This is a genomic window from Paraburkholderia sp. BL17N1 (genome assembly GCF_003634175.1).
GTDB lineage: Bacteria > Pseudomonadota > Gammaproteobacteria > Burkholderiales > Burkholderiaceae > Paraburkholderia.
In genome coordinates this window covers 573,576-1,496,321 of the sequence record NZ_RBIW01000001.1, presented here as the reverse complement: position 1 = coordinate 1,496,321, position 922,746 = coordinate 573,576, and the positions used below count along the sequence as shown (strand labels likewise).

The 922,746-nt window shown below is 62.0% G+C and carries 787 protein-coding genes, 6 tRNA genes, 9 pseudogenes and 4 riboswitches (2 of these 806 running past the window's edge); of the genes and pseudogenes, 389 read left to right on the top strand and 413 right to left on the bottom strand.

Annotated features, from left to right (window positions below; all coding sequences use genetic code 11):
• Positions 1–189, bottom strand: the 5' portion of a protein-coding gene (locus B0G82_RS06480; RefSeq protein WP_241974497.1) for a hypothetical protein. Its footprint begins 444 nt before the window's first position; the window shows 189 of its 633 coding nt (coding positions 1–189); it begins with the start codon at positions 187–189; the stop codon falls past the left edge of the window.
• A gap of 1,111 nt (positions 190–1,300) precedes the next feature.
• On the opposite strand from B0G82_RS06480, the gene B0G82_RS06475 reads away from it, so the two are divergent.
• On the top strand, positions 1,301–2,569 hold the full coding sequence (locus B0G82_RS06475; RefSeq protein WP_121306985.1) for an IS256 family transposase: 1,269 nt from the start codon (positions 1,301–1,303) through the stop codon (positions 2,567–2,569).
• A gap of 176 nt (positions 2,570–2,745) precedes the next feature.
• On the opposite strand, the gene B0G82_RS06470 is transcribed toward B0G82_RS06475, so the two are convergent.
• Positions 2,746–3,774: a site-specific integrase gene (locus B0G82_RS06470; protein ID WP_121306984.1), complete on the bottom strand. Its 1,029-nt coding sequence runs from the start codon at positions 3,772–3,774 to the stop codon at positions 2,746–2,748.
• A gap of 140 nt (positions 3,775–3,914) precedes the next feature.
• Positions 3,915–3,990 (bottom strand) — tRNA-Arg (locus B0G82_RS06465).
• A gap of 274 nt (positions 3,991–4,264) precedes the next feature.
• On the opposite strand from B0G82_RS06465, the gene B0G82_RS06460 reads away from it, so the two are divergent.
• Positions 4,265–5,164 carry a c-type cytochrome gene (locus B0G82_RS06460; RefSeq protein WP_121306983.1) on the top strand — a complete coding sequence of 300 codons (900 nt, stop codon included), beginning with the start codon at positions 4,265–4,267 and terminating at the stop codon, positions 5,162–5,164.
• A 121-nt stretch (positions 5,165–5,285) separates the two neighbouring features.
• Here B0G82_RS06460 and B0G82_RS06455 read toward each other — a convergent pair whose 3' ends face one another.
• On the bottom strand, positions 5,286–7,376 hold the full coding sequence (locus tag B0G82_RS06455) for a UvrD-helicase domain-containing protein (protein ID WP_121306982.1): 2,091 nt from the start codon (positions 7,374–7,376) through the stop codon (positions 5,286–5,288).
• Between the two features lie 309 nt (positions 7,377–7,685).
• Here B0G82_RS06455 and B0G82_RS06450 point away from each other — a divergent pair, with 309 nt between their 5' ends.
• The 8 genes from B0G82_RS06450 to B0G82_RS06415 all read left to right on the top strand — a co-directional run bounded on the left by B0G82_RS06450 (position 7,686) and on the right by B0G82_RS06415 (position 19,100).
• Positions 7,686–8,735 carry an oxidoreductase gene (locus B0G82_RS06450; protein ID WP_121306981.1) on the top strand — a complete coding sequence of 350 codons (1,050 nt, stop codon included), beginning with the start codon at positions 7,686–7,688 and terminating at the stop codon, positions 8,733–8,735.
• Between the two features lie 198 nt (positions 8,736–8,933).
• Positions 8,934–9,284, top strand: a complete 351-nt coding sequence (locus B0G82_RS06445) for a hypothetical protein (RefSeq protein WP_106284746.1) — start codon at positions 8,934–8,936, stop codon at positions 9,282–9,284.
• Between the two features lie 154 nt (positions 9,285–9,438).
• A riboswitch (glycine riboswitch) is annotated at positions 9,439–9,540 on the top strand.
• Between the two features lie 32 nt (positions 9,541–9,572).
• A riboswitch (glycine riboswitch) is annotated at positions 9,573–9,732 on the top strand.
• A 79-nt stretch (positions 9,733–9,811) separates the two neighbouring features.
• On the top strand, positions 9,812–10,930 hold the full coding sequence (gcvT, locus tag B0G82_RS06440; protein WP_121306980.1) for a glycine cleavage system aminomethyltransferase GcvT: 1,119 nt from the start codon (positions 9,812–9,814) through the stop codon (positions 10,928–10,930).
• Between the two features lie 63 nt (positions 10,931–10,993).
• Entirely contained in the window at positions 10,994–11,374 is a 381-nt protein-coding gene (gene gcvH / locus B0G82_RS06435) for a glycine cleavage system protein GcvH (protein WP_116143596.1), read from the top strand.
• A gap of 79 nt (positions 11,375–11,453) precedes the next feature.
• On the top strand, positions 11,454–14,390 hold the full coding sequence (gene gcvP, locus B0G82_RS06430; protein ID WP_121306979.1) for an aminomethyl-transferring glycine dehydrogenase: 2,937 nt from the start codon (positions 11,454–11,456) through the stop codon (positions 14,388–14,390).
• A gap of 141 nt (positions 14,391–14,531) precedes the next feature.
• Positions 14,532–15,662 (top strand): alginate lyase family protein, encoded by a 1,131-nt coding sequence (locus B0G82_RS06425; RefSeq protein ID WP_116118551.1) that lies wholly within the window; start codon positions 14,532–14,534, stop codon positions 15,660–15,662.
• Between the two features lie 30 nt (positions 15,663–15,692).
• Complete coding sequence (locus tag B0G82_RS06420) at positions 15,693–17,081, top strand: L-serine ammonia-lyase (RefSeq protein ID WP_121306978.1); 1,389 nt, start codon at positions 15,693–15,695, stop codon at positions 17,079–17,081.
• A gap of 300 nt (positions 17,082–17,381) precedes the next feature.
• Positions 17,382–19,100, top strand: coding sequence for a thiamine pyrophosphate-binding protein (locus B0G82_RS06415; RefSeq protein WP_121306977.1), 1,719 nt, complete (start codon positions 17,382–17,384; stop codon positions 19,098–19,100).
• Positions 19,101–19,242: 142 nt separating this feature from the next.
• Here B0G82_RS06415 and B0G82_RS06410 read toward each other — a convergent pair whose 3' ends face one another.
• Positions 19,243–20,391, bottom strand: a complete 1,149-nt coding sequence (locus tag B0G82_RS06410) for a branched-chain amino acid ABC transporter substrate-binding protein (RefSeq protein ID WP_106284862.1) — start codon at positions 20,389–20,391, stop codon at positions 19,243–19,245.
• Positions 20,392–20,478: 87 nt separating this feature from the next.
• On the bottom strand, positions 20,479–24,408 hold the full coding sequence (gene putA, locus B0G82_RS06405; RefSeq protein ID WP_121306976.1) for a trifunctional transcriptional regulator/proline dehydrogenase/L-glutamate gamma-semialdehyde dehydrogenase: 3,930 nt from the start codon (positions 24,406–24,408) through the stop codon (positions 20,479–20,481).
• A 322-nt stretch (positions 24,409–24,730) separates the two neighbouring features.
• On the opposite strand from putA, the gene B0G82_RS39995 reads away from it, so the two are divergent.
• Complete coding sequence (locus tag B0G82_RS39995) at positions 24,731–24,901, top strand: hypothetical protein (RefSeq protein WP_181916799.1); 171 nt, start codon at positions 24,731–24,733, stop codon at positions 24,899–24,901.
• 124 nt (positions 24,902–25,025) lie between these two features.
• On the opposite strand, the gene B0G82_RS06400 is transcribed toward B0G82_RS39995, so the two are convergent.
• The 4 genes from B0G82_RS06400 to hemE form a co-directional block, all read right to left on the bottom strand.
• The gene (locus B0G82_RS06400) at positions 25,026–25,271 is read right to left on the bottom strand and encodes a hypothetical protein (RefSeq protein ID WP_121306975.1); all 246 of its coding nucleotides are present in this window, start codon (positions 25,269–25,271) and stop codon (positions 25,026–25,028) included.
• On the bottom strand, positions 25,271–26,692 hold the full coding sequence (locus tag B0G82_RS06395) for a putative sulfate exporter family transporter (protein WP_121308629.1): 1,422 nt from the start codon (positions 26,690–26,692) through the stop codon (positions 25,271–25,273). The genes B0G82_RS06400 and B0G82_RS06395 overlap by 1 nt, the downstream gene beginning before the upstream one ends.
• Before the next feature lie 170 nt (positions 26,693–26,862).
• On the bottom strand, positions 26,863–29,109 hold the full coding sequence (locus tag B0G82_RS06390) for a primosomal protein N' (RefSeq protein WP_199730065.1): 2,247 nt from the start codon (positions 29,107–29,109) through the stop codon (positions 26,863–26,865).
• Positions 29,110–29,574: 465 nt separating this feature from the next.
• A complete protein-coding gene (gene hemE, locus B0G82_RS06385) occupies positions 29,575–30,675 on the bottom strand; it encodes a uroporphyrinogen decarboxylase (protein WP_121306974.1) in 1,101 nt (366 codons plus the stop codon).
• Positions 30,676–30,893: 218 nt separating this feature from the next.
• Here hemE and B0G82_RS06380 point away from each other — a divergent pair, with 218 nt between their 5' ends.
• A complete protein-coding gene (locus B0G82_RS06380; RefSeq protein ID WP_116143584.1) occupies positions 30,894–31,691 on the top strand; it encodes a transporter substrate-binding domain-containing protein in 798 nt (265 codons plus the stop codon).
• A gap of 882 nt (positions 31,692–32,573) precedes the next feature.
• On the opposite strand, the gene B0G82_RS06375 is transcribed toward B0G82_RS06380, so the two are convergent.
• The 26 genes from B0G82_RS06375 to B0G82_RS06250 all read right to left on the bottom strand — a co-directional run bounded on the left by B0G82_RS06375 (position 32,574) and on the right by B0G82_RS06250 (position 63,223).
• Positions 32,574–34,304: an AMP-binding protein gene (locus tag B0G82_RS06375; protein WP_121306973.1), complete on the bottom strand. Its 1,731-nt coding sequence runs from the start codon at positions 34,302–34,304 to the stop codon at positions 32,574–32,576.
• A gap of 235 nt (positions 34,305–34,539) precedes the next feature.
• Positions 34,540–34,965, bottom strand: coding sequence for a F0F1 ATP synthase subunit epsilon (locus B0G82_RS06370; protein ID WP_012434800.1), 426 nt, complete (start codon positions 34,963–34,965; stop codon positions 34,540–34,542).
• 70 nt (positions 34,966–35,035) lie between these two features.
• Positions 35,036–36,430 (bottom strand): F0F1 ATP synthase subunit beta, encoded by a 1,395-nt coding sequence (gene atpD, locus B0G82_RS06365; protein ID WP_121306972.1) that lies wholly within the window; start codon positions 36,428–36,430, stop codon positions 35,036–35,038.
• A gap of 116 nt (positions 36,431–36,546) precedes the next feature.
• Positions 36,547–37,431 carry a F0F1 ATP synthase subunit gamma gene (gene atpG, locus B0G82_RS06360; RefSeq protein ID WP_106284868.1) on the bottom strand — a complete coding sequence of 295 codons (885 nt, stop codon included), beginning with the start codon at positions 37,429–37,431 and terminating at the stop codon, positions 36,547–36,549.
• Between the two features lie 139 nt (positions 37,432–37,570).
• Entirely contained in the window at positions 37,571–39,112 is a 1,542-nt protein-coding gene (gene atpA, locus B0G82_RS06355; protein WP_116118562.1) for a F0F1 ATP synthase subunit alpha, read from the bottom strand.
• Between the two features lie 58 nt (positions 39,113–39,170).
• On the bottom strand, positions 39,171–39,710 hold the full coding sequence (locus tag B0G82_RS06350) for a F0F1 ATP synthase subunit delta (protein ID WP_006050846.1): 540 nt from the start codon (positions 39,708–39,710) through the stop codon (positions 39,171–39,173).
• 2 nt (positions 39,711–39,712) lie between these two features.
• On the bottom strand, positions 39,713–40,183 hold the full coding sequence (locus B0G82_RS06345) for a F0F1 ATP synthase subunit B (RefSeq protein ID WP_106284870.1): 471 nt from the start codon (positions 40,181–40,183) through the stop codon (positions 39,713–39,715).
• Between the two features lie 136 nt (positions 40,184–40,319).
• Complete coding sequence (gene atpE / locus B0G82_RS06340; protein WP_007180033.1) at positions 40,320–40,589, bottom strand: F0F1 ATP synthase subunit C; 270 nt, start codon at positions 40,587–40,589, stop codon at positions 40,320–40,322.
• Positions 40,590–40,677: 88 nt separating this feature from the next.
• Positions 40,678–41,529, bottom strand: a complete 852-nt coding sequence (gene atpB, locus B0G82_RS06335; protein WP_106284871.1) for a F0F1 ATP synthase subunit A — start codon at positions 41,527–41,529, stop codon at positions 40,678–40,680.
• Between the two features lie 163 nt (positions 41,530–41,692).
• Positions 41,693–42,238: an ATP synthase subunit I gene (locus B0G82_RS06330; protein ID WP_121306971.1), complete on the bottom strand. Its 546-nt coding sequence runs from the start codon at positions 42,236–42,238 to the stop codon at positions 41,693–41,695.
• 831 nt (positions 42,239–43,069) lie between these two features.
• A complete protein-coding gene (locus tag B0G82_RS06325) occupies positions 43,070–43,957 on the bottom strand; it encodes a ParB/RepB/Spo0J family partition protein (protein WP_121306970.1) in 888 nt (295 codons plus the stop codon).
• 18 nt (positions 43,958–43,975) lie between these two features.
• Positions 43,976–44,767: a ParA family protein gene (locus tag B0G82_RS06320; protein WP_121306969.1), complete on the bottom strand. Its 792-nt coding sequence runs from the start codon at positions 44,765–44,767 to the stop codon at positions 43,976–43,978.
• A gap of 93 nt (positions 44,768–44,860) precedes the next feature.
• Positions 44,861–45,544: a 16S rRNA (guanine(527)-N(7))-methyltransferase RsmG gene (gene rsmG / locus B0G82_RS06315; protein ID WP_116143572.1), complete on the bottom strand. Its 684-nt coding sequence runs from the start codon at positions 45,542–45,544 to the stop codon at positions 44,861–44,863.
• Entirely contained in the window at positions 45,541–47,499 is a 1,959-nt protein-coding gene (mnmG, locus tag B0G82_RS06310; RefSeq protein ID WP_121306968.1) for a tRNA uridine-5-carboxymethylaminomethyl(34) synthesis enzyme MnmG, read from the bottom strand. The genes rsmG and mnmG overlap by 4 nt, the downstream gene beginning before the upstream one ends.
• Positions 47,500–47,674: 175 nt before the next feature.
• Positions 47,675–48,427 carry an ABC transporter ATP-binding protein gene (locus B0G82_RS06305; RefSeq protein WP_199730064.1) on the bottom strand — a complete coding sequence of 251 codons (753 nt, stop codon included), beginning with the start codon at positions 48,425–48,427 and terminating at the stop codon, positions 47,675–47,677.
• Between the two features lie 11 nt (positions 48,428–48,438).
• Positions 48,439–50,223, bottom strand: coding sequence for a branched-chain amino acid ABC transporter ATP-binding protein/permease (locus tag B0G82_RS06300; RefSeq protein WP_121306966.1), 1,785 nt, complete (start codon positions 50,221–50,223; stop codon positions 48,439–48,441).
• A 4-nt stretch (positions 50,224–50,227) separates the two neighbouring features.
• Positions 50,228–51,283: a branched-chain amino acid ABC transporter permease gene (locus B0G82_RS06295; RefSeq protein WP_121306965.1), complete on the bottom strand. Its 1,056-nt coding sequence runs from the start codon at positions 51,281–51,283 to the stop codon at positions 50,228–50,230.
• A gap of 205 nt (positions 51,284–51,488) precedes the next feature.
• Entirely contained in the window at positions 51,489–52,649 is a 1,161-nt protein-coding gene (locus tag B0G82_RS06290) for an ABC transporter substrate-binding protein (protein WP_116143562.1), read from the bottom strand.
• Between the two features lie 369 nt (positions 52,650–53,018).
• Positions 53,019–54,185, bottom strand: a complete 1,167-nt coding sequence (locus tag B0G82_RS06285) for an ABC transporter substrate-binding protein (RefSeq protein ID WP_121306964.1) — start codon at positions 54,183–54,185, stop codon at positions 53,019–53,021.
• 518 nt (positions 54,186–54,703) lie between these two features.
• The gene (locus B0G82_RS06280; RefSeq protein WP_166679150.1) at positions 54,704–55,675 is read right to left on the bottom strand and encodes a branched-chain amino acid ABC transporter permease; all 972 of its coding nucleotides are present in this window, start codon (positions 55,673–55,675) and stop codon (positions 54,704–54,706) included.
• Positions 55,675–56,559: a branched-chain amino acid ABC transporter permease gene (locus tag B0G82_RS06275; protein ID WP_106284883.1), complete on the bottom strand. Its 885-nt coding sequence runs from the start codon at positions 56,557–56,559 to the stop codon at positions 55,675–55,677. Before B0G82_RS06275 ends, B0G82_RS06280 begins: the two co-directional genes overlap by 1 nt.
• Before the next feature lie 187 nt (positions 56,560–56,746).
• Entirely contained in the window at positions 56,747–57,961 is a 1,215-nt protein-coding gene (locus tag B0G82_RS06270; protein WP_116143556.1) for an ABC transporter substrate-binding protein, read from the bottom strand.
• 51 nt (positions 57,962–58,012) lie between these two features.
• Positions 58,013–58,771, bottom strand: coding sequence for an ABC transporter ATP-binding protein (locus B0G82_RS06265; RefSeq protein WP_116143554.1), 759 nt, complete (start codon positions 58,769–58,771; stop codon positions 58,013–58,015).
• Entirely contained in the window at positions 58,768–59,547 is a 780-nt protein-coding gene (locus B0G82_RS06260) for an ABC transporter ATP-binding protein (protein WP_116148725.1), read from the bottom strand. The genes B0G82_RS06265 and B0G82_RS06260 overlap by 4 nt, the downstream gene beginning before the upstream one ends.
• Positions 59,548–59,840: 293 nt before the next feature.
• Complete coding sequence (locus B0G82_RS06255; RefSeq protein WP_121306963.1) at positions 59,841–61,553, bottom strand: GMC family oxidoreductase N-terminal domain-containing protein; 1,713 nt, start codon at positions 61,551–61,553, stop codon at positions 59,841–59,843.
• 131 nt (positions 61,554–61,684) lie between these two features.
• Complete coding sequence (locus B0G82_RS06250) at positions 61,685–63,223, bottom strand: CoA-acylating methylmalonate-semialdehyde dehydrogenase (protein ID WP_121306962.1); 1,539 nt, start codon at positions 63,221–63,223, stop codon at positions 61,685–61,687.
• 144 nt (positions 63,224–63,367) lie between these two features.
• On the opposite strand from B0G82_RS06250, the gene B0G82_RS06245 reads away from it, so the two are divergent.
• Together B0G82_RS06245 and B0G82_RS06240 are read left to right on the top strand one after the other, a co-directional pair.
• Complete coding sequence (locus B0G82_RS06245; RefSeq protein WP_116118577.1) at positions 63,368–64,267, top strand: LysR family transcriptional regulator; 900 nt, start codon at positions 63,368–63,370, stop codon at positions 64,265–64,267.
• Between the two features lie 349 nt (positions 64,268–64,616).
• The gene (locus B0G82_RS06240) at positions 64,617–65,153 is read left to right on the top strand and encodes a class IV adenylate cyclase (protein WP_106284889.1); all 537 of its coding nucleotides are present in this window, start codon (positions 64,617–64,619) and stop codon (positions 65,151–65,153) included.
• A 50-nt stretch (positions 65,154–65,203) separates the two neighbouring features.
• Here the strand turns inward: B0G82_RS06240 and B0G82_RS06235 are convergent, their stop codons facing one another.
• On the bottom strand, positions 65,204–65,695 hold the full coding sequence (locus tag B0G82_RS06235; RefSeq protein WP_116143548.1) for an Lrp/AsnC family transcriptional regulator: 492 nt from the start codon (positions 65,693–65,695) through the stop codon (positions 65,204–65,206).
• A gap of 145 nt (positions 65,696–65,840) precedes the next feature.
• Between B0G82_RS06235 and phhA the strand changes: the two genes are divergently transcribed.
• Both phhA and B0G82_RS06225 read left to right on the top strand, forming a co-directional pair.
• On the top strand, positions 65,841–66,731 hold the full coding sequence (phhA, locus tag B0G82_RS06230) for a phenylalanine 4-monooxygenase (RefSeq protein ID WP_121306961.1): 891 nt from the start codon (positions 65,841–65,843) through the stop codon (positions 66,729–66,731).
• 93 nt (positions 66,732–66,824) lie between these two features.
• Positions 66,825–67,115, top strand: coding sequence for a 4a-hydroxytetrahydrobiopterin dehydratase (locus B0G82_RS06225; RefSeq protein WP_121306960.1), 291 nt, complete (start codon positions 66,825–66,827; stop codon positions 67,113–67,115).
• 105 nt (positions 67,116–67,220) lie between these two features.
• Here the strand turns inward: B0G82_RS06225 and B0G82_RS06220 are convergent, their stop codons facing one another.
• Positions 67,221–67,445 carry a DUF3717 domain-containing protein gene (locus B0G82_RS06220; RefSeq protein WP_106284892.1) on the bottom strand — a complete coding sequence of 75 codons (225 nt, stop codon included), beginning with the start codon at positions 67,443–67,445 and terminating at the stop codon, positions 67,221–67,223.
• Between the two features lie 239 nt (positions 67,446–67,684).
• Between B0G82_RS06220 and B0G82_RS06215 the strand changes: the two genes are divergently transcribed.
• Positions 67,685–68,371 carry a response regulator transcription factor gene (locus tag B0G82_RS06215; RefSeq protein ID WP_013590077.1) on the top strand — a complete coding sequence of 229 codons (687 nt, stop codon included), beginning with the start codon at positions 67,685–67,687 and terminating at the stop codon, positions 68,369–68,371.
• 134 nt (positions 68,372–68,505) lie between these two features.
• Positions 68,506–70,011 (top strand): sensor histidine kinase, encoded by a 1,506-nt coding sequence (locus B0G82_RS06210; RefSeq protein ID WP_121308627.1) that lies wholly within the window; start codon positions 68,506–68,508, stop codon positions 70,009–70,011.
• A 64-nt stretch (positions 70,012–70,075) separates the two neighbouring features.
• On the opposite strand, the gene B0G82_RS06205 is transcribed toward B0G82_RS06210, so the two are convergent.
• The 7 genes from B0G82_RS06205 to mnmC form a co-directional block, all read right to left on the bottom strand.
• Positions 70,076–70,594: an SET domain-containing protein-lysine N-methyltransferase gene (locus B0G82_RS06205; RefSeq protein ID WP_121306959.1), complete on the bottom strand. Its 519-nt coding sequence runs from the start codon at positions 70,592–70,594 to the stop codon at positions 70,076–70,078.
• Between the two features lie 218 nt (positions 70,595–70,812).
• Positions 70,813–71,925: an NADH:flavin oxidoreductase/NADH oxidase gene (locus B0G82_RS06200; RefSeq protein ID WP_116118581.1), complete on the bottom strand. Its 1,113-nt coding sequence runs from the start codon at positions 71,923–71,925 to the stop codon at positions 70,813–70,815.
• Between the two features lie 74 nt (positions 71,926–71,999).
• Entirely contained in the window at positions 72,000–72,713 is a 714-nt protein-coding gene (locus B0G82_RS06195; protein ID WP_106284895.1) for a glutamine amidotransferase, read from the bottom strand.
• Positions 72,714–72,840: 127 nt separating this feature from the next.
• Entirely contained in the window at positions 72,841–73,479 is a 639-nt protein-coding gene (locus B0G82_RS06190; RefSeq protein WP_106284896.1) for a MarR family winged helix-turn-helix transcriptional regulator, read from the bottom strand.
• A gap of 538 nt (positions 73,480–74,017) precedes the next feature.
• On the bottom strand, positions 74,018–75,133 hold the full coding sequence (locus tag B0G82_RS06185) for a YbdK family carboxylate-amine ligase (protein WP_106284897.1): 1,116 nt from the start codon (positions 75,131–75,133) through the stop codon (positions 74,018–74,020).
• A gap of 130 nt (positions 75,134–75,263) precedes the next feature.
• Positions 75,264–76,466, bottom strand: a complete 1,203-nt coding sequence (locus tag B0G82_RS06180) for a cation:proton antiporter (protein WP_106284898.1) — start codon at positions 76,464–76,466, stop codon at positions 75,264–75,266.
• An 845-nt stretch (positions 76,467–77,311) separates the two neighbouring features.
• Positions 77,312–79,282 (bottom strand): bifunctional tRNA (5-methylaminomethyl-2-thiouridine)(34)-methyltransferase MnmD/FAD-dependent 5-carboxymethylaminomethyl-2-thiouridine(34) oxidoreductase MnmC, encoded by a 1,971-nt coding sequence (mnmC, locus tag B0G82_RS06175; protein WP_121306958.1) that lies wholly within the window; start codon positions 79,280–79,282, stop codon positions 77,312–77,314.
• A gap of 494 nt (positions 79,283–79,776) precedes the next feature.
• Here mnmC and B0G82_RS06170 point away from each other — a divergent pair, with 494 nt between their 5' ends.
• On the top strand, positions 79,777–80,055 hold the full coding sequence (locus B0G82_RS06170) for an HU family DNA-binding protein (RefSeq protein ID WP_006050811.1): 279 nt from the start codon (positions 79,777–79,779) through the stop codon (positions 80,053–80,055).
• Between the two features lie 129 nt (positions 80,056–80,184).
• On the opposite strand, the gene B0G82_RS06165 is transcribed toward B0G82_RS06170, so the two are convergent.
• The gene (locus B0G82_RS06165) at positions 80,185–81,528 is read right to left on the bottom strand and encodes a GTP-binding protein (protein WP_121306957.1); all 1,344 of its coding nucleotides are present in this window, start codon (positions 81,526–81,528) and stop codon (positions 80,185–80,187) included.
• A 143-nt stretch (positions 81,529–81,671) separates the two neighbouring features.
• Entirely contained in the window at positions 81,672–82,118 is a 447-nt protein-coding gene (locus tag B0G82_RS06160; protein ID WP_116143534.1) for a lytic transglycosylase domain-containing protein, read from the bottom strand.
• Positions 82,119–82,634: 516 nt separating this feature from the next.
• Here B0G82_RS06160 and gspD point away from each other — a divergent pair.
• Genes gspD through gspF form a run of 3 tightly spaced genes read left to right on the top strand, consistent with a single transcriptional unit; the run spans position 82,635 to position 87,767 of the window.
• Complete coding sequence (gspD, locus tag B0G82_RS06155; RefSeq protein WP_116143532.1) at positions 82,635–84,992, top strand: type II secretion system secretin GspD; 2,358 nt, start codon at positions 82,635–82,637, stop codon at positions 84,990–84,992.
• Entirely contained in the window at positions 84,989–86,545 is a 1,557-nt protein-coding gene (gene gspE, locus B0G82_RS06150) for a type II secretion system ATPase GspE (RefSeq protein WP_116143530.1), read from the top strand. The genes gspD and gspE overlap by 4 nt, the downstream gene beginning before the upstream one ends.
• A 4-nt stretch (positions 86,546–86,549) precedes the next feature.
• Positions 86,550–87,767, top strand: coding sequence for a type II secretion system inner membrane protein GspF (gspF, locus tag B0G82_RS06145; protein WP_116143528.1), 1,218 nt, complete (start codon positions 86,550–86,552; stop codon positions 87,765–87,767).
• A gap of 75 nt (positions 87,768–87,842) precedes the next feature.
• Here gspF and B0G82_RS06140 read toward each other — a convergent pair whose 3' ends face one another.
• Positions 87,843–88,256, bottom strand: coding sequence for a general secretion pathway protein GspC (locus tag B0G82_RS06140; RefSeq protein ID WP_106284950.1), 414 nt, complete (start codon positions 88,254–88,256; stop codon positions 87,843–87,845).
• 173 nt (positions 88,257–88,429) lie between these two features.
• Between B0G82_RS06140 and gspG the strand changes: the two genes are divergently transcribed.
• The 8 genes from gspG (at position 88,430) to B0G82_RS06100 (ending at position 95,202) form a co-directional block, all read left to right on the top strand.
• Entirely contained in the window at positions 88,430–88,894 is a 465-nt protein-coding gene (gene gspG / locus B0G82_RS06135; RefSeq protein WP_106284905.1) for a type II secretion system major pseudopilin GspG, read from the top strand.
• Positions 88,895–89,000: 106 nt separating this feature from the next.
• Entirely contained in the window at positions 89,001–89,582 is a 582-nt protein-coding gene (locus tag B0G82_RS06130; RefSeq protein ID WP_121306956.1) for a GspH/FimT family pseudopilin, read from the top strand.
• A gap of 1 nt (position 89,583) precedes the next feature.
• On the top strand, positions 89,584–90,000 hold the full coding sequence (gene gspI, locus B0G82_RS06125) for a type II secretion system minor pseudopilin GspI (protein WP_106284906.1): 417 nt from the start codon (positions 89,584–89,586) through the stop codon (positions 89,998–90,000).
• Entirely contained in the window at positions 89,978–90,664 is a 687-nt protein-coding gene (locus tag B0G82_RS06120; protein WP_121306955.1) for a prepilin-type N-terminal cleavage/methylation domain-containing protein, read from the top strand. The genes gspI and B0G82_RS06120 overlap by 23 nt, the downstream gene beginning before the upstream one ends.
• A 490-nt stretch (positions 90,665–91,154) precedes the next feature.
• Entirely contained in the window at positions 91,155–92,432 is a 1,278-nt protein-coding gene (gspK, locus tag B0G82_RS06115; RefSeq protein ID WP_199730063.1) for a type II secretion system minor pseudopilin GspK, read from the top strand.
• Positions 92,433–92,460: 28 nt separating this feature from the next.
• Positions 92,461–93,888, top strand: a complete 1,428-nt coding sequence (gene gspL / locus B0G82_RS06110) for a type II secretion system protein GspL (protein WP_121306954.1) — start codon at positions 92,461–92,463, stop codon at positions 93,886–93,888.
• Complete coding sequence (locus tag B0G82_RS06105; RefSeq protein ID WP_116143520.1) at positions 93,885–94,388, top strand: type II secretion system protein M; 504 nt, start codon at positions 93,885–93,887, stop codon at positions 94,386–94,388. Before gspL ends, B0G82_RS06105 begins: the two co-directional genes overlap by 4 nt.
• 34 nt (positions 94,389–94,422) lie before the next feature.
• Complete coding sequence (locus B0G82_RS06100; RefSeq protein ID WP_121306953.1) at positions 94,423–95,202, top strand: type II secretion system protein N; 780 nt, start codon at positions 94,423–94,425, stop codon at positions 95,200–95,202.
• A 210-nt stretch (positions 95,203–95,412) separates the two neighbouring features.
• Here B0G82_RS06100 and B0G82_RS06095 read toward each other — a convergent pair whose 3' ends face one another.
• A complete protein-coding gene (locus tag B0G82_RS06095; protein ID WP_121306952.1) occupies positions 95,413–96,984 on the bottom strand; it encodes an efflux transporter outer membrane subunit in 1,572 nt (523 codons plus the stop codon).
• A 187-nt stretch (positions 96,985–97,171) separates the two neighbouring features.
• Positions 97,172–97,543, bottom strand: coding sequence for a hypothetical protein (locus B0G82_RS06090; RefSeq protein ID WP_121306951.1), 372 nt, complete (start codon positions 97,541–97,543; stop codon positions 97,172–97,174).
• A 250-nt stretch (positions 97,544–97,793) separates the two neighbouring features.
• Here B0G82_RS06090 and B0G82_RS06085 point away from each other — a divergent pair, with 250 nt between their 5' ends.
• Positions 97,794–98,336 (top strand): MarR family transcriptional regulator, encoded by a 543-nt coding sequence (locus tag B0G82_RS06085; RefSeq protein WP_116143512.1) that lies wholly within the window; start codon positions 97,794–97,796, stop codon positions 98,334–98,336.
• 133 nt (positions 98,337–98,469) lie between these two features.
• Complete coding sequence (locus tag B0G82_RS06080) at positions 98,470–100,032, top strand: DHA2 family efflux MFS transporter permease subunit (protein ID WP_121306950.1); 1,563 nt, start codon at positions 98,470–98,472, stop codon at positions 100,030–100,032.
• Positions 100,033–100,111: 79 nt separating this feature from the next.
• On the opposite strand, the gene B0G82_RS06075 is transcribed toward B0G82_RS06080, so the two are convergent.
• From B0G82_RS06075 to ada, 4 genes are all read right to left on the bottom strand, one after another.
• Entirely contained in the window at positions 100,112–100,612 is a 501-nt protein-coding gene (locus tag B0G82_RS06075; protein ID WP_199730127.1) for a hypothetical protein, read from the bottom strand.
• Positions 100,613–100,824: 212 nt separating this feature from the next.
• Positions 100,825–102,441, bottom strand: coding sequence for a glutamate--cysteine ligase (gene gshA, locus B0G82_RS06070; protein WP_121308625.1), 1,617 nt, complete (start codon positions 102,439–102,441; stop codon positions 100,825–100,827).
• Positions 102,442–102,763: 322 nt separating this feature from the next.
• Complete coding sequence (locus B0G82_RS06065; protein ID WP_121306949.1) at positions 102,764–103,681, bottom strand: AlkA N-terminal domain-containing protein; 918 nt, start codon at positions 103,679–103,681, stop codon at positions 102,764–102,766.
• The gene (gene ada / locus B0G82_RS06060) at positions 103,678–104,856 is read right to left on the bottom strand and encodes a bifunctional DNA-binding transcriptional regulator/O6-methylguanine-DNA methyltransferase Ada (RefSeq protein WP_121306948.1); all 1,179 of its coding nucleotides are present in this window, start codon (positions 104,854–104,856) and stop codon (positions 103,678–103,680) included. Before ada ends, B0G82_RS06065 begins: the two co-directional genes overlap by 4 nt.
• A gap of 394 nt (positions 104,857–105,250) precedes the next feature.
• Between ada and B0G82_RS06055 the strand changes: the two genes are divergently transcribed.
• A complete protein-coding gene (locus tag B0G82_RS06055; RefSeq protein ID WP_121306947.1) occupies positions 105,251–105,676 on the top strand; it encodes a VOC family protein in 426 nt (141 codons plus the stop codon).
• A 32-nt stretch (positions 105,677–105,708) separates the two neighbouring features.
• Here B0G82_RS06055 and B0G82_RS06050 read toward each other — a convergent pair whose 3' ends face one another.
• Together B0G82_RS06050 and B0G82_RS06045 are read right to left on the bottom strand one after the other, a co-directional pair.
• On the bottom strand, positions 105,709–106,263 hold the full coding sequence (locus tag B0G82_RS06050) for a YaeQ family protein (protein WP_106284955.1): 555 nt from the start codon (positions 106,261–106,263) through the stop codon (positions 105,709–105,711).
• Between the two features lie 142 nt (positions 106,264–106,405).
• The gene (locus tag B0G82_RS06045; RefSeq protein WP_121306946.1) at positions 106,406–107,383 is read right to left on the bottom strand and encodes a LysR family transcriptional regulator; all 978 of its coding nucleotides are present in this window, start codon (positions 107,381–107,383) and stop codon (positions 106,406–106,408) included.
• 188 nt (positions 107,384–107,571) lie between these two features.
• On the opposite strand from B0G82_RS06045, the gene B0G82_RS06040 reads away from it, so the two are divergent.
• From B0G82_RS06040 to B0G82_RS06020, 5 genes are all read left to right on the top strand, one after another.
• Positions 107,572–109,020: an aldehyde dehydrogenase family protein gene (locus B0G82_RS06040; protein WP_121306945.1), complete on the top strand. Its 1,449-nt coding sequence runs from the start codon at positions 107,572–107,574 to the stop codon at positions 109,018–109,020.
• Between the two features lie 127 nt (positions 109,021–109,147).
• Positions 109,148–110,152 (top strand): arabinose ABC transporter substrate-binding protein, encoded by a 1,005-nt coding sequence (locus B0G82_RS06035; RefSeq protein ID WP_116118602.1) that lies wholly within the window; start codon positions 109,148–109,150, stop codon positions 110,150–110,152.
• A gap of 85 nt (positions 110,153–110,237) precedes the next feature.
• Positions 110,238–111,785 carry an L-arabinose ABC transporter ATP-binding protein AraG gene (gene araG / locus B0G82_RS06030; RefSeq protein ID WP_121306944.1) on the top strand — a complete coding sequence of 516 codons (1,548 nt, stop codon included), beginning with the start codon at positions 110,238–110,240 and terminating at the stop codon, positions 111,783–111,785.
• A gap of 71 nt (positions 111,786–111,856) precedes the next feature.
• Entirely contained in the window at positions 111,857–112,861 is a 1,005-nt protein-coding gene (gene araH, locus B0G82_RS06025) for an L-arabinose ABC transporter permease AraH (protein ID WP_106284922.1), read from the top strand.
• Positions 112,862–112,900: 39 nt separating this feature from the next.
• On the top strand, positions 112,901–114,634 hold the full coding sequence (locus B0G82_RS06020; protein ID WP_116118604.1) for an IlvD/Edd family dehydratase: 1,734 nt from the start codon (positions 112,901–112,903) through the stop codon (positions 114,632–114,634).
• Positions 114,635–114,889: 255 nt separating this feature from the next.
• Here the strand turns inward: B0G82_RS06020 and B0G82_RS06015 are convergent, their stop codons facing one another.
• Entirely contained in the window at positions 114,890–115,228 is a 339-nt protein-coding gene (locus tag B0G82_RS06015) for a hypothetical protein (protein WP_121306943.1), read from the bottom strand.
• Between the two features lie 442 nt (positions 115,229–115,670).
• On the bottom strand, positions 115,671–116,213 hold the full coding sequence (gene speG, locus B0G82_RS06010) for a spermidine N1-acetyltransferase (protein WP_121306942.1): 543 nt from the start codon (positions 116,211–116,213) through the stop codon (positions 115,671–115,673).
• Between the two features lie 156 nt (positions 116,214–116,369).
• On the opposite strand from speG, the gene B0G82_RS06005 reads away from it, so the two are divergent.
• A complete protein-coding gene (locus tag B0G82_RS06005) occupies positions 116,370–116,645 on the top strand; it encodes a hypothetical protein (RefSeq protein ID WP_241974496.1) in 276 nt (91 codons plus the stop codon).
• A gap of 72 nt (positions 116,646–116,717) precedes the next feature.
• Here B0G82_RS06005 and B0G82_RS06000 read toward each other — a convergent pair whose 3' ends face one another.
• Positions 116,718–117,143 (bottom strand): HIT family protein, encoded by a 426-nt coding sequence (locus tag B0G82_RS06000; protein WP_116148713.1) that lies wholly within the window; start codon positions 117,141–117,143, stop codon positions 116,718–116,720.
• Between the two features lie 68 nt (positions 117,144–117,211).
• Positions 117,212–118,153, bottom strand: coding sequence for a GlxA family transcriptional regulator (locus tag B0G82_RS05995; protein ID WP_121306941.1), 942 nt, complete (start codon positions 118,151–118,153; stop codon positions 117,212–117,214).
• A 180-nt stretch (positions 118,154–118,333) separates the two neighbouring features.
• Between B0G82_RS05995 and B0G82_RS05990 the strand changes: the two genes are divergently transcribed.
• The gene (locus B0G82_RS05990; RefSeq protein ID WP_121306940.1) at positions 118,334–119,158 is read left to right on the top strand and encodes an SDR family oxidoreductase; all 825 of its coding nucleotides are present in this window, start codon (positions 118,334–118,336) and stop codon (positions 119,156–119,158) included.
• 23 nt (positions 119,159–119,181) lie between these two features.
• Here the strand turns inward: B0G82_RS05990 and B0G82_RS05985 are convergent, their stop codons facing one another.
• Positions 119,182–119,709 carry an Lrp/AsnC family transcriptional regulator gene (locus B0G82_RS05985; RefSeq protein WP_012434873.1) on the bottom strand — a complete coding sequence of 176 codons (528 nt, stop codon included), beginning with the start codon at positions 119,707–119,709 and terminating at the stop codon, positions 119,182–119,184.
• A gap of 152 nt (positions 119,710–119,861) precedes the next feature.
• On the opposite strand from B0G82_RS05985, the gene mdeB reads away from it, so the two are divergent.
• Positions 119,862–122,609, top strand: coding sequence for an alpha-ketoglutarate dehydrogenase (gene mdeB / locus B0G82_RS05980; RefSeq protein ID WP_121306939.1), 2,748 nt, complete (start codon positions 119,862–119,864; stop codon positions 122,607–122,609).
• Positions 122,610–122,731: 122 nt separating this feature from the next.
• Here the strand turns inward: mdeB and B0G82_RS05975 are convergent, their stop codons facing one another.
• From B0G82_RS05975 to dinD, 8 genes are all read right to left on the bottom strand, one after another.
• Entirely contained in the window at positions 122,732–123,820 is a 1,089-nt protein-coding gene (locus tag B0G82_RS05975; RefSeq protein WP_116143485.1) for a diguanylate cyclase, read from the bottom strand.
• Positions 123,821–123,880: 60 nt separating this feature from the next.
• Positions 123,881–124,897, bottom strand: coding sequence for a chemotaxis response regulator protein-glutamate methylesterase (locus tag B0G82_RS05970; protein ID WP_121306938.1), 1,017 nt, complete (start codon positions 124,895–124,897; stop codon positions 123,881–123,883).
• A gap of 16 nt (positions 124,898–124,913) precedes the next feature.
• On the bottom strand, positions 124,914–127,412 hold the full coding sequence (locus tag B0G82_RS05965; protein WP_121306937.1) for a hybrid sensor histidine kinase/response regulator: 2,499 nt from the start codon (positions 127,410–127,412) through the stop codon (positions 124,914–124,916).
• Positions 127,409–128,089, bottom strand: coding sequence for a chemotaxis protein CheW (locus B0G82_RS05960; RefSeq protein ID WP_121306936.1), 681 nt, complete (start codon positions 128,087–128,089; stop codon positions 127,409–127,411). The genes B0G82_RS05965 and B0G82_RS05960 overlap by 4 nt, the downstream gene beginning before the upstream one ends.
• Positions 128,082–129,506 carry a CheR family methyltransferase gene (locus B0G82_RS05955; RefSeq protein ID WP_116143477.1) on the bottom strand — a complete coding sequence of 475 codons (1,425 nt, stop codon included), beginning with the start codon at positions 129,504–129,506 and terminating at the stop codon, positions 128,082–128,084. The genes B0G82_RS05960 and B0G82_RS05955 overlap by 8 nt, the downstream gene beginning before the upstream one ends.
• Positions 129,503–129,967, bottom strand: coding sequence for a chemotaxis protein CheW (locus tag B0G82_RS05950; protein ID WP_121306935.1), 465 nt, complete (start codon positions 129,965–129,967; stop codon positions 129,503–129,505). The genes B0G82_RS05955 and B0G82_RS05950 overlap by 4 nt, the downstream gene beginning before the upstream one ends.
• Before the next feature lie 64 nt (positions 129,968–130,031).
• Positions 130,032–131,657 carry a methyl-accepting chemotaxis protein gene (locus B0G82_RS05945; protein WP_121308624.1) on the bottom strand — a complete coding sequence of 542 codons (1,626 nt, stop codon included), beginning with the start codon at positions 131,655–131,657 and terminating at the stop codon, positions 130,032–130,034.
• Positions 131,658–131,856: 199 nt separating this feature from the next.
• A complete protein-coding gene (dinD, locus tag B0G82_RS05940) occupies positions 131,857–132,672 on the bottom strand; it encodes a DNA damage-inducible protein D (RefSeq protein WP_121306934.1) in 816 nt (271 codons plus the stop codon).
• Between the two features lie 297 nt (positions 132,673–132,969).
• On the opposite strand from dinD, the gene B0G82_RS05935 reads away from it, so the two are divergent.
• Positions 132,970–133,293, top strand: coding sequence for an ecotin precursor (locus tag B0G82_RS05935; RefSeq protein ID WP_121306933.1), 324 nt, complete (start codon positions 132,970–132,972; stop codon positions 133,291–133,293).
• An 88-nt stretch (positions 133,294–133,381) separates the two neighbouring features.
• Here B0G82_RS05935 and B0G82_RS39990 read toward each other — a convergent pair whose 3' ends face one another.
• The 3 genes from B0G82_RS39990 to mnmE all read right to left on the bottom strand — a co-directional run bounded on the left by B0G82_RS39990 (position 133,382) and on the right by mnmE (position 136,557).
• Positions 133,382–133,543, bottom strand: coding sequence for a hypothetical protein (locus B0G82_RS39990; RefSeq protein ID WP_012434883.1), 162 nt, complete (start codon positions 133,541–133,543; stop codon positions 133,382–133,384).
• A 234-nt stretch (positions 133,544–133,777) separates the two neighbouring features.
• Complete coding sequence (locus tag B0G82_RS05930) at positions 133,778–134,986, bottom strand: integrase arm-type DNA-binding domain-containing protein (protein ID WP_116143473.1); 1,209 nt, start codon at positions 134,984–134,986, stop codon at positions 133,778–133,780.
• Positions 134,987–135,162: 176 nt separating this feature from the next.
• Entirely contained in the window at positions 135,163–136,557 is a 1,395-nt protein-coding gene (gene mnmE / locus B0G82_RS05925; RefSeq protein WP_121306932.1) for a tRNA uridine-5-carboxymethylaminomethyl(34) synthesis GTPase MnmE, read from the bottom strand.
• Positions 136,558–136,926: 369 nt separating this feature from the next.
• Between mnmE and B0G82_RS05920 the strand changes: the two genes are divergently transcribed.
• The gene (locus B0G82_RS05920) at positions 136,927–137,340 is read left to right on the top strand and encodes an XRE family transcriptional regulator (RefSeq protein ID WP_116118620.1); all 414 of its coding nucleotides are present in this window, start codon (positions 136,927–136,929) and stop codon (positions 137,338–137,340) included.
• A gap of 133 nt (positions 137,341–137,473) precedes the next feature.
• Here the strand turns inward: B0G82_RS05920 and yidC are convergent, their stop codons facing one another.
• From yidC to rpmH, 4 genes are all read right to left on the bottom strand, one after another.
• The gene (gene yidC, locus B0G82_RS05915) at positions 137,474–139,132 is read right to left on the bottom strand and encodes a membrane protein insertase YidC (protein ID WP_116143469.1); all 1,659 of its coding nucleotides are present in this window, start codon (positions 139,130–139,132) and stop codon (positions 137,474–137,476) included.
• A 30-nt stretch (positions 139,133–139,162) separates the two neighbouring features.
• Positions 139,163–139,393: a membrane protein insertion efficiency factor YidD gene (yidD, locus tag B0G82_RS05910; RefSeq protein WP_007180115.1), complete on the bottom strand. Its 231-nt coding sequence runs from the start codon at positions 139,391–139,393 to the stop codon at positions 139,163–139,165.
• A 106-nt stretch (positions 139,394–139,499) separates the two neighbouring features.
• A complete protein-coding gene (locus B0G82_RS05905; RefSeq protein WP_106284939.1) occupies positions 139,500–139,985 on the bottom strand; it encodes a ribonuclease P protein component in 486 nt (161 codons plus the stop codon).
• 23 nt (positions 139,986–140,008) lie between these two features.
• Positions 140,009–140,143 (bottom strand): 50S ribosomal protein L34, encoded by a 135-nt coding sequence (rpmH, locus tag B0G82_RS05900; RefSeq protein WP_004198824.1) that lies wholly within the window; start codon positions 140,141–140,143, stop codon positions 140,009–140,011.
• A 392-nt stretch (positions 140,144–140,535) separates the two neighbouring features.
• On the opposite strand from rpmH, the gene dnaA reads away from it, so the two are divergent.
• The 3 genes from dnaA (at position 140,536) to gyrB (ending at position 146,085) form a co-directional block, all read left to right on the top strand.
• Positions 140,536–142,176 (top strand): chromosomal replication initiator protein DnaA, encoded by a 1,641-nt coding sequence (gene dnaA / locus B0G82_RS05895; RefSeq protein WP_241974495.1) that lies wholly within the window; start codon positions 140,536–140,538, stop codon positions 142,174–142,176.
• Positions 142,177–142,396: 220 nt separating this feature from the next.
• Complete coding sequence (gene dnaN, locus B0G82_RS05890) at positions 142,397–143,500, top strand: DNA polymerase III subunit beta (protein ID WP_007180118.1); 1,104 nt, start codon at positions 142,397–142,399, stop codon at positions 143,498–143,500.
• Between the two features lie 113 nt (positions 143,501–143,613).
• Positions 143,614–146,085, top strand: coding sequence for a DNA topoisomerase (ATP-hydrolyzing) subunit B (gene gyrB / locus B0G82_RS05885; RefSeq protein WP_121306930.1), 2,472 nt, complete (start codon positions 143,614–143,616; stop codon positions 146,083–146,085).
• Between the two features lie 356 nt (positions 146,086–146,441).
• Here the strand turns inward: gyrB and B0G82_RS05880 are convergent, their stop codons facing one another.
• The 10 genes from B0G82_RS05880 to B0G82_RS05835 all read right to left on the bottom strand — a co-directional run bounded on the left by B0G82_RS05880 (position 146,442) and on the right by B0G82_RS05835 (position 157,748).
• A complete protein-coding gene (locus tag B0G82_RS05880) occupies positions 146,442–146,918 on the bottom strand; it encodes a hypothetical protein (protein ID WP_199730062.1) in 477 nt (158 codons plus the stop codon).
• 211 nt (positions 146,919–147,129) lie between these two features.
• Entirely contained in the window at positions 147,130–148,092 is a 963-nt protein-coding gene (locus B0G82_RS39355; RefSeq protein ID WP_147439452.1) for a hypothetical protein, read from the bottom strand.
• Positions 148,092–149,282 carry a DUF3696 domain-containing protein gene (locus B0G82_RS05870; protein ID WP_241974494.1) on the bottom strand — a complete coding sequence of 397 codons (1,191 nt, stop codon included), beginning with the start codon at positions 149,280–149,282 and terminating at the stop codon, positions 148,092–148,094. The genes B0G82_RS39355 and B0G82_RS05870 overlap by 1 nt, the downstream gene beginning before the upstream one ends.
• Positions 149,279–150,391, bottom strand: coding sequence for a DUF262 domain-containing protein (locus tag B0G82_RS05865; RefSeq protein WP_121306927.1), 1,113 nt, complete (start codon positions 150,389–150,391; stop codon positions 149,279–149,281). Before B0G82_RS05865 ends, B0G82_RS05870 begins: the two co-directional genes overlap by 4 nt.
• Before the next feature lie 256 nt (positions 150,392–150,647).
• Positions 150,648–151,184: a hypothetical protein gene (locus B0G82_RS05860; RefSeq protein ID WP_121306926.1), complete on the bottom strand. Its 537-nt coding sequence runs from the start codon at positions 151,182–151,184 to the stop codon at positions 150,648–150,650.
• Positions 151,181–152,905, bottom strand: a complete 1,725-nt coding sequence (locus B0G82_RS05855) for a DEAD/DEAH box helicase family protein (protein ID WP_241974493.1) — start codon at positions 152,903–152,905, stop codon at positions 151,181–151,183. Before B0G82_RS05855 ends, B0G82_RS05860 begins: the two co-directional genes overlap by 4 nt.
• Entirely contained in the window at positions 152,859–155,198 is a 2,340-nt protein-coding gene (locus tag B0G82_RS05850) for an ATP-binding protein (protein WP_121306924.1), read from the bottom strand. Before B0G82_RS05850 ends, B0G82_RS05855 begins: the two co-directional genes overlap by 47 nt.
• 19 nt (positions 155,199–155,217) lie before the next feature.
• Positions 155,218–156,417: a DNA cytosine methyltransferase gene (locus B0G82_RS05845; protein WP_121306923.1), complete on the bottom strand. Its 1,200-nt coding sequence runs from the start codon at positions 156,415–156,417 to the stop codon at positions 155,218–155,220.
• Entirely contained in the window at positions 156,410–156,817 is a 408-nt protein-coding gene (locus tag B0G82_RS05840; protein WP_121306922.1) for a very short patch repair endonuclease, read from the bottom strand. Before B0G82_RS05840 ends, B0G82_RS05845 begins: the two co-directional genes overlap by 8 nt.
• A gap of 688 nt (positions 156,818–157,505) precedes the next feature.
• Positions 157,506–157,748: a SymE family type I addiction module toxin gene (locus B0G82_RS05835; RefSeq protein WP_121306921.1), complete on the bottom strand. Its 243-nt coding sequence runs from the start codon at positions 157,746–157,748 to the stop codon at positions 157,506–157,508.
• A gap of 423 nt (positions 157,749–158,171) precedes the next feature.
• Here B0G82_RS05835 and B0G82_RS40400 point away from each other — a divergent pair, with 423 nt between their 5' ends.
• A complete protein-coding gene (locus tag B0G82_RS40400) occupies positions 158,172–158,363 on the top strand; it encodes a contractile injection system protein, VgrG/Pvc8 family (protein ID WP_241974492.1) in 192 nt (63 codons plus the stop codon).
• Here B0G82_RS40400 and B0G82_RS05825 read toward each other — a convergent pair.
• The 13 genes from B0G82_RS05825 to B0G82_RS05765 form a co-directional block, all read right to left on the bottom strand.
• A complete protein-coding gene (locus B0G82_RS05825) occupies positions 158,356–158,574 on the bottom strand; it encodes a PAAR domain-containing protein (protein WP_241974658.1) in 219 nt (72 codons plus the stop codon). The genes B0G82_RS40400 and B0G82_RS05825 overlap by 8 nt on opposite strands.
• A gap of 110 nt (positions 158,575–158,684) precedes the next feature.
• Complete coding sequence (locus B0G82_RS05820) at positions 158,685–159,293, bottom strand: hypothetical protein (protein ID WP_121306920.1); 609 nt, start codon at positions 159,291–159,293, stop codon at positions 158,685–158,687.
• 12 nt (positions 159,294–159,305) lie between these two features.
• Positions 159,306–159,695 (bottom strand): hypothetical protein, encoded by a 390-nt coding sequence (locus tag B0G82_RS05815; protein ID WP_121306919.1) that lies wholly within the window; start codon positions 159,693–159,695, stop codon positions 159,306–159,308.
• Positions 159,696–159,711: 16 nt separating this feature from the next.
• Positions 159,712–160,431 carry an immunity 52 family protein gene (locus B0G82_RS05810; protein ID WP_121306918.1) on the bottom strand — a complete coding sequence of 240 codons (720 nt, stop codon included), beginning with the start codon at positions 160,429–160,431 and terminating at the stop codon, positions 159,712–159,714.
• 183 nt (positions 160,432–160,614) lie between these two features.
• Positions 160,615–161,331: an Imm52 family immunity protein gene (locus tag B0G82_RS05805; RefSeq protein WP_241974491.1), complete on the bottom strand. Its 717-nt coding sequence runs from the start codon at positions 161,329–161,331 to the stop codon at positions 160,615–160,617.
• A gap of 18 nt (positions 161,332–161,349) precedes the next feature.
• Positions 161,350–161,937 carry a restriction endonuclease fold toxin 5 domain-containing protein gene (locus B0G82_RS05800; RefSeq protein WP_121306917.1) on the bottom strand — a complete coding sequence of 196 codons (588 nt, stop codon included), beginning with the start codon at positions 161,935–161,937 and terminating at the stop codon, positions 161,350–161,352.
• Positions 161,937–162,287, bottom strand: a complete 351-nt coding sequence (locus tag B0G82_RS05795; protein ID WP_121306916.1) for a hypothetical protein — start codon at positions 162,285–162,287, stop codon at positions 161,937–161,939. The genes B0G82_RS05800 and B0G82_RS05795 overlap by 1 nt, the downstream gene beginning before the upstream one ends.
• Positions 162,280–162,780 carry a DUF4123 domain-containing protein gene (locus B0G82_RS05790; protein WP_158608132.1) on the bottom strand — a complete coding sequence of 167 codons (501 nt, stop codon included), beginning with the start codon at positions 162,778–162,780 and terminating at the stop codon, positions 162,280–162,282. Before B0G82_RS05790 ends, B0G82_RS05795 begins: the two co-directional genes overlap by 8 nt.
• Positions 162,777–163,166: a PAAR domain-containing protein gene (locus tag B0G82_RS05785; protein ID WP_121306915.1), complete on the bottom strand. Its 390-nt coding sequence runs from the start codon at positions 163,164–163,166 to the stop codon at positions 162,777–162,779. Before B0G82_RS05785 ends, B0G82_RS05790 begins: the two co-directional genes overlap by 4 nt.
• Before the next feature lie 42 nt (positions 163,167–163,208).
• Positions 163,209–164,141 carry a DUF3592 domain-containing protein gene (locus B0G82_RS05780; RefSeq protein ID WP_121306914.1) on the bottom strand — a complete coding sequence of 311 codons (933 nt, stop codon included), beginning with the start codon at positions 164,139–164,141 and terminating at the stop codon, positions 163,209–163,211.
• A gap of 50 nt (positions 164,142–164,191) precedes the next feature.
• Positions 164,192–165,271, bottom strand: coding sequence for an SUMF1/EgtB/PvdO family nonheme iron enzyme (locus B0G82_RS05775; protein ID WP_121306913.1), 1,080 nt, complete (start codon positions 165,269–165,271; stop codon positions 164,192–164,194).
• Between the two features lie 44 nt (positions 165,272–165,315).
• Positions 165,316–167,406, bottom strand: coding sequence for a hypothetical protein (locus tag B0G82_RS05770; protein ID WP_121306912.1), 2,091 nt, complete (start codon positions 167,404–167,406; stop codon positions 165,316–165,318).
• A gap of 32 nt (positions 167,407–167,438) precedes the next feature.
• Positions 167,439–170,147: a type VI secretion system Vgr family protein gene (locus tag B0G82_RS05765; protein ID WP_121306911.1), complete on the bottom strand. Its 2,709-nt coding sequence runs from the start codon at positions 170,145–170,147 to the stop codon at positions 167,439–167,441.
• Between the two features lie 852 nt (positions 170,148–170,999).
• Here B0G82_RS05765 and B0G82_RS05760 point away from each other — a divergent pair.
• The gene (locus B0G82_RS05760; RefSeq protein ID WP_121306910.1) at positions 171,000–172,073 is read left to right on the top strand and encodes a DUF6708 domain-containing protein; all 1,074 of its coding nucleotides are present in this window, start codon (positions 171,000–171,002) and stop codon (positions 172,071–172,073) included.
• A 711-nt stretch (positions 172,074–172,784) separates the two neighbouring features.
• Here the strand turns inward: B0G82_RS05760 and B0G82_RS05750 are convergent.
• From B0G82_RS05750 to B0G82_RS05715, 7 genes are all read right to left on the bottom strand, one after another.
• Positions 172,785–173,042, bottom strand: coding sequence for a PAAR domain-containing protein (locus B0G82_RS05750; protein ID WP_121306908.1), 258 nt, complete (start codon positions 173,040–173,042; stop codon positions 172,785–172,787).
• A 73-nt stretch (positions 173,043–173,115) separates the two neighbouring features.
• The gene (locus B0G82_RS05745; RefSeq protein WP_121306907.1) at positions 173,116–173,721 is read right to left on the bottom strand and encodes a hypothetical protein; all 606 of its coding nucleotides are present in this window, start codon (positions 173,719–173,721) and stop codon (positions 173,116–173,118) included.
• 12 nt (positions 173,722–173,733) lie between these two features.
• Positions 173,734–175,521, bottom strand: a complete 1,788-nt coding sequence (locus B0G82_RS05740; protein ID WP_121306906.1) for a LysM peptidoglycan-binding domain-containing protein — start codon at positions 175,519–175,521, stop codon at positions 173,734–173,736.
• Positions 175,522–175,530: 9 nt separating this feature from the next.
• On the bottom strand, positions 175,531–176,067 hold the full coding sequence (locus tag B0G82_RS05735; protein ID WP_121306905.1) for a hypothetical protein: 537 nt from the start codon (positions 176,065–176,067) through the stop codon (positions 175,531–175,533).
• 3 nt (positions 176,068–176,070) lie between these two features.
• The gene (locus B0G82_RS05730) at positions 176,071–179,094 is read right to left on the bottom strand and encodes a type VI secretion system Vgr family protein (protein ID WP_121306904.1); all 3,024 of its coding nucleotides are present in this window, start codon (positions 179,092–179,094) and stop codon (positions 176,071–176,073) included.
• 904 nt (positions 179,095–179,998) lie between these two features.
• A complete protein-coding gene (locus B0G82_RS05720) occupies positions 179,999–181,129 on the bottom strand; it encodes a reverse transcriptase family protein (RefSeq protein WP_347237479.1) in 1,131 nt (376 codons plus the stop codon).
• Positions 181,130–182,005: 876 nt separating this feature from the next.
• Entirely contained in the window at positions 182,006–182,872 is an 867-nt protein-coding gene (locus tag B0G82_RS05715; protein ID WP_121306902.1) for an AraC family transcriptional regulator, read from the bottom strand.
• Positions 182,873–183,152: 280 nt separating this feature from the next.
• On the opposite strand from B0G82_RS05715, the gene eat reads away from it, so the two are divergent.
• Genes eat through eutC form a run of 3 tightly spaced genes read left to right on the top strand, consistent with a single transcriptional unit; the run spans position 183,153 to position 186,788 of the window.
• The gene (gene eat / locus B0G82_RS05710) at positions 183,153–184,556 is read left to right on the top strand and encodes an ethanolamine permease (RefSeq protein WP_106283980.1); all 1,404 of its coding nucleotides are present in this window, start codon (positions 183,153–183,155) and stop codon (positions 184,554–184,556) included.
• Positions 184,557–184,599: 43 nt separating this feature from the next.
• On the top strand, positions 184,600–185,994 hold the full coding sequence (locus B0G82_RS05705) for an ethanolamine ammonia-lyase subunit EutB (protein ID WP_121306901.1): 1,395 nt from the start codon (positions 184,600–184,602) through the stop codon (positions 185,992–185,994).
• Positions 185,991–186,788 (top strand): ethanolamine ammonia-lyase subunit EutC, encoded by a 798-nt coding sequence (eutC, locus tag B0G82_RS05700; RefSeq protein ID WP_121306900.1) that lies wholly within the window; start codon positions 185,991–185,993, stop codon positions 186,786–186,788. The genes B0G82_RS05705 and eutC overlap by 4 nt, the downstream gene beginning before the upstream one ends.
• A 5-nt stretch (positions 186,789–186,793) precedes the next feature.
• On the opposite strand, the gene B0G82_RS05695 is transcribed toward eutC, so the two are convergent.
• Both B0G82_RS05695 and adh read right to left on the bottom strand, forming a co-directional pair.
• Positions 186,794–187,189: a DUF779 domain-containing protein gene (locus tag B0G82_RS05695; RefSeq protein WP_121306899.1), complete on the bottom strand. Its 396-nt coding sequence runs from the start codon at positions 187,187–187,189 to the stop codon at positions 186,794–186,796.
• A gap of 64 nt (positions 187,190–187,253) precedes the next feature.
• Positions 187,254–188,774, bottom strand: a complete 1,521-nt coding sequence (gene adh, locus B0G82_RS05690; RefSeq protein ID WP_121306898.1) for an aldehyde dehydrogenase — start codon at positions 188,772–188,774, stop codon at positions 187,254–187,256.
• A 334-nt stretch (positions 188,775–189,108) separates the two neighbouring features.
• Between adh and B0G82_RS05685 the strand changes: the two genes are divergently transcribed.
• Complete coding sequence (locus B0G82_RS05685; protein WP_121306897.1) at positions 189,109–190,158, top strand: helix-turn-helix domain-containing protein; 1,050 nt, start codon at positions 189,109–189,111, stop codon at positions 190,156–190,158.
• 43 nt (positions 190,159–190,201) lie between these two features.
• On the opposite strand, the gene B0G82_RS05680 is transcribed toward B0G82_RS05685, so the two are convergent.
• Positions 190,202–192,301 carry a heavy metal translocating P-type ATPase gene (locus B0G82_RS05680; RefSeq protein ID WP_121306896.1) on the bottom strand — a complete coding sequence of 700 codons (2,100 nt, stop codon included), beginning with the start codon at positions 192,299–192,301 and terminating at the stop codon, positions 190,202–190,204.
• A 331-nt stretch (positions 192,302–192,632) separates the two neighbouring features.
• Between B0G82_RS05680 and cadR the strand changes: the two genes are divergently transcribed.
• From cadR to B0G82_RS05650, 5 genes are all read left to right on the top strand, one after another.
• Positions 192,633–193,064, top strand: coding sequence for a Cd(II)/Pb(II)-responsive transcriptional regulator (cadR, locus tag B0G82_RS05670; RefSeq protein WP_012431139.1), 432 nt, complete (start codon positions 192,633–192,635; stop codon positions 193,062–193,064).
• 116 nt (positions 193,065–193,180) lie between these two features.
• Entirely contained in the window at positions 193,181–193,381 is a 201-nt protein-coding gene (locus B0G82_RS05665; protein ID WP_012431140.1) for a hypothetical protein, read from the top strand.
• Between the two features lie 43 nt (positions 193,382–193,424).
• Complete coding sequence (dbpA, locus tag B0G82_RS05660; protein WP_106283970.1) at positions 193,425–194,828, top strand: ATP-dependent RNA helicase DbpA; 1,404 nt, start codon at positions 193,425–193,427, stop codon at positions 194,826–194,828.
• 302 nt (positions 194,829–195,130) lie between these two features.
• The gene (locus B0G82_RS05655) at positions 195,131–196,285 is read left to right on the top strand and encodes a pyridoxal phosphate-dependent aminotransferase (protein ID WP_121306894.1); all 1,155 of its coding nucleotides are present in this window, start codon (positions 195,131–195,133) and stop codon (positions 196,283–196,285) included.
• Between the two features lie 124 nt (positions 196,286–196,409).
• A complete protein-coding gene (locus tag B0G82_RS05650; RefSeq protein ID WP_116148707.1) occupies positions 196,410–197,198 on the top strand; it encodes an ABC transporter substrate-binding protein in 789 nt (262 codons plus the stop codon).
• Positions 197,199–197,322: 124 nt separating this feature from the next.
• On the opposite strand, the gene B0G82_RS05645 is transcribed toward B0G82_RS05650, so the two are convergent.
• A tRNA-Lys gene (locus tag B0G82_RS05645) sits at positions 197,323–197,398 on the bottom strand.
• 203 nt (positions 197,399–197,601) lie between these two features.
• Between B0G82_RS05645 and B0G82_RS05640 the strand changes: the two genes are divergently transcribed.
• Together B0G82_RS05640 and B0G82_RS05635 are read left to right on the top strand one after the other, a co-directional pair.
• Positions 197,602–198,006 carry a PaaI family thioesterase gene (locus B0G82_RS05640; RefSeq protein ID WP_121306893.1) on the top strand — a complete coding sequence of 135 codons (405 nt, stop codon included), beginning with the start codon at positions 197,602–197,604 and terminating at the stop codon, positions 198,004–198,006.
• A 36-nt stretch (positions 198,007–198,042) separates the two neighbouring features.
• Positions 198,043–198,921 (top strand): patatin-like phospholipase family protein, encoded by an 879-nt coding sequence (locus B0G82_RS05635; RefSeq protein ID WP_116118652.1) that lies wholly within the window; start codon positions 198,043–198,045, stop codon positions 198,919–198,921.
• A 95-nt stretch (positions 198,922–199,016) separates the two neighbouring features.
• Here B0G82_RS05635 and B0G82_RS05630 read toward each other — a convergent pair whose 3' ends face one another.
• Positions 199,017–200,030: a D-2-hydroxyacid dehydrogenase family protein gene (locus B0G82_RS05630; protein WP_106283965.1), complete on the bottom strand. Its 1,014-nt coding sequence runs from the start codon at positions 200,028–200,030 to the stop codon at positions 199,017–199,019.
• A 376-nt stretch (positions 200,031–200,406) separates the two neighbouring features.
• On the opposite strand from B0G82_RS05630, the gene B0G82_RS05625 reads away from it, so the two are divergent.
• A complete protein-coding gene (locus tag B0G82_RS05625; protein WP_121306892.1) occupies positions 200,407–202,263 on the top strand; it encodes a phosphoenolpyruvate carboxykinase (GTP) in 1,857 nt (618 codons plus the stop codon).
• Positions 202,264–202,309: 46 nt separating this feature from the next.
• On the opposite strand, the gene B0G82_RS39350 is transcribed toward B0G82_RS05625, so the two are convergent.
• Positions 202,310–202,540: a hypothetical protein gene (locus B0G82_RS39350; RefSeq protein WP_147439449.1), complete on the bottom strand. Its 231-nt coding sequence runs from the start codon at positions 202,538–202,540 to the stop codon at positions 202,310–202,312.
• Positions 202,541–202,599: 59 nt separating this feature from the next.
• Between B0G82_RS39350 and B0G82_RS05620 the strand changes: the two genes are divergently transcribed.
• Positions 202,600–203,703, top strand: coding sequence for a LysR family transcriptional regulator (locus B0G82_RS05620; protein ID WP_121306891.1), 1,104 nt, complete (start codon positions 202,600–202,602; stop codon positions 203,701–203,703).
• Between the two features lie 161 nt (positions 203,704–203,864).
• Here B0G82_RS05620 and B0G82_RS05615 read toward each other — a convergent pair whose 3' ends face one another.
• The 3 genes from B0G82_RS05615 to dprA all read right to left on the bottom strand — a co-directional run bounded on the left by B0G82_RS05615 (position 203,865) and on the right by dprA (position 208,526).
• On the bottom strand, positions 203,865–206,534 hold the full coding sequence (locus B0G82_RS05615; protein ID WP_116143388.1) for a DNA topoisomerase III: 2,670 nt from the start codon (positions 206,532–206,534) through the stop codon (positions 203,865–203,867).
• 250 nt (positions 206,535–206,784) lie between these two features.
• Complete coding sequence (locus B0G82_RS05610) at positions 206,785–207,162, bottom strand: thioredoxin family protein (protein WP_106283961.1); 378 nt, start codon at positions 207,160–207,162, stop codon at positions 206,785–206,787.
• 68 nt (positions 207,163–207,230) lie between these two features.
• The gene (gene dprA / locus B0G82_RS05605) at positions 207,231–208,526 is read right to left on the bottom strand and encodes a DNA-processing protein DprA (RefSeq protein WP_121308620.1); all 1,296 of its coding nucleotides are present in this window, start codon (positions 208,524–208,526) and stop codon (positions 207,231–207,233) included.
• A 241-nt stretch (positions 208,527–208,767) separates the two neighbouring features.
• Here dprA and def point away from each other — a divergent pair, with 241 nt between their 5' ends.
• The 14 genes from def to B0G82_RS05535 all read left to right on the top strand — a co-directional run bounded on the left by def (position 208,768) and on the right by B0G82_RS05535 (position 221,724).
• A complete protein-coding gene (gene def / locus B0G82_RS05600) occupies positions 208,768–209,271 on the top strand; it encodes a peptide deformylase (protein ID WP_106283999.1) in 504 nt (167 codons plus the stop codon).
• Positions 209,272–209,302: 31 nt separating this feature from the next.
• Complete coding sequence (gene fmt / locus B0G82_RS05595; RefSeq protein ID WP_121306890.1) at positions 209,303–210,292, top strand: methionyl-tRNA formyltransferase; 990 nt, start codon at positions 209,303–209,305, stop codon at positions 210,290–210,292.
• A gap of 114 nt (positions 210,293–210,406) precedes the next feature.
• Positions 210,407–211,051, top strand: coding sequence for a LysE family translocator (locus B0G82_RS05590; protein WP_121306889.1), 645 nt, complete (start codon positions 210,407–210,409; stop codon positions 211,049–211,051).
• A gap of 103 nt (positions 211,052–211,154) precedes the next feature.
• Positions 211,155–212,012 (top strand): zinc metalloprotease HtpX, encoded by an 858-nt coding sequence (gene htpX, locus B0G82_RS05585; protein ID WP_012431382.1) that lies wholly within the window; start codon positions 211,155–211,157, stop codon positions 212,010–212,012.
• Between the two features lie 416 nt (positions 212,013–212,428).
• Positions 212,429–213,868 carry a 16S rRNA (cytosine(967)-C(5))-methyltransferase RsmB gene (gene rsmB, locus B0G82_RS05580; RefSeq protein WP_121306888.1) on the top strand — a complete coding sequence of 480 codons (1,440 nt, stop codon included), beginning with the start codon at positions 212,429–212,431 and terminating at the stop codon, positions 213,866–213,868.
• Entirely contained in the window at positions 213,865–214,464 is a 600-nt protein-coding gene (locus B0G82_RS05575; RefSeq protein WP_012431384.1) for a DUF4390 domain-containing protein, read from the top strand. Before rsmB ends, B0G82_RS05575 begins: the two co-directional genes overlap by 4 nt.
• On the top strand, positions 214,454–216,868 hold the full coding sequence (locus B0G82_RS05570; RefSeq protein WP_121306887.1) for a PAS domain-containing sensor histidine kinase: 2,415 nt from the start codon (positions 214,454–214,456) through the stop codon (positions 216,866–216,868). The genes B0G82_RS05575 and B0G82_RS05570 overlap by 11 nt, the downstream gene beginning before the upstream one ends.
• The gene (gene esaR, locus B0G82_RS05565; protein ID WP_116143370.1) at positions 216,869–217,558 is read left to right on the top strand and encodes a response regulator transcription factor EsaR; all 690 of its coding nucleotides are present in this window, start codon (positions 216,869–216,871) and stop codon (positions 217,556–217,558) included.
• 108 nt (positions 217,559–217,666) lie between these two features.
• A tRNA-Phe gene (locus B0G82_RS05560) sits at positions 217,667–217,742 on the top strand.
• A 389-nt stretch (positions 217,743–218,131) separates the two neighbouring features.
• Positions 218,132–218,866: a 7-cyano-7-deazaguanine synthase QueC gene (gene queC / locus B0G82_RS05555; protein WP_121306886.1), complete on the top strand. Its 735-nt coding sequence runs from the start codon at positions 218,132–218,134 to the stop codon at positions 218,864–218,866.
• A 63-nt stretch (positions 218,867–218,929) separates the two neighbouring features.
• Positions 218,930–219,562: a 7-carboxy-7-deazaguanine synthase gene (queE, locus tag B0G82_RS05550; protein WP_121306885.1), complete on the top strand. Its 633-nt coding sequence runs from the start codon at positions 218,930–218,932 to the stop codon at positions 219,560–219,562.
• A gap of 9 nt (positions 219,563–219,571) precedes the next feature.
• Positions 219,572–220,015 (top strand): 6-carboxytetrahydropterin synthase QueD, encoded by a 444-nt coding sequence (gene queD / locus B0G82_RS05545; protein WP_090518804.1) that lies wholly within the window; start codon positions 219,572–219,574, stop codon positions 220,013–220,015.
• Between the two features lie 225 nt (positions 220,016–220,240).
• Positions 220,241–221,023, top strand: a complete 783-nt coding sequence (locus B0G82_RS05540) for an aldolase/citrate lyase family protein (protein ID WP_121306884.1) — start codon at positions 220,241–220,243, stop codon at positions 221,021–221,023.
• A 50-nt stretch (positions 221,024–221,073) separates the two neighbouring features.
• Positions 221,074–221,724 (top strand): tetratricopeptide repeat protein, encoded by a 651-nt coding sequence (locus B0G82_RS05535; protein WP_241974657.1) that lies wholly within the window; start codon positions 221,074–221,076, stop codon positions 221,722–221,724.
• Positions 221,725–221,829: 105 nt separating this feature from the next.
• Here B0G82_RS05535 and rodA read toward each other — a convergent pair whose 3' ends face one another.
• From rodA to B0G82_RS05510, 5 genes are all read right to left on the bottom strand, one after another.
• Positions 221,830–222,978, bottom strand: coding sequence for a rod shape-determining protein RodA (gene rodA / locus B0G82_RS05530; protein ID WP_116143360.1), 1,149 nt, complete (start codon positions 222,976–222,978; stop codon positions 221,830–221,832).
• 9 nt (positions 222,979–222,987) lie between these two features.
• Positions 222,988–225,303, bottom strand: a complete 2,316-nt coding sequence (gene mrdA / locus B0G82_RS05525) for a penicillin-binding protein 2 (RefSeq protein WP_121306882.1) — start codon at positions 225,301–225,303, stop codon at positions 222,988–222,990.
• A 140-nt stretch (positions 225,304–225,443) separates the two neighbouring features.
• The gene (gene mreD, locus B0G82_RS05520) at positions 225,444–225,956 is read right to left on the bottom strand and encodes a rod shape-determining protein MreD (RefSeq protein ID WP_095417751.1); all 513 of its coding nucleotides are present in this window, start codon (positions 225,954–225,956) and stop codon (positions 225,444–225,446) included.
• Positions 225,953–227,062 carry a rod shape-determining protein MreC gene (gene mreC / locus B0G82_RS05515; RefSeq protein ID WP_121306881.1) on the bottom strand — a complete coding sequence of 370 codons (1,110 nt, stop codon included), beginning with the start codon at positions 227,060–227,062 and terminating at the stop codon, positions 225,953–225,955. Before mreC ends, mreD begins: the two co-directional genes overlap by 4 nt.
• A 153-nt stretch (positions 227,063–227,215) precedes the next feature.
• Positions 227,216–228,259 carry a rod shape-determining protein gene (locus tag B0G82_RS05510; protein WP_004189550.1) on the bottom strand — a complete coding sequence of 348 codons (1,044 nt, stop codon included), beginning with the start codon at positions 228,257–228,259 and terminating at the stop codon, positions 227,216–227,218.
• Between the two features lie 382 nt (positions 228,260–228,641).
• On the opposite strand from B0G82_RS05510, the gene gatC reads away from it, so the two are divergent.
• The 5 genes from gatC (at position 228,642) to B0G82_RS05485 (ending at position 233,909) form a co-directional block, all read left to right on the top strand.
• Positions 228,642–228,941 carry an Asp-tRNA(Asn)/Glu-tRNA(Gln) amidotransferase subunit GatC gene (gene gatC, locus B0G82_RS05505; RefSeq protein WP_105511670.1) on the top strand — a complete coding sequence of 100 codons (300 nt, stop codon included), beginning with the start codon at positions 228,642–228,644 and terminating at the stop codon, positions 228,939–228,941.
• A 193-nt stretch (positions 228,942–229,134) separates the two neighbouring features.
• Entirely contained in the window at positions 229,135–230,622 is a 1,488-nt protein-coding gene (gatA, locus tag B0G82_RS05500) for an Asp-tRNA(Asn)/Glu-tRNA(Gln) amidotransferase subunit GatA (RefSeq protein ID WP_121306880.1), read from the top strand.
• 5 nt (positions 230,623–230,627) lie between these two features.
• Positions 230,628–232,103: an Asp-tRNA(Asn)/Glu-tRNA(Gln) amidotransferase subunit GatB gene (gene gatB / locus B0G82_RS05495; protein WP_121306879.1), complete on the top strand. Its 1,476-nt coding sequence runs from the start codon at positions 230,628–230,630 to the stop codon at positions 232,101–232,103.
• A gap of 140 nt (positions 232,104–232,243) precedes the next feature.
• The gene (locus B0G82_RS05490; protein WP_121306878.1) at positions 232,244–233,083 is read left to right on the top strand and encodes a PPK2 family polyphosphate kinase; all 840 of its coding nucleotides are present in this window, start codon (positions 232,244–232,246) and stop codon (positions 233,081–233,083) included.
• A 46-nt stretch (positions 233,084–233,129) separates the two neighbouring features.
• Positions 233,130–233,909, top strand: a complete 780-nt coding sequence (locus tag B0G82_RS05485) for an exodeoxyribonuclease III (RefSeq protein ID WP_116118668.1) — start codon at positions 233,130–233,132, stop codon at positions 233,907–233,909.
• Between the two features lie 141 nt (positions 233,910–234,050).
• Here B0G82_RS05485 and B0G82_RS05480 read toward each other — a convergent pair whose 3' ends face one another.
• From B0G82_RS05480 to argB, 7 genes are all read right to left on the bottom strand, one after another.
• Positions 234,051–235,307, bottom strand: coding sequence for a M48 family metallopeptidase (locus B0G82_RS05480; protein WP_199730123.1), 1,257 nt, complete (start codon positions 235,305–235,307; stop codon positions 234,051–234,053).
• Between the two features lie 32 nt (positions 235,308–235,339).
• Positions 235,340–236,734, bottom strand: coding sequence for an AmpG family muropeptide MFS transporter (locus tag B0G82_RS05475; RefSeq protein ID WP_121306876.1), 1,395 nt, complete (start codon positions 236,732–236,734; stop codon positions 235,340–235,342).
• Between the two features lie 14 nt (positions 236,735–236,748).
• Complete coding sequence (gene metW, locus B0G82_RS05470; RefSeq protein WP_012431403.1) at positions 236,749–237,357, bottom strand: methionine biosynthesis protein MetW; 609 nt, start codon at positions 237,355–237,357, stop codon at positions 236,749–236,751.
• Positions 237,354–238,499: a homoserine O-acetyltransferase gene (locus B0G82_RS05465; protein WP_121306875.1), complete on the bottom strand. Its 1,146-nt coding sequence runs from the start codon at positions 238,497–238,499 to the stop codon at positions 237,354–237,356. Before B0G82_RS05465 ends, metW begins: the two co-directional genes overlap by 4 nt.
• A 310-nt stretch (positions 238,500–238,809) precedes the next feature.
• Positions 238,810–239,493 (bottom strand): nucleoid occlusion factor SlmA, encoded by a 684-nt coding sequence (gene slmA, locus B0G82_RS05460; protein WP_116118669.1) that lies wholly within the window; start codon positions 239,491–239,493, stop codon positions 238,810–238,812.
• On the bottom strand, positions 239,460–240,263 hold the full coding sequence (locus B0G82_RS05455; RefSeq protein WP_121306874.1) for a pyrimidine 5'-nucleotidase: 804 nt from the start codon (positions 240,261–240,263) through the stop codon (positions 239,460–239,462). Before B0G82_RS05455 ends, slmA begins: the two co-directional genes overlap by 34 nt.
• Positions 240,264–240,487: 224 nt before the next feature.
• Positions 240,488–241,387, bottom strand: coding sequence for an acetylglutamate kinase (argB, locus tag B0G82_RS05450; protein ID WP_007179687.1), 900 nt, complete (start codon positions 241,385–241,387; stop codon positions 240,488–240,490).
• 263 nt (positions 241,388–241,650) lie between these two features.
• On the opposite strand from argB, the gene B0G82_RS05445 reads away from it, so the two are divergent.
• Positions 241,651–241,869: a cysteine-rich CWC family protein gene (locus B0G82_RS05445; protein ID WP_121306873.1), complete on the top strand. Its 219-nt coding sequence runs from the start codon at positions 241,651–241,653 to the stop codon at positions 241,867–241,869.
• 168 nt (positions 241,870–242,037) lie between these two features.
• On the opposite strand, the gene B0G82_RS05440 is transcribed toward B0G82_RS05445, so the two are convergent.
• Positions 242,038–243,675, bottom strand: a complete 1,638-nt coding sequence (locus B0G82_RS05440; protein WP_121306872.1) for a tetratricopeptide repeat protein — start codon at positions 243,673–243,675, stop codon at positions 242,038–242,040.
• A gap of 133 nt (positions 243,676–243,808) precedes the next feature.
• On the opposite strand from B0G82_RS05440, the gene B0G82_RS05435 reads away from it, so the two are divergent.
• Together B0G82_RS05435 and B0G82_RS05430 are read left to right on the top strand one after the other, a co-directional pair.
• Positions 243,809–245,119, top strand: coding sequence for an ATP-binding protein (locus B0G82_RS05435; protein WP_106283936.1), 1,311 nt, complete (start codon positions 243,809–243,811; stop codon positions 245,117–245,119).
• Entirely contained in the window at positions 245,116–245,658 is a 543-nt protein-coding gene (locus tag B0G82_RS05430) for a response regulator transcription factor (RefSeq protein ID WP_012431409.1), read from the top strand. The genes B0G82_RS05435 and B0G82_RS05430 overlap by 4 nt, the downstream gene beginning before the upstream one ends.
• Before the next feature lie 141 nt (positions 245,659–245,799).
• Here the strand turns inward: B0G82_RS05430 and hslU are convergent, their stop codons facing one another.
• From hslU to B0G82_RS05385, 9 genes are all read right to left on the bottom strand, one after another.
• Entirely contained in the window at positions 245,800–247,146 is a 1,347-nt protein-coding gene (gene hslU / locus B0G82_RS05425) for an ATP-dependent protease ATPase subunit HslU (protein ID WP_106283935.1), read from the bottom strand.
• Between the two features lie 9 nt (positions 247,147–247,155).
• Entirely contained in the window at positions 247,156–247,692 is a 537-nt protein-coding gene (hslV, locus tag B0G82_RS05420; protein ID WP_106283934.1) for an ATP-dependent protease subunit HslV, read from the bottom strand.
• A gap of 477 nt (positions 247,693–248,169) precedes the next feature.
• A complete protein-coding gene (gene dksA / locus B0G82_RS05415; protein WP_012431412.1) occupies positions 248,170–248,589 on the bottom strand; it encodes an RNA polymerase-binding protein DksA in 420 nt (139 codons plus the stop codon).
• A 671-nt stretch (positions 248,590–249,260) separates the two neighbouring features.
• Complete coding sequence (locus B0G82_RS05410) at positions 249,261–250,349, bottom strand: GTP-binding protein (RefSeq protein ID WP_121306871.1); 1,089 nt, start codon at positions 250,347–250,349, stop codon at positions 249,261–249,263.
• 202 nt (positions 250,350–250,551) lie between these two features.
• Entirely contained in the window at positions 250,552–251,754 is a 1,203-nt protein-coding gene (locus B0G82_RS05405; protein ID WP_121306870.1) for a class I SAM-dependent rRNA methyltransferase, read from the bottom strand.
• Positions 251,755–251,848: 94 nt separating this feature from the next.
• Positions 251,849–252,772, bottom strand: a complete 924-nt coding sequence (xerC, locus tag B0G82_RS05400; RefSeq protein WP_121306869.1) for a tyrosine recombinase XerC — start codon at positions 252,770–252,772, stop codon at positions 251,849–251,851.
• A 39-nt stretch (positions 252,773–252,811) separates the two neighbouring features.
• Positions 252,812–253,534 (bottom strand): DUF484 family protein, encoded by a 723-nt coding sequence (locus tag B0G82_RS05395; RefSeq protein WP_121306868.1) that lies wholly within the window; start codon positions 253,532–253,534, stop codon positions 252,812–252,814.
• A gap of 57 nt (positions 253,535–253,591) precedes the next feature.
• Positions 253,592–254,491, bottom strand: coding sequence for a diaminopimelate epimerase (gene dapF / locus B0G82_RS05390; RefSeq protein ID WP_121306867.1), 900 nt, complete (start codon positions 254,489–254,491; stop codon positions 253,592–253,594).
• A gap of 94 nt (positions 254,492–254,585) precedes the next feature.
• The gene (locus B0G82_RS05385; protein ID WP_121306866.1) at positions 254,586–255,470 is read right to left on the bottom strand and encodes a lipid A biosynthesis lauroyl acyltransferase; all 885 of its coding nucleotides are present in this window, start codon (positions 255,468–255,470) and stop codon (positions 254,586–254,588) included.
• A 277-nt stretch (positions 255,471–255,747) separates the two neighbouring features.
• On the opposite strand from B0G82_RS05385, the gene metK reads away from it, so the two are divergent.
• A complete protein-coding gene (metK, locus tag B0G82_RS05380) occupies positions 255,748–256,938 on the top strand; it encodes a methionine adenosyltransferase (RefSeq protein WP_012431419.1) in 1,191 nt (396 codons plus the stop codon).
• Between the two features lie 182 nt (positions 256,939–257,120).
• Here the strand turns inward: metK and B0G82_RS05375 are convergent, their stop codons facing one another.
• Positions 257,121–257,486 carry a hypothetical protein gene (locus B0G82_RS05375; protein ID WP_116143324.1) on the bottom strand — a complete coding sequence of 122 codons (366 nt, stop codon included), beginning with the start codon at positions 257,484–257,486 and terminating at the stop codon, positions 257,121–257,123.
• On the opposite strand from B0G82_RS05375, the gene B0G82_RS05370 reads away from it, so the two are divergent.
• Together B0G82_RS05370 and B0G82_RS05365 are read left to right on the top strand one after the other, a co-directional pair.
• Positions 257,485–257,700: a hypothetical protein gene (locus tag B0G82_RS05370; protein WP_121306865.1), complete on the top strand. Its 216-nt coding sequence runs from the start codon at positions 257,485–257,487 to the stop codon at positions 257,698–257,700. The two genes, B0G82_RS05375 and B0G82_RS05370, sit on opposite strands and share 2 nt — an antisense overlap.
• 245 nt (positions 257,701–257,945) lie before the next feature.
• Positions 257,946–258,707: a phytanoyl-CoA dioxygenase family protein gene (locus B0G82_RS05365; RefSeq protein WP_121306864.1), complete on the top strand. Its 762-nt coding sequence runs from the start codon at positions 257,946–257,948 to the stop codon at positions 258,705–258,707.
• A gap of 80 nt (positions 258,708–258,787) precedes the next feature.
• On the opposite strand, the gene B0G82_RS05360 is transcribed toward B0G82_RS05365, so the two are convergent.
• Complete coding sequence (locus B0G82_RS05360) at positions 258,788–258,994, bottom strand: DUF3185 family protein (protein WP_116118683.1); 207 nt, start codon at positions 258,992–258,994, stop codon at positions 258,788–258,790.
• Between the two features lie 217 nt (positions 258,995–259,211).
• Here B0G82_RS05360 and mgrA point away from each other — a divergent pair, with 217 nt between their 5' ends.
• A complete protein-coding gene (gene mgrA / locus B0G82_RS05355) occupies positions 259,212–260,255 on the top strand; it encodes an L-glyceraldehyde 3-phosphate reductase (protein ID WP_121306863.1) in 1,044 nt (347 codons plus the stop codon).
• A 61-nt stretch (positions 260,256–260,316) separates the two neighbouring features.
• On the opposite strand, the gene B0G82_RS05350 is transcribed toward mgrA, so the two are convergent.
• From B0G82_RS05350 to B0G82_RS05330, 5 genes are all read right to left on the bottom strand, one after another.
• On the bottom strand, positions 260,317–260,502 hold the full coding sequence (locus tag B0G82_RS05350; protein ID WP_012431424.1) for a hypothetical protein: 186 nt from the start codon (positions 260,500–260,502) through the stop codon (positions 260,317–260,319).
• A gap of 272 nt (positions 260,503–260,774) precedes the next feature.
• On the bottom strand, positions 260,775–262,013 hold the full coding sequence (locus B0G82_RS05345; RefSeq protein ID WP_199730122.1) for an MFS transporter: 1,239 nt from the start codon (positions 262,011–262,013) through the stop codon (positions 260,775–260,777).
• 204 nt (positions 262,014–262,217) lie between these two features.
• A complete protein-coding gene (locus B0G82_RS05340; RefSeq protein ID WP_121306861.1) occupies positions 262,218–263,747 on the bottom strand; it encodes an efflux transporter outer membrane subunit in 1,530 nt (509 codons plus the stop codon).
• Positions 263,744–264,949 (bottom strand): efflux RND transporter periplasmic adaptor subunit, encoded by a 1,206-nt coding sequence (locus B0G82_RS05335; protein WP_121306860.1) that lies wholly within the window; start codon positions 264,947–264,949, stop codon positions 263,744–263,746. The genes B0G82_RS05340 and B0G82_RS05335 overlap by 4 nt, the downstream gene beginning before the upstream one ends.
• Before the next feature lie 88 nt (positions 264,950–265,037).
• On the bottom strand, positions 265,038–268,220 hold the full coding sequence (locus B0G82_RS05330) for an efflux RND transporter permease subunit (RefSeq protein WP_121306859.1): 3,183 nt from the start codon (positions 268,218–268,220) through the stop codon (positions 265,038–265,040).
• 427 nt (positions 268,221–268,647) lie between these two features.
• On the opposite strand from B0G82_RS05330, the gene B0G82_RS05325 reads away from it, so the two are divergent.
• Both B0G82_RS05325 and B0G82_RS05320 read left to right on the top strand, forming a co-directional pair.
• The gene (locus B0G82_RS05325; protein WP_042327325.1) at positions 268,648–268,860 is read left to right on the top strand and encodes a hypothetical protein; all 213 of its coding nucleotides are present in this window, start codon (positions 268,648–268,650) and stop codon (positions 268,858–268,860) included.
• A 115-nt stretch (positions 268,861–268,975) separates the two neighbouring features.
• On the top strand, positions 268,976–270,004 hold the full coding sequence (locus B0G82_RS05320) for a serine/threonine protein kinase (RefSeq protein ID WP_121306858.1): 1,029 nt from the start codon (positions 268,976–268,978) through the stop codon (positions 270,002–270,004).
• 24 nt (positions 270,005–270,028) lie between these two features.
• On the opposite strand, the gene B0G82_RS05315 is transcribed toward B0G82_RS05320, so the two are convergent.
• The 14 genes from B0G82_RS05315 to B0G82_RS05250 form a co-directional block, all read right to left on the bottom strand.
• Positions 270,029–271,930, bottom strand: a complete 1,902-nt coding sequence (locus B0G82_RS05315) for a DUF3857 domain-containing protein (RefSeq protein WP_121306857.1) — start codon at positions 271,928–271,930, stop codon at positions 270,029–270,031.
• A 104-nt stretch (positions 271,931–272,034) separates the two neighbouring features.
• Positions 272,035–273,057: an XdhC family protein gene (locus B0G82_RS05310; RefSeq protein ID WP_121306856.1), complete on the bottom strand. Its 1,023-nt coding sequence runs from the start codon at positions 273,055–273,057 to the stop codon at positions 272,035–272,037.
• Entirely contained in the window at positions 273,030–273,626 is a 597-nt protein-coding gene (locus tag B0G82_RS05305) for a carbon monoxide dehydrogenase subunit G (protein WP_121306855.1), read from the bottom strand. The genes B0G82_RS05310 and B0G82_RS05305 overlap by 28 nt, the downstream gene beginning before the upstream one ends.
• Positions 273,617–274,852, bottom strand: coding sequence for a VWA domain-containing protein (locus tag B0G82_RS05300; RefSeq protein ID WP_121306854.1), 1,236 nt, complete (start codon positions 274,850–274,852; stop codon positions 273,617–273,619). The genes B0G82_RS05305 and B0G82_RS05300 overlap by 10 nt, the downstream gene beginning before the upstream one ends.
• A 5-nt stretch (positions 274,853–274,857) precedes the next feature.
• Positions 274,858–275,745 carry a MoxR family ATPase gene (locus tag B0G82_RS05295; protein ID WP_116118692.1) on the bottom strand — a complete coding sequence of 296 codons (888 nt, stop codon included), beginning with the start codon at positions 275,743–275,745 and terminating at the stop codon, positions 274,858–274,860.
• A gap of 127 nt (positions 275,746–275,872) precedes the next feature.
• Positions 275,873–276,670: a xanthine dehydrogenase family protein subunit M gene (locus tag B0G82_RS05290; protein ID WP_121306853.1), complete on the bottom strand. Its 798-nt coding sequence runs from the start codon at positions 276,668–276,670 to the stop codon at positions 275,873–275,875.
• 22 nt (positions 276,671–276,692) lie between these two features.
• On the bottom strand, positions 276,693–279,074 hold the full coding sequence (locus tag B0G82_RS05285; RefSeq protein WP_121306852.1) for a xanthine dehydrogenase family protein molybdopterin-binding subunit: 2,382 nt from the start codon (positions 279,072–279,074) through the stop codon (positions 276,693–276,695).
• A 10-nt stretch (positions 279,075–279,084) separates the two neighbouring features.
• Positions 279,085–279,639 carry a (2Fe-2S)-binding protein gene (locus B0G82_RS05280; protein WP_116143296.1) on the bottom strand — a complete coding sequence of 185 codons (555 nt, stop codon included), beginning with the start codon at positions 279,637–279,639 and terminating at the stop codon, positions 279,085–279,087.
• Between the two features lie 186 nt (positions 279,640–279,825).
• Positions 279,826–280,170, bottom strand: coding sequence for a hypothetical protein (locus B0G82_RS05275; RefSeq protein WP_121306851.1), 345 nt, complete (start codon positions 280,168–280,170; stop codon positions 279,826–279,828).
• Positions 280,167–280,514 (bottom strand): tlde1 domain-containing protein, encoded by a 348-nt coding sequence (locus tag B0G82_RS05270; protein ID WP_121306850.1) that lies wholly within the window; start codon positions 280,512–280,514, stop codon positions 280,167–280,169. Before B0G82_RS05270 ends, B0G82_RS05275 begins: the two co-directional genes overlap by 4 nt.
• 394 nt (positions 280,515–280,908) lie before the next feature.
• Entirely contained in the window at positions 280,909–282,300 is a 1,392-nt protein-coding gene (locus tag B0G82_RS05265) for an amino acid permease (protein ID WP_121306849.1), read from the bottom strand.
• A 304-nt stretch (positions 282,301–282,604) separates the two neighbouring features.
• Positions 282,605–283,261: a response regulator transcription factor RqpR gene (gene rqpR / locus B0G82_RS05260; RefSeq protein ID WP_012431442.1), complete on the bottom strand. Its 657-nt coding sequence runs from the start codon at positions 283,259–283,261 to the stop codon at positions 282,605–282,607.
• Between the two features lie 10 nt (positions 283,262–283,271).
• Positions 283,272–284,150, bottom strand: coding sequence for an ATP-binding protein (locus B0G82_RS05255; RefSeq protein ID WP_121306848.1), 879 nt, complete (start codon positions 284,148–284,150; stop codon positions 283,272–283,274).
• Between the two features lie 433 nt (positions 284,151–284,583).
• Positions 284,584–285,354 (bottom strand): ferredoxin--NADP reductase, encoded by a 771-nt coding sequence (locus B0G82_RS05250; RefSeq protein ID WP_106283905.1) that lies wholly within the window; start codon positions 285,352–285,354, stop codon positions 284,584–284,586.
• A 376-nt stretch (positions 285,355–285,730) separates the two neighbouring features.
• Between B0G82_RS05250 and B0G82_RS39670 the strand changes: the two genes are divergently transcribed.
• Complete coding sequence (locus tag B0G82_RS39670) at positions 285,731–285,901, top strand: hypothetical protein (RefSeq protein WP_158608130.1); 171 nt, start codon at positions 285,731–285,733, stop codon at positions 285,899–285,901.
• A 115-nt stretch (positions 285,902–286,016) separates the two neighbouring features.
• Here the strand turns inward: B0G82_RS39670 and B0G82_RS05240 are convergent, their stop codons facing one another.
• From B0G82_RS05240 to B0G82_RS05220, 5 genes are all read right to left on the bottom strand, one after another.
• A complete protein-coding gene (locus B0G82_RS05240) occupies positions 286,017–286,976 on the bottom strand; it encodes an ABC transporter permease (RefSeq protein WP_121306847.1) in 960 nt (319 codons plus the stop codon).
• Between the two features lie 46 nt (positions 286,977–287,022).
• Positions 287,023–288,060, bottom strand: coding sequence for an ABC transporter permease (locus tag B0G82_RS05235; protein ID WP_199730061.1), 1,038 nt, complete (start codon positions 288,058–288,060; stop codon positions 287,023–287,025).
• On the bottom strand, positions 288,050–289,624 hold the full coding sequence (locus tag B0G82_RS05230) for a sugar ABC transporter ATP-binding protein (protein ID WP_241974656.1): 1,575 nt from the start codon (positions 289,622–289,624) through the stop codon (positions 288,050–288,052). The genes B0G82_RS05235 and B0G82_RS05230 overlap by 11 nt, the downstream gene beginning before the upstream one ends.
• Positions 289,625–290,055: 431 nt before the next feature.
• Positions 290,056–291,075, bottom strand: coding sequence for an ABC transporter substrate-binding protein (locus tag B0G82_RS05225; protein ID WP_121306845.1), 1,020 nt, complete (start codon positions 291,073–291,075; stop codon positions 290,056–290,058).
• A gap of 114 nt (positions 291,076–291,189) precedes the next feature.
• Positions 291,190–292,242: a LacI family DNA-binding transcriptional regulator gene (locus B0G82_RS05220; RefSeq protein ID WP_121306844.1), complete on the bottom strand. Its 1,053-nt coding sequence runs from the start codon at positions 292,240–292,242 to the stop codon at positions 291,190–291,192.
• 340 nt (positions 292,243–292,582) lie between these two features.
• Here B0G82_RS05220 and B0G82_RS05215 point away from each other — a divergent pair, with 340 nt between their 5' ends.
• Entirely contained in the window at positions 292,583–293,563 is a 981-nt protein-coding gene (locus B0G82_RS05215; protein ID WP_121306843.1) for an aldose 1-epimerase, read from the top strand.
• A gap of 28 nt (positions 293,564–293,591) precedes the next feature.
• Here the strand turns inward: B0G82_RS05215 and B0G82_RS05210 are convergent, their stop codons facing one another.
• Positions 293,592–294,389 (bottom strand): endonuclease/exonuclease/phosphatase family protein, encoded by a 798-nt coding sequence (locus tag B0G82_RS05210; protein WP_012431452.1) that lies wholly within the window; start codon positions 294,387–294,389, stop codon positions 293,592–293,594.
• A gap of 88 nt (positions 294,390–294,477) precedes the next feature.
• Positions 294,478–295,017 (bottom strand): hypothetical protein, encoded by a 540-nt coding sequence (locus B0G82_RS05205; RefSeq protein WP_121306842.1) that lies wholly within the window; start codon positions 295,015–295,017, stop codon positions 294,478–294,480.
• 269 nt (positions 295,018–295,286) lie between these two features.
• Here B0G82_RS05205 and B0G82_RS05200 point away from each other — a divergent pair, with 269 nt between their 5' ends.
• The 4 genes from B0G82_RS05200 to B0G82_RS05185 all read left to right on the top strand — a co-directional run bounded on the left by B0G82_RS05200 (position 295,287) and on the right by B0G82_RS05185 (position 299,846).
• Complete coding sequence (locus tag B0G82_RS05200) at positions 295,287–296,264, top strand: AAA family ATPase (protein ID WP_106283897.1); 978 nt, start codon at positions 295,287–295,289, stop codon at positions 296,262–296,264.
• Between the two features lie 419 nt (positions 296,265–296,683).
• Positions 296,684–297,790 carry an NAD(P)/FAD-dependent oxidoreductase gene (locus B0G82_RS05195; RefSeq protein WP_106283896.1) on the top strand — a complete coding sequence of 369 codons (1,107 nt, stop codon included), beginning with the start codon at positions 296,684–296,686 and terminating at the stop codon, positions 297,788–297,790.
• Between the two features lie 197 nt (positions 297,791–297,987).
• A complete protein-coding gene (locus tag B0G82_RS05190; RefSeq protein ID WP_121306841.1) occupies positions 297,988–298,299 on the top strand; it encodes a high-potential iron-sulfur protein in 312 nt (103 codons plus the stop codon).
• A 254-nt stretch (positions 298,300–298,553) separates the two neighbouring features.
• A complete protein-coding gene (locus tag B0G82_RS05185; RefSeq protein ID WP_121306840.1) occupies positions 298,554–299,846 on the top strand; it encodes an MFS transporter in 1,293 nt (430 codons plus the stop codon).
• Between the two features lie 96 nt (positions 299,847–299,942).
• On the opposite strand, the gene B0G82_RS05180 is transcribed toward B0G82_RS05185, so the two are convergent.
• Positions 299,943–301,463 carry an amidase gene (locus B0G82_RS05180; RefSeq protein WP_116143272.1) on the bottom strand — a complete coding sequence of 507 codons (1,521 nt, stop codon included), beginning with the start codon at positions 301,461–301,463 and terminating at the stop codon, positions 299,943–299,945.
• 264 nt (positions 301,464–301,727) lie between these two features.
• On the bottom strand, positions 301,728–302,426 hold the full coding sequence (locus B0G82_RS05175; RefSeq protein ID WP_121306839.1) for a dienelactone hydrolase family protein: 699 nt from the start codon (positions 302,424–302,426) through the stop codon (positions 301,728–301,730).
• 253 nt (positions 302,427–302,679) lie between these two features.
• Between B0G82_RS05175 and B0G82_RS05170 the strand changes: the two genes are divergently transcribed.
• The 3 genes from B0G82_RS05170 to B0G82_RS05160 all read left to right on the top strand — a co-directional run bounded on the left by B0G82_RS05170 (position 302,680) and on the right by B0G82_RS05160 (position 306,489).
• Positions 302,680–303,783, top strand: coding sequence for a nitronate monooxygenase (locus B0G82_RS05170; protein ID WP_121306838.1), 1,104 nt, complete (start codon positions 302,680–302,682; stop codon positions 303,781–303,783).
• Between the two features lie 423 nt (positions 303,784–304,206).
• On the top strand, positions 304,207–305,352 hold the full coding sequence (locus B0G82_RS05165) for a branched-chain amino acid ABC transporter substrate-binding protein (RefSeq protein ID WP_116143266.1): 1,146 nt from the start codon (positions 304,207–304,209) through the stop codon (positions 305,350–305,352).
• Between the two features lie 120 nt (positions 305,353–305,472).
• Entirely contained in the window at positions 305,473–306,489 is a 1,017-nt protein-coding gene (locus tag B0G82_RS05160; protein ID WP_199730060.1) for a cupin-like domain-containing protein, read from the top strand.
• A 155-nt stretch (positions 306,490–306,644) separates the two neighbouring features.
• Here the strand turns inward: B0G82_RS05160 and B0G82_RS05155 are convergent, their stop codons facing one another.
• Positions 306,645–307,928, bottom strand: a complete 1,284-nt coding sequence (locus B0G82_RS05155; protein WP_121306837.1) for a collagen-like triple helix repeat-containing protein — start codon at positions 307,926–307,928, stop codon at positions 306,645–306,647.
• 259 nt (positions 307,929–308,187) lie between these two features.
• Complete coding sequence (locus B0G82_RS05150; protein WP_121306836.1) at positions 308,188–309,399, bottom strand: MFS transporter; 1,212 nt, start codon at positions 309,397–309,399, stop codon at positions 308,188–308,190.
• A gap of 191 nt (positions 309,400–309,590) precedes the next feature.
• On the opposite strand from B0G82_RS05150, the gene B0G82_RS05145 reads away from it, so the two are divergent.
• The 3 genes from B0G82_RS05145 (at position 309,591) to B0G82_RS05135 (ending at position 312,523) form a co-directional block, all read left to right on the top strand.
• On the top strand, positions 309,591–310,253 hold the full coding sequence (locus B0G82_RS05145) for a pyridoxamine 5'-phosphate oxidase family protein (protein WP_121306835.1): 663 nt from the start codon (positions 309,591–309,593) through the stop codon (positions 310,251–310,253).
• Between the two features lie 395 nt (positions 310,254–310,648).
• Positions 310,649–310,951, top strand: coding sequence for an H-NS histone family protein (locus B0G82_RS05140; RefSeq protein WP_106283886.1), 303 nt, complete (start codon positions 310,649–310,651; stop codon positions 310,949–310,951).
• Between the two features lie 318 nt (positions 310,952–311,269).
• Entirely contained in the window at positions 311,270–312,523 is a 1,254-nt protein-coding gene (locus tag B0G82_RS05135; protein ID WP_121306834.1) for a cation diffusion facilitator family transporter, read from the top strand.
• A 61-nt stretch (positions 312,524–312,584) separates the two neighbouring features.
• Here B0G82_RS05135 and B0G82_RS05130 read toward each other — a convergent pair whose 3' ends face one another.
• From B0G82_RS05130 to B0G82_RS05120, 3 genes are all read right to left on the bottom strand, one after another.
• Positions 312,585–313,043 (bottom strand): Lrp/AsnC family transcriptional regulator, encoded by a 459-nt coding sequence (locus tag B0G82_RS05130; protein ID WP_012431468.1) that lies wholly within the window; start codon positions 313,041–313,043, stop codon positions 312,585–312,587.
• A 90-nt stretch (positions 313,044–313,133) separates the two neighbouring features.
• Positions 313,134–313,763 (bottom strand): exonuclease, encoded by a 630-nt coding sequence (locus tag B0G82_RS05125; protein WP_121306833.1) that lies wholly within the window; start codon positions 313,761–313,763, stop codon positions 313,134–313,136.
• Positions 313,760–314,404 (bottom strand): MBL fold metallo-hydrolase, encoded by a 645-nt coding sequence (locus B0G82_RS05120; RefSeq protein ID WP_121306832.1) that lies wholly within the window; start codon positions 314,402–314,404, stop codon positions 313,760–313,762. The genes B0G82_RS05125 and B0G82_RS05120 overlap by 4 nt, the downstream gene beginning before the upstream one ends.
• A gap of 608 nt (positions 314,405–315,012) precedes the next feature.
• Between B0G82_RS05120 and B0G82_RS05110 the strand changes: the two genes are divergently transcribed.
• Positions 315,013–315,645, top strand: coding sequence for a septal ring lytic transglycosylase RlpA family protein (locus B0G82_RS05110; RefSeq protein ID WP_121308618.1), 633 nt, complete (start codon positions 315,013–315,015; stop codon positions 315,643–315,645).
• A 124-nt stretch (positions 315,646–315,769) separates the two neighbouring features.
• On the opposite strand, the gene rsmI is transcribed toward B0G82_RS05110, so the two are convergent.
• A complete protein-coding gene (gene rsmI, locus B0G82_RS05105; RefSeq protein WP_121306831.1) occupies positions 315,770–316,651 on the bottom strand; it encodes a 16S rRNA (cytidine(1402)-2'-O)-methyltransferase in 882 nt (293 codons plus the stop codon).
• On the opposite strand from rsmI, the gene B0G82_RS05100 reads away from it, so the two are divergent.
• The 6 genes from B0G82_RS05100 to B0G82_RS05075 all read left to right on the top strand — a co-directional run bounded on the left by B0G82_RS05100 (position 316,650) and on the right by B0G82_RS05075 (position 320,685).
• Complete coding sequence (locus B0G82_RS05100) at positions 316,650–317,153, top strand: YraN family protein (protein WP_116143248.1); 504 nt, start codon at positions 316,650–316,652, stop codon at positions 317,151–317,153. The genes rsmI and B0G82_RS05100 overlap by 2 nt on opposite strands.
• A gap of 216 nt (positions 317,154–317,369) precedes the next feature.
• On the top strand, positions 317,370–317,957 hold the full coding sequence (locus B0G82_RS05095) for a phosphoheptose isomerase (protein ID WP_106283879.1): 588 nt from the start codon (positions 317,370–317,372) through the stop codon (positions 317,955–317,957).
• Positions 317,958–317,983: 26 nt separating this feature from the next.
• On the top strand, positions 317,984–318,781 hold the full coding sequence (locus tag B0G82_RS05090; protein WP_116143246.1) for a BON domain-containing protein: 798 nt from the start codon (positions 317,984–317,986) through the stop codon (positions 318,779–318,781).
• Positions 318,781–319,128 (top strand): c-type cytochrome, encoded by a 348-nt coding sequence (locus B0G82_RS05085; protein ID WP_121306830.1) that lies wholly within the window; start codon positions 318,781–318,783, stop codon positions 319,126–319,128. The genes B0G82_RS05090 and B0G82_RS05085 overlap by 1 nt, the downstream gene beginning before the upstream one ends.
• A 75-nt stretch (positions 319,129–319,203) precedes the next feature.
• Positions 319,204–319,279, top strand: a tRNA-Ala gene (locus B0G82_RS05080).
• A gap of 191 nt (positions 319,280–319,470) precedes the next feature.
• Entirely contained in the window at positions 319,471–320,685 is a 1,215-nt protein-coding gene (locus B0G82_RS05075) for an integrase arm-type DNA-binding domain-containing protein (protein WP_121306829.1), read from the top strand.
• A 218-nt stretch (positions 320,686–320,903) separates the two neighbouring features.
• Here B0G82_RS05075 and B0G82_RS05070 read toward each other — a convergent pair whose 3' ends face one another.
• Positions 320,904–321,362 carry a hypothetical protein gene (locus tag B0G82_RS05070; RefSeq protein ID WP_121306828.1) on the bottom strand — a complete coding sequence of 153 codons (459 nt, stop codon included), beginning with the start codon at positions 321,360–321,362 and terminating at the stop codon, positions 320,904–320,906.
• A gap of 1,052 nt (positions 321,363–322,414) precedes the next feature.
• Here B0G82_RS05070 and B0G82_RS41055 point away from each other — a divergent pair.
• Together B0G82_RS41055 and B0G82_RS41050 are read left to right on the top strand one after the other, a co-directional pair.
• Positions 322,415–322,813: a DUF445 family protein gene (locus B0G82_RS41055; protein WP_121306827.1), complete on the top strand. Its 399-nt coding sequence runs from the start codon at positions 322,415–322,417 to the stop codon at positions 322,811–322,813.
• Between the two features lie 20 nt (positions 322,814–322,833).
• Positions 322,834–323,133 (top strand): DUF445 family protein, encoded by a 300-nt coding sequence (locus B0G82_RS41050; protein WP_158608129.1) that lies wholly within the window; start codon positions 322,834–322,836, stop codon positions 323,131–323,133.
• A 646-nt stretch (positions 323,134–323,779) separates the two neighbouring features.
• On the opposite strand, the gene B0G82_RS05055 is transcribed toward B0G82_RS41050, so the two are convergent.
• The 3 genes from B0G82_RS05055 to B0G82_RS05045 all read right to left on the bottom strand — a co-directional run bounded on the left by B0G82_RS05055 (position 323,780) and on the right by B0G82_RS05045 (position 326,817).
• The gene (locus tag B0G82_RS05055; protein WP_121306825.1) at positions 323,780–325,225 is read right to left on the bottom strand and encodes an HNH endonuclease family protein; all 1,446 of its coding nucleotides are present in this window, start codon (positions 325,223–325,225) and stop codon (positions 323,780–323,782) included.
• 488 nt (positions 325,226–325,713) lie between these two features.
• Entirely contained in the window at positions 325,714–326,127 is a 414-nt protein-coding gene (locus tag B0G82_RS05050; protein ID WP_147439447.1) for a hypothetical protein, read from the bottom strand.
• Positions 326,128–326,307: 180 nt separating this feature from the next.
• The gene (locus B0G82_RS05045) at positions 326,308–326,817 is read right to left on the bottom strand and encodes an ADP-ribosylglycohydrolase family protein (protein ID WP_241974655.1); all 510 of its coding nucleotides are present in this window, start codon (positions 326,815–326,817) and stop codon (positions 326,308–326,310) included.
• Between the two features lie 304 nt (positions 326,818–327,121).
• Here B0G82_RS05045 and B0G82_RS05040 point away from each other — a divergent pair, with 304 nt between their 5' ends.
• Positions 327,122–328,390 (top strand): IS256 family transposase, encoded by a 1,269-nt coding sequence (locus B0G82_RS05040; protein WP_206751610.1) that lies wholly within the window; start codon positions 327,122–327,124, stop codon positions 328,388–328,390.
• Between the two features lie 15 nt (positions 328,391–328,405).
• Here the strand turns inward: B0G82_RS05040 and B0G82_RS05035 are convergent, their stop codons facing one another.
• From B0G82_RS05035 to B0G82_RS05020, 4 genes are all read right to left on the bottom strand, one after another.
• Positions 328,406–328,711, bottom strand: a complete 306-nt coding sequence (locus B0G82_RS05035; RefSeq protein ID WP_121306822.1) for a hypothetical protein — start codon at positions 328,709–328,711, stop codon at positions 328,406–328,408.
• Positions 328,708–329,061: a hypothetical protein gene (locus tag B0G82_RS05030; protein ID WP_121306821.1), complete on the bottom strand. Its 354-nt coding sequence runs from the start codon at positions 329,059–329,061 to the stop codon at positions 328,708–328,710. Before B0G82_RS05030 ends, B0G82_RS05035 begins: the two co-directional genes overlap by 4 nt.
• A 224-nt stretch (positions 329,062–329,285) precedes the next feature.
• Positions 329,286–329,714, bottom strand: a complete 429-nt coding sequence (locus B0G82_RS05025) for a DUF3293 domain-containing protein (protein ID WP_121306820.1) — start codon at positions 329,712–329,714, stop codon at positions 329,286–329,288.
• Between the two features lie 28 nt (positions 329,715–329,742).
• Positions 329,743–329,848: riboswitch (SAM-I-IV-variant riboswitch) on the bottom strand.
• Positions 329,849–330,130: 282 nt separating this feature from the next.
• On the bottom strand, positions 330,131–330,424 hold the full coding sequence (locus tag B0G82_RS05020; RefSeq protein WP_121306819.1) for a cyclic-phosphate processing receiver domain-containing protein: 294 nt from the start codon (positions 330,422–330,424) through the stop codon (positions 330,131–330,133).
• Between the two features lie 47 nt (positions 330,425–330,471).
• Here B0G82_RS05020 and B0G82_RS05015 point away from each other — a divergent pair, with 47 nt between their 5' ends.
• The 14 genes from B0G82_RS05015 to B0G82_RS04950 all read left to right on the top strand — a co-directional run bounded on the left by B0G82_RS05015 (position 330,472) and on the right by B0G82_RS04950 (position 351,535).
• On the top strand, positions 330,472–331,107 hold the full coding sequence (locus B0G82_RS05015) for an NYN domain-containing protein (RefSeq protein ID WP_241974484.1): 636 nt from the start codon (positions 330,472–330,474) through the stop codon (positions 331,105–331,107).
• Positions 331,091–331,309, top strand: a complete 219-nt coding sequence (locus tag B0G82_RS40385) for an OST-HTH/LOTUS domain-containing protein (protein WP_241974482.1) — start codon at positions 331,091–331,093, stop codon at positions 331,307–331,309. Before B0G82_RS05015 ends, B0G82_RS40385 begins: the two co-directional genes overlap by 17 nt.
• Before the next feature lie 594 nt (positions 331,310–331,903).
• A complete protein-coding gene (locus tag B0G82_RS05005; RefSeq protein ID WP_199730059.1) occupies positions 331,904–332,866 on the top strand; it encodes a hypothetical protein in 963 nt (320 codons plus the stop codon).
• A gap of 736 nt (positions 332,867–333,602) precedes the next feature.
• Positions 333,603–334,925 carry a group II intron reverse transcriptase/maturase gene (gene ltrA, locus B0G82_RS05000; RefSeq protein ID WP_241974480.1) on the top strand — a complete coding sequence of 441 codons (1,323 nt, stop codon included), beginning with the start codon at positions 333,603–333,605 and terminating at the stop codon, positions 334,923–334,925.
• A gap of 505 nt (positions 334,926–335,430) precedes the next feature.
• Positions 335,431–337,173 (top strand): dynamin family protein, encoded by a 1,743-nt coding sequence (locus B0G82_RS04995; protein WP_158608128.1) that lies wholly within the window; start codon positions 335,431–335,433, stop codon positions 337,171–337,173.
• Complete coding sequence (locus B0G82_RS04990; protein ID WP_158608127.1) at positions 337,170–339,080, top strand: dynamin family protein; 1,911 nt, start codon at positions 337,170–337,172, stop codon at positions 339,078–339,080. Before B0G82_RS04995 ends, B0G82_RS04990 begins: the two co-directional genes overlap by 4 nt.
• The gene (locus tag B0G82_RS04985) at positions 339,077–339,778 is read left to right on the top strand and encodes a glycosyltransferase family 2 protein (RefSeq protein ID WP_206751609.1); all 702 of its coding nucleotides are present in this window, start codon (positions 339,077–339,079) and stop codon (positions 339,776–339,778) included. The genes B0G82_RS04990 and B0G82_RS04985 overlap by 4 nt, the downstream gene beginning before the upstream one ends.
• Positions 339,779–340,231: 453 nt before the next feature.
• Complete coding sequence (locus B0G82_RS04980) at positions 340,232–341,185, top strand: IS5 family transposase (RefSeq protein ID WP_116149560.1); 954 nt, start codon at positions 340,232–340,234, stop codon at positions 341,183–341,185.
• Positions 341,186–342,004: 819 nt separating this feature from the next.
• Positions 342,005–343,177 (top strand): hypothetical protein, encoded by a 1,173-nt coding sequence (locus tag B0G82_RS04975; protein ID WP_121306813.1) that lies wholly within the window; start codon positions 342,005–342,007, stop codon positions 343,175–343,177.
• The gene (locus B0G82_RS04970; protein WP_121306812.1) at positions 343,174–345,186 is read left to right on the top strand and encodes a hypothetical protein; all 2,013 of its coding nucleotides are present in this window, start codon (positions 343,174–343,176) and stop codon (positions 345,184–345,186) included. Before B0G82_RS04975 ends, B0G82_RS04970 begins: the two co-directional genes overlap by 4 nt.
• A gap of 2 nt (positions 345,187–345,188) precedes the next feature.
• On the top strand, positions 345,189–348,677 hold the full coding sequence (locus tag B0G82_RS40380; RefSeq protein WP_241974478.1) for a helicase-related protein: 3,489 nt from the start codon (positions 345,189–345,191) through the stop codon (positions 348,675–348,677).
• Between the two features lie 525 nt (positions 348,678–349,202).
• Positions 349,203–349,562, top strand: a complete 360-nt coding sequence (locus tag B0G82_RS04960) for a hypothetical protein (RefSeq protein ID WP_147439446.1) — start codon at positions 349,203–349,205, stop codon at positions 349,560–349,562.
• The gene (gene tnpB, locus B0G82_RS04955) at positions 349,562–349,930 is read left to right on the top strand and encodes an IS66 family insertion sequence element accessory protein TnpB (RefSeq protein WP_121306810.1); all 369 of its coding nucleotides are present in this window, start codon (positions 349,562–349,564) and stop codon (positions 349,928–349,930) included. The genes B0G82_RS04960 and tnpB overlap by 1 nt, the downstream gene beginning before the upstream one ends.
• An 18-nt stretch (positions 349,931–349,948) precedes the next feature.
• On the top strand, positions 349,949–351,535 hold the full coding sequence (locus B0G82_RS04950; RefSeq protein WP_121308615.1) for an IS66 family transposase: 1,587 nt from the start codon (positions 349,949–349,951) through the stop codon (positions 351,533–351,535).
• A gap of 529 nt (positions 351,536–352,064) precedes the next feature.
• Here the strand turns inward: B0G82_RS04950 and istB are convergent.
• Positions 352,065–352,841 carry an IS21-like element helper ATPase IstB gene (gene istB, locus B0G82_RS04940; RefSeq protein WP_121306549.1) on the bottom strand — a complete coding sequence of 259 codons (777 nt, stop codon included), beginning with the start codon at positions 352,839–352,841 and terminating at the stop codon, positions 352,065–352,067.
• The gene (gene istA / locus B0G82_RS04935) at positions 352,831–354,357 is read right to left on the bottom strand and encodes an IS21 family transposase (RefSeq protein ID WP_121306548.1); all 1,527 of its coding nucleotides are present in this window, start codon (positions 354,355–354,357) and stop codon (positions 352,831–352,833) included. The genes istB and istA overlap by 11 nt, the downstream gene beginning before the upstream one ends.
• Before the next feature lie 121 nt (positions 354,358–354,478).
• Here istA and B0G82_RS04930 point away from each other — a divergent pair, with 121 nt between their 5' ends.
• The 3 genes from B0G82_RS04930 (at position 354,479) to B0G82_RS04920 (ending at position 359,886) form a co-directional block, all read left to right on the top strand.
• A complete protein-coding gene (locus tag B0G82_RS04930; RefSeq protein ID WP_121306808.1) occupies positions 354,479–355,423 on the top strand; it encodes a hypothetical protein in 945 nt (314 codons plus the stop codon).
• Between the two features lie 5 nt (positions 355,424–355,428).
• Complete coding sequence (locus B0G82_RS04925) at positions 355,429–358,152, top strand: phospholipase D-like domain-containing anti-phage protein (RefSeq protein WP_121306807.1); 2,724 nt, start codon at positions 355,429–355,431, stop codon at positions 358,150–358,152.
• Between the two features lie 468 nt (positions 358,153–358,620).
• On the top strand, positions 358,621–359,886 hold the full coding sequence (locus B0G82_RS04920; RefSeq protein WP_116148735.1) for an IS256 family transposase: 1,266 nt from the start codon (positions 358,621–358,623) through the stop codon (positions 359,884–359,886).
• Positions 359,887–360,099: 213 nt separating this feature from the next.
• Here B0G82_RS04920 and B0G82_RS04915 read toward each other — a convergent pair whose 3' ends face one another.
• The gene (locus B0G82_RS04915; RefSeq protein WP_241974476.1) at positions 360,100–361,878 is read right to left on the bottom strand and encodes a methyl-accepting chemotaxis protein; all 1,779 of its coding nucleotides are present in this window, start codon (positions 361,876–361,878) and stop codon (positions 360,100–360,102) included.
• Between the two features lie 327 nt (positions 361,879–362,205).
• On the opposite strand from B0G82_RS04915, the gene B0G82_RS40375 reads away from it, so the two are divergent.
• From B0G82_RS40375 to B0G82_RS04890, 5 genes are all read left to right on the top strand, one after another.
• Positions 362,206–362,502: a hypothetical protein gene (locus B0G82_RS40375; RefSeq protein WP_241974474.1), complete on the top strand. Its 297-nt coding sequence runs from the start codon at positions 362,206–362,208 to the stop codon at positions 362,500–362,502.
• A gap of 28 nt (positions 362,503–362,530) precedes the next feature.
• Entirely contained in the window at positions 362,531–364,063 is a 1,533-nt protein-coding gene (locus B0G82_RS04905) for a sensor domain-containing diguanylate cyclase (RefSeq protein WP_121306806.1), read from the top strand.
• A gap of 88 nt (positions 364,064–364,151) precedes the next feature.
• A complete protein-coding gene (locus B0G82_RS04900) occupies positions 364,152–364,766 on the top strand; it encodes a DUF2239 family protein (RefSeq protein ID WP_121306805.1) in 615 nt (204 codons plus the stop codon).
• 422 nt (positions 364,767–365,188) lie between these two features.
• A complete protein-coding gene (locus tag B0G82_RS04895) occupies positions 365,189–366,754 on the top strand; it encodes a methyl-accepting chemotaxis protein (protein ID WP_121306804.1) in 1,566 nt (521 codons plus the stop codon).
• 195 nt (positions 366,755–366,949) lie between these two features.
• Positions 366,950–368,257 carry a solute carrier family 23 protein gene (locus tag B0G82_RS04890; protein ID WP_121306803.1) on the top strand — a complete coding sequence of 436 codons (1,308 nt, stop codon included), beginning with the start codon at positions 366,950–366,952 and terminating at the stop codon, positions 368,255–368,257.
• A gap of 131 nt (positions 368,258–368,388) precedes the next feature.
• On the opposite strand, the gene B0G82_RS04885 is transcribed toward B0G82_RS04890, so the two are convergent.
• On the bottom strand, positions 368,389–370,044 hold the full coding sequence (locus B0G82_RS04885) for a Na+/H+ antiporter (protein WP_121306802.1): 1,656 nt from the start codon (positions 370,042–370,044) through the stop codon (positions 368,389–368,391).
• Positions 370,045–370,428: 384 nt separating this feature from the next.
• On the opposite strand from B0G82_RS04885, the gene B0G82_RS04880 reads away from it, so the two are divergent.
• Complete coding sequence (locus B0G82_RS04880) at positions 370,429–371,706, top strand: EAL domain-containing protein (protein ID WP_121306801.1); 1,278 nt, start codon at positions 370,429–370,431, stop codon at positions 371,704–371,706.
• Between the two features lie 45 nt (positions 371,707–371,751).
• The gene (locus tag B0G82_RS04875; RefSeq protein ID WP_121306800.1) at positions 371,752–372,447 is read left to right on the top strand and encodes a copper homeostasis protein CutC; all 696 of its coding nucleotides are present in this window, start codon (positions 371,752–371,754) and stop codon (positions 372,445–372,447) included.
• A gap of 94 nt (positions 372,448–372,541) precedes the next feature.
• On the opposite strand, the gene B0G82_RS04870 is transcribed toward B0G82_RS04875, so the two are convergent.
• The 9 genes from B0G82_RS04870 to B0G82_RS04830 form a co-directional block, all read right to left on the bottom strand.
• Positions 372,542–376,129 (bottom strand): indolepyruvate ferredoxin oxidoreductase family protein, encoded by a 3,588-nt coding sequence (locus B0G82_RS04870; protein ID WP_121306799.1) that lies wholly within the window; start codon positions 376,127–376,129, stop codon positions 372,542–372,544.
• Positions 376,130–376,406: 277 nt separating this feature from the next.
• Positions 376,407–377,378 carry an ion channel gene (locus B0G82_RS04865; protein WP_121306798.1) on the bottom strand — a complete coding sequence of 324 codons (972 nt, stop codon included), beginning with the start codon at positions 377,376–377,378 and terminating at the stop codon, positions 376,407–376,409.
• Between the two features lie 239 nt (positions 377,379–377,617).
• Positions 377,618–377,863, bottom strand: coding sequence for a hypothetical protein (locus tag B0G82_RS04860; RefSeq protein ID WP_106283867.1), 246 nt, complete (start codon positions 377,861–377,863; stop codon positions 377,618–377,620).
• Positions 377,864–377,943: 80 nt separating this feature from the next.
• The gene (locus tag B0G82_RS04855) at positions 377,944–378,174 is read right to left on the bottom strand and encodes a hypothetical protein (protein ID WP_012431490.1); all 231 of its coding nucleotides are present in this window, start codon (positions 378,172–378,174) and stop codon (positions 377,944–377,946) included.
• A gap of 121 nt (positions 378,175–378,295) precedes the next feature.
• Positions 378,296–379,213 carry a carbohydrate kinase gene (locus B0G82_RS04850; protein WP_121306797.1) on the bottom strand — a complete coding sequence of 306 codons (918 nt, stop codon included), beginning with the start codon at positions 379,211–379,213 and terminating at the stop codon, positions 378,296–378,298.
• Positions 379,210–380,493: an AGE family epimerase/isomerase gene (locus tag B0G82_RS04845; RefSeq protein WP_106283865.1), complete on the bottom strand. Its 1,284-nt coding sequence runs from the start codon at positions 380,491–380,493 to the stop codon at positions 379,210–379,212. The genes B0G82_RS04850 and B0G82_RS04845 overlap by 4 nt, the downstream gene beginning before the upstream one ends.
• Positions 380,490–381,476: a LacI family DNA-binding transcriptional regulator gene (locus B0G82_RS04840; protein WP_106283864.1), complete on the bottom strand. Its 987-nt coding sequence runs from the start codon at positions 381,474–381,476 to the stop codon at positions 380,490–380,492. The genes B0G82_RS04845 and B0G82_RS04840 overlap by 4 nt, the downstream gene beginning before the upstream one ends.
• Positions 381,477–381,670: 194 nt before the next feature.
• The gene (locus B0G82_RS04835) at positions 381,671–383,521 is read right to left on the bottom strand and encodes a phosphodiesterase (protein ID WP_121306796.1); all 1,851 of its coding nucleotides are present in this window, start codon (positions 383,519–383,521) and stop codon (positions 381,671–381,673) included.
• A gap of 290 nt (positions 383,522–383,811) precedes the next feature.
• The gene (locus B0G82_RS04830) at positions 383,812–384,840 is read right to left on the bottom strand and encodes a bile acid:sodium symporter family protein (RefSeq protein ID WP_116143222.1); all 1,029 of its coding nucleotides are present in this window, start codon (positions 384,838–384,840) and stop codon (positions 383,812–383,814) included.
• A 527-nt stretch (positions 384,841–385,367) separates the two neighbouring features.
• On the opposite strand from B0G82_RS04830, the gene B0G82_RS04825 reads away from it, so the two are divergent.
• The gene (locus B0G82_RS04825; protein WP_121306795.1) at positions 385,368–385,949 is read left to right on the top strand and encodes a hypothetical protein; all 582 of its coding nucleotides are present in this window, start codon (positions 385,368–385,370) and stop codon (positions 385,947–385,949) included.
• Positions 385,950–386,061: 112 nt separating this feature from the next.
• Here B0G82_RS04825 and B0G82_RS04820 read toward each other — a convergent pair whose 3' ends face one another.
• Positions 386,062–387,330 carry an IS256 family transposase gene (locus tag B0G82_RS04820; RefSeq protein WP_241974436.1) on the bottom strand — a complete coding sequence of 423 codons (1,269 nt, stop codon included), beginning with the start codon at positions 387,328–387,330 and terminating at the stop codon, positions 386,062–386,064.
• A gap of 362 nt (positions 387,331–387,692) precedes the next feature.
• On the bottom strand, positions 387,693–387,905 hold the full coding sequence (locus tag B0G82_RS39340) for a hypothetical protein (RefSeq protein WP_147439444.1): 213 nt from the start codon (positions 387,903–387,905) through the stop codon (positions 387,693–387,695).
• 124 nt (positions 387,906–388,029) lie between these two features.
• Between B0G82_RS39340 and B0G82_RS04815 the strand changes: the two genes are divergently transcribed.
• The 3 genes from B0G82_RS04815 to B0G82_RS04805 all read left to right on the top strand — a co-directional run bounded on the left by B0G82_RS04815 (position 388,030) and on the right by B0G82_RS04805 (position 393,988).
• On the top strand, positions 388,030–389,115 hold the full coding sequence (locus tag B0G82_RS04815) for a porin (protein WP_106283861.1): 1,086 nt from the start codon (positions 388,030–388,032) through the stop codon (positions 389,113–389,115).
• 204 nt (positions 389,116–389,319) lie between these two features.
• Positions 389,320–390,258 (top strand): LysR family transcriptional regulator, encoded by a 939-nt coding sequence (locus B0G82_RS04810; RefSeq protein ID WP_116143216.1) that lies wholly within the window; start codon positions 389,320–389,322, stop codon positions 390,256–390,258.
• Positions 390,259–390,340: 82 nt separating this feature from the next.
• The gene (locus tag B0G82_RS04805; protein ID WP_121306794.1) at positions 390,341–393,988 is read left to right on the top strand and encodes a methylmalonyl-CoA mutase family protein; all 3,648 of its coding nucleotides are present in this window, start codon (positions 390,341–390,343) and stop codon (positions 393,986–393,988) included.
• 147 nt (positions 393,989–394,135) lie between these two features.
• Here B0G82_RS04805 and B0G82_RS04800 read toward each other — a convergent pair whose 3' ends face one another.
• Positions 394,136–395,095: a nitronate monooxygenase family protein gene (locus tag B0G82_RS04800; protein WP_121306793.1), complete on the bottom strand. Its 960-nt coding sequence runs from the start codon at positions 395,093–395,095 to the stop codon at positions 394,136–394,138.
• 285 nt (positions 395,096–395,380) lie between these two features.
• On the opposite strand from B0G82_RS04800, the gene B0G82_RS04795 reads away from it, so the two are divergent.
• Positions 395,381–396,271, top strand: a complete 891-nt coding sequence (locus tag B0G82_RS04795) for an alpha/beta hydrolase (protein WP_121306792.1) — start codon at positions 395,381–395,383, stop codon at positions 396,269–396,271.
• A 51-nt stretch (positions 396,272–396,322) separates the two neighbouring features.
• Here B0G82_RS04795 and B0G82_RS04790 read toward each other — a convergent pair whose 3' ends face one another.
• A complete protein-coding gene (locus tag B0G82_RS04790) occupies positions 396,323–396,793 on the bottom strand; it encodes an Lrp/AsnC family transcriptional regulator (RefSeq protein WP_121306791.1) in 471 nt (156 codons plus the stop codon).
• Positions 396,794–396,907: 114 nt separating this feature from the next.
• Between B0G82_RS04790 and B0G82_RS04785 the strand changes: the two genes are divergently transcribed.
• Positions 396,908–397,807 carry a DMT family transporter gene (locus tag B0G82_RS04785; protein WP_121306790.1) on the top strand — a complete coding sequence of 300 codons (900 nt, stop codon included), beginning with the start codon at positions 396,908–396,910 and terminating at the stop codon, positions 397,805–397,807.
• A gap of 321 nt (positions 397,808–398,128) precedes the next feature.
• Here the strand turns inward: B0G82_RS04785 and B0G82_RS04780 are convergent, their stop codons facing one another.
• The 6 genes from B0G82_RS04780 to B0G82_RS04755 are packed head-to-tail and all read right to left on the bottom strand — an operon-like array spanning position 398,129 to position 402,270.
• Positions 398,129–399,049, bottom strand: coding sequence for an MBL fold metallo-hydrolase (locus B0G82_RS04780; RefSeq protein WP_116143204.1), 921 nt, complete (start codon positions 399,047–399,049; stop codon positions 398,129–398,131).
• Positions 399,046–399,531 (bottom strand): MaoC family dehydratase, encoded by a 486-nt coding sequence (locus B0G82_RS04775; RefSeq protein ID WP_121306789.1) that lies wholly within the window; start codon positions 399,529–399,531, stop codon positions 399,046–399,048. Before B0G82_RS04775 ends, B0G82_RS04780 begins: the two co-directional genes overlap by 4 nt.
• Positions 399,528–399,752, bottom strand: a complete 225-nt coding sequence (locus B0G82_RS04770) for a DUF1289 domain-containing protein (protein WP_106283990.1) — start codon at positions 399,750–399,752, stop codon at positions 399,528–399,530. The genes B0G82_RS04775 and B0G82_RS04770 overlap by 4 nt, the downstream gene beginning before the upstream one ends.
• Positions 399,753–399,765: 13 nt before the next feature.
• Positions 399,766–400,287, bottom strand: a complete 522-nt coding sequence (locus B0G82_RS04765) for a YbaK/EbsC family protein (RefSeq protein ID WP_121306788.1) — start codon at positions 400,285–400,287, stop codon at positions 399,766–399,768.
• Positions 400,288–400,341: 54 nt separating this feature from the next.
• Positions 400,342–401,268: a hydroxymethylglutaryl-CoA lyase gene (locus B0G82_RS04760; RefSeq protein ID WP_121306787.1), complete on the bottom strand. Its 927-nt coding sequence runs from the start codon at positions 401,266–401,268 to the stop codon at positions 400,342–400,344.
• Between the two features lie 60 nt (positions 401,269–401,328).
• Entirely contained in the window at positions 401,329–402,270 is a 942-nt protein-coding gene (locus B0G82_RS04755; RefSeq protein WP_121306786.1) for a glyoxylate/hydroxypyruvate reductase A, read from the bottom strand.
• A 385-nt stretch (positions 402,271–402,655) separates the two neighbouring features.
• Here B0G82_RS04755 and B0G82_RS04750 point away from each other — a divergent pair, with 385 nt between their 5' ends.
• Together B0G82_RS04750 and B0G82_RS04745 are read left to right on the top strand one after the other, a co-directional pair.
• A complete protein-coding gene (locus B0G82_RS04750) occupies positions 402,656–403,258 on the top strand; it encodes an alpha/beta hydrolase (protein ID WP_121306785.1) in 603 nt (200 codons plus the stop codon).
• Positions 403,259–403,393: 135 nt separating this feature from the next.
• On the top strand, positions 403,394–404,419 hold the full coding sequence (locus B0G82_RS04745; protein WP_121306784.1) for a sulfate ABC transporter substrate-binding protein: 1,026 nt from the start codon (positions 403,394–403,396) through the stop codon (positions 404,417–404,419).
• 92 nt (positions 404,420–404,511) lie between these two features.
• On the opposite strand, the gene bioB is transcribed toward B0G82_RS04745, so the two are convergent.
• From bioB to B0G82_RS04670, 12 genes are all read right to left on the bottom strand, one after another.
• Positions 404,512–405,597, bottom strand: coding sequence for a biotin synthase BioB (gene bioB / locus B0G82_RS04740; protein ID WP_116143189.1), 1,086 nt, complete (start codon positions 405,595–405,597; stop codon positions 404,512–404,514).
• Positions 405,598–405,630: 33 nt separating this feature from the next.
• A complete protein-coding gene (bioD, locus tag B0G82_RS04735) occupies positions 405,631–406,374 on the bottom strand; it encodes a dethiobiotin synthase (RefSeq protein ID WP_121306783.1) in 744 nt (247 codons plus the stop codon).
• Positions 406,371–407,555 carry an 8-amino-7-oxononanoate synthase gene (gene bioF / locus B0G82_RS04730; RefSeq protein WP_116143185.1) on the bottom strand — a complete coding sequence of 395 codons (1,185 nt, stop codon included), beginning with the start codon at positions 407,553–407,555 and terminating at the stop codon, positions 406,371–406,373. The genes bioD and bioF overlap by 4 nt, the downstream gene beginning before the upstream one ends.
• Positions 407,555–408,916: an adenosylmethionine--8-amino-7-oxononanoate transaminase gene (bioA, locus tag B0G82_RS04725; protein WP_121306782.1), complete on the bottom strand. Its 1,362-nt coding sequence runs from the start codon at positions 408,914–408,916 to the stop codon at positions 407,555–407,557. Before bioA ends, bioF begins: the two co-directional genes overlap by 1 nt.
• Positions 408,917–409,949: 1,033 nt before the next feature.
• Entirely contained in the window at positions 409,950–411,227 is a 1,278-nt protein-coding gene (locus tag B0G82_RS04710; protein WP_116143181.1) for a CocE/NonD family hydrolase, read from the bottom strand.
• A 572-nt stretch (positions 411,228–411,799) separates the two neighbouring features.
• The gene (locus B0G82_RS04700) at positions 411,800–412,249 is read right to left on the bottom strand and encodes a YchJ family protein (protein WP_121306781.1); all 450 of its coding nucleotides are present in this window, start codon (positions 412,247–412,249) and stop codon (positions 411,800–411,802) included.
• 7 nt (positions 412,250–412,256) lie between these two features.
• On the bottom strand, positions 412,257–413,387 hold the full coding sequence (locus tag B0G82_RS04695; protein ID WP_121306780.1) for an acyl-CoA dehydrogenase family protein: 1,131 nt from the start codon (positions 413,385–413,387) through the stop codon (positions 412,257–412,259).
• Between the two features lie 28 nt (positions 413,388–413,415).
• Positions 413,416–414,093: an SDR family oxidoreductase gene (locus B0G82_RS04690; RefSeq protein WP_106282298.1), complete on the bottom strand. Its 678-nt coding sequence runs from the start codon at positions 414,091–414,093 to the stop codon at positions 413,416–413,418.
• A 46-nt stretch (positions 414,094–414,139) separates the two neighbouring features.
• The gene (locus B0G82_RS04685) at positions 414,140–415,333 is read right to left on the bottom strand and encodes an acetyl-CoA C-acetyltransferase (RefSeq protein WP_116143173.1); all 1,194 of its coding nucleotides are present in this window, start codon (positions 415,331–415,333) and stop codon (positions 414,140–414,142) included.
• Positions 415,326–416,102, bottom strand: a complete 777-nt coding sequence (gene can, locus B0G82_RS04680; protein WP_106282296.1) for a carbonate dehydratase — start codon at positions 416,100–416,102, stop codon at positions 415,326–415,328. The genes B0G82_RS04685 and can overlap by 8 nt, the downstream gene beginning before the upstream one ends.
• A 94-nt stretch (positions 416,103–416,196) precedes the next feature.
• Positions 416,197–418,035 carry a bifunctional isocitrate dehydrogenase kinase/phosphatase gene (aceK, locus tag B0G82_RS04675; RefSeq protein ID WP_121306779.1) on the bottom strand — a complete coding sequence of 613 codons (1,839 nt, stop codon included), beginning with the start codon at positions 418,033–418,035 and terminating at the stop codon, positions 416,197–416,199.
• 84 nt (positions 418,036–418,119) lie between these two features.
• Positions 418,120–418,524, bottom strand: a complete 405-nt coding sequence (locus tag B0G82_RS04670; RefSeq protein WP_116118753.1) for a MerR family DNA-binding transcriptional regulator — start codon at positions 418,522–418,524, stop codon at positions 418,120–418,122.
• Between the two features lie 187 nt (positions 418,525–418,711).
• Between B0G82_RS04670 and B0G82_RS04665 the strand changes: the two genes are divergently transcribed.
• On the top strand, positions 418,712–419,785 hold the full coding sequence (locus B0G82_RS04665) for an MBL fold metallo-hydrolase (RefSeq protein ID WP_199730058.1): 1,074 nt from the start codon (positions 418,712–418,714) through the stop codon (positions 419,783–419,785).
• Between the two features lie 75 nt (positions 419,786–419,860).
• On the opposite strand, the gene B0G82_RS04660 is transcribed toward B0G82_RS04665, so the two are convergent.
• The 8 genes from B0G82_RS04660 to argS all read right to left on the bottom strand — a co-directional run bounded on the left by B0G82_RS04660 (position 419,861) and on the right by argS (position 427,896).
• Complete coding sequence (locus B0G82_RS04660; protein ID WP_116143167.1) at positions 419,861–420,322, bottom strand: DUF3828 domain-containing protein; 462 nt, start codon at positions 420,320–420,322, stop codon at positions 419,861–419,863.
• 8 nt (positions 420,323–420,330) lie between these two features.
• On the bottom strand, positions 420,331–420,699 hold the full coding sequence (locus tag B0G82_RS04655) for a CHAP domain-containing protein (protein WP_121306777.1): 369 nt from the start codon (positions 420,697–420,699) through the stop codon (positions 420,331–420,333).
• Between the two features lie 247 nt (positions 420,700–420,946).
• A complete protein-coding gene (locus tag B0G82_RS04650) occupies positions 420,947–422,533 on the bottom strand; it encodes an ABC transporter substrate-binding protein (protein WP_116143163.1) in 1,587 nt (528 codons plus the stop codon).
• A gap of 264 nt (positions 422,534–422,797) precedes the next feature.
• Positions 422,798–423,616 (bottom strand): cobalamin-binding protein, encoded by an 819-nt coding sequence (locus B0G82_RS04645; RefSeq protein ID WP_121306776.1) that lies wholly within the window; start codon positions 423,614–423,616, stop codon positions 422,798–422,800.
• Positions 423,617–423,619: 3 nt separating this feature from the next.
• On the bottom strand, positions 423,620–424,399 hold the full coding sequence (locus tag B0G82_RS04640; RefSeq protein ID WP_121306775.1) for an SDR family oxidoreductase: 780 nt from the start codon (positions 424,397–424,399) through the stop codon (positions 423,620–423,622).
• A 15-nt stretch (positions 424,400–424,414) separates the two neighbouring features.
• The gene (locus B0G82_RS04635; RefSeq protein WP_121306774.1) at positions 424,415–425,053 is read right to left on the bottom strand and encodes a thiol:disulfide interchange protein DsbA/DsbL; all 639 of its coding nucleotides are present in this window, start codon (positions 425,051–425,053) and stop codon (positions 424,415–424,417) included.
• Between the two features lie 169 nt (positions 425,054–425,222).
• Entirely contained in the window at positions 425,223–426,044 is an 822-nt protein-coding gene (locus tag B0G82_RS04630; protein WP_121306773.1) for an SPOR domain-containing protein, read from the bottom strand.
• 61 nt (positions 426,045–426,105) lie between these two features.
• Positions 426,106–427,896, bottom strand: coding sequence for an arginine--tRNA ligase (argS, locus tag B0G82_RS04625; RefSeq protein WP_121306772.1), 1,791 nt, complete (start codon positions 427,894–427,896; stop codon positions 426,106–426,108).
• Positions 427,897–428,338: 442 nt separating this feature from the next.
• On the opposite strand from argS, the gene B0G82_RS04620 reads away from it, so the two are divergent.
• Positions 428,339–428,665: a DUF1840 domain-containing protein gene (locus B0G82_RS04620; RefSeq protein ID WP_121306771.1), complete on the top strand. Its 327-nt coding sequence runs from the start codon at positions 428,339–428,341 to the stop codon at positions 428,663–428,665.
• Between the two features lie 143 nt (positions 428,666–428,808).
• Here B0G82_RS04620 and B0G82_RS04615 read toward each other — a convergent pair whose 3' ends face one another.
• The 7 genes from B0G82_RS04615 to B0G82_RS04585 all read right to left on the bottom strand — a co-directional run bounded on the left by B0G82_RS04615 (position 428,809) and on the right by B0G82_RS04585 (position 437,190).
• Positions 428,809–429,018: an acid-shock protein gene (locus B0G82_RS04615; RefSeq protein ID WP_121306770.1), complete on the bottom strand. Its 210-nt coding sequence runs from the start codon at positions 429,016–429,018 to the stop codon at positions 428,809–428,811.
• A 159-nt stretch (positions 429,019–429,177) separates the two neighbouring features.
• The gene (metH, locus tag B0G82_RS04610; RefSeq protein WP_199730057.1) at positions 429,178–431,895 is read right to left on the bottom strand and encodes a methionine synthase; all 2,718 of its coding nucleotides are present in this window, start codon (positions 431,893–431,895) and stop codon (positions 429,178–429,180) included.
• Between the two features lie 84 nt (positions 431,896–431,979).
• Positions 431,980–433,050, bottom strand: coding sequence for a homocysteine S-methyltransferase family protein (locus tag B0G82_RS04605; RefSeq protein ID WP_121306769.1), 1,071 nt, complete (start codon positions 433,048–433,050; stop codon positions 431,980–431,982).
• 304 nt (positions 433,051–433,354) lie between these two features.
• Entirely contained in the window at positions 433,355–433,612 is a 258-nt protein-coding gene (locus tag B0G82_RS04600; protein ID WP_007179533.1) for a DUF3567 domain-containing protein, read from the bottom strand.
• A gap of 117 nt (positions 433,613–433,729) precedes the next feature.
• Positions 433,730–434,518, bottom strand: a complete 789-nt coding sequence (locus tag B0G82_RS04595; RefSeq protein WP_121306768.1) for an alpha/beta fold hydrolase — start codon at positions 434,516–434,518, stop codon at positions 433,730–433,732.
• 185 nt (positions 434,519–434,703) lie between these two features.
• Complete coding sequence (locus B0G82_RS04590) at positions 434,704–436,008, bottom strand: DUF3108 domain-containing protein (protein ID WP_121306767.1); 1,305 nt, start codon at positions 436,006–436,008, stop codon at positions 434,704–434,706.
• A 279-nt stretch (positions 436,009–436,287) separates the two neighbouring features.
• Positions 436,288–437,190, bottom strand: coding sequence for an IclR family transcriptional regulator (locus B0G82_RS04585; RefSeq protein WP_121306766.1), 903 nt, complete (start codon positions 437,188–437,190; stop codon positions 436,288–436,290).
• Between the two features lie 128 nt (positions 437,191–437,318).
• On the opposite strand from B0G82_RS04585, the gene B0G82_RS04575 reads away from it, so the two are divergent.
• The 6 genes from B0G82_RS04575 (at position 437,319) to rfaE2 (ending at position 443,717) form a co-directional block, all read left to right on the top strand.
• Positions 437,319–438,302, top strand: coding sequence for a fumarylacetoacetate hydrolase family protein (locus B0G82_RS04575; RefSeq protein WP_121306765.1), 984 nt, complete (start codon positions 437,319–437,321; stop codon positions 438,300–438,302).
• Between the two features lie 256 nt (positions 438,303–438,558).
• Positions 438,559–439,794, top strand: coding sequence for an ABC transporter substrate-binding protein (locus B0G82_RS04570; RefSeq protein ID WP_121306764.1), 1,236 nt, complete (start codon positions 438,559–438,561; stop codon positions 439,792–439,794).
• Positions 439,795–439,843: 49 nt separating this feature from the next.
• Entirely contained in the window at positions 439,844–440,731 is an 888-nt protein-coding gene (locus tag B0G82_RS04565; protein WP_121306763.1) for an enoyl-CoA hydratase/isomerase family protein, read from the top strand.
• 97 nt (positions 440,732–440,828) lie between these two features.
• Positions 440,829–441,647 carry a PhaM family polyhydroxyalkanoate granule multifunctional regulatory protein gene (locus tag B0G82_RS04560; RefSeq protein ID WP_116143139.1) on the top strand — a complete coding sequence of 273 codons (819 nt, stop codon included), beginning with the start codon at positions 440,829–440,831 and terminating at the stop codon, positions 441,645–441,647.
• Between the two features lie 561 nt (positions 441,648–442,208).
• The gene (locus B0G82_RS04555) at positions 442,209–443,081 is read left to right on the top strand and encodes a ferritin (RefSeq protein ID WP_106282278.1); all 873 of its coding nucleotides are present in this window, start codon (positions 442,209–442,211) and stop codon (positions 443,079–443,081) included.
• Positions 443,082–443,234: 153 nt separating this feature from the next.
• Positions 443,235–443,717 carry a D-glycero-beta-D-manno-heptose 1-phosphate adenylyltransferase gene (gene rfaE2, locus B0G82_RS04550; RefSeq protein WP_106282277.1) on the top strand — a complete coding sequence of 161 codons (483 nt, stop codon included), beginning with the start codon at positions 443,235–443,237 and terminating at the stop codon, positions 443,715–443,717.
• A gap of 91 nt (positions 443,718–443,808) precedes the next feature.
• On the opposite strand, the gene B0G82_RS04545 is transcribed toward rfaE2, so the two are convergent.
• From B0G82_RS04545 to B0G82_RS04535, 3 genes are read right to left on the bottom strand one after another with little or no spacing between them, the layout of a single operon-like run.
• Positions 443,809–444,048, bottom strand: a complete 240-nt coding sequence (locus B0G82_RS04545; protein ID WP_106282276.1) for a hypothetical protein — start codon at positions 444,046–444,048, stop codon at positions 443,809–443,811.
• A 53-nt stretch (positions 444,049–444,101) separates the two neighbouring features.
• The gene (locus B0G82_RS04540; protein WP_121306762.1) at positions 444,102–444,914 is read right to left on the bottom strand and encodes a type III pantothenate kinase; all 813 of its coding nucleotides are present in this window, start codon (positions 444,912–444,914) and stop codon (positions 444,102–444,104) included.
• Complete coding sequence (locus B0G82_RS04535) at positions 444,911–445,804, bottom strand: biotin--[acetyl-CoA-carboxylase] ligase (RefSeq protein ID WP_121306761.1); 894 nt, start codon at positions 445,802–445,804, stop codon at positions 444,911–444,913. Before B0G82_RS04535 ends, B0G82_RS04540 begins: the two co-directional genes overlap by 4 nt.
• A gap of 105 nt (positions 445,805–445,909) precedes the next feature.
• Between B0G82_RS04535 and B0G82_RS04530 the strand changes: the two genes are divergently transcribed.
• The 10 genes from B0G82_RS04530 (at position 445,910) to B0G82_RS04485 (ending at position 454,652) form a co-directional block, all read left to right on the top strand.
• Complete coding sequence (locus B0G82_RS04530; protein ID WP_121306760.1) at positions 445,910–447,043, top strand: ABC transporter permease; 1,134 nt, start codon at positions 445,910–445,912, stop codon at positions 447,041–447,043.
• A complete protein-coding gene (locus B0G82_RS04525) occupies positions 447,040–447,918 on the top strand; it encodes an ATP-binding cassette domain-containing protein (RefSeq protein ID WP_106282272.1) in 879 nt (292 codons plus the stop codon). The genes B0G82_RS04530 and B0G82_RS04525 overlap by 4 nt, the downstream gene beginning before the upstream one ends.
• 16 nt (positions 447,919–447,934) lie before the next feature.
• Entirely contained in the window at positions 447,935–448,897 is a 963-nt protein-coding gene (locus B0G82_RS04520) for an MlaD family protein (RefSeq protein ID WP_106282271.1), read from the top strand.
• A 58-nt stretch (positions 448,898–448,955) separates the two neighbouring features.
• Positions 448,956–449,582 carry an ABC-type transport auxiliary lipoprotein family protein gene (locus B0G82_RS04515; RefSeq protein ID WP_116143131.1) on the top strand — a complete coding sequence of 209 codons (627 nt, stop codon included), beginning with the start codon at positions 448,956–448,958 and terminating at the stop codon, positions 449,580–449,582.
• Positions 449,583–449,613: 31 nt separating this feature from the next.
• Positions 449,614–450,771, top strand: coding sequence for a VanZ family protein (locus B0G82_RS04510; protein ID WP_121306759.1), 1,158 nt, complete (start codon positions 449,614–449,616; stop codon positions 450,769–450,771).
• 135 nt (positions 450,772–450,906) lie between these two features.
• Complete coding sequence (locus B0G82_RS04505; RefSeq protein WP_106282268.1) at positions 450,907–451,230, top strand: ferredoxin; 324 nt, start codon at positions 450,907–450,909, stop codon at positions 451,228–451,230.
• An 8-nt stretch (positions 451,231–451,238) separates the two neighbouring features.
• A complete protein-coding gene (locus tag B0G82_RS04500) occupies positions 451,239–451,883 on the top strand; it encodes an alpha/beta hydrolase (RefSeq protein WP_116143127.1) in 645 nt (214 codons plus the stop codon).
• A gap of 319 nt (positions 451,884–452,202) precedes the next feature.
• Positions 452,203–453,432 (top strand): D-alanyl-D-alanine carboxypeptidase family protein, encoded by a 1,230-nt coding sequence (locus B0G82_RS04495; RefSeq protein ID WP_121306758.1) that lies wholly within the window; start codon positions 452,203–452,205, stop codon positions 453,430–453,432.
• Between the two features lie 13 nt (positions 453,433–453,445).
• Entirely contained in the window at positions 453,446–454,411 is a 966-nt protein-coding gene (locus tag B0G82_RS04490; RefSeq protein WP_121306757.1) for a D-amino acid aminotransferase, read from the top strand.
• On the top strand, positions 454,383–454,652 hold the full coding sequence (locus tag B0G82_RS04485) for a DUF493 family protein (RefSeq protein WP_106282264.1): 270 nt from the start codon (positions 454,383–454,385) through the stop codon (positions 454,650–454,652). The genes B0G82_RS04490 and B0G82_RS04485 overlap by 29 nt, the downstream gene beginning before the upstream one ends.
• A gap of 21 nt (positions 454,653–454,673) precedes the next feature.
• On the opposite strand, the gene B0G82_RS04480 is transcribed toward B0G82_RS04485, so the two are convergent.
• The gene (locus B0G82_RS04480; protein ID WP_121306756.1) at positions 454,674–455,642 is read right to left on the bottom strand and encodes a transcriptional regulator GcvA; all 969 of its coding nucleotides are present in this window, start codon (positions 455,640–455,642) and stop codon (positions 454,674–454,676) included.
• Between the two features lie 98 nt (positions 455,643–455,740).
• Here B0G82_RS04480 and B0G82_RS04475 point away from each other — a divergent pair, with 98 nt between their 5' ends.
• The 3 genes from B0G82_RS04475 (at position 455,741) to lipA (ending at position 458,019) form a co-directional block, all read left to right on the top strand.
• Entirely contained in the window at positions 455,741–456,067 is a 327-nt protein-coding gene (locus B0G82_RS04475) for a DUF2917 domain-containing protein (RefSeq protein WP_121306755.1), read from the top strand.
• Positions 456,068–456,272: 205 nt separating this feature from the next.
• Positions 456,273–456,998 (top strand): lipoyl(octanoyl) transferase LipB, encoded by a 726-nt coding sequence (gene lipB / locus B0G82_RS04470; RefSeq protein WP_121306754.1) that lies wholly within the window; start codon positions 456,273–456,275, stop codon positions 456,996–456,998.
• Positions 456,999–457,011: 13 nt separating this feature from the next.
• Positions 457,012–458,019: a lipoyl synthase gene (gene lipA / locus B0G82_RS04465; RefSeq protein ID WP_106282260.1), complete on the top strand. Its 1,008-nt coding sequence runs from the start codon at positions 457,012–457,014 to the stop codon at positions 458,017–458,019.
• Positions 458,020–458,138: 119 nt separating this feature from the next.
• Here the strand turns inward: lipA and B0G82_RS41045 are convergent, their stop codons facing one another.
• Both B0G82_RS41045 and B0G82_RS04460 read right to left on the bottom strand, forming a co-directional pair.
• Positions 458,139–458,273 (bottom strand): hypothetical protein, encoded by a 135-nt coding sequence (locus B0G82_RS41045; RefSeq protein WP_258193327.1) that lies wholly within the window; start codon positions 458,271–458,273, stop codon positions 458,139–458,141.
• A gap of 56 nt (positions 458,274–458,329) precedes the next feature.
• On the bottom strand, positions 458,330–458,776 hold the full coding sequence (locus B0G82_RS04460) for a hypothetical protein (RefSeq protein WP_106282259.1): 447 nt from the start codon (positions 458,774–458,776) through the stop codon (positions 458,330–458,332).
• A 186-nt stretch (positions 458,777–458,962) separates the two neighbouring features.
• Between B0G82_RS04460 and B0G82_RS41195 the strand changes: the two are divergent.
• Together B0G82_RS41195 and B0G82_RS41190 are read left to right on the top strand one after the other, a co-directional pair.
• Positions 458,963–459,352 (top strand): annotated as a pseudogene (locus B0G82_RS41195) (glycine betaine ABC transporter substrate-binding protein); the annotation flags it as partial.
• Positions 459,350–459,998: pseudogene (locus B0G82_RS41190) on the top strand (ABC transporter permease subunit); the annotation flags it as partial. The pseudogenes B0G82_RS41195 and B0G82_RS41190, both read left to right, overlap by 3 nt.
• A 31-nt stretch (positions 459,999–460,029) precedes the next feature.
• Here B0G82_RS41190 and B0G82_RS04450 read toward each other — a convergent pair.
• Positions 460,030–460,719 (bottom strand): HAD family hydrolase, encoded by a 690-nt coding sequence (locus B0G82_RS04450; RefSeq protein ID WP_116143116.1) that lies wholly within the window; start codon positions 460,717–460,719, stop codon positions 460,030–460,032.
• A 218-nt stretch (positions 460,720–460,937) separates the two neighbouring features.
• Here B0G82_RS04450 and B0G82_RS04445 point away from each other — a divergent pair, with 218 nt between their 5' ends.
• Entirely contained in the window at positions 460,938–462,605 is a 1,668-nt protein-coding gene (locus B0G82_RS04445; protein WP_121306753.1) for a Na/Pi cotransporter family protein, read from the top strand.
• Between the two features lie 24 nt (positions 462,606–462,629).
• Here the strand turns inward: B0G82_RS04445 and B0G82_RS04440 are convergent, their stop codons facing one another.
• Complete coding sequence (locus tag B0G82_RS04440) at positions 462,630–463,400, bottom strand: DeoR/GlpR family DNA-binding transcription regulator (RefSeq protein ID WP_106302239.1); 771 nt, start codon at positions 463,398–463,400, stop codon at positions 462,630–462,632.
• Positions 463,401–463,711: 311 nt separating this feature from the next.
• Between B0G82_RS04440 and ugpQ the strand changes: the two genes are divergently transcribed.
• The 8 genes from ugpQ to B0G82_RS04400 all read left to right on the top strand — a co-directional run bounded on the left by ugpQ (position 463,712) and on the right by B0G82_RS04400 (position 473,816).
• Positions 463,712–464,500, top strand: coding sequence for a glycerophosphodiester phosphodiesterase (gene ugpQ, locus B0G82_RS04435; protein WP_121306752.1), 789 nt, complete (start codon positions 463,712–463,714; stop codon positions 464,498–464,500).
• A gap of 106 nt (positions 464,501–464,606) precedes the next feature.
• The gene (locus B0G82_RS04430) at positions 464,607–465,722 is read left to right on the top strand and encodes an ABC transporter substrate-binding protein (RefSeq protein WP_121306751.1); all 1,116 of its coding nucleotides are present in this window, start codon (positions 464,607–464,609) and stop codon (positions 465,720–465,722) included.
• A gap of 137 nt (positions 465,723–465,859) precedes the next feature.
• Positions 465,860–466,798 carry an ABC transporter permease subunit gene (locus B0G82_RS04425; protein WP_116143109.1) on the top strand — a complete coding sequence of 313 codons (939 nt, stop codon included), beginning with the start codon at positions 465,860–465,862 and terminating at the stop codon, positions 466,796–466,798.
• Positions 466,795–467,586: an ABC transporter permease gene (locus tag B0G82_RS04420; protein WP_121306750.1), complete on the top strand. Its 792-nt coding sequence runs from the start codon at positions 466,795–466,797 to the stop codon at positions 467,584–467,586. The genes B0G82_RS04425 and B0G82_RS04420 overlap by 4 nt, the downstream gene beginning before the upstream one ends.
• Positions 467,587–467,632: 46 nt before the next feature.
• On the top strand, positions 467,633–468,703 hold the full coding sequence (locus tag B0G82_RS04415) for an ABC transporter ATP-binding protein (protein WP_121306749.1): 1,071 nt from the start codon (positions 467,633–467,635) through the stop codon (positions 468,701–468,703).
• A 404-nt stretch (positions 468,704–469,107) separates the two neighbouring features.
• Positions 469,108–470,388, top strand: a complete 1,281-nt coding sequence (locus B0G82_RS04410; protein WP_121308613.1) for a dicarboxylate/amino acid:cation symporter — start codon at positions 469,108–469,110, stop codon at positions 470,386–470,388.
• 57 nt (positions 470,389–470,445) lie between these two features.
• The gene (locus tag B0G82_RS04405) at positions 470,446–472,446 is read left to right on the top strand and encodes an ATP-binding protein (protein ID WP_121306748.1); all 2,001 of its coding nucleotides are present in this window, start codon (positions 470,446–470,448) and stop codon (positions 472,444–472,446) included.
• 17 nt (positions 472,447–472,463) lie between these two features.
• On the top strand, positions 472,464–473,816 hold the full coding sequence (locus tag B0G82_RS04400; RefSeq protein ID WP_199730056.1) for a sigma-54 dependent transcriptional regulator: 1,353 nt from the start codon (positions 472,464–472,466) through the stop codon (positions 473,814–473,816).
• A gap of 79 nt (positions 473,817–473,895) precedes the next feature.
• Here B0G82_RS04400 and B0G82_RS04395 read toward each other — a convergent pair whose 3' ends face one another.
• Positions 473,896–474,426, bottom strand: a complete 531-nt coding sequence (locus tag B0G82_RS04395) for a TlpA disulfide reductase family protein (protein ID WP_121306747.1) — start codon at positions 474,424–474,426, stop codon at positions 473,896–473,898.
• Positions 474,427–474,727: 301 nt separating this feature from the next.
• Between B0G82_RS04395 and B0G82_RS04390 the strand changes: the two genes are divergently transcribed.
• Positions 474,728–475,294, top strand: a complete 567-nt coding sequence (locus B0G82_RS04390; RefSeq protein ID WP_241974473.1) for a hypothetical protein — start codon at positions 474,728–474,730, stop codon at positions 475,292–475,294.
• A 342-nt stretch (positions 475,295–475,636) separates the two neighbouring features.
• Here the strand turns inward: B0G82_RS04390 and B0G82_RS04385 are convergent, their stop codons facing one another.
• Both B0G82_RS04385 and B0G82_RS04380 read right to left on the bottom strand, forming a co-directional pair.
• A complete protein-coding gene (locus B0G82_RS04385; protein ID WP_116143099.1) occupies positions 475,637–477,238 on the bottom strand; it encodes a YifB family Mg chelatase-like AAA ATPase in 1,602 nt (533 codons plus the stop codon).
• Positions 477,239–477,360: 122 nt separating this feature from the next.
• On the bottom strand, positions 477,361–477,615 hold the full coding sequence (locus B0G82_RS04380; RefSeq protein WP_012431591.1) for an accessory factor UbiK family protein: 255 nt from the start codon (positions 477,613–477,615) through the stop codon (positions 477,361–477,363).
• Between the two features lie 413 nt (positions 477,616–478,028).
• On the opposite strand from B0G82_RS04380, the gene B0G82_RS04375 reads away from it, so the two are divergent.
• From B0G82_RS04375 to ptsP (B0G82_RS04345), 7 genes are all read left to right on the top strand, one after another.
• Positions 478,029–478,367 carry a P-II family nitrogen regulator gene (locus B0G82_RS04375; protein WP_006048089.1) on the top strand — a complete coding sequence of 113 codons (339 nt, stop codon included), beginning with the start codon at positions 478,029–478,031 and terminating at the stop codon, positions 478,365–478,367.
• Between the two features lie 44 nt (positions 478,368–478,411).
• Positions 478,412–479,920: an ammonium transporter gene (locus B0G82_RS04370; protein ID WP_106282216.1), complete on the top strand. Its 1,509-nt coding sequence runs from the start codon at positions 478,412–478,414 to the stop codon at positions 479,918–479,920.
• Between the two features lie 237 nt (positions 479,921–480,157).
• Positions 480,158–481,447, top strand: a complete 1,290-nt coding sequence (gene gshA, locus B0G82_RS04365; RefSeq protein ID WP_012431593.1) for a glutamate--cysteine ligase — start codon at positions 480,158–480,160, stop codon at positions 481,445–481,447.
• A 102-nt stretch (positions 481,448–481,549) separates the two neighbouring features.
• Entirely contained in the window at positions 481,550–482,506 is a 957-nt protein-coding gene (gshB, locus tag B0G82_RS04360; RefSeq protein ID WP_121306746.1) for a glutathione synthase, read from the top strand.
• A gap of 344 nt (positions 482,507–482,850) precedes the next feature.
• Positions 482,851–483,378 (top strand): PTS mannose transporter subunit IIA, encoded by a 528-nt coding sequence (locus B0G82_RS04355; RefSeq protein WP_116118877.1) that lies wholly within the window; start codon positions 482,851–482,853, stop codon positions 483,376–483,378.
• A 96-nt stretch (positions 483,379–483,474) separates the two neighbouring features.
• Entirely contained in the window at positions 483,475–483,744 is a 270-nt protein-coding gene (locus tag B0G82_RS04350) for an HPr family phosphocarrier protein (protein WP_012431596.1), read from the top strand.
• Between the two features lie 311 nt (positions 483,745–484,055).
• A complete protein-coding gene (gene ptsP, locus B0G82_RS04345; protein WP_106282210.1) occupies positions 484,056–485,804 on the top strand; it encodes a phosphoenolpyruvate--protein phosphotransferase in 1,749 nt (582 codons plus the stop codon).
• A gap of 85 nt (positions 485,805–485,889) precedes the next feature.
• Here the strand turns inward: ptsP (B0G82_RS04345) and moeB are convergent, their stop codons facing one another.
• From moeB to gpmA, 3 genes are all read right to left on the bottom strand, one after another.
• A complete protein-coding gene (gene moeB / locus B0G82_RS04340) occupies positions 485,890–486,648 on the bottom strand; it encodes a molybdopterin-synthase adenylyltransferase MoeB (protein ID WP_121306745.1) in 759 nt (252 codons plus the stop codon).
• Between the two features lie 167 nt (positions 486,649–486,815).
• Complete coding sequence (locus B0G82_RS04335; RefSeq protein ID WP_121306744.1) at positions 486,816–488,390, bottom strand: S41 family peptidase; 1,575 nt, start codon at positions 488,388–488,390, stop codon at positions 486,816–486,818.
• 303 nt (positions 488,391–488,693) lie between these two features.
• Positions 488,694–489,440, bottom strand: coding sequence for a 2,3-diphosphoglycerate-dependent phosphoglycerate mutase (gene gpmA, locus B0G82_RS04330; RefSeq protein WP_121306743.1), 747 nt, complete (start codon positions 489,438–489,440; stop codon positions 488,694–488,696).
• A 138-nt stretch (positions 489,441–489,578) separates the two neighbouring features.
• Between gpmA and B0G82_RS04325 the strand changes: the two genes are divergently transcribed.
• The 5 genes from B0G82_RS04325 to B0G82_RS04305 all read left to right on the top strand — a co-directional run bounded on the left by B0G82_RS04325 (position 489,579) and on the right by B0G82_RS04305 (position 492,552).
• Positions 489,579–490,004 (top strand): rhodanese-like domain-containing protein, encoded by a 426-nt coding sequence (locus tag B0G82_RS04325; protein ID WP_012431601.1) that lies wholly within the window; start codon positions 489,579–489,581, stop codon positions 490,002–490,004.
• On the top strand, positions 490,001–490,264 hold the full coding sequence (grxC, locus tag B0G82_RS04320) for a glutaredoxin 3 (RefSeq protein WP_007179466.1): 264 nt from the start codon (positions 490,001–490,003) through the stop codon (positions 490,262–490,264). The genes B0G82_RS04325 and grxC overlap by 4 nt, the downstream gene beginning before the upstream one ends.
• A 151-nt stretch (positions 490,265–490,415) precedes the next feature.
• A complete protein-coding gene (secB, locus tag B0G82_RS04315) occupies positions 490,416–490,886 on the top strand; it encodes a protein-export chaperone SecB (RefSeq protein ID WP_106282308.1) in 471 nt (156 codons plus the stop codon).
• Positions 490,887–490,908: 22 nt separating this feature from the next.
• Positions 490,909–491,907 carry an NAD(P)H-dependent glycerol-3-phosphate dehydrogenase gene (locus B0G82_RS04310; RefSeq protein WP_121306742.1) on the top strand — a complete coding sequence of 333 codons (999 nt, stop codon included), beginning with the start codon at positions 490,909–490,911 and terminating at the stop codon, positions 491,905–491,907.
• Positions 491,908–492,003: 96 nt separating this feature from the next.
• Positions 492,004–492,552 (top strand): O-acetyl-ADP-ribose deacetylase, encoded by a 549-nt coding sequence (locus B0G82_RS04305; protein ID WP_121306741.1) that lies wholly within the window; start codon positions 492,004–492,006, stop codon positions 492,550–492,552.
• Here B0G82_RS04305 and trmL read toward each other — a convergent pair.
• A complete protein-coding gene (gene trmL / locus B0G82_RS04300; RefSeq protein ID WP_121306740.1) occupies positions 492,525–492,995 on the bottom strand; it encodes a tRNA (uridine(34)/cytosine(34)/5-carboxymethylaminomethyluridine(34)-2'-O)-methyltransferase TrmL in 471 nt (156 codons plus the stop codon). The genes B0G82_RS04305 and trmL overlap by 28 nt on opposite strands.
• Positions 492,996–493,013: 18 nt before the next feature.
• Positions 493,014–493,715: a ComF family protein gene (locus B0G82_RS04295; protein ID WP_116143085.1), complete on the bottom strand. Its 702-nt coding sequence runs from the start codon at positions 493,713–493,715 to the stop codon at positions 493,014–493,016.
• Between the two features lie 168 nt (positions 493,716–493,883).
• On the opposite strand from B0G82_RS04295, the gene B0G82_RS04290 reads away from it, so the two are divergent.
• The 8 genes from B0G82_RS04290 to B0G82_RS04260 all read left to right on the top strand — a co-directional run bounded on the left by B0G82_RS04290 (position 493,884) and on the right by B0G82_RS04260 (position 501,157).
• Positions 493,884–494,849 (top strand): methyltransferase domain-containing protein, encoded by a 966-nt coding sequence (locus tag B0G82_RS04290; protein WP_121306739.1) that lies wholly within the window; start codon positions 493,884–493,886, stop codon positions 494,847–494,849.
• Positions 494,850–495,161: 312 nt separating this feature from the next.
• The gene (locus B0G82_RS04285; RefSeq protein WP_116143081.1) at positions 495,162–495,635 is read left to right on the top strand and encodes a DUF2244 domain-containing protein; all 474 of its coding nucleotides are present in this window, start codon (positions 495,162–495,164) and stop codon (positions 495,633–495,635) included.
• A gap of 65 nt (positions 495,636–495,700) precedes the next feature.
• Positions 495,701–497,335: a cytochrome c oxidase subunit II gene (gene coxB, locus B0G82_RS04280; RefSeq protein WP_116143079.1), complete on the top strand. Its 1,635-nt coding sequence runs from the start codon at positions 495,701–495,703 to the stop codon at positions 497,333–497,335.
• A 44-nt stretch (positions 497,336–497,379) separates the two neighbouring features.
• Positions 497,380–498,993, top strand: coding sequence for a cytochrome c oxidase subunit I (ctaD, locus tag B0G82_RS04275; protein ID WP_116118885.1), 1,614 nt, complete (start codon positions 497,380–497,382; stop codon positions 498,991–498,993).
• A gap of 114 nt (positions 498,994–499,107) precedes the next feature.
• Positions 499,108–499,242 carry a cytochrome oxidase small assembly protein gene (locus tag B0G82_RS40365; protein ID WP_097391202.1) on the top strand — a complete coding sequence of 45 codons (135 nt, stop codon included), beginning with the start codon at positions 499,108–499,110 and terminating at the stop codon, positions 499,240–499,242.
• A 42-nt stretch (positions 499,243–499,284) separates the two neighbouring features.
• Positions 499,285–499,923 (top strand): cytochrome c oxidase assembly protein, encoded by a 639-nt coding sequence (locus B0G82_RS04270; RefSeq protein ID WP_106282187.1) that lies wholly within the window; start codon positions 499,285–499,287, stop codon positions 499,921–499,923.
• Between the two features lie 35 nt (positions 499,924–499,958).
• The gene (locus B0G82_RS04265; RefSeq protein ID WP_091796857.1) at positions 499,959–500,168 is read left to right on the top strand and encodes a DUF2970 domain-containing protein; all 210 of its coding nucleotides are present in this window, start codon (positions 499,959–499,961) and stop codon (positions 500,166–500,168) included.
• A gap of 131 nt (positions 500,169–500,299) precedes the next feature.
• On the top strand, positions 500,300–501,157 hold the full coding sequence (locus B0G82_RS04260; RefSeq protein WP_106282185.1) for a cytochrome c oxidase subunit 3: 858 nt from the start codon (positions 500,300–500,302) through the stop codon (positions 501,155–501,157).
• Between the two features lie 182 nt (positions 501,158–501,339).
• Here the strand turns inward: B0G82_RS04260 and B0G82_RS04255 are convergent, their stop codons facing one another.
• Positions 501,340–501,549 (bottom strand): twin transmembrane helix small protein, encoded by a 210-nt coding sequence (locus B0G82_RS04255; RefSeq protein WP_007179452.1) that lies wholly within the window; start codon positions 501,547–501,549, stop codon positions 501,340–501,342.
• A gap of 111 nt (positions 501,550–501,660) precedes the next feature.
• On the opposite strand from B0G82_RS04255, the gene B0G82_RS04250 reads away from it, so the two are divergent.
• The 5 genes from B0G82_RS04250 (at position 501,661) to B0G82_RS04230 (ending at position 505,773) form a co-directional block, all read left to right on the top strand.
• Positions 501,661–502,377 (top strand): SURF1 family protein, encoded by a 717-nt coding sequence (locus B0G82_RS04250; RefSeq protein WP_116118887.1) that lies wholly within the window; start codon positions 501,661–501,663, stop codon positions 502,375–502,377.
• 67 nt (positions 502,378–502,444) lie between these two features.
• The gene (locus B0G82_RS04245; RefSeq protein ID WP_121306738.1) at positions 502,445–503,107 is read left to right on the top strand and encodes a cytochrome C oxidase subunit I; all 663 of its coding nucleotides are present in this window, start codon (positions 502,445–502,447) and stop codon (positions 503,105–503,107) included.
• Between the two features lie 22 nt (positions 503,108–503,129).
• Complete coding sequence (locus B0G82_RS04240; protein WP_121306737.1) at positions 503,130–504,239, top strand: COX15/CtaA family protein; 1,110 nt, start codon at positions 503,130–503,132, stop codon at positions 504,237–504,239.
• Between the two features lie 6 nt (positions 504,240–504,245).
• Positions 504,246–505,151 (top strand): heme o synthase, encoded by a 906-nt coding sequence (gene cyoE / locus B0G82_RS04235; RefSeq protein ID WP_007179448.1) that lies wholly within the window; start codon positions 504,246–504,248, stop codon positions 505,149–505,151.
• Between the two features lie 4 nt (positions 505,152–505,155).
• Entirely contained in the window at positions 505,156–505,773 is a 618-nt protein-coding gene (locus tag B0G82_RS04230) for an SCO family protein (protein WP_116143069.1), read from the top strand.
• Positions 505,774–505,840: 67 nt separating this feature from the next.
• On the opposite strand, the gene B0G82_RS04225 is transcribed toward B0G82_RS04230, so the two are convergent.
• Entirely contained in the window at positions 505,841–506,131 is a 291-nt protein-coding gene (locus B0G82_RS04225) for a YciI family protein (RefSeq protein ID WP_121306736.1), read from the bottom strand.
• Between the two features lie 258 nt (positions 506,132–506,389).
• Here B0G82_RS04225 and B0G82_RS04220 point away from each other — a divergent pair, with 258 nt between their 5' ends.
• Positions 506,390–508,267 carry a methyl-accepting chemotaxis protein gene (locus B0G82_RS04220; protein ID WP_121306735.1) on the top strand — a complete coding sequence of 626 codons (1,878 nt, stop codon included), beginning with the start codon at positions 506,390–506,392 and terminating at the stop codon, positions 508,265–508,267.
• 249 nt (positions 508,268–508,516) lie between these two features.
• Positions 508,517–509,329, top strand: coding sequence for a MetQ/NlpA family ABC transporter substrate-binding protein (locus tag B0G82_RS04215; protein ID WP_116143063.1), 813 nt, complete (start codon positions 508,517–508,519; stop codon positions 509,327–509,329).
• Between the two features lie 13 nt (positions 509,330–509,342).
• Here B0G82_RS04215 and B0G82_RS04210 read toward each other — a convergent pair whose 3' ends face one another.
• A complete protein-coding gene (locus B0G82_RS04210) occupies positions 509,343–510,269 on the bottom strand; it encodes a helix-turn-helix domain-containing GNAT family N-acetyltransferase (protein WP_121306734.1) in 927 nt (308 codons plus the stop codon).
• 372 nt (positions 510,270–510,641) lie between these two features.
• Between B0G82_RS04210 and B0G82_RS04205 the strand changes: the two genes are divergently transcribed.
• The 5 genes from B0G82_RS04205 to nagE all read left to right on the top strand — a co-directional run bounded on the left by B0G82_RS04205 (position 510,642) and on the right by nagE (position 518,069).
• Positions 510,642–511,376, top strand: a complete 735-nt coding sequence (locus B0G82_RS04205) for a GntR family transcriptional regulator (protein ID WP_106282168.1) — start codon at positions 510,642–510,644, stop codon at positions 511,374–511,376.
• Positions 511,377–511,477: 101 nt separating this feature from the next.
• Positions 511,478–512,581: an N-acetylglucosamine-6-phosphate deacetylase gene (gene nagA / locus B0G82_RS04200; RefSeq protein WP_121306733.1), complete on the top strand. Its 1,104-nt coding sequence runs from the start codon at positions 511,478–511,480 to the stop codon at positions 512,579–512,581.
• Entirely contained in the window at positions 512,574–513,581 is a 1,008-nt protein-coding gene (locus B0G82_RS04195; protein WP_116143059.1) for an SIS domain-containing protein, read from the top strand. The genes nagA and B0G82_RS04195 overlap by 8 nt, the downstream gene beginning before the upstream one ends.
• A gap of 38 nt (positions 513,582–513,619) precedes the next feature.
• Positions 513,620–516,184 carry a phosphoenolpyruvate--protein phosphotransferase gene (gene ptsP / locus B0G82_RS04190; RefSeq protein WP_199730055.1) on the top strand — a complete coding sequence of 855 codons (2,565 nt, stop codon included), beginning with the start codon at positions 513,620–513,622 and terminating at the stop codon, positions 516,182–516,184.
• Positions 516,185–516,293: 109 nt separating this feature from the next.
• Positions 516,294–518,069: an N-acetylglucosamine-specific PTS transporter subunit IIBC gene (nagE, locus tag B0G82_RS04185; protein ID WP_121306731.1), complete on the top strand. Its 1,776-nt coding sequence runs from the start codon at positions 516,294–516,296 to the stop codon at positions 518,067–518,069.
• Positions 518,070–518,200: 131 nt separating this feature from the next.
• On the opposite strand, the gene cydX is transcribed toward nagE, so the two are convergent.
• The 5 genes from cydX to rpoH all read right to left on the bottom strand — a co-directional run bounded on the left by cydX (position 518,201) and on the right by rpoH (position 522,635).
• Positions 518,201–518,317, bottom strand: a complete 117-nt coding sequence (cydX, locus tag B0G82_RS04180; protein WP_116143053.1) for a cytochrome bd-I oxidase subunit CydX — start codon at positions 518,315–518,317, stop codon at positions 518,201–518,203.
• 28 nt (positions 518,318–518,345) lie between these two features.
• Complete coding sequence (gene cydB, locus B0G82_RS04175; protein WP_116143051.1) at positions 518,346–519,482, bottom strand: cytochrome d ubiquinol oxidase subunit II; 1,137 nt, start codon at positions 519,480–519,482, stop codon at positions 518,346–518,348.
• 35 nt (positions 519,483–519,517) lie between these two features.
• Entirely contained in the window at positions 519,518–521,110 is a 1,593-nt protein-coding gene (locus tag B0G82_RS04170; protein WP_121306730.1) for a cytochrome ubiquinol oxidase subunit I, read from the bottom strand.
• Positions 521,100–521,360, bottom strand: a complete 261-nt coding sequence (cydP, locus tag B0G82_RS04165; protein WP_106282151.1) for a cytochrome oxidase putative small subunit CydP — start codon at positions 521,358–521,360, stop codon at positions 521,100–521,102. The genes B0G82_RS04170 and cydP overlap by 11 nt, the downstream gene beginning before the upstream one ends.
• A gap of 339 nt (positions 521,361–521,699) precedes the next feature.
• On the bottom strand, positions 521,700–522,635 hold the full coding sequence (gene rpoH, locus B0G82_RS04160) for an RNA polymerase sigma factor RpoH (protein WP_106282149.1): 936 nt from the start codon (positions 522,633–522,635) through the stop codon (positions 521,700–521,702).
• 363 nt (positions 522,636–522,998) lie between these two features.
• Here rpoH and B0G82_RS04155 point away from each other — a divergent pair, with 363 nt between their 5' ends.
• Positions 522,999–523,562 (top strand): acyloxyacyl hydrolase, encoded by a 564-nt coding sequence (locus B0G82_RS04155; protein ID WP_116118900.1) that lies wholly within the window; start codon positions 522,999–523,001, stop codon positions 523,560–523,562.
• A gap of 42 nt (positions 523,563–523,604) precedes the next feature.
• Positions 523,605–523,988 (top strand): nuclear transport factor 2 family protein, encoded by a 384-nt coding sequence (locus tag B0G82_RS04150; protein ID WP_116143050.1) that lies wholly within the window; start codon positions 523,605–523,607, stop codon positions 523,986–523,988.
• Positions 523,989–524,179: 191 nt separating this feature from the next.
• Here B0G82_RS04150 and B0G82_RS04145 read toward each other — a convergent pair.
• Together B0G82_RS04145 and ybiB are read right to left on the bottom strand one after the other, a co-directional pair.
• Positions 524,180–525,211: pseudogene (locus B0G82_RS04145) on the bottom strand (2-isopropylmalate synthase); the annotation flags it as partial.
• 500 nt (positions 525,212–525,711) lie between these two features.
• Positions 525,712–526,683 (bottom strand): DNA-binding protein YbiB, encoded by a 972-nt coding sequence (gene ybiB, locus B0G82_RS04140; RefSeq protein ID WP_121308611.1) that lies wholly within the window; start codon positions 526,681–526,683, stop codon positions 525,712–525,714.
• A gap of 228 nt (positions 526,684–526,911) precedes the next feature.
• Between ybiB and B0G82_RS04135 the strand changes: the two genes are divergently transcribed.
• Together B0G82_RS04135 and maiA are read left to right on the top strand one after the other, a co-directional pair.
• Complete coding sequence (locus tag B0G82_RS04135) at positions 526,912–527,610, top strand: fumarylacetoacetate hydrolase family protein (RefSeq protein WP_106282139.1); 699 nt, start codon at positions 526,912–526,914, stop codon at positions 527,608–527,610.
• A gap of 25 nt (positions 527,611–527,635) precedes the next feature.
• Positions 527,636–528,280, top strand: a complete 645-nt coding sequence (maiA, locus tag B0G82_RS04130; protein ID WP_116143044.1) for a maleylacetoacetate isomerase — start codon at positions 527,636–527,638, stop codon at positions 528,278–528,280.
• 92 nt (positions 528,281–528,372) lie between these two features.
• Here the strand turns inward: maiA and ftsY are convergent, their stop codons facing one another.
• Positions 528,373–529,536: a signal recognition particle-docking protein FtsY gene (gene ftsY, locus B0G82_RS04125; RefSeq protein WP_116143040.1), complete on the bottom strand. Its 1,164-nt coding sequence runs from the start codon at positions 529,534–529,536 to the stop codon at positions 528,373–528,375.
• Positions 529,537–529,777: 241 nt separating this feature from the next.
• Between ftsY and rsmD the strand changes: the two genes are divergently transcribed.
• The 3 genes from rsmD to B0G82_RS04110 all read left to right on the top strand — a co-directional run bounded on the left by rsmD (position 529,778) and on the right by B0G82_RS04110 (position 531,341).
• Positions 529,778–530,392, top strand: a complete 615-nt coding sequence (rsmD, locus tag B0G82_RS04120) for a 16S rRNA (guanine(966)-N(2))-methyltransferase RsmD (protein ID WP_116143038.1) — start codon at positions 529,778–529,780, stop codon at positions 530,390–530,392.
• A 112-nt stretch (positions 530,393–530,504) separates the two neighbouring features.
• The gene (gene coaD / locus B0G82_RS04115) at positions 530,505–531,020 is read left to right on the top strand and encodes a pantetheine-phosphate adenylyltransferase (RefSeq protein ID WP_012431643.1); all 516 of its coding nucleotides are present in this window, start codon (positions 530,505–530,507) and stop codon (positions 531,018–531,020) included.
• Positions 531,021–531,083: 63 nt separating this feature from the next.
• Entirely contained in the window at positions 531,084–531,341 is a 258-nt protein-coding gene (locus tag B0G82_RS04110) for a YfhL family 4Fe-4S dicluster ferredoxin (RefSeq protein ID WP_121306728.1), read from the top strand.
• A gap of 76 nt (positions 531,342–531,417) precedes the next feature.
• Here the strand turns inward: B0G82_RS04110 and hisC are convergent, their stop codons facing one another.
• The 8 genes from hisC to B0G82_RS04070 form a co-directional block, all read right to left on the bottom strand.
• Complete coding sequence (hisC, locus tag B0G82_RS04105) at positions 531,418–532,497, bottom strand: histidinol-phosphate transaminase (RefSeq protein WP_121306727.1); 1,080 nt, start codon at positions 532,495–532,497, stop codon at positions 531,418–531,420.
• 70 nt (positions 532,498–532,567) lie between these two features.
• Positions 532,568–533,170 (bottom strand): aminoacyl-tRNA hydrolase, encoded by a 603-nt coding sequence (pth, locus tag B0G82_RS04100; RefSeq protein WP_106282127.1) that lies wholly within the window; start codon positions 533,168–533,170, stop codon positions 532,568–532,570.
• Between the two features lie 150 nt (positions 533,171–533,320).
• On the bottom strand, positions 533,321–533,944 hold the full coding sequence (locus tag B0G82_RS04095) for a 50S ribosomal protein L25/general stress protein Ctc (protein WP_106282125.1): 624 nt from the start codon (positions 533,942–533,944) through the stop codon (positions 533,321–533,323).
• Between the two features lie 163 nt (positions 533,945–534,107).
• Positions 534,108–535,064 carry a ribose-phosphate pyrophosphokinase gene (locus B0G82_RS04090; protein ID WP_006048037.1) on the bottom strand — a complete coding sequence of 319 codons (957 nt, stop codon included), beginning with the start codon at positions 535,062–535,064 and terminating at the stop codon, positions 534,108–534,110.
• Positions 535,065–535,108: 44 nt separating this feature from the next.
• Positions 535,109–535,185, bottom strand: a tRNA-Gln gene (locus B0G82_RS04085).
• A gap of 49 nt (positions 535,186–535,234) precedes the next feature.
• Positions 535,235–536,116, bottom strand: a complete 882-nt coding sequence (gene ispE, locus B0G82_RS04080) for a 4-(cytidine 5'-diphospho)-2-C-methyl-D-erythritol kinase (protein ID WP_121306726.1) — start codon at positions 536,114–536,116, stop codon at positions 535,235–535,237.
• 65 nt (positions 536,117–536,181) lie between these two features.
• Positions 536,182–536,814 carry a lipoprotein insertase outer membrane protein LolB gene (gene lolB, locus B0G82_RS04075; protein WP_121306725.1) on the bottom strand — a complete coding sequence of 211 codons (633 nt, stop codon included), beginning with the start codon at positions 536,812–536,814 and terminating at the stop codon, positions 536,182–536,184.
• On the bottom strand, positions 536,814–538,655 hold the full coding sequence (locus B0G82_RS04070) for a tetratricopeptide repeat protein (protein ID WP_121306724.1): 1,842 nt from the start codon (positions 538,653–538,655) through the stop codon (positions 536,814–536,816). The genes lolB and B0G82_RS04070 overlap by 1 nt, the downstream gene beginning before the upstream one ends.
• Positions 538,656–538,742: 87 nt before the next feature.
• On the opposite strand from B0G82_RS04070, the gene mutM reads away from it, so the two are divergent.
• Complete coding sequence (mutM, locus tag B0G82_RS04065; protein WP_121306723.1) at positions 538,743–539,573, top strand: bifunctional DNA-formamidopyrimidine glycosylase/DNA-(apurinic or apyrimidinic site) lyase; 831 nt, start codon at positions 538,743–538,745, stop codon at positions 539,571–539,573.
• A gap of 7 nt (positions 539,574–539,580) precedes the next feature.
• Entirely contained in the window at positions 539,581–540,708 is a 1,128-nt protein-coding gene (gene mutY, locus B0G82_RS04060; RefSeq protein WP_199730054.1) for an A/G-specific adenine glycosylase, read from the top strand.
• A 29-nt stretch (positions 540,709–540,737) separates the two neighbouring features.
• On the opposite strand, the gene B0G82_RS04055 is transcribed toward mutY, so the two are convergent.
• The 11 genes from B0G82_RS04055 to kdsD all read right to left on the bottom strand — a co-directional run bounded on the left by B0G82_RS04055 (position 540,738) and on the right by kdsD (position 550,240).
• On the bottom strand, positions 540,738–541,373 hold the full coding sequence (locus B0G82_RS04055; protein ID WP_012431654.1) for an LON peptidase substrate-binding domain-containing protein: 636 nt from the start codon (positions 541,371–541,373) through the stop codon (positions 540,738–540,740).
• 39 nt (positions 541,374–541,412) lie between these two features.
• A complete protein-coding gene (rapZ, locus tag B0G82_RS04050) occupies positions 541,413–542,306 on the bottom strand; it encodes an RNase adapter RapZ (RefSeq protein ID WP_116148688.1) in 894 nt (297 codons plus the stop codon).
• A gap of 97 nt (positions 542,307–542,403) precedes the next feature.
• A complete protein-coding gene (gene hprK, locus B0G82_RS04045) occupies positions 542,404–543,372 on the bottom strand; it encodes an HPr(Ser) kinase/phosphatase (protein WP_012431656.1) in 969 nt (322 codons plus the stop codon).
• Positions 543,373–543,499: 127 nt separating this feature from the next.
• Positions 543,500–544,015, bottom strand: coding sequence for a PTS sugar transporter subunit IIA (locus B0G82_RS04040; protein WP_012431657.1), 516 nt, complete (start codon positions 544,013–544,015; stop codon positions 543,500–543,502).
• 298 nt (positions 544,016–544,313) lie between these two features.
• On the bottom strand, positions 544,314–544,670 hold the full coding sequence (gene raiA, locus B0G82_RS04035) for a ribosome-associated translation inhibitor RaiA (RefSeq protein WP_106282113.1): 357 nt from the start codon (positions 544,668–544,670) through the stop codon (positions 544,314–544,316).
• A 248-nt stretch (positions 544,671–544,918) separates the two neighbouring features.
• Positions 544,919–546,430, bottom strand: coding sequence for an RNA polymerase factor sigma-54 (locus B0G82_RS04030; protein WP_116143022.1), 1,512 nt, complete (start codon positions 546,428–546,430; stop codon positions 544,919–544,921).
• A 187-nt stretch (positions 546,431–546,617) separates the two neighbouring features.
• Positions 546,618–547,403, bottom strand: coding sequence for an LPS export ABC transporter ATP-binding protein (gene lptB, locus B0G82_RS04025; protein WP_121306721.1), 786 nt, complete (start codon positions 547,401–547,403; stop codon positions 546,618–546,620).
• Positions 547,400–548,071 (bottom strand): lipopolysaccharide transport periplasmic protein LptA, encoded by a 672-nt coding sequence (gene lptA / locus B0G82_RS04020; protein WP_106282107.1) that lies wholly within the window; start codon positions 548,069–548,071, stop codon positions 547,400–547,402. The genes lptB and lptA overlap by 4 nt, the downstream gene beginning before the upstream one ends.
• Positions 548,072–548,091: 20 nt before the next feature.
• Positions 548,092–548,700 carry an LPS export ABC transporter periplasmic protein LptC gene (lptC, locus tag B0G82_RS04015; protein ID WP_012431662.1) on the bottom strand — a complete coding sequence of 203 codons (609 nt, stop codon included), beginning with the start codon at positions 548,698–548,700 and terminating at the stop codon, positions 548,092–548,094.
• Positions 548,697–549,257, bottom strand: coding sequence for an HAD family hydrolase (locus tag B0G82_RS04010; RefSeq protein ID WP_106282105.1), 561 nt, complete (start codon positions 549,255–549,257; stop codon positions 548,697–548,699). The genes lptC and B0G82_RS04010 overlap by 4 nt, the downstream gene beginning before the upstream one ends.
• A complete protein-coding gene (kdsD, locus tag B0G82_RS04005) occupies positions 549,257–550,240 on the bottom strand; it encodes an arabinose 5-phosphate isomerase KdsD (RefSeq protein WP_121306720.1) in 984 nt (327 codons plus the stop codon). The genes B0G82_RS04010 and kdsD overlap by 1 nt, the downstream gene beginning before the upstream one ends.
• Positions 550,241–550,401: 161 nt before the next feature.
• Between kdsD and B0G82_RS04000 the strand changes: the two genes are divergently transcribed.
• From B0G82_RS04000 to purU, 5 genes are all read left to right on the top strand, one after another.
• A complete protein-coding gene (locus B0G82_RS04000; RefSeq protein WP_121308610.1) occupies positions 550,402–552,405 on the top strand; it encodes a cation:proton antiporter in 2,004 nt (667 codons plus the stop codon).
• 90 nt (positions 552,406–552,495) lie between these two features.
• On the top strand, positions 552,496–553,062 hold the full coding sequence (locus tag B0G82_RS03995; protein WP_106282100.1) for an adenine phosphoribosyltransferase: 567 nt from the start codon (positions 552,496–552,498) through the stop codon (positions 553,060–553,062).
• Between the two features lie 57 nt (positions 553,063–553,119).
• Entirely contained in the window at positions 553,120–553,734 is a 615-nt protein-coding gene (locus B0G82_RS03990) for a LysE family translocator (RefSeq protein ID WP_116118918.1), read from the top strand.
• Positions 553,735–553,767: 33 nt separating this feature from the next.
• Positions 553,768–554,631, top strand: a complete 864-nt coding sequence (locus tag B0G82_RS03985) for a DUF4743 domain-containing protein (protein WP_121306719.1) — start codon at positions 553,768–553,770, stop codon at positions 554,629–554,631.
• A 100-nt stretch (positions 554,632–554,731) separates the two neighbouring features.
• On the top strand, positions 554,732–555,601 hold the full coding sequence (purU, locus tag B0G82_RS03980; protein WP_121308609.1) for a formyltetrahydrofolate deformylase: 870 nt from the start codon (positions 554,732–554,734) through the stop codon (positions 555,599–555,601).
• Between the two features lie 80 nt (positions 555,602–555,681).
• Here purU and B0G82_RS03975 read toward each other — a convergent pair whose 3' ends face one another.
• From B0G82_RS03975 to uvrA, 3 genes are all read right to left on the bottom strand, one after another.
• Complete coding sequence (locus B0G82_RS03975) at positions 555,682–556,908, bottom strand: PepSY-associated TM helix domain-containing protein (protein ID WP_121306718.1); 1,227 nt, start codon at positions 556,906–556,908, stop codon at positions 555,682–555,684.
• A gap of 185 nt (positions 556,909–557,093) precedes the next feature.
• Positions 557,094–558,179 (bottom strand): AI-2E family transporter, encoded by a 1,086-nt coding sequence (locus B0G82_RS03970; RefSeq protein WP_116143012.1) that lies wholly within the window; start codon positions 558,177–558,179, stop codon positions 557,094–557,096.
• Positions 558,180–558,212: 33 nt separating this feature from the next.
• The gene (gene uvrA / locus B0G82_RS03965; RefSeq protein WP_106282088.1) at positions 558,213–561,089 is read right to left on the bottom strand and encodes an excinuclease ABC subunit UvrA; all 2,877 of its coding nucleotides are present in this window, start codon (positions 561,087–561,089) and stop codon (positions 558,213–558,215) included.
• Positions 561,090–561,433: 344 nt separating this feature from the next.
• Here uvrA and B0G82_RS03960 point away from each other — a divergent pair, with 344 nt between their 5' ends.
• The 6 genes from B0G82_RS03960 to B0G82_RS03935 all read left to right on the top strand — a co-directional run bounded on the left by B0G82_RS03960 (position 561,434) and on the right by B0G82_RS03935 (position 568,785).
• Positions 561,434–562,621 carry an MFS transporter gene (locus tag B0G82_RS03960; RefSeq protein ID WP_012431673.1) on the top strand — a complete coding sequence of 396 codons (1,188 nt, stop codon included), beginning with the start codon at positions 561,434–561,436 and terminating at the stop codon, positions 562,619–562,621.
• A gap of 137 nt (positions 562,622–562,758) precedes the next feature.
• Positions 562,759–563,298, top strand: a complete 540-nt coding sequence (locus tag B0G82_RS03955; RefSeq protein WP_012431674.1) for a single-stranded DNA-binding protein — start codon at positions 562,759–562,761, stop codon at positions 563,296–563,298.
• A gap of 254 nt (positions 563,299–563,552) precedes the next feature.
• On the top strand, positions 563,553–564,752 hold the full coding sequence (locus tag B0G82_RS03950; RefSeq protein WP_121306717.1) for a site-specific integrase: 1,200 nt from the start codon (positions 563,553–563,555) through the stop codon (positions 564,750–564,752).
• A gap of 95 nt (positions 564,753–564,847) precedes the next feature.
• Complete coding sequence (locus B0G82_RS03945) at positions 564,848–566,389, top strand: site-specific integrase (RefSeq protein ID WP_158608125.1); 1,542 nt, start codon at positions 564,848–564,850, stop codon at positions 566,387–566,389.
• A gap of 4 nt (positions 566,390–566,393) precedes the next feature.
• Positions 566,394–568,424 carry an integrase gene (locus tag B0G82_RS03940; protein WP_121308608.1) on the top strand — a complete coding sequence of 677 codons (2,031 nt, stop codon included), beginning with the start codon at positions 566,394–566,396 and terminating at the stop codon, positions 568,422–568,424.
• Complete coding sequence (locus tag B0G82_RS03935) at positions 568,360–568,785, top strand: hypothetical protein (protein ID WP_121306715.1); 426 nt, start codon at positions 568,360–568,362, stop codon at positions 568,783–568,785. The genes B0G82_RS03940 and B0G82_RS03935 overlap by 65 nt, the downstream gene beginning before the upstream one ends.
• A 99-nt stretch (positions 568,786–568,884) precedes the next feature.
• Here B0G82_RS03935 and B0G82_RS39335 read toward each other — a convergent pair whose 3' ends face one another.
• On the bottom strand, positions 568,885–569,187 hold the full coding sequence (locus tag B0G82_RS39335; protein ID WP_147439443.1) for a hypothetical protein: 303 nt from the start codon (positions 569,185–569,187) through the stop codon (positions 568,885–568,887).
• Between the two features lie 74 nt (positions 569,188–569,261).
• Between B0G82_RS39335 and B0G82_RS03930 the strand changes: the two genes are divergently transcribed.
• From B0G82_RS03930 to ltrA (B0G82_RS03870), 11 genes and pseudogenes are all read left to right on the top strand, one after another.
• On the top strand, positions 569,262–569,507 hold the full coding sequence (locus B0G82_RS03930; protein ID WP_347236690.1) for a helix-turn-helix transcriptional regulator: 246 nt from the start codon (positions 569,262–569,264) through the stop codon (positions 569,505–569,507).
• A gap of 397 nt (positions 569,508–569,904) precedes the next feature.
• Positions 569,905–574,701: an AAA family ATPase gene (locus tag B0G82_RS03925; RefSeq protein ID WP_121306714.1), complete on the top strand. Its 4,797-nt coding sequence runs from the start codon at positions 569,905–569,907 to the stop codon at positions 574,699–574,701.
• A gap of 25 nt (positions 574,702–574,726) precedes the next feature.
• Positions 574,727–575,551: a hypothetical protein gene (locus B0G82_RS39330; protein WP_147439441.1), complete on the top strand. Its 825-nt coding sequence runs from the start codon at positions 574,727–574,729 to the stop codon at positions 575,549–575,551.
• A 2,592-nt stretch (positions 575,552–578,143) separates the two neighbouring features.
• Positions 578,144–579,265 carry a sulfotransferase family protein gene (locus B0G82_RS03920; RefSeq protein ID WP_147439440.1) on the top strand — a complete coding sequence of 374 codons (1,122 nt, stop codon included), beginning with the start codon at positions 578,144–578,146 and terminating at the stop codon, positions 579,263–579,265.
• An 83-nt stretch (positions 579,266–579,348) separates the two neighbouring features.
• Positions 579,349–581,148, top strand: coding sequence for a non-ribosomal peptide synthetase (locus B0G82_RS03915; protein ID WP_121306712.1), 1,800 nt, complete (start codon positions 579,349–579,351; stop codon positions 581,146–581,148).
• Positions 581,149–581,791: 643 nt separating this feature from the next.
• Positions 581,792–582,679: a DMT family transporter gene (locus B0G82_RS03905; RefSeq protein ID WP_121306710.1), complete on the top strand. Its 888-nt coding sequence runs from the start codon at positions 581,792–581,794 to the stop codon at positions 582,677–582,679.
• Between the two features lie 73 nt (positions 582,680–582,752).
• On the top strand, positions 582,753–584,051 hold the full coding sequence (locus B0G82_RS03900) for a SidA/IucD/PvdA family monooxygenase (protein ID WP_121306709.1): 1,299 nt from the start codon (positions 582,753–582,755) through the stop codon (positions 584,049–584,051).
• A complete protein-coding gene (locus tag B0G82_RS03895) occupies positions 584,051–585,091 on the top strand; it encodes an FAD-binding oxidoreductase (RefSeq protein WP_121306708.1) in 1,041 nt (346 codons plus the stop codon). Before B0G82_RS03900 ends, B0G82_RS03895 begins: the two co-directional genes overlap by 1 nt.
• Positions 585,092–585,113: 22 nt before the next feature.
• A complete protein-coding gene (locus B0G82_RS03890) occupies positions 585,114–587,144 on the top strand; it encodes a class I tRNA ligase family protein (protein ID WP_121306707.1) in 2,031 nt (676 codons plus the stop codon).
• A 95-nt stretch (positions 587,145–587,239) separates the two neighbouring features.
• Positions 587,240–587,833, top strand: a pseudogene (gene cysC, locus B0G82_RS03885) (adenylyl-sulfate kinase); the annotation flags it as partial.
• A 2,267-nt stretch (positions 587,834–590,100) separates the two neighbouring features.
• Positions 590,101–591,489, top strand: coding sequence for a group II intron reverse transcriptase/maturase (ltrA, locus tag B0G82_RS03870; RefSeq protein WP_121306705.1), 1,389 nt, complete (start codon positions 590,101–590,103; stop codon positions 591,487–591,489).
• A 491-nt stretch (positions 591,490–591,980) separates the two neighbouring features.
• Here ltrA (B0G82_RS03870) and B0G82_RS03860 read toward each other — a convergent pair whose 3' ends face one another.
• From B0G82_RS03860 to B0G82_RS03840, 5 genes are all read right to left on the bottom strand, one after another.
• Positions 591,981–592,376, bottom strand: coding sequence for a hypothetical protein (locus B0G82_RS03860; protein WP_121306704.1), 396 nt, complete (start codon positions 592,374–592,376; stop codon positions 591,981–591,983).
• Between the two features lie 282 nt (positions 592,377–592,658).
• Complete coding sequence (locus B0G82_RS03855; RefSeq protein WP_106307971.1) at positions 592,659–592,931, bottom strand: hypothetical protein; 273 nt, start codon at positions 592,929–592,931, stop codon at positions 592,659–592,661.
• 259 nt (positions 592,932–593,190) lie between these two features.
• A complete protein-coding gene (locus tag B0G82_RS03850) occupies positions 593,191–593,595 on the bottom strand; it encodes a hypothetical protein (protein ID WP_206751608.1) in 405 nt (134 codons plus the stop codon).
• Positions 593,596–593,774: 179 nt separating this feature from the next.
• Positions 593,775–594,086, bottom strand: a complete 312-nt coding sequence (locus B0G82_RS39325; protein ID WP_147439438.1) for a hypothetical protein — start codon at positions 594,084–594,086, stop codon at positions 593,775–593,777.
• Between the two features lie 5 nt (positions 594,087–594,091).
• Positions 594,092–595,678, bottom strand: coding sequence for a recombinase family protein (locus tag B0G82_RS03840; protein WP_277872751.1), 1,587 nt, complete (start codon positions 595,676–595,678; stop codon positions 594,092–594,094).
• A 128-nt stretch (positions 595,679–595,806) separates the two neighbouring features.
• Here B0G82_RS03840 and B0G82_RS39320 point away from each other — a divergent pair, with 128 nt between their 5' ends.
• From B0G82_RS39320 to B0G82_RS40360, 15 genes are all read left to right on the top strand, one after another.
• The gene (locus B0G82_RS39320; RefSeq protein WP_147439437.1) at positions 595,807–596,070 is read left to right on the top strand and encodes a hypothetical protein; all 264 of its coding nucleotides are present in this window, start codon (positions 595,807–595,809) and stop codon (positions 596,068–596,070) included.
• Between the two features lie 75 nt (positions 596,071–596,145).
• Complete coding sequence (locus B0G82_RS03835) at positions 596,146–596,433, top strand: hypothetical protein (RefSeq protein WP_121306701.1); 288 nt, start codon at positions 596,146–596,148, stop codon at positions 596,431–596,433.
• A 722-nt stretch (positions 596,434–597,155) separates the two neighbouring features.
• Positions 597,156–597,896 carry a substrate-binding domain-containing protein gene (locus B0G82_RS03830; protein WP_241974470.1) on the top strand — a complete coding sequence of 247 codons (741 nt, stop codon included), beginning with the start codon at positions 597,156–597,158 and terminating at the stop codon, positions 597,894–597,896.
• 172 nt (positions 597,897–598,068) lie between these two features.
• On the top strand, positions 598,069–598,233 hold the full coding sequence (locus B0G82_RS03825) for a zinc ribbon domain-containing protein (protein ID WP_121306700.1): 165 nt from the start codon (positions 598,069–598,071) through the stop codon (positions 598,231–598,233).
• A gap of 419 nt (positions 598,234–598,652) precedes the next feature.
• Positions 598,653–598,967, top strand: coding sequence for a hypothetical protein (locus B0G82_RS39315; RefSeq protein ID WP_147439435.1), 315 nt, complete (start codon positions 598,653–598,655; stop codon positions 598,965–598,967).
• Between the two features lie 29 nt (positions 598,968–598,996).
• Positions 598,997–599,614 (top strand): 2OG-Fe(II) oxygenase, encoded by a 618-nt coding sequence (locus B0G82_RS03820; protein ID WP_121306699.1) that lies wholly within the window; start codon positions 598,997–598,999, stop codon positions 599,612–599,614.
• Between the two features lie 61 nt (positions 599,615–599,675).
• Positions 599,676–601,070 carry a ferritin-like domain-containing protein gene (locus tag B0G82_RS03815; protein ID WP_121306698.1) on the top strand — a complete coding sequence of 465 codons (1,395 nt, stop codon included), beginning with the start codon at positions 599,676–599,678 and terminating at the stop codon, positions 601,068–601,070.
• 15 nt (positions 601,071–601,085) lie between these two features.
• Positions 601,086–602,591, top strand: coding sequence for a LodA/GoxA family CTQ-dependent oxidase (locus tag B0G82_RS39310; RefSeq protein WP_147439433.1), 1,506 nt, complete (start codon positions 601,086–601,088; stop codon positions 602,589–602,591).
• A gap of 11 nt (positions 602,592–602,602) precedes the next feature.
• Complete coding sequence (locus tag B0G82_RS03805; RefSeq protein ID WP_121306696.1) at positions 602,603–603,715, top strand: NAD(P)/FAD-dependent oxidoreductase; 1,113 nt, start codon at positions 602,603–602,605, stop codon at positions 603,713–603,715.
• A 1,158-nt stretch (positions 603,716–604,873) separates the two neighbouring features.
• Positions 604,874–607,339, top strand: coding sequence for a hypothetical protein (locus B0G82_RS03800; protein WP_199730051.1), 2,466 nt, complete (start codon positions 604,874–604,876; stop codon positions 607,337–607,339).
• A complete protein-coding gene (locus B0G82_RS03795) occupies positions 607,323–608,351 on the top strand; it encodes a tryptophan 7-halogenase (RefSeq protein ID WP_121306695.1) in 1,029 nt (342 codons plus the stop codon). Before B0G82_RS03800 ends, B0G82_RS03795 begins: the two co-directional genes overlap by 17 nt.
• A gap of 10 nt (positions 608,352–608,361) precedes the next feature.
• The gene (locus B0G82_RS03790) at positions 608,362–609,507 is read left to right on the top strand and encodes a hypothetical protein (RefSeq protein ID WP_147439431.1); all 1,146 of its coding nucleotides are present in this window, start codon (positions 608,362–608,364) and stop codon (positions 609,505–609,507) included.
• Between the two features lie 153 nt (positions 609,508–609,660).
• Positions 609,661–610,863: a heme-binding protein gene (locus tag B0G82_RS39305; RefSeq protein ID WP_147439429.1), complete on the top strand. Its 1,203-nt coding sequence runs from the start codon at positions 609,661–609,663 to the stop codon at positions 610,861–610,863.
• A gap of 463 nt (positions 610,864–611,326) precedes the next feature.
• A complete protein-coding gene (locus B0G82_RS03785) occupies positions 611,327–612,304 on the top strand; it encodes a ferritin-like protein (protein WP_158608121.1) in 978 nt (325 codons plus the stop codon).
• 201 nt (positions 612,305–612,505) lie between these two features.
• The gene (locus B0G82_RS40360; RefSeq protein WP_241974469.1) at positions 612,506–613,003 is read left to right on the top strand and encodes a hypothetical protein; all 498 of its coding nucleotides are present in this window, start codon (positions 612,506–612,508) and stop codon (positions 613,001–613,003) included.
• 1,663 nt (positions 613,004–614,666) lie between these two features.
• On the opposite strand, the gene B0G82_RS03775 is transcribed toward B0G82_RS40360, so the two are convergent.
• Positions 614,667–615,725, bottom strand: a complete 1,059-nt coding sequence (locus tag B0G82_RS03775) for a restriction endonuclease (protein ID WP_121306691.1) — start codon at positions 615,723–615,725, stop codon at positions 614,667–614,669.
• A 358-nt stretch (positions 615,726–616,083) separates the two neighbouring features.
• On the opposite strand from B0G82_RS03775, the gene B0G82_RS03770 reads away from it, so the two are divergent.
• Together B0G82_RS03770 and B0G82_RS39300 are read left to right on the top strand one after the other, a co-directional pair.
• Positions 616,084–617,127: a hypothetical protein gene (locus B0G82_RS03770; protein ID WP_147439427.1), complete on the top strand. Its 1,044-nt coding sequence runs from the start codon at positions 616,084–616,086 to the stop codon at positions 617,125–617,127.
• Between the two features lie 178 nt (positions 617,128–617,305).
• Positions 617,306–617,701 carry a hypothetical protein gene (locus tag B0G82_RS39300; protein ID WP_147439425.1) on the top strand — a complete coding sequence of 132 codons (396 nt, stop codon included), beginning with the start codon at positions 617,306–617,308 and terminating at the stop codon, positions 617,699–617,701.
• A gap of 367 nt (positions 617,702–618,068) precedes the next feature.
• On the opposite strand, the pseudogene B0G82_RS03765 reads toward B0G82_RS39300, so the two are convergent.
• From B0G82_RS03765 to B0G82_RS03750, 4 genes and pseudogenes are all read right to left on the bottom strand, one after another.
• A pseudogene (locus B0G82_RS03765) lies at positions 618,069–619,485 on the bottom strand (IS1182 family transposase).
• Between the two features lie 121 nt (positions 619,486–619,606).
• On the bottom strand, positions 619,607–620,596 hold the full coding sequence (locus B0G82_RS03760) for a hypothetical protein (protein ID WP_147439423.1): 990 nt from the start codon (positions 620,594–620,596) through the stop codon (positions 619,607–619,609).
• 869 nt (positions 620,597–621,465) lie between these two features.
• Entirely contained in the window at positions 621,466–622,635 is a 1,170-nt protein-coding gene (locus tag B0G82_RS03755) for an IS91 family transposase (RefSeq protein ID WP_121306688.1), read from the bottom strand.
• A gap of 15 nt (positions 622,636–622,650) precedes the next feature.
• The gene (locus tag B0G82_RS03750; protein WP_116147360.1) at positions 622,651–623,529 is read right to left on the bottom strand and encodes a site-specific integrase; all 879 of its coding nucleotides are present in this window, start codon (positions 623,527–623,529) and stop codon (positions 622,651–622,653) included.
• A gap of 567 nt (positions 623,530–624,096) precedes the next feature.
• Here B0G82_RS03750 and ltrA (B0G82_RS03745) point away from each other — a divergent pair.
• The 8 genes from ltrA (B0G82_RS03745) (at position 624,097) to B0G82_RS03710 (ending at position 633,986) form a co-directional block, all read left to right on the top strand.
• Positions 624,097–625,434, top strand: a complete 1,338-nt coding sequence (gene ltrA, locus B0G82_RS03745; protein ID WP_121306687.1) for a group II intron reverse transcriptase/maturase — start codon at positions 624,097–624,099, stop codon at positions 625,432–625,434.
• Positions 625,435–626,485: 1,051 nt separating this feature from the next.
• Positions 626,486–626,986: a MaoC family dehydratase gene (locus tag B0G82_RS03740; RefSeq protein ID WP_121306686.1), complete on the top strand. Its 501-nt coding sequence runs from the start codon at positions 626,486–626,488 to the stop codon at positions 626,984–626,986.
• 189 nt (positions 626,987–627,175) lie between these two features.
• Positions 627,176–628,561: an MFS transporter gene (locus B0G82_RS03735; protein WP_121306685.1), complete on the top strand. Its 1,386-nt coding sequence runs from the start codon at positions 627,176–627,178 to the stop codon at positions 628,559–628,561.
• 5 nt (positions 628,562–628,566) lie between these two features.
• Positions 628,567–629,979: an MmgE/PrpD family protein gene (locus tag B0G82_RS03730; RefSeq protein WP_121306684.1), complete on the top strand. Its 1,413-nt coding sequence runs from the start codon at positions 628,567–628,569 to the stop codon at positions 629,977–629,979.
• Positions 629,980–629,989: 10 nt separating this feature from the next.
• A complete protein-coding gene (locus B0G82_RS03725) occupies positions 629,990–631,153 on the top strand; it encodes an acyl-CoA dehydrogenase family protein (RefSeq protein WP_116143002.1) in 1,164 nt (387 codons plus the stop codon).
• Complete coding sequence (locus B0G82_RS03720; RefSeq protein WP_121306683.1) at positions 631,150–632,340, top strand: CoA transferase; 1,191 nt, start codon at positions 631,150–631,152, stop codon at positions 632,338–632,340. Before B0G82_RS03725 ends, B0G82_RS03720 begins: the two co-directional genes overlap by 4 nt.
• A gap of 46 nt (positions 632,341–632,386) precedes the next feature.
• The gene (locus tag B0G82_RS03715) at positions 632,387–633,139 is read left to right on the top strand and encodes a GntR family transcriptional regulator (protein WP_106302037.1); all 753 of its coding nucleotides are present in this window, start codon (positions 632,387–632,389) and stop codon (positions 633,137–633,139) included.
• A gap of 34 nt (positions 633,140–633,173) precedes the next feature.
• Positions 633,174–633,986 carry a CoA ester lyase gene (locus tag B0G82_RS03710; protein WP_121306682.1) on the top strand — a complete coding sequence of 271 codons (813 nt, stop codon included), beginning with the start codon at positions 633,174–633,176 and terminating at the stop codon, positions 633,984–633,986.
• Between the two features lie 14 nt (positions 633,987–634,000).
• Here B0G82_RS03710 and B0G82_RS03705 read toward each other — a convergent pair whose 3' ends face one another.
• Complete coding sequence (locus B0G82_RS03705; RefSeq protein ID WP_121308602.1) at positions 634,001–634,801, bottom strand: hypothetical protein; 801 nt, start codon at positions 634,799–634,801, stop codon at positions 634,001–634,003.
• A 299-nt stretch (positions 634,802–635,100) separates the two neighbouring features.
• On the opposite strand from B0G82_RS03705, the gene B0G82_RS03700 reads away from it, so the two are divergent.
• Positions 635,101–636,750 (top strand): methyl-accepting chemotaxis protein, encoded by a 1,650-nt coding sequence (locus B0G82_RS03700; protein ID WP_121306681.1) that lies wholly within the window; start codon positions 635,101–635,103, stop codon positions 636,748–636,750.
• Positions 636,751–636,892: 142 nt separating this feature from the next.
• On the opposite strand, the gene B0G82_RS03695 is transcribed toward B0G82_RS03700, so the two are convergent.
• The 7 genes from B0G82_RS03695 to B0G82_RS03670 form a co-directional block, all read right to left on the bottom strand.
• Positions 636,893–637,702: a c-type cytochrome gene (locus B0G82_RS03695; protein WP_121306680.1), complete on the bottom strand. Its 810-nt coding sequence runs from the start codon at positions 637,700–637,702 to the stop codon at positions 636,893–636,895.
• Positions 637,699–639,324 (bottom strand): b(o/a)3-type cytochrome-c oxidase subunit 1, encoded by a 1,626-nt coding sequence (locus tag B0G82_RS03690; RefSeq protein ID WP_121306679.1) that lies wholly within the window; start codon positions 639,322–639,324, stop codon positions 637,699–637,701. Before B0G82_RS03690 ends, B0G82_RS03695 begins: the two co-directional genes overlap by 4 nt.
• Positions 639,311–639,883 carry a cytochrome C oxidase subunit II gene (locus B0G82_RS03685; RefSeq protein WP_106282064.1) on the bottom strand — a complete coding sequence of 191 codons (573 nt, stop codon included), beginning with the start codon at positions 639,881–639,883 and terminating at the stop codon, positions 639,311–639,313. Before B0G82_RS03685 ends, B0G82_RS03690 begins: the two co-directional genes overlap by 14 nt.
• A gap of 2 nt (positions 639,884–639,885) precedes the next feature.
• Complete coding sequence (locus B0G82_RS39980) at positions 639,886–640,059, bottom strand: hypothetical protein (RefSeq protein ID WP_181916783.1); 174 nt, start codon at positions 640,057–640,059, stop codon at positions 639,886–639,888.
• Positions 640,060–640,083: 24 nt separating this feature from the next.
• Positions 640,084–641,460, bottom strand: a complete 1,377-nt coding sequence (locus B0G82_RS03680; protein WP_121306678.1) for a cytochrome c — start codon at positions 641,458–641,460, stop codon at positions 640,084–640,086.
• Positions 641,457–642,170, bottom strand: a complete 714-nt coding sequence (locus B0G82_RS03675) for a c-type cytochrome (RefSeq protein WP_106282060.1) — start codon at positions 642,168–642,170, stop codon at positions 641,457–641,459. The genes B0G82_RS03680 and B0G82_RS03675 overlap by 4 nt, the downstream gene beginning before the upstream one ends.
• A 487-nt stretch (positions 642,171–642,657) precedes the next feature.
• The gene (locus B0G82_RS03670; protein WP_121306677.1) at positions 642,658–643,545 is read right to left on the bottom strand and encodes a LysR family transcriptional regulator; all 888 of its coding nucleotides are present in this window, start codon (positions 643,543–643,545) and stop codon (positions 642,658–642,660) included.
• 95 nt (positions 643,546–643,640) lie between these two features.
• Between B0G82_RS03670 and B0G82_RS03665 the strand changes: the two genes are divergently transcribed.
• The 8 genes from B0G82_RS03665 to B0G82_RS03630 all read left to right on the top strand — a co-directional run bounded on the left by B0G82_RS03665 (position 643,641) and on the right by B0G82_RS03630 (position 655,100).
• Entirely contained in the window at positions 643,641–644,957 is a 1,317-nt protein-coding gene (locus B0G82_RS03665; protein ID WP_121306676.1) for an MFS transporter, read from the top strand.
• Between the two features lie 334 nt (positions 644,958–645,291).
• Complete coding sequence (locus B0G82_RS03660) at positions 645,292–645,984, top strand: response regulator transcription factor (protein WP_199730050.1); 693 nt, start codon at positions 645,292–645,294, stop codon at positions 645,982–645,984.
• 152 nt (positions 645,985–646,136) lie between these two features.
• A complete protein-coding gene (locus B0G82_RS03655) occupies positions 646,137–646,826 on the top strand; it encodes a response regulator transcription factor (protein WP_121306675.1) in 690 nt (229 codons plus the stop codon).
• A gap of 118 nt (positions 646,827–646,944) precedes the next feature.
• A complete protein-coding gene (locus tag B0G82_RS03650; protein WP_116142980.1) occupies positions 646,945–647,589 on the top strand; it encodes a response regulator transcription factor in 645 nt (214 codons plus the stop codon).
• A 256-nt stretch (positions 647,590–647,845) separates the two neighbouring features.
• Positions 647,846–648,592 (top strand): aquaporin Z, encoded by a 747-nt coding sequence (aqpZ, locus tag B0G82_RS03645; RefSeq protein WP_121306674.1) that lies wholly within the window; start codon positions 647,846–647,848, stop codon positions 648,590–648,592.
• Positions 648,593–648,612: 20 nt separating this feature from the next.
• A complete protein-coding gene (locus B0G82_RS03640) occupies positions 648,613–653,088 on the top strand; it encodes a transporter substrate-binding domain-containing protein (RefSeq protein WP_121306673.1) in 4,476 nt (1,491 codons plus the stop codon).
• A gap of 503 nt (positions 653,089–653,591) precedes the next feature.
• The gene (locus B0G82_RS03635) at positions 653,592–654,026 is read left to right on the top strand and encodes a CHRD domain-containing protein (protein ID WP_106282045.1); all 435 of its coding nucleotides are present in this window, start codon (positions 653,592–653,594) and stop codon (positions 654,024–654,026) included.
• A 117-nt stretch (positions 654,027–654,143) separates the two neighbouring features.
• Complete coding sequence (locus B0G82_RS03630; protein WP_121306672.1) at positions 654,144–655,100, top strand: alpha/beta hydrolase; 957 nt, start codon at positions 654,144–654,146, stop codon at positions 655,098–655,100.
• On the opposite strand, the gene B0G82_RS03625 is transcribed toward B0G82_RS03630, so the two are convergent.
• The gene (locus B0G82_RS03625; protein ID WP_121306671.1) at positions 655,070–655,912 is read right to left on the bottom strand and encodes an EcsC family protein; all 843 of its coding nucleotides are present in this window, start codon (positions 655,910–655,912) and stop codon (positions 655,070–655,072) included. The genes B0G82_RS03630 and B0G82_RS03625 overlap by 31 nt on opposite strands.
• Positions 655,913–656,051: 139 nt before the next feature.
• Between B0G82_RS03625 and B0G82_RS03620 the strand changes: the two genes are divergently transcribed.
• The gene (locus B0G82_RS03620; protein ID WP_121306670.1) at positions 656,052–657,647 is read left to right on the top strand and encodes an MDR family MFS transporter; all 1,596 of its coding nucleotides are present in this window, start codon (positions 656,052–656,054) and stop codon (positions 657,645–657,647) included.
• 31 nt (positions 657,648–657,678) lie between these two features.
• Positions 657,679–658,179, top strand: a complete 501-nt coding sequence (locus tag B0G82_RS03615) for a MarR family winged helix-turn-helix transcriptional regulator (protein ID WP_121306669.1) — start codon at positions 657,679–657,681, stop codon at positions 658,177–658,179.
• Between the two features lie 118 nt (positions 658,180–658,297).
• On the opposite strand, the gene B0G82_RS03610 is transcribed toward B0G82_RS03615, so the two are convergent.
• Positions 658,298–659,575: an amino acid deaminase gene (locus B0G82_RS03610; protein ID WP_121306668.1), complete on the bottom strand. Its 1,278-nt coding sequence runs from the start codon at positions 659,573–659,575 to the stop codon at positions 658,298–658,300.
• A gap of 146 nt (positions 659,576–659,721) precedes the next feature.
• On the opposite strand from B0G82_RS03610, the gene B0G82_RS03605 reads away from it, so the two are divergent.
• The 3 genes from B0G82_RS03605 to B0G82_RS03595 all read left to right on the top strand — a co-directional run bounded on the left by B0G82_RS03605 (position 659,722) and on the right by B0G82_RS03595 (position 662,558).
• Entirely contained in the window at positions 659,722–660,612 is an 891-nt protein-coding gene (locus B0G82_RS03605; protein WP_106282034.1) for a MurR/RpiR family transcriptional regulator, read from the top strand.
• 3 nt (positions 660,613–660,615) lie between these two features.
• Positions 660,616–662,097, top strand: a complete 1,482-nt coding sequence (locus tag B0G82_RS03600) for a D-aminoacylase (RefSeq protein WP_116142963.1) — start codon at positions 660,616–660,618, stop codon at positions 662,095–662,097.
• Between the two features lie 74 nt (positions 662,098–662,171).
• Positions 662,172–662,558: a RidA family protein gene (locus B0G82_RS03595; protein ID WP_035562439.1), complete on the top strand. Its 387-nt coding sequence runs from the start codon at positions 662,172–662,174 to the stop codon at positions 662,556–662,558.
• A 50-nt stretch (positions 662,559–662,608) separates the two neighbouring features.
• On the opposite strand, the gene queF is transcribed toward B0G82_RS03595, so the two are convergent.
• Genes queF through ilvA form a run of 3 tightly spaced genes read right to left on the bottom strand, consistent with a single transcriptional unit; the run spans position 662,609 to position 665,921 of the window.
• The gene (gene queF, locus B0G82_RS03590) at positions 662,609–663,433 is read right to left on the bottom strand and encodes an NADPH-dependent 7-cyano-7-deazaguanine reductase QueF (protein WP_121306667.1); all 825 of its coding nucleotides are present in this window, start codon (positions 663,431–663,433) and stop codon (positions 662,609–662,611) included.
• A complete protein-coding gene (locus B0G82_RS03585; RefSeq protein WP_116118956.1) occupies positions 663,430–664,332 on the bottom strand; it encodes a 5'-nucleotidase in 903 nt (300 codons plus the stop codon). Before B0G82_RS03585 ends, queF begins: the two co-directional genes overlap by 4 nt.
• Before the next feature lie 23 nt (positions 664,333–664,355).
• Positions 664,356–665,921, bottom strand: a complete 1,566-nt coding sequence (gene ilvA / locus B0G82_RS03580; RefSeq protein WP_277872789.1) for a threonine ammonia-lyase, biosynthetic — start codon at positions 665,919–665,921, stop codon at positions 664,356–664,358.
• Positions 665,922–666,383: 462 nt separating this feature from the next.
• Between ilvA and B0G82_RS03570 the strand changes: the two genes are divergently transcribed.
• The 19 genes and pseudogenes from B0G82_RS03570 (at position 666,384) to B0G82_RS03480 (ending at position 689,630) form a co-directional block, all read left to right on the top strand.
• Positions 666,384–670,478 carry an FAD/FMN-binding oxidoreductase gene (locus B0G82_RS03570; protein ID WP_121306665.1) on the top strand — a complete coding sequence of 1,365 codons (4,095 nt, stop codon included), beginning with the start codon at positions 666,384–666,386 and terminating at the stop codon, positions 670,476–670,478.
• Positions 670,479–670,512: 34 nt separating this feature from the next.
• Positions 670,513–670,941 carry an HIT family protein gene (locus B0G82_RS03565; protein WP_116142953.1) on the top strand — a complete coding sequence of 143 codons (429 nt, stop codon included), beginning with the start codon at positions 670,513–670,515 and terminating at the stop codon, positions 670,939–670,941.
• A gap of 85 nt (positions 670,942–671,026) precedes the next feature.
• Entirely contained in the window at positions 671,027–671,440 is a 414-nt protein-coding gene (locus B0G82_RS03560) for a DUF971 domain-containing protein (protein WP_106282019.1), read from the top strand.
• A 67-nt stretch (positions 671,441–671,507) separates the two neighbouring features.
• Complete coding sequence (gene ubiE, locus B0G82_RS03555; protein WP_012431711.1) at positions 671,508–672,239, top strand: bifunctional demethylmenaquinone methyltransferase/2-methoxy-6-polyprenyl-1,4-benzoquinol methylase UbiE; 732 nt, start codon at positions 671,508–671,510, stop codon at positions 672,237–672,239.
• Between the two features lie 38 nt (positions 672,240–672,277).
• On the top strand, positions 672,278–673,270 hold the full coding sequence (locus B0G82_RS03550; protein WP_121306664.1) for a TIM44-like domain-containing protein: 993 nt from the start codon (positions 672,278–672,280) through the stop codon (positions 673,268–673,270).
• 156 nt (positions 673,271–673,426) lie between these two features.
• On the top strand, positions 673,427–674,071 hold the full coding sequence (locus tag B0G82_RS03545; RefSeq protein WP_121306663.1) for an SCP2 sterol-binding domain-containing protein: 645 nt from the start codon (positions 673,427–673,429) through the stop codon (positions 674,069–674,071).
• A gap of 15 nt (positions 674,072–674,086) precedes the next feature.
• Positions 674,087–675,664 (top strand): ubiquinone biosynthesis regulatory protein kinase UbiB, encoded by a 1,578-nt coding sequence (gene ubiB / locus B0G82_RS03540; RefSeq protein ID WP_116118960.1) that lies wholly within the window; start codon positions 674,087–674,089, stop codon positions 675,662–675,664.
• A gap of 24 nt (positions 675,665–675,688) precedes the next feature.
• Positions 675,689–676,312, top strand: a complete 624-nt coding sequence (locus tag B0G82_RS03535) for a thiopurine S-methyltransferase (RefSeq protein WP_121306662.1) — start codon at positions 675,689–675,691, stop codon at positions 676,310–676,312.
• Between the two features lie 182 nt (positions 676,313–676,494).
• Positions 676,495–676,872, top strand: a complete 378-nt coding sequence (locus tag B0G82_RS03530; protein ID WP_121306661.1) for a zinc ribbon domain-containing protein — start codon at positions 676,495–676,497, stop codon at positions 676,870–676,872.
• Between the two features lie 75 nt (positions 676,873–676,947).
• Positions 676,948–677,601 carry a DUF502 domain-containing protein gene (locus B0G82_RS03525; protein WP_116148682.1) on the top strand — a complete coding sequence of 218 codons (654 nt, stop codon included), beginning with the start codon at positions 676,948–676,950 and terminating at the stop codon, positions 677,599–677,601.
• A 63-nt stretch (positions 677,602–677,664) separates the two neighbouring features.
• Positions 677,665–679,464, top strand: coding sequence for an aspartate--tRNA ligase (gene aspS, locus B0G82_RS03520; RefSeq protein WP_116142941.1), 1,800 nt, complete (start codon positions 677,665–677,667; stop codon positions 679,462–679,464).
• 182 nt (positions 679,465–679,646) lie between these two features.
• Positions 679,647–680,162 (top strand): dihydroneopterin triphosphate diphosphatase, encoded by a 516-nt coding sequence (nudB, locus tag B0G82_RS03515; RefSeq protein WP_121308600.1) that lies wholly within the window; start codon positions 679,647–679,649, stop codon positions 680,160–680,162.
• On the top strand, positions 680,159–681,418 hold the full coding sequence (gene clsB, locus B0G82_RS03510) for a cardiolipin synthase ClsB (RefSeq protein WP_121306660.1): 1,260 nt from the start codon (positions 680,159–680,161) through the stop codon (positions 681,416–681,418). The genes nudB and clsB overlap by 4 nt, the downstream gene beginning before the upstream one ends.
• A gap of 98 nt (positions 681,419–681,516) precedes the next feature.
• Positions 681,517–681,819: pseudogene (locus tag B0G82_RS03505) on the top strand (hypothetical protein); the annotation flags it as partial.
• 433 nt (positions 681,820–682,252) lie between these two features.
• Positions 682,253–682,852: a TetR/AcrR family transcriptional regulator gene (locus tag B0G82_RS03500; RefSeq protein ID WP_106282004.1), complete on the top strand. Its 600-nt coding sequence runs from the start codon at positions 682,253–682,255 to the stop codon at positions 682,850–682,852.
• 97 nt (positions 682,853–682,949) lie between these two features.
• Positions 682,950–684,737 (top strand): acyl-CoA dehydrogenase C-terminal domain-containing protein, encoded by a 1,788-nt coding sequence (locus B0G82_RS03495; RefSeq protein WP_106282002.1) that lies wholly within the window; start codon positions 682,950–682,952, stop codon positions 684,735–684,737.
• A gap of 127 nt (positions 684,738–684,864) precedes the next feature.
• A complete protein-coding gene (locus B0G82_RS03490) occupies positions 684,865–687,300 on the top strand; it encodes a 3-hydroxyacyl-CoA dehydrogenase/enoyl-CoA hydratase family protein (protein WP_121306659.1) in 2,436 nt (811 codons plus the stop codon).
• Positions 687,301–687,541: 241 nt separating this feature from the next.
• On the top strand, positions 687,542–688,741 hold the full coding sequence (locus B0G82_RS03485) for an acetyl-CoA C-acyltransferase (protein WP_106281998.1): 1,200 nt from the start codon (positions 687,542–687,544) through the stop codon (positions 688,739–688,741).
• Positions 688,742–688,859: 118 nt separating this feature from the next.
• Positions 688,860–689,630 carry an enoyl-CoA hydratase gene (locus B0G82_RS03480; protein ID WP_121306658.1) on the top strand — a complete coding sequence of 257 codons (771 nt, stop codon included), beginning with the start codon at positions 688,860–688,862 and terminating at the stop codon, positions 689,628–689,630.
• A 130-nt stretch (positions 689,631–689,760) separates the two neighbouring features.
• Here B0G82_RS03480 and fdhD read toward each other — a convergent pair whose 3' ends face one another.
• The gene (fdhD, locus tag B0G82_RS03475; RefSeq protein WP_121306657.1) at positions 689,761–690,600 is read right to left on the bottom strand and encodes a formate dehydrogenase accessory sulfurtransferase FdhD; all 840 of its coding nucleotides are present in this window, start codon (positions 690,598–690,600) and stop codon (positions 689,761–689,763) included.
• A gap of 146 nt (positions 690,601–690,746) precedes the next feature.
• Between fdhD and B0G82_RS03470 the strand changes: the two genes are divergently transcribed.
• Both B0G82_RS03470 and B0G82_RS03465 read left to right on the top strand, forming a co-directional pair.
• On the top strand, positions 690,747–691,223 hold the full coding sequence (locus B0G82_RS03470) for a nitrate reductase associated protein (RefSeq protein WP_116142931.1): 477 nt from the start codon (positions 690,747–690,749) through the stop codon (positions 691,221–691,223).
• A gap of 159 nt (positions 691,224–691,382) precedes the next feature.
• A complete protein-coding gene (locus tag B0G82_RS03465; RefSeq protein ID WP_121306656.1) occupies positions 691,383–694,502 on the top strand; it encodes an EAL domain-containing protein in 3,120 nt (1,039 codons plus the stop codon).
• Positions 694,503–694,521: 19 nt separating this feature from the next.
• Here the strand turns inward: B0G82_RS03465 and B0G82_RS03460 are convergent, their stop codons facing one another.
• Complete coding sequence (locus B0G82_RS03460) at positions 694,522–695,136, bottom strand: glutathione S-transferase N-terminal domain-containing protein (protein WP_121306655.1); 615 nt, start codon at positions 695,134–695,136, stop codon at positions 694,522–694,524.
• Positions 695,137–695,296: 160 nt separating this feature from the next.
• Between B0G82_RS03460 and B0G82_RS03455 the strand changes: the two genes are divergently transcribed.
• Entirely contained in the window at positions 695,297–696,229 is a 933-nt protein-coding gene (locus B0G82_RS03455; RefSeq protein ID WP_121306654.1) for a LysR substrate-binding domain-containing protein, read from the top strand.
• 193 nt (positions 696,230–696,422) lie between these two features.
• On the top strand, positions 696,423–696,761 hold the full coding sequence (locus B0G82_RS03450) for a DUF4148 domain-containing protein (protein ID WP_121306653.1): 339 nt from the start codon (positions 696,423–696,425) through the stop codon (positions 696,759–696,761).
• Positions 696,762–696,831: 70 nt separating this feature from the next.
• Here B0G82_RS03450 and B0G82_RS03445 read toward each other — a convergent pair whose 3' ends face one another.
• A complete protein-coding gene (locus tag B0G82_RS03445; protein WP_106281983.1) occupies positions 696,832–697,227 on the bottom strand; it encodes an acyl-CoA thioesterase in 396 nt (131 codons plus the stop codon).
• Positions 697,228–697,512: 285 nt separating this feature from the next.
• On the opposite strand from B0G82_RS03445, the gene B0G82_RS03440 reads away from it, so the two are divergent.
• The gene (locus tag B0G82_RS03440) at positions 697,513–699,402 is read left to right on the top strand and encodes an ABC transporter ATP-binding protein/permease (protein ID WP_121306652.1); all 1,890 of its coding nucleotides are present in this window, start codon (positions 697,513–697,515) and stop codon (positions 699,400–699,402) included.
• A 119-nt stretch (positions 699,403–699,521) separates the two neighbouring features.
• Here B0G82_RS03440 and murU read toward each other — a convergent pair whose 3' ends face one another.
• A complete protein-coding gene (gene murU, locus B0G82_RS03435; protein ID WP_121306651.1) occupies positions 699,522–700,250 on the bottom strand; it encodes an N-acetylmuramate alpha-1-phosphate uridylyltransferase MurU in 729 nt (242 codons plus the stop codon).
• 3 nt (positions 700,251–700,253) lie between these two features.
• Positions 700,254–701,345 carry a phosphotransferase gene (locus tag B0G82_RS03430; protein ID WP_121306650.1) on the bottom strand — a complete coding sequence of 364 codons (1,092 nt, stop codon included), beginning with the start codon at positions 701,343–701,345 and terminating at the stop codon, positions 700,254–700,256.
• Between the two features lie 223 nt (positions 701,346–701,568).
• Here B0G82_RS03430 and B0G82_RS03425 point away from each other — a divergent pair, with 223 nt between their 5' ends.
• The 4 genes from B0G82_RS03425 to rsmA all read left to right on the top strand — a co-directional run bounded on the left by B0G82_RS03425 (position 701,569) and on the right by rsmA (position 707,360).
• Positions 701,569–703,935 carry an LPS-assembly protein LptD gene (locus tag B0G82_RS03425; RefSeq protein WP_106281975.1) on the top strand — a complete coding sequence of 789 codons (2,367 nt, stop codon included), beginning with the start codon at positions 701,569–701,571 and terminating at the stop codon, positions 703,933–703,935.
• A 67-nt stretch (positions 703,936–704,002) separates the two neighbouring features.
• Positions 704,003–705,364: a peptidylprolyl isomerase gene (locus B0G82_RS03420; protein ID WP_121306649.1), complete on the top strand. Its 1,362-nt coding sequence runs from the start codon at positions 704,003–704,005 to the stop codon at positions 705,362–705,364.
• A 5-nt stretch (positions 705,365–705,369) separates the two neighbouring features.
• Positions 705,370–706,380 (top strand): 4-hydroxythreonine-4-phosphate dehydrogenase PdxA, encoded by a 1,011-nt coding sequence (gene pdxA, locus B0G82_RS03415; protein WP_121306648.1) that lies wholly within the window; start codon positions 705,370–705,372, stop codon positions 706,378–706,380.
• Between the two features lie 149 nt (positions 706,381–706,529).
• Complete coding sequence (gene rsmA, locus B0G82_RS03410; RefSeq protein ID WP_012431739.1) at positions 706,530–707,360, top strand: 16S rRNA (adenine(1518)-N(6)/adenine(1519)-N(6))-dimethyltransferase RsmA; 831 nt, start codon at positions 706,530–706,532, stop codon at positions 707,358–707,360.
• Between the two features lie 45 nt (positions 707,361–707,405).
• On the opposite strand, the gene B0G82_RS03405 is transcribed toward rsmA, so the two are convergent.
• Positions 707,406–708,341 carry a DMT family transporter gene (locus B0G82_RS03405; RefSeq protein ID WP_116142911.1) on the bottom strand — a complete coding sequence of 312 codons (936 nt, stop codon included), beginning with the start codon at positions 708,339–708,341 and terminating at the stop codon, positions 707,406–707,408.
• A 259-nt stretch (positions 708,342–708,600) separates the two neighbouring features.
• Here B0G82_RS03405 and B0G82_RS03400 point away from each other — a divergent pair, with 259 nt between their 5' ends.
• The 3 genes from B0G82_RS03400 to B0G82_RS03390 all read left to right on the top strand — a co-directional run bounded on the left by B0G82_RS03400 (position 708,601) and on the right by B0G82_RS03390 (position 710,620).
• A complete protein-coding gene (locus B0G82_RS03400; RefSeq protein ID WP_121306647.1) occupies positions 708,601–709,722 on the top strand; it encodes a porin in 1,122 nt (373 codons plus the stop codon).
• Positions 709,723–709,808: 86 nt separating this feature from the next.
• On the top strand, positions 709,809–710,195 hold the full coding sequence (gene gloA / locus B0G82_RS03395) for a lactoylglutathione lyase (RefSeq protein ID WP_116118980.1): 387 nt from the start codon (positions 709,809–709,811) through the stop codon (positions 710,193–710,195).
• A gap of 26 nt (positions 710,196–710,221) precedes the next feature.
• Positions 710,222–710,620 carry a hypothetical protein gene (locus B0G82_RS03390; RefSeq protein ID WP_121306646.1) on the top strand — a complete coding sequence of 133 codons (399 nt, stop codon included), beginning with the start codon at positions 710,222–710,224 and terminating at the stop codon, positions 710,618–710,620.
• A gap of 70 nt (positions 710,621–710,690) precedes the next feature.
• On the opposite strand, the gene B0G82_RS03385 is transcribed toward B0G82_RS03390, so the two are convergent.
• The 8 genes from B0G82_RS03385 to B0G82_RS03350 all read right to left on the bottom strand — a co-directional run bounded on the left by B0G82_RS03385 (position 710,691) and on the right by B0G82_RS03350 (position 719,858).
• The gene (locus tag B0G82_RS03385) at positions 710,691–711,593 is read right to left on the bottom strand and encodes a SprT family zinc-dependent metalloprotease (protein ID WP_121306645.1); all 903 of its coding nucleotides are present in this window, start codon (positions 711,591–711,593) and stop codon (positions 710,691–710,693) included.
• A 44-nt stretch (positions 711,594–711,637) separates the two neighbouring features.
• Entirely contained in the window at positions 711,638–712,396 is a 759-nt protein-coding gene (locus tag B0G82_RS03380; RefSeq protein WP_116118983.1) for a lysophospholipid acyltransferase family protein, read from the bottom strand.
• A gap of 40 nt (positions 712,397–712,436) precedes the next feature.
• Complete coding sequence (gmhB, locus tag B0G82_RS03375; RefSeq protein WP_106282304.1) at positions 712,437–712,991, bottom strand: D-glycero-beta-D-manno-heptose 1,7-bisphosphate 7-phosphatase; 555 nt, start codon at positions 712,989–712,991, stop codon at positions 712,437–712,439.
• A 10-nt stretch (positions 712,992–713,001) separates the two neighbouring features.
• Positions 713,002–715,101, bottom strand: a complete 2,100-nt coding sequence (glyS, locus tag B0G82_RS03370) for a glycine--tRNA ligase subunit beta (RefSeq protein ID WP_121306644.1) — start codon at positions 715,099–715,101, stop codon at positions 713,002–713,004.
• 15 nt (positions 715,102–715,116) lie between these two features.
• A complete protein-coding gene (glyQ, locus tag B0G82_RS03365) occupies positions 715,117–716,124 on the bottom strand; it encodes a glycine--tRNA ligase subunit alpha (protein ID WP_106282303.1) in 1,008 nt (335 codons plus the stop codon).
• Between the two features lie 216 nt (positions 716,125–716,340).
• On the bottom strand, positions 716,341–717,951 hold the full coding sequence (locus B0G82_RS03360; protein ID WP_121306643.1) for an FMN-binding glutamate synthase family protein: 1,611 nt from the start codon (positions 717,949–717,951) through the stop codon (positions 716,341–716,343).
• A 217-nt stretch (positions 717,952–718,168) separates the two neighbouring features.
• Entirely contained in the window at positions 718,169–719,320 is a 1,152-nt protein-coding gene (gene mnmA, locus B0G82_RS03355) for a tRNA 2-thiouridine(34) synthase MnmA (protein WP_121306642.1), read from the bottom strand.
• Positions 719,321–719,378: 58 nt separating this feature from the next.
• Positions 719,379–719,858 (bottom strand): NUDIX hydrolase, encoded by a 480-nt coding sequence (locus B0G82_RS03350; protein ID WP_121306641.1) that lies wholly within the window; start codon positions 719,856–719,858, stop codon positions 719,379–719,381.
• A gap of 211 nt (positions 719,859–720,069) precedes the next feature.
• Here B0G82_RS03350 and B0G82_RS03345 point away from each other — a divergent pair, with 211 nt between their 5' ends.
• Genes B0G82_RS03345 through B0G82_RS03335 form a run of 3 tightly spaced genes read left to right on the top strand, consistent with a single transcriptional unit; the run spans position 720,070 to position 723,014 of the window.
• Positions 720,070–721,212, top strand: a complete 1,143-nt coding sequence (locus B0G82_RS03345; protein WP_121306640.1) for a Re/Si-specific NAD(P)(+) transhydrogenase subunit alpha — start codon at positions 720,070–720,072, stop codon at positions 721,210–721,212.
• Positions 721,213–721,227: 15 nt separating this feature from the next.
• Positions 721,228–721,560, top strand: coding sequence for an NAD(P) transhydrogenase subunit alpha (locus B0G82_RS03340; protein WP_106281949.1), 333 nt, complete (start codon positions 721,228–721,230; stop codon positions 721,558–721,560).
• Positions 721,560–723,014: an NAD(P)(+) transhydrogenase (Re/Si-specific) subunit beta gene (locus B0G82_RS03335; RefSeq protein WP_121306639.1), complete on the top strand. Its 1,455-nt coding sequence runs from the start codon at positions 721,560–721,562 to the stop codon at positions 723,012–723,014. Before B0G82_RS03340 ends, B0G82_RS03335 begins: the two co-directional genes overlap by 1 nt.
• A gap of 114 nt (positions 723,015–723,128) precedes the next feature.
• Here the strand turns inward: B0G82_RS03335 and B0G82_RS03330 are convergent, their stop codons facing one another.
• On the bottom strand, positions 723,129–723,869 hold the full coding sequence (locus B0G82_RS03330) for a YafY family protein (RefSeq protein WP_121306638.1): 741 nt from the start codon (positions 723,867–723,869) through the stop codon (positions 723,129–723,131).
• 56 nt (positions 723,870–723,925) lie between these two features.
• Positions 723,926–724,171 (bottom strand): annotated as a pseudogene (locus B0G82_RS03325) (VOC family protein); the annotation flags it as partial.
• A gap of 395 nt (positions 724,172–724,566) precedes the next feature.
• Between B0G82_RS03325 and B0G82_RS03320 the strand changes: the two are divergent.
• From B0G82_RS03320 to B0G82_RS03310, 3 genes are all read left to right on the top strand, one after another.
• Positions 724,567–725,985: a M23 family metallopeptidase gene (locus tag B0G82_RS03320; RefSeq protein ID WP_121306637.1), complete on the top strand. Its 1,419-nt coding sequence runs from the start codon at positions 724,567–724,569 to the stop codon at positions 725,983–725,985.
• A gap of 247 nt (positions 725,986–726,232) precedes the next feature.
• On the top strand, positions 726,233–727,003 hold the full coding sequence (locus tag B0G82_RS03315) for a hypothetical protein (protein ID WP_147439419.1): 771 nt from the start codon (positions 726,233–726,235) through the stop codon (positions 727,001–727,003).
• Positions 727,004–727,103: 100 nt separating this feature from the next.
• Positions 727,104–727,376, top strand: a complete 273-nt coding sequence (locus B0G82_RS03310) for a ClpX C4-type zinc finger protein (RefSeq protein WP_116142889.1) — start codon at positions 727,104–727,106, stop codon at positions 727,374–727,376.
• A 92-nt stretch (positions 727,377–727,468) separates the two neighbouring features.
• Here the strand turns inward: B0G82_RS03310 and B0G82_RS03305 are convergent, their stop codons facing one another.
• The 7 genes from B0G82_RS03305 to B0G82_RS03280 all read right to left on the bottom strand — a co-directional run bounded on the left by B0G82_RS03305 (position 727,469) and on the right by B0G82_RS03280 (position 734,429).
• Complete coding sequence (locus tag B0G82_RS03305; RefSeq protein WP_106281938.1) at positions 727,469–728,761, bottom strand: class I SAM-dependent RNA methyltransferase; 1,293 nt, start codon at positions 728,759–728,761, stop codon at positions 727,469–727,471.
• Positions 728,762–728,910: 149 nt separating this feature from the next.
• On the bottom strand, positions 728,911–729,054 hold the full coding sequence (locus B0G82_RS39660) for a hypothetical protein (RefSeq protein ID WP_158608118.1): 144 nt from the start codon (positions 729,052–729,054) through the stop codon (positions 728,911–728,913).
• A gap of 115 nt (positions 729,055–729,169) precedes the next feature.
• Positions 729,170–729,871: a hypothetical protein gene (locus B0G82_RS03300; RefSeq protein WP_147439417.1), complete on the bottom strand. Its 702-nt coding sequence runs from the start codon at positions 729,869–729,871 to the stop codon at positions 729,170–729,172.
• 723 nt (positions 729,872–730,594) lie between these two features.
• Positions 730,595–731,326, bottom strand: coding sequence for a PqiC family protein (locus tag B0G82_RS03295; protein WP_121306634.1), 732 nt, complete (start codon positions 731,324–731,326; stop codon positions 730,595–730,597).
• On the bottom strand, positions 731,323–732,981 hold the full coding sequence (locus B0G82_RS03290; protein WP_116142881.1) for an MlaD family protein: 1,659 nt from the start codon (positions 732,979–732,981) through the stop codon (positions 731,323–731,325). Before B0G82_RS03290 ends, B0G82_RS03295 begins: the two co-directional genes overlap by 4 nt.
• A complete protein-coding gene (locus B0G82_RS03285; RefSeq protein WP_116142879.1) occupies positions 732,974–733,648 on the bottom strand; it encodes a paraquat-inducible protein A in 675 nt (224 codons plus the stop codon). The genes B0G82_RS03290 and B0G82_RS03285 overlap by 8 nt, the downstream gene beginning before the upstream one ends.
• 7 nt (positions 733,649–733,655) lie before the next feature.
• Entirely contained in the window at positions 733,656–734,429 is a 774-nt protein-coding gene (locus B0G82_RS03280; RefSeq protein WP_121306633.1) for a paraquat-inducible protein A, read from the bottom strand.
• Positions 734,430–734,848: 419 nt separating this feature from the next.
• Between B0G82_RS03280 and B0G82_RS03275 the strand changes: the two genes are divergently transcribed.
• From B0G82_RS03275 to B0G82_RS03260, 4 genes are all read left to right on the top strand, one after another.
• Complete coding sequence (locus B0G82_RS03275) at positions 734,849–735,409, top strand: cytochrome b (protein WP_121306632.1); 561 nt, start codon at positions 734,849–734,851, stop codon at positions 735,407–735,409.
• Positions 735,410–735,417: 8 nt separating this feature from the next.
• Entirely contained in the window at positions 735,418–735,981 is a 564-nt protein-coding gene (locus tag B0G82_RS03270) for a YceI family protein (protein WP_116119000.1), read from the top strand.
• Between the two features lie 67 nt (positions 735,982–736,048).
• Complete coding sequence (locus tag B0G82_RS03265) at positions 736,049–736,618, top strand: YceI family protein (protein ID WP_106281925.1); 570 nt, start codon at positions 736,049–736,051, stop codon at positions 736,616–736,618.
• Between the two features lie 278 nt (positions 736,619–736,896).
• A complete protein-coding gene (locus B0G82_RS03260) occupies positions 736,897–738,174 on the top strand; it encodes an MFS transporter (RefSeq protein WP_121308599.1) in 1,278 nt (425 codons plus the stop codon).
• 128 nt (positions 738,175–738,302) lie between these two features.
• Here the strand turns inward: B0G82_RS03260 and secF are convergent, their stop codons facing one another.
• The 5 genes from secF to queA form a co-directional block, all read right to left on the bottom strand.
• A complete protein-coding gene (gene secF, locus B0G82_RS03255) occupies positions 738,303–739,253 on the bottom strand; it encodes a protein translocase subunit SecF (RefSeq protein ID WP_121306631.1) in 951 nt (316 codons plus the stop codon).
• Positions 739,254–739,271: 18 nt separating this feature from the next.
• Positions 739,272–741,338: a protein translocase subunit SecD gene (secD, locus tag B0G82_RS03250; RefSeq protein WP_116142871.1), complete on the bottom strand. Its 2,067-nt coding sequence runs from the start codon at positions 741,336–741,338 to the stop codon at positions 739,272–739,274.
• Positions 741,339–741,455: 117 nt separating this feature from the next.
• A complete protein-coding gene (yajC, locus tag B0G82_RS03245; RefSeq protein ID WP_007179286.1) occupies positions 741,456–741,785 on the bottom strand; it encodes a preprotein translocase subunit YajC in 330 nt (109 codons plus the stop codon).
• A 209-nt stretch (positions 741,786–741,994) separates the two neighbouring features.
• Positions 741,995–743,209, bottom strand: a complete 1,215-nt coding sequence (gene tgt, locus B0G82_RS03240) for a tRNA guanosine(34) transglycosylase Tgt (RefSeq protein ID WP_121306630.1) — start codon at positions 743,207–743,209, stop codon at positions 741,995–741,997.
• A gap of 103 nt (positions 743,210–743,312) precedes the next feature.
• Entirely contained in the window at positions 743,313–744,371 is a 1,059-nt protein-coding gene (gene queA, locus B0G82_RS03235) for a tRNA preQ1(34) S-adenosylmethionine ribosyltransferase-isomerase QueA (RefSeq protein ID WP_116142869.1), read from the bottom strand.
• A 147-nt stretch (positions 744,372–744,518) separates the two neighbouring features.
• On the opposite strand from queA, the gene recG reads away from it, so the two are divergent.
• Positions 744,519–746,966, top strand: a complete 2,448-nt coding sequence (gene recG, locus B0G82_RS03230) for an ATP-dependent DNA helicase RecG (RefSeq protein WP_241974468.1) — start codon at positions 744,519–744,521, stop codon at positions 746,964–746,966.
• Positions 746,967–747,098: 132 nt separating this feature from the next.
• Here the strand turns inward: recG and B0G82_RS03225 are convergent.
• Positions 747,099–747,350 (bottom strand): annotated as a pseudogene (locus B0G82_RS03225) (transposase); the annotation flags it as partial.
• Positions 747,351–747,412: 62 nt separating this feature from the next.
• Here B0G82_RS03225 and B0G82_RS03220 point away from each other — a divergent pair.
• Positions 747,413–748,678, top strand: coding sequence for an IS256 family transposase (locus B0G82_RS03220; protein WP_116148735.1), 1,266 nt, complete (start codon positions 747,413–747,415; stop codon positions 748,676–748,678).
• Between the two features lie 39 nt (positions 748,679–748,717).
• Here the strand turns inward: B0G82_RS03220 and B0G82_RS03215 are convergent.
• Positions 748,718–749,743 (bottom strand): annotated as a pseudogene (locus B0G82_RS03215) (IS256 family transposase); the annotation flags it as partial.
• A gap of 235 nt (positions 749,744–749,978) precedes the next feature.
• Between B0G82_RS03215 and B0G82_RS03210 the strand changes: the two are divergent.
• The 5 genes from B0G82_RS03210 (at position 749,979) to ubiA (ending at position 754,754) form a co-directional block, all read left to right on the top strand.
• Complete coding sequence (locus tag B0G82_RS03210; protein ID WP_106284513.1) at positions 749,979–750,938, top strand: LysR substrate-binding domain-containing protein; 960 nt, start codon at positions 749,979–749,981, stop codon at positions 750,936–750,938.
• A gap of 395 nt (positions 750,939–751,333) precedes the next feature.
• Positions 751,334–752,788, top strand: coding sequence for a catalase (locus B0G82_RS03205; protein WP_121306629.1), 1,455 nt, complete (start codon positions 751,334–751,336; stop codon positions 752,786–752,788).
• An 85-nt stretch (positions 752,789–752,873) separates the two neighbouring features.
• The gene (locus B0G82_RS39975) at positions 752,874–753,032 is read left to right on the top strand and encodes a hypothetical protein (protein ID WP_199730049.1); all 159 of its coding nucleotides are present in this window, start codon (positions 752,874–752,876) and stop codon (positions 753,030–753,032) included.
• Positions 753,033–753,185: 153 nt separating this feature from the next.
• Positions 753,186–753,683, top strand: a complete 498-nt coding sequence (locus B0G82_RS03200; protein ID WP_106284510.1) for a Dps family protein — start codon at positions 753,186–753,188, stop codon at positions 753,681–753,683.
• 207 nt (positions 753,684–753,890) lie between these two features.
• Positions 753,891–754,754: a 4-hydroxybenzoate octaprenyltransferase gene (ubiA, locus tag B0G82_RS03195; protein ID WP_106284509.1), complete on the top strand. Its 864-nt coding sequence runs from the start codon at positions 753,891–753,893 to the stop codon at positions 754,752–754,754.
• 87 nt (positions 754,755–754,841) lie between these two features.
• On the opposite strand, the gene proC is transcribed toward ubiA, so the two are convergent.
• From proC to B0G82_RS03165, 6 genes are all read right to left on the bottom strand, one after another.
• Positions 754,842–755,657, bottom strand: a complete 816-nt coding sequence (gene proC / locus B0G82_RS03190) for a pyrroline-5-carboxylate reductase (protein ID WP_121306628.1) — start codon at positions 755,655–755,657, stop codon at positions 754,842–754,844.
• A 63-nt stretch (positions 755,658–755,720) separates the two neighbouring features.
• Complete coding sequence (locus B0G82_RS03185) at positions 755,721–756,419, bottom strand: YggS family pyridoxal phosphate-dependent enzyme (protein WP_121306627.1); 699 nt, start codon at positions 756,417–756,419, stop codon at positions 755,721–755,723.
• Between the two features lie 37 nt (positions 756,420–756,456).
• Positions 756,457–757,683 carry a glycolate oxidase subunit GlcF gene (gene glcF / locus B0G82_RS03180; RefSeq protein WP_121306626.1) on the bottom strand — a complete coding sequence of 409 codons (1,227 nt, stop codon included), beginning with the start codon at positions 757,681–757,683 and terminating at the stop codon, positions 756,457–756,459.
• A gap of 8 nt (positions 757,684–757,691) precedes the next feature.
• Entirely contained in the window at positions 757,692–758,780 is a 1,089-nt protein-coding gene (gene glcE / locus B0G82_RS03175; RefSeq protein ID WP_121306625.1) for a glycolate oxidase subunit GlcE, read from the bottom strand.
• Positions 758,781–758,930: 150 nt separating this feature from the next.
• Positions 758,931–760,424, bottom strand: a complete 1,494-nt coding sequence (locus tag B0G82_RS03170; RefSeq protein WP_121306624.1) for an FAD-linked oxidase C-terminal domain-containing protein — start codon at positions 760,422–760,424, stop codon at positions 758,931–758,933.
• A gap of 71 nt (positions 760,425–760,495) precedes the next feature.
• The gene (locus tag B0G82_RS03165; protein ID WP_121306623.1) at positions 760,496–761,911 is read right to left on the bottom strand and encodes an FAD-linked oxidase C-terminal domain-containing protein; all 1,416 of its coding nucleotides are present in this window, start codon (positions 761,909–761,911) and stop codon (positions 760,496–760,498) included.
• Between the two features lie 213 nt (positions 761,912–762,124).
• Here B0G82_RS03165 and B0G82_RS03160 point away from each other — a divergent pair, with 213 nt between their 5' ends.
• Positions 762,125–762,679: a cob(I)yrinic acid a,c-diamide adenosyltransferase gene (locus B0G82_RS03160; RefSeq protein WP_121306622.1), complete on the top strand. Its 555-nt coding sequence runs from the start codon at positions 762,125–762,127 to the stop codon at positions 762,677–762,679.
• 75 nt (positions 762,680–762,754) lie between these two features.
• On the opposite strand, the gene B0G82_RS03155 is transcribed toward B0G82_RS03160, so the two are convergent.
• The 6 genes from B0G82_RS03155 to B0G82_RS03130 all read right to left on the bottom strand — a co-directional run bounded on the left by B0G82_RS03155 (position 762,755) and on the right by B0G82_RS03130 (position 771,811).
• Positions 762,755–763,087 (bottom strand): XRE family transcriptional regulator, encoded by a 333-nt coding sequence (locus B0G82_RS03155; RefSeq protein ID WP_116142847.1) that lies wholly within the window; start codon positions 763,085–763,087, stop codon positions 762,755–762,757.
• 2 nt (positions 763,088–763,089) lie between these two features.
• Positions 763,090–763,428, bottom strand: coding sequence for a type II toxin-antitoxin system RelE/ParE family toxin (locus tag B0G82_RS03150; protein WP_121306621.1), 339 nt, complete (start codon positions 763,426–763,428; stop codon positions 763,090–763,092).
• A gap of 191 nt (positions 763,429–763,619) precedes the next feature.
• Positions 763,620–764,693, bottom strand: a complete 1,074-nt coding sequence (aroG, locus tag B0G82_RS03145) for a 3-deoxy-7-phosphoheptulonate synthase AroG (protein ID WP_012431785.1) — start codon at positions 764,691–764,693, stop codon at positions 763,620–763,622.
• 377 nt (positions 764,694–765,070) lie between these two features.
• A complete protein-coding gene (tldD, locus tag B0G82_RS03140) occupies positions 765,071–766,537 on the bottom strand; it encodes a metalloprotease TldD (RefSeq protein ID WP_106284500.1) in 1,467 nt (488 codons plus the stop codon).
• Positions 766,538–766,639: 102 nt separating this feature from the next.
• Positions 766,640–767,491, bottom strand: coding sequence for a carbon-nitrogen hydrolase family protein (locus B0G82_RS03135; RefSeq protein ID WP_106284499.1), 852 nt, complete (start codon positions 767,489–767,491; stop codon positions 766,640–766,642).
• 129 nt (positions 767,492–767,620) lie between these two features.
• Positions 767,621–771,811, bottom strand: a complete 4,191-nt coding sequence (locus B0G82_RS03130) for a YhdP family protein (protein WP_121306620.1) — start codon at positions 771,809–771,811, stop codon at positions 767,621–767,623.
• A gap of 195 nt (positions 771,812–772,006) precedes the next feature.
• Between B0G82_RS03130 and glnE the strand changes: the two genes are divergently transcribed.
• Positions 772,007–774,799 (top strand): bifunctional [glutamate--ammonia ligase]-adenylyl-L-tyrosine phosphorylase/[glutamate--ammonia-ligase] adenylyltransferase, encoded by a 2,793-nt coding sequence (gene glnE, locus B0G82_RS03125; protein WP_116142843.1) that lies wholly within the window; start codon positions 772,007–772,009, stop codon positions 774,797–774,799.
• 136 nt (positions 774,800–774,935) lie between these two features.
• On the opposite strand, the gene recN is transcribed toward glnE, so the two are convergent.
• Together recN and B0G82_RS03115 are read right to left on the bottom strand one after the other, a co-directional pair.
• Positions 774,936–776,606, bottom strand: coding sequence for a DNA repair protein RecN (gene recN / locus B0G82_RS03120; protein WP_121306619.1), 1,671 nt, complete (start codon positions 776,604–776,606; stop codon positions 774,936–774,938).
• Between the two features lie 71 nt (positions 776,607–776,677).
• Positions 776,678–777,580: an NAD kinase gene (locus tag B0G82_RS03115; protein ID WP_106284495.1), complete on the bottom strand. Its 903-nt coding sequence runs from the start codon at positions 777,578–777,580 to the stop codon at positions 776,678–776,680.
• Between the two features lie 330 nt (positions 777,581–777,910).
• On the opposite strand from B0G82_RS03115, the gene hrcA reads away from it, so the two are divergent.
• The 3 genes from hrcA to B0G82_RS03100 all read left to right on the top strand — a co-directional run bounded on the left by hrcA (position 777,911) and on the right by B0G82_RS03100 (position 780,602).
• Positions 777,911–778,930 carry a heat-inducible transcriptional repressor HrcA gene (gene hrcA / locus B0G82_RS03110; RefSeq protein WP_106284494.1) on the top strand — a complete coding sequence of 340 codons (1,020 nt, stop codon included), beginning with the start codon at positions 777,911–777,913 and terminating at the stop codon, positions 778,928–778,930.
• Positions 778,931–779,115: 185 nt separating this feature from the next.
• Positions 779,116–780,186, top strand: a complete 1,071-nt coding sequence (gene hemH / locus B0G82_RS03105) for a ferrochelatase (protein ID WP_121306618.1) — start codon at positions 779,116–779,118, stop codon at positions 780,184–780,186.
• 8 nt (positions 780,187–780,194) lie between these two features.
• On the top strand, positions 780,195–780,602 hold the full coding sequence (locus B0G82_RS03100; protein WP_121306617.1) for an RNA-binding S4 domain-containing protein: 408 nt from the start codon (positions 780,195–780,197) through the stop codon (positions 780,600–780,602).
• Here B0G82_RS03100 and B0G82_RS39970 read toward each other — a convergent pair.
• On the bottom strand, positions 780,574–780,735 hold the full coding sequence (locus B0G82_RS39970; RefSeq protein WP_012431795.1) for a hypothetical protein: 162 nt from the start codon (positions 780,733–780,735) through the stop codon (positions 780,574–780,576). The genes B0G82_RS03100 and B0G82_RS39970 overlap by 29 nt on opposite strands.
• Positions 780,736–781,126: 391 nt before the next feature.
• Between B0G82_RS39970 and grpE the strand changes: the two genes are divergently transcribed.
• The 4 genes from grpE to pabB all read left to right on the top strand — a co-directional run bounded on the left by grpE (position 781,127) and on the right by pabB (position 787,509).
• On the top strand, positions 781,127–781,711 hold the full coding sequence (gene grpE / locus B0G82_RS03090) for a nucleotide exchange factor GrpE (RefSeq protein ID WP_106284490.1): 585 nt from the start codon (positions 781,127–781,129) through the stop codon (positions 781,709–781,711).
• Positions 781,712–782,194: 483 nt separating this feature from the next.
• Complete coding sequence (gene dnaK, locus B0G82_RS03085) at positions 782,195–784,147, top strand: molecular chaperone DnaK (protein WP_121306616.1); 1,953 nt, start codon at positions 782,195–782,197, stop codon at positions 784,145–784,147.
• Positions 784,148–784,424: 277 nt separating this feature from the next.
• Entirely contained in the window at positions 784,425–785,567 is a 1,143-nt protein-coding gene (gene dnaJ / locus B0G82_RS03080; protein ID WP_106284488.1) for a molecular chaperone DnaJ, read from the top strand.
• 25 nt (positions 785,568–785,592) lie between these two features.
• Positions 785,593–787,509: an aminodeoxychorismate synthase component I gene (pabB, locus tag B0G82_RS03075; RefSeq protein WP_121306615.1), complete on the top strand. Its 1,917-nt coding sequence runs from the start codon at positions 785,593–785,595 to the stop codon at positions 787,507–787,509.
• 341 nt (positions 787,510–787,850) lie between these two features.
• Here pabB and panB read toward each other — a convergent pair whose 3' ends face one another.
• From panB to B0G82_RS03040, 7 genes are all read right to left on the bottom strand, one after another.
• Complete coding sequence (panB, locus tag B0G82_RS03070; protein WP_106284486.1) at positions 787,851–788,666, bottom strand: 3-methyl-2-oxobutanoate hydroxymethyltransferase; 816 nt, start codon at positions 788,664–788,666, stop codon at positions 787,851–787,853.
• Positions 788,667–788,705: 39 nt separating this feature from the next.
• Positions 788,706–789,386: a deoxynucleoside kinase gene (locus B0G82_RS03065; protein ID WP_116119017.1), complete on the bottom strand. Its 681-nt coding sequence runs from the start codon at positions 789,384–789,386 to the stop codon at positions 788,706–788,708.
• Complete coding sequence (gene folK, locus B0G82_RS03060; RefSeq protein ID WP_121306614.1) at positions 789,383–789,931, bottom strand: 2-amino-4-hydroxy-6-hydroxymethyldihydropteridine diphosphokinase; 549 nt, start codon at positions 789,929–789,931, stop codon at positions 789,383–789,385. Before folK ends, B0G82_RS03065 begins: the two co-directional genes overlap by 4 nt.
• A 48-nt stretch (positions 789,932–789,979) precedes the next feature.
• A complete protein-coding gene (pcnB, locus tag B0G82_RS03055; RefSeq protein ID WP_116119018.1) occupies positions 789,980–791,569 on the bottom strand; it encodes a polynucleotide adenylyltransferase PcnB in 1,590 nt (529 codons plus the stop codon).
• The gene (locus B0G82_RS03050; RefSeq protein ID WP_116142833.1) at positions 791,566–792,252 is read right to left on the bottom strand and encodes an HAD family hydrolase; all 687 of its coding nucleotides are present in this window, start codon (positions 792,250–792,252) and stop codon (positions 791,566–791,568) included. Before B0G82_RS03050 ends, pcnB begins: the two co-directional genes overlap by 4 nt.
• Entirely contained in the window at positions 792,245–793,015 is a 771-nt protein-coding gene (gene hda / locus B0G82_RS03045; RefSeq protein ID WP_121306613.1) for a DnaA regulatory inactivator Hda, read from the bottom strand. Before hda ends, B0G82_RS03050 begins: the two co-directional genes overlap by 8 nt.
• A gap of 72 nt (positions 793,016–793,087) precedes the next feature.
• Positions 793,088–794,164 (bottom strand): AI-2E family transporter, encoded by a 1,077-nt coding sequence (locus B0G82_RS03040; protein WP_121306612.1) that lies wholly within the window; start codon positions 794,162–794,164, stop codon positions 793,088–793,090.
• Positions 794,165–794,325: 161 nt separating this feature from the next.
• On the opposite strand from B0G82_RS03040, the gene purM reads away from it, so the two are divergent.
• Positions 794,326–795,393, top strand: a complete 1,068-nt coding sequence (purM, locus tag B0G82_RS03035) for a phosphoribosylformylglycinamidine cyclo-ligase (protein ID WP_012431808.1) — start codon at positions 794,326–794,328, stop codon at positions 795,391–795,393.
• Positions 795,394–795,464: 71 nt separating this feature from the next.
• Here the strand turns inward: purM and miaA are convergent, their stop codons facing one another.
• Complete coding sequence (gene miaA / locus B0G82_RS03030; RefSeq protein ID WP_121308598.1) at positions 795,465–796,412, bottom strand: tRNA (adenosine(37)-N6)-dimethylallyltransferase MiaA; 948 nt, start codon at positions 796,410–796,412, stop codon at positions 795,465–795,467.
• Positions 796,413–796,457: 45 nt separating this feature from the next.
• The gene (gene mutL, locus B0G82_RS03025; protein ID WP_121306611.1) at positions 796,458–798,506 is read right to left on the bottom strand and encodes a DNA mismatch repair endonuclease MutL; all 2,049 of its coding nucleotides are present in this window, start codon (positions 798,504–798,506) and stop codon (positions 796,458–796,460) included.
• 208 nt (positions 798,507–798,714) lie between these two features.
• On the opposite strand from mutL, the gene B0G82_RS03020 reads away from it, so the two are divergent.
• Entirely contained in the window at positions 798,715–799,386 is a 672-nt protein-coding gene (locus B0G82_RS03020) for a DedA family protein (RefSeq protein ID WP_121306610.1), read from the top strand.
• Between the two features lie 128 nt (positions 799,387–799,514).
• Here B0G82_RS03020 and B0G82_RS03015 read toward each other — a convergent pair whose 3' ends face one another.
• The 11 genes from B0G82_RS03015 to ydfG form a co-directional block, all read right to left on the bottom strand.
• Complete coding sequence (locus tag B0G82_RS03015) at positions 799,515–800,327, bottom strand: mechanosensitive ion channel family protein (protein WP_106284477.1); 813 nt, start codon at positions 800,325–800,327, stop codon at positions 799,515–799,517.
• Positions 800,328–800,559: 232 nt separating this feature from the next.
• The gene (locus B0G82_RS03010) at positions 800,560–801,018 is read right to left on the bottom strand and encodes a hypothetical protein (RefSeq protein WP_309546259.1); all 459 of its coding nucleotides are present in this window, start codon (positions 801,016–801,018) and stop codon (positions 800,560–800,562) included.
• 260 nt (positions 801,019–801,278) lie between these two features.
• A tRNA-Lys gene (locus B0G82_RS03005) sits at positions 801,279–801,354 on the bottom strand.
• 177 nt (positions 801,355–801,531) lie between these two features.
• The gene (gene ybgF / locus B0G82_RS03000) at positions 801,532–802,281 is read right to left on the bottom strand and encodes a tol-pal system protein YbgF (RefSeq protein WP_106284476.1); all 750 of its coding nucleotides are present in this window, start codon (positions 802,279–802,281) and stop codon (positions 801,532–801,534) included.
• Between the two features lie 19 nt (positions 802,282–802,300).
• Positions 802,301–802,810 (bottom strand): peptidoglycan-associated lipoprotein Pal, encoded by a 510-nt coding sequence (pal, locus tag B0G82_RS02995; protein ID WP_012431817.1) that lies wholly within the window; start codon positions 802,808–802,810, stop codon positions 802,301–802,303.
• A 32-nt stretch (positions 802,811–802,842) separates the two neighbouring features.
• Positions 802,843–804,135 (bottom strand): Tol-Pal system beta propeller repeat protein TolB, encoded by a 1,293-nt coding sequence (tolB, locus tag B0G82_RS02990; protein ID WP_106284475.1) that lies wholly within the window; start codon positions 804,133–804,135, stop codon positions 802,843–802,845.
• A gap of 139 nt (positions 804,136–804,274) precedes the next feature.
• Positions 804,275–805,309, bottom strand: coding sequence for a cell envelope integrity protein TolA (tolA, locus tag B0G82_RS02985; protein WP_121306609.1), 1,035 nt, complete (start codon positions 805,307–805,309; stop codon positions 804,275–804,277).
• On the bottom strand, positions 805,306–805,752 hold the full coding sequence (gene tolR, locus B0G82_RS02980; RefSeq protein ID WP_012431820.1) for a protein TolR: 447 nt from the start codon (positions 805,750–805,752) through the stop codon (positions 805,306–805,308). The genes tolA and tolR overlap by 4 nt, the downstream gene beginning before the upstream one ends.
• A 10-nt stretch (positions 805,753–805,762) precedes the next feature.
• Positions 805,763–806,440 (bottom strand): protein TolQ, encoded by a 678-nt coding sequence (gene tolQ, locus B0G82_RS02975; protein ID WP_007179119.1) that lies wholly within the window; start codon positions 806,438–806,440, stop codon positions 805,763–805,765.
• A 155-nt stretch (positions 806,441–806,595) separates the two neighbouring features.
• Entirely contained in the window at positions 806,596–807,075 is a 480-nt protein-coding gene (gene ybgC, locus B0G82_RS02970; protein WP_121306608.1) for a tol-pal system-associated acyl-CoA thioesterase, read from the bottom strand.
• Positions 807,076–807,145: 70 nt separating this feature from the next.
• Positions 807,146–807,892, bottom strand: coding sequence for a bifunctional NADP-dependent 3-hydroxy acid dehydrogenase/3-hydroxypropionate dehydrogenase YdfG (gene ydfG / locus B0G82_RS02965; protein WP_121308597.1), 747 nt, complete (start codon positions 807,890–807,892; stop codon positions 807,146–807,148).
• 241 nt (positions 807,893–808,133) lie between these two features.
• Positions 808,134–808,242: riboswitch (ZMP/ZTP riboswitch) on the top strand.
• A gap of 166 nt (positions 808,243–808,408) precedes the next feature.
• On the opposite strand from ydfG, the gene glyA reads away from it, so the two are divergent.
• The 7 genes from glyA (at position 808,409) to B0G82_RS02930 (ending at position 813,212) form a co-directional block, all read left to right on the top strand.
• Positions 808,409–809,656, top strand: coding sequence for a serine hydroxymethyltransferase (gene glyA, locus B0G82_RS02960; RefSeq protein WP_012431824.1), 1,248 nt, complete (start codon positions 808,409–808,411; stop codon positions 809,654–809,656).
• 6 nt (positions 809,657–809,662) lie between these two features.
• A complete protein-coding gene (gene nrdR / locus B0G82_RS02955) occupies positions 809,663–810,145 on the top strand; it encodes a transcriptional regulator NrdR (RefSeq protein WP_012431825.1) in 483 nt (160 codons plus the stop codon).
• A gap of 198 nt (positions 810,146–810,343) precedes the next feature.
• Positions 810,344–810,910: a GspH/FimT family pseudopilin gene (locus tag B0G82_RS02950; RefSeq protein ID WP_121306607.1), complete on the top strand. Its 567-nt coding sequence runs from the start codon at positions 810,344–810,346 to the stop codon at positions 810,908–810,910.
• Positions 810,907–811,353 carry a hypothetical protein gene (locus B0G82_RS02945; protein WP_121306606.1) on the top strand — a complete coding sequence of 149 codons (447 nt, stop codon included), beginning with the start codon at positions 810,907–810,909 and terminating at the stop codon, positions 811,351–811,353. Before B0G82_RS02950 ends, B0G82_RS02945 begins: the two co-directional genes overlap by 4 nt.
• Entirely contained in the window at positions 811,350–812,162 is an 813-nt protein-coding gene (locus B0G82_RS02940; RefSeq protein WP_121306605.1) for a PilW family protein, read from the top strand. Before B0G82_RS02945 ends, B0G82_RS02940 begins: the two co-directional genes overlap by 4 nt.
• A gap of 161 nt (positions 812,163–812,323) precedes the next feature.
• A complete protein-coding gene (locus B0G82_RS02935) occupies positions 812,324–812,770 on the top strand; it encodes a pilus assembly protein (RefSeq protein WP_199730118.1) in 447 nt (148 codons plus the stop codon).
• Positions 812,771–812,783: 13 nt separating this feature from the next.
• On the top strand, positions 812,784–813,212 hold the full coding sequence (locus B0G82_RS02930; protein WP_121306604.1) for a type IV pilin protein: 429 nt from the start codon (positions 812,784–812,786) through the stop codon (positions 813,210–813,212).
• A 53-nt stretch (positions 813,213–813,265) separates the two neighbouring features.
• Here the strand turns inward: B0G82_RS02930 and B0G82_RS02925 are convergent, their stop codons facing one another.
• The 3 genes from B0G82_RS02925 to B0G82_RS02915 form a co-directional block, all read right to left on the bottom strand.
• Complete coding sequence (locus B0G82_RS02925; protein WP_116119027.1) at positions 813,266–813,745, bottom strand: DUF3318 domain-containing protein; 480 nt, start codon at positions 813,743–813,745, stop codon at positions 813,266–813,268.
• A 120-nt stretch (positions 813,746–813,865) separates the two neighbouring features.
• Positions 813,866–814,252, bottom strand: a complete 387-nt coding sequence (locus B0G82_RS02920; RefSeq protein WP_106284466.1) for a phage holin family protein — start codon at positions 814,250–814,252, stop codon at positions 813,866–813,868.
• Between the two features lie 132 nt (positions 814,253–814,384).
• Positions 814,385–814,687: a DUF883 family protein gene (locus B0G82_RS02915; RefSeq protein ID WP_011486909.1), complete on the bottom strand. Its 303-nt coding sequence runs from the start codon at positions 814,685–814,687 to the stop codon at positions 814,385–814,387.
• 342 nt (positions 814,688–815,029) lie between these two features.
• Between B0G82_RS02915 and B0G82_RS02910 the strand changes: the two genes are divergently transcribed.
• Positions 815,030–815,668, top strand: a complete 639-nt coding sequence (locus B0G82_RS02910) for a peroxiredoxin (RefSeq protein WP_121306603.1) — start codon at positions 815,030–815,032, stop codon at positions 815,666–815,668.
• A gap of 150 nt (positions 815,669–815,818) precedes the next feature.
• Here B0G82_RS02910 and B0G82_RS02905 read toward each other — a convergent pair whose 3' ends face one another.
• The gene (locus B0G82_RS02905; protein WP_121306602.1) at positions 815,819–817,009 is read right to left on the bottom strand and encodes an acyl-CoA dehydrogenase; all 1,191 of its coding nucleotides are present in this window, start codon (positions 817,007–817,009) and stop codon (positions 815,819–815,821) included.
• 104 nt (positions 817,010–817,113) lie between these two features.
• Here B0G82_RS02905 and B0G82_RS02900 point away from each other — a divergent pair, with 104 nt between their 5' ends.
• Positions 817,114–817,899, top strand: coding sequence for an IclR family transcriptional regulator (locus B0G82_RS02900; protein ID WP_121306601.1), 786 nt, complete (start codon positions 817,114–817,116; stop codon positions 817,897–817,899).
• Positions 817,900–817,939: 40 nt separating this feature from the next.
• Here B0G82_RS02900 and B0G82_RS02895 read toward each other — a convergent pair whose 3' ends face one another.
• Positions 817,940–818,773 (bottom strand): EAL domain-containing protein, encoded by an 834-nt coding sequence (locus tag B0G82_RS02895; RefSeq protein ID WP_106284462.1) that lies wholly within the window; start codon positions 818,771–818,773, stop codon positions 817,940–817,942.
• 356 nt (positions 818,774–819,129) lie between these two features.
• Between B0G82_RS02895 and B0G82_RS39655 the strand changes: the two genes are divergently transcribed.
• From B0G82_RS39655 to fahA, 3 genes are read left to right on the top strand one after another with little or no spacing between them, the layout of a single operon-like run.
• Positions 819,130–819,282 (top strand): hypothetical protein, encoded by a 153-nt coding sequence (locus tag B0G82_RS39655; protein ID WP_158608117.1) that lies wholly within the window; start codon positions 819,130–819,132, stop codon positions 819,280–819,282.
• 34 nt (positions 819,283–819,316) lie between these two features.
• Positions 819,317–820,663, top strand: a complete 1,347-nt coding sequence (gene hmgA, locus B0G82_RS02890) for a homogentisate 1,2-dioxygenase (protein WP_121306600.1) — start codon at positions 819,317–819,319, stop codon at positions 820,661–820,663.
• Entirely contained in the window at positions 820,660–821,970 is a 1,311-nt protein-coding gene (gene fahA, locus B0G82_RS02885) for a fumarylacetoacetase (RefSeq protein ID WP_121306599.1), read from the top strand. Before hmgA ends, fahA begins: the two co-directional genes overlap by 4 nt.
• Before the next feature lie 247 nt (positions 821,971–822,217).
• On the opposite strand, the gene B0G82_RS02880 is transcribed toward fahA, so the two are convergent.
• The 3 genes from B0G82_RS02880 to B0G82_RS02870 all read right to left on the bottom strand — a co-directional run bounded on the left by B0G82_RS02880 (position 822,218) and on the right by B0G82_RS02870 (position 825,676).
• A complete protein-coding gene (locus tag B0G82_RS02880; protein WP_121306598.1) occupies positions 822,218–823,378 on the bottom strand; it encodes an MFS transporter in 1,161 nt (386 codons plus the stop codon).
• Between the two features lie 73 nt (positions 823,379–823,451).
• Positions 823,452–824,618, bottom strand: coding sequence for an MFS transporter (locus tag B0G82_RS02875; RefSeq protein ID WP_116119036.1), 1,167 nt, complete (start codon positions 824,616–824,618; stop codon positions 823,452–823,454).
• A 185-nt stretch (positions 824,619–824,803) separates the two neighbouring features.
• Positions 824,804–825,676 (bottom strand): crotonase/enoyl-CoA hydratase family protein, encoded by an 873-nt coding sequence (locus B0G82_RS02870; protein WP_121308595.1) that lies wholly within the window; start codon positions 825,674–825,676, stop codon positions 824,804–824,806.
• A gap of 92 nt (positions 825,677–825,768) precedes the next feature.
• Here B0G82_RS02870 and B0G82_RS02865 point away from each other — a divergent pair, with 92 nt between their 5' ends.
• A complete protein-coding gene (locus B0G82_RS02865; protein WP_116142805.1) occupies positions 825,769–826,383 on the top strand; it encodes a hypothetical protein in 615 nt (204 codons plus the stop codon).
• Here the strand turns inward: B0G82_RS02865 and B0G82_RS02860 are convergent.
• Positions 826,380–827,378: a 2-hydroxyacid dehydrogenase gene (locus tag B0G82_RS02860; protein ID WP_121306597.1), complete on the bottom strand. Its 999-nt coding sequence runs from the start codon at positions 827,376–827,378 to the stop codon at positions 826,380–826,382. The two genes, B0G82_RS02865 and B0G82_RS02860, sit on opposite strands and share 4 nt — an antisense overlap.
• A 527-nt stretch (positions 827,379–827,905) precedes the next feature.
• Here B0G82_RS02860 and aspT (B0G82_RS02855) point away from each other — a divergent pair.
• The 4 genes from aspT (B0G82_RS02855) to B0G82_RS02840 all read left to right on the top strand — a co-directional run bounded on the left by aspT (B0G82_RS02855) (position 827,906) and on the right by B0G82_RS02840 (position 834,552).
• The gene (gene aspT / locus B0G82_RS02855; protein WP_121306596.1) at positions 827,906–829,588 is read left to right on the top strand and encodes an aspartate-alanine antiporter; all 1,683 of its coding nucleotides are present in this window, start codon (positions 827,906–827,908) and stop codon (positions 829,586–829,588) included.
• A gap of 145 nt (positions 829,589–829,733) precedes the next feature.
• Complete coding sequence (gene aspT, locus B0G82_RS02850) at positions 829,734–831,416, top strand: aspartate-alanine antiporter (protein ID WP_106284454.1); 1,683 nt, start codon at positions 829,734–829,736, stop codon at positions 831,414–831,416.
• A gap of 92 nt (positions 831,417–831,508) precedes the next feature.
• Positions 831,509–833,173: a bifunctional aspartate transaminase/aspartate 4-decarboxylase gene (locus B0G82_RS02845; RefSeq protein ID WP_116142801.1), complete on the top strand. Its 1,665-nt coding sequence runs from the start codon at positions 831,509–831,511 to the stop codon at positions 833,171–833,173.
• A gap of 155 nt (positions 833,174–833,328) precedes the next feature.
• Positions 833,329–834,552, top strand: coding sequence for an aminotransferase class V-fold PLP-dependent enzyme (locus tag B0G82_RS02840; RefSeq protein ID WP_121308594.1), 1,224 nt, complete (start codon positions 833,329–833,331; stop codon positions 834,550–834,552).
• A gap of 31 nt (positions 834,553–834,583) precedes the next feature.
• Here the strand turns inward: B0G82_RS02840 and B0G82_RS02835 are convergent, their stop codons facing one another.
• The 3 genes from B0G82_RS02835 to B0G82_RS02825 form a co-directional block, all read right to left on the bottom strand.
• A complete protein-coding gene (locus tag B0G82_RS02835; protein ID WP_121306595.1) occupies positions 834,584–835,669 on the bottom strand; it encodes an acyltransferase in 1,086 nt (361 codons plus the stop codon).
• Between the two features lie 53 nt (positions 835,670–835,722).
• Positions 835,723–837,156, bottom strand: a complete 1,434-nt coding sequence (locus B0G82_RS02830; protein ID WP_241974465.1) for a sialate O-acetylesterase — start codon at positions 837,154–837,156, stop codon at positions 835,723–835,725.
• Positions 837,157–837,840: 684 nt separating this feature from the next.
• Complete coding sequence (locus tag B0G82_RS02825; RefSeq protein ID WP_116142797.1) at positions 837,841–839,052, bottom strand: MFS transporter; 1,212 nt, start codon at positions 839,050–839,052, stop codon at positions 837,841–837,843.
• Between the two features lie 390 nt (positions 839,053–839,442).
• Here B0G82_RS02825 and xdhA point away from each other — a divergent pair, with 390 nt between their 5' ends.
• From xdhA to xdhC, 3 genes are all read left to right on the top strand, one after another.
• Positions 839,443–840,966, top strand: coding sequence for a xanthine dehydrogenase small subunit (gene xdhA, locus B0G82_RS02820; RefSeq protein WP_121306594.1), 1,524 nt, complete (start codon positions 839,443–839,445; stop codon positions 840,964–840,966).
• Positions 840,967–840,999: 33 nt separating this feature from the next.
• The gene (gene xdhB, locus B0G82_RS02815) at positions 841,000–843,366 is read left to right on the top strand and encodes a xanthine dehydrogenase molybdopterin binding subunit (RefSeq protein WP_121306593.1); all 2,367 of its coding nucleotides are present in this window, start codon (positions 841,000–841,002) and stop codon (positions 843,364–843,366) included.
• A gap of 69 nt (positions 843,367–843,435) precedes the next feature.
• Positions 843,436–844,002, top strand: a complete 567-nt coding sequence (xdhC, locus tag B0G82_RS02810) for a xanthine dehydrogenase accessory protein XdhC (RefSeq protein WP_241974650.1) — start codon at positions 843,436–843,438, stop codon at positions 844,000–844,002.
• A 70-nt stretch (positions 844,003–844,072) separates the two neighbouring features.
• Here xdhC and B0G82_RS02805 read toward each other — a convergent pair whose 3' ends face one another.
• The 3 genes from B0G82_RS02805 to B0G82_RS02795 form a co-directional block, all read right to left on the bottom strand.
• A complete protein-coding gene (locus tag B0G82_RS02805; RefSeq protein ID WP_121306591.1) occupies positions 844,073–845,053 on the bottom strand; it encodes a LysR substrate-binding domain-containing protein in 981 nt (326 codons plus the stop codon).
• Between the two features lie 282 nt (positions 845,054–845,335).
• Positions 845,336–845,986 carry a 2-hydroxychromene-2-carboxylate isomerase gene (locus B0G82_RS02800; RefSeq protein WP_116119772.1) on the bottom strand — a complete coding sequence of 217 codons (651 nt, stop codon included), beginning with the start codon at positions 845,984–845,986 and terminating at the stop codon, positions 845,336–845,338.
• A 93-nt stretch (positions 845,987–846,079) separates the two neighbouring features.
• On the bottom strand, positions 846,080–847,573 hold the full coding sequence (locus B0G82_RS02795) for a TAXI family TRAP transporter solute-binding subunit (protein WP_116142785.1): 1,494 nt from the start codon (positions 847,571–847,573) through the stop codon (positions 846,080–846,082).
• Between the two features lie 602 nt (positions 847,574–848,175).
• Here B0G82_RS02795 and B0G82_RS02790 point away from each other — a divergent pair.
• Both B0G82_RS02790 and B0G82_RS02785 read left to right on the top strand, forming a co-directional pair.
• The gene (locus B0G82_RS02790) at positions 848,176–848,529 is read left to right on the top strand and encodes a BON domain-containing protein (protein WP_116142783.1); all 354 of its coding nucleotides are present in this window, start codon (positions 848,176–848,178) and stop codon (positions 848,527–848,529) included.
• A gap of 247 nt (positions 848,530–848,776) precedes the next feature.
• Positions 848,777–849,025, top strand: coding sequence for a hypothetical protein (locus B0G82_RS02785; protein WP_106284444.1), 249 nt, complete (start codon positions 848,777–848,779; stop codon positions 849,023–849,025).
• Between the two features lie 57 nt (positions 849,026–849,082).
• On the opposite strand, the gene B0G82_RS02780 is transcribed toward B0G82_RS02785, so the two are convergent.
• Together B0G82_RS02780 and B0G82_RS02775 are read right to left on the bottom strand one after the other, a co-directional pair.
• Entirely contained in the window at positions 849,083–849,871 is a 789-nt protein-coding gene (locus B0G82_RS02780; RefSeq protein ID WP_116119051.1) for a sulfite exporter TauE/SafE family protein, read from the bottom strand.
• A 250-nt stretch (positions 849,872–850,121) separates the two neighbouring features.
• Complete coding sequence (locus B0G82_RS02775; protein WP_121306590.1) at positions 850,122–850,769, bottom strand: LysE family transporter; 648 nt, start codon at positions 850,767–850,769, stop codon at positions 850,122–850,124.
• Between the two features lie 338 nt (positions 850,770–851,107).
• Between B0G82_RS02775 and B0G82_RS02770 the strand changes: the two genes are divergently transcribed.
• The 4 genes from B0G82_RS02770 to B0G82_RS02755 all read left to right on the top strand — a co-directional run bounded on the left by B0G82_RS02770 (position 851,108) and on the right by B0G82_RS02755 (position 856,010).
• A complete protein-coding gene (locus tag B0G82_RS02770) occupies positions 851,108–852,001 on the top strand; it encodes a LysR family transcriptional regulator (protein WP_116142780.1) in 894 nt (297 codons plus the stop codon).
• Positions 852,002–852,236: 235 nt separating this feature from the next.
• Positions 852,237–853,214 (top strand): hydroxymethylglutaryl-CoA lyase, encoded by a 978-nt coding sequence (locus B0G82_RS02765; RefSeq protein WP_121306589.1) that lies wholly within the window; start codon positions 852,237–852,239, stop codon positions 853,212–853,214.
• Complete coding sequence (locus tag B0G82_RS02760; RefSeq protein ID WP_121306588.1) at positions 853,211–854,452, top strand: CaiB/BaiF CoA-transferase family protein; 1,242 nt, start codon at positions 853,211–853,213, stop codon at positions 854,450–854,452. The genes B0G82_RS02765 and B0G82_RS02760 overlap by 4 nt, the downstream gene beginning before the upstream one ends.
• A 73-nt stretch (positions 854,453–854,525) precedes the next feature.
• Positions 854,526–856,010 (top strand): MFS transporter, encoded by a 1,485-nt coding sequence (locus B0G82_RS02755; RefSeq protein WP_121306587.1) that lies wholly within the window; start codon positions 854,526–854,528, stop codon positions 856,008–856,010.
• A gap of 45 nt (positions 856,011–856,055) precedes the next feature.
• On the opposite strand, the gene B0G82_RS39965 is transcribed toward B0G82_RS02755, so the two are convergent.
• The 3 genes from B0G82_RS39965 to B0G82_RS02745 all read right to left on the bottom strand — a co-directional run bounded on the left by B0G82_RS39965 (position 856,056) and on the right by B0G82_RS02745 (position 858,589).
• Entirely contained in the window at positions 856,056–856,196 is a 141-nt protein-coding gene (locus tag B0G82_RS39965; protein WP_166679071.1) for a hypothetical protein, read from the bottom strand.
• Between the two features lie 126 nt (positions 856,197–856,322).
• Positions 856,323–856,790, bottom strand: a complete 468-nt coding sequence (locus B0G82_RS02750) for a hypothetical protein (protein ID WP_121306586.1) — start codon at positions 856,788–856,790, stop codon at positions 856,323–856,325.
• A gap of 257 nt (positions 856,791–857,047) precedes the next feature.
• The gene (locus B0G82_RS02745; protein ID WP_241974463.1) at positions 857,048–858,589 is read right to left on the bottom strand and encodes a hypothetical protein; all 1,542 of its coding nucleotides are present in this window, start codon (positions 858,587–858,589) and stop codon (positions 857,048–857,050) included.
• On the opposite strand from B0G82_RS02745, the gene B0G82_RS40355 reads away from it, so the two are divergent.
• Entirely contained in the window at positions 858,564–859,010 is a 447-nt protein-coding gene (locus tag B0G82_RS40355; RefSeq protein WP_241974461.1) for a hypothetical protein, read from the top strand. The genes B0G82_RS02745 and B0G82_RS40355 overlap by 26 nt on opposite strands.
• A gap of 834 nt (positions 859,011–859,844) precedes the next feature.
• On the top strand, positions 859,845–860,930 hold the full coding sequence (locus B0G82_RS02740) for a glycosyltransferase family 4 protein (protein ID WP_121306584.1): 1,086 nt from the start codon (positions 859,845–859,847) through the stop codon (positions 860,928–860,930).
• Between the two features lie 30 nt (positions 860,931–860,960).
• Here the strand turns inward: B0G82_RS02740 and B0G82_RS02735 are convergent, their stop codons facing one another.
• The 4 genes from B0G82_RS02735 to B0G82_RS02725 form a co-directional block, all read right to left on the bottom strand.
• Positions 860,961–863,351: a PIG-L family deacetylase gene (locus tag B0G82_RS02735; RefSeq protein WP_121306583.1), complete on the bottom strand. Its 2,391-nt coding sequence runs from the start codon at positions 863,349–863,351 to the stop codon at positions 860,961–860,963.
• 131 nt (positions 863,352–863,482) lie between these two features.
• Complete coding sequence (locus B0G82_RS02730) at positions 863,483–863,935, bottom strand: GDP-mannose mannosyl hydrolase (protein ID WP_121308593.1); 453 nt, start codon at positions 863,933–863,935, stop codon at positions 863,483–863,485.
• 45 nt (positions 863,936–863,980) lie between these two features.
• A complete protein-coding gene (locus B0G82_RS39960) occupies positions 863,981–864,130 on the bottom strand; it encodes a hypothetical protein (protein WP_166679073.1) in 150 nt (49 codons plus the stop codon).
• Positions 864,131–864,243: 113 nt separating this feature from the next.
• On the bottom strand, positions 864,244–866,532 hold the full coding sequence (locus B0G82_RS02725) for a hypothetical protein (protein ID WP_121306582.1): 2,289 nt from the start codon (positions 866,530–866,532) through the stop codon (positions 864,244–864,246).
• Between the two features lie 804 nt (positions 866,533–867,336).
• On the opposite strand from B0G82_RS02725, the gene B0G82_RS02720 reads away from it, so the two are divergent.
• The 9 genes from B0G82_RS02720 (at position 867,337) to B0G82_RS02680 (ending at position 879,704) form a co-directional block, all read left to right on the top strand.
• Positions 867,337–868,326: a helix-turn-helix domain-containing protein gene (locus tag B0G82_RS02720; protein WP_116142770.1), complete on the top strand. Its 990-nt coding sequence runs from the start codon at positions 867,337–867,339 to the stop codon at positions 868,324–868,326.
• 85 nt (positions 868,327–868,411) lie between these two features.
• Complete coding sequence (locus B0G82_RS02715) at positions 868,412–869,959, top strand: mannose-1-phosphate guanylyltransferase/mannose-6-phosphate isomerase (protein WP_121306581.1); 1,548 nt, start codon at positions 868,412–868,414, stop codon at positions 869,957–869,959.
• A 53-nt stretch (positions 869,960–870,012) separates the two neighbouring features.
• Positions 870,013–871,398, top strand: coding sequence for an undecaprenyl-phosphate glucose phosphotransferase (locus tag B0G82_RS02710; RefSeq protein ID WP_121306580.1), 1,386 nt, complete (start codon positions 870,013–870,015; stop codon positions 871,396–871,398).
• A gap of 65 nt (positions 871,399–871,463) precedes the next feature.
• The gene (locus B0G82_RS02705) at positions 871,464–872,603 is read left to right on the top strand and encodes a polysaccharide biosynthesis/export family protein (protein ID WP_121306579.1); all 1,140 of its coding nucleotides are present in this window, start codon (positions 871,464–871,466) and stop codon (positions 872,601–872,603) included.
• Positions 872,604–872,652: 49 nt separating this feature from the next.
• On the top strand, positions 872,653–874,887 hold the full coding sequence (locus tag B0G82_RS02700; RefSeq protein WP_121306578.1) for a polysaccharide biosynthesis tyrosine autokinase: 2,235 nt from the start codon (positions 872,653–872,655) through the stop codon (positions 874,885–874,887).
• A gap of 88 nt (positions 874,888–874,975) precedes the next feature.
• Positions 874,976–876,094 carry a GDP-mannose 4,6-dehydratase gene (gene gmd / locus B0G82_RS02695; RefSeq protein WP_106284425.1) on the top strand — a complete coding sequence of 373 codons (1,119 nt, stop codon included), beginning with the start codon at positions 874,976–874,978 and terminating at the stop codon, positions 876,092–876,094.
• Between the two features lie 5 nt (positions 876,095–876,099).
• Entirely contained in the window at positions 876,100–877,059 is a 960-nt protein-coding gene (locus B0G82_RS02690; protein ID WP_121306577.1) for a GDP-L-fucose synthase, read from the top strand.
• 112 nt (positions 877,060–877,171) lie between these two features.
• Positions 877,172–878,314 (top strand): glycosyltransferase family 4 protein, encoded by a 1,143-nt coding sequence (locus B0G82_RS02685; protein WP_116142764.1) that lies wholly within the window; start codon positions 877,172–877,174, stop codon positions 878,312–878,314.
• 55 nt (positions 878,315–878,369) lie between these two features.
• Positions 878,370–879,704, top strand: a complete 1,335-nt coding sequence (locus B0G82_RS02680) for a glycosyltransferase WbuB (RefSeq protein WP_121306576.1) — start codon at positions 878,370–878,372, stop codon at positions 879,702–879,704.
• 31 nt (positions 879,705–879,735) lie between these two features.
• Here B0G82_RS02680 and B0G82_RS02675 read toward each other — a convergent pair whose 3' ends face one another.
• The gene (locus B0G82_RS02675) at positions 879,736–880,236 is read right to left on the bottom strand and encodes a hypothetical protein (RefSeq protein WP_116142762.1); all 501 of its coding nucleotides are present in this window, start codon (positions 880,234–880,236) and stop codon (positions 879,736–879,738) included.
• A 185-nt stretch (positions 880,237–880,421) separates the two neighbouring features.
• On the opposite strand from B0G82_RS02675, the gene B0G82_RS02670 reads away from it, so the two are divergent.
• Positions 880,422–881,042 carry a DapH/DapD/GlmU-related protein gene (locus tag B0G82_RS02670; RefSeq protein WP_116142761.1) on the top strand — a complete coding sequence of 207 codons (621 nt, stop codon included), beginning with the start codon at positions 880,422–880,424 and terminating at the stop codon, positions 881,040–881,042.
• A 220-nt stretch (positions 881,043–881,262) separates the two neighbouring features.
• The gene (locus B0G82_RS02665) at positions 881,263–883,002 is read left to right on the top strand and encodes a GMC family oxidoreductase (RefSeq protein ID WP_121306575.1); all 1,740 of its coding nucleotides are present in this window, start codon (positions 881,263–881,265) and stop codon (positions 883,000–883,002) included.
• Between the two features lie 102 nt (positions 883,003–883,104).
• Here the strand turns inward: B0G82_RS02665 and B0G82_RS02660 are convergent, their stop codons facing one another.
• Together B0G82_RS02660 and B0G82_RS02655 are read right to left on the bottom strand one after the other, a co-directional pair.
• On the bottom strand, positions 883,105–884,325 hold the full coding sequence (locus tag B0G82_RS02660) for a glycosyltransferase (RefSeq protein ID WP_121306574.1): 1,221 nt from the start codon (positions 884,323–884,325) through the stop codon (positions 883,105–883,107).
• Positions 884,322–885,815: a hypothetical protein gene (locus B0G82_RS02655; protein WP_121306573.1), complete on the bottom strand. Its 1,494-nt coding sequence runs from the start codon at positions 885,813–885,815 to the stop codon at positions 884,322–884,324. The genes B0G82_RS02660 and B0G82_RS02655 overlap by 4 nt, the downstream gene beginning before the upstream one ends.
• Positions 885,816–886,100: 285 nt before the next feature.
• Here B0G82_RS02655 and B0G82_RS02650 point away from each other — a divergent pair, with 285 nt between their 5' ends.
• Positions 886,101–887,255: an acyltransferase gene (locus B0G82_RS02650; protein WP_121306572.1), complete on the top strand. Its 1,155-nt coding sequence runs from the start codon at positions 886,101–886,103 to the stop codon at positions 887,253–887,255.
• Between the two features lie 108 nt (positions 887,256–887,363).
• Here B0G82_RS02650 and B0G82_RS02645 read toward each other — a convergent pair whose 3' ends face one another.
• A complete protein-coding gene (locus B0G82_RS02645) occupies positions 887,364–888,569 on the bottom strand; it encodes a glycosyltransferase (RefSeq protein ID WP_121306571.1) in 1,206 nt (401 codons plus the stop codon).
• Between the two features lie 330 nt (positions 888,570–888,899).
• Here B0G82_RS02645 and B0G82_RS02640 point away from each other — a divergent pair, with 330 nt between their 5' ends.
• Together B0G82_RS02640 and B0G82_RS02635 are read left to right on the top strand one after the other, a co-directional pair.
• Positions 888,900–890,153, top strand: a complete 1,254-nt coding sequence (locus B0G82_RS02640) for an oligosaccharide flippase family protein (protein WP_121308592.1) — start codon at positions 888,900–888,902, stop codon at positions 890,151–890,153.
• Positions 890,153–891,226 (top strand): glycosyltransferase, encoded by a 1,074-nt coding sequence (locus B0G82_RS02635; RefSeq protein WP_121306570.1) that lies wholly within the window; start codon positions 890,153–890,155, stop codon positions 891,224–891,226. Before B0G82_RS02640 ends, B0G82_RS02635 begins: the two co-directional genes overlap by 1 nt.
• 21 nt (positions 891,227–891,247) lie before the next feature.
• Here B0G82_RS02635 and B0G82_RS02630 read toward each other — a convergent pair whose 3' ends face one another.
• The 9 genes from B0G82_RS02630 to B0G82_RS02590 all read right to left on the bottom strand — a co-directional run bounded on the left by B0G82_RS02630 (position 891,248) and on the right by B0G82_RS02590 (position 901,863).
• Positions 891,248–892,315: a hypothetical protein gene (locus B0G82_RS02630; protein ID WP_241974459.1), complete on the bottom strand. Its 1,068-nt coding sequence runs from the start codon at positions 892,313–892,315 to the stop codon at positions 891,248–891,250.
• Between the two features lie 251 nt (positions 892,316–892,566).
• Positions 892,567–893,160 carry a hypothetical protein gene (locus tag B0G82_RS40350; protein ID WP_116142754.1) on the bottom strand — a complete coding sequence of 198 codons (594 nt, stop codon included), beginning with the start codon at positions 893,158–893,160 and terminating at the stop codon, positions 892,567–892,569.
• A gap of 409 nt (positions 893,161–893,569) precedes the next feature.
• Entirely contained in the window at positions 893,570–895,360 is a 1,791-nt protein-coding gene (locus B0G82_RS02620) for a chloride channel protein (protein ID WP_121306568.1), read from the bottom strand.
• A 6-nt stretch (positions 895,361–895,366) separates the two neighbouring features.
• The gene (locus B0G82_RS02615) at positions 895,367–895,780 is read right to left on the bottom strand and encodes a helix-turn-helix domain-containing protein (protein WP_106284409.1); all 414 of its coding nucleotides are present in this window, start codon (positions 895,778–895,780) and stop codon (positions 895,367–895,369) included.
• Between the two features lie 89 nt (positions 895,781–895,869).
• On the bottom strand, positions 895,870–897,036 hold the full coding sequence (locus tag B0G82_RS02610) for an HPP family protein (protein WP_199730047.1): 1,167 nt from the start codon (positions 897,034–897,036) through the stop codon (positions 895,870–895,872).
• Between the two features lie 194 nt (positions 897,037–897,230).
• Entirely contained in the window at positions 897,231–898,691 is a 1,461-nt protein-coding gene (locus tag B0G82_RS02605; protein ID WP_121306566.1) for an efflux transporter outer membrane subunit, read from the bottom strand.
• A 12-nt stretch (positions 898,692–898,703) separates the two neighbouring features.
• On the bottom strand, positions 898,704–899,846 hold the full coding sequence (locus B0G82_RS02600; RefSeq protein WP_121306565.1) for an ABC transporter permease: 1,143 nt from the start codon (positions 899,844–899,846) through the stop codon (positions 898,704–898,706).
• Entirely contained in the window at positions 899,843–900,787 is a 945-nt protein-coding gene (locus B0G82_RS02595; protein WP_121306564.1) for an ABC transporter ATP-binding protein, read from the bottom strand. The genes B0G82_RS02600 and B0G82_RS02595 overlap by 4 nt, the downstream gene beginning before the upstream one ends.
• Positions 900,784–901,863, bottom strand: coding sequence for an HlyD family efflux transporter periplasmic adaptor subunit (locus tag B0G82_RS02590; protein ID WP_241974458.1), 1,080 nt, complete (start codon positions 901,861–901,863; stop codon positions 900,784–900,786). The genes B0G82_RS02595 and B0G82_RS02590 overlap by 4 nt, the downstream gene beginning before the upstream one ends.
• A 168-nt stretch (positions 901,864–902,031) precedes the next feature.
• On the opposite strand from B0G82_RS02590, the gene B0G82_RS02585 reads away from it, so the two are divergent.
• The 5 genes from B0G82_RS02585 to B0G82_RS02565 all read left to right on the top strand — a co-directional run bounded on the left by B0G82_RS02585 (position 902,032) and on the right by B0G82_RS02565 (position 908,151).
• Complete coding sequence (locus tag B0G82_RS02585; protein ID WP_121306562.1) at positions 902,032–902,718, top strand: CerR family C-terminal domain-containing protein; 687 nt, start codon at positions 902,032–902,034, stop codon at positions 902,716–902,718.
• Positions 902,719–903,188: 470 nt separating this feature from the next.
• Positions 903,189–903,473: a YtcA family lipoprotein gene (locus B0G82_RS02580; protein WP_121306561.1), complete on the top strand. Its 285-nt coding sequence runs from the start codon at positions 903,189–903,191 to the stop codon at positions 903,471–903,473.
• A gap of 19 nt (positions 903,474–903,492) precedes the next feature.
• Positions 903,493–904,551 carry a multidrug transporter subunit MdtN gene (mdtN, locus tag B0G82_RS02575; protein WP_121306560.1) on the top strand — a complete coding sequence of 353 codons (1,059 nt, stop codon included), beginning with the start codon at positions 903,493–903,495 and terminating at the stop codon, positions 904,549–904,551.
• Positions 904,552–904,558: 7 nt separating this feature from the next.
• Positions 904,559–906,667: an FUSC family protein gene (locus B0G82_RS02570; RefSeq protein WP_121306559.1), complete on the top strand. Its 2,109-nt coding sequence runs from the start codon at positions 904,559–904,561 to the stop codon at positions 906,665–906,667.
• A complete protein-coding gene (locus B0G82_RS02565; protein ID WP_116142743.1) occupies positions 906,664–908,151 on the top strand; it encodes an MdtP family multidrug efflux transporter outer membrane subunit in 1,488 nt (495 codons plus the stop codon). The genes B0G82_RS02570 and B0G82_RS02565 overlap by 4 nt, the downstream gene beginning before the upstream one ends.
• Before the next feature lie 18 nt (positions 908,152–908,169).
• On the opposite strand, the gene B0G82_RS02560 is transcribed toward B0G82_RS02565, so the two are convergent.
• Positions 908,170–908,640: a hypothetical protein gene (locus B0G82_RS02560; protein ID WP_241974457.1), complete on the bottom strand. Its 471-nt coding sequence runs from the start codon at positions 908,638–908,640 to the stop codon at positions 908,170–908,172.
• A gap of 206 nt (positions 908,641–908,846) precedes the next feature.
• On the opposite strand from B0G82_RS02560, the gene B0G82_RS02555 reads away from it, so the two are divergent.
• Both B0G82_RS02555 and B0G82_RS02550 read left to right on the top strand, forming a co-directional pair.
• Positions 908,847–909,377, top strand: coding sequence for an AraC family transcriptional regulator (locus tag B0G82_RS02555; protein WP_116148653.1), 531 nt, complete (start codon positions 908,847–908,849; stop codon positions 909,375–909,377).
• Complete coding sequence (locus tag B0G82_RS02550; RefSeq protein ID WP_116142741.1) at positions 909,374–909,790, top strand: VOC family protein; 417 nt, start codon at positions 909,374–909,376, stop codon at positions 909,788–909,790. The genes B0G82_RS02555 and B0G82_RS02550 overlap by 4 nt, the downstream gene beginning before the upstream one ends.
• A 24-nt stretch (positions 909,791–909,814) precedes the next feature.
• Here B0G82_RS02550 and B0G82_RS02545 read toward each other — a convergent pair whose 3' ends face one another.
• On the bottom strand, positions 909,815–911,503 hold the full coding sequence (locus tag B0G82_RS02545) for a beta-glucosidase (protein WP_121306558.1): 1,689 nt from the start codon (positions 911,501–911,503) through the stop codon (positions 909,815–909,817).
• 966 nt (positions 911,504–912,469) lie between these two features.
• Between B0G82_RS02545 and B0G82_RS02540 the strand changes: the two genes are divergently transcribed.
• From B0G82_RS02540 to B0G82_RS02530, 3 genes are all read left to right on the top strand, one after another.
• Positions 912,470–913,750, top strand: coding sequence for a glycosyl hydrolase (locus B0G82_RS02540; protein ID WP_241974456.1), 1,281 nt, complete (start codon positions 912,470–912,472; stop codon positions 913,748–913,750).
• A gap of 341 nt (positions 913,751–914,091) precedes the next feature.
• Positions 914,092–916,446: a polysaccharide biosynthesis tyrosine autokinase gene (locus B0G82_RS02535; protein WP_121306557.1), complete on the top strand. Its 2,355-nt coding sequence runs from the start codon at positions 914,092–914,094 to the stop codon at positions 916,444–916,446.
• Between the two features lie 42 nt (positions 916,447–916,488).
• A complete protein-coding gene (locus B0G82_RS02530) occupies positions 916,489–917,652 on the top strand; it encodes a hypothetical protein (RefSeq protein ID WP_116142737.1) in 1,164 nt (387 codons plus the stop codon).
• Between the two features lie 513 nt (positions 917,653–918,165).
• Here the strand turns inward: B0G82_RS02530 and B0G82_RS02525 are convergent.
• The 5 genes from B0G82_RS02525 to B0G82_RS02505 all read right to left on the bottom strand — a co-directional run.
• Positions 918,166–918,570, bottom strand: a complete 405-nt coding sequence (locus tag B0G82_RS02525; protein ID WP_121306556.1) for a DUF2471 domain-containing protein — start codon at positions 918,568–918,570, stop codon at positions 918,166–918,168.
• 38 nt (positions 918,571–918,608) lie between these two features.
• Positions 918,609–918,890: a hypothetical protein gene (locus B0G82_RS02520; RefSeq protein WP_121306555.1), complete on the bottom strand. Its 282-nt coding sequence runs from the start codon at positions 918,888–918,890 to the stop codon at positions 918,609–918,611.
• A 314-nt stretch (positions 918,891–919,204) separates the two neighbouring features.
• Positions 919,205–919,921, bottom strand: coding sequence for a transposase (locus B0G82_RS02515; RefSeq protein ID WP_121306554.1), 717 nt, complete (start codon positions 919,919–919,921; stop codon positions 919,205–919,207).
• 431 nt (positions 919,922–920,352) lie between these two features.
• Positions 920,353–921,585 (bottom strand): ABC transporter substrate-binding protein, encoded by a 1,233-nt coding sequence (locus tag B0G82_RS02510; protein ID WP_199730117.1) that lies wholly within the window; start codon positions 921,583–921,585, stop codon positions 920,353–920,355.
• Positions 921,586–921,673: 88 nt separating this feature from the next.
• On the bottom strand, positions 921,674–922,746 hold the 3' portion of the coding sequence (locus B0G82_RS02505; RefSeq protein WP_121306552.1) for a DUF1479 domain-containing protein. The gene runs 172 nt beyond the window's last position; the window shows 1,073 of its 1,245 coding nt (coding positions 173–1,245); the start codon falls outside the window, past its right edge; its stop codon occupies positions 921,674–921,676.

Genomic DNA, 922,746 nt, shown 5'->3' with positions numbered 1-922,746 from the left:
TTTCCGCGTGAGCCGCTGGGCGGGCGAGCAGCCGATGCCGTACCTGGCGTGAAACTTCTGCGCCAGCGCCTCCGCCTTCGCTACCGGCACTGTGCCGCTGATGTATCGGTGGTATCCGCGCGAAACCAAGTCGAGTACGCGCGTCATGGCGGCGGTCTTGTTCCGGGCGATGGGAGTCGAGGCTGGCATGCTGGTTCGATACGAAAGGTGATGCTTCGTATAGCGCGAACCGCGCCGGTGAAGTGTGATTCGGCGATGCGCGATGAAACATATTGATGTTCCGTGCGACGCACGGGAAAACAGCTATACGCATTTAAGGCAATCGTGTTTGCAGGGCAGGCAGCCAAGCGAAGGCTCGGCGGCTCGCACGCATCGCGGTCTGCCTTTTGCGTACCCCGTAAGGGCGCAAAGGGCAGACCGCCAACTGCAAATCACACACACGTCGAAAGACACGCGAGAGGTCGCCAACCTCTCGAACACCGCCTTAGCTGCATGCCGGATAACTCTGGCTGGTGCGGCTGAAACGGGCGCTAGAAGCAGACATGCTTCTTTCGACCCAATCCGCGTTTTCGGCGCGGTGTTGGGCGACACGGACACGGGAGGCGCGGCAACGCGCACCAACCCTGTTCACTTCGAAGCGGTGGAAATCCGCGCCGGGGGGCGTTCGAAATTCGAACGGCGTTACCCGGACTCGGCAGGTGGGCTGATGAGGTCGCAGAAATGCGGCAGGGGCATGAGGGGAAACCTGGACTGCTCGGCACCACGCGGGAATGCGTGGGTCTCTGGATAGCTTAAGCCTGTAATTGGGGGTGTGAGTCCCCCATCTGAGTAAAGACCCTTGGATATGCGCCTGCGGGGCGTGATGAGTCGATGATAGGTCGGGCTGGTAAGCCGATGCTCTGGAACATCGTAGGCCGAAAGTGGCGCAAGCCATGAAGCGTATGCGATGCCTGGACCTTGAGACTCCATATCTCAAATCGTGGGTTTGACGTTGTGGACTAACGTGGGAATCTCTGACGGCCAATCGACCGGGGTGGCACCCGGGACGGCACAAGAGAGGGAGCGGCGGATAGTAGAGTTCGAGCAAACTCCGAGACCTCATCAGTCAAGGTGCGAGCGAACCGGCAACCGGTACTCGAAAACTGCCAGCGGTGGAAAGTGTGTGTGGCTCCAGTGGGGTGGGCTTGGCGGCCCGTTGCAGTGATGTGCCGACCATTTCGCTTGGCCGCGGAATGGTCGACCGAGCCTGTCAGATTTTTAGTGTGTCGAGGTCATGAGACGATAACGGAAATAACGTCCAATGACCGAAACAACAGTGACCAAGAAGAGCAAGAACCCGAAGGCGCCGAAGCTGTTCCCCGATGAGCTGATCGATCAACTGCTGGCGCAGGTGCAGAACAGGAACGCCGAGTCGGTTCTCGGGGAATCGGGCCTGGCCGGGCAACTGAAGAAGCAACTGGCTGAGCGCATGTTGGCCGCGGAGCTGACGCATCACCTGGAGAGCGAGGCGGAGCAAGGCAGCGCCGGCAACCACCGCAACGGTACGAGCCGCAAGACAGTGCTCACACCCAACGGCGAACTGACGCTGGATATCCCGCGAGACCGGCAGGCGACGTTCGAGCCGCAACTGGTCGGCAAGTACCAGCGCCGGCTGGCGGGATTCGACGACCACGTCATCAGCATGTACGCGCGCGGCATGAGCGTACGCGAGATCCAGGCTCACCTGCTGGAGCTGTATGGCCTGGAAGTGTCGCCCGATCTGATTTCCACGGTCACCGACGAGGTGCTGGCTGAGGTCGAGCAGTGGCAACAACGCCCGCTCGACGCGATGTATCCGATTGTGTATTTCGACGCACTTCGACTGAAGATCCGCGACGAGGGCACGGTCAGGAACAAGGCGGTGTACCTGGCGCTGGGCATTCGGGCTGACGGCCGCAAGGAAGTGCTGGGCTTGTGGATCGAACAAACCGAAGGCGCCAAGTTCTGGCTGAAGGTTTTCAACGAGTTGAAGAATCGCGGTTTGCACGACATCCTGATTGCGGTGGTCGACGGCCTGCGTGGGTTCCCGGAGGCCATCGAGGCGGTGTTTCCGGCCGCGCAGATCCAGACCTGCATCGTGCATCTGATCCGTAATTCGCTGAATCTGGCGAGCTGGAAGGACCGTAAGCCGCTGGCTACCGCGCTCAGGCCGATCTATCAGGCCGCCTCGGCTGAAGCGGCGGCCGCGGCGCTCGAGGCCTTTGCGCAAAGCGAATGGGGCCGCAAATTCCCTACCGTCCCGGCCATGTGGCAACGCCAATGGGAGCAGGTGATTCCCTTCTTTGCCTATCCTCACGAGGTGCGTCGAATCGTTTATACGACCAACGCCATCGAGAGCATGCACATGCAGTTGCGCAAGATCGTCAAGAATCGTGGCCACTTCCCGAGCGACGAAGCCGCCAGCAAACTGCTGTATCTGGCCTTGCGCAACATTGAAAAGGATTGGAAGATGCCGCCTATCACCTGGCGGCAAGCTGTCAATCAGTTCGCCATTCTGTTCGGTGAGCGATTCACCGCCGCCATCAGCTGAGATTTTTAACCGGCCTCAGCACACGAAATTTCTGACACCTCCGGTCGACCTCTGACCTTGGTCGGTCAGATAGCGAGAAGAGGCAGTATCCCTTAGGTACTTTTCAACTCAAGACCGGGCGTCATGCTCGACACCCGGTCTTCTATTCAGGTCTATGTCTACGCTGAGTCGGTGCCTTAACCGCCGACCGCGATGTCCGCGTCACCGCTCACCTTGGCGGAAGGCGCCCGCACCGCACGTACCAGTTCTTCGTCGGTCGGGTTGTAATACCTCATGGCCATCTGCAGGGTTTTCCATCCCAGAACCTTGGCCAGGGTCGCGGTCTCCATGCGCGGCGCCAGTTGTGAGGCGGCTTCGTGCCGCAGGTCATGAGGACGCAGTCCACTGATGCCGGCCCGCTCGCAGGCGAGCTTGAACGCCTTTCGCAAGCCGCGCGCGTCGTGAAAGGTGGTCAGCCGCCCGGACGCTCGCTGGGTAAGCTCGCGGATGGCAGCCTCAGCGCGCTCGGACAGCGGCACGGTCCGCGCATCACCATTTTTCGTTTTATAGAGCCGGATGATGCTCTTACGAAGGTCAATCTGCTCCCAACGCAGCTTCACCATTTCGCCGGAGCGCATTCCCGTTTCTATCGCGAGGATGATGCAGAGCCGCAGCGATGGCGTGCGGCTCTGGCTGGCTGCTTCCAACAGTCGGGCTTCCTCGTCGCCTTCAAGGCGGCGCTCGCGATGCTGGCCCCTGGTCGGCCACCGGACACCGGCAAGCGGACTTTCAAGCGGGATTTCCCACAGTTCCTTCGCGGTCGTGAAAACGGCGGAAATGACAACCAACTCCCGCCGGACAGTTTCGGCGCAGCAGGTCTTCAACCGCTCGTCACGATAGTTGGCGAAGTCAGTCTTGCGCAGTGTGGAGAGGAATCGTGCCGCAAGGGGATGTTTTTTCAGTGCGCGGATACGGACCAGCTCTGTTTCCCAGCCGCGCTTGTGCGGCGTTTCATCCTTTTCGTAGCGCTCGAGCAGGTCACCAAAGGTCGTGCGCTCGAGTTCGGACCGGTCAATGAATGTGCCGTTCGTCATCTGCGCTTCGACACCGGTCGCCCAGTCAAGGGCCTCTTTTTTGGTCTCGAAAGTCTTGTTTTGCGTGGGGTAGCCCTTGCGGCGAACCTGGGCCTGGAATTGATACGGACCGCGTTTGGTGATGGATGCCATCTCTGTTCCTTGAACATTGGGAACAGGGTATAGCTCGCCAGACCGTTGATGTTTGCAGCAGGACTGCAGCAAAAATGCAGCAGGAAATCTGAAAACACTGCAAACCGAGGCTTGAGCTTGAGGTAAGCCCTTGATTTTATTGGTGCGCCCGGCTGGGATCGAACCAGCAACCCCTGCCTTCGGAGGGCAGTACTCTATCCATTGAGCTACGGGCGCTTCAACAAGAATGCGCGGCACCAGAACGGATGCGACGCCAAAGCGAGACCGAAAGGATACCCGGTTTCCGCCATACCGTCCACCGGACGGCCTGAATGGCGGTCTTCGAAGTCTTTCGCACAACCCGCGCGATGCGGGTAAACGCCTGCTGAACACCGCGCCGCGCCCCTCGCCGCCGCCGAAATGTTCCGTCTATAATCGTCCGTGCCTGATTAAAGAACAAGAAGTTGCCGTCACGCTGTACCGCTCACATACCCACGGAGACGAGACAAGCATGAGCGAAGCACCACACGGAGCCCCGATCAAAACCCCCGGGCAGCTCGTCGCCGCAATCATTGCCAGTTTTGCGGTACCGATCGTCATCATCGTTCTGCTAGTGATCTACGTCGACAATTCGACGCGCACCGGCGCCGGCACCGACTCCCTCTCCGAAGCCGAGGTCACCGCCCGCATCAAGCCGTTTGCCCAGGTCGACATTCGCGACGCCAACGCGCCGCGCGTCTACAAGTCCGGCGAGGAAGTCTACAAGGCGGTGTGCTCCGCGTGTCACGCGTCGGGTGCCGCAGGCGCGCCGAAATTCACCAATACCGCCGACTGGGCACCGCGCATCGCCCAGGGCTTCGACACGCTTTTGCACACGGCGCTCTCCGGCAAAGGCGCGATGCCCCCGCGCGGCGGCACCAGTCCGGACGACTACAGCGATTTCGAAATCGCCCGCGCGGTCGCCTACATGGCCAACAATTCCGGCGGCAGTTTCCCTGAACCGGCTCAGCCGGCAGCGGGCACAGCAGCAGCGGCATCCGGTGCTGCGGCCGCGGCGCCGGCCGGCGCTTCCGGCGCGGGTGCGGCTCAGGCCGCCGCAGCGATGGCCGCCATGGCGAGCGTGCCGCAAGCGGCCGCGCCGGCAGCGGGCGGCACGCAAAGCGCCGACGCATCGCAAGCCGGCAAGGCGTTGTATCAGCAGGTTTGCCAGGCCTGCCACGCAGCCGGCGTGTTGAACGCACCGAAGTTCGGCGACAAGGATGCCTGGGCTCCCCGTCTGAAAGAGCCGATGGACACGGTCTATAACTACGCGCTGCACGGCAAGGGCGCGATGCCGCCGAAGGGCGGCTCGACAGCCTCCGACGCGGATGTGAAGGCCGCCGTCGACTACATGGTCAGCGCGGTGAAGTAACACGCTCGCGGCGTTTGCCGCAGCACAAAAAATCCCTGCACCGCGTCGCCGCGTTGCAGGGATTTTTTTGTCTCTCGGTCGGCAAACGGGCCTACGCGATCTCAACAATCTCAGCATCAGCTCAAGGCTTCTGCAACAGCGCCTTCAAACTCGCGAGCCGGTCTTTCGGCGACATCGGCGCTTCTTCGGGCGTCGGCGGCGGGGCGTCGTCGAGCAGCATTTCGGGAATGAAGCGTGACGGCTCGCACACCACCGTCTCCCGCGCGCGCTTGCGCTTCTTGCACCAGTTCAGATGCAGACTGCGCTGCGCACGCGTGATCGCCACGTACATCAGCCGGCGCTCTTCTTCGATGCGCGCGTCGTCGATCGGCTCGTCGTCCGCACCGCCGCGATGCGGCATGATGCCTTCCTCGACGCCCACCAGAAACACGTGCGGATACTCCAGACCCTTCGACGCATGCACCGTCGACAAACGCACCGCGTCGGGATCTTCCTCGCGGCCTTCGAGCATCGACATCAGCGCAACCGTCTGGATCAGCCCGAGCAGGCTCTTGCCGGTGTCGCCGAGACCGTCGGCGGTGTCGTAGCCGGTGGCTTCATCGGCCGCGGCGCCCGTGGGCTCAGCCTTGGTGCCCTTGCGCTTGAGCCATTCCATGAACTCCAGCACGTTTTGCCACTTGGACTGCGCCTGACGTTCGTCGAATGCATCGTACAGATAGGCCTCGTAGTGGATCGCGTCCATCAGTTCGTCGAGCAGCGTGCCGGCGGCGTCCTTCTCGGCTCGGTCAGTGAGACGCTGCATGAAGTCGCAGAACACGCGCATCGGTTCTATCTGCCGCGGCGACAGACGCGCCTCGATGCCGCCCATGTACACCGCCTCGAACAGCGACACTTTGGCTTGGCCCGCGAACGAGCCGAGCGCCTCGAGCGTCGTATTGCCGACGCCGCGTCGCGGCGTCGTGATCGCGCGGATGAACGCGGGGTCGTCGTTGGCGTTGGCGATCAGACGCAGATACGCGCAGATGTCCTTGATCTCGGCCTTGTCGAAGAACGATTGGCCACCGGACAACACGTACGGAATCCGCTCGCGCCGCAACACCTGTTCGAAAATGCGCGCCTGAAAATTGCCGCGATACAGGATCGCGTAGTCGCGGAAATTCGCGCGCCGCTCGAACTTGTGCGCCGACAGGCGGAACACCACGGACTCGGCCTCGTGCTCTTCGTCGTTACACGGCGTGACGGTGATCGTGTCGCCCATGCCGTGTTCGGACCACAGCTTCTTTTCGAACAGCTTCGGATTGTTCGCGATGACGTTGTTCGCGGCGGTCAGAATGCGGACCGTCGAGCGGTAGTTCTGCTCCAGCTTGATCAGATGCAGCTTCGGAAAATCTTTGCTCAGCTGGCCGAGATTTTCGAGCGTCGCGCCGCGCCAGCCGTAGATCGCCTGATCGTCGTCGCCCACCGCCGTGAACGCCGCGCGCTTGCCGGCCAGCAGCTTCACCAATTCGTACTGGCAGGCGTTGGTGTCCTGATACTCGTCGATCAGCAGATAGCGCAGCTTGTTCTGCCAGCGGTCGCGCACCTGCTCGTTCTTTTCGAAGAGTTCGGCGGGCAGACGGATGAGGTCGTCGAAATCGACTGCCTGATACGCATGGAGCGTCGCCACGTAATTGCGGTAGACGATCGCGGCCTGATGTTCATCCTCGTTCGCGGCGATCGCGATCGCCTGCTCCGGCATGATCATGCCGTTCTTCCACAACGAGATGATCGACTGGATCTTGCGGATGAAGCCCTTGTCCGTCGAGCCGACCTGCTCCTGGATCATGCCGAAGCAGTCGTCGGAATCCATGATCGAGAACTGCGGCTTCAGGCCGACGTGTTCCGCTTCCTGCCGCAGAATCTGCACGCCGAGCGAGTGGAAGGTGCAGACCGTCAACTGGTTGACGGGCACTTTGCGGCCTTCCTTGCCGGGCGTGGTGAGCGTCTTGCCTTCGAGCAGCTTGCTCACGCGCTCGCGCATTTCCAACGCGGCCTTGTTCGTGAACGTGACGGCAGCGATGTGGCGCGGCTCGAAGCCCTTGGCCTCGATCAGGTGCGCGATCTTCTGCGTGATCACGCGCGTCTTGCCGCTACCTGCGCCGGCGAGCACGAGACACGGACCGTCGAGATAACGGACCGCTTCATTTTGAGCGGGGTTCAGGCCTGCGGACATCGTCAGTGGATGGGTGTTGCGGTTGAAAGCAGCGGTTGAGGGCGTGGCGGCGTATTCGCCGGCCGGAGGCCCGGGGGCATGCTGCGCGGCCCCGGCGGCTGGAGCGGGCGCACCGCGCGGTGCGCCGGTATTCCGGCCCGCTGCGGTTCGCGCGAGAGGAGCGATGTTAACACGATTGTGCTGACGGATAGCGGCGACACACGCTCACGACGACGCTGACGGTCCACCGCCAGGACATGCCACAATTGCGGTGTTGCGCGCCGTCGCCGCGGTGGCAAAGCGGCGCGCCGTTTTTGCAGGAAGACACGCATGTCCGCATCGCTGAAGATTGGATTGATGGGTTACGGTTTCGCCGGCGCGACCTTTCATGCGCCGGTGATCGAGCACTGCGGCCGCGCGAGCGTCGCGGCCATTGCCACGAGCCAGCCCGAGCGCGCGCTCACCGACTATCCGCACACGAAGGTGGTCGCCGACCTCGACGCGCTGCTGGCGCTGGATGAACTCGACTGCATCGTGATCGCCACGCCGAACGACACGCACTTCGACCTGGCACGCCGCACGCTGGAAGCGGGCAAGCACGTGGTGGTGGATAAACCGGTCACGTTGAACGCCGCCGACGCGCACACGCTGGCCAACATCGCGCTCGCCCGAGGCAAACTCTTCATGCCGTTTCACAACCGTCGCTGGGACGGCGATTTTCTGACCGTGCGCGATCTGCTGGCGAGCGGCGAGTTGGGACGGATCACGCAATACGAATCGCACTTCGACCGTTTCCGGCCGGAGGTGCGGCAGCGCTGGCGCGAGGAAGCGTCGCGAGGCGGCGGCTTGCTGCTGGACCTCGGACCACATCTGATCGACCAGGCGCTGGCGCTGTTCGGCACGCCGCAAACCGTGTCGGCAACGGTGCGCGCTCATCGTGACGACGCCGGCGCGCCCGACTACGTGCACATCCAGCTCGGCTACGGTGAATTCGAAGTGGTGCTGCACGCGAGCGCGCTGACGGCGCTGGTCGCGCCGCGCTTCACCCTCCACGGCACACGCGGCAGCTATATGAAATACGGGCTGGACACGCAGGAAGATCAGTTGAAGGCGGGCCTGCGTCCGGGCGACGATGGCTTCGGCGCCGGCAACGCCCCGGGTGTGGTGCGCGTCGTGGAAGGTGATCAGGAAGTCGAGCGGGAGTGGCCGACGCGCAATGGCGATTACGCCGGGTTTTATGTCGCGGTGGCCGACGCGATCCAGAACGGCGTGAAATTCCCGGTGAGCGCGCAGGACGCCGTCGACGTCATGACGGTTATCGAGCTCGCCGGCCGAAGCTCGGAAGAAGGCGCCCGGCTGCCGTTCGAGCGGATTCGCTGACGGTTTGGTCCGCACGGCGAGACGGCTTGTGTACCTAAAACAGCACTCGCCGTGCACACGGCGCAGGCCAAAAACGCTGACAAGCCCGAAAGGAACATAACGTTACAAATCGGGCCGCGCGGCAGGTCAGCGCGGCCCGGTAGTCATCCGTTGCTACCAGGGTAGCACCACAAAACGACAATGACTTCCGGAGTGTCCATGCCCCGTACTATCCGCGCGCTCGCCGCTTGCGCCTTGCTCAGTTCCCTCGCCGCCTGTGTGGTGGCGCCTCAACCCCAGCCGGCGCCTCGCCCCAACCCGCAACAGATCGCGGATCAGCGCCTGCATCAGGTCGAAGGCCGCATCGACAACCTCAGCCGCCGGATCGACAACCGCGTGAATCAGGGCTATTACCCGCCGCCACAAGGCGCAGCGCTGCACCATCGCCTCGACGTGATCCGTCAGGAAGCGCACGACATGGCCGCGCAACACGGCGGCGGCCTGTCGGGCGACGAACAGCGCGTCTTGAATCAGGAACTGGACAACGCGGCACACGCTATCGGCGAGTAATCGCGCCAGAATCAATTTCGGCTTCAACGCCGAAGCAGCACGAGCGCGGGCATCACGTCCCGCGCTTTTTTTGACAAGCGCGCAGACGCTCCGTCAACCGCCGCGCGGTTCTCGGGCCTTTATTTGACAAGCCCCCGGCCCTCGCGTACATTCGCCGCACGCGTCGGGAGAGCGTGCTGGCCGCAGAAAACCGCAGGCCGCGCCGCCGAAGGGGCACACCCGCAAACTCTCAGGCAAAAGGACCGACCGCGTCGAAGAACCCGCTCTCAGGCAATATCGGGCACCGGTTTTTCGCACTCTGGAGAGCGGCAGTAGCCGTGCGCATCGCGCGTCGTAAGTGCGAGCGGATCTGGCAAGCTGCCCACCGAAGGGGCGCGCGTTTCACCGTGACACGTCAACGTGACCACGGCAACGCAATCTCTCAGGTATCGAGGACAGAGGGGCCATGCAACGCATCGCTCGCAGCTAAAAGGCCGCGAGGCGTAGCGCCCATGGCCTTTTTTGTTTCGCGAGACGCCCGAGGCCCCATGACCGAACTCAAACACACCCCGCTCAACGCCACCCATCGTGCGCTCAATGCCCGCATGGTCGATTTCGGCGGCTGGGACATGCCTGTCAACTACGGCTCGCAGATCGACGAACACCGCGCCGTGCGCACCGACGCCGGCATGTTCGACGTCTCGCACATGTGTGTCGTCGATTTCACCGGCGAGCGCGTGCGCGCATTCTTCGAGTATGCGCTGGCGAACAACGTCGCCAAGCTGCAAACGCCGGGCCGCGCGCTGTACTCCTGCCTGCTGAACCCGAACGGCGGCGTGATCGACGACCTGATCGTCTATTACTTCGGCGAAGATCATTTCCGCGTGGTCGTCAATGCCGGCACCGCCGATAAAGACATCGCCTGGTTCGGCCAACTCAACGCCGAAGGCAGCTTCGGCCTGACCATCACGCCGCGCCGCGATTATGCGATCGTCGCCGTGCAAGGCCCGAATGCGCGCGAAAAAGTATGGCAAACCGTGCCGGCCGCACGCGCCGCCACCGAAGCGCTCAAGCCCTTCAACGCCGCCCGCGTCGAAGACACGCCGTTCGGCGAATTGACCGTGGCCCGCACCGGCTACACCGGCGAAGACGGCTTCGAAATCATTGTCCCCGCGGATCACGTCGAAGCGCTGTGGAACGCATTGCAAGCCCAGGGCGTGCGCCCGGCCGGTCTCGGCGCGCGCGACACGCTGCGGCTCGAAGCCGGCATGAACCTGTACGGCCAGGACATGGACGACAACGTCTCGCCGCTCGACGCCGGCCTCGCCTGGACCGTCGACCTCACCTCGCCGCGCGACTTCGTCGGCAAGGGCAAGCTGGAAGCGGACGGTTCGCAGGCTGCGTTCGTCGGCTTGATTCTGCTGAAGGAAAACGGCAAGGCGGCGGGCGTGCTGCGTGCTCATCAAAAAGTCGTCACGCCGCAGGGCGAAGGCGAAATCACCAGCGGTACGTTTTCCCCGACCATGCAGGAATCCATCGCCTTTGCGCGTGTGCCGAAAGGCGTGCAGCCGGGCGACACCGTTCACGTTCAGATTCGTGACAAGAACGTACCTGCAAGCGTGGTAAAACTGCCGTTCGTGCGCAATGGCAAAGTGCTCGCGGTTTAAGCAAACCTGCGCGCGCGTCTACTTCCCAAGTTACAAGCGAATCACACCGCATAGGAGCATCCGATGAGCATCCCGGCCGATCTGAAATACACCGAATCGCACGAGTGGGTCCGCACCGAGGCGGACGGCACGCTGACGGTCGGCATCACCGACCACGCGCAGGAAGCGCTCGGCGACATCGTCTTCTTCGAAGTCCAGGAACTGGGCAAAACCGTCACCGCCGGCGACACGGTCGCTGTCATCGAATCGGTGAAAGCCGCTTCCGATATCTACGCGCCGGTTTCGGGCGAGATCATCGAAGCGAACACCGCCGTGGCCGACACGCCTGATTCGGTCAATTCCACACCGTACGAAAGCTGGCTCTTCAAGATCAAGCCGGCTGCGGACGCGACGCAAGACCGTCTGATCGACGCCGACGCGTACAGCAAGTCAATCGGCGCCTGATTCACCTTTACGTTTAACCCGACAGGTGCGGCGCGTCCTTTTTCGAATACCGAAGGACACCGCACCGCCAGGAACACCCATGAAGCTCGAACACCCGGATCGTCTGATGAACCGCACTCCTCTCTCGCTCGCCGCGCTCGAAGTGCATGACGCCTTCGCCGAACGGCATATCGGCCCGGACGCGGCCGACCAGCACGCGATGCTCGAAGCCCTCGGCTTCGCGTCGCGCGCCGCGCTGATCGACGCCGTCATTCCGAAGACGATCCGCCGCACCGAAACGCTGCCGCTCGGCCCCTTCGCGCAGCCGAAGAGCGAAGCCGAAGCGCTCGCCGCGCTGCGCGAACTCGCGGACAAGAACCAGGTGTTCCGCTCATACATCGGGCAAGGCTATTACAACGCGCACACGCCGACGGTGATCCTGCGTAACGTGCTGGAAAATCCGGCGTGGTACACCGCGTACACGCCATATCAGCCGGAAATTTCGCAAGGCCGTCTGGAGGCGCTGCTGAACTTCCAGCAGATGATCGTCGACCTGACGGGTCTGGCGATCTCGAATGCATCGCTGCTCGACGAAGCCACGGCTGCGGCTGAAGCGATGACGCTGCTGCAACGCATCGGCAAGCCGAAGTCGAACGTGTTCTACGTGGCCGACGACGTGCTGCCGCAAACCATCGAAGTGGTAAAGACGCGCGCCACGCCGGTCGGCATCGAAGTGAAAGTGGGCCCGGCTGCGGAAGCCGCGGATGCGAATGCGTTCGGCGTGCTGCTGCAATATCCGGGCGTGAACGGCGACGTGCGCGACTACCGCGCCCTCACCGAAGCGATCCACGCAGCGGGCGGCCACGTGGTGGTCGCCGCCGACCTGCTCGCGCTGACCGTCCTCACGCCGCCGGGCGAATGGGGCGCGGACGTGGCCGTCGGCAATACGCAGCGTTTCGGCGTACCGGTCGGCTTCGGTGGCCCGCATGCGGCTTACCTCGCCGTGCGTGACGAATTCAAGCGCCAGATGCCGGGCCGCCTCGTCGGCGTGACCGTCGACGCGCAAGGCAACCCCGCGCTGCGTCTCGCGCTGCAAACGCGCGAACAACATATCCGCCGCGAGAAGGCGACTTCGAACGTGTGTACCGCGCAAGCGCTGCTCGCGATCATGGCCAGCATGTACGCCGTTTATCACGGCCCGCACGGTTTGAAGACGATCGCATTGCGCGTGAACCGCATCGCCGCGTTGCTGGCGGAAGGCGCGAAGCAACTCGGCTACTCGCTCGCTAACGAAACGTTCTTCGACACGCTCACGTTCGAATCCGGCGCACGCACGCAAGCGCTGCACGAGGCCGCGCAAGCGAAACGCATCAACCTGCGCCGCGTGAGCGATACGCAAGTCGGCCTGTCGATCGACGAAACCACTACGCGCCGCGATCTGGCGGATCTGCTCGAAGTATTCGCGCAAGCCGCCGGCGCGAAAGACGTCCCGCAAGTCGACACGCTCGACTCGGCAATGGCTGCGTCGAATACCGCATCGCTGCCGGCCGCGCTTGAGCGCACGAGCGCCTACCTCACGCACCACGTGTTCAACCGTCATCATTCGGAAACGGAAATGCTGCGTTATCTGCGCAGCCTGTCGGACAAGGACCTCGCGCTCGACCGTTCGATGATTCCGCTGGGTTCGTGCACGATGAAGCTGAACGCGACCTCGGAAATGCTGCCGGTTACATGGCCTGAATTCGGCCAGATCCATCCGTTCGCACCGGCTGAGCAAACTGTCGGCTACCGCGAAATGATCGATCAGCTCGAAGAGATGCTGGTCGCGGCCACCGGCTACGCTGCCGTGTCGCTGCAACCGAACGCCGGCTCGCAAGGCGAGTACGCGGGCCTGCTGATCATCCACGCGTATCACGCGTCGCGCGGCGAAGCGCATCGCAACGTCTGCCTGATTCCGGCTTCGGCGCACGGCACGAACCCGGCGTCGGCGCAGATGGCCGGCATGCAGGTCGTCGTGGTGGCCTGCGACGCGCAAGGCAATGTCGATATCGAAGACCTGAAGAAGAAAGCCGATCAGCACGCCGACAAACTCGCGGCGATCATGATCACGTATCCGTCCACGCACGGCGTGTTCGAGCAGAACGTGCGCGAAATCTGCGAGATCGTGCACGCGCACGGCGGTCAGGTGTATGTGGACGGCGCGAACATGAACGCGATGGTCGGACTGACCGCGCCGGGCCAGTTCGGCGGCGACGTGTCGCACCTGAATCTGCACAAGACCTTCTGCATTCCGCATGGCGGCGGCGGACCGGGCGTCGGTCCGGTTGCGGTCGGCGCGCATCTCGCGCAGTTCCTGCCGAACCAGATTTCGTCGGGTTATGAGCGCGCGCCGAACGGCATTGGCGCGGTATCGGGCGCTCCGTACGGCTCGGCGTCGATCTTGCCGATTTCGTGGATGTACATCGCAATGATGGGCGCGAAGAACCTCACCGCCGCGACCGAAATCGCGATCCTCAACGCGAACTACGTGGCGAAGAAACTCGCGCCGCACTATCCGGTACTCTATTCGGGCCCGGGCGGCCTGGTCGCGCACGAGTGCATTCTCGATCTGCGTCCGATCAAGGAAACCAGCGGCATCACCGTCGACGACGTCGCCAAGCGTCTCGCCGACTACGGCTTCCACGCGCCGACCATGAGCTTCCCGGTGCCGGGCACGCTGATGGTCGAGCCGACCGAATCGGAATCGAAGGAAGAACTCGACCGTTTCATCGAAGCGATGATTGCGATTCGCGAGGAAATCCGTGCCGTCGAAGAAGGCCGCTCGGATCGCGAGGACAACCCGCTGAAGCATGCGCCGCACACGGCAGCGGTGGTGATCGCGAATGACTGGAAGCACGCGTATGCGCGCGAAACCGCGGCGTATCCGCTGCCCACGCTGATCGCGAAGAAGTACTGGCCGCCGGTCGGCCGCGCGGACAACGTGTACGGCGATCGCAACCTGTTCTGCTCCTGCGTGCCGATCGCCGACTACGAGTAAGCGGGATTGCCAATGCGCATCGCCCGTCGTCTCGAAAAAGAGGCGGCGAGGCGATGCGTGGTTCCGCTCTGAGGTTCTCTGTCGTTCGTGGCCGCAAACGGCTAACATCACACACCGAATCAGCCTAACGAGGAGTTTCGCATGGCGCGAAAGGTGCGATTGATGCAAAGCCGGACCGAAGCAACGCGAGCGCCGAATTGGCGGCAAGCCTGCACGTTGCTGTTGGCTGGCGCAGCCGTGCTGCTGCCGCTGCGGCAAGCGCAGGCCGCGATGAATTTTTGCGCGGCGCCCGCGCTGCAAACCAGCGAACGCACGAACGCCGATCCCGGTGTGAAAGCGCTGGTGAGCAACGTGCAGGCCCATCTGAACGACCAGCCGCATGCGCTGGCGAAACTGCATACCGAAGGCACGCTGCCGCACGAGGGCATCTACGACCAGAGCGTCGAGGCGGAGAAAGATCTCGATCTGTTGCGCGACGCCGCGCTCGCCTGGCGCGCCACCAGCGACGACCGCTATCTCAAGCTCGTCGACCGCTTGCTGTACGCCTGGGTCACGACCTATCAACCGAGCTTCAATCCGATCGACGAAACCCGTTTCGAAGGACTGATTCTCGCGTACGACATGACGGCGAGCGCGTTGCCGGTGAAAACGCGCAATGCGTCGATGGCGTTCCTGACGAAACTCGCGAACGGCTACATCGGGCAAATCGACGCGCAGCCGCGCCCGCTCAAAGGAACGTTCAGGAACAACTGGCAGAGCCATCGGATCAAACTGATTGCCATGGCCGCGTTCACGCTCGACAACCGCAAGATGATCAATGCGGCCCAGCGTCTGTTCGTCGAGCATATCGGCGACAACATCGAGCCGGATGGTTCGACAGTCGATTTCAACGAACGCGACGCGCTGCATTACGTCACCTACGACTTGCAGCCGCTCGTGACAGCCGCGCTCGCCGCGCGTCGCCATAACCGCAACTGGTTGCCGGAGAAGGGCGCGGACGGCGCGTCGTTGCAAGCCGCGCTCAACTGGCTGGCGCCGTATGCGGCCGGCAGCAAGACGCATGAAGAATTCGTGCATTCGAGCGTTCCGTTCGATGCAAAACGTCGCGAGGCCGGCTTGCCCGGCTATTCGGGTCAGTGGGATCCGAAGAACGCGACGGAACTGTTTCACCTGGCGGCGCGCCTCGACGGGCGCTATACGCCGATCGCGCTACAGCTCGCACCGACGCCGCCCGCGTGGCTCGCCGTGTGTTTGCCGCTGCCGGCGCGGTAAATCAACTTTATCCATAGCAGGGAGCAGTAAATGGCAGTCAGCGTCTTCGACCTCTTCAAAATCGGCATTGGTCCGTCCAGTTCGCATACGGTCGGGCCGATGCGCGCGGCGCTGATGTTCGCTCAAGGGCTCGAACGCGATGGGCTGCTCGCCGCGACCGCCTCGGTGAAAGTGGAGTTGTACGGCTCGCTCGGCGCGACGGGCAAAGGGCACGGTACCGATCGCGGCGTCATGCTCGGCCTGATGGGCGACGCGCCCGATACCGTGGACCCGGACACGATAGCGCAGCGGCTCGAGGCAGTGCGCGTGTCCCGCAAGCTGGCGCTGCTCGGCACGCACGAGGTGCCGTTCGTGCAGAAGGATCACATTGCGTTTTATCGTCAGGCGCTGCCCGAGCATCCGAATGGTCTGAAGCTGCGTGCGCTCGACGCGCAAGGCGAGACATTGCGCGAGTCGACGTATCTCTCGGTGGGCGGCGGTTTCGTGGTGACGGCTGGCGCGCCGAATACGAAAGTCCTGGCCGCGGTCGATCAACTGCCGTACTCGTTTCGCAGCGGCAACGAGTTGCTCGCGCTGTGCGAATCGACCGGTAAGAGCATTGCCCAGTTGATGTGGGAAAACGAGCGCGTCTGGCATACGGAAGAAGAGACGCGCGCGGGCCTGCTGAAGATCTGGGACGTGATGCAATCGTGTGTATCGCGGGGTTGCGGCATCAACAATCCGGATGCCGACGGTAACTTGCCCGGTCCATTCCAGGTGAAACGGCGCGCGCCGCAGCTGTATCGCGCGCTGTCGGGCAATCCGGAGCTGGCGTTACGCGATCCACTGTCGATGATCGACTGGATCAATCTCTACGCGATCGCCGTCAACGAAGAAAATGCCGCCGGCGGACGTGTGGTGACTGCGCCGACCAACGGCGCGGCCGGCATCATTCCGGCCGTGCTGCATTACTACACGCGCTTCATGCCGGGTTCGAATCAGCAAGGCGTGATCGACTTCCTGATGACCGCCGCGGCGATCGGCATTCTGTACAAGCTGAACGCGTCGATTTCGGGCGCCGAAGTGGGCTGTCAGGGCGAAGTGGGCGTCGCCTGCTCGATGGCTGCGGGCGCACTCGCCGCAGTCATGGGCGGCACCCCGAAGCAGGTCGAAAACGCCGCGGAAATCGGCATGGAGCACAACCTCGGGCTGACGTGCGATCCGGTCGGCGGCATGGTGCAGATTCCGTGTATCGAGCGCAACGCGATGGCATCGGTGAAAGCAGTCAACGCCGCCCGCATGGCCTTGCGCGGCGACGGCAGTCACTACGTGTCGCTCGATTCGGTGATCAAGACCATGCGCGAGACCGGCGCGGATATGAAAACCAAATACAAGGAAACGTCGCGGGGCGGGTTGGCGGTGAATATCGTCGAGTGTTGAGGGCGGCGCTTCCTTGCCTCGATGCGGATGACGACGCGGGCTATGGCCCGCGTTTTTATTTGCGCGTCGCTTCTTCGTGTTCGTGCATCACGTGCGCACGCCTGTGCTACGTATTGTCGCCGAAGCGGGAGAAGGCGCGTGCGCTTCTTACCTGCGCGCGGCCGCGAGCGATCCCGTAGCGCGGCACCGTGACAGCGGCGGCACGCTCGGCGTAAGCTGTCGGAGCGCCGATCGGCTGATCTTCAGGTTGATTCGGCAATCTCATACCGCACTTACGCACTGCCTGGAGACTTCATCGCAATGTCGCAGCCGAATACTCCCGTTTCCGGTCCCGCCGCCGCTCAAACCACCGGCGCGCGTCTTGTCGTCGATGCTTTACTCACGCACGGTGTCGAACGTGTTTTCTGTGTGCCCGGCGAGAGTTTTCTCGCTGTGCTGGATTCGCTGCACGACGAAACCGAACGCATCCAGACCATTGTTTGCCGCCACGAAGCGGCCGCGGCGAATATGGCGGAGGCCGTCGGCAAATTGACGGGGCGCCCTGGTGTCGCGCTCGTCACGCGCGGGCCGGGCGCCACGCATGCATCGATCGGCGTGCACACCGCGTTTCAGGATTCCACGCCGATGATTCTGCTGATCGGCCAGTGCGCGCGTGAGCATCTCGACCGCGAGGCGTTTCAGGAAATCGACTATCGGCGCATGTTCGGTCAGATGGCGAAGTGGGTTGCGCAAATCGACGATCCGAAGCGCATTCCCGAGTATCTGAGCCATGCGTTTCACACGGCGACTTCGGGGCGACCCGGGCCGGTGGTCTTGTCGTTGCCCGAAGACGTGTTGAGCGACGCGTGCGATGCCGTGGCCGGCGCGCCGGCTTATCAGCGCGTGGCGGCGTCACCGTCGGCGGCGCAGATCGAGAAGTTGCGCGGATTGCTCGACGGCGCGCAACGGCCGATGGTGATCGCGGGCGGCAGCGGTTGGACGCCGGCTGCGTGCGCGGACTTTCGGCGCTTCGTCGAGAACTGGCAATTGCCGGTCGGCCTCGCGTTCCGCTTTCAGGACACGCTCGACAACGAGCATCCGAACTATGCCGGCGACGTCGGCCTCGGCATCAATCCCGCGCTCGCGCAACGCATTCGCGACGCCGACGTGCTACTCGCGATCGGACCGCGTTTGGGCGAAGCGACGACGAACGGCTATACGTTGCTCGACATTCCGAAAACGAAGCAGACGCTCGTGCACGTGCATCAGGGCGCGGAGGAATTGGGCCGCGTGTATGCGGCCGATCTGCCGATCGTCTCTGGCATGCCGGAGTTGGCGGCAATGCTTGCGGAGTTGGAGCCATCGTCCGAGCAACTCGCGTGGTCGGGCGCAGCGAGCGAGGCGCATCAGGCGTATCTCGACTGGCGCAAACCGCGTCAAATTCCCGGCGATGTACAGATGGGCGAAGTGATCCAGCAGTTGCGCGCGCATCTGCCGGACGACGCGATTCTCACCAACGGCGCGGGCAATTACGCGACGTGGCTGCATCGGCACTTCTCGTATCGGCATTACCGTTCGCAGCTTGCGCCGACGAGTGGCGCGATGGGCTACGGCGTGCCGGCGGCGATCGCGGCGAAATCGATGTATCCGCAACGCGCCGTTGTGGCGCTGGCCGGCGACGGCTGCTTCATGATGGCCGCACAGGAACTTGCGACGGCGATGCAGTACGACCTGCATGTGCTTTTCATCGTGGTGAATAACGGTCACTTCGGTACGATTCGTATGCATCAGGAGCGGCACTATCCTGGGCGGGTACATGGCACCGGGCTCACAAATCCGGATTTCGCGGCGTTCGCGCGATCGTTCGGCGCGCATGGCGAGACGGTGGAGCGGACTGAGGATTTTCTGCCTGCGCTCAAGCGTTCGATGGAGGCGAAGTGTGCGGCGGTGATCGAGATTCGCATGCCGCAGGAAGCGAGCACGCCAGGTGCGACGTTGGAGCAGGTTAGGGAGCAGGGGAGGAAGATGCGCGGGGAGTAATTGCGTTGTCGTGCCATCGGCACAGGGTGTCAGGAAGCACAAAACAAAAAGCCCTGCGGTTCGAAAACCGCAGGGCTTTTTTTGCCTGCCTGGCACGTCAAGCAATCACATGGCAGCCGAGTGCGCTAGCAGGAGAAGCTACTTACTTTCCACCCACGCTCTGCAACGTCGTCCACTTACCATCGACGACCTTGTACAGCGTAATACCACCGTTCTTCAGGTCGCCCTTGCTGTCGTACGCGAGGTTCGCGGACGTCACCGCCGGCATCGAGGTCTTCGCGAGCACCGGCAGGTACTTGGCCGGATCGGTCGAGTTCGCCTTCTTCATGGCGTCGAACATGGCCATTGCGCCGTCGTAAGCGTACGGCGAGTACGTTTGCACGTCTTCGTTGAAACGCTTCTTGTACTTCGCGACGTAGTCCTTGCCGCCCGGCATTTCTTCCAGCGGCAGGCCGGCGAGCGATGCCACCGTGCCGTTCGCCGCGTCACCCGCGATCTGGATGAACGTCGGCGTGTGGACCATTTCGCCGCCCATCAGCGGCGCCTTGATGCCCAATGCCTTCATCTGCTTGACCATCGGTGCCGCTTGCGAATCCGCGCCGCCGTAGTAGATCAGATCCGGTTGAACCGCCTTCAGCTTGGTCAGGATCGACTTGAAGTCGACTGCTTTGTCGTTCGTGTATTCACGATCGACAATCTGGCCACCCGCTGCCTTCGCCGCCTTTTCGAACTGATCAGCCAGACCCTGGCCATAAGCCGTGCGGTCGTCGACGATCACGATCTTCTTCATGCCCAAGGTCTTCACCGCGAACGTGCCGGCGACCGAACCTTGCTGCGTGTCCGACGTCATCATGCGGAACGTGGTCTTGAAACCTTGTTGCGTGTATTCCGGCGCCGTCGCCATCGCGATTTCGGGGATGCCCGCGTTCGCGTAAATGCGCGAAGCCGGAATCGTGGTGCCCGAGTTGAAGTGGCCGAGCATGCCCTTGATGCCGTCATCCACCAGCTTTTGTGCAACCGTCGTACCGGTGCGCGGGTCGGCCTGGTCGTCGGCCGAGTCCAGCACGAAGCGGACTTGCTTGCCGCCGATCACCGGCTTGGTCGCGTTCATGTCTTCCACCGCCAGCGTAATGCCGTTCTGGAAGTCCTTGCCGTAGTGCGCCTGCGCGCCTGTCATCGGGCCGGCAAAGCCGACCTTCACATCTTCCGTCGATTGAGCATTGGCCGTCCCCGCCAGCGACATCGCTGCAACCAGTGCAGCGCCTGCCAGCTGTTTCATCTTGTGTTGCATAGCTTCTCCTTGGTACCAGGTGTGGATGGAGCGGTTTCGGGGTCGCCGTACCGCTTCCTTCTTTTTGAAAAGATCAATGAGGTTCGCTCAACCGATCGTCATCAAATTCGCATTACCGCCGGCTGCTGCCGTATTCACGCTGACCGAGCGTTCCGTCAACAGACGCTCGAGCGCGTAATCCTCGTCGCCGCTTTCCAGCGCGCCTGCCGCAACGCCCTGCACCGACACGATCGGGCCCGGACGCTTCGCGACTTCCTTCACCAGCGCCAGCAACTCGTCGCTATCGCCTTCGAACAGCACGGCGTCGAACGTTGCATCGGCGCTCTTCTTCACGCTCGCATGTGACTTCAACGACGCGGGCAACTGCGCCACCAATTGTTCACCCGCCGCGCCCTCGAACAACGCGCGATTTCCCGTAGCCAGCGCCGCGGCGAACTGCACGCGCGCGCCGCTCGCCGTCGACGCAATGCACAGCACCGTGCCGCGCGCGCCCAGCGTGTACGTGTTGCGCTCGCCAGTCGGTCCCGACAGTACCGCGGTGGCGCCCGCCGGCACATGCGACAGATAGCCGTCGCAGCGCGCGGCCAGCACCGGTTGTTGTTCGGCAATCAGCCAATCGCGATAGGCCGTCAATGCAGCGGACGGATTGTCGCTGTTTTCGGCTGCCTTCGGTACATCCACGACCAATGCCTGCGCGAGCGACTTCGGCAAACCGGCGGGACGCGTCGCCAGCAGACGCTGCAAATACAGCGCGCCGCCCGCCTTCGGACCCGTGCCCGACAAACCCTCACCGCCGAACGGCTGCACACCCACCACCGCGCCGATCACATTGCGGTTCACATAAATGTTGCCGACGTGCGCGCGGCTGATCACGTGAGCGATGGTTTCATCGATCCGCGTGTGGATGCCGAGCGTCAGGCCGTAGCCCGTCGTGCGAATCTGTTCGAGCAGCTTGTCGAGCTGGCTGCGGCGGTAACGCACCACATGCAGCACCGGACCGAATACCTCGCGCTTCAGTTCGTCGATGCTGTCGAGTTCGATCAGCGTGGGCGGAACGAAGGTGCCTTGCGCGCAACCGTCGGGCATCGGCAACTGCTCGACCTTGCGGCCTTTCTCGCGCATCGTCGCGACGTGCGCGTCGATGCCGCGTTTCGCGTCGAGGTCGATCACCGGGCCGACGTCGATCGACAGGCGGTCCGGATTGCCCACTGCCAGTTCACGCATCGCGCCCGTCAGCATCTCCAGTGTGCGGTCGGCGACATCGTCCTGCAGACAAAGAACGCGCAGCGCGGAACAGCGTTGACCGGCGGAGTCGAAAGATGATTGCAGCACGTCCGCGACCACCTGCTCAGCGAGCGCCGACGAGTCGACGATCATCGCATTCTGGCCGCCGGTTTCCGCGATCAGCGGAATCGGCTTGCCGTCCGGATCGAGGCGGCTCGAGAGCGTCTTGTTGATCAGGCGCGCCACTTCAGTCGAGCCGGTAAACATCACCGCGCGAGTGCGCGGATCGGCCACCAACGCAGCGCCGACCGTTTCGCCATTGCCCGGCAGCAGTTGCACTGCGCCCGCCGGGACGCCGGCTTCGCGCAGAATGCGCACGGCTTGCGCGGCGATCAGCGGTGTCTGTTCGGCCGGCTTCGCGAGCACGGTGTTGCCGGCAGCGAGTGCCGCGGCCACCTGGCCCATGAAAATCGCCAGCGGGAAATTCCACGGGCTGATACAGACCACCGGACCGAGCGGGCGATGCGTGTCGTTGGAGAACTCGTCGCGAATCTGCGTGGAGTAGTAGCGCAGGAAGTCGATCGCTTCGCGGATTTCCGCGACCGCATTGGCCAGCGACTTGCCGGCTTCACGCACCACCAGACCCATCAGCGTATGCATCTGCGCTTCGAGCAGATCTGCGGCACGCGCGAGGCAATCGGCGCGCGCTTCGACCGGCGTGGCTTGCCAGATCGGCGCCGCGGCGACGGCATGCGCCAACGCGGCGCTCACATGTTCCGGCGTCGCTTCAACGACCGTGCCGACGAGGTCACGATGATCCGCCGGATTGCGCACGTCGCGCGCCACGCCCACGGCGATCTCGTTGTCCTCGAGCATCGGCGCGGCGCGCCACGGATGATGCGCGCTCGCCAGCAACGCCGACGACAGCGACGCCAGACGATGCTCGTTCGACAGATCGAGACCCATCGAATTGAGACGCTCGGCGCCGTACAGATTGCGCGGCAGCGGAATCTTCGCGTGCGGCGCGCCGAGCGGCACGATCTTCGAGGCTTCGTCGACGGGGTCGGCGATCAGGTCCTTGATCGCGACGCTTTCATCGGCAATGCGATTCACGAACGACGTGTTCGCGCCGTTTTCCAGCAGACGGCGCACGAGGTACGCGAGCAGCGTTTCATGCGTGCCGACCGGCGCGTACACGCGGCACGGACGGTTCAGCTTGTCGCGGCCGGTGACTTCCTCGTACAGCGGCTCGCCCATGCCGTGCAGGCACTGGAACTCGTACTGGCCGGGGTAATAGTTGTTGCCCGCGAGGTGATAGATCGCCGAGAGCGTGTGCGCGTTGTGCGTGGCGAACTGCGGATAGACCGCGTCGGGCGCGCTCAGCAGTTTCTTCGCACAAGCGACGTATGAGACGTCCGTATAGATCTTGCGCGTGTAGACAGGATAGCCTTCGAGGCCGTCCACTTGTGCGCGCTTGATTTCGGTGTCCCAGTACGCGCCCTTCACGAGGCGCACCATGATGCGGTGACGGCTGCGGCGCGCCAGATCGATGATGTAGTCGATCACGAACGGGCAACGCTTCTGATAGGCCTGCACCACGAAGCCGATGCCGTTCCAGCCGGCCAAGTCTGGATCGAAGCATAGCGCTTCGAGCAGATCGAGCGAGATTTCGAGGCGGTCTGCTTCTTCGGCGTCGATGTTCAGGCCGATGTCGTAGCGGCGCGCGAGGATCGCCAGCGAGCGCACACGCGGCAGGAGTTCGCTCATCGTGCGTTCCTGCTGCGAACGCGAGTAGCGTGCGTGCAGCGCGGAGAGCTTGATCGAGATGCCAGGGCCTTCGTAAATGCCGCGGCCGCCGGCAGCCTTGCCGATCGCGTGGATCGCCTGTTCGTACGACGCGTAGTAGCGCTGCGCGTCGGCTTCGGTGGTGGCCGCTTCGCCGAGCATGTCGTACGAGTAGCGGAAGCCGCGCGCTTCGTATTTGCGGCTGTTGGCCAGCGCTTCGGAGATGTTCTCGCCCGTGACGAACTGCTCGCCCATCAGGCGCATCGCCATATCGACGCCCTTGCGGATCAGCGGCTCGCCGCCCTTGCCGATCAAACGCGTCAGCGCCGACGAGAGGCTCGTTTCGCTATTGGTCGTCACCAGCTTGCCGGTGATCATCAAGCCCCAGGTCGCAGCGTTGACGAACATCGACGGTGCCTGGCCCATGTGCGATTTCCAGTCGCCCTTGCTGATCTTGTCGCGGATCAGCGCGTCGCGCGTGGCGCGATCGGGAATGCGCAGCAGCGCTTCGGCGAGGCACATCAGCGCCACGCCTTCCTGGCTCGACAGCGAGAACTCGTGGATCAAACCTTCGACGCCACCGCCCTTGCTCTTGGTGCGCAGCGTTTCGACGAGCTTGCCGGCCATTGTCTGCACATCGCCCGCGAGGTTGGCGGGCAAGCGAGCCTGACCGACCAGGAACGGCAAGCATTCCGGCTCGGGACGACGGTAAGCGGCCGTGATCGCCGCGCGCAGCACCGACTGCGGTTGCACGTTTTGCGCGAACTCGAGGAACGGATGCGACGCGCCGTCTTCTTCCTGCTCGACCGTGGCGCCGTCGGCGAGATCCGCCGAGCCCGTCACGCCCGACAGTTCGGGCGGCAACTGACCGTGCTCGATCTTTTCGAGGTACGCGAAGATGGCCTGCTTGATGAGCCAGTGCGGAGTGCGTTCAAGACGGGTCGCGGCATCTTTCAGCCGTGAACGCAGGAGGTCGTCGACCTTGACGCCAAGGGTGGTGCTAGCCATGTTTCCTTCTTCGGATACCAAACGAATGCGCTGGGAAAGACTAAAAGTTGGCGAATCGTACGCCTCCCAATAAAAAGGTGCAACCATGTTCGGTGCGTGGTTGCACCCTGCTGAGAGCCTTGTGTGGCGAGGGTTTGCGCCAGATCGCGCTGGCCGCTGGCGCAGTGGTTGCGCTTAGTACTTTCCCTGGCGTGATTCTTTTTGCATTTACCCTTATCAGAACGGGTCGGCGCGCCGTTATACGGAACATAGCGGCACGCGGCCTCCGGGCACGCACAAAAAAACGGTACGGGGTTTTAGAAGACAGGCGAGGACAGGTGAAATGGAAAAGTGGCTGGTAATACTGGGCATCTGGGCGATGTGCGCGACTTGCGCGGTGTTGTTCATGCGCGGCGCGACGAGTGGCCCAGGCAGGCGCGAGCCCGACGAGGAACACGTGCCCGCGGCGTCGCGCGCATCGGTAGGCGACGCGCGGACCGCGTTAAACGAGTGAACTGAAGAAGTGAATGGACGCGTCCGGCGTTCCGTGCCGGAAAGAGCGAGGACTATCTTCGGCTGACGCGCTGGCGGAACGCTGACATCGCCGGGCTCGGCGCCGCGGCTGGCTTAGGCGCGCGTCAAAGTTGATGAACCGGTTCGAACCTTGCGCAACTGTCGCCGGGTGAGACGAGTTGGTCGTGCAACCGGCAGAGCCGGCTGTCCGCCACGCTCGCGCCGAATGCGGAACCGAACACGGCGAGACCCGGAATGCCCTGCTCCAACGAGTCCCGATTCTCAGCGCGATGCCGGCAGCCCGCGCAGCACGGCGCGTGCGTTTCATCGCGCGCCTGCGCCGCGCTGTCGAGGCGGACAGTGCGCCTCATCACGAGCCCTGCCCCAAGCTATTCCAGTACGGCGCGAACACGTGCGCGGAAAGCGTGTAACCGATGGCGATATTGACCACCACGCCCACCGTGAATGCGAGGAACGGCTTCAGGCCGGTTGCAGTGAGCGAGCGCAAGCGCGTGGTCAGCCCGATGCTCAGGAAGCAGAAAGTGAACGCCCACGTGCGCAACGCCGTGATCGGCGCGACGAATTCGGGCGTCACGACTTTGCGGTAATCGACCAGCGAATAGTGGCTGGCGATCCACGTCACCAGCGCGGACGCGATCACGAAACCGATCACAAATTTCGGGAAGCGCGCCCAGATCTCGCCGGCGTTGGCCTTGGCTTTGACGCCGCTGTCCTGCGATTCCCAGCGCGTCGTCGCGACGATCGCCAGCACGAACGCCCAGATGCCGATCCAGATATCGCGGCCGACCACTTTCATCAGCGTGAACGCCTGCAACGACGCCTCCGGCGCGCCGGCAATCGCACCGCCCGCGTGTTTCGCAAAGTCGCCGTACGCTTGAGCGGCCGCGATGCCGGCGGCGTCGGCGAATTCAGACGTGCCGATCCACGCGCCGGCGACTGCAGTCGACAGGCCGAGCGAGCGGGATGCGAACGGCAACACGAAGATCATCACGATCGCCCACAGCACCACCAGCGTGATTGCCACCGAGGCCTGCTCGCGCTTGGCGCGCACTGCGCCAGCAATCGCGATGGCCGCCGAGACGCCGCACACCGCGCCGCCGACGCCGAGCACAGCGGCAAAACGCCGGTCGAGGCCGAACGCTTTCGCGGCAAAGAAGATCACGAAGAACGTGACGAGCGAGACGATGGTGGCCTGCCCGACCGCAACCGGTCCCGCCCACACCAGCAACGTGAACGGCAACGTCGCACCGAGCAGCACGATGCCGACCTTGATATAAAACTCGACGCGCAAGCCGGCCGAAAACCATTCAGGCAGCGTGAACACGTTCGAGATCAGCAGGCCCAGCGCCAGCGCGACGAGCGGCGGCTCGAGGTTGTACTTCGACGCGTTGACCCACGCGCCCAGCGTGAAAATCAGCGCCGACGCGATGAACAGAATCAGGAACGACGCCAGGAAGGCGCCGACCCGCTGCTTGAGCGCCGCCAGGCTTACGCCGAAGAGCAGCGCGAACGCTATAAACAGCGCGGCATAGTTCGGCAAATGCTTGCCGACGTCCTGCGCGGCCTGCGCCACGCTCGACCATTTGGCCGGCGCCACCGCCAGCCACTTGATGCTGCTGCCCGACGCGAACAGCGCCCAGGCGACTACGATCACCATCAGGCCGACCCACACGGCCCACCAGTCTTCAGTCGAAAAGAGCCCGCCACCGTGGGTGCCAGGCCGGTTCGTCGACGCCGCGCCGGGTTGTAGTGCTGGGTTCGTATCGCTCATCGCCATGCCCCGAGTAAGTTGAGTTGCCTCGGCGCCAAGGTGTTGGAGTTTTGCCCGAAAGTGCGCCGATTCGGCGAAATATAGGCGAGCGGCGTTGCAAAACGAAACGACCATTCGCTCTAAGAATATGACCGAAAGAAGTAACGGCGGCGTCGCCCCGGCGATGCGCCTTAGATGTCGAGCGGATCGACTTCCAGATTCCAGCGCAGCACACCTTTCAGGCTGCGCAGCAGCGGCTGCCACGCACGCAAGGTCGCCTGCAAGGCGGCCCGCGACGCGCTCTCGATCAGCAATTGCGCGCGGTGCACATGCATCACTTTGACGATGGTGAGCGGCACGGCGTCGTAGACGGTCACACGTTCGGCAGCCGCAATGCCGGTCAACTCGGCCGCCGCCTGTTGCAGGAAGGCGAGCGCGGCTTCGAGCGTGCGGCCTTCGGCGCGCAGCAAAGCCTGATAGACGAACGGCGGCAAATGGGCGTCGCGTCGTTCGGCCAGCGTGGAGTTGGCGAAGCCGACGTAGTCGTGGCGGCCCAGCGCGTGATAAAGCGCGTGGCGCGGATAGCGCGTCTGCACCAGCACTTCGCCCGGCAAACCCGCACGGCCTGCCCGGCCGCTCACTTGCATCAGTTGCGCGAAAAGCCGTTCGCTCGCGCGGAAGTCGTGGGAAAACAACGCGGTATCGGCGTTCAGCACGCCGACCAGCGACACGCGCTGAAAGTCGTGGCCTTTGGCGATCATCTGCGTGCCGACGAGGATGTCGACTTCGCCCGCGTGGACGTCGGAGAACAGCGCCTGCGCGCTGCCTTTACGACGCGTGCTGTCGGCGTCGATGCGCAAGATGCGGGCGCCGGGCACCGCGCTCGCCAGCGTCTCTTCGACGCGCTGCGTGCCACGGCCCATCGGCGCGATATCGACGTTGCCGCACTCCGGGCACGAACGCGGGATACGCGCTTCCCAGCCGCAGTGGTGACAGCGCAGCGCGCGCTCGGGCTTATGCAGCACGACATACGCGCTGCATCGTGGACAACCGGCGACCCAGCCGCAGGCATCGCAGGCAAGCTGCGGCGCATAACCGCGGCGGTTCAGGAACACGAGGCTTTGCTCGCCGCGTTCGAGTCGCACCTTCAGCGCCGCGATCAGCGGCCCCGACAAACCTTCCACCGATGCCCGCCCGCGCCGCCGCTCCTCTTCCAGATCGATCAGTTTGACGGTCGGCAATACGGCCTCGGCGACGGCACGGCGCGACAACGTGAGCCGCTTGTAGCGGCCCTGGTCGGCCTGCCACCAGCTCTCCAGCGACGGCGTGGCCGAACCCAGCACGACCGGCAAGCCGAGTTGCTTGGCGCGGTAGATCGCCAGGTCGCGCGCCGAATAGCGCAGGCCTTCCTGCTGCTTGTAGGCCGGATCGTGCTCCTCGTCGACGACAATGATCGCGAGCTTCGGCAGCGAGGCCAGCACCGCCAGCCGCGTGCCGAGCACGATCCGCGCGCGGCCGGTGTGCGCGGCGAACCAGTTGCGGGCGCGCTCGCCTTCCGCGAGGCCGCTGTGCAGCGTGACGATCGACGTGCCCTCGAGCGCGGCGAAACGCGCGCGGAAGGCCGCTTCGAACTGCGGCGTGAGATTGATTTCGGGGACGAGGACAAGCGCCTGGGCGTCGGGCTTTGCGGCGAGAATCTCCGCGAGCGCGCGCAAATAGACCTCCGTCTTGCCACTGCCCGTAACGCCATGCAGCAGGAACGGCGCAAAACCGTCGGCATCGCGGATGGCTTCGACGGCGGCCGCTTGCTCGTCCGTGAGCGTGGGCAGCGTGGGGGCGGGCGCGTCAGGCGAAGCGACCGCGGCCAACGCCGCCGCGGCCTCGACAATATCTAGCGCGATCCAGCCTTCCGCCTGCCACGCGTCGAGCGTTGTCATTGCTTTGGGGTGCAGCGCGCGAGCATCGGCGGCAAGCATAAACTCGGTCCCGGCCAACGCCTGCGCCAGCTTCCGCAACGCGCTCGCCCGAGCCGGCAGGGCTTCAGGCAACGCAGCGCGGCCTGCGGGCGTGAGGCTGTAGCGCTCTTCCGGCGCGAACAGGCGCGACCAGCGCGACGCATCGCGTAGCGCTTGCGGCAATGCGGGCAACGCGACCTCTCCGAGACCACGCTGGTAGTAGTCGGCGGCGAACGCGGCCAGCTTCAGCCATTCCGACGACACCGGCGGGCAAGCTGTGCACACGCCACTCACCGAGCGAAGACGATCGGCCGGCACGTCGCTGTGAGCGGTCACTTCGCAGACGAGCCCGACGACGTGGCGTTTCCCGAACGGCACGCTGACCAGCCTGCCCGGCGCGACAGGCTCAGGCGTGTCGCAGCGGTAGTCGAACAGAGTCGGCAGCGGATGGTCGAGCGCGACGCGGACGAACACGTCGCTCACGCGCCAGCAACGGCCAGGGGAACGAGCGCGACACGATGCCACATCGCGAGGCCCATCGAGCAGACGGCGAATCCGTAGAAGTTAAAGTAAAACTTCAATTTCGGCGCTAAGTTTTGGATTCGGCTGAACAATTGCAATCGGTCCGCGTGCCTGTGGATAACTTTGTTGAGAACTTTGCCCGGACGGCCCGGGAACCGCGCCGCAGCGGCCTTCTGTGGGATTCCGCACAGTCTGTCCCGAACCCGGGAAACCCTTGCCAGACAAGGCTTAGATCAAATACGCCTGCAAAGTGCAAGGGCCAGGACACGACTAAAGCTTCTACCGCGCCGCAGCGTGATGAATGTGCATAAGTCAAGTCTTGACTTTCGCAAGACCGCCATCTGACGGCCTGTTAGCTGCAAATTTGCCCTTAGACCGAGAGCCCAGTTCGCTGCAATGCAACAAAAAATGGTAACGATTACGGCTTCAGGCCGGTGCATGAGCGCCGCTGCGGATCGCCCGGCTATGACGGTGCACTTCGTCCACCAGTTCAGCGACATTCTCCGGCGGCGTGAACTGCGAAATACCGTGGCCGAGATTGAACACGTGGCCCGGATGATTCCCGAAGCTGTCGAGCACCGCACGAGCTTCCATGCGGATCGAAGCCGGCGGCGCGAACAACACCGAGGGATCGATATTGCCCTGTAGCGCCACCTTCCCGCCTACGCGTTCGCGCGCCTTGCTCAGGTTGACCGTCCAGTCGAGGCCGACCGCATCGACGCCGGTTTCGGCGATCTCGTCGAGCCACAGGCCACCACCCTTCGTGAACGTAATGACCGGGACTTTCTCGCCGTCGTGCTCGCGCTTCAGCTGACTCACCACCTGCTGGATGTAGTGCAGCGAGAAACGCTGATACACACCGTCTGCCAGCGCCCCGCCCCACGTGTCGAAAATCATCACGGCTTGCGCGCCAGCTTCGATCTGCGCGTTCAGATACGCCGCGACCGAGCGCGCGTTGATGTCGAGAATGCGGTGCATCAGATCGGGACGGGCATAAAGCATCGACTTGACCGTACGGAAATCTGCCGACCCGCCGCCTTCGACCATGTAACACGCGAGCGTCCACGGACTGCCCGAAAAGCCGATCAGCGGTACGCGTTGACGACCTTGCGCGTCGGTCAGCGCCGTGCGAATTTCGCGCACGGCTTCGGTCACGTAGCGCAGCGTGGCGTCGATGTCCGGCACAGCGAGCCGTGCGACGTCGTCTTCCGTGCGAACCGGGCGAACAAACTTGGGACCCTCGCCGGTCACGAACTCGAGGCCGAGGCCCATGGCGTCGGGCACAGTGAGGATGTCCGAGAACAAGATCGCGGCGTCGAGCGGATAACGCTCGAGCGGCTGCAACGTGACTTCCGTCGCGAACGACGGGTTCTTCGCCAAACCGAGGAAACTGCCCGCGCGACCACGCGTGGCGTTGTATTCCGGCAGATAGCGGCCAGCTTGCCGCATCAGCCAGATCGGTGTGTAGTCGGTCGGCTGGCGCAGCAGCGCGCGCAGGAAAGTGTCGTTCAGGAGTTTATGGGCCACGTTGCGTACGACTGAGGGCAAAGGGGCATTTTACCGGAGCCGGCTCGCCGCATCGTGCTTGATCCGGCCAATAACTGTCGGACACGTCGCTCGCGGCCGGTTTTCCGCGCGCCGGCCGCGGCGTCATGACCTGGCTGAACGGCCAATGTTCAAGCGCGAATTGCCGGGCTATCATCCAACGGACTTACCAGACAATTACATACAACCAAGGAGACTCGATGAACAAGGCAGCACTCGCACTGCTCGGCGCACTGGCCGGCGTTTTGATGCACGCAGGCGTGGCCGGGGCACAGACCAGCGCCGCCACCGCAACGCCCTCGCGACTCGACGAAATTCTCGCGCGCGGCACGCTGCGCGCCTGCACGACGGGCGACTACAAACCGTACTCGTTTTACAAGGCGGACGGGCAGTTTGAAGGCATCGACATCGACATGACCGAGTCGCTCGCCAAGTCGCTCGGCGTCAAGACGGAGTACGTCAAGACGTCGTGGTCGAATCTGATGAACGACTTTGTCGCCAAGTGCGACGTGGGCGTGGGCGGTGTGTCGCCGACCCTCGAGCGGCAGAAGCGCGCGTTTTTCACCGAGGCCTACATGGTCGACGGCAAGACGCCGATCGTTCGGTGCGACGACGTCAACAAATATCAAACCGTCGCCCAGATCGACCAACCGGCGACACGCGTGATCGTCAATCCTGGCGGCACCAACGAGCGCTTCGCGAAACAGTACTTTCCGCATGCGAACTTGACCGTGTATCCGGATAACGTGACGATCTTCAAGCAGATCCTCGCCGGCAAAGCGGACGTGATGGTGACGGACGCGTCGGAAACCCTGCTGCAGCAGAAGCTAAACCCCGGACTTTGCTCGGTTCACCCGGACAAACCCTTCCAGTATGGTGAAAAGGCTTGGCTGCTGCCGCGTGGCGATGTGTCGTTTCAGCAATACGTCAACCAGTGGTTGCACCTTGCGCGGGCAACAGGCGAGTATCAAGCCATTTCGGACAAGTGGTTGAAGTAGCCTGAAGCGTTTCTTGGCCGCCCCTTTTTTCACTGTAAAACGGCGGCGGTCGAGAAACGCCAAATGATCACGCTCGCGCGCCAATCGTGTAACTTACCGGGCGCTATTAAATAAAACCTAAAAAATAGTGCGTACGCAGCTCGCCGCGAACGCATTCTTTGCGCCCCAATTGCGTGTCCGTACGGATGCTGCAACGCAATACGGCTGCGTACGTTGGATAACAGAAGTTGGTGACTGCTGGCCAGCACCTGCAAAGCGGGGAATCAATTGTCCAAAAGATGAACGTGCAACCATTTCATGCGGCATCGACTTAACGGATTACGCCGCATTATGCTTCGCGAATAGCATCAATCATGCGTATGAAATTGCGACTGAGTCATCGGTAAAAATTGCGTTTAAATCGTCGTGTTTTGGCAATATGTCCTGCAATGCCTTATCTGGCGGGCGTTACAACCTGAAACACTTTGTTACCGCGCTCGTAGATTAATTCGCCCACAATGCCCTCAACGGTTTCAACACGGATGTGGCTGTGTGCGTGGTGTGAGCGGATACGATGCACTTGCCGGTCGGCCTATGCCGAAGCCCTGTGAAGGGGCATCCCTGCTGGGGCCGTAGTCGACGTAGGGTCGTCGTCTCAGTCGGTTCCTTCTTTGGTCTCCTCGCGCTAACCCCGTAGCGTGTGGTTTTTAGCGGGCTCCAGGCCCGCTTTTTTTTCGTCTGGCCAAACGTTTGCGCAGTGCGGTAGCGCGCTGTTTCGGGCACGTTCGCGGGTTTTAGCGACTTGTGCGGCAAACGGTTGGTTCCACCAGGTTCGTCCTTCGTGCCTTGTTGGCTGGTCCGGGTCGCGCAATGATTTTGCCGGCACGGCCCAGCGATTAGCTGTCACGCCGTCTTGTCTTCCCGCAGCTTCAACTCGCTGATCATCAGCTCGCGCATGATGAACTTCTGCACCTTGCCGGTTACCGTCATGGGCAGTTCGTCGACGAAACGGATGTATTTGGGCACCTTATAGTGCGCAATCTGCCCCTGACAGAACTGCTGGATCTCTTCGGCTGTCGCCTGCTCGCCAGCTCGCAATACGACCCACGCGCACACCTCTTCGCCGTACTTTGTGTCGGGTACGCCGAACACCTGCACGCTCTGGATCTTCGGGTGGCGGAACAGAAACTCTTCAATTTCGCGCGGATAGATGTTCTCGCCGCCGCGAATCAGCATGTCCTTCAGACGGCCGACGATGTTGCAGTAGCCTTCTGCGTCGAGCGTCGCCAAATCGCCGGTATGCATCCAGCCATCGACAATGCTTTCGCGCGTCTTCGCCTCGTCGCCCCAATACCCCTGCATCACTGAATATCCACGCGTGCAAAGCTCACCCGTTTCGCCCACCGCCACGATCTCGCCGAGAGGATCGACGATTTTCACTTCGAGATGCGGCTGGATGCGGCCGACCGTTGTCGTACGCTTGTCGAGCGGGTCGGTCGTCGAGCTTTGGAACGAGACCGGACTGGTTTCCGTCATGCCATAGGCAATGGTGATTTCGCTCAGATGCATTCTGGAAACGACCTTCTTCATCGTCTCGATCGGACAAGGCGAGCCCGCCATGATGCCGGTGCGTAGGCGCGAGAAGTCGTAGCTGGCGAAGTTCGGATGATCGAGTTCGGCGATGAACATGGTCGGTACACCATGCAACGCGGTGCACTGCTCTTCCGCGACCGCGGCCAGCGTCGCGGCAGGGTCGAAGCCTTCGCCTGGAAACACCATATTAGCGCCGACCGATACGCAAGCCAGCACTGCCAGCACCATGCCGAAGCAGTGGTACAGCGGCACCGGAATGCATAAGCCGTCCTGCTCGCTCAGCCGCATTGCCATGGCAATGTAGCGCGCGTTGTTCACCACGTTGCTGTGGGTCAGCGTTGCGCCCTTCGGATTGCCCGTCGTGCCGCTGGTGAACTGGATATTGATCGGCTCATGGCACGAGAGCGTCGCGCCGATCGCGTCGAGCCTGGCCACGTCGAGCGACGCGCGTCCCTGCTCGATCACGTCGGAAAAGGTCAGCATGCCGGGCGTTTCCGTGTCGCACATGCGAATCACGTAGCGCAACTCGGGCAACCTTGCCGCGTGCAGTTCACCGGGCGCCTGCGTGGCCAGTTCGGGCGCGAGCTCCTGCAGCATTTCCAGGTACATAGATGCCTTGAAGCGCTCGGCGGCGATGATCGCCTTGCAGCCAACCTTATTCAGCGCGTACTCGAGTTCCGCGAGCCGATAGGCTGGATTGATGTTGACCAGTACGGCGCCGATTCGCGCGGTCGCGAACTGGGTCAGCAGCCACTCGACGCGATTCGGCGACCAGATGCCCACACGGTCACCCTTCGCAATACCGAGTGTGAGCAGCCCTGCCGCCAAAATGTCGACTTCGTCAGCGAACTCCCTCCAGGTCCACCGAATCCGTTGCTCGCGAAACACCACGGCAGGACGATCCGGAAAGCGTGCCGCAGTGTCGCGCAGAAACCGGCCGACCGTCGCTTCGCTCAGCGGAATGTCGGTCGACCCGCGGACATACGACAGCCCGTCTTTGGGTTCGATGAGTGCACCTTCGCCTGACACATGCGTTGCCATGGTGTTGTCTCCGTGAGCTCAGCGGAAGCTCGTCTATTGAAATGAATTTGAAATCGATTGTGCCACCGGCGTATGTCGGTCCGGCATCAAGTGTTACCCGCACCGCATTGCCGGACCGGCCGGGTTTGGGCGCCGATTGCCACAAAAGCACGATTTTGCTTACCTTTCCGTAAACGTCAAGTCGAGGTCAAAAAAAAGCAGCCACGAAGGCTGCTTTCTCTCTGATACGTATTGCCTAGTTCTGACCGCGCAGCTTGCGCAGGCGCTGGATCGCAGCGAGTTGAGCCGTCGCGTACGCCAGTTCCGCTTGCGCGGTCGCGTATTCGAGGTTCGAACCCGTGTTCTGCAGCGCTTCTTCCGCACGCTTGCGTGCATCTTCAGCCTTGGCTTCGTCGAGATCCTTGCCGCGAATAGCCGTGTCGGCGAGAACCGTCACAGCGCCCGGCTGGATTTCGAGAATGCCGCCGGCGACGAAGACAAACTCTTCTTCACCGTTTTCAGCTTCGATGCGCACCGCACCCGGACGAATCCGCGTGATGAGCGGCGTGTGGCCCGGCAGAATACCGAGTTCACCTGCTTCGCCCGGCAGCGCGACGAACTTCGCCTGGCCCGAGAAGATTTGCTCTTCCGCGCTGACGACGTCTACTTTAATGGTTGCCATATCGACTCCTGGTGAGCGTAACTCGAGGGCACCGGCATTGGCCGGCCGCCCGCTTCTATACACCCGACCTTTACTGGATCTTCTTGGCCTTTTCGAAGGCTTCGTCGATCGTGCCGACCATGTAGAACGCTTGTTCCGGCAGGTGGTCGCACTCGCCGTCAACGATCATCTTGAAGCCACGGATCGTTTCCTTCAGCGGCACGTACTTGCCCGGCGAGCCCGTGAACACTTCAGCGACGTGGAACGGCTGCGACAGGAAACGCTGGATCTTACGAGCGCGCGCCACGGCGAGCTTGTCTTCCGGCGCCAGTTCGTCCATGCCCAGAATCGCGATAATGTCGCGCAGTTCCTTGTAGCGCTGCAGCGTTTGCTGCACGCCGCGCGTGATCGAGTAGTGCTCTTCACCGATCACGTTCGGGTCGATCTGACGCGAGGTCGAATCGAGCGGGTCGACTGCCGGGTAGATACCCAGCGAAGCGATGTCACGCGACAACACGACCGTTGCGTCCAGGTGGCCGAAAGTCGTAGCCGGCGACGGGTCGGTCAAGTCATCCGCAGGGACGTACACGGCCTGAACCGACGTGATCGAACCGGTCTTGGTCGACGTAATACGCTCTTGCAGCTTACCCATTTCTTCAGCCAAAGTAGGCTGATAGCCCACTGCCGACGGCATACGGCCGAGCAGAGCCGACACTTCCGTGCCTGCCAGCGTGAAACGGTAGATGTTGTCCACGAAGAACAACACGTCGAGACCTTCGTCACGGAAGTGCTCAGCCATCGTCAGACCGGTCAGCGCAACGCGCAGACGGTTGCCCGGCGGCTCGTTCATCTGGCCGTACACCAGCGCGACCTTGTCGAGAACGTTCGAGTCCTTCATTTCGTGATAGAAGTCGTTCCCTTCGCGGGTACGCTCGCCAACACCGGCGAACACGGAGTAACCACCGTGTTCCTTAGCGATGTTGTTGATCAGTTCCATCATGTTCACGGTCTTGCCGACGCCGGCGCCACCGAACAGGCCCACCTTACCGCCCTTGGCGAACGGGCAGATCAGGTCGATAACCTTGATGCCGGTTTCGAGCAGTTCCGTCGACGGCGACAGTTCGTCGAACGCCGGAGCCTTCTGGTGAATACCGCGAACCACGTCCGAGTTGATCGGGCCGGCTTCGTCGATCGGGCGACCCAGCACGTCCATGATCCGGCCCAGAGTCGGCTTGCCGACCGGCACGCTGATCGGTTTGCCGGTGTTCTTCACCGTCGTACCACGGCGCAGACCGTCCGATGCACCCAGACAGATGGTACGGACGACGCCGTCGCCCAGCTGTTGCTGGACTTCGAGGGTCAATTCCGAACCGTCGAGAATGAGCGCGTCGTAAATCTTCGGCATCTGGTCGCGCGGAAATTCCACGTCGATCACCGCGCCGATGCACTGTACGATCTTGCCTTCTACCAAAGCAGTAGTACTCATCGCTTTTCCTTTAGATACTCAATTCTTCACTCGCGCAAAGGCGCAGTTTGGATGGGGGCGCCTAGCCGGGGTGCGCCGCGAAGGCGCACTCGAAGCAGCGTGCCTGACCGTCAAGGTCAGACTGCCGCCGCGCCACCGACGATTTCCGACAGTTCTTTCGTGATCGCGGCCTGACGGCTCTTGTTGTACACGAGCTGCAGTTCGTTGATGACCGTCTTCGCATTGTCCGAAGCGGCCTTCATCGCGACCATGCGTGCCGACTGTTCCGATGCCATGTTTTCCGCGACGGCCTGATAGACCAGCGCTTCGACATAACGCACCAGCAGTTCGTCCACCACTGCCTGCGCATCCGGCTCGTAGATGTAGTCCCACTGCGTGCTCGGCGTCGTACCGTCTTCTTCCTTGCGCTCGAACTGGTCTGCCGACAGCGGCAGCAGCTGCTCGATCACCGGCTCCTGCTTCATCGTGTTGACGAAGCGCGTGTACGCGAGGTACACCGCCGAAACCTTGCCTTCGGAGTACAGGTCGAGTTGCACCTTCACCGCGCCAATCAGCTTTTCCAGATGCGGCGTGTCGCCCAGATGCACGACATTCGACACTACCTTGGCGCGCAAACGGTTCAGGAAACCCAGACCCTTGGTGCCGATCGCAGTTGCTTCGATCGTCTTGCCCTGGCCTTCCAGTTCCTTGAACTTCTGCAGCGACGCGCGCAGCACGTTGGTGTTCATACCGCCGCACAGACCTTTATCAGTCGTGACGAGGATGATGCCGGCCGCCTTCGCGCCTTCGTTCGACACCATGAACGGGTGACGATACTCCGGGTTCGCACGGCTCATGTGCGCAGCGATATCGCGGACCTTGTCGGCGTACGGGCGAGCAGCGCGCATGCGCTCCTGAGCGCGGCGCATCTTCGATGCGGCCACCATCTCCATCGCTTTCGTGATCTTGCGCGTGTTTTGCACGCTCTTGATCTTGCCGCGAATTTCCTTCATTCCAGCCATTGCTTGCTCCTTGTCGGCCCGAGTTAGCGCTTCAGCGCTTACTCGGGTCCCATGCAAAGCGATCGAAGCAGCGCGGGTTCAGTCGCCTGCGGCCCGCGCCGCTTCAAGGTCCGTTTATGCCTTGCGGGTCACTCGCGGATCAATAAGCGCCGGACTTCTTGAAGTCTTTGAGAGCCGTGTGCAGCAGGGCTTCGTCGTCCTTCGAGAGTTCCTTGGTGTCTTCGACGCGCTTGATCAGGTCTGCGTGCTTCGTCTTCAGGTAGTCGCGCAGACCCTTTTCGAACGGCAGCACTTGCGCAACTTCCAGATCGTCGAGGTAGCCGTTGTTCGCTGCGAACAGCGCGACAGCCAGTTCCCACACTTGCAGCGGCTGATATTGCGGCTGCTTCAGCAGTTCCGTCACGCGGCGGCCGCGCTCCAGTTGCTTGCGGGTGGCTTCGTCGAGGTCCGATGCGAACTGCGCGAACGCAGCCAGTTCACGGTACTGCGCGAGGTCGGTACGGATACCGCCCGACAGCTTCTTCACGACCTTCGTCTGAGCCGCACCACCGACGCGCGACACCGACACGCCGGCGTTAATTGCCGGGCGGATACCTGCGTTGAAGAGGTCGGTTTCCAGGAAGATCTGGCCGTCGGTAATCGAGATCACGTTCGTCGGAACGAATGCGGTCACGTCGCCGGCTTGCGTTTCAATGACCGGCAGTGCCGTCAGCGAACCGCTCTTGCCCTTCACTTCGCCGTTGGTGAACTTCTCGACGTAGTCTTCCGACACGCGAGCAGCACGCTCCAGCAGACGCGAGTGCAGATAGAACACGTCGCCCGGATACGCTTCACGGCCCGGAGGGCGGCGCAGCAGCAGCGAGATCTGACGGTATGCCCAAGCTTGCTTGGTCAAATCGTCATAAACGATCAGCGCGTCTTGACCGCGGTCGCGGAAGTATTCGCCCATCGTGCAGCCGGCGTACGGTGCCAGATATTGCATGGCAGCCGATTCCGAAGCCGAAGCGGCCACGACGATCGTGTATTCCAGCGCGCCGGTTTCTTCCAGCTTGCGCACCACATTCATGATCGACGAAGCTTTCTGGCCGATCGCGACGTAGATACAGAAGAGGTTCTTGCCCTTCTGGTTGATGATCGCGTCGACTGCGACTGCGGTCTTGCCGCACTGGCGGTCGCCGATGATCAGCTCGCGCTGGCCACGGCCAACCGGCACCATCGCGTCGATCGACTTCAGACCGGTTTGGACCGGTTCCGAAACCGATTTACGCCAGATCACGCCCGGAGCAATCTTCTCGATCGCGTCGGTCTTTTTCGCGTTGATCGGGCCCTTGCCGTCGATCGGGTTGCCGAGTGCGTCGACCACGCGGCCGAGCAGTTCCGGACCCACCGGCACTTCCAGAATGCGGCCCGTCGTCTTGACGATGTCGCCTTCCGAAATGTGTTCGTACTCACCCAGAATCACGGCGCCGACCGAGTCGCGCTCGAGGTTCAGTGCGAGACCGAAGGTGTTGCCCGGGAATTCGAGCATTTCGCCCTGCATCACTTCCGACAGGCCGTGAATACGCACGATACCGTCGGTCACGGAGATCACAGTGCCCTGGTTGCGAACGTCTGCGCTCGCTTCAAGGCCCTGGATCCGGCTCTTGATCAGCTCGCTGATCTCAGAGGGATTGAGTTGCATTATTCGCTCCTGATAGTCAATTCTGTTGCGTGCCAGCCGCTTCAGCGCATAAGGCGCTTCAGGCCGTCAGAGCCGTTTGCATGCTGGCAAGCCGCGCGCGGACCGAGGTATCGAGCACTTCATCGCCGACCGTCACGCGCACGCCGCCGATCAACGACGAGTCGATCTCGACCGTCGGCTTCAGCTTGCGTTTGAACTTGCGTTCGAGACTTGCGACGAGGTCGTTCAACTGCGCGCCTTCGAGCGGGAATGCGCTGACGATCAGCACGTCGGCCGCCCCTTCGCGGGCGTTCTTCAACTCTTCGAACTGCACAGCAATTTCCGGCAGCAATTGCAGACGATGGTTGTCCACTAGCATTTGCACCAGATTCTTCGCTTGCGCGTTGTCCTTGAGCGGCGACTTGACCGCAGCCAGCAGCAGTTCGCTGACCTGGGCGCGGCTTACTTTCGGGCTCGAGGCGATCGACAGCACTTCGGGCAGACGCGCAACCTGTGCCAGCTCCTGCACGAGCGTGGACCAGGCGGCGATGTCACCAGCTTCGGCCACGCCAAACAGCGCTTCTGCGTACGGACGGGCGATGGTTGCAAGTTCGGCCATGATCAGAGCTCGGCTTTCAGTTGATTCAGCAGGTCAGCGTGAGCTGCCTGGTCGACTTCGCGCTTCAGGATCTGTTCAGCGCCCTTCACAGCGAGTGCGGCGACTTCACCGCGCAGCGTTTCGCGCGCCTTCACGACTTGCTGATCCGCGTCGGCCTTCGCTTGCGCGATGATGCGAGCGGCTTCAGCCTGTGCTTGAGCCTTGATTTCGTCAGCGACTGCCACAGCGCGCTTTTCTGCGTCAGCAATACGTTGCTGACCGTCGTTGCGTGCCTGAGCGAGTTCCTGGTCGACGCGCTTGTGAGCGGCTTCGAGTTCTGCCTTGCCCTTTTCAGCAGCCGACAAACCGTCAGCAATCTTCTTCGAGCGCTCGTCGAGGGCGTTGATCAGCGGCGGCCACACGAACTTCATCGTGAACCACGCGAGGATCAGGAACACGACCATTTGCGCAAACAGGGTTGCGTTGAGATTCACGGTGTTTCCTTAAACGTTGCTAGTTCGGAAAGTGAAACGGCAAGGCGCTCATCGATTCTGTTCGATCAGCGCCCGAGTGCCCGTTCCGCCCTGCGCCCTCACTAGTTATAGCTCAGGCGCAAACTTCCGAGGAACCTCAGCCTGCCAGCTTCGACAGCAGCGGGTTCGCGAACGCAAACAGCATTGCCACACCAACGCCAATCAGGAACGCCGCATCGATCAGACCAGCCAGCAGGAACATCTTGGTTTGCAGCGGGTTCATCAGTTCCGGCTGACGTGCACATGCTTCGATGTACTTGCCGCCCATCAGGCCGATACCGATACAGGCGCCGATTGCACCCAGGCCGATGATGATGCCGATACCGATGGCGGTCAGACCCTGGATGTTGGCGATGAAAGCTTGCATGATCACTCCTTTGTGAAAAGTCTTTTAGAACTGGTTGGAACTGGGATTTAAATGAAACAAAACTAAAACGTCGTTCGACAAGCCGCGATTAGTGGCTGTCGTGTGCCTGGCCGATGTACACCAGCGTCAGCATCATGAAAATAAATGCTTGCAGCAGAACGATCAGGATGTGGAAGATCGCCCAAACCGTGCCAGCGATGACGTGGCCGATGAAGCCGAGCACTGACGCGTCCGCGCCGAAACCCCACATGCTGCCGAGCAGGGCAATCAGCAGGAACAACAGTTCGCCCGCGTACATGTTGCCGAACAGCCGCATGCCGAGCGAGACCGTCTTTGCGACGAACTCGATGATGTTCAATGCAAGGTTCGGGATCCACAGGAGCGGATGCGCGCCGAACGGAGCGGACAGCAATTCATGTACGAAGCCGCCTGCGCCCTTGATCTTGAAGTTGTAGTAAATCATCAGCGCGAACACGCCGAGTGCGATGCCGAGCGTGCCGTTCAGGTCGGCGGTCGGCACGATGCGGTGATGGGGGATGACTTCCGACAGACCCAGCCAACCGATCACGCGGCCCGGCAGATCGACGGGGATGAAGTCGAGCGAGTTCATGAGGGCAACCCAGACGAACACGGTCAACGCCAGCGGCGCGATGAAGGTGCGCGTGCCGTGGATCATCGACTTCGATTGATCCTCGACCATTTCAACCAGCATTTCGATCGCGCATTGGAAACGGCCCGGCACGCCGGACGTTGCCTTGCGGGCAGCGAGATGCAGAATCAGGATCGTGGCCAGACCGCATACGATCGACCAGAAAAGGGTGTCCAGATTCCAGACGTGAATGTCGAAAATCGACGTCTGGTGCGCGGTGGAAAAGTTCTGCAAGTGGTGCGCGATGTACTCGGACGGATCCAGAGCGCGCGTGCCTTCGCTAGCTGCCATATCGTTAATGCCACCCAAATTGTCGAAAATCGTCTTAGGCCGCTCCCGCAGCAATGCTGTATTGCGGGAACACGCCGGGTGCGGATCGTGTCATATCCGCACTCCTGATGCCGGCGCTGCGCGCCAGCCTGAATTTTTTGCTGCCACTTTCGTTGCTGCTACCTTAGCGCCAGGCCAAGGCGATCCAGTACGTCTTGAGCGCGATGAGGTAGGTCACGAGCAGCGGAACCCAGCGTACGTCGTGATACCAGAAGGCGATGGCTACAAACATCGCGATCGTTGTCCCCATCTTGAGCGCTTCGCCGATCATCCAGCTCATTGCTGTTTTGGCGCCGCTCAGCGTTCTCAGTCGTGCCGCGAACAACGCGCTCGGCACCCAGCAGATCGCTCCTCCCAGGAACGCGGACAACGCAGCAGCGCCCGGCGGCTTGTAGAACAGCCACCACACCAGCGTAGCACCCAGGGACAAAACCATTTGCGCTGCCACGACCTTGAAAGGCGTGACGCGCGATGGACGGCTCACGGTGGGACCAAATAGCTTTTCAGCTTCGGCCCGCGTGAGCGGAACGATATTGTTATCTTGCTGCTCGACATCCCACGCTTCGCCAGGTGCTGCTTGCTGACCGGTGGACGCAACGGAATCCTTGCGTTCAGCGCGGTGTTCGTCGTGCCCATTCTTCGGCGCTTGATTCGACGTTTTGACCGCCATCGCAGTGTTCCGAAAGTCTTGTTCCAGCCCGCGAGCTTACGCTGCGCTTACGGGGTTCCCGTGCAATTAAATCCGGGCGATTGTAAGCGATAGTTGCAGGCAATTCAAGACTTTAGGCCGTTCAATAACCCGCGTGAAAAGGCTCCTCACCATGCGGGAGCCGCTGTTTCGCCGGGCGAAACACGTCAAATGTAAGGCTGTCGGGCAGCGCCAAAACACGCTGCCTAAGACGGAAGAATTTGTCCTCGCTGATGGCTCGTTTAAACGCCGTGGCCGACGTCTCGAAAATGCAACAAACGCCGATTTTTGCCTAAGCATATGGACATTGCGGGCACTGCCGGGTAGGCGCAATGGGAATATCCACGAGAAAGCGTTGTCGAGAAGTATCCCCTCGTTTGCGCCGATTCAATGTGCCGGCGAGGAGGCGGTCAAGTTTCAGCCTTTGCTTCGGACACGCCCTCCTCGCCAAAGTTGTCCCGTGGAGATTGCGGCCTGGCCGCTTCGCGGCTCCTGACACCAGTTGGGCTCAAATGCTCCGTATCGCGACGCCGACGTGGCCGTCACGCGCGCCGACGGCCCCAATCCTCGCGGCGAGCAAGCGCCCGTGAAATGACCGGATATATGAGTCATCCTGATTATCCCACGCCACTTTATTTAGGAATCCGTCGGATGTTGATATGGATCACTGGTAGGTCGCAAAATCCGATCAAAGAAGCCATGCGCTTTTTGCAAACCCGCCGCGTCAAATGATCCACGGTGAATCCAACAGCTTGCGATCGGCAACAGGCCTTATCGCAAGCTATCAGGTGCCCTTCCCGGTCAACTCGTCAATCAGGCGGTGGCGTTACCACGCAACCGGACCAGAATGCCCTCCAACGCATCCAGATCGCCGAAGTCCACCAGCACCTGACCGCGCCCGCGTCGGCCGAGTTTGATCTTGACCGTTGCCGCCAGCAAGTCCGACAGTTCTTCTTCCAACCGGCGAGTATCGCGGCCGCCATCGCCATTCGCACGCGCCTTCACCGCCGGCGCGGCCTTTGTAGTCGCCGTCACAAGCTTTTCGGTTTCGCGCACCGACATGCGCTTGTTAACCACCTGGTTGGCCAACGTGATTTGCGTCGCGGCGTCGACGGCCAGCAGTGCGCGGGCGTGGCCCATGTCGAGGTCGCCGGCCAGCAGCATCGTTTGTACGGGCGACGCCAGGTTAAGCAGACGCAGCAGATTCGATACCGCGCTGCGCGAGCGGCCGACCGACTCCGCTGCCTGTTCGTGCGTGAAATTGAACTCGTCGAGCAAGCGCTGGATCCCCTGCGCTTCTTCCAGCGGATTCAGATCTTCACGCTGAATGTTCTCGATCAGCGCCATCGCGGCGGCAGCCTGGTCCGGCACGTTTTTCACCAGCACCGGCACTTCTTCGAGGCCCGCGAGACGGGCCGCGCGAAACCGCCTTTCGCCGGCGATGATCTCGTACTTGTCCGCCGAGATAGGACGCACGAGAATCGGCTGCATCACCCCTTGCGCACGGATGCTGGCCGCCAGTTCTTGCAATGCGCCCTCGTCCATGCGCGTACGTGGCTGATATTTGCCCGCTTGCATCCTGCTAAGCGGCAGCACATTCGGCGCACCTTCAATCGTTACTGCCTCGGTAATGTCTGCCGTGCCGCCCAGCAATGCTTCCAGACCACGGCCCAATCCCTTCTTTCTCGCTACTGCGTTCATCGTGCTTCCTCGATCCGCTTAGGATGCCTGGGGCGCGTCATTCAACGCGCGCACCCGCTCAATCATTTCCGCGCCGAACTGCACATACGCCTGCGCACCGCGCGATGCCCTGTCGAACACCACGCCCGGCAAACCATAGCTCGGAGCCTCGGCGAGACGCACGTTGCGCGGGATCACCACGTCGAACACCTTGTCGCCGAAATGCTCTTTCAGCTGATCCGAGACTTGCTGCTGCAACGTGATGCGCGGGTCGAACATCACGCGCAACAGACCGATCACCTTCAGGTCGCGGTTGAGGTTCGCGTGCACCTGTTTGATGGTGTTGACCAGATCGGACAAGCCTTCGAGTGCGAAGTACTCGCACTGCATCGGGATCACGACGCCGTGCGCGGCGCACAGGCCGTTGAGGGTCAGCAGCGACAAGGCCGGCGGGCAGTCGATCAGCACGAAATCATATTCGTTTTCGACTGCCGCGAGTGCAATCTTCAATTGCCGCTCACGGTTCTGCACACTGACCAATTCGACTTCGGCGCCGGCGAGTTCGCGGTTCGCGGGCAGCACGTCGTAATCGACTGCCTCCGGCCGCACTCGTGCATCGGACACCGCAACACCGTCCACCAGCACTTCGTAGACAGTGTTTGCGCACGCAGCCTTATCGATGCCGCTGCCCATCGTGGCGTTGCCCTGCGGGTCCAGGTCGATGAGTAGGACTCGCTGTCCCTGCGCTGCCAAGCTCGCGGCCAGATTGACTGTGGTCGTCGTTTTGCCGACGCCGCCCTTCTGGTTCGCAACGCAGAAGATTTTTGCCATCGTTGGAGTGTCCCTTTTGCAGCTTGGATGAAGTAAAAATCGTGGGTGATGCTGGTGCGGCTAAGAGGCCGGTATGTGCCAGCCGCTAGTCTGCTAGCTGGCAACATCCACCAAAACTTTGATCAGATGCCGCTCGGCATCGAGCGACGGCACGTTCAGCCGGATAACCTGTTCCACGTGGGCGCCCGCCGGCAAGCGTTGGATCTCGCCGTCCGGGCGCACCCCTTTCATGGCCCAGATCGCGCCCTGCTCCGCAACCAGATGACGGGCCAGTGTAACGAAATCCGCGAGCTCTGCGAATGCGCGCGAGACAATTACGTCGAACTTTGCCGGTACTTCGGCGCCTGGCTGCAAAGTCTCGACCCGGCCGGTTACCACGGAGAGATTCGCAAGGCCGAGTTCAGCCTTGGCCTGCGCCTGGAACGCCGTCTTTTTGTGAACGATGTCGTTCACGGTCACGGTCCATTCTGGCAGGACAATCGCGAGCACAATGCCCGGCAGACCGCCACCCGAGCCAACGTCGAGCACGGAGGACGCGCCTAGCGGCGCGAGGTGCGGCACGATCGAAAGCGAATCCAGAATATGCTGAACCAGCATCTGGCGCGGATCGCGGATCGCCGTGAGGTTATAGACGGCGTTCCACTTCGACAACAACGCGACATAGTCGAGCAGTTTGCCGAGTTGCGCGTCACTCAACTTGAGCCCGAGTTCGCGAACACCGGCCTCAAGCAACGGCGCCAACGCTTCCCGGCCACTCCCCTTCTGGCTCAACGTCATTGCGTCACCGGCGTGCTGTCTGTGCCAGGTTCGGCGGGTTTCGTCGGACGACGGCCCAGCCCGCGCTTCAGATGGACCATCAACAAGGAAATCGCCGCCGGCGTGATGCCCGAAATACGCGACGCCTGCCCAATGGTCTCAGGGCGAAATTGCGTTAGCTTCTGGCGTGCTTCGAATGACAGCCCGCGAACTTCCGCATAGTCCAGCCCGTCGGGCAAGCGCGTACTCTCGTGCGCCTCGTTTCGCTCGATTTCGCCGGCCTGGCGCTCGATATAGCCCTGATATTTAATGCCGATTTCGATCTGTTCCTTAATCTGGGCGAGCAGAACATCGTCTTCGGCCAAGGTCTCCGGCGCGGCACAGGCGCCGGCGCGCAAGCCGCAAACCCCGTCGTAGGACACGCCCGGTCGACGCAGCAGGTCCGCCAGGCTGTACTCATGGTCGATCGGCTTGCCCAGCAACGTAGTCGCCTCGTCTGCCGGTAAGGTCTTAGGATTAACCCACGTCGTGCGAAGACGCTCTGTTTCACGTGAAACAGCATCGCGCTTGCGGCTGAAAGCGTCCCAGCGGGTGTCGTCAACGACACCGAGTTCACGACCAATCTCAGTAAGGCGCATATCCGCGTTGTCTTCGCGCAAGCTCAAGCGATATTCCGCGCGGCTTGTAAACATGCGGTACGGCTCAGACACGCCGCGCGTCACCAGATCGTCGACGAGCACACCAAGATAAGCTTCATCACGGCGCGGGCACCACGCTTCCTTGCCTTGCACAAACAGACCTGCATTGATGCCCGCCAGCAGACCCTGCGCCGCCGCCTCTTCATAGCCAGTCGTACCGTTGATCTGACCGGCGAAGAACAGCCCATGGATCACCTTGGTTTCCAGCGATGCCTTCAGCCCGCGCGGGTCAAAGTAGTCATACTCAATCGCATAACCCGGCCGCAGGATGTGTGCGTGCTCCAACCCGCGCATTGAGCGAACGAGTTCCAGTTGCACATCGAACGGCAGGCTTGTGGAAATTCCGTTGGGATAGAACTCATTGGTCGTCAGGCCTTCCGGTTCGAGGAAAATCTGATGCGATTCTTTCGACGCGAATCGGTGAATCTTGTCCTCGATCGACGGGCAATAGCGCGGCCCCACCCCCTCGATCACGCCGGTGTACATCGGCGAACGGTCGAGACCGCCGCGAATAATGTCGTGCGTGCGTTCGTTGGTGTGCGTCACCCAGCACGGCACTTGCCGCGGATGCTGCTCAACGCGCCCAAGAAACGAGAAGACCGGCACCGGATCCAGATCGCCCGGCTGCTCCTCAAGTTGGGAAAAATCGATCGTGCGACCGTCAATTCGCGGTGGCGTCCCTGTCTTGAGCCGACCTTGTGGCAGCTTCAGTTCCTTCAGACGCGCGGACAACGACACCGCAGCCGGATCGCCGGCGCGGCCGCCAGTGTAGTTGTTCAGACCGACATGAATCTTGCCGTCAAGGAACGTCCCGGCCGTCAGGATCACCGCGCGCGCCCGAAAACGAATTCCCACCTGCGTAACAGCACCAACGACGCGATCGCCCTCCACCATCAGATCGTCGACAGCCTGCTGGAAAAGCCACAGGTTCGGCTGATTCTCCAGCCGATGCCGGATAGCCTGCTTATACAGCAGACGGTCAGCCTGGGCGCGCGTCGCACGGACGGCCGGACCCTTCGACGAATTCAGGATGCGGAACTGGATGCCGCCCTCATCGGTGGCGGCCGCCATTGCACCGCCGAGCGCATCGACCTCCTTCACGAGATGGCCCTTGCCAATGCCGCCGATCGACGGATTGCAGCTCATCTGGCCGAGGGTTTCGATATTGTGGGTCAACAGGAGCGTCGTATTACCCATGCGCGCCGAGGCTAAAGCGGCTTCGGTGCCGGCATGACCACCGCCGACGACGATTACGTCAAATTCTGTGGGAAAGAGCATCGCGAGATCTCACGCCAGATCATCGCGTGAGCCTTCAAAAGAAAAGTATGGGCGAATTATAGCGGGTTCGGTTTAGGCCCGAATTTCGTCCGAATGGCCAACCTATGAAAAAGCGGCGTGTTTCACGTGAAACACGCCGCTTTGAACAAGCCGGAAACAGAAGCAAACTCAGGCGCTAAGCCACTTTCTTCGCCAGCCCAAGATAGGTTTCGATCACACGCGGATTCTGCGCCAAGTCCGCCGCCGGCCCTTCGAGCGCCAGTTCACCGGTTTCCAGCACATAGCCGTAATCGGAGATTTGCAGCGCGGCGCGCGCATTCTGTTCGATCAGCAATGTCGCAACGCCGGTCTGCCGCAGCGCGCTGATGATGTGGAAGATTTCTTTCACGATCAACGGTGCGAGACCGAGACTCGGCTCGTCCAGCATCAGCAGGTCCGGCTTGCCCATGAGCGCCCGGCCCACTGCGAGCATCTGCCGCTCGCCACCGGACAAAGTTCCGGCAGCCTGCTTGCGCCGCTCTTTCAGCCGCGGAAACAGGGTAAAGACCGGTTCGAGCTGATCCAGGAAGTTGCGCTCCCCTGCCCGTTTGCGCCGATAGGCGCCCAGGACGAGGTTGTCTTCCACTGTCATCGACGCAAACAACTCGCGTTTCTCCGGCACGAGACACATACCGCGCGACACACGCTTCTCGACCGGCACGGCGCTGACGTCTTCGCCTTGGTACAGGACGGTGCCCTTCGCATGGCCCGTGGTTGGCAACGCGCCCATGATCGCGTTCAACAGCGTGGACTTGCCCGCACCGTTCGGGCCGATTACCGAGACAATCTGGCCGGCTCGCACCTTGATCGCCGCGCCGTGCAGCGCCTCCACCTTGCCATAGCGGACCGACAAACCGTCCACATCGAGAATCGGGCCGGCAGCATTCATCGTGTTCTCCATCACTCCACCCCGCCGAGATAAGCTTCCAGCACCGCCGGGTCTTGTTGTACCTCTTGCGGCAGACCTTCGGCGATACGAGTTCCGAACTCCATGACCACCAGCCGATCGGTGAGATTCATAACGAAGTCCATATCGTGTTCCACCAGCAGCACGCTCATGCCTTCAGCCTTCAGGCGACGCAGCAGGTCGCCCAGTTGCAGCTTTTCCTGGTAGCGCAGACCAGCGGCCGGTTCATCCAGCAGCAGCAGCGTCGGATCGCAACACAGCGCGCGAGCGATTTCGAGAATCCGCTGCTGTCCCAGCGCGAGGCTTCCGGCTTCGTCGTACATGTGTTGTTCAAGGCCGACGCGGCGAATCTGACGAGCCGCCTCGGCCATCAAGCGCGCTTCTTCCGTGCTGTTCAGGCGCACGATGCTGCGCCAGACACCGGCTTGCCCGCGCAGATGCGCGCCAATCGCGACGTTCTCAAGCACTGTCATGCCCGGCAGCAGCTTGACGTGCTGGAACGTGCGGCCGATTCCGCGTTTGACGATTTCACGTGAACTCAGCGAATCGATGCGCTCGCCGCGGAACGTGATCTCACCGCTGGTCGCCTGCAACACGCCGGTGACCAGATTGAAGGTCGTCGACTTGCCGGCGCCATTCGGACCGATCAGGCCGATGATCTGCCCCGCCTTCACCTCGAAGCTGACATCGTTCACCGCGACCAGACCGCCGAATTGCTTGCGCGCTTTATTCACCGTCAGCAGGTTTTCGCCAGCGGCCGGCTTGCTGCGCTGCGGCAATGGCTCGGCGTGATCGGCGACGTGAGCGCGCGGGCCCTTCGCGAAAAATCGCGCGACGAACGGCCAAACGCCCTGCCGCGCATATTGCAGCAGCAGCACCATCAAAATGCCGAACACGATCACTTCAAAGTTGCCGTTCTCGCCGAGCAGCTTGGGCAGCAAGGTTTGCAAATAATCTTGCAACACCGTCAGGATCGCCGCGCCGAGCACCGCGCCCCAGACGTGCGAGACGCCGCCCACGACGGCCATGAACAGAAATTCGATGCCGTGATTCAGACCGAAAGGCGTCGGGTTCACCGCGCGCTGCAGATGGGCGTAGAGGAAACCCGAGACCGAGGCCAGCACCGCCGCGTACACGAAGATCACCACGCGCATCCACCCGGTGTTGACGCCCATCGCCTCGGCCATCATGCCGCCGCCACGTAGCGCGCGGATCGCCCGCCCCGGACGACTATTAAGCAGATTCTGAACAGAAATCACCGCGCCGAGCACAACCAGCCAGATCAGGTAATAGATATGGCGGCCGGATTCGAGGTTGATGCCAAACACATTCAGCACCGGAATCCCGTTGATGCCGTCGTACTTGCCCAGCATTTCAAGATTGCCGAAGAGGTAGAACAATGCGAGTCCCCAGGCGATCGTGCCGAGAGGCAGAAAGTGTCCTGACAACCGCATCGTCACCAAACCGAGCATCAGCGCGATCAACGCCGTCACTACCACACCTGCAATCAACGCCAGCCACGGCGAAACGCCATACTGCGTCGTCAGATACGCGGTCGCATAAGCGCCGATGCCGACAAACGCGGCTTGCCCGAAGCTCGTCATCCCGCCGATTCCGGTCAGCAGCACAAGGCCGATCGCGACGATCGAATACAGACCGATGTAGTTGAGCAGCGTCACCCAGTACTCAGGCACGTGAATCGGTTGCGGCAACACCGGCAGCGCGAACAGCACCACGAGGAACAACCAGAAGAACTTGTTTTGCATGATCCGTTTCATCGCGTCACTCCTCTTCCTCTTCGGCGTGCGGACTGGCGAGACTTCGCCAGAGCAACACGGGGATGATCAGCGTGAACACGATCACTTCCTTATAAGCGCTCGCCCAGAACGACGAATACGACTCCAGCAGACCGACCAGGATCGAGCCCGCGGCCGCCAGCGGATAGCTGACGAGCCCGCCGATAATCGCCCCCACAAAGCCCTTCAAACCGATCAGGAAGCCCGAGTCGTAGTAGATGGTGGTCAAGGGTGCGACGAGGATGCCGCACAGCGCGCCGAGGCCCGCCGCCAGCGTGAATGCGAGGCGCCCCGCTTGCGTCGTGCCGATGCCGACGAGCCGCGCACCGAGCCGGTTCACCGACGTCGCGCGCAACGCCTTGCCCGAGATCGAGCGATCGAAGTAAAGATACAGCGCGCCGATCAACACCACCGCCGTGCCGACCACCCACAGGCTTTGCCCGGAAATCGTCAGTGTGCCGATGTTGAAGGTCGCATCGGAAAACGCTGTAGTGCGTGAACCTTCCGCACCGAACATCACGAGACCCAGGCCGACCATCGCGAAGTGCACTGCCACCGCCACGATCAACAGCAGCAGCGTGCTTGCCTCCGCGATCGGCTCATACGCGAGCCGGTACACATAAGGTCCCATCGGAATCACGATCAGCAGCGTCAACGCGATCTGCACGATCATCGGCAGCGTATGCATGAAAACGCTTTGTGTGAGCGCATAGACCGCGATCGGAAACAGCAGATATTTGCCGACCAGCATGACCAGCGTGCGCGCCGCATGCCGGCGCCGTTCGGGATGCCGCACCAGCCCCGCTATCTCGACGACAAAGCAGGCCGCGCCCATCGCCATCAGCAACCAGCAGGTGGCTGGGAATTTCTGCGTCTGCAGTGCGGCGAGCGTCAACGCGCCGTACGAAACAAACTCCCCCTGCGGGATGAAGATCACCCGCGTCACGGAGAACACCAGCACCAGCGCGAGCGCTAGCAGCGCGTAGATCGCGCCCGTGGTGATGCCGTCCTGCGCGAGGATCGCCGCAATTGATAGATCCATACTTCCTCGTCCTGAAGCGTCGAAATCGAAACTGGGAAACCGTCGTGGCGGCAGAACTCGTGGCCGTCCATCGACCCCCTATGCCCTGAAAAGGCGACCGCCGCGCCGGTCACGGCGCGGCGGTCGATGCCATTGTCATCGAACAGAATGGCAATGCGGCGTCACATGCCGCACGTTGCGCGAGAGGCGCGTACCGCTTTTGTTGTTAGTCGTTCTGCAGCTTCCACTTGCCGTCGACGATCTGCACGATCACGCGTGCGCGCTTGTCGAGGCCGTTGTGGTCGGTCGTCGTGGTGTTCATGATGCCGTGCGAGACAGGCAGTTCCTTGATGTTCTCAAGCGCCCCACGCAGTGCCACGCGGAACTGTTCCGTGCCCGGCTGAGCGGTCTTCAGTGCGACAGGAATCGCGGCCTGCAACATCTGGCCGGCGTCCCATGCGTGCCCGCCGAACGTCGCCACCGAGCCCGCGCCATACGCTTTCTCATACGCCGACTTATAAGCCAGCGACGACTTCTTCACCGGGTTCGAGTCAGGCAGTTGATCCGCCACGAGGATCGGTCCGGCCGGCAGGAATTCGCCTTCGCAGTCCTTGCCGCACACGCGCAGGAAGTCGTTGTTGGCGACGCCGTGAGTCTGATAGACCTTGCCCTTGTAGCCGCGCTCCTTGAGCGTCTTGGCCGGCAGCGCCGACGGCGTGCCCGCGCCCGCGATCAGCACCGCGTCCGGGTTCGCAGCCATCGTCTTCAGCACCTGGCCCGTCACCGATGCATCGGTGCGGTTAAAGCGCTCGTTCGAGACGATCTTCAGATTGTGTGCAGCGGCCGCCGCGGTGAAGACGTTGTTCCAGCCGTCGCCATAGGCATCCGCGAAGCCGATGAAGCCCACCGTCTTTACGCCGTGATGCTCCATGTAATCGGCGATGGCGTCGGCCATCAGGCTGTCGTTCTGCGGCGGTTTGAAGGCCCATGCGCGCTTCGCGTCCATCGGCGAAATGATCGCCGCCGATGCCGCCAGCGAGATCACCGGCGTCTTGCCTTCGGCAGCGGCGTCGAGCATGGCGAGCGAATTCGGCGTGACGGTCGAGCCGATGATCGCGTCGACGTGGTCTTCGTCGATCAGCTTGCGCGTGTTCTGCACGGCTTTGCCGGTATCGGACCCGTCGTCGAGAATGATGTACTGCACGGTCTTGCCGCCGATCTCTTTCGGCAGCAGTGCAATCGTGTTCTTTTCAGGAATCCCGAGCGATGCGGCCGGCCCCGTGGTAGAAAGCGTCACGCCGATTTTCACCTGAGCGAACGCCGCGCCCGCACTGCACATCAACGCCATGGCAATGCCGGTGCGTACCCATTGCTTTGTCTTTTTCATTGCAAGTCTCCAAACGCTTTGAAGCGCGTATCTGAAATCCGACTCGTGGGCCGGGTGTCTGAATCTAGTTATAGGGTTCTGGCGTGCCAAGCATGGTTTTCCCTGCTCAGCGCGAATACCGTCGCCGCTTTGCTGCTACTTCACTGCGCATACCACGACTGCAAACTGCTGCGATATCCTGTGAACAAAACACTAACATGTTAGTAGTATTGCGTTCTGCATGATTGACGGTCAATAGACTGCAACCCAAATGCGGGTTTGTCCTGAAGCGGCGGAGCCACACTTTTTCACGCGATGCGGACAATAAAAAAGACGCGTCAACTGCACGCGTCTTTTGTTTATTGAAGGTCCATATCGTTTTGCCTTCGCTCAGTCGCCGGACAACTTCCACTTGCCGCCGACAATCTCCACCATCACGCGTGCCCGCTGGTCGAGACCAGCATGGTCGTTCGCGCTCATATTGAAGATGCCGTGCGACGCGGGCATGTCTTTAGTGCTTTCCAGTGCGGCCCGCAATGCTTCGCGGAATGCAGGCGTACCCGGTTGACCCTTCTTCAACGCCAGCGGAATCGCGCGTTGCAGCAGCAGGCCCGCGTCCCATGCGTGGCCGCCGAAGGTCGACACCGAGCCGGCGCCGTAAGCGGTTTCGTACGCGCGTTTATAGGCAAGCGCACTCTTCTTCACCGGATTCGAATCAGGCAATTGCTCCGCAACGAGCAACGGACCCGCCGGCAGATAGGTGCCTTCGCAATCTTTGCCGCACACACGCAGGAAATCGTTATTGGCGACGCCGTGCGTCTGATAGTACTTGCCTTTATAGCCACGCTCCCTGAGCGTTTTCTGCGGCAGCGCGGCCGGTGTGCCGGCACCCGCAATCAGCACCGCGTCTGGATTCTGCGACATGATCTTCAGCACCTGGCCGGTCACCGATGCGTCGTTGCGTGCGAAGCGTTCGCTCGCGACGACCTTGATCTTCGCGAGATCGGCAGCCTTGCCGAATTCCCTGAACCAGCTCTCGCCGTAGGCGTCGGAGAAACCAATAAAGGCCACCGTCTTCACACCGTGGTTCGACATGTGCTGCGCGATGGCTGTGGCCATGAGAATGTCGTTCTGCGGCGTCTTGAAGACCCACGCGCGCTTCGCCTCCATCGGCTCGACGATGCTCGCCGCGGCCGCCATGGAGATCATGGGCGTGGTGGTTTCGGCGGCGACGTCGATCATGGCCAGCGAGTTCGGCACGACGGTCGAGCCGATCAACGCATCCACGTGATCTTCGCTCGTGAGCTTGCGTGCGTTCTTGACAGCCTGGGTGGAATCCGTGGCGTCGTCGAGGACAATGTAATCAATCTTCTGACCTGCCACCTCTTTAGGCAGCAGTGCGATCGTGTTCTTTTCCGGAATGCCGAGCGATGCGGCCGGGCCGGTTGCCGACACGGTCACGCCGATTTTCACGTCCGCGAATGCATGGCCGCTCCATGCTGCGCTCACTCCGGTGGCGACCAATGCCGCGCTGATCCAACGCAATGCCGACTTCATGCCGCTCCTCTATCAACCCCGTTATTCATTCGAATTTAAATGCACAGATTTAAATCCCGACCACGCGGTCGGTGAATAGCGAGTTTAGCGGACGAAAGCCGCGCGCGGCAAGCGTTTTGCAGGGTTGAGACGTGTGAAATAGAGACATGTTCGGCGAATGAAAAGGGATCACCGAATTAGCGGGGAGTTGGGAATGGCGAATAACCGGAAATACAAATAAAAAGCGCTGTTGGATATCAATCCAACAGCGCTTTCGTCTGGGCACTGAGTGCCTCATTGTCTCCTCGTTCTCCACCTGCAAAATTCGTGGTGCATCAGAACTGCATGAAGATTAAACGAGCACTCCGCGTACTACAACTAGCAATTACCCTAGTGGTGCACTGCGGCACCGAATTGGGGCACGTTGCGGGAGCCATACCGCGTATGCATTTCGACTCGATTGCCGCCCTCTTCAACCTGCCGCATCGAGACGGCTGGATTATATCGGATGCCGAAGCAATTGCCCATTTCACTAAACGTCAGGCCCGCAGCGGCCGCACTCGCGCAATAATTTCGCCGACGATGCCACGCCGGAACGCCAGCACGCAGGCAATGAAAATCACGCCGGTGACGATGGTCACCGATTCGCCCAGCGAGCGGAACCACTCGACGCCCGTGGTCGTCGCCAGTGCCCCGCCGATATCGCCGAGCCGATCCTCGAGCGCGACGATCAGCGCCGCGCCGAGCAGCGGCCCGAACAACGTACCCATGCCGCCGACGAGCGTCATCAGGATCACGAGGCCGGACATGGTCCAATACGCGTCGCTCAAGGTCTCGAAGCCCTGCACCAACACCTTGAGCGAACCTGCGAGACCCGCAATTCCCGCCGACAGAATGAACGCGAGCAGCTTGAAGCGATCCGTATCGTAGCCGAGCGACACCGCGCGCGGCTCGTTCTCCTTGATGGCCACCAGCACCTGCCCGAACGGCGAATGCACGATCCGCACGATCAGCAGGAAGGCCAGCACCATCACGGCGAGCACGACGAAATACAGCGCCATGTCGGACGACAGATCCAGCACGCCGAACAGTTTGCCGCGCGGCACGCCTTGCAGACCATCCTCGCCATGTGTGAACGGCGCCTGCAGGAACACGAAGTAGACCATCTGCGCGAGCGCCAGCGTGACCATCGCGAAGTAGATGCCCTGGCGGCGAATCGCGAAGAGACCCACGATCAGGCCGAGCAAGGTCGCCGCCGCGGTGCCGGCCAGCACACCGAGTTCCGGCGAGAAGCCGAGCGACTGGATCGCATAGCCCGTCACATAGCCAGCCGAGGCGAGAAACATCGCGTGACCGAACGACAGCAGCCCGGTGTAGCCGATCAGCAAATTGAACGCCGCCGCGAACAGCGCGAAGCACAGCACCTTCATTACGAAGAGCGGATAGATGCCGAGCACGGGCACCGCGAGCAGCACGACCAGCAGCAGACCGTAGAGCACTTTTCTCTGCATCATTTTTCCTTGCCGAAGAGACCCGCCGGGCGCACCAGCAACACCAGCGCCATGATCACGAAGACGACGGTCGCCGACGCTTCCGGGTAAAACACGCGCGTCAGCCCTTCGATCACGCCGAGCAGCAAACCGGTGAGAATCGAGCCCATGATCGAACCCATGCCGCCGATCACGACCACCGCGAACACCGTGATGATCATCGGCTGGCCCATCAGCGGCGAGACCTGAATCACCGGTGCCGCGAGCACGCCCGCAAACGCCGCCAGCGCGACGCCGAAGCCGTAGGTGAGCGTAATCATCAGCGGCACGTTGATGCCGAACGCTTCGACCAATTTCGGGTTTTCCGTACCGGCGCGCAGATAGGCGCCGAGACGCGTCTTCTCGATCACAAACCATGTCGCGAAGCACACCGCCAACGAAGCCACCACGACCCACGCGCGATAGTTCGGCAGGAACATGAAGCCGAGATTGGTTGCGCCGGAAAGCGCCGACGGTACGTCGTAGGGCTGACCGGACGAACCGTAGATGGAGCGGAACACGCCTTCCACCACGAGCGTGAGCCCGAATGTCAGCAAGAGCCCGTACAGATGATCGAGCTTGTAGAGCCAGCGCAGCATGGAGCGCTCGATCACGATGCCGAACAACCCGACGATCAGCGGTGCCAGCACCAACATCAGCCAATACGGCAGGCCGAAATACGAAAAGCCCATCCACGCGAGCATGGCGCCCAGCATGAACAACGCGCCGTGAGCGAAATTGATCACGTTGAGCAAGCCGAAGATCACCGCCAGCCCGAGGCTCAATATTGCATAGAACGAGCCGTTCACGAGCCCCAGCAACAGCTGGCTCAGCATCGCCGGTAGCGGAACGCCAAAGATTTCCATTGAAGCCTTAACCCATCGCCAAGGTGAGATCGGTCACGCACGATCCGGCCGGCGCGCAATCGGCGGCAACGACGCCGATCGCGCGCGGCATGTGAAACGCTTCGCCGTCTGCCTGTGTACCATCACGGCTGCACGCATCGCCCGTCAGGACGACCAGGCAGACGGCCATCTGGTTATGAACCAGCGATTACTTCCACAGCGCGCAGCGCGTTTCGGCCTTGGTCGTGAACGCCTGCTCCCCGGGGATCGTCGCCGTGATCTTGTAGTAGTCCCACGGCTCTTTGGATTCGGCCGGCGTCTTGACCTGCATCAGGTACATGTCGTGGATCATGCTGCCGTCCTGACGGATGTAGCCCTTCGCATAGAAATCGTCGATCTTGGTCTTTTTCAGTTGTGCCATCACCTTGTCGGAGTCGGTCGAACCCACCGCCTTCACTGCGTTCAGATAGGTCATGGTCGCCGAGTAGTCGGCTGCCTGCAGGCTCGACGGCATCTTCCTCATCTTGTCGAAGTAGCGTTGCGCCCACTTGCGGGTGGTGGCGTCCTTGTTCCAGTACCAACTGTCCGTCAGTACGAGGCCTTGCGTGGTTTCGAGACCCAGGCTATGCACGTCGTCGATGAACATCAGCAGCGCGGCGAGTTTCATCGTCTTGGTAATGCCGAACTCCTTGGCCGCCTTGATCGCGTTGATCGTGTCGCCGCCCGCGTTGGCGAGGCCGAGGATCTGTGCTTTCGACGCTTGCGCCTGCAACAGGAACGACGAGAAGTCTGACGCCGACAGCGGATGACGCACCGCGCCCAGCACCTGGCCGCCATTCGCTTTCACCACGTCCGACGTGTTCTTCTCCAGCGCCTTGCCGAAGGCATAGTCGGCCGTCAGGAAGTACCACGTCTTGCCGCCCTGCTTCGTCACCGCCGAACCCGTGCCCTTGGCCAGCGCCGTGGTGTCGTACGCATAATGGATCGTGTACGGCGTGCATTGCTCATTGGTCAGCGTGTCCGCGCCCGCGCCAATGCTGATGTACACCTTCTTCTTTTCTCCGGCCACGGTGTTCATCGACAGACCGGTTGCCGAATTCGTGCCGCCGATCAGCAGATCGACGCCGTCACGGTCGAACCATTCACGCGCGCGCGACGCCGCGATGTCCGCCTTGTTCTGGTGGTCCGCATACACCACCGTGATCGGCTTGCCGTTGACCTTGCCGCCGAAATCCGCCACCGCCATGCGAATCGCTTCGAGTCCACCCTGCCCGTCGATGTCCGCATACAGACCGGACATGTCGGTGATGAAACCGATCTTCACCGCGTCGTCAGCCGCTTGCGCGCTGCTCATCGTCAAGGCGGCGCCGGCGGCGACCGCGAAACAGAGTGTGGCAAGCCGCGCGAGTGGGTTCTTTTTCATTCCTGTCTCCTGGTTTCTTCGCTTGTGGTTATCAGAGGCAATCGGGCGCTTTTATACGCCCAGTAGATCGTGCAGGACCGGCATCTTGCTTTCGAGTTCACTTGCCCCGAAGTGCTCGACAATCGCGCCGTGCTCCATCACATAGAAGCGGTCCGCCAGCGGCGCGGCAAAACGAAAGTTCTGTTCGACCATCACGACGGTGTAGCCCCGCGCCTTGAGTGTCATGATCATGCGCGCCAGCGCCTGCACGATGACAGGCGCGAGCCCTTCCGAGATTTCGTCGAGCAGCAGCAGGCTCGCGCCGGTGCGCAGAATACGCGCCACCGCCAGCATCTGCTGTTCGCCGCCGGACAGCCGGGTGCCTTGGCTGGCGCGGCGTTCCTCCAGATTAGGGAACATCGAATAGATTTCTTCGAGCGACATCATGTGCGCCTTGTCGCCGATGGGCGGCGGCAAGAGCAGGTTTTCCTCGCATGAGAGGCTCGAAAAAATACCCCGTTCTTCCGGACAGTAACCCACGCCGCAATGCGCGATCCGATGCGTGGGCAGACTGATGGTTTCGCGTCCGCCGATGCGGATCGAACCGGTGCGCCGTCCGGTCAAGCCCATGATGGCGCGCAGCGTAGTGGTCCGGCCCGCGCCGTTGCGGCCCAGCAGCGTGACGACTTCGCCGCGGTTCACCGTCAGATCGACGCCATGCAGAATATGGGATTCCCCGTACCACGCCTGCAAACCCTTGATGTCCAGCGCAGGAACGGCGTTATCCGTCCCGCTTATGTCGAGGCTTTCTCGCTCGGCAATCGTATTCATGCGTGAGCTCCGGCGAGCGCCGCGTCGGCGCTGCCCATATAGGCTTGCATCACGAGCGGATTTTTCGACACTTCGGCGTAGCTGCCTTCGGCGAGCACCTCGCCTCGTTGCAGCACCGTAATCGTGTCGGAGATGCCGGCGATCACATTCATGTTGTGCTCGACCATCAGGATGGTGCGGCCGCTCGATACTTTTTTGATCAACGCCGTCACGCGATCGACGTCCTCATGGCCCATGCCTTGCGTCGGTTCGTCGAGCAACATGAGTTCGGGCTCCATGGCGAGCGTGGTGGCAATTTCCAGCGCGCGTTTGCGGCCATAGGAAAGTTCGACCGTCAACACTTCGGCGAAATCGGTCAGTCCGACCTGGGTGAGCAGATCCATTGCGCGGTCATCGAGTTGGCGCAGCGTGCGCTCGCTCTTCCAGAAATGAAATGCCGTGCCGAGCTGGCGCTGCAAACCGATACGCACATTCTGCAATGCTGTCAGATGCGGAAACACCGCGGAAATCTGGAACGAACGAATAATGCCGCGCCGCGCAATCTGCGCCGGGCGTTCGCCGGTGATGTCGATGCCGTTGAAAACGATCTGGCCCGCAGTGGGTTCCAGAAACTTGGTGAGCAGATTGAAGCAGGTGGTCTTGCCTGCCCCGTTCGGGCCGATGAGCGCATGGATCGAGCCACGGCGCACGCGCAGGTTCACACCGTTCACGGCGATGAAGCCTTTGAACTCACGGGTGAGGCCGCGCGTTTCGAGAATCGTATCGCCGAGAATCATGTTCCCTTCCATACGGAGTAAGGCGAAGCACTACGATCTTCCGCGCGAACCGCTGCGCGACTTTTTATGACGGCGGCACCCCGTGCCGCTCGTTGGCGTGCTGCACCAATGCGGACGGTAATCCATGGGGCGGCACGCAGCATGGGTGCCATTGTCGCGCCAATGATGCAGCGCATTCATTGGGATTTGCACTTAGTGGAAGTGGATGACACCGGCCCCGACCGGGGTGCATACGTGCGAGATGCCCGCCGAGCAGGTCGGACGGACATCTCATGCGGCTCGTGCGCTAGTTGTCACGCCGCGGACATGGAAGGCGTTGCGCTAGTCTGTGCCGCGAAGCTGCCGCCCACGTGCGCGCGCCGATCTTCGCGGATCATGTCGCTGGCGCGCTCGGCGATCATCAGCGTGGGCGAATTGGTGTTGCCCGAGGTGATGGTCGGCATGACAGATGCATCGACCACGCGCAGTCCGTCAACACCGATAACCCGTAGGCGGTTGTCGACCACGGCGCCGGGGTCGTCGGTGGTCCCCATACGGCAGGTGCCGACTGGATGGAAGATAGTCGTGCCGACCGCGCCGGCGGCCTGCTGCAACTCCTCTTCGGTCTGGTACTGAATGCCAGGCAAAATCTCCTGCGGCCGGTAGCGTGCCAGGGCGGGCGCCGCCGCGATGCGGCGCGTGAGACGCAGCGCGTTGGCGGCAACGTGCCGGTCGTAGTCGGTGGAGAGATAGTTCGGTGCGATCAGGGGTGGCGCTGAAGCATCGGCGGATTCGATGTGAATGCTGCCGCGCGAAGTGGGCCGCAACTGGCATACCGACGCCGTGAAAGCGTTGAACCGATGCAGCGGCTCGCCGAAGCGATCGAGCGAAAGCGGCTGGACGTGATATTCGAGGTCGGGCCGCGTGAGCGTGCCATCGCCTGGATCGGATTTGGCAAATGCACCAAGTTGCGACGGCGACATCGACATTGGGCCGCTTTGAAAAAACGCGTACTGCATGCCGATCAGCAACTTGCCCCACCAATGCGCGGACGCTGTATTGAGCGTACGCACGCCGTCGACCTTATAGGCCATGCGCAATTGCAAATGATCCTGCAGATTCTCGCCCACGCCGCGCAGATCGTTGACAACCTCGATACCCAGATTCTGCAGACGCGCGCCATTGCCGATACCGGAGAGTTCAAGCAACTGCGGTGAATTCACCGCACCTGAACTAAGGATCACTTCGCAGCGAGCCTTGGCCAGATAGTCTGTGTTGTCGCCGCGATATTCGACGCCCGTACAACGGCGTCCTTCGAATACGACGCGTTGCGTGTGCGCGCCGGTGATCACGGTGAGATTCGGCCGCTTGAGTGCGGGACGCAGAAACGCCTTCGATGCATTCCAGCGAATGCCGCGTTTCTGATTCACGTCGAAATAGCCGACACCAGTGTTGTCGCCGCGGTTGAAGTCGTCGGTGGCGGGAATGCCGGCCTCTTGCGCGGCGCGCGAAAACTCTTCGAGAATCTTCCATTTCAACCGCTGTTTTTCGACCCGCCAAGGTCCGCCCGCGCCATGCGATTCGCTTGCGCCGGCATGGTGATCTTCGCTGCGTTTGAAGACCGGCAACACCGAGTTCCATGACCAGGACGCGTCGTTCGTGACGCGCGCCCATTCATCGTAATCTTCGCGCTGGCCACGCATGTAGATCATGCCGTTGATGGAAGAACTGCCGCCCAAAACGCGGCCGCGTGGATACGACAGCGCGCGGCCATTGAGGCCCGCTTCCGCCTGCGTTTTATAGAGCCAGTCCGTGCGCGGATTGCCGATGCAATAGAGGTAGCCGACCGGCACGTGAATCCAGTGATAGTCGTCTTTTCCGCCGGCTTCGAGCAGAAGCACTTGCACGTCGGGATCCTGGGTCAAGCGATTGGCCAGCACACAACCCGCTGTGCCCGCGCCCACGATGATGTAGTCGAATTCGCCTTCGAGACGCCGGGCCGCGGACGTCGGATCGGTATGGCTCATTGTTCAGTCTCCTAAGCTTTTTTGCCGGCTAGTCGCATGGTTATCATGCGACTGCGGCCTGGGCTCTATTTTTGTTTTTTGCCTTCGACATGCCACCAGAAGCGCAGGCTGCCGAAGGCAATCGCCTCACACTACTTAGCCACCGGCATCGTGAACTCAGCACCCTTGGCAATACTGTCGGGCCAGCGCTGCATGATGCTCTTGTAGCGCGTATAAAACCGCACACCTTCTTCACCATACGCATGATGATCGCCGAACAGCGACTTCTTCCAGCCACCAAACGAATGCCACGCCATCGGCACGGGAATCGGCACATTGATGCCCACCATGCCGATCTGGATCTGCCGCGAGAAAGCGCGAGCGACGCCGCCATCGGACGTAAACAACGATACGCCGTTAGCAAACTCGTTGGCGTTGATCAATTCCACCGCGGAAGCAAAATCCGGCACGCGCACTACACAGAGCACGGGTCCGAATATCTCTTCGCGATAGATCTTCATGTCGGTCGAAACATTGTCGAACAGAGTGCCGCCCAGAAAGAAACCCTTCTCATGACCGCTGACCTGATGGCCGCGTCCATCGACCACCAGCTTCGCGCCCGCTTCGATGCCCGAGTCGATATAACCGACCACTTTCTCGCGATGCACCGACGTCACCAACGGTCCCATCTCGGCATCTGATTCCATGCCGTTGAGAATCTTCAAACTCTTCACACGCGGTGTGAGCCGCTCGACCAGTTCATCGGCGATATGTCCCACCGCGACGGCCACCGAAATTGCCATGCAACGCTCACCCGCCGAACCGTATGCCGCCCCGATCAACGCATCGACGGCCTGGTCGAGATCCGCGTCCGGCATCACCACCAGATGGTTCTTCGCTCCGCCCAACGCCTGCACACGCTTGCCGTGCCTCGTGCCTTCCGTGTAGATGTATTCGGCAATCGGCGTCGAACCGACAAACGACAATGCGCTGACTTCCGGATGCACGAGCAACGCATCGACAGCGACCTTATCGCCGTGCACGACGTTGAACACGCCGTCCGGCAAGCCGGCTTCCTTCAGCAATTCCGCGAGACGGCTCGAACAGGACGGATCGCGCTCCGACGGCTTCAACACAAACGTGTTGCCGCACGCAATCGCGACGGGGAACATCCAGCACGGCACCATCATCGGGAAATTGAACGGCGTGATGCCGGCGACCACGCCGAGCGGCTGGCGCAGATTCCAGTTGTCGATGCCACCGCCGATCTGATCGGTGAAGTCGGTCTTCAACAGGTTCGGAATGCCACACGCGAACTCGACGATCTCGATGCCGCGCATCACCTCGCCCTTCGCGTCCGAAAACACTTTGCCATGCTCGCGCGTGATCAGTTCCGCGAGTTCGTCGTGGTGACGGTCGAGCAGTTCCTTGAACTTGAACAGAACACGCGCGCGCTTGATCGGCGCGGTTTCACTCCACGCGGGGAACGCGGCCTTGGCCGCGGCCACGGCGGCGTCCACTTCGGCGACGCTCGCCAGCGGCACGCGCGCGCTCACAGTGCCTTGCGCGGGATTGAAGACGTCGCCGGAACGGCCGCTCGTGCCCTCGAACGTCTTGCCGTTGATGAAGTGGGTCAGCGCACGGGCGGTGGTCGCGCTGCGCTGGGTTTCGTCCAGATATGTCTCGCTCATGATGTCCTCTTTCGTGTGAAGTCTTCCGCCCCGGCGTGCCCGGGGCGTGATAACGCCGTGCAGAAGTGAAGCGTACGGCGCTTCGGGCCGGGAAATCCAATGAGTAATGCTCAACTGCGCTATAAGGCGCGTTAATATCAGGCTATGGATCTGACTCTGCTCCGGGCGTTCGTCACCGTGGCGCGCGAGGGCAACCTCACGCGTGCCGCCGTGCAACTGCACCTGACCCAACCTGCCGTCAGCCTGCAAATCAAGCATTTGCAGGAGACGCTCGGCGTCACGCTGTTCACGCGGACCTCGCACGGGCTCTCGCTCACGCGTGACGGACAGGCGCTGCTGCCGCACGCCGAACGCGCGCTCGGCGCGGCGAACGACGTGCAGCGGGCCGCGCAATCGTTGCGTCACGAAGTGCGCGGACGATTGCGGATCGGCACGATCCTCGACCCGGCGTTTCTGCGCCTGGGCGGCTTTCTCAAGCAGCTCGTGGAAAGCTGGCCGCACATCGAGACGGCCTTGCGCCATGGCATGTCGGGCTGGGTGCTGGAGCAGGTTCGCGCGGGCGAGCTGGATGTCGGCTACTACATCGGCTTGCCGTCCGAAGACGAACCGCGCGACGGCCCCGCTTTTCATGCGGTCACGCTGACTGCCTTCCAATACCGCGTGCTCGCACCGGCCGGCTGGAAAGACCGCGTCAAGGGCGCGCGCGACTGGCGTGCGCTGGCGGCGCTGCCGTGGATCTGGACGCCGCCCGCGTCGGCGCATAACCGGCTGCTGACGCGCTGCTTCGACGAAGCCGGTGTGAAGCCGGTCAAGGTGGCGGAAGTGGACCAGGAGCCGTCGATGCTCGATCTGGTTAAATCAGGCGTCGGTCTCACGCTCGCACGTGACGCCACCGCGATCGCCGAAGCGCATGCGCACGCGTTGACCATCGTCGAAGGTGTTACCGTGCCGACCCAGCTCAGCTTTATTACGCTCGCGCAGCGCAAGGAGGAACCGGCGATTGCCGCGGCGTTGAAGCTGATCGAGCAGCAATGGGCGACTTGAGGATCGCGCGAATGACGCTTGCGTGACGGGCATGAGAGCGCCAGCGAGTATGCGATATGAGCCGCTCTCATGACAGCCGCAAGCCGTACGGTCCTACCGCCATAGGTAACCGGCGCTATCTCCTCACGCAGCAGCCACCTGCGTGTGGGTCCCGCAATCCGCTCGCCCGCCGCGACCACTTGCCCCGCGCCTGAAACCACACCGTCACGCAGTTTTTGTTAGATTGAGGGTCCGCGCACACGCGCCTGCTCGCCATCCTTTTCCATTCCACCTGATTTGTCCTTCCCGGCAGCTTCGCCTCGGCAACACCGGAGCCGCCGACCAATCCATCCTTCAACAGGAACCTGACATGGCACGCAACATTGAAATCAAAGCCCGCGCCCAACATTTCGAGCAACTCCGCGAACGCGCGGCGCAGCTCGCGCCGGACGCACCGCTGATCTTCCGCCAGCAGGACTTTTTCTACGACGTGCCGCGCGGCCGCCTGAAGCTGCGCCAGTTCGACGACGGCACTCCGGCCGAGCTGATCTTCTACCAGCGCGACGACCGCGACGGTCCGAAGGCGTCGTACTACACGCGCAGCCCGGTGACCAATCCGGAAGCCATGCACGCGCTGCTCGCCACCGCGCTGACCACGCGCGGCATCGTCACCAAGGAACGGCACGTGTATCTGACCGGGCGCACGCGGATCCATCTGGACCGCGTCGACGGTCTGGGCGACTTCGTCGAACTGGAAGTGGTGCTCGCCCAGGACGACGATGAAGAAGGCGGCCACGCCGAAGCCCATGCGATGTTCGCCACGCTCGGCGTGCCGGAATCGGATCTGGTGGCGGTGGCCTATGTCGATTTGCTGAGCCCGGACAGCGCGCCGAAGCAAGCGGCATAAGACTGAGGCAACCCAGAGCTGCAGGCGGAGTCAGGGCGGCCGGTGCCGCATCAAGGTGCGGCCGTCCCCGGCGACAGATGGCCCAGCGGCAACGGGCCATTGCGTTTGAACGTGGTGAGCACGATATTCGAGCGCACGCTGTCGACGCCTGGCACACGCATCAGCTTCTTCATCACGAACGTCGACAGATAATTCAGATCGGGCGCGACAATGCGCAGGAGATAGTCGGCGTCGCCCACCACGGCATGACATTCCAGCACTTCAGGCAGCACGTCAATCTGCTGTTGAAACTGCTCGATGATCGAATCGCCGTGGTGCTTCAACTTCAGACTGGTAAATGCGGTGACGCCAAGCCCGAGCTTTTCGGGCCGCAGCACGACGCGATAGCCATCCACCACGCCCAGCTGCTCCAGCCGCTGCAGACGCCGTCCAATCTGCGACGGCGACAGCGGCACCTGCTCCGCCAGTTGCTGATGCGTTGCACGGCCGAAGCGCTGAAGCACGTCCAGCAGCGCAAGATCGAAGTGATCGAGTTCTAACATGTTGGATATCCGCATTGAATGGCTTATTCATGCACGATTATTGCATAATCGGCCCATAAACCGCCATCATTGCGCCCATTCCGCACTGCCGCCGCTCTACACTTGCATCACCTATATATAAGCCGTCACCGTAGAGCGCAGCATCATGTCCACCGCCAACACCGCCAAACTGAAAGAGCAATTCAACGCCGGCCTCCAAACCCGCGCCGATTTCACCATCGACCAACCGACCGGATGCTACGGCGCGGTCGACCATGCGGTATGGCAACAGCTTTACGCGCGCCAGACGGCGCTGCTCAAAGGGCGCGTCTGCGACGAATTCCTGGCCGGCGTCGACACAATCGGCATGCCCGCCGACCGCGTGCCCTCATTCGACGAAATCAACGCGAAGCTCACGCCCGCCACCGGCTGGCAGATCGTCGCCGTGCCCGGCCTCGTACCGGACCAGGTGTTCTTCGAGCATCTGGCGAATCGCCGCTTTCCCGTGACCTGGTGGATGCGCCGGCCGGACCAGCTCGATTATCTGCAGGAGCCGGACTGTTTTCACGATCTGTTCGGCCACGTGCCACTGCTGATCAACCCCGTTTTCGCGGACTACATGCACGCGTACGGCCGCGCCGCGGTCGCCGCCCATGACGCCGGCGCCCTGCCGCTGCTCGCGCGTCTCTATTGGTACACAGTGGAGTTCGGGCTGATCCGCGACGCGGCCAGTCCGAACGGCGTGAAGATCTACGGCGCGGGGATCGTGTCGAGCAAGGGCGAGACGCTCTACAGCCAGCAAAGCGCCGCGCCGAACCGCCTCGGCTTCGATCTGGAACGGGTGATGCGCACGCGCTACCGCATCGACACGTTCCAGAAAACCTACTTTGTGATCGACGACTTCGCGCAGTTGCTCAACATCGCGCAAACCGATTTCGCGCCGCTGCTGGCAAGGCTTGCCGCCGAACCGGCCTTCGCGGCCGGCGACGTCCTCGAGCAGGACCGCGTCATTACGCGCGGGTCGCAGGAAGGCTGGCTGGCCGACGGCGATATCTGACAAGCAGGCCGGCTGCGGGCAGACGTCATCCGTGAAAAAATAGGGATGCGCACGCTCACCGGCGTGCCCGTTCAGATCCAATGAGGTAGCACCATGATTCAGAAACTGACTTCCGAAGAACGCGCCACGCAGCTCCCCGGCTTGCAGGGCTGGCAAGCGGTGACGGACCGCGACGCGATCCAGCGCCAGTTCAAATTCGCCGACTTCAACGAAGCATTCGGCTTCATGACGCGCGTGGCGATCAAAGCGCAGGAAATGGATCACCATCCGGAATGGTTCAACGTCTACAACAAGGTGGATATCACGCTGTCCACGCATGAGGCCGGCGGCTTGACCGAGCGCGACATCAAACTGGCGAGATTTATCGACAGTATTACGGCGTAATACAAAAAAGCTGGTGCGTCTCAGGCGCGTTTATACGCCGACCATCGAGCAATATGGCAGCAATGAAAGGGCATTGCAGGTAATCCCTTGCCCAAACCTTCAGTTCTACAGGCTATTCTTAAGGTGCACGTAAGAATCCCACGCTTGCCTGGCAATCCCGTCTAAACGATCCAGTGATAGCGTGTGCTGACGCTGTACAATCAGCAGCGCATACGGCTTGGAGAGCGCGCTTGCCTCCTTGCACAGAACGAGTTCGTCGCCGCTCGAAGGTGAGCGGGCACGCCAGAAGTTGATTGCGGCTTCCAGTTCGTGAATGCTTATCTCGGACATGACTTCGTGATCGCTTTCAGGAAAACGCCGGGTTGTCCGAAGTTATCCTGGCCCTTCGGGAGACTGGTGCGATGTGACAGGTTGAGAAGCGCCCGGTTGGCGTTTCGAGGCCGCTCGATGCCTGCTTCGTGGCCGCTTCGTGCCAGTTCGGTACGGCCACGCCGCACGCTGTCTGTGCAGCAGGCGCCCCGGCGAACCGCTTGCCCAAACGCCTAACCCATTGTACTTGAGCGAAACTCATGCGACTCCTTCTGATCGAAGATGACCGCCCCATCGCACGCGGCATCCAAAGCAGTCTCGAACAAGCCGGCTTCACCGTCGACATGGTCCACGACGGCATTTTCGCCGAACAGGCCCTCACGCAAAATCGCCATGAGCTGGTGATCCTCGATCTGGGTCTGCCCGGCATCGACGGCATGACGCTGCTCTCGCGCTTCCGTCAGAGCAATCGCCATACACCGGTGATCATCCTCACCGCGCGCGACGAACTGAACGACCGCGTGCAAGGCCTCAATTCCGGCGCCGACGACTACATGCTGAAGCCGTTCGAGCCCACCGAGCTCGAAGCGCGCATCCGCGCGGTCATGCGCCGCAGCGGTCCGCACGGCGATATGCCGCGTCCGGAAGTGTCGCTGGGCGGTGTGCGCCTGTCGGGCGTCGATCGCCGCATTTTCAACGACGACAAGCCGCTCGAACTCTCGCCGCGCGAATTCGCGGTGCTCGAAATGCTGCTGCTGCGTCATGGCCGCGTGGTCAGCAAGGCACAGCTGCAAGACCATCTGACGCATTTCGGCGGCGATCTCGGCGACACCGCAATCGAGGTCTATGTGCACCGGGTTCGTAAAAAGCTCGAAAACTGCCGTGTCGAGATCGTCACGGTACGCGGCTTCGGTTATCTGTTGCAGGAAATCCGTCAGGCCGCATAATCGTCGTGAAGGCCGCACGCTACGTTGCGGCCTGACGACGCCAGACCGGCGCCGCGCACCCGGTGCGCACTTCGCCGGCATCCGGCGACATTTCGCGGTGCTTGCGCCGTTGCTACTTTCCCGCGCGTTCGATCATGCCCCAGCCGGCCGCCAATAGTCTGCGCCGCACGCTGCTGCGGCGCCTCGCTGCACCCCTTTCGCTGCTCGCGCTCATGAGTGGCCTGATCGCCTACTGGCTGGCGTGGCAGTACACGCAGCACGTGGTCGACCGTTCGCTCGCCGATCTCGCCACCGCGATTTCCAAGCAGATCCAGATTGCCGGCCCGGATGCGCGCATCACGGTGCCGCCGCTCGCGCAGGCCATGTTCTCGGATCCAGTCGAGCAGCTCGTCTACCGGATCAGCACGGGCGAAACGGAAATTGCCGGCGATCACAATCTACCGCTGCAAGGCACGAGCGTGCGCCGCATGCATTACGCGTACGTATTCGAAACGCAGCATCAAGGCGTGACGGTGCGGGTGGCGCAGGTCCGGGTCGATCAGCCGACGGGTAATCCGATCGTCGTGGAAGTCGGTCAGCCGGTGCATCACCGGTTTCGCATTGCCGCCGAGTTTCTGGTCGCGATCATGATGCCGCTGCTGTTGCTGCTGCTGGCGGGCTGGGTGATCGTATGGCGCGTGGTCAATCAGCAACTCAATCCGCTTACCGATCTCGCCGATTCGCTGAACCGGCAAACCCACACGTCGCTCGAACCGGTCGATGAAACCTATGTGCCGGTCGAGATTCGCCCGTTGACCGGCGCGCTGAATGCGTTGCTCGGCCGCTTGAAAACGGCGCTCGACGGTCAGCGCAAGTTCATCGCCGACGCCGCGCATCAACTTCGCACGCCGCTCACCGCCGTCAAGCTGCATGCGGAGCAGGCGGCCATCGCGCGCGATCCGCAGCAAACCCTGGCCGCCGTGCGTGAACTGCGCGCCGCGGCTGATCGCGCCGTGCGGCTGTCCAATCAACTGCTCTCGCTCGCGCGTGCCGAGCCAGGCGAACAGGCGGCTCGCTTCGTCAACGTGGACATGGCCGCGCTCGCGTTCGACACGGGCGCCGAGTGGGTGCCGCGTGCATTGACGTTCCACGTCGACCTCGGTTTCCAGCGTCTGGACGACCCCAGCAACGGCCATCCGCTGATGGCGCGCGGCAATCCCGTGCTGCTGCACGAAGTACTCGCCAATCTGCTGGATAACGCGCTCAAATATGTGCCGCCGTCGCGCTTCGATGGCGGCCGCATCACGGTAACGGTGTCGCAAACGGTGATCGATGAATCGCGCATGGCGGAGATCATCGTCGAAGACAACGGACCGGGCGTGCCGCGCAACCAGCAGGCCGATCTATTCAAGCGGTTCTTCCGCGGCGACGGTCAGACCGACGCCGGCGTGGATGGCGGCGCCGGTCTCGGCCTCGCGATCGTCCACGACATCATGGTGCTGCATCACGGCAGCGTGCATTACGAGGATGCCCCGGAAGGCGGCGCACGTTTCATCGTGCGCATTCCGCTAGTGCCGATCACTGTTCAGAGCGATGTGGAGGTGGTTGAACCGAGGCGCCCGGCAAAAAAATCGGCGCACTCGGCGCCGTTGGATATCTGACTGTCTGCAAGCTCGGCGGGCGTCTGAATCGATCGCCAACGTGATCGATCAGACAGCCCAAACATCATTTCTTCTTCGCTTTCTTCGCCGACGTTTTGCCCTTGGCCGCCGACTTCCCGGACTTGCTCTTCTCCTTCTCCGGCGCCGCCAGCATCGTGCCGCGGCACTTGCGCGCGCCGCAACGGCATTCGTATTCCTTCTTGAGCTTCTTGGTCTGACGCGCGTCGATCACGAGGCCGTAATCGTAAAAGACCTCCTCGCCTTCCGCGATATCGCGCAATGCATGCACGTATACGTGACCGTCGATTTCTTCGGCTTCGCAGTTCGGCGCGCAGGAATGGTTGATCCAGCGCGCGCTATTGCCGTTCACTTTGCCGTCGATGACCTTGCCGCTGTCGAGTGCAAAATAGAACGTGTGATTCGGCTCGGCCGGATTATGCGGATGACGGCGCAGCGCTTCTTTCCAGGAGATCCGCTCGCCTTTGTATTCGATCAGGCGCTCGCCGGCCGCAATCGGTTCGAGGGCAAACACGCCTTTGCCGTGCACACCCGAACGGCGCACGGCGATCCTGCGTGAACTCATTGAATGAATCCTTGTGAAGAACTGGGGGTGAAGTTTGGCAGCCGTCGAAGATGCCCGCGTCTCGCGCGCTGCTTTTTTCTGCCGCGGATAGCAAACGCGGCGCCTTGCGAGCGCCGCGTCGACCTGCGACGCACGTGCGCCACAACCGGCATCCTACACGCTGACGACGGCTTCGTTCAACCGTCAAAAAGACGCGCGCCGATGACGGCTGGCCAACTTCACCGTTGTCCGAACGAAATGTCGCCGAACAATGCCTTTTGCTCGCGCGGTTGCGAACGCCAGTACTGCGGCGGCGCTTCGACCGTCGCGCCGAGTTGCGCCGCGGCGTGCCACGGCCAACGCGGGTTGTACAGCAACGCGCGGGCCATCGCGATCAGGTCGGCGTCGCCGTCTTCGATCAGTTGTTCGGCATGCAACGGGTCGGTGATGAGGCCCACGCCGATGGTCGTAAGGCCGGTTGCTTTCTTAACCGCCTTGGCAAAGGGGATCTGATAACCCGGTTCAAGCGGAATCTTCTGCAACGGCGAGACGCCGCCGGACGACACGTCGATCCAGTCGCAGCCGCGCTTTTTCAGCTCCTGTGCGAACGCGATGGTGTCTTCCAGCGTCCAGCCGCCTTCGACCCAGTCCGTCGCGGAGACACGCACGCCGACCGGTTTGTCGGCGGGAAAGGCAGCGCGCACGATATCGAAGATTTCAAGCGGAAAGCGCATGCGGTTTTCCAGCGAGCCGCCGTAGTCGTCATCGCGCTGATTGGCGATGGGCGAGAGGAACTGATGCAGCAGATAGCCGTGCGCCGCGTGCACTTCCAGCCCATCGACACCGAGCCGCGCGGCACGGCGAGCCGAGGCCGCGAATGCTTCGCGGATGCGGTTCAGCGCCGGTGTGTCGAGCGCCAGCGGCGGTTCTTCGCCGGCCTTGTGCGGCAACGCGGACGGCGCGAGCGGCAGCCATCCGCCTTGCGACACCGGAATCAGCTGGCCGCCTTCCCACGGCGCGTGGCTCGACGCCTTGCGCCCGGCGTGCGACAACTGCATCGTGACCTTGATGTGCGAATGCTTGCGGATCGCGGCCAGCACGGGCACAAGCGCGGCTTCGGTGACGTCGTCCCACAGGCCGAGATCGCCTGGTGTGATGCGGCCGTCCGGCTCGACCGAGGTCGCCTCGATGCACAGCATGCCGGCACCGGATAACGCCATGCTGCCGAGATGGATCATGTGCCACGCGGTTGCCTCGCCACGGTCGGCGGAATACTGGCACATGGGGGACACGACGATACGATTGGGAAGCGTCACGCTACGCAGCGTGAGCGGAGAAAAAAGCGCGCTCATGGATTACGCCCAGTAGAAACCCGAGAGCGATCGAGCATAGCACCGCAAGTGATTTAGTGCTGGCCCATAGCCATTCAGGGTTTCGCCTCGACCTGATCGAGCCACTCGCCGAACATCCGGCACGCGGCGGCTTCGAGCGCGGGACCGAACTTCGCGGTCTCGGCCCGCAACTGGCGCGCGTCGATGCCGTGGCCAACCAGTTCACCCGCATTGCCGATCAGCCATGGCTCGAAGCGATCCGTCCGGATCTCCGGATGACACTGCAGACCCAGCACATGATTGCCCCAGGCGAACGCCTGGTTCTCGCAAGCCGGTGTCGACGCAAGCCGCGTTGCCTTGTCAGGCAGATCGAACGTATCGCCGTGCCAATGCAGCATGGAGGTCTGCGCACCGTCCAGATGACGGACTGGCGAAGCGCGGCCGGCGTCGGTCAGCGTAAGCGGCGACCAGCCGAGCTCGGTTCGACCCGCGGGATAGACGCGAGCGCCAAGAGCACGCGCGATCAATTGAGCGCCGAGGCAGATGCCGAGAGTCGGCAAACCCGCCGCGATGCGTTTTTCGATCATGGACAGCAACGGCACGAGGGTCGGATAAAGCGCGTCGTCGGTTGCGCTGATCGGGCCGCCGAGCACCACCATCAGCGATGCGGAAACCGGATTCGGCGCTTCGATGCGGGCAAAGCCCACGTCGAGATAGCGGACCGGGCGCCCGCGCTCGCCGAGCACCAATTCAAGACTGCCCAGATCCTCGAAGTGCACGTGGCGAATGGCCAGAACTTCGCGATTCATCGGCCTGTCCCACCTTCAGGTTGACTAAAGACTCGCCGCCACGCGGCACCAGTCGGCTGACGGGCGGCAAACGCCGCCCGCTGAAGCCGGCTTGGCAGTGTAGCGGATTGTCCCGGAAGAAGCCGCCTTATTGGGCGAAGATCTTCCAGGTCTTCTTCTGGGTGGCGACGTCGGCCATCTCATACACCGAGCAGTCGAGGCGCAGATCCGTATCCGACATGTTCAGATCGAGCAACGCGCAATGATGCGGCGTCTTCTTCGGGTTCTTGCTCGGCTCGAAATGCGTGCAGCTCAGACACATGCGGTGCGGCGGAATCGTGCCTTGCGCTTCCAGCTGATGAACCGTCTTGAGCAGCGTGCGATAGAACACAGCCTGCTCGTCCTCACGCAGCGTGCCGACCGCCTTGGCCAGGAAGTCCGGCCATTGCGCCGCGCGCTTCGCAGCCGTACGGCCACGAGCCGTCAGGCGGACCGCGAGGGCACGGCCGTCGTCCAGGGCACGGCGCTTTTCGACCAGCCCTTTGGTTTCGAGCGTGCTGACTGCATCACTTGTCGTCGCGGCGGTGAGCGCCGTTTCGCGGGCAATTTCGCCGAGACGCATCGGGCCTTTGCGCTGCATCAGCAAGACCAGAATTTCGCCCTGGGTGGGTGTCAGGCCAGCGCCCTCCGCCCATTCCCAAGCCTGGCTCCGCATCGCCGTGCTCAATCGCAATAGGCTGTGGGTCACCCGCCCGGTCGCCTGTTCTCCGTATACGCCTTCGCTCATAATCTTCGATTGGTTTATTTACAGCTTTCGTACGACGCCGGCGAACTGCTTGCCGACCGCGCCCGTAGCCTGTGTGGGGTAGCCTCGCCCAACTGCGGACAAGACGGTTTTCTACTATCTCAAAAATTTACCGCCTTGCAAGGCAAAGCAGCGGAAACGACATTCTATGCGAGAGCGGCGAATCGTACAGCTAAGTTATCCAACCCAAGTTGTGGATAACCACGGGAAAACTCAGGGATGGCTTGTGCGCCGATTCTTGATAAGCACCCAAGCCTGATCCGCGTGTCACAAAGTTGTCCTCGTATACCGGCGCCGATGCACCCTCGATCAGCGCAGTTATGGTTTACGCAGCACGTTGACTTTGCAGGGAATTATTCAGTTGTCCACAGGCAGATGCAATGCTTGTTAACTACTACTACGTTTGTATACATTAACGGTATAAAAACCTAAGGCACGCCGAGCTGGAAAATTAATTTATTGAAAAAAACCCGCTCGAGGCGGGTTTCCTTACGATTTCACGCGGGCCATCAGCCCGCGGTCAGGCCCGCCACTGCAAACACTGCTGCCTGACGGCTTCATGCAGAGACTTTTCCCGTTCGACGACACCGCGTAACCAGGTTGCATCATTCACCTGACCGCGAGCGATCGCGCCGATCTCGGCAAGCGCATTGCCCGAACCCAACGCTTCGGCGTGCGGAGCAATCAGATCCAATGTTTCGAGGATGTCTTCGGAAATCGTCTTGCGCTCGCCCGTTTGCGGATTGATGCAGGTCCCGGCCAGGCCGAAGCGGCATGCTTCGAAACGATTGAACGTGTAGACGAGGTAATCGTCTTCTTGCGGCGTGATCGGTTTGTCGAGCAGCAGATGCCTGGCAAGCGTCTGGATGTAGCAGGCAATCGCCGCCGCGCGATCCACGGACAACGGCGTGTCCATCACACGAACTTCGATCGTGCCGAAACCCGGCTTCGGCCGGATGTCCCAGTAGAAATCTTTCATGCTGTTGACGACGCCGGTGTGGACCATCTTCGAGAAATATTCCTCGAAACTGTCCCACGTCAGGACGAACGGCGCGCGGCCCGACAGCGGGAACGCGAACACGGAATTCAGTCGTGCCGAATGAAAACCGGTATCGACACCCTGCACGAACGGCGACGACGCGGACAACGCAATGAAATGCGGAATGAAGCGCGACATGGAATGCAGCAGATAGAGCGCACTGTTCGGATCCGGGCAGCCGATATGCACGTGCTGGCCGAACACCGTGAATTGCTTGGCAAGATAGCCGTACAACTCGGAGAGATACTGAAAACGCGGCGTATCGACGATCTGCCGCTCGCTCCATTGCTGGAACGCGTGCGTGCCGCCGCCGCACAAACCGACGTTCAGATGATCCGCCGCGGAGACCAGCGTGTCGCGAATCTTGCGCAAGTCGGCGACGGCCTGCTCATGTGTCGTGCAAATGCCGGTCGACAACTCAATCATGCTTTCGGTGATTTCCGGCGTGATGTTGCCGGGGATCTTTTCGTCCTTGATGAGGCGCAGCAGATCCGAGCCGGCTTTGGTCAGATCATAGTCATGCGTATTGACGATCTGCATCTCGAGTTCGACGCCGAAGGTGAACGGTTTCGAATCGATGAAGGGTTCGAGTGACATGGCGTCCCCTGAGTCAGGTCGGCCGGGCATGGGTCACATGCCCGGCCGTTTTGGAATCGAATATAAGTTGCAAAAAGCGTGTGAAACATCGAGCTTCGAGCAGCACAACGCGCTCTTTGCCTCGCGCTTGCTATTCGCGCCGTTCAGCGACCAGCGCCAGGCTGCGATAGACGAGCCACGGCCCGAGAATCTGCAGCACGAAAATGGAACACATCACGATCGCGCGCAGTTGCGGGTCGAAGTTCGGATACAGGTTGTAAGTGTCGTCGACCAGCAGATACGCGAGCGCCGACATCGGCGATAAGGATAGACCGAGCGCCATCCCCTGCTTCCAGTTCAAGCCGCTCGGCTTGGCGAACGCCAGCACGCCCACCAGTTTCGCCACGAGGCGCGCAACAATCAGACCCAGCGCCGCGACGCCGCCGAGCGCGATGTCTTTCCATTCGAACGAAGTCAGCGTCAGCACGAACAGAATCACGGTCAACAACCAGCCGGCCGTGCCGAAGTGCTCGGGCCACAACTGCGGACGCGCTTCATGATTCTTCACGATGATGCCCGCGGCCAGCAACGCAAGAATGGTCGACAGCTTGAACAGATGCGCGACCGCGATGGCCAGCAGCACGAGGCCGAACAGCGCGACGAACGAGTGCTCGTCCTGCATGTTCAACCGTCGATAAAAGAATGTGCAGGTACGCGCGAGCAGATACGCGAGCACGAGCGAGCCGACCAGCAGATAAAGCGGCTGCAGGATGGTCGCGAATACGTTGCCGTACATCTCCTGATGCAGCCAGCTCGATACGAGCTTCTCGATCACCACGGCATACATGCTGTTCAGCGCGGTCAGGGTCAGCAGACGCTGGGTGACCTGGCCTTCCGCGCGCAATTCCGTTTTCAGCTGAATCACCATGGCCGGCGACGTTGCCATGGCAATCGCGGCGAGCACGGTTGCCACCATCAGCGGCACGTTGAGGAACAGCAAAACCGGCAACACGAGCGCGAAAGTCAGCGTGGCTTCGGCGACGCTCGACAGAATCAGCCACGGATTCCGACGGATCCAGCGCAAATCGAGCCGGCTGCCGAGTTCGAACAGCAACAAACCGAGCGCGACATCGAGCAGCGGCCGCGCGGCGCTCGCGGAATCCGCGTCGATCACGCCCGATCCGGCCGCACCGGCGATCAGACCAATCACCGCATAACCGGAAATGCGCGGTAAACGCCACGCGCGATAGCACAGCTCACCGCACAGGCCGGCGGCGAGCAATGCGAGACCAGCCCAAAAAATGGCGTCGGGTGAAAGCGGCCAGGCTGGAAAAAATGAAAACGCCGAATTCATCGTAATGGGTTCTCCTTAGCAGCAACGGCAGGCGACACGAACCGGCACGAAAACCGGCGAGCGGGGTGGGCACATGAAGCGCTCACTGTCGCGATCGCTTCGCGCGGCCAGCGTTGCGAGTTTTTCAACGATCGGATGATCTGAATGCCCGGCAGCAGTAAGGAACCTGGCGCATTCGGGGTGCGGCCGTAGCAACCGGCACGGTGATAGAGCGCCGTCGACTTTGAATCAGATTCTGATTGAGCGGCACCGTTCCGTTTGCTGCGTGTGCCGCTGTAGAGACAGGGCACGACGCGGAAAAGAACGGCGATTGTGCCATAGCTTTTTCAGCCTTGACCGAAAAGGCGCGAACATGCTGGCAAAACGGTAAAAACGTACGTTATCTCGCTGGCGTGAGGAAAAACCGACCGTTTTCAGAGCGAATCAGGCCTGTCAAATGGCTAGTTTGATCGCGACAGATGTGCTTTTCGGGACATCGCGGCGGGAGTTTTGCACGGGTTCAGAAGCGGTCCGAGCTATGCCGATAGCTCTGCAGCCGCCACGGTCTTTCTGTTTACAGGTTTACCGTATGTATACGTAGTAACAGTTAACAAGGTGCCTCGGTTTCTGTGGATAACTCCTGTTTACCGAAACGAATCATCGCTTTGCCGACGGCATAACCGGATGCACAGCATGTGCGGGAGCGGCGCGTATACAAGGGTAACTTTTGGCGATTTTCGGCGACGGCCAAGTTACCCCGTTTACGTCCACAACGGTTCCACACCTGTTGCGCCGGTAAACCAAGCGGTTATCCACAACTTTCAGTGGATAACTCATCTGGCGAACCGGCTGGGCGGGGCCTGCGGTTAACTCACCGTTCCCTGACGCAATGCGCGCAACAGGAAGCGCGCCGGGTCGATGTCTTCAGCCAGATCCCGTTCGAGCGGCCAAGGTTCGCCTTCGAGTTGCGAGGCGATCAGTTCCGCGCCGAGCGCCGCCCATACGAGGCCTCGTGAACCGTACGCAAAGGCGCCGTAGACGCCGTCCGTCCGTGGCAGATCAAGCGGCCACGCGCCGCGCAGACGCGGGGCGTCGAGGGCAGCCTGCGCTTCGTCGGCAAGCTGACCGATCATCGGCATGCGATCGCTGGCGACGCAGCGGAACGCGACGCGTCCCGCGAAGTCCGCCGATTTAGCCCGTTCGACGACATCCCCGAACGCCGGCAGCATCTGCGCGACGCGCTCAAGGTTTTCCTTGTGGCCGTCCGCGCGCAACGATGTGTCGGGGTCGTCGAGTTCATACGTGGCGCCGGTCAACGTGACACCGTCCGCCAGCGGCACAGCGTAGCCTTCGCCGATGACGGGCATCTGAAGCGGCGGCAGCACGGTGCCGGCTGGCAGCAAAGTGAGTTGACCGCGAATGCTGCGAGTCGGAGCATGCTGCAAACCGGCGATGCGCGCGGCATCGTGTGCAGTGGCGACGATAACCACCGGCGCACGCACGATGACATCGCCCGACGTATCGAATACGGTCCATTGACCACCGGACCGCTCGATTCGCGCGACGTCCACACCGAAGCGGCGCTCCAGTAGTGAACCCGCCGCCGCACACTGCGCGGCGCATAGCGACGCCGGGTCGATCCAGCCACCGTGTGGAAAGAACCATCCACCGCGCGCGAGCGGCATGCCGGCGAGCCGCTGCGCTTCATCTAAAGAGACGGGCGTGACGTAGTCGGACGGATAGCCGAATGCAGCGATCGCTTCGCTGATCGAGCGGGCTTCGTCTTCGTCTGCGGCGATCTGCAATAGGCCTTGGCCGCCGCGCAACGGCGCGTGACCGAGCCGCTCAAGCGCGGTCCAACGGCTGAGCGCGTACAGAAAGCCGGCGCGCGTGACGCGCGAGGCGACGCTGTCGTCGCGCGAAATCATGGGATGGAACACGCCGGCCGGATTGCCCGATGCCTCCTGCGCCACCGAAGCGTGCCGCTCCAGCGACGTGACGCGCCAGCCGCGCGCGGCGAGCCGTTCGATCACGGCGCAGCCGGCCAGCCCCGCGCCGATCACCACCGCATGCCTTTCGTCGACCGCGAGCGGCGTCGGCGGCTCGTGACGGCGCACGCGCCAGCGCGGCGCGAAATGGCCGACCAGCATGGCCCGTTTCCAGCCGAAGCCGTCCACCTTGCGGTACTCGAAGCCGCATTGCGTCAACGCGCGCTTGATGTCGCCAGCGCTACTGTAAGTGGCGAACGTGGCGCCCTCGCCTGCCAGCCGCGCGAGCGCCTTGAAGATCATCGGAGTCCAGAGGTCAGGATTCCTGGCGGGCGCGAAGCCGTCGAGATAAAACGCATCGGCGCGCAGCCTCAAGGCCGGCAGGCGCTCCTGCGCATCGCCGAAAACGAGCGTGAGCACCACGCGCCCTTCATCGAATTCGAGCCGATGCGTGCCGGGAACGAGCATCGGCCAGGCGTTCGCGAGCGCTTGCGCGAGGGCGGCAATCTCGGGATCGGAAATCGTCGCTGCAACCGCCTTGCGTAAATCGCCGACGGTAAAGGGATGCTTCTCGGTCGACACGAAATGCAGCCGCTCGCAGCGCGACGGGTCGGCGCGCCACGCGGCCCAGGTCATCAGAAAATTGATGCCCATGCCGAAGCCGGTCTCCAGCACGGTGAAAATACGACGGCCCTGCCACCGATCGGGCAGCGAATTGCCGTGCAGGAATACGTATCGAGCCTGTTCGAGACCGCCTACGGCGCTGTGATAAATGTCGTCGTATAGCGGCGAAAAAGGTGTGCCGTTGTCGCGAAAAGCGAGGCCGGCAGGGATCAGCGGATCGGTCATGCGCGACGGAAAATGACGCTCGGAAAAATGCCCCCGCACCTGTCGCTTCGCGCCAGGCCCCGCGAGGGAGATGAGAAAACTTGGGGCAAGCCGGCGTCTTCGCACACGCGGTCGAAGCTTGCCTTCCGCGCGCGCAGCTCGCCGGACGGCGAAAAAGACCCGCCGAACGTTGGCAAAAACCAACGCCAAGCCCCGTCCATACTAGGTTTCAGGCCTCGGTTGAAGGTTGCCGAGCGCAAAAATTGCGATTTCCTTGCGATATCGACCCCGGAACCGCGTAAATCTTCGAAACCCTTGTCCTGATTGGGTTTGCGCTGCGCTATCATAGCAAGCGCCGCGACGGGAGCGGCAGCACGGCCGACGGGCAGTCATCTGTCCGGCGCTATTGGTCCGGAGGGGATCCGGAGCCGGCGCTGCTCGACGGCGCGGCCCGCGCACGTATAATCGGCGCGTTCGCGCTGTTCGTGTCAACCTAAACTCAGAAAGGAACCTTAATGAACAAACAGGAACTGATCGACGCTGTCGCAGGACAGACGGGCGCCAGCAAGGCTCAAACCGGTGAAACGCTGGACACGTTGCTTGAAGTGATCAAGAAGTCTGTGTCGAAGGGTGATGCGGTCCAGTTGATCGGCTTCGGCAGCTTCGGTTCGGGCAAGCGCGCAGCGCGTACGGGTCGTAACCCCAAGACCGGCGAAACTATCAAGATTCCGGCCGCCAAGACCGTCAAGTTCACGGCTGGTAAGGCGTTCAAGGACGCAGTCAACAAGCGCTAAGCAGATTACTGCCAGGCAGTTGACACCCGCCAACGGCGGGTTTTTTTTCGCCCGCGCATTGGGGATGGGAAAGGCGCGACGGGCGTCGTGGCACGATTGCGCCGCGCGGCGAAGACCGTTCAGTTCAGTTCAGTCGTGACGATGCACGATCTCACCATGGCCATGACCGTCGTGATCGTGATCGTGATCGTGGTCATGATGATCGTGGTCATGATGATCGTGGTCGTCTTCGTCGAAGTCCCAGGCCGGGAACGGATCGGCGAACTGCTCCCACGCTTGCGGTCCCTGCGCGTATTCATCGTCGGTCAGCAGGCACGCGTCGAACTTCGCTTTCCAGATCGCGGCGTCGATGCCGACGCCGATCATCACCAGTTCCTGGCGACGGTCGCCGATATTCAGATCGTCCGGATCGCCGTACCAGTCCGCGGCGATTTCGGCGGCCAACTCGTCGTCGCCCTCGGGCCACTCGCTGCGATCCTGAGCGGCCCACCACATGCCCGCCGGACCGTGCCGGCAAGCACCGCCCGCCTGCGAAAGCGAACCGGCGATATCGTTACGCGTGGCGAGCCAGAAGAAGCCCTTGCTGCGCAATACACCCTTCCACTCCTGATGTAGCAACGCCCACAGGCGTGCCGGATGAAACGGCCGGCGCGCCCGGTAAATGAAATTGCCGATACCAAATTCGTCCGCCTCGCCGTGATGAGCATGACCGTGCTCGTGGTCATGCTCATGCTCATGGTTGAGCGATGTTAGCCAGCCCGGCGCGCTTGCCGCCTCGTCGAAATCGAAGCGGCCGGTGTTTAGCACCTGCTCAAGCGGCACGTCGCCAAAACGTGCGACTACTTGCACTGCGCGCGGGTTGATGCGGCCGAGAATGCGCTGCAGGCGCGTGAGTTCGTCCGCGCTCACCAGATCGGCCTTGTTGACCACCAGCACGTCGCAGAATTCGATCTGCTCGATCAGCAACTCAACCAGCGTGCGGTCGTCTTCCTCGGTCGCGGCGATGCCGCGCTCGGCAAGCGCGTCGGCCGAGCCGTAGTCGCGCAGGAAGTTGAACGCATCGACCACGGTCACCATTGTGTCGAGCCGCGCGACGTCGGCGAGCGACGCGCCTTCATCGTCGACGTAGGCGAAGGTCTCGGCGATCGGCATCGGCTCGGCCACGCCGGTCGATTCGATCAGGATCGCGTCGAAACGCTGCTCGCCGGCCAGCCGCTTGATCTCGACCCGCAGATCGTCGCGCAGCGTGCAGCAGATGCAGCCATTCGACAGCTCGACGAGTTGCTCCTCGACGTGAGAAAGCGCGGCGGCGTCGCGCACGAGGGTCGCGTCGATATTGACGGCGGCCAGATCGTTGACGATCACGGCCACGCGCAAACCCGCGCGATTCGCGAGGATGTGATTCAGGAGCGTGGTCTTGCCGGCGCCCAGAAAACCGGAGAGCACGGTGACGGGCAGTAGCGGCTGGTTCATCGCAGTACGGAGAAGCTAGGGGATTGGAAGGCACGCCGGGCGCGGCGCCGCATGACTGCGGACCGCAACGAGGTCGAGCCTCGGCGGCGGCACGAAGCCGCATTGTGCATCAAAATGGGCGGAGTTCGCGTGATGTGGCCGGATCAGCGCGCAGCCGGCATCAGATTCCATTTGCGCAGGATCGCGGCGATCTGCTGCGCGTACTTGTCGCGCAGCACCGGCGTTTCGGAGTGGTAGGCACCGATGGCCTGCCAGGTGTTGCCGTACTTGTTCATCTGACGGCGCAGATGCCACGCCGCTATATAGACGTTCTTGCACGGTTCCATCAGCGTGCCTTGCGAGATGCCATACTGGGCGAGCACGGGCAGATGGATCGAATTGATCTGCATCACGCCGTAGTCGGTCGAGCCATTTGCATTTTTATGCGTTGCGTCGGGACGATTGTGCGACTCCTGCCACGCAATTGCGCGCAGAATCAAGGGGTTGACCTTCTGATACTTCGCTGCTTCGTCAAAGCAATCGGCGCGTGCGGACCCTGCTGCTATCAGCATGGCAAGTCCCACGGCGACGGTGACGAAGCTTCGTTTCATCAGTCAAGACCACTAAGCAAAGCGCAAGAGTAAGGTTCAGTAAGGCATCGTATCGGCCATACTTCAGCCGCTGACGGTCGCCGGGCCACGCAGGCCGGAGGTTTGTCGGACATCGGGGAAAACCCGCGTCGGCAACCCGCAACCAGGGACTCGAACGGCTCGTATCATACCGGCAGGCAGACCCCCGTCAAGTTGGCTAACCGACATAAGGGAGCAGAAAACGAAGCGTTTTCGCGCCCAATCGTCTGACTTTCCGTTGGCTTTCAATTGTTTGACAGCAGGCGGCGATTTCTAGAGAAATCGCGCAAGACAGTTCGTTTTGTGACAAATCAGACATGAAAAACTGTTACTGTTCATTTTTTTCGGACATCGGACGGCGGCCGACGAGGGCGAAAATCGTCCGCGCGGCTGGCCGGCAGACCGTCAGGGCGGCGGCCTGCTCGCATGTCCGCACTGCATGACCGTCGACAGCTACGGCTGTCGGCATCGAAACCTTATTCCATGAGAAGAAATCGTATGGCTTTGCGTCGCGTCGCAACGGCGCTGCTGGTGGCTGGCTTGATCACCGCGCAGACAGCACAGGCACAGGTGACACTGAACTTCGTCAACGCGGACATCGACCAGGTGGCCAAGGCGATTGGAGCGGCAACCGGCAAAACGATCATCGTCGACCCGCGTGTGAAAGGTCAGTTGAATCTCGTGTCGGAGAACGCGGTGCCTGAAGATCAGGCACTGAAAACCTTGCAGTCCGCCTTGCGCATGCAGGGCTTCGCGCTCGTGCAGGACCACGGCGTACTGAAAGTCGTGCCCGAGGCCGACGCAAAGCTGCAAGGCGTGCCGACCTATGTCGGCAATACGCCTACGGCTCGCGGCGACCAGGTTGTCACGCAGGTATTCGTTCTGAAGAACGAATCGGCCAACAATCTGCTGCCGGTGCTGCGTCCGCTCATCTCGCCGAACAATACCGTCGCGGCCTACCCAGCCAACAACACGATTGTAGTCACTGACTACGCCGACAACGTGCGGCGTATTGCCCAGATCATCCAGGGCGTGGATTCCGCGGCGGGCCAGTCGGTATCGGTGGTGCAACTGAAGAACGCGAATGCGATCGACATCGCCACGCAACTCAACAAGATGCTCGACCCGGGTGCGATCGGCAGTACCGACGCGACGCTGAAGGTATCGGTCACCGCCGACCCGCGCACCAACTCGCTGCTGATCCGCGCGTCGAACGGCGCGCGCCTCGCGGCGGCGAAGACTCTGGCGAAAGAACTCGATACGCCGACCACCATGCCCGGCAACATTCACGTCGTGCCGCTGCGCAACGCGGACGCGACGAAGCTCGCGAAGACCTTGCGCGGCATGTTCGGCAAAGGCGGCGAGACCGGCTCGTCGAGCAACTCGAACGACGCGAATTCGTTCAACCAGAACAACACGGGGGGCATAGGCGGTAACAATTCGACGGGCTCGTCGGGTACGCCGCCGCTGCCGTCGGGCGGACTCGGCAGCAGCTCTCTGGCATCGCCGATGGGCGGCAGCGGCAGCGGCGGATACGGCGCGGGCGGTTCCAATAACGGCGGCTTCGGCAACGAGAAGGACAAGAGCGACGACAATCAGCAAGGCGGCATGATCCAGGCGGATTCCGCGACCAACTCGCTGATCATCACGGCGGCCGAGCCGGTGTACCGAAATCTGCGCGCGGTAATCGACCAGCTCGACGCACGTCGCGCGCAGGTCTATCTCGAGGCGTTGATCGTCGAGTTGAACTCGAACACGAGCGGCAACCTCGGCATTCAGTGGCAGGTGGCGAACAATTCGATCTTCGCCGGAACCAATCTGCAGACCGGCAGCAGCAACAGCATCGTCAATCTGACGGCGGCGGCTGTGGCGGCCGGGTCCACCGGCGGACTCGCCAGCGCGCTCGGAAGCGGGGCGCTCCAGCAAGGCCTGAATATCGGCTGGATTCACAACATCTTCGGTGTGCAAGGACTCGGCGCGCTGCTGCAGGCGCTGTCGCAGACCGCCGACGCGAACGTGCTGTCCACGCCTAATCTCATTACGCTCGACAACGAGGAAGCGAAGATCGTCGTCGGTACGAACGTGCCGATTCAGACGGGTTCATATTCGAATCTGACGAGCGCGACGGCGACTTCGGCGTTCAATACCTACGACCGCGTCGACGTCGGTCTGACGCTGCACGTGAAGCCGCAAATCACGGACGGTGGCATTCTCAAGCTGCAGCTCTACACGGAAGACTCGGCGATCGTCACTGGCACGAACAACGCGGCGACCAACCCGGCCGGCCCGGAATTCACCAAGCGTTCGATCCAGTCGACGGTGCTCGCCGATAACGGCGAGATCATCGTGCTGGGCGGCTTGATGCAGGACAACTACCAGGTCAGCAACAGCAAGGTGCCGCTGCTGGGCGATATTCCGTGGATCGGCCAGCTGTTCCGCTCGGAACAGAAGACCCGCAACAAGACCAACCTGATGGTGTTCCTGCGCCCTGTGATCATCAGCGATCGGGGTACGGCTCAGGCCGTGACGTCGAATCGCTACGACTACATCCAGGGCGTGCAGGGCGCGTACAAGCAGGACAACAACCTGATGAAGGACAACGACGATCCGGTGGTTCCGCCGATGCCGATCGGTCCGAGCCAGGGTGGGTCGCCCGCGATGAATCTGTTCGATCTCGACAAGATGCGCCGTCAACAGTTGGCGCCGCCGCCGGCCAACGGCGGAGCGCCCACGAATGGCGGCGCCGCTACCAACGGTAACGCCGTGCAGAGCAGCCCGGCCACCGTCGGGCCTGCCATACAGAGCAGCCCCGTCACCGTGACGCCGTCCACGGCGTCGCCTGGAGTGCGGCCGTGAGCACGCCGTCCACGCCGCCGTCAGCGTCTGCTACGCCAGCCGCAACGCGAGTTGGTGCCGCAACACTACCGCCCGCCGGCGTGACGGAGCATGCCGGGCGCGAGGCGCCCTCCGCCATCGCCGCGCGGCTCGTGCCGTACGGCTTTGCCCGTGCCGGCCAGATTCTGGTCGCGCATCAGCATGCGGACAGCCTCGAGGTCTGGATCAGCGAACGCACGAGCGACGCCGCGCTGTCCGAAGTAGCGCGTAACTTCGGCGCGGTGTCGATCGTACGGCTGCCCGCCGACGAGCTCACGCAAGCGATCAACCAGGCGTATGCGCGCCAGGACGGCAGCGCTGCGCAGGTGGTCGGCGAAGTGGAAGGCGAAGTCGATCTCTCGCGCCTGATGCAGGACATTCCCGAAGTGGAGGATCTGCTGGAGTCGGAAGACGACGCCCCGATCATCCGCATGATCAATGCGCTGCTCACGCAAGCGGCGCGCGAGCAGGCGTCGGATATTCATATCGAGCCGTTCGAGACTTCTTCCGTGGTGCGCTTTCGCGTCGACGGTACGTTGCGCGACGTCGTGCGGCCGAAGAAAGCGCTGCACGGCGCGCTGATCTCGCGGATCAAGATCATGGCGCAGCTCGATATCGCCGAAAAGCGTTTGCCGCAGGACGGCCGTATCACGCTGCGCGTGGGCGGCCGCCCGGTCGACGTGCGCGTCTCCACGCTGCCGACCGGTCACGGCGAACGCGCGGTGCTGCGTCTGCTGGAAAAAGACGCGTCGCGCCTGAACCTCGAAGCGCTCGGCATGGCGTCAGATACGCTCGGCAAGTTCGACAAGCTGATCGGCAGGCCGCACGGCATCGTGCTGGTGACCGGGCCGACCGGTTCCGGTAAAACGACCACGCTGTATGCGGCCATGTCACGGCTCGAAACCGCGACCACGAACATCATGACGGTCGAGGATCCGATCGAATACGACCTGTCGGGCATCGGCCAGACGCAGGTCAACGAACGGATCGGCATGACCTTCGCGCGGGCGTTGCGCTCGATTTTGCGGCAGGATCCGGACGTCATCATGATCGGTGAAATCCGCGACCTCGAAACCGCGCAGATCGCGGTGCAGGCGTCGTTGACGGGCCACCTTGTGCTGGCCACGCTGCACACGAACGACGCGGCATCCGCCGTGACGCGTCTGACCGACATGGGTGTCGAGCCGTATCTGCTGGCGTCGTCGCTGCTCGGCGTGCTGGCGCAGCGGCTCGTGCGGCGCCTGTGCCCGATATGCCGCGAAGAGCGTGTCGAGGAAGACGGCAGCGTGCGCTACCACCCGGTCGGTTGCGACCGGTGCGGCCATTCCGGTTATGCGGGACGCCGCGGCGTCTACGAATTGCTGCTGATCGACGACGACATCCGCACGCTGGTTCACCGCAACGCAGCCGACGCCGAGATTCTCGCGGCCGGCCGTGCGCAAGGCATGCGCACGCTGCGCGAAGATGCGGACCGCTGGCTCGCCTCCGGGCTGACATCGCTCGAAGAAGTGATCCGCGTCACGGGCGGAGCATAAGCGCATGCCGGCATTTCGTTTCGAAGCGATCGACGCGGCGGGCAAGGCGCAAAAAGGCGTGCTCGACGCGGACAGCGCGCGCGGCGCGCGGACCAATCTGCGCTCGCAAGGACTGACGCCGCTCGTCGTGGAACCGGCGGCCACGCGCACGCGCGGCGAGCGTAATCAGCGGCTGTCGCTCGGGCGGCGTCTGTCGCAACGCGAGCAGGCGATCCTGACGCGCCAGCTCGCCAGCCTGCTGATTGCGGGCCTGCCGCTCGACGAAGCGCTCGCGGTGCTGACCGAGCAATCGGAGCGCGACTATATTCGCGAACTGATGGCGTCGATTCGCGCGGAAGTGCTCGGCGGCCATTCGCTGGCCAATGCACTGACGCAGCATCCGAAAGACTTCCCCGAGATTTATCGCGCGCTGGTCGCGGCGGGCGAACATACCGGCAAGCTCGGTCTCGTGCTGTCGCGGCTCGCCGACTACATCGAGCAACGCAACGCGCTGAAGCAGAAGATCGTGCTCGCGTTCACGTACCCGACCATTGTCACGATCATCGCTTTCGGCATCGTCACGTTTCTGTTGAGCTACGTCGTGCCGCAGGTGGTGAACGTGTTCGCCAGCACCAAGCAGCAACTGCCCTTTCTCACCATCATGATGATGGCGCTCTCCGGATTCGTGCGGCACTGGTGGTGGGCGATGCTGATCGGCGTGGCCGTGCTGGTGTACCTGGTGCGCTCGGTTCTGAGGCAGCCCGGTCCGCGCCTCGCGTTCGACCGTTGGCTGCTCACCGCACCGCTGCTCGGCAAACTCGTACGCGGCTATAACACGGTGCGCTTTGCCAGCACGCTCGGCATTCTCACCGCGGCGGGCGTGCCGATTCTGCGCGCGCTGCAAGCCGCCGCCGAAACGCTCAGCAACAACGCGATGCGCGAGAACATCGACGATGCGATCGTGCGGGTGCGGGAAGGTACGTCGCTGTCGCGCGCGCTCGGCAATACGAAGACTTTTCCGCCCGTGCTGGTTCACCTGATCCGTTCGGGCGAAGCGACCGGTGACGTGACCACGATGCTCGACCGCGCGGCCGACGGTGAAGCGCGCGAACTCGAACGTCGCACGATGTTCCTGACGAGTCTGCTGGAGCCGTTGCTGATTCTGGCGATGGGGGGCGTGGTGCTGGTGATCGTGCTGGCGGTGATGCTGCCGATCATCGAGTTGAACAACCTGGTGCAGTAGGAGTGGATTGCGCGGTCACTGCTAGAGGTCACCGCGCAATCGATTGAAGCGAGGCTGCTGTGCAGCGCCCGGGCTTCAGCGCACGTAGATCGTCGGGCCTGCGGGATTGGCCGGCAGGAACACTTCGGAATGCGCGCCATTGCGGTCGATGATGATCGAGCGGGCGCGGACTTCGGAGAGTTTGGTGCCTTTCATCAGCGCGCTGCCGAGCGACACCGCATGCGGCGGTTCGCCGCCCACGCTGACGATGGCCGCGGCGCCTTCCCGCAAAGCAAGGATGCCGAACAGCCGCACGTCCTGGTTGGCGTTGCGCGTGAGCTGGCCGCCGAATAGCGTGGCAGCCTGCTCGGTCGAGATCTGCGCGTGCGCGGCGGCTGCGGGCAACGGCGCACCGGACAACGTGCTGAGCGTGATGACCCAGTAGGTGAGCGTCGCGCAGAACACGGCGAACAGCGCGAGCGACAGAAGGCGGATTTGGATGGCGTTCATGCGCATCATTGTACGGACTATTGTGAAAATTGCGTTGGGCTGAAAGCGCCTTCTCACGACCCTTCAACTGCATGACATTAAAATGACCGGCCGGGCGTGTTCAATGGCACCCTGATTGCCAAAACGCGAATCCCGCCGAGTCAAAAATTTCACCTGAAAAGAGGTAGCAAGCTATGCAACTGTCGACCACTCGCCGTCATGACATCGCGGGTCCGCGCAGCCGTCGCCAACGCGGGTTCACGCTGATCGAAATCATGGTCGTGATCGCGATTCTGGGCATTCTGGCCGCGTTGATCGTGCCGAAGATCATGAGCCGTCCCGACGAAGCGCGCCGTGTCGCCGCCAAGCAGGACATCGGCACGATGATGCAGGCGCTGAAACTCTATCGTCTGGATAACGGCCGTTATCCGACGCAGGAGCAAGGCTTGCGCGCGCTGATCGAAAAACCGGCCACGGACCCGGTGCCGAGCAACTGGAAAGACGGCGGTTACCTGGAGCGTCTGCCGAACGATCCGTGGGGCAACGCTTACCAGTATCTGAACCCGGGCGTGCACGGCGAGATCGACGTGTTCAGCTACGGCGCTGACGGTAAAGCGGGCGGCGAAGGCAACGACGCCGACGTCGGCTCGTGGCAGTAGGCGTTCGATGAGCTGGTGTTTTCATGCGTGCGGCGGGATTGAACCTCGCACGTTCCCGTCGATGCATCGTCGTTTGATTTTGAGTTGATCGTTCGTGGCCGGCACTATGCGATTGTCCCCTTGCAAGTCCCGTGTGGACACGCCCTGTACGGCTTCGTTGCCGCGCGCGGCGTGGTCTGGCGGGCGCTCGCAAGGCGTGCGTCACCCGCGTGAGGCGGGCCGGCCCGGCGGCGGCAAACGCGCGGCGGGTTTCACACTGCTCGAAATGCTGGTGGTGCTGGTGATTGCGGGCCTGCTGGTGTCCTTGACCGCGTTGACGATGACACGTAATCCGCGCACCGATCTGAACGAGGAAGCGCAGCGTCTCGCGCTGCTGTTCGAATCGGCTGGCGACGAAGCGCAGGTGCGCGCGCGGCCGATCGCCTGGCAACCGCTCGATGGCGGCTTTCGTTTCGACCTGCGCACCGAAGACGGCTGGCGTCCGCTGCGTGACGATCTGCTGGGGCCGCGCCGTTGGGAAGGCGGCGTGACCGGGGTGAGCATCAGCTATCCGGGTTCGGATTCGCAGCCCAGCCGTATCGTATTCGGCACCGAGGCGATCGACGTGCCCGTGCAGATCACGCTGTTTTCGGCAGCCGGGAGCGCGACGATAGTCGGCACCGGCAATGGCCGCTACGAGGTGCACTGAGATGCGTCGTTGCAGGAGCATGACGGCTCGCGAGAAGGTTCACGGCGCGCAGCGCGGTTTCACGATGATCGAAGTGCTGGTGGCGCTGGCGATCATCGCGGTGGCGTTGGCCGCGTCGTTGCGCGCGGTGGGCAGTCTGGCGAGCGGCGAGGCCGACCTGCACCGCCGTTTGCTGGCGGGCTGGAGCGCGGACAATACCTTGGCGCAACTGCATCTGACGCATGCCTGGCCGAACGTCGGCTCGACGAGTTTCGACTGTTCGCAGGGTAATTTGCAGCTGGTCTGTACGGAGCAGGTGACGGCCACGCCGAACCCGGTGTTTCGTCGGGTGGAGGTGATGGTGACGATGCCGGGCGGTTCCGGCAATCTGGCTCAGATGGTGACGGTGGTCGCGAATGAAAACAACCGTTCGCTCTGAGCGCCGCCGCCCGTTGAGGGCAAGGGGCGCGCGTGGTTTCACGCTGATCGAATTGCTGGTGGCGATTGCGATTCTGGCGGTGATAGCCGTGCTGTCGTGGCGCGGGCTCGACCAGATCATTCGCGGCCGGCAGACCATCACGAGCGCGATGGAGGAGGAGCGCGTTTTTGCGCAGCTCTTCGACCAGATGCGGATTGATGCGCGGCAGGCCGCGTCGGATGATGAGGCTGGTCAGGCGGCGGTGTCGGTGTCCGGCAGCGTGTTGCAGATCGTGCGGGAATTCCGGTTGCCGGGCGCGGCGCCACGGTTGCAGGTGGTGCGGTATCGGGTGTCCGATGGACGTGTGATTCGATATGCGTCGCCGCCGTTGGCGAATATGGGGGAGTTGCGGCGGGCTTTGCGCGGCAGTGAAGGTGAAGGATGGAGTGGGGTGCCGTTGATGGGCGGTGTTGGGTCTATTTCTGCTCAGGTTTATGTGCCTAAGGTGGGGTGGACTACGCAGATGGGTGAAGTGCAGAGTGCCATTACCGAGGCGGACAATAATCTTAAGGTGCCCCAGCTGGGGAGTGCGCCGCTGCCGCGGTCGGTGACGGGGTTGCAGGTGAGTGTCGGGGCTAAGTCGTTGGCGCGGCCTGTTACTCGCGTTTTTCTCGTCGGAGAGTGATATGAGGTTCTCGGTTTTGTCTTTCCGACGGGAGTGTTTGGGGGCTTTGGGGTTTTTGCGTGTTGGCCTTTCCTTGAATTCTTTGTGGTCTATTAGCGTTGCCCCTGTGCGGGGCGGCACTTACTTTCTTTGCCGCCGCAAAGAAAGTAAGCAAAGAAAGCGGCTTCACACCGCTAACGTACAAGCGGGTCCTCCGCACAGTCGCGGTAGTGGCGCGATCAACGCACATGCCCTCGCACAGCCAACGGCAGTGACCAGGCAGTCATCCGCTCCGGCGGCGCTGCGCGCGCCGAGCGGCAAGCAATCAAACCAGCAGTCCCTGGCAATGCCGGAGTACGCCTCATGGTATCTCCGGCCTGCTTCGGCGTCCGGGCATGCACCCGCACCTAATTCGGCGCCCCGCCGAGGCGAAGCCGACGGCCCCCGCTTCGCCAAAACGCAGGCACCGAGCTCTACCCTTCCGGCGAGCACATCGTGCGAGGCGGGAGGTATGACGGCTTTGTCACTTGCTTCGAATGTGCGAGGGGACGGATTCCAGATTGTCCACTACCGTTGCTGCGCGGGGGATCCGCTTAGCATTGGCGGTGTGAAGCGGCTTTCTTTGCCTACTTTCTTTGCCGCGGCAAAGAAAGTAGGTGCCGCCCCGCACAGGGGCGACGCTAATAGACCACAAAGAATTCAAGGAAAGGCCAACAAAACCCAAAAAACCCAAACCGGCGTAGCCATAATCAGCGCATTACTAGTAGTCGCACTATCAGCGATCCTGGTGTCGGGCATGCTCTGGCGCCAGCAAGTCCAGATCCGAAGGATAGAAAACCAGCGCCTCCTGTCCCAGGCCCAATGGGTAGCCCGCGGCGCGCTAGACTGGACACGCCTGATCCTCCGCTCAGAAGGCGACACATCAGCCGGCATCACATACCTTGGCGGCCTATGGGGCGTCCCAATAGCCAAAACCCGCCTATCCGATTTCCTGGGCCAAATAGGCGAAGTAAGAGCACAACAAGGCGCAGAAACCTACCTATCGGGATCAATCGAAGACGCCCAGGCAAAATTCAACCTGAGAAACCTGGTCGAAAGCCCAGCCCCAGGCGTGATGCAACTGGACATGGACCAGATCGGCGCCTACCAGCGCCTACTGGCATCACTCGGCGCAAACAGCCAACTGGCAAAAACCACGGCAATCCAGGTCCGCGCGAGCCTCGCACAATCGGCAACCCGTTTCCAGACCATCACCTCGACGAACGGCACCACCGCGACCCCGCCGCCGATCCAGGGCGGCGCCACCGGCGGCAGCTTCACCAACAAACCGGGTATCGAAGACAGCGACGACAGTTCCGCGAACGCGCCGATCCAGATGACCAGCGTCGACTCGTTGCTCGATATCCCCGGCTATACGCCCGAAATGGTCGCGCGCCTGCGCCCCTTCGTCACCGTGCTGCCGACCGTGTCGGCGGTCAACGTGAACACGGCGTCGGCCGAAGTCATCGCGGCGGTCGTGCCGGGAATGAGCGTGTCGACGGCGCAAGCCTTCGTCGCGCGCCGGCAAACGGTGTTTTTCCGCAATGTCGGCGACATACAGCTCGCGTTGCGCGGCGCCGGCGTGCAATCGGTCTCGATCGACCCGAGCGAACTCGACGTCAACTCGAATTACTTCCTCATCCACGGCCGCGTGCAGCACGAACGCGCCGAGGTGGACCGCACGACCCTCGTCTATCGCGATGCATTGACTCACACTACGCGTATCGTGCGAGTAGAAGACCAACTATGAATAACGCTTTTCCCAGAGAGAGTGGCCTTTGAGCACGCTGATCGTTCTATTGCCGCCGCGTGACCCGGCGGTGCCGTCGCAGGAATGGCAACTGCCGGAGTTGCCGTTCGTGCTGCTCGACAAGTCGGGCCGCGCCCAGCGCGCCGGCCGGTCGGCGCTCGCGCTGCTGCCGCGCGCGTCCACCACGGTGCTGATGGTCGCCGCGCGCGATCTGCTGATGATGCCCGCCACACTGCCGCCGCTACGTGGCCCGCGGCTGCGCCAGGCGCTGCCCAATATCGTCGAGGATCAACTGATCCAGGACCCGCAGACCTGTCACATCGCCGTCGACCCGAAACCGCTCGCGGGCGGCCGGCAGTTGCTGGCGATCATCGACCGCGGCTGGTTCCGGTATATCTGCGAATCGTTCGCCAACGCCGGGCATCGCAGTTTGCGCGCGGTGCCGGTCACGCGCTGTCTGCCGCAGGCGGCCGCGCTCGATGCCGATGTGCCCGCCGAAGTCACCGAAACGGTAAATGCCGGTGAGCCGGCCATGGCGGACGCTGCAGGCGGGGCGTCGTCGTCGCCGGGCGTCGCACCGCTGCTGGCGCCCGGCGTCGCGGCTGCGGTGCCGATGGTGGCCGCCGTGCTCGGCGCCGTAGTGCAGACCGCGCCCGCCCTGCTGCTCGAAGGCGTGGCAAACAGCGCAGGCGACCGAGGCGTGCCGCGCGTCGAACTGGCGATTGCGCGCGGCGTGCAGGGCGAAGGGCTGGCAGTGCCCGCCAATGCCGTGAACGCGACGCTCGCCGCGCTCGCCGGGGCGGCGCCGGTCTCACTGCACATGCTCACCGAAGTGCCCGGCAACGAGCCGAGTCTCGCGCCGAATAGCCCGGCGCGGCTGGCTGCGCACATCCACGGCGCGAGTCCGCTGCCGTTCGAGCAACTGGCGCGGCGCGCGCTGGAGTGCCGCTTCGACCTGTGCCAGTTCGAGTTTGCTTCGCAGCCGTGGCGGCTCGACCGCGCGACGCTGCGGCGTCTGCGGCTGCCGGTGCTGCTCGCGGTCGGCGCGCTGCTGATCGCCATCATCGGTGCAAACGTGCAGTGGCTGATGCTCGCGCGCCAACGCGATGCGATCAACACGCAGATGACCGAATTGCTGCTCAATACCTTCCCCAAAACGACCGTCGTGCTCGACGCGCCCGACCAGATGGCGCGTCAGTTGCAGCAGCTGCGCGTGGCGGCGGGCGAGCTGTCGCCGGACGATTTCCTGCCGCTCGCCGACGGCCTCGCGCGTTCGCTGGCGCCGGTGCCGGTCAACGGCATTGCCGCGCTCGACTATCACGACCGCCGGCTCGACGTGAACTTCAAGCCGGAGGTCAAGCTCGATCCCGATTTCGCCAAGCGCCTTGCGCGCAACGGCCTGAGCGGCGCGATCGACAGCAATACCGGCAAGTGGACCATCAGGAACGGACAATGAAAGCTGAACTCGCTCAAACATGGGCCGGATTCTGGGAGCAGCGCACCGAGCGCGAAAAAGCCCTCCTGACGTGGGGCGGCGGCGTTCTCGCCGTGGTGATCGCGTGGTCGGTGCTGTGGGCGCCGGCGCAGGAAGGCCGCTCGCATCTGCGTGAATCGCTGCCCGCCATGCAGCGTCAGTTGGCGCAGATGACCGCGCAGGCGAACGAAGCGCGTCAACTGTCGGCGGCGGCTCAAGGCGTCGCGCCGACCGGCGCCGCGCTGAAGGACGCCCTGACCGCTTCGCTCAACGATCACGGCTTAGCGGCGACGCAGGTTCAGGTGATCGGCAATGCGGTCCAGATCCAGTTGAAGAACGCGTCGTTCCCGGCATGGACCGTCTGGGTCGACGACGTGCGCAAGCAGTTCAAGGTGCAAGTCTCGGAGGCGCACGCCACGGCCCTCAAGGAAGACGGGCAGGTGGACCTGACGGCGTCGTTGCAGCCGTCTACCGCGAAATGACAATAACCGCGACCGCGCCGTCACAGGATCTCGCATGAATTACTGGATGCGGCGCTTGCGCGTCGCGCTGCCTTGGCTCGTGATCGCGGCGCTGTCCGCCGCGGCCGTGATGCTGACGATGTTGCCGGCCGCCTGGATCACCCCGCAGTTCGCCAAGCAGACAGGTGGCCACGTCAATCTCGTCGATCCGGCCGGTTCGCTGTGGCACGGCTCGGCCACGCTGATGCTGGCTGCCGGCTCGGACATGAGCGCGGCGACGCTGCTGCCCGGGCGGATCGAATGGCGCACGGCTTTCTGGCCGCTGTTTACCGGCCGTGTGCGCATGATCATGCGGCACAGCGAAGCAATGCCGGAGCCGATCACCGTCGACGCCACGCCGCGCACCGCGACTGTTACGGCGGGCGCGATCGCCGTGCCGGCTTCGCTGCTGAGCGGTCTTGGCGCGCCCTTTAACACGCTCGATCTGCAGGGCAATGTGCAACTGTCCTGGTCGGACTGGCGCAGCTTCAATCGGGAAGCGTTCGGGCAACTGACCATCACGTTGACCGACGTCAGTTCGCGCGTCTCACTGGTCAAGCCGCTTGGCTCGTACCGGGTGCTGTTCCAGGCGCAGGGCGAATCATCCACGCTCGACCTGACCACCACCAAGGGTCCGTTGATGCTGACCGGCAGTGGCACGGTGTCGGCGGCGTCGACGTCATTTCATGGGACGGCCAGCGCCGCGCCGGAGGCGCGCGACAATCTCGCGGGACTGTTGAACCTGTTGGGGCGGCCGAGCGGGCCAGACACGGTGGCGTTGACGTTCGTGCACTGACGCGCGCGGCCCGGCTTTACGGCGCACATTGTTGCTTGAGGCGGGGCATCGGCTTCGTTGTGTGCGGTGGCCAGCGCTGCGGCGTAGGAGCGCGATAACCGCGTGGGGCTGCCGGATCCGTTGTGGCGCCGGGCGTCGGCGCGATAAAAAAGAGGCATGGCCGTGGAATGCGGGCATGCCTCTTTTGCCTTGCCTCGACGGCCGGCGCGTTTACTCGGTATGCATTCGCGACAGCGGCGTCGCCGCGCTTTGCGCGACAGGCGCGGCCGATGACGCCGGCAGCGGCACCGGCGCCGCCACGTCGCCGGTTTCGCGATTCATCTGCGAGACGTCCCAGCCGCCGCCCAGCGCCTTCACCAGACCGACCGACGACACCATCCGCTGCCCGGCGATGTTCTCCAGCTTCTGCTCGGCCGTGAAGGCCGTGGTCTGCGCTGTCAGCACGTTGACGTAGCCGACCGTGCCGGCCTTGTATTCGTTCGTGACGATGGTGAGCGCCTGGCGCGCCGAATCCACCGCTTGCTGCTGCACGACGATTTCCTGGGCGAGGATGCGCTGCGACGCGAGATTGTCCTCGACGTCCTGGAACGCGGCCAGCACCGTTTGACGGTAGGTCGCGACGTCGCCGTCGTAGGCAGCGCGCGCGGCGTCGGTCTGAGCCTGGCGCAGGCCGGCGTCGAACAGCGTTGCGGCGAGCTGCGGTCCGAGCGTCCAGAAGCGCGACGGCGCGGTCAGCAGCTGCGAGAACACCGAATTTTCGAAGCCCCCTGAAGCCGACAGCGTCAGCGACGGGAAGAACGCGGCGATAGCGACGCCGATCTGTTCGTTCGCCGCTGCGGCCTTGCGCTCCGCCGAGGCGATATCCGGACGCCGCTCGAGCAGCGCGGAGGGCATCTGCGCCGGTACGGTGGGCGGCGCGGCGGTGAGCGGCATCGGCGGAATCGAGAAGGTCGAGGCCGGCTCGCCCACCAGAACGGCGATTGCGTGCTCGTCCTGGGCGCGCTGAACGCCGTTGTCGATTGCGGACGCCTGCGCCGATTGCAATTGTGTCTGCGCCTGAATCACGTCGGAGCGCGCGGCAACGCCGGCTGCGTACTGGTTTTGCGTGAGCTGCAGTGAGCGTTGATAGGCCGCGACGGTGTCGTCGAGCAGCTTTTGGGTCGAATCGAGCGCACGCAGCGAGAAGTAGGTCTGGGCGAGCGTGGCCTGGGCCGACAGCCGCGCGTTGGCTAGGTCCGCCGCGGCGCTTTGCTGGCCGGCTTTTTGCGCGTTCACCGAGCGGGTGACCGAACCCCACAGATCCGGCTCCCAGCTTGCGTCGAGTTGCACGTTGAAACTGTTGCCGACGCCGGAGCGGCTCGTCGCGGTGGTCGAATTGCCGCCGGAGGACGTCCCGTTGCCGGAACGCGTGGCACCCGCCGACGCGCCGATAGTCGGGAAATATGCCGCACGCGCCTCGCCGACGAGCGCGCGCGCCTGCCGATAGGCGGCAGCAAACTGGGCGACGGTCTGGTTGGCGGTGTTCAGGCGCTCCTCGAGCGCATTGAGCTGAGGATCTTCGTAAATGCTCCACCAGTCGCCGCGATCCTGCTGATCGGCCGGTTGCGCGACTTTCCAGCCGGGCGCGGCTTCCTTGTACGACGCCGGGATCTCGGCGGCAGGCCGCTTGTAGTCGGGGCCGACCGCGCAAGCCGCCAGCAGGCTGGCGAAGACCGCGGCCACCGCAATAGTCAGGGCGCGAGGCGCAAGTATCCGCGCGCGCGAGATTCGATCAGACTGCATGCAATGAATTCCTTCTGGACGCCGCGGCACGGCCAATGGCGGCACCGCCGGCCGGGCGAGATCTTGGTCGCCGGAATGTTAGCGTATGAGCCCGCTGGGCGCGGGAAACTGAAAGGGTAATGCGAGGAAGGAGGCAGGTGTGTTACTGACGATGCCGCGAAGGTTACGCGCTGTTACCGGCCAGGCATTAAACCCGCGATTCCGTCGATTTGGTCCGGCGGGCCAGCTTACCCGCGGCGGCCCGGCACGGCGCATCGCCGCGCGTCTGGCAGACGCCGGCGGGACCGACGTGCTTTTCCGCGCTGCCAGGAACGACAGCGGCGTTCGCCGTAGGCACGGCCGCCGCCACCAACTGGATTTTCCCTGCCTTGCCACCCTTCTGTCCCCGGCGGTGCTCGAACCACGCCAGCACCGCGACGCCGACCGATCCGCCTGGCAAGACGAACAGGACGGCGAACAGCGCGAGTTTCCACCAGCGGTGCGGCCCTTGAAAGGTGCTGAGCGCGGAATCGGTCAGGGAGCGGCTCAGGCCGCCAAGCGTGTTTTTGAGGTACAGCATCGGGGAAATCCTTTTTCGCGCGTCGCGGTCGCGGCGGCAGACAATCGGTCAGAACATGTTTCGGGTGGCGCGGGTCGCGCGTAACTCGTTGCCTATAATAATATTGACTATGCAATTAAATTTCAAGATACTTCCCTCCGCGAACGTCGGCCGTGTTGTTTTCCTGTCGTTCGCTCTACGCGAAATCAAGTTTGACTTGTCTGCTTAGGCAGCTAAACTCCGTTCTGCCCGAGACGTTCCCGGATACACGATGACTGATGGCCCCTACAAGGCGGACGAGATTCATCTCGAATCGAGTCTTGGCTACTACCTGACGAAAGCTCGAAACGTGCTGGTCGAGCGGACGGATCGTGCGGTCAAGCCGTTGGGACTGACCACGCAGCAGATCGGCGTGATCCTGATGCTGTCATCGCGGCGGGCGAGCACACCGTTCGAGCTGTCGCGCGCCATGTCGTACGACAGCGGATCGATGACGCGTCTGCTCGATCGCCTTGAAAAGAAAGGCTTTATCGCGCGTTCGCGCAGCGAGACCGATCGGCGCATGGTGAAGCTGGAGTTGACGCCGCAAGGTCACGACGCCGCGCGGCAATTGCCCGCTCTCGGCGCGGCGGTGCTGAACGAGCAACTGCGCGGATTTTCGGCCGCCGACCATGCCACGTTGATCGACCTGCTCGGCCGTTTCATCGCAAACGGCATCGACGCGGGCGCGAGCGCGGGATGTGGATTGGGGCCGCAGCAGGAATCGCTGGACGAACCACCCGAAGCGTCGCCGCGGGAACACGGCGAACACTAACTTGGACGCGCTTTTGAGAGCGTCGTCGTCGGAAAATGTCTGTCTGGGCAGAGAGTGATCCGGCATGTAAACACGTTACCGGGTATGGTCGATAAGGCTGCCGCGACAAGCTTTCCGGTTGAGGAGAAGAATGATGAATGCCACGGCTTCCGCCGCCGCGCTACCCGCCGCTGAACCCGCTCCGCTCAAGGGCGGCGCTTTGGCGCTGCTAACGGTCGGGCTCGCACTCGGCACGTTTATGGAAGTGCTCGACACGTCGATTGCGAACGTCGCGGTGCCGACCATTTCCGGCAGCCTCGGCGTAGCGACCAGTCAGGGCACCTGGGTGATCTCGTCGTATTCGGTCGCCTCGGCGATCGCTGTGCCGCTGACAGGCTGGCTCGCCCGGCGCGTCGGCGAAGTGAAGCTGTTTACGCTGTCCGTGTTGCTTTTCACGATTGCTTCAGCGCTGTGCGGTTTCGCGCAGAACTTTGAATCGCTGATCGCGTTCCGGCTGGTGCAGGGGCTCGTTTCCGGGCCGATGGTGCCGCTCTCGCAGACCATTCTGATGCGCTCGTATCCACCGGAAAAGCGCGGACTTGCGCTGGGTCTATGGGCGATGACGGTGATCTGCGCGCCCATCTTCGGGCCCGTGATGGGCGGCTACATTACCGACAACTACACGTGGCCGTGGATCTTCTATATCAACGTGCCGATCGGTCTGTTCTCGGCAGTTTGCGCGTTCCTGCTGCTGCGCGGCCGTGAGACGAAGACCACGAAACAGCGCATCGACGCGGTCGGCCTCGCGCTGCTCGTGATCGGGGTGTCGTGCCTGCAGATGGTGCTCGACCTGGGCAAGGATCGCGACTGGTTCAACTCGACGTTTATCGTGACGCTGGCGGTGATCGCGGTGGTGTCGCTCGCCTTCATGCTGGTGTGGGAGATGACCGAGAAAGAGCCGGTGGTCGATCTCTCGCTATTCAAGGATCGCAACTTCGCGCTTGGCGTGATAATCGTATCGTTCGGCTTTATGGCCTTCTTCGGCTCGGTAGTGATTTTCCCGCTCTGGCTGCAAACGGTGATGGGTTACACCGCCGGCTTGGCCGGTCTGGCGACCGCGCCGGTTGGTTTGCTCGCGCTGTTTTTGTCGCCGATGATCGGCAAGAACATGCACCGGCTGAATCTGCGCGTGGTGGCGAGTTTTGCGTTCATCGTGTTCGCGTTCGTCTCGTTCTGGAACTCCACGTTCACGCTCGACGTGCCGTTCGATCATGTGATCTGGCCACGGCTCGTGCAAGGCATCGGCGTTGCCTGCTTCTTCGTGCCGATGACCACCATCACGCTCTCCAGCGTGCCGGATGAGCGCCTGGCGAGTGCTTCCGGGCTGTCCAATTTTTTCCGGACCTTGTCGGGTGCGATCGGCACGGCGATTAGCACGACGTACTGGGAGAACGACACGATCCGCCATCACGCGATGCTGACCGATTCGGTCAGCGTCTACGCCGCGAACACCAATGCTTATACCAATGCGCTGGCCGGTATCGGGCTCTCCGGCGACGGCATCACCGCGCAGTTGAATCAGGTGGTGACGGCGCAGGCTTATATGATGGCCACTAACGACTTCTTCCGCATTTCCTGCGCGGCGTTTCTCGTGCTCGCGGTGTTGGTGTGGATTACCAAGCCACGCAAGGGCGTAGGCCCGTCAATGGGGCATTAAGGTCTGACGCTGCCTCGAGCGGACGCGCGCCGAAAGAAACGACATTGTTCCTGCAACTTCTCGCGCGCGTCTTCAGCGTTTATTGCGTGACGGCTTCGCCATTCGTCGCCGGGACCGATTGACCCTGCATGCCATCCGGATGCGGCGCCGTCGGCGCGGCTTGCGGGGGTTTAGCGCCACTCTGCGGCGCGCCGGCCGCAGTGCCTCGCACGTATTGCTTGAAGTCGGCGCCGGCTTCCCACGGGTTCGGCTTGCAGCCCATGGAGCCGTCGCAATGCGCGGCGAAGCCGATCGTTGCCGTGCCGTCCGGATTCGCGGCGCGCGTGATCTGATACGCCAGCGCGCGTTTGCCGCCATCCGGTCCGGCGGTCTGAATCAACGTATCGGTCGAGGCATCGATCTTGTACGTCGAATGGCTCGCCACCCACGCTTGCGCGCGTTGCCACCAGACATCGCATTCCGTCTTGTTCGAACACGTTAGCGGCGTGGTCGCGATCTGCATGACGTCCGGATCGACCTGCCCTTGCGTTGAACATCCCGCCGCCGCTACGCACAGCATGGCCAACAGACTTTTCTTCATCACGTTGAATCCTCCCTCTGTGGTGCGCGTCATGTCAGTTTGGACTACGGCGCGGGGACGGTGTTTCATCTGGATCAGAGAATCGTTAGAACGCGCGGAGTATTTGCCGATGACGTTTGAAACGCACTGCACTTTGCGTAGACGTTACCGGCGCGAAATAAAAAAAGCGGCCGTGTTGGCCGCTCTTTCGTCATGTCGCCTGCAAGCGTGATTCAGACGCTGAACCGGTTCAGCGTATACGCCCGATATGCAGCGACGAACGCGTCGAACGAACCGACTTCTTCCCGTTCGAGTTTGGCTTGCTCGGCAAGCGATTGCGCGGCGAGATCGGCGAAGGCCTGGGTCTGCTCCGCATCCAGCGGACGTGAGCGGAAATACGCGGCGTGCGCTTCGCTTTGTTCGAGACCGAATGCGAGGAAGCTCTGCTGCTTCTCGCGCATGGTCTGCAGCACGCGCGCCGACGGCGTCAGCGACGCGTCCGCCAGCTTCGCGCGTTGAACCGCGACGGCGCGAGCATGCGCATCGCCGCCATGCAAAGTGTCGAGCGCGGCGGCGGCCGCGTCGATCTTGATGAGCAGCTCGTTCGCCCAGTCCGTCATCGCAACCGGTTGGCCGTCGCGTGCCAGGTCAAGGCCCGGCTTGCGCCCTTCCATCGTTACGCGGCCGAAATTCTGATTGGCTTCGGCATAAGCATCTGGCGGTAACAGCGCGCTGTCGTCGAGCGCGCAGACCAGCAGGTAAGCGTCGAGAAAGCGCGACGTTTCGAGTGAAATGCCGGTGGGCTCGAATGGGTCGATGTCCATGCAACGCACTTCCACGTATTGCACGCCGCGTGCCGCAAGTGCGTGCAGCGGACGCTCGCCCGGATGCGTGATGCGCTTCGGACGGATCGTCGAGTAAAACTCGTTTTCGATCTGCAGCACGTTCGTGTTGATCTGCACCCACTCGCCGTCGCGTTGCGTGCCGATTGCCTCGTACGCGGGGTACGGCTGGCTGACGGCTTTCGCGAGCGCGTCGAGGTAGCCCGGCAGCGTGTCGTAATCGGCGCGCAATTCGGCTTGCGCCGCAGTGTTCGAATAGCCGAGGTCGCTCATGCGCAAACTGGTCGCGTACGGACGATAGAGCGTGTCGGCGTCGAACGTGTCGAGCGTGTGTTTGCGATCGCGGAGGAAACGCCGATCCAGCGCCGGCGATGCGCCGAACAGATACATCAGCAGCCAGTTGGTGCGGCGGAAATTGCGGATCAACGCGAGATAGCGATCGGACTGGAAATCGACGGCGCTCGCGGTGGATTGCTGGTCCGCATGCAGTCGCCGCCACACTTCTTCGTTCAGCGAATAGTTGTAGTGAATGCCCGCAATGCACTGCATCGTGCGGCCGTAGCGGAGTGCGAGGCCGATGCGGTACACGTACTTCAGCTTGCCGATGTTCGAACTGCCATAGTTCGCGATCGGAATGCCGTCGTCGGTGTCGGGCAAGAGGCCCGGCATGGAGTTGTTCCACAGGATCTCGTCGCCGAGTTGCGCGTAGACAAAACGGTGGAGCGTATCGAGCTTTTCGAGCGTGAGCGCGACGTCATGCTCAGCCGGCGTGATCAGTTCGAGCAGCGCTTCGGAATAATCCGTGGTGAGCGACGGATGCGTGAGCGCCGAACCGAGCGCGCGCGGATGCGGCGTCAAGGCGAGCTTGCCCTCGTGCGTCACGCGCAGGCTTTCCTTTTCGATGCCGCGCAGGCCGCGTATCAGCGCGTCGCGCTGCGGGCCTGAGGTCAGCACGGACAGGCGGTGCGAGAGCGCGTCGGTCGTGCGGGAAGGTGTCGTGTTTGGCATTGATGCGAGTCGGGCGTTGTCGGCCGCCATGTGCCGCAGCACTGCGGTTGACAACGTTCGGCGGAATTTTCGGTAGCGGGCACTTTAACATCTCGCCAGAACGGCTGCTTGAGGCCGCTTCGGCTGGTCGCCGGAGCACTTCGGACCGCTGCTTTTTTGGGCCAATTTCACTGCTTTTTGCGCCAGTCCGTTGGCTGTGCCCGACATCACTCTATCCGTCACGCGCCTCGCGCGCGATCCGCATTTCTTCTCCCCAAACCGCGCGATGCGTGGGCCGCCGTCGGCGGCGCACTACATCAACCGCCGGGCGTGACGTGCCGCTTCAGCCGCCACGCGCGGCGCCCGCTCGGTCCGCCACTTCATTCCACAGATGCATCGCCGCGTACGCACGCCACGGCCGCCATGTGTCGGTGCGGGCGCGCTGCTGCGTGGGCCGGACGAGCGACGGATCGCGCGCGCAGATCGACTGCATCAGCACGAGGTCCCACGCGGGCCACGCGTCGGCATCGCGCCATGCGCGCATGGCGACGTACTCGACGGTCCACGGACCGATGCCGGGCAGCGCCAGCAGCGCGGCACGCAGACTGTCGGCATCGGCCGTGTTGCTGTCGAGCGGCACGTCGCCGGTGGCGACCGCGTGCGCGAAACCCTGCAATGCCGCTACACGTTTACCCGGCATGCCGATTTGCGCGAGATCCACAGCAGCCAGCGCAGCGGGCGTTGGGAAACGCCAGGCGGTGCTCTCATGCGGATGCCCCTCGATACGCTCGCCGGCGCGCTGCACCAGTCTGCCGATGATGGTGGTCGCCGCCTTCACGCTGACCTGCTGCCCGACGATTGCACGCACCACCAGCTCGAAGCCCGACCACGCACCCGGCACGCGCAAGCCGGGCACGGCTTCGACTAGCGGCGCGAGCCACGGATCCGCGGCGAGTTCTGCGCCGATCTTTTTCGGATCGGCGTGCAGGTCGAACATCTTCGCAATCGGCGCGGCGAGCGCGTCGGCGTGACGGCTTACCGGCCCTTCCATGCTGGCGACGAGGCAACGCTTGCGCGGATGCAGACGCACGCTCAACGTACCGCTGTCGCCGGCCCAATCAATCGCGCGACGGTACGCGGCGTCTTCCACCGCTTCGACGCCGGGCGTCGCGCGTCCGCCGAAGAAACGCAGCAGGCGCGGCCAATCGAAGGGTGATTTGAACGGCAATTCAAGGGTAGCGACTTCGTCGAGCGTACTCACGCGGCGTGGTCCAGTTTGGTGGTGGTTTCGGTGTCGATGTCGGCGTCGGCATGGACGCTGTGGTTGCGCTCGGTCTGGCCGTGCGGGAAGGCGCCGGCGTGCTGCGCCTCGTTGTCCAGCAGCGCGGCCTTGCGCGGCAAACCCCAGCGATAGCCCGCCAGCGCCCCGCCCTTGGCCACCACGCGATGACAAGGAATCGCCAGTGCCACCGGGTTCGTCGCGCAGGCGCTCGCTACAGCGCGCACGGCGCGAGGCGCGCCGACTGTTTCGGCGATCTGCGAATAGCTGCGCGTCTCACCGTACGGGATGCGCCGCAACGCGTCCCACACACGCTGGCGGAATGCTGTCGCGGCGATATCCAGCGGCAGATCGAAGTCCTGACGGGTGCCGCGCAAATAGGCGTCGATCTGCGCGATGAACGGCGCCAGGTGTTCGGTATCTTCCAACACGTCGGCGTTGGCGAATTCGCCGCGCAGGTCGCTGGCGAGCACGGCTTTGTCGTCACCGAAAGCGATCTTGCAGATGCCCTTTTCCGTCGCGGCGACCAGCACATAACCGAGCGAGGTCGGCGCGCTGGCGTAGCGAACGGTCAGTCCGGCACCCTTGCGGCGATACGCGGACGGCGCCATGCCCAGTTCCGCCGACGCACTGTCGTACATCCGCGACGGCGAGCCGAAGCCCGCATCGAGCGTGGCGCGAGTGACGTCCGAGCCGCTCTGGAGGGCGTCGCGCAGCGCGGCTCCCCGCTGCGCGGCCTGATATTGACGCGGCGACACGCCCACCACCCGCTTGAAAAGACGCTGCAGATGGAAAGGGCTGACGTGCACGGCGTCGCTCAGTTGCGCGAGCGTGAGGCGCTCCTGCGGGTCGGCGTCCAGCGCGGCGCACGCGCGATTCACGATTTCCAGTTCGCGCGGCAGGCCGCCGGGCTGGCAGCGCTTGCAATCGCGAAAGCCTGCGGCGCGCGCGGCGGCGGCATCGGTGAAGAAAGCAACGTTCTCACGTCGCGGCAGGCGCGACGCGCACGACGGACGGCAGAACACGCCGGTCGTTTTGACGGCGTAGAAGAACGCGCCATCGGCTTGCGACTCGCGGTGGGTGACGGCTTGCCAGCGCGCGTCGTCGGAAGTCCAGTGGCTGGCGCCGGAGGCGGTATCGGTGGATTTGCGGTTCATGATGGTCCCGAAAAGACGGTGTCGATGCTCACCAATGTAGGCCGCATGCCGACACACTACGCTCCGGTTCTTGCTCTGTCATTGCGCTTCTTCGTAGACCCAAAGCCCCGCCGGGCGTCCCTTTAACGGGAAACTGCGAGAATTTGGCACAATATCGGGTTTTCCCTTAAAAAGTTATTGCGTCGCACCAGGCCGATGTGTATATTAGTACTTGTCTCCTCCATGTCTCCTCCTGATATGGATTCAGCCCGCTCCACATAGAGCGGGTTTTTTTTCGTCCATATGGTCCTGATCCAGCCCTTAACGCGGCTTTCACGACCGGCACTCGCAGCGCCGCCCTTTCTTCTACACTGGCAATTCACGCGTTCTGCGAGCCAGCCAAGGGGCGTTCCATATGAAAATCCACATTCGCGAGATCGATCATGTTGTCATTCGGGCGACGAACGTCGAGACCATGGCGCGTTTCTATTGCGACGTGCTCGGCTGCAGCGTCGAGAAGGAGCAGCGCGATCTAGGCCTGACGCAGTTACGCGCGGGCCGTTCGCTGATCGATCTGTTGCAGGTGGGCGCCAAGCTCGACCACGCCGAAAACGGCGTGCCGGGCACCGGGCGGAATATGGATCACGTGTGCTTGCGCATCGATCCGTTCGACGCTGAAGCGCTCAAGGCGCATCTGGTCGAACACGGCGCGCGGCTGGGTGAACTGGGGCAGCGCTACGGCGCGGACGGCTACGGACAGTCACTGTATCTGTTCGACCCGGAAGGCAACATGGTCGAACTGAAAGGCCCGCCGGAAGCGGCGCATGTGACGTCGCTATAAAGCTATCGGCAAGTTTGTAAGGCGTCGAAGCGTCAGGCGTTGGCGGGCGCCTTAAGCACCGTCCATTCGATTTTCACCGCATCGGCATCGGCGCTGCCAAGCCATGCTTCGCCGTCCTGCACGGTGCATTGCAGCCGCATGGTCCGTTCGGCCAGCGAGCCGAGGGCAGTGGCGACGTCTTCGCCGAGCGTCCAAACCGTCACGTTGCGCATGCGCTCAACCTTATTGCGCACGCCCTGCCACCAGATGTCCGACGCACGACCGCCGTAAGCAATCACGATCACTTTGTTCGAGCGGCCGCTCGCCTTGGCGATGCGCCGTTCGTCCGGCTGGCCGACTTCGATCCAGGTGTCGATTGCGCCGGTCAGATCTTTTTCCCACAGATCCGGTTCGTCCACATCCGACAAACCTTTGCAGAATTCAAGCCGTTCCTGCGCGAACAGCGCGAACGCGGCGACCCGAACCATCATCCGTTCGTCGGTTTCCGAGGGATGGCGGGCGATCGTCAGCGAATGGTCGGCGTAGTAGTGCCGGTCCATGTTGGCGATCTGCAGTTCCGCCTTGTAAATCGTCGATTTGAGAGCCATGCCGTTGCTAAACCAGGCGCTCGCTCCGCCGGAGCGAACTGAAAAAGAATCGTCGACGGCGCGTTGCCGTTTTCCGTGTTTGTTGTACATCTTCTGTCCCTCCCGCGCCGCCAGCCGGCTGTCATGACAACGGGAGAAGCATTTATCGCGCCACTATTGGCTCGAAAGCGGTGCCGTACACCTCGCTGGCGGCTTCCCGCAAGGCTTCCAGAACAACCGAGGCCGCCGGTGAAAGCAGGTGCGATTGGCGCGTGATGATACCGAATGTATCCATCCTGCACGGTAAATCGATCGGTATCCGCTTCAGAACGCCATACTGTTGGTACTGACGCGCCACTTCGTCGGGTAAAACAGCCAACATGTCGCTTTGGAGCAGCAGGCTCGAAATCGCCAGAAAATTGTTGGTATTGACCACGTTTTGCGGCGGATTCAGCCCGATTTGCGAAAACATCAGATCAAACCGATGACGCAAAACGCTGCCCGGAGGATGTAAAACCCAGCTGGCATTGACGATTCCGCGCAGTGTCAAACCTGTCTCATTTTCGAGATGATGGCCGGGACGCGCCACCACGCAAAGCGGCTCGTCGGCGAGCGGTTCGTAGCGAACTTCAGTCTTGAACTGATTCTGCCGCTCCAGTACGCGGCCGATCATGATGTCCAGTTCGCCTTCCGCCAGTCGCGGCAGCATCACATCCGAAGTTTCGACCTCTGCCCAGATTTGCAGTTGCGGATAGCGTTCTTTCACACTGGCGATCGCGCGCGGCACCATGGTTGCCGCGGCCGCCGCGATCACGCCGATCCGCACTTGCCCCGCCAGCCCCGCGCGCAACGCCGAAATTTCGTCGTGCGCATGACTCAGGTTCGACAACACCATGCGCGCATGACGGATCATCACCTCGCCGTACAACGTGGCATGCATGCCGTGCGGCGTGCGGTCGAACAGGCTCACCTCCAGCATGTCCTCGAGTTCTTTGAGCAGCCGCGACGCCGCGGGCTGGGTCATGCCGAGCACGTCGGCGGCGCGCCGGACATTGCCTTCCTCTTCCATTGCCGCGAGCAATAGCAGTTGCCGCGTTTTGAGCCGCGCCCGCACGAACCAGTTCGAGTAGCTACGCGTCATGGTCTGTCTCCAGCCTGTTTCCGATTAGGCGGCTCAAACCACGAACCGCGAGCTCTGCCAAGGCGAGGCTCCATCATGCCATACCGGAATTGATATCGGGATAGCCTAAAAAGGGATTGGAAAGTTATTGGGACGGCTCATACCATTCGTGGACTTTCTGAGCTTCCTATGTGGCGCCTTCCCCGTCGATGAACCGCGATCCGCTCGTTCCACTCGTTGCAAGCCCGTTTCGCCACTACATCAATGGCGGATGGGAGACGGGCGCGACCACGGGCGTCTCGCTCAATCCGTCGGACCTGGATGATCCGGTCGGCGAATATGTGCGAGCCGACGTGCGACAAACCGATATGGCCATCGAGGCCGCGCACGCAGCCTTCGGCGAGTGGTCGCTTGGTTCGGCGCAGCGTCGCGCGGATGCGCTCGACGCCATCGGCAGCGAGATGCTCGCGCGCCGCGACGAACTGGGCCGGCTGCTGGCGCGCGAAGTCGGCAAGACGCTACCCGACGCTTTGGTCGAGGCGACGCGTGCCGGGCAGACCTTCAAACTGTGCGCGGCGGAAGCCTTGCGTGTCTTCGCCGAGCCCGTCGCGTCGGCGCGTGCCGGCGTCGAGATCGACGTAACGCGCGAACCGCTCGGCGTGGTCGGCATCATCGCGCCATGGAGCGCGCCGCTGGCGACTGCCGCCGCGAAGATCGGCGCCGCGCTCGCTCATGGCAATTGCGTCGTCTTCAAACCGGCCGAATCCACACCGGCTTGCGCGGCGGCGCTGGCCTCGATCATCGGCCGCGCCGGTTTGCCCGCGGGCGTGTTCAACCTCGTGATGGGCAGCGGCCGCCAGGTCGGCGCGCGGATTGCCGCGCATCCGCTGACGGCGGCCGTTAGCTTCACCGGTTCGGCGGAAACCGGCACACGCGTGCTGCAGGCCGCCGTCGCCCGGCAGGCGCGCGTGCAACTTGAGATGGGCGGCAAGAATCCCTTCGTCGTATTGGCCGACGCCGATCTCGAAGCCGCCGTCGAAGCCGCCTTGAGCGGCGCCTATGGCTCGGCGGGTCAACGCAGCACAGCGGCGGCGCGGCTGATTGTCGAAGGTGCGGTGTTTGAACCGTTCGTGGACGCATTGCAGGCGAAGCTCGCGAGACTCTCGATCGATCATGCCTTGAAGCACGGCACGGACATGGGTCCCGTGGCCAACGCCGCGCAGTTGGAGCGCAATCTCGACTATGTGCGCATCGGCCAGCAGGAAGGCGCGCAATTGCTGCACGGTGGTCGCCAACTGGAGCGCGCGACACGCGGCTATTTCTTCGAACCGGCGCTGTTCGTCGGCGAACCGGAACATCGTGTCGCGCGGGAGGAAATCTTTGGCCCCGTCGCCGTCGTACTGCGCGCGGACGACTACGATCACGCGCTGCATCTCGCGAACGACACCGCTTACGGTCTGTGCGCCGGCATTTGCACGCGCTCGCTCAATCGCGCGCGGCATTTCCGCCGTCATGTGCATAGCGGCCTCGTCACGATCAATCTGCCGACCACGGCCGTCGAGCGTCACGCGCCCGGCGGCGGCCGCAAAGCGTCCGCTTATGGCGCAACGGACGCGGCCTTCTGGAGCGCCGTGAAAACGGCGTACGTGGCGGGCTGATGGTCATGCGATCGCGTCACGTCACCATGCATTCCAACGTCCATCCGCGTCCCCGCTGACGCCGCCGTGCATCAACCGCTGCAATCAAATAAATCAACGCAGCTTTTTTCAACTTCAGGAGACAGATATGACCAGCAAGCTTCGCCGTTTGACGCTAACGGCAATGGCGGCCGCCGCCCTCGCCGCGCCTTTTGCCATGCAACTTTCCGCGCACGCGGACGCGCCGCTCAAAGTCGGCTTCCTCGTGAAGATGCCGGAACAGGCCTGGTTCATCAACGAACAGAAAGCCGCTAGCGCGCTCGGCCAGAAGGACGGCTTCTCGGTGGTGAACATCGGCACGCCGGACGGTGAAAAAGTGCTGGCCGCAATCGACAATCTCGGCGCACAAGGCGCCAAAGGCTTCGTGATCTGCGCGCCCGACGTGCGTCTCGGACCGGCAATCCAGGCGCGCGCCAAGCGCTACAACATGAAGTTCGTCACCGTCGACGATCAACTGGTCGACTCGACCGGCAAGCCGCTGGCGAACGTGCCGCATCTGGGCATGTCCGCGTTCAAGATCGGCAATCAGGTCGGCACGGCCATCGCCGAAGAAATGAAACGCCGCGGCTGGAAGCCGGAAGAAGTCGGCGCGCTGCGCATCACGAACTACGAATTGCCGACCGCGAAACTGCGCACCGACGGCGCGACACAATCGCTCATCGCCGGCGGCTTCAAGAAGGAAAACATCTTCGACGCCCCGCAAAAGACGACCGATGACGAAGGCGGCTTCAACGCGTCGTCGCCGGTGCTCGCGCAGCATCCGAACATCAAGAAGTGGGTGATCTTCGCGCTCAACGAGGAAAGCGTGCTGGGCGGCGTACGCGCGACCGAGCAGTTGCATATTCCGGCTGCGGACGTGATCGGCGTCGGCATCAACGGTGCGGGCGAAGCGTTCGCCGAATTCCAGAAGAAGGAACCGACGGGCTTTTACGGCACGATCGCCGTGAGCTCGACGATGCACGGCAAGGAAAGCACGGAGAACCTCGTCGAGTGGATCAAGGACGGTAAGCAGCCGCCCGCCGATACGCAGACCACCGGCAAGCTGATGGTGCGCAGCAACTGGCAGGACGTGCGCAAAGAACTCGGTATTTAAGCGGGATTCGAGTTTGCACGCTGCGGGCCATCTCGCTCACGCGAGAGCGGCCCGCATAGGTTGTTCACCAGCTTGAGGTTTTTTGATGACGTCCCCACACATCGATCCCCACATCGCCGAAGCGGCGCCCTCGCCCGCGCGCGCGTCCACGGAGCCGTATCTGCGGCTCGACGGGATCACCGTGCGCTTTCCCGGCGTGCTCGCGCTCGACCAGGTGTCGCTCGACGTGCGGCGCGGCGAAGTGCACGGCTTGATGGGCGAGAACGGCGCTGGCAAATCGACGCTGCTCAAGGTGTTGTCCGGCGTGAATCAGCCGGCGGCGGGCACCTTGTCGCTCGATGGCGTCGAACAGCAATTCATCACGACCAAGGCCGCGATTGCCGCGGGCGTGGCAATCATCTATCAGGAACTGCATCTCGTGCCGGAACTGACGGTTGCGGAAAACCTGATGCTCGGCGCCCTGCCTAATCGTTTCGGCGTACTGGACGAAAAAGCGCTGGTGGCGCGCGCCGTGCGCGAGCTTGAACGGCTCGGCGAAAAGATCGATCCGTCGCAGCAAGTAAAGAATCTCTCGATCGGCCAGCGGCAGATGATCGAAATCGGCAAGGCGCTGATGCGCGACGCGCGCGTGATCGCGTTCGACGAACCGACCAGTTCGCTGTCCTCGCGTGAGACGACGCAACTGTTCCGGATCATTCGTGCGTTGAAGGCCGAAGGCCGCGCGATCATCTACGTCACGCATCGGATGGATGAAGTCTACGAGCTGTGCGATCGCGTGACGGTGTTTCGCGATGGCCGCCGCATCGATACGTTCGAAGCGGGCGAAGGACTCGACCGTGATCGCCTGATCAGCTGCATGGTGGGCCGTTCGATCGCCGACGTGTATGGCTATCGCTCGCGCGACCTTGGCGACGTGCAACTCGACGTCAAGGAACTGATGGGACGCGGCCTGCGTGAACCGGCATCTTTCACGGCACGCAAAGGCGAAATCGTCGGCTTCTTCGGACTCGTGGGCGCGGGGCGGTCAGAGTTGATGAAGCTCATCTACGGCGCGGTCAAGCCTGCAGCCGGCGAGATCACGCTCAAAGGCAAGCGCGTGCGTTTTGCCACGCCGCGCGACGCCGTGCGCGCGGGCGTCGCGCTCTGTCCGGAAGATCGCAAGCAGGAAGGCATCGTTTCGATCGCGTCGGTATCGGACAACCTCAACATCAGCTGCCGACGCCATTTCAGCCGCTTCAACGTGCTCAACGGGCGCAAGGAAGCGCAGACCGCCAAAGAGTTCATCGGCAAGCTTGCGATCAAGACGCGCAATGGCGACACGCCGATCGGCACGCTCTCCGGCGGCAATCAGCAGAAGGTGATTCTGTCGCGCTGGCTCGCCGAAGACATCGATGTGTTCCTGATGGACGAACCCACGCGCGGCATCGACGTCGGCGCGCGCAGCGAGATTTATGGCCTGCTGTATGGGCTCGCCGAAGCGGGCCGCACGGTGATCGTCGTGTCGAGCGATCTCGCCGAAGTGATCGGCGTGGCGGATCGCGTGATCGTGATGAAGGAAGGCTGCATTGTTGGCGATCTGCCCAAGGCGCAGGCCACGCCGGATGCGTTGATCAAGCTCGCCCTGCCCCGCTGACCTCAGCCGCATACGCACGAGAACACGAAGCCAATTGAATCGAATCGCGTCATAGAAACGGAATAAACACCATGCAGACACCCTCAACCGATTCCTCGACCCCAGCCGTCGCCTCAGCGGGCCTGAGCGCGCGCGCCGCGCGCACCTGGGACCTGATCAACAAGTCCGGCATCGTGATGGTGTTCGTGATTCTGTTCGCGGCTTTGTCGTTTACCGTGCCGGATTTTCTAAGCTCGCGAAACATTCAGGGCTTGCTGCTCTCCGTCACGCTGATCGGCTCGATCTCCGTGACGATGATGTTCGTGCTTGCGCTCGGCGAAGTCGATTTGTCGGTGGCGTCGATCGTCGCGTTCGCGGGTGTGGTGGCGTCCACCTTGATCACCGCGACGCATAGCGTGATGCTCGGCGTCGCGGCCGGCGTGCTCGCGGGCGGCGCGGTCGGGCTCGTCAACGGCGTGCTGGTCGCGCGCTACAAGATCAACTCGCTGATCGTCACGCTGGCCATGATGGAGGTCGTGCGCGGCCTCGCCTACATCACCTCGAATGGCGACGCCGTGATGATTTCCGAAGAGCGTTTCTTCGACCTCGGCGGCGGCGCGTTCCTCGGCATTTCGTATCCGATCTGGAGCAATATTGTCGGCTTCGTGCTGTTCGGCTTTTTGCTGAAGAAAACCGTGTTCGGCAAGAACGTGCTGGCCGTCGGCGGCAATAGCGAGGCAGCGTTGCTGGCGGGCTTGCCGGTGACACGGATCAAGATCACAGTGTTCGTATTGCAGGGCCTCGTCACCGGGTTTGCAGGCGTGATGCTTGCGTCGCGTATGAGTCTGGGAGATCCGAAGACCTCGGTCGGTCTCGAACTCGGAGTAATTTCCGCGTGCGTGCTCGGCGGCGTGTCGCTCACGGGCGGCGTCGCGACGATTTCCGGTGTGCTGGTCGGCGTGCTGATTATGGGCTCGGTGCAGGACGCCATGAGCCTGCTCAACGTGCCGACCTTTTACCAATACCTGATTCGCGGCGGGATCCTGCTGCTCGCGGTGCTGTTCGATCAGTTCCGTCGCAGCAAGCGCGTGCACTGACGCGCGCCCCGCCCCCCACGTTTGCCAACAGGAGATTTCATGGCTGATTCGAACCAGACTAAAAAGCCGCTACGCAGCCAGGCGTGGTTCGGCCTCAAAGACCGCGACGGTTTTCTACATCGCTCGTGGATGAAAAACCAGGGCATCCCGCACGACGAATTCGACGGGCGCCCGGTGATCGGCATTTGCAATACGTGGTCGGAGCTGACGCCGTGCAACGCGCATTTTCGCGAACTCGCGGAGTACGTGAAAAAAGGCGTGCACGAAGCGGGCGGCTTGCCGCTCGAGTTTCCGGTGATGTCGCTTGGCGAGACCAATTTGCGGCCTACCGCGATGCTGTTTCGCAACCTCGCCTCCATGGACGTCGAGGAGTCGATTCGCGGCAATCCCATGGACGGCGTGATTCTGCTGGTCGGCTGCGACAAGACCACGCCCGCGCTGCTAATGGGCGCGGCGTCGTGCAATCTGCCCGCGCTGGCCGTCTCCGGCGGCCCGATGCTCAATGGCCGGTTTCGCGGCAAGAACATCGGCTCCGGCACGGGCGTCTGGCAGATGTCCGAGGAAGTGCGCGCCGGCACGATGACGCAGGAAGAATTCACCGAAGCCGAGTCGTGCATGAACCGCTCGCGTGGCCACTGCATGACCATGGGCACGGCCTCGACCATGGCCTCGATGGTCGAATCGCTCGGCATGGGTTTGCCGCACAACGCGGCGATTCCCGCGGTCGATGCGCGCCGCCAGGTGCTCGCGCATCTCGCGGGCCGGCGCATCGTCGACATGGTTCGCGAGGATCTGACGATGGACAAGATCCTCACGCGCCAGGCCTTCGAAAACGCGATCCGCACGAATGCGGCGATCGGCGGCTCGACCAATGCGGTCGTCCATCTGATCGCGCTCGCCAAGCGCATTGGCGTGGAGTTGTCGCTTGAAGACTGGGAGCTGGGTTCGAATGTGCCGTGTCTCGTGAACCTGCAACCGTCCGGCGAATATCTGATGGAGGACTTTTACTACGCGGGCGGTTTGCCGGCGGTGTTGAAGCAACTGGGCGAACAAGGCCTGCTGCATCGCGATGCGCTGACCGTGAACGGCAAGACCATCTGGGACAACGTGCGCAACGCGCCGAATCACGACGAGAAAGTCATCACGATGTTCGCCGAACCGTTCAAGCCGAAGGCCGGCATCGCGGTGCTCAAGGGCAACCTTGCGCCGAATGGCGCTGTGATCAAGCCGTCGGCGGCCACCGCGGCGTTGCTCAAGCATCGCGGGCGCGCAGTGGTGTTCGAGAACATCGAGGAATTGCACGCGAAAATCGATGACGAGTCGCTCGACATCGACGAGCATTGCATCATGGTTCTAAAAGGCGCGGGCCCGAAGGGTTACCCGGGCTTTGCGGAAGTCGGCAATATGCCGCTGCCGAAAAAGGTGCTGCAAAAGGGCATCACCGACATGGTCCGCATCTCGGACGGCCGCATGAGCGGTACGGCATACGGCTCGGTGGTGCTGCATGTGTCGCCGGAAGCGGCGGCGGGCGGCCCGCTCGCATTCGTGCAGACCGGCGACATGATCGAACTTGACGTCGAAGCACGCCGCTTGCATCTCGACGTCACCGACGAAGAGCTCGCACGCCGCCGCGCCGCATGGAAGGCGCCCGAGGCGCCCAAACGCGGCTACTACAAGCTCTACGTCGAACACGTGCTGCAAGCGGATCAGGGCGCGGATCTCGACTTCCTGGTCGGATCGAGCGGCGCGCCGGTGCCACGCGACTCACATTGACCGGCGCGTTATGAGCTGACGGTTGTTCCCTGCGCTTTGCGAGAAGGCGTACTGCCGATGCGGATTCAGACGATCCGCATCGGCTTTTTTCTGTCCGTTCAGCCGGGCTAAAGCGTGCAAATAAAATCGGCCGGGCATTAATGCCCGGCCGATTTTTAACTCACAGCTTCACCACCTCCGGCTTATCGAGTCAGAGGACGGAGGCGCGCGCGCAAAGTCACATTCCGGCATTTCGCCGGAATGTACACGTTCAGCCTATTGCTTGATGAATCGATCGTTTGCCCAGAGGCCTTGCGTATCGCTATTACTCGAATTCACGAATTCGATGTCGTGGCCAACTACGCGGACGACGCGGAAACTCGAGTTTTCCGGTGTCGAAACACACTGGTATCCGGAGAAAAATTCCTGCATCTTTTGCTGTTCACCAGCTTGCGCATGCTGGTCGGCGGCGTCGAGTTTATCCTTCGACAGGCAGCCATACGCGTTGGCCTTGAACTGGATAGTCTGCTGCGGCTTGATCATGACGTCTTGCGCCTGAACAGTAGCGGCGGCCAATCCCGCAATGGCGAAAACAACGGCGATTCGCATTTTCATATTTTCCTCCGGTGCGGGTGGATACTCAGGTTAGCTATGTATTTAACTTTAACTTTGAACCCGCATATTGCACTTTAGAAGAATGCGAGAGAACGACAAGCACATCTTGTGTGCGGTCGCAACAGCGGCGAATTGTCGCACCGTATCTTGTGCCTGCCTGATCGTTAAGCACTGACCTAAATAGCGTTGGATACGATGGATAACTAAACACCTAGCAGGGCACGCCGCTTTCACCAGTAACGCTTTGCGGCACGTATTCGCGTAAACGAGCAGCCGCATTTAAATGTTTTGCGAAAGTTAGTCACAATGCTTGGTGCAATGCACACAAAGTCATTCAACCGACTAAACAGAAATTACTAAATAACGGTGTATTTGCAGAAGATAAACGGTGCCAGGCGAGAAAGCGGGCGCGCGGCGCCTTGTCATCCGGCAGCGTCGCGCGTTAATCGACGCGCCGATTGGCCTCGAAAAACTCGGACTGGAACATGCACATACGCAACGCATTGTGATAGCTGCCATTGCCGAAAAATTCCTCGATCAGTTCGGCCTCGCGCCTGAAGCCGCACTTTTCGTAAACGTGGATCGCAGCGGTATTCGACTTGTCGACGATTAAGTAGACCTTGCGCAGATTCAGCACGGAAAATGCATAGTCCGTGGCGAGCTGGGTGGCAAGCGTGGCGTAGCCGCGGCCCTGCGCATGCGGCGCGATGATGATCTGAAACTCGCCGCGTCGATGAATGTAGTCCAGCTCGATCAACTCGACCACGCCGACGGTCTGCCCCTCGTTGTCGATCGCCACAAAGCGCCGTTCGCGCAAGTCGTGCACGTGCTGGTCGTAAAGTTGGGTCAGTTCGGAAAAGGTTTCGTACGGCTCCTCGAACCAGTAACGCATGATTTTCGCGTTGTTGTTCACTTCGTGGACGAAGCGCAGATCGGTGCGCTCGAGCGGGCGCAAGGTGAGTTCGCTGCTGCGTTCAGTCGTCATTGGATTCCCCTTGAGAATTGTTGGTTTGCTTTCCGGTTAGTCAGGACGAGGGGGCAGGGAGTTCTTGCACGCGCTCGCACGCCGTCGACACTTTTTCGGTAAGTCAGGCGTCAAGTGGATCCGGCGAGACCACGGCGTCGCGGTGTCGCAGGTCCGGTGTTCGGTTTGATCGCCACGATATTGAGGCGCGGGACGATACGGGTACGCGCGGTGCTCTACAATGAAATCATGCTCCTGCGATCGGAGGCCACCGTGATCGAGCACTTGATATTGGGCGTTTTTCTGGTCATTCCGCTACTCATCGTCGCTTTTCTTTTCTCCGACGAGCTGTGGCAAGAACACCGCCATCTGCACGAGATGCGACCCATGCATGTGAGGCCGCGCCGCATCGACTGGCGGCATCCGCTGCGCCGCTCGCGGGATCGTCTGTAACGGCGGTTTCAGCCGCTTTTACCCATGTCACGGCGCATAAGCTAACCGCCCGCACGACGTGGCGAATCGCCCTCAGTCCGCACGCCAATGCGAGCGGATGCGCTTGGCCAGCGCTTCGAGCGTGTCCACGTCGGCGATGTCGCGCGCGTGCATTCGCAGCGGCTGACCTTCCCAGCGCGGAATCACATGAAAGTGGACATGCGGCACCGTCTGCCCCGCAGCGGCGCCATTGAATTGTCCGATGAACACGCCGTCCGGCCGCAACGCCGCGCGAACCGCGATCGCGAGCTTCTGTGTCATGCGCATGCAGGCCACCGTCGAGGCATCCGACAACTCGAAAATCTCCGCGGCGGCTTCCTTCGGCACCACCAGCAGATGGCCGTCGGCTTGCGGCATCAAGTCCATGAAGGCGAGGGCGGCATCGGTTTCGGCCACCTTGATGCAGGGTAGTTCGCCGCGCAGAATCCTTGCGAAGGGATTGCTGTCGTCGTAGTTCATCGCGTTCCTCTCATCGTGGAAGGTCATATCGGTCAAAGCGCCGTTGCCGGTATTGTCCCGCGCCTGTGTTACAGCACGCCCACACGCGCCGCGCGTTTGATCGCCTGCGGCGGTTGGCCAAAGGCGCGCAGAAAGGCGCGCCGCATCCGTTCGGTATCGACGAAACCCGTTTCCGCCGCTACCGCCTCCATGGAATGGCGGCCCGCTTCCAGCATGGCGCGCGCGGCTTCGACGCGCAATGCCTCGATGGCTTTGGCCGGCGATTGACGCGTTTCGTCGCGAAACGCGCGGCTGAACTGGCGTGGGCTGAGATGCGCGACATCGGCGAGTTGCTCGACCGTCAATGGCTCGCGCAGATGGCTTTTGGCGTACGAGAGCGCGTTCTGAATGCGGTCGGATTTCGGCTCCAGGTCCAGCATGGCCGAAAACTGCGACTGGCCGCCGGTACGGCGATGGTACACAACGAGCTTTTTGGCGATCGCGCGTGACACTTCCGCGCCGAGATCGTTTTCAACGAGCGCCAGACATAGATCAATGCACGCGGTCATGCCGGCCGACGTCCATACCGAACCGTCGACGATAAAGATGCGGTCTTCATCCACGCGCGTCTGCGGAAAGCGCTGTTGCAGATCGCGGGCGTGAAACCAGTGGGTGGTCGCGTGGCGGCCGTCGAGAATCCCGGCCTCGGCCAGCACGAACGCGCCCGTGCAAATGCTCGTGGTGCGCCGCGCCGCGCCCAGCACCTCGTGCAGAAACGCCAGCAATCCCGGCGACGACGGCGCGATCTGCATCGCGCCGGTAACCACTACGGTGTCATATGCCGGGTCGCCGAACGGCCGGGTGGCGATCTCGACGCCCGCCGAGCTGCGCACCATGCCGCCATGCTCGGAAATGATCTCTACCTCGTATTCAGGCTGGCCGGCCTCCAGGTTGGCCAGTTCGAAGATCGAGACGGCCACCATATCGAGGATCTGGAAGCCGGGAAAAACCACCACGCCGACATGTCTCATCGCAATGTCCTAAAACGAGGTAAATACGACATTTGAGACACAAGGCTACGCGCCTAAACTTGCCTCGTCAACACCGCAATGCCGCACACAAGGGCGCGGCGGCGGAGTTTCCCAAGTTTCCCCATTCACTTATCGGACAGGGCAGAGGCGCGACGCGCCACGCCCGCAAGGAGAGATTCAATGGCAACGCAAACGGCAACGCAATCGGGCAAAGGAACGGCACTGGTGACGGGCGCATCGTCGGGTATCGGCGCTGTGTATGCGGATCGCCTCGCGCGGCGCGGCTACGACCTGATTCTGGTGGCGCGCGACGTGCAGCGGCTGAACGGTCTGGCCGAACGTCTGACATCGCAAACCGGCCGCCACGTCGAGACGATCGGCGCGGACTTGACCGTCAACGCCGACGTGCGCCGTATCGAAGAACGGCTGCGCACGGACCGTGGCATCACGATGCTGGTCAACAACGCGGGCGTCGGCGCGACCGCCTCGCTGATCGATTCCAACGTGGACGAGCTCGAAAAAATGATCGACCTGAACGTGACCGCGCTCACGCGCCTGACGGCGGCGGTCGTGCCGGGTCTGGTAGAGCGGGGCAACGGCATCGTGATCAATATTGCGTCGATCGTCGCGCTATCGCCGGAACTGTTGAATGGCACGTACAGCGGCACCAAGGCCTACGTACTCAACCTGACGCAGTCGCTGCATCATGAAGTGGGCGGCAAGGGCGTCCAATTGCAGGCGGTATTGCCGGGCGCCACCAGCACGGCGTTCTGGGACCGTGCGGGCCTCGCGGTCGAACATCTGCCGCAGCAGATCGTAATGACCGCCGAAGACATGGTGGACGCCGCGCTGGCCGGCCTCGACCAGGGCGAACTGGTGACGATTCCGTCGTTGCCGGACGTGGCGGATTGGGAGCGCTTCAACAGCGCACGCCAGCACCTGCAGCCGAATCTGTCGCATAAGGTGCCGGCCGCACGCTACACGCGCGGCGCTGCTTCCGCGTAAAGCCAGGCGGACTGTAAGCGCTTTCAGCGCCAGTCAGTCGACACGTCGTCGGGATCGATCAACGTCAATCCCGACGACGGCAACGGCAGCGCCGTCTTGTAACGCACCTGTTTGAGCGCAAAGCTCGAACGGATATTAGAGATGCCCGGAATCTTGGTCAGATGATCGACGATGAAGCGCTCCAGCGTTTGCATATCCGGCATGACCACGCGCAGCAGATAGTCGGCGTCGCCCGTCATCAGATAGCACTCCATCACCTCGGGGCGCTCCGAAATCGCCTGCTCGAAACGCTGCAGCGCGTCTTCCACCTGCTTTTCCAAACTCACCTGAATGAACACGTTGATGCGCAGCCCGAGCGGCTCCGGGTTCAGCAACGTGACCTGCTGCTTGAACAGACCGAGCTTTTCGAGCGCCCGCACGCGGTTGAAGCACGGCGTGGGCGACAGGTTCACCGAGCGCGCCAGATCCGCATTGGTGATGCGCGCGTTCTGCTGCAACTGGCTCAGGATGCCGATGTCGATGCGGTCCAGCCGTCTGGGTGGCGTGGTCATAGATGAAATATTCTGTCGTGGTGGGGAAATCCGGAATAAATAGCCTATCGCAGCGCGGGATCACAAGCAAATGAGACGCTCATTTTGTGAGCACATGGCTACCATTGACTCACTCGATCTTGAGCCGAACGCGTCAATGCGGGAGTGGTGCCATGACGGATTTGTCCAGCGGTAGCGAGCAGTTGCGGTTATCCAATCCACAACGCGTTGAAAGCGCGGAGCAGGCGGATGCGGATCCGCAAGAAACGGCCGAATGGCTGGAAGCGCTCGATGCGGTCGTCGCGCATGTCGGTCGCGACCGCGCGCAGTTCCTCTTCGACAAACTTGCGAGCCATGCGCTGTCGCTGGGTGTCGAATCGGCGCGCACCAACGTCACGCCGTACCAGAACACGATCCCGTTCGACCAGCAGCCGCGCTATCCGGGCAATCTCGAACTCGAAGAACGGCTCGCCGCCGCGCTGCGCTGGAATGCTTTGGCGATGGTGGTGCGCGCGAACCAGGCTTATGGCGAACTCGGCGGTCATATCGCCAGTTATGCGTCGGCGGCGGATCTGTTCGAGGTCGGCTTCAACCATTTCTTCCGTGCAGCGGCGCCGGGTGGCGAGGAGGGCACGGGCGACCTCGTGTATTTCCAGCCGCATTCGTCGCCGGGTGTGTATGCGCGGGCTTACCTCGAAGGGTTTTTAAGCGAGCAGCATTTGCAGCACTATCGCCGCGAGATCGGCGGGCCGGGTTTGTGCTCGTATCCGCATCCGTGGCTGATGCCGGACTTCTGGCAGTTCCCGACCGGCTCGATGGGCATCGGCCCGATCAATGCGATTTATCAAGCGCGTTTCATGCGCTATCTCGCCAATCGCAGCCTCGTGCAAACGGAAGGCCGCAAGGTGTGGGGCTTTTTCGGCGACGGCGAAATGGACGAGCCGGAATCGACCGGCGCGCTCTCGCTCGCCGCGCGCGAGGGGCTCGATAACCTCGTCTTCGTGATCAACTGCAATCTGCAGCGGCTCGACGGGCCGGTGCGCAGCAACGGCCGCATCATCGATGAACTGGAAGCGCACTTCATCGGCGCCGGCTGGAATGTGATCAAGGTGATCTGGGGCTCGGACTGGGACGCGCTGTTCTCGCGCGACCGCACTGGCGCCTTGCTGCGCGCGTTCGCGCATACCGTCGACGGCCAGTTCCAGACCTTCTCCGCCAACGACGGCGCGTACAACCGCGAACGCTTCTTCGGCCAGAATCCGGAACTTGCCGCGCTCGCGGCGCAATTGAGCGATGACGACATCGACCGCCTGCGCCGCGGTGGCCACGACGTGCGCAAACTGCACGCGGCCTACGCGAAGGCGCTCGAACACCGCGGCCAGCCGACGGTGATTCTCGCGAAGACGATGAAGGGCTTCGGCATGGGCACTTCGGGACAGGGCCGCATGGCCACGCATCAGCAAAAGAAGCTGGGCTTCGACGACCTCAAGGCGTTTCGCGATCGGTTCCGCCTGCCGCTCACGGACGAGGACGTCGAACAGGTGAAGTTTTACAAACCCGCGGAAGACAGCCCGGAAATGCAATACCTGCATGCACGCCGGGTGGCTCTCGGAGGCTATCTGCCCAGAAGGCGGAGAGTTGCATCGAAGGGGCTGACCGTCCCGCCGGTGTCCTCCTGGGGGCAATTTGCGCTGGACTCGAACGGCCGCGAGATGTCCACGACCATGGCGCTGGTCCGCATGCTGACCGCGCTGCTTAAGGATCAGCAAGTCGGCCCGCGCGTGGTGCCGATCGTCGCTGACGAAGCGCGCACTTTCGGCATGGCGAACATGTTCCGTCAGGTCGGCATCTATTCGCCGCTCGGGCAGTTGTACGAGCCGGAAGATCTCGGCTCAATGCTTTACTACCGCGAGGACACCAAAGGCCAGATCCTGGAAGAGGGCATTTCGGAAGCGGGCGCGGTGTCGTCATGGATCGCGGCGGCGACGTCATACAGCGTGCACGATCTGCCGATGCTGCCGTTCTACATCTACTACTCGATGTTCGGCTTCCAGCGCATCGGCGACCTGATCTGGGCCGCGGCGGATCAGCGTGCGCGCGGCTTCCTGATTGGGGCGACCTCGGGCAAGACGACGCTCGGCGGCGAGGGCCTGCAGCACCAGGACGGCACGAGCCATCTGGCGGCGTCGACGATTCCGAATTGCCGCGCTTACGATCCTGCGTTCGCATACGAGGTTGCAGCGATCGTCGACGAAGGCATGCGCGAGATGGTCGAGCAGCAGCGCGACGTGTTCTATTACGTCACGGTGATGAACGAAAACTACGCGCAGCCTGCAGTGCCTGGCGGCGACTTGCAGGCGCTGCGCGAAGGGATTCTCAGGGGTATCTATCCGCTGGTGGAGCATGCTGAGGAGCAGGAGAGCAAGCAGGCTCAGGTGCAATTGCTCGGCGCGGGCGCGATTCTCGGCGAAGTGATCGCGGCGCAGCAGATGTTGAAAGACGACTGGCAGATCGACGCCGCCGTGTGGAGCGTAACGAGCTTCACCGAATTGCAACGCGACGGCATGGCGGCGGAACGGCTCGCGCGTCTCGGCGAAGCGAGCGCGGCGCCGTATGTCACGCAAGCGCTCGATGCATCGCAAGGTCCGATCATCGCCGCGACCGACTACGTACGCGCCGTGCCGGAACTGATTCGCGCGTACGTGCCGCGTCGCTATGTGACGCTCGGCACGGATGGTTTCGGCCGCAGCGATACACGTCAGGCGTTGCGCGAGTTTTTCGAAGTGGACCGCAAGTCGATTGTGATCGCCGCGTTGAAGGCGCTGGTGGACGAGGGCGCAATCGATACAAGCGTGCTTGTCGAAGCACGCGGCAAGTACCTCGGCGATGCGCCGGTCGGCGCCGGGTCGTGGCAATGCTAAAGAAGCACACGCGTTAGAAACCGCCGGACGCACCACCAGTGCTACTGCTACTGCCGCAAATGAAACGCGCCCTGCAAACGGGCGCGTTTTCATTGCACGCTGGTAGAACCGCATGCAAACAATCAATCACTCACCGCAACCTGATTCTTCCCATCCCGCTTCGCACGATATAGGCCGACATCAGCCGCTTCGATCAGCTTTGTCACCGGCTCGGTGACCGTCGGCACCAGCGTCGCCGCGCCGATGCTGATCGTCACGACGCCGGTCGCGGAGCCCGCATGCGGGATCGCCAGCCCTTCGATTGCAATGCGGATCTTCTCCGCGAGCAGACGCAAGCCACCGGCCGACGTGCCCGGCACCACCACTGCGAACTCTTCGCCACCGAAGCGCGCCGAGAGATCCGCCGAGCGTCCGAGGCACGATTCGAGGGTATGCGCGACCGTCTTGAGCACTTCATCGCCGGCAACGTGCCCGTAGGTATCGTTGTAAGCCTTGAAGTTATCCACATCGATCATCAGAAAACCGAGGCCGGTTTTGTCGCGTGTGCTGCGACGCCATTCGGCGGCCAGATATTGATCGAGGTAACGGCGATTCGACAGGCCCGTCAGGCCGTCCGAATGCGTGAGCCGTTGCAATTCCAGATTCGTCGCGAGCAATTGCTGTTGCGATTGACGCAGCGCCTGGTAGGCCTCGTCGCGTTGAATCAGGTTCAGATACGAGCGCGAGTGATAGCGGATACGCGCGATCAGCTCGATGCGGTCCGGCAGCTTCACCAGATAATCGTTGGCGCCGGCAGCGAAGGCCGCGCTTTTCACGAGCGGCTCTTCCTTGGTCGACAACACGATGATCGGAATATCGCGCGTGGCCGGATTCTGCCGGTATTGGCGCACGAGGGTGAGCCCGTCGGTGCCGGGCATCACGAGGTCTTGAAGGATCACCGTCGCGCGCGTTTCCGCGGCGCTGCGCAGTGCTTCTTCGGGCGATGCGCAGTAATGAAAGTCGACGCTCGGTTCATCGGCCAGCGCCTGGCGGATCGCTTCGGCGATGATCGCCTGATCGTCGACCAGCAACACCATGATCGGGCACTCGGCTGCGGGCGGATTACCGAGGATGCGCGCGAGAGCGTCGTCGATCGCGAGATTGGGGGCGTCCACCGCGTCCGACGCGAAATCCTGCGCGGCGGCGTTCTGATGCGGTTTAGGAGTGTCCATGTTGTTCGGCCAGAATGAATGTGAGTGAATCGAAACGGCTCATGAATGGCGAGTGCGTGTTCAGCGCGCGTTGACGGCCGTCGCGAGCGCGCCGGCGATGCGCGGCAACGGCAGGATCGCGGTGGCGGCGTCGAGCGCCGCGGCCGCTTTCGGCATGCCGTAAACGGCGCTGGTCGCTTCGTCCTGCGCGATCGTGTGATAGCCCTTGGTGCGCATCGCCTTGAGTCCGATCGCGCCGTCGCGGCCCATGCCGGTCAGCAGCACGCCGACCGCGCGCGTTGGCCAGCGCGCCACCACGCTATGAAAGAACACATCCACGGAAGGCCGGTAAGGCGTCTCTTCCGGTATTCGCGTGTAGCCAAGCACGTCGGGCAGTTTGAGATGCAGATGGTCGTCGGTGGCGGCGAGCAGCGCGACGCCCGCTTGCGGGCGGTCGCCTTCGCGCGCGATCCGCACCGGCAGCGCCGATTGCTGGTTCAGCCAGTCCGCCATACCGGCGGCAAACGCCGCGTCGACGTGCTGCACGATGACGATAGCCGCCGCAAAATCCTTCGGCAGGCCGGCGAGCAGCGTGGCAAGCGCCGCCGGTCCGCCCGCCGATGCGCCGATCGCCACCAGCGGCGTGTCGCGATTCGTCGCGCAGGTAGGCATTGCCGCGGCCGCCGCGCCGGGCGCATTGCGTTCCTTGATGAGCGCCGCGATGCGATCGATCTTCGCGATCAGCGTGGCAATACTCTTGTGCGCGTCGGGACCGTTCAGTGACGGCGTATCAACGGCGTCGAGCGCGCCCGCGCCCATCGCTTCATAGACGCGCCACGCGTTCGCGCCCACATCGACGGTGACGATCAGGATCGCGCACGGCGCGCGCGCCATGATGCGCCGCGTCGCCTCGATGCCGTCGACGTTCGGCATCACCAGATCCATCAGCACGATGTCGGGCCGCTGCGCGGTGCAGAAATCGACCGCCTGCTGGCCGTCCTGCGCGATCCACAACACTTCATAGTCATGGCGCGCCGCGAGCGCGCGACGCAGCGCTTCGACGGCGAGCGGCGTGTCGTTGACGATTCCGATTTTCATCCGTTTCTCCCCGGGACTAACCGTATGCTTCGCCGATCAGATCGCGCACCGCATCCAGCAGTGCTTCGTCATGAAAACTGCCTTTCGCCAGATAGTAGTCCGCGCCCGCGTTCAGTCCGGCGCGGCGGTCCTCCTCACGATCCTTGTACGAGACGATCATCACCGGCAGCGACTGCAACTGCGGATCGCGCTTGATGAGCGTGACAAGTTCGATGCCGTCCATGCGCGGCATGTCGATGTCGGTAATGACGAGGTCGAAGCGCTCGCCGCGCACGGCGTTCCAGCCGTCCATGCCGTCGACGGCGATTGTCACGTCGTAACCGCGCGTGGCCAGCAGCTTGCGTTCGAGCTCGCGCACGGTGAGCGAATCGTCGACCACGAGTACGCGGCGCGTGGCACGCTGAGCCGCGCGCGCGACGCCGTGTTGCGTGTGCTTCAGATCGCCACCCGTCACGAGCCGTTCGACGGAGCGCAGCCAGTCGTCCACGTCGGCGATCAACACCGGATCGCCGTTCTCCATCAACGCGCCGGCGGTGATGTTGCGGATCTTGCCGAGGCGCGGATCGAGCGGCTGCACCACGAGCATCCGCTCGCCGAGAAAGCGGTCGACCACCACGCCGTAGGTTTGCGAGCCGTCGCCGATGACGATCATGCTGACGGTGCGGCTTTCGTCCGCGGGCGGCGCGGTGTCGAGAATCTGATGCGCGGTGACGACGCCGATACGCCGGCCGGAAAAGGCGATGTGCTGATGCCCTTCGAGCCATTCGATCCGCGTACGATCCACCTGCAGCGTGCGGTTGACATGCGCTAGCGGCACCGCGTACGGCTCGCCGGCCACTTCGATCAGCAGGCTGCGGATCACCGAAAGCGTCAATGGCAACTGCAGTTGCACACGCGTGCCGAGGCCCGGTTCATGCGTGATTCGCACCGTGCCGCGCACGCGTTTGACGATGTCGTGCACCGCGTCGAGTCCAACCCCGCGGCCCGAGACTTCGGTTACCTGGCCGCGCAGCGAGAAGCCGGGCAGAAGCAGGAATTCGAGCAGCTCGGCCTCGGATAGTCGCGCTACCGTTTCCTCGCTCGCGAGTTTCTTGCGCACGATCGACGCGCGCAAGGCGTCGAGATCGATGCCCGCGCCATCGTCGGAAACGGTGATGAGCAGTGCGCCGGCAGTGTGACGCGCGTCGAGCGTGAGCGTGCCTTCCTCCGCCTTGCCGCGCGCGAGGCGCACGGCGGGCGCTTCGATGCCGTGGTCGAGCGCGTTGCGCAGCATGTGGCCGAGCGGCGCTTCGAGCAGATCGAGAATGTCGCGATCCACCTGAGTCGATTCGCCGACCAGTTGCCAGCGCACTTTCTTGCCGAGCGAACGCGCGACGTCGCGCACCATTCGTGCGAGGCCGCTGGTGCCGTCGCCGAACGGGCGCATGCGGCATTGCAGGGCGGCGTCGTAGAGTTGTTGCGACAGATGCGTCGAGCGGCGGTCGAAGCTCTCCAGATCGGCGAGACGCTCGGCCAGCAAATGCTGCGATTCGGCCGTGAGGCGACGCACTTCTTCGAGCGCGGCCTGCGCGCGCGGATCGAGCTTGAGGTCGGCGAGCGTTTCGTGCAGTTGATCCAGCGCGCGAGTGCTGTCGCGTTGGACGCGTTTGACACGCAGCATCGATTGCGCGAAGGGTTTCAGCCAGCGCGATTCGACCAGCGATTCGCCGGACAGCGAGAGCAGACGGTCGAGGTTTTCGGCGCGTACGCGCAACATGCGGCCGAGTTCGGTGGTCGCTGCGATGGCTGTGCTGTTTGACGCGGACGGGGCGGCGAGCGGGGCGTCTTGCTTCTGCTCGGGTACGAGGGCGGCGTTGTCGTCTTGTGTAGCCGCGGGCGTCGCGTTGGCCGGTGTGGCTTCAGCGCGCAGTGCATTGGCTAGCGAGTCGAATACGGCGTCTGGGTCCGGCTGCGCGGCCGGGATGGCCCGCGGACCTTCGGCGCGCAGTGCGCGGGCCAAATCGTTGAACGCGGCGTCAGGGTCCGGGTCCGCATCCGCATTTGCACCGGCAGCAATGGCAGGCTCTTCGGCGACCGCAGTGGTCGCCGGCAGCGTAGAGTCTCGCAGCATCGCCGCGCCGTGCGGCAGCACACCCGACATACGTGTCTGCAATGCCGCCACACACGCGCCGACCGCGTCGCGAGCCGACTCGTCCTCATCGTTGCCGATGCGCGCGACGATATCCACCCCGCGCAGCAACTCGTCGATCCAGGCCGCGTCGAGCAACGCACGCCCTTCTTGCGCGGCGACGAAGCAATCCTCCATCGCATGCGCAAGTTCGACACCAACCTGCACGCCGACAATTCGCGCGGCGCCCTTCAACGAATGCGCGGCCCGCATGCAGGCCTCGAGCGCGGCGGCATCGCGCGGCGTGCGGTCGAGGGCGAGCAGGCCGTCGTTGAGCACGCGCGCCTGGGTCCGCGCTTCTTCGCGGAACAGATCGATCAGCGACGGGCGGCGCGGGTCGTCCGTCATCCGAGACTCCGGTTCAAGGTGTCGAAGAGCGCGTCGGCGTCGAGCAGGCCGACGCTCATGCCGCGCCACGGCGCGACTGCGCGCGTATGCGCAGCGGCGGCATGCGAGAGCGTGGCAGGCGGCGCGCAAAAGCTGGCCGTCGCGATCCGGTGCACGCCGTCGACCTGGTCCACCGGGAACACGGCGTGTTCCTCAGCGCGCGAAACAACGAGGAAGCGCGGCAGATCGTGACGCGCCCGATCGTCGCGTGCGGCGGCGCCGGTTTCGAAGCCGAGCAGGTGCGCGAGCGACAGGCACACCAGCAACTCGCCCTGCACGTTCACTACGCCCAACACCGCGCGATGCTGCCGATGCGGCAATGTATGAATCGGCCGCGTCTGCACGATGCGTTTGAAGATCGGCGTGGGCAGCGCGAGCCATTCGTCGCCGATGCGAAAGACGAGGAACGATTCGCTCGCGCCTTGCGCATCCTGCTGCGGTCGTGCCCGCGCGCGCACTTCATGCTGCGAGAGATCCACCAAGGGAATCGGCCGTTCCAGCAGTTTGGCCGCGGCGGTTTCGAACACCGGGCAATTGAGGCAGCGCACGTACTCGACAAGACGCTCGCACGACGAGTCGCCGCGCACGCCAATGCGATTCCAGCAATCGTCGAAGCTCGCCGTCTGCGCATCAGCCACGTTGCGCTCCCTGCGCGCGCGTCGCGCGTTGCATCAACAGGCGCGCACCGTCTCGGTCGCCCTCGAGTTCAAGCAAGGTCGCGAGATGCGCGAGCGCTTCCGCGTGTTGAGGATCGAGATACAGCGCCTTGCGATACTGGCTGCGTGCAAGGTTCGCGTCGCCGTTGGCATCCGCCAGAACGCCGAGCAGGTAAAACGCGTCGGCGTGCGGGGCGTGATGTTCCAGATAGGCGTTGATCGCCGTGGCCGCTTCCGCGAGGCGGCCGGCGTCGGCTAGCGCGTGCGCGGCTCGCAACGTGTCGCGCGCCGCGTTGATCGGCGCGGTGATTGGCGGCAATGGCGAGTTGCGTAGCGGCGACGTGGTGGCGGGCATCGGCGTCTTGCGCGCGTGTGTCGCGACGTTCTCACGCGGTGTGAACTGCGTTGCACCGCTGAACGGCGTACGCGCAACCGGATCGGGCCACGCGAAAGGCTCCGCGGAAAACACTGGCGGCGACGAGAGTGCGGGAACGTGCGAATGCGTCATCGCGAGTGCGGCGGCCGTAGCGAGCGGTGCAGTGTGCCAGCTATTCCACTGCGTTTCCTCGGGCGCGCTGTGATGGAACGCGAAGGCCAGCGGGATCTTCGCGGGCTGCATGCCGTAGCGCATCAGCAGCCCGGTTTCCGCAGGGCCGACGAACAGCGTGCCGTTTCCGGCCAGCACGCTGGTGAGCGCCTGCAAGGCTTTTTGTTGCGCGTCGCGATCGAAGTAAATCAGCACGTTCCGGCAGAACACGAAGTCGTAGACACCGAGCGACGATGCATCGAGTTGCATCAGATTGGCGCGCGAGAAACGCACTGCTTCGACGATGCGCGGAGCGAGACGCCAGCCGTCTTCGGTGCGCGTGAAGTGCGCGTCGCGAAACGGAAACGCATTGCCGCGAAACGAGTTGCGTCCGTAGACAGCGCGTTGCGCGACGGCGAGCGAGCGGTCGCTGATATCCATTGCGTCGATGCGCAACCGGGCGGCGTCAAAGCCTGCGTCGAGCAGCGTCATCGCGATCGTGTACGGTTCTTCTCCGGTCGAGCAAGGCAGGCTCAGAACGCGCAGCGGCAACGCGTCACCGCGCTCGGCGAGACGTTCATGCGCGAGTCGCGCGAGTGCCTTGAAGGCTTCGGCGTCGCGATAGAACCAGGTCTCCGGCACGACGACTGTTTCGATCAACGCCTGCACCATCGAAGGTGAACCTTGCGCGGCTTCCCAATAGTCGTTGAGCGTGGCCTTGGCGTGGCCATCCGCGCACCACGCCGCCGCGCGCTGATCGACCGCGCGCTCGATCGCGCTATGGCCGAGCGATGCCGCATCGAGCCCGATCGTCCTATGCAACAGTTCGGCGAAGCGTCGGTAGAGCGGTGCGTTGTCATGATGCGCGTTCATGCGTGCGCCTCGGGAAAGAGGAGCGCTTTGACGTCGTCGGGCAGCAGATGCTCAATGCGAATCCACTGCACGAGACCGCCCGCTTCGCTCGCGACCGGCCCGAGATACCGCGCGTGCGGCATGTCGAGTCCGGCATCGTGAAACGCCGACATGTCGAGTCGAATCGTGCGCGTCGCGCCTTCGAGCAGCAGCGCGAGCAGGCGCGTCGTGCCCGCGTGCGGATAGCGCACCAGCACGATGCGCGTCGACATCAGTTGCGCGGCGGGACGGCCGAGCGCGAGCGCCGGCAGATCGATCAGCGGCAGCGGCGCGCCTTCGTGATCGAGCACGCCCGCGACCCACGGCGGCGCGCCGGGGATCGTCTTCGGCGGCGACTGCGGCGTGAGCGGCATCAGACGCTCCACCTGCGTCGCGTCGATCACGTACCGTTCGCTATCGAGCGTGAAGAGGATGAAGAGCATCGGCGTGTGCGAGAGCGATGGATGGGCGTGCGGGTATCGGTGTCCGGCGGCGCGGCGTGGCGCGTCAGGCCGTCACCTTGAAGCGCGACACGCCGGTGCGCAGACTGTTGGCGACGTGCGTCAGATCGTCGATCGCCTGGGTCGACTGGCGCAGCGACTCCGCCGTCTGCTGCGCGGCCTCCGAGAGTTGCGTCAGCGCCTGGGTGATCTGCTCGGCGCCGGTGGCCTGCGTCTGCATGCCTTCGTTGACCATCGAGAAGCGCGGCGCGAGTTGCTGCACCTGCTGGATGATCTGCGTGAGATGGCCGCCGACGTTCTGCACGTCGAGCATGCCGCGCCGCACTTCTTCGGAGAACTTGTCCATACCCATCACGCCGGCCGCCACCGCGGACTGGATTTCCTTGACCATCTGTTCGATGTCGTAGGTCGCCACGGCGGTCTGATCGGCGAGGCGGCGAATCTCGGTTGCCACGACCGCGAAGCCGCGGCCGTATTCGCCGGCTTTTTCCGCTTCGATCGCCGCGTTCAGCGAGAGCAGGTTGGTCTGATCCGCAACCTTGGTGATGGTGGCGACGACCTGATTGATGTTGCTGGCCTTCTCGTTGAGGATCGCGAGCTTCGCGTTGACCGAGCCGGCCGCTTCCATCACGAGGCGCATGGTTTCTTCCATGCGCGCGAGACCGGCGTGACCGGTGCCCGCGAGCGCCGCCGACTGGCCGGCCACTTCGGACACTTCGTTCATGGTACGCAGCAGGTCGCGCGAGGTCGCGAAGATTTCACGCGACGTGGCGCCGATCTCCGTGGTGGTGGCCGCAGTCTCGTTCGCCGTGGCTTGCTGTTCGCGCGAGGTCGCGGCGATTTCCGTCACAGACGTGGTCACCTGCACCGCCGATTTCTGCGCCTGTCCGACCAGCGCGGTGAGTTCGTCGGTCATGCGGTTGAAGCCCGCCTCCAGCGCGCCGATTTCGTCCGCGCGATTCAGTTGCAGACGCTGGGTCAGGTCGCCCGTGCGCATCACGTCGACGACGCGGAGCACTTTGGCCATTGGCGTAGTGACCGCGCGCAGCAGCCAGTATCCGGCCAGCACGGCCGCGATGGCGGCAAGCAACAGCATGACGAGCAACACGACGCGGGTTGCCTCGACCGAATTGCGGATGCTTTCGGCGGCTTTGTCCGCAGCGGCTTTGTTGATTTCGACCAGCTTGCGCGCCGAGAGGCGGCCCGCTTCCCAGATCGGTGTCAGTTGTGTGTTGAAGACGCGCACGGCGTTCTCTTTCGAGCTCGGCAGAGCATTCAGCAGCGATGCCTGGATCGGCAGGTACTGCGTGTGTTGCTGGCGGAAGTCGTTGAAGAACTCACGATCGGTGTCGCGGAAGATGGTCGCGCCGTAATCGCCGAACAGCTTCTGCAGCGTTTGCTCGGTCTCCTGCAAACGATCGGTGTCGCGCTTGATGGACTCGGGGTCCACGTCCACGTAAATGAGGCGCTGTGTGACGGTGTAGTTCTCGAACCAGGCCGCGCGCATCGCGGTCGCGTAGTAGAGGCCGGGCATCGAATCTTCCTGCTGGCTCTTCGCGTCGCGGTCGATGCCGCCGAGCTGCTCGAAAGTGACGATTGCCATTGCCAGCATCACGATCAGCACGATCCCGAAGCTGCACAGAATCCGTTGCCGGATGGTCCATTGTTTCACGCGCACGCCCCTTACTTTTTCGCTTGTCTCGACCCGTGCTGTCGATGTGGTCCGACCTGCTATCGACGGGCTGGAAAAGCTTTGCGGGTTGTCAGAACTATCCGACAGGTTATGCGGCGAATTTTACATTGATCGGTGGAATGGGGAAGCGGGGTATCGCCCTGGCGCGCGGAGGTGCACGGATGTAGCGTGCGCTGAATCAGCTTTGGGACTTCTTGGTATCGCGCGTGATCTGCCGGATGCTTGTCTCCGGTGTCGGCAACGCTTCTGGCATGGTTCCACCAAGTTCACGGATGGTGTCGCGGACTTTGCCGCCCACCTCAAAATGCGTCTGATTGGCTTGCCGCTTGCCTTGCACACCGTCGCGGCGCAATTTCTCCTCCGTTTGGGTCGCGCGGAAAAGATTGGCGGCTAGCTCGGTGCTGCCCATATGGTCGAGAATTTTCTGACTCTTTTTCAAACTCTTGCGCACGTGGATGTCCTTTGCGCCCAAGCCACCATAGAGGCCGCGATAGCCATGATCCTGGAAGACTGCATAATCGAGTGTGGTTTGGACGCCGGCACTGCGGGCGGTTGCGCTTAGTTTCTTGTTGTGAAGAGTGAGTTCACCGCGCAGCATCAGGCGACGCTGATCCTCCACCATACTGGCAAAAGCCTTGCCGTCACCGATTTCCTGACGTCTGGTCTGAATCGCAAAGTATGTTTGGCCGTTTGCGATGACGGGCTTCGACGGATCGCCATTCTGTACGACGAGATAGCACGCATATCGCGAGAGGCGGAAGTCTTCGACCGTGCGTTGCGCGCCGGAGCCGAGGCCGACCATTTTTCCCACTTGGGAAAAATGGTCGGAAACGCTGTGGCCCGAGCGCTTGCACGCTTCGCTTGCCTTCTCGATGACGCGCCTGAACTTGTCCCACGTTGCATATTCGAGAAGCGGCTGAAGCTCTCTCGCTGACCAGAACTCGACATTGTGTTCGCTGAATTGCTTGATGCCGTCGAAAGTGTGATTCGTCATAGTGGCTCCCTTGGTTCGTTACGTGGACAGCCGTGCCGATGCGTGACATCCGGCAACCTCACGTCGATTTTATGAACGGGGCTTCGACTAGGCCATCAGACACCGGAGATCAACGCGTCAGGATTATCGTCGGCTGAAGCAGTGCTTTCCTACGCTGGCAGGGCAACGTGGGCGACATGGGTCGCGGTGCGCCGATGTACCGCGTTACACGGGTAATGTCCCGTTACCACTTGCAGCATCTATTTCTGCGCGCGCCCGCCACAATCCGTTCCATGCCTCAACGGCGAGGAGTCAAACATGAAAAAGATCGCAGTGGCGTTGGTGATGGTGGGAAGTCTGAGCGTGGCCGGGCAAGCATCGGCGCACGGCAATGGCGGCGATGTCGTCGGTGCGCTGATCGGCGGGGCCGTGCTCGGGGCGGTGGTGACCTCCGTGCTGAATCCGGCGCCGGTGGTGGCTTACCAGCAGCCCGTGTACGCGCAGCCGGCGTATCAGCCCGCGCCGGTCTATGCGCAAGCGCCGCCGGGATACTGCTATGACCAATACCGACAGGCCTACGTGGCGTGCGGTGCGCCACCGCCGCCGGCTCAATACGGATATCCGCAGCCTCAGGGTTGGTAATCAATCGCAGAGCGCGCGCGTGGTCGTGCGCGTCCACAGACAAAAAGGCCGTCGTGTTACGCGACGGCCTTTTCATTTCAAGCGCGACTCAGTGCCTGTGATGCAACCACTCCGCATAGTGCGTGTCGAGCCAGCGCTCGAGTCTTTGAGGCTTTGTCTTCTGGTGATAGTGGGACGCGGCCCAGATAGCAACGCCGACCAGCAACATGACAGCAGGCCCCAGCAAATAAGCGATCAACGATTCAGACATGGGAGCCTCCGTATCGAGTTGCGTCCACCCTTCAGTTTAGGCGATGAAACGCGGGAGAAAAGGTCCGCGTGATGCGATTGTGGCCGGCGGCTCAGCGGCGTCTTAGCCCTCACCCTTGAAACCTAGTAAAAAATAGAATTTCATATTTCGAGCAGGCAGTTGGGGCGGATGCGAAGTGATTTGTGTACCAATAAAACTGGATGTTTGGAAGGCGCGGCGCCCCACGAGGCACCTTCAGGGCGTACTGGTCGCAACTCTACGCGTGCCTTCGATCTGTGCATCTACAAAATCCGCCCACCGCTGCATAAGCCATCGCTGCCTGGCGGCGTTGGCCGCGCTCGCACCTTGCTCGATACGCTCGGGCGCCGCCGCTGAGTTCTGCGCGTCTGACGATTGTGTTATCTCGCGCAGATGCGCTGCTGCGGTGCGCCGGAAGTCATGCAGGACGAAATGCTCCACGTCAAGGCCGAGCGCCTTGACCGCCTGGTTCAGCGTACTTTTGGCGATCGGCCGGTCGTCGCCCCTGACGCTCGGGAATACGAATTTCCGGCTCGCCCTGGCGTGGTCGAGTTCGCGCAGCATAGAGACTGCCTGCTGCGAAAGCGGCACGCGCTGATCGCGGTCTTTTCTCAGGCGTGCCGCGGGTATCGTCCACATCGCCTTGTCCAGATTGAATTCGGCCCACGTCGATTCGATCAGGTCCGACTTGCGCACCATCGTCAGCACCAGCAGGTGCAGCGCCAGCTTCAGAGGACGGCGAATACTCGACGCGTCGATCGAGCGAAACATCGCGCCGATCTCGTCGCCGGAGAGCACGCGGGTGCGGCTGTCGAAAGTAGCGATGGAGCGCGCCGGCACGACCTCGGCCGGATTGCTGGCCGCGAGTTGCCGGGCGACCAGATATTCGTAGAGACGCTTCACCACGTTGCGCGTATGCAGCGCCATTTTCGGCGAACCGCGATTCTTGATTCTCTCGCATATCGCGACGATGTCATCGGCGGTCACCGCTTTGATCCGCATGTGGCCGATGGCGGGCAAGATGTCCTTGTCGAGCGCGCGCCGCGTGGTGCGACGGTATTCCTCTGACTTGCCGGCCATTTCCGTGGCGAGATAAAGCTCGGCGGCTTCGCGCAGGACATCGGCTTTGCTTTCCGCGCCTCGGTCGCGCCGCGCCGTGGCGACTGGCGAGATGCCTTGCGCGACCATCTCCGCATACTTCTGCGCCTTGGCGCGCGCGACGCGCAGCGAGATCATCCGGTAGTCGCCGATGGTGGCGAGCGGTTGGCGTTTGCCGTTCAACGAATAACGGAAGCGCCAGATCTTGGTGCCGGTCGTCATGACTTCGATGACGAGGCCGTTGCCGTCAGCGACGCAATAGCGGGTGTCGCGCGGTTCGAGAGCGCGAATCTGAGCTTCGGTGAGCGGGACGGCTAAGCGGGGCATGTTCGGATCGCGGGTATTCGGACAGCGGCGATTTTAAAGCTTTTGGCTGCTGTGTACCAAAGATTTGGCGATTTTTGGGTCAACGGAGCGGGGCGTTTGCGTTCGTGAATCTCCGCTTAGGATGACCAGAAAGTCCCTTGCAATAGGACCCGGTAGCCGATGCTGCAGACACTCGCTCACTTCCCGATACAGAACCTGCTAAAAATTACTCCGAGCAGGTCATCGGAACTGAACTCACCAGTGATCGAATTCAGCTGATCTTGCGCGAGCCGTAGTTCCTCGGCGAACAAATCAAGCGCCTGCGAGTTTTGATCGGCGTGTGCGGCTGCAGTCGCCAGATGCTCCTCGGCTGCCCGCAATGCAATGAGATGCCGCTCGCGCGCCAGATACACGCTTTCCGCTCCCGCCTGCCAGCCGGCGATCCGCAACAGTTCGTCGCGCAACAGCGCGACGCCATCGCCCTGTTTCGCGGAGAGTCGCACTTCGCTCAGTTCGAGATCCGCGTCGAGCGCTTGTGCCGCTGGCGCGAGGCCGGTCAGGTCCGTCTTGTTGAGCACGCGTACCACCGGCACGCCGCGCGGAAAGCGCCCGGCAATCGCATCGTCTTCAGCCGTCATGCCGGCGCGCGCATCGAGCAGATGCAGCACCACATCGGCGCGCTCGATTTCGCTCCACGTGCGTGCAATGCCGATTTTTTCGACTTCGTCCTCGGTATCGCGCAGACCGGCGGTGTCGATCACGTGCAGCGGGATGCCTTCGATCTGAATCGTCTGCGCGACCTTGTCGCGCGTCGTCCCGGCGATCGGCGTGACGATGGCCAGCTCGGCTCCGGCCAGCGCGTTCAGCAGCGATGATTTGCCGACGTTCGGCTGCCCGGCCAGCACCACCGAGAGCCCTTCGCGCAACAACGCGCCTTGCCGCGCTTCGCTCAGCACGTGCGCGAGACGCTCGCGTATGCGTGCGAGCTTGCCGCGGGCGTCGGCGGCTTCGAGGAAGTCAATCTCTTCTTCGGGGAAGTCGAGCGTCGCTTCGACCAGCATGCGCAGCGTGATCACGTCTTCGACCAGCGCGTGAATGTCGCGCGAGAACGCGCCGTCGAGCGAGCGGCCCGCTGAGCGCGCGGCGGCTTCGGTGCTGGCCTCGATCAGATCGGCGACCGCTTCGGCCTGCGCCAGATCCAGCTTGTCGTTGAGGAAGGCGCGGCGCGTGAATTCGCCGGGCTCGGCGAGGCGCAGACCGAACGCGCGGCCGGCGTCGATGCAACGCTGCAGCACGAGTTGCAGCACCACCGGACCGCCGTGGCCTTGCAGTTCGAGCACGTGCTCGCCGGTGTAGGAGTGCGGCGCCGGAAAATACAGTGCGATGCCGCGGTCGAGTGCGTTGCCGCTCGCGTCAAGGAACGGCACGTAGCTAGCGTGGCGCGGCGCCAAAGTCTGACCGGTGAGTGCCTGCATCAGCGGCTGGGCTGCCGCCTCGCCCGCACGGCCGAACGAAATCCGCACGACCCCGATTCCTCCCCGGCCGGGCGCGGTGGCAATGGCGACGATCGGATCGGAGTCGGTGGTGAGCATAAAAAGCGTGGCAGAAGCAGAGAGGAGGGGAGGGCGCCGCCGGTCAGCGCGGCGCGAGGCATTGTAACGCGCGCGCATTCGGTGCCCGTGTCGCGGCGCTCTTGTTGATGGCGGAAGCTGACTTATGCCGACGGTTGGGATTTATCTCAAACGAGCTAGGATTGCTACTGCGTTCCTTGAGAATAAATCAGAAGTTGTAGGACGGCGAGGTCACAGACAGGCGTGCTAGACAAGGAAAACACCAAAATTCTACAAATTCGGCAGACCCATTGCCCGAAGCGCCTCGCAAGCTAAAACTATCTCAAATACGCTAAAACTAAACTCGCCCGGTTGTCAACTGTTTGAACGTTGAATTGCACAATCCGGCCCATGCCGACCAATAAAGAAAAAGCCGCCTTCGCCAAACGGTTGAAGGACCTGCTGGAGCCGCTGAAGATTCGCGGCGGGACCAAGCTCGCCGAGCAATTCAACCTTCGCTATCGAGGCGAGCGGGAGGTCACGCCGCAAACCGCGCATAAGTGGTTATCTGGTACGACGATTCCTAAGCCCGATAAGTTGCGTACGTTAGCCGAATGGCTGAACGTGAAAGAGCATTGGCTGCATTACGGACCGTCGCCGGGCGTGAATGCGAGGCCGCTGGCGCGCGGCGAGAAATATCCGCCGTCGCCGGAAACGATTGAGCTCGCTTCCAAAATCGAGTCGCTTACACCGAAAGACCGGTTTCTGGTTCAGGAGATGATCGTTCGCTTTTACGGCGAAGACGCGGAGCCGGGCGAGGAATAAGTACGGCATTGCGTAACGCGTTTGCCGCGAGCATGAAAAAAGCCGCCCGGTTTTGCGCCGGGCGGCTTTTTTTCTGCTGCTAACAGAGCTTTAGACGACGGCGGGCGTTTCCGCCCACCTCACGCAATTGTCATCAAGCCGCTTTTGCCTTCGTTTGCCCCATCATCCGCGTGATGTAGTACTGCTGGGCGATCGACAGCACGTTGTTCACGACGTAGTACAGCACCAGACCGGCCGGGAAGAAGAAGAACATGACCGAAAACGCGATCGGCATGAACATCATCATCTTGGCTTGAACCGGGTCCGGCGGCGTCGGGTTCAGCTTGGTCTGCAGGAACATGGAGACGGCCATCAGCACCGGCAGGATGAAGAACGGATCCTGTTGCGACAGATCGTGAATCCACAGAATCCACGGCGCGCCGCGCATTTCCACCGACGACAGCAGCACCCAGTACAGCGAGATGAACACCGGAATCTGGATCACGACCGGCAGGCAGCCGCCGAACGGATTCACCTTCTCGGTCTTGTACAACTCCATCAGCGCCGAGTTCATCTTCTGCGGATCGCCCTTGAAACGTTCGCGCAGCGCTTGCATACGCGGCGTGATCGCCTTCATGCGCGCCATCGACTTGTAGCTCGCAGCCGACAGCGGGAAGAACACCGCCTTGATCAGCAGCGTGAGCAGCACGATCGACCAGCCCCAGTTGCCGACATAGCTGTGGATCTTTTCGAGCAGCCAGAACAGCGGCTTCGCGATGATCGTCACCCAGCCGTAGTCCTTCACCAGTTCCAGACCCGGTGCGATGCCTTCGAGCATGCGCTCTTCTTCCGGACCGGCGAACAGCTTGGCCGACACGTCGACCGTTTGGCCCGGGGCAATGGTCGGCACCCGCTCCTTCACGCCGACGCGATACAGCGCCGGATCGATCTTCTCGACGTAGATGTCGCGCTTCACGCCCTGCTGCGGAATCCAGGCCGACGCGAAGTAATGCTGGACCATCGCGATCCAGCCGTTGTCGGCCGAGGTCGCGTAATCGTGCTTGTTCTTGTCGATGTCGCCGAACGTCATCTTCTGGAAGTGATGCTGGTCGGTGTAGACAGCCGGTCCGATGAACGTGTGCGAGAAGCGCGGCGTTTCCACCGGCTGATCGTCACGCACCAGTTCCATATAGACCGACGGGCTCACCGGCGTGGTGCCGACGTTCTGAATCTTCGTGTCGACGCCGATCACATAACTGCCGCGCGTGAACGTGTAGGTCTTGATGACCTTCACGCCACCCTTCACCGGCGACTCGAAGCTGAGCTGGAACGACTTTTCGTCGCCCGTCAGGTCGTGCTGCTGGTTCGGCAACGGCGTGTAGATGTCGTTGTGATTCGGGAAATCGCCGCCGAGCAGGCCCGTGCGCGCCAGATACGTATGGTTCGCGGTGCGGTCGAACAGCGTGATGACGAGGTCCGGCTGCTTGCCGTCACCCTTGTTCACGAGCGACAGCTTCGACAGCGTGCCGCCGCGAGTGTCGATTTCGCCGCTATAGACGTCGGTATTGAACTTGACCAGTTGCGATTGCGTGGCCGTCGGCGCGTTGCCCGGTGCGGCTGCGTTCGTTGCCGGCAGATCGGCGGGCTGGGTTCCCGGCGTCGTGGTTCCCGGTGCGGCGCTACCGACGGTCTTGGTCGGCGTGGCGCTCGGGAAGAACATCGACGGGCGTCCGTGGTCGCGTTGCCAGTTGTCGAACAGCATGACCGCTGACATGAAAAAGATGACCCATAGGACGGTGCGTTTGATATCCATGCGTTGTCTCAGTGTCGATGGAACGGCGCGTCAGCGCTTTTCAGAAGTGGGAGGCGGGACGAGATCGATGCCGCCCGCGGAAAACGGGTGGCAGCGGCAAATACGCCTGGCGGCGAGATAAGTCCCGCGCGCGGCGCCATGATACTGGATTGCTTCGCGCGCGTAATCAGAGCAGGAAGGGTAAAAACGGCACCGGTTGCCGAGCATTGGGCTCACGGCAACCTTGTAGAAACGCAGTAAAGCGATGAGTACCGTTTGCATGGCTGGTGCGGCCGGACAGCGCCGCGCAACGTGGAGTACCGGGCGACGCCCGCTCAGCATAGCCGCCGGAGCGGCCTGAACTGCAAAGCGGGCGGTCACTTGAGCGTCATTCCGTCTTGGGCGCTTCCGCGGGCGGCGCCTCGCGACGGGTCACTTCGCGCGCTGCCTTGTCGAGCAACGCCTCGATTTCGCTGCGGCACAACGCCCTCAACGGCGGCGACGAGGCGCTCGGCAAAGCCTTCTTGTCGAAGCGCGTGTGCAAACGCAGCAGCACATCCCAACCGCCGAATTCCGCGCGACGCAGCCGGAAGGCTTCACGCGCGATTCGACGTACCAGATTACGCGTGGCCGCGCGCGGCGCATACTTCTTGCCGATCACGAGGCCCAGGCGAGCTTCGTTGCCGGTGGGCCGGCCGTACACCACGAAGTGCGCGGTGCGGCGCCACGGGCGCAAACGAAAAACGGATGAAAATTCATCCGTTTTCAGCAGCCTTGCGGCTTTGGGGAAGGCGGCTTGCGCTCGCAACGGAACCGAGCCCAGTTGCTGCGCTTCAGCCGTTCCCGCCTTACCGCGGGCTTCACTACCCGGCATAAGCGTCGCGTGCAACGCCTGCCTTAGATGGCGAGGCGCTTGCGGCCCTTCGCGCGACGTGCGTTGATGACCTTGCGGCCACCTGCGGTCTTCATGCGAACGCGGAAGCCGTGGGTGCGCTTGCGACGGGTAACGGAAGGTTGGTAAGTACGTTTCATGTTGCTCTCACTTGATCGAAAAATAACCGCGCGATCATCGCTGAAAGCGCAATGGCCGGTGGTTCGCTGAATTGGTTTTCGCGGAACCCGCTATTTAAACCGGTTTTTCGTTGACCGTCAATAGTTTAGCCTGGTTCGGCCCGGCCCCATGAGGAGCCAGCCTCGTGATCCGTCCCTGTGGATAACTCCCTTGCGGGTCCGTTTTGGCGTTAGAATCTCGCCTTACTTCCCAAAAATCCTGCACGCCGCTCCGGCTCGCTCGTCCCGCAAACCCTTGTGGCACAAGCGCCTGGAGCCATTGCGCCTGGTTAGTCTCGCTGCTCAGGGCCTTGTTGCGTGCGCGCGACAGGGGCAGCGGCAACCGCCGTGCACACCATAACGACAGCAACTCGATGAACGATTTCTGGCAACACTGTTCCGCCTTGCTGGAGCGTGAGCTCACGCCCCAGCAGTACGTGACGTGGATCAAACCGTTGGCCCCGGTCGCCTTCGACGCCGCTGCGAACACGCTTAGCATCGCTGCGCCGAACCGTTTCAAGCTCGACTGGGTCAAGAGCCAGTTCTCCGGCCGCATCGCGGATATGGCGCGCGATTTCTGGCACGCTCCCGTCGACGTCCAATTCGTGCTCGACCCGAAAGCCGGCATGCGCGCCCCTGCGGCGGCCGCGCCGGCACCGGCTTCTGCGCGCCCGGCCTCCGCGCCTAGCTCGATGGGTGGTAGCGCCGGCAATGGCGCTGCGGTGGACGCAGCCGTCGGCGCCGTGCAAGCGGCGCAGGCGGCACGCGCCGCTGGTATGAATGGCGCGAACAACGCCATGGCCAACCTCAACGCGAATGCCCGCGCCGCAGCTGAACACAACGCGAACGCACGCGCTGCGGCCGCTGAAGATTCCGTTGACCTCGATTTGCCCAGCCTCGATGCGAACGAAGCCGCGGCCGCCCGTCGCACGTGGCGTCCGGGCCAAAGCGCGAGTTCAAGCGGTAACAGCGGCGAAAACGACTCGATGTACGAGCGTTCCAAGCTGAACCCGGTGCTGACCTTCGACAACTTCGTGACCGGTAAGGCCAACCAACTGGCGCGCGCCGCGGCGATTCAGGTCGCGGACAATCCCGGCATCTCGTACAACCCGCTGTTTCTGTATGGCGGCGTCGGCCTCGGCAAGACTCACCTGATCCACGCGATCGGCAACCAGCTTCTGATGGACAAAGCCGGCGCGCGGATCCGCTACATCCACGCGGAACAGTATGTGTCCGACGTGGTGAAGGCGTACCAGCGCAAGGCGTTCGACGATTTCAAACGCTACTACCACTCGCTCGACCTGCTGCTGATCGACGATATTCAATTCTTCTCCGGCAAGTCGCGTACGCAAGAGGAATTCTTCTACGCGTTCGAGGCGCTGGTCGCCAACAAGGCGCAGGTGATCATCACCAGCGACACGTATCCGAAGGAAATTTCGGGTATCGACGACCGGCTGATCTCGCGCTTCGACTCCGGCCTGACCGTGGCGATCGAGCCGCCCGAGCTGGAAATGCGCGTCGCGATTCTGATGCGCAAGGCGCAATCCGAGTTCGTGAGCCTGAATGAAGACGTCGCGTTCTTCGTCGCGAAACACTTGCGCTCGAACGTGCGTGAACTCGAAGGCGCGCTGCGCAAGATCCTCGCGTACTCGAAGTTCCACGGCCGCGAAATCACGATCGAAGTGACGAAAGAAGCGCTGAAAGACCTGCTGACAGTACAGAACCGGCAGATTTCGGTGGAAAACATCCAGAAGACCACGGCTGACTTCTACAGCATCAAGGTCGCGGACATGTATTCGAAGAAGCGTCCCGCGAACATCGCGCGGCCGCGGCAGATCGCCATGTATCTGGCGAAAGAGCTGACCCAGAAAAGCTTGCCGGAAATCGGCGAGCTGTTCGGCGGACGCGACCACACCACGGTGCTGCACGCGGTGCGCAAAATCGCCGATGAGCGCAGCAAGGACGCGCAACTGAACCACGAACTGCACGTGCTGGAGCAGACGCTGAAGGGCTGAGCCGTCTGTCTGGAAAAAACGACCTGTTTATTTCCAAACTCGCCCCCATTTTAGTGAGGCGGTTCCGTTTTCAGGCACAATACAGGTTTAACCGCCCGGCGGCCGCGGGCGGATTTCACGCCGTGACAGGCGCAGCGTGGCGCCGGCGGGGAGTCGTGGCTGCGCGCGGGATAGCTTGCCTGGCAAGGCGCGCAGGCCGTTATATCAACGAAGGAACTCTATGCAACTGGTCAAGACCGAACGCGATAACCTCCTCAGGCCGCTGCAAACTGTGAGCGGCATCGTCGAACGCCGCCATACGTTGCCGATCCTCGCCAATTTGCTGATTACCAAGAACGGCCCTGATGTGTCGTTCCTGTCCACCGACCTCGAGTTGCAGATCACCACGCGTGCGGATTTCGGCGTGGGCGGCGATTCGGTGGCGACCACGGTGGCAGCGAGAAAGCTCCTCGACATTCTGCGCGCCATGCCCGACGGGCAGGTCACGCTCACGCTGAACGACAAGCGTCTGACCGTGCAGTCCGGCAAGAGCCGCTTTGCGCTGCAAACGCTCGCCGCGGACGAATTCCCGACGGTCGCGCAAGCTAAAGACTACGGCGCGAACCTTGTGGTTCCCCAGAAGACGTTCCGCCAGTTGCTCGGCATGGTCCATTTTTCGATGGCCCAGCAGGACATTCGTTACTACCTGAACGGCATGCTGCTGGTGGTGGACGGCGACCAGCTGATGGCGGTCGCCACGGACGGCCACCGTCTGGCGTTCTCGTCCATGAAGATCGAAGGCTCGTTCCAGCGTCAGGAAGTGATCATCCCGCGCAAGACGATCCTGGAACTCCAGCGTCTGCTGGAAGACATCGACGACACGCTGAAGATCGACATCGCGCAGACGCAGGTCAAGTTCACGTTCGGCCAGGTCGAACTGGTGTCGAAGCTGGTGGAAGGCAAATTCCCCGACTTCCAGCGCGTGATTCCGAAGTCGCACAAGAATCAGTTCGTGATCGGCCGTGAAGAACTGCAGCGCTCGCTGCAACGCGCCGCGATTCTGACCTCGGACAAATTCAAGGGCGTGCGCTGCATCATCGAGCCGGGCCAGTTGAAGATCATGTCGACCAACGCCGACCAGGAAGAGGCGCAGGAAGAACTGGAAATCGCATACGACGGCGACAGCGTCGATATCGGGTTCAACGTCACGTATCTGCTCGACGTGCTCGCGAACCTGAAGGTCGACACGTTGCAAGTGAGCCTGGGCGACGCCAGCTCCAGCGCGTTGATCACGATTCCCGAGAACGACGAATTCAAATACGTCGTCATGCCGATGCGCATCTAACGCGTCCAACACCAAGAACACACCAAGGGGCGCAGCGCCCCTTTGGCGTTTTTATGGTGATTTGAAAAGTCCCGAGCAGCAACCTTGCAGCAACGCAGAACCGGAAAAAATCCATGACTGAAACGAACAATTCGCAACCCGACAACAGCTACGGCGCATCCTCGATTCAGATCCTCGAAGGTCTGGAGGCGGTGCGCAAGCGGCCCGGGATGTACATCGGGGATACATCGGACGGGACCGGTCTGCATCACCTCGTATTCGAAGTGCTGGACAACTCCATCGACGAAGCGTTGGCGGGGCATTGCAACGACATCCAGGTGATCATTCACGCGGACAACTCCATTTCCATCACCGACAACGGCCGCGGCGTGCCGACCGGTCTGAAGATGGACGACAAGCACGATCCGAAGCGCAGCGCCGCTGAAATCGTGATGACCGAGTTGCACGCCGGCGGCAAGTTCGACCAGAACAGCTACAAGGTGTCCGGCGGCCTGCACGGCGTGGGCGTGTCGTGCGTGAACGCATTGTCGGCGTGGCTGCGTTTGACCATTCGCCGCGACGGCAAGAAGCACTTCATGGAATTCCACCGTGGCGTGCCGCAGAACCGCATTATCGAAGAGATCGACGGCGTGGCTGTTTCGCCGATTCAGGTTGTCGGCGAGACCGAGAACCGCGGCACCGAAGTGCACTTCCTCGCTGACGAGACGATTTTCGGCAACATCGAATATCACTACGATATTCTGGCCAAGCGGATTCGCGAACTGTCGTTCCTGAATAACGGCGTGCGGATCAAGTTGACCGACCAGCGTACCGGCAAGGAAGAAGATTTCGCGTTCGTGGGCGGCGTGAAGGGCTTTGTCGAGTACATCAACAAGAACAAGTCCGTGCTGCACCCGAACATTTTCCACATCAGCGGCGAGAAAGACGGCGTGGGCGTGGAAGTGGCGATGCAGTGGAACGACAGCTACAACGAAAACGTGCTGTGCTTCACGAACAACATTCCGCAGCGTGATGGCGGGACGCACTTGACCGGGTTGCGTGCGGCGATGACGCGCGTGTTGAACAAGTACATCAACGATCACGAAGTCGCGAAGAAGGCGAAGGTTGAGACTTCGGGCGACGATATGCGTGAAGGGTTGTCGTGTGTGTTGTCGGTGAAGGTGCCGGAGCCGAAGTTCAGCGCGCAGACGAAGGACAAGCTGGTGTCGTCGGAAGTGCGCGCGCCGGTGGAGGATGTGGTCGCGAAGGCGCTCGAAGAGTTTCTGCTCGAGACGCCGAATGACGCGAAGATTATTTGCAGCAAGATTGTCGATGCCGCGCGCGCGCGGGATGCGGCTCGGAAGGCGCGTGAGATGACGCGTCGCAAGGGTGTGCTCGACGGTGTTGGGCTGCCTGGGAAGCTGGCGGATTGCCAGGAGAAGGATCCGGCGAAGTCCGAGATTTATATCGTCGAGGGTGACTCGGCAGGCGGGTCGGCGAAGCAGGGTCGCGATCGGAAGTTTCAGGCGATTTTGCCGCTGCGCGGCAAGGTGCTGAATGTGGAGAAGGCAAGGTATGACAAGCTGCTTTCTTCGGAGCAGATTGTGACGCTGATTACGGCGCTGGGTTGCGGGATTGGTAAGGAAGACTACAACCTCGACAAGCTGCGTTATCACCGCATCATCATCATGACCGATGCTGACGTTGACGGTGCGCACATTCGGACGCTGTTGTTAACGTTCTTCTATCGGCAGATGCCGGAGATGATCGAGCGTGGGTATATCTATATCGCGCAGCCGCCGTTGTTCAAGATCAAGGCGGGTAAGGATGAGCGGTATTTGAAGGATGAGGCCGAGGTCAATGCTCACATTCTGAAGCTGGCGCTGCAGGGGTCGGAGTTGTTGGCATCTGAAGGGGCTACGCCTATCACCGGCGATGCGTTGGGGGAGTTGGCTCGGGCTTATTTGCTGGCTCAGGGTGTTGTTAACCGGTTGAGCCGGTTGTATGACGCCGGGGCGCTTGAGGCTGTGATGGATGGGATTGCGATCGACCTGTCTAGCGAGGAAGCGGCGGATGCGTCGGCTAAGGCTCTTGAGGCGAAGTTGCGCGATGATCCGTTGAAGCCGGAAGTTAAGGTTACGACGATGTATGACCCGGTGAGGGAGCTGCGCTCGCTGCGGGTTGCGCGGACGCATCACGGGAATCAGAAGATTTCTGTGTTGGATCAGGATTTTCAACTCACCGCTGACTATCAACAGCTGATCAATACCGCTAATACGTTTAAGGGGTTGATTGGGACTGGCGCTGTCATTAAACGTGGCGAGCGGAGTATGGCGGTTACTGATTTCAAGTCCGCTATGAAGTGGTTGTTGGCGGATGCTGAACGCAATATTTCAAAGCAGCGCTACAAAGGCCTGGGCGAGATGAATCCTGGGCAGCTTTGGGAGACTACGATGGATCCGACTGTGCGTCGTCTTCTTCGGGTGCAGATTGAGGATGCTATTGCGGCCGATGGGATCTTCACTACGCTCATGGGGGATGATGTGGAGCCGCGGCGGGCTTTCATTGAGTCGAATGCGCTTAGGGCGGGGAATATTGATGTTTGAGAGCCCCACCGCGTTGTAGAAAGCTCGCAACGAACTCGGTACGCCGGAATCTTTGAGCGTTCTTCGATTAGATGGAGCCAGCCGGTTCAGGCTGGCTTTTTCTTTACAGGGAGTAGATTTTTGCGTGGGCTACGATGGCAACGCGATCATCGTGACCGATGACAGATGTTGGATATTCGCGTGTCTGCGCAGTTCCCCAATATGCGAACCTGCCCGCATTTTTGTGTGCGAGGCGGTTAGCGGATTTACCCGCGTGCGTTGATGAAGCGCTCACCAAACAGGATGGCAAACTGGTTCATGGCTGATTTCCAGTCGAGGGAGCACAAAGGCGGAGATAGCTTGAATTGAAAGTGTTATCAATAGCCAACTATCAATATACCCTTAAGAGGTAGCCGCATCCTGTTACTCGCATACATCGTCTCAAAGAAAGCAACTACCCGGTCGAAATCAGGATTGCTGGCGCCTGCCGCCTTGTATAGATTTCTCACCGCAATTGCAAGATATTCGACTTCGTCCATCATGCAGGCTTGAAACAAGTCTTTTAAAAACTGATTATTTACCACTCCGCGGCCGGCCTCCACTTCAACGACAAATTTTCCTGCGATATGGTGGGCGTCAGCTTCGAAGGCCTTCGCGATTCGGCCGTTATTTCCATACAACACTGGTACGCGAATTTTTTCAGCTTTCTTCTTTCCCGTCTCGACGGAAAACCCAAGATCCACAAGAAATGGCGCCACTTGTGAGAGGACCGTGTTGCTCGGTAGCGTGTGTTCCGACGATGTTATCGTGCTATAAATTTCTTGGAATGCCTTTACGATTCCGAGTGCGAGCATTGTAGGCTTGTCCGACCTTGGAAAGTACGCCCAATTGATCATTTAGTTGCCGGCAAAGTAGTTTGACTTTCTATTCGAATCGCCGATTCTACATCAGCTGTTCAGATCCCGAACATGAAAATACTGTCGAGCGAGCTCTGTTGTTTAAGGAAAACGTCGATCGAAAGCACACCTCCAGGGCTCCTTATTATCTATGTCCGCGCATCGAAAATCATTTCTTTGTTATTTTTGGGCCAATATAAAATATATTAATTACTTTTTGCGTGGAATCCATCGGCCAAGGAAAGTGAATTCGAAACTGCGGAGTCTTTATTTTTCCGTGCCAAGGGCAAAAGTGCAAGGTATCACTTCCGCCGAAATCTTTAAATGTTAATTTTTCTCTGAAATCCCGTTCATTTCCATCAGACTCCCCTGAAAACCACGCTTTCTCGCCCGAAAAATGATCGGCGATGAGGCGCTTCGTTTCATCTGAATATGTTCCATCTGTGTTTCTAGACTCAACAAATTCTTGTAGAACACGCAAAAGCTCAAAAATACGTTCAACGACATATGGGCTGTATGGCTCCGCTTGCAGGCTAGTGGCTGCCTCCGGGCCGATCACGAGACGATCAAAACGGCGACGAGCGCTTTCAATAGCTTGCTGCCAATTACGTGGTGGCTCCTCTGCGCTATTAGCCGCCGCGAGCAGTTGGTCGCAAGTCCACAGATTCGTCAGATTCCATCGCCCCAACCGATCTTCGGGCAGTCCATGCTCTATAGATATCGGCGAGTAGTCAAACCCACTTCCTTGAAAACTGTAAGTTGTCGCCTCCGCACCGGCTACCACTTGCCGGACCGCTTCGCCAACACCACTGTTCGTAACATCAACGCCATTTAATTCGAAATAGTCGTCGGCGTTAGCAAGGCGCGAGTCGTCCCAGAAGGGCCCCTTCGAAGCAATCCACTCCAATACAGCCCTTCTCAAGGCTTGGTCCGCACTCCTCTGCACCGCCTCTCTAAAGTTTGATTGGGGCGTGACCATCGCTGCGTGAAGATTTCGGGAGCAATGAAGTCGTTCGGTGAGCGCGGGTGATTTGTGCCGAAGTTGCAGAAAACTTCTGAGAACGTCCAAAAAGTCATGGTGGGAATTAAATTGGCCATGCAGCGATAAGTCATTCACAAACCACTTCATCATCAAGCCCACCCCGCCAACGCTGCCAAGTCTTTTTCGGCTTGATCAAAGAAACCGGTTGGCCAATCGCTGACATTACCCTGTCGATCGAGCAGTGGAGAAAATACGTGCGCAGCTTCAGATGAGTCTCTGGGCCGAGGATTAAAGAAATGGACCACTGCTTCGTCATGGGCAAGTTTTCCGTTCTTTACGGCAAGGCGAACGCCGTTGAGCACGTGATCACTGTGTGTTTCGACAATGACCTGAACGCCGGATGCTGCTATCGTCGCCAAGAACAGTCCCATCTGTGATTGGCCGAGCGGATGCAAGTGCGCCTCTGGGCTGTCGACGACTATGACTTGCCCGTTCTTTGCCAACAGACCGGCGACAATAATTGGAAAAGCGTACGTAAGTCCGTAGCCAATGTTAGCTGGCCTTCGCCAATTGTCAGTCTCACGGTTCCTAAATTCCAACTGCACCAGTTGAGTTTTCGGAATGCGAGCCGCATTCGCCTGTGCGCCGGGAAATATCTGACCGGCCCATGCATTAACTTGTCTACGCAAAGTATTGACCGGATCGCTTGGATTTACGCGCGCAGTTTCTATCGGTTCATCGGAACTACGCTCAAACCACCATGCTGCATATTGCCCGTGCACACCCACATCTGCATTGATCAGATTCGGTGTTTGTGGGACGGGGTAGGTATCGCTGGCGCCATCGCGAACGGCAGAGATAAACAACGTCTCGGCGACCGTTTCCCTTAGCTTTGTCAACGGCTCGGAGACGTCAGCAGGCGCAAGGTGCATAAGGTTCGCTATTGTGGCTGCTTCGAAAGTGGCTCGGGCTGTCGAACCATCGGCGCTCCAAGAGCAATCGATCTTGGACATAGCAAGCGCGTGACCATAGCTGCGATCGTCGGCGCTTAGAGTCCAGTCAATATTGGCCATATCGGATTCTACACCCACAGTTAGTTCCTTCCCGCCGCCGTCATGCAGAGCCTCCCCTGGAGAACCCAGTTGCACCAAATCTCCGTTCAAAGGTACGACACGCTCTAGCCCACCGTCTCGCATGGCCTGCGCCAAAAGCAGTAAAGACTGTACTGCAGTAGACTTTCCGGCGGCATTAAATCCAGTCAGAAGCGTTAGCGCACCCAAACGCAATCGCAGCGAGGCGAAACATTTAAGATTTTCTATATGCAGGCTTGTAATGTTCACGATAGATCCTCGAGAGCTTCGCTCGCAATTGCGAAGCGTGTCTTAACCTGCCGACTACTATTTGTCGAGTATGTAATCGCGTTAATGAAATCGGAATATCCGAGCAACGCGCTGACTTGATCTCGAATTTCACTAATATTTGAACGGACAAAGTCAACGTCAACTCGCGAAAAAAGTACAGAATAAACATCGAACAGGGCAATATTTATTACCGACCGGTTTACACTTTCATCTCCGTGCACGAACGGAGATAATGACTTCCTGAATGCATGATCGCCAAATAATATTCGATTGACCTTCATCGAAAACGTGAACTTCGCAAAGAGCTCATCAAGGTCTACCGATGAGCTTTGCATCTTTTCTAACGCTTGCGCGAGGAACGCATCCATATCCCCACGATATTTTTTGTCACCAAGAAGATAAAAAGCACAAAATCGATTGATCGCCTCTCTGTCTCGCATCGACTTTGCATCAAGAGAGCGGCCAGTTGCGTCAAGAAATGACTCGCTGGTAGCCGCTTGCTTAAGCCATTGCGTTGCACGCCCGTTGAACAAGCAATTTCGCATCTGCTGGCGCGTCAGCGGAACGCCGCTGTTTACACGTTCGAAGATGTCAAGCTTTGCGCGTTCGGGAGCATTTGCGTCTAGAATGTAGACAATTAACTGCGTATCCTCGATGCGCTCTTGTAAATTGACAGGTAGATCAGAAAAACGTGATCCATCAAGTGCGTGCGGACTGTTCTCATCATTTGAGACTAAAGATAAGGCAAAGTCGTCATTGAGGTACCGACTGAATGTCGTCAATCTCTGAAGGCCGTCGACGACAGCAATGCGGCCAGATTTCGCTTCCGCCACATAGAGTACAGGTAATGGGATACGCATTAAGCACGATTCTATTAACCGAGATTGCTTGTCGATCGGCCATACAAAGTCTCGCTGAAAGTCGGGGTCGAGTTGGTAACGTCCCATTTTTATGCGTTTTACAACCTCGGCAACTGTGCGCGTTTCGTTGCGAACGAAGACAGAATCGAGAGGATAGTCTCCCCAGCCTTCCGTAAGAGACTCGTCTAGACCTTCAGGATCTTGTTGCTCCGTCGTGTTCTCGATCACTTGTTCATCTCCATAACCCAACCACGCGCACGCCCTTAGCCCACTTCGAAAAAGTCATGCAACACCTTGTGTTTACCCGGCCCCATGCTGGCTGTAAGCGGAAATTGTCTACCGTATTACACACGTCTTGCGAAGCTTCTTAACTGCTCCAACGACTACTGTTTGATCTTACTGCTTAGCGATCGGAACCGGGTGGCTTAAATCCTTTTGCCAAATCGAGAAGCGATGTGCAGAAGCTCCGACTGCGATAATCCGCTTAGTCAATCCACACGATATGAACCAGCTGAAGCTTGGTGGCAATATCCCTGATCATTTGCCGCAAGCCTTCGTTCGTAGTTCGCCCCGTCTCGATGAGCACCGCCGCGTAGGGTGTCCCCGACTCTACGCGATATGCCCGCTCGAAAACTGCGATCAGGATTGACTTCCAGTCCCTGCTATTCCCCCAACAGACTACCTTTCCATCAGTAAGTAGACGACCATGCGGCTTGTCATAAGATCCTTTGACTGAAGCGGGCCCGTCACCTAGCCCTGCAGCCAAGAGTGCCATGTTGGCACCGTCTTCGAGACGGCCGCGAAGATAAGGCTTCAGCAAGGAGTCTTTTATATAAACGCGAACCTTACGGGGATCCATGAAGTGCGCCAATGCACCACCCACATTCTTATCTTTGGACCAATTTTCGTACCAAATAGTGCGATCTGAGTCCGACAATGTTGACCAGCCGAGCTCGTCCGCCTTGTCCCAGATTTTCTGTCGAATCTGATCCCGGATGTCTTTTGGCATTACCATGCTCATTGAACGCCTCCAGGCGAGGGTGGCAATGGGAAGTCGAATTGGGGAAGCTCCAGCTTTGCGTCTCCCTCGCGGGTAAAAAGATCGGCTTGATCAAGTAGCCACTCAAACATGAAGTGCCCGGCTCCTTTGTCAGAAAATTGCACGACGCGCTCCACCATGTCGAGTTGCTCAACGTCGCCAGCTATCGATTTTTGCAGGTCGATCACTTCGGAGATGCGCCGGAGGTCACTCACAAAGTCAAGTACTACGACCTTGTCTTTGTTGAGTGCGAGACGGAGCCCACGCCCAAGCTGCTGAACAAAAATCCGACGACTGTGAGTCACTCTCATGAACGCGAGCATATCTACGTCGGGCACATCAACGCCTTCGTTAAAGATGTCTACGGTCGTTACCGCATTGATGGTTCCCCGGCGAAGTCCTGCCATAGTTTTTTCTCGCTCGCGGGGATCCATTTCTCCAGTAATGTACGCGGACTTGAAGCCGTAAAGCTTAAGCATTGCTGAAAAGGCCTTTGCATGCTCTACCCCGGCACAAAAGACGATAAGGCTTCGGCGCGCCTCTCGTTTGAACGTGTCGGCAATAGCTCTGGCGGCTTCCTCGTCGCGCGTGGGAATAAGCAAACGAGTGTTTAGCTCCTTAATGGAATATTCGTGGCGCGACTGTTTTCTCACGAACTCCCAGTCTATGTTGTCCGCGAGTAGTCGGTAGTCAGCCTCGCAAAGGAAGCCGCGTCGCAATCCTTCGTCAATCCCGATCTTTGCGACGGGCTGGCCTAATATCGTGTCGATGTCGAAACGATCACCCCGCCACGGCGTTGCCGTCGCACCTCCAACCATCGGGGCGCCAAGTTCGTCGATCACGCGGCGAAAGCTCTCTGATCCGATGTGGTGTGCCTCGTCAACCCAGACGAGTCCAAAAGTAGGAAGACTGCCCAACCTTGGTAGCACGCTTTGAACAGTCGCAAATGTAATTCCGTCCCAAAAGGTTGGTTGCTCCCCACCTACAAGCAGATGTGTGGGAATGTGTTTTGGCAATTGCTGCCAAAATTCTCTCTGCAACTGCTCGACCAACTCACGCTTGTCTGCTAACACCAGCACGCGCCCTGAATCTATGGCTCCGTCTCTTAAGAGCTGCGCGGTGGTCTCAGCCATTACCACTGTCTTCCCCAAGCCTGTGGCAAGAACCAATTGACCTCGGCCGGTTTCTCGCAACGCTGCGGTAAGGCGCTGAACACAATCGTCTTGGTAGTCACGAAGATCGCGCCGGTCACGCGGATACTCGGGGCTACGCCGCATCATTTCCACGAGGGTTCCCGGCGGCAGAGAATCAATCCGAATCCCAAGCCGCGCCCATCGGTCGATTCCTGCGTTAAGTGCGGGGCCAAACGCACGTGATGTGGCAATGGCCAATCTGTCTGCCTCATAGAAGCGCGACGCCTCTACGACCTCATCGACGGCATGCGGATCAGGATAGCTGTCGCTAGTGAACTTGCATTGGACGACCCACAGCTTGCCACTCTTTACCCCGAGAACATCTGCCCCTCGATCCCCCGAACCGCCAACAATGCGCACATCCTCAAATGCATTCTGCACCAGAAGCCTCGCGACATCCCTTTCGAAGGCACGCCATGAGCCGTTCAGTAGTCGTCGAGAATCAAGGAAATAGCCCTCCATATCATAAACTTCCGTCTTGACCGAGCAGTCGGACGGATAACGTGGCACGAATTAACTCATCCCGATCGCAACGATCGAGGTCTCGCGGCGTTTGTGATTCAAGCCACACTGCGTCGGCTAAATAAGCATCGTACCGCTCCACTACACGTCCGCGAGCCTCCTCATCGACCTTCGAGTCACCATACTCGAGAGACGAGTAAGGCTGCGCCCAGAACTTGCCGTCAAAGAAGAGTTCTGGATGGCACTTGACGAATGACCGTATATCGGAAGCCTCTGCATAGGAAAGGAACTCCCCGGAATCGATGACAGCTTGAGCACCGCTTACACCGGTGGATGCAATCTTTCGCCGAATTCTTTCCTGCGCCGTTTGCGGTAATTCCGTAAATAGCGCTTTGAAAAAATACGCGTCTCCACCAATGCTTATAGACTGAGCAATTTCCCGGAGGGTCTTGTCGGCAAAAGCGATGATGCTTTTCGGGTCGAGCTTTGCGTCTTCCGCATACTCGCCTCGCAGGTCCGAAACGATGGTAGCGAACACGGCTGAATGCGGACTCGCCTCTCTCAAAAATTCATACGTCTTGAACGCCAACTCGGCAAGTATGGCATCCATTGGTGTCATAGTGACAGAGCGAAAGACAGGGTGGTCAGGATCGAAGAGGAAAAGGAACGTCCGCGTGCCGGGATCCTCAATCTTCAATGTCCATGGCGCCTTACGTGGCAGGTCGGGATCGTTTGAAGCTACCATGAAAGCCTCGACCGTAAACTCCACTTTAAGCAAAGGATGTTTATATACGCGCGACAAATCATGCAGCTTTTGTCGGGTGGGTACCAAGGGAATCGTCGGTGCCGAGTCAAACGGTATCGACGGCAGGACGACCGTGCCATTAGGGTCGGCAAGATCGTCATCATCGAGAAAGCCGTCTGGAACGGCGGGCGGCGCGGAGCCTGAACTAGTAGAAATTGCGGCACCGACGATCCCTCGATCCTCTTCCGCGACGAGGTCGTACCATTTTTCGTCCGTTTGATATTCGGCGTCGCCCTTGTGGAACAGGTCGGCCATTTCGATCGCACGCTCGTTATTTTTGACTGCGAGAATGCGCGACCACCGACCGGTCTTACCCTGTGGGCTGCTACGCCGGAATGCTTGGAATAGTCGATAGAGCGGAGCGTCTTGCGGCTCGAATCCGAGGGCCTTTGCCTTCTGGGGTTGCAATGGACCCTCACCTCTCACGAGGCTCACCATTTCTGCCCACGATGTGTCGTCACGCTCAAAGCGATCCTTTGTATAACTGACTCGGCAATGATCGAGGTGAATTTCACCAATGAAGCGACCGCGATTTCTTTGGTCGTCAATTGGATATTCGCGCTCCGGCCTCTCGCCCCCGGCCCAGACAAATAGATCCTTATTCTGAACTTCGATTACTCGTCCATTACGAATGATGTCAAGCCCAAAATCTTCCTCATGCATATAGCGCTGCAGCCCAATCCAACCGTGTAGCCTGCGCTTTAGTTCGACGGTCTTACATTCAGTGCCGGCGGTGGGACATCCATGGTCACCCGAGAAGGACAGCATGCATGTGAGGCAATAGTGCCTCGCAGGAAGTTCGAAATCGAAAGTTTCTACCGCATGGACGGGCGTACCGGTGCTCCCGAGAACCGCCCGGTCGGGGTCCCAGTGGCACGGACGTTTAGCTTGAACATTCTGGCTGTTTATTTGGAGTGAGAACGCTGCGTCATTTGAAAGCAGCAACGGTGCATACACGCGCGCTAATTGCCGGCGTATCCTGTTGTGATTCGCGCTCTTGGAGAAATACACTCTTTGATCCGTCTTCAATCGGAGAATCTTGATCTCCGTACCATGCGCTGACGGATCGTGCTTGGGCCGCGTCAATCGAGGCGTTTGATAGGTTCGCGTTCGACGCAACTCATCCAGATCGATCCTTAGGCCCGTCCACTCTTTGTCCCCGGCGCGAGTGGTATAGACCTCTGTCACCATGCCTAAGCGTGCTGTCGCGATGTTGAAACCCATGCCAAACAGACCAAGGTTATCGAGCGGGTTGTTGCCACTCCATCCCGCCCGGACGGCGCGTTCCAGTTGCTCCAAGTTCATCCCAGGCCCATTGTCACGGACAGCCACACTAGCGTCTTCCTTATCCTGCGTCGGTAGACTGATCACCACAGAAGGCGATTCAACATGCACTCCATCACGCCGCGCGTTGATAAACGCATCCACGCTGTTGTCAATTAACTCCGCGAGGCATTTCCACTGGTCAAGATTGATTTCCCCTAGAATTTGAAGGACGCGGGGATCAGGCGTGAGGTCGAAATCTGTAGTAGTCATGTTGGTCTTAATCTTATTCTTAATCAGTGCGGCGTACGCCGCTGTTGGCGTCCTTGACGCATGTCAATAAACTAGCGGCAACGGAGCCGGCAACTACTTCCGCCAATTTCACCGGCACGGCATTACCCAACTGCCGCATGGTTTGGCTCCAAGAGCCATGAAATTCATATTCATCCGGGAAAGTCTGTAGCCTCGCAGCCTCTCGCACAGTGAAATAGCGAACGGATCCGTCATCTTTAACGAACATGTTCTCGCCGCCGGGAACACCGTGGTATCCCGCCTTAAGAGTCTTTGCAGGCTCATCGAGAGGGCTTCCCGTGTGCCCGACGTATGTTCGTGCGCCCGGAGTGAAAACATGATTAGTGATCGTGTTGTCGCGATGAATCTCAGGGTCAGGAAGATTGCGTAGAGCATCTCGCGTGGTGCGCCATCGCGCCACCTCCAAGAGTGATGGGTTTGACCGCAAACGCTGGAGTCGCTTTATGTGGCGAGTCGGCTCATGTAATCGCTGCTTACGGCTGACTTCATGCTCGTCCCAATACGTCCCCTCGATCCATTTCGAAACGAGGAGCGCGTCCTCCGAATGCGTCTTCTCAGGAAATGACCACCGAGCTCCCAGATCGGAGCGAAATCCAACAAAGAAGACGCGTTCGCGCTTTTGCGGCACGCCGTAGTCGGCCGCATTCAAAACGTCGAAGAGAACGTTGTATGTCGCCGACCCCTTGTTTGCGGAATGATGTTGTTCCAAGCGAGCACGATGCTGCATCCAGTTTTCGCCTTTGTGACGAGATAATTCCGGATATTGCAGCTGAAGATGGATATAAGAGAAGTAATGCGCGAAGCTTTCTCGAGTCAATCCCTTAACATTCTCAAAGATAAAGGCCTTTGGCATTAACTCCCGAACAGCACGCACAGCCTCAGGAAACATGTTCCGTTCGTCGCGTTGCGCTTGGTGTTTGCCGCCCATGGAAAACGGCTGGCATGGCGGCCCCCCGGAGACCACGGTGATGTCTGGTGCCAGGTCCCTGAAATCGAAACCGCGCGCGTCAACCTCGTGAACTGGCCACCCTTCGACCGCGTGTGCGTGATGCCGCTGGTTCTCCCTAAAGGTTTCGCATGCATCATGGTCCCATTCAACAACTGCCGCATGCTGAAAGCCAGCATTCGCCATGCCTATGGCGAGTCCGCCGGCACCCGCGAAAAGCTCAACGCTACGCATCGAGAAATTCCTTTATTCTGTTCTTGAGCTTAACAACGTCGTTGAGCTCACATTCCCAAACTATCAGAACGCTCCAGTTCGCATCTTGAAGTGAGCGTTCATTCTTAGTATCGCGCTGCCGATTCGCCTCAAGCTTTGGAAGCCAAAATTCTTGGCGCGACTTTGGCAATCGTGCTAGCGCGCACCCCGAATGCCGATGCCAGAAGCAACCGTGCACAAAGATCACCTTATGTCTTGACCGAAAAACCAGATCCGGCTTACCGGCCAAGTCTCTTGCATGGAGTCGATATCTATAGCCCATCGCGTAGATCAATCGCCGCACTAGCATCTCGGGCTTCGTGTTGCGTGACTGAACGCGCCCCATGATTTCCGAGCGCCGGGTCGGACTGACGCTGTCCATGATTCATTTGAGTTGAATCAACAAAGACGGGTGGACCGTTCCAGATTTTTCCCCATGTCTCGCGCAGCCCACGCTGGTGGGATCATGTTCTCATGCGCGATTCGCTTTGTTTCAACATACAAAGTGGACAGCGACTCCCTTAACCTGTGAACCATTACCTGCAATCCGGCTAGCTCCGACGCTTTGATCATCGCAGTCCCCCGCTCGTGCTTGCGCCACTTTACACCAAATCGATGTCTATCCGGTGCTCGGGACGCTCGATTCGGACCTCGAGAATCTCCTAAAAATATTGCTCGCAGGGTTGTCGAAGGAACCTTGTGGCTTTAGCTTACCTGGGTAGAAATAATCCGGCGCACAAGGACCGCGCTAGACATGCCAGTGTGACATTTCGTTCACTTTTTGCTTGAGTCGCTTGTTACTGCGAGGACGCCATATGACGAACGGTCCGATCGTTTGCCGGTGCAGCGAACTTTTGCGGCAACCCATTGAATTCTTAGTTATCAGCGCAGGGGCTTAGTACCGGGTGCGCGGACCATTTTCCCAGAGCCGGGAACATGGTCCGCCGAGGCCAAGGCCATTTCTAAAGGCCAGATAACATGGATTTTGTCTATCCCACGATTGCGGGCTGAATGCCCTCGACATAGGGACCGCGCGGTCGCCCTCTGTGCAACATCGACGTCGCTGCGTCTCACTGTGGTGTAATGACTAGCCTACCCTTCTGCACCTCCACTCCAGTCTTCCCGCTAATCTCAAATCCCGCTTCCTTCAGCCATCGCCCGGAAAGCCGAATCCAAGGCGCGGGTGGCAAATCTGGAAAGAATTCGATATGAGCCGGCGCGTATGTTTTCATCGGCCGCGGGCGTCTTTGTGACGAAATGGTCAAGATGCGTTGGGTAACAGGCGCAACTGCTTTATCATTGGCGTCAGCCATGATCAACTCCTATTCTGGTAGGGTTGTTTGTGGTCGGCGGGTCGTGTGGGTGGCAGCCCATGCGTCCCGCGCCTCATCTCCTTCCTCGTTCTCGTTTGTGCTTGGCTCGGCGCTTTCGCCTTCTCTTCTACACTTCAACGAGCCAATCATTCAGTGATGCTTTATAAGCACAACGTGTCTTGATCGTCGGCTATGTCGTTAGGCATCCGATGTATTCTCTCGCATTGTCGGGGGTTGTGCAACAGCGTCGAACGCTCGATCACGCTATGGTCGGCCTCGCGTCAGCTCGTGCCGGACGAAGTGCAGCGCGCGAGCTAGGACTACAAGAGCGCGTCGGTGGCGTAGGCGTCGCAGACGTGCATCGTCGATCAAGGCGCAGCCCGCAACGACCTCGCGCAGCTGCTGCGCGATGCGGTCATCGACGTGCCGCACGCGGGCGATTCGTGGTCGGACTATGAGCGCGTCAGCAAGGCGCGCATGCTCGCCCATGAGGTGCGCTCGGCCAATGCCGATGGCGTGAGTGGGGTGCGGGATCTGGCCGTCGGACGACGGTTCCAGTTGAGTGGGCATCCGGAGGTGGATATGCATCCGCCAATCGAGCTATCCGCTATCTAAGGCCGCCCGTCGGCAGGGACGAGATCAGCATGCAACCGCACTCACATGAATCACCGTGTTGCGCCACCTCAAGGCCTTTATCGCGAGCTCGCGACGTGTCAGTGGCGATATGGTTATCACCGTGCTTGGGACACGATACAGCGTCCCCGATTCTCGCGAGGGGCTTTTCCCATAAAGAAGCAGGTTGCCGAACCCTGCAGTACCTCGCCATTCGAACTGGTACGATCACCAACTCGTATCACTCCAGGCATAACTTCTCCAGTTATTTAGCTGGCTACAGATGTCCGCAGAGACCACCTTTTCCTGTGCCGAACAACTCTATCAATCATCGGGAAAAGTCTCTTCAGTCAATTTCACCGGCTGGCCGTTGACCGAAAACCTATACTGAATCACGTTCTTATTCTGCAGCGATTGCGTGGAAAAAGAGCCCGCCCCATCGCTGGTGGAAAATTTCTTATCCACTTCTTCGCCAACGATTTTTCCCGAGACGATAGCTGCGGGATATGGCGACAAAGCAGAAGGCATGCTTAAATCTTTTACCAGCTTGCGCATCCTCGGATTCTGCGCAGACTGATCGACGAGGTTCGCTTCGTAGATATATTTCCAACCGGTGATGTTCTTCAGGTGATCTGCGATGTCATCATCCCATTGATATTTTTTCAGCAACTCCGCGAGCGCGATGGACGAGTTTTTGCTGGCTTTCACGCAACAGAGAACTCCGTTCTTAGTTCCAGCATCCACAAGTCCGCTGAACACCGTATCGTCGGCAATTTTTTGATCGACGAAAACAATGTTGTGACGCACAGCATTAGGTCCGCCATGCGCATCGGCGACGGGCAGTTGCTCCCATACACCGACGATCGGTGCATGCTGGGCATTCGCAAAATTGCAGGTCAAAGCGACAAAAACCGATACGGCGATTCTTTTCATAACTTTCCTTGATTAATGACCCGTGTCAGGCCAATGCATGTTTTCGTGGGGATAATAAGTCACCCCGTAGCCGTCACCAACGTGCTTCAAGTCGGCAAATGACCTGAGCTCGACTCCATGGCCCGCCGCATCCTTGACCCGCTTGCCCACGTACCCCGTGATATTCATGTCGACTGCGGCGCCGTAATTATGGCGAGACCGCCCAGGCCTACCGACTGCCCGCATCGCTGAATTGACATTGATGCCATCGCCGCAACACATCTCCTTTTCGGCTTTAACCGACGCGTCCAGATCCCTGCTGCCGTCGGCGTTGCGGTGTACCCAATCTATGTTGACGCCCGAATACGGGGGCACCCGGTCGGGACATTCGCGTCCTTCGGCGATCTCAAAGGCATGGAACATCAACTGGAGTTTGACCTTAGAGTTCAGTGAATAAAGGCAACAAATCCTGATCGACCAATCGCTCTTCAATTGCGTTGGCGATCTTCACATGTTCCGGATTTGAAGCAGAGAAAGGCTCATCGACCACACTGACGATGAGGGTGCCCATCCGCTGCTTACCATCCATGACCGGAATCAGGTCGCGAGCCTCGGGCACTTGCTGCGCGGTGAAAACTCTCGGCAAATAAAGCATCCAACCGGCGCCAGGTCGTTTTTCGAAGACCTGCTGCTGCGAAAAATACTTGAATGGCCCGACCTGAACGCTCGACGCGGACCAGATGCGCGCCGCTTCCGAAACAACATCCGCCACCAGCGTTATCTGCTGAAATCCGACAATGCCTTTCATCTGGAAGGTCACCGAGCACACACTATCAATGCCCTGCGAGTCGGAAAATGCAGCGCCACCGTCTCCCTCCTGGCCATTCCATACCCCGAGCGACCTGACGCTAGTGCCATTGGATAAAGTGGAATTCTTCGCCATGGCAATCGCCGCGCTGGTCGGTCCATTGGCATCGAAGGCAGCGTTTAGCAGCGACGCCTTTTCCGTATCCGCCGCTGCATACCATTTGTCCAAGGGTAACCCGGCTCGCGTCAGGACGTTAGCAAACTGCCAAAGTCGGTCGTATTCCGACTCGATGGTCGGCAATTGCGGGGCAGCTACGCGATAGGTGACATCAATGTTGAGATGAAAGGCCATGTTTGGCAACGTTCCGTGCTCGTACTCATTAAAGTGGCTTCAATTCTGTGTTGACGAGCGCGCGGTGGTGCGAAAACTACGCGTGAAGTACCGATAGCCGATAGGTCAGATCGAAGTTCAATTCAATACGCCCTTTCATGGTTTGCGCGGATAGCGGTTTCCCATCTTCGCAGATGGCCTCGCTTAAAGTTCCGTATACAGCGGAAGCAGATCCTGATCGACGAGTCTCTTTTCGATAGCGTTCGCCACGGCTACATGTTCCTTGTTCGTCGCAGAAAAAGGCTCATCAATCACGCTGACAATGATGGTGCCCTTCTGCCGCTTGCCGTCCATCACAGGAATAAGATCACGTGCCTCCGGAATTTGCGCGGCGGTGAGGACGCGCGGCAAATAGAGCATCCATCCAGCGCCCGGCCGCTTTTCAAAAACTCTGTATTCCGATGAATACCGGAACGATCCGACTTCAACACTCAGCGCCGGCCAGATATAGGTCGCCTCGGTCACGATACCTGCCACGACATCACATTCTGCAAGAGACATGACGCCTTTAGTTTGCAGGCTTAGGACGCACAAACCACTCACAGACAGTTGGTCCGTGAAAGCCGCGCCTCCATTGCCTTCGATACCGTTCCACGCGCCGAACGAGCGTACGTGCGGATACGCCTGCTTTTCGGCCTTTGCCATTGCTATGGCAGCAGTGGTCGGTCCGGTGGAATCAAACGCCCGGTTGAGAAGTGACGCTTTCACGTTGTCCGCTGGCGGAAACCAGCCATCGATCGGAAAACCCGCGACTTGCAATGTGCTCGCAAATTGCCACAACCGGTGATACTCAGCTTCGATCGTCGGCAATTCGGGCGCGGACAGACGAAAAGTCAATTCGAGGTTCAGACTGTAATTCATGATGTCGTCAATTCCAGTTCACAGAAGCGGGCGCAACTCAGTTCGAATCAGTGGAGCGGCTAGCGTGAAAGCTCGCGTGAAAAAACGGTAACTTAATCGCTGCATGAAATACCAGTGAAGCTGGGCGGGCGGATTGGCTACCACGATACCGTTTTGGGTAGACGCTTGGTCAACCATTTTTCGGACCCCGGAAACTCTGAAAAAAAATTTCGGCTCACCCGTCTCCGGATCAAAAAACTGATCATAATTCGCCTTTGCCTCTTCCAGCTGACAGAGCGACGCACGAAACCCATCGAAGTCGAGCCCGCTGAAATTCCACTCCGTATTCGGCGCGAAGCCCGTCACCTGCGCCTGATATGTGCGCGAGGTATCTGACATATTCCAGTTCCGCGTCACGAGGTTACCCGCATCCGGTGGACACTTCTTGCACGCTTCATCCGTTTTCGGCATGGTTCGCGCGACCGGTTGGGTCTTGCTCCTGTCTTGCGCCTGATCGCCGGATAGCGACAGGATTCCCGCCGTAGCGGTCCCGCCTAGGAAAGCGGGGAATGCTTCGGCAAGCAACGCGCCCGCTCCTTCGATGAGCGGAATTGCCAATACAGCCATCAGCGTTTCTCCTTATCCCGATCAATCAACTTCCGCCGCGTCACCGCCAGCAGATCTTCAAACCGCTCCTCGATCGGCCGTCCCGGCTTCGCAAGCCAAGCCGCGATCCCCGGCTTGCGATAAAACTCCGGCACATCCGCTTCGATATAAAGAAACTCCACCAGCTCCTTGTCCTGCTGAAACCCCATGCGCTTAGCGTCCCCATACGCCCGCATCAGGCGGTCGAGCAAGGTCGGATCGCTGGCATAGCGCGGGGCGTCGCGCACGATATCGTCACGAATCGTCGCGACAAAATTGCGTTCGTCGCTTGCGCACAAAGCGGCCCATTGGTCTGCGGTCAGTTCAAGCATGGTGAGAGACGTGAAAGCGTTTGCCTTCCGCAAGGCCGTGCCACTCGTCCACATCGCCGAAATAAGCGCGACGTCCTTCGGTGTCGAGCGCATTGAAGAGCGGCACGAAAACACGCGGATCCCAGAACCGGAGCAACGCAATCTTGCCATTCGGCAGTTTGCTGTTGAGCTTGCGTTGCAGTGTCCGCACGAGCGACTCGATATCCTGCGTGCTGAACAACCACATCACACCAGGCCGCGCTGTTTCCAGTTCATCGAGTGAAGCCACCACGTCGGCATCGGGTTGCGCGATGTCAACTAGCCATGGTCCAGCGGATGCCAATGGCTCATCTTCTGTCCCGGCGAAAAGCGTGCGCACCGTGCCCCAGCGGCGCCGCAAGCTGCGGCCGAAATGCTGTTCGTACTGCAGGCCATCGACCAGCGCATACGCACGCAGCCCCGGCGTATCCGCGCGCAAACGCTCCAGCCGTTCAGCGAGAGTCGCCGGGATCATGAGCGCACGACTGTGGAAGCGCCCGTTTCTGCGGCATGAGCGAGGCACTCGCGACACAACGTCGGCGCGACTGTGGACTCCGCCGCTGCGGCCGTCGTGCCCTGCATCGACGCAGGTACATTGCCGGTGGTCTCGGATTGAGCGGCGATCAACACCGCACCGCACGAGGTCTTGTCGCCATGAAAAGCGAGCGGCACGCCTTCCACGGTCATTGCCGCATTCTGCGAGGTCACAATCGGAAACGTGCCGTCGCATTTCGGACAATGGACGAGGTCACCGAGCCGGGCGGCGCGCCGTCCGCTGTCGCCAACGCCGATGGTCGCCGAAGCGGATACGATCTTGCCGCCGTGCGACGTGCTATCGCCTTCACATGCGATCGAAGTCATAAGTCACCTGCCATCAATTTCGAATGTCGAATCACGTTCAAACTAGGTCCGTTTGCTGTAGCGCCCACCGCTGAAGTCGACGGTGCTGATGAAGAACACACCCACGGCGAGGAACGGTAAGCCGATCGCAAAGAGAATGGCCGGCAGTCCCCAGTGTTCCCAGAAACTATCGATCATCGCGCGGTCGGGCGTGTTCGCGTCGTAGAGAACATCAACCTCGTCACCACTTTCGAGATCGTTATGGGATGACGACGACCCCTGCGCAAAAGAGACCTCTTTCCCTGTCTCCGTCTTGAACGCGACGATCGCCGAATACATATGCGCGCGCGGCTGATAAGGCCGTTGGGCCTCCTGTACTTCGACAACTCGCCCGGTCGTACGCTTATAACTCCCAATGATCTGCCGCTCGCGCATCGCGGAAGCGGCAGCGCCCAGCAGAAACCCAGCTCCGATCACAATCGGGATCAGGCAGACCAACAGATTCTGCCGACCGCGTTTGCGTCTCGCCTGCAAGTACGACAAAGGCGTGGCCTGTTTAACTTTCCCGCGCTCGATCACGAACATCACCGCGCCAATCGCCGAAAACACAACACTGAGCAACATCACCACGCCGATGGGAAACCAGCGCTGCCCAAAGTCGTCGATGATCGCCGAGTGTGCGGGGTCCGTCGGGTCGTAGAACACGCGCAGGGTTTGGCCAATGTCGTAAGCCGGCCGCGTCGACGACGTCTGGCCGGTGATCTGCTCCCGATCACCATGTGCGGTCGTGAAGACGATCACCGGCTGATACGAACGCCAGCTTCGGCCGCCTTGGTCGTAACTCACCACGGTCCCTTCGGCGACCGCCATGCGATGGGTGGTCATCAGCGAAGACACTAGCCAGAACAGCGAAAAAAGTAGGGCGCCGAGACTGAGCGTCAGGATGACGAGCGTGCTTCGACTATACGGCGACTGGGCGACGGTTGAGTTCATCATTAGCGGGCGGTCGGAGCGTGCAGGCGCATCTCATTGTTGTCGGGGATCAGTCATTGCATAACCGGCTCGCTCCGGTTAAGTACGCAGCGAAAGCCCACGTCGGATTTCGCGCTGTCAGGCGCCACGCCGACCCGGTCGATGACGAGATGAATTCGACTATCGGTTGCATAACGAACGCTGCGGAGGGTACCCGTCGTGGGACCGCGCGGATTGCGCGATGGACTGTGACTGTAATAGTTCGCATCGAACCAGTCATAGGTCCACTCCTTGCCGTAGCCGAACACGTCCGACATGCCTAGTTTGTTGTCGCCGTAAGTCCCCACGGGTCGGCTGAATTCCGGCGCCGGGCTAGTTCCTTTGCCCTTCGCCGTGATCAACTCGTCCATCTGGGTCACGTCATATTTGCCGTCAACGACCGGCACTTCCGTGCTCGGAATCACCCACTTCTCGCCACGTGAGCGCGCCGCGTATTCCCATTGCGCTTCCGTGGGGAGATCCAGCGGCAAGCCGGCGACATCGCCCGCCCATTTGCAGAAGTCGCGCGACTGCTGCCACGTCACGAACGCCGCGGGGAAGTCCGGAAAGCGATACTGCAGATCGAAGGCCTCGCGAATTCCAACCGGCGGCAAATGTTTGGCGCGTGTATAGAGATCGAAATCGGCGAACGTCACGCGATGTTTCAGGATCGAGTAACTATCGAGATCCACGTCGTGTGCTGGTCCGGCACCGTCATTGGCGGAGTAGGGGAGTTTTTCGGGAGAAGACTGAGGGCCGAAGTCGCCCATCACGAACTCCCCCCCCTTCACATAGAGGAGTTCCTTGCGAAGGCGGTCCTTCAAGGCGGCCAGTTCGTCGGCGTTGGGTGGCGGCAAGGTTTTGAAATAGTCCTGCAGGATGCGCACCGTGTCGTCGTACGGTTTTCCATGAGCCCAGCTCAACACGGCATTGATATGTTCCCATACGCTTTTGGGCGGCGATGGCGTCGTGATTTCGCGAATCAGGCGGGTCCTGTCGGCCGGCGCATTCGCGTCGATCTTGTCTGCAAGAGCGGCGCGTGACAGAAGTAGCACGGCCACGGCCGCCACTACTTTCAATGGCTTCACCGACACGCGGTAAGACAGATGACTCATGAAACGCAACTCCTCTTTTTCGTTATTTGAACTGCCACTGACTGTCAAGCTATCTGGGTATCAGTGCCCGCGGTGCGAGTCGGATCGAGCCATGCGACATTCGTTCCTTCCTGCATGGCATACCTGGGCGTGTCGTTGAATGCAAAGCGAAAGCCGGGGGCGGGTGCGTCGCGAGGCTGGCTCTCGAGCATCGCCAACTGATCCATGCCGATGAATCGACCGATCTCGGCACGCGCAAACTGCGCATCGCCCTGTTGACTGAAGTCAGGCGAGGTCGATTGATAAACATTCTTGACTTCGTTCTTCACCTGCGCGGCCGCGATGATACGGCTGATCGCCGACGCGGCTTCGAGGCGAAGATCTTCGAATTCATCGCCGATCGCCTTTAGTGCGTAAACCAGATAGCCCTTCACTTCCGCGAGACTGTTGAGCAACGCATCGTTCGCGTTGTGAATGGCCTCGATAAACTGCCTCGGCTTGGTTCGGACGAATTCCTGCAAGGCCGACATGAGTTCGCGCTCCTGCTGGCCGACGTAGTTGCCGATTTCACGGCCGGTGACGATGGCCAGCGTGCACATGGCACAGAACGTCTTGAACGCGGTGTCGGCAAAGTACTTGAGATTCCGGTCCCCGGCGTAAGCAATCTGCGTCTTGGCCCACCACACGAATTCGCCCATATAGACGACATCGACCACCGCTTCGATATCGCCTTTCAAACCGACGCCGGCGCATAGTCCCGCTTTCATCAGGATGCGGAACTTGCCGTCGTATGTGATATGGAACGCGGCCTGCGCGCCCGCGCCGGCTTGTGCGCTGGCGCCGGGCTTGATGGACGCGAAGGCGGTCCATTTATCCCTTTTCTCCTCGGGGCGCCGCCACTGAAACGCGCCTTCGATCGATGCTTCGGCCTCGACGCCTACAAACGCCTTGAGGTCTCCCCCGGCGTCTGTTTTATCCTCGACCTTCGTGACGTCGACCTTGGCGGTCTTCATTTGCGCCAGGTCTCGCTTGGCACGCGTGCCTCGCACTTGCTGGGTCTTGCCGTCACGCCCCAGCTTGAATTCAATGCCGCCCTCAGCAAGCAGACTGGCGCCGCACGAAGCGCCGGCCTTCAGCGTGGCGGCGAGACGAAAGAAGCCCAGATCGGTATCCGGCGTGTGGGCCCACGAGTATGCGCCGGAAGCCTCTTGCGTCGGCGCGGGAATCCAGAGTTGCAGGCCCGCTTTCGATGGCAGGAAGAACTTGGCCTGAAGATTGCCGTCGGCGAGGACCGCGCCAATTTCGCCTTTTCCTTTGGCAGACACGGCAATTTCGCCGCGCAGGTGCAATGCGTCGTCGAACGATTTGACTGTGCTCTCGACCTTCGCGCTCGCACCGGCTCCCGCGAAAAGCCGCAACATTTGCGCACCACCGGAAAACTCGCTCATCGCGTCGGGATCGTCCGGCGACTTGAAATTGGCGTTCTTATTGAACGCAGCCGTCATTTGCAATGTCCAGTCGCATCCTAACGGATCCGTCTTCCACTCGTGATATTTGGTCTTCTTCAACGCCGAGTTGAGCTTGTCATTCATCTTGTCGTGGTCGAGTTCGTACTTTCCGGTCGACGGGTCTTTCTTCAAAAATGACTTGAGCTGCGGCTTATCCGAATCCAGCTTGTAGCGGCGGAAATGATTCGCGACCTTCGACGAACGAACATAAGTCAAGCGTTGACCAACATAGGCTTCAGTGCCGGATTTGAATTTCTTGAGCGGCATGAGCTCCCATACGCCATCCTTATTGAATGCCGGCGTATCGGTCAATTCCTTGTGGACGGCCTGGGTTGCGGCTTCTTCCTTCTGTATCGCGGCCTTGAGGCTCGCTTCGAGTTGCGGCCGGAGGGCGACGTTGCCTTGCTGATCGAGCCAGTTGGCATGGGCCGCGCCAAGTTGCTGACGGGCTTCGATGAGGTCCTCGGACAATTTGCTCATCAACGCGATTTCGTTCGCGACGGGCTCGATCGATTCGACCGGACATTCGAAAAGCTCGGCCGTCTCGGGATAGAAGAAGTAAAGCGGTACCTGTTGCGCTTTGGCATCCGCAACGCTTCCCGTTTGGTCGTTGGTGCAACTCTGCCCCGCGACTTTCTGTTCGCTCATGGTCTCAACTCGCCCGTTATGTGGTTGTGTTCCTAGACCCAGTCGTCCTCATGGAACATCTTCAACTCCTGTTCCTTAGTACCGGTGAAGACCCGCACGGTTTTGCCCTCGGCGTCGGTAATGCCGCGGGCCAGCACCTGACCATCGCCGCTTTCAATGCGGTAAGGCGCGAGCGGCATCACGTTGCCGGTGGTCTCGTCCTTCAGGATGAATTGCTGGTCGTTGACCACACTCTTGGGCAATGCCGCGGGTTGCCCGTCGTAGCGCGTCGGGCCGGTGAACGAATGTTCGGAGCCTTTGATATCCACCTGGCCCGGCGCGTGAACCTGAATGTTTCCGCCGCTGATGCGGATATAGGCACCGCCCGACGTGAGCAGAATTTCTTTTTCCGCACTCAACTGGATGGCATCGGTGGAGGATGAAATCTTGATGCCTTTGCTCGCAAGCACGTCAATGCCGTCTGTCTGCGCCTGAATCTCGAGCTTGCCGCGCGCGGCGATCAGTTTCATGCCGAGCTTGTATGCGAACAGGCTGATCTTATCGACCGCATTTGCGACGAGGCTCTTGCCGATCGCAACATTGATATCGGTGTTCGCGGATATCGTCGCGTTCTCGCCCGCATGGATATGGACGCTCTCCGGCGTGGTGATTCCTACGCCTTTGGGTGAAGCGAGCAACAGCACGGGATCGCTGAAGCCGTTGGCTTGCCCAGTGCCGCCTGACGTCTCCTGTCCTTGCGCGGAGGAAGCCGGCAAGGCAGGCGAAGCGCTTCCGCCGTAGCTCGACTGGGTGGCATTTGTGAAGGTCTTCAGCGAGTCGATCGCTTGCATCTCGGCTGCACCGTGTTGTTGCGCAGTGTCCGCCGTTGCGCTCAACAACTGCTGACCTGCGGTCAACTGACCGCGCGCTTCGGTGGCGTCGAGTTGTTCACCGCTCGCGGCCGGACGGCCAAACGTGCTGATATAGAGACCTTTCTGCGAGCGGATCGCGCCGTATGCGTCGGTGGCAAGTTCGAAGCCGGTGCCGCGGAATGCGCCACGCGTGTTGTCGGTTTGCGAGACCAGATAGCCGAGATTTAACTGTGCTGCAGTTTGCGTGCTGTAAAGCTGCACGCGATTCTGGCCGGTGGAATCGTCGAGCACTAGCTGGTTATACCCCGAGCCTTTATGTTCCTTCGACTTGTAGCCGGACAACTGGCCTTGCGTGTGCCACTGCGGCGAACTCGCGGAATTATAGACGCGGCCTGTAATGAGCGGCCGGTCAGGATCGCCGTCAATGTACGTGATGATGACTTCCTGACCGATGCGCGGCACGAAGACGCCGCCCCAGTTGCTGCCGGCATTCGGGTATGACACGCGCACCCAGCAGGATGCCTTTTCGTCGCCGCTATTGATACGGTCCCAGTGCATGCGGACCTTCACGCGATTCAACGAGTCCGTAAAGACTTCTTCACCTGAGGGACCGACGACCGTTGCGGTCTGCGTCGGCATGACGGGTTTGTGATGGTCCAACGGACTGCGAAACGGAATGCTGCGCCGCTGAGCCTCAATGGTCGCCATGAAAAAGCCGGTGCTGCCGTCGCCGCTCGGAATCAGCGCGGACGGCTGCACTGGGCCGAAATTGGCGCGCGTCGCGTTGACCTTACTCTGGAGGCTATGCGGAAAATCGGCACCGCCACGTGATACCGGCAGATTGTTCTCGATCACCCACTCCACTGCGAGCACGGCGAATTGCCGCTCTTGCTCGTTGCCGCCTGAATGATCCGGATGATCGACGAGTTCAAACCACTGCCCTGCATCGAGCCGCCGTACTGCGCCTACGCCATAGAAACGCTTTGCGCTCGACTCCCACTCTTCCATGCGGATCTTCGAAAGCGCGTCGCCGCGGTCCTGCTCGCGATAAGTGTATGCGCCGGAATATTCATAGACTTCCGCTTGCGAAGGCAATGAACCTTGATTGCCGACCGTCGGGATATTGGTGCCTTTCGCATATTGTGGCGATTTATAGTCGAATGTACTCGTGACAAGCGAGGTGCTTTGCAGCCTTCGGGTACCGGACCATTGAACGAGCGCGTCGGTTTCGCTGTCTGTACCCGCCCGATAGAACGCCACGCTTTGCGGTGAAGCAGGTTTGAACGAATCCAGATTGTCCGTCACTACCAACTTGTGCGACTGTCCGTCTTTGGCCTGTTCAAAATAGCTGTACCAGCCTTCGGCTTCCATCAAACGATTGACGAAATTCCAGTCGTCTTCGTACTGAACGCAGAATGACCGCGGCTGAAGCGGCTTATTCAGCGCAAAGCGAAAAGCGCCTTGGGCTTGAGGATGCTGATTGAATACGTCAGTAATGATTTCATCAACTGTGACGTCCTGCCAGATGCGCGCATCACTTCTGAAGCGCAGAAAATGCAACCAGCATGCAAATGCGATTTGATAGCTGGTCAACCCGCCATCCGAGCCGAGCCGGCGAGCGGTGTGAACGAACCCGTGCACTGGGCGATATGATTTGTCGGTTTGCTGGATCCATAGCGTAACGGGCTGCGCGATAAGCCGTTTGAGCTCGATGTTTTCGTCTGTAGACGCGACGTCGACGGTGAATGCGTAATCGCGGCCTATGCGGCTGTTTCCCACCACTCGCTGGACGAGCAATGCATTCGCGCCGATAGGCGTATCCAGCTTGAGCAAACGCTCATTCTGGAAAATTCCCGAACGAATTTGTTCGATTAGGTCTGCTGCGCCCATTTTTTACACCCCGTCTTGTCACGCATTGGTTCTAGCCCGCCAGATTCTAAGTCTGATGATAGCGGATGGTAAACATTCCCTTTGAATGTGGCTATTTGTTCATGTTAAAGGTGCCGCGACCGGAAATACATTCCGGTCAAATTGTTAAATCCTGTAATTCGGAAATATTTTCTTGAGCATGCGCGCATTACTGTTACTGTAAGGCGTCTCCCAATTAGCAAGATGAGATCGGCCATAATGAGTTTTCCCTCGTAAAATAAATCCCTTGTTGAATAGATAAACTCAATCAAGGAGATGGCGATGACTGCCAAGGCAATGCGGACAACGTACACGCTCGAATTCAAACGAAAAGCGGCACGGCGGGTCAAAGAAAGGCAAAGCATGGCGGCAGTGGAGAGATATTTGTTGAAATAACTTCGGCAAGACTTATCGTCCATTTTCGAAGCGACAGGCGGCCTGGATGCCCGGTTGCCAACGTGCTCCGACTCGGCTGCTGGAAACTATTGGACCGAAAAAATTGCCAACCTGTTGATCAATAACGGATGCTAGTCCAACGAATTCCGTCTCCCCTTCAGCTCGGACAAACGCATAAGTTGAAAAAATAAGACCCGTAAGTTGAGAAACTGATGGGTCTTTTTTCATGACTCGGTTTCCACCCCTGTTCTGCCGAAGCTGTAATATTTGCGAAGAGGCGAATTGGTCTGAATTCGGATCGGTCGATGTGTAAGCAGCCCGTTGTATCGATTGTCGCAGCTGGACTGCGTTTCCAGCCGAACTCGAACTTGTTGGGTCCGATTTCCGACGCTTAAGGAAGAGTGGAGCGCATTCAACTCTGCGGCAGGAGGCTAAGGTATGGATGAACGTTTGATGAAAAAGTGCATCGGTCTGTCAGTGCCGGAATGGGACATGGCGCACCGCCTCCCGATCAATCGTCCTGTTGGACCTGACATGTGGGATAGCGGAACCGTTTTTCGCTTCAATTCCGCTTACATGGACGTGACTGACCAGTCATTCATGGAAAAAAAATGGATGATGGGTGCTGCGCTTATTGCATCGATAGCGATTGCGTGCGGCCTGTTTTTTCTCGCGTTGTTGATGAGCAATCCTCATGCGCCGCTATTCCTATACGTGATTCCAGCGGTATTTATCGGCGGTTTCGGATTTCTTTTAATTCGCTTCGGCCGCGGCGTTATGTTTTCGCTGACTCGCATGCCCATTCGCTTCCATAGGACAGCACGAAAGCTGTTCGCCGTACGCGGGCGACGTTACCTTGGCGCGAAGAACCAAGGCGATCACGTTTGGGAGATTCCTTGGGACGAAGAAGAATTATTTTGCTTGCACAAGGAAGTAACCCAGTTCGGCACGGTCTATCACATCCGGCACTACGCGCTCGACGCCGAAGGCAAAGTCGCCCGCGTGTTCTCTATTGGACGCGAGTGGACCGGAAAGCCAGAGATCGAGATTCTGCTAGCACAATGGAGCTACTGGTGTACCTTCATGAATGAAGGACCGCAAGCGTGCCCCAAGCCGATGTTGTTCCATAAAGAGCGCGAAACACCGCGGGAGTCATTTCTGTACTCACTCTATGGTTTCGGGCTCACCGGCTCGCTTTTCTGGCGACTTATCACCATGCCGATGGTGCTGATCTTTACACCATTGCGGATGCTTGCTATCGCCACGTCCCGGGCGCCTATCTGGCCAGAATCGATCGAGGAGATCAGTCGGATCGATCCAAACGATGCGTATGCTGAGCCGAGAAGGGGTACTCCGGTCGGTTGGGCAGAGACCGTTCTGGCGCAACAGCGCAAAGAATATCCCGACGCGCCGCAACGCAAAACAGAGGGATGGTCTGGCGTAAAGGACGGCGTTGAAAACGCTAATCAATGGGCTCTTGATCAGCCGCCGAAGAACTTGGCGGCTGGCTAACGGCGCAGAGTGCTATTGACGCGCAATTGGCTATTCACTTATACCACCAGCGGCTTTTCGAGTTCTCGCGAGGCGCACTCGTCGACGATTCGGCAGGACAGGCTGGCGATGGATGGGGTCGCTAATCGAAGACAGTCGGACCAAACGAATCGGTCAGAAAGGGGTTTCACGAAGATGCTCCGAAAAATCATTCTTGTCGGCAAACCACCGAGCACCGGGGGCGCTGCTCTGCCTGATGACGGAATCTACATCACGGGCGTTGACGGCAGACCCGCCGCGCTTATTGGCGGGAAGGTCTCATGCAGTGCCTGTCAGACCACCTGCGCGATCTTCAAGGCTGGTGGTCCATGCCGGAAGCGGAACAATGGGCAAGAGACCGCCTTTGAGGGAGACCGCGTCCGCTGTAAGTGTGAAGTCAATCTGACCATCGTATCCGCAGTGGGCTACGACTGGCTGCCTGAGGTTGACGATCGGATTTGAAGGACGCGTTGAGCATGTGTGCCACTCCCGGCAGTTTCAGCTTAGAGACGCGAATGGATCCCCGATGCCTGCTACGCACTACACGGCAAAATTGCCGGATAGCGTACTGCGGCACGACATAACGGATGACAAAGGCATGACCGAACTGTACGAAACAGATGGACCAAAAAGGATTGAGGTCCATATTGGGCACTTACTGCCGAACAGGGCAACGTTGACCGGCACGATGCGCTATCTAGGCCCGCCCGTCGGCAAAGACGAAATCAGCGTGCAACCGCACTCACATGAATCACCGTGTTGCGCCACCTCCAGGCCTTTATCGCGAGCTTGCGAGGTGGCACTGGCGATATGGTTATCACCGTGCTCGGGACACGATACAGCGTCCCCGATTCTCGCGACGGGCTTTCCCATAAAGAAGCAGGTTGCTGAACCCCGCAGTACCTCGCCATTCGAACTGGTACGATCACCGACCCGTATCACTCCAGGCATAACTTCTCCAGTTATTTGAGCTGACTACAGATGTCACCAAAGGCCGCCTTCCCGCGCCGAACAACTTTATCAATCAATCCGGAAAAGTCTGTTCAGTGAGTTTCACCGGCCGGCCGTTGACCGAAAACTTATACTGAACGACGTTCTTATTCTGCGACGACTGCGCGGAAAAAGAGACTGCTCCATCGCTAGTGGAAAATTTTTTGTCCACTTCTTCGCTGGCGATTTTTCCCGAGACAATCGCTGCGGAATACGGCGACAAAGCAGGTGGCATGCTTAGATCTTTTACCAGCTTGCGCATCCTCGGATTCTGCGCAGACTGATCGACGAGGCTCGCTTCGTAGATATATGTCCAGCCGGTGATCTTCTTGAGATGATCGGCGACGTCGTCATCCCATTGATAATTCTTTAGCAACTCCGCAAGCGTAATGGCCGAGTTCTTGTTAACTTTCACGCAGCAGAGAACACCGTTCTTCGTTCCAGCATCCACCAGCCCGGTGAACACCGTATCGTCGGCAATTTTTTGATCGACGAAAACAATATTGTGGCGCACTGCATCGGGTCCACCATGCGCGTCGGCAACGGGCAGTTGCTCCCATACACCGACGATCGGGGCATGCTGGGCATTCGCAAAATTGCAGATCAAAGCGACAAAAACCGATACGGCGATTCTTTTCATAACTTTCCTTGATTAATGACCCGTGTCAGACCAATGCATGTTTTCGTGGGGATAATAAGTCACGCCGTAGCCGTCACCAACGTGCTTCAAGTCGGCAAATGACCTGAGCTCAACTTCATGGCCCGCCGCGTCCTTGACCCGCTTGCCCACGTACCCGGTGATATTCATGTCGACTGCCGCGCCGTAATTGTGGCGAGACCGCCCAGGCCTACCGACTGCCTGCATCGCTGAATTGACATTGATGCCATAGCCGCGGCACATCTCCTTTGCGGCTTTAATCGATGCGTCTAGATCCATGCTGCCGTCGGCGTTGCGGTGTACCCAATCTATGTTGACGCCCGAATACGGTGGCACACGGTCGGGACGTTCGCGCCCTTTAGCAATTTCAAAGGCATGGAACATGAGGTATGAGCGCTGGATTGGCCGAAGCGCGGCATTGATCCTCACTGAGATGTTCGCATCACGCATTGCACCGATAAACGCGCTGGCGTTGGCCTTGAAAGAATCGTTCAGTGAACTGAGCGAAGCACTGCCTGGAAACTTGCTGCACCACGCTACGCCACTTGGCTCAAGCGTGGGGGAGCTAACCACGGTTTGGGGATGGCCGTTTGGAGCGTGCTGATGTACTACGCCCGCAGGCGCGGCAGCGCCGCCTGACGGGTGTGGAGTGGCACTCGATCCACTACTCGCCGCGCTGCCGGTGCTGGCTGGCGCCGGCACATGCGGCGTTGGTGCTGGCCGGTTATTTCCCGCTGCGTTGTTCACCGCCGTGCCGCTAATGTGCGTGGCAGAGTCGGTAGCAGGTTTGGCGGCGGTGACTGTCGTCTGCGGTTTAGCGCTCGTGCCCTGTGCATGAGGTTGACCGGTCGACTGAGATTGAGCATCGGCCGAGGGAACCTTGAGGTGCTGATGCGCGTAAATGTGATTCGCATCCTTCAATCCATTTGCGCCGACCATCGCATCAATGGTGGTCCCGTATTTCGCAGCTATCGACGACAGCGTTTCCCCGGGCTGGACGATGTGTACGCGTGGACGTGCGGATTCATCTTTTGCATGCAGCCGCGGGCGTGTGGAGACCAGATGATATGGGGCGTTGAACGTAAAGGCGTTGGACGCCGATGATGTGGAAATCTGCCCTACGTTCTCGTGGTCATCCAACTCGCGCTTGTAGGCGATGGTGACATCCTGCCCGAGCAAGCCGCTATAGATCCAGGGGAGTTCGCCGTTGTCATTGGTTTTTGCATCAAAACTGGCGTTTGCTCCTTTAATCTGCATTGCCTGGCCTGCGAAAGGCTGGTTCAACTTGTCGAGCATCTGAACCTGGACGGGTTTGCCCAGAGGTTTGATCACCCCCGGAACCCAACCCTCCTTTTGCTCCATCGCTGCAGACACAGCTTTGAACTTGTCGTCGGGCAGTGAACCGACGACATCGGTGGACGAAACGCCCGCCTTCTTTGTCACGAAGCCAATATAGCCTTCCGTATCGTTCTCAGATGGCGGCGCGTAGACAGTGATCATGCCTCGGATAGTGCTGTCGCCGTAGCCATCCTTAAGCAGCTTCTGATGTGCCGCCTGACCGGCCGCGCGGTCGGGGAAAATGATGAACAACGACTTTGCATTGCTCGTGCGCTGAGCGTAGCCAATAGCCGACTTCATGACATAAGCGCGCGGCTTGGTCAGGTTGCCGGGATTGTTGGTGCGCCACGCAAATGAACCGCCTATGTAGAGTGTTTCATTGCCCTCTTCATCGAAGTAATGAACGGTTCTTTTTTCGCGATCGTAGGTTGCTCTGACGAACATGTGTAGCCTCTACTTCGAGAAAAATTCTTTGGCCAGCGCATCGCCTGCATCCATGTAGGACGCCTTGCTGCTCGATGTCCGCTCGAGCTTGAATCGAGCCAGATCGAGGCTGCCGTTGAACCGGTATACCTTGAAGATGATCGGGGCAGGCTTTAAATACAGATCGGGCGGGCTACCGCCATTTTTGGTCGCGACGACCGCGTAAAGCGCATCCGCCGCGCGATACATTGCAATGGCCTGCACGGTTGAGTCTGCAGACTCGACGGTTCTGAATTCAGAACTACTGCTATCAGGTTGTTCAACGGGTATCTGTAGCCAGGTGCCTCCGGGTTTTTCCGGGAGGACGTAGCTGGTGAACGTGTCATAGCTATGAGCCGTCAGTGTGCCAACGTAGCCTTTGATCACTTTGACGGTCATACCCGTTAGCGCTACATCATTCGCACCATCCATCAATTTCAATTCCGCATGTGCGGGGATAGGTTTGGCGTCGGCACCATAGGCTGCAGAAATACAGAACGCCAAACACAGGATTGCGACAATCTTCATGCGTCAGTCCTCACCATCCAAAATGGCCTGTTTGATTGCCGGGTCATTGAACACGAGATGTTCGATCAGCGAGCGTTGGAATTCGCTCGTGTCCGCACTGGCGAGCGGTGCCGAGTTTGAGTTGATCGACGATTGAAGCGGTTTTCCATCGTCGCTCGCACCGGTGTCGTCTGTTTCATGGGACTGCTGATCCGCGAGTTGGACAAAATCTGGAGACGCTTCGGCCGCATGGTCGACTCCGCAACCGCAGTCGGCGTCGTTGTGTTCGGTCTTGAGCCAGTCGCCCTTTTCTCCGAGCAGTACGCTTAGGGCTTCCGTGTTGGTGTGGAAAACGCGTTGCGTCGAACCGGACTCATCGATCATTCCCTTTGCGATCACGGCACCGCTATCGTTGACGAACTGATAGGGAATCGCGTCCGCCATCCCCATACGCTCCTGGAGTTGCTTGTCCAGAAGGACCTTCGTGCTGAAGTTAGCGGGAATCTGGCCCGGCCAAAGTTTCTCCGAATCGGGGAGTTGCGCCGGGCCCTCCCAATGGAAATTGCCGGACTTGAGCGTGATGCTGCCTGGACAACCCAGCTCGATATTGCCGTTGGCGATCTTCACGTATGCGCCGCCGCTCGTCAGAGTGACGCCCTGTTTCGCTGCGATCGTAATTTGACTTTCGACACTATTCAGCTTTACATCCTGAGCCCCTGACAACGCCAGCGCGGCGTCGGTACTGCGTATCGTAAGATTCTTGAGCGCGCTCAGAGACATTTCATCGTTCTGCGCCTGGATGTCTACCTTGCCGCTCGACGCAAACATCTTGATACCAGCCTTCTGTACGAACAGACTGATCTTTTCCACAACACTCAGTACGAGCGATTTCCCGGTGGCAAGGTAGGTGTCCTGCCCGCTAACTACATTGATGTGCTGGTCCGAACCGATATGAGTCGACTGCGGGGTCGACAGCGCGATACCCGATGGACTGGCCATCAGCATGATGGGTGTCGCAAAACCATTTGCGCTACCTGTGCCGCCGCCTGCAGTTCGCCCTCCAGCCGAATCGCGCCCTGTCACACTATGCTGGGTTGCATCGGTAAACTTTTTCAGGGCATCCTGACCTGCTCGCATGCTTTCTGCCTGACCTGCGACACTCGCCTCGGACACGGCTTCGATCACGCTTTCCGCATTGATCAATTGTTCGCTTGCCGGCTGGGAACTCAAAGGTTGTCCGACCGACGTCGGATGCGTAGAAACATACAAACCTTGCCCTGCCCGAATTGCGCCATAAGCGTCGGATTTCAGGTCGAAACCACTGCCCAGGAAACCACCACGCGCGTTGTCCGAATGCTGGATCAGATAGCCAAGGTGCAAATGCGAGTTGTAGCTGCTCGAGTACAGTTGAACCCGGTTCTGGCTCGTCGAGTCGTCCATCACGAGTTGATTAAAACCATTGCCGCCGTATTCTTTGGACCGGTAACCTGACAGCAGACCGTTCGAATGCCACTGTGGTTTCGTCGCGCCGTTATACATGCGCGAGATCACCACAGGCCGGTCGCAGTCGCCGCTGACGTGATCGATCAGAACTTCTTCCCCGACCCTCGGCATATGGACTCCGCCATAGCCGGCACCAGCATCCGATTGCGCGACCCGCACCCAACATGAAGCCCGCTCGTCGCCGCCATTCACCCGGTCCCAGATGAACTGTACTTTGATCCGGTTCAGATCGTCCGTGTAAACCTCTTCACCTTGCGGACCCACTACGATCGCCGACTCGAGATGCATTTGCGGCTTTTTGTGTTCGAGCGGACTGCGATACGGCACATTCGTACGTTGCGCTTCGATTTCCGTCAGATAGAAACCCTCGGACCCATCTGGGTGTAAGACCTTGAGCACGTTGCCATCGCCATGGGTCGCACGTACCTCTTCCAACGTGCGCTGCAGGCTATGCGGGAACGCTGTGCCCTGACCACCTACCGGGACGTTGTTCGCGATCATCCACGTTGTTTCGATCACCGCGAATTCCTTCTGGCTCGCCTGATCCCGGTCGTGGTCCGGGTGGCCATTCAGAATGAAGCGTCGTCCCGCTTCGATCCCTCGCAAGCCGCCGACGCCGTGAAACCGTTTGGCCTGAGACTCCCATTCCTCCATCCGGATCCGGGACAACTGGTCGCCCCGATCCTGCTTGGAATAGGTGTACGCGCCGGTGTATTCGTACACTTCGGTCTGATCCGGCAACGCGCCTTGATCCGGCATGGTCGGCACGCTCGTGCCCTTCGGATTGAACTGGGTCGAGGGGTTCTTGTAGTCGAACGTGCGTGTAGTGAGCGTCGTGCTCTGCAACGTGCGCGTGCCGGACCATTGCGTGAGAGCATCCGTCTCACTGCGCGTGCCCGCACGGTAGAACGTCACCGTCTCCGGCGAGAGCGGTTCGAACGTCTGCAACCGGTCGGTGATCACGAGCGTGTGGGATTTGCCATCCTGCGCCTGCTGCCAGAACCCATACAGCCCTTCTGACTCCAGCAGTCGGTGCACGAAGTTCCAGTCATCTTCGTCCTGTCGGCAATAGGAACGAGACGGCAATGGCTTTGAAAGCGCGAACTGAAATAAGCCCTTGGCTTGCGGATGGCTGTTGAAGACATCCGTCACGATCTCGTCGACGCTTTTGTCCTGCCAGATACGCTGGTCGCGGCGGAACTTCAGGAAATGCATCCACGACGCGAAGCCGATCTGGTAGCTCGTCAGGCCGCTGTTCGAACCGAGTCGCCGTGCCGTATGCACGTAGCCGTTGTGCGGCAAATACGATTTGTCGGCTTGCTGAATCCAAAGCGTTACCGGTTGGGCAATTAGCTTCTTGAGTTCTATGCCGCCTGCAGCGGATACCACGTCGACGGTGAACTCGAAGTGCCGCCCGATGCGCGAGCGGCCCGCTACGAATTGAGGCACCAATATATTCGCCCCAAGCGGTGTATCCAATTTGAGCAAGCGATCACTTTGCGATAGGCCGCCTGCAATTGTGCTGATAATTTCTTGCGCTCCCATACCGCCTCTTTTTATCCCGTAGCCGAATGCGCCCCCGCACTGCCGAGCGATAATACAAAAATACAGACGACTCCGCCAGCTTGTGAATATAAGAAATTGTAAAGCAGGATTTCTGACTGCACTTAATGCAAGAGGCATATAGGTGAGGTCGTAATTGGTCTTCGGTCAGCTGGGCGACTGGGCAATCCGATCCGATACGGTGTTTCGAGAACGGAGCCGCTGGCGAAGGCGCTTGAACGCCGTGGGCTCCTTTCGAGAGCTTCGGCATAAGGCCATTCATGTATTTTCCACGCCGGTTTAATCACTCATGGAGCTATGGGGCATTGCCCCTCGATTTCACATGATGTCCAGTTAATTGCACAGAAGTGAGAAAAAATTTTCCAAATCCAATTATTAAGCGGTAATATTTTCGAGCCACAACGAGTGCGGCGGGTGAGGGAAATTTGCGTCTTTGATAGAATTAATATTCTGGCGGGCTCGACAAGACGACACACGGCGGGCATGTGACGACCGCTGCGACGATTTCAAAGTGATGGACGTGCCCGTCGCACTCGAGGGCGACAAGACGTGGTGTCCCGCAGTGCCAGGGCACCTATGCCATCTTGCCGAAGGACAGCACAGGCCGGCATTTCGGTAAGGCGGTCGCTTATCACGGAGATCCGACGAAGTGCGGTGCCACGCTGATCTCGTCGCTGTGAACGGCGCTCATGGTACCGACGCCTACCTGCTATCCGGGGAGAGCCACGCCTGATGCCTCATGCAAAACGATCAGGTCGATCCGTCGCCGCTCGCGCTCAACACATTGTTAGCGGATTTCACGCGGAGTGGCCTGTGACCGGCGCTGCCGACGGCGGACACGAAGCATGCTTAACAAGTTGATTCCCGCGTTCGACTCCGCGTTCGCCTAGTTCTCCTCATCCCACTCGATCCGCTCAAGCAAAGTCCTCAGCTTCGCCCCCCTCGCCGCATTCACCATACCGACGTGTGCCACGCGCCCCGCAAGATGCGCGCGAAAGTCCTGATGACAATCCCGATTCTGCGACCGCCACCCATGTTGTACGCAATTGGTCAGCACGGCCTTCAACGCATCGAAATCCGGCCGCGCCACATTCGCATGGCTGTTGACCACCACCCCGGCCAGATGCTGCCGCGCACTACGCCGCATCACGCGCGTCTTCCTCAGGTTGACGCCGAAGCCTTCTTCAAGAGCAATCGCCGCGACTCGAATGCATAAGCGATCAGCCATACGCGCAAACTCCTCGTCTCCGGAAAACGCAAGGTCATCGGCATAACGCGTGTAAGTCGCGCCGACGGAACGCGCGAGACCCGCCAGCCGAAGATCGAGCCGAAAAGCGCACAGGTTAGCCAATGCCGGCGATGTCGGCGCGCCCTGCGGCAAATGCCGGTTCCGATAGCGCTGCCGCTCCCGCCAGTCGATCCGGTCGCGCACATCCGGCGCGAGCAAGCGGCCGCTCGGGATGCGATTGGTACACAGCGCAGTCAATGCCCTTGCAACGGGCCGCGGGTAACCCAAAGCGTAAAAAGCGGAGTAAACGCGTCCCGCATGAACTGACGCGAAGAAATCGGTCAAATCGAAGCGCATCACTACCGCTTTCCCCACATGCGGCGCGGCAAAAGTCACGATATTCCGGCCATGTCGAAAACCATGCGCCGCTTCGTGCGCCGGAATACGGTCGAGCAAACCCGACAACACTTTGCGTTGCAAAGCCCGCAATCGCGGCTTGGGAATCTCGATGATCCGACATCGACCGTCGCGCTTTTCGATCGACTTGTACGCGTAGTGATGAAGCGGCGTCGCCGCGCCATGCGTCGGCACGCGCCAACGGTCGGCAAACCAGTCCAAATCTCCCGGCTCGATATCTAGCCAGGCGGCCAGATCGCCGAGCGTCGGCAATTGAGGCAAGGTCACGTCATGCAACCACGGCGGAGGCGGGCGCTGAAACGGCGGCCGCGTCAGCACGCGAACCACTCTCGGCGGCTGCTCGCTGCGCCACGCTGACACGAAGCCGGGCATCCCGGCCACGACCGTCGAAACCTCCTTGCGCCCGACGCTATCCCAACGCGCAGCGAATCGCTTCGCTACGTGGCGCGCCAACCCATCCATCCAGCGGGCGCTTTCGCCCAGCACGAGCGTCATCCGCTCGACCATTCCGCCGGGCTCAGGCGAGCCCGCCAGCATGGCATCGGCAATCGCGTAGGTAACGTGTTGCAATGAAGATAGCGACATGCGAAAGGAAGGCGGGGCGGCCAGTCAACGCGTCTTGTGCTGTGTGAGCGCTCTTGCGTAAGACGCAACTGAGGCTCATGCGACGAACTGCGGAGTAGTGTTGATCCACGGGGTAGCCCCGTGGTGCCCGGAACCTATGTAGCCAGCATCCAGGCGTGCTTGACCAGCCGTCCCGCGTGGCGACGATAAGCGAGCCGCCCGGAGCTTGTCAACGCGTCGGCCGTACGAAAGGATTTTTCGCCATAGATGGACGGCGACAATCTGACGGTTGCGCGGTCGAACATAACTGACACAGCGTATGTTCATGCAGAACCGACGAGATGCGGTTGGGCAACGTCAACCCCGCCTGGTTATCCACACCCCCGTCTGGACAACTCGTGTACAAGCCACCTGACACGTTGTGGGTGAAACCTTGATAAAAACGCCGCGTCGCCGGGGCGCACAAAAGTTGTCCCTGGCTCCGTGTTCCTGTCCGAGCGGGCTCCGCAGGGTTATCGATTCCGCAGTGCCTTGATCCGTATACGAAGTTTCAGGTTATCCACAGCAGGATGCGAGGCTTGTTAACTATTACTACGTATACATATACAAAGACTATAAAAACCAGAGAGGCACCCGCGCGGCACGCTGCACAAGCGAGCAGAGCAGAGCCGGGCAGGTATACGCTCAAGCAAGCGGTAAACAAATCTCCGTGACGAGATCAGCGGGCGCCGTATCCTTCGGGCTATTCAAATACTCTTCGAACACCGGCGCATCGGCCGCTTCTCGCCCGGACTGCACGAGCCACGTTCCGTACAGCCACTCATACGCGGCACGCATATCGCTATAAGGTCCGCGATGCCTTAACACCGCATACTCACCGCCCTTCACCTGCACCACCGAAACCGGCGGACTCACCGTCACCGATGCCTGAACCGGATGCGGCAACAACACACCAGCCTTGGACCGCAACTCACTCTCCGCGACAACGCCAGGATCGTCGTAGTAAACGCCGACCATGCGCATCTGCCCTGCAAGTAAATTGTGTTTCGCGAGCCAGCCGAACAACGCATCGAACGCCTTACCGATCTGCATATACGGTCCAACGTGATCGACCGACAAAACTTCTATCGGCTCCACGTGACGAATCACCACTTCACGCATCGTCATTTGATCGTCTCCTGATAGCGCCGGCCGGAACCGGCTATGGGTGCCTTGCTTGCGATACTGCGCCGGCGGCACGCCGAACACCGCACGAAAGGTGCGAGAAAAAGATTGCAGACTGCTGTAGCCGGAGCGCTCGGCGATTTCCACAATCGGCATCGAACCGTTCGCCAGATAGCCCGCCGCGCGATGCAGCCGTAAACGTCGGACGGTAGTGGCCACCATCTCGCCATACATCGCCTGATAAATCCGGTGCCAGTGATACGGCGACAAACAGGCGATTTCCGCCAGACGATTAATGTCTAGCGGCTCGTCGAGATGATCGTAAATATGGTCGAGCACTCGGCCGAGCCGGGTTTCGTAGCGAGCCCGATTACCTGATTCATTCATGGCTGGGTGAATAAAAAACGAGTACAAAATGAGCACAAATATTGTCGAACGGATGCGAACGAAAGTACCACGTCCCCATTTACCAAATCCCGCGAACTTCAGTCGAATGCCCGCTGAACGTGATACTCAATTAAGTGCCCGCTGACACCGAACCGCCAGAACTTTGCCGAATTTCGATAACACCTCGAATAATGGCTCACTACCATCGGCTCAAGCCTGTCCGCCCGTGCACCGCAAAGCCTTGCGGCGTCGGGCTGCCGGCACTATCAGGGAGCGTCCGATGAAATCAGAGTCGAAGAATCAGCACGTCGGCAAAGTCACGCATCACGAGTTGAAGCAGACGCTCGGCACGTGGCAACTGTGGGGCATCGCGGTCGGCCTCGTCATTTCCGGCGAATATTTCGGTTGGAGCTATGGCTGGGCGAGCGCCGGCACGCTCGGCTTTGTCATCACGGCGATTTTCATTGCCGCGATGTATACGACGTTCATTTTCAGTTTCACCGAGCTCACCACGTCGATTCCGCATGCGGGAGGTCCGTTCGCCTACGCCCGCCATGCGTTCGGCCCGACCGGCGGTTATCTGGCCGGTGCGGCGACGCTGGTGGAGTTTGTGTTTGCGCCGCCGGCCATCGCGCTTGCGATCGGCGCGTATCTGCACGTGCAGTTTCCGGGTCTCGAGCCTAAACACGCGGCGATGGGCGCCTACCTTATCTTCATGGCGCTGAATATCGTGGGCGTGCAGATCGCCGCGGCGTTCGAATTGTGCGTGACGCTGCTCGCGATCTTCGAACTGCTGGTTTTCATGGGCGTCGTGTCGCCCGGCTTTCAGTGGTCGAATTTCACCAAGGGCGGCTGGTCCGGTGCCGATACATTCAGCATGGGTTCGTTTCACGGCATGTTCGCGGCGATTCCGTTCGCCATCTGGTTTTTCCTGGCGATCGAAGGCGTGGCCATGGCCGCGGAAGAAGCCAAGAACCCGAAGCGCTCGATTCCGATCGCCTACGTCGCCGGCATTCTGACGCTCGTGGTGCTCGCCATCGGCGTGATGGTGTTTGCCGGCGCGGCAGGCGACTGGACCAAGCTGTCCAACATCAACGATCCACTGCCGCAAGCGATGAAATACATCGTCGGCGAACATAGCGGCTGGATGCATATGCTCGTGTGGCTCGGCCTGTTCGGGCTGGTCGCCTCGTTTCACGGCATTATCCTCGGCTATTCGCGGCAAATTTTCGCGCTGGCTCGCGCCGGCTATCTGCCGGAGTGGCTCTCGAAAGTGCATCCGCGTTTCAAGACGCCGCATCGCGCGATCATTGCGGGCGGCGTGGTCGGCATCGCCGCGATCTACAGCGACGAGCTAATCCAGTTCGGCGGCCAGACGCTGACGGCGAACATCGTGACGATGTCGGTATTTGGCGCTATCGTGATGTATATCATCAGCATGTTGTCGCTGTTCAAGCTGCGCCGCACCGAACCGAATATGGAGCGCCCGTTCCGCGCGCCGCTGTTTCCGGTCTTTCCGGCGTTCGCACTGGTGGCCGCGGTCATCTGTCTGGCGACAATGGTCTACTTCAATTTTCTGGTGGCGATCGTGTTCGCAATCTTTCTCGCACTGGGCTACGTCTACTTCCTGATGACGCGCCATCAACGCGAAGCCGCGCCGTCGGACGCCTTGCTCGAGGAATGACGGATCGAGCCGCTGCGCAAGCAGCGGCGATGGAGTCGTAAAGATGAGCTACACCGAGACGATCGGCAGCCGCACCTATCGCTTTGCCGACCTGAAGACCCTGCTGGCGAAGGCCAGCCCGCAACGCTCCGGCGACCAACTCGCGGGCGTGGCGGCCGCGAGCGAGGAAGAACGCGTCGCGGCCAAGATGGCGCTCGCGCAGGTGCCGCTGCGCACCTTCCTCAACGAGGCGCTGATTCCCTACGAAAGCGACGAAGTCACGCGTCTCGTGATCGACGATCATTCGCCGCAGGCGTTCGCCGAGATCTCTCACCTCACGGTCGGCGACTTTCGCAACTGGCTGCTGAGCAGCACAACGGATGCCGACGCGCTCACGCGTATCACCGCGGGTCTGACACCGGAGATGGTCGCGGCGGTGTCCAAGCTGATGCGCAATCAGGATCTGATCGCGGCGGCGCGCAAACGTCCGGTGATTACGCGCTTTCGCAACACAGTCGGTTTACCGGGGCACATGTCGGTGCGTTTGCAACCGAATCATCCGACCGACGACGTCAAGGGCATCGCCGCCTCGATGCTCGACGGCCTCATGTACGGGTGCGGCGACGCGATGATCGGCATCAACCCGGCGAGCGACAATCTCGCCGCGATCACCAAACTGCTGCTAATGATCGACGACTTCCGCCAACGCTATCAGGTGCCGACGCAATCGTGCGTGCTGACTCACGTCACCAACACGATTGCCGCAATCGAAAAAGGCGCGCCAGTCGATCTGGTGTTTCAATCGATTGCGGGTACGGAGAAAGCGAACGCGAGCTTCGGCATTTCGCTCGCGCTGCTGCAGGAAGCGTATGAAGCGGGACTCTCCTTGAAGCGCGGTACGGTCGGCAATAACCTGATGTACTTCGAAACCGGCCAGGGCAGCGCTTTGTCGGCGGATGCGCATTTCGGCGTGGACCAGCAGACTTGCGAAGTGCGCGCTTATGCGGTCGCGCGCAAGTTCAATCCATTCCTGGTCAACACGGTGGTCGGCTTTATCGGCCCGGAATATCTCTACGACGGTAAACAGATCACGCGCGCCGGCCTCGAAGATCACTTCTGCGGCAAACTTCTTGGCGTGCCGATGGGTTGCGACATCTGCTACACGAACCATGCGGAAGCGGATCAGGACGACATGGACAATCTGCTCACGCTGCTTGGCGTAGCGGGCATCAACTTCATCATGGGCATTCCAGGAGCGGACGACGTCATGCTCAACTATCAGAGCACGTCTTTCCACGACGCGCTTTATGTGCGCGATGTTCTCGGTTTGCGCCGCGCACCGGAATTCGAAGAATGGCTGGAGTCGATGCAGATCACCGACACGCGCGGCGCGCTGCTGAGCGCATCGACACAGCAGCCGTTGCTCGAAGGCGCGCGCGACTGGATGGGCATCGCATGAGCGACTTCCTCGAAAAGAATCCCTGGAACGCGCTGCGGCAATTCACCAACGCGCGCATCGCGCTGGGCCGCGCGGGCAATAGCTTGCCGACCGCGCCGCTGCTGGCGTTCAACCTGTCGCACGCGCAGGCGCGCGACGCCGTGCATCATCCGCTCGACGCCGACGTGCTGCACGAGCAATTGCGCGCGCAAAACTTCAAGACGCTCGACGTGCATAGCGCCGCGCCGGATCGTGAGCATTATTTGCGGCGTCCCGATCTGGGGCGGCGTTTATCGGAAGAGAGTCGCTTGGCGCTGGCAGCGATGCCGAACGATTCCCCCGAAGTGGTCTTCGTGATCGGCGATGGCCTTTCGGCGTTCGCAGCGTCGAAGCAATCGATCCCGTTGCTGCAAGCCGTCGTTCCGCGACTCACGGATTGGAAGATTGGCCCAGTCGTGATCGCGCGTCAGGCGCGCGTCGCGTTGGGTGACGAGATCGGCGAGCTGCTCGATGCAAAGTTGGTGGTGATGCTGATCGGTGAGCGGCCAGGTTTGAGTTCGCCCGACAGCCTCGGCATCTATCTGACGTACGCGCCCAAAGTGGGCTGTAGCGACGCGCAGCGCAACTGTATTTCGAATGTGCGTCCTGAAGGCCTCGACTTTCCGCTGGCCGCCCATAAGCTGCACTATCTGCTGACGCATGCAAGGCGTTTGGGTTTGACCGGCGTCGGCTTGAAAGACGACAGTGATGCGCTGCTGGCCGATACAGCAGCGGCGCCCGCCGTCAGCGACGATTCAAAATCAGGCACACCATAAAACGATCAAGCATCGGCGCGTTCCACCGGATGCGTTTCCAGCCACGCATTCTCTCCATCCTCGAAAAGACGGGAGCGCGTCAAGAACCGTAGACCACTGGGCCGCTCCAGAGAAAACATTCCGCCGTTCCCCGGCACTGCGTCGATGATCAACTGCGTGTGCTGCCAGTATTCGAATTGCGATTCGCTCATGTAAAACGGCACGCCCGCAATCGTGCCGAGTTTGACATCGGACGAGCCGACCATGAACTCACCTTGAGGGAACATCATCGGCGCGCTGCCGTCGCAGCATCCGCCGGATTGATGGAACAGCACCTCGCCATGCTCCGCGCGCAACTTGTCGATCAACTCGACAGCGGCAGGCGTTGCGATCACGCGGGCAACTTCCTTCTCATCAGCCATCACATGTCCTCGCAGAAAAAGAGCGAGCCGCGCAATGCGGCCCGCTCGAACAGGAACGCGACGCTTAGAAGAAACCGAGCGGCTTGTCGCTATAGCTGACCAGCAGGTTCTTGGTCTGCTGATAGTGGTCGAGCATCATCTTGTGATTTTCCCGTCCGATGCCTGATTGCTTGTAGCCACCGAACGCCGCGTGCGCCGGATAGGCGTGATAGCAGTTGGTCCACACGCGGCCCGCCTGAATCTGCCGGCCGAAGCGATAGGCACGCGTGCCGTCGCGAGTCCATACGCCGGCGCCGAGACCGTAGAGCGTGTCGTTGGCGATCTCGAGCGCCTCTTCTTCAGTCTTGAACGTCGTGACCGACACCACCGGCCCGAAGATTTCTTCCTGGAAGATGCGCATCTTGTTGTGGCCGCGGAACACGGTCGGCTTCACGTAGTAGCCTTTGCTCAATTCACCGCCGAGCGCATTGCGTTCGCCGCCGATCAGGCATTCGGCACCTTCCTGTTTGCCGAGGTCGACATACGAGAGGATCTTTTCCAACTGCTCTTGCGATGCCTGCGCGCCGATCATCGTCCTGGTGTCGAGCGGATGGCCTTGCGTGATCGCCGCGACGCGCTTGAGCGCACGTTCCATGAAACGATCGTAGATCTTTTCATCGATCAATACGCGCGACGGACACGTGCACACTTCGCCCTGATTCAGCGCGAACATTGCGAAACCTTCGAGCGCCTTGTCGAAATAGCTGTCGTCGGCGCTCATCACGTCGTCGAAGAAAATATTCGGGCTCTTGCCGCCGAGTTCGAGCGTCACCGGAATGATGTTCTGGCTCGCGTACTGCATGATCAGGCGACCGGTCGTGGTCTCGCCGGTAAACGCGATCTTGGCGATGCGCTTGCTGGAGGCGAGCGGCTTGCCGGCTTCGAGACCGAAACCATTCACCACGTTCAGCACGCCTGCTGGCAACAGGTCGTGAATCAATTCGACGAGCACCAGAATCGAAGCGGGCGTCTGCTCGGCCGGCTTGAGCACCACGCAGTTGCCGGCGGCGAGTGCGGGCGCAAGCTTCCATACGGCCATCAGGATCGGGAAATTCCACGGAATGATCTGGCCGACCACGCCGAGCGGTTCATGAAAGTGATACGCGACGGTGTCGTGATCGATCTCGGAGATCGAGCCTTCCTGCGCGCGCACGGCGCCGGCGAAATAGCGGAAGTGATCGATGGCGAGCGGAATGTCGGCGGCCATGGTTTCGCGCAGCGGCTTGCCGTTGTCGATCGTCTCAGCCACGGCGAGACGTTGCAGGTTCGCTTCCATCCGGTCGGCAATGCGCATCAGAATGTTCGAGCGATCGCCGGCGGAGGTTTTTCCCCACGCGGCTTTCGCGCGATGCGCCGCATCGAGCGCGAGTTCGACGTCGGCTTCGCGCGACCGTGGGATCGACGTGAAAGCTTCACCGGTGATCGGCGACACGTTGTCGAAGTACTCGCCGCCTACAGGCTTCACCCATTCGCCGCCGATAAAATTCGCATACTGCTTCTTGTACGGGAATTCGGTGGTCAGAAATTGCATCTCTGCGTGATTCATCTGTGTGCTCCTCACATGTTTGAATGGGCTATATTCGGCTCGATATATCGATTGGCCGCGAACGGCTAGAGCCAGAAGTGTGCCAATGCACCGCGCAGGTGATCCTTGCACGCGTAGCAGGCACTCGCGCACGGTAAGAGGCGTCACGCTGTTCAACCGGCGCAAGGTGAGCGTTTCGTTTCTGAGCAAGGTGTGCAGCGCTGTTCATCCATTGAACACGGGCTTTGATGTCTGCCGATACAAACGCGTGAGCAGGCGCCGGATTCGTTCGGCATGGGAATTGCCTGTTCTTTCCCCTCGATCCTCCTCGATATTCCATTTGGGCAGATCCGGTATGACGATTGATACGCTCAGCGACACCCTGTTCAGTCCGACGCTCACGCCGCAGCCGAGCTTCCGCGTGCAGACCTGCGTCGCGCACGACGCCGACGAACAGGCGCGCAATCTCCACGGCTGGAGCCAGACCTACGATCAGTTGACGGCGGGATGTTTTGTCGGCGGCCTGACGGAGTTGTGCCTCGATCACATGCAGGTGTTCGTCGAAACGACCAGTCACACGCTGCGGCAAACCTGCGAGGTGCAAAAGGACGCGTACTGGTTCGGTATCCCGACTTGCCCTGCGGGTTCGGGGCGCATCGACGCTCAGGTGATTGCCGGCGACGCGCTCGCGTTTCGTCCGGGTGGCATTGAATTCGAATTGCTGACCTCGGCGGGTTACGAGATTTTTGGCGTGGTGGTCAAAGGCGAAGTGCTGCGCCGTTACGCGGCGGAAGTGGAGCGCGTCGGGCTGGCCGACCATGTGCCGAACACGCAGGTCGTGCCGATCGGCATGGCTCGCAAGCAGCAGTTGTGCGCCACGCTGCGTCAACTGCTCGACGATGGCGCGGCGCGCGGCACGCCGCTCTCTTCGGTCGCGCGCAACAATCTGCAGGCTTCCGTGCTGGCTTTGCTCTTCGACGTCGGCGCGTTGCCCGGCTCGGAGCCGGTGGCGATGCCGGCGCGGCCACGCCGTCAGTCGATCGTGTCGGAAGCGCGCGACTATGTGCTGATCAATCGCGAGCGGGCAGTGAGTGTGCCGGAGTTGTGCGAGCAACTCCATGTGAGCCGGCGCACGCTGCAATACTGCTTTCAGGACGTGTTCGGCATGGCGCCTGCCACCTATCTGCGCGCAATCCGTCTGAATGGCGCGCGGCGCGATCTGTCGAATGCGTCGCGCGAATCGCGCTCGGTGCAGGACGTGGCGGCGGCGTGGGGCTTCTGGCACTTGAGCCAGTTCGCAACCGATTACCGGAAGCTCTTTGGCATGCGGCCTTCGGATACGTTGAAGGCCGCGATCGGTTCGCATCACCATCCGATTGCGGATGAACGCTCATTCGCGCATTGACTTCAAGGCGCGCGTCGTGCAGTCGCTACCTGTGGGCGCGCGCTCATTTGCGCAACAGCCGCAACCCGTTCGCCACCACCAGCAGACTCGCACCCACATCGGCGAACACGGCCATCCACATCGTGCCCAGACCGGTCACGGCCAGCACGAGGAAGACGCTCTTGATGCCGAGCGCGAGCGCGATGTTCTGCACCAGTACCAAATGCGTCGCCTTCGACAGACGAATGAACGACGGGATCTTGCGCAGGTCGTCGTCCATCAGCGCGACGTCGGCGGTTTCGATCGCGGTGTCGGTGCCCATCGCGCCCATCGCGAAGCCGATGTCGGCGCGTGCCAGCGCGGGCGCGTCGTTGATGCCGTCGCCGACCATGCCGACCGTCGCGCCGTCGTCCGACCACCGTGCGACTGCGTTCAGCTTGTCTTCCGGCAACTGGTCGCCACGCGCTTCGTCGATACCCACCTGCTGCGCGATCGCGGCGGCGGTGTGCGGGTTGTCGCCGGTGAGCATGGCCGTGCTCACGCCGAGCCGCTGCAATTCGGCGATTGCCGCGCGGCTCGTTTCCTTCACTGTGTCGGCGACCGCGAACAGCGCCAGCACGCGTTCGGCGTCCACCAGCATCACGACGGTCTTGCCCTGAGTTTCGAGCGCATCCAGCCGGGCTTCGAGCGACGCGGAGCAGCGTCCCAGTTCTTCGATCAGCCGATGATTGCCGAGCCAGTACGGCACGCCGTCTATCTCGCCACGCACGCCGCGTCCCGCGATTGCCTCGAAGGCGTCGACGGTGATGGGCGCCAGGCCGTCAGCTTTGGCTGCCGTCGCGATCGCCGTCGAGACAGGATGATCGGAGCGCCCCGCGAGACTCGCCGCGAGTGTGCGGCAACGGAGGGCGTCGATCTCAGCGAGTATTTCGAACTCGGTCTGTACGGGTTTGCCGTGCGTGAGCGTGCCGGTTTTGTCGAGCGCGAGCCGCGTCAGCTTGCGGCCTTGCTCGAGATAGGCGCCGCCTTTGATCAGAATGCCTTTGCGGGCCGCCGCGGCAAGACCGCTGACGATCGTCACCGGTGTGGAGATCACGAGCGCGCACGGGCACGCGATCACCAGCAGCACCAGCGCCTTGTAGACCCACGCCTGCCACGAACCGTCGAACAGCAGCGGCGGCACGATGGCCACGGCAAGCGCGACGGCGAACACGATCGGCGTATACACGCGGGCGAACTGGTCGACGAAACGCTGTGTCGGCGCCTTGGTGCCTTGCGCTTCCTCGACTGCGTGGATGATGCGTGCGAGTGTCGTGTTGCTGGCGGCAGCGGTGACACGATAGTCGAACGAGCCGGTCTGGTTGATCGTGCCGGCGAACACCGCGTCGCCCACGGACTTATCGACCGGCAGGCTTTCGCCGGTGATCGGCGCCTGGTCCACGCTCGAGCGGCCCGCGACGATTTCGCCGTCGAGTGCGATCCGCTCGCCCGGCTTCACGCGAACCACGGCGCCGATCGCAATGGCCTTGAGTTCCACTAGTCGCCAGGTGCCGTCGAGTTGCCGCACGCTCGCTTGTTCAGGCGTGAGTTGCATCAAACCCTGGATCGCATTGCGGGCGCGGTCGAGCGACTTCGCCTCGATCAGTTCGGCGATGGTGAACAGCACCATCACCATTGCGGCTTCCGGCCACTGCCGCAGAACCAGTGCGCCGGTCACCGCGATGCTCATCAGCGCATTGATGTTCAGGTTGCCGTTGCGGATGGCGAGCCAGCCCTTCTTATACGTCGTGAGGCCGCAGGAGACGATCGCGAGGATCGCCAGACCTGCAGGCAGCCAGGCCGGTGCGCCGAGCCAGCCAGCGGCCTCTGAACCTGCCGCGGCCACGCCGGCGAGCGCCAGCGGCCACCACGGCTTGGGCGACGCGTGCGGCGCAGGCGTGGCTGCGGCGTCCGGACTGGCGTCAGCGAGTTCGGGCGTGAAATCGAGCGAACGCAGCGCGGCGAGGATCGAATGGAGCGCTTCCGGCGCGTGGACGACCGTCAGGACGCGCTGCATCAGGTTGAATTCCATGCTGCGCACATGCGGCATGCGGCTGAATTTCTTGCGGATCAACGCTTCTTCGGTCGGGCAATCCATCTGCATGATGCGGATGGCGGTGCGCATGTTGCTGCCGATGGTTTCGGATGGCGGCAGGGGGGCCGCGGCGGCTGCCGTTGTTGCTGCTCCTGCGCTGCAACACGCCGCATCGGCATGGCTGTGGGCGGGCGCGTGGCTCAAGCCGTCGTGAGCATGGTCGTGATCGTGCGCATCGTGGCGATGGCCGCAGTTGGGGGCATCCGCGTCCCCTTCGTGCCCGTCCGCACGGGCTTTCGCCTGTTCAAGGCGGTCGACGTCGGCGTGGTCGGTTTGAGGCATGGTGGCTTCCTGGTTCGATTTGTGGTCTAGTAAACACCCTGAAGCCACTACAAGGTCAAGGCTGCCAGCCGGAGGGTCCATGAAAATCGGCGAATTGGCGAAAATCGCCCATTGCACGACCGAAACCATCCGTTTCTACGAAAAAGAAGGCTTGTTGCCCGAAGCGGAGCGCACCGAGGCCAATTACCGCAGTTACACGGCGAAGCATGTCGAACGGCTGCGTTTCATCCGTAATTGCCGCGCGCTCGACATGACCCACGACGAAATCCGTGCGCTGCTGCGTCTGACCGACGCGCCGGCGGACGGCTGCGGCGGCATCAATGCCTTGATCGACGAGCACATTGCGCACGTCGACATGCGCATCGACGAACTGAAGCAGCTGAAAGTGCAATTGACCACCTTGCGCGAGCAGTGCCACGGCGAACAGGCCGTGGAAGACTGCGGCATCGTGCAGGGCCTCACCGAGATGGATGTGAGCGCGCCGCGCGCGCGGCATACGCATCTCGGTTGACGTGCCGGGTTGACGTGCATCAGCCGTCGCCACCGTGGCAGCAAACGTCCCATTCACGGCCGGGCCGTCCGTACGGCTCGCCGGACAAGCAATCGAATCCAGTTGGAGAATCAAACGTGTTTACCTGTAGAAACCAGTCCTGCCAGGCGCAGTGGGAGCAATCGGACGTTGTCATCAAGAACGAAGGGCAGGGCCTCCTGTTCCGTTGCCCGATGTGCGGCGCGCGCAATTACGTCGAGCGTTTCGACGGGGACGATGGCTCGGTGCTGTACGAGCAGATCGAAGGCCGTCCCGACACCGGCCCGATGGCCGAATAATCGTTGTCCCTAGCCGCCTATCCGCTTTGCGAGTCATCACCCTATGAACAGTCCCACCACCGCCGGCGCGCCGTTTAGCCAGCTACCGCTGCCGCCCGCGACGCTCGCCAACCTGACGCAGCTCGGCTACGTCGAGATGACGCCGATCCAGGCCGCGAGCCTGCCGATCGCGCTGGCCGGCCACGATCTGATCGCCCAGGCGAAAACCGGCAGCGGCAAGACCGCGGCGTTTTCACTGGCGCTGCTGGCGCGCCTCGACGCGCGCAACTTCGCCGTGCAGGCGATGGTGCTATGCCCCACGCGCGAACTCGCCGATCAGGTCACGCAGGAAATCCGCCGCCTCGCGCGCGCCGAAGAAAACATCAAGGTGCTGACGCTGTGCGGCGGCACGCCGATGCGTCCGCAAACGGCCAGCCTCGAACACGGGGCGCACATCGTGGTCGGCACGCCCGGCCGCATCATGGATCACCTCGAGCGCGGCAGCCTGCCGCTGCAATCGCTCAATACGCTGGTGCTCGACGAAGCGGACCGCATGCTCGACATGGGTTTCTTCGACGATATCGCCACCGTTGTGAAGCAATGCCCGAAAGAGCGCCAAACGCTGCTGTTTTCGGCGACGTATCCCGAAGGCATCGTCAAGCTGAGCCAGCAGTTCCTGCGCAATCCGAAGGAAGTGAAGCTCGCCGAACGGCACGACAACACCAAGATTCGTCAGCGCTTCTATGAAGTGACTGAAGACGGGCGGCTGCACGCCGTCGGTCTGCTGCTGAATCACTATCGTCCGGTGAGCACGCTCGCGTTCTGCAACACCAAGCAGCAGTGCCGCGATCTGCTCGACGTGTTGCGCGCGCAGGGTTTTCATGCGCTCGCGCTGCATGGCGAACTCGACCAGCGTGAACGCGATCAAGTGCTGATCCAGTTCGCCAATCGCAGCTGCTCGGTGCTGGTGGCCACCGACGTCGCCGCGCGCGGTCTCGACATCGCTCAGCTCGAAGCCGTGATCAACGTGGACGTGACGCCGGATCCGGAAGTGCACGTGCACCGCATCGGCCGTACGGGCCGCGCCGATCAGGAAGGCTGGGCGCTGAGTCTCGCGAGCATGAACGAGATGGGCCGCGTCGGCAGTCTCGAACAGGCGCAAAAGCGCGAGGTCGAATGGCACAAGCTGTCCGAACTCACCGCAGCGAGCAATGAGCGGCTGTTGCCGCCCATGGAGACGCTGCAGATTCTCGGTGGCCGCAAGGAAAAGATCCGTCCCGGCGACGTGCTCGGCGCGCTGACCGGCGAGGCGGGTTTTGCCGGCTCGCAGATCGGCAAGATCAACGTGACGGAAATGTCCACCTACGTGGCGGTGGAGCGTAGCGTCGCGCGTGAAGCGTTGCGCAAGCTCAGCGCCGGCAAGGTAAAGGGCAAAAAAGTCAAAGTCCGTTTGATGGACGACGCCTGATAGACGGCGAGGCCGGTCACGAGCGCTCCGCTCGAGACTGGCCGCATCACATTACGTCATACCTCTGCAGTTCTCCGCACTTCTCGTGCGGCCTCGTTTCTTCCCCGAAAGTACCGATCCGACCGGCTTTGCCCGCGGCGGCGCGCCTTCGCGCGAGGCATGACGTAAATGCATGCCGCGCATGACAAAGTTTCGATTGTGACGGATCTTTGGCTGATGCCTAATCACCAAACCGGAAGGGACCGCCGCGCAGTTGGCTGTTCCGTGAATCCGCTGCCGGATGGAGAAAGGGAGAAAGCCTTATGCAGAGCCCCACGCATGCCCGCTCGAAGTTGCCTGACGTAGGCACGACGATTTTTACCGTGATCGGTCAACTGGCCGCTCAGCACGACGCGCTGAATCTGTCGCAAGGCGCGCCGAATTTCGCGCCGGACGCCAAACTGATCGATGGCGTAGCCCAAGCCATGCGCGCCGGTCATAACCAGTACGCGCCGATGGCCGGCATCGCCGCCTTGCGTGAAGTGCTCGCCGATAAGGTCGCCACGCTGTACGGCGTGCGCTACGACCCGGCGAGCGAAGTCACCGTGATCGCCAGCGCAAGCGAAGGCCTGTATTCGACGATCAGCGCATTGGTGCATCCGGGCGACGAAGTGATCTACTTCGAGCCGTCGTTCGACAGCTACGGGCCGATCGTGCGACTGCAAGGCGCCACGCCCGTGCCGATCAAGCTGTCGCTTGACGACTTCCGCGTGAACTGGGACGAAGTCGCCGCCGCGATCACGCCGAAGACTCGCATGATCATCATCAACACGCCGCACAATCCGACCGCGACCGTGTTCAGCGAAGCCGACGTCGAACGCCTGAAAGCCGTTACGCGCAACACCGATATCGTGATTCTCGCCGACGAGGTCTACGAACACGTGGTGTTCGACGGCGCGAAACATCAGAGCATGGCGTGTCATTCCGAGCTCGCGGAACGCAGTGTGATCGTCTCGTCGTTCGGCAAGTCGTATCACGTGACCGGCTGGCGCGTCGGCTACTGCCTCGCGCCCGCTGCGTTGATGGACGAGATTCGCAAAGTTCACCAGTTCATGGTGTTTTCCGCCGATACACCGATGCAGTACGCGTTCGTCGACGCATTGGCCAATCGTGAAAGCTACCTCGGCTTGTCCGCGTTCTATCAGAAGAAGCGCGATCTGCTCGCGGAGGCGCTGCGCGAATCGCGCTTCGAGTTGTTGCCGAGCGAAGGCAGCTTCTTCATGCTCGCGCGTTTTCGCGGCTTCTCCGAGGAAAGCGATAGCGATTTCGTGCTGCGGCTGATTCGCGATGCGCGTGTGGCCACCATTCCGCTGTCGGCGTTTTACACCGATGGTACGGACTCCGGCTTGATCCGCCTAAGCTTCTCGAAGGACGATGCGACCTTGATCGAAGGTGCGCGGCGTCTTTGCGAGATCTGATCGGAAAGACAACACGGCTCCGCGAGGCGGCTGCCTTTTTGAACGCAGTATGATCGTCGCGCGGGTACGCATTAGCGCGCCGCAAGGCGGCGTAACAACAAAATCGAAGGAAAAGGGACCTGCTATGAAATTGCTCAAGCCTCTTCTGGCGTTGGCCTGTGCATTCGCGTCACTCGCGGCGTCGTCTGGTGCAAGCGCTGCCGATACGCTTCGTTTCGGCCTCGAAGCGCAGTACCCGCCGTTCGAATCGAAAGGCCCCAACGGCGAGTTGCAAGGCTTGGATATCGACGTCGGCAATGCCGTTTGCGTTGCCGCGCATATGACGTGCAAATGGGTCGAGACCTCGTTCGACGGGCTGATTCCCGCGCTGCAGGGCCGCAAGTTCGACGCGATCAATTCGGCGATGAACGCGACCGACGCGCGTCGTCAGGCGATCGATTTCACCACCGTCGTGTATCGCGTGCCGACGCAGTTGATCGCCAAACGCGACAGCGGTCTGCTGCCGACGCCGGCCTCGCTGAAGGGCAAGCGCGTGGGCGTGTTGCAGGCGTCGATTCAGGAAACCTTCGCGAAGGCGCATTGGGAATCGGCGGGCGTGACCGTCGTGCCGTATCAGGACCAGAACCAGGTTTATACCGACCTCGTGGCCGGGCGTCTGGACGCGACGCTCGTGCTGGCGCCGGCCGGACAAACCGGCTTTCTGTCGAAGCCGAGCGGTGAAGGGTACGCCTTCGTCGGCGAGCCGGTGCGCGATGACAAGATTCTCGGCAGCGGCATTGCATACGGAATTCGCAAGGGCGATACGGCATTGCGTGACCGCTTGAATGCGGCGATTGCCAAGGTGCAAGCCGACGGCACGGTGAAGACGCTGGCCGCGAAATATCTCGGCAACATCGACGTGTCGGCGAAGTAGTCTTTTGCGTAGCTGCGGGCGTTCCGGTGTGGGGGGGCGCTCGTGAGCCTGACGTGGTGCGGGCGCGCGACCCGGAACGCAAAAAGCCCAGTCGCAAGGACCGGGCTTTTTGCTTTGAATTCTTTGGTGGGGCGTGAGTGACTCGAACACTCGACCTACGGATTAAGAGTCCGCTGCTCTACCAACTGAGCTAACGCCCCCAACAGAAGCGAAATTATGCAGAAATTTTTCGGGCTTGCCAAGTCCCCTTCGCAGATTTCTTAAAAATAATTGCATCCCAGAGCCCGAGGCGTTCGTCCATGGCCGCACTGTCGCGAAAAAGGCGCGCCCTGCATCGTCCCGGTATCATGTCGCGGACGCCTTGCCGCACGAAGCCTCGCGCGGCCTTCGACCGGGGATTGCCATGGATGACAAAGAGATTAACGAATTGCTCGACCGCATCCTCGCGCCGTGGGTCCGTGCGCTCACGCTGACGCCGGTCAAGGTCGATGAAGAAGCTGCCACACTGCGCCTACCGTTTTCCGGCGGGCTGCGTCATTCGGGCGGCGTGATCTGCGGGCAAGTGTTTATGGCCGCGGCGGACACAGCGATGATCGTCGCCATTTCGGCCGCGCTCGGCGGTTTCAAGCCTATGACCACGGTCTCGCTCAATATCAATTTCATGCGCGCGGTGCGCAAGGGCGACGTGCTGATCACCGCCCGGGTGCTGCGCATGGGCCGCAATCTGGTGTTCGGCGAAGTCGAGTTATTCGACGAATCCGGCAACATGGCCGTTCACGCCACCACCACCTACGCGCTGCTCGACTGATACAGGCCAGAGAGCCGCATTAGAGGAAAAACCAGGATGTTCGATCAGGTCGTATTCGCCGGCGGCGGCAATCGCTGCTGGTGGCAGGCGGGTTTCTGGGATGTGATCCAGCCGGAGTTGCGGATCCGACCGCGTGTCATCACTGGTATTTCGGCCGGCGCCGCGACTGCGTGCATGCTCTACACGCGCGATTCCGACTGGGTCATGCGCTATTACGAAGAGGCGCTGCGCCACAACACCCGCAACGCCTACTGGGGCAATCTGCTGCGCGGCGAGTCGGTGTTTCCGCATTACCGCATCTACCGTCAGGCGCTGCTGGACATCTACGGCGAGAAGTTTTCGACACTCGCCGATGCGCCGGAAATCCGCATCGGCGTATCGCATCTGCCGCGCTGGCTCGGCGCGCGCAGCGCGGTCGCGGCCGGCCTGATCGCGTACAACATCGAAAAATACGTGCGCAAGACGTTGCATCCGACACTTGGTCAGACGCTCGGCTTTCATCCGGAATTCGTGCGCGCACAGGATTGCGCGAGCGTCGAGGATCTGGCGGATCTGATTTTGCAGTCATCGAGCACGCCGCCGTTCACGCCGGTTTTGCGACGCAACGGCCGGCCGGTGCTGGATGGCGGGATGGTCGACAACGTGCCCGTCGGCGCGCTCGACGCCGAGGCGCCGGGCAACGTGCTGGTGATGGTCACCCGCCTCTATCCGCGCCCGCAAATGTTCGTCGTGCCGCACGGCGTGCAGCAGCGGCTTTACGTACAACCGTCGCGCAAGGTGCCGATCTCGAGCTGGGATTACACCAGTCCGTCACAGATGATCCACGCGTACAACCTCGGCCGTGCCGACGGCGAGACCTTCCTCGAACGTGTTCCCGATCTATTGGAAGCCGGCGCGCACGAAGCGGTACGGTGAATTGAGCGGTAGCCGCGGCGCGAAGCCAAACGGCGATGAGCGCGTCGCACGAATTCGCACGGCGCGCTTATCGCCCCAAAAAACGCAGTGGTTTTTTAACGCCGACGGCCGCCCTGCAAGGCTTCCGGATTCGCCACGCTGCTCGTATCGCCGGCGTCGAAAGCCAGAATGTTCTTGAATGCGGCGGTGAAATACTGCTCGTAGCTTTCGCGCTCCACATAGCCGATGTGCGGCGTGCAAATCACGTTTTCCATGCGCAGCAGGCTGTAGCCCTGCAGAATCGGCTCGCTTTCGTAGACGTCGATCGCGACCATGCCCGGACGGTTGTGCGATAGCGCATTCACCAGCGCGTTGTCGTCGAGCAACTCGGCCCGGCTCGTGTTCACGAGCAGCGCGGTCGGCTTCATCCGCATCAGGTCTTCCTGTTTGACGATGCCGCGCGTGTCGTCGTGCATGCGCAAATGCAGCGACAGCACGTCGCTCTGCTCGAACAGCGCCTCGCGGCTCTCCGCGACACTGTACCCGTCAGCGCGAGCGGCTTCGCGCGAATGCTCGCGGCCCCAGATCAACACGTTCATGCCGAATGCCTTGCCATAACCGGCCACCAGCCTGCCGATCTTGCCGTAACCCCAGATCCCCAGCGTCTGGCCACGCAATACCTGGCCCAAACCGAAGTTCGGCGGCAGCGCCGACGTCTTCAGGCCGGACTGCTGCCAGGCTCCTTGCTTAAGGTTTGCTACGTATTGCGGAATCCGCCTTTGGGCGGCCATGATGAGAGCCCACGTCAACTCGGCAGGCGCGAACGGTGAGCCGGTGCCTTCCAGCACGGCAATGCCGCGCTCGGTACACGCGTTCAGATCGATGTGGCTGGAAACCTTGCCGGTCTGACTGATCATGCGCAAACGCGGCAATTTATCGAGGAGTTGCGAGCTGATGCGGGTGCGTTCGCGAATCAGGACGAGCGCGTCGACTTCCGAAAGACGGCTTGCCAACTGGCCGAGACCGCGAACGGTGTTGTTGAAGACCTTGACCTCATGGTCGGCCAGCAATTGAAAGCAGTCGAGCTTGCGCACGGCGTCCTGATAATCGTCGAGGATGGCAATCTTCATGGTATGTGTCTTACGACGCACCTTGGTGGTGCGGAACGGAGTGTTATGCTGACTGTCCCACCATGTGACCTAGGTCACATGCCGGTCTGGCTGAATGCCTTACCGTAGTAGCTACCGCACAGAATGGCAGCGCCACGGCAAGGCCGATTGACATCGTTTTTAACAGTTTGTTGCGTGTTGAGGCAAGCCGCTTTACAGACGGTTGCAGAAGCCCGTCGGCCGGTGCCTCCGCTCACAGGCTGTGTGGCCCGGAACGATCTGCACAATTGCGCGTCGGGTGGCAGGCACCCGGCGTGAAGAATTGAATGCCTCTCGCATGCAGCGTCTCTGGGCTTGTACCGTTTTTTCTATTGTTTTTCAAAACGGAGACAAGTCGATGAACCACCCCTCATTCGAAGGACAGCCTACTATCGAGGCGCCCGCGTGGGTCAAACACCGAAAGCTGCTCGACTGGGTCCAGCGCGTTGCCGCCAGGACCAAGCCGGACAGGGTCGTCTGGTGTGACGGTTCGCAGGAAGAATACGACCGGCTTTGTGCACAGATGGTCGAAGCAGGCACACTCAAGAAGCTCAATCCCGCCAAACGCCCCAATTCTTATTTGGCATGGTCCGACCCGTCCGATGTGGCGCGCGTCGAAGATCGCACCTTCATCTGCTCGCAGCGTCGCGAAGACGCGGGCCCCACCAATAATTGGATCGCACCGGCCGAAATGCGCTCGACGCTCGACGGCCTGTTCGAAGGTTCCATGCGCGGCCGCACGATGTATGTCGTGCCGTTTTCGATGGGCCCGCTCGGCTCGCCGATCGCGCACATCGGCGTTGAATTGAGCGACAGCCCGTACGTGGTCACTAACATGCGCATCATGACGCGCATGGGCCGCAAGGTTTACGACGTGCTGGGCGAAGACGGCGAGTTTGTGCCGTGCGTCCATTCGGTCGGCGCGCCGCTAGTGGCCGGCGCGAAAGACGTGCCGTGGCCGTGCAACGAAACCAAATACATCGTCCATTTCCCTGAATCGCGCGAAATCTGGAGCTATGGTTCGGGCTACGGCGGCAACGCGCTGCTAGGCAAGAAGTGTTTCGCGCTGCGCATCGCCTCGACCATGGGCCGCGACGAAGGCTGGCTCGCCGAACATATGCTGATTCTCGGCGTGACCTCGCCGGAAGGCCGCAAGCATCATGTCGCGGCGGCGTTTCCGTCGGCGTGCGGCAAGACCAACTTTGCAATGCTGATTCCGCCGGAAGGCTTGAACGGCTGGAAAATCTCCACGATCGGCGACGATATCGCCTGGATCAAACCGGGCAAGGACGGCCGGCTGTACGCGATCAATCCGGAAGCCGGCTACTTCGGCGTGGCGCCCGGCACGAGCGAGAAGACCAACTTCAACGCGATGGCCACGTTGAAGGAAAACGTGATCTTTACGAACGTCGCGCTCACCGACGACGGCGACGTCTGGTGGGAAGGCATGACGGACGACGCGCCCGCGCACCTGATCGACTGGCAAGGCAAGGACTGGACACCCGCCAGTGCAAAGGAAAGCGGCCGCAAGGCGGCGCATCCGAACGCGCGCTTTACGGCGCCGGCCTCGCAATGCCCGTCCATCGACCCCGACTGGGAAAATCCGGCGGGCGTCGCGATCGACGCGTTCATCTTCGGCGGCCGTCGCTCTACCACCGTGCCGCTCGTCACCGAAGCGCGCAACTGGGTGGAAGGCGTCTACATGGCCGCGACCATGGGCTCCGAAACGACCGCCGCCGCAGCCGGTCAGCAGGGCGTGGTGCGCCGCGACCCATTCGCGATGCTGCCGTTCTGCGGCTACAACATGAGCGACTACTTCGGTCACTGGCTGAAAACCGGCGAGCGTCTGGAGCAACTGAACGCGAAGCTGCCGAAAATCTTCTGCGTCAACTGGTTCCGCAAGGGCGCCGACGGCAAGTTCGTATGGCCGGGCTTCGGCGAGAACATGCGGGTGCTGAGCTGGATGGTCGGCCGGATCGAAGGCTCGGCTCACGGTGAGGAACATGCGTTCGGCGTGTCGCCGCACTACGAGGACCTCGACTGGAGCGGGCTGAATTTCAGCCGCGAGCAGTTCGAGCAGGTCATTTCCGTCGACGACGCAGCCTGGCGCGCGGAATTCGCGCTGCACGCCGAGCTGTTTGACACATTGCAGCAAGGTCTGCCACCCGCGCTGACGGAGGCCAAACGCGCACTCGAAGAGAAGCTCGCCGCCTGATTAGGTGAGTGTTCACCTTGAACGGAACCGCCTTCGGGCGGTTTTTTTATTGCCGCCCGTCCGCATGACGAGCTTCCTGGTTTTGCCACGCCGACGGCCATTCCGTCTGTTCGAACAAAAATGGCAGTTCAAGCTGCACCGCAGCAGATTGTTTCCTTTTCAGGAACAATTCCTGATCGTGCCCCACACTGGGGAGCACAGTCGCACAAATATTGACAATATTTCCGCTTTCGCGGGCAACTTCTGCACGATTCCGCGAGTCGTAGGAGAATTCCAAGTTCGCTTCGCTGGTTTTCCCCGATTGTCAGGAAGCTGTAACACGGCAGGAGTTGTCCTATGGATCATTTGCAGTCGATGCGAGTTTTCGTCAGAGTGGCGGATCTCGGCAGTTTTGCCCGCGCTGCGAGCGCGATGGATATTTCCAACGCAGTTGCGACCCGGCACGTTGCGGACCTCGAAGGCCGTCTAGGTACGCGGCTGCTCAATCGCACCACCCGCAGCTTGTCTCTGACCGAATCAGGTCAGGTTTATCTTGAGCGCGCGCGCCAGATTCTCGACGAACTGGAAGATGTCGAGCAGATGGTGGTCGCGCGCAATCACGAACCCGTCGGCACGTTGCGAATCGTCGCGCCGGTCGTGTTCGGATTGCACAATCTGGCACCCGTGCTCCAGACGTACGCGGAGCGTTATCCGAAAGTCATTCCCGATGTCACGCTGGTCGACCGTCAGGTGGATCTGGTCGAAGAAGGCTTCGACGTGGGCGTGGTGATCGCGCGGCAAATGCGCAGCGCAAGTATCGTCACTCGGCGTCTCACCACCGGTTGCATGACGGTGTGCGCCACGCCGGCTTATCTCGAGAAGCACGGCATGCCTACGCGTCCGGAGCATCTGCTCGAGCATCCGTGCCTGAGCCTGCCGTCCGAATATTGGGGCGACGAGCGCGTGTTCACCGGCCCGGAAGGCGAAGTGCGCGTGCGTCCGGCGAACGTGATCGTCGCGAACAATACGGAAATGCTGCGTCAGTTTGCGTTGCTCGGCATGGGCATCGCGATCCTGCCGAGCTATCTGATCGGCCGCGACATGACGCGTGGCCGCCTTGTGCGTCTGCTCGGCGATTACCGGTTGCCGCAGGTCGAGATCAACATTGCGTATCCGAGCCGCCGTCACTTGCCGGCCAAGGTGCGTACGTTTATCGACCATCTGGTTGAGCATTTCAGCCAGACGCCGAATAGTCTGCTTGGTGAACAGTGGATCAAGGAGGACGGCCTCGGCCGGGCCGCCACGACGACGGCGCTCGATTCCGCGGACGCCATGCCGCCGGAAGCGTTCGACGGCGCTGAACCGCTCTCACGCCTGCTGGACAGCGAGTTATCGCCGCTGCCGAAGACGCTGGCCAAGGCGACGCCTCGCACCCGGCCCACGGCTTTGTCGCCGCTGTAAGTCGCGAATCGGGCGAGCCTGTAAAGCCGCTGATAAGCGCTTTCGGCCGGACAAACGAAAAGGCGCGGTCACGTTATGTGATCGCGCCTTTTTTCATTGCAAGCTCAAATTAGGCGAGCCGGAAGCGAATCCTCTTCCGGCCTTCCCGCGACCAGTTCGACTTACGAGCCGGTTTTGCGCGCCACCGCTTTCTTGGCGGGTGCTTTCTTGGCCGCAGCGGTCTTGGTCGCCGGCGCTTTTTTCGCCGCCGTCTTCTTGGCTGCCGGCGCGGCCTTCACGGCCACTGACACTTCGTCGTCCTCCGACTCCGCTTCCGGGGCAGCCTTCGCAGCCGACTTCGCCGCTGCGGTCTTCGCGGCAGTCTTCGCCGACGGCTCCTTCTTCTCGAACTCGAAACCGATCTTGCCGTCGTTCTGCTTGACGAGGAACGCCTTGAAGTTGCGGCCGGTACGCGACGACTTGAAGTTCGTCAGCAGATCCGTGCGGCCTTCTTCGAGCAGCTTGGCCATCTGTTCGCGAGCAATTTCTTGCTGCAGGATCACCTTGCCCGAACGGAAGTCACAAGTCTTCGGATTGGCGACCGAGTTTTCGCAGACGTAGCTCATGCCGTGCTCGAACACGCGGCCCTTGCATTTCGGGCACGCGCCCACCGGTTGCTGATCGGAGAAGTCAGGCGGTTCGCCGTCTTCGCCGCCCGCATCCTGGCCGAAGTCGAATTCCAGCTTGTAGTTCTTGATCTCGTCATCGAACGACAGCTTCAGGATCGCCGAGAAGGGGCGGCCCATCTTGCTGCGGAAACCCGAAAGCGGACCGATCGTCTTGTTCTGCAGCAGTTCTTCGACTTCCGGAATTTCGAACTGACGTCCGCCCGGAATTTTCGAAATCGAGAACTCGCATTTCGAGCAGGCAAAGCGTCGGTAGTTTTCCTTCACCTGACCGCCGCAATTCGGACAAGGCGTCTGCAACGTCGCGTAATCGCCCGGGATCGTGTCGGAATCGTACTCTTTCGCGCGCTTGACGATGGTCTGCGTCATGCGGGCGATTTCCTGCATGAACGCGTCGCGCGGCAGGTTGCCGCGTTCCATTTGCGAGAGCTTGTACTCCCACTCGCCGGTGAGTTCGGGCGCCGTCAGTTCCTTCACGCCTAGACCGCGCAGCAGCGTCATAAGTTGGAAAGCCTTGGCGGTCGGAATCAGATCGCGGCCTTCGCGGATCAGATACTTTTCACCCAGCAGACCTTCGATGATCGCCGCGCGCGTGGCCGGCGTGCCGAGCCCCTTGGCCGCCATGGCTTCGCGCAGTTCGTCGTCTTCGACGAGCTTGCCCGCGCCTTCCATGGCCGACAGCAAGGTTGCTTCGTTGTAGCGTGCGGGCGGTTTCGTCACCAGCTGCTGGGCGGCGATCTTGTCGGTCTTGACCTTTTCGTCTTTCTGCACCGGCACGAGGTTCGCGTCTTCGCCGCTGATCTCGCGGCCGTAGACTTGCAGCCAGCCGGGCTCGACCAGCACCTTGCCTTCAGTCTTGAAGTGATGGCCGACCACTTCCGTGATCCGCGTCGTCACCTTGTATTCTGCTGCCGGGAAAAACACCGCGAGGAAGCGCTTCACGACGAGGTCGTAGAGCTTCTGTTCGGGTTCCGACAGATTCTTCGGCGCCTGCAGGGTCGGGATGATTGCGAAGTGGTCGCTGATCTTCGAGTTGTCGAAGATGCGCTTGTTCGGCTTCACCCAGCCCTTGTCGAGCACCTGCTTGGCATACGGCAGATAGTTGTTGCTCTCCTTGAGCATGCCAAGCGTCTCTTTGACCGTATCCAGGTAGTCTTCCGGCAGCGCGCGCGCGTCGGTACGGGGATAGGTCAGCACCTTGTGCTTTTCGTACAGTGCCTGGGCGAGGCCCAAGGTGTTCTTCGCCGAGAAGCCGAAGCGGCCGTTGGCCTCACGCTGCAAGCTGGTCAAATCGAACAGCGCCGGCGACAGTTGCGTGGACGGCTTCGATTCTTCCGTCACCGTGCCGATCTGGCCACGGCAGGCGGCGACGATCGTTTCGGCCGCGGGCAGCGCCCACAGACGCGAATCGCGTTTTTCCGGATCGAACTCGTCGCGCTTGAATTTTGGATCGAACCAGCGGCCTTCGTAGAAACCGGCCGCGCAGACGAACTCCGCTTTCACTTCCCAATAGTCGCGCGGCACGAAGCGGCGAATCTTCTCTTCGCGCTCGACCACGATCGACAGCGTGGGCGTCTGCACCCGCCCGACCGTGGTCAGGAAGAAGCCGCCGCCTTTGCTGTTGAACGCGGTCATGGCCCGCGTACCGTTGATGCCGACCAGCCAGTCCGCTTCCGAGCGGCAACGCGCCGCATCGGCGAGCGGCTGCATCTCTTCGTCGCTGCGCAGGCGGGCGAAGCCGTCGCGGATCGAGCCCGCCGTCATGGATTGCAGCCACAGGCGCTGCACCGGCTGCTTGGCTTTCGCGTGCTGCGCGATCAGGCGGAAAATCAGCTCGCCCTCGCGCCCCGCGTCGCATGCGTTGATCAGACGGTCTACATCTTTGCGCTTGAGCAGTTTGGTCAGCACCTTCAGGCGCGACTCGCTCTTGGCGATCGGGTTCAGATCGAAGTGCGGCGGAATGACGGGCAGATTGGCGAAACTCCACTTGCCGCGTTTGACTTCGTAGTCTTCAGGCGCGGCAATTTCCAGCAGATGGCCGACTGCCGAGGAAAGGACGTACTCGTCGCTCTCGTAGTATTCGTCATGCTTGGTAAATCCGCCCAAAGCGCGCGCGATGTCGTTCGCGACGGAAGGCTTTTCGGCGATGATCAGTGCTTTGGACATGACTCGATGTGAGGTTGGTAGATCAGGGTTGATGGCCGTGAGTGCGCTTCTGTTAGCGCTACCCTCGTTTGCGACCTTTGCGACCCATTAACGACCGCTTTATAGCACACGGCGCGCGACCGGCGTGTCAAGTGCCATAAAAAGCGCGAATTCATAATCGCGTGCTCAGGCATTGGGCAAGCCGGCGCCAACGCCTTATACATCGCACGCAACGCCCGGGCCGCCGGGCTTGCAAGCTGGCCAGCCTGAATCAGGCAACCGCCAGCGCGGGCCGCAGTTTCGGCGCACCGCTCACGCCGGGCACGGCCGTCAGATCAGACAACATCCGTTCCACAATCGCCGCTTGCGGCAAAACTGTGCCGAAGAATCGCGTCGTAACCGAATCTTCGATCAGGATGGTCGGAAAGTTCTCCACATCCAGATCCTCGAATCGGTCCGCATGCGTCTCTATATCGATCCATGCGAAACAGATGTCCGGGTGCCGGTCGGCCAGCTTGTCAAAAGCGTCCTGATACTCGCGGCAGGTCCCGCACCATTCCGCGCAGAGGCAGGCCACGAACAGCGTTTCGGGTTCGTTGACGCGCTCGGCGATCCGGTCTTGGTCGGTGTCGAGGTTTAGCGCGGGCATCTTGGTTCCTTGCGTACTTTTGTCAGGTGCTTTGGCGCGAATGTAGCATGGCCGATCGTGAATGGTGGTCAACTCTGATCAATGCCGCGTTGGCCGTGGCTTGCCCGCATGAAGCGGCCGCCGGGCAGCATGGTCACCTGGCCGGCGAGTTCCATTTGCAGCAAGGCAGTTTGCAGGTCCGCGTCCTCCATCTCGGTACGGGTAGCGAGAATTTCAAGCGTGGTGGGCGAATGGCCGAGCGCGGCGAGGAGGCGCTGTGCTTCGGGATTGGCCGGTGGGCAGGGCGGGGCGGCGGCCAATGCTGCTTCTCCTGAGTCAGCCGGAGACGCTTCTGTCGGCTGAAGCGCTGCCGGGTCCGCTCGATCCACGTCCGCGGCGCTGCGCGCGGGTCTGTTTCCCAAGTCGGCGCGGCTCCAGAAGGTGGCGTGCGCCGAACTTGAACCCGAACCCGCTTGCGGAGCCGCCCGCCGCGCGAAACCCAGTTCCTCCAGCACTTCGTCCGGCGTTTCCACCAGCTTCGCGCCTTGCTTGATGATCCGATGACACCCGCGCGACAGTGGCGCGTGAATCGAACCCGGCAACGCGAAGATATCGCGTCCCATCTCGTTGGCGAGCCGCGCCGTGATCAGCGAACCGGAGCGCATCGCCGCTTCGACGATCACCACGCCGCTGACGAGGCCGGCGATCAGACGGTTACGCTGCGGAAAATTGGCGGCGCGCGCGGGCGTGCCGAGCGGCCATTCGGAGAGAATCGCGCCCTGCACCGCGATCTGCCGCGCGAGCGCGTGATGCGCGGCCGGATACACGAGGTCCGCGCCGGTACCGATTACGGCCACCGTGCCACCGATACCTTCCAGGCCGCCCCGATGCGCGGCGCCGTCGATACCGAGCGCGAGCCCGGAGACGACGGTCACACCGGCCACCGACAGCTCGCGCGCGAATCGCTCCGCGTCTTCGACGCCTTGCGGCGTCGCGCTGCGACTCCCGACAAGGGCGACCGCCCGCGTGTGCAGCAGGTTCAACCGGCCCTTTATATATAGCAGCGGCGGCGGATCGGGCATGGTCAGCAGTGCCGGCGGATAAGCGGGGTCGTCGAGCGTCACGACCTGATTGCCGGGTTGCTCGCGCCACGCGATCACCGCGTCCAGTTGGGCGTCGAAATCGGGGCCTGTTGGAGCCAGCGCTGCGCGTGCCGCGGCCTCGCCGGCAATCTCGGCGAGCGCCTCGGGTGCTTGCCCGAATATCGCTTCAGGCAACCCGAACGCGCCGAGCAATAAGCGCAGCGCTCCGGGTTTCAGACCCGGCGCGAGCGCAAGCCGCAGCCAGGCGGCAAGTTCGATATGGGTTGCAGGCAAAGTGTGCATTGCGGGTCGATCCTCCTGCAGGGCCAGCGGGCAGGCGGGCGCCATGCTAAAATTTTCATCATCCGAAATAACCGCAGCGCCGCGCCCACCCGCGCGGGCTCGTCGTCTGGCGCCGTGGCGCGTTGAATCGAACCGGTTCGACACCATCTATCCTCTGCGCAACGCGACGGGCTCACAACCTGGCCGAAAGGCCAACGAACCTTCAACGGGTCGGCGGCGCCCGAAAATCACACTCGAGATCATGGCTTTACTCAACATCCTCAATTACCCGGACAAACGGCTGCACAAGATCGCCAAGCCGGTCGAAGTGGTCAACGACCGCATCCGCCGCCTCGTCAAGGACATGGCCGAAACCATGTACGCCGCCCCGGGCGTCGGCCTTGCCGCGACCCAGGTGGACGTGCACGAGCGGGTGATCACGATCGACGTGTCGGACGACCACAACGAACTGCTCGCCTTCATCAACCCCGAAATCATCTGGTCGAGCGACGAAAGAAAGCTGTCCGAAGAGGGCTGCCTCTCGGTGCCGGGCATTTACGACAACGTCGAGCGTGCGGAGAAAGTGCGCGTGCGGGCGCTCAACGAGAAGGGCGAAACCTTCGAGATGGACTGCGAAGGCCTGCTTGCGGTGTGCATCCAGCACGAAATGGATCACCTGATGGGCCGCGTGTTCGTCGAGTACCTGTCGTCGCTGAAGCAGACGCGCATCAAGAGCAAGATGAAGAAGCTCGCCCACGCGATGTAATGCGCGTTCACCTCGCCTACCGCCCCCGTTCATGAGTCATTCGTTGCGCGTCATCTTTGCCGGTACGCCGGAGTTTGCCGCGGCCGCGCTGGCCGCGATTCACCGCGCCGGGTTCCATGTACCGCTCGTGTTGACCCAGCCGGACCGGCCCGCCGGGCGCGGCATGAAGTTGCAGGCGAGTCCGGTCAAGCGCTACGCGCAGGAGCACGGACTGGCCGTCGCCCAGCCGCCTTCGCTGCGTCGCGCCGGCAAATATCCGGCTGAAGCCGCTGCCGCGATCGACCAACTACGCGCTACGCCGCACGATGTCATGGTGGTCGCCGCATACGGCCTGATCCTGCCGCAGGAAGTGCTCGATATCCCGCCGCTCGGCTGCATCAACATTCATGCGTCGTTGTTGCCGCGCTGGCGTGGCGCGGCGCCGATTCATCGCGCGATCGAAGCGGGCGACGCCGAAACCGGCATCACGCTGATGCAGATGGATGTCGGCCTCGACACGGGCGCGATGATCTCCGAAGCACGCACCGCGATTTCCGCCGACGACACCACGGCCACGTTGCACGACCGTCTCGCGCAGGACGGCGCGAAGCTGATCGTCGAAGCGCTGATCGAACTCGAGCGCACCGGCAAACTGGCGGCAACGCCGCAACCCGCGGAAGGCGTGACCTACGCGGAAAAGATCGGCAAACACGAAGCCGCGCTCGACTGGCGCCGCCCGGCGGACGTGCTCGCGCGCCAGGTGCGTGCGTTCGATCCGTTCCCCGGCGGTGTAGCCACGCTTGAAGACGGCTCGTCCATCAAAATCTGGGCCGCTGTTGCAATCGACGGCGCAGCCGCCAGCCACGCGCCCGGCACGATCACCGACGTCTCCCCCGAAGGCGTAGTCGTAGCCTGTGGCGAAGGCGCGCTGCGTCTCACGCAATTGCAGAAACCCGGTGGCAAACGCCTGCCGGTGCGCGAATTTCTGGCTGGCTCGACGCTGGCTGCGGGGCAGCGCTTTCAACTTCCCGAAGCAAAGTAACACCGCTGCGTATGTCCTGAACATCGTCCATTCGGCCGATGTTCGAGACCCCGCAGGACAGGCCTGCCGCGCGTAGAATCCTTCATGTAACGGCCCCGGATTTTGAGGATTCACATGTTCGGCATTACCCATTTCGAGTTTTTCGTCGTCGCGGTCTTCCTTCTAAACGTGACGCCCGGTCCCGATACGGCTTATATCGTCGGGCGCAGCGTCGCTCAAGGCCGCGGCGCGGGTCTCATGTCGGCGCTCGGCATTTCCGCCGGCTGCTGCGTTCACTCGCTGGCCTGCGCGTTCGGCTTGACCGCGTTGCTGGCTGCATCGGCCACCGCATTTACGGTCATCAAGTTCGTCGGCGCTATTTATCTGATGTATCTCGGCGTGCGTTTGCTCTTCGCCAAGCCGGCTGTCGCCGATGACGCTGCGGGCGAAGCGCGCGCGGCCGGCGCGCCCAGGTCGCTGCGCCAGCTTTTCCTGCAAGGCTTCTGGACTAACGTGCTGAACCCGAAGGTCGTGCTGTTTTTCGTGTCGTTCTTCCCGCAATTCGTGACGACCGGCACCGATCACAAAGCGCTCGCTTTCCTCACACTGGGTGCGGTGTTCGTCATGATGAGCATGGTCTGGAACAGTTTTGTCGCGTGGATCGCAGGCAGTGTGACGCGGCGTTTCTCTGGCCGGGCGTCGGTGAAGAAGTGGTTGGATCGTGGAGTCGGCAGCGCTTTTATCGGCCTGGGTATCAAGCTCGCCACTGCGTCAAGATGATTGAATTTTCCTGACGCGCCCATATCTAACATTTAGCTTACAATCGGGCGCCGCGATCACGCGGCGCAGATATGAACCCGCGTTAGGGCAAGGAGTTGCAGACATGTTCAATTGGGTCAAAACCGCGATGTTGATGGCCGCGATCACGGCCCTTTTCATCGTGATCGGCGGGATGATCGGCGGGTCGCGCGGCATGACGATCGCGCTCGTGATCGCCCTTGGGATGAATTTCTTTTCGTACTGGTTCTCGGACAAGATGGTCCTGCGCATGTACAACGCGCAGGAAGTCGACGAAACCAGTGCGCCGCAGTTTTACCGCATGGTGCGTGAACTCTCCACACGCGCCGGCCTGCCCATGCCGCGCGTGTACCTGATCAACGAAGACGCGCCGAATGCGTTCGCCACCGGCCGCAATCCGGAACATGCGGCGGTCGCCGCCACCACCGGCATTCTGCGCGTGCTGTCCGAGCGCGAAATGCGCGGGGTCATGGCGCACGAACTCTCGCACGTGAAGCATCGCGACATTTTGATTTCGACCATTTCGGCCACCATGGCCGGCGCGATTTCCGCGCTGGCGAACTTCGCGATGTTCTTCGGCAGCCGCGACGAAAACGGCCGTTCCACGAACCCGATCGCGGGCATCGCCGTCGCGCTGCTGGCGCCGATTGCCGGTGCGCTGATTCAGATGGCGATTTCGCGCGCACGTGAATTCGAAGCCGATCGCGGCGGCGCGCAGATTTCCGGCGACCCGCAGGCGCTCGCTTCGGCGCTCGACAAGATCCATCGTTACGCGAGCGGAATTCCGTTTCCGACAGCCGAGCAGCATCCGGCCACCGCGCAGATGATGATCATGAATCCCCTGTCGGGCGGCGGCATCGCGAATCTGTTCTCTACGCACCCGGCCACCGAGGAACGCATCGCGCGTTTGATGGAAATGGCGCGCACGGGGCGCTTCGAATAACGCTGCGCCTTCCTTGCGCGGTGTAGGAAAAAGGCGAGTCTGCGGGCTTGCCTTTTTATTTCGGCGCAAGGGCGTGAGCGGCTGACGCGCTGCGTTATCACGAGATAATTCACTCTGTTCGCGAGGCGCCTGAGGGCCCGCGCCGCATCGTTGAGCCTGCGCTTGGGCCCCCGGCCTTTGCAGCCACCGTGGATTTGCAATCTCTACGCTTGCAGGCTGCCCGCGGACTCGTGCGCCGCGTTACGCTACGTCCGCGCCGATATATCCAACCCGCGCTTCAGTCCCACTCCTTCCCGCTGGCCATAGATCCGCGATCACCACGCTCACAGACCGCCCGCCGGCCCGCGTCGCGCGCCACGCTACAATGCGTGTTGATTGCGTCGCGCGCTCCCGCGCGGCCCGCCATAGCCTTCTTGATGACTACAAAGCCTTCTTCGCGTACCGCTTCCTCATCGGCGCGCCCGCGCGAATCACGTTTGTCGATGCTGCATCTCGCGCCCGAATCGCTCGGATTCGCGCTCGACTGCGCGGGACAGGCGGTCGGCGCCGTGCGTCTCGGCGCAGCGTTGCCGGCCGCGCTGCAATCCGTCTTCGTGTCCGCGCCCGAGGCCAGCGCTGCCGCGGCGCGTGGCGCGGTGCAGGACATCGCCTACCGCACCATGCGACGTCTCGCGATTGCCGAGTGGCTGATCGCGAAGCTGGTGAAAAAGGCGCCGCCGCCGCACGTCGGCCATGTGCTCGCGTGCTCGCTGGCGCTGCTCGTCGACGACGAAGCGAACGCTGCGTACGCACCGTTCACGGTCGTCGATCAGGCAGTGAGCGCGATCGGCGCGCGCCGTGAATTCGCCTTTGCGAAGGGCTTGGTCAACGCCGTGCTGCGCGGTTTCCTGCGCGAACGCGAAACGCTATTGAGCGCCGCGCAAGCCGACGAAGTCGCACGCTGGAACTATCCGGCATGGTGGATCGATGCCGTGAAGCGCGCGTGGCCCGACGCATGGCAGTCGGTGCTAGCCGCCGGCAACACACAAGGCCCGCTGACGCTGCGTGTGAACGCGCGTCAATCGACCGTCGACGCCTACTTGCAAGTGCTGCAAAACCATCACATTGCGGCGAGCAGGGCCGGCGAGTACGCCGTCAAGCTCGCCACGCCGATGCCGGTCGACCGCATTCCGGGCTTTAGCGACGGCGTCGTCTCGGTGCAGGACGCCGGCGCGCAGCTCGCCGCGCCGCTACTCGACGTGCGCGACGGCATGCGTGTGCTCGACGCCTGCGCGGCGCCCGGCGGCAAGACCGGCCATCTGCTCGAACTGGCCAACCTTCAGCTCGTCGCGCTCGAAAGCGACGCGTCGCGCGCGCGCCGTATCGGCGAAAATTTGCAGCGGCTCAAGCTCGAAGCGGAAGTGCGGATCGGCGACGCGGGCGCGCCCGCAAAATGGCACGACGACATCGACCCGCCGTTCGACCGCATTCTGGCCGACGTGCCGTGTTCGGCGTCGGGCATCGTGCGGCGTCATCCGGATATCCGCTGGCTGCGCCGCGCATCCGACATTCCCGCGCTGGTTGCCGAGCAGCGCCGCATTCTCGACGCGCTCTGGCCGCTCGTGAAACCAGGCGGCGAGTTGCTCTACGTTACCTGTTCGATCTTTCCCGAAGAAGGCGAGTTGCAGGCGCAGTGGTTTGGAAACAAGTATCAGGATGCGGTACGATTGGACGCGCCGGGGCAACTGTTGCCTTCAGTCGCTCGCGCGCCCGCCGACACATCGGCCGGTTCTCATGCCGGACAACCCGCTGAAGACAGCGCCGGCGCGAACTCAGACCACGACGGATTCTTCTACGCGCGCTTTCAGAAACGGTGACCATCAAACGCTTCTTCCCGCTTCGGCTCGCTGCCGTGCTCTGGATCGCGCTGGCCGTATGGCTGGCGGCGCCGGGCGTGGCGCATGCTGATTCGATCGCGGTGCAGCGTGCATCGCTGCAAGCCGACAACACGGGTTGGAATCTCGACGCACGTTTCGACTTCGATCTGAACAGCAACCTCGAAGACGCGGTCAATAAAGGCATTCCGCTGTATTTCACGACCGACTTCGAATTGAGCCGGCCGCGCTGGTACTGGTTCGACGAGCAGCCGGTGAGCGTGTCGCAAAGCATTCGCCTGTCGTTCCAGCCGCTCACGCGTGAGTATCGCGTGTCGAGTGTGTCGTCCGGCGGTTTGCAGCTCGGCTTCACCACGCTCAAGGATGCGCTCGCGGTGATCAAGCACATCACGTCGTGGCACGTGATCGATCGCAATGAAGTGCGTGTCGGCGAGACCTATAACGCGTCGGTGCGCATGCAACTCGACATCGCGCTGATGCCCAAGCCGTTTCAGATCGACGCGGTGAACAACCGCGACTGGAATCTCGCTTCCGAATGGAAGCGCTTTACATTCACGGTGACCGAACGTGCTAAATAGAGTGCGCTCCGCTACCAGTGTCAGCAGCATCGTCGTGCGCGTGCTGGTGTCGACGGTCGCCGTGACGGCCGTGCTGCTGCTCGTGCTGCTCGCCGCGGCCAGCGCGAACACCGAATTCTTCGACCGCTATTACCAGTGGCTCTACGCCGCCAACCTCGTGGTCGCGATGATCTTTTTGCTGGTGGTGGCGACGCTCGTCATCATCATCATCGCGCGGCTGAGAAAGGGTAAGTTCGGCACGCGGCTATTGGCGAAACTTGCGTTCTTCATGGCGCTGGTCGGCGTGGTGCCGGGCGGCATCATCTACGTCGTGTCGTATCAGTTCGTGTCGCGCAGTATCGAGTCGTGGTTCGATGTGAATGTCGAAACCGCGCTCACGTCCGGATTGAATCTCGGGCGCGGCATGCTCGACGCGTCGCTGTCCGATCTGCAAACCAAGGGCCGCTTGATGTCGGAACAGTTGGCGAGCGCGGACGCCGCCGGCACCACGCTCACGCTGCTGCGTCTGCGCGACCAGTTCGGCGTGCAGGATGCGACGATCGTCGAACCTACGCGCAGCATGTCAGGCGCGACGCCCGACATGCACGTGGTCGCGCAGGCCTCCGGCAACTACGCGACGCTCGTGCCGAACGATTTGCCCACGCCGTTGATGATCGAACAGGCGCGCGGCCGTGGCTATGCGGCGATCGAAGGCGAAGTGGACGGCGATCCCCACGCGCATGGCAGCAAGGGCGCGTTGCGGCTGCGGGTGGTGCAACGCATTCCCGATTCGAACGCCGCGCTGTTGCAGCCCACCGAACGCTTCCTGCAACTCACGCAGCCGGTTTCGCCCACGCTCGCGCGCAATGCCGACGCGGTGCAGCGCGCCTATCGCGAGTACCAGGAGAAGGCGCTCGGCCGTACGGGCCTGCGCAAGATGTATATCGGCACACTGACGCTCGCGCTGTTCCTTGCCACCTTCATCGCGATGATGCTCGCACTCGCGCTCGGCAATCAGCTCGCGCGGCCATTGTTCCTGCTGGCGCAAGGCACCAAGGAAATCACGGAAGGCGATTACACGCCGAAGCGCGAAATCAAATCGCGCGACGAACTGGGCTTTCTCACGCAGTCGTTCAATGCGATGACGCGGCAGTTGTCCGAAGCGCGCGCGGCGGTCGAGAACAACCGCATCGCGCTTGAACACTCGAAGGCGTATCTGGAAAGCATTCTCGCGAACCTGACTGCGGGCGTGTTCGTGTTCGACCGGCAATTCAGACTGACCACCGCGAATCGTGGCGCCGAGCGGATTTTCCGTCAGCCGTTCCAGGCGGTAATGGGTTCGGCTTTGGATCAGATCGGCGTGCTGAGCGAATTCGGCGGGATGGTGCGCAAGGCGTTTGCCGATCGCGAAGCGGCGAGCGGCGACGGTCACGACGATCGCGGCCACTGGCAGCAGCAGTTTTCCGTGCAGGTGCCGGACGAAACCGAGCCGCTTACGTTGCTCGTGCGCGGTGCGCGGCTTGTCTCGGCGACGGACCGCGACGCGGAAGACATGCAGACTTCCGGCTACGTCGTGGTGTTCGACGATATCTCGGACGTGATCTCCGCGCAGCGTTCCATCGCGTGGGGCGAAGTCGCGCGGCGGCTCGCGCACGAGATCAAGAATCCGCTCACGCCGATCCAGCTCTCCGCCGAACGTCTGCAGATGAAACTCGCCGACAAGCTCTCGCCATCCGATGCCGATGTGTTGAAGCGCGGCGCGACCACGATCGTGAACCAGGTCGCCGCGATGAAGCAGATGGTCGACAACTTCCGCGATTACGCGCGTACGCCGCCGGCGGTGCTCGCCCATTTGCAGCTGAACGATCTGGTCAGCGAAGTGCTCACGCTGTACGGTATCGAAGAAGGCAAGGGCGCCATTCAGGTGGAGCTCGCCGAATTGCCGGCGATTCGTGGCGACGCGACGCAATTGCGTCAGGTGATTCACAACCTGCTGCAGAACGCGCAGGATGCGGTGGCGGACCTCGAGCATCCGCGTGTGTTGCTCGAGACGAGGACAGTAGAATACGGAGACCCCGACGCGGAAGGCAAAGTCCGCGTCGCGGTGCGTCTGACCGTGTCGGATAACGGAGCGGGCTTTCCCGCGCGTATCCTCACACGTGCGTTCGAACCTTACGTAACGACCAAGGCCAAAGGTACGGGCCTGGGTCTTGCGATGGTCAAGAAGATCGTCGATGAACACGGCGCGCGCATCGACATCCGCAATCGCATGAAAGCGGGCGATGTCATCGAGGGCGCGCAGATTTCGATCCTCTTCCTTCAACTGGCAGACGATGGCGTGGCACCCGGAACAGGGCCGCGTCCGGCGCACGGCGGTGCGTCGCAGGGAAAGACAAAAGCAACAGTGCAGACAAGGGCAGCGTAAATGGCAACCATCCTGGTGGTAGATGATGAAATGGGCATCCGGGAATTGCTCTCGGAGATCCTGAGCGACGAAGGGCATGTCGTGGAGGCCGCGGAAAACGCGCAGGAAGCGCGCGAATTCCGTTTGCGCCAGGCGCCTGACCTGGTGCTGCTCGACATCTGGATGCCCGACACCGACGGCGTGACCTTGCTTAAGGAATGGGCCGCGCAAGGGCAACTGACCATGCCGGTGATCATGATGTCCGGCCACGCAACCATCGACACGGCGGTTGAAGCAACCAAGATCGGCGCGCTCAATTTCCTCGAGAAGCCGATTGCGCTGCAGAAGCTGCTGAAGGCGGTCGAACAGGGTCTCGCGCGGGGCACGGCAGCGGGTGCGCCCGGCGGCGCGGCGGCCAAGCCGGTGTTGCCGGTGAGTGTTTCGGCGGTCGCTTCGGCGGCGGCATTGCCGATGCTCTCCACCGACGGCATGGGCAGCGGCGCGCTGGCTGCGCAAACGGCCTCGATCTCGTTCGACATTCCGCTGCGTGATGCACGCGACGCGTTCGAGCGCGCGTACTTCGAATATCACCTCGCGCGCGAGAACGGCAGCATGACGCGCGTGGCCGAGAAGACCGGGCTGGAGCGCACGCACTTGTATCGCAAGCTCAAGCAGCTCGGCGTGGATCTTGGCAAAAACAAAGGTGAGTGAACCGCGGAAGTGAAGCCGGCGTTAAACATGCGGATCTCGCTTCCACAGAATTTTTCGAGAAGGGGCTTGTCGGAGCGCTGACCCTTTGATATCATTTCGTTCTTCGTTGGCCCGGTAGCTCAGTTGGTAGAGCAGCGGATTGAAAATCCGCGTGTCGATGGTTCGATTCCGTCCCAGGCCACCAGGATTCAGCCCCAGGAAATCGCAAGATTCCTGGGGCTTTTCCTTTTTGTGCATCTGATGCGATGGGGCGTGACGGGCAGCGTTGCTTCGGCTTGTGTGCGCCACGTGTGCGGGGCGCGCTCGGCGGCGTTTGGCGTCGCGTGATAAAATCGCGCCAGTTCAAGGACTTGCACGTAAGTGCGTCGTCTGAGTGCCGCGCGGCAACGCCGCCATTAGCACCGAACCCTTCGCCCGACGATTAACGGTATAAGCCCGAGCGACTCTGCATGCGGAAGGCGCGGCCTATACTGCTTTGGGCCGGCAGCAGTGCCGGCACGCGTCGCGCCGCGTTGCTTGCATGGCGCACCTCGCGCAGCGCGACGTGGCACTCTTCATTCACGGAGTTTCACGGTGATCCGCAAAGACGCTAAACGTAGCGCTCTGGTGCTGTTTTCCGGCGGCCAGGATTCCGCCACATGTCTCGCCTGGGCGCTCGAACGTTATGAAACGGTTGAGACACTGGGCTTCGATTACGGTCAGCGGCACCGCGTCGAACTGGAATGCCGCGAGGGGTTTCGCAATGCGGTCGCGCGCGCGTTTCCGGCATGGGCCGAGCGCCTCGGCGACGACCACATGATCGATCTGTCGGTGCTCGGCGCGATCAGCGATACGGCGATGACGCGCGAGATCGAGATCGAAGCTACGGCGAACGGTTTGCCGAACACGTTCGTGCCGGGCCGCAATCTGATGTTCATGACCATCGCGGCGGCGATTGCCTATCGACGTGGTTTGCAGGTGCTGGTCGGCGGCATGTGCGAGACGGATTTCTCGGGCTATCCCGACTGCCGCGACGACACGATGAAGGCGTTGCAAGTCACGCTGAACCTTGGCATGGACACGCGCATCCTGCTCGAAACACCGTTGATGTGGCTGGACAAAGCCGACACGTGGCGTCTCGCACACGAGCTCGGCGGCGACGAGCTGGTTGAACTGGTGCGCGTCGAGACGCATACGTGCTATGTCGGCGAACGCGCCGAATTGCATGCATGGGGTTTCGGTTGTGGCGAATGCCCGGCGTGCCGTTTGCGCAAGCGCGGTTACGAGGCCTATCTGTCGGGTGAGAAGGTCACCGCGGCGCCGCTCTGATGACGCTCGGCGCAGCAGCGCAACTCAGGCAATAATTTTCAGGAACACAGGGCAGAAAGCAGCATGACTTACGCGGTCAAGGAAATCTTCTACACGTTGCAGGGCGAGGGCGCGAATGCCGGGCGTCCGGCTGTCTTTTGCCGGTTCGCCGGCTGCAATCTGTGGTCGGGCCGCGAAGAAGATCGTGCCGGGGCGGTGTGCCGCTTCTGCGATACCGATTTCGTCGGCACCGACGGCGAGAATGGCGGCAAGTACCGCACGGCTGACGATCTCGTGAAGATGATCGCGTCGCAATGGCCCGAAGGCGAGGGCGAGCGTTTCGTGGTGTGCACGGGCGGCGAGCCGATGCTGCAGATCGATCAACCGTTGGTCGACGCGCTGCATGCCGCCGGCTTCGAAATCGCCATCGAAACCAACGGCTCGCTGCCGGTGCTCGAAACGATCGACTGGATCTGCGTGAGCCCGAAGGCCGACGCACCGCTCGTCGTGACCAAGGGCAACGAATTGAAGGTCGTGATTCCGCAGGACAACCAGCGTTTGTCCGAGTATGCGAAGCTCGACTTCGAGTATTTCCTCGTCCAGCCTATGGACGGACCGTCGCGCGACCTCAACACCAAGCTCGCGATCGACTGGTGCAAACGCCATCCGCAATGGCGCCTGTCGATGCAGACCCACAAGTATCTGAACATTCCCTGATTTGCCGTGCTGACGATTACACGAAAACTCGAATTCGACGCGGGTCACCGCATCCCCGATCACCGCAGCCAGTGCCGTAATCTGCACGGTCATCGCTATGTGCTCGAAATCACGCTGCAAGGCGATCTGGTCGACACCGAAGGCGCGCCCGATCGCGGCATGGTGATGGACTTCGCGGACGTGAAGTCGCTCGCCGTCGAGCATCTCGTCGACAAGTGGGACCACGCGTTTCTCGTCTATGAAGGCGACACGCAAGTGCGCGGTTTCCTGGAAACGATGGCCGGCCACAAGACGGTCGTGCTCGATCGCATTCCCACCGTCGAAAATCTTGCCGCCGTCGCATTCGACATTCTCGCGAACGTCTACGACGCACACTACGGCGTGAATCTGCGTCTGCACAAGCTGCGTCTGTACGAGACGCCGAATTGCTGGGCCGACGTGGTCCGCGACTAAAGCCTGTAACCCGACGCTCGCGGGCCGCTCGCGCGGCCCAACCTTCGCGTTATTGTCACGGTATGATCGCTCCGACAACCACACGGAGCGAGACATGCCGGTCACCGCATTGCGTCGCAGCAGGCAGCCGGGCCGCCACGGCCCGCGCGCTCATCTGGCCCACGAGGGCAGCACGCTTTCCCGCAGTTCAGGCCAAGCGCCGCTTCACTGCGAGGGAGCGCGGCGATGAGCACCTTCACCAATCCCCTCAAATCACGCCTTAAAGAAACCGATTCGCTGTTCGGACTTTGGCTCTCGCTCGGCAGCGACGCCGCCGCCGAAGCGCTCGCGCACGCCGGTTACGACTGGCTGCTGATCGACATGGAGCACTCGCCGAACGATAGCGGCGACGTCGCCTCGCAACTGCGCGCGATCGCCGCCGCGCATCTGCCTAGCGAGCCGGTGGTGCGCGTGCCGTCCAGCGAGGCATGGCTCGTCAAGCGCGTGCTGGATGCCGGCGCGCGCACGCTGATGTTCCCGAATATCGAGTCCGCGGACGAGGCGGCGCGCGCCGTGCGTCTCACGCAATATCCGACCGCCGACGCGCTCGACGGTGAGCGCGGCGTTGCCGGCGCGGTGCGGGCCGCGGGTTACGGCATGCGGCGTGACTACGTGCAGACGGCCAACGCGCAGATCGCGACCATCGTGCAGATCGAGTCGGCGCGCGGCTTGCAGGAAGTGGAAAAGATCGCGGCGACGCCGGGCGTCGATTGCCTGTTCGTCGGGCCGGCGGATCTCGCCGCGAGCCTCGGTCATCTCGGCGATTCGAAGCACGCCGACGTGCAGGCCGCGATGGCGCGCATCGTCAGCGCCGCGGACAAGGCAGGCATTGCCGCCGGTATTTTTGCCATGGACGTCGCGAGTGCGAAGCAGCATCGCGATGCCGGTTTTCGATTCATCGCTCTGGCCGCGGACGTCATGTGGATGTTGCGCGCGACTCGCCAGGCGCTGCAGGAGGTGAGGTCATGAAGGGGATGGTGCAGTGCGTCGTGGTGCGTCTGGCGCTCACAGCGGCATTGATGGCGAATGTGGCGGCCTATGCGCAAGACAGCCGGATCGCGAAGTCGAATGATCCGGAGACGCAAACCGCGGTCGCCGACTACAACGCCGGCAATCTGGCTGCGGCGCTTGTCGAGTTCCGCAAAGCTGCCGAGCGCGGCAGCCGTCTCGCCGAGTTCAACTACGCGATGATGCTGCTCAACGGCGAAGGCACGTCGGTCAATGTCGATGAAGGCAAGAAATGGCTGCGCAAGGCCGCCGACGCCAACATGTCGCACGCGCAATACGTGTACGGCAAGATGTACGACGATGGCGAGTTCGTTGGGCGCGATCCGGTTGAGGCGCACCGCTGGTTCCTGAGGGCGGCGGAGCAGGGACACGTGCAGGCGGAGCTGGCGCTGGCCAATCAGTTCCTCGATGGCCGCGGCACTGAGCGCGACAACAAGCAGGCGTTCGTCTGGTACAAGAAGGCGGCGCAGGGCGGCGACATGACCGCGCAATACGTGGCCGGCTCGTTCTATGAGCGGGGCGGCGACGGTGTGGAGAGGAATCTCAACGTGGCGCGCGCTTATTACGCGGCTGCCGCGGCGCAAGGCGATCCGGCGGCGCGGCTCAAGTATCAGCAACTCAGCGCGCAGTTGCGGGATCAGAAGGAAGTGAAGCCGCAGTAAGACCGCGGTGTTTTGATAACGACGCTGGATGCAAAAAGGGACGCTCCGTGAAGAGCGTCCCTTTGCTTGTGGAGTCGCCGGCAAAGCCCGCGCGGCACCGCCGCGCTAGCTCTGCATCAACCGCTTCTGCCGCGCGACGCTCATGATCAGGCCAATCGCGACGCCCAGCGTGGTCAGCGCGGTGCCACCGTAACTCATGAATGGCAACGGCACGCCGACCACCGGCAAGATGCCGCTCACCATGCCGATATTCACGAACGCGTAGGTGAAGAACGCCATGGTCAATGAGCCGGCTAACAGGCGTCCGAAGAGCGTCGCGCCATTGGCCGCGATATACAGCCCACGCGCGATCAACAGCATGTATAGCGTGAGCAGCACGACGCCGCCCGCCAGCCCGAACTCTTCGGCGAACACGGCGAAAATGAAGTCGGTGTGCTTCTCAGGGATGAACTCCAGGTGCGCCTGCGTGCCCTTCAGCCAGCCTTTGCCAAGCGGGCCGCCCGAGCCGATCGCAATGACCGCCTGAATGGTATGGAAGCCCTTGCCGAGCGGATCGGAAGTCGGATCGAGCAGCGTGCAGATGCGGTGTTTCTGGTAGTCGTGCATCAGCGGCCATTGCACTTCCGGTTGACAGATTTTGTCCTGGAAGGCGGCGATGGACACGACCGCGATCACACCTGCAATCAGCACCGGCACGATCAGCTTGAAACTCAGGCCAGCAAAGTAAATCACGAAGAGACCGGCCGCGAACACCAGCACGGCTGTGCCGAGGTCGGGCTGCTTGGCGATCAGGCCGACCGGCACGGCGAGAATCACCAGACCTACCAGAAAGTCGTACCAGCGCATTACACCTTCGCGTCGCTGGTAGTACCAGGCGAGCATCAGCGGCGTGGCGATCTTCAGGATTTCCGACGGCTGGATCACCACGCCGACATTGATCCAACGCTTCGCACCTTTGCGCGTGAGGCCGAATAGCGCCACCGCGACCAGTAACGCGATCCCGAATGTATAGAGCGGAACCGCGAAACGCATCAGCGTGGTGGGTGGCACATTGGCGAGCGCCCACATCAGCACGAAGGTCAGCATGATGTTGCGCAACTGGTCTTCCACGCGGCCGGGGACATCCAGACTCGCGCTGTACAGCGTGACGATGCCGACGCACAACAGCAGAAACACGATCAGTGCGAGCGGGCGATCGAAGCCCGCGAACATCCGCTTGATGCGGTCGAGCCAGGCGCGCTTGTCGAATTGCATGCCTTCTCCTTACTCGTCGATGCCGCCGGAAACCGGCTGGCGTGGCGACGTGGCCTGAATGCCGCCATCGCGCGAGGCAGCGGCGGCTGTCGGCGCCGGCTCGCTGGCCGGACGGGGTTTATGCGGGACGCCGGATTTACGCGACGCCGGATTCTTCGTGGCGGTGGACGCGGACGTCGAGGCGGCAACCGGTGCCGATGCGGCATCAGGGGCGGAAGCTGCCGCCGCCGCGGACGCAGCCCTCGCGGCCGCCGCAGCGGAGGCCGCCGCCGCCGCCGAAGCCGCGCCGGGAATCGGCAGCGCGGTGAAGCCCGCTGCGACCTTGACCGGCTGCACGCCGTCCTGCGGCGCCGGCGGCGCATCGCCGACTTCCGGCGCGGAGGCATCCTCGGTTGCCGACGCCGCTGCCTCGATGGCCGCTTGCTGCGCACCCGGCTTGTTCTTGCCGACAAGGTAATAGTCGAGCACCTTGCGCGCAATCGGACCTGCCGCTTCCGCACCCCAGCCGCCGTTTTCGACAATTAGCGCGAGCGCGATCTTCGGTTGCTCGGCTGGTGCGAACGCGATGAAGAGCGCGTGGTCGCGCAGATGCTCGGCGACCGCGTGGCCTTTGTAGTTCGCGCCCTGCAGCGAGTAGACCTGCGCCGTACCCGTCTTGCCGGCCGCCTGATACGGCGCGCCGATGAACAGCTTCGACGCCGTGCCGTTGGTCACGACGCCTTCCATCGCGCGCTTGATGATGTCGATGTCCGATTGCTTGACCGCAATCCTGTCGCTCGGATCGCGCACCACCGGCCGCGTCTCTTTCGTGATTGGGTTTTCGATGTCGCGCACGAGGTGCGGCTTCATCACGACGCCGTTGTTCGCGAGCGTGGCCGTGGCGTGAGCGAGCTGGAGAATGGTGAACGAGTTGTAGCCCTGGCCGATGCCGAGACTGATCGTTTCGCCTTCATACCAGCGTTGCTGCTCGGGCTTGCGGTACGCCTTGCGCTTCCATTCCGTGGACGGCAGGATGCCGCGCGCCTCGCCCGAAATGTCGATGCCGGTAATCTGGCCGAAGCCCCACGGCTTCATGAAATTGGCGATATTGTTGACGCCGAGATCGTGCGCGAGCATGTAGAAATACGTGTCGTTCGACACCACGATCGCGCGGTTCATATCGACCCAGCCTTGGCCCGAGCGCACGTCGTTGCGGAACGTGTGGCCGCCGAAGGTGTACGAACCGGGATCCTGGAAGCCCCAGCCCGGCGTGCGCTTGTGCAGCGTGAGCGCGGCGAGCGCCATGAACGGCTTGTAGGTCGAGCCCGGCGGATAGGTGCCGTGCAGCGGACGGTTGAGCAGCGGATGGTCGGGCGAGTTGTTGAGATCGTCCCAGGTCTGCTGGTCGATGCCGTCGACGAACGAGTTCGGATCGAAGCTCGGCGCGGACACGAAGGCGAGCACGTCGCCGGTCGAAGGTTCGATCGCGACCAGCGCGCCGCGGCGGCCCGCGAAGGCCTGCTCGGCGACCTGCTGCAAGCCGATATCCAGCGACAGCACGAGGTTGTTTCCAGGCGTCGCCTGGGTTCGCGACAACGTCCGCACCGGGCGGCCGCCGGCGGTCACTTCCACTTCCTCGAAACCTGTCTGGCCGTGCAACTCGGTCTCGTAACTCTGCTCGACGCCGATCTTGCCGATGTAGTCGGTGCCCTTGTAGTTATTCGCGTCCAGACGCGGATCGTAGTGGTCCGGATCGCTGTCGTTCTGATCGCTGGCGTCGTCGATACGGTCCTGATCGCGCTGCGAAATCCGGCCGATGTAGCCGATCACGTGCGCCGCGGTCGGCCCGAGCGGATATTGACGGAACAGGCGCGCGCGCACTTCCACGCCAGGAAAGCGGAAGCGCTGCGCGGTGAAACGCGCGACTTCGTCGTCGGTCAGTCGGGTGCGGATCGGCAGGCTCTCAAAGTTCTTCGAGTCTTCCTGCAGCTTCTTGAAGCGGCGGCGATCGCGTGCGTCGATTGAAACAACCGTGGCCAGGTTGTCGATCACGTTTTCGATCGAGTCGTTCAGCTTCGACGGCGTCAGTTCGAGCGTGTAGGCCGAGTAGTTCTTGGCCAGCACCACGCCGTTGCGATCGGTGATGATGCCGCGGTTCGGGACGATCGGCGCGACCGAAATGCGGTTTTCATCGGCCTGCAGCGAATATTTGCTGTAGTGCCAGACCTGCAGAAACAGGAAACGGAAGCCGATCAGCCCGAAGCAGACGAACACGAACAGGCCCGCCGCCGCGACGCGCAGGCGGAACTTCGAGAGCTGTTGCTGAGTGTCCTTGAATTCGGTCATGCGATTCTGCAAAAGGCCGGGTGACGGCCATCATGAGTGTGCGCCTTTTCCGGCCGGAACCGGGAGGCATGAACAGCGATGCGCGTCGAGCGGGCCGGGAAGTGGGTTCTGACAAGAACGCCGGCGCGCTCGATGCGGGATCAAATCGGCCGGGTATCGTCCGGATCGGCGGGGCGGCGCTGCGGCATCAGCAGCAGCATGCTGGTGACCGGCCACAGCGCGGCTTCGACGAAGCCGTCGATCAGATAACCCCAGCCCGGAAACGCCGCGCCCGTCAGCAGACGGATCACGAACGGCACCAGTTGCGCGACGACCAGCAGCGGCATGACCGCGAAGGTCTGCACGCCGAGCGACATCCACAGCACACGGCGGTGAATCGTGATCGCGCCGTACGACAACAACGTGTACGCCAGCGCGTGCTCGCCGAGCAGGCTGGCGTTGTGTACATCCATCAGCAAACCGAGCGAAAACGCGATACCCATGCCGACTTTGCGCGGCTGGTGCACGTTCCAGAACAGCAACACGAGCGCGACGAAGTCCGGCACGCCGACGAGGCGCCCCCACGGCATCAGGTTCAGCAGGAACGCCGCAGCGAGGCTGAACGAGATGAAATAAGGATTGACCGGCTGCAGGATGTATTGCGGACGGTTCATGGCTGGGCCCCTGGCTTGGCTGGCGGCTTCGCGTTCTTGTCGGCGGCCGGTTTCCTTTCGGCGGCGGACTTTTTCTCCGCTGCGGGCGGTTTGGCCGGCGCTTTTTCGGTGGGCTTGGCGGTTGCGGGTTTCTCGGCTGCGGCCTTTTCGCCGGCTTTTGCCTGGGATTTATCCGCCGCGGCCTTGCCGTCGGCCGATTTGGCGCCTTTCTTCGCTTTTGCGTCCTTCGCGGCCGTGGCTGCGTCGGGCTCTTCGGCCGGACGCGGCGGCACATTGTTCACGTAATGCAGCACCAGCAACTGACGCGCGCCGCGCACCGGCGCGACCGGCAGGCAGATCACACGCGCGAACGCCGTATCGGCCTGCTTGTCGACCCGCACTACCTTGGCGACTGGCAGACCCGGCGGATACACACCGTCCAGACCGCTGGTGACGAGTTCATCGCCCGTCTGAATGTCGGCGCTGATCGGTACGAAGCGCAGATCCAGAGTGTCGCCCTTCGGCGTGCCGTAAATCACGCTGCGCAGACCCGTGCGCACGATCTGCACAGGCACTGCCTGATCTTTGTCCGTGAGCAGCGTCACCTCGGCTTGCAGCGGGAACACGCGCGTTACCTGCCCAATCACGCCGTCTTCATTGACGACCGGCGAACCGTTCTGGATGCCTTGCTGCGCACCCCGGCCAATCACAACCTTCTGCGTGAACGGATCACGCGTGTCGTACTGGATTTCGGCGGGCAGCGATTCGGTGGTGGAGCGCTGCGACAGTTGCAGCAGCGCGCGCAAATGCGCGTTCTCGGCCGCCAACCCAGCGGCCGTATTGGCTTGCTGCGAAAGCTGCAGATCTTTGGTGCGCAGTTTGTCGTTTTCGCTGCGCAGCGTGGCGCTGGTCACGGCCAGGTCGGCCGCGCCCACGAACATATCGCGCGGCACGAGGGCGGCGCGTTGCAACGGATAAAGACCCGCGCCGAGCACGCCGCGAACGATTTCGAGCGTTTTGAAGCGTGCGTCGGAGATCAGCAGGGCGATCGCCAGCAAGACAAAAAATACGAGTCGTGCGAGGGCGGACGGTCCTTGCTTGAACAGGGGCGGCGGACTGTATTCCATGGTCGGCGCCGGGGGCGTGAGCGGTTGGGTGAGACGGCGGCGCGCGGGAAAGGCGCGTTCAGCGCGCGGAGGCTGGTAGGCCCAGCCAACGGCAAACCGGCCCGCAAGGAGCCGTTTGCCTGATCCGCGCTACTGACATGAAGACGGGCTCGCTTACTCGTACGAGAAGATGCTGCCCAGCTTGTCCATGCGTTCGAGCGCCATGCCCGAGCCGCGCACAACGCAGGTCAGCGGGTCTTCGGCGACGAGCACCGGCAGGCCGGTTTCTTCGGCGAGCAGACGGTCCAGATCGCGCAGCAGTGCGCCACCGCCCGTGAGCATCATGCCGCGCTCGGCGATGTCGGCGCCGAGTTCCGGCGGCGTTTGTTCGAGCGCGATCTTCACCGACGACACGATCTGGTTCAGCGGGTCGGTGAGGGCTTCGAGAATTTCGTTGCTGGAGATGGTGAAGCTGCGCGGAATGCCTTCCGACAGATTGCGGCCCTTCACTTCCATTTCCTTGACTTCGGAACCCGGGAAGGCGGAACCGATTTCCTTCTTGATGGCTTCGGCGGTTTGCTCGCCGATCAGCATGCCGTAGTTGCGGCGGATGTAGTTGACGATCGCTTCGTCGAACTTGTCGCCGCCCACGCGCACCGAGCCCTTGTACACGATGCCGCCGAGCGAGATCACGCCGACTTCGGTCGTGCCGCCGCCGATGTCGACGACCATCGAGCCGGTTGCTTCCGACACCGGCAGGCCGGCGCCGATAGCCGCGGCCATGGGTTCTTCAATGAGGTAGACCTGCGAAGCGCCCGCACCGTGCGCGGCTTCTTTAATGGCGCGGCGCTCGACCTGGGTCGAACCGCACGGCACGCAAATGATGATGCGCGGCGACGGCGAGAACATGCGCGATTCGTGAGCAGTTTTGATGAACTGCTTGATCATCTGCTCGGTGACGGTGAAGTCGGCGATCACGCCGTCTTTCATGGGGCGGATTGCCTCGATGTTGCCCGGCACCTTGCCGAGCATCTGCTTGGCTTCCTTGCCGACTGCCTGGATGGTTTTCTTGCCGTTGGGACCGCCTTCCTGGCGGATCGACACCACCGACGGTTCATCAAGAACGATGCCCTTGCCACGCATGTAGATGAGCGTGTTGGCCGTGCCGAGGTCAATGGCCAGATCGTTGGAAAAGTAGCTGCGCAAAAAACCGAACATTCAAAATCCTGTCTCGCTGGGGGCCGGGCCTCGCAATGGTTGCGCAGGGCGGCAGCGGAAAAAATAACAGCTTCAACCGGGCGGATGCGGCGCCACAGGAACTTGAAGCTGCGAGGGAGTCTACCGGAGGCCGATGCAAAGCCAGGTCAGAAAAATCCGAACTATCTTTGGGAATTGTTCAGAAAGGCCTTGGTAAGACGGTCCGGGTTTGGGTCGAACGCGTAATGATACCTTATAATTTTGGATGTTTTGAAGGAAACGGACGGCACTTTTTGCCACCGCTGGCCCCTTTTTCGAGGTCTTCCTCCAGCGTCGTAACCCGCTGTCGCGGCATCGTTTTTTTCCTTGCTGCGGCGGTCCACCACATTTTTCCGGTGACTGCATGGCTCTGACCCTGACCGATGTAAAACGCATCGCGCATCTCGCGCGGCTCGAACTGGCCGACGCCGACGCTGAGCACACGCTCGTCCAGCTCAACGATTTTTTCGGCCTCGTCGAGCAGATGCAGGCGGTCGATACCACCGGCATCGCGCCGCTTGCCCACCCGATCGAGCAGATCGAAGACGTCGCGCTGCGTTTGCGTAACGACGCGGTGACCGAAACGGTCGAACGCGAAGCTTTCCAGCGCCCGGCGCCCGCAGTGCAGGACGGCCTGTATCTCGTGCCGAAGGTGATCGAGTAACACCCGCGCATCGAGCCCGGCGCGATACGCGAGCGGGCCTCCAGACGAAGTGCCGACTTGCGGCATCTCGACTCGTGGCTTCAACGCTCGCATAACCGTCGTCTCCGGCTTCCTCGGCTCGGTTTGCCGGCGGGCAGCCGAACGCCTCCACGGCAGCGTGACTACGCTGCCGCGCTCTTCAGGATAAAACGCAATGCATGAAAAAAGTTTGACCGAACTGCGCGCCGCACTGACGGCCAAGGAATGCTCCGCAGTCGAACTGGCGCAGCTCTATCTGAAGCGGATCGACGCGGCCAACAGCCTGAACGCATTCATCCAGGTCGATCCCGATCTGACGCTCGCGCAGGCGAAAGCCGCGGACGCGCTGCTTCATACAGGCCACGCCGGCCCGCTGGTCGGCCTGCCGATCGCGCACAAGGACGTGTTCGTCACCAAGGGCTGGCGCTCCACCGCCGGCTCGAAAATGCTGTCGAACTACGAAAGCCCGTTTGACGCGACCGTGGTCGCGCGTCTGCAGAACGCCGGCATGGTGTGCGTGGGCAAGACCAATATGGATGAGTTCGCGATGGGCTCGTCCAACGAGAATTCGTACTTTGGTCCTGTGCAGAATCCGTGGGATGTTAAGGCTGTGCCGGGCGGTTCGTCGGGCGGGTCGGCTGCGGCCGTCGCCGCGCGCCTCGCGCCCGCTGCAACGGGTACGGACACCGGCGGCTCGATCCGTCAGCCGGCGTCGTTCTCCGGCATTACCGGTATCAAGCCGACGTATGGTCGCGTGTCACGTTACGGCATGATCGCGTTTGCCTCGTCGCTGGATCAGGGCGGTCCGATGGCGCAAAGCGCCGCGGATTGCGCGACGCTGCTCAACGCCATGGCCGGCTTCGACGAACGCGATTCGACCAGCCTCGTGCGCGACGACGAGGACTACACGCGTTATCTCGGCAAGCCGTGGACAGAAGACGGCGCCGCCAAGCCGCTCGCCGGTCTGCGCATCGGCCTGCCGAAAGAGTATTTTGGCGCCGGTCTTGCCGACGACGTGCGCGCCTCGATCGACGCCGCGTTGAAGCAATACGAAGCGCTCGGCGCCACGCTGGTCGAAGTCTCGTTGCCGAAAACGGAGTTGTCGATTCCCGTGTACTACGTGATCGCGCCGGCGGAGGCTTCGTCGAACCTGTCGCGTTTCGACGGCGTGCGCTTCGGTCATCGCGCGGCGGAGTATCGCGATCTGCTGGACATGTACAAGAAGTCGCGCGCCGAAGGTTTCGGCCCGGAAGTGAAGCGCCGCATTCTGGTCGGCGCCTACGTGCTGTCGCACGGCTATTACGACGCGTACTACCTGCAGGCGCAGAAGATCCGCCGCATCATCGCGCAGGACTTCCAGGAAGCATTCAAGCAGTGCGACGTGATCATGGGACCGGTCGCGCCGTCGGTGGCGTGGGACCTCGGCGCGAAGGGCGACGATCCGGTGCAGATGTATCTGGCCGACATCTACACGCTGTCGGTGAGCCTTGCTGGTTTGCCGGGCATGAGCGTGCCGTGCGGCTTCGGTGCGGGCGCGAATGCGCAGCGTCCGGTCGGTTTGCAGATCATCGGCAACTATTTCAATGAAGCCCGGATGCTTCAGGTGGCCGACGCGTTCCAGCGCGCGACCGACTGGCACCGCAAAGCACCGGCAGGAGTGTGAGCACCATGGCCAAGCAATGGGAAGTCGTGATCGGTCTGGAGACCCACGCGCAACTGTCGACCCAGTCGAAGATTTTTTCGGGCGCCTCGACGCAATTCGGCGCCGCGCCGAACACGCAAGCCTGCCCCGTCGATCTGGCGTTGCCGGGCACGTTGCCGGTAATGAACCGCGGCGCTGTGGAGCGCGCGATCCAGTTCGGTCTCGCGATCGGCGCAACGGTGGCGCCGCGCAGCATCTTCGCGCGAAAGAATTATTTCTACCCCGATCTGCCGAAGGGTTATCAGATCAGCCAGTACGAAATCCCCGTCGTGCAGGGCGGTCAGGTGACGATTCAGGTGCCGGCCAATGAAAAGGCCGGCAAGGAAGCGTACGAGAAGGTCGTCAACCTCACGCGCGCTCACCTCGAAGAAGACGCGGGCAAGTCGCTGCACGAAGACTTCGCGGGCATGACCGGCATCGACCTGAATCGCGCCGGCACGCCGCTGCTCGAAATCGTCACCGAGCCGGAAATGCGCAGCGCGGCCGAAGCGGTCGCTTATGCGAAGACGCTGCATACGCTCGTCACGTGGCTCGGCATCTGCGACGGCAACATGCAGGAAGGCTCGTTCCGTTGCGACGCGAACGTGTCGGTGCGTCCGGTCGGCCAGGCCGAATTCGGCACGCGTGCCGAGATCAAGAACCTGAACTCGTTCCGCTTCCTCGAAGAAGCGATCCAGTACGAAGTTCGCCGTCAGATCGAGTTGATCGAAGACGGCGGCACGGTGGTGCAGGAAACGCGTCTGTACGATCCGGACAAGCGCGAAACGCGCTCCATGCGCAGCAAGGAAGACGCGCACGATTACCGCTATTTCCCCGATCCCGATCTGATGCCGCTCGTGATTGACGCGGCGTGGATCGAGCGCGTCAAGGCAGAGATGACAGAGCTGCCGGTGGCGATTCAACAGCGTTTCGTGTCGCAATACGGTTTGACGCCGTACGACGCTAACGTGCTGACGTCCAGCAAAGCCATGGCCGCGTACTACGAAGCGGTGGTGAGCAAGGTCGGTCCGGCCAACGCCAAGGTTGCCGCCAACTGGCTGATGGGCGAAGTGTCGTCGCAATTGAATCGCGAGGGTCTCGACATTGCCGGGAGCCCGGTGTCGTCCGCGCAACTCGCGTTGTTGCTGCAGCGTATCGCCGATGGCACGATCTCCAACAAGATCGCCAAGGAAATTTTCCTCGCGATCTGGGAAGAGAAAGCCACCGACGAAGCCGCCGCCGACCGCATCATCGAAGCGAAGGGGCTGAAGCAGATTTCGGATACCGGCGCGCTGGAAGCGATCATCGACGAAGTGCTCGCCGCGAATCAGAAGTCGGTCGAGGAATTCCGCGCCGGCAAGGAAAAGGCATTCAACGCGCTGATCGGTCAGGCAATGAAAGCGACGAAGGGCAAGGCCAATCCGGCGCAGGTGAACGAACTGCTGAAGAAGAAGCTATCCTGAGTCGAAGTTAAGTTGAGCGTGAACGACTGAAGCGTTAAAGCTCAAGTCAGCACGGGCTGTTGCCGGCAACGAAAGTAGGGCAACGGCCCGTTTCATTTTGCGGGTCCATTTAAGCGAACACAGATCAGGGGAGTGTGTGGATGGCCAGGCAACCCGAACTCGACGATTTCCGCGTGCCGTATTTCGACGACGGCAAGAAGAAAAACAAATTCTCGCTGAGCGATTTCGACCCGGCCGCCAAGCCGTTTTCGACCGGCTCGAAAGATGGCGACAAGGCGCGTCTGTCGGAGATCGGCACGAAGCTCGACAACTTGCAGGAGCGCCTGCACGCGCAGCAAACGCGGCGCGTATTGCTGGTGCTGCAGGGCATGGACACGAGCGGCAAGGACGGCACGATCCGCGCCGTGTTTCACGAAGTCGATCCGCTTGGTTTGCGCATCGTGCCCTTCAAGGCGCCGACGCCTGTCGAACTCGCGCATGACTTTCTCTGGCGCGTGCATTCACAAGCGCCGGCCGCCGGTGAGCTGACGATCTTCAACCGCAGTCACTACGAAGATCTGCTGGTGCCCACCGTGCACGGCACTTTGGATGAGCAAGCCTTCATGCAACGCTGCTGCCACATCCGTCAGTTCGAGGAATTGCTGGCGTATAGCGGTACGACCATCGTCAAGTGCATGCTGCACATTTCGAAAGACGAGCAGCGGACGCGTCTCCAGGCGCGCATCGACGATCCGAGCAAGCACTGGAAATTCGACCTTGCCGATCTCGAAGCGCGCAAGCAGTGGGACCAGTATCAGGCGGCGTACCAGGACGCGCTGCCAGCGACCTCGACGGAATACGCGCCGTGGTACGTGATTCCCGCCGACTCCAAGACTCATCGCAATGTGATGGTTGCGGAGTTGCTGCTGCGCACGTTCGAAGCACTCAAGCTCGAATATCCGCCTGCCAAAGAATCGCTGAAGGGCATCAAGGTCGAGTGACCGTGCCTTTCGCTTCATCAACGAATCGAACGTAAAAAGGAACGACATGTTGCGTGTGATTACCGCCAACCTGAACGGCATCCGCTCAGCGGCGAAGAAAGGCTTTTTCGACTGGTTCGGAGAGCAGAAGGCCGACGTGCTGTGCGTGCAGGAAATCAAATGCTCGCAGGACGATATGACGCCGGAATTCATGGCCCCGCACAACTTCACCGGCTATTTTCAGCACGCCGTGAAGAAGGGTTATAGCGGCGCGGGCGTGTACACGCGTCACGAACCGGACGAAGTGGTGATCGGTTTTGGCAGCGAGGAGTTCGACCCGGAAGGGCGTTATGTCGAACTGCGTTTCGGCAAGCTCTCGGTGATTTCGGTGTATGTGCCCTCGGGTTCGAGCGGCGACGAACGCCAGCAGGCCAAATACCGTTTCATGGACGAGTTCATGCCGCATCTCGCGGAGCTGGCTCAGGAGCGTGAGGTGATCGTGTGCGGCGACGTCAATATCGTCCACAAGGAAATCGATATCAAGAACTGGAAGAGCAACCAGAAGAATTCGGGTTGCTTGCCGGAAGAACGCGCATGGCTCACCAAACTATTCGATGAAGTGGGTTACGTCGACGTGTTCCGCACGCTCGACCAGCGGCCGGAACAGTACACATGGTGGAGCAATCGCGGTCAGGCGTATGCGAAGAACGTCGGGTGGCGGATCGATTATCAGATCGCGACGGCGGGTATCGCGAGCAAGGCGAAACGTACCGATGTGTTCCGCGATATCAAGTTCAGCGACCATGCGCCACTAACGGTGGATTACGACCACAAGGTGAAGAAGTAAGCACGGCAAGCGAGGCTGAGGGCTCGCCTTTGTCACGACAATGGTCGCGAGTGCGAGTGCGAGTGCGCAGCAAGTAAACCTGAACTCCGCCCTGCGGCATGCGTTGTCACGGAAGAAGCGGACGCTAAAGGCCCGCGCAGCTCAATCGCGGGCCAGTTTGCGGCGCGGCCGGCCCATGCCGGCGTAGTCCGGCAACGCGTCCACGGTCTTGCCGATCGCCTTCGCGTAGAGCGGCAGCATGTCCGGCAAGCGCTTGACGATGTCCTGACGGCGCGCCGGCGTGTAGGGATGCACGTAGATGAAGCCTTGATCGCGATTGCTGCGCGTGGCCTGCGCCAGCTTGTCCCACAGCGTGACCGCCGCGCGCGGATCGAAGCCGGCGCGCGATGCGATATCGCTGCCGATCACGTCGGCTTCGGTCTCGTCCGTATTTTCGTACTTCATTTCCAGCAGGCGCGAGCCGATGCCGAGCGGCGCCGCGCCCAGATCGGCGAGCCCGAATAGCTGTGGGATCGTGCCGGACGAGTCGAGCTGGCTTGCCTGCAGTTGGCCGAGCCGCTCGCGTGCATGCTCGCGCAACGCATGCGCGATCTCATGGCCGATCAGCATGCCGAGCTCGTTGTCGTTCAGTTTCGCGCGATCGAGCAGGCCGCCGTAGACGACGATCTTGCCGCCCGGCAGACAGTACATGCGGATATCGGGCGAGCGCACCACCGCTACATCCCATTTCCAGTTCCTGGCCCGCTCGTTCCATTTCAGCGAGTACGGAATCATCTTGTCGACGATCGAGCGCACGCGCGTGACATGCGCGTCGGTGTCGGCATACAGACGGTTCGAGTGCTCGGCGCCGTAGGTGATCTGGCTGAACTCGTCGGCGGCTTGCGCCTCGAGCATCGGCGATGGGATCAGGTTGCGGAACACCAGATAACCGCCGTAACGCAACTGCGTGTTCAGGGTGTACGACGCGGACGCCGGGGCGGGCATCGAGGGGACGGCCGGCGCTTTGGTGGCTGCGGGTGGCGAAGATGTCGCGGCGGGCGTTCTGGCCGTGACCGGGGCCGGCGGCGGCTGCGTCAGTTGGGGCGAGGGAGGCGATGAAGGCGGCGTTGCAGCGGCGGGCGCGCTGCCTGCACCCGCTGCGCCGGCGGCATTGTTCGCGCCTTGTGCAGCGGATGTCGCGCTTTCAGGGCTCGCGGCTGGCGCCGCTGCGGGCTTCGCCGTCGGTGCTGACGTAGTGGCCGGCGCCGGAGCCGCCGCGGGTGCGCTGGTGGCCGCAGCCGGCACGGCTGCCGCAGAGGCGTTCAATGGCGCGGCAAATGTCAGGCTCGCACAGCCAAGCGCGCATACGGCGTGCAGCGCCGCGCGGCTGCCCTTGACGGCAGGGCGCCGAGACGTCACCGAACGCGCCGCACCCTTCGAAAGAAGCGCCTTCACGACTGCTTCCTCCACGGCGCGATACGCAGCAGAAGCAGCATGCCGGGCAACCCCAGCGCGGTACAAACGATGAAGTAGTCGAACCAGCCGATCTGCGCGACCACGTAGCCACTCGCCGCGGAAGCCAGCGTGCGCGGCACCGAAGCAAGGCTCGTGAAGAGGGCGAACTGGGTGGCGGTGTAGCGCGGATCGGTGGTGCTGGCGATATAGGCGGTGAAGGCCGCCATTGTCAGCCCGGTGGCAAAGGTTTCCAGCCCGTAGACAAGCGCCAGCGCAACTGAACGCGGCTCGAGCTGCACCGCCCAATCGATGCCCACCAGTGCCAGCAGCTTTGTCGTGCCTTCGCTTAGCCAGACGGCGATGTCGTAAATTGCCACGAGACCGGGTGATGCCGGCCCGAGGTGCGAGAGCCATGCGAAGCCGAGCGTCGACACCATCTGCAGGACGCCGAAGATCCACAGCCCGCGGCCGATGCCGATTTTCATCAGCCAGATCCCGCCGACAATCCCGCCCGCCAGACTCGCGCCGAATGCGGTGGTCTTCGCGATCACGCCGATCTGCGTGCGCGAAAAGCCGATGTCGAGAAAGAACGAGGTGGACAGCGTGGTCGCCATCGTGTCGCCGAGCTTGTACAGAAAGATGAAACCGAGCACGAACAGCGCGCCGCGCCAGCCGTCGCGCTGAATGAATTCCTTGAATGGCTGCACGATCGCTTCGCGCAGATTTTTGGGCGGCGTGCCATGAACTTCTGGTTCGCGCACGACGAGTGTCATCACCATGCCAGGCAGCATGAACGCCGCCGTCACAATGAAAACGGTGGTCCAAGGCAAATGGTCGGACAGGATCAACGCGAGCGAACCGGGCACCAGCGCCGCGATCTTGTAAGCGTTCACGTGCACCGCGTTGCCCAGACCCTGCTGGGTATCGCTCAACAACTCGCGCCGGTAGGCGTCGATCACAATGTCCTGGCTTGCGCCGAAGAACGCGACCAGCGCGGTCAAAGCCGCCACCGTCCAGATCGAATCTTTAGGCGACACGAACCCCAAGGTGGCAATGGCGCCGGCCACGAGTATTTGCGTGACCAGCATCCAGCCGCGCCGTCTGCCCGGACGCCAGCCCGGAAAACGCGGGACGTAGCGGTCCATCAACGGCGCCCAGATGAATTTCCAGGTGTACGGGAACTGGATCAGCGCAAAGAGGCCGATTTCCTTCAGATTGACGCCTTCTGAGCGTAACCACGCCTGCACCAGGTAGACGAGCGTGAACAGCGGCAAGCCCGACGTAAAGCCGAGAAAGACGCAGATCAGCATGCGCGTATTCAGGAACGCGCGCCAGCCGGGATGTTCTTCGTGAGCGGTAAGTGCAGGCGCCTCGTGCGGCGGGTTCGACATGTGGATAAGTGGGGTTAGCTTTTCTTGACGCGATAGACCGCAAGACTACCACGCCAGTTCACCCCCCACCGCACCACCTGACCGTCGTGCAGCACCACGCGGTCAAGAATCTCGATGCCGACTTCCGGCGCCAGCGCCTCGAAATCCTCGATGGTCAGTACCCGCACGTTCGGCGTGTTGTGCCACTGATAAGGCAGCGACTTGGACACCGGCATGCGCCCCTGCAGCACGGAGAGCCGATGCGCCCAGTAGCCGAAGTTCGGGAACGACACGATGCATTCCTTGCCGACCCGCACAGTCTCGCGCAGGATCGCCGCCGTCTGATGAATGGTTTGCAGCGTCTGCGACAGAATCGCGAAATCGAAGCTGCCGTCTTCGAACAGGCGCAGGCCGTCTTCCAGATTCTGCTGGATTACGTTGACGCCGTTCTGCGTCGACGCCAGCACGCCCGCGTCGTTGATTTCGATGCCGTAGCCCTGCACGTCCAGTTCTTCGGTCAGCAGCGAGAGCAGCGAGCCGTCGCCGCAGCCCAGGTCCAGCACGGTGGCGCGCGGTTCGACCCAGCGCGCGATCGCGCGGAAGTCCGGGCGCAGCGCCAGGTAATCGAGTGCTCGCTGGTTCATGCGTTCACCTCGTTCGCAATACGTTCGTAGTAGGCGCGCATCAGGTTGTGATAGCGCGCGTCGTCGAGCAGGAAGGCGTCGTGGCCGTGCGGCGCGTCGATTTCCGCGTACGTGACCGTGCGCTTGTGGTCGAGCAGCGCCTTCACCAGTTCGCGCGAGCGGGCCGGCGCGAAACGCCAGTCGGTCGAGAAGCTGGCGATCAGATATTTCGCCGTGGTGTGCGCGACAGCGGCGGTCAGATCGCCGTCGAAAGCCTTGGCCGGATCGAAATAGTCAAGCGCGCGGGTGATCAGCAGGTAGGTGTTCGCGTCGAAGTAGTCGGCGAATTTGTCGCCCTGATAACGCAGATAAGACTCCACTTCGAATTCCACGTCGAAGTTGAAGTTATACGCGTCTACCGCGCCTTCCGCGCGACGCAGCGAGCGGCCGAATTTTTCGGCCATGTCGTCGTCCGACAGATACGTGATGTGGCCGATCATGCGCGCGACGCGCAAGCCGCGCTTCGGCTTCACGTTATGCGCGTAGTAGTTGCCGCCGTGGAAATCCGGGTCCGACAGAATCGCCGAGCGCGCGACCTCGTTGAACGCGATGTTCTGCGCCGACAGCTTGGGCGTGGACGCGACCACGATGCAATGACCGACGCGCTCCGGATACATCATGCTCCACGCCAGCGCCTGCATGCCGCCGAGGCTGCCGCCCATCACCGCCGCGAAACGCGTGATGCCGAACTGGTCGGCGACGCGCGCCTGGGCGTTGACCCAGTCTTCCACTGTCACGACCGGAAACGTGGCGCCGTACGGGTTGCCGGTGGCCGGGTCGATACTCATCGGCCCGGTTGAGCCGAAGCACGATCCGAGGTTGTTCACACCGATTACGAAGAACTTGTCGGTGTCGAGCGGCTTACCCGGACCGACCATGTTGTCCCACCAGCCGACGTCCTTGGGATTGTCAGCGTACACGCCCGCCACATGATGCGACGCATTGAGCGCGTGGCACACCAGCACCGCGTTGCTACGCGCGGCGTTGAGCGTGCCGTAGGTCTCGACCATCAGGTCGTAACCGGCCAGCGAGCTGCCGTTCTGCAATTGCAGCGGCTCGGAGAAATGCATTTTGTGGGGAGCGACGATACCGATCGATTCCATTCATTCCGCCATTTGTCAAAACAGGGCGGCTAAACGGCGTCGGCGAAAGCACGGAGGAACGACTGTGTGCGTGGCTGACGACCTCTTTAGCCGCATTTATAGTGAACCGTGGGAAACGTTCCCGGCAGTTCGCGCGCCCGCAATCGAGTCAGCAAATCGGCGCGTATAAGGTTTTCAAGCAGGTGTTCAGGGTGTTGCGGACAGCGGTTCCGAATGAATCGGGGTCCCGCGGTCAGGCGCAAAGTATAGCGGAAATTTTCGTGCGGCAACGTCGCGGGCGCAGAGCGTGGCGCGACGCAAGCCGCGCGGACTACTGAAGAATCAGGAGCAGTTGCGCGTCGGCGTGGTCTGCAGGCGGCCGCGCGAAGCCGCTGCGCACATAGCGATGCCAGCGGCCGATGATATAGCTCAGCAGCAGACTCGCGCGGATCGCGGGATCGTAGCCGGCCGGCAGCGGCACGGCGTCCTCGCCCGAGTTCGCCGTGGTGTTCGCTTCCATTTGCGCAAGCCGCAGGCATTGCTTCAACGACGCCTCGACGCGCTCCAGCATCTGATTGACGCGCTCGGTCAGCCGTTCATGCTCGCCGACCAGCGCCTCGCACGTCAGCACGCGCGTCATGCCGGGGTTCTTCGCGGGGAAGTTGAGCAGCATCAACGCGATCGAGCGCGCCTGCAGCACGCCGTTGCTTTCCTTGTCGACGATCTGGTTGATCAGCCCGAAGATGGTCTGTTCGATGAACTCGATGAGCCCTTCGAACATTTGCGCCTTGCTGGCGAAATGACGATACAGCGCGGCTTCCGAGACGCCGAGCCGGGCGGCGAGCGCCGCGGTGGTGATCTTTTCGCTCTTGGGCGCCTCCAGCATCGCGGCAAGCGTCTGGAGGATGTGCACGCGGCGCTCGCCCGGCTTCAGGCGCTGCGCGCGCGGGGCGGCGAGCGTGGTGGTCGGTTCGTGTTCGGTTAAGACTTCGTCAGGCTTGTCGATCGGCTGCATGGCTGTCGTCCCGTCTGCTGTCTCTTCAATCGAACCGAGCGGGTGCTCAGTCGTAGCGATTTTAACGAACGAATGCTTCTATCGACATAGTGTGGCCGGCCGGTGCCCGGCAGGCGAGTCGGTATGCCGTCCGCGTGCGGCTTGCGCGGCAGATGGCCGGTGATCCACACCGTGCGGATGCCGAGCCGCCGGTAGTTTTTCAAGTGCGAGCGCGTGTCTTCGACGAGGATCACGTCCTTTAGCGAAACGTGCGCGTCGCGCATGGCCTTGCGGAGCATCGCGTGGTCGGGCTTGGCGCGCCAGCGGCGGCGATCGCGCATATGTTCGATGGCAATCACCTGTTCGAACAGACGCTCGATTCGCAGTTCGGCGAGCACCGCGCGCGCGTAGGCTTCGGGCGCGTTCGTCAGCACGATCTTGCGGCCCGGCAGGGCAGCGACTAGGCGCGCGACGCCGCGTTCATGGCGGATCATCGAACCGAGATCGGGGAAGGTGTGCACGACCTTCAGGAAGTCGTTCGCGTCGAGCGGATGGTGGCGTGTCAGGCCCAGCAGCGTTGCGCCATAGCGCTGCGTGTAGCCGGTGCGCAGACGGTTGGCTTCGTCGATGTCCACTTGCAGCGCGTCGATGATGTACTGCGTCATCCCCTGATTGATCGCCGGAAAAATCGCGTGCGACGCGTGATGCAGCGTGTTGTCGAGATCGAACAGCCAGACCGGACGGCCCCCTGCGATGTGCGGACGACGGTTTCGGGAGGTGGGAGTGCGCATGGTGGAGGACGCCGTTCAGGCGCGAACAGTTGCCTCACGCGGCGAACGCGAACGGTTCACGGTGCGGGTGGCGAGCAAGGACGAGGTAGCGGGGTGGTGCTTTGTGGCGGCGCGCCGCTGCGAGCCGCCGAAGGTGTAGCGCGCGCCGTATGACTGCCCAGCGCAACAGCACGGCACACAGGGCACGCCATGACGTGCCGCGTGTGCCGGATTTGAGGCAGGAATCAATGCGAACGGATCATTGTGCCGAACGGCTGTTCGGTGAGAATTTCCAGCAGCACCGAGTGCTCGATACGGCCGTCGATGATGTGCACCGAGCGCACGCCGCTCTTGGCCGCGTCCAGCGCCGACGAGATTTTCGGCAGCATGCCGCCGGAGATCGTGCCGTCGGCGAACAGGCCGTCGATTTCGCGCGCCGACAGATCGGTCAGCAGATTGCCTTCCTTGTCCATCACGCCGGGGATGTTGGTCATCATCACGAGCTTTTCGGCGTTCAGCACCACCGCCAGCTTGCCCGCGACCAGATCCGCGTTGATGTTATACGAGAGGCCGTCTTCGCCGAAGCCGATCGGCGAGATCACCGGAATGAACGCGTCGTCTTGCAGCGCTTTCACGACCGCCGGATTGATCGCCTCGACTTCACCCACCTGGCCAATATCCACGTACTGGCCCGGATTGTCGCGATCCGGCATCAGCATCTTGCGCGCGTGGATCAGACCGCCGTCTTTGCCCGTCAGACCGACCGCGTGGCCGCCGAAGTGGTTGATCAGCGTGACGATGTCCTGCTGCACTTCGCCGCCGAGCACCCATTCGACGACTTCCATCGTCTCTTCGTCGGTGACGCGCATGCCCTGAATGAACGTGCCTTGTTTGCCGATCTTTTTCAGCGCCTGATCGATCTGCGGACCGCCGCCGTGCACGATGACCGGATTGATGCCGACCAGCTTGAGCAGGATCACGTCGCGCGCGAAGCCTTGCTTGAGCCGCTCTTCGGTCATGGCGTTGCCGCCGTATTTGATGACCACGGTCTTACCGTGATACTGACGAATGTAGGGAAGCGCCTCGGCCAGGATTTCAGCCTTCAGGGTGGGCGCGATCTGCGAAAGGTCGGGAAGCTCGGACATGGCGGCAGGCTCAGGCACGGAACAGTTGAAACAGGGCGAATTGTACAGGACTGGCGCGCTGCAACAGGGTTTTCGACAGTTGCGCGGGCGGCGGGCGCCGTGGGCTTTGCGCACCGCGCAATCACGGCCCGCACGCCAACGGAAGACAAAGCGTACCGCGCCTCGGAGGTGCCCGTAAATTAGCCGAACGGACGACTCACGGTGGTTCGCCAGTCGTGGCATCATTTCCTGATCCCCGTTGCTGCGAGGGTATCCAGGCTGTCATGAAACCGTCCGTTTCCCGTTCTGAAGGCCGCGCGCGCTGCCCGCGCTGCGGCAACGCGTTCGATTGCGCCATGCACGGCCAGCCATTCGACTGCTGGTGCCGTGAGATGCCGCCGTTGCCGGCGGACCGGCTCGATCCAACTGGACGCTGTTTGTGTCCTGAATGTCTTGCGGCGGAGATTGCGCAGGCGGCTCAGCTGAGGCCCGGCGGAGCGTAATTGGTGGGGGGAGGCCGCGGGAAGCGGGGTAGCTCGGGGACGCACACTCATTCCCGGGAGTGTTGCTGGCTGGCGAGCGCGCCAATGGCCTACGGGCGCAGCGTCGGCGTCTTACGAGAGCGCCACCGGCTCTCGGTAGCGCGATCCGCCTACATAAGCGCCGCGCGCTTACAACGCCCGGCGGTGCTGAGCCGCAAGCGCACTCAGATCACGCGCGACGGCTTCCAGCGCCGGCTCCCACCGACCGAATTGCGGCTGCCGGTAAAGCGTGGCGCTCGGATACCACGGGCTGTCGCGGCGGTCGAGCAGCCAGACCCAATGCGGGTTGACGTCGAGCAGCACCCACGTGCGCTGGCCGATTGCGCCGCTCAGATGCGCCGCCGAGGTGCAAACCGTAATGACGAGATCGAGCGCGCCGACAAACGCGGCTGTATCGTCGAAGGTCGCGAATTCGGCGGTGTAGTCGGTCATCGGTAAGCCGGCCGCGCGTGCCGCCGCCACGTCCGCGCCAGCGCCCGGCTGCAACGAATAGAACGCCACGTCCTGCATGCCGCCGAAGTGAGCCGCGTAGCGCTCCCAGCCGACACGCCGGAACGGATTGCGTTGATGGCCGTGGCTGCCGGTCCACGTCAACCCGACTTTGAGCCGCGATTCCCCGGCCAGCCGCTCTTGCCATGAGTTGATGGCCCGCGGGTCCGCTTGCAGATAGGGCGCCGCCGGAATCGTTTCTTCGCGCGTGTCGAAAATCAGCGGCAGGCTCAGCAAAGGAACCTCGTAATCGAACGCCGGCAGCGATTCGACCCCGCCTCCGGCTGAAAACTCGTCCGCATGAGCGCCGAGGCTGCGCGCGAGCAGCGCGCCCATCTGCGGAAATGAATTCCAGACGAGATGGCCGCCTTCGCGATGGACGCGCTCGGCCAGCATCGGAATGTAGCGGCAGAACTGCAACAGGTCGCCCATGCCTTGCTCGCCCCACACGAGCAATGTCTTTCCGGCAAGCGGTTCGCCGCGCCAAACCGGCGCCGGCATCACCGGACGGTTGCCGCCCAATTCCGAAGAACCGTCCCAGCGCGCTTCATGCGATGCCCAACCGTGCGCATAATCGGCATGCACGAGCTGCAGCATGGAGAGATTGGAGCGCATGCTGGCGTCGTCGGGGGCTAGCGCGCAAGCGGTTTGGGCGGCTTGCGCCGCGTCGTCCCAACGTTGCGCTTCACGCAGCGTCAGCCCATAGTTGTTGTGCGCCAGCGGGCTATGCGGCGCGCATTGAACGGCCTTTGCGCCGGCTTCGAGCGCGCGCGGCAGGTCCATATTTATACGGTAAGCGTGCGTGAGATTGGTCCAGCCGTCGCCCTCATCGGGTTCGTCGCGGACGGCATTTTCCAGCAGCGTGATCCGTTCGTTCAGGCTGCCGCCGGTGAACGTCAGCGCAGCGGCGAGATTGTTGCACAGGCGCGGCAAACGCGGATCGATTGTGAGGGCATGGCGATAGGGCGCGATGGCTTCGGCATGCCGGTTCGCCATCTGCAGCGCGTAGCCGAGGCGAAAGTGTGCAACAGCGTTGCGCGGATCGAGTTGGGCAATAATGGCGGCGAGTTCGATTGCGTCGCCGGAGCGCTGTTGTTCGAGCAGCTTGGCCATGAGCGAACTGAGCGAGGCGTCGTCGAGCGGATGAATTCGCGCCGCGGCGTAGAGGCAGTCGGCTTCGGCCTGCGCCGTGCCGGTTTGCCGGGCTGCGGCGGCTTGTCGCAGAACAGTCAGGAAAGCTGAAGAGGCGTCGGCCTCGCTGTGGGGAGTCGGTAGCATGGATGGGTTGCGCGATGAAGGAGCCGAAGAAAAGTTCGTTCCCGTTAAGCGCTATCGCAAAAATTCCATGTTACCGACGCAAGGCCGCGAGGTAAGTCGGACTAGTCCGAACAGGTAAATTAAAGTTAAAGTCATGCACCGAATCACCAACACTGGCCGCGTCAATCTCGGGCATCTGTTCTGGCTGCGCAGTCTCGCGATCATTGGCCAGTTGATGACGATTGCGTTCGTGCAGATTTTCATCGGCGTGCACTTGCCGCTGCCCGCCATGCTGCTGGTGATCGCGCTCGAAGTGATCTTCAACGGAATCACATGGTGGCGTGTCTCGCAGCAGCGCCCCGAATCCAACATGGAATTGTTCGGCCAGATCTGGGTCGATCTGGGCGCGTTGTCCGCGCTGCTGTTTCTCTCCGGCGGCACCACCAATCCATTCGTTTCGCTTTATCTGCCGTCGCTCGCCATCGCCGCGGCCGTGCTGCCGTGGCATCTGATGGCGTGGCTCGCGGCGTTCGCCGTGGCCTGTTATGCAGTCCTCGGTTTCGATTCCGTACCGCTGAATCTCGACAATCCGGCGAACCTGTTCGACTACTACCGAGCCGGCATGTGGGTGAACTTCATGGTCAGCGTCGGCCTCATTGCATGGTTCGTTGCGCGCATGTCGCGAGCATTGCGGCTACGTGACGCAGCGCTCGGAGACGCGCAGCAGCGCTTGCTTCACGACGAACGCGCGGTCGCTCTGGGTGTGCAGGCCGCTACCGTCGCGCACGAAATCGGAACGCCGTTGTCTACAATTGCCATGTTGTCCGAAGAATTACGAGATGCAGCGCGTTCAGATAAGGGACTTGCACCTTATAGCGCCGATCTCGAATTGCTCGAACAGCAGATGACCCTGTGTACGTCGGCGCTTGCACGCTTGCGCAGCCGGGCATCGACAACGACCAACCGGCAGCAGGTCGGCGAGTGGCTCGAATCGTTTGCCGAGCAGTGGCGCTTGCGTCATCCGCATGTGAAGTTCGAGCGGGTTGGCGTGCCGCCGGCGGATGTCAGTCTTGACGATACGGTGGCCGTGAGTCAGATTCTCACGATTTTGCTCGACAACGCCGCGCGTGCAAGCCGCGATCACGTGACGCTGTCCTGCGCGCTGGGGGCGCGCGGCGACCAGATCGTCTTCGAAGTATGTGATGCGGGCCCCGGCATTCCGGCCGCGTTGCGCGGCTCGCTCGGAGCGATGCCGGTCGAGAGCACGCAAGGTGGGCACGGTGTGGGCCTCTATCTGGCTTTTTCGGCGGCGGCGCGTCTGAATGGGTCGATCGAGTTGACCGATGTCAGCGCTATCAAGCCGCGTGGCACGCGCGCGGTCCTTAAGCTGCCGCTCGCCGGACGCAAATTTTCTGGCAAAGGCCGTCTAGGCGCTGCGCCATCCAACACGGAGAAACAGGCATGAGCGATATGAATTTTCTGGTGATCGACGACGATGAGGTGTTCTCCGGCATCCTCGCTCGCGGGCTCACCCGGCGCGGCTACACGGTGAGCGAGGCGCACAACGCGGATGAGGCCATCAAGCTGGCAAATCAGCAGAAGTTCAGCCAGATCACGGTGGATCTGCATCTCGGCAACGACTCAGGTCTCACGCTCGTCGCACCGTTGCGCGATTTGCAGCCCGACGCGCGCATGCTGGTGCTGACGGGCTATGCGAGCATCGCTACCGCGGTGCAGGCGGTGAAAGACGGTGCGGATAACTATCTGGCCAAACCTGCCAACGTCGAGACGATTCTGTCGGCGCTGCAAAGTGAAGCGAGTGCGCTGCAAGCTGAAGAGGCGATCGAGCATCCCACGCCGTTGTCGGTGGCACGTCTGGAGTGGGAGCATATTCAACGCGTGCTCGCCGAGCACGGCGGCAATATTTCGGCTACCGCGCGCGCGTTGAACATGCATCGTCGCACGCTGCAGCGCAAGCTGGCGAAGCGGCCGGTCAAGCAATAAGAGCCTCAATTCAATTCCGCTTGCCGTAGGCAAATAAAAAACGGGCTGCCAGATCAAAGGCAGCCCGTTTTCTTATACGCCTTGCATCTGTTTCGCCTCAAGCCGCGAAAGCAACGGAACGAGGCAATCCCGGCAACGACATCACAGCACGTAGCGCGACAGATCCTCGTCTTCCGCCACTTCGTTCAGCGCGCGATCGACATAAGCCGCGTCGATCTGCACCGTCCGGCCCGAGTGATTGCCGGCCGCGAACGAAACTTCTTCGAGCAGTTTTTCGATCACCGTGTACAGACGCCGTGCGCCGATGTTCTCGGTCTTTTCGTTCACCGAGTACGCGATCTCGGCGAGGCGGCGGATGCCGTCGTCGGCGAATTCCAGGTGCACGTCTTCGGTGGCGAGCAATGCCTGGTATTGCTTGACGAGGCTCGCATCCGTGGAAACCAGGATCGATTCGAAGTCGTTCACCGAGAGCGAGTCCAGTTCGACGCGAATCGGAAAGCGGCCTTGCAATTCCGGAATCAGATCGCTCGGCTTGGCCAGGTGAAATGCTCCGCTCGCAATGAACAGAATGTGATCGGTTTTCACCATGCCGTACTTGGTGTTGATCGTGGTGCCTTCGACCAGCGGCAACAGATCGCGCTGCACGCCCTGACGTGAAACTTCGCCGCCGCCGGCTTCGTTACGCGAGGCGATCTTGTCGATTTCGTCGAGAAACACAATGCCGTTCTGCTCGACGTTCTGCACGGCCTTGGTTTTCACCTCTTCGTCATTCAGCATCTTGCCGGCTTCTTCGTCGGTGAGAACCTTCAGCGCTTCTTTCACCTTCAGCTTGCGGCGCGTTTTCTTGCCGCCGCCGATGTTCGCGAACATCGAACGGATCTGCTCGGTCATGTCTTCCATGCCCGGCGGCCCCATGATGTCCATACCGACTTGCGGCTGTTCCACGTCGAGCTCGATTTCCTTGTCGTCGAGCAAGCCTTCGCGCAGACGCTTGCGGAAGGTCTGGCGTGTCGTGCTGCCTTCGTCGACGGTATCCGCCGCGCTCGAACTCGCGCCGAAGCCGACGGGCCGCGCGCTCGGCAGCAGAATATCGAGGATGCGGTCTTCGGCCTGATCTTCGGCCTTGGTCCGCACTTTGCGCATTTCCGTTTCGCGCGTCTGCTTGACGGAAATTTCGATCAGGTCGCGCACGATGCTGTCCACGTCGCGGCCAACGTAGCCGACTTCGGTGAACTTGGTGGCTTCGATCTTGATGAACGGCGCGTCGGCCAGTTTCGCCAGACGCCGCGCGATTTCGGTCTTGCCGACGCCGGTCGGTCCGATCATCAGAATGTTCTTCGGCGTGATTTCCTGACGCAGCGGATCTTCAACCTGCTGACGGCGCCAGCGATTGCGCAGCGCCACTGCCACCGCTTTTTTCGCGCGGCCTTGGCCAATGATGTGTTTGTCGAGTTCCGAGACGATCTCGGCAGGGGTCATGGTGCTCATCGTGGGTCCTTACTCGATCGTCTCGATAACGCGGTTATGGTTCGTGTAGATGCACATGTCGCCGGCAATCTCCAGCGACTTCTCCACGATTTCACGGGGCGACAGGTCAGTGTTGTGAGCGAGCGCGGTCGCGGCGGCTTGCGCATAAGCGCCGCCGGAACCGATCGCGCAGATGCCGCCTTCCGGATCGAGCACGTCGCCGTTGCCGGTGATGACGAGCGTGGTCGTGGCGTCCGCGGTGATCAGCATGGCTTCGAGACGGCGCAGCATGCGGTCGGTGCGCCAGTCTTTGGCGAGTTCGACGGCGGCGCGCGTGAGATTGCCCTGATGTTTTTCCAGCTTCGCTTCGAAGCGGTCGAGCAGCGAGAAGGCGTCGGCCGTGCCGCCGGCGAAGCCGACCAGCACCTTGCCGTTATAGATGCGCCGGACTTTCTTCGCACCGCCTTTCATGACGATGTTGCCTAGCGTCACCTGGCCGTCGCCGCCGAGCGCGACTTTGTCGCCGCGGCGCACGGAGACGATCGTCGTGCCGTGAAATTGCTCCATATGCGTTCCTCTTTGCAAAACGGGTAGGACACGGCAGCGCATTGCGCTACCGCATGAATCCTGAAAGCGGACGGCGCGCGACGCTAACAAACCAACCGGCCGGCGCGCGCTCGTGCAGCGCATGTCCGATTTATTTTAGGGCGTGCGCGGTCATATCAAGAGCCGGCAAATGGCATAAGACAAAAAACACGTGAATTGGTGCGGCGTGCGGGTCCGCGCGGCATCATGCGGCGCGGGGCTGGGATAGCCTGAATCCCGGTCACGACGCGGCAAATGGCATAGGACAAATACAGATGAGTTCGGAGGCGAACGCGGCGGTTACGCCGATATGGAGGTGTCGAGGCAAGGTCGAAACCGTCTCCACCACGGCAATGCCTCAGATATGCGTCACACAAAAGAAAAAGGCGCACGGCTCACCGTGCGCCTCTCGACGAAGCAGCGTTTCAGGGCGCGGAGCCGAAGCCGCGCCACAAGCGTTCAGTCGCCGAACAGCTTCTGGCGCAGTTCGCGGCGCTCCTGCGCTTCGAGCGACAGGGTGGCCGTGGGCCGTGCGAGCAGACGCGGGATGCCGATCGGCTCACCGGTTTCTTCGCACCAGCCGTAGTCGCCCGAGTCGATGCGCGCGATGGATTGCTGCACCTTCTTCAGCAGCTTGCGCTCGCGGTCGCGCGTGCGCAGTTCGAGCGCATGCTCTTCCTCGATCGTTGCGCGGTCGGCCGGGTCCGGCACGATGACCGTTTCGCGCAGGTTCTCGGTCGTCTGGCCGGCATTGCGGAGAATATCCGCCTGCAGTTGTTCGAGCTTGTTCTTGAAGAAGGCGAGCTGATCCTCATTCATGTAATCCTTGTCGCTCATCTTCAGGATTTCGGCTTCGGTCAAGAGTCGTTTCGTCGTCATCTGGCTTACTTCTTCAATGTGAGGCAAAACTCTTACATAGTGCCCGCACTTTCGTATTGCCCGCAAATGCGCCTCGAAGACGCTGAGCGCCAAGGCGGGCACGGACGGTGGACTGTCGTGACGCCGAAGCGCCTGGCGCCCACACGCCGGGCGTCGCAACGCTAATGCGGGGCCGAACTCCTCTGGAAACCGATTCTCAAATGCTCCTGAGGCATTGCTTGCCGACAGCGCGCCTTTTCAGGCGCTGCCAGCCGGCATTGTCGGCGTATCGTCCGGATAAGATTTTCCGGCGCCTTTCAGGCCCGTCGCGGGATACGCGCTGACCGGGCAATTCGTTGTCATTCTCCAGTGGGCACGTATTGTAACTGAACCACAATCTAGCGCCGCAAGTGGTGAAAATCCCCGTACGGCACCCCGATATCCCGAAAATATAACGCGCGCACGACCAAAAAGCGATGGTCGTGCACGCTTTAATACAGCAGGGTTTTCACGCGCTTTTCATACGCGCGACTTTTCAGTGAGCTTTCGGCCGCCGTTTAAGGCGGATTCAGCAGATGATTTGGCCGGCGCGCGCTTTGCGCCTATTACATTCAGGCATTAGCACGGCGCGTGCCGCGTCGCACTGCTCTGAATAAATGGCAAGCCCCCGGCAAGCCGGGGCTTCGCATTTCTTAGGCGAGGCAGGCGTCCAGTCCGTCGGTGATCAGGTCTTGCGGCAGTTCGATGCCGATAAACACCATCTTGTTGGTCTTCTTCTCAATGGGCTGCCATTTGGCGGCCAGATCGCTGCCCATCATCTGATGCACACCCTGGAACACCACCTTGCGGTCGACGCCCTTCATATAGAGCACGCCCTTGTAGCGCAGCAGGCGCTCGCCATAAATCTGCAGAATGCCGCCGAGGAAGTCTTCCAGCTTGTTCGGATCGAACGGCCGGTCGCTGCGGTAGACGAATGATTTGATCTTGTCGTCATGGTGCGCATGGTGGTGATGCGCGTGATCGTGGCCTTCGTGATCGCATTTGCCGTGGTCGTGATCGCAGTTGGCGTGATCGTCATGGGTGTGGCCGTGCTCGTCATGCGCGTGAGCGTGGCTGTGCGCATGCTCGTCTTCCACGAGGAAGTCCGGATCGATCTCGAGCTTCGAATTCAGGTTGAACCCGCGCAGGTCGAAGATTTCCTTGATGTCCGCTTCGCCGAAATTGACCACCTTGATGGCCGCGCGCGGGTTCATATGCAGCAGGCGGTGGCGGAGATCGGCCAACTGGTTTTCATCGACCAGATCCGACTTCGTGATGAACAGGCGGTCGGCGAAACCGACCTGGCGCTGCACGACTTCGTGTTCGTCCAACTGGTGGTTCGCGTGCTTCGCGTCGACCAGGGTGATGATCGCGTCCAGCAGGAATTCATTGGCGATCTGGTCGTCCATGAAGAACGTCTGCGCAACCGGGCCCGGATTGGCGAGGCCGGTGGTTTCGATCACGACGCGGTCGAAATCCAGCTTGCCTGATTGCTTCTGCGCCGCGAGATCGCCCAGCACGCGCGACAGGTCGCCGCGAATCGTGCAGCAAATGCAGCCGTTGCTCATCTGGATGATCTGCTCGCTCGTGTCCTGCACAAGGATTTCGTTGTCGATGTTTTCTTCGCCGAACTCGTTCTCGATCACGGCGATCTTCATGCCGTGCTTTTCATTCAGGATGCGCTTGAGCAGGGTGGTTTTGCCGCTGCCGAGAAAGCCGGTCAGGATGGTGACTGGGATCATGTGGGTCGCCTGTATGGTCGTGTAACGGTGCGTAATCGGGTGAATAAGCGAATGCGTGTGCCGGGCGCGCAGCCGGATGGCGCGCTGCCCTGTCCAGGCGGTTATTGAAACATATCTGTCGAGGCGACGCTGGCGGACCCTGGTTCGCGTCCGCTTTCGCCCAGGCGTCCGGCGCCGGAAACATTCCTGAAACTATGGGCGATCAGGCGATTTGCAACAGCAGGCCCTTCAGGTATTCGCCTTCGGGGAATGCAGTGAGCAATGGGTGATCCACCCCGGCGCCGAGCCGCTTAAGAATGCGAGCGTCCACGCGCGCGTCGGCGGCCGCGCCGGACACGATCTTCTGGAAAAGCTCGGCGTCGATCGCGCCGGAGCACGAATAGGTGAAGAGCAGGCCGCCCGGGCGCAGCAGCTTCAGGCCGGTCAGGTTGATATCCTTGTAAGCGCGCGCCGCACGGTCCACATGCTCACGTGACGGCGCGAATTTCGGCGGATCGAGCACGATCAGGTCGAAGCGCTCGCCTTCGTCGTGAAGGCGGCGGAGCGTTTTGAACGCGTCGGCGTCGAGCCAGGTGGCGCGCTCGGCGTCGAAGCCGTTGGCTGCGACGTTCTGTTGGGCGATCGCCAGTGCGTCGCCCGACGAATCGATCGACACCACGCGTTTGGCGCCGCCTTTCAGCGCCGCCAGCGAGAAGCCGCCGGTGTAACAGAAGCAGTTCAGCACCTCGCGATCCTGCGCGAGCTGTTGCACGAGTAGGCGGTTGTCGCGTTGATCGACGTAGAAACCGGTCTTGTGGCCGTTGCGCACGTCGACGTGATAGCGCACGCCGTTTTCGCTCGCGATCAACGCTTGCGACGGCGCTTCGCCCGCCAGCACGCCGGTGACCTGCTCAAGTCCTTCCTTCTGACGAATTGACACGTCCGAGCGTTCGTAGACGTTCGGGCAGCCGGTCGCGCCGGTTAGCGCCGCAACGATCGCTTCCTTCCACGCCTCGACGCCCGCCGCCATGAACTGGCAAACGAGTTGGCTGCGCCGACCTTCGTCCTCGGCGATGTAGTGATCGACGATCAAGCCCGGCAGCCCGTCCGCTTCGCCAAAAATCAGCCGCACCGCGCCGGTGTCGCGGACCATCGTCTGACGGTGCGCGAGCGCGCGCTGCACGCGGCGCTTGAAGAACGCGTGATCGATCGGCTCGCTTTCGTCGAAGCTCCACACGCGGGCGCGGATCTGCGAATGCGGGCTGTAGGCCGCGCGCGCGAGGAAACGGCCGCCGTGCGTGCGCACCAGCACGGTGGCGCCGGGCGCGGGATTGCCGTCGATCCGGTCGATCGCGTTGGCATAAACCCACGGATGGCGGCGCAGCAGCGATTTTTCTTTCGACGGTTTGAGCGTAACGGTATTCATCAGGGTGTCAGAGAGAGCAATGGGCCGCGCGGCACGGCGCACGCAGCAGGTAAGGCGAAGGCGGAGACCGTACGCCGCGAATCGAACCGCGGAATCAGTCGCGTTTTTTGGCGCGCGGATGCGCCTGATCGTAGACGTGCGCGAGATGCTGGAAATCGAGCGCGGTGTAGACCTGTGTCGCGGTAATGCTCGCGTGGCCGAGCAACTCCTGCACGGCGCGCAGATCGCCGCTCGACTGCAGCACGTGCGTGGCGAACGAATGCCGCAGCACGTGCGGATGCACATTGGCGGGAATGCCGGCGACCAACGCCGCGCGCTTCACACGCTCGCGCACGACGTTCGGCGACAGGCGATTGCCGCGCGCCGAGAGAAACAGCGGATGCGGATCGAGCTTCACCATCTGATCGCGGACGGCGAGCCAGGCGCCCAAGGCTTCCAGCGCCTTGCTGCCGACCGGCACGACGCGGCGCCGGTTGCCCTTGCCGAGCACTTCCACTTCGGCGGAATCGAGCTTGAGCCAGCCGGCCGAGCGATAGCCGTCGGCATCGGCGAAACGGGCGTCGAGCCCGACCAGTTCCGCGAGTCGCAGGCCGGACGAGTAGAACAGTTCGAGCATGGCGTGATCGCGCAAACCTTCGGGCGATGCGACGGGCGAACTTTCCATCAGGCGCGTGGCGTCGTCGACGGATAGCGCTTTGGGCAGCGGTTTCGCCTGCTTCGGCGCGCGCACGGTCGCGACCGGATTGGCCGGCAGATCGACGCGTCCGGCGAACCAGCGGTAAAACGCGCGCCACGCCGACAGCCGGTGGCTAATCGAGCGCGCCGTCAGGCCGCCGGCATGCGCACGCGAAACGGCGCCGCGAATGTCCACGGCTGTGAGGCTTTCGAGCGGCCGGCCTTTGGCCAACTGCCTGAGTTCTTCCAGTTCGTGGGCGTAGCCGCGTAGCGTATGCGCCGAGAGCCGCCGCTCGTGTTCGAGATTCGACAGATAGGCGGCGATCGGGTCGGCGGCGGTCACGGTGGATTTTCGAGCGGCTGGCGCGGAGCTGAGTGCCGCTCAGCGCGGCAGCAGACGGCTCAGCGCCGCGCTGGCCAGCGCGCTGATCTGCGTCAGAAAATCAGTGGCCATGCCGTCGTGGAAGCGGCGTGCGTCTGCCGAACCCATCACCAGCAGGCCGAAGGTCGGCGCTTCTTCCTTGCCTTCCGGATCGCGCAGCGCGAGCAGCGCGATCGACTCGGTTGCGTGCGCCGGCTCGGGCGCGGCGTGGCCGGCCGAGCCCTCGTCGCTCACGGTGGCCACGGAGGGCACCAGCCACTGCGCCGCCTCGAAGCCGGTATTCGCGCCGCAATACGGCGTGGTCAGGCTGTTAGCGAAAATGCGCACTTCTTCGCCGACATGGCGCGCGAAGTCGGCCTGGGCATACGGTTCGGCCACATCCCACACGCGCAGCGCGGCTTGCGGCACGTCGAAGATGTCGCGCAAACCGGTGGCGATCGTGCGCGGCAGCGCATACGGATCGCGCTCGGCCATCACGCGAATGGTCCAGCGGTTGAATTTCGACGCGATGCTGTCGTTCTCGTGGCCGTAGCGCAGGAGTTCGGCGAGGCGGCGTTCGAGGTGCTTGTTCTTGTCGCGCAGCATTTCCATCTGCCGTTCCTGCAGCGACACCGCGGCTTTGCCGTGCGGGTTCGCGAGGCGGATCGTCGCGAGCATTTCCGCGTGTTCGGCGAAGAATTCAGGATTGGCGAGCAGGTATTCGGCGACTTCGCGATCGTTCATGGTTTCGGCTAGAGGACTACGGGGCGACGCCTTGGGGCGGCGCATCGGTCAATGAGTTTAAGCGGCCTGTGAATCGGCTGATGAGTCGGCTGATGAGTCGGCCAGTTCGATTTCGCCTTCGAAGACGGTCGCGGCAGGGCCGGCCATCAGCAATGGCTGGTCCGCTTGCGCGGCGTCCCACGTGATAGTCAGTTTGCCGCCGTGTGTGTGCACGAGCACCGGTGCGTCCAGCAGCCCGCGCCGGATGCCGGCCGCGACGGCCGCGCAGGCGCCCGTTCCGCACGCCAGCGTTTCACCGGCGCCGCGTTCGTACACGCGGAGTTTGATCTCACTACGCCCGACGATCTGCATGAAGCCCGCGTTCACCCGCTGCGGAAAACGCGCATGCCGTTCGATCACCGGGCCTTCGACCAGCACGGGAAACGTTTCCACGTCGTCGACTACTTGCACGGCGTGCGGATTGCCCATCGATACCACCGAAATCCAGCGTGTCGTGCCGTTCACGTCGAGCGGCCAGAGCGTGTCCGCGCTCTCGCGGCGGCCTTCCAGGCCTTTCGTGGCGAACGGCACACGTTCCGGATCGAACACCGGCGTGCCCATGTCGACCAGCACTTCGCCGTTTTCCTGCATGGTCAGCGTGATGGTGCCCTTTTGCACCTGCACGCGCACGCTGCGTTGATCGGTGAGGGCCCTGTCGCGCACGAACTTGACGAAGCAGCGCGCGCCGTTGCCGCAATGCTCGACCTCGCCGCCGTCGCAATTGAAGATGCGATACCTGAAATCGACGCCGGCCACCGTGGGCTTCTCGACCAGCAGCAATTGGTCGGCGCCCACGCCGAAATGCCGGTCCGCGAGCGCGCGCACCTGCGCCGGCGTCAGCTTGACCGGTTGGGTGTAGCCGTCGAGCACAACGAAGTCGTTGCCCGCACCGTGCATTTTGGTGAATTTCAGTTTCATCACGCTATTGTAAGTGACCCGCCCACAGGTGGACCCGAACGCCGCGTTATTTCCATGTTCGGACGCTTGCTTCGCACACCGCGAAGGCGGTCGCTCAATACACGCTCGGTTGACCCGGCGGCCGGGTCTTGAAGCGCTTGTGGACCCAGTAGTACTGCTCGGGCATCAACGGAATCTGCTCTTCCAGAAAGGCGTTCATGCGACGGGCGTCGGCGTCGTCGTCGCCAGTCGGATAGTTCTCCCACGGCTTGAACACCTTGAGACGGTAGCCTTTGTAATTCGGCAGCACCTCGCCGATGAACGGCACGACCTGCGCGTGGCCGACCTTGGCGAGACGTCCCACGGCGGTCAGCGTACAGGTCGGCACGCCGAAGAACGGCACGAAGGTGGAGTTGCGCGCGCCGTAGTCCATGTCGGCGCCGAGCATGACCGGCTTGCGCTCGCGCAGCCAGCGCAGCACGATGCGCGCGCTGTCGGCGCGGCTCGCCATGTCCGCGCCGAAACGCGCGCGCGCCGCTTTGGCGACTTCTTCCAGCTCCGGGTTCGACATCGGCTGATAGAGCGAGCCGCATTGGCGCTTGAGCGAATAGTTGAGAAAGATCGAACCGGCCTCGATACCCACGAAGTGAAAGCCGAGAAACAGCGTGGGCGGCAGATCCGGGTCCGTCAGATCGATCGCGCTGTCGAGCTGGATCAGCTTTTCGAGCTTCTTCGCCGAGCCGAACCACTGCACGCTGCGCTCGAGGTAGCTGCGAATCGCGTGGCGGAAATGCTTCTGCGCGACGTCATCGCGACGCTCGTCGCTCCACTCGGGAAAGCACAACTTCAGGTTGATATGGACAATGCGTTTGCGCCGGCTCGGGATCTGATAGAGCAGCCAGCCGAGTCCGTCGCCAATGCGAGCGGTGAGACCATAAGGCAACAGTGCAAACAGTTTCAGCAGCGCGATCGCGAGTTTGGCGCCATAGCGGCTCAGCATGCCGCCCCCTGAAAAAAGGCGCGGCACAGGACGGGCTTCAGAAAAGCGGAAAAGTTGACGTAATACCGCACTCTTGGACACTCTGTGACAATCATAAGAAGTCGCTATAATAAGGGCTTCGCCGAGTTAATAGACAACTTGCGGGGCGAAGCCGGTGGCTGCAATCCACGTGATTTGCGCCGCCTGGTCAGGTAATCCGCTAAAGCGTCGCCGCTTCAAGGCTCCCGAAGCTGGCTACGTGAAACTCAACCGTAACCACACAACAGGAGTCTGCAACGTGGCAAACGACTATCTCTTCACTTCCGAATCCGTTTCCGAAGGCCATCCCGACAAAGTCGCGGATCAGATTTCGGACGCCATTCTCGACGCCATTCTCGCTCAGGACAAATACTCGCGTGTCGCCGCGGAAACGCTGTGCAATACGGGTCTCGTCGTGCTGGCGGGTGAAATCACCACGACCGCTAACGTCGATTACATCCAGGTCGCGCGCAACACGATCAAGCGCATCGGCTACGACAATACCGACTACGGCATCGACTACCGCGGCTGCGCGGTGCTCGTCGCGTACGACAAGCAATCGCCGGACATCGCGCAAGGCGTGGACCGCGCGCACGACAACAACCTCGATCAAGGCGCGGGCGACCAGGGCCTGATGTTCGGTTACGCGTGTGAAGAAACGCCGGAACTGATGCCGCTGCCAATCCACCTGTCGCACCGGCTGGTGGAGCGTCAGGCGAATCTGCGCCGTGACGGCCGTCTGCCGTGGCTGCGTCCGGACGCGAAGTCGCAAGTCACCGTGCGTTATGTCGACGGCAAGCCGCATGCGATCGACACCGTGGTGCTGTCCACGCAGCATTCGCCGGATATCGATCTGGGCACGTTGCGCGAAGCCGTGATCGAAGAAGTCATCAAGCCGACGCTGCCGGCCGAACTCATCAAGGGCGACATCAAGTTCCTCGTGAACCCCACGGGTCGTTTCGTGATTGGCGGTCCGCAAGGCGATTGCGGTTTGACCGGCCGCAAGATCATCGTCGATACATACGGCGGTGCCGCACCGCACGGCGGCGGCGCGTTCTCGGGCAAGGATCCGTCCAAGGTCGACCGTTCGGCGGCTTATGCCGGCCGTTATGTCGCGAAGAACATCGTGGCCGCAGGCCTCGCTTCGCGCTGCCTGATTCAGGTGTCGTACGCGATCGGCGTCGCCCAGCCGACCTCGGTGATGGTGAACACGTTCGGCACGGGCCGCGTGTCGGACGCGACCATCACACGCCTGGTGCAGGAGCATTTCGACCTGCGTCCGAAGGGCATCATTCAGATGCTCGACCTGCTGCGCCCGATCTACGAGAAGAGCGCGGCCTACGGTCACTTCGGCCGTGAAGAGCCGGAATTCACGTGGGAATCCACGGACAAGGCATTGGCGCTTGCCGAAGCCGCCGGTACGGAACCGGTCGCCGCGCTGGCCGAATAAGCGCGAGCCGTCCGTTTCAGAAAAAAACCCCGCTGGCGTGAGCCAGGCGGGGTTTTTTCATTTTGCCTCGGTTGCTTTGCTGCGCAGTCGACTGGCGGCTTCAACGGCTGCGAAGTGTTCTTGCATCAGCGCAGCCATTGCAGCCGCGCCGGTCCGGAAGCGCGCTGCGTTCCGTGATCGCCTTAACGGCTCGCAAACGCGAACGCGAACCAGCCGGTGCTGCCATTCGTCGACATGCGACGCGGACGACGGCTCGTGTTCTGTGGCACGGCGGCAGGGGCACGTGGCGCGGTGAGGCGCAGCGGCGTCGGTTTGCGCAGCAGTGTGCGCAGCGAAAAACGGCGCGAGCCGCCTTGCACACGCAAGGCGGAGAAGAACGTGTTGAACCAGGTGCGAATGCCGTCGACGGCTCTGGCATCGCGCCATTGTTCGCCGAGCGCGCGGGTGCGGGTGGCGTGATGGCGCAGCGCGCGCACGACATGGCGGCGCGCGGGACGCGCTGCTTTCAGTGCGGCGCGGGTAAGACGGGTGCTCAGGAGAGTATGCATGGCTTCACAAATAGGCAACGTGTCGCGCGACGGAATGTGCGCCAAGATGAGCACCAAATGTGCCAATGGCGGTGTCGCGAAGGACGGCGCGAAAGCCTGGAATTCGACGGAAAAGTGCACGGTGTACGGCGGAGTCGGCCTCGGCGGCCTGTACGCGGCGCGGAAGTGCGGAAATAACGATCAACATGCAGCGCAGGTTACACGCGATTCGTGACGTCATAAAGTCCGTTTTTACCCTGCGAATACGGGTTTTTACGGGGTAGATCGCGATTTGCGACAGTGGGGTCGCGCCCTTTGCGGTCAATTTTCGTGCGTGCTTGCCCCTCGAAGTGCCGCAACATCGAGCCTGGCGCATGAAAGTAGTGCGTAAGGTGCGGTTTCTCGCGGGTGAAACGGCACACCTTGGGATCGCGCCCGCTTTACAATCTTGCATCGGCTTGTCGACAGTAACGGAACACCATGTCACTTCATTCCAAGAAAGAGCAGATTCAGACGTTGCGGGAGCAGGGTTTTGTCGTGGTGCCCGGATTGGTGTCGCCCGAGCGTTGCGATGAATTCAGACAGATTGCGCAGCGTCAGTTGCAGGAAGCGGCCGCGCCGATCGAGTTCGAAGCGGATCTGCAGTATCCCGGCGCGCCGACCTCCAAACACGCGCCCGGCGGCCATACGGTGCGGCGGCTGCTGGATGCGTATGGCCGTCATCCGGGTTTCGCGCAATGGGCGACCGCGCCGGAGATTCGCGGCTGGATGGAACTGTATTTCGGCGAGGAGCCGCGTCTGTCACGCGCGCACCATAACTGCATGATGACCAAGCATCCGGCGTATGGCAGCTTGACCGGCTGGCATCGCGACGTAAGGTATTGGTCGTTCGAGCGGGACGATCTGGTATCGGTGTGGCTGGCGGTCGGCTCGGAGACGGTGGATAACGGCGCGCTGTGGCTAGTGCCGAAGTCCCACAACGCCACGTTCACTTCCGACCGGTTCGATCAGGCCAAATTTTTCCGCTCCGATCTGGAAGAGAATCAGGAGTGGATTCGCGCAGCGGTGTCGCCTGAACTCAAGCCAGGCGACGTGGTGTTTTTCCACTGCAATACATTGCATTCAGCCGGCAAGAACATCAGCGATCAAGTGAAGTTTTCGCTGGTGTACACCTATCACGGCGCGAGCAACGTGCCGTTGCCGGGAACCCGTTCGGCTGCGAAGCCCGAGGTGGCGTTTTAGGCTTTCCCGACTTGTCGTGGTGGCGCTTCGGGACCAGATACCCGGAGCCCGAAGCACCTCGCCGCGCATCGCGCACGCCGTTAGCGCCGCCGCCCCGACAAAGCCATTCCCGTCAGGCCGGCGATCGTAGCCACGACGCCGCCCACGATCAGCATGATCGCCTTGTTGGACGGCGAACCGGTAAAGACGCGCGAGACGTCGCTGCTCACCGAATTGAACGCCTGCCCGCCGAAATACAGCAGCACGATACCGCCGACAATCAACGCGATGGAAATCGCCTTCGTCATCTATCTCTCCCCTGAGCTTGAGTCGGGCAAAGTGTAGGGGAGCCGCAGGCGATCGTCCATCCCGCATACTGGGTGTCTGCATGCATCACGTCGATTCGCTACCATAGCGGTCTGGCTGCATTCCCCCACCTACAAAAACAAAGCAGCACGCCTCCCGCAGCATGCAATTGCCCATGCCCGCACATGTCGGGCGCCTTCACCATCAAGGACACTAGCAATGGCTTACGAAGCAGCTTCAGAACGCTATTCGGATATGCAGTACCGCGTCTGCGGTAAGTCGGGTCTCAAACTGCCGGCGCTGTCGCTCGGTCTGTGGCACAACTTCGGCGACACCACGCCGATTTCCACGCAGCGCGACATCCTGCGCACAGCCTTCGACCTCGGCATCACGCACTTCGACCTCGCCAACAACTACGGGCCGCCGTACGGCAGCGCCGAAACCAATTTCGGCCGACTCTTCAAGGACGACTTCAAGCCGTATCGCGACGAACTGCTGATTTCGTCGAAGGCCGGTTGGGACATGTGGCCGGGTCCGTACGGTCAAGGCGGCGGCTCGCGCAAATATGTACTCGCGAGTCTCGATCAGAGCCTGGCGCGCATGGGTCTCGACTACGTCGATATTTTCTATTCGCATCGTTTCGATGCCGACACGCCGCTCGAAGAAACCGCGGGTGCGCTGGCGAGCGCGGTGCAGCAGGGCAAGGCGCTATACATCGGGATCTCGTCCTACTCGGCAACCAAAACGCTCGAAATGGCGAAGCTGCTCGCCGAGTACAAGGTGCCGCTGCTGATCCATCAGCCCGCGTACAACATGCTCAATCGCTGGATCGAGCACGGATTGCTGGATACGCTGGAGAATGTCGGCGCGGGCACCATCGCGTTCACACCGCTGGCTCAGGGTCTGCTCACCGGCAAGTACCTGAACGGCGTGCCGGACGACGCGCGCGTCAACAAGCCGGGCGGCGGTTCGTTAAAGCAGGAGCACTTGAGCGCGCAGAATATCGACCACGTGCGCAAGCTCAACGACATCGCGCAGCGCCGCGGACAGAGCCTGGCGCAGATGGCGCTCGCGTGGGCGCTGCGCGATCCGCGCGTGACGTCCGTGCTGATTGGCGCGAGCCGTGCGGAGCAGGTGCGTGAGAACGTCGGTGCGCTGAAGAATCTCGCGTTCTCGAAGGACGAACTGGCCGAGATCGATCGCTACGCGACCGAAGGCGGCATCAACCTGTGGGAAAAGCCGTCGACGGATCAGGCGATCTGATCCCCACGTCTCGGCCATTCACGCCGCAGCAAGAGAAAAGCCGCCGTCGGGCGGCTTTTCTCTAGACGAGCGCCGGCAAACCTTCGACCAGCACCACGGCGAACATCACGCCGATCAGCGCGCCAAGCACGCGCAACGCGTTGTGCCGGAATTCCGTCTTGCACGGAAGTGCACCGACAAACAAGGCCCCGGCCAACGCCATCGGAATGACCAGGATGAAATCGCCGATCGTGAAGTAGGTCGTCATTCTCGTCTCCTTATATATTCCGGCGAAGGCGGCGGCTCGATTTATGGAGTCATGCACCGCCCACGCTCGATTTGAGTATAGGAGACAAGTCGGGTCGCTATGGCGACCCTTTGCGGCGCTGCAGCGCCTATTCGCAAGCCGCTGAACCCGGTGCCGTAAGGGCCGCCGCGATTGTCGCGACGCAGCAATCACGATAAAAAACGTTAAGCGTTCGCTTACGTTGTCCTTACTTTTAGGCGCTATTCAATGCGCGCTGGGTCGAAGCGCGAGCCTCAGATGCGAGCTTGCTCGCGCCCGCGCAAACCCATCGCCGCGACCAGGCCGATGACGAGCAACACGCCCACCAACCCCGCGACACCGTTCCATCCGAAACCTGCCCACACGTGACCGCCGTACGAGCCGACCACGCTCGAGCCGATGTAATACGCAAGCAGATAGAGGGCGGCGGCCTGGCCTTTGGCATCCTTGGCGAGGCGTCCGACCCAGCCGCTCGCCACGGAATGTCCGGCGAAGAAGCCGAACGTCACGCATGCAATGCCTGCCGCGATCGCCGCCAACGGATGCAACAGGGTGAGTGCGAGACCGAGCAGCATCAACAGCAAACTGGCGATGAGCACGCGGGCGCGGCCGAACGTATCGGCCATGCGGCCCGACCACGGCGATGCGACTACGCCCGTCAGATACACGACGAAGATCGCGCCGATTTCCGTCTGATTCAACTGATACGGCGGCGCGAGCAACCGGTAGCCGATGTAGTTGTACAGCGTGACGAAGCTGCCCATCAGCACGAAGCCGAGCAGAAACAGCAGAGGCAGTCCGGGTCGTGTGAATTGCCTGAGCAGGGCGGTGCGGTGATGCGTGAAGCCGAGGCCGCGCCGCGGCACGAAGTGACGCGACGGCGGCAGCAGCGCGCGGAACGCGAGCATCGACAGAATGCCGAGCACGCCGATCGTGCCGATCGCGACGCGCCACGAGAATAGGTCCGCGACTACGCCCGTGATCACGCGTCCCGCCATCCCGCCGATCGCCGTGCCGCCGACGTAAAGTCCCATCGCGAGGCCGAGCCCATCGGGATGCACTTCTTCCGCGAGATAGGCCATCGCGACGGCGGGCACGCCACCGAGCGCTAGACCTTCGAGCGTGCGCAGCACGAGCAGTTGATGCCACTGCGGCGCGATCGACACGCCGACAGTGAGCAGCGCGGAAACGGTGAGCGAAAGTGTCATCAGCTTATGACGGCTCCAGCCTTCCGAAACGAAGCCGGCAACGAACACGGCAAGCGCGAGCGCGGCCGTGGTGAACGAGAGCGACAGGCTGCTCTGTGCCGGCGTCACGTTGAACGCCGTCGAAAACGATGGCAGCAAGGGCTGTACGCAATAGAGCAGCGAGAACGTCGCGTAGCCGGCGAACAATAGCGCGATGCTGGCGCGCCAGTACGCGCGCGTGCCGCGTTCGAGGTAAGGAAGGTTGGGCGCGGCAGAGGCGCTGGAAGAGACGGGCGAGGAATCGATCGAAGAAGCAGGAGCAGCCGAAGCAGCAGTCTGATGGGCGTCCGGCGGCGGGGTCACGAAAAATCTCCTCAGGGATGTGAAGGCCGAAAGAGTTAAGGATACGCTGAAAAAGCCGCGCGAATCGGCACTCAGATCAGCGGGCCGTCGCTGCGACGCGACCAGACGGCGCGCCCGACGCCCGTCGTCGCCGTTGAAAAACGGCGGTTACCCATGCGCCGCGGCATCGCTCGCGGGTGCGGACGGATGCACGATCTGTTCGTCCGTCGGCAGCGCGGACGCGTCCCAGCCGCCGCCCAGCGCCTTGATCAACGCCACGCTCGCGGCCATCCGCCGGCGCGCGATCGAGACAGCGTCGCGCTCGTTGGTAAGCGCGGTGGTTTGCGCGACCACCACGTCGAGATAGGTGATTGCGCCGTTCTTATAGCGATTCGATACGACCGCGAGCGCTCGTTGCGCGGCGGCCACCGCATCGTCTTGCGCAGTCGCTTCCTGTTCGAGCACGCGCAGCGCAGCGAGATTGTCCTCAACCTGGCCGAAAGCGCTCAACACCGTCTGCCGGTATTGCGCCACGCTTTCGTCGTAATGCGCACGAGCCTGCTCCTTCACGGACGCGCGTCCGCCGAAGTCGAGCAGCGTGCCCGCCAAGGTCGGCCCCAACGACCACAGGCGGCTCGGCGCCAGCAGCCATTGGCTGTAGTTGGTGGCTTCGAGGCCGCCCGTCACCGACAGAATGAGGTTCGGAAAAAACGCCGCGGTCGCCACGCCGATCTGCGCGTTCATGTCGGCGACGTGCCGTTCCGCCGCCGCGATGTCCGGCCGGCGTTCAAGCAACGCGGACGGCACGCCTGCCGCTGCCACGACGGGCACCGCGGCGAGCGGCGCAACCGGCAGTGAATACGTGGAAGGCGACTGCCCGATCAGGATCGCGATCGCGTGTTCGAGTTGCGCGCGCTGCACGCCGAGATCGAGTGCTTGCGCCTGGGTGGTCTTCAGTTGCGTCTGCGCCTGCGCGACATCCGCATCCGTGGCGATGCCGCCGGTGTAGCGGTGCTGCGTCAGATCGAGGGCTTGCTTGTAGGCCCCGATCGTGTCGTCGAGCAGTTGACGCTCCTGATCGAGTCCGCGCAGCTCGAAGTAGTCGGTGGCGAGTTCGGCCTGCATCGACAGGAGCATGGCTTGGGCATCGGCGGCGCTGGCCTGCGCTTCGGCTTTCGCGCCTTCGACGCTGCGCGACACGCGGCCCCACAGGTCGGGCTCCCACGATGCGTCGGCTTGCACGAGGTAGTCGTTCAGCGTGAGGCCGGCGGTCGATTTGTGCAGCACATTCTCCGAAGAACGCGCACGTGAATAGGCGCCATTCGCGCTGACGACCGGGAAGAAGCTCGACCGATATTGCGCCACCGTGGCGCGAGCGGCGCGAAAGCGTGCCTGCGCGGCCTGGACGTTCTGGTTCGCGCTCGCGACCTGTTGTTCGAGTGCGTCGAGCGAAGGGTCAGCGTAGACGCTCCACCACGCGCCGCGTGTGAGCGTGTCGGCGGGTCGGGCGGGTTTCCAGCCGGTGCCGTCGAGTTCTTTGTAGGTGGCGGCGGTGGTGGCCGTCGGCTTCACGTAGTCCGGGCCGAGCGTGCATGCGGTGAGCGCACATACGCTCGCTAATGCAAAAGCGGACGCGTGCAGCGAGACATATCGCAGCGGCGGCGCGACAAAACGGCGACGGGATCCTTGCGTGTTCATGACGACGCACCCGTCGCCGCACCTGCTTTCGCGGGCACGATCCGCACCGGCGCGCCATCGACGATCGAGTCCTGCGGATTCACGATCACCTGCTCATCCCCCTGCAAGCCGGACACGATCGCCACTCGTGTGCCGAAGTCCGTTCCTAGCGACACTGGCAATAGCTTCACCTTGCGTTGTGCATCGACAGTCGCGACTTTCACGCCGTCCGGGCGGAACAGCAGCGCGTTGCCGGGCAGCGTGAACGGTGCCGCGCCGGTGCCCAAAGCGAAGTGCACTTGCGCATAAGCGCCCGGCAGCAAGTCGCCGTTTCGGTTGTCGACATCGACCTCCGCCAGCATCGTGCGTTGTTGCGGATCGACGGCGCCCGCAGTGCGCGCCACCGTGCCCGGATAATGTTTCGACGGCGTTTCGGTCAGCGTCAGAAACGCCGTCTGCTGAGCGCGAACCTGCTGCGCGTACGCTTGCGGCACATTCACATAAACGCGCAACCGGTCCGCCTGCGCGACGTGAAACAGCTCCTTCGCGGGTCCGCCCGAACTGCCTGGGTCGATCAGCGCGCCGATGTCCACATTGCGCGCCGTCACGATGCCGTCGAATGGCGCATACACTTTCTGAAACGACTGCGTCTTCTCGAGTCGCGCCACGTTGAACCGCGCGGCGTCGAGCGTGGCTTTCTTCGCGAGCATGTCGCCGATTTTTTCGTCGGTTTCCTGCTTCGAGACCGATTTGCTTTTCAGCATGTCGGTCCAGCGGTCGGCGGTGCTTTTCGCAAGCGCATAGTTGGCGTTGGCGTTCGCGAGATCGGCGCGGGCCGCGCGCAGTTGATCGTCCACTTCGGGTGTGTCGATTTCCGCCAGCAACTGGCCGTTCTTCACATGCGCGCCAATGTCGGCGTACCACTTCTTCAGATAGCCACTGGTGCGCGCGTAGATCGGCGTATCGAGGAAAGCCTGCACGTTGCCGGGCAGCACGAGATCGAGTCCGGCCGTCGACTTCTGCGGCCGCACCACTTCGACGCTCATCTGGCTCGTATGCTCGGCATCGCGTTCGAGCGCCGCGTGCGCGTCGTGACGCGACCAGATGCCTTGTGCCGCCAGCGCGACGACGGCCACGGCGACCGCGATGCCGATCCAGCGTGCGCGTTTCGCTTTGGCCGGATCGTGCGTGGTGCCGGAACGGTCTGGACGTGGTCCTTCCATTAAACTTCCCCTGTAGAGATGCGTGGGCAGTCCAGGCTGCCTCTTATGCTCCATGCCACTGCCGGCACGATGACGAAGATGCTCTGCATTACGGCTTCCCCACCACGTGCTCAGCCGCGCGCAAGCGACGTGCCGCCAGTCGGCGGTAGATCATCGAAAACACCACCGGCACGAAAATCAGCGTCGCCAGCGTGCCGATTGTCAGACCGCCGATCACCGCGCGCCCGAGCGGCGCATTCTGCTCGCCGCCTTCACCGAGACCGATCGCCATCGGCACCATGCCGATCACCATCGCGAGCGCCGTCATCAGCACCGGACGAAAACGCGTGAAGCCCGCTTCGATCGCCGCGCGCGTCGCGTCGCCGTGTTCGAGCAACTGCTCGCGCGCGAAGCTGATCACGAGAATCGAGTTGGCGGTGGCAATGCCGATACACATGATCGCGCCCGTGAGCGCGGGAATCGACAGCGTGGTGTGCGTGAGAAACAGCATCCACACGATGCCCGCGAGCGCGCCCGGCAACGCGGTGATGATGATGAACGGATCGAGCCACGACTGGAAATTCACCACGATCAGCAGATACACCAGCAGAATCGCGAACACGAGACCCGCGAACAGGCCGGAGAACGAATCGTTCATGGTCTGCACCTGGCCGCGCACTTCGATGGTGGAGGTTTTGGGCAGATTGGCCTTGGCGTCGTCGATGATCTTGCGGATGTCGTCGGACACGCCGCCCAGATCGCGGCCGTCAGCGGTGCCGAAAATATCGATGGTGGTCTGCGCGTTGTAGTGCGTGAGTGTCGCGTTACCCGCTTCGCGCCTCATGGTGGCGAGCGAGCCGAGAATGTTGCTGCGGCCATTCGCGTTCAGCGGAATGTTGGCGAGCGATTGCAGCGAGTCGATCGTGTACTGCGGCGCTTCCGTGATCACGTTGTAGCTCACGCCGTTGCGCGGATTGAGCCAGAACGTCGGCGTGGTTTGCTGGCTGCCCGACAGCGTGATCAGCAGATTGCTCGCGATGTCGCGTTGCGAAAAGCCGGCTTGCTGCGCACGCGTGCGGTCCACGTCGATAAAGATGCGCGGCAAATCCGCGGGCTGCTGGATGCGGGCATCGACGAGACCGGGCACCGTGCGCAGCCGGTTCAGCAACTTCGCGGCGAACACGCGATTGCCGGCCACGTCACGGCCAACGATCTGAATATCGATCGGCGACGGCATGCCGAAGTTGAGCGTCTGACTGACGATATCCGCGGGCAGGAAGGCGAACTGCACGCCGGGGAATTCGTCGGTCAGCGTGCGCCGCAACGCGCGCACGTAGCCGGCGCTCGGATGATGATCGGGATTGAGCGTGATCAGCACGTCCGCATCCGAGGTGCCGATCGTGCCGGTGTTGCTGTACGAAAGGTTGATGCCCGAGACCGGCAAGCCGATGTTGTCGATGATCGAATGCAGCTCGCCCGGTGGTATCAACTGACGGATGCGCGTATCGACACGATCGGTCACCACGGCGGTTTCCTCCACCCGCATGCCGGTTTTCGCGCGCAGATGCAGCGCGATGGTGCCAGCATCGACCGCCGGGAAAAAGTCGCGGCCGAGAAACGGCATCAGCAACATCGACGCTCCGCAGCAGACCAGAAACAGCGTCACGAACAGGCCCGGCCGCGCGACCCGCGCTTCGAGAAACACGCGATAGCGCTCGCGCAAACGCGCGAAGCCGCCTTCGAATGCGTAGTGCACGCGCATGAACGGATTACGCGTTTGCGCCGGGGTGTGATGCAGGTCCGCCGGCTTATGGTGATAGCGCAGCAGGTATTTCGCGAGCGTCGGCACGAGCGTGCGCGAGAAAAAATACGAGGCCAGCATCGCGAACACCACCGCCTCGGCGAGCGGAATGAACAGATAGTGCGCGACGCCCGTCAGCAGAAACATCGGCACGAACACAATGCAGATGGACAGCGTGGACACCAGCGTCGGAATCGCAATCTGATGCGCGCCGTCGAGAATCGCCTGCTCCAGCGTCTTGCCCTGCTCGAGTTGATGGCTGATGTTTTCGATCGCCACGGTCGCGTCGTCCACCAGAATGCCGACCGCGAGCGCGAGCCCGCCGAGCGTCATGATGTTGATGGTTTCGCCAAGCATAGAGAGCGCGATGATCGACGTGATCATCGACAGCGGAATCGACACGGCGATGATCAGCGTGGCGCGCCAGTTGCCGAGGAACAGCAGAATCATCAGACCGGTCAGGCATGCCGCGATCAGCGCCTCGCGCAGCACGCCTTGCACCGAAGCGCGCACGAACAGTGACTGATCGGCGACCGGGTCGATATTCAGCGAGGCAGGCACGAGGTTGCGCAGCGCCGGCATCATCTTCTTGATGCGGTCGACGATTTCGAGCGTGGAAGTGTTGCCGCTTTTGTTGATGGTCAGCAGCGACGCACGCTGGCCGTTCACACGCACGATATTGGTTTGCGGCTGGAAACCGTCGCGCACATGAGCGACGTCGCGAATATAAACGGTGCCGTTGGCGGTGGACTTGATCGGGATATTGTTTAGGCCCGCCAGCGAATCCGGACTGCCGTTCATTTCCACCGAGTACTCGGTCGAGCCGATTTTCGCGGTGCCCGAGGGTAGGATCAGATTTTGCGCGGTCACCGCGTTGACCACGTCCATCGGCGAAAGATTGCGCTCCTGCAATTTGCGCGAATCGATATCGACCATGATCTGGCGCTGCTTGCCGCCGTACGGCAGCGGCGCGGACGCGCCCGGCACGGTGGCGAGCTGCGTCTTCAGGAAGTTGTTGCCGAAGTCGAACAGTTCCTGCTCGGTAAGCGATGCGGACGATAATGCGAGCCGCAGGATCGGCACGGTCGAGGCGTTGTAGCGCAGGATGAACGGCGGCGTGATGCCGGGCGGCAGCGAGCGCAACTGAGTTTGTGACAGCGAGGTGACCTCGGCCAGCGCCTCGTCGATATTCGCGTGCGGCTGGAAAAAGATCTTGATGACGGCGATGCCGTTCAGCGAGGTCGACTCGGTGTGTTCGATATCGTTGACCGCCACCGACAGCCCGCGCTCGTAGTTGAGCACGATGCGTTTTTCCATCTCGTCCGCGGGCAGGCCGTTATACGACCAGATCACCGAGAGCACCGGAATGTCGATATTGGGGAAGATGTCGGTGGGCGTGCGCAGGATCGTCAAAGGTCCGACGATCAGCAATAGCAGGGCCAGGACGACGAACGTGTAGGGGCGCCGCAGCGCGAGACGAACGATCCACATGACTAGTCGGGCCGCTCAAACCCGCGCAAGGCCGCGCCATAGAGGCGGTGACCGTGAGCGGCGGGACGCGCGCCGCCGCAGCGCGCAAAGGCCGCAGGGGCGGTCCGCTTGAGCAAATGGTCTAGTTGGTGCACGTTTTTGATATCTCACCCCACCAGGGTTTATGATGGTCTCGTTGCGACGCGTTACGCTCCGAATCATCGGTCTAGCGCGCCGTAATGGGAATAGGGCGAAACAAGGGGTGAAGAGCCCTGAGTTCGCGCTTTCCTCGGCCCCGCAAAACGGGAACAATGACTCGAACCTTTCACGCGTATCACGCGCAGCAGATTGGGTGCGTACGCAACGTTATCGGCGGGGCGACGCTTTTATCATCACATTGACCGGCGCGAAATCATAAAGCCGGCTATGGGAGAAACGGGGAAACATCATGCAAATCGGTTCGATTGTTCGATCGGTGCATATCGCGGTGCCGCAAGGCGCGCGCGGGATCGTCATGCGCATTCTCGGCGACATGGCCATGGTGGCGTGGTATGCCGGCGAGCCCGGCGCTTCGCCGCACCTGAATACTGAACCCTTTTTCCTTGAAGACCTGATCGATACGGGCGAGCAAGTCCGACCGTCGAGCGCGCAGATGCATTGAAGGCAGTTTGAGTGTGAGCCGTGTGCAAGTTGTAAGCCGCGGTTCGTTCCGCTATTCGTTCCGCTTGTGAGCCGTCGCCCTCGTCTTTGACGGCGGCGCGGCGCACAATGCGGGCATGAACGACGACATCCTCGATCCACAGGACAGCGCGAACAGCGCTGTGCCTTTCGCCCGGCTCAGACCGGAAATCGTGCTCGACGCGCTCGACAGCGCGCTCAGTACAATCGGCGTGCGCACCGACGGCCGCATGCTCCCGCTCAACAGCTACGAGAATCGCGTCTACCAGGTGGGCGTGGAAGATGGCCCGCCAGTGGTGGCGAAGTTCTACCGTCCCGAGCGCTGGAGCGACGCCGCTATCCTCGAAGAACATGCTTTCGTCGCCGATCTCGCCGCGCGTGAGATTCCGGCTGTGCCCGCGCTTGCTCTCGATGGCCGCACGCTGCATACGTTCGACGGCTTCCGCTTTTCCATCTTCGAGCGTCGCGGCGGCCGCGCGCCGGATCTGGACCGGCGCGACACGCTCGAATGGCTCGGGCGATTCATCGGCCGCATCCATGCGGTCGGCCAGACGCAGAACTACACCGAACGTCCCACGCTCGACATCCACACTTTCGGCTATGAACCGCGCGACTTTCTGCTCGCGCACCGTTTCGTGCCGGACGACGTGCGCACCGCGTGGGAAACCGTGGTGAACCTCGCGCTTGAAGGCGTGGAGCGCGCGTTCGAACGGGCTGGCGACATCCGCATGTTGCGCATGCATGGCGACTGCCATCCGAGCAATGTGTTGTGGACTGACGCGGGGCCGCACTTCGTGGATTTCGACGACAGCCGCATGGGACCGGCGGTGCAGGATTTGTGGCTGTTGCTGCCGGGCGAGCGCGTTGAAGCGTCGCGCGCGCTGGCGGATCTGCTTGCCGGTTACGAAGACTTCTGCGACTTCGAGCCGCGCGAACTCTATCTGGTCGAAGCGCTGCGCACGCTGCGGCTGATTCATTATCAGGCGTGGCTCGCGCGTCGCTGGGACGATCCGGCTTTCCCCGCGGCGTTTCCGTGGTTCAACACGCAGCGTTACTGGGAAGAGCGCATCCTGGAGTTGCGCGAGCAGCTTGGCGCGATGCAGGAAGGGCCGCTCTGGCCCGTTTGAGTGCGTGCGCTCTGAAGCAGGCGCTCACGGCGCCTGCGCAGCAACGCTCGACGAATCGATCAGTGTCGATCTGACGATCACCTCCGCTCGCACGTCGCGCCCGATTGCTTCGATTGCGGGACGCATCTGCGCGAAGTCGTCGGGCGTGCAGACGTCGCTATCGAAGTGCGTCGTGCCGTCGCGCGTCATCGTGACGACGTTGCTGAGCGGATCGAACGTGTACTGCGACTCGAAATCGACGAAGCGATCCTGGGTTCGTTTCGCCTCCGGCATGTCGAGCACGCGGAAATTGGCGGGCAACTCGATGCGCGCGCGTTCGTGCAACGCCAGGTTGTGACAGACGAACGGCTGCGTGCGCCGGCGCTCGCCGAGCCAGTAACGCGTATCCGCCGCGAGGCCGCCGGCCAGGCTCGTCAACGCTGGAATCGACGCCGCCGCGCCCGGCACCACGAGACTTTCCAGCGTGCCTTTCATCGTAATGACGAGCGGGCCGTCGGCGACGCCGAGGTCATTGGTGGCGAGCGCCGCGGTGCCACGCAGGTTGGCGCTGCGCAATTCGGCCTGAATCGACTCCTCGCGTTGCGCGGGTGTCTGCGTGCGCAACATCGAGCGCGCCTGTTCAGCCGAAGCGCCGGCCGCTTCCAGCCGGTACGTAAAGCTCGCGGAGCCATCCGGTTCGACTTTGATCGACAGATCGGTGCTGCGCGTCATCAACATGGTGGCGGGCGTGCGCGACAGCACGCCCTCGCCGACCAGCACGGTCGGCCGGTTCATATCGGACGACGGCAGAAAACCGAACTCGACATTCGAGGCGGTCGAGTCAACGTATTGCTGCAAATCCGGCAGCCATGTAATGACGTGATTGATGACGCCGTAGCCCGGCACGCTCGGCAGCGTGTAGATCGTGCCGCTGCTGATCAAGGCCGGCTCATTGCGCACGCCCGCCGCGTTGAGCAACGCGCCGTACAGCGCCACGTGATCCTTGCAATCGCCATAGCGATTCGCGAGCACCGCGCTCGCGTTGTGCGGCACGACGGCGCCGCGTCCGACGTTGATCGCCACGTAGCGCACGTTGCGGCGCACCCAGTCGTATAGCGTTTTGGCCTTGTCGCGCGGCGTGCGGTCGTGCGCGGTGAGCTGTTGCGCGAGACGCGTGACGGCCGCGTCGTGCGCGCTCGGGTCCGCTGCCGATTCGCGGTAGGTTGCGGCGAACGCGGCGTAGTCAGGGAAGGTCGACACCATCAGCCGGTCGCCATACGAAACGTAGGCAACCGAGCCGCGTTCCAGCCGGCTGAAGTGCGCCTTGTCGTAGCGATATTCGTAACGCGTGCGGCCGTCGCGCGTCACGGGTTGCACGGCGGTGAAACCACGCGCGTCGGCATAAAGCGGCTTGTCGGCGGGCAGATCGTAGATCAGACGGAAGTTGTGCGTCGGTGCAAGATCGGGCGGTGTGAAGTCGCTGAATTCGCCCGGCACGATCGGCTGCTTCTGCGTCTTGCGATAGGTGAGATGCACGCGCGCGCCCGGCTCGACGGCGGGGAACACGATCACCTTTTCCTGGATGTCCTGGAACATCGGCGCGTCGAACGAACGTGCCTCCTGGACGTTGCGAATCTGCTCGGGCTGCACGTCGTGACGCACGCCGTCGGCGGTGATCGTGTAGGCCTCGAGGATCTGCACGTCCGCCATGTTGCGATTGAACCAGACATATTGCTGCGCGACCCGCGCGACGCCGGCTTCGTTATTCACGTGCAGCGTCATCGAATCGAGCTTCGAGAAGGAGCCGTCGGCGTTGACGGTGAAGGTTTGCGTCTCGCCTTCGTTGGTGTACGGATCGTCCAGTTTGGCGGGAACGCTCGCACCCGCGCCTTGGATGCCGGCAAGCCAGCCGAGAGATGCAAGACAGACCAGAAAGGGGAGGCGCATGGCAGGCTGGTATCCGAACGTAACGTTGACGGGATCGCCCGTTAGAGTCGGTTTGCGCCGCGTAGATGTCAAGCGGATGCCGCGCGTTGCGATCGAACAAATCTTCAAACGCTACAAGCCGCCCCGCCGGAAGCCGCGATTTCGCGCGCTGCCTTGGCGCCTTCGACCTGAAGCAAGGTCGGCAGCGAAACGCCGTTCTTGGCCGCCGTCACTTCGGCGAGAATCGACACCGCGATTTCGGGCGGCGTGCGGCTGCCGATATAAATCCCAACCGGTCCGTGCAAGCGGGCCAACTCCGTATCGTTCAGATCGAACTCCTTGAGACGTTCGCGCCGCGCCTGATTATTCCTTCGCGAACCCAACGCGCCGACATAAAACGCCGGCGTTTTCAACGCTTCCATCAGCGCGAGATCGTCGAGCTTCGGGTCGTGCGTGAGCGCGATCACGGCGCAGCGTTCGTCGAGTTTCATCTCGATCACCGTGTCGTCGGGCATGGTGCGCACGATCTTCGTGCCGGGGATGTTCCACTCCTCGGTGTACTCCTCACGCGGATCGCAGACGGTGACCTGGTAATCGAGCCCCACCGCGATATTGCACAGATAGCGCGACAGTTGACCCGCGCCGATCACCAGCATGCGGTAGCGCGGGCCGTGAATCGTCAACAGACGCTCGCCATCGAAATGCACGCCGTCGGTTGCCTGCGCGTCTTCGAGGTGCGTGGCGCCCGTCGTCATATTCACTTCGCGGGCCACGAGGCGTCCGTTCTCCACCGCGTGGCACAGTTCGGCAATGCCACTTTCCGGTGTCAGCGGTTCGAGCACCAGCTGGATCGTGCCGCCGCACGGCAGGCCGAAGCGGTGCGCTTCTTCCGCCGTGATGCCGTACTTGACCGCTTCCGGCCGTGTCTGCTCGATACCGCGCTGCCGCACGCGGTCGATCAGATCGTCTTCGATGCAACCGCCCGAAACCGAGCCCACCACGAGTCCGTCATCGCGCACCGCAAGCATCGCGCCCTCGGGACGCGGCGACGAGCCCCACGTCTTCACCACCGTCACCAGTAGCGCGCGATGTCCTTCTTCGAGCCAGCGAGCGCTGGACTTCAGGACTTCGAGATCCACGCTGTCCATGATTTCTTCCTTTTCGTTGCGTCGCCGCCGGACTCGCCGTCCGCGGCCTCATTCGATGCTGTATTGTGCGGCACCGCCTCATCTGCTGCATTTTCCCCGGCGTGCGGGGGCGCAGCGCCCTCACTGCCGCCGCTGACGCGGGCGCCGAAGCGTTTGAAGAACTCGCCTGCAATTTTACGCGCCGCGCCGTCGACGAGCCGCGAGCCGATCTGCGCGAGCTTGCCGCCGACCTGCGCGCTCGCCGTATAACTGAGCTTGGTGGCGGCCTCGCCGTCGGCTTCGAGCGAGACGTGCGCGTTGCCCTTGGCAAAGCCCGCGGCGCCACCCTGGCCTTCGAACACGATGCTGTACGAGTTCGGCGCCTCGATGTCGGTGAGTTGCATGCGCCCCTTGAAGCGCGCCTTGACCGGTCCGACTGCGGCGCTCAGCGCCACCACATAGGCGTTTTCGCCGTCCGGGTCGATACTTTCGCAACCCGGAATGCAGGCGCGCAGGACTTCGGTGTCGTTCAGCGCGTCCCATGTGCGCTGCTGCGAAACGGGCAGCGTATGGGTTTCGGTCAATTCCATGATGTCGCTCCTGCGGTTCCTGTAACGCCGGCACCGCGACGCGGCGCGCGTGTGAGTTGCGCCAGGTCGCGGCCCAACGCCGTCAGGCTGTCTAGATTATGAACCGGACGATGCGCGTCGACATACGGCAGGATCGCCTGCACGCCGCGCGCTTTCGGAGAAAAGCCGCTAAAACGCAGCAGCGGATTGAGCCATATGATGCCGTGTGCGAAGCGGTGCAGGCGGGCCATCTCGGTGTCGAGCACGTCGATCGCTTCGTGATCGAGGCCGTCGGTGACGAGCAGCACCGTAGCACGGCCGGTGAGCACGCGCCGGGCCCAGCGGCGGTTGAACTCGGCAAGCGCCGCGCCGATCCGCGTGCCGCCCGACCAGTCGACCACCTGCTCGGTGAGCGTCGCGATCGCCACGTCGGGATCGCGTTCGCGCAGCGCGCGTGTCGCGTTGGTGAGCCGCGTGCCGAACAGAAACACTTGCAAGCGTTCGCGCGATTGCAGCAACGCGTGGCAGAAATACAGCACCGCGCGCGAATAGCTGCTCATCGAACCGGAGATGTCGAGCAGCAACACGAGCGGCGGTTTGCGTTCGACCACCGCGCGATATTTCCACACCGTCCAGTCGCCGCCCGCGCGGACCGCGTGCCGGGCACTCGCGCGCAAGTCCGCATGCGTACCATGCGACGCCGCTTTCAGACGACGCGTCGGCTCGGCGGCGAGCGGCAGACGCTGGCCGCGAATCAGATGACGCAAAGTGCGCCATTCATCAGCGGAAAGGGTGTCGAAATCGCGATGACGCAGCCGCTCTTCTGCGCTGAATGTGATGTGCGCATGCAGTTCGTGTCGCTCGGTTTCCTGCTGCACTTTGCTATGCGGCGACGGCGGCGCGCGGACGGCCAGCGCGTCGGCGAGACGGTTGTTGCGTTTGGGTGGCGGCAGGCCGTCGCGGACTTTTGGCAGAAGCAGCGCGCGCAGCTTGCCTTCCCAATCGGGATCGCGCCAGAAGAGATCGAAGGCGGCGTTGAACAGATCGCGTTCGTCGGGCGCGGAGACTAGCGACGCGGCGAGGGCGGCGCGCACGTCGTCGCGGCGGCCGAGGTCGATCCAGTGCAGCGCGGCGAGCGCATCGACGGCTTGCGCGGGCGACATCGGCAAACCGGCGCCGCGCAGCACGCGCACGAAGTGGACGACGTTGCGGGCGAGCGTGGGCGTGTCGTCGGGTGAGTTCGTCATGCCGGCTATCCAGGCGCCGCAAGGCACTGCGCGATTTGCGCGGCATCGACGCGTGCCAGATCGTCCTGATACTTGAGCAGAACGCCGAGCGTGTTGTGCACGGATTGCGGATCGAGCTCGGTCACCGACAACGCCTCCAACGCGCGGCACCAATCGATCGTTTCGGCGATGCCCGGCGCTTTGAACAGATCCATGCCGCGCAGCCGATGCACGAAATCGACCGCACGCCGCTGCAATTCCGCCGACGTTTGCGGCGCGCGAGCAGCGACGATCTCCAACTCGCGATCCCGGTCCGGATAGCCGATCCATTGATACAGGCAGCGGCGCTTCAACGCGTCATGCACTTCGCGCGTCCGGTTCGAGGTCATCACGACGAGCGGGGGTTGCTCCGCGCGGACCGTGCCGTATTCGGGAATCGATACCTGGAAGTCCGAAAGCAGTTCGAGTAGAAAGGCTTCGAACGGCTCGTCGGCGCGGTCGATCTCGTCGATCAGCAACACGCGCCGCGCGCCGGGATGATTTTCATCGGGCATCAGCGCTTGCAGCAACGGCCGCTTCAGCAGAAATTCGCCGCGATACAAGGTGTCGTTGTCGGGCCGTTCGCCTGCGGCTTCGGCAAGACGCAGCGCCATGATTTGCCGCGGATAGTCCCACTCGTAGAGCGCGCTTGCCGTATCGAGACCTTCATAACATTGCAGGCGCAACATCGAGGTGCCGAGCATGCCCGCCGCGGCCTTGGCGAGCTCCGTCTTGCCGACGCCCGGCTCGCCTTCGACGAACAATGGCCGCTCCATGCGCAGCGCGAGATACAGCGCGGTCGCCAGCTCGCGGCTGGCGAAATAACTTTGAGCGGCGAGTTGTGCGAGGGTGTCGTCGATCGAAGCAGGCTGCATGGTGTTCCTGGATCTGCGCAATGAAGCGATAGCAACGAAGCCAGGCCGCATTCACGCACGTGAGCGAATGCAGCTGGTGTGACCTGCGTGAGCGCAGATCACACCAGCCGCGAACAGCGAGGAAACGCTAAGCGTTCGCCTTCGCCACCGCACGCGCGGCCAGCACCGGAATCAGATGCGCGCGATAGTCGGCGCTCGCGTGCATGTCGGTGTTCAGATCGGCCGCCGGCACCGTCACCCCGCGTGCTGCTTCGGGCGTGAAGTTCGCCGACAACGCGCTTTCCAGCTCCGGCACACGAAACACCGACGCCGCTGCGCCCGTCACCGCCACGCGCACACCGCTCGCGAACTTCGCGACGAACACGCCGACCAGCGCAAAGTGCGAAGCGGGGTTCCGGAATTTTTCGTATGCCGCGCGCTCGGGCACGGGAAACTCCACGGCGACGATTAGCTCGTCAGGCGCCAACGCCGTTTCGTACATGCCGACGAAGAAGTCGCTCGACGCGATGCGCCGCCGATCCGTGACGATGGTCGCATCCAACCCCACCGCCGCCGCCGGATAACACGCGGCCGGGTCGTTGTTGGCGAGCGAGCCGCCTATCGTGCCGAGCGCGCGCACCTGTCGATCGCCGATGTGCGCGGCAAGATCCGCGAGGCCCGGCAAGACACGCCGAAGTTCCGCGTGATCCGCCACGTCCGCATGACATACGGCGGCGCCGATGGTCACCGTTTTCGCATCGACGGTGATCGCCTTGAGCGCGGGAATGCGCGTCACGTCGATGAGTTGCGACGGCTGCGCCAGACGCAGCCGCATGGTGGGCAAGAGGCTCTGGCCGCCGGCCAGAAACTTGGCATCGCTGTCGGCGGTGAGAATGGCGGCGGCCGCTTTGGGATCCGTCGCGCGTTGATACTCGAATGAATACATGTCGAATGCTCCGCTCAGGATCTCAATGGGGTTGCTTGGCCGCGTGAATCGCGGACCACACGCGATGCGGCGTCGCCGGCATTTGGAGGTCGGTCACGCCGAGCGGCGCGAGCGCGTCGAGGATCGCGTTGATCACCGCCGGCGGCGAGCCGATCGCGCCCGCTTCGCCGCAGCCTTTCACGCCGAGCGGATTGTGCGTGCACGGTGTGCCCTTCGCGGTTTCGACGGTGAAGTCCGGCAGATCGGACGCATGCGGCATGGCGTAGTCCATGTACGAGCCCGACAGCAACTGGCCGCTCTCGTTGTCGTACACGCAGCGCTCCAGCATCGCCTGGCCGATGCCCTGAGCGAGCCCGCCATGCACCTGTCCCTCGACGATCATCGGATTGATCACGTTGCCGAAATCATCGACCGCGGTGAACTTCTGGATCCGGCACACGCCCGTTTCCGGATCGACTTCGATCTCGCAGATGTATGCGCCGGATGGATAGGTGAAGTTGGTCGGATCGTAGAACGCGCTTTCTTCGAGGCCGGGTTCCAGCACGTCGAGCGGATAGTTGTGCGGCACGTAGGCGGCGAGCGAAATGTCTGCAAATGCCTTGGTGCGGTCCGTGCCCGCGACGCGGAACACGCCGTCCTTGAACTCGATGTCTTCTGCCGCGGCTTCGAGCAGATGCGCGGCGATCTTCTTCGCCTTGGTTTCGATCTTGTCGAGCGCCTTCATGATCGCCGAGCCGCCGACCGCGATCGAGCGCGAGCCGTACGTGCCCATGCCGAACGGAATGCGGCCGGTGTCGCCGTGGACGACCTCGACGCTTTCGAGCGCAATGCCGAGCCGGTCGGCGACCACTTGCGCGAAGGTCGTCTCGTGTCCCTGGCCGTGACTATGCGAGCCCGTGAACACGGTGACCGAGCCGGTGGGATGCACGCGAATCTGACCGACTTCGAACAGGCCGGCCCGCGCGCCCAACGCGCCCGCTATATTCGATGGCGCGAGACCGCATGCCTCGATGTAGCAGGAGTAGCCGAGGCCGCGCAGTTTGCCGTTCTTTTCGGATTCCTGTTTGCGCGCCGCGAAGCCTTTGACGTCCGCGAGTTCGAGCGAACGGGCGAGGATGGTTTCGTAGTCGCCGGTGTCGTAGGTGAGGCCGACCGGCGTCGCGTACGGAAACTCGCGGATGAAGTTGCGGCGGCGAATCTCGGCCGGGTCTAGCTTCATCTCGCGCGCGGCGGTTTCCACCAGCCGCTCCACCACGTAGGTCGCTTCGGGGCGGCCCGCGCCGCGATAGGCATCGACGGGAACGGTGTTGGTGAAGACGGCTTTCACTTCCGCGTAGATCGCGGGCGTGGCGTACTGGCCGGCGAGCAGCGTGGCGTACAGAATGGTCGGCACGGCCGACGCGAACGTGGACAGATACGCGCCCATGTTGGCGGTCGTGTGGATGCGCATGCCGAGGAACTTGCCGTCGGCGTCCATGGCCAGTTCCGCCTTGGTCACGTGATCGCGGCCGTGCGCGTCGGAGACGAACGCTTCCGAGCGCTCGGCCGTCCATTTCACTGGACGGCGGATTTTCTTCGACGCCCACGTCAGCGCCACGTCTTCGGCGTACAGGAAGATCTTCGATCCGAAGCCGCCGCCGACGTCCGGCGCGATCACGCGCAGTTTCGATTCCGGCAGCGACAGCACGAACGCCGCCATCAACAGCCGCTCCACGTGCGGATTCTGGTTTGCGACGTAGAGCGTGTAGCTGTCGTCTTGCGCCGAATAGTTCGCATTGACCGCGCGCGGTTCGATCGCGTTCGGGATCAGGCGGTTATTGACGATGTCGAGCGTGGTGATGTGCGCGGCTTTGGCGAAGGCGGCGTCGGTGGCGGCTTTGTCGCCGTGGCCCCAGTTGTAGCAGACGTTGTCGGGCACTTCATCGTGCACGGCGGGCTGGCCGGCGTCGGCCGCATGCGCGGTGTCCGCCACGGCCGGCAGCACGTCGTAGTCGACTTCGATCAATTCGGCGGCGTCTTTCGCGGCCTTGATCGAATCGGCGATGACGAGCGCGACCTGATCGCCGACGTGCCGTACTTTCGTGTGCGCGATGATCGGATGCGGCGGCTCGTTCATCGGCTTGCCGTCGGTGCTATGGATCAGCCAGCCGCAAGGCAGGCCGCCGACGTTGTCAGCCGCCATGTCCGCGCCGGTGAAGATCGCGACCACGCCGGGCGATTGTCTGGCCGCGGCGGTGTCGATGCTGTTGATCTTCGCGTGCGCGTGAGGCGAGCGCAGGAATACGGCATAGGTTTGCTGGGGCAGGACGATGTCGTCGGTGTACTGGCCGTTGCCGGTGAGGAAACGATAGTCTTCCTTACGTTCGACGGAAGCGCCAATCAGGTGAGTGTCGGGTGCGTTCATCGTCGGCTCCTCAGGCGGTGGCCGGTGCGGTGGCTTGCGCGTCGGCCTGTGAGCTGGCCTGTGAGTCGGCATTCGCGGCCGCATTGGCCGAGCCGGCGGAGTTCATGCCTTCGGCGCCTTCGAGCACTGCTTTGACGATGTTGTGATAACCCGTACAGCGGCACAGATTGCCGTCGAGCTGGGCGCGCACGTCGTCGCCGGTGAGATTCGGTTGACGCTGGACGAGCGAGACCGCGCTCATCACCATGCCGGGCGTGCAGAAGCCGCACTGCAGTCCGTGGCAGTGTTTGAAGGCCGCCTGCATGGGGTGCAGGGCGCCGTCTTTGGCGAGCCCTTCAATGGTGGTGATTTCCGCGCCTTCCGCTTGCACGGCGAGGATGTTGCAGGATTTGATCGCGCGTCCGTTGAGGTGGACTGTGCATGCGCCGCATTGGGCTGTGTCGCAGCCGACGTGCGTGCCTGTCAGGCGCAGTTGGTCGCGAAGGAACTGGACTAGCAGGGTGCCAGGATCGATTGACGCGCTGATGGGCGCGCCGTTCACCGTCAGACTGATGCTGATCGCCATGAAGTTGTCTCCTTATGGGATGAGACCGGACCTTTTGCTTTTGTCTTTTGTTGCCTGTTTCGCGGGGTCCGATTGCGGGTGCTTCGGGTTTTTATAAGGCTGCAGAAAAGTAAAGCACAAATTGGGCTGGGGCGCTATGAGGGGTTTTTTGCGCGGGGGACTTTGGGGGTGTGGTTTAGGACTTGCCTATTTCGGAAGTTTTTCCGAGACAACCCACACAACCGGATCAGACATCGAGCACTCCACCGAGCCGGCCTGGCTAGATGTGATGACTTCGATCGACCGTCCGCCGCGCTCGTGAAACGTAATGTCATAGACATCACGCCAAAGACCTTTGCCGATCTTCTCCGAGGCAACGCGAACCGCACGGGTTTTCGATTCGTCCAGCCTGGTCGGATCGGCAATCCCCGCGTTTTTCAGATACACGATGGCGATATTAGTGGGCCAGCTCTTGCATCCGAGGGGCGAGCCCGCGAAGCAGAGGGCGGGGGCCGCCAATGCGAGCGCGGCAATGAACGGAAGTATTTTCATTGCGTTACGATCAGCGTGTGATCGCCGCTCGCCCATATGTGTTGACGGTTGTTCATGCCGGTGATGATGCAGCCATTTGAAGCCTGTCCCGGATGAACGCTGCTATCGCCGTGAATCAGAAAACCCGAGCGGCCGAACGTGACCGTACCCGTTTGTGGGGATAGCCGCAGTGTGTAAGGTCCGGCATGCGGGTGCGTGAACGGCTGACCTATTGTCCATGCGCCGCGAGGAATCGGACCGATACTTTCCTGCATTTGCGCAGAGGGATTATTTTTGCCCGGCCCGATCCCCGAGTATGCCGCGGGCGTTAACGAGTTTCCATCATGAGATATAACGCCAGTCACCTGGCTGTACTTCCACGCCGTTTGCCAACCTCATTTTCAGGTGAAAGTCGCGATACTACTGGCTCTGGCTTCTCAAAAATGGAATCAATCTGCAATTTTGGCGACCGGCAACGCGCGCGCGTATTTAAGATATGCCGTTTGAATCGATTATGAGCCATGCATCGATTAAACGCTTAAACGCTTTAATCGATGCCGCCTATCCACATCTGCGCCGATATTGCCCCGACTCGGCCGCTGAGTCCCGCGCGCCTTGAAGACGGGCGAGAGTGGCTCCAGCGTTCACACCCGGTTACGACGACTGGCCTTCTCATTCTCGTGCAACGCATTTAGACGAGCAATGAAAAGGCCAGCACCCGAGAACAAGAAAACCGTATCCCGCGCGGAGTGGAGAAAATCACTTACTCAGCTTTGAATGCCGCCGCGAATAGCCAAAATAAATAACCATCCCAATCAGCAACCAAACAACAAACGCGCCCCAAGTAACAGCCTGAAGATTAACCATCAAAAACAGACACGCGGCCACCGCCAAAACCGGCACAACCGGCACCCCGGGACACCGAAACGCCCTCGGCAAATCCGGATGCGTCTTCCGCAAAACCAGCACTGCAATCGACACCATCGAAAACGCTGCCAACGTACCGATATTGATCAGCTCAGCCAGCACATTCAACGGAACGAGCGCGCCGATCAACCCAAAGAAAATCCCAACAAGCCAGGTCGTAAAAAACGGCGTCGCAAACTGCGGATGCACTCGCGAAAGCCTCGCCGGCAAAAGCCCATCCCGCGACATCGCGAAAATCACCCGCGTCTGCCCGTAAGCCATCACGAGAATCACCGTGAGCATACCCAGCACGGCGCCAAGGTCGATAAACCCCGCGACCCACTTTTGACCAGCCACCTGCAACGCATACGACACCGGATGCGAAATGTTCGCGAACTGCGCCGACGGCACGATGCCGGTCACCACGGCGGCCACCGCCACATACAACACCGCGCAAACGCCCAACGACGCAATGATCCCGATGGGCAGATCGCGCTTCGGATCTTTCACCTCTTCCGCCGCGGACGATACCGAGTCGAATCCGATGAACGCGAAGAACATCACCGCCGCCGCGCCGAACACGCCGTTCCAGCCGTTCGGCATGAACGGATGCCAATTGGCCGGCGTCACGTGGAACACGCCCACGCCAATCACCAGCAACACCACGACCACCTTGATCGCGACCATGATGTTGTTGATCCGCGTTGACTCGCGCACGCCGACCGACAACAGCGCGGTGATCGCCATCATCACGAGGAAGGCGGGCAGGTTAAAGAGCGTGTCATGACCGGGCAACGCGCCCGGCGCGGCCGTCAGCGCCACCGGCAACGACACGCCGAAGCCCGACAGCAAGGATTGCAAATAACCCGACCATCCCACCGATACCGCCGAGGTGGCCAGCCCATACTCGAGCATCAAGTCCCAGCCGATGATCCACGCGGCCAGTTCGCCGAGCGTCGCATACGAATAGGTGTAGATCGACCCGGCCACCGGAATCGTCGACGCGAATTCGGCGTAGGCCAAGGCGGCAAAGCCGCAGGCGACCGCGGCGATCAGGAACGAGACCATCAGAGCTGGACCGGCCTGCACGGCGCCCGTGCCAGTCAGCACGAAAATGCCGGTGCCGATAATGGCGCCGACGCCGAGAAAGGTCAGATCGAGCGCACCGAGCGCTTTCTTGAGACCGGCGTTCTGGGCACTCGCGGCGATCATATGCTCGACGCTCTTCTTGCGAAACAGGGACATTGGCGGGGTCTCCAGTAGTGCACGCGTGTTGCGCGCCGAATGTCGGAAAACCCGCGATTTTAACGGATGCACGCCTTGCACCATGTTGGGACGTGCTTTTAGCGGCGGGATGCAGAGGCCGAAAATCCCTGTTCGACGTGACTCGGTGGCACTCACGTCCGCGGCAGGCCAAGCAAGGCCCGCCAAGGCTTTCGCTCGATGCGCAGCCAACCAGGCGAGAACGGTCCTCTTGCAAATGAGTGCAGGCAAGGGCGAGTCGTTCAGCGACCCAGCGACCTAACGCCGCGCTGGCGTCTAGCGGCTGTCAGCCCGCCATCGCCGGATTCAGATCAATGAGCCGGTTGCTCATCACATAGAACGTCAGCTCGGCGTTATTGCGCAGCTTCATTTTCTCGAGCAGCCGGGTGCGGTACACGCTGACCGTTTTCACCGACAGCGAGAGCGCCACGGCAATATCCGTCAGCCGCTTGCCCGACGCGAGCATGCACAGCGTCTGATATTCGCGGTCGGAGAGCTTTTCGTGCGGCAACTGTTCGCCGTCGAAGGAAACGTAGTCGGCGAGCGCCTCGGCCATCGCCGGGCTCACGTATTTGCGGCCCGCCGCGACCTGTTTGATCGCGCTGATCATCTGCGCGGCATCGACGGTTTTTGACAGGTAGCCGGCGGCGCCTGCCTTCAGGGCGCGCACGGCGTATTGGTCCTCGCGGTACATCGAGAACATCAGCACGGCCGCGCGCGGCGCCTTGCGCTTCATGCGCTTGAGCACTTCGACGCCGTTCATGTCGGGCAGTGAAATGTCCAGCAGCACCACGTCGTAGGCGTGCCGGGCAGCGGCGTCGAGCGCTTCGGCGCCGCTTTGCGCTTCGGTGACCTCGCGCGCCACCCCGCGATCGAGCAGCAACTGGCGGACGCCCTGGCGAACCACCGCGTGGTCGTCGGCGAGCAGAATGCGCAGGCTCATGATGGTGTGCTCACGATTGCTGCGCGTGCCGGGCCGCGCGCGGCGCGTGCTCCAGCATCGCGTCCCAGGCAAAACGCGCGCGCACGAGGGTGCCGCGCGACGCCTTGCCGTTCTCGTTGTTTTCGCCGCGTTCAGAACCGGCGCGCCGGGCGCTCACGCGCAGTGTGCCGTCGAAAGCCGCGCAGCGCGCCTGCATGCCGCTCAGGCCGAAATGGCCGGGACGGCTGCGGGTGTTGCGCGTGACGCCGACACCGTCGTCGCTGATGAGCAGCGTGAGGTGACGGCGGCTGGTTTCGATCCGCACATCGGCGGATTCGGCGCGTGCGTGCTTGGCGATATTGTTCAGCGCTTCCTGTGCGACGCGGAACACGGCCAGTGCGGCGTCCGCCGGCAGACGCGTGAGGCGCACGTCGGCGGCGCACACAAAGCTCGTGCGCAGTTGCGTGCGTGCGGCGAAGTCGCCGGTCCAGTGCGCCAGCGCGCCGACAATGCCGGCTTCGAGCGACGGCGCATGCAGTTCCGCGACAGTCTGGCGGCTAGCCTCGCACACCGCATCAAGCGACCGGTTCGCCACGGCAAGCGCGGCGGCGCACTGCGGCGGCGCGTCGGCGGGCAGCCAGGTTTCGACGCCGGCGAGCGCGAAACGTGTCGCCGTCAGTTCGGCGCCCACGCCATCATGCAACTCGCGCGCCACATGGCGGCAAGCGGCTTCCTGCGCCTGAACCAGCTCGGCCGAGAGTTCGCGCACCCGGGCGCGCAGCCGCGCAAGTTCCCGATCGGCCGGCGAGGTCAGCGCAATCGGCTCGGCCGCGGCGCAGGCGTCGAATCCGTCACATGCCGGTGACGAAGCAAGAGTGGCGGTGAACCGGACGACAGTCGACGTATCCATGACTTTCCCTGTCAGGAAACGCTGTGGACAGCGAAGAGGATGCGCATGAACGGCGCGAAGACGAAAGAACGCATGTGGGTCTCTAGCCTCCAGGTGCAGGCCGTCGCGCTTAGGACGCAACGGATGAATCGCTACAGTGTGACGTAACGAAATTTACATTCAGTAACATGGCGGACGGGCCACGACAGGCAGGACAATTCGACTGATGATGCGCCGCGATGATATCTCATTAAAAGAAAAAATGCAGTCGCACCAAGGGTTAGCGCCCACATTTCACGCAATGGTCGATGAATTGCAACGCCTGTTTTGTAGGAAGAATACCGACGCCGAATGTCAGTCCGGCGACGCCGAATTGTAACTGGGCAAAAAAAAGGAGCCCATAGGCTCCTTTTGCTGATTTCGCGGCGGCGGGCCGCGAAGATCGGAACGTGACTCAGCCGACGAAGGCCTTTTCGACCACGTAGTGACCCGGCGAGTTGTTGCTGCCTTCCTGGAAACCTGCGTCGTCGAGCAGCTTGCGCGTGTCGCGCAGCATGTGCGGGCTGCCGCAGAGCATCACGCGGTCGTTTTCGAGCGAGAAGCCCGGTACGCCGAGGTCGGCGAACAGCTTTTCCGTTTCGATCAGTTCGGTGATACGGCCACGGTTCTGGAACGCCTCGCGTGTGACAGTCGGGTAGTACAGCAGCTTTTCCTGAACCAGCTCGCCCAGATGCTCGTGCGCCGGCAAGTGATCCGTGATGTATTCCTTGTACGCCAGCTCGTCGACGAAACGGCAAGTGTGCGTGAGCACCACGCGTTCGTAGCGTTCGTAAATGTCCGGATCTTTAATGATGGACATGAACGGCGCGAGACCCGTGCCGGTGGACAACAGCCACAGCGTCTTGCCCGGCAGCAGGTTGTCGGCCATCAGCGTGCCGACCGGCTTCTTGCCGATCAGCACTTCGTCGCCGACCTTCAGATGCTGCAAACGCGACGTGAGCGGGCCGTCCTGCACCTTGATGCTCAGGAATTCGAGGTGCTCTTCGTAGTTCGCACTCGCGAGGCTGTAGGCGCGGATCAGCGGCTTGCCGTCGACTTCGAGGCCCACCATCGTGAACTGGCCGTTTTCGAAACGGAACCCCGGGTCGCGCGTGCAGGTGAAGCTGAAAAGCGTATCGGTCCAGTGATGGACGCTCAGGACGGTTTGTGAATTCAGGTTGCTCATGGCTTCTTGGATAGTGCGAAAACAAGGGCGGCCAGTCGTTTAAGCCGGCCGGCACGGCAAGGGCGATGCTGCGCTAACCCATACGGGAATCACGCGCAATCCGCTATTTTACCGCGCCCGCTGCCTGGGGGCTGCGGCGCGGCGGATGAGCGTGGTCATGCGGGTTACCGGACCTGGAAGCGTCGGCGCCGGCTGTCTTTGCGATCGGCGCCGCGGAATACGTTGGCGTGGTGCGGCTACGCGCTTCAGCAGGGGTGCGGCGATGGGCGAATGCCGCGCAGGGCGGCTGCCATCGGTTGTCCGGGATGCGCCGGGTAGGCGCGCCGCGCGGGCAACATTTTCAGGATGATACCGAAACCCGCCATGCGCTGCAGCATTGACCCTGCTGATAAAACTGGCAAAAAGGGCGACGGATGGAGAGAAAAAGCGTCGCGGCGTGTCCGTGACGACGTTTTCATCGGTCAACTGCAACGGCGCCGTGTTGGTACACAAATGCGGCGCGATGGCCGTCAGCCACGCCGGAATCCCAGTTGAAGCCGGGGTTTGAGCGTTTGCCGTTTTGATTACTCCGAGGCGCGGCAAAGGAAAGCAAATCAGCGGCGAGCTCTTAGCCGTCACCCCGCCAGGTCAAATGGATCAGTCAAGCCGCGTGGTTCAGCCAGTCACGCCGGAGCCGCGACCCGCTTTTTCCCTCGTTGTTTCAGCATGCGAGCCTGCAACACGATCACCAGCAGCAGGAACACGCCGCGAATCACTGACTGCCAGTACGCCGACAAGCTGATAAACCCTAGCCCGTTCTCGAAGTTCAGCAGGTTGAACACCAGACCGAGCAACAACACGCCGGCAATCGTCATCGCGATCGAACCTTCGCCGCCCGTTAGCAGCGTGCCGCCGAGCACCACCGCCGAGATCGCGAACAGCTCCCAGCCGACACCTTCGTTGGGTTGTCCCGCGCCGAACTGCGCGGCGAGGATGACACCCGCCATGCCGGCAAGCAGGCCGCTCACCGCATATGCCATCACCAGCGTGCGGTCGACGTTCAGGCCCATCAGCCGCGCGGCTTCCTCGCTGCCGCCGATCGCGAGCGAATGCCGGCCGAAGCGCGTGCTGCGCAGCGCAAGCCAGCCGGCTACCGCCGCCACCACGGCGACGATGCCCGGAATCGGCAGTCCGAACAGATCGCCCTGGCCGAAGTTGCCCAAGTTCGACTCGGCGGCAATCGACACGGCATCGTTCTTGCCGAGCAGCAGCGCGACGCCGTGCGCGCCGAGGCTCGTAGCGAGCGTGACGATAAACGGCAGGATTTTCAGGCGCGTGATGATTAGTCCGTTGAGCACGCCGACCGCGAGTCCCGCTGCGCATCCCGCCAGCACGGCAACCCAGCCGCCATAGACACTGGTCAGCGCGGCGACGACGCTTGCCAGCGCGGCCACGGTACCCACCGACAGGTCGATGCCGCCCGTGATGATCACGAACGCCATGCCGACCGAGATCAGCGCGAACATCGAGTTGTAGCGCCAGAACGACGTGATGTTGTACGCCGAGCCGAAATGCTCGTAGCGCACGAGGCCGAACACGACGAGCGCGGCCAGTGCGAGCAGGATAGGAAGATTCTTTTTCATCGCTTGGGGTCCGGAATTTCCTCTGAGGCGCGTGGGTTAGCGAGCCTTAGCGCGAGCGCCTCTGTACATAAACCGCCGCGACGATGATGCCGGCCTTCACCACCAGCGCCGCCGCGTCGGGAATGCCGTGCGCGAGCAGCGTGTAGCGCAGCAACTGGATGATCAGCGCGCCGATCAGCGTGCCGCCGATATACGCCTTGCCGCCCGTCAGCGCTGTGCCGCCGACGGCGACCGCGGCAATCGCGTCGAGTTCGACGCCGAGTCCGACCACGTTCGCATCCGAGGACGAATTCACGGAGATCGAGATCAGCCCCGCCAACCCCGCGAGCGCCGCGCAGAGAGTGTAGGCGGTCAGCTTCACGGTGGCCGTCGGCACGCCGCATAGATAAGCGGCTTTTTCATTGCCGCCGGTGATCAGCAGATACTGGCCGAACAGCGTCTTGCGCACGACCCACGCGAACAGGACGACCAGCGCCAGCATCAGCAGCACCTGAAAGGGCACGCCCGCGACCTTGCCGAGCGCGATCCACTGGAAGGCGGGCGTGTTGAACGCCTGCAGGCTGCCGTCGGTGACGACTTGCGCGATGCCGCGTCCGGCGATGAACAGCACCAACGTCGCGACAATCGGCTGCACGGATAACCTCGTGACGAGCAAGCCGTTGAAGACGCCGCACAGCGCGGCGGCGAGTACCGGCAGCACGAACGCGAGCGCGATGCCGCTGGGGCCGGGAATGTTCAGAAACAGCATCGGCGCGAGCGCACCGGAGATCGCCATCGACGCGCCCACCGACAGATCGATGCCGCCCGTCGCCACCACCAGCGTCATGCCGATGCCGACGATCACGATCGTCACCACCTGCGTCATGTTGACGTTGAAGGTTTGCAGCGACCAGAAGTGCGGCGTGAAGATCAGGTTGAACAGCACCATCGCGAGCAGCACGATGACTTCGCGCTGCATGGCGAGATGGCGCCATTTACGCACCGTGGTTGCCGGGGAGGCGGGCAAAGCGGCCGCCGTCTGCTGGGCGGTTTCGCCGAGCGGCGGCTCGGTGTGCAACGATTCGGTGTGCAACTTAAGCGCCATGACGGTCGTCCTCCAACGCGTCTTCGATGTGTGCGGCGTTTGCCGTTTGCGCGGCTTCCGCGAGTTGCGAATGGCCGTCACTGCCGTAGGCGATGGCGTCCATGATCGCGGTCTCGCTCATGTCGGCGCCATTCAGTTCGGCGACTGTGCGGCCGTCGCGGATCACCACCGCGCGGTCGGCCACGGCGGTCAATTCCTCCAGTTCGGAAGCGGACAGCAGCACGGCGAGGCCCGCGTCGCGCAGCTCGCGCACGATCTTCGCCACATCCGCTTTGGCGCCGACGTCGATGCCGCGCGTCGGTTCGTCGAGCAGCAGCAGGGAAGGCTCGGCGGCCAGCCAGCGCGCCAGCAGAACTTTCTGCTGATTGCCGCCCGACAGTTCGCGGATCGGCTGATCGGCGGAACGCAGCTTGATGCCGAGCGACACAATAAAGCGATCGACAATCGCCTGCTGTTTCTTCACGTCGACCACGCCAATCCTGGTCAGCGTGCGCAGACAGACGAGCGTGAGGTTGTCGCGCACTGAGAGTTCGGGGACGATGCCCTCGACCTTGCGGTCTTCGGTGAGATAGGCGAGACCGCGCGAGATTGCGTCCTGCGGCGACTTCAGCGCCACTGTCTCGCCGCCGATCGAGAGCGAACCTTGCTCCAGCGGATCGGCGCCGAACATCAGCCGCATGGTTTCGGTGCGGCCGGAGCCGAGCAGGCCCGCCAGACCCACGGCTTCTCCGGCGTGCACTTCGAGTGAAACGTCGCTCACCTTCGGGTGCGCGCTCAGTTTCGTGGCCGCGATCAGCTGCTTGCCGCGTCGCACGAGGTTTGCTTCGCGTGCTTCGGCGTCGTCATGCACGACGGCGGCGAGTGTGCGGCCGAGCATCGTCGTGACGAGTTGCAGTTTGTCCATGTCCGCCATCGTGCTTTGCGCGACCGTCTCGCCGTCGCGCATCACCGTGACGCGGTCGCACAGCGCGTAGAGTTCGTCGAGCCGGTGCGATACGAAGATCACCGCGCGGCCGTCGTCGCGCAGCTTGCGCACCACGGTGAACAGCAGCTCCACTTCGCGTTCGTCGAGCGATGAAGTGGACTCGTCCATGATGACCATCTTCGCGTTCGACGACACCGCGCGCGCGAGCGCGACCATCTGCTGAATCGCGGTCGAATAGCGGCCGACGGGTTTCTTCACATCGATCTGCAAACCGAACGATTCGAGCAGCGCGGCGGCGCGTTGCTGCACCGCGCGCCAGTCGATCAAGCCGAAGCGGCGCGGCTCACGGCCAAGGAAAATGTTTTCCGCCACCGAGCGGAACGGCACCAGGTTGATCTCCTGATAGATCGTGCTGATGCCGGCTTCGCGCGCCTGCTTGGGCGTGCGGAAATCGACTTCGCGACCTTCGAAGCGCACGCTGCCCGAGCCGCGTCGATACGCGCCGGTCAGGATCTTGATCATGGTCGATTTGCCCGCGCCGTTCTGGCCGATCAGCGCATGCACTTCGCCGGCGGCGACGCTCAGATTGGCACTTCGCAACGCGGGTACGCCGCCGAAGCTGATGCCGATATCCTGCATCTCCAGCAGCGGCGAACGCGTAAGGGGGGAGTGTGGCGTCTCTTTGCCGGATTCCGTCACGGATGTCCTCCTGATGCAGGTGCTGCCTGATTTGCCGCGTGCGCGCCATGCGCTGCACGCGCGAGCCAGTGTGGCCCTTCGTTCGGGCTCTGATGCGGGCAGTGTTGGCGAACCATGTTACGCCGCATAAAAGCGAAGCGACGGTTCGTGCTGCCACGAACGCGTCGCTTCGAACCCTTCCCGTCGCCCGCCCCCCGAGGAGACAGATTCGGGGCGGGGACGTCCTGCGAGGCAATCTCCCGATTCCGATGCATCTAACGGACTTGCTTCGGGGCGGGGGACTTCCTTCGGGGCGCCGTTGAAGCGCGTGGACGCTCCGTCAAAGCATGGCGCTCAAACTTCGCAACTGCGCGTACAACTCCGCTTCGCGATCAATAGCCGTACTGCATGTTCTGCTGCACATTGCTCTTGTCGTAGAACTTGTCGGAGACCTTGACCCACGTCGGGATCTTTTCGCCCTTCGCGTAACGCTGGGCGACGTCGCACGCGAGCGGGCCGAAGAACGGGCTCGACTGCACGCTCGCGCCGAGTTCGCCGGCCGCGATCGCGTCCATGCCGCCCTTGGTGCCGTCGATCGTAACGATCTGTATGTCTTTGCCCGGTTGCTTGCCGGCGGCCTTGATCGCAGCGATCGCGCCGAGCGCCATTTCGTCGTTGTGCGCGTAGACGGCGGTCACGTCCGGGTGCGCCTGCAACAGCGTTTCCATGACCTGGCGGCCCTTGTCGCGCGCGAAGTCGCCGCTTTGCGACGCGATGATCGTCATGCCCGGGTTCTTCGCGATGATTTCGTCGAAGCCCTTCTTGCGATCGTTCGCGGCGGACGCGCCGGTGGTGCCTTCGAGTTCGATGATCTTCGCCTTGCCGCCCGTCGCCTTGACGAGCCAGTCAGCGGCGCGATGGCCCTGATCGATGAAGTCCGAGCCGATGAAAGTGATGTAGTCCCGGCCCGCCTTGGCGACCGATTGATCGACATTACGGTCGACCAGGATCACCGGAATGCCGGCCTTTTTAGCTTGCAGCACAACCGGCGCAAGCGGCTTCTCTTCGCGCGGCGGGAACACCAGCAGATCGACGTGCTGCGCGATCATGTTCTGGATGTCCGACACCTGCTTGGAGTTCGAACTGTTGGCGTCGGTCATGACCAACTGCCAGCCGCACTTTGCAGCAATGTCCTTGAAGCTCTTGGTTTCCGCCAGACGCCACGGATTGTTGCTTTCGGTCTGCGCGAAGCCGACCTTCAACGGAGTCTTGCTGGGCAACTTCGGCAGCGCGTCGTCGGCGTGCGCGGTGGCGACGCCGAAACCGATTGCCAGGGCCAGCAGCGAACCCGCCAGCGGACGAATCTGCTGCTTGCGCGCGTGTCCGCGCGACTGCGTGTTGAGCGACGCCATGTCTTCCTCCAGTACCTGGTGAGGTAGGTGTATTTGCTTTTTAATTTCTTCTGCCGGTCGACGTTGATCTGTGCCGCCGGACGTGTCGATTATTTCATCCAGAATTATTATCGGTCAATCACTAATAATATTAATTATTGGCTTTTTCGCCTCGGTAATTACCCTGACCGAGGCGCGTTCGACGAGCGGACCGTCCAGTTTCACCATGCGGTGCCGAACCGGCGCGCCGGCGGAACGATTGTGTTCTTCCTGCAGCAAGGTCTCGACGGCCCAGCGTCCCAGTTCGTAGTTCGGCAGCACCACGGTCGAGAGCGGCGGATGCGTGTGGCGGGCGATTTCCTGGTCGTCGTAGCCGAGCACCGAGACGTCTTCGGGCACGCGCATGCCGAGTTGCTTCAACGCTTCGATCGCGCCGATGGCGGTGAGGTCGTTGGCGCAGAAAATCGCGGTCGGCGGATTGGGTTCGCGCATCAGCGAAAGCGTCAGTTCGAAGCCAAGGCCCGAACTCCAGTCGCCGTCGCGCACCATTTCCGGCGCGTAGGGCAGATCGGCGGTCGCAAGCGCGGTGCGATAGCCTTTGAGGCGATCTTTCGACGCGTCCTGCCAGGGCTCGCCGTTGATATAGCCAATGCGCCGATGGCCGGACTGCAGCAGATAGTCGGTCGCCAGATGGCCGCCGGCCACCTCGGCGGGCACCACCGACGAGAACCCGCCTTCGCCCGTGTAGCAGTTCAGCAGCACGGTCGGCACCTGCGACAGCGCCGCCGGCGGCGTCACCTTGCGCGTGTAGACGGTCGCGTAGATCACGCCGAATACATGCGGATTGGACAGCGTGGTATCGAGCACCTGCTTCTCAATGTCGGCGTTGCCGTGCGTGGAATAGACCGCCAGCATCTTGCCGCTTGCGTACGCTGCATCGCGCGCGCCGTCGATGTTCACGACCGGATGCGGACTGGTGGAAATCTCGTCGGCGAGATAGACGATCAGATTGCGTTCATCGGCGGAGGCCGATACCGGTTCGCGCAGCGAGAGCCGGTAGCCGAGATCGTGCGCGGCCTTCAGTACCTTGTTGCGGGTAGTCTCCGAGAACTTCGCGCCGGTCGCGTTGTTCAGCACCAGCGAGACAGTCGATTGCGACACGCCGGTGAGCTTGGCGATGTCGGTCATGGTCGGACGGCGTTGAGTCGATTTTTTCATTGTGCGGGCCGCGCTGCAGCGGCGCTAAAACTGGGGCATGCCGTGGGCATCCTGGTGCCTGACGGTACCACTAATAATATGCACGCGGCAACGCGCGGTAACCCGTCATTTGGGAGGCTTGCATCGCCCTCTGCCAGGCACTTATTTGACGAGTTTATTACTAATAATATTGACGATTACGCTTTGGCGTGCGATTCTCGGTCGCGCGGATTGTGACAGTCCGCCGGCCGCGCGCTGGGCGCGGCACGTTCCAGGAGATGCCAATGCGCGTTCATGCCGCCATCCGCCCGAGGCACGGCCTTTTCTGACCATGCGCGACGTTTCCTTGCATTCGATCCGGCCGTCGGCGACCGGACTCATGTGGCTCGACGATCCGGCGGTCGTGCCCACGGTCGTCACGCTTTCGGACGGCGCGCTGCGTGTCGTGATCGCGCCCGAAGTGGGCGGCGCGCTGGCGGCCTTCTACGAAACGACGCCCGACGGCCCATTGCACTGGTTGCGGCCGGCCTCGGCGGCGGCATTCGCTGAGCGCGATCCCCTGCGCATGGCGAGCTTTCCGCTTTTTCCCTACTGCAACCGGATTCGCGACGCGCGTTTCGAATTCGACGGCCGCACGATCGATCTCGCCGGCAACGACAGGCGTTTCGCCCACGCTCTGCATGGCAACGCGTGGCGGCATCCGTGGCAGGTGGGGGCGCGTACCGAAAGCTCGGTGGAACTGCACTTCGAACACGAACCGGATGCGCGCGTACCCGGCGACTGGCCGTTTCGCTATCGCGCGCGGCAGCGAATCGAGTTGAGCGGCGGCGCGTTGCGCATCACGCTAGCCGCGCAAAACCTCGCCGATCAGCCGATGCCGTTCGGCATGGGACATCACCCGTACTATCCGCGCACCGCGCAGACTCGCGTGTACGCCGAGGTGAAAGCCATGTGGCACGCCGACGCCGACGTGTTGCCGACGCATCTCGGGGCGCATCCCGCTGTGGAAGCGTTGCGCGAAGGCATGTCGCCGGACGCGTTCGGTCTCGACAACAACTTCGCGAACTGGTCGCGCGAGGCGACCATCGCGTGGCCCGACGAACACCGTCGATTAACAATGACCGCCGACGCTCCGTTCGATCACATGGTGATCTTCGCGCCCGCCGACGACCCGCAACTGTGCGTGGAACCCGTGACGAACACCACGGACTGCTTCAACGCGGTCGGCCCGCGTGAGCACGTGGGCGGCTGCGTATTGCAGCCTGGCGAGCAGATCGCCGCGACCGTGAAATGGACGCCGCACAAGGACTAACGTGCGGCGCGTGCGTTCAGGTTCGCTTCTATTCGACTCGCAAGCGCGCCATATACGGTAAGTGATCCGAGAGCCACGCGGTCTCCTGCGTCGGCTGGATCCATTCGATCGGCTTCATGCCACGCACGAACATTTTGTCGAGCGCGAGTGCGGGCGAGAAGGCCGGAAAAGTACGGCCCGACTCGCCGAGCAGCGTGGCGACTTCCTGCAAACCATGTTCGCCGAAGAGCGGCACGGAATCGTTGCGCCAGTCGTTGAAGTCGCCGGCGAGCACGAGCGGACCTTCGGGCGCTTCCTTCGCGATCCAGTGCGCGATCCAGTTCATCTGACGCAAGCGGGCTGAGCGTGTAAGCGCAAGATGCGCACACAGCAGCGTGACCGAGTGACCCCCGAAAGTCGCGCGCGCCACCAGCAGGCCGCGCTTTTCAAAGCGATGCGCGGAAATGTCCCAACGTCCGCCGAGATCCAGCGGATGCGGCGACAAAATCGCATTGCCATGCCGCCACGATGGTTTGAAAACGTTTGGTCCGAGCGCGATTTCGAGTTCGAGCGCGCGCGCGATTTCAGTAGCCTGGCAATGCCAGACATCGCTCAACGGATCGGCGAGCGGCGAGCCGAAACTGCTCGCCAATACCGGCGACGGCATGCGCCGCGCCATCGCTTCCTGTAAAAAATAGGCGTCCGCATGGGTCGACTGCACCCAGCGTTGCATGGCTTGCCAGGCCTGAAAGCCGAGCGGCGTGCGGCCTTTGTGCAGGTTCCAGCTCACCGCAACGAAATCTTTGGGCGCTACGCTCTCGCGGATCAATTCTTCGGGGTTTCGCATGCCGCGTTGTCCACGTGTTCTGGTTGGGGGCGTCGGTTAGCCGCGTGCTGTTTGCGTGTTCGCTTGCGTGTGCTTTGCATCAGTTCGATCAGTTTGCCGAGGTTGCGCTGTCCGCGAGACTTGCACGCACGCGGTAGACCAGGTTCGGGTCTTTATCGACGATGGTCCACGTCGCCCATTGCCCCGGCGTCACCCTCAGACCCGGATGGCTCGCGCTGACCTGGCGCGGTTGCGGCGGCAGCTTGCAGCCGGTGTCGGTTTGCCGCGCGGCGTTTTCCTCGAATGTTTCCTGTGCGTCGATCGACATGGTGACGCCGCTCGCATCCGCCTGCAGCGGCGAGACGGTCAGCGTGCGCGCCAGATCGATACTGCCGGCCGGCTGATCCTTGCAGCCGACGCTATGCTGCACCATCTTGTGATGCGTGTCCGTGCGCGCCTGGCCGACGGTGGTGGTGCCGTCGAACGCGTCGATTTGCTGGCCGTCGCGCATGACCTGCAACTGCCATTGCACGATCTGCTGCGCCGGCCGTTGTGGCGTGCTTTGCGGTGCGCTCTGTGATGCGCTTTGTTGTGCATTCGCAAGCAACGAAGTGCCGAGCAACACGGCCACGATACTGGTTTTCCACATAGAAGCATTCTCCGGTCACGAGATCCGGCCGAGTAATCAGAAGGCCATCTTACCCCTGATGGACGTAACGCCTTTCTGACACGTCAAACGGGGCCGGGTTCAGCAACAATCCATTTCAGGTAAGGCCGGCAATCACCAAAAACAACCCGCTGTTAGCAGCAGAGTCGCGAGACTGCTGGCTTGCACGCGAATATGTCGTCGTTACACTGGACTTGAAACGGCGCCATACAAGGAGCCGCAGCAGCAAGACCAGCCAGACGGGGTGAGCGATGACAACAGCAATGGTCAAACAAGAAATCGCCGTGGCGTCTTTCAGCAGGGTGTACGACCTCGATCAGGTCGAGACCGCGCTGAACGATCTCGGTGAAGGCGCGAACGAGGCACTGCGCGCAACCTACGAAAAGATGCTGAAGACCGGCAATCTGCGCTTTTGCGTGAAGCCGAACCGCATGCCGTCGATCGACGATCTGATCGACGCGCTGCCCAACTTTTCCGCGCCACTCGACGACATTCGCAAGCAGGTCGCCTTATGCCTCGAGACCGAAGACCGGCTCGAACTGATGCCGATCCTCCTGCTCGGCGACCCCGGCATCGGCAAGACGCACTTCGCCAAGCAGTTGGCGCGCCTGCTCGGCACCTCGTATCAATACGTAGCGATGAGTTCGCTGACGGCGGGCTGGATTCTGTCGGGCGCTTCCTCCCAATGGAAGAACGCGAAGCCGGGCAAGGTGTTCGATGCGCTCGTGAACGGCAGTTACGCGAACCCGGTGATCGCCGTCGACGAAATCGACAAGGCCACCGGCGATTCGCAATACGATCCGCTCGGTGCGTTGTATGCGCTGCTGGAGCACGACACGGCGCAGACCTTCATCGACGAGTTCGCCGAGATTCCGATCAACGCCGGGCATGTGATCTGGATCGCGACGGCGAACGACGAACGCTCGATTCCCGAGCCGATCCTGAACCGGATGAACGTGTATGAGATCCCGCCGCCGGATCGCGACGGCGCGCGCCGTATCGCCCAGGCGATTTACGACGAGATCCGCAGCGCGCACAACTGGGGCCTGCGCTTTCCCGAGGTGCTGGGCGACGACGCGCTCGACGCCTTGATGCGGGCGTCGCCGCGTGAGATGCGCCGCGCGATTCTCAACGGCTTCGGCGCGGCGCGGATCGATGGTCGGGATCATGTCGAAGCGGGCGACATTCGCTTGGACCACGGAAACCGGCGAAAACCCATCGGTTTCTGAACATTTTTGCCACTTTTTCGCAGCAAAGCCGCCTTCGGGCGGCTTTTTTGTGGCCAAGGGCAGGAATCTGCGCTCGAAATGCAATGAATGTCGCGGCAATTATTGCTATTAATAAGATGCAACCCGACAGTGCCTCCCATTCGTCCCACATACGAAGAAGCGAGCGCCGCGACCCCCGACGGCGTACACTGATTGAGTCCGGCCACTACGTTTGAGATCCGCACAAGACCGCATGCCCGCAGTCATTACCGACTGCGGGCATTTGTGTCTGTAAGGCGTCGTACAATTTTGCGTAGCGGTGGCGAATGGACAGGTGCGTTCGGCAGCGGGCGGTGTAAGGCGCGCGAAAGCCGCACCTTGTCTTCATCTTGATCGGGTGAACGAGGTAGCGCGCGGCGACGTTGGCCGCGTCAAGGGACATGGACCAAATCGAATGTGTAGTGATCGGCGCCGGCGTGATCGGGCTCGCGGTGGCGCGCGCACTGGCGGCGCGGGGCCGCGACGTCATCGTGCTGGAAGCCGCCGAAGCCATCGGCGTGGGCACCAGCTCGCGCAACAGCGAAGTGATTCACGCGGGCATCTACTATCCCCGTGGCTCGCTCAAAGCCGCGCTTTGCGTGCGCGGCCGCGAGATGCTCTACGACTACTGCGTCGAGCGCAACGTGCCGCATTCACGCTGCGGCAAATTGCTGGTGGCCACTTCACGCAATCAGATTCCTCAGCTCGAAAGCATCATGGCCAAAGGCCGCGACAACGGTGTGCTCGACCTCATGCGAATCACCGGCGACCAGGCGCAAGCGCTCGAACCCGCGCTCGAATGTGTCGAAGCGGTGTTCTCGCCGCAGACGGGTATCGTCGATAGTCATCAGTTCATGCTGGCGCTGCAGGGTGACGCCGAACGCGACGGCGCAGTGTGTGCGTTTCACGCGCCGGTCAAAGCGATCGAAGCGAGCAACGGCCGCTTCATCATCAACGTGGGCGGTGGCGCACCGACCACGATCAGCGCAGCGTGCGTGATCAACAGCGCCGGTTTGCAGGCGAACGCACTGGCGCGCAGAATCCGCGGACTCGACGCGCGGCATGTGCCGCCGCTCTACCTCGCACGCGGCAACTACTTCAGCATCTCGGGGCGCGCGCCCTTCAGCCGCCTGATTTATCCGATGCCGAACGAGGCCGGACTCGGCGTGCATCTGACCATCGACCTCGGCGGCCAGGCGCGTTTCGGTCCCGATGTCGAATGGGTCGATGCGATCAACTACGACGTCGATCCGCGTCGCGCGGAATCGTTTTATGCGGCGATTCGCGCCTACTGGCCCGCGCTTCCCGACGATGCATTGCAGCCCGCGTATGCGGGGATTCGTCCGAAGCTCTCCGGTCCCGGCGAACCCGCTGCCGACTTCGTGATTCAAGGTCCGGCTGCGCACGGTGTGCGTGGACTCGTCAATCTGTTCGGTATCGAGTCTCCAGGATTGACCGCATCGCTCGCCATCGCGCAGCGAGTGTGCGAGTTGAGCGGACGCGCGTGATTCGCAGCGACGGCATCACCGCGAGCGCTCACTTCGTGTGCGATCGATTCGCATTCCGCGCGACATTCAGCCGCGCGGTCGTACCAATTCGCTTATCTCTATCATTTGGACCGTCACGCGCGACGGCTTCATTGCTATCCTTGGGGACCGCTGTCACCAGAACGGCGATCAGTTCAATATAAATGGAGTGAGTCCCCATGAAACCTTCCCGTCGTACATTCTTGATCACCAGCATTGGTGTGGCATCAAGCTTCGCGCTGTCGCGCCAGGCGTTCGCCGACGCACCGAAAGTTTCCGAAACCGATCCGACCGCGCAAGCACTCGGCTACAAGGAAGACGCCGCGAAAGTGGACAAGGCGAAGTTCGCCAAATACGCAGCAGGTCAGGACTGCGGCAACTGCAGCTTCTATCAGGGCAAGCCGACCGACGCCTATGCCGGCTGCCCGATGTTCGCCGGCAAGCAGGTCGCGAGCAAGGGTTGGTGCAGCGCATATAACAAGAAGGTCTGATTACCCATCAGCCGCACGCGCACTCAGTGTTGCGCGAAATGCGCCGCAACATCACAGCGCGCATTCAAGGTCCCATCATTCAGACGTCTGCCACCTCGCGCGGCAGACGTCTTTTTGCTGCTTGAAAACCGCTTATGCGCTCTTTACACTCCAATGCGACCTCTGCGGCTCGCGCTCTTTTTCTCGCTCGCGCTAACACGGCATTGCACTAAAACGACGCACCACAGGATACTTTTGGCAAGCTGGAGATCCGAATGAGACCAGCGTCAAGGAGCCTTCATACGCGAGCCGTCGTCGCGGCTGTGATCGGCAATGCACTCGAGTGGTACGACTTCACCGTGTTCGGTTTTCTGACGGTGGTGATCGCCCAGTTGTTCTTCCCGGCCGGCAGCGACTATTCGTCGTTGCTCCTCGCCACCGCGACGTTCGGCGTCGCCTTCGTCATGCGGCCGATCGGCGGCATCGTACTCGGACTCTATGCGGATCGCGCGGGACGCAAAGCGGCGTTGTCGCTCGTCATCGCGCTGATGACACTCGGCATTCTGGTGCTGGCAATCGCACCGCCGTACTCGGCGATCGGCATCGGCGCTCCGTTGATGATCGTAATCGGACGTTCGCTGCAAGGCTTTTCCGCCGGCGGTGAATTCGGCAGTTCGACGGCCTTGCTGATCGAAGCGGCGCCGTTTTCGAAGCGCGGCTTTTACGGCAGTTGGCAGATGGCAAGCCAGGCGGCGGCGCTGCTGCTCGGCGCGCTGGTGGGCGCCTTGATCACGCGCGAACTGTCGGCCGAGGCGTTGAAATCCTGGGGCTGGCGCGTGCCGTTCATTCTGGGTTTGATCATCGGGCCGATCGGCATCTACATCCGCCGGCATCTCGCCGATTCGGAAGCGTTTCTGCTCGCGCAAAAAACCGCGCGGCGCGCGACGCTCGGCGAGGTCTTCAAGACTCACACCCGCGACGTGCTCTGCGGGCTCGGCTCGGTGATTGCGCTCACGGTGACGATTTACGTGCTGATCAGCTATCTGCCCACCTTCGCGGTCAATCAGCTGAAGCTGCCCTACGCGCAATCCTTTTACGCGGTGATCGTCGGCAATCTGCTGTTGACGGTGCTGTCGCCATTGGCCGGCGCATGGTCGGACCGGATCGGGCGCAAGGGGCTGTCGCTGTGGTCGCTAGTGATTACGCTCGTGATCATCTATCCGCTGTTTGCGTGGCTCGCGGCGGAGCCGAGCGTGTCAAAACTGATTCTCGTGCAAGCGCTGCTGTCGATCACGCTGTCCGGCTATTACGGACCGTTCGGCGCGCTGATCGCGGAGCTGTTTCCAGCGAACGTGCGCTCGACGGGCTTATCGCTCGCCTACAACATCGCGGTGATGGTGTTCGGCGGCTTCGGGCCGTTTGTCGTGACGTGGCTGATCGACGCCACCGGCTCGCCGCTCGCGCCGACTTACTACGTGATGGGCGGACTGGCGCTGTCGATCGTCGCGGTGGCCTGCATTCCGGGCAAGCGCCACGCGGATCTCGACGCGCATCGCAAGCCGGCCTGAACGGCGGCGCGGTTTAAGTCAGGCGCTGACAACGGTGCCCAGTTCTCTGAGTCACTTCGCCGCGACACATTCTTTCGCCGCCGCCAGTTGCTTCGCCTAGTTGCGCGCCTGTATCAACGGCGGCCGTTTGTCGAACCACGGTCGTGCCATTTCGAGTTGCGCGGCCAGACGCAGAAGCGTCGCATCACCGCCGACGCGTGCGGCAAACTGCACGCCGATCGGCAGCCCGCGCGCATTCCAGTAGAGCGGCACCGACATGGCAGGCTGGCCGCTCAGGTTGAACAGTTCAGTACAACCGGCCCACGTAAACGCCTTATTCGAGGCTTCCGACAGCACCTTCTTCAACAGTGCTTCGAGCGGCATGGTGGTGACGGCGCGCATCTGCATCCGCTCCGCCGAAGTGGGCTGCATCTCGCCGATCTTGATCGGCGGCGCGGCGAGCGTGGCGCACAGAATCACGTCGTAGCGATTCAGCAGATCGGTGAGCCGTTCGGTGATGCGACGCTGTTCTTCAAGCGCAGCAGGCAGGCCGCGTTCGCCGAGTTTGCGGCCCACATGCGCCATCGTCCACGTCGAAATTTCGAACTCGGCGCGCAGCGGTTTGCGGCCGCTGATGCGCTCGGCGTTCAACACCAGGTCTTCTGCCGTGACGGACCAGAGCGTGAGGAACGCATGACGAACCGCCGCGAAGTCAATGCCGAGCGATACCGGTTCGATGTTATGGCCGAGCGAACTGGCGAGTTGCGCGGCATCGTCGAGCGCGGCGCGCGCGTCGGCGGAAAGCGAGGGCGCCAGCATCGGCTCAGTGACGTACGCAATATTCAGCGGCTTGCACGTCTCGCGGCTCGCGCTCAGAAACGTGCCCGGCGCGCCGAGCGGCCGGTCGACATTGCCGCCAAGCAGATCGAGCAGCAACGCACTGTCGCGCACGCTGCGCGACACCGCATGATCGACGCCGAGTTCACCGGCTGCCACCACCGCAGTCGTACGCGGCACGCGTCCGCGCGATGGTTTGAGCCCGAAGAGTCCGCAGCACGACGCGGGAATGCGGATCGACCCGCCGCCGTCCGACGCATGCGCGAGCGGCACGATACCCGCGGCAACCGCCGCCGCTGCGCCGCCGCTCGAGCCGCCAGGCGTATGGTCGAGATTCCACGGATTGCGGCATGCACCGAACAGTTCGGGCTCCGTATAAGGCATCTGGCCGAGTTCGGACGTGCTGGTCTTGGCGAAGATGTTGAGGCCGGCCGCTTTCGCCAGCGCGACCACGGGCGCGTCTTCGGTGGGAATGAAATGACGGTAGTGGCGGCTGCCCATGGCCATGCGCAGACCGGCGACCGGCGCGCCGAGGTCCTTGATCAGATAGGGCACGCCGGCCAGCGCGGTTTGCACGCTGACGCCGTCGGCGTTGGTTGCGCCGTTCGCCCGGCTCGCGTCGTCGCGCGAAGCGCGTTGACGGGCTGCATCGTAGTCCTTCAGGACAATCGCATTGATCGCAGGGTTGACGGCTTCCGTGCGTGAAATCGCGATGTCGAGCAACTCGCGCGCGCTTGCTTCACGCTTGCGTACCAGTTCGGCGAGGCCGGTGGCGTCATGGGCGAGATAGTCTGAATGCACGACGAAGGAGCCCTCGCTATCGAGTATTGAATGGGCCGGCGGTCCATGCGCACGATGAAGCGCGCGGCGAATTGCCGCCGCCCGGATTGATCGCCGTACAGGGAAAAACGGCGTGCCGCTGAAACGCCGTCTTCGAGAGAGTAACTGAGTTACGCGCGCGAGTTACTTGCGCCAATGCAAAGCACCCAGAAAAAAGCGCACTGGGTGTGCGCAATCAATCGACGCGACTGGCGGCGCACACAAGCACGCCGCCAGAACCGCGCTTTACAGACGTTCGCCGAGGAACGTCAGCGTCCGGCCGTGCGCCAATGCAGCGGCGCGCTGGTTATACGACGCGCGGTCCGAACAGTTGAAGCCGTGATTGGCGTTCGGATAGATGTGGAATTCGGCGTCGGCGCGGCCGGCGAAGCGTTCCTGAATCTCACCGACAGCCGACACCGGGATATGCGCGTCGAGTTCGCCGTAGTGGAACTGCATGGGCACCTTGATCTTCGCGGCTTCGTCGAGCTGGTTCTGGATGCCGCCGCCGTAGTAGGCGACCGCGCCGTCGAGCGTGCCTTGCGCCGCGGCCAGATACGCGAGCCGGCCGCCGAAGCAGAAGCCGATTGCCGCGACCTTGCCGGTCACTTCCGGCATGGCGCGCAGTGCGGCGGCGGCTGCGCCGATATCGGCCACCGCTTCGTCGACCTTGAGCTTCTGCATCAGCTCAATGCCTTTCTCGCGATCGGCGCCGTCGTACGTCAATTCCACGCGCGGTTGCACGCGCCAGAACACGTCCGGTGCAAGCGCCACGTAGCCGTCTTGCGCGTACTGATCCGCGACTGAACGGATATGGCTGTTCACGCCGAAAATTTCCTGAATGATGATGACGGCCGGTCCCTTGCCGCCTTTAGGCAACGCCAGGTAGCCGCCGAAACTGTCGTTGCCGGCGGGAATGTCGATCCATCGGGAAGTGGTGCTCATGTTGCTCTCCATTGACTCGCGCGCGGCTGCGCGAGGTCGGTCCGAGTGAAGGCCACAGGCCTGAACGCCTGAAGCGGGGCGGTCAGTTTGCCACCAAAAGAAACGCCGCGCAGCGCGGCCCCGTGAGGCGGAAATCTCGTAAGGCGATTGAAACGTTCTCGATTATTCATTTTCCCCGCGTGGGCCGGCTCGGTACATTGAAGCGTGTTGGCTCGCTCGTGCGGCCAGCGCATTGACGGGAAAGGAGTCCATCATGAGTGAAGGCAGTTTTGTGACGCCGTTTGCCGAGCGGTTCGGGTTGCGCGTGCCGGTGGTGTTGGCGCCGATGGCGGGCGGCGCGACGACGCCGGCGCTGGTCGCCGCGGTATCGAACGCCGGCGGTCTCGGCTTTCTGGCGGGCGCGGCGCTCTCGCCCGAGAAGATCGCGAGCGAAGTCGCGGCGATCCGCGCGCTGACGGATCGTCCGTTCGGCGTGAATCTGTTCGTGCTCGAACCGGCTGCGCCGGACGACGCGACCGTGCGTACCGCGCTTGAAGCCATCGATCCCGTGCGACACGATCTCGGTTTGCCGCCGGGCGCTCCGCTCGCACGCTACGCGCCGGATTTTCGCGCGCAACTGGACATGCTGATCGAATTGCGCGTGCCGCTGGCGAGCTTCACATTCGGCCTGCTCCCGGCCGGCGATGTCGCCCGTCTGCACAACAACGGTCTATATGTAATAGGCACCGCGACGCATGCCGCCGAAGCTGTGGCCTGGCGCGACGCGGGCGCCGATGCCATTGTCGCGCAAGGGGCGGAGGCGGGCGCGCATCGCGGCACCTTCATCGGCGCATTCGAAGATGCGTTGGTCGGCACGCTGGCGCTCGTGCCGCAACTCGTCGACGCGACCGGACTGCCGGTGCTCGCCGCCGGCGGCATCATGGACGGCCGCGGTATCGTCGCCGCGCTCGCGCTCGGCGCGCAAGCCGCGGTGATGGGCACGGCGTTTCTCACCTGTCACGAAAGCGCGATTCCGCAGATATGGAAAACCCGCGTGCGCGCCACGTCCGACACGTCGACTTCGGTCACGCGCGCGATCACCGGCCGCCATGCGCGCGGGATACGCAATCCGTTGATGCAGCGTTTGAGCGAAGCGGCTGAAAAGATCGCGCCGTATCCGGTGCAAAACGCGTTGACGCAGGAGTTGCGGCAAACCGCGAGCCGCGCGGAAAACGGCGACTATCTCTCCCTATGGTCGGGCCAGGGCGCGCCTTTGGGCCGCGCCCGCCGCGAAGATATCGGCGCCGCCGAGCTGGTGGGCCAACTCGAAGACGAATGGCGCGCGGCGACCGCGCGCATCGCTGCGTTCAAACGCTGATTCGACACGATCCGGACAGCGTCCGGACGTGCCTCCTTTTCAAGCACGAAGCCTATTCGGATGATTAACGGTTTAACACGCTAAAAGCTTTAGGCCGTACAGCTAGACGAAAGCCTCACCTGGCGGAAACCCGCATGGGCTGGTGCTTTCCAGTCACTCTCTCCAGCCGGAATCGGCGCCTGTTGGATAAACGCTATTAGTGTTCATCCCACTTCCTCAAAAAAGCCCCACAAATTAATTTGATGGCCTACACTTGCGCGCAAGTACGGTTTGCCGCCTGCCACAAACAGTCCGGTAAGCGTGCTGGCCAAGTGCATGAACGATGCAACCGGCGTGGTCGTCCACGGGACTGAGCGACACGTGTTGGGGAAGCGGGGGCACAGGGCGATTACGTTGTTTTTGGGACCGAAACTGGAGACTTACATGAACATCAAGATTCAAAAGCTGTTGCCGATCAGCGCTGCGGCGATGCTGTTCGCGACGTTGGCAACTTCGGCTGCAGCCGACACGGTCGTCAAGATCGGTCACGTTGCACCGCTGACTGGCGGTATCGCTCACCTGGGTAAAGACAACGAAAACGGCGCGCGCCTGGCAGTTGAAGAAATCAACGCCAAGGGCCTGACGATCGGTGGCCAGAAAATCACGCTGCAACTCGATGCGCAAGACGATGCAGCTGACCCGCGCACGGCAACTCAAGTCGCCCAGAAACTGGTCGACGACAAGGTCGTGGCAGTGGTTGGCCACTTGAATTCGGGCACGTCGATTCCGGCTTCGAAGATCTATAGCGATGCAGGTATCGTGCAGATCTCGCCGTCGGCAACGAACCCGGCCTACACGCAACAAGGTTTCAAGACGACGTACCGCGTCGTCGCGACCGATGCGCAACAAGGTCCGGCACTGGCTAACTACGCAGCGAAGGGTCTGAAAGTGAAGAGCGTCGCGATCGTCGACGACTCGACCGCTTACGGCCAGGGTCTGGCAAACGAATTCGAAAAGACCGCCAAGTCGCTGGGCCTGAACGTGATGTCGCATGATGCGACGAACGACAAGGCTGTCGACTTCCGCGCGATTCTGACGAAGATCAAGGGCGAAAACCCGGACGCGATCATGTACGGCGGCATGGACGCCACCGGCGGCCCGTTCGCCAAGCAAGCCAAGCAACTCGGCCTGCGCGCGAAGGTGCTGGCAGGCGACGGCGTGTGTACCGACAAGCTGTCGGACCTGGCCGGCGACGCAACCGACAACATCGTCTGCTCGGAGGCCGGTATGGCGCTCGAGAAGATGGCTGGCGGTTCGGCGTTCCTCGCCAAGTATCAGAAGCGTTTCGGTCAGCCGATCCAGATCTACGCTCCGTTCACGTATGACGCTGTGTACATCATCGTTGACGCAATGAAGCGTGCCAACTCGACCGATCCGGCGAAGATCCTGGCAGCGATGCCGAGCACGGATTACAAGGGTGTGATCGGTGAAACCACGTTCGACTCGAAGGGCGACCTTCAGCACGGCGTGATCTCGCTGTACAACTACAAGTCCGGCAAGAAGACGCTGCTCGACGTAGTGAAGATGTAAAAACCCGTGATCGAAGGCGGCGTGTTGTCTGTCTTCGGCTGCAGGGTTTAAAAGGCACGCGCGCCGCAAGGTCCGCGTGCTTTTTTCTTTTGCGGATCCGCTTTGTCGGGAGAGACCGCCGTGACTGCCGTGACCCGTTCGTTCGACAACGCGTGGCGCCGCTGGATCGCCGAGAATTTGATGCTCGACGCACCGTCATCTGCCTTGCATGGCGCGCTGGTCGGCCACGGTTTCGACGCGGCCGATGCCACGCGGGAAATCGACGCGGCGCTCGCAAGTCCTTATTTTCACGGTGCAACGCGTCTGCGCAATCGTTTGCGTAAGCGCGAGTGGATTTTGTCGGTGTACGGCGAACTCAGTCGCATGCGCGCGGCGAGCGGTGTGGTCGAACGGCGCGAACGGTTATCGCGCGATGCGTTCTTTGAGCAGTACTACTTTCAGAACCGGCCGGTGATCATTACCGGCGCATTCGATGTCTGGCCTGCACGTTCGCGGTGGAATTGGGACTACTTTCGCGAGCGGTGCGGCGATCGTGAAGTGGAGGTGCAGTTCGGCCGTGATTCGGACGCGAACTACGAAATCAATCAGCCCAGGCTCAGGCGCATGATGCGCTTTGCGGACTATGTCGACCTTGTCGAGCAGAGCGGGCCGACTAACGATTTCTACATGACCGCCAATAACAGCTCGCACAACCGCGTGGCGCTGGCCGCGTTATGGTCCGACGTGCCGCCAATCGACGAATATCTCGACGCTACATCGCCCGACACGGGTTTCTTCTGGATGGGACCGGCCGGCACAAAGACGCCGTTTCATCACGACTTGACCAACAACTTCATGGCTCAGGTGATTGGCCGCAAACAGATCAAACTCGTGCCGCTGTCGGACACGCCATATATGGCGAACCATCTGCATTGCTATTCGCAGGTGGACGGTGCGGCCATCGACTACGACAGCTTCCCGTCAATGCGGCAAGCGCAGTTGATCGAATGCACGCTCGCGCCCGGCGAGTTGCTGTTTTTGCCGATCGGCTGGTGGCATTACGTGGAAGGACTCGACGCGTCGGTGACGATGACGTTCACCAATTTTCTGCGCGGTAACGAGTTCTCGCGTCACTACGATACGTATCACGAACTGTGACGCGCGGATGAAGCGAGCGCGGCGCTGCGTCGTTAACGTGTGACTCACGCAGACGGACGCGTCGATAAAAAAACAGCGAGCCGGTTGCCCGGCTCGCCGCCCCCCTCGACGCCTGTTTTTATCGCGTCGTTATGTGCAGTCGTTGTTCTTGTTCGTCACTTCTTTGATGCGATGCCGCCTAGGCCGCCGAGCAAGCCGCCGCCGGTCGTGCCGCCGGCGGACGCTGCCGCGCCGCTCAAGGTGCCGGTGACGGTGGTCAACAGGCCGGTGATCGGTGCGAGCGGGTTGCTGGTTCCGCCGCTGCTAGCCGATCCCGTGGCCGAGCCCAGCGCGCCGGTCAGCGTCGACACGACCGAGGTCACCGGTGCGAGCGGGCCGCCGGCGCCGCTGCCGCCCGTCAGGCCGCCGCTCAAGGTGCCGGGCAACGCGGTGAGGATGCTCGTCAACGGCGCGAGCGGCGAGCCCGTGCCGCCGCCGCTGCCCGGATTCAGAATGCCCGTGATGCCGCCGAGCGGATTGCCGCTGCCGGTGCCGCCCGCCGTCAGCAGGCCGCCCGCGGATGTGACCGTGTCGCCGAGCTTGGTGACCACGTTGCCGAGATTTCCACCGATCGGATTGCCGGTCGCCCCGCTGAGTTTGCCGCCGGCGCTGTCGAGGCCATGCCCCACCGTCGCGAGCAGACCGTTGAGCGGTGCGCCGAGACCGGTCGTGTCGCCGACGGTTTGCGTCGTCTGCGCGAGCGTGCTCGTAATCGGCGTGATCGCGGTGCTGACCGTCTGCGTGACTTGCTGGATCGGGCCGTTCGTCAACTGCGAGCCGAGTTGCGTACCCAGGCCGCTGACGGCGTTGCCGACCGTCGAGACCGCGCTGCCGAGCGGCGTGGTCAACGGACTGAGCGGGGCAGTGGGGCCGCTGCCGAGACTCGTCACAAGTTGGCCGGCGCTGTTGACGGACTGGCCCGCGTCGTAGACCAGGTTGCCGCTGCTCGCGAGCGTCGTGCCGAGCGGATCGGTGGAATTGCCCAGCTGGCCCAAACCGTTCGCCACGCCCGTGCCGACCGCGGTCACGCCGTTGCCGAGATTCGATACGACATTGCCGAGCGCCGTGGTGGTCGCCGGATTCGCGCCCGGTATCGGCGTGAGGCCGATCTGGCTGCCGACGGCGGAGACGCTCTGCCCGACAGCGGTGACGGCGTTGCCGCTGTTTTGCACGACGACGCCGACGGGGTTGGCGCTGGTGGGCGTCGGAGTGGGCGTGGGCGTTGGCGTGGGAGTCGGCGTGGGCGTAGGTGTGGGTGTAGGGGTCGGTGTGGGAGTCGGCGTGCCGCCGCCCGAACCGCTCCCTACGCCCGGCCTGTTCAACGTGCTTCCGCATCCCGTCAGGACGATCATCGACGTGACGCACATGGCGATCGCCGTCAGCTTGAATTTGCGATTCATGGTCTGCTCCCCCGTAGTTTGGTCATTACTTGGGGGAACTAACTGCAAGGCCTATGCCATTTCTATCTGCTTAGCCGGTGCACGTAATAACCGCATATAAATCAATGTGTTGGCGGTATGAGGGCCGCGAGCGGCGACGTTTCATTCAACCGATGTGTCGGGGAACGCCTCAGCGCGCGGCCGCTGCGTAACGTAACGTGAAGCGAGCGCGTTTCGTGTGCCGCCGCACGCCATGGCGCAGCAGCGGCGCGCCTGCGCGTCAGATCTTCAAACGCCGCAAAACCTTCGGACCGACGAGCGCGATCAGCGCGGAACAGATCGCGACCACCGACAACCCGATCGGCAAACTGGTCACCTGCGTCACCGCGCCGATGATCACCGGCCCGAGCAGCAGCCCGAAGTAGGCCAGCCCGGCAACATGCGCGAGCCCTTCCGCCGGATGAATGCCTTTCACGCTCGCCGCCGCCGCGAACAGCACCGGCATCATGTTCGCGAGCCCAAGACCCATCAGCGTGAAGCCGATCAGCGCCGCGACCGCGTTCGGCAGCAGCAGCGCGCTGACCATCCCGACGCAGGCGAGCATCGCGCTCGCCATCACCAGTTGCGGTGCGCCGAAGCGGGCGCGCACGGCGTCGCCGCCGAACCGTGCGGCCGCCATGCCGCCCGAAAACGCCGCGTAGGCCGCGCTCGCAAGCGCGGGTGTGGCAAGTACGACGTCGCGCATGTAGACGGTGGCCCAGTCGTACATCGCGCCTTCGGCGATCAGCGCAACCAGCGCCATTGCGCCGAGCGCCCACAACGCAGGCGAGCGCCAGCGATTCGCGCGCGGCGCGGCGGAATCGGGGTGGTCGGCATGCGGCACGTGCGGCAGCACGGAAGGACAGGCGGCGATCAGCACGAGCGCGCTGACCGCGGCAGCCAGCGCAAGATGGACCGCCGGCGCCATGCCGCGCGACAGCAGCGCCCCGCCGGCTGCAGCACCGAACATCCCGCCGACGCTGAACATGCCGTGCAACGACGACATGATCGGCCTGCCGAGCGCTTTTTCGACGGCGCTGGCCTCGGCGTTCATCGCGACATCCAGCGTGGCCATGCCCGCGCCGAAGGCGGCCAGCACGACCAGCAGCATCCAGTAAGCCGGCACGACCAGAATCAGCGCCGCGCACACCGCCATCACGAGGCCGCCGGCGAGGCAGGCGCGGCGCGTGCCGACTCGCGCGATCCACGAAGCATTGGCCGCCATCGCCCCGATCGAGCCGCCGGCGACAGCCAGCAACGCAAACGAGAGCAGCGCCGCGTTCAGATGAAAACGGTCGCGCACCGTCGGCACGTGCACGCCCCACGACGCGTACATCATGCCGGCAATGAAGAACACGGCCATCGTGGCGAGACGGGCACGCTGCCGGGCCGTATCGGAGAGGTCGCGGTGAGCGGCGGGAAGGGTGGCGAATTCGGAGGAGCGGTCTGACACGGAAATCTCGAGGAGGGGTGACGCGCGAGAAAGCGCGTTGAAAGCGAATTTCCGATTCTAACGAAGCATGCTGTCTTATGCTTGGAAGGCGGAATCCGCATATGGCGATTATTCAGTTCGGAGGCGCCAGCGTTGTGCGGCCTGCTTACCGGCGTTTGTGATTCGCCGCTCATCTATCGAGGAACGCGCACTTGAATATTCCCGCTCATGCTCCGCTGCATCTGCTGCATACAGCCGCTGTCGGCACGCTCGCCACTCATGCGCGCCAGCCGGAAGGTTTCCCTTATCCGTCTGTGCTGCCGTTCGCGCCTGATCTGCAGCATCGTCCGACGATCCTCGTGAGCCGCCTCGCCGAGCATACCCATAACCTGCACGCCGACCCGCGCGCCGGTTTTTTGGTCGTCGACGCCCCTGATGGCGACGTGCTGAGCGGCCAGCGCGTCACCTTGCTCGGCACCTTTGAGCCGGTCGACTCGACGCCCGAGGTGGTGCGGCGTTATCTGCGCTATCACCCCGACGCGGAGCGCTATCTCGTACTCGGCGACTTCACTTTCTGGGCAATGCGGCTCGAGCGGCTGCGTTATATCGGCGGTTTCGGCACAATGGGCTGGCTCGCCGGCGATGAACTCGATCCGTTGCCGCCACTCGGTTTCGATGAAGAGAACGCGTTGATCGCGCAATTCCCCACTCAGTCCGGGAGTAAGGGCGAATTTCAGCTCGTTGGCGTCGATCGATATGGCGTGGATCTGAAACTGAACGGTGAGCGCAGCCGTTTTCCCTTTGACGACGCCAAACCCGACACTGACACCTTGCGCGCGGCGCTTGAAGATTGCATGCAGCGCTACATGAATTAGATTTTTACTGCCGTTCCGGGAAAACACTCATGCGTAATAACAGCGCAGACGGCGTGTCTCAATATGTTACGACGTTTCATGTTGAAGCTATCACGGCATGAAATGTTGGTGACAAATCTGCATTTTAAATTTCATCTTTTGATAGTTAATCCCACATTTACTGATGCTGACTGCGTTTTTCAGTAAAAAGCGAAATTGGCTATCTGAAAGGAAGTGGTCGGGCGCGACGGCAGCTGGAAATTTTTTGAAACGAATCTAGTTTAATTTTCCGTCCCATCTTTTGTAATCTTTCTATCTTGTGTTAATCTCGCCTCCAATTCCGAGGCGTGATCTATCTTCAAAGGGCAAGCCGGCTTAAGACTGGCGGTCATTTATCCAAACCACAAAGGGAATCTATGTCTTCCTACAAGGAACTACTCGCCCAGCGCGAGAAGCTCGAAAAGCAGATCGAAGAAGCGAAGTCGCGCGAATACGCTGAAGTGCTAAATGAAATCAAGCAGAAAATGACCGACTACGGCATTTCTCTGACAGAACTGGGTGGCGGTCGTGCCGCCAAGGGTGCTAAAGCCGCGCGTCCGCGCGCAGGCGTCGCACCGAAGTATCGCGACCCGGATAGCGGCAGCACGTGGTCGGGCCGCGGCAAGCCGCCGCGCTGGATTGCAGGTCTGGATCGCGAAAAGTTTCTGATCGAGAAGTAATGCTTTGTAGCAGCTTTGCCGGCCGCTTTTTGCCTGCAACTAATGCTTCTGATCATAAATCATACGAATAGCTTCAATCAGATGCAGTGATTGCGTCTGCCGTTGCGAAAGAGAACCGCGTACCGTCGAGGGCGCGGTTTTTTATTTACGGCAGCCACTGCCGTGATTTTTTGCCGCATGAACACCAGTCAACTGGAACGCGAATGCTTTTCGTTTAGATAAGCGATTGATTTAAAAGGAATTTTGTTGTCATCTCCAGCGCATTTCGAGATGCGCCGGGTAGAATGCAGGAAGTGAACTTTTCATTCCACTTCTGAGATGCCCGCCGCCACTGCTGCCCCATCCGCCGAGAAACATCGCGTTGCGCGCAAAAGTACCTTTGTCAGTATTGCGCTCAATACAGTGTTGATGACGCTGCAAATCGTCGTCGGTGTGTTTGCGCACTCGCAGGCATTGGTCGCCGACGGTGTCCATTCCCTCGCCGATCTGATTTCCGATTTTGTCGTGCTGATTGCCAATCGGCACAGCGGCGCAAAGCCCGACGCGGATCACAATTACGGGCACAGTCGCTATGAGACGGTGGCGTCGCTATTTTTAGGCGCGCTTCTGATTGCGGTGGGCGTCGGCATGTTATGGCGAGCCGGAACGCGTCTTGCCGATTTGCAAAATATTCCAGCCGTGCATATGAGCGCGCTTGCCGTCGCATTGCTGGTTCTGGTTTCCAAAGAGAGTCTGTTTCGCTACATGCTGCGGGAAGCACAACGCGTGCGTTCCGCGATGTTGATCGCCAATGCCTGGCACGCGCGCTCCGATGCGGCGTCGTCGCTGGTGGTCGCGAGCGGTATTGTCGGCAGCCTCGCCGGCGTGCGGCTGCTCGATCCGATTGCCGCGGCGATCGTCGGCTTCATGGTGGCGCGCATGGGCTGGATGTTCGGCTGGGACGCGCTGCAGGATCTCTCCGACCGCGCGCTCGACGACGCTGCCACCGCCGACGTGCGCGCGCTGCTGCTCTCGACGCCCGGCGTACGTGACGTGCACGAAATGCGCACGCGCAAGATGGGCGATTTCGCGCTGGTCGACGCGCATATTCTCGTCGATCCGCTGATTTCGGTATCGGAAGGGCACTACATCGCCGAGTCGGCGCGTCTACGCGTGTTGACGGACAACCGCGTGCTCGACGCGTTGATTCATGTCGATCCAGAAAACGATGCGCTTGCACGCCCGCCCTTCGATCTGCCTACTCGCGAGCGGGTCATTGCAGAGGTGAACTCCGCGTTGGCGTCTTACGGCGTGAAGGCGGCGGCGGTGAATATCCACTACCTGAGCATGGGGCTGGATGTTGAAGTTGTGCTGCCGGATGCATCGTCGTCGCGCAAGCTGCCCAGCGAGGCGCAGCGGCTTGGGCGGCCGGATCTGGCGGCGCTCAGGACTCGCCTGGGCGCGCGCAGAGTGGAACTGCTGCAGGCATTGGACGCGGTGTCCGCGGAAGTCGATGCGGAAACGCTCGCCGCAAAAGGCGGTGTAGGCATTGGAGGGCGCACGAAGGCGACGGAACCGCACAGCGCCACCTAAGCCTTGCGGGCACCGCGCGAGCATGCCGCCGCCCGCGTGGCGTGTTTATGCCATCAACGGATCACAGCGGCAGTTGCGTATCGAATTTGATCTCGCGCAGCACCACGCTCGTGCGAACCTGCGCAACGGCGGGAATTTTGAAGATGCGTTCGTGCAGAAAGCTGTCGTACGCCTTGATGTCCGGCGCGACGATTTTGAGGATGTAGTCCGATTCGCCGGTCGTGCTGTAGCATTCGGTGACTTCGGGGCAGGTGGCGATTTCCCGCTCGAACTGTTCCACGCCGCCTTCGGTGTGCCGCGTGAGATGGATGTGGGCGAGGGCGCACACGTGCAGCCCAAGTTTTTCCCGATCCAGCAGCGCCGTGTAGCGCTGGATGACCCCCGACTGTTCCATGTCCTTGATGCGCCGCCAGCATGGCGTGCTCGACAGGCCGACCTGGTCGGAAATTTCTTGCACCGAGCGGCGTGCATCGAGCTGCAATAGGCGCAGGATTTTTTGAGAGAACGTATCGAGTGTCAACTGCGCCTCCGTTTGCGTCGCCGTATCAACGCATGGTAGAGGGCGCGAAAATGAAACGCAATGTAAAACGGCCCTGGCGAGGGAGATTACCTAATTTGCCGGTTCCTCGGTGGTGTTTTGTCCTGTGCCGTCCCCATCTTTACCAAGTGCCAGCGTGATCGCCTGACTTGCGCGCAAATCCTTCAGCATGTTGCAGAAAAGCGCGCCTTGTTCGATCGCGTCGTCCAGCGCGACATGCGTATGCGGATGTTCGTCGAACCAGTGCTTGGGAAAGCGCGGTTTGATGTTTTTGCGGTACGGCAGGCCCGTCATGGCGAAGGCCAGCGTCTTGATGTCGAGCGCCGACCAGGAAAACGGACAGCGGCCGACAAACCGCATCATGTACCAGAACATATAGGTGAAGTCGAAGCCGGCCGGCATCGCCACGAACACGGGTTTGCCCGGCAATGCCTCGACCCAGTCGACGTACGCCGTCAATGCGGCCTCCGGCTTCTGCAAATCCTTGCGGCAGGCTTCCCATGCTTCGGGCTGCGTCTTCCACCACGCTTCCTGCACGGGATGCGCCTTGGCTCCCTCGAGCAACTCCAGATTCGCCGAGAAGGTGGCGATCAGGCGCTTGTCTTCGGTGTAGGCGGCGGAGGCGAAACTGAGCATGGAATGCGGACCGGGAATCGGGCCGTCCGCTTCGACATCCGTGCTCACGTAGATTTCGCTGCTCATGCCTCGACTCCGTCGGCGACGTACGGATTGGTGCGGCGTTCGGCGCCGAACGTCGAAGTGGGACCGTGACCTGGGACGAAGGTGATGTCGTCGCCGAGCGGCCAAAGTTTTTCGCGGATCGAGCGCACCAGATCCGCATGATTGCCGCGCGGAAAATCCGTGCGTCCGATGGAGCCGGCGAACAGCACATCCCCCACCAGCGCTAGCCGATGCGCGCGGCTGAAGAACACCACATGGCCCGGCGTATGGCCGGGGCAGTGATAGACCTCGAGCGTTTCGTCGCCGAACTGCACGCTCTCGCCGTTCTGCAGCCAGCGATCCGGTTCGAACGCTTCGGCGGTTGGAAAGCCGAAGCGCGTGCTTTGATCCGGCAGCTTGTCCAGCCAGAAGCGTTCGTCGGGATGCGGGCCTTCGATCGGCACGCCGTAGCGCGTGGCCAGCGTTTTGGCGCCCGCGCAGTGATCGATGTGGCCGTGCGTCAGAAAAACTTTTTCGACCGTCACATTCTGCCGTGCGATTTCGCCGTCGATGATGTCGAGGTCACCGCCCGGATCGACGACGGCCGCGCGTCCGGTTGCCTCGCAAACGAGCAGCGAACTGTTCTGCTGGAACGGCGTGACGGGGATCAAGGTGACTTTCATGGATGACGGCGCCGCTGGAAAAACATTGATTGTACCGGCCTCTCGTCCGCGTTCGCTGAGGGCGCTGAAGCCCCGGCGCAGCGGGCTTCGAGATGCTCATTCTTGCAGCAGGAGTGAAAATTCATCAAGGTTTTCAGTCGCTTGCCAACCCGGAATTCTGTTTTAGGTATAATGCACCCCATGCGCAGGGAACTGTGCATGCCACAAGGCGATGCGTCCCCATCAAAAATGGGCACGCGGATCGCCACTCAAGTATGGGCTGTCGCACTTTTGGACGGCCATCAAGTATCGATGCTTTCGATGCACACGTCTTGCCCAGCCAGGCGCCGCGCGCCTGCTACGGACTTAACTGCCGTGACGCTGGGTGGGGCCTACGCCGCCGTTCCTGCGCGCTGAGTTGCGCGCGCAAGAACGTGTTTGCCACGTTCGATGGCGGCATGTGGGGTCTGGTCAGGCTGCCGGGGACAGGTTGCGCCAGACGTGAAAATTAACCGTGCGGTAGCGGCTGAATGAGCCGCATCCGGGCTTTGACGTTCTGCGCTTGTCTGCGCGGCGCGTTGTCGTCCATTGCCGCCGGAGTCGCAGGCAACACGCTCAACTTTGGCGTGATGCGGCTCGACAATGTGATTGCACGTCTTATGAAAACTCGGTTATCCCGTGGTCTGGGGACTCTTTTTGCCTTTTTTGTGCTGGCCGGTTGCGCCACGCCTCCGGGCGCTAGCAACACGTCGGAAAGCGGCGCGCCGCAGAGCACGAAACTGACGCAAGCGGGCTCCTTTGGACCGCAAGCTTTCGGTAGCGCGCCGGCCTCCGGCGCGACTGCTCAAGGCTCGTCGCTGGCCGATGCAAAGCCTCTCACCGATGAAGGTTCCGGCATTTCGGACTTTCATCAGACCGGTCGCGCTTCGTGGTACGGCCGCGGCTTCCATGGCCGCCGTACCGCCAACGGCGAACGCTACGACATGCACGCGCTGACCGCCGCGCATCGTACGTTGCCGCTCGGCTCCTATGTGCGTGTGACCAATCCGGCCACGTCGCGCTCGGTCGTCGTGCGTATCAACGACCGTGGTCCGTATGCGCGTGGCCGCGTGATCGATCTTTCCATGGCTGCCGCGTCCGCGTTGAACATGCGCCATGCCGGTACGGCACGGGTGCAGATCGAAGGTCTGACGCAGCAGGAAGCACGCGACGCGCGTAATGAAATGCTGGCGTCGAATTCGGATTCGAGCGCACAGAAGTGATATGACGGCGGCGAGCGCGGCTAAGGCGCGCTCCTCGTAGCGCCGCGTCGGCGGCCTCACGGGTTGTGTCCGTGGAAGAACGAAGGGCCGCTTTGTGCGGCCCTTTTTCGTTGGTCCGCCAGCTTTACTCTTCGTCTTCTTTCTTCAGCGTCAGCGCACGCGTGTACAGCGCGTTGCGCGACGCTCCGGTGATCGCCGCCGCTACTTTGGCCGCGCTACTCACCGTCAACTCCTCCAGCAGAATGCCTAGCAGCGCGTCGTGATCGTGTTCGCCGGCGGCTTCCGGCTGCGCGCCTTCCACCACCAGCACAAATTCGCCGCGCTGCCGGTTCGGATCAGCGGCGAGCCACGTTGGCGCTTCGGCCAGGGTGCCGCGATGCAGCGCTTCATGTAACTTCGTCAATTCCCGTGCGATGAGCAGTTTGCGCTCGCCGCCGAATGCGTCGGCCAGCGCCTGCACCGTTTCGACGATCCGGTGCGGCGCTTCGTAGAACACCATCGCGTGGGGATGGCTTGCGAGCGGCTGCAGCGTCGCGGCGCGGGCTTTGGCTTTGGGCGGCAGGAAGCCGAGAAACGAGAACGTCGCGACCCAGTCACCGGCCACGCTCAGCGCGGTCGCGAGCGCGCTTGCGCCGGGCAGCGGGATGATGGGAAAGCCGGCTTCACGGACCGCGTCGACGAGTTTCGCGCCGGGGTCCGAGATGCCCGGCGTGCCCGCATCGGACACGTAGGCCACGCGTTCGCCCGCTTGCAGATGCTCGATCAGACGCAGTGCCGCGGCGCGCTCGTTGTGCTGATGCACGGCGACGAGCGGTTTCGAAATGCCGTAACGCGCGAGCAGTTGCCCCGTGTTGCGGGTGTCTTCGGCGGCGATGCGGTCTACCAGTCCGAGCACATGCAACGCGCGCAGCGTGACGTCGGCGATGTTGCCGATCGGCGTGGCCACCACATATAGCGCGGCAGTGGGGTACTGCTGCCCTTGCGCGAGTTCGGAGAGAGGAGTCATGAGGCAGAAGACACAAACAGACGGAACGAGGCCGCCATTGTGCCACGCGGTTCCAGGCGATCCGCGTGGCGGCCCGGCCGTGAGCGCGCCGGCGCCGAGCGGTGCCCTCACCAGGCCGCACAACTTTTCGGGACTCGTCGGGTCCAAACTCGTCGGCGCGGTTTTCGAATTGCGTGCGCAGGAATTTTTGCAGCGCCAGCGTTTGCGATTCGTCGCGCGCAATGTGTCGTGCCGCGGCGGCGAGATCGATCTGGTCATGCGCGAACGTGATGGCGCGCTGGTCTTCGTCGAAGTCCGCGCGCGTGCGCAGAAGCGCTACGGCGGCGCGGCGGCGAGTATCGGCTGGCAGAAGAAGCAGCGCATCGTACGCGCCGCGCAACATTTTCTGGTGACGCGTGCCGCCGGCTGGCGCGATCAACCCGCGTGCCGCTTCGACGTGATCGCGTTCGAAGCCGGCCGTCTCGTGTGGTTGCGCGACGCGTTCCGTGCCGACGAAGTCTGACGCCAGGCGCGGAGAACGCGCGTGAGTGCGATAAACTTGCGCTCGCGTGCAGGCCACGGGGCAACGTCGACAACGCGGCGAGCAGTGCGATGAGCGATGGTTTGCGCGCCTGCACCGCGTTGCCGCTCTGATTCATCGAAGCGGCACGACCTGGTAATACGACTTCACAACACGGCCGCGCAGTGCGGCCCATTCGCGGCAGAAGATAGAGACTCGATGTCAGTCGAACGCATTCAACAACACTTCCGCGACAGCGCGGCAGTCAAACTCGAAGCCCTCGAAACCCTGTCGATGCCGATCGCCGCTGCGATCGACACGATGTTCGCCGCGCTGGCCAACGGCAATCGCATTCTCGCGTGTGGCAACGGCGGCTCGGCGGCCGACGCGCAACACTTCGCCGCCGAACTGATGGGGCGCTTCGAGCGCGAGCGGCCCGGCTTGCCGGCGGTCGCGCTGACCACCGACACCTCGGTGTTGACCGCCATCGCCAACGACTACGCGTTCGAACAGATTTTCTCGAAGCAGGTTTGGGCGCTTGGCCAGCCGGGCGACGTGCTGCTGGCGATCACCACGTCCGGCAATTCCGCCAACGTGCTCGCCGCGATCGAGGCCGCGCATGAGCGCGAAATGATCGTGGTCGCGCTGAGCGGCAAGGGCGGCGGACGCATGCAGGAAGTATTGAGCGATACCGATATCCATATCTGTGTGCCGTCGGATCGCACCGCGCGCATTCAGGAAGTGCATTTGCTGACCATCCATTGTCTGTGCGACGGCATCGATGCCATGTTGCTGGGCGAAGACTGAGACTGATTCCGAAGGAGAGCTAGTTGATGAGCGTATTCCGCGTCAAGAAGACACTGGTGAGAACCGTGCTGGTGGTTGGGTTCGCGGCGGGGCTGTCCGCAACGTTGCAGGGTTGCTTTCTCGCTGTTGCCGGCGCGGCGGGCGGCAGCGCGCTGGTGGCGACGGACCGGCGCACGCTCGGTGCGCAGACCGAGGATCGCGAGTTGCAGGTGAAGGCGCTCTCGCAGATCAGCCAGAACTTGCCCGACAACGCGCACGTGAACGTGACGGTGTTCAATCGTCGCGTGCTGCTGACCGGCGAAGTGGCGGGGGACGTGTCGAAGCAACGCGCGGAAACCATCGTGCGTGGTTTGAACAACGTCAGCACGATCGTCAACGAACTGACGATCATGCCGGCCAGTTCGTTCTCGTCGCGCACCAACGACACCTACCTCGAGACGCGTGTGAAGACCGCGCTGATCGCCGAGAAGAACATTTCGGCGAACAACTTCAAGGTGGTGGCCGAGCGTGGCTCGGTGTATCTGATGGGCCTCGTCACGATGGATGAAGGCAATCGCGGTGCGGATGTCGCGAGCCGTGTGCCGGGCGTGGTGCAGGTCGTGAAGGTGTTCCAGTACATTCAGCCCGCGGAAGCCGCGGCGGCTGCCGCCGCAGCGGGGACGGCGCCCGTAGCGGCGGCTTCGCAACCGGACGCGAGCGCGCCGACCGTCGGCACTATTCCTGATTCGTCGGTGAGTTCGCGGCCGCTCGAACAGCAGACGCCCGCGCCGGTCACCAATTCGAACGCGGTGCATCCGGGTAACCCGAAGGCGACGACGCCGTGATGCGCGGCGTTGCCTTGGTGATCAGCGCGCTGGCGGTCAGTGCGCTGGCGGGTGCCGTTGTGCCGGCTGCGCGTGCCGCCGATGCGCCGCGCGGCCAACTGGTCGCCAACGCGAATGCTTGCATGGGATGTCATGCGGTGGATCGCAAACTGGTCGGCCCGTCGTTCCAGCAGATCGCCGCGAAGTACAAGGGCGACGCCCAGGCGCCGGCGAAATTGTCGCGCAAGGTGAAGGACGGCGGCTCTGGCGTGTGGGGCATGATTCCGATGCCCGCGCATCAGTCGATGAGCGATGCGGATATTCGGGCGGTGGTGGATTGGGTGCTTGCAGGGGCGCCTTCCAGGTGATGGTTTTTGTCGTTTTGCTGGTTCCGGCCGGCTTGGCAAAACGGAAAATGCCTGTGCTAGAATTGTTCGCACGTTGGGGGGGTAGCTCAGCTGGGAGAGCGTCGCGTTCGCAATGCGAAGGTCGGGAGTTCGATCCTCCTCCTCTCCACCATCACGTGTTCCAGGCAGTTCCAGAGAATTCCGCAAACCCCGCGCCCCGTAAGGGCCACGGGGTTTTTGTTTCCATTTCGGGATTGTGGTTTCCGTTGACAGCCGGGGGCGTTTCGGCGCAGCTTTGGGGGCATCAGGCCAGATTTTCCGTGTGGCCAGAATTTGTGCCCCCAAAGCAAGGGGAGGTGTCCCATGCCTCTTACCGATCTGGAAGTTCGCCGGGCTGCGCCTCGTGAGAAGCCATACCGGGTCTCCGACGGCCGCGGAATGTATCTCGAGATTTCTCCGTCTGGCGGGAAATACTGGCGCCTCAAATATCGATTCAACGACCGGGAGAAGAGGCTGGCGCTAGGCATCTACCCCGATGTCACGCTCGCCCATGCGCGAAAAAAGCGCGATGAAGCCCGTGCGATGCTTGCCGATGGTATTGATCCCGGTCAGGCCAAGAAGGACAAGAAGCGCCTCGCACGGCTTAACACCGCCACCGCGTTCGAGGCCGTCGCGCTCGAGTGGTTCGAGCAGCAGGCGCCCGGCTGGGCACCCAGCCACTCCGAGAAGATCATGGGGCGACTGAAGAAGGACCTGTTTCCCTGGCTTGGCTCGCGTCCCATTGCGGACATCAGTCCACCCGAAGTCCTTGAAGTGCTGCGCCGTGCCGAGAAGCGCGGTGCTCACGACACCGCACACCGGCTGCTGCAGAACTGCGGTCAGATATTTCGCTACGCCGTGGTGACCGGACGCGCCATGCGCGACGTCAGCGCCGACTTGCGCGGCGCGCTGCGGCCCAACCGGCATACCCACTTCGCCTCGATTACGGATCCCGAGAAGGTCGGAGAGATGCTGCGGGCCTTTGACGGCTTTTCCGGGACGCTGGTCGTGCGCGCGGCGCTGCAACTTGCGCCGCTGCTGTTCGTGCGACCCGGTGAGTTGAGGCAGGCCGAGTGGGCGCAGATTGATCTGGAACGGCGCGAATGGTCCTTTACTGTTTCGAAGACGAAGACCGAGCATCTGGTCCCGCTTGCTAACCAATCTGTGGAGATCCTGAAGGAGTTGCAGGCGCAAACCGGCCAATGGCGTTGTGTCTTTCCGGGCCGCGATCGTAGAAAGCCCATGAGCGGCGCGGCGATCAATGCCGCGCTGCAGCGACTGGGCTTCGACACGAAAACCGAGATCACCGGCCACGGATTCCGGGCGATGGCTCGAACAATCCTGCATGAGCGGCTTCGATTTCCCGCCGAAGTCATTGAGCACCAACTGGCGCACCGGGTGCCTGACTCGCTCGGCAGCGCCTACAACCGCACGCGGTTCATTGACGACCGGTTCGTCATGATGCAGGCGTGGGCCGATTACCTGGATCGGCTGAAAGCGGGGGCGGAGGTGGGACCGATTCGGCCGCGGTGTGTTTGAGGCGGAAGTCCTGACGCACCGCGTTTGTTGCCGATGGGTGGCGAGTCGCTCGTCACGTGTGACGGAGAGGACTTGTTTTCGCGGGAATGTAGACAGTTGGCTGACAACCAGCTGTGGGGTTACTTCACGTTTCCCCCGCGATCTTGCACGGTTGAAATCACGTTTAGATTCGTTGGGGTTACGTCGTGCGTACATGTCCGTTCATATCGCCTTCACGTTCATAGATTTTCCGTATCCGGTCTGATCTGGAAGCTGAACGTATCTTGAACGACCAGGGAGCCGGGTTCATTATTTCCGCGCTCCGTCTTGCTGTGAAATGCCGGACCGGTTTGCTGCCGGACTGGACCCTTTGCCGGGCGGTTGAGAGAAGTCTTTGTGTTGCCGCGCACATTCGAAGTGCCATCCGCTCGACGAGCGTTGGCGCGCCGTTTCTTCGTCTCCTGCAGCGCGTATCGAAGCGCACTGGTCGTAACGTTGATGCCCGCCTGTTTTGCCTGTTCGATTAGTTGTTCGACCGAATACCCTTTGGCGCGGGCCGCATCGATATGGGCGCGCACGTCCTGCATCGCGTCGCGTACCGTAATGCGTCGCTCGGAGGGTGGCTTTTCCGGTAGCGCGTCGAGCAACCGTGCGAACTCGTCCCATTGGGCTTTCGTGTAAGTCTTCGGTGCTGGCATGATGATCTTCCGTTTGCGCTGGTGAGCAGTGTGTCGAACTGATCGTGCATCCCGCTCGTTGGCGCGTCAACGCCGCATTCGTGCGCGGTGTGGACGATGGCGGATCGCCTTGGACGGTCGTGGGACGCTGCGGAAGGACGTACTTTTTTCTGTTCGTGGCGGAGGCGCAACGACATCTGTCAAGGTAATGCCATGCCGCAGAGAAGCGCGTGAAGTTTGGCGGCATCGCTCACCCGTCGAGCGTGCATGTCACGTTCGCTACCGCTGAAGATATTTGCCCATGACTACCGATTGGGATTCGTGCGCGGTATGGGTTATTGTTGGCGCGATCGGATTACGCGACGCATGGGACGCAGCTTCCTGTCTCTATCCACCTTGCGTTTACTAATGAAGGTAGCCACAACGCACATATTGGCGACGTCCTTGGTAACCCGGTTCTGCGCCAGTTGGGTCGAGTTCAGGTCTAGTGTGAATACGTTTGAAAATCCACCCTAAAAATTGAAGAAGATAACGGTACAGCAGGATAGGCTACCGCCGGTTTTGGGCGCCATTCGTCCGCGAGCATGGCGGAGTGGTTGAACGGGCTAAGCCCCTAACCAGTTGATGGCTCTCGTGAACGTTGTGCAAACGTACATTTTCGTAGACGCGGTGCGGCGAACCTAACCAACTCTCTCGCCGTCGAGCACGTCGCCGGCGATGCGAGAATGCTGTTGCGGCGCCACGTTCCTTGATAGGGTCCCCGAATGCCCGGTTGCCGAACCCGGCACGCGCGGGTGTATCGAGTGCTGCCTGATTGAATCCGGCCGCGCGGCGTCACTAATCCAGGTTGTGAACTCCGGTGATCGCCGCTTCGATCGTGCTGTTTGCGCGCGCACAGAGATTGACATAGTAGATTGGGGACCGAGAGCTCTGCGTGGAACCGGCCGCATAGCTTAAGTTCCAGCGACAGGCAGGTTCCCGCAAATCGCCCGAAGCTGCCGCGAAATAATGAAGACATGCAATCAGTGTGTGGATCGACTTGTACAACGCCGTGCGAAAAATGAACGAGCCCAATGCGCAGGCATCTGGAGACGGACAGCGCAGTTCTTCGGTGCCGACGTCTCATCGCACACCAGGTTGTCGACTGGATCAAGGAAGAGTATTCCACGCTTGAACAAATACTGCCTACAGCTGCAATCGGCAACGGTGCTGCCGGCATGATTCGTAGCGGTGTGAATCAGATCCTCAAGAAGGTGTCCGATGATCGCGACCATATGCTGCGCAAGGAGTTCGACTCGGCCGTTCAGGTGTTGATCGCCAGACTGAAGAGCGACCGCAGCTTCCCGGAGAAAGGTGAAGAACTCAAACGCCATTTGCGCGACGGCGAAATGGTCAGCACCTACGTCAAGGACTTGTGGAGTGGCGTTGCGCACGTGGATCAAGACCGATGTGTCAAATCCGCACTCGCATGATGCATGCAAAGATCGCCGCGATGGGCGAATGGCTCGGCGCCGAACTGGCGTCTAACGCCGAGCTGCGCGTATCACTGAATGCTCATATGATCAAATCAGCGGAATCGATGGTGCCTGAACTCGCCGGTTTCCTCACGCGACATATCAGCGACACAGTCAAGAACTGGAACACGCGTGAGATGTCGCATCAAATTGAATTGAACATCGGTAAGGATTTGCAGTGCATTCGGATCAACGGAACCATTGTTGGCGGATTCATCGGGATGCTGCTTTATCTGGGAGCGCATCTGCTCGATCTGGCCAGGATTCACGTCGCGTAACGAAATCGGCCAGAAACTCGTAGATACCGTCACCGACAGGAAGTACGGAGCGGTGGCAAATGTCCGTCGCAACGCCGAGGATGGGCATAGGTCACCCCTTGCGCCTGGTACCGATTTTGTCCGCGTGCGGGGCAGCAATGCCCTCGGGCGTTTCCAGGCGTTACGCCCTGTTGGCGCCTCCCATGCACCGGCTCTGGCATGTCGATGCAAGCGCATTTCCGAGCCCGGCGTGAAGAACACTTCCATGTGTCGGGCCGTATGCCGCTGACTTGCACTTGTCGCGAGTACGGCAAGCAAATGTTTACCAGCCCACGAACCGCGCGTCGGATTCTCGAGAGACCTCCTGCTAAATAGCGTTAGAAAAAGCAAGCCCACGTCGCAGCACGCGGAGAAAAGGGGGCAACGTTGACCGCCTGTTCTGCATTGCAATGCATCACCGATGCCACTGTCGCCAACTCCGCCCATTCCGCCAACTACGGCACGCTGCTCTTTGCCGCTCAACGTAACTTTCCATCGGTTCTTTCAAAGCGACACAATCGATCTACCGACCGGGATTGCGGATTCTTCGATCGACCTCAATCGCGGGAGCCAGGTCAGCTGGAACTTGCGCCAACCTGGATCATCCGACCTGTGCGCTGAGATGAACTTACCCAGCTTGATAATGCTGCAGCAGCAGCTCTAGCATGCTCTGCCGATGTCGCTCTATCTTGGCGGTATTCCATTGTTCCTTGCCCATCAGATGGAAAATGTGCGCCAGCTTCAATGCGTCATAGGTCGGCTTGCGCTCAAAGTCGACGCGCTTCTTTTCCGGATCCTGATTGCTGTAGGAGGAATTCTCGCCCGGGCTGAGTAGGGCCAGGTTGCCGAAGCTGTTCAGTATGGCGGGTTCGAGCTGTTCCTGGCGATACTCATGTTGCTGGGGGTGGACATGCTCTACTGAGTTTTTCGAAGCAATGCGGAAATCGCGCCAATATCTTTCGGCCAGAAAGGGCAGCTTTTCGCGGCATTTCCACAATACGTATTCCAGCTTCTGAAACCAATAATGTTCGAAGCCTGTACCCAGTGGTTTTCGCAGATGATTTTCAATCTCGGCAGGAGAATGGCATTCCGATTTCTGCCCGCATAACAGCGCGAAGCTGGCTTCCTTTTGCGTATTCTGGGCCAGGGAAAGTACGTTATCTATCTTTTCCAGCTCGCGCAACGCGATGTCCATCGACTTAAGCTCATTCGACGCATTGCCGGTTGTGAGCGCCGTGGGCTTCATCATCAGCGCCAGAAAGGGGCTGAGCCAATACTGGGCGCTGCGCTCACCGGTGAAGTTCCGGACAGCCTGAAGCTGAACCAGGTCCGGCGTGAGTTCAGGGTAAAAGCGGTTCAGCCGTTTCACACCCTTGCTCTCGCTCAGCGTCACGCTGCCCAGATGCAGGTGCTCGACGTCGCCATCTCGTTGCAGCCATTTCGCTACCCAACGGTCAAACTGATAGCGCACCCGCCACAGGCATTCAATGAAAGCGATGGCATCCGCCTCGTTCCCGTTTTCGACGAACTCGTGGAAACACTCACCAAAGCGCGCCGCGTTGAGCCGGCAGCTAATGTCGCCTTCTTCCCGTTCGGCGCGGAAGATACGATAAGTGTGCATCAGCAGCAGCGGAAAGCCGATGATGGAGCGACAGTACACCGTGCTGTCGTCTTCTTTGACAGAAGGCGCTCCTGCTGGCCCGTCTTCTGTGCCGAGCTGGACATTCACCTCCGCAGCCAGCTCCGCCAATGTTTGCCCTATGGTCTGCGCCTGATCGCTCTCGTCCTGCAGAAAGCGTTCCGCATCGAATTGCGCGAGGTCATCGAAGCGCAGCTCTTGCCAATCGGCATGGGGGAAAAGCTGCCGCACATTGCGCTCAAAGTAATTGTTCAGATTCTCGCAGGCTTGCCAGATGGCATCGTATCGGCGCTTGTGGCGACGAATCTTGCGCAGCAACTGTGCCTTGAGGATATCGCTCTGCTCTAGCTGCACGCCGCCTGTGTTGATGCGGGTGAACAAACGGTTCGGCTTCGACCCCAACGTCAGGTTGCGTTGCCGCGCCGGTCGCTGCATCGCGACGCACCTTCCTGATGTGAGAGCGGGCGTATTGTTTTCGACGTCACGACGTTCCCTGACGCGGCGTGGACCGACGTCCGCTTCAATCGGGCCGGCGTCGTTCGACCGTAGCTGCAAGGGACTATAGGAAATCTTCGGGACATCTCGTGACTCGATGTGAATCTGTTGTGTTGTAGCTGCTCAGTAAACATTGGGCAAAGGCGAGAGTCGATCGGCCGTTTCCTGAGCAGAGTCCTTGTCGATGCGTGCGTGCAAGAATCGGGAAAAGTAAGAACGGCAACAAGAGAGGGAAGTGCGACTCCAAGCGCAACGTCACCAAGGATAAACGGCAACAAGGTGGGTGGCGAAACCCTGCTTGCCGTGCCTGTTACATGGCTTTGAGGCCTTGCCCGTTCAGGTCCTGGCATCACCAGAGAGCCAGACACCGGAACGAAGCCTGGTGGGACTGGCGGCCGCCGAGTTGGTCCGAAGAGGCTACTGATCCGTCAGTGTAGGCGGTCGCCACCGGCTGGCCCCGTTCCGGAGTCGGCCACCGTGGACACCGGCGGGGCGGCTTCGGGCGCACCGAAGTCGATCAGCCCTTCGTCGTTGTAGGTCCGAACGATGAAATCCAGCAAGGACGCAAACCGATTGACGACGAACACGAAATTCCCGGCAATTAAACCGTGCACATACGGCAGCACGTAGGCGACCGTCAGGTCTTCATCGCGGTCCAAGGCAAACACAGGCAAGAAGACCTCCTCGTTCAATCGTCGCGCCAGCCCTTGCTTCTGGTCAGTAGGAGCCAGCCTGTTCAGCGGAAGGTAGGTGCTGAGCCGGATGAACTTTCGGTCCGTGACCAAGGAAACGCTATATCCGATACCTTTCTCAGTACGCAGCGAGATATGGTCGTGTTCCACCGTGTATGGCACCAGGCCGCTATCGCGGACATGGACATTCAGGATCTCGATGGTGACGTCGGATTCAGCAAAAATTTTGGTGAAATGTTTCTCCTGGTGGTAAGTGCGTTGTACCGATGCAGCCAGGCAGGTGCTGACCTGCCGGATTTCGGTTGTTATGCCGTCACGGAGGCAGAGCCTTTAGGCACGAATATCCGGGAACCGTGCGATCAACGGTTCTACAAGCTCAAATCCCCGAAGCTGCTCAAGCCAGCGTTCCGGGATGCCGTCAAGGCCGAACCTGATTCCGGCGAGACCGCAAGCGACTGCTGCCGTCGTATCTGTGTCATGTCCAAAGCTGATCGCAGTCCGGGCAACTTCTGAGAACGATTTTTCTTCCAGCGCCTTGCGCGCTGACCAGAGCGTGTCGACCACGTAGCCGGTCCCACGCGCTTCGCTCGACCTGGGAAAGCTCCTCAGTTCATCGAGCTCTGCCAGAAACGCTTTCTGTTCGTGAGGATCAGACCAGGCCTGGTAAATTTCCTCGAGACGCTGATCTGCCCACGACCAGGGGTCCGGTAGCTTGTTCAGATACCCGCGTGCGATGAGGCAGTAGAACGCACAGGCGACCAGCGACCGAGGGTGCCCATGAGTCGGCATCGACTGCAGATGAGCGCTCCTGGCTAGCTCACGATCTGGGCCGGTAGCCAACAATCCTTCCGGTGAAGAACGTTCTTCACCGGTGCTTTGCAAAGTTCTCTCGCACAAGCCGTTTCAGGCAGGCAAGTTGGTCATCCCACGGCCATGCCGATATGTCGTCGGGTAGTCTGGTGCCAAATCGCCGGTTACCACCTGAGAGGCAGAACAACGTTATCTGTGTCGGGCGTGAGAACTCCGGGATGACTTCAAGGTAAGGCTGGAAGTCTTTTCTTGCCTCATCTTTCTCACGCTTTGCTGGAGCCTGTCAGATTTTCTGTGTGCCGAGGTCATGAGACGATAACGGAAATAACGTCCTATGACCGAAGCAACCGTGACAAAGAAGAACAGGAACCCGAAGGCACCGAAGCTGTTTCCCGACGAGTTGATCGACCAATTGCTTGCCCAGGTGCAGGGCAAGGATGCTGAGTCGGTCCTGGGCGAATCAGGTCTGGCCGGCCAGCTCAAGAAACGGCTGGCCGAGCGCATGCTCGCGGCCGAGTTGAGCCACCATCTGGAAGCCGAGACCGGGCAAGGCAAGTCCGGCAACCACCGCAACGGCACCAGCCCCAAGACGGTCATCACGCCCAATGGCGAACTGAATCTGGACATTCCGCGTGACCGGCAGGCGACATTCGAGCCGCAGTTGGTGGGCAAGTATCAGCGCCGGCTGCCGGGCTTTGACGATCACGTCATCAGCATGTACGCGCGCGGCATGAGCGTGCGCGAGATTCAGGGCCATTTGCTGGAGCTATATGGCCTACAGGTGTCGCCCGATCTGATTTCGACCGTCACCGACGAGGTGCTGGCCGAAGTCGAACAGTGGCAGCAACGCCCGCTCGAGGCGATGTATCCGATCGTGTATTTCGACGCACTTCGACTGAAGATCCGCGACGAAGGCACGGTCAGGAACAAGGCGGTGTACCTCGCGCTGGGCATTCGGGCCGACGGGCGCAAGGAAGTGCTGGGTTTGTGGATCGAGCAAACCGAAGGCGCCAAGTTCTGGCTGAAGGTTTTCAACGAGTTGAAGAATCGCGGTTTGCACGACATCCTGATTGCGGTGGTCGACGGCCTGCGTGGGTTCCCGGAGGCCATCGAGGCGGTGTTTCCGGCCGCGCAGATCCAGACCTGCATCGTGCATCTGATCCGTAATTCGCTGAATCTGGCGAGCTGGAAGGACCGTAAGCCGTTGGCTGCGGCGCTCAAGCCGATCTATCAGGCCGCCACCGCCGAAGCCGCTGAGGCGGCGCTGCAAGCCTTCTCGCAAAGCGAATGGGGCAAGAAATTCCCAACGGTCGCCGCGATGTGGCAGCGCCAATGGGAACAGGTCATTCCGTTCTTCGCCTATCCGCCGGAAGTACGCAGAATCATATACACGACAAATGCGATCGAAAGCATGCACATGCAGCTTCGCAAGATCGTCAAGAACCGCGGTCACTTCCCAAGCGACGAAGCCGCCAGCAAATTGCTATACCTGGCCTTGCGCAACATCGAAAAGGACTGGAAGATGCCACCTATCACCTGGCGGCAAGCAGTCAATCAGTTCGCCATTCTGTTCGGCGAGCGGTTCACCAGCGCCATCAACTGAGATTTCTAACCGGCCTCAGCACACAAGATTTCTGACACGTCCCTTTGCTGCGGCCTCACGCTCTCGCCGTAACAGGACATTGTTTTCAGCCATCACCTGCTTTAACAGATTGTCATCGATGGCGAACCGGCTCGATTGAAGTCTTTCCAGCAACAGGGCGTTGCCTTCTCCATGACCGAGCCAGCAATCCAGTCGTTCTATCGACTTCGAAAAGTTTGTGAATCCCAGTTCAGCAAAGAATGCTTTTGGGTCCAGTCCTGACTGTTCGATTACGTTCAGAAGCAGTTTGCCGATGGGGTAGTTGGAATGGCGCGCTCTCATTGTCCTTTCCTCCCTTGGCATTCAAACCGCTCGTGCTCGGCGTACGGAACAAGCGCAGCGAAGAAGCTGGCGATGTGAGGTGGGTCATAGGCGTACACGGGGAGCAAACCCTGCTTCATCCATTGTGCCGAACGGATTGCGCGAAAGCCGCCAATGACGCCATTTGTGCAGCGTGCCGCAACGGCCTCGCGCACGTCTGGCCGCGGCCTTGCGAAGAGGAATGACCCGGGGCGGACGGTGCCGGGAAGTCCGATCAAGAGGACGTGATGCTCAGGCGTTTCGATCTGAAACTGGAAGCGATCGAAGAGGCTGTCCAGCGAGGGCAGAATGCCCAGTAGAGGTTGTGTCATTTTTCTCTCCATCCCCGGTGGTTCGGCGTTCACCGGCCTCCGGGGTATAGAGGCATGGCGACGCTTTAGCAGAATTTATGAGTCGCGCTGCAAGTTGTGCTTTAAATCCGCGACATAAAACAAAAGAAACCGTCCGGCTTGCGGTAAAGCGGGTTGCTTCCCGCTTTAGCTGCATGTGTAATGCTCCGCCAACTGAAATTTGCCCGATCAGGTGGACGGGTGATTCAACGCAATAGCACGAGCTGAGGCGTCGCATCGTCTGCGGACCAGACAATTGCGTTCTGACGGTATTGCGCGCCAAGCGCCTTTGCGGCTTCGAGGGAGAGCCCGGGCACCAGATAACTCGCCTCGCCAGGCCACTTGTTTGACGGGTGCTTGCCGATACCCTCGATCGCGATCAAGCCAAGCCGCTTCAGTTCACACGCCAACGCCTCCTGACTGGCGGCGTTGAACTCAGCACTACACGTCTGGCTAAAAGGATTGCAGGCAGTCACGAATGCGCTGCAATTGACGTCGTGAGCTTTGTGCAGCGTGGCCAATGCGGGATTGGCCTGGCCAACCCTTAATGTCGTAGGCGCGTCGCCAAAAGCGAAGTATTCGGTTTCCAGGTAAGCCTGGATCGTTTCACTAGGAATCGCTGAGTCTGAAAACAAAAAACCCTCCGTTCAAGGAGGGTCGACGCGTTACCCGCTTGGTTGCTCTCATGAGAGCCACATTCGCTTTCGCGTTCCACCTTGCCCGGGGAGGCAGGTTGGCATGGGCGTCGACCCAATTCAGAATGCGAGTCGGATTAGATCACAGGCTTGCCCATTGTGTCAAGAAAAAAGTGCGGGATCATGTTTCTGCGATAGGTGGCGGCCTGTCCGCGCGCAAGGAAGTGTGCAGAACCTGCGGGGGCATCCAACCGTTCGCCATGTTTGCCGCGCGCTGTGTCGCATCGATCTGGCATGGTGGGCAGCTACGTGCGCGCTATAGCGTCACCGATTACATTGCGGCGATCGGCTTCTAAAGCGCCTGCATGTCGAAGCACATAGATTGTGTAGAAATCCCGATGGCGGATCGAAAACTGTTAGCGGCTGGCCAGTCGCTCAATGGCGAGCACGCCAGCTCGCATTTTTTCGACCGCCGAAGAATTCGCGGAGTGCACGATGATTCTTGGCGGCTTGAACCCACGCAACGCCACGGCCTCTTCGATCCAGAGGATTACATCGTACCCGGTGCCCCGTGCGTCATCCCCCAAATCATGATCCAGGCTGATTTCCTCGATGGCCCCGGTCTGGAGCAGTCGGATGGCCTCATCGGGCCAGAAAACGCGATGCCACCCGTCAGGTGTCGGCCGCGCATCGTCGAGAAACACTTTCATGTTTGCTTTACCCTGAAGAGGGTGCGTCCGCACAGGAGATAAGTATTATGCTGAAGTCCTTCAATAGGGCCTATGCCAATATGATTGCCTCCAAACGCGTTTCCAGGATCGAAGCTGAAGAGCCTGCCCTGCGGCTTGCCGTACTAATCGACGCCGATAACGCACAGGCCGCAGTCATCGAGGGCATTCTCGGGGAAGTGGCAAGATTCGGGGAGGCAACTGTGAAGCGCATCTATGGTGACTTTACGTCGCCGTGTAGCGCTTCCTGGAAGAAGGTCCTACAGAAGTACGCTATCAAGCCGGTTCAGCCGTTCGCCTATTCCACTGGCAAGAGCGCAACTGACAGCACCCTCATCATTGACGCGATGGATTTGCTTTACACCCGACGATTTGACGGCTTCTGTCTCGTGACAAGCGACAGCGACTTCACCGGGCTGGCAACCCGAATTCGGGAAGAGGGGGCCGATGGTGCTGGGCTTTGGGGAGCAGAAGACGCCGGATGCGTTCCGGAGTGCCTGCAACAAGTTCGTACTTACGGATCTGCTGCGGCCTGCGCCAGCGGAGACCATACCGGCAACGGCCAAGCCCGAGCCCGCTGTGGCGCCTGTACTACCGCCCGCAACTGCAGTATCCCAGGCCGCGGCGCACAGCATTCCGCAGGATTTCATGCTTTCCGCGCTTAGCCAGTCGTCCGACGAGAATGGCTGGGCGCATCTGGGCACTTTTGGGAGTTATCTCACGAAACTGCAGCCGGACTTTGACGCACGTGCCTATGGATTCAGGAAGCTATCCGACCTGGTGAAATCGCACCATGACATCTTCGTTACAGAAGAGCGCGCCGTACCCAGCCAAGCTAAGAAGCAGCTCTATGTTAAGCCCAGGTGAGGCCTTGGCGGGCGCTCATAGTGAGACTCCCTAGAGACCCAGTCATGCGCGGCGCGCGATAGCGGATTAGGGGAGGTGTGGCCAGATTGAAGTCCGAAGTGCGACCGGCGTCCCTAGCTGATCGCTGCTATCCGGCGCACCTCGACTGCAGCCAGCGTCGGAACTCGAGAGGTAGAACGCAATTTTATGGTTACAACTAGTTACACCCGAAAACATCGTGTGTATAGTAGGTGGCGTTGCATTTGGGGATTTGCATGTCCACAAAGAGAATATCGGTCAGCTATCGCGTGTCGGCCCGCTTCAAGGAATTGCTTAACGCTGCCGCGAAACATGAAAACCGAAGTCAGACGAACTTGCTCGAGACATTGCTTTTCGATTTCTGTCGAGCGCGCAAAATAGAAACAGATTCCGAGAGACCAGAAGCCGTGAGCCACTTTCAGTAATACCCGCCCCCTTGATGTTCGGCCGCGCGTCGCAGTAGCTTGCTGCGCCGTCCGTTCTTATCGACCGAATTCCCCGCGCCGGAAGCGCCAGACCCTGCGTCGCACCGCGGACGGATTCGTTTGACCTGGCCATTTCTAACTTGATGCGCTCATGAGCTTCGCTTCCGTTTCGCTGTCCACCATCTTGCATGCGTCCGTTTTGTCGGCACTGGCCTTCGCGCTAGCGTTTTTCATCGGGCAGTTCATGCTCCCCTTCTTGCGCGTCCGACGGGAACTCGGCCATGCCATCCGTGCACTGAAGGCGTTAAAGGACGCGGACCAGGGCGTCGATGCAGACAGCATCGGCGAAGAGGTCATGAAGGGAACCGCGTTCAAGCACTGCTGGGATGAATACCGCGACACCCTTCACGCTCAGAAGCACGTCAACGCGGCGGGCATGACGGAAACGGACCGCTGGCGCGCGACGGCTACCGCGAGCACGTTCTTCACCGAGCAGGCGCTGATTGACGCGCCGCTGCGCACGGAGTTCTACAAGCATCTGCCGGGCATTCTGACCGGTATCGGCATCATAGGCACGTTTTCGGGGCTGATTCTTGGCCTGAACGGTTTCAAGATCACGGACGATCCCCAAGTCGTGCGCGGAAGCCTCGAATCGCTTGTGTCGAGCGTCGGCGGCGCATTCCTGTTATCGGGCCTTGCCATCTTTCTCGCGATGATCGTGACGACCATCGAAAAGGCCATGGTCAACAAGCTCTACACGCTGCTCGACAAGCTCTGCGGCGACATCGACGGCTTGTTCGAGTCGGGCGCGGGCGAAGAATACTTGCAGCGGCTCGTCGAGGCCTCCGAAACCTCGGCCACGCAGGCAATGCAGATGAAGGAGTCGCTCGTCACGGACCTGAAACAGGTTCTGAGCGAGTTGACGCAACAGCAGATCGCGGCGATCACGAACACGAGCACTGAACTCGGCAGGTCGATCACGACGAGTCTGTCTGAAGGTTTGGCGGAGCCGCTCGCGCGCATCTCGAACGCGGTGCAGTCGGTCGGCAACAGTCAAGGCGAGGCGGTGATACATCTGCGGATCCGCGCGCGGTCGGCAATCGTCAGCAGTTGATCGATGCGTTCCAGGCGAGTCCCGGATTCAACGTGATCATCCTCTCGCCGTTAGCGGTCGGGTTGGTGTCGCACATAGAGAGAGTGACAAAGGAAATCGCGACTCGTTCGTCACTTGTCTAGGTTCGAAGGTGAATCAGACGCGCATTGATGTGCGCACCCCGAGCGCTTGAAACGTCCTACCTCGATATGAATGAGCGACGAAGTGAGCGGGCGCATCGGGAAATTTCGTGTCCGGTTGTGCGTCCAGCTAAGGCTGGCATGTTCAGCAGGAGTCAGTCCTGCCGGGGTAGGAGTCAGAGGCCCCGTAGCTTGGATAGCAGGGTGGCGGGAAACCAAGACTCTGAAGCCTATCGACAGGCATTTCCTAGGGGAATGCGCGAGTCATTGGGCCGTAACAAAAGTGAACGCAGATGTGGCCTCGAAAATGAAAAGCTCCGAGGGCCGAGCCCGCAACCGTGAGGGTGAAGGCAGCATGGGTAGCCGAAATCTGACCGATACGGCTATTCCACTTCGGCGGGGTGGAAGCGACGGCACGATGACAAGGACATGCCAAGCAACTGGAGAAGCCCTCCTCGCCCCGGCGCGAAATCGCCGGAGCAAGGTAGGCCCTATAACCGGCTAACCCGGGAAGTGGGCCGAAGGCGAGAGGGTGGCGGATGGGTCCGTAGTAGCGGCGAAGCTGGGTAACGCCGGTGGAGCGAAGGGGCCCTGCTGTTTGTAGTTTCCTCGACAACATGGGAGGCAAGGACGAGATGACAAAGGCGTCCAGCAGTTTGCAGGACCTGAGGCGGGGAATATACGTCAAGGCGAAGGCTGAACCGTCCTGGCGTTTCTGGGGGTTGTACGTCCATGTCTGCAAGATGGACACGCTGCGCGAGGCATATGCGCTGGCCAGAAAGAACAACGGCGCTCCGGGTATCGACGGAGTGACGTTCGAGGCTATCGAGGCGCACGGCGTGGAGGCGTTTCTTGAGCAGATACAGGGCGAACTGATCGGGCGGACCTACGTGCCGCTACGGGCTCGGCGGCAGGAGATACCGAAGGACGGGGGCAAAGTCCGTGTTCTTTCGATTCCGGCTATCCGTGACCGGGTGGTCCAGGGTGCGCTCAAGCTCATATTGGAGCCGATCTTCGAGGCAGACTTCCAATCGGGGTCGTATGGTTATCGTCCGAAGCGTACCGCGCATGAAGCGGTGCATCGGGTGGCGACGGCGATTGTTCAGTGCAAGACCCACGTCATAGACCTTGATTTGCGCGCCTACTTTGACACAGTTCGGCATCATCTACTGCTTCAAAAAGTGGCGCGTCGGATCAAGGACGACGACGTAATGCATCTGCTGAAGCTGATGCTGACTGCGTCGGGCAAACAAGGCGTTCCGCAAGGCGGGGTGATTTCACCGTTGCTCAGTAACATCTATCTCACTGAGGTAGACCGTATGCTGGAGCGGGCGAAAGAAGCCACGCGCAACGGGAAGTACACCTACGTCGAGTATGCCCGATTCGCTGACGATCTGGTGGTGCTGATCGATGCCCATCCGCGCCATGCGTGGCTGCTGAGGGCGGTGACCACGCGACTTCGGGAAGAGTTTGCCAAACTGCAGGTTGAGGTCAATGAAGAGAAGAGCCGCACCGTTAATCTAGACCGCTCAGAGAGCTTCGGCTTTCTGGGATTCGACTTCCGTCGACTCCGCAGCGTACAGAGGCAGGTGTGGCGGGCGCACTATACGCCAAAGCTGAAGAAGCGCACGGCGTTGTTGCGTAAGCTCAAAGACGTGTTTCGGCGATACCAGTCGCAGCCGGTAGATCGGGTGGTAGAACTGATCAATCCAGTGTTACGCGGTTGGGTGAATTACTTCGCTGTTGGACATTCCAGCGAGTGCTTCAGCTTCATCAAAGACTGGGTAGAAAAGAAGATCAGGCGCCACATGGGGCGCTCCCGGAATCGGCGGGGCTTCGGCTGGAAGCGGTGGAGTAGGCGCTGGTTGTATGAGGAACTGAAGCTGTTCAACGGCTATCGTGTTCGTCGTGCTGCCGCACCGAAAGCGCGCCCAGCATGATAGGTCCCATAAATCTTGACATGAAGCACACAGGAGAGCGTAGTGCCGGAAATCGGCCCGCTGCGTTCGACGTGGCGGGAGCTGGAAACGTGACCATGGTTAACGGATTGCGGGCCATCGCGAAAGCGGTGGAATCACCACCGGCGCCTATCGGTGCGCGCGCCAGTTCTCGACCCTACCACTCGGTGCGATGCTCCGCGCCCGGTGCGGCGGCTGGGACGCGCCTTGTCCACAGACCTGCCGGTCAGCGATATTCGAGGGCGTTCATAACGGGCCCCTTAAGCTTATTAAATGTGTGCCGTAAACGCATGAATCGTGTCTCCAGGCAGGCTAGTGCGTTCATGCCAGAACTGAACCGTCAAATCATGCGCCTGTTGCTCGATGCCGCGGACTCGGCGACCTCGCTCCCACCCTGTGAGCTTCCCGATGATCAGCGTGCGGCCTGACGCAGGATCTGCCCGAATCATCCCTCAAATCAACTCGCAAAAAAGTAAGGATAATGCTCATGTTGCAAATTCAGACCGACTGGATTTGTCTTCTCGACGAGTTCCGTCAATTGGCTTCGAGCGCTTCGCTGAAGTCCGATCAGGTCGACAACCTTGGCGCGCGTTTGCGCCACACTGAGTTGCTGCTGCCGGTGATCGGCTCATTCAGTGCAGGCAAAAGCAGTCTGTTGAATGCCTATCTCCAGAAGGAGATCCTGTCCGTCGGCCTCGCTCCGGAAACCGAGCTCGCGACTGAGTTGCGTTACGGCGAAGATCCGCATGCGCTCGCCATGCGCGCCGATGGAACCAGCGAACGGATGGACATCGACGCGCTCAAGTCGATTAAGGCTCGCGCGCGCGAGTTCACGCACGTCCAACTTTTCCTGGATGACGCACGGCTGAAAGCGATCGAGCCGCTCGTTTTGGTCGATATGCCGGGTTTCGGTTCGTCACTTGAAGCGCACAACAAGGCGATTGGCTGGTACTTGCCGCGCGGCGCGCATTTCATCGTCGTGATCAGCGTGGAGGACGGCACGATTACGCAGTCGCTGCTGCGTCAGCTCGACGATGTTCAATCGTTGGGCCGCGACATGACGATCCTGCTCAACAAAACCAATCTGCGCGCCGACGATCAGGTGCAGTCGGTAGCCGCGACCATTCAGGAACAGCTTCAGGTCCACTACGGTATCGACGAAGCGGTGGTTCCGGTCGGCACGGACGGCAATGAGGTGCTTACGCAAGCGCTCGCGCGAATCGCGCCAGAGCGGATCGTGCGCCGCCTCTTTGTCGACGATATCAAGTCGCTGGCCGAATCGCTCGTCGAGCAGATCCGCATCTCGGAGCGCGCGCTTCTGACCGATAAGCGTACCAACGACAACGCACTGGAAGAGCTGGCCGACGGACTGCGTCGCATTGAGGAGCGCCGCGATCGCATAATCGCGGATTTGCGCCGTCAGCAACTCGAACGCGTCGTGGAGCGCACATTGAAGGCGGTCGAACACGAACTGGTGGATGCGGAGAGCGAGCTATTGACCGCGGCGCTTGCGGGCAACAGTGACTCGTTCTCGCGCACCTTCACGGAGATCGTCCGGCACGCGGTGACGCGCACGCTGAAAGAACAGATGGACGAAGTGAGCCGCACGATCGTCAGCGACTTTGGTGCAGCACTTGCCGACCTGAAACCCACGATGGTGCAACTCGGCAGCGGGCCGGACTGGCTGAAAAACCTCACCACGAGGCTTGACCAGTCACTCAAGAGAACCGGCGACATGCTGGCGGGCTGGAGCGAATCGCTGGCGTCTCACAATGCCCGGGAGCTGGAAAAGCGCAAGCAGGAAACCGACTGGAAGCCTGGGCAACCGCTTCCTCAGGTCAACTATCGCAACATCGCGACGATTCTGGCGATCACGACACAAGTGATCAATCCGCTGATCGAACTCGCCATCATCTTTTTGCCGGAAATCCTGGCCTTCTTACGTGCGGGAAGCCAGCGCGAGCAAATGCGCAGAACCATCCGCGACGATGTAATTCCGGCGTGCAAGCGCGAACTTCGCGGCAAGCTCAGCGCGCTGCTCGCCGAGCAACTGGACAACCTGGTGGCGCGCGTAGCCGCCGATTTCGCGGAGGAAATCGAAAGGCAGAGCGCCGCGATTCAGACGCATCGCGAAAGCGCGGAGGCGAGCGCGGACGAATCCAACGCAAAGCTCGCCTTGCTTGCTCAAGCGCGGGAGCACATCCAATGTTCGGTCAAGGAACTGCAATGAAACGTGAAGCCGTGACCGTAGAGCAGGAAATCATCGAACTCAACGATCGCATCAACGCGTGGCTCGATCAATTCGATGAGCACATCGGGCGAGATGCCAGACCGTATGCGAGGGAATTTGCGATCGATCGCGCGGCAGAACTGTCCGACGCACTTAGGCTGCTGAACGATGAGGCGCGACTCCTGCAAATCGGTGTAGTCGGTCGCGTGAAGGCGGGCAAATCATCGCTGCTCAACGCACTCATCTTCGAAGGAAGGCCGATTCTCCCAAAGGCGGCCACGCCGATGACCGCCGCACTGACCACGCTCGCGTACGACGAAGAATTCCGCGCCGAGGTGCAGTTCTATACGGCCGACGACATTGAGCATATGCGCGAGGACAGCCTGCGCTACGAACAGTATCTCGAGACTGAACAGGAGGACGCCGCGCAGGCACTGCGTCAACGGCCGCGCCGTGGCAGTGGCGCGGCCCCGGTCGAGGACCACACCTTCTGGAGCGAGGTGCGCAAGCTGGCCTCACGAAACACGGCTACACGGCACGCGATGCTGCATGCCGCGCACGATCAGTATCGGCGCATCTGCAATGCGGGTCTCGACAGGCTACCGCATGGGAAGCACGGCAAGATCAGGGCGAGTGACGCGGCGGGCCTCGCAAAGAAGCTACTGGATTACGTCGGTGCGGAAGGGCAGTACATGCCTATCACCAAGAGCGTGGATATCTATCTGCCGCTCGAAACGTTGCGCGACGTGCGCATCATCGATACACCCGGCATGAACGATCCGGTGGTGTCGCGCGAGGCGCGCACGACCGAACTGCTGAAGAACTGTGATGTGGTGTTCATCGTGAGTCCGGCGGGCCAGTTCCTCAGTGATCCCGACCTCGACATGATGGGCCGGATCGTTCAGAGAGAGGGCGTTCAGGAACTCGTGATGGTGGCGAGTCAGGTCGACAATCAATTGTTTGGCAGTGAGGTCCTTCGGTCTGACATCGAGGACGCCCTGGGTCATGTCACGCAGACGCTCGGCCGGCACATGGTCGGCACCCTGCAGCGGCTCAAGCAGACCAATCCCGAAACCGGGCGTCTTTTCGACAAGCTGATCGATGAAAAAGGCGCGGGCAAGATCGTCTACACGTCCGGCATCTGTCATGGCATGGCCGCACGTTTCGACGCGAGGCGTTCGTGGGACAGCGGCGAGAAGAAGGTCTGGGAGAACCTGATCAAGATGTATGCGCACTCGTTCCCGGCGGACGACTTCGAACACTGCCGCGCCACGCTCGGCGTGCTTGGTAATATTCCGGCGCTCAGCGCGGTGCTGGAGCGCGTGCGGCATCAGAAGAACGAAATCATCGAAGGACGGCGGCGGGAGCTGGTGCTCACCAAGAAGAGGTCAATCGAAGGATTCGTACGCAAGACGCTCGATTTAATCGATCAGAGAACGCGCGAAGTGCGCTCGGCGAGTGTCGACGATCTGAAGAAGCAGCAGCGTAAGCTGAAAGGCCAGATCGATGTCACGAGGCACGAACTCGATGGCGTGTATAAGGCGGAGCTTCGAACTTATCGCGGTGAGTTGGTGGATAGACTGAATCGAATCCTGTCCGACGCTTACCAAACGACCGACAAAACCGTCACAGAATCCCGGGAGGACGACAGCGAGGACAGAGAGCGCGACAGCGACGGCGCGCTGGCGTGGCTGGCGCGCAAACTGTACGGCGGCGGCAGGGAGACATATTCCGTGAACGTCACGCGTGTTCACACCCAGCAGGTCATCAACGGATTACGCAAGTTCGCGCGCGATCTCAATCAGCAGCTTTCGTACGAGGTGAGAGCGCAGGCCGAGCAGTTTGCCCAACAGTTGATTCGCCGCATGGGCGCGTGGGCATCAGCAACGCCCGCGAGAACGTGTTGACTCAATGTCAGACGGTCGTCTACTACTACAGCTTCCAGATCATGAAGATGTTGCAGAACTGGACGCGCAACGTGATCTGCATTTCGGGGTGTCTGTTCGCGGTACGCCGCGAGCATTTCGAGGCGATCGAAGAGCAGGTGAAGCATAGGAACTGGTTCGGTGTCGGCGTCCGCGACGGCGAGGACCGATACATGACGCATCTGCTGTTGCTCAAAGGGTTAAAGACCTATATCAACATCAGCGCGCAATGTTGGACGGCGGCGCCAAACAACTTCAGGCAACTGTTCATGCAGCAGCTTCGCTGGCGGCGCAGCGGCCTGCGCGACCTGTTCTGGACGCTGCGCAAGTTCGGCGACAATCTGGAAGTGTTGCATCCTTTGACGGTGGTGAATCTTCTGATTCCAGGCGCGCTGCAAGTGCTGTGGCCTGCGATGTGCCTCTACGGGTTGGCGTCGGGTTGGCTTGCCGAACATCTCCTGCAGGATATGCAGCTCTATTTTGGACTGTGGGTTGTCGTCGGGCTGCTCTATAACCTGTACGTGCGCTGGCACAACCCGGAGCAGAAAGTGAACCCGCTGATCGTCGGTGCCCTCGGGATGTGGTTCATAGCCGACTCCTTTCTGATTACGCTCGTGGCGCTGTGTACATTTGATGTTGGCGAGTGGGGGACTCGAGGGACTTCGCAAAGGAAAGCATGAATACTGATGCCTTGAGCCGAACGCTCGCAAGTCGGTGTGATGAGAAGCGCGCTTTTCGGGCAGATTCGCGCGAAGTCACGGTAACTGGCATGGGCGGATGCCAATAACGATGGCGGAGAGGGGACATCGTTCGGCGGCGCTGCATCTGCAAAGGAAGCTTGGGAGGCGCGGAGTGGTATCGGGAAAGCGAAAACCTTGTGGATTCGAGGTGGACAGAAACTGACCAACTCGATGACTCAGGAAATCACCCAAAAAGTTATCCTTCGACGACGTCGGACATGCACATAAAACGCATCCGGTTATACGAGCGGCAAGACACTGATTCAATTGGCTAATTCGGCGTTGTCCCCAGAAATGCCATGACATTGTTAAGGAAGGTCTGCAGAAGTCCTGGCATTGTGTTGCTGCTGAGCTATCCTGGGAAACAGAGCTAATTGGGTGAGGAGCAGTGTGATGACGCAACTTGGTCTTGGTCTGGATCTGTCAACGAAGCGCACGCGCAAGCGGGAATTTCTCGATGAGATGCGACGCGTTGTGCCTTGGTTGAAGCTGATTGCGCTGATCGAGCCGCACTATCCCACGGGCAAAACCGGTCGGCCGCCGTTCCCGATTGCGACGATGCTGCAGATTCATTTCATGCAGCAATGGTTCGGTTTGTCAGACCCTGCTATGGAAGAGGCACTCTATGACGTGCCGCTGTATCGCGAGTTCGCGGGTCTCGACGGCGGGATGGTTCGCTTGCCGGATGAAAGCACGATTCTTCGGTTCCGCCATCTGCTGGAAACGCACGGACTGGCGGTGCAAATGCTGGCGCTGGTCAATGAAATCCTGACGGAGAAAGGCCTGATGCTCAAGGCTGGTTCGGCAGTCGACGCCACCCTGATTGCCGCGCCCAGTTCGACAAAGAATGGCTCCGGCACGCGCGATCCTGAAATGCAATCGACGCAGAAAGGTGGTAACTGGTACTTCGGGATGAAAATGCATATCGGCGTGGACGCCGACTCGGGCCTGGTCCATACGGTCATTGGAACGGCGGCCAATGTTCACGACATCACGGTAGCCCAGGCGTTGCTGCATGGTGAAGAAACGGATGTGTACGCGGACGCCGGATATCTGGGTATCGAAAAGCGATGTGAGGCTGACGCGGTTCGTTGGCATGTTGCAATGCGACCGGCAAAGCGAAGGAAACTGGATCTGAGTGATTCGCTGGACGCGATATACGATCAGATCGAACGCCTGAAGGCGGGTATCCGGGCCAAGGTCGAACACCCGTTTCGCATCCTCAAACGGCAGTTCGGTTACATGAAGACCCGCTATCGTGGTTTGATGAAGAACACCGCCCAGATCACCACGCTGTTTGCTTTGGGCAATCTATGGATGGCACGTAGAGCTTTGCGCAAAGCTTGAAACACCGGGCCAATGAAGGCCATATATCTGGTTGGAGCGCTCCGGTGCGCGGAAAAAACTCCGGCAATCAACTCACCGACAAAAATCTGAACGCCGAGGCCGCGCAGGATGTGAAAGATAACGCTTCAAAAAGCGGGTTGTGCAGACCTTCCTTAACTCCTACTATAGATATACCTGTAAACCTGTAGGACCTTAATCTGACGCTGGCATCTCTCCGTGTCCGTGACATACGATGCCGATCTGACCCATATGCCGAAGGCGTTCGACACCAACGCGATCAGTCTCAACATAAGGGACCTCATCGCAGTGACCGCTCGCGACTTTTTGTGTGCCCTGCGTATCGACCATCACACCTAGCGCCTCGCCTCTTCGAGATCGGACAAACACAGGACACGATTTGTTGCAGCGGTGCCTGACAATGTGTTACGACACTTGCGTCGCGCGAGCTAAAGAATTCGCCGGTCAGGCCGATAACAAGTGCAGCCGCTACGCGTTAAGTGCGTCAACCGCGCTGCCACGCCGGCAGCGTTGACCGATGACGGCAGGCCGGAATCGATCTGGAAGCGAACTCAAGAAAGAAACGGATGTTCACATCACTTTCCACAATCGCCCAGCCTGGCAAGGATCCGTCATGTACCTTGGATCACACGCCGGTAGATCAGCCTGTAGCGACGCAGACGTCATGCTTGGGAAAATACGAAAAGAACAAAGTCTGGGAGTGCGGAAGGAATGCGATTCACCGAGTACGTGGTACTTGAAAGCGCTGACAAAGCAATTGATCCATTAGGGTTCCGCCGGCCAGCAGGCGCTTTGCAGGACATGTTGTTCCCGCAGTTCACGGTTCTGACGATTCGACCCGTCTACCTGAGTTCGCTGTGCGGTATTCTCGACAAGCTCGCCGCCGAGACGTTCAAAGAGCAGCATTTGTCACAGCGATTCCGCGCACTCGAAATCTATTGGGGTATCGCCAACGCGTCGGTCAATTCGTCGATTATCAATGTAACGAAATATCAAAGGTTGCTACGCGAGCAGGTTCACCTGGGTGGTATCCCGAAGCGTCATCCGATTTACCAACGTCTTTCTTACGGTACGCTCGGTCATTACAGCAGTGCGGCGTTACGTTGGGGCCTTGTCGAACGGGACGGACGCACGTTGAGTCCGCTGGGCCGCGATCTCGCAGATGCGTTTTCGTCGCGCAACAAGGCGCGGCGGTTCCGGGATGCATTGGCGACGTGGCAGGACAACCACATTGTCTCGCAAGGTGATTTTGAACGGGCCGGCGAGCACTACGGCCTTGACGCGTCGGTCTCGCGGGGGGAAAGCGAGATATGGCGTGAGCTCATCGACATCTGGTGCAAGAAAAATCCGCGCGTCGAACCGTTGTGGCGCACGCCGCCCCAATGGCAAACGTTGCAGGCGGGTTTTGCGAACGCATCGGCTTATCAGACTTTCTGGACCGATGCACGCCAGCAGTACGAAGGCCTCGCCGTCGAACTAACCGCTATCGCACGCTTCGAGCGGCTCGCAGCCGCTACACAGTTCGTGCTTGATCTTCGCATCGCGTCGCTCGAATATGGCGACACGTTCAGGGACGTACTGCCGCAGGGCGCGGAATCTTTGGCAGCTGCCGTGACGACATTGGCCGCGCAATACGTCGCCGCGCCCGCCTTTCACGACTCGCGTCACCTGTTCGCTAGCGTGGCGCAATCGACGGGCGATTTCGCGGCGTTGACGCGCTGCGTTGTCGATCACCACATCGAGCACCAGACCGCGAAGGGCACCTCGCCGATCGTGAACCACGACGAACTGCTGGTGACCGGTCGTGTGAATCGCAGCACGCTTGAAGAAGCCTTGACGATCTTCGATAAGGCATCGGACGGCACAGCGGCGCAACTCGACGGCCTTCAATATCTTTATCGCCGTCAATGGCACTTTGAGAAGTGCCGCAGTTGGCACGACTGGGCGTTTCCCCAAACGGAGACCGTGCAATGACGGAGCAGGTTGAATCGCTGCGCGAGTATTTCACAAGCATCTTCGAGTCGTGCAACGAACGCGACAACGCGTTGCAGCACGTGGTGGTGCTCAGCTACGAGTTCGACGACCAGCAGGTGTTGAACCTGGCCTTGCGGCGTTCGCTGAGCGCGGCGCCGGAAGCGCGTACGTCGGACATCGCAGATTTGCTCCGCACCGTGCCGGTGATGATCTACGACGCGCGTAAGACGCGCGAGCACAACCAGTTGCCGCATTTCATGGAGTTGCTGCCGGTGCGCGCAAAGGCGTGGACCTGCCATCACGCGAAAGCCTATCTGGTGATCACGCAGCGTCAGGTGCATCTCGCACTTGGCTCAATGAACCTGACACGCACGGGGCTCTTTGCCAATCGCGAGGTCTTCGAAACCTTCACGTGGGGCGACGGCGGGAGCGGCGAAAGGGCAGACCTCGCCGTACTGCGCGAATTTGTCGAGGTGCTGGTGCGCGGCTACTCGTCGTTTGATTCGAGGCCACTGGCTGCGGCGCTAGAGTCGGTCCGGCAGCGGCTAAACCGCTGGGGCACATCGGAAGACAAGGAGAGCGCGATCCTGATCCATCAGGGCTACGACGACGGTGTCACCGGCCTCGAAGCGCTCGCACGCGCGTGGCGTAATGCATTTGGCGACGCGCTGCCAGAGCGCGTGATCGCCGTGTCGCCGTTTTTCGACCGCAGCCCGCAGGGCGAGGTGTTCGCCCAGGATCTGAAGCGGACTTTCCCTTCCCTTAACACGCTCGACGTCGTGACCGACGCACCGGTTGCCCAGCATCTTTGCCGCGATCATTTTCGAGCGCTGCCGGGGACCCGGTTGTTTCTGATTCCAGAAACCCTCACCGAGAGCGAGCGTGAGCGCATCGCGCAGGCCAATCAGCCGGCTGACCTCGCCGCGCTCGCGATCACGCGCAAGCTCCACGCCAAGGTGCTGGTGCTGGCGCGCGGCAACGAAACGCTCGTCTATCTGGGCAGCGCCAATTTTACCCGCAAGGCATGGTGCGGCGACAATCACGAAATGGGCGTGGCACGCGTGCACCGCGGTTCGGTCGACAAGTTGTTCGGCGCGATTTGCAACGGGCTGAGCGCAGAGCAGATCGACCGTTATTGTGATCTGCCGTCCAACACGCCGGACGAAATGCCCGAGTCCGAGGATGATTACCAGGATCAACCCGATTACCCCGAGTTCGTCCAGGGCATCGAGTTGGTCGAAATGCCGAACTCGGAACTGATGGTTTTCGACGTGCGTGCGGACACGATCAATCTCGCGCAACTGGCGGACTATGACGTGAGTTGGGGCGGCTTACCCCTTCATTTCACCAATGGGCGCTCGAATCCTCTTGATCAATCGCAACTGATTGGCCGAATCATCGGCGCGCGCAATCTGAAGTTCGTGCGCTGCGGCGCGTCCGAACGCATCTACTACCTGCCGTTCCGGCATGCGGCCGCGCTGTTCCAGCAGCGCGAGCGCTATGTGCTGTCCACTGCGGAAGACTGGATGCTGCATTACCTTAAGGAGCGGTTGCCGCGTGACCGCGATCCGGATGAATTCGTGCCGGGCGATCCGAACATCGTCGACGACGATCCGGCGGCTGCGATTCGCGCCATGCGCGAACGCAATATCGTGATCGGGATGCAGCAGCATCTGAATCTGTTCGGGCGTGTGCAGGAGGCCTTTCGCAAACGCGCGACGCTTTGCCTCGAAGCGCCATTTCCCGAGCGGCCCGGCCGATGGCGGGACGAGGTGGAAGAACCGCTCGCAACCTTCGCCGACGTTCTCTCGCGCGACGCAAAGGGCCAGCCGCGATCCGGCGCGGATTCGTTGTTCAAGCTGGGCGAACTGGTACTGTTCGCTCGCGAACTCGCTGCCGGATCGAACGCGGGCCGCGCGTTGTGGATACGTCTCAAGTCTAAGTTGCCCGCGCAACACCATGACGCTGCGGTCATGGAATATCTCAGCTTCTGCCACGAGGGTCTCTGATCTTGAGTTCGCAACGATTCGATACGATTATTCGCGCGGAGGCTGAACGCCCGAACTTCCAGAAGGATTGGGACCGCCAGCGCAACACGGCGCGCGAGTTCCTCACCCGCTTCGAGGGGGGATTCGACACGCAGTTGCTCGCCGATGAAGTTGGCATGGGCAAGACGTACGTCGCGATGGGCGTGATCGCAGCTAGGCTGCTGGGCGCGAACCGCGCCGACGCCCGCGCGTTGCTGATCACACCGTCGAGCGCGGTGTTGCGCGCGAAGTGGGAGCAGGAATTACGCAGCTTTTCGGCGTTTTACGTGAACGGGCAGGACCGGGCGCGCAAGCGTACGTTGCGTCCGCTCGTCGTGCATAGCTACTGGGAACTGATAGCGTGTCTTCACCCTTATAAGAACACCACTATCAGCCGCATCTGGCCGGAAACGATGTGCTGCATTCTGCAATCGGTTTACGAATGGGCGTGCCAGAATAAGTACCTGTCCCGGCGTAGCGCGTTCAGGTATATCGAGGGCTTCGATGAAAGCTCGAAGAAGGCGCTGGAATTCGCCTCTGAGTATTCGCAGACCGGCTGGTTCAGCTACCTCGACGAACTAAAGGCCACCCAGGACCAGACCATGCGCGCGCATCTCGCCGCGCTGCGGACGGACGACAGCGAGGATGCCTGCAACTGGTTCAAGGACGCCTTCAAGGCGTTTGCGGCCAAGCAGGAAAGATACTTGCCCAACGTGCTGATCCTGGGCATGTCGTCTCTCGACCGACCGCGAACAGATCAGGCCGATACGCGGCGCTTTAGCACCTTCGTGCTTGGCGTGCTGGTGACGGGCCTGCATGCGCCCACTCGTGACGCGTTGCTGCGGTCTCTGCGCAAGGCCAACATCTTGCTGCCGAAGACCACCAAGGAGTCGCTCAAGGAACTGGCGTCTAGCGATCTGTATCGCACCTACGATTGCGTTATCAGGGCGCGCGACGACGATCCAGATCTCAAGGCACGCTGGTCGTCGTTGCGGGCCGGGGCGGACGACAATTCAATCAGGGACTTCTTCAAGGACCTGATGAACGCTGTGGTTCAGCAGAAGTTGCGTGAGTCCGGAATCGAACTGGCTGTGGTGGACGAAGTACACAACTGGAAGGGCGGTAAGCACGGCGCGAAGGCGTTCAGCAAGACGTTCTCGCCTTCGATCCCTAACAAGCTGCTGCTTTCAGCCACACCGTTCCAACTGGAAGAGCGCGAAATGCGTACCGTGTTCGACTTCGCGGCCGACAGGAACGGTGCAACATATCGCGTACTGGACGAAATTTATCGCGCGAACGGCGTGGTCGCCACCTGCCTGAGCGCCAACAAGATCTTTCAGAAAGCGTGGGACGCACTCTCCGAGGACGACGAAAGTGTTGCGCGTCTGAGCGCATTGTGCGAGGGGGCGAGCACCGAGGCCGTCGAAGAGATGCTTGCCGATCTGATCTCCGATCCGGGCACCCGTCCGACGTTGCGCGCGTTCAGTCATGCCTCGGTGGCCTATCGCAAGGCCGTGGATCAACTCACGGCATTGCAGCGCCAGATTGCGATTCGTCATCTGAAGCCGCGCGGACATCGTTCGTTTCATGCCGGGCAAGATTTCGACGACGGTCCAGCGATACAACGTACGATGCTGTACGACGTGGAAGGCATGTCGCGTGATAGCGATGCCTTCATCCATTTTCTGGCAATGCGGCTCGATCAGCAGACGCGCGCGGAAGATGGAAAACGCGATGTGGCCAATGCGCGTCTGATGAGCGGGCTGACGTCGAGCGTGAAGGCGTTCGAAAGCAGCGCGGCCGTGATGGCCCAGCAAAAACGTGACTTCAGCGCTGAAACGGCGAAGTACATGGCGATGTTCCGGCGTGCGCTCGCTATGAGCGAACATCCAAAGGTTCGCGCGACCGTCGAACGGGCCTTGACCAACTACAAAAATGGCCGCAAGACGTTGATTTTCTGCGAACGTGTGGAAACGCTCAACGAAATCGGTGCGATGCTGCAATCGCGCATCAATCCGACCGAAGCAACGGAACTCGACTTGGGTGCGAAGCGCAGGACGCTGCTCGAGCAGGCTGCGTTCGTCGACTTGCCGCTGGCGCGCATCTTTGCGCGAGCCTCGGAACTCGAGGTAGATCAGATGGAGAGTCTTTTGACGGAATGGCGGCCCAAGGCGGTCGCATTCGCGCTCAACTGCATCTCGCGCTTCCGTGTGAGCGCTACCGAGCGGCGCGTGTTTCGTTTGCTCGACCTATGGCTGCTGGTTGAGTTCGGCCGCACTCAGGGTCCGCGGAGGCCGGCCATGCGATTGTTCAAACTGCTACGCGAAATGGCGATGTCGGATGGTAAGGAGCAACATTGGCTCGGTGGATCGTTTCTCGCGGGGGAGGGTACGAGCGCGGACTCGGCGGAGGCCGTCGAGGAGCTGGTCAACCGTCACGCCGCGACCTTTTTCGAACGTCCGTTGAATCTCTGGGACGGCGACGACACCGGTTCTTTCGCGAAGTACCTGTGGGCGCTGATCGAGTCGGAAGCGAGCCTGCTCGTGGACGCAGCCAACACTGACGCTGACGCGCGCCTGGTCGCGCCGGGCTTTTTCGACACGGTGCTGGACCTTCAGACGGGTTTGCGCAAGGTGCTGCTGCGTCCTGACCTGTTCCGCACGTATCTGGGGCCGTTGCTAGCAAATGAGTCGGACGATCCGCGCATGGCGGATATCATTCGTGCTGTCCACTACGGCGTACGTGCGCCGCGCGGCATGGGTGAATCGATGTGGCGGCGCATGGTGCGCTTCCTGTTGAACCTGTGCGAAGCGAACGGCTCCATGAATACCGACGACCATACAAACACACGCCGCCGCAGCTTGTGGCGCGGGGTCAACCTGCAGCGAAGCCGCGCCGGCGACAAGGGCCAAGACGAAGTAAGTAAGGACAACAACGCGGACGATGATTACGCGGTGCGCACACTCGACGGCTCAATGAAGCACGACGGCCGCATCGTGCTATGCGCGGCCTTCAATTCGCCGCTGGCGCCGGATATTCTGATTTGCACGTCGATTGGCTCCGAAGGGATCGACTTGCACCGCGAATGCGCCGAGATCATCCATCACGATCTGCCGTGGAATCCCGCCCGGCTGGAGCAGCGTATCGGCCGTGTTGACCGAGTAGGCAGTCTGGCGGAAGCGAGCCGGACCGATCAACCCGGCACCGGGCTCGTGCAAGTCGGCATACCGTTCCAGCAGCAGAGCTACGAGCGCTTCCAATACAGCGTGCTACTGGCCCGTGCCCAACGTTTCGAGGTGCTACTCGGCAAGCCGGACTTCGCCGTGGACGCCCTGGACGAGGAAGAACTGAACGAGAAGGAGCAGGGCGGCGTGCTCGAGGCCGTCACCGATCAGGATCTGACGATCGAGACGCCGCCTCCATGTTTGCCGGAAGGACTGGCGCGCTGGTTTAGGGTCGATTTGTCGCTGTAGAAGTGCAGCGGTTGGAGCGGTCGGCAAAGCGCGGCCTAGCGCTCCATCTCTTCCATCACCTTGTGCTACCACTGCTCGCCGCGATGCGGCGCGGTCGCCGCATCAGCGGTGCCCACAGTGGCCGACTCGGGAACAGGGCCAGTCGGAGCTGGCAGGTTACACTGACCGAATCCGGAACGCTTTCGGGCCAACTCGGGAGGGAATGGATGATAGTACCTTCAGCCAGTTGAGTGATAGCGTATCGAGTGTCAAGCCAGCGAAAGTCCGGGATTCCGCCCAAATTGCATGTTCCGCTACATGCCCGAGGAAACTCATTACACGTCGGCCCTTACGGGCTATGCTGCGGTCGTATCTCAAAATGTTGTTGGGGTCCAGTTCGCGAGTCGCTTTTCTCGCCATTTCGCGGAGACATAGGAATGAGCAACGTCGGCCGGAAAACGCGAGGACCTGTCTGACGGAGCGAACCAGTCGGCCGTAAGCGGTAAGCCACGAGCGTTATAGAGTTCGCGTAAGTGTCGTTGCAGAATGCTCCTCGTTCAGTGCGATCAGGAGCAGACGATGAGGACAACAGCAAAGCGAGAGGAACTGGAATCTGCATGGCGGCAGCGGTTGGCGCGCTTCGCAGAGTGCGGACAGACGGTCAAAGCGTTTTGCCGCGATGAGGCGGTGTCGGAGTTTCGCTTCTATCATTGGCGGCGGCGCTTGCAGGGCCCGGCATCACCGCGTGGTGCGGATGTGTCCACCGGAGGCACAGCCTTTGTCGATCTGGGTACCATTGCGGCAACTGACACGCACATCGAGCCGGGCACGCCTGCTGGACAGGCGAATCTGACGATCCGCCTCGATCTGCCCGGCGGCATCGTTCTCACGATCGCGAGAAGCTGATGTTCTTTCCGGAACAGCAGGTGCGCGTGTTCCTGTACGGCGTCCCCGTGGACATACGGCGTTCGTTCGATGGCTTGTACGCGATCGCGCGCCACAGCATGCCGGTCGATCCACTTGGGGGGCATCTGTTCGCCTTCATCAACCGTCGTGCCACGCAGATCAAGGTGCTCTACTTCGATCGCAGCGGCTGGTGCGTTTGGGCCAAGCGGCTCGAGCAAGGCCGTTTTCTGGCCAACTGGGACCGGGTGGATACGCGTGAGATTGATGTCACGCAATTGAAGCTGTTGCTGGAGGGAATCGAGGTCATCCGGCAGCGGCATCGTTACCGGCACCCGCAGCCACAATCACCTGTGAGGCCCTCGCCATGAGGCATACCTTGCCCTATGATGGTGGCCATGCCATCGACTGCCGCCACCGACGAGACCATCGCTGCGCTCACCGCGCACGTGGCGGCGTTGTCGGCGCGATGCGATACGGTGCTCGGCGAGAACGCACAATTGCGCGCGCAAGTCGCGTGGTTCCAGCGCCAGCTGTTCGGTCGCAAGAGCGAGCGTCGCATCGTACAGCCCGATGCGGCACAAGGCACGCTGGGCGAAGCCTTCGATGCCGTGCCCGATGCGCCGGCTCCAGGCAGGAAGACACGCATAGCCGGGCACGAGCGCAGCGCCACGCCCAGGCGTGCGGATGTCGACGAATCGACGCTGTTCTTCGACGAGGGCAAGGTACCGGTCGAAGTCATCCCGGTTGCAAACCCCGAGGCCAAAGGGCTCGATCCCGAGGATTACGAAGTAATCGGCGAGCGTGTGAGCCACCGGCTGGCCCAGCGTCCCGGCAGCTATGTCGTGCTCAGGTACGTGCGCCCGGTGATCAAGCGGCGCGATACGCAGGCACTGTCGTGTCCTGCGGCGCCGGTTGGTGTGATCGAAGGCAGCCGCGCCGATGTGTCGTTCATCGCCGGGCTGCTCATCGACAAGCTGGTGTACCACCTGCCACTGTACCGTCAACATCAGCGGCTTGCCCAATGTGGCATCCGCGTGTCGCGGCAGTGGCTCACGCAGATCGCGCAAGCGGCCATTGCGCTCATCGAGCCAATCCACGACGCGCAGTGGCAATCGATCCTGAGCTCGCGCGTCAAGCGCATGGACGAGACGCCGGTCAAGGCCGGACGGGACGGCCCGGGCAAGATGAAGTCGGCGTACTTCTGGCCGGTAATGGGCGAGCGCGAGGAGATATGCTTCCACTACCAGCCGAGCTGGCGGCAGGAGCACGTCGAGCAACTGCTCGGGCAAACCGCAGCGACTGGCAGCGTCCTGCACACGGACGGCTACAAGGCGAACGCCTGGTATGCGAAGAAGACGGGACTCGCCCACGCGCAGTGCTGGGCGCACAGCAGACGTGCGTTCGTGAAGGCAGAGGAGATCGAGCCGGCACGCGTAGCCGAAGCGCTGGAGCATATCGGCGCGCTGTATCGCGTCGAGGAAGACATTCGGCAGAAGGGCCTGACAGGCTCCGGCAAGCGCGCCTGGCGGCAGCAATATGCGAAGCCGGCGGCGCAGCAGTTCTTCGTCTGGGTGGACAGGCAGTTTGAGTCGCAAGGCTTGCTGCCGAGCAGTCCGCTCACGAAAGCACTGGCCTATGTGCGCGAGCGCCGCGAAGGCCTGTTGCTGTATCTGGACGATCCGGACGTCGAGATCGATACGAATTCATTGGAGCGCGCGCTGCGCGCCATCCCAATGGGTAAGAAGAACTGGATGTTCTGCTGGACCGAACTCGGCGCCAGGCAAATCGGTATTGCGCAAAGCCTGCTGGTGACGTGCAAGCTGCACGACATCGATCCCTATGACTATCTGGTCGACGTGCTGCAGCGCGTGGGCCAGCACCCGGCGTCGCGCGTGCATGAACTCACGCCGCGAATGTGGAAATCGCTCTTCGCCGGCAATCCGCTGCGCTCGCCGTTGCATCAGGACGTCTGAGATCGCAAGGACGTCGGTGAATTACCGATTACTTTCGACGTGGGAATTCGGACGCGACGAGCTCTCGGCGCATTGAAACGGGGCGTCGATGCAAGCCATGCCGGTCCTAACCGGGAGAGGGACAACGGGAATGGTGCGCTAATGAGGTGCCTGCCTGTTGCGTTCGTCTCCAGTTCGACGGATGACGTCGTCGACCTCGCGATGAAGCAGGGGATTGTTACCCATGGGCTATGCGCTCGCTACTGTGCTGCGCGCTTTATGCCCTGACCGGCTCCGGAATTCTTGACGGGTCGGGGCCCGGCGAGGGATGCAGTCGCGCTGAGATTGAGCTCCGTCGACGATTCGCGGGCACCGAGAACGAGCGGGAAGTGCAGTTAGTGCCGAACGCGCGCGCTGAGTCGCCACGAGGCTCCGGTTATGTTGTCGACAGCCTGTGGTCGTCGATTGATTGCCTGCTTGTTGATTTGCACTGAATCCTGACCCACGATTTGCATTGAATTCTGACCCACCCGTTGGAGCAGCTTGCGGGTTATTCGGTGGGTATCTGGGTCTTCTTTCTCTCCTTCTTTGGTTGCGTCGTGCTGTTTCTGAAACGATAGCTATCGTTGCCTGTTTCTACAATGTGGCAGTGGTGCGTGAGCCGGTCGAGCAGCGCCGTCGTCATCTTTGCGTCGCCAAACACACTGGCCCATTCGGCGAAGCTCAGATTGGTGGTGATGATGATGCTGGTTCGTTCGTAGAGCTTGCTGAGCAGGTGGAACAGCAGCGCACCGCCGGTCTGGCTGAATGGCAGATAGCCGAGTTCATCCAGCACCACGAGGTCGGCATACACAAGTCGTGTTGCGAGCTGTCCGGGCTTGCCCACGAGCTTCTCCTGCTCAAGGGCATTGACCAGTTCGATGGTGGAGAAGAAGCGCACGCGGCGGCGATGATGCTCAAGCGCCTGCACTCCGATCGCGGTTGCCAGATGGGTCTTTCCAGTGCCCGGCCCACCCACCAGAACGATGTTGTGCGCCGAGTCGATGAACTCACACTCGTACAACTGACGCACCAGCGCTTCGTTGGCGTCGCTGCAGCTGAAATCGAAGCCGCCGATGTCGCGATACGCCGGGAAGCGTGCCGCCTTCATCTGGTACGCGAGCGAGCGCACTTCGCGCTCTGCGATTTCCGCCTTGAGCAACCCGGCAAGCACCAGCGAAGCTGACTTGTAGGCCGGCGAGTCCTGCGCGGCGAGCTCGCCTAACGCCTGTGCCATACCGTGCAGCTTGAGGGACTTGAGCATCTGCATCATGACGTCAGGCTGCATGATCGTCCTCCCGATTCCTCAGGCGGTCGTAGCGGCCCACGTTGGCCTGTGGCTCAACCTTCAGTGCGAAGGCCTGTGGCGTCTGCAGCGGCGGCACAGGCGGGCTGTCGAGCAGCCGGCTCAGGATGTTCAGCACCGTCTGCTTGTTCGGTGCGCCGGCCTCAAAGGCCAGCTCGACTGCAGTGAGCACCATCTGTTCATCGTGCAGCAGGACCAGCGCCAGAATCTCGACCATCTCCCGGTCGCCGCCGGGGCGCTTCATCAGCACGCCCTGCAGCTTGCGGAAGCCAGCTGGAAACTCGGCGAAGGGTGCACCGTTGCGAAGCGCTCCCGGTTTGCGCTGCAGGACTGCCAGGTAGTGACGCCAGTCGTAAATGGTTTCGCCGTGGTCATGGCTGCGGTTGATACAGCGCTCGTGCTCGGCAATCACCTGGCCTTCGGCGACGAACACGAGTCTGGCTGCGTAGACGCGCAGACTGATGGGCCGGTTGGCGAACGACGCCGGCACGCTGTAGCGGTTGCGCTCGAAGTTCACAAGGCAGGTCGGCGAGACGCGTTTGGTGTGTTCAACGAAACCATCGAACGGCTGGCCCACCGGCATCAGATGGGGACGCTCGGCGGACCACGCATCCCAGATCGTCGTGTCCTGCTCGGGGTGCCGCGTCTGCTGCCAGAGCAGCACGCACTGATCGGCCAGCCAGTCGTTCAACGCCGCCAGCGAGCCAAACGTCGGCACCTTCTGCCAGAGCCGGTGGCGACTGTCCTGGACGTTCTTCTCGATCTGCCCCTTCTCCCAGCCGGAGGCGACGTTGCAGAACTCGGCGTCAAACAGGTAGTGGCTTACCATCGCGCTGAACCGCGCGTTGACCTCGCGGACCTTGCCGGGGCGCACCCTGTCGACGGCGGTCTTCATGTTGTCGTAGATGCCGCGGCGCGGAATGCCGCCCCACGCTACGAACGCATGATGGTGCGCGTCGAACAGCATCTCGTGGGTCTGTAGTAGATAAGCCCTCAGGAAGAAGGCACGGCTGTGGCTGAGCTTGAGTTGCGCGACCTGCAGCTTGGTACGCTCGCCGTTGATGACGGCCCAGTCCTCGCTCCAGTCGAACTGGAACGCTTCGCCAGCGGCAAACCGGAGGGGAACGAACGTCCCGCGCCCGGTCGTATTTGCCTGCTCGTGCTGCTCCTGTCGCCAGCGCCGGGCAAACGCCGCAACACGGTCATAGGAGCCAGTAAAGCCCAGCACGCAGAGGTCCGCGTGAATCTGCTTGAGGGTTCTACGCTGTTTGCGGGGCCGCGTCGCCTCGGTCTTCAACCACCCAGCAAGCTTCGCAGCAAACCCGTCGAGCTTGCTGGGGCTGTGGCGTTCGGGATAGGCGGGCAGTACGGTGCCGGCCCGTATGTAACGCCTGACCGTGTTTCTGGACACGCCCAGCCGTTTGGCAATCTCGCGCAACGAGACATGATCGCGAAAGTGCCAGCGTCGGATGATGCTCAATATAGCCACGTCGATCACTCCGTTTCCCCTGCCCGTTGCCGAGCAGGTCAGTGTTCTACGTGGGTCAATATTCGATGCAAATTACTGCGCAGGCTGGGTCAGGATTCGGTGCAAATCAACAAACGGTCTACAGGTTCTCATGTTCACCCATCAGTCCGGTTCAATCTGGGCAGACATGGCTAATATCGTCTGGGCTTCTGGTCTGCACGTTAGTGCAGCCTGGTACGTGGTCACCGAAACTGACTCGGCACTTCGCGAAGGGAGCTACGTGAAAGGTACAGTGCTGCTTGTGCTGCGTAAGCGTCAAGGCCACCTTTCAACCTTCCGCGATGACCTTGCGCTCGAATTGCGCGACGAAGTAGAAGCACAAGTTGCCACACTCACCGGCCTGAACCAGCAAACCAAGGATTTGTACCGGGACGAGAACCTATTTGCAGATGCTGACCTGCAAATGGCGGGATACGCGGCAGCACTGCGAGTTTTAACCAAGTACGTAGAAATCGATGGCACGGACATGACGGTTGAGGCGCTGCGTCCCCGCGAGAAGGGCAAGCAGACTCGCGTGGACACCCTTATCGACTATGCTGTTGAAATTGCTAATCAGTGTCTGATTCCGTCTGGAATTTCGGAAAATCACTGGGGCAGGTTGCAACCCGCCGAGCGCTTCTATCTGAAGATGCTGGACCAGGAATCACAGAATACGCACACCTTGGACAACTACCAGAACTTTGCAAAGGCGTTCAAGGTCCGCGATTTTCGCGCCTTGATGGCCAGCGAACGGGCAAACGCCGCGCGGCTTAAGAGCAGCGCCGAATTCGGGCAGGCGGAGATGGCAGGCGATGCAGAGATAGCAAACACATCGCTGCGGGCCGTGCTCTATGCGTTGATGGAGCTCGAACAGGGCGCGGAATCTGATGATGTGCTGAGTCATCTTGGGGACAATGTCGATAATTACTTCCAGAAAAGGGAGACAATCGTGGCCATCGCGGATTTCATGGCTTCCCGCCTGCGGCATATTCGTGACGGAGAGGCCAGTCATGCTCGTATCCTTCGTGAATTAGTACGCAACGAACGTCTGGCATAAGTTCAATGGCAGAAATTAACCGCTTTTCCTCCCGTGGGCAGCGACTCGATAAAGTCTTTCTTGCAGAACGGCTGAAGGGGGCCAAGTCCTACAGGCGAATAGCTGGCTATTTTCGCTCATCCATTTTCGAATTGGTTGGCGAGGAAATTGCCCAGATTCCCGATGTCAAAATCGTCTGCAATAGCGAATTGGATGCCCGGGACATCCTTGTGTCGCGGGCCGTGCAGGAGGCAAAGCTCAGGGAGAAGTGGAACGAATTGTCTCCCGAAGCGGAATCCCTGCTACATCGTGATAGCTACCGCAAGCTGTACGAACTCCTAAGAAAGGGCAACGTCCAGGTTCGGGTGGTGCCCAAAGACAGAATCTTCCTGCATGGCAAAGCGGGCGTGGTGGAGCTGGCGAGTGGTCAAAAGATTTGCTTTCTTGGTTCCGTCAACGAGACGCGAAGCGCCTTCGCTGCTAATTACGAAATTCTCTGGGAGGATACGTCCAGCGACGGTGTGGATTGGGTTGAAAAGGAATTCAAAGCACTGTGGACTGAAAGCATTGAGTTGCCTGAATCTATCATCGAGGAGGTAAGGCGACTCTCGCTCCGTGAGGAGGTGACGATAGAAAAATGCGACGACTATCTGTTGCCTGCCGCAGCTTTGGTGGAGTCACCCATCTATCGTGCCGGGGAGCAGCTTCAGCCATGGCAGAGGTCGTTCGTCGTGACTTTCCTGGAACATCGGGAGCGGTACGGGAGAGCTCGCTTGCTGCTTGCCGACGAGGTCGGTGTCGGCAAAACTCTCTCTCTTGCCGCTAGCGCCATTGTGTCTGCACTGCTCGGCGACGGCCCTGTGCTTATTTTGTGTCCCACGACGTTGACGCTGCAGTGGCAGGTAGAGCTTCAGGATAAGCTTGGTGTGCCTAGCGCGGTCTGGCATTCGTCCAACAAAACATGGATGGACCCACAGGGACGCATCATTCGGACGCGGGGCGAAGAAGATGTTGCCAGGTGCCCCTATCGCATTGCTATCGTTTCAACTGGCCTGATTTTTCAGCAATCTAAGGAACGCGATATCCTGTTGCGGACGCGCTTCGGGACAGTCGTTCTGGACGAGGCTCACAAGGCACGACGTAAGGGCGGCTTTGGGTCAAACAAAGACGACGCAAATAACCTGCTGAACTTCATGCTGCAAGTCGGGCATCGAGCCAAGAACGTCTTGCTGGGCACGGCGACGCCAATCCAGACCGAAATTTATGAACTCTGGGACCTCATGCGAATTTTGAACGCAGGTGCCGAATTCGTTCTGGGACGTGAAAGCCAATCCATCTGGAAGGACTGGGAACAAGCCGCGCCGGTGGTGACGGGGCAGTCTCTGCCTGAAGGCCCACGGCAAGCTTGGGAGTTCATTCGCTGCCCGCTGCCGGCCGGTGCGGAACATCGGTTGTACGACGAGGTTCGAAACGCGCTAGCCCTGACCGAGGACGAATTCTTCACGACCAAAGGCTACAGCGAACTGCCGGGTGATATCCGGGACGCCATTCAGGACGAGACGGAACGCAACATTAACGGGCTCGGGTTCTTCCAACGTCAAAACCCTATCGTTCGCCACACAGTATTACGCCAGCGGCGAGTCCTGGAGCAGATGAACCTGCTAAAGCCGATTCTTGTTGATGTTCATCCAGACCCGAAAAAACTGGATTTTGCGTGCCCCGGTTTTTCGTTTGAAGTCGGACTTGGGTTGCCAACCAATCATTTCTTTGACCGGGCCTATCAAGCGGCGGAGAGCTTTACGGCCGAACTTCGCAAGCGAAGCCGTGCTGCTGGCTTCATGAGGACAATGCTGTTGCAGCGTATCTGTTCTAGCTTTGCCTCGGGGCTATCCACGGCCAAGATGTTGCTTGACAAGGAGGTTCTGGAAGACGATGAGCTGGATGGCGAAATCGCCAAGGAGTTGTCTGTTCTCACAGAGTTAGAGCAGGAGCATTTGAAACGGATTGTCGTCGAGCTATCCCGACCTCAAGCTGTTGACCCGAAGCTGAAGGCTGTGCACTACTTTTTGACTGAACACAAGGTGGATGGAAAGACTTGGCTTGAGCAGGGTTGCATTATTTTTAGTCAATACTATGATACGGCAGCGTGGGTGGCGGAAGAACTGGGCAAGGCGCTAGTAGGAGAGCCGGTGGCGGTCTACGCCGGCGTGGGCAAGAGTCGTCTGTATTCTGGTACAGAATTCGCCACGGTCGAGCGTGAGCAAATCAAGCGAGCGGTTAAGGAGCGCGAGATTCGCCTTGTCGTAGCTACGGACGCAGCTTGCGAAGGCTTGAATTTGCAGACGCTGGGTACTCTCATCAACGTCGATTTGCCGTGGAATCCATCCAAACTCGAGCAAAGGCTCGGACGAATCAAACGGTTCGGACAGTCCAGGGATTTGGTGGATATGCTCAACCTTGTCTATCACGGTACGCAAGACGAAAAGGTTTATCAGGTGTTGTCGCGCCGCATGAAGGACCGCTACAACATCTTCGGTTCGCTCCCAGATACGATTGATGCTGAGTGGATTGAGGATATCGAGGGTCTCGAGCAGGAACTCGACCGCTACTGGGCGCGGCGTAACCAAACCCAGACCGCTTTCCAGGCACGCTACCAGGACTCCATTCACCCTACCGAGAACCGATGGGAGCTCTGCGAGAAGGTTCTGTCCCGACAAGACTTCATCGAGAAGCTTTCAGAAGAGTGGTAACAACGGTCAAGCCCTATTTTTCCGATGGGCAGAAGTCGTTCTGCAAGTCGGCAGCCACGGATGCGCGCGATTGCGAGCTGGGCGACGAACGGTAGGACGCGGATGGAGCCCCGCATAGGTGAAACCCAATCGGGTGCTGACTCGTCGGGTTGCAGGCTTGTGCGCCGCCGAATGGGTAACCGGGTAACAGCGGTATCGGGGAGGTGGCTAAAGGTGGGACCGTTCTCCGAAAAGTGTGGCGAGCTTGCTAGATTGCCAAAACGTAATACGTCAAGGGCGAGCAACGGACACGACGGTTTAGGCACGTTGATTTTCCTATTGACCCGGAATGTAGGTTCCATCACGATGGGGCAACTTTAGGGGCATGTTTTCTAGTTGTTGCTTAAATATCCTTGTGAATTCAGTCGGACCTATCCGTAATTTCGTGGGCGGGGCATATCATGAGGGATCAAGGTCATGGATATGCCGATGAAAAAGAAACGCACCGTCGCGTCTCAGGCAGCGGCCCGCGGGCCGCTGCCTGAACTGCCTGAAGCGCTGCTGGATGAACTGGTGAAGGGTCCGATGACGCCCGCCGAGGTTCAGGACCTGATGCTGGCGTTCAACAAGGCGCTCATCGAGCGCGCGATGGGCGCCGAAATGAACATGCATCTGGGCTACCGGCCCGGCCAGCCCAAGCCTGCGGAGCAGACCAATGAACGCAACGGCGCCAGCGGCAAGACAGTCATCACCGAGCGTGGCCCGGTGCGGGTCGATCTGCCGCGCGACCGTGAAGGCAGCTTCGAGCCGATCCTGATTCCCAAACACGAGCGCCGTTTCACGGGCTTCGACGAACGCATCATTGCCATGTACGCACGCGGCATGAGCGTGCGCGAGATCCAGGCGTTTCTGGCCGAAAGCTATGGCACCGAGGTCTCGCCCGACTTCATCAGTTCGGTCACCGATGAGGTGATGGCCGAAACGCTTGCCTGGCAAAGCCGTCCACTTGAGCCGATGTACCCGGTGGTGTTCTTCGACGCGCTGCGCGTGAAGATCCGTGGTGACGGTGTGGTGAGCAATAAGGCGGTGTATCTGGCGCTGGGCATTCAGGCCGACGGCCAGCGCGACGTGCTCGGCCTGTGGATCGAGCAGACCGAAGGTGCGAAGTTCTGGCTGAAGGTGTTCAATGAACTGAAGACCCGGGGCTGCCAGGACATCCTGATCGCGGTGGTCGACGGCCTGAAGGGGCTGGCCGAGGCGATCGGCACGGCGTACCCGCGCACGGCCGTGCAGACCTGCATCGTGCACCTGATCCGCAACAGCCTGGAATACGCCAGTTACAAGGACCGCAAAGGCGTCGCCGCAGCGCTGCGTCCGGTCTATGCCGCCGCGAACGAACAGGCCGCGCAGCAGGCCCTGGAGGCCTTTGCCGAAGGGCCATGGGGCGCGAAGTATCCGACCATCGTGCAGTCGTGGCGACGGGCGTGGGAGAACGTCACACCGTTCTTCGTGTTTCCGCCCGACATACGCCGTGTCGTCTACACCACGAATGCCATTGAGAGCCTGAACATGCAACTACGCAAGATCATCAAGACCCGCGGCCACTTCCCCAACGACGAGGCCGCCATCAAGCTATTGTGGCTGGCATTGCGCAACGTGCTGGCGAAGTCTGTACGGGCGGCATTCGACTGGTCCTCCGCCATGAACCAGTTCGCTATTCTGTTTGGAGAGCGTTTTACCAACGCACGCGGGTAACTCCGCTAACCGCCTCGCACACAAAAATGCGGACAGGCTCATTCAGTCGGTTATGGCTCCAGTTCGATAGCCCTCCTCCCCCAACCAGATTTATCGTCACTCGAAAACCGGCTACACGCCGGCTTTCGCATTTCTACCCCAAGCTTTTCGCACCAACCCCCTCTGCCGCCCCAACCACGTCCCGCCTGAGCCCCACCCGCACAAGCACGGCGCTCAAGCAGAAAAAAAACATTCAAAACTTATCCCACCCCTCATCCGCACCGACGGCAGTCGCAGCCGTCGCCAACGCGGCAACCGGCGTGCCACCCAACGCAGCACCCGGCGCAACACCCGCCACCCGCACCACCCCCGCCCAGGCGCAACCCCCCGCTCCTCCCGCACCGTCTCCCTCCGCAAGGGCGCCGCGGCGACAATCCCCCCCGCACCACCACCATTCAAAATCTGAAAGAACGCCACAGCCTCATTCAACTGCTGCCCCTGATCTTCCATCGACCGCGAAGCCGCAGCCGCTTCTTCCACCAAAGCGGCATTCTGTTGCGTGACATTGTCCATCTGCGTGATCGCGAGATTGACCTGCTCGATGCCGCGGCTTTGCTCACTCGATGCCGCCGCGATTTCCGACATGATGTCCGTTACCCGCGCCACCGCCTGGGTCACTTCGGCCATCGTCTTGCCCGCTTCACCGGCAAGCGCCGACCCGTCGCGAATCTTCTCCACCGAGGTGGCAATCAGATCCTTGATTTCCTTGGCCGCGCTCGATGAGCGCTGCGCCAGGCTTCTGACTTCGCTCGCCACCACCGCGAAACCGCGGCCTTGTTCGCCAGCGCGCGCAGCCTCGACGGCCGCGTTGAGGGCCAGGATGTTCGTCTGAAACGCAATACCTTCGATGATGCCCGTGATGTCCGCGATTTTGGTTGAGCTATCGCTGATGTCGTGCATGGTGTTCACCACCTGGCCGACCACCTCGCTGCCTTTCTGCGCGACCGACGATGCGTTCGTGGCGAGCATGCTGCCTTGCTGCGCGTTGTCGGCGTTCTGCCTAACCGTCGAGGTGAGTTCCTCCATGCTCGACGCCGTCTCCTGCAGCGAGGCCGCTTGCTGCTCGGTGCGCTGGCTTAGATCCATATTGCCCGCGGCGATCTCGCGCGCGGCGCCGGCGATGCTCGTGCTGCTGTCGCGCACGCGTCCGACGATCGCCGTCAGCCGTTCGTTCATCTCGCGCAACGCACCGAGCAGCTTGCTGGTTTCATCGCTGCCGTCGACCACGATGCGCGTACGCAGGTCGCCTTCCGACACGGTGCGCGCGACATCGATCGCCTGGCGCAGCGGCCCGGTCACCGCGCGCGTAATCAGCACGCATGCGCCGATCGCGAGCGCCACCGCGATCAGGCTGATCGCGATCAGCAGATTGCGCTGGTTCTCATAGTGCGCCGCGTAGTCGTTGATCATCTGTTCCTGACGCGTATGCGTATAGTCGGCATACGCGTTGGTCGCGCGAATCAGCGCGGCGAGCAACGGTCGGCATTGATCGTCCATCTTGACGATCGCATCGTCGCGCTTGTTGGTCAGCGCGAGATTGACGATGTCGGTGGCGACCGGTCCATACAAAGCCTCCACCCGATTGATCTCGGCGACGAGACTGCGCGCTTTCTCCGACGTGTCGGTAGCGGTCGCGATCATATCGTTGAGCTTCTTCAGATCGGTTTGCACGTCTTCGTGCGCGCGCAGCACATCGGCTTTCTCTATTTCGAGGTCCTGCGGCTTGGTCACGAGCACGAGATTACGCGCGGCGATTGCCCGGCGGTCGACCGCGGTTCGCACCTGCACCGCCATGTCCGCGCGTGCATTGATACCGCGCACGAAGCTGGAAAAACCATCGGTTGAGTCGCTGAGCGCTTTCAGGGAAAGCCCGGAAACCGCGACGACGATAAGAGACAGCATGCCGAACCCGGCAATGAGTTTTGCTTTGATGGTGAGGTGCTTTAGTGTCAAAATTTTTTTCTCCAATAACGAAACGTAGATGCGTTCGCAATGGACTCTCAGGTCCGGGCATGGGAGCGTCTGTGTGACCGCCGTATATCGCGGGGCCTCGCGCGGTCTATCCCTTCGATGTCTTCCATCGATGCAGCAGCCAAAGCGCATCGACGCAAGCCACAAAATGGGTATCCCATTTACCGGATATCGGTTCGCACACTCGAGTACTGAAGGCAGATCGGGTATATCTCTACAAGGCTTGCACGCGATGACCGACAAAAGTGGAATTTCTCGGCAACCGAATATATTCGAGCGTGTGATGAAAGCATTGCGTCGAGCGAGAGGATGGAGCAATCGCTTGAGAAGGTCGCCGTTCCCGTTGGTCTCGCCATGCTGAAGGTCGCCCGCCACGGCGCCGATAAAGCCGTGCTCGAGACCGCCGACAATCCGCGCATTGAGCCGCTCAGCATCCCGGCCCGCGCTCGATCTGCATACTGGCTGAGCACGCGCGAGCGGTGCCGAACTCGCCCGACCCGGCAAAAAACTCGTCTTTTCGATGGTTTGGCGCGGCGCATCGTCTGGTACGCTACCGCTTCACGGTACGCGCCAGTGAGGACGCGGCCCTCTTCTTCACGCGCTTAGGCGAGCGCATGTTCGAACGAAAAAGCCCATGGTGACGCGCCGACCGAACTTCGTGATTGCGATCAGTATCGTGCTGGCCAGTGCGATTCTTGCGATCGCCGTGTGGGTGCTGGCACAGATGCGCGACGACGCATTGCGGCGCGCCCAGGATTCGGTCTTCAACGTGTCGCTGCTGGTCGAGCGCGACGTGTCGCGCAATCTGGAGATTTACGATCTCTCGCTGCGCGCGGTGATCGACGGTCTGAAACACCCCGGCGTGCTGGAACTGGATCCGGCCATCCGCCAGATGGTGTTGTTCGACGGATCGGCGAGCGCCAAAGACATGGGCTCGATCCTCGTGACCGACGAAGCCGGCAACATCAAGTTCGACTCGCAGGCCACGCCGCCACGCCTCGTCAATCTCGCCGACCGTGATTACTTCAAGGTGCAGCGGGACTCGCCGAACGTCGGTCTGTACATCAGCCACCCGTTCATGCCGAAGGTTAGCGGCAAGCAAATCAGCATCGCGCTGAGCCGGCGCATCACGCGGCCGGACGGCAGTTTTGGCGGCGTGGTGGTCGGCACCATGCGTCTCACCTATTTCCGCAGGCTGTTCGCCGGCATGAATCTCGGCGCCGGAGGTTCGATGGCGCTGATGCTGAACGACGGCACGATGCTGATGCGGCGTCCGTTCGATCCGAAAATCATCGGTATCAATCTGACCGGCACCGCCAACTACTCGCGCTTCACCCAGCAGCCGAGCGGCGATTTCTTCGGCACGGCGGCGATTGACGGTGTCGAGCGCTGGTACGCGTTCCGCCATATCGACATGTATCCGCTGATCCTCGACGTTGCGCTGTCCACGCGCGATATCTACGTGGAATGGCGGCACCGCGCATGGATCATCGGCTCGCTGATCGCCGCGCTCGATGTCACGATCATCGCGCTGGCGCTTCTGTTCTCGCATCAGTTGCGCTATCGCCGCGCGGCCGAAGAAGAATTGCGCGTGCTGGCGCGCACCGACGGGCTGACCGGCCTGAACAATCGCCGCAGCTTCGAGGAACACGCGGAAGATGAGTGGCGCCGTGCGCAGCGCAACGCGTGGCCGCTGTCGATGCTGCTGATCGACGTCGACAGTTTCAAAGGCTTTAACGACCTGTACGGCCATTCCGCGGGCGACGACGCGCTCACGGCCGTGGCCCGATGTATCACGCAGAGCGTGCGGCGTCCGGGCGATACGGCGGCGCGCTACGGCGGTGAAGAGTTCGCCGTGCTGCTGCCGGACACCGATGAAACTGGCGCAACTTTCATCGCCGAGAAGATTCGTGCGGCGGTTCAGGCGCTTCAGCTTCGCCACGTGGCGAGTTCGCACCATGTGCTGACCGTGAGCATCGGCGTCGCCACCGCGCGAGGCGAGGCGTTCGCCACGAGCCGCGCCCTCCTGAACGCCGCCGACGACGCGCTGTACGAAGCCAAAGATGCGGGCCGCAATCGCGTGCTGAGTTCTCGCACCGTGACGCACACTTCGCCCATCGGCGGCGGCGCGGTGACACCCCGCACCGAAGCGCGTAACTCCGTCTAGAGCGAGCCGCATAAATTTACCCGGGTAATATCTTGCATTTGAATTTAACCCGGATATAATTCGACAAATTCTTCATTTGGAGTTTGTCATGACCGTCTATCCGACCACCTGCACCGCGTTCGAAGGCCATCGCCGCATCGCCTCCGGCGCCTTGCCCGACGTGGCGCTTGTCGTGAGGGAAGTACTGGCGCGCGGCGAACAGGCGCCGGTTCTGGTCTTCGACGACGTGACCAGCCGGCCGGTCGAATTCGATCTACGCGGCACGCCCGACGAGATCGTCGCGCGGTTAGCGAGCGAGGATGACGGCGCCCAAACCGCTCATGCCATTGACGACGCCGCAGAGGACACGCCACGCGGTCGTGGCCGGCCCAAGCTCGGTGTGGTGGCGAGGGAAATCACGTTGTTGCCGCGCCATTGGGACTGGCTCAATGGACAGTCTGGCGGCGCGTCGGTCGCGTTGCGCAAACTGGTCGACGCGGCGCGCGTGGCCGGCGAGAACAAGGACCGTCAGCGCGCGGCGCAGGAAGCGGCGTATCGCTTCATGACCGCGCTCGCCGGCAATCTGCCGCGCTATGAAGATGCGACCCGCGCGCTGTACGCCGACGAACGTCGGCGTTTCGACGAGATCGTCGCGGCATGGCCGCAGGACGTACGCGACTACACTTTGCGACTCGCCAACAACGCTTTCGCGACGCACGCATAAAGGCGCGCGAATCGCAGTGTCTTTGCAGGCGACGCGCGCACCGAATCGCATAGACAAAAAAAAGCCGCTCACGCGGGGAAGCGTGAGCGGAAAGTCGGAGAGTTACAACAACATCGCATGCGCCTACTCATGGGGGGCGGCGCAGCAAAACAAGTCTAAGAGCTTGCCCCTATCCGATACATCAGACGAATCCCAAACTTGTCGCTGACCCGCCGCGCACGTAGCGCCTCGTGCCCCGGCCGCGTGCGCTAAGCATTGCTTACAACATCCTGTTCCGGTTATTCCTGACATTTCGCGCATCAAGTCTCTGTGGTGCCCGCCGTAATTGAGGTGGGAGCGTCGCTACGTATCCGACAGATCGCGAAATGTTCGCGACATCGTGGCGGCTGGAGCGTCCGCCGTGACTCGTGAAGGATGGTGAAATGAAGTGGTTCGACCGCATGCCTGTGTTCAGGAAACTGCTGCTGGCGTTTGCCGTGGTGATTGGTTTTTGCGTGGTGATCGGCGCGATGTCGCTGAGTACGCTGTCGTCGATGCACGGCATTACCGACGCCATCTGCGATAAGCACATGAACGGCCTGTACTGGATGGAAGAGGCGAACCGCCACAAGATCGATTCCGATCTGGCCGCCGCGAATCTCGGCTATGCCGCCGACGACGCCGGCCGTCAAAAGTTGAAGGACAGCATTGTCGGCTCGCTCAAGGAGATGCACGCGGCCTACGACCAGTATCGCGCGACGATCGAGACGGGCAAGGGCCAGGAAATGTTCGACGACGTGCTGCGCAAGTCGGCGGTGTGGGAAGGTATCGTGCATCAGCAGATCGGCCTCGAACCGATTCCGGTGGGCGTCGACAACAACGAACTCGTGCGTCGTGCGATCGCGTCGAGCGAGGCGCTGCGCGATCGCATCACGGCGCTGATCGACTATCGCCGCCAGCAAGCCAACGACGCGCAAGCGGAAGCGTCCACCGGCTATCAGCACATGCGCATCGTCATGAGCGCGCTGGTGCTGGGCGCGATCGTCGCGGGCATGCTGCTCGCCATGGTGATCGCGCGTCGTCTCGCGGGGCAACTCGGCGGCGAACCGGATTACGCGATGCAGATCGCCAACCGCATCGCGGACGGTGACCTGAGCGTGCGCGTCGAAACACGCGCCGGCGACGCTCACAGCTTGCTGTTCGCGTTGCGCAACATGCGCGAACGGCTGGCCGGCATCGTGTCCGGCATCAGCGAGTCGAGCGAATCGATCCTGATGGCGTCGGGCGAAATCGCGCAGGGCAATACCGATCTGTCGCAACGCACCGAAGAACAGGCCGCGGCGCTCCAGGAAACCGCGTCGAGCATGCAGGAGCTGACGTCGACGGTGAAGATGAACGCCGAGAACGCGCAGCAGGCCGGCGGCGTGGCGCACGGCGCGTCGGAAGTCGCGGCGCGCGGCAGCCAACTCGTCGGCGGCGTGGTCGAAACGATGCGTGAGTTGGCGGCCGGTTCGAAGCGCATGACGGACATCATCGCGGTGATCGAAGGGATCGCGTTCCAGACCAACATCCTCGCGTTGAACGCGGCGGTGGAAGCAGCGCGTGCCGGCGAACAAGGACGCGGCTTCGCGGTCGTGGCGGGCGAAGTGCGCTCGCTCGCGCAGCGCAGCGCGGTGTCGGCGAAGGAGATCAAGGAGTTGATCGAAAGCTCGACCGCTCGCGTGGGCAGCGGCGCAGAACTCGCCGAGCGGGCCGGGCAGACCATGGCCGAAGTCACGCACGCGGTGCAACGCGTGACCGACATCATGGGCGCGATTTCGTCGGCCTCCCAGGAGCAAAGCACCGGCATCGAAGAGGTCAACCGCGCGGTCGCGCAGATGGACGACGTGACCCAGCAGAACGCGGCATTGGTCGAACAGGCGGCGGCCGCGGCAGCGTCGATGGCGGATCAGGCGAGGCAGTTGCAGGCGGCCGTGACGGTGTTTTCGCTGGAAGCGCGGCACGACTGAGGGCGCGGGTGCTCGCGCGGGTGTTCATGAAGGGCGCAACGGATTGCGCCCGCTTTCACGCCGTGCCTCGCCGCGCATTTCCCCGAGCTTGCCAGGCCCAATGGCACTCCGTACACTCGCGCCTAATTCCTGGGCGGCGCTTTGTTCCGGCGCCGCGCCACCATACATAGCGCCGAACAGAGGAGAACCCCCGCCATGGCCGATTCCTACTTCCCCCGCTGGCGTCCCCAGTCCGCGGCTGCCGAGGGCCGCATCGTCGGTACCGACGAGCGGCTCGCGTGGCCGCAGATGTTTGCGATGGGCGTGCAACACGTCGTCGCGATGTTCGGCTCGACGGTGCTCGCGCCGTTGCTGATGGGCTTCGATCCGAACCTGTGCATCTTCATGTCGGGCATCGGCACGCTGTTGTTCTTCGTGCTGGTGGGCGGCCGCGTGCCGAGCTATCTCGGGTCGAGCTTCGCGTTCATCGGTCTCGTGATCGCGGTCACGGGTTATGGTGGGCATGGCCCGAACCTGAACATTCCGGTCGCACTGGGCGGCATCATCGCGTGCGGCGTGGTGTACGCGCTGATTGGCCTGATCGTTTCGGCGGTCGGCACCAAATGGATCGAGACGCTGATGCCGCCGGTGGTGACGGGCGCGATCGTCTGCGTGATCGGTTTGAATCTGGCGCCGATCGCGGTGCGCGGCGTAAGCGCCAGCAACTTCGATTCGTGGATGGCGCTCGTCACCGTGCTGTGCGTCGGCGCGGTCGCGGTGTTCGCGCGCGGCATGTTGCAGCGTCTGCTGATTCTGGTCGGCCTGCTGATGGCGTACGTCATTTACGCGATCGTGACGAACGGTCTTGGCATGGGTAAGCCGATCGATTTCGCCGTCGTCGCGAACGCAGCCTGGTTCGGCATGCCGCACTTCACGGCGCCGGTGTTCAACGTGCAGGCGATGACCTTGCTCGCGCCAATCGCGGTGATCCTGGTGGCGGAGAACCTCGGGCATATCAAGGCAGTGAGCGCGATGACGGGCCAGAATCTGGACCGCTACGTCGGCCGGGCATTTCTCGGCGACGGACTCGCGACGATCGTCTCCGGCTTTGCCGGCGGCACGGGCGTCACGACGTATGCCGAGAACATCGGCGTGATGGCTGTCACCAAGATCTATTCGACGCTGGTCTTTGTGATTGCCGCGTTGATCGCGCTGGTGCTGGGTTTTTCGCCGAAGTTCGGCGCGGTGATCCAGACCATTCCGGGACCGGTGCTGGGCGGCGTGTCGATTGTCGTGTTCGGGCTGATCGCCGTGACCGGCGCGCGCATCTGGGTCGTCAACAAGGTGGACTTCTCCGACAACCGCAATCTGATCGTGGCCGCGGTCACGCTCGTGCTCGGCGCCGGCGACTTCTCGTTGAAGCTCGGCGGCTTCGGTCTCGGTGGCATCGGCACCGCGACGTTCGGCGCGATCATTCTCTATGCTCTTCTGAGGAGGAAGCCGGCTCAAGGTCCGGTGGCGTGAGTTTTCGCGCACGCTGAAGCACTCGTTTCTACAGGTTCGTCGCGGCGCGGCTTTTTCTTTCGCACGTTGTCTTGATCGAAGAAAAAGCCGTTGCCGCCGCCGGAATCGCACCCAAGTAGCGCAAGCGCACGTTACTTTCTTCGCGCCGTCAGTGCCGTCTCCGACAAGTCCACCTCCCGCATCAGCTTGTTCAACGTCTCGTCGTTGATCTCCTGGCTGCTGTGCAGTTCCAGCAACGCCTTACGTTCGGCTCTCATGGCAGCGAGCTTCATCCTGAACTCCAGCGCGTCGGCACGGCGCGCCAGCTCGCGCGGTTCGCGTTCTTCATCGAGCGTGGCGAGGCGGCGCCGATAGAGGTCCATCACTCGCGCCGTGACGTCTGCCGCATACGCCGACGCCGACTCATCGAGATTCCCGCACTCCCTGTCGTGCACCTCGTCGACGGCGCGAATCGCGGCTTGCGCGGCCATGGTCCGGGCGAGCGCCTCCTCGGCGGCGTGCGGATCCTTGCCGCGGCGCCAGCCGCTCAGCAGCAGCGGCAACGCCACCACCGCCACGATCAGCGAGACCAGAATCACGCCGGATGCGATGAAGATCGCGAGATCGCGGCCCGGCAACGGGGCGCCACCCGGCAACACCTCCGGCAACGACAACACGCCCGCGAGCGTCACGGCTCCGCGCACGCCGGCTACGGTCGTCACCGCAGCAGTGCGTAGGCCCGGCACGGCATTCGCCATGCCTTGTTTTGCGGCGCTGCGGCTCGCGAAATAGCGCAGCAGCCACACCCACACAAAGCGCATCGCGTAGAGCGCTCCCGCTACCGCGGCGATGTAGCCGATCAGCCGCCAGACCTGCGCGTCACTGGTCTCGTGGGCGTCGAGCAATGCCCGGCCCAGAATGTGCGGAAACTGCAGCCCCAGCAGAATGAACACCATGCCGTTGAACACGAACTCGATCATCGTCCACGTGCTGCTCGCGCGCACTCGCGATGACGCCGGCCCCGCAGTCACAATGGTCGTGTAGTTCATCATCATGCCGGCGGCGACCGCGGCCAGAATGCCGGACAACTCGAAACGCTCGGCGACCAGATAGGCGGCGAACGGAATCAGCAGGGTCATCACGACGCCGGGCGCCGGATCGCCTTCTTCGGTGAGATTCAGAAAGTGAGCCGACACGAAGCCGAACAGCCAGCTCACCGCCGCGCCGGTCGCGAGGCCGCCCACGGCGATGATCACGAAACTGATCGACGCGTCGCGCAACGAAAACACGCCGGTCAGCGCCGCGGCAATCGCGAACTTCAACGCGACCAGTCCCGACGCGTCGTTCATCAACGCCTCGCCTTCGAGAATATGCATCAGCCGCCCGGGAATCTTGCCCTTGCCGACGATGCTGGATAACGCGACCGCATCGGTCGGCGACAACACGGCGGCCAGCGCGAATGCGACCGGCAGCGGGATCGACGGCACCAGCGCGTGCACGAAGTAGCCGACCACCAGCACCGTCATAAAGACGAGGCCGAGCGCGAGCATCAGGATCGAGCGCCGGGCCATGAAGAACTCGCGCTTCGGAATGCGCCAGCCGTCCGCGAACAGCAGCGGCGGAATGAACAACATCATGAAAATTTCCGGATCGAAGGTGACGTGCAGGCCAAGCCTCGGCCACGCGAGCAATGCGCCGATCGCGATTTGCACGAGCGGCAGCGGCAACGCGATCGGCAGGACGCGGGTAAGGGCGCCCGACGCGGCGACGGCGAGCAAAAGAATCAATACGGTAAAGACAATGTCCATCGGTCTATTTCTGGGGATATAACGATGTGACTTCGGCGATGTTCGGCGAGTTTCGGCGATTCGGGCGACGCGAAGCTGACTGAGCGTAAGGTCGCAGTTTAGCCCGACGACGCGTTCCACCTCGGTCAGGGCGACATGCCGCGCCGCCAGCGAGTTGCCGACATGTTTTCATGTCGCCGCGCACCTTAACGGTGCGCGCCACGCCCACGCGCGGCGCATGCTCCCTTACACGGGTCAATCTTTCAGATAATTTTCATCGGAACGTGCGTCAGCGTGCGCATGGAGCTTGCTTAAGGGATATCGATGACGCACATTTGAGAAACGGCGCCGAGGTTGTTCGCTTCCGCGTTCCGACCGGCCCGGCTCTCGCGTGAGAGGACTTGCATGACCATTGCGCAACAGGAAAGGACGGCCAGCGCGCCACACGGTTTCGGTGTCGAGATGACGTCGGGGCTCGAACGTTTTACGGTGCAGCATGGCGAACTCACGCTGAGTAGCGTGTTTCAGCCGATTTTCAGCCTCTCGCATATGCGGGCGGTCGGTTACGAAGGGCTGCTGCGTGCGCACGACGCGCTCGACCGCCCCGTGTCGCCGCTCGACGTATTCGGCGAGGCCGCGCGCCTCGGCGATGTGCTGCAGGTCGACAAGCTGGCTCAGACGCTGCATCTGGAGAATTTCAAGGTACTCGGCGCGGAGCGCGAGTGGTTGTTCCTGAACGTGCATCCGGGCGCGCTCACCGATCCCTATCTCGCCGCTGCCTTGCTGGCAACATTGAAGCGCGTCGATCTGCCGCCGCGACGCATCGTGCTCGAAGTACTCGAGCATCGCGCCGAAGACCTGGAGCGTCTCGCCGACGCCGTGCGCCAGTTCCGCGAGCGCGGCTTCCTGATCGCACTCGACGATTTCGGCGCGGGACACTCGAACGTCGAACGGATCTGGCAGTTGAATCCCGACATCGTCAAGCTCGACCGCATCATGCTGTCGCATGCCGCGCATCGCGCCGACATGGCGACGATCCTGCCCGGCCTCGTGGCGCTGCTGCACGAAGCGGGCAAGCTGGTACTCGTCGAAGGCGTGGAAACGGAGCATGAAGCGCAGATGGCCCTCGCCTGCAACGCGGACTTCGTGCAGGGCTTTTTCTTCGGCCGTCCGAACCCGGGCGCGGCCGATGCGCTGCACGCGACCACCTGCATCAGCGAACTCACCGAGCGTTATCGCGATCAGGCCGACGCGCGCGAGCGCCGCAATGCCAGCCGGCTCGCGCCGTACTTGCGGGCTTTCGAGCGGGCCGCGGAGCGGCTCGCGGCCGGCGAACCGCTCGAGGAAGTGTGCTGGAATTTTCTGGCGCTCGATCACGCCGCGCGCTGCTTTCTGCTCGATGCGAAGGGCAAGCAGGCGGGCCGCAACGTCGTGCTGCGGGCTGATCGCGCCGCGCATGAAACGCGCTTTCTGCCGCTTGCCGACGCACAAGGCGCGAACTGGTTGCGTCGTCCGTATTTCCGCGACGCGATCAATGCGCCGGAGCGCGTGCATGTGACGCGGCCATATCTGTCGATCAACGAGGCGTTGCCGTGCGTAACGCTTTCGGTGGCGACGAGCGTCGGCGAGCAGACTTGTGTGTTGTGCGGCGATATCGATTGGGTGGACGAGGAGCGGTTCTGAGATCATGTCGTTTTCAACGATATTTAACGACACTCAGCCGCGCTTATGTCCGTCCTCCTCGAAGTCATTGCCACGACCGTTGCCGATGCGCGCCTTGCCGCGCAAGCCGGCGCTGACCGTCTCGAACTTGTCACCGCGATCGGCGAGGGCGGCTTAACGCCGAGCGTTGGGCTGATCGAAGCGGTAGTCGCCGCAGTCGAGATACCTGTGAATGTGATCGTGCGACCGCACAGCCGCTCGTTCGTCTACGACGCCGATGACTACGCGGTGATGCTGCGCGACGTGCGCGCGGTGAAAGCGGCAGGCGCGAATGGCGTCGTGATCGGCATGCTGAACGCCGCCGGCGAGATCGACCGCGAAGGCCTCGCCCGTGCGATCGATGCGGCGGATGGACTGGCTATCACCTTCCATCGTGCATTCGACGAAGCGCAAGATTTGCGCCGTTCATTCGATGTGCTGCTTGGTTTCGACGCCGTGACGAACGTGTTGACTTCGGGAGGACAACCTTCGGTGCTGCACGCAGAAAACACGATTCGAGAATTGGTGCGGCAAGCGGCCGGTTCGCATTGCACCGTCTTGGCCGGAGCCGGCTTGACGGTCGATGCGATTGCCGGTTTCGTTAGCAGAACACAAGTTGAAGCTGTGCATTTTGGCTCGGGTGTGCGCGTGAACGGCGACGGTCTCGCGCCGGTCGATCCAGACAAGATTGCAAAGGTGCGCGCACTATTGGCGAGCGCATGAATCAATAGCTAAACCAGCGAAGCAAAGAAAAATGCCGCTTCGAGATCGCTCTCCAAGCGGCATTAATTTACTTGCCTCTACGAGGCCCAAAAAACTATTTCGCCACGACCACCGGAATCCCGCGCAACTGCCCCGCGCCCTTGACATCTTCCAGCGATTTTCGCACCGACTCACCCGTCGCCGCCTCGATCTGCAAACGTACGGCCAGATCGCGCTCACCCCGCTTCACACCCGCCAGATTCGCAAGCTTCACGTGACCATAACCGCGCACACGAGCGTGCAGGTCGGCGAGCTTCGCCACGTCTTCCAGATTGCCGGCACCGAGCTTGGCGAGCGCGCGCTGCAACGTGGTTTCATAATCGCCCGCAAGTTCGCGTTCCATCTTGCGTTCCAGCGTGCGGCCGAACGGATCGAGCATCGTGCCGCGCAGGCTGCTGAATTTCGCCAGCGTGCCGAGCACCGGCCACATCCATTGACCAAAGGTTTTTTTAGAAGGATTCTTGCCCGGTTCAGGACGCGTGAGCGTCGGCGGCGCGAGATTGAACTTGATGCCGAAGTCCTTGCCGGCCACGCCTTCGAATTGGGCTTCCAGTGCTTCACGGAATGCCGCGTCCGTATGCAGACGCGCTACTTCGTATTCGTCCTTCACCGCGAGCAGACGATAGAACGTGGTCGCCACCGCACGCGTCACGCGCTCGCTCTTCGCATCCACCGAGGTTTCTGCGCGACGCGCCGCGTCTACTAGCGCGCGATAACGCTTCACGTAGCTCGCGCCGCCGTATGTCTGCAGACGTCCTTCGCGATGCGCGATCAGTTCGTCGAGCGTATCCACGCGCACGCTCTGCCTGGCGAGATGCCGCGCTTGCCACAGCGCTTCGAGCGCGGCGGGATCTTCGGCGGCGAGGCGGCCGATCGAAAACGCCAGCTGGTTCATCTGCACCGCGACGTTGTTCAATTCGATCGCGCGCATCATCGCGCCGAACGACACGGGCACCAGACCGAGTTGCCAGGCATAACCGAGCATCAGAATGTTCGCGCCGATCGTGTCGCCGAGAAAACGCGTGGCGAGCGCTTGCGCATCGCATGTCGACATGCGCTCCGGGCCGGCCGCGTGACGCATCTTGTCGAGCAACGCGTCGGCGTGCAGCGTCGCGTCCGGATTGGTCACGAACGTGGCGTTCGGAATTGCATGCGTGTTCACGACGATGCGCGTGCGGCCATGACGCACCGTTTGCAGCGCATCGGCGCTGGCACCGACCACCATATCGCAGGCGAGCAGCACATCGGCCTGTTGGGTGTCGATACGCACCTGGTTGAGCCATTCGTCGCGCGCGGCGAAGCGCACGAACGACAGCACCGAGCCGCCCTTTTGCGCGAAGCCCATGAAGTCGAGCACCGATGCGCTCTTGCCTTCCAGATGCGCCGCCATGCTGATCAATGCGCCGACCGTCACGACGCCCGTGCCGCCGACGCCCGTCACCAGAATGTCGTACGGGGCGGCGTCGAGGTGCGTTGCGGGGATGGGTAGTGCTTCGACGCGAGCGGCCAGTGCTTGCGGATCGAACGCGGCGCCCGCGGCTTTTTTCAGCTTGCCGCCTTCCACCGTGACGAAGCTCGGGCAGAAGCCGTTCACGCACGAATAGTCTTTGTTGCACGACGATTGATCGATGCGGCGCTTGCGGCCCAATGCCGTTTCAACCGGTTCCACTGACAGGCAATTCGATTGCACGCCGCAATCGCCGCAGCCTTCGCAGACTTCCTCATTGATGAAGAGACGCTTGTCCGGATCGGGGAATTCGCCTTTTTTCCGGCGCCGGCGTTTTTCAGCCGCACAGGTCTGGTCGTAGATCAGCACGGTCACGCCGTCGGTGTCGCGCAATTGGCGCTGCACGGTATCCATCTCGCTGCGATGGTGAAACGTGGTGCCCCTCGGGAATTGTTCGTGATGGCCGTCGTATTTCTCCGGCTCGTCGCTGACCACGACGAAGCGCGACACGCCTTCGGCTTCCACCTGACGCGCGATCTGCGGCACCGAGATGCTGCCGTCCACGGGTTGGCCACCCGTCATCGCGACGGCGTCGTTATAGAGAATCTTGTACGTGATCGTGGCTTTCGCGGCCACGGCCTGGCGGATCGCCAGAATACCCGAGTGGAAGTAGGTGCCGTCGCCGAGATTCTGGAACACGTGACGCGTTTTCGTAAACATCGAATGCGAGGCCCAGTCCACGCCTTCGCCACCCATCTGGATGAGACCGGTCGTGTCGCGCTCCATCCACGACGCCATGAAGTGACAGCCGATGCCCGCATGCGCGATCGATCCTTCCGGCACTTTGGTCGACGTATTGTGCGGACAGCCCGAGCAGAAGTACGGCGTGCGCTTCACGCTGTCCGCGGCGTTCGAGAGAATTTGCGGCGCGACCAGATCGACCACGCGTTCGCGGCGATCGAGCGCGGGCTTGTGCTTCGCGAGCCAGTTGGCGAACACCGGCAGAATGCGCGACGGCCGCAATTCACCGAGCGACGACAGCAGCAGCGTGCCGTCTTCGGCGTTCTTGCCAACCACGATCGGCCGCGCGCCTTGCGTGCGGTTGTACAGATAGTCCTTGATCTGCTGTTCGATGACCGGGCCTTTCTCCTCGATCACCAGCACTTCGGACAGGCCGGAGACGAACGCGTCGATCCGCGTCATCTCCAGCGGAAACGACAGGCCGACCTTGTAGATCCGCACGCCGGCCGCTTCAAGGTCGGCGACCGTCAGATCGAGGCGGCGCAGCGTTTCCATCAGGTCCAGATGTGCCTTGCCGCACGTCACGATCCCGACGTTCGCATGCGGACTCGGCGCGATCCATTTGTCGATGCTGTTCACACGCGCGAAGTGGCGCACCGCGTCGAGCTTCGCATGCATCCGCGATTCGATCGTCAGGCTCGGCAGATCGGGCCAGCGATTGTGCAGGCCGCCGGCGGGCGCCGCGAAATCCTGTGGCATGGCCCAGTCGGTGCGCAGCGCGTCGAGATCGACCGTCGAGCCGGACTCGACCGTTTCGGAAATGGCCTTGTAGCCGACCCACGCGCCCGAAAAGCGCGACAACTCCCAGCCGTACAAGCCGAACTCGAGCATGTCGGCGATGTTCGACGGATTCACCACCGGCATATGCCAGGCCATCATCGCGAAGTCGCTTTGATGCGGCATCGATGAGGACACGCAGCCGTGGTCGTCGCCGGCCACCACCAGTACGCCGCCGTGCGGCGACGAGCCGTAGGCGTTGCCGTGCTTGAGCGCGTCGCCGGCGCGATCCACGCCCGGGCCCTTGCCGTACCACATCGCGAACACGCCTTCGACGGTGCGCTCCGGGTCCGACTCCACCCGCTGCGTGCCAAGCACAGCGGTGCCGCCCAGTTCTTCGTTGATGGCGGGCAAAAAGCGGATATCACTCGCCGCGAGCAGTTTTTTCGCTTTCCACAACTGCTGGTCGACCATGCCGAGCGGCGAGCCGCGATAGCCGCTGATGAAGCCCGCGGTATTCATGCCGCGCGCCTTGTCGGCGGCGCGCTGCATGAGCACGAGCCGCACCAGCGCCTGCGTGCCGGTCAGGAAGATCCGGCCGCGCGTGGCGGTGAGGTTGTCGGAAAGCTTGTAATCGGCCAGTGCGGGCGTGCCGTCGATGGGCAGGCGAGCGGTCATGGGTGAGTCTCCGTTGTCGGTCGGAGTTGGCGCTTTGGCGCTTACTCCGATCCCATGCAACTTAGTTGCGGTTTGCATCCGCGCGCGGTGGTGGGGACCACGAAGGTGACGCAGCGAAAGAGACTCTATTTTTTAGCGCCAATGAGAGAGAATTTTTTCTACTTTGCCCGGACAGTCGCAAATGGGCGCGAAGACCCGCGCGTTTTAATGAAGTTTTGAGATGGATTTGCCGCGCAACGGGCGGAGTCGGGTAAGCCCTGGTGCGGTCCGAACCTGATTACAGCAACGTCCGCAGCGTTGCAGCGCTCGCGACGGGCGCGTCGTCGAGCGGCACGATCTCATTGAAATGCGCATAGTCGATATGGCTCACGCCGTCTTTCTCGGTCATGATGTCGACGAAACGGTGCTGCCAGTAGATCTCGTCGCACGACCACGTGTGGCGCGCCTGCATGGTTTGCGAGGTCGACTCGTCGATGCCTTCGAGTGTGAGCAGCAGCAACGTGCCGCGTTTATTGAGCGTTTCCGCGGTTTCGCCGAATAGCGGACTGCTTTCATCGACAATGTGCATCACCGTCCAGCCCAGTTTGAATACCGGGTGTTGATCGCGAACCAGCGTCAGGTCATAGAGCTTGCGCAACGTATAACCTTCGACCGTGGTTTCCGTGCGCAGAATCCGCAGCCGCGCGCGTGCCTCGGCGATCACGTTCTGACGCGCGTTGGCCGAGCGCACCATGAGCGTCGTGCGCCCGTCGAGCGGTCGGATCACCGCGTAGCGGGCAAAGATGATCTTGGCGTGCGGGCGCGAGAAGCGCGCGAAGATGAGCCCCGTTGCCAACGCGATGCCGGACATGCCGACAAAAATTTCCAGCGTGGCGATCCAGTGCGCGTAGACGGTTTGCGGATGCATGTCGCCATATCCGACCGTGGCGAGCGTCTCGACGCTGAAGAAAAACGCGCCGCCAAAACCGGCGGGAAACTGATTGGCGATGGGCGCGTTGCCCAGCATGTAGAGCGCGGCGAACGTGGTGTTGAGCAGCAGGAACAAGACCCCGAGCGATACGAAAAAAACCGGCCAGCGAACCACGAGCGCGCGGTGGTAGAGATCCTGCCAGAGCGGCGTCGGCATGCCGTGATCGATGACCACGCGATCGTCCAGGCGGAATTCGCGGCTGCCTGTTGGGCGGCGCGTCGATGCACGAACTTCAGCGTCGCCGAAGCCGGAAGGACGGTCTGACGGTTCGGTCGCCATCGCAAACTCGTGGAGATGAAAACGGCCAAAGCGTAGCACGCCGCCTTGTCCGCGAAAGGTGATTTTCGGCGTGGCGCGTGGGGCGCGACGGTGCGTCGCTGCCGTGAGTTCGCCGTGCCTGCACGGTGTTTCGGCCCGGCGTATCGACTGGCTTCAATGCGCTCGCACCGCGCATTGAAGCAAGCACGCAGCACTCACACAGTCACGCACGCGGACCGCAGCGTGCGCACGCTGCGAACTTACGGAAAGGCTCGCGGCTTCGGTATGCCTGCGCCGTGTTCGATATCGTCGACGGCTTGCTGATGAGCGGCCGCGACCGCTTCGGTCTCGTCGCCGTAGCCGTTGTCGCCGCCTACCGTCGTCCACGGTTTGACGGCTTTCTCGCGATGGCGGATTTCGTATTCCGCGTCCCAGCGGGCACCGTTGAGTTCGAGCGGGCGGACGTGGATCGAATACACGCCGTAGAGGAAGAGCTGTTCAGCCATGACCGCCTCCGGCCGTTTGGTTCAGGGTGGCGCCGAGCGATGACAAACGAGAACGCGAAAGACGCGGCGCCGGTTGCTGCCTAAAGTTCGATTTCTCCGAGGATGCGGTGAGCAAGCGCTTTGGCTTCCTCGAGCGCTTCCTCCGGCGTAGACGAAGTGGCCTCGACTTCGTAGAGCGTGGTTTCCTGATCGGCGGTGGCGTCGCCTTCGTCGCGCGAGAGGGTGACCACGCCCTGCCAGGTGTCTTTTTCTACTTCTCTTGTCGAGGCAGTGGCCGTGTAAATGCCTTTGGTGTAGGTGATGTCGTCCATGGCGTCTCTCCGTCTTCCAAAGGTTTCGGTTTTTTCATCCTAGCACGATGATGGAGCTTCCGTTCTCCGTCCCGACGGCGCTCCACGACAGTGACAATGCGCGCCGCACAAGGCAACAGAATTACAGCAGCGCGACCACCTCGTCGAGCGACGGCGCGTGCGCGCCGGCATGCCGGCAAGCGGCCGCGCCGGCGGCCAGCGCGAACGCCAGGTGCTCCGGCCATGCCCGCTGCGGCGCGGTCATCAGGCTGAACAGCAAGCCGCCAATCGATGCATCGCCCGCGCCGACCGTATCGACCACTTCGACACGCGGCGGCCGCGCCTCGGTCACCATGGCGCCGTCTATCAGCACGGCGGTCTCCGGTCCGCGCGTCACCAGCACGGTGGCGGTCGGATTCATGGCGCGCAACTGCGCCAGTGCGCCCGATTCGTCGTCGGTCTTGAACAGCAGGCGCAAGTCCTCGTCCGACACCTTGATCAGATCGGCGAGCGCGGCCATTTTCCGCAACGTGGGCTCGTAGCCGTGCTCCATCAGATTGCGGTAGTTGGGATCGAAACTGATCTTCACGCCCTGCGAACGCAACTCGGCCGCCAGCGTCGCGAGCGTGTTGCCGATCGGCTGACGCACGAGGCTGATGCAGCCGAAGTGCGCCCATTTCACCTGACCCATCCAGCCCGCCGGCAGTTGTGCCGGATCGAACGCCAGGTCGGCGCTGTTCTCGCCCATGAAGAAGTACGCGGGCGGATGCGTCTGATGGACGATCGCCAGCAGGGGCGGCCGCTCCACGCGCTGCATGAAGCGCATGTCGAGCCCGGCCGCGACGCTTGCATTCCACAACTCGTCGGAGAAGTTGTCGACGCCTAGCGATCCCGCGCACGCGGTCGGCAGACCGAGCCGCGCCACGCAGCGCGCCACGTTCCAGCCGGCGCCGCCAGGACGCGAGAGCCATTGCGACGTGCCGGTGCGTACGAGATCGGTGAGGATGTCGCCGGCTGAGACGAAGAAGGGGAATTCGTGGTTCGCGCTGGGATTGCTCATTTTGTTTGCTCCGCGGATTCGGGCGCAGCGGCCGCCCCGTCGGGCAGCGCGTGGGCCAGTACTTCGTAGCAGGCGCCCATGGTGTGATAGTCGGTCTTGCCGGCCGGACTCTTTTCGTCGCTGTACTTGCGGTTGTCGCACGTGAGGATGCGGTACCACGCGCCATACTTGTGATCGACGAAATGCGCCCAGCTATAGCGCCAGATCTCGTCGTACCAGTCCCAGAAGCGTTCGTTGCCGGTGCGCTTGCCGAGCAGCGCGGCCGTCGCGAAGGTCTCTGCCTGGACCCAGAAATACTTGTCGTGGTCGCATACGGTGCCGTCGGGGCCGAAGCCGTAGTAGAGGCCGCCGTGGTCTTCGTCCCACGCGTGCGTCATGGCGGCGTCGAATAGCTCGATGGCGCGCGGCAGCAACCACGGCAGCGGACGGAAGCGTTCGAGAATCAGCAGCAGCTTCGCCCATTCCGTCTGGTGCCCGGGCTGGAAGCCCCATGGCCGAAAGATGTTCGAGCTGTCTTCCTCGTTGTAGTGCCAGTCGACCGACCAGTCCGCGTGAAAGTGCTCCCACACCAGGCCCTGCGACAGCTTCGCCTGACGCAGCGTGATATTCGACGCCACGCGCTCCGCACGATCGAGATAGACGAGATGCCGGGTCGCTTCGTGCGCGGCGAGCAGCGCCTCGGTGGTGTGCATGTTCGCGTTTTGCCCACGGTACGAACTGACCCGCCAGTCGGGCGACGCTTCGTCGGCGTAGAGGCCCGCGGCGGCGTCCCAGAAACGGTGTTCCATCAGCTCGAAGGTTGCGCCGATCATCGGCCTGGCTTCTTCGATGCCGGCCATCGCCGCATGCGAATAGGCGAGCAGGACGAACGCAAGGCCGTAGCAGTGGCGCGTCGCGTCGAGCGTGCGCTTCTTGCCGTCGTGCCATTCGAGTTCCCAGTCGTAGCCTTCGTGCTGCGCGTCCCAATGCGCTTCGCGCAGGAACCGCAAACCGTGACGCGCGTACTCGAGATGCTGCGGGTCGCCGAACTGGCGATACGCCATCGCATAGTTGAAGACGTAGCGGCAACTGCTCACCAGATGCCGCGTGGTTTTGTCGTAGACCGAACCGTCGTCGCGGAAGAAATGGAAAAAGCCGCCGCTCGGGTCGAACACGTTCGGCGCGTAGAAACGCAGCGTGTCCTGCACATGCGAGAGCAGAAAGTCGCGCGAGCGGAAGCTCTCGACGGGCGGCGCCGCAGCGGCGCCGTTAGCGGGGTGAAGCGGATCGGATTGCGTCATGGCATTTTCACCAAAGTACTGGCACGGGCAATGAGATGGACGGGCAAACGGACTTCCAGTTCGGCGGGTGCGTCTTCGAGCAGCAGCTCGACGCCGCGCCGGCCGAGCGCTTCCTTGTCGACCGAGAGGGTCGACAGGGGCGGCGTGGCATGGGCGGCAGCGGGAATGTCGTCGAAACCGATGATGGCAATGTCCTCGGGCACGCGCAGTCCGCGCGCGAGGCACGCGCGCAGCGCGGCGAGCGCGGCGGCGTCGTTGTAGGCAAACACGGCGTCGGGGCGCGGGCCCGGCGCGTCGAGCAACTGATGCATGGCGCGCGCGGCGCCGCTGTCGGGGTCGAGGCCGGCGTCGATTGTTACTTCCAGTGACGGGTCGAATAGCAAGCCCGCTTCGAAGAACGCGCGCCGGTAGCCGAGCGCGCGCTGCGCGATGCTGAAGTGCGCGAGCGAGCCGCCGATGAACGCGACACGCTTGCGCCGCTGCTCGAACAGATGCCGCATGGCGAGCATGGCGCCCGCGGCGTTGTCGAGATTCACCGAGCGCATGCCGGGCGCCCACAGGTCGATCAGCACGAGCGGGCGCTGCATGGCTACCAGCGTGGTCAGCGTTTCGGGCTCGACGAAACCGGCGATCGCCACCGCGTCCGGCGCATGCAGGCGCATCTGCTGGATCACGTCTTCGGTGGGACCGGCCGTCAGCACGGACGGCACGATACCGCGCTCGCGGCAGGCGTCTTCCACGCCGTGCAGCACGTGCGAGAAGAACGGGCTGACGGCGAAATTATTGTGCTGACGGTGCAGCAGAAACGTGAGACGGCGGATGCGCGGGCGCAACTGGGCGGCGTCATAGCCGAGCTTGCGCGCCGCTTCGACGACGCGCTCGCGGGTGGCCTCGGAAAGGCCCGGCTGGTTCTTCAATGCGCGTGAGACGGTGCCGATCGACACGCTGGCCGCGCGGGCGACGTCGCGGATGGTTGTGGCCATCGAATCAGGCGGACGCGCAAGGGCGGCCGCACGGTGTTTGAGTTCGGGCGATTGTATAGTAAAACCGCTCCGAAACCGCCCGAAAAACACCCGCTCGACACCGGTAAATACCCGTAGGCAATGGAGTTGGCCCGGAATATACTGTTTAGTAAAATCAGCTAAACAAGGTCCGATGTGGTCTCAACGCCGCTCGTTCACCCGAGCGAAACATGAGCGGCTTCGGCCTGGCCGCGCAACAAGGCCACGCTTTCGTCGGCATCGATCAGTACGAAGCCGCTCGTCTCGTGTTTCGCGCGCCGCTTGGCCAGCGCCGCTACGGATGCAATTTCCTCGCTGCTGTAGAGCGACGGGCCGTCGGCGGGTTCGACGCGCACGCAGCCGATCGCCATCGTCACGAAACCGAAGAAGGTCGGGTTGCCGCGTCGGTCTTCGCCGTGAATGCCACCGGCGAGGCGATCGGTCGGTGCGTAGAAGCGCTGCGCGCCCTCGTTGAACACGTGAATCGCGCGCAGCACGCGCTCACGCCAGTCGTCGCTCTGGAACAGGATCAGAAAGTCGTCGCCGCCGACGTGGCCGAGAAAGTCGCGGGTGGGATCGCACGCATCGGCGAGTACGACGGCGGCGAATTTCAGGACTTCGTCACCTTGCCAGTAGCCGTACTGATCGTTGAACGGCTTGAAGTGGTTCAGATCGACGTAGCATGCGTAGAAGCCGGCGTCGTTGCCGAGCAGGCGGGCAATGTGCGAACTGATCGGGATGTTGCCGGGCAGGAAGGTCAGCGGGTTCGCGTAGCGCGCGGCTTCAATGCGGACCTCCGTGACCGCGCGCACGAGCTTCTCGCCGGTGCCGAGGCCGACGTATTTGCCGTTGTCGGTGATGACGAAACCATCGGCGAGATAGCGCTGATCGTCGCTTGCGAGGAGCTTGGCCATCTGCTCGACGGTCATCGATTTCTCAATAATCACCGGCGACGCATTGGCGAACAGCAGGCAAGGGCGCTTGCCGAACAGCTCGCGGTGATACGGCAGCGCGTAGCGGTCCATGAAGCTGCGACGGTTGATCAGCGCGACCGGCTCGTCGTGTTCGACCACCGCGACTGCGTGCAGGTCGGGCAGGCGGTTGAACAGTTCGAGCACGTCGTTGTTAGTCGCGTGGCGCGGCAACGCGGGCGCGTGCACCAGCATTTTTTCCGACGCCATGCCGCCCGAAGGCGAGGCGCTGCTCACCGTGCGCGTGGTCTCGGGGAACACTGCGATGTGACCCGCGCGCAGCGCATCGCGGGCGTCGTCGGTCACGTGGCGGGCCGGCTGCGCGTGCGGGCGGCCGAAGAAAAAGCCTTGCCCGCAGCCGATTCCCATGTCGCGCACCACGATCAGATCCGCTTCGTTTTCAATGCCCTCCGCGACGAGCCGCGCGCCGCTCGCGCTGGCGAAGTGCTGCATCGCGCGCACGGCCTCGAACTTGAGCGGGTCGCAGGCTATGTCGTGGATAAAGAAGCGGTCGATCTTCACGACGTCCGGCTGCAGCCGCACCCACAAATTCATGCTGGCGTTCGCGGTGCCGTAGTCGTCGAGCGCGAACTGCGCGCCGGTTGTGCGCAGTGTCGTGATCACCGGCAGGAAACTGCCCACATCCAGAATCGTGCTTTGCTCGGTCAGTTCGACCACGATCCGTTGCGGATCGACGCCGCGATGACGCAGCAGCGCGAGCGTATCGTCGCGCGCCTCGGCCAGCTGACGCATCGCGCCCGCGCTGAAATTCAGAAACAGCTTTCCGTCGAAGTCGAGCTGCGCGAACGCTTCGATGCAGGTGCGCGCGGCGGCGCGTTCGAGCTCGATCGTGCAGCCCTCGGCGAGCGCTTGCGCAAACAGCGCGAACGGCGCTTCGAGCGGCGTGCCGGCCGGGCCGCGGATCAGACCTTCATAGCCGAGGATCGCGCCGTCTTCGAAATCGATGATCGGCTGGAACACGGCGGACAGCTCACGCCGGGCGATCAAGTCCTCGACGCGCGGCGCGGCGGGTCGGGAGGGCGAGCGAGGTTGCATGGCGGGTAGGCGTAGCGTTCGACCTTCGGCTTATCGGCCGGACTTGCCTGGAGTTAAGTGAAGTTTTAATGAACCGTTGCACCGGGTTGGTGCGGTTGATATTCGTGGAGTCATTCTGAAGGACGCTCCCATCCGGCTTCGCATTGCCAGGAATCGGCCTATGCCATCCGGCCGAGGCGACAGCGACGCCGTTTGCGCGTGAAATAACAAAAAAGCCGCGCGAGGCGGCTTTCTTCAAATGACGCTCAGGGAGGGCGCTTATGAATGTCCTGTTTGCATTGCGCGCATATTCACCGGCGGGCCACGGCGGCGGCGGTCCGCTCGCGCGCAGCGGCGTGGGTCTCGCCGCTGGTGTCGCGCGCCCCCCAGCGCTGCGCGAGCGCGGCGCACACCATCAACTGGATCTGGTGGAACAGCATCAGCGGCAAAACGACGGCGCCCACCGCATGCGAGGCGAAGATCACCTTGGCCATCGGCACGCCGGCGGCGAGACTCTTCTTCGACCCGCAGAAGATAATGGTGATCTGGTCCGCACGGCTGAAGCCGAGCCGCTTGCTGACGAATATCGTCATGGCGAGAGCCAGTGCGAGCAGCACGACACACAGCAGCAGCAGGCCGCCGAGGGCCGAGAGCGGAATCTGATGCCACAGGCCTTCGTTGACGGCCTCGCTGAACGCGCCGTACACCACCAGCAGGATCGACCCCTGGTCGACAAACTTGAGCACGCCGCGATTGCGCTCGATCCATTTGCCGATCAGCGGGCGCAACAACTGCCCGGCCACAAACGGCACCAACAGCTGCAGCACGATATTGCCTACCGTATGCCACGGCGAAGCGCCGCCGCCGGCCGCCTGATTGGTGACGACGAGGCTGACGAGGGCGGGTGTGATGAAAATGCCGAGCAGGCTCGAGGCCGACGCGCTGCATACGGCCGCCGGCACGTTGCCTTTGGCAATGGACGTGAACGCGATCGACGACTGAACCGTAGACGGCAGCGTGCAGAGGAAGAGGACCCCCGCATAGAGCGCCGGCGTGACAAGTGGCGAAAGGAGCGGTTTAAGCGCGAGACCGAGCAGCGGAAAGAGCGCGAACGTACTGAGCAGCACTACAAGATGCAGGCGCCAATGCGTCGCGCCCGCAATGATCGCTTCGCGTGAGAGCTTGGCGCCGTGCAGGAAAAACAGCAGGCCGACTGCCACGTTCGTCACCCAGTTGAACCCGACGGCGGCCTGCCCGTGTACCGGCAGCAAGCTGGCAAGGATCACGGTGCCGACGAGGCACAGGGTGAAGTTGTCGGGAAGCAGTTTCGGGCGAGCCATGTCGGAATCTCGATTCGGTGACGCGGAATAGCGCGCCGGGCAAGCGCGTGACGCCGCCGCCCAAGCCTATGGGAAACCGCTATTGTTGTTGATTTTCGATTAAATATGCAAATTCATTTGCCGAATTGATTAATGAGGGTTGCGCATCAAAAGGCGCGTTCCGGAAAATGTCGGACAGCGCCTTGATTCACGTTTTCAGTATTGGCGACATGATCTGTTTGGTCTATGCGCTTTTGGCAATCGAGGTGAAAATCCCACACGATTCGTCATACGCAAAATCGCGTGAGCGGGACGCGCCAAGTCATTGGACTCAAGCGGTTTGACGGTTTTCACGCGGGGCCTCCGTGGCGGAAAAAGGTCGCAGTAACAAGGTGTTACATCCGCGTCCGAGGCCTAACACTTTTTGGCTCGACACCCTTTGCCGGTGCCCATAAATTACGGTTCAAAGGCCGTCGGGTTGTACCCGCGCCGCGAACTCGTCGCAGCGCCCGTGCCAATCCCAAAACAAGTCCATCGCAGCTCGAACGATGGGTTTCAGGCAAGTCTTCGGGCATGAGAGTCACTGGGTGGACGGGTTGTCGAGAACGAGGCACTGGGTGTTGGGCGCGGTTATCACCGCGCTGTGCTCGTTCGCCTATGCGAAAGCGTCGGGCGTGCCGCACGGTGGCGGCGGCCATTCGCATGCCGAAGCGAATCACGCCGTGGGTGGCGAGATGCGCAACGGGGGCCGCTACTACGGCGCCGTCCCGGCAGCTCCGGCGCGCACTGCAGTCGCCGACCGCAACGCACGTCTGCCGCGTGGCGGAACGAACTTCGCGGGCGGAACTTACGCCGACGGCTTCGACTTCTACAAGCCTGGCGTGCACCGGGTCGCCGGCCCGGCCGGATATGCCGGCGACAGCCGCGGCAGCATGCAGTACGCCGGCGCCATCACGCCAGTCAGTGCCGAGTCGCGCACGGTGCCGCGGCCGCCGGCCAATGCACCGGTTCGCTCCGGTTCGATTCGCGCTGACATCGCCCGCTATAACGAAGAACGCGGTTCGCAGCGCGCCATGCAGCGCCAGTCCGACGACCCGCGTCAATCGGAAGGCTCGCCTTACCGGAACTAGGCGTTGGCGCTGCGTGCGCTGTGCGTCGGGTTTGTTGCGTGAGCAACCAGTGTTTGCGTTCCGGCTGCGCGGAGGTGTCAGAAATTTCGTGTGCTGAGGCCGGTTAAAAATCTCAGCTGATGGCGGCGGTGAATCGCTCACCGAACAGAATGGCGAACTGATTGACAGCTTGCCGCCAGGTGATAGGCGGCATCTTCCAATCCTTTTCAATGTTGCGCAAGGCCAGATACAGCAGTTTGCTGGCGGCTTCGTCGCTCGGGAAGTGGCCACGATTCTTGACGATCTTGCGCAACTGCATGTGCATGCTCTCGATGGCGTTGGTCGTATAAACGATTCGACGCACCTCGTGGGGATAGGCAAAGAAGGGAATCACCTGCTCCCATTGGCGTTGCCACATGGCCGGGACGGTAGGGAATTTGCGGCCCCATTCGCTTTGCGCAAAGGCCTCGAGCGCCGCGGCCGCCGCTTCAGCCGAGGCGGCCTGATAGATCGGCCTGAGCGCGGTAGCCAGCGGCTTCCGGTCCTTCCAGCTCGCCAGATTCAGCGAATTACGGATCAGATGCACGATGCAGGTCTGGATCTGCGCGGCCGGAAACACCGCCTCGATGGCCTCCGGGAACCCACGCAGGCCGTCGACCACCGCAATCAGGATGTCGTGCAAACCGCGGTTCTTCAACTCGTTGAAAACCTTCAGCCAGAACTTGGCGCCTTCGGTTTGTTCGATCCACAAGCCCAGCACTTCCTTGCGGCCGTCAGCCCGAATGCCCAGCGCCAGGTACACTGCCTTGTTCCTGACCGTGCCCTCGTCGCGGATCTTCAGTCGAAGTGCGTCGAAATACACAATCGGATACATCGCCTCGAGCGGGCGTTGTTGCCACTGCTCGACCTCAGCCAGCACCTCGTCGGTGACCGTGGAAATCAGATCGGGCGACACTTCCAGGCCGTACAGCTCCAGCAGGTGAGCCTGGATCTCGCGTACGCTCATGCCGCGCGCGTACATGCTGATGACGTGGTCGTCGAATCCCGGCAGCCGGCGCTGGTACTTGCTGACCAGTTGCGGCTCGAACGTCGCCTGCCGGTCTCGCGGGATATCCAGCGTCAGTTCGCCGTTGGGTGTGAGCACTGTCTTGCGGCTCGTACCGTTGCGGTGGTTGCCGGCGCTGCCTTGCTCCGCCTCGCTCTCCAGGTGATGCGTCAGCTCCGCGGCCAACATGCGCTCAGCCAGTTGCTTCTTCAGTCGCCCGGCCAGGCCCGATTCCCCGAGAACCGACTCGGCGTTCCTGTTCTGCACCTGCGCCAGCAGTTGATCGATCAGCTCATCGGGGAACAGCTTCGGCGCCTTCGGGTTCTTGCTCTTCTTGGTCACTGTTGTTTCGGTCATTGGACGTTATTTCCGTTATCGTCTCATGACCTCGACACACTAAAAATCTGACAGGCTCGGCTGCGCTCGCACATACATCTCTTTCTGTCTTCCTGCCGCTTCGATATTGTCCGAATGCTCCCTTTGGGTAGCTAATTGCGCACGCCTTACGCATGCCTCATCGCGAACCGCGAACGAGGCGTCTCTGCCCATTTCGTCCTCCCAAATTCATATCGCTTCGTCGCACCGCACCGCTTCGCCTGCCTGTCAATCTGGTTGTTAGCAGCCTTCGGCGTTGCCTTCACTCCTGACGCGCGCCGTCGATGTGACGTTTCGACGCCACACTTTTTTGAAAATACTCGGCAGCACACCCTCTCCCATCGTCAAATTTGGTCGTTTCTGCGGCGGTGCGTCATCCGCATGTCATCTGAGGCGTTATCAATCCGTCCGCTGCAAGGTGAGCAACGGTTTGCGCGGTGCGCCAAAACTTGGGGCGGCACCCCGGGCGCGCTATCGGCCAGGGCTTTATCAGGCCGATAAGCGACAAAACTAATCAGACCGATATACCGGCAATAACCAACGATATTTTTGTTCATAAAAATGGTCCGCAAAGATGGTCCCGCCCAGATTGGCTCGATGATCGAACGGACAACAACAATGATTCGCGCGAGCTCCCCCTTTCGCACAGCCACACCCTTTTTGACAAAGACAGGAGAACCCATGAAAACAAGCATCAGCAGTGCGCTGAAGACCACCCTCAAGGCAACCGCGTGTGCCGCTCTGCTGGCCAGTGCATCGTCTGCTTTTGCGCAATCGAGCGTGCAGCTTTACGGTCAGGTCGACGAATGGGTCGGCGCGCAGAAATTCCCGGGCGGCAAGACCGCGGTGCAGGTCGCGGGCGGCGGCATGTCGACTTCGTATTGGGGCTTGAAGGGGGCGGAGGATCTGGGCAACGGCTACAAGGCGATCTTCGCGTTGGAAGGTTTCTTCCTGGCGCAAAACGGCCAGTACGGCCGCTTCACCGGCGATACGATGTTCTCGCGTAACGCGTACGTCGGTATCGAGTCGCCCTACGGTACGGTCACGGCCGGCCGTCTGACGACGCCGTTGTTCGTGTCGACGATTCTGTTCAACCCGTTCGTGGATTCGTACCAGTTCTCGCCGATGGTCTGGCACACGTACCTGGGCCTCGGCACGTTCCCGACCTACTCGACGGATCAGGGCGTGACCGGCGACTCGGGCTGGAGCAACGCGGTGTCGTACTCGTCGCCGAACTTCAGCGGTTTGAGCGCGACGGCCATGTACGCGCTCGGCAACACGACCGAGAACGGCGCGAAGAAATGGAGCGGCCAGGTTCTGTACTTCCACGGCCCGTTCGCGGCCACGGCGGTGTACCAGTACGTGAACTTCAACAACGTGCCGAGCGACCTCGGCAGCTTCGGCACGTCGGGCGTGCCCGGCCTGAAAAGCCAGAGCGTTGCGCAAGTCGGCCTGTCGTATGACCTGAAGTTCGTGAAGTTCTTCGGCCAGTACATGTACACGTACAACGACCAGCAGGTCACCAGCTGGCACGTGAACACGGCGCAAGGCGGCGCGACGGTGCCGTTCGGCCCGGGCTCGGTGATGGCGTCGTACGCCTACTCGCGCGACGGCGGCGGCTTCGACCAGACCCGTCAGACGGCAGCGCTCGGCTACGACTATCCGCTATCCAAGCGTACGGACGTCTACGCCGCCTACATGTACGACCACATTTCCAGCGTGTCGAGCGGCAACACCTACGGCGTCGGCCTGCGCGCGAAGTTCTAAGCGTCCCGGCGGCACTGCGCGACGCCTGTTTGCGGGCTTCGCGCGACGGACGCATCAGTTTGATCTCCAAACCCGTCTCCTTCGGAAGGCGGGTTTTTTGTATCTGCGCGCCGCTATTCCTTCGCTTGGGAAGCCGTTTTGCCGACCAGTCTTTGATAAACGCGGCAAAATAGTGCCGATTGATTCCCAAAGCGAGTGATTGAGATGGATACCCTCGTCAGCATGAAAGTGTTCCGCCACGTGGTCGAAGTCGGCAGTTTTGTGGGCGCGGCTGAACGCATGGAGATGTCGGCGGCCATGGCGAGCAAGCATGTGATGCACCTCGAACAGCAACTCGGCGCGCGGCTGCTCAACCGCACCACGCGGCGGGTCGCGCCGACCGAGGCGGGCCGCGAGTACTACGAGCGGCTGAGCCAGGTGCTCACCGAACTCGAGGAGGCCGAGCAGGTGGTCGGCGCGGCGAGCGTCGTGCCGCAGGGGCGCTTGCGGGTGTCGTCGCTGTCGGCATTCGGTTTGAGCCACGTGATGGCCGCAGTGGCCGATTACGCCGCGCAGTATCCGCAGGTCACCGTCGATATGACCTTGTCGGACCGCGTGGTCGAATTGATCGACGAGGGTTTCGATGTCGCGATCCGCGCGTCGCCGAGCGGACTGAAGTCTTCTTCATTGATCGCGCGGCAGATCGCGACCGCGCATCTCGTGCTGTGCGCGTCGCCGGCGTATTTGAAGCGCCACGGCACGCCGAAGACCGTCGCCGATCTGGCGCGCCACAACTATCTGCAATACGCGGGCGTGTCGGCGCTCGAAATCGCGCCCGCCACCGGCGACGCCTCGCCGCGCGTGCGTCTGACGGGCAATCTGATCGTCAATCATCTGGAAGCGCAGCGCGTGATCGTGCTGCAAGGCGCGGGCATCGCGATGCTCGGCACCGAAGTAATCGGCGACGATCTGGCCGCGGGGCGCCTCGTGCCGTTGCTGGTGGACGACGTGCCGCCGCGCGAGCTGCCGATTCACGTGGTCTACGCGAGCCGCCGGCATCTGTCGGCCAAGGTGCGCTCGTTTGTCGACTTTCTCGCCGAACGGTTCGCGAACGAATCGTTGTGGCCGTCGCTCGAACAGATCAAAGCTTTGGCGGTGCGCTAGGCGGCTTTGGCCACCGAGGCAGCGTGACCCGTTTCGCTATACTGGTTGCCAGCACCCATACGCGTAACGATCTGGGGGAGACATGACCGATCTGTCCACGCCGCAGCGCGCCGGCAGCCACAAGTTGCCCGCGGGCCGGCGCTTGCGCTTTGTCACGGCGGCTGCCTTGTTCGACGGCCACGATGCGTCGATCAACATCATGCGGCGCATTCTGCAGGCGAGCGGAATAGAGGTGATTCACCTCGGCCACAACCGCTCCGTCGATGAAGTCGCCGCTGCCGCGTTGCAAGAGGACGCCGACGGCGTCGCCGTGTCCAGCTACCAGGGTGGCCACAACGAATACTTCCGCTATCTGGTCGATCTGCTGCGAGCGCGCGGCGGCGAGCGCATCAAGGTGTTCGGCGGCGGCGGCGGGGTGATCGTCCCTGAGGAAATCGCGGAGCTCGAGCGTTACGGCGTCGAGAAGATCTATTCGCCGCAGGATGGGCAGCGGCTCGGGCTGCAAGGCATGATCGACGATATGATCGCGCGCTGCGCCGAAGGCGCGCGTGCGGCTGTGGCGGCCGGGCAGAATCCGGTTGGCGAGTGGGTGAACGAGCTTTCGGAGCGTGGGTTGCCGCGATTTGATTCGCGCGGCGATGCTGGCGGCGACGAGGACGTGAACGCCGCGCGGAATCTGTTCAGTCAGCCGAGTCAGGTGGGCAACACGGCGAACGCGGATCATATGGCCGACACGGCCGACACGGCCGACAAAACATCCCTCACCTTCCGCCGCCTCGCGCGAATCATCAGCGAGTTCGAGGCGGGCGGCGTCGACGCAGCCACGCGCGACAAACTGTCCGCTCAAGCCAAGGTCAAGGCAACCGCAATCCCCGTCCTCGGCATCACCGGCACCGGCGGCGCCGGCAAATCCTCGCTCACCGACGAACTGATCCGGCGCTTTCGCCTCGACTACGGCGACGCCCTCACCATCGCCGTGCTCGCCATCGATCCGTCGCGCCGCAAGTCCGGCGGCGCGTTGCTGGGTGACCGCATCCGCATGAACGCGATCGGCGACTGGGGCGGCGGCGCGCGCGTCTACATGCGTTCGATGGCGACGCGCGAAGCATCGAGCGAAGTCTCCGACTCGTTGCCCGACGTGCTGATGATATGCAAAGCGGCGGGCTTCGATCTGATCGTCGTCGAAACATCCGGCATCGGGCAGGGCAACGCGGCGATCGTGCCGTTCGTCGACGAATCGCTGTATGTCATGACGCCGGAGTTCGGCGCGGCCAGCCAGTTGGAGAAGATCGACATGCTCGACTTCGCCGGCTTCGTCGCGATCAACAAGTTCGATCGGAAGGGCGCGCCGGACGCGTTGCGCGATGTCGCCAAACAGGTGCAGCGCAATCGCGGCGACTTCGCGAAGCCGCCGGAAGCGATGCCGGTGTTCGGCACGATCGCCTCGCGCTTTAACGACGACGGCGTGACCGCGCTCTATGTGCACGTGGCCGAGGCGCTCCGCAAACACGGCTTGCGCGCAGGCGGCGGCCGTCTGGCCGCGCCGGAAGGCCTGCGCTTTTCGAGCGGCCGCAACGCAATTGTGCCGCCGGCTCGGGTGCGCTATCTGGCGGATATCGCGCAGACGGTCCACGCTTATCGCGAGCGAGCCGACGCGCAAGCGCGGGTGGCGCGCGAACGCTGGCAACTTGCAGAGGCGCGCCGGATGCTCGCGGAGGCAGTGGGGGCCGCCGGGGCTGTTGCGCAATCGCGCGCGAGCGTAAGCGCCAACCCGAGCGCGGACCCGAACGCCGACCCGAACGCCGACCCGAGCAGCAACCCGAGCAGCAACCCGAGCAGCAACCCGAACGCCAACCCTGGCGCCGACTCAAACGAACACTCCGTAGCGAGCGTCGCAGACGCCCGCGCGCCTTCGCCACTCCAGCAACTCGACGCCCTCATCGCCCAACGCACCGCCTCCCTCGGCGAACGCGAACGCACGCTGCTCGACGGCTGGCCGCAAACCGTGGCCGCCTATTCAGGTGCCGAACACATCGTCCGCATCCGCGACCGCGAGATCCGCACCGCGCTCACTGTCACGACGCTCTCCGGATCTGAAGTCCGCAAAGTCTCCCTGCCGAAGTTCGTCGACCACGGCGAGATTCTGCGTTGGCTGATGCTCGACAATCTGCCCGGCTATTTTCCGTTCACCGCGGGCGTGTTCCCATTCCGCCGCGAAAACGAAGACCCGACGCGGATGTTCGCCGGCGAAGGCGATCCGCAACGCACCAATCGCCGCTTCAAGCTGCTCTCCGAAGGCATGCCGGCCAAACGACTTTCGACTGCCTTCGATTCGGTCACGCTCTACGGCGAAGAACCCGACGAGCGGCCCGACATCTACGGCAAGGTGGGCAATTCGGGCGTCTCGGTGGCGACGCTCGACGACATGAAAACGCTCTACGACGGCTTCGATCTCTGCGCGCCGGAAACCTCGGTCTCGATGACGATCAACGGCCCCGCGCCGACCATCCTCGCGATGTTTTTCAACGTGGCGATCGATCAGCAGATCGCGCGCATGACGCAGCAACAAGGCCGCGCGCTCACTGACCAGGAACTTGCCGCCACGCGCCGCGCAGCGTTGGAAAACGTGCGCGGCACCGTGCAGGCCGACATCCTGAAAGAAGACCAAGGCCAGAACACTTGCATCTTCTCGACCGAATTCAGCCTGAAGGTGATGGGCGACATTCAGGCGTACTTCGTCGAGCACGGCGTGCGCAATTTCTATTCGGTGTCGATCTCCGGCTACCACATCGCCGAAGCCGGCGCGAACCCGATCTCGCAACTCGCCTACACGCTCGCGAACGGCTTTACCTATGTCGAGGCCTATCTCGCCCGTGGCATGTCGATCGACGACTTCGCGCCGAATCTGTCGTTCTTCTTTTCAAACGGCATGGACCCGGAGTACACGGTGCTGGGCCGCGTCGCGCGACGCATCTGGGCCGTTGCCATGCGCGAGCGCTACGGCGCGAACGAACGCAGCCAGAAGCTCAAGTATCACGTGCAGACGTCGGGCCGCAGCCTGCATGCGCAGGAGATCGACTTCAACGACATCCGCACCACGTTGCAAGCGCTGATCGCGATTTACGACAATTGCAACTCGCTGCACACGAATGCGTTCGACGAAGCGATCACCACGCCCACCGAGGATTCGGTGCGCCGCGCGGTGGCGATCCAGTTGATCATCAATCGTGAATGGGGGCTTGCGAAGAATCAGAATCCGAATCAGGGCAGCTTCGTGATCGAGGAACTGACCGACCTGGTGGACGAGGCGGTGCTCGCCGAATTCGACCGGCTGACCGAGCGCGGCGGTGTACTCGGCGCGATGGAAACCGGCTATCAGCGCGGACGCATTCAGGACGAGTCGATGCTGTACGAGCACCGCAAGCATGACGGCTCGTATCCGATCGTCGGCGTGAATACGTTTTTGAGCGCGCATCCGCATGAAGCGCCGCAGCCGATCGCACTAGCCCGTTCCACCGACGACGAAAAGCAGAGCCAGTTGCAACGTCTGCGCGCTTTCCAGGCGCAGCATCGCGACGCGGCGCCGGCCGCGCTCGAACGCCTGAAACGCGCGGTGATCGACGATGAGAACGTGTTCGCGGTGCTGATGGACGTCGTGCGTGTCTGCTCGCTCGGGCAGATCACGCACGCGTTGTTTGAAGTGGGCGGGCAGTACCGCCGCAATATGTGAGTCAGGCTGCGCGGCGATCGCTGCGGCTGGGCGTGAAGCCGGGCCGCAGTGCAAAACTGTCGGATCAGGCGCCTCGGATCCAGCGCCCCGAATCAGACGCTAAGGCAAACGCGCAACCCCCGCCAAGTCACGCCCGGGCGCACCACCTCAGCGCGCAATCCCCAGCCGCGCCTTTGCGTCGTTATATTCCTTCGTCAAACGCTGCACCAGCTCGCCCACGCTCGGCACGTCGTCCATTAGCCCGACGCCCTGACCCGCACCCCAGATGTCTTTCCACGCCTTCGCCTTGTCGCTGCCGAAGTTCATCGCGCTCTTGTCCGATTCCGGCAGCGCGTCCGGGTCCAAGCCCGCGTTCAGGATACTTTCGCGGATGTAGTTGCCGTGCACGCCGGTGAACAGGTTCGTGTAGATGATGTCCGACGCCGTGGAATTGACGATCGCCTGCTTGTAGCTGTCGACAGCGTGAGCTTCCGTGGTCGCGATGAAGCGCGTGCCCATGTAGGCGAGGTCCGCACCCATGGCCTGCGCGGCGAGAATCGAGCCGCCGTTGGCGATCGAGCCCGACAGCACGATCGGCCCGTCGAAGATGCGCCGCACTTCGCCGACCAGCGCGAACGGCGAGGTCGTTCCCGCATGGCCACCCGCGCCGGACGCGACCAGGATCAGACCGTCGACGCCCGCTTCCAGCGCTTTCTGCGCATGGCGTAGATTGATCACGTCGTGCAACACGATGCCGCCATAGCTATGCACCGCATCGACGATCTCACGCGCCGGCGCCCGCAGGCTCGTGATGAAAATCGGCACCTTGTGTTCGACGCATACGCGCACGTCATGTTCGAGCCGCGTATTCGATTGATGGACGATCTGATTGACGGCGATCGGCCCGATCAGCGCATCGGGATTGGCGGCCTTGTGCTCGGCGAGCTGCGCCTGAATCTGCGTGAGCCATTCGTCGAGCAGCTCAGCCGGACGGGCATTCAGCGCGGGAAACGAGCCGACGATCCCGGCCTTACATTGAGCCAGCACGAGCTCGGGATAGCTGACGATGAACATCGGCGAAGCGACGACGGGCAGCGCAAGTTTTTGCAGGACGGCGGGCAATGCCATAGTGCGTGTCTCCTGATTTGAGCGGGCCGGTGCGTCGTTGCGCGCCCGGCGATGACTGAGTTTAGCGGCACATGGCTTGCGGCGCTTTCCTACACGCCACAGCCATCCGAAGATTTTAAGAACGATCGTTCGATTATAGGCGAAGCGCAACGAGCGCGTTCGATTGAGGCGTTTAGAACAGTTGGAAGGAGTGTTCAGGTTCTACGCTTGCGTGGGCTATCCCACCTCGCACGGACACATCGGGCTTCTACAATGCAGGAACTCCAAAATCACGAGCGAGACGCCATGGCTTTCGAGAATTTCACGCCCTTTCGCGTCGCCGTGGGCGACGTCGATATTTTTGGAGTGAAGGGCGGGGCGGGGCCGCCTCTTCTGCTGCTGCACGGTCATCCGCAGTCGCATCTGATCTGGCGGAAGTGCGCCGCGCAGCTGGCGGAGCATTTCACGGTGATCGCCACCGATCTGCGCGGTTACGGCGCGTCGGGCAAGCCGCCAAGCGACGCCGCGCACACGCCGTATTCCAAGCGCGTGATGGCGGCCGATCAGGTCGCCGTGATGCGCCATTTCGGCTTCGACCGTTTTCTCGCATGCGCGCACGATCGCGGCGCGCGCGTCGCGCACCGCATGGCGCTCGATCATGCGGACGCCGTCGAGCGTCTGATGCTGCTCGACATCGCGCCGACGCTCGCCATGTACGAAGCCACCGACCGCGCCTTTGCGACGCATTACTTCCACTGGTTCTTCCTGATCCAGCCGGCGCCGCTGCCTGAAACGCTGATCGGTGGAAATCCGGCGGCGTATGTCGACGCGGTGATGGGCAGCCGTCACGCGGGTCTTGCGCCGTTCGAGCCCGGCGCGCTCGACGCCTATCGCGCGGCCCTCGCGCAACCGGATGCGATTCACGCGATGTGCGAGGACTACCGCGCATCGGCGAGTATCGATCTGGAACACGATCGCGCCGACATCGAGCGCGGTCTCAAGATCGGCTGCCCGCTGCGCGTGCTGTGGGGCGACAAAGGCGTGATCGAGAAGTGCTTCGACGCGCTGGCGGAATGGCGTCATGTGGCGCGCGACGTGAGCGGCCGCGCGCTGTCTTGCGGCCACTACATACCTGAGGAAGCGTCAGACGAACTGGTCGCCGAAATGCTTTCTTTTTTCGAACCGGTCGCACAGTAACGTCGCGTTCGTTTCGTTTCGCTCCTACGCGAAGCCGCGTCCGCGCGTCGCTCAACCGAGTGGCGGCAGGCGGCGCGCGACCGGCGTCGACTTGACGAGCGCGGTGCTGGTCTCGGCGCGCTCGGTGACTTTCGACAGAATCTCGTCGAGCTGCTCGATCGAATGGAGATACAGGCGGCAGATGAAGCAATCGTCGCCCGTCACCTTGTCGCATTCGACGAACTCCGGAATCCGCCGGATCACCTCTTCCACCAGATGCAACTGACCGGGTAGCGGCTTCACGCGCACGATAGCCTGCAGCGTGTAGCCGAGCGCGCGCGGATCGATCTGCACCGTGAAGCGCTCGATCACGCCTTGCGCTTCGAGCCTGCGCACGCGTTCCGCCGTGCTCGGCGCCGACAGCCCGACTTGACGCGCCAGTTCGCTGACCGGCTGACGGGCGTCTTCCGCGAGCGCGGCGAGGAGGGCCCGGTCGGTGTCGTCGAGCGGGGCGGGCGTTGGAAGAGTAAGGCGTTTGCTCATGACGGCCTTCGATTGTTAGGTCGGATTGCGTGATCGCTTAAGTTTAGCCATGTATTCGGACGATCGGATTAATTACACTGCTCGTCATGCAGGAATCAATTCGAGGATCGAATCATGGCGTCAAATGAAATCCGCCGCGGAGCTGCGGAAATGACCATGGCCATGCTGATGTCCGGCACCATCGGCTGGCTGGTGGTGTCGTCGCAGCAAAGCCCGTTCAATGTCGTGTTCTTCCGCTGCATTTTCGGCGGCGCGACGCTCGCGCTCGTGTGCGCCTTACTCGGGCTATTTCAGCGCAAGCTGTTCTCGTGGAAGATGCTCGGCCTCGCCTTGCTCGGCGGCGCGGCGATCGTGATCAACTGGGTATTGCTGTTCGCCGCGTATTCGCGCGCGTCCATCTCGATGGCGACGGCGGTCTACAACACGCAGCCGTTCATGCTGGTGGCGCTCGGCGCGCTGGTGTTTCGCGAGCGCGTCAGTATGTCGACGCTCGCGTGGCTGGTGGTCGCGTTCATCGGCCTTGTGTTTGTCGTGAAGGTCGAACCGGCGGTGCTGGCGGTGCCGGGGCAATATCTGGTCGGCGTCGCATACGCGGTCGGCGCGGCCGCAATGTATGCGGTGTCGTCGATCATCACGAAGCGGCTCAAGGGCACGCCGCCCCATCTGATCGCGCTGATCCAGGTATCGCTCGGCGTGCTGATGCTCGCGCCGTTCGTGCGCTTCGATGCGTTGCCCACCACTGGCGTGCAGTGGCTCGAACTGGTCGTGCTCGGCGTCGTCAATACCGGCCTCATGTACGTGCTGCTGTACGGCGCGATCCAGAAGCTGCCGACCTCCATGACGGGCGCGCTCTCGTTCATCTATCCGGTGGTGGCGATCATCGTCGACCGGGTCGCATTCGGGCAAACGCTCGCGTGGATTCAGGTGCTGGGAGCAGTGCTGATTCTGGTGGCGGCAGCCGGGGTCAATCTCGGCTGGCGGATCGTGCCGCAAAAGCGCCTATCGTCGACCTGACGGGCGTTGCCCGTTGCGACGAATCACAATGATACGGATTCCAGAGTAACCGGATGCGCAAATATATTCATACCGCGGACTAAATGATCCGAAAGATACGCAACCACGGCGCCTCGTAACGTGACGCGTTGTAGACGGCTTTGAAAGCGGGCGTCAAACTTCTGTAGGGAAATCACCGATGCGGTCAAAAAACCGGCACGCGTATCATGCGTCTTGACGCTGATCACGTCCGACAGAATTTCCGCCGCTCGCCTGCAAGGGTCGAGCGGCTTTCTTTTTGTAGCGGCGATATCCCGCTGTGCCTCTGTCAGAGGCACAGCGTCAGGCCGCGCGCGCGACGATGCGCGCACCATCCACTTCCAGCGGCCCATTCCTGGCCGCCAGTTCCTCGACGATCTCTCTCAGCAACGCGGGCCATTCGCCACGCGGCTTGAGCATCGACGCGGCGGCGCGCATCACGCTGGCGTCGTCGAGCATGCGCAGCAAGGTATCGAAGCCCATTGCACGGACTTCGAGCAGCTTGAATACGATCAGCACCTTCAGCGCATTCCTTGCGTTGCGGGCCGGATCGGCGCGCAGCCACGCAACGCGCGAAAACGCGCGCTCAAGCGCCTGTTCGACACTCGTGAAGGGTGCGCCATGGCCGGGGATCACGAGGCGCACGTCGAGCCTCGCAATGGCTTCCAGCACGGCTTGCTCCTCGGCGAAACCGCTTTCGCCTTCCAGTTCAGGAAAGATCACGCCGAAGCCGTTTTCCCATAGCGCGTCCGCGCTGATCAGAATGCGTTCGTCCGCGCAGTAGAGCATCAGCGAATGCGGATCGTGGCCGGGCGCGCCGAGCACATCCCAATCGAGCGCGCCGAGCCGCAAGCGCGCGCCGGGCGCGATCGTTCCAGTGAGGGTGAAGCGCTCGCAGGTCTGGCCGGTGGCGCGAAACGTGAGGCGCGTTTCGTCCCAGTCCTGCACGGCGCCAGCTTCCGAAGCCGGAATGACGGTGCGGCATGGCCACGTCGCCTGCAACAGAGCATTGCCGCCGCAGTGATCCGAATGCAGATGCGTGTTGACGATCAGATCGAGCGGCCGCGCGCCGAGTGCTTGCCGCACGAGGGCGAGCGTTTGCGGCGCGTGCGTGGCGTAGCCGGTATCGACCAGCGCGGCGCAGGCGTCGTCCACCAGCAGCACGTTGTTCGACGAGAGCCAGCCGCGTTCGAAAACCCGAATCGATTCCGGCAGCGTGATCATGGCGAGTTGGGCGCTACGTTTGCGCTTGCGTCTGCGTTCGCGGACGCTTCGGGTTTCGGCATCACGAGAATCGTCGACGAACCCACCAGCATGGTCTCGCCACGCTGATTCACCACCGAGCCTTCGAGATGCGTCAGATCGCCGTTCAAACTCGGCTTCCAGTAAGCATGCTTCACGCGCCACGTGATCGTGAGCGTGTCGTTCGCCTGGACGGCTTTCTTCAGCTTGATATCGAACTCAAGACCGAGCGGTTGCGCATAGGTCGAATAATGCGTGGCGAGCAGCGCCATGAAATGCGCGGTGGGCTGCGTGCCGGACGCGATCAGGCCGCCGAAGCGGCTTTGGGCGGCATACGCTTCATCGTGATGCAGCGGGTTGTAATCATTGACGAGCGCAGCAAACGATTTCACCGACTCCGCCGACAGCACCAGCGTCGAACTGAACGTTTCGCCAACCGTGACGATGCGCGGGGCTGCGTTCATCGCCGCTCCTTCGGCTGGCTCGCGACGAATTGCGCGTGGCGAAGCTCGATCGCGTCCCAGACCGCGCGCTTCGCGTCATCGTCGAATAACGACCAGTTGGCGATTTCGTCGATGGTGCGCAGGCATCCTTCGCACCAGCCCGTCGACGCGTCCATCCTGCACACGTTGATGCAAGGCGACGGCACGGCGTGGTGGTCTTCGTTATCGAGGCCCGCTGTCATCATCGTCATCGCGTCAAGCCGTCTCGCGCAGCGCGACGTCGATCACCGGCGCGTTCGTGAGTGCAATTAATTCCTGCGCCGTCAGATTGAACACCGCATGCGGATGACCCGCGGCGGCCCACAGACTGTCGAGTTCGAGCAGATCGGCATCGATCAGCGTGACCGGCTCGGTCGCATGACCGATCGGGCAGACGCCGCCGATCGCATAGCCGGTTTTTTCGCGGACGAACTTCGCGTCCGCACGGCCGATGTCGCCGACTCGCGCGGCCACTTTCCTTTCGTCGACACGATTCGCGCCGCTCGCGATTACCAGCACCGGCGCGTCGTCTTCCCGGCGGCGAAACAGGATCGACTTGGCGATCTGCGCGACCGAGCAGCCGAGTCCTGCGGCGGCTTCGGCGGAGGTCTTGCCGGTTTCCGGCAGCATCACGATCCGGCCCGCGTGGCCGCGTTCGCGCAACAGCAGCGCGACGCGGCGCGCCGAGTCGGGCAGTGCGGTGAGATCGTCGGATTCGAGAGAAGCTTGGTCCGTCATCGTTTCAGGTCCTGATTGATTGCGTGAGTGGTGAGCGGCCGCATTGCGCAAGCGTCAAACGCAGTTGGCCGCTTCGCTGCGTGCTTTGGCGAGCAGTGCTTTGCCCGCGCGCGAAACATTGGGGCGGCCGATCGACGTCGAGATGAAATCGCCGATCGCCACGACTTGCGCGAGGTCGATGCCGGTCTCGATGCCGAGGCCGTTCATCAGATACAGCACGTCTTCGGTCGCGACGTTGCCGGTCGCGCCCTTCGCATACGGACAGCCGCCGAGGCCCGCCACCGACGCATGATAGATTTCGATGCCTTCCTGCAGAGCCGCGTAAATGTTGGCGAGCGCCTGACCATAGGTGTCGTGAAAGTGGCCGGATAGACGCTCGCGCGGAAACACCTGCGTGACCGCCTCGAAGACTTCACGCGTGCGCTTCGGCGTGCCGACGCCGATCGTATCGGCGATATCGATCTCGTCGCAGCCGAGCGCCGCGAAGCGCTGGACCACATCCACCACCGATGCGACCGGCACTTCGCCCTGATACGGACAGCCCAGCGCGCACGAGACACTCCCGCGAATCCGCAAGCCATGCTCCTTCGCCGCCTGCGCGACAGGCGCGAATCGATCGATGCTTTCCGCGATGCTGCAATTGATGTTCTTCTGCGAAAACGCTTCGCTGGCGGCGCCGAAAATCACGATCTCGTCGGCACGCGCGGCAAGTGCGCCTTCGAAGCCGCGCAGGTTCGGCGTCAGCACCGAATAGATCGTGCCGGGGCGGCGCTCGATGCCGGCCATCACGTCGGCGCCGTCGGCCATCTGCGGCACCCATTTCGGCGACACGAACGAAGCCGCCTCGACGTTACGAAAGCCCGCCGCAGACAAACGGTTGATCAACTCGATCTTGATCGCGGTGGGCACGAAGTCTTTTTCGTTCTGAAGTCCGTCACGCGGACCGACTTCGACGATTTTCACTTGCTGAGGTAGGGCCATGATGTGTCTCCTATGTCGGCGCCGCGCATGGCGGCGCTCCTTCAACTGGATTCGATGGGTTCAGTATCCGTGTTCGATATTCACCACGCCGCTGATCGTGTCACCGCGCACGAGCGCGGTGATCTTCTGCGCGACCTGGGCCACGCTTTCTTCGCGCAGCGTCAGCGCGGACACGTGCGGCGTGATCGTGATGCGCGGCTCCTGCCAGAACAGATGATCCGGCGGCAGCGGTTCCTCGCGGAACACGTCGAGCGTGGCGGCGGTGATCTGCCCGCTTGCGATGGCGTCGAGCAAATCCTGTTCGACCAGATGCGCGCCGCGCGCCACGTTGATCAGATACGCGCCGTGCGCAAGCTTCGCGAAGGTGCGCGCGTTCAGCACATCGTTCGTCTCCGGAGTATGCGGCAGCAGATTGACCAGCACCTTCACGCCGTCGAGAAACGCGTCGAATTGCGCTTCCCCGGCGAATGTCGTGATGCCGTCGATCTGCCGCGCGCTGCGGCTGTAGCCGCGCACCGGCAAGCCGAACGCCGCGAGCGTTCGTGCGACATGCGCGCCGAGCACGCCGAGTCCCAGCACGCCAACCGTGAAGGTGTCACGCGGATGCGGCTCGAGCACTTTCCAACGGCGCTCGTTCTGCAGCGTCTGATACTCGTCGAAACGGCGCAGATAGCGCAGCACCGCGTGCGTTGCATACTCGGCCATTTGCGGCGCCATGCCCGTGTCTTCGAGACGGATCAACTGCGCGTTGCGCGGCAACGTGCCGGGCTGCTCGTGTTCTAGCGCGAGGATAGCGTCGACGCCGGCGCCGAGATTGAAAATCGCGCGCAGATCGTCGCGGCCGGCCAGCATCTCGCGCGGCGGACGCCACACGACCGCGAAGTCGGCGGGCGCGGTGTCGCCCGGCTGCCATTCACGCAGATCGGCATCCGGCAGGGCGCGAGCGAAATCGTGCAGCCAGGCGGCGGCGTCGGCATGCGGCATGTAGAAGAGGATTTTCATACGGTCCGAAAGGCGCCTTCGAGATCGGGTCTGGGCGCGAAGATGCCACGGCATGACCGGCGCGACGGCTGCGGCGTTGTGGACGACGCTTGCGGCATGAGGCCACCTCCTTTTATGGATAGGCTTCATTCTACTTTTTCGACGCGATTCGCGCGCGTTTGCGTACGGCCGTGCGGTTCGGAGGTGGGCCTTGCGCCGCGCGGCCCATGTTGGCGGCGCGTTGGATTGCGCATTTATTCGTGCGTTTGCCCGCTCGTTTGGCCGCTCGTCTGGCCGCGCATTTTGTCCGCGCATTTGTCGGATAAACAAAGCACAAAAACTTGGTTCGCCCTTGCGGTGAGCGGCGGGACAATCACTACCCGGATTCCCGCAGCGAGGCACACACATGCTTTCATGCACCAAATCGACATGGCCGCCGCGGCTCGTCACCGTTCCCGGCCTGCACGGCAGCGAGGGCGCGCACTGGCAAAGCTGGCTGGAGCGGCAGTTCGCGCGCTCGTTGCGCGTCGAGCAAGCCGACTGGGACGCGCCGGACCTCGCGCTGTGGTCAAAATCGCTGCGCGATCTGCTGGCGCGCGAGCGTGGGCCGTTCGTGCTGGCAGCGCATAGCTTCGGCTGCCTCGCGACTGCGTACGCATTGCAGCAGGCGTCGTATGCGAGCGACGTGGTCGGTGTGCTGTTCGTCGCGCCCGCGAGTCCGCAGAAATTCGCCTTCGCGGGAGCGTTCGACGCGCGGCGTCTCGGCGTGCCGTCGATCCTGATCGGCAGCGAAACCGATCCGCGGATGCCGCTCGCCGGCTCGCGCGATCTCGCGCAGCGTTTGGGCAGCGCATTCGTCAATCTCGGCGACGCGGGGCATATCAACACGGCGGCCGGCTTCGGTCCGTGGCCGCGCGCCAAGTACTTCGTCGATACGCTCGTGCACTGCGCGGCGCCGCTGCGTTTTCGCGAGGAGCCGTTCGAGGCTGTACAGCAAGCGTTCGTGTGAGTGATTGGGCGCGGCGTCCGCGCATCGAGTGACGCGCGAACGGACCACTCGCCAAGTAAGCGATCCGTTAGAATCCCGCTTCATGCTGCACGTTCGTGCGGCCACTGGTTTTCATCATCGATAGGCGGGGACGAGATGGCAGGCAAGACGGGGACATCGCGCTGGCTCGCAGCCGGCATGACGGCAATCACGCTCGCGCTGGCGGGCATGTCGACGGCGCACGCGGATACATCGCTGCTCAACGTGTCGTACGACGTGACGCGCGAGTTGTACAAGGACATCAACGCCGGCTTCATCGCGGCGTACAAGCAGAAGAGCGGCGAGAACATATCGATCCGCCAGTCGCACGGCGCGTCGAGCGCGCAGGCGCTGTCGGTGCTGCAAGGCCTGCAGGCCGACGTGGTGACGATGAACCAGCCGAACGACATCGACCTGCTCGCCGAGAAAGGTCAACTGGTGCCGGCCAACTGGCGCGCGCGCCTGCCGGACGACAGCGCGCCGTACACCACGACGATGGTGTTCCTCGTGCGCAAGGGCAATCCGAAACACATCAAGGACTGGGACGATCTCGCCAAGCCTGGCGTGCAGGTGATCATCGCGAATCCGAAGACTTCGGGTAACGGACGCTACACGTATCTGGCCGCATGGGGTTATCGCAAGCAGCACGGCGGCACCGACGCGCAGGCGCTCGACTTCGAAAAAGAGATCTTCAGGAACGTGCCGGTGCTCGACACGGGCGGCCGTGGCGCGACGACCACCTTTACGCAACGCGGCATCGGCGACGTGCTGGTGACGTTCGAAAACGAAGTCGCGCTGATGGACACGGGCGTGGGCGGGGCCAATTTCGAGGCGGTGTATCCGTCGGTGAGCTTGCTGGCGGCGCCGCCGGTGTCGATCGTCGACAAGGTGGTCGACAAGCGCGGGACGCGCAAGGAAGCGCAGGCTTATCTCGACTATCTGTGGTCGCCGGCCGCGCAGGACATCATCGCGCAACATCATCTGCGTCCGCGTGACAAGACCGTGCTCGCGAAGCATGTCGCAGAGTTCAAACCGATCAAGACGTTCACGGTGGAAGAGATGTTCGGCAACTGGCAGAAAGCGCAGCAAACGCATTTCTCCGATGGCGGGACGTTTGATCAGATCATCGTGGATAAGAAGTAGGTTTTTAGCGCCGTAAGTCAGCAAAAAGGCTGCCTCGAAAAACGAGGCAGCCTTTTTTATTGCGCGTGCTCTATCACGCGCGATGCATACGCTCAGTTCGGCGCAGCGTGCTTATCACAGCCATGTTCGCAGCCGCTTTGATCGAGCGGCATTTGCTGCGCGGCCTCGGCGCGAATGCCGAGACGTTCAAGCAACTTGCGGTCGGCCTCTGCTTGCGGATTGCTGGTGGTCAGCAATTGATCGCCGTAAAAAATCGAGTTCGCACCGGCGAGGAAGCACAGCGCCTGCAACGCTTCGTCCATCTGCTCGCGGCCTGCCGACAGACGCACCATCGCGCGCGGCATGGTGATGCGCGCAATCGCGATCGTACGCACGAATTCGAACGGGTCGATCGCTTCGGTGCCGGTCAGCGGCGTGCCTTCCACCTGGACCAGATTGTTGATGGGCACCGATTCCGGATACGGCTCCATGTTCGCCAGTTGCGCGATCAGACCGGCACGCTCACGACGCGATTCACCCAGACCCACAATCCCGCCGCAGCACACGTTGATGCCCGCATCGCGCACGCGTTCAAGCGTGTCGAGGCGGTCCTGATACGTGCGCGTCGAGATGATCTGTCCGTAGAATTCCGGCGACGTGTCGAGGTTGTGGTTGTAGTAGTCGAGGCCCGCTTCGCGCAGCCCTTGCGCCTGATGCGTTTCGAGCATGCCGAGCGTCACGCAGGTTTCCAGACCCATGGCCTTCACGCCGCGAATCATGTCCTTGATCGGTTCGAGGTGGCGGTCTTTCGGATTGCGCCAGGCGGCGCCCATGCAGAAGCGCGTCGCGCCGTTTTCCTTGGCGACCTTGGCGGCGGCGAGCACTTCGTCGACCGGCATCAGCTTGTCGGCCTGCAGGCCCGTATCGTGATGCACCGACTGCGGGCAGTACGCGCAATCTTCCTCGCAGCCGCCGGTCTTGATGGACAGCAACGTGGACAGTTGCACGGTGTTCGCATCGAAATGCTCGCGATGGGTTTGCTGCGCCTTGAACATCAGGTCGTTGAACGGCAGTTCGTACAACGCGACGATGTCGGCGACGCGCCAGCGCGCGACCTGTTTCGCGCCAGCTGCGGCGTTGGCATTGTTGTTTGCCGCGGCTGTGTCGGCGGGTGTGGAAGCGATGTTCAGTTGCGTCATGTCGTCAATCCTCATGGATGGATATGTGAGTTTTTAGCGCTGCGAATGCGTTTGCATGTGCCGCAGCGTCTGCAAAAGCCGTTTGATGTCGAGTTGGTCCGCCGCAAGCTCGGGCGAGGCTGGATTCAGATTCGGCACGATGCCGAGCAACGGCGCGTCGTATTCACGTGCCAGATGCTCGCGGATCGATGCGATGTTTTCGTCGGGGAACGTCATGTCCGGATCGATGCGATTCGCGACCCAGCCGGCGAGCGTGAGCCCGCGCGCGGCGATTGCTTCGGCGGTGAGCAGCGCATGGCTGATGCAGCCGAGCCGCATGCCGACCACCAGCACGACCGGCAGCTTCAACGCGACGGCGAGATCGGCGGTGTCCTGTGTGGTCGTCAACGGCACACGAAAGCCGCCGACGCCTTCCACGACCACGATCTCCGCGCGCTTCAGAGCCTGCGCGTGACAATCGACGATGTGGCCGAGATCGAACGTGACGTTTTCCAGTGTGGCCGCGATGTGCGGCGCGGCCGGTTCCTTCAGCAGATACGGCGTGCGCATCGCGGGCGGCAGCAACACGTTGGACGCGGCGTCGAGTTGATCCGCGTCTTCGTTATGCAGCACACTGTTCAGTTCGAACGCGCCGGCGGCGATCGGCTTCATTGCGGCAGCTTGCAAGCCTTCGCGGACGAAGCCGCGCAACAGCGCCGACGAGACGAACGTCTTGCCGATTTCCGTATCGGTGCCGGTGACGAACAACGACAGTGCGTGTTGAACTGTGCTATTCATGCCGCTTTCGCTCCGAGTTGCTGCAAGCCGGCTTCGAGACGGTCGAGGTCCGCTTGCGAGTGCGCGGCCGACAGCGAAATACGCAAACGCGACGTGCCGGCGGGCACGGTGGGCGGACGGATCGCCGGCACCCACAGACCCGCGCGATCGAGCGTGGCCGCGATGTCGAGCGTGGCGTCGTTCGCGCCGATGATGAGCGGCTGCACGGCAGTATGCGAGTCGACCGGCAGCCAGGGCGTCGCCTTCAGCATGGCGCGCGTGCGTTCGATCAGTTGCCGAAGATGCGCGCGACGCGCGTCGCCCTCCTCGCCACCGATGATGCGCAAGCTCGCCGACACCGCGTGCGCCGCGGCCGGCACCGACGCGGTGGTGAAGATGTACGGACGCGCGCGCTGCACGAGCCATTCGATCACGGTTTCATGCGCGGCGACGAACGCGCCGGAGACGCCGGCCGCTTTGCCGAGCGTGCCGATCGAAATGAGGTTCGGCGAACGGAGCGCGGCTTGCGCGATCGCGCCGCGGCCTTGCGGGCCGAGCACGCCGAAACCGTGCGCGTCGTCGACGATCAGCCATGCGCCGTGTTGCTCCGCGAGTTCGAGCAGACGCGGCAGCGGTGCGATATCGCCGTCCATGCTGAAGACGGTATCGGAGACGATCACTTTGACGTCGGCCTCCGAGGCTTCGAGCATTGCGCTCAGCGCTTCTGTATCGCAGTGCGGGTAGATCTGCACGTCGGCGCGGGACAAGCGCGCGCCGTCGATCAGCGAGGCGTGATTGAGCGCATCGGAGAAGAGCGTCGTGCCGCGGCCCGCGAGCGCGGTGAGCGTGGCGAGATTCGCCATATAGCCGGTGCTGAAGTAGAGCGCGCGAGCGTTATCGACGAAGCCGCCCGCGAATTCCGCGAGATCGTCTTCGAGTTGCGCGTGCGCGCGCGAGTGGCCGCCGAGCAGATGAGAGCCACCGCTGCCCGCGCCATAACGCTGCGCGCCTTCAGCGATCGCCGCGATGAGTTGCGGATGCGCGGCGAGACCGAGATAGTCGTTACTGGCGAAGCCGATGATTTCGCGGCCGTCCACAGTCATGTGCGCGGCGCATGGCGTTTCGGCAGTGCGGCGGCGACGGCGCAGGCCGCGCGCATCGATTTCCGCGAGGCCTTCGGTGAGCCTGTCGAGCAGGTGCATTAGCGGGTCTCCGCGAGCGTGGCTTCGAAGGTTTCGCGCGTGCGCGAGGCGAGCAGCGCGAGTTCTTCGTCGTCGAGGATATATGGGGGCATCAGATACACCGTGGTCGAAATCGGGCGCAGCAGCAGTTCGCGCTGCAGCGCGTTTTCGAAGAAGCGGCGCGAGAATGTTTTGGCTTGCTGGGCGTCGTCGATCACGGCATCGAAGGCGAAGAGCGTGCCGCACTGGCGCAGATTGCGGACTTGCTTGTGCTCGGCTAGCGGCATGAGCGCGGCCTTCAGCTTCGCGGATTTTTGCGCGTTGGCGGCAAGCACGTTGTCGCTCGCGAACAGATCGAGCGTGGCGAGCGCCGCGCGACACGCGAGCGGGTTGCCGGTGTACGAGTGCGAATGCAGGAAGCCGCGCGCGGTGTCGTCGTGATAGAAGGCCGCGAAGATTTCGTCACGCGACAGCACGATGGAAAGCGGCAGATAGCCGCCGCTGATCCCTTTCGACAGACATAAAAAGTCCGGCCAGATGCCGGCCTGTTCGCAGGCGAAGAAAGTGCCGGTGCGTCCGCAGCCGACGGCGATTTCATCGGCGATCAGATGCACACCGTATTGGTCGCACAAGGCGCGCAATCCGGTGATATACGACGCGTCGTGCATGGCCATGCCGGCTGCGCACTGCACGAGCGGCTCGACGATTAGCGCGGCGACTTTCGTGGCGCGTGTTTCGAACAGCGAGCGAACGTTATCGAGCGCGCGGCGCGCGACGTCGGCGGCGTTTTCACCTGGTTGCGCGAGGCGGGCGTCGGGCGATGCAACGACGTGCGCGTGGCGGATCAGCGGATCGTAGGCGTCTTTGAAGAGCGCGACATCGGTGACGCCGAGAGCGCCGATGGTTTCGCCGTGGTAGCTATTGGCTATGCAGACGAATTCCTGCTTGTCCGCGAAACCGCGATTGCGCCACGAGTGGAAGCTCATCTTCAGGGCGATTTCGACGGCGGATGCGCCATCTGATGCGAAGAACGCGTGGCCCAGCGTGTTGCTCGTCAGCGCGCTGAGCCGCTCGGCGAGTTCGATGGCCGGTTCGTGCGTGCAGCCGGCGAGCATGGCGTGTTCGAGCGTGTCGAGCTGGTCTTTCAGTGCCGCGTTGATGCGCGGGTTGGCGTGGCCGAACAGGTTGACCCACCAGGAGCTGATGGCATCCAGATAACGATGGCCTGCGCGGTCATAGAGCCACGCGCCCTGGCCGCGCGCGACGGGCACGAGCGGCAGGCGTTCGTGGTGCTTCATCTGCGTGCAGGGGTGCCAGACGGCGCGGAGGCTGCGGGCGATCCAGTCTTCGGGGGCGGCTGATGGTGGTGCTGGGTTTTCCAAAGGGGTACTCCAGGGGTGCTTTTTTGCCGCTGCGCGGGGTGGCTTTTTAGGGCCGTTTTCAGTCGGGTGGCGCGGATTTTTTTGCGCTGCGCGCGGCTCTTGGCGGGCTTGCGGGGTCGAGATTAGCGGTTTATTTCGTGCTGTGCACTAGGGGTTCGATGCGCGTTTTTGCCTGCGGCGCTGGGGATTGGCGATGTTCGGTGCAGGTGGTTTCTGTTTGTGAGTGAAGGTCGCTGATCGGCGGAGTTGACGACGGCAAAGTAGTGGCAACTTACTGGCGGGGATTTGGGGTTTTGGGTCTGCGCCGGCTCGGATTTTCGTGTCTGTGTTCTCTGCGGGGTTGGCCTTTCCTTGCATTCATGGTGGTCTATTGGCGTTGCCCCTGTGCGGGGCGGCACCTACTTTCTTTGCCGCGGCAAAGAAAGTAGGCAAAGAAAGCCGCTTCACACCGCGAGCCCATAAGCGGGTCCCCCGCACAGCCGCGGTAGTGGCGCATCTGGAATCTGTGCCCCGCACATTCGACGCTTGTGACACAGCAGTCATACCTCCCGCCTCGCGCTGCGCGCTCGCCGGAAGGGACTGCGTAAGTCGACTGGGTTTTTCGTGCGCGGTGGGGCCGACGACCTCGTTTCGGCATGAACGCCGAAACGATGAGGATTGGAGAAGTTGGTACACGGATAGGGGCTGGTAGCTCAGGAAGTACTGAGCACAAGAGCGAACCGATGGTTTGACGAATTACCGCGACGGCGCGCGCAGCGCCGCCGGAAGAATGACGGCCTTGTCACTGAGGCTGAATGTGCGGGGGCACAGATTCCAGATGGGCCAGCGCCCCCTCCAAGCCGAGGGACCCGCTTATGAGCTGGCGGTGTGAAGCGGCTTTCTTTGCCTACTTTCTTTGCCGCGGCAAAGAAAGTAGGTGCCGCCCCGCACAGGGGCAACGCTAATAGACCACAAAGAGATCAAGGAAAGGCCAACGCCTCAAAGAACACCGAGAAGCAACACCCGCCGGGCAGGCATAAACAAAACCGGACTCCTACTCCCGACTAGCAAGAGCCCGCCGAGCATCGGCGCCGCCAGCAGCACCCCCACCATCAGCCGTCTGCGAAGACTGATCCCCCCAAACAACGGAGCTATTCACCGCATACAACCTGCAAGGCGCAGAAGACTGCTTCTGACAATTCGCGACCGCGACCGACATCGGATCATCACCGCCCTCAGCCCAGGACCAGGCCCCCGAGTCAGAAACAGCAAACGCCCGACTAGGAAACTGATGCAAGAAATTCCGATACCCATTACGCCCGGCTTCATCGACAAACGGCACGGCGTCGACCGCATCGACAGCAGCAAACCCACTGGCTTTAGGCGTGGACGGATCCGACACACGATACTGCACGCCAGTCGGCATGCCCACCTGCGCGAGAAAAGCCTCGACAGCCGGCCACCACACATGCACGCCATCACGATCGCCGACCAGCCGGTGCGCGTCATTCTTGTAGTTGCCGAAATCCACCATCTTCGCGCTCGCGCCATGCGCGCCATAAGCGGCGTACATGGCCGCCACCAACCGCGCGTTCCAGACCGAATCGTTATCGCCGTACATCCACAGCGATGGCACCTTGGTCTTTTCGCCATACGCGCCGAACGCATGCGTCAGGTTGCCCTGCCAGTCGCCGCACGCGTCCTGCCGCAAGCCGCCCGAGAAATTGATCAGCGCCCTCACGCCCGGCGCAGCTTGCGTGCCGTACGCCATCGTCGCAAGACCGCCGTGTGAGGTGCCGGCCACGACGATATGCGTCGCGTCCACGTAAGGTTGCTTCGACATGAAGTCGACCGTCGCGGCGACGTCGCCGGCCTGGCCGATGCCGTTTTTCTCGACGTCGCAACCGTCCTGCTGATACACGCCGTCCGAGTGACCGAAACCCTGGCGGTTCGGCGCCACCACCACGTAGCCGCGGCGCACGAATTCGCGCGCGAACGGCAGCGGGTCGCTGCGCTCCTGCGTGTGCGGATCGCCGGGAATCTTGCCGTGGTTGAAAACGATCATCGGAAACGGGCCAGCGCCGTCCGGTTTGTAGATCGTCGTTTCGAGAGTGACCGTGCCGGCTGCATCGACCGGTACGCGGATGATCTGTTCGTTGAGACCGGCGGTGGGCAGATAGACGTCGTCGTCGAGCGCGATGCGCGGCACGTGTGCGCGGGTCAACGGTCCCGGCTGCGTGTCCGCGAGCGGGTCGGCGTGCGCGAGTGCGACAGCGCATGTAGCCGCTGCACAGATCACCGCACACTTCGTCAGAACCTTGCTGAACACCATTCACGCACCTGCCTCAAAAACCTGCCCTGAACACCGTGGCGTCTGTCTGTCGAAAGTCATTGCTGACATTTGCCTTTCGGGCGGGTTTTCGACAAACAAAAACACACTCGCGTACGGAGTGCACCAGAGGCGCACGCACGCTATTCGAGATCGCACGGGATGAACCCAAACGGCCGACGCGACCCCACGCGCCGATGATGAGCGCCACGGCTGCTGCCCGAAACCGCCGCCGGAACCACACTGTCTGGTGCCCGGCAGGGCTCCCTGCGCATTTTGCGGAGCTGGTATCGACCGGCCCTCGCAACGTGACGTCATGAAGCTACGGCCTCATCCTGGCACGACAATTTTGTTTTGTGCAATCAAGGAGAACCCGCGTCGCAAAAATTGCCGCGTGCTGTTTGATCGCTGAGCCCGGTCGATACAGGCGTCACCGGCGTTTGGCGCACCGAAGCAATCAGGCGTGGCGCGGGTCATGTGGCATCTCGCCAACAAAAAAATGGCCCTGCTATCAGGGCCATATGTGAGCGCGGCGTAAGGACGCTGCGGCGTCTTGTAAGGGGCAGAAAGGGACTTTATTCGCTGATGTCGCCGTCGACGTAGCGCCAGCGGCCATCATCGCCGCGAACGAAACGGCTCAGTTCGTGCAACCGACGCGCGCGGCCGCCCACCTTGTAACGTGCGACGAATTCGACCGTCGCGTGATCGGCGTCGGTTTCTGCAAACGCCTTGATTTGTAGTCCGAGCCAACGCGGCGCATCGGGTGCGGCCGGGTCCGCGTCGAGATCGGCGGGGCAGGTCTGCGGCGCCCAGGTGGCGCGCAGGTAATCCGTTGAGCCTACAACATAGGCGCTATAGCGCGAGCGCATCAGTTCGAGCGCCCGTGGCGCCGTTTCGCCGCCGTCGATATAGCGGCCGCAGCACTGCGCGAAGCGCGGCGCCTTGGCACCGCTACGCTGGTCGGGCGCGGCGCCGCCGCACGGACAGTCGGATGGTCGTTGCACTAACAACATTTGCTTATTCATCTGACTTTCAGCCAAGACCACGCGCGATCAAAATCTTCTGGATGTCGCTGGTGCCTTCGTAGATCTGGCACACGCGCACATCGCGGTAAATGCGCTCGACCGGGAAGTCGCTCAGGTAGCCGTACCCGCCGTGAATCTGCAAAGCGGCAGAACAGATGCGCTCGGCGGCTTCGGACGCGAATAGCTTGGCCATCGCGGCTTCGGTCAGGCACGGTTGACCGGCGTCTTTCAACGATGCGGCGTGCCAGATCAATTGTCGCGCCGCTTCGAGTTGCGTCGCCATGTCGGCGAGGCGGAATTGCACGGCCTGGTGCGAAAACAGCGGTGCGCCGAAACTTTCGCGCTCCTTCGCATAACTCAAGGCCGCTTCGAACGCGGCGCGCGCCATGCCGACGCTTTGCGCGGCGATACCAATGCGTCCGCCTTCCAGCCCCGACAACGCGATCCGGTAGCCTTCGCCTTCCGCGCCGATCAGATTCGCGGCCGGCACGCGGCAGTCCTCGAAAATGATCTGCGCCGTATCCGACGAATGCTGGCCGAGCTTGTCCTCGACTCGCGCCACAACGTAGCCCTTCGTGTCGGTGGGCACGATGAACGCGCTGATGCCGCGCTTGCCCGCCGCTTTATCGGTCACGGCCATCACAATCGCGAGGTTGCCGTTCTTGCCGCTCGTGATGAATTGTTTGACCCCGTTCAGCACGTACGCGTCGCCGTCACGTGTGGCGGTGGTGCGCAACGCGGATGCGTCGGAGCCGGCCTGCGGTTCGGTCAGGCAAAACGCGCCGAGCATCTCGCCGCGCGCAAGCGGCGTCAGCCAGTCGCGTTTCTGCGCGTCGTTGCCAAAGGTCAGCAGAATGCTGCAGACGGGGCAGTTGTTGACGGAGATAGCCGTCGAGGTGCCACCGTCGCCGGCGGCGATTTCTTCGAGAATCAGCGCGAGCGCCAGCGCGTCCATGCCGGCGCCGCCGTACGCTTCGGGCACCAGCACGCCATACGCGCCGAGTTCGGCGAGTTGCCGGTGCACATCCTTCGGAAAAGTACGCTCACGGTCCCACGCCGCGGCATGCGGCGTGATCGCTTCGCGCACGAAGGTGCGCAGCGCGTCGCGGACCATCAAGTGATCCTGATCAAGCACCATGTATGTGTCTCCCGTGCGGCACAGCTGCTCACCAGTCGAGCAGCGTGCCGTCGTATTGATAGAAGCGGCCGTTGAACTCTTCATGCGCCGCCGCGGCTTGCGCCAGCACTTCTCGCATGCCGGTGACGCTGCGCGCCGGATCGATCGCCGCCTGCGCACCGCCCATGTCGGTGCGCACCCAGCCCGGATGCAACGACACGCACGCGGCGCGCTTCGCTTCCAGCGACGCGAGTTTCAGGGCGTCGTTCAACGCCGCCTTGCTCGCGCGATACAGCCACCCGGTCGTGCCGCTCGCGTCGCCGATGCTGCCCATCTTGCTCGAGATCACCGCGAACACGCCGCCGGCCTCTTCGACGAGCGGCAGCAGGATCGGCATCAGTTGCATCGGTCCGCGCACGTTGGTGTGCATGACGTGGTCGAAGTCTTCAGCGGTGATCGTCTCGATGCCTTCCGTGCGCGGGCCGTACACGCCCGACACCAGGATCGCCGCGTCGAGTCGCTCACCGTCGAGCTTCCAGCCGAGCGCGGCGATTTCTTCCGGCGCGCTCACATCGAGTGAAAAAGTTTCGGCGCCGAGTTCGTTCAACGCGTCGAGCGCGGCGCCGTCGCGCGCGGTGGCGAGCACGCGCCAGCCGCTCTTTTTGTACTGCCGTGCAAACTCCCGACCGATGCCGCGCGATGCACCGACGATCAACACTGTCTTCATGGAATACCTCAGCAAGCCGTCAAAACAGCGCGCTCAAAAACGCGGGTTAAACCAGTTCGATACCCATCGCCGTCGCTTCACCACCGCCGATACACAGCGTGGCGACGCCGCGCTTGCCGCCGCGCTTCTTCAGCGCGCCGATCAGCGTGACGAGAATCCGCGCGCCCGACGCGCCGATCGGATGGCCGAGCGCACAGGCGCCGCCGTTCACGTTGACCTTCTCGTGCGGCAGATGATGTTCCTTCATGGCCGCCATCGTCACGACGGCAAAGGCTTCGTTGACCTCATACAGGTCGACCTCGTCGGCGCGCCAGCCGTTCTTCTCGAACAGCTTGCGAATCGCGCCGACCGGCGCGGTGGTGAACTTCGCCGGCTCCTGCGCGAATGTCGAGTGACCGACCACGCGGGCAATCGGCTCGACGCCGAGACGCTTCGCGGTCGATTCGCGCATCATGACGAGCGCGGCCGCGCCGTCGGAAATCGACGACGAATTCGCCGCCGTCACGGTGCCGGTTTTGCTGAACGCCGGTTTGAGCGTCGGAATTTTTTCGATGTTCGCCTTGAACGGCTGCTCATCACGATCGATCGTGACATCGCCCTTGCGGCTCTCCACTTTCACCGGCGCGATTTCCCAGGCAAACGAACCGTCTTCGTTGGCGCGTTTCGCACGATTGAGCGACTCGACGGCGAACGCGTCCTGCGCCTCGCGCGTGAAGTCGAACGAGCCTGCGCACTCTTCAGCGAAGGTGCCCATCAGTCGGCCTTTTTCGTAGGCGTCTTCGAGGCCGTCGTAGAACATGTGGTCGATCACCTGACCGTGGCCCATGCGCATGCCGCCGCGCGCCTTGGGCAGCAGGTACGGCGCATTCGTCATGCTTTCCATGCCGCCCGCGACAATCACATCGACGGAGCCCGCCGCGAGCATGTCGTGCGCGAACATCGCCGCGCGCATGCCGGAACCGCACATCTTGTTCACCGTCGTGCTCCCCGTGGCGAGCGGCAAGCCGGCGCCGAGCGCGGCCTGACGCGCGGGCGCCTGACCGAGGCCGGCGGGCAGCACGCAGCCCATCACCACTTCGTCGATCTGCTCGGGCTTCAGTCCCGCGCGTTTCACGGCGGCTTCTATCGCTACCGAGCCCAATTGCGGCGCCGTCAGCGCGGCGAAGTCGCCTTGGAATGCCGCCATTGGCGTGCGTGCCACGCCCACGATGACGATCGGATCAATCTTTGTCTCACTCATGTTTAAGCTCCTTGATTACGCCTTCGACGATAGCCGGCACGTCGCCGAGCTGCGCCGCATCGGCGGCGACCACGTCGTTCTCAGCCTTGTGCGGGCCACTAGCCGACACCGCCGCGACGCACTTCTGATAGGTGGCATCGAGCGCGCCCGGCTCGCTGACCGTCATGCCGAGATTGCGCACCTTGCCGTCATGCACGCCGTACGCCCAGCCGTGTACCGTCAATTCCTGGCCGCGCGCCCACGCATCGTTGACGATGGTGGTGCGGCATACGTTCATCACCTGTTCGATCGCGTTCAGTTCGACCAGCCGCCGATGGCGCACCTCACCGATCGGCCATTCCTCGATCAGCGCCGCATGTTTGGTGCGCACGTCCTGCACGTGATGCAGCCAGTTGTCCGCGAGACCCACGCGACGGCCGTGCAGCGCCGCGCCGACGCCCGAGCAACCGTAGTGGCCGACTACCATGATGTGCTTGACCTTTAGCAGATCGACGGCGAACTGGATCACCGAGAGACAGTTCAGATCGGTATGCACGACCACGTTGGCGATGTTTCTGTGCACGAACACTTCGCCCGGCGGCAAGCCGATGATCTGGTTCGCCGGCACGCGCGAATCGGAGCAGCCGATCCATAAATACTCGGGCGTCTGCTGATGCGCGAGGCGCGAGAAATACTCTGGGTCTTCGGACAGCTTGCGGGCGACCCACGCTTCGTTGTTGTCGAACAGATGCGAGAGCGGATTGTCAGGAGTTGAATCGTTCGTGTTCATGGTGCGTTTTGGCGGTTGCTCGACCGATCGACCGGTCGATGTCGTTACATAAGGTTCGGACGAGGCATCTGAAGATGCGAGCGGCGCGTGAGCCTCACGCCACCCGCACGCTGCGCGCGTCGGCTGGCGCATCTGGCGCGTGCGATGCAAGGTCGGCGGCATCGACGAAGCGTTCCGGGTAGCGGTTGCAGAAGCGCACGCTGTCGTCGTACGGGAAAAAGTCGGGCAGTTCGCCTTTCAATAGATGATCCTTGTGCCGTTGCCATAGCGCAGGATCGAAGAAGTCCGCGTGATGCTGCATGAAGGAACGGCGCACGCGTGGGTCGCCGAGCAGGAATGTGCCGTACGTTTCCGGGAAGATGTCGTGCGGGCCGACCGAGTACCACGGCTCGCCCGACATTTCGTCCTCCTCGTTACGCGGCGCCGGCACCGCGCGCACGTTGCAGTCGGTCAGATATTCGATTTCGTCGTAGTCGTAGAACACCACACGGCCGTGACGCGTCACGCCGAAGTTCTTGTACAGCATGTCGCCTGGAAAGATGTTCGCCTGCATCAGTTCCTTCACCGCGTTGCCGTATTCCTTGATACCGTGCTCGACGTCTTCGTCGTTGCCGTTCTGCAGGAACAGATTGAGCGGCACCATGCGGCGTTCGATATACATATGGCGAATCACCAGGTTGTCGCCGTCGTATTCGAGCAGCGACGGCACTTCCTTCTCGAGCTCGCGCACCAGCGCTTCGTCCAGACGTGAGCGGGGCAACGCCACGCTCGAATATTCGAGCGTGTCGGCCATGCGGCCCAGCCGGTCATGTCGCTTGACGAGCTGATACTTGCTTTGGATCTGCGCGCGCGTGGTTTCCTTCGGCGGCGGGAAGTTGTCCTTGATCAGCTTGAACACGTACGGAAACGACGGCAGCGTGAACACCAGCATCACGAGCCCCTTGATGCCGGGCGCGATGATGAACTGATCGCTCGAATGCGAGAGGTGATGCAGCAGGTCGCGATAGAACAGATTCTTGCCCTGCTTCTGTAAGCCCACCGACGTATAGATTTCCGCCTTCGGCTTGCCTGGCATGATGGTGCCGAGAAATTCGACGTAGGCGGACGGCACTTCCATGTCCACCAGGAAGTACGAATGCGAAAAGCTGAAAATGATCAGCAACTGTTCGCGCTTGAGCAGCACGGTGTCGAGCGCGAGCACGCCCGGCTTCACATGACGCAAGGGCACCGCGAACGGCAGCAGCAAATCGCCGTTGATGATCCGTCCGACGATATACGCCGACTTGTTCCGGTAGAACAGCGACGAAAGCACGTGAATCTGGAAATTGGGCGCTTCGTCGAACGCACCGAACGCGTCGTGGATCGCTTGCATCACGCAGCCGACGTCGCGCGTCAGGTCTTCGAACGACGGCTCCAGCTGGAAGTTCGTGACGATACGTTCAAGCGTCGCCGCGAGTCCGTCTTTGCCCGGATAGTACGCACGGTAAGTCGGTTTCGCGGCCGGCTCGTCGTTCTCGATGTATTCGGTCGAGATGGCCGGGCGCACGAAAATGAAATCGTTGTTGAAGTACGAGCGGTGCAGGATCTTGCAGCATACCGAATTAAAAAACGTTTCGGCGCACTCCGGCTGACGGTGCGTGGTCAACAGGCCGATGTAATGCAGCTTGATCTGCTGCCACACTTCGCTGTCGATTTTTTCCGCGTCGTATTCGTCTTCGAGCAGTTCGACGCATTCATCGACACGCTCGTCGTATGAAGTAATGCGATCGCGCGCGAGCTTCTGCAGACCGTGCCAGTCGGCTCTTTCGAAGAGCGTCTTGGCGTGGATCGCGGCGTCGCGAAAGATCCGGTAATGCCGGTCGAATCCTTCGAGCATGGTCTGCGCGAGGTCAAAACCGATCTGCGACGACAGCAGTTTGGGGAAGTGATTCATGTCGACCGCGCATTCGCCTCATGTCGTGAAGACACCCGTGATTGTATCGTCGGGCGCACCTGCGACGCATCGCGCCGCGATTGTTCAGGCCGGCTTGGCTTCGCGCGTGCCGCCGTCCAGCAGCGCGCGCGCCTGGGTTTCGTATTGCGCGAGGTCTTCGAGCGTCGCGTTCAGGTCTTCCAGTTGACGCTCGAGCACTTCGCGATGACGCGCCACCGTGGCGAGGAACGCGTGCAACTGCGGCACCGTGTCGGTCGGCGACTCGTACACGTCCAGCAGATCGCGAATCTCCGAAAGGGTGAAGCCGAGCCGTTTGCCGCGCAAGGTGAGCTTCAGACGCGTGCGGTCGCGGCCCGAATAGACGCGCCGCAGGCCACTCGACCCTTCACGGCTCGGAGAGAGTAAACCCTGGTCTTCGTAGAAGCGGATCGCGCGGGGCGTGACGTCGAATTCCCGCGCGAGCTCGGTGATCGTGTATTGCGTGTTCATCGGGGCATTCCGTGGCCGGGCAGGAAATCGGATTGAACGATAGAATCGACGTTTACGTTATCGTCAACTTGAGTTGAACGCAACCAGGCGCAGTACGGCGGCGGTACGTCATTCGCACACGGCAACCACGCCGTCCGGCATCGCACACCTCGCCATGCCGGACGGCCGACGGAGGAAGACACCCACAATGAATGCACTCGAACATCAACTCGACTACCCGTTCAACGACACCTTGCCGGACGCGGGCCATGCGTTGGAAGTCGCGCCAGGCGTGTTCTGGCTGCGCATGCCGTTGCCTTTCGCGCTGGATCACATCAACCTCTGGCTGTTGCGCGACGAGATCGACGGCCAGCTGGGCTGGACGGTGGTCGACTGCGGGATCACCTCGGACACGATCAAGGAGAACTGGGAGAAAGTGTTCGACTCGGTGCTCGACGGCCTGCCGGTGCTGCGCGTGATCGTCACGCATTGCCATCCCGATCACATCGGCCTCGCGCACTGGATTTGCGCCGGCGGCGACAAAAAGCGCTGGGACGTGCGGCTATGGATGACGCTTGGCGAATACATGCAGGCCCGCGTCATGGCTGCCGGCGACGGCTCGAATGCGGGCGGCGAGGGCGCGGCACGACACTTCGCGCGACACGGCGTGACCGACGAAGAGTCGCTTGAGAAATTGCGCAATCGCAAGAGCTATTACGCGAGTCTCGTGCCGGCGATTCCGGGGCAATATCGCCGGTTGCGGGAAGCGGACGGCGTGGAGATTGGTGGCAAGACCTGGCGCGTGGTGACCGGCTTCGGCCATTCGCCCGAACACTGCGCGTTGTTCTGCGAAGAGACCGGCGTGCTGATTTCCGGCGACATGGTGCTGCCGCGCATCTCGACTAACGTGTCGGTGTTCGATATGGAGCCGGAAGGCACGCCGCTCGCGTTATATCTGGAGTCGCTAGGCCGTTACGAGACGATGCCGGAAGACACGCTCGTGCTGCCTTCGCATGGCAAGCCGTTTCGCGGCGTGCGCACGCGCATCCGCCAGTTGCGCGAGCATCACGACGCGCGCCTGGCCGAAGTGCGCGAGGCGTGCGCGGAGAAGCCGCAGAGCGCCGCGGATATTGTGCCGCTGATGTTCAAGCGGCAACTCGATATCCATCAGATGACGTTTGCGATGGGTGAAGCGCTAGCGCACTTGCATCTGCTGTGGCTTGCCGGTGAGTTGAAGCGTAGACAGGATGCGGATGGGGTGATTCGGTTTTCGCCGGCGTGATCGAGGTGGTGTGTTGATGGGAGAGGAAAGCCCGCAGGCGGGGGCTTTCAGTGGTCAATGCGGCACTGAAACGTACTATTTGTCATCTTGCGTATCGTCGATTTTGGTGATCTTCCAGACACCATTCTGTTTGCGCAGAAACGCAAGAATGGTTTTCTTCTCTGCGGATCCGAACGTAACGGGAACGAGCGCGACATCGTCAAGCATGATCGCGGGATGCGTTGCAATGTGCGCGAGCCAATCCTGCTCGTCGTAATCCTGCACCTTTGTGAAGTACTCGGCCCTTTCGGCAAACTTGTTTTGCTTATATTCGGCCCTCAGGAAGTCGACGGTCGATCTCGATACGTAGCGATAGACTTCCTTGTCCATGAGAGCATAGCCGCGGTCTTCTGAATCCCGCTTGATGAACCACGTATAGAAAGCCTTGGTACTGGCCTCGGGCGTCGTGGCCTGGCGCATCTGCGCGAGCGCCAGCGGCTGAAAGAAGCTGCCGGAAATGACGAAGAGCGCCGCAATTAGCATGAAGATTTTTCGCATGATGCCGCTCAGTCGTGACGGTAGATTTGATAAGGCGGACGTGCGCTCCGGTATGCTGGGCCGGGATAAAAACCGTATTGCTGTCTGAAATCGGAAATCCAGATTCGTCCGTCGTACATGGCCATATGACCGTCCGGATGGTTCGCGATGGCCTGGATCACGACGACATCCCCTTTCTGCGGATTTGCGTCGCTTACCTCATAAAAGCCTGTGCAGATTAACGAAGAGCCATAGTTCCTCGCGGAGTACATCACCATGAGTGAAATTCCGCCGCGCTGGATTGCCTCTCGAACGTATCTTGCGCAACGTTGCTGGCTTGAAGATTCCGCATGCCATTGAAGATAGTCGACAGCGGAATTTATATTCCAATAAGGCATAAAATAGGTATCCAAATTAAATTTGAATCCTAACGTCGTTCGTTGATGTGGTGCTAAAAAAATGACAAACTTTTAACGTTTCCTGCAATTAATGCGTATTGCAGAAGTCTTTTTCATCGAGATACCCGCAATGCATAGCGTATTGCGCGAATTAGTAATCGAGCCTCGGATGCCGGTAAAGCAAAAAGCCCGGAGCTTTCGCAACCGGGCTTTCTTTCGCATGCGGCACGTTCAAACGCGAACGCGATTACTGCACCGACACCGCTCCGAAGTTTTGCCGCCCAAACGGACTCACGTGATACCCACTCACGTTCGTGCGCGCGATCGCCGCAGCAGTCGGATACCCAAGCGGAATCCACAGCGCCTGATCGTGAATGATCTGCTGCGCCTGTTCATACGCCTTCGTGCGCTTGGCCTGATCCGGCGTTGCTTTGCCGTCGGCGATCAGCTTGTCCAGATCCTGGTCGCAGAACCGCGCGAAGTTGATCCCCGACTTCACCGCGTTGCAACTGAATAGCGGCGACAGGTAGTTGTCCGGATCGCCGTTGTCGCCGGCCCAACCCATGAAGAGCGAATCATGCTGGCCTTGCTTGGCCTGCTTGATCAGTTCGCCCCATTCGATCACCTTCACGTCGGCCTTCACGCCGATCTTTGCGAAGTCGGCTTGCAGCAGTTCGGCGCCGGCCTTCGGATTCGGATTCAGCACGCTGCCGTTCGGCCGCACCCAAATAGTCGTTTCGAAACCGTTCGGATAACCCGCGTCGGCGAGCAGCTTCTTTGCCTTCGCCGGGTCGTACGGCCACGCTTTCACGGCCTTGTCGTAGCTCCACGTGTTCGGCGGATACGGATTCACGGCCGGCGTCGCCGTGTTGTCGAACACGGTCTTCAGATACGTGGTGCGATCGAACGCCATGTTCAGCGCGGCGCGTACCTTCTGGTTGTCGAGCGGCTTCTTCTGCGTGTTCAACGCGACGAACGCCGTCATGAACGCGGGCGTCTGCACGATGGCAAGCGACTTGTCCGTCCTGGCATCAGCGAGGTCCTGCGGCTTCGGCGACAAGGCGATCTGGCATTCGCCCGCCTTCACTTTCTGCGCCCGCACCGTGGCGTCCGGCGTGATCGCGTAGATCAGGCGGTCTATCTTCGGTTTCGGGCCCCAGTAGGTCGGATTCACGTCGTAGCGAATCACTGCGTCTTTCGTATAGCTCTTCAGTTCGAACGGACCGGTGCCGATCGGCTTTGAGTTCAGATCGACCTGCTTGCCGGCCTTGAGCAACTGATCGGCGTATTCAGCCGAATAGATCGAGGCGAAACCCATGGTCAGGATCGAGACGAAGGTCGCGTCGGGCGCGTTCAGTTCGAACTTGACGGTGTTGTCGTCGACCTTGCTGATCGACTTGATGAGCTTCGGCAGACCCATCGACTGCGCATGCGGGAAGCCGCTCGCGCCCGCCACCTTGTGCCACGGATTGCTATCGTTGAGCATGCGGTCGAACGTGAAGACGACGTCGTCTGCATTCAGCGCGCGCGTGGGCTTGAAGTAATCAGTGGTCTGGAACTGCACGTTCGGGCGCAGATGGAACGTGTAGGTGAGGCCGTCGGGGCTTACGTCCCACTTGTCGGCCAGCGCCGGCACCACTTTCTTCGCGGCCTCGTCGTACGAGACCAGCGAGTTGAAGATCACGTCGGCCGACGCGTTGGTCGTGACGAGCGAATTGAACTGCACGACATCGAAGCCGTCGGGGCTCGACTCGGTACAGACGGTCAGCGGTTTGGCGAGCACGAGCGCGGGCGCCGTGAACAGTACGGCGGCTGCGAGCAGTTTGAAGCGCATAGGATCTCCCATAACAAGCGCAGTCAGGCAGTGCGTCTGGTTGTGTGATTATGTTCCGTTGACGAAGGACGGGCGGCCTTGCGGCGTAGCCGTCATCTTTATTGTGATACGTTTCCGGCGCTGGCGCATGGGTTGGCTGTCGCCGACGCGCGCGCGGGCCTTCGCGAAAGCTTATCGAAGGGTGGTTGCGGCGACAACAACATAATCCGCATATTCATATGGCGGGTGCGGCCCAGATTTAAGGCGCGCTGTCCTTGCACGCGCTCAGGCCGTCGCAGCGCGCTGCATCAGGTAAGCGATGCCTTCGATCGCGCGCACGCCGTACCACGACACCATTTCCCCACCGATCAACTCAATGCGCTTGCCGGCCAGGCGCGCGTCGCGTTTCAGCGCGTCGCAATGGACCTGTGTAAAGCGATACGGCTCGCTGGAGAGCAGGATGCGGTCGACCTGGGCGAGCCACGGCGCGGTGTCGAAGTCGAGCGTCGGGTAACGCGCGGCGCCTGCCGCACCGCCTTGCACGTCCGGCAGTGTGTGCCAGTTGACGAGCCGCAGCATCGTCGAGATATAGGTGTCGCGCGCTACGGTCATCCAGGGTTCGCGCCAGATCAGATACAGCACATTTTGCGGAATGAACGCATGCGCCGCCGCGTCGCGAAGGCGAGCTTCGAGCGCTTCGCTCAGGCGCTGCGCTTCCTGCGCACAACCGAAAATCGCGCCCAGCAGTGTATAGAGCGCCAGATTGTCCCGCGGCGTTTGAGGATGCGTCACGACAATATGCGGCACAAACGCCCGCAACTGCTCGACAGTATCGCGTTCGTTTTCGTCGATATTGACGATCAGATGGGTGGGGCGCAACGCACGAATGGCGTCGAGGTTCACAGCCTTGGTGCCGCCGACTTTGCGCACCGATTGCACCTTGTCGTGGGGATGCACGCAAAAACCGGTGCGGCCGACAATCTGCTTGTCGAGGCCAAGCGCAAACAGCAGTTCAGTGATGCTTGGCACCAGCGAAACAATGCGCGTCGCGGCGCCCGCTGGTTCGTGCGCGACGCCGGCTGCATCGACCGCACGGGGTTGCATGGCTTACTCGGCTTCGGCGGTGGCGCGCGGCTTGCGCGGCGCCCGCTCGAAAGCGCGGTCGTAGAGCCAGCGCGGCAGCACGTGCAGCAGCATGGCCACCACGCGCATCTGCCAGGGAAACACCGCGAACGCGGTTCGACGTTCGATCGCCTGCGCCACCTTGAGCGCGAAACGGTCGGCGTTCATCAGGAACGGCATGGTGTACGGGTTGTGCTCGGTCATGGGCGTGCGGATATAGCCGGGCGCAATCGTCACCACGCCGACATCATGCGGCCGCATTTCGACGCGCAACGCTTCCAGATATTTGAGCGCCGCCGATTTCGACGCGCTGTACGCGCCGGAGCCCGGCAAGCCACGCACACTCGCGACACTGGCGATTCCCACCAGCGTGCCGCGTTTCGCGGCGATCATCGCGGCGGCGAACGGCTCGAAAGTCGCGACCATGCCGAAGTAGTTGATGTCCATCACTTCGCGGAACGTGCGCAGATCGCCGTGACCGGTGACCGCGCCGCGGCTGATGCCGGCGTTGGCGATCACGACGTCAGGCAGGCCGTGCCGCGCGATGAACTGTGCAGCCGCATCGGCGAGCGCTTCCGCGTCGCGCACATCGACGGAGTAGATGGAGACGGTATTCTGCGGATGGGACTTCTGGAAGGCGGCGAGGGCGTCGCCGCGGCGGGCAACGAGGCCGAGAATCGCGCCGCGCCGCGCATATTCGGCGGCGAGCGCGAGGCCTATGCCACTCGAAGCGCCGGTAATGAAAACCTTCAGGGGGGAACTCATTCCGGCGCCTTAGCTTTACATCTTCTTGGCGCGGACCTGGGCGACCAGGTAGTCGAGCACCTGGATCGTGCCCGGCAGGCTGTTGGTCGCGGCCGGGCCGGTTTCATACTTGCCCTGCACGGCCAGCGTCGGCACGCCGTCGATCTTGTAGTCGTCCAGCAGCTTCTTGTCCTTCTGCAGCGCGCTTTGCGTCGAGAACGAGTTGTACGCGTCCATGTACTTCTTCGGATCGACGCCGTTCTTCGCGAGGAACTTGGCCTGATCTTCCGGCGTCAGCAGATAGTCCTTGTTGACGTGGATTTCGTTGAAGACCTTCGGCGTGAGCTGCGTGGCGAGGCCGAGCGCGTCGAGCGCGTGGTACATCTTGGAATGCGGAATGAAGTCGTCCCGGAAGGCGACCGGCACGCGCTTGAACACCACGTCCGGACCTTGCTTCTTCACCCACGCTTCGAGGTACGGGTTGAATTCATTGCAGTGCGGGCAGCCGTACCAGAAGAATTCGGTGACTTCGATCTTGCCGGCGGGCACGTCGGTGGGCTGCGCGTTGGGCAGCACGGTGAAATCCTTGCCCGACACCGGCGCGGTGGGCGATGCCTGTGCCGAGGCGGCAACGAGGCCCAGCGAGAGGAACAGAATGCTCAGCAGTTTCTTCATGTTGTTGACCCAAGTAGGCGTAGAACGGTGGCGCCACGCAAATGCCCGTCACCGTCTTCAAGATTCGGCGTTGAACGGTTTGAACCGTCCGTCGTGCTTGTGACACGCGCCGCACGCCGATAGTTCGGCGGCGGCGCGTTCCGGCAAATCACCGTGTATTTATTGTGGCTTATTGCTTCGTGAAGCGGATCACTGCGGTATCCACGCCCGCGTCCGACAGACGCTGACGGCTCGAATTCATGTCTTCGAACTTCGAGAACGGCCCGATACGCACGCGGTAATACGTGACGCCGCCGGCGTCGCGCTGCGTGACTTTCGATTCGAAGCCCTGGAAGGCGAGGCGCGCGCGCTGCTGTTCGGCGTCCGCCGAGGTCTTGTACGCGCCCACTTGCAGGAAGTAGCCGGTGTTCGCATCGCCCGGCGCGGGCGTCGCGCCCGAACCGGGCTTGGCGTTAGCGGCCGTGGTGGACGAAGTGCTCTTCGGCGCCGAACCTGCCGCGGTGGCGGCCGGTGCGCTGGAGGCTTGCGGCTTCTTCGCCGGCGTGGTGGCCGTGCCGTTGCCGTTATCCTGCGCGGGCTTCGGTGCGACCGCCGTGCCGTTCGCGTTGCCGTTGTTGGCGTTAGAAGGCGGCACCTCGACGATCTGCGGTTCTTCCAGCATGCCCGACTGCGTCTGCGAGTTGGTCTGGCCGGGCGCGGTGTTCGGCGGTGCCGGCTGCGCGGCTTGCGGCACAGGCTGACCCGGCGTCTTGCCTTGCAGCGGACGGTTCGGGTCGTATTGCGGCTGGTTCGCGCTGGAAGAATCGGACGCCGCCGGCGGCGCCACCTTCGAGACGAAAGGCGTAGGCGCACGGGTGATATACAGCGCAACCACCACCGCGATCGCAAGGCCGACGATCAGGCCCAGCACGATTCCGAGAAAAGTGCCCCCGGTTTGTTTCGATTGCTTTGTTGTGCGGCGTGGTTTTGCCATCGTATGAATCACCTGCAAAAAGAATCCTGGAACGGCCGTCGATTATAACGACGGCCGCATGCATGTTGCGCCGGAGGACTTACATCTTGGCGGGAGCGGAGACGCCGATCGTCGCGAGACCGTTGGCCAGCACTTGACGCGTGGCCGCGAGCAGCGCCACGCGTGCATTGCGCTCGGCCGCGTCGTCGACCAGCACGCGCTCGGCACGGTCATTGTAGAACGAGTGGAATTCCCCGGCGAGGTCGCGCAGATAGAACGCGACCGCGTGCGGCGCGAGTTCGTCGGCGGCGTGTTGCAGCATGTCCGGGAATTCGGCGAGTTTGTTCAACAGGGTCATCGCGCGTTCGCTGGTGAGCGGCGAGACGTCCACGTCCGCCAGCGTGCTTTCGTCCGTGCTGTAGCGCGCCTTGCTTTCGGCGATGACCGAGCAGATCCGCGCGTGCGCGTATTGCACGTAATGCACCGGATTCTCGTCGTTCTGCTTCAGCGCGAGGTCGATGTCGAACACGAATTCCGTATCCGCCTTGCGCGAGATCAGGAAAAAGCGCACGGCGTCGCGGCCGCGGCGAATCGTTTCCTCGTCGATCAGATCGACGGCGGCTTCCGAGCCCGGCGTGGCGCCGCCCGACCATTCGATCAGGTCGCGCACCGTCACGTAACTGCCGGCACGCTTGGAGATCTTCACCTCTTCGCCGTTGCGCATGACCGTGACCATCTTGTGCAGGATGTAGTCGGGATAGCCTTTCGGAATGCCGACGCCGAGACCTTGCAGCCCGGCGCGCACCCGCGCGATCGTGCCGTGGTGGTCCGAACCCTGAATGTTGATGACCTTGGTGAAGCCGCGTTCCCACTTGGCGACGTGATAGGCGACGTCCGGCACGAAGTACGTGTAGGTGCCGTCGCTCTTGCGCATCACGCGGTCTTTGTCGTCGCCGTCGTCGGTGGTGCGCAGCCACAGCGCGCCTTCCTGTTCGTAGGTCTTGCCGGCGGCGATCAAGGCCTCGACGGTCTTCTCGACCCGGCCTTCCTTGTACAGCGACGATTCCAGATAGTACTGGTCGAACTTCACGCCGAATGCCTGCAAGTCCATGTCCTGCTCGCGCCGCAGGTACGCCACGGCGAAGCGGCGGATCGCTTCGAGGTCTTCGACGTCGCGCGCGCCGGTGACCGGCTCGCCGTCGCTCGCGGCCACGGTGACGCCGTTCAGATAGTCTCGCGCGATCTCGGCGATGTACTCGCCGTTGTATGCCGAAGCCGGCCAGCCTGCGTCGCCGGGAGCGAGGCCGCGCGCGCGTGCCTGGGTCGACAGCGCGAGTGTCTGGATCTGCACGCCGGCGTCGTTGTAGTAGAACTCGCGGTGCACATCATAGCCTTGTGAGGCCAACACGTTCGAGAGCGCGTCGCCGAGCGCGGCCTGACGGCCGTGGCCGACGTGCAGCGGGCCGGTGGGGTTGGCCGAGACGAATTCGATCAGCACATGTTTGCCGGCGTCGCGCTGCGAGCGGCCGAAAGCTTCTTTCTCGGCGAACACGGCGGCGATCACAGCCTGCTTGGCGGCGGACGCGAGGCGCAGGTTGATAAAGCCGGGGCCGGCCACTTCGGCGGCTTCGACGAGGCCTTTGGCCTGCGGTTGCGCGAGCAGCGCGTCGACAATCTGTTGCGCCAGCTGACGCGGATTGGCGCGCAGCGGCTTGGCGAGTTGCATCGCCACGTTGCACGCGACGTCGCCGTGCGCGGCGACTTTGGGACGCTCCAGCGTGATGGTGGGCGACACGAACGCGGCTTCGCTCGCGCCTTGCGAGGCGGTCGCGACCTGCTTCACGGTGTCGGCGAGCAGTGTTTCGAGGGTAAGTTTATGTGCAGGCAGCATGCTTGTTGCGAGTCCAGTGAGGCAATCCGGTGATGCGGGAGAGGCGCCGGCCGCGCGAGGCGCAACCGGTTCGTCAGAAGCGTGGAAAGCGGCATGCACTTGCCGAAGCGCGGCGGGCGCAATGCGCCCGGTATCAGGCACGTTGTCTGCAACGCTTCAAATGCGGTGCAGCCGGCCTGCCGTGGCGTTGACCGCTGGGCGGGCCGCGGCGGTTCGCGGGTTGTGCTCAACCGGCCTGGCCACGTTACACGCACTTCGCCGCGCGGTGCATTGCGGCACGCTTTTCCGTCCAGACGGATTTTAGCAGGTGCTAATATGTTCAATGAGATGCCCAACAAGGGCCGTGGCCGCTGCGCCTGATCGCGAGCCAACGTAACGCGCGCTGGCAGTTGCCTTTGGGCGGCTTGCGCGCCAATCCAACATAACGAAAAAGGGAACAGTCATGCTGATTACTTTCAAATGCCGCGCCTGTCCGGACGTGATGATGCTGGAAAATCTCGCGCAGTATCTGGTCGGCATCGTCGGCAAGCGGCTGGGTGAGCGCGGCGTGATCACTCACGACGAAGCGGGGCCGGCCATCGAGAAGCTCGAGGCAGCCATTACCTTCGACAAGCAGGAACGCGCCGAGCACGACGGCCATTTTCACGAAGGCGAAGACGGCCACGAGCATCACGAAATTCCGCCGGGACTCGCGCAGCGCGCGTATCCGTTCCTCGACATGCTGCGCGCGGCGCAGAAGGAAAACGCGGATATCGTCTGGGGTCTCTGATCCCACGCTGAACCGCTGTGCGCGGCGTTCAAAAGAGCCGTGGCACCCGGCGGGGCGAAACCTTGCGCACCAATGAAAAGAGCCCGCTTAATGCGGGCTCTTTGTCGTTCAGAGATTCAGACCGACCGGCGCTGCCGAGCCGCTTACTGGCTGGCGGCGTCCGCCGGTGCGGCTGCGGGAGCCGACGCACCCTTCTTCGCTTTCTGCTTCTTCGGTTTCTTGACGTGTTTCACCGTGGGCGGCGAATACGAACTGACCGAGCTGGAACCGCCAGGTGCGGCGGGCTGGGCCAGCGCCGGCGTGGCGCCCAAGGCAAGCGAAACAGCGGTCAACAACAGCGTCAGCTTCTTCATACGATTTTCTCCGTTGACGATTGCAATTATTAAGCCGACGCGTTTTGGCCGCGTCTGGCGGGGTCAAGCCGCCTCAGTCTACAAAGCCGAAAATTACGTTGCCGCAAATATTCAGTCTTTCCAGCCCGATATAGTGGGGTTCCCGCCACGCCCGACGGCTTACAGCAAAGGCGCCAAGGCTCGTTCCGCATCCGTTTTCGACAGCGCCATGCGCTTTGCGTAGTCTTCCAGTTGGTCCTGACCGATCTTGCCGACCGAGAAGTAAGTGCTGTCCGGATGCGCCAGATAGAAACCGGAGACGCTCGCCGCCGGCAGCATGGCCAGCGACTCGGTCACACTCATGCCAATTTCCGTGGCGTGCAGCACGTCGAACATGTCGCGCTTCACCAGGTGATCCGGGCAGGCCGGATAGCCGGGCGCCGGACGGATGCCGTGGTACTTTTCCGCGATCAGATCTTCGTTGGAGAGCGTTTCGGCGTTCGCGTAGCCCCACAGATCGCGCCGCACGCGCGCATGCAGCGCTTCGGCGAAGGCTTCGGCGAAACGGTCGGCGAGTGCTTTCAGCATGATCGCGCTGTAGTCGTCGTGATCCTTTTCGAACTGCTTTTCCTTCACGTCGACGCCCAGACCCGCCGTGACCGCGAACATGCCGATGTAGTCGGCCACGCCCGAGTCCTTCGGCGCGATGAAGTCGGCGAGCGACCGGTTCGGCCGCATCACGCCGTCCACCACCGGACGCACGCTCTGCTGGCGCAGATTGCGCCATGTGAGCGCGACTTCCGAGCGCGATTCGTCCGTGTAGATTTCGATGTCGTCGTCGTTCACCGTGTTGGCCGGCAACAGCGCGATCACGCCGTTCGCTTGCAGCCAGCGGCCCTGGATCAGGCGCGCGAGCATCGACTTGCCGTCCGAGAACACGCGCCGCGCCGATTCACCGACGATCTCGTCATTGAGAATGGCCGGATACGGGCCGGCCAGGTCCCACGTCTGGAAGAACGGACCCCAGTCGATATAGTTCGCCAGTTCGCTCAGATCGAAATTCTTGAACACGCGGCGGCCGATGAACTTCGGCTTGACCGGCTGATAACTCGCCCAGTCGACCTTGGTCTTGTTGGCGCGAGCTTCGGCCAAAGTGACCATGGGCTGCGCTTTCTTGTTGGCGTGCTGAACGCGGATCCGGTCGTAATCAGACTTGAGTTCGTCGAGATACTTTGCCGCGCCTTCGTCTGACAGCAGGCTCGACGCCACGGAGACCGAGCGCGACGCGTCCGGCACGTAGACCACGGGCCCTTCGTAGTGCGGGGCGATCTTCACGGCGGTATGCACACGTGAGGTGGTCGCGCCGCCGATCAAAAGCGGAATCTTCTTCACGCGGAAATAGTCGTCGCGCTGCATTTCCGAGGCGACGTAAGCCATTTCTTCGAGGCTAGGCGTGATCAGTCCGGAGAGCCCGATGATGTCCGCGCCTTCGACCTTCGCCTTCGCGAGAATGTCGTTGCAGGAGACCATCACGCCCATGTTGACCACTTCGAAGTTATTGCACTGAAGCACCACCGAGACGATGTTCTTGCCGATATCGTGCACGTCGCCCTTCACCGTGGCGATGACGATCTTGCCCTTCGCGCGCACGTCGGCGCCGGCTTCGGCGAGCTGCTTCTTTTCTTCTTCAATGTACGGAATCAGATGCGCGACGGCCTGCTTCATCACGCGCGCCGACTTCACGACTTGCGGCAGGAACATCTTGCCCTGACCGAACAGGTCGCCGACGATGTTCATGCCGTCCATCAGCGGGCCTTCGATCACGTTGATCGGGCGGCCGCCCTCAGCGGCGATCTTGGCGCGCACTTCTTCGGTGTCTTCGACGATGAAGTTGGTGATGCCGTGCACGAGCGCATGCGACAGACGCTTCTCGACCGGCTGGTTGCGCCATTCCAGGTTCTCTTCCTTCTTCGCGGCGCCGGTCTTGAACTTGTCGGCGATTTCGAGCAGACGGTCGGTGCCGTCTTCACGGCGGTTCAACACGACGTCTTCGACGCGTTCTCGCAACTCCGGATCGAGGTCCGCATACACGCCGAGTTGGCCCGCGTTGACGATGCCCATGTCCATCCCCGCCTGGATCGCGTGATACAGGAACACGGTGTGAATCGCCTCGCGAACCGGATCGTTGCCGCGGAACGAGAACGACACGTTCGACACGCCGCCGCTCACCTTCGCGTACGGCAGATTCTCTTTGATCCAGCGTGTGGCGTTAATGAAGTCGACGGCGTAGTTATTGTGTTCTTCGATGCCGGTTGCGATCGCGAAGATGTTGGGATCGAAGATGATGTCTTCCGGCGGGAAGCCGACTTCGTTCACGAGGAAGTCATACGAACGCTTGCAGATCTGCGTCTTGCGCTCGAAGGTGTCGGCCTGGCCTTGTTCGTCGAAGGCCATCACCACCGCTGCCGCGCCGTAGCGGCGAATCAGGTTCGCGTGGTGGCGGAACGCATCTTCACCTTCCTTCAGGGAGATCGAGTTGACGATCGCCTTGCCTTGCACGCACTTCAAGCCCGCTTCGATCACTTCCCATTTCGACGAGTCGATCATGATCGGCACGCGCGCGATATCCGGCTCCGACGCGATCAGGTTCATGAAGCGCACCATCGCCGCTTTCGAATCCAGCATGGCTTCGTCCATGTTGACGTCGATGACCTGTGCGCCGTTTTCGACCTGCTGGCGCGCGACCGCGATCGCATCGTCGAACTGGTCGTTGAGGATCATTCGCGCGAACGCCTTCGAGCCGGTCACGTTGGTGCGTTCACCGACGTTGATGAAAAGCGTCCCGGACGTGACGTTGAACGGCTCGAGGCCGGAAAGGCGCATGGTGTGATCGGTCATGGCGTATGTGCTCGATTGCTGCGATTAAGTGCGTTGTGTTCGATAGCGGAAGTGTGGCGGCGGCTCGACGAGGCGCGGCTGGACTCAGGCCGCGTCGCGGTACTGCGTCGGCCATCGGCGCGGCTTCACCTCAGCCAACGCCTGCGCAATCGCCGCAATATGCTCCGGCGTCGTGCCGCAGCAACCACCCGCGATATTCACCAACCCAGCCTGCGCGAACTCCTTCAGCAAGCCCGAAGTATCCGCGGGCAGTTCATCAAAGCCCGTATCGCTCATCGGATTCGGCAAGCCCGCATTCGGATAGCACGACACATACGTGTCGCAGAGCTTGGCCAGTTCGGCGATATACGGCCGCATCAACGCCGCGCCCAACGCGCAATTCAAACCGAACGTGAGCGGCTTTGCATGACGCAGCGAGTTCCAGAATGCTTCAACCGTCTGACCCGACAGAATGCGCCCCGATGCGTCGGTGACGGTACCCGAGATCATGATCGGCAAACGCTCGCCGGTGTCTTCGAACAGTTCGTCGAGCGCGAACAGCGCGGCCTTCGCATTGAGCGTGTCGAAAATGGTCTCGACGAGGAACAGATCGGCGCCGCCGTCGAGCAAGGCCTTGGCCTGCTCGTAGTAGGCCGCGCGCAGTTCGTCGAACGTCACGTTGCGCGCGCCCGGATCGTTCACGTCGGGGGAAATGCTCGCGGTCTTCGGCGTCGGTCCGATCGCGCCGGCGACGAAGCGTGGCTTGTCGGGCGTCGAATATTTGTCGCAGGCGGCGCGGGCCAGTTTCGCCGACTCGAGATTCATTTCGACGGCAAGGTCTTCCATGCCGTAGTCCGCCTGAGCGACCGTGGTCGCACCGAACGTGTTGGTTTCGATGATGTCCGCGCCCGCCGCCAGATACTGCTCGTGAATCTCGCCGATGATCTGCGGCTGCGTGATCGACAACAACTCGTTGTTGCCCTTGATGTCGCGCCCGTAGTCCTTGAAGCGTTCGCCGCGATAGCGGGCTTCGTCGAGCTTGTAGCGCTGGATCATCGTGCCCATTGCGCCGTCCAGGATCAGGATGCGCGACTTGAGCAGCGCGGGCAGCGCTGTGCCGCGCGTATAGGCGGCGTCGGGGCGGACTGGCGTGGTGGTTCGAGCGGGCTGGTTCATGGCGGACAAGGGCTTGCGCCGGCTTTTTCGGGAAACCTGTCATTGTAGCCGCTGCCGGCCAGATGCGCCCGGCGCGGGCGGAAGAGCGGCCTTCCGCTGTCGAAGCATGCTGCCTGGGAAAACGGAAAGCGGCGAGACAAAAAAGCACAGCGGCGTCACAAAGAAAACGGCCCAGCGAGGCAAAAGCCTGCTGGGCCACTTCATATTTGCCGACCGACTTGTAAAAGCCGCCTGCTTGCCCGGTTGCGGGGGCTGACGGCGCGGTCGATGTATGTCGCCAAAAACGCTAAGCCTGACCTCGCGGTTAGTGAAGGATCACCGGTTGATGCATCAGGCTGTCGAACTGGCCGAGGAATTCGTCTACTTCATCCAGCGACGGTTCCTCTTCGATCAGCTTCTGCACGTGCTCGCGAAACCGCGCCGCCATTGCTCCGTCGATATAGATCTCACGCTGCATGTTTTTGTCGACGATCTCATAGCCGCCGGACTTCATGGCCAGCGGGCCTTCCTGCGGCGGAAACTCGACGACACAATAGTTGGGGCTGTTGTAGATCATTTGCATGGCGACACTCCTTATTTCCGTTGGCTCCTGGCCATTCCTGCGCCATAGGTGGAGCGTATGGTTTGGAATTCAAGGGGTGGGTCCGGATTGACGCTTGTAAAGTTCCGAACCTACCGGTTAGACCGGCCTTTCAAGAAACGTTTCAAGCAGTGCTGCAAAACGGTGAGATTGCTCGATGGGCGCGAGGTGAGCGGCATCCAGCAGTTCGAAGCGTGCGCCTTCGATGGCGTCTGCTATCGCCTGTGTAGCAGCAGGCGGCGTGCCCGTGTCGTGGCGGCCCGCCACGGTCAATGTTGGGCATCGGATTGCTCCCAGCTTACTGCGTACGTCGAATTCGCGCAGAGCTTCGCACGCCATGGCGTAGCCTTCTGGCAACGTGTTGGTCAACACGTCGCGGATTTGCTCGACTGCTTCGGGGTGCGCGGACTGAAAATCGGGGGTCAGCCAGCGGCTCAACGTCGCGGGAACGAGCGGCGCCATGCCACTGTCGCGGGCTGCGGCGGCGCGCTGATCCCAGGTGGCGCGGGCTTCCTGCGGCGTGCCGCCGCTGCTGTCGGCGATCGTCAAGGTATTGACGCGCGCGGGGTGATCGAGTGTGAATTGCTGCGCGATCATGCCCCCCATCGACATGCCGACCAGATGCGTACTGGGTGCGCCGAGTGCGTCGAGCAGCGTGGCGAGATCGTGTGACAGATCGGCGATGCCAAAGGGCGCGCCGGACGCGGCGGTCTTGCCATGACCACGCACGTCGTAGCGTAGTACGGTGTAGTCGTCGCGGAAATAGCCGGCGAGTTGATCCCACACGGACAAATCGCCGCCGAGCTGATGGATGAACGTCAGCCACGGGCCGCCGCCCTCGTTGCTCAACACATAGCGCGTCTCGATACCGTTGATGTTCACTTGCATGCGAGCTCCTTTGAAAGGGAACGCAGTGGAAGGTCCATTCGCGCGCTGGGTGCCCGCTGGCCACTTGCCTGCAGGGCTGATCAATATACGCAGCATATTCGCGAACGGATGCAGCAGGTGGTGCGAGTCAGCTTCATGGCGGAAGTTTCGCCGCTCAGATGGAAACTCTCTTCAAGTTCGCGGGCTCAGGGTTTGATGATGCCGGGCGTATTGCCGGGGTCGGTCGGATCGACCCCCGGGGCGGGCGCGGCTTCGGGCATAGCTGCCGATGCGGCCGGAAGCGGAGGCGGAACTGCAAGTGCGGCTGAATTGTCAGGAGAAGCCGCAGCCGCGTCATCATTGCTGTTGGGAGCGCTGCCACCCGTGTCGGCATTGAGCTTGCCGCGCCACACCAGTTCGAATTGCGTGCCGTTCGGCTCCGTCTGAACGATGCGCGCAGGCAGCCAGCCGAGCGACGGCGCGAGCCACACGTCGATGCGGCGCAAATCGCCGTCATGGCGCGGGAGCCGTTTGAAATGACGCGTGTCGAGGAAACCTTCGGCCGTGCGGATGGTTTCGTCGCCGATCGTCTCGACCGGCCAGTTCTCGCCGCTATCGTTGTCGACCACGAAGAACTGGCGCGTCACGCCCGGCTTGTAGGCGCCAGGGTCGCCGCGCACGAGGCTCGCGAGCTGCATCACCATGCTGAAGCGATCCTGCGCGCCGTCGGGCAACGGTAAGGTGGACGGTGTGCGCGTAAATGCGATCTTCTTGTCGGCGCGGTTGAAGATGGCGATGTCTTCCGCCCGGCGGCCGCGTTTTTCGACGTACTGGTCCGGCGCGAGACCGAAGGCGTCGATACGGCCATGGCTCGCGTACACGAAGGTGCCCACAAAAGGCAGCGGCACGGAGACGACCATCTCGTAGCTTTGCGCGTTGCTGGTCCAGTGGATCGTGCCGGGCTGGTTGCGCACGCCGTTGTAGAACGTGTCGTACTGGAGTTCGCCCGATGGCGGGACGGAGAATTTCACGCCTGGCGACGCTTGCGGCGCGCTCGCGGCAGCGGGTGCGCTGGCCGTGCCGGTGACGCTGGCGACGTTGGCTGCCGCGTTGACGCTCGACACAGCGCTGGGAGCGCTTGCAACGGCTTCCGATGCCGCCACAGGTGCCGCCGGCGCGGCTTGTTTTGCCGGCCGCAGCGCGGTCAGCACATGTTCGCGCGGCTTGCTCGCGGCGGCGTGGCGAGCGGGCGCTGGTTCAGGCGCGGGCGACGCGGCGGTGGCCGGTTTGCGTTCGATACGTTGGGGCGTCAGCAATGCAACCTGAACCGGCACGTGTTCATTGTCGGAGGGATTCAGGTTCGCGCGATTTCGCTCGACCCATTGCGCGGCGATCCAGTGCAAAGCGGCCACGATCAACAGCACCACGATCCAGCGCCACGCGCGCGAACCGGTGCGCGGCCCGCTGGGCGGCGTGCGATCGGAACGGTGGGTAGCGGGGGCTGAGGACATCGATTAGTGCTTGTGTGCGGGCGAATAGCTTCGGGATCGACTGGCAGCGCGTGCGAGCGGCGGTGAATACGACAGCGGCGCCAGGCCTGATGCCTGAAGCGTACAAGGCGGGCAGCGAACCGATTCGACCGCGTTACGGCGAGCGATGTTCCGCGCGGTTGAAAACACGCGCACGTTCAAGACCCGGAACAGTACGCGCAGCGCGGTGCCTCCATGCTTGCCGACTGAGTTCACGTCAAACCCTGTAACGCGCCGCGCACCCAACGCGCCGCATCACACCTATTCGTCGCGCGGCGATGCACTATACCCCAGCTCATACGAGAGCTTTTCTGCGCAGTCGCGCAACGCCGTATCGATCTCGCCGCCCCAGCGAATATCGAACGCGCCCTCATGACCGAGTGCGATGAGTCCAAGCGCGAGTTCGCCGGTCGAGTCGAACACCGGCATGCAGAACGCGTGAATGGTCGGCAGCAACATGCCTTCGATACGCGCCGCCTGGTGCTCTCGCACCTGCGCGAGGACCTTTTCGACTTCATCGCGCGTACGGGGTGCGCCGATATGCGACGAACGGCGCGAGTCGGCAAGTTCACGTTCGAGCATCGCGGCAGTCTTGCTCGACGGCAGATATGCGGCGAACAACAGGCCGGTGGCGGAGCTGAGCAGCGGCATCACATCGCCGAGTTTGAGCGACGCCTTTGCCGGATAGCTCGATTCCATCCAATGCACCATGGTCGGCCCCTGATTGCCCCATACGGCGATGCCGACCGTCAGATCGAGCCGGTCGCGCAATTCGGAGAGCGCGATGCGCGCGAGCTTGACGCCGTCGACGCGCGCGAGCCGCGCGAGTCCCAGTTGCAGCGCGAATCCGCCCAGCTCGTAACGGCCCGACAGCGGGTCTTGCGACACCACACCGAGGCGCAGAAAACTCACCAGATAGCGATGCGCTTTCGCCGGGCTCATGCCGGCACGCTGGGCGAGATCGCGCAGCATCATGGCGCGCGGCTCGCGGGTCAGCACATCGAGCAATTTGAAGCCGACTTCGATCGACTGGATGCCCGAGCGCAGCTTTTCCTCGCCGCCATCGACACTTTCGCCGCCTTCGTCGTCGGATTCGGTCGGGTCGAGCGGTTCAGCGGAGTCGGCGTCGGTGCGGATGGCGCCGGAGCGGGCAGTTGGAGGCATGAGCGAGGCGCACGCGGCGCATTCAAAAAGTGACACACGGATGAGGCGGATCGTCGGCACTTGGGCCGGGCCGATTCACCATCGTAGAATAGATTCCTTCTATCGTCACTAACACGGTTCATTCCTCTATGAAACTTGCCACGCTGAAGGACGGCACGCGCGACGGTCAACTGATCGTCGTGTCCCGCGACTTGCACACCGCAGCTGTCGCCGACGCGATCGCGCCCACGTTGCAACGCGTGCTCGACGACTGGGCCTTCTACGCGCCGCAATTGCACGATCTGTACGACGCGCTCAATCAGGGCCGCGCGCGCAACACTTTTCCGTTCGACGCCAAGGAATGCATGGCGCCGCTGCCGCGCGCGTTCCAGTGGGCCGACGGCTCGTCGTATGTGAACCATGTCGAACTGGTGCGGCGCGCGCGCGGCGCGGAAATGCCGCCGGAGTTCTGGACCGATCCGCTGATGTATCAAGGCGGCAGCGACGACTTCATCGGCCCGAAAGATGACGTACTGTGCGCGTCCGAAGCATTCGGCATCGACTTCGAGGCGGAGGTCGCCGTGATCACCGGCGATGTGCCGATGGGCGCCACGCCCGACCAGGCGCTCAGAAGCGTGCGTCTGGTCACGCTCGTCAACGACGTGTCGCTGCGCAATCTGATTCCCGCCGAACTCGCGAAAGGCTTCGGCTTTTTCCAGAGCAAGCCGGCGACGTCGTTCGCGCCGGTCGCGGTGACGCCCGACGAACTCGGCGAACACTGGCGCGAAGGCCGCGTGCATCGGCCGATGATCGTCCACTGGAACAACAGGAAAGTCGGCCAGCCGGATGCCGGCACGGACATGGTGTTCCACTTCGGCCAGTTGATCGCGCATGCCGCCAAAACGCGCAATCTGCGCGCGGGCGCGATTGTCGGCTCGGGCACGGTGTCGAACAAGGACGCCAAGCGCGGCTATTGCTGTATCGCCGAGAAGCGCTGCCTCGAAACCATCGAGCACGGCGCGCCGCAGACCGAGTTCATGAAGTACGGCGATATGGTGAAGATCGAAATGTTCGACGAAGCGGGCAAGTCGATTTTCGGGTCGATCGATCAGGGCATCGCGCCGCTGGATTGACGCACCGCTGTTGTGTGGAACGCGGCATGTCGGCCGCACGGGTATCCGCGCGCTTCGTTCGGATTCGAAAGGGTTTCGCCCGATGCCGTGACGAGTGTGCACAGCTACACTGACTGGCGCGACTGCATGGCTGGGGTGGCTGACTGCGGGTTCGTCGCAGGACTGTCGCGAAGCCGCGTATGAACGGCACGTGAGCAGGGCATGAGCCGGGACATCGGCAGTACATCAAAACGAAAAACCGACGTGAGGAGACAGCATGCCGCGAATCGAATTTCTTGAACCCGAAACCCGGCGCGCTCGCGCGTCCAACCACTCGCGCCCGACGCCATCGCGCAATCGCCTCGCGCGTCGTGCCGTTGCGCTATGCGCGGCATTGGCGGGTGTATTGCCCGGTATCGCATTGGCGCAGGTGAAAATCGGCCTGGTATTGTCGCTCACCGGACCGGCCGCGTCGCTCGGCATTCCCGCGCGCGACACGGTCGCGCTGCTGCCCAAACAGATCGGCGGTCAGAGCGTCGAATACATTGTGCTCGACGATGCATCCGATACCACGCAGGCCGTGCAGGACACCAAGAAGCTGATCTCCGAGAATCGCGTCGACGCGATCATCGGGTCGTCGATCACGCCGAATTCGCTGGCGATGATCGATGTGGTCGCCGAAGGTCAAACGCCGATGATCTCGCTGGCCTCGTCGGCGAAAATCATCGAGCCGGTGGATGCGAAACGCCACTGGGTCTTCAAGACGCCGCAAACCGACGCGATGATGGCGTCGGCGATTGCCGAACATGCCAGCCTGCACGGCGTCAAAACCATCGCGTTCATCGGCCAGGCCGACGCGCTCGGCGAAACCTTCTATACCGAGGTCGCGAAGTTCGCGCAACTGCATCACATCGACATGGTGGCGAGCGAGCGCTTCAATCGCACCGATCCGAGCGTGACCGGCCAGGTTCTCAAGATTCTCGCGACGCATCCCGACGCGGTCGTGGTGGGCGCGGCCGGCACGCCCGCCGCCTTGCCGCCGAAGACACTGAGGGAGCGCGGCTACAAAGGCCTGATCTATCACAATCACGGAGTCGGGAATAACGACTTCCTGCGCGTGTGCGGCGCCGATTGCAATGGCACCTTCCTGCCCGCGAGTCCGGTGCTGGTCGCCGCGCAATTGCCGGCGGATCATCCGGCCAAACGGCTCGCGCTCGACTACATCGCGCGCTTCGAAGCGGTGCGCGGCGCGGGCAGCGTCTCGGCGTTCGGCTCGTACACGTGGGACGCGGGCATGTTGCTCAACAACGCCGTGCCGATTGCGTTGAAAAGCGGCGCGCCGGGCACGCCGGAATTTCGCCGCGCGCTGCGCGATGCGCTCGAAGCGACACGCGGTCTCGCGGATACCAATGGCGTCGTCAATATGAGCGCTACGGATCACCTCGGGCTCGATCAGCGGGCCCGTGTGATGGTCGAAATCAAGAATGCGAAGTGGGTTTATCAGCCGCGTTGAATGAACGCTGCACGGTTCAAACGAAACACCGATATACGGATTGCTCATCATGTCTCAGGCACCACACCGCAACGACGCGTTTTACGCGCACTACCAGTCGCTCCAGTTGCATCGCCATCCGCACGGCGTGCTCGAAGTCGTGATGAGCGGCGAGGGCGCCAACAAGAGCGCGCTCGCCACCGCCAACGCGCGCATGCACTTCGAACTCGCGGAGATCTGGCGTGACATCGACCGCGATCCAGACACGCGCGTGGCGATCATTCGCGGCGAAGGCAAGGGCTTTTCGGCCGGCGGCGACCTGCAACTCGTCGAAGAGATGGCCACTGATTTCGACGTACGCGCGAGGGTGTGGCGCGAGGCGCGCGATCTGGTCTACAACGTGATCAATTGCAGCAAGCCTGTTGTATCGGCGATGCACGGACCGGCGGTAGGTGCCGGGCTCGTGGCGGGGCTGCTCGCCGACATCTCGATCGCGACGAAGACAGCGCGGATCATCGACGGTCATACGCGTCTGGGCGTGGCCGCCGGCGATCACGCGGCGATCGTCTGGCCGCTCCTGTGCGGCATGGCAAAGGCCAAGTATTACCTGATGTTGTGCGAGCCGGTGAGCGGCGAAGAGGCGGAACGCATCGGCCTCGTCTCGCTCGCCGTCGACGAAAACGATCTGCTGCCCAAAGCATTCGAGGTCGCGCAGAAGCTGGCCAACGGCTCGCAAACGGCGATTCGCTGGACCAAATACGCGTTGAACAACTGGTTGCGCTCGGCGGGGCCGGCGTTCGATACCTCGCTCGCGCTCGAATTCATGGGCTTTGCCGGGCCGGATGTGCGCGAAGGCGTCAACTCGCTGCGCGAGCGGCGCGCGCCGGATTTCGGCGGCGCCGATCCGTGGCGCGGTCAGCCGTCGAACGGCGGCGCGACAGGCGGCGAGCGTTCCTGAGGCTGCCTCCTGCACGGTATGATCGAAACAAGACGCGCGCGGGACGGCGCCCCTTCTTTACCGCTTCTTCTTCAATTTACGCAGCGAGGCGACAAGCATGACCGATACTCCTGACTCCACGCCGCCCTTTCCCGGCTTTCCCGGTTTCCCGCCCGCTGAAATGCTAGAACGCATGTGGGGCATGATGCGGCTGTCGCCGTTCGGCTCGGCTTTTTCGGGCACGCAGCCGGCCGGTGGCGGCGGCCTCGGACCTTCGCTCTCGATGATGTCCGACATGATGGCGCCGCTCACCAACGTCGAAGAACTGGACAAGCGTATCACCGACATGCGGGCGGTCGAGCAATGGCTCAAGCTGAATCTGAGCATGCTGCAGTCCGCGATTCAGGCGCTCGAAGTGCAGCGCGCGACGCTCGCGACACTGCGCGCGTTCGGCGCGTTCGCGCAGTCGTCGATGTCGCAACCCGCGGCGGAGTCGGCCGCGCCGAGTCCCGCGGCCGCGAGAGGCTGGCCGCATCCGGCGGCGCCTGCATCGGCGCCGGCGTCGGCTGCCGCGGCGGGCGCCGCTGCGTCGGCTGAGGAGTCGGCGGGTGGGGAAGAGGAGGCGCCGGCCACGCCGCCATTCGACGCATCCGCATGGTGGAATCTGCTGCAATCGCAGTTCAACCAGATCGCCCAGTTCGCGATGACGCAACCGCCGGCTGTGGGAGCGGGCGCCGAGGCGTCTGATTTTGTCCCGGACGACGATGCGGCCGCTTCGCCAGCGGGCGGGGAGCCAGCGCCCAACGCGCCGCAGGCGCGGGACGCGGAAGCCGCTGAGTCGGAAGCCAAGCGGCCGGCCGCGAAGCGGGCGCCTGCGGCGACAAAGCGCACGAGCGGCGCAAGCGCCAGTCCAAAAACCACGAAAAAATCTACTTAAGGCAGGAATGAAACGCTGCGGCGTGACGCGGGTATTAAAGACACACAGAAGGCCAGGTTCGCCGTCTGTCACGCTTTTGACCCCGATCGTCCGCCACACTCCGCGAATCGCACGATTTCTTGCGCACGGTCAGCCAGGCACCGGAATTGCGACCGTTACGGCGCGGGTTCGGTCAAGTCAGCGTGCTATCATTGTGTAAGCTTAATTAGGCTTTTGGGCGTGCGCTGAAAACTACCAATCCAGCCGCCCTTGCTCCATTCGCGGCCGGCAACACCGGCGCAGGGCTGGACGGTGCGGTTTTCATCGCAAACTGGCTCGACCTCAGGCACGGGGTATCCCTCACCCACGGTTGGCCGAGCAGCGCGTAACGTAGGACTAGTCGCGCATGCGCAAACGCCTGGACTTCTTTGCCGCCAGTGCATCTAGGCGGCAGATTACCGCGTAAAATTGAATGCTTGGCCGGCAAACGGAGCACATACGGTGCGACCCGTTCGTCGTGAGCAAAAGTACTACAACGTAGTAGTGACAGACACACAGTATGCGCAGAACAGGGGTGGGACTATGAACACCATGCTTTATCCGGAACTTTATAAATCGCTCGAATCCGTTCGATGGGACATGGAGAAAGACATTCCCTGGGACAAGTTCGATGCATCGCTATTGACCGACGAGCAGGCAGCGACGATCAAGATGAATGCGATCACCGAATGGTCGGCGTTGCCCGCCACGGAAATGTTTCTCCGTGACAACCATCACGACAGCGATTTCTCCGCGTTCATGAGCGTGTGGTTCTTCGAGGAACAGAAGCATTCGCTGGTGCTGATGGAATATCTGCGCCGCTTCAAGCCGGAAATGTGCCCGACCGAAGAAGAGCTGCACGCCGTGCGCTTCGAATTCGATCCGGCTCCGCCGCTCGAAACGCTAATGCTGCACTTCTGCGGCGAGATCCGCCTGAATCACTGGTATCGCCGTGCGGCCGAATGGCACACCGAGCCGGTCATCAAACACATCTACGAAACCATTTCGCGCGACGAAGCGCGGCATGGCGGCGCCTATCTGCGCTACATGAAGAAGGCCATGGCGCAAACCGGCGACATTGCGCGCGCCGCGTTTGCGAAGATCGGTGTGCTGATGGCCTCGGCTCGCCGCACGGAAAAACCGCTGCACCCCACCAACCTGCACGTGAACCAGGCACTGTTCCCGCGCGACACGATTCAGTCGCGTCTGCCGGATCCGGAATGGCTGGAACGCTGGCTCGACGAACAGATCCGTTTCGACGACGGCTGGGAAAAGAAGGTGGTCGAGCGCATTCTGCACAACCTGTCCATTCTGTTCGAGCGTACGTTCAACACCGCGCAGGAATTGAACCGCTACCGCAAGGAAGTGGTTCTGCGCCTGCAGGCTGAGCAGAAGTCGGCGGAGCAACCGGCCTGAGGGTAGCGAGCATGTGACTCGGTCTGCGGCGCCGCGCGCCGCGAACTGGTTTAAAAGAAAACGGCCTGACGCATTTATGTGCGCCAGGCCGTTTTGTTTCATGCGACCCATCGTGTATGGTGACGACACCTTCCTGTCCTTTCCGATTTCTCCATGGCTGCCATTTTTGAACGCAAGATTCTCACGCGCGATGCACTGGTGACGCTGCGTCCCTCGCTGAAGGCGCCGGTTGTATTTACCAACGGCGTGTTCGATATCCTGCATCGCGGGCACGTGACTTATCTCGCGGATGCCAAGGCTTTGGGCGCCTGTCTGATCGTCGGTGTGAATAGCGATGCGTCGGTGCGCATGCTCGGCAAAGGCGACGACCGGCCAATCAACAACGAGGCTGACCGCATGGCGTTGCTGGCGGCGCTGGAGAGTGTCGACTACGTGGTGTGCTTCGGCGAGAAGACGCCCGTCGAGCTGATTTCGGCGGTGCGGCCGGACGTGCTCGTGAAGGGCGGCGACTACGACATGGACGTGTTGCCCGAGTCGGCCATTGTGCGAAGCTGGGGCGGTAAGGCGTTGGCGATTCCCTTCGAGCACGACCGCTCGACGACCGCGCTACTGAAGAAAGTTCGCACGCAAGGCTAGTGGCCGGCTGCGGCGGGAGTCTCTCACCAGCTTAAGGACTCGCGTCGCGCACTTCGAAGCGCGCTTCGCACGCAGCAAGACGGCGAGCGACTTACTGCGAAAGCGCGGATGCCGCGATCGGCGCCACTGGCGCCGGACCACCTACAACGGCTTGGTCGGCAGCCTCCGCGGCAGTGACCGGCTGCACCTTCAGCCATTCCTGATGAACCTGGCGATTCAAATGGTTGGGCTCACGTCCGCCGGCTGTGGGCGTCGGGCCGAACACGCCGCGCACCGCGACGAATGCCAGCATATTGGCAAGAAACAATATGGCGATCAGCCAGCGCAGCATTATTGGTTTTCCCCGTCCAGAAGTTGAGCCACCGTTATGCCGTTGGTCGCGATTCAGTTGCCGCGTTCCAGGGCGCGCTCGGCAGCAATCAGCGCGAGGCCGGACAGCACCAGCGAATCGTGGCGAGTATGCGGCACTTTCAGTGCGCTCGCCACTTCGTCCACGGCGCCGCCGCTGACTACGAGCCGCACCGGCACCTGCCATTCATCCTGCAAATCGCGCCACATCCGCTCGATCAAGCCCGCTTGCGCCAACGTGCAACCGGCAGATAGCGAGCGCGGCGTGTCCGTCGCGAAGGACGGCCCGCCGCGCGCCGCGTCGGGCATGCCGCCGTCGAGCAGACCGCGTGCGGCGTGGGCGTCGAGCGTCGGCAGTTGCGCCGTGTGTTCGCCCAGCGAGCGCATCATCAAGCTCCAACCCGGCGCGATCAGACCGCCGACAAAGCAGCCGTCCGCGCGCAATGCTTCCAGCGTGGTCGCCGTGCCGAATGTCGCGATCAGCAGATGTTCGCCGGGAAACGCCGCATGCGCGCCGATCATGCCGGCCCAGCGGTCGCTGCCGAGTGCATGCGGCGTGGTGTAGCTATTGGTTACGCCGCACTGCCGCGTGGAAGCGCGGATCGTGGTGAGCGGGAGCTGTGGCCAGCGTGCGTCGAGCAACCCGGCAATCCGCGCCGCGACATTTTCACCCGCGACATTGGACAACCACGCGCCGCGCGGCCTCGGCAAGTTTGACAAGTCCGGCTGATCCGCGCCGCCGTGGGCCAGCGCGCCGGCCGCGATCTGCGTACCGTCCGCCTGAACCAGCGCCCACTTGATACGGCTATTGCCCGCGTCGATCAGCAAATCAGGCGCGCCGCTCGTCATGCGGCACCGTCGGCCAGACGCAGCGAAACGTCGCCGGTCGCAACGACCTCGCGGCCGGTGGCGGTGTCGAGCAGCAACTGGCCGCGCTCGTCGACGCCCGCCGCCACGCCGCGCATCTGTTCCTGGCCTTGGTCCAGCAACACCACTTCGCGGCCTGCATAGGCGTGCACCGCGTTCCAGCGTGCCTGAAACGGCGCGAAACCTTCAGCGCCGAAGCGCTGCAAGGCGGGTTCGAGCGCGTTCAGCTCGGCGGCGAGCGTGTCGGTGAGGTTGGCGTTGGGCAGCGCGCGCTGCAAGGCGGTCGGCGCGGTGCCGCGCGCCTGCGGCGGCACGCCGGCGTTCAACGCGCCGACTTTGGCCGCGAGTTCGTCCGCGCCCTTCACGTTAGTGCCGATGCCGATCACCACCGCGCTGGCGTCGTCGGTGCTCCACGCGGTTTCGATCAGGATGCCGGCCAGCTTGTCGCCTTCGAGCAGGACGTCGTTCGGCCACTTCAGCGCGATCTGGCCGGGACCGGCAACCGGCAGCGAGCGCAGCCCGTCGACCAATGCGACGCCCACCGCGAGACTCAGGCCCGCGAGCCCTTCGAGCGGACGCGGCAATACGCACGCCACCGAAAACAGCAGCGCATTGCCCGGCTCCGCATACCACGGACGACCGCGGCGGCCGCGCCCGGCGGTTTGCAGATACGCGACCCGCACGATCGGCCGCGGCAGCGCGCCGGCCTTGCGCGGCAGCGCTTTGACGCGCGCCATCAGGTCGGCGTTGGTCGAGCCGGTTTCCTCGACGATTTCGATCGGCCAGTCGTGCGCGTGCGGGCCGAACAGCGCGACGGCACGCTCGCGGTCGATGCGCCAGTCGCCTTGGGGGGGAGTCTTGGACGTGTTCATGAATCATATTGTAGCGATAGCGAACCCGTTGAGTCCGCGGGCGCAGTTGCCGCGCCGCGCCTTCGTTACAATGGCCGCTAATCCGATAACCAGATTCAACGATCCTTGAACTACGACACTCCGCCCGGCCTCGAAGTCGCGGCAGGCAGCCAAGGCAAGATCGTCCGGCTCTCGGGCCAGTGGACGGCGCTCGCGCTCGCGCGCGACAGAGCCACTGGGCACGTGATCCCTCTGCTGCTGTCGCTGGTCGGCGCCGAAGGCATCGGTCAATGGGACCTGTCGCGTATCGACCGGATGGACCACGTGGGCGGCCAGGCGCTGTGGCGCGTGTGGGGCCACAAGATGCCCCCGGACACCACGCTGACCGACACGCAACGCGACATTTTCGAGCGCATCGCCTTGCTCGACACCGTGCGCGAAACGGCCGAGCCGGTGGTCAGATTCGATCCGCTCACGCGGCTCGGGCTCGCGATCTTCTCGTTCTTCGAGCATTTGTATGGCGGCGTGGCGATGCTCGGGCGCGTCGTGCTCGACCTGTTGGCGATCGCGCGCAAACCGAAAATCACGCCGTGGACCGAGATATCCGCGAACATCTACAACGCCGGCACCAAAGCCATGCCGATCACCGCGCTGGTCGCGTTCCTGATCGGCATCGTGCTCAGTTATCTGTCCGCGCAGCAACTGCGGCTGTTTGGCGCAAACCAGTACATCGTCAATATTCTGGGGCTTTCGGTAATTCGCGAACTCGGGCCGGTGCTTGCGGCGATTCTGGTGGCAGGCCGCTCCGGTTCGGCGATCACCGCGCAGATCGGCGTGATGCGCGTCACCGAGGAACTTGACGCCATGCGCGTAATGGGCATCCCGCATGGCCTGCGGCTGATCCTGCCGCGCGTGGTCGCGCTCGGCGTGGCCATGCCGCTGCTCGTCATGTGGACCAACATCATCGCGCTGACGGGCGGCGCGCTCGCCGCGAAGATCGCGCTTGGCATCGACATGAGCTATTTCGCGCGGGCTTTGCCGGGCGTGGTGCCGGTCGCGAATCTGTGGATCGGTTTGGGTAAGGGCGTCGCGTTCGGCATGCTGATCGCGATCGTCGGCTGTCATTTCGGTTTCCGTATCAAGGCCAATTCGCAGAGTCTGGGCGAAGGCACGACGACCTCGGTGGTGACCTCGATTACCATCGTGATTCTCGCGGACGCCGTGTTCGCGATCCTCTTCCAGAACGTGGGGCTCGGATGATCGCGCCACTCACTCAGGCCGTGCGCGGCCAGCCCGTACCCTCGATCGCCGAGCCGGTGATCGAAGTGATCGACGTGACCAAGCGCTACGGGCGCAACATCGTGCATCAACATCTGAATCTGGACGTGCGGCGCGGCGAGATCGTGTCGATCGTCGGCGGCTCGGGTTCCGGCAAGACCACGCTGGTGCGGCAGATACTCGGGCTGGAGCGGCCTTCGTCGGGCACCATCAAACTGTTCGGCGAGAATCTCGCCACCATCTCGCCGGAAACCGCGCTGCTGATGCGCAGCCGCTCCGGCATGCTGTTCCAGCGTGGCGCGCTATTCTCGTCGCTGTCGGTGTTCGACAACATTGCGCAGCCGGTGCGCGAACTCGGCAAGGTGCCCGAGGATCTGTTGCGCGACATCGTGATGCTCAAGCTGGAAATGGTCGGCCTGCCATGCAAGCACGCGTCGAAAATGCCGTCGGCGCTGTCGGGCGGCATGATCAAACGCGTGGGCATTGCACGGGCGATCGCGCTCGAACCGGAACTGCTATTCCTCGACGAACCGACCGCCGGGCTCGACCCGCAGGCGTCGGATGAATTCGTCGAGCTGATCTCCGCGCTGCATCGCGCGCTCGGCCTGACGGTGGTGATGGTCACGCACGATCTCGACACGATGATCGCGTTGTCCACCCGCGTCGCCGTGCTGGCGGATCGCAAGGTGCTGGTGGCCGCGCCGGTGGAAGAGGCCGCGGGCGTCGATCATCCTTTCATCCGCGAATATTTCCTCGGCCTGCGCGGGCGCCGCGCGTTGCAGGCGCTGCCGCCGGAGCGCCGCGCGAGGCTGCCGCGGGCGGCGCTCGAGCCGGCATCGTCCGAATTGCCGCTGTGAACCAGGGAACCTGACAATGGAAAACAAATCACATGCCTTCTGGGCCGGGCTCTTCACGATCGTTTTGCTGGTGGCTATCGCGGTGGCGGCTTTTTTGTTCAATGTCGACCGTTCCGTGCGAGTGCCGTACGATCTGATCGCGCGCACCAATGTGACGGGCCTGTTTACCGACGCCGCGGTGCGTTATCGCGGGCTTGACGTCGGCAAGGTGCAGTCCATCAAGTTCGATCCGGCTCATCCGGGGCAGATTCTGATTCGTATCCTCGTCGATACGCACGCGCCGATTACCCATTCGACGTTCGGCAGCCTGGGTTTTCAGGGCGTCACGGGTATCGCCTTCATCCAGCTGGATGACAATGGGCGCGATCCGACGCCGCTGGCGTCGTCGTCGAAACAGGTGGCGCAGTTGCCGATGCGCCCCGGCTTGCTCGATCAACTGCAGCAACGCGGCGACGTGCTGCTGCGCAAACTCGAAAAAGTCACGGACGACGTCGACAATCTGCTGTCGCCGGAAATGGCCGCGCAGTTGCTGGGCACGGCTGCAAGCCTGCAGAAAGCCGCCGACGGCGTGGCTACGCTGACGCAGAAAATAACGCCGGCCGCCGGGATGCTGCCCGGCACGATCAACCGGCTGGATCGTACGCTGGCGTCGACCAATCAGCTGATCACCAGCCTGAACCGGCCGAACGGCCCGTTCGAGACCAACCTGAACAAGGTCGGCACGGCCGCGCAGCAAGCCGGCGACGCGCTGGTGTCGATCAACGGCGCGGTGCAGGAACTGTCGTCGCGGGTCGGCTACGACACCTTGCCGCGCGTCAACTCGCTCGCTGAAGACGTGCGCTCCGCGGCCCGCTCAGTGGACCGCGCCGCCGACACGTTCAGCACCAGCCCGCGCAGCGTGCTGTTCGGCGCGCCGGGTGCGGCACCCGGCCCCGGCGAAGCAGGCTTCAAATGGCCTGCCGCGCGCGCTGCCCAATGAGGTTGAAGCAATGAAGTTGAAGCAATGATTCTGAAGGTTTGAAGAAAGGAAGATTGTCATGTCACGCTCGATTCACCGATTCCTGTCCTCGAGCGCCGCGCTGGCGGTGCTGCTCGCATTCGGCGTGCTCGCCGCGGGCTGCGCCGGCACGCCGGCGGCGCTTTCGGACATCCGCTACGACTTCGGGCCGCCGAGTCCGGCAGCGTCCGCCGGCGCGTCGCCGGCCGTGAAGGTGCTCGATGTAAGCGCGCCCGACGTGCTCGAGTCGGATAAGCTGATGTACCGCCTGAGCTACGCCGACGCGCAGCAGACCGCTGCGTACGCAAATAGCCACTGGACCATGACGCCCTCGCAGTTGCTGACCCAGCGTCTGCGCGGCGCGCTCAGTTCGCGCGGCACGGTGCTGACCGGCGCCGACGGCGTCGCGGCGCCGGTGTTGAAGGTCGACCTGAGCGAGTTCGAGCAGGTTTTCGACAGCCAGTCCGAAAGTCACGCCGCAGTCACCGCGCGCGCCACCCTCACGCAAAGCGGCAAGGTGCTCAGTCAGCGCACGTTCATCGCGCGGGCGCCGTCCAGGTCGGCGGACGCCGCCGGCGGCGCGCAGGCGCTCGCCAGCGCCAGCGACGATCTCGTCTCGCAGATCGGCGCGTGGCTCGGCGTGCAGGCGCTGGTCGCCGCGCAATGACCGGCTTGCAGCGCACATTGCGGAGCGCTGCATGAGCGTGAAACCCTGGGCGCGCCGTCCGTCGGTGCTCGCCCGGCAGGCGCTGGTGCTGTACACCGCGTTGATCGTCTACGGTTCGTGGTATCCGTTTTCGGGCTGGCGTTCGCTTGGCCTCGGTCCGTTTGCCTATCTGTCCGATCCCATGCCGCAGTACCTGACGGCGTTCGACGTCGTCACCAACGTGCTCGGCTATATGCCGTTCGGCGCGCTGGTGGTGCTCGCGGCCTATCCGCGCTGGCGCGGCACGCTGGCGGTCGCGTTCGCCTTCGTGCTCGGCGGAGTGTTGTCCGGCGTGATGGAAGCCGTGCAAACCTATTTGCCGACGCGTGTCGCCTCCAACCTCGATCTCGCCGCCAACGCGCTCGGTGCGCTGCTCGGCGCGGCGATCATGTCGCCGGCGACGGGCGCGCTGCTCGATCGCGGCTTGCTGCGGCGCGTGCGGCTTCTGTGGTTCGAGCGCGATCGTGCCGCGCTCGCGTGCCTGGTCGCGGCGTGGCCGTTCGCGACGATGTACCCGGCGCCGCGCCTGTTCGGTCTCGGCAACTGGCCGCGCGCGCTCTGGCTGCGTTTCGATTCGACCACGCAAGACGCCTTGCTCGCATGGACGCCGCCGGGCTGGCACGTCGGCGCCTGGCCGGCGCTCGTCGCCGCGTGGCTGCCTGACGACGCGTGGGAAGCCGTGATCACCACGCTCAACCTGTTCGCCGCGCTCGCGCTGGCATCGTTGCCGGTCCGCCGCCCCGCGCCGCGCGCGCGCCTGTTGCTGCTGTTTATCGTGATCACCTTGTGCGTGAAGGCGGGCGCGACCTTTCTGCAATCGCAGTCCGGTCTCGCGTTCGACTGGGCGACGCCTGGCGCGTTGGTCGGTCTTGTGTGCGGGACCGCCGCAGCACTCCTCGCGTTGCGCCTGCAGCGCCGATCGCGCGCCGCGCTTGCGGGTGTCGCGCTGACGATCGCGCTGGTGTTCGTCAATCTGCTGCCCGTGAATCCATACTTCGATGCCGTGCTCGCCGACTGGCGGCAAGGGCGTTACCTGCACTTCAACGGACTGGCGCATTGGCTCGCGTGGATCTGGCCGTATGCGGCGCTCGTGTGGCTGGCGTATGTGGTCGAACTGGCGTGGCTCAAGCGGCGCATGAAACACACGTGAAGGGGCGCGGCGCGTGGCGCAGCGGTGGACCGCGTCAGCGACCGCTAGCCTCGCTCGTTATAATCGTTCGCACAACTGGCGCGCCGCGTGCATCCAGCGCCATTCCCCACACCGACTGTCTCGCCTCCGGACATCATGGATTCCTTCTATAAGTACCACGTCTTCTTCTGTCTCAATCAGCGCGAGCCCGGCGCCGAACGCCCAAGCTGCGCGAACTGCAATGCACAGGAGATGCAGGAGTACGCGAAGAAACGCGTGAAAAAACTGGGTCTCGCTGGTCCAGGTCAGGTGCGCATCAATAAGGCCGGCTGCCTCGACCGCTGCGAACTCGGCCCGACGCTCGTCGTGTATCCGGAAGGCATCTGGTACACCTACGTCGACGAGAGCGACATCGACGAAATCGTCGACTCGCACCTCGCGAACGGCAAGATCGTCGAGCGTCTGAAAATCGATCAATAAGCCTCGCCATGAACGTACACACCAAAAAATATCTGATCGACGGCCCCGTCGGCAAGATCGAGGTCGCGCTGGATCTGCCCGACGAAACCCGCGAAAACGGCGCGGCGCCGCGCGGCATCGCGCTGGTTGCGCATCCGCATCCGCTGTTCGGCGGCACGATGGACAACAAGGTCGCGCAGACGCTCGCGCGCACGCTCGTGCAGCTGAACTACGTGACGTATCGCTCGAATTTTCGCGGCGTTGGCCAAACGCATGGCGAGCATGACGCGGGCATTGGCGAGCGCGACGACTTGCGCGCCGTGCTGGATCACATGCGTGCTGAACCGGGCCAAGGCGATCTGCCCCTCGTGCTGGCGGGTTTTTCGTTCGGCACATTCGTGCTGTCGCACGTGGCGGCGCAACTGCGCGAAGAAGGCCAGCAGATCGAGCGAATGGTGCTGGTCGGCACGGCCGCGAGCCGCTGGGAGGTCGCCCCGGTGCCGGAAAATACACTCGTGATTCACGGCGAAACCGACGAGACAGTTCCCATTCAATCCGTTTACGACTGGGCGCGGCCGCAAGAATTGCCGGTTGTCGTGATTCCGGGGGCGGAGCATTTTCTGCATCGCAAGTTGCACGTTCTGAAGCGGATCATAGTCGACGCCTGGCGGTAAGCTGCGCGCGATGTGTGTTTTCCGGGGTACAGGTACGCACAAACGCAAATTAATCGCCGGCCTTTGCGCAAAGTAACGGGGAGAGCGCGCGTATAATGGCGACTCTTTTTTGGGCGCAGCGCCGCCCATCCGGCAGTTCGCGCGACGCGTAGCGTCTTTTCGCGCGCAGCGGTGCCGGATGCCGGCGTGCTGCGCGAACCGATCGCGTGGCCGGAAGTCCAACGGGCGCCGCGCCGTTTTTGCGGCCAGACGCTCGCCGACCGGCTCTTCCAAACTCTGCGCCCTGCGCGCGCTGTATTTTTCTGCACGAATCGACCCTATGCGTTTTTCCACCTCCGGCCGCACGTCCTTCCCTTCAGTCGCTTCCTTTGTTCCTTCTACGCTTAGCCGTGCCGTGACCCTCGGCGTCGTGCTGCCGGCCACGCTCCTCGCCAGCACCGCGTTCGCGCAAGTGCCGCCGCCGGCCGTGAACGCGCGCTCGTGGGTGCTCGTCGATGCGACCAGCAACCAGGTGCTCGCCTCGGGCAATCCGGACGAGCGCGTGGAACCGGCGTCGCTGACCAAGCTGATGACGGCCTACCTCGTCTTCGAAGCACTGCAGACGAAGAAGATCAACATGGAACAGACGGTCATGCCGAGCGAAGCGGTGCGCCGCGTGCGCACCGACGAATCGCGCATGTTCATCGAAGCCAACAAGCCGGTGACCGTGCACGATCTGGTGTACGGCATGATCATCCAGTCGGGTAACGACGCGGCGATCGCGCTGGCCGAACTGGTTGGCGGCAGCGAGTCGCAGTTTGTGAACATGATGAACAACGAAGCGCAGAAGCTCGGCATGAAGAACACGCATTTCGCCGACGTGAACGGCATGCCCGATCCGCAGCACTACACCACGGCGGGCGACCTCGCGGTGCTGTCGGCGCGTCTGATTCGCGACTTCCCTGACTACTACAACATCTTCTCGGTCAAGGAGTTCACATACAACAAGATCAAGCAGCCGAACCGCAACCGTCTGCTGTGGATCGACCCGACCGTCGACGGTCTGAAGACCGGTCACACGCAAGCCGCCGGTTACTGCCTGATCGCGAGCGCGAAGCGTTCGCTGCCGGGCGCGACCGACGCGTCACGCCGTCTCGTCTCGGTCATGATGGGCGAGACCAAGGAACACGACCGCGTGCAGGACAGCCTGAAGATGCTGAACTACGGCTACAGCGCGTACGACACGGTGCGTCTGTACAAGGCGAATCAGGTGGTGGGCACGCCGCGCGTCTACAAGGGTGCGCAGGACACCGTGCAGATCGGTGTGAAGAGCGACCAGTACATCACCGTGCCGAAGGGCATGGGCGACAAGGTGAAGCCGCAGATCGAGCAGATCGATCCGCTGATCGCGCCGATCGCGAACGGTCAGCAGGTCGGTACCGCGAAGCTCGTGGCCGACGGCAAGGTGCTCGCGCAGTTCCCGATCGTGGCCCTGCAGGCTGTGCCGCAAGCGGGCGTGGTCGGCCGCGTGTGGGACTCGCTGATGCTCATGTTCAACAAGAAGAAGTAAGAGCCTGATTGCAATGACCGCTGTTGCCGATGTTTCGCCTGATCCGATTGTCTATTTGAACGGCGAGTTGGTGCCGTTGTCCGAAGCGCGCGTGCCGGTTCTCGACCGCAGCTTTATTTTCGGCGACGGCATTTACGAAGTTGCGCCTTTGTATGCGCCGACCGGGGGCGCGCGCGGCCGCACGCCGTTCCGTTTCCAGCAGCACCTGGCGCGCCTCGCCCGCTCGGTCGACAAGATCGGCATCGTCAATCCGTTTGACGACGCCGGCTGGCGCGTGCTGATCGAGCGCGTGGTCGCGGCGAACGAGGTGGACGGCGGTTTGCGCGCCGATCAGGATGCGATTGCCTATATTCAGGTCACGCGCGGCGTCGCCAAACGCGGTCATGCGTTTCCGGCCGGCATCCAGCCGACCGTGTTCGTGATGGTCACGCCGCTGCACCTGCCGGACGCGGCGCAGCGTGCGCAAGGCGTGCGCTGCGTGACGGCGGAAGATCGCCGCTGGCTCAATTGCGACATCAAGTCCGTGTCGCTGCTCGGCAACGTGCTGATGGCGCAATATGCCGCGGAGAACGACGCGTTCGAGACGATCCAGTTTCGCGACGGCATGCTCACCGAAGGGTCGTCGTCGAATGTGTGGATGGTGAAGGACGGCGTGTTGTCCGCGCCGCCGCGCAGCCACAAGATTCTCGAAGGGATCCGCTACGGCCTGATCGAGGAACTGACGAGCGAATGCGGCATCCGTTTCGAAGCGCGTGAGATTACCGAAGCCGAACTGCGCGCGGCGGACGAGATAATCGTCAGTTCGGCAACCAAGGAAGTGCTGCCGGTCACGCAGCTCGATGGCCGGCCGGTCGGCGAAGGTACGCCGGGTGCGGTCTTTGCGGCGCTGTATGCGGCGTATCAGCGAGCCAAGGCCCAGCAAGCGCGCGAGGCGCAGCAAGGAGTAGAGAATGAGTTCCGTGAACGAGTCACTGTTTGAGTTTCCTTGCGATTTCCCGATCAAGATCATGGGCAAATCGCACCCCGAGTTCGCCGAGACGATCGTCACGGTGGTGCGGCAGTTCGACAACGAGGTCGATGCCTCGCGCATCGAAACTCGGCCGTCCAGCGGCGGCAACTACACGGGCCTGACTGTCACGGTGCGCGCCACGAGCCGTGAGCAGCTCGACGACATCTATCGCGCGCTCACCGGCCATCCAATGGTCAAAGTGGTGCTTTAAAGCCCTTCGTTCGTATACGTGTTACGGCGTGACGTGCAATGCGTCCGCCGGTAGATCGGCGCTTGCAGCAGGTCGTAGCTCGCAAGCCCGGTCGAACAACTGCTTGAAGCGTCCTACCTCCTCGAACACCCAGTCGCGAAACGCTTTCACACGGGCGGTTTCGAGCATCTGCGGCGTGCAGATGAAGTAGTACTGCCACGGGCTCGGGCCATCCACGTCGAAAAGCCGCACGAGGCGGCCCGCCGCGATTTCTGGCATGGCCAGCGAGCGGCGCGTGAGCGCGACGCCCTGGCCGTCGATGGCCGCCTGCAGCAGATTCGACGAATCCTGGTACAGCACGCCGCGCTTCGGCTCGGGCCAGTCGGTGAGCCCGGCGGCGTCGAACCAGGGACGCCAGAGTTCGTCGTCGGAACGCAGCAGCGGGACTTTGGCCAGATCGGCCGGCGTTTGCGGCAGCTTGCCGCCATTGAAATCCGGCGCGCAGGCGGGAAAGAAAATCTCCTCCAGCAGCAACTCCGAATGCAGACCCGAATATTTACCGAAGCCGAAACGGATCGCCACGTCCACGTCGTCGCGCGCGAAGTCCGTGAGCGCGTTGGTGGACAGCAGTTCGAGGTCCCACTGCGGATGCGCTTCGATAAAGCTGCCGACGCGTGGCGTCACCCAGCGCGCGGCAAACGACGACAGCATGGACACCACCAGCCGCCGCTCGCGATCGCCGGCGCGGATTTCGCGGGTGGCGTCGGCGAGCGCCATGAGCGCCGAGCGCACGTGTGTGGCGTAGCGCCGGCCGGTTTCGGTGAGCCGCACGCGTTTGCCGTCGCGCGCGAACAACGAGACGCCGAGTTCGGCTTCGAGCGCGCGGATCTGGTGGCTGACGGCGCCGTGGGTGACGAAGAGTTCGTCGGCGGCGCGCGAGAAGCTTTCGTGGCGGGCGGCCGCTTCGAATGCCTTGATTGCGTTCAGGGCGGGTAATTGCCGAAGGTCCATGCCAATATTTCTCACATAGAGGTGAAAATAGATCGTTTTGCGTAAACCCTTGTTACGCCTAGGATTGTAGTCATGAAACGACTTTTTGAGAGGGCATCATGCGAGAAATTTCCTCTAGCATCGCGTTTGAAATCCGCACTGGCGAGACAGTTCCCCTCAAGGTGGCGCGCAGCACCAGGCTGGTCGTTCGTGGCGGCGCGGTTTGGGTCACGCGCAGCGACGACACGGAAGATTACTGGCTGCAACCTGGTCATACGCTGCGGTTGCGGCGCGGTGAACGGCTGTGGCTCAGCGCCGAGGGCAACGGGCAAGCGAGAGTGGCGTTTTCAGTGCCCACTCGCTGCGACGAGCGCGCGTTGAACTGGTTTGCGCGCATCGGCGAACGATTGGTGGCGCGTGTAAGAGGCGGCTGGCGTACGGTTTGAAGGTACTGCCGCGGGCGCGATGGTTTAACCGAATCGCGCGCCGCAGCGGAACGTGGCGGGTGCCGCGGGCACAGCCTGGCACCACCGGCGCGGCCGCGCTGAGGTGAATTGGCACTTCGACGCGCCGCCACGCTACAGAGACCTGGCGCTTCCAACTCCGCCGCCTCCGGCGGGGATTCCCAGATTTCGGTAGACTGCGGAGATTATGTCCGCCACCCCGGTTTCCCCGAGTCCCTTACCCTACACGACACCGCTCACGCTGCGTTGGCGTGGCAGCGAACCCTACGAAGCCAGTTTCGAAGCCATGCGCACGTTCACCGACGAACGCACGGCCGACACCCCCGACGAAATCTGGCTAGTCGAACATCCACCGGTCTTCACCTTAGGCCAGGCGGGCGATCCGGCCCATCTGCTGGCCGCCGACAGTGGTATTCCTCTGGTGAAAGTCGATCGGGGCGGGCAGATCACCTATCACGGGCCGGGGCAGGTCGTGGCCTACCTGCTGCTCGATTTGCGCCGCCGCAAATTGATGGTGCGCGAACTCGTCACGCGGATCGAGCAAGCCGTGATCGACACCCTTGCGGCGTATAATCTCGCCGGAGAACGAAAGGCGGGCGCCCCCGGTATCTACGTGGCGCCGGGGCCTGACGTCAGGCTGCACGCCGGCGCCAAGATTGCGGCGCTGGGTCTGAAGATCCGCAACGGCTGCAGTTATCACGGCGTGAGCCTGAATGTGAACATGGACTTGCGGCCGTTTCTGGCCATCAATCCATGTGGCTACGCGGGGCTCGAAACAGTCGACATGGCAACGCTTGGCGTGATTGCCGGCTGGGACGACGTGGCCCGCACCTTTGCAGAACGCCTCACGGCAAACCTCGACGGCAGTCCCGCAGCCGTCGCCCAACCACAGGCCGGTGCCCTCACCGCCTGACTGGATCGAACGAATGACTGACGTTACCGCGAACCTCGCAGCTTCCCCCGCTCCTGACGCCGTGCCGGCTTCCGCCGCCGCTTATGACGCGACCGCAAAGCAGAAGGCGCAGGCCAAGACCGCCCGTATTCCGATCAAGATCGTCCCGATCGAAAAGCTCAAGAAGCCCGACTGGATCCGCGTCAAAGCGGCGACCGGCAATTCGCGTTTCTACGAAATCAAGCAGATTCTGCGCGAGCACAACCTGCATACGGTGTGTGAAGAAGCGAGCTGCCCGAACATCGGCGAATGCTTCGGCAAGGGCACGGCGACCTTCATGATCATGGGCGACAAGTGCACGCGCCGCTGTCCATTCTGCGACGTCGGCCACGGCCGTCCGGATCCGCTCGATGTGGACGAACCGGGTAATCTCGCGCGCACCATTGCCGCGTTGAAGCTCAAGTACGTGGTGATCACCAGCGTCGACCGTGACGATTTACGTGACGGCGGCGCCGCTCACTTCGTGGAATGTATCCGTCAGACGCGCGAGCTTTCGCCGGAGACGCGCATCGAAATTCTGACGCCGGACTTCCGTGGCCGTCTGGATCGCGCGATCGGTATTCTGAATGCCGCGCCGCCCGATGTGATGAATCACAATCTCGAAACGGTGCCGCGTCTGTACAAGGAAGCGCGCCCGGGTTCGGACTACGCGCATTCGCTGAAGCTGCTGAAAGACTTCAAGGCACTGCACCCTGAAGTCGCCACCAAGTCCGGTCTGATGGTCGGCCTCGGTGAAACCGAAGAAGAGATTCTGCAGGTGATGCGCGACCTGCGTGAACACGACGTGGACATGCTGACGATCGGACAGTATCTGCAGCCGTCGGAGCACCATCTGCCGGTGCGTTCTTACGTGCACCCGGACACGTTCAAGATGTACGAGGAAGAAGCGTACAAGATGGGTTTTACGCACGCAGCCGTGGGCGCGATGGTTCGCTCCAGCTACCACGCCGATTTGCAGGCGCATGGGGCTGGTGTGGTCTGAGCGTTTTAGCTAATAGCTGTCAGTATGAGAAAAGCCTGCACGCGTTGCAGGCTTTTTTCTTGTGGGCGGTCAGATTCTGAATGCCGATGCAGCGCAGTTTCGCGCTTCTCCGCGAAGAATTACCGGTAGTAACGCGCGAGCAGCATGCAGATCGAGGCGATCGTGCTACCAATGACTGAAAATGGAGCGGCCAGTTCGATCAGGCGATCGCGCACATCGCGATTTTCCATGACGTAGTCGATCAGATTGGGCATTTGAGTTCTCCCTGTTGGACGTGCTTAAAAGTATAGCTCAGAGGGTTGCTAATTAGTTAGTTTAACGAATAATGAGATAGGGCGAATGAGGCGGCCACTGCAGCAGTCATGATAGTGGATGTCCACATCAACTTCCGTTCGCGTGCCTCGTCGCCGTGACGATAGTCAGGATTGGGCGTTGAGTCAGCAGCGCCGAACGACACGAGGATGGATGCCACGACGAGAAATAGAACATGCCAGAGCAGTCCTGCCAACATGAAAGCCAGCCTGCTGTTCGTCGATGCATCGCCCAACGCGCTGCCGATTTCATAACACGCGCTGGCGCACATTGAGATGACGACCCAGAGAAGTTGACCGTTCTGCACTGAGCGTATCGCAATACCGTTGGACGACTGCCGATAGAACCGCGAAAAGCTCAACAGAGGCAGCAACGCAAAGGGCGCACACACCGGCACGCCGACGTTGAAAAGCAACCAGCTAAGGCGGCCGACGAAATCGATCATAGGAATGCGAAGGTTTAGCGACGCAACGATATTCCCGCCGCGTCAAGCGCGGGTCAATCCGCCGAACGGCCAGCTTGCGCACACAAGCCACTATCCGCGATCATTCGCTGGAGCCGCCCGACTGCCCGTCGCAGCAGTAGCCGCGAGCCAACCGAACGTGAAAAGCAATGCTCGCCGTTTGCTTGCGTGGCGCACGCCGACACCAAAGAGGTCGAGATCGCGTATCAGGACATGGTGGTGCCCTGGCGTTATGCGCAGGCTACCGGTGAAGTGGAGAAAGCGACCGGCTACAAAGTCACCTACCGCAAGTTGGGCAGCGGTGCCGACGTGATCCGCGCGCTGGCCTCCGGTTCGGTGCAACCCGGTGAAGCCGGTTCGAGCCCGATCGCGGCGGGTCTGTCGCAGGGCGTGGATATTTCGCTGTTCTGGATTCTTGACAATATCAACGACGCCGAAGCGCTGGTCGCACGCGATGGCTCCAATGTAACGAGCGTCGCCGGTCTCAAAGGCAAGAAGATCGGTGTGCCGTTCGTATCGACGTCGCACTTTCACACGCTGGTTGCGTTGCAGAGCGCCGTATGGACCGCCTTCCTCGATGCGTGGCACGGCCGCATTCAAGGCGGCTTCCGCTCTCGGAGCATCTCGCGTGGAGCGCGTTGCGCGTGTTCGGCGCGTTTGCTTTGGCCGCGCTCACGGCTGTGCCGGTCGGTATCCTGATGGGCGCGAGCCGGGTCGCGCGCGGCCTTCTCGATCTGCCGCTCGAGTCTATCGACCATTGCCGCCGCTCGCTTATCTGCCGCTCGTGGTGATCTGGTTCGGCATCGACGAAACGGCGAAGATCGTCGTGATCTATCTTGCCTGCTTCGCGCCGATTGCCATGGCCGCGCGCGCGGGCGTGCGCAGCGCCACCATCGAGCAGATTCATGCGGCGTATTCGCTGGGAGGCCGCTTCTCGCAGATCGTGCGGCATGTGGTTTTGTCTGCGGCGTTGCCGGAGATTCTCACCGGACTGCGCATTGCAATCGGCTTCGGCTGGACGACGCTGGTCGCCGCGGAAATGGTCGCGGCCACTGCGGGCCTGGGTCAGATGGTGCTCAACGCGTCGAGCTTTCTGCGCACCGACGTCGTGGTAATGGGCATCGTGCTGATCGGGTTGATCGCGTGGCTGTTCGATCTGGGCATGCGCGCGTTTGAGCGGCGGCTCGTGCCTTGGAAAGGGCGCGTACAACGCAGCGGCCGCGCGCGGTCAGCGCTCAGGCCCGGTCAAACAGCTCGATTACCGGCCAGCCGCGGTCCGTGGCGATGGCACGCAAACGCGCATCAGGGTTGGTCGCGACCGGATTCGTGACGCGCTCCAGCAAAGGCACGTCGTTGATCGAATCGCTATAGAACCAGCTCTGCGGGAAATCCTGCAGACGGTGTCCGAGCGAGGCCAGCCAGCTCTCGGTGCGCGTGATCTTGCCTTCGCGGAAGGTGGGCGTGCCGACCGCCATCCCCGTGAAACGCGCCAACGGATCGCCGCCTTCGGTGCCAAGTTCGATTCCCAGCAGATGCTCGAAACCGAGCGCCTTGCCGATCGGCTCCGTGATGAACACATTAGTTGCGGTGACGATGCAGCAAAGGTCGTCCGCATCGAGATGGCGTTGCACGAGCGCGCGCGCTGCCGGCAGGATGGCCGGCGCGATCACCTGTTGCATAAACTGCTCATGCCACATGTCCAGTTGCTCGCGCGAGTGGCGGGCAAGCGGCGCCAGCGTGTAGTTCAGATAAGCGGCCATGTCGAGCGTGCCGGCCACGTACTGCTGGTAGTAATCGTCGATTTCCTGCGCGTGTCGCGCGGCGCCTTCTATCCCCAATCCGGCAATGAAGTGGGCCCACGCCTGATCGCTGTCCAGCGGCAGCAAAGTGTGATCCAGGTCGAACAGCGCAAGGTTGCGGCTCATCCAGCGTTCCCGTGGTTAGGTGGTCGAGTGGCAGGAGTCGCCGCATGACTGACCAAGAGCCGGCACACAGCAATCCACAGCTTTGCCCGAGCCTATATTTAAAAGCACAAAATTACAATAAGGCAAAAATATGCAACACTACTGTCATACGCCCCGGGTGCCGGTTCGCGCGGCATGCGGTTCGGGTCATGGCAGCAGGAATGGATGCGCAGTGCCTTATGTTGATTCTCCTAAACCTTCTGGCCGGTGTGGCGCTCCTCGTGTGGGGTTCGCATATTGTGCGCACCGGCATCCTGCGAGTCCTCGGCGCCGACCTGCGCAGTGTGCTGGGGCGCAGCACCAGTAGCTGCGGGCGGGCTTTTCTCTCGGGTGTCGGCGTTACGAGTCTCGTGCAAAGCAGTAATGCCACCGCGGTGATCGTCACATCGTTCGCGGCGCAGGGATTGTTGCCGCTCACCAGCGGCCTTGCGATCATGCTCGGCGCTGATGTCGGCACCGCATTGATGGCGCGGATTCTCACACTCGACCTATCCTGGTTGTCGCCGATCCTGATTCTGCTCGGCGTGCCGCTGTTCCTGTCACGCAAGCAAACCCGTCTCGGCCAGGCCGGCCGCACGTTGATCGGCCTCGGTTTGATCCTGCTGGCGCTGCGTTTGATCGTCGAAGCCGCGCAGCCGATGATGCACGGCGCCGGCGTGCGCGTCATGTTCGGTGCGTTGACCGGCGACACCATGCTCGACGCGCTGGTCGGCGCCGCGTTTGCCATGCTGTCCTATTCGAGCCTCGCCGCCGTGTTGCTCACCGCAACACTCGCCTCGTCCGGCGTGATTTCGCTGAAAGTCGCGCTGTGCCTCGTGATCGGCGCGAATCTCGGCAGCGGCCTGCTCGCGCTGCTCGGCACCGTCGCGCAAAACGCGGCGGCGCGGCGTCTTGCTTTGGGCAGCTTTGCGTTCAAGCTGGCCGGCGCGCTGCTGATCCTGCCGTTCACTTCGCTGCTCGCACGGGGTTTGCCGGTGCTGATCGCGAACCCGCGTGAAGCCACGGTCGGCTTCCACCTGATCTACAACACGCTGCGCTGCTGCGCGTGCCTGTCGCTGATCGACCCGGTGGCGCGTATCTGCGCGCGCGTGTTGCCCGACCGGCCGGTGCCGGGCGGTGAGTTGCGGCCCCTGCATCTGGATGCCGCCGCGTTGTCCACGCCGACGCTCGCGCTCGCGCATGCCTCACGGGAGGTGCTGCGGATCGGCGACATCGTGCGATCCATGCTCGACAATGTCGCGGATCTGATCCATTACAACAATCTCGACAAAGCGCGCGAAACGGTGCGCATGGACGACGATGTGGATGAGCTCTACGCCGCCGTCAAATCCTATCTGACGCTCATCTCGCGCGAGCAACTCGACGAGGCCGACAGCCGCCGCTGGACCGACATCATTTCATTGACGATCAACCTGGAGCATGCGGGCGACATCATCGAGCGGATCGTGGGGGACATCGAGGAAAAGAAGATCGCTCATCGCCTGTCGTTTTCGGAAGAAGGGCTGGGCGAACTGGACGACTTGCAGGCGCGGCTCGTCAGCAATCTGCAGCTTGGCCTGTCGGTGTTTCTGAATAACGATCTGCGTTGCGCCGAGCGCCTGCTCGCGGAGAAGGAGCGCTTTCGCGATCTGGAGCGCGCCTATTCCTACCGGCATCTGGACCGGCTTACCGGACAGACCTTGCGAAGCATCGAGACAAGTGCGCTGCATCTCGATCTGATCAGCGACATGAAGCGGCTCAATTCACTGTTCTGTTCGACCGCCTATCCGGTACTCGACGCAGCCGGCGCGTTGCACGACACGCGCTTGCGCAAGCGTTCGCTCGATACGATGCACGTGAAGGAATAACGCTCGAGTCTCCCGACTCAAACCCTAAGCAAGCACGATCTCTTCGAGCTTCTTTTTCAGCGATGCGAAATCGGCGGCTTCGGCCGCTTTTTTGTTGGTGACGAGCACGTCGATCCGATCGACCGGGCAGTACGAGATACGGCTGCGCTGACCGATCTTGCTGTAGTCGGCGAGGATCACCACGCGGTCCGCGTTGGCGACCATGGCGCGCGCCACTTCGGTTTCGGCGTGATCGTAATTGGTCGCGCCATGCCGGTGGTCGATGCCGACCGGCGACAGCAGCGCGAGGTCCGCGCGATAGCGCTGGATGTCGAGCACGGTCGTCGCGCCGGTGGTTGCCATGGCGCGGTCGCTGATCGAGCCGCCGAGCAGGATGACTTCGTTGGCGGCTTCGGTCTGATCGACCGCGCCGCGCATCTTCAGTGCGACGTCGATCGAATTGGTGACGATGGTGAGGTTGGCGAGCTTCGCCAATTCTTCGGCCAGCGCGGCGGTGGTGGTGCCGGCGTCGATGAACAGCGTCTGGCCGCTCGCGATCAAACCCGTGGCCGCCTTCGCAATCGCCGTTTTGGATTTGACGCGCATGTGGGCGCGTTCGGCGATCGGCGCTTCGTCGGCGGGCTTGATCGCGCCGCCGTGCACACGCCGCAATTCACCGAGCGCTTCGAGATCGAGCAGGTCGCGCCGCACGGTTTCGCGCGATACCCCGAGGTCCGCCATGATGCGTTCCGTGGACACGCGTTGCAGCGTGGACAGCAACGCGCGAATTCTCTGATGACGGTCTTCCTGCCACATTCATTTTTCCCTGGATGCGTACGCGCGTTGGTTCAGCCTGTATTTAACTGCGACATCGTGGCCACGAATGTGTGTCGGGACGATGTCAAGCCTACTACTTTAGTCGAATTGTGTTGTATTTTTTTGGCAGCTTGCAAGTTTGTGTATTTCAACTTAGCCTTCGCAGATCGAAGCGCGCAGTCTATTCGAACATCAAATGTTCGGAAAGGAAATGAAGTCCGCGCATGCCATCATGATGGCCGAGGCGGTGGTGACGGCCGGGAACGTGTCGAGAGCATGGTCAACCCGCTCTATCTGAAAGGTAACGAGACGTGGGAAACGGGATTAATCGCACCTTATCCGCAGACTGGCCTTATCCGCGACTGGCCGCCCATCGCTGCGGCGGCACGCTGGCGCCGGAAAACACTCTCGCCGGTTTCGACGCCTGCGTGCGTTATGGCTACCGCATGGTCGAATTCGACGCCAAGCTATCCGCCGACAACCATCTCTTCCTGCTGCACGACGACACGCTCGAGCGCACCACCAACGGCCACGGTGCCGCCGCCGAACACACATGGCAGCAGCTGGCGACGCTCGACGCCGGCTCCTGGTACGGACCGCAATTCGCCGGCACGCGGTTGCCGACGCTTGCCGAGGCGGCCGAACGCTGCGCGCGCGACGGCATTGCCGCCAACATCGAAATCAAGCCCTGTCCAGGCCGCGACGAGATCACCGGCACGCTGGTGGCGCGCGGCGCGCTGACCTTGTGGCAAGGACAGAAGACGCCGCCGCTGCTGTCGTCGTTTTCGTTCGAGGCGCTCGCCGCAGCGCGCGACGCCGCGCCGTCCGTGCAACGCGGCATGCTGTTCGACGAAATTCCTGACGACTGGCTGCGCATCGTGCGTGAACTGGACTGTGTGTCATTTCACGCGAACCAACGCTATCTCACCGAGCGGCTGGTCGCGGAGGTTCACTGCGCCGGCCTGCGCGTGCTGGCCTACACCGTCAACGAACCGGCGCGCGCGCAACTGCTCGCGCAATGGGGCGTCGACATGATTTGTACAGATCGCATCGATACACTGCGACACGACATGTTCCCAGTGCCGGCCAACCCGGCCTGAGCGACATAGCGCGGGTGCGCAAGTGCGAGCTTGCAGAGGCGCGCCCCGAAGTTCGAACCAGAAATTTTCCAAACGTAGCAATTTCGGCAGAGGATGGGGAACGACTATGAACCGCACCGCGTTAGCTCGCATACTTTCGATGTCGGCCGTTGCGGGTGTCGCCGCCGCCGGCGCTAGCAGCAGCGCTTCGGCCGCGCCGCTCGACGCACTGATCGCCGCAGCCAAGCAGGAAGGCCAACTCACCGTGATCGCGCTGCCGCACGACTGGTGCAACTACGGCGAACTGGTCGCAGGCTTTCAGAAGAAGTACGGCATCAAGATCAACGAACTGAATCCGGATGCGGGTTCGGGCGACGAAGTCGAAGCCATCAAGGCGAACAAGGGCAACAAGGGGCCGCAGGCGCCCGACGTGATCGACGTGGGCCTGTCGTTCGGTCCGTCCGCGAAAGCTGAAGGGCTGCTGCAGCCGTACAAGGTCGCCTCGTGGAACTCGATCCCGAAAGAGTCGAAGGATGCCGACGGCTATTGGTATGGCGATTACTACGGTGTGCTCGCTTTCGAAGTCAATGCCGACATGATCGACAAGGCGCCGTCCGACTGGAGCGATCTGCTCAAGCCGGACTACAAGAACGCCGTCTCGCTCGCGGGCGACCCGCGCTCGGCCAATCAGGCGATCCAGGCCGTGTACGCCGCCGGTCTGTCGCAAAGCAAGGGCGATGCAAGCAAGGCCGGTCAGGCCGGCCTCACGTATTTCGCCAACCTGAACAAGAGCGGCAACTTCGTGCCGGTGATCGGCAAGGCGGCATCTCTCGCGCAAGGCACCACGCCGATCATCGTGCGTTGGGACTACAACGCGCTGGCTGACCGCGACACGCTCAAGGGCAACCCGAAGGTGAATGTGGTGATTCCGAAAACGGGTGTGGTCGCCGGCGTGTACGTGCAGGCAATCAGCGCTTATGCGCCGCATCCGAACGCAGCCAAGCTGTGGATGGAATACCTGTACTCCGACGAAGGCCAGATCGGCTGGCTGAAGGGCTATTGCCATCCGATGCGCTACAACGACTTGGTGAGCGGCAAGAAAGTGCCGCAAGCGCTGCTCGACAAACTGCCGCCGCCGTCGGCCTACAAGAACGTGGTGTTCCCGACGCTCTCGCAACAGGACGCGTACAAGGACACCATCACGAAGCACTGGGATGAAGCGGTCGGCGCGAACGTCAAGTAAGCGGCGTAGCGTGAGCCGCGGCGGCAGCGAAACGCGCCCGCCGCGGCGCCTGAACGAAGCCTGAAGTTTTGCCGCCGGCGCGCCGCTCTTTTTCAGCGGCGCGTTCGGCGTTTGCCAGATTGCCCCAAGGGTGAGCTATGAGCGCTTCATCGGATGCGGGATCGGTGCAGCCGGAACTGCTGGTTCCGCCGGTGCCTACCCCAACGCCTCGCGTCGACGGTCCGGGCCGCGCGTCGCCGTTACTCGCCTGGATCGGCGTCGTGCCGTTCTTTACGTTCGCGCTGCTGTTCCTGATTCTGCCGACGGGTTTCCTGATGGTCGGCGCATTCCAGGACCCGCAAGGCCACTTCACGCTCGCCAATTTCCGTGACCTGCTCCAGCCGACCGTCATGGACGCGTACTGGATCAGCTTCAAGGTGAGCGCGGCGTCTTCGCTCGGCGGCGCGGTGATCGGCTCGCTGCTCGCATGGGCGGCGGTGCAGGGCAAACTGCCTGGCTGGATTCGTCCGACCTTGATGACGTTTTCGGGCGTCGCGTCGAACTTTGCCGGCGTGCCGCTCGCGTTCGCTTTCATCTGCACGTTGGGGCGCGTCGGGCTCGTCACCGTGTTGCTGAAAAAATACCTGGGCTTCAATCTGTACTCGACCGGCTTCAGCGTCCTGAGCTTTTCCGGACTGACGCTGACCTATCTGTATTTCCAGATTCCCTTGATGGTGCTGATCGTCACGCCGGCGCTCGACGGCCTGAAGCGCGAATGGCGCGAAGCCTGCGATTGTCTGGGCGGCTCCGCTTATCAATACTGGCGCTACGTCGCGCTGCCGGTGCTGTGGCCGAGCGTGCTCGGCGCCGCGCTGCTGCTTTTCGCCAATTCATTCGGCGCGGTCGCCACGGCTTACGCGCTGACCGGCAGTTCGCTGAATATCGTTACGATCCTGTTGTACGCGCAGATTCGCGGCGACGTGATGCACAACCAGAACCTCGGCTATGCGCTCGCGCTCGGCATGGTGCTCGTTACCGGGCTCTCGAATGGCGGCTACATCTGGCTGCGTTCGCGCGCCGAAAGGGGGCGTCGATGACAAGCCAGTCGCGCGTGGGTGCATGGACCGCGATGATCGTCGGTTCGCTGTACTTCCTCATTCCGTTGATCGCGACGTTCGAGTTCAGCCTGCGCATGAAGCGGGGCGCCTATAGCTTCGAAGCGTACAGCGTCGTGCTCGGCGATCCGCGTTTTCAGGCCTCGTTCGGCTACTCGATTCTGATGGCGCTGCTGACGATCGTGGTCGGCGTGCTGCTGGTGGTGCCGACCGCTTACTGGGTGCAATTGCGTTTGCCGAAGCTGCGGCCGGTGGTGGAATTCATCACGCTGCTGCCGCTGGTGGTGCCCGCTATCGTGATCGTGTTCGGTTATCTGCGCATCTATAACAGCAGTTCGATTCTGCCGCTCACCGGCAACGAGCGCGCCACCGATCTGCTGCTGGTGTTCGGCTACGTGACGCTTTCGCTGCCGTACATGTACCGCGCCGTCGATGCCGGTCTGCGCGCGGTCGACGTGCGCTCGCTCACCGAAGCCGCCGAGTGTCTCGGCGCGAACTGGCCGACGATTCTCTTCAAGGTGATCTTTCCGAATATCCGCTCGGGCATTCTGTCCGGCGCGTTCCTCACTTTTGCGGTAGTGATCGGCGAGTTCACGCTGGCGAGTCTGCTCGACCGTCCCGCGTTCGGCCCGTATCTGCAATTGATCGGGGCGAATCGCGCATACGAGCCGTCGGCGCTCGCAATCATCGCGTTCGTGATCACGTGGGCGTCGATGGGACTGATTCAGGTATTCGGCTCGGCCCGCTCCATGAGCGGCCAGAAAGTTTGACCAACGAGTTTGATCCAACAAGTTTGACGGACTGAGGCGGCGCATCATGGCATTCCTTGAGATCGAAAATCTGCATAAGTCCTTCGGGGCGAACATTGCGCTGCATCACTTCGACATGAAGATCGAACGCGGCGAATTCATTACTTTCCTCGGGCCGTCCGGCTGCGGCAAGACGACCGTGCTACGCATGATCGCCGGCTTCGAAACGCCGACGCGCGGCATCATCCGGCTCGACAACAAGGACGTCACCCACCTTCGCACGCGACAGCGCAAGGTCGGCATGGTGTTCCAGTCGTATGCGCTGTTTCCGAACATGACGGTGGCCGAGAACATCGGCTTCGGGCTGAAGATCACGCATCGGCCGCAGGCGGAGATCAATAGCCGCGTCGAAGAGATGCTGCAACTGATCAAGCTGCCACATCTGGGCGGGCGCTATCCGTGGCAATTGTCGGGCGGCCAGCAGCAGCGCGTGGCGCTTGCACGGGCGCTCGCCGGCAAGCCGCAAGTCTTGCTGCTCGACGAGCCGCTCTCGGCGCTCGACGCCAAGATCCGTATCTCATTGCGCCAGGACATTCGCGCGCTGCAGCGCGAACTCGGTATCACGTCGATCTTTGTCACGCACGATCAGGAAGAGGCGCTGTCGATTTCCGACCGCATTGTCGTGATGAACGAGGGCCGCGTCGAACAGATCGGCTCGCCCTCGGAGATCTACAACTTTCCGCGCACACGGTTCGTCGCGTCGTTCGTCGGCACGCTGAATATTCTGGCCGGCCATGTGGTGGATCCGGCCACCGGCAGGATGGTGGTGGACGGCCAGGAGCTGACCACGACACAAGAACTGCCCTCGAACGATGCGGGCAAGAAGCGCCTGCTCGCGCTGCGGCCCGAAGCGATCGTGCTGGAGCCGGCCGCGCCCGGCCGCAACACGCTGAACGCCACCGTCGAAGAAGTGAATTTTCTCGGCGCGGTGGTGCGCATCAGAACCCGCGTGAAAGACGCCGTGATTTCGCTCGACGTATTCAACGATCCGAATCGCGGTTTGCCCGAACGCGGGCAGCCGGTGTCGCTCGGTTTTTCGCACGAGAATCTGCTGGTGCTGGAAGAGGGCAGCGTTTAGAGGCCGCAAGTTGGACGGCGTGCTTGCTGTCTCGCAAGGCACGCCGTAGAAAGCCTTACGGGTTATCCCGAGGCCGCCGTCCCAATGGATTCCGGATTCCCCGACAGGCTTTGTCCGGATTTCCAGAATCCCGGACGGCGCGTACACTGGATCGTCAGAAAACCTATAAAAATCAAGGCGTCGATCCAGGCGTAGAGCTGGCATCGACCTTGCAAAATAGAACCCGCGGCCGCAACGGTCCGACAACTAAAGCAAGGAGACAACGATGTCCGATTTCCCTTCCCGGTATTTCTGAATTCGTCCCTTGTCGCGGCCTAATGCCGTGCACAGGCGTGACGACTATTCGTTCGCATGATGCGCAGCGTGGCAGGCCATTTGAGCTCATCCACATCGCAGGAACCATCGTGAAGAAACCTATCCATAAAGTGCTGTACGTCCAGGTGATCGTGGCGATCATCATCGGTATTGCGCTCGGGCATTTCTACCCGAATCTCGCCGTCGACATGAAGCCGCTCGGCGACGGCTTCATCAAGCTGATCAAGATGGTGATCGGGCCGATCATCTTCTGTACGGTGGTGACGGGCATCGCCGGCATGGAGGACATGAAGAAGGTCGGCCGGGTGGGCGGCAAGGCGCTGCTGTACTTCGAGATCGTCTCGACTTTCGCACTGGTGCTCGGCCTGATCGCCACGCACGTGCTGAAACCGGGCGTCGGCTTCAACATCGATCCGGCCACGCTCGACGGCAAGGCGGTCGCATCGTACGCCGCCAAGGCGCACGGCCAGACCACGGTCGACTTCCTGATGCACCTCATCCCGGACACGCTCGTGTCGGCGTTCGCGCAGGGTGAAATCCTGCAGATTCTGCTGATCGCGCTGCTGTTCGGCGCGGTGCTCGCGACTGCCGGTGAGAAGGGCAAGGTCGTGACGAGCTTTATCGACGGGCTCTCGCATGTGCTGTTCGGCATCGTGCGCATCATCACGAAGCTGGCGCCGATCGGCGCGTTCGGCGCGATGGCGTTCACGATCGGCAAGTACGGTATCGGCTCGCTGCTGCCGATGCTCAAACTGATCGGCACCTTCTATCTGACCTCGATCGTGTTCGTGGTGGTCGTGCTCGGCATCATCGCGCGTGCGGTGGGCTTCAACATCCTGCGCTTCGTCGCGTACATCAAGGAAGAGATGCTGATCGTGCTCGGCACGAGCTCGTCCGAAGCCGCGCTGCCGCAACTGATGCTGAAGCTCGAAAAGCTCGGCTGCTCGCGTTCGGTGGTGGGCCTCGTGGTGCCGACCGGTTATTCGTTCAACCTCGACGGCACCAACATCTACATGACGATGGCCGTGCTGTTCATCGCGCAAGCCACCAACACCGACCTCACGTGGACGCAACAGCTCACGCTGCTGGCGGTGACGATGCTGACCTCGAAGGGCGCGAGCGGTGTGACCGGCGCGGGCTTCATCACGCTGGCCGCGACGCTGGCCGTGGTGCCGACCATTCCGCTGTCGGGCATGGTGCTGATTCTCGGTATCGACCGCTTCATGAGCGAATGCCGCGCGCTGACGAACATTGTCGGCAACGGCGTGGCGACGGTGGTGGTGTCGGCATGGGAAAAGGAACTGGACCGCAACAAGCTGAACGCGGCGTTGCGTGGCGATGTGCCGGTCAAAGAGCCGGCCGGCGTTTAAGCTGTTTGATCGGCAACGTCCCTTAACGCAACGCTCACGGCTGCGGACACCAAACGTATGAAACCGGTGTCCGCGCGCCCAACCCTCACGTCGTCGGCCGACGAAGCCTGGCCCGACGACGCTTCGCCTTATGCCACAATAAACGATCCTCACCGATCGGATATTGCCAACGTGACGCGACGCCTGCTGATCCTCTTCGCGCTCGTCGCCGGGCTCGTGGTGGCGTGCGGGCTCACCTACAGCATCGCGTGGCAAAGCGGCATCGACCATTTGCGGCGCAACGCCGCGGTGCGTGTCGACCGTACGACCAGCGCGCTGAAGAGCACGCTCGAACGCTACGAATCGCTGCCGTATCTGCTGGCGGAACATCCTATCGTGCAGGACGCGCTGGTCAATCCCACGCCGGTCAATGTCGAGCGTGCCAACCTTTATCTCGAGGATCTGAACCGCCACGCGCGCGCCACGGTCACCTACATCATTCCACTCAACGGCTTTTGCGTCGCCGCAAGCAATTGGCGCGGGCCGGGCAGTTTCATCGGCGCGGGCTATCAATTCCGGCCGTATTTTCTCGATGCCGTCAAAGGCGGCGTGGGCCGCTTCTTCGGCATCGGTACGATCTCGCAGGCGCCCGGCTACTACATCTCGCAGCCGGTGCGGCGCGAGGGCAAGATTGTCGGCGTGGCGGTGGTCAAGCTCGATCTCGAATGGTTCCAGGGCGTGGATGCGTCCGAACCGCTCGTCGTCACGGACGATCACGGCGTGATCTTTCTGTCGTCGGTGCCGGCGTGGAAGTACCACACCATCCGGCCGCTGTCGGGGCCGGTCGCCGATTCGATCTATCAGGCGCGTCAATACGCGCAGCAGCCGATCGCGCCGCTGCCGGTGTCGATCGAACGCACGCTCGAAGGCAACGCGCAGATCGTGCGCATCGGCGGCGGCCGCTATGCGCCGCGTTATCTGGCATCACGGCGCGGCATGGGCGAGCCGGACTGGCATCTGATCACCATGTCGCCCGTCGATCCGGCCGACGCCGATGCGCGCAAGGCGACCATCGTGACGGGCTTCGGCTATGTGTCGCTCGTGTTGCTCGCGTTTTACTGGAGAATGCGCCGGGCTCGCGTGCGCGAAGTGATGCGCAGCCGCGCGCTGCTGCAAAAAGCCTACGCGGAGCTGAACCGGCGGGTTGCCGAGCGCACCGCGGATCTCTCGCAGGCGAACGAACAGTTGCAGAAGGAGGTGGCCGAGCGCACGCGCGCCGAGCAGGAGTTGCGCGCCGCGCACGACGAACTGATCCAGGCGAGCAAGCTCGCCGCGCTCGGTCAGATGGCCGCCGGCATCACGCATGAATTGAATCAGCCGCTCGCTGCGTTGCGCGGTTTTTCGGACAACACGCGCGTGCTGCTCGAGCGCGGCGACCAGGCGTCGGCGCGCGAAAATCTCGAAGCGATCGCCGCGCTCACCGAGCGTATGGGCAAGATCACCAACCAGTTGAAACTGTTCGTCGGACGCGCGCGGCCACGCGGTGCGCGCGCGCCGGTCGTGCGGGCGCTGCGCAACGTCGTCGCGTTGCTGCAAAAGCGCTTGCAGGGCGTCGAAGTCGACTTCGCTTTGCTCGATGCGGACAGCGGCACGCGCACGCCGCTGAGTCTCGCCGACGATCATCCCGAACTGGTCGCGCACTGCGACGATCTGCGGCTCGAACAGGTGTTGATCAACCTGCTCGGCAACGCGCTCGATGCAACCGCCGACGTCCACCCGCCACGCATCTCGATCGAGATCGAAGTCGCCGATGCGAATCTGTCGATCGCCGTGAGCGACAACGGCCCAGGCATTCCTGACGACGTCCTGCCGCGTCTGTTCGAGCCGTTCTTTACCACCAAGGAAATGGGCCAGGGGTTGGGGCTAGGGCTCGCGATATCGTCGTCCATCGCGCGTGATTGCGGCGGCTCGCTGGTGGCGCGCAACGCGCCGCGCGGCGGTGCATTATTCGTGTTGACGCTGCGCCGCGCGCGCGTGCAGACGAGCCACATAACGGACCCGCTGACCACCGGCTCCTGAATCACACGGAAAACGCCATGCTGAACCACGGCCTGCAAGTGCTGTATATCGAAGACGACGAACTGGTGCGGCGCGCCAGCGTGCAGAGTCTGCAACTGGCGGGCTTCGACGTGATCGGGCATGCCTCGGTGGAATCCGCGGCGAGGACGATTAGCGCGGACTTCTCCGGCGTGATCGTCAGCGACATTCGCTTGCCGGGCGCGAGCGGCCTCGATCTGCTTGCGCAATGCCACGAACGTGCGCCCGATGTGCCGGTGATTCTGGTGACGGGCCACGGCGATATTTCAATGGCCGTTCAGGCGATGCGCGACGGCGCGTACGACTTCATCGAAAAGCCTTTCGCCTCCGAACGTCTGATCGAAACCGTGCGGCGCGCGTTGGAGCGCCGCAAGCTGGTGCTGGAGAACCTCGCGCTGCGCCGTGAGTTGGCGGAACAGAACTCGGTGGCGCCGCGGATTATCGGCAGGAGTCCGGCCATCGAACAGGTGCGGCGGCTGATTGCCAATGTCGCGCCGACTGACGCCTCCGTGCTCATCAACGGCGACACAGGCGCGGGCAAGGAGTTGATCGCGCGCAGCCTGCATGAACTGTCGCCGCGGCGTGACAAGCCGTTTATCGCGGTGAACTGCGGTGCGCTGCCGGAGCCGATGTTCGAGTCGGAGATGTTCGGCTACGAGCCGGGCGCATTCACCGGCGCGGCGAAACGCCGCATCGGCAAGCTCGAACATGCGTCGGGCGGCACGCTGTTTCTGGATGAAATCGAGAGCATGCCACTCGCGTTGCAGGTCAAGCTGCTGCGTGTGCTGCAGGACGGCGTGCTGGAACGCCTCGGCTCGAATCAGCCGATTCGCGTGAATTGCCGCGTGGTTGCCGCTGCCAAGGGCGACATGGCCGGGCACGTCGCGGACGGTTCTTTCCGGCGCGATCTGCTGTACCGGTTGAACGTGGTGACGATCGCATTGCCGCCGTTAGGCGAGCGTCGCGAGGACATCGTGCCGCTCTTCGAACATTTCCTGCTGGATGCGGCCGTGCGTTACCAGCGCCCCGCGCCGATCCTCACCGACCGTCAGCGCGCGGGTCTGATGCAGCGTGACTGGCCGGGCAACGTGCGGGAGCTGCGCAACGCCGCCGACCGGTTCGTACTCGGCATTGCCGACGACCCGGTCATGTCTTTCGGCGACGACGGTGCGGCTGCGCAGCCTTTGAAGGAGCGAGTGGAACAATTCGAACGCGCGGTGATCGCGGAAGCGCTGGAGCAGACCGGCGGCGTTGTGGCGGTCGCGGCGGACAAGCTGCAGCTCGGTAAGGCGACGCTCTACGAGAAGATCAAACGCTACGGGCTCGCCGCGAAGGGAGAAGGGGAGCGGTGAAGGAAATGAAAACGCCGGCGTCGCGATGCGAGGCCGGCGTGTTTGAATCAGTTGAAGCGCGTCAGGCTGCGCTGGCGGTTCAGGCCGGCTTCAGCGCCTTTTCGAGCAACTGGTCGAGTTCCGCGAATTGCGGTTCGCCCACATAGCGCTTGAGAATCTTGCCGTCCTTGTCGACCAGGAACGTGGTCGGCGTGAGCTGGACATTGCCGAACTGCTTGGCCGCCGAGCCGTCGTCCATTGCGACCTTGAACGGCAACTGGCGGGTTTGCGTGTAGTTGGCCACGTACATGGGCGCGTCGTAGTTCATCGCCACGGCGACGAATTCGAGGCCTTGGTCCTTGAAGCGGTTATAGGTCTGGACCATCTGCGGCATTTCTTTCATGCACGTGTCGCAACTCGTCGCCCAGAAGTTGACGAGGTAGACCTTGCCTTTCAGGTCGGCGGTCGAAACTTTCTGACCGGACAGCAACGTGAAGGTCGCATCCGGCACGCGCTGCTGGCCGGCAAACGCAAAATAACCGGCGACGGCAATCGCGACGGCCACGGCGGCAATGATGATGTAACGAAGCGGATTCGCTCGCCGGGTGGCGGTGGACGGCGTGGAGCTCATGAACGGAACCTCAGGAGTCGCGCGGAACGCGCGGGACAATGCGTCGGTTTGGGTTTTCGGCCCGGTGCTGAACGGCCTCGTTATTGTAGCCCCATTCGGGCGGTGCGGCAGGCCGCGGGCCAGGAGCGGATAATAGGGTTTTACGTCCTCGTCAGTCTGGTCTTCTGTCCCCATGCTCCGAAATGTTTTTTGCGTCAGTCGCTTTCTCGCTCGAATCCCGTTCTGTCTTACTTCTGCCAGCAACTCTGCGGCCCGCTTTTTTGGCCGCTCGCCGCGCCCGATAGGGGGCGGCGGCCGCCCAATGGGCTCCGCGCCCCAATTGTCGAGCGCGCGCACGGCGTTGAGCACGCTCGCTTGCGCGCTGGCGTTAGGCGCCGCGCTGAGCGCCTGTTCGCCCACTTTCGACTGGCGGACCATCATGAACAACGACAACGGCTACACCGTCGACCTGCCGGCCAAGCCGGGCAACGATCAGCGAGCCGTACAGATCAACGGCACGCCGATGCAGATGGCGATGCAGACAGCCGAAGCCGGCGACGCCGTCTTTGCGGTCGGCACGGTCATGCTGCCCAATGACGACGAAGCCACGCAGCGCGCCGCGCTCGATTTCCTGCGCACCGGCCTCGCCCGTAACGTGGGCGCCGCGCCTGATGCGCGTGCGGTGCAGATCCCGCTTGCTGCCGGCGGCCAGGTGCTCGGTCTGGAAATGAAGCTGAGCGGCGAGGCTGGCTCGCAGCACGAGACCCGCACTGTCTACGCCCGGCTCGTGGCGCGCGGACGGCATGTGTATCAGGCTGCGATCATCGCGTCCAAGCCGATGCAGCAGGAACAGGTTGACCAATTTTTCTCGTCGTTCCAACTGTACTGAGTGCGGTATTTTTGGCCGATTCGGCGGCTGATGGGCGCGGCAGCGGCGCTGCGCATACTGAAAGTTCCTTCGCAGCTTTGCGCGCTAATTCCCGGTTTACGTTGAGGTTTTCCTGTTGCTCACCGTTCCTGTGGATAACTCTGTTGAGAACTCGCGAAAATTGGCTGGAGATGCCCATTCTGTGGGCACTCTGTCAGATTCGGCCCTCTCGACGTCGCTAAAAAAACTCAATCAAATCAACGTCTTTGGGAAGCGGTCAACCGCGTACCTTTCAGTTGTTTCAAAATTTATCTGGAACGCGTGCGTGTGCATAAGTCAAGTCTTGACAGCATGTTTTTCGCCTCATAGAGAGCCAAAAGCCCGACGATACTGGATCGCTTCGCCAATCTGTGCGGCGCTCGGCATCGGCGCGCCGGCGAGATCGGCGATGCTGCGTGCCACCTTCAGAACCCGGTAGTACGCGCGCGCCGACCAGCCAAAGCGTTCCCCGGCTTCGCGCAGCAAGGCCTCGCCGGCAGAGTCGGGGCGGCAGACCTCGTCCACTTCCCGTCCTCCCAATTCGCGATTGGTTTTGCCCTGACGCCTTAATTGCCGCTCGCGGGCGCGGCTGACGCGCGCCGCGATGGCGGCGCTTGTTTCGCCGGCCGCCGTCGAGCGCGCGGACAGTTCCGCTGGCGTGAGCGCGGGTATCTCGAGCTGGATGTCGATCCGGTCGAGCAGGGGGCCGGAAAGCTTGCGCAAATAGCGCGCAGCGATCTCCGGCGTGCAACGGCAACGGCCGTTGGGATCGCCGCGCCAGCCGCACGGGCAAGGGTTCATGGCGGCGATCAATTGACACGCAGCCGGAAAATCCGCCTGTAAGGCGGCGCGTGAAATCGTGATACGGCCGGCTTCGAGCGGTTCCCGCAGCGTTTCCAGGACATGGCGATCGAACTCAGGAAGCTCGTCGAGAAAGAGCACTCCCAGATGCGCCAGCGTAATTTCCCCGGGTTGCGGCGGATTGCGCCCGCCGACCAGCGCGGCGGCGCTCGACGAATGATGCGGAGCGCGAAACGGCCTTCGACGCCACTGCGACGGCGTAAAACCGGCCCGGCTGGCGGATAGCAAGGCGGCGGAAGCGAGCGCCTCGTCGTCGGTCATGGGCGGCAGCAGGCCCGGCAGGCGGGCGGCGAGCATGGATTTGCCCGCGCCGGGCGGCCCGACCAGCAAGACGTGATGCCCGCCGGCAGCGGCAACTTCGAGTGCCCGGCGCGCGCCGCGTTGACCGATGACGTCGCCCATATCCGGGATAACGGCCGCTGGGCTTTCGGCGAGGTCCGGCGCGGCGACAGGATAGAGGCGGCCGTCCGGCGCTTGCGCGAGGTGAGCGCACAACGAAGGCAGATCGGCGGCGCCGTAGACATCGACGCCGGGTACGAGCGCCGCTTCCGCCGCGCTCGCAGCGGGTAGATAGAGCTGAGGCGTGGAAGGCGCGGTCGCCTCGCCGACAGCAAGCTCGCTCGCCGTCCCGGCGGATTGCGCCACAGCGCCGCCGCCTTGAGCCGCGCCGCCGCGCGCCGTTCCGCACGCCATGGCGAAAGCGCCGCGCATCGGTCTGAGCGCGCCAGTCAGCGACAGTTCGCCCGCGAATTCACGATGCAGCAAGGACTCGGCAGGAATCTGGCCGCTCGCCGCGAGAATGCCCAAAGCGATGGGCAGATCGAAGCGGCCGGATTCCTTCGGCAGATCGGCCGGCGCGAGATTGACGGTGATGCGTCGGACCGGGAAGTCGAAATTGCAGTTCTGCAGCGCCGCGCGCACGCGCTCGCGGCTTTCGCGCACTTCCAGATCAGGCAAGCCGACGATCGAAAAAGAGGGTAATCCGTTCGCGAGGTGGACCTCGACGGTTACTTCGGGCGCGCGGCCAGAGGCCGGCGCGCGACTGCGCACCACGGCAAGCGACATGTTTTCTCCCGTCGGACGGCGCGCCGAAGGCGCGCGCAAATCCCCTAAAACGCTGATGACGTCACGGCTCGCTTGCCTGTGATGTGCAGCACTGCGCGGCGATCACGCCGCGAGCAAAAGCGTTACGGCGTTTGCGTGACCGGCAGCTTCTGTTCGAGTTCGGCGACGCGGCGCTCCAGTTCTTCAAGGCGAGCGCGCGTGCGCACCAGCACCTGGGTTTGCGTGTCGAATTCCTCGCGCGTCACCAGGTCGAGCTTCGAAAAGCCCTGCGACAGCATGGCCTTGACGTTCCGCTCGACGTCCTTGGCCGGCGAGTTCTTGAAGAGCTCGCTCATGCGGGCCTGAAAGTCGTTAAAAACATCGTTCGGTTGTTTCATGGTGTTCCCCTTGGTGCACAAAAAATGTGCATGTTTCGTTACGCCTGTGCTTTGTAGCGGCAAATGGGCGGTGTTGGTGCATGCCCTATTGCGTGACGTTGCGGCATGAGCCCCTTTGGTGCGCGCCCTTGCGTTCCAGACCTGCGAACACTCTAGCAACGATCCATACGCTGCGCCAGCGTGCCCCCGTCAACGTTGGCCGTCCGGCCAGGGCGGCTTGCGCCCCTTTTGCGACGTCCACGGGGCGGAGTCTGACACGACATGGCATGCGAGTTGCTGTTACTGCCCCGCGCGCACTGCCGGCGCCTTTTTACCGGCAGCGGAACGAGACCACGCGAACGGTTTTAGGGATACGCAACGAGAGTTAGCAAACGGGTTACGCAAACGGGTTACGCAACTAAGCGAGGGATGTCATGAAACTCATTACCGCAATCATCAAGCCGTTCAAGCTCGATGAGGCGCGCGAAGCCTTGTCGGCCATCGGCGTCTCGGGCATCACGGTGACGGAAGTCAAAGGTTTCGGTCGCCAGAAAGGTCACACGGAGCTGTATCGCGGCGCCGAATACGTCGTCGATTTTCTGCCGAAGGTGAAGATCGAGGCCGCTGTCTCGGACGACATCGTCGACCAGGCGATCGAGGCGCTCGAGCGTGCGGCTCGCACGGGCAAGATCGGCGACGGCAAGATTTTCGTCACGCCGATTGAACAGGTGATTCGGATCCGCACCGGGGAGACTGGTGCGGACGCTCTGTAATACCAAAAGATAGCGACACAGATAGCGACAAGAGGAAACGAAAGATGCGCAAATTAATGATGTCCTTGCTGATGGCCGGTTCGCTGCTCGCGGGCGGTATCGGCGCCGCCCTCGCGGACGACGCTTCCGCCCCCGCAGCCGCTTCGGCCGCTGCTCCCGATACGACGGCGAGCGCGCCGGCACCGGACGCTTCGGCCGCACCCGCTGCCGCCGCGGCTTCGGCACCGGCCGCTGACGCGTCCGCCGCACCGGCTGCCAGCGCGGCCGCCGCCGCACCCGCAGCATCGGACGCTGCGCCGGCTGCCCCGACCGCGCCGTTCTCGGTCGATTCGTCGAAGATCAATTCGGGCGACACCGCCTGGATGCTGACTTCCACCGCGCTCGTGCTGTTCATGACGATCCCGGGTCTGGCGCTGTTCTACGGCGGCATGGTCCGCAAGAAGAGCGTGCTCGCGATCCTGATGCAGAGCTTCGCGATCACCTGCCTCGTGTCGATCATCTGGGTCGTGGTGGGCTACAGCCTCGCCTTCACGCCGGGTGGATCGTTCATTGGCGGCTTCTCGCGCTTCTTCATGTCGGGCATGAACTACATCAAGGGCGACAAGGCCACGACGCTGACCGTCAGCCACCTCGCGCCGACGATCCCGGAAACGGTCTACGTCGTCTATCAGATGACGTTCGCGATCATTACCCCGGCGCTGATCACGGGTGCGTTTGCCGACCGTATGAAGTTCTCGGCGATGCTGGTGTTCATGACGCTGTGGTCGATCATCGTCTACTCGCCGATCGCGCACATGGTCTGGGAACCGACCGGCTGGCTGGCTAGCGCGGGCATCCTCGACTTCGCGGGCGGCACGGTGGTGCACATCAACGCCGGTATCGCGGCGCTGGTCTGCGCACTGGTGCTCGGCAAGCGTGTCGGTTACGGCAAGGAAGCGATGGCGCCGCACAACCTGACGCTCACGCTGATCGGCGGCGCCATGCTGTGGGTAGGCTGGTTCGGCTTCAATGCGGGTTCGGCGGTGGCAGCAGACGGCCGTGCCGGTTTCGCGATGTTCGCAACGCAAGTGGCGACCGCAGCGGCAGCACTCGCATGGATGTTCGCCGAATGGGCGACCAAGGGTAAGCCGTCGGTACTCGGTATCGTGTCGGGCGCCGTGGCGGGTCTGGTGGCGATTACGCCGGCTTCGGGCTTCGTTGGCATGGCGGGTTCGCTGGTGATCGGTATCGCAGCGGGCGTGATCTGCTTCTGGTCGGCAACGTGGCTCAAACACAAGCTCGGTTACGACGACTCGCTCGACGCGTTCGGCGTGCACTGCATCGGCGGTATCGTGGGTGCGCTGCTGACCGGCGTGTTCGCGGTGAAGGACATCGGCGGCGCGGATGGCAGCGTGATCCTGCAAGCCAAGGGCGTGCTGACGACGCTGATCTACAGCGGCGTGGTGAGCTACATCCTGCTGAAGATCATCGACATGGTGATGGGCCTGCGTGTGACGGAAGAACAGGAACGCGAAGGTCTGGACGTGACGCTGCACGGCGAACACGTCGAATAAGCAACACACCGCGAGCCCGCGCTCCCGGGCTCGTGGGGATGACGGATAAGCGCAGCGATTTTGGCCCGCCTTCATGGCGGGCTTTTTTCTTGCGCGCTATCTTGTAAACGGTAGTTTTCCCCGCCTATGATGGCAATAGCGAGAATGCATTCGCGTCCGCTTGCGAATGGAGAAACCGTCCCCAAATGGACAAAGCATTTGCTCTACAATCTTTTTTCTCCAGTCTGCGAGTGATCAATGGTTCCGCACCTAGTTACGGCGTTAAACGGCCCGCTGCTCGATCTTGAGCGGAAGATCCTCGACGCTACTCCCGCCATCGAACGTTGGTTCCGGCTCGAATGGCAGGAGCACACGCCGCCGTTCTACTGTTCCGTCGATCTGCGCAACGCGGGCTTCAAGCTCGCGCCGGTCGACACCAATCTGTTTCCTGGCGCATTCAACAATCTGCCGCAGGAAGTGTTGCCGCTCGCCGTCCAGGCGGCGATGGCGTCGATCGAGAAGATCTGTCCGGACGCAAAGAATCTGCTGGTGATTCCGGAGCGCCACACGCGCAACGCGTTTTATCTCGAGAATGTCGCCCGTCTGGCCGCGATCATGCGCCAGGCCGGCCTGAACGTGCGTTTCGGCACGCTCGACGAAACCATCAATGGGCCGGTCACGATCGCGCTCTCCGACGGCCAGAAACTGGTGCTCGAACCGCTCGAGCGCTCGCAGCGGCGCCTCGGCCTGAAGAATTTCGACCCGTGCTCGATTCTGCTGAATAACGACCTGTCGGGCGGCATCCCGCCCGTGCTCGAAAATCTGCACGAGCAGTATTTGCTGCCGCCGCTGCATGCCGGGTGGGCCGTGCGCCGTAAATCCACGCATTTTTCCTGTTACGACGACGTCGCGAAGAAATTCGCGAAGATGGTCGAGATCGACCCGTGGATGATCAACCCGTACTTCGCGCACGTTGAAGGCGTCGACTTCCAGGAACGCACCGGCGAGGAAGCGCTGACGGACGCGATCGACGGCGTGCTGAAGAAGATCGCCAAGAAGTATCGCGAGTACGGTATCTCCGAGAAACCGTATGTCGTGATCAAGTCGGACGCGGGCACGTATGGCATGGGTGTGATGACCGTGCACGACGCGTCGGAAGTCGCTGCGCTCACCAAGCGCGAACGCGCCAAGATGGCCGCGACCAAAGACGGCCTGGAAGTGCATGACGTGATCGTGCAGGAAGGCGTGTACACCTTCGAGCGCATCGGCGAAGAAGTGGCCGAGCCGGTGGTGTACATGATCGACCGCTACGTGGTGGGCGGCTTCTACCGCGTGCATGGCAGCCGCGAGCGCGACCAGAACCTGAACGCGCCCGGCATGCACTTCGTGCCGCTCGGCTTCGAGCATACGGCGCTGCCCGACGCGCACGCCAAACCGGGCGCTGCGCCGCCCAACCGCTTCTATATGTACGGCGTGGTCGCGCGGCTCGGGCTGCTGGCCGCATCGGTGGAACTGGAAAAGACCGATCCGGAAGCGATTCAGGTCTAAGCCACCTCGGGTGGCCGATGGCGGCATGCGTGCCGCCATCGCCATTTTCAACGACTATATTTACGATCAATGCCAAGCCCGTCAGGGCGCACCGGGACCTTCATGGACATTCTTTTCATCGCCGATCCGCTCACGCAATTCAAGATCTATAAAGACTCGACCTACGCGATGATGGCCGAAGCCGCGCGCCGCGGTCACGTGATCTACACGTGCGAGCCGAAGCATCTGGCGTGGACGGGCGGCGACGTCGAGGCGAACGTGCAGCGCTTTGCGATTGTCGGCGACGTCACCGATCTGCATCGCGAGGTCTGGTACGACGCTGAAGCGGCCGCCCCACGCTCGCTCAAGAGCTTCAGCGCCGTGGTGATGCGCAAAGACCCGCCGTTCGACATGGAATACGTCACGTCGACGTGGCTGCTCGAAATGGCCGAACGCGGCGGCGCGCGCATCTTCAATAAACCGCAGGCGATTCGCGATCATTCGGAAAAGCTCGCGATCGGCGAGTTCGCGCAGTTCGTCGCGCCCACGCTGGTCACGCGCGACGCGACCCGCTTGCGCGCGTTCCATGAGGAACATGGCGACGTGATCCTGAAGCCGCTCGACGGCATGGGCGGCATGGGCGTGTTCCGCGTGAAGGCCGACGGCATGAACCTCGGTTCGATCATCGAAATGCTGAGCCACGACGGGGCGCGTTCGGTGATGGCGCAAAAATTCATCCCCGAGATCAAAGAGGGCGACAAGCGGATTTTGCTGATCGGCGGTGAAGCCGTGCCATATTCGCTCGCGCGTATTCCTCAGGGTAATGAAGTGCGCGGCAATCTCGCGGCCGGTGGCCTGGGCGTGGCGCGTCCGCTGACCGATCACGACCGCAAGATTGCCGATACGCTGGCGCCCGTGCTTGCCGCGCGCGGTTTGCTGCTGGTCGGGCTGGATGCGATCGGCGACTGGCTGACCGAAGTGAACGTGACGAGCCCGACGTGTTTCCGCGAGATCATGGATCAAACCGGCTTCGACGTGGCCGCCATGTTCATCGACGCATTGGAGCGCGCGGCGGGGTGATGGCGCGGCCTGCTGGCGGCACTTGAATGCCCGCCATGCCCCCCAAACTGTGTAACAAGTCCGCCTCACGCAGCACGCCGGAATTGGCGCGAAAATGAGCCTGATACAATGCCCGCTCTTCCGCGCCAAGGTGAATCGATCGGACCCGACGGGTGTCACGGGCAGCGGACTGTAAGCGAGCAGTGTTTCGCCGGCGCAGGCACGACGCCAAGCGCGGCAAGCCGCTCGTCAATCGATGCGTTCCGGCCCTCATGGCCCACGGCCGGCAGAGGGCGCTGACGAACCGGGCTTCGTCCCGGTTCACGGTTCACGGTTCGAGGCCGTTCTTTTGCAGTAAGGCTGACATGGCAGGCATTCTGATCATTGCGCACGCTCCGTTCGCCACCGCGTTGCGCGATTGCATTTCGCACATCTATGGTGGCTTGCCGGCTCGTATCGGCGTGATCGACGTATCGCCCGATTGCGATCCCGTACAGCAGGTCGCGTTTGCGAACTCGGAGATCGAGCGTCTCAAGGAAGAAAACGGCGCGCTCGTCCTCACGGATATGTTCGGCGCCACGCCCGCGAATATCGCCGGACGGCTCGCATCGCTGCCGGACGTGCGCGTGCTGTGCGGCGTCAATTTACCGATGCTGGTGCGTGCGGTCTGTTATCGCGCCACGCCGCTCGACACGCTGGTCGACAAGGCACTCGCCGGCGCCACCAAGGGCGTGCATGCAATCGGACCGGCTACCCCGGCGCCCATTGCACCCACGGCGGAATCCGGCGATTGTTTGCCGGCTCTGCCGCCGGAGGCGGCATCGGCTGACTGTATTCCTGCGTTGCCCCCTGAGGCCGACCTGACACAGAAAGCCGATTCGGCCGGCTTATAAGTCCTTGCGCCGGCTCGCTGTGGGCGCCAGGCGCATTGCATTCGCTTTGCAGTTTCACCTTTCACAACAACACTTACCCGCGCTTCGGACCATCACATGCTGCAACAGGAAACGACTATTGTGAACAAGCTGGGGCTGCACGCGCGCGCGTCGGCCAAGTTGACCCAACTCGCGGGCAACTATCAGGCGGAAATCTGGATGAGCCGCAATGGCCGCCGTATCAATGCCAAGAGCATCATGGGCGTGATGATGCTGGCCGCGGGCATCGGCAGCACGGTGCTGATCGAAACGGAAGGCTCCGATGAAAAAGAAGCGATGGACGCATTGTTGAAACTGATTGCCGATAAATTCGGCGAGGGGCAGTGAACCCGTGCGTCCACGTTGCGATGAGCAAGAACGCCGCGGTTGTCCGCGGCGTTTTTTTTAGCGCATGACAATGGGCAGACGAAACGCGCGTGAGGGCGCGCGCGTCGGCATGCGCTTGCGAGACTTGAGTCGAGCGATACGCGAAGCGCGAGGCCGATGAAGGCGCATTGCTACGGCTGCTTACGGTTTTTCGTGCTGCACTGCACACACCCCCGTCGCATCTACGGAGGGCGTGGAATTTATAATGACGGACAGTGTCTGAGAGCATTGCAGCGGTTTGCCGCGGCATCACACAACTAGAGGAGGTGCGCGTGTCCTTCACGCTGCATGGAATTCCCGTGTCACGCGGTATCGCCATCGGGCGGGCTTATCTGATCGCCCCGGCTGCACTTGACGTAGACCACTATCTGATCGAACCCGCCCAGATCGAGAGCGAGATCGAGCGCTTTCGCACGGCCCAGCAACACGTGCATTACGAGCTCGAAACGCTGCGTGCCGATCTTGCCGCGGACGCACCTAGCGAAATGGGCGCGTTCATCAACGTGCATTCAATGATCCTGAACGATGCGATGCTCGTGCAGGAAACTTTCGACCTGATCCGTACACGCCGCTACAACGTGGAGTGGGCGCTGACCGAGCAGCTCGAGCGCCTCTCGCGCCATTTCGACGACATCGAAGACGAGTACCTGCGCGAGCGCAAAGCCGATATCGAGCAGGTGGTGGAGCGCGTGCTGAAGGCGCTCGCCGGCGCGTCGGTGGCGCTGGGCGACGGCGTGCACGGTGCGTGCGACGAAATGATCGTGGTCGCGCACGACATCGCGCCGGCCGACATGATGCAGTTCAAGACCCAGACGTTTCAGGGTTTCGTCACGGACCTGGGCGGCCGCACGTCGCACACGGCGATCGTCGCGCGCAGCCTGGGCATTCCGGCGGCGGTCGGTGTGCAGCACGCGAGTGCGCTGATTCGCCAGGACGACCTGATTATCGTCGACGGCGATCATGGCATTGTGATCGTCGATCCCGCGCCGATCGTGCTCGAAGAGTACTCGTATCGGCAGAGCGAGAAGGCGCTCGAGCAGCGCAAGCTGCAACGGCTGAAGTTTTCGCCTACACAAACGCTGTGCGGCACCCGCATCGAACTGTGCGCGAACATCGAGTTGCCGGACGACGCGCGCGCCGCAGTCGATGCGGGCGCGACGGGCGTCGGCCTGTTCCGCACCGAGTTCCTGTTCATGAATCACAAGGACCGCCTGCCGGAAGAGGAGGAGCAGTTCGGCGCGTATCGTCGCGCGGTCGAGTTGATGAACGGGCTGCCGGTCACGATCCGCACGATCGACGTGGGCGCCGACAAGCCGCTCGATTCGATGAGCGGGGGCGATGCTTACGAAACCGCCGCGAACCCGGCCTTGGGGCTGAGAGCGATTCGCTGGAGTCTTTCCGAGCCGCAGATGTTCCTCACGCAGTTGCGCGCTATTTTGCGCGCGTCGGCGTTCGGCTCGGTGAAGATTCTGATTCCGATGCTCGCGCACGCCCAGGAAATCGACCAGACGCTCGATCTGATTCGCGAAGCCAAGCGTCAGCTCGACGACGCGGGTATGGCCTACGATCCGAACGTGCAGGTCGGCGCGATGATCGAGATTCCGGCCGCCGCCATCGCTTTGCCGCTGTTCCTCAAGCGGCTCGATTTTCTGTCGATCGGCACCAACGATCTGATCCAGTACACGCTCGCAATCGATCGCGCGGACAACTCGGTCGCGCATCTGTATGACCCGCTGCATCCGGCGGTGCTGCATCTGATCGCGTTCACGCTGCGCGAAGCAAAGCGGGCGGGCGTGCCGGTCTCGGTGTGCGGTGAGATGGCGGGGGATCCGACGTTGACGCGCCTGTTGCTCGGCATGGGCCTCACCGAGTTTTCGATGCATCCGAGCCAGTTGCTGGTGGTCAAGCAGGAAGTGCTGCGCTCGCATCTGAAGACGCTGGAAAAGCCGGTGGCCGATGTGCTGGCTTCGTTCGAACCTGAAGAAGTGCAGGCTGCGCTCAAGCGCGTGATGCTGGCTTGAGCCGCCGCGGTCGCTTCGTGATCCGGTGAAGACGCCGCCCATTGGGCGGCGTTTCTGTTTCAGCGTGTGGTTGAGAAGGCTAGCGTCAGGCGAGGTGCGTCTGTCCGCACACCGGGCAATCCGGCTGGCGCGCGATGCGCATTGTGGTCCACTCCATCCGCAGTGAATCGAGCATCATCAGGCGGCCGAGCAAGGGCGTGCCGATTGCGCCGATCACCTTGAGCGCTTCGGCCGCCTGCATCGAACCGACAATGCCGACCGTCGGCGCGAATACTCCCATGGTCGAACACGCGACTTCCTCGAACGGCTGGTCTTCGGGAAACACGCAGGCGTAGCAGGGCGACGCTTCGTCGCGGAAATCGAAGGTGCTGATCTGGCCGTCGAAGCGCAACGCCGCGCCCGACACCAGCGGCACGCCGTGCTTCACGCAGGCGCGGTTGATCGCATGGCGCGTGGCGAAGTTATCGGTGCAGTCGAGCACGACGCTCGCATGCGGCACCTGGGCGTCGAGCCACGCGTCGTCGACGCGCTCGGCCACAGCGTCCACCACGACCTCGGGATTGATGCGCGCGATCGCGTCACGTCCGGACTCGACCTTCTTGCGTCCAACCGATGCGGTCACATGCAGGATTTGCCGCTGCAGATTGGTCAGGTCGACCGTGTCGGCATCGACCAAAGTCAAACGACCGACGCCCGCCGCAGCCAGATACATTGCTGCGGGCGAGCCCAGGCCGCCCGCGCCGACGATGATCGCGTGCGCATCGATAAAGCGCTGTTGCGCCTCGATGCCGATTTCATCGACGAGGATGTGGCGGGAATAGCGAAGGAGTTGATCGTCGTTCATGGCGGGGGCGCGTGAGTGTGTCGCGCGATGAGATGCAGGACCGACAGGCCTGCCGTGCGCGTTGTTGATATTTTAATCGCGCCGGGAGCGGGTGTTCTTGCTGATGCTGGGTATGGCAGCGTGTCTTCGCAGCACGTTTCGCTGCGAAGACACGACAGACTGGCTGCTTAGTTGCTTTGCGAAGCAGGCGCGGGGGCCGATGCACCCGGCACCGGTTGCGTCGGCTTCACCGCGACCGGCGCGGACGCCGACGCGGCCGGCTTGTTTTGCGCGAGACGGCGCTCGGTCAGCGACTTCGATTCCTGCACCGGCTTGCCTTCCAGCTTGTTCAGAGCCTGCTGCAGCATGAAGTCGTCGGCCGAACCGAATTCCACCGGCTTGCGCTCACGATCCTTCTGACGCTGTTCCGGCGTCTTCTTGTCGTTCTGCTCTTCAAGCTGGCGCAACTGGTCCATGCGCTCCTGTTCGCGCTGTTCCGCTTCCTTCTTCTCGTTCGGATCTTGCGTGTTCGCAAGGTGATTCGTGTAGTCGACTTCGCGGGTGACGAGTGCGTCGTCCGGATCGCCTTCCGCGTATTGATCGACCGCGACGTCAGGACGGATGCCCTTGTTCTGGATCGACCGGCCGCTCGGCGTGTAGTAGTACGCGGTGGTCAGACGAAGTGCGGTGTCAGCCGTCATGGGACGCACGGTCTGCACCGAACCCTTGCCGAAGGTGGTCTTGCCGACGATCAGCGCGCGATGCTGATCCTGCAGCGCGCCCGCGACGATTTCCGACGCCGACGCGGAGTACGCGTTGGTCAGCACGACCATCGGCACGGTCTTGAAGATCGGTGCTTCGTCCTTCAGCGGATCGCTGTCGAAGGATTGCAGGCGGTAGTTGTCGTAGGTGTCGCGATAGACCTGCTTCGAATCCGGAATCTGACCGTTGGTGGACACCACAACCGAATTTGGCGGCAGGAACGCGCCGGCCACGCCGACCGCGCTTTGCAGCAGGCCGCCGCCGTTATTGCGCAGGTCGAGCACGAGACCCTTCAGATTCGGCTGCTGACGCGCGATGTCCTGCAGCTTCGCAGCCAGGTCAGGCACGGTACGTTCCTGGAAGCTCGTGATCCGCACATAGGCGTAGCCCGGCGCAAGGATCTTCATCTTGACCGACTGGACCTTGATGATCGCGCGCGTGACCGTGAGCGGGAACGTGCGGTCGTCGGTCTTGCGGAAGATGGTGAGCGTGACCTTGGTGCCGGGGTCGCCGCGCATCTGCTTGACCGCCTGGTCGAGCGTCATGCCGCGCACGGGTTTGTCGTTGATACGCGTGATCAGGTCGCCCGGACGAATGCCGGCGCGGAACGCGGGCGTGTCTTCGATCGGCGAAATCACCTTGATCAGGCCGTCTTCCGACGAAATTTCGATGCCGAGGCCGGCGAAGCGACCTTTGGTCTGCTCCTGCAGTTCCTCGTAATCGGTCTTGTCGAGGTAGGACGAGTGTGGGTCGAGGCTCGACACCATGCCCTTGATGGCGGCGGTGAGAAGCTTTTTATCGTCGACCGGTTCGACGTATTCGTGCTTGATTTGCCCGAATACTTCGGCAAAGAGCCTGAGCTGATCCAGCGGCAGCGGTGCAACGGCGTTCGACGCTGCGCTGGCGGGTTGCTGGGCCGAAGCCGAGAGCTGCAGGGTGGCAAATACGCCGGTAGCAAGGCCCGCGGCAATCAGGCCGATATTTTTCAGGTTCTTTCGCATAGAGTCTGTTGCGGTCGGAAGCGCGTGGCAGCGTCGATAGAGATGGGGACGGACAAGTATAACTGCACACCCGCCAAGTCAGGGCGCGGCGCAGGCAATCGTGATTCGACAGCACGCGCCGGGCCTGGTTCGTTGGATTGCGCGCACAACGATGAAGTAATGTGCCGTAACGGATGGACGGCGGCCAGACCGGCGCGCTCGAATCAAGCGAGCCGCGCTGACCGGCTCGTCTTGCCCGTCGGCGCGACCGGTGAGCCGCCATTCACCGCGTTTCTGACGGCAACATGGCGGCGAGATGGCAGATCAGCCGGCCTTGCCTTGCTTGGCAACAGCGGCCTGCGCCTTGGCGATCGCTTCCTGGTCGCCCAGATAGTAGTGCTTGATGGGCTTCAGGTCTTCGTCGAGTTCATAGACGAGCGGCACGCCGTTCGGAATATTCAGGCCGACGATATCGTCGTCCGAAATGTTGTCGAGGTACTTCACCAGCGCTCGGATCGAATTGCCGTGGGCGGCGATCACGACCTTGCGGCCCGACTTGATGGCCGGCGCAATCGACTCGTTCCACAGGGGCAGAACGCGCGCGACGGTGTCTTTCAGGCATTCGGTGAGCGGCAGTTGCTCGCGCGGCACTTTGGCGTAGCGTGGGTCGTTATAGGGCGCACGTTCGTCCGTCGGCTCGAGCGCCGGCGGCGGCGTGTCGTAGCTGCGGCGCCAGACCAGCACCTGTTCGTCGCCGAACTTCGCGGCCGTTTCCGCCTTGTTCAGACCTGACAGCGCGCCGTAGTGGCGTTCATTCAGACGCCACGAATGCACCACCGGCAGGTACATCAGATCCATTTTGTCCTGCACGTGCCACAAGGTGCGGATCGCACGCTTGAGCACCGAGGTGTAGGCGATGTCGAACATGTAGCCCGAGTCCTTCAGCAGCACGCCCGCCTGTTGCGCCTCATTGTTGCCCTGTTCGGTGAGGTCGACGTCGACCCAGCCCGTGAAGCGGTTTTCCTTGTTCCACGTCGATTCGCCGTGGCGGATGAGAACGAGTTTGTACATGAGATTGCCGGTCGGTAGTGAGGAAGCGGGAAAGCGCTGCGCGCGGTCCTCTGAAGGAGCGCCGCCATCGCGTCAGACGGTTATTTTATAATGGCTGGATTGCCCTTTTCGATTTCTCTCTTTTTCGGCGGATTTTCCGTGAAGTTTTTCACTGATTACACAAACCTTGTACTGATCGCGATCGTCCTCATCTCCGGTGGGTTGCTGCTGTGGCCGACGATCAGCCGGCGCGGGCGCGGCGGCCTGTCGGCCGCTGAAGCCACGCAACTGATCAACCGGCGCAATGCGGCGGTCATCGATCTGCGTCCGTCCGCCGACTACGCCAAAGGGCATTTGCCCGCGGCGCGGCACCTTGAATTTGCAGAGTTGCAGGCGAAGGTCGCGCAACTCGTGAAGAACAAGAGCAACCCGGTGCTGCTGGTATGCCAGACCGGCCAGCAGTCGAACAAGGCAGCGCGTATCGTGCAGGATGCAGGTTACGCGGAAGTCCATGTTCTCGAAGGCGGTGTCGACGCCTGGCAGAAAGCCGGTATGCCGGTTGTGAAACAAGGAGCAGCCAAGTGAACAAAGTGATCATGTACAGCACCCAGGTGTGCCCGTATTGCCAGATGGCCGAACGTCTTTTAAAGTCGCGCGGCGTCGAGCACGTTGAAAAGGTACTGATCGACAAAGACCCGGCCCGTCGTGAGGAAATGATGACCCGGACCGGTCGCCGCACGGTGCCGCAAGTGTTCATCGGCGAGACGCATGTGGGCGGGTACGATGACCTTTCCGCGCTCGATCGCGCGGGCGGTCTGATGCCGCTGCTCGAAGCAACCGCCTGACTTCGCGCGCCCGCGGGCGCGTGAGAAGGGCGGGTGAACACTAAACCGGCGCGGCCTCGCCTCATCAGGGCGGGCGGCGCGCCGCAATGATCTGGCGGCCCATGCTTGCATGGGCCGCCAGTATGCATATCTATCAGGGAATCACTTCATCATGTCCGACGAGAATAACCAGCCGTTCTTCAACATCCAGCGCATCTATCTGAAGGACATGTCGCTCGAGCAGCCGAATTCGCCGGGCATCTTCCTCGAACAGGAAATGCCCTCGGTCGAAGTCGAAGTCGACGTGAAGGCTGAGCGCCTCGCCGACACCGTGTTCGAAATCCTCGTCACGGGCACGGTCACGGCCAAGGTTGCGGACAAGGTGGCGTTCCTGATCGAAGCCAAGCAAGCGGGCATTTTCGACATCCGCAACATTCCGGCTGAGCAGATCGATCCGCTCGTCGGCATTGCCTGCCCGACCATCCTGTTCCCGTACCTGCGCTCGAACATCGCCGACGCGATCACCCGCGCCGGTTTCCCGCCGATCCACCTCGCCGAGATCAACTTCCAGGCGCTGTACGAGCAACGTCTCGCGCAGATGGGTGGCCAGGACGGCGCGGCGCAGAACGGCGTCACGCACTAACGTGTCGCAGGCAGTGCCGGCTATGAAGGTTGCTGTCCTCGGCGCCGGCGCATGGGGCACAGCCCTCGCCGGCCATCTGGCCGTCAGGCACGACACGGTGTTGTGGGGGCGCGAGCCCGCGCTCATGGCCGAGCTCTCCGCTTCGCACGAAAACGCCCGCTATCTGGCGGGCGTTGCTTTGCCGCCTTCGCTTCGCTATGAAGCCGATCTGAACGCAGCGCTCGACCATGCGCTCGCCGACGACGCGTTATGCGTCGTGGCGACGCCCGTGGCCGGACTGCGCGGTCTGTTTCAGGCGATGCGCGACGCGGGCAAAGTGCCGGCCCATGTGGTGTGGTTGTGCAAAGGTTTCGAAGCCGATTCGCAACTGATGCCGCATCAGGTGGTCGCGGCCGAATTGCCGGGACATGGCAGCAACGGCGTGCTGTCCGGCCCGAGCTTCGCGCGCGAAGTCGGGCAGGGCTTGCCGGTCGCGCTGACCATCGCGAGTGCGTCGGCGGCGTGCCGCGAGCGCACGGTCGCCGCGTTTCATCACGGCGCCATGCGCATCTATACCGGCGACGACGTCGTCGGTGTGGAAGTGGGCGGTGCGGTGAAAAACGTGCTGGCCATTGCAACGGGCATTGCCGACGGCCTCGGCCTCGGTCTGAATGCACGCGCGGCGCTGATCACGCGCGGTCTCGCCGAAATGTCGCGCCTCGGCGTGACGCTGGGCGGACGCGCGGAAACGTTCACCGGTTTGACCGGCCTGGGCGATCTGATCCTGACCGCAACCGGCGATCTGTCACGCAATCGCACCGTCGGCGTGCAACTCGCCGCGGGCCGCACGCTGGAGGATATTCTCGGCGCCCTCGGTCACGTGGCCGAAGGCGTGCGTTGCGCGCAAGCCGTGCTCGCGATTGCTCGCGCGCATGGCATCGAGATGCCGATCACGCAGGCGGTCTGCGCCGTGCTGTTCGACGGCGTGGCGCCGCGCGACGCCGTCAGCGCCCTGCTGCGGCGCGACTCCAAAGCCGAATAAGCCTTGTCTTTCAGCCGTTTAGCGCGCCAAAGCGCTGAACGGCTGCCTGCTCGCGCTGTCCACGTTTTATCGACGCTTCGGATCAGCGAGGTTCCCATGCTCAGATTCAATCGTTGCACGCTGGAGGCACGCGTGGTCGACATCACCACGCTCGCCGTGGATGCGATCGTCAACGCCGCGAATACGTCGTTATTGGGCGGAGGCGGCGTGGATGGCGCGATTCATCGCGCGGCCGGCAAAGAGTTGCTGCGCGAGTGCGAGGCGCTCGGCGGCTGCGCGACCGGCGACGCGAAGCTGACCGCCGGCTACCGCCTGCCGGCCAGACATGTGATTCACGCAGTCGGCCCGGTCTGGCGTGGCGGGACGCATGGCGAAGCCGACCTGCTGGCGTCCTGCTATCAGCGCTCGCTCGAGGTGGCGCGCGAGGCGCAGTGCAAGAGCATTGCGTTTCCCGCGATCAGTTGCGGTATCTACCATTTCCCCGCTGATCAGGCGGTGCGGATCGCGGTCGGCACGGTGCTCGACACGTTGCCGCGCACGCCGCAAATGGAACAGGTGGTGTTCGCCTGTTTCGACGACGCCATGTTCGCGCGCTACGAAGCCGAATTGAAACGCCGTCAGGCGCCGCCGTCGAAGCCGGTCTGACGCCACGCTTCGAACACAACAATCGCAACGGTATTCGACAGATTCAGGCTGCGGTTGCCTGGCCGCATGGGCAGGCGCACGCGTTGCTCATTGGCGAACTGGTCGAGCACCAAGTCGGGCAGGCCGCGCGTTTCGGCGCCGAACACGAACCAGTCGCCGGACTGGAAGGCGTGCTCGTGAAAGCGGCCCGAACCGCGCGTGGTGAAGGCGAACATGCGCGCCGGGTCCGGCGCTTCCCTGGCGATGAACGCCGCCCAATCCGCATGCACGTTCATTTGCGCGTACTCGTGATAGTCGAGGCCGGCGCGGCGCAACTTGGCGTCGTCGAGCGGAAAGCCGAGCGGTTCGATCAGATGCAGCCGAGCGCCGGTGTTGGCGCACAGGCGGATCACGTTGCCGGTGTTCGGCGGAATTTCCGGTTCTACGAGAACGACATTGAACATGGTGAGCTCAGGTGGAGACTAGTTTTTCGGCGTGCGCAGCGCGACGAAGTTGGTGACCCGCCGAGCGCCGGCTGCCTTCAGCGTGCGCGCCAGCGCTTCGAGCGTGGCGCCGGTCGTCATCACATCGTCGACGATGCCGACGTGCAGGCCTTGGACAGATCCAGCGACCTTGAAGGCGCGGCCTACGTTCAGGCGGCGGGCGTCGAGATCGAGCCTGGACTGCGGCGCGGTGTGAATCACGCGATCCAGCAAGGTGGCGTCGCTGCGTAACTTCAGCGCCCGGGCCAGCGGCCTGGCGATCTGCCAAGCCTGGTTATAGCCGCGCTCGGTGAGCCGTTTTCTGGCCAGCGGCACGGGCGCGATCACGTCCGGCCATTCGGCGTGGTCCTGCCAGGAATCCTCCGCAAGACGCGCGAGCCGTTGTGCGAACTCGCGCGCCAGCATCAGCCGCGCGCGAAATTTCAGGCCGACCGCGAGCGTATCCAGCGGCGCCCGATAGTCGGCGAGGGCGAAGGTCGCGTCGAACGGTGGCGGCTCGCCGATGCAATCCGCGCAGCGATATTGCGCGTAAGCCGCCCATCGCGAATGGGATAACGGCACTGCGCAGACGGTGCAGCGCAAGCGGCTTTCGTTCCAGTAGGCGTCGTCGCAACCGGGGCACAGCGTCGTATGCGACAAATTGCCGCATAACGCGCAGAGATTCGGCAACGCCGCGTGCATGACGCGCGGCCAGGCTGAACGAAAGCCGCTCGCGAAGCGCGCGAATCTGCCGCCGGAAAATGATGAAATGGGTCGGAATGACACGGTGGAACCGCCCGCGAAGGCCCTTCACGCTGAATGGAAAGAAGCGAGCGAGTATACTTCGTGCTCCACGCCAGCACGACACCCATGTCCCCAACTTCCGCTCAAACTGGCCGTCCGGCCTATGATTCCCGGCGCCTCCGGCGGATCTTCGACCGTCGCGCAGCGACTTTCGACGAGGTCGCGTTCCTGCCGCGCGAGATCGCGCAACGTATGCGCGAGCGTCTCGACTTCATCAAGGTCATGCCGGCGAGCGTGCTTGACGCCGGCTGCGGCGCGGGCGAAGACATTCCCGCTCTGCGCGAGCGCTTTCCCGAAGCGCCGGTGTTCGGCTCCGACCTCTCGCACGGCATGCTCACGCGCGCGCTCCAGCACGATTCCGGCGACACGAGCTGGCGGCGCTTTTTGCCGGCATCGCTCGGCAAGGCGCTTGGCGCCCGCGGTCCGCGCTTCGCCCAAGCCGACTTTTCGGCGCTGCCGTTCGCGGCCGGCGCCTTCGAATTCATCTGGTCCAATCTGGCGCTCCACTGGCACTCGCGGCCCGATCTCGTGTTTCCCGAGTGGCAGCGCGTGCTGAAAGTCAACGGCCTGTTGATGTTCAGCACGCTCGGTCCCGACTCGCTCAAGGAATTGCGCGGCGCCTATGCCGAAGTCGAGGCCGCGCATGGCGTCCCCTCGCGCAAGCATGTGATCGACTTCGTCGACATGCACGATCTCGGCGACATGTTGGTCGAAAGCGGCTTCGAAATCCCCGTGATGGACCAGGAAGTCCTCACCATTACCTATAAGTCGCCGCAGTCGCTGCTCGCCGACGTGCGCCGCTGGGGCGCCTATCCATTCGAGCGCGAAGCGTCGTCGAGCGCCGCGGCGCGCCGGCTGCACAAGGCTTTGCTCGCGGCCCTCGAAGCCCGCCGGCGCGCCGACGGCACGATCGCGCTGACCTTCGAAGTGATCTACGGACACGCATGGAAAGCCGTGCCGCGTACCACGGCCGAGGGTCACGGCATCGTGCGAATCGAGGACATTGGACGAGGTTCGTCGAGGAATCGTTGAAGAATTGCCGGGGCGGTAAAGACGACATCTGTTATGTCTGAAATTACCGCTTCAAAAGACGCGCAAAAGGTGCGTCAAAACGGCGCGGAGGCTTGTCGCGCGTGGCTTGTGGGCCAATGGGGGCTTGCTTGTGGATGCTATGGATCGCGCCTATAATGCGTCAGTTTGTCGCCCGGAGTTCCCACATTTGGGGCGGCAGGCCCGAGGCACAGGGCAGCAAGATAAGATAGCGCGGCGGTGATCGAACGGCCGGAATAATGGCTGCGAAGATTGGCGCTGGCGGCGATTGGAGACAATCGGCGGGAGGCAGCGATGGAAGCATCAGATCTGCTGGCGGATTCAGAACCGGTTCTGAAAGACTGGACGATGAAACGCAACTGTTCGATATCGCCGCGGCAGTTCGTGTATTTCTACGTGTCGCTAGCGTTGTTCTCGTTGGCAATTGCTTTCATGCTGGTTCTGGTCGGCGCCTGGCTGGTGTTGCCGTTCACCGGTATCGAATTGCTGGCGGTGGGCATCGCGTTTGCCATATATGCGCGTCATGCTGTGGATTACGAGCGCATCCGGTTGTTTCAGAACCGGCTCGTCATCGAGCAGGTCAGCGCCGAGCAACTCACGCAGTTCGAGTTCAATCCGCGCTGGGTGCGGATCGAGGCGGGCGCAACACCGCGTGACCAGATCAAACTGGTCTCGCGCGGGCAGACGATCATGATCGGGCAACATCTCGCGCAGTATCGGCGCGCGCAGTTCGCAGGCGAACTGCGTATGTGGCTCACGCGTTGTTAATGCGATGAGTCGCGCGGCGTTCACGGGGAGCGCGAGGCAACCTGCCAGCGGGGTCGAGGGTTTGAATGGAAAATTTGGGTAAGGAAGCTATGAAAACAATCAAGCGAGCCCTCATGGGCGTGCTGGCGATGAGCGGTCTGCTTTTCGCCGGTGCGGCCCTGGCAGTGGGCGATGTTCCGGGCGGCCCCGCCGTCAACGAGATCAATCTCCAGCCGCCTGCGACCAAGATCGCTGAGGAGCTCTTCAGCCTCCACATGTTCATGCTGGTTCTTTGCCTGGTCATCTTCGTCGGCGTGTTCGGCGTGATGTTCTATTCGATCTTTGCTCACCGCAAATCGAAAGGCCACAAAGCTTCCAACTTCCACGAAAGCACTACCGTCGAAATCATCTGGACGATCGTGCCGTTCATCATCGTCGTGCTGATGGCGCTGCCCGCCACCAAGACGGTGGTCGCGATGAAAGACACCACCAACGCCGACGTCACCATCAAGGTCACCGGCTACCAGTGGAAATGGGGCTACGACTACGTGAAGGGCCCGGGCGAAGGCATCAACTTTCTGTCCACGCTGGCCACGCCACGTGCGGAAACGGATGGCCGCGAGCCGATTTCCACCACGTATCTGCAGGAAGTCGACAATCCGCTGGTCGTCCCGGTCGACAAGAAAATCCGCATCATCACCACCGCGAACGACGTGGTCCACTCCTGGTACGTGCCGGCTTTCGGCGTGAAGCAGGATGCGATCCCGGGCTTCGTGCGCGACACGTGGTTCAAGGCTGACAAGGTCGGCACGTTCCGCGGCTTCTGTACGGAACTGTGCGGCAAGGAACACGCGTTCATGCCGGTGGTGGTCGAAGTGCTCTCCGCCGACGACTACGCGAAGTGGGTCGACACGCAGAAGAAGAAAATGGCCGCTGGCCAGGACGATCCCAACAAGACGTACACGATGGCCGAGCTGATGGAGCGCGGCGGCAAGGTCTATGCGGCGAACTGCGCGGTCTGCCACCAGCCGACCGGCAAGGGTGCAGGCGCATTCCCGGCGCTCGACGGCAGCAAGATCGCCAACGGCGCGATCGCCGAGCACGTCAGCCTGGTGCTGAAGGGCAAGAATGCGATGCCCTCGTGGGCGCCTACGCTGAACGACGTCGAGATCGCTTCGGTGGTCACGTACGAACGTAACTCGTGGGGCAACCACACCGGCGACATTCTCCAGCCGAAGCAAGTGGCCGACGCCCGCAACGGCAAGCTGCCGGAAGGCGGCAACCATCTGGCCGACGCAGGCGCGGCAGCGAGCGGCGCAGCGGCAGCATCCGGCGCCTCGGGCGCGGAAGCGGCAACAGCGTCGGCACCGGCAGCGGCCGGTTCGGACAGCGCGGCAACGCAAGCGGCACTCCCGGCGAGCATCTACTTCGACACCGGCAAGAGCACGCTGCCGGCCGACGCGAAAGCGGCAGTCGACGCAGCCGCAGCCTACGCAAAAGCGCATCCGGATGCGAAATTCACGCTGTCGGGCTTCACCGACGCCACCGGTTCCGCCGACCTCAACGCGAAACTCGCGAAGAGCCGTGCCGAAGCCGTGCGCGACGCGTTGAAAGCAGCCGGCATTGCCGAAGACCATATTATTTTGAAGAAGCCGGAAACGATCACGGGCGGCAGCGACGCGAAAGAAGCCCGGCGTGTTCAGATCAGCCCGGCTGTCTGACGTGTTCATGGTCAGCACCGCAGTATTCGCTTTAGGAGATTGTCATGTCTAGCATCGGACACGATGTAGTCGCAGGCCACGAACACGTGCACGGCGACCATGCCCACGAAACGCCGCATGGCTGGCGCCGTTGGCTGTTCGCAACCAATCACAAGGACATCGGTACGCTGTACCTGATCTTCTCGTTCACCATGTTCCTCTCCGGGGGCGTGATGGCGCTGATGATTCGTGCCGAACTGTTCGAGCCGGGCTTGCAGATCATGCGTCCCGAGTTCTTCAACCAGTTGACCACCATGCATGGCCTGATCATGGTGTTCGGCGCGATCATGCCGGCCTTCGTCGGCTTCGCGAACTGGATGGTGCCGCTGCAGATCGGCGCATCGGACATGGCATTCGCCCGCATGAACAACTTCAGCTTCTGGCTTCTGCCGGTGGCGGCTGTTCTGCTGGTCGGTTCGTTCTTCGCGCCAGGCGGCGCGACCGCTGCGGGCTGGACGCTGTACGCGCCGCTCTCCACGCAGATGGGCCCGGGCATGGACTTCGCGATTTTCGCGGTCCACTTGATGGGTGCTTCGTCGATCATGGGCGGGATCAACATCGTCGTGACGATCCTGAACATGCGCGCACCCGGCCTCACGCTGATGAAAATGCCGATGTTCGTCTGGACGTGGCTGATCACCGCCTACCTGCTGATCGCCGTGATGCCGGTGCTGGCGGGCGCGATCACCATGGTGCTGTTCGACCGTCACTTCGGCACGTCGTTCTTCAACGCGGCAGGCGGCGGCGACCCGGTCATGTACCAGCACATCTTCTGGTTCTTCGGGCACCCCGAGGTGTACATCATGATCTTGCCGGCGTTCGGGATCGTGTCGCAGGTGATTCCGGCGTTCTCGCGCAAGCCGCTGTTCGGCTATAGCTCGATGGTGTACGCAACGTCGTCGATCGCGATTCTGTCGTTCATGGTCTGGGCGCACCACATGTTCGCCACCGGCATGCCGGTGACGGGCCAGCTGTTCTTCATGTACGCCACCATGCTGATCGCCGTGCCGACGGGCGTGAAGGTGTTCAACTGGGTCGCGACGATGTGGCGCGGTTCGCTGAGCTTCGAAACGCCTATGCTGTTCGCGGTCGGCTTCCTGATCGTGTTCACGTTCGGTGGCCTGTCGGGTCTGATGCTGGCAATGGCCCCGCTCGACATCCAGTATCACGGAACTTATTTCGTGGTCGCGCACTTCCACTACGTGCTGGTGGCGGGCTCGCTTTTCGCGCTGTTCTCCGGCTGGTACTACTGGGCGCCGAAGTGGACCGGCTGGATGTACAACGAGACGCGCGGCAAGATCCACTTCTGGGCGTCGCTGTTCTTCTTCAACCTCGCGTTCCTGCCGATGCACTTCGTCGGTCTCGCAGGCATGCCGCGTCGTTATGCTGACTACCCGGCACAGTTCACGGACTGGAACCAGGTCATCTCGATCGGTGCGTTCGGCTTTGGTCTGGCGCAGGTCTACTTCCTGTTCGCGGTTGCACTGCCGGCCTACCGTGGCGGCGGCGAACTCGAAAAAGCTGGCGACAAGCCGTGGGACGGCGCAACGGGCCTCGAATGGACCGTGCCGAGCCCGGCTCCGTTCCACACGTTCGAAAACCCGCCGACCGTCGAGTAATCGACGCACGGTGAGATTGCCGGCTCGGGTGGCGCAGCAGTTCGCTACCGGAGCTGGCGGTCAGGAAAGTCGTGGCGGCATCCGTAGTCACGAAAAGTATTCAAAAAGTCGAGCATGACGCGCAATCCTCAAGAAAGACGTACGCCCGAGCAGATTCGCGCGGGCAACCGGCGGATCGGTTTCGTGATGTTCGTGATCGCCGCGGTCTTTTTCGCGAGCGTCATCATTCATCAGAAGTGGTTCACCTGACCGGGTAGTTCGAGTCAGTTTGCAGGCTTGTTGAGGATTGAGATGTCGACGCAACCGCCGGCTCAGGCCGACCGCTCTTTTAACCGTTCGATGCTGATCAAGCTGTTCGTCGTCGCGTTGATGATGTTCGGTTTCGGTTTCGCGCTGGTGCCGATGTATCGGGCGATCTGCCAGATCACCGGCATCAACAACCTTGTGCAGCGTGATGCCACGGTGCGCGAGGCGAAGAATACGCAGGTGGACACGAGCCGCACGATTTCGATCGAATTCGATGCGAACGCGCGCGGCCCGCTGGGTTTCAAACCGGAGCAGCGCAGTCTCGACGTGCATCCAGGCGAAGTGACGACGGTGATGTACGAGGTGAGCAACGAACAGGCGCGCACGATTCAGGCGCAAGCCATTCCGAGCTACGCGCCGAAGCAGGCCACCGAGTACTTCAAGAAGATCGAGTGTTTTTGCTTTACGCAGCAAACTTTGACGGCGAATCAGACCAGGCGGATGCCGGTGGTATTCGTGGTCGATCCGAAGTTGCCGAAGGACGTGAAAACGATCACGTTGTCGTACACGTTCTTTGAATTGAATACGCCGGCAGCGGCGACGGCCGGAAGTGCGGCGCCCACAGCCAATACGGCAACAGGCGCGGATAAAAGCGCGGCAGCCACGGCAGCCAATCCTGCCTGACGGTTCGCGCCGCCGGCGAAGGAAAGAGAAACGAGATGAGCGATAACGGCGGCAGCCCGCGCAAAAGCAGTTTTGGCCAGTCGATGCGTGCGGTGTTCTGGTCGTTTTTCGGGGTGCGCAAGCGTCGCGATCTGGAGGCGGACGCCACGCAGCTGAACCCGCTGCACGTGATCGCGGCAGCATTGATCTGCGCGGCCATTTTTATCGTGGCGCTGATTCTGATCGTGCGCGCCGTAGTAGGTTGAAGCGCCAGACGCACGCGTAGAATCGGGCAAAGCAGCGCCCGGAAATTAGAGCGAAGCGGTGCGGTATCGACGCGCCGCCGAAGATACAGCCGGAGCTTCCGGAACAACTGGACTGAAGTGGAGAATCAAGAATGAGCGGTCAAAACGAGAGCCCGTACTATTTCGTACCGCATCCGTCGCGGCATCCGATCAGCGCCGCTGCTGGGTTGCTGGTCATGCTCGGATCGCTTGCGGCCTGGATCAACGAACACGACTGGGCGCCGATCGGCGTTGTGGCCGGTCTGTTGTGGCTGCTCTTTACGCTGTGGCACTGGTTCGGCGACGCGATCGCCGAGTCGGAAGGCGGCATGTACGGCAAGAACGTCGACAAGTCGTATCGCTGGAGCATGAGCTGGTTCATTTTCTCCGAAGTGATGTTCTTCGGTGCATTCTTCGGCGCGCTGTTCTATGCGCGTGAAATCGCGCTGCATCAACTGGGCAGCCTCGATTACAAGCTGATCTGGCCGGACTTCTCGGCGGTGTGGCCGAACAACGGTCCGGCAGCGCTGGTCTCGACCTTCAAGTCGATGCAACCGTGGCCGGTGCCGACCATCAACACGGCGTTGCTGCTTTCCTCGGGCGCGACGCTGACGGTCTCGCACCACGCGCTGCGTGAAGATCATCGCAAGAAGGCGATCATCTGGCTGGCCGCAACGCTCGTGCTTGGCGTCTGCTTCCTGTTCCTGCAAGGCTTCGAATATTTCCACGCGTACAACGAACTGAATCTGACGCTGAATTCGGGCGTGTACGGTTCGACGTTCTTCCTGCTGACCGGCTTCCACGGCTTCCACGTGTTTCTCGGCGGTACGATGTTGGCCGTTGTGCTGGCGCGTATGATTCGCGGGCACTTCACGGCAGAGCATCACTTCGCGTTCGAAGGCGCGGCCTGGTATTGGCACTTTGTGGACGTCGTGTGGCTCGGACTGTACGTCGTCGTGTACTGGCTGTAACGCAGTCTCGCCTGCACCGACCGAGAACCTCGGAATGCGTGCAGGCCGTTCGCGCTGGATTCTTCAGGGCGCGGCGTACGAGAAACAACGCAAGACAGCAGTACGTGAGACTTACGCAGCGCCGCCCTCGACCCTGTCAGGGCGGCGTTTTGTTTGGCGGCGTGGAGATTTTTCCGCCGGGCTCAGCGCCCGTAAGGAATACCGGTCGACTGAATCCAGCCCATCCAGTGAGCAAAGAGGATGAACAGGAACAGCGAGATCGACAGGCCCACCCGCGTGGCGAGCGACCAGACCATCCGCTTGGTTTTGCCCTTGTCATGCATCATGAAATACAGCGCCGACACCATGCTGGCGATGATCAGGACGAAGGCGATGGGAACGAGAATGTGCATGGAACCAGCTGAAACCGGAAAGCGCAGAGGCAAGATGTTTATTATCGCACCGCGCGCGTGCGTTTGCCGGTCGTTCCCTGTTGCGCCGCACGCGGCTGATGAGCGTGCGCGATGAAGTTTCGCCTCGTTCCCGTGCTGCTGATTCTGCTGGTGATGGTGGTAACGGTGCGGCTGGGTTTCTGGCAGCGCGACCGCGCGCATCAAAAGGAAGCGCTCGAAGCGCAAATCACGCAGTTCGAGAATGCGCCCGCGCAACCGGTGAGCGGCGCACCGGTTCAGTTGAAGGACATCGAGTTTCATCGCGTGAAGGCGCGTGGCAGTTTCGTCGCGGACAAGGTCGTCTACCTCGATAATCGTCCGTATAACGACCAGCCGGGCTTTTACGTCGTGATGCCTTTTAAACTGGCCGGCGGCGGTTACGTGCTGGTCAATCGTGGCTGGTTGCCGCGCAATATGAATAATCGCGAAACCATCGCGCCGTATACGACGCCGCAAGGCGAAATTGAAATCGAAGGCATTGCCCGTGCCGACGCTTCGCGCGCGTACGAGTTGGGGCACGGCGGCTCGGCTGAGCATCAACTGATCCGCCAGAATCTGGATGTCGCCGCGTACGCTGCGGAAACCGGGCTGCCGCTGCAATCGTTCGTGATTCAGCAGTTGAGCGACGACGGCGACAAGCTGGTGCGCGATTGGCCCGCGCCGACTGAAGGCGTCGAGCGCAACTACGGCTACATGTTCCAGTGGTGGGGCATGGCGGCCGCCGCGCTGGTCTTCGGCCTGTATGCCGCGCGCCGCGCCGCGAAGAAAGAGCACGCGCCGGGCGCGTAATGCAGCACATGCGGCTTGTGGCCCAGGTTCGAGCCGCAAGCCGCGCAATCATTGAAAGAGGTCCGTAGTGTCGACGCAATCTCCCCGTTCGCCGCAAGCCGGCAAACCCGCAGCACCCCGCGCCGTACCCGGCCAACCCAACGGCAAAGGCTCGTGGCAACGCGGCCGGTGGATGCTGCTGCTGGTGGCGATCATCTGCGGCGCACCGATAGCAGTGTCGTATTTCATGTACTACGTGATCAAGCCGGCCGGCGGCACCTCGAGCTACGGCACGCTAGTCGAACCGCAACGTCCGATCCCCGATTCGCTGACGGTCACCGGCGAGGACGGCAAGCCCGTCAAGTTCGCCACGCTGCGCGGCCACTGGCTGATGATTTCCGTCGACAACAGCGCGTGCGACAAAGCGTGCGTCACCAAGCTCTACTTCATGCGACAAATCCGCGCAGCTCAGGGCCCGGAGCGCGAGCGCGTCGTGGAAGTGTGGCTACGCACCGATGCAGGCAACGTGTCTGACGTGATACAAAAGGCGTATCCCGACACCGACATGATGATTGCCGATCCGGCGCAGGTGTCCGCGTGGCTGCCCACGGACAACGGCACTAAAGTCACCGAGCACATCTACCTGGTCGATCCGAACGGCAATCTGATGATGCGTTTTCCGAAAGATCCGAATCCCAGCAAGATCAAAGGCGACCTGACCAAGCTGCTCAAATGGTCGCGCATCGGCTGATGCCGCAATATAGGTAAGAGAGATGTTCGTACTGCAACTGGCTCTGATCGGCTTGTGTATCGCGTTGTTGCCGCTGTCCTACGTATGGGTCAAGGCAGACGACAACAAATTCCGCAAGCTGGTCTGGCTCACCACCTTTCTCACGCTTGACCTGGTGATGTTCGGCGGCTTCACGCGGCTCACCGATTCCGGGCTCGGCTGTCCGGACTGGCCGGGCTGTTACGGCACCTCGTCGCCGTTTATCGCGCATGCGGCGATCACGGCCGCTCATCAGGCGATGCCCACCGGACCGGTCAGCATGACGAAGGCCTGGATCGAAATGATCCACCGTTACTTCGCGATGGCGATCGGCGTGCTGATCATCGCGCAGACCGTGATCGCGTGGACGGCGCGCATCAAGCGGCGTCCGCTGCATGTGTCACCGTGGTGGCCGACCTCGTTGCTGCTGCTGATTCTGGTGCAAGGCGCGTTCGGCGCCTGGACCGTGACGATGAAGCTGCAACCGATCATCGTGACCACTCACTTGCTGCTCGGTCTCGCGTTGCTGGGCACGCTCGGCTGGCTGGCCGCGCGGCAAACGCCGTTGCCAGCCTACGAGCCTGAAGCGGCGCGCTGGCGCGCGGCGGCGATTGCGGGTCTGGTGCTGCTGATCGCGCAAATCGCTTTGGGCGGCTGGGTCAGCACCAACTACGCGGTGCTCGCGTGCACGGATTTCCCGACCTGCAACGGCCAATGGGTCCCGCCGATGGACTTCACGCACGGCTTCCACCTGTGGCGCGCGCTCGGCATGACCGGCGACGGCGACATGATCACGCAGGATGCGCTGGTGGCGATTCATTGGACCCACCGCACATTCGCCATCGTCGTGGTCGCGTACCTGGTGTGGTTCGCGCTGAAACTGCGCCGCTTCGAGTCGCTGCGGCGCCCCGCCAACGGCGTGCTGCTGGTGGTGCTGATCCAGTTCATCACCGGGCTGTCGAACATCGTTCTGCAATGGCCGTTGCCCATTGCGGTCGCGCATAACGGCGGGGCTGCGATCCTGCTGCTTCTGCTCGTTATGTTAAACTTTCGGATCGCTTATAGCCGTCCCGGCCGCGCCGTGCTCCCTGCGCGCGATGCCGCGCCAGCGTGACTCCACATGGACAGCACAACACTCTCCCAAACGCCCGGTAGCCGGGTCTCCCAGTACATCGCCCTGACGAAGCCGCGCGTCACGCAACTCGCCGTGTTCTGCGCCGTCATCGGCATGTTCCTGTCGACGCCCGGCATGGTGCCCTGGACTCCGCTGATCGGCGGCACCGTCGGCATCTGGTTGCTGGCCGGCGCGGCGTTCGCCATCAATTGCCTCGTCGAGCAGAAGATCGACGCCAAGATGCGCCGCACTTCGTGGCGGCCGTCCGCGCGCGGCGAAATCACCACCGCGCAGATTCTGCTGTTCTCGGCCGTGCTCGGCGGCCTCGGCATGTGGACGCTCTATACGTTCGCCAATCCGCTCACCATGTGGCTCACGCTGGCCACGTTCGTGGGCTATGCAGTCATCTATACGCTGCTGCTCAAGCCTGCCACGCCGCAGAATATCGTGATCGGCGGTGCCTCGGGCGCCATGCCGCCGGCGCTTGGCTGGGCCGCGGTCACCGGTCATGTGCCGGGCGACGCGTGGATCCTGGTGCTGATCATCTTCGTGTGGACGCCACCGCATTTCTGGGCGCTCGCGCTGTATCGCCGCAAAGACTACGAAAACGCCGGCCTGCCGATGCTGCCGAACACGCACGGCGAGAAGTACACGCGTCTGCATATTCTGCTGTACACGGTGATCCTGTTCGCGGTCACCATGATGCCGTTCATCTCCGGCATGAGCGGCGTGGTGTATCTCGCCGCCGCCGTGCTGCTGGGTGCCGTGTTCCTTGCCTATGCGTGGAAGATCTATCGCGAGTACTCGGACGATCTGGCGCGCAAGACCTTCCGTTATTCGATCGTCTATCTCTCGCTGCTGTTCGCCGCGCTGCTGATCGACCACTATGCGCGCGTCCTGATCGGCGCGTAAGACCATGCTCAATATCCGCTTCGCGCGCACGGCGCGTGCTGCTGTGATCGCTTGCGCGTTCGGTGCCGCGTTGCTGATAGCAGGCTGCGGCAAGCAGCCGCCGGCGTTCCAGAATCTCGATATCACCGGTAATACCCAGTTCGGCAGCGACTTCTCGCTACCCGATACGGGCGGCCATGTCCGCACTTTGGCGGACTACAAGGGCAAGGTGGTGGTGCTGTTCTTCGGCTACACACACTGCCCGGACGTTTGCCCGACCACCATGGCCGAGCTCTCGCAAGCGTTGCAGCAGCTCGGCCCGGAAGACGCGAAGCGCGTGCAGGTATTGTTCGTCACCGTCGATCCGGAGCGCGATACACCGGCTCTGCTCGCGCAATACGTGCCAGCATTCAACCCGACGTTCGTCGGCTTGCGTCCGGCCGATCAGGCGCAACTCACCAAGATCACGAAGGACTTCCGCGTCTACTACGCGAAGGTGCCGGGCAAGACGCCTGACAGCTACACGATGGACCACACGGCCGCGAGCTATGTGTTCGACACAGACGGCAAGCTGCGTCTGTTCGCGCGTGATGGCCAGGGCGCGACGCCGTGGGTGCACGACATCAAGCTGCTGCTCGACTGACGCGCATAGCCGTAAGGGCGCGTGTCGTATCGCGCGCCCGTTTTCACATCTCTTCTCTTTCCAACGCTCAAGCCGGAATCGGCAGATTCAACCCCGGCGCGAGCCGCGTCGCCTTGAGTTCCGTCACCTCATAGCGCGCGAGCTTCTGCTGCGCGAACGGGTCGCTAGCAAGAATCTCGTCCAGCTTCTCGCGCTCGACGCGCACCGCCAGAATGATGCCGCCGTTGCGCGGCACTTTCGGTCCTGCGGCGACGAACACGCCTGCGTCGAACTGTTGCGTCAGAAACGCGCGGTGCGCTTCCAGCGCGTCGTCGACGCGTTCGAGCGGTGCGGTGTAGATAAGGTCGATGACGTACATGGGCGTGGTTCTCTCTGCAAGGGAATGAGCCGCATCGAGCATGCGGCCGCAGTCTCCAATTATCGTGCAGAGACCGTTCCGATGCGTGCATTCAATCCGCACGCATGCCGCGCGTCGCGCCCGCCGGCCTCCTCGCAGCGTCTCTCAAGTTGCCCGTTTGTGATGCCGTTATATCGATAGCAATCGTTTGCGCGCGATATGCAATCGCACTCTTGCGACTGCGAACGGAACATGAATCACACGAGAGAGACCACAACAATGAGCAGGATGAGTTTGAACCGCAAACTATGGCTGTCGCTCGCGCTCGTCTGGCTGGGGCTGCTGGGGGTCGGGCTGTGGAGCGCGGTCGAAACGCGCAGCATGATGCTGGCCGAGCGCAAGGCGGGCATGGTGAATCTGGTCGATGCCGCGCAAGGTATCGTGAACGGTTATTACGCGCTCTCGCAGAGCGGCAAGCTGAGCGAAGCCGACGCACAGCGCGAAGCGCTCGCCCGTCTTGCGACCATGCGCTACGGCGAATCCGGCTACCTGTTCGTGATGGATTCGCAGCCCGTCGTGCTGATGCATCCCACGCTGCCGCAGATGACCGGCAAGCCGGTCGGCGACTTCAAGGATCCGGACGGCAAGCTCTTGTACGTGGCAATCGTCGACGCGGCCAAGGCGAGTGGCCGCGGTTTCGCGGAGTATCGCGGACGCCTGCCGCACAGCGAAACGGCGGTGCCGAAAATCAGCTACGTGGTGCGTTTCGCGCCGTGGGACTGGAACATCACGAGCGGCGTGTTCATCAAGGACATCGATACGGTGTACTACGTGACGCTGCTCGGCCACCTGGCCGTGGTGCTGGTGATCGGCGCGATCATCTCGCTGGCGATGCTGCTGATTATCCGCAATGTGCGCGCGAGCCTCGGCGGCGAGCCCGATCAGGCGACGCGACTCGCGGCGAGTATCGCGCAAGGCGACCTGACGCAGGTGGTCGCCGTTCGTCCGCAGGACAAGACCAGCATGATGGCAGCCATGCATGACATGCAGAACCGCTTGCAGCAGACCATCGGCGAGATTCGTCGCTCGGCGGAATCCATTGCGTCGGCGACGCAGCAGATCGCGGCCGGCAACGGCGATCTCTCACAGCGCACCGAGCAGCAGGCGGCTTCGTTGCAGGAGACCGCGGCGAGCATGGAAGAACTCACCGCAACGGTCAAGCAGAACGCCGACAACGCGCGGCAAGCAAGCGGACTCGCGCACAACGCGTCCGAAATCGCGACGCGCGGCAACGACGTGGTAAGCCGTGTGATCGGCACGATGGGCGAGATCAACGATAGCTCGCGGCAGATCGCGGACATCATCGGCGTGATCGAAGGCATTGCGTTTCAGACCAACATTCTTGCGTTGAACGCAGCCGTCGAAGCGGCGCGCGCCGGTGAGCAAGGCCGCGGTTTCGCGGTCGTCGCGGGCGAGGTGCGCAACCTCGCGCAGCGCTCGGGGACGGCGGCCAAGGAGATCAAGCAGTTGATCGGCGCGTCGGTCGAACGTGTGCACAACGGTTCGACACTGGTGCAGCAGGCCGGCACGACGATGGGCGAAATTCTGCAGGCCGTGCGGCGTGTCACTGACATCATGGGCGAGATCGCGGCGGCATCCGAAGAGCAGAGCAGCGGCATTGCCCAGGTCGGCCGCGCCGTCACGCAAATGGACGAAGTGACGCAGCAGAACGCGGCGCTGGTCGAGCAGGCGGCGGCCGCGGCGGCTTCGTTGCAGGATCAGGCGGGGCGTTTGCGCGAGACAGTGAACGCGTTTCGCGTGAATGGCGCTGAAGGGGGCGCACCTGGTTCGGCGGTCGTCGCGGCGCGGAGAGTGACTGCGACGGTGGCGGCGGCAAGGGGCGCGGCGCCGCATGCAACCGCAACCGCAGCGCGCGAAATCGGCACGACGTCGCACTCTGCGTCGGCATCGCCGCATGCGGAGCCGAAATTGTCGGCACCCAACAGGACGTCCGCCACGTCGGCCTTGGCATCGACCCGAGCGTCGGCTTCGTCCGCGCGTATTACGAGCGCCAAGCCTGTCGTGGTGACCACGCCGCGCGCATCCACCGAGGCAGTAAGAGCCACCGCGCCAGACGACGACTGGACCACCTTCTGACTCCCCGCTGCATCGACCGCGTGCCTCTCACATGCACGCGGTTCCCGCCGCTCAAGGCGCATAACCATATGCGATCGTGATATTTCCCATCTCGCCGGGACTATGAGACCATTTCAGGTCCAGTTGACGGCGCAGGGCCACACGCCATGTTGCCGCCGGCTTCCACCCGAATCTGACACCGATCAGAAATCGATGCGCCATTAATCAAGTCATCGATCAAGCCGTCGATTAGAAACAAGCGAGAATCACATGCAGCGCAGAAACATCCTCAAAGCCCTCTCGGCAGTCGTCGCCACTACGGCAATCTTCACCAGCTTCGGCGCGCACGCCGACGACAAAGTCATCAAGGTCGGCACCATCGGCGGCCCGGACGCGCAGATCTGGGAAGTCGTCACCAAGGTGGCGAAGCGCGAAGGTCTGAACGTGAAGGTCGTCGAATTCAACGACTACGTGCAGCCGAACGCCGCGCTCGACGCAGGCGACCTCGATGCGAACAGCTTCCAGCACCAGCCGTACCTCGATAGCCAGATCAAGCAGCGCGGCTACAAGATCGTCAGCGCCGGCCTCACGTACATCTCGCCGCTCGGTATCTATTCGAAGAAGCTGAAGTCGCTGAAGGATCTGCCGCAAGGCGCGAAGGTCGCAGTGCCGAACGATCCGTCGAACGAAAATCGCGCGCTGCTGTTGCTGCAAACGCAAGGCGTGATCAAGCTGAAGACCGGCGCGGGCACGAACGGCAACAACGCGACGCCGCTCGACGTCGCCGACAATCCGAAGAAGATCAAGCTGGTCGAACTCGACGCCGCGCAACTGCCGCGCTCGCTGTCGGACGTCGACGCCGCCGCGATCAACACGAACTTTGCGCTCGCCGCCGGCCTGCAACCGACCAAAGATGCGATCGCGCTCGAAGACGTGCATAGCCCGTACGCGAACCTGATCGCCGTGCGCACGCAAGATAAGGACAAGCCGTGGGTCAAGAAGCTGGTTGCCGCTTACCAGTCGGAAGACGTGCGCCAGTTCATCAAGACGCAGTTCAAAGGTTCGGTGGTGCCGTCGTTCTAAGCAGCGGCGTTTGCTACAGGCCTAATTCCCATCGCTCGACCGTCAGGTCCTTGCCGAAACGGCGCTCAGCCGCCGTGCCGGCAAGCCTGAACCCGGCGCGCTCGCACAGGCGGCGCGGTTGTTCGAGCGAGGCGGCCGTGGTCAGCGTGAGCTTCGTATAGCCCGCGCGCTTCGCAAAGCGCACGCATTCGTTCAGCAACTGCGTGCCGATCCCCAAACGCTGCACATCCGGCTCGACCCACAGGAGCCGCACGCCCGCCACCGTCGTCGATACGCCGACGATGCACACCGAGCCGACCACCATCCCGTCCTGATCGGCGACCCAGCACATCTCCCGCAGCGGATCATTGCGTTGCGTGTAATCGGCGACGACCCGCGCGAGCAATCCCTCGAACGACGGATCCCAGTTGTATTGCGCGGCGAACCATTGCGCCTGCCGATGCACGAGCCAGCCGCATTCACCCGCACGCGGCTGACGGAGCACCACGAGTTCGTGACTGGGTTTGTCGCCGAGCAGCCGCTCGATGAGCTTCATCGCGGCGATCAACTGATCCTGGGAGAGGGCCGTGAGGCCGGAAAGCAAGGTCGACACTTCTTCGATCGCCGCGCTGTCGAGCGGGGCATACGCGGCATGGCCACTGTCCGTGAGCGCGATCAGCGACTGGCGCGCATCCGTCTCGGACGGTCGGCGCGTGATCAGATCGCGTCGTTCGAAGCTCGTCAGCAGACGGCTGAGGTAACCGCTGTCGAGACCGAGAGAACGCCCGAGCACCGAGGCCGTTTGCGCGCATCCGCGGGACAGCTCGTGCAGTACGCGCACTTCGGTCAGTGAGAACGCGCTTTTTGCCAGATGCTCATGCAGCGCGCCAATGTGTCGGGTATAGAAGCGGTTGAAATGGCGGACGGCCTGAGCACGCCGCAGCGTCTCGGAATCTGTCAAATGCGGCTCCCAGGGGAATTTTTATAGCTTGCTACTCAGCACTATATTGGAACGCACCCCTTTACAGAAGCCACGCCGACAAAGGCCTGACCGGCACTGGTATTAAAAAGGTATCGATCGCCTCGGGGATGTCAGCGCGCTGAAACCCTGTTTCAGCCAGTTAGCAGGCTTTCTGAAGCTCCATGCGGGTAAATCCTGGGCTCCAAAAAACCCTCTCCGGCGCCTCCGCACGCCCCTCTAAGCCTTATTCAGCAAGGCTTTGCACCGGATCGTACCGGCATGGAACCAGTTGGTTGACTGGTATTATGTTGGTTATATAATGGGCTCTCATTTTTCGTAGGCCTACCTTTTCGCGAAGGCCGCCGGAGCCCCATGGAAACTCGCTGGTCCGCACTGATGCCTGACGCCCGCAACGTCACGCCGCTCTATTTGCAGCTCGCGCGCAATCTTGCGACGGCGATCCACTGCGGCGTGTGGTCGGCGGGTGAGGCGCTGCCCTCGGAGCGCACGCTCTCGGACGCGATCGGCGTGTCGCGTATCACGGCGCGCAAGGCGATTGAGTTGCTGGTCGAACAAGGTTTGATCCGGCGCGCTCGCGGCGCGGGCAGCTTCATCACACCGCGCGTCGAAGATCCGCTTTCGCGGCTCACCGGCTTCACCAAGAAGATGCAGCAACGCGGTTTCCGGCCGGATTCGGTGTGGCTCGAGCGCGATATCCGCGCCGCCAATCGCGACGAACTGGTGCACCTCGGGTTGTCGCCCGGCGCGGCGGTGACGAGTCTGCGGCGCCTGCGGCGCGCGGACGGCATTGTCATGGCGGTCGAGCATTCGGCGCTGCCGTCGGCGATCGTGCCCGATCCGCATGCCGTCGGCGATTCGCTTTACAGCTATCTCGAACAACGCGGAGCCGCCGTGGTGCGCGCGTTGCAGCACTTCCGCGCGGTCAACGCGTCGAGCGAGATCGCTTCGCTGATGGATATCGAACCGCGCTCGGCGCTGCTGGTCATTACCCGTATCGGCTATAGCGCCGATCAGCGCGCAATCGAGTTGACCGACACCTATTGCCGCGATGACTACTACGACTTCGTCGCTGAATTGCGCACCTGAGCTGACCGGCTGAGTCCGCGCGCGCAGCCTGCAAGTTCAGGTGCGGCGCAGACAAAGCGCCATTCAGTCACACCCCGTATCACGCCTCACCAGAGAGACTCATGCTGACCGGAAACATACTCACCACCGATGGGTGGATTCACGGCACGCTCGAATACGAAAACGGCCGCATCACGGCGCTCACCGGCGAACGCGTCGATCCGTCGACCAACGACGCGCCGTACATCCTGCCCGGCTTCATCGATCTGCACGTGCATGGCGGCGGCGGCTCCGACGTAATGGAAGGCGGCAACGCGGTCGAAACCATCACGCGCACGCATGCGCGTTACGGCACGACGAGCCTGCTCGCCACGACGATGACCGCGCCGCGCGACGAGCTGATGGCCGTCGTCGCGGAACTGGGCAACAACGCGCGGATTCGCACGCCCGGCGGCGCGCGTGTGCTCGGCGTGCATCTGGAAGGGCCGTATATCAACCCCGGCAAGCTCGGCGCGCAACCCGACGCGGCCGTTTCGGCGGTGATGGGCGAAGTGCTGAAGTATCTGTCCATCGCGCCCATTCGCGTGGTCACGCTGGCGCCGGAAATTGCCGGCCATATGGAGATCATCTCCGAGATGGCGGCGCGCGGCGTGCGTGTGCAGCTGGGCCATTCGCTCGGCACTTACGACGACGCCGTCGCCGCGCTCAAGCATGGCGCCTGCGGCTTCACGCATCTGTTCAACGCCATGTCGCCGCTGCACCATCGCAATCCCGGCCTCGTCGGCGCGGCGCTCGCGCACGCCGAGTTCGCCGAAATCATTCCCGATCTGCTGCACGTCCATCCGGGGGCGATCCGCGCTGCGTTGCGCGCGATTCCGCGTCTCTATGTGGTCACGGACAGCACCTCGGCCACGGGCATGCCCGACGGTGAATACCGTCTCGGCAGCCAGCATGTGACGAAGTGCCTCGGCGGCGTGCGTCTCGCCGATGGCACGCTCGCCGGCAGCACCCTGACCATGGATCAGGCGCTGCGCAATCTTGTGTCGATCGGCTTGCCGATCGCCGATGTATCGAACCGTTTGTCGCGCTACGCCGCCGACTACCTGGGCATTGAAGACCGCGGCCGCATCGCGCGCGGCGCATGGGCCGATGTGGTCGTGTTCGATCGTGAACTGGCGTTGAGCGCGACTTACGTCGAAGGAGAAGCAATTGTCGAATATGCTTAAAGAGGCGCTGGCGTCCGCCGAAACGGTCGCCGCGCAACTCACGGATACCTCGCGCGTCGAGGCATTGGCGGCGAAGCTGGCACAGCAGCCGCGCCATGTCGCGCTGACGGTCGCGCGCGGCAGCTCGGATCACGCGGCGAGTTATTTCGCGAGCCTGACGATGAGCCGCCTGGGCGTGCCGGTGGCCTCGCTGCCGATGTCGGTGGCCACGCTGCAACAGGCGCCACTGCAAGTGCGCGACCAACTCGCGCTGGCGTTCTCGCAATCGGGCAAGAGCCCGGATCTGGTCGGCACCATGGAAGCGCTGCGCAAAGCCGGCGCGTTGACCGTCGCCGCCGTGAACGTGTCGGGCTCACCTCTGGCCGACGCGTGTGAGTTCGAGTTGCCGCTCGTCGCCGGTCCGGAATTGAGCGTCGCGGCTACCAAGAGCTACATCGCGATGCTGTCGATCTCCGCACAGCTCGTCGCACATTGGCAGAAGGACGCCGAATTGCTTGCCGCGTTGAAAACGCTGCCCGAGGCGCTGCGTACGGCGGGTGAACTCGACTGGTCGACGGCCGTGGAAGAACTGCGCGGCATCGAGCGCATGATCGTGATCGGCCGCGGGCTGGGTCTTGCCATCGCGCAGGAAGCCGCGCTGAAGCTGAAGGAAACCTCCGGCATTCAGGCCGAGGCGTTTTCGAGCGCGGAAGTGCGTCACGGTCCGATGGAGCTGATCGATCGCGACTATCCGCTGCTGGTCTTCGCGCCGCGCGGACCTGAGCAGGCCGGCTTGCTGCAACTCGCGCGCGACATGAAGGCGCGCGGCGCGCGCGTGCTGCTCGCGGCATCGGCCGATGTGCCGGAAGCCACGCTGCCGCTCGCCACCACCGCCCATGCGGCGCTCGATCCGATCGCTGCAATCCTGTCCTTTTACGTGATGGCCGCCGGCCTTGCCGCCGCGCGCGGGCGCAATCCCGATGCGCCGCGCCATCTCAACAAAGTCACCGAAACTCACTGACGAGAAATCAGATGCGACGTGTCGAGGAGTCCCGCTTGATGAGCCATTCTGAAGGCCATATTGTTTTGCTCGCGCCCATGACCGGTCCGGTCGTGCCGCTCGCGAACGTGCCCGACCCTGTGTTTTCGGGCGGCATGTTCGGCGACGGCATCGGCGTCGATCCGCTCGAAGGCCGACTCGTCGCGCCGTGCGACGGTACGGTCACCCATCTGGCGCGCACCGGTCACGCTGTGACGCTGGCTACTGCCGAGGGCGCCGAGATTCTGCTGCATATCGGTATCGATACGGTCGAACTGAACGGCAAGGGTTTCGCGCCGATGGTCGCTCAAGGCGCTCAAGTGCGCGCCGGCGACGTGCTGATCGAGTTCGATCAGGATCAGGTCGCGCTGAATGCGCCGAGCCTCGTGTCGGTGATCGCGATTGCCAATTCGGACGCGTTCGAGATCGTCGAGCGCGTGCAAGGCGGCCTGCTGAAGGCGGGCGAAACGCCGCTGCTGCTGCTGCGCGCGCGCGGCGGCGCGGCCGCCGAGGCGTCCCGCCAGGCGAGTGCAGCCAACGTGACGGAAGAAGCCCGTCAGCAAGTCACGCTGATTCACGCAGGCGGTCTGCATGCACGTCCGGCGGCGCGTGCGCGTGAAGCGGCACGTGGATTCGATGCACGCGTTGAAGTGCGTTACGAAGGGCGTAAAGCGGCGATCGAAAGCGTGGTCGGTTTGCTTGCCCTTGGCGCTGGAGAAGGCGCGACCATCGAGTTGCTCGGCGTCGGTCCGCAAGCTGCAGCCGCTGTGGCCGCAATTGCAAACGAACTGACGCGCGAAGCGCACGGCGAAGTCGAAGAGAAACCGGCGCGCCAAAGCTCGCCTGCGCCGCAAGCTGTTGCTCGCCCGGCGGGCGAGACGCTTGCACCGAATACGCTCGCCGGCGTCTGCGCGGCGCCGGGCGTCGCGGTCGGCAAGCTGGTGCGCTGGGACGACGCGGACATCGATCCGCCCGAAAAGGCGACCGGCACGTCCGCAGCGGAAAGCCGTTTGCTCGACAAGGCGATTGCCACCGTCGATGCGGATCTCGACACGACGGTGCGTGACGCCTCACAGCGCGGCGCGGTTGGCGAAGCGGGTATTTTCTCGGTGCATCGCGTGCTGCTCGAAGACCCCACGCTGCTCGACGCCGCGCGCGATCTGATCAGCCTCGGCAAAAGCGCCGGCTTTGCGTGGCGCGAAGCGATCCGCGCACAGATCGCGATCCTGTCGAATATCGAAGACGCGTTGCTCGCGGAACGTGCCGCCGATCTGCGCGACATCGAGAAGCGCGTGCTGCGCGCGCTGGGTTACACGAACGCTGCGGCGCGCACGCTGCCGGAAGAAGCCGTGCTGGCGGCTGAAGAGTTCACGCCGTCCGATCTGTCGACGCTGGATCGTACGCGTGTCACCGCCTTGGTGATGGCACGCGGCGGCGCGACCTCGCATGCGGCGATTCTCGCGCGTCAGGCGGGCATTCCCGCGCTGGTGGCGGTTGGCGACGCGCTGCATGCGATTCCCGAAGGCACGCAAGTGGTGGTGAACGCCACGACTGGCCGCCTCGAATTCGCGCCGACCGAACTCGATGTGGAACGCGCGCGTCTCGAGCGCACGCGTTTGGCCGATGTGCGCGAAGCAAACCGCCGCACCTCGCAGCAAGCGGCGGTCACGGCCGATGGCCGCGCGATCGAAGTCGCCGCGAACATCGCCACGCTCGACGACGCGAAAACCGCCGTCGAAAACGGCGCCGATTCCGTCGGCCTGTTGCGCACCGAACTGCTGTTCATTCACCGCGCGGCCGCGCCGACCACGGACGAACATCGTCAGAGCTACCAGTCAATTGTCGATGCATTGAGCGGCCGCACCGCGATCATCCGCACGCTGGATGTCGGCGCGGACAAGGAAGTCGACTATCTGACGCTGCCGCCCGAACCGAATCCCGCGCTCGGCTTGCGCGGCATCCGCCTTGCGCAAGTGCGCCCGGATCTGCTCGACGATCAGCTGCGCGGCCTGCTGGCGGTGCAGCCGCTCGGCGCCGTGCGCATCCTGTTGCCGATGGTGACCGACGTCGGCGAATTGATCCGCATCCGTAAGCGCATCGATGAATTCGCGCGCGAGTCGGGCCGCACGGAACCGATCGAAGTCGGCGTGATGATCGAAGTGCCGTCGGCGGCGTTACTGGCCGATCAACTGTCGCAGCACGCGGATTTCCTCTCGATCGGCACCAACGATCTGACGCAATACACGCTCGCCATGGACCGTTGTCAGGCCGACCTCGCTGCCCAGGCGGACGGCTTGCATCCGGCCGTGCTGCGCTTGATCGCAGCCACCGTGCAAGGCGCGAACAAGCACGGCAAATGGGTCGGCGTGTGCGGCGCATTGGCGGGCGATCCGCTTGCCGCGCCGCTGCTCATCGGTCTCGGCGTGACCGAACTTTCGGTGGATCCGGTCTCGGTGCCGGGCATCAAGGCGCGGGTGCGCAACCTCGATTATCAGCTGTGCCGTCAACGCGCCCAGGATGCCCTGGCGCTCGAATCGGCGCAGGCGGTAAGAGCAGCAAGCCGCGAAACCTGGCCTTTGGACTGAACCCCACACAGTCCGCAGCCAGCTTCGCTCAATCATCACTCATAGCTACAAAACTCAAGACGCCGTTCGAGAACGGCGTTCAACAAAGAGACAAGGATTGGAGGTATCAATGGATGGGAATCCGTTTCTGAAGATTCAGCGCCTGGGACGCGCGCTGATGCTGCCGATTGCGGTGCTGCCGGTCGCCGGCCTGCTGCTGCGCCTCGGCCAGCCCGATGTGTTCAACATCAAGATGATCGCCGACGCCGGCGGCGCGATCTTCGACAACCTGCCGCTGCTGTTCGCGATCGGCGTGGCGGTCGGTTTCGCGAAAGACAACAACGGCGTGGCGGGTCTGGCGGGTGCGATCGGTTATCTGATCGAAGTCGCGGTGATGAAGGACATCAACGACAAGCTCAACATGGGCGTGTTGTCCGGGATCGTGGCGGGTATCGTCGCGGGCTTGTTGTACAACAGGTACAAAGACATCAAGCTGCCCGATTACCTCGCGTTCTTCGGAGGGAAACGCTTCGTGCCGATTGTCACGGGGGTAGTCTGTCTCGTGCTCGGCATAGCGTTCGGCTACGTATGGCAACCGGTGCAAGCCGTGATCGATACGGCGGGCCACTGGCTGACCACCGCGGGCGCACTCGGCGCGTTCGTGTTCGGCGTGCTGAACCGCCTGCTGCTGGTCACGGGTTTGCATCACATCCTCAATTCGCTGACGTGGTTCGTGTTCGGCACGTTCACGCCGCCGGGCGGCGCCGCTGTGACGGGCGACCTGCATCGCTTCTTCGCGGGCGATCCGACTGCGGGCACCTTCATGACGGGCTTCTTCCCGGTCATGATGTTCGGCCTGCCGGCTGCGTGTCTCGCGATGTTCCATGAAGCGCCGAAGGAGCGCCGCGCGGTTGTGGGCGGTTTGCTGTTCTCGATGGCACTGACCTCATTCCTGACGGGCGTGACCGAGCCGATCGAGTTCAGCTTCATGTTCCTCGCACCGGTGCTGTACGTGATCCACGCGCTGTTGACGGGCCTCTCGCTCGCCATCTGTTCGGCGCTCGGCATTCACCTTGGCTTCACGTTCTCCGCCGGTGCGATCGACTACGTGTTGAACTACGGTCTGTCGACTCGCGGCTGGTGGGCGATTCCGATCGGCCTCGTCTACATGGTGGTGTACTACGGTCTGTTCCGCTTCTTCATCCGCAAATTCAACATGGCAACGCCGGGCCGCGAACCCGCCGCTGCCGACGAACAGGTCGACTCGTTTGCCGCGGGTGGTTTCGTATCGCCGGTCGCCGGTGCGGCTGTGCCGCGTGCGCAGCGTTATATCGCTGCGCTGGGCGGCGCGTCGAATCTGTCGGTGGTGGATGCTTGCACGACGCGTCTGCGTTTGTCGGTGGTCGATTCGAACAAGGTCTCCGAAAGCGAGCTGAAGACGATCGGCGCGCGTGGCGTGCTCAAGCGCGGCTCGACCAACGTGCAGGTGATCATCGGACCGGAAGCCGACATCATCGCGGACGAAATCCGCACGGTGATCGCGCAGGGTGGTGGTGAGGCGGTGAAGCCGGTGGCGGCTACTGTGGCGCAAGCTGCGGCGGCTGCGCCGGTTGCGGCTTCGGGTGCTCAAGGCAGCGGCCCGCTCGATCCCGATCCGCTGCGCTGGCTCGCCGTGTTCGGCGGCGCGGGCAACGTGGTGTCGTTGGATGCGGTCGCGGCGACGCGTTTGCGTATCGTCGTGCGCGACCCGTCGGCGGTCGATCGTCAACGTCTGGCGACGCTCGATACAGCATGGGTTTCTGCGGACACGTTCCATATCGTCGTCGGCGACGTTGCGCAACGCTACGCTGAAAAGCTGGCGACGCGCACGACGCAAAGCGGTGGTGCAACGCCTTTGCCGGCGTGACGCATTGCTAGACAAGGGAGCGGCTCGCGCCGCTTCGCATTCGCTTAAGCTGCAATAAAAAAGCGGGACCTTGAATCATTCAAGGTCCCGCTTTTCCGTTTACCGGCCCATCTCGGCCGGCATAGGCCGCCTTAGCGTCTCTTCTGCGCGCTCGTTGCCGCCGACTGGCGCGACTCCAGCCACATCACGTTGATGATGCCGAACGCCAATGCCACGCCGATTCCGAGAATCCAACTGAAATACCACATCGCAAACTCCTCTTAAGCGTCTTGCCGGTCAATACATCGTATGGTGATTTTCTTCGAGCGCGGCGGCGGTCACCTTGCCGCGCATCACGCGATACACCCAGCTCGTGTAGATCAGGATGATCGGCAGGAAAATGATCACGGCGATCAGCATGATTTGCAGCGTCATGCGGCTCGAAGTCGAATCCCACACGGTGAGGCTGCTGCGGCCGTCGAGCGAGGAGGGCATGATGAACGGAAACATCGAGAAGCCCGCCGTCAGAATCACACCGATGATCATCAGCGAGGTCGACAGAAAGGCGCTCTTCTCGAAGCGCGAGCGAGCGAGCAGCGTGGCCAGTACGCCGCCCGCGAGACCGGCCACCGGCGCGGCCACCATCCACGGATAGTTCGCGTAGTTGGTGAGCCACAGTCCCGGTGCGCCGATCACGTTCTTCGTCAACGGATTGGCGACCGTGTCGAGCGGCGGCGCGTCGATCACCTGGTAGCCGCCGATCATCGTGGCGATCAGCGCGCCGGCAATCAGGAACAGCACCACGGTCGCGAATGAGGCAATTCGAAGCGCCAGCGAAGCGCGCTCGGCGACAATGTCGTCCGCTTTCATCTTGACGAAGGCGGCCCCGTGCGCGGCCAGCATCGAGACGCTGACGAGGCCGCACAACACCGCGAACGGGTTGAGCAGTTCGAAGAATCCGCCGTGGTAAGTGACGCGCAGGTCGGTATCGAACGAGAACGGCACGCCTTGCAGAAGGTTGCCGAAGGCGACGCCAAACACCAGTGCCGGTACGAAGCCGCCGGCGAACAACGCCCAGTCCCACGCCGTACGCCAGCGCGGATCTTCACGTTTGCTGCGATAGTCGAAGCCGACCGGCCGGAAGAACAGCGCGAACAGCACCAGCAGCATGGCGAAATAGAAGCCGGAGAACGACGCCGCGTACACCAGCGGCCACGCGGCGAACATCGCGCCGCCCGCCGTGATGAGCCAGACCTGATTGCCTTCCCACGTCGCGCCCACCGTGTTCACGACGATGCGCCGCTCGGCGTCGGTCTTGCCAATGAATGGCAGCAAAATCGCCGCGCCCATGTCGAAGCCGTCGGTGAGCGCGAAGCCGATCAGCAACACGCCGATCAGCACCCACCAGATCAGTTTGAGGGTTGCGTAATCCATGATGATCTTTTCCCTTGAAACTCAGTGGCGGCGAATCAGGCGGCCGTGTTGGTCGGCAGCGGCTGATTCAGCGGCTGTTGTTCGTGGTGATAGCGGCCGGTATGCAGCGACGAAGGACCGAGCCGCGCGTACTTGAACATCAGCATGATTTCGATGATGAACAGCACCGTGTAGAACACCACGAAGCCCGCGATACTCAGATACAGGTCATTCGGCGTCAGGCTCGAGGCCGACAGGTTGGTCGGCAGAATGCCCGCGATGGTCCAAGGCTGACGGCCCACTTCAGCGACGATCCAGCCGAACTCCGCCGCGAGCCAGGGCAGCGGAATTGCCCATACGGCCCAGCGCAGGAACCAGCGGCGCTTCTCCAGCAACAGCGAGCGCTGCGCGCAGAACCAGAACGCCAGCACGAAGGTGGCGAGGAACAGAATGCCCAGACCCACCATCAGCCGGAACGAGAAGAACACGGGCGCCACAGGCGGGATCGTTTTCTTCGCGGCCTGGGCGATCTGATCCGGCGTGGCGTCGGTGACGTTCGCGGTGAACTGCTTGAGCATCAGGCCGTAGCCGAGATCCTGCTTGTGCGCGTCGAAGGCGGCTTTGGCTTCGTCGGTGATGTCGCCTTGCTTGAGTTTCTGCAGGGCGGCGTAGGCCAGCATGCCGTTCTTGATGCGCACCTCGTTGCGCGCCATCAAGTCCTTCAGGCCGACCACGGGTTCATCTAGTGAGCGTGTTGCGATCAGGCCGAGCGCGTACGGAATCTTGATGGCGTAGTCGGTGCGCTCTTCCTTCTGATTCGGAATCCCGATGATCGTGAAGGGAGCCGGCGCGGGCGCGGTTTCCCATTCGGATTCGATCGCGGCCAGTTTGACCTGCTGGACTTCGCCGGTACGGTAGCCGGATTCGTCGCCGAGCACGATCACGCATAACGTCGACGCCAAACCGAAGCCGGCGGCAATCGCGAACGAGCGCAACGCGAATTCGGTGTCGCGGCGCTTGAGCAGATACCACGACGACACGCCGAGCACGAACATCGACGCCGTCACATAGCCCGCCGACACGGTATGCACGAACTTGACCTGCGCGACCGGATTGAACAGCACGGAGAAGATGCTATCGAGCTCCATGCGCATGGTCTGGTAGTTGAAGGTCGCGCCGACCGGATTGTTCATCCAGCCATTGGCCACCAGAATCCACAGCGCCGACAGGTTCGAGCCGAGCGCAACGAGAAACGTGACGAACACATGCTGGACCTTCGAGAGCCGTTTCCAGCCAAAGAAGAACAGCCCGACGAAGGTCGACTCGAGAAAGAAAGCCATCAGGCCTTCGACCGCGAGCGGCACGCCGAAAATGTCGCCTACATAGTGCGAGTAGTAAGACCAGTTGGTGCCGAACTGAAATTCCAGCGTGAGACCGGTGGTCACGCCCATCGCAAAATTAATGCCGAACAGCTTGCCCCAGAACTGGGTCATGTCTTTGTAGATCTGCTTGCCGGTCATCACATAGACCGACTCCATGATGACAAGCAGCCAGGACAGGCCGAGCGTGAGCGGGACGAACAGAAAGTGGTAAAGCGCGGTGATGGCGAACTGGAGGCGCGACAGTTCTACGACTTCGCTAACGGGCATGTGGATCACCTTGGGACGGATGCGAGGCAGGCACGGACAGCAGCGCCTGCGCGACTTGCTCAGGCGGCAGCGACATGTGCTCCGCCTGCGGATGATTGAAGAACGTGTACTTGAGCGCCATCAGCAGTACGAATTTGATGGCGAGGACGATGGCGATATCCCGCGCCAACGTCGGACCGCGCACCCAGCCATGGAACCGTTGGCGCAGGCTCCGGCGGCGGGTGGTGCTGCGATTGAGGGCTGTGGTCATGATCGGTAGAAGGCAACTTCACACCGGCGAATCCGGCTGGCGCCAGACCGCGTCAGCGGTCGGGCGAGTGCATCCCGATTCTAGGAGTAGAACCTCGCGCGCAACAGTTCGGAACTGCGGCATTGGGTCGCGAGACTTGCCCCGTTCAACCAGTATTGCTATCTGGTTTGTGATACGTCAAGAAACGCATGTCGCTTGTGGATGTTCTTGAGCGAAGGCGGGCGTGCGCGAACAAGCCGCGGCGTGGGCGAAAAAAAGCCCCGCCGTCTTGCGAGGGCGGGGCTTGGCAGCTTTGCTGCCGCGCGCCGGACGAACCGGCATGCTGACAATTTTCAAGCGTTAAGCGTATTCGGTGAGCGCGCCGCGCATCTTCTTCATAGCGCTCGCCTCGATCTGGCGAATACGTTCGGCGGACACGCCGAATTCGTCGGCCAGTTCGTGCAGCGTGGAGCCGCCCGAACCGTCGTCTTCCACCTTCAGCCAACGTGCCTCGATGATGCGGCGGCTGCGGGCGTCAAGTGCGTCCAGCGCGCTCGCAATACCGTCGCTTTGCAGCTTGTCGCGCTGACGCGAAGCCAGCACGGCGGTCGGTTCGCTATGCGAGTCAGCCAGATAGGCGATCGGCGCGTACGCTTCTTCACCGTCTTCGACCTGGCCTTCCAGCGCAATATCGCCGCCGGACAGACGCGTTTCCATTTCGGAGACTTCTTCGCGCTTCACGTTCAACTCTTTGGCCAGATCGTCGATCTGGTCCGGCGTGAACGCGCCCAGCCCTTGCTTGTGGCTGCGCAGGTTGAAGAACAGTTTGCGCTGCGCCTTGGTGGTGGCGACCTTCACCATCCGCCAGTTGCGCAGAATGTATTCGTGGATCTCAGCCTTGATCCAGTGCATGGCGTACGACACGAGGCGCACGTTCTGCTCCGGATCGAAGCGCTTCACGGCCTTCATCAGGCCGATATTGCCTTCCTGGATCAGGTCGGCGTGCGGCAGTCCATAGCCCAGATAGTTGCGCGCGATCGACACGACCAGCCGCAAGTGCGACAGGACGAGACGGCGCGCGGACTCGAGGTTGTCCTGCTCGCGAAATTCGGTGGCGAACTGGCGTTCTTCCGCCGGCGTCAGCATCGGAATCCGATTTACGGCCTGGATGTAGGCGTCGATATTGCCCAGTTGACCGGGCAGCAGCGAGGAATGCGAGAGCGCCAGTGCACCTGCCGAAGCGGCCTTAGCCGACGACGGGCTCAAAGTACTCGGAAGGGTCATTGCATGGCTCACGTAGGAAACTCCTTTGGAATCAGACAAAAGCTTATTCAGGTAACGACTCCAGCGTTGGATGTTAGCACTCTGAATTGCCGAGTGCTAATACTTAGAGGGCGTAGGGGCATCCAAGTTCCGCAAATTCCTATTGAAATTCACGAATCAATAGCCATGGTACACCGCTTCAGCCGGCTCTGTGCTAGACGTAGAATTTACCTAACAGACTGCCTACATCGTTATAAATACCTGATTTTTGCCAAATTTGAAGTGACTAATTGCGGAAAGTCAGCTTTCTTCATGCGATCCGCTAAATTGAGATTCACCTTAGAATACGCAAAACAGTTACAGATTGTTCAGCGTTCCACGGAACCCAGGTGTTAGATGAACAACAAAAAGAATGCTTTGCGTGGTCTGACTCTAAAAATCTTCGCCGGATCGTTGATTTTAGGGGCTTCAGGTTTGGCCTCGGCCGATCAGTGGGGCGTGCAGGTTGCAGGCGGTCTTGGCGACCATCACGTCCGGAAGCTCGACCTTGGGGTGGTCTGGGACCCCAATCTGACCTGGTGGCAAATTGGCGACTGGCACTTCGCGCTGATCGGCGAAGCGCACGTGGCCTGGTGGCATACCGATGAAAGTGACGAGCACCGCAATATCGGCGAATTCGGCGTCACGCCGTTTATCCGCTTCATTCGCGGCACGGGCTCGATCCGTCCCTTCGTGGAAGCGGGTGTTGGTGTGCGACTTCTTACGCATGCCCGCATCTCTTCTGACTACACCTATGCCACGGCGTTCCAATTTGCGCCAACAGCCGGCGCGGGCGTGCAGTTCGGCAGCCACCAGCAGTACCAGGCGGGCTATCGCTTCCAGCATGTTTCCAACGGCGGTATCAAAGAGCCGAATCCTGGTATAAATTTCCACCAGCTATATCTGCAATACAACTTCTGACAACCGTGGCCACGTTGGCTCACCGGTGCAAGGGGCTGAGCGATGGCAGCAAAGATTATCGAAGCGGTTCGCGAACTCGAGCGAGAGCGCTTTCGGGCGATGGTCGACGGCGACGGGCCCTCGCTCGACGCCCTGCTCGCGGACAACGTGAGCTACGTTCACACGAACGGCAAGCGGGAAACCAAACGGCAGTTCATCGACGGGATTACCACGGGCCGCCGCCGCTATCGGCAGATCGAGATTCAGTCGCAAGAGGTGCTGCCGGTCGGGCGCGAGATCTGCGTGATAACCGGTCGCGCGCTGATCGAAATGGAGGCGAACAACGGGGCGCTGCTGTTTCCGATCGCCTACACGGCGATTCATATGCAGGAAGACGGCCGTTGGCGCCTGATCGCCTGGCAGGCCACGCGTTGCGCAATCGAGTGAGCCTTGTGAGCTCATTCTGTCGAGCCGGCGGCGCCTTGTGAGCGGGCCGCTCCGATTGACGCGAGCGCTCGCGCATCGTGTTTGCGTCGGTTTGCCTCACGTCGGCCTGATTCTCAGGCGGCGACGCTTTCCTGATCCAAACCGCTCCATTCGCGTCGATCCGGCGCGCCGGTTTCTGCCACTTTGAGCACCTGCGCCGCGACGCCTTGCCGCTCCGCGTTCTTCGCCCGCATCACCGCTTCGCCTGCATATGGATGGCGTGGATGCACCGGCAACTGATTGCAGCGCTCCGCCATGAGCCGGACCGCCTCCATATCGGAGAAATCGAGCCCCGTATCGACACCCTGCGCATCCAGATTCATCGCCAGCGCGACGAGATCGACGTTGCCGGTGCGCTCGCCGTTGCCGAACAGGCAGCCTTCGACGCGGTCCGCGCCCGCCAGCAGCGCCAGTTCCGCGGCGGCCACCGCGGTGCCGCGATCGTTATGCGGATGCACCGACAGCACGATGCTGTCGCGATAGCCAAGATTGCGATGCATCCATTCGATCTGATCGGCGAAAGCATTCGGCGTCGCCACCTCCACGCTCGCGGGCAGGTTGACGATCATTTTGTGATCACGCGTGGGGCGCCACGTCTGCGCGACCGCGTCGCACACTTCGCGTGCAAACGGCAATTCGGTCGTATTGAACGTTTCCGGCGAGTACTGGAAGATCCAGTGCGTGCCGGGACGCGCTTGCGCATGGTCCTTGATGAGTTGCGTGCCCTGCACGGCCAGCGCCTTGATCTCGGCCTTCGACTGATTGAACACGATCCGCCGAAACGATGGGCAAATCGCGTTGTACAAGTGCACGATGGCGCGCGGCGCGCCTTCCAGCGCCTCGAACGTGCGCGCAATCAGTTCCGCTCGCGACGGCATGAAGACCTCGATGGTCACGTCGTCGGGAATGCGCTTTTCCTCGATCAGCTTGCGGACGAAATCGAAGTCCGTTTGCGACGCCGACGGGTAGCCGACCTCGATCTCCTTGAAACCGATCGCGACCAGCATCTCGAAGAACTCGAGCTTTTGCGCGGCGTTCATCGGCTCGATCAGCGCCTGATTGCCGTCGCGCAGATCGGTGCTCATCCAGATCGGCGCCCGGTCGATCGTGCGGCTCGGCCATTTACGGCCGGTCAGACGTACGGGCGGGAAGGGGCGGTATTTTTCAGCGGGGTTTTGCAACATGGTGAGCCTCGTTCGTTGGGTCGTCTGCGAAAAGGTGTGGCCGGGAGCGGTTGGCGGACTGCCACGGATGCACGGTCCGCCAGCCGGTGGCTAGCGGCAACAACGAACGGGCGCGAACGAACGGCGTCACCGTGACGGCGAAAACGGACGTGGATAAAGCCCATGCGGCGTGCATTTGATCCTCGCGCTTCGTCCGCGCGGTAAACGGACGAATGCAAACGACTACAGGTTGTGAAGAACTACGCTTTGGGGGTGCAACAGGAACAACGGAACTGCTGGAGAGCCCGCGCTTTGAGCAACCTGAGATGCCAACGCGCGGCGCTACGCCTGACTTACGCTAGACGTAGCGATAGGGGCCGCGCTAGGCGGCCGGAGGTAATTCGGAGGGTGTTCGGAAGGGAACGCATGGGGCTAATGTATGACGCCGCGTTGCGGCGTGTCAACCCGCGTGGGTCGCGGCGGGCGACTGCAAGCGCGCCGGAGCGCTTACCGCGCAGCCGCTAAATGGGCATTCTGGCGACATCCACGATCAGTTCCACCTGGCGTTCGATCGCGCTCGGCACGGGGGCTTCGCCGCGCAAGACGGCGCTGATCCAGGCGGCCGTCGTCGGCGCGTCCTTGGCCTCGGGCAAATCCACTTCCGGCGCATCGGGCGACGAGCGCTCGTGCGGCACGCGCGTTTCGCAGACACCGTCGTGCAACCAGTCGACCTGCACCTGACGACGCGTATCGGCCACCGCTTCGCCTTCGGTGCCGCGCGCAAGCAGCGCGCCGCCGGTGGCCGCGTCCGGATGTGTGTTGAACAGTTGTGTGAGGCTGTCGCGATACGGCGGGTGCGTGTAGTTCACGAGGCGCAGACCCGCGGGCGCAAACGGCTGAAGGATTTTCACGAGCGTGTGCGTCGAGTTGCGCACGCCCATGCGCCGGCGCAGCGCAAGCAGACGTGCGAGTTTCGGCGCGAGCACCTCGATTGGAGCAAACGCAACGCGGTGCTCGGCGAGACCGTCTTCGATATCGGCGTGCGATCGTGCGTGCTGAATCTGCAGATGCGTGAAGATTTCCGCGCTCGTCACCCGGCCCGGATCTTCGGTGACGCCGTGCACCAGCACCGGCACGCCTTCGCGCGCCAGCAGCAGCGCGAGCAGCGGCACCAGATTCGGCTGCTTGCGCGCGCCGTTGTAGCTCGGTATGGACACGGGTCGGAACGTGCCGTGCGGCAAATGAACCGGCTCGAACGACGCATGTGCGCCGGCCAGCATCGCGGCGAGTTCGTCGGCGGTTTCGCCCTTCACGCGGTACGCGAGCAGCACCGCGCCGAGTTCGAGCTCGGCCACGCGACCGTCGAGCATGGCGGTGTAGAGCGCGCGTGTATCGTCGGCGGTCAGCGCGCGGGCGCCGTTCGGGCCGCGGCCGATTTCCTTGATGAAGCGGGCGCAGGGGAAGGGATTGACGGTGTCGGAGGAGTCGGTCATCGGGCGCAAGGGAACGAGTTGGCGTGCCGCTTCAAAGCGGCTTGCCACGGTATTCAAGGGACGCTGTTGAGTGTGAGTATCGCATCTATGGCGATCCGGCGAGGCCCCGCGCCCGTGCCGCCGGCCTTGCCAGTCCATGCCGGACTGGTGCGCGCGGCGCTTTGCCGCGCGTTACACTCGATGTTTTATCGCCGCACAGGCGGCACACATCAAGAAACGGAGAACGGGATGAGTTACGTATTTGCACCCGCACCGGTGGTCGCGGTGCCGGTTGTGGGGTCCAGCGAGCAGTTCGCGGTGCGTCGCATCTACTGTGTGGGCCGCAATTACGAGGCGCACGCGCGCGAGATGGGACATGATCCCGACCGCGAACCGCCGTTCTTCTTCGCCAAGCCAGCCGATGCCGTGCTGTACGTCGCGCCCGGTGCTACCGGCGAGTTTCCGTATCCGTCGCTGTCGAAAAACGTCCACTTCGAGATGGAAATGGTGGCGGCGATCGGCAAGGGCGGCAAGAACATTCCAGTCGAGAGCGCGCTAGACCACGTGTACGGCTACGCGCTCGGTCTCGATATGACGCGCCGCGATCTGCAGGCCGAAGCCAAGAAGCTGGGCCGTCCGTGGGATACCGCGAAGGGCTTCGATCACTCGGCGCCGCTCGGCCCGATTCATCCGGCGGCGACGGTCGGCCATGTCGACAAGGGCGCGATCTGGCTATCGGTGAACGGCGAAGAAAAGCAAAACTCCGACGTGTCGCAACTGATCTGGTCGGTGGCCGAGACGATCGCTTATCTGTCGACGCTGTTCGAACTGCAACCTGGCGATCTGATCTTCACCGGCACGCCGGAAGGCGTCGGCGCAGTGGTGCAGGGCGATCTGATGAAGGGTGGCGTGGACGGGCTCGGCGAGCTCAGCGTGCGCGTCGTCTGACGGCCGGTTGGAGGAGACAGGCAACATGAAGCTCTACAGCTATTTCCGTAGCTCGGCGTCTTATCGCGTGCGCATTGCGCTGAACGTGAAGAATCTGCCGTACGACTACGTGCCGGTGCATCTCGTGCGCGACGGCGGCGAGCAGTTGAAGCCCGAATACCGCAAGGTGAACGCGGACGGGATCGTGCCGACCTTTGTCGACGGCAATGAAGTGATGCCGCAGTCGCTCGCGATCATCGAGTATCTGGAAGAGATGCATCCCGAGCCGCCGCTGTTGCCCAAGGCGCCGGCAGATCGTGCGTATGTGCGCGCGCTGGCGTTGCAGGTGGCGTGCGAGATTCATCCGCTGAACAACCTGCGCGTGCTGAAGTATCTGAAGCACACGTTGGGCGTCGACGATTACGCCAAGGACGCCTGGTACCGGCATTGGGTGGAAGCCGGCTTCGCGACGTTGGAAACACATCTGGCGGCAGATTCCCGCACCGGCAAGCTGTGTTTCGGCGATACACCGACCATTGCCGACACCTGTCTGATTCCGCAGGTGTTCAACGCGCAGCGCTTTAAGGTCGACACAGCGAAGTTTCCGACGATTCAACGCATCTACGATCACGCGATGCAACTCGACGCGTTTGCCCGCGCAGCGCCGGGCGCGCAGCCGGACGCTGAGTAATTCGTGATGATCCGGCAGGCGGAATGAAAAAAGGGCACTTTTCGGAGTGCCCTTTTTTCTGCCTAAAGCTTAGCCCGCGAGCGCCGTGGCGCTTAGCCGCCCAGCAACGCGTCGGAAAACTCTTCCGCGCTGAACGGCTGCAAATCCTCGACCTTTTCGCCGACGCCGATGAAGTACACCGGAATCGGACGCTGCCGTGCGATCGCGGCCAGAATGCCGCCCTTCGCCGTGCCGTCGAGTTTGGTGACGATCAGGCCGGTGAGGCCGAGCGCGTCGTCGAAAGCCTTCACTTGCGCGAGCGCGTTCTGGCCGGTGTTGGCGTCGATCACCAGCAACACCTCGTGTGGCGCACCGTCTTGCGCCTTGCCGATCACGCGCTTGACCTTGCGTAGTTCTTCCATCAGATGCAGCTGGGTCGGCAAGCGGCCGGCCGTGTCCGCCATCATCACGTCGATTTTGCGCGCGCGCGCGGCGCCGACCGCGTCGAAGATCACCGCAGCCGGGTCGCCGCTTTCCTGCGAGACCACGGTTACGTTGTTGCGCTGACCCCAGATGGCCAGTTGCTCGCGCGCGGCGGCGCGGAACGTGTCGCCTGCGGCCAGCAGCACGGATTGATCGAAACTCTGCAGATGCTTGGCGAGCTTGCCGATGCTGGTGGTCTTGCCCGCGCCGTTGACGCCGGCGATCATCATCACGAGCGGCTGCGCGCGACCGAGCATGAGCGATTTTTCCAGCGGCTTGAGCAGATCGACTAGCAACGTGCGCAGCGCGATTTTGACCTGCTGGGGATCGGCGAGGCGCTCGGCGCGCACTTTTTCGCGCAGCGCTTCGAGCAGGAATTCGGTGGCGTCGACGCCAGCGTCCGACATCAGCAGCGCGGTTTCGAGCTCTTCGTACAGATCTTCGTCAATCTTCGTGCCGACGAAAATGCCGGTCAGGTTCGAACTCGTCTTCGACAAGCCGGTCTTCAGACGCGTTAGCCACGAACGCTTGGCGCCCGCGTCCGGCAGCGGCGGCGGGACGACTTCGACAGTTTCTTCGAGCGCGAATGCTTCAGGCTCGGGATCGATTGCGGACGGAGCGGCCACCGGCGGCGTCTCGATGCGAACCGGAGCCGCGGCCGGCTGCGGCGTGGCCGGCGCGACGGGCGCCTCGACCGCGCCTGCGGGCGTCGAGCCTTCTGGCGCGGTTTGCGACTCTTCTGGCGCGTTATCGGACTCTTTCGAACCCTTGAATCGTTTGAAAAAGCTGAACATGATCTGGCGTGGTGAGAGCGCGCGCCGATGCGCGCAGCCGGCACAAGACCGGTGGGAGCGGCAGGCAGCGTTGCGATGCGGGATGCAAGGCGCTGGAAGCCGCACATTTTATCAGGCGCGCCGCCGGCCGTCGTATCGGCCGAACGGCCAGGCTGGACGCGGGGCGTCGCTGTGGTAACGTTGGCGCTCCGGCCCGCATATTTCGTCGTCGCGGGCGCTTCAATAACGTAATCGAAACCGCATGCCCCGTTCCGCACCTTCACGCGCCCATGGCGCTTCGTCCAAAGGCGGCAAGCCGCACGCCATCCGTATCATCGGCGGCGACTGGAAGCGCACGCCTTTGCCCGTGCTCGATCTCGACGGCCTGCGCCCCACGCCCGATCGCGTGCGCGAGACGCTGTTCAACTGGCTCGGGCAGAATCTGGACGGCCAGCGCTGCCTCGATCTGTTCGCCGGCAGCGGCGCGCTGGGGTTTGAGGCCGCGTCGCGCGGCGCGGCACGGGTCTTGATGGTGGAGCGCAATGCGCGCGCTGCCAGCCAGTTGCGCGCAAACCAGGAACGCCTGGCGGCGCGCACAATCGAAATCGCTGAAGCAGACGGTTTGCGTCTTGCCGCGAGCCTCCCGCCCGGTTCGTTCGACGTGGTGTTTCTCGATCCGCCCTTCGGCGACGACCTGCTCGGCAAAGCGCTCGCGCTGGCGGCGCCGCTCGTGAGCGCAGACGGATTCCTATATGTGGAAGCGGGTGAGGCGCTCGAACTCGACGGGAACGAGACGCTCGCGGGCTGGGACATTGTGCGGCAAGGTAAAGCCGGCGCTGTCCACTTTCATTTGCTGCAGCGCGAAAATAAGGAATAATGCGCGTTCCAAAACAAGCGCCGGACGGTTCGCCGTCACGGGCGCGGTCGGTGCCAAATGCGTCGCGTGGACGCTTTGACGTGCCCTTTTGTCTGAAGAGAGGAGAAGTCTCATGGTAGTCGCCGTGTACCCGGGCACGTTCGACCCGCTGACGCGCGGTCACGAAGACCTCGTTCGGCGCGCGTCGAGCATTTTCGACACGCTGGTGGTCGGCGTTGCCGACAGCCGCAACAAGAAGCCATTTTTCACGCTCGAAGAGCGCCTCGACATCGCTCACGAAGTGCTCGGGCACTACCCGAACGTTCAGGTGATGAGCTTCAAAGGGCTATTGAAGGATTTCGTGCGCACCAACAACGCGCGCGTGATCGTGCGCGGCCTGCGGGCTGTGTCGGACTTCGAATATGAGTTCCAGATGGCCGGCATGAATCGCTATTTGCTGCCCGACGTCGAAACCATGTTCATGACGCCGTCCGATCAGTACCAGTTCATCTCGGGCACGATCGTGCGTGAAATCGCCCAGCTCGGCGGCGACGTCAGCAAGTTCGTGTTCCCGTCGGTCGAGAAATGGTTGACGGAAAAAGTCGCCGCGATGGATCCGGCCAGCGGCGCTTCGGCGGGACAACCGTAACCGGCGTAAACTGTTGGTTTGACGGATCAAAGCCGGCTGCGGCCGGCGTGAAGTGAGAGAAGTATGGCCTTGATGATTACCGACGAGTGCATCAATTGCGACGTGTGCGAGCCTGAGTGCCCGAACGACGCAATTTCGATGGGCCCGGAAATCTACGTGATCGACCCGAAAAAATGTACCGAGTGCGTCGGGCATTTCGACGAGCCGCAGTGTATTCAGGTGTGCCCGGTCGAATGTATTCCGCGCGACCCGGACCATCTGGAGACGCCTGATGGCTTGATGGCGAAGTACCACGCGCTGCAGGTCGCGAAGGGCGCCTGAGGTACGAAGTCAAAAGAAAACGGCGGGGCTTTTTGGCCTCGCCGTTTTCTTTTGGCGGTGATGCTTTTGCGCGGTCCTATCCCACGTACGCGCTGAATATCTCGCGCAACGCGTCCAGCAGAATGTCGCATTCGGCGTCGGTGCCGACCGAGATGCGCAGATGCTGGTCGATGCGCGGCGCCTTGAAATGGCGCACGAAGATCTCCTTTTCCCTCAGTCGCAGCACAAGCGTCGCGGCGTCGTAGCCCTCATGGCGAGCGAACAGCAGATTCGCCGCCGACGGCACCACCTCGAAGCCCAATGCCGTCAGCCCCGCAGCCAGTCGCTCGCGGCTTGCCACGACTTTGGCGCAGGTGTCGCGAAACCACGCGTCGTCTTCGTATGCCGCCACGGCGGCGACTTGCGCAAGGCGGTCGAGCGGATACGAGTTGAAACTGTCCTTCACGCGGTTCAGCGCGCCGATCAACTCCGGGTTGCCGAACGCAAAGCCGACGCGGATTCCGGCCAGCGAACGCGACTTCGACACGGTCTGTACGACCAGCAGATTCGGATAACGGTCGATCAGACCGATGGCCGATTCGGCGCCGAAATCCACATAGGCTTCGTCGATCACCACGACGGAATCGGGATTGCTCGCCACCAGGCGCTCGATATCGGCGAGCGGCAGCGGCCGGCCGGTCGGCGCATTCGGATTCGGGAACAGGATGCCGCCATTCGGCGACTTGTAGTCGTCGACGTTGATCGCGAAGCTGTCGTCCAGCGGGATGGTCCGGTAGTCGACTTCGAAAAGGCGCGCATACGTCGGATAGAAGCTGTACGTGATGTCCGGAAACAGCAGGGGCTTGTCGTGCTTGAGCAAGGCCTGGAACGTGAGTGCGAGCACTTCGTCAGAGCCGTTGCCGGCAAACACCTGTTCCGCGCGGATGCCGTGGTACGCGGCCACCGTTTCGCGGAGCTTGTACGCAGTCGGATCGGGGTAGCGCCGCAGCGATTCGGCCGCGTCGCCCAGTTCCCGCCGGATCGCTTCGAGCACCCGCGGCGACGGCGGATACGGATTCTCGTTGGTATTCAGCTTGACCGGATGCGCGACCACGGGCTGTTCGCCCGGCACATACGGCGTCAGACGGTGAACGATGTCACTCCAATAGCGGCTCAAGCGGTTCTCCTCCCAAACAAGATCGTTGCTGTCGACGGCGTTACGGCAAGCTGGCTTCCAGCGAAACAGTCTAAGGGTTGCGATGCAGTTGCATCATTGCGCGTTCCAGTTCGCCCTTGATGATTTGCGGCATGACGGCAAGCCCACGCTCGATCGACGCATCGATCACGTCCTGCTCTTCCCGGCGCGGCGGCTTCAGCACGTAGTTGGCGACGTCGGGCTTGGCACCGGCGCGCGCGCTCTCAGGAATCAGGTCGCGCGGATGGCCGATGCCGATCCGCAGCCGCCAATACTGCTGCGACGACAGATGCGCGGTAATGTCCTTCAGCCCGTTGTGGCCGCCGCTGCCGCCGCCGAGCTTCAGCTTGATGCTGCCGGGCGGCATGTCGAGTTCGTCGTGCGCGACCAGGATTTCGTCGGGGAGAATTTTGAAGAACTGCGCAACCGCCACGACCGATTGGCCGGAACGGTTCATATACGTCTGCGGTTCCAGCAGATGTACTTCCTCGCCGTGAAGCCGTGCCTTGGCATAGAAGCCGTGGAAACGCCGTTCGTCGCGCAGCGTCGCGCCTGCTTCGCGCGCCAGTTGATCGACCAGCCAGAAGCCGGCGTTGTGGCGCGTCGCGGTATATTCGGCGCCCGGATTGCCGAGGCCGACGATCAGCTTGATCATGATTGCGTAGGTCCGTCTGGCCCGAAAGCTGAACGCAGCCGAGCCGAAAAAAACCGAAAAAAAACCCGCCGGGGCGAACCTCGGCGGGTCACGTCGACCGTTTCATTCAAACGGATCGAGAGGATTTCTTGCTCTTTGCCTGAGGCGCCCTTAAGCAGCCGGCTTTTCGCCTTCGCCTTCAGCAGCAGCGGCGTCGCCTTCAGCGATTGCGCCAGCCGGGATCGTTGCAGCTGCGACCACCGGGTTTTCTGCTTCGACGTGAGCAACCAGCGACACACCTGCCGGCAGCTTGATGTCTTTGGCGTGAACCGAGTGACCTGCTTCGATCGTCGCCAGATCAACTTCGAGGAATTCCGGCAGTGCCGACGGCAGGCACTCGATTTCGATTTCGTTGATGACGTGCGAGATCACCGCGCTCGACAGCTTCACTGCCGGGTTCGATTCCTGGTTCATGAAGTGCAGCGGCACCTTGGTGTGCAGCTTCTTCTTCGCGTCGACACGTTGGAAGTCCACGTGCAGCACGAGCTGACGGAACGGGTGGTATTGCACGTCGCGCAGCAGAACCTGTTGCGACTTGCCTGCCACTTCCAGATCGAGGATCGACGAGTGGAAAACTTCTTTCTTCAGCGCGTGCCACAGCGCGTTGTGGTCCAGTTCGACCAATTGCGTTTCAGCACCAGCGCCATATACGATGCCCGGGGTCTTGCCCGAGTTACGCAGGCGGCGGCTCGCACCCGTACCTTGCAAAGAACGCTCGAAAGCGACTACTTTCATTTTGAATCTCCAATGCACTGCCCGCGACCAGGCAGTAAAAACGGGGCCTCCAAGCCAGATGGCTGAGGCCCCAGAGCTGCGGCACGAACCTTCGTTCGTTCATGCCGATTGTGCAAAAGCGCAGCTTGCCGCCAGAAGCGGCGCACTGCGCCTTCGCAAATACTTAACTTTCAGCGAACAGCGACATGACCGAATCGCCGCGGCGAATCCGCGAGAACGTTTCGGCAAGCAGGCCGGCGCTGGTCAACGAACGGATCTTTGCGCACGAGCGGGCTTCTTCGCCTAGCGGGATCGTGTCCGTGACAACGAGTTCGTCGAGTGCGGAAGCCGCGATACGCTCGCCCGCGCCGCCCGACAGAACCGGGTGCGTGGCGTAAGCGAACACCTGCTTTGCGCCGCGTTCCTTCAAAACTTGTGCTGCCTTGCAGAGCGTGCCGGCGGTGTCGACCATGTCGTCCATGATCACGCAGGTACGGCCTTCGACTTCGCCGATGATGTTCATCACTTCGGCAACGTTCGCCTTCGGGCGGCGTTTGTCGATGATCGCGAGATCGCAATTCAGTTGCTTGGCCAATGCCCGGGCACGCACCACGCCGCCGACGTCCGGCGAAACGACCAGCAGGTTCTCGTAGTTCTGCTTGCGCAGATCGCCGAGTAGCACGGGCGTAGCGTAGATGTTGTCGACCGGAATGTCGAAGAAGCCTTGGATCTGGTCGGCGTGCAGATCCATCGTAATGATCCGCTCGACGCCGGCGATTTCCAGCATGTTCGCCACGATCTTCGCCGAGATGGCGACGCGCGCGGAACGCGGGCGGCGATCTTGACGAGCATAACCAAAGTAAGGGATGGCTGCGGTGATCCGGCCGGCGGATGCGCGCTTGAGCGCATCGACCATGATCATCAGTTCCATCAGGTTGTCGTTCGCCGGTGCGCACGTGGACTGCAGGACGAAGACATCCTTGCCACGCACGTTTTCCTGAATCTCGACTTGGATTTCACCGTCCGAGAAACGGCTAACCATTGCTTTGCCGAGGGGAATACCGAGGATTTTGACGACTTCCTGTGCAAGCGCGGGATTTGCGTTGCCAGTAAAAACCATCAGGCCGTCATGGCTGCTCATCGTGCACCTGCTTCAGGCTGGGGGCGAGGGAAATGCGAGAATTTTGGCAGGGGAGGAAGGAGTCGAACCTTCGAATGCCGGAATCAAAATCCGGTGCCTTAACCAACTTGGCGACTCCCCTACACTAACTTTGAGCTTCACCGAACGAGGAGCGTTCGACGATGCAAAACTTATGACGCGAAAGTAAAGAGTGGATGCTGATCGAGACCTGCGGTCACTGCGCTATTCCATTCGGCTGGCAGTTTGGCTTGCACCGCTTCTGCTTCAGCTTTACTTCGGAACGCGGCAAAAACACTCGCACCTGATCCAGACATCCGCGCTGGCGCGACGTTTTCAAACCATCGCAACACATGCGCTACTTCCGCGTATTTTCCTACGACAACCTGCTGCATGTCATTGCGGCCGAAACTTTCTGGCCACTCAGTGTTGCAGCTAAGTTCTGCAGGAAAGTCCGTAATTGTGAGGGGTTTTGAATCTCTTGTCAACGCTTTTTCAGAGAAAATCGCTGCAGTCGGAACATGAACCCTCGGCGTCACTACTAGGAAATGGCGCGGCGGCAATTGTACAACGTCTAAAGCTTCTCCGACACCCTGTGCGAACGCATTTTTTCCGAAAACAAAAAACGGCACATCGGCGCCAAGTTTCAATGCCAGCGCCTGCAACTCCAGGCGCGGCAGATTGAGCTTCCACAGACGGTTCAGCGCGAGCAGCGTCGTCGCCGCATCAGAGCTGCCGCCGCCAAGGCCGGCACCCATCGGCAGACGCTTGTCGATTTCGATATCGACGCCTTCAGGCGAGCCCGTATGCGCTTTGAGCAGCGTCGCCGCGCGCACAGTCAGGTCGTGTTCCGGCGGCACGTCGGCGATTTCGGTGCTGCGCGTGATGAGTCCGTCCTCACGTCGCGTGAAGTGCAGCGTGTCACCCCAGTCGAGCAACTGGAAGACCGTTTGCAGCGTGTGATAGCCATCCGGCCGGCGGCCTGTGATGTGCAGGAAGAGGTTGAGTTTCGCTGGCGCGAGGCAATCGCGCAGCGAATCGGTCGTTTCAATCATGAGTCGAGGCTACATGCGCCAGATGGCGCCGAAGAAGCGGCAAGGTTGCGCGAGACGGCGCGAGGTTACTGATCCAGCACGAGCTTGATGTCGAGCGGCGGTTCCGAACGGCTCAGGTTGATGCGCTTCACACCAGTGGCGGGCGCGTCGGCATAAGCCAGATAGTCGATCGTCCAGCCGTCCTGTGTGATTTGCTTGAGCCGCGACGGTTGCTCGGGATCCTTCTCGGTCCTGGCGCGCGAAGTGGGCGCCGGCGACGGTTGCAGCCAATAGCGCAGCCCTTCGACCGGCAACGCGAAGCCGAGCGCATTCTGCATCAGCGTGGAGACGTTATCCGCGGTGAGCGGCTGGCGATTCGGCAGCTCCAGCGTTGCCGAAGCCGGCGACGACGTCACCACCGCCAGCGTCTGGCCGAGCGGGTTGCGCAACTGCAGGGTCACGGTGTCGCCGGTTTCCCGCCACGTGAAGTTGCCGTAAGCGTTGCGCTGCTGGCCGTTCTGATCGTTGTACTGGACCGCGAAACGGCCTTGGTAAGCACGGCTCGTCTGCGCGGTGACGGAAGTCGCGGCATTCGACGTGGACGGCCCTTGCGGTTTGACCGATGCACAACCGGCCAGTGCGACGACCGCTGCCGCAGCGAAAGCGAACGCGGCGCTGCGCGGCGCCCGAGGAAAGTAAATCAAACGGGAAAGACGCATCAAAGATCGTTCACCTGAAGACGTTGGAGCGTTTTGACAAGCGTGTCGTTGTCCGGTTCGAGCTTGCGCGCATCGCGGAAAGCGGCGCGCGCCTGATCCTGATTGCCGGTTTTCCATAGCACTTCGCCGAGGTGCGCGCCGATTTCGGCGTTCGGCTGCATGTCGTACGCTTTGCGCAGCAGCTTGATTGCGTCCGAGGTGTTGCCCATCCGGTATTTGACCCAGCCGACGCTGTCCATGATGAACGCGTCGTTCGGCGCCAATGAGGATGCCTTCTCGACCAGCTTATCCGCTTCGGCGAGGCGCTGATTGCGATCGGCCAGCGAGTAGCCGAGCGCGTTATACGCTTGCGGATTGTCGGGCTGCGTCTGGATCAGCTTGCGCAACTGCGCTTCCATGACGTCGTAATGGCCGGTTTTCTCGGCGGACATCGCGTAGTCGTAGGTCAGATCGGGGTCGTCGGGAAATTGCGCCGTGGCTCGCTGCAGGCGTGATTCCGCCTCCGGGTAGCGCTTCGCGTCGAACAGGATCGCCGCGTCGGTGCGGGAGATCAGCGCCTGGTCGCGCGGATCCGGCGCCGGCAGGTTAGCCAGCAGCTTGCGTGCGTCGTCGGTCTTGCCCTGCTTGGCGAGCAATTGCGCGCGCGTGATCTGCGCCGGCACATATTGCTGGCTCGACGGCGAGATCTTGTTCAGCCAGTCGCTCGCGGCCGCTTCATCCTTCTGCTCGAGCGACAGTTGCGCAAGGTAGATGTACGCCTGGCCCGGATCGGCGCCCTGCGTTTTTTCGGCTTGCTGGGCGTACTGCGTCAGGTAGGTTTGCGCGTCGGCGAAATTCTTCTGCTGGATCTTGATCAGCGCGAGCGCCATGAGCGGCGTCAGCTCGTTCGCGTTGTTCTTGTGCATGGTCTCGAACTGCTTCTGCGCGTCGTCCAGACGGTCGCTCGCGAGATACATCTGCGCAAGCGCGAGACGCGCGTCATGCGATTTCGGATTCTGCTGCACGTACTTTTCGAGCGAAGCGATGCCTTCCTTGCGCTCTTCCGGGCCCATTTGCGACAGCGTCAGCGCTGCCGGTAAATAGTCGGGCTTGAGCGCGAGCGCCTGTTCGAGCGACTTGCGCGCGCCCGGTGCGTCGTCCGATACGAGTTGCTGGCGTGCGATCGCCAGTTGCGCTTCGGGCCGGTTCATGTCGTTCTTGAGCAGATCCTGCAACACGTGCAGGCCGCCGATCCGGTTCGGGCCGCGCGAGAGCAGCAACTGCAACGCGAGGATCGCGCTGCCGCGATTGTCGGCGGGTACGCGTGCGAGTTCACGGGCGAGGATGGGCGCCGCGTCGTCAGGTTTGCCGGACAACACGAGCAGCGATGCGTCGAGTTGCGCGGCGCGTTCCGAGTTCGGCGCATACTGCTGCCACAATTGCGCGGCGGCCAACGCGTCCGACGGACTCTGCGCGGCCAGCGCGATCTCGGTGGCGCGCTGCGCCATACGCGGATCGTGCGTGTCCCGCGCGAGCGCGAGGTAAGTCTGATAGGCGGGCGCCGGTTGGTCGCGCTGCAGCGCGACCTCGGCAGCGAGCACCTGGAATACGATCTGGCTCGTTAGCGGCACGCCGGGCAGCGACTTCTGGTCTTCCGCCGATGCCGGGCCGAGCGGATCCGGCAAGGTGACCGAGGTGTCATCCGAGTCCGGCGAGGGGTCCTGCGCGTAAGCGGGCACGGCCGCCAGTGCCCAGACTGCGAGCGCTGCCGCACCGAGCATCCGGCGAGCGGACACGGCGTGCGGTACGCGGAATGCGCTAGCCGGGCGCTTCAAAAACAGCTTCACGAAGGACAAGTTCATGGAAATCCGTTCAATGTTTCGGACGATTGTAACGCGCTCGCTACAATACGCGCACAACCACTCACGCAAGTTGCACACCAGTTAGACATGCCAGAGTTGCCAGAAGTTGAGGTTACCCGACGGGGAATCGAACCGTATGTGTCCGGGCGCAAGGTTGAGCGCGTGGATGTGCGCACGCCCGCATTGCGCTGGCCAATTCCGGCCGATCTTGCGAAAACCTTGCGCGGCCATGTGGTGCGCAAGGTCGAGCGGCGCGGCAAGTACCTGCTGTTCGAGATCGACGCGGGCTGGTTCATCGTGCATCTTGGCATGACTGGGACGTTGCGGGTGCTGCGTCACGTGCCGCATCCGCCGGCCGCGGCGAAGCACGATCACATCGACTGGATTTTCGACGAGTTCATTTTGCGCTATCGCGATCCGCGGCGCTTCGGCGCGGTGCTGTGGCACCCGCGCGAAGCCGGCGACGTGCTCGAGCATCCGTTGCTCGCGAGCCTCGGCGTCGAACCGTTTTCGCCCGCGTTCTCCGGCGCGCTGATGCACCGGCTCACGCGGGGGCGCAAAGTCTCGGTGAAGCAGGCACTGCTGGCGGGTGAAGTCGTGGTCGGCGTGGGCAATATCTACGCGTCGGAGAGCCTGTTTCGCGCCGGCATCCGGCCGACCACCGCGGCGGGGCGCGTCTCGCTCGTGCGCTACGAGTTGCTGGCCGACGCCGTGCGTGTGACGCTCGCCGCCGCCATCGAGAAGGGCGGCAGCACGTTGCGCGACTTCGTCGGCAGCAACGGCGAAAGCGGTTACTTCCAGCTCGATTATTTCGTCTATGATCGCGCCGGACTGCCATGCCGCGTGTGTGGAACGCCGATCAAACAGATCGTGCAAGGGCAGCGTTCAACGTATTTCTGTCCCACCTGCCAGCGCTAAATCGTCGATGCCTTCTCGTTTAACTCCGCGTTCCACTTCGTCCGCCGCGCCGCAAGCGCCTGCCGTTCCAGTCATGTCTGATTTTTCCGTGCGTCTGATCGCGTGGCAGCGTCAGCATGGCCGGCATGATTTGCCGTGGCAGAACACGCGCGATCCGTATCGCATCTGGTTGTCGGAAATCATGCTGCAGCAGACGCAGGTGTCGACGGTGATTCCGTACTACGCGAAATTTCTCGCGCGTTTTCCGACCGTCGCCGCGCTCGCCGCCGCGCCGTCTGACGACGTGATGGCGTTGTGGGCCGGCCTTGGTTATTACATACGTGCACGCAACCTGCATCGCTGCGCGCAGGTCGTGGTCGAGCAACATGGCGGTGCGTTTCCGGCATCGGTCGAGGAACTGGCGGAATTGCCGGGCATCGGCCGCTCGACGGCGGCGGCGATCGCGTCCTTCGCATTCGGCGCGCGCGCGACGATTCTCGACGGCAACGTGAAGCGCGTGCTGGCGCGCGTGTTCGGCGTCGAAGGTTTCCCGGGCGAAAAGAAAGTCGAAAACGCGATGTGGACGCTGGCGGAGTCACTGCTTCCGTCGAACGCATCGGATGCGGACGTCAGCGCGTACACGCAAGGCTTGATGGATCTCGGCGCGACGCTGTGCGTGCGCGGCAAGCCGGACTGCCTGCGCTGTCCGTTCGCCGCCGACTGCGTCGCCAACCTGACCGGACGTCAGCGCGTACTGCCCACGGCGCGTCCGAAAAAGACCGTGCCGACGCGCCGCACATGGATGCTGGTGCTGCGCGACGGCAACGCGGTGATGCTGGAGAAGCGTCCGCCGTCCGGTATCTGGGGCGGCTTGTGGAGCCTGCCCGAAGCCGCCGACGAAGCCGCGCTCGCCGAACGTGCGCGCGCTTTCGGTGGCGACGGTGCGGTCTCTCCGCTTGCGCCGCTCACGCATGTGTTCACGCATTTCAAACTGGATATCGAGCCGCGCCTCGCGGAACTGGATCGCGGAGTCGGCGCTTTGGCCGCGCTGGGCGATGCCGACACCGCGTGGGTCGCGCTCAGCGATCTCGATTCGTTCGGTGTTCCGGCGCCCGTGCGCAAGCTGCTGGACGGGTTGCAGGGCTCGCTGATCTGATCAATCCGCCAGGAGCGCGGCGGCCGCCTTCAAAGTAATTGATGCTGCTGCATATAGTGATGAACCACGTCGATCCGCGCGCCGGCGTCCTGCAATTCCATCAATTTCTGGCGGGCACGCAGCGCGATCGGCAGCACTTCGGCTAGACGGTTCGACACCCATGACGGATCTTCGAGTCTGAACGGTTCCGCGAACGGCAGGCTGTCCGGATCGCGTTCGCGGATCGTCGCGATGATCCGTTCGAGCACTTCCGCGCATGCGCCGAATTTGGCGAGTTGCTCGTTGCCTTCGAGCGGCATGTCCTCGCCGAGCGGCTCAGCCATGCCGACCAGCAAACCGCTCGATTCGACGCGATGCGACAGCAGACGAAAACGCCGCGTGCCGCGCGCGCGAATCAGCAGCATGCCGAAGGCTTCGACATCGCACTCATCGATTTCAGCGAGACAGCCGATTGCTTCGGGCACCGAAGGCTCCTCCGCACGCGCCACTTCCGCGCCGCTTTTCAGCAGACATACACCGAACGGCGTTTTTTCACGCAGACAGTCGCGCGCCATGTCGAGATAGCGCGCTTCGAAAATCTTCAGCGGCAGCAGTCCGTCGGGAAACAGCACCGTATGCAGCGGAAACAGCGGCACATCGGCAAGCACAGTAGAAGTAGAAGACATGGCGCAACGCTTCGAGTTGAGGCCGCGCGATGCGGCCGGTTAAGCCACTAACTTCGATGATTCGCCGGCTTCAACCGGCGCATCGCGGTGCCGCACAATGACATTCGCCGACGTTGCGAGACGCGCGGCGAGCGTCTCCGCAATGAATACCGAGCGGTGCTGGCCGCCCGTGCAACCGATCGCGACGGTCAGATAACTGCGGTTGTCGTCGCGGAAATGCGGGAGCCACTTGGCGAGAAATTTTTCGATGTCGTCGATCATTTCGTGCACGACCGGCAGCGCATCGAGAAAATCGATCACCGGTTTGTCGAGGCCCGTGAGCGGCCTCAATTCATGATCGTAGTACGGGTTCGGCAAGGTGCGCACATCGAACACGAAATCCGCGTCGAGCGGCACGCCGCGTTTGAAACCGAACGACTCGAACATCAGCACGAGCCCTGAATCTTTCTGCTCGATGAAGCGCTTGACCCAAGCACGCAGCACGTTCGCGCGCAGATTGCTGGTGTCGATCTGATGGCCGAACTCCGCCAGACCCGCCACGAGTTCACGTTCGCGTTCGATCGCTTCGGCGAGCGAGGTGAGCAGGCCGACGTCGGCGTCGTGCGACGTGGAACCGGACAGCGGATGGCGGCGGCGCGTTTCGGAGAAGCGTTGAATCAGCGACTGCGTGCTTGCGTTGAGGAAAAGCACGCGCACGTCGTGGGCACGGGACAGGTCGCGGATCATGGCGGGCATTTCATCGAGCGAGGCGCTCGAGCGCGCGTCGATCGCGACCGCGAGGCGGTCTTGCCCGTCCTCGGCGAGATAGGAGGCCAGTTGCGGCAGGAAGCGCGGCGGCAAGTTGTCGACGCAGTAATAGCCTGCGTCTTCAAGCGCGTTCAGGGCAACTGATTTGCCGGAGCCGGATATACCGGTGATCAGGATTATGCGCATGGAGTCGTCAAAACCGTACATTTCATCATAGCATCTGGTCCTACCGCGCGTACCCGCGGCCTGCCGTTGACTGCGGATACGGCCGAGTCTTGCGGACTCAGATCAGTTTGCCGGGAAACTGGCTGTCGGGGTCTTGCATGGCGAGGCGCTGGCGATCCATGAAGTCGCGCAGCGTGTCGATGCCGCGCAGTTGCAGGATCGTGTTGCGCACGGCGGCCTCGACCAGCACGGCAAGGTTGCGGCCGGCCGCCACTTGAATCGTGACCTTGCTGATCGGCAGGCCGAGCACGTCGACCGTCTGGCTTTCCAGCGGCAGCCGCTGGAATTCGCCATCGGGACGGCGGACCAGTTGCACGATCAGTTTGAGCTTCATTTTCCGACGCACCGCGGTTTCACCGAAAATCGTCTTGATGTCGAGCAGGCCGAGGCCGCGCACTTCCAGCAGGTTTTGCAGCAGCGGCGGGCAGCGACCTTCGACGAAGTCGGGACCGAGGCGCACGAAATCGACCGCGTCGTCGGCAACGAGACCGTGGCCGCGGCTGATCAGTTCCAGCCCGAGTTCGCTCTTGCCGAGGCCCGAGTCGCCAGTGAGCAGCACGCCCATGCCGAGAATGTCGAGAAACACGCCGTGCAACGTGGCACGCGGCGCGAGAATGCGCGACATGTAGAGGCGCAGGCTGTCGATCACCGCGGCGGCGGACATCGGCGTGGTGAACAGCGGCGTGGACGAGCGCGTGCAGCGCAGGACCAGTTCCGGCGGTGCGGCGACGCCGCCCGCCACCACCAGAAACGGCGGTTCCAACGCAATCAGCTCGGCCATGTGGCGCGAGCGGTCTTCGTCGGTTTGGCGCTTGTAGTAGTCGATTTCGGCGTCGCCGAGCACCTGGATCCGGTTCGGGTGGATCAGGTTCAAGTGGCCGACGAGGTCGGCGCTCGACGTGGCATTGGCGACCGATTCCGAAGAAAAGCCGCGCTCCCAGCCTTCATGCCCCGTCAGCCAGCTGAGCTTCAGCATGGCCGCGTTATCGTCGAAAATGCTTTGGGCGTTGATGCTGGACGTATCCATGAGTCAGTGACTCCAGTGTGGGCCGCTTGCCGGACAAAGCAACGGCCGCGCTAGCGCGGGCCGGTTGCGTTGTCAGACTGTATCCGCACCTGCGCGGATCACCGGCGTGCGGATAACCGCCGATGCATCAAGGTTGCCACTGAGTGAGCAGGCGATGCAATGATTCGCGGTCTTCTTCCGTATGCAGACGCTCGCGGGCTTCGCGATCGGACAGCAACTGCGCGATTTCCGAAAGGATTTCGAGGTGCTGTTGGGTGGCCTGTTCGGGCACGAGCAGGAAGATGAGCAACGAGACCGGCTGACCGTCGGGCGATTCGAAGGGGATGGGTTCGGCAAGACGGACGAACGCGGCGAGCGGCTGCTTCAAGCCTTTGATCCGGCCATGCGGAATCGCCACGCCTTCACCAAGGCCAGTCGATCCGAGGCGCTCGCGCGCGAACAGATTGTCAGTGACCGTGCTACGGGCGATGCCGTTCTGGTTCTCGAAGATCAGGCCCGCTTGCTCGAACACACGTTTCTTGCTGGTGACCGATAGTCCGACGACGACGTTCTCGAGGGGAAGAAATTTGGCTAAACGATTCATGTTGACAGGCGAAAACGTGGCCTGGGTTCTCCTCGCTGGGGCGTTTGAGTGGCGTTCCATTCGTTCGATGCTCACGGCGACATGCGTTGGAGTCCGAAAGCGCAGGACTCCGGCCGACCGACTTTCGCTTTAGCTTACCTGACCCCGATGGTAACCGGAACATTATAGAACAGGGTAGCCACGGATGGTGCGGCGCGCCATCAATGCGTATTGAGTTCTTTTGAAGCGAGGGCACAGGGTGCGACGCCGCGCGAAAAGCAGCGTCCGGAAACAAAAAACCGCCCGGGTCCGGGCGGTTTCGCTGGTTAAGGGAAGACGAAGAGCCAATGAAGAAACGAAAAGCGCCTTCTGGTTTCCCTTATTGCGGCGGCACGTCGAGTTGCGGCGCCGGTTGATACTTGATCGCCTCATGCGCATGGCCTTGCAGACGATCCTTATGGCGGATGACTTGCCGGTCAAGCTTGTCGATCATCAGATCGATCGCAGCGTACAGGTCGCTGTCACAGCTCTCGACAAAGATGTCCTTGCCCTTGAGATGCAGGTTGATTTCAACCTTTTGACGCTTTTCCTTTTCCTTGTGGTTGTCGACCGAGAGGACCACACTGCCGTCGATGACCTGATCAAAATGTCTTAGCACCCTATCCAGTTTGGTGATCACGTATTCGCGCAACGCAGGCGTTACTTCGAGGTGGTGTCCACTGATCTGCAGATTCATAGTGCTTCTCCAAGCTAATGGCCGCTTGGTCCGCACGATGACGAAGGTCCGGTCGATCTGTCGGCTTGCCTGAGTCGCCCCCCGGTGGCTGACTGCTGGCAGGTCGCATCGGCCGGCCTGTCCGCCAACTGCGGAGCGGCCGGTAAATGCCCGCCGCGGAAGGCGACGGGCTCAAGACAAACGCCGGGCCGCCCCAAGTTGTCTTGCCCCCTCGGGGGGCTGGTGCGAAGCGACAGCTTGGGGGCGCGCTACAGAGACTTGCGCAGGTTGACTGCCGGGATCTTGAGCGCTTCACGGTACTTCGCAACGGTACGCCGTGCGACCACGAAGCCCTGTTCCGCCAGCAGTTCGGCTATGCGACTGTCCGAAAGAGGAGATTTCGGGTTTTCCGCTCCTATCAGTTGCTTGATAAGCGCGCGGATCGCCGTTGAAGACGCCGCGCCGCCCGTGTCAGTCGAAACGTGTGATCCGAAGAAGTACTTAAATTCAAGCGTCCCGAATGGGGTCAGCATGTATTTACCGGTTGTCACACGCGAGACAGTTGACTCGTGTAGGCCCAGCGTATCAGCAATTTCCCGCAAAACCAAGGGGCGCATGGCAATTTCGCCGTGGACAAAAAAGCTCTTCTGACGTTCCACAATTGCCTGCGCCACGCGCAGAATCGTCTCGAAACGCTGCTGGATATTTTTGATCAGCCAACGCGCTTCCTGCAGTTGCTGGCGCAACGAACCACTGCCCGGATCGCCCCGGTTATTGCGCAGAATATTCGCGTACAAATGATTAATCCGCAGCTTCGGTACCACCTCCGGGTTCAGCTCGGCCTGCCAGCCCTGTGCCGTTTTGCGCACCATGATGTCCGGAACGACATAGTCCGCTTCGGCCTTGCCATAGGCCGCGCCCGGAAACGGTTCTAGCGAGCGGATCAGCACGTGCGCATCGCGCAGATCGTCGTCGTTGGCCTTCAGATGCTTGCGCAGTCGCGTGAAATCGCGCGCCGCGAGCAGTTCGAGATGGTGAGCGACGATGTCGAGCGCGAGCGTGCGTGTAGGCGAGCCATCGAGCCGCAACAATTGCAGCTTGAGACATTCCGACGCGGAACGCGCGCCGACCCCGGCCGGGTCGAAGCTATGCAGCAGCGCAAGCGCGGCGTTCATTTCGTCAAGGTCGACTTCGAGCTCTTCGGGCAGATCGGCCAGCACTTCTTCGAGCGTGGCGGCCAGGTAGCCGTCGTCGTCGAGTGATTCGATCAGGAAGGTGATCAGCGCCCGGTCGCGCTGGCTTGCCTGGGTGACGCGCAATTGCGCCATCAGGTGATCGCGCAGCGAGGTGCTCGATTCATGGATTTGCAGCGGCGGCAGGTCGTCGTCGTCAGAGGCGTTGCCGGAGCGGCCGTAGTCGTCGAGATTCCATTGCGACGCGTCGCCGTTGCCGTCGCCCGCAAGGCCGTTGTATTCGTCGACGCCCTGAGGCTCGCCGTTCTCGGCGCGCTCGCTGCTGGACGAGGACGATGTACTGCCGCCCATCTGGTCGGGCGGCGGGGAGGAGTTGGGCGCCTGCGCGATCAGCGAGCCGTCGGCCGCTACGCGCAGCGGGCTCGCGATCCAGTCGTCCTCGTTTTCGAGGAGCGGATTCTGCGAGATCGCCATTGCAACTTCTTGCTGCAGTTCGAGCGTAGACAGCTGAAGCAGCCGGATGGACTGCTGCAGCTGCGGCGTCAGCGCAAGATGCTGCGATAGGCGGAGTTGGAGGCTGGCTTTCATGGCAAGTTGAGATTCATTGTAGAGAGTTTGCCACGACCGCGATACCTTGCGACATTCGCAATTACGCGTGCGCCAGTTTTGGGCGGCGGCGGGCGCAAGACGGCCCGGCTCAAAAATGCGGATGTGCGGTTGCCGCATGGAGAGGCCGGCCGGTGCGCGCTCGCACGGCCGGTAATCCCTCATGCGCTTACATGCGGAAGTGCTCGCCCAGATAGACGCGCCGCACGCTTTCGTTTTCGATGATCTCGCTCGGCGCGCCGGCGGCCAGCACGCTGCCGTCGCTGATGATGTAGGCGTGATCGCAGATGCCGAGCGTTTCACGCACGTTGTGGTCGGTGATCAGCACGCCGATATTGCGCTGCTTCAGAAATTTAACGATCTTCTGAATTTCCAGCACGGCGATCGGGTCGACGCCCGCAAACGGTTCGTCGAGCAGAATAAAGCTCGGATTGGTAGCCAGCGCCCGGGCGATCTCGACCCGGCGACGCTCGCCGCCCGACAGCGAGAGCGCCGGATTTTCGCGCAAGTGCGCAATCTGCAACTCGTCGAGCAAGGCTTGCGTGCGGCTCGTGATGGCGTCTTTGCTGAGCCGCGCGCCGTTGTCTTCGTGCTGCAATTCCAGCACCGCGCGAATGTTTTCTTCGACGCTCAGCTTGCGGAACACCGAAGCTTCCTGCGGCAGATACGACAAACCCAGCGAAGCGCGCTTATGGATCGGCAGCAGGCTGATCGACTTGCCGTCCAGATCGATCTCGCCCGCGTCGAGCGGCACGAGGCCGACGATCATATAGAACGATGTGGTCTTGCCCGCGCCGTTGGGGCCGAGCAGACCGACCACTTCGCCGCTTTTCACGTCGAGCGACACGTCTTTGACGACCGTGCGCGAGCCGTAACGCTTCTTCAGGTTGCGCACCACCAGCGAACTGCTGGTGCCGGCCGGCTTGCGATTGGGGAGGGACGCTGAGGTGCTCACTGGTTCGGGGCTCCCTGGATCGTCGTGGACGGCGCAAGCGTGGCCGACGCACCGTTCAGCGGCGCTGCGCCGCCATTGCGCGGCGACAGCATGGCGCGCACGCGGCCAGTCGGGTTGCCCGGGCCGGCGACGTCCTTGCCCGCCTTCGCCGTGTAGAAGTCGTTCTGGCCGTCGTACGTGACAACGCTGCCGTGCACCTGGTCCATCACCGTGGAGAGGCCTTGCAGGCGCTTCACGGTAGCGTTGGTGGTAAGCGTGGTTAGATCCTGCTTGCCGTCGTAGTCGATACGAACAGCCGTGCCTTCAATGTACTCGTCGAGGCCTTCGCGCTTCTGGCGGAAGTACGACAGATTGCCGCCGCTCGAAGTGCCGGTGGCGTACTGATAGCCCTGCGGGTCTTGTGTCACTTCGACACGGTCGGCCTTGATGACGATCGTGCCTTTGGTGGCGACCACATGGCCTGTGAAGATGTTGACCTGCTTCAGGTCGTCGTAAGTCATGTTGTCCGCTTCGATGTTCAGCGGCTTGTCCTTGTCGGCACGGTCGGCGTGCGCGAGCGGCGCGAAGCCGGCAAGCGGCAACGCGACGATTAGCGCAGCGAGTCCGGCGCGCCACGCGGACAGGGTGCGTGGGCGGCCGGTATCAAAACGGGGGAACGATTCGTTCATGCAGTCACGCCTGGAATGGATTACCCGGGTTGCTTGGGCGAGCTGCCGCCTGCTTCGGACGGGGCGATGTTGCCTTTCACGTTGCCGAACAGCTGCATTACCCGGGTGACGTTGTTGTAGTTCATGCCGCTGGCAGTCATCACCGACATGCCGCGCTGAAGTTTAACCGGCTTTTCAGTCTCGATCACATCGTCGTTGACCAGCACCCTAAAATGCTGCGAATCCGCTTGCATCTGCGGATCTCCGTAGCCGGGCGCCCGCACGATGCGCGCGTTGTCGTACAGATCGACGATCGACGCATCACCATTCACCTTGCCGGTGTCGCCGGTTGCCGTGACGATCGGCTTGCCGGGCTGGAACGCGCGCATGGCCGGCTTGACCAGGTCGCTCAGCTCGTCGTCTTCGTAATGGATTAGCGACTGGGCGGTCAGCCGGTATTGCGTCGAGCCCGACTGATCGAGTTCGGAAACCGAGAAGTTGTCGGCGAAGTAGTCCGGCGTGTGCTCTTTGGGACGCACCACCCCTTCGTTCTGCCGGGGCAGGGTGGCTTGCAGCAGCCACCACGTGATACCGGCGAGCGCAGCCATGGCGACCAGCGGAATCAGTGACGTCAGGCGAAACTGGTTCATCCGACGAGGCCCCGCTGTTCGCCGCTACAGGCGGCCGCGAGCAGCGCTTCGTATTTGTGCTGCGCGCGCAGCAGCGTATCCACGACTTCACGCGCCGCGCCGTGGCCGCCGCGTGCCTCGCTGACCCAATGGGCCCGCGCGATCACTTCAGGATGCGAGTTGGCCGGCGCGGCCGCGAAGCCGACCTTCAGCATCACGGCGAGATCGACCCAGTCGTCGCCCATGTAGCCGCATTCTTCGGCGCTCAGGCCGGTTTGCTGCAACAGGTCCGCGAACGCCTGAGGTTTGTCCTGCACGCCCTGATAGACGTGCGTGACGTTCATTTCCTTCGCCCGTACCGCGACGATGCCCGACTTGCGCCCAGTGATGATCGCCGTCTCGATGCCGGCTTCGCGCAGCAGCTTCATGCCGTGGCCGTCCATCGAATGGAAGCCCTTCATCGTGTCGCCTTCCGCCGTGAACAGCAGGCCGCCGTCGGTCAGCACGCCGTCGACGTCGAAAATCATCAGCTTGACGCGGCTTGCGCGTTCGGTCGCGGTGGGCGGAGCAATGGCCATCAGATCACCTTCTTCGAGAACAGGTCGTGCATGTTGAGTGCGCCGATCAGCTTGCCTGCTTCGTCGACGACCAGCATCTGATTGATCCGGTGGCGCTCCATCAGTTCCACGGCTTCGACCGCGAGTTGATCCGGACCGATGGTGCGCGGGCCGGCGGTCATGACCGAGGCGATCGACAGTTCGCGGAAATCGCCGTCGCGTTCGAGCACGCGGCGCAGATCGCCGTCGGTAAAGATGCCGACGACGCGCTCATCCTGATCGACGATCGCGGTCATGCCCATGCGCTTGGCGGTCAACTGAAACAGCGCGTCGCGCACGGTGGCGTCGGGCGTGACCTTCGGCACCTGGTCGCCGGTACGCATGACGTCGCGGACATAAGTGAGCAGGCGCCGGCCGAGCGCACCGCCCGGATGCGAGCGCGCGAAGTCGTCGCGCCCGAAGCCGCGCGCGTCGAGGACCGCGACGGCAAGCGCGTCGCCCAGCGCGAGCGCGGCGGTGGTGCTGGCGGTGGGCGCAAGATTCATCGGGCAGGCTTCTTTCGCTACGCCGGAATTCAGGTGCACGTCGGCCAGTTGTGCGAGACTCGATGACGGACGGCCCGTCATGGCAATCAGCTTCGCGCCGAGCCGCTTGATGAGCGGGAGGATCGCCACGAGTTCTTCGGTTTCACCGGAATTGGACAGCGCGAGGAACACGTCCTCGGCGGTGACCATGCCGAGGTCGCCGTGGCTGGCTTCAGCGGGATGCACGAAGAACGCCGGCGTGCCCGTGCTGGCGAGCGTGGCCGCGAGCTTGCGGGCCACGTGGCCGGATTTGCCGATGCCGGAAACGACCACGCGCCCGCGGCAACCCAGGATGAAGTCGACCGCCCCGACAAAACCATCGTCGAGTTGATCGCGAAGCGCGCGCACGGCGTCCGCTTCGATGTCGAGCACGTCGCGAGCGAGCGCGAGTGCCCGGTCGCCATTGATTTTCGCTATCATTCGCGAAGTATAGCAAAGGCGCCTGTTCGCCGCGCCGGGCCTGCTGTGCCGAGCCGCTGTCTTTATCGCTGCCTTTAACGGCCCCTCAACCTTGTCGCACGGCGTTTCTCGTGCGCGGTTCCGCTGACGAACGAGGACGCTTTACCGATGCGTTTTTGCCGATGATTTCCCCCCTCGAAATGACGCTGTTCCTGCTGCTGGCATCGGTGGCAGGCGTGGTGGTGTTTCGCTTTCTGAATCTTCCGCCGATGCTCGGCTATCTGACGGTGGGCATCGTCGTCGGTCCGCATGCGTTCGGTCTGATTCCCGACTCGGCGGGCGCGCAGAACCTCGCCGAGTTCGGCGTGGTGTTCCTGATGTTTTCGATCGGGCTGGAGTTCTCACTCGCCAAGCTGCGCTCGATGCGCCGCCTCGTGTTCGGCCTCGGCCTGTTGCAGGTGATCGGCACGATCGCGGTGGCGGTCTCGCTCGGCTTCGTGCTGGAGCGCTGGGTGCACATCACGTGGCAAGCGAGCGTCGCACTGGGCGGCGCGCTCGCCATGTCGTCGACGGCGATCGTCAGCAAGATGCTGGCGGAGCGATTGGAAATCGAGACCGAGCACGGCCGCAATATCTTCGGCGTGCTGCTGTTCCAGGATCTGGCGGTGGTGCCGCTGCTCATCGTCATCGCTGCGCTGGGTGGCAACTCCGAAGATCTCGTCAGTTCGCTCGGCGTGGCGGCCATCAAGATCGTCGTGGCGTTGTCGCTGCTGTTGATCGTGGGCCAGCGCTTCATGACGCGCTGGTTCAACGTGGTGGCGCGGCGCCGTTCGCAGGAACTGTTCATTCTCAATCTGTTGCTGGTGACGCTGGGTTGCGCGTTCATCACGGACAAGTTCGGTTTGTCGCTCGCGCTCGGCGCGTTCATCGCCGGCATGCTGATCGCCGAGACGCCGTACCGGCATCAGGTGGAAGAAGACATCAAGCCGTTTCGCGACGTGCTGCTCGGGCTGTTCTTCATTACCACCGGCATGCTGCTCAATCCGCGCGTGATCTGGGAGCATCCGCTGATCGTGCTCGGCTTTCTGGTCGGCCCGATTCTGCTGAAAGCGATCATGGTGACGGGCCTGTCGCGCCTGTTCGGCGCGTCGCCGGGCGTCGCGATGCGCACCGGCATCGGCCTCGCGCAAGCGGGCGAGTTCGGCTTCGTGCTGCTGAATCTGATTCTCGACAAGCATCTCGTCGACGCCACCCTGCTGCAGGCGATTCTCGCAGCCATGCTGCTGTCGATGCTGGCCGCGCCGTTCATGATCCAGAACGCGGACCGGATCGTGCTGCGGTTGTCGTCGACCGAATGGATGATGCAGTCGTTGCAAATGACGCGCATCGCCACGCAGAGTCTCAAACAAAGCGGCCACGTGATCATTTGCGGCTATGGCCGGGCTGGGCAGAATCTGGCGCGCATGCTGGAACATGAAGGTTTGTCGTACGTCGCGCTCGACCTCGATCCTGATCGTGTCGCGGCAGCCGCGGCTGCGGGTGAATCGGTCGTGTTCGGCGATGCTGGGCGGCGCGAGTCGCTGCTTGCAGCCGGTATCCATCGGGCGGCAACGATTGCGATCACCTATGCGAATACGCCGTCGGCATTGCGCGTGCTGCACAACATCCACGAACTGGAGCCGACGCTGCCGGTGATCGTTCGTACTGTCGATGACGCCGATCTGGAAAAACTGCTGGCAGCGGGCGCGACCGAGGTGATTCCGGAAATCGTCGAAGGCAGTCTGATGCTCGCGTCGCACACGCTCGTCGTGATGGGCGTGCCGATGCGGCGCGTGGTGCGGCGGGTCGAGGAAATGCGCGACGAACGCTACGCGCTGCTGCGCGGCTATTTCCACGGCGCCGACGACGTGGACGACGACGACGGCCACGAACAGGTGCGGCTACAATCGGTGCCGGTCGACGAAAACGCGGACGCGGTAGGCCGGACGCTCGCGGACCTGGGCCTGTTCGAGATCGGCGTGGAAGTGACGGCGATTCGCCGGCACGGCATTCGCGGCGTCGAGCCGGATCCGTCCACCAAGCTGCGCGCGAGCGACATCGTGGTGCTGCGCGGTCTGCCCGAACAGTTGGCGGAGGCCGAGGAACGGCTCTCGAAACACCGGCGCGCGGGCGCCGCCGCGGCCTGAAATTTGCGCTCATGCCTGGCTGGGTGAGCCTGCCGGGCCGCCGCTCGTTTAGTTTTTCATCGGACCTGTCGAGGTCCATCCGGAGACATCATGTCCAACGCGCTCGCGAGCGCGCCGCTCGATGCGGCCGACTACATCAAAAGCCACATTCGCACGGTGCCCGACTGGCCGCAGCCGGGCGTGCAGTTTCGCGACATCACGCCGCTCCTGCAGGAGCCGAAGTCGTTGCGCGTGCTGATCGACCTGTTCGTGCAGCGTTATATCGACGCCGAGCTGGACTACATTGCCGGGCTGGACGCGCGCGGTTTCATCATCGGGCCGATTCTCGCGTATGAACTGAACCTCGGCTTCATTCCGATCCGCAAGGCGGGCAAACTGCCCTACAAGCGCGTCGCGCAATCATATGAGCTCGAATACGGCACGGCGACCGTCGAGATTCATGAGGACGCCTGCAAGCCGGGCGACCGCGTGGTGATCATCGACGATCTGATCGCGACCGGCGGCACGATGATGGCCGGCAAGATGCTGCTCGAGCGCCTCGGCGCGGTTGTCGTGGAAGGCGCAGCGATCATCGATCTGCCCGAGCTCGGTGGTTCGAAGCTGCTCAGCGAGGGCGGCCTCGCGCTTTATACGGTGACCCGATTCGACGGTCACTGATCACTCGCAGCCAAAAGCCGCTGCGAACTTCTTTCTGGTCACAAGAAGGTAAGAACGATGCCCAACTTCCTGCTGTTTCTCGCCACATCGATCGCCATTACCATGGCGCCCGGCCCGGACAATCTGCAAGTGCTCGCGCGCGGCATCTCGCAGGGCCGCGCGGCGGGGCTCGTCGCGGCGCTCGGCTTTGCGGCCGGCATCACGTTTCACACCACGCTCGCCGCGCTCGGCGTGGCCGCGTTGCTGCGCTCGTCGCCGGTGGCCTTCGAAGTCATCAAACTGGCCGGCGCCGCGTATCTGATCTGGATCGGCATCAAGGCGCTGCGCAGCCAGGGTCTCGCGACCGCGCACGAGCGCCCGCCGCAGCCGTTGATGGCGGTGTTTCGCCAGAGTGTGCTCGGCAATCTGCTGAACCCGAAGGTGACGTTGTTCTTCGTGGTGTTCCTGCCGCAGTTCGTGCAGCCGCACGGCACGCAAAGCGTCACGCTGCAGATGCTCGAACTCGGCGTGCTGTTCATGCTGCAGACCGTGGTGGTGTTCTCGCTGTTCGGCGTGTGCGCCGGGATGATCGGCGGTTGGCTGAAACGCCGTCCGCGTGTCGGTGTGTGGCTCGATCGCCTGGCCGGCGCCACGTTCATCGCAATCGGGATTCGCGTCGCGTTGCGTGATTGATGGGATTGCGCGGACATTAGTTTGGAGCGTTAAATGACTTTGCCATGCATTACCGCCGCGCGCCGCTTCGACGTGCAGGCGCATGTGCCGTTCTGTATCGACGCCGAACAGGTCGGCTGGATCCGCACGGGCGATGTGCCATTGCTTGCGCGCTGGCCCGATGTGTTCGATATCGACAGCGGCCGTGTGACTCTGGCGCCCGCATTCAATACGGTGGATTTGCGCAGCGCCGCGCTCGGTTCCGTGATCGGCGCGCTCGCCGCTGAAGACCGCATTCCGGGTTGGCGCAACGAGACCTACGCGATCCGCAATGCGTTCGATGCGCCGCCGCTCGCGTATATCGAACGCGCGGCGTCGCGCTTCTTCGGAACGATGACCTACGCAGTGCATCTGAACGGCGTCGTAGAATACGCGGATAGCGGGGCGCCCCGTGGCGCGCCGCAATTGTGGATCGCGCGCCGCAGCGACACCAAGGCGACCGACCCGGGCATGCTCGACAATGTGGTGGCGGGCGGGATCGGCTGGGGCTTCGGCGTCGCGGAAACGATCGTCAAGGAATGCTGGGAAGAAGCCGGCATTCCTGAGGAAATCGCCACTCGCGCGGTGGCGGGGCGCACTGCGCATGTGCTGCAATCGTTGCCGGAAGGCACGCAGGCCGAACAGATTTTTATCTACGACCTCGCGCTGCCGGCCGATTTCGCGCCGCGCAATCAGGATGGCGAAGTGGGTGAACACCGGCTCGCGCGTATCGACGAAGCGGCGCGCTGGATTGAGGAGGGCGCCATGACCGTCGACGCGAGCCTGGCCACGCTGGATTGCCTGCTGCGCCGCCGCTGGATCGATGAAGACGCGTGTACCGGCATCGAGGCGTTGTTCGTGCCGCCGGTATTCGCCTGAGCGCCGCATCGGTGCGCGCACAATGACCATGCCGAAGCGCGCCGCGTCGAACCAGACACACCGAACAAACCACGCATTGAAGAAGGGAGTCACCCAGGTCATGTCGACCGATCACAGCTTTATCCTCAAACTGTCGTGCGCCGACCGGCCCGGCATCGTTCACGCCGTATCGGGCTTTCTGTTCGAGCGTGGCAGCAATATTCTCGACTCCGCGCAGTTCGGCGACAGCCGCACCGGCGAGTTCTTCATGCGCGTGCATTTCCAGCAGGTGGGCGGCGATCCGGGTCTGGAGGTGCTACGCGAGTCGTTCGCGGCGCTTGCCGGGCAGTTCGGCATGCGCTGGGAGTTGCACGACGCGTCGGTCAAGCCGCGCGTGGTGATCATGGTGTCGAAGATCGGCCATTGCCTGAACGATCTGCTGTTCCGCTACCGCACCGGCCAACTGGGAATCGAGATTCCGGCGATCATCTCGAACCACAAGGAGTTCTATCAGCTCGCCGCCAGCTACGACATTCCGTTCCATCATTTCCCGCTGCTGGGCGCCACGCCCGACGCGAAGGCCGCGCAGGAAGCGCGCGTGCTCGAAGTGATCGACGAGCATCAAGCCGACCTGGTGGTGCTTGCGCGCTATATGCAGATTCTGTCGCCGAAGCTGTGCGAAGCATTGGCCGGCCGCGCGATCAACATTCATCACTCGTTCCTGCCGAGCTTCAAGGGCGCGAAGCCGTACTACCAGGCGTTCGACCGCGGCGTGAAACTGATCGGCGCGACCGCTCATTACGTGACGACGGATCTCGACGAAGGTCCGATCATCGAACAGGAAGTGGAGCGGGTCGACCACAGCATGACCCCGGAGCAACTTACGGCGATCGGCCGCGACGTGGAGTGCGTGACGCTGGCGCGTGCGGTGAAGTGGCACGTCGAGCATCGCGTCGTGTTGAACGGCAGCAAGTCGGTGGTGTTTCGCTAAGCGAAAAGCTGTTGCTGGCGGGCTCGGTATGGAAGGCGGCGTCCGGATAATTCCGGCGCCGCCTTTTTGTTTGCCCGCGATCAGGAGCGCGCCGCGGACCGGCCCGCTTCGCGCGCGAGACTGGCGTTCTGCGCCGAACGGCGGCGCGCGCTCAGCTTCTTCAGCCAGATTAGCAGTCCCGTCGCGCTCAACACGGCGACCGCGATGCCGACAGCGCTAATCAGAATCCGTCCGCCGAGACCGAGGATGCGTCCCGAATGCAGAGGGAATTGCACCTGCACGAAAATATCGCCCGCCGTACCCCTGCCGGGGATCTGTGCGCCAAGTTGCTTGCCGGTGGCCGCGTCCCAATACATCCACGGAACGCCGAGGCCGAAGTCGCCGTGATCGTTGCCGGTCGCGTAGAAACCGACACCGTATGCATGCATGAATTCCGCGTAGTAGATGCCGCCCGGCGCGACGCTGAGTTTCTGCGCGCGGCCGGCCTGCTCGGCCAGTTGCACGATACGCTCGCGGCTCAACACCTTGTCGCCGGGTTGCGGGGCGCGCAGGATTTCAGGGTTGTTGATCGGGTCCGGCGTGAGCTTCGAGAACAGCGACACGATGGGCCGCACCACCGGCGCGGACAGATTCATCGATACCGATGTCAGCGCAAGGATCACCAGCAGGCCCCAGATCCACACGCCGCCTGAGCGGTGCAAATCGAAAGTGAACGTATAGCCGCCGCGCCCGAGGCGAAACGCGAACGACTTGCGCCATGCCTTGACGCTCGGAAACGACAGCCACAACGCGATCACGCTGTCGAACAGCCAGATGATGCCGACGATCCCCATCAACCACGTGCCGATGTCCACGCCGCCCGTAAACGGCAGTTGCAGCGTGTAGTGCAGCTTGTAGATGAACGGGATCAGATTGAGCCGCGTGAGCGACACGGCGCCCCATTCGCGGCGCCCTTGGATCTCGCCGGTGGCCGGGTCGACGGCAATCTGATTGAAGTCGAGCGGGTAGGGCTTCCGGGTGCCCGGGTCGGTTCTCGGCAGCACCATCATTTGCAGCGTATGGCCCGGCTCGGCGGCGAGCGGCAGATACGTCACCTGAAGACGCGAATCGGCCGCTTCCACGCGACGCGCCAACTCCAGGCCCGACAGCGCCGGACCGGTGCTGCGGGCCTTGAAGAAGGATGGGTTCAGCGCCGCATCGAGCTCATGGTCCCACGCGATGATCGCGCCAGTCAGGCCGGCGACGAACAGAAACAGCGCTGTGGCGACACCGAACCAGCGGTGCAAACGGACGAGCTGACGCCTCATAGGCGCGCCGTCGCGATGGAGCAGGGCTTGGAAAGGGGTGTCACGGCACACGCTTCGTAAATGGGAATTGTTCGCATCTTACGGGAGTGTTGCCGTGCGCCGCAAGTTTTCCGTAAACGTGCGACCCATGAAAAACGGCGCCGAAGCGCCGTTGTTTCTGTTCTGATGACCCGCTTGCCGCCGCCTCAAACCAACCGCAAGTAAATCAGTTCCCGCTTGATATACGCATAGAAAATCGGCGCCGCGATCACGCCGGGAAGACCGAACGCGGCTTCCATGATGAGCATGGCGATCAGCAATTCCCACGCGCGCGCCTCGATCTGTCCGCCCACGATGCGCGCGTTCAGGAAGTACTCGAGCTTGTGAATCAGGATCAGGAACACGAGCGACATGACCGCCGCGGGAAAGCTCACCGAGAGCGCCACCGCCACGATGATCGTGTTCGAGATCAGATTGCCGATCACCGGCAGCAAGCCGACGATGAACGTGACCAGCACCAGCGTCTTCGACAACGGCAGGGTGTCGTGGAAGATCGGCAGAATCACCAGCAGGAAGATGCCCGTGAAGGCCGCGTTGATCGCCGAGATCTTTACCTGGGCGAACACGATGCGGCGAAACGCGTCGGCGAAACGTGTCACGCGTGTGACGAACGCCGTGGATAGCGGCAGCCGCTGCATATGCTTCTGCGCGCCGACCGCGATGATCGCGCCGATGATCATGCCGATCAGGATATGCGTGAACGCGCGCGCCGCGGTCTTGCCGCTTTGCTGAAGCATGTTGGCGTGCGTCTGCATCAACTCCGCCGCCTTGGTCTTCATCTGTTCGGTATCGACCGGCAGATAGTTGGCGACGAAATGCGGAATCCGGCCGCGCGCCTGGTCGATCAGCTGCATGGCCTGGTCGAGCAGCTTCTGCACGCTCGGCACGTCGTTCTCGAAATGCTCGATGATGCCGAGCGTGAGCCCCGTCAACGCTCCCACGATCACCGTGGCCAGGATCACGACGGCGAGCCAGCGTGCCCGCTTGCTCGACATGTGGCGCTCGATGCGCGGCGCGATGGTGTGAACCAGTTGGAACACCAGCAGCCCGGCGAGCAACGCGCCGAGCAACCGGAGTTCGATGACCGCCCACATGCCGAACAGCATCACGATATAACTGCCGATTTCAACCGCCGACAGCTTCGGCAGGCTCATGTCGCTCGTCAGCCTGACCGGGCGTGGGCGTAGGTCCTGCACTTGCCCGTCGTCGCGCGCCTGATTCCGCTTGGCCATGGCTTATTCCGTCTCCAACCGAGTTGTGCCGCGTTACTTACTTTTACTGGCCGCGCGTTTCAGCAGAGGCGCCAGGTACTTGCCGGTAAAACTTGCCTTTGACTTCGCAACTTGTTCCGGCGTGCCTTGGGCGATGATCTGCCCGCCGCCCGCTCCGCCTTCCGGACCGAGATCGATGACCCAGTCCGCAGTCTTTATTACATCGAGATTATGCTCGATGATCACGACGGTATTACCCTGGTCGCGTAATCGATGAATCACTTCGAGCAACAGGGCGATGTCATGAAAGTGCAAGCCGGTGGTCGGCTCATCAAGTATGTATAGCGTGCGACCCGTATCACGCTTGCTCAGTTCCAAAGATAGTTTGACCCGCTGCGCCTCGCCGCCGGACAGCGTGGTCGCCGACTGGCCCAGCCGGATATAACCCAGACCCACGTCCAGCAAGGTTTTCAGCTTGCGCGCAACGACCGGCACCGGCTTGAAGAACTCGTAGGCGTTCTCCACCGTCATGTCGAGCACTTCACTGATGTTCTTGCCTTTGTACTGCACGTCCAGCGTTTCGCGGTTGTAGCGCTTGCCGTGACAGACGTCGCACGGCACGTAGACGTCGGGCAGGAAGTGCATCTCGACTTTCAGCACGCCGTCGCCCTGGCAGGACTCGCAGCGGCCGCCCTTCACGTTGAACGAGAAGCGGCCGGCTTCATAGCCGCGTTCCTTCGCCGCGGGCACGCCCGCGAACAGTTCGCGGATCGGCGTGAAGAGGCCCGTGTAGGTGGCCGGGTTCGAGCGCGGTGTGCGGCCGATCGGCGACTGGTCGACGTTGATGACCTTGTCGAAGTGCTCGAGGCCTTCGATCGATTCATACGGCGCCGGCTCCGTGGCCGACCCGTACAGGTGATGCGCGACCGCGTGGTACAGCGTGTCGTTGATCAGCGTGGACTTGCCCGAACCGGACACGCCGGTCACGCAGGTGAGCAGGCCGACCGGCAGATCCAGCGACACGTGCTGCAGATTGTTGCCGTACGCCTCGACGATTCGCAGGCGCTTATCGTCGGGCTCCTTGCGTTCGTCCGGGAACTCGATGTTGCGCGCGCCGGACATGTACTGCCCGGTCATCGACGCCGCGTTCGCCTGCACCTGTTTGGGCGTGCCCTCGGCGATCACCATGCCGCCGTGTTCGCCCGCGCCCGGGCCCATGTCGACCACGTAGTCGGCCATGCGGATCATGTCCTCGTCGTGCTCGACGACGATCACCGAGTTGCCGAGGTCGCGCAGATGCTTGAGCGTGGCGATCAGCCGGTCGTTATCGCGCTGATGCAGGCCGATAGACGGCTCGTCCAGCACGTACATCACGCCGGTCAGCCCTGAGCCGATTTGCGACGCGAGGCGAATGCGCTGCGCCTCGCCGCCGGACAGCGTTTCCGCGCTGCGCTCCAGCGACAGATAATCCAGCCCGACGTTGTTCAGGAACATCAGGCGCGCGACGATTTCCTTGACCACCTTGTCGGCGATCTCGCGCTTCGATCCTTCCAGGCGCAGCGTCTGGAAATAGCCGAGCGCGTCGCGCAGCGGCCAGCCGCTGATTTCGAAGATGCCGCGCGCGTCGCCGTCCGTGCCGATCCGCACGAAGCGCGCTTCGCGCCGCAGCCGCGTGCCGGCGCAGGCCGGGCAGGGCTGGTTGTTCTGATACTTGGCGAGTTCCTCGCGCACCGCGACCGAATCGGTCTCGCGGTAACGCCGCTCCAGATTCGGGATGATCCCTTCGAATACATGCTCGCGCACCGAAGTGCGGCCGCGTTCGTTGATGTACGAGAACGGGATTTCCTGCTTGCCCGAACCGAACAGCAGGATCTTGCGGACTTTCTCCGGCAAGTCTTCAACGGCCGTGTCGATGTCGAACTCGTAGAACGCCGCGAGACTTTGCAGCATCTGGAAGTAGAACTGATTGCGCCGGTCCCAGCCCTTCACGGCGCCCGCCGCGAGCGACAGCGACGGATGCGCGACCACCCGCTTCGGATCGAAGAAAGTGATCTGGCCGAGGCCGTCGCATTCCGGGCATGCGCCCATCGGATTGTTGAACGAGAAGAGGCGCGGCTCCAGTTCCTGTAGCGAATACGAGCAGATCGGGCAGGCGAACTTCGAGCTGAACAGATGCTCCTTGTCCGTATCCATTTCGAGCGCGATCGCGCGGCCGTCGGCGAGACGCAGCGCCGTTTCGAACGATTCGGCGAGACGCTGCTTCATGTCGGGGCGCACTTTCAGGCGGTCCACGACCACGTCGATGGTGTGTTTGTCGTTCTTCTTCAGCTTCGGCAGCGAGTCGACTTCATAGATCTTCGCGACGCCTTCATTGGCGGTGCCGCCGCCGGAGCGCACGCGGAAACGGATAAAGCCTTGCGCCTGCATTTCCTCGAACAGTTCGACGTGCTCGCCCTTGCGGTTCGCCACCACGGGCGCGAGGATCATCAGCTTCGTTTCTTCCGGCAACGCGAGCGCGGCGTCGACCATCTGCGAGACGCTTTGCGCTTCCAGCGGAATTTCGTGGTCCGGACAGTAAGGCGTGCCGACCCGCGCGAACAACAGGCGCAGATAGTCGTGAATTTCGGTGACGGTGCCGACCGTGGAACGCGGATTGTGCGAGGTCGCCTTCTGTTCGATCGAGATCGCCGGCGACAGGCCTTCGATCAGATCGACGTCCGGTTTCTCCATCAGTTGCAGGAACTGACGTGCGTAGGCGGAGAGACTTTCGACGTAGCGCCGTTGTCCTTCCGCGTAAAGCGTGTCGAACGCCAGCGACGATTTGCCCGAGCCTGAGAGGCCCGTGATGACAACGAGCTTGTGACGGGGTAAATCGAGGTTGACGTTCTTCAGGTTGTGGGTGCGAGCCCCACGAATACGGATTTGTTCCACGGATTTATTCCATGAACTGGCGGAAAGAGGAAGAGGCTAAACCTGCTACTATAACGACTTTTCAAGACCGCCGTTACGGCTTCCTGACAGCCTGAAGAGGCGTCGAGGCGTGCTGTAAGGCAGCGGTCCAGCGCCGCGGGAAGACGTCTAACTTGGGGCCGTTTTCCGCGAGTACAAGGCAACACGAGGCACCGCGAGGCGCCAGCGGGAATGCAGGAAGGCTGTCGGCTCGAACGCCGCGGCGCCGCCGGCCCGCTGTCTTGCGGCAAGCCTCGCGGGCGTGCCCGCGCCGCCGCTGTGCCTGTCCGCGGTGTGCCGTCCAGCTCAATCTACGAACGCTCCCGATGTCCAATCCGTCCGCCATTTCCTCACGCATGAGCGCGCCTGAACTGCGCGCGACCGTGTCGCTTGCCGCCATCTTTGCGCTGCGCATGCTCGGTCTCTTCATGATCATGCCGGTGTTCTCGATCTACGCGAAGACCATCCCCGGCGGCGACAACGTGCTGCTGGTGGGTATCGCGCTCGGCGCATACGGCGTGACGCAGTCCATGCTGTACATCTTTTACGGTTGGGTTTCCGACAAGGTCGGCCGCAAACCGGTCATTGCGACCGGTTTGCTGATTTTCGCGCTCGGCAGCTTCGTCGCCGCGGGCGCGCACGACATGACGTGGATCATCGTCGGACGGGTGATTCAGGGCATGGGCGCGGTCTCGTCCGCGGTGATCGCGTTTATCGCCGACCTGACCTCCGAGGAACATCGCACCAAGGCCATGGCGATGGTGGGCGGCAGCATCGGCGTGTCGTTCGCGGTGGCGATCGTCGGTGCGCCGATCGTGTTCCAGTGGGTCGGCATGAGCGGGCTGTTCACGCTCGTCGGCATCTTCTCGATTCTGGCGATCGGCGTGGTGCTGTGGATCGTGCCCGACGCGCCAAAACCGGTGCACGTGCGCGCGCCGTTCGCCGAAGTGCTGCACAACGTCGAACTGCTGCGTCTGAACTTCGGCGTGCTGGTCCTGCATGCCACGCAAACCGCACTGTTCCTCGTCGTGCCGCGCATTCTCGAAGCGGGCGGCCTGCCGGTCGCGTCGCATTGGAAGGTGTATTTGCCGGTCATGGGCCTTTCGTTCGTGATGATGGTGCCCGCGATCATCGCCGCCGAAAAGCGCGGCAAGATGAAAATCGTGCTGCTCTCCGCGATTGCTCTTATCCTGATCGGACAGTTGTTATTGGGCGTCGCTCCGCATACGATTCTGAGTGTGGCGGCGATCCTTTTTGTGTACTTTTTGGGCTTCAATATTCTTGAGGCTTCGCAGCCTTCGCTGGTGTCGAAACTGGCGCCGGGAACCCGCAAGGGAGCGGCGGCCGGCGTGTACAACACCACGCAGTCGATCGGTCTTGCGCTGGGCGGTGTGGTCGGCGGTTGGCTGCTGAAAGTGGATGGTCAGAGCGCTGTCTTTTTTACGTGTTCGGGGCTCGTCTTGTGCTGGCTTATAATCGCCGCAAAGATGAAACAGCCGCCGCGCAAAGCGTAATACGGCGCATCCCGAACTTACCCAGAACTCACCCGGCGGCGGGCAGAGGCGCAGTTCCGGTCTCGGGCCTGCCGGCCCTGAAAACGCGAAACCGTGTATTGCCGCGCCGCCCGTAACGGAATCAACAGGAGAAACTCATGGCATCCGTGAACAAGGTCATTCTCGTCGGCAATCTCGGAGCCGATCCGGAAGTCCGTTATCTGCCGAGCGGCGACGCAGTGGCGAACATCCGCCTTGCAACGACGGATCGGTATAAGGACAAGGCGTCCGGCGAAATGAAGGAAGCGACCGAATGGCACCGCGTGTCGTTCTTCGGCCGCCTCGCGGAAATCGTCTCCGAATATTTGAAGAAGGGCTCGTCGGTGTACCTGGAAGGGCGCATCCGCACCCGTAAGTGGCAGGCGCAAGACGGCACCGACCGTTACTCGACGGAAATCGTCGCCGAACAGATGCAAATGCTGGGCGGCCGCGGCGGTTCGATGGGCGGCGGTGGCGACGAAGGCGGCTACAGCCGTGGTGAGCCGTCGGAGCGCAGCGGCGGCGGCGGTGGTGGTGGCCGCGCAGTGTCGGGCGGCGGTGCGCGTGGCGGCAGCGGTGGTGGCGGTGGCGGCGCGAGCCGTCCGAGCGCGCCGGCTGGCGGCGGGTTCGATGAGATGGACGACGATATTCCCTTCTGACTTCCCGTAACCAAAAACTGTAAAGATCAACCCCGCCTTCTGGCGGGGTTTTTCTTTCTGTGTCTGGTATTCGGAGTGTTTCGTGACCCGAAACATTTATCGGAGGAGCACCGCGGCCGCCGGGAATCTTTCGTCCGTAGCTGTTACTGTCAACTTCATGTGCCGACGGCCCGAACCGGTAGGATTGGCAGAGGCTGCCAGGAAAAAATCGTAAACATTGCCTACAGTGAATCGAGAGCATCCGGGAGAAGTCCATGGAGCCTAGATTTCACGTTGTGACAGTTCTACACGCGGGCGGTGAGCGTCTGCCGATACTGCTGGATGCCGACCGGCAACCGGTAGCCTGGATCAATGCTTATTTGATCAAGCGATTGCGCCCCCGACTGTCCGTCAGCAGCCTGGTGAAGACGCTCCGTGTTCTAGGTTTCCTGTGGGCATGGGCTTCGTCGGAGGCCTTCCCATTACAGGGGCGGCTCACGTCCGGCGAAGGTCTGACTCAGGACGAGATCGTCTGCCAGCTTTACCCTTGGCTGCGGCGAAACTTCCAGACGGCCGGGAAGGTTCGCAAGCTGATCGTCTCACCCAGCACTGTGGCGTTTAGGTTGAACGTCGTTTCGCAATGCGTCGTGTGGCATCTCGAGTGCGTGATGTCCACGCTGCCCGTGGGCGGCCCGGGAATACGAGACATGCAGGTCCGACTGACGCTCATCAAGCGTAGCTTTGCTACGGCAGCCCGCGCCCGCTTGCCATCCGCTTCGCACGCGGCACCTCTTTCCGATGATCGGCTGCAGCGGCTTTTGCGGATTTGCCACCCCGACTCTTGCGATAATCCGTGGAAAACGCCATACCGAAGCCGTAACTTCCTGATTGTGCTGATGATGGCGATGCTCGGTGTGCGGCGGGGTGAGCTGCTCAAGCTCCGGGTTTCGGACTGCCACCTGGCTCGAGCCATTCCCGAAATTCGTGTGGTGCGTTCACCTGACGATCCTGTTGATCCGCGGATCAACGAGCCGCAGGTCAAGACCGAGTCGAGACATCTGCCGTGCGACGCCTCACTGGCGAGATACCTTAACGAGTACATCTGTAGGGCGCGACGGCAGATTCCCGGTGCTAACAGGAGCCCTTTCCTGTTTCTGAGCCGGGGCGGGCAGCCGATGAGCCTCGCGCGCGTAAACGGTCTGCTCGATCAAGTTTCTGTGGTCCATCCTGAGTTCGACGATCTGCACCCGCACTGCCTGCGCAGCACGTGTGCCACCGGCTTCCGCGCGGCAGGACTGCGCAACGGTCTGGATGAGGAACGGATCGACAAGCACATGATGTACTTCTTCGGCTGGCGCTCGGCCGACTCGGTGAAACCGTACATCGACGCCGCCATCCGACGGGAATCATGCGAGATCAGCCTGAGCTACCAGGCTTCGCTCTTCGATAGATCAATCGTCCGGGACGATAGATGACAAACAGTGACGTGAACCGGGCCATGGCTGCACATATGCGGCGAAACGGGCTGCCTCCGTTACCCGATCAAGTGGTGGACCGAGATGGGCGGCGGATGAATCTCGACGGCCTCGTATGGAAATTCAATGTTGTCACCACACATGTGGCCATTGACTGGTCCAGCCTCATCGACTGCAATGTGATTGTGAACTATGCGCTGCGGCGATGGGCGGTGCTGCTGCTTGCCCAGCAATCTGGACAAACCGTTGCGGCCGGAATCCGTACGGTTGTCGGTGCGCTGCGTGGCCTTCACTCAGAACGCAAGATGGCCACTGGCGAGCTTCAGAACATGTGGCGGCAGCTGTCTGGAATCAATGATCCATCGCGCCTTCGAACCGCCCTGCGCGTCCATATCGAAAAGGCAATCCAAACTCTCCGCACCCGGAAAGCGATGGAAGATTTTTACGTCCTGCGTAGCTGGTACCTTTGGTCATCGGAAATGCTCGACTGTCTCGGTTTCGACGAGGAGTTCGCGCTCGAACTCGATGAGGTGCAGATTCCTGCGCGGCCTTCGCGCCTTGCGGTCGAACTCGAGGACGTAGAGTGCGGCCCGCTCTGGGATGCCGAGGTTACGATCTTGCGTCGCGCGCTGTTGGATGACGTATCGACGGTTCGTCTGCACGTAATGCAGCGTGCTGCCGTCGCGCTTAGTCTTGCATACGGCCGCAACCCGGCTAACTTCTGCTTGCTGCGGGAGACGGACTTGAGGAATGCGCTCGAGGGGTTCGACGTACCGGAGCAATGGGTGCTCTCGATTCCGAGGATCAAGAAGCCGGGCATTGGTGTTCGGCAGGGATTTGTCGAGGAGCGCGTGAGTGCTGAACTGGCGGGCGTCTTACGGACGCTTCTGGACGCCAACCTGGCGATCGACTGCGGTGATTTCCCTCGACCGCTCTTCATGCGCAACAACATCGATCCTTGGTGCCTGGATACCGGTATAGGTGAATATGGGTATCACATTACGGTCGAACAGTTCCGTCAGCTGATAAAGCAGTTTGCCGCGCGGACGAATCTCAAATCCCCGCGTACGGAGCGCGCGCTTCACGTTACCTCCCGTCGGTTGCGCTATACGTTCGCAACGACGATGGTCGAGCTGGGCGTATCACGGAAAGTGCTGGCCACCATGCTTGACCATTCCGACACACAGCACGTTCAAGTTTATTACTCATTGAAGGGACGTCGACTGACGAAGATCTTGGATCGTGCTGCTGTGCTTAGGATCGGGCCACTGATGAGGCTGTTCCGTGGAACGCTGGTGCCGTCGTCAGCGTCGGCAGTGAATGGCACCGACCCCGCGAAAAGCATCAGGTTCACTGGAGACATGTTGGCGGTACCGCCGGTTGAAATTGGAGCGTGTGGGCAGGATCGACTCTGTGTACTCGATCCACCATTCTCGTGCTATCTGTGTCCGAAATTCCAGCCTTATGTGGAAGCCGACCATCAAGCTGTGCTAAACGAGTTGCTGGCGAGTCGACGGGAGCGCGAGCAGAAATATGCTCCCCGCTTGTCGATCCAGCTTGATGACGTGATATACGCGGTCGCAGAAGTGATTCGGAAAGTTGACGAATATGTGCGCGGGCATCGCAAGCCGGCGTAAGTCGATGGCCGCCGTCGGCGCTGTCGAGGGGCTGTCAGACAATTGGCTTATCAACCATGAGGTGCTTATATCCAACGCCAAGGCTAGAGTCCCGTTCCCGGGTGTGGTGTGGAGCAGCTCGATCTGGGACGTGTCGGAGGCCTATCAGCATCGAACCCGTGGTTACAAGGCGGACAGGCCTGCACAGCGTCTGCTGTTCACCCAACATAGCGGTTTGCCACGTGTGGCCGGATCGCCACTATGTGGGTCGTTTGGGGATGTGGTGAAGTCGCTTGTTTGCCTCAGACACCGTCAACGCGGCCAGTCCGCAAGCAGCCACATGGTGTTCGTCCGAGCAACGCGCTACGTATATGATGCGTTGGCGGACCGCGACTACAACATCGGCGAACTGTCGGCGGACCACCTGGACGCTGCTGCCGCGATGCTGTTCAAACGTGAGAATGAATCGTCGGCATACAAGGTCGTTGGTCACATGGAAGAGTTTGCCGACGCACTGGACCGCAACGGTTTGTGCCGGATACGACTCGACTGGCGCTGTCGCCGCAAAGTTCGTCCGGAATCGATGACGCCTGATCGTATCGACGACTCGAAATCGGAGGTCGGGAAACGGAATTCGTTACCAGATGAGGAGGCCATTCGTGCAATCGGCTACCTATATCAGCAAATTCCGCGCGGCGCATCGCCGCATGATCCGGCCAGTGCCGATCGCATCATGATTCTGATTGCTACGGTAATGGTCTGCACCGGGCTGCGCATCGGCGAAATGCTGACCCTGCCGGAGAAACCCCTCTCCTTGTCTGAAGATGGAAGCAAGAATCTGCGTTATGCACGTTTGAAGGGAAGGGTGGATGACGTGACCGTCGAATGGGAAAGGAAGCCATTGCTGACGGAAACGGAGCAGGTCGTCGAGGAGGCTCTGGATGAACTGCGCGAAGCAACACGGGGCGCGCGGCAGGTCGCTCGGGCCTTCCATGAATCGGGTGAATTACTCGCAACGATGCCGTCACAGGTCGAAGTGGATGGGGCTACGTTGCTCACGGTGCTCGGTTTGCGAAGTAGGAATATCGCGCAGTTCCTGAAAGCGCGAAGCATTGCGTATAAGGTCGTCGACGGAAGGATACGCATCGATCGCGACGCATTGCTGAGGGGAATCAGAGTCGACCACTGGATGATGCCCACGATACCGGGTGCGCCAGGGGGCGGAATCGCACTCCACGAAGCGCTCTGCGTTGCATATACAAACCAGATGCATCGCGGCACCCGGACGACGCTGACCTATGCTGCGCGTCCGATCACGGACCAGAACGTGCGGGACTTCCTGACGGGACGTGGTGTCATCAGTTCGGTCTTCGAGCGTCATGCAATAGCCAACAGTGATGGTGACTACATAAACGTCCGTTCGCATGGATTCCGCCACTTCCTGAACCACCTGCTCGATGAGGGCGGTGCGCCGGACCTCGTCCAGACCAAATGGTTTGGGCGCAAGCACGCTGCCGACACGAAGGCCTACCAGCATCTGACACCCGCCCAAAAGGCCACGCAGGTAGTGACGGACATCATGAACGGTCGCGTCAGCGGTGCGGTGCCGGAGATAGCGAAGGTATTGCCAGTCGAGCGCGCACACACGTTTCTGTCAGCACGCATCCATGCCGTCCATGATGTCGGGACGGGAATGTGCATCCACGACTTCCAGATGGCGCCATGCCCGCGTCACCTGCAGTGCTCGGCGAATTGCGACGACTATATCTGGCTGAAGCACGACGCGTCGCGAACGGACGAACTCAAGAGACAGGCGGCTGTCGCCTACATCAGCCTGGAGAATGTCAGGGTTCAAATCGAAGGACAGGCGCTAGTCGATCCCGACTGGTTGAAACATCTCCGTATTCGGTACGAGCAACTGATGACACAGCTTGCAACGCTGGACTTTAACGAAGCCGAGCTAGTTCAATATATTGAAGAAGGGGCGTCGAATGCAAAAGGTCATAAAAGCGAACTCAAAGATCGGCCCAAGAAGGATGCCGGCCATAGTCGCTGAGCTTGAACGCTGGCGTGATGGGGAACTGGGTACCAAATTAACCTGGGAGCGGGTAGAGGCGTTTTCAGGTTTCACAAGGCAAGCGCTGAGCCGTCACGCGGAGATTGTCCGGGCCTATCACGATGCGAAGGACGCTCTCGCAAGGCCTGGGCGCCAGTCCCGTTCACGCGCGATGGAGGCCGAGCGGCAGTATTTCGACCAGACTTTGGAAAGATTGCGCGCGGAGGTCGACCGTTACAAGGTACTGGAGCAACAATGGCTTCAACGTTGGCAGCGAATTGCGTTTCATTGCTCCCGACGAGGCATGAGCATCGACGACTTGGACCGCCCCCTCGATCCTCTGAACAGAAAAGGCGCATGAGGGTTGCGGTTCCCATGCGCTGCGGTCCAACGGGGGCGGAGAAGACGGAATATTCGTTTGGTTACCAACTCAATCTTCCTGCATCGAGCCGGGTCGAAGTTAATACATCGCTAGGGAAGTTGGATTCCAGCCGGCTGCCGAAAACAATTGCTTTGCCTGTTCTTTAGTGCACGGCAGTTCAACGAAGCCTGCCGCACCAGATGAGCTTAGCCCTAATGCTGCTTGATCTCCAAAATACGTTCCTTCGATGTCTCCAAATAGACTGATGCCGACCTCAAGCCCTTTTCCTGTCGTAAGCCAGACCATTCCGTGGTCACGGTCTACGGTCGCGATGACGTCGTGACCAAGATTTAGGCGAAAAAAGTCGTTGTGTCCTGGCTGGGCGAGCTGGTTCTTAATCATAAAGTCGGAAGCAAATCAGTCGAAGCAGGATTGTGACGCAAAAGCTACTGACTGGGTAGCTACAAATTCGCAGTATGCTGCGGATGACGCGCCAATCTCCCCCCCAACCCACGCAAAGCGCGCGAGCAATCCTCGCGATCAAATTGCGGCGGCTTCGAGCGGAGAGGCAATGGTCGCAGGAAGATTTGGCGGCCGAAAGTGGACTGGATCGGTCGTTTGTTGCCCATGTCGAGCGCGAGGCTCGCAATATCTCGATTGATAATATTGAAAAGCTTGCGAGGGCCTTAGGCGTCCAGGTCTTCGAATTGTTGCGTCAGTAAACACCGGGGCTTGTGCGACAGCAGAACAAACCTCCTCTTCAGAATCGTCATGTCCAGGCGTTTGCGGCGCAATTTCCCCTATTTCGCGACCTTGGGTGATCAATAGACTGAGTGTCGTGCGGGTTCGCCTGTTGGCGAGGCCGATATTGCCTGCCAAATGTGGGCTGCGCGCGTGGCATCTCCTTCATGTAGTACGGTGCAGCAGTACGCAGGCGACGTATCGCACGGAATCGGAGGATACGTCGGCCCGATCGAACGAATTGCCAGCGATGCGGCGAGGCAAGCTACAGCCGCAAATTCCATGGTGCAATGGTCGCAGCCCATCCGGCTATCTTAAAACCAAAAATTTGGCAGTAGAATTCGTGTCGTCAACCAAAATACCATAAGAAGTGAGCTCATGCAAAAATTGAAAGACAGCCCCGATTCCTCTCAGTCCACGCATGGAAACCGAGGTTTTCTGCAGTTGGAGGTTGAGGAGGGGCGCTCAGTTAAAGCGTGGTTGACCGAGCAGCTCATTGCGTATGCCCATGCCAAGCTAGGCCAAGGAGGGCACGTTTCAAGCCAAGTTCCGTTGAGCGAGGTTTTCGTCGATCTGCCTGTAGTGGATTCCGCCTCCGCTAATCGCGACCCTTCCGAAAGACTGTACTTCTTGCGACAGCTCACTTCTTCGCCAATGCTCGACCTAAGGGAGGTCTTTGACGTGCATGGCGACGTCGGTTCCCATTCGCTCGGCGAAATTCGCAATGAACCTTCGTGGCGGAAACCTATAGCTCCGTCTCAATTACGTTTTCGAAACAGGAACTTTTCCGCGTGTCTCTTGATTGGCGGACCTGGACAGGGCAAATCGACGTTGGGACAGCTTGCGTGTCAGCTGCACCGTGCGAGTCTGTTGCTGCCATTCCGGGACGAGTTGACTTCCCACCAGCGTGAGTTTGTCGATGCATTCTGTTTGTCTTGGCAGCAGGAAGAACACCAATCTCCGATCTGTACCCTACCACAGCTCACCAAAACTCTTTTCCCCCTTCAGGTATCGCTCCCCGATCTTGCAACGTGGTTAAGCGGACATCAGTCAGATTTGGCACCGGGAATCCCGGCCGTGCTGCAGTTCTTATGCAATCTGGCCAGTGCAAAAAAAGCCGATCTGAAGGTCGAATCGCTGGCGAAATCTCTCCGATCAATGGAGTCATTGTTGGTGTTGGATGGGTTCGACGAGGTCGGATCCTCCCAAGACCGGGACATGCTGATTTCAGCAACGCGAGAGTTGCTGCATTACTTGGCGAAGTTCAATCAGCGGGTCCAGATCGTTGCGACGACTCGGCCGCAAGGCTACGCGGGGGAATTTGACAAGCTCGGTGTGGGATTGCGCCATTGTTACCTCGCCGCATTGAAAAAAGAAGAAGCTCTCGAATATGCGAGCCGCCTTGTTGCCAGTAAGCTGGCGGGCGTTGACGAGCAAGAGAAAACGTTGCGCGTCCTACGTGACGCCGCGGCCGAGTCGGCAACAGAAAATCTCTTGAAGACGCCGTTGCAGGTAACGATCTTGACTGCGCTTGTGCAATATGGGCGGGCGCCTCGCGAGCGGTGGAAGCTATTCGAGCGCTATTTTTCTATTACTTACGACAGAGAGATCGACCGACAAACATATGCTTCGCAAAGGCTTGCAGATTATCGTTCCCATATTGAACGTATCCACTCAAGAGTCGCACTTTTGTTGCAAGTTGAATCCGAAAAGTCCGGCGGTGCGGCAGGACGGATGGGCCGGGATCGCTTTCTCCAAGTTATCGATTCGGTGTTGCGCGAAGATGAGATCAGAGATGATGAGCGTGCACAGCTTGTTTCCGATATTGCGATTGCTGCGGAGCAGCGACTGGTGTTTCTGGTAGAGCCGGAGCCCGGACTGTTTGGATTTGAAATCAGATCGCTCCAGGAGTTCCTTGCCGCTTGGGAGCTAACGTCGGGACGCGATGCAGAAGTAGAGGACCGTCTGAGCCAAGTTTCGACGGCACCCATGTTTCGCAACGTTGTTATGTTCGCCGCAAGCCGACTCTTCAGCGAAGCATCGGCGATTCGCGATGTGTTCGCAGAAAAAATTTGTGCGAACTTGAATCGTGAGGATGCGGGCAAGCCGTGGAGGGCTATCCGCGCCGGGTCCGCGCTCGCATTGGAGGCACTCGAAGAGGGCACAGTATTAGCCCAACCAAAGCGCGCAAAGTCCCTGATGCAGATTGCAACAGGCGTATTAGATCTTCCACCGACTGATTATGGCGTGCGTCTTGTCCACGTTAGCAATGTCGATACAGAACTGATACTTCGGGAGTCTATCGAGACCAAGTTAATCAATATACAGAGAAGCGCGTCAGAGGAATCCTTTTCTGCCTGGGCGTGTCTTGTTGAGATGACGAATCAAGGAGATAGCTGGGCATTAAAAATCGGCGATGCATACTGGAACGATAAGCTCGACGTCTCCAAGGTGGCTCAAGCTTGCATGAACGCAGGGGTCGAGCTCGGTGATTGGATTGCCTCCAAGTTTGACGCTGCCTCCGAACGAATCGTGCCATCTTCGTTTTGCGATTGCCAGGTACCTGCGATTCCTCGTGAGCAATGCTCAAGATTCTGGTCTTCTTGGCTGGCGACCGTAGAGGCCACTGGGACGCCGTGGAAAGCTGTTGTTGGGCACAGCTCGCTGAAGTCCAACGAAATACGTCAGGCGCTGCTTGACTTTGAACCGCTCGGATCGAAGCCCGATTCTTGGAAGGTCGACATTGCCCTCGCAGAATTTCAGAGTGCACCGAGCAAGCAAAGGCTTGCCGACGCGTTGCGGCTGATCGCCGAAAACGTCCCGCAGGCTGAATGGGATAGCTTCCGACTGTCGCTCAGTTGGCCAATCATTGCGTGCTTGCGCTACGCAGCGTCTACCGCACATTTGGCGCGGCTCGCTGAGACGGCGGAAGCTGGTGGCCTCGGCGATGTTGACGACTGGGATGAAGCTCAAGCTGCATGGACTCGGGAGTTCGATCCAATACAAGTTTTGGAATCCGTTAGCGAGGAGTTACCTTGGACGATTAACTCGTTGAAATTGGCACCTCCGATTTTGGTTATAGATCACTGGTATTTTTGGGGAACGGACCCGTCTCGACCAACTCCGCGCTTTGTCCGCGACGTGCTATCTAAGAGTGCCGAGCTTTTTCGATCAATGAAGTCTCCCAGACTTCGTAGCTTCTTGGCGCACTTGTGCTTGCAGTCAGCGAAGCGACGAGTCAAATTGCAATTGACGCAATATCGTCAAGATTTTCCGGATTGGCTTGATGCGACAGGTAACGCGATTGATCATCTGATTCCGAAACCTTCGCTTCTTACAAAGTCGGAGTGGCTTGCGAGACTTGATACAAGTGGTCCTGGAGGAGTGGCTTGGTGGGACCGCTCCCCTAGCGACATATTTCAATCGCTGAAGCGTAGCCAAGTTCATTCAGCCGTGCTCGCATTTGCGTTGCGCGGCTTGGATTTCCACGGGCTTCATCTAGCGGAGGAATACGCGAAAAGTTTGGGCGACGTGTCCGAGAACGCACAGTTCATACGCCCCATTGCGGACCAGTCGTCGGAAGAGCGGGCGGCTCGCGCAATAATGGCAATTGCCTATGGCGTTGCTAAGGAAGAAGACGACGCACAGTTTGCGCTCTGGATCAAAGAGGCGGAAACCGCCAATCCTAGGGTCTGGGCCGCTTTAGTAGGGGCCGTAACTATTGGTCCAGTTGCGCCGATGCGCGCATCTGCGCTATTGGTTCAAGGGCTGGAGTCTGCAGCCTCGCGCACGCAAGTAGGGTCAATCTTGATTGATGCGTTGGTTTCTATAATCCAGAATCAGAAATCAGGCTTGGAAAATCTTGTCGTGTGGAATCGACTGGGATTGCCGAACTCCGCTACTGAGAATCTGAATCAGGCACTTGAAATCAACGCTTTGCCTGATCAACCGATTGTAATTGACCATATACATCTGCAAGATGTCCGCGGCTTTGCTGACCTTCTCGTTAATTTGACTCCGCCTGCGGAGGGGAAGGGGCAATGGACCGTTTTGATTGGTCCCAATGGGTCCGGAAAAACGACAATACTGCGCAGCATGATTTTGGCAGCTCGGAATGTCAAGGATCCTTCCATTTGGCCACGGGGGGCCTTTTCGGAGGGTTGGCAGCGCGTCCCAGCGGATGGCGAAAGAGTTTCCGAAAGCCGCATTGCCTTCCAACTTGCCAGCGAGCAGGTCTACGAAACTTTTATTCCCACTCTTCGACCGGAGGATATGGAGCAGGTCCCGCGCTACCCGGGTGCGAGAGCGTTTCCGATTTTTGCATATGGATGTCGTCGGGGGTCTGCGCTATCAGGAGCTTCGCGCGCGCTTGATCTTGGCGATGACAACGGCCCCGAGGTTGCCACGTTGTTCGATGATCAGGCGGGTTTGATACACGCAGAAACTTGGCTGATACAACTAGACGGAGATGCACCCAAAAGTGCACAGAGCCAGCATATATTTAACGCTGTGACTGAAGCCATGTGCGATCTTCTAGGACTAACCCGAGTATGGATCGAGGAGCGCCGGGTTTGGGTGAAGGAGGAAGGTAAGCCGGCGCTGCCCTTAGCTTGTCTGAGTGACGGTTACTTGACTAGTGCAGGTTGGCTGATTGATCTGATCGCCCGGTGGCTTACGCTAGCGGGGCGGGAGCAATACCCAATCACTTCGGACTTTATGTCGGAAATGCGTGGGTTGGTCTTGATTGATGAGATCGATCTTCATCTCCACCCCCAGTGGCAGATCGAGATCATATCGAAGACTAGAAAATTGTTTCCCCAGTTGTCGTTCTTGGTTACGACTCACAGCCCTCTGACTTTGGTCGGGGCAAAGGCCGAAGAAATTCGAATAATCGCTCGCAGTGGAGAGGATATTAGGATCAGCGACGGACCCGAAGATCCAATGTTACTAACGGGGGGGCAGCTGTACCGACAATATTTCGCGATTCGGGACATGTATCCCGGATACATTGGGCGAAAAGTTCAGCGATACAGCTTTCTATGCGGATACGCATTGCGAACCGACGACGAGCAGCAGGAGCTCGAAAACTTAAGAGAGCAGTTGAAGCAAGACGGCATTGAGCTAGAGTGGGAGGAGGTTGCGAGAATCCCGGTTGGTCGTGCGGTCAGCGATTGACGTTTGAGACATAGAAGAGCAAATAATGATACTAGTATCACGGGGCGACGAGCCGGATTTCCTTTCGCCGGTTCGCGCAGAACAGCTGGAAGTACTTCGAGCTTTGGGGCGGCCCCCAATATCAACGGAAATTAAGGGTTACCGCGTGGTGGCGGACGTGCTGTGGCGTGCGCAGCATTACAAATGCTGCTATTGCGAGACGAAGACGAAGAGCAGTTTCAACGATGTTGAGCACTATCGTCCCAAAGCTGCCGCTGACCGAAATCCGGGCTCGACCTTGCGGCATGGTTACTGGTGGTTAGCTTTTTCTTGGTCCAACTTATTATTTTCGTGCTCGTCTTGTAACCGCTCCGCAAAAAATGATCGCTTCCCTCTCGATCACGGTTCGACTGCGCTTGTTCATGAGCACGAGCCGCCGGGACAGGAAATTCCGCTGCTTCTTGACCCTTGTGGGCGTGAAAACCCGGTGGTTCATATAGAGTTTGTGCATAGGCCCCATGCAGCGGGAGGCAGGACGAAATATTGGTTTGCGGACGCAAGAGCAGGTAGTACACTGGGCGCAACAACCATTGAGGTATGCAATCTCAATCATCGCGACTTGCTTGATTTGAGGGGTGATTACTTTGATTTGGTCATTAGTTCATATATCGAAGCGCTGAGACAGGCCCTTCGCGACAGGAATCCAGATCAGGTCTCTTTCGCCTATGAGCGCGCAAAGGGGCTGCTTAGATCTCCCAATCAGTACGTTGCGCTGGCGTATGATTCCCTAAGGTCAGCGATTGACGAACGAATATTAGAGGAAATGATTGGGCAGCGCTGGCCTCAACCAACGGAAGTGGGGTCTCCGTAATGGTTATATACGGGATCTGACCTTGGGTAGCGGTTGACGCTCCCGACGCGGTTGCAAATCAAGACCATTCCTTGGGTTGTGGCGGATATCGATACGACTCGCGAGCAAACACTCTGCCGCCACCTGTATGCGGCGCCGGAGTGCTGGTCCCATGACGACAATGAGCGTTCCGACGAACTTCGACGCGAAATTTACGACCTGGCGAAAAGACTCAACAAATGGGTGAAAGTTGGTGACTGAGCGCTACAGCCAGGAAACCTTGCGAAGAACGGCGATGCTTATCCAAGAGTGCTTTCACATGTCGACCGCCCGCGCGACGCAACTGGCTGCCAAGGCGCTGGACGGGATCGATGCGCACGGACTCGACCTGACGATTGAGATACGGTGGTGACCACTGTAGATGTGGTCGTTCGGGCTTGGATTGCCAGCGGAAGCGGTCGATAGGAAATTTTATTTCCCAAAGACGATGTCGTCGACAGCCCGGATCAAGTCCTCGACTCGACCAAGTTCGGTATTGGGAATGTCTCTGCGACAATCTGCTCTCAGTGCTCATCAAGCGTCGCGAAGAGCACCCCAATCATCCGTGAGGCCACTTGTCAGCGGCCATGCGGAGAGCAAATGCCGCAAAGGTCGAACGGCACGACGTTCGCACCAGGCATCGAATAGCTCGGAGCATCTTAAACTAATCTGGTCCGGGGACATTGATTTGTTGATCATCGGCTGTCGAATGTCTGGAACTGGCTGCTTCCGGCCCAACACTGGACAGTCGATATCACTGTTCAGATCGATAACAATCGGGCGTCGCAAGCTCATACCAAGCGGAGCAGCACGGTCCGCTTAAAATCAAATCCCGTTTGACTACCAGCGCACGTCGTGAATCCGACTATTCGAACTGCGCGGCCCGAGGACGCTGACGCCCTTCAATCCTGTATCGTCAGTTGGTCGACGACGAGAATGTGAAGGTCGCCGAGTCCCGAGTCCAGATTATCGAGAACGACCCGCACACTCGGCTGCTGATCTGCGAGGTTGACTGCAATGCTTGAGGTCCTGTCCTAGTTTGTCTTTATGCAGATGCCATGTACTCCGCCTGGGCTTTCGCGATAATCGAGAACCTCGTCGTTGACGGCGAATGCCGTGGGAGTGGAATTGCCAACCGCTGATGCTTGAGGTCGGGCGATTTTGCCTGTTGCATAACTGCTCGAACATTAAGCTTCTTACTTCACCGTTTCGCATCGATGCCCACCGATTTTTCGAGCAAGTTGGTTTCCGCGATGATCGGAAGCGCGGGCTCGTCAAATACCGAAGCCACTTCGGTGCGACGTTCTGAGGTTGGCGGGTGCTCTTGCCCACAATGACACATTCGACAGATTACGGCCAACATGGCGACAATCGTTGGCGCACGTTGTGCCGAAGATTATCTAAGCCACCGGCAGCTACTGCCGCGTGAGCATTAGGTCCAAGTTTTGATTTCCGGGAATCCGTCTGTCCACCGGTTGTGTGGGATGGGCGTTGCTATGTGTGCCAGCAGCCGCCCCCATGGCGCAGGCTTCAATGCACATATCGAATATCGAAGCGGCGCTCGCCTGCTGATTGCGTTCGCGTCCAACGGTGGGCAGAGCGATCGCCGCGTCCGCGATTGCGCGCAAGCTGCGCGGCACCGAAAACCTTACTTTCGATGCGGTAGCCCTACGACGATGCTGAAGATCGCGGACACGCTGACAGCGAGAGACGTATTTGTTCGTCCAGTGGAAAGCTATATGAGCCATAGAATTTCATGCTGGACGGCTGGACGGACAAATTGATACAGGCATCCTGCAGACCGTAACGTCGTCTGCCGAATTTTCGCGAGAAGCTTGGGAGAATTGATCGACGCGCATATGCGCGTCGCAACTGCAACGATGGCGTTTGCGCAATGTCTCGAGCTACAGATCAAGACATCTGTTTCCTTGCATGAGGCGGCTCGAATCAAGGCACTTCCGTCGCTCGCGGAGAAGCCTCTTGGTTTCAATTCTCGGCCCGAACGTCAAACCGCACGGCTGCTTTTCGCCGCGTGATGCAGTGAGCGCCGACAGTGCGGCGAGCACGTCGCCCTCGCATTCATCATGCAGGCCAGCGCCGCTACCCACCATGAGGCCAATGAATGCGCGATGCCACAATCGTCGCGGCGACCGCCATGGCGAGGCCGAGCAGCGCGCCCGCCTGTCGCACGCATAGAGCAACCTTAAGGCCACGCCCGCCAGCTCTACGCACACTCATGAGCGTTGCATAGGGCGAGAACTGCGCGCGTCGCATGCGATACCGGCGCAAAACAAAAAAGCGGTTCCAGGCCCCAAGTTTATAACGGTCGTTCCAGTTAGTGTGTTCAACTATTGGGAATATACTTACGTTTTACCTCGCGAAGAATTACGTTTGTTTTGATTATTCCTATATCTTTCATTCTGTTGCTTCGTAATTCAATCCAAACCGCATAGATATTAATATTCAGTGAGTGCAAATAAATTGTTGTTGACGAATTTTGTACTCTCGGACATCATTTGTGCGGGCTGACGGAGACCAGTTTCAATTTCGCAATTCATGATATCCAGCTTTTGCATGGACTGGAGCAACTGGAATGCGCGCCCGGCCCGTATTGGCGATGACAACCGGCGCGTCGAGCGCAGTTGCTTTCGACGGCCAGTCGGTTGTCAAAACATCCATTATTATTCTGTGGACACCTTTGTGTCGAAAGGCTGCTGCATGTCTAAAAATTCTATGTCACGCATTGCGGATCTGATCCTTGCAGGCAACGACGCGATCTATAGCGAAAAATTGGATGCGGATGGAAAATACCAGAATGTGAATTTGACACTCCAGCAGTTCACTGATGACTGCATTGCGACCTTATCTAAGGGTTTCGCTGGAATGCGCGAGTCAGATTTCCCGGAAGCATTTATCGCGTGGGGCAAGTGCAGGGTTGGTTCGACCGCCCTCACCAATTTGTTTGGTATGGCCGGGCTTGATGCCTATTATCAGCCGGTAAAAACTGTTCTTCGACATGTTGCCTATGGAAGCTTCGGAGAATCCTGGTCGCTTTCTAAACCCGATTCGCCGGTATTCGCGAAAGAAATGGCTGGACCATATCTTTTGGCTGAATGCCTTTATAATCCGATAGAGATATTGATCAAATCAGGTTACCCCGCTAGGAAATTAAAGCTGATTATAGTTGATCGGGAGCCGGTGCGTTCGCTAGACTCGTGGATTAATAAATGGTCCGGCAAGTTGGATATCGAGCGTCTGGCGCTTAACTATTCAGCGGCAGCACTTAACGCGGTCCGTGTTGAGAGCTATGCAAACCGTAACGGAGTCGATATTCTTTATTACGTCTATGAGGCGTCCAAACAACCGGACGTCGCAATTCCTGCGCTGTTTCAAGCGCTGGGTATTGGCCACCGATTCACAGAAGACGTTATAGACAATTGGGGCGCGCGGGGTGCCCTCAACTCTGAACATGCGAAGGTGAGGTTTCCCGTTGAACCACCTCCATTTGTTGTCCCTGGCCTTCATGGCACTGAGGAGCGCTACGCTTATAAAGAGAGGAATCTACTGCGAGCATCCGCAGATTTGGCCGCTTTAATTCCGCAAGCGGTGACAGATGTATATGAGCGGCACTTACTACTATGTTGCGATAAGCTTGGTCTTGACGAACAAAACGTCCGTGTCGGAGAGCCAGCGTAACGAACGGCAGAAACATTGATGGCTGCCCGCCGGGCATTCGCATGGGCGTTGCGGCCCGTTGTGTCATTACTTGACGATTGGCGATGACTCCTTTTCGTACGTTAAAGCAGCTTATTGATAAATGGTTCCCCGCACAGCGGGCCTCAACCGCCATAATTGTTCCAGGCGAGGTTATCCTGTCTTATGAAGGACTGGGAGAACTCGTGGCGCGCCTTCGCCAGCTGCTATATGAGAAGGGCATGTCCCCCGGGATCCGTGTTGGCCTCGTCGCGCCGCGTGGATGGCAGGGACTAGCTGGCTTTCTAGCTGTTAGTTCTCTTGGTGCATGCGCCCCATTAAATCCGACTGCACGCCCAGCGGAACTGGAGAGCGACATCACTCAAATGGGACTTGATTTGGTGGTGGGCTTTGACTGCGACGCATCGATCGTCACGGCTGCTATCGAACTTGAGGTCGACTTCATACAGGTCTCGTCAGAATCGATAATTGCAAAGATCGACTCGCCGCGGATGTATCCGGTGCGCGGCTTCACCGGTCTTGAGCCAGCGCCTTCCGATACGGCCCTGCTGATGAAAACGTCAGGATCAACCGGGAATCCGAAGGTCGTCGAGTTAACTCACTCCAATATACTTGCGAGCACGCAATCGATCGCGACGATGTTTTCCTTGCGGCCGGAGGATCGATGTCTCAACCTCATGCCGATGTTTCATGTGCACGGTCTACTAAGCGCGAGCGTCGCCTCGTTAATTGCTGGCTCATCCGTCGTTTGCGTGAAATCGTTTGATGCCAGTGAAACCATCGATTATGTAGGTCGGCTTGGGCCAACTTGGCTCACCGCAGCTCCGACAATGCATCTTGCAATTTTGCGGGAACTTGATGCACGAGGAATCAGAATGCCAGCTTCGTCAAATGCCCTCCGATTTGCGCGCTCTTCTTCTGCTCCCATGCCTCTTGATGTCATCCAACGCCTTGAGGACGCATACGGAGCGCCGTTGATTGAGACCTACGGTCTAACGGAGTCCTCGTCGTTAATCACTTCCAATCCACTGCCACCGGGCAAACGCAAAGTCGGGTCCGTAGGACGGCCCGTTGGCGCGGAGATACGCGTGCTCGACGCTAAGATGGTAGATGCCCGCGCAGGAGAGGTTGGCGAAGTCGTCGTTCGCGGCCCCAGCGTCATCACGCAGTATTCAACCGCCGGTGACCAGTCGAACGCCTTCTATGATGGTTGGTTGCGTACAGGAGACGGGGGTTACCTCGATGCTGACGGGTATCTTTATATTACCCACCGGCTGAAGGAAGTAATTAAGCGAGGGGGCAATCAGGTTGTTCCGACGGAAGTCGATGCTCACCTGAGAAGCCACGCCGGCGTTTTAGAGGCAGTGACTTTTGGGATCGCCCATCCTACACTCGGCGAAGATGTGGCTGCAGCGCTTGTTGTCGAAAACGCTGCGGCGTTTGACACCACGCAAGCAAGAAGGAAGCTTGCCGATCAAATCAGCCTTTACAAGGTGCCATCACACCTCTTCATAGTTGCGGAGCTTCCCAAAAATCATATGGGAAAGATCATTCGGAACGAGGTGGCTAGCTTCTGCTCACGCATTACAGACGAAAGTGCACGATCGCCGAGCGGTCCGGACGAGCAACTGCTGCACGACATATGGTGTGACTGTCTGGGTGTCGGTTCGCTTTATGTAACAGCGAACCTGTTCTTGGCGGGCGCCGATGTGATCTTGGCGAGAGGCGTCAGCGACGAGATCCACAGGCATATCAATATCCGACTTTCTCCTCGTGAGCTATTTCTCGCGCCGACGATTGAGCAACAGGCTCTGATCGTGAATGAACGCGGTCTCGATCCGTCGACTTGGAAAACGAGATCGTAATGGAGCTTGTCATCGATGCACTGTCAAGCGCCAGTCTTCCAATGCTACGACTTTTCATTAACTCGATAGCCAGCAACGAAAAGACGAACTTCGTGGGCGATCTAGACAGTGTTGTCTCAGCGCAAATTGCGAAGCAAGCTGCCGTTGGCATATTTGATACCTCCGGTCAAATACTTGCATTCAGCGGTTTTGAGGTCTTGCTCGAAGGGGAACTGGCGGAAACGCGTAGCTGTTTCGTGGCTCCGCCGCTGAGAGGTCTAGGGATTCAGCGGCTCATGCACTACGCGCGCGCGCTGATGATCATCAGTGCCTGTGGGCAGAACTGCTCGGTTGTGTCGGCTACTAAGCCAACCAGCGTATTCGCGCAAAGGAACCTAGAGCTTTTAGGCTTCTCTGACTGGCCTCGGCCACATGATGCGGTGAGGACCACGTGCCGCGACTGCGTCATTAGGCTCATTGGCGAGGAGTGCTGCTGCCGCTTTTACGTTTGTCGTCCTGCCAACGTTGCCGCGCTTGCATCGCGCGTTGGCTGTGCGTCGCCGGAAATTCAGGAAGCCTGCCAACGAGGCATAAATATAGCTTGGGGTCCCGTGCTGTTAGGACTCTGTCGGCGTAATTCCAACGCAAAGGGCAACGATAGGTCATGACTGTCTCCTCGCGCCAAATAGCCGCGCTGTACGCTGTCGGCGTCTTCCTGTTCGCAGTGATGGACGCCCTGGCAAAGTTTCTCAGCTCGGGTTACCCCACTACACAGATCGTCTTCTTTCGTTCGCTATTTGGTTGCTTGTTTCTACTGTCGGTTGTGCTTGCGAATCGCAGAGGGGCCGCCCAGCGAGCAAGGTTATCGTCCGGACTGCTCGCGCGCGGACTTACTGTTGTGGCATCGCTTTACTTATTCTTCCTTAGTCTTCGATTTTTACCGTTAGCCACGGCTACGTCTCTATCGCTAGCTGCCCCACTTTTTATGGTGATGATCGGAAAGTTCGCTATGGGCGAGCGGATCGATAAAAGCCGTGCTGTATCGACGGCAATTGGGTTCGGGGGCGTCTTATTGATTGTCGGGCTACCAGGCTCTAGTGTGTTTAATCCTTACAGTTTGATCGGAATTGTCGCTGCATTCTTGTATGCACTGTCTGCAGCTCAGTCTCGCAAGCTATCGTCCCACCATCCTCCTCTTACAATCGCATTTTCGACAAATCTCGTGATGCTGTTAGCTTCGGGGGTCACGACCATTGCCACTTGGCAGTCTCCTCCTGCTGGCGATCTGCTCATATTCCTGTGTATGGGAGTTTGTGGTGCGACTGCCAACTGGATCTTTTCCGTCGCCTATCAGCGCAGTCGGATATCCAACTTCGCGGTTCTCGAATATACGATCCTTATTTGGGCCGGCTTGTTCGGGTATGTTTTTTTCGCAAGTGTGCCAAGTGGTTTAGCGATACTCGGCATGGCCCTTATCGCAATTGGTGGAATCTACTCGGCGATGCATAAAGCCGCCGAGTCGAAGGTAGGCGAAACCACTGCAGTCGGGTAAACCGCCGGTAACCTCAAACGGCATCCTTGTATCAGTTCGAGTTTGTACACGTGAACACAGTGGACTAATCATTATGCACTTCAATTGTGTAGGTGTCGGCTGCGGCCCTTCGAATTTGAGCGCCGCCTCTTTGCTCCACAGATCGGCTGTGACCAATATCTTCTTTGATAGCAAGCCGGATTTTTCCTGGCATGAAGGGATGATGCTAGAAGATGTCACGCTGCAAGTCTCGCTGTTCAAGGATTTAGTCACCCTCGCTAACCCAACCAATCGCTTCTCGTTCATCTCTTATCTTCACGAGCACGGTCGACTCTACCAGTTCTTGAATGCACGTTTCGAAAGCCTGCTAAGGAAGGAATTTGCAATGTACCTTCGCTGGGCCGCCAAAACAAACGAGAATGTGGTTTTCGGCGAGGCTGTCTTAGACATCTCGTTTGTCGACAATAGGTTCGTTGTTGCCACAACTCAACGCCAAGTAACGGCTGACCATGTTGTGATCGGGGTGGGTACGGTGCCCAAAACCCCATCCTTCGCCAGCACCTCTCGCGGGCAGTTCCACGTTAGCGAGACAGCAGCTAACCTTCACACCGTTGCGGGAAAGCGCGTGATAGTTGTCGGTGGCGGCCAATCTGGCGCGGAAGCGATTCTTGCACTACTACGTATGAGTCGGGGCGAAGCGCCAGCAAGCATCAAGTGGGTGTCGCGGCGGGAAAACTTCTACCCTATCGACGACTCGCCCTTCACCAATGAGTTTTACACCCCTTCGCACTCGGAATTTTTCTATCAACAGCCGCCCGACTTTAGACGGTCGTTTCTCGATAGAAATATGCTGTCCAGTGACGGAATATCGGAGCAAACACTGCGCAGCATCTATCAACGAATTTATTCGCTGCGTCATATTGAGCATTCCGAAATGAACATCGAGTTGCTACCCTACCGTGAGGCACAAAATATCGAGCGAGCGACTGGAGGGTGGAGCTTGTGGACAGTGCGGCTTCACGACGGAGCGCCCGAAGTCTATTGGGCCGACGTAGTTATATGGGCCACCGGTTTCAGACCCGCCGACATGCCGTTTCTCGAGACCTTGGCGCAACGGATGGAACGCAGTGGCCAAGAGATAAAAGTCGATCGCTATTTCTGCGCGCAGTGGGACGGTCCCGCTAATCGGCATGTCTTCCTGCTGAACGGCGCTCGCAGTCAGCGGGGACTTGCAGATCCGAACTTAAGTTTGAACGCATGGCGAGCACAGACGGTGATTAACCGAATGCTGAACAAAGCGGAATCACTTCCGATTGGCACGCATTCGCTCATCGATTGGCACAAGCCAGGCGATGTACACCAGTGTTACCGAGACCTACAAGGAGCCTGTTAATGTCGCAAAAGCGTATAGCTGTCGTTGGCGGCGGGATCGTGGGATGTATGACAGCCCACCGCCTCCTAGAGGTAGATCCGACGTGTCAGATTACCTTGATCGATAAGTCACTCGTTGGGTCAGGAGCGTCGCGATTTTCAGCCGGCGTGCACTTCCCGGTCGGACGTAGTTCGCGTGTGCGCAAGATGAGTATTGAAAGCGCCGACTACTACTCTAGGCTAGTCTGGAGGGACAATGAACTTCCCATCTACCCGGTGGACTTTTTGGTTGCAGCTGCATCTAAGGATGCGCTCGAGGTGACGCAGCGATGTATCGGGCTTGAGGATTATCCTGCGGCAAAGCGCATGGACATCAAAGGGCTTAGTATTCCTGAAGGATTCGATGTTTGGCGGATGCCCGGCTGTCAAGTCGCGAACGTCTCCGCGCTCGTACAAATGCTCGCCCAACGAATCAGAAATCGCATAACTATTCTTGAGAGTGTAAGTGTTGACTCCCTCAAGGAAGGACGTGACAGCGTGCAGATTGAACTTTCGTCAGGCGTGAATCTGCAGGTGGATAGAGCCGTTTTATGTCCCGGCCCATGGGCGAATGATGGCGTGTTCCGTAGCTACACAGACGCCCTGTCTATCCGCACCAAAAAGGTCGTGGCGCTTCATCTTGACGGATCGGTCGACATCGCGGTCCCAATTCTTTTCCCGATCGACGATGTATTCATCGTGCCGTTCGCGTACCGGGGCCACTGGCTTTTCAGCTATACGTGTGAAGATTGGGACGTCTGCCCAGAGGATGATCGAGGTTGCGTCTTGACCACCGCCGAGATGGCGGAGGCGCGGCACTGGCTAGATCGTTATGCGGGGCCACTTGGGCGCGATGTACGTGCTGGTCGCGTGTTTTATGACGCCTACAGCCCGAACGGAGAACCCATCGTGGCACCTGTCGGAGCGAGCGGAAACCTCATTTTCGCTGGGGCAGCAAATGGCTCCGGCTACCGATTGGCGCCCGCGATAGCGATCGAAGCTGCACGTGCTGCATTCAACTAACAATGATCATGGAGTCAGTCGTATGTGGATTACGCAAATGGAAACAAACGAACTCCGCGACGCGTTTGGCATTCAACTTGAGTCACTGGGCGAGCGCCAGCTCGCATGCGGCGCTTCCGTTTTTCCGTCGTACGGTGTGGTCAAAGCTGGGACCCAATCTGCGCATCACCGGCATGACGAATGCGAGGTTTTCGTCATCCTATCCGGCGCCGGAGAAATCGTTTCCGAAGGAAAAGCGCATCCAGTGCACGCGGGTTCGTTGATTTTTATCCGTCCGTTTGAGGAGCATGTCATTCGGAACACTGGCAGTTCGGATCTCCATTTCGTGGACCTCTACTGGCGTGATTCTGCAGCCCGCGCGCAGGCGGCTAAAAGCAACGCCAAAGCTCGCCTGGCCGACCGACCTGTTTTCGTATTTTCAACGCCTCCAACGCCTAACGGTGACCTCCACCTCGGCCATCTCTCTGGACCGTACTTAGCTGCAGACGTGTATGTGCGGTATCTGCGTGCAACGGGAGTCCGAGCGTATCACTTAAGCGGCAGCGACGACTACCAAAGCTACGTCGTGGGCCGCGCACGGCAGGAACGGTCAACGCCTCGCGCCGTGGCGGCTCATTACTCAAGTGAGATCTTGGCCACCCTGAAAATGATGGAAATTCATCTCGACCAGTACACAGTTACCGATCAAGATGAGCAATATGCTGGCGGCTTGCAGGGTTTCTTTTCTGCATTAGTCGCCAATGGGGCAAAAGAAATGTCAACGCCCGCGCTGGTTGATGGCGAGAGCGGAGCCTACCTCTATGAGGTCGACGTGGCAGGCGACTGTCCCACTTGCGGTGAACCTTCCGGAGGAAACATCTGTGAGCAGTGTGGCGAACCAAACACCTGTGTGGAGTTTGCCTCGCCGCGGTCAAAGCTGTCTGAGAAAGCGCCACTACAAAAACCCCTGCGGCGTTACTGCGTGACCCTGGATGAGTTTAAATCTGTCGTGGCGGAACATCACCAACGCTCCAAAGTGTCGCCTCGACTGCAGGAACTCGCAGCGAAGGTGATGAAACGCGATCATTTCGTGATTCCTATCACTCATCCGGCCGACTGGGGTGTACCTCCGATCGAGCGCACTGACGGCAATCAAGTGATCTGGGTCTGGCCAGAAATGGCGTACGGATTCCTTCACGGCATAGAGGTGTTAGGCAAACGGTTAGGTGAAGAATGGCGTGCGAATGCCCCACAAGCGGATTGGAAGATCGTTCACTTCTTCGGGTATGACAACAGCTTCTATCACTCTATCCTATACCCAGTGCTCTATCATCTGGCGTTCCCACAGTGGCAATGCGACATTGACTACAACGAAAATGAATTTTATTTGCTAGATGGGCTGAAGTTCTCGACGAGCCGCCGACATGCGATCTGGGGTAAAGATATCCTTCGTCCCGAGACAGTTGACGCCGTTCGCTTCTACCTGGGCTGGACTCGCGGCGAAGAGGGACGAACAAATTTCACGATGAAAGAGTTTCGCCATGCGATTGACACAGTGCTTATAAAGCAGTGGCAAGGTTGGTTGTCATCCCTCGGAGCGCGAATAAAAGACTTCGGAAATCTCGCTCCCGAAGCAGGACGATGGACGGTGCGTCATATTGGCTACCAGACAGCGTTGGAGGCGCGTCTTGGAATGATCTCGGCGTTCTATGATGGGAACCAGTTCTCTCTCAACAATGTCGTCACCGAACTGAATTCCTTAATAAACGACGTGCGTCGGTTTGGCACCTCAAGCGAACGCATTCGGCAGGATATGTCTTTATGCGACGAGTATCGGACATCCGTCGCGCTCGAGTTAGCAACCGCGCGGCTGTTGGCCGTGGTTTCCGCCCCTCTTATGCCAACGTTTGCCTCTCGGCTTGCAGAGGCGCTCGGTGGTATAGATTTAGGACGCTGGCCAGACGCCGTCGAAATGATAGATGCGGGAACGCATATAGCACTTGAATCGTGCACATTTTTCCAAAGTATTGCGCCGGATCTCGCCGCCGACTCTTCCGCTGCAACGCTCGCTTAGAGACTGCCGCTTCACCGTTCATGAGTGTACTTACCTTGCCCCCAATCCTGACCATGCCAAACCTTAACTCAGCGACCGAAGGCGACAATGAGGCCGCGACGCGTCGATCAATCCATTGGCAGTCCTTTCGACTTGACATGGCGGCTAGAGCAGCACAAAAGCGACAACGCCCTCTATGCATTTGGTTCACGGGGCTCTCAGGTGCTGGGAAGTCGACAATCGCCAATTTGCTGGAGGAGCGACTGTATGCCGAAGGCAAGCATACATACGTGCTCGACGGCGACAACGTGCGCCACGGGCTAAGCTGTGATCTTGGGTTTTCTGAGGCTGACCGCGATGAGAACATCCGGCGCGTCGCCGAGGTGGCGAAGCTTATGGTTGATGCGGGCTTAATAGTATTAGCGGGGTTTATATCACCCCTTGCACGACAACGCCAGCTAGCAAGACAATTGTTCGACGAGGGACGTTTCTTGGAAGTGTTCGTGGACACACCACAAGTGGAGTGTGAACGGCGCGACGTCAAAGGGCTTTACGCTAAGGCGCGCCGTGGAGAGTTAGCCAATTTCACCAGTATCGACAGCGAATATGAGCGGCCGGAACGGCCGGACATACACCTGTTTACGGAACGCCAGCCGCCGCGTGCGTGCGTTGAGGAAGTTCTACAATATATAAAGGCGCTAGAATCGTGACTTCGTTGAAGCAACGTGAGCTGGAAGCTTTGTGTATGACTGCCGAGGCGGCGGGCGACGAAGTCATGAGGCGGTATGGCTGTTGCCAGTCGCCGACACTTAAGCTAGACAATTCGCCTGTCACAGAAGCGGATCTTTGCGCTGACGCGGTTATCCGAGAGCGACTGGGCGCAGCGTTCCCGGATGTCTTTATTCTCTCTGAAGAGTCGGCAGAGAGACCCGTTCTCGATACTCAACGTCTTTTCATAGTAGATCCGCTAGACGGCACAAAAGAATTTCTAAATCGCAGTGAAGAATTCACAGTGAATATTGCCTTGGTGGATAAGGGGGTTCCAGTCGCTGGCGTGGTCGTGGCCCCGGCCCTCGGTGAGGTGTTCTACGCGGCGAATGGGCTTGGAGCTTGGAAACGCAAAGGCGGTATCAAGACTGCGCTACGCGTTTCGCATGGCCGGACGGCACTTCCTTTGCGGATCATAGGTAGCCGTTCCCATAACGTCGACGCAGTCGCAGATTGGTTGGCGCGCTTGCCGTTAAGCCATACGTTTGTTGCCGTTGGGAGCTCGCTGAAGTTCTGCAGAATCGCGGAAGGAAGTGCGGATGCGTATCCTCGCTTTGGACCTACTAGCCAATGGGACACGGCGGCGGGCCAATGCATACTCGAGTCGGCTGGTGGAGCGGTCGCCGATTTGTCGGGGCGTGCCTTGTTGTACGGCTTAGACAGGCCAATCGTCAACCCACCATTTATTGCGTTTGGCAACCCCCGACTGCGACGGTGGCTCGCATCGTCCATTCTGACCGACATACCTGGCGCGATCCGCGCTTAGGCCATCGCGACCCGGAAGTAGAACCGCTCGCACGACCAGGAACCATAGTTCTTCGGGAAGCGTGCGGGCGATTATAACGGTCTGCGACCAAGATTTGCCCTATCTGAAGCTCACCCACAAGCGATGACGCACGAGCACCGATCGAATGTAAGCGCGCAGAGATCGGTGTCCAGCACTCAGCGATTTGAGCGACAGCGCTATGTGGCTGGTTGAGGCTCGTCGGGAACGAGCACAAGCCCACGATGTATTCTTCGACTGAGACGACGCCTAGTTCGCCAGAGCATCGAGCAGGCTCGTCTACGTTGACGGCCCGGTTGGCCCAACAGCATCACATAAAGCTTGAATGCAGCGGCAACGATGCGTCGCTGCTATCGGCCATGATCGAAACGCCAAGACGGTGAACTGAAGGTCTACGTGCATCGCGACGCGTCGATTGTAAGCGCGCGAAAATGGGCGTCTACCGCTCACGGATCCGATGGTGCAGGCTATGTCCTTTGAAAATCAGTGGACACCTTATGACAGTACAAAACTCAGAATCGTCTTGCCTGAGTCGTCACCATAGGCAAGGACGGCAAGCGCCGTTTTGATCGACGAACCAAACCGCGGTTGCTCGATGGGCTTGCCATGGGCCCGGCGCGTCAGTAGCGGGGCTCGCACTCAAACACGGCGTCAAGACCGATCTCCTGCGTAAGTGGTCAAGCTGCACCGGCAGCGGTTAGCTGATGATTCAACGCAGTCGCCGACGGCAAAGTCGGTATTCGTGCCGGTCGTTATGGCGAGCGGCGACAGGCGCTGATCGAACGCAAAGCCGCCAAGTCTTCTTCACTGGCGGCAACGGCTAGTCGAATACGTTGAGCCAGACCATGACATCCACTGTGAACGTCCAGACGTAGTCGCTCATGCCGTAAATTATGTAGTAGATTCGGTCCCGCGCAAATCGTCACGACTGAGTCTATCAGTGCAAAACCGACCGCGAACGGCCGCTTTGGAGAAAAGTGAAGGTCGCTTTTGGGTGTGCGCCGTGAAAAGGCGGCGTTTTCCAGCGGGTGCAAGCCCCGCCCGGCAACCGCTCCAGCCGGAAGCAACTGGAGCAGTCATGGAGGTAACGAAGTGGCTGAAGCCTCTGGTAATGCGTGTCACGAATAGGTGACAGCGCGAGTGTGCAGGCCGTAACGCGAGTGAACGCCGAGCAAACCTCGAAAAGGACGATGCGCAGGCCGACCCGGCAACCCTATCGGGGAAGGCTGATACGACTGGGTGAATGAGCAGGCTGGACGCCCAGTCGCTGCGCCGGGGTAGTGGCGACAGCATGTACACAAGGAAAGCGTACGCAACACGGGAAGTCCCTCGGCGTGGTCAGGGATGACCAACCGGACGCCCGCGAGGGACAGGCCGGGCGCCTTGGGATGACGGAGAGGCCCGTAGTACCGGTGAAGCCGGGTAATGCCGATGGAGGGAAGGGGCCTCAGTTCAAGACAGACGCAATACGTAGTGAGGACGTGGAGATTGGGCAACCTATCAACTCCGATTCGTGCTCAGAAGCTGCAGATGGCGTTACACGCGAAAGCGAAGGCAGAAGCCGGGTATCGCTTTTACGCGCTGTACGACAAGATCTATCGCGAGGATGTGCTGGCGCATGCGTACGCACAGTGTCGATCGAACAAGGGCGCACCGGGTGTCGATCGACAGGACTTCGCGGAGGTCGAAGCGTACGGGGTGCAGAAGTGGCTCGGCGAACTGGCGCTTGCGCTCAGGCAGGAGACTTACCGGCCGGACCCTATCAGAAGAGTGTTTATCCCGAAGGCCAACGGCAAGCTGAGGCCATTGGGTATCTCGACCCTGCGGGATCGGGTGTGCATGACAGCAGCGATGCTGGTGCTCGAACCGATCTTCGAAGCGGACCTTCCACCGGAGCAGTACGCTTATCGTGCGGGCCGCAATGCCCAGCAGGCGGTGATCGAGGTGGAGGAGCGGTTGCATCGAGGGCAAACGGACGTTGTTGACGCTGATCTCGCGGACTACTTTGGAAGTATTCCGCACGCCGATTTGATGTTGTCGCTCGCGCGACGCATCGTTGATCGGCGTGTGCTGCATCTGATCAGGATGTGGCTGGAATGCCCCGTTGAAGAAACCGATGACCGAGGTCGGCAGAAACGGACGACGGAGGCTCGAGACAATCGGCGCGGGATTCCACAGGGCTCCCCCATCTCACCACTGCTGGCGAATGTTTACATGCGCCGGTTCGTGCTGGCGTGGAAGAAGCTCGGGCTTCAGCGCAGTCTTGGCAGTCGAATAGTGACCTACGCAGACGATCTCGTGATCCTGTGCAAGCGAGGCAAGGCTGAAGAGGCGTTGCTGAAACCGTGCGAGATCATGAGCAAGCTGAAGCTGACGGTTAACGAGGAGAAGACGCGAATCTGCAAGGTGCCAGAAGGTGAATTCGACTTCCTGGGTTTTACGTTTGGGCGGATGTACTCGGCAACGACTGGTCAGGCCCGTATGGGCATGAAGCCGTCGAAGAAGAGTATCCGGCGCATGGTCGAAAAGATTCATGCGATGACCGCCCTCAGGACGGTATGGCAAGAGACCACGGAGTTGGTGAGCAAGTTGAACCGCACGTTGCGCGGCTGGGCGAATTACTTCCAGGTAGGAAGCGTCAGCCGGGCATACCGAGCAATCGACAGCTACACCGCGACGCGGTTGCGCCGGTGGCTACGCAACAAGTACAAGCTCAGACGTCGCAGGGGCGGGACTTATCCATCCCCGCATCTCTACGGGTACTTCGGTCTCGTACGTCTGAGCGCACGTGGGGGCGTAGCCTGGCGTGTGTGAAGGCGTGATGTCTTGTCCGAGAGCCCAGTGCGGGAGATCTGCACGCTGGGTTCGATGAGCGGGATGTGGAAACGGGGTTACGGCGAGGTTATTGGGGCACCGCCAGACGAAAGAGGCGGTAACAGACAAACCGAGCCTACCGCTACCGCGCCACATCTCGACTCTACCGACAGCACGCGTTCGCGGATGTGAGAGTCGCCGCTCCGGATCCGGATCCGGTTCCGGCGAACGGCCGGTTAGCAGCGTGCAGCCGCCCGATGAGGGCCGGTAGCTGAGCGTCGGCATTGGCCGAATTGTGCGGATGGTTCGTCCGTCGGGTCCGGGAAGCTGCGGGCGGTCCAACGACAGACCGTGGACGCACTGGGAAATTGGCGGGCAAACTTTCGACTCGCATGGGGGTGAGCAATGGCTATCCGCAGCCGACCCTAAGTTGACTGGCGCAGGACAGCGTGTCTTGCAGGGTAAAATTAGAGATCGCTCAATGCAGCGCACTACTTTTGCGCAACGAAGCTGGCGCAGATCTGGTGAATATCGCAAACGATCGGCGACCTGTAGTCGAGCCTCCATCCGTCCGCGAAGAGCGGTGTCAGCGAGCGCTCCGTAGTTAGCGGGAAGGTTCGAAGGATGCCCGGCGCCAGTTCGGCGGCTGCGGCCGCCAGCGCAATCCGATCCTGCCAATGACATGTCGCTCCATTCGCTTTCAGCCAGATACGCGAAGACTCGACCAGGTGATCCGTGCGTAACCAGCTGCCGGTTCGCGCCATTGCGACAAGCTCCCCAATCACCAGGTAGCAGAGGAGTTCAGCGCGTGCCTCATCATCGAGCTTCTCAGGGAGTAACATGTCGAACGACGTTTCGGATCTGTAGCCGGCCACCAGGTGGCGCATGGTCGGGACGTGCGGCGACAACCGGCCGCCGCGGTGATGGGCGCCGACTGGTGCCGATTACTGGATGGTCAGGCCTCACCGCTCAGTCTGCATGGGGTTCGTCTGCATTGAATGCGCTGGACGATGGCGCTGAACCGTTCTTCGCCACCGTGCGTGTGAACGCACTTCCCGTCGGGAGCATCGCTCGTGCTGACCGTTGCGCCACGACCCCGCCAATGCAGTCTGCTACAGAGGCCCGTTTTCGCATCCTGAGCACAGCGCGCAGCCGTGCGAGCCGGGACACTATTGCGCCGCGGTCAGTTTCAGCCCGGGCCTCAATGCCGGCGACGGTTCCTGCAGGCCTTTGCGCTCGTCGGAGACCTGCTCGATGCCTTTACTGGCCACCTCCTCCAGAAAGGTCAGCCGGGCCCGATAGTAATCAACGCGTAGCTGTGCATCGAGCACGTGCTGCTCGGCCTGGAACAGTTCCATGCGCAGGTCATTAAGTGCACGTTCCGCCTGTTTCTCGGGAGTGGGCGCGTGATGTGAAGCCCAGTTTGCAAGCCATCGCAGCATGGTGAAGCCCTCCTGTCGTCGGGTGCCCGGCCACGACAAAGGCTATCAAAGTCTGGAACGACTGTCTGTCAAAAAACGCCAGCGCGACACATGTTGCATAAACGGCACAGCGACGCCTGAGTGCGACGGAGGTGTGATAGCACTAGTCGGCGTATGCGCCGCACCCTCCCTGTGGGAATGTCAGGCGATCCGCACTGCCTGCACACTGCACGCGTGCCAGTGTTGGACCCCTTTACCTTAGGTTATGGCGGGACCCGACCTAATGGCTGCAGACCGGTCGTGATCCTGCACTGACCGGGGTATAAGCAAGCTTCATCGGCCGTTTTGCATGCCTTGCGCATTCCGATCGCGATGCCATCCGCCCGAGGGTGACCGCGTTACCGGGATATCGCGACTGCAGCCACAACCTCACTACGTCATTGCGCATCCAGCTCCCCACAAAACTGGCAGTCAGCGCGAGCAGGAACAGGTCATCGTAATACCCTGCCGCCAGCTCCTGCGCGACAAGTTGCACCCTGATGAGCCCACGCTCCATGTCCGCCAGACGTCGCACACCGTCGCGATCAGATTGCCGTCCCCGTGGATCATCCGCCCGAAGGCCAGCGGGCGTCGCCGCCAGCAGTGCGCGCGCAAAATCGCCGCTGCAGTTGTTCTGCCGCACCATCACGCTGGCCACAGCGACCTGGCGGGATGGCACCATCCGAGCCAGCGCGGTATGGGTCCGTTCAGGCAGTCTGTACCCAGTCAACTGGGCAGCTGCCTCTGGGCAGATTCCAGGCGGACACGCGCGATCCGCTGACTGTCTGTCGGATCGCGCGACATATCGGGAAGGACGGGCATGGGTCACGTTGAGCGGCCTTCAAGGTGATCGCGAAGGCGTCGGGGCATGGTGACAAATCCCTGCGATCGCAGGAGAGCGACGAACGCCGCATCAGACAGGAGTTCCGCCAGCACGTTGCCGACAATGACCCTCTCGACGCGGACGGCTTCCATCTGCCGGATCGCCGTCTGTTGGCGCGCTCGCTCCAGCATCAGGACTTTCCGGGCCTTGATCTGCGGCGACGATCGGGATTTCGCGCGGGTCGACGCGTCGCAGCCGGACCCGACCTCCTCTTCGCCAGGACAGATAGCGGTGCGTGGATGATCTTTTCGCATAACGATTACTTCGTAGCAGGGTGGCACGCCGCCGGCAATACTTCCAGCGGCACGTTGGCGGCAAGCTCGATCAGTGATGTAAGATCGGGATGCCGGTACGGCTCGAAATGAGACTGGCCGTACCGGTACAGCACGGTGTATTCGCCCTTCGGCAGACTACCCTGGGGGAGAATGTGAAAGTCGAGCAGTTCCTTGCCTGCGCGCTCAATGCGGCCATACACGAGAAAGTCGATCGCAAAGCAATCGGGCCAGCGGGCGATCCAGTACGGCAAATGTCCCTGGATCAGCCACGGGCTCCGGATAACCAGTTGCAACCGTAGTGCGCCGTCGATGCACAGCGTGCCCGTGTGTTTCTCGTACCGGACCTGATGACCCAGCTCCCGCAGCTTGTCGGTCGTCCCATCAGCAACGCGCCGCTCCATCAGGTGCTCGACGTACCGGTTTTCGGACCGCTCGGGATTCAGGTTCGGTGGGTATCCAATGATCTTGTATGCCTTATACAGACTCCCGAATTCGTGCATTACCTGTTCAACAGACGGCGCACTCCGGTAGTGCCTCAGTGTTGCCTGATTGAGTCTGCCTGCTCTCGTGACCACCTTGCGCAGGCCTTCAATAATCTCGTTTCGTGTTGGTCTACGTCCGACGCGTGCCATTTTCTGCTGGACAGCGGCAAAGATGCGCCGGTCGACAACCGGTTCAAACGCGTCTGGAACGCGGATCCATTCCTCCCGCGGCAACTGCTCCCAGCCACGGTCGAGTTTCGAGGTCGTCCGGCTGTAGACATTGGTGCCGATGTACTTTTCGTTGCGCAGGATGTCCAGTATGTTGGCGCCTTGCCAGGTGCGGCCAGCACCGTTGACTATTCCAAAGCTGTTCAGGCGCCGCGCGATTGCCGCCGCGCTGACCGGTTGCATTGCGTACCATTCGTAAATCTTGCGGACCAGCGCGACATCGCGTGGCGGCCCCGGCGCGACGATGATGCGGTCAGTCTGTACGCTTTTGTATTCACGCGGAGCGAGGCACCGACGCTCGCTGTTATCCCGGCCGACCAGAATGCGCTGCAATCCAAATCCGGGGGGGCCACCCGCATGAAATCCACGCCGGACGTTCAGGCAGTGCCCGAGAAAGACCTTACGTGACATCTCGCGACTGAATTCGCCGGCCATCGCCCGCTTGAGTGCCTTCAGTATCGACGTGGCAGGAGTGCTATCGTTCTCGAACGGCTCGGCGACATAGATGACGTCGACACCGGCGCGGCGACAGGTGTATTCGTAGAACGCACTTTCATCGACATCCTGGAAGCGTCCCCAGCGACTGACGTCGTACACCAGCACGCTAGTGAATCTGCGCGCCGGATTCTCTACGTCGATCAATAGCTGGATCAGTGCTGGGCGTTCACGCAGCGTCAGTCCACTGATCGCAGCATCTTCATAGTCCCGCACAACCCGGATACCGTGCGCGGCGGCATATCGTGCGATCGCTTCGCGCTGGAATACAGGTGAGTACTCCTGGTGGTCGGTGGACATGCGGATGTACTGCGCGGCGCGAACGGGCGCAGCGGGCTGGGTACGGCACGTCCGCGCGGAAGGCATGATATTTCCAGTGCTCACACATTAGTGCTAGCGCTTTTCCGGTCAAAGTCAAGACGAACGATCGCTGGCGACCGAATCGGGGGCCTGATTCCAAGATTGAAGACGTATTCAAACGCGTCAGATTCTCGGTGCGAAGGGCGTCGCAAGGAAGACAGATCCCGTGGGAAAGCACCTCTCTGGAAGAAGACTTTTATTTCCGTCCTCCATCCGACAAGCATCCACTCACTGAAGACGAACTTGATTTGCGCTTTGCAAAGGACCACGAAGACTGGACAACCGCGCAAAGCGTTGGCACTTCCGAGGCCGTCATCAAATACTTAACCGACCATCCAAACGGTAATTTCAGTGAATTAGCGCAAGCGCTGCTCGACAAACTACTCGCTGGTCAATGAGAACATCGTATTGTTACCCAGACCTCTTCCGCCAACCCTTATAGCAAAGGTAGCGCTGAAGCTGGAGCAATCTCGTTGGGCGACCGCCACGTTTTCCTGGCGTTCCTGGCAATACTGGCGCTGCACCACAACGGTTCGATTGAAACAGAGACTTTGATTGACAGCCCACCTCAGACGGTGTGGACGCTCCTCACGGCGACCGACGACTACCCATTGTGGAATCCGGAGATTTCGCAATTACGAGGGCAGTTTCGTGAAGGCAACGTCATCGAGTTTTTGGAGGGGACGGGGCCAGACGCAATGGTGTTTCATCCCAAGATATTGGCGGTGCAGGCTGTTCGAGAATTACGTTGGAAAGGGTAGGTTTGGTTTCCTGATCTTTTTGACGGAGAGCACCGCTTCATTCTCGAACCTGTCGACGGCAAAACGCGCTTTATCCAAGCTGAAACATTCACCGGCATTCTTGCTGGCACCCTGACTCAGAGCGTCCTAAGGGACACGGTTATTAGCATGCATGCGATGAATGACGCATTGAAAAAGCGAGCCGAGCTAGCGTCTGGTCAACCGCGGAAATAGTCGGTTGGAGCACTTGGGCAACCCCTGCTGAATGATATCGAATGGCAGCTGATGTGAACGGCAGCTGACCGGTCCGGGTCGCGCGCTGACCGTCGTGCCAAGCAATATCTGAGCGCTGTCACTCAGCCGAACCAAAGTGGCCCATAGCGCTAACGGGCTAATATGGCGCGGATGACGTCAACTATGAATTCCGCCCGTGCGCCCTGCTTGACGCTGTCCATTCGAAGTAATCGTCGTACCCGCTTGAGGCCCTGAAGGCGACGTCGACGAAGCCCGTCCGCACATAGGGTAGTTGTGTGCGGCGGCCATCGCGCAAACGGCGGCCTCGAGGGACTTCGAATTGGCGGGGCATCGGTGCTGCGCGCGCTGCCGCGCTGACGGCGAACATCATCAGTGGCGTCCAGACTTGATGCATGTCTGGGCTGGATCATCCGATCGACATGGAGAGGGCCGTGATTTGCCGCAAGCTGAGGGTTCATGTACTCGTATTCTGCGTCACGGGCGCATTGTTGGGCAGCGTCGCGGCCTCGGCAGATGAAGTTAAGGTGATGATTTCGGGCGCGTTTGCGTCAGCCTATCGCGCACTGGGTCCACAATTCGAGCAGGCGGCCGGCGAGACGCTGGTCACTGTCTGGGGGCCTGTGGTGGGCACGGCCGCGGATGCCATCCCTGTGCGACTCGCGCGCGGCGAATGGGCAGACGTGCTGATCGTGGTCGGCTATGCACTCGACGACCAGGTCAACGCTGGCAAGGTCGTGTCTGGCAGCAAGGTGGACTTCGCACGCTCGGCAATTGGAATCGCGGTTCGCGAGGGGGCACCGAAGCCGGATATCAGCTCGGTTGACGCACTGCGGCGCACGCTGCTCGCCGCCAAGTCGATCGTCTATCCGGACGACGCCAATGGAGTCTATATCGGCAGCGAACTATTCCGGCGTCTGGGTATCCAGGAGCAGGTGGCGAACAAGAGCCGCATGATCCGATCCGAGCGGGTTGCCAACGTCGTCGCGAACGGCGAGGCGGAGATCGGATTTCAGCAGATCGTCGAACTGTTGCCGGTCGACGGGGTGACGGTGCTCGGCAATTTGCCTGCGGAGGCCCAAAGGTACACGGTGTTTTCCGGGGGCATCTCCACCGATGCCAGAAATCCAGCGGGCGCAGCGGCCCTGATCCGTTTTCTGTCATCGCCGGACGCGGCCCCCGCGATTGAGGGGACCGGGCTCGAACCGCTAACGCCGAAGACTTCGAACTGAGTGTAGCTGTGAGCCCTCCGTGCCGTCGAGCTAGGTGACGGTCGGATCTTCCGGGAACGGCCAAGACGCGTCATTCGCCCGCACCGTTGCGCGGACGTTCAGATGTCGGATCCATCCAGCAAGCGGCCATTCAATTCGCGAGGACGAATCGTGCTTGCGTTGGAGGAATGTCATGCCAACTTACCAGTACAGGTGCGAGAAGTGCGGTGAAATGTTCGAACATGCCGAACGTCTGGCTGAACACGAAACCGGTCATCCAAATTGTCCGAAGTGCGGAAGCGAGAAGGTTCAGCACATACCTACGCCATTTGTCGCGAAAACGTCCAGGAAGTGCTGAAATCTGTCTGGCCGGGGAAAGACCAAATCGGCCAACTACAGTCGGTGAAACAAGCCGTGACGCGGACATTTGAACGGCAAATTCGCACGTGACAACGGCCCGTCGCCCTATCACGACGGGTATTGCCTCGCTGCCCTGTGCTCCCTGCCGATACATACGGGTAACGCACAAGCTGTGTCGACGAGGTTAGCTAACGACTCACAAGCGGGGTGTGCCTCATGCATGCTCAACGTGGTGGAAGGCGGACGCACAAATAAGTCAGAACGTTCGTTTCACGAACGCAGTTTAATTCAAACTGCAACGATCTATGTCTGTGCGTTTCCGAACATTGACATGCTCAATTTCTAAACTACTGTGCTTTCGTTCTCAGAGATGCTCACCTACTATTCGCTCTAGTTGATCCAACGAGGGAGACTGTTATGAGCACCGCTCCGAAAGATACTTTTAAATCCACCGAAACACTTAAATCGGCCGTCGAAGCTCTAAAATCAGTAGATGCGTTAAAAAATGACGGCATATCCAGATCTATTGATGCAGTAAAGCAGGCCGTCGAGGCAATTCGACCAATAGCCGGCGTTTCGGGATCACTAGAGGCGACAAAACACCTTGTCGAAGCGATTAAGAGCGTGGAAGCCGTGCATAGTTCAGAATCCTTGGCATCGGTGGAGGCAGTTAAGTCCGTAGTTGAAGCCATCCGTCTAGCTGAACGCATTGAAACCGATAACGAGTTCTAGGGATTCATCAACAACACTGGCCTGACATCATGCAAGCACCAATATTGCTTGTTCCGAAAGCTATCAATAGCTCTCTATGCACGGAATTGATTTTGGCGTGGGAATGGGGCGGTCATGAGCTGTCATACATGATGGTCGAAGAGTCGAATAAACGACTTGGGCGTGTGTACGATCCTCGAAAAAAATCTCGACAAGATCATTTTTTATCTGATGTTAATCTGTTAAAAAAAATAACCGCTGACATTCGACAAAATGTTTTGCCCCATATTGAGCTCGCGTTTCGCTATAAAGTAACCCGTTACGAGGACTTTCGAATAGGCTGCTACGAATCCGATCAGATGGGATTTTTTGGTCCCCACCGTGATGACTCGACTGAGGGAACCGCTCATAGAGCATTTGCACTTTCAGTAGGGCTTAACGAAGAGCCATATGACGGCGGTGAGATTAAATTCCCGAATTTCGCCTATTGCGGATATAAACTGCAACATGGAGATGCGTTGGTATTCTCAAGTGGGCTAATTCATGAAGTCACTCCTGTTACCAGCGGTCGACGGTTTGCTCTGTTGAGTTTCCTGTATGGTGAATCCGAATCCAAGCGTAGAAAAGAATATTATTGCAGATTAGCCAGCGCAACGCTTCCGACATGATTTCGACCTATAACACACTAACTTGTATTTGAAGTTGGTTCAATAGTCTCCTTGCACTGATATGGAAAAGATCTCTCGAATGAAGTGGCGCCCGACTAGCGAATCGTTTTCACGATTGCCTCTGCGAGATGATAATGCAGCTTGGGCACCCGACTTCATACACAACCTGGGAATTTTTGAAACACAGGATGCTGAGACGCCCAAGGACGATGCTTTGGGACTATTAAAGCTAGCCTCGGAGGTCGAACACGCAGTTTTGGTCCAATACTTATATGGAGCGTCCTCCATCTCTAGCGGCAATGCAGCTTCAGTTCAAGCGAAAAACAAACTCACACGAATTGCTGTTCAAGAAATGTTGCACTTGCTGTCAACTCAGAATCTATTGATAGCGCTTGGTGGCCCTTCCGCTTTGCATCTCGAGCGTGACGTTCTTCGTGCAAGGAGCGACCTTAACCCGATGTCTTTTGACCTAGAACCGATAAGTCGATTGACGCTGGCGAAATATATAATTACTGAAATGCCTGCAAAGATTCCTGATGTCACCTTGAACGATCGCGTTGCAAAGTTGAAGGATATGGTCTCACAGAACGGGAATGTTCAAGCACATCGCGTCGGCGCCATATACGCGCCACTGATGTGGCTATTTCAATCTGATGACGATCCTATTGGTCCTCTTCATCTAAGTACGGATTTAGGATTTAGACCGGGCTGGCACTTAAAGCCTGAAGACTTCATCGATCCGGCGATCATCGTAAAACATGCTGCGACGCGCGATGAATGGCGAGCGACGGGCGCTACATATGTTTTGGATGCAATTCAGTCGATGGACGCAGGTCGGCAACTTTTGACTAAGCTTTCCTCTCAAGGCGAGGGTTGGGATGGTAACCAAGATTCCCATTTTTACGAGTTCATCGAGCTACTGGATTTGTTCGATGCAGGGAATTTGACCTTTAATGAGCTTCCTAATAATCCGGCAGGGAGAGTGAAGCCTCCTTTTGACTCGCCAACGGTGGCGCCAATCACCGACTCATACACGATTCTATGGTCTGATCTATTCGATATCCGGTACACCATGATTGTTCTAGATATTGCTTATTCTCTTTCGCTACCTCGAGATAATCCGCAGCGTGGTAAAGTAATCGAACTATGCTTCGATGATGGTATGGTTCCCGTCCTCGGATTGTTAGCAGACAAGCTTACTTCACTTCCGCTCAACGACGACCGATCTAAGGGTTTTGCGGCTCCGACCTATGGCTGCATATTTCAAGCGCTGCCAACTGACTCAGATTCACTTTTAGCACTTCAACGGACCGCATTACTTCGCGAAGAATCGACTCTGACAGCAATAAAGAGTCACGGTAATTTCGGTACCGATCAAGACGGGTCTGAACTAATTGCGCAGTTTGCTGACCAAGGCGGGTTCCATGACCGCCGCAAACTGGTTTTCCACGCTTAGATATGGGAGCGGGCTATGGATTATAAGATATTTCCCCCGATCGGCATTGCGCGTGTCGGGAATAGTCCGTCGGAATTTTTTTTGGGACCAGAGCGAGCAGGCTCGGAGGGGTTCGAATTAGCGGCGGACGGATCGGAAGTGCAGGTTCAAAACTATAAAACCGAGGATAAAAAGACGAAAAGACAAGCGGCGCGTTTTCAAATATATCAGTTTGAGCCCGGCTCAATAGTCGGGTATCCGCTAGAAATGCCCGCTGGTGCCCGCATTGAGTGGACTGTCCGTCTGGTCAACAAGAAGGACGCCGTCGAACGGACTGACTCGCCGCCGCCGCCGCCTGTGTCTCCACAAACTATACGTCCCAAAACATTTGCGGGACGCGAGGACCGAATAATTGACTCCGGGCAGCAAACAGTTTCTGGTGCTTCGGCTGTCTCTGTAACTCTGAAGGGCGCCTACCGAAATTCGGCTGTAGAACTAGGCGAAATAAAAACCGACGCAAATCAGAGGCTTATTGTACTCGGAGGCTTCGGCAAATCCGAGTCAATTCCAGACGCAACTTTTCCAAACGGCGCGCCTATCGGCGGCGAGGCGGGCGGCGGAAATTACTACAATAACAGTGGTTGGCATGACGACGTCTCCGACGGTCCTGTAACAGCAAGGCTCATACTTGCGAGCGGCGAGGCTCATGACGTATCACCCGCATGGGTTATTGTTGCGCCGCCCGATTTTGCGCCGCCAAGTAATAGTATTGTGACGTTATTTGACATCATCCGCCAAATTGGGGTCGACAGTGGTGGACTAACTCTCGGGAAACCCAACTTTAAAAGTGATATCAGGCCTCTTTTGGTACGGGCCGCTTCCCTTCAATGGGTTAGCCCAAACCCTCGCTGGAAACGCATAATTGTCGAAGGGCCCGCACTCGAAAATCCTGATATGTCTTCGCCAGCTGTCACGATTAGAGACGAGATTCGCAACAACATACTCAAGGGTGCGGAAGAATTGTCGCACGATGACACGGACTATTCAGTAGTTACCATGCGTGACTGGCAAATTACCATGCTCGACCGATGGGTGAAAGGAGACTTCACGTCAGATGACGTTCCAAAAGGTGAATTTCCGTCATCTGATGAAATTACTCGAACCGTCTTAGATGCTGCCATCGGACAGACGCTTTTTCCGGGAATTGAGGCGGGTGTAGTAATGCTAGACGAGTCGATTTATGCGAGACCGTTCGACTATCGCGTTTCGCACACTGCTGTCAGCGCAGGCGACCTTACGGCTCTCATGGCACTTCCTTGGCAAGCTGATTTTCTGAAGTGCGGCACCAACTGGTGGCCTTCGCAGAGGCCGAACAGAGTTCTCGACGCAAGCGGTAATATGGTTGATTGGTTGAGGCCTCCGCAGGACCATCGCAAGATGATCGGAAACGTTATGAAAATGGGCGTGGTGCAATACATTGCTAACCCGGCCGACGGCTCGCGTGTTGTCCGGGAAGTGGGTCGTGATGATGCAGGTTTATAGCGATTCCATTCATGACGTGCCGTACTTACGACGTTGCGGTTGTCGGCGGCGGACCGGCAGGTAGCATATGCGCCGTCCTACTTGCTCGCGCGGGGCTTGCTGTTTGCTTGTTTTGTACAGCGACGGCTTGCCTTCGCCGGCGCGAGATCTTGGCGCCTCCGGCAATACGAGCTGTGCGTTCTTTGGACATAGAGGACCTTGAATCTGTGTTCGGCACTGAAACATGTGTAGGCGTTGAAAGCCGATGGTCGGAAGAGGAGCCGACCTACTTCGACTATGAATTGTATGCATGCGAGGCCGCGCTAACTGTCGAACGGCCCGTACTCGACCAGCAGCTTGTGCGATTCGCAGTAGACAGCGGAGTTGACTTGTTCGCTCCTACCCGTGTTGTTGATGTAAAGCGAGGGCAGAGAGATATATGGACGCTCATCGCCGCTGATCGAGAAACTCGATGTTCCGATTCTTTTCAGGCGCGGTTCCTTGTTGATGCCTCGGGGAAGGACAGCACGACAAAAGCAATCGGAGACCGGAGACGTCGTGTCCAAGATACCGCTATCGCCTTTCAGTTCTCAATTGGTCAAACACGCTCTCCAGAAAATACGCTGTTGCTGGACTGCTCGCCGGATGGCTGGTGGTATTCAATGCCAAACACGTCTGGTGAAGCGGACCTTGTGTTCGTCACGGACATCAAACTAGCGCCACGTGGCGGATTGCAGCGGGCTGAATGGATGATCCAGATGTTCAAACAAGCTCGACTTTTGTCTGACCGAATAACGGGAATTCCGAATTTCAGACATCACCGCGGTTGCCTGGCGCACTCATCTCAAGGGGGAAATTTTTGCGGCAACGGCTGGATCGCAGTCGGTGACGCCGCTTGGGCCTGTGATCCTTTATCAGGAAGTGGACTGTTGGTTGCCATTCAGACAGCTTCGCGCGCGTCCCTTGCAATCCTTGATTCACTTCATGGGCGCGAGGAATCGTTTGGCCGTTATCAGACGTGGTGTGCGTCGGAATCGCGTGTCATGGAGGCAAAGAGGCAGGAGGTTTATGCGCAGGTGATGTCTTCTGTTCGTACTTTTCCATATTGGCGCGCGAGACACAAGAAAACAACGGGAAATGCCTAGTCGCCTCAGTGGTAACAAGTAGAGGGAGCGGATTTCGAGGTGAGAAAGAAGCTTTAGATAACCTCCAACATTAAAAAGATCTGAATGAAGACGGGGGGCATCGCTTGGCGGGACATCGCTCGGTAAGCTGCACATCGATCCGTTTGTGGCCGGTCTTGGCGGCGGGATGAAGTTCTGACGGAGCAGAGCACTGTTAACATACGGCGCGCGGCCCCGATTTAACTCGTCAATTTATAAAGCGTTGTAACGTTGTCGTGTGCGTGACGCGACTGCCGAATCGGTGTTGGACTCGAGCGGGCTAGCTGGCCATCGACGTTACCTAGGTTCACGGCTACCGAAGGTATCCCAGTCATATCGCCAGAAAGATGTTCACGCATCGTCGACGATACGTTGCTACTAGCAGCGCAGCGGACGTCCGAAGCGCACCAGAAGCCGTCATTGATGTTCAGCCCGCCCGAAGGGCTGGTCCGGGTCGATGCATGCCTCTCACATGAAAGCCCGTATCTGAGGCGATCGTCCGCCGTTGGCATGGGGCTCTGTGCGGCCAGAAGCGGTCAGTCGACGTATGCGTCCAGATCGCCGACAATCGGGCAGGCATTCACAGGTTCAGAAAAGGGGCACGCGTGAAATCTCTATTCATTTTTCTAATGGTGGCGCTCTATAACTGCGCCGCGTTTGCCGCTCCAGTTGATAACCCCACATCGTATTCTCCTAGGTCGCGAGTCAGCGGATAGTGTTAGAGACGATCTGAGCCCCGACGAATTGAACACACAAGTAAGCCGAGCATGACAACCAACGTCCCGGGGCCCGCCGGGCTTCGGACAACTTGCGTATCTGAGGGCCGGCGCTTTCAGTTCTCGATAATTTTTTGGATAACTAAATACCTTCGATACTGTGACCTTGGGGCGGCACCGTAAAAAATAAGCTGACAAATCCAATCTTGTTTTGCCGTCGCGACGCCCCTCCTTCCAGGACAGGCTCGCTGGGAAGATCACGAGATATCGTCTGAAGACGCCTAGATTTAATGCGTTATTCATACCAAAACTCTTCTACCCTCCAACCATGTCGGGTACCTGTCTAACGCGTTGATCAGTTGGACGGCCATCCGCCGCTAGTGCGTAAACGACCTGCTTGACTGATGGAGGAGGCGAGGCAAGCATGACGTCACAATTTCGCGGACGCTTTGTCAGCGCCGTGGTCCGACCGTCGAACGGCCAAAGAACAACTCTGTTTGAGGGTGTCCAGGCCACGCTTGGGCGCTTGGCGCCTCACGGCTGGGCGACGCTGTTCGCCGACCATGGGCTCGACATTACCGCCCAGGATCTTGCTCACGCGCTTCGCGCGCCGCTTCCTGGCATCAATCGGCGTGCGCCCGGGTTCGAGGATTTCGCGCTCGAGGGCGTGCGCGGGATCGAGCCCGGCATACCGGCGCAAAGCCTCGTCTATCACGCGCTCGCATCGCCAAGCGTGATGACCACCGCGGCGGGCCAAAAGCTTGCAGCGTTCCCGACGCTGGCTGAAATCGAGACGATCGAGAACTACGTCTACGGTGTCGAGCCTCCGTGCATAGAAGACCTGAGGGTGCGCGCGGACGGCGCGCGTCTGGCCATCGTGGTCTTCGCGCTGGAATATCGATGCGCGGCTGGGACGGTGCATCAGCGCCACGCGGATCTAGTGTTGTCGCGCACCGGCGTCGCGCGGGTTGGGACTGGTGATCCTCTCTATCTGGGGCAGGCGCGCGGATACCTACCGTTCGTTGACGGAAGTAACACCCAGATCAGGGTCTTGCCCTGCCGATACGCGGCGTTCGTCGCAGCGCTGGTCTGCGGGTCGAAGGGCACGCATGGCCCGCTGCGATTCCTAGATCCGGGTAACACCCAGGCGGCCACCTCTGGTCGCGTTCGCCAGGACGCGGGTCTCGGTCTCGCGAGCGCTATGGCCGCAGGCGTTGATTCGGGCGACGGTAAGCGGCTTTTCTGGATTCCGATGCACAAGCTGTTTTCCGGCTCCGACTGTCTGCTCGACCGATCCATCGAGGTGCGGCTTGCGGCCAGCCACACCAACGAGAAGATTCGGCGAGCGCACCTCAAATTTCTCGCTGGCGGCCACAACGGCGGCTGGTCGGAGCCCGATGTCAGTCAGGCCCCCTTCGTTTTCCACGACGGCATTGCCGAGTTTTCAACCGCTCCTGAAGACGGCAGCTGGCTACTGGTGCCCCAGCCGCACGACCACTTGGTGGCGCCTGCGAGCTACAACGGCGCACCGCTCACCTATGCCGTTCCTAGTCTCAAGGATCCGAATGCGCCGTGGGGCCCCTACCAATCGACCCTGAACCTCAAGGCGCAGCCAAGTGGTGCACGCGCTGCACCGGAGTACTTGCACGCGCGTTGGATGGTCGAACCTAACGGCACGGAGACTGATCTGAACAGTCGGCCAGATCTCTTGGCAGTCGTGAAGGCGGGTGGATATCGCGCGCGCCACTTCGTCGATTTCACAGGCGACGGGTGGATCGACGTCGAGTGCAGCGAATTGGCGCTGGACTTGCCTCGCCGGCTGCCGGCCTACTCGTTGGTTTCCACGCCCCACTTTTTTCCGTTCGTCGATCAGACGGCCTTGATGCAGTGGACTGATCAATCGGTGCTGCCATCGCTCTTGCAGACGCTCTGGGACGCGCCCGAAACCAACGAACCTCAATTGCCACAGGCGCTCTCCGATCAACGAATAGCTGCGAATTTGCAGCTGACCGGCGCCAATTTCGACCCGGACGACGACACCATGACCGCCATCGTCGGGCCCTTTGGCTCAGGGCGCGCTGACGTGACGCGGTTGCTGCCTCTGAACCTCGGGCGGGCGTCGTCCTTGCCCGACGGCGCGGCCGGCATCTTCGCGCCTGGCTGGGATGTCTCTTTTGACCGTACGCAGGAGAGCGACCCGGGCACCGGCATTCTTGATCCCGGGGTGACTTTCCTCGCCAACTACGGGCTGGGCTCGCCATTCCCTGAGGACACCAAGCTCTGCGCCGCCTTGGCCGCATTCTGGCCGGCGGCGGCACCGGACATCACCCGAACGTTCTCGCCGTCTCGGTCCTACGCGACTGCAACCCCGCTCATAGACGAGGTCATCGGACTCGGCTCATCACCGCCTTGGGACGGCGTCAAAGGCCCGACGCTTGATGAAGCCGGTGGCTATGCCGAGTATGCGTCGCTTGCCTACGCCGACTATGTCCAAACCGCGCTCGGCTCGGGCTTCGACATCTCGGTGATTGGCCGAACCACAGCGGCGGAATACATCGCCCGTACCTTGACAATGGCGCTGGTCTACACCGCACTCGGAGTCAAGAATCACAGCGACAAGCTGAAGTACTCGGTGTTGTCATTCCGCAAGGCAGACCCTACGGAGGCGGAACTCGTTGCCGCGCAGGATGCGACCGGCCGCCGCCTGGATCCGAAGTTCGCATACCGCTACCAGGTCTTCGATCATGCCGATCGAGGACAAGCCGATCCGACCGACTTCAAGAAGATTCGCGTCAAGTTCGGCACGCTCACAGTGCTCTTCGCTGATCCGACCCTGGTGCTGATGCAGGACGACACGGGAGGGTGGTCCGCCCATGAGGTGCGTCGCTGACGTCATCGTTGTCGGCGCTGGTCCGGCCGGGGCTGCCGCCGCGATCCAAAGCGCGTTGCTGGGCCGCTCGGTCGTCATGCTCGAGCGAGGCTTGGCTCGTGCTCGCCCGGGGGAGACGCTTCATCCGGGAACAGAAGCCATCTTGGCGCAGTTAGGAGTCTTGGCGCAGGTGGAAGCCGTTGCCGAGATACGTCACACGGCAATCGACGTCGACTGGGGCGGACGTTTGCAACGAGTGCCCTACGCGCCCGCAGGCCAAGGTCCATGGTTCGGCTATCAGGTTGATCGCGCGCGACTGGAGGCGATTCTGCTCGCGCGCGCCCAGGCGCTCGAGGTCGAAATCCTGCACCCATGCCGGGCGCTGGCGGTCGATGTCAATGACGCCGTCGTCAAGGTTACGTCATCGGACGGCGTCATTGGTGGACGTGTGCTCATAGACGCCACGGGCAGCGCCGCCTGGCTCAGTCGCCAACTCGGTATCTGTATCGGGCGGTATTCGCCACCGTTGCGCAGCCGCTTTGGCTACTGCGCGACGCGTGGCTCGAACGGTGACGCAGTGCCTCAACTGGTCGGAACCCGGGCGGGGTGGTCGTGGGTCGCACCGCTTGGTGCCGCCCGTACCGCCTGGGTGCAGACGACCTGGAATGGCTCGAAGCCGCGCAAGCCCCCATCGCTGGACGGCGCGGAGGATCTTGCCCCGTCCAAAGGGGCTGATGTGACGTGGCGACGATCAACTGTGGTTGCAGGCGCGGGCTTCTTCGTCTGCGGCGACGCCGCGGGGCTGCTCGATCCTTGCTCTTCGCACGGTGTCCTGCGTGCGTTGATGTCAGGAATGATGGCGGCCTACCAAGCGAGCCAGAACGTCGGCTCGAGAGTTGGGGCGACGCGCTATCAGGCCTGGATCGATGCTTGGTGGCACGCCGATGTCGCCCGCCTGCGCCGCTTCTACAGCGAGCTTGACCCTGCTTCAGCGTTGAGCCCCGCAGTCCATGCTGAATCCGCTCGACACTGAGGAGAGAGAGATGGCGCACACGATCATTGCCGATATCGCAGGCAATTCCTTCCCGCCTCTTGCGATTCCCGTCGGTGCCTTCGTGGTCTGGCGCAACCTCGATCCGTACCCGCATACGGTGGAGACCGATCCGAAGGCCACCTTCTACTTCAACGTCGGGCCATTGGCGACCGGTGAAGTGTCCAGCCCGGTGTGGTTCGGCAAGGAGGGACTCTTTCCCTACGTGTGCCGCTTCCACGCCGAGATGCAGGCAAGCGTAGCGGTGGGCGTCCCGCTGCCTCCGGCGCCCGCGCCATCGCCTGCCGCGGGCGACATGCCGGGGATGCCGGGGATGCCGGGGATGCCAGGGATGCCAGGGATGGGCTTGCAGCACTTCCATGGCTTCGTCACGGGTGGCCGCTCGGCGGCGAGGCTTTACATGACGCACACACCCGTGATCGCGGACGAGAGGCACCGCTATCAGGTGATTCTGCGCGGCCACCTCGTGGACCCGGCGCACGTCAAGACCTATGAGGATCTGCGCGCGTCGTCCTACGGTGCGGGCCAGGTGCAGACCTTCCATGACCACCTGTCACTGGTCGACATTGGGGCTGGCAAGATCGTCGATCTGCCCCAGTGCAACATGGAGTACTACCCAAAGGACAGCCCGGATGGGACCGACGTGCCGGGCTTGGATCAGAATGTGCCCGTGCACATCGACAAGGTACTGCACTTCCACACCATCGACCCCGATGCCGACTATCCAGATGGCCTTCGTTTTCTAGTCTACGGAGACGGTGAGGACGTCTTCATGGACCATGCCCTCATGGGCGCGCCGAGCTTCCATTCAGTGGTCAAGCTCAAGGACGTCCCGAAGTTCTGGACTCCGGAGCATTACGACGCCACGCTCGGTGTCCTGATCCGGGAGAAGCGCATCGTCGATGTGTCACCCAAGGTCCTGCGGCGTACCGCGTTCGTGGACAACGCCTACCACTTGTCTTGGTTGCCCCCTTCGGGCGCGTACCGTCAGCCACCGCCTGACCCGCTGATCCGGCGCGACGGCACGCTTCCGAAGTATGACGTCGATGTCGACGGCGGAGCGTCAGAGTCCGTCGAGATCGACAAATTCGTGCACTTCGATGTCGCTCTGCTCAACAACCGTGTCGTCATCCTCTGACCCTCTAGGGTGTGTTACTGCACGGGGTGAGACTCGATTCAAATCAACGCCGATCCATATTACTCGTTACCACTTTTTACGGACTGGCCAAGTAGCGTTTGATTGTTCTGTTGGATTTTGTTCAAGCTCTAAACGCCTTAAGGAGACGTCAAAATGGCAATGAACTATAATCTGATTGAGAAAATGACTCTTAGCGGTCGCCAAATTTCGATCGCCGAAAAGGACGACCCAAGACTTGGTCCGCTCCGCTGGCTTCCAGGAACATGGAAAAACACAGAGGAGTTAAAAGGCCAAGGGTTCAATATGATTGCTCTTCCATTCGCCAATTCGCCAGATTTCGGCCAGTCGGAGAATGGGTATAGGCTCTTGATAAATCAATATAATGAGTCGTTAAATTTCATTTTGGTGGACGCTGGCGTCCCGAACAGGGGAGTTGCCCCGCCGGACCAAGCCGCAGCCACACAATCCGATCAAACAGTCGTTGCATTGAGCTATACGCAGATAATTACTCAGATTGCCTCTGAAGATTCCTTCGTGGTAAGTGCAAGAGGTCAACAAAATTCAACACTATCGAAGACCAATATCTCCGATAAATTCAACGACCAGCCCATTCATCACGAGCCAGGGCTTTGGCTTTACATGGCAAATCAAAATATCTCCGATCCCTCGGGGGCTGAGATTAATATTGCTCGCATGGGATCCATTCCGCATGGAAATAGCTTTATTGCCGTTGGCTCTTTCCAGGATTTAGACCCAGCACAGCGGATTCCAATTCCCTCTATCAATGGCGTCGTTGAAGGCGGCGGACCAAATCCAAATGAACGCCCACTCGATCCAATTCTGAGGCCGGGAACCAATATTATTGGCATAGACTACTTTGGCCCATTCCGACATTTCAACCAAAATCCATTCAAAGGAAGCACGGCTATTCCTGGCTATGCTGGATTTGAACCGGTTCATGCGACCACATTACTGCGCCACACTTTGGACAATCTGCTTTCTAGCATTGGCACCATCAAGCATGTCACACAATTGAGCGTAGACTCTACCCTTGATATATCTGGAATTAATAGAATATCGAACCCGAGCATAGGCAATACGCCATTCATTGCACGTCAAGCTGATACAACGGCGTTCAATGCAACTTTTCTTATTTACGAAATAGAGGATAAAAATGCCGGCGAATTGCGGTATTTCCTGCAATATGCTCAAACTGTGATGCTCGACTTCATCAATCGGCCCGACGGTCACCCTGGCAGAGCAAGATGGCCTCACGTATCCATTAACACAATGGAGCGTGTCCGGGACGCGAGTCCCCAAGCGATAGTAGATAGTTTGCCATCTAAGCAAGAATAGGAATTTTCACGAACTTGCCGGTCGGGCTCGCACACAGGAGCCCGCCTTGCGGACCATGGCATTGAGCGCGGCGGGAAAGGGCAGCGCAGCAGCAGCCGCGCTGAGACGAGGCGCAAGAGGGTCGGCATGGGCCCGGCGGGGCCCACGCGAGATCTGTCGCCCGCCAAACGCACGGCGATCCTGAACTGGCTTGCCACGTTAGGTCCTGACGGCAAGCCCCTGCGCGGGACGGCGCCGGCCGCCGGAACTGTTCATCAGGCTACAGCAACGCTGAGCGTCAGCAGTGCGGCGCCGTCGACAACCCCGCTGCCCGATCGTGGTGGCAAAGCTGCAGCGATGGCACGCCAGGCGTCTACACGCACGCGCCCGTTGCGAACGGGCGAAACGTTCTAAACCCTCACGTCGAAGGAGCAAAGTCATGATCCTACTCAAGTCTGAACTGTTGGCACTCACGAACGAGGGCGTGGACGGGCTTCGCGCAGCGCTGCAAGCGGCCATCGCGCTGGAGCACGCCACCTTGCCGCCCTACTTGTACGCGCTCTACTCGATCCAGCCGGGGAAGAATGTCCTCGCCGCCCGCATCCTGAGGTCGATCGTCATGCAGGAAATGACGCATCTCGCCTTGGGCTGCAATGTGCTCAACGCGGTCGGCGGTTCGCCTTCGTTGAACCAACCGGATTTCTTCCCGACCTACCCGGGTCCATTGCCCGGCGGCATCGACAACGGGCTGAAGGTGCCGCTCGCGCCGTTGTCGCTCGACCAAGTTCAGCACACGTTCATGGTCATCGAGGAGCCGGAAGATCCACTCGTCTTTCCGGTGCTCGCCGACGCCGCGCTGGCCCTCTCAGCGCCGAAGACGATCGGACAGTTCTATGCCGGCATCAAGCAGCAACTCCAGACTCTGGCACAGACCCAGGAGATCTTCACGGGCGAGGCGGCGCGCCAATTGACCTCAGGCATTTCAGGTCTGATCGAGGTGACCGACGTGGCTTCCGCGCTCGCGGCCATCGACCTGATCGTTGTTCAAGGCGAAGGGACGAAGACGACCCCGCTCGACGCGGTGAACGAGCCGGCCCACTACTACCGGTTCGCCGAGATCTTTCATCAGCGCATGCTGATTCCTCAGACGGGCGACCCTGGCTTTGCGTACGCCGGCGACCCGGTGCCGTTCGAACCCGCCGGTGTGCTTCCGGTGACGAGCAACCCGACACCGGCCCTGTACGTCGGCACGGCCACCGAACCCATGAACGACGCCTTCAACTACACCTACACCAGCCTGCTTGGCGCACTGCACGAGACGTTCAATGGTGCGCCAGACAACATCGACACGGCGATCGGCCTGATGGAGTCCGTCAAGAGACAGGCGCGGACACTGATGGCACAGCCGATCGCCGGCGGAAAGAATGCCGGACCAACGTTCACTTACCGGCCCGTCGAATGATACTTCCGGTGCTTTCCGCTACTGACGCCGAAGACGCCGGACGCCGCTGCCCTGGAGACAGAGGCTGCGCACATTCGAATAGCGAACGCAATTGCATGGGCACCGCCGAACGCTTCACCCTAGAAACCGCAGTTGATGCCGTGCCGATGTTGATTTCTTCAGCACTGGGGTGGGTTTGAGATGGTTTGGCACACTCACCCGATGGGTGAAGCCGACAATTTGAAGAAGAGCGCGCTGGCGCAAGCCAGCGAAGAGGCGATGGTGGCCGACACGATGGGCGGGCGAATGCGTGTGCGCTGGGACGATACGGCCCAGGCGACGCCGCACGGGCAGATTGTGTTTTTTGCCGAATTCCTGGCCACGGCCGGCGTATTCGATCGGTGGATGCAGGGCTGCCCCTGGCACTACACCAGCCCCAACGCCTCGCGCTCGCGCGACGTGCTGGGCACGCTGATGCTGGACATGGATGCCACGATCAAGCCGCTGTACGGACACCAACCCGCACAAGCCAGGTCGGCCCAGCCATGTGCTGCACACCTTCTGGATTGGCAATCTGCGCCTGGTGCTCAATGCGGTGCTGAGCTCGGGCAAGCAACACAGCTCGGGGTATGCCAAGGCGGCGATGGGCCGACTACTCGACGAGTTGGGGCCGAGCAAGGTCCCGGCGCTGGTGTGCGGGGACTGCGGCTACGGCAATGAGAACATCATCGACGTGTGCGAGCAGCGCGGTCTGAGCTACCTGCTGCGTAAGCGTCACGCGAGGGCCGTTGAGATTTTGTTGGACCAACGTTTGAGGGCCCAGCAGCTGCGAAGTCGCGTTTGGCAGAACAGCTCCCCCAAAAATGGCGCGCCTGCTGGGATTCTTCGCATCGTCGCTCTCGGCGGTGATGCCACAGCAGGTAGATTGAGAATTGACGCTTACGGACAGATTGGATCCCCAGGACCCAACGGGGACGACGGTATTCCATGGCAACCAGACGAAAAGCCACAGGCAAAGATAATATCTAACCGGCCTACTTGGTCATTTCGCCCGTATAAGCCCGCGGAAATAGGAACGGCTCTTGGGCAAATCGATGACGTACTTCAAAGAAAAAATTTGAGTGCCTCTGAAAGAACAAAATTGCTGGAGGCGAAACACCAGATTGAAGCTTGTCGGGCAGCGGGTGACGGCGGAAAGGGTGAAAAGTGCGTCGCGCTACGGTGCGACGAGGATAAAGATGCGTGGGAACGCGATGCTCGTGGAGAACCAGGAAAGGCTGGTCGAACCGGCCAACTTGGCAAGCCGGGTGGGGATAGTGGCCAAGCGGGAATGGTCTACATTTCGACGGCGGACAAGGTCATCAAGGATTTCTTCATTTGGAATGATGGCACTACTCCGATAGACGAGACCCCGGCACCTCTAGAGGGCGCCCCCGGCGGGCTGCCCGGCAGAACGGCGGCGGGCGGCCTAGGAAGGCGTGGCGCTCAAGCTGATCCATTGGGTGCGTGCCTCGTTGGCCAGTTGGGCGAAAACGGCGAACAGCCACCTACACCAGGGATTCGCGCCAGTTCCGGATCACGCCGAACCGGCCAACCCGCCACTTTGCAGCCGTTTAGCCTGACGTGAGCCGACGGGCTATTCGAGGATTCACGCGGCTTTGGCGAGGCCGAGTCCTGCCGAGTTTCGGGACTGTTGAACTCGTCCTTCACCAAACTAGTACTGGTGAAGAGTCGGCGTCGCGGCGCCTGAGCCTTTCCGACGTGTTTCAGGGTGCTGCTTCGCCAGCCGTTTCGATTGCGGCCCGTCTCACTTTGCCCGCCGACGCCGGGCATCCCTTGGAAATTCACTCGGTCGTTCCTTCCTACGGGGCTGCCGGGAACCTGCCCTTCACCGACGACCCCTGATGGCCGATCGGGTGAGGTCGCCAATGCCTGCTTAGTGGCACCTCAGTTCGCAAAATCCGGATTTGCGAAACGACCGCTTTGGAGAAAATCGTCCGACCGGAGTGGGTCGGCGTATGCCTTTCGCATATCTGCCGCGGTCAGCGATCCTGCTTGGTTTGCGTTGGCCCGGGTTCGGCCATGAGCCGCCGGTCGAGGTCGCCATCCAATTTGAATAGCCGAGGTCTCGTCCGCCCCCGCTCAATGGCCGGTTTCTTGTGAGCATATTGCCGGTGGCACCGCCTCAACCCGGCCACAACCGGACAGTCCCCCACGTGGCCTAAATCGTTGACAACGAGTGCCCGCGGACTAGCATCGACTCCCTCTTTTCGTGCCATTCAGTGTAGGCGGCGGACCGCTTCGCCCCGCCTTGTGGGGGGGCGGTAGCCGATCGACAGGGTCGACGCAGGTGTCGGGGACCCTAGCACCACACTTATCGCCTTCAACACGCGGGCGGGCGGCCCTGGTCTTGATTCATAAACGGGCGTGTGTCCCGGTCTTCGAACCGGAATCGCTCGCCAGGATGGAACTCCTTATAGCCATCCACTTCGCGTCGCAGGATGAGCTCGTAGGGCGTTCCGCGGTCCGCAAACCTGCAATAGAGGTGAGGCTCCGGGTAATATTCGTCTCCCTCTTCATCAACCTCAAAGATGTTCCGAAAAGGGATGCGGCCAATGGTGAACGCCTTCACCACATCGTATCGTGTGTTCGAAAGTGCTTCTTTTAGGTCTCTGCTCCCATCAATCCCGTTGGCGCCGTATCGCACCTCGGCCCATGCGCCGTCGACCCGATCGACGATGATGTGCTCGATGTCGAGGTACACCTCGATGCCAGCGTGGTAGTGGCCCGCAAATTCAACCCGAAACCACGGGCTGATGCCGCGGCTCCCGGTTGTGTCGCTTTCAGGATACAGGTCGTCGTCGATAGAATGAATGACGACTTTTGGCTTGTAGTCGCGCGGGAAAATGCGCGTCATCTTGCGCTTCATGGCGAGTCTCCGGCGTAGGTCGTCCTCGCGCTTACGCTCCTGGCGCGCAAGCGACACCCCAAAATAGCTAAAAAGCAGATCCGTGTGCTCGGCGTACAGCATTGCTTCCAGTTTGGACGCCGTCCACATGATCGCTGTCTGGACTCCCGCGTCGGCGGCGGCCTTCTCATACGCCGTGCGCGCGGCCAGAGAGACGTCGCATCCGACTATGAGGAGCATCACCTCTGGCGGCACCGTAGTTTTGCCGACGGCCTCGTGGACGGCCGCTTTTGCGTGTGCAGCCGTAAATGTAGCGTAGCGCTTGCACTGGACATACCAGTCGCGCAGCGAGTTGTCCAATGCCGCCTCGATAGCCCGGATATCGACGCCACCGTCTGCGCCGGTGCGGCCGTCGTGGTGGATGTCCTGCCATTGGCGAAGGCGATAGACGAGCGCGAGCGACAGATCCTCAAAGCGGCCAGCGCTGAGGTCTTCGAAATGAAGCTTGTTGATCGTTCTGGTCGGTCTGGTCATTCAATCACCGCGGTTGCTGTTTCCGCCTGGAATCGGAGCCACGATATTGCAACTCGCTCGCCTGCTTTCATTAAAATATGAGCCCGACCTATCTACCATTCCTCGCGTATTTTCGTCGAGTGAATGTATCCCACGACCCAAGGTTTCAAACCGGAACCCGAGTAACACGACGAGCAACACCGTCAGACTACAAGTCGGCGCCGGGTTTGCGCACCCAACGGCAATTGTAGTGATACGGGATTGTCCCAACGGAAGGTTTCAGTTCGATCAACTATTTTTCCTTTTGTTGGTGTTCTCCGACGCATTAAGTGAGATCCCTCACGACGGCGAGGGCCGCAGGCTGACTCGGAGCAAAAAAGTGAAACTGCACACGGCGGCAGGACAGAGCCGCGATCTGGCTCGGCTGACTGCACTTGCAACGTGTGCCGGTGCCCTCAGTCTGGCGGCTTGCTCGTCGACGATTCTCCCAACGTCGAACGCGGTCGACGTAGCGCAAGTCTCGAAGGTGCAGGCTGAGGTAAAGCGACAGGTCGGGGACTATCTTCTGTACACCCACAAGAAGCGGCTCGAAACCGCGGCCGCAGCGAAGCAGGTTGCGCGTGCGGAAACGCAGGACGCCGGCGACGAGTGTGTGAAAGGCATGATCGACTTTCATATCGACAGTCTCAAGCTTGAACTCAAAACGACGCTCACAAACGACACTACAACAACACTACATCTTCCGATAGCGGCGAGCGTGGCAACGTTCGGACCGTCGTTTGACGGTACGAAAAAGAGGGAGAACGCCCAGACTATCTCGTTCTACGAATACCCGGTCCCAGACGGCTACTATCCCAGCCTGTTCGCAAAGGAGCCGTTCGAGAACCGTGAAGCTGGCGCGGCGATATCGACATTGCTCATTGCCCTTCATGAGGGGCTTGTCAGCGCGCGAAGATCGACGCCGTGCCTGTCCGGCCTCGATTACACGACGAACGAGCAGAAGAACGAGAATACCTACGTCATCGGACTAACTATTACCGACTCGATCAAACCTGGCTTTACGGTGGGTGTCGGGCCCGTCACTTTTGTCGACGCGTCGCACGATCGCACTGTAATGAACGACAACACGCTCACGGTTACCTTCCGGCAGATCGATCTCGATACGCTCCCAAGAGTTTCTTCAAAGGCCGTTCCCCATCAGTTCCCCGTGGTCGTGTATTCGGCTCACCACGCCTTGGCAGTCAAGCCGGGCCAGGCGTTCCTCGACGCGCTGGAAATCAGCGATTCAAGTCCGGCGACGTTCTCGCGTGGTAGGAAAGCAGCGCCTCAGGCAGCACAGGAAAAGCAAGTTTTCACCCTTTGTCGGGACGATAACTACTTCACCTACTGGTGTGTGAACAAAAACGAAAAAGTTGGATTCTGACAGGCGCCATTGCGGCACGCACGATCCATCTGCACACGGCGTGCGGCGGATGGGGCGCAGGAACGTCCGGCGAGCAACGCAGCACGAGTGCGTAAAGGGAACGACGATGTCTACGAGAATCTTGTGGGTGCGAAAGTCTGTAACTGCACTTTGTGCGGTCTTGATCGCTGGATGCTCAATGAATCAGGTCGACGCCGGTCCGCCGGTGAAGGTTTCAAAGGTATACGTGCCGCCCGTCAGGCGCGGCGCTGACACGGACGACGCAGCGACCCAATCGCTGGTGGCCGCGTTCAAGGGGGCTGGCTTCTCCGCTGTATCGTTCGCGGATCCCAAAGCTCCTCCAGCTAACACAGATCCCGCAATCTATGTATGGGCCACTTCTGGTAGTGATGGTGATGATGAATGCCTACAGGCGTTCGTAGAGGTCAAGCGTCTTCCTCAAGACCCTAATGAAATCCATTTTGAGTGGCATCAGGTTGCTAAAGTGCCAGGTTTCTCTCCGTACACACGCGATGGTTGCTCGGCCGCGTTCGTGAAAGGTCTTAAAGGTGAGCTCGCGAAGCGGAAACTGTAAAAACGGATCACGTGCCGGAGTGACGAAGTGGCGGTCGGGATAATCCTATGCGGTAATCCTATGCGGTAATCCTATGCGGTAAGCCTTCGACATCTTGAGTGACCGTTATCGGCATGATCCAGCGGCTGCTTCGGGTCGGGTGCGGAAGTTCGGGCCCGGGTCGCCGCGGACGCACGGCCCGAACCGCGATCTTCGGCAACCGGCCATCGAGAGACACCCACCATGCAGCTTCGAACGACCGGAGCGCCGCCGATTGTGTTGAAAAAGTCTTGTTTTGGCTCGAAGCGCTGGAGTCCGCGGCACGTTTTCGAGTTGTGGTGATCGGCGAAGCGGCAAACTTGAACGAGGCAACGATCCCCGTTGCCCGTCATGCGACTGCCTGGTTCATCTGCTTGCTTCCTGGCATTAGCCGCTTGGCCATTCTTCGCAGATTTTGCGCAGTCGCTGCCATCAGGAACTCATCATGGGCACCGCTTGGACCGCGCAGTCGCAGACGGTCCAGTTTCAAGATACGTTTGAGATGGGCGAAGAGCATTTCCACCTTCTTTCGCTCTCGACAAGATTGATTGTATTCAGGCGTGTTCGCAATACGTCTCGTTTTGTCACGCGCAGCTTCATGGATGCTTCGAGCAATCTTGCGGAATGGTGTATTCGGGCAGCAGCGATCCTTCATCGAACAGTTCTCACAGTCAAACTGGCTTGCCCGATAGATTATCGTGTCAGCCTTCGTGACTCGCGAGCGCGGATTTCTGAACTTGCGCCGATCACTGCGTAGTGCGTGCCCGGTGGGGCAGCGATATTCATTGGCCAGTTCATCCCATTTGAACTCGATGCTGGACAATGTATTGTCCTTGCGTGCGGTTTTATCCCAGACCGGAACATGTGGTGCAATTTCTTTCTCTTCGATCATCCAGGCAAGCATCGCCGCGGAGCCATACGCGGTGTCGCCTGCAAGACGTCGAGGTTTGAGATCATGCCGCCGCTCAACGCGGTCAATCATCGTCCTGGTTGATTCCACTTCGTGCGACCGGTTCCGCGGGCGTCGCCTCGACGTCCACGATGATCCCTGCCTGCAGGTCAATCAGATAATTGGTCGAGTAGGCGAAGAACGGCAAGCCGCCCTTCGCGGCTGTCCAGCTCGCGGCGGGATCCGTCAGAGATACCCTCTTTGGCGGCTTCGATGTCTCTGCCTTCTCCGCCACTTCGGTGCTTGCCGGATTCGCTTCTTCCAATGCTTCCAGATACTCCCGCACTGCACGGCTTTGGCCCTTGACGCAACTCCAGTCGATGGGCTCAGAACCCGGAACACCGCGTACAGAGCTCGCATCGGCTCTGATGATGCTCGCGTCAATCGCGAATCCTTCACCCTTTACGAGCCCTTCGGACATGCGTCGACCCACTGCCGACTCGAACACATGGCGTAGCACATCGCTATCGCGGAAGCGACCGTGGCGGTTCTTGGAGAATGTCGAGTGTTCCGGTACGGCGTCCTCCAGGCTCAGGCGGCAGAACAATCGATACGCCAGATTCAGATGCACCTCTTCGCATAGCCTGCGCTCTGACCGGATGCCGAAACAGTAGCCGACGATCAACATGCGGATCATGAGCTCCGGATCAACCGATGGCCGTCCCATCGGACTGTAGTACGGCGCGAGATGCCGGCGTAGATCACTCAGATCCAGGAAGTGATCAATGCCTCTCAACCGGTGCTCGCGAGGGACGTGATTATCGAGGTTGAACGAGTAGAAAAGTTTGTCCTGTCCGCTGCCCAGTTGACCCATCATGACGAATCACTCCCGTCGATCGATGTCTTCCAGGATACCGAACAATCCGCGCGTCGGCAGACTTTTTCAACACAATCAAAGCACAAACGGACATTGAGCGAACTACTCTCGCATCGCACTTCTAGCGCCTAAGGAGTTGTTCAGGCTTGTTAATGACGGAGTTGTCGCCGCCTTTGAGCTGCTCGGGCCTGTTGACGACGGAGTTGTCGCCGCCTTTGATCTGCTCAGGCCTGTTGACGACGGAGTTGTCGCCGCCTTTGAGCTGCTCAGGCCTGTTGACGACGGAGTTGTCGCCGCCCTTGAGCTGTTCAGGCCTGTTGACGACGGACATGTTTCCTCCTTTGAGTTGTTCAAGGCTATTAATGACGGAATTGTCGCCGCCTTGCATTTGCGCTAGACGATTTACTACATCCTTGCGCGAATTTTCAACACTCTGTTTGACACTTTCGGGACCATCACGCACGAACTGCTTCGTATTTTCGACAGCGTCCCGCAATGCTTCTTCGGGCACGTTCAGCCTGTTCGCGGTTTTGGCAACGTCCCAAGAAATATCGACATCCGGGCTCTTGAGCTTCTCGAAATAGGTATAAGCGTCACTAAGTTGCTGAATTTGCTTTTCGCGCCCAGGGAATGCCTTCTTGAGTTCATTAGCAGCGGCTGATGATATTTCGGCGACGGGAAAGTGGATTCGCAACACTAGCTTGGTGCTTGCGATCTGTCGCTCAGCGACGCGCATATCAAACCTAGCTATTTCTCTGAAAGCAGCATTGGTAGACGCTCTATACGCGATGACACCCTTGAAGTGGGCGAATGCTGCTGACGCCTTAACTCCAATTTCGCCGGGGGTACCCCAAAACGCAGCAAGTGCCGCTGCCATCGCCATATCCACAGTGTCTTGCGCATATTTCAATAAAGCGCGTTCACCCTCTGCAACGCTACGCGGTGGGCCCACAACCTCGATCGCTACGATGCGATTTATGAATGGCCCTCGACCATCCACATTCTCGGTGTATTCGGCCACGTCAACAGTCTTCCATACCACAGCACCATGACAAAGGTTAGCTACCAGAAAGAAGCTTGTCAGTAAGGCCAAACGAAAAAGAGCATTCATGGCAACGACTCCCCACGTGAGATCACGCTCATCGGGCACATCTAACACGGCCGTTGTCCGCCGCATCGCTTCCACACAGCCTGACAGGACTCTTTCGGGAAAAAGTACCAATCATTGGGCTGCGGGGTACGCGGAAGTGATTGTTGAGCTACCTGCAGACACCCTTTCCGGGTCATATCATCGTGCCATTCGAAAGTATTCGCTTGGCCAAGATAGTTACGGGACGCACAGCAACCGCCTATTTGGTCGTCCGGTTGCGCAACAATATTCTGCGCTACGGCTAAGAGGAATGCGGCGGCAAAAGTTCGCTCACTTAGATGGTTGATCTTCATCTGCTTAACTCCATCCTGATAAGGCCTTAACGCCACCCTTCAGTATAGACAGTACGACTTTCGCTGCGCAGAGATTGACCGCTGAGTCGACAGGGGAACGGAGATCATCCGCACACGAACGTCCCTTGTCCCGGCCGGAGCCGACCTTCAAATCTTCTTGTGAGTGCGTGCTCCAATGTCCGGAAGTGTTAAGCGTTGTTCGACGCCTGCCCATGTCTGCCACCGCGTGAGTACACGACGACGCATGCGGGCAGGCGTTGGACAACGCTCGAGGGAGGAAACCGCGGAGTGGACCAGGACGGCAGAAATTTACGCAGCTATGGGGATTTAAGTGCTCTCATGAACTGCGGAGACTCACAACCTTCAGTCGAAGCGAGGGTTTGGTGGTCACGTAAATGTTCTGCTGCATCCATGCTGCACGTCTGTAGAGGTGTCGCGAGCGCGGCAAGGTCTGCTGGTAGCGACAGGCACAAGCGTCTCCTCCCGCTCGTTGCCGAAGAGCCGACGGTCGGTCTGGACAGCCAGGGTGATTCATCTTCATACGTTGCTTCGGCAAGTGGGCGGAGCGCGAATTGGGTGGCTGCGCAGGAGGATGTCGATGATGATCATCGGCGCGCTGCAATGCCGGCAGACGAACTTCGGGGCGGGAGTGCCCGGTGACGGACCTTCGCTCACAGTAATGGAAGCTGGCACGTCTGGCAGCGCCCGTATCGCAGCCAGATTCTGCCGACGCACGGGATTGGCCAGCAGACCATAGTGGCGAATCCGATGGAAGCCGACAGGCAGTACATGCAGCAGGAAACGCCGCATGAATTCCTGTGGCTCAAGCGTCATCGTCTTCTGGCGCGTGCGGCCGTTGGCCCGGTAGTCCTTCCACCGGAAGGTCACGCCCCGGTCGTCGAGCGCGATGAGCCGCTGGTTGGAGATGGCCACGCGATGCGTGTAGCGCGACAGATACGCAAGCACCGCTTTCGGTCCCGCGAACGGGCGCTTCGCATATACGACCCATTCGCACGTACGCAGCGGCGCGAGCCACCGTGCGAAGGCAGTGGGATCGGCAAGCCCGGCGTACTCGCCAAAGAAGCGCAACTGGCCCCGGCGATGTGCATGGGTGAGCTCTTCCAGGAAGCGCCGCCGGAACAGCCGGGAGAGCACACGGACTGGCAGGAAGAAGCCGGGGCGGCAGGCGACCCACCGCTCACCGTCTGGCGCAAGGCCTCCGCCGGGAACGATGCCGTGTACGTGAGGATGGTGCGTGAGCGCCGAGCCCCAGGTGTGCAGCACGAGTGTCGCGCCGATCTGTGCGCCCAGATGCTTTGTGTCGGCGGCGATGGTTCGGAGGGTTTCGGCGGCAACATCGAACAGCAGGCCGTAGAGCACCGCCTTGTTGTACCAGGCGATCGCGCTGATCGCAGCAGGTAGCGTGAAGACCACGTGGTAATACTCAACCGGCAGCAGATCGGCCTGGCGTGCCTCGAGCCACCGGTGTGCGGCGCTCGCCTGGCACTTCGGGCAATGGCGGTTACGGCAGGAGTTGTAGGCAACCTCGATCTGTTCGCAACCGGAACACCGCAACACATGTCCACCCAGCGCCGCGCTGCGGCACTGTTCGATCGCCGACATGACCTTCAGCTGTCCCAGACTCAGCTGTACGGTCCGTCGCCACAAGGGCCCATGCGCGCGGAAGACGTCCGCGACTTCGGGCACGGCTGTGTGCCGTGTTCAGCCGTTGTTCTGAAGTTTCTCCAGCGGACTGATCACCTCGCGCAGCAGGTCGGTGGCGACCTGCGCATAGAGTGCTGTCGTCTCCAGCTTCTTGTGCCCCAGCAGGACCTGGATCACGCGGATGTCGACCTTCTGCTCCAGCAGGTGGGTCGCAAAGCTGTGACGTAGCGTATGCATCGAGACACGCTTGTCGATGTTGGCGGCCTCGGCGGCGGCATGGATGGCGCGATTGAGCTGCCGCGTGCTGAGCGGATCGACCGGATCGAGGCCCGGAAACAGCCAGCCGCGCTCCAGCATCCGGCCCTGCGCGTGCGCCACTCGCCACCAGACACGCAGGCGTTCAAGCAGCACCGGCGAGAGCATGGCGTAACGATCCTTGCGGCCCTTGCCCTGTTCAATGCGCAGGGTCATGCGCTGGCCGTCGACGTCGCCGACCTTTAACGCCACCACCTCACTGGCGCGCAAGCCGGCACCGTAGGCGACCGATAGTGCGGTCTGATGCTTCAGATTGCCGGTGGCGGCAATCAGGCGGCCCACTTCGTCCGGGCTGAGCACGACCGGCAGGACGCGAGGCACGCGCACGGGTTGCATGCGTGCCATCAGGTCGGGCTCGTGGAGCGTGATCTCGAAGAAGAACTTCAGTCCGGTGATCGCCGCGTTGAGCGACACGGGTGACACGCCGTGGTCGACCAGATGCAACTGGTAGCGCCGCAGGTCCTCGACGGTGGCGGTGTCAGGAGAGCGTCCGAGAAAACGCGTGAACTCGCGTACGACACGCAGATAACCGGCCTGCGTCTTCGGTGCGAGCTGACGCATGCGCATGTCGTCGGTCATGCGCTGGCGCAGGGGACTGATGGGCTGAGGTGTGTGGGTCATGACTCTGCTCCCGTTGAACGACGAGGCGGATTGCCTCGCCCTTCAACATGAAAACAGAGTCGGCTTCCTCTCCAGAACCACTAGCATTGGACCGAAGCCCCATACCGCGCGAGCGGTTTAGTGTACGCCCGTGATGGCGTGCTATCTGCGGGGTGTAAGTCCCCGCCGGAGTTGGCCACAGCTCCGTAGCTGAAGGTAACTGCGTCGTCGTGAGGCGGGGTGGGGAGTAACCGGATGCGAACTGTCGGTCCGTAGGTTAACGAACCTGTTTCGGCGGGGTATGGCGGCGAGCCTGCACTAAAGTGGCGAAGCCTGGAAGTAACACAGCACGCTGTCGTGGCGGATAAAGCGGTGCGGTGGCGTACCACGTGGTTGAGGACGGAACGATGGGACGGTAGCACGCAGCAAGCGGGGAGACCTGCCGGCGAGGTGAACGCTGGCAGGAGTCAGAGTCCCGATAGTACTGCACACGGAGGCGTCAAGCCGTGGAAACCTGCGTCAGAGCAAAAGGCGCACTAGGGAAGCGGGGCAGGAAAGTTGATAGCAGAAGACCGGAAGGAATCAGAGATGAAGATCGAAGCATCGCCAGTGTCGGAAACGACTAGACGAGATGCAGACGCGCTGGGAAGCTGCGTGCAGCGGAAATTCGCGTCAGCTTCAATCTGGACGGACGCTATGTTGGCTGCTCTACAAAACGGAGTTAAAGGAGGTAAATGGCACAGCCTGATTGACAAGGTGTTTCGACTGGACACGCTCGCGCTGGGATGGGTTCAGGTCGAGAAGAACGCCGGGGCGGCAGGAGTGGACCGCATGAGCGTGAAGCGATTCGCGCAGGCGCGGGACCGCTACCTCGCTGAACTGGCGCATGCATTGCAGGATGGTAGCTACCGCCCGCAGCCGGTGCGGCGCGTCTACATACCGAAAGGTAAAGGACGTCGCCCGCTCGGCATACCCGCTGTAAAGGACCGCGTTGTTCAAGCGGCCCTGAAGCTGGTGATCGAGCCGATCTTTGAGCACGAGTTCGAGCCGCGAAGCTACGGCTTCCGCCCGGGCCTGGGCTGCAAGGATGCGCTGCGCGAAGTGGACCGGCATGTGAAAGCGGGCTACTGCTGGGTGGTCGATGCCGACCTGCAAAGCTATTTCGACTCGATTCCGCACCCGCCCCTTCTTGCGAGAGTGGCCGGGCGAATCGCGGACGGCCGGGTTCTGGAACTCATCCAGTCCTTTCTCAAGCAAGACATCATGGAAGACATGACGCGTTGGACGCCCACTTCTGGGAGTCCGCAGGGGGCGGTGATCAGCCCCCTGTTGGCAAACCTCTACCTGCACGAGCTTGACGTGGAAATGCGCGCAGCCGGGCTGGTCATGGTGCGCTACGCGGATGATGCCGTGGTGCTATGCCGTACACGCGAGGAAGCGGAAGCTGCGCTCTCGCGCATGCGGACTTGGGTCGATGCGAACGGCTTGACGCTGCACCCGGACAAAACCCACGTCGGGGATTGCCGGTTGGAGGGTGAAGGGTTCGAGTTTCTGGGCTACCGGTTCGAAGCTGGCGAGCGTTGGGTGCGCAAGAAGAGTCTTATGGGGCTGCGGGACAAAATCCGCACCCTGACCAGGCGCAACAGGGGCGATTCGATCGAGGCCATCATTGCGTCGATCAACCCGATCCTGCGTGGCTGGTTCGGCTACTTCCAGCACGCCCACCGCTACACCTTCTCGTCCGTCGACGGCTTTGTTCGTCGGCGTCTGCGAGCGATCCTGCGCCGGCAGCTTCATCGTCCGGGTCAGGGTCACTGCCTTCGCGATCACACGCGATGGCCAAACGCCTTCTTCGCTAATCTTGGGCTGTTCACGATGTCCGAGGCCCTTCGATTGGCGCGCCAATCCCGATGTGGAAACAACTGACTGGAGAGCCCGTCGCGGGAAAACTGCACACCGGGTTCGGAGGGAGGGGACGGCGATCGCCGTTTCCTACCCCTATCCACTGGCCGACAGGGTGAGGTCGCCAACGGCCGCTTCAAGGTGCTCCAGTGCGCAAATCCCTGATACGGCTGACTGACCGCTTTGGACGGGATCGTCTGGCCGTAGTGGGTCGAGGCCGTGTGAAAACGCGCGCCGAATGTGGTCTCCTGAAAAATCGACCCTTCAGATCGCGCTGTATTGGCTTGGTTGCCACTTGGGAAGGGTAAAGCGACACCCGAAAACCGAGTACTTTCGCGTTTTCACACGGCCTCGGCCGATCAGGGACGGTCCAGCCCTGGAGACAGATGAGGCGTCGATCGAACGCCCCGTCCTCGATGGCGCAATATCGGACCGTTGCGCACTTGCCGGGTTTTCAGTCGTGGCAGTCTCATCAATTCCGTCTTTCCAGTCTCACTAACTCAGCCCCAGTCTCACGAAATCCGTTTACCTGCAGGATATACGACTACATGAAGACCACGTCTTACCCGGAAGCTGCATTGAAAGTGTTCGCATTTGACGCTGGAGCTACGCGACAGCGCGCGTAAACTGGGTTTGTTCCAGCGCGCTGCGCATCGACCGATAGGCCAACGTAGCGCCTCCATTCGAAGTTTACGTTTCTACCCCCCGACACCCCCTTCGCGGCGATTGAAGGGTGAAAGGCGAGATGGTTTACACAATTACAAGCCAGAACCCTTCTGATTCATCCGCACTCGCGCAGAACTGATGCAATGAACCCCGCTCAAGCAGCGGGGTTTTTTATTTGCACGTGGCTTGGTCAACTCTGACGTAGACCCGTCGCCTCCGTCCCTGACCACCTGCCAGGGATAAACCTGGTCACGAGCACTGGCGTGCCTCAGCGGCGCATTTACGCCGATTGCGCGCCGACTCCACGAATACCACCTTGACATTCCCCCCTCCGAAGACAATACTCAAACCACACTTTGTACGGACAAAGTAACAAAGACGGATAAGTTACTCGAAACAGGAGACAGGCATGGAGTCCGACGTCGCAGTCAAAAACCGCATTCGCGCCAGCTACGGCCGCTACCTCGAAGATTTTCAGGTGGGCGACATCTACGAACACCGACCCGGGCGCACTATTACCGAAGCCGACAACATCCACTTCTCGCTGCTGACGATGAACTTCCATCCGATGCACTGCGACGCCGCCTACGCCGCCAAAAGCGAGTTCGGCCGCCTGCTCGTCAATAGCGGTCTGACGGTTGCCGTGGTGCTGGGTCTGTCGGTAAACGACGTGAGCGGCAAGGCGATCGCCAACCTCGGCTGGAAAGAGATTCGTCTGACCGGCCCGGTGTTTTGCGGCGACACGATCTATGCGGAATCCGAAGTGCTCGAAAAGCGCGAGTCGAAGTCGCGTCCGGGGCAGGGCATCGTCACCGTGCAGACCCGCGCGTTCAAGCAGGACGGCGCGCCGATCATGGATTTCGTGCGCAGCGCCTTGGTGCCGGCGCGCGGGCACGGAGTGGGCGATTGATCGACGCGTTGTCCGGCGTCAACCGCCGCATGTTCGGGCCGAGGGCCCGCCCAGTCTGAGAACGACCAGCAGCAAAACAGCGCACATCTGCCAGCAAGAGCAGTCAGTGCGTGGATTCCGGCGACGTCCGAACAGGCGTCGCGATGCGGCGAGCGCCAACGCAGCCGCACGCACACCAAGGAGACAAAGGTGGCTATCGGTATTGTCAACTCGGGCGCGCGACTCGATCGCCTGCCCATCGCGTCCTTTCACTGGAAGGTTCTCGGGCTCATCAGCGCGGGCGCCTTTCTCGACGCCTTCGACATCTATCTCGCGGCCGGCGCGCTCGGCGCGATGGTGAAGGCGGGCTTCTCGGATCTGAAGCTGAACGCGCTTTTCATCTCGGTGACCTTTCTCGGCATGCTGATCGGCGCGGGTTTTGCCGGCTATCTGGGCGACCGCTTCGGCCGCCGCTCGTCATATCAGACGAACCTGCTGATCTTCGGGCTCGCGTCGATTGCCGCGTGCTTCGTGCCGAATATGATGTGGCTGATCGTGCTGCGGCTGATCATGGGCGTCGGCCTCGGCGCCGAACTGGTGGTCGCGGCAGGCACTCTGTGTGAATTCATCCCGCCCGCATCACGCGGACGCTGGACCGCCTTACTCGCCCTCATCATCAATTCCGGATTGCTGGTGTCGACGGCGGTGGGTTACGTCGTGATTCCGCATCTCGGCTGGCGCTATATGTTCGCCATTGCCGGGGTCGGCGCGATCATCGTGTGGGTGCTGCGGCATCGGATGCCGGAGTCACCGCGCTGGCTCGAATCGGTTGGACGCAGTGAAGAAGCTGAGGCGACCGTCTCCGCTATCGAGCACGAGGTGCAGCGTCAGCGAGGTCCGTTGCCGCCTGTCGAACGCACCGAAAGTCTCGAAGTGCCGAAAGCCCCATTTTCCGCATTGTTCTCGCACGCCATGTTCGGCCGCACGCTGGTCGCGATTCTCACTGCAGTCGCCGTGAATATTTCGGTGTACGGTTTTGTTGCATGGCTGCCGACCTTCTTCGTCAAGGAAGGCCTCACCATTGTCCAATCGCTAGGCTTCACGACGCTGATGGCGTTCGGCGCGCCGGGCGGCGCACTGGTCGGCTTCTTCTGCGCGGACCGCATCGGACGGGCGCGCGGCCTTGTGATCTTCGCGATCGCCACGATCGTGGTCGGCTTCATCTATCCGAACATGCATACGGGGTGGGCGATCAGCAGCGTCGGCTTCGTGTTGATCACCTGCATCTATACGGTCACCACGCTGGGCTTGTTCGCCTACATCCCGGAACTGTTTCCGACTGAACTGCGCCTGCGCGGCACCGGCACGGCGGGTGTCTGCGGCCGGGCTGCCTCCATGAGCACGCCGTATCTGGCGGTGCTGCTCTACAACTCGTTCGGCGTGTCCGGCGTGCTGGCCATGGTGAGCAGCGTCCTCGCGTTGCTGGTGTTCGGGATTCTGCTGCTGCGTGTGGAAACCAACCAGCATGCGCTCGAGCGGATCTCGCCGAGCCTCGACACCGACTCTGATTCGCTACCCGCTACCCAGCAAGGTTAAAGCTCATGACTTCACTCGATTCCTCCGTCACGCTGTCCGATCAATACGCCCGCTTCGGCCTGGGCCTGCAATTGAGCGATGTACCGCGCGCCGTGCAAACCCGCGCGAAGCACCTGATTCTCGACGCCGTCGGCATTGCATTCGCGTCGCGCGGTTATCCATATGCGGATGTTTCGCTTGCCGCGTTCTCAGAGCTTGGCAGCGGCGCTTCACCGGTCATCGGCTATGGCCGGCGACTCGCCTTGCGCGATTCCGCGATGATGAACGGCGTGCTGATTCACGGTCTCGACTTCGACGACACGCATTCACGCGGCGTCATTCACTCGACCACCAGCGCATTGCCCTGCGTGCTCGCGCTTGCCGACCGCGACGGCGTGAGCGGCGCGGACCTGCTGGCTGCATACATCGTCGCCATGGAAGTGTCGACGCGTGTGGCATCGGCGGCGAAGGGCGGGTTTCACGACGCCGGGTTCCATCCGACGGGTCTGGTCGGCGCATTCGGCTGCGCGGTCGCCGCATCCAGATTGCTGCAACTCGACGAGGCCCGCGTGGCGAACGCACAAGGCATCGTTCTTTCGATGGCCGCTGGCAGCCTCGAATTCCTCGAAGACGGCGCGTGGACCAAGCGCGCTCATCCTGGTTTCGCGGCGGCCTCGGCCATTACAGCGGCGACGCTCGCGAAGCACGGTTTCACCGGCCCGCGTCTGGCCTATGAAGGACGCTTCGGCCTCTACGCCAGCCACCTCGGCAAGCCGCTCGACGCGGCCGATCGTGAACTCGCCACAGAAGGCCTCGGCAGTACCTGGCAGATCGACGAAGTGGCGATCAAACCGCTACCGGCATGCCACTTCACGCATGCAGTCGCCGACGCGGCGATCGCACTCAATCGTGAACATCGCTTCTCGGCGAATTCGCTCGACTCGATCAAACGCGTGATCGCCAAAGTGCCGCGCGGCACGGTGGAAATCGTGTGCGAACCGGTCGACGCAAAGCGCAAACCGGTCACGGCCTACGACGCGCAATTCAGCGTGCCGTACATCGTCGCCACCGCTTTGCTCAAAGGCCGCTTCACGCTCGACGAACTCGAACCGGCCGCGCTCGCCGACCCCGCGGTGCTCGCACTTGCCGCAAAAGTCGACTATGAAATCGACCCCGACACGACCTTCCCGCGCCACTACACCGGCGAAGTCGTGGTGGAGCGCAGCGACGGCTCGCGCGTCGCGCATCGCGAGGCGATCAATCGCGGCTGCGCGGACCGGCCCGTGAGCAACGACGACATCGTCGCCAAGTTCTACGCGAACGCGCAGCGTAGCGTCTCGCGCGGTGCCGCCGAACAGATCGCCCAAGCCGTATTGCAACTCGACGAACAGCCGGCCCGCACGCTCGCCGATACGCTTGCCGGACACACTGCATCCTAAGGACGTCATCATGACCGCAACAGAACTCGACACGCTGGAAAACGATCAACTGATTCTCGACATGCTGGACCGCTTTCTCGAAACCGAGGTGCGTCCTTACGTTCACCAACTCGATCACGACGATATCTATCCAGCGGAGATCGTCGAGAAGATGAAGGAGATGGGTCTGTTCGGCTGCATCATCGATCCCGAGTATGGCGGGCTGGGTCTGTCGACTCGGACCTACGCGCAGATCGTCGCGCGCATCTCGCGGGTGTGGATGTCGGTGAGCGGCATCATCAATTCGCATCTGATTCTCGCCATGCTGGTGCAACGCAACGGCACGCCCGAGCAGAAGAGCAAATATCTGCCGAAGTTCGCCACTGGCGAATGGCGCGGCGGCATCGGCCTCACCGAGCCCGATTGCGGCACCGATCTGCAAGCCATTCGCACGACCGCCAAACGCGTCGGCGACGAATACATCGTGAACGGCAACAAGACGTGGATCACCAACAGCAAGCACGGCAACACGCTGGCGCTGCTGGTGAAGACGGATACGACGGCGCAGCCGCGTCACCGAGGGATGAGTTTGTTGCTGGCGCAGAAAGGACCGGGATTCGAGGTTAGCCGTCAACTCGAAAAGCTCGGCTACAAAGGGATCGATACGTGCGAGTTGTCGTTCAACGACTACCACGTGTCCACGGATGCGCTGATTGGCGGCGTGGAAGGAAAGGGTCTGCAGCAGATACTCGGCGGCCTCGAACTCGGCCGTATCAATGTCGCGGCGCGCGGCGTCGGCGTCGCGCAAGCCGCGCTCGACGAATCGGTCAGCTATTCGCAGCAGCGCAAAACCTTCGGCAAACCCATCTGCGAACACCAGGCGATCCAGCTGAAGCTCGGCGAAATGGCCACGCGCGTCGAAGCCGGTCGCTTACTGGTGGACGCCGCCGCGAAGAAGTATGACCGCGGCGAGCGCTGCGACATGGAAGCGGGCATGGCGAAATACTTCGCCACCGAAGCCGCATTGGAAAACAGCATCGAGGCCATGCGCATTCACGGCGCGTACGGCTATTCGAAGGAATACAACGTCGAGCGCCTGTATCGCGACGCGCCGCTCCTCACGATCGGTGAAGGCACCAACGAGATGCAACGCATCATCATCGCCAAGCAATTGATCGAACGGAGCCCGGTATGAGTCTGCCTCTTTCAGGCGTGCGCGTGCTCGCCATCGAACAATATGGCGCCGGGCCTTTCGCTACTCAACATCTCGCGGACCTTGGCGCGGAGATCATCAAGATCGAGCATCCGAGCAATGGCGGCGACGTCGGCCGCGCGGTGGGCCCGTATTTCTTCGGCGAGGGCGATAGCCATTTCTTCGAGGCGTTCAATCGCAACAAGTGCAGTCTCACGCTCGACCTGAAGAAGCCCGAAGCGCGCGCGGTGCTGCTGGACCTCGTCGCGAAGAGCGACGCCGTGTTCAACAATTTGCGCGGCGATCTGCCGGCGAAACTCGGGCTCACTTACGCGCAACTTTGCGAGGCGAATCCGAAGATCGTGTGCGGGCATCTGTCCGCTTATGGACGAACTGGCAGCCGCGCGGCATGGCCGGGCTACGACTATCTGATGCAAGCCGAGGCGGGCTATCTGTCAGTCACCGGCGAGCCTGATAGTCCGCCGGCGCGCTTCGGCCTGTCGATCATCGATCTGATGACCGGCACGACCGCGGCGATGGCACTGCTCGCCGGCCTCGTCGATGCGAAGACGTCGGGCAAAGGGCGCGACATCGACGTAAGTCTCTTCGACGTCGCGCTGCATAACCTCGCCTATGTCGCGACGTGGTATCTGAACGGCGGCGTGGTGACGGGGCGCGAGAACCGCTCGTCGCACCCGTCGCTTACGCCGAGCCAGTTGTACAAGACGCGGGACGGCTGGATCTTCCTGATGTGCAACAAGGAGAAGTTCTGGGGCGTTCTCGCCGAAGTGATCGACAAGCCGTCGTGGGTGACCGATCCGCGCTTTTGCAACTTCCAGGCGCGTCTCGCGAATCGCGATCTGGTGCAAACCGAACTCGACGCAGTGCTTTCGACGGCGACCACGGCGCAATGGCTCGAACGCTTCGGCGGCCGCGTGCCGGCCGCGCCGGTGTTCAATGTCAAGGAGGCGCTGGAGAATCCCTTCGTCGCCGAACGCGAATGCGTGGTGGATGCCCAGCATCCGCGCTTCGGCAAGGTGCGCGGCGTGGCCGCGCCGGTGCGGATCGACGAGCCGCTGCCGACGCGCGCCGCACCGGATCTCGGGCAGGACACGCAGCGTCTGCTCGACGAACTGGGCTACGGCGCGGAAAGGATCGCTTTGCTGAGGGAGGCGGGTGTGGTGCAATAAGGCCGGGCGGGCAACCGTCCGCCCTCTCACTTTTTTGCACATCCAGATGGCCACGACAGTCCTTGGGCAACAGCCGCGCTATATGCAACTGGCACAGACGCTCCTGAACGAGATTCAGGGCGGGCAGTTTCCCATCGGCACGTTGCTGCCGACCGAGTTCGAACTGTGCGAGCAGTTCGGCGCGAGCCGCTTCACCGTGCGGCAGGCGATCAAGCAATTGGAGCAGCGCGGTCTGGTGGACCGGCGGCCCGGCATCGGCACGCGCGTGAAAGCCACGCAGAGCGAGACCGCGTACCGTCAGGTGATGGAGCGCCTGAGCGATCTGCACCGTTATACGACCGATACGGAGTTGGAGATCGCGTCGACGCAGACTGTCGAGATCGACGATCCGGACTTGATCGAACGGCTCGGCGCGAAGCCGGGCGAAACCTGGTTGCTGGCCGAGGGCATTCGTCTGTCGCCGGAGAGTGTCGAGCCGATCTGCCACACCGAGGTGTATATCCACCCGGCGTTTCGCTCGTTGACGGGCCTGAGCGGCCGGACGCACGTGCCGATCTACACGATGATCGAAAAGCAGTTCGGTGAGCAGATCACCGAAGTGCAGCAGGAAATCCGCGCGGTCGCGCTGCCGGCGAAGCTGGCGCAGCGTTTGAACGCGAAGCCGCGTTCGCCGGCTCTGTGGTTATGCCGGCGCTATCTGAACCGGCGCGCGCAGGTGGTCGAGCTGACGATCAGCGTGCATCCGGCGGATCGCTACAGTTATTCCGAAACGTTTCAACGCGACTGGCACGCGAACTAGCAACATCGCGACGCGTGCCGTTCAGGAGAAGAACATGGACGCACGCAGTTATCTGTTCGTGCCGGGCGACCGCCCCGAGCGCTTCAGCAAGGCCCTCGACACCGGCGCCGACGCGGTGGTGATCGATCTCGAAGACGCCGTAGCCCCGGCGGCCAAGCAAGCTGCGCGCGAAGGCCTGCAACGCTGGCTATCGACGGCGGACCTTACACGGCTGATCGTGCGCGTGAATGCGGTGGACACGCCGTGGCATGTGGAGGACCTGGACATGGTGCGCGCGTCCGGCATTTCCACGATGATGCTGCCGAAGTCGGACAGCGCGAGGCAACTCGCCGATGTCGCCGCACGGCTGCCATCGCAGATGCGCATCGTGGCGTTGATCGAAACCGTAGCCGGCGTAGTGGCGATGCGGGAAATTGCCGCCTCGCCGTCGGTCATGCGGCTCGCTTTCGGCACGGTGGACTTTTGCGGCGATGCCGGCATCGAAGGGCTTGGCGTGGAACTGAACTACGTGCGCTCGCAGATGGTCATCGAATCGCGCTATGCGGGTCTGCCCGCGCCGATCGACGGTGTGACGCTGGAACTCGACGATCTCGCGCGCCTGACGGGGCATGTGGCCACTGCGCGGCGCTTCGGCTTCGGCGGCAAGCTGTGCATTCATCCGCGACAGGTGGATCCGGTCAACAGCGGCTTCGCACCGAGCGAAGACGAGCGGCGCTGGGCATCGCGCGTTCTAGCCGCTTCTCGCGAGCATCCGCAAGGCGCGTTCGCGGTGGATGGCAAACTGGTGGACCGGCCGGTCATCGAACGGGCGCGGCGGATTGCGGAGTTCGACGCGCTCGTCCCGTGACGCCCGCGCGACGCTCACCGCCTCAAATGATCCAGCGCGTCTCTCAACGGTGCACTGGAAATGACGATCGGCCCCGTAAACGGCGTATCCAGATCCACAATCACGTAGATCGCCGAAGCAATCGACACCGCGCCCAGCGAAATCGTGACCAATGCCAACGCATTGCGCGGCGCGATCAGGCCGAAACTCAGAAAGATCACACCCAGCCAGAACGTCAATGTCTTGAGAAAAGGCTGGGAAATCGAACTGTGCGCTTCCTCGATGAGCTTCCACCGCGCATCCACGACACGCCGGTATTGCTTCAGCCCGTCATCGAGCGCGCGCTGCCGTAACGGGTCGGGCGTCCGTAGCGCCCGCAACTCCCGGCCCACGGCGCTCAGCATGTCGCCGAGCCGCACGCTTTCCAGTTTCTGCGAGTTGTTTTGCGACCCTATGTCTTTCGGATAGTCGCCAGTGGGCGGCGTTTCGGCAGGCCACGTCGATGCGATCGCCGCGGCGGTGTACTGGCGCAACAAATGCCGGGCCGGTTCGGTTTGCGTGCCGTAGTCGCGCAGGGTGGTGTCGAACTCGATCAGATCGGCCGCGTAGGCGCGCAAATCGTTCGAGGCGGTGTCGAAGCTGGATTTCGCGGACGCCGTCATCAAGCCGAGTACCAGCGCGGCGAACGTCACCAGCATGCCGATCACCAGCTGGATCAACTGCACCGTCTCGTGCGCCTTGTGCTCTTCGGGCAGGAGGGGGCGCACGCACACCCCGGCTGCGGTCACGAGGAGCAGAAGAACAAAAACCACCACCGCCGAGCCTATTTCCGACATCGCCGTGCTCCGTGGATACATCCCGCCACTTTCCATCAAGCGCCGCCCAGCGAGAACCCGGGTAGTCCCGCAATGCCCCGTGCGAATCGCCCTTCATATGCACCCGTATGTTGATGTAGCGTAAGCCCATGCGCCAGCCACCATAAAGTTTTTCGAGATTGAGCCGTAGTCCTTATATGTGGCGTTCGCTTAAATTTAGACAAGAGTTGCGGACCTGGCCGAACGGGCTTGGGGCGCAGCACGCGTGGCCGAGGCATCTACTGAACATTCGGTCAGGCAGCCCAACGGAGACAAGCCCGATGTTAAAAAATCTGTCGATTCGCACCTGCCTCACCCTGATGATCGTGTTCTTCGGCGTCGTGCTGCTGTTCGGCGCCGCCGCCGGCTTGCTGTCGCTGCGTTCGAGCAATGCTTCGCTGCAGCAGATGTACACCGTGGACACGCCCGCTGTCGCCGACCTGGAAGGCAGCGCCGGGCAGTTGTTGCGCCTGCGTCTCGCGCTGGCGACATACGCATCGCTGGTCGACCTGAACGATCAGGACGGTGCGAATGCCGTGCTCAAGCGTTTTGATCAATACCAGAAAGCCTCCAACGACCGGCTTGCCCACTATTTGAGCCGCGCGAGCACGGACGCCGACGAACAACGCCTCATCAAGGACATGCAGGACAAGCGCGACACCTTCCTGCACGAAGGCGTCGATCCGGCGCTCGCCGCGCTCAAATCCGGCGACAAGACGACCTTCCAGCAATTGCAGGCGCACAAGCTGCCGTCGCTCTACAGCGCGTACGAAAAGGCGATGCTCACGCTCGAACAGTTGCAACTCGATCACGGTGCACAACGCTATCAGGATGCGCAGGATCTGTTCTACGCGATCTGCGTTGCAGTGGCGATCGGCATGGCGGCATCGCTGCTGGGTGCATGGATCGGCCGCGCGGTGCTGGTGCGTGCCATTGTCCGTCCGGTCGACGCCACCATCGCCCAGTTTCAGCGCATCGCCAATGGCGACCTGACCGGCCAGATCGTCGTGGGCAGCCATAACGAAATGGGCCGTCTCGCGGCCGCGCTGCGCAAGATGCAGGAATCGCTGATCGCGACGGTGAACTCGGTGCGGCAAGGCACGGAATCCATCGACACCGGCGTGAGCGAGATTGCCGCAGGCAATACCGATCTGTCGCAACGTACCGAGGAACAGGCCGCGTCGCTCGAAGAAACGGCGGCGAGCATCGAACAGCTCACCTCGACGGTCAAGCAGACGGCGGACAACGCGAAGCAGGCCAGCTCGCTCGCGCAGGGCGCGTCCACGCTGGCCGCGCAAGGCGGCGATCTGACGGAGCAGGTGGTGGGCACGATGCACGGCATCGTCGACGATTCGCGACGGATTGCCGACATTGTCGGCGTGATCGAAGGGATCGCGTTTCAGACCAATATTCTGGCGCTGAACGCCGCGGTTGAAGCTGCGCGCGCCGGCGAGCAGGGGCGCGGCTTCGCGGTGGTGGCGAGCGAGGTGCGCTCGCTCGCGCAACGCAGCGCGGCGGCAGCCAAGGAGATCAAGGGCTTGATAGACGAATCGACGGCGCGCGTGCAGGCCGGCTCGCAACTGGTGCAACGCTCGGGTTCGACGATGACCGAGATCGTCGGCGCGATTGCGCGCGTGAGTTCGATCATGGGTGAAATCGCGGCGGCTGCTCTCGAGCAAAGCACGGGCATCGATCAGGTCAATCTCGCGGTCGCGCAGATGGACGAGGTGACGCAGCAGAACGCCGCGTTGGTCGAGCAGGCAGCGGCTGCCGCGAGTTCGCTGGAAGAGCAGGCGCGGCGGTTGACGTCGGCTGTGTCGGTGTTCCAGACCGGCAGCGGTGCGGTGTCTTCGTCTTCGTTTGCCGGGCGGCGCGGCAGTTCGGCTGCTACGCCGAACACGGCCGGTGCAGGCGAACTTGCGACGGCGTAGCATCAGCGGTTACTTTACGCCGCGGTCTGTTGAGTCTTCCGGACAAGCCGCACCGGGGATGGCGACGGCTCAAGGTCGGTGGTGGTGACGCGACGGCGCGCGCAGTCTTAGCGACACAACGCGTCGCGCGGACAAGCGGCCGTTACTGCATGGCCGCATAATATTTCGCCACGCTGTCGATCTCCGCGGGCGTCATTTGGCGCGCCACGTTGCGCATCTGTTCATTGATGTCGTTGCGCCGCGCGCCGGAAGCAAAGGCGCGCATCTGCGCGGCGAGATAAATCGACGACTGCCCGCCAAGCCACGGCGCCGCGCCCTTGCGATCGAGTTGTCCATGACACGCGGCGCACGGCGCGATATTGCGCTGCGGATCGCCCTGCATGGCGAGTTTCACCGCGTTCGCATCCGGTCCGACGCCAGTGGGCAGGGTTTCCGCCGCGGGCCCTCTCGGCAGCGACGCGTAGTAAGCCGCCAGATCGTGCAGATCCTGATCGCTGCGCGCGGCGATGATCGGTTGCATGATCGCGTTCTGGCGCACGCCGTTCTGGTAGTCGCGCAATTCCTTGTAGACCACATCGGCATATTGGCCGGCCAACGCCGGCGCGGTCACCTGCACCGTGCCAAGTACGCCGTGGCACATCGAGCAATTCTGTGTCGCGATCGTCGCGCCACGGCCGATCGAATTCGCGTCGGCCCGCACGCGCCGCAACGGCGGCAGGACCACGACGTCGCTAGGCGCCGGGCCGGCGAGATTGCTGCCGCCATACCAGCTCGACGGCGCACCCGCGGCGCTGCAGATCGTCGCCCACAAGCCGCGATCGCCGAACGACTGGCTTGCCGATGGCAGCCAGATGAAGCCGATCAGTATTCCCACGATAGCAATCGCAATCGTGCCGCCCACGCTCACGGTGAACCATGGGTTGCGCAAGCTGAAGACGCGTTCCTGATTCATCGCTGCGCTCCGACGACGACTGCCGGCACGGAGGTCTGCGGCAATCTGAGCAACTGCACGATCGGCACGCTGTAGTTGACGACCGTGAGTCCGATCATCAACGCCACCCACAAGCCGAAGCTATTGAGCGCGGCCGGTACACGGTCCACCGGTTGAGCCGCGCTCGCAAAGCGGAAGACCTGCTGCTGAACCAGTGGACCGAATTGCGACTTCACGAGGATGTAGATGAACAGCACGCCGGACGCCACGAGGATCAATCCGCCCACCGCCGACATGCCGACCCAGAACGCCTGCGACTGCAAGCCGAGAGCGTTGTAATCGTAGTAGGCCATGCGGCGCGGCGCGCCGAGCAGGCCGACGTAATGCCACGGCAGCGTCACCACCATCATGCCGATAAACCACAGCCACAGTTGCGTGCGCACCAGCTTCACCGACGCGATCGCGCGGCCGGTCAGTTGCGGCCACAGCTCATAGGCAATCGCGAAGTACATGATGACGATCGCGCCGCCGAAAATCAGATGAAAGTGCCCGGTCACCCACTGCGTGTTGTGCACGGTCGAGTTCAACTGATAGCTCATGTTGATCAGCCCGCCCGCGCCGCCGAGACCGAGCATCACGAATGAAAACGCGATCACGAGCATCATGGGGTTCTGCCAGGGCAAGGCGGTCAGCCAGCCGAATGCGCCCTTGCCGCCGCGCAGTCTGCCGGCGATTTCAACCGACGCGCAAATCGTGAACACCGTCAGCAGTGTCGGCACCGACACCATGCCGGTGAACACGGCATGCAGGAATTTGAAGCCGGAGCCGACCTGCGGATCGACGAACAGATGGTGGATGCCGATCGGCATGGCGAAGACGAGGAACAGGATGAACGACACGCGCGCCATCGAATCGCTGTAGAGCCGTCCGCCGATCGCGCGCGGCACCAGCGTGTAGTAGGCGATATAGGCGGGAATCAGCCAGAAGTAGACGATCGCGTGCAGCGTCCATGAGAACAGGATGCGCGAGAGGCCGGCGTCGATCGTGTTGGTCAGGCCGAATGCGACCGGCAGGATCTGGAACAGGATCTCCAGCGCCGCGCCGACGGCGGTCCATGCCCACAGATACGCACCCGCCACGTTGGCGAACATCGCGAGCGGCACCGGCTTGCCAGGATTGGCGCGTTTCCAGATGCGCAGATTCACATGCATCAGCGCGACCCAGATCCACGAGCCGACCACCACCAGCACCACGCCGAGATAATAGAACGGGCTGCCGATCATCGGCGGATAGAAGGTGTAGAGCACCGAAGCCTGGCCGAGCGCCACCGGCACCATCGCCATCACTGCGCCGACGGCCAGCATGATGAACGCGGCCCACGCCCATTTGAGACCGACGAGACGTTGCGCGAGAGCCAGCTCGACGATCGCGTAGCCGAAGCCCATCGACACGAGGGTGGGCATCACGTAGGCCATCACCGAACCGTGCGCGGTCACCGAGCGATAGTAGAGCTCGGGGTCGCCGACCCACGGCAGGAACGGGCTGCGCACCAGCATCTGCCAGGCGCCGAGCAGCAGCGCGATTAGAAACGCAATGAAGGCGAGCCAGAAATGCGCGAGAACGAGTCGCTTAGCGTGAAACACAGCTCAGCCTCCGTGATTGTCGGGCCTGCTCGAAGAAGGTGGCTTTGTCGATGACTTTCACATGTGCCCACATGGTCTGATGGCCGAAGCCGCAGAACTCGTGGCACGGCATGGTGTGATCGGCGGGCGCGTCGAAACGCGTGTTGAGCGTGGCGACGTAGCCGGGCACGACCATCGTGTTGATGTTGGTGTCGGTGACGAGCAGGCCGTGCACGACGTCGGCGCTGGTGGTGCGGATCGTGATCGGCGTGTCGGCGGGCACCAGCAGGCATTGCGGCGTGAACGAATACTGCTGCGCGATAAAGCGCACGACCACCGAGCCGTCCGGCTCGACCGCGCTGCCGAGATTGTCTTCGACGAATTCGCCGGACAGTTGCAGGCGCGACGGATCGATCGTTTCGACGCGCGAGGGCGGCATCATTGCCCAATGCAGCCCGGAGAACACGATGACGGCTAGCATCAGCACGATCAGCGCGACGGCGAAAATCGCCCAGCGTCGTTCGGCGCGTAAGGCTACCGCGTGGCCGCCGCCCGGTTGATGATTGGAATCGGTCGACATGATCAGTGAACGACGCCGCGCGGCAGAAACACGACGAAGTAGAAGCCGAACCAGATCGCCATGACGATCAGCGTGGCCACACCGGCCACGGCGATCGCGCCATGCGGGCCGGCCGCGACGACGCGTTCCACTTCGCTATCGGTTGGCGGCGCGCTGCGGGTATCGTTCGCTTCCATCTAAAGGTTCTCCAATGCAGCGCATCAATGCAGCGGCGCGTTGCGCAACTCGTTGACCTGGCGGGACGTCACGGGCTGGCCGTGATTGCCCCACGCAGTGCGGATATAGGTGACCACGGCGGCGGCGTCGGTGTCGTTCAGTTCCTGCCCGAAAGGCGGCATGCCGTACGGTTCCGGATTGCGCATGGTGCCTGGCGGGAATCCACCGTTCAGCACAATGCGGATCGGATTGACCGCGGAGTCCATTTCGATCGACTGGTTGCCGGCGAGCGGCGGGTAATGCTGCAGTTTCCCTTCGCCTTTCGCGCCGTGGCAGAGCGCGCACTTGTCGGCATAGATCTTTTCGCCGAGCGCGAACACGTTGGTATTGGTAGGCGCCGACGGCCCCGACTTGCGGCCGCTCTTGTCCGGCAAGGTCTTCAGATAAACGGCCATCGCCTTGACGTCTTCTTCGGTCATGTACTGAAGGCTGTGGTACGTGACTTCGGCCATTGGCCCGTACACGGCGCCGCGATCGGAAATGCCCGCTTGCAGCAGATCGACGATGTCCTTGATGCTCCAGTCGCCGAGGCCGCCGTCCTTGTCCGAGGTCAGCGACGGCGCGTACCAGTTCTGCACCGGAATCAGTCCACCCGCGAACTGCTCGCTTTGCGACGATCCGCCGAGCATGTTGATCTTGGTGTGGCACATCGTGCAGTGCCCGAGACCTTCGACCAGATACGCGCCGCGGTTCCATTCGACCGATCTGGTCGGATCGGGCTGGAACTCGCCCTCGCGGAAATACAGCGTACGCCAGCCATAGAGCAGCTTGCGCTGGTTGAACGGGAAGCGCAGCGTGTGCTTGCGGTTCGGTTCGCGGACCGGGGTGACCGTCTTCAGAAACGCGAAGATCGCGTCCGAGTCTTCACGCGTCACCTTGGTGTATTGCGCGATCGGCATGGCCGGGTAGATCAGCGTGCCGTCCGGCGTGCGGCCGGTGCGCATCATCTTGAAGAAGGCATCCTGACTCCACGTGCCGATGCCGAACTGGGCGTCCGGCGTGATGTTCGGCGAATACAGCGTGCCGAACGGCGTTTCCATCGCGAGGCCGCCGGCAAACAGTTTGCCGCGCGGCGCCGTGTGACAGGCGACGCAGTCGCCGGCGCGCGCGAGATACTCGCCGCGTTTGACGATGTCGGGGCGCGTGTCGGCGGCCGGCGCGGATGCCGTGGCGGTCTCGGCGGCGCGGGCTTCGGCGATCAGCAGGGGCGTAGGCGACGCACGCAGAAGCGCGGCGCTACCGGCCACGATCAGCCCGCCAACCAGCAGACCGGACACGAGCGATGCGGGTGCGCCACGGCGCTTCATCACGGCAATCAAAGCGGCGCGCAAAGTGCCCGGAGAGCGGAAGGTCGGCTTCATTGCGGTTGGCTCCCGCAGGCGAGAGGCAGCCGTTCCGCGGACGCCGGTGCGGGCCGCGGATCGGCCGGACGCGGCTGGCGCGCAAGCCAGCTCGATACCGCGGTGATGTCTTTGTCGGTCAGCTTGACCGCGATCGAATGCATGCAGTCCGGCGCCAACGCGTGCCGCGTGCCCGAGCGCCAGGTGCCCATCTGTCCGGCGATATAACTCGCGTGCAGACCGAGCAAGCCGGGAATACCAGGTTGCGTGCCGGTCATGCGCGCGCCATGGCACGCAATGCATGCCGGTATCTTGCGGGCCGGATCGCCCTGCGTGACGAGGCGCCGTCCGGCGGCGAGCACGGCAGGCGCAACGTTGCTTTGATCGGCATTGGGGTAGGGCGGCTGCAGATCGGCGAAATACTGGCTGATCTTGCGAAGGTAGTCGTCGGGCAGGAACGCGAGCAGATAGCCCATTGGCGGATAGGTGCGGCCGCCGTCGCGGAACGCGGTCAACTGATTGAACAGATAGTCGGCCGGTTTGCCGGCAATGCGCGGAAAGTAATCGTTGTTCAGGCCTTGGCCCTGCACGCCATGACACGAGGTGCAGGCACGCACACGCTCGTCCATGGCCGATGGCATGGCGCCGGACGCGTCGGCGGCGAATGCCACGCCGCTCCACATGACGTAAAGCGCAAACAGAACCGACGATCCGATAGTTCGACGATGCACGCCAGGCCTCGATTGGGGAATTCTTTGTTCTCGATTATCTCTCGCGCATTCGCACGTGGATTCGCATGCGAAGCCGACAGATGATCTATGTCCACTCTGCCGATATTTTTCTTGTATAGCGACTGCAAGAACAGCAAATCGAAACGGACTTGTTCTGGACGGCGAGTGATGATTCGCTACGGCGATGCGATTGCTTTATATAAACAACGATCTGCCTGAATGCGCCGGTGGGTGGCGGCTTTCGGGCTGCGGGAATTAACGCTTGAAACGTTCAGCAGCGTGTATGAGGTTGCAGGATTTCGGTCGACGCGTCAATAGCAAACACAAGCTCGTTCGACGGGATACCTGATCATGATAGGCGTCGATTAGAGGGCTTTCAACATTTCCCGCGCGGTTCGCCTCGTCCGCCGACGTTATCGCGTGAATGTGATTGTTTGATGATGAGGCACGAGCGTCTGCGAGACGGCGTGAGCCCATCATCCATGAGTCAACTGAAAAGTGCCTTCAAGGCCGCGCGAGCATTGCTGACGAGTTCGCTTTCGCCTATTCGCCCAGGCAACAGATGAAACTCGACGGCGGGCAATGCGGGCAAGCCCACGCTCGCCGGACATGCCACGACGCCGCCGCCAATCGACGATTCGTTCAGGCAGGAAATGCCGAGCCCGGCCTTCAGCGCGAGTTGCAAACCGGCCACGCCCGATGCGGAGTGCGACACCACGTACGGCACCTTGTGCTCGTCCAGCAGCTTCACGACGAAGCGCTGCAACTGGCAGCTCGACGGCAGCAATACGAGTGAATAGGGCGTGGCCGGCCGCGGACCTGAATCGGCCGCGCTGACCCACAGCAGTTTCTCGCGCCGCACAACCGTGCTTTGCGCGCCGGCGCGCCGGCCCGCGGCGCGCGTGTTGTCCGCCACGAGCCGCAGTGAGAGTCCGATGTCGAACGACGCATCGTCGCCCGCATTGCTGTCGATCACCGCGCTTGGCTGCACGGTGACGTGCAGCTTCAGGCGCGGGTGCTGTTCCGAGAACGTTTTGAGAATGCGCGCGATGTCGTGCGGACGGTAGTAGTCCGTGATGGCGATACGCAATTCGCCGTCGAGCGAGCGGCCTTGCAGGTCTTCGAACGCGGCTTCGCTCATGGCGATGATGCGCCGCGCGTGGTCGAGCAGCCGGCTGCCGGCCGGCGTGGCGCTCACGCCCTGCTTGCTGCGCACGAACAGCGGCTGGCCGGCGCGCTCCTCGAGTTTCTTCAACTGCTCGCTCACGGACGACTGCGACAGGAATACCCGCTCCGCGCCCGCCGAAACGCTGCCCGATTCGGCGACGGCGACGAAGGTCCGCAACTGCGTCAGGTCAAATCCACGTTGGCTCATGATTCGGCATATCCGATGGAAGTCATCTGAATTTCCGGCTTTTCCGATGGAAAGCCCAGCCGTAGGATACCCCCAGATTCTTTGCGGAGGGTGTCATGGGGAGCGAAACAATTGCGGGCTTAGTGTTATCCGGCGGGCTGACGGCAAGTCATCGGTGGAAAGTGCTGGGTGTCGGCTTCGCCGCGAACGCGAGCTTTTCGGCTGCGTTCTCGGGGATTCCGACGACAGCGGTTTTCTTGCGCTCGGGTTACCACCTCGGCAACGAGGGGCTGGGCCTCGTGCTCGGCATGCTCGGCCTCGGCATCGCGGTCAGCGAATTGCCGTGGGGGCTCTTGACCGACCGCTGGGGCGACCGGCGCGTCCTGCTGCTCGGACTGCTTTCGACCGCGGCCGCGTTGGCTGGCCTGGCGCTGTTCGTCGTGCCGTCTGGTGCGCACGTGCCAGGCGTGATGGCGCTCGCGCTCGGCCTGTTGCTGGTCGGACTGTTCGGCGGCAGTGTCAACGGTTCGAGCGGCCGCGCGGTGATGGCGTGGTTTCGCGAGGGCGAGCGCGGCCTGGCCATGAGTATTCGCCAGACCGCGGTGCCAGCGGGCGGCGGCGTCGGCGCATTGCTGCTGCCGGTGCTCGCGTCGCGCTTCGGTTTCGCGAGCGCCTATGGCGTGCTGGCGCTTGCCTGCGCGATCACGGCGGGGTTCGCGTGGCGCTGGTTGCATGAACCTTCTCATACCGGAGCGGATGGTGCCCGTGAAGTCCGCGACACGGCCGCGGCGAACGGTGTGCCCGCCAGGGTCTCGCCATTGCGCGAGATCGGCATCTGGCGCGTGGCGCTCGGCGCCGGCGCGTTGTGCGTGCCGCAACTCGCCGTGGTGACGTTCGGCACTGTGTTTCTCCACGATTTCAGCCGCGCCGGCGTGCTGGCGATCAGCGTGACGATGGTCGCGGTGCAAACGGGTGCCGCGATCGCGCGGGTCTGGAGCGGCGGCTGGACCGACCGGCGCGGCAACCGGCGCGGCTACATGCGCGCCTGTAGTCTGCTGACGGCGGTGCTGTTCGCTTCGCTCGCGCTGCTGACGGGTCTCGCCCGCATGAATCACACGACGATGACGGCCGTGTTCGCAGTGATGGTCGTGCTGGGCGGCGTGAGCGCGTCGGCATGGCACGGCGTGGCGTTCACGGAACTCGCCACGCTGGCTGGGACGAGCCGTGCGGGCACCGCGCTCGCGATCGGCAACACCTGTGTGTTTCTTGCGCTGTTCCTGACGCCGCTGGCGATTCCGCCGCTGTTGTCGATAGGTTCGTGGCCGATGGTATGGGCGGTGACCAGTGTATGCGCGCTGATCGCGTTGCCCGTGTTCCCGCGCGCGGCACGAGAAACCAAAGTGAGGACGGCGCGCGCTTGCGACGCAACCTGACGAGCCGCGGCGCCGGTTGTTGGCCATGCGAAGGGCGGGCGCGGCGGGTTCCTCAAGCGGTTTGGGTCAGACGGTGCATCGGAATTCCGCGGCGAATGATCGAGTCGCCAAGTTCCGCCGAAAATGCGCGGCTCAAAAAGACGAATTATTCATTTTGCGTATTTAGATTTTCTTCTTCTGATAGATCCGCGATGGGTTATTAGTTTCTGTGCAGGATTCGGAGCGCTCCGATTTTCGTAATGTTTGGGCGGTGATTTTATGGCTGCCTTGGCGCGCTGTGCGTTGCCAAGCCGGCCGTTAAGGCAGACGTAGAGTCGTTCGGATTTTTCTGCGTATGCGCATTCACTCCTACAACAAACGAGAGAAAATCCTGGTGAATATTCGAATTATCCTGGCGGACGATCATCCATTCGTTCTCCTTGGCGTCCGTGCCGCGTTGGAAATGGAGGCCGGCGTCACCGTCGTCGATCAGGCGACGAATCCTGTTTCGCTGATCGAACGCCTGCGGAGCACGCCCTGCGATGTGCTCGTCACCGATCTCTCGATGCCAGATCTTTCGTTCGCCGTGAACGACGGCTTCAATCTCGTGAGACGAATCCGCGGTGGCTGGCCGCAATTGCGCGTCGTGGTGATGACAACTCTGACCAACCCCGCGATTCTTCGCGCCATCGTGTCGGACGGCGCCGTGAGCATGGTCGGCAAAGCTGAGTCGATGGACGAGCTCCGGCAGGCGATCATGGTGGCTCGAGATGGTCACGCGTACCTCGGCCGTTCCATCATCGAAGCGCTAGCCCGTCCACACGATCCTGAATGCGAACCACCGCCAACGCCGCGTTTAACGGGCAAACAGGTCGAAGTTGTCAGGCTGCTGGTAAGCGGCCAGTCGATCTCCGAGATTGCGACCGCGCTCGGCTGTGATCGGCGCACGGTCACTCGGCAAAAGCGCGAGGCCATGGCGAAACTGGGAGTCACCAATGATCCCGGTCTTTTCTCTTACGTGCGCGCCTATGGAATTCTTAATTTTTAATCGCATATCTAAGTAATTTATTTTTCGAATTAACCGAGGTTGTTTCGGAGCGATCTTATGGTTATTCTCGAAGAAGTATTTAATGATCGCGAGAAGAGCCGTCTTGTTCGTGGAGAGGCAGCAGTCAACTTAGGACGGAGGAGAAATAGAAGATGCGCGACACCGCTGAGGTAAGCACACCCGTTCGCGCGATCATCGCGGACGATCATCCATTGGTGCTGCTGGCGATCGAAAACCTGATGAACGGCTATCCGAATATGGAGATCGTCGGCCGCGCAGCCGACGCCACCGAACTCTTCGCGGAAATCGATCGCTGTTCATGCGACCTGGTGCTCATGGATCTCTACATGCCGGGCGGCGCGGATGGCGACGGACTGGAAGTCGTCAGACAGTTCAAGACACGGTACCCGGGCATCGCGCTCGTCGTACTCACCATGGAAACCGAGGCGGCCGAACTTCAGAAGGTGATTTCGCTCGGCGTCGAGGGACTCATGAGCAAGCGCGACCGGATCGACCTGATTCACGTGGCCGTCATCACCGCGCTGGCGCGCGAGCGCTATGTCGGGCCCGCGGTGCGTGCATTGATCGCCGACGCAACGGTGACCCAGCGGCTAGATTATGTTCGGAAGATTCTCTCGCGCCGCGAACTCGAAGTGTTCACTCAATATGCGTCAGGTTACGGCGTGACAGAGATCGCCGCGCGTTTGGAGCGCAGCGTCAAAACGATCAGCGCGCAGAAGTGCACTGCCATGCGCAAGCTGGCTCTGCGCAGCGACGCGGAACTGTTTCGTTTTGCCGTCGAGTACGGTGTGATCCCTGAGGAACCCATGCCGAAGCGGTGATGAGCCGCTGATAAGTCAGTGACGTGTCGCGCCGTCGCGCGGCGAATAGAAGATGCATTGGCATCGCCTGGGGAAGCACACCGTGTGCAGGGCATGTCAGTCGATAAGACAATAGAAAATGAGACAGAAGATCCGTGTCATCATCGCAGACGATCACGACTGCGTTCGCGTCGGCGTCAAGCGCGTGTTGCAAGCCGCGCCGAACATCGAATGTGTCGGCGAAGCGGCCGATACGCACGAACTGGCGGAATTGCTAGACGCCCGCGCGTGCGACGTCGTCGTTTCCGATATCAGCATGCCGGGCATTCATGGCGGCAGCAACGCGGTGTCGTTTCTGCGCCGCTTGCTGCGGGGCCAGTCGCATCCATGCGTCGTGGTCCTTACCATGATCTGCCACGCACATATGCTGTCCGGGCTGTTGCATATCGGCGTGAGCGGAATCGTCGATAAACGCGAGACCGTCACAGCATTGATCGACGCGATCGAGGCCGCTTTTGCCGGGCACATCTATCTGTCGGAACACGTGCGGGTCGCGATCGACGCGGCCGACGCGCCGCCGCAACTACGCGCCGGCATGCTGAGCGCACGCGAGTGGGAAGTATTCCAGCTTTATGTGCAAGGTCTTGCCGTCCATGAAATCGCGGTGCGGCTGCAGCGCAGCGGCAAGACCATCAGTACGCAAAAACGCAGTGCCATGCGCAAGCTCGGGCTGGAAACGGAGGCCGACCTGATCGACTACGCGCGGCAGATCGGATTGACCTGAGCTGATATCTGGCGAGCATATTGCACTGCGCCGTCGGCAAGTGATTTTGGATAACCAGGAATTTAGGAGTGTTCTGATTGGTTGCGGGAGGTTGCCGTCTCATAGTTCTGAATTCACTACGGCTTTATTCCGTGCTCTCCTGATGAAAGCAGTCGTTTCGTCAAGCTGAGCGATGCCCGGGCCGTGAGAATACAGGCAGATTTGTGGCGGCAATCGTGCAATGCCGTCTGCCTGGCGGACAGAACCAGGAGGCGGCATGGATGCGTTAGGTAAGCGGTTGTTGGTCGAGGGTGTCGGAACGGCGTGGCTGGTGTTCGTCGGCTGCGGCAGCATCGTATTGAACGTCGGTGTGATCCAGCAGGCGTGCGGCGTGCTGGAAGTAGCACTGGCATTCGGCCTCGCTCTCGCTACAGCCACCTATTGCTTCGGCGGTGTGTCCGGCGGCCATTTCAATCCCGCAGTCACCGTAGGTTTCACGGTCGCGCAACGTTTTCCGGTCAGGGATTTGCTCCCCTACATCGCGTCGCAAATTCTCGGAGCGATCGTTGCCGCCGCGCTACTGCTTTACGTGGCGGGCGGGCGTCCCGGGTTCGATCTGGGCGTGAGCGAGTTCGCGGCAAACGGCTTCGGCGACCATTCTCCCGCCGACTATCAGATGCATTCGGCGCTGGCCATCGAGTTCGTGCTGGCCTTCGGTTTTGTCACGGCAAGCCTGTTGGTCGCCCACAGGCGAGACATGGCGCCGATCGCGCCGCTGGTCGTCGGCGTTTGCCTGGTGCTGGTCTATCTGGTGTCGATTCCGGTTACCAACGGCTCGGTCAATCCCGCGCGCTCCACGTCCCAGGCGTTGTTCGTCGGCGACTGGGCGCTGGACCAGCTTTGGCTGTTCTGGGCTGCGCCCCTGTCGGGCGGTGTCATGGCCGGGGCGCTGTTCTCGTTTCTGCACGGCAAGGCTGACGACGCTGCCGCTACGCTCGCCGACGGGCGCGGCGAAGTCGCCTGAGTGTCGCCGGTGCCATCATCGTGTCCGCCGTCAATTTCGTGTCGGGCGTTGCAATGAGGCGTTTGCTTGGACGCCTCTCGCTGTGTCTGTTCGCCTGGTTCTTTGTCGTCGCCGCGCAAACAACAGCCGTTGCCCAATCGTTCGACAATCGCTCGAACGCTCAGCTTGTCGCCAACTTTCCCGCGAAACTAACCGTCGGCGTTCTCGCTAACAGTTGGCTGCCGTTCGACGCGATGCAAGACGGTCAACTCACCGGCATGAGCGTCGACTATCTGCGCGCCGTTGTCGGGCCGAACGTGGTCATCGAAGCCAAGGTGTTCCCGGACCTGACGCAATTGCTCGCGGCCGCCTGCGCCGGACATGTCGATTTGATGATGAGCCTTGCCCGCACACCTGAGCGCGAGCGGTGCCTGAGTTTTACCGCGCCTTATTTCCGTTCGTCCTCGTCGGTCGTGGTGCGCCGGGACAGTAACAGTTATGCGAATTCCGCCCAGTTAGCGGGAGCGCGCATCGCAATAGAAAAAGGCTTTGCGCTCGAGCGTGTGACACGCGAGCGCTTCCCACGCGCCCAGATCGTCACGTTTTCCGTGACGCGCGAGGCACTCGCCGCCGTGATCCAGGGCGACGCGGACGTTTATCTCGGCTTCACTACCGCCGTGCAATATGCATTGTCCACCGACGAGTTTCGTGGCTTGCGAGTGGCGTTCGAGGAGAACGCCAAAACCGCCAATTTGCGCTTCGCGGTGCCGCGGAACCAGACTGCATTGCGGGACAAACTTGATCAGGCGCTCGCGTCGATGAACCCGGCCGACGACGCGGCTATCCGCGCGCGCTGGCTATCCGGCAACTTCGACGCGAAGCCTTTGCCCACCGTGCCAAGTCTCGCGCTGACGCCGCAAGAGCAGGCGTGGCTTAGTTCGCTGCCGCCGTTGCAGGTCGGTTTCGATAACAATTGGGCGCCCTTCAGTTACGTCGACGGTTCTGGCCGGCCCGCGGGCATTGCCGCCGACTATCTGACGTATCTTAGTCGCACGCTCGGCGTCGTGTTCAATCGCGCCGACACGGCTGACTGGCCCGCTGCGATCGAATCATTTCAGCGCGGCGAATTTGCGATCCTCGCCACTGCTTCGAGTCACGATCCCCGCCTTTCGAAGGCGCGGCACACCAGTGCGTACGAGCACTATCCGCTGGTGCTCATCGGGCGCGAGGACGAACCGGCGGCTCGCTCGCTGAACGATTTTGCGTCACGCCGCATCGTCGTTTCGTCGCATGTCGGCGGGTCGGTTACGCTCCCATTCCAGCGAATTCCGCAGGACCACGTGGTAGTTGCGCCCAGTCTCGACGACGCCCTCAAGATGGTTGAGTCCGGCGAGGCGGACGTTCTGGTGGGCAACGTGGCCGCCGCCGATATCCTGCTCAAGCAACGGTACAGCGGTGTCCTCAAGATCCTCGGCACGGTTGGCGATTCCGACGCGCTCGACTTCGCCGTGCGCCCGGACCTGAGCCCACTCGCCGGGCTAATCGACCGTGCGCTGCTGGCGATGCCGCCCGCGCAAAAGCAACGCATCCGGCAGAAGTGGGTCACCGGCAATGCACCGGGGTCCGGCACGTGGAGCGTGACCGCGGTGCGTCTGTTGCCGGTGCTGATCGGCGTCTGCGTCGTGCTGCTGATCACCCTGCGTGCCTATCTGTTGCTGCAACGCGAAGTCAGGTTGCGCAAGACAACGGAGCGGGAACTGGAACTGCAACTGAACTTCCAGGAAACCTTGATGAAGACGGTGCCCTATCCGCTCGTCGCCAAGGATCTCGATGGCCGCTATATCGCAGTCAACGAAGCCTATGAGCAAGCTTGCGGATTGGGCCGCGAGGCGATCGTCGGACGAACCACCCTGGAGGTGCAAACGTGGGGCGAGGCCAACAGCCGCATCCTGGACGAGATGACCCGCGAAATGCTGAACGGCGGCGAGACTGCGCAGGTGGAGTTGCAGTTCGAGCGCGACGCGGGCAACGTGCGGCATGGGCTTTTCTGGACCCGTATCTGTCGCCGCAGTGACGGTCAACCGGCTTGCGTGCTCGGCACGATGGTCGATATCACCGACATCCGGCGCGCCGAAATGCGTGCGCGCGAGACCGAACGGCGCCTCTTCGACGTGACGCGCTCACTACCGGCGGTGGTATTTCAACTGCGCCGCACCGCGGACGGCACGTATTCGTTTCCGTATATCGGCGGAGACACGCGTCATCTGCTGGGCGTGCGAGACGGTTCGCAGAGCAGCAGCGATCACGTCGATTTCCAGCGCGTGTGCGAGGAGGATAGGGCGTTCGTGCTGGCTGAACTCGAACGCTCGGCGCACTGCGAAACGCCCGTGAACATGGAGTTTCGTTTCGCCGGCGACGAGGACGTCAAATGGGCGCGAGCCGAGCTGGTGCCGCGCCGCGAATCGGACGGAAGCGTTGTGTGGAGCGGTTACTGGGTGGATGCCAGCATGGAGCACGCGCGCTCCGACGAGCTTGCGCGAGCGCGCGATCTTGCCGAAGCGGCCTCGCGCGCCAAAGACGACTTCTTTGCCATGATGAGCCATGAAATCCGCACGCCGATGAATGGCGTGCTCGGTCTCGTGGAAGTGCTGGAGCGCACGCCGCTCAATACAGACCAGGGCGAAATGCTGGGCATGATCCACGAGTCGGCCGGCGCGCTGCTACAGATCCTCGACGACCTGCTGGACTATTCGAAAATCGAAGCGGGGCGGCTGACCATCGAGGCCGAAGCCATCGATATACGTGAACTGGTGGACAACGCTGTCGGTCTGTTGGCTGGCCGCGCCCATGAAAAGGGCCTGAAAGTGCGCGTGGATATCGGATCGGACGTCGCCGCCACACTGCGCGGCGACAGCGTCCGGTTGCGACAGATTCTCTTTAACCTGCTAGGCAATGCGATCAAATTTACGCCGCAGGGCGAGGTCGACGTGTGCGTGTCGGTCGTCGCGCAAGACGACGGCATTCAGACGCTCGAAATGATCGTAGAGGACACCGGGATCGGCATCGCGCCCGAGGTGCAGGCCAAATTGTTCGAGCCGTTCGTGCAGGCGGAATCGTCTACCACACGCCGTTTCGGTGGCACGGGCCTCGGCTTGACGATCTGTCGCAAGCTGATCGACCTCATGAACGGCTCGCTCAAGTTGCGCAGCGAACCGGGTAGCGGCACGCGCATGACCGTGCGGCTCGCCATGCCTATCGAGACGCAGCGCTATTCGGTCAACGGCTTGCGCGGCAAACGCGGAATCGTGGCAACCGGCGAGGCGCGCGTCGCGCAGGCCCTGATGCACTTTGGCGAGGCGCTCGGACTCGAGTTGCGCCGCGTCCCGCCTGATGCGCCGGAACTGCGCGATCGCGCCGCACTCGCCGAAACCGATCTACTGTTCGTGAGTGAAGATGTGACCTTGCCGGCGGAGATCAGGCCGCGCACGCGCGTCATCAGTCTGACCGAGAAGCCCAAGCCGACGGGCTACCGCATTCTCGACGACAACGTGCGCGTCAGCGTCAATCCCATTTCATGGCGCGGCCTTGGCGCCGCCTGTGCCGCTGCGATGACGGGCCTGCCGTCGGTGGCGCCGCGGTCGGCAGGCATGCCGCGTACGCCGGAAAGCGGCGCTTCGCCCCCAGATCGTGAGCGGGCCATTGCCAGTGGCCGGCTGATCCTCGTCGCAGAAGATCATCCGGTCAATCAGGAGTTGATCCGTCATCAGCTCGCGTTGCTCGGTTTTGCCTGCGACGTGGCGAACGACGGCGCCGAGGCGCTCGCCGCACTGGAGCATACGAGTTACGGCTGTCTGATCACGGATTGCCACATGCCGAACGTCTCCGGTTACGAACTCACTCGCCGTATTCGTGAAAGTGAGCAGGGCGGCGCGTATCGCCTGCCCATTCTGGGTATCACCGCGAACACCGCGCCCGAAGACCTGAATCTGTGCCGCGACGCGGGCATGGACGATAGCCTCGTGAAGCCGACCCGGCTCGCCACGCTGCGTGATTATCTGAGCCGCTGGTTCGGCACTGACAGCGCGTGGCAAGCCGCGCCTTCGGAGGCCGTCAGCACGCTGGCGGTTGCCGTGCCGGATGTGCGTGGGGGGGCGGGACCGTTCGTGCCGGTCGACCTCGGGCACATGACACAACTGTGGGGCAGCGAGTCGACGGTCAAGGCTTTGCTCGACTCGTTCGTGTCGTCCGTGCGCGAGGACGTGCAGTCGTTGTCGCCGTTGCTCGAGCGCGTGGAGTCCGAGCATGTTGAGCTGGAAAGGGTGCGCGAATGGCTTCATCGCGTGGCGGGGGCGGCGAGCGTCCTGCAATATCCGCCGCTGCTCACCGCACTCGAAGATTATCGCCGCGAAATCACCATCAAACCGCCGGAACGTGTGCGCGACGACGGGATGTTGTTAATCGACAAGTGCAATGCCATGCTGGACGGGATCGAACAGCAGGCCGCCTTGCTCGTATAAGTACGCTCCACGCATGTGTGCGCGTCGAAGCGAGCGCGCCTCTGCGGACGAGAGTGTGACAGATTGGCCAACCAGACAACCAGACCAACAGACGAAAAAAAAACGCGGCCGAAGCCGCGTTAAAGATTTGGAGACTTCCCTCGATGAAGGAGTCACTTCTCGCAAGCAGAAGCATAACCGGGATGTTGCGGTTCATTCATTACAAAATCCGCAATTAACTGTTTGAGTAAATCGATTAAAACGTCGCCGGGACGCGCCCTGAGCGATATCTCAGGCACGTCGGTGCGCCTGAAACGCCCAGGGAATCACTACGGACACCTACAAACTCGCCACGCATTCCAGCGCGCCTGAAAGCAGGTGCACTGAACGAAAGTGACCGAAAAAACCACGCAACGGCCGCGCGCGCTCCACCACAAACAGATTCGGCGGATTTGCACTAGTATGTGGTGGCTTCGCGCGCGGCCGAGTGTCGGTGCGGCGGGGCTTCAAGTCCGGAGAAGACCATGACTGCGCTTCGAAAAGTGAATCTTGCAGTGGTGTTGTGGGCGTTGGCGTCGGGTGTCGCCTTCGCGGATACGGTGGCACTGAAGGCGGATCTCGAGCCTTCGAGCGAGGTTCCGCCTCGCGTGAGCCACGGGCACGGTATGCTGGACGCCACCTTCGACACGTCGACGAAATCCCTGCAATGGACGGTCAGCTATGAAGGCTTGAGCGGCCCGGCAACCGCCGCGCATTTCCACGGACCCGCGCCTGTGGGTCAGAACGCCAAGGTTCAGGTGCCGATCGACAAGGGTGCGCTCGCCAGCCCGATCAAGGGCTCAGCGGCGCTGACCGAACAGCAGGTGACCGATCTGATGGCGGGCCAGTGGTACTTCAACGTTCATACCGCGCAGAACCCGATGGGTGAAATTCGCGGGCAGGTTTTGCCGGCGAACTAGGCGAGCGGAAAGCCTGATCCGGCGGCTCCGGCGTTTTTAAGATTAGAAGCCGCCATCCACCGACGCAGCCGCGAACGCACGTAACATGACAGGACACAATCGAAGGAGCGTGTCCCGATGAGTTGGCAAAGCGCACTCGCGTGCTGGTATCTGCGCAGGCAGTTTCGACCGGAAACCCTCAAGCCACGCATCAATGTCGAACGAGCGCGCGCGCTGAGCGCCAAGCGCGTCTGGTCGCCGCGGGTGCCGGGCGGCTGGCGTCTGCGTGAGCTGTACGGCGCGGACGATACGCCGTTGCGCGGCGAGTGGATCGAGCGCGCCGGCCGTGCGCTAGCAACGAACGCCGGGCCGACCGTTCTGTATTGCCACGGCGGCGGCTATTACTTCTGTTCGCCGCGTACCCATCGGTCGATCGTGTTCGGTCTGGCGGCGCGCGCCGACTCACCAGTTTTTTCCCTCGACTACCGTCTTGCGCCCGAGCACCGCTTCCCGGCGGCGCTCGATGACGCGACCGCAGCCTACCGTCAGTTGATCGCCGACGGCGTCGCGCCCGAGTCGATCGTCATCGCGGGCGATTCGGCGGGCGGCGGTCTTGCGCTTGCCACGCTGGTGGCGCTGCGCGATGCGGGCGATCCCGTGCCGGCAGGCGGCCTGCTGTTCTCGCCCTGGACCGATCTCGCCGCGACCGGCGTTAGCATTCGCACCAACGACGGTCTCGATCCCATGTTCAGCGGCTCCGCGATCGCCCGGGCGGGGAAGCTCTATCTTGGCGACACGCCCCCCACGCATCCCTACGCGTCTCCCGTCTATGCGGACCTGCATGGCTTGCCGCCGCTCTTCATCATGGCAGGCAGCACTGAAGTCTTGCTCGACGACTCGCAACGCGTGGCCGACAACGCGCGCGCGGCGGGCGTCGACTGCGAACTCGAAGTGTGGAACAAGATGCCGCACGTCTGGCCGATCTTCGCGCCGTTCATCCCCGAGGGAAATCGCGCGCTCGACCGCGCCGCCGCCTTCGTGCGGCGCGTGACGAGCCGCGCGATTCAGCCGTCGAGCGCGATGTCGATCGTCTGATAGGCGGCCTCGACCGTCGCCTGGCCGTATTGCCGTTCCAGCCGACGCACGGTGAAGTGACCGTGCGCGACCTGCTGGAAGTGGTCGATGAACACCGTATTGACCATCGCGCCGAGCACCGCGCCGATCGCCGGAATCGACTTTGCGGCGATCTGTTCGCTGACCTGCACGGAGAAACGCGCGGCGATCGTGTTGAGCAGGCGCAACAAGGCCGCGGAACCGTGCGCGGTGAAGCCCTTGGTGGCGATCTCGGATGACGCTTTCGACACCGCCTGCGCGAGCGCGCCGCGCATGATGAAGTAGCCGAAGTCGGCGTCGTCGTCGGCTTTTGACGTGCCGCCCATGCCGAGCACCGTCAGACATTGCAACTGCGTGTCGATCGCCGTCAGATCCTCGCCCTCGCTGCGCGCGATATCGCAGATCGAGCGGAACATCAGCGTGGTCGTGACGGGCAGTTCGACGGGCAGCGCGAACAGTCCGAATGCGCCGCCGGCCGCGCCGGTGGTCGCCACGGCAAACTTGTGCAGCAAGTTGCTCGGCTTGTCGGGCGCCACCAACGGAGTCGCGCCGTCCCGTCTCCCCAGCGTGCGCAGCGCGATCGACAGGCACTTGCGTAGCGCCAGTTCCGTCGCGTCGGTGACTTTTTCGTTGGCGAATGCGGGCATGCGCGCGAGCAGTTTTTCCAGCGGCGCGCCGACGATGCTCGCCAGCTTCATCGCCAGAGCGGGGCTCTCCAGTTCGTGTTTTGCGTGGCGCAGCGCCTTCAGGTCGTCGTCCGATAACGATTGGGTTGCGAGCGAACTCGGCTCCATGTGCCTCCCTGGCGTCATGTGATTTTCCTTTCTTCAGTCGATTGTCGGTGCGGCAAAGCCAGCAGCCTGTCCCGCTTAGAGCGTCGCAGCGTGGTATGATTCCCAATCGTTTGACGTGTCAACTGTTGCGCTATCAAAAATGGCTGTCCATACCGCGGCCCACCACTCGAGTGGGCAAGTTTTACCGTTCCGTGAGTCGCTTCTGGCGATGCTCGGCATCTCCTTCGTCACGATGCTGGTCGCACTCGACCAGACTGTGGTCGGCACAGCGCTTCCCACCATCGTCGCCGAACTCAAGGGTTTCGAGTTGTACGCGTGGGTTGCCACGTCGTATCTGCTGACCTCGGTGATTACCGTGCCGATTTTCGGCCGGCTCGGCGATTACTACGGGCGCAAGCCGTTCGTGATTGCGTCGATCGTCGTGTTCACGGGCGCCTCCGTGCTGTGCGGCGCGGCCAACAACATGCTGTTCCTCGTGCTCGCGCGCGGCCTGCAAGGCATCGGCGGCGGCATGCTGGTCGGCACCGCGTTCGCCTGTATTCCTGATCTGTTTCCCGACTCGGTCGTGCGCCTGCGCTGGCAGGTGCTGATGAGTTCGGCGTTCGGCATCGCGAATGCGGTGGGGCCGTCGCTCGGCGGGTTCCTCACGCAGTATTACGGCTGGCGCTCGGTTTTCTACGTGAATCTGCCGGTCGGTCTCCTCTCGCTGTTTTTTGTCTGGCGCTTCCTGCCGCATCTGCGTCATGTCGAACACGAAGGCAAGATGCGGCTCGACTGGCCCGGCGCCGTGCTGATCGCCGTGGCACTCGGCTCGCTGCAACTGTTCGTCGAGTTGCTGCCGAAGCATGGCGTGACCTTGAGCGCGGCCGCGTTGCTCGCGCTGAGCGTCGCGTCGGCTCACGCGTTGTGGCAGTGGGAAAAGCGCTGCCCGACGGCGATCCTGCCGGTCGACATGTTCCGCAACCGTAGTCTCGCCGCGCTCTTCACGCTTGCCGTGTTGGGTGGTTTTTCGATGTTCTCGCTGCTGTTCTACGCGCCGTTGCTGTTCCAGGGCGGCTTCGGCATGTCGCCGAAGGAAGCGGGTCTCGTCATCACGCCGCTGGTCGTATTCATCACGATCGGCAGTATTGCCAACGGGCGCATCGTCTCACGGGTGCGCAACCCGAATCTGATGCTCTATATCGGCTTTGCACTGCTCGCACTGGCATGTCTGGGCGTGGTCGTCGCGACCCGCGCCATGCCGCAGTGGCTCTTGATGTCGTTCATGATCGTCGGCGGATTGGGACTCGGTTTCGTCATGCCGAACCTGACCATTTTCGCGCAGCAAACGGCGGGCCGCGAACACCTTGGTATCGCGACGGCGCTGCTGCAGTCGCTGCGGATGATCGGCGGCATGATCGGCACGGCCCTGACCGGCACACTGGTCAGCCATATGTACGCGAGCGGTGTGCGCAATACGTTGGAGAACGATCACGCGTCGCAATGGTTCGCGGACCTCGGCGATCCGCAAATCCTCATCAATCGGGACGCGCAAACTACTTTGCTCGATCAGTTGGCGCACGCTGGCCATAACGGCGCGATGCTGCTCGAGAGCGCACGAGAAGCGCTCGTGTCGGCGATTCATCTGGGGCTCGCCATGGCGGCCATTATCGCGGTGGTGTCGGTCTGGCAAAGCCGCCGCGTGCCGCCGATCAAACTCCAGCGCAAGCTCGAGCCCGTGATTCACGCGGACTGATTTTTTAGACTTACCGTTTTACTGATAGATCATGGAAGAACAGGACCGCGTCGCCGTCATGCAGCAATTCGGCCGCACATATCGGGCGTTCATGTCGGCTTTCGAGGCGCATGTCGGCCATCCGTTGCCGCGCTGGCGCATTCTGCTCGCGCTGCACGAGCAGTCCGGCGAGTCGTCGCAGAAGCGGCTGGTGGAGCGCTTGCGCGTCGATCCGGGCGCGTTGACACGGCAGTTGAAAACGCTGGAAGGTTTGGGCTGGATTGCTCGCAGCATGGATGCGCGCGATAACCGCGTGACCAACGTGCGGTTGACGGAGGCGGGACATTCGGCGACCGAAGCCAGCTTGCCGCGTCGCAACGCGTTTCTGCACGACACGATCGCCGTGCTGCCGGACGAGGCGCTGAACGCGCTGTCCGGTGCGTTGAGGATGCTCGAGGCCAGAATCGGCGAAGTGGCGGCTGCCGCTGGCGCAGCCGAGGCTGCCGAGCAAACCCGCCCGACAGTGGACGATGAAGCGCCGCGCCAGGCCTGATTTGCTGGACGCGGCTGAACCCGGTCGGTGCAGCGGAGCGAGGCAAAAAAATCACGCGTTCCGCAACACCACGAAAGGCGCGCCTCGCTTCCCGAGAAAGCGCCCTTCGCGAAGCCAATCAGAAAAACGTTTCGATCACTTCTTTTACGCGATACGCCGGATCGACCACCAGCACCTGACGCCATTTGTCGAACGTCAGACACGGGTGCGAGATGTCGAACGCGATCATGTCGCCCACTTTCAGGTCAGCGCCTGCCGGAATCCGGAGATACGCATGCTGATCCATTAAGCCAAAAATCTCCCAGCCTTCGCTCGCCGCAATATCGCGTGGCGCTTCGTTGCCCGGACGATAGTGGCGCGCCGGTTCCGGCATGCCCGCATCGAATGCGGAATCGCGCTTGCCGAGACCGATGATCGCGCGATCCGGCTCAGGAATCGACTGCACATACGCCCACAGTTGCAGTGCCGGCAGCAACCCTTCGCCCATTTTCTTCGCGACCGGATTACGCGCGAAGATTTCCGTCTGCGCCTTGCGATAAATGCCGACGTCGTGCGTCAGATAACAACCTGGACGCAGCACGACCTCGACCTTGCCGGTCTCCGAGGCCTTCACGAATTCTTCCGCGACCACGTCGTACCAGGCCGAACCTGCGCCTGACAACACGGCCGGCGTACGCGCGAACCGGCCCTGCTCGACGAGTTCGCGCGTAACCGCGACCGCGCTTTGCAGGAACTCGCGCACTTCGTGTTCTTCCTTGAGTACGCCTTCGTACAACTCGACGCCGGCGAGCTTCAGCGTGTCCGGATAGCGTGCAATCGCCTCCAGCACCGCATTGCGCTGCGCCACGTCGCGCACGCCCGTGCGGCCGCCCGGCACGCCGAGTTCGAGCAGTACCTGCAACTGCTTGTTCACCGACTTGAAAAACTCGCCCAATTGTTCGACGCCTTCAACTGAATCGACGAGGCAGAAGAATTCGAAATCCGGATCGCTCAGCAACTCTGCGACCATCATCATGTTGTGACGGCCGACCAGCTGGTTGGCCATGAGAACACGAGACACGCCGCCGTGATAAGCCGCGCGAACCTGATGCGCGGTGGCGAGCGTGATGCCCCACGCGCCGTTTTCGAGCTGACGGCGAAACAGCTGCGGCGCCATGGTCGTCTTGCCGTGCGGCGCGAGCTTGACGCCGTATTCCGCGACGAATGCCTGCATCCACTTGAGGTTGTGTTCCACGCGGTCCGCATACAGCACGGCGGCCGGCAGGCTCACGTCTTCGTTCAGCAGGTTCCACTCGAGGCGCGTGGCATCCGTGAGTTGGATACTGGTGCCCGGAACCATGCCCAAGCCCTTGCTACAAGGATCAATCGTTGCGCCCTGATAGTTTGTAACTTTCATGTCTCCTTGCTCCATCGTCCAGTTAAATTGAATCAAAGTTGACTTTACCATGTTACCGAAAGTACGATGGATGGAGAAATGTTATTTAGTACCACGGTTCGCCGCGAGCGCGTTACAGGCCTTCGCGCGGCCTCCCACAGTCCGCAATGAATCTGACCGCCGAACCGCTGGCTTTCGACATCGTCGCGCGCATTGCCGAATGCGCGCCGGAATTGCGCTCGGCCGAACGCAAGGTCGCCGCGCTGATTCTCGACGACCTGACGGGCGCCTCGCGCGCCAGCATCGGCGCGCTCGCGCAGCGGGCGGAAGTGAGCGTCGCGACTGTGACGCGTTTTGCCAAAGCCGTGGGTTGCCGCGATGTTCGCGAACTCAAACTGCGGCTTGCGCAGGCGGCCGCCGTCGGTCAGCGCTTCCTGCAGCCCGGCGGCCCGAGCGACGCGCCCGAGCCGATCGCGACCCGCGTGTTCGACGAATTGCAGACCGCGCTGGCGCATAACCACCAATTGCTGCGCCAGGCGCCGCTTGGCGACGCAGCGGCCGCACTGCGCGGCGCGCGCATGATCTACGTGTTCGGCATGGGCGGCGGTTCGACCGCGCTCGCCGACGAGATGCGCTTCCGGCTCGTGCGCCTCGGCCGGCCTGTCGCGACCTATCAGGACGGCTTGTTGCAGCGCATGGTCGCCAGCACCGTGTCGCGCGAATGCGTGGTGATCGCGCTTTCTACTACCGGGCGCGTGCCCGAGATGGTCGAGAATTGCAAGATCGCGCGCAGTTATGGCGCGACGGTGATTGCGCTGACCGCGCCCGCTTCGCCGCTCGCGCGCCTGGCCGATTGGGTGATCCCGATCGTCGCTTTTGAGACCGACTTCATTTACAAGCCGTCGTCGTCGCGTTACGCGATGATGATGGCGCTCGATGTGCTCGTCACCGAACTTGCCGTCAGTCAGGGTGACGAGAGCCGCGAATTGCTGCGCCGCATGAAGCACGCACTCGACACGCACCGCGGCGGCGGCGATCGACAACCGTTAGGAGACTGATCCATGCACTCGCATCCCGAAGCCGCTGATACGCTGATCGTCGGCGCGCAACTGTATGACGGCACGGGCGCGCCGCCTGTCGAACGCGATGTCGCGGTTCGCGACGGCCGCATCGTCGCGATCGGCAACCTGTCGAACTGGCTCGCCGAAGAAGTGATCGAGGCCGATGGCCGCGCGTTGGCGCCGGGTTTCATCGACGTTCACACGCACGACGACACGCACGTGATCCGCTCGCCGCAAATGCTGCCGAAGATCACGCAAGGCGTGACGACGGTGATCGTCGGCAATTGCGGCATCAGCGCGTCGCCGGTTGCGCTGAAGGGCGATCCGCCCGATCCGATGAACCTGCTCGGCGAGCGCGACGCATTCCAGTATCCGACCTTCGCCACTTATGTCGAAGCGGTGAACGCGGCGCGGCCCGCGGTGAATGTCGGCGCCCTGATCGGGCATACGGCGTTGCGCAGCAACCAGATGGACCGGCTCGACCGCGCGGCGACGCCGCAGGAAATCGACGGCATGCGCGCGCAGCTTGAAGAAGCATTGGCCAATGGCGCACTGGGTCTGAGCTCAGGGCTCGCGTACGGCTCGGCGTTCTCAGCGCCGACCGAAGAAGTGATGGCATTGGCCGAACCGCTCGCCGCAGCCGGCGCGTTGTACACCACGCACATGCGCACCGAATTCGACGCGATTCTCGATGCCATGGACGAGGCGTATCGCGTGGGCCGTCACGCACACGTGCCGGTGGTGATTTCGCATCTGAAGTGCGCGGGTCCGTCGAACTGGGGACGCAGCGAAGAAGTGCTGAAGTCGCTCGAAGGCGCGAGCCGGCTGCAGCCGATCGGTTGCGATTGCTATCCGTACAACCGCAGTTCGTCGACGCTCGATGTGAAGCAGATCACGGGCGATATCGACATCACGGTTACGTGGTCCGAGCCGCATCCGGAGATGGCGGGCAAGCTCGTGAAGGAGATTGCGGCGGAGTGGGGCGTCTCGCAGCAGGAAGCGGGCAAGCGCTTGCAACCGGCGGGCGCTGTGTATCACAACATGTCGGAAGACGACGTGCGGCGCATCCTCTCGCATCCCGCGACCATGGTCGGCTCGGATGGATTGCCGAACGATCCGCTGCCGCATCCACGCTTGTGGGGCGCATTTCCGCGCGTGCTCGGCCACTACGCGCGCGACGCGGGCTTGCTGCCGCTCGAAGAAGCGGTGCGCAAGATGACCAGTTTGTCGGCGCGTCGCTATGGACTCACGCAGCGCGGCGAGGTGCATATCGGTTACCACGCCGATCTGGTTTTGTTCGACCCGGCCAAGGTGCGCGACGTGGCGACGTTCGAGAACCCGCAACAGGCCGCCGACGGCATCGACGCGGTGTGGGTGAACGGCGTGTTGACGTATCGCAATGGTGAAGTGACGGGCGAGCGCGCCGGCCATTTCGTGGCGCGCGGCGCGGCGTCGAAGGGCGACGCGCACGGCGCGTTCTGATTGTTCAACCGATTGATTGCGGCGCGCGCGGCGCTTCTGCCGAACGCGTGCCGGACTTTTTAAGGAGTGTAGTGATGAAGCGATATGGTGTTGAAGGCGGCAAGGGAACGGGCGGTCAGCATATGCCGTTTGCACGCGCGGTCGAAGCGGACGGCTGGCTGTTCGTCTCCGGACAGACGCCGATGGAGAACGGCGAAGTGATCAACGGCGGCATCGTCGAACAATCGCACAAGGCGATTCAGAACGTGTTCGCGATTTTGAAGGAAGCCGGCTACGGCGCGGAAGATGTGGTCCGCTGCGGCGTGTGGCTGGACGATCCGCGTGACTTCGCGTCGTTCAACAAGGTGTTCCGCGAGTACTTCGGCGACAATCCGCCGGCACGTGCGTGTGTCGTTTCTTCGATGGTGATTGATTGCCGCGTCGAAGTGGATTGTGTGGCTTATAAGAAGCCAGCGGCCTAAGCGCTTTGTCGTCATCGTTCGCCGCAGATTTGCGGCGAACGTTCTACTAACTACTGCCGCGCCAGACGCATATTGTCCGGCATCGGCAAATTGTAGTTCGTGCGGAACGGATTGATATCCAACCCGCCGCGCCGCGTATAACGCGCATACACCGCGAGCTTCACCGGCTTGCAAGCCTTCAGCACATCGAGAAAGATCTTCTCGACGCACTGCTCGTGAAACCCAGTGTGATTCCGGTACGAGATGATGTAGCGCAGCAGGCCCGCGTGATCGATCTGCGGACCCACGTAATGAATCTGCACACTGCCCCAATCGGGCTGCCCCGTCACCGGGCAATTCGATTTCAGCAAGTTGGAGAACACTGTTTCTTCGACCGGCGCTTCATCCAGCGCCGCTTTCAACAACGACGCATCCGGCTGATAAATGTCGGTATCCAGATCCAGCCGATCCAGCGACAAACCGTCGAATTCTTCCATCTGCAATTTGCCGAACTCATACGGCGCAGCCAGATGAACCGAAACCGTCGCGCCGCACGATGCGGACACATCGCGCTTGATCGTGTCGCGCACCGCATCCATCGACTCGAATGCGGTCTGCGCGAACGAGCCGAGATACAGCTTGAACGACTTCGATTCGACGATATTCGGCGAATCCGCCGGCACGAAAAACGTTGCCACTGCAATCTGCGGCTTGCCGCGCGCATTCAGCCACGACAACTCGTACGCATTCCAGATGTCCGTGCCGAAAAACGGCAACTGCGCGCCGATGCCGATCGCCTCGCGCGCATTTTTTCGCGCGATCGGAAACAGCAGCGACGCGTCGTATTGTTCGGTGTAAGTGGAGGCCTTACCCAGCGGTGATTGTTCGGGTGTCATGATGCGTTCACAATGCCACTCAACACGTGCCCCGTCGCCGTCACGACGCGGGCCGATTCGCAGTGGCCAATTTGGTCGTCGAAGAAAAAGTCCGGCTCGAACTCGCGCAGAAATGCGCTCTTGTCGAGGCCGCCGAGGAACATCGCTTCGTCGATTTCGATGTTCCACGCCATCAAGGTGCGGATCGCGCGCTCATGCGCGGGCGCCGAACGCGCCGTGACCAATGCCGTACGAATATGCATCGGCGCGGCTTCGTCCGCGAGTTTTTGCAGCCGGTGCAGCGCTTCGAGCAACGGCTTCAACGGACCGTCCGCGAGCGGCAGATCCTTGTTGTGAATCTCGTGGCCGACAAAGGCGCGCAGGCCGTCCTTCTGGAACACGCGCTCGGCTTCGTCGGAAAACAGCACGGCGTCGCCGTCGAAGGCGATACGGATTTCGTCCGGATACTTGCTCGCCATTTTCGCCGATTCGGGCAACACGCGCGCGGCGGGAAATCCGGCGGCAAGCGCGTCGCGCACGTCCTGCTGGTTCGCGGACAGAAACAGCGACGCGTTCAGCGGCTTCAGGTAGCCGAACGGCGCGCGTCCGCGCGTGAAGACCCCGCGCTCGATGGCGAGCCCATGTTCCCGGCACGAATGGAACGCGCGCAGTCCGCTGATCGGATCGCTGCGCGAGAGGATCACCACTTCGACGCGATGGCCTCCCGCGTTCAAGGCCAGCAGCTTGCGGATCAACGGAAACGCCACGCCCGGTTTGGCGGGCACGGTCAGGCGGTCGCGCTGCAACGCTTCATAGGTCTGCAGGTCGCCTTCCTCGTACACGCGGTTCTCTTCCTCGAAGTCGAACAGCGCGCGCGACGAGATTGCCACCACCAGTTTGTCGACGAGCGAAAGAGCCATCTGTGTGTTTCAGTCCTGAGTAATCAAGCGAGGAATAAGCGATATACCGGGTTCTGTGTCTCTTCCCAGTTCGGATAACCGAGCGTGGCGAGGAACTGGTTGAACACCGCGTTCTCGCTCTCGGGCACCTGAATGCCGACCAGAATCGAGCTGTAGTCCGCGCCCTGGTTGCGGTAGTGGAACAGGCTGATATTCCAGTTCGGCGCCATCGACGAAAGGAATTTCATCAGCGCGCCCGGCCGCTCGGGAAACTCGAAACGGAACAGACGTTCGTCATGTGCCAGAGGCGATCGGCCGCCGACCATGTAGCGGATGTGCTGCTTGGAGAGTTCATCGAACGTCAGATCGACGGTGGCGAAGCCGTGCGCCTCAAACGCGCCCGCGATCTGCGCCGACTCGCTGCGATTCCTGATCTGCACGCCCACGAAGATATGGGCGGAGTTCGCATCCGCAATCCGGTAATTGAATTCGGTGACGCTGCGCGTGCCGACCAGTTCGCAGAAGCGGCGGAAACTGCCGCGCTCTTCGGGGATTGTCACGGCGAACACTGCTTCGCGCGCTTCGCCGACTTCGGCGCGTTCGGCCACGAAGCGCATGCGGTCGAAGTTCATGTTCGCCCCCGACGTGATTGCGATCAGCGTCTGGTTCTCGATGCCTTCGCGCTCCGCATACTGCTTCGCGCCGGCCACGGCCAGCGAGCCAGCGGGTTCGAGCACGCTGCGGGTATCCTGGAAGACGTCCTTGATCGCGGCGCATAGCGCGTCGGTATTCACGAGCAGCACGTCGTCAAGATATTCGCTGCACAGGCGGAAGGTTTCTTCACCGACCAGCTTCACAGCCGTGCCGTCCGAGAACAGACCGACTTCGTTCAGGGTGACACGCTCACCGGCCTTCAGAGACGCGGCCATCGCGCACGAATCATCGGTCTGCACACCGATCACCTTGATCTCCGGGCGCACCGATTTGACGTACGCGGCCACGCCCGCCGCCAGTCCACCGCCGCCGATCGGCACGAAGATCGCGTGAATCGGCCCCTGGTGCTGGCTGAGAATCTCCATTGCGACGGTGCCCTGTCCGGCGATCACATACGGATCGTCGAACGGATGCACGAAGGTCAGGCCGCGTTCTTCCTGCAACTCGACTGCGTGCTCATACGCGTCGCTATACGACTCGCCGAACTGCACCACTTCGACGGTCGGTCCGCCGTGCGCGCGCACCGCGTCCACCTTCACTTGCGGCGTGGTGACCGGCACCACGATGATCGCCTTCACGCCCATGCGCGCCGCCGACAACGCTACGCCCTGCGCATGATTGCCCGCCGACGCCGTAATCACGCCACGTTCCAACGCTTCAGCGGGAATATGCGCCATCTTGTTGTACGCGCCGCGCACCTTGAACGAGAACACCGGCTGGTTGTCCTCGCGCTTCAGATAGACCGGATTGCGCAGACGTGCCGATAGATTCGGCGCGCGTTCGAGTTCGGTCTCGCGGGCCACGTCGTAGACGCGCGCGGTCAGGGTTTTTTTCAGGTAGTCGTGGGAAGCCATGCGGGTGGCGCGGAGCGCTTGGTGAGACGGGAAAGGGTCAATGATAGCGCCAACGGTGTAGGCTCAGGCTCTCGGCATGTGCACTGAAGCAGGGTCGCACAGCGCCGCCCGACCGTTCGGTTGGTCATTCCGGCATACAGGCGCCTCCTTACGATTCGCCACGAAAGTGCCCAAATCCCCGCCGCTGCTCCGACTTCGGCCGTCAACGCGTGGCGGAATCATGCGGTAGAATTCCATTTTGGAATAAGGATCGGAAGATGCACTGGCAGCCTCGGATCGCCCACTTGATGCCCGCCCCGCGTGCGTGTTGTCCCGCGGCAGAGCGTCACGTCCGCCACGCACGATCGTGTAGCTATATCTGAGCGCCGCGAAGCGACCGGTGTGGGTTTGGCCGTCGGTCGAGCTTCGCTCCCCTAGAAGATTTCCAGCATTGCGCGCCACGCGCGCCGTCAGCCGACGCCTCATCGACGAGCGCGCCCGGTTGACCTACCGAGTCGTCCAAACATGAACGCACCTCAAGTTTTCGATCCGCACGGAGCCGCCGCTACGGTGGCTGCCGATCCAGAAGCGCGTTTGCGCGAAATTCCCTACAACTACACGTCGTTTTCCGATCGCGAAATTGTCATCCGCCTGCTCGGCGACGAAGCTTGGGCCGTGCTGGCTGAATTGCGCGCGGAACGCCGCACCGGCCGCTCGGCACGGATGCTGTACGAAGTGCTGGGCGACATCTGGGTGGTGCGCCGCAATCCTTACCTGCAAGACGACCTGCTCGACAATCCAAAGCGCCGGGCGATGCTGATCGAGGCCTTGCACCACCGTTTGAGCGAGATCGAGAAGCGCCGTCGCGCCGATCTGACCGAGCACGGCGACGAAGCGGGCGTGGACCGCGCTGCTCGCGTGGAAACGCTGGTCCAGGCCGCGCGCCGCGCCGTCGACGAATTCGCCAGCGAATTCCAGAAGACCTACGATCTGCGCAAGCGCGCGACCAAGGTGCTGGGCAAGGTCACGGAAAAGGACAACATCAAGTTCGACGGCCTGTCGCGCGTCTCGCACGTGACCGACGCGACCGACTGGCGTGTGGAATACCCGTTCGTCGTGCTGACGCCGGATACTGAAGCCGAAATCGCCGGCATGATCAAGGCGTGTTTCGAGCTCGGGCTGACCGTGATTCCGCGCGGAGGCGGCACGGGCTACACCGGCGGCGCGGTGCCGCTCACGCCGTTCTCGGCCGTCATCAACACTGAAAAGCTCGAACAGCTCGGCGCGGTGGAAATGACCGAACTGCCGGGCGTCGACCGTAAAGTCGCGACGATTTTCTCCGGCGCGGGCGTGGTCACGCGCCGCGTGACCGAAGCGGCCGAGCAGGCCGGTTTCGTGTTCGCCGTCGATCCGACCTCGCTGGATGCGTCCTGCGTGGGCGGCAACGTCGCGATGAACGCGGGCGGCAAGAAAGCGGTGCTGTGGGGCACGGCGCTCGACAACCTCGCCTGGTGGCGCATGGTCGACCCGGAAGGAAACTGGCTCGAAGTCACGCGCCTCGACCACAACATGGGCAAGATTCACGACATCGAAGTCGCGCGTTTCGAGCTCAAATGGTTCGACGGCAACTACGCGCCGGGCGAAAAGCTGCTGCGCACGGAAGCGCTCGACATCAAGGGTCGCGTGTTCCGCAAGGAAGGTCTCGGCAAGGACGTCACGGACAAATTCCTTGCCGGTCTGCCGGGCGTGCAGAAAGAAGGCTGCGACGGGCTGATCACGTCCGCGCGCTGGGTGCTGCACAAGATGCCGGCGCACACGCGCACCGTCTGCCTCGAATTCTTCGGCCAGGCGCGCGACGCGATTCCGAGCATCGTCGAAATCAAGGATTACCTGTTCGAGACCTCGAAGCAGGGCGGCGCGATTCTCGCCGGCCTCGAGCATCTGGACGAGCGCTATCTGCGCGCGGTCGGCTACGCGACCAAGAGCAAGCGCAACGCGTTTCCGAAGATGGTGCTGATCGGCGACATCGTCGGCGACGACGCGGACGCGGTCGCGCAGGCCACGTCGGAAGTGGTGCGCATGGCCAACGGCAAGAGCGGCGAAGGCTTCGTCGCGGTCAATGCGGAGGCGCGCAAGCGTTTCTGGCTCGACCGCAGCCGCACGGCGGCGATCGCGAAGCACACCAACGCCTTCAAGATCAACGAAGACGTGGTGATTCCGCTCGACCGCATGGGCGAGTACACGGACGGCATCGAGCGCATCAACATCGAGCTGTCGATCAAGAACAAGCTGCAGTTGGTCGACGCGCTCGAAACGTTCTTCAAGGCCGGCAAGCTGCCGCTCGGCAAGAGCGACGACGCCAACGAGATTCCGAGCGCTGAACTGCTCGAAGACCGCGTGCAGCAGGCACTCGATCTGCTCAAGCGTGTGCGCACGCGCTGGGAATTCCTGCGCGACAAGCTCGATCTGTCCTTGCGCGAGGCGCAGCACTATCTGGTCGGTCTCGGCTACGAAGCGATGGCGGAAAAATTCGCCGACCGCGTCGACGCACAGCCCGACGCCAACGTATTTCACGTCACGCAGGACCGCACGATCCGCGTGTCGTGGAAGCAGGAAATCCGCGCCGAACTGCGGCAGATTTTCAACGGCGGCGAGTTCAAGCCGATCCTCGACGAAGCCCAGACGATCCACAAGCAGGTGCTGCGCGGACGCGTGTTCGTCGCGCTGCACATGCACGCGGGCGACGGCAACGTGCACACGAACCTGCCGGTCAACTCCGACAACTACGAGATGCTGCAGGACGCCCACACGGCGGTCGCGCGCATCATGAAGCTCGCGCGTTCGCTCGACGGCGTGATTTCCGGCGAGCACGGCATCGGCATCACCAAGCTCGAATTCCTGACGGAAGACGAGATCAGCGAATTCCGCCAGTACAAGCAGCGCGTCGATCCGCATGGCCGCTTCAACGCGGGCAAGCTGCTCGAAGGCGCCGACCTGCGCAATGCCTACACGCCGAGCTTCGGCCTGATGGGTTATGAATCGCTGATCATGCAGCAGTCCGACATCGGCGCGATTTCCGAGTCGATCAAGGACTGCTTGCGCTGCGGCAAGTGCAAGCCGGTGTGCGCGACCCACGTGCCGCGCGCGAACCTGTTGTACAGCCCGCGCAACAAGATTCTCGCCACCTCGCTGCTGGTCGAGGCGTTCCTGTACGAGGAACAGACGCGCCGCGGCGTGTCGATCAAGCACTGGGACGAGTTCAACGACGTCGCGGATCACTGCACCGTCTGTCACAAATGCGTGACGCCGTGCCCGGTCAAGATCGACTTCGGCGACGTGACCATGAACATGCGCAACCTGCTGCGCAAGATGGGCAAGAAGAAGTTCAATCCGGGCAACGCGGCCGGCATGTTCTTCCTCAACGCGACCAATCCGCAGACCATCAATCTCGCGCGCACCGCGATGATGGGCATCGGCTACAAGGCGCAGCGCCTCGGCAACGACGTGCTGAAGAAGTTCGCGAAGAAGCAGACGGCGCACCCGCCGGCAACCGTCGGCAAGCCGCCGGTCACGCAGCAGGTGATCCACTTCATGAACAAGAAGATGCCTGGCAATCTGCCGAAGAAGACCGCGCGCGCGTTGCTCGATATCGAGGACAACAAGATCGTCCCGATCATCCGCAATCCGAAGACGACCACCGCCGACACGGAAGCGGTGTTCTACTTCCCGGGCTGCGGTTCCGAGCGGCTGTTCTCGCAGGTCGGTCTCGCCACCCAGGCCATGCTGTGGGAAGCGGGCGTGCAAACCGTGCTGCCACCAGGCTACCTGTGCTGCGGCTATCCGCAACGCGGTTCGGGCCAGTACGACAAGGCCGAGCAGATCGTCACGGACAACCGCGTGCTGTTCCACCGCGTCGCCAACACGCTCAACTACCTCGATATCAAGACCGTGGTGGTGTCGTGCGGCACATGCTACGACCAGCTTGCCGGCTACGAATTCGAGAAGATCTTCCCGGGCTGCCGGATCATCGACATCCACGAGTTTCTGCTGGAGAAAGGCATGAAGCTCGACGGCGTGAACGGCGTGCGCTACATGTACCACGACCCGTGCCACACGCCAATCAAGACGATGGACCCCGTCAAGCTCGTCAATCAGTTGATGGGCTCGGAGAAGGACGGCTACAAGATCGAGAAGAACGACCGCTGCTGTGGTGAATCCGGCACGCTCGCGGTCACGCGTCCTGACATTTCGACACAGGTCCGCTTCCGCAAGGAAGAGGAGATCCGCAAGGGTGCGGCGAAGCTGCGCGGCATTCCTTTGGTGGCCGAAGCCGGCTCGAACGGGATCAACCCGGCCAATGCCTCGGCTGGCTCGGCGGGCGCGCCGGACGGCTCCGTGCTCAAGGCCGGCGACGGCCCGCAGCCGAAGGGCGCCACCGACGTGAAGATTCTCACGAGCTGCCCGTCCTGCCTGCAAGGTCTGTCGCGCTACAACGAAGACGCGGGCATCGAGGCGGACTATATCGTCGTCGAGATGGCACGTCACGTGCTCGGTGAAGACTGGATGGTCGACTACGTGCAGCGTGCGAACAATGGCGGAATCGAGCGCGTGCTGGTTTAATGGCACGACTGACGATTTTTGCCTGAGGCCGACGATGGAATGCGTTTTTTGCCGTGAAGATGGCGGCGATGTGCTGTGGCACGACGACACCTTGCGTGTCGTTCTCGCCGATGAACACGATTACCCGGGCTTTTGCCGGGTCATCTGGAACGGGCATGTGGCCGAGTTTTCCGACCTCGACGGAGACGACCGCGATCGCGTGATGAAGGCCGTGTACGCGGTCGAGCGCGCGATCCGGCGCATCCTGCAGCCGGTCAAGGTAAACCTGGCGAGCCTTGGCAACCAGGTGCCGCACGTGCACTGGCATGTGATTCCGCGTTTTTCGAACGACGCTCATTTTCCGCTGCCCATCTGGGCGCCGCGCCAGCGCACGGTGTCCGAAGCCATGCTGTCGTCGCGCCGCGCGCAAGCCACCTTGCTGCGCGAAGCGGTGCGGCAGGAAATCGAACAGGCGCTGGCTTGAGTTCGAGCGCTCCCGAACCTGTCGCGTTCGCGCCGGGCCCGCGAAGGGCAAGAGGCATTGAGGCGCCGTTCTCTATGAGGTCAACATGAGTGGACTAACTCCCGATACGCCAGTGCCGACCGGCGTGGTCGTGCATTCCAAATCGCGTGTGCTCGAATTGCAGTACGCAAACGGCGAATCTTATCGCTTGCCGTTCGAGCTGCTGCGCGTGTATTCGCCATCGGCGGAAGTGATGGGCCATGGGCCCGGCCAGGAAACGTTGCAGACCGGCAAGCGCGAAGTGACGATCACCATGATCGAAGGCGTCGGCAACTACGCGCTGCAGCCGACTTTCTCGGATGGACACGCCACCGGCATCTATTCGTGGGACCTGCTATACGACATGGCCGTGCGCCAGGATGAACTCTGGCGCGACTATCTCGCCAAACTTCAGGCGGCCGGCGTCGACCGCGATACGCCGATGGTTCAGGCCGGCGCTGCGCACGGCCACTGTCACTGATACGATTCGCCCCGAACGCCGCACTGATGCGGCGCAACATTTCAGAATACGCGAAAGGACGAGCGCGATGAGCAAAACCCACTTCGGCTTTCAATCGGTCGACGAACAGGACAAGGCGCAGAAGGTGGCGGGCGTGTTCCACTCGGTTGCCGCCAACTACGACCTGATGAACGACCTGATGTCGGGCGGGTTGCACCGCGCGTGGAAGATGTTCACGATCGCCCAGGCCAACGTGCGGCCGGGCTACAAGGTGCTCGACATTGCGGGCGGCACCGGCGATCTGTCGAAGGCGTTCGCGAAGCAGGCGGGCGACACCGGTGAAGTCTGGCACACCGACATCAATGAGTCGATGCTGCGCGTGGGCCGCGACCGTCTGCTGGATAAGGGCGTGATCACGCCGGCGCTGCTTTGCGATGCTGAGAAAATCCCCTTTCCGGACAACTACTTCGACGTAGTGACGGTGGCATTCGGCTTGCGCAACATGACTCACAAGGACGTGGCGCTGGCGGAAATGCGGCGCGTGCTGAAACCGGCGGGGCGTCTGCTGGTGCTGGAATTTTCGAAGGTGTGGGATCCGCTCAAGAAGGTCTACGACGTCTATTCTTTTAAGGTGTTGCCGTGGTTGGGCGAACGCTTTGCGAAAGATGCCGAGAGCTATCAATACCTCGCCGAATCGATCCGGATGCATCCGGACCAGGAAACTTTGAAAACAATGATGGAACAAGCGGGTCTCGACGGCGTCAAATATTACAATTTGTCAGCTGGCGTGGTAGCTTTACATGTGGGGACCAAATACTAGGGTTCCTAACCCATCGATTTTTAAAGGAAAGTGCCAAAATGTCCGATTCAGGTGTGTTATCTCCCCGTAAGGTTAAGCGGTCGCTGGTGAGAAGAATCGGACTGATCGCGATGGTCGGTCTGATCATGGCCGGCTCCCTCGCTTCGCTCGATGCGGAAGCTCGCCGCATGGGCGGTGGCCGCAGCATCGGCCGTCAGTCGAATAGCGTGACGCAACAGTCCGCGCCGTCGCAACCTTCCCAAAGCAATCAGGCCATGCAGCAGCGTGCGCAGCCCGCTCCGGCGCCCGCGCCAACTCCGGCCGCGCAGCCTAACCGGTCGCGCTGGCTCGGGCCGATCGCCGGTCTGGCGGCCGGTCTCGGCATCGCCGCGTTGCTGTCGCACTTCGGCCTGGGCGGCGCGTTCGCCGGCGCCATGGCCAATATCATCGTGATTGCGGTCATCGCCATGATCGGCATCTGGCTGATCCGCCGCTTCATGGGCCGCAAGCGTGACTCCGCGCAACCGGCTTACGCGGGCAATTCGCCGTCGCTGAATTCGGGCGGCACGGGCTATTCGCAGGAACCGCGTTATAGCGCGCCGCCGTCCGGCTCGTACCTCGAACCGCAAGGCAATCCGCTCACCACGCCGACCATCAACGCCGCGCCTGTGGTGCCGGCCGGCTTCGACTCGGAAGCCTTCCTGCGCAACGCCAAGGTCTACTTCGTGCGCCTGCAAGCCGCATGGGACGCCGGCAACATGGACGACATCCGCGAATTCACCACGCCGGAAATGTTCGCCGAGGTGAAGGTCGATCTGTCTTCGCGTGGCGCCGAGAGGAATCAGACTGACGTCGTTCAACTGAATGCCGAACTGCTGGGTGTGGAAGAGCGCGCGAACGAATACTTCGCCAGCGTGCGCTTCTCGGGCCTGATTCGCGAGGCACCGGGCGCGGCGGCGGAGCCGTTCGTCGAAGTCTGGAACCTGTCGAAGGCGAATCGCCCCGGCGAAGGCTGGCTGCTGGCCGGCATCCAGCAGGTCGCGCAGCACTGAAGCGGCGGTGCGACAGGGGCCGCGTGACGCAGCAGCGCCTTCTGGATTCGCACCGTACGTTGGCCGTTCGGCATAGCAGGCCGCGAAGCGAACGGACGTTACAATAGGAACCCGCGCGGGCACCTCGCTCGCGCGGGTTTTTTCTTGCCACTTTCAATGACCTTCGCCGCCAAGCCCTTCGCTGCTGCTGTCAATCATCTGCTCGCCCGCGAATCGTGGGCTCGTGAGCGCCTCGCCCCCTACGCGGGCAAGACCGCGAGACTGTCCTGTCCGCCGGTCGTGCTGATGCTGCTGGTGCAACCGGACGGCTATCTGAGCGCGGTCGCGGCCACGGAGGCGCAGCAGTTCGACGTGACCATTTCGGTGTCGTCCGACGCGCTGCCCGCCTTCGTACGAGGCGGCCAGGCGGCGGTAATGAAGCATGTCAAGATCGAAGGCGACGCCGAATTCGCCACCGTGATCGCCAAGCTCGCCGAACATCTGCGCTGGGAGCCGGAAGAAGATCTGGCCAGGTTCATCGGCGACGGTCCGGCGTGGCGCGTGGCGTCGGTGGTGCGCACGGTCGGCGAACACGTGCAGCGCACCGGGCGCAACCTGCTCGACACCGCCGCCGAATATCTGCTCGACGAGAATCCGCAACTGGTGCGCCGCGCCGCGCTGGAAGACTTCAACGTCGAACTGGCCCGCGCGCGCGACGCACTCGCCCGTGTGGAAAAACGCCTCGAGCGTCTTGAACAGAAGGTCGAAGCCCGCGGTGCTCATGCGCCGGGCGGCGCCGCCACGTCGCGCGGCACGCGCTAGTCACCGGGCACAACTATGCGTTTTCTGCGTTTCCTCAAGATTTTCTTTACGGTCATCCGCTTCGGTCTCGATGAGATGATGCTCAGCCGCGTCAACGACCGGCGCGTGCGTCTGCTGCTGCGTATCACCACGATCGGCCGCAAGTTCGACGCGCCGCCGGGCGTGCGTCTGCGGCTCGCGCTGGAAAGCCTCGGGCCGATCTTCGTGAAGTTCGGGCAAGTGTTGTCGACGCGGCGCGATCTGCTGCCGGTCGATATCGCCGACGAACTCGCCAAGCTCCAGGATCAGGTGCCGCCGTTTGAATCCGCAGTGGCGATCCGGCTGGTGGAAAATGCGCTCGGCGCGCCGGTCGACGTGCTATTCGACGACTTCGAGCGAGTGCCGGTGGCGAGCGCCTCGATCGCGCAGGTGCACTTCGCCACGGTGAAGGCGGGGCAGCACGCCGGCAAGGCGGTGGCCGTGAAGGTACTGCGCCCGAACATGCTGCCCGTGATCGATTCCGATCTCGCCCTGCTGCGCGACATCGCCGTGTGGGCCGAGCGGTTGTGGGCCGACGGCAAGCGTCTGAAGCCGCGGGAGGTGGTCGCCGAATTCGACAAATATCTGCACGACGAACTCGACCTGATGCGCGAGGCGGCCAACGGCAGCCAGTTGCGGCGCAACTTTGCCGGGCTCGATCTGCTGTTGGTACCGGAAATGTACTGGGAGTTCTGCACGCCCACGGTGCTGGTCATGGAGCGCATGGTCGGCGTGCCGATCAGCCAGGTGGAGACGCTGCGCGCGGCCGGCGTGGACATTCCCAAGCTGGCGCGCGAAGGCGTCGAAATCTTCTTCACCCAGGTGTTCCGCGACGGCTTTTTCCACGCCGACATGCACCCAGGCAACATTCAGGTGAGTCTTGATCCGAAGCACTTCGGCCGCTATATCGCGCTCGACTTCGGCATCATCGGCGCGCTGTCGGACTTCGATAAGAACTACCTCGCGCAGAACTTCCTCGCATTCTTCAAGCGCGATTATCATCGCGTCGCCACGCTGCATCTGGAGTCGGGCTGGGTGCCGCCGACTACCCGCGTCGAAGAACTCGAGAGTGCGATCCGCGCGGTCTGCGAGCCGTACTTCGATCGCGCGCTGAAGGATATTTCGCTCGGTCAGGTGCTGATGCGCCTGTTCTCGACCTCGCGCCGCTTCAATGTCGAAATCCAGCCGCAGCTGGTGCTGCTGCAAAAGACCATGCTGAACGTGGAAGGGCTCGGTCGCTCGCTCGATCCCGAACTGGATCTGTGGAAGACGGCCAAACCTTACCTCGAACGCTGGATGAACGAACAGATCGGCCTGCGCGGCTGGTACGAGCGTCTGAAGATCGAGGCGCCGCAGTGGAGCAAGACGCTGCCACAGTTGCCGCGCCTGATTCATCACGTGCTGGCCGAGCGCCACGACAACAAGCGCGGCGCGAACGACGACATGATTCGCCAGATTCTGCTCGAGCAGAAGCGCACCAACCGGCTGTTGCAAGGCTTGCTGCTGTTCGGTGTGGCGGTCGGCGTCGGTGCGGTGCTGACGCGGGTGTTTCTGGTGCTTGCTTACGGCGGTTGATTGCGATCCCCTGCGAGGTAATTGATGAGCGACCCGACCCAACCTTCCGCGCCTGAATTCGAGAGCCGCGATCCCAACTCGCCCGAGTTCTGGGACGAGCGTTTCGAGCGCGGTTTCATGCCGTGGGATCAGGCGGGCGTGCCGTCCGCGTTTGAGTCATTCGCCGCGCGCCATCCCGGCGCCGCTGTGCTGATTCCAGGTTGCGGCAGCGCGTACGAAGCGGTCTGGCTGGCCGGGCACGGCTACCCGGTCCGGGCGATCGACTTTTCACCGGCTGCGGTTGCGGCGGCGCATGAGCAACTGGGCGTACAGCATGCGCATCTGGTGGAGCAGGCGGACTTCTTTGCGTATGAGCCGCCTTTTACGCCCGCCTGGATTTACGAGCGCGCGTTTCTCTGCGCGCTGCCGCTCGCGCGCCGCATCGACTACGCACGAAGAATGGCTGAGCTGTTACCCGCTGGCGGGTTGCTCGCGGGGTTCTTTTTTATCGGCGCGACGCCGAAAGGGCCGCCGTTCGGGATCGAGCGCGCGGAACTCGATGCTCTGCTCACGCCGCACTTCGAGCTGATCGAAGACGAAGCTGTACACGACTCGATTGCCGTCTTCGCCGGACGTGAGCGCTGGCTAACCTGGCGTCGCCGCGTTTGACCGCGCGGCTGTGGCGGCTGGCGGCGGCGCCCGCCGCACTTGATTCGACTACCGCCGCCCCCATTTAACGCAACGGCGCCTGTGTCGGGCGCTGGTCCCCAAAATCCGGGGGGAAGATATCGTTTGCGGCTATAATTCAAGGCTTTGCAAGCGTTTACCAGATTTCAGTAGGGAAAAAGATCATGCCGATCTACGCTTATCGTTGCGAGTCATGCGGCTTCGGGAAGGACGTGCTTCAGAAGATCAGCGACCCGCAGTTGACGCAGTGTCCCGAGTGCGGGAAAGACACATTTCGCAAGCAGGTCACCGCTGCCGGATTCCAGTTGAAGGGCTCCGGCTGGTATGTGACCGATTTTCGCGGCGGCAATGGCGGCGCGAGCGCGCCGGCCAAGCCCGACGCCAACGGCGCCTCGAATGGCGCCTCCGGCGAGAACGCGAGCGCCAGTAACGGCGCGACGCAAACCGACGCGGCGCCGGCCAGCAACACGGCTGCGACGCCCTCTGCGCCTGCTGCCGCACCGGCCGCTTCGGCGAGTTCGAGCGGTTCCGGCAGCACCTAGTCGCACTGCCGCCCTCCGGGGCGGCGCACACGCCGCGCCTTGGGCTTCGGCCCGCGCGGCTTTCTGGCGGTACACATGACGACGAAAAAAACGACACTCAAATCGGTGTTCGCGACTGGCCTGCTGGTGCTGGTGCCTCTGGCCATCACACTGTGGGTGCTCGGTCTGATCATCGGCACGATGGACCAGACGCTGCTTCTGCTGCCGCGCGCGTGGCAGCCGGAGCGCCTGTTCGGCTTTCGCCTGCCCGGCCTCGGTGCAGTGCTCACGCTCGCCTTCATCTTTGTCGTTGGACTGTTGACGCAAAACTTCATTGGGCAGAAGCTCGTGAAGTGGTGGGAAGTCGTGGTCGCTCACATTCCGGTGGTCGGCCCGATCTACACCAGCGTCAAGCAGGTGTCCGATACCCTGCTGTCGAGCAGCGGCAATGCGTTTCGCAAGGCGCTCCTGATCGAGTACCCGCGCCGCGGCTCCTATACGATTGCGTTTCTGACCGGCATTCCGGGCGGCGACGTCATCAACCACCTGAAAGAAGATCACGTCAGCGTGTATGTGCCGACTACGCCGAATCCAACCTCCGGCTTCTTCCTGATGGTGCCCAAGAGCGAAGTGATCGAGCTCGACATGACGGTCGACGCTGCGCTCAAGTACATCGTCTCGATGGGCGTCGTGGCGCCGTCCGCGCCCCCGGCGCCGGTGCGCCGCACGACAGTCGAGCCTCCGCTGTAACGCGGCGCGTAGCGTTTCCATGCCACGCGCCGTTCAACCAATGCAAAACGAAAGACAAACATCATGTCGATGAGATCTCAATACTGCGGTCTGGTGACCGAAGAACTGCTGGGCCAATCCGTCTCGCTGTGCGGCTGGGTGAGTCGCCGCCGCGACCATGGCGGCGTCATCTTCATCGACCTGCGCGATCGCGAAGGCCTCGTCCAGGTCGTCTGCGACCCGGACCGCGCGGAGATGTTCAAGGCGGCCGAAGGCGTGCGCAACGAGTTCTGCCTGCAGATCAAGGGCGTGGTTCGCGGCCGTCCGGAAGGCACCACGAATGCTGCGCTCAAGAGCGGCAAGATCGAAGTGCTGTGCCACGAGCTGATCGTGCTGAACCCGTCGATCACGCCGCCGTTCCAGCTCGACGACGACAACCTCTCGGAAACCACGCGTCTCACGCATCGCGTGCTGGACCTGCGCCGTCCGCAGATGCAGCACAACCTGCGTCTGCGCTACCGCGTCGCGATCGAGGCGCGCAAGTACCTCGACTCGCTCGGCTTTATCGACATCGAAACGCCGATGCTGACCAAGAGCACGCCGGAAGGCGCGCGCGACTACCTCGTGCCGTCGCGCACGAACCCGGGCCAGTTCTTCGCGCTGCCGCAATCGCCGCAACTGTTCAAGCAGCTCCTGATGGTGGCGAACTTCGATCGCTACTACCAGATCGTCAAGTGCTTCCGCGACGAAGACCTGCGCGCCGACCGTCAGCCGGAATTCACGCAGATCGACTGCGAAACCTCGTTCCTGTCGGAACAGGAAATTCGCGATCTGTTCGAAGACATGATCCGTCATGTGTTCAAGGAAACGATCGGCGTCACGCTCGACGCGAAATTCCCGGTCATGCTGTATTCGGAAGCCATGCGCCGCTTCGGTTCGGACAAGCCGGACCTGCGCGTGAAGCTGGAATTCACCGACCTGACCGATGCGGTCCGCGACGTCGACTTCAAGGTGTTCAGCACGCCGGCCAACACGAAAGACGGCCGTGTCGCGGCGATTCGCGTGCCGAAGGGCGGCGAGCTTTCGCGTGGCGACATCGACAGCTACACGGAATTCGTGCGCATCTATGGCGCGAAGGGCCTCGCGTGGATCAAGGTCAACGAAGTCGCGAAGGGCCGTGACGGCCTGCAAAGCCCGATCGTCAAGAACCTGCACGACGAAGCGGTCAAGGCGATCATCGAGCGCACCGGCGCGCAAGACGGCGACATCATTTTCTTCGCGGCGGATCGCGCGAAGGTGGTGAACGACAGCCTCGGCGCACTGCGTCTGAAGATCGGCCATTCGGAATTCGGCAAGGCCAATGGTCTCGTCGAAAGCGGTTGGAAGCCGTTGTGGGTGGTCGACTTCCCGATGTTCGAATACGACGAGGAAGACAACCGCTACGTCGCCGCGCATCACCCGTTCACGAGCCCGAAAGACGAGCACCTCGAGTATCTGGAAACGGATCCGGCGCGCTGCCTTGCGAAGGCCTACGACATGGTGCTAAACGGCTGGGAAATCGGCGGCGGTTCGGTGCGTATCCACCGTGAAGAAGTGCAGAGCAAGGTGTTCCGCGCGCTGAAGATCAACGCGGAAGAAGCGCAAGCCAAGTTCGGCTTCCTGCTCGACGCGCTGCAATACGGCGCGCCGCCGCACGGTGGTATCGCATTCGGTCTGGACCGCATCGTTACGATGATGGCCGGCGCCGACTCGATCCGCGACGTGATCGCGTTCCCGAAGACGCAGCGCGCGCAGTGTCTGCTCACGCAGGCGCCGAGCGAAGTGGACGAGCGCCAGTTGCGCGAACTGCACATCCGTCTGCGTCAGCCGGAACCGAAGGTGTAATGGCTTGAGTGCAGGCAGTGCTGTCTGAAAAACGACAGCAGGCGCAACCGGAAAAGGCGTGATCACCATGTGTGATGCGCCTTTTTCGTTTTTTGCGTTACAGTCGATGCAACTGCGTTCGACCGCTTCCTGGTCCGATCTCCGACATGTACCGCGCAAGCATTGCGCCCAGTTTTCACGCCATGCCGAAACCGCCGAAGATTCCGCAATCCGTACTCGTCATCATCCATACGCCCGCGCTCGACGTGCTGCTGATCGAGCGTGCCGATCACGCCGGGTTCTGGCAGTCGGTCACGGGCTCGAAAGACCGGCTCGATGAGCCGCTCGCCGAGACGGCGGCGCGCGAAGTCGCCGAAGAGACCGGCATTGTGGTGGGCGGTGCGCAAGTGCCGCACAACGCATTGTTCGACTGGCAATATTCGATCGAATACGAGATCTACCCGGAGTTCCGCCATCGCTATGCCGAAGGCGTGATCCATAACACCGAGCATTGGTTCAGCTTGCAGGTGCCCGAGCAACTCGAGGTCACGCTCGCGCCGCGCGAGCACACCGCGTTTCTGTGGCTGCCGTATGACGAGGCGGCGTCGCGCTGCTTTTCGTCGTCGAATGCCGATGCGATCCTGCAATTGCCGACAAGGTTGCATAAGCGGCTCAGTGGGCGTGCCGACATTGGGCATCCCACGGAGCGTGGCCGGTGAGCGTCGGCGGCGCGCGCCGTTTCGCCCGACTTCGGCAATCGCTGCTCGGCCGCCGCTATTGGCAGCGTTACCGCTTCACCAGCGGCAACGATGTCAAGCTGCTGCGTTCCGGCGACGAGTACTTCAGCGCCCTGATCGCGCGTGTCGATGCCGCGCAAAGCGACGTGGTGCTCGAAACTTATATCTTTTGCCATGACAACGCCGGGAAGGCGGTGAGCGCGGCGCTGTTGCGCGCCGCTGGGCGCGGCGTGAGGGTGCGCGTGATTACCGACGGCATCGGCACCGCGCGTCTGCCGCTGTTCGACGAGTGGTCCGTCGCCGGCATCGAGCATCGCATCTACAACCCGCATCTGTTCGGCCGCTTCGGCTTTTCACGCACGCATCGCAAACTGGCGGTGATCGACGATCAGTTCGCGTACTGCGGCGGGATCAATATCGTCGACGACTACGAGAACAATGGCGAGAAGCTGCCGTACCGGCGCTGGGACTTCGCGGTCGAATTGCATGGACCGGTGGTCGCCGATATCCGCCAGGCGTTCGAGGTGCAATGGCGGCGGATTCGGCTCGGGCATCGGCCGATCGAGTCGATGGAGCCGGATCTCGGGCCGAAGACCGCGGCCTCGCTCGGCAGTCTGCGCCGTCGCCGCCGGCGTCGTAACGAGGAATTGTGGGCGGGCGGCCAGCCCTGCGTGGCGTTCGTCGCGCGCGACAACCTGATCAACCGGCGTGCTATCGAGAAAGCGTATCTGGTCGCGATTGGCCAGGCGCGCAACGAAGTGCTGCTCGCCAATCCGTATTTCATGCCGGGCCGCAAGCTGCGGCGCGCGCTGGTGTTCGCGGCGCGACGCGGCGTCGTGGTGAAGCTGATTATCGGTCGCAAGGAATTCAAGGCGCTCGATTACGCCGTGCCGTTTCTGTATCGCGCGCTGCTCAGGGCCGGTGTGCAGATCGCCGAGTACGAGAAAACGCTGCTGCACGGCAAGGTCGCGGTGGTGGATTCGAACTGGGCAACGGTTGGCTCGTCGAATCTCGACGCGCTGAGCCTGATGCTCAACAACGAAGCCAATGTGGTGCTGGTGAACGACCCGTCGATCGACGCACTGCGCGAAGCGATTCTCGTCGCCTTCAAAGACTCGCGCCGTATCGACGAAGCGCGCTACGACGCCCGGCCGGCCGGCGAACGCGCGCTCAACTGGCTCGCCTACACGACCTATCGGGCCGTGATGAAGTTGCTGACGGTGGGCGGGTACGACTGACTCACGGCGATGCGTTCGTGACCAATGCGGCGGCACGAAGCGGCCCAGGTGCAATGCCTGGGCCGCTTTGCTCTGGTCGCCGCCGCCCGGTGCGATGATTGACCGATTGGACAGACGAAATTACTGACTTCGCGGATACCGCGTCATTGATCGACAACCTCGATCTGGTGATTTCCGTCGCGACCTCGGTTGCGGGTCTTGCGGCGGCAATGGGCAAACCGGTCTGACTGCTCAACCGTTTCGCGGGATGTTAGCGCTGGGTTGTATGGTCAGGACCACAGCCCGTGGTATCCCGGATTGCGTGTTTTCATCCAGCCGCAGATGGCTATTGGAACGACGTGCCGGCGCGCGTTGCCACGGCGTTTGAGCCAACTTTCCCGGTGCACGAGAACGCGTCCTGACCCGGTCCTCTTTCTTCCTGCCTGTTCCGATCGGACAAGCCCGAGCGGACCGCCGCATGACGTCAACGCCCTGTCGGGCTTGCATCTCGAGGACGATCGACACACGTTCCGACGAGCAATGCGCGCCTTCGCGAGCGGTCTCCCAATACCCGCGATACGCCAAACGCTTCTGCATTCGCACCGACTTGCTGCATCATGTCGGCCCGGCTGCGTGGATCAGAGAAAGCGTGTACTTGGACGAGCGAACTCTCTCAAAGGCAAACTTAAGGCAAACGCCTCTAAAAAATCTCATTCCTCCGATTGACGGATGCCGCAGAATTGAAACCAGGTTAGAAACCGGTTTCTAATAAAGTCCTTGTTTCGCGGACGGCAGCACTCAATAATAGTACGGCCGTTCGATTTTCTTTCGGTCACATTAGAACGGTAAAAAGCTATGCGAAAAGGCGAACAGACGCGAGCCGCAATTCTCGATGCAGCACTTGACCTGGCAAGCCGCGACGGACTGGAAGGTCTGACCATCGGGTTGCTGGCCGAGCGCATGCAGATGAGCAAAAGCGGAGTGTTCGCGCATTTCGGGTCGCGCGAGGACTTGCAGGTCGAAGTCGTGCGCGAATATCACCGTCGTTTCGAAGACGAGGTGTTTTTCCCGAGTTTGCGCGAGCCGCGTGGATTGCCGCGCTTGCGCGCGATGATTTCCCGCTGGATCGAGAAGCGCATTCAGGAAGTCACCACCGGCTGCATCTACATCAGCGGCGCCGTCGAATACGACGATCGCGCGGATAACCCGGTGCGTGAGCAACTGGTGTCGAGCGTGACGGTCTGGCGTGCCGCGCTCACGCGGGCGATTTCGCAGGCAATGGAAGAAGGGCATCTGCGTGCCGACACCGATCCGCAACTGATGTTGTTCGAACTGTACAGCTTCACGCTCGGTCTGCATCACGACGCACGCTTCCTGCACTTGCCGGATGCGGTGCGTCTCACGTGGGCCGCGCTGGAAAAATTGATTGTTTCGTATCAAAGCGAAAGCCGTTAGCAGCGTCGCCGCCAATCCGGCGGATTCAGCGGCGCAGAAAGTTCCGATCCACGGACTCAGCTAACGGCCTGGCTTCTTGTCAAACTTGGAGAGAGTCATGGGACAGTACGCCGCGCCGCTGCGCGACATGCAATTCGTGTTGCACGAACTGCTTAACGTCGAAGCCGAAATCAAGCAGATGCCGAAGCACGCGGATCTCGATACCGACACGATCAACGCGGTGCTGGAAGAGGCCGGCAAGTTCTGCTCCGAAGTATTGTTCCCGCTCAATCACAGCGGCGATCAGGAAGGCTGCACGTATGTCGGCGACGGCGTCGTGACCACGCCGAAGGGTTTCAAGGAAGCCTACGCGCAATACGTCGAAGCCGGTTGGCCCGCGCTGGGCTGCGATCCGGAATACGGCGGCCAGGGCCTGCCCGCGTTCGTCAACAACGCGCTGTATGAAATGCTGAACTCGGCGAATCAGGCGTGGACCATGTACCCGGGGCTCTCGCACGGCGCGTACGAATGTCTGCATGCACATGGCACGCCGGAGTTGCAGCAACGCTATCTGCCGAAGCTGGTGGCGGGCGTCTGGACCGGCACGATGTGTCTGACGGAGCCGCATTGCGGCACCGACCTCGGCATTCTGCGCACCAAGGCCGAACCGAACAGCGACGGCTCGTACGCGATCAGCGGCACGAAGATTTTCATCTCCAGCGGCGAACACGATCTCGCGGAGAACATCGTTCACCTGGTGCTCGCGCGTCTGCCGGATGCGCCCAAGGGCACCAAGGGCATTTCGCTGTTCATCGTGCCGAAGTTCGTGCCGAACGAAGCGGGCGAACCGGGCGAGCGCAACGGCGTGAAGTGCGGCTCCATCGAACACAAGATGGGCATTCACGGCAACGCGACCTGCGTGATCAATCTCGACAACGCCAAGGGTTGGCTTGTCGGTGAGCCGAACAAAGGCTTGAACGCGATGTTCGTGATGATGAACGCCGCGCGTCTTGGCGTCGGCATGCAGAGCCTGGGCCTGACCGAAATCGGTTACCAGAACTCGCTGACGTACGCGAAAGAGCGTCTGCAGATGCGTTCGCTGACCGGCCCGAAGGCGCCCGAAAAGGCGGCCGACCCGATCATCGTGCATCCGGACGTGCGCCGCATGCTGCTCACGCAGAAGGCCTACGCCGAAGCCGCGCGCGCGTTCTCGTACTGGTCCGCGCTGCATATCGACAAGGAACTGTCGCACGCTGACGAATCCGTGCGCAAGGAAGCCGCCGACCTCGTCGCGCTGCTCACGCCGATCCTGAAGGCGTTCCTGTCAGACAACGCGTTCGAGAGCACCAATCACGCCATGCAGATCTACGGCGGCCACGGCTTCATCGCCGAGTGGGGCATGGAACAGTACGTGCGCGACGCGCGCATCAACATGATCTACGAAGGCACCAACGCGATTCAGGCGCTCGACCTGCTCGGCCGCAAGATTCTCGGCGACATGGGCGCGAAGATGAAGAAGTTCGGCAAGCTGGTGTCCGATTTCGTCGAAGCCGAAGGCGTGAAGCCGGAAATGCAGGAGTTCATCAACCCGCTCGCCGACATCGGCGAAAAGGTGCAGAAGCTGACCATGGAAATCGGCATGAAGGCCATGCAGAATCCGGACGAAGTCGGCGCCGCGGCCGTGCCGTATCTGCGCACCGTCGGCCACCTGGTGTTCTCGTACTTCTGGGCCCGCATGGCACGCGTCGCGCTGGACAAGGAAGCGTCGGGCGATCCGTTCTACAAGGCCAAGCTCGCCACGGCTCGCTTCTACTTCGCCAAGCTGCTGCCGGAAACGGCAATGACGATCCGTCAGGCGCGCGCGGGTTCGAAGTCGCTGATGGACGTCGAAGAAGCGCTGTTCTAAGCCCCGGTTTCAGGCAAACATCAAGGCAGGCGCCGCGCGTGTCGAACCCGCGGCGCTTCCCGTCAGCCACACATCGCGAAGCGTCCATGAAGCTTCGCGACATCGCATAACTCCCCGGAGGAACGACGTGAGCAATCTGATCATTCGCAAGGTAGCCGTGCTCGGCGCCGGCGTGATGGGCGCGCAGATCGCCGCGCACCTGATCAACGCCAAGGTGCCCGTGCTGCTGTTCGACTTGCCCGCCAAGGAAGGCCCGAAGAACGCGATCGCGCTGAAGGCGATCGAGAACCTGAAGAAGCTGTCGCCGGCGCCGTTCGGCGTGAAGGACGACGCGCAATACATCCAGCCCGCGAATTACGACGACGACATCGAAAAGCTCGCCGAATGCGATCTCGTGATCGAAGCGATTGCCGAGCGCATGGACTGGAAGCACGACCTGTACAAGAAGGTCGCGCCGCATCTCGCGCCGAACGCGATTTTCGCGACCAACACGTCGGGTCTGTCGATCACCGCGCTGTCGGAGGGTTTCTCGGACGAACTGAAGGCGCGCTTCTGCGGCGTGCACTTCTTCAATCCGCCGCGCTACATGCACCTGGTCGAGTTGATCCCGACCGCGACCACGCGTCCGGAAATCCTCGATCAACTCGAGTCGTTCCTGACCAGCGTGGTCGGCAAGGGCGTCGTGCGTGCGAAAGACACGCCGAACTTCATCGCTAACCGTGTCGGCATTTTCTCGATCCTCGCTGTCGTGACCGAAGCCGCGAAATTCGGCCTGCGTTTCGACGAAGTGGACGACCTGACCGGTGCGCGTCTGGGCCGTGCAAAGTCGGCCACGTTCCGTACCGCCGATGTGGTTGGTCTCGACACGATGGCGCACGTCATCAAGACGATGCAGGACACGCTGAAGGACGATCCCTTCTTCCCGGTCTACGAAACGCCGGCCGTGCTCGCTGAACTCGTGAAGAAGGGCGCGCTGGGTCAGAAGACCGGCGGCGGCTTCTACAAGAAGGAAGGCAAGGCGATCAAGGTGCTCGACCCGAAGACGGGCGAGTACGTCGACGGCGGCGCGAAGGCGGACGAACTGGTCGGCCGTATTCTGAAGCGCCCGCCGGCGGAGCGTCTGAAGCTGCTGCGCGAATCGCAGCATCCGCAGGCGCAATTCCTGTGGGCAATTTTCCGCGACGTGTACCACTACATCGGCGTGCATCTCGAATCGATCGCCGATAACGCGCGCGATGTCGATCTGGCGATCCGTTGGGGCTTCGGCTGGAACGAAGGTCCGTTCGAAGGCTGGCAGACGGCCGGCTGGAAACAGGTCGCCGAATGGGTGCAGGAAGATATCGCGGCCGGTAAGGCGCTCTCGAACGTGCCGCTGCCTTCGTGGGTGCTCGAAGGGCCGGTCGCCGAGCAGGGCGGCGTGCATACGAACGAAGGTTCGTGGTCGCCGGCTTCGAAGGCGTTCGTACCGCGCTCGTCGCTGTCGGTGTACGACAAGCAGGTGTTCCGTGCGCCGCTGGTCGGCGAAACCAGGGCTGATCCGAAGACCTACGGCAAGACGCTGTTCGAAACCGACGCCGTGCGTGCATGGGTCGACGACCGCGCGGGCGAGAACGATGTCCTGATCGTGTCGTTCAAGAGCAAGATGAATACGATAGGACCGTCGGTGATCGACGGCCTGACGCAGGCGATCGAGCTGGCCGAAAAGGACTACAAGGGTCTGGTGGTGTGGCAGCCGACGTCGCTGAAACTCGGCACGCCGGGTGGTCCGTTCTCCGCCGGCGCCAATCTCGAAGAAGCCATGCCCGCGTTCATGATGGGCGGCGCGAAGGGCATCGAGCCGTTCGTGAAGAAATTCCAGCAAGGCATGCTGCGCGTGAAGTACGCGAGCGTTCCGGTCATCTCGGCCGTGTCGGGCATCGCGCTCGGCGGTGGCTGCGAGCTGGCGCTGCATAGCGCGAAGCGGGTCGCGCACATCGAAAGCTATTTCGGTCTGGTGGAAGTGGGTGTGGGTCTCGTGCCGGCTGGCGGCGGCCTGAAGGAAGCGGCGCTGCGCGCGGCGGAAGCGGCGACGCAAGTCGGCGCAACCAACGACCTGCTCAAATTCGTGCAGAAGTCGTTCGAAAACGCGGCGATGGCGAAGGTTTCGGCCTCCGCGCTCGACGCCCGCGCGATGGGCTATCTGAAGCCGTCGGACACGATTGTCTTCAACGTGTTCGAACTGCTCGACGTGGCGAAGAAGGAAGCGCGCGCGTTGTCGTCGGCGGGTTATCGTCCGCCGCTGCGCGTCACGCAAGTGCCGGTGGCCGGGCGTTCGGCGATCGCGACCATCAAGGCGTCGCTCGTCAACATGCGCGATGGCCGATTTATCAGCGAGCACGATTTCCTGATCGCGAGCCGTATCGCGGAAGGGGTGTGCGGCGGTGATGTCGAAGCGGGCAGTCTGGTCGATGAAGAATGGCTGCTGCAACTCGAGCGGCGTGCGTTCGTCGATCTGCTCGGCACGCAAAAGACGCAGGAACGGATCATGGGCATGCTGCAGACCGGCAAGCCGGTGCGCAACTAAGCGACGAGCCCGCACTATGTGCTTGGGGCGGGAGTAAGTGCTGAAGCGCTAACTGCCGCCGACCGCGATGAGACTGCATGGGACGGCAGTAAGCGCTAAAGCGCTAAATGCTGTCGACCGCGATGAGACTGCATGGGACAGCAGTAAGCGCTAAAGCGCTAACTGCCGTCGACCGCGATGAGACTGCATGGGACCAGAGTAAGCGCTGAAGCGCTAACTCTGGTCGACAAAGGAGATTCAAATGGCAAAGCAATTGCAAGACGCATACATCGTCGCCGCGAGCCGCACGCCGATCGGCAAGGCGCCGCGCGGGATGTTCAAGAACACGCGCCCCGACGAACTGCTGGTGCACGCGCTCAAGTCGGCCGTGGCGCAAGTGCCCGGCCTCGATACGAAAGTGATCGAAGACGCGATCATCGGCTGCGCGATTCCGGAAGCGGAACAAGGTCTGAACGTCGCGCGTATGGGCGCGCTGCTTGCCGGCCTGCCGAATAGCGTCGGCGGCGTGACGGTGAACCGCTTCTGCGCATCGGGCCTGACCGCGCTCGCCATGGCCGCCGACCGCATCCGCGTCGGCGAGTCGGACGCAATGATCGCGGGCGGCTGCGAATCCATGAGCATGGTGCCGATGATGGGCAACAAGCCGTCCATGTCGCCGCATATCTTCGATCGCAATGAAGACATCGGCATCGCCTACGGTATGGGCCTGACGGCGGAGAAAGTCGCCGAACGCTGGAAGATCAGCCGCGAAGCGCAAGACGCGTTTTCAGTGGAATCGCATCGCCGCGCCATCGCCGCGCAGCAAGCCGGCGAGTTCAACGACGAAATCGCTGCGTACACCATCACCGAGCGCTTCCCCGATCTCGCCACCGGCGAAGTCCGCGTGAAGACCCGCGAAGTGTCGCTCGACGAAGGTCCGCGCGCGGAAACGTCGCTCGAGGGACTCGCCAAGCTGCGCGCGGTGTTCGCCAACAAGGGTTCGGTGACGGCGGGCAACAGCTCGCAGACCTCGGACGGTGCGGGCGCGCTGATCGTGGTGTCGGAAAAGATGCTGAAGGAGTTCAACCTCACGCCGCTCGCGCGTTTCGTCAGCTTTGCCGTGCGCGGTGTGCCGCCGGAAATCATGGGCATCGGTCCGAAGGAAGCGATTCCGGCCGCGCTGAAAGCCGCCGGCCTGAAGATCGACGACCTCGACTGGATCGAGCTGAACGAAGCATTCGCCGCGCAATCGCTGGCGGTGATTCAGGACCTCGGTCTCGATCCGGCGAAGATCAACCCGCTCGGCGGCGCGATCGCCCTCGGCCACCCGCTGGGTGCGACGGGCGCGATTCGTGCGTCGACCGTGGTGCATGGCTTGCGCCGCCGTAACTACAAGTACGGCATGGTGACGATGTGCGTCGGCACGGGCATGGGCGCGGCGGGCATCATCGAGCGCCTGTGACCGTGTTCACCCCGATGTTCGCTTCGGTCCTCGCGCGTACGCGTTGAGGACCACAGAACGGTTCGCAGGCCATCCGGCTTGCGAACCGTTCTTACATTCTCAGCAGGAGTACGAGGAGATGACGATGGATATTCTGGCCGAGCGCGCCGACGGCGTGCTGACGATGGCTTTCAACCGGCCCGGCAAGAAAAACGCGATTACGGCCGCCATGTATCAGACGATGGCCGACGCGCTGGTCGAAGCGCAAGGCGACGCCGCCGTGCGGGCGATCCTGATTCGCGGCAGCGCCGGCATTTTCAGCGCCGGCAACGATCTCGACGATTTCATGAAGACGCCGCCGATGGGCGAACACGCGCCGGTGTTCCAGTTCCTGCGCGCGATCAGCTCGGCGGAGAAGCCGGTGGTGGCGTCGGTGGCGGGCCCGGCGGTCGGCATCGGCACGACCCTGCTGCTGCATTGCGACCTGGTCTACGCAGCCGATACCGCGAGCTTCTCGCTGCCGTTCACGCAACTCGGTTTGTGTCCGGAAGCGGCGTCGAGCTTGCTGTTGCAGCGCGCGGCCGGCTATCAGGCGGCGGCGGAGAAACTATTGCTCGGCGAAGCGTTCGACGCCGCCGAGGCGCAGCGCATGGGCTTCGTGAATCGCGTGCTGCCCGCCGCCGAAGTCGATGCGTTCGCCGCTTCGCAGGCCGCGAAGCTGGCCGCGTTGCCGGCTTCGTCGTTGCGCGTGACGAAGAGCTTGATGAAGCGCGCGAGCCACCAGGAACTGCAAACGCAAATGTCCGAAGAAGCCGTGCATTTCGGCAAGATGCTGCTCGCGCCCGAAGCGCGTGAGGCGTTCAAGGCGTTCTTCGAGAAGCGCAAGCCGGACTTCCGGCAATTCGATTGAGCGGCGTGCGGGGTGTCCCGGCGATTCCGGCGTGCGAGCGCTCTGGCGTCGAGGGACTTGCCCACTCGCAACTTCAGGCATGAGCGAGTGGAAAGGCTCGCGCGCCTGAATGCTCAGGCGCGTTGGCCACTCAAGGCTGCGTCGACTGCAACGTATCGTAGTCAACGTAGCTTGTCTCGCGGCAGAAGCTCACCAGCCGCACGCCCGCCTTGCGCGCAATCGTGATCGCCAGCGACGACGGCGCCGAGATTGTGGCGACCATCGGCACGTCGACGCGCGCGGCCTTGCGCACCAGCTCGTAGCTCGCGCGGCTGGACAGAAACACAAAACCCTCCTTGGTATCCACGCGGTCGAGCACCAACTGGCCAATCAGCTTGTCGAGCGCATTGTGGCGGCCGACGTCCTCGAACGCGTAGCGGATCGCGCCCGCGGCGTCGCACCACGCGGCGGCATGCAGGCCGCCGGTCAGCCGCGTCAACGCCTGATGCTCGGGCAAATCGCGGGCGGCGCGCGCGATCGCGTCCGGCGCGAGGCGTTGCAGAAAGCCGGTATCCGGCACACGCTCCGGCTGCAGATCCAGCAAATCGATGCTTTCGATACCGCAAACACCGCATCCGGTGCGCCCGGCGAGCGCGCGGCGCTTCTCCTTCAGCGCGACGAAGGCCTGTTGCACCACTTGCAACTGCACTTCGGCATGCGGCAATTCGCCGTCGTCATGCAGTTCGACCTCGATGTCCTGAATGTCGCTGCCGCGCTCCACGATCCCTTCCGAAATCGCGAATCCAACCGCGAACGCTTCCAGATCGCGCGGCGTGCCCATCATCACCGCATGCGAAATGCCGTTGAAGACGAGCGCGACCGGCCATTCCTGACCGACATGGTCGATGACGGTTTCGACCGCCGCGCCGCGATGCCGGTGCACCTGGCGCTCTACCGCGCCCGGCTGCCCGGCTGTTTCCAGTTCGTTCAAGCTAGTTCACTCCTTTGTCATGCCGCGCGCGCGAGCGGTTGACGGCCCGCAGGGTGCAGCCAGCCATGCCGCCGTCGCGCGAATAAGGTTCTAAAATACCCCAAGCTGGGCTTGCGTGTTGCCCGCCATCCAGGAGGGACTCAATCATGGGACTCAACGAAGCACCGCTTCTGTTCAACTTCGAGGTCGCGTCTTCGGAGAATTTCACTTACATCCCGATGTCCGTGCGCTTCAATCTCGACCGGTTCGGGCTGCGCATTTCGCTCGATCAGTGGCAGACGCTGCCGCTCGAAGACCGCAAGCTGCTGGCGCGTTTCCCGGTCGAGGAAGACGCGGAAATCGAGCCGAATTTCGATCATGCCCTGTTCGAAATGCTGCGCACCCACGCGAACATCGAGCCGGAGTGGTTCACACCTGAGGAAGCGCCGGCCTGGCGTCGCACCGACAGCGTGCCGGAGGGTATCGCGCATCAGGCGCAACTGGCCGGTCTCGCCGCGCCGGGCGTCGCCCAGTGGGCCGAACTTGATCCGTTCAAGCGCTACGTGCTCGCCAAGCTGTCGCGCAAGCAGGAGGCCAACCACGACTTCGTCCCGGCCATGAAGGAGTTCGGCGCGGCCGGCTAGATGCGGCCGGCCAGGTTTTTTTCACTCACTACCCTCAATCTGTTCCGAACCCTGCCGTTATCCATGGGTTGGCGCGTAAAGAGACTAGTATCGATGCGGCCCGACGCATCGGCCGCGACCGCGCGCTCCCGCCCGCAGAACGATTGACGTTCGGAACCCATGACTCCTTTTCTATCGAAGCGGCTGCTGATCAATCTGGCGGTCGTTGCCGCGGCGATCGGCGCGAACGCGTTCGTCGCCTATACGCAGATTTGCGGCCAACGCGACGTTGACGCGCGCATGCTGCGTTCGACGAGCGTGCGCCAGCACCTCGACGCCTACCATACGGCGCTCGACGGCGGCCTGGCCGCGCTCGGCCGCTTCGAGGCGTCGCGCGAGTCGGCGCCGGCCAGCGCGGCAGCCGCGGCCGCCGCCATGGCGACGACGCTCGCGGGTCTGGAGCGCGACCTGCGCAATGAACTGGCCGGCGAACCCGCCATGCTCGGCGCGCTCGCAAAGCTGAGCGCGGACAGCCACGTGCTGCAACACGACATCGACGACGCGCTGCTCAGGAGCGCCAGTGCCGGCCCGGACGCCTCGCGCGCGTGGGCGGCTTCGACCTATACCCATCTCGGGCTCGGCCTGGATCGCGTCGAAGCCGGCCTCGCAACACTGCGCGGCGCGGAGAACCGCGCGGTGCAGGCGTCGCTCGCGGCATCGGCGAGCGAAACGCAGCGGGCGATGTTCCTGCTGATCGTGACCATGCTGGGCAGCAGCGTGCTGCTGATCTTCACGTTCGGCGCGCGCGAAAACAGCGCCCGCGAGAAGTTGCGCAGCGTGCGCGCGCTCGGCCGCCACGACGAACGCTTTCGCGGCCTGTTCGACGACCATCCGGTGCCGATGTATATCTTCGATCGCGAGACGCTGCGCTTTCTCGCCGTCAACGCGGCCGCGATCCAGCAATACGGCTACACCGAAAGCGAATTTCTCGGCATGACCGTTCGCGCGATCCGCCCGAGCGGCGAAATCTCGCGCCTCGAAACCCATATGCAGCGCAGCGACGCGGGTCAGCACGGCCGCACCATGGCGGGCATCTGGCACCACCGGCGTAAGGACGGCTCGACGATCAGCGCTGATATTTCGTATCACGCGCTGAACTTCATGGGCCGCGCCGCGTTCTTCGTGCTCGCCGACGACGTTACCGACCAGATCAACGCCGAAGCCGAAGCGCAGCGTTCGAACCAGATGCTCGAAGCGGTGATCGATAATATTCCGCAGCGCATTTTCTGGAAGGACATGCAGTCGCGCTATCTCGGCTGCAACATGGCGTTCGCGCGCGATGCCGGGCTCGCGTATCCGGAGCAGGTAGTCGGCAAGAGCGACGCCGACATGCCGTGGCGCGACTTCTCGACGCTGCTGAGCGACCACGACAAGGAGGTCGTGAGCACCGGCGTGCCGAAGATGAACTTCGAGCTCGATCTGGTGATAGACGGCGTGCACCGCACGACCGTCACGAGCAAGCTGCCGTTCACCGACGGCGACGGCCGCGTGATCGGCGTGCTCGGTTCCTACACGGACATCACCGAGCGCAAGCGCGCCGATCTTGCCTTGCGCCTGCAAAGCCGTGCGCTCGATGCCAGCGTCAACGCGATTCTGATCACCGCGCCGTCGCCGACCGGCAATCTGATCGAATACGTGAATCCGGCGTTCATGCGCATTACCGGCTACGATCCGGCCGAGGTGATCGGCCACGATTGCCGCGTCCTGCAACGCGACGACCGCGACCAGGAGGGCGTCGCCCTGATCCGTCAGGCGCTCGCGGCGAATCGTGAAGTCAGCGCGGTGGTGCGCAACTATCGCAAGGATGGCGCGCTGTTCTGGAATCAGCTCTTCATCGCGCCGGTGCCGAATCAGGACGGCATGATCACGCATCACATCGGCGTGATCAACGATGTGACCGATCTGATGCGCTATCAGGAACAGCTCGAATACCAGGCCAACTACGACAGCCTCACGCGTCTGCCGAACCGCAACCTGCTGCGCGACCGCTTGCAGCATGCGCTGATCGTCGCGCAACGGCATCACAAGGGCGTCGCGGTCGTGTTCATGGATCTGGACGGCTTCAAGAACGTCAACGACAGTCTCGGCCACAGCGTCGGCGACCGGCTGCTCAGCGTGGTCGCCGAGCGCCTCGCGCGCTGCACGCGCACGAGCGATACGGTGGCGCGGCACGGCGGCGACGAGTTCGTGATCGTGATGACCGACACCGTCGACGAACAGTCGCTGATCGCCTGGATGGAGCGCGTGCGCGCGTCGATCTCCGAGCCGGTCTGGCTCGACGGCACCGAACTGTATGTGGGTTGCAGCATGGGCGCGAGCCTGTTCCCGCAAGACGGCGAAGACGCCGAGACGCTGATGAAGAAAGCCGACGTCGCGATGTATCGCGCCAAGGACATGGGTCGCAACACGTTCCAGTTCTATCAGCCGGAGATGAACGCGAGCGCAGGCGCGCGCCTGAATCTCGAACGGCGTCTGCGCCGCGCGTTGCGTGACAACGAGTTCCTGTTGCATTACCAGCCGCAAGTGGATATTGAGAGTGGCCAGATCGTCGGCACCGAGGCGCTGGTGCGCTGGCGCGATCCGGAAGTCGGACTGGTGCCGCCGTCGTCGTTCATTCCGGTTGCGGAAGAAAGCGGTCTGATCGGACCGCTTTCGGAATGGGTGCTGCGCGAAGCGTGCCGCCAGAACAAGGCCTGGCAGGACGAAGGCTTGCCGGCGGCGCGTGTGTCGGTGAATCTGTCGGCGCGCGTGTTCCAGCAGCGCGACATCGCCAAGCTGGTCATGCAGGTGCTGGCCGAGACCGGTCTCGAGCCGCGGTACCTCGAACTCGAACTGACCGAAAGCACCATCATGCGCAATGCGGAAGAAGCGGTGTCGATGCTCAACGAACTGCACGCGCTCGGCATCGGTCTTGCCATCGACGACTTCGGCACCGGCTATTCGAGCCTCAGCTATCTGAAGCGCTTCCCGGTGGACCGCCTGAAGATCGACCGCTCATTCGTCTCCGACATCGGCGTGTCCGCCGACGACGAGACGATCACCTCGGCGATAATCGCGCTTGCGCATTCGCTGAAGTTGCAGGTGATCGCCGAAGGCGTGGAGACGTCCGCGCAACTCGATTTCCTCAAAGAACGCGCGTGCGATGAGATGCAGGGGTTCTACTTCGCGAAGCCCTTATCGACGGACGCGATTTCCGAACTGCTGCAAGGTGGCGTCGGGCGCGAGCTGGCGACGGTTTGAGCCGTTCGCGCCGCGGCGCTCACTGCGCCGGCGTGCTGAGGAAAACCGGCAGACCTTCAGCCAGTTCGGAGAATGACTGCAGGAACGGATGCGCCGTCTTACTGACCGTCCCTGGCAGCATCATCTGCGTGAAGTGCCAGGCGACCGCCACGGTGACGTCGGCGGCGTCGAACTGATCGGTTTCGATGGGCAGCGCCGCCGCCGCAAGCTCGCGTTCGAGTTCGGCGTAAGCGGCGAACAACTGCGTGCTCACGCGATCCAGCCACGGCTCATGCTGTTTTTCCGCCGGCCGCAGATTGCGTTCGTAGACGATCTGCACGGTCTTCTCGCACGCGGCGAGCGCAAGGCCGGTGAGGCGGGCGGCGCGCAAGGCGGCGTCGGGACGCGTCGGGAAAAGCCGCTGATTCGGCCCGGCGAGCGTGGCAAGGTACTGGAGAATCACCGTCGAGTCCATCACGGTCTGGCCGTTGTCGGCGATCAGCGTGGGCGCCTTGACAACGGGATTAATTTTCGCGAACTGGTCGTAGGTGCTGAACACCGAGATCGACTCGTGCTCGAATTCCAGCTTCAACAATTTGAGGCAGATAGCGACCCGGCGTACGTAGGGCGAATCCAGCATTCCGATCAGTTTCATCTCATTCCCGTTAGAACATCTATCATGGCGCGCCCGAACTCCTCATGGCCGTGCAGCTCCGCTTCGGGCCTGGGTCAGGGCACATCGAACCGATAGGTTAAGCATCTCCGCGGCGCAAAAAAAGCGACAATTAACGACGATTTGCGTCAGAATTTCTTACATGAAACCGATCCCGCCTTTGACCGCGCTGCGCTGCTTCGAGGCCGTCGCCCGTTTGGGCGGCGTGACGCAGGCCGCGCGCGAATTGCATGTCACGCACTCGGCGGTGAGTCAGCAGATCAAGGTGCTGGAAGATTCGATGGGCGTCGCGCTGTTCATGCGGGAGGCGCGCGGGCTGCGGTTGACCGAGGAGGGGCGGCTTTACGCGCTCGACATCCGCATGGCGTTGCGCGACATCAGCCATGCGACGCGCCGCGCGCAGGCGCGCCCGCACGAAAGCGAGTTGGTGATCAGCACCTTGCCGTCGTTCGCGCAGCATTGGCTCGTGCCGCGTCTCGCCAGTTTTCGCGACGCGCATCCGTACTACCGGATTCGCCTGCAGACGAGCTTGCAGGTCGAGGATTTCCGCCAGGGCGCGAGCGATATCGGCATCCGCATGGGACAGGGGCATTGGCCCGACGTCGCGCAACAGAAGCTGTTCGACGACGAGATGGTGGTGGTGGCCGCGCCGCATTTCACGCTGGCGCCGCATGGCCGCTTGCCTTTGAGCGCAGCGGAAGTGCTGGCCTGTCCGCTGATCTCGAGTCCCGATACGCCGTGGCACGACTGGTGTCAGGCGGCGCAGGTGGCGAAGCCGGCCGAGGGAGCCGTAGTGCTGTCGGCAAACGATTCGAATATCGTGATCGGCGCAGTGCTGCAAGGCCAGGGCGTCGCGCTCGAGCGGCGCAGCCTGGTTGCGTATGCGCTGGCGCGCGGCGAACTGGTGCAGATCACCGATATCCGCGTGCCGTACCGTTATCCCTATTGGCTGGTCTGGCCGCAACGCGAAATGCTCAATGCCTCGCAGGCGCATTTCGCGCAGTGGATCGAAGGGCAGGTCGACGCCTATCTGCGCAGCAGTGGCGCGCCAGCCGCAGCGATGCGTGCGGGTTAGCCCGTATTCATTCGCATAAACCGTTTTGCGCGGGGGTTTGGGTCGGCTATATTCGTGGTTCCCATCTCAGACCGCGCTGGGAACCACGAAGCACGATTCATGTGGCGTTGCGCCCGATTTTCGCTGCTTGCACTGAGTCATGGGCGTTGCGCCGTCGACTATCCCAATCTGATTGATCCGGCTGGAGAGAGCAATGACGTCGTCACCTGCAAAGAAACTGTCTGTGTTGCTGGCATCGGTTGTATTGAGCGTGGCTTGCGCCGCGCCGGCGTTCGCCCAGAGCGGCGGCGGCGGCGGCGGTCCCGCGGGGAACGACTCAGACGCGGCGGTTCCGTCGGCCGCATCGAAAGCGGCGCCGTCCACCAAAGCTCAGCGCAAGGCCGCGCGCAAGCAGGCGCGGGCGAAGAAAAATGCCGAGTTGAAGAAGTTGGAGGCCAACGGCTATCAGCCGTCGAGCACCGATCCGAACTATCCGAACGACATTCAGAAAGCGCAGAAGAAGGCGGGAATCGGCCAGGCAGCGAGTCAGTGACCCGGTACTACGGTTGAGAACGAACGAGGCGCCGCGGCGCCTCATTTTTTATTGTGCGCACTCAGGGCGCTCAGTCCAGCGCCGGCAGCGCGCGTGGACGCCGGTCGCTATCCGTGGCGACGTAGGTTAGCGTCGCTTCGGTGACCTTCACGAGATCTTCGGTCAGGCTCATGCGCTGCGCGTAGACTTCGACCGCCACGGTGACGGACGTGTTGCCCGTCTTGACGATGTCCGCGTAGAAACTCAGCAGATCGCCGACGAACACCGGCTGCTTGAACACGAACGAATTGACCGCAATGGTCGCCACCCGCCCGTTGGCGCGGCGGCTTGCCGGAATCGAGCCGGCAATGTCCACTTGCGCCATGATCCAGCCGCCGAACACGTCGCCGTGGACGTTCGCGTCCGAAGGCTGCGGCACGACGCGCAGCGCGCAGTGCTTTTGCGGGAGTTGAAGAATATCGGTCATTGGGGGCACTCTTGGGAAACGTGTTGGCTCGGTCGCCTCGACCGGCACGCAGGGCATCTCACGACGACGGTATGGCACGCACCGCGCGGCCAACGTGCCGCCCACGGCGGGCCAACCCATGAAAAGCGGCGCCAGCCGGCTTCTGCGACAATAGAAATATCAGGAATTGTACGGGAAAGCGCCCAGCGAGGTCGCGCGACAAAAAGCAGTGTGCCGGGTAGGCATGCCGCGGTCGGCGCGCCGCTGCGAACTCCGGCATTTCCACACTCTCCCCCGCCGATCCCCATGCGCCGCACGCCCTCGTCCGAACCTTCCCCGATCTCCACCCAGCCGCGCAACGACTGGCAGACGATCCTCTCGCTGCTGCCGTATCTCGCCACGTATAAATGGCGCGTCGGCTTTGCGCTGAGTTGCCTGATCGGCGCGAAGATCGCCAACCTCGGCGTGCCGATCGTGATGAAGCGGATTGTCGACGGGCTCGCCTCGGTGCAGCATCTCACGGCGCTCGGCCGCGCGCACGATTCGCCGGGGATCGTGTTGCTGGGCGGCATCGGCCTGCTGGTGGTCGCGTATGCAGTGGTGCGGTTGTCCACGTCGCTCTTCACCGAACTGCGCGAGATTCTGTTTTCGAAGGTGACCGAAAGCGCGGTGCGGCAACTCGCGCTGAAAGTGTTCCGCCATCTGCATGCGCTGTCGTTGCGCTTTCACCTCGAACGGCAGACGGGCGGCATGTCGCGCGATATCGAACGCGGTACGCGCGGCATCACTCAACTGATCTCGTATTCGCTCTACAGCATTCTGCCGACGCTCGTCGAAGTCGGGCTCGTGCTCGGTTTTTTCGTCGTCAAATACGAGGCGTATTACGCGGTGGTCACGTTCATCGCGCTGGCCGTGTATATCGTCTTCACGGTGAAGGTCACGGAGTGGCGCACGCATTTTCGCCGCACCATGAACGATCTCGATTCGAAGGCGAATTCACGCGCGATCGATTCGCTGCTCAACTACGAGACGGTCAAGTACTTCGGCAACGAAGAGTGGGAAGCGAGCCGCTACGACGAAAACCTCAAGCGCTATCGCACGGCGGCGATCAAGTCGCAGCGCTCGCTGTCGGCGCTGAACTTCGGGCAGCAGGCGATCATCGGCACAGGGCTCGTGTTCATTCTGTGGCGCGCCACGCAAGGCGTGATGGCCGGGCGTCTCACGCTCGGCGATCTGGTGCTGATCAACACCTTCATGCTGCAGCTTTATATTCCGCTGAATTTTCTCGGCGTGGTGTATCGCGAGTTGAAGCAGAGCCTCACCGATATGGACCGCATGTTCACGCTGCTCGGCGCCGCGCAGGAAGTGCCTGATCTCGAGGGCGCTCCCGCGCTGCGCGTGAGCGGCGCGCAGGTGCGCTTCGAGCGGGTGAACTTCGCGTACGAACCGGCGCGGCAGATTCTGCACGACGTGAGCTTTACGATTCCCGCCGGTACCACGACCGCGGTGGTCGGCCATAGCGGTTCGGGCAAATCGACCCTCGCGCGGTTGATGTTCCGTTTCTACGATCTGGACCGCGCGACGGGCGGTGCGATTACCATCGACGGTCAGGATATTCGCGACGTCGCGCAGGATTCGCTACGCGCGTCGATCGGCATCGTGCCGCAGGATACGGTGCTGTTCAACGATTCGATCTACTACAACATCGCTTACGGCCGGCCATCTGCGACACGCGACGAAGTGATCGCGGCGGCGCGCGCGGCGCATATTCACGAATTCATCGAAGGGCTGCCGAAGGGCTATGACACGCCGGTCGGCGAACGCGGCCTGAAATTGTCCGGCGGTGAAAAGCAGCGCGTGGCGATTGCACGGACCATCCTCAAGAACCCGCCGATCCTGTTGTTCGACGAAGCGACCTCGGCACTCGATTCTCGTTCCGAGCGCGCCATTCAGCACGAGCTTGATCAGATCGCCCGCGAGCGCACCACGTTGATCATCGCGCACCGGCTTTCGACAGTGGTGCACGCACAGCAGATCATCGTGATGGACAAAGGGCGGATCGTCGAGCGTGGCACGCATGCGGAACTGCTGCGCGCGAACGGCCTGTTCGCGCAGATGTGGGCGTTGCAGCAGCAACGCGCGGCGGAAGCGCCGGAAGCAGTGGAAACGGTGGGTGCGGGGGGCGGCGGGCGATAAATTTGCGCGGCGATTTTTCGCGTTGTCTCGTGCAATGCCGCGCGAAACTTTTGCGCCGAACGCCGAACGCCGAACGCCGAACGCCGAACGCCGAACGCCGAACGCCGAACGCCGAACTTCTAGCGCCTGCCGTCTGGCACGCGCAAACGCTGATCCAGTTCACCCAACTGCGCCGGCGTGCCGACGTTCTCCCACAAGCCCTCGTACAACTCGCCGCTGGCGAGCCTGCGTGCGATGGTGTCGCGATAGTACGGCGTGAGCGCGCGCCGCGTGCCGAGTGGCAGATCGCGGAACATGCGCGTGTCGTAGAGCCCGATATTGCCGAACGTGAAGCGCGGCTGGGCGTCGAGCGAGAGCAGGCCGCCGTCCACCAGACCAAAGTCGCCGTTCGGATGAAACGCCGGGTTCGGCACCATCACCAGATGCATGCCCGGCTCGGGCAAGGCCTGCAATCTTTCGGCGTGCGCATTCAGCGTCGCGTAATCGAAGTCGGCGTAAACGTCGCCGCTGACCGCGACGAACACTTCGCTCGCGCCGTCATCTTCGAGCAGCGGCAACGCCTGCACGATGCCGCCCGCGGTCTCCAGCGCCTCGCGTTCCGCCGAATAGCGCAACTGGACTTGCCAGCGCGAACCGTCGCCGAGGGTGGCTTCGATCTGCTCGCCGAGCCATGCGTGGTTGATCACAATGGTGCGAAAGCCCGCCTGCGCGAGCCGTTCGATCTGCCACACGATCAGCGGCTTGCCGCCCACGTCGAGCAACGGCTTGGGACATGTGTCGGTCAACGGACGCATGCGCTCGCCGCGACCGGCGGCGAAAATCATCGCTTTCTTCAGGGACATCGTCATCGGTCAGAAGGTGTAGCCGACTTCGTTCGCGCGGCCTTCGAGATCGTCGAGGAGCTTGGCGAACGGACGCAGCGGGGCATAGCGCTCGGCGACCTTGCGCGCGTAGCCGATGAAACGCGGCAGGTCCTTCATGTAGTGCGGTTTACCGTCGCGATAGTTGATCCGGCAAAACAGGCCCAGCACCTTGATGTGCCGTTGCAGACCCATCCATTCGATCTGGCGGTAGAACTCGCCGAAATCGGGATCGACCGGCAGGCCGGCTTTTTTCGCCCGTTCCCAGTAATACACGAAGCAATCCAGCTCGAACTCTTCGTCCCAGCTCAGAAACGCGTCGCGCAACAGCGAGGCGACGTCGTAAGTGATCGGGCCGTACACCGCGTCCTGGAAGTCCAGCACGCCGGGGTTCACGGGATTCGCCTCGGCGGCGATCATCAGATTGCGCGGCATGAAGTCGCGCAGCATGAACACTTGCGGTTGCGCGCGGGCGCTCGCGATCAGCAGCGCAAAGGTGCGATCGAGCACGCCACGGATTTTTTCGTCCGCTTGTTCGTCCGTCCCGCGGCCCAGATGGCGGCCGAGGAACCACTCCGGCATCAACTCCATCTCGCGGCGCAGGAAGGCTTCGTCGAACGGTGGCAGCACGTCTTCGCGCGAGGTGAGTTGCCAGCGGATCAGCGCGTCGAGCGCGTCGCGCATCAGCGAGCGGGCGCGGCGCGGGTCGTCCGCGTTCTGCGCTTCGGTTAGCGCGCCGAGGTACGAAGCCGTGCCCAGATCGGTGACGAGCATGAAGCCGGCCTCGAAATCGACCTCCAGCACACGCGGCACGTGCACGTCGGCGGCCGCGAGCAACTGCGCGACCTGCACGAATTCGCGGCACTTTTCGGGCGGCGGGGCATCGACGGCGATCAGCGTGCCGTTGCTTTCGCCTTCCGCCGCCTTACCGGCGAGCCGGAAATAGCGGCGAAAACTGGCGTCGGACGAAGCCGGAACAAGTGTGTCGAGCTCGAGCGAATAGCGCGCCGCGTGGCCTTTCAGCCAGGCTTTGAGCAGGTCGAGACGGGTATCGGTGGAGTCTTGGGATGGGGGCAGCGTCATGAAAACCGGCGGCAAATTCAGAGGGGCAACGTCTTGCCATATAATACCCCACGACTTTTTTGACGCGGCTCACGCCAGCTTTTCGCGTATTCCGCTTTACCGCCCGCCTCATCGTTCAACAGATTGTAAATATTGATGTGCAGCCGACTGTCACGGTCGGGATGTGCAGGCGGTGGACCGTGACTGCAGATGCTGACGGACGAGCCGATTCGCCAAACGATACATGCCGCCTAGACAGCTTTCCCAAACGACTCCCTCTTGTGCTGTTGTGCCGCGCAAAAGGCGGCTCGTCGCGGCGTTGATCGCCGTTCCGGGCCTGATGCCCGCGCTTGCGCACGCCCAGCTGGTGGGGGAAGCCGCGCAGCCGCAACCTATCGACGCGCCCTGGGGCATGCAACTCGCCCCGCAGCTCGAAGACCATCCGTTGCAGACGGGCCAGAAGCCAGCCACGTTCGTGCTCGGCGACGCGACCACCGGCACCAGCGACCAGGACATGGCCGCCAAGGGCTCGGCCGAGGTGCGCCGCAATACGGTCGTGATCAAGGCCGACGCGCTGCACTACGACCAGGACACGGACATGGCCGATGCGTACGGCCAGGTCCACGTGGTCAACAACGGCAGTTCGTTCGTCGGCCCGGAAGCGCACATGCGCGTGGATTCGAGCGAAGGTTTCATGACCGCGCCGAAGTACCACTTCAACGTGACGGGCGGCTCGGGCAGCGCGGAGCGCGTCGACCTGCTCGACAACGAGCGCTCGGTGTTCACGAAGGGCACTTACACGGCCTGCGCGTGCGCGGACGATCCGGCCTGGTACATCAGGGGCAGCGAGTTCGATTTCGATACCGGCGCGGACGAGGGCGTCGCCCACAACGGCGTGCTGTTCTTCCAGGGCGTGCCGGTGTTCGCCTCGCCCTGGCTGTCGTTTCCGCTTTCGGGCGAGCGGCGCAGCGGGGTTCTGCCGCCCACCTTCTCGCTGAGTTCGTCGAACGGCTTCGAACTGTCGGTGCCGTATTACTTCAATATCGCGCCGAATCGCGATCTGACGGTAACGCCGCGCGTGATTTCCAAGCGCGGCGTGCAGTTGCAGTCCACGTTCCGTTATCTGTCGCCCACGTATTCCGGCTCGATCACCGGCGAGTTCCTGCCGGACGATCATCTGACCAAGACCAACCGCTACGCGCTGTACATCCAGCACAACCAGAACTTCGGCAACGGGTTCGGCGGCTACATCTACTACAACAAGGTTTCGGACAACACGTATCCGGAAGACCTGTCGTCGTCGGTCAGTCAGTTCATGAACGGCACCCAGCTCCTGTATCAACAGGAAGCCGGGTTGACCTACAGCAACGGCCCGTGGTCGGTGCTCGCGCGCGAACAGCACTGGCAGACGCTGGCGCCTTCAACGGCGCCGTACGGGCGCGAGCCGCAGTTGAACGTGAAGTACGCGAAGTACAACGTCGGCGGCTTCGACTACGGCGCGGAAGCCGACTACACGAATTTCACCATCACCACCGCGGACCAGACCGAAGGTCAGCGGGTGATGTTCAACCCGTACCTCGCGTATTCCGTGGTCGGGCCGGGTTACTTCGTCACGCCAAAGGTGCAGTGGCACTTTGCGTCGTACAACCTGCGCAATATTCACGACGACGTGCCGATCGGCACGCCGAAGAACTTCACCGAATCGATCCCGACGTTCACCTTCGACACGGGCCTGATCTTCGACCGTTCGGTGCGCATCTTCGGCCAGGATTACATCCAGACGCTCGAGCCGCGCCTGTATTACGTGTACACGCCGTATCGCAATCAGGAATCCGCGCCGCTGTTCGACACCGCCGACTCCGACTTCGGCCTGGCGGAAATCTTCACGCCGAACACCTTCGTCGGTAATGACCGGATCGCCGACGCGAACCGCCTGACGGCCGCTCTCACCACGCGCTTCATCGACGCGGCCACGGGCGACGAGCGGGCGCGTTTCGTGATCGCGCAGCAGTACTATTTCCAGGACCAGCGCGTCACGCTGCAGCCTACGCAGACCAGCACGCAGGCCACGCATTCGGACCTGATCGCGGGTGCGTCGTTCAAGCTCGGCGCCGGTTTCGCTTCGGAAACGGCGTTCCAATATAATGCCGACAACAACCAGTTGGTGAAGACGAGCATCGGCTTCGGGTTCAGTCCCGCCACCGGCAAGGTGATCAACGTCGGGTACCGTTACACCCGCGCGAACACCACGCTGGACAACCAGCCGATCAATCAGGTGCTGATCTCGGGGCAATGGCCGCTCACGCATCGGGTGTTTGGCGTGGGCCGTTTCAATTACGACCTGGGCGGTCATCGCATCGTCGACGGTCTGGTCGGCCTGCAGTACGACGCCGATTGCTGGACGCTCGGCGCGGGGATCCAGCGCTACGCGAACGGTCTGAACACCTCGGGGCAGAATCAGTCGAGCACGCGGTTCCTCGCGCAGTTGACGTTCAAGGGCTTGTCGAGCGTCGACAACGGGCTGATGAGCGCGTTCCGCGCCAGCGTGGCGGGCTATACGCCGTTGCCGCCGCCGCCGCCGCCGGAATCGCGTTTCACCAATTACGAATGACGCTCGCCCGATCATTTATAAAGTGCGAAAAGACGGGCCAGGCGCGCCCGACATCATTGGAGTATCTGTGGCAATCATGAAAAAGCTTCGCTTGGCAACGCTTGCGGCCGGTCTGGCCGCCGCGGCGTCTTTCCTGTCGGTCGCGCCGGTGCAGGCGCAGGCGCTGGGCGGCAGTAGCGGCCAGACGGTCGACACCATTGCCGCAGTGGTCAACAACGGTGTCATCACGCGGCGCGAACTCGACGAACGCATGAGCCTGATCACCCGCCGCCTGAACCAGCAGAACGCGCCGGTCCCGCCGATGGACCAGTTGCGTCAGCAGGTGCTCAACCAGATGGTGCTGGAGCGCATCCAGTTGCAAAAGGCGAAAGAAGACAACATCAACATCGACGACGCCACCGTGCAGAAAACGCTCGAACGGCTGGCGGCGGCGAACAACCTGTCGCTCGACGTGTACCGCTCGCGCATCGAGGCGCAAGGGGTGCCCTGGAGCACGTTCACCAGTGACGCGCGCACCGAACTCACGCTCTCGCGCCTGCGCGAGAAGGAAGTGGACAGCAAGGTCACGGTGTCGGACGCCGAAGTCGCGAACTACATCGCCAGTCAGCGTGGCCCGAACGCCGGCGCGACGAGCGACCTGCATCTGCAGCACATTTTCCTGAAGGCGCCGTTGAACGCGTCGGAGACGGATATCGAAGCGGCGCAACAGAAGGCCCAGGCGTTGCTTGCCGAAGCAAAGAGCGGCGCCAATTTCGACAAGCTGGCGAAGTCGAATTCGCAGGCGCCGGATGCATCGAAAGGCGGCGATATCGGTTTCGTTTCGCCGTCGAAGCTGCCGGCTGAAGTCGTCAAGGCTGTCTCGACGATGCGTCCCGGCGAAGTCAGTCCGGATCTGATCCGCACCAACGACGGTTTCGAAATCGTGCGTCTGGTCGATCGCCGTGCGGGTCAGGGCACCAGCTCGGACGCGCCGAAGCTCGTGCAAACGCACGTGCGCCACATTCTGCTGCGCGTCGGCGACGGCATGTCGGAACCGCAAGCGCGTCAGAAGCTGCTTGAAATCAAGAAAGAAATCGCTGCGGGCGGCGACTTCTCGAAATTCGCGCATACTTACTCGCAAGACGGTTCGTCGTCGCAAGGCGGCGACCTCGGCTGGATCAGCCCGGGCGAGACGGTGCCGGAATTCGAGCGCGCCATGAACAACCTGCAGGACGGCCAGATCAGCGATCCGGTCCGCAGTGAATACGGCTATCACCTGATTCAGGTGCTGGGCCGTCGCGAATCCGAAGGTTCGGTTTCGCAGCAGATGGATCTGGCGCGCCAGGCCATCGGTCAGCGCAAGGCGGAACAGGCCTACGCCGACTGGTTGCGCGAACTGCGCGACACCGCGTATGTGGAAGTGAAGCCCACTTTGTCGAGCACGCAATAACCGTCATGACAAGCGCCACCCAGTCCGCCCGCCCACCGTTGCAGATCGCGATCACGACCGGCGAGCCCGCCGGCGTCGGTCCCGAATTGACGGTGCAGGCACTGGCGGGCGCGGCGGCGCATTGGCCCCACGCGCAGTTCACCGTGCTGGGCGACGCAGACCTGCTCGCCGAACGCGCGCGCGCCGTGGGTGTGGACTGGAGCGCGCTGACGGCGGACGGCAAGCGCGTGCGCGTGCAGCACCGGCCGCTCGGAGCGCCTGCCGTTGCGGGCAAGCTCAACCCGGCCAACGGCCGCTACGTGCTCGACCTGCTCGACAGCGCGATCGACGGCGCGGTAGCGGGCACGTTCGACGCCATCGTCACCGCGCCGCTGCAAAAGAGCACCATCAACGATGCCGGCGTGCCGTTCACCGGTCACACCGAATATCTGGCCGAGCGCACGCATACGCCGCGTGTGGTGATGATGCTGGCCGGCACGGGCAAGCGTCCGTTGCGCGTCGCACTGGCGACCACGCATCTGCCGCTCAAGGATGTGTCCGCCGCGTTGTCCATCGAAGGCATTGTCGAGACGCTGCGCATCATCGATCACGATTTGCGGCATCACTTCGGCTTGCCGGCGCCGCGCATCCTCGTGACGGGGCTGAACCCGCACGCGGGCGAGAACGGCTATCTGGGCCGCGAGGAAATCGAGGTCATCACGCCGGCGCTGAAGCTCGCGGAGGCTCAAGGCATCGACGCGCGCGGTCCGTACCCGGCCGACACGCTGTTCCAGCCGCGTTATCTGGACGAGGCCGATTGCGTGCTGGCCATGTTCCACGATCAGGGCTTGCCGGTGTTGAAGTACGCCACGTTCGGCGAAGGCATCAATGTCACGCTCGGATTGCCGATTATCCGCACCTCGGTCGATCACGGCACCGCGCTCGATCTGGCCGGCACCGGCCGCGCCGACGCGGGCAGCCTGATCGCGGCGATCGAGACGGCGGTGTCGATGGCGCAGCACCGCCGCGCGGGCTGATGCTCGGCGCCGCCGTGCCGCTGCTCGCGTGTGTCCTGCCGCTAGCAGCAGCGTATGCGGCTTGGCGAGCGCTCCGGGCGCATTCGGCAAGTGCGCGCCGCTCAGCCAGTTCCTTTTCTTAAGCAGTTCTCTTTCTTAGCGTTTCTTCGATGTCCACCAGCAGACAGCAACAGGGCCGGCACCAAGGTCATATCGCGCGCAAGCGTTTCGGTCAGAACTTTCTGGTCGACATGGGCGTGATCGATTCGATCGTCGATGTCATCCGGCCGCAACGCGGCGAGCGCATGGTCGAGATCGGGCCGGGTCTCGGCGCGCTCACCGAACCGCTGATCGAGCGTCTGGCCACGCCGGAAGCGCCCTTGCACGCCGTCGAACTCGACCGCGATCTGATTGGCCGACTAAAGACGAAATTCGGCGGCCTGCTCGAACTGCACGCCGGCGACGCGCTCGCGTTCGACTTCGGCTCGCTGGCCGCGCCAGGCGAGAAAGCGTCGCTGCGCATTGTCGGCAATCTGCCGTACAACATTTCGAGCCCGCTGCTGTTTCATCTGACGTCGTTCGCGCATCGCGTGATCGATCAGCACTTTATGTTGCAGAACGAAGTGGTCGAGCGGATGGTGGCGGAGCCGGGCACCAAGGCGTTCAGTCGTCTCTCGGTGATGCTGCAATACCGCTACGTGATCGACAAGCAACTCGACGTGCCGCCCGAAGCATTCAACCCGCCGCCGAAAGTGGATTCGGCGATCGTGCGGATGATTCCATACGAGCTGCATGAGTTGGCGCCGGTGGATGAGCGCGTGCTCGGCGAAGTGGTGACGGCCGCGTTCTCGCAGCGTCGCAAGATGTTGCGCAACACGCTCGCCGCGTATCGTGATTCGGTGGATTTCGAGGCGCTTGGTTTCGACCTGCAACGCCGCGCCGAAGACGTGCCGGTGGACGAATACGTGCGCGTGGCGCAGATCGTGGCGGCCAAAGCCTAGGCCTTGGCGGAGTAGCGAGACTGCGATCTCGAATGACGCGATGCACTAGCCCGTCACGCGCTTCGCCGGTGCGTTGACCAGCGCAATGCCGGTCAACACCAACACCGCGGCCATCAGAAAGCGCAGGCTGAACGACTCGCCGAGCAGCAGCACGCCGAAGGTCACGCCGAACAGCGGCGTGAGAAACGAAAACACCGACAGGCGCGACGCGATATAGCGCGTCAGCAACCAGAACCACAGCAGATAGCTGACGAACGCCACGATCACCGCCTGATAAGCGAGGCTCACCACGGTCAGCGGCGTGACGGTTTCGACATGTGCCTGGCCGAGTCCGAGCGCAAGCGCGAGCAGCACCACCGCCGACACCATCAATTGATAAAACAGCGTCTTGCTGGCGCTCGATTGAGCGAGCCGCGTGGCGCGCACCACCACGGTTGTCGCGGCCCACGTGATGCCGCCCAGCACCCCAAGCGCGTCGCCCGCGACACCCGCCAGCAGCGAACCGCCGGCGGCGCGGCCGTGCAGGAACCCGTCCGCGAAGGCGAGCGAGATGCCCGCGAACGCCACGACGATACCGGCCCACTGAATCCGCCGCATGCGCTCGCCGTCGACGAACCAGTGCAGGCCGAGCGCCGTGAAGCACGGCGCGGTGTACAGAAAGACCGCCATGCGCGACGCGCTGGTCAGCGTCAGGCCGAGAAAAATGCACACGAACTCGCCCGCGAACAGCACGCCCGCGAGCAGGCCGGCGCCCAGGGTGCCGTCGTCGCGAAAGAGCGGCGTGCCGCGTGAGCGCGCCCAGGCCCACACCAGTACCGATGCAATCGCCGAACGCAGGCCGGCCTGGAAGACCGGCGGCACTGCCGCATTGGTGCTTTTGATCGCGACTTGCTGGAGGCCCCAGATCGCGCACAGGCCGATCATCAGCAGGATGGCGAAGCTATCCGGGGCGCGGCGTGCGGGCAGGGCGGAGGTGCTCATGGGCGGTGTCGAGTCGGAAACAGCTCGTACGATAGCAAACCTGCCCAAGCCGCCCGCCGATGACCCCATTGGCTACGCGTGCATCTTTCAGCCCGCAAGCGAGGCCGCAAGCGTTTTTGCCGACTTAACAACACCTGCGTCAGACTAATTTCGCACGGCCCGCGTTTCGCGCTAAGGTTCTGCCACTAACGTTTTGTCAGGGAAATTCCAAGCAGACGAACTCGATCCGCGCGACGCGGAGCCTGTACGAGGAGAAGCTATGAAGAACGTAGGCAGGTGGGCAGCGGTCGCGGTACCCGCGGCATTGGCGTCGTTGGGGTGTCAGTGGGCACACGCGCAATCCAGCGTGACGCTGTATGGCGTGGTCGACGAAAGCGTGCGCTACCTGACTCACGTCAACAAGGCCGGCGATTCGTCGATCGGACTCGGCACGGGCGGCATGACGCAGAGCCGCTGGGGGCTGAAGGGCGTCGAGGATCTCGGTGGCGGCTGGTCTACTTTCTTCAAGCTCGAAAACCGCATTTACATCAATAGCGGCCAAAGCGATCCCACGCTGCCATTCTTCAATGAAGCACAGGTCGGCGTGCGATCGGATTCATACGGCCAGATCATCCTCGGGCGGCAGTACAACGTCGTGATCGAAGGGGTCACGGTGGCCGGTTACGGCAGCAATTGGTGGATCCCGTACGACTTCAGTTTTCAACCTGAAATCACCATGACGGGCGGCATCTGGACCAGCAACCAGGTGCAATATCAGGCGCGATATAACGGCTTCACATTCGCGGCCGGCTACGCATTCGGCGGCAACGCGGGCAATTCTTATGGCAGTCAGATCGGCGCGGCCGCGGCTTATAAGCCGGAAGGCGGTCCGTTCAGCCTCGGCGGCGCGTACGAAGTGTCGAAAGATTCGGTCAACGGCGCGGCCGCGAAGACATGGACATTCGGCGGCGCGTACACGTGGAATCTGACGCGTTTTTCCGCCGGCTACATCGTCAATCAGAACGACGCGGGCTTTTCGAATTTTGCCAACGGGCCATTTACCGCGCCGGTGCTGGCGGCGCTCAAGTACACCGACTTCGCGCGGCGCCGCATGATCATGGGCGGCATCTCGCAACAGGTCAGCAATAAATGGCACTTCGCCGCGAACGTCTGGCGCACCTTGCAGGACGGCAAGTCCGCTGCGCAGGACGGCTCGGCCTGGCAATTTCAACTGGTCGCCGACTACAACCTGTCCCGCCGCACCGACGTCTACGTGGAAGGCGATTATTCGCTGTACCGCGGCGGTCTGATCGGCGCGCAGCTGCAGGGCGTCAACGGCGTGGGGCTCGCGCAGAAGGGCTCGCAGATCGGCCTGATGGCAGGCTTGCGGCATCAGTTCTGAGTACTGATTTAAAGTGGCACGCCCTGCAGCGCCGCGTGATTCGGGGTAAATTGAGGGTCTCGTTACCACGCAACAGGGAGTGCACAATGCGCCTGCTTCACACCATGCTCCGGGTCGGCGACCTGGATCGTTCGATTGCCTTCTACACCGAATTGCTCGGCATGAAACTGCTGCGCCGCGAAGACTATCCGGACGGCAAATTCACGCTGGCATTCGTCGGTTACGAAGATGAGCGCGACGGCACCGTGCTCGAACTCACCCACAACTGGGACACGCCTTCGTATGACCTCGGCACCGGCTTCGGCCACCTCGCAGTCGAAGTGGAAGACGCCTACGCCGCCTGTGACAAGATCAAGGCACAAGGCGGCACGGTCGTGCGCGAAGCCGGCCCGATGAAACACGGCACGACCGTGATCGCTTTCGTCACGGACCCGGACGGCTACAAGATCGAGTTCATCCAGAAGAAGAAATAAGGCCGGCGGCAGGGCGAGGTCAAAGAATGAATAACATCAATCCCTACTTCAAGGAACTCGACGAGATCCACGTCGAAATTCAGGCCCTGTTCGACGGTTCCGCCGATGAAGGCGCGCTGCAGCGAATCATGGCGCGCTTCGCCCCGCAATTCACGCTGGTCATGACGTCGGGCGTCGCACTGGATCACGCCGGCGTGCGCGAGATTTTCTCGAAGCTGCACGGCGCGCGTCCAGGCTCGCAAATCACGATCCGCGACAGGGAGATCGTCGCCGAATATCCGTCCGGGGCGGTGTTGAAATATCGCGAGTATCAGCGCGACAGTTCCGGCAACGCGAACGTGCGGCGCTCCACGGCGGTGATGGATCTCGACGCGCACGGCAAGGTGACGTGGCGTCATCTGCAGGAAACTTTGTGCTCGGAATGAGCAGAAGTGAGTGACAAACCGGCGCTTCGGTTTGAAATCGAAGCGCCGGTTTTCAAGGCGTGAAGAGGCGTTAAAGCGTAGGCAGCAATTCCGGCGGATGCGACTTCAGCGTCTGCCGCGCTTCGCGAAACTCCGGAAAAATCGATTCCACTGTTTGCCAGAAGCGCGGGCTGTGATTCATTTCACGCAGATGCGCGAGTTCGTGCGCGACGACGTAATCGATGATGGAAAGCGGGAAGTGAATCAGCCGCCAGTTCAGGCGAATCTTGCCGTCACTCGAACAACTGCCCCAACGCGTCGCCGCTGACGAAAGCGAGTACGCGCGATAGTTCACGCCCAGTTTCTCCGCGTAAATCGCGAGGCGCTCGCCGAACAGCCGCTTCGCCTCACCCTGCAGCCAGCCTTGCACGCGATCCTTGATCTGCTGCGGATCCGCTTGCAAGGGCAGTGGCACTTGCAGCGCCGCATCTTGCGCGCTGAACGCGAGCATGCCTTGCGGCGCGCCGAGTTTCACTCGCACGGGCTGACCGAGATACGGCACTTCGGCGCCATCTTTCCAATCGACCTTCGGCAACGCGCGTTGTTCGACCCGCGTCTGCCACTCGATCAGCTTCGTGAAGATCCAGCGCTGCTTTTCGGTGATCGCGGTTTCGATATCGGCGAGCGTGACCCAGCGCGGCGCGGTGATCGTGAGACCCGTGCTGTCGATCGCGAAACCGATCGAGCGGCGCGCCGAACGCTTGAGGGCGTAGTGGAGCGTGCGTGAGCCGATCGCGAGACTGCGCAGCTTGCTGCCATCCGGCGCGAGCGGCACGGCGGGCTGCTGGCCGCCTGGCGAGTTCTGCGAAGCGCCTGGCGTCGGTGCGGAAGGTGACGGGGACGACGACGTCGACCCCGGCTCGGCAAAGAGCGGGAGATCGAGTTGCCGGTTATCGAGCGCCGCAGCGGGCTGCGGCGTAGGAAACTTCTGCATCGGATTCGGCTTCGCGCAAATACGCCTTCGAGGGCGTGGGCGCGTCAGATTGGTGCGGCGGCGGAACTGCTTTCCGCCGCGCGGTACGCAGTAGGATCGATGCGACGCATTTCAGCTTCGATCCACTGTTCGACGCGCGTGTTCACTTCATCGGGCGTGAGCCCCGTCGTCTCGATCGGCTTGCCGATCGACACTGTGACTATACCCGCATATTTGAGAAACGAGTTGCGAGGCCACACACGTCCTGCGTTGTGCGCAATCGGCACGACCGGTGCGCCGGTGGCCGTCGCGAAACGCGCACCGCCGGTTTTGTACTTGCCTTGCTTGCCGGTGGGCGTGCGCGTGCCTTCCGGAAACATGATGACCCAGGCGCCTTCGGCCATGCGCGCATTGCCTTGCCTGATCACCGACTCGAACGCGTACTTGCCTTCCTTGCGATCGATATGAACCATCTTCAGCATGCCGAGCGCCCAACCGAAGAAAGGCACGTACAGCAGCTCGCGCTTGAACACGTAGCACAGCGGCCGAGGCATCAGCGCCGGAAACGCCAGCGTTTCCCAAGCCGATTGATGTTTGGAGAGCAGCACGGCGGGACCGTTGGGCAGGTTCTCGAAGCCTTCGATGTTGTAGCGGATACCGTTGAGCCAGCGCACCGTATGCAGCGTCGCGCGGCACCAGCCGGCCGCCATCCAGTAGCGATTGTCGGCGCGCATGAACGGGAATGCGATGAAGCATGCAGTCGCGTACGGCACCGTGAACAGAACGAAATAGATCAGCAGAAGCAAAGAACGAATGAAGCGCATCGGCGTGGTCAGTGAGGGTTGGGGACGCGCGCGGCGCGCGTCACTCTTGAGCGTCGGCGAGGAAGTCGAGCGCGAAGGCACGCAGGTCGTCGTGGACGATCGTACCGTCGGGCAAGCCGCCGGCATCCAGCGTTTTGCGGCCCTTGCCGGTCAGCACCAGATGAGGCGGATGGCCGAGCGACGCGCCTGCTTGCAGATCGCGCAGAGAGTCGCCGACCACCGGCGTGTGCTCCGGATCGACCTCGAAACGCTCGTTGATCATCTTCAGCATGCCGGGCCTCGGCTTGCGGCACTCGCAGTGATCTTCCGACGTATGCGGGCAGAAGAACACCGCGTCGATGCGCCCGCCGACCGCCGCCGCCATGCGATGCATTTTCAGATGCATGGCGTTGAGCGCGTTCATATCGAACAGGCCGCGGCCGATGCCCGACTGGTTGGTGGCGATCGCCACGCGATACCCGGCCTGATTCAGGCGCGCGATGGCTTCGAGCGAACCGGGCAGCGCCACCCATTCGTCCGGCGACTTGATGAACGCGTCGGAGTCGACGTTGATCACGCCGTCGCGGTCGAGGATCACCACTTTTTTGGTCGGCATGGCTGGGGGCTCAGGCGGCGAGTCGGGAAATGTCGGCGACGCAATTCATCTGCTGATGCAGTGCGCCGAGCAAAGCCAAACGGTTGGCGCGCAACGCCGGATCTTCAGCGTTGACCATCACGTCGTTGAAGAACGTGTCGACCGGTTCGCGCAATGCGGCGAGCGCGGTTAGCGCACCTGTGTAGTCGCGCGCGGCGAGTTGCGATTGCACGCGCGGCGCCACCTGTTCGAGTTGCGCGTGAAGGGCTTTTTCCGCCGCTTCGACGAGCAGTGTGACCTGCACGCCGCCGGTCGCCGCGCCTTCCGACTTCTTCAAAATGTTCGAGATGCGCTTGTTGGCTGCCGCGAGCGCGGCCGCTTCCGGCAACGCCGCGAATTCACGCACGGCATCCAGCCGCGCGACGATGTCGTCGAGACGCGTGGGGTTCAGCGCCAGCACCGCGTCGATTTCGCCCGGCGCGTAGCCGCGTTCGCGCAGCAGGCCGCGCAGACGGTCCATGCTGAACTCGTAAATGGCTTGCGTCGAATCGGTCACGTTCGGCACTGCGGCGAATTGCGCATAAGCGGTGCGCAGCAGTTCGACGAGATCGACCGGCAGTTGCTTCTCCACCAGAATGCGCAGCACGCCGAGCGCGTGGCGACGCAACGCGAACGGGTCTTTCTCGCCGGTGGGTTGCAGGCCGATGCCCCAGATGCCGACCAGCGTTTCGAGCTTGTCGGCCAGCGCGACGACGGTGCCGGTTGCGGTGGCCGGCAATGCGTCGCCTGAGAAACGCGGCTGATAATGTTCCGAGCACGCGAGCGCGACTTCTTCCGGCTCGCCGTCGTGCCGGGCGTAGTACGTGCCCATGGTGCCTTGCAACTCGGGGAATTCGCCCACCATGTCGGTGATCAGGTCGGCCTTGGCCAGACGCGCGGCACGCTTCGCGAGCGCCACGTCGGCGCCGATCAGTTCGGCAATCGCACCGGCCAGCGCTTCGACTCGCTCAACGCGTTGCAGCGCCGAGCCCAGCTTGTTGTGATACACGACGTTCGCGAGCAGCGGCACGCGATCCGCGAGCGGCTTCTTCTTGTCCTGCTCGAAGAAGAACTTCGCGTCCGCCAGACGCGGACGCACCACGCGTTCATTGCCTTCGACGATATCGCCCGGCGTGGGCGTCTCGATGTTCGAAACGATCAGGAAGCGCGAGCGCAGCTTGCCGTTCGCATCGGTCTGCGCGAAATATTTCTGGTTGGTCTGCATGGTGAGGATCAGGCATTCCTGCGGCACTTCCAGGAATTCGTCCTCGAAACGGCACGCGTACACCACCGGCCATTCGACCAGCGACGTCACTTCGTCCAGCAGCGATTCCGGCATCACCACCTGATCGCCGTCCGCTTGCGCGAGCAGTTGCGTGCGGATGGTTTCCTTGCGGTCGGCGAAATTCGCCACCACGTGGCCTTTATGCAGCAGCGTTTCGGCGTACGAGTCCGCATGCTGGATCTGCACGAAACCTTCGGAGAGGAAACGATGGCCGAGCGTGGTGTCGTCGGCGTCGATGCCGAGCGCGCTCACCGGCACGACCTGTTCGCCATGCAGCGCGGTGAGGCGATGCGCCGGACGCACGAACTGCACGTTGGTGCCGTCCGGGCGCTGATACGTCATGAACTTCGGGATCGGCAGCTTGGTGAGCGTTTCGTCGAGCGCGCTTTGCAGGCCGTCGGCGAGCGTGGCGCCCGGCGCGGCGTAACGCAGGAAGAAGGCCTCGGCCTTGCCGTCCTGCGCGCGCTCCAGGTCGCTCACCGAAAAATCGGGGAAGCCGAGCGCAGCGAGTTTCTTGGCGAGCGGCGCGGTGGGCTGGCCGTCTTTATCCAGCGCGACGGAAACCGGCAGCACTTTCTCCCGCACGTGTTTTTCCGGCGCGACCGCGCGCACGTTCTTGATCGTGACAGCGAGGCGGCGCGGCGTGGCATACCGTTCGAACGACAGTTCGCCTTCGACCAGGTCGCGCGCCGCGAGGCGCTGCGCAATGCCTTCCGCGAAGGCGTCGCCGAGACGCGCGAGCGCTTTCGGCGGCAGTTCTTCGGTCAGCAGCTCGACGAGCAGGGTAGCTTGGTGGGGTTGAGTCATTTCTTGATGTTCTCGTCAGTCCGGGTCGATCTTGCGTTCGACTTTGAGCGGCGGCGCCCACGCGGGCATCGCGGCGTCCTGTTCGTCGGTCGTGAGGCCGGGCACGCCGTGCACCGGATTGCCGAGCATCGGGAAGCCGAGCTTTTCGCGCGAATCGTAGTAGGCCTGCGCGACCAGCTTCGACAGCGCGCGAATGCGGCCGATGTATGCCGCGCGCTCCGTGACCGAGATGGCGCCGCGCGCGTCGAGCAGGTTGAACGTGTGGCCGGCCTTTAGCACGAGCTCATAGGCGGGCAACGCGATCTGCGCTTCGATCATGCGCTTCGCTTCGGCCTCGTAGCTGTTGAAGATCGAAAACAGCAGTTCGACGTTCGCGTATTCGAAGTTATAAGTGGACTGTTCGACTTCGTTCTGGTGGTACACGTCGCCGTAAGTGAGGCGACGCAGTTCCGGGCCGTTCGGGCCTTGCTCTTCCCACTCGGTCCAGACGAGGTCGTAGACGTTCTCGACCTTCTGCAGATACATGGCGAGGCGTTCGAGCCCGTACGTGATTTCGCCGAGCACCGGTTTGCAATCCAGACCGCCCACTTGCTGGAAGTACGTGAACTGGGTCACTTCCATACCGTTCAGCCACACTTCCCAACCCAGACCCCAGGCGCCGAGCGTGGGATTTTCCCAGTCGTCTTCGACGAAGCGCACGTCGTTCTGCTTCAGGTCGAAGCCGAGAGCTTCGAGCGAGCCGAGGTACAGTTCGAGGATATTTTCCGGCGCCGGCTTGAGCACCACCTGGTACTGATAGTAATGCTGCAGACGGTTCGGGTTCTCGCCGTAGCGGCCGTCTTTCGGACGGCGCGACGGTTGCACGTACGCCGCGCGCCACGGCTCGGGGCCGACCGCGCGCAGGAAGGTATGGACGTGGGACGTGCCCGCGCCGACTTCCATGTCGATCGGCTGGAGCAACGCGCAACCCTGCTTGTCCCAATAGGACTGCATTGTCAGGATGATTTGCTGAAACGTGAGCATGAAGTGCCTTTCGGGCATGAGGCCGCGCCGTGAGCGCCGAAGCGCCGGGCTGGCCGTGGAGCGAAGTGCTAAACCGTCGATTTTAACGGAAAGGGAGGGGGGTGTCCGTTTTGCGGGGTCGGACGGAAGTTCAGGTGTGCTCCAGACGGCAAAGGGCCGCGCGTGGCGGCCCTTTGTCTTCGGTCGTGCGTCTTGCAGGCCGTGTCGCCCACCGGCTCAGGTCGCCGCCAACTCCACCTTCGGCGAGAACGAATCGCTCTGCGCCATCGGCCAGTACTTCTCAAATAACGAGTAGCGATGGTTGCCGTTGAGCAGATCGTTCGGTTCGAGATACTTCAGCAGTTCTGACATCAACCGCACTTCATGCGACGACACACGCCGCACGATGTGATGCGCGCGCAGTTCCGCCGGATGCTTCAGCCCCGCAGCCTGAATGATTTCCTTCAGCGCATGCAGCGTGTTGTGATGGAAGTTGAACACGCGGTCGGCCTTGTCGGGAACCGCCAGCGCGCGCTGGCGCACCGGGTCTTGCGTCGCGACGCCGGTTGGGCAGCGCCCCGTGTGGCAGGTCTGCGCCTGGATGCAGCCCACCGCGAACATGAAACCGCGCGCAGCATTGACCCAATCCGCGCCAATCGCGAGCGTTTTGGTGATGTCAAACGCGGTGATCATCTTGCCGCTCGCGCCGATACGAATACGTTGCCGCAAGCCGATGCCGACCAGCGTGTTGTGCACCAGCAGCAGGCCCTCTTGCAACGGCACGCCGACGTGATCGGTGAATTCGAGCGGCGCCGCGCCCGTGCCGCCTTCCGCGCCGTCCACCACGATGAAGTCCGGCAGGATGCCCGTCTCCAGCATCGCCTTGGCAATGCCGAAGAACTCCCACGGATGTCCGATACACAGCTTGAAGCCGGTCGGCTTGCCACCCGACAGCGTGCGCAGTCGGTCGACGAATTCGAGCAGGCCGCGCGGCGTCGAGAACTCGGAGTGCGTGGCCGGCGAGATGCAGTCGCGGCCCATCGGCACGCCGCGCGTCTCCGCGATCTCCGGTGTGATCTTGGCGGCCGGCAGCACGCCGCCGTGACCTGGCTTCGCTCCTTGCGAGAGCTTCACCTCGATCATCTTCACTTGCGGCTCGGCGGCCTGCTTCGCGAACTTCTCCGCGCTGAAGCTGCCGTCGTCGTTGCGGCAGCCGAAGTAGCCCGAAGCGATTTCCCAGATGATGTCGCCGCCGTGCTCGCGGTGATACTTCGACATGGAGCCTTCGCCGGTGTCGTGCGCAAAATTGCCTTTCTTCGCGCCGAGGTTCAGCGCCATGATCGCGTTCGCCGACAGCGAGCCGAAGCTCATCGCCGAGACGTTGAAGATCGACATGGAATAAGGCTGCGCGCGATCCGGTCCGACGACGATGCGGAAGTCGTGATTCTCGAGCGTGGTCGGCGCGAGCGAGTGGCTGATCCATTCGTGCGCGGTGGCTTTGACGTCGAGTTCGGTGCCGTACGGGCGGCTGTCGACGTCGTTCTTCGCGCGCTGATAGACGATGCTGCGCTGGGCGCGTGAGAACGGTTTTTCGTCGGTGTCGCCTTCGACGAAATACTGGCGGATTTCCGGGCGGATGAATTCGAACAGGAAGCGGAAGTGGCCCCACAGCGGATAGTTGCGCAGGATCGCGTGGCGCTGCTGCGTCAGGTCGAACAGGCCGAGCGCGACCAGCGCAAGCGGCACGATGATCCAGAGCCATGAGATGTGATGCGTGTCGGCCAACGCCGCGCAGACAGCGAACAGCACGGCTGCGCACCACATGGCCAGATAACGTCGAGAAAACATGGGAACTCCAGTGCAGTGAGGATCGTCACGGCGGGATCGCCTGCGCTGCTGGCACAGACGGAATCCGCCACGACGGAAAACGAACGACTGCTTGTTATGGTGAAGCTAGCTGCGGCTGGAAGAGCAAGCGTGGATGCCACGCGCGGCGCAGGTCGAAACGTGAAAGTTGCAGCGGGTGCGGCGCCAGCCCGTGTTGCCGCACGATTGGACGCGAGGCTCAACGGGCGTTCAGCAACGCCGCCTTTTTCGGCTCGCGCGCGACCGGCTGTCCGGTGACCGCATGTTCGATGATGCCGCCGCCGAGGCACACGTCGCCATCGTAGAGCACCGCAGATTGCCCCGGTGTGACAGCCCATTGTGCCGCGTCGAAATTCAGCTCGAAGAGACCTTCACCGCTGCCCGCGCTGCTAAACGTGCATGGCGCATCCGCTTGCCGGTAACGGGTCTTCGCGGCGCACGCGAAGCCGTCCGCCGGCGGCTCGCCCGCCACCCAGCTCGTGTTGCCCGCGGACAGCGTATGGCTGAGCAGCCACGAGTGATCGTGGCCTTGGGCGACATACAGCGTGTTCGACGGAATGTCCTTGCCGGCGACGAACCACGGCTCGCCGCTGCCGTCCTTGCTGCCGCCGAGGCCGATGCCCTTGCGCTGGCCGAACGTGTAGAACGCGAGGCCGATATGTTCGCCGACCACTTTGCCGTCGGTGGTTTTCATCGGGCCGGGCTTGGTCGGCAGATAGCGGTTCAGAAAGTCGCGGAACGGCCGTTCGCCGATAAAGCAGATGCCGGTCGAGTCTTTCTTCTTCGCATTGGGCAACGCGATCTGCTCGGCGATTTCGCGCACTTTCGTTTTCGGAATCTCGCCGAGCGGAAACAGTGTTTTCGACAATTGCGCCTGATTCAGCCGATGCAGAAAGTACGACTGGTCTTTCGTATGGTCGAATGCCTTCAGCAGTTCGAAGCGGCCGTTGCGCTCGTTCTGGCGCACGCGCGCGTAGTGGCCGGTCGCGATGGTTTCCGCGCCGAGCGACATGGCGTGATCGAGGAACGCCTTGAACTTGATTTCGGCGTTGCAGAGCACGTCTGGATTCGGCGTGCGGCCGGCCGAGTATTCGCGCAGGAATTCGGCGAACACGCGGTCCTTGTATTCCGAGGCGAAGTTGACCGCTTCGACGTCGATGCCAATCAGGTCCGCCACCGAAACCACGTCGATCCAGTCCTGCCGCGTCGAGCAGTATTCGCTGTCGTCGTCGTCTTCCCAGTTTTTCATGAACAGGCCGACCACGTCGTAGCCCTGTTCCTTCAGCAGCCATGCGGTAACAGACGAATCGACGCCGCCCGACATGCCTACTACGACTTTCTGCTTGCTCATAAGATGCTCACTGGGTGCCGCGTGACTTCATGGATCGTGGGTTGGCCGCGCGTTGCGGCTATCTTTTTGGCCCGACCGAATGCGTGTGCACGAAGTCGAGCGGGAAACGCCGGCCCGCGAGGTAATCGTCGAGACATTGCATGACGAGCGGCGTGCGGTGCCGTTCCGGACAGGCGCGCAATTCGTCGGCGCTCATCCACAACGCGCGGACGATGTCGGGGTCGAGGGCGCGCTGTGGATCAGCTTCGCCGCCCGCGCCGCAATAGGTGAAGCGCAGGTAGGTGACGCCCTCGCTGCCGGGCCGCTCGAAATGGGTCATATACATGCCCACCAGCGCCTCGGGCGTAAACGGATGGGCCGTTTCCTCAAGCGTTTCGCGGATCACCGCTTCCACCAGCGTCTCGCCCGCTTCCAGATGGCCGGCGGGCTGGTTCAGGCGCAGGCCGTCGGCGGTATGTTCCTCCACCACGAGAAAGCGCCCGTCACGCTCGACAATGGCCGCGACCGTGACGTGCGGCAGCCAGGTTTCCGGTTTCATGGGTGCGCATTTTACCGGTTATGGGCCTCGCCTGCCGGGAAGCGGGCGGCGCGCGGTCCGGCCGACCCCGTCCGCCGGGCACCCCCGGATTGTCCCCGATTTCTGCGCACCCCCCTCTTTCGGTTAAAGTGAGGCGTTAGCCGTTGCACCTGCAAGCCGGCGTGCCTCGTCGGCCGATCTGTCGTAAAACAGGAAGTCGAGGAGGAACAAGATGCACATCGGAGTGCCAGCCGAGACGCGCGCGCACGAAACCCGCGTCGCCGCGACGCCCGAAACGGTCAAGAAGTATGTGACCCAGGGCCACCGGGTCACGATCCAGAGCGGCGCCGGCACCGGCGCCAGCTTTCCAGACGATGCCTTTACGGCCGCCGGCGCGGAGATCGTCGACGCGGCGACCGCTTTTGGCGCCGATCTCGTCCTGAAGGTCCAGTCGCCGACCGACGCCGAACTGCCGTTGCTTAAACGCGGCGCGACGCTCGTCGGCATGCTCGATCCGTTTAATACCGAAAACTCATCAAAGCTGGCAGCGGCGGGCGTCACGGCGTTCGCTTTAGAGGCCGCGCCGCGCACCACGCGCGCGCAGAGCCTCGACGTTTTGAGTTCGCAGGCGAATATCGCAGGGTACAAGGCGGTCCTACTGGCCGCCACGCTTTATCCGCGCTTCATGCCGATGCTGATGACCGCCGCCGGCACCGTGAAAGCGGCCCGCGTGCTGATTCTCGGCGCGGGTGTGGCCGGTTTGCAGGCGATTGCGACCGCCAAGCGCCTGGGCGCGGTGATTGAAGCCTCCGACGTGCGTCCCGCGGTAAAAGAGCAGATCGAATCGCTCGGCGCCAAGTTTCTCGACGTGCCCTACGAAACCGACGAGGAGCGCGAAGCCGCACAAGGCGTCGGTGGCTATGCACGGCCGATGCCGCCTTCCTGGCTCACGCGTCAGTCCGCGCTGGTCCACGAACGCGCCAAACAGGCCGACGTGGTGATTTCCACCGCACTGATCCCGGGCCGCGCCGCACCGACGCTGATCTCGGTCGACACCGTGCAGGCAATGAAACCCGGCTCCGTGCTGGTCGACCTCGCCGCGGGCCGCGGCGCCGAGTATGAAGGCCAGCGTGGCGGCAACTGTCCGCTCACTGAGGCGGACAAGGTCGTCATCAAGCACGGCGTGACGATCGTCGGTTATACGAATCTGGCCTCGATGGTGCCCGCCGACGCATCGTCGCTCTACGCACGCAACCTGCTCGACTTCCTCAAGCTGATCATGACGAAGGAAGGCGCCCTGAACATCGATCTCGCGGACGATATCGTCGCGGCCACGTTGCTGGCCCGTGACGGCGAAGTCACGCGCAAGGCCTAAGAGGAGAGTGCGGACATGGAAGTCATCAACCACACCGTCATCAACCTGATCATTTTCGTGCTGGCGATCTACGTCGGCTACCACGTGGTCTGGAACGTCACGCCCGCGCTGCACACGCCGCTGATGGCCGTGACCAATGCGATCTCGGCGATCGTGATCGTCGGCGCGATGCTCGCCGCGGGTCTCACTTTGGGCACGCCCGGCAAGTTCTTCGGCACGCTTGCGGTCGCGCTCGCGGCAGTGAACGTGTTCGGCGGCTTTCTCGTCACCCGGCGAATGCTGGAGATGTTCCGCAAGAAAGAGCCGAAGAAGCTGATCGCAGACAAATCGGCCAAGGAGAACGCGTAATGAGTCTGAACGTCGTCACGCTGCTTTATCTGGTCGCGTCGGTCTGTTTCATTCAGGCGCTCAAGGGGCTGTCCAATCCGAAGACGGCGCGCATCGGCAATACCTTCGGCATGGCGGGGATGGCGATCGCGATCCTCACGACCATCGCGCTGATCGTCAGGCAGGCTAATGGGCTCGGCTCGAATCTCGGGTTGGGGCTGGGTCTGCTGCTGGTTGCGCTGGTGGTCGGCGGTGCGGTCGGCGCGTTCGTCGCCGCTCGCGTCGAGATGACCAAGATGCCGGAACTGGTCGCGGCCATGCACTCGCTGATTGGTCTTGCCGCTGTGTGTATTGCGTATGCGGTGGTGTCTGAGCCGGCCGCGTTCGGTCTTGTCGATCCGGAGAACACCGCGCCAGGCTTCCTGCCTTACGGCAATCGCGTCGAGCTGTTCATCGGCACGTTCGTCGGCGCGATCACGTTCTCCGGTTCGGTGATCGCGTTCGGCAAGCTGTCGGGCAAGTACAAGTTCCGGCTGTTTCAGGGCGCACCGGTCGTGTACGCCGGACAGCATCTGATCAACCTGCTGCTTGCGCTCGCGATGCTCGGCTTCGGCGTGATCTTCTTCCTCACGCAATCTTGGCTGCCGTTCATCATCATGACGCTGATCGCGTTCGTGCTCGGCGTGCTGATCATCATTCCGATCGGCGGCGCGGATATGCCGGTGGTGGTGTCGATGCTGAACTCGTACTCGGGCTGGGCGGCGGCGGGCATCGGCTTCTCGCTGAACAATCCGATGCTGATCATCGCGGGCTCGCTGGTGGGCTCGTCCGGTGCGATTCTGTCGTACATCATGTGCCGTGCGATGAACCGTTCGTTCTTCAACGTGATTCTCGGCGGCTTTGGCAATGAGCCGGGCGCGGCTGCGGCGGGCGGGTCGGCGGAGCAGCGTCCGGTGAAATCCGGCTCCGCGGATGATGCGTCGTTCATGCTCGGCAATGCTGAAACCGTGGTGATCGTGCCGGGTTATGGGTTGGCGGTCGCGCGCGCACAGCATGCGTTGAAGGAGTTGACCGACAAGCTGGTCGAGAAGGGCATCGAGGTGAAGTACGCGATTCACCCTGTTGCCGGACGGATGCCGGGTCACATGAACGTGCTGCTCGCCGAAGCCGAAGTGCCGTACGACATGGTCTACGAAATGGACGACATCAACGGCGAGTTTGGTCAGGTCGACGTGGTGCTGGTGCTCGGCGCGAACGACGTGGTGAACCCGGCGGCGAAGACCGATCCGAAGTCGCCGATTGCGGGTATGCCGATCATCGAGGCGTACAAGGCGCGCACGGTGATCGTCAACAAGCGCTCGATGGCGGCGGGTTACGCCGGGCTCGACAACGACCTGTTCTATATGGACAAGACGATGATGGTGTTCGGCGACGCGAAGAAGGTGATCGAGGATATGGTGAAAGCGGTGGAATAACTGCATGCTCGAAGTTCGCGGCCCGCTTTGCAAGCGGCCGCGAACCGCTGGCTTGTCTGCTGGAATCCTCGTGCTCAAAGGCGGTTTTGTCTCCACCGGTTCGATACAGCGGCCCTATCGCGGCTTCGCATTCACATGCCGCAACAGGTCTGCAAGCCGCCTTCCTTCCTGATCCGGATACTGTTCGAGCACCTGAAGATTTTCGATCTTCTCCAGGCCGAAATTGCGGAAATCGCCGCGCAATTCACACCACGCTCCGAGCGTCCAGCGCGCGCCCCAATACGCGAGGGCGAGCGGCCAGACACGGCGCTCGGTCGCCGCGCCGTTCATATCGACGTAGGCAAAGCTCACCACATGCCGCGTGTCGATCGCGCGATGCAGCGCGTCGAGCTGCGCGGAAAAATCCCTTTTGATGTGAAACGACGGCGCGAAGACGGCGAGCCTTTCCAATGCCGCGCGCTTGTCGGCGGGCATGGCCGAGGCGATCTTGGCGAGCGCCCCGCGCGCGCCGCCCGCAAAGCCGGCGCCGCCCCACGATTCGAGCATGCGCGCGCCCGCGGCGAGCGCGGCCAGTTCGTCGGCGGTGAAGGTGAGCGGCGGCAGGCTTGCCGTGCGGCTCAGCCGGTAGCCGATGCCGGCCTCGCCTTCGATCGGCACCCCTGACAGTTGCAGATCGCGCACGTCGCGATAGACCGTGCGCAGCGAGATGTGCAGCCAGTCGGCAAGTTGTTGCGCGGTGGTCAGCCGCCGTCCGCGCAGCAGTTCGGCGATCTGGAACAGGCGGTCGGCGCGGCGCGTCATCGTGGGCGTCTTGTAGAAGAGGACGGGGACAGTTCCGCGATGATAGCGCCGCATGCCGCGCTCCGGTCGGCGTTCGCGCGCGGCGCTCACCGGCCGCCGCGCGCGAGCGTGGCATCGACGGTCGGTCGCGCGTTCAGATAGACGAGCACGCCGTCGCCGGTGGGCGTCATCGACGGGCTATGGACGATCGCGCCGCCGGTGGCCGGTTCCTCGTAGCCGAACACGGCGATCGGCTGGCCGCCGATTTCCTGGACATTCAGTTTGATGTCGAGCGCCGCTTCATAGAAACGGACGGCGCGATCGAAATCGACGGACGGAATCTCGAACCATGCAACAACTTTGGATGATGCGGACATGTCACTCTCCTGTGGATGGCGGTGAGCCGTGCAAAGCGCCGGATGGCGTGAGAAGGAGTGTGCGGGGGTGCTACTGACAGCGTGGTGTCAGTAGGAGATGGCAGGAGCCACGAACGCGGCGGTGACTAGTCCGATAGAGAAACGGCTTTCTCCCCAGTAGCGCGCGCCACATCAGCAAAGCGCGGTTGTTCGTCGCGCTGCCCGCTTTTAGGACGAATGCCATGTTTTTTGTAAAAGCCTACCGGTAACCTGACTGCTTCTGTTGTCGGGCTGTGCTCTCCGATGCTGCAACCTTCCCTGGTTGCAAGCTCATCTGTTCCGCACCATTTCCAGGTGTCAACGCACCTTCGTTCAAGCCCGCGGCGTTCTGTTTTCAACCGCGAGATTCCTACGTGATGTGGTTTTTTCTACGTAACATCCTCGCGCGCGAGCAGGTCAACTCCATTGACATGAGCCATGCGGCTCACGTCAAACGCAAATTCCCGCTGGGTGCATCCGCGAGTGCTGTCTTGCTCGGCGGCACCATGGTCGTGTTGGGCGCGCCTGTCGCGTCGGGTGCTGCGGCGAAGACGCTCCGCCAGGCCGCATCGGCCGGTACGGAAGGTTTTGCAGTGGAGCGGGACATGCTGGGCGCGCATCCGTTTTTGTCGAACCGCACTGCGGTCCCGGCGCCGCATGCCGGCGCTCTCGTTCAATCCGGTGGCACTCAAACACGGCCTCTCATGGAAGCCGATTTGCATGCAAAGCCAGCCTTCGTGTTATCGCCGGGCGAGTCCGTTCTCGTATCGATTTGCCGCGCGAAACCGGGCATGTGCGATCCGCATGTGGCTGGTGTGGCAACGGCCACGGCAGTCATACATGGATGGGCAGGACGGGTTGTGGTGCAGCCGACGAGGCCGGGCGCTCAGAGCATTGCCGACGTCGGCGGCGGCACGCTTTCCGCAGCAAGCTCGCTCGCGATGCCGGCTGATGTCGGCACCTATACCGGCCAGATCAAGGGCAGTTTGCACGATACGTGGGTGGCAGCCGGACTGCCTCCGGATCTGATCGCGCAACTGCGGCGGATCTTTGCGGGACGCCTCGACGAGTCGACTCGCGCTCAGTCGGGCGACGGCTATCGGATCGTCTATGGACCTACGGGCAGCGCTGGAACCGCCTCACAACGCAAGCGTGTGAGTGCCGTCGAAATCACCTTGGCAGGACACACGTACAGCGCGGTCTGGTTTGTCGCGCCAGGGCACACGGATGGCGATTATTTTTCGTTCGATGGCGCGCGCCTCGCGGCGCAGCCCTTCGCGATGCCGCTGAACTATGTCCGCATCAGTTCGCCTTTCGGTTATCGCATTCACCCGGTGACGGGCGAGCATTTGTTCCATACCGGCGTGGACTTGACCGCGCACGTGGGTACGCCGGTCGTTGCCGCATGTGCGGGGACGGTGCAATTCATCGGCGCCGATGGCAGTGGCTACGGCAAGCACGTGGTGTTGCGCCACGCGCAGGGTTATACGACGTACTATGCGCATCTTTCGGCCTTCTCCAGTGGTTTGCGAGTTGGCTCGCACGTGAGTGAAGGGCAGCAACTGGGTGCAGTGGGACAGACCGGCGTGACGACCGGTCCACATCTGCATTTCGAGGTGCGGCTGAACAACGAGCCGACCGATCCACTCAAGTTGACGAGCCGTTTCAGTGCGGCTCCGTTAGCGGCTCGTGATCGCGCGGCTTTCGATCGTGTTGCAGGCATTGCGCGAGAGCAGTTGGCGTCGCTGCCTGCTGCCACACGTAGTGCATCGATCGCACCGCCTGCGCGCGGATAATGCAGAAGTGCTGATCATCCGCAGTGCCTCGCGGTGGAGATGCGTTTGCGCGCAGCGACACGCCGCTGCGTGTTCGACGCTGCCTGCTTAAAAAACGCCCGCCTACGGCGGGCGCAGTTCGTTCGCGACCAATGGATAACGGCGCTCGGGGAAGCGCCTGGTCGCGTTACGAGGAGCACGGTTTTCGGCTCATCCAAATTCAGAGTACTCACTGACTGATCGAAAAGCAATCAAGTGCGCAAACAGTTTGCAGACCGATCTTTGGACATTTCTTTACGGCGATTTTCATTCAGCCGCTAATCGCGTTCACCGTACTTGTGGGCTCTTCGCTATCGCACAGTCCATTCAATTTACAATCACTTCTTTTCTGCATACGATAATTACGGTAGCTTCCTATTTGCGGATTGTTTCAAACGCGAAACAACGTGAGGTGCCGAAAATGATGAATACCCCAGCGCACGTCTTTAGATCGATTCTCACGAGCGGCGCGCAATTCGAGGAGTACGTCGACCGGATCGGACGTCCGCGATTCGCCATCAGTATTGACGGAGACGAAACCGCGGCATCCCTCGCGCAGTCGGACGAATGGTTGTTCGCCGACGATATCGATTGCCTCATGCACGCGTTCCTCGACTGCGATAAAGGCGCACGGCAGGTACTTCTCGAAACGATGTTCAATAACGCCTGGCGATACGGCTTCGTCGCCCTATGCGCGAATCGTTACGATAGCTTCATTGAAGAATGGAAGGCGGACGACGACAAAAACGCTCGCCCCGATCACTACCGCGCACAGAAGTATTTCGGCGTAATCGTCGACGCTGGAGAGATCGGCTTTAGCAACGCGCCAATGCAGTACTGGGCGTTCATCGGCAGTACGAGTGGTTGTATCACCGCTGAACAGCTTCACGGCGCAGGCCTGACCTACGAGGGATTGATTGGTCAGCTCTGCGTGATCAACGGGCTCTGCGAAGTCGAACGAATTGGCAATCATCGGATCGCGGAGCGCAGCGCCGCGTAGTCCTTCAGCGCCGAACGCGCGAGCGCGATTTCACGTCTCGCGGAACCCGCACTGCAGGCTCGCGTGGCGGTGGAGTGCACCTCTTATACGGTGAACGAATATGAAAACCTGCGACGGGAAGTGGGTGTGCAACTTTTGCGGATCGGATGAGTGCGAAGCCATGACGATCATCATCGGACCGAAAAATGTGGCGATCTGCGGAGCATGCATCGAAATCTGCATGAAGGCCATGGACGCACGGCAACGTCACAGTGCTGCCGCCGTCGCGTCGGTTGCCGCCGTGCTCGCCATTGCGACGGCGCGTGCTACGAAGGAACTTGCGTCGAGAGCCGAACAACGCGCCAAATCTGCTCGACGACACGGAAAATCATGACGCGGAGTCGGCACGATCGCGCGGCGATCGGTGCTCGACCACGACCCCGCGTCCACCACGTTCCAGGTTTTACGACGAGCGAGTGACCGGCCTCAAGCCGCAGGCGTATCGCTCTGCGGCCGCTGCCGCACACTGCCAGCGATCAGATCGAAGCGGAACAGCCGGCATTCGAGCGCGCCGTTAAAGAGCGGCGTCTTGGTCGATTCACGCAGACGCAACTGACCCGGCAACTTGCGATCCGACGTCAGGATGAACGCGTGCCAGCCGGTGAAACGCTGCTTGAGTGCATCGCCGAGCGACTGGAAAAATTCACTGTCCGGCGCTTCTTCCTGAACGCGGCGAAAGCCCTCGTCTTCGCGGTTCTCACGATTGCCACGGCCTTCGCGAAGCTCGCCGCGAGCATTGCGACCGCGCACTTCGATCCGTTCGCCATACGGCGGATTGGCGACGAGAATACCCGCATCGGAGGTCGGCGGCGTCATGCCGCGCGCGTCGACCTGTTTGAGCGGAATGTTCGGCAAGCCGGCGCGCTGGAAGTTGGCGCGCGCCTTGTCGAGCATGTCGCCGGAAATATCGCTGCCGAAGATTTGCAGATCGGCGCGCGAACTGCGCGCGGCGTGCTTGGCGTCGAGCGCGGCGGCCTTCAGCGTTTGCCAGGTTCTGGCTTCGAACTGTTTGAGCTTCTCGAAGCCGAAGCGCCGTTCCGCGCCCGGCGCGATATTCAACGCCACTTGCGCCGCTTCCGCGAGGAAGGTGCCGCTGCCGCACATCGGGTCGTACAGCGGCGTGCCCGCGGTCCAGCCGGTCAGACGCAGAATGCCCGCGGCCAGATTCTCACGCAGCGGCGCCGCGCCCTTGTCGAGCCGCCAGCCGCGCTTGAACAACGGATCACCCGAGGTGTCGAGGTACAGCGTGCAATCGGTGGCCGTAAGAAAGGCGAACACGCGCACGTCGGGCATGGCGGTGTCGATGTTCGGACGCGCCCCGCTCACTTCGCGCAGACGATCGCAGATCGCATCCTTGACGCGCAGCGTCGTGAATTCGAGGCTGCGCAGCGGCGATTTGATCGCGGTGACGTCCACGCGCAGCGTTTCATTTGCCGAGAACCATTGTTCCCAACGCTGCTCGACCGCAAGCGCATACACGTCCTGCTCGCTGCGATACGGGCGGTGCGCGATCTTCAGCAGCACGCGGCTCGCGAGGCGCGAATACAGGTTGGCGGCCATGCCGGCAGCCCAGCCTCCGCGGAAATGCACGCCGCCCGGCACTTGTGTGCCGGCCGTGAACGGCGCGCCGTTCAGGTGTTTCGCTGCAATTTCGGCGAGTTCGGCCGCGAGCGAGGCTTCAAGGCCGCGTGGGCAAGGGAGGAAGAAATCGAAGGACATTGAGGTTGCCGGAAGGCGTTGGATAAGGCGCTATTGTACGCGGTCGGGGTGGGCCGCCATGCGCGATGTCCTGGGTGGCATGCGGCGGCGCGTCGGTCGCAGCGCATAAAGCAAAGCGCGAAGGTCAGGGGCATCGCAGCGGGCGCCCGTCATGCGCCAGAATCCACCGCCGGCGAGCAGCGGCTATTCAGGGTGAACAGGGCGACGTTGTAGAACACGGTCGGCGCGCCATAGGCAGCCGACCCGAGCGGCGTCAGACGATAGCGGCCGATCTGCAGGGTATCCCGCGCCAAGGTCTGATTTGTTGACGATGACGAAAGTCGTCGTGTCGTGGGCGTCTAACCAATTGAGTTTTGCCCGGCTGCCGCGGTTGTCTGGCTATCGCGTGTCGGCAAGCGTGAGCATCGATCATGGTCGGCTCGCTAACGAGGACGGCCGCGCCTTTACTAAAACCAGATGCCGGTTCACGGCGCGGTCGCGCCGCGTGCCGTTTCGCCTTCCTTCGTGTTGGAGCGTCGGTTCATCGCTCTCTATCCGCAACGAGTCGTTGCCGGACACGGACTTGATCTGGTTCGTCGCGGCAATGCCCCTTCTGCGGAAGGGCCGGTCTGCGCATTCCGGGTTTGCGGGCACAGACACGCGCGCCGCGCGGGCCTGGTTCATGAGCAGGCACAGCGCCTCGGCCGGTGTCGCATTCGCCGCCGGCATTTCAATCTCCGGCAGTTGCGCGAGCCGGCGCCACGCGGACGGAAACGCACGGCTGAACAGAAAACACAATGACCTGGTGTTGAGAGGGTGATGACGGCCGCGCTCCCATTCCCTGCGCAACAGCACAATCGCGCTGGTGCGCAGGGCAGTGTGCGACGCGCGTTTCGTCAATAATTCACGCCGGACCGCGAGATCTTCCGCACACAGAACCGCTACGCCGACGACATCGGCATTCAGGCTTGCCCGTTCGGCCACCGTTCCGCAGCGCATGTTGAGCAGCGTATGGCCGCCGCGCGTCAGACGGATGGTCTCAAAGCGCACGTTGTCGTCCAGTTGCGCCTTGAAGGGGAGGCCGGCGCATTCTGCCTGAGCATCGCACTCGCGAAGGATCACGGCGCGCACCGCGCACGCGGCGTTACTCTCCAGCAGCGCGAGATGCTGCGATAACGCCGGGTGCATGCTTCGCAGCCACGCTACATGCTCGATCACGCCGAAGCCGGGCGTGCGGAGCAGACCGCTGACAAAGAAGAATCGCAAGGCACCTCGACTGTCTGAAAAGGCCAGACCGTAGACGACGATGCGAGGCGTCGGCGGCAGAGCATGTGCGCGGTGACGCATGATCGTCTCCAGCGAAATAGTTTCAAACGTCTGAATATTCCTAGATTAGGCTAAGCCACAAAACGTGGCTATTTATTCGGTAAAAAGTGCGCCTCGTAAATGTAATAAAAGTAATTGGTACCTTGACGACGGCATGAACGATCGAACTGCCCTCGGCTAGTGCTTATAGATGAGCGGAATTGACGCACTTTTTGCGCCGCTTAATGGTGCAGCGGATGGATTCGGAAAATGTGACTTGAGGCATGCTTCGCCGCCGGCGACTTCGGATAGCCGCCAGGTAGATGGTATTGGAACCACTCGCACAGGCGTGTCGGAAGCGGTCGTCGACGCGCGCGCGGCAACCGGACACGGCGTTGCTGGCGGATAAAAGCTGGAGAAGGAGAGCTACATTCGCGACGGGCGCGCAAGCCCGCAAGAGGCGCGCCGTCTACAAACCTGCGAAAGCCCGTGATCGCGCCTCGCGCGCCACGGGCAAACAGGCGACGGCGTTGCGCCGTGCCCGATCGATCAAGCGCCGGTCGCCGCGCTGCCAGCGCTCGACGGACACGGCGGCGCGGACGCAACCGCGCCCTTCGTCGTCGCATTCCCTCGGGCCTGCGCAGCCGACGCCGCCATGGCCCGCACCGCCGAAGCCACTTGCGTGGAGATCTCCTGCAACGCCTTCCGGTGCCCGTCCACCAGCGCGTCATATCCGCCGCTGACCGGCTCGCTCACCACGCTGCGGCAAGTCATCACCGTCGTGCTCCGCACGGCCCGCACGCTCCACACCGCGTCGATCAACGCATGCGAACCGGGCCATGACTCGAAGCGCTGCACATTCATGCTGACGCGATACACCGATGTCGAATCCGGATACGCCGTGCCGTACACGTCGATGGTGCCCAATTGCTCCGTCAGATTCGTCGACAGCGCGCGACGGATTTCGTCGCCGGGCAAGGAAGCCCAGCGGTCCTGTTCGAGCACCTGAACCTGCGTCGGCCCCGTTTGCACGACGAGTTGATTCTTGGTCACCTGCGGCGGCACGTCGATCGGCGCGACTTCAATCAGCCATGCCGGCGCCGCCGTGGTCTGCGCGCTGACCGGCGCAGCCGATCCGGCGGCACTGTCGGCACCGAGCGTATAGAAGCGGCTTGCCGGCGACGAGCACGCGGCCAGCGCTGCCATACCGGCCAGCGCGCCTGCAACGACAGCGCCGCGCACGAGCCCGCGCGGCGGGCGGGGGAGCCGGGCAAACATCATGGTTTATCTCCTGTTTTACCGCGCAACAGCGACTCGGGATGACGCTCCAGATAATCCGACAGCGCATTCAGCGACTGCAATGTGCGCGTCAATTCCTGCAACGCCTGATGAACATCGGACTGCAACGGCGAGTCCTGCTGCAACGTCGCTTCGGCTGAACCGAAGGTTTGCTTGGCCGCCGCGAGCGTGTCGCGAGCCTGCGGCACGACTTCCTTGTCGAGTCGCGTGAAGAGTTGATCGGCGTTCTTCAGCGCGCTGTTCAGGTTGTTGCCGATCTGATCGAACGGCACCGCGTCGAGCTTCTTCGCGATGTCGGCGACCTGGAGTTGCAACTCGTCGAGCGTGTTCGGAATCGTCGGCAGTTCGAGCGGATCCTTTGTTACGTCGACGGTTGCCGGCGGCGCCTTCGGGAAGATATCCACCGCCACGTACAACTGGCTCGTAATCAGGTTGCCCGTGCGCAACTGGCCGCGCAGACCATGTTTGACAAGCGCTTGCAGCATGGTTTGCCCCGCCATGCTGCCAGGCGCGGGCGCCGTTTCGCGGAAGCGCTTGCCGAGGCGGTCGGGGTACAGGTTCATCGTCACCGGCATGGTGAAGCTGCGCGTCTTCGGATCGTAGTCGATGCCGATATTGGTCACCTGGCCCAGCACGATGCCGCGGAAATCGACCGGTGCGCCGATCGACAAGCCACGCAGCGACTGGTTGAAGTTCATCACCACACGCAACGGCACGCCGTCCGGTTCGCGCATGGCATCCGCTTCGTCCGAGCCGAGGCGGAACGTCATGTTGTTCGGCGCCTGCGCGCCCACGCCCTGACCCGGCGGCGACTGGAACGACAAGCCGCCCACGATCACCGTCGCAAGCGATTGTGTGTTCAGCTTGAAGCCGCTGGAATCGAGCCGCAGATCGACGCCGCTCGCATGCCACCAGCGCGAATTGGTGCCGACATACTGGTCGAACGGCGCGGACACGAAGACCTGCATGGTCACGCCGGTGCCGTCCTTGTCGAGCGAGAAGCCGACCACCTGGCCGACCTGCACGCGCCGGTAAAAGATCGGCGAGCCGATGTCGATCGAGCCGAGCGAGTCGCCGTGCAGCACGAACTGGTGGCCCTTCTGGTCGCCGGTAATGGGCGGCGGCGTTTCGAGGCCGACAAAATTCTTCTCGCTATCCGGCGAGTGCCCGGCGTCTGCCCCAATGTACGCGCCCGAAAGCAGCGTGGTGAGACCCGACACGCCGCTCGCGCCGATACGCGGCCGCACCACCCAGAAACGCGAGTCCTTGACCGCGAAGTCTTCGCCTTCCTTGGTCAACTGCACCTGCACGAGCACGTGGGACAGATCTTTCGACAGCGTGATGGTCTTCACCGAGCCGACATCGACGTCCTTGTACTTCACCTTGGTCTTGCCGGGCTCGAGACCTTCGGCGCTCACGAAGCTGATCGTGATGGTCGGGCCTTTCTCGGTCACCGACTTGATCACGAGCGCGATGCCGATCAGCGCGGCGATCAGCGGAATCACCCAGACGAGCGAAGGCAGCCAGCGGCTGCGCGGCTCAATTTCAGGGTCCGGGAGTTGGGGCGGCAGCTTCGGTCCGTTCGAATCGTTGCGCGGCGCATCGGAGGCGGGCGTCGGTTCTTGCGGGCTAGTCATGTTTGAGGTCCTGAGGTTTTTGGGTACTGCCGTTCGCGCTTCCTTCCACGCTGCCTTCCACGCTATCCCAGATGAGCCGTGGATCGAATTGCATGGAGGCCATCATGGTCAGAATCACGACCGAGCCGAAGGCGATCGCGCCGGGGCCGGCCGTGATGACGGCAAGCGATTTGAAGCGCACCAGCGCCACAGTCAGTGTGACGACGAACACGTCGAGCATCGACCAGCGCCCGATCCGTTCGACCATCCGGTATAGCGTGGTGCGCTGCTCGGGCCGCCAGCGCGAACGGCGCTGCGCCGTGACGGTCAGCAGCACGAGCACGCTCAGCTTGAGCATCGGCACCATGATGCTGGCGATGAACACGATCACCGCGAGCGGCCAGTCGCCCGAGGTCCAGAAATAGACGACGCCGCTCATGATGGTGTCGTCTTCGGAACCGAGCAGCGACGAGGTGTGCATCACCGGCAGCAGATTCGCGGGAATATACAGGAGCGCCGCGGCGATCAGCAGCGCCCACGTGCGCATCAGGCTGTCAGGGTTGCGCGAGTGCAGGCGCGAGCCGCACCGTGCGCAGTGCTGCGGCGTGACGGAGCGGATGCGCGGTTCGACGCGTCCGCATGCGTGGCAACTAAGCAGACCGGCGCGTCTTGCGGTGACGTATTTCATCGCGTGCTCATCCTCGACGTGGCGTCGGCGGCACCGGCGGCAAGCCGGACGGTGCAGTGTGCACGTCGGGCGCCGCGGCGGTCTGCAACTCGGCCGGCGCGGGCGGGCCGGCGATCGAACTGACGGCGGCCGCCGCACTATCGGCGGAGGTGCGCGGCAGTGGGCGCTGGCTGCGGTCGCCAAGTTCGTCGGCGAGGTCCCACAGAATGCGCGGATCGAATGTGACCACCACCGCGAACATCAGTGTCAGCACGCCGAACGCGAACAGCGCCGCTTCGGGAATCACGCGCGCGAGACTGACCATCTTCACGATCGTGATCAGAACGCCGAGCATGAACACTTCGATCATGCCCCACGGGCGCACGAACTGAATGGCGCGCAGCACCTGATTGAAGGCGGGCGGCACATAACCCGCGCGCAGCGGGATCAGCACATAGAGCAGTGCAAGGAGTTCAGTCAGCGGAAACAGAATGGTCGAGCAGAACACCATGACCGCGACGATCTGCATGTCTTCGCCCCACAGCGCGACGAGCGCGCCGAACAACGTGGTCTGCGAGGTGATGCCATTGGTTTCGAGTTCGACGATGGGGAAGCCCTGCGCGATCAGGAAAGTGATCAGCGCGCCGAGCGTCATTGCGCTGATGGCGTCGAGCTTGCGGGCCACGCCGCTGTAGAGCGTCGCCCCGCAACGCGGACAGCGCGCGACCGTGCGCCCGACAAGCCGCGGCTTGCGGAACAGCGTATCGCATTCATGGCACGCAATCAGGTTGTCATGGTCCATAGAGCAAGGGGCCGACGGTGTGAGGGGAGGCGTGCAATGCCCGTTCTATGGCAGGTCTGATAAAAAAGGTGGAGCAATAGTACCAAAACGCGCCCGGACGTCGCACGGACCGTCGCATGGGCTGCGGACCGCGGGCGGGGCGGCCTGTTCAGCTGACGGTTGATCCTACATGCAATCGGTATAACTCTGACAGCCTCCGTCCCCAATTGTTCAATGCCGGCGACGTGGGCGAAGAAACTGCCGATCCGCGGCGCGTCAGCGGCCCGCAGCCAGTTTTTTCCGATTGGGGTAGCATGGCCGCCTTGGCGCGTGCCGCAACCGGCATGGTCCCGTAATACGCGTCGATGCCATGTGCATCGAAGGCTGGAATAGCAGTGCGGGCTGCGCCGTTAACCTCTCTTAGCTTGCGTTGACCTGTCATGGCACTCAATCCTTCGTTCGCCAGCCGCGAGTCGTACACGCGGACTGCCATCGCCCTGCATTGGCTGATCGCGCTGCTGATCGTGTGCGGCTTCGCGCTCGGCTGGGTGATGACCGATATTCCCGGCTTCACGCCCACCAAGCTGAAGTACTTCTCGTGGCACAAATGGATCGGCGTGACGGTGTTCGCGCTCGCCGTCCTGCGCATTCTGTGGCGCGCCACGCATGCGGCCCCCGTGATGCCGCGCCGCATGCCGGTCTGGCAGCGCGGCGCGGCGCATCTCGTGCACCTGCTGCTGTACCTGCTGATGATCGCGATTCCCGCCTCGGGCTATCTGTACAGCTCGGCGGCCAATATCCCGGTGGTGTACCTCGGGCTGATTCCGCTGCCGCGCCTGATCGCGCCGGATCCGCATCTCAAGGAACTGCTGAAGAACGTGCATATCACGCTGAATTACACCTTGCTCGTGCTGGTCGCGTTGCACATTGTGGCCGCGCTCAAGCATCAATGGCTGGACCGCGACGGCCTGCTCTCACGCATGCTCCCTTTCCTCAAATAAGGACAACCATGAAGGTCTCGTTTTATCGCTACATGCTCGCCGCGTTCGCGGCGGCCTCGCTGACGGTGGCAGGCAGCGCCTTGGCGCAAGTCGACGTCGCGAAGAGTTCGGTGACGGCCACCTCGAAGCAGATGAACGTGCCGGTGGAAGGCAAGTTCGGCAAGTTCACCGCGCAGATCAAGTTCGATCCGGCAAAACCGGCCGACGGCACCGCGCAGCTCAGCATCGACGTGGCCAGTTACGATCTCGGCGACGAAAGCTACAACGACCAGGTGCGCGGCAAGGACTGGTTCGACGCGAAGACCTATCCGAGCGCCACGTTCGTCTCGAGCGCGATCGCGCCGGCCGGCGGCAACCAGTTCAAGGTGACGGGCAAGCTGACCATCAAGGGCAAGTCGCAGACGGTGGTGGTGCCGGTGACGGTGACCCAGCAGGGCGCCGTGCAAACCTTCGACGGTTCATTGCCAATCAAGCGCTCGCAATTCGACATCGGCACCGGGGAATGGAAAGACACCTCGGTAGTCGCCGACGAAGTGGTCATCAAATTTCATATCGTTGCAGCACATAAGTGATGTCCGCGGCGCGGTTCGGGCGCGGCAGCTTTCTTCAAGAACCTAGGAGCGTGAATTGAAAACATCCATGTTGATCGCCGTCGGCGCGCTGGCTTCGACTTTTTCGTTCGGCGCGTTCGCGGCCGCCGATACCTATCAGCTCGACCCCACCCACACGTATCCGAGCTTCGAGGCGGATCACTTCGGCGGCATGTCGGTGTGGCGCGGCAAATTCACCAAAAGCTCCGGCACGGTCACGCTCGACCGCGCGGCGAAAACCGGCACGGTAGACGTGACGGTCGATCCCGCGTCGATCGATACGGGCAACGGCAAGCTCGACGAGCACTTGAAGTCGAACGAGTTCTTCGACGTCGCCAAGTATCCGTCGGCGACTTATAAGGGCACCGATATCAAGTTCGACGGCGACAAGCCTGTCGAAGTGGTCGGCAGCCTGACCATGCACGGCGTCACCAAGCCGCTCAATCTGAAGATCGAGTCGTTCAAGTGCATGCAGCATCCGGTGCTCAAGCGAGAAGTGTGCGGCGTGGAAGCGAGCGCGCATTTCAGCCGCGCCGATTACGGCATGGATTTCGGCTCCAAGTACGGCTTCAGCATGGACACCAAGCTGCATATTCAATCCGAAGGCATCAAGCAATAAGCGCTTTCATGGGCGTTTGATTCAAGGTCTTCAGTCGCGTCGCCGTTGCGTCGCAACAAAAAAACCGTTTCGTTCGCTTTCGCGACGAAGCGGTTTTTTATTGCCCATTTGAAACGCTGAAAGCCTTACGCAGCGGCATCGCGCAATTCCGCACTCGCGCCGGTTTATTTTTTCGGGTACATAGAGCGCAGGCACCGTACTGGTTGTGCGCGCATCCAGTCGGGCGTTTGAGGCGTAATGCCAACATGAATAATATTTCGCGCGAATCGGAGATCTGCATGAACGCAACGACAGCAGCAAGCCTGGCGGGGAGCCGGCAGAATTCGTGGCGCGCGGTGGTCGCGGCCTCGATCGGCAACGCGCTGGAATGGTTCGATCTGGTGGTGTACGGTTTTTTCGCGGTGATCATCGCGAAGCTGTTTTTCCCGGCCGGTAACGACACGGTCTCGCTGCTCCTCACGCTCGGCACGTTCGGCGTGTCGTTCTTCATGCGGCCGCTCGGCGCGATCGTGATCGGCGCGTATGCCGACCGCGCCGGCCGCAAGGCGGCGCTCACGCTCTCGATCTTGCTGATGATGGGCGGCACGCTGATCATCGCGATTCTGCCAACCTATCAAAGTATCGGCCTCGCCGCGCCCGTGATCCTCGTGCTGGCGCGTCTGATGCAAGGTTTCTCGGCGGGCGGAGAATTCGGCAGCGCCACCGCGTTCCTCGCGGAACACGTGCCGGGGAGGCGCGGCTTTTTTGCGAGCTGGCAGGTGGCGAGCCAAGGCCTGACCACGCTGCTTGCCGCCGGTTTTGGCGTACTGCTCACCGGCAAGCTCTCGCCGGAACAGATGGGTGCCTGGGGTTGGCGCGTGCCGTTCATTTTCGGTCTGCTGATCGGTCCGGTCGCGTGGTACATCCGCACGAAGCTCGACGAGACGCCCGAGTTTCTCGCGGCCGAAACCACCGGGACGCCGCTGCGCGACACCTTCACGGGCCAGAAATTGCGCCTGCTGGTTGCGATTGGCGTGGTCGTGCTCGGCACGGTGTCGACGTATCTTGTGCTGTTCATGCCGACGTTCGGCGTCAAGCAGTTGGGACTGGCGCCTTCGGTGGCGTTCGCGGCGATTGCGCTGACCGGCCTGATTCAGATGGTGTTCTCGCCGCTGATCGGCCATCTGTCGGACCGGCATGGGCGCACCACGATCATGCTGATCTCGGCGCTGCTGCTGCTTGTGCTCATCTACCCGGCCTTCGTGTACCTGGTCGCGCATCCGACTTTCGGCACCTTGATCGCCATGCAGATCGTGTTCGGCTTTCTGATGACCGGATATTTCGCAGCGCTGCCAGGGCTGCTGTCGGAGATGTTTCCGGTGCAAACGCGCACCACCGGCATGTCGCTGGCTTATAACATTGCCGTGACGATCTTCGGCGGCTTCGGGCCGTTCATCATCGCGTGGCTGATCAGCGCGACGGGCTCGAAGGCCGCGCCGAGTTACTACCTGATTTTCGCCGCGATCGTGAGTCTTGTCGCGCTGATGGCGGCGCGTCGCAAGCTTGGTTTTCGCTGAAGCGGGCGCTGTGCCGTCTCGCTCCGGTATAGGGTGGCGCGACGACGAAGAAGGGCGGCGGTAAACGCAAAAGGCCGGTTCGTGATGAACCGGCCTTTTGCATTGCGAGGTCTGAAACTACATCAGAATCAGACTTGCGCGCCTGCGTTCGGATCGTCCGCGTCGGTGCGGTCCTTCCTGTCCTTGATCAGATCTTCGCGCTTCACGCCGAACCACATGGCGAGCGCCGCGGCGACGAACACCGACGAGTAGATGCCGAACAGAATACCGACCGTCAGCGCCAAGGCGAAGTAGTGCAGCGTCGGGCCGCCGAACAGGAACATCGACAGCACCATCATCTGCGTACAGCCGTGGGTGATGATGGTTCGCGACATCGTGCTGGTGATCGCGTGGTTGATCACCTCGATCACGGTGAGCTTGCGCTCGCGGCGGAAGGTCTCACGAATCCGGTCGAAAATAACCACCGACTCGTTCACCGAATAGCCGAGCACCGCGAGCACCGCAGCCAGCACCGACAGCGAGAACTCCCACTGGAAGAACGCGAAGAAGCCGAGAATGATGATCACGTCGTGCAGGTTCGCGATCACGCCGGCCACCGCGTACTTCCATTCGAAGCGGAACGACAGGTAGATCACGATGCCGACCACCACGCAGGCCAGCGCGAGCAGGCCGTCGGTGGCGAGTTCCTTGCCGACCTGCGGGCCCACGAACTCGACGCGTTGCAATTGCACTTGCGGTGTGTCGGCCTTCAGCGCGGTCATCACCTGATCGCTCTGTTGCGCGGACGTATAGCCGTGTTTGAGCGGCAGGCGGATCAGCACGTCGCGCGAAGTGCCGAAGTTCTGCACCTGAGCGTCGGCGTAACCGAGCTTGCCCAGCGTAGCGCGCACCGGTTCGAGCGGCGCGGCGCCCGGATACTGCACTTCGACGACCGTACCGCCGGTGAACTCCACCGACAGATGCAGCCCGCGATGCAGCAGGAAAAACACAGCGGCAAGGAACGTCAGCAGCGAGATCGCGTTGAAAATCAACGCGCGCTGCATGAACGGAATGTCTTTGCGGAAACGGAAAAATTCCATGGTCTTGTTCTCCGGGACTCAGCGGGACGAACCCGGTTTCTGCGGCGTGCTCGAGGAACCCGGCGACGAACCCGGCGCATTGCGGCGGCGCACGGTCGGTTTGCCGGCGCGTGCCTGCGCGACGGCGGCCCTGGCCTTCGACGGCTTGGCGGCGACCGCGGCAACGGCCTGCGCCGTGTCGGTCGCGGCGTCTTCGCTGCCGAGGTAAGCAGCCGAGCCTGCCGGCGCCGTCTCCGGACGCCACACCTGGCCGATAGCCAGCGACTTCAGCTTCTTCTTGCCGCCGTACCAGAGATTGACGATGCCGCGCGAGAAGAACACGGCCGAGAACATCGACGTCAGAATGCCGATACAGTGCACGATCGCGAAACCGCGCACCGGGCCGGAGCCGAATGCGAGCAGCGCAATACCGGCGATCAGTGTGGTGACGTTCGAGTCGAGAATCGTCGCCCAGGCGTGCGCGTAGCCGTTCTGGATGGCCAGTTGCGGCGGCGCGCCGTTGCGCAGTTCTTCACGCACGCGTTCGTTGATCAGCACGTTCGCGTCGATCGCCATACCGAGCGCGAGCGCGATAGCGGCGATACCCGGCAAGGTGAGCGTGGCTTGAAGCATGGACAGCACGGCGATCAGCAGCAGCAGGTTGACCGACAGGCCGATCATGGAGATCACGCCGAACAGCATGTAGTACGCGATCATGAAGACGGCGATCGCCGCGAAGCCCCACACCACCGAGTGGAAGCCCTTCTTGATGTTGTCCGCGCCGAGGCTCGGGCCGATCGTGCGTTCTTCGATGATGTCCATCGGCGCGGCCAGCGAACCGGCGCGCAGCAGCAGCGCGAGGTCGGCGGCGCCTTGCGGCGTGGCCTGGCCGGTGATCTGGAAGCGGTCGCCCAGTTCCGACTGGATGGTTGCCACCGTCAGCACTTCGCCCTTGCCCTTTTCGAACAGCACCATGGCCATCGGCTTGCCGATGTTGTCGCGCGAGATGCTGGCCACCGCGCGGCCGCCGGCCGAATCCAGACGGATGTTGACCGAAGGGCGTTGATGTTCGTCGAAGCCCGCCGACGCGTCGATGATCCGGTCGCCCGTGAAGATGATCTGCTTGCGCAGCAGCACCGGCGTCTGGTTGCCTTGCGTGAACAGTTCGTCGCCCGGCGGCACCGGATCGGACGGATTCGGATGCGTGTTGACCGGATCGGCGAGGCGCGCTTCGAGCGTTGCCGTGCGGCCGATGATGTCCTTCGCCTTCGCCGTGTCCTGCACGCCCGGCAGTTCGACCACGATGCGGTCGGCGCCTTGCTGCTGGATCACCGGCTCGGCCACGCCGAGTTCGTTCACGCGGTTGTGCAGCGTGGTGATGTTCTGCTTGAGCGCGGCGTCCTGCACGGCTTTCTGCACTGCCGGCGTGAATGTGCCGACCAGTTGCACGCCGCCGTCCGGGCCGGCTTGCGAGGCCCACTGGAGTTCGGCGATGCCGCGGCTCAGTTGCTTCGACGCGTTGTCCGCCGTGGCCTGGTCGGCGAAATTGATCACCACCGACTGGTTCACGCGGTTCACGCCGCCGTCGCGGATATTCTTGTCACGCAGCAGCGTGCGCGCGTCGGAAGCGTCCGAATCGAGCTTTTTGTTCAGCGCGCCGGCCATGTCGACCTGCAGCAGGAAGTGGACGCCGCCGCGCAGATCGAGACCGAGGTACATCGGCAGCGCGTGCAAGGCGGTCAGCCAGCGCGGCGACGCGCTTTGCAGATTCAGCGCGACGATGTACTGCGGGTCGGTCGGATCGCTGTTCAGCGACTTCTGCAGCAGGTCTTTCACGCGCAGTTGCGTGTCGGTGTCCGGCAGACGCACGCGGATGTTCGCGTTGGTCGCCGAGTTGTCGAACGTGACGTCGTCCGGCTTGATCTGATTCGCGGCGAGCGCGGCTTCGACAGCCGACAGCGTGGTCGAGTCGAGCTTGACCGTTGCCTTGCCGCTCGACACCTGCACCGCCGGCGCTTCGCCGAACAGGTTGGGCAGCGTGTACACGAGGCCGATGACCAGAGCCACCAGCATCACGGCGTATTTCCAGAGGGGGTAACGATTCATGAGTGGTCCAACGGGAAGGTTGGCTTGGAAGCGATGCGTCCGGCGATGAGCGCGGGCGGTTCACGGTGTGCTGCGTGAACTGCCGGCGAGGCCGCGCCGGACGCGAGAGATTCGGCCTTACAGCGACTTGATCGTGCCCTTCGGGAGAATCGTCGTGACCGACGCTTTTTGCACGGTGATTTCCGTGCCTTCCGAGATTTCGACGCCGACGTAGGCTTCGCCCACCTTGGTCACCTTGCCGACGATGCCGCCATTCGTCACCACTTCATCGCCCTTGGCCATCGCGGCGAGCATGTTGCGATGTTCCTTCTGGCGCTTCATTTGCGGGCGAATCATGATGAAGTACAGCACGCCGAACATCAGGATCAGCGGCAGGAAGCTCATCAGGTTCGATTCAATGCCACCTGTTGCTGTGCCTTGGGCGAAGGCATTGGAAATGAACGACACGTTGGTCTCTCCGTTATAAGTCAAAACGATCAAAAAAATCAGCCGGTTATTCTACCACCGGCCCGACGCGCGTCGGCGCGGCGAATCGGCTTTGGGATCAACCGTTTAAAGCCTGCTTTGCCGTTTTTACCGCCGCTCGCGAAAGATAATTGTAAGGTTTTCCCGGCGAGGTGGACGGATTCTTCGGCTGAATCCGTTCTGCCGCGCCGTTACGGCGCCTCGGCGGTGCCGCGCGCGCGGTTCTCGTGAAAGCGTTTGCGGAAGGCCTCGAACATTTTCGCGTCGATTGCGTCGCGGATTTCCTGCATCAGTTCGAGGTAGTAGTGCAGGTTGTGGATCGTATTCAACTGCGCACCGAGGATTTCCCCTACTCGATGCAGATGATGCAGATAGCCGCGAGTGAAATTTCGGCAGGTGTAGCAGCCGCATTGCTCGTCGAGCGGGCGCAGCGAATTCTTATGCGCGGCGTTGCGGATCTTGATGTCGCCAAAACGCGTGAAGAGCCAGCCGTTGCGCGCATTGCGGGTCGGCATCACGCAATCGAACATGTCAACGCCGGCGGCCACGCCCGCCACCAGATCTTCCGGCGTGCCCACGCCCATCAGGTAGTGCGGCTTGTTGGCCGGCAACTTGGGGCCGATGTGGTTCAGCACGCGCATCATGTCTTCCTTCGGCTCGCCGACTGACAGACCGCCGATCGCGAGACCATGGAAATCCTTCTCGGCGAGGCCTGCCAGCGACTCGTCGCGCAGGTCCTCGAACATGCCGCCTTGCACGATGCCGAACAGCGCGTTGGGATTGCCCAAGCGGTTAAATTCGTCGATGGAGCGCTGCGCCCAGCGCATCGACATGCGCATCGAATCGGCCGCTTCCTTGTGCGAGGTCGGCACGTTATTGGTCGCGTACGGCGTGCATTCGTCGAACTGCATGACGATGTCCGAGTTGAGCACTTTCTGGATCTGCATGGACACTTCGGGCGACAGAAACAGTTTGTCGCCGTTGATCGGCGACGCGAACGTGACGCCATCTTCGGTGATCTTGCGCAGATCGCCAAGTGAGAACACCTGGAAGCCGCCCGAGTCGGTGAGGATCGGCTTTTTCCAGCCCATGAAGCCGTGCAGACCGCCGTGCGCCTCGATCGTCTCCAGACCCGGGCGCAGCCACAGGTGGAAGGTGTTGCCGAGGATGATCTGCGCGTGCATTTCTTTGAGCTCGCGCGGCTGCACGGCCTTCACGGTGCCGTAGGTGCCGACGGGCATGAAGATCGGCGTTTCCACCACGCCGTGATTCAGCGTGACGCGGCCGCGGCGGGCCAGGCCGTCGACGCCGAGCAATTCGAAATTGAGGCCGTTTTCCGGGCGGACGTGATCGCCGAGGTAAGCGCCGTGATCGGCGCGCGTGCTAACGGATTGACCGTTGGTCATGAAAAAACTCCTGTGCTACCAGAAAACAGTCCGGCGCAAATGTTGAGCGCCGGCGGAAAGGTTCGCGGCGGCCTGGAACTGCAAAAATTTTCGTGGACGTCGATCAGACGTCGCGCCGCGTGAGCAGCATCGCGTCGCCGTAGCTGAAGAAGCGGTAACGCTGCTCGATCGCATGGCGATAGGTTTCGCGAATCGTCTCGACGCCCGCGAAAGCCGACACGAGCATCAGCAGTGTGGATTTCGGCAAATGGAAATTGGTGACGAGCCGGTCGACCACGCGGAATTTATAGCCCGGCGTGATGAAAATGTCGGTTTCCGTGCTGGCTGCGGCCAACGGGCGACCTGCGGCTTCGGCGTCGCGCGCGGCGGCTTCGAGCGCGCGCATCGAGGTCGTGCCCACCGCGATCACGCGGTTGCCGCGCGCGCGCGTCGCCGCGATCTGGTCAGCGAGCGATTGCGGCAAGTGATACCACTCGCTGTGCATCTTGTGCTCGGCGAGATTCTCGACCCGTACCGGCTGGAAGGTGCCCGCGCCGACGTGCAGCGTCAGCGTCGCGCGTTCCACGCCTTTTTCGTCGAGGCGGGCCAGCAGCGTGTTGTCGAAATGCAGGCCGGCCGTGGGCGCGGCCACCGCGCCGGGATTCTGCGCGAACACCGTTTGATAGCGGGTTTCATCGGTCGAATCGGGATCGTGCTCGATGTACGGCGGCAACGGCAGCCGGCCGAACTGCTCGATCAGCGTCAGACAATCGTCGGGGAAATGCAGCGTGTAGAACGGCTCGACGCGCTCGCCGACCGTGACGTCGAAGGCATCCGCCAGCCGGATCGTCGTACCCGGCTGCGGACTCTTGCTTGCGCGGATCTGCGCGAGCGCCGTGCGCTCGCCCGTGAGCCGCTCTACCAGCACTTCGATCTTGCCGCCACTGGCCTTCTGGCCGAGGAAGCGCGCCTTCAGGACTTTGGTATCGTTGAAGACCAGCAGATCGCCGGCTGTGATGCATTCGGGCAACTCGGCGAAACGGCGGTCGATCAGGCGTGCGGGGCCGGTGGCGTCGGCCGGGTGATCCACCTCGAGCAGGCGGCTGGCGCTGCGCTCGGGCAGCGCGACTTGCGCGATCAGCTCGGGAGGCAGATCGAAATCAAAATCGGAAAGCGTCAACATACGAACGACTGGAAGCGAAATGAACTGAATTGAGCCGAAGCCGGAGCCGGGCGGCTATGATTGCGGGACGCCAGAGCGGCCCGCGAGCCCGCGCGCTGTATGGCGCCGAACCCTTTGACAGCCGATATTGTACTTGCGAAGCAGCCAATGCCATTGTCCGACCGCCGATCGCCCTCCGTTACCGATGAAGTGAGCGCCGAACCCAGGCGCCGCGTCTCGCGCGGCAAGGCGGTGGCGGGAGTGAGCGACGCGGGCCAGGGTGTCGGCGCGGACGCCGGGTTGAACGCTGGAAAAGCTTCGCGACAGAGTGACGAGTCGGATGGCAAGCCCGTTGACGAAGTTGGCGGCAAACGCGCCGGCGAGCCCGCTGAAACATCTGTCGGCGAGCGCGTCGGCCTTGTGGATCCATCCGGTGACACACACGTCGGCAAGCCTGCCGACATATTCGGCGACAGGCCCGCCGGCAAGCCCGGCCCCAAGGTTGCCGCAAAATCCGCAGTGAAGTCCGGCGCGAAATCCGCCGCCAAACCCGCGGACAAAACCGCCGACAAGCTCGCCAAACTCGGCCTGACGCGCGACATCGACCTCGTGCTGCATTTGCCAATGCGCTACGAGGACGAAACCTCGCTGACGCCGATCGGGCATCTGCTGCCGGGCGGCGTTGCGCAAACCGAAGGCGTGGTGTTCGACAACGAGATCGCCTATCGTCCACGCCGTCAGTTGTTGGTGAAACTGCGCGACGACGCCGGCGACGAACTCGTGCTGCGTTTTCTGAATTTCTACGGCTCCCAGGTCAAGCAGATGGCGATCGGCGCGCGGCTGCGGGTGCGCGGCGACGTGCGCGGCGGTTTCTTCGGCATGGAGATGGTGCATCCGGCCGTACGCGTGGTCGACGAAGACACGCCGCTGCCGCAGGCGTTGACGCCCGTGTATCCGAGCACCGCAGGCGTAACGCAGGCGTATCTGCGCAAATCCATCGACAACGCGCTGTCGCGCACGTCGCTGCCGGAACTGCTGCCGGAGTCGGTCGCGCGGACGTTTATGGAGCCGCTCGGCGTGCCGTCGCTGATGGACGCTGTGCGCACGCTGCATCATCCGGGCGTTCAGTCCGATGAGACCGCGTTGATCGACGGCACGCATCCCGCGTGGGTGCGCATCAAGTTCGAGGAATTGCTCGCGCAGCAGATGTCGCTCAAGCGCGCGCACGACGAACGCCGCACCCGCGCGGCGCCGGCCATGCCGCGCCGCAAGCTGGGCGACGAATCAGCGCTGGTGGCGCGTCTGCTGAAAGCGCTGCCGTTTTCGCTGACGGCGGCGCAGGAGCGCGTCGGCGGCGAGATCGCGCTTGATTTGACGCAGCCTCATCCGATGCAGCGGCTTTTGCAGGGGGACGTCGGCAGCGGTAAGACGATCGTCGCCGCGCTGGCCGCGGCACAGGCCATCGACGCCGGCTACCAGGCCGCGCTCATGGCGCCGACGGAAATCCTCGCCGAACAGCACGCGCGCAAACTGCGCGGCTGGCTGGAGCCGCTCGGCGTGAGCGTTGCGTGGCTGGCCGGCAGTCTGAAGGCCAAGGAAAAGCGCGCCGCGATCGAAGCCGCCGCGCTCGGCACCGCGCAACTCGTGATCGGCACGCACGCGATCATTCAGGACGCGGTCGAGTTCGCGCGCCTCGGGCTGGTGATCGTCGACGAACAGCACCGCTTCGGTGTCGCGCAGCGGCTCGCGCTGCGCGCCAAGGCACTGAACGCCGCCGATGGCGCCCGTAACTTCCAGCCGCATCAACTGATGATGTCCGCGACGCCGATTCCGCGCACGCTTGCGATGACGTATTACGCCGACCTCGACGTCTCGACCATTGACGAATTGCCGCCCGGGCGCACGCCGATCCTGACCAAGCTGGTGTCCGATGCACGGCGCGAGGAGGTGATCGGACGCGTGCGCGAGGCTGCGTTGACGGGGCGCCAGGTGTACTGGGTGTGTCCGTTGATCGAGGAAAGCGAGACCTTGCAGTTGCAGACCGCGGTCGAGACGTATGAGACGCTGGTGGCCGCGTTGCCCGAACTGAATGTCGGTCTCGTGCATGGACGGCTTGCACCGGCTGAAAAGGCGGCCGTGATGGATGCGTTCACGCGTAACGAGGTGCAGCTGCTGGTGGCGACGACGGTGATCGAAGTGGGCGTCGATGTGCCGAACGCGTCGTTGATGGTGATCGAGCATGCGGAGCGGTTTGGGCTTGCGCAGTTGCATCAGTTACGGGGACGGGTGGGGCGCGGGAGTGCGGCTTCGGTTTGTGTGCTGCTTTATACCGGGCCTTTGTCGATGACTGCGCGGGCGCGGCTTCAGACAATGCGGGAGACCACTGATGGGTTTGAGATCGCCAGACGGGATCTCGAGATTCGTGGACCGGGCGAGTTTTTAGGGGCGCGGCAGTCGGGCGCGGCGATGTTGAGGTTTGCTGATCTTCAGAATGATCAGTGGTTGATTGAGCCTGCGCGGGAGGCTGCGGCGGTTTTGCTTGAGAAGTTTCCCGAGGTCGTGTTGCAGCATCTGGCGCGCTGGCTTGGCGCGCGGGAGCAGTTTTTGAAGGCTTGAAGGTGAGGATTTGCCTGCTCGGCGGGTTTTTTTGTGTTGGCCTTTCCTTGGCTTGTTAGTGGTCTATTAGCGTCGCCCCTGTGCGGGGCAGGACGTGTCAGAAATCTTGTGTGCTGAGGCCGGTTAGAAATCTCAGTTGATGGCGCTGGTGAACCGCTCGCCGAACAGAATGGCGAACTGATTGACTGCTTGCCGCCAGGTGATAGGTGGCATCTTCCAGTCCTTTTCGATGTTGCGCAAGGCCAGGTATAGCAATTTGCTGGCGGCTTCGTCGCTTGGGAAGTGACTGCGGTTCTTGACGATCTTGCGAAGCTGCATGTGCATGCTTTCGATCGCATTTGTCGTGTATATGATTCTGCGTACTTCCGGCGGATAGGCGAAGAAGGACCTATCCGTAATTTCGTGGGCGGGGCATATCATGAGGGATCAAGGTCATGGATATGCCGATGAAAAAGAAACGCACCGTCGCGTCTCAGGCAGCGGCCCGCGGGCCGCTGCCTGAACTGCCTGAAGCGCTGCTGGATGAACTGGTGAAGGGTCCGATGACGCCCGCCGAGGTTCAGGACCTGATGCTGGCGTTCAACAAGGCGCTCATCGAGCGCGCGATGGGCGCCGAAATGAACATGCATCTGGGCTACCGGCCCGGCCAGCCCAAGCCTGCGGAGCAGACCAATGAACGCAACGGCGCCAGCGGCAAGACAGTCATCACCGAGCGTGGCCCGGTGCGGGTCGATCTGCCGCGCGACCGTGAAGGCAGCTTCGAGCCGATCCTGATTCCCAAACACGAGCGCCGTTTCACGGGCTTCGACGAACGCATCATTGCCATGTACGCACGCGGCATGAGCGTGCGCGAGATCCAGGCGTTTCTGGCCGAAAGCTATGGCACCGAGGTCTCGCCCGACTTCATCAGTTCGGTCACCGATGAGGTGATGGCCGAAACGCTTGCCTGGCAAAGCCGTCCACTTGAGCCGATGTACCCGGTGGTGTTCTTCGACGCGCTGCGCGTGAAGATCCGTGGTGACGGTGTGGTGAGCAATAAGGCGGTGTATCTGGCGCTGGGCATTCAGGCCGACGGCCAGCGCGACGTGCTCGGCCTGTGGATCGAGCAGACCGAAGGTGCGAAGTTCTGGCTGAAGGTGTTCAATGAACTGAAGACCCGGGGCTGCCAGGACATCCTGATCGCGGTGGTCGACGGCCTGAAGGGGCTGGCCGAGGCGATCGGCACGGCGTACCCGCGCACGGCCGTGCAGACCTGCATCGTGCACCTGATCCGCAACAGCCTGGAATACGCCAGTTACAAGGACCGCAAAGGCGTCGCCGCAGCGCTGCGTCCGGTCTATGCCGCCGCGAACGAACAGGCCGCGCAGCAGGCCCTGGAGGCCTTTGCCGAAGGGCCATGGGGCGCGAAGTATCCGACCATCGTGCAGTCGTGGCGACGGGCGTGGGAGAACGTCACACCGTTCTTCGTGTTTCCGCCCGACATACGCCGTGTCGTCTACACCACGAATGCCATTGAGAGCCTGAACATGCAACTACGCAAGATCATCAAGACCCGCGGCCACTTCCCCAACGACGAGGCCGCCATCAAGCTATTGTGGCTGGCATTGCGCAACGTGCTGGCGAAGTCTGTACGGGCGGCATTCGACTGGTCCTCCGCCATGAACCAGTTCGCTATTCTGTTTGGAGAGCGTTTTACCAACGCACGCGGGTAACTCCGCTAACCGCCTCGCACACAAAAATGCGGACAGGCTCGCGAAGAACGGAATGACCTGTTCCCATTGGCGCTGCCACATCGCGGCGACCGTTGGGAATTTCTTGCCCCATTCGCTTTGCGAGAAGGCTTGCAGCACCGCCTCAGCGGCTTCGGCGGTGGCGGCCTGATAGATCGGCTTGAGCGCCGCAGCCAACGGCTTACGGTCCTTCCAGCTCGCCAGATTCAGCGAATTACGGATCAGATGCACGATGCAGGTCTGGATCTGCGCGGCCGGAAACACCGCCTCGATGGCCTCCGGGAACCCACGCAGGCCGTCGACCACCGCAATCAGGATGTCGTGCAAACCGCGATTCTTCAACTCGTTGAAAACCTTCAGCCAGAACTTGGCGCCTTCGGTTTGCTCGATCCACAAACCCAGCACTTCCTTGCGCCCGTCGGCCCGAATGCCCAGCGCGAGGTACACCGCCTTGTTCCTGACCGTGCCTTCGTCGCGGATCTTCAGTCGAAGTGCGTCGAAATACACGATCGGATACATCGCCTCGAGCGGGCGTTGCTGCCACTGTTCGACTTCGGCCAGCACCTCGTCGGTGACGGTCGAAATCAGATCGGGCGACACCTGTAGGCCATATAGCTCCAGCAAATGGCCCTGAATCTCGCGCACGCTCATGCCGCGCGCGTACATGCTGATGACGTGATCGTCAAAGCCCGGCAGCCGGCGCTGATACTTGCCGACCAGTTGCGGCTCGAATGTCGCCTGCCGGTCACGCGGAATGTCCAGATTCAGTTCGCCATTGGGCGTGATGACCGTCTTGGGGCTGGTGCCGTTGCGGTGGTTGCCGGACTTGCCTTGCCCGGTCTCGGCTTCCAGATGGTGGCTCAACTCGGCCGCGAGCATGCGCTCGGCCAGCCGTTTCTTGAGCTGGCCGGCCAGACCTGATTCGCCCAGGACCGACTCAGCATCCTTGCCCTGCACCTGGGCAAGCAATTGGTCGATCAACTCATCGGGAAACAGCTTCGGTGCCTTCGGGTTCCTGTTCTTCTTTGTCACGGTTGCTTCGGTCATAGGACGTTATTTCCGTTATCGTCTCATGACCTCGGCACACAGAAAATCTGACAGGCTCGCGGGGCAGGCACCTACTTTCTTTGCCGCGGTGTATGGACCACTAACAAGGCAAGGAAAGGCCAACCCCACCGAACCCCCAAAGCGCCCCGCGCAAACAACCCCAAACAGTTGGCGAACCGACCCTATAGGTGTATAACTAGAACCTATCGAACTCACCGCACTGATTGGTCCCCTAATGACGCTCACCGAATTGAAATACATCGTCGCGGTCGCCCGCGAGCGGCACTTCGGCCGGGCCGCCGAAGCGTGTTTCGTTAGCCAGCCGACGCTGTCGGTGGCCATCAAAAAGCTCGAAGACGAACTGAACGTGCAGATCTTCGAGCGCGGCACCAGCGAAGTGAGCGTCACGCCGATCGGCGAACAGATCGTCACGCAAGCGCAACGCGTTCTCGAACAGACGCTCGCCATCAAGGAAATCGCGAAACAGGGCAAAGATCCGCTGGTCGGGCCGCTGCGTCTTGGCGTCATCTACACGATCGGGCCGTACCTGCTGCCCACACTCGTCAAGCAGATGATCAAGCGCGTCCCGCAAATGCCCTTGATGCTGCAGGAAAATTACACGCTCAAGCTGATCGAACTGCTCAAGCAAGGCGAAATCGATGTCGCCATCATGGCGCTGCCGTTTCCGGAAACCGGCCTGATGCTGCGCCCGCTATACGACGAGCCTTTCGTGGTTGCCTTGCCGTCTGGGCATGCCTGGGAAAACCGCCCGAAAATCGATGCTGACGATCTCAAGCAGGAAACCATGCTGCTGCTCGGCAGCGGTCACTGCTTCCGCGATCATGTGCTGGGCGTCTGCCCGGAACTGATGCGCTTTTCGCAAAACGCGGACGGCATCCAGAAAACCTTTGAAGGGTCCTCGCTGGAAACCATCCGCCACATGGTGGCGAGCGGTGTCGGCATTACCGTGCTGCCGCGCATGTCGGTGCATGAAGTCAAGCCGCACGCCGGCGGCATCGATTCGGGGCTGCTGAGCTACGTCGCTTTCGACGAGCCCGTGCCGGATCGCCGCGTCGTGCTGGCCTGGCGCAAGAGCTTCACGCGCATGCCCGCGATTGAGGCCATTTGCGACGCTATCAACTCCTGCGATCTGGCGGGCGTCAAGAAGCTCGATTTGCCGGTCGCGGTCAACTAGACGGATGCCCCACAAAGGCTGGCTCGCTGCGTAAGCGCAGCGGCCGGCTTGGCGCCCATACAAGGCGCCGACAGCCGCCAGGCCTATCGAATAGATAAAATTAATCAAACACGTTATTTCGATAGCATTGTTATAGTTTCCTCCATGGATCGCCCGATCCCAAAGACCCCGGAGGAAATCATGACGCAATCCAAGCCGCGACAAGTCCAAATCCTCGTCCCTCGGACGGCCGTTGCGCCGAGCCGTTTTGCCGCCTCGATGCTCAGCGCGCGCACTGTCATGTTTTCCCTGCTGGTCGATCGGGCCTTGTCCGCCTAGCGCATGAGCCTCTGGCCTCAGCGTGCTGCGTCGCGCCCCCACAATCTGTTTCGATAAAAGCCAACCAGGAGTCACGCATGTCCGAACGTAAGCTCACCAGTGCCGCCGGCGCACCCGTCGCCGACAACCAGAATTCGATGACCGCAGGCGCGCGCGGCCCGGTTGTTTTGCAAGATGTCTGGCTGCTCGAAAAACTCGCCCACTTCGATCGTGAAGTGATCCCGGAGCGCCGCGTTCACGCCAAAGGTTCAGGTGCATTCGGCACGTTGAAGGTCACCCACGACATCTCGCGCTACACGAAGGCCAAGGTGTTCGCGCAAGTCGGCAAGGAAACGCCGCTCTTCATGCGCTTTTCGACGGTCGCGGGCGAGCGCGGCGCAGCCGATGCCGAACGCGACGTACGCGGTTTCTCGATCAAGTTCTACACGGAAGAAGGCAACTGGGACGTGGTCGGCAATAACACGCCGGTATTCTTTATCCGCGATCCGCTGAAGTTTCCGGACTTCATCCACACGCAAAAGCGCGACCCGTACACCAACATGCGCAGCAATGTCGCCGCGTGGGATTTCTGGTCGCGTCATCCGGAATCGCTGCATCAAGTGACGATTCTGATGAGCGACCGCGGCATTCCGCAGAATTATCGTCAGATGCACGGCTTCGGCTCGCACACGTATTCGTTTATCAACGCCGCCAACGAGCGTTTCTGGGTGAAGTTCCATTTCAAATCGATGCAAGGCATTGAGAACTTCACCGATGCGGAAGCGGCACAAGTCGTCGCGCAAGACCGCGAAAGCGCGCAACGCGATCTGATCGGCAACATCGACGCGGGCAATTTCCCGAAGTGGCGCTTCGCCATTCAGGTGATGCCGGAAGCAGAGGCCGTCACGTATCGCTTCAACCCGTTCGACATCACGAAAGTGTGGTCGCAGAAGGACTATCCGTTGATCGACGTCGGCACGATCGAGTTGAATCGCAACGCACAGAATTACTTTGCCGACGTGGAGCAGGCGGCGTTCACGCCCGCCAATGTGGTGCCGGGTATCGGCTTCTCGCCGGACCGTCTGTTGCAGGGCCGTCTGTTCTCATACGGCGATGCGCAGCGCTATCGGCTCGGCATCAATCACCATCAGATTCCGGTGAATGCAGCGCGCGTCCCGAGCCCGCATTCGTTCCATCGCGACGGCGCGATGCGCACGGACGGCAACCTCGGCGGCAACGTGAATTACGAGCCGAACCGCTTCGGCGACTTCGCGCAGGACGCCAACGCAGCCGAACCGCCGCTCGCGGCGGGCACGGTGGATCGCTACGATCATCGGCTGGACGACGACTACTACACGCAGCCGGGTATGCTGTTTGCGCTCTTCGATACGGCTCAGCGCGAGCGTCTGTTCGGCAACATCGCACGCCATATCAACGGCGTGCCGCAGGAAATCGTTGCGCGTCAGATCGAGCATTTCCGTCGCGCGGATCCGGCTTACGCGCAAGGCGTGATCGCCGCGATGGCCGACCTCGCGGAACGCAGCGGGCAATAAGCAGCAATCGCACAGTTGAAGTCATGCAGTAGAGCGAGCGCATTTGCGTTCCGCTAGTACCGATACGAACCGAAGGAGCACGATCATGATGCAGATGATGACGAGCATGTCAGGCGGCACGTCAGCCGCAAACAGCGCGCAACGGCATGCATGGGTCGCGCGCAGGGCGGTAGGCTTTGCGATCTTCGCGAGCGGAGTGGCCGTGATCGTCGCGCAGGCGCTGCAACACGCGCTCGGCGGCTGATCGAAGCCGCCGCCGTGATGCGGCAAGTGGCCACGCGTCATACGAACGCAGCAGCTTTCCAGGCTAAACTGTCGAGCGTTCGAGCTGTCGAGTTTGCTATCCGCAGACCGTCACTTTGCCGACCGGTTCGTATCACTCTTCAAAGGAGTCATCATGGCCAAAAAAGAAGCCACAGCAGCCGTACAGCACGTCAATATCGGGATCAGCGACAAAGATCGCAAGAAGATTGCAGAAGGTCTGTCGCGCCTGCTCGCCGACACCTACACGCTGTATTTGAAGACCCATAACTTCCACTGGAACGTGACGGGTCCGATGTTCAACACGCTGCACCTCATGTTCGAAACGCAATACAACGAACTGGCGTTGGCGGTCGATTCGATCGCCGAACGGATTCGCGCGCTGGGTGTGCATGCGCCGGGCAGCTACAAGGAATTCGCCAAGCTGTCGTCGATTCCGGAAGCGGACGGCGTGCCGGCCGCGGAAGAAATGATCCGCCAGCTGGTGGAAGGTCAGGAAGCTGTCGTGCGTACCGCGCGCGCAATTTTCCCGTCGACGGAAGCCGCCAACGACGAACCGACGGCCGACCTGCTGACGCAACGCATGCAAACGCACGAAAAGACCGCGTGGATGCTGCGCTCCATGCTGGCTTAAGTATCTGCGCGCAAGGCGCCTCGTTTCGGCGCCGGCGTTGAAGTTGAAGTTAAAGTTGAATGCGACTCCAACAAAGCCTCCCTGCGCGGGAGGCTTTGTTTTTTTTCAGCGTCGTCGGCTTTATTCGCCTTGACAGCCCGAAAGCGGCGCGCCGTCCGCATCCCGTAAAATAGCCGCACCGTCTTCGCACTTTCACAGAATCCGCCCATGTTCGCCCGACTTCCCCTGTATCTGCGCCTCGTGCGCATGGACAAGCCGATCGGCAGCCTGCTGCTGCTGTGGCCGACGCTCAACGCGCTGTGGATTGCTTCCGACGGTCATCCCACGTGGCCGCTGCTGGTGATTTTCACGGTGGGCACGGTGCTGATGCGCTCGGCGGGTTGCGCGATCAACGACTACGCGGATCGCGACTTCGATCGCTACGTGAAGCGCACGGAGAATCGGCCGATCACGTCGGGCAAGATCAAGGCATGGGAAGCGGTGGCGCTGGCGGCCGCGCTGTCGTTGCTGGCGTTTCTGTTGATACTGCCGCTCAATACGTTGACCAAAGAGTTGTCCGTGGCGGCGCTTTTCGTCGCCGGTTCGTATCCGTTCACCAAGCGGTTTTTTGCGATTCCGCAGGCGTATTTAGGGATCGCGTTCGGCTTCGGCATTCCGATGGCGTTCGCCGCGATTCAGGGCCACGTGCCACTGCTCGCGTGGGTGATGCTGCTGGCCAATGTGTTCTGGTCGGTGGCGTACGACACCGAATACGCGATGGTCGACCGCGACGACGACATCAAGATCGGCATCCGCACGTCGGCGCTGACGTTCGGCCGCTTCGACGTGGCCGCGATCATGCTCTGCTATGCCGCGACGCTGGGGATTTACGTCTGGATCGGCGTGCTGCTCGGCTTCGGCGTGCTGTACTGGCTCGGATGGGCGGCGGCCGCCGGCTGCGCGATCTATCACTACACGCTGATTCGCAATCGCGAACGGATGGCGTGCTTTGCCGCGTTCCGGCATAACAACTGGTTGGGCGGCGCGCTGTTTGTCGGCATCGCCGCGCATTACGCGGCGGGCTCGTTTTAAGTTTTTTCGCGTGGCGTCGAGGCCGGTTCTGCGCTGCTATTCAGCAGGCGCCACCTCTGGCTCGAATTGTGGCGCCGCCGAACACCCTCACTGCTTGCCGAACTCGTCGCCCATTTCCTTCGCGCGGGCATCCGCGGCAAGTGCACCGCGCACGATCGCATCCTTAACGCCGCTCGCCTCGAACGACGCCAGCGCCGCCGCCGTCGTCCCGCCTTTGGACGTCACACGTTCGCGCAACACACTCGGCGGCTCGTCAGAATTCGCCGCCAGTTGCGCCGCGCCGGTGAAGGTCGCCACCGCCAGCGCGCGGCCTTGCGCTTCATCCATGCCGAGTTGGCGCGCGGCTTCCTGCAACGCCTCGATGAAATAGAACACGTAGGCCGGCCCGCTCCCCGAGATCGCGGTGACGGCGTCGATCTTCGCTTCGTCGTCGAACCAGACGGTTTCGCCGACCGCGCCTAGCACTTGCGACGCGAGCGCGCGGCCCGCTTCGTCGACGCTGCCGGTCGCGACCAGCCCCGTCACGCCCATGCCGATTAGCGCCGGCGTATTCGGCATGACACGCACGATACGGTGGTGCCCGTTCAGCCAGCGCGACATGTCGTCCATGCGAATGCCGGCGACGATGCTCACGGCCAGTTGCGACGCATGCAGATGCGGCGCCACTGCCTCGGCGACGCTCTTGAGGATCTGCGGTTTCACCGCCAGCACGACGGCGTCGTACGCGCCGAGCGCGGCATCCGCGGCGGCGCCGGTCTTGATGCCGAATTGCTGCTCATTGCGCTTGCGCGCGTCTTCGTTGGGGTCGATTGCGTAGAGGTCAGCGGGCGCGACGCCACGCTTGATGAGGCCGCCGATCAACGCAGCGGCCATGTTGCCACCGCCGATAAAAGCAATTTTCATGATGTTCCGAATGATGTGCCAAGTGCCGTGAAGAGCCTTAGGAGCCCGACAGGCCCGATAAGGTCAGTTAGAGTAATCTCGCGCGCCGAAGATGGCGGTGCCGACGCGCACGATCGTCGCGCCTTCCAGCACGGCAGCCTCGAGATCGCTCGACATGCCCATGGACAGCGTGTCGAGTTCGAGACCGTCGTTGCACAGACGCTCGAACAGTTCGCGCAAATGCCGATGCGGCACACGCTGTTCGTCGATGCCGCCGGCCGGCTCGGGAATCGCCATCAGGCCGCGCAAATTCAGCCTCGGCAGCGCGGCGATCGCCTGCGCGACTTCCACCGCCTCGGGAATGCTCACACCGCTCTTCGACGCCTCGCCGCTGATGTTGACCTGCAGGCAGACGTTGAGCGGCGGCAGATTGTCCGGCCGCTGCTCCGAGAGCCGCTGCGCGATCTTCAACCGATCCACCGAATGCACCCAATCGAACTGCTCGGCCACCGGCCGGGTCTTGTTCGATTGCAATGGACCAATGAAATGCCATTCGAGCGTGGCGCGCAGATCGGCGAGCGTCTCGATCTTGGTGAGCGCTTCCTGCACGTAGTTTTCACCGAAGGCACGCTGGCCTGCCGCGTAGGCGGCGCGCACGTCTTCGGCGGGGAAAGTCTTGGAGACCGCGAGCAGATGGACCGAACGCGTATCGCGTCCGGCCACGTGGGCGGCCATGGCGATGCGCTGCTGCACCGCCTCGAGGTTGTGAATCAGATCGGGCATGTCGGAACTGGAAGTCCAGCGAAAGTCGATTACCCGATTATACGGACAGCATGTGCTCGACCAGTTCGATCCAATGCGCGACCGGCGTCGACGTGCCGCTTTGCAGATGCGCAATGCAGCCGACGTTCGCCGACACGATCACCTGCGGCTCCTGCGCCTGCAGCCGATCGAGCTTCTGATCGCGCAGCGCGTACGAGAGCTTGGGCTGCGTCAGCGAGTAGGTGCCGGCCGAGCCGCAGCACACGTGACTGTCGGCGGGCAGACGCACCTCGACGCCCAGTGCGGTCAGCAAATGCTCGACCTTGCCGCGAATCTGCTGGCCATGCTGCAACGTGCAGGGCGGATGAAACGCCACCGTATGAACCGAGCGGCGGCGCGTGACCGAGACCAATGCTTCTTCGAACTCCGGCAGGATTTCCGCGACGTCGCGCGTCAGTTCCACCACGCGGCGGGCCTTTTCCGCATACGCCGGATCGTGCCGCAACAGGTGCGCGTATTCCTTGACCGTCGCGCCGCAGCCGGACGCGTTCATCACGATCGCTTCCACGCCCTGTTCGACGTAGGGCCACCATGCGTCGATGTTGGCGCGCAGGTCGTCGAGCGCGTCGTCGTTGTACCCCAGATGCAGACGGATCGCGCCGCAGCAGCCGGCATCCGGCGCGATCAGCGTTTCCACGCCGAGCGCGTCGAATACGCGCGCGGTGGCGATGTTCACGTTCGGCATCATCGACGGCTGCACGCAACCCGCCAGCATCAGCATCTTGCGCGGATGTTTCGCCGTCGGCCATTCGAGCGGACGCTGCCGCGCGGGCACCTTGTCGCGCAGCTTCTTGGGCAGCAGCGGACGAAAATGCTGGCCGATCCGCATGGTCGGCGTGAACAGCGCGCTGTTCGGCACAAAGCTCGCGAGCATCCGGCGCACCAGCCGTTGACCGAGCGGGCGCGTGACTTTCTCTTCAGTGAGCTTGCGGCCGATTTCCACCAGCCGGCCATATTGCACGCCGGATGGGCAGGTCGATTCGCAATTGCGGCAGGTCAGGCAGCGGTCGAGATGGACTTGCGTGCTGCGCGTGACCGGCGCGCCTTCGACCATCTGCTTGATCAGATAGATGCGTCCGCGTGGGCCGTCGAGTTCGTCGCCGAGTATCTGATAGGTCGGACAGGTGGCCGTGCAGAAACCGCAATGCACGCAATTGCGCAGGATGCCGTCGGCTTCGTCGCCATCGGGCGTGTTGCGAATGAAGTCCGCGAGGTTGGTTTGCATCGCGTCGCTCAGAAGTCGGGGTAGAGACGGCCGCGATTGAAGATGCGGGCCGGGTCGAAAGCGGTTTTCAGGCCGCGATGGATTTTCATCAGCGGCGCGGGAAGCGGGGTGAACACGCCCGCGCCGCGATCGTAGCCATGGCCGGTGCGGAAGATCGTGGCGTGGCCGCCGGCCTGTTTGGCGCTGATGCGCACGGTTTGCGCGTCGGTGTCGGTGATCCACCAGCGCTGGCCGCCGCCCCATTCCATGAGTTGCGCACCGGGCAATTGCAGCGGCTCCGTAATTGAAGGCAGCGCAAGGCGCCACAGCGCGGCCCGCGGCGGGATGGCGGCGAAGAACGAGTCGGTCTGTTCGCGCAGGCCGGCCCAGAAGCGTTCGGCTTCGACGGCATCGACCACCTCGCCGCCGAGCGCCATTTTCGCCGACTTGACCGCGGCCTCTGCGCCGGCAAGGCGCAAGACCAGCGTGCCATGACGCCACGCGCTCGCGGTAATCGGCAGCGGCCGGCCGCCCCATTCGTTGAGCTTACGGACTGCGTCGGTGCCGTTCATGTCGAATTTGAGCGTGGCTTCCGCCTGCGGCAGCGGCAGCACCTTGATCGACAGTTCGAGGATCAATCCCAGCGTGCCGAGCGAGCCGGCCATCAGGCGTGAGACGTCATAGCCGGCGACATTCTTCACCACCTGGCCGCCGAAATGCAGCTTCTGGCCCTGACCGTTCATGATCACGGCGCCGAGCACGAAGTCGCGCGCGGCGCCGGCCGACGGGCGGCGCGGACCGGCGATGCCCGCCGCGATGCAGCCGCCGAAGGTGGCCTGCGCCCCGAAGTGCGGCGGTTCGAAGGCGAGCATCTGATGATGCTCGGCGAGCGCGGCCTCGATCTCCAGCAGGGGCGTGCCCGCGCGCGCGGTGATCACCAGCTCCGCCGGATCGTACGCAATGATGCCGCGATAAGCGCGCGTGTCGAGGATGTCACCTTCCAGCGTCTGACCGTACCAGTCTTTGGTGCCGCCGCCACGGATGCGCAACGCGCGCCCCTCGGCGCTGGCCGAACGCACACGCTCCGACCACACGGCGACGATGTCGTCCTCTTCCATGGTGTCCTGCTTCGTTGTGTTTCGTTTGATTGTACCGGGCAGGGGCTGGCTGGCAACCAGGAGCGGACCCGCATCGGGTAATCAGGGTGAGAGCAGGAAAAACGGCGCCCACGCGGCTTATGCGCGATGCGTGGGCGGAACTGTACTGCGTTAGAACCGCGGCAGCTCAGGATGCGGCAGCAAGCCGCCACGCACATGCATCTTGCCGTACTCGGCGCAACGCGCTCGCGTGGGAATACCTTTGTCGGGGTTGAGCAGGCCGGGCGCGTCGAAGGCTCGCTTGACCGCGTGGAAGGTATCCCGCTCTTCCGGCGAAAACTGCACGCACATCGAATTGATCTTCTCGATACCCACACCGTGCTCGCCGGTCACTGTGCCGCCCAGTTCGACGCACGCCTCGAGGATGTCGGAACCGAACGCTTCTGCCCGGTGCCACTCGTCCAGGTCGTTGCCGTTGAACAGGATCAGCGGATGCATGTTGCCGTCTCCCGCGTGGAAGACGTTAATGCAGCGCAGGTTGTAGGTCTTCTCCATCGCCTCGATGCGCGCCAGCAGCGGCCCGATACTGCGGCGCGGCACGGTGCCGTCCATGCAGTAATAGTCGGGTGAAATGCGGCCGGCGGCCGGGAATGCGTTCTTGCGCCCCGACCAGAAGCGCAGCCGTTCGTTCTCCGAGCGGGAAATCTGGATGCGGGTGGCGCCCTGTTCACGCAGCACAGCGGTCATGCGCACGATTTCATCCGCGACTTCTTCGGGCGTGCCGTCCGATTCGCACAGCAGGATCGCCGCCGCGTCGAGATCGTAGCCCGCGTGGACAAATTCCTCGACGGCGCGCGTGGCCGGCTTGTCCATCATCTCCAGACCGGCAGGGATGATGCCCGCCGCAATGATGCCGGCGACCGCGTCGCCGCCTTTCACGACGTCGTCGAAACTGGCCATGATGACCTGCGCTGTTTGCGGCTTCGGGATCAGCTTGACCGTGACTTCGGTGACGATCGCAAACATGCCTTCGCTGCCGATCAGCACGGCCAGCAGATCGAGACCGGGCGCGTCGGGGCCGAGCGAGCCGAATTCGACGATGTCACCTTCCATGGTGACGGCGCGCACGCGCAACACGTTATGCACCGTGAGACCGTATTTGAGGCAGTGAACACCGCCGGAATTTTCGGAGACATTGCCGCCGATCGTGCAGGCGATTTGCGACGACGGGTCCGGCGCGTAATACAAACCGTAAGGTGCGGCGGCCTCGGAGATCGACAGATTGCGCACACCCGGTTGCACCGTGGCGGTCCGCGCGTAGGAATCGACTTCGATGATCTTGCGAAAGCGCGCGAGCGATACCACCACGCCGTGACGGATCGGCATGGCGCCGCCGGACAGCCCCGTGCCCGCGCCGCGCGGCACGATCGGCACGTCGAGACGGTGGCAGATCTGCACGATGCGCTGCACCTGCGATTCCGTCTCCGGCAACGCGACCGCAAGCGGCAGACGCCGGTAAGCAGCGAGGCCGTCGCATTCATAGGCGACGGTGTCCTCTTCGCGAAACAGCAGACAATGGGTCGGCAGTACAGCCATCAACGCCTGCACGACTTCGCGCTGGCGCTCGGCGAGTACTTCGGCCGTCAGTTCAGCGGGTGCGTTCATGTGACTTGTCTCCTCGTGCCCTTCAAGTCCAACGCGGCTGGCCTTCTAGCGTCGCCGCGCCGGACTACGCGTCATGCTGCCCAAGCGAAGATCTTGCCCGGGTTCATCAGATTGCGCGGATCGAGTGCGTGCTTGATGGAGCGCATGGTATCGACCGCGACTTCGCCGTGCTCTTCGAGCAGGAAGCCCATCTTGTGCAGGCCGACGCCATGCTCGCCCGTGCAGGTGCCGTCCATGCGCAGCGCACGCTGCACGATACGATGGTTCAGACGTTCGGCCTCGACGAGTTCTTCCGGCTTGTTGGGATCGATCAGGATCGCGACGTGGAAGTTGCCGTCGCCCACATGGCCGACGATGGGGCAGGGCAGCGGCGACGCTTTCAGATCCTGTTCCGTTTCCTCCACGCATTCCGCGAGGCGCGAGATCGGCACGCAGACGTCGGTGGTGACCGCGCGGCAGCCGGGCTTCAGTTGCAGCATGGCGAAATAGGCGTTGTGGCGCGCGTTCCACAGACGGCTGCGATCTTCCGGACGGGTCGCCCATTCGAAGCCTTCGCCGGCATTCTGCGCGGCGATTTCCTGGACCAGTTCCGCTTGCTCTTTCACGCCGGCCTCGGTGCCATGGAATTCGAAGAACAGCGTGGGCGCTTCACGCAACGTGAGATTCGAGTGGCGATTGATCGAACGGATGGCGAGCGAATCGACGAACTCGACGCGCGCAACCGGTACACCCATCTGGATCGTTTCAATCACCGCGCGCACCGCGGCGCCCATGGACGCGAACGCGCACACCGCCGCCGACACCGCTTCGGGTTGCGGATACAGGCGCACGGTGATTTCCGTGATCACGCCGAGCGTGCCTTCCGAGCCGACGAACATGCGCGTGAGGTCGTAACCCGCGGACGATTTGCGAGCACGCGTACCGGTTTTGATCACGCGGCCGTCGGCCAGCACCACGGTCAGCCCGAGCACGTTCTCGCGCATCGTGCCGTAGCGTACCGCGTTGGTGCCCGAGGCACGCGTGGCCGACATGCCGCCGATGCTCGCGTCCGCGCCCGGGTCGATCGGGAAGAACAGGCCCGTGTCGCGCAAAGCTTCGTTCAACTGCTTGCGCGAGATGCCGGGCTCGACCGTGACGGTCAGGTCTTCGGCGTTGATCGACAACACCCGGTTCATTTCCGACAGATCGATCGAGACGCCGCCTTGCACGGCAAGCAGATGCCCTTCGAGCGACGAACCGTTGCCGTAAGGGATGATCGGTACGTTGTACTGGCCGCACAGTTTGACGACGGTTTGCACGTCTTCGGTTGTACGCGCGAAGACGACGGCGTCTGGCAGTTGCGGGTCGAACGGCGATTCGTCGCGGCCATGATGGGTACGCACGGCTTCGGATACGGACACGCGATCGGCAAAGACGGCTTTGAGCGCGTTCAGCAACTCGGCGGGAAACGGTCGGCGCAGCGGGGCCGGCGGCACGGGATGATTCACGCATGTCTCCTAATATTTGGGGCGGTGCTGGTTTGCAGCATGTGTTTCATTTTACGCCGATCGCCCGCGGGCCGGCGCTGCAGCCGGCCCGCGCTTCTATAATGGCGGCGACTTCATGATGCGCGCAATATGGATAAACGCGGTGCTTCGATAGGCTGCTTCGGACCATGGCGGATTGCGTAGCGCATCGTCACTGAATGCATGGGAGAAAGCATGGGCAACCGTTTGAGCAAGATCGCGACCCGCACGGGCGACGACGGCACCACCGGTCTCGGCGACGGCAGCCGTGTGCGCAAAGACAGCGCGCGGATTGCCGCGATCGGCGACGTGGACGAACTCAACTCGAACCTCGGCGTGCTGCTGTGTGAAAGCTTGCCGGACAACGTGCGGGCGGCGCTCTTAGCGATCCAGCATGATCTATTCGACCTTGGCGGCGAACTGTGCATTCCTGGCCACACGATGATCACCGACCGGCACCTCGCCCAACTCGACGACTGGCTTGCCGACTACAACGCAGCTCTGCCGCCGCTGAAGGAGTTCATTCTGCCCGGCGGCTCGCGCGCGGCCTCGCTCGCGCATGTGTGCCGCACCGTATGCCGCCGTGCCGAACGGGCGATTGTTGCGTTGGGTGAGCACGAGACCATCGACGCCGCGCCGCGTCAGTATGTGAACCGGCTTTCCGATCTGCTGTTCGTGCTCGCGCGCGTACTCAATCGTGCGGACGGCGGCACCGACGTGCTTTGGCAACACGAGCGCAACGCTGGCTAAAGACCTGCCCGTGGCAATACACGTATGACCGCGCGATGACGCATGCAGCGTCACGCGCATGACGAGCCCGACACGTTAGCCGACCGCCAGCGTGACCGGCTTGCCAATCCGGCTCATCATTTCCACCAGCGTGTCGATGGTGAACTTGGTCGTCTTCTTGTTGACCACGTCGGACACGCGCGGGCGCGACACCATCAGAATCTCAGCCGCCTCGGCCTGCTTCAGATGATGCTGCTCAATCCACGTGGACAGTTCTGTCATGAGCTGTTCCTTGAGCAGCCGCGTGTCGTTGATCTGCTTTTGCGACGCGGCGTGCAGGCGCTTTGCCTCTTCAGCGGAAAAGCCGAGTTCGAGGAACAGATTGGCGCCCGGCTTGGTGACGTGACGAATTTTGGTGTCGATCGTCATTGTTAAGTTTTCCTATCGTTAATGATGGCGCGATACCGCGTTTCGGCGATCTTCCTGTCGTGCGGACCCAGCTTTTGCGTCTTCTTCTGGAAGCAATGCAGCACGTATAGCGCTTCCACAAACTTGGTCACGTACATGACGCGAAAAATACCGTCTGCTTCCCTGAGGCGAATCTCGCGCGTTCCTGGGCCGATCGAGTCAAACGGTTTCCAGTCGTCTGGGTCGAGGCCTGCCTGAATCTTGCCGAGTTGGAACCCGGCTTGACGGCGCATCTCTTCGGGAAAGGTGAGTAAATCGTGATAGCTGGAGCCTAGCCAGCGAACTTCTTTTTCCTGCTCCATAGCCGCCTTTCATGTACAAAATCTTATACGTAACATTCACCCCGGTCAAGTCGTATTCGACCCGGCCATGAGTTGTTACGGTACAGAGGCGGTTAAAGGAGCACCATTCGTCCGTTCGGCTAACAAAAAACCCGGCTCATCCATCGAGCCGGGTTTTCCGGTGTATCCACTGCTGCAATCAACGCGGGCTTTTAGTTGCCGCTGCCGCGTGCCACACGGCGTTGCTTGACTGCGTCGGCGAGGCCTTCGAGTACGGCAACGCTTTCGTCCCAGCCGATGCACGCGTCGGTGATGCTCTGGCCGTACGTCAGCGCGCAGCCTTCCTGCAGATCCTGGCGGCCCGCCACCAGATGCGATTCCACCATCACGCCGACAATCCGTTCGTCACCCGAAGCAATCTGGCGGCCGATATCCGCGCACACCGGAATCTGGTTCTCGTGCTTCTTCGAGCTGTTCGCGTGGCTCGCGTCGATCATCAGACGCGCGGCAAGTCCTGCCTTGCCGATGTCAGCGCACGCGGCGTTGACGCTGTCCGCGTCGTAGTTCGGCGTCTTGCCGCCACGCAGAATGATGTGGCAATCCTCATTGCCCGCGGTCGAGACGATCGCCGAGTGGCCGCCCTTGGTGACCGACAGGAAATGGTGCGGCTGCGAAGCGGCCTTGATTGCGTCGACGGCGATCTTCACATTGCCGTCCGTGCCGTTCTTGAAGCCGACCGGGCACGACAGGCCCGAAGCCAGTTCGCGATGCACTTGCGATTCGGTGGTGCGCGCGCCGATCGCACCCCACGAGATCAGATCGGCAATGTACTGCGGGCTGATCATGTCGAGGTATTCGGTGCCGGCCGGCAGGCCGAGTTCGTTGATGCGCAGCAGCAGCTCGCGCGCGGTGCGCAGGCCGTCGTTGATCTTGAAACTGTTGTCCATGTGCGGGTCGTTGATGAGACCTTTCCAGCCCACGGTAGTGCGCGGCTTTTCGAAGTACACGCGCATCACGATTTCGAGTTCGCCGGCGAAGCGCTTGCGCTGTTCGATCAGACGCCCCGCGTATTCCATCGCCGCTTTCGTGTCGTGGATCGAGCATGGCCCGATGATCACGATCAGCCGGTCTTCCATGCCATGCAGAATGCGATGCATCGCGGTGCGCGAGTTGTAGATCACATCGGACACCGTTTCGTCGCAAGCGAATTCACGGATCAGGTGAGCCGGCGGCGTGAGTTCTTTCAATTCGCGGATGCGGACATCGTCGGTGTTGTGCGGGGGCATCTTGTTCTCCAATCGGTTCGTAGCGTGGTCGCGCGGGCAATCAGGTTTGCGATGAAGCAGCAATGCCAGAGCGGACGATCATCAAATTAAAGTTTCAAAGGCATGAGGCGAAAAAAAACCGCCAGGCTGGCTGGCGGTTTTTCGGGAATTCTCGGTGTCCTGCGTGCACTAACACCCCTCTCGATCCGCCAGCGGTCTGAGATGCCAAAAAAAGTAAAAATAAAACTTGGCGGACATGACGAATGAGGTCGCAGGTCAAAAAGGGTGAGTGACTTTATAACCCGGGCAGGCGGCGCTTGCAAGCTGCGGGGTGCAAAAATGCGGAAAATCCGCATACTTCGCGCGATGTGTGCACGAAGTATGCGTTAGCTGCGAATTCAGGCGGTACCGCCCACGGTCATCTTCTCAATGCGCAGCGTAGGTTGGCCGACGCCCACCGGCACGCTTTGGCCTTCCTTGCCGCACACGCCGACGCCCGAATCGAGCTTCATGTCGTTGCCGATCATGGTCACGTATTTCAGCGACTCCGGGCCGCTGCCGATCAGCGTCGCGCCCTTCACCGGGTACGTGACCTTGCCGTTTTCGATCATGTACGCCTCGGAGGCCGAGAACACGAACTTGCCGTTGGTGATGTCGACCTGGCCGCCGCCGAAGTTCACCGCATACAGACCGTTCTTCACGGAGGCGAGGATTTCCTGCGGATCCTTGTCGCCGTTCAGCATGTACGTATTGGTCATACGCGGCATCGGCAACGCCGCGTAGGACTCACGGCGAGCATTGCCTGTGACCGGCATCTTCATCAGACGCGCGTTCAGCGTGTCCTGGATGTAGCCCTTCAGGATGCCGTCTTCGATCAGCGTGGTGCACTGGGTCGGATTGCCTTCGTCGTCGATATTGAGCGAGCCGCGGCGATTCGGCAGCGTGCCGTCATCCACCACGGTGACGCCCTTGGCCGCGACCTGCTCGCCGATGCGCCCCGCGAATGCCGACGAACCCTTGCGGTTGAAGTCGCCTTCCAGACCGTGGCCGATCGCCTCATGCAGCAGCACGCCGGGCCAGCCCGGTCCAAGCACGACGGTCATCGCGCCAGCCGGAGCCGGCCGAGCGTCGAGGTTCACCAGCGCCGCATGGACTGCGTCGTCCACATAGCCAGACAGGATGTCGTCGGTGAAATAGCCGTAGTCGAAGCGGCCACCGCCGCCGCCGCTGCCGATTTCGCGGCGGCCGTTCTGTTCGGCGATCACGGTGACCGACACGCGCACCAGCGGACGAATATCGGCCGCGAAGCCGCCGTCGCTGCGCGCGACCAGCACCACGTCGTATTCACCGGCGAGGCCGGCCATGACTTGCTGGATGCGCGGATCGCGGCCGCGCGCCATCTTTTCGATGCGCTCGAGCAGTTTGACCTTCGCGGTTGCGTCGAGCGAATGCAGCGGATCGGCCGGCAGGTACAGATCGCGTCCCGCAATGCCGGTCAGCGACGACGCCACCTTGATCTTCTGCTTGCCGCCACCGGCCTTGCCGATCGCGCGCGTGGCGATGGCCGCCTGGCGGATCGCTTCGGGCGACAGGTCGTCCGAATAGGCGAAAGCCGTGCGGTCGCCCGACACGGCGCGCACACCGACGCCCTGGTCGATGCTGAAGCTGCCGGATTTCACAATGCCTTCTTCGAGACTCCACGCTTCACTGCGCGTGTACTGGAAGTACAGGTCCGCGTAATCGATCTTGTGCGTGAAGATTTCGGCGAGCGTGCGGGTGAGCAGGGCTTCGTCGAGACCGTAGGGCGTCAGGAGGATGTCCTTGGCGGTGGCGAGATTACGGATACCGGGTTCGATGATGTTCATGCGAAGTATGTTCTGCTCGATACGAAGGATTCGGTTAGCGCCTCTGTCACACACTATATGAGTCGGGGGCGCCGCAGTTTCAATGTCACGCGAAAGGTTGGATCAACTGAGCACGCGATGACGCCAGGCTGGCAAACTCTGTCGCACTTCGTCGATCCGCGCACGCTCGAGATTGCCGGCGACCACGCCTGCGCCCTCGTCGCGCACCGCGACGATTTCGCCCCAAGGGTCGATCAGCATGCTATGACCCCACGTGCGGCGGCCATTTTCATGTTTGCCGCCTTGCGCCGCGGCCAGCACGTAACACTGGTTTTCGACCGCGCGGGCGCGCAGCAGCATCTCCCAATGCGCGCGGCCGGTGGTGTAAGTGAACGCCGACGGCACCACGATCAGCGCGCAGTCGCCCATGCGCCGGTACAGCTCCGGAAAGCGCAGATCGTAGCAGACCGACAGACCGACGCGGCCGAACGGCGCCTCGAAGGTGCGAACCTCGCCGCCGGGGCAGATGGTGCGCGCCTCGTCGAACGACTCCTCGCCCTTTTCGAAGTTGAACAGATGGATCTTGTCGTAACGCGCGGCCTCGTTGCCCTGCGGGTCGAACACCAGCGTGGTGTTCAGCACGCGCGAGGCTTCGGGCGACATCAACGGCAGCGTGCCGCCGATCACCCAGACCTGGTGGCGGCGCGCGGCGTCGGCGAGAAAGCGCTGGATGGGACCGTCCTGATAGGGCTCGCGCACGGCCAGCTTGTCCGTGTCCTTGAAGCCCATGAAGCAGAAGTATTCAGGCAGCAGGACGAGTTGCGCACCGTCGGCGGCGGCTTCGGCGATGAGGCGCCCGGCTTCGGCCAGATTGCGCTCGCGATCCGGTGTGCTCACCATTTGCAGCGCCGCGACACGGAAAGCGCTTTCCAGAGAACCGCTGGAGACGGTTGAAGAGACGTGTGTTTCGCTCATGAGCGTTTCGAAAAACTCCCGGCAAGACGGCGGCGCGAACCGCTGACGCCGCATACGTCGTTCAAGGCTGGCTAGGGCCGCCGGCGCGCCACGGCGCCCGTCCAACCAAACAAAGGGCCGGATACAGGCTCAGTTCGCCTCCACGGTCGAAGCCGGAGCGTCCATCTTACCGCGATCGCCCTTCACCCGCTCAACGTGCGGTTTCGACCACGAACCGGTGATGGCGTAGTCGCGCGCGAACGCATGCGAGACGGTCTGGCTAAAGGCAACATCGGCCACCAGCGCGCCCAGCCCGAGCAGCGGATTGATGACCGCCGCCGCGATTACGCCGGCGCCGGCGCTGATGGTCGGTACGACATGCACGCGCAGATCCTGGGTCTCCTGAGCGAGATCGACCGAGCCTTTCATCTCGGCGCGCGCCGGCGCGGTCACCAACTCGAAGTTCTCGGTGCGGCCAATGCCGTTGCGAATCTGCGCGGTGCCGGTGACATGCTCGAACGGCAAGCCTTCGCCGATCACGTCGTGGAAATTCAGCGTCGCGAAGCGAGCGAGGCTTTGCAGGCTGAGCACGCCCAGCAGCTTGGCGACGCCTGGATCGACCTTGAGAATCTGACCGTGGCGCAGATCGACGGCCAGATTTCCGTTGAAGGTCGGATAGTCGATCCTGGTCGGGCCGCCTTGCCACACCACCTTGCCCGACAGCGAGCCGGCGCCTGCCTTGAGCGTGCGCGGTTGACCGAAGCGCTCGAGCAACGCGCCGGCGTCCTTGATGTCGAGCTTGAAATCGAACACGGTGCGGCGCGGCGTGGCTTCACCGGCGCTGTTGCCGAGTTCGGTCGAAGTACGCCAGTTCGCGGTGGCGGTGAGCGTCGCGGCGGAGTTCGTGATGTCGAGCTTGTCGAGTTGCCAGACCGGCACGCCGTCTTCGTCGAAGTTGTGCGCGTCGACTTCGAGGCGGCCGATGTTGCGGTCGCGCACGATCAACTCGTTGACCACCAGATCGATAGACGGCATGTTCTGCGCCGGCGCCGAGATCGCCTGGCCGAGCAGGTCCTTGTCGGTGGCCGACGGAATCACCAGGCGGGCGAAGCGCGCCTGCAGCGTGCCCGGCGATTCTTTCGTCGCGCCCGGCAGCCACGACACGTGGCCCGACACCTGGTTCGAAGCGATGTTCGCCTGCCACGTGCGGTCCGCATGCGACGCGCCGACGATCACACTGTCCCAGTGGCGCTTAAGCAGCGTCAGTGTGCCGACGTGCAGCGCGAACCGGCTCGGCAGGAATTGTGTGACGGTCGGGTTCGGCGCGACCGGCGTCGCCGCAGCGGGAGCGGGCGCTTCTTTACTGCGCATCTGTGCGATCAGCGCGCGCCAGGCGTCCGCATCGAATGTGTCCAGATCGACGGCGGCGATCACGCCTTCGGACGGCAAGTCGGCCGGTTTGTTGACGCCGACCGCGCCGCGCACGACTGTCGGCGCGGTTTTCGGCTGATAACGCAGCAGATAGGTAGCGGCGACCGGGCCGAAGGTGAGATCGGCGCGCTGCAGTCCCGCTTCGCCCGGCGTGGCGGACGGGCTGACGGCGAAACGCAGCGGCATTGGCGTGCCGACCGGCTTGTTGAACGGCGCGGGGAAGTCGAGCGCGAGGCCGGTCAGATCGGAGTTCGCTCTCACTTCGGGCAGCCGTCCTTTGGCGCCGCGCACGTTGAGCGCATAAGGCGCGCTGCCGCTCATGCGCGTCAGCACCTGCGCGGCCGGGCCATGCAGGTTGAGGCCGCGCGCCGCGTCGACGGCGATATGGCCGCCCAGGTCGAGCGCATAGGTGCCGTCCTGCTTCAAGCCGCCGTTCGCATGCAAGTCGCCGCCGAGGAATTGCCCGGAGAGCCGGTCCACCTGTGCCGTGTGCTCGGTGAAATGCACCTTCCCCTTGAGTTGCGACAGCGGCGGCGCATTGTCGACGCTCAAGCGGTTGTTCTGAAAGCCGACCGCGCCCTCCACGGCAACGTGCGGCTTCGGCGTGCGCGGCACCGTGAGCTGCAGCGCCAGAGACGCCGGCCCTTCGGCGCGCACCTTTTCGGTTTCATGCTTCGCCATGATGCCGAGCGAACTGGCATTCACATAGTCGAGCATGTCGGCGAGCGGGCCGTGGGCATCGCCCTTGATGACGAGGCTCGACGCTCTGGTGCCGAGATCGTCGATCCTGCCGCTGACGCCCATCAGCGCGACCTGCTTGTAATGCGCCCGGTCGATGTCGAAGCGCAGCACGTTCTGCTTGAGCTCGAACACGCCGTCGATGCCGTCGAGCGCCGGCCACACGTTCGGCGTGCCATTCCTCATCTTGCGCGGCGGGAAGGGCGTCGGATCGAACTTGCCGCCCTTGAACGGCGCAACGATATGGAACAGCCCGGCGTCCGGATCGCGCGAGTAAGGGAACTTGGTCAGATCGCCGTGAATCTCGATGGTCGCGCCGTGCGATATACCGGCCTGCAAGCCGTGGCCGAGATAGATGCGCAGCTTCTCGCTAATGCTGGTGGGCAGATAGCGGACGATACGTGTCACCTGCGCGCGCTGGAAGTCGGCTTTCAGATCGAGCGAGCCGCGTCCGTGGCCGGGATTGCTGTAGTTTGCGGAGGCGGTGGCCGCGACGTCGGCGTTCGAGACGCCGAAATCGGCCAGCTCCACGGTGAAGGCCGGGCGGTTTTCGCCCGGCTTCTTCGGCGTGATGGTCCAGTCGGCGCGGCCATGCAGATGGTCGAGCTTCAACCGCGGATCGTCGAACACGCCAGGCAGGGTGATGGCCACATTGGAGGTGTCGAGCAGAGCGGTGCCGCGGGTCTCGTCGGCATCCACCTTGCCCCACAGATTCTCGATGCCGGGAATGCCTGCGCGCGGGTGGTTCCGCGGCGTCAGCCCCGGCGGCGGTTCCTGAGCGGCGACGCTGATGCCCTGTAGATCGCCCTTGAAACGATAATGCTCGATCGGTTCGGCGCCGCTCGGGTGACGGTCGCTGCCTGCTTCGCCGGATTCCGGCTTGCCGCGCTCGACTTCGATCACATAGTTGGCGACCAGACCGCGCGGACTGAAACGCACGAGATTGTTCAGCTGGCGTCGCGGCAGCGGCAACGCGCGGCTGAATTCGGCGAGGATGCCCAGGTCGACGCGGTCGCCGCTCACGCTGACGAGTTGCCCGTGCTGCTGCGAGGCGGTCCGGTAGCGCCCATTGAGCGTGGCGAACGCAAGCGTGCGGGTGAGCGGCGTGCCGTCGTCGAGCGGCGGCTGGCCGAGTTCGGCACGCAGATCGGTCAGTTGCAGTTTGTAGTCACCCTGGTCGGCTTCGAGACGCCACGAAAAATTGGCAACGGGCACCAGCAGCTTCGGCTGGGTCGGACGCACTCGCAGGGCGACGTCGGTGCCGGCAAGTTGGCCGCCCGCCGACGTCATGCGGCCGTCGGCGAAGTCGATCCAGATGGCGTTGTCGATACGGCCGGCAAACGTCTCGATCGGGAAATTGACGTAGCGCGCGAGCGTCGGCAGATCGACCGGGCCAGTCGACACGTACACCTGGCCGGTCCAGTTGATCGGCTTGCCGATCGCGGAGAGCGGCGCGTGTTTGAAGCGCGTGCGGAAATCGAGCGGGCCGTGCAGGACCTGGCCGTCGGCAGGTGCCTGCAGCGCGAGCCGGTGATCGTAGCCGTCGTTGAGGATCGCGATGCGGATGTCGCGCAGCGCCAGTTCCGGCGCGTCGTGTTGCGCATCGCGCCAGCGCAGCGCGCCGCCGCGCACTACGATCGCCTGCTGACGCAGCAGCCAGGTGGATAACGTATCGTTGCCGCTGTGACGAGTCGGCACCGGCACGCCCGCCACCGAGAGCACGCCGTCGCTGCTGCGCGACACCAGCACGTCCGGCTGATCGACAATCAGACTGGAGAGCGCGGGATGAAACTGCCAGAGCGACCGCCACGAGAGCGTGGCGGTGGCGTGCGGGATCGTCAGCGCGGCTTTGCCTTCGTGATCGCGGATTACCAGGTCGGTGACGTCGAGGCCCGGCTGGAAGCCGCTCCAGTGGGGCGCGAGCTTGCCGATGGTGAATTGCGTACGCAGCTTTTCGGAAACGGTCGCTTCGATGCGCGGCCGGAATGAGTCCACGCGCGGCAGCACCACATAGCGCAAGCCGAGCAACAGACCCATCGCAATGAAGTACAGGACGAGCGCGAGCACGAGAACCACGTGCAGGATCCGACGCAGCACGACGTGGTCGCTTCCGCTCACAGGCCGGACCTGCACGGTTTCGTGCGGGTCGGCGGATTCGTTTCGCTCGGACATGCTGCGGCGGGTGGGCGTATGGTAGTTTTGCGAATTAACGACGAAATGTAACACACGGGAAAGCGTAGGCGGACCTCCTGCAAACCCTGTCTGCATGCCGTCTTGCGACTTGCAAGAGGTGGCCGCGACCACCGCAACCGTGTACTACTGCGAATTGAACCACGCTGATCAAGCAACGAGCGAGCCAGACCTTTGATGACTGACGCCACTCTCCTGAGTTCCAACTATTCACACTACGCGGCGCGCGCTGCGGCTGCCCGTCCGCAACTCGTGGCGCGGGTCGCGGCGCTTGCGTCCGAGCCGCTGACGCGCGAGCGTATCGATGCCCGTTTCGACGCTTTGTGCGCCGAGGCGGCGGGCGCAACCGACGCGCCGCTAAGCGAAGATGCACTCAAACGGGCCTTGCGCCAATTGCGCACCGAGGTCTTTTGCGCCGTGATGGAGCGTGATCTGGCGGGCGAGGCGGATGTTGCGGAAGTGACCGGCGCGATGACCGACCTCGCGGAGACGACGATCCAGCGCGCGCTCGCCGTCCTGTCGGCGGAACTTGAAACGCTATACGGCGAGCCGCGCGGGCCGCAAGGCGAACGGCTCTCGCTCGGCGTGGTGGGCATGGGCAAGCTCGGCGGGCGCGAACTGAACGTCTCGTCCGATATCGACCTGATCTTCATTTATGAAGAGGACGGCGAGACCGCGGGCGGCCAGCGTTCGCCGATCGCCACGCAGGACTTTTTCACACGCCTCGGCAAGCGCCTGATCGGCGCCCTCGCCGAAATAACCGGCGACGGCTACGTGTTTCGGGTCGATATGCGGCTGCGGCCGAACGGCGACTCCGGGCCGCTCGTGTGCAGTCTCGGCATGCTCGAAGAGTATTTCTACGTGCAAGGCCGAGAGTGGGAGCGCTACGCGTGGATCAAAGGGCGCCTCGTGTCCGAAGGCGCGAGCGATGCGGCGCAACGGCTGCAGAAGCAGCTCGACGCGATCGTCACGCCGTTCGTCTACCGCCGCTATCTCGACTTCGGCGTGATCAGCGCGATTCGCGCGCTGCATCTGCAGATTCGCCAGGAGGCGCAGCGGCGCGCGTCGATGCGGCCCGACAAGGCCGACGACATCAAGCTCGGGCGGGGCGGCATCCGCGAAATCGAATTCAGCGCGCAGGTGTTCCAGTTGATCCGTGGCGGCCAGGACGCCGGCTTCCGCGTGCGGCCGACACTGGCGGTGCTGCGTCACGCGGCCACGCATGGGCTGCTCGATACGTCGGTCTGCGTGAAGCTCTCGCAGGCGTATCGTTTCCTGCGCGAACTCGAGCACCGGCTGCAATACCGCAACGACGCGCAGACCCATGCGATGCCGGTCGATCCGGAGGAACGTTCGGCGCTCGCCCACGCGATGGGCTGCGACGACTACGCCTCACTAATGACGAAGCTGGACGCCCATCGCGAATTCGTCGAACAGCAGTTCGACCAGATTTTCGCCGACAAAGTGAACGGCCGCGATGGCTGTGGCGCGCCCGAAGACGGCGCCGCCGCATGGGTCTGGAGCAGCGCGCTCGCCGACGACAGCGCCGACGAAGCTCTGCGGGCGCGCCTCGTCGAACTTGGCGTGGCCGAGCCGGGCGAACTGCTCGCGCGGCTGCGCGCGATCTGGCAGTCGTCGCGTTACGCGGGGCTTGCCGAGCGCAGCCGGCAACGTTTCGACATCGTCGCGCAACGGGCGCTCGAAGCCGCTCGCACGTTGGAGCCTGCGGAGCGCCGCGCCGATACGGTGGCGCGCTTCTTCGATTTGCTGGAAGCGGTGAGCCGGCGCGGCGCGTATCTCGCCCTGCTGACTGAATATCCGCAAGCGCTGCATCGTGTGCTGTCAGTGCTCGGCGCTTCGCGTTGGGCGGCGGGCTATCTGATCCGCCATCCGCAATTGCTGGACGAATTGCTGGACGACGAAGCGATCAATAGTCCGTTCGACTGGCCCGAGTTCAAGCGCACGCTGCGCCTGCGTCTGGCCGCGGCCGACGGCGTCGAGCAGCAGATGGATCTGCTACGTCATGCCCACCAGGCCGAGGTGTTTCGCATTCTGTTAATCGATCTGGCCGGCAAGCTGAGTGTCGAGCACGTAAGCGACCGGCTGTCCGAACTCGCCGACGCCGTGCTCGACGTCACGCTCCAGGCCGTCTGGAACCAGTTGCCGAAACGCCACCGCGACGTGCCGCGTTTCGCGGTGATTGCGTACGGCAAGCTGGGCGGCAAGGAACTGGGTTACGCGTCCGACCTCGACCTTATCTTCCTCTACGACGACCCCGACGATGCCGCAGCCGACGTCTATTCGACCTACACCCGTCGCCTGATCACCTGGCTGACAACCGCGACCGGCGCCGGCACATTGTTCGACGTCGACTTGCGTTTGCGGCCGAACGGCGAGTCAGGTCTGCTCGTCACGGATCTGGACGCATTCCGCCGTTACCAGTTGCGCGAGGGCGACGCGGCCAATACGGCGTGGGTCTGGGAGCACCAGGCGTTGAGCCGCGCGCGTTACTGCGCGGGCGACGCCGAGATCGGCGCCAAGTTCGAGGCGATCCGCGAGCAGGTGCTGACCACGCCGCGCGAAGCGGCGCCGCTCATGAAGGAGATCGTCGAGATGCGCGCGCGCGTCGAAGCCGGGCATCTGAACCACACGGCGCTGTTCGACCTGAAGCACGATAGCGGCGGGATGGTGGATATCGAATTCACCGTGCAGTACTGGGTGTTGTTGCACGCGGCGAGCGATCCCGAACTGATCCGCAATACCGGCAACATTGCGTTGCTGCGGGAAGTGTCGCGCTTCGGCCTGATGAGCGAGGCGGAAGCGGAGACGGTCGGCGCGGCGTATCGCACTTACCGCAAGTTGCAGCACCAGCTGCGGCTGGATGGGATGGAAAAGGCGCGGGTCGAGCCGGCGCTGGTGGCTAAGGAGCGCGAAGCGGTGCTGGGCTTGTGGAAACGCGTGTTTGGGTGACGGTTGATTCGACGTTCGCAGTTTGCGCGAGCGGATTGTGCAGCTCGATGCTTCGGATGCGGTGAGAGCGAACTCGTGGCGTTCGCTCTCCGAAACGGCATGAAGGGTGGCGAGACATCCACCCGCCAACGAACAGCTAAGCCGCCAGCATTTCCTTCGCATGCTTGCGCGTGGTCGGCGTGATCTCCAAACCGCCGAGCATGCGCGCGACTTCTTCGACGCGGCTTGCCTTGTCGAGCGAGGTCACGCTGCTGACCGTGCCGCCCTTGCCGTTGCCCGCTTTCGCCACCTGGAAGTGGTGGTCGCCGCGCGCGGCCACTTGCGGCAAGTGCGTCACACACAACACCTGGCGCTGCTGGCCGAGCTGATGCAGAAGCCGTCCGACCACTTCGGCGACGCCCCCGCCGATGCCCGTGTCCACTTCGTCGAAGATCAGCGTGGGTGTCGGGCTGGCGGCGCTGGCAATGACCGCGAGCGCGAGGCTGATCCGCGCCAGTTCCCCGCCTGAGGCGACTTTCGCGAGCGGTCGCAGCGGCACGCCGGCATGACCGGCGACGCGGAATTCGACCTGTTCGAGCCCATGCGCGCCGCCTTCGGGCAGCGGCACCAATGCGACTTCGAAGCTGCCGCCTTTCATCGACAGTTCCTGCATGCCGGTTGTGACCGCCGCGCCCAGCGCCTTGCCGGCCTTGGCGCGCGCCTTCGAGAGTTTCTTCGCTTCGGTCAGGAAGGCTTCCTTGGCCTTGGCTTCGGCGGCGTGCAGGCTGTCGAGGTCGGCGGCCGCGTCGAGCGCGGCCAGTTGCGCGCGACGCGCCTCGTGTTCCTCAGGCAACGTTTCCGGCTGCAGACGAAACTTGCGCGCTGCCGAGTGCAACGCGTCGAGACGCTTTTCGACTTGCGCCAGCCGCTCCGGATCGAGTTCGAGCTTTTGCGCGTAGTGGCTCAGCGAATAAGCCGCTTCCTGCAACTGGATTTCGGCGGGTTCCAGCGCGGCCAGCACGTCGTTCAAGGCCGGGTCGATCTCCGCCAGATCGCGCACCTTCGAGACGATCGAGGCAAGATGCGTAATCATCGCCTCGTCCGATTCGGACAGCGCGCCAAGCGCGCCTTGCACGCCGTCGATCAGATTGGCCGAATGCGACAGCCGCCGGTGCTCGGCGTTGACGTCTTCCCACTCGCCCGGTTGCGGCGCGAGCTTGTCCAGTTCAGTGAGTTGCCAGGCGAGACGCTCGCGTTCGAGTTGCAGTTCACGGTCGCGCGTTTGCGCGTGCTCGACCGCCTGAATCTTTTCGCGCCACGCGCGCCATGCCCGTGTGACGCTTGCCGCGGTGTCCGACAGGCCCGCATGGGTGTCGAACAGTTCGCGTTGTGCGTCGGGACGCATCAGTAATTGGTGCGCGTGCTGGCCATGAATATCCACCAGCATTTCGCCGACCTCACGCAACTGCGCGAGCGTCGCCGCGGTGCCGTTGATAAAGGCCCGCGAGCGGCCGTTGGCATCCACCACGCGCCGCAGCATGACCGTGCCGCCATGATGGCCGTCGTCGCCGGTCGTGCCGAGCGCCTGCTCGTCGAGCCATTGCTCGAGCTGCGCATGAGTCTCGAACTCCGCGGTGATGTCGGCGCGGCTTTCGCCGGTGCGCACGACGTTCGCATCGGCGCGCGCGCCGAGCGCGAGCGCCAGCGCGTCGATCAGGATCGACTTGCCGGCGCCGGTTTCGCCGGAGAAAACAGTGAAGCCGCTGTCGAATTCGAGATCGAGCGCGGCGACGATGACGAAGTCGCGTATCGAGAGGTGGCGAAGCATGGAGGTCGTCTGGTGAGCTTGATGTTCGGGTTTCGGCCGCGGCGGCGTTCGCGTTCCGGATTTCTTGCCGCTCAGGGCTTGGGATCTTCTTCGTGCGACGGGTATTCGTTCCAGTGCAGCTTCTTGCGCAGCGTGGTAAAGAAGCTGTAGCCGACCGGATGCAGCATGGGCACCGTATGACGCGAGCGGCGCACCTCGATCGTGTCGCCCAGCTCGAGCGAGGTGAACGACTGCATGTCGAAATTCACGTTCACTTCGCGCCCGGAAACAATCTGGATGCTCACCTTCGAGTCGTCCGGCAGCACGATCGGCCGGTTCGACAGCGCATGCGGCGCGATCGGCACCAGCACGATACCTTGCAATTGCGGATGCAGAATCGGCCCTTGCGACGACAGCGCATAAGCGGTCGAACCGGTGGGCGTGGCCACGATCAGACCGTCCGAGCGCTGGTTGTACATGAAGCGGCCGTCCACCGAGACATGCAGCTCCGCCATGCCCGAGAAGCCGCTGCGGTTGACCACCACGTCGTTGAAGGCGAGCGCGTGATAGATCGGATTGCCGCCGCGCATGATGCGCGCTTCGAGCAGCACGCGTTCCTCGCGCTCGAAATTGCCCGAGAGCATTTGCGGCACGATCTCGCGCATGTCGGAGATCGGGATGTCGGTGATGAAGCCGAGCCGCCCGTGGTTGATGCCGATCAACGGCGTGCGGTATGGCGCCAGCTGGCGGCCGATGCCGAGCATGGTGCCGTCGCCGCCCAGCACGACCGCAACGTCGGCGCGCGCGCCGATCTCGGCGGGACGCAGCGCCGGATAGTCGGTCACGCCGATCTCGGCGGCGGTGTCGGCTTCGAATACGATCTCGAAGCCGCGCTTCGCGATGCACGAGGCGAGCGCGGTCAACGGCTCGGCGATGCCCGGCGTGTTGTTGCGCCCGACGAGCGCGACGGTCTTGAACTGGCTGGTCACTTGCATGCCGGCATTACACCATAGGTAGGGCCTGAAAAGAACCGCAGACAGACCCGGTAGCGGGCCGGCGCGCGCGGGCTGTCAGCACATCTCGCGATTGTCGTTAGAATGGTGAAGCCTTGATGACATGTGCGCCGGTTAAAGTGCGGCGGGGTGCCGGCAGCCGGGCCGCCCAGAAGGTGGCTCGCAAGGCGGTCGGCAAAGCGCCGGGCGGAACGCCGGCTCGCAGGCCGGACCGAAGGCAGAGCGCCGCTTTGGCAAACGGCGGCGCGTTCGTCAGGGATGGGCGCCCCTAGCGCTCGCGGTAGTCGTGCCATTGAGCTAAAATTTTCCCTCATGCTAGATCCTCGCGCACAAACCCTCCTCAAAACGCTGATCGAGCGCTACATCGCCGAAGGTCAGCCGGTCGGCTCGCGCACGTTGTCGCGCTATTCGGGCCTCGAACTGAGTCCCGCAACGATCCGCAACGTGATGTCCGACCTCGAGGACCTGGGGCTCGTGATCAGTCCGCATACTTCCGCGGGCCGCATTCCCACACCGCGTGGTTACCGCCTGTTCGTGGACACCATGCTCACCGTGGAGTCCGCCGCGGACGAAGAAGCCGTGACGCGTACGGTCAAGACTACGCTGCAGGCAGGCGAGCCGCAGAAAATCGTTGCGGCGGCGGCCAGCGTGCTGTCCAACCTGTCGCAGTTCGCCGGGGTGGTGCTCACGCCGCGGCGCAGCCACGTGTTCAAGCAGATCGAGTTCATGCGTTTGTCGGACAAGCGCATTCTGCTGATCATCGTGACGCCCGAAGGCGACGTGCAGAACCGCATCATGGCAACTCAGCGCGACTTCTCGCCCTCGCAACTGGTCGAAGCCTCGAACTACATCAACGCGCACTTCGCGGGCCTTTCGTTCGACGACGTGCGGCGCCGTCTGCGCGAAGAAATCGACGAACTGCGCGGCGACATGACCACGCTCATGCACGCCGCCGTCACGGCCAGCACGGACGAATCGGACACGGGCGAAACCGTGCTGATTTCCGGCGAGCGCAATCTGCTCGAAGTGGCCGACCTTTCGTCGGACATGGCGCGCTTGCGCAAGCTGTTCGATGTGTTCGATCAAAAAACCAGTCTCCTTCAGTTGCTCGACGTGTCGAGTCACGCGGCGGGCGTGCAGATTTTCATCGGCGGCGAGTCGAATCTCGTACCGATCGAGGAAATGAGCGTAGTCACCGCGCCGTACGAGGTGAACGGCAAGATCGTCGGCACGCTCGGCGTGATCGGGCCGACCCGCATGGCCTACAACCGCGTGATCCCGATCGTGGATATCACCGCGCGCCTGCTCTCGCTGACCCTCAGCCAGCAGTAAACGGCTTCGACTCCTGGCCGCAGCCGCGGCTGGCTGCTGCTCCTGCTGCAAATAATGCGTGACGGCGCGCGGCTTGCCAATTGGCCGAATGGCCAGGGGTGTGCGGCGGACCAGTGCATGAACCGCGCCGCTATAATGAATCCCACCTCAACCGACTCTCCGCCAACACCGGTGCCTTGCTGCCTATGCGCTTCGACCTCGAGCGGCCCTCACAGAACGCCAGTTCACACCGTGTCGCCGTGCTGCTGATCAATCTCGGCACGCCCGACGCGCCGACGCCGCGCGCGGTACGCCGCTATCTCGCGCAGTTTCTGTCCGATCCGCGCGTAGTCGAAATTCCGGCGCTGCTCTGGCAGATCATTTTGCGGTTGCTGATTTTGCCGATTCGGGGCGTCGCCTCGGCCAAGAAGTACGCTGCGGTGTGGATGCCGGAGGGCTCGCCGCTGCGCGTTCATACAGAAAAGCAGGTGGAAGGCCTGCGCCATCTGTTGCAACTGAATGACTACACAGTGCTGGTCGACTACGCGATGCGCTATGGCACACCGGGTATCCCGGCCATGCTGAACCAGCTCAAGCTGGCGGGCGCCGAGCGCGTACTGTTGATGCCCATGTATCCGCAGTACTCGTCCTCGACCACCGCCACCGCGTTCGACGACGCCTTTTCGGCGCTCAAGCGCATGCGCAATCAGCCGGAAATCCGCACGGTGCGCCAGTACGCCGATCATCCGGCCTACATTGCGGCGCTTGCCGCCCAGGTGCATCACTACTGGCATCAGCACGGCCGGCCGGATTTCGCCGCGGGCGACAAGCTGGTGCTGAGTTTCCACGGGGTGCCCAAGCGCACGCTGGATCTCGGCGACCCTTACCACGAGCAATGTCAGCAAACCGGCGCGCTGCTGATGCAGGCGCTCGAACTGACGCAGGTGGAATGCCGGATCACGTTCCAGTCGCGTTTCGGCAAGGCCGAATGGTTGCAGCCGTACACGGCGCCCACGTTGAAGGAACTGGGTGCGGCGGGCGTGCGGCGCGCCGACGTGTTCTGTCCAGGCTTCACGGCCGATTGCCTTGAAACCATTGAGGAAATCGGCATGGAAGTGCGCGACGAATTCCTCCATGCGGGCGGCAAGGATTTTCATCGGATTCCCTGCCTCAATGCCTCGCAGGCGTGGATCGCCGCACTGGGCGAAATCGTTGCGCAGAACCTGCAGGGCTGGCCAGTTCAGGCGTTGCCGGTGCCACATACGACAGGAGCTTGACCCGGCTCATGAACTACAGGATTGCAACTGACCCGGGCGCGAAGTTGCGCATCGACAAATGGCTCTGGGCGGCGCGCTTCTTCAAGACGCGCTCGCTCGCGGCGGACGCCGTCGAAAAAGGGCATGTGCGGATTGGCGGCGCCAGCGTCAAGCCGGCTAAAGACGTGCGGGTCGGCGACCTGGTCGAAATTGAGATCGAGCGGATTGTGTGGCAGGTGGAGGTGCTGGGCGTGTGCGACGTGCGCGGCCCGGCGAGCGTCGCGCAAACGCTTTATGCGGAAACCGAAGAGAGCAGGGTGAAGCGGCAGGTCGAACAGGAGCGGCGCAAGACGTATCGCGAACCGGCGGCCGCCTTGCACGGCCGGCCGACCAAACGCGACAGGCGCACTATCGACAAACTTTCAGGTGGGGGTTGAACAGCTGTTCCATGGTCGCGTGCACGCCGCCGTATTCGGTAGTGTGGTCGTTGACGGCCCCGGACATGCAGATGGTCGTGGTGCCCGCAATCAGAACCAATGCGACCACCGAGATTGCAAAGGTCAGTTTCACGGTACTCCCCTCAGGAAGGTTCAGGATAAAGACGGGCGAATCAGGTGGGAATTGCAATAAATCGGAAAGGTTGACGTCAGATTAGGGTTAACGCGTCTTTTCCGATGCTTTAATGGAGCATAGGCCACTTGCCGATTGCACTCAATCTCAATCTGATTGCGCAGCAAAAATGGTTGTAACCGGGCATTTCCACCACCCATCCCTGGTGCGAAAAGATCAGGGAGAACCGCTTGAAATGGCTGTTCCCGGCCTCATCTGCCGTTTTGATTTGCGGTGACTCGCGAAGTTGTCTGTCGCGATTTTGCAACGCACAAACCACGCCAGGTTGGATGTGTTGCCTGCCACCGCTGGCTTTTACCTCGCTTTCACCCATTTAACGACTTTCAGCGACATGGAAAACACGCAAGAGAACCCGACGAGCCAGAATCCCACGCCCGCCGACGAAACCGCGCGCCAGGCCGCCGAGGCCGCAGCACCCCAGCAGGAAGCGGCGGCCAACGCCGCGACCGATTCGCCGGTCAACGCAGAGCAGACGGCCCTGGCCGAAGCTGAAGCGAAGATCGCCGAGTTGCAGGAGAGTTTTCTGCGGGCCAAGGCTGAGACCGAAAACGTCCGCCGCCGCGCTCAGGAAGACGTCGCCAAGGCGCACAAGTTTGCTATCGAGAGTTTCGCTGAGCATCTGCTGCCGGTGATCGACAGTCTCGAGGCAGCGGTCGCCCACTCGTCCGACGATCTGCAGAAGGTGCGCGAAGGCGTCGAACTCACGCTGCGTCAGCTCACCGGCGCGCTCGAGAAGGGCCGCGTCGTCGCCCTGAATCCGGTTGGCGAGAAGTTCGACCCGCACCGTCATCAGGCCATTTCCATGGTGCCGGCCGAGCAGGAGCCGAACACCGTGGTGGCCGTGCTGCAGAAGGGCTTCGTGATTGCCGATCGCGTACTGCGTCCGGCGCTCGTGACCGTCGCCGCACCGAAGTAAGCGCCAGAAGGCGAGGCAAGTTGTCTCGTCCGGCGGGTGGCCGCCATGGCTGACCTTCCCGTCGATGCTGCCGCGCTCGGCCTCTAGGGGAACCACAGCAACGTTGACGGACATCCCGGACCGGGCCGGCGCTTCATCGTGCAGTGCTTGCCCACGCGGTTCTTCTACCGCGGCAAGCGGCCCAGTTGGTGAGGCCTCAAGTCAAGGCTTAAGGAATTCGCAGTCGCGTTTCGCGGCCACGCCAGAGAAGATTCGGGCGGGCAAAACGGCCGACGCCACGAGCGTCGCTCAGGCCGATGGAACAAATTCGGGCAAAAGTTCGCCCGATTGAAAAAAATTAAAGACCGCATCGTAAAAGAGGTCTTGAAAACGATGCGGACGCACTTATGTTGAGTGCAGGTATGAATTGAGAGCGGATCGCCTTACCGCCAGCAGGCAAACAAGGCGATTCCCGCAGCGATCAAAGTTAGGAGATTGGAAAACATGGGCAAAATCATCGGCATCGACCTCGGCACGACCAACTCGTGTGTGGCGATCATGGAAGGCAATTCGGTCAAGGTGATCGAGAACTCGGAAGGCGCGCGCACCACGCCGTCGATCATCGCTTACATGGAAGACGGCGAGATTCTCGTCGGCGCGCCTGCGAAGCGTCAGTCGGTCACGAACCCGAAGAACACGCTGTACGCGGTCAAGCGCCTGATCGGCCGCCGCTTCGAAGAAAAAGAAGTTCAGAAAGACATCGCGCTGATGCCGTACAAGATCATGAAAGCCGATAACGGCGACGCATGGATCGAAGTGCGCGATCAGAAGCTCGCGCCGCCGCAAATCTCGGCGGAAACGCTGCGCAAGATGAAGAAGACCGCTGAAGATTATCTCGGCGAGCCGGTCACCGAAGCCGTGATCACGGTTCCCGCGTACTTCAACGACAGCCAGCGTCAGGCTACCAAAGATGCGGGCCGCATCGCCGGTCTGGAAGTGAAGCGCATCATCAACGAACCGACCGCAGCCGCTCTGGCATTCGGTCTGGACAAGGCCGAAAAGGGCGACCGCAAGATCGCGGTGTATGACCTGGGCGGCGGTACGTTCGACGTGTCGATCATTGAAATCGCTGACGTCGACGGTGAAATGCAGTTCGAAGTGCTCTCCACGAACGGCGATACGTTCCTGGGCGGCGAAGACTTCGACCAGCGCATCATCGATTACATCATTGCCGAGTTCAAGAAGGAACAAGGCGTCGATCTGTCGAAAGACGTGCTCGCGCTGCAACGCCTGAAGGAATCGGCTGAAAAGGCGAAGATCGAACTGTCGTCGAGCCAGCAAACCGAAATCAACCTGCCGTACATCACGGCCGACGCGTCGGGTCCGAAGCACTTGAACCTGAAAATCACGCGCGCCAAGCTGGAAGCGCTGGTTGAAGAACTGATCGAACGCACGATCGAGCCGTGCCGCGTGGCGATCAAGGACGCGGGCGTGAAGGTCGGCGAAATCGACGACGTGATTCTGGTTGGCGGTATGACCCGCATGCCGAAGGTGCAGGAAAAGGTCAAGGAGTTCTTCGGCAAGGATCCGCGCCGTGACGTGAACCCGGACGAAGCCGTGGCCGTGGGCGCCGCGATTCAAGGTCAGGTTCTGTCGGGCGACCGTAAAGACGTTCTGCTGCTCGACGTGACCCCGCTGTCGCTCGGCATCGAAACGCTCGGCGGCGTGATGACGAAGATGATCAACAAGAACACCACGATCCCGACCAAGCACGCACAGATCTACTCGACGGCTGACGACAATCAGGGCGCCGTGACGATCAAGGTGTTCCAGGGCGAACGCGAAATGGCGGCCGGCAACAAGCTGCTGGGCGAGTTCAATCTGGAAGGCATTCCGCCGGCACCGCGCGGCACGCCGCAGATCGAAGTGAGCTTCGACATCGACGCGAACGGCATTCTGCACGTCGGCGCGAAAGACAAGGCGACCGGCAAGGAAAACCGTATCACGATCAAGGCGAACTCGGGTCTGTCCGAAGCCGAAATCGAGAAGATGGTGAAGGACGCCGAAGCGAACGCTGAAGAAGATCACAAACTGCGTGAACTGGCCGATGCCCGCAACCAGGGCGACGCGCTGGTCCACAGCACGAAGAAGGCGCTCACCGAATACGGCGACAAGCTGGAAGCTGCCGAGAAGGAAAAGATCGAAGCCGCGCTGAAGGACCTCGAAGAAACGCTGAAGAGCGGTTCGAGCGACAAGGCCGCGATCGAAGCCAAGATCGAAGTGGTTGCCACCGCCTCGCAGAAGATGGGCGAGAAGATGTACGCAGACATGCAGGCTGCGCAAGGCGCGGAAGCGGCTGCAGCGGGCGCGGCAGGCGCGGGTGCAACGGCTGGTGGCGCAAGCCAGCAGCAGGACGACGTGGTCGACGCCGAGTTCAAGGAAGTCAAGAAAGACTAAAGCCAGGTCGTCTTTCGACCGTAAAGCCGCACACAGCCTTGTGTGCGGCCCGGCTGCACCGAGACTGCGCCTGCATTGTCAAACGGCGGGACAGCAAACGTGCAAGAGCGGTTATCTCGCCTGGCGAGCCTTTTAGGCTCTCCGGGCACATTTGTTTTATGGAGGGCGTTGTTTTGAGCCGCATTCAGGCGGCGTGAAACAGCGGCCGGACGAGTCGTGAGACTCCAGCATTCAAGAGGAGCCACCGTGCGCATTGCGCGAGTGGCGTTGAACCGATATGGCGAAACGGGATTACTACGAGGTTCTGGGCGTCGCAAAGAACGCGAGCGACGACGAAATCAAGAAGGCTTATCGCAAGCTGGCGATGAAGCACCACCCCGACCGCAATCCGGGCAACAAGGATGCGGAAGGGCATTTCAAAGAGGTGAAGGAAGCCTATGAAATGCTCTCGGACTCGCAAAAGCGTGCCGCGTACGATCAGTACGGCCACGCGGGCGTCGATCCGAACATGGGCGGTGCCGGGGCGCAAGGCTTCGGCGGTTTTGCCGACGCATTCGGCGATATTTTCGGCGACATCTTCGGCCAGGCGGCCGGTGGCGCCGCACGCGGCGGCGGCGGCCGCGCCGGTCCGCAGGTGTATCGCGGCGCCGACTTGCGCTACAGCATGGAAATCACGCTGGAGCAGGCCGCACACGGTTACGACACGCAGATTCGCGTGCCAAGCTGGGTCTCGTGCGAAATCTGCCATGGTTCGGGCGCCAAACCCGGCACCAAGCCGGAAACCTGCCCGACCTGCAGCGGTTCGGGTTCGGTGCGGATGTCGCAAGGCTTTTTCAGCATTCAGCAAACCTGCCCGAAGTGTCACGGCACCGGCACCTACATTCCTGACCCGTGCGCGCACTGCCACGGCGCGGGCAAGGTGAAGGAAACCAAGACGCTGGAAGTGAAGATCCCGGCAGGTATCGACGACGGCATGCGGATCCGTTCCGCCGGCAACGGCGAGCCGGGTATCAACGGCGGTCCGTCGGGCGATCTGTACGTCGAGATTCACATCAAGCAGCACTCGGTGTTCGAGCGCGACGGCGACGATCTGCATTGCCAGATGCCGATTCCGTTCACCACTGCGGCGCTCGGCGGCGAAATCGAAGTGCCGACGCTCGCGGGCCGCGCCAGCTTTACCGTGCCGGAAGGCACGCAGTCGGGCAAGACGTTCCGTCTGCGTGGCAAGGGCATCAAGGGGCTGCGTTCGAGCATTGCCGGCGATCTGTACGTGCACGTGCAAGTCGAAACGCCGGTCAAACTCACCGAGCCGCAACGCGATCTGCTCAAGCAGTTCGAAAAGGCGCTGGTCGAGGGCGGCTCGCGGCATAGCCCGCAAAGCAAGAGCTGGTTCGACCGGGTGAAGAGCTTCTTCGATTAATGGCGGTTTGAAGTTGGCGGTAGGTATGACGGCAGATGAGCGCGGCGCGGTTTTCGCGTTGCTCGACGATTGCGACGCCACGGCGGCGCGCCGTTTGAGTCGTCTGTACACGGGTTTTGTGCATGAACGGGTATGTGCGAACGCCGCACAGCTCGAAGCCGTGTGCGAAACCGTGGCAGCGCAGACGCAACGTGGTTTGCATGCCGTCGTGCTCGCCGACTATGAGTTCGGCCGGCATCTTCTCGACTCGGAAGCACACCGGTCTCTGAAAACGCAGCGTGGCGATGCCACGCTGCGTTTTTTATTGTTCGAACGTTGCGAGAAGCTCAGTCGTGAAGAGGTCGACGCATGGCTCATGGCGCGCGATGAAGGCGCGGCCGAGCCGTCGGTGGCGGGTACGGCCAACGTGCGCGCAAGCGTCGACCCCGAGCAGTTCAACGCTGCGATCGACGCGATTCACGCGGCCCTGCGCGCCGGCGATTCCTATCAGGTCAACTACACGTATCGGCTCGGCTTCGATGTATTCGGCTCGCCGGCCGCGCTCTATCGGCGGTTGAGGGCGCGTCAGCCGGTGCCGTTTGGCGCGCTGATCTCGCTGCCTGACGACCGGTGGGTGCTGTCGTGCTCACCGGAACTCTTCATCGAAAAGCACGGCGCGATGTTGCGTGCGCGGCCGATGAAAGGCACCGCCCCGCGCTCGGACGATCCCACGGCGGACCGGCGCGCTGCGGAATTCCTCGGCAACGATCCGAAGAATCGCGCCGAAAACGTGATGATCGTCGATCTGTTGCGCAATGATCTGTCGCGGGTGGCGCAAACGGGTTCGGTCAAGGTGCCGGCGCTGTTCTCGGTGGAACCGTATGCGTCGGTGTGGCAAATGACCTCGACGGTGGAGGCGACGCTCAAGCCCGCCACGTCGTTCGCCCAGACGTTGCGCGCGCTGTTCCCCTGCGGCTCGATCACCGGCGCGCCGAAGCATCGCACGATGCAGTTGATCGATGAACTCGAGAGCACGCCGCGCGGGCTCTATACCGGCGCGATTGGTTGGCTGGACGCGCCTTCAGCCGCTACCAGCAAAACTGACGCAGCCGCGTCTCAAGCAAACCAGTCCGACTGCGGCGACTTTTGCCTGTCCGTCGCGATTCGCACGCTGACGTTGAGCCCGTCGAAGCAAACCAGTCAACTGGAAGGAAAGATGGGCGTCGGCGCGGGTATCGTGCTCGACAGCGTCGCCGCCGACGAATACGCGGAGTGCCAATTGAAGGCCAGCTTTCTGACCGGCGCCGAGCCGGGTTTCGAGCTATTCGAAACGATGTATGCGACGCGCGAAGAGGGCGTTCGGCATCTGTCGCGCCATCTCGCGCGACTCTCGTCGAGCGCCGCGACACTCGGCTTCAAACTCGACGACACAAACGTCATTAGCGCGGAGATCGCGGCGAAGTGCGCGTCGCTACCCGCGCGCACACCGCATCGCATGCGGCTCGCGCTGAGCAAGAACGGCACGATCCAGATCACGGCCGCGGTGTTGACGCCGTTAGCCGGATCGACCGTCGGCGTGCTGCTCGGACCCGATCACGGATTCTCGACAACCGACGCCGCCGACCCGCTGCTGCTCCACAAAACCACGCGCCGCGCCGACTACGATCGCGGCTGGCGCGAAGCTGAAGCAGCGGGCGCATTCGACACGTTGTTCTTCAACACGCAAGGCGAGCTGACCGAAGGTGGCCGCTCGAATGTGTTTGTGAAACTGGCTGGACGCTGGTGGACGCCGTCGCTTGCGTCGGGCGTGCTGCCCGGCGTGATGCGCGGCGTTCTGCTCGATGACGCTTCGGAGCTACAGGCGGGCGAACGTGTACTGACCCGAACCGATCTGCAAAATGCCGAAGCGCTAATGGTGTGCAATGCACTGCGAGGCGCAATGCCGGCGCGAATCGTGGACTGATAAAGGCGAGAGCGCGAAGCCGCTAACGGCGACAAACAGAACGCGACGTAGGGTCGCGGGCCGCGCCTCAACTATGAAATACACGCAACAACCGAGACATCAAGACGTTCAACCGCGCATGCCAAGCGGATTCGCGCACGTCATGCGGCGCGGTGGCGTGGTCGCGGATTTCCGCGACGTCGATCAGACAAAAAGGGCTCATGGTGGTCTCTCCTCGGCTCACGGTCAGGCCGCATAAACAAGAAGACGAAGATAGACCACCGGCTTTGCATGCGATATCGGAGAGGTCTCAAAACGGGCACGAAGATGCCCGTTCTACCGCATTCTCTATCGCTTGAAACTCAGAAAGTATGCTCCGGCCCGGGAAACGAACCATCCTTCACCGCCGCCACATACGCTTCCACAGCCGCCAGAATACTCGGCTGCCCTTGCATGAAATCCTTCACGAAGCGCGGCCGTTTGCCGGGGAAAATGCCCAGCATGTCGTGCAGCACCAGCACCTGACCCGAGCAGTCCAGGCCCGCGCCGATGCCGATCGTCGGAATACGCAATTGCTTCGTGACGTCGCTTGCGAGCAGTGTCGGAATCGCTTCCATCACGATCAATTGCGCGCCGGCCTGCTGCACGGCGAGCGAGTCGCGCATCAACTGGGTGGCGCCCGCTTCGGTTTTGCCCTGCACCTTGAAGCCGCCGAACGCATGCACGGATTGCGGCGTCAGACCGACGTGCGCGCACACGGGAATCGAGCGCTCCACCAGGAAGCGCACCGTGTCCGCGAGCCATTCGCCGCCCTCGAGTTTCACCATCTGTGCGCCGGCGCGCATCAACTCCACCGAGCTTCTGAACGCGTCTTCCCGCGTGCCGTAGGAGCCGAACGGCAAGTCGGCCACGATCAGCGCCGCGGGCCGCGCGCGCGCCACGCTAGCCGTGTGGTACGCGATGTCGGCGAGCGCCACGGGCAGCGTGGTGGTCTGGCCTTGCAGCACATTGCCGAGCGAATCGCCGATCAACAGCACGTCGACGCCCGCACGATCCAGCAGCGCGGCGAAGCTCGCGTCGTAGCAGGTGAGCATGGCGATTTTTTCGCCGGCATCGCGCATTGCCTGCAGTTTCGGCACGGTGACGGCGTTCCGGCTCGCTTCCTGCAAATAGGTCATGGGGTCAATCCGTTGAGAAAAGAGAGGTGGCCGCGCCGCTTACAGCGACGTGCCTTTGACAAAGAATTCCTTGCGGCCGCGCATGGTTTCGATGCGTTCGGCGAGTAGCGCAAGGTCCGCGTCCGAGTCGAGCGGATTCAGATGTTCGGCGTTGACCGTCAGCACCGGCGTGCGGTCGTAGTGATAGAAAAACTCGTTGTACGCGTCGCACAGGGCGTGCAGGTACGCGTCGGAAATCTGCAGTTCCATGGGCACCGCGCGCTTCTGGATGCGCGCGAACAGCACTTCCGGGCTCGCCTGCAGATAGACCACGAAGTCTGGAGCCGGCGCGCTGACATCGATCCGCGCAGCGAGCGCGCGATACAACTGCCACTCGTCTTCCTGCAGCGTCAGACGCGCGAAGATATCGTTCTTCTGCGTCATGAAATCGGCGACCAGCGGCGTGCCCGATACGTGCGCCGCGCTCACGTCCTGAGCTTGCTGCGCGCGCTGCAAGGCGAAGTGCAATTGCGTGGGCAAAGCGTACCGCGCGGTGTCGCGATAAAAGCGTTCGAGAAAGGGATTGTCCTGCGGCCGTTCGAACAGTTCCTGCATCGACCAGCGTTGCGCGAGGCGCCGTGCGAGGGAGGTCTTGCCGACGCCGATCGGCCCTTCGATCGCGAGATAGCCGAACGGAGGCCGCAGTTGCGGCGCGGTGACGGTGAGCGGCGTTGAATTCATTCGCAACGGCCTTTAGGAGCGGTGCTCTTGCCTGCGGCCAATGCATTGAGCATGGGACATTGGCAAGGCCCTTTCACTTTCTCGATGCGCTGATCGCTCACACGGCTGAGCAGCGCTTCCGCGCGGCCGTGTTGCGGGATCACGAGTGCGGGATCGATCTCGACGAGCGGCACCAGCGCGAAAGCGCGTTCGATCAAACGCGGGTGCGGCACGATCAGATCGGCTTCGTCGATCGATTGATCGCCGAACAGCAGGATGTCCAGATCGAGCGTGCGCGGTGCATTGCGAAACGGCCGCTCGCGGCCGAACTGATGCTCGATCTTGTGACAGAGCGCAAGCAGATGCCGTACGGGGAGCGTCGTCTCGATCTGCACGACGCAGTTGAAATAATCGTCGCCGCCCGCGTCGATCGGGGCAGTGCGATACAGGCTCGACTTGGCGAGCACGGTGATGGTGTGCTGTTGTGCGAGGCACACCACCGCGTCTTTCAGGGTCTGGCGCGCGTCCCCGAGATTCGCGCCGAGGCCGAGATAAGCAACCGTCATGGCATAACTTCCTGCAACTATCGTTCGACGGCAACAGCGAACGCTATATCAGTCTTCGTGCGAGCCGTCATGGCCTGCGTCGTCGGCTGTGCGTTCGGCTGGCGTGCCGCCCTCCAATCCGTCCCCCGGCTTGCGGTTTCTACCGCTACTGCTGCGCCGCCGTCGTTTTCTGGGGCTTCGGTCCTTCCCGCCTTGCGTGAGCAATGCCTCACGCGCGGCGATGTCTCCTTCTATGAACTCCGTCCACCACGCACCGACCGACTCATCGAGTTCGCCCGATTCGCAGCGCAACAGGAGGAAATCATACCCCGCTCTAAATCTTTGGTGTTCCAGCAGCTTCAGCGCACTTCTTCCCGAGCGTTTTTCGAGGCGCAGCTGCAGGCCCCAGATCTCGCGCATATCCGACGAGAAGCGCTTGTGGATCGCGAGTTTCTCCGTTTGCATGTCGAGGACGTCGTCCATCGCGCGATGCAGTGCGGGGACCGGATATTCGCCGTTCGCTTCAAATTTCTGCCAGCGCTGCTGTACGTCGTGCCACAACAGCGTAGCGAACAGGAAGCCCGGCGAAACCGGCTTGCCGGCGCGCACGCGGGCATCCGTATTGTTTAGCGCGAGCGTGATGAATTTTTCGCCGATGGGCTGCTCCAGCACCACGTCGAGCAAGGGCAGCAGGCCGTGATGCAGGCCTTCCTGGCGCAGGCGTTTCAAGCATGCGAGCGCATGGCCCGACAGCATCAGCTTGAGCATCTCGTCGAACAGACGCGCGGCGGGCACGTTGTTGATCAGATCGGCCATGTTGGCGATCGGCTCGCGGGTGCTGTCCTCGATCTCGAAGTCGAGCTTCGCGGCAAAACGCACCACGCGCAGCATGCGCACCGGATCTTCACGATAACGCGTGGCCGGGTCGCCGATCATGCGCAACAGACGCGCGCGCATGTCGGCCATGCCGTTGTGATAGTCCAGCACGGTTTGCGTGGCCGGATCGTAGTACATCGCGTTGATCGTGAAGTCGCGGCGCGTGGCGTCTTCGTGCTGCTCGCCCCACACGTTGTCGCGCAGCACGCGGCCGCTTGCGTCCACCGCGTGGGTGCGGCGGTCGAGCTCGTCGCGCTTCAGGCGGCGCGCCGGAGGCGCGTCGGCCGCGGGCGGATCGACCAGTGCGCGGAATGTCGACGTCTCGATGATTTCCTGACCGAACTGCACGTGCACGATCTGAAACCGCCGGCCGATGATGCGCGCGCGGCGGAACAGCTTTTGCACCTGTTCGGGCGTGGCGTCCGTGGCGACGTCGAAGTCTTTCGGCTTGATGCCGAGCAGCAGATCGCGCACCGCGCCGCCGACGATGAACGCGCGGTGCCCCGCCTGTTGCAGACCTTCGGTCACGCGAATCGCGTTTCTCGAGATCAGCGCCTGGTCGATGCCATGCACGTCGTGCGGAATGATGACCGGCACGTCCGGATCGCGCACGGTTTTCACGGGCGCGGCGGAGCGAGCGGGCTTGCGGCGCGCTTTACTCGCGCTCGACGTTGTGCGCGCCGGTGCGCTGCCGGTTTCGTCTGCTTCGGCTTCGGCGGGCAGGCTCTCGTCAGCGGGCGCTGAATCCTGGCCGAATAGTTTGCGGATAAATTTTTTGATCACGAGGGTTGGAAGAGTTCGAGGATGCGCCAGCCTTTGGCCTGCGCATGGGCGCGCAATGTGTCGTCGGGATTCGTAGCGATTGGGTCGGTGACTTTTTCGAGCAGCGGAATGTCGTTGTGCGAGTCGCTATAGAAAAAGCTGTGCTCGAAGTCGCTCCACGTCTTGCCGAGCGAGGCGAGCCACGCTTCGGTGCGCACGATCTTGCCTTCCTTGTAGCTGGGCGTGCCGGTGGGGCGGCCGGTGTATGGCGAATGCCGCTCGCCGTCGACGGTTTCCGCTTCGCAGGCGATCAGCGCGTCGACGCCGAATGCCTGAGCGATCGGGCGGGTGATGAATTCGTTGGTGGCGGTCACCACGCAGCACAGGTCGCCGGCTTCGCGGTGCTGCTTCACCAGTTCCAGCGCGACGGGGAAAATGGCCGGCTTGATGACTTCGTGCATGTACTGCGCGTGAAAGTCGGCGAGTTGCGCGCGCGTGTACTTCGACAGCGGCGTGAGCATCGCGATCAGATAGGCGTGAATGTCGAGCTTGCCGGCTTTGTAGTCGGCGAAAAAGCGGTCGTTTTCACGGGCGAAATTTTCGGCGTCGACCATGCCGTGTTTCACCATGAAGCGGCCCCATTCGTGGTCGCTGTCGGTGGGGATGAGCGTGTGGTCGAGATCGAAGAGTGCGAGGTTAGCCATGGGGGCCTATTTTACTTGAAGCGGCGGACGACGCGGATGAGGCCGCCGAGCTCGGCCCGGCGCGCCGTTCTTCGACGCCGGGCGAAGCGAGCATGGTACGCAATAGCGGCAGGGTGACCGCGCGTTTCTGTTCGAGCGAGAAGCGGTCGAGCGCGTCGAGCAGCGCCATCAGACTGGGCATGTCGCGCCGAAAATGCGTGAGCAGGTAGGCCGGCACGTCGTCGGCGAGCATGATGCCGCGCTCGCGCGCCGCGTGTTTGAGCACCGCGGCCTTGCCTTCGTCCGGCAGCGGCGCGAGATGGAACACGAGGCCCCAGCCGAGGCGCGTGCGCAAATCCTCGCGCACCGTCATGCCGATCGGCGGCGCGTTGCCCGCGGCGACCAATGCGCTGGTGGGATGCGCGCGCACTTCGTTGAACAGGTTGAAGACGGCGATCTGCTGCGCGGCCGAGAGGCCGTCGCAATCGTCGATCGCATAGAGCGCGACGCGCGGGTCGAAGCTGAACGCGGCGAGGCTGCTTTGCGGACCAGCGAAACGCGCGTGCCCCGGCGACGCTTCGTGCACGAGCGCCTGCAACAGGTGCGTGCGGCCACTGCCGGACTCGCCCCACAGGTAGAACGTGCGATCGGCGACCGGCCCGGCTGCGAGCGCGTTTTCGAGTTCGCGCAGGCGCGTGACCAGCTCGGCGTTGGCGCCGGCGAAGAAATTGTCGAATGTCGATGGCGGCGGGGTGCCGAGATCGAGCGTCAGTTGACGAAGCACAGTAGGTGAATGCCGAAAAGGAGGCTTGGGCCGCAAATGGCCGTATGACGGGCCGAAATAGTCAAGGATCAGTCAGTTGTTATAAAGCGTGCTCGTCAGATAGCTTTGCCGCAACTCGCGCACGGCGACCGACAGAATCGCGCTGACCGGCAACGCCAGCAATACACCGAAAAAGCCGAACAGCTGCCCGAACGCGAGCAACGCGAAAATCACCGCGAGCGGGTGCAGTCCGATCCGTTCGCCCACCAGCCGCGGCGTGAGAAAAAAGCTCTCCAGGATCTGGCCGACGCCGTAAATCAGCGCGACCGCGCCGAAGCCGTACCAGTCGCCGAATTGCAGCAGTGCCGCGAGCAGCGCCAGTGCAAGGCCGGTTGCAAAACCGATGTACGGGATGAACACCGCGAGTCCCGTAAAAATACCGACCGGCAACGCGATCTCGAAGCGCGCAATGGTCAGCGCCACCGCGTAAAACACCGCCAGCACGCCCATCACGAGTAACTGGCCACGCAGGTATTGCGACAGCATCTGGTCCATGTCACGCGCCAGTTGCAGCGTCTTGTCGAGCCAGCGGCGCGGCACGACAACCTGCGCACGCGCGAGCATGCGGTTCCAGTCGTACAGCAGATAGAACAGCACGAGCGGCACCAGCACCACGTTGCCGACCACCGTCATCATCAGGTTGCTGCTCGTGCGGATGTAGGTCCAGGCGTAAACCGCAACGGTTTGCGCGCTGCCTTCAAGTTGCCCCATGACGAGGTCGCGCAGACTGGCGAAATCGAGCGAATCGGCGAGTCCCAGCATGGCCAGCTTGGGTTGCAGCCAGGCGTTCACGTGTGCAAAGAGTACAGGCACCTGTTGTTTGAGTTGCGGCGCTTCTTTCTGGATGACCGCCAGAACCAGCAGCACGAGCAGCGTCATCACGAGCGTGAACAGCAGCATCATCAGCAAGGCGGCCAGACCGCGCGGCACGCGCCGCCGCACCATCCACGCCACGCCAGGCTGCAGAATGTACGCGAGAATCGCGCCGAGCAGAAATGGCGTGAGAACCGGGCTCAGCAGCCAGAGCAAAATGCCGACGCCGAGCGCGATAGCCAGCCATATAAAGGCGCGGCGCTGAACAGGCGTCAGTATCGAAGAGTTCTCTTGCAAGGTTTGTTTCCCAGGTGTCGTCGCGACCGGATCATTGAGGGTGATGCAAATTCCAGCCAGTCGGCCGGCAACTCTGTATGGGGCCGGAGTAAGCGCTGAAGCGCCAACTCCGGGCCGGCATCGGGTAAAATCGCATTTTACCGACCTTCGAGCTCTTCCCCATGAATCAACCGAAATCCGCCCCGAATTCAACTGATTCGGCCCAAGGTCTGTCGTATCGCGACGCCGGCGTGGACATCGACGCGGGCGACGCCCTGGTCGACGCGATCAAGCCATTTGCCAAAAAGACGATGCGCGACGGCGTGCTGGGCGGCATCGGCGGGTTCGGCGCGCTGTTCGAAGTGCCGAAGAAATACAAGGAGCCGGTGCTGGTGTCCGGCACCGACGGCGTCGGCACCAAGCTGCGTCTCGCGTTTCAACTGAACAAACACGACACCGTCGGCCAGGATCTGGTGGCGATGAGCGTGAACGACATTCTCGTTCAAGGTGCCGAGCCGCTGTTCTTCCTCGACTATTTCGCCTGCGGCAAGCTGGACGTCGGCACGGCGGCGACGGTCGTGAAGGGTATCGCGCACGGCTGCGAACTGTCGGGCTGCGCGCTGATCGGCGGCGAGACGGCGGAAATGCCGGGCATGTATCCCGACGGCGAGTACGATCTGGCCGGTTTCGCGGTCGGCGCGGTTGAAAAGAGCAAGATTATCGACGGCAGCACCATTGCCCCCGGAGACGTGGTGCTGGGCCTGGCTTCGAGCGGCATCCATTCGAATGGGTTTTCGCTGGTGCGCAAGATCATCGAGCGCGCGCAGCCGGATCTGAACGCGGATTTCGACGGCCGTTCGCTCGCCGACGCGTTGATGGCGCCCACGCATATTTATGTGAAGCCGCTGCTGGCGCTGATGCAGCAGATCGCCGTCAAGGGCATGGCGCACATCACGGGTGGCGGACTGGTCGAGAACATTCCCCGCGTGTTGCGTGAAGGCCTGACGGCTGAACTGGATCACCGTGGCTGGCCGTTGCCGCCGCTGTTCTCGTGGCTGCAAAAGCACGGCGGCGTGGCGGATGCGGAAATGCATCGCGTGTTCAACTGCGGTATCGGTATGGCGGTGGTTGTATCGGCTGCTGATGCCGATGCGGCAATCGGTCTGCTGTCGGCTGCCGGCGAGCAAGTCTGGAAGATTGGCGTGATTCGCGAAAGCGCCGCTGGTGAAGCTCAGACGGTCGTGGTCTAAAAGGCTTGTGCGACCGCGCGGCGTGGGACTAGCTGGCGCCGCGCGGTTCAAGGCTTTCACGAATCAAAGTTTCAAAGCAACGTTTCAATCGCTTCAAGCACCCGCGCCGTCGCGTGCGGATCGCAGCAATCCACCACCACCCGCTCTGGCATGCTTCGCAGCCATGTGAGCTGTCGCTTGCACAACTGGCGCGTCGCGAAGACGCCTTTGTCGCGCATGGTCGAATAGTCGATGGCGCCATCCAGATACTCCCAGACTTGCCGGTAGCCCACGCAACGCATGGACGGCATCTCGGGCAATAAGTCGCCGCGTTCGCGCAACTTCACCACTTCATCGACGAAACCGCCGGCCAGCATCGCATCGAAGCGCTTCTCAATGCGCGCATGCAGCACGCTGCGATCGGACGGCTCCAGTGCAATCGGCACGAAGCGCCACGCGGCCGCGGTGTCGTCCTGTGGGGCGGGCGCGGCCAGTAAAGCGGACATGGCCTGTCCTGTCAGCATGAAAATTTCGAGCGCCCGCTGAATCCGTTGGGAATCGTTCGGCGCCAGCCGCGCGGCCGTCTCAGGATCGACCACGGCAAGCCGTGCATGCAGGGCCGGCCAGCCTTCGCGCGCGGCCTCGGCGTCGAGCGTGGCGCGCACATCCGCGTCGGCGGTGGGCAGATCGTTGAGCCCTTGCGTGAGTGCCTTGTAGTACAGCATGGTCCCGCCGACCAGCAACGGCAGCCGCCCGCGCGCGTGGATCTCGCCGGTCAGCCGTAAAGTGTCGGCGCGAAACTGTGCGGCGGAATAGGCGTCGGTGGGATCGATGATATCGATCAGATGATGCGGCGCCACCGCGCGTTCCTCAGCGGTTGGCTTGGCCGTGCCGATATCCATCTCGCGATAGACCAGCGCCGAATCGACACTGATGATTTCCACCGGGCGCCGTGCGGCGAGCGCCAGCGCGGCAGCCGTTTTGCCGGATGCGGTCGGGCCCAGCAGACACGGCACGACCGTGGGTATGCGCGACGTCATGTGCGCGGTCATGGGCAAGCGGTTGCGGGTCGAAGCGGCGTCACGTCATTGACCACGCATGAACAGCCGATCGAGATCGGACAGCGTCAACTGATACCACGTGGGACGCCCGTGATTGCATTGATCGGCGCGCTCGGTGGCTTCCATCTGACGCAGCAGCGCGTTCATTTCATCGAGCGTCAAACGACGATTCGCGCGCACCGCGTGATGGCAGGCGAGCGTGCCGAGCATCTCGTGCTGACGTTCGGTCAACACGCGCGAGCCGCCGAACGCGTGCAGGTCGGCGAGAACCGCGCGCGCCAGCGCCTGCAGATCGGCGTCTTTCAGCAGCGCCGGCACGGCGCGGATCGCGAGCGTGGTGGGCGACAGCACGGCGAGGTCGAAACCGAGCGCATCGAGCGTGTCGCGTTCTTCTTCCACGGTGCCGATTTCGATCGGGTCCGCCTGCATCGATTGCGGGATCAGCAGCGGCTGCACGGCAATCGTGCGATCGGCCAGCGCGTTCTTGAACTGCTCGTACAGAATGCGTTCGTGCGCGGCGTGCATGTCGACGATCACCAGACCGTGCGCGTTCTGCGCCAGCACATAGATGCCATGAATCTGGCCGAGGGCGAAGCCGAGCGGCTGCTCATCGGCGGCGTGGAACGTAGGCGCCGGATAAGGCGCGGACGCGTTGTACGGCGATGGCGATTCGCCGGCCGAATCGCGCGCCTCGAACAGCGTGGCGCCTTCAGCCGTACCGGCGTTGGTGTCTTTGCGGCCGAAGAGCGCGTCGTAAAACGCGAGCGGTTGCGCGACCGGCAGCGTGCCCTGCGTCATGCGCGCCTGGCGCGTCCAAGTATTGCCCGCCTGCTGCGACGACGAGCCGAAGCCGCCGCCCGATGCGCCACCCAAGCCGCCCACGCGGTTGCCCGCACCGAAAGCGACGCCGCCGATGCCCGCGCCACCCAACGGCGTCGCGCCAAACGAAGCCGGTCCGCCAACGGAAGGCTCGAGATGTGCCGCATGCCCGCCCGCCGTCGTTTCCGGCGATGCGCCCGCATGCCGCGCCAGCGCGCGCTGCACGGCGTGGAAGACGAACTGGTGGATCGAACGCGAATCGCGGAATCGCACTTCGATCTTCGACGGATGCACGTTCACGTCGACCGCTTCAGGCGGCAGATCGAGGAACAGCACATAGGATGGATAGCGCTCGCCGTGCAGGACATCTTCATAAGCGGCGCGCACGGCGTGCGTGAGCAGCTTGTCGCGCACAAAGCGGCCGTTGACGAAGAAATACTGCTGATCGGCGCGCCCGCGGCTCGCGGTCGGCAAACCCGCGCAACCGTACACGGCCAGCGGTCCGGCGGATTCGTCGAGCGGCAAATGGGCTGTCGCGAACGTTTCGCCGAGAATCTTCGCGACCCGCACCGGCGGCTCGCTGGCGTTCCAGTGCTCGACCGCCTTGCCGTTATGCAGCACCGAAATCGCGACATCCGGCCGCGCCAGCGCCGCGCGGCGAATCTGTTCGAGACAATGGCCGAGTTCGGTCTGCTCGCTCTTCAGAAATTTGCGGCGCGCCGGCGTGTTGAAGTACAACTCGCGGACTTCGATTGTGGTGCCCCGAGTGCCGGCTGCGGGGCTCAGCACGCCGGTTTCCGCATCCACCCGCACCGCGTGCGCCGCGTCGGCCGTGCGGCTCGTGATGGTCATCTGCGCGACCGACGCAATCGAGGCCAGCGCCTCGCCGCGAAACCCCAGCGTGGCGACCGCTTCCAGTTCGGCAAGCGAGCGGATTTTGCTGGTGGCGTGGCGCATCAGCGCGAGCACGAGTTCGTTCTCGGGGATGCCGCAGCCGTCGTCGGTGATCGAGATGCGCTTGACGCCGCCTTCGTCGAGCAGGATGCGCAGCGACTGCGCGCCCGCATCGAGGGCATTTTCCAGCAGTTCCTTGACGACCGAAGCCGGCCGCTCCACCACTTCGCCGGCGGCGATCTGACTGATCAACTGGTCGGGAAGGGGTTGGATCGCGCGCAACGGGCGTGGGGTGGGCGCGGCGGCGGAAATCGCGGCCGCGGCATCGAGGCCAGCAGGCGTTTCGGAGAATTCGGACATGGCGAAATTATAGCGATTCGGCGCGGCAAGCCCGCAACGCGCGCAAGCACACTCACGCGGGGGGAGATTTTTAATTGTGGCCGGGCACTTTCTGTATCATGACGCGGTCAATTTCCGGCGGCGAGTGAGCGCTGGCCGCCATCGCTAACAGGCCTGGTCACACGGCTGTTTATTGCCATCGTCACATTCGCTTCATAAAGGATTCTCTTTGGACACGTTGCTACATTTCGTCAACCTTGTCTTGCACATCGACAAGTTCCTCGGAGACTTCATTCATGTCTACGGCGCCTGGGTCTACGCAGTGCTGTTTCTGATCGTGTTCTGCGAAACCGGGCTCGTGATCCTGCCGTTTCTGCCGGGTGATTCGCTGCTGTTCATCGGCGGCGCTTTTTGCGCGACCGGCGAAATGAACCTTGGGTTGCTGATCGTGCTGCTGCTCGTGGCGGCCATTGCGGGCAATACCGTCAACTACATGATCGGACGAGCCATCGGGCCGCGGGTTTTCAATTCGCACATTCCGTTTCTCGAACGCTTTCTCGATCGCAGCGCGCTGCAGAAGACGCACAATTTCTACGAGAAGCATGGCGGCAAAACCATCGTGCTGGCGCGTTTCATTCCGGTGGTGCGGACCTTCGCGCCGTTCGTTGCGGGTGCATCGGAAATGACCGTGAGCCGGTTCCAGTTGTTCAACTTTGCCGGCGCATTCTTCTGGGTGTTGCTGCTGACGTTGCTCGGCTACTTCTTCGGCAACATTCCGTTTATCCGTCAGTATCTGAATGTGATCGTGCTGGTGGGTATCGGCGCGGCGGTCGTGCCCGTCCTGCTCGGGGCGTTGTGGAAGATGATGCGCAAGAACACGTCGAATGCGAGTAACCGCTGAGGTTTTCACGCTAGAGGTATCCAGATGAAAAGCGGCGTCGCGAATTTCGTGACGCCGTTTTTTTTGGTGCTTGTGAATCTCGTCAATATAACGATTGGACGCGAGCCATTCACGCGACTCGACGATGCTCAGGTCACCGCACGCGGCGCCAGCGGCGTTTCCGGCGTCGGGTAGCCGGCTTCCTTGAACGTCTGGATGATCGCGCGATTGGTGTCGAAATAGACCTGCCAATAGTGCTCGTTGTTCGTGTAGGGCCGCACACAAAGCAGGGGGCCTTCCGGCGTGAAGGTCAATACTTCGATGTCCGGCGCGGGACTCTCGGCCACGTTCGGAATCTGTGTGACGGCCGCCTTCAACCGGTTCATCGCGTCAGTCGGATCGACGCCGTTGGCGATCTTCGCCGTCAACTCGACGCGCCGCACCGGGAGAATGCTGTAGTTCGAGATGGTGTCGGAAAAGATCTTGTTATTGCCGACAATGGTTGTCACGTTGTCCGGCGTCACGATGGTCGTGCCGAACAAACCCAACTCCGAAACCGTGCCGGTGACGCCGCCCGCGGTGACGAAATCGCCGACCTTGAACGGCCGCAATACCTGCATGAATACGCCCGCCGCGAAGTGGGCGAGCAGACCGCCCCAGGCAGTGCCGATAGCGAGGCCGAGGCCGGCGAGCAGTGCGGCGAACGACGTCGTCTGGACACCGAACACCTGCAGGATCGCCAAGATCAGCAGCAGGTTCAGCAGTGCGCCCAGAATCGAGCCGAGATAATGCGCCAGCGTGGGATCGACCCGGCCGTTGCGCGCGAGCACTTTGCGCAGTAGTCCGATAATCAGACCGATGAGCCACCGGCCGACGATCCAAAGGACGATTGCTCCGACAACCTTGGTGCCGAGGTCGATGCCTCGGGTCATGATGAACACGCGTACGGTTTCGAGATCCAAGATGTTCCTCGTTGGGTGAGTTGCCTTCGACTGATTGAACTGCGGTGGTGCAATACAGCGGCAAATGCCCGGCGACGGGCGCAAACGGTAACTCAGGTAACACTCGGTCTTCGGACGTTATAGGCGACGGCGCGGGCATCCGCAAGGACCGTTCCAGTGGCTCATATGGCGTGTCAGGCGGGAAAGGCAGTCACTTCGGCGGACGCGCTTGAAGCGATGACGCTTGTCGTGCCTACATCGGCAGATTCGATTTCGAATACGGTGAAGTGTGGATGACGAGCGGCTTGTCGACGCTGACTTTCGCGCGGCGGGCAGCGCGACGCCAGGTGAGAGCCGCGATGATCGCGAGCAGGTATGCGCCGCTGCGCTCGAAAAACGCAGTCGATGTGCTGAACTGACCGTAGCGGCTCTGCGAATCGGCGAACACTAAAAAGGTCAGCGCGGCATCGAGCAGGAATGCGGCCGATGCCAGCGCGGCGAATATATGCGAGCCATTGAGTGACGCACCTGGGGCGAAGCGGTTGCACAGGTGACAGACGGCCAGCACGAAGGTAAGCAGAGCCAGGTTCGAGAACAGATCGAACAGAAAATTAGTCATATGGGTGAAATGAAAGCGCAGGGGGCTGCGGCGTTGCCAAAGCGTCTGCTCACGCAGAGTCGCAGCGTGTTTCGCTCGACCGGCGGCGATCATTGCACGTCTTTATGTCTCAATAAATGTTCAGTTCGGAGTCCGTTGTTTCCTGTCTGTGGCAATAGCGTTGGCGCGGGAAAACGCCGGTCGTGTTGTGAGAAATGGTGGTGAGTGTTGCGGGAAAAGTCCGCAGTTAGATCGGTGAATATATGTAGCTGTGTTATGAATTTTGCGAGCGGTCTTGCGGGATTGCATTGCGCAATCCGAGCCGCAAAAAGAAAAGGGCTCGCACGCTAATGCGTGCAAGCCCTTGAATCTTTTGGTAGGCCGTACGGGATTCGAACCTGTGACCAACGGATTAAAAGTCCGCTGCTCTACCAGCTGAGCTAACGACCCAAAAGAGAAGCGAAATTATAGCGATAGCTTCGGCGCGCTGTCAACCCATCGCACCGATCCGCATTTCAAATAGTGAAAAGCCCGGGCAGACCGCCCGGGCTTTTCAGCGAGAGGCGCGCGTGGCTATGGCGTCGGTCACTGCGCGTTACTGCTAACTACTCGAGCAATACTACACAACTACTTGATCTGCGACAGCTTGCTCTGTGCCGACTGCGCGACGTCGGAGCCGCCGTATTGCGCGACGATCTGCTCCAGCGTCTTCTTGGCCGCAGCCTTCTGACCTTGCTCGAGCTGATTGTTAGCAATGGCCAGCAGCGCTTCCGGCGCCCGCGGATGCTGCGGATATTTCTGCACCACACCCTGCCAGGTTGCCGTCGAACCCTTGTAGTCGCGCAGTGCATACAGCGCGTTGCCGAGCCAGTACTGCGCGGTCGGCTGGTATGGGCTGTTCGGGAACTTGGAGATGAAAGCGCGGAACGATGCCGCCGCATTCTTGAAGTCGCCGTTGCGGAATTGCTGTGAAGCCGCGTTGAACGAATCGGTCTCACCCGGCTGCACCTCGCCCTGGACGCCGTCCACCGTCTGCTGCTGCGGCTCGAATTTCTTCAGGCGCGTGTCCAGATCGGTGTAGTAGTCCTTCTGCTGCTTCTGCACGGTGGCGAGCTGGTTGGCCATATCCTCGTTCTGCCCACGCAGCGTCGCGACCTGCTGATTCAACTGGTCGAGACGGTTGGACTGATCGAGGATGGTGCGCTGCGCGGCCGACAACTGACTCGACAGGCTATCGGTCTTCGAACGCAGATCGAGAATAGCCTGACGGGCCTGATCGTCGTCGAAGATGCCCGCATGCGCGGGCACGGCCGCGAAGGCCGTGCCCGCGACGCAGGCCGCTGCGGCAAAGCGCAGCCAGGAGAAACGATGCGTCATTCGGCTCATCACCCGTTACTTACTGTTGGTACACGAGGTCGGCGCGGCGGTTTTGTGCCCACGACGATTCGTCATGACCCGTAGCTTGCGGCTTTTCCTTGCCGAGGCTCACGGCTTCCATTTGCGAGTCCGTCACGCCCATCAGCGACAGTGAACGGCGCACAGCTTCAGCACGCTTCTGGCCGAGTGCCAGGTTGTACTCGCTGGTGCCGCGTTCGTCGGTGTTGCCCTGGATCAGGACGTGGCGTTGCGGATGGCTCTTCAGGTATTGCGCGTGTTGTTGCAGCAGCGATTGATAGTCGTCCTTGACCGAGTAGCTGTCGAAGTCGAAGTAGATGCTGCGCTTGGCCAGCGGGCTGTTCGGGTCGTTCAGCGGGTCGACATTGACCGTTGCGACATCGTTCGGGTTCGGCTGCGCCGAAACCGTACCACCCTTGTTAGCGTTTTCATCGAGCTTGACGCCCGAGTGACATGCTGCCAGTGCACCGACCATCAATACGGCGAAAGCGAAGCGAAGTTTTGACATCATTTGAGTACTCTCCTTGTGTTATTGCATCAACGTTATTGCATAAACGGGCCCCAGGATGGCTCGCGTACGCTGCCACCCTGAACGGACAGGACCTGCCGAGTGCGACCGTCGGTCGATACTGCGGCCAACACGCCACGGCCGTTCACCTGTGTGGCGTAAAGAATGTACTGACCGTTCGCCGCGAAGCTCGGCGATTCGTCATGTGTCGTGTCCGTCAGTCCTGTGGCGGTGTTGCCTTGCAGGTCCTGAATGTAGAGCTTGAACCCGCCGCCGACGCGCGAGATATAAGCGAGCTGTTTGCCGTCCGGGCTCACGCGCGGGCTGGTGTTGTAGCTGCCCGTGAACGTGACGCGTTGCGCGGCGCCGGCGTTTTCACCTTGCGCCGACATCTTGTAGATCTGCGGCTGGCCGCCACGGTCGCTAGTGAAATAGATCGACTGGCCGTCGGGCGAGAAGCACGGTTCGGTGTCGATCGAGCTGCCTTGCGTGAGACGGCGCAGGCCACTGCCGTCCGCGTTGACGGCGAAAATCTGCGTGTTGCCGGTGCGCGAGAGCGCGACGGCCAGCGTGCGTCCGTCCGGCGACCATGCCGGCGCACTGTTGTTACCCTTCTGGTCCGACACGACGATACGGCGGCCCGTAGGCAGATCGTGGATGTAGACGATCGGCTTCTTCTTTTCAAACGAGACGTAAGCGACCTTGGTGCCGTCAGGCGACCATGCAGGCGAGATGATCGGCTCGGGGCTCGAGAGCGCGATATGCGCGTCCTGGCCGTCCGAATCGGAAATCTGCAATTGATAACGGCCGCCCGTCTTGATGACGTACGACAGGCGCGTGGCGAACACGCCGCGACCGCCCATCAGCTTCGCGTAGATGTAGTCCGCGACCTTGTGCGCGCTCATGCGCAGGCCGCTTTCCGGGCTCACCAGCACGAGGCCGCCGAGGCTTTCGCCCTTGACGGTGTCGTACAGCTTGAAGCGCACTTCGTACTGGCCGTTTGGCAGACGGTTCACGCTGCCCGACACGAACGCGTTCGCTCCCTTGGCCTTCCAGCTGCCGAGGTCGACGGAATCCGTTTCGGCGACCGGCGTGGAGCCCGCGTCGATGTTCGTGAATTTGCCGCTGCGTTGGAGATCCTGACGCACGATCGTGCTGACTTGCTGCGGCGAGTTCGCTTCATTGGCAAAGTTTGCCGTTGCGATTGGAAACTGGGTGGACCCGACGCCTGTCACGAGGACGTTAAGTTGTGCGTGAGCGGCGCCGCCAACGGCGATCAGGCACGACGCTACAAGTGTCCGCAGGCCTAGCTTGGTCATCAAACTCATGCTGTATGGTTTCCCCAAAAACGGTTTACTAACACTTCAAGACAGCAGACAGACCCGAAAAGAACTAATTCGTTCCCGAGCGCGCCCCGGTGGGCAGGGCGCAGAGTCTGCTGTCAACTGACTGTCAAACTACTGTGAATCAACCGGCCGGGCGCAACGTAATCAGGAAGCTCGACGGCGTCTTGCCATTGATGTCCTGAGGCATCGGATCAGTACGCTGAACCGCTCGTAGCGCGGCGTCGTCCCACGCAGCGTTGCCACTGCTACGCGAAACCGTGGCACCCAGCAAGGTGCCCGTCGGTGAGCAGCGCACGGAGACCACCGTCTCCAGACCGCTCGTTTCGCCGCCCCACGAGATATTCGGGCGCACGGCACGCCGCACCTTGTCGGAGTACCCAGGCGATGTCGCCGTGCCACCCGAGCCGCTGCCCGTGCCGCTCTTGCCAAGCCCGTCGCTGGTGGTCGAGCCGGTGCCACCGGTCGCGAGGCCTTGCATTTGCGCGAGTCGTGCGCGACGTTCGGCATCCAGCTTCTTCGCTTGCGCCGCGGCGTCGGCTTGTGCCTTGGCCTTCGCGGCTTTCTGCGCGTCGGCTTTCTTCTGCGCTTCAGCCTCGGCCTGCTTCTGCTGTTCCTGCTGCTGCTCTTTCAGCTGCTGTTCTTTCAACTGCTGCTGCTTTTGCTGCTCAGCCAATTGCTGTTGCTTCTGCTTGTCGGCCTGCTGTTGCTGCTGCTTCTGTTTGGCCGCCGCAGCTTTCTGCGCGGCGAGTTGCGCCGCCTGCTCCGCAGCGAGTTGTTGCTGGCGCTTTGCCTCGGCTTCCTGCTGCGCCTGCAGTTTCTGCTGACGTTGCTGTTCAGCCAACTGCGCCTCGCGAGCCGCTTCCTGCTGCTGACGTTTCTTTTCCTGCAGCGCGATGTCGGCCTGTTCGTCTCGCACCGGGGGGGCGGGGGCCACGGGCACGGGCACGGGCGGCGGCACGGGACGCGGAATCGCGGTATCCGGCACTTCTGTCCACAGCTCAGCTTCCGCGCCTTCGGGCGTACTGTTTTGCCACTGAATACCGTGGTACAGGAAGAACCCGAGCAGCGCGTGCATCACCAGCGCGAATGCAAAGGCTCGCCCGGTGCCGCGTTCACGCGGTGGCTGGAGCGGGTATTCGGAATTCTTGCGGATCATTGCGATTTGACGAGCAATCCAACGCGCTTGACGCCGCGAGCTTTCAGTTCGGACATCACGTTCATGACGACTTCGTACTTGACGGTCTTGTCGGCGGCGATCACGACGGGCTGGTCAGGATGCGATTGCGCGCGATCGGCGATGAAGCCGTTCAGATCCGCTTTCGTCATGTTCTCCTGCTGCTGCGCGCCCGAATCGTCCTTGTACTTGACGCTCATGTTGCCGTCCGCGCGAATGTTGACGATCACGGGCGGCGTTTGCTGTTGCGGCGCGGCGCCGCCGACGGTCGGCAGATTGACGATCGACGGGGCCACGAGCGGCGCGGTCACCATGAAGATCACGAGCAGCACGAGCATCACGTCGATGTACGGCACGACGTTGATGTCGGCCATCGCGCGGCGCGAGCGGCTGCCGCGCATGCTGGAGGAGCGAGAGCCTGCCATCGTGGACTCCTTACTGTGCCTGACGCTGCAGGATGTTCGAGAACTCTTCGATGAAGGTTTCGAAGCGGATTGCCAGGCGGTCGATATCGTGCGCGTAGCGGTTGTAGGCAACCACGGCCGGAATCGCGGCGAACAGGCCGATCGCGGTGGCGGTCAGCGCTTCGGCAATGCCCGGCGCGACGTTGGCGAGCGTGGCCTGCTGCACGTTGGCGAGGCCGCGGAACGCATTCATGATCCCCCACACCGTGCCGAACAGACCGATATACGGGCTGACCGAACCGACCGACGCGAGAAACGCGAGATTGGCTTCGAGCACGTCCATTTCACGCTGGAACGCGGCACGCATGGCGCGCCGTGCGCCGTCGAGAATCGCGCCCGGATCGTTCAGGCGCTTTTCCTTGCCCTTCAGAAATTCGCGCATGCCTGACTCGAAAATCCGTTCCAGTGCTCCGATGGTGTGCCGGTTGTTCGCGGCGCTTTGATAAAGCGCCTGCAGGTCGCCGCCCGACCAGAAATCGCGTTCGAAACGCTCAGTTTGCGCCCGCGCCCGGCGGATCGCAAACCACTTGCGGAAGATGAAAGTCCACGACAGCAGCGACAGCAACAGCAGCAGAGCCATGACAGCCTGCGCCAGCAGGCTTGCGTTGAGTACGAGTGAAACGATCGACAGATCTTGTGTAGTGTTCATAAAGGTTCGTTTTAACGTCCCGGAAGGGGGCGTCCGGCTGCAAGGCCACTCGAAGCTTGCCGTGAGCAAAACGGAAGCATCGGCGATATTGCAAGCCGAACGATGCTTTGTGTTGCTTGATCGTTACGAGTTCACTGGCCCCATAACAACGGGGTTCAGTCTTTATCCGTTGACACGCCGGGCTCGCTCGCGCCCGGCCCACGCCGCAAGGCAGCGAGAACCGGCGAAGGAATCGCGGTCGGCCGCAGCGCAATGCGGTCCACGCAGCCGACCCGGATGGAACCGGTAGCAAGCAGCGTGCCGTCCCGCCTCGCTTCCTGCGCGAAATCGACCGACGCTCTGCCGAGCCGCTCGATCCGGCTGACCACGTTGACCATGTCGTCTAGCCGGGCCGGCGCCCGATAATCGACCGCCGTGCTGCGGACGATGAAAATCGCGCCCGCTTCGTCGGCGAGCCGATTCTGGTCGACACCGCACGCGCGCAGCCACTCGGTGCGCGCACGTTCGAAAAATTTCAGGTAATTCGCGTAAAACACGATGCCGCCGGCGTCGGTATCTTCGTAGTACACGCGGATTGGCCACGTGTAGCCGATTTCCTCGCCGGGCTGGCTGGTCGACATATTCATGCGGCGCATTTTACCGGAACGCACACCCGCAGGTCTGTTTCAAGATGTGCGCCCCGTCCTGCAAGCTTCAGCCGGGATTTCAGCCGCGATGGACGGACAACGCGGAGAACGATTGCGCCACCGGCATCAGTTCGATCGTGTTGATGTTAACGTGCGCCGGGCGCGTGGCGATCCAGTAGATCGAGTCGGCGATGTCTTCAGGCGTCAGCGGCTGCACGTTTTCGTACATTTTGCCGGCCTTAGCGTCGTCGCCGCGAAAACGCACGTTCGAGAACTCGGTGCCGCCGCACAGGCCCGGCTCGACGTTCGTCACCCGCAGTGCGGTGCCGGCGACATCGGCGCGCAGATTGAGGCTGAACTGATGCACGAACGCCTTGGTGGCCCCGTAGACGTTGCCGCCCGCATACGGCCAGCTGCCGGCTGCCGAGCCGAGATTGAAAATGTGGCCGCGATTGCGCTCCACCATGCCGGGCAGGAGGGCATGCGTGACTTGAACGAGCCCGGTGCAATTGGTCTCGATCATGGTGTTCCATTCGTCGAGATTCGCTTTCTGCGCCGGTTCGATGCCGAGCGCGAGGCCGGCATTGTTGACCAGCACGTCGACGGCGGCGAAATCGGCCGGCAGCGAGGCCGGCACGGCTTCGACGGCGGCGCGGTCGCGCACGTCGAGCTCGTACGGCAAAAGCGCGTCGCCGAGTTCGTCGGCGAGTCCTTGCAGGCGGTCCTTGCGGCGAGCAGTGGCGACGACGCGATGGCCGCCTTTGACGAAGGCGCGAGCGATGGCGGCGCCGAATCCCGCGGACGCTCCGGTGACGAACACAATCATTGCAGTGGTTCCCAGGCTGGTAGGAGAGAAAGGCCCCAAGCCTACTTCCATTGCGGCGCTGCGGCAAGGATGAACCAGCCGTACGAGAGGCTGCGGCAAGGACGCGCCGCGAGTCTCTGCAGGTTTTTCCTCAGACGTTTGCGCGCCGCATGAGACGGCTCTGGAGCCCGCCCGGCGGGCACCCGCAGGAGTGGCCGGAACCCGGTTGCCTATTCGATCCGCTTCCAATAAACTAACGCGCTCATCCCTGCGTGACTGGCGATAGAACCGGTTCAAGCAATCGGGTTCAAGGTGGAACAACCCACCGTGAAGCGCGGGGTGCCGTTTTGCCGTTCGCCTGGGCAGCCGTGATCCGCGCGCATTGATCTGCGCTGACGGTGGCTGCCCTGCCTCGCGTGTGCGGCGACTCTCCATCCGCCACGTCAGGGCTGGCCCAGCCGCCAGCAGCGCTGCGTACCCTCTACGCAAGATTCGGCGCACGATCCGGTCAACCTGAACACATTCAACGGAATCCGTATGTTTGACAGAGCCCAAAGCACCATCGCCAACGTCGATCCTGAACTCTGGAAGGTCATCGAGCAGGAAAACCGCCGTCAGGAAGAGCATATCGAACTGATCGCGTCGGAAAACTACACGAGCCCGGCTGTCATGGCTGCACAAGGCTCGCAACTCACGAACAAGTACGCTGAAGGGTATCCGGGCAAGCGCTATTATGGCGGCTGCGAGTACGTCGACGTCGCCGAGCAGCTCGCGATCGACCGCGTGAAGCAACTGTTCGGCGCCGAAGCCGCGAACGTGCAGCCGAACTCCGGCTCGCAGGCCAACCAGGGCGTGTTTTTCGCCATGCTCAAGCCGGGCGACACGATCATGGGCATGAGCCTCGCGCACGGTGGCCACCTTACGCACGGTTCGCCGGTCAACATGTCGGGCAAGTGGTTCAACGTGGTCAGCTATGGCCTGAACGAAGCCGAAGACATCGACTACGACGCCGCGGAGAAACTCGCTCAGGAACACAAGCCGAAGCTGATCGTGGCAGGGGCGTCCGCGTTCTCGCTGCGTATCGATTTCGAACGCATGTCGAAAATCGCCAAGTCGGTCGGCGCGTACTTCATGGTCGACATGGCGCATTACGCCGGTCTGATCGCCGCGGGCGTTTATCCGAACCCCGTGCCGCACGCCGATTTTGTCACCACCACCACGCACAAGAGCCTGCGTGGCCCGCGCGGCGGCGTGATTCTGATGAAGGCCGAGTTCGAAAAACAGATCAACTCGGCAATTTTCCCCGGCATTCAAGGCGGTCCGCTGATGCATGTGATCGCCGGCAAGGCCGTCGCGTTCAAGGAAGCCCTGTCGCCGGAATTCAAGGCATATCAGCAGCAAGTCGTCGAAAACGCGCGCGTGCTGGCTGAGACGCTGGTCAAGCGCGGTCTGCGCATCGTGTCGGGCCGCACTGAAAGCCACGTCATGCTCGTCGACCTGCGTGCGAAGAAGATCACCGGCAAGGCTGCAGAAGCCGCGCTGGGCGCTGCTCACATCACGGTCAACAAGAACGCGATCCCGAACGATCCGGAAAAACCGTTCGTGACGAGCGGCGTGCGCCTCGGCTCGCCGGCCATGACCACGCGCGGTTTCGGCGTCAAGGAAGCGGAGCAGGTGGGTAACCTGATCGCCGACGTGCTCGACAATCCAGAAGACGCCGCCACGATCGAACGCGTGCGCGGGCAAGTCGCTGAGCTGACGCAGCGCTTTCCTGTTTACCGCTAAGCCGCCATGCATTGCCCCTTCTGCCGTCACGCCGATACGCAGGTCGTCGACTCGCGCGTATCCGAAGACGGCGCGACGATTCGCCGGCGCCGCCGCTGCCCGGCCTGCGACAAACGTTTTACGACGTATGAGCGGGTCGAGCTGGCGTTGCCGTCGGTCGTCAAGAAGGATGGTAGCCGTACTGAATTCGACCGCCGCAAGATCGTCGCGAGCATGCAACTGGCGCTGCGCAAGCGCCCGGTGGCAGCGGACGCGATCGACGCCGCGGTTGCCCGCATCGAATATCTGTTGCTCGGCAGCGGCGAGCGCGAAGTGCGCAGCGAGCGCCTCGGCGAACTCGTGATGAATGAATTGCGTGCGCTCGATACCATTGCCTACGTTCGTTTTGCTTCCGTCTACCGGCGCTTTGAAGACGTCTCCGAATTCGAAGACGTGATCGAAGAATTTCGCCGCGCGTCTTCTCCTCCCAAGCCTTCCCGCAAGCGCTGAACGCAGTCGCATCGCGCGTTGCGTTTGGACCGCCGTTCTGTTCCGCGTTGTTTCGCGCATCCGTATCTCCCGCTGCCGTAATGGTTCGTCGCGTGCATTTTTGCGCGGACTAGCGTCTGAGTGCCACCTAGCCGTTCGGCCGATTGTTGGACGATTTGCAAACGGCTAGATTGGCTGCATTCTTCGAATCGATCAGGGATGCAGATGAATCGGAATGCAGTCCGTCCGCCGCGATATCGTGGCTTCACGCTTGTCGAAACGCTGGCTGTTATCGCGCTGCTGGCCGTGGTCGCTGTGATGGCCACGCCGTCATTCGTATCGTGGCACGTGCGAGACCAGGTCGACGCCCGCGCGAAGGCGCTTGCCTCGACGCTCGCTTATGCACGCAGTGAAGCGTTACGCCGAGGCGCACGAGTCACCGTATGCCGCACCGACGCCGCGCGGCATTGTCTTGCCGCGGGGCAACCGTGCGGTAACGGCGTCGCTGACTGGTCGTGCGGTTGGGCCGTGCTGGCCGAACGAGGCGGCACGCTATCGCTATTGCGTGCGCAACCTCTGTTGGCGGCCGTGAGCATCGCCGGCACGCAGACGAATCTCACGTTCACGCCGCCGGCGGGCCAATTGATCGGCACCTTCCGCAGTTTCGATATTGCGCCGCGTGCACCGTCGAAGGCGACACAAGGAGACAAGTGGCGCCGCTGCATTCGCATTGCGGCGGGCGGCCGCGCGCGGATCGTTGAGGGCGCATGCGGAGCCGCGTCATGAGCCAATATTCGCGGAGTCCGCACTCGCGCTGCCGCGAGTCCAGGTGGGTCGGCAGTTCATTGATCGAAGTCATGCTGGCTGTCGCGTTGATTGCTGTCACGGCGCTCGGCTTGATCGCCGGCCAGTTGTGGACCGCGCGCGAGGCCCGCGCGATGTCCCTGCGCGAACATGCCGCCTGGATAGCCGATTCCGTCGCGGAGGCCATGTGCGCTCCCGCTTCGGGCGACTCGGCAACCAGACAATGGAGCGCGCGTGCAGCGAAACTTTTGCCGCATGGCGAAGCCTCGGTGAGTGACATCGCGGGCGTGTCCGCTGCACGCGTGACATGGGCATCACTGCGCGACTTGCCACATTCCGACGACGTGATCGACAAGCCCGCGCCTTGCGGCGGAGTGGATCTGCCCGTGGGCTCTTCATGCGTCGTGCTGGCGTTTGCGCAATGACGCGGCGTTGGAACCCTGCTCACGGCCATACCTTGATCGAATTCGTGATCGCGATGGCGTTGGGGCTGCTGGTGACCGCGGGTGCCGTCTCGCTCTACAGGACGCAGCGGAGCGCATTCGAACGCGCGAGCGATGCGATGCGGATTCGCGAAGCCGGTCTGACTGCGCTGACGCTGATCGGCCCGCAATTGCAAATGGCCGGCTTCGTACCCGCGGACATCGCGCGGTACAGCAGTCCGCCGCCGATGTTCGGATGTTCGGGCGGCCGCCCGGTCGGCGCCGACGATAGCCTCGCCTGCGAGACCTTGCCCAGTCATTCGGATGGTGTCGCGGTCCGTTATGTCGGGGACAACGTCTCCACGTGGGCATCGACCAGCGGGCAAACGACCGACTGTCTCGGTCAGGCCGTCGCTGGCAGCAGCGCCGCGCTCGGCGACCAGGGCGTGCCGGTCGTCAACCGGTACTTCGCGAGGGTCAGCGGTTCGACCGGTGAGCCGGAACTTTACTGCGAGGGTAACGGCAAGCCGGGGTCCGCGCAGCCGCTGGTAGAAGGCATCGAGCGCTTGCGGATCAAGTACTGGCTAGCTGGCGGGCTGACCGCAATCGACGCGTCGGCGGTGACGGCCGATCAATGGGCAAAGATCGTCGCCGTCGATCTTTGCGTGCTCGTACGCGGCATGCCGCAGGGGCAACAGCGTGCGCGCTATGTCGATTGCGATGGCGTAAGTGCTCTCGGTGCGGATTCACGACCGCGCCAGGCGTACTCGCGGCGTGTTGCGATACGCAATCACGTGGAGGATTCGCTGTGACGAAACCACAAAGGGAAAAGCAGCCGTGTCGGACCGAGGGGAAGTGCATGAGACGTCACGGTCAGTCGGCAAACCTGGCAAACCTCAGCCGAACGCGGTGCACCGTGCCGAGCACCGGGCAACGGGGCGTGGTGCTGCCTATCGTCCTGCTGATTTCATCAATGATGCTGGTCACTTCAGCAGCCTGGTTCGAAACGTCGCTGGCGGCTGCGCGCGGCACCATCAACGTTCGCGAGTACTTGCAGGCCTTTCATGCTGCGGATTCGGCGCTGACTTTATGCGCCCGCAGTGTCATCGCCGCTGCAAGCACGCAGTCCGCAGCACCGCTGCCGGTCGCATCCGGCATGCCGGTGCAATGGAAACTCGCAGCAGCATTCGAAGCAGGAGCCGTCACGCCCGTGGCGCAATGGCCAGGATCGCTGCGCGCACCGCAATGTCTGATCGAGGCCTGGCGTCTCGCCACTCGTGCCGATGCGCGGGCGTATTTATTAACTTCGCGCGGTTTCGGCCGCGCCAGCGAATCGCAGGTATGGCTGCAAATGGAACTGGTGGTCGATGGAGAGAAGATCGAACGTCATTGGCGCCGCGTTGCTGCCCGGCCATTTTGACGGAGGCGGCCTAATGAAGTCGCATGCATCCGGATTCACGCTGCTCGAGTTGATGATCACGCTGGCAATCGCCGCCACGCTGGCCGTCTTTGCCGTGCCTTCGTATCGCAGCCATGTTGCGCGAACCCATCGAATCGACGCAGCGTCCGCGCTCTATCGCGCGGCTCAATTCATTGAAGGAGCGGCAAACGACAACGCACCGACATTGCCCCCGGGCCTCGATCAGGCGCCGCAATTCGGCACGGCTGTCTATCACCTGCACGTGCTGCCCGCGGACGATGCAAACGGTGGCTATGCGATCGAGGCAACGCCGAGTGAAGCCGGGCCGATGCACGACGACACGTGCGGCATTTTCACGCTCGATGCGACAGGACTACGTGGCAACAAACCCGCGGCAACCGGTTCGACAGCCGCCAGCGGCGACTGCTGGAATACGAGCTAGCAAACCGAACCGGGCTGAGCTGAACTGAGGCGGAACGCCGCGCGGCGTTTCCCTCAGTCTCGACTATCCGCCGACTCAACCTTGCCGCCTGATGACGCCGCCGAATCCCGCTTCATCTGCTGCCAGATCCGATAGGCTTCCCACGCGGCAAGCCCAACGCTGCCCCATTTGAGCACGGGTTTGGCGCCGGCTACGACGGTTGTGCGCAGCGGCTTGGCAAGCACGATCGAAGCGATCGAGCTGATGAGCGGATACTGTTTGAGGAGGGCGCCGACGCTGCCCGCGTTAAGAAAGCTCGCCTTCGAGCCTTTACCGACGCGCATGCCGCCGAAGCCCGGCAAAATGAATTTGAGCCAACTAAAGTGCGTGACTGCTTGTCGCAACTCGATGGTCGCCTGAGCGAGTTCCATGCGCTCGACATCCGCGCGCACCAGCAGCAACTCCTTGCGCAGTGCGCGCAAATGCGGTGCGCTCAGATCTTTGGCCTGGTGGCGCTTGTTGCGGAACGCGGTATCGGAATGGATCTGGCTCATGGCGTGTCGACGGCAGTGAAGGTTGAGCAACGGAACGGCGCTGCAATTCGCGCAAGGCTGTTAGGCAAGACGCAGAACCAAAGACGCGAGGCGCTATGTCGCACCGTGGCGTCTTCCGGGTCACGGTTTGCGGAACACGTCGCGGTCTTTTTCAAACTCTGCGAGGGTCGCTTCGAACACCATTGGCGCATTGCGCAAACCGCTGCGCGCTTTCAGCGCACAGGCTAGTCCCGCAATCGCGTAGACCGCGGTGATGCCCGCCAGCGCCTGCCAGCGGTAGGTATCCCAGAACGCGATGGCGATCAGCGCAGTCAGCGCGATCAAGGCCATGGTGGCGAGCATCATCGCGGCAAGGCCGAGGAACAGTACGGCGAGCAAACGGTCCTTTTCTTCGGCAAGCTCGATGCCGACCAGTTCCAGCCGCGTCTGCAGAATGGCAAACACGGAACCGATTATGCGGCGCAACGGACTATGTTCTCCGCGCTGCGATTGTGTTTCGATCGTCATGGCTGTGGGCGTTGCGCGTGAAGGTCTAACCGGCGCGCGCGCGCGCCAGAAGAAGCGGACCGGTAAGGCGTGCGCCGGTCAACTCGGTTCGCTGGTGCGCCGGACGAAAACCGCCCGGCGGCATCGCCAGTGTTACTTGCGGTTGATCAATAGCCCAAGCAGCACGCCGGCGCCGGCGGCAATGCCGATGGATGCCCACGGATGCTCGTGCACGTAGTCGTCAGTGGCGCGGGCCGCCTTCTTGCCTTTTTCGACCACCACGACCTGAACGTCGGCCGCCTTTTCCCTCGCTTGTTTCAGGCGCGTCAGCGCCGTTTCCCGCAATTCGGAAGCGCGCTCGCCGGTGGCGCTCGCGGCCTGTTTCAGCAGATCTTCAGCGTCCGCGAGGACGGTTTTGATATCCGACATCAATCTCTCCTTGTTGATTTCCGACATTGACAGCTCCCCTTCGTCTCACGCCACGCGTGAATCGTAACCAAAGAAACGGCCGCTGGCGAGCACAGGGCCCGGTTGGTTGACAAGATCGCACGAACCGTTCCCGCTTGAAGCATAGCCACAAACAACGCCGTCGCCACACAACGTATAGACGAAGTTTGCTTGAGATGGAGTTGATCTGTCCCGCAAAGTTTCCTCCAAATCGGTGAAAATTACAAAAACGCATAAAGTAGTGACGCGATGTTGGTTCGTCATACACCGTCACTCCCGTATGCTTTATCGTTGCGGGGCGCCGCGCGTGAACGCTCGCGCGGCAATGTCCAAACCTACGGGAGATGCACAATGAGTCTACGTCTTGGCGATATCGCACCGGATTTCGAGCAGCAGTCGAGTGTCGGCCCGATCAAATTCCACGAATGGCTGGGCGATAGTTGGGGCGTGTTGTTCTCGCATCCGGCCGATTTCACACCGGTCTGCACGACCGAACTCGGCTTGACCGCCAAGCTGGCCGGCGAGTTCGACAAGCGCAATGTGAAGACCATCGCATTGTCGGTCGACAGCGCCGAGTCGCACAAAGAGTGGATCAAAGACATTAACGAGACTCAAGCCGCCAACGTTGGCTTCCCGATTCTCGCGGACGGCGATCGCAAGGTTGCCGGGCTGTACGACATGATTCATCCGAACGCCAACGAGACGCTCACGGTGCGTTCGCTGTTCGTGATCGATCCGAAGAAGAAGGTGCGCCTGATCATTACCTATCCGGCGAGCACTGGCCGCAACTTCGACGAAGTACTGCGCGTGATCGATTCGCTGCAACTCACCGACAGCCACTCGGTTGCCACGCCGGGCAACTGGAAGCAGGGCGATGATGTGGTCATCGTCCCGTCGCTGAAGGATGAGGAAGTTATCAAGCAGAAATTCCCGAAGGGCTACAAGGCGCTGCGTCCGTATCTGCGCATGACGCCGCAGCCGAACAAGTAAGCGGCTGATGTACTACGAAGCGGGCCGCTAACCGCGGCACGCCGGGTCGAATGAAAAAAAGCCAGTTCACGAGTGAACTGGCTTTTTTATCGTGCTGCGCAAACCCGCGACAATCGGCGCAACCCGCGCGATTCGCGCTTCAGAAAACCTTCAGAAAAAAGCCTGAATGCCGGTTTGCGCGCGCCCCAGAATCAGCGCATGAATGTCGTGCGTGCCTTCATAAGTGTTCACCACTTCCAGATTCACCAGATGCCGCGCGATGCCGAATTCGTCCGAGATGCCGTTGCCGCCGAGCATGTCGCGCGCGAGCCGTGCAATGTCCAGCGCCTTGCCGCATGAATTGCGCTTCATGATTGAGGTGATCTCGACGGCCGCGGTGCCTTCGTCCTTCATGCGGCCGAGGCGCAGCACGCCTTGCAGACCGAGCGTGATTTCGGTCTGCATGTCAGCGAGCTTCTTCTGGATCAACTGGTTCGCGGCGAGCGGCCGGCCGAACTGCTTGCGATCCAGCACGTACTGACGCGCGGTGTGCCAGCATGATTCAGCCGCACCGAGCGCGCCCCAGGCGATGCCGTAGCGCGCGGAATTCAGGCACGTGAACGGGCCGCGCAAGCCGCTGACTTCGGGGAAACGGTTCTCTTCCGGCACGAACACTTCGTCGAGCACGATCTCGCCGGTGATCGACGCGCGCAGACCCACCTTGCTGTGGATGGTGGGCGCCGACAGTCCCTTCCAGCCCTTCTCGAGAATGAAGCCGCGGATCGCGTCCTTGCCGTTTTCCTCGAGCTTCGCCCACACGACGAGCACGTCGGCGATCGGCGAATTGGTGATCCACATCTTCGAGCCCGACAACGAATAGCCGCCGTCGACCTTCTTGGCCCGCGTGACCATGCTGCCCGGATCGGAGCCGTGATTCGGCTCGGTCAGGCCGAAGCAGCCGATCCATTCGCCGGTGGCGAGCTTCGGCAGGTATTTCTGCTTCTGCGCTTCCGAGCCGAATTCATAGATCGGCACCATGACCAGCGACGACTGCACGGACATCATCGACCGATAGCCCGAATCCACGCGTTCCACTTCACGCGCGATCAAACCGTACGCCACGTAGTTCAGACCGGGGCCGCCGTATTGCTCAGGAATGGTCGGGCCGAGCAGGCCGAGTTCGCCCATCTCGCGAAAGATCTCGATGTCGGTCTTCTCATGACGGAACGCTTCGAGCACGCGCGGCTGCAGCTTGTCTTGCGAGTAAGCCGCGGCGGCGTCGCGCACCATGCGTTCGTCTTCGGTGAGCTGCTGATCCAGCAGCAACGGGTCTTCCCAGTGAAACTGCGCGGCCTCGGCCATGGCTTATCTCCTGATTCCTTGCTTGACGGAAACGTGTTTGCGCTTGACTTGAGTTCCGCTATGCGAAACAATGTTTTGCAAACCACGTCCGAGTGTATCACCCCATGACGCCGACATCTACTCTCTCCGAACCGCTCGACGAGCGCAAATTTGTCGTCGCGCTGGCGCGCGGGCTGGATTTGTTGCGCGCGTTCAAGCCGGGCGAAACGATGCTGGGCAATCGCGATTTCGTCGAGCGTACGGGTTTGCCGAAGGCGACCGTCAACCGTCTTGCCTACACGCTGACCGTGCTCGGTTATCTGCGTCTCGACGAAACGCTGGGCAAATACGCGCTCGACGCCGGCGTGTTGTCGCTCGGTTTCGCGCTGCTCTCGGGTACGGACACGCTCGAACTCGCGCGCCCGCACATGCGCGTATTCGCACGCGACGTAGGCGCGGCAGTTTCGCTCGGCTGCCGCGACGGGCTCGACATGATTTATCTGGAGACAATCCGCAGCGAGACCGCGTTGACGCTTGGGCTGGCATCCGGTTCGAAACTGTCGATGCTGACGAGTTCGATGGGCCGCGCCTATCTGGCCGTGCAACCGCTCGACGTGCGCGCCGCGTTATTGGCGGAATTGAATAAGGCGGCCGGCAAGGCAGGCGCCGAACTGGTCGCCGACGCCGAGCAGGAAATCGCCGCCTTCGCCGAGCAGCGTTGCTGCTACTCGTTCCGCGCGTGGCATGACGACGTCAACGCGGTCGCGGTGCCGTTTCGCGAGCCGCGCGAAGGGCGCTGGCTGGTGCTGAGTTGCAGCGGGCCGGCTTCGTCGATGGGAGAGGATGTGTTTCGTGGCAACGTCGCGCCACGGCTGAAGGCGCTTGCGCGGCGTTTGGGCGATACCGGTTGAAGTGGGCGGCGCGTGTCAATGCACTAGGCCAACCCGCTGCTCAAACGGCCCGGTCGTGATAATGCGCATTGAACAATGGCCCTTGCACGAAGCGCACGTCGTACTGCTGCAAAGCCTCGAACTGCGCTTCATCCACCACCCGGTTGAAGATCAGCGGAATTCGCAGCCGGCCTGCATAACCCACTAGCGGTTTAACGGTGGCATCGCGCAAAGCGGTCCCTGCGTCCATCTTGAGAAAGTCGAGCCGCGCGGTCTCCGACACCGACAGAATCTGCCCCGCGTTGGACAGATTGCCCGCCACCTTGAAGCCGTAGTGCTGGTAGCTCTTGGTCAGATAGCCGAGAAAAGTCTTGTGCGCGACCGCCGCTGCGGGCAACTCGATCACCACCCGCGACGGGTTCAATCCGAACGACACCAGCACGCTCGAAAAATGCCGCCCGTGGTCGTACTTCACGCTCTTGAGCAGCCGCTCGTGCACGCGCAGAAAGAGCAGCCCATGCCGCTGGGCGCCAAAGAAATTGATGGCATGCAGCGCGCGCGACATGCGGTCGAGCGCGACCAACTCCTGATCGTCGGCGATGCGGTCGAACGGATCGAACACGTCGAACGGCGCCGCGTCGACCTGGTGCGTGACGGCCTGGAAGCCGAGTTCATCGCCGAAACGGTCCACGCCCTCGACGCCCGACGAAAGCGACTGCGCCAACGCATGCACGCTGATATCGAAGATCGGCTCATACGCGCTGGCGAGTTCGAACCCGTCGAATTGCGCCAGCGCGACGTCGTGATGCAGGCCTTGCCCCATCACCAGATGCTCGCCAAGAAACGGATGGTCGGCGGAGCGGGCAATGAGGTTGGGAATGGTCGGCGGGATCATGTAGACGTATGGATGGCGATAGTGAGGCGCTCGGCGCGGGGCAACGCGACGCGATTGCCGCATTCATTGATGGTAGCAGTCCGCACCGTGCTTACATGAACAAATTGCTCATAACGTTATCCGCCGAACGCTTGTGCCCACGGGCGGTCCGGGGATTTCAGGTGACGTTGCAGGGTTTACGTTAATTTCACTATTTGTAATTCGTTTTACTATCCGTAAATTGTAATGCGGTTGTGATCGCGGCTAGGTCATGTCGTGAGCGCAGTCCATGCGCCGATCACAGACGCTTGCGGGCGGTGTTCAACCCCGCTGCAACCAACGAACAATCCATCCAGGCAGCATCAGGAGACGACGCAGTGAGCGCGAAACCGGCCGCGGCCGCCGTCAATGTGATCGAAGTCGAGCACGTGCTCGGCGAAACGTATCACCCGGCATTCCAGTTGCTGCTGCTCGCGCTGGCTGCCGCGACACGCCAACGCGGCCGGCCGTCCGAGCCGCGGACCGCGTGAAATCACGAGATCGAGTATCAACGGAGAACCTAGCATGGATACCCAAACCCGTACGCCGCACACAGGCAACTCGCGGCTCGAAATCGAGCCGGGCTATCAGTCGGGCTTCGCAAACGAATTCGCCACGGAGGCCTTGCCGGGTGCGTTGCCGCAAGGCCGCAATTCGCCGCAGCGCGCGGCATATGGCCTATACGCCGAGCAACTGTCGGGCACGGCGTTCACGGCGCCGCGCGGCCATAATCGCCGTTCGTGGTTGTACCGGATTCGGCCGGCGGCGGTGCACATGCCGTTCACCCAACTGCCTTCGGAGCGGCTCGTCGCCAACTTCGCCGAGGTGCCGCCGACGCCGCCCAATCAGTTGCGCTGGGACGCGTTGCCGATGCCGGTCGAGCCGACCGACTTCATCGACGGCTGGGTGACGATGGCGGGCAACGGCGCGGCGGAGTCCATGAGCGGCTGCGCGATCCACCTGTACGCGGCGAACCGCTCGATGCAGGACCGCTTCTTCTATACCGCCGACGGCGAATTGCTGATCGTGCCGCAGGAAGGACGCCTGCACATCGCCACCGAGCTTGGCAAGCTCGACATCGAGCCCTTCGAAATCGCGGTGATTCCGCGCGGCGTGCGCTTCGCGGTGAGCCTGCCGGATGGCGCGGCGCGCGGCTACATCTGCGAGAACTTCGGGGCGTTGTTGCGTCTGCCGGATCTCGGGCCGATCGGCTCGAACGGCCTCGCCAATCCGCGAGATTTCCTTACGCCGCATGCGGCCTATGAAGACCGTGAGGGCGACTTCGAACTGGTCGCCAAGATGAACGGCAACCTGTGGCGCGCGGACATCGGCCACTCGCCGCTCGACGTGGTCGCGTGGCACGGCAACTACGCGCCGTACAAGTACGATCTGCGCCGCTTCAACACGATCGGCTCGATCAGCTTCGACCATCCGGATCCGTCGATCTTCCTCGTGCTGCAATCGCAAACCGATACGCCGGGCGTCGATAGCATCGACTTCGTGATTTTCCCGCCGCGCTGGCTCGCCGCCGAAGATACGTTCCGCCCGCCATGGTTCCATCGCAATGTGGCAAGCGAGTTCATGGGACTCGTGCATGGCGTGTACGACGCCAAGGCCGAAGGCTTCGTGCCGGGCGGCGCGAGCCTGCATAACTGCATGTCGGGTCATGGTCCGGATGCGGAGACGTTCGAGAAAGCCTCGCACAGCGATACGTCGACGCCGAAGAAAGTCGGCGACACGATGGCCTTCATGTTCGAAACCCGCACGCTGATCAAGCCGACGCGCTTCGCGCTCGAAACCGCGCAATTGCAGGCGCATTACTACGAGTGCTGGCAAGGTCTCACGAAACATTTCAACCCGGAGCAACGATGAACGCATTGAGCGATCTTCAGGCGACGCTCGATCCGTCGCGCAAGAGTTGGGTCGAGTCGGCCAACGATTCGGCCAACGACTTTTCGATTCAGAATCTACCGTTCGGTATTTTTAGCGACGACCTGAATGCGACGCTCCGCGTAGGCGTTGCGATCGGCGGCAGCATCGTCGATCTGGCCGCGCTCGAAAGCGCGGGTCTGTTGAGCGTGCCTTCGTCGAATGCCGGCGAAAGCGTGTTCGTGCGCGACGCGTTGAACGATTTCATCGCACTCGGTCGCGACGCATGGCGCGGCGTGCGCATTCAGTTGAGCAAGCTGCTGTCACGCGATAACGCGACGTTGCGCGACGACGCCGAATTGCGTAGCCGCGCGCTGATCCGCCAGGCCGATGCGCAATTGCATCTGCCGCTGCAGATTCCAGGCTACACCGATTTCTATTCGTCGAAGGAGCACGCGACGAACGTCGGCTCGATGTTCCGCGATCCTAAGAATGCGCTGCTGCCGAACTGGTCGGAGATGCCGATCGGTTACAACGGACGGGCGTCGTCGGTGGTGGTGAGCGGCACGCCGGTGCGTCGTCCTAATGGGCAGCTGAAGTTGCCGGATCAGGATCGTCCTGTGTTCGGCGCGTGTCGCAAGCTGGATATCGAACTGGAAACCGGCTTCGTAATCGGCGCGGGCAATGCCTTGGGCGAGCCGGTGGCGTGCGCGGATGCCGAAGCGCATATCTTCGGTATGGTGCTGTTGAATGACTGGAGCGCGCGCGATATCCAGCAGTGGGAATACGTGCCGCTCGGACCGTTCAATTCGAAGACCTTCGCGACCACGATCTCGCCGTGGATCGTGACGCTCGACGCGCTCGAACCGTTCCGCGTCGCGCAGCCGGCGCAGGAACCGCGGCCGCTCGCGTATCTGCGTCACGACGGCGACCATGCCTTCGATATCACGCTGGAAGTGACGCTGCGCCCGCAGCAGGCGAAGCAGGCGAGTACGATCTCGCGAACCAACTTCAAGCACATGTACTGGACGATGGCGCAGCAGCTCGCGCATCACACGGTCTCGGGCTGCAATACGCGCGTGGGCGATCTGATGGGCTCGGGCACGATCAGCGGATCGACGGAGGATTCGTTCGGCAGCCTGCTGGAGTTGACGTGGAACGGCCGGAACCCGCTGGAGTTGCAGGAAGGCGGCGCGCGCAGTTTCATCGAAGACGGCGATGAATTGACGCTCGCCGGGTGGTGCCAGGGTGAGGGTTATCGTGTCGGTTTCGGCGCGTGTGTCGGGGAGATTCTGCCGGCGTTGAAATAAGGCAGAGCGAGCGGGCGAGACACGCGCAACGTGCATGACAAAAACGGGGAAGCCACGAGCAATGGCTTCCCCGTTTTGTTTTTTAGGCGTCATCCTGCGCGGCGCTAGAGTCTGTTGATCGATCTGCGACTCGCGGCCCGCCGCCTATCTCCAAGGCGCAACGACAAACGCGAAATTAGCGGGGAGCAGCACGTCCGCCATTGCATCGCTGCCAGCGCCGCGACGCCGCACCAGGATCAGCAGCCGATCAACCCGCCATCCGCACCGGCGCCCGCCGTCTCTCCCACCAAACGGCCACCAGAAATGCCAACGCTGCGACGAGCAGCACACCGACCATCGCGTCATTCCCAACGCCCTTCATCAGCGCACCAGCCACCAGCGGCCCACCGAAACTCGCCGCGCTCCACGACGCGCCCACCAGCGAACTCGCGGACACCAGCGCGGCACCGCGAAAGCGTTCGCCGCAGGCAACCAGCGACAGCGTATAAATCGCGCCCGCCGCCGCGCCGAGCACATACAGCAGCGGCCAGCATAGCCACGGTGAGGTGATCGCCCACGGCAGCAAGGGCAGCAGCGCCACGACGATCACACCGCAACCGATATGCACGCGCTCTCGTCCAAGCCGGTCGGCGAGCCAGCCGATCGGGAATTGCATCGTCGTATCGCCGAGCAGCAGTGCCGACGCGAACAGCACGGCCACCTCGCTCGTAATGCCGTGCGACATCGCAAAGAGCGGCAGCAGCGAGAGCGCGATCGTGTCGAACAACGCGAAGAAGCCGGTGCCGATCGCGAGCGCCGGCATCAGCGGCAAAACATGACGCCAACTGCCGTGCGCCGCGTGCTCATCCTCGGACGCTTGCGGGGTCTTGCGAATCGTGGCGAGCATCGGCAGCGCCAGCAGAAAGATCGCGCCGCAAATCAGGAAGCGCCATTGCGTGAAGCCGGCGATCTGACTCACCAGCACCGGACCGGCCATCTGGAACAGCGTGAAGTTGGTCGCGTAAATGGCGATGACGCGACCGCGCGTGGCATCGTCGGCCAATTGATTGACCCAAGCTTCGCCGATCGTGAAGAGGAGCATCAACGCGGCGCCGCACAGCACGCGCAGCACGGCCCACAGCCACAGGTTCGAGGTGAGTTGCATCAGCGCGGTGGCGAACGCCACCACCAGCACGGCGCCGACGATCACCTGGCGGCCGCCGAAACGCGCCGCGATCCATCCCGCGAGCGGCACGATGACGAGCCCACCGCCCGCTTGCGCGGCGGTCAGCAGGCCGACCACATCGGTGCCGTAGCCGGCTTGCGTGAGCGCGAGGGCGGTGAGGGGAAGCGTCGCGCCGCTGCCGAGTCCGACGACGGCGACGCTCAGGATCAAAGCGAGGAAATCGCGAGTGAAGATGACTTTCATCGGCCGAGATGCTACTACGGCCGTGAGTCAACCGCACCTGTGCGCGGCTTGAGAGGAGTGCGGAGAAGGGCGCTTAGCTCGCCATCGCCATGCGTTGTGCGCGCCGGTCGATCGACACCGACCACAGCGTCAGCACCAGCGCGCCAATCGACGTCGCCACGCCGACCCACGGTAGCGTCGTGAGCGGAGCGCCCGCGCCGATCGCCATGCCGCCCAGCCAGGCGCCCGTCGCATTGCCGAGGTTGAAGGCGCCTTGATTCAACGTCGAAGCCAGATTCGGCGCATGGCTCGCGCGGTCGACGATCAGCATTTGCAGCGGCGGCACGATCGCGAAGGCCAGAATGCCCCACACGAAAATCGTGATCATCGCCGGAATCTCCGCATGCATGGTGCCGGCGAAGACGGTCAGGATCACGACGATCGCCAACAGGAACGCCACCAGCGAAGGCATCAGCCGCCAGTCGGCGAGCTTGCCACCGAGCGTGCTGCCCACCGTCAGGCCGAGGCCGAACAGCAGCAGTACAAGCGTGACCGCGTGCGGCGTAAAGCCGGTCACGTCTTCGAGAATCGGCGTGATGTACGTGAAGGTGGAAAAGAGGCTCGCCGACGCGAGCACGCTGATGCCGAGCACCATCAGCACCTGCGGGTTCTTCAGCACGCTGAATTCGCGCACGAGGCTGGCCTTCTGCATCTCGATCTTCGCCGGCAGGCACACGGCGAGCGCGGCCGCCGCGACGACGCCGATGCCCGTCACCGCCCAGAACGTGGCACGCCAGCCCACCGCCTGGCCGAGCGCGGTGCCGAGCGGCACGCCCAGCACGTTGGCGAGCGTGAGGCCCGTGAACATCAACGCGATGGCTTGCGCACGGCGGTTCGGCGCGACGAGGCCGGCGGCCACCACGGAGCCGATGCCGAAGAACGCGCCATGGCAGAACGCCGTCACGATGCGTGCGGCCATCAGCACCGCATAGCCCGGCGCCACAGCGCACAGCAGATTGCCGACGATGAACACGCCGATCAGGCTCATCAGCGCCTTCTTGCGCGGCATGTTGGCGACCGCGATCGCGACGATCGGCGCGCCGATGGTCACGCCGAGCGCATACGCCGACACCAGCATGCCGGCCGCGGGGATCGACACGGACAAGTCGCGCGCGACATCGGGCAACAACCCCATGATTACGAATTCGGTGGTACCGATTCCAAACGCGGCAACGGCAAGGGCAAGCAGGGGTAAAGGCATGGTGAAGGAGCGCGAATCGGCGCGACAGGAGGCGTCGCGCGGCCGGCGCGCGTTTTCGGGGCGAGAACGCGTGCGCCGTACTGGGGTAAAACAGTAGGGGATTCTACCTAAGTCAAAACCGGCTTGCTGATCGTCAATGCCGGTGTTGTTTTTTGCTGATAGGTGCGCCAGCCCTCGTCGCGTGCCTAATGTTTGCCGCTGCCGCTGCCGCTGCCGCTGCCGCTGCCGCTGCCGTCTCCGCTACCGCCGTCGCCGCCTCGCGTCTCGCCATGACGGCCGGCGCCGCTGGTGAATTGCGCCGCGCCCGCCACGCCTTCGTCGAAAACCGCCTGGTAGCCGCCGGCGCCTTCGCGGCGCAATGCTTCGGCGAGATCGTCGAGCATGCTGTTTTCCAGCACCGAACGGCGATCGGCGAGCAACGCAGCCTGCGGAAATGCAGCCAGTTCGGCGGCCAACCGCTCGGCCGCTGCGCGTGCCGTGCCCTTCGGTACGACCCGATTGGCGAGGCCGAAGCTGAGCGCTTCCTGCGCGTTCACCGCGCGGCCGGTCAGGATCAGGTCCAGCGCACGTGACAGTCCGATCAAGCGGGGTAAACGGATCGTGCCGCCATCGATCAGCGGAATTCCGACGCGCCGGCAGAACACGCCGAGCACCGCGTCGTCCTCGACGACTCTGAGATCGCACAGCGCCGCCAGCTCCAGTCCGCCCGCGACCGCATAGCCGGCAATCGCGGCAATCACCGGCTTGCTGAAGCTCGTCCGGGTCGGTCCCATCGGACCCGGGCCGCTGCCGTCGGCGTGCAGCTCGTTGCGGCGAGTGTCGTCGGCGAGAGCGGTCAGGTCCGCGCCCGCGCAAAAGGTGCCGCCCGCGCCGAACAGCACCGCCGCGCGCCACGCGGGCTCCGCCTCGAAGCGGGCAAACGCGGCGCTGAGCGCCTCGGCGACAGGACGATCCACAGCATTTCGACGCGCCGGACGCTCAAGGACGATCGTGGCCACGCCGATATCCCGATTAGCTTCGATGCGCACGTGGTCATTGAAATTTTGCGTGGTTATCATCGTTGTCACCGTAGAAGTCATCAGCGTCTGCCCGCTTGTCGCGGGGTTGTGAGCAGTGTGCTCATGCAGAGTAATTAATACCGTGGCCTGTCATGCTTCTTACACAATCGGCTCGTAGCGTAAGCGCTCTCCTAACGCGCTGGCGCCTTTTCGCCAGCTTATCGAGCCTGCTTTTGCCCTTGTCCAATTCATCGTCAGCCGCCGCGCCGGCTTGTGCCGAAACGGTCTGGACCGTGCCTCTGCAAGAGCATCCATGGTACGACCATGTGCGCCTGAAACGCGTATTCGTCACGGACGGCACGCGGCATCAGGTCGTACTCGTCGACGTGCGCAAGCTGCTCGCGTGCGCCGATCGCGACAATACCGATTACGTGCTGAAGCCGGTCGCCGAATGGCATTCGGGCAAGGTGCGCGGCATTCGCGAGTTTCTCGATCCGGAGAATCCGCGTATTCCGCAGATGCCGTACGTGACCATCTCGACGCGTCGCGCGCCGGGTGTGCTGGGCTGGTTCGGACTGGAGCGCGAAGGCGTGGTGGCGTTTCGCAACGGCCAGCATCGTGCGCGCTATCTTGCCGATGCGGGCGCGCGCTGGTTTCCGGTCGAAGTGCACGAGCGCGAGGCGACCTTGCTGCGCGAACTCTGCGGCGCCGCGGACGACGCGCGCACCGTGGTCCGCGCGACGCCGCTGAACACCGGCGGCGTCTAGGCAGGCGCGCGCACCACGTTGCGCGGCGTGCCGGCCTGCCACGCGGCGACGTTGTCCAGCGTGGTCAGGGCGATCTCGTTCATCGCCTCGCGCGTGAAGAACGCCTGATGCGCGGTGACGATCACGTTCGGGAACATCAACAGACGCGCAAGCACATCGTCCTGCAACGGCAGGTTCGAGTGATCCTCGAAGAACAGGCCTCCTTCTTCCTCGTACACATCGAGCCCGAGGTGACCGAGCCGGCCATCTTTCAGGGCGCCGATCAGCGCATTGCTTTCGACGAGGCCGCCACGGCCGGTATTGATCAGCATCGCGCCGCGCTTCATCTTGGCGAGCGCGGGGCCGTCGATGAGATGGTACGTGTCCGGCACCAGTGGGCAATGCAGGCTGACCACGTCGGCTTCGGCGAGCAGCGTGTCGAGCGGCACGTAGCGCGCGCCGAGCGCGAGCAGGTCGTCGGCCGGCTTGCCAGGATCGTAGGCGAGCACCTGCATGCCGAAGCCCGCCATGATGCGCCCGAATACGCGGCCAATCATGCCGGTGCCGATCACACCCACGGTCTTGCCATGCAGATCGAAACCGAGCAGACCGTGCAGCGAAAAGTCGCCTTCGCGCGTACGTGCGACGGCGCGCGGCAGCCGCCGGTTCAGCGCCAGAATCAAGCCGACCGCATGTTCGGCCACTGCGTGCGGCGAATAGGCCGGCACCCGAGCAACCGGCATACCGAGACGCTCGGCCGCGGCCAGGTCGACGTGATTGAAGCCCGCCGAGCGCAGCGCGATCATGCGCGTGCCGCCGGCATGAAGCCGCTCCAGTACCGCCGCGTTGACGTTGTCGTTGACGAACGGACACACCACGTCGTAGCCCTGCGCGAGAATGGCCGTCTCGCTGTCGAGGTGCGACTCCTGGCAGTGCAGTTCATAGCGATGCGCGGCGTTGGCTTCGGTGAACGTGTCGCGGTCGTATTGGCGGCTGCTGAACAGGATCATGCGCATGTGGACTCCGAAGAATGCGTGCCGGCGCTAATAGAGAAACGGACTCAGGGCGCGGCGGACGAGCGCTCCAGTATAGGTTAGCCATGCGGACGCACTGCATTGCAATCCATCCGCGTTTGCTAAAAATCATTCTTTTGCGAAGTCAAACGAAACGCGAGTTAAAAATAATATTGACAGCCACACAAAATTACAATATTTATTAAAAAAGCAGTTCCAAAAATGCATGTTCACTCATGCTGTAATAAATTGGCCATCAGCAGACGATGTCTTTTTCAAGGCGCAAGGCAACTTCGCGAGGAAAGAGTGACTGTCGAGCTATCGGAAGACCGTTTCAATGAGTGCCGCTGCAGTGCGGCAAATCAACTCGGGCGCGACGCGCGTCATTTTACTGCCATAAATTAAATTTTCACTCGATCGCGATGCTGATTGAGTGATGCGTGCGTCAAATCGCGACGAATTAATTCACTCGATTTTTCCGGGTGGTTATTCAGTCCCCTGCTAATAAACCCGTCAATGGGCGAGTCGACATGATCGGTGAATTGCTGAGATCGCAACCGGAGATCGCGCTGTTCGCAAGTCTTGCAATTGGATATTTCATTGGTTCGTTCCGCATCGGTCCGATTCAGCTCGGCGGCGTGTGCGGCACGCTGATCGTCGCGTTGTTGTTAGGCCAGACAGGCGCACGCATCGCCCCCGATCTGAAGAACATCGCTTTCGCGCTGTTCATCTTCGCGCTGGGTTTTACCGGCGGGCCGCAGTTCTTTGCCAACATTGGCCGCGGCTGGCGCTATGGGCTGCTGTCGGTGGTCGAGATCGTGTCGGTGCTGCTGCTGATCATGATCGCGGTGGCCGTCATGCGGCTCGATGCCGGCACCGCGGCCGGCCTGCTGGCCGGCGCCGCGACGGAATCCGCCGTGATCGGTACGGCGTCCGAGGCGATCGCCAAGCTCGGCTTCGGCGACGCGGAAACGGTCCGCCTGCAGGCCAATATCGTGACCGCGTACAGCGTGAGCTACCTGTTCGGCCTGATCACCATCGTGCTTTTTACGAGCCAGTTTGCGCCGCTGCTGCTGCGCGTCAATCTGCGCGACGAAGCCGAGCGCGTGTGGCGCAAGCTCGGCGGCGAAGGCTCGTTCGGCGAGGGTCAGCGCGCGGCAGCGCCCGCGCTTGTGGGGCGGGCGTTTCTCGTCGGCGCGGCGGCTGGCGCGACGATCCGCGCGTTCGAACAGCAGTACGGCTTCAACCTGACAGTCGAGCGCGTGCGGCGCAACGGCGCGAACCTGCCGGCCGAACCGCAACTGACCCTCGCGCCCAATGACGTCATTCTGCTGGCGGGGCGGCGCGAAGCGATCGTGGCGGCCGCGGCCAGTCTCGGCGACGAAGTGGGCGGCGCGGACTTCGGCCTCGTGATCGCCGAACAGGTCGATGTGGTGCTGACGCGCCGCGATCTGCATGGCCGGACCATCGCTCAGGTGCGCGAACAGGCCACGCCGGAAAACGGCCGAGGCATCTACATCGCGGCGGTCACGCGGCTCGAAACCACGGTGCCGGCGCTGCCCGGCACCGAACTGAATCGCGGCGACGTACTGACGCTGGTGGGCGCCAAGGCCGATGTCGAACGCGGGGCGCACCGTCTGGGCTACATGCTCGTCGCGACGCAGAAGACCGACTTCGTCTATCTGGCTCTGGGCGTGCTGGTCGGTATGGCGATCGGCCATCTTGGCGGACGGGTGGGCGGCGTGTCGGTCGCGCTCGGCACCGGTGGCGGTTGTCTGCTGTCGGGGCTGCTGTTCGGCTGGATCCGTTCGCGGTATCCGCTGATCGGTTCGCTGCCTTCGGCGGCCGCGCAAATCCTCAAGGACTTTGGTCTCGCCACTTTCATTGCGGCAGTCGGGCTGTCGGCGGGACCGGACGCCATCAAACTGGTGCGTGAATACGGTCTCGCGTTGCCGGTGGCCGGGATTCTGATGGTTCTTGTGCCGGGACTGCTGTCGTTATGGATCGGCCGCATGTTCCTCAAGCTCGAGGCGCCCATGCTGCTCGGCGCGATTGCCGGCCAGCAATGCAGCACGCCCGCGATCAGCGCACTCGTGGGCGTCACGGGAAATTCCACACCCGTGATCGGCTACACGATCACGTATGCACTTTCGAACATTCTATTGCCGCTGATGGGTCCGGTCGTAGTCGGCCTCGCCGGGAAATTCCATTAGGCGGCAGATGTGCCGGACGTGGCGCGCCGTGCCACGTTCGGTCGAAGTGGCAGGCGGCGTGCGGCGCGCGACTCGATGGCGCTCCCTGTGCGCATGGAGCACCCAGTAAAGTACTCAGGATCGCAAACTATCCAGCGAGGGCACGATGGACTGGCTACATCACATCTTTCAGAAATCACCCGAGATTGCGCTGTTTCTGTCGCTCGCAGTCGGCTATTTCATCGGGCAGATCAACTTCGGCAAGTTCCAGTTGGGCGGCGTGGGCGGGTCGCTGCTGGCCGCGGTCGTGATCAGTCAGGCAGGCGTGACGATCGATAACGGCGTGAAAGCGGTCATGTTCGCCGTCTTCATCTACGCGGTCGGCTATGACTCCGGGCCCGGGTTCTTCAACTCGTTGAACCGCAAGACGCTGCGCGAGATCGCGATGGCCGTGTTTCTGGCGGTTAGCGCGCTAGCCACCGTGGTCATCTGCGCGAAGCTGTTCCACCTGAACAAGGGACTCGCCGCCGGGCTCGCGGGCGGCGCGCTGACCCAATCGGCGATTATCGGCACGGCGGGCGACGCGATCGCGCGTCTCGGCTTGCCGGCCGATCAGGTCAAGTCGCTGCAATCGGACGTGGCGATCGCGTACGCGGTGACCTACGTGTTCGGCTCGCTGGGCGCGATCATCGTGTGCGTGAATATTCTGCCTAAATTCATGGGCCAAAGTTTGCGCGACGCCTCGATCCAGGCGGAACGCGAGTTGACGTCAGGCGCGCCGTCTATCGCGCCGGGGCAGCTCTCGGCGTTGCCCGAGATGGTCGGCCGCGCGTACAAAATCGATGTCAGCGCCGGCAAAACGGTGAAGGACGTCGAAACCCAGCACCAGGACCTTTTGACGATCGAGCGGATCAAGCGCGACGGCCATCAACTCGACCCCGCGCCCGACCTCGTATTGAAGCCCGATGACGTGGTGCTGGTGGTGGGCCGCCGCGAAGGCGTGGTCGCGTTCGGCGCGAGCGGCGGCGAGGTGGCCACCGTCGAGGACGTCGGCGTCGTCATGCAGACACGTCAAGGCGTGTTCACGCGCAAGGGCATGAATCACACCACGATCGCCGCCGCGCGAGAATTGTTGGACCGCGATATGCGTCATGGTGTCTACATCCAGGGTATTTCGCGCGCCGGTCAGCCACTGCCGATCCTGCCGGAAACCCAACTCGAGCACGGCGACGTCCTCACCTTCTACGGGTCGCCGAAAGACACCAAGCGCGCCGTCGACATTGCCGGCTACGAGCTGCCCTACAGCATCAAAACCGACTTCATCTACATGGGCGTCGGCCTCGTGCTCGGTTTGCTGATCGGGTTGATCGTCATCAACGTCGGCGGCATTCCGCTCACGCTCGGCTCGGGCGGCGGCTGTCTGCTGGCCGGACTGCTGTTCGGCTGGATGCGCGGCAAGCATCCCATGTACGGCGTGATGCCGTCGGCGGCTTCCCGGCTGCTGCAGGATTTCGGTCTCGCGGCGTTCGTGGTGGTGGTGGGGCTCAACTCCGGCTTGCAGGCCGTGGTGACGGTCAAGCAGCTCGGCATCACGATTTTCCTGCTCGGCGTGTTCGTCACGCTGTTTCCGCTGTTGCTCACCATGCTGTTCGGCCGCTATGTCCTGAAGTACAACAACGCAGCCATTCTGGCCGGCGCGCTGGCCGGCTCGCGCAGCGCGAATCCCGCATTCGGCGGCGTGCTCGACAAGGCGGAAAGCGCCGTGCCGACCGTGCCGTTCGCGATCACGTACGCCATCGCGAACGTCGCGCTGACGCTGCTCGGGCCGCTCGTGGTCGGGCTTGTCTAGCGCGGGCATCCATCGATCTCTCTTGCGCCGGCGCTCATCGGGCGATCATCGCCGCACCGGCGTCTTTCACTTGACTCATCGGAGAACGCATCATGGCAAAAGACAAGGGCGACAAGAAGCACGCAGATATGGCGCAGGCAGGCATGGCCGCGCTCAGCCCGTTCGAGTTGAAGGACGAACTGATCAAGGCGGCCGGTGGCGGCGCCGTGGAGCGGCCAGCGAATGCGGCGATGCTCAACGCCGGCCGCGGCAACCCCAATTTTCTGGCGACGATTCCACGCCACGGCTTCTGGCAACTCGGCCTCTTTGCGATGCGCGAATCGGAGCGCTCGTTTGCCTACATGCCGGAAGGCGTGGGCGGCTTTCCGCGACGCGAGGGCCTCGAAGAACGCTTCGATCTGTTCTTGCGCGAAAACAGGGGCGTGCCGGGCGTCGACTTCCTGCGCGGCGCCGTGTCGTACGTGCGCGACCAGTTGGGATACTCGGCGGGCGACTTCCTGTATGAAATGTGCGAAGGCATTCTCGCGTCGAACTATCCGGTGCCGGACCGCATGCTCAAGCTGTCCGAACTGATCGTCGGGCAGTATCTGCGCAAGGAGATGATCGGCGATCATCCTTTTGTCGGCGAGTTCGACGTGTTCGCGGTGGAAGGCGGCACGGCGGCGATGACGTACATCTTCAACTCGATGCGCGAGAACCATCTGATCAAGGAGGGCGACACGATCGCGCTCGGCATGCCGATTTTCACGCCGTACATCGAGATTCCGAGACTGAACGACTACAGGCTCAACGTGGTGAATCTCGAAGCCGACGTCGCGAACGGCTGGCAGTATTCGAAGAAGGAACTCGACAAGCTGCGCGATCCGAAGGTGAAGGCGTTCTTCCTCGTGAATCCGAGCAATCCGCCTTCGGTGAAGATCGATGACGAAAGCCTTCAATACATAGCCGACATCGTCAAAGAGCGGCCCGATCTGATCCTGCTCACCGACGACGTGTACGGCACCTTCGCCGACGACTTCGTATCGCTATTCGCGCTTGCGCCGAAGAACACCATTCTCGTGTACTCGTACTCGAAGTACTTCGGCGCGACCGGCTGGCGTCTGGGCACCATCGCGACGCACCGCGACAACGTGCTCGACAAACTGATCGCCGACTTGCCGAAGGACGCGAAGAAGCAGTTGCACGAGCGTTACGAATCGATCACGACGGAGCCGGACAAGCTCAAGTTCATCGATCGCCTCGTGGCCGACAGCCGCACCGTCGCGCTGAATCACACGGCGGGTTTGTCGACGCCGCAGCAGGTGCAGATGGTGCTGTTTTCGCTGTTCTCGCTGATGGACACGCCCGACGCATACAAGAACGCGTTGAAGCGGCTGATCCGCAAGCGCAAGCAGGCGCTTTACGAAGAGGTCGGCATTTCGTTCGCGGACGATGATCCTAACCAGGTCGATTACTACACGATTCTCGACGTCGAATTCTTCGGCGAGCGGATGTTCGGACGCGAGTTCGTCGACTGGTTGTTGAAGAATGCCGAGCCTTCCGAGTTGCTGTTCCGGCTCGCGCGCGAAGCTCGCGTCGTGCTGTTGCCGGGCCGTGGCTTCGGCACGCAACATCCGTCGGGGCGTGTGTCGCTAGCGAACCTCAACGAGTCCGACTACCGGCAGATCGGTCGCGCCGTGCGCAAGTTGATGGAAGACTATGTGGAGCGTTTCAATGCGGCGACCGGCAAGAAACTCGACAAGACGAAGGTGAAGTAACGGCGCGGCTCGCCGCGTTGCCTCGCTAACAAGCATAGTCAAAAAACTTGCGCAATCGCGCGGATCGGTGAATGATCGAACAGGCGGCCTCGTCAGCGTCCATGCTGGCGGGGCCGTTTGCTCCTTTGCGTCCTGACATTCACGTACCGATCATCATGCCGACTTCATCATTCACCTCCGCATCTTCCGCAGTGCCCTGTCCGGTTGTCGAGTCGCTCGACGCCATTCTTCCCGAAGAGCCGCTCCTGATGATGGGCGCCGGCCCCGTGCCGATTCCCGCGGCGGTGGCCAAGGCCAACGCGATCGTGATCAATCACCTGGGCGGCACGATGGTGAAGGTGATCGGGCAGGTGAAGTCGATGGCGCGCTATGTGTTCCAGACGAACTCGAAATGGGTGCTGGGCGTGGCCGGACCAGGATCGGCCGCGATGGAGATGGCGATTTCGAACCTTGCGTGGGAAGGTACGCGGGTGCTTTCCATCAAGAATGGTTTCTTCAGCGAGCGGATGGCGGAGATGGGGCGGCGCGTTGGTGCGCGGGTTAGTACGCTCGATGTCGCTGATCGCGCGGTGGCAAGTCTTGAGGAGATTGCCGAGGCGATTCGGCGCGAGCGTCCCGAGATCGTAACGGTGGTGCAGGGCGAGACGTCGAATACGGTGTGGAATTATCACCTGAAGGAGATCGCCGCGTTGGCGAAGGCCGCTGGCGCGTTGGTGATCGTCGATGCGGTGTGTACGTTGAGTACGATGCCGCTGGAGATGGATGCCTGGGGGATCGATGCGGTGATTACGGGTGGGCAGAAGGGGTTGTCGTCGATTCCCGGGGTGTCGTTGATCGCGTTTTCCGATGCGGCCTGGAAGCGCGTGAAAGGGCGCACGGCGCCGAATGCGCATTGGTGTCTTGATGCTTCACTCGCGGAGAATTTTTGGCATAACGCGGGGTATCACTATACGGCGCCGGTTTCTGGAGTTTTGGCTTTGCATGAAGCTTTGAGGCTTGTTTGTGCTGAGACGCTGGAGAAGCGGTTTGCACGGCATTTGAAGTGTTCGTTGGCGCTGCAGGATGGGGTCGCTGCGATGGGATTGCGGTTGTATGCGCCTGAGGCTTGCCGGTTGAATTCTGTTGTCGGGATCGAGGTGCCTGACGGGTTCAGTCCTGCTGATGTTTGTTCGCATATTTCGCGGATGCATCAGGTTGAGATTTCTGGGTCTTTTGGATTGCCAATCGTTCGTGTAGGGCAGATGGGGGAGCAGTGTCGGGAACATAATTTGTTTCGGACCGTGCATGCGCTTGGGAGGACTATGGTGGATCTTGGGGTTAGGGTTGATTTGCCTGCTGGTGTGGCGGCTTTGGAGAGAGGGTTGTCGGGGGGTAAGTAGGACGCCGACACGACTGTGACTATGGCCGAAGTCACGTACCTGACTTGACGGTTTTTTCAGGACTATGCGCGACGGCACTTGCGGACGCGGTGCCTTCGTTCCGCACTTCTATAGGTTCCTCGAAGCCGACCCAATGCGCGATGCCAAGGCGCTTCGTCGTGAGCCAGATCGCTATCGGTAACGCCAACCCGGTCGCACTGCCGAGCACAAAGTGAACCACGGGCTGGCTGATGTGAAAGGCCAGCAACGCGTTCCAGACCACGGCGGTAGCGAGCACGTGCAGCAGATACACCGGCTTCCACGCTGAGCCAAGCGAGACGATCCAGCGCGACCTTCGCCATATCGGCAGGCACCTTCCGATCGAAATGGCCGCTACGATACCGAGAAAACTCGCCAGCAGCGAATACAAGTCGAGGTCGTGGCCGGCACGTTGCCCCATGAATGCGACAACTGCAAAGGCAATGGTCGTGACCCACGCAAGGTGAACGCCGGCAGCATGGCCGCCTTGCCGGTCAGGCCGGGAACCGAGCAGTACGCCGGGCAGAAAGAAGACCAGGCCCCAGCATGTCATCGTGACGATGCCCCAGCGGCTCCGCGTCGCGATTGCGGCGCATACAATGAACATCGCGACAAGCAGGCAGCGGTTCGGCACCGTCAACGCCGATCGGACCTTCGTGGACCGTGGCCATACCGTGATGCACGCGACGATCTGGCAGATGAACAGCGCGTATAGAAACCAGAATTGACCGCCGGGCACTAATGCCAAGCGAGTCAACTCAAACTGCTGGCCGGCGTAGTCTTTATAGTCGGCCACGAGCCATTCAAAAGCCATCTGCAATATCGACCAGAGCAGATATGGGTAGAGCACGCCTACGGCGATGTATTTCAGCAGGTCCGCGCGCGAGCGTTGTAAATACCCTACCGTACTCATGCCGAGGAGGAAGAAGGCAGTCGGGTAACCCGACGTGTTTGCGGCGTACCGAAGAATCTTCAGAACGCTAGACACGTGCCCGTCCTGCAGAAATCCGGCATCGCCTAGCCGGCCAATCACCTCGGCGCAAACGATCGCGATGATTGAAATGGCCAGGCCGCCTCTGATGCGCTCGTTCTTCACCATTGCCTCGTTCCGGTTCATGTTTGCGCTTGATGCCGCCGGCCGTTCACGATGTGCTAAAGCGATACATCGAAAATCACGCACCAGTTGTCGAGGCGCATCGATTCACGTCCGTCGTTGAAGCGGATCGCGTCGCCCTGCGAATCGCGCAGATTGCCGCGCGGACCATAGCGGCTGCCCGCGACGCCCGCACCATTGAATGCGTATTCGACGTGCGTACCCGCGGGGATCGGCGATTGCGCGATGATTTCCACCTCGTCGGCTCCAGTGATCGCTACTGAACGGATCGGCAGTAGAGCGCCGGAAGGTAGACGCAGCGAGAAGCCATAATCCGAATTGCCGGCAACCTGCGTCGTATCCCATTTGAGCGGCGGCGCGGGAACATTGAAGCGCAGCGTGGCCGTCGTGCCGTCGCGTTGCCAGCTCAGCGGCTCGAGAGGCTTCCATGTGGCACGGTCGATCAGAATCCGCTTCAGCACCAAGCCGTAATAAGCGCCCATCCATTCGGTGCTGCGATTGTCGGTGTGTCCGCCATCGATGTAGCGAAAGAGATACATGGGCACAGCCAGATGAATGTGCGGATCTTCGTGGCTGGCTTGCAGCAGAGCGAGCGCGATATGCGGATAGCGCTGGTCGAAACGGCGATGCGTGGCCAACTGATAGGTGATCATTTCGACGTCCTGCTTCTGTCCGGTCATCGCCTTCGCGTCCCGGTCGACGTCGGCGCGCAGCGTCCGCAGCTTCGCCACGTAAGTCGGAATGGAGGTCTGGCTGGAATCGTCAGCTTCCCCTTGCGTCCACGTGATGGCGCCGATGCCGTATGTTTTGCCTTCGGCGTCAGCAAGCCGCTTTGCCTGAGCGATGTCGCGCAGCAACTGCGAGTAATAGCGTCCAGGCTCCGACAGCGTCGCAATAGCCATCGATCCTTCACCGGGCGCAGAGCCAACGAACCGATAGGGGATGTCCGCATGATTTTGCAGGTTCTCCTGTTCGATCAGTTGCATGGCCATATTCAGCGTGCCGCTGGTCGGTGTCTCGGCCTTGTCGCCCCATTGAGTCTCGACTAACGGGACGAACTGTTTGTAGGCGACCTCGACGTTTCCGCTTTGAATGCTGTCTTGAACCCGCACGCCGCCATTGAAGCGCAACGAAGAATAGCGTTGGTGGGTGGACAGCACAGGCCGGTTATAGAAGCCCTGACTGAGCGACTGACCGTAGCTGATGACGTGGGTAATATCCCACGGCGCAGCGCCATGCGGAATCCATGCCGAGTAAGCCGGCTCGATGCGACCGTCGCCAGAGCCGGGCTGCGTAGCGTCGAAGATAGTCGTCGTAGCCAACGCGCTTACGGCCGACACCTTCTGCACTGCCCAGGTATTAGCCGACGATGTGAGCGTGAAGCGAATCTGACTACCCGGTCTTCCGTCGACGTTTTGCACGACCACGCTTGCCTGGTTGCCATCGACTTGCGTGCTGTAAGTTTCGGGCATCGCGGTCAAACGATCGCAGGCGGTGGCCGTCGATATATGTAAGAGCTGCTGGAACAGACTTTTCACAGCCGCGAGCGCGACGGCGTCGGCTCCGCAGGTCGAACGGTTATATCGCCACAGGGGATCGAAATTGTCTCTCCATGCGTGCACTGCGCTGTCGACGCGATGATCTTCTGAGGAGACGGCCGCACGATTACCTTGCTGCGAACATGCGCAGCACACGATTGCCAACAGGACGGGGTAAGCGAAACGCATTGCATCATCCTTATCGTTCATCTGCGCCGGACGATTGTAGGGGGAACGATATAAGCGTTATGTGCGACCTCGCACGAAAGCGGAGGCATCGAACATAGGGAGGACGCGCAGCGAAGACGTCCAGACGTCTAATGAAGTAAACGCCAGAGAACAAGATATCAGACCGCGCCAGAAGCGACCGCGCAGCGCAAGTCGAGAGGTATGACTGTTGTGTCCACAGGAGCGGAATGTGCGAGAGCACAGATTCCAGATGCACCACTAGCGAGGGCGGCGCAGGGGCCCGCTTATGAGCTAGCAGTGTGAAACGGCTTTCTTTGCCTACTTTCTTTGCGCGGCGGCAAAGAAAGTAGGTGCCTGCCCCGCACAGGGGCGACGCTAATAAACCGCCGAGAATTCAAGGAAAGGCCAAAACCGAAAGAACCCAAACCCTCACAACGCCGCAGGCAAATTAGTCACCTTAGCATTCCGAAGATAAAGCAAAGTAGACAACCCCACCCCTGCAGCAGCTGCCACAGCGGCAAAGAGGAAAACCGACCCATACCCAAACTCCCCAGCGATATACCCGGCCAGCGGCCCAGTAATCCCAAGCGAGAGATCCAGAAACACGGAATAAGCCGACAAAGCCGCTCCCCGGCTAGCCGGCGGCACGAGCCCCACAGCCTCGACCCCGAGCGCCGGAAACACCAACGCAAATCCGAACCCGGTCAAAGCCGCGCCGGCGAGCGCAATATGAGGCTCGGGCGCCAGCCACAACATCAACAACCCGGCACACTCAAACGAAAACGAAGCAATCGCGACCCGAAACCCGCCGTAGGTCTTGATCGTATTGGCAAACAACAACCGTGCGCCAATAAACAGCGTCCCGAACACCGTCAACGACAAAGCGGCATTCGGCCAATGCCTGGCCGCATAAAACAGCGTGATAAAAGTAGCGATCGACCCAAACCCGGCTGAACCGAGCGCCAACCCAATCCCGTGCGGCAACACCCGCGTGAACACACTCCGATACGACATGCGCTCGCCATGCACAATCGGCACCGGCGCGATCGGACGAGCCAGATAAAAACCAAGCGCCGCGAGCAGAACCACCAGAATCCCCAACGCGGCAAACCCAACCGTATGCTCGATCGCCACGCCCAGCGGCGCGCCGACGGCCAACGCGCCGTATGTCGCGATACCATTCCACGAGATCACCCGCGCATTGTTGCTGGTGCCGACCCGGCCGATGCCCCACAGAATCGCACCCGTGCCGCACAGACTCTCACCGAAGCCCAACACAAGACGGCTGCAGACCAGAAGCCCAAGACTCACCACCGGCCATCGCCCGCACAGCACAGCCAGCAGCAACAAAACCCCGCTCGCGCCACAACCCAGCAAACCGATCGTCACAGTCCGCTTCGGCCCCAACGTATCGGCAGAACGGCCGGCCAGCGGCCGCGACGCCAATGTCGCCAGATATTGCACGCTGATCGCCGCACCCGCCAGCACGGCGCTGTAACCGAGATCGTCGTGGACATAGCCCGGCAGCACCGCGAGCGGAATTCCGATCGTCAGATAGCAAAGAAACGTGAAAAAGACGACCGGAATGATCTGCATGGTCGTCGCGAATTCGCTACGAGGTGTCGCTGAGTCGGTGGACATGGGGAAAACGAGACTTGAAATCGGCGGGAAGGCGTGATTTTCCCATGGAACCGATTCTCTTGCAGGACTTGCTTAATAATTCGTCGGACGAAAATCCGTTCCGAGACCCATATAGTGGTCCGTTTCCGCGCCGTCAGTGCCTAATTTTTAAGCGAAGCTAGCCAATGGGCCCTCGGTGAACCTGTCCGTTATGCGGCATAAAATACAAAAACACAGCGAAACATCATGATTACCATAAGCCAACCGCCTCCCAAATCCATCTCGATATCTTTTCGCGGATATGTCCCGCATGCGATCCGAGCTATGGGTTGTATTTATTGACGGTGATAGTTTTCGAACCATCACTGCCGCACGTCCCCACGGACACAGAACATTCGAGAGTAACGAGACATGACTGAGCCGATTCGCTTCTACCACCGCAACGCGATCCGCGAGATCAAGGACGCGCCCGTCACCCGCACCGTCCTGCAATATCTGCGCGAAGACGCGCATTGCACGGGCACCAAGGAAGGCTGCGCCGAAGGCGATTGCGGCGCGTGCACGGTCGTGATCGGCGAGCGCAACGCGGCGGGTGGCATCGACTTCAAGGCGGTCAACGCCTGCATCCAGTTCGTGCCGACGCTCGATGGCAAAGCGCTCTACACCGTTGAGGATCTGCGCCAGCCGGACGGCTCGCTGCATCCGGTGCAGGAAGCGATGGTGGAGTGCCACGGCTCGCAGTGCGGTTTCTGCACGCCGGGCTTCATCATGTCGATGTGGTCGCTGTACGAGAAGCACGGCCACGAGCATAGCTGCGCGAACAAGACCGTGCCGTCGCGCGAGACGATCAGCAACGCGCTGACCGGCAACCTGTGCCGCTGCACGGGCTATCGTCCGATCGTCGACGCCGCCGTGCGCATGTTCGAAGCGCCCGCGCCGAAAGCGCCGGTGAACATCGAAGCGCTGTCGAAAACGCTCGCCACGCTCGAGCGCAAGGACACCTTCCACTATCAGCACGCCGGCCAGCAATTCGACGCGCCGCGCACGGTCGAAGCGCTCGCCAGGATCAAGGAAGCCGCACCGGCCACGCGCATTCTCGCCGGCAGCACGGACATCGGCCTGTGGGTTACCAAGATGATGCGAGATCTCGGCAACATCGTGTACGTCGGGCAGATCGCCGAGTTGCAGAAGCTCGAAACCAACGACGAATGGATCGAGATCGGCGCCGGCGTGAGCGTCGAAAAGGCCTACTCGGAAATCATCAAGCAGTACCCGGAACTGTTCGAAATGCAGCAGCGCTTCGCGTCGCTGCCGATTCGTAACGCCGGCACGCTCGGCGGCAATATCGCCAACGGTTCGCCGATCGGCGATTCGATGCCCGGCCTGATCGCCCTCGGCGCGCGCGTGATCGTGCGCGGCGGCGAGATCGAGCGCGAAATGCCGCTCGAAGACTTGTACCTCGCGTATCAGAAGAAGGACATGGCGGAGCATGAGTTCGTCGTCGGCCTGAAAGTGCCGTCACGCACCGGCGTGCGGAAGAATTTGCAGTTCCGCTCTTACAAACTCTCGAAGCGTTTCGATTCGGATATCTCGGCCGTGTGCGCCGCGTTCTCATTCATCGCCGACGGCAACCTGATCCGCGAGCCGCGCATCGCGTTCGGCGGCATGGCGGCCACGTCCAAACGCGCGACGCACGCCGAAGCCGTGCTGCGCGACGCCGAGTGGCACGAAGCCACGGCACAAGCCGCGATGCTCGCGCTCGGCAACGACTACGCGCCGCTCTCGGACATGCGCGCGACCAGCAACTATCGCCTCGAATCGGCGAAGAACACGCTGTACCGCTTCTGGCTCGAAACGCGGCCGAACAATCCGCTGCCCAAGAGCGCGCTGGATGTGCGCGCGGTCGCTGCGGCGTGCGCGCCCGCAGGCGTCTAAGCCGAAGCCCAACGGATACGGAGAACACACACAATGAATCAGCATGCCGAACCGTTCCTGAAAGACCTCAAGGAGCTCGACGACTTCACGCAGGTCCACGTCTCGCGTCCGCATGAGTCCGCGCATCTGCACGTGAGCGGCCGCGCGACCTACACCGACGACATTCCGACGCTTGCCGGCACGCTGCACGCCGCGCTCGGTTTGTCGTCGAAAGCGCACGCGAAGATCGTCTCGATCTCGCTCGACAAGGTGCGCGCCACGCCGGGCGTGGTCGCGATCTTTACCGCCGACGATATCCCGGGCGTCAACGACGTCGGCCCGATCATCCACGGCGACGATCCGATTCTCGCCGATGGCCTCGTGCAATACATCGGCCAGCCGATCTTTATCGTGGTCGCGACGTCGCATGACACCGCGCGTCTCGCCGCGCGCCGCGCCGAAATCGTCTACGAGGAACTGCCCGCGATTCTCACCGCGCAACAGGCGCGCGCCGCGAACCAGCACGTCTTGCCGCCGATGAAACTCGCGCGCGGCGAAGCGGGCACGAAGATCGCTCGCGCCGCGCGTCGCGAAGCCGGCGAAATGCTGCTCGGCGGCCAGGAGCAGTTCTATCTGGAAGGCCAGATTTCGTACGCGGTGCCCAAGGACGACGACGGCATGCACGTCTACTGTTCGACGCAGCACCCGACCGAAATGCAGCACATGGTCGCGCATGCGTTGGGCGTGGCGTCGCATAACGTGCTGATCGAGTGCCGCCGCATGGGCGGCGGCTTCGGCGGCAAGGAATCGCAATCGGGTCTGTTCGCGTGCTGCGCCGCGCTCGCCGCATGGAAGCTGCTGTGCCCGGTGAAACTGCGTCCGGACCGCGACGACGACATGATGGTCACGGGCAAACGTCACGACTTCCACTACACGTATGAAGTCGGCTACGACGACCAGGGCGTGATCGACGGCGTGACGGTCGACATGACCTCGCGCTGCGGGTTTTCCGCCGACCTGTCCGGTCCGGTGATGACGCGCGCGCTGTGCCACTTCGACAACGCCTACTGGCTCTCCGACGTGACGATCGACGGCTTCTGCGGCAAGACCAACACGCAGTCGAATACGGCGTTCCGTGGCTTCGGCGGTCCGCAAGGCGCGTTCGCGATCGAATACATCATGGACAACGTCGCGCGCTCGGTGGGTGAAGATTCGCTCGACGTGCGCCGTCGCAATCTGTACGGCAAGACCGAACGCAACCAGACGCCGTACGGCCAGATCGTCGAAGATAACGTGATCCACGAATTGATCGACGAACTCGAAGCGACCAGCGAATACCGCGCGCGTCGCGCTGCGATCAACGAGTTCAACGCGAACAATGAAGTCCTGAAGAAGGGCATGGCACTGACGCCGGTCAAGTTCGGCATCGCGTTCAACGTGACCCACTTCAACCAGGCTGGTGCGCTCGTGCACATCTACACCGACGGTTCGGTGCTGGTGAATCACGGCGGCACCGAAATGGGCCAGGGCTTGAACACGAAGGTTGCGCAGGTGGTCGCGCATGAACTGGGCATCGGCTTCAACCGCATTCGCGTCACGGCGACCGACACCAGCAAGATCGCCAACACGTCGGCGACGGCGGCATCCACAGGCTCCGATCTGAACGGCAAGGCCGCGCAGGACGCCGCGCGTCAGTTGCGCGAGCGTCTGTCGGCGTTTGCCGCCGAGCGTTTCGGCGCGGGGAATGTAAGCGCGTCGGAAGTGCGTTTCATGCATGACCGAGTGGTGGTCGGCGACGCAATCGTGCCGTTCGAAGAATTGATCGCGAAGGCTTACATCGCGCGTATTCAACTCTGGTCGGACGGTTTCTACGCGACACCCAAACTCTATTGGGATCAGTCGAAACTGCAAGGCCGGCCGTTCTACTACTACTCGTACGGCGCGGCCGTGTCTGAAGTGGTGATCGATACGCTGACCGGCGAAATGCGCGTGCTGCGCGCGGACGCATTGCACGACGTGGGCGCTTCGTTGAATCCGGCGCTCGACGTCGGCCAGGTGGAAGGCGCGTTCATTCAAGGCATGGGCTGGCTCACGACCGAAGAATTGTGGTGGAACGCGGGCGGCAAGCTGATGACGCATGCGCCGTCCACCTACAAGATCCCGACCGTCAACGATACGCCACCCGACTTCCGTGTGCGCCTCTTCAAGAACCGCAATGCGGAGGACAGCATCCATCGTTCGAAGGCAACCGGCGAGCCGCCGCTGCTGCTGCCGTTCTCGGTGTTCTTCGCCGTGCGCGATGCGGTGTCGGCAGTCGGCGGCCATAAGGTCAATCCGCCGCTGAACGCGCCCGCGACCAGCGAGGAAATTCTCAAGGCGGTCGGCGCGGTGCGGGCCGCAACCGTAGCGGCGCGTCAATGAGCGTGGCCGTAGCGCAGCAATGAGCCGGGAAAGAAGCACGTGAACAACACACTCACTGGAATGATCGCCATGAACGATTTTTCATCCGTTCAGATCGGCCGACGCAGCGCTGTGCAGATGCCGCGTCCGGCACCGATGCATATCGTGCTGTTCGGCGCGGGGCACGTCGGACATGCGCTCATCAAGCTGCTCGGCAGCTTGCCGTGTGTGGTCCAGTGGGTCGACGAGCGCGACGAACTGTTCCCGGACGAAACGCCTGCCAATGTGCAAGTCGAAGCGACCGACACGCCGGACGCGATCGTCGATACGGCGCCGCCCGGCGCCTACTTCCTCGTCATGACGCATAACCACGCACTCGATTTCTCGCTCGCCGCGCGTATCATGCGGCGTCGCGATTTCACCTACTTCGGCATGATCGGCTCGAAGACGAAGCGCGTGAAATTCGAGCGTCGTTTGCTTGATCGTGGCGTGGATCTGGATCGGCTGGTGGAGATGACGTGTCCGATCGGCGTGGCGGGTATCGTCGATAAGGCGCCTTCGGCGATTGCCGTGGCGGTGTGCGCCGAGTTGTTGCAGATTCGCACGCGGCAGGTCGTGGCGCAACGCGCAACGCAGCAGTTCTGCGCGAGCGTCTGATGTCCGGGCATTAGATCGAGTCAGAACGAGGCGCTCGACGGGCGCCGATCACACTGAAAAACTCAAAACGTCAGCCCGTTGCGGCTGACGTTTCTTTTTTGGGCGCCCGCTTCGCACGCCGCACCTTCCGCGCGACCAGCGTATCCGACACTTGAGACATCAGCGTACGCAGCCAGCCGACATCGCTCGGCCGGTCCGGCTGCGGATGCCACAACTGATAGCACTTGATGCGCGGAAACGGAATCGGCACGTCGACCACGGCGAGCGGCAACATGTCCGCGTAGTGCATCGCGAAGCGGCGCGTCGTCGTGAAGATCAGATCGGATTGCAGCAGCGTCTGCGGCACCAGCCCGAAGTAGGGCAGCGTGGCGACGATGCGGCGCTCGGCGCGCGCCCGTGCGAAGCCGATGTCGATGGCGCCGCTGCTCGCGCCGCTATACGGCGTTGGCGCGAGATGCGGCGCGGCGAGATACGCTTCGCGCGTCAACGGCATGCGCGTCAACGGATGATCGGCGCGCATCATGCACACCACGGTGTCGGAGAACAGATCGCTGCGCTCGAAACGCGGCTCGGGCTTCGGCCAGTTGCCGATTACGAGATCGAGTTCGCCGGCGTCGAGCGCGGCCGAATAATCGAGCAAAGGGCTGAGCGAACCGATCTCGAGCCGCGCATGCGGCGCCGCCTCGCGAAACTGCGCGATCACCGTCGGCATGAAGAAGTCGTTCAGATAGTCCGGCGCGGCCACGCGAAACGTGCGGCGCGAGCGGCTGGGATCGAAGTCGCCGTGCGGCGTCGCGACGAAGTCCACTTCGCGCAGCACGCGTTGGGCGGAAGCCAGCAGCGATTCGCCATATTCGGTCGGCACCATGCCCGACTTGCCGCGCACGAGGATCGGGTCGTTCAGCGTTTCGCGCAGTTTGCGCAGCGCGGTGCTGATGGCAGGCTGGGTCTGATTCAGACGCAATGCGGTCTGCGTGACGCTGCGCTCGACCAGCAGCGTGCGCAGCACGCGCACGAGCCAGATATCGAGGGAAGCGGCGGTGTCGTCCATGATTTAAGCAAGGCGGGGCAAACGAATCGGTTCCGATGAGGCGTCTTACTGAACCGCTCGCGAGATTCTCGCAAGCGCGCAGCGCCAACGCGCACGGCGCGAAGGTCATAACCTTAGGCCCGTTTGCGGTGTAGCGGCATAGCGGGCACGGTATGGCCGGCATCAGCAGGGCTGTTTTGCCGAGACAAAGCCGCGCAAGCGTGCCACATCAGCGAGCCAAATAAGCGAGCCACATAAGCGCCGTGCCGCGTGCGTTTTGTCCGCTTTACGTTGACGTATCGCCTACGTTTGAATGTCCGCGAGCCCCGACGGCAGCGAACTGATCCGTTTGACTTCTTTCGATTCGAGCCAGTTCGGCGTGCGCGCGCAGTACAGCACCATGGGCAACGCGTCCTCACCCCAGAACAATTGATCGTTCAGAAAGAAGGTCGGCACGCCGTAGACGCCCAGGCCGATCGCATCCGCGGTGTTGCGCTGCAATTGCTCGAGCACCGCTGCGCTTTTGATGATCTCCGGACCGTCGGGCATGCCGACGCGGTCGCACAACTCGGCAAAGGCTGCTTCGGTGGATGGATCACGGCCTTCACGCCAGATGAAACGAAAGATCTCGCGCACGAAGTTGACGTCGCCCTTCGCCGCGGTGGCGAGCAGCAACGGCTTCATGGAATCGAAGGGATGCGCCGGCGGCATCTTGTACGGAATGCCGAGTTGCTCCGCGCGAAACAGCGCGTGCCGGTACAGGAAGGTGCGTTTCGAGGGCACCCCATAAGCCGGCCGCTGTCCCCAGTGACGATACAGATCGTTCAGGACCACCGGCGTGAACACGAAGTCGAAGCCCGGCCATTTGTCGTGCTGCTCCAGCAACAGGTAGGTGAACGGCGAGACAAAGTCGTAAAACCACAGTGGTTGCCTGGCGTCGATGCCAACGGTCATAAATGTCTCCCGGATTGCCTGTTCCGCACGGCGCGTCTGCTGCACCGTCGGAATTGTAATGATCTTACGCGGTGCAGCCGCGGCTTGCACCCGTCAATATGGTTTGGCGTTGCCTTCGTCGCTGCCGTCGCGTGTTTCGCCGATTTCGGCCGCTTCGTTCGCGGCGGGCGGCGTGGGTTCCGCACCGCGCTCGTCTGAATCGTTCTGCGTGCCTTCCGCTGCGTTGGCGGCGTCGTCGCGCTGGGCGTCGCGAGCTTGCATGAGCCGCTGGCGAACGAAGCCGATATGCTCGCGCAGCACGTAGAACTGATCGGCATAGGCAAGCGGCATCTTCAGACCGTTGACGGATTCCTCGATCGCGTCGAGCCGCTCGATCAGCGAGGCACGCTCGCTCGGCGAATGATCGCTGAGCGCGCTGCGCTCGATCGCGATCAGCGCGCCGTACCAGCGGTAAATGCGCGACTTCACCCGCCATGCATAGAGCGAAGGCACGAGGCGCAAGGCCGGCACCAGCAACACGATCAGCGGCACGACGACCACCAGCAGCCGGTCGGCGAGACTCGCGAGCCAGAACGGCAGGATGCGGTAGAGGAAGCTCTTGCCTGACTTGTAGTAGCGGGCGGCGTCGTCGCTGATCGGGAAATCGTGCGCGCGCGGCGCGGGAAATTCGCCGGCGCGCTGCATGATGTTCGCCTTGCCGTGCACCTCGCGGGCCGCTTCGATCAGCAGATCGGAAAGCGCGGGATGCAGCGAGTCGCGCGCCACCAGCTCGGCCGTCGGCGCCACCATGTGAATCGGCGCGGACGGCAGGTTCTTGCCGAGGTCGAACGCGCCCATCGGCATTTCGAGTTGCGTCAGGTAGGGAAAGCGGCGCGTGTAGGCGTCGGCCTGCGAGAAATCGTAGAACTGCACGTTCGGCGTGCGGTACAGCTTGCCCATCACCGCGGGTTGCGCCGAATCGCCGGCGAGGAAGGCTGCGTCGACCTTGCCGGAGACGAGTGCCTCGGCGGCGTCGTCGCCGGAGAGCGGCAGCAGTTTGGTCGCGCCGCCCGGCACGATGCCGTTGGCCTTGAGCAGCGCGAGCGCCAGTTCGCGCGTGCCGCTGCCTTCGGCGCCGACCGCTAGCCGCTCGCCCTTGAACTCGGAAAGCCGCGTGACGGTCGGTCCGTGATAGAAGATCGCGAGCGGCACATAGGCCACGCTGCCGAGCGACATCAGCCCGTCAGCCGCCGGGCCGGGCGCGACGCCGTCCTGCACGAAGGCGACATCGACGTTCGACTTCGGGTCCGACAGCCGCTTGAGATTCTGCAACGAGCCTTCCGACGGCAGCACGTTCAGCGTGATGCGGTTGCGCGCGAGAATCGTCTTGTACTTTTGCGCCGCGGTCCAGAAGGTGCTGCCTTCGGGGCCGGCGCTGATAGTCAGTGTGCTGGGCGGCGCGGGCTGGATCAGCCGCACGGCGACCCAGATCGCGACGGCGGCGATCAGCAGGATCGGCCCGAACGAGACGGCGAGATCGCGCCAGGAGATCGCGACAAAACGGGCGACGAGACGGGGAGGGCTTTTGCGGCCGGTGGCTGGCTTCATCGGATGACGTGACGGCTACGGTCGAAAGTGAACAGGGGCGGCGCTCTGGGGCGCGCAAGCCGGGCGAAGCGCTCGCGCCGGCCCGCTTGCCGTGAGTGGCAAGCAAGCCGCGCGGCAGCGCGCGTCGCGCCGATGGTACCTGAGATTCACCGCCCGGCGAAACGCGTGGCGGCCGGCAGCGCCGACAAACCCGTAACAAATCGTGAACGTGGCGTGACAACCTGCGCGCCTGACGCGATTCGCATCTTAAGCGTCTCGAGTATGACTAAACCCGTCTAAACCCTTTGCGCTTCTGGCCCGGCTAGATTAAATTGTGCATCGCTGCCGCGATCGGATGTTTGCGCGGCGCGACCCGGCACGACACACAAGAACCGGGCGCGTCGGCGGACCTCGCGGCTTGCCGGTTTTCGTACCGCACTGCATGCCCGTCATCGCGGGCGGCAACGGCAATCGGCCTCTCTCGCCTCTCGCACATCGTGTTACTGCCATAGTCGGCCGTTTGCCGGCCGCGCCTTGTCGCGCGCGCCTGGCATGGCCGCCGGAAGTCGTAACGAAGCCGCTTGTAGATGCGGTCCAATGTGAAGCAAAGGAGAAGAAAAGCTATGAAATCGGTCGGTTTTCTGAAAACGCTGGGTTCGGTTGTGGCAATGGTGGTGGCGTGCAATGTGTACGCTCAGGCAAGCGACGCAATGGCAACCGGCACGATGGCCGCGCCCGCTGCGAGCGCCAAGTCGACCAAGAAGGCGAACAGCCAACTGGGCCGCAAGGTGCGTAGCGTGCTGGCCAAGACACAAGGTGTCGACGTGTCGAACATCGCCGTGCGTGCTCGTGGCGGCGCGGTGACGCTGACGGGTTCGGTGCCTGACCAAGGCCAGATCGACGCTGCCGGCCAGGCCGCCAAGGGCGTCGCCGGCGTGACGTCGGTGTCGAACAAGCTGACCGTTGTGCAGCAGTAAGCAGGCTGCGGCAACTGGCGCGGGCGGTTCACGCCGTCATGCGCCAGTGTGAAGCAGGCGTGCACCAGGGTTCCGGCAAAAACCGGAGCCTTTTTTTATTTTATCTGGCGATTATTGACGCGGCGATGATAGGGCTCAGCCGTTTCGAACTGACCGGCGGCACGGCCGCGGTCCGTCTGTGCGCTGTGACACACTGCCGACGCACTTCAGAGCGTACTGTGAGGCGTTGGGAACCGGAGTCAACGCCATGGAAACCCCGCTTTTGCGTTATACCGATCTACCCATCGGCGATCGGGCGGCTTTCGAACTGGTGTGCGCGCGGCACGGTTTCGCGCCGGCCCATTTCGACATCAGTGCCTGTGCGGATCCGGGCGATGTGGCGCACGAGCGTCTCGTCACCGTGCGGCGCGGCGGCTGGGCGCAGTCCTATCACGATCATCACGGTCAATGGATCCGGCAGTTCGAGTCCGATCTGACCTGCCGGTTCTTCAAGTAGCCGCGGGACTTTCGCGTTGCCGCGCGTCGATTTGCTCGTTTCGGCGTCAGCCGGTTTTCAGGCCAGCACGAGGCGCACGCCGACCAGCGTGAGCGTGGCGGCGAGCAGGTTGCGCAGCAGCGCGTCCGGCGCGCGCGACGACAGATAGCTGCCGATCGCGATGCCCGGCAGCGATCCCACCAGCAACGACAGCAGCATCGACCAGTCGACCGAACCCAGCAGCCAATGGCCCGCGCCCGCCAGCAGGGTGAGCGGCACCGCGTGCGCGATGTCCGAGCCGACGATGCGCGTGGTGGGCAGCAGCGGATAGAGCAGCAGCAACACCGTCACGCCGATCGCGCCCGCCCCGACCGAAGTCAGCGACACCAGCACGCCGAGCACCGCGCCGGTCAGCATGGTGAGCGCGAGCGTGCGTCCCTGACTCGGCGTGCGCAGTTTGCGCGCGCCGAGTGCCGCGAGTTGCGGACGAAACACCAGCGCCACCGCCGTCACCAGCAATGCCACGCCGAGCACGACCTGGATCAATCGGCTGGCGCCGGGCGTGTCCATCCCATAACGATGCAGCAGGATCAGCGTGATGGTGGCCGCCGGCACGCTGCCGGCGGCGAGGCGCAGCGTGACCTGCCAGTCGACGGAGCCCTTCAGGCCGTGCACCAGCGTGCCGGTCGCCTTGGTCGCCGCCGCGTACAGCAGGTCGGTGCCGACCGCGGTGGCCGGATGCACGTTGAACAGCAGGACGAGGATCGGCGTCATCAGCGAGCCGCCGCCGACACCCGTCAATCCGACCAAAAAGCCGACAAACAGGCCGGAGACGGAGTACAGCAGATCGATGTGGGGAAGTGCCATTGAGCGGACCGCTGACGGTCGGGTGGGTTGGACGGGTTATAGGCGGCAAGGCCGGCGCGCCGGCCTTCGACAGTCGATGGAGGGCGGCGGGAGGGCGGCGGGAGGGCCGCCGCGGCGCGGCGAAAGCCGCTATTGTCGCAAAACCGCTGCGTTTGCGTATGAAGCGATGCGTGTACGGTCGATCAACGCTGGCGAGTCGGGCCGGCTCGCGGCCTTTTGCGCAGGCGTAAGGGGATGTGTTGTCGCCCGCTCAAAGCGCCCGGCGAATTTCCACGACGCCGAACGCCGCCAGCGTGAACCCGACAATCCGGTCGATGGCCACGCGCAGTTTGCTGCCGATCGCATGGCGCGCGAGCGACACCACGGTCACGAGAAAACACCACCACGCGATCGAGCCGCAAAACACGCCGCCTACCGTGGTCAGCGCAACGCTCGATGAAAACGCGCCGCGCGGGGCGAGCGTGGTGAACAGCGCGGCGAACATGATGACCGTTTGCGGATTGGTCAGCGTGAGCAGCAAGGAACTCGCGTACGCGCGCAGCGCGCCGGCGCGGCCCACTTGCGCGAGCTTGCCGTTGCCTTCGCCGTTGCCGTTCGGCGCATCGGCGGGCGCTTTTTGCAGCAGCGTGCGCACACCCAGATACAACAGGAACAACCCGGCCAGCAGATGCAAGGGCCGGTCGTACGCGAGCATGAATTGCGAGATGCTGACGAGGCCGAGCGCCGCGATCAGACCATAGGCGGCGTCGCCGGTTGCGATGCCGAAACCGATGGCAAGCCCGGCCTGCGGACCGCCGGTCAGCGTGCGGCGGATGCACAGCATGCCCATCGGGCCGACCGGCGCGGCAATCGCGAGGCCGACGCCCGCGGCGGTGAGGAAGAGACTGGTGGTGGACATGGCTATCTCTGGTTGATTGTTCTGGTTCGTGCCGCAATTCGCTCGCTGCGCAAAGGTTCGCGGCCGGCAAGGCCCTCAGGATAGCCAGACCGGAAAAGCCGGGCAAGTGCGGATCTGATTGCAGGTTGAAGCGAGGCGGGTGGTCCAAGCGGCCTGCATGGCCAAGTAACCCATGTGTCGGCCCGGCTGAAACGATCCCGGCATCCTGAGCGAACCGGGCAACTCAAGCGAACCCGGCACCCCAGGCAACTCCCGCGGTGGATACCCTGGGATGGCCTCGGCCGCCGTCATCGTCGGGCATAATTTTCCCACTTCAAACCTTGGGAGCACGCCCGCTCATGTGGCAGATCGATCAGGTGACCTTGCGCTTGTTCATTGCCGTCTGCGAGGAAGGCACGATCGCGCGCGCGGCCGAGCGCGAGTTCATCGCGCCGTCTGCGGTCAGCAAGCGGCTCGCCGATCTCGAGGCGCTGGTCGACGTCGCGTTGCTGTCGCGCAGCCAGCGCGGCGTGCGCGCGACCGCCGCGGGCGAGGCGCTGCTGCGGCATGCGCGGCTCATCATGCGCGGCCACGAACGCCTGCAGGCCGAACTCAGCGAATACGCAGCCGGCGCACGCGGCCATGTGCGCGTGCTGGCGAACGTGTCGTCGATGGTCGAGTTTCTGCCAGAGGCGCTCTCGGCGTTTCTGAAAGCGAACCCGCGAATTCGCGTGGACGTCGAAGAGCGCGTGAGCGCGGAGATCGTGCGAGGGCTGGAGGAGGGCGTCGCCGATCTCGGCATTTGCCGCGACGCGGTGCCGCTGGGCAGTCTCGACGTCGTGCCCTATCGCTCCGATCACCTCGCGCTGATCGTGCCGCGCGATCATCCGCTCGCGGGCGAGGCCGCGATCAGCTTCGAGCAGACGCTGGCGTTCGACCACCTCGGACTCTCGTCGAATGCATCGGTGAACGCGCTGATGCAGCGCATCGCGGTGGAGAAGGGCCACGAACTCAACTATCGCACCTACGTGTCGACGTTCGACGCCGCCTATCGTTTCATCCAGGCCGGTCTCGCCGTGGCGATCCTGCCACGCGAAGCGCTGCCCCGCCATGCCGCTGACGAATACGGCATCATCGCCGTGCCCTTGCGCGAAGCCTGGGCCGAACGGCGCTTCGTGATTTGCATGCGCGACCGTCAGGCACTGACGCTCGCGGCGTCGCATCTGCTCGATCATCTGTTGAACGCAGTGTGAGGCGAAGCCTGCGGACCCAACGGCGATCCGCGCATCAAGGCCCCTGAAAAGCCCTTAAGGGTTTCCCCTTTGCGACGGCTCACGCCCGTCCCGCCTGCCTGAGCCGCCATCGCGAGCGGCGATGGAGTGCGTCGCCAACGCAGACTTTCGCGCACGCCGATGCGCGGGCACGCTGTCACTCAGTTGCTTCATCTCCCCGCATTCTCCGCGGCATTCAAGACCGGGATTCAAGACCATGAGTGACATCCAGGAGCGCGTCGTCGTGACCGAAGTCGGTATGCGAGACGGTCTGCAAAGCATCGCCCGCACGATGCCCACCGAGTTCAAACGGCGCTGGATCGACGCCGCCTATGCGGCCGGCGTGCGCCATATGGAAGTCGCCTCGTTCGTGCCGGCGAAGCTGCTGCCGCAGATGGCCGACGCCGACGAAGTCATCGCCCACGCGCTCGCCTACGACGATCTGATCGTGACGGCGCTGGTGCCGAACGTGAAGGGTGCGCAGCGCGCGCTCGAAGCCGGCGTGCACCGGATCGTCGCGCCGATTTCGGTGAGCACCGCGCATAGCCTCGCGAACGTCCGGAAGACGCCGGCCGAGATGATCGAAGCCTTCGCGGCGATGCGCGAGTTGATCGACGGCGCGTCGAAAGCGGGCGCGCGGCGTGTCGAATTGATCGCCGGGTTATCGACGGTGTTCGGTTGCACGCTGCAAGGGGCGGTGCCGTACGCGGATATCGCCGCGATCGCCCGCGCCGCGGCGCAAGCGGGCGCCGATGTGATCGCGCTCGGCGACACCACCGGCGAAGCGACGCCGCGCCAGGTCGGCGAGATCATCGAACTGGTGCGCGACGTCGTGGGCGGCAAGCTGCGCTCGCTGCATTTCCATGACACGCGCGGTCTCGGTCTCGCCAACACGCTGGTCGCGCTGCAACACGGCATTCGCGAATTCGATGCGTCGCTTGCGGGACTCGGTGGCTGTCCGCATGCGCCGGGCGCGACCGGCAACGTCAACACCGAAGACCTCGTGTTCATGCTCGACAGCATGGGCTATGAGACCGGCATTTACCTCGACCGTCTGCTCGCGTCGCGCGCCGTGCTCGCCGACGCTTTGCCCGGCGAACCGCTGTACGGCTATCTGGCGCGCGCCGGCTTGCCCAAACAGTTCGGCGCCGCCCGTCAACGTTTCGAATCCCCCGACTCGCAGGTACTGCAATGAATCCGCTTTCTTCTCCTCCTTTTTCTTCGGCGCCGCAGCCGCAGTCTGGCGCGCTGCCGCTCGCGGGCATTCGCGTGGTCGAGTTGTCGCATATGGTGATGGGCCCGACCTGCGGGATGATTCTCGGCGACCTCGGCGCCGAAGTGATCAAGGTCGAACCGCCGCGCGGCGACGGCACGCGTCGTTTGCTCGGCACCGGCGCGGGCTTTTTTCGCACCTTCAATCGCAACAAGAAAAGCGTGGCGCTCGACCTCGATAGCGAAGCGGGACTGGCCGCGCTGCACAAGCTGGTCGATACGGCCGATGTGTTCGTCGAGAACTTCAAGCCCGGCCGCATGGCGAGCCTCGGTCTCGATTACGCCTCGCTGCGCGAGCGCAATCCGAAGCTCATCTACGTCTCGCACAAAGGCTTCCTGAACGGTCCATACGAACACCGTCTGGCGCTCGACGAAGTCGTGCAGATGATGGCCGGCCTCGCGTATATGACGGGACCGGTGGGCCGCCCGTTACGCGCGGGCAGTTCGGTCAACGACATCATGGGCGGCATGTTCGGCGCGATCGGCGTGCTTGCCGCCTTGCACGAACGGCACGCGAGCGGCCGCGGCAAGGAAGTGCAGAGCGCGCTGTTCGAGAACTGCGTGCTGCTCTCCGCGCAGCACATGCAGCAGTTCGCCGCGACCGGCGTGCCCGCCGCGCCGATGCCCGAGCGCATCAGCGCATGGGCCGTGTACGACGTGTTCACGCTCGCCAACGAAGAGCAGATGTTTATCGCCGCGACCGGCGACGGTCAGTGGCGCGCGCTGTGCGCGATTCTTGGCCGCGCGGATCTGCTGGCCGACCCGCGCCTCACCACCAACAACGACCGCGTGCAGGCGCGCGAATGGTTGCTGCGGACGCTCGGTGAAACGTTGCGGCAGTTCGAAGGCGCGGCACTGGTGCCGCAGTTCGAGCGTGACCACATTCCGTTCGCGTCGATCACGAAACCCGAAGAGCTGTTCGACGATCCGCATCTGAACGAGAGCGGCGGTCTCGCTCGCCTGACGCTCGACGACGGCAGCGAAACCGCCATGCCGCTGCTGCCGATTTCGCTCGACGGTGCGCGTCTGCAACCGCGTCAACCGATCGCGAAGATTGGCGAGCACACCGCGCAAGTACTACGCGATCTGGGCTACGACGAAGCGCAGATCGCGGCGCTGAACGGCGGCTCGAATCAGATGCCGCGTGAAGCCGCTGCCTGAGCGCTGTGCCCGGTGCATCGAACTTAGTCAAATCAATCTCATCCGGCGCGAGACCGGACCAAGGAGACAGACGATGAAGTCGTCGAATCAAGCGGTGTATGCAACGGCGGTCGGCGATGCCGGCGCGCTCGGCGGATTGCCCTCCGGCGCGGGTGCATCTGCGAATGGCCTTGCCGACGAAATCGCGCTGGACGGCGCGCGCATTTCCGCGCGGCTCGACCGCCTGCCGGCCACGCGGTCGATCTGGAAGCTGGTGATGCTGCTGAGCCTCGGGCTCTTCTTCGAACTGTATGACCTGATGTTCTCCGGTTATATCGCCCCGGGACTCGTGCGCAGCGGCATTCTCACCGCGACGACACACGGGTTGTTCGGCACGAGCGGCGTGGCGAGTTTCATTGCGGCGTTGTTCGCGGGTCTGTTCATCGGCACGGCCGCGTGCGGGTTTCTCGCCGATCGCTTCGGCCGTCGAGCGATCTTCACGTGGTCGCTGCTCTGGTACACGGCGGCCAACATCATCATGGCGTTCCAGGATACGGCGCTTGGGCTCAATCTGTGGCGTTTCATCGCGGGGATCGGCATTGGTGTGGAGATCGTCACGATCGGCACGTACATCTCCGAACTCGTGCCGAAGCATGTGCGCGGACGCGCGTCGGCGTGTTCGCAGGCGGTCGGGTTTTGCGCGGTGCCGATCGTCGCGTTTATGTCGTATCTGCTGGTGCCGCATCGTTACTTCGGTCTCGATGGCTGGCGTCTGGTCGTGCTGACCGGCGTGGTCGGCGCGATCGTGGTGTGGTGGATCCGTCTGCGTCTGCCGGAGAGCCCGCGCTGGCTCGCGCAAAAAGGCCGCATCGATGAAGCGGACGCGATCATGACGCGGCTCGAAGCACGCGTCGAGCGCGAGTACGGACGGCCGCTGCCGGAGCCGGCGTTGCCCGAACCAGTGCGCGCACGGGCGGCGTTTCGCGATCTGCTGGTGCCGCCGTACCGCAAACGCACGTTGATGCTGATCATCTTCCACGTGTTTCAGACGATGGGGTATTACGGTTTCGCGAACTGGATTCCGACCTTGCTGATCAGACAGGGCATTACGGTGACGACGAGTCTGATGTACGCGAGCATCATCGCGATTGCCGCGCCGCTCGGGCCGTTGCTGGGCTTGCTGATTGCCGACCGCTTCGAGCGCAAGACGGTGATCATCTGCATGGCGGCGGTGAATGTGGTGTGCGGGCTGGCGTTCAGCCAGGCGCGCGAGACGGTCCTGCTGGTGAGCCTGGGCGTGTGTCTCGTGCTAGCGGGAAATATTATTTCGTATAGCTATCACGCGTATCAGGCCGAGTTGTTTCCGACCAGTATCCGGGCGCGGGCTGTGGGATTCGTTTATTCGTGGAGCCGGATTTCGGCGATGTTCTCCGCGTTCGTGATCGCGGGATGTTTGAGCCGCTTTGGCGTGGACGGCGTGTTCGTGTTTATTTCCGGAGCGATGGCAGTGGTGATGCTGGCCATTGGAATGCTCGGGCCGAAGACACGAGACGTGGCGCTGGAGGATATTTCGAAGTAATTCGCTGACGAGAATGCCCGCCGGTGTGTGGCGGGCTTGCTTGCTTTAGTGCTTCTTCTGCGTTGCTGACACGCTCGGTGCTACGCGGATCGGCGGCGCGCCGGATGGCGAAGTGGCGGGTTGGGGTTTCTTCGCCTGCTTCGGTTTCTTGACTTCGCGGTTACTGCGCATTTGACCTTTTGCCATGATGGACTCCCCAATTGGCGGTTTTTGCTCTACATACGAGCAATACGCTAGTGTGCGCCTGTTTTAGCACTTTATGTTGGGGTTTCTGTTTTCCGGGCGCTTGCCTGGCTTGGGTCGCAGCGAAACTTACATCAGACCCAGCAGCCTGGCCGGCGCACAAGTCACGCAAGAAATCTGGCCGGTTTTTTCCAGTGCGATGAAAGCAATTGCCAGCGCCACGAGAATAATCGACGCGACGGCGAATATCTGTTTCTTGCGCGAGCGTCGCGAAGCGGTTTCGGCAACGGCCGCGATCTCAGGCACGGCAGCCACGGTCTGCACCGCTACTGCGGGCTCCGCATGCAGCGCGTCGACATCCTTGACGAGTTCCGAGAGCACGCCCAGTTTTTTGCCCACAATCTTTCGCTTGAGATGGACGCGCTTGAGTTCGCTCTCGAGTTCGGTGAAATACGACTCCAGCGAATTCGATTCGGCTTTCAACCGTTCGAGCATCGACGATACGTCTTCGGCTGCTTCAGGTGTGGGGAGGGGAATGTTGTGATTCCAGCTTTCAGCGATCGGATTTCTGTAGTTCATCTGGTAGGTGTTGCTCACGTCTTACCTCGCCCGCTGAGATTACTGGCCTATCGACCGTTTAAAGGAATAGTGGATTGTAGGCAGCCCAAACTTGCTTAGCTATAAGACAAATCTCAAGGTATTGGTGCGATCCTGCGACATCGTGGCTCGTTTTCGATACCGATCTTGCGGTGCCTGTTTCGAACGGTCAAAAAAAGAACGTCAGCCGGCCCATGAGCCGGCTGACGTTTTCATGTCCGCCGAGTACCCGAATCCGGGTCTGTCAACCGCGCGTCTTACATAGCGGCGTAACCCACCGGCGTCGTCGCGTTGGCCTTGGCGACCGACGCATTGTTCGACACCACATACACCGGCGATTCGGTCAGGTTGAGCGTCAGCACACCATTGCTGTAGTTCGCATTGGTTGCGTTGCCCATCATGTCGACCACCTTCACGGTGCCGCTCGTGCCCGGCGCGTCGACGTTGAGGCTGTACGCGACGCTATAGGTCGAGCTGAAGCCCGCACTCGCGCTCCACACGTTATTGTTGTGCGCCCACAAGGCGGTGACGACCGCGCCGTTGCCCACTTGCTGGAACGCGTAGGCGTAGACGCCGGTCGGCGTGCCGTTCACCGGACCGAGTGTGGTGGTGCCGTCGAGCGTGTGCGTCATCGCGCTGATCGCCATGGCGACCGGCTTCGGACTGATATTGGTCGCGCCGTACGCGCCTTGCGCATCGCTCAGGTCGAAGAAGGTGCCGTAGCCGACTTCATCCGGATAGTCCGCGCCGTAGAACACGTAGGTCTGATCCGCGCCTTCGCCGAGCGTGATGATGTGCATGCGCGCCGCGACCGCCGCTTGTGCGTACAACACGTTCGCGGTCGGATAGTTCGGACCGTACGACGTGCCGAGGTCGTAGCTGATGCCCGCTTCCGTCGAGAACAGATGCATGCCGGTCCGATAGTCGGTGGCCATTTCCGCGCGCAGGTTGCGCATCTGGCCGCGCAATGAACCGTCGGCGGTGGACGGGTCGCTGTCGTAGCGCTCAGGCGGATGCGACGGCGACGTGCCCGCGTCGTAGTAACCATGCGTGGCGACCGCGTCGATGTATTGGCCGAAGCCGAGCGACGCGAGGCGCTTCAGGTGCGAAGTGGTCAGGCTCGGGAAGGCATCGGCCGGGCCCATCACCATCGCGTGCGGGTCGGTCGAATGAATGCCCTGGTAGGCCGCCTGGTACAACGCGACAAAGTTGGCGTCGGTGTCGGTCCACATCTGGTTCGGTTCCCACGTCACCTGATAGTAGTTCGCCGACTGGGTCGGGAAGTACGCGGCGCGAATCGCGTTCGATTCCGTGCCGACACGGCTCATATAGCTCTGGTAGTACGACATGTCGGTCGGCAGCGTCGTGTCGTCCTGGAAGGCGCCGGTGCTGCTCGCCCACGCGGGAATGCCGTCGAGGCGGATCAGGCGCATCACGTTGCCGCTCTTGTAGAACGAGTCGAGATTATTCGCCGACGGGTTGAACGTGTTCGGTCCGTTCGGTTCCGTGCTGGAGAGCTGGCGATCGTCGATGGTCGACGAAATGCCCAGCGCGGCGAGCAGCGGACCGTTGTCGTTCGCGCCCTGCATGCCGAAGCGATGCTGCTCCTGGCGCGCATACGTCACGGCCGGAACGACGCCGGACAGGTTCGGCGTGATGCCGAAGCTGGCGATGCCGACCGGACGCGTGCCGGCTTGCGGCAACTGTCCGCCGTTCCTGGCCAGCGTGCCCGTCGCCGCGAAATAGCCGGCGAGTGTCGAGCTGCAATCGAACGTGATGGTTTTCGCGCCGCTCGGCACGGCGGTGCTGCCGCTCGCGGCGACGCGGCCGAGCGTGTCGGTGACGGCCCAGTTCAGCGTATCCGCGCTCGGCGCGTTGGTGTTGAAGACGAGCTGGAAGGTGCCGCCGGACGCGAAAATGCGCGTGCCGTCGGCGCTCGGCGTATCGGCCGAGATCGTTGCGCTGCCCGAGCCGCCCGACGTGGTCGGCGAGGCGCAGCTCATCGCCGCGGTGGCGCCCGTGGCGCTCAATGCAGCGGTGCCGGTGCTGGCGTTGCCCGCGGCGGAGGTGCTGGCCGAACTGCTTGAACCGCTGGTGCCGCCGGACTGGGCTGCCGCAGTGCTGGCGGCGCCGTTACTGCCGCCGCCACCGCCGCCGCATCCGGCGAGTGCGAGAGAGAGTGTCGAGAGTAGGAGTAGTCGTGATTTCATCAATCTGTAAGCAATGCGTTAGCTGATCATGCGTCGACGTCCTCGCGCAAAGCGCGTTGGGGAGGTCGAGCGAACAGCGGGGTTCATTTGCAAGCCAGCCGATGACCGAGGCTTCGACACTGGCGTCCTGAGCGCGCAGCGTCGTGACTGCGCGGGGGTGATGCCTTCCCGGGATGCCGGCTCCGAAGCGCTTCTGTGCAAGAAGCGTTTGTCATACGAAACCGCACCGCTGACATGAGCGGGTTTTGGCGGAATCGGACGACCGGGGAAAGTACGACGAAAACGGCCAGCCTATTGAGGAGTAGCGCGATTCAGATCGCAGCACGTGAAGTCACCGCGCGAGCTGACGAACTTTTTACTGTCCGTAGGCTGAAACAGTCCAGTTTGGGAAGAATCGACCGCAACGATACGCATTAGTATGCTTAAAAGACGTAACGAGTCGTTACGTATGAACATTAATGCAGTACTAATTGCTTTGTTCGTACGAACATATCTGTCAGGCGAGACTAGTATTTGTCCGCCACATCGAATTAGGGTCGTAAAAATTTGAAACGGATGCCTAACTATCCAGCGAGATCAATCGACTGAGAAATGGGCGTTAGCGCTCATTGGTCAGCCGAAAAGCTCTTAGGGTTGGCGTAAAAGTGCTGGACCTTGGGTGTAAGGTTTCTTCGCGACATGGACTTCGCAGCGGAACTGTCGCTGTTTTACGAAAGCATTGATGCGCTCCGAAAAGCGGGGCGCGCCACCACGATGTTGGATGCCGGCGTTATTTTGCGTCTGCAATAACGGGGGCGGCATCCCTCCGCTGCGCAAAAAAGGCGGTTATCCAGAGAGATAGATCGTGAGGATTCTTCAACTGGTTCATGCACCGCGTTTGTCCGGGGCGGAAGTACTCGTAAAGGGATTGGCCATTCATCATCAGCGCGGTGGCCATGAGGTCTGCATGACATCGCTGCTCCCGGAGCAGGAGGATTTCGCCGCCATTCACGCAGAACTTCAGGCGGCCGGTGTCACGTGTCTGTTTCCCGAGGTTCGCTACGGCAGGGTGGGAAAGCTGCTGCACCTGTATCGCGTGGTGCGGCGGTTCCGGCCGGATTTCATCGTGGCTCACGCCACGCTTGCCGCGCTTTATGTGCGCCTTCTGCCGGTCCATACGCCGATCGCATGGGTCATGCATTCTGGCGTCAACGATTTCGAGAACGGTGCGCTCAAGCGCGCCGAACGCCTGCTCTCGCGACGCGCGAGAGCCGTCATCGGCGTGTCGCAGCAGAATATCGACGACTACCTTCGGGAGATTGGCCGCCATCCCTCCATGGTCGTGATTCCGAATGGTGTGGATGCGCAATTGTTCTCGGAAGACAACGACGTCGTCGCGCCAGATATCGGCGTGCACCCGAAGCAGATCGTCCAGCTCGGCCGCTATATCGAAGGCAAGAGCCAACTGGACACGATCCGCGCGTTCGAGCGCGTGTTGCAATCGGAGCCGGAGGCACGTCTGTTGTTGTGCGGCGTCGTCGAAGATCTCGACTATCACAGAGCGGTGCTGTCGCTGGTTCGTCAGCTCGGCCTGGAAAGCAGCGTGACGGTGGGCGGGCCGCGTTCCGACGTCGCCGCGATTCTGCGCGCCTCGCGCGTCTTCGCGATGCCGTCGCGTTTCGAAGCACAGAGCATTGGTTTTCTTGAGGCGCTTGCGTCGGGCATTCCAGTCGTGGCGAGCCGGATTCCCTCGTTCGGTTTTGCGAGCGCGTTTGCCGGCGTCAGTCTGGTCGACACGACCGATGCGGAAGCCTACGGCCGCGCTCTGTTGCACGCGCTCGACACGCCGCGCGCGAACCGGCAGCTGGCCGGCTACACGCTGCACGACACCGCGGATCGTTACATGACGATCGCGCGCAAGTTCGTCCACCCGCTCCGGGTTTCGGCCTGACGTCGATCGGGCCGGCCGGCTTGCGTAACGTTATTGCGCGAGCCGGTCGATTCGCACGGTCTCCGAGAAAAGCCCCGGCAGTTTGCCGAGTTCCTGCACTTCGCCCAGCGTCAGGCCGTTTCCGGATGGATAGCGCGTGATTGCCGGTGCGCCGCCGGTGAAATAGAAATCGCCGAGGGTCGCGTCGGTCCGTCGAAACAGCACGAGTGCCGCCCCCCGTTTGTCACGCACGAATTCCGGAAACACATCCGACCACGACATGCCGTGCAATGTCGCCGCCTGGGCCGGCGCGCTCGCCGCGCCGCTCAGGTCGAGCGTGGCTACATCGATCATGGCTTCTTCGCTCGATTCGTCCAGATGCGGCGTCAGCAGAATCAGCGTGTTGCTGTCGCGGCCATGCACGGCGCCCATTGTCACTTTCACGAAGCCGGGGGCAAAAGTCGCCGGCAACACGTTGCGCTCGCCGACACTCATGCGCGCGCCCTCGTTGACGATCGGCGTGAGCGCGAGGCGTCCGCCGGCGCCGTCCACCGCGACTAGCGAGGCGCGCGAGCCGGCCGTTTCGCGAGTCAGCAGATTAACGTTCTGCGGCAGATTTCTGGCCTGCGCCCAGAGCACCGGCGCCGATCCCGTTGAGATGCCCGATCCTTGCGCAGACGCCATCCACAGATCGAGCCCGCTGTCGGGCCGCTTCTGCGCGATCAGCACGCTGGCCCGTCCGGTGCCGGTAAAGTTCGCCGCCACATATTGCTGCGTCAGTTCGGGCCTGAACGCGTTGCTCGTCTGCAGCCAGAGGCGTGGAGGCTCGAACGATTCGCCGGTACTGCGAAGCAACCAGAACGCGGTCCCGCCCTGGCGCGCCGCGACGATCATCAGATCCGCCTTGCCGTCGCCGTCGAAATCACCGAGCAGGAAGCGCACGCTGTCGAAGCACAGTTTGTCGCCGGCGCAACTCGGCGCGCTCGCCCGGGGATCGAAGGGGACGGCGCTCGCGTACCACAGCGCGGGCGCCGAAGCCTTGGTGAGCGACGCGGCATACACGTTGAATCCTGGGCCGTCGTGTTGCCGCTGCACGTACACCACGGACTGTTCCCCCGAGCCGCCGATGTCGCCGACCATCGCCGCGGCGAGCCTCAGGTCGTTCGCCTGCGTGTGTTGCGTGGTGGCCCAGCGGTAGCGCGTGGTGAGCGCGGTGCAGCCGCGCATGGTGAGCTTGCCGTCGTTTTCGCCGAGACAATGCCGCATCGGCGTATAGACGAGGCCGAAGTCCCACGGCGTCCAGCTTTGCGCCACGTCCCATTGATCGCAAGTCTCCGCGACCAGGTAGCCGTCGCGCTCGGCGATACATTGCGAGGTCGCGACGCTCACGAGCGCGGCGTTGCGCGTATTGCCGGGATACACGGTCAGCGGATCCCATCGCCATTGCTGCGCGGACGAGTCCGTGCAGGCGGCGAGCGCCGGCGCGCGGCCTGGTCCCGCGGAAGTCAGGCAGCGGCTCGCCGCCGCGTTGAACAACTGGATCGGATGAGACACAAAATCCGGCACGCGGCGATCGGTGCGATCGTCAACCACATAGCGGCGCGAAATCCAGTTGCCGTCCCACTGAAACTCGCCGAATACGTGGGACGACTCGCTGCCGTCGATGGAAAAATAGCTGGCGACGATGTCACGCTTGCGCTGCACTTCGGCAGCGGGAAGATTACCGGGCCAGCCGCCGGTCGGATAGGTGACGTGATAGACGATCGGCACGCCTTTGCCGAGTGTCTGCGCGACGTGGCGAGTAATACGCGCCGAATAGATATGATCGGGATGCTCGATAAACGGCACGGTGTCCGGATTGAGCGTGTAGATCAGCGTCGCCGGCGCAAGCATCGCTTTTAAAGTAGCCGACAAGGAATCGCGATCGTATTTCACACGCACGGAGCCGTCCGCGTTCATCGGATACGTGGAGATCGTGGCGTGTTGTTCCCACAACAGGCCGAGCGGTACGCGGCCGCCGCGCACGGCGCCGCCGGGTAGGCGAAGTTCGAGCAGGCGCACTTGCGGCCTGGCCTTCAGCACCATCTGATGCACGAGCTTGCCGGCAATCGTAACGTTTGATTCGAGCCACTCGTCGGGCACGCCGGCCATGCGCGCATAAGCGAGGCGTGAGGCCCGCTCGCGGGTTTGAACGTAAGCGAAATCCGCACCGTTGGCACCGCCGATCAGATGCACCGTGGTGATGCACCAGCCCGCGTCGAGACGCTCGCTGATGGCGGGGTCGACGAAGAGCAGATCGTCGTCGAGGTGCGCGACTACCGTGACCAATGTGCCGGGGCCGCACTCGGCCGCGCGCGCCGCGCCCGGCAGGAAGGCGAAGAAGAGAACCGCGAGAAAAGCAAAGAATGAATCGCGAACGAGCGGGCTTGCCGATAATCGCATGGTGATTCGAGCTCTGACGGTGAGCTCGCATCATACTGCGGCGGCCATGACCGGCACGTTGCCGAACTCACAGTCCGTCGCAAATCGCGCCCTGGCGCGGGTTCAGCCTCGTGCGACGGCCTGCGGCTGCGTTAGAGGAAGTAGGCTTTGGTGTTGTCGTGGACGTCCGCGCGCGCGAGCAGTTCCGAAGGCGCAAGCCAGAGATATTCGCTGTGCTGCTCGGGCCGTCCGAGCGGCGCGGTGCCCGGGAGCGTGAGCGAATAGGCGAGCACGATGTAATGCGTCGACACGTCCGGCTCGCCCGCGAAATTGTCGCTGTAGTGATGCTCGAACACGCCTTCGAAGCGCGCCGTCGAGCGTGCCAGTTTCGCGACCCCCAGCTCGGCGTCGGCGATGCGGGCAAACGCGGCGTCGAGTGTTTCGTCTTTGTGGATGCGACCGCCGGGAACGAACCAGGTGCCACGGGCAGGGCGGTTGCGGCGGCGGCCTACCAGCACGCGCCCTTGCGTATCGCTGACGATCAGATCGAACGCAACCAGAGGCGTGAGGCGGACCACGTCCAGGAAATCGATCTCGGTCAACAGCATGTCATCTCCCGCGTTTCTCGCGCCGGTTGAACGCGTCATCAGCTAATAGTCGCGATGGTGATCATCGTGTCGCGTGAGCCGGCCCGACACGCTCGTCAGAAAAAGCGCGAGCACAATCGCGCCGATCGTCGCGAAGAGAAACGCGCCGATCAACGCGGCCAGTATCAGCGTCATCCATGCAAGGCCGTTCATGTCTCGGCTCCGGCGTGTTGGTAGGCATGCTAACGTGCATCCGCTTGCATACTATGTGCGCCAGTCGCCGCAGAGGCTGTCCCATCACGCCGAAGTATCGGCACATCGCGCCGCTAATGCGCCACGTAACCCTCGGGCGTGGTGACAGCGTCCTTGAAGACGTCGGCGTTGCTGGAGACGACATAGACCGGCGCGGGCGAGAGTTGCAGGTTAGCCACGCCGTCGCGGTACGGCAAGCTCGTCGCGTTGCCCATCATGTCGAACGCCGTCACTTCGCCGGCCGTGCCCGGCGCATCGACTCGCAGACGATAGTCCACGCTGCGACTCGCGTCGAAGCCGCTTTTGGCGTTCCACCTGTCGTTGTCGTGCGTCCATAGCGCGGTCACGATCTTGCCACCGCCAAGCCGGCGGAACCCGTAGGCGTAGACGCCTTTGGGCAGATCCTTGAGCGGGCCGAGCGTGTCGGTGCCGTCTATGATCCGCGTCATCGCCGCCACCGCCAGCGCCGCGGGTTTCGGGCTGATGCGGGCCGGACCGTAGGCGCCTTTCGGATGATCGAGCTCGAAGAAAATCCCGTAGCCGGGCGCGGCGTCCGGCATATCCGCCAGATAGAACACGTAGGTCATGTCGGCGCCTTCGCCTAGCAGGATCAGATGCGTGCGCGCCGTCACGGCAGCTTGTGCATACAGCACGTTCGCGCCCGGATAATTCTTGCCATACGACTGCCCGATGTCGTAGCTGATGCCCGTTTCGGTCACGAAGAGCGGCGCGCCGGGCTTCAGGTACAGGCGCATTTCGTGGCGCAGCGCGCGCATTGCGGAGGGCAGCGCGCCCGGCACGGTGCCCTGATTGCCGGTATCCGCGACGCGCTCGGGCGGGTGCGAGGGCGTGGTGCCGATATCGTAGTAACCGTGAATCGTCATGCCATCCATATAGCGGCCGATGCCTTGCGGGCCGAGCTTGCGCATCCACGTGACATTACCCTGCACTGACGAATAGGTCGGACCCATGACCACCGCATGCGGATCCGTCTGATGGATGCCCTCCCAGACGGCCTTGTACATGGCGATGAAATTCGCATCCGTGTCACGCCACGGCAGACCGCCGTCCGCGTCCGGTTCCCACGTCACCTGATAGTAGTTATCGCGCTGTTTGGGAAAGTAAGTCGTGCGCACGCGATTCGACTCGGCGCCGACCTTGGCCATGTAGTCCTTCATCTGCGCGAGCGATTTCGGCGCATAGCTGTGCGTCTCCGTCTTCGTTGGACTCGCCCACTGCGGAATGCCGTCGAGCTGGATCAGCCGGAGCAGGTCGCCGCGCCGGAAGAACGGCGTGAGCTGTTTGCTGGCGGGCTCGAACGTGCCCGCTTGTTTCGGCTCCTCCATATACCAGTTGCGATTGTCGTTGACCCATGTGAGGCCGAGCGCGGTATAGACCGGCCGGTAGCCGTCGCCGTCGCAGCAGTGTTGCCCCGGCGCAAGATAAGCCGCGCCCTGACCGCCGAAGCGGTGCAGATCTTCATACGGAAAACGCACGACGGGTAACGCAGCGGACGCATCGGGCAGCACGCCGAACGTCGCGATACCCGCGGGGCGCGTGCCGCGCGATTCGAGCTGACCATGAGCACGTTCCAGCGACGCGGACACCGCGAAGTAGCCCGCCACGCTCGACGCGCAGCTCAACGTGGACAGCGTCGCACCCGCCGCGACGGGAAAGCGTCCGCTGGCGCGCACGGCATTCCACGTGTCGCGTATCTGCCAGTTGAGCGTGTCGCCTTGCGTCGGGCGCGTGGCGAAAACCAGCGCAAACGGTTTGTTCACCGCGAACAGACGCGTGCCGTCGCTGGGCGTATCGGCTTCGAGCAGATCGCCGTTCGCGGCAGCAGGTACTTGCGATGAAGGCGACGAGCAACGCAGCCCTTGTCCGGGTGGCGCCTTCAGGTCTATTGGCGTGGCAGATTGCATTGCGGCGCTCGGCGCTGCGTCCTGCTTCGCGACAGGCGCGGGTGCATTGCTCGCCGCCGCCGGCGCCATCGCGCAACGTTTCTCCACTCCGGGCGCAGGATCGCCGAATACGCCGTTATTGCACTCCGCACTGGTTGAGAACGTTTTGACTACGTGTTGCTCCGGCGTGCCATACAGTACGTCGCGCGTACCGTTGAAACGGCACGTGCCGTACTCCGCCGCGCACGGCGTCCACTTCCTGCCGTCCGCGGTGAATGGGCCATTGCTCACACCATTCGCCTGCGGCGCAGCATCGGCGGCTGCGCATCGGCCGGCCGCGAAGCCAAGCAGAATGGCGGCCACTGCCGGGATAGCGAGGGCCATTCCCTGCCGTACTCCGCCACCGATAAAGGCGCCGTTGCGGTTTCGCGGCGCGTGCTGTTCGCGTACATTCGACATGTGCTCCCCGTGTCGTTCGCTGTCCTTCCAGGCGCCACAGACGCGTCGCCCAATTACTAGTTCACCAGGTCAGAGCCGCCTCGTGTGACGCCTTCGTGCAATGTGTTGCGGAAACCGCATAGTGTATTTCCGCACTCCGTTGGCGGAAATAGTCCGGTCCCGTCTCGACACATTCCGCCATTGGCCCGTCTATTGCCGTGCGACCTAAAGGTATCTTATTTGTGTGTTTCAGGTTTGAAACATTAATCGTCACGTTTATATGCGTGCGATCCAATAACAACCAAGTAAATAATTTTGTCGAACTCTCAAGTGTTTATATTGGTTGTTCGTTTTACTTATTGCCATCCCCGCGCATATATCGTCAGAAGAAACCAGAGTGGGCACGGGCTGCGGCAGACGTCGGGATTGCAAAGCCGGTTGCACTCATTCTGACGCCCTGATGGGAAAAAGTCACTTCAAATCCACTTCGCGATGGATAGATCAAATTGTAACTGCGCCGTTTTCGAGTAGTCGTAGTGTGTGCGGTGGCGTACGAAATGGCGTTTTTATTTGCATTAACATTCGCAGAATGCAAATTCATTCCTATGCGGAATCGGCAATTAATTCGTTGAAAAAGACGGCGGTTGCGGGGTTGTTCCGAAAATCCCTGGTTGGTCACCCTGTCCATACGCCAACATGTCTGCGCTTTCGGTCATGGCGGCTAAGTGCTTGAAGGGCGGTGACTATGATGCGCTGCACAGAGGATGGCCTCTCTGCGGCCTTCCAAGGTGAAAAGTAGATCCGTTTTCTGGTGAGAGGATGACTATGACCTGCGCGAGTCTCGAGTCCGCAATGCTGCGCTGGGTGCACGCTCCGAGCAAGGGTATGCGTCGCATCGCGATACTGATGTTCAACGACTGCTCGCTGCAGGGAGCAGGGGTTGTCGCCGAGGTGTTCCAGGCAGCCAACGAAATGGCTTCGTCCGGCTCGGGCGGTTGGTTATACGACGTTTCGTTCCTGTCGGCCGACGGCGGCATGGTGACTTCGTCGTCCGCGCTGCGGGTCTGGACTGACGGACTCGACGCGCGGCATTACGGCGGTTTCGACGCGTTGTATGTTGCGGGTGGCAAAGGCGCATTGGCTGCCGCCAACGACGAACGCCTGATTGCGTGGCTGCGCCGTGTGCGCCGCAATACCGGCATGATCCGGCCGATCGCGGAAGGTCGCGCGTTGCTCGAGGCGGCGTTCGTGCCCGACAACCACGAGCTTGGCGATGCGCATGCGCAGTCGGCGCCGACGCCGACGCGCCAGCCTGAGCAGACGGCCGATGCGGGCGATCGTCTCGAATCGATGCGAAGCGCGCTCGCCATGATCAAGCGCGATCTCGGCGGCGCCACCGCGCGTACCGTCGCCGAGCGCCTGCTGGCGGACTCATGCTCGAATCTCGCGCCGCTGCTCGGCGAAGACGGCGGCCTGAGTCCTGGCGACAAGGTGCGCGCGGCAGCTCGCTGGCTGCAAGAGAATTGCCAGCAGGCGATTTCGATTGCCGACGCGGCGCAGTTCGCCGCGATGAGCGAGCGCAACTTTCTGCGCCGCTTCAAGATGGAAATGGGCATTACGCCCTCGAGTTTTCTGTTGCACGAGCGCCTTGCGGTGACCTGCAGCCTGTTGACCGAATCGGAATTGCCGGTCGACAAGATAGCCCGCCGCACCGGCATGGGCAACGGCGATCGACTTGCGAAAGTGTTTCGTAAGCGGATGAGAATTTCGCCGACCGAATTTCGAATTCAAAGTCGCCGACTAGTCGGCGAATAGCGACGGGGCCAGCCGGCGGGCCGTGTGGCAACACGGCATCCGGTCCGTACTTCCATCGACTTTGGGAATTATAAGGAATGCGAATATGTTGACTCAGGGAGCTGTAGGCGCCGCGTCGGCCGGCACGCATGCTGCGGGTGCCGCGACGGCGGGCGCGGGTTCCACGCGCATTGTTCCAGTCATTCTGGCGGGCGGCTCCGGCACGCGCCTGTGGCCGGTATCGCGGGAAAACTATCCGAAGCAACTGATCGACGTCGTCGGTTCCGACTCGCTGCTGCAAGCTACCGCGCGGCGCATGGACGGCTTTCCGGCCGGCTGGAGCGTGGATGCCTCGCCGATCATCGTATGCGGCGAAGAACATCGCTTCGTGATCGCAGAACAACTTCATGAAAATGGCGTCGACGCTCGTCTTATTGTCGAGCCGGCTCGTCGCGATACGGCGCCCGCATTGACGCTGGCGGCGTCGCTGGCGTGCTCGGGCGGCCGCGACGCGATTCTCGTCGTCATGCCGGCGGATCATTCGATATCCGACGTGCCCGCCTTGCAGGCCGCGCTGGAACTCGCAGCGCGCTACGCCGAGCAGGGTTCGATCGCGACACTGGGCGTGCCGCCCACGCGCCCCGACACCGGCTTTGGTTATATCCGCGTCGGCGCCGAACTGGCGGGCGGCGGCCATGCGATCGACGGTTTCGTTGAAAAGCCCGCGGAAGAACTCGCGGCGAAGTACGTGGCGGCGGGCATGTACTGGTGGAACAGCGGCATCTTCATCGTCCGCGCCAGCGTGTGGCTGGACACGTTGAAGCGTCTGCAACCGGACATGCACTCGGCCTGCGAACGCGCATTCACGGGCGGCCGCATGGACGGTGCGTATTTCCGGCCGCTGATCGATGCATTTCTCAGTGCGCCCGCCAACTCGATCGACTACGCGGTGATGGAGCGCCTCACCGAGACTGTCGGCCCCGAAACGCCAGACAGCGCGCCGGCGACGCCGGCAGGCGTCGTGATCGGACTGAATGCCGGCTGGTCCGACCTGGGTTCCTGGGACGCCGTGTGGGCCGCGATGGAGAAGGACGTCAACGGTAACGCAGGACGCGGCCGGGTGACCTTCGAAGGAGCGGTCTCGAGCTATGCGCATTCGGAAGGCCGGCTGGTTGCCTGTGTCGGCACCACCAATGTCGTGGTGGTCGAAACCGCGGACGCGGTGCTGGTGGTCGACCGCTCGCACGTGCAGGACGTGAAGGGGCTGGTGTCGCGCATCAAGGCGCAGCACGCGCCGGAGGCCGATGCGCACCGCAAGGTGCGCCGTCCTTGGGGTTTCTACGATTCGATTGACCATGGCGAGCGTTTCCAGGTCAAGCGCATCGTGGTGACGCCGGGCGCGCAACTGTCGTTGCAATTGCATCACCACCGCGCGGAACACTGGGTCGTCGTGCGCGGCACGGCGCTCGTCACACGCGGCGAAGAGCAGTTTCTGTTGAGCGAAAACGAATCGACCTATATCCCGCTCGGCATCAAGCACCGGCTCGAAAACCCGGGCAAGGTGCCGCTCGAAATCATTGAAATCCAGTCAGGCGCTTATCTCGGCGAAGACGACATTGTGAGGTTCAACGACAACTACGGCCGCTGCTCCTAAACAGCACGCCGGATTCAACTGCGGACAAGAACGGCAAGAACGAGGTGACCAGAATGCGCAAGTTTCAGGATTTGCTCGCGCGAGTTTTCGATGTTGCATTGGTATTGGTGGGTGCGGCGGTGGCGTCGCAGATCCGCTTTGACTACCTCGCTCAATCCGGATTCTATTGGGCCCTCGTGATGTTTTCCGCCGCGTTCGCGTTGGCTATCTTTCCGGCATTCGGCGTGTACGAATCATGGCGCGGCCGCTCCAAGCTGGTGCTGGCCGGCCAGGTGTCGCTCGCGTGGCTGATGGTGCAGGTCAGCGCGCTGGTGCTGATGTATTCGCTGCATCGTATCGACTTCGTGTCACGGCTGTGGTTCTCATACTGGACGGCGGTGACCGGCGGCCTGCTGATCGCATACCGCCTGATGACGCACGCCGTATTGGCGAGGGCACGCAGCGCGGGACTGAATCTGCATCAGGTCGCGATTGTGGGCAGCGGCTCGCAGTGCGACGCGATCATTCGCCGGATCAACGCCGCGCCGACTACCGGTTTTCGCGCCACGGCCGTGTACAACGCGCGTCCGGATGTGTCGCCGGTCGCGAGCGCCGGAGTCCCGGTGTTCGACACGGTCGACGCGCTGGCCGGCTACATGCGGACCAACGACGTCCACGAACTGTGGCTGATGCTGTCGCTTTCCGAAGAGCCGCTGATCTGTTCGCTGGTCAGCGAATTCCGCGACGACCTGGTGAACATCCGTTTCATGCCGGACGTGCGCAGCCTCGCGCTATTCGAGGGCAGCGGCGTGATCGATCTGCTCGGCGTGCCGGCGATCAATCTGGTGGCTTCGCCGCTGTCCGCGAACTCAATGCTGAAGAAGGAAATCTTCGACCGCCTGTTCGCCTTGACCGCCTTGATCGCGCTCGCGCCGGTCATGCTCGTCATCGCGATCGCGGTGAAGCTGTCCTCGCGCGGTCCGGTTCTGTTCAAACAGAAACGCAAAGGCGCCGACGGTCACGTGTTCACGATCTATAAGTTCCGTTCTATGCGGTTGCACACGGAGCAAAAAGGCACCGTCAGGCAAGCTACGCGTAACGATCCGCGAGTCACGAGAGTGGGCGCCTTCCTGCGCCGCACGAGCCTCGACGAATTGCCTCAATTCTTTAACGTGTTGCGTGGCGACATGTCGGTCGTAGGACCGCGTCCCCATGCACTCGAGCACGACGACCTCTATCAGAAAGTGGTCGCGGGCTATATCAATCGCTACCGCATAAAACCGGGGATCACGGGGTGGGCACAGATCAACGGTTTTCGTGGCGAAACCGACCGCATCGAGAAGATGGAACGTCGCGTCGAACATGACCTGTATTACCTGGGCCATTGGTCGTTCGCGCTCGACATGCGGATTATCGGCGCGACGATAGTCGCCGGACTGGTGCATCGAAACGCTTATTAGTTGTTAACAAAACGCTGCGCGCTTCGTCCCTTGAGGAAAAACGCCGTGGCACAAGGAGGAACATCATGAGCTCGCTTGGTCTACGCACGGGAAGTCTCCTGGTTTTCGCTACGGCAACACTGCTTTCTGGATGCGGTATCGCGCCCGGCCAGCGGATGATCACACCGGCCACCATTCAGGACACCGGTGGTGATTACAGTACTGAGCCGTCGCAGCAACAGCAGATTCCGATTACCGATATCAATCTCGCGCTGCTGCGCAAGATGAACCAGGCGCAAATGGCGTCGACGCTGCCGCCGGCAACGACCGCACTGTTCGGCAAGCCGACCGCTTACAAGGTCGGCCCCGGCGACGTGCTGCAGATCGTCGTGTGGGATCACCCGGAACTCGCGGCCGCGCTCGGCCAGCCGCAGCAGAACGCGAAAACGTCGGACGCCGCAGCCGGCTTCCTGATCGACGAAAACGGCGACGTGCAGTTCCCATATGCCGGTACGGTGCATGTGGCCGGCAAGGACGCCACCACGATCCAGAAGGAGCTCTACAAGCGTCTGAGCAAGGTGTACCAGAAGCCGGAAGTGACGGTGCGGGTGGCCTCGTTCCGCGCGCAGCAGGTTTATGTCGACGGCGAAGTGCGCACGCCTGGCGCGCTGTCGGTCACTGACATTCCGATGTCGCTGACGAACGCGATCGGCCAGGCCGGCGGCCTCAGCGCCAATGCGGATCGCAGCCGCGTGGTGTTGCTCCGCAACGGCGTGCCGTATCAGCTGAACGTGGACGACCTGATCAAGCGCGGCAAAAATCCCTCGGACATCTACCTGCAACCGGGTGACGTGCTGCGGGTGGCATCGCGTGAAGACAGCGGTGTCTACGTGATGGGCGAAGTCAACAAGCCGGCGACCATCCTGCCGATGCGCAACGGTTCGTTGACGCTTTCGCAGGCAATCTCCGACAGCGGCAGCTTCGACTCGAACACGGCTGCGGCGCGGCAACTGTTCGTGATTCGCAACTCGACGAGCGAAACGCCTGAGGTGTACCACCTCGACGCGACCTCGCCGGTGTCGATGGTGCTAGCGAATCAGTTCGAACTGCAGCCGAAAGACGTGGTGTATGTCGGTCAAGGCGGGCTGGTCCGCTTCAACCGTGTGTTGAACCTGCTGCTGCCGGCGATCAATGCGGCTGTAACGGGCGCCGTTCTCGCGAAATAGTAACCGCACAGTGTGAACTTGAACCTCCGGACCTTGTTGGGTGAAGAAAATGGCAATCAACTTTGAAAACCGTTACACCGACGTGTCCGGTCCGGACGAGCTTCACCTGTCGGACTATCTGCGCACGATCGTGCGAGGTTGGCGCACGATCGTCGTGGTGATGCTGATCGCGCTCGCGCTGGGATGCGCGTACGCTTTCCTCGCGCCGCCCACGTATCGCGCGGATGTTCTGTTTCACGTAGAGGACAAGACGGCGAATGCCAATGCGAACGGCAAGGATTCCTTGCCGCCGCTCACCGGCATGTTCGACACCAAGCCTTCGACGGCGGCGGAGATCGAGTTGCTGAAGTCGCGGCTCGTCACGGAAGAGACCGTCAAGAAACTGCACCTCGATATCACGGCTGCGCCGCGCTATTTTCCGGTTATCGGCGGAATGATCGCGGGGTTGGTGAACGGGCAATGGGGCTTCAAGTTGCCGCAGTTCATCAACCTGTCCGGCTATGCATGGGGTGACGAGAGCATTTCGGTGTCGCAGTTCGACACGTCGAAGGAAATGTACGACACGACCTTCACGCTGATTTCCGGCAATGACGGGTCGTACGTGCTGCGGGACAAGAACGGTATTGCGATTCTGTCGGGGAAAGTCGGCGAAACCGTGGAAACGGATACGGCCGACGGCCCGATCACGCTGCGCGTCGATAAGCTGGTCGGCCCTGCCGGCTCGCGTTTCGAATTGCAGCGCGCCTCGACGTTAAGCACCGTGGACCGTTTACAAAAGGCTTTGCTGGTGCAGGAGACCACGCTGCAATCCGGTGTGATCCGCGCGAGTCTGGAAGGCGGCGACGCCGGCTTGACGGCGGCGATCGTCAACAGCATGGCGCGCGAGTTCGTGCGTCAGGATGTGGAGAGCCGTTCGACCGAAGCCGAGCATATGCTGGCCTTCCTCGATCAGCAACTGCCGGGCTTGCGCAAGGAGCTCGACGACGCCGAGCAACGCTACAACAAGTTCCGCAACACGCATGGCACGGTCGACCTGGGCGAAGAAAGCCGCCTGCTGCTGCAACAGATCGTCGATAACAAAACCAAGCTGATGGATCTGCAGCAGCAACGCGCGGAGATGTCGCAACGCTTCACGGCGAATCACCCGGCGGTGGCCGCGCTCGACGCGCAGATCGCCGCATTGCAAGGCGCGGCGGCCAACATGAACCGCAGCGTGGCGGTGATGCCGGATACGGAGCAGACCGCCTTGCGTCTGCTGCGCGACGTGCACGTCGATACGGAGTTGTACACCAATCTGCTGAACAGCGCGCAGCAACTGCGCGTGGCGAAGGCGGGACAGGTGGGCAACGTGCGCGTGGTCGATTTCGCCGAAGCGCCTGATGAACCCGTGCGGCCGAAACGCGTGATCGCGATCCTGATCGCGCTCGGCGGCGGCCTCGTGCTCGGCATTCTGCTGACCTTCTTCAAGCGCGCGATGTACGGCGGCGTGGAACGTCCGGACGAACTCGAAGGCATGCTCGGCGTGCCGGTGTTCGCCGTGGTGCCGCGCAGCCAGACCCAGTTGAAGCTGCAGGAAAACGTCATGCTGCGCCGTCGCGGACTGCATGTGCTGGCGCAGCAGGCGCCTGAAGACATCGCCGTGGAAGGCGTGCGCAATTTGCGCACCTCGCTGCAGCTCTCGCTCGATCACGCCGAGAACAACGTGGTGATGATCACCGGCTCGCGGCCCGATTCCGGCAAGTCGTTCCTCTCGGTGAATCTGGCGGCGCTGGTGGCGTCGGCGAACAAGCGCGTGCTGATTATCGACGGCGATATGCGGCGCGGCGACGTGCACTCGCATTTCGGTGTCGCGCATCAGCCGGGTCTGTCCGACGTGCTGAGCGGCGGCGACCTGAGTTCGATGATTCAGCGCGATGTGCTGCCGGGTCTCGACGTGCTTGCCAAGGGCACGCTGCCCTCGCATCCGGCCGAACTGCTGATGAGCAAGCGCTTCGAAACGATGCTCGAAGAACTGAAGTCGCACTACGACCTCGTGATTGTCGACACGCCGCCGGTTCTCGCGGTGACCGACTCGACGGTGATCGGCAAGTATGCGGGCACGACGCTGCTGGTGGTGCGCCACGGCCGCCATCCGCTCAACGAAGTCATGGAGACGGCCAAGCGGCTGCGCAATGGCGGCGTGGGGCTCAGAGGCGTTCTGTTGACCGATGTGCCGCAGGAAGGTGCGTTCCTCGGCTCGGGCTATCAGGGCGGCTACTACGGCTACGACAGCATCGCCGGTTGAGGCAGCGGCCGACGGCCGGCCGCCCGGCAAAGCCGCGCAGCCAGGCTTCCGGCAGTCGGATTGCAAAGCTTAACGAGGAGAACGCTCCATGAAACGTAAGGTCGCGCTGATCACCGGCATCACTGGACAGGACGGGTCGTATCTGGCGGAACTGCTGCTCGCCAAGGATTACGACGTACACGGCATCAAACGCAGGTCATCCCTGTTCAACACAGACCGGATCGATCATCTTTACCGCGATCCCCACGATCCGGATCAGCGCCTCTTTCTGCACCACGCGGATCTGACCGACTCGACCAGCATTTTGCGCGTGATCCAGCGCGTCGAGCCGGACGAGATTTATAACCTCGCCGCGCAGAGCCACGTTGCGGTGTCGTTTGAGGAGCCGGAATACACCGCCAACGCGGACGGCCTCGGCGCCTTGCGGATTCTCGAAGCGATCCGCATTCTCGGCTTGCAGGAGAAAACGCGCTTCTACCAGGCCTCGACCTCCGAGCTATACGGTCTCGTGCAGCAGGTGCCGCAGTCGGAGACGACGCCGTTCTATCCGCGCAGCCCATATGCCGTCGCCAAGCTGTTCGCGTACTGGACCACCGTCAACTATCGCGAAGCGTACGGTCTCTACGCGTGCAACGGGATTCTGTTCAATCACGAATCGCCCGTGCGCGGCGAGACGTTCGTGACGCGCAAGATCACGCGCGCCGTCGCGCGCATCGCGGTGGGCATGCAGAAGACCCTGTATCTCGGCAATCTGTCGGCGCTGCGCGACTGGGGCCATGCGCGTGATTACGTAGAGATGCAATGGCGCATGCTCCAACAGGAGCAGCCGGAGGATTACGTCATCGCCACCGGCGTGCAATACAGCGTGCGTCAGTTCGTGCAGCACGCCGCCGCTGAACTGGGCGTCACCGTGCGTTTCGAAGGCACCGGCGTGGACGAAATCGGCATCGTCGAAAAGGTGGAAGGGCGCGAGATCAGGATGTCGCCGGGCGACGTGATCGTGCGGGTCGATCCGCGCTACTTCCGGCCCGCCGAGGTCGAGACGCTGCTCGGCGATCCGTCGAAGGCGCATGCGAAGCTCGGCTGGCAGCCGACTACCTCGTTCGCCTCGCTCGTCAAGGAAATGGTGCGCTCTGACTATCAGATCGCGCGACGTGACGCGCTTGTCACGCTGGCCGGATTCACGGCGCTGGAACATCACGAGTAACGGCGATGAACAAACAAGCACGCATCTTCGTCGCCGGCCACCGTGGCATGGTCGGCTCCGCGCTGGTCAGGCGTCTTGTCGCCGAGGGGTATCAGAACGTGATTGCCCGCTCGCGCAAGGAGCTCGATCTCACGGATCAGGCGGCCGTGAACCGCTTCTTCGAAAGCGAAAAGATCGACGTGGTGCTGCTCGCGGCCGCGCGCGTGGGCGGCATTCTCGCGAACGCGACGCAGCCGGGTGAGTTCATCTATGAAAACCTGGTGATCGAAACCAACGTGATCCACGCCGCGTATCGCGCCAAGGTCGAGCGGCTGGTGTTCTTCGGTTCGTCGTGCATCTACCCGAAGCAATGTCCGCAGCCGATCCGCGAGGAGCATCTGCTGACCTCGCCGCTGGAGCCGACCAACGACGCCTATGCGATCGCGAAGATCGCCGGCGTGAAGCTGTGCGAAGCGTACAACCGCGAGTACAACACGCAGTACGTCGCATTGATGCCGACCAACCTGTACGGCCCGAACGACAACTACGATCTGAAGAGCAGCCACGTGTTGCCGGCGCTGCTGCGCAAGGCGCACGAAGCGAAGCTGAACGGCGACGCCACCTTGACGGTGTGGGGATCGGGCACGCCGCTGCGCGAGTTCCTGCATGTCGACGACCTTGCCGCGGCCACGCTGTTCGTGCTCGAGCACAACGTGACGGAAGGCCTCTTCAACGTCGGCGTGGGTGAGGACCTGTCGATTCGCGAGCTGGCCGAATGCATCTGCAAGGTGGTCGGCTTCGAAGGCGAACTCGTGTTCGATGCTTCGAAACCCGACGGCACGCCGCGCAAGCTGCTCGACGTTTCACGCCTGACGCAAATGGGCTGGCAGGCCACGATCGGTCTCGCCGACGGCATTGCCTCCACCTATCGTGACTTCGTCGAATCACACGCTGGTTCGACGCCCGCCGCCGCCATCGAAGCGTAGGCGCGTGGATGGCCGCCACGACGCGGCTTTGGATTGACGGACCAAAGGGGACGCTGTGCCTGCGCAGAATGCGCAATGCACGCAGGACGATATTTCTAGGAGTGGCATAAAAATGACAGCGTCAGTCACGATCTTCCACAACGTCGTGTGGTCGCGCCACAAGGGTGTCGTGTTTTCCGCCTTGCATAACATTTCGGCTTCCGGAGCGATTCGCTATTCGATGGTGCAGATCGCCGATACCGAGCACGACCGCGTCGGCTTTTCCGACGTCGATTATTCGTTTCACCGCTATCCGATGCAAAAGCTGTTCGACGGCTGCTACGAAGACGTGCCGACCCTGAAGCTGATCGCGCGGCTCACATGGGAAGTGCTGCGCACCAAGTCGGATCTGATCGTGCTGCCGGGCTACCACCGCCCGGAATACTGGGCGATGCTCGCGGCGTGCATCGTGACCGGCAAACGGCGTGCGGTGTTCTGCGATTCGACCGCGCGCGACCGGCCCAAAAAGTTGCTGACGTCGATTCCGAAGCGCGTGTTTTTCGCGCTGTGCGACGGCTATTTCGGCTTCGGCGAGCGCAGCCGCGAGTATCTGTTGTCGCTCGGCGCAAAGCGCGACAAGATTTTCGTGCCTTGTCAGGCTGCGGCAATGCCCGGTTCGTTTTCGCCGGAACGTGCGCTGGTCGAGCGGGTCGCCGCTCGCGCGGGTAATCCGCCGGTGTTTCTGTTCGTGGGGCGTTTGTCCGAAGAGAAGGGCATCGGCACGCTGATCGACGCGTTCGCCGGATTGCGGCGGCGGATTCCGGCGGCGAAGCTGCGCATTGTCGGCACCGGTCCGATGTGCGACGCGCTGCATGCGAAGGTGGCCGAGCTCGAACTCGGCGACGCGGTGACGTTCGTCGGCAGTCTGCAGGACGAGCCGCTGACGCGGGAGTATTACGGCGCCACCTGCATGGTGCTGCCGAGTTACAGCGAACCTTGGGGACTCGTGGTCAACGAGGCGCTCGCGCATGGCTGCCCCGCCGTGGTCAGCGAAAGTTGCGGCTGCGTGCCGGAACTGGTGATCGACGGGGTGAGCGGCTATGCATTTACAGCGGGCGACGTCGCCGGCCTGCAGCGCACCATGCTCAAGGCCATGGAGGCGTTCGCCGACGCGGGCGGCACCGCGCGCCGCTGCATGGATGTGATTCGCCGTTTCGATCCGCCTTCCGCGGCTGCCAACATCGCCCGCGGCTGCGCTTTGATGTTGAGCGACTGAGCCGCTCCGCACAACCAGGTCGCGCACAACGCCCTTACTCGCTCCGGCAGTCACGATGAAGATACTGATCTACGGCATCAACTATGCGCCTGAGCTGACGGGAGTGGGCAAGTACACGGCGGAAATGGCCGTGCTGCTGGCGAGCCGCGGACATGACGTGCGCGTGGTGTGCGCGCCGCCGTACTACCCGGAGTGGCGTGTCGGCGAGGGCTACGCGTCGTGGCGCTATCAGCACGAAACGCGCGACGGCGTGGCGATCTGGCGCGCGCCGCTGTGGGTGCCCGCGCGTCCGAGCGGCCTGAAGCGCATGCTGCATCTGGCGAGCTTCGCGGCGACCTCGCTGCCGCTTCTTGTGCGGCACGTTCTGTGGCGTCCGCACGCTGTCATGCTGATCGCACCGACCTTGATGTGCGCGCCGGGCGGGTTGATGCTCGCACGCATCACGCGCGCGCGCGCCTGGTTGCATATTCAGGACTATGAGGTCGATGCGGCATTCGATCTGGGCTTGCTGAAAAGCTCATTTGCGGCCCGCATGGCACGCCGGGTGGAAAGCGCTTTGCTGCGGCGCTTCGACGCCGTGTCCTCGATCACGCGGCAGATGAGCGAGCGCGCGACGACCAAGGGCGTCGACGCATCAAAGGTTGTCTGTCTGCCCAATTGGGTCGACGTGTCGACGATTTTTCCGCTCACGCGGCCGAGCGAATTCCGGCGCCTGCTGGGGATTCCTGACGACCAGAAAGTGGTTCTGTACTCCGGCAACATGGGCGCGAAGCAGGGCATCGAAACGCTCGCCGATGCGGCGGTCGCGCTCGCCGCGCGCACGGATCTCACCTTCGTGTTCTGCGGCAGCGGCGCGGCGAAAGAGGGGCTGCGCGAACGCTGCTCGGGACTGACGAATTGCGTGTTCCTGCCGCTGCAACCGTTGGACCGTCTGAACGAACTGCTCAACCTCGCCGATATTCACGTGCTGCCGCAACGCGGCGACGCGGCCGACCTTGTCATGCCGTCCAAGCTCACCGGCATGTTCGCGAGCGGACGCGCGACCGTGGCGATGGCGCGTCGCGGCACGGCGCTCTACGAAGCCGTCGCGCCGAGCGGCGTGGTCGTGCCACCGGACAACCTGAAGGCGCTGACGGCGGCGATCACGGCGCTGGCGAACGACACGGAACGACGTGCGGCACTCGGCAAAGCGGCGCGTGCTTATGCGGAGCGCACGCTCTCGCCGGAGTCGACGATTCGCACCTTCGAGGAACGGCTCGCGATGCTGTTGCGTGAGGCAGGAGGCAAACGCGGGAAAGGCGGCACGCCGTCTTTCGGCGCGCGGCCTTCAGGTGCTGCGGCGAGGCGCCGGCGAAAACCGGCTACCGCGGAGGAAGCCGCGCCGGATTGATCCGGCCCGCGGCGGTGTCATGAAGGCGATATTACCAGGGAGAACGGTAGACGCCCTGCTTGCTGGCGTAGGGGTCGGTGTAGGTGGTTCTCGTGGCGCCTTGGGGCGTCAGACCGGCGGCCGCGTTCGGACGTCCTGGCTGGCCGGCTACACGCACCTGGCCGTCGGCCGCAAGCGGCGCTTTGCCCTTGCCTTTGCCGACCGCTGGCTGTGCCGCCTGGTCGCCGCCCAACACCGTCATGCGTTGCGTGTCGAGCAGCGCCGCGCGTTGGGCGTCGTTCGTATCGCCTTGCGCGCCGTCGGTGCTGTAGGGGTTCGGGGAGCCGAGCAGCGCCTGCTCGCTACTGCGATGCGCGGCGCGCCGGTTGGCCGGAAGCTGTGCATTGAGACCGTAGCCGTTGGCCGCCGTCGCGGCGGGCGGGAGGGCGGGCGCCGCGTTATTGGGCGCGGCGTTCTGCGCGAAGGCCGGCACCGCGCACGATGCGATCGCGAGAAGCGTCCAGGTAGCAGTGTGTCGAAGCGAGGTGATCATCTGATTCCCCAAGGAAATGCTGTCGGGATAAAGCTATCGTGCGCCAACCACTACGCGCGTAGCCGCCAAAACGCTTGCCTGCACAGCCACCGCGTGAAGCCGGGGCAGACACCGCAACATAATGTAAGAGATTTGCCTGGCATGCCTGCCTATGTTTACCACTGTTCGTGGTTCGGAGAAAGCTGATGGGTAACGTAGCCGACGATCCTCACGTCGGGCGCATGCCGCCGGCCGAGGGCGCGCGCGGGAACGGCCGCGTGATCGATCTGTCGCAGGCCGGAAAAGGAAACTATCAGGCTAAGCGCGGTGCGCTGGTCGAGCTTGTCTGGTTCGCGCTGGAAGCCTGTGTGATCAACAACAAACTACTGCCGTTCTCCGCTGTGCGCGTGGCGTTGCTGCGTCTGTTCGGCGCGAAGATCGGTACAGGTTGCCGATTCGTGCATCCGCTGCGCGTGAAGGCGCCGTGGAATCTCGAAGTGGGCGACAACTGCTGGTTCGGTGTCGATGTGTGGATCTACAACCAGACGCTGATCCGCATCGGCTCGAACGTGTGCATTTCTCAGGGCACGTTCCTCACCGCGGGATCGCACGATATGAGCACCACGATGGATCTGCATGTCGCGCCGATCATCATCGAGGACGGCGTGTGGATCACTTCGAAGTGCGTGGTGCAGATGGGCGTGACGATCGGCCGTTCGGCGGTCGTGACACCTTTGTCGGTCGTGCATCGTTCGCTGGAAGCGGAGGGCGTGTACGGCGGCAATCCTTGCCGTTTTATCAGGAAACGGTTCGACTCCGTGACCTGAACCACAGACATAAAGCCACAGCGTTTGTACGCTGAGGACGCCGAGGTCGTTTTGCCGGAATGCCGGCCGTTGCAATGGGATTGACGCACTGCGTGATGAACGGCATTCGCGGCGGCGCCCTTGCAAGTTCCGGCCGCGACGACTGCGTGGTCTGGTTGCCGGCTCCGCCTGGCGAACCGCACCGCGCCCAGGAAATGCGTGAAGCAGATGGGAGTAGCGGATGTTCATCGATACACGTACTGTTGAACAGAACACCGTCGTCGAGACGACGGTCTGCATCATCGGCGGAGGCGTCGCGGGCATCACGCTCGCGCTGGAAATGTCGAGGGCGGGTATCGACGCCTGCATGCTCGAAAGCGGTGGTTTTGGACCTGACGACGCAACTCGCGACCTCTATCGCGGCGAGAACATCGGGCTTCCCTATACGTTCGCGGACGGCTCGCGTAGCCGCTATTTCGGCGGTAGCAGCAACTGCTGGGGCGGCTGGTGCCGCCCGCTCGATCCCTGGGACTTCGAAAAGCGTGACTGGATTCCGCACAGCGGCTGGCCGTTCGGCCTCGATGAACTGGCGCCTTACTATGCACGCACGCATGAACTGCTGAAGCTCGGCCCGCAGAATTTCGACCCCGCTTACTGGGAGCGCGAGATCGGGCGTCAGGACGTGCGCCGTCTGCCGCTCGCCACCGGCGACATGCGCGATACCGTTGCGCAGTTCAGCCCGCCGGTTCGCTTCGGCAAGGTGTATCGCGAAGAACTGTCGCATTCGACGAGGGTGCGCGTGTTCCTTCATGCGAACGTGCTCAGTATCGACGCCGATGCGCAAGGCACGACGATTTCCAGGCTGAAGGTGGGCACCATCAGCGGCCGCGCGATAACGGTGACCGCGAAAATTTTCGTGCTGGCCACGGGCGGCATTGAAAACGCGCGCCTGCTGCTGGCATCGAACAACGTGCAGGCCGCCGGGCTCGGCAATGCCAACGATCTGGTCGGCCGCTATTTCATGGATCACCCGCGCATGATGTCGGGCAAGGTGCGCTTCCGTCCTGGCATCGCGCGCAACAAGCTGTACGACATCAAGTACCACTACCAGAACGTGGCTGTCTCGGCGCACGGCACGAAGATATCGTCCCAGTTCGCGCCGAAGCAGGAGTGGATGGAACGCGAAAAGCTGCTCAATTCACGCGTGTGGCTCTACTCGAAATGGTACGGCGAGGGCAGCGCGGGTTCCGAGGCATTGATCCGTTTCAAGGAAGCGCTGATGGGCAAGGACCAGCCGGGCCGCAGCGTGAAACGCGACATCGAGACCATGATCGCGCACCCGCTGCATACCGTCGGCTTTGGTTTGACGCGGCTGTTGCAATGGCCCGCGTTGATCACCGACGTCACGCTGCAGGCTATCGTCGAGGCGGTGCCCAATCCGGATAGCCGCGTGACCTTGTCGGCCGACAAGCGCGACCACTTCGGCATGCCGCGCGTGCGGGTGGAGTGGCGCCTCGGCGACCAGGTGCAGCGCACTTTCGACAAGACCTTCCAGTTGCTCGCGAAGGAGTTGCAGATGGCGAACGTCGCGGACGTCACGCTCGATGAACCGCTCGAAGGCCGCACGTGGCCGGCGAAGCTCGAAGGCACGTGGCACCACATGGGCACCACGCGCATGCACGATTCGCCTCGCGAGGGCGTGGTCGATCGCGACTGCAAGGTGCACGGCATCAGCAATCTGTACATTGGCGGCAGCTCGGTGTTTCCGACCGTCGGCGCCAATTTCCCGACCATCACGATTGCCGCGCTGTCGTTGCGTCTCGCCGGCCATCTGATGCGGCAACTCAATGTGCCGGACGCCGTCGGCAGTACGCGAGTTGATGCGGCGAACAGCCCCACCATGTCACTTCACACACCGTCTCAGGTCGATACGTTGCCGATCGCGGCCTCGACCTTGACACCCTTGATGAAAGAGCAGTGAACGTGTGATCAGGACAAGCGAAGATGGCGCGCACAAGGCGCGCCATCTTCGCTTTTGGGTTGCCGGCTCGAGAGTTTTCCGCCTGGTGAGAGACGGCGCGCGTCAGTGGGTTGGCTGAGTCGTTTCGCGCAGCGTGGTGAGCGTGCTGTCGTTGTTGCGCGCGTCGTCGTGGCCGCCCCTGGCTTCGAGCAGAGCGGTCAGGGCGCTGACCATAGTCTCGACACGGAAGCGCGCGTTGAAGGTAGCGGCCGCCTGCGTGCGCATCGCCGCGCGAGCCGCGTCGTCCAGTTCGAGCCAGCGCGTCAGATTCTTTTCCGTACCATCGACGGTATCCGCGGCCACCACCCCCGCGCCGTCCGCTTCGATTTCGCGCCACACGTTGACTTTATCGGAGATCAGCGCCGGCAATCCGCAGCCCAGCGCCTCGGCCACCGCCACGCCGAAATTCTCCTGATGCGACGGCAGAATGAACACGTCGCTCGCATGAAAAGCGCCCCACTTGAGTTCGCCCTGAAGCATGCCCGGCAGACTCACGCGATGCGCGATGCCGGCCGCCTGCGCCTGGGTACGCAGCGTCGAGGCCCAGCCGGTTTCATCCGGACCGGCGATCACGAGGTGCAGCGCCGGATCGCGGCCGGCAATGCGTGCGAAAGCATCGATCAGCAGGTCGCAACCTTTCTTCGCGTGGACGCGGCCGAGAAACAGCACGATGCGTTTGCCGCGCAGGCTCGGTATGGCTTGCAGGAACGCTTCGCGCAGCGGCGCCGCTTTGAGTTGCGGCACCGTCGTGCCGAACGGCACGATCCGTTCATGCACGCGGTACAGCCAGAACGACTTGCGTGCGCGCGTGCGTTCTTCCTCCGTCGTGAAGATGACAGCGCGCGCGTCGCGCAGTACGCGATACTCCGCCCACGGCCAATACAGCCATTTCTTCAGATGCTTGAGCGGGTAAGCCTCCTTGAACCACGGGTCCAGCATGCCGTGCACATACACGTAGTACGGCACCTCGCTCTTGTGCAGCGCCTTCCATGCCGCGAAGCCGTGGTATTGCCACAGGCCGTGCACGATCACCGCGTCATAGCGCTTCGCGTTGGCGGCGAGCCACGGCGCGAGGCGTTCGCTGAAGCTGTAGCGGCCTTTGGTCGGGCCGAAGACATGGACCGGAAAGGGGAAGGACGCAAGAAAGGCGTCGCGGGGCGCGTCGCAAGTCGCCACCTCGATCTCGTGGCCGGCTTCGCGCATAGCCAGGCCGCTGCGGCGAACGCCTTCAACGGGACCGCCGGCGCGTGGGTCGACGCTTGCTAGCAGGTGGAGGATCTTCATCGGGCGATATTCGGTCGGTTGGAGCGATGTCTGGGCGGCGAATGCGGGACGAGGGCGCCGAACTGGCCGGTTTCGGATGCGGAACTCGCGGTGCGCGATATGCCGAGCGTTGACGGGAGGTCGGCGCGGCCCATGCCCGGCTGGATCCGGCCGGGCAACTCCGGCATCGCTTCCGGACGCACAGACGGCGGGCTACGGAAGCGCCGTGCGCGTGCCGGCAGCGCACGCTGCAAACGCGCGTACGTGGCGATCATCAGGCCAAGCGCGACGCCGAAAATCAGCCCGGAAAATCGCGGCCCGAGCGGATTGCCGCCGATCGAGGTGGCCGGCAACGCGGCGAACAGCATGACGGCGCGCCCGAGCACCGGCAGCATCGGCGCGTCGGGCACGACCGAGCGCCAGTAGCGATATGAGAAGAAGCAGACCGCCAGCGCGGCGAGTGTGGCCAACGGCATGCCAACGCCGAACAGGAGTCCGCCCGCGAACAACTGATAGACCCAGAAGTTGTGGCCCGCGGCCCATTCGTTGATCGCGTAAAAGTCTTTCTCGCTGATCTGGCCGGCAAGGTCAGGCAGATAGACCGGCGAGTAGCGGTAGTAGTGGCCGTAGCCTTCGCCGAACAGCAAGGTCGTCGGGTCCGCGGTCACCTGATCGTACTGGTCGCGCATTTCCGCGAGACGCGTGATCGTGGTCGGATCCTTGCCGGAGCGGGTTTCTTCGGAGAAGAAGATGCGCTGCGCCCAGTGTTCGGCGACGGTCGGGAAAGCCAGGGCCGCTGCGCCGGCCACGCCGGCGAGCACCGCGCCAATGATCACAGTGCGGCTCATCGCGCGCCAGATATGCCGGATCGAAGGCGCGCTCAGCCCCATCGCGATCAGGAATAGCAGCACCGTGCCGACCATCACGCTGCGGGTCACGCTCAGCAATTCGATGATCACGCTCAAGGCGAAAATCGATACCGTGAAAAGCGAATAACGCTTTGCCACGATGAATTCGTGAAGCAATACGCCTTGCAGACCCAGCAATGTGACGGAGAGGATACGGAAGCGCACGTCGTCGAGATCGCCGCCCGTCGCCATGCCGTAGACCAGGGTGAACAGAAGGCTGATGACGTTGGCGACAAACAGGGCTTTCTCGAACTGGGCGATGCGAAATTCGCTCCACGGGCGGCACGCCACGAGATAGCCCAGTGTGAAGAGAATGAACGGCAGCAGCACGCGCAGATAGTTGCCGGTGTCGTTATCCTGAACGAGTTGCGCGACGATGCTGCCGACCACGCACAGAATCATGCTCCACGTGACGATCGAGCGCAGCCGCGAGCGCTCGTGAAAGCGCGGCGCGATGAGAAGCAGGGCAATCCCTGCGGCGATCGCCGGCAGCACGAAAATGAATTGCGCGAAGTGACCCGTATTCGCGTCCGTCGCCTTATAGTCGAAAGCGAGCGGCAGCAGAAAAAACCATATCCAGGGCGTTGCATACTGGTGGCGCATTAACGATTCCCTCCCCGTCGCCGTAGATTCGCCGCAGTCTATAGCGGACGGTCTCGCATCGGGTTATTTTGAAGGAATCGCTACGCCTGTTAGTTGGCTGGGCCGCATTCGTCGAACAATGCCTGGGTTTAGGCGTTAGCGGAAAGCGTAAGCTCTGCAAGACGCGCGCACACTTGCGCAGGTTGTCGGTGAATGCCTTGAAGTTGGCGCGCACGCACGCTTGCCGACACCGAATATGCAAAAAGGGCCGCGTGCCTTGCGAGAGAGACGACCGAGGGGAACAGCATGAAGTTATTCGGCGGGGCGGGACCCGCAAAAGCCGGACGGGCGATCGAACTCGACTTCGTCCGCGGCATCGCCATCATCATGGTGATGGGCTTTCACTTTCATGCGGTCCATACCGGCAATTACCTCATCCAGATTATTGAGTACCCACTGAAGAGTTTCGGCCGCGAAGGCGTGAACCTGTTCTTCACGTTGAGCGGCTTTCTGGTGGGCGGCCTGCTGCTTCGGCAGTACGCCGAAACCGGCCATGTCGATGCCCGGCGCTTTATCATCCGGCGGATTTTCCGCATCTGGCCCGCGTATTACGTGCTGATCGCCTTCCATGTGCTGGCCGGACGCCACCCGTGGAATACCTTCCTCGTCCAGAACCTGACGCACTTGCAGAACTACCTGGGCACGTCGATTACGCAGACCTGGAGCCTCGCCGTCGAAGAACACTTTTATCTGGTGCTGCCGGCGCTTCTGCTGATGTTCTCGCGCTGGCGTCTCGGCGCGTGGACGATCGTCAGCGTGCTCACCGGCATCTGCGCGGTGGTGCTCACAGCGCGCTGCTTCGCGGTGGCGGGCGGCAATCTCGACGGCGCCTTCGCTTACACGCAATACCGCATCGACAGCCTGCTGGTGGGGGTGATTCTTTCCGCGATCTACTGGATGAAACCCGGCGTCTATCATCAGCTCGCGAAGCGCAAGTGGCTGTTGATCTTCAGCGTCGTCCTGCTCTGCGCGTGGCTCGCATTCGCCACCAAAAACCTCGCGCTGGACGAAAGCATCGGCTACACGATCCAGGCGCTCGGATTCGCTGCGCTGATCGTGCTGGTGCTCGAATACTCGGGATCGTTGCGTACGTCGTGGATTTATCGTGGCGTAGCGTGGATCGGCCTGTATTCGTACGGTATTTACTTGTGGCATTCGCTCGCGCTCGCGCCCGGCGACATGCTGATCCGGAAAGCGACCGCACTGGGTCTCACGCCGAGTCTGATCTGGGTCGTCGCGCTCGCGGCGCAGTTTGCCATCGCGATCGCAATCGGCTATGTGACCACACGCGCCATCGAGTATCCGTTCCTGCTGATGCGCAATGCGCTGTTCCCTGAAAAGCGCAGCAGTTCGGTGCGCGAGGAAGTGCCCGCCGCTGCCGCCGGTGGGCAGTTATCCTGAGCATGCGCGACGCGTAGTTGCATATGCGGCTATAAACCGACGTCACATGTGACGAGGCGTCCATCGCACTGATGGACGCCTCGTTTTTTTGAAAAACCCGTTGCGCAATCAAGCCATCTGTTGCAGCAAGGTTTGCTTGAATTGCCCGAGCGTATGTCGTGACAGCAGGTCTTCACGCGCGGAGGGCATGGCCGGAGGGATGTGCGGCCAGGACGTCATGGTCTCGGTGATCGCACGGCCGATCGACGCGGAACTCAGGTCGCTCAGAATCGGCCCCAGTTCGCAGCGCCGGCTGAACCAGCCGATCAAACCGTCTTCAGTTGCGATCACCGGCTTGCCGAAACGGTAAGCCTGGACCAGCACGCCGCTCATGCCGTAGTGCCCCTTATAGCCGAGCCAGACCGCGTCGCACGCGGAGAACAGATCGCGCTCCATATCGTTGGAAATGAAGGCGTCGAGTACTAGCGGCGCGGGATTGAGGCTGCGCACGTGATTGCGCATGAAATGACGCGTGCCCGCATCCTGCTCGCCGGCGACGATCAGCGTGGGCGCATGCTCGAGACGCGTCAGCGCATGCACCAGTTCGTAGATGCCCTTGCGTTCCGTGATCGCGCCATACACCAGCAGGTAGCGCTGCCCGGGATCGAGCCCCAGACGCTCGCGGGCCAGCACGGGGTTTTCCGCGTGCTCATCGGGAAAAGGATCGGCCACGTAGGCGATCGCCGCGCTGTGTTTCGACGGGCTGCGCGCCGACCATTCCGGCAAGGTCGGATCGATCGTCAGCAGCGTGCGCAGGCCGGTGGTGCGAATCGCGCGCTTGAAGAGCAGCGCCTTGATCGCATTGACGACCGGACGATCGGGCGCCTTGATGCCGACCTTGTGATGATGGAATGTCGAGCGCATGGTGATGCCGATCCATGGCGTCTTGCCGAAAGGCGAGCCGAGAAACGGCAGCGAATAGAAAAAGTAATCGACGTAGGGGACGACCACGAGCCGGATCGACTGCATGCGGGTGATGATCGTATGCACGCGCTTGAAATAGCGGTGGAAGCGCCAGTATTCGTTGGGGTCGGGCAGGCGGTTGCGGGGCCGCTCCTCCGGATCGACGAAAGCGATCTGCTGATCCGGGCGGTTGGCGGCCGTGATCTGTCTTGCGAGCCGGTGGTCTTCGTTGGCGCACTCGGTCACGAGCATGCACGGATAGCCGGCGTCCGCGCAGGCCTGCATGATCCACTCGGCGTATCGCCAGCGGTGGCCAGTGAGATTCGGTTCCACGATCAGGACGTAGTCTTGTTCCATTGCGTCGGTAACCATTTGCGTTGCTGAAATAAGTACCCGAGCGCCGTTGCTCGCATGGCGCTGGCTGAACAACGTTAGCATCGCCGGAATCCGTGTAACTACTAATTTGTCCGGCTTTGTGGTTCAGCGTACTAGGGGTCGTCGCCTTAGGCCGAACCGGCCTAGCTGATGGCGGTTGTGGGCGATTCTCTCGCGGTATGGTCGTGTATGAAATTCGACGAAAAAACTCGCCAGCTTGCTGGCGCAAACTAACAAATCATGCGCTGGCGGCGTTCGCAGAGCGATCCACGAAATCGTTCCGCGCGCGACGGATTCAACGGCGCTCCGATTCGACGGAGGGATAGCTTGCGGGCGATCAGGCTTCCGGCGTTCTCGGTGGCGGGCAGCTTCGGCGCGAGTGCGGCGACGTGGGTCCTGCTCCAGCAGTTCGCCGTGCGTGGACTTGTAGCGATCAAATTTCTTGCGATTGGCCGGATGCTCGGACCGGCGGCAATCGGTAGCGTGAGTGTGGCTCTGCTCGCGGTGGCGATTGCCGAAGCGCTGTCCGATACCGGCCTCGCGCAAGCGGTCATTCAAGGCGAACATCCACCTTCGCGCTCGCAACTCGGCGCGGTGTGGACCACATTGACGGCGCGAGGCGTGCTCATCTCGCTGCTGCTGGTCGCGCTCGCCCCACTGCTGAGCAGCCAGTTCCACCTGAACGGCTCGCTGATCCTGATCCAGCTCGCTGCGCTGCTGCCGTTGCTGCGCGGACTGGCGTCGCCGGCTTATTACGTGGTGCAGCGCGAGCGGCGCTTCCAGCACATCGCGGGCGTGGAGGTGGCGGCGTCGTTCGTCGATTGCGCGGTGGGACTCGCGCTTGCGTATTTCGGCGCCGGTGCGTCGTCGGTACTGATCGGCCTCGTAGCCGGCGAAAGCCTGAAAAGCACGCTGACCTGGGCGACCATGAAACCGCGTCCGCCGATCCGCGCCGTGTGGTCGGGAATCGGCCACTATGTGGGGTTTAGCCGCTGGATCTGGGCCAGCAGCGTGATCAATCTGCTGCTCAATCAGTTCGACAAGGTCGTGGTCGGCAAACTGCTCGGACCGGCGCAACTGGGCAGCTATCAGATGTCGTCGCGGCTGGCGCAGATGCTGCTCGCCGACGCCGCGATCGCCATGTCGCAATACCTCTTTCCGACCTTCGCGGCGCATCATCGCCACAGTCCGCAGTCGGCCTCGCGCATCATCAAGATCTATTTGCTGGTGATCGCGCTCGGGCTCGCGGCTTTCGTCACGTTGCTCAGGCTGATCGCCGAGCCGCTCTTCTCGCTGATTCTCGGCGCCGCATGGCTGCCGGCGGTGCCGCTCTTCAGGATCCTCGTGATCAACATGGCGATCGGCGCGTTGATCGCCGTGCTCGTCGCCTATCTGCGCGCAGTGGGTGACGCGAAGGCGACCGTGCATGCGTCTGCGATTCAGGTGGTGGTGCTGCTGTTGAGCGCGCCGCCCGCGGTGCACTATTGGGGCGTGACAGGCATTGCGTGGTCCATGACGCTCGGCCTTGGCTGCGCCGCCGCGTGGATGCTGTTCAGGACGTTGACAGCAAGGACGTCGTGATGCGTGTCTTTCACCTGGTTCTTGCGCCGCGTCTGTCCGGAGCAGAAGTTCTGGCGAGGGACCTTGCGCTCGATCAGTGTGCCGAGGGCATGGCGGTGTGCGTGGCTTCGCTGTTGCCGGCGCATGCCGATTTCGCACCTTTGCGGAACGAGTTGGAAAGCCACGGCGTGCAGTGCTTCTTTCCGAAGCTGCGCCATCGTTCGTTCATCAAGCTGTGCCATTTGTTCGGAGCGGTGCGGCGTTTTCGTCCGGATGTGATCTTTGCGCACGCGACCATTCCGTCGTTTTACGCGCGCGCGTTGCCGCTGCGTGTGCCGGTGGTCTACGTCATGCATTCGGCGACCAACGACTTCGAGCGCCCGCTGTTCAGGCGCATCGAACATGTTCTGTCCGGACGTGCCCGAATGGTGATCGGTGTGTCCGAGCAGGGCGTGACGGATTACGTGCAGGCCATCGGGCCGCATCCTTCGATGACCGTGGTGCCGAACGGCGTGGATCTGGCGCGCTTCGCATTCACCGACGGCGTGGAGCGCGACGGCCGCGCGCCGCAGGTGGTGCAGATCGGCCGGTATGCGGCGGTGAAGAATCAACTGCTGACGGTGCGTGCTTTCAGCGAAGTACTCAAGCGCGAGAAAGACGCGCGGCTCGTGTTGTACGGCGTGATCGAAGACACCGACTACTGGCGCGCGGTCATTGCGCTGGCGCAGACGTTGGGCATCGCGGAGCGTGTCGCGGTGGCGGGCCCGCGCACCGATGTCGCCACCGTGCTGTCGGAGTCGAACGTGTTCGTCATGCCGTCGCAATCCGAGGCGCACAGCGTGGCGTTTCTCGAGGCGCTCGCTTCCGGCGTGCCGATCGTCGCGAGCAAGATTCCGGCTTTCGCTTTCGCGAGCGGATTTCCGGGCGTCCAACTGGTCGATACCGCCAACGTGCAGTGCTATGCCGAGGCGGTGATCGTTGCGCTAGGACAGGCGCGGGCGCAACGCTCGCTGGCCGGCCTGACGCTCAGGGATACCGCCGACCGCTATCGCGCGATCGCGCATCAGGTGGGTCTGGCCGTGTCGGCCCGCTAGCGCGGCGGGCGGACGCTCGGATCAATGATGGGTGCTCACGTCACGCGTCTCGGGCGCCGGCTCGGGTGCGGGCTCCGCGGGCGGGGGAATCTGGAGTTCCGTTTCGCGCTGCGCGAGTGTCACGAGACGCTGTGCTTCCTTGCTGCTCGAATCGATCTGCAGCGCGGTGCCAGCGTTGTGCGAGACGCATGTCCATCGCGCGATATATCCGCAGCCTCTTGCGAGGCTCAATAGCGCGTCGCGCTGCTGTTCCCGCGTGCTCAGCATGGAGCGCAGGTTCAACGCGTCGCGATTGTCCGGTTGCGCGGCGATGACCGCCGCAAGGCGCGCTCGGGTCGCCGACAGGTTGTTGCGCTGCAGATTGGCCCGTGCGGCTCTGAGATGCCGCGACACGTCGGCGCGCGGTTGCTCCGGCGGGTTGCCTGACTGTCCGCCCGGATTGCGCTTCGCCTCGGGTTCCACGGATGCGACCCGGCGCGAGAGCGGCGGCGAAGCGGCCGGCGGCGCAATCGGCGGCGAACGCACGGGAGCGGACCGCACGGCGGCGACGGTCGTGGCAGTCGTGGTGCGCGGTGCGGTGACTGCCACGGCAGGTTTCTGCGCGGCCGCAGGCGGCACGTTAGCGGGCGTCTGGACGACGACCGTGGCCGGCTTCTGTGCGACGACGGTGGCCGGTTTCTGGGTGACGGCAGCGGCGGGTTTCTGGACGATGACGGCGGCAGGCTTCTGAACAGCGACAATCGCGGACTTCTGCTGTGCGGCAGGCGTCGGCCGCTGCGCGATGGTGGCCGGCGGCTTCTGCGGAATGACGACGAGCGGCGCGACATTTTGTGTCCGCACCTTGCCCGACACCGCGATTGGCGTGCCGACATTCGAGTCGTTGCTATGGATGAAACCCAGGTACACCGCGGAGGTCACCACCAGCACCGATGCACCCAGCACGAGGGGCTGGCGCAGCCGCTGATAGGCGGATACGGCGACCTCGGGCTTCTCGACGAACTCGTAGGGATTGACCAGTGCGCGCGAGGACGGATTCCAGATTTTGCGTGCCGGCACACGGCTGTCGACGAGCGGCTGCGAGTCGTCCAATTGACCGTTCAGCGGGACTTTGAGCGAGGCAGGCGGCGCCGGACGCGCGCCGAACGAATCGGCCGGACGCCGATGGCACGAAGGACAGGGCGTGAAGCGACCGGCTAGCGGGACACCGCAGTGCCCGCATCGGAAGGGATCGTGCTGATCGGAAGTAAAGTCGCTAAGCATCGCCGTGTCGCAAAGGGGCGTCGAATGCCGGCGCCACAATCAGAAAAAACAAGGCACCGTAACGAGGCTTGCAAGCGGGGTTACTGTGCGACTACGTAACCCCGCGCTTGCATGCACGCGCCATACGCGGCCCAGTACTGTGTCATGGGCGGCTCGGGCGCCGGCAGAGGCGGCAGCTTCACGCTGGACGCCGCAGCCGTCTGCGCCGCGCTCGCGGCTGCCGTTTCCGAGGCGCTGTTGCCCGCGGTCGTCGCCGATCCCGCCGTGGCGGCCGTAGTCGTGGTGTCCGCCGATGTCGCGCTCGCCGCCGTCGGGGCCGAAGCCCCCTTCGCTGTCGCCGCCGTGGTCGCTACGGGCGCACTCGCGCCCGGCGCGGCGGCGGCCGGCATGCTCTCGCCGATCGGCGCGGACGAGAAGGTGCTGGGCGGCAACGGCGGCCGCGACGGCGCGCCGGTCGACGAAGTCTTGGTGGCAGCCGGCTTGCGCGGTGGAATCTGCGGCTCGCGGACGATGTTGACCTTGGTCTGTTTGTTCGCCGTCGCATAGCACATCGCGGAATCGATGCTGCGCTGATAAGGGCTTTGACTTCGGATTGGATAGGTGAGCGGCTGCCATGCGAAAGCAGCACTGCTAAACGCCAATAGCGTCAGTAGGGTATATGTTTTGATTTGCATCGCAGTCTCTCCCGCAGCGATGTTTCGCCTTTCGTAGGCAATGGCGCTTCGCGGTGTGTTCTATGCCTGCTAATTTTGCCGCTGGACGGCGGCTCATTACCGCGAAGGCTGCTTTGGTGAGCGTAACACCCTGTATTGTCAACGCAATACACTGGCATAGCGCGCGAAACCGCCATCCTGCAGTCGAATCAAGACAGATCGACGAGAAGTGGCGGAAAACGTAGGGGTATCCCCAGGCGATGCGGCCGTGCCGGTGTTGAATGCGCAGGCGCTTCTGCGTGCATGGCAAGGAGTCGGACATGAGGAAATGGCCGTACTGCTATCGGATGCTGTTGGCGGTCGCATCCGTGTCGCCTCCGGATGCGCCTCCGGGAAGGGACAGGGAGGAATGGCTTGCGGATCGCGCGGCTTACGGAACCGGCGGGAAGTGCCGCTTGCCGGTGTGCACCCGCAAACGCCGGAAGCGCTCTTTCTTGTGCTCTTCGTCGAAATGCGCAAGAGACGGTTTGATCAGATCGCTGCGCGACACAATCCCGATTAATTGCAACGTGGTGGAATCCGCAACCACGGGCAAACGTTCGAGACCGTGCACCGCAAGCCGTGTTGCGACGAGACGGCACGTGTCACCGGGCAGCGCGAAAGTGGCCGAACGGTGTCGCAATACGTCGGCGAGTTGCGAGTCGAACGTACTGTGCGCGTCGCCACCGCAGATTGTCTCCAGCATCGCGCGATCGACGACGCCCACCAGCGCGCCCTGATGCACGACCGGATACGCGCGATGTGTCTGCGTCGCGCCGAAGTACGTTGTTAGCGCTTCTGCCACGGACATGCTGCCATCGATCGTCTTGACCGCGCGCGACATCACCTCGTCGACATGGTGGCGCTCGAGTGGATCGACGCCGTATTCGCGGTAAATGTGATAACCGCGCCGGGCAATTTTCTCGGTCATGATGGAGCGCTTCATGACGACCGTTGCGAACCCATGCGCGATCAGTGTCGCGGCGAGCAGCGGCAACAGCGCGTTACTGTCGTGCGTGAGGCCGAATGCAAACACGATGGCGGTCAACGGCGCGCCCAACGTGGCGCCGAGCGTGGCCGCCATGCAGACGAGCGGCCACAGCGCGGGTTCGCCGCCCGGCAGCACGTGGCCGAGCAGGACGCCGAGTCCCGCGCCCAGCATGAGCAGCGGAGCGAGGACGCCGCCCGAGGTACCCGAGCCGAGCGCGACGACCCAGATGACCGCCTTCACGATGAGGATCGCCAGCGCGATCTGGATGGCAATGTGCTGATGCAGCAGATCGCCGATCACGTCGTAACCGACACCCAGCGCACGCGGTTCGAGAAAGCCGCCAATGCCGACGACAAGTCCGCCGAGCGCGGGCCACCACATCCAGTGGATTGGCAGCTTGCCGAACAGGTCCTCGACTTTATAAAGTGCGGCCGACAAGCCCGAGGCGAGCGCACCGGACAGCAAGCCGGCGATGACGCAGGACAGCAGCGATAGCGCGCCGGGCGGCGCCGTTTCAAGCGGAAAGAGCGGGCCGGTGCCGAACAACGCCGCACGCGCAAAACCGGCGACGGCACACGCAAGCGCTACCGGTAGAAAACTGCGCGGACGCCATTCGAACAGCAGCAGTTCGACCGCCAGCAGCACGGCAGCCACGGGCGTGCCGAACACCGCCGTCATGCCCGCCGCCGCGCCGGCCACCAGCAGCGTCTTGCGCTCCGCGGACGTGACCTTCACACACTGCGCGATCAGCGACCCCAGTGCGCCGCCTGTCATGATGATCGGGCCTTCCGCGCCGAACGGACCGCCGCTGCCAATCACGATGCCCGACGATAGCGGCTTGAGAATCGCCACCTTCGGCGACATGCGGCTCTTGCCGAACAGGATGGCTTCAATCGCTTCGGGAATGCCGTGACCGCGAATCTTCTCCGAGCCATAGCGCGCCATGAGACCGACGATCAGGCCGCCGATCACAGGGATGACCACCACCCAGACACCCAAGGTATTGACGGCCGGTGAACGGTCCGCAAACGAAAACTGCTGGAAGAAAAACAGATTGGTGAACAGATGAATCAGGCTCAGCAGCACGAACGCCGCGAGCGTGCTGAGCGCGCCGATTCCCGCGGCGAGCGCGGCAATGCCGGGAAGCCTCGCGTTGACGGAAAAATCGCGTTTATGGTGGTCGAGACTCATGGTGACTCAAATATCGATCTGGGGGACGCTAAACGCGCCTTTGAGCGACTTCAATTCGGCACGGTGCATCTCAGCGAGACGGGCGAGCACCTGCTCGCCGGCTTTCAGCAAATGAACCTCGACTTGGCGGCGATCCGTCTCGCTGACTTTTCTGCGGACCAGATCGAGCGCCTCGCAGCGGGACACCAGCGCAACCACGCCGTGATGCTGCGCCTGCAGCCGTTCCGCAAGTTCGCCAACGGTGGCCCAGTCGCGCTCGGGATAACCCTTGATGTGCAGAAGCAGTAGATACTGCAATGGCGTGATGCCTTCGCCCTGAGCAGCCTGCTCGGAAAAACGCTCGAAGCGCCGCATCTGATAGCGAAACTCGGACAGTTGCTCGAAGTTCGCCTTGGTCAAACCGCGCGTGAGTGTTTTCATTGAAGTGCCGTGGAGGAAGAGATAACGCGCGAATTATATCATGACGTGATATGTATGTCCGTGCTCGATCCCAGTATCGGCGACAGTGGCTATGCCGCGGTTCGATGCCTGGCGTAAGCCTGGCGATACAGACCCGCGATGAGATCGGCCTGTGTGATCATGCCGGCTAGCCGCTGTTGCGAGTCCAGGACCGGAATATGGTGGTGCCCGTAGTTCGCAAAAACCGGCACCAGTTCGACGATCGGGGTCGTTCCGTCGACTGTCTGAACGTCCGCGTTCATCAGTGCGCCGACGAGCGGCGCCGGAGTGACACTGCGCCTGAACCAGCGTTGCATGGGAGAAGTCAGGCCGGGCGCTTTGCCGAACGCCCGTTTGCCGACGAGGTCGGCGCGGGTCACGATGCCGATTACGTGTTGCTTCTCGTCAGTGACCGGAAGCGCTTTGATATGACGCCGTTTCAGCAGACTCCATGCGGCGGAAGCACGCGTGGTCGCCGACACGGCGACGAGCGAGCGCGACATGATGTCGGCGCAGGTCAGTTCATTGAACGTGCGGGCGTAGGCCTGTAGCTGGACATCGCGCAGCAGGGATTCCAGATCGTCCGTATCGATATCGAGCAATTCGCCGCGGCGGCTCAGCACCGCTTCGAGGTCCGCCCGCGTGAAACCTTCGCTCGACGCCGAAGTCGACGCTCCCGCGCCTTTAACCGAACTCGCCTGAGCGACGTGGGGGTATCGGTGTCCGGTAGCTGCGTGATAGACGATGGCGGCGCATAGCAGCGTCACCGACTGGATCGCAATCGGCTCGGCCACGAAGCGATAGCCCAGCGCATGCACCGCCGGACCGCCAAGAACCGCAGTCAGCGCAACCGCGCCTGACGGCGGGTGAACACAGCGCAGTGCAAACATCGCGCAGATCGCGAGCGCGACGGCCAAAGCGCCGGCGCCCACCGGATCGCCGATCCAGCTTGCACAGGCCACGCCGACCGTAGCAGAGACGATATTGCCGCCGATGATCGACCACGGTTGCGCAAGCGGACTGGCCGGAACCGCGAACAGCAGCACGGCCGAAGCGCCCATTGGCGCGACGAGCAACGGAATATTTGCCGCCGGTCCGAGAAGGACGTGCATGGTCCCGCCGGTAAACGCAATCCCAAGCAGTGCGCCGAGACACGATCTCAGGCGTTCTGGCCATCGGACAGCCATGGGATGGGGGGCGAAGCTGGCGAGCCAGCGGATGAAAGCGTAGCGGGACAAGGTTCGAATAGGAAAATGGAAGGCGGTGTCACATTAGAGGAGGCCACACATTACGGCCAAATCCCCAGGAAACGAAAGAACGCATCGTCATGATTATATTTCATTGTGATATAAAACTGCGCGGCGGGGCGCCGCAACGCAGCAGAAGCGGGCGGTGGCCGAGGGTCAGGTCTGGTCCGCGGGTTCTTCCGCCGTTAGCGCGCGCTTCCTAAGGTCAAATCGGGTTCGCTGCTGCCCAGCGACTGGAATAGCGCGGCCGTATCGCTTAACCGGGCCGCCTGCGCGCGCGTCTGATCGAGAGCGGTCTGCCACGCCTGACGTTGCGTGTCGAGCAGGCTGAACTGGCTGACGCCCCCCGCCGAATACTGCGCATGCGCAATGTGGAGGTTGGCTTGCGCTTGCCGGGCGGCGTCGTCGCGAGCATGCAGTTCGTGCGCGTCGTTACGCAACGCCGTCAGCGCGTCCGCAACCTGTTGCAGGGCCTGGAGCACCGTTTGCTGATAGCTCGCGAACGCAGCGTCATAGGCCGCCTGGGCAGCGCGCTTTTTCGCATGCAGCTCGCCACCACGAAAAATGGGCTGGGTGAGATTCAGGCCGATATTCCAGATATTCAGGCCATTCACAATGTCCTGGACACTTGTACGTTCAGAGCCGATTCCCGCCGACAGCGAAAACTGCGGGTACAGGTTCGCGGTCGCGACACCCACGTTCGCGCTGGCCTGGTGCAGTAGCGCCTCAGAGGCGCGAATATCAGGGCGTTGCCGCGCGAGCGACGAAGGCAGTGTGACGGGTATATCAGTCGGCAGATGAAGCGAGTCCAGCGTGAGTCGATCGAACTCCGCTTTGGACGGCACGTCGCCCACCAGGATCGCCAGTTGGTGATCCGCCTGCGCGAGCTGTGTGGCGAGCGGCGGCAGCGACGCGCGCGTTTGCGCAAGCAGCGTGCGCTGGCTGTTTACGTCGAGTTGCGACACACCACCGGCGGCGAGGCGTGCTTCCATGATGCCGAGTTGCTGCGCCTGTGCGTCGGCGAGGCGTTGTGTCAGCAAGACCTGCCGCTGCAACGAAGCGCGCTGCACCGCCGTCGATACGACATTGCCCGCAATGGACAAGCGCGCTGCGTCCAGTTGGAACGCCTCGTAGTCGACCTGCGCCAACGCGGCTTCGAGCGCCCGGCGATTGCCGCCGAAAACGTCGAATGTATACGCCACCGTCACCGACGCATTGAATAGCGAAAACGGCCCCGGGTTCTCGACATGCGGGATGCCGAACGCCGCGAGATCGACCTGTTGACGCGTTCCGGAAATCTTCGCGTCGACGCTCGGAAATCGTGTGGCGCCCGACTGCGCATTGTAGTTTTCGCGCGCCTCCATCAGCTTTGCGCGGGCTTGCACCAGCGAGGGGCTTCGACTCAGCGCCTGATCGACGAGACGGTCTAGTTCGGCCGAATGAAATTGGCGCCACCACAGCGGCAGTGGCGCATCCGCTGTTGTAAAGGTTTGGGCGGAACCCTCGGCGCCGTCGGTCGATACTGTGCGTGCCGGCTCGGCCTTGTGCGTGTAGGTTTGCGTGTCCGGTGCCGCGGGCGCGTGAAAGTCGGGTCCCACTGCGCAGCCGCACAGCACGAGTGAACAGAGGAAAGCAAGTGGCTTCATGATCGTGTTTTCCTAGTCGAGCGTGCGCCGGTAGAAGCGCAATGCAATAGCCATGACGATCGCGGTAAACAGCGCCATTGGCCACACAGAGGGCCACAGGTCGGCCCAGCCATTGCCCTTGAGCAGGATGCCGCGAATCAGCCGGTTGAAATAGGTCAGCGGCAGGAGGTTGCCGATAAACCGCGCCCACGCCGGCATGCCCGCGAAAGGGAACATGAAGCCCGAGAGCAGGATGTTGGGCAAGAAGTAGAAGATAGTCAGCTGCATCGCCTGCAACTGGTTCTGTGCAAGCGAAGAAAGCGTGATGCCCACCGTCAGATTCGCCGCAATGAAAAGCAGAGCCGAGAGATAGATGGCCAATGCGCTGCCGACAAATGGAACGTGGAAAACGTAGCGTGTCGCGGCAAGAATGATCGACGCCTGAATGAGCCCGATGACGACATAGGGCACGATCTTGCCGGTCATCACTTCGATTGGCAGAACGGGCGTGGCGAGCAGGTTTTCCATCGTGCCGCGCTCGCGTTCGCGAGTCACGGCGAGGCCGGTCATCATGACGAGCGTCATGGTGAGGATGACGCCCATCAAGCCGGGCACCACGTTGTATTGCGTCACGCCTTCGGGGTTGTAGAGGTTGTGAACCTGCACGTCGAAGGCGTTTTGCGTGCCGTTCAGATGTGCGAGCGGACCCGTGAGATCTTTATTCGCGACCGGTTGGACAAGTTTCGGCAGCGCGCCGACGGCGGTGTTGGTTGCGGTGGGATCGGTCGCGTCGGCTTCGACCAGCAGCGACGGATGCTCGCCACGCAGCAGTTTGCGCGAGAAATCCACCGGCACATTCAGCACGAATTGCACCTTGCCTTGGGCGAGCGCGCGGCGCCCGGCCTCTTCGTCAGGCAAGATTCCGACGATATCGAAATAGGCCGAGTTCGTCATCGCCGCAACGAAGCTGCGGGAAAACTGGCTCTGGTCGTGGAGGATAACGGCTGTCGGCAGATGCTTCGGGTCCGTATTGATCGCGAAGCCGAACAGTGCGAGCTGGATGATCGGCAGTCCGACAATCATGCCGAACGTGACGCGGTCACGCCTTAGCTGAAGAAACTCCTTGAGGACAATGCTCCACCAGCGTGTCAGAGAGAAGACGGTGCGATTGCTCATGACGGCGCTCCGAAGTTGTCCTTCGAATGGCTCATCAGATAGATGAATACGTCTTCGAGTCCCGTGCCGATCGGTTCGATGCGCAGCGAGGTTCCGGCAACCGCGTGCCGCACCGCGGTTTCGAGCGCCTCGTGGTCGCGCCCGCTGACGTGCAGCGCTGAACCGAACACGACGGTCTGGTCCACGCCGGGCGTGGTACGAAGCTGCTCGGATAGTTTGCTCAGGTGTTCGCCGTGGATGGACCACGTCGACAGACCTTGTGATTCGATCACCTCATTCGCGGTGCCGCGCGCGAGCATCTTCCCGTAAGCGATATAGGCGAGCTTGTGACAGCGTTCCGCTTCGTCCATGTAGTGGGTGCTGACGAGCACGGATATGCCGGTGGCGGCGAGGCGATGCAATTCTTCCCAGAAGTCGCGCCGTGCGGTGGGATCCACGCCGGCGGTGGGCTCATCGAGCAGCAGCAATTTTGGCTCGTGCAACATACAGGCGGCCAGCGCGAGCCGCTGCTTCCAGCCGCCCGATAGCGAACCGGTCAACTGGTTCGCGCGTGTCTGCAGGCCGAGCGATTCCAGCGAGCGATCCACCGCTTCTCGCCGGTTGCGCATCTGGTAGATGCGCGCGACAAAGTCGAGATTCTCGCGGATGGTCAGGTCTTCCCAGTAGGAAAAGCGCTGGGTCATGTACCCGACATTGCGTTTGATCTGCTCGCTCTCACGCACGATGTCGTAGCCGAGGCAGGTGCCGCTGCCCGAATCCGGTGTGAGCAATCCGCACATGAGGCGGATTGAGGTCGTCTTGCCGCTGCCGTTCGGCCCGAGAAAGCCGAAGATTTCACCACGGCCGACCCGCAAAGAGACGTTGTTGACAACGTGCTTGTTACCGAAGCGCTTGTTCAGATCACGCACGTCGATCACGTACTGGTGGGCGTCGTCGTTCATTGCAGCACCACCGAGACAGGTTGGCCCGGATGAAGCTTCGTTGCGTCCGCGATCGACGGGTGGGCTTCGACCATGAACACGAGCTTGGCGCGGCTCTCGTTGCTATAGATGACGGGCGGCGTGTATTCGGCCTGACTCGACACATAAGTGATCTTTGCGGGTACATCAGCCGCGCAGCCGTCGCAATGCAGCGTCACGCCGCGATTGAGCGCCAGTTGCCCGACGATCGTTTCCGGAACGAAGAATCGCACCTTGATGTTCTGCGGCGGCAGCATCTGGACGACAGGATTACCGGCGGCCACCCATTCACCCTGGCGATAGAGCGTGTCATAGACAAGGCCTTCCGATGGGGCGGCGACGCGTTTCTGATCGAGTTTCCATTGGGCCTGCGCGACGGCGGCATCGGCGGCGGCTACTTGTGCCTCCTGTCCGACGATCTGTTGTGAACGGGCGGGCAGGCGAGCCACGTCGACCTGATGGGTGAGTTCCCGAACCTGCGCGGCGGTCGAGTCGGCGTTAGCGCGCGAGTCGTCGAGTTGACCTTTTGCGATGCCACCTGCGCGGTATTGGGCCTCGTCGCGCGTCAGTTGCAGCGCGGCTTTGCGGGCGTTGGCAATGGCCTCCGCCAGTTGCGCGCGATTGACGTCGACCTCGGGCACGCGCTTGCCGGTCCGGATGTCGGCGAGTTGGGCGCGGGCCGCCGCGAGTTGCTGCTGCGCCTGGACGAGTGCGTGGGCTTCGTCGTCAGACTCAAGGGAAAATAGCGAGTCATCCGCCTTGACTGTTTGTCCGCGAGAGACGGATAGCGCCGTCAGCTTGCCGGCCTGTGTCGAGCCGAGATAGACGAACTCACCTTCGACATAGCCCTGATAAGTTGCCGTTTCGTGCCGTGAACAGGCCGATAGCAGGGCGAGAAGCAGCACCGAAAGCGCGGTTTCAGCAAATCGTTGCGCTCGCCTGGAGTTGCATAGAACTTCCAGTGAGAGGCGTTTATTTAGTGAGTAATACATAATTAAAATCCTATGGAGCCGCGATTCGGCACACCAAGCGGATCGAGTCAGCACGACGGGCAGCACGCGACGAGTTCGATCTGCGGTCTCCGCGAGGGCGATCCGGCTGCCTTGGTGACTCGGCCTTCCATGCCGGCGCGTCCGTTCGCGGACCGGACGCAGATGAAGTAAAATGGATACTATGCGAATTTGAATTCAAATTCAAAGTATTTTTGGGAATGAAAGCCTTCGACCATGCCGACCAGTCCGAGAAAATCAGCCGCGACGCAGCCTAAGCGGGCCTCGCGCCCCGACGGCGCGGCGACCCGTCAGCACCTGCTCGCGACGGCGGGCCAGGTGTTCGCCGAACGCGGTTTCGCGGATGCCACCAGCAAGGAAATTTGCCAGCGCGCGGGCACACCGATGGCGTCGGTGAACTATCACTTTGGCAGCAGGGAGGCGCTCTACGAAGCGGCGCTCGTCGAGGCGCACCGGCAAGTCGTGGGTCTTGACGAGTTAGCGGCGCTTGCCGCGAGCCTCGACGATCCCAGAGATCAGTTGCGTGCCATCCTTTGCCGTTTCGTCGTTCTTTCAACGAGCGCGGGCACGCCTTGGGGCTTCATGCTGATGTTGCGCGAAGTGCTGTCGCCGTCGAAAGCCATCCCGGCGCTCATCGAAAAAGCCGTGCGTCCGAAAGCTGCATTCATGCTGAAGGTGATCGGCGAAGTGCTGGGGCTGGACCCGACCACGCCCGTGGTTCAGCGGGCTGTGATGTTCACGGTGTTGCCCTGCATCGCCATGATGATCGCGCCCAAGCAGATGCAGTCTGCGCTATTGCCTGCTGCCGCAAAGGACAAGGATGCGCTTGCAGAGGATTTTGTGCGATTCGTGCTGGCAGGGCTCGATGCGATCGCAGTCGCTCATCGTTCAGAAGCGAGGTGAATCCGGCATTTCAGACAGCTTCCTCCACGGGAGTAGCTTCCATGACGATAGCCAGAATCATCGCCTCGACATTTCGTGACGCAGGTCGAGCGCCTCGGTCGATACACGGCATCGCCTCTTGCAATCCTCTGGCCGCTCAGCGTCGGGTTTGACCAGGAAACGGAACGATCGCAACATGTCATATTCATATAGTGCGGGATGCCTTTTTCGGCGTTATTGTGTCGACTTGGTGCGCCGCCATCTGTCGGCGGGCGGACCCACGGGCTACAACCTTGCAAACGCGCCATGGGTTTTTTCAGACGGTCTTGAATGACGGCGCGCTGTTGGAGATGTAAGGCAAGCGGCGGCTCGCTAGTGTGCCCGAAGCCGTTTCCCTTGCTGCCCAACACCCGAATCCGGGGCGAGAGGCATCGGCGTATCTGCAAGGTGAGACATTGATTTCAACCACAGAGTCGACTTTGAAACGACACATGCCACCAGCCAGAGGCAGATATTCAAAGCGTGCAATCGGCGCGGCCGCGATTGCCGCGATTCCGATCACAGGGTGTACAAATTCACCGTCCATCGGCGTGCTTGGCGCGTACTTTCCCGACTGGCTGTTCTGCATTGTCGCGGGCGTCGTGCTCACGGTCGTCATCTATCTGATTCTCAAGCGCCTGCAAGCCGACCATCTGGTGGGACCTTCCGCCGTCGCGTATCCCACGCTTGTCGCTTTGCTGGCGCTCGTTGTCTGGTTGATCTTCTTCCAACATTGAATCTTTGTCGGGTGGATGAATGGCGACTCCAGCCAGCAAGACATCGAAAAGAAAATGGCCGGCCATCGTGATCGTCGTGGTGACGCTGTTGCTGCTCGTCTATGTAATCCGGCAGTGGGACCGCACCCCTCGTACCGACGACGCTTATGTCTACGCGGACACGATCGACGTCGTGCCGGAGGTCAACGGCCGCATCGTCGAACTGGCCGTACGGGACAACCAGGCGGTGAAGCAGGGCGATCTGTTGTTCCGTATCGACCCGCGCCCGTATCAGGATGCGCTCGCGCGAGGCAACGCGTCGCTCGTCGCGCTCGATCGCCAGATCGAGTTGACCCAACGTACGGTCAACGCGCAGCAGTACAACGCGCAGTCGGTGCGTGCGGCGGTCGAGCGCGCGAGAGCTGCGGCCGGGCAGGCATCCGATACGCTGCACCGCATGGAGCCGCTGCTGTCGCACGGTTATGTGTCGGCGGAAGATGTCGACCGCGCGCGCACCGCGCAACGCGCCACGCAGGCCGAACTCAGCGCCGCGCAACTGCAGGCGCAGCAGGCGGCAGCGGCTGTGAGCGGCGTCGATGCGCTGGTCGCGCAACGTGCCGTTGTCATGGCGGAAATCGCGACTGCCGAACTGAACCTCGAGTATGCAACGGTGCGCGCACCGTTCGATGGACGCATCGTGTCTTTGAAGACATCGACCGGGCAGTTTGCCACGGCGCTCAAACCGGTCTTCACCTTGATCGACACGCGCCACTGGTACGTAGTCGCGAACTTTCGCGAAACCGAACTCAAGGGCGTCAGGGCGGGCACGCCAGCCACTGTGTACCTGATGAGCGATACGGGCCAGCGTTTCCAGGGGACCGTCGATTCGATCAGCTACGGCATCGCGCCCGATGAAGCCGGCCTTGCATTGCCGGGCGGATTACCACGCATTCAACGCACGCTCAATTGGGTGCATGTATCGCAGCGCTTCCCGGTGAAGATCCTTATCGACAAACCGAACCCGGAACTGTTCCGCGTCGGGACATCCGCGGTGGCCGTGCTGGAACCCGGGCGCGGCAACGACGGCGAGCGCCATTGAGGACCCCATGACCGCCGCCGACTACCTGCCCGTTTCGCTGCGCGACGCAGGCGCTTTCCTCAGGCGCGAGCTTGCGCCTTTCCCCGGGCGTCTGAACGTGATGCTGCGCTGCATGCTGACGAGCGCCATTGTGATTGTCGTGTCGAATACGCTCGAGGTGCCGGAGCTTGCGCTGTCGCTACTGGTGGTGTTCTATGTCACGCAGTCGAACGTGGTGGTTACACGGCTGGTCGGCGTGATGTTCATGGTCGGATCGACGCTCGCCATCGGCCTGTCGATCCTGCTGCTGAAATTTACATTCGACTACCCGTTGCTGCGCATCGTCATCGCGAGCCTGCTGTTCCTGGGCAGCGTGTACCTGCTGCGCGTTCTCAAGATCGGTGTGGTGTTCTTCATCGTCGCCATCATTGTGATTTACGTGCAGAGCTTTGTCGACCGGACCGATCAGGCCGACCTGCTGATCCGCGCGGTGTTATGGGTGTGGGTCGCCGTCAACTATCCGATCGCGCTGACGCTCGTGGTCAACACGCTTTTGTTGCCCGTCGAGCCGCAATTGCAACTCAAGGCGGAAATCCATCGGCAACTGGCAGCGCTGGACGCGCGCCTGGCGCAACTGATCGACGGCAGCACGAGCGCCGAGCCGGTCACGCTGGCGGCCGTTCAGCAAGGCGCGCTCACGCTGCAGAAGTTGCTGCGGTTCACAACAATGCGTGATGCCCATTATCGCGAACATCAGGCGTCGCAGCTTGCATGCATCGCGACCGTGTCGCGGCTTTATCGCGGAGCGAGTGAGCTTCCGCTGAATTGGCCGCGCGCCTCAGCCGCGCAGCTGGCGATGTTGCGCGAGTTGCGTGCGAACTGCCACGCGCTCGACCAGGCGGTCATGACCGGCGAGCCCTATCGCTACTTGAGCACGGCGACACCTGAAGAGCGCAACGCCGCCGACACGATTCCTGCTGCTGCCGAATCGCAGCGGGCGCTGCGCGCATTCGCCGACCTGGCTGCGAGCGACCCGGCATCCGGCAAGCCGCCCGCCAGCGAGCCGATGATTGCGCCGGATGCATGGACCAATCCCGCCTACATGCGCTTTTCGCTGAAGACCTTGCTCGCCGTTCTGGTCTGCTACGTGTTCTACAACGCCGTGGACTGGCAGGGCATCCACACGATCATGCTGACCTGCGTGATCGTCGCGCTGCCGAGCCTCGGCGCATCGGCGCAGCGCGCGTTGCTGCGGGTGGCCGGTGCTGCCATCGGAAGCGCGCTGGCGCTGTTCATGGTCGTGTTCGTCGTTCCTCATCTCGACGACATTGTCGGTCTGCTGTTGATGACGCTGCCTGTCGTCGCGTTCGGAGCATGGATCTCGGCGGGTTCGGAACGGATCGGCTACGCGGGCGTACAGCTCATCTTCACCTTCTCGCTCGCCTTGTTCGAACAGTTTGGCCCAACCGTCAATCTGACTGAAATACGCGACCGGCTGGTTGGCATTCTGCTGGGCGTCGGTGTGGCGACGTTCGTGCAGATGTCGTTCTGGCGCGAGGGCGAGGGCGACGTGCTGCGGCAGAAGCTCGCCACCCTGTTGCGCGCGATCGCCGCACAGGTGCGCCCGTCGCAGGTCGGCGAAGAGCAAGTGGATGAGTTGCCTCATGCTCAGCGACAGTTGCAGGCGTGGGCCGTGCTGACCGATTGCGAGACGACGCTTTCGCGCGTCGCGCTCGAACCCGGCTGGCAGGAAAGCGAGCAGTCGCAACTGACACTGCGCGCGCAAACGGTCCTCGCGCAGGGGCGCGAGATCATGCTGGCGGGTGACGCGTTGCGCAACACGTTGGTGGCTCAAGCGGGCTTGTCAAGCTCACACACCATGGACGCAGTGCGCGCAGCCCAGCAACAGGCCGGCACCGAACTCAACCGGTACGCGGATGAGCTGACGGCCAACCCACCCGATGCGCGCGCGCCGCGCCGTATCGAGACCGCTGCGCAAGCGGGCGAACCGGCTCAGCCTGCCGATCAGTCGCTCATCACCGCAGCGGACGAACTGTTGCGGCAGATCACGGGCTTGCCGGACTGGCGTGCCGAGGCACCGGTCGCGGCGCACGCATCAGCGGCGGTACGAGCATGAAGGCGCGACCGGTTTTGTGCGCTCGACGATGGCGTCGCCGCGTGTTATGCCTCGCGTGGCTAACGTCCGTGCTGTCGGGTTGCGCGCTGATTCATCACAACGGCACGCCCCGTTCCGAGATCGCGCCCGAGCAGATCAATCTTGCGGACGACATCCATCTCGCACGCGACGGCTGGCCCGCCGCGCGCTGGTGGACGCGCTATCACGACGCGCAACTTGACGCCCTGATCGATCAGGCGCTAGCCGACGCGCCGACGATGGTGATTGCGCGCACGCGCGTCGCGCAGGCGAAGTCGGACGTGGAACTGACCAAAGCAGGATCCAACCTTCAGGTGGCCGCGCTGGCGTCGCTGGATCGCGAGCATATTTCCGCGAACGGTTTTCTCGGCCCGTTCGCGAAGAACGAACCGGCTGCGGGGCTGACCGGGCCGTGGTACACCGAGGGCGTCGTCGGATTGGGTGCAAGCCTGGATATCGACATCTGGGGCAAGCAACGCGCGGAGGTCGCTGCGTCGCTGGGTGTGAGCAATGCGCGGCTCGCCGAGACATCCGCTGTCGAACTCGAAATCTCGGCGGATGTCGCGCAGCTGTACTACGGCATTCAAACGACTTATCAGCTGATCGATCTGCTGAGTGACTCGCATGAGGTAGCGGTGTTCGCAGTGCAAGCACACGAAGCGCGCGCGGCGCGCGGCCTCGAAGCCCGCACCCTGCTCGAAGAAGCACGAGCGCAGCAACTGGCCATCGAACAGCAGATCGTGTCGGCACAAGGGCAGATCAAGCAACTTCGCGAATCGATGCGGGCACTGGTCGGCGCCGGACCCGTTGGCCTGCCCACGATCGAACCCGTCGCGCTGCCACGTTCGCAGGCGGCCTTGCCGGCGACGCTGTCGTACGAACTGCTGGCCCGGCGGCCCGATCTGCAGGCAATGCGATGGTATGTCGAGGCGTCGTTCGACAAGATCGATGCGGCAAAGGCGGCGTTTTATCCGAGCTTCGACATCAAGGCATTTTTCGGCTTCAACGCTTTGCACCTCGCCGATCTCTTCACGCATGCGAGCCAGCAGATCAACCTGATTCCGGGCTTGTATCTGCCAATCTTCGACGGCGGCCGGCTCAATGCGAACCTGAGCGGCGCGCGCGAGGGGAGCAACCTGTTGATCGAGCAGTACAACCAAGCCGTTCTCAACGCTGTACGCGATGTCGCGCAGACGGGCAGCCGTCTGCAGTCTCTCGATGCGCAGAAGGCTTTGCAGAAGCAGCGGATCGAATCGGTTACATTCACGAGAGACAGTGTGGAAGCCTATTATCAACGCGGACTCACGAGCCGGCTCGCGGCGCTCGAAGCGCGCCAGCCGGTGATCGCGGAACAGGTCGCCCTGCTTACGCTCAACGGTCAAGTGCTCAGTCAGGAGATTGCTCTGGCGAAGGCGCTCGGCGGCGGTTATCTCGCCGATCCGCCTGTTGAACTCAAGCCGCGCTGAACGGCGCGGCTATGCCGCTCAGAGCTGTTGTGATCGCAGCGATGCGAATTCCGCGCGGCACACGTCGCCAAACTTCCCGAGAATGTCGATCGAGCCATCCGCGAGCATCTCGCGAATCTCGATGAAAGACTTGTCTGGCGCGAGATAGGTGTCCACGATCTTGCGTCCGATCACGTCGGCTTCGTCCGCGACTTCAAGGGACGAGCGGAGGCGCATGCGGCTGATCTCCGCGTAGAGGTTGCCCAGGCCAGCGAGATCGGGCTCGTTGTGTTGCAGCGCGTGCACATAGCAATTCGTCGCTTGCTCAATGAACGCTTTGTACAGTTCCTGCCGCCACGCGAGATCATGCGCTAGCCACTCCGCGCGAACCTGGGTGCGTTGGGTCAGCCAGGAGGCAAGAACCGAAGTCAAGCCGCCGATCGCGGCACCGACAAGGGCAGCCAGGGCAGAGATAACCGATGCGTTCATGGACTGTTCTCGCGTGGTCATTCAGCTATCCATAGTAATGCAGTGGTGTGTATTTTTGAGGGCAGTCGATCCCACGGAACGCGATGACGGCTGAAGCTGCGCAAAGGCGTGCCCTGGCAAAGGCCGACGGCCGCCGCACGCGTCGAAAGCCGGCTGCTGCGAATCCGGCGCGCTAGAATTATCCATGCACCGCGCTCGCGACAAAGGATGGCGACAGAATGACGCTCATGGCCGAACCTAATCAACCACACACCTCGTCTCCGGCACCGTTCGGCATTGACCCGTTGCAGGCGCCAGCACTGTTGCGTCGCCTGCTGCGCGCCAAAGACCGAATGGACGCTGCCTCGCACGAGGCCTGGCCTGTCGAACGATTGGCTGCGGTCAGTGGCGTCTCCGAGGCCCATTTCGCGCGCTCGTTCAAGCAGGCCTTCGGCATCCCGCCGCATCGCTATCTGTTGACGCGGCGCATCGAGCAAGCCAATACCCTGCTGCGCGACACCGCGCTCAGCATTACGGAAATTGCCTTCGCCACCGGCTGGGAGAGCCTGGGCACCTTTGGCCGCATCTTCCGCGATATTAACGGTCGGAGCCCGAGCGCCATGCGCCGGGAGGCGCAGGCCGCCATGCAGCAGATCGACCGCGTACCCGCTTGCGTTCTGAAGGCCGCTCAGCGTCCCGATCTCACCATCGCAGTTTTGGAGAAGCGCCGCCGTGCGGCCAAAGGTACATTGCGGCCATCAACCAAGGAGGTGTCATGAACCAGGGTATCAGTGTGGTGGGCGTGTACGTCGACGATCAGGACGAAGCGCTGGAATTCTACGTCGGCAAACTCGGATTCCGCGTGCATACGGACGTGGTGAACGGCGCCTACCGGTGGCTGACAGTCCAGCATCCGGACCAGCCTTCGTTCCAGCTCGGGCTGTTCAGACCCGGGCCGCCCATTCACGACGATGCCACCGCGCAGATCCTGCGCGCGATGGTCGCGAAGGGCGCCATGCCGCCGCTCGTCCTGCTGGTGTCCGATTGCCGCGCGAGCTATGCCCGGCTAAAGGAAAGTGGCGTGGAATTCACCCAGGAGCCGGTGGACCGCTATGGCAGCGTCGACGCTGGTTTTCGCGACCCCGCCGGCAATGGGTGGAAGATGATTCAGGAGCCGCGGAGCACGACGTGAATAGTCGCCCCCGTCGCGCCGACGCTAGCGTCGTTCTGGTATGAGGTAGCGGGGAATCGAGCCCACTCGCCAGTGGAAGACTTGAGCACTAATCGACACAGGCGTATCGACACCTTGCCAGTCGCGCAGTATGTATTTTCCCGGCGGCAGGCTCACGACCGCGTCATGTTGCTTGCCGTCGACGGTCCAACCGGCGATAACCGGATCGTCGGTTCCGTATTGATATGCCTTGACGTTCTCCGAGTCGATTAACGCCTTCACCCACGGTCGCTTGCCAACTGTGCTGCTTAATACGGATGCCGCGACGAATGCCGGTTTCGGTGTCAGGTCGTAATGCAGCAACCCAAAGTTATGTTCGATGTTGTAAGGGTCGGTGCCGTCATCGACAAAGTCATACCAGAACAGGACGCGAACCGTGCCATAGCGGCGTGACAACAAATAGCTGCGCACCAGATTGGCCGCTTGCATGGCCTCGTCTTGCCCCGGTTCCTTGGGATTGACAGGCCAGCCCATCTCCGTCACCCAAACTTGCAGAGGTCGGCCGTCTGTTTTCACCCGGTCGGCGATAAAGTCCTTCAGATAGGGCCACACTGTGGGGATGCTCACCGCGTCGATTGGTGCGTCTACGGTTCGGTAACCCTTTTCTGGCGTATTCGGCGACATATATGGATGGACGCTAAAGCCCGTCTGGTCGTTTAGTCCTCCTTCCTTGAGCAGGCCGACCACACAGTCGCCGCCGGGGCCGCCGCCCGAGCCGCCGCCGCCGCAGGAAATCACCGATGCGTTGGGATCCACATCTTCAATCGCGCCGAACGTTTCCCACAACAGCGCAAGATAGGCGGCGTAGCCGATCTTGCTAAAGTCAGGCTCATTCCACACTTCCCAATGGCTAACTGTTCCGCCGTAGGGTTCAGCCACAGTGTCGTCGCCGTATCGCGCCACCACTGCATCGACGTATGCTGCAAAGCGCGCACGGGCATCAGGTGAAAATGGAAAGTCCGATTTCGGAAACAGGGCAGGGTAGGCATCCGCGTTACCGCCGCCAAGTACGATTACAGTCGAAATGCCGAGCCGTTTGCTCAACGCCAGGTAGGCGTCATAGCTCTTGGGAAACTTGAACACACCGGGCTTTTTCTCGATTGCCGACCAATAGAGGTCGTCCCGAATCCACGAAAACCCAGCCTGCTTGACGAGCGGCAGCAGCACCGATGCAGGTGGTGTGACGCGTTGAGCGAAGTGCGTGCCGACCCCGAAGTCGGAAGGGCCGACTTCGTCGCGTTTCGTGACGACAGCCAGCGTGCTCGTGGTCTTGCCGAGGATTTCCCCATCCGGTGACTTCAAGGTTGCGTCGACACGGAATAGACCGGAACGTGGGATCGTTACTTCGACGTCGATGGCCTTGCCACCCTCCATGCTGCCGACGCTTTTCTCGTACGAGGCGAGTGGCGCGGGCGCCGCCTTGCCGTCGCTGTCGTAGGAAAAAACGCCGACTGTCATTTTCGCGGCGCGCAAACGGGCCGGCGACAAGACCTTGAACTGGAGGATCTTCTTTCCGCTTGTCAGGTTGACTTGCGAGCCCGGCGGGTTGACGAGTTGCAGCGTCACCTGCGCGTATGAGCCGCCTGAAAAAGCTAGAAACACCAGTGCGGCCAGCGCAGTGCGCCAGGATATGCGTGATCTGAACAGGCTGCGGCGGCGATGAATCGTCGGCATCGGATCAATCCTCGTTGAATCGCTGATGAAAATGGCCCGGTCTGTTTGACGAGCGGAGAGGAGGGTGCTGCAGCACCTGGAGACACGCGGGGCGCTGCATCTTTTGCGGCGGGCAGACCCAAGATAGGGTGCGCTGGGCCACTCGTCAGTACGACATCGAACTTTCGCAGCATTCGCCGCGGAGCGTGCGTTGATCCACAGCGAATTGCTCGCGCGTGCCAGATCACGTCCGCGATCGGTATTTCATCTGGAGAATCAATCAAACGTCTGACGAGAAGTTGGACGCTTGCGGGCGGAATTTCGCAGTGGACTTCGGAGCGAGCGTGGTTAAAAGATTTTCTATGGGGACTAATGGAAAACCCTTCACTCATTTAAGGGTCGGCATCTTTTTGAGACAATTATTCAAAACGTTATTCATCAGACAAGCTTAACCAGCGATTAACGTATTTGTATGAATAATTAGTCTCACTATGTGATCTTTGTATTGCAATTCGTTTCTCTGGAAACAAGGCGCAGGAGCGCTAGCAGAGAGGGATTGAGCACAAAAATTAAGATTTGAGAACCCCAAATTAATAGGTAAATAATTTTTTTATCAGTGCGCGCGCACAACATCCGTATGTTCGGTGGCGCACATATGTTCTCTTTTTCGATACGCGTAATGCGGATATTTGCTTTTCGGAATTGGTCTGGAGATAGTTCGCCTTATTGCTGCGCTTTTACATCCAGTTACAACATACGAAAAAGTCGGGCACATATACTGCGATCCCCAACCGAACTGCGTAAGTTGTACTCATGACCTTACCCAACCGACCGAAAAATCAGCAACATCTTCCACTGTCCGTCCCTTCTCTGGTTCCTACTGAATCCGTCCCTCGAAGGAAGTTCCTCGCCGGTCTCATCGCGGGCGCCGGGTCGATTGCGCTTTCCGCGTGCGGCGGCGGCGGAAGCGGCGACTCGCCTGCGGCGGTGGCCAACGACGCCACCGTGGCCAACAAGGCGGGCTCAAACGGCTTCACAGTGACCGCTCCTGCGGCGAACGCGACTGTATCTGGCACCATCACGGTGAGCGGCACGGCCGGCACCACGTGGCGCAACGTCGCCGTTTATGACCACGCCACGGTTGCCAAGATCGGCCCCGACACGACACCGAGCGGCGGCAAATTTTCCGTCCAGGTTGACACGACGAAATTGTCCGTGGGATCGCACCAGATCGACGTGGTCGCATTTTCGGTGGCGGCTGGCCAGGCCGGCGGCACCAAGACCACACAGACCATCACGGTCAACGTCACTCGGGCAAGTTCCGGGTCGACTTCGGGCAATCTGTTCTACGGCATGAATGGCCACCTTGCGTGGCCCGACGGCATCTACCACACCATGTCGGCAGCTGCGCAACTGGCACTGCTCAAAGATCTCGGCGTCACGAACTATCGCGTGGACGTGGCGGATGCCGGCATGGCTCAAACGGTGGCCAACGCGCTGACCGGCGCGTTCGCCGGCAGCGGCGTGGCCATCATGCCGTGTATTAACGCGGCTTCGACTGCCTATAACCAGAACGGTTCGGAATCGGCCGCCTACACGCTGGGCTACAACCTCGGCGCCTCGATTGCCAAGCCGCTGAAAGGCCTTGTCAAGTACATCGAGTGTGGCAACGAACTCGATTCGGACGGTCTGGTTACGAACGGTGACGGCAGCAATACAAATAACTATAGTCCCGCGATCTGGCCGGCATTCCGCGGCGTCATTCGAGGCATGATCGACGGTGTGAAGGCAATCGATCCGACGATCCAGTGCGGTGTCAACGTTGGTATCCCGCTTGCCTATCGCGCCCAGCAGATGCTGTGGAGCGGTATCACGCCTGATGGCTCCGTCAACGGCGTTTCCGGTGCAACTCCGGTCCGTTGGGACTACACGACGTTCCATTGGTATCAGAGTTCAGGCGATATCACCTGCGGTTGGCGAAACAACGCCTGCGTGAATGTGCTGCAGATTCTGAAGGACTCCTTTAACCTGCCAATCTGGTTGACGGAATGGGGTTGGGAGGGGAGCCAGGTTACGCCGACGCAGCAAGCCAGTTACGTAACCCAGGCACTGACGGAGTACCGGTCGCTCAAGGATCAGTTCAACATTCAGTCGGTCCAGATGTACTGCCTGATCGATCCTGACTTCGGCCTCATACAGGCGGACGGTGTCACGAAAAACCCGTCCTACTCGGCGTTCAAGAAATTCGTGGCCGCCAATCCGGTCTGACCTGAGCCATTACACTACTGTGTTGGGGTAGCAAACCCCGCTCCCGCAGCCCGCGCGCTTCCTGCAAGCCGCGGGCTGTTTCTATTTGGCGGGCAACACCTCGGATAACGCGATTTGGGAGTCTTGTGCGGTAAAGCACAGACGCTATCGCTGCGGCGCCGCAATCTGTCAGGTGAGACCGGACTGCAAGACCCCTGCCGCCAACGAGCCCCCTGATCCCCACCAAAGCGTGATGATGCCTGATTCAATCTGATGCGCCGTTCGATCGGCGAGGCGCGTTCGGGGAGAGGATTTGCCGGTTAGTGGTTCACTCCGGCTCCAACAAACAAGGAGTTCGTCGTATGAATCCGAGTTTTTCCCATACTCCGCCAATCGTGCTACAAAATAACGCTGATGCATTGTCAGCCCGTGAACTGGCACGTCAGATCGTAGATAACGTGTGGTTGATCGCCGGCATTGTCGCGCTGGTCACGGGACTGGCCGCGCTTTATGCATTCGCGGCGACCCCAATCTATTCCGCCGATGCGTTGGTCAAAGTTGATTTCCCTCAGCCCTATGCGCTCGGTGAAGCGTCAAAGGCGCAGGAGCGGGTTATTCCGCCCACGCTACCCACCGAGGCTGAGATTCAGATTATCCAAAGCCGGAGCGTGATTGCGCCGGTAATCAGGAAATTCAAACAGGATACCTTAATAATACCGAAGCGCGTCCCTGTTATTGGGGCGATGATTCGGCAATTCGCCACACCGGGCTCGCCGATGCCGGCTCCCATCGGCTTGAGTTCCTATGCATGGGGCGGAGAGGAGGCGTCCGTCGGTTCGCTGACCGTGCCGGCCCGCCTCGAAGACCAATCATTGAAGTTGACCGCGCTTGCTGACGGCCGCTACCGTCTCGCCGATCAGAACGGGCGGACATTGCTTGTGGGCACGCCCGGCGTGCCGTCTCAAGCCAATGGCGTTGCTCTCACGATGGATCGGCTCGTTGCACGCCCCGGAACCGAATTCACGTTAGTGCGCTTAAGTGAGGCCAAGGCAATCGAACGTTTCCAGCATCAGTTGAAGGTCAGCGAATCGGGTAAGGACACCGGTGTCGTGCAGATCGTCTACGAAAACACCGATCCGGAATTGGCCCGGTCGATCGCCAACGGCATCGCGCAAGGCTATATCGCGTCTCATATCGCGCAGCACCGCGCCGAGGCCCTTACCACTCGGGACTTTATCATTGGAGAACTGCCGCAGCTTCGCGCCAACCTGACGCAGGCAGAGGCCGAACTGAGCCAGTACAGAACTGCATCGAGTTCGATGCAGGCGGGTACCGAAGCCGCGTCCTACCTGCAGGGAAGCATTGAGTTCGATCGCCAGATCGCGACACTCAAGGTACAGAAAGCGGCGTTGGAAAGTCATTTTGCGCCGAACTCGCGTGACGTCCAGACTATCGTTAGCCAACTTGCACTACTTCAAAATGCCAAGAGTGCGTTCGAAGCGCGCTTCGACCAGTTACCCGCATCAGAGCGTCGCTCGGCCGACCTCACGCGTAACGTCAAGGTGGCCGAGGACATCTATGTCGCGATGGTCAACAAATCCAACGAACTCGCGGTGACACAGGCTGGGACGCTTGGGAACGTACACATCATCGATACCGCGTTGTTGCCCGTTGACCCTGTGAAACCCAAGCGCCCGCTGGTGATCGGCGTGGGCGCCGCCGGCGGCCTGATCGCGGCGTTCCTGTACATCTTTATCCGGCGCCTATGGTCTTCCTCGCTCGAAAATTCGCTGGTAGCCGAGCGACATCTGAACCTGCCTGTTTTTGGCCACGTGCTGTTCAGTGACGAGCAGGCCCGCCTGGACCGTGCGCAGAATTTGAACCTGCCGCCGGCAAAGAAAGGGCTTTCGGGCCGAGCACAGCAAACAGGGGACGAGAGGGTAACGGGATCGCCGCCGAGATTGACCTATGGGGGCTCTGCTCCGCAAGACCCCGTGTTGGCCGGCGGCCGCTTCCTGCTCGCCACCGACGGCTATGACGACATGCCGCTCGAAGCTTTGCGAAGCATACGTGCGTCATTGCAACGGCAGATTCAGGACGCCCCGAACAACGTGCTTGTCGTGACGGGCGCAACGCCCGGTACTGGAAAAAGCTTTATCTCGTCAAATCTGGCTGTCCTGAGCGCGGAAGCCGGCAAGCGGGTGTTGCTGATCGACGGCGATATGCGCCGAGGCCATTTGGCCGCCATCATGAAGCGGACCAACAGAGGTGGCCTCGCTGAAATTCTGAGTGGTGAGGTCGATGCCGGTGCCGTCACTCAAAACACCGACGTTCATGGACTCTCGTTCATCGCTGCGGGCCGGTATCCGTCCAATCCGTCCCGGTTGCTCTCGACACCTCGCATGCAACAACTACTTGACCGTCTTGGCGGACTGTATGACGTGGTCATCATCGACACACCGCCAGTGCTGGCAGTTAGTGATGCAAACCTGATCGCTTCTCTCGCGGGATCGACAGTGCTCGTGGTACGCCCGAACGCTCAGAGCGAACGAGAGCTGGAGGACACCGCGCAAGGTCTCGAGCGTGCGGGTGCGCGTCTGATCGGCATGATATTCAACGCGATGCCACGACGGCGCAGTGAAAAACGCAGCTACAGCTATGCGGCGGCCTACTCCGCGGCAAGTACTCCGCCACCTGTAGAGCATGGCGCTTCGTGATCGCAACCTGACGGTTGTTGCGCATCTTGCATTGAGAAAGCAATGTACTCCAGACTAGTATCCGTACTTTTCTATATGTTTTTTACCTGCGTGATTCTCAATCCACAGGTGGACGGGACCACGCTTTACTTCTATATCGTGATTCCGTTTCTGGATCCGGATTTTTCCCGCTTTCTCGCGAGTACGGCACGCCGCTGGGTCGGCCCATTGCTGATTGCGGCTTTGGCATGCGCGCTAACTTCTCCTTCGGCAGCCGTGCGGGTTCTGTCGATCGGCATCTGCATCGGTTACCTGATGTACACGGCAGAGCGCCGCATTAGTTACCTTCATCCGTGGATGGTCATCAACATTCTGTTCGCAACCGTGCAGTTTGCGATGTACTACATCGATCGTGACTTCTCGTACCAGCTCGGCCCAACGAATCTCTCGCAGCTGATCTGGGGCGACAACGCGACAATGACGTACACGAACTTCTATGAGGTCTTCTTCTTTACCCGTGTCTCGGGATTCTCGCGCGAGGCGGGGTTCTTCTCTTCGCTGCTTGCGGCGTCGCTTATCCTGCATCTTTACAGCGATTCGCCCAATAAAAAACTCATCGCTCTTTATCTCTTCGGTCTTTTCATCAGCTTCTCGAAGTCGTCGATGGTGCTTTTCCTTTTTGCAGCGGTCTATCCCTTTCGCGACAGGTTGCGCTCGATCCATCCGCTGGTGATAATGGGCGCCTACTACGTGGTGATGTCAGTGATTTCGGTGTACCTTGCATCCAACGACTTTTTCGGATCGGACACATTTGGCCACCGGTTGGCCGGCTACGCGTTCATGTTCGACGCGCGGCTGGAGGATATCGTTAAGGGCGTCACTGCAGCAGAAATCATGGCTCACTACAAATATCTTCCATACATCCGCTTAATCCAGGAAGACATGGCGCTCGGTGCGCTGTTTGGCGGTCTTCCCGCCACAATTGCGGAATTGGGGCTGTTCGGTGCACTTGTCGTTTTCGCCGTCATTGCGTTTACCGCGAGCGATGGTTTCGTCATGATGATATTCCTGTTTATAAGTGCGACTGTCAACGTGACTACTGTCACTTCCTTCATTCCGCTCGCGTATTTGATTTGTTACTGGCCGCGATTCGCGGCATATAGCGCACACCGTGTGGAAAACTTGAGTCGATACCAGCCACTTCCAAAGTATTGCAAGACAAGTTGATCGTGTCGAAACGACGAGTGCAACTTCGCTCCACCCGCGCATTTTGTTTTTTTGATCTGTGCGGGGATGTGCGCGTTGGATTCCGAAAAGTCCAGCATTTCGGGGCGCGAAAAGTGTCCGCCAGCTGCCGCTGGTGACCCGTCGTCCGGTATGCACAGGCACCCCGCAGCTAGGACCCTCGGTGCCCTGCTATTTACCGCGGTCGCATTGGGCGCGGCGTCCAATGCAACGACGGACACGTCGGTTCGTTTGAACAGCCTGCCACGGCTCCAGGCCATTTGCCGCAGGAATGTCTGCTTGAATCCGCCGCGGTCCGATGCCATTGCAAAAGGCGTGGGGGCGGGACTGCGCGCGCACCGTTGTGGGACAACTGGGCACAGGGTAACTTTTTGTTTAAAAGCTCAGCCAACCTGAACTCGTGGTTCGTTTAAGTCTGAACTATTTGGAATTTGGCTCATTTAACTTTGAACCTCCTGAAGCGCATTCAACCCTATAAGGGCCGATATCCACGCTTCAGTCCTGCGCGGCCCCGTCAGCAGCGTCGTCCTGCACCAGTGCGCGCACGAGCAGGTACACGGCTGGCAGGTTGTCGTCGTCACGCCGCCAGTCCACGGGTTCGTCGAGATCCATCCCGGACAACCGGCTGTCCTCAAACCGGACAAACGTCGAACGTACGATCTCGTTGTGTCTCGCCAGGAAGCCCCGATTCTCAAAGACCTGTTCGTCGATTGCGAGCAGCGTGCGCCAGGTGGTCAATCGCGCGCTGTTTGAGTAGCGGCGACGACCGGTATCGAGGTGACGACCCGCGACCGTGGCAATGATCTGCTGCAGATCGAGCGACGCGCTGCGGAGTGCGCGTTCGAGGGCGGCAGGGTTGAAGTCGTGGACTTCCATATCGGGAGTAGCGTCGTTAACCATATTGTTATTTCCCTGAGGACTCGCAATAACTCGCAGCATTAAAGTCGATGCTTCAACAACGCCCGGTTTCGCTGTGCCAACAACTCGCGGATCTGGGCTAGATAGTTATCGCCGACCGTGCAGTCTTCAACAGGCCGGCTATGTTGATGAGGGGCAGGCGGACGCACGCCGAGATAGCGGCACACGGCGGACACGTACGGTTTGCCGTTACTCCCCAGATGCCGCGCCGCAGCGGCCACGCGCACGTCTCCAACATGCTTGCGTAACCACGTGAGCGTTTCGCGGTCACCGTCGTTCAAGATGCGGATGAGTTGATTCATGACCGATCCTGTATATAAAAACAGTACTGGGAATTTATACAGTATTTGACCAGGATGCAAGTCAATTCGCAGGATGTCGGATTTAGCGGAGGAGAGGAGGACGATTGCAGTCGGTGCGTAGCTGGCAGTCGGGCACGCGGAGGCGGCTGACGACGCACCTCTGCTCGATTATCTGGCGCGAGGTGAGCGTTTATAAAGTCCAGCGAGCGTGACGTTGGAGGCGCAGCTATTGCGGCCTTATCGCATCAGCAAAATGTGGGCATACGGGAATGCTTACACTGCCATGAGCCTTCCTACCCACGACGATCTATCAATCAACCCACGTGTTCGAGGGCGCGCGTCGTCTGAACTTTGCGCGGCCGGTCACGCAGCAGCAGGGGCATCAAACGTCGATTGGCTGTCTGCGCCGCCCACTCGCAATATGTGGCGCTGCCGAGCACCCAGCCCTTGAGGGTCGACTGCATCAGGTCATCGACATCGCGTTCGTCGAGGGCCTGTGCGCCGAGATCGCGGTAAGCCTGGTGGCGCTCGGACGGCGTATGGCCGAGCGCCCGGTAGAGTGGATGGTCCTTGATGAAGCTATCGACACGCAGCCCGACGTGGTGCGCGTAGCTCGACCACCGGTAGTTTCCCGGATCGCCCACAACGCGGTTGCGCACCGGCGCATGATCGATGACCTGGCTCGCGAGCAGGAAATACCGGTCGGGCTCGATCACGGTTGCGCGGTACTCGCCGCGCCACACCGTGCCGCGGCGTCCATGGCGTCGGTTGAAGGTGTCGATATAGCGACGGCCGATCGCCTGCATCGCCATGGCTACGCTCGACTCGTACGAAGGCGTGACGAGCAGCTGTACCGAATCAGGCATGAGTACCCACGCGTGGACTGCCAGATCGGCGACGCGCGCCGCGTCTGCCAGGCAGGCGAGGAAGTAGCGGTAGTCGCCTTCGTCCAGGAATGCAGGCCCTGTGAGCCCCTGCAGGATAACGTGCTGTGGTTGGTCTGGGACGTAGTGCCGTGCAAGCCGTGTCATGCTGAATTAAGCGGAATTCCGATGTGAGAAAACGATCCGACAGGTATCGGGCGCGTGGAATTGCGTAACGTGCGCATCGGAAGAAATTCTATCGGTCATGTGCGCGCGGTTGCGTCGCGAACAGGGCTTTTTTCTGGCCTCTTTTCGTTGATTTGCCGGTCGCCAGCAGCATCTTTTTATGTCACCGCTGAATGCAGGGCCGCGCTATGTGTCTCCAGCCGCTCCGGCTGTATCATCTGGCGCTAAATACGTGTCAGGCTACACAACAGTGGGGTGGTTGAGGAGATCTCCAAAGAAAAGAAGCCCGCGCGAATGGCGGGCTAAATCCACATCATGGAGACATGGAGGAGACGTTCATAAAGGTCACCCCATATCCTCGAATGACCTTGCATGACCACTTGATTTTCTCGAGGTGGCCCGGAAGCTCGTACCTATTTGATCTTCGCTGCAGCGGCGACTTTGCGCACCGCCTCTTGCGGGTCTTCGTTCGAGTTCATGAAACCCGTCACGACGTCGGTAATCGCGCCTTCGGTGGCTGAGGACTGAACATCACCAAACGCGAACGACGGAAAGAACGTGTTGGATTTGATTGTGGTTTGCTCGTCTGCGTACGACTTCCTCGCGCAGGCGTCGAATTTGTCCATTGCAACATCCTGCCTCACCGGAATGGAACCCTTGTAAAGACTGAATTGCTCCTGGAAGGCGGGGGACATGATTGTCCTGGCCAACGCAAGCTGTCCAGGCGTCGCTTCTTTCTTGCCGTTCTGCTGGAAAAACACGAACGAATCTACTGTGTAGGTGAAAGCGTTCGACGTACCGGGCGCAGCCGCGCAGATATAGTCAACGTCGGCCTTCTTGTTCGCATTGGCGAACTCACCTTTCGCCCAGTCCCCCATGAATTGCATCCCGCCCGAGCCGTTGATGACCATGGCGGTCGCGAGATTCCAGTCGCGACCAGTCGAGCCTTTGTCGAAGTAACCCTGAATGTTCCGGACAGTCTGGAACACCTGCAACATCTGGGGCGAAGTGAGTGTTTTCTGGTCGAGATCGATCATGGCCTTGCGATAAAAATCCGCGCCCTGAGAAAGTACGACCGTCTCCCAGATGGTCATGTCTTGCCAAGGCTGGCCGCCACGCGCGACGGGCGTAATGCCCGCAGCCCGGAACCTGTCGGCTAGCGCGAAGAACTCGGGCCATGTCGTCGGCGCCTTGCCGCCCACTTTGTCGAGGGCGGCTTTGTTGATCCACAGCCAGTTGATTCGGTGGACCGAGAATGGCGCGGCCACATAGTGGCCTTTCGACATCATGGTCTTGTTGATCTGCGCTGGAAGTTGCGCTTTCCAGTCGGTCGCGGACTTGTCTATATCGACCAGCACGCCTTGATCAGCCCAGTCCTGTATCAAGGGTCCCTTGATCTGCGCAGCCGACGGCGCGTTGCCGGACATGACCTGCGTTTTCAACGCCGTCATGGCAGCCGCCCCGGCTCCTCCGGCTACGGCGAAGTCTTTCCACTCGTAACCCTGTTTATTCATGTCGTCTTTAAGCACTCTGATCGCCTTCGATTCACCGCCCGAGGTCCACCAATGCAATACCGAAAGCGACTCGGCAGCACTTGCGACCTGTGCGTTTGTGGCGAGCGCCGCTGCGACAATTGCAGCTGACATGAATGTTCTGTTCATTGTTGTCTCCGTTAATTTTCTTTATGAATCACCAGACAGGCGCACGCCGCGAAGGCGTGCGCCAGGGTAGCGCTTACAGATCGAAACCGAGTTGGGCTTTACCGAGCGGTGTCAGATCTCCGACGGTTGCGCGTCCCACGAAGTCGACTTCGAAATGGTCAGTGGGGAAGTCAGGCGGACTCTTGCCCTCAAGGAAGCTAGGCAACTGGCGCTTGAGGTATTCGTCGTTCTTGGCGCACGCAGGCGCCGACGCGATATACATCACGTTGCTGTAGCCTGCGCCGCGGTGCGCGTCTTCCACGGCATGGATCACGTCGCTGTGCCAGAACACGGTGTCGCCCGCCCGCATGTGGGGAATCGATGAAAGCGCGTCGAAAAGCGGCGCATGAAATTCCGGCTTGATGGAAAGCGCGCGGCCTGGCATCGCGCCGCACAGGTCGTCGTCGGCGACATCGTCCTGAAGGGCGCGCAACAGGATATAGGCCATCGAATTCGCAATCGGTACGAGTTGCAACGTGCCGTCCCCGGGACCTTGCGGCGTCAGTGCGGTCCAGCCCTGAAACGTGCGGAACATCGAACATACGGCGGGCGACGCAATCTCCTCTACGTCCGGCCGGAACGCTGCGTCGAACGGGTCATATCGACGCCAGTTGCCGTCGAAAACATGCCGGTACACCTTGCGGAAATTCGCCTCGATCCACCGCTCGACCGAGCCGCCGTCGCAGTGCGCGGACAAGCCCAATGACTCGGAACCAGGCGGCCGTCGACGCATCCGGTCCGCGTAAACCGGCACCCGCTCTGGATCGAAATGAACGCGGCCTTCACTCTCGTTGCGCCATAACCGGTTCAGAAAGACACGGGCCGCAGTCAGCGACGGCGCCTGGCGTGCGAGGACCTGCGGCTTTGACCAGTACACGCCGTAAATCTGTGGTTTGCTCGACGCGAGCTGGCCAAAGTATTTGTCCTCGGCGCGGTTCTGCAGGCGCGTATCCAGGTCGTTGCGTTCGACGTAGTCCGCGATGTCGCGGTCCCACCCTTCCACCAGAGTGCGGTCGAATACATTGCGGATCACACACGCACCACGCGTTTTGACGAACTCGATCTGCTCGGCGCTCACGCGCTGCTCCGCGATGTCGGAGAACTGGA

Coding starts and splice junctions, on each gene's coding strand:
- B0G82_RS05435 (WP_106283936.1), top strand. CDS start 243,809: ATGCACCGAATCACCAACACTGGCCGCGTCAATCTCGGGCATCTGTTC.
- B0G82_RS05540 (WP_121306884.1), top strand. CDS start 220,241: ATGAGCACCTTCACCAATCCCCTCAAATCACGCCTTAAAGAAACCGAT.
- B0G82_RS05985 (WP_012434873.1), bottom strand. CDS start 119,709: ATGACCACGCCACCCAGACGGCTGGACCGCATCGACATCGGCATCCTG.
- B0G82_RS05650 (WP_116148707.1), top strand. CDS start 196,410: ATGAAATTGCTCAAGCCTCTTCTGGCGTTGGCCTGTGCATTCGCGTCA.
- B0G82_RS06470 (WP_121306984.1), bottom strand. CDS start 3,774: ATGGCATCCATCACCAAACGCGGTCCGTATCAATTCCAGGCCCAGGTT.
- mutL (WP_121306611.1), bottom strand. CDS start 798,506: ATGTCCGAATTCTCCGAAACGCCTGCTGGCCTCGATGCCGCGGCCGCG.
- gmd (WP_106284425.1), top strand. CDS start 874,976: ATGAAACGTAAGGTCGCGCTGATCACCGGCATCACTGGACAGGACGGG.
- B0G82_RS03350 (WP_121306641.1), bottom strand. CDS start 719,858: ATGAAACCGGAAACCTGGCTGCCGCACGTCACGGTCGCGGCCATTGTC.
- B0G82_RS02700 (WP_121306578.1), top strand. CDS start 872,653: ATGGCAATCAACTTTGAAAACCGTTACACCGACGTGTCCGGTCCGGAC.
- B0G82_RS04265 (WP_091796857.1), top strand. CDS start 499,959: ATGAGCGATAACGGCGGCAGCCCGCGCAAAAGCAGTTTTGGCCAGTCG.
- ubiA (WP_106284509.1), top strand. CDS start 753,891: ATGTTCGCCCGACTTCCCCTGTATCTGCGCCTCGTGCGCATGGACAAG.
- B0G82_RS05625 (WP_121306892.1), top strand. CDS start 200,407: ATGAACCACCCCTCATTCGAAGGACAGCCTACTATCGAGGCGCCCGCG.
- B0G82_RS05730 (WP_121306904.1), bottom strand. CDS start 179,094: ATGGGAGCGCAAGAAATTATCAGCACAATTGCAGGCGGCCTATCGCAA.
- B0G82_RS39995 (WP_181916799.1), top strand. CDS start 24,731: ATGGAAAAGTGGCTGGTAATACTGGGCATCTGGGCGATGTGCGCGACT.
- B0G82_RS02560 (WP_241974457.1), bottom strand. CDS start 908,640: ATGACCACGCGAGAACAGTCCATGAACGCATCGGTTATCTCTGCCCTG.
- B0G82_RS05620 (WP_121306891.1), top strand. CDS start 202,600: ATGGATCATTTGCAGTCGATGCGAGTTTTCGTCAGAGTGGCGGATCTC.
- B0G82_RS04395 (WP_121306747.1), bottom strand. CDS start 474,426: ATGAGCTCCACGCCGTCCACCGCCACCCGGCGAGCGAATCCGCTTCGT.
- dksA (WP_012431412.1), bottom strand. CDS start 248,589: ATGACGACGAAACGACTCTTGACCGAAGCCGAAATCCTGAAGATGAGC.
- B0G82_RS39335 (WP_147439443.1), bottom strand. CDS start 569,187: ATGATTAAGAACCAGCTCGCCCAGCCAGGACACAACGACTTTTTTCGC.
- B0G82_RS05970 (WP_121306938.1), bottom strand. CDS start 124,897: ATGAAAATCGGAATCGTCAACGACACGCCGCTCGCCGTCGAAGCGCTG.
- B0G82_RS03990 (WP_116118918.1), top strand. CDS start 553,120: ATGCCCAACTTCCTGCTGTTTCTCGCCACATCGATCGCCATTACCATG.
- B0G82_RS03310 (WP_116142889.1), top strand. CDS start 727,104: ATGAAAACCTGCGACGGGAAGTGGGTGTGCAACTTTTGCGGATCGGAT.
- B0G82_RS05085 (WP_121306830.1), top strand. CDS start 318,781: ATGCGCGGCGTTGCCTTGGTGATCAGCGCGCTGGCGGTCAGTGCGCTG.
- B0G82_RS03545 (WP_121306663.1), top strand. CDS start 673,427: ATGACCTTCGCCGCCAAGCCCTTCGCTGCTGCTGTCAATCATCTGCTC.
- B0G82_RS05820 (WP_121306920.1), bottom strand. CDS start 159,293: ATGAAAAGAATCGCCGTATCGGTTTTTGTCGCTTTGACCTGCAATTTT.
- B0G82_RS02620 (WP_121306568.1), bottom strand. CDS start 895,360: ATGAGTCTCGACCACCATAAACGCGATTTTTCCGTCAACGCGAGGCTT.
- queA (WP_116142869.1), bottom strand. CDS start 744,371: ATGTTGACGCTTTCCGATTTTGATTTCGATCTGCCTCCCGAGCTGATC.
- araH (WP_106284922.1), top strand. CDS start 111,857: ATGCAGACACCCTCAACCGATTCCTCGACCCCAGCCGTCGCCTCAGCG.
- B0G82_RS02660 (WP_121306574.1), bottom strand. CDS start 884,325: ATGAAGATCCTCCACCTGCTAGCAAGCGTCGACCCACGCGCCGGCGGT.
- secB (WP_106282308.1), top strand. CDS start 490,416: ATGTCCGACGAGAATAACCAGCCGTTCTTCAACATCCAGCGCATCTAT.
- B0G82_RS04150 (WP_116143050.1), top strand. CDS start 523,605: ATGGCAGCAAAGATTATCGAAGCGGTTCGCGAACTCGAGCGAGAGCGC.
- B0G82_RS06220 (WP_106284892.1), bottom strand. CDS start 67,445: ATGTCCGAGATAAGCATTCACGAACTGGAAGCCGCAATCAACTTCTGG.
- ltrA (WP_121306705.1), top strand. CDS start 590,101: ATGCCGATGGAGGGAAGGGGCCTCAGTTCAAGACAGACGCAATACGTA.
- B0G82_RS04335 (WP_121306744.1), bottom strand. CDS start 488,390: ATGCGAAAGAACCTGAAAAATATCGGCCTGATTGCCGCGGGCCTTGCT.
- B0G82_RS06035 (WP_116118602.1), top strand. CDS start 109,148: ATGACCAGCAAGCTTCGCCGTTTGACGCTAACGGCAATGGCGGCCGCC.
- gcvT (WP_121306980.1), top strand. CDS start 9,812: ATGACCGAACTCAAACACACCCCGCTCAACGCCACCCATCGTGCGCTC.
- B0G82_RS03600 (WP_116142963.1), top strand. CDS start 660,616: ATGCACTCGCATCCCGAAGCCGCTGATACGCTGATCGTCGGCGCGCAA.
- B0G82_RS03615 (WP_121306669.1), top strand. CDS start 657,679: ATGGAAGAACAGGACCGCGTCGCCGTCATGCAGCAATTCGGCCGCACA.
- B0G82_RS02880 (WP_121306598.1), bottom strand. CDS start 823,378: ATGAAAGTCATCTTCACTCGCGATTTCCTCGCTTTGATCCTGAGCGTC.
- B0G82_RS04825 (WP_121306795.1), top strand. CDS start 385,368: ATGGGTTTCAGGCAAGTCTTCGGGCATGAGAGTCACTGGGTGGACGGG.
- pth (WP_106282127.1), bottom strand. CDS start 533,170: ATGATCAAGCTGATCGTCGGCCTCGGCAATCCGGGCGCCGAATATACC.
- B0G82_RS05775 (WP_121306913.1), bottom strand. CDS start 165,271: ATGAGTCATCTGTCTTACCGCGTGTCGGTGAAGCCATTGAAAGTAGTG.
- B0G82_RS05850 (WP_121306924.1), bottom strand. CDS start 155,198: ATGACTACTACAGATTTCGACCTCACGCCTGATCCCCGCGTCCTTCAA.
- htpX (WP_012431382.1), top strand. CDS start 211,155: ATGTTCAATTGGGTCAAAACCGCGATGTTGATGGCCGCGATCACGGCC.
- mnmC (WP_121306958.1), bottom strand. CDS start 79,282: ATGACCGATCCGCTGATCCCTGCCGGCCTCGCTTTTCGCGACAACGGC.
- B0G82_RS04760 (WP_121306787.1), bottom strand. CDS start 401,268: ATGGCCCTACCTCAGCAAGTGAAAATCGTCGAAGTCGGTCCGCGTGAC.
- B0G82_RS03210 (WP_106284513.1), top strand. CDS start 749,979: ATGACGCTCACCGAATTGAAATACATCGTCGCGGTCGCCCGCGAGCGG.
- B0G82_RS04970 (WP_121306812.1), top strand. CDS start 343,174: ATGACGGAGCAGGTTGAATCGCTGCGCGAGTATTTCACAAGCATCTTC.
- B0G82_RS05210 (WP_012431452.1), bottom strand. CDS start 294,389: ATGCGAAACCCCGAAGAATTGATCCGCGAGAGCGTAGCGCCCAAAGAT.
- B0G82_RS05370 (WP_121306865.1), top strand. CDS start 257,485: ATGGCTTCACAAATAGGCAACGTGTCGCGCGACGGAATGTGCGCCAAG.
- B0G82_RS03725 (WP_116143002.1), top strand. CDS start 629,990: ATGACCGCAACAGAACTCGACACGCTGGAAAACGATCAACTGATTCTC.
- B0G82_RS05070 (WP_121306828.1), bottom strand. CDS start 321,362: ATGCCAGCACCGAAGACTTACACGAAAGCCCAATGGGACGAGTTCGCA.
- B0G82_RS03595 (WP_035562439.1), top strand. CDS start 662,172: ATGAAGCGATATGGTGTTGAAGGCGGCAAGGGAACGGGCGGTCAGCAT.
- dapF (WP_121306867.1), bottom strand. CDS start 254,491: ATGAAACTGAAATTCACCAAAATGCACGGTGCGGGCAACGACTTCGTT.
- B0G82_RS03605 (WP_106282034.1), top strand. CDS start 659,722: ATGAATCTGACCGCCGAACCGCTGGCTTTCGACATCGTCGCGCGCATT.
- B0G82_RS06370 (WP_012434800.1), bottom strand. CDS start 34,965: ATGGCAACCATTAAAGTAGACGTCGTCAGCGCGGAAGAGCAAATCTTC.
- B0G82_RS04800 (WP_121306793.1), bottom strand. CDS start 395,095: ATGGCATTGCCCGCCGTCCTGCAAAAACTTGCGCTGCCCGTCGTCGCT.
- ada (WP_121306948.1), bottom strand. CDS start 104,856: ATGAACCGCAAATCCACCGATACCGCCTCCGGCGCCAGCCACTGGACT.
- eat (WP_106283980.1), top strand. CDS start 183,153: ATGAAATCAGAGTCGAAGAATCAGCACGTCGGCAAAGTCACGCATCAC.
- folK (WP_121306614.1), bottom strand. CDS start 789,931: ATGACGGTTGCTTATCTCGGCCTCGGCGCGAATCTCGGGGACGCGCGC.
- B0G82_RS05840 (WP_121306922.1), bottom strand. CDS start 156,817: ATGGACAGCGTCAGTCCGACCCGGCGCTCGGAAATCATGGGGCGCGTT.
- secD (WP_116142871.1), bottom strand. CDS start 741,338: ATGAATCGTTACCCCCTCTGGAAATACGCCGTGATGCTGGTGGCTCTG.
- B0G82_RS03825 (WP_121306700.1), top strand. CDS start 598,069: ATGCCAACTTACCAGTACAGGTGCGAGAAGTGCGGTGAAATGTTCGAA.
- recN (WP_121306619.1), bottom strand. CDS start 776,606: ATGCTTCGCCACCTCTCGATACGCGACTTCGTCATCGTCGCCGCGCTC.
- B0G82_RS06000 (WP_116148713.1), bottom strand. CDS start 117,143: ATGAACTACGACGACAGCAATCCCTTCGCAAGGATTCTGCGCGGCGAA.
- B0G82_RS06020 (WP_116118604.1), top strand. CDS start 112,901: ATGGCTGATTCGAACCAGACTAAAAAGCCGCTACGCAGCCAGGCGTGG.
- B0G82_RS05685 (WP_121306897.1), top strand. CDS start 189,109: ATGACGATTGATACGCTCAGCGACACCCTGTTCAGTCCGACGCTCACG.
- B0G82_RS03345 (WP_121306640.1), top strand. CDS start 720,070: ATGCACATCGGAGTGCCAGCCGAGACGCGCGCGCACGAAACCCGCGTC.
- B0G82_RS04110 (WP_121306728.1), top strand. CDS start 531,084: ATGGCCTTGATGATTACCGACGAGTGCATCAATTGCGACGTGTGCGAG.
- mnmG (WP_121306968.1), bottom strand. CDS start 47,499: ATGCTCTTTCCCACAGAATTTGACGTAATCGTCGTCGGCGGTGGTCAT.
- gcvP (WP_121306979.1), top strand. CDS start 11,454: ATGAAGCTCGAACACCCGGATCGTCTGATGAACCGCACTCCTCTCTCG.
- B0G82_RS06045 (WP_121306946.1), bottom strand. CDS start 107,383: ATGACGCGTAGCTACTCGAACTGGTTCGTGCGGGCGCGGCTCAAAACG.
- B0G82_RS02725 (WP_121306582.1), bottom strand. CDS start 866,532: ATGTCGAATGTACGCGAACAGCACGCGCCGCGAAACCGCAACGGCGCC.
- metH (WP_199730057.1), bottom strand. CDS start 431,895: ATGACCGATCACACCATGCGCCTTTCCGGCCTCGAGCCGTTCAACGTC.
- B0G82_RS03685 (WP_106282064.1), bottom strand. CDS start 639,883: ATGTCGACCGATTCCAATCATCAACCGGGCGGCGGCCACGCGGTAGCC.
- B0G82_RS04920 (WP_116148735.1), top strand. CDS start 358,621: ATGAAAAAGAAACGCACCGTCGCGTCTCAGGCAGCGGCCCGCGGGCCG.
- B0G82_RS05485 (WP_116118668.1), top strand. CDS start 233,130: ATGTTGCGTGTGATTACCGCCAACCTGAACGGCATCCGCTCAGCGGCG.
- B0G82_RS04480 (WP_121306756.1), bottom strand. CDS start 455,642: ATGGACCTTCGGCAATTACCCGCCCTGAACGCAATCAAGGCATTCGAA.
- B0G82_RS04295 (WP_116143085.1), bottom strand. CDS start 493,715: ATGCACGCGGCGTTGCCGAATCTCTGCGCGTTATGCGGCAATTTGTCG.
- cyoE (WP_007179448.1), top strand. CDS start 504,246: ATGGACAGCACAACACTCTCCCAAACGCCCGGTAGCCGGGTCTCCCAG.
- aroG (WP_012431785.1), bottom strand. CDS start 764,693: ATGCCCCCGCACAACACCGACGATGTCCGCATCCGCGAATTGAAAGAA.
- B0G82_RS04285 (WP_116143081.1), top strand. CDS start 495,162: ATGGAAGCATCAGATCTGCTGGCGGATTCAGAACCGGTTCTGAAAGAC.
- grpE (WP_106284490.1), top strand. CDS start 781,127: ATGGAAAACACGCAAGAGAACCCGACGAGCCAGAATCCCACGCCCGCC.
- lptC (WP_012431662.1), bottom strand. CDS start 548,700: ATGAACCAGTTTCGCCTGACGTCACTGATTCCGCTGGTCGCCATGGCT.
- B0G82_RS05860 (WP_121306926.1), bottom strand. CDS start 151,184: ATGAGCATGGTAATGCCAAAAGACATCCGGGATCAGATTCGACAGAAA.
- B0G82_RS03790 (WP_147439431.1), top strand. CDS start 608,362: ATGGCGCACACGATCATTGCCGATATCGCAGGCAATTCCTTCCCGCCT.
- secF (WP_121306631.1), bottom strand. CDS start 739,253: ATGGAATTTTTCCGTTTCCGCAAAGACATTCCGTTCATGCAGCGCGCG.
- B0G82_RS04440 (WP_106302239.1), bottom strand. CDS start 463,400: ATGTGGCAGGAAGACCGTCATCAGAGAATTCGCGCGTTGCTGTCCACG.
- B0G82_RS04310 (WP_121306742.1), top strand. CDS start 490,909: ATGAAGGTTGCTGTCCTCGGCGCCGGCGCATGGGGCACAGCCCTCGCC.
- B0G82_RS04055 (WP_012431654.1), bottom strand. CDS start 541,373: ATGTCTTCTACTTCTACTGTGCTTGCCGATGTGCCGCTGTTTCCGCTG.
- B0G82_RS04460 (WP_106282259.1), bottom strand. CDS start 458,776: ATGATCGATTTCGTCGGCCGCCTTAGCTGGTTGCTTTTCAACGTCGGC.
- ltrA (WP_121306687.1), top strand. CDS start 624,097: ATGAAGATCGAAGCATCGCCAGTGTCGGAAACGACTAGACGAGATGCA.
- B0G82_RS04380 (WP_012431591.1), bottom strand. CDS start 477,615: ATGAAACAACCGAACGATGTTTTTAACGACTTTCAGGCCCGCATGAGC.
- B0G82_RS05305 (WP_121306855.1), bottom strand. CDS start 273,626: ATGGAATTGACCGAAACCCATACGCTGCCCGTTTCGCAGCAGCGCACA.
- B0G82_RS05590 (WP_121306889.1), top strand. CDS start 210,407: ATGTTCGGCATTACCCATTTCGAGTTTTTCGTCGTCGCGGTCTTCCTT.
- B0G82_RS04195 (WP_116143059.1), top strand. CDS start 512,574: ATGCTTAAAGAGGCGCTGGCGTCCGCCGAAACGGTCGCCGCGCAACTC.
- gloA (WP_116118980.1), top strand. CDS start 709,809: ATGCGCCTGCTTCACACCATGCTCCGGGTCGGCGACCTGGATCGTTCG.
- B0G82_RS03985 (WP_121306719.1), top strand. CDS start 553,768: ATGACTTTGCCATGCATTACCGCCGCGCGCCGCTTCGACGTGCAGGCG.
- B0G82_RS06055 (WP_121306947.1), top strand. CDS start 105,251: ATGAAAATCCACATTCGCGAGATCGATCATGTTGTCATTCGGGCGACG.
- B0G82_RS04215 (WP_116143063.1), top strand. CDS start 508,517: ATGCAGCGCAGAAACATCCTCAAAGCCCTCTCGGCAGTCGTCGCCACT.
- B0G82_RS04695 (WP_121306780.1), bottom strand. CDS start 413,387: ATGGTGCTTGATCAGGATCACTTGATGGTCCGCGACGCGCTGCGCACC.
- B0G82_RS04865 (WP_121306798.1), bottom strand. CDS start 377,378: ATGGCGACCGAACCGTCAGACCGTCCTTCCGGCTTCGGCGACGCTGAA.
- B0G82_RS02705 (WP_121306579.1), top strand. CDS start 871,464: ATGAGCTCGCTTGGTCTACGCACGGGAAGTCTCCTGGTTTTCGCTACG.
- B0G82_RS05175 (WP_121306839.1), bottom strand. CDS start 302,426: ATGAGCACCACTTCCCGATGGATCGACATTCCCGCCGGCAACGACAGT.
- B0G82_RS04565 (WP_121306763.1), top strand. CDS start 439,844: ATGTCTCAGGCACCACACCGCAACGACGCGTTTTACGCGCACTACCAG.
- B0G82_RS06265 (WP_116143554.1), bottom strand. CDS start 58,771: ATGAATACGATTGCCGAGCGAGAAAGCCTCGACATAAGCGGGACGGAT.
- B0G82_RS06140 (WP_106284950.1), bottom strand. CDS start 88,256: ATGAACGCCATCCAAATCCGCCTTCTGTCGCTCGCGCTGTTCGCCGTG.
- B0G82_RS05990 (WP_121306940.1), top strand. CDS start 118,334: ATGGCAACGCAAACGGCAACGCAATCGGGCAAAGGAACGGCACTGGTG.
- B0G82_RS05365 (WP_121306864.1), top strand. CDS start 257,946: ATGTCACTTCATTCCAAGAAAGAGCAGATTCAGACGTTGCGGGAGCAG.
- B0G82_RS05760 (WP_121306910.1), top strand. CDS start 171,000: ATGGATGAACGTTTGATGAAAAAGTGCATCGGTCTGTCAGTGCCGGAA.
- lolB (WP_121306725.1), bottom strand. CDS start 536,814: ATGCGTCTTTCCCGTTTGATTTACTTTCCTCGGGCGCCGCGCAGCGCC.
- B0G82_RS05120 (WP_121306832.1), bottom strand. CDS start 314,404: ATGAAAGTCACCTTGATCCCCGTCACGCCGTTCCAGCAGAACAGTTCG.
- B0G82_RS04495 (WP_121306758.1), top strand. CDS start 452,203: ATGCGTTTTTCCACCTCCGGCCGCACGTCCTTCCCTTCAGTCGCTTCC.
- recG (WP_241974468.1), top strand. CDS start 744,519: ATGCCATTGTCCGACCGCCGATCGCCCTCCGTTACCGATGAAGTGAGC.
- B0G82_RS05100 (WP_116143248.1), top strand. CDS start 316,650: ATGAGGCAGAAGACACAAACAGACGGAACGAGGCCGCCATTGTGCCAC.
- B0G82_RS03295 (WP_121306634.1), bottom strand. CDS start 731,326: ATGATGTTTGCCCGGCTCCCCCGCCCGCCGCGCGGGCTCGTGCGCGGC.
- B0G82_RS05410 (WP_121306871.1), bottom strand. CDS start 250,349: ATGATCCCAGTCACCATCCTGACCGGCTTTCTCGGCAGCGGCAAAACC.
- B0G82_RS02570 (WP_121306559.1), top strand. CDS start 904,559: ATGACCGCCGCCGACTACCTGCCCGTTTCGCTGCGCGACGCAGGCGCT.
- B0G82_RS03185 (WP_121306627.1), bottom strand. CDS start 756,419: ATGCCCGATCTGATTCACAACCTCGAGGCGGTGCAGCAGCGCATCGCC.
- B0G82_RS06235 (WP_116143548.1), bottom strand. CDS start 65,695: ATGTTAGAACTCGATCACTTCGATCTTGCGCTGCTGGACGTGCTTCAG.
- B0G82_RS06285 (WP_121306964.1), bottom strand. CDS start 54,185: ATGAAGTCGGCATTGCGTTGGATCAGCGCGGCATTGGTCGCCACCGGA.
- B0G82_RS02755 (WP_121306587.1), top strand. CDS start 854,526: ATGAAGTCGTCGAATCAAGCGGTGTATGCAACGGCGGTCGGCGATGCC.
- B0G82_RS02595 (WP_121306564.1), bottom strand. CDS start 900,787: ATGAACGACGACGCCCACCAGTACGTGATCGACGTGCGTGATCTGAAC.
- B0G82_RS03920 (WP_147439440.1), top strand. CDS start 578,144: ATGGACTGGAGCAACTGGAATGCGCGCCCGGCCCGTATTGGCGATGAC.
- B0G82_RS04515 (WP_116143131.1), top strand. CDS start 448,956: ATGTCACGCTCGATTCACCGATTCCTGTCCTCGAGCGCCGCGCTGGCG.
- B0G82_RS02520 (WP_121306555.1), bottom strand. CDS start 918,890: ATGAATCAACTCATCCGCATCTTGAACGACGGTGACCGCGAAACGCTC.
- B0G82_RS03425 (WP_106281975.1), top strand. CDS start 701,569: ATGCCGCCTAGACAGCTTTCCCAAACGACTCCCTCTTGTGCTGTTGTG.
- B0G82_RS02710 (WP_121306580.1), top strand. CDS start 870,013: ATGCGCAAGTTTCAGGATTTGCTCGCGCGAGTTTTCGATGTTGCATTG.
- B0G82_RS02670 (WP_116142761.1), top strand. CDS start 880,422: ATGGGTAACGTAGCCGACGATCCTCACGTCGGGCGCATGCCGCCGGCC.
- B0G82_RS05255 (WP_121306848.1), bottom strand. CDS start 284,150: ATGGATACGTCGACTGTCGTCCGGTTCACCGCCACTCTTGCTTCGTCA.
- B0G82_RS03495 (WP_106282002.1), top strand. CDS start 682,950: ATGGGACAGTACGCCGCGCCGCTGCGCGACATGCAATTCGTGTTGCAC.
- B0G82_RS03940 (WP_121308608.1), top strand. CDS start 566,394: ATGGCCGCCGTCGGCGCTGTCGAGGGGCTGTCAGACAATTGGCTTATC.
- cydX (WP_116143053.1), bottom strand. CDS start 518,317: ATGTGGTATTTCAGTTGGATTCTCGGAATCGGCGTGGCATTGGCGTTC.
- B0G82_RS05385 (WP_121306866.1), bottom strand. CDS start 255,470: ATGCTGAGCCGCTATGGCGCCAAACTCGCGATCGCGCTGCTGAAACTG.
- B0G82_RS39975 (WP_199730049.1), top strand. CDS start 752,874: ATGATGCAGATGATGACGAGCATGTCAGGCGGCACGTCAGCCGCAAAC.
- dnaJ (WP_106284488.1), top strand. CDS start 784,425: ATGGCGAAACGGGATTACTACGAGGTTCTGGGCGTCGCAAAGAACGCG.
- B0G82_RS05745 (WP_121306907.1), bottom strand. CDS start 173,721: ATGAAAAGAATCGCCGTATCGGTTTTTGTCGCTTTGATCTGCAATTTT.
- B0G82_RS39960 (WP_166679073.1), bottom strand. CDS start 864,130: ATGAACGGCCTTGCATGGATGACGCTGATACTGGCCGCGTTGATCGGC.
- istB (WP_121306549.1), bottom strand. CDS start 352,841: ATGCAGCCTGACGTCATGATGCAGATGCTCAAGTCCCTCAAGCTGCAC.
- B0G82_RS04880 (WP_121306801.1), top strand. CDS start 370,429: ATGACCATTGCGCAACAGGAAAGGACGGCCAGCGCGCCACACGGTTTC.
- tolA (WP_121306609.1), bottom strand. CDS start 805,309: ATGATCCGCAAGAATTCCGAATACCCGCTCCAGCCACCGCGTGAACGC.
- B0G82_RS06185 (WP_106284897.1), bottom strand. CDS start 75,133: ATGTCACTCGAACCCTTCATCGATTCGAAACCGTTCACCTTCGGCGTC.
- B0G82_RS04660 (WP_116143167.1), bottom strand. CDS start 420,322: ATGCGAAAAATCTTCATGCTAATTGCGGCGCTCTTCGTCATTTCCGGC.
- B0G82_RS03915 (WP_121306712.1), top strand. CDS start 579,349: ATGACTCCTTTTCGTACGTTAAAGCAGCTTATTGATAAATGGTTCCCC.
- B0G82_RS06120 (WP_121306955.1), top strand. CDS start 89,978: ATGAAAACAACCGTTCGCTCTGAGCGCCGCCGCCCGTTGAGGGCAAGG.
- bioF (WP_116143185.1), bottom strand. CDS start 407,555: ATGCACCTGCTCGACAGGCTCACCGAAGGCCTCGCGGAAATCGATGCG.
- B0G82_RS05825 (WP_241974658.1), bottom strand. CDS start 158,574: ATGGCGAGGTACTGCAGGGTTCGGCAACCTGCTTCTTTATGGGAAAAG.
- B0G82_RS02690 (WP_121306577.1), top strand. CDS start 876,100: ATGAACAAACAAGCACGCATCTTCGTCGCCGGCCACCGTGGCATGGTC.
- def (WP_106283999.1), top strand. CDS start 208,768: ATGGCTTTACTCAACATCCTCAATTACCCGGACAAACGGCTGCACAAG.
- B0G82_RS04415 (WP_121306749.1), top strand. CDS start 467,633: ATGGCATTCCTTGAGATCGAAAATCTGCATAAGTCCTTCGGGGCGAAC.
- B0G82_RS06450 (WP_121306981.1), top strand. CDS start 7,686: ATGTCCGCATCGCTGAAGATTGGATTGATGGGTTACGGTTTCGCCGGC.
- B0G82_RS02785 (WP_106284444.1), top strand. CDS start 848,777: ATGGAAACCCCGCTTTTGCGTTATACCGATCTACCCATCGGCGATCGG.
- B0G82_RS02735 (WP_121306583.1), bottom strand. CDS start 863,351: ATGCGATTATCGGCAAGCCCGCTCGTTCGCGATTCATTCTTTGCTTTT.
- B0G82_RS04650 (WP_116143163.1), bottom strand. CDS start 422,533: ATGCGCTTCAAACTGCTCGCAGCCGCCGTACTGTTCACGGCGCCCGCG.
- B0G82_RS06305 (WP_199730064.1), bottom strand. CDS start 48,427: ATGAATGCTGCCGGCCCGATTCTCGATGTGGACGGTTTGTCGGTCCGC.
- B0G82_RS04755 (WP_121306786.1), bottom strand. CDS start 402,270: ATGAAAATCCTCTTCTACATGCCGCATGCCGACGCCGCCGCCTGGCTG.
- B0G82_RS03530 (WP_121306661.1), top strand. CDS start 676,495: ATGCCGATCTACGCTTATCGTTGCGAGTCATGCGGCTTCGGGAAGGAC.
- gshA (WP_012431593.1), top strand. CDS start 480,158: ATGGTTCCGCACCTAGTTACGGCGTTAAACGGCCCGCTGCTCGATCTT.
- rodA (WP_116143360.1), bottom strand. CDS start 222,978: ATGCAATTCGACAAGCGCGCCTGGCTCGACCGCATCAAGCGGATGTTC.
- B0G82_RS05740 (WP_121306906.1), bottom strand. CDS start 175,521: ATGTTCGTCAGAGCAACCTACGATCGCGAAAAAAGAACCGTTCATTAC.
- atpA (WP_116118562.1), bottom strand. CDS start 39,112: ATGCAACTCAATCCCTCTGAGATCAGCGAGCTGATCAAGAGCCGGATC.
- hslV (WP_106283934.1), bottom strand. CDS start 247,692: ATGGAGCAATTTCACGGCACGACGATCGTCTCCGTGCGCCGCGGCGAC.
- B0G82_RS03205 (WP_121306629.1), top strand. CDS start 751,334: ATGTCCGAACGTAAGCTCACCAGTGCCGCCGGCGCACCCGTCGCCGAC.
- coxB (WP_116143079.1), top strand. CDS start 495,701: ATGGAAAATTTGGGTAAGGAAGCTATGAAAACAATCAAGCGAGCCCTC.
- B0G82_RS05640 (WP_121306893.1), top strand. CDS start 197,602: ATGGATGACAAAGAGATTAACGAATTGCTCGACCGCATCCTCGCGCCG.
- B0G82_RS03695 (WP_121306680.1), bottom strand. CDS start 637,702: ATGAATCAGGAACGCGTCTTCAGCTTGCGCAACCCATGGTTCACCGTG.
- B0G82_RS04795 (WP_121306792.1), top strand. CDS start 395,381: ATGGCTTTCGAGAATTTCACGCCCTTTCGCGTCGCCGTGGGCGACGTC.
- B0G82_RS03960 (WP_012431673.1), top strand. CDS start 561,434: ATGTCCAATCCGTCCGCCATTTCCTCACGCATGAGCGCGCCTGAACTG.
- B0G82_RS04615 (WP_121306770.1), bottom strand. CDS start 429,018: ATGAAGAAGCTGACGCTGTTGTTGACCGCTGTTTCGCTTGCCTTGGGC.
- B0G82_RS05635 (WP_116118652.1), top strand. CDS start 198,043: ATGTTCGATCAGGTCGTATTCGCCGGCGGCGGCAATCGCTGCTGGTGG.
- B0G82_RS03130 (WP_121306620.1), bottom strand. CDS start 771,811: ATGTCCGAGCGAAACGAATCCGCCGACCCGCACGAAACCGTGCAGGTC.
- moeB (WP_121306745.1), bottom strand. CDS start 486,648: ATGAACGACGATCAACTCCTTCGCTATTCCCGCCACATCCTCGTCGAT.
- B0G82_RS05200 (WP_106283897.1), top strand. CDS start 295,287: ATGACAACAGCAATGGTCAAACAAGAAATCGCCGTGGCGTCTTTCAGC.
- B0G82_RS04685 (WP_116143173.1), bottom strand. CDS start 415,333: ATGAGTGAGACAAAGATTGATCCGATCGTCATCGTGGGCGTGGCACGC.
- proC (WP_121306628.1), bottom strand. CDS start 755,657: ATGAAAATTGCTTTTATCGGCGGTGGCAACATGGCCGCTGCGTTGATC.
- gspF (WP_116143528.1), top strand. CDS start 86,550: ATGCCGGCATTTCGTTTCGAAGCGATCGACGCGGCGGGCAAGGCGCAA.
- B0G82_RS02935 (WP_199730118.1), top strand. CDS start 812,324: ATGATGCTGGTCACTTCAGCAGCCTGGTTCGAAACGTCGCTGGCGGCT.
- B0G82_RS06375 (WP_121306973.1), bottom strand. CDS start 34,304: ATGGCAACGCATGTGTCAGGCGAAGGTGCACTCATCGAACCCAAAGAC.
- B0G82_RS05880 (WP_199730062.1), bottom strand. CDS start 146,918: ATGCTCGCACTCGGAATCGTAAAGGCATTCCAAGAAATTTATAGCACG.
- B0G82_RS02805 (WP_121306591.1), bottom strand. CDS start 845,053: ATGGACGACACCGCCGCTTCCCTCGATATCTGGCTCGTGCGCGTGCTG.
- B0G82_RS04700 (WP_121306781.1), bottom strand. CDS start 412,249: ATGAATAAGCAAATGTTGTTAGTGCAACGACCATCCGACTGTCCGTGC.
- B0G82_RS06075 (WP_199730127.1), bottom strand. CDS start 100,612: ATGAAGAAAAGTCTGTTGGCCATGCTGTGCGTAGCGGCGGCGGGATGT.
- B0G82_RS03390 (WP_121306646.1), top strand. CDS start 710,222: ATGAATAACATCAATCCCTACTTCAAGGAACTCGACGAGATCCACGTC.
- B0G82_RS04560 (WP_116143139.1), top strand. CDS start 440,829: ATGACCGATACTCCTGACTCCACGCCGCCCTTTCCCGGCTTTCCCGGT.
- B0G82_RS05215 (WP_121306843.1), top strand. CDS start 292,583: ATGCGCGACGTTTCCTTGCATTCGATCCGGCCGTCGGCGACCGGACTC.
- B0G82_RS04980 (WP_116149560.1), top strand. CDS start 340,232: ATGACGCAACTTGGTCTTGGTCTGGATCTGTCAACGAAGCGCACGCGC.
- B0G82_RS02950 (WP_121306607.1), top strand. CDS start 810,344: ATGCAGATGAATCGGAATGCAGTCCGTCCGCCGCGATATCGTGGCTTC.
- putA (WP_121306976.1), bottom strand. CDS start 24,408: ATGGCTAGCACCACCCTTGGCGTCAAGGTCGACGACCTCCTGCGTTCA.
- B0G82_RS06290 (WP_116143562.1), bottom strand. CDS start 52,649: ATGAAAAAGACAAAGCAATGGGTACGCACCGGCATTGCCATGGCGTTG.
- B0G82_RS04640 (WP_121306775.1), bottom strand. CDS start 424,399: ATGAGTTCCCCCCTGAAGGTTTTCATTACCGGCGCTTCGAGTGGCATA.
- B0G82_RS02680 (WP_121306576.1), top strand. CDS start 878,370: ATGAAGATACTGATCTACGGCATCAACTATGCGCCTGAGCTGACGGGA.
- B0G82_RS05765 (WP_121306911.1), bottom strand. CDS start 170,147: ATGGGCGCAGCAGACCTAATCGAACAAATTCGTTCGGGAATTTTCCAG.
- B0G82_RS04445 (WP_121306753.1), top strand. CDS start 460,938: ATGTTGATTCTCCTAAACCTTCTGGCCGGTGTGGCGCTCCTCGTGTGG.
- B0G82_RS05705 (WP_121306901.1), top strand. CDS start 184,600: ATGAGCTACACCGAGACGATCGGCAGCCGCACCTATCGCTTTGCCGAC.
- B0G82_RS05205 (WP_121306842.1), bottom strand. CDS start 295,017: ATGTGGAAAACCAGTATCGTGGCCGTGTTGCTCGGCACTTCGTTGCTT.
- maiA (WP_116143044.1), top strand. CDS start 527,636: ATGAAGCTCTACAGCTATTTCCGTAGCTCGGCGTCTTATCGCGTGCGC.
- B0G82_RS05780 (WP_121306914.1), bottom strand. CDS start 164,141: ATGATGAACTCAACCGTCGCCCAGTCGCCGTATAGTCGAAGCACGCTC.
- nrdR (WP_012431825.1), top strand. CDS start 809,663: ATGCATTGCCCCTTCTGCCGTCACGCCGATACGCAGGTCGTCGACTCG.
- B0G82_RS04305 (WP_121306741.1), top strand. CDS start 492,004: ATGCTCAGATTCAATCGTTGCACGCTGGAGGCACGCGTGGTCGACATC.
- slmA (WP_116118669.1), bottom strand. CDS start 239,493: ATGCAGCCGATCGACAAGCCTGACGAAGTCTTAACCGAACACGAACCG.
- rsmA (WP_012431739.1), top strand. CDS start 706,530: ATGTCCACCAGCAGACAGCAACAGGGCCGGCACCAAGGTCATATCGCG.
- B0G82_RS02720 (WP_116142770.1), top strand. CDS start 867,337: ATGACCTGCGCGAGTCTCGAGTCCGCAATGCTGCGCTGGGTGCACGCT.
- B0G82_RS02765 (WP_121306589.1), top strand. CDS start 852,237: ATGAGTGACATCCAGGAGCGCGTCGTCGTGACCGAAGTCGGTATGCGA.
- murU (WP_121306651.1), bottom strand. CDS start 700,250: ATGACGATGTCCCTGAAGAAAGCGATGATTTTCGCCGCCGGTCGCGGC.
- B0G82_RS02795 (WP_116142785.1), bottom strand. CDS start 847,573: ATGAAGCCAGCCACCGGCCGCAAAAGCCCTCCCCGTCTCGTCGCCCGT.
- B0G82_RS05715 (WP_121306902.1), bottom strand. CDS start 182,872: ATGAATGAATCAGGTAATCGGGCTCGCTACGAAACCCGGCTCGGCCGA.
- B0G82_RS02715 (WP_121306581.1), top strand. CDS start 868,412: ATGTTGACTCAGGGAGCTGTAGGCGCCGCGTCGGCCGGCACGCATGCT.
- B0G82_RS05040 (WP_206751610.1), top strand. CDS start 327,122: ATGACCGAAGCAACCGTGACAAAGAAGAACAGGAACCCGAAGGCACCG.
- B0G82_RS05770 (WP_121306912.1), bottom strand. CDS start 167,406: ATGAGCGAACAGAAAGTCGCGGGGCAGAGTTGCACCAACGACCAAACG.
- B0G82_RS03260 (WP_121308599.1), top strand. CDS start 736,897: ATGAACGCAACGACAGCAGCAAGCCTGGCGGGGAGCCGGCAGAATTCG.
- B0G82_RS03855 (WP_106307971.1), bottom strand. CDS start 592,931: ATGCTGCGATGGCTTGCAAACTGGGCTTCACATCACGCGCCCACTCCC.
- ubiE (WP_012431711.1), top strand. CDS start 671,508: ATGAGCAAAACCCACTTCGGCTTTCAATCGGTCGACGAACAGGACAAG.
- B0G82_RS04995 (WP_158608128.1), top strand. CDS start 335,431: ATGTTGCAAATTCAGACCGACTGGATTTGTCTTCTCGACGAGTTCCGT.
- B0G82_RS06350 (WP_006050846.1), bottom strand. CDS start 39,710: ATGGCCGAACTTGCAACCATCGCCCGTCCGTACGCAGAAGCGCTGTTT.
- B0G82_RS04905 (WP_121306806.1), top strand. CDS start 362,531: ATGGTGACGCGCCGACCGAACTTCGTGATTGCGATCAGTATCGTGCTG.
- miaA (WP_121308598.1), bottom strand. CDS start 796,412: ATGACGTCGCGCATACCCACGGTCGTGCCGTGTCTGCTGGGCCCGACC.
- B0G82_RS04400 (WP_199730056.1), top strand. CDS start 472,464: ATGCTGAACCACGGCCTGCAAGTGCTGTATATCGAAGACGACGAACTG.
- B0G82_RS03270 (WP_116119000.1), top strand. CDS start 735,418: ATGAAGGTCTCGTTTTATCGCTACATGCTCGCCGCGTTCGCGGCGGCC.
- B0G82_RS03680 (WP_121306678.1), bottom strand. CDS start 641,460: ATGAAGCCGACCTTCCGCTCTCCGGGCACTTTGCGCGCCGCTTTGATT.
- B0G82_RS05280 (WP_116143296.1), bottom strand. CDS start 279,639: ATGGCGATCAGCATCAGTCTGACGGTGAACGGCGCGCCCATCAGCGCG.
- B0G82_RS39340 (WP_147439444.1), bottom strand. CDS start 387,905: ATGAACAAAAATATCGTTGGTTATTGCCGGTATATCGGTCTGATTAGT.
- B0G82_RS02535 (WP_121306557.1), top strand. CDS start 914,092: ATGAATCCGAGTTTTTCCCATACTCCGCCAATCGTGCTACAAAATAAC.
- hprK (WP_012431656.1), bottom strand. CDS start 543,372: ATGGATACGTCCAGCATCAACGCCCAAAGCATTTTCGACGATAACGCG.
- pdxA (WP_121306648.1), top strand. CDS start 705,370: ATGACAAGCGCCACCCAGTCCGCCCGCCCACCGTTGCAGATCGCGATC.
- B0G82_RS39330 (WP_147439441.1), top strand. CDS start 574,727: ATGATACTAGTATCACGGGGCGACGAGCCGGATTTCCTTTCGCCGGTT.
- hmgA (WP_121306600.1), top strand. CDS start 819,317: ATGGATACCCAAACCCGTACGCCGCACACAGGCAACTCGCGGCTCGAA.
- B0G82_RS05235 (WP_199730061.1), bottom strand. CDS start 288,060: ATGGCGCTTAAGTTGCACACCGAATCGTTGCACACCGAGCCGCCGCTC.
- B0G82_RS05405 (WP_121306870.1), bottom strand. CDS start 251,754: ATGAATACCGTTACGCTCAAACCGTCGAAAGAAAAATCGCTGCTGCGC.
- B0G82_RS02555 (WP_116148653.1), top strand. CDS start 908,847: ATGGCCGAACCTAATCAACCACACACCTCGTCTCCGGCACCGTTCGGC.
- gyrB (WP_121306930.1), top strand. CDS start 143,614: ATGACTGAAACGAACAATTCGCAACCCGACAACAGCTACGGCGCATCC.
- B0G82_RS05845 (WP_121306923.1), bottom strand. CDS start 156,417: ATGCGTAGCGTTGAGCTTTTCGCGGGTGCCGGCGGACTCGCCATAGGC.
- B0G82_RS05920 (WP_116118620.1), top strand. CDS start 136,927: ATGCCGACCAATAAAGAAAAAGCCGCCTTCGCCAAACGGTTGAAGGAC.
- B0G82_RS03820 (WP_121306699.1), top strand. CDS start 598,997: ATGCAAGCACCAATATTGCTTGTTCCGAAAGCTATCAATAGCTCTCTA.
- ybgF (WP_106284476.1), bottom strand. CDS start 802,281: ATGACGCATCGTTTCTCCTGGCTGCGCTTTGCCGCAGCGGCCTGCGTC.
- B0G82_RS03115 (WP_106284495.1), bottom strand. CDS start 777,580: ATGCAAGTGACCAGCCAGTTCAAGACCGTCGCGCTCGTCGGGCGCAAC.
- B0G82_RS03170 (WP_121306624.1), bottom strand. CDS start 760,424: ATGAACGCACCCGCTGAACTGACGGCCGAAGTACTCGCCGAGCGCCAG.
- mutM (WP_121306723.1), top strand. CDS start 538,743: ATGCCAGAGTTGCCAGAAGTTGAGGTTACCCGACGGGGAATCGAACCG.
- B0G82_RS03705 (WP_121308602.1), bottom strand. CDS start 634,801: ATGTCGGAAATAGGCTCGGCGGTGGTGGTTTTTGTTCTTCTGCTCCTC.
- B0G82_RS04010 (WP_106282105.1), bottom strand. CDS start 549,257: ATGGCCATTGCTCCGCCCACCGCGACCGAACGCGCAAGCCGCGTCAAG.
- B0G82_RS03330 (WP_121306638.1), bottom strand. CDS start 723,869: ATGCGGCGCTATCATCGCGGAACTGTCCCCGTCCTCTTCTACAAGACG.
- B0G82_RS05035 (WP_121306822.1), bottom strand. CDS start 328,711: ATGAGAGCGCGCCATTCCAACTACCCCATCGGCAAACTGCTTCTGAAC.
- B0G82_RS04665 (WP_199730058.1), top strand. CDS start 418,712: ATGAATGCACTCGAACATCAACTCGACTACCCGTTCAACGACACCTTG.
- B0G82_RS03970 (WP_116143012.1), bottom strand. CDS start 558,179: ATGGCCAAGCGGAATCAGGCGCGCGACGACGGGCAAGTGCAGGACCTA.
- glcE (WP_121306625.1), bottom strand. CDS start 758,780: ATGGAAGAGGACGACATCGTCGCCGTGTGGTCGGAGCGTGTGCGTTCG.
- B0G82_RS02945 (WP_121306606.1), top strand. CDS start 810,907: ATGAGCCAATATTCGCGGAGTCCGCACTCGCGCTGCCGCGAGTCCAGG.
- B0G82_RS06100 (WP_121306953.1), top strand. CDS start 94,423: ATGAATTACTGGATGCGGCGCTTGCGCGTCGCGCTGCCTTGGCTCGTG.
- adh (WP_121306898.1), bottom strand. CDS start 188,774: ATGAATCACGCAGAGATGCAATTTCTGACCACCGAATTCCCGTACAAG.
- B0G82_RS03700 (WP_121306681.1), top strand. CDS start 635,101: ATGTTAAAAAATCTGTCGATTCGCACCTGCCTCACCCTGATGATCGTG.
- B0G82_RS03470 (WP_116142931.1), top strand. CDS start 690,747: ATGGGACTCAACGAAGCACCGCTTCTGTTCAACTTCGAGGTCGCGTCT.
- B0G82_RS02580 (WP_121306561.1), top strand. CDS start 903,189: ATGCCACCAGCCAGAGGCAGATATTCAAAGCGTGCAATCGGCGCGGCC.
- B0G82_RS03500 (WP_106282004.1), top strand. CDS start 682,253: ATGCGAAAAGGCGAACAGACGCGAGCCGCAATTCTCGATGCAGCACTT.
- B0G82_RS03740 (WP_121306686.1), top strand. CDS start 626,486: ATGGAGTCCGACGTCGCAGTCAAAAACCGCATTCGCGCCAGCTACGGC.
- gatB (WP_121306879.1), top strand. CDS start 230,628: ATGGCCAAGCAATGGGAAGTCGTGATCGGTCTGGAGACCCACGCGCAA.
- B0G82_RS04500 (WP_116143127.1), top strand. CDS start 451,239: ATGAACGTACACACCAAAAAATATCTGATCGACGGCCCCGTCGGCAAG.
- B0G82_RS05360 (WP_116118683.1), bottom strand. CDS start 258,994: ATGACGAAGGCGATTTCCATCGCGTTGATTGTCGGCGGTATCGTGCTG.
- B0G82_RS03380 (WP_116118983.1), bottom strand. CDS start 712,396: ATGCGCTTCATTCGTTCTTTGCTTCTGCTGATCTATTTCGTTCTGTTC.
- B0G82_RS02915 (WP_011486909.1), bottom strand. CDS start 814,687: ATGTCGGAAATCAACAAGGAGAGATTGATGTCGGATATCAAAACCGTC.
- B0G82_RS06460 (WP_121306983.1), top strand. CDS start 4,265: ATGAGCGAAGCACCACACGGAGCCCCGATCAAAACCCCCGGGCAGCTC.
- B0G82_RS04475 (WP_121306755.1), top strand. CDS start 455,741: ATGCGAGAAATTTCCTCTAGCATCGCGTTTGAAATCCGCACTGGCGAG.
- B0G82_RS04535 (WP_121306761.1), bottom strand. CDS start 445,804: ATGAACACGTCCAAGACTCCCCCCCAAGGCGACTGGCGCATCGACCGC.
- B0G82_RS04405 (WP_121306748.1), top strand. CDS start 470,446: ATGAAACCGGTGTCCGCGCGCCCAACCCTCACGTCGTCGGCCGACGAA.
- B0G82_RS05165 (WP_116143266.1), top strand. CDS start 304,207: ATGAACATCAAGATTCAAAAGCTGTTGCCGATCAGCGCTGCGGCGATG.
- B0G82_RS03815 (WP_121306698.1), top strand. CDS start 599,676: ATGGAAAAGATCTCTCGAATGAAGTGGCGCCCGACTAGCGAATCGTTT.
- B0G82_RS02905 (WP_121306602.1), bottom strand. CDS start 817,009: ATGGCCGAGGCCGCGCAGTTTCACTGGGAAGACCCGTTGCTGCTGGAT.
- B0G82_RS05935 (WP_121306933.1), top strand. CDS start 132,970: ATGAAAAAGATCGCAGTGGCGTTGGTGATGGTGGGAAGTCTGAGCGTG.
- B0G82_RS05490 (WP_121306878.1), top strand. CDS start 232,244: ATGGCCAGGCAACCCGAACTCGACGATTTCCGCGTGCCGTATTTCGAC.
- B0G82_RS04780 (WP_116143204.1), bottom strand. CDS start 399,049: ATGATCACGCTGCCGGAATCGATTCGGGTTTTCGAACGCGGCTGGCTC.
- B0G82_RS02515 (WP_121306554.1), bottom strand. CDS start 919,921: ATGACACGGCTTGCACGGCACTACGTCCCAGACCAACCACAGCACGTT.
- B0G82_RS05430 (WP_012431409.1), top strand. CDS start 245,116: ATGAGCGATATGAATTTTCTGGTGATCGACGACGATGAGGTGTTCTCC.
- B0G82_RS06085 (WP_116143512.1), top strand. CDS start 97,794: ATGACTGATGGCCCCTACAAGGCGGACGAGATTCATCTCGAATCGAGT.
- B0G82_RS04765 (WP_121306788.1), bottom strand. CDS start 400,287: ATGACGGACCAAGCTTCTCTCGAATCCGACGATCTCACCGCACTGCCC.
- B0G82_RS03305 (WP_106281938.1), bottom strand. CDS start 728,761: ATGTCCTTCGATTTCTTCCTCCCTTGCCCACGCGGCCTTGAAGCCTCG.
- bioB (WP_116143189.1), bottom strand. CDS start 405,597: ATGACGCAACTGAACATCGCTTCCACACCCGCCGACACAGCCGCGGCA.
- B0G82_RS06415 (WP_121306977.1), top strand. CDS start 17,382: ATGTCGCAGCCGAATACTCCCGTTTCCGGTCCCGCCGCCGCTCAAACC.
- B0G82_RS03900 (WP_121306709.1), top strand. CDS start 582,753: ATGCACTTCAATTGTGTAGGTGTCGGCTGCGGCCCTTCGAATTTGAGC.
- lipA (WP_106282260.1), top strand. CDS start 457,012: ATGACTGACGTTACCGCGAACCTCGCAGCTTCCCCCGCTCCTGACGCC.
- B0G82_RS06210 (WP_121308627.1), top strand. CDS start 68,506: ATGCCCCAGCCGGCCGCCAATAGTCTGCGCCGCACGCTGCTGCGGCGC.
- B0G82_RS05005 (WP_199730059.1), top strand. CDS start 331,904: ATGAGCTTCGCTTCCGTTTCGCTGTCCACCATCTTGCATGCGTCCGTT.
- glyS (WP_121306644.1), bottom strand. CDS start 715,101: ATGACTCAACCCCACCAAGCTACCCTGCTCGTCGAGCTGCTGACCGAA.
- glyQ (WP_106282303.1), bottom strand. CDS start 716,124: ATGCTCACGTTTCAGCAAATCATCCTGACAATGCAGTCCTATTGGGAC.
- B0G82_RS05030 (WP_121306821.1), bottom strand. CDS start 329,061: ATGACACAACCTCTACTGGGCATTCTGCCCTCGCTGGACAGCCTCTTC.
- B0G82_RS03405 (WP_116142911.1), bottom strand. CDS start 708,341: ATGAGCACCTCCGCCCTGCCCGCACGCCGCGCCCCGGATAGCTTCGCC.
- gshA (WP_121308625.1), bottom strand. CDS start 102,441: ATGCCAAACACGACACCTTCCCGCACGACCGACGCGCTCTCGCACCGC.
- B0G82_RS03265 (WP_106281925.1), top strand. CDS start 736,049: ATGTTGATCGCCGTCGGCGCGCTGGCTTCGACTTTTTCGTTCGGCGCG.
- B0G82_RS03890 (WP_121306707.1), top strand. CDS start 585,114: ATGTGGATTACGCAAATGGAAACAAACGAACTCCGCGACGCGTTTGGC.
- B0G82_RS04775 (WP_121306789.1), bottom strand. CDS start 399,531: ATGAACGCAGCCCCGCGCATCGTCACGGTTGGCGAAACGTTCAGTTCG.
- B0G82_RS04290 (WP_121306739.1), top strand. CDS start 493,884: ATGTCCCCAACTTCCGCTCAAACTGGCCGTCCGGCCTATGATTCCCGG.
- B0G82_RS03795 (WP_121306695.1), top strand. CDS start 607,323: ATGAGGTGCGTCGCTGACGTCATCGTTGTCGGCGCTGGTCCGGCCGGG.
- yidC (WP_116143469.1), bottom strand. CDS start 139,132: ATGGATATCAAACGCACCGTCCTATGGGTCATCTTTTTCATGTCAGCG.
- B0G82_RS06240 (WP_106284889.1), top strand. CDS start 64,617: ATGGCACGCAACATTGAAATCAAAGCCCGCGCCCAACATTTCGAGCAA.
- B0G82_RS02665 (WP_121306575.1), top strand. CDS start 881,263: ATGTTCATCGATACACGTACTGTTGAACAGAACACCGTCGTCGAGACG.
- B0G82_RS05930 (WP_116143473.1), bottom strand. CDS start 134,986: ATGCCCCGCTTAGCCGTCCCGCTCACCGAAGCTCAGATTCGCGCTCTC.
- B0G82_RS40350 (WP_116142754.1), bottom strand. CDS start 893,160: ATGCAAATCAAAACATATACCCTACTGACGCTATTGGCGTTTAGCAGT.
- B0G82_RS05975 (WP_116143485.1), bottom strand. CDS start 123,820: ATGGACACTCCTAAACCGCATCAGAACGCCGCCGCGCAGGATTTCGCG.
- B0G82_RS05905 (WP_106284939.1), bottom strand. CDS start 139,985: ATGCCGGGTAGTGAAGCCCGCGGTAAGGCGGGAACGGCTGAAGCGCAG.
- B0G82_RS05785 (WP_121306915.1), bottom strand. CDS start 163,166: ATGACTTCGATCGCATGTGAAGGCGATAGCACGTCGCACGGCGGCAAG.
- B0G82_RS05310 (WP_121306856.1), bottom strand. CDS start 273,057: ATGGACAGCGTGGATCTCGAAGTCCTGAAGTCCAGCGCTCGCTGGCTC.
- B0G82_RS06425 (WP_116118551.1), top strand. CDS start 14,532: ATGGCGCGAAAGGTGCGATTGATGCAAAGCCGGACCGAAGCAACGCGA.
- B0G82_RS04670 (WP_116118753.1), bottom strand. CDS start 418,524: ATGAACACGCAATACACGATCACCGAGCTCGCGCGGGAATTCGACGTC.
- B0G82_RS03995 (WP_106282100.1), top strand. CDS start 552,496: ATGTCCAACGCGCTCGCGAGCGCGCCGCTCGATGCGGCCGACTACATC.
- B0G82_RS04250 (WP_116118887.1), top strand. CDS start 501,661: ATGAAGTTTCGCCTCGTTCCCGTGCTGCTGATTCTGCTGGTGATGGTG.
- B0G82_RS03360 (WP_121306643.1), bottom strand. CDS start 717,951: ATGTTTTCTCGACGTTATCTGGCCATGTGGTGCGCAGCCGTGCTGTTC.
- B0G82_RS06420 (WP_121306978.1), top strand. CDS start 15,693: ATGGCAGTCAGCGTCTTCGACCTCTTCAAAATCGGCATTGGTCCGTCC.
- B0G82_RS02870 (WP_121308595.1), bottom strand. CDS start 825,676: ATGATAACCACGCAAAATTTCAATGACCACGTGCGCATCGAAGCTAAT.
- B0G82_RS05315 (WP_121306857.1), bottom strand. CDS start 271,930: ATGCGCCTCCCCTTTCTGGTCTGTCTTGCATCTCTCGGCTGGCTTGCC.
- B0G82_RS04525 (WP_106282272.1), top strand. CDS start 447,040: ATGATCGCGCCACTCACTCAGGCCGTGCGCGGCCAGCCCGTACCCTCG.
- ispE (WP_121306726.1), bottom strand. CDS start 536,116: ATGATTGAAACGACCGATTCGCTGCGCGATTGCCTCGCGCCAGCGAAA.
- B0G82_RS04375 (WP_006048089.1), top strand. CDS start 478,029: ATGAAACTCATTACCGCAATCATCAAGCCGTTCAAGCTCGATGAGGCG.
- B0G82_RS04605 (WP_121306769.1), bottom strand. CDS start 433,050: ATGAACCAGCCCGCTCGAACCACCACGCCAGTCCGCCCCGACGCCGCC.
- B0G82_RS06475 (WP_121306985.1), top strand. CDS start 1,301: ATGACCGAAACAACAGTGACCAAGAAGAGCAAGAACCCGAAGGCGCCG.
- B0G82_RS02925 (WP_116119027.1), bottom strand. CDS start 813,745: ATGAGCCAGATCCATTCCGATACCGCGTTCCGCAACAAGCGCCACCAG.
- B0G82_RS03400 (WP_121306647.1), top strand. CDS start 708,601: ATGAAGAACGTAGGCAGGTGGGCAGCGGTCGCGGTACCCGCGGCATTG.
- B0G82_RS02605 (WP_121306566.1), bottom strand. CDS start 898,691: ATGAAGCCACTTGCTTTCCTCTGTTCACTCGTGCTGTGCGGCTGCGCA.
- mgrA (WP_121306863.1), top strand. CDS start 259,212: ATGGCTTACGAAGCAGCTTCAGAACGCTATTCGGATATGCAGTACCGC.
- B0G82_RS05020 (WP_121306819.1), bottom strand. CDS start 330,424: ATGAAAGTGTTTCTCGACGATGCGCGGCCGACACCTGACGGGTGGCAT.
- B0G82_RS05195 (WP_106283896.1), top strand. CDS start 296,684: ATGGACCAAATCGAATGTGTAGTGATCGGCGCCGGCGTGATCGGGCTC.
- B0G82_RS04745 (WP_121306784.1), top strand. CDS start 403,394: ATGGCAGGCAAGACGGGGACATCGCGCTGGCTCGCAGCCGGCATGACG.
- B0G82_RS03730 (WP_121306684.1), top strand. CDS start 628,567: ATGACTTCACTCGATTCCTCCGTCACGCTGTCCGATCAATACGCCCGC.
- rfaE2 (WP_106282277.1), top strand. CDS start 443,235: ATGGCTGCCATTTTTGAACGCAAGATTCTCACGCGCGATGCACTGGTG.
- B0G82_RS04510 (WP_121306759.1), top strand. CDS start 449,614: ATGAGCGTGAAACCCTGGGCGCGCCGTCCGTCGGTGCTCGCCCGGCAG.
- B0G82_RS06215 (WP_013590077.1), top strand. CDS start 67,685: ATGCGACTCCTTCTGATCGAAGATGACCGCCCCATCGCACGCGGCATC.
- B0G82_RS04890 (WP_121306803.1), top strand. CDS start 366,950: ATGGCCGATTCCTACTTCCCCCGCTGGCGTCCCCAGTCCGCGGCTGCC.
- B0G82_RS04690 (WP_106282298.1), bottom strand. CDS start 414,093: ATGAAGACAGTGTTGATCGTCGGTGCATCGCGCGGCATCGGTCGGGAG.
- B0G82_RS03610 (WP_121306668.1), bottom strand. CDS start 659,575: ATGAAAGTTACAAACTATCAGGGCGCAACGATTGATCCTTGTAGCAAG.
- B0G82_RS04205 (WP_106282168.1), top strand. CDS start 510,642: ATGGAAACTCGCTGGTCCGCACTGATGCCTGACGCCCGCAACGTCACG.
- cydB (WP_116143051.1), bottom strand. CDS start 519,482: ATGGATTACGCAACCCTCAAACTGATCTGGTGGGTGCTGATCGGCGTG.
- B0G82_RS03570 (WP_121306665.1), top strand. CDS start 666,384: ATGAACGCACCTCAAGTTTTCGATCCGCACGGAGCCGCCGCTACGGTG.
- B0G82_RS04000 (WP_121308610.1), top strand. CDS start 550,402: ATGATTTCCCCCCTCGAAATGACGCTGTTCCTGCTGCTGGCATCGGTG.
- B0G82_RS04835 (WP_121306796.1), bottom strand. CDS start 383,521: ATGCAACCTCGCTCGCCCTCCCGACCCGCCGCGCCGCGCGTCGAGGAC.
- B0G82_RS04520 (WP_106282271.1), top strand. CDS start 447,935: ATGGAAAACAAATCACATGCCTTCTGGGCCGGGCTCTTCACGATCGTT.
- B0G82_RS04845 (WP_106283865.1), bottom strand. CDS start 380,493: ATGACGCAATCCGATCCGCTTCACCCCGCTAACGGCGCCGCTGCGGCG.
- B0G82_RS04635 (WP_121306774.1), bottom strand. CDS start 425,053: ATGAAGAAACTGCTGAGCATTCTGTTCCTCTCGCTGGGCCTCGTTGCC.
- gpmA (WP_121306743.1), bottom strand. CDS start 489,440: ATGTACAAACTCGTTCTCATCCGCCACGGCGAATCGACGTGGAACAAG.
- B0G82_RS04095 (WP_106282125.1), bottom strand. CDS start 533,944: ATGAAAGTAGTCGCTTTCGAGCGTTCTTTGCAAGGTACGGGTGCGAGC.
- B0G82_RS04900 (WP_121306805.1), top strand. CDS start 364,152: ATGACCGTCTATCCGACCACCTGCACCGCGTTCGAAGGCCATCGCCGC.
- B0G82_RS05610 (WP_106283961.1), bottom strand. CDS start 207,162: ATGCCCGCGCTAAACCTCGACACCGACCAAGACCGGATCGCCGAGCGC.
- B0G82_RS04430 (WP_121306751.1), top strand. CDS start 464,607: ATGAACCGCACCGCGTTAGCTCGCATACTTTCGATGTCGGCCGTTGCG.
- B0G82_RS02800 (WP_116119772.1), bottom strand. CDS start 845,986: ATGACCGTTGGCATCGACGCCAGGCAACCACTGTGGTTTTACGACTTT.
- B0G82_RS05295 (WP_116118692.1), bottom strand. CDS start 275,745: ATGCAGCCTGCTTCGATCGACGACACCCTCGCACAACTCGCCGCTCAA.
- atpE (WP_007180033.1), bottom strand. CDS start 40,589: ATGCAAGCTTTCATCGCCAACATCCAGGGTCTGACCGCCATCGGTATC.
- B0G82_RS04225 (WP_121306736.1), bottom strand. CDS start 506,131: ATGTACGTCATCGACCTTATCTACACCGCACCGCTCGAACGCGTCGAC.
- dbpA (WP_106283970.1), top strand. CDS start 193,425: ATGAACAGTCCCACCACCGCCGGCGCGCCGTTTAGCCAGCTACCGCTG.
- B0G82_RS02565 (WP_116142743.1), top strand. CDS start 906,664: ATGAAGGCGCGACCGGTTTTGTGCGCTCGACGATGGCGTCGCCGCGTG.
- B0G82_RS04270 (WP_106282187.1), top strand. CDS start 499,285: ATGTCGACGCAACCGCCGGCTCAGGCCGACCGCTCTTTTAACCGTTCG.
- gatC (WP_105511670.1), top strand. CDS start 228,642: ATGGCTCTGACCCTGACCGATGTAAAACGCATCGCGCATCTCGCGCGG.
- B0G82_RS05510 (WP_004189550.1), bottom strand. CDS start 228,259: ATGTTCGGTTTTTTGCGCAGCTACTTTTCCAACGATCTGGCCATTGAC.
- B0G82_RS02545 (WP_121306558.1), bottom strand. CDS start 911,503: ATGCCGACGATTCATCGCCGCCGCAGCCTGTTCAGATCACGCATATCC.
- B0G82_RS06250 (WP_121306962.1), bottom strand. CDS start 63,223: ATGAGCGAGACATATCTGGACGAAACCCAGCGCAGCGCGACCACCGCC.
- B0G82_RS02895 (WP_106284462.1), bottom strand. CDS start 818,773: ATGATCCCGCCGACCATTCCCAACCTCATTGCCCGCTCCGCCGACCAT.
- rqpR (WP_012431442.1), bottom strand. CDS start 283,261: ATGAGCCTGCGCATTCTGCTCGCCGACGACCACGCGGTGGTTCGCCAG.
- mreD (WP_095417751.1), bottom strand. CDS start 225,956: ATGAACCGTCCGCAATACATCCTGCAGCCGGTCAATCCTTATTTCATC.
- B0G82_RS02825 (WP_116142797.1), bottom strand. CDS start 839,052: ATGTCCACCGACTCAGCGACACCTCGTAGCGAATTCGCGACGACCATG.
- B0G82_RS02835 (WP_121306595.1), bottom strand. CDS start 835,669: ATGGTGAAGAACGAGCGCATCAGAGGCGGCCTGGCCATTTCAATCATC.
- B0G82_RS06190 (WP_106284896.1), bottom strand. CDS start 73,479: ATGAGCGAAGGCGTATACGGAGAACAGGCGACCGGGCGGGTGACCCAC.
- gshB (WP_121306746.1), top strand. CDS start 481,550: ATGGACATTCTTTTCATCGCCGATCCGCTCACGCAATTCAAGATCTAT.
- B0G82_RS06225 (WP_121306960.1), top strand. CDS start 66,825: ATGATTCAGAAACTGACTTCCGAAGAACGCGCCACGCAGCTCCCCGGC.
- B0G82_RS41050 (WP_158608129.1), top strand. CDS start 322,834: ATGGGCGAATGGCTCGGCGCCGAACTGGCGTCTAACGCCGAGCTGCGC.
- B0G82_RS03800 (WP_199730051.1), top strand. CDS start 604,874: ATGACGTCACAATTTCGCGGACGCTTTGTCAGCGCCGTGGTCCGACCG.
- B0G82_RS05300 (WP_121306854.1), bottom strand. CDS start 274,852: ATGACGAACTCACCCGACGACACGCCCACGCTCGCCCGCAACGTCGTC.
- B0G82_RS04975 (WP_121306813.1), top strand. CDS start 342,005: ATGTTGTTCCCGCAGTTCACGGTTCTGACGATTCGACCCGTCTACCTG.
- B0G82_RS03720 (WP_121306683.1), top strand. CDS start 631,150: ATGAGTCTGCCTCTTTCAGGCGTGCGCGTGCTCGCCATCGAACAATAT.
- B0G82_RS05695 (WP_121306899.1), bottom strand. CDS start 187,189: ATGGCTGATGAGAAGGAAGTTGCCCGCGTGATCGCAACGCCTGCCGCT.
- B0G82_RS06160 (WP_116143534.1), bottom strand. CDS start 82,118: ATGAAACGAAGCTTCGTCACCGTCGCCGTGGGACTTGCCATGCTGATA.
- B0G82_RS04255 (WP_007179452.1), bottom strand. CDS start 501,549: ATGCACATTCTCGTTCCCATCGCCTTCGTCCTGATCATCGCCAGCATG.
- pal (WP_012431817.1), bottom strand. CDS start 802,810: ATGATGTCAAAACTTCGCTTCGCTTTCGCCGTATTGATGGTCGGTGCA.
- B0G82_RS02900 (WP_121306601.1), top strand. CDS start 817,114: ATGACGCCGACATCTACTCTCTCCGAACCGCTCGACGAGCGCAAATTT.
- B0G82_RS02845 (WP_116142801.1), top strand. CDS start 831,509: ATGGCAAAAGACAAGGGCGACAAGAAGCACGCAGATATGGCGCAGGCA.
- B0G82_RS03135 (WP_106284499.1), bottom strand. CDS start 767,491: ATGAGCGAAACACACGTCTCTTCAACCGTCTCCAGCGGTTCTCTGGAA.
- B0G82_RS04960 (WP_147439446.1), top strand. CDS start 349,203: ATGCTCCTCGTTCAGTGCGATCAGGAGCAGACGATGAGGACAACAGCA.
- B0G82_RS04810 (WP_116143216.1), top strand. CDS start 389,320: ATGGATACCCTCGTCAGCATGAAAGTGTTCCGCCACGTGGTCGAAGTC.
- gspG (WP_106284905.1), top strand. CDS start 88,430: ATGCAACTGTCGACCACTCGCCGTCATGACATCGCGGGTCCGCGCAGC.
- B0G82_RS02550 (WP_116142741.1), top strand. CDS start 909,374: ATGAACCAGGGTATCAGTGTGGTGGGCGTGTACGTCGACGATCAGGAC.
- B0G82_RS02760 (WP_121306588.1), top strand. CDS start 853,211: ATGAATCCGCTTTCTTCTCCTCCTTTTTCTTCGGCGCCGCAGCCGCAG.
- xdhB (WP_121306593.1), top strand. CDS start 841,000: ATGAATCAGCATGCCGAACCGTTCCTGAAAGACCTCAAGGAGCTCGAC.
- B0G82_RS39325 (WP_147439438.1), bottom strand. CDS start 594,086: ATGCGAAAAGATCATCCACGCACCGCTATCTGTCCTGGCGAAGAGGAG.
- B0G82_RS03935 (WP_121306715.1), top strand. CDS start 568,360: ATGCAAAAGGTCATAAAAGCGAACTCAAAGATCGGCCCAAGAAGGATG.
- dprA (WP_121308620.1), bottom strand. CDS start 208,526: ATGCACACTTTGCCTGCAACCCATATCGAACTTGCCGCCTGGCTGCGG.
- B0G82_RS04240 (WP_121306737.1), top strand. CDS start 503,130: ATGTTCGTACTGCAACTGGCTCTGATCGGCTTGTGTATCGCGTTGTTG.
- B0G82_RS06445 (WP_106284746.1), top strand. CDS start 8,934: ATGCCCCGTACTATCCGCGCGCTCGCCGCTTGCGCCTTGCTCAGTTCC.
- coaD (WP_012431643.1), top strand. CDS start 530,505: ATGGTAGTCGCCGTGTACCCGGGCACGTTCGACCCGCTGACGCGCGGT.
- B0G82_RS03635 (WP_106282045.1), top strand. CDS start 653,592: ATGACTGCGCTTCGAAAAGTGAATCTTGCAGTGGTGTTGTGGGCGTTG.
- B0G82_RS04155 (WP_116118900.1), top strand. CDS start 522,999: ATGAACAACAAAAAGAATGCTTTGCGTGGTCTGACTCTAAAAATCTTC.
- purM (WP_012431808.1), top strand. CDS start 794,326: ATGAATCAACCGAAATCCGCCCCGAATTCAACTGATTCGGCCCAAGGT.
- B0G82_RS06050 (WP_106284955.1), bottom strand. CDS start 106,263: ATGGCTCTCAAATCGACGATTTACAAGGCGGAACTGCAGATCGCCAAC.
- B0G82_RS04230 (WP_116143069.1), top strand. CDS start 505,156: ATGCTCAATATCCGCTTCGCGCGCACGGCGCGTGCTGCTGTGATCGCT.
- B0G82_RS05655 (WP_121306894.1), top strand. CDS start 195,131: ATGCAGAGCCCCACGCATGCCCGCTCGAAGTTGCCTGACGTAGGCACG.
- dnaN (WP_007180118.1), top strand. CDS start 142,397: ATGCAACTGGTCAAGACCGAACGCGATAACCTCCTCAGGCCGCTGCAA.
- B0G82_RS03850 (WP_206751608.1), bottom strand. CDS start 593,595: ATGGTGCGGCAGAACAACTGCAGCGGCGATTTTGCGCGCGCACTGCTG.
- B0G82_RS03445 (WP_106281983.1), bottom strand. CDS start 697,227: ATGACCGATATTCTTCAACTCCCGCAAAAGCACTGCGCGCTGCGCGTC.
- B0G82_RS06410 (WP_106284862.1), bottom strand. CDS start 20,391: ATGCAACACAAGATGAAACAGCTGGCAGGCGCTGCACTGGTTGCAGCG.
- B0G82_RS03460 (WP_121306655.1), bottom strand. CDS start 695,136: ATGAAACTGATCGGAATGCTGGATTCGCCCTACGTACGCCGGGTCGCT.
- B0G82_RS03625 (WP_121306671.1), bottom strand. CDS start 655,912: ATGGAGCCGAGTTCGCTCGCAACCCAATCGTTATCGGACGACGACCTG.
- ptsP (WP_199730055.1), top strand. CDS start 513,620: ATGAGCCATTCTGAAGGCCATATTGTTTTGCTCGCGCCCATGACCGGT.
- B0G82_RS05810 (WP_121306918.1), bottom strand. CDS start 160,431: ATGGCCTTTCATCTCAACATTGATGTCACCTATCGCGTAGCTGCCCCG.
- B0G82_RS06330 (WP_121306971.1), bottom strand. CDS start 42,238: ATGGCGGTCAAAACGTCGAATCAAGCGCCGAAGAATGGGCACGACGAA.
- B0G82_RS05055 (WP_121306825.1), bottom strand. CDS start 325,225: ATGCAGCGACCGGCGCGGCAACGCAACCTGACGTTGGGGTCGAAGCCG.
- nudB (WP_121308600.1), top strand. CDS start 679,647: ATGCCGAAACCGCCGAAGATTCCGCAATCCGTACTCGTCATCATCCAT.
- B0G82_RS03565 (WP_116142953.1), top strand. CDS start 670,513: ATGGAATGCGTTTTTTGCCGTGAAGATGGCGGCGATGTGCTGTGGCAC.
- B0G82_RS02685 (WP_116142764.1), top strand. CDS start 877,172: ATGACAGCGTCAGTCACGATCTTCCACAACGTCGTGTGGTCGCGCCAC.
- B0G82_RS02840 (WP_121308594.1), top strand. CDS start 833,329: ATGCCGACTTCATCATTCACCTCCGCATCTTCCGCAGTGCCCTGTCCG.
- B0G82_RS04555 (WP_106282278.1), top strand. CDS start 442,209: ATGAACACCATGCTTTATCCGGAACTTTATAAATCGCTCGAATCCGTT.
- B0G82_RS03485 (WP_106281998.1), top strand. CDS start 687,542: ATGGCAAAGCAATTGCAAGACGCATACATCGTCGCCGCGAGCCGCACG.
- B0G82_RS04575 (WP_121306765.1), top strand. CDS start 437,319: ATGAAACTTGCCACGCTGAAGGACGGCACGCGCGACGGTCAACTGATC.
- B0G82_RS05240 (WP_121306847.1), bottom strand. CDS start 286,976: ATGAAAAAGAATCTTCCTATCCTGCTCGCACTGGCCGCGCTCGTCGTG.
- B0G82_RS03440 (WP_121306652.1), top strand. CDS start 697,513: ATGCGCCGCACGCCCTCGTCCGAACCTTCCCCGATCTCCACCCAGCCG.
- B0G82_RS06015 (WP_121306943.1), bottom strand. CDS start 115,228: ATGAAAATGCGAATCGCCGTTGTTTTCGCCATTGCGGGATTGGCCGCC.
- hrcA (WP_106284494.1), top strand. CDS start 777,911: ATGCTAGATCCTCGCGCACAAACCCTCCTCAAAACGCTGATCGAGCGC.
- ydfG (WP_121308597.1), bottom strand. CDS start 807,892: ATGATTGTGTTCGTCACCGGAGCGTCCGCGGGATTCGGCGCCGCCATC.
- B0G82_RS05320 (WP_121306858.1), top strand. CDS start 268,976: ATGAACGACGACATCCTCGATCCACAGGACAGCGCGAACAGCGCTGTG.
- B0G82_RS05095 (WP_106283879.1), top strand. CDS start 317,370: ATGTCAGTCGAACGCATTCAACAACACTTCCGCGACAGCGCGGCAGTC.
- B0G82_RS05015 (WP_241974484.1), top strand. CDS start 330,472: ATGCTGAAGTCCTTCAATAGGGCCTATGCCAATATGATTGCCTCCAAA.
- B0G82_RS03050 (WP_116142833.1), bottom strand. CDS start 792,252: ATGGCTAACCTCGCACTCTTCGATCTCGACCACACGCTCATCCCCACC.
- B0G82_RS05805 (WP_241974491.1), bottom strand. CDS start 161,331: ATGAATTACAGTCTGAACCTCGAATTGACTTTTCGTCTGTCCGCGCCC.
- B0G82_RS04830 (WP_116143222.1), bottom strand. CDS start 384,840: ATGGCTCGCCCGAAACTGCTTCCCGACAACTTCACCCTGTGCCTCGTC.
- B0G82_RS05455 (WP_121306874.1), bottom strand. CDS start 240,263: ATGCGCACTCCCACCTCCCGAAACCGTCGTCCGCACATCGCAGGGGGC.
- B0G82_RS04570 (WP_121306764.1), top strand. CDS start 438,559: ATGCCGCGAATCGAATTTCTTGAACCCGAAACCCGGCGCGCTCGCGCG.
- queE (WP_121306885.1), top strand. CDS start 218,930: ATGACTTACGCGGTCAAGGAAATCTTCTACACGTTGCAGGGCGAGGGC.
- kdsD (WP_121306720.1), bottom strand. CDS start 550,240: ATGATAGCGAAAATCAATGGCGACCGGGCACTCGCGCTCGCTCGCGAC.
- B0G82_RS02830 (WP_241974465.1), bottom strand. CDS start 837,156: ATGCCCGAAACTTACAGCACGCAAGTCGATGGCAACCAGGCAAGCGTG.
- B0G82_RS05835 (WP_121306921.1), bottom strand. CDS start 157,748: ATGGCTGACGCCAATGATAAAGCAGTTGCGCCTGTTACCCAACGCATC.
- B0G82_RS04585 (WP_121306766.1), bottom strand. CDS start 437,190: ATGCCTCCAACTGCCCGCTCCGGCGCCATCCGCACCGACGCCGACTCC.
- B0G82_RS04450 (WP_116143116.1), bottom strand. CDS start 460,719: ATGAGCCGCAACCTTGCGCTGTTCGACCTGGATCACACTTTGCTGCCG.
- B0G82_RS04785 (WP_121306790.1), top strand. CDS start 396,908: ATGGCGTCAAATGAAATCCGCCGCGGAGCTGCGGAAATGACCATGGCC.
- tgt (WP_121306630.1), bottom strand. CDS start 743,209: ATGACCAACGGTCAATCCGTTAGCACGCGCGCCGATCACGGCGCTTAC.
- mnmE (WP_121306932.1), bottom strand. CDS start 136,557: ATGCTCACCACCGACTCCGATCCGATCGTCGCCATTGCCACCGCGCCC.
- B0G82_RS05615 (WP_116143388.1), bottom strand. CDS start 206,534: ATGTCCAAAGCACTGATCATCGCCGAAAAGCCTTCCGTCGCGAACGAC.
- tolB (WP_106284475.1), bottom strand. CDS start 804,135: ATGAGTTTGATGACCAAGCTAGGCCTGCGGACACTTGTAGCGTCGTGC.
- cadR (WP_012431139.1), top strand. CDS start 192,633: ATGAAAATCGGCGAATTGGCGAAAATCGCCCATTGCACGACCGAAACC.
- B0G82_RS05225 (WP_121306845.1), bottom strand. CDS start 291,075: ATGGCGTCGCTCAACACGCAGTCGCGCGGACACGCGCGCAAGCAGCAG.
- B0G82_RS06040 (WP_121306945.1), top strand. CDS start 107,572: ATGAACCGCGATCCGCTCGTTCCACTCGTTGCAAGCCCGTTTCGCCAC.
- B0G82_RS04350 (WP_012431596.1), top strand. CDS start 483,475: ATGCTGCAACAGGAAACGACTATTGTGAACAAGCTGGGGCTGCACGCG.
- B0G82_RS39305 (WP_147439429.1), top strand. CDS start 609,661: ATGGCAATGAACTATAATCTGATTGAGAAAATGACTCTTAGCGGTCGC.
- B0G82_RS39965 (WP_166679071.1), bottom strand. CDS start 856,196: ATGGCAAAAGGTCAAATGCGCAGTAACCGCGAAGTCAAGAAACCGAAG.
- B0G82_RS03290 (WP_116142881.1), bottom strand. CDS start 732,981: ATGACTAGCCCGCAAGAACCGACGCCCGCCTCCGATGCGCCGCGCAAC.
- gmhB (WP_106282304.1), bottom strand. CDS start 712,991: ATGCCGACCAAAAAAGTGGTGATCCTCGACCGCGACGGCGTGATCAAC.
- B0G82_RS04950 (WP_121308615.1), top strand. CDS start 349,949: ATGGTGGCCATGCCATCGACTGCCGCCACCGACGAGACCATCGCTGCG.
- nagA (WP_121306733.1), top strand. CDS start 511,478: ATGCTGACCGGAAACATACTCACCACCGATGGGTGGATTCACGGCACG.
- B0G82_RS39990 (WP_012434883.1), bottom strand. CDS start 133,543: ATGTCTGAATCGTTGATCGCTTATTTGCTGGGGCCTGCTGTCATGTTG.
- ubiB (WP_116118960.1), top strand. CDS start 674,087: ATGCGTTTTCTGCGTTTCCTCAAGATTTTCTTTACGGTCATCCGCTTC.
- B0G82_RS04030 (WP_116143022.1), bottom strand. CDS start 546,430: ATGAAAGCCAGCCTCCAACTCCGCCTATCGCAGCATCTTGCGCTGACG.
- B0G82_RS03155 (WP_116142847.1), bottom strand. CDS start 763,087: ATGACGATCGACACCAAAATTCGTCACGTCACCAAGCCGGGCGCCAAT.
- B0G82_RS05950 (WP_121306935.1), bottom strand. CDS start 129,967: ATGCTCTTCATCCTCTTCACGCTCGATAGCGAACGGTACGTGATCGAC.
- B0G82_RS39355 (WP_147439452.1), bottom strand. CDS start 148,092: ATGATGAAGTGGTTTGTGAATGACTTATCGCTGCATGGCCAATTTAAT.
- B0G82_RS06080 (WP_121306950.1), top strand. CDS start 98,470: ATGAATGCCACGGCTTCCGCCGCCGCGCTACCCGCCGCTGAACCCGCT.
- B0G82_RS04505 (WP_106282268.1), top strand. CDS start 450,907: ATGGATTCCTTCTATAAGTACCACGTCTTCTTCTGTCTCAATCAGCGC.
- B0G82_RS04385 (WP_116143099.1), bottom strand. CDS start 477,238: ATGTCGCTTGCCGTGGTGCGCAGTCGCGCGCCGGCCTCTGGCCGCGCG.
- B0G82_RS05330 (WP_121306859.1), bottom strand. CDS start 268,220: ATGTGGATCGTTCGTCTCGCGCTGCGGCGCCCCTACACGTTCGTCGTC.
- B0G82_RS03550 (WP_121306664.1), top strand. CDS start 672,278: ATGTCCGATTCAGGTGTGTTATCTCCCCGTAAGGTTAAGCGGTCGCTG.
- B0G82_RS04855 (WP_012431490.1), bottom strand. CDS start 378,174: ATGGACGACATCACCTACACCAAAGGCATTTACACGGCCACTGCCTCG.
- B0G82_RS05465 (WP_121306875.1), bottom strand. CDS start 238,499: ATGGAATCGATCGGTATCGTCGCTCCCCACAAAATGCATTTCTCCGAG.
- B0G82_RS06180 (WP_106284898.1), bottom strand. CDS start 76,466: ATGAATTCGGCGTTTTCATTTTTTCCAGCCTGGCCGCTTTCACCCGAC.
- xdhA (WP_121306594.1), top strand. CDS start 839,443: ATGACTGAGCCGATTCGCTTCTACCACCGCAACGCGATCCGCGAGATC.
- lptA (WP_106282107.1), bottom strand. CDS start 548,071: ATGAACGAATCGTTCCCCCGTTTTGATACCGGCCGCCCACGCACCCTG.
- cydP (WP_106282151.1), bottom strand. CDS start 521,360: ATGACCACAGCCCTCAATCGCAGCACCACCCGCCGCCGGAGCCTGCGC.
- mrdA (WP_121306882.1), bottom strand. CDS start 225,303: ATGACCGAATTCAAGGACACTCAGCAACAGCTCTCGAAGTTCCGCCTG.
- atpD (WP_121306972.1), bottom strand. CDS start 36,430: ATGAGTACTACTGCTTTGGTAGAAGGCAAGATCGTACAGTGCATCGGC.
- hemH (WP_121306618.1), top strand. CDS start 779,116: ATGCGCTTCGACCTCGAGCGGCCCTCACAGAACGCCAGTTCACACCGT.
- B0G82_RS40365 (WP_097391202.1), top strand. CDS start 499,108: ATGACGCGCAATCCTCAAGAAAGACGTACGCCCGAGCAGATTCGCGCG.
- B0G82_RS03860 (WP_121306704.1), bottom strand. CDS start 592,376: ATGCGCCACCTGGTGGCCGGCTACAGATCCGAAACGTCGTTCGACATG.
- B0G82_RS03150 (WP_121306621.1), bottom strand. CDS start 763,428: ATGGAGCAGGAAAAAGAAGTTCGCTGGCTAGGCTCCAGCTATCACGAT.
- esaR (WP_116143370.1), top strand. CDS start 216,869: ATGGCAACCATCCTGGTGGTAGATGATGAAATGGGCATCCGGGAATTG.
- B0G82_RS04710 (WP_116143181.1), bottom strand. CDS start 411,227: ATGGTGTTCAGCAAGGTTCTGACGAAGTGTGCGGTGATCTGTGCAGCG.
- B0G82_RS04875 (WP_121306800.1), top strand. CDS start 371,752: ATGTCCGTCCTCCTCGAAGTCATTGCCACGACCGTTGCCGATGCGCGC.
- mdeB (WP_121306939.1), top strand. CDS start 119,862: ATGACGGATTTGTCCAGCGGTAGCGAGCAGTTGCGGTTATCCAATCCA.
- lipB (WP_121306754.1), top strand. CDS start 456,273: ATGTCCGCCACCCCGGTTTCCCCGAGTCCCTTACCCTACACGACACCG.
- aspT (WP_121306596.1), top strand. CDS start 827,906: ATGATCGGTGAATTGCTGAGATCGCAACCGGAGATCGCGCTGTTCGCA.
- B0G82_RS05680 (WP_121306896.1), bottom strand. CDS start 192,301: ATGCGCACCGCCATCCGCATCATGCAGATGGATTGCCCGACCGAAGAA.
- fmt (WP_121306890.1), top strand. CDS start 209,303: ATGAGTCATTCGTTGCGCGTCATCTTTGCCGGTACGCCGGAGTTTGCC.
- B0G82_RS03805 (WP_121306696.1), top strand. CDS start 602,603: ATGACGTGCCGTACTTACGACGTTGCGGTTGTCGGCGGCGGACCGGCA.
- B0G82_RS04655 (WP_121306777.1), bottom strand. CDS start 420,699: ATGCCTTATTGGAATATAAATTCCGCTGTCGACTATCTTCAATGGCAT.
- B0G82_RS05155 (WP_121306837.1), bottom strand. CDS start 307,928: ATGAATCGCAAATTCAAGCTGACGGCGATCGCCATGTGCGTCACGTCG.
- dinD (WP_121306934.1), bottom strand. CDS start 132,672: ATGACGAATCACACTTTCGACGGCATCAAGCAATTCAGCGAACACAAT.
- can (WP_106282296.1), bottom strand. CDS start 416,102: ATGAACACGAACGATTCAACTCCTGACAATCCGCTCTCGCATCTGTTC.
- B0G82_RS05185 (WP_121306840.1), top strand. CDS start 298,554: ATGAGACCAGCGTCAAGGAGCCTTCATACGCGAGCCGTCGTCGCGGCT.
- B0G82_RS05335 (WP_121306860.1), bottom strand. CDS start 264,949: ATGGAAGGACCACGTCCAGACCGTTCCGGCACCACGCACGATCCGGCC.
- B0G82_RS04490 (WP_121306757.1), top strand. CDS start 453,446: ATGACCGCTGTTGCCGATGTTTCGCCTGATCCGATTGTCTATTTGAAC.
- B0G82_RS04590 (WP_121306767.1), bottom strand. CDS start 436,008: ATGTCCTCAGCCCCCGCTACCCACCGTTCCGATCGCACGCCGCCCAGC.
- B0G82_RS05125 (WP_121306833.1), bottom strand. CDS start 313,763: ATGAGCAGCGAAATCTACGTGAGCACGGATGTCGAAGCGGACGGCCCG.
- B0G82_RS39315 (WP_147439435.1), top strand. CDS start 598,653: ATGAGCACCGCTCCGAAAGATACTTTTAAATCCACCGAAACACTTAAA.
- B0G82_RS03895 (WP_121306708.1), top strand. CDS start 584,051: ATGTCGCAAAAGCGTATAGCTGTCGTTGGCGGCGGGATCGTGGGATGT.
- B0G82_RS05790 (WP_158608132.1), bottom strand. CDS start 162,780: ATGATCCCGGCGACTCTCGCTGAACGGCTGGAGCGTTTGCGCGCGGAT.
- B0G82_RS02585 (WP_121306562.1), top strand. CDS start 902,032: ATGCCGACCAGTCCGAGAAAATCAGCCGCGACGCAGCCTAAGCGGGCC.
- aspS (WP_116142941.1), top strand. CDS start 677,665: ATGTCGATGAGATCTCAATACTGCGGTCTGGTGACCGAAGAACTGCTG.
- ltrA (WP_241974480.1), top strand. CDS start 333,603: ATGGGAGGCAAGGACGAGATGACAAAGGCGTCCAGCAGTTTGCAGGAC.
- glcF (WP_121306626.1), bottom strand. CDS start 757,683: ATGCAAACCAACCTCGCGGACTTCATTCGCAACACGCCCGATGGCGAC.
- rsmD (WP_116143038.1), top strand. CDS start 529,778: ATGCCCCGTTCCGCACCTTCACGCGCCCATGGCGCTTCGTCCAAAGGC.
- aspT (WP_106284454.1), top strand. CDS start 829,734: ATGGACTGGCTACATCACATCTTTCAGAAATCACCCGAGATTGCGCTG.
- B0G82_RS03100 (WP_121306617.1), top strand. CDS start 780,195: ATGAACTACAGGATTGCAACTGACCCGGGCGCGAAGTTGCGCATCGAC.
- B0G82_RS03950 (WP_121306717.1), top strand. CDS start 563,553: ATGGAGCCTAGATTTCACGTTGTGACAGTTCTACACGCGGGCGGTGAG.
- ctaD (WP_116118885.1), top strand. CDS start 497,380: ATGTCTAGCATCGGACACGATGTAGTCGCAGGCCACGAACACGTGCAC.
- B0G82_RS05285 (WP_121306852.1), bottom strand. CDS start 279,074: ATGAACGCACCCGACACTCACCTGATTGGCGCTTCCGTCGAACGTAAG.
- B0G82_RS41045 (WP_258193327.1), bottom strand. CDS start 458,273: ATGCCCAATCTGATCGACTACGTCATGGAAAATCGCGATGTGCGCGAT.
- B0G82_RS04815 (WP_106283861.1), top strand. CDS start 388,030: ATGAAAACAAGCATCAGCAGTGCGCTGAAGACCACCCTCAAGGCAACC.
- B0G82_RS03955 (WP_012431674.1), top strand. CDS start 562,759: ATGGCATCCGTGAACAAGGTCATTCTCGTCGGCAATCTCGGAGCCGAT.
- B0G82_RS06195 (WP_106284895.1), bottom strand. CDS start 72,713: ATGAATCGCGAAGTTCTGGCCATTCGCCACGTGCACTTCGAGGATCTG.
- B0G82_RS06400 (WP_121306975.1), bottom strand. CDS start 25,271: ATGAGGCGCACTGTCCGCCTCGACAGCGCGGCGCAGGCGCGCGATGAA.
- B0G82_RS06090 (WP_121306951.1), bottom strand. CDS start 97,543: ATGCTGTACCTCAAAAACACGCTTGGCGGCCTGAGCCGCTCCCTGACC.
- speG (WP_121306942.1), bottom strand. CDS start 116,213: ATGACGACTGAACGCAGCAGCGAACTCACCTTGCGCCCGCTCGAGCGC.
- B0G82_RS06130 (WP_121306956.1), top strand. CDS start 89,001: ATGCGATTGTCCCCTTGCAAGTCCCGTGTGGACACGCCCTGTACGGCT.
- B0G82_RS03630 (WP_121306672.1), top strand. CDS start 654,144: ATGAGTTGGCAAAGCGCACTCGCGTGCTGGTATCTGCGCAGGCAGTTT.
- gspK (WP_199730063.1), top strand. CDS start 91,155: ATGACGGCTTTGTCACTTGCTTCGAATGTGCGAGGGGACGGATTCCAG.
- argS (WP_121306772.1), bottom strand. CDS start 427,896: ATGCTGCCTGCACATAAACTTACCCTCGAAACACTGCTCGCCGACACC.
- gspD (WP_116143532.1), top strand. CDS start 82,635: ATGGCTTTGCGTCGCGTCGCAACGGCGCTGCTGGTGGCTGGCTTGATC.
- B0G82_RS04540 (WP_121306762.1), bottom strand. CDS start 444,914: ATGACGAGCGGCGCGCCTGATTTGCTGATCGACGCGGGCAATAGCCGT.
- B0G82_RS04645 (WP_121306776.1), bottom strand. CDS start 423,616: ATGCAACCCCGTGCGGTCGATGCAGCCGGCGTCGCGCACGAACCAGCG.
- B0G82_RS05800 (WP_121306917.1), bottom strand. CDS start 161,937: ATGGCTGTATTGGCAATTCCGCTCATCGAAGGAGCGGGCGCGTTGCTT.
- B0G82_RS05325 (WP_042327325.1), top strand. CDS start 268,648: ATGCAAATCGGTTCGATTGTTCGATCGGTGCATATCGCGGTGCCGCAA.
- mutY (WP_199730054.1), top strand. CDS start 539,581: ATGCCTTCTCGTTTAACTCCGCGTTCCACTTCGTCCGCCGCGCCGCAA.
- B0G82_RS03710 (WP_121306682.1), top strand. CDS start 633,174: ATGGACGCACGCAGTTATCTGTTCGTGCCGGGCGACCGCCCCGAGCGC.
- B0G82_RS02615 (WP_106284409.1), bottom strand. CDS start 895,780: ATGAAAACACTCACGCGCGGTTTGACCAAGGCGAACTTCGAGCAACTG.
- tnpB (WP_121306810.1), top strand. CDS start 349,562: ATGTTCTTTCCGGAACAGCAGGTGCGCGTGTTCCTGTACGGCGTCCCC.
- atpB (WP_106284871.1), bottom strand. CDS start 41,529: ATGGCAGCTAGCGAAGGCACGCGCGCTCTGGATCCGTCCGAGTACATC.
- B0G82_RS05090 (WP_116143246.1), top strand. CDS start 317,984: ATGAGCGTATTCCGCGTCAAGAAGACACTGGTGAGAACCGTGCTGGTG.
- B0G82_RS06170 (WP_006050811.1), top strand. CDS start 79,777: ATGAACAAACAGGAACTGATCGACGCTGTCGCAGGACAGACGGGCGCC.
- B0G82_RS03620 (WP_121306670.1), top strand. CDS start 656,052: ATGGCTGTCCATACCGCGGCCCACCACTCGAGTGGGCAAGTTTTACCG.
- B0G82_RS06320 (WP_121306969.1), bottom strand. CDS start 44,767: ATGGCAAAAATCTTCTGCGTTGCGAACCAGAAGGGCGGCGTCGGCAAA.
- B0G82_RS02865 (WP_116142805.1), top strand. CDS start 825,769: ATGCTTCTTACACAATCGGCTCGTAGCGTAAGCGCTCTCCTAACGCGC.
- B0G82_RS02530 (WP_116142737.1), top strand. CDS start 916,489: ATGTACTCCAGACTAGTATCCGTACTTTTCTATATGTTTTTTACCTGC.
- B0G82_RS04260 (WP_106282185.1), top strand. CDS start 500,300: ATGAGCGGTCAAAACGAGAGCCCGTACTATTTCGTACCGCATCCGTCG.
- B0G82_RS04820 (WP_241974436.1), bottom strand. CDS start 387,330: ATGACCGAAACAACAGTGACCAAGAAGAGCAAGAACCCGAAGGCGCCG.
- B0G82_RS04420 (WP_121306750.1), top strand. CDS start 466,795: ATGACAAGCCAGTCGCGCGTGGGTGCATGGACCGCGATGATCGTCGGT.
- B0G82_RS05375 (WP_116143324.1), bottom strand. CDS start 257,486: ATGCATACTCTCCTGAGCACCCGTCTTACCCGCGCCGCACTGAAAGCA.
- B0G82_RS40385 (WP_241974482.1), top strand. CDS start 331,091: ATGCTTTCCGCGCTTAGCCAGTCGTCCGACGAGAATGGCTGGGCGCAT.
- B0G82_RS02780 (WP_116119051.1), bottom strand. CDS start 849,871: ATGGCACTTCCCCACATCGATCTGCTGTACTCCGTCTCCGGCCTGTTT.
- B0G82_RS04600 (WP_007179533.1), bottom strand. CDS start 433,612: ATGCAAATGATCTACAACAGCCCCAACTATTGTGTCGTCGAGTTTCCG.
- aqpZ (WP_121306674.1), top strand. CDS start 647,846: ATGGATGCGTTAGGTAAGCGGTTGTTGGTCGAGGGTGTCGGAACGGCG.
- B0G82_RS04070 (WP_121306724.1), bottom strand. CDS start 538,655: ATGAACTTGTCCTTCGTGAAGCTGTTTTTGAAGCGCCCGGCTAGCGCA.
- B0G82_RS05135 (WP_121306834.1), top strand. CDS start 311,270: ATGCCCGCCGCCACTGCTGCCCCATCCGCCGAGAAACATCGCGTTGCG.
- B0G82_RS03715 (WP_106302037.1), top strand. CDS start 632,387: ATGGCCACGACAGTCCTTGGGCAACAGCCGCGCTATATGCAACTGGCA.
- B0G82_RS05350 (WP_012431424.1), bottom strand. CDS start 260,502: ATGACGACCTACTTCACGATCGGCGATTTCATCCTGGTCATTCCGATG.
- B0G82_RS05110 (WP_121308618.1), top strand. CDS start 315,013: ATGCGGCTCGACAATGTGATTGCACGTCTTATGAAAACTCGGTTATCC.
- B0G82_RS05275 (WP_121306851.1), bottom strand. CDS start 280,170: ATGAAAATACTTCCGTTCATTGCCGCGCTCGCATTGGCGGCCCCCGCC.
- xdhC (WP_241974650.1), top strand. CDS start 843,436: ATGAACGATTTTTCATCCGTTCAGATCGGCCGACGCAGCGCTGTGCAG.
- B0G82_RS06275 (WP_106284883.1), bottom strand. CDS start 56,559: ATGGAAATCTTTGGCGTTCCGCTACCGGCGATGCTGAGCCAGCTGTTG.
- B0G82_RS02875 (WP_116119036.1), bottom strand. CDS start 824,618: ATGCCTTTACCCCTGCTTGCCCTTGCCGTTGCCGCGTTTGGAATCGGT.
- eutC (WP_121306900.1), top strand. CDS start 185,991: ATGAGCGACTTCCTCGAAAAGAATCCCTGGAACGCGCTGCGGCAATTC.
- B0G82_RS04545 (WP_106282276.1), bottom strand. CDS start 444,048: ATGCTGCGCTGGCTGATCGCCATATTGTTTCTTGCCAATATGCTGGCA.
- tolQ (WP_007179119.1), bottom strand. CDS start 806,440: ATGAACACTACACAAGATCTGTCGATCGTTTCACTCGTACTCAACGCA.
- B0G82_RS06255 (WP_121306963.1), bottom strand. CDS start 61,553: ATGAGCCATACCGATCCGACGTCCGCGGCCCGGCGTCTCGAAGGCGAA.
- dnaA (WP_241974495.1), top strand. CDS start 140,536: ATGAACGATTTCTGGCAACACTGTTCCGCCTTGCTGGAGCGTGAGCTC.
- purU (WP_121308609.1), top strand. CDS start 554,732: ATGTCGACCGATCACAGCTTTATCCTCAAACTGTCGTGCGCCGACCGG.
- mreC (WP_121306881.1), bottom strand. CDS start 227,062: ATGGAATACAGTCCGCCGCCCCTGTTCAAGCAAGGACCGTCCGCCCTC.
- B0G82_RS02525 (WP_121306556.1), bottom strand. CDS start 918,570: ATGGTTAACGACGCTACTCCCGATATGGAAGTCCACGACTTCAACCCT.
- B0G82_RS03670 (WP_121306677.1), bottom strand. CDS start 643,545: ATGAGCCAACGTGGATTTGACCTGACGCAGTTGCGGACCTTCGTCGCC.
- B0G82_RS03585 (WP_116118956.1), bottom strand. CDS start 664,332: ATGGCTCTTTCGCTCGTCGACAAACTGGTGGTGGCAATCTCGTCGCGC.
- panB (WP_106284486.1), bottom strand. CDS start 788,666: ATGACCTATTTGCAGGAAGCGAGCCGGAACGCCGTCACCGTGCCGAAA.
- B0G82_RS02650 (WP_121306572.1), top strand. CDS start 886,101: ATGAAGTTATTCGGCGGGGCGGGACCCGCAAAAGCCGGACGGGCGATC.
- B0G82_RS04930 (WP_121306808.1), top strand. CDS start 354,479: ATGTTCACCCATCAGTCCGGTTCAATCTGGGCAGACATGGCTAATATC.
- B0G82_RS05630 (WP_106283965.1), bottom strand. CDS start 200,030: ATGAAGATTGCCATCCTCGACGATTATCAGGACGCCGTGCGCAAGCTC.
- B0G82_RS03465 (WP_121306656.1), top strand. CDS start 691,383: ATGACTCCTTTTCTATCGAAGCGGCTGCTGATCAATCTGGCGGTCGTT.
- B0G82_RS03280 (WP_121306633.1), bottom strand. CDS start 734,429: ATGGACCATGACAACCTGATTGCGTGCCATGAATGCGATACGCTGTTC.
- B0G82_RS04090 (WP_006048037.1), bottom strand. CDS start 535,064: ATGAGCAGCCATGACGGCCTGATGGTTTTTACTGGCAACGCAAATCCC.
- B0G82_RS06165 (WP_121306957.1), bottom strand. CDS start 81,528: ATGAACCAGCCGCTACTGCCCGTCACCGTGCTCTCCGGTTTTCTGGGC.
- B0G82_RS05995 (WP_121306941.1), bottom strand. CDS start 118,153: ATGAGACATGTCGGCGTGGTGGTTTTTCCCGGCTTCCAGATCCTCGAT.
- B0G82_RS06205 (WP_121306959.1), bottom strand. CDS start 70,594: ATGAGTTCACGCAGGATCGCCGTGCGCCGTTCGGGTGTGCACGGCAAA.
- B0G82_RS02775 (WP_121306590.1), bottom strand. CDS start 850,769: ATGTCCACCACCAGTCTCTTCCTCACCGCCGCGGGCGTCGGCCTCGCG.
- ybiB (WP_121308611.1), bottom strand. CDS start 526,683: ATGACCGACTCCTCCGACACCGTCAATCCCTTCCCCTGCGCCCGCTTC.
- B0G82_RS06270 (WP_116143556.1), bottom strand. CDS start 57,961: ATGAAAAAGAACCCACTCGCGCGGCTTGCCACACTCTGTTTCGCGGTC.
- B0G82_RS05750 (WP_121306908.1), bottom strand. CDS start 173,042: ATGCCTGGAGTGATACGGGTCGGTGATCGTACCAGTTCGAATGGCGAG.
- B0G82_RS04485 (WP_106282264.1), top strand. CDS start 454,383: ATGAGTTCCGTGAACGAGTCACTGTTTGAGTTTCCTTGCGATTTCCCG.
- B0G82_RS04170 (WP_121306730.1), bottom strand. CDS start 521,110: ATGCCCGTTAGCGAAGTCGTAGAACTGTCGCGCCTCCAGTTCGCCATC.
- B0G82_RS04860 (WP_106283867.1), bottom strand. CDS start 377,863: ATGGCTGAACAGCTCTTCCTCTACGGCGTGTATTCGATCCACGTCCGC.
- B0G82_RS02770 (WP_116142780.1), top strand. CDS start 851,108: ATGTGGCAGATCGATCAGGTGACCTTGCGCTTGTTCATTGCCGTCTGC.
- B0G82_RS02940 (WP_121306605.1), top strand. CDS start 811,350: ATGACGCGGCGTTGGAACCCTGCTCACGGCCATACCTTGATCGAATTC.
- B0G82_RS05250 (WP_106283905.1), bottom strand. CDS start 285,354: ATGAGCAACCTGAATTCACAAACCGTCCTGAGCGTCCATCACTGGACC.
- B0G82_RS04220 (WP_121306735.1), top strand. CDS start 506,390: ATGAGCAGGATGAGTTTGAACCGCAAACTATGGCTGTCGCTCGCGCTC.
- B0G82_RS04885 (WP_121306802.1), bottom strand. CDS start 370,044: ATGGACATTGTCTTTACCGTATTGATTCTTTTGCTCGCCGTCGCCGCG.
- B0G82_RS03930 (WP_347236690.1), top strand. CDS start 569,262: ATGCTGCGGATGACGCGCCAATCTCCCCCCCAACCCACGCAAAGCGCG.
- B0G82_RS04770 (WP_106283990.1), bottom strand. CDS start 399,752: ATGACAGCGGGCCTCGATAACGAAGACCACCACGCCGTGCCGTCGCCT.
- B0G82_RS41055 (WP_121306827.1), top strand. CDS start 322,415: ATGCGCAGGCATCTGGAGACGGACAGCGCAGTTCTTCGGTGCCGACGT.
- pabB (WP_121306615.1), top strand. CDS start 785,593: ATGACGGCAGATGAGCGCGGCGCGGTTTTCGCGTTGCTCGACGATTGC.
- B0G82_RS04790 (WP_121306791.1), bottom strand. CDS start 396,793: ATGAGCAAACGCCTTACTCTTCCAACGCCCGCCCCGCTCGACGACACC.
- B0G82_RS05220 (WP_121306844.1), bottom strand. CDS start 292,242: ATGACCGACATCGCCAAGCTCACCGGCGTGTCGCAATCGACTGTCTCG.
- B0G82_RS03335 (WP_121306639.1), top strand. CDS start 721,560: ATGAGTCTGAACGTCGTCACGCTGCTTTATCTGGTCGCGTCGGTCTGT.
- B0G82_RS05720 (WP_347237479.1), bottom strand. CDS start 181,129: ATGCCCGGCTTCGTGTCAGCGTGGCGCAGCGAGCAGCCGCCGAGAGTG.
- mdtN (WP_121306560.1), top strand. CDS start 903,493: ATGGCGACTCCAGCCAGCAAGACATCGAAAAGAAAATGGCCGGCCATC.
- B0G82_RS03560 (WP_106282019.1), top strand. CDS start 671,027: ATGAGTGGACTAACTCCCGATACGCCAGTGCCGACCGGCGTGGTCGTG.
- B0G82_RS06380 (WP_116143584.1), top strand. CDS start 30,894: ATGAACAAGGCAGCACTCGCACTGCTCGGCGCACTGGCCGGCGTTTTG.
- B0G82_RS02510 (WP_199730117.1), bottom strand. CDS start 921,585: ATGTCAGCTGCAATTGTCGCAGCGGCGCTCGCCACAAACGCACAGGTC.
- B0G82_RS06325 (WP_121306970.1), bottom strand. CDS start 43,957: ATGAACGCAGTAGCGAGAAAGAAGGGATTGGGCCGTGGTCTGGAAGCA.
- B0G82_RS03665 (WP_121306676.1), top strand. CDS start 643,641: ATGGGGAGCGAAACAATTGCGGGCTTAGTGTTATCCGGCGGGCTGACG.
- B0G82_RS05440 (WP_121306872.1), bottom strand. CDS start 243,675: ATGCTACCGACTCCCCACAGCGAGGCCGACGCCTCTTCAGCTTTCCTG.
- rpmH (WP_004198824.1), bottom strand. CDS start 140,143: ATGAAACGTACTTACCAACCTTCCGTTACCCGTCGCAAGCGCACCCAC.
- B0G82_RS05475 (WP_121306876.1), bottom strand. CDS start 236,734: ATGTCGAACCCGCCGCACGAGGCGCCTGCACTTACCGCTCACGAAGAA.
- B0G82_RS05395 (WP_121306868.1), bottom strand. CDS start 253,534: ATGAACGATCGCGAAGTCGCCGAATACCTGCTCGCCAATCCTGAATTC.
- B0G82_RS40375 (WP_241974474.1), top strand. CDS start 362,206: ATGGAGCAATCGCTTGAGAAGGTCGCCGTTCCCGTTGGTCTCGCCATG.
- mnmA (WP_121306642.1), bottom strand. CDS start 719,320: ATGAGCAAGCAGAAAGTCGTAGTAGGCATGTCGGGCGGCGTCGATTCG.
- B0G82_RS03660 (WP_199730050.1), top strand. CDS start 645,292: ATGCGCATTCACTCCTACAACAAACGAGAGAAAATCCTGGTGAATATT.
- B0G82_RS04870 (WP_121306799.1), bottom strand. CDS start 376,129: ATGACCGCTCGCCTGCCCATCGACGGCACGCCCGCACTGGCCGATTAC.
- B0G82_RS06455 (WP_121306982.1), bottom strand. CDS start 7,376: ATGTCCGCAGGCCTGAACCCCGCTCAAAATGAAGCGGTCCGTTATCTC.
- ybgC (WP_121306608.1), bottom strand. CDS start 807,075: ATGCGCCGCATGAATATGTCGACCAGCCAGCCCGGCGAGGAAATCGGC.
- B0G82_RS05815 (WP_121306919.1), bottom strand. CDS start 159,695: ATGTTCCATGCCTTTGAGATCGCCGAAGGACGCGAATGTCCCGACCGG.
- B0G82_RS03450 (WP_121306653.1), top strand. CDS start 696,423: ATGACGTCGTCACCTGCAAAGAAACTGTCTGTGTTGCTGGCATCGGTT.
- B0G82_RS03945 (WP_158608125.1), top strand. CDS start 564,848: ATGAATCTCGACGGCCTCGTATGGAAATTCAATGTTGTCACCACACAT.
- B0G82_RS05075 (WP_121306829.1), top strand. CDS start 319,471: ATGCCTCTTACCGATCTGGAAGTTCGCCGGGCTGCGCCTCGTGAGAAG.
- gatA (WP_121306880.1), top strand. CDS start 229,135: ATGCATGAAAAAAGTTTGACCGAACTGCGCGCCGCACTGACGGCCAAG.
- B0G82_RS04595 (WP_121306768.1), bottom strand. CDS start 434,518: ATGCAAGTGAACATCAACGGTATCGAGACGCGCTATGTGTTGAGCAAC.
- ftsY (WP_116143040.1), bottom strand. CDS start 529,536: ATGTTCAGCTTTTTCAAACGATTCAAGGGTTCGAAAGAGTCCGATAAC.
- dnaK (WP_121306616.1), top strand. CDS start 782,195: ATGGGCAAAATCATCGGCATCGACCTCGGCACGACCAACTCGTGTGTG.
- B0G82_RS04135 (WP_106282139.1), top strand. CDS start 526,912: ATGAGTTACGTATTTGCACCCGCACCGGTGGTCGCGGTGCCGGTTGTG.
- B0G82_RS02675 (WP_116142762.1), bottom strand. CDS start 880,236: ATGATCACCTCGCTTCGACACACTGCTACCTGGACGCTTCTCGCGATC.
- B0G82_RS03430 (WP_121306650.1), bottom strand. CDS start 701,345: ATGACGCTGCCCCCATCCCAAGACTCCACCGATACCCGTCTCGACCTG.
- B0G82_RS03285 (WP_116142879.1), bottom strand. CDS start 733,648: ATGAAATACGTCACCGCAAGACGCGCCGGTCTGCTTAGTTGCCACGCA.
- B0G82_RS05795 (WP_121306916.1), bottom strand. CDS start 162,287: ATGCTTGAACTGACCGCAGACCAATGGGCCGCTTTGTGCGCAAGCGAC.
- B0G82_RS39310 (WP_147439433.1), top strand. CDS start 601,086: ATGGATTATAAGATATTTCCCCCGATCGGCATTGCGCGTGTCGGGAAT.
- B0G82_RS02600 (WP_121306565.1), bottom strand. CDS start 899,846: ATGAGCAATCGCACCGTCTTCTCTCTGACACGCTGGTGGAGCATTGTC.
- gcvH (WP_116143596.1), top strand. CDS start 10,994: ATGAGCATCCCGGCCGATCTGAAATACACCGAATCGCACGAGTGGGTC.
- B0G82_RS04840 (WP_106283864.1), bottom strand. CDS start 381,476: ATGGCCACAACCATCCGCGACGTCGCCCGCGCGGCCAGCGTGTCGATC.
- B0G82_RS03840 (WP_277872751.1), bottom strand. CDS start 595,678: ATGCCTTCCGCGCGGACGTGCCGTACCCAGCCCGCTGCGCCCGTTCGC.
- nagE (WP_121306731.1), top strand. CDS start 516,294: ATGGATGGGAATCCGTTTCTGAAGATTCAGCGCCTGGGACGCGCGCTG.
- B0G82_RS04620 (WP_121306771.1), top strand. CDS start 428,339: ATGCTGATTACTTTCAAATGCCGCGCCTGTCCGGACGTGATGATGCTG.
- tldD (WP_106284500.1), bottom strand. CDS start 766,537: ATGAACATCATCGAACCCGGTATCCGTAATCTCGCCACCGCCAAGGAC.
- phhA (WP_121306961.1), top strand. CDS start 65,841: ATGTCCACCGCCAACACCGCCAAACTGAAAGAGCAATTCAACGCCGGC.
- B0G82_RS06300 (WP_121306966.1), bottom strand. CDS start 50,223: ATGAAACGGATCATGCAAAACAAGTTCTTCTGGTTGTTCCTCGTGGTG.
- B0G82_RS05265 (WP_121306849.1), bottom strand. CDS start 282,300: ATGTCCCTGTTTCGCAAGAAGAGCGTCGAGCATATGATCGCCGCGAGT.
- B0G82_RS39980 (WP_181916783.1), bottom strand. CDS start 640,059: ATGGAAGCGAACGATACCCGCAGCGCGCCGCCAACCGATAGCGAAGTG.
- B0G82_RS04390 (WP_241974473.1), top strand. CDS start 474,728: ATGGGCTCCGCGCCCCAATTGTCGAGCGCGCGCACGGCGTTGAGCACG.
- B0G82_RS04895 (WP_121306804.1), top strand. CDS start 365,189: ATGAAGTGGTTCGACCGCATGCCTGTGTTCAGGAAACTGCTGCTGGCG.
- bioD (WP_121306783.1), bottom strand. CDS start 406,374: ATGAATAGCACAGTTCAACACGCACTGTCGTTGTTCGTCACCGGCACC.
- glnE (WP_116142843.1), top strand. CDS start 772,007: ATGACTGACGCCACTCTCCTGAGTTCCAACTATTCACACTACGCGGCG.
- B0G82_RS03455 (WP_121306654.1), top strand. CDS start 695,297: ATGAAACCGATCCCGCCTTTGACCGCGCTGCGCTGCTTCGAGGCCGTC.
- B0G82_RS04425 (WP_116143109.1), top strand. CDS start 465,860: ATGAGCGCTTCATCGGATGCGGGATCGGTGCAGCCGGAACTGCTGGTT.
- rapZ (WP_116148688.1), bottom strand. CDS start 542,306: ATGCGCATAATCCTGATCACCGGTATATCCGGCTCCGGCAAATCAGTT.
- B0G82_RS06295 (WP_121306965.1), bottom strand. CDS start 51,283: ATGGATCTATCAATTGCGGCGATCCTCGCGCAGGACGGCATCACCACG.
- B0G82_RS03065 (WP_116119017.1), bottom strand. CDS start 789,386: ATGAATTCAACGCCGCTCACCGTCACCGCGCCGCAACTGCGGCCTCCG.
- B0G82_RS04355 (WP_116118877.1), top strand. CDS start 482,851: ATGGCAGGCATTCTGATCATTGCGCACGCTCCGTTCGCCACCGCGTTG.
- B0G82_RS03760 (WP_147439423.1), bottom strand. CDS start 620,596: ATGAATGCTCTTTTTCGTTTGGCCTTACTGACAAGCTTCTTTCTGGTA.
- B0G82_RS06260 (WP_116148725.1), bottom strand. CDS start 59,547: ATGATTCTCGGCGATACGATTCTCGAAACGCGCGGCCTCACCCGTGAG.
- B0G82_RS02860 (WP_121306597.1), bottom strand. CDS start 827,378: ATGCGCATGATCCTGTTCAGCAGCCGCCAATACGACCGCGACACGTTC.
- argB (WP_007179687.1), bottom strand. CDS start 241,387: ATGTCCGAGCTTCCCGACCTTTCGCAGATCGCGCCCACCCTGAAGGCT.
- B0G82_RS03385 (WP_121306645.1), bottom strand. CDS start 711,593: ATGCAGAAGTTTCCTACGCCGCAGCCCGCTGCGGCGCTCGATAACCGG.
- B0G82_RS03925 (WP_121306714.1), top strand. CDS start 569,905: ATGCAAAAATTGAAAGACAGCCCCGATTCCTCTCAGTCCACGCATGGA.
- B0G82_RS06245 (WP_116118577.1), top strand. CDS start 63,368: ATGGATCTGACTCTGCTCCGGGCGTTCGTCACCGTGGCGCGCGAGGGC.
- aceK (WP_121306779.1), bottom strand. CDS start 418,035: ATGAATCACTTCCCCAAACTGCTGTCGTCGCAGATCGGTTTTGACCTC.
- B0G82_RS02790 (WP_116142783.1), top strand. CDS start 848,176: ATGAAATCGGTCGGTTTTCTGAAAACGCTGGGTTCGGTTGTGGCAATG.
- B0G82_RS03655 (WP_121306675.1), top strand. CDS start 646,137: ATGCGCGACACCGCTGAGGTAAGCACACCCGTTCGCGCGATCATCGCG.
- B0G82_RS02910 (WP_121306603.1), top strand. CDS start 815,030: ATGAGTCTACGTCTTGGCGATATCGCACCGGATTTCGAGCAGCAGTCG.
- B0G82_RS03200 (WP_106284510.1), top strand. CDS start 753,186: ATGGCCAAAAAAGAAGCCACAGCAGCCGTACAGCACGTCAATATCGGG.
- B0G82_RS05535 (WP_241974657.1), top strand. CDS start 221,074: ATGGCGAATGTGGCGGCCTATGCGCAAGACAGCCGGATCGCGAAGTCG.
- rsmI (WP_121306831.1), bottom strand. CDS start 316,651: ATGACTCCTCTCTCCGAACTCGCGCAAGGGCAGCAGTACCCCACTGCC.
- B0G82_RS02920 (WP_106284466.1), bottom strand. CDS start 814,252: ATGACGATCGAAACACAATCGCAGCGCGGAGAACATAGTCCGTTGCGC.
- B0G82_RS05170 (WP_121306838.1), top strand. CDS start 302,680: ATGAGTGAAGGCAGTTTTGTGACGCCGTTTGCCGAGCGGTTCGGGTTG.
- B0G82_RS02635 (WP_121306570.1), top strand. CDS start 890,153: ATGCGTGTCTTTCACCTGGTTCTTGCGCCGCGTCTGTCCGGAGCAGAA.
- B0G82_RS03480 (WP_121306658.1), top strand. CDS start 688,860: ATGACGATGGATATTCTGGCCGAGCGCGCCGACGGCGTGCTGACGATG.
- B0G82_RS06280 (WP_166679150.1), bottom strand. CDS start 55,675: ATGCAGAGAAAAGTGCTCTACGGTCTGCTGCTGGTCGTGCTGCTCGCG.
- B0G82_RS03275 (WP_121306632.1), top strand. CDS start 734,849: ATGGCACTCAATCCTTCGTTCGCCAGCCGCGAGTCGTACACGCGGACT.
- B0G82_RS02655 (WP_121306573.1), bottom strand. CDS start 885,815: ATGCGCCACCAGTATGCAACGCCCTGGATATGGTTTTTTCTGCTGCCG.
- rsmG (WP_116143572.1), bottom strand. CDS start 45,544: ATGACGTTGAGCCAGAAGGGGAGTGGCCGGGAAGCGTTGGCGCCGTTG.
- B0G82_RS04040 (WP_012431657.1), bottom strand. CDS start 544,015: ATGGAACGCCACTCAAACGCCCCAGCGAGGAGAACCCAGGCCACGTTT.
- gspI (WP_106284906.1), top strand. CDS start 89,584: ATGCGTCGTTGCAGGAGCATGACGGCTCGCGAGAAGGTTCACGGCGCG.
- B0G82_RS03525 (WP_116148682.1), top strand. CDS start 676,948: ATGACGACGAAAAAAACGACACTCAAATCGGTGTTCGCGACTGGCCTG.
- B0G82_RS03905 (WP_121306710.1), top strand. CDS start 581,792: ATGACTGTCTCCTCGCGCCAAATAGCCGCGCTGTACGCTGTCGGCGTC.
- yidD (WP_007180115.1), bottom strand. CDS start 139,393: ATGCAAACGGTACTCATCGCTTTACTGCGTTTCTACAAGGTTGCCGTG.
- B0G82_RS05445 (WP_121306873.1), top strand. CDS start 241,651: ATGAAACCGTCCGTTTCCCGTTCTGAAGGCCGCGCGCGCTGCCCGCGC.
- B0G82_RS03775 (WP_121306691.1), bottom strand. CDS start 615,725: ATGACCAGACCGACCAGAACGATCAACAAGCTTCATTTCGAAGACCTC.
- B0G82_RS40360 (WP_241974469.1), top strand. CDS start 612,506: ATGGGTGAAGCCGACAATTTGAAGAAGAGCGCGCTGGCGCAAGCCAGC.
- B0G82_RS02645 (WP_121306571.1), bottom strand. CDS start 888,569: ATGGTTACCGACGCAATGGAACAAGACTACGTCCTGATCGTGGAACCG.
- metW (WP_012431403.1), bottom strand. CDS start 237,357: ATGAACCAGCGAGCACTCGATTACCTGGCGCTGCGCCCGGACTTCCGC.
- fahA (WP_121306599.1), top strand. CDS start 820,660: ATGAACGCATTGAGCGATCTTCAGGCGACGCTCGATCCGTCGCGCAAG.
- rsmB (WP_121306888.1), top strand. CDS start 212,429: ATGACTACAAAGCCTTCTTCGCGTACCGCTTCCTCATCGGCGCGCCCG.
- B0G82_RS03160 (WP_121306622.1), top strand. CDS start 762,125: ATGGGCAACCGTTTGAGCAAGATCGCGACCCGCACGGGCGACGACGGC.
- B0G82_RS06395 (WP_121308629.1), bottom strand. CDS start 26,692: ATGAGCGATACGAACCCAGCACTACAACCCGGCGCGGCGTCGACGAAC.
- B0G82_RS03650 (WP_116142980.1), top strand. CDS start 646,945: ATGAGACAGAAGATCCGTGTCATCATCGCAGACGATCACGACTGCGTT.
- glyA (WP_012431824.1), top strand. CDS start 808,409: ATGTTTGACAGAGCCCAAAGCACCATCGCCAACGTCGATCCTGAACTC.
- B0G82_RS06200 (WP_116118581.1), bottom strand. CDS start 71,925: ATGAGCGCGCTTTTTTCTCCGCTCACGCTGCGTAGCGTGACGCTTCCC.
- B0G82_RS03975 (WP_121306718.1), bottom strand. CDS start 556,908: ATGAGGCGTCAGCTCGTCCGTTTGCACCGCTGGTTCGGTGTCGCCACA.
- hslU (WP_106283935.1), bottom strand. CDS start 247,146: ATGAGCACCATGACCCCTGCCGAGATCGTCTCGGAACTCGACAAACAC.
- B0G82_RS04805 (WP_121306794.1), top strand. CDS start 390,341: ATGACCGATCTGTCCACGCCGCAGCGCGCCGGCAGCCACAAGTTGCCC.
- B0G82_RS06105 (WP_116143520.1), top strand. CDS start 93,885: ATGAAAGCTGAACTCGCTCAAACATGGGCCGGATTCTGGGAGCAGCGC.
- B0G82_RS03010 (WP_309546259.1), bottom strand. CDS start 801,018: ATGATCGCCGCCGGTCGAGCGAAACACGCTGCGACTCTGCGTGAGCAG.
- B0G82_RS05290 (WP_121306853.1), bottom strand. CDS start 276,670: ATGTATTCATTCGAGTATCAACGCGCGACGGATCCCAAAGCGGCCGCC.
- B0G82_RS05190 (WP_121306841.1), top strand. CDS start 297,988: ATGAAACCTTCCCGTCGTACATTCTTGATCACCAGCATTGGTGTGGCA.
- B0G82_RS05140 (WP_106283886.1), top strand. CDS start 310,649: ATGTCTTCCTACAAGGAACTACTCGCCCAGCGCGAGAAGCTCGAAAAG.
- B0G82_RS03340 (WP_106281949.1), top strand. CDS start 721,228: ATGGAAGTCATCAACCACACCGTCATCAACCTGATCATTTTCGTGCTG.
- B0G82_RS04990 (WP_158608127.1), top strand. CDS start 337,170: ATGAAACGTGAAGCCGTGACCGTAGAGCAGGAAATCATCGAACTCAAC.
- B0G82_RS03535 (WP_121306662.1), top strand. CDS start 675,689: ATGAGCGACCCGACCCAACCTTCCGCGCCTGAATTCGAGAGCCGCGAT.
- B0G82_RS05340 (WP_121306861.1), bottom strand. CDS start 263,747: ATGAACACGCAAGGATCCCGTCGCCGTTTTGTCGCGCCGCCGCTGCGA.
- raiA (WP_106282113.1), bottom strand. CDS start 544,670: ATGAATCTGCAGATCAGTGGACACCACCTCGAAGTAACGCCTGCGTTG.
- queF (WP_121306667.1), bottom strand. CDS start 663,433: ATGACACCCGAACAATCACCGCTGGGTAAGGCCTCCACTTACACCGAA.
- B0G82_RS04750 (WP_121306785.1), top strand. CDS start 402,656: ATGCTTTCATGCACCAAATCGACATGGCCGCCGCGGCTCGTCACCGTT.
- B0G82_RS05230 (WP_241974656.1), bottom strand. CDS start 289,624: ATGCAGGATATCGGCATCAGCTTCGGCGGCGTACCCGCGTTGCGAAGT.
- B0G82_RS05735 (WP_121306905.1), bottom strand. CDS start 176,067: ATGAAGATTGTCGCAATCCTGTGTTTGGCGTTCTGTATTTCTGCAGCC.
- tolR (WP_012431820.1), bottom strand. CDS start 805,752: ATGGCAGGCTCTCGCTCCTCCAGCATGCGCGGCAGCCGCTCGCGCCGC.
- B0G82_RS02930 (WP_121306604.1), top strand. CDS start 812,784: ATGAAGTCGCATGCATCCGGATTCACGCTGCTCGAGTTGATGATCACG.
- B0G82_RS03320 (WP_121306637.1), top strand. CDS start 724,567: ATGTGGTTTTTTCTACGTAACATCCTCGCGCGCGAGCAGGTCAACTCC.
- trmL (WP_121306740.1), bottom strand. CDS start 492,995: ATGTTCAATGTCGTTCTCGTAGAACCGGAAATTCCGCCGAACACCGGC.
- B0G82_RS05965 (WP_121306937.1), bottom strand. CDS start 127,412: ATGACGGACGACCCGCGCCGCCCGTCGCTGATCGATCTGTTCCGCGAA.
- araG (WP_121306944.1), top strand. CDS start 110,238: ATGACGTCCCCACACATCGATCCCCACATCGCCGAAGCGGCGCCCTCG.
- B0G82_RS39300 (WP_147439425.1), top strand. CDS start 617,306: ATGAATCAGGTCGACGCCGGTCCGCCGGTGAAGGTTTCAAAGGTATAC.
- B0G82_RS05955 (WP_116143477.1), bottom strand. CDS start 129,506: ATGAACGCGCATCATGACAACGCACCGCTCTACCGACGCTTCGCCGAA.
- atpG (WP_106284868.1), bottom strand. CDS start 37,431: ATGGCTGGAATGAAGGAAATTCGCGGCAAGATCAAGAGCGTGCAAAAC.
- B0G82_RS03750 (WP_116147360.1), bottom strand. CDS start 623,529: ATGACCCACACACCTCAGCCCATCAGTCCCCTGCGCCAGCGCATGACC.
- B0G82_RS04370 (WP_106282216.1), top strand. CDS start 478,412: ATGCGCAAATTAATGATGTCCTTGCTGATGGCCGGTTCGCTGCTCGCG.
- B0G82_RS04925 (WP_121306807.1), top strand. CDS start 355,429: ATGGCAGAAATTAACCGCTTTTCCTCCCGTGGGCAGCGACTCGATAAA.
- B0G82_RS03220 (WP_116148735.1), top strand. CDS start 747,413: ATGAAAAAGAAACGCACCGTCGCGTCTCAGGCAGCGGCCCGCGGGCCG.
- B0G82_RS06095 (WP_121306952.1), bottom strand. CDS start 96,984: ATGCAGTCTGATCGAATCTCGCGCGCGCGGATACTTGCGCCTCGCGCC.
- B0G82_RS04850 (WP_121306797.1), bottom strand. CDS start 379,213: ATGAGCAATCCCAGCGCGAACCACGAATTCCCCTTCTTCGTCTCAGCC.